Raw genomic sequence first — 922746 nt, 5'->3', positions numbered from 1 at the left:
TTAGCTAGTAGGTGGGGTAATGGCTCACCTAGGCGACGATCCCTAGCTGGTCTGAGAGGATGACCAGCCACACTGGAACTGAGACACGGTCCAGACTCCTACGGGAGGCAGCAGTGGGGAATATTGCACAATGGGCGCAAGCCTGATGCAGCCATGCCGCGTGTATGAAGAAGGCCTTCGGGTTGTAAAGTACTTTCAGCGAGGAGGAAGGCGTTAAGGTTAATAACCTTGGCGATTGACGTTACTCGCAGAAGAAGCACCGGCTAACTCCGTGCCAGCAGCCGCGGTAATACGGAGGGTGCAAGCGTTAATCGGAATTACTGGGCGTAAAGCGCACGCAGGCGGTCTGTCAAGTCGGATGTGAAATCCCCGGGCTCAACCTGGGAACTGCATTCGAAACTGGCAGGCTAGAGTCTTGTAGAGGGGGGTAGAATTCCAGGTGTAGCGGTGAAATGCGTAGAGATCTGGAGGAATACCGGTGGCGAAGGCGGCCCCCTGGACAAAGACTGACGCTCAGGTGCGAAAGCGTGGGGAGCAAACAGGATTAGATACCCTGGTAGTCCACGCCGTAAACGATGTCGACTTGGAGGTTGTGCCCTTGAGGCGTGGCTTCCGGAGCTAACGCGTTAAGTCGACCGCCTGGGGAGTACGGCCGCAAGGTTAAAACTCAAATGAATTGACGGGGGCCCGCACAAGCGGTGGAGCATGTGGTTTAATTCGATGCAACGCGAAGAACCTTACCTACTCTTGACATCCAGAGAACTTAGCAGAGATGCTTTGGTGCCTTCGGGAACTCTGAGACAGGTGCTGCATGGCTGTCGTCAGCTCGTGTTGTGAAATGTTGGGTTAAGTCCCGCAACGAGCGCAACCCTTATCCTTTGTTGCCAGCGGTTCGGCCGGGAACTCAAAGGAGACTGCCAGTGATAAACTGGAGGAAGGTGGGGATGACGTCAAGTCATCATGGCCCTTACGAGTAGGGCTACACACGTGCTACAATGGCATATACAAAGAGAAGCGACCTCGCGAGAGCAAGCGGACCTCATAAAGTATGTCGTAGTCCGGATTGGAGTCTGCAACTCGACTCCATGAAGTCGGAATCGCTAGTAATCGTAGATCAGAATGCTACGGTGAATACGTTCCCGGGCCTTGTACACACCGCCCGTCACACCATGGGAGTGGGTTGCAAAAGAAGTAGGTAGCTTAACCTTCGGGAGGGCGCTTACCACTTTGTGATTCATGACTGGGGTGAAGTCGTAACAAGGTAACCGTAGGGGAACCTGCGGTTGGATCACCTCCTTACCTTAAAGAACCTGCCTTTGTAGTGTCCACACAGATTGTCTGATGAAAATACAGCAGTAAGTAATCTCTGCAGGCTTGTAGCTCAGGTGGTTAGAGCGCACCCCTGATAAGGGTGAGGTCGGTGGTTCAAGTCCACTCAGGCCTACCAAATTCGCTCTCGTGCTTTGTTGTGGCAAAGCTCGCATACTTCAGTATGCTTCGCTTCACCACGCCGCGCCCGAAAACGAATTAAGGTTAAAAGAGATTCATTCGATGGGGCTATAGCTCAGCTGGGAGAGCGCCTGCTTTGCACGCAGGAGGTCTGCGGTTCGATCCCGCATAGCTCCACCATCATTACTGCAAAAAACAAGAAAACTTCAGAGTGTACCTGAAAAGGTTCACTGCGAAGTTTTGCTCTTTAAAAATCTGGATCAAGCTGAAAATTGAAACGACACACAGTCAATGTGTGTTCGAGTCTCTCAAATTTTCGCGACACGAAAATGTTTTACGAAACATCTTCGGGTTGTGAGGTTAAGCGACTAAGCGTACACGGTGGATGCCCTGGCAGTCAGAGGCGATGAAGGACGTGCTAATCTGCGAAAAGCGTCGGTAAGGTGATATGAACCGTTATAGCCGGCGATGTCCGAATGGGGAAACCCAGTGTGATTCGTCACACTATCGTTAACTGAATACATAGGTTAACGAGGCGAACCGGGGGAACTGAAACATCTAAGTACCCCGAGGAAAAGAAATCAACCGAGATTCCCCCAGTAGCGGCGAGCGAACGGGGAGCAGCCCAGAGTCTGAATCAGCTTGTGTGTTAGTGGAACGGTCTGGAAAGTCCGACGGTACAGGGTGATAGTCCCGTACACCAAAATGCACAGGTTGTGAACTCGAAGAGTAGGGCGGGACACGTGGTATCCTGTCTGAATATGGGGGGACCATCCTCCAAGGCTAAATACTCCTGACTGACCGATAGTGAACCAGTACCGTGAGGGAAAGGCGAAAAGAACCCCGGCGAGGGGAGTGAAAAAGAACCTGAAACCGTGTACGTACAAGCAGTGGGAGCACCTTCGGGTGTGACTGCGTACCTTTTGTATAATGGGTCAGCGACTTATATTCTGTAGCAAGGTTAACCGTATAGGGGAGCCGCAGGGAAACCGAGTCTTAACTGGGCGTTAAGTTGCAGGGTATAGACCCGAAACCCGGTGATCTAGCCATGGGCAGGTTGAAGGTTGGGTAACACTAACTGGAGGACCGAACCGACTAATGTTGAAAAATTAGCGGATGACTTGTGGCTGGGGGTGAAAGGCCAATCAAACCGGGAGATAGCTGGTTCTCCCCGAAAGCTATTTAGGTAGCGCCTCGTGAACTCATCTTCGGGGGTAGAGCACTGTTTCGGCTAGGGGGTCATCCCGACTTACCAACCCGATGCAAACTACGAATACCGAAGAATGTTATCACGGGAGACACACGGCGGGTGCTAACGTCCGTCGTGAAGAGGGAAACAACCCAGACCGCCAGCTAAGGTCCCAAAGTCACAGTTAAGTGGGAAACGATGTGGGAAGGCACAGACAGCCAGGATGTTGGCTTAGAAGCAGCCATCATTTAAAGAAAGCGTAATAGCTCACTGGTCGAGTCGGCCTGCGCGGAAGATGTAACGGGGCTAAACTGTGCACCGAAGCTGCGGCAGCGACACTATGTGTTGTTGGGTAGGGGAGCGTTCTGTAAGCCTGCGAAGGTGGCCTGTGAGGGTTGCTGGAGGTATCAGAAGTGCGAATGCTGACATAAGTAACGATAATGCGGGTGAAAAGCCCGCACGCCGGAAGACCAAGGGTTCCTGTCCAACGTTAATCGGGGCAGGGTGAGTCGACCCCTAAGGCGAGGCCGAAAGGCGTAGTCGATGGGAAACAGGTTAATATTCCTGTACTTGGTGTTACTGCGAAGGGGGGACGGAGAAGGCTATGTTAGCCGGGCGACGGTTGTCCCGGTTTAAGCATGTAGGCGGAGGTTCCAGGTAAATCCGGTACCTTTTTAACGCTGAGGTGTGATGACGAGGCACTACGGTGCTGAAGTAACAAATGCCCTGCTTCCAGGAAAAGCCTCTAAGCATCAGGTAACATCAAATCGTACCCCAAACCGACACAGGTGGTCAGGTAGAGAATACCAAGGCGCTTGAGAGAACTCGGGTGAAGGAACTAGGCAAAATGGTGCCGTAACTTCGGGAGAAGGCACGCTGATATGTAGGTGAAGCCCCTGCGGGTGGAGCTGAAATCAGTCGAAGATACCAGCTGGCTGCAACTGTTTATTAAAAACACAGCACTGTGCAAACACGAAAGTGGACGTATACGGTGTGACGCCTGCCCGGTGCCGGAAGGTTAATTGATGGGGTTATCCGTAAGGAGAAGCTCTTGATCGAAGCCCCGGTAAACGGCGGCCGTAACTATAACGGTCCTAAGGTAGCGAAATTCCTTGTCGGGTAAGTTCCGACCTGCACGAATGGCGTAATGATGGCCAGGCTGTCTCCACCCGAGACTCAGTGAAATTGAACTCGCTGTGAAGATGCAGTGTACCCGCGGCAAGACGGAAAGACCCCGTGAACCTTTACTATAGCTTGACACTGAACATTGAGCCTTGATGTGTAGGATAGGTGGGAGGCTTTGAAGCGTGGACGCCAGTCTGCGTGGAGCCAACCTTGAAATACCACCCTTTAATGTTTGATGTTCTAACGTTGGCCCCTAATCGGGGTTGCGGACAGTGTCTGGTGGGTAGTTTGACTGGGGCGGTCTCCTCCCAAAGAGTAACGGAGGAGCACGAAGGTTAGCTAATCCTGGTCGGACATCAGGAGGTTAGTGCAATGGCATAAGCTAGCTTGACTGCGAGCGTGACGGCGCGAGCAGGTGCGAAAGCAGGTCATAGTGATCCGGTGGTTCTGAATGGAAGGGCCATCGCTCAACGGATAAAAGGTACTCCGGGGATAACAGGCTGATACCGCCCAAGAGTTCATATCGACGGCGGTGTTTGGCACCTCGATGTCGGCTCATCACATCCTGGGGCTGAAGTAGGTCCCAAGGGTATGGCTGTTCGCCATTTAAAGTGGTACGCGAGCTGGGTTTAGAACGTCGTGAGACAGTTCGGTCCCTATCTGCCGTGGGCGCTGGAGAATTGAGGGGGGCTGCTCCTAGTACGAGAGGACCGGAGTGGACGCATCACTGGTGTTCGGGTTGTCATGCCAATGGCATTGCCCGGTAGCTAAATGCGGAAGAGATAAGTGCTGAAAGCATCTAAGCACGAAACTTGCCCCGAGATGAGTTCTCCCTGAGACTTTAAGTCTCCTGAAGGAACGTTAAAGACGATGACGTTGATAGGTCGGGTGTGTAAGCGTAGCGATACGTTGAGCTAACCGATACTAATGAACCGTGAGGCTTAACCTTACAACGCCGAAGCTGTTTTGGCGGATTTGAGATGATTTTCAGCTCTGATTCAGAGTCCGAAGGATTTTACGCTGAGACAAGGCGGCAAGCGAAGCGATGGAAGGAGCATACTAAAGTATGTGACTGACATTCGCGAGAGCAGCCAACGCAGTATGAGCGTAAAAGACACAGGACGAGCACAAAGAATTTGCCTGGCGGCGACAGCGCGGTGGTCCCACCTGACCCCATGCCGAACTCAGAAGTGAAACGCCGTAGCGCCGATGGTAGTGTGGGGTCTCCCCATGTGAGAGTAGGGAACTGCCAGGCATCAAATTTGCAGTAAAACCGGGGCATTAAACCGGTAGATGTAGAAAAAATTCGGTGGAGCGGTAGTTCAGTCGGTTAGAATACCTGCCTGTCACGCAGGGGGTCGCGGGTTCGAGTCCCGTCCGTTCCGCCACTTATTTATATTAAGCCTGCTATATTAGCGGGCTTAATAGCGAGAAAGATTTAGGGGCGTAGCTCAGTTGGTAGAGCACCGGTCTCCAAAACCGGGTGTCGCGAGTTCGAGTCTCTCCGCCCCTGCCATATATAATCCTTTGCTTCGGCAAAGGATTTTTTTTGTCTTTAATTTCTTCCCTCACACTGCCTTTCTTGCCTTTTGGTCACTCCATCCATGGAGTCAGATCGCTATTCCAGGATGCTGCTTTTCAGGATCTCGCGAATATGTGCCTGCTTATCGCTATTTTGTAGCCAGATGGCATACAGAGGACGTGAAAGCGTCGCGCTATCGGTCACCGTGTGCAGGCCGGTTTTCTGCTGTGCCCAACTAACGGGTAACCAGGTACAACCGTTCAGCGTACTGAGTTGCTGATAAGCCAGTTCGGCGGAGCTCGTTGTCAACAGCGGCACATCATCGCTACCGATCAAACCCGCTTCGTTTTGCTGGAAGTCTGGTCCCCATTCCAGGCGCAGGTAGTTCAAATCATTCTTATTTTTTCCCGGCGCGGCACAATAGAGCGCCAGGGTGAAATGACCCAATAACTGGCTGCTTAATTCATCCATCTTCGGTGATTCAGTGGTGATCAGGAGATCAAGCTGGCGTTCATGCAACTGCTTTACTAATGACTGGCGCTGGGCTATCCGCGCCTCAAATTGCAGGTTATAGGGATCGTTGTAGAGTGTCCCCAGCCAACCGTTCAACAGGCATTCCCACAGCGATGCGCTGGCGCCGATCGAAAATTCATTATGGCGAGAAGAGTGGGCGACCTCCTTACGCGCGGCCTGCCAGGTATTCATCAACGTTTCGGCATAGGGCAATAGTTTCTCGCCGGCTGACGTCAGGCGAATATTGTTACGATGACGGGTAAATAGATTCACGCCCAACTGGTTCTCCAGCTGACGAATGCGGAAGCTAACCGCTGATTGTGTTAAATAAAGCGCTTCCGCTGCCCGTCCAAAGTGGCGAGTTCTGCTCACTTCAAGGAAAGTTTTGAGCAATTCCGTGTCCACACTCTTCTCCGCAAAATTATTTGTCGTGATGATTTAAATGTTTTGTTTGACGCTCTGTCAAGCGTAACTAATACTCCGCGCCATAAATAGCTCGGCCAAAGAATCAGGAGCGTGTAGGATGGCGGAAAGCTTTACGACGACTAATCGTTTTTTCGACAATAAAAATTATCCACGCGGGTTCTCCCGTCACGGTGATTTCACCATCAAAGAGGCGCAACTGCTTGAACGTCATGGTTACGCCTTTAATGAGCTGGAATTGGGCAAACGCGAGCCTGTTACCGAAGATGAAAAACAGTTCGTTGCGGTATGTCACGGCGAACGTGAGCCAGTAACCGACGCGGAACGCGTTTGGATTAAGTATATGGCGCGAATCAAACGTCCGAAGCGTTTTCATACCTTATCTGGCGGCAAGCCGCAGGTTGAAGGCGCTGAAGACTACACTGAAAGCGACGATTAAAAAAAAGGGCGAAAGCCCTTTTTTTATGCCATCAGCGTCTGCAGGTGATTTAACATGCGGTCGATAGCCCGGTAGCTTAGCGCCTCCTGCAAATGATGACGTTCAATATCCCTATCCTCATTAAGATCGGCGATAGTACGCGCAACTTTCAGTAAACGTTGCCATGCGCGGATTGAAAGCCCTAATAGTGACAGCGTCTGTTCCAGCCATATCGCGTCGTCTTCTTTCAGCTTGCACCAGACTTTTATCTCCCCGCTATCCAGTTGCGCGTTCAGTTTATTCTGCCGTGCGAGCTGTCTGTCGCGCGCCGCTAATACCCGTAGTCGGATGGTGGCGCTTCGCTCTTCGCCGCCGCCACCCCGGCTTAATACGCCCGGCGGAGGGAGCGGAATTTCAAGCGAAAGATCGAAGCGGTCGAGAAATGGCCCTGATAATCGGCCCAGGTAGCGTAGGGTCTGTTCCGGCGTGGCCCGATTATGCTGACCCTGATAATGTCCTGTTGGGCTGGGGTTCATGGCGGCAATCAGCTGAAATCTTGCGGGATAATCAATCTTAGCCCGAGTGCGGGAAAGATGAATTTTTCCTGATTCGATGGGCTCTCGTAGTGCATCCAGAACCCGACGTTCGAATTCGGGTAGTTCATCAAGAAACAGAATACCGTTATGTGCAAGGGAGATCTCTCCAGGGGCCGGGATTGAGCCGCCGCCGACCATCGCCGCTAGCGAAGCGCTATGGTGAGGGGCGCGAAAAGGCCGCCGACGCCACTGGCGCGTGACGTAATGAGCATTGACGAGGCTGAGAATAGCCGCGCTTTCCAGCGCTTCCTGGTTGGTTAGCGGCGGTAAAAGCCCCGGTAAACGGCTGGCGAGCATCGTCTTTCCTGTCCCCGGCGGACCCATCAAGAGCAAATTGTGACCGCCAGCTGCGACTATCTCCAGCGCGCGTTTTCCCTGCTGTTGGCCAATGACATCGCCGAGATCGTCATAATCATTGTCGTCTGTCGCGATTTCGCCAGCTGGCGGCTGCAGAGTATGTTTCCCCTCCAGAAACGCGCAAACTTCCTGCAGGTGTCCGGCTATAAGGCACTCATTGCCGCCAATCAAACCGACCTCTTCGGCATTATCTCCGGCAACGATGATCTTCCTCCCGGCTTTTATTGCCTCCATAGCGCTGGATATAGCCCCTGGAACGCCGCGTAACGCGCCTGTAAGGGCTAATTCGCCAATAAACTCATACTGATTAAGTTTCGGTGCGGCAAGCTGCTGCGAAGCGACCAGGAGCGCGAGAGCAATAGGTAAATCATATCTCCCTCCTTCTTTGGGCAGATCGGCGGGTGCGAGATTGATGGTTATCTTCTTCGCTGGAAAGCTGTAGCCGCTGTTAATAATGGCGCTACGCACCCGATCGCGGGCTTCCTTTACCGTGGTTTCCGGTAGACCGACCATCGTCAAGCCGGGGAGTCCGTTGCTGATATGGACTTCGACAGTAATTAGCGGCGCGCTGACCCCGAGCGCCGCGCGGGTATAGACAATTGCGAGTGACATAACGCCTCCTGAGCGGAATGATTATGTCTATTCAAACGGTTTCATAAACCTGTGAATATTTAACTTTACGTTGCCTGTTCCAGACAATTACCTGCAAAGTTTTGCATTTTCATTGTCTTGGGAGTACGCGCGCAAATCCGTCATGAAGCCGTTTTAATGCCGTGAAACACTGCAGCAAACGCGAGAATAAGCTGAATTTTTTTCATTTTATTTTTTTCTTTTTAAAAACAACTGGTTTAATAAAAATCGTTAGCAAGATCAGAAAATGGAACATAAAAAAATCTTGTGCTTAATGTGATGTCTGTGGTAACTCTTTAGGTATTCCTTCGAACAAGAAGCCAGAAAGAACAGAAAATGACAGCCCTTCTACGAGTGATTAGCCTGGTCGTGATTAGCGTGGTGGTGATTATTATCCCACCGTGCGGGGCTGCACTTGGACGAGGAAAGGCTTAGAAATCAAGCCTTAACGAACTAAGACCCCCGCACCGAAAGGTCCGGGGGTTTTTTTATAACTTAAAAAACATAAGCGAGGAGCAGAAGATGGGTTTTAGCATAAAATTCTGTTTCTCCCGATCTATGACGGGGAAGTAACTATGAACGGGGCGCAGTGGGTGGTACATGCTTTGCGAACACAGGGTGTCGATACGGTATTTGGCTATCCGGGTGGCGCGATTATGCCGGTTTACGATGCATTGTATGACGGCGGCGTGGAACACCTGCTGTGTCGACACGAGCAGGGCGCCGCAATGGCCGCTATCGGTTATGCCCGCGCGACCGGCAATACCGGAGTTTGCATCGCCACTTCCGGCCCTGGCGCCACCAACCTGATCACCGGTTTGGCGGATGCGTTACTTGATTCCGTGCCTGTTGTTGCGATCACCGGCCAGGTGGCGGCGCCGTTTATCGGCACCGATGCTTTTCAGGAAGTGGACGTTCTCGGTTTGTCGCTGGCCTGCACCAAACACAGTTTCCTGGTGCAGTCGTTGGAAGAGCTGCCGCGCGTGATCGCGGAGGCTTTCCAGGTGGCAAACTCAGGCCGTCCTGGCCCGGTACTGGTTGATATCCCTAAGGATATCCAGCTGGCTAAAGGCGAATTAGATCCGCATTTCTCTACCGTTCCTGACGATGTTGAGTTTCCTCACGCAGAAGTCGAGCAGGCGTTAGCGATGCTTGCGAAGTCCCATAAGCCGATGCTGTACGTGGGCGGCGGCGTCGGAATGGCGCAAGCGGTACCGGCCGTGCGCGAATTTCTGGCGGTGACGCAGATGCCTGTCACCTGCACCCTGAAAGGGTTGGGCGCCGTTGCCGCGGATTATCCGTATTACCTTGGCATGCTCGGTATGCATGGCACCAAGGCGGCAAATCTGGCGGTGCAGGAGTGCGATTTACTGATTGCCGTCGGCGCCCGTTTTGATGACCGGGTGACCGGCAAGCTGAATACCTTTGCCCCGCACGCCAAAGTAATCCATATGGATATTGACCCGGCCGAGCTGAACAAACTGCGCCAGGCGCACGTCGCCTTAACTGGAGATTTAAACGCCATGCTGCCAGCGTTGCAGCAGCCGTTGGCCATCGATGCGTGGCGCGAGCACAACGCGCAGCTGCGCGCGGAGCACGCCTGGCGCTACGATCATCCCGGCGAAGCAATCTACGCGCCGCTGTTGCTCAAGCAGCTTTCCGATCGCAAACCGGCGGATTGCGTCGTGACGACCGATGTCGGCCAGCACCAAATGTGGTCGGCCCAGCACATGACCTATACCCGTCCGGAAAATTTCATCACTTCCAGCGGCCTGGGCACCATGGGCTTCGGCCTGCCGGCAGCCGTCGGCGCGCAGGTGGCCCGCCCGGACGATACGGTTATCTGTATCTCCGGCGATGGCTCTTTCATGATGAACGTGCAGGAGCTGGGCACCGTTAAGCGCAAGCAGTTACCGTTGAAAATCGTGCTGCTGGATAACCAACGTTTAGGTATGGTTCGCCAGTGGCAGCAGCTGTTCTTCCAGGAGCGTTACAGCGAAACCACGCTTACCGATAATCCTGATTTTCTTACGCTGGCCAGCGCTTTCGGCATTCCAGGCCAGCACATCACCCGTAAAGACCAGGTTGAAGCGGCACTCGACACCATGCTTTCGAGCCAGGGGCCATACCTGCTTCATGTCTCAATCGATGAACTTGAGAATGTCTGGCCGTTGGTGCCGCCCGGCGCCAGTAATGCAGAAATGCTGGAGAAATTATCATGATGCAACATCAGGTCGCTTTACAGGCTCGCTTCAACCCCGAAACCTTAGAACGCGTGCTGCGCGTGGTGCGCCATCGCGGTTTTCAAATCTGCTCAATGAATATGGAAACCGCGTCGGATGCGCAAAACATAAATATCGAACTGACCGTTGCCAGCCAGCGGCCCGTCGAATTACTGTTTAGTCAGTTACGCAAACTGGTCGACGTCGCCTGCGTCGAGATCCAGCAACCCACATCACAACAAATCCGCGCCTGAGCGCAGAGGAATAAAAAAAATGACGACGAAGAAAGCTGATTACATTTGGTTCAATGGCGAGATGACTCCATGGGGCGAGGCGAAAGTACACGTCATGTCCCACGCGCTGCACTACGGGACTTCGGTATTCGAAGGTATCCGCTGCTACGATTCTCACAAAGGGCCAGTGGTGTTCCGCCATCGTGAACACATGCAGCGTCTGCATGATTCAGCCAAAATCTACCGTTTCCCGGTTTCTCAGAGCGTTGACGAGCTGATGGAAGCCTGCCGCGAAGTTATCCGTACCAATAAACTGACCAGCGCTTATATCCGTCCGCTGGTGTTTGTTGGCGATGTTGGCATGGGCGTTAACCCGCCGGACGGTTACAAAACCGACGTTATCATCGCGGCGTTCCCGTGGGGTGCATACCTTGGCGCAGAAGCGCTGGAGCAGGGGATCGATGCGATGGTTTCTTCCTGGAACCGCGCGGCGCCTAACACCATCCCAACCGCAGCGAAAGCGGGCGGCAACTATCTCTCCTCTCTGCTGGTCGGCAGCGAAGCGCGTCGTCACGGTTATCAGGAAGGTATCGCGCTGGACGTTAACGGCTATATCTCCGAAGGCGCAGGCGAAAACCTGTTTGAGGTGAAAGATGGCGTGCTGTTTACTCCGCCGTTTACCTCTTCCGCGCTGCCGGGTATCACCCGCGACGCCATCATCAAGCTGGCGAAAGATCTCGGTATCGAAGTCCGCGAGCAGGTGCTGTCCCGCGAATCTCTGTACCTGGCGGATGAAGTGTTCATGTCCGGTACCGCTGCGGAAATCACGCCGGTACGCAGCGTTGACGGTATCCAGGTCGGCGCAGGCCGCCGCGGTCCGGTGACCAAACGCATTCAGGAAGCCTTCTTTGGCCTCTTCACCGGTGAAACGGAAGATAAATGGGGCTGGCTGGATCCGGTAAGTAAGTGATTAAAAATGGGACGGCACGCACCGTCCCATTGCATAAACAGAGATGGGAGTAAAAAGAGCATGCCTAAGTACCGTTCCGCCACCACCACACATGGCCGCAATATGGCGGGCGCCCGCGCGCTGTGGCGCGCAACCGGGATGACCGATGCCGATTTCGGCAAACCAATCATCGCCGTTGTTAACTCCTTTACCCAGTTTGTTCCAGGGCACGTGCATCTGCGCGATCTCGGCAAACTGGTTGCCGAGCAGATTGAAGCTGCGGGCGGCGTCGCTAAAGAATTCAACACCATCGCGGTGGATGATGGGATCGCCATGGGTCACGGGGGTATGCTCTATTCACTGCCATCCCGCGAGCTCATCGCCGATTCAGTCGAGTACATGGTTAACGCCCACTGCGCCGATGCCATGGTCTGTATCTCCAACTGTGACAAAATCACCCCGGGGATGCTGATGGCCTCCCTGCGGTTGAATATTCCGGTGATCTTTGTTTCCGGCGGCCCGATGGAGGCCGGGAAAACTAAGCTGTCTGACAAAATCATCAAGTTGGATCTGGTTGATGCCATGATTCAAGGGGCAGACCCGAAAGTCTCTGACGATCAGAGCGAACAGGTAGAGCGTTCCGCCTGTCCGACCTGCGGTTCGTGCTCGGGTATGTTCACCGCGAACTCAATGAACTGCCTGACCGAAGCATTAGGCCTGTCGCAGCCGGGTAATGGTTCTCTGCTGGCGACCCATGCCGACCGTAAAGCGCTGTTTCTCAACGCCGGTAAACGTATCGTTGAACTGACCAAACGCTACTACGAGCAGGACGACGCTTCCGCGCTACCGCGCAATATCGCCAGCAAGGCGGCATTTGAAAACGCCATGACTCTCGATATCGCAATGGGCGGCTCAACCAATACCGTACTGCACCTGCTGGCGGCGGCGCAGGAAGCCGAAATCGACTTCACCATGAGTGATATCGACAAGCTGTCCCGCAAAGTGCCGCAGCTGTGTAAGGTGGCGCCGAGTACGCAAAAATACCATATGGAAGACGTGCACCGCGCCGGTGGCGTGCTGGGTATCCTCGGCGAGCTGGATCGCGCGGGGTTACTCAACCGCGAGGTTAAAAACGTCCTTGGCCTGACGCTGCCGCAGACCCTGGAACAGTACGATGTGATGGTGACCCAGGACGACGCGGTGAAAAAAATGTTCCGCGCCGGTCCGGCGGGGATCCGTACTACCCAGGCGTTCTCGCAGGATTGCCGCTGGGATACGCTGGATGACGATCGCGCTGAGGGATGTATCCGTTCTCTGGAACATGCCTACAGTAAAGACGGTGGCCTGGCAGTACTGTACGGTAACTTTGCCGAAAACGGCTGTATCGTCAAAACCGCTGGCGTCGACGATAGCATCCTGAAATTTACCGGCCCGGCGAAAGTTTATGAAAGCCAGGACGAAGCGGTTGAGGCGATCCTCGGCGGCAAAGTCGTGGAAGGCGACGTCGTGGTTATTCGCTATGAAGGGCCTAAAGGCGGGCCGGGAATGCAGGAGATGCTCTATCCGACCACCTTCCTCAAGTCCATGGGTCTTGGCAAAGCGTGCGCGTTGATCACCGATGGCCGTTTCTCCGGTGGCACCTCCGGGCTTTCCATCGGCCACGTATCGCCGGAAGCCGCGAGCGGCGGCAACATCGCTATCATCGAAGATGGCGACATGATTGCTATCGATATTCCGAACCGCGGTATCCAACTGCAGCTCAGCGATGCCGAAATCGCCGCCCGTCGCGAAGCGCAAGAAGCGCGTGGCGATAAGGCGTGGACGCCGAAAGACCGCGAGCGCCAGGTCTCCTTCGCGCTGCGCGCTTACGCCAGCCTCGCGACCAGTGCCGACAAGGGCGCCGTGCGCGATAAATCAAAACTTGGGGGTTAATCATGGCCGAGTCGCAACCCCTATCCGCCGCCCCTGAGGGGGCGGAGTATCTCCGGGCGGTACTGCGCGCGCCGGTTTATGAAGCGGTGCAGAAAACCCCGCTGCAAAAAATGGACAAGCTCTCTTCGCGTCTCGATAACGTTATCCTGGTGAAACGCGAAGACCGCCAGCCGGTGCATAGCTTTAAGCTGCGCGGCGCCTACGCGATGATGTCCGGCCTGACGGCGGAACAAAAATCAAATGGTGTGATCACCGCTTCGGCGGGTAATCATGCGCAGGGTGTGGCGTTTTCCGCTTCCCGGCTGGGTGTTAAGGCGCTGATCGTGATGCCGGTAGCGACCGCCGATATCAAAGTCGATGCCGTTCGCGGCTTTGGCGGCGAAGTGCTACTGCACGGCGCCAACTTTGACGAAGCGAAAGCCCGCGCGATCGAGCTGGCGCAGCAGCAGGGTTTTACCTGGGTGCCGCCGTTCGATCACCCGATGGTTATCGCCGGTCAGGGAACGCTGGCGCTGGAGCTGCTGCAGCAGGATGCCCACATTGACCGCGTATTCGTCCCGGTTGGCGGCGGCGGTCTGGCGGCAGGCGTGGCGGTGCTGATCAAGCAGCTGATGCCGCAGATTAAAGTGATAGCGGTGGAAGCGGAAGACTCGGCGTGTCTGAAGGCGGCGCTGGATGCCGGCCACCCGGTGGATCTGCCGCGCGTCGGTTTGTTCGCTGAAGGCGTGGCGGTGAAGCGCATCGGCGATGAAACGTTCCGTGTATGCCAGGAGTATCTGGACGACATCATCACCGTCGATAGCGATGCTATCTGCGCGGCGATGAAAGATCTGTTCGAAGATGTGCGGGCGGTAGCGGAGCCCTCCGGCGCGCTGGCGCTGGCAGGGATGAAAAAGTATATCGCCCAGCATAATATCCGCGGTGAGCGTCTGGCTCACATCCTGTCCGGCGCCAACGTCAACTTCCACGGACTGCGCTACGTTTCGGAGCGTTGCGAGCTCGGGGAGCAGCGCGAAGCGCTGCTGGCGGTGACGATACCGGAAGAGAAAGGCAGCTTCCTTAAGTTCTGTCAGCTACTAGGCGGCCGTTCGGTTACCGAGTTCAACTACCGTTTTGCCGATGCCAAAGATGCCTGTATTTTCGTTGGCGTGCGGCTGAGCCGCGGGTTGGATGAGCGCAAAGAGATCCTCGATCTGCTAAGCGAAGGCGGCTACAGCGTGGTCGATCTTTCCGATGACGAAATGGCGAAACTGCACGTGCGCTATATGGTCGGCGGACGACCGTCTAAACCGCTGCAGGAGCGCCTGTTTAGCTTCGAGTTCCCGGAATCGCCTGGCGCGCTGCTCAAGTTTCTGCACACCCTGGGCACCCACTGGAATATTTCGTTGTTCCACTATCGCAGCCACGGCACCGATTTTGGCCGCGTTCTGGCGGCGTTTGAGCTTGGCGAGCATGAGCCGGACTTCGAAACCCGTCTTAATGAACTGGGCTACGAGTGTCATGACGAAACCCATAACCCGGCGTTCCGCTTTTTCCTCGCGGGCTAGTGGTTAGGCAGTATTTTCCAGAACGCATCAATAAGCGGCTCGTACAGCCGCTTTTTTTGTGCGCAGACGCCCAGCTCAAATGGCGTTTTCTCATCGCTGCGATCGAGGATCATCACGCGATTACGTACCGGCTCGGGGCTGTTTTCCAGCACCACTTCCGGCAGTAGCGCCACGCCGCAGCCGAGGGCGACCATAGATACCATGGCTTCATGGCCGCCGACGGTGGCGTAAATGGATGGATTGCTGATTTTATGGCGGCGGAACCACAGCTCGATGCGGCGGCGCACCGGCCCCTGATCGGCCATGATAAACGGCACCGTTGCCCAGTCGGGATGCTCGACTGTGACTTGATTGCGCACCGGGCAGGGTAACGCCGGGGCAATCAGCACCACCGCAAGATTTTCCAGCATCGAAAACGCCACCGAGCCCGGCAGCGTCTCCGGCTTACCAGCAATGGCCAGATCGGCTTCTCCAGTGACCACTTTTTCCATCGCATCAGCGGCGTCGCCGGTCGATAACTTTATCTCTACCGAAGGATGCGCGGCGCGAAAGCGGTCGAGAATCGGTGGCAGATGGCTGTAAGCGGCGGTCACGGAGCAGAAAATATGTAGCTCGCCGGAGAGTGACGGCCCCTGCTGGTCGATGGCGTGGCGCAGTTGCTGATACTGCAATAAAGTCTGCTGGGCAAAGGTGCGGAGTTCTTCGCCGGCCTCGGTTAGGGTCACGGTGCGATTATCGCGAACGAACAGCGGCTGGCCGAGGTCCTCTTCCAGGCGTTGAATCTGCCGCGAAAGCGTGGAGGGACTGACATGCATAGCCCGCGCGCTGCGGCCAAAATGGCGGCTTTCCGCCAGATGCAGAAAGGTTTTCAGATCGCGTAAATCCATGGCTCAATCCCCTGAGAATAACGTTGCAGTTATTGCAATGTGATGTTGTGAATATATCAATTTTCGCAACGAAATTCCTGTCATATAGTGGGTTCATTCTCGCAAAACGCGAACCGAACAATAAGCACGACAACACAACATCACGAGGTATCACCATGGCTAACTACTTCAACACACTGAATCTGCGCCAGCAGCTGGCTCAGCTGGGCAAATGCCGCTTTATGGGGCGCGATGAATTTGCCGATGGCGCAAGCTATCTTCAGGGTAAAAAAGTAGTCATCGTCGGCTGTGGCGCGCAGGGCTTGAACCAGGGTCTGAACATGCGTGACTCCGGCCTGGATATCTCCTATGCGCTGCGTAAAGAAGCGATCGCCGAGAAGCGCGCATCCTGGCGTAAAGCGACGGAAAACGGCTTCAAAGTGGGTACCTATGAAGAGCTGATCCCGCAGGCTGACCTGGTCGTCAACCTGACTCCGGACAAACAGCACTCTGACGTTGTGCGTTCCGTACAGCCGCTGATGAAAGACGGCGCGGCGCTGGGTTACTCCCACGGCTTCAACATCGTTGAAGTGGGCGAGCAGATCCGCAAAGACATCACCGTGGTGATGGTGGCGCCTAAGTGCCCGGGTACCGAAGTTCGTGAAGAGTACAAACGCGGTTTCGGCGTACCGACGCTTATCGCCGTCCACCCGGAAAACGATCCGAAAGGCGAAGGCATGGCGATTGCCAAAGCCTGGGCAGCGGCGACCGGCGGCCATCGTGCGGGCGTTCTGGAATCCTCCTTCGTGGCGGAAGTGAAATCTGACCTGATGGGCGAGCAGACCATCCTCTGCGGCATGCTGCAGGCGGGTTCTCTGCTGTGCTTCGATAAGCTGGTGGCTGAAGGTACCGATCCGGCCTACGCGGAAAAACTGATTCAGTTCGGTTGGGAAACCATCACCGAAGCGCTGAAGCAAGGCGGTATCACCCTGATGATGGATCGCCTGTCTAATCCGGCGAAACTGCGCGCTTACGCACTGTCCGAACAGCTGAAAGAGATCATGGCGCCGCTGTTCCAGAAACATATGGATGACATCATCTCCGGCGAATTCTCTTCCGGCATGATGGCTGACTGGGCGAACGACGACAAAAAACTGCTGACCTGGCGTGAAGAGACCGGTAAAACCGCGTTCGAAACCGCGCCGCAGTATGAAGGTAAAATCGGCGAGCAGGAGTACTTCGATAAAGGCGTACTGATGATTGCAATGGTGAAAGCGGGCGTTGAACTGGCCTTCGAAACCATGGTTGATTCCGGCATCATCGAAGAGTCCGCTTACTATGAATCGCTGCACGAGCTGCCGCTTATCGCCAACACAATCGCCCGTAAGCGTCTGTATGAAATGAACGTGGTTATCTCCGATACCGCAGAATACGGTAACTATCTGTTCTCTTATGCATGCGTACCGCTGCTGAAAGAGTTCATGACCACTCTGCAGACCGGCGACCTGGGCAAAGCGATTGCCGAAGGCGCGGTAGATAACGCTCAGCTGCGCGACGTGAATGAAGCGATTCGCAGCCACGCTATCGAAGCGGTGGGTAAAAAACTGCGCGGGTATATGACCGATATGAAGCGTATCGCGGTTGCCGGCTAATAAAACAAAAGGTGCGGGCGGATGCCCTCACCCCAACCCTCTCCCACAGGGAGAGGGGGCAAACATTAAAGGCCTTCTCTTTGAGAAGGCCTTGTTGTTTATTTCCGGTACAGCACTTTGATGATGTGGTAACCGAACTGGGTATGCAGCGGGCCGGTTGGCTCCAGTTCCGGGCAGGAGAAGACCACTTTATCGAATGCCGGAACCATCTGGCCCTGGCGGAATTCGCCCAGATCGCCGCCGCGTTTTCCTGACGGGCAGATAGAGTGTTTTTTTGCCAGCTTGCCGAAGTCGGCGCCGTTTTTGAGCTGCTCAAGCAGATCGAGAGCCAGTTTCTCTTCTTTTACCAGGATATGCAGTGCTGCCGCTGTTTTAGCCATGATTGCGCCTTGATTGAGTTGGGATAAATCAGGGCGCCATAGTAACACGCGCTAGCGGCGATACAGCACCTTGATGATATGGTAGCCAAATTTGGTTTGTACCGGGCCATAGGGTTTGAGCAGCGGACAGCTGAACACGGCTTTATCAAACGGAGCGACCATCGCGCCGTGCTGGAACTCCCCCAAATCGCCGCCATGGCGTCCGGACGGACATTTTGAGTAGCGCTTCGCCAGATGATCGAAGCTGACGCCCCGTTCCAGCTTGGCGAGGATCTCGTGTGCCAGTTTTTCTTCTTTGACCAGAATATGCAGGGCCGCTGCGCTTTTTGCCATTACCGGAGCCTCGGGATGAATTGCGTGGCTGACACTTTACCATCAGCCGGTAAATCTCGGCCTCGCTTTCTGCTACAATCCACACCCCGTTCGAAGATTGAGCAATATTCCCATGCGTTTAAACCCTGGCCAACAACAAGCCGTCGAATTCGTTACCGGACCGTGCCTGGTGCTGGCGGGCGCCGGTTCCGGTAAGACCCGCGTTATTACAAATAAAATCGCCCACCTGATCCGCGGCTGCGGCTATCAGGCGCGCCATATCGCGGCCGTCACCTTTACTAACAAGGCCGCGCGCGAAATGAAAGAGCGCGTCGGGCAAACGCTGGGGCGCAAAGAGGCGCGCGGGCTGATGATTTCCACCTTCCACACCCTGGGGCTGGATATCATCAAACGCGAATACGCCGCGCTGGGAATGAAATCCAACTTTTCTTTGTTCGATGATACCGACCAGGTCGCGCTGCTGAAAGAACTCACCGAAGGGTTGATCGAAGATGACAAAGTGGTGTTGCAGCAGCTGATCTCGACGATCTCCAACTGGAAAAACGATCTGAAAACGCCGGCGCAGGCGGCGGCTGGCGCGAAAGGCGAACGGGACCGCATCTTCGCCCACTGCTATGGGCTCTATGATGCGCATATGAAGGCCTGCAACGTCCTCGATTTTGACGACCTGATCCTGCTACCGACGCTGCTGCTGCAGCGTAATGAAGAGGTGCGCGAGCGCTGGCAGAACAAGATCCGTTACCTGCTGGTGGATGAGTATCAGGATACCAACACCAGCCAGTATGAGCTGGTGAAGCTGCTGGTGGGGCAGCGCGCGCGCTTTACCGTGGTGGGTGATGATGACCAGTCGATCTACTCATGGCGCGGCGCGCGGCCGCAGAACCTGGTGCTGCTAAGCCAGGATTTTCCGGCGCTGCAGGTGATCAAGCTTGAACAGAACTACCGTTCATCAGGGCGTATTCTGAAGGCCGCCAATATTTTGATCGCCAATAACCCACACGTCTTTGAAAAGCGGCTGTTCTCTGAACTTGGCTACGGCACCGAGCTGAAAGTGCTCTCCGCCAATAACGAAGATCATGAAGCGGAGCGCGTCGCTGGCGAACTGATAGCCCATCACTTTATTAATAAAACCAACTACAAAGATTACGCCATCCTTTATCGCGGTAATCACCAGTCGCGGGTTTTTGAAAAGATGCTGATGCAAAACCGCATCCCGTACAAAATCTCGGGCGGCACGTCGTTCTTTTCGCGCCCGGAAATTAAAGATTTGCTGGCCTATCTGCGCGTACTTACCAACCCGGATGACGACAGCGCCTTCCTGCGCATCGTCAATACGCCGAAACGCGAGATTGGCCCGGCGACCTTGCAAAAGCTGGGCGAATGGGCGATGAGCCGTAACAAAGGCTTATTCACCGCCAGCTTTGATATGGGGTTAAGCCAGACGCTGACCGGGCGCGGGTATGAATCTCTCACTCGTTTCACCCATTGGCTGCGGGAAATTCAGCAACTGGCCGAGCGTGAACCGGTCAATGCCGTGCGGGATTTAATTCGCGGGATTGATTATGAGTCCTGGCTATATGAAACCTCGCCGAGCCCGAAAGCCGCGGAAATGCGGATGAAAAACGTCAACCAGCTGTTCACCTGGATGACCGAGATGCTGGAAGGCAGTGAGATAGACGAGCCGATGACGCTGACGCAGGTGGTTACCCGCTTTACCCTGCGCGATATGATGGAACGCGGCGAATCGGATGAAGAGCTGGATCAGGTGCAGTTGATGACCCTGCATGCCTCAAAAGGGCTGGAGTTCCCGTATGTTTACCTGGTAGGAATGGAAGAGGGATTGCTGCCGCATCAGAGCAGTATTGATGAAGATAACGTCGATGAAGAACGGCGGCTGGCCTACGTCGGTATCACTCGCGCCCAGAAAGAGCTGACTTTCACGTTGTGCAAAGAGCGCCGACAGTATGGCGAGCTGGTGCGCCCGGAACCGAGCCGTTTCCTGCTCGAGCTCCCGCAAGACGATCTGATTTGGGAGCAGGAGCGAAAAGTCATCTCTGCGGAAGAACGCATGCATAAAGGCCAGGCCAACGTCGCGAATATCAAGGCGATGCTGGCGAAGGCGAAAAAGGGCTAACGCTTCAGGCGACAAACTGCTGCCAGGCGGTGGAAAATGGCATCACCAGCAGCAGTGACGGTAGCATGTTGGCGGTAGGGAAATGGCGCATACCGCAAAGCCGAAAACCGGTCGCCAGCATAATAATTCCGCCGCAAGCAGTAAAATCAGCGATCATCGATGGGCTTATCAACGTCATAATAAACGTGGCGGCGAAGAACAGAATCACGAAGATGATCAACTGGGGAATAAAAATCGCGGTGATAATGTAGCCCAGCGTGGACGCGAAAATAGCGGCGGTGAAAAAGTCGAGTATCGACTTGGTCAGCAGAATGGTCGGGTCGCCGGTCATCCCTTCGGTTAGGGCGCCAAAAATACCGGTACCGCTGGCGCAGAAGAGGATCAGCACCGCGATAAACTGGTTCATAAAATCCCCGGCTTCTACGCCTGCGTTGTTTTGAGCTGGAAAAATACGCTCGATGGGCGTGCGTAGTTTGGTGCCCGCCCGCTCAATCCACTTCTCAATATTCAACAGGCCGCCAATAATAGTGCCGATAATCATCGCCAGCGCAATGGGTGGCAGATTGATGAGTTTGTTAAGGAAGAACACGCCCATACTGATAGAGATTAAACCGGAAATAAGCGGTAGCGTTTTCTTAAAGTGATCCGGGATAAATCGGTTGAGTGAGGCGCCTGCAATCGCGCCGACGAGTAATGAACCGCTGCAAACAAAAATACCTACCGGCATAGTATATTCTCCCTGTAATAAAATCAGGGCCTGAGAACAGGCCCTGTCGATTTATTTTTTATTATTTGATATTAAATACGCGGCTGGCATTGCCCCAGGCTATTTTATCTTTCAGCCCCGCATCCATTTCTAACGGATCAAACCAGTCGCAGGCCTGATGAATATCTTCATAAGGGTAATCTACGGAGAACATCACGCGATCGGCACCCATTACTTCAATCGCATTATTTAGCGAGTGAGTATTAAAATGACCGCTGGTGGTGACAATAAAGTTATTTTGCAGATAGTGCATTAACGGTTTTTCCGCCTTACCCAAACCGCAGCCGAAACGCTGACGATAGAGGCGATGCTGAGTGCGCGGCAGCATGTGTACCAGCCCTTCACCGAGGTGTCCCAGCACCAGGTTAAGATTCGGATAACGGTCGAACAGGCCGCTCATCATCAGGCGAATAGCGTGAACGGCGGTTTCCTGCGCAAAGCCCCAGGCGGAACCGATCAGGCTTTCGTAACCGGTATAAATCCCGCGCGCCGGGCCTTCCAGCGGTTCACGCGGATGCAGGTACACCGGCACGTTTAGCTCGTTAACTTTATCCCAGAATACCAACATGGATTCATCATCAAGATACAGGCCATGTTCGCTGTCTTTGACGTTGGTATAGCCGTTAATCAGCGCGCCTTTCATGCCCAGTTTTTTCACCGCGCGCTCCAGCTCTTCCGCCGCTGCTTCCGGGTTTTGTAACGCCAGCGTGGCGAACGCGCTAAATTTATCTGGATTCGGTTTTACATAATTATCAACAATAAAATCATTAGTGTCGCGAGCGAAAGAGACCGCTTTAGCTTTATCTAAAATAGATTGCGCACCGGGCGAAGTCAGAGAAAGAATGACGTGGTCAATATTACGTTGCGCCATCTCTTCGAGCTGAATGCTGCGGTCAAGCAGACGGCGTTCAACGTCTTGCATATATTCGCTACCGTTACGATTAGCTTCGCCGGTCGAATCCCACAAACGATTATTTTCAGGAGTAGATACATGTTCTTCTAAAGCGATTTTTCCGCGCATGATAGGTTCCTCTATTTATTCTGTCGATATGAACTGATGCGAGGAGATTAAAATGTTTGACGTATTGACAGCAATAAACCAAATAGAATACGGCGTATCAGGAATACTAATACAGCCGATTCTTTGATGATTTAAATGTTAATAGAACCACCTGAGGCGGCAAGGGCTACAATCTGCGTGCGCAGCCAGATATGCCCGGGATCGCGGTGCAGGCGCTGGTGCCAGACCTGGCGAATCGCGATGTTAGCCAGTGAGAAAGGCAGTGGCCAGCTGCGGCAGGGGTAACGTCTGGTGATATGGCGCGCCAGCTGTTCTGGCACCACCGCCAGCATCTCGCTGCCGGCGACCAGCTCGCCCGCGCCTAAAAAGCTGGGCAGCGTCAATGCGATGCGCCGCGGCATACTGTGTTCCGCGAGCAGTTTATCAATATCACCGTGGGCGGTGCCGTTGACGCGAACCGCAAGATGCTTTTCCTGACGCCAGTCTTCGGCGCTGAACCGATGACGAATGCGCGGGTGATTTTCCGCTGCCAGACACACATACGATTGATCGAACAGATGCTGCTGATAGACGCTATCCGGCAACTGGGTAAGATACCCGATCGCCAAATCACATTTCCCGGATTCCAGCGCGCTAAGCGTTTGATCGTCAATATTCAGCACCGTAAAAGTGATGCCGCTGGCTTCCAGCCGCTGGAGCTGGCTTTGCAGCAAAGGAAGAAGCGTCATCTGGCTGATATCGGTCATGCCGATGGTGAAGTTACGGTTGCTCTCCTGCGGAATAAATTCCGGCTTAGCCGCCAAATCGGTATCGACCATTTGCAGCAGAGTAAAAATGGTGGGGGCGATAGCGTCCGCGCGCGGCGTTGGCGCCATTCGTTGACCAACGCGCACAAACAGCGGGTCGTCAAAGTGCTCGCGTAGCTTTTTTAGCAGCAGGCTACCGGTTGGCTGGCTGATATCGAGCGCTTCCGCCGCCGGAGAGACATTCCCCAATCGGTAGAGCGCGGAGAAAAAGCGTAGTGATTTGAAATCCAGTTCTTCCCGCATGCGCCCTCCTGGCCGGAAATTACCTCGCCGCGTCGTCGTCGATCAGCAGCGCCCAGTGGACATAACTTTGCCACTGGCACTCTTGCTCGACCATTTCCCGGCCCAGCGGGTGTTCTTCCAGCCAGTCATCCGGCAGCGTCAGCGTCAGTTTTTCGTCGTCGGCGGTAAGCTGGATGGTTGGCAGGAGATCGTCGCGCCGGCGGCTGGCAAACAGAATCGCCAGTCGCAGCAGGCGACACAGATGTTCGGCAACGCGCGGCGGTACCGCGTTTTGCTGATGGAGCGAAGAAAGATCGATGGCGTTAGTCTGGTTGAGCAGCAGCGTGGCGATGAGCTTCTTTTGCGCCGGGGTAAAACCGGGCAGGTCGAGGTTATTGACCAGATAGGCGGCGTGCTGCGGCGCGCGTTTGAAATCGACGCTCAGGCCAATTTCATGCAGCGCGCAGGCGCTGACGAGTAAATCGCGGCTTAGCGGATCCAGCTCCCAGCCGCTGTCCAGTTGATCCACCAGATGGGTGGCCAGATTCGCGACCCGTTGCGCCTGCTCGGTATCGATCATAAAACGTCGCTGAATATTACGCAGCGTGCGGCTACGAATATCCTGATCGACGGAAAGGTGCAGCATGCCGTAGACCAGCCCTTCGCGTAATGCGCCGCCTGCCAGCGTCATGCACTGAATATTCAGTTCGCTAAAGATAGCAATCAGAATGGCCAGGCCGCTCGGAAAAACCAGTGCGCGTTCGAGCGTCAGCCCTTCGATTTCCAGCTCTTCAAGCCGACCGCACTGGATAGCGCGCTGCCTAAGCTGCTGCAGTTTGCTGAGGGTGATGCGTTCATCCATTCCCTGCGCCATCATGATTTCCTGCAGCGCCTGCACGGTGCCTGAGGCGCCAACGCACACTTTCCAGCCGTGGTAGCGCAGGACATCAGCGATCGGACGCAGCACATCGCGCGCCGCCGCTTCAGCGAGATCGAAGTTTTCTTTAGTCAGGCTACGGTCGGCGAAGTAGCGTTCAAGCCAGGTGACGCAGCCCATCGACAGGCTGAACAGAGAAGTGGTTTGCGCGCCGGTGCCGGTCACCAGTTCGGTGCTGGCGCCGCCGATATCCACCACCAGGCGCTGATCGGCGCCGCCGGTGGTATGGGCTACACCCTGGTAGATCAGGCGGGCTTCTTCTTCACCGCTAATCACCTGGACGGGGCAACCGAGGATTTCCTGCGCTTTCGCCAGAAACTCGCCGGCGTTGACCGCCAGCCGCAGGGTGGCGGTAGCGACGACGCGAATTTGCGCTGAAGGAATATCCTGCAAACGCTCGGCAAACAGGCGTAAGCACTGCCAGCCGCGCTCCATCGCTTCCGCGGAGAGCGCATTATCGCTATTCAGGCCAGCGGCCAGACGCACCTTGCGCTTAATGCGGCTCAGCGTTTGAATACTGCCGGCCACCTCGCGCACCACCAACATATGAAAACTATTGGAGCCAAGGTCGATGGCGGCATACAGCGAGGTGGAACTCATACTCTTCATCTTTCAGGCCGCTCCTGTGTCGACTGGGCGTCGTTGCCCATTCCACTTACCTGAACGCATTGCCTGGGATTATCTCCATGGCGCATCCTGAAAGATTTCGCGTATGGCATAGATGTTAACCTGAACGACGACGATTACGTGGCGGGCCGTTACGGCGCGGGCCATTACCTGGGCGGGTGCGCGTCAAACGCAACGGCTTAGGTAAGTCGGTCATGAGCGCGTCCGGATTGTACTTGCTGACTGGGATCGAATGGCCGATATAGGTTTCGATTGCCGGCAGGTTCAGCGCGTACTCTTCGCAGGCCAGGCTAATAGAATGCCCGCTTGCGCCCGCGCGGCCGGTACGGCCGATACGGTGAACATAGTCTTCGCAGTCATCCGGCAGGTCATAGTTAAAGACATGGGTGACGGCTGGGATATGCAGGCCGCGAGCGGCTACGTCGGTCGCAACCAGAATATCGAGATCGCCGCGGGTGAACTCTTCGAGAATACGCAGGCGTTTTTTCTGCGCTACGTCGCCGGTCAGCAGGCCGACGCGATGTCCGTCTGCGGCCAGATGGCCCCAGATATCTTCGCAGCGATGCTTGGTGTTGGCGAAAACGATAGCGCGGTCGGGCCACTCTTCTTCCAGCAGCGTCTGCAGCAGGCGCATTTTTTCGTCGTTGGAAGGGTAGAACAGCTCTTCTTTAATACGGTGGCCGGTTTTCTGTTCCGGTTCGACTTCAACGTACTCGGCGTTGTTCATCTGTTCGAACGCCAGTTCGCGTACGCGATAAGACAGCGTAGCGGAGAACAGCATGTTCAGGCGCTGAGTGGCTGGCGGCATGCGGCGGAATAGCCAGCGGATATCTTTAATAAAGCCGAGATCGTACATGCGATCGGCTTCGTCCAGCACGACAACCTGAATGGCGCCGAGGTTAATATGGTTTTGTTTGGCGTAATCGATCAGGCGACCGGTGGTGCCGATCAGAATATCGACGCCGCTTTCCAGCACTTTCAGCTGTTTATCGTAGCCGTCGCCGCCATAAGCCAGGCCCAGTTTCAGGCCCGTTGCCTGCGCCAGCGGTTCGGCGTCTGCGTGAATCTGCACCGCCAGCTCGCGCGTCGGCGCCATGATCAGCGCGCGCGGTTGGTTAACCTGGCGGTCTGCGATGGCCGGGTGAGAGAGAAGATAATGAAACGTTGACGTCAGAAACGCCATCGTTTTACCGGTACCGGTTTGCGCCTGCCCGGCGACATCGCGACCTTCCAGCGTTAGCGGAAGGGCGAGAGCCTGAATGGGTGTGCAATTATGAAACCCTTTTTTTTCAAGGGCTTCGACAACTGCCGGGTGCAGGGCGAAGTCGGAAAACTTCTGTTCTGTCAAATGTGTTTTGCTCATAGTGTGGTAGAATATCAGCTAACTATTGCATTAAGAAAGCGTATCCGGTGAAATAACGTCAACCTTTCGTTGGCGATATACGAAATTATTCAAGGTGCGTCTCCGGCTACTGAACGGATCCCGGAAAGCTTAGACTACTAAGCGCAACGGGGGCGGTAAATCTGCCGCAGGTAGATTTGCAGACAGTGCGCTTAAGCATCGGCGGTGGTGGTCCATGGTGGATCCATTTCCGCAGGTAGCTTATAAAAGAGGCATCCTGAAGAATAGCGTGCATAACGTAGCATCAACACGTCGTTGATGACTGCGACACCAACACACCAGGCTTATTCCTGTGGAGTTATATATGAGCGATAAAATTATTCACCTGACTGACGACAGTTTTGACACGGACGTACTCAAGGCTGACGGGCTGACCCTCGTCGATTTCTGGGCAGAGTGGTGTGGTCCGTGCAAAATGATCGCCCCGATTCTGGATGAGATCGCTGAAGAGTATCAAGGCAAACTGACCGTGGCTAAACTGAACATCGATCAGAACCCGGGCACGGCGCCGAAGTACGGCATCCGCGGCATCCCGACGCTGCTGCTGTTCAAGAACGGCGAAGTCGCGGCGACCAAAGTCGGCGCGCTGTCCAAAGGCCAACTGAAAGAGTTCCTCGACGCCAACCTGGCGTAATCGGTTTGCCATTCCGGCGTCCGGATTCCTATTTTTTGTGGAACTCTGGACGCCCGGCCTGAGTCGTGCTAAGTTAATTCCAGACTTCGTTTTAAACATACCTATTGTTTGAATCTTGTTTTACCCAAAGCGTCCCGCAGACTATGCGCGTGAGGCTAATAATTCTGGGCTTATCACTCATTCCGTCTTGTCGTTTCAGTTCTGCGTTCTTTCCTGTGACCAGGCAACGTACAGACACGAGATGAAGCCGCTAACAGGCATGGATGTTCCTGCCATACCATTCACAACATTAAGTTCGAGATTTACCCCGAGTTTAAGAACCCACACCACTATGAATCTTACCGAATTAAAGAATACGCCGGTTTCTGAGCTGATTACTCTCGGCGAAAATATGGGGCTGGAAAACCTGGCTCGTATGCGTAAGCAGGATATTATTTTTGCCATCCTTAAGCAGCATTCAAAGAGTGGCGAAGATATCTTTGGCGATGGCGTACTGGAGATACTGCAGGATGGATTTGGATTCCTCCGCTCAGCAGACAGCTCCTACCTCGCCGGTCCAGACGACATCTACGTATCCCCCAGCCAAATCCGCCGCTTCAACCTCCGCACTGGTGACACCATCTCCGGTAAGATTCGTCCTCCTAAAGAGGGTGAACGTTACTTCGCGCTGCTGAAAGTTAACGAAGTTAACTACGACAAGCCGGAAAACGCGCGTAATAAGATTCTGTTCGAGAACTTAACGCCGCTGCACGCGAATTCGCGCCTGCGTATGGAGCGTGGTAATGGTTCTACCGAAGACTTAACCGCTCGCGTACTGGATCTGGCATCGCCGATTGGTCGCGGCCAGCGTGGCCTGATCGTCGCGCCGCCGAAAGCCGGTAAAACCATGCTGCTGCAGAACATCGCGCAGAGCATCGCGTACAACCATCCTGACTGCGTGCTGATGGTGTTGCTTATCGACGAACGTCCGGAAGAAGTAACCGAGATGCAGCGTCTGGTTAAAGGCGAAGTTGTTGCTTCTACCTTTGACGAACCCGCATCTCGCCACGTGCAGGTTGCCGAAATGGTTATCGAGAAAGCGAAACGTCTGGTTGAGCACAAAAAAGACGTTATCATCCTGCTCGACTCCATCACCCGTCTGGCCCGTGCCTACAACACCGTGGTTCCGGCTTCCGGTAAAGTACTGACCGGTGGTGTGGACGCCAACGCCCTGCATCGTCCGAAGCGCTTCTTCGGTGCGGCGCGTAACGTGGAAGAGGGCGGCAGCCTGACCATTATCGCTACCGCGCTTATCGATACCGGCTCTAAAATGGATGAAGTTATCTACGAAGAGTTCAAAGGCACCGGTAACATGGAACTGCACCTCTCCCGTAAGATTGCGGAAAAACGCGTCTTCCCGGCTATCGACTACAACCGTTCCGGTACCCGTAAAGAAGAGCTGCTGACCACCCAGGAAGAGCTGCAGAAAATGTGGATCCTGCGCAAAATCATCCATCCAATGGGTGAAATCGACGCAATGGAGTTCCTCATTAATAAGCTGGCGATGACCAAAACTAACGACGACTTCTTCGATATGATGAAGCGTTCGTAAGACGGAATACGCCGAAAAAACGCCACGCGATTGCGTGGCGTTTTGTTTTGTAGCTTTGTATGATCCAGGCGGGAAAAGCGCCGCTAGCGTTGCCGTATGATATGCGCGGCGGGTAAGGCAGAAAGGACTTTAACAGTCTAAAATATATACAATAAATTTGTAATGTTCTGCTTTTCCCCTTCAGGAGTGGAGACATCATCGTTATACTCCCCGGATTAACTATGCTGAGAGCACATGTGTTGTGAATTTACTCACTGCTATTACTGAATTAATCAGTGTTTTCTTATTCACGACCCTCTTTATATTTGTTGCCCGTAAAGCAGCGAAAAAAATTGGGTTAGTGGATAAGCCAAACTATCGGAAACGGCATCAAGGTTTGATTCCGTTAGTTGGTGGTATCTCAGTTTATGCCGGTATTTGTTTTACCTTTGCGATTGCCGATTATTATATCCCTCATGCCACGCTGTATCTGGCCTGCGCGGGCGTGCTGGTGTTGGTCGGCGCATTAGATGACCGATTTGATATCAGCGTAAAAATTCGTGCGGTTATTCAGGCCGCGATAGCCGTTATCATGATGACGGCGGGTAATCTGCATCTCAGCAGTCTCGGCTATATTTTCGGTTCGTGGGAGTTAGTCCTCGGCCCATTTGGTTTTTTCCTCACCCTTTTCGCCGTTTGGGCGGCAATCAACGCCTTCAATATGGTAGATGGCATTGACGGACTGCTCGGCGGGTTATCGTCCGTCTCCTTTGCCGCAACCGGCATCATCCTGTGGTTTGACGGCCAGTACAGCCTGGCAATGTGGTGTTTTGCGATGATTGCCGCCATTCTGCCCTATATTTTACTTAATCTCGGCGCGCTTGGACGTCGCTATAAAGTGTTTATGGGTGATGCCGGCAGCACCATGATTGGCTTCACCATTATCTGGATCCTGCTGGAAACGACGCAGGGCAAAACGCATCCCATCAGCCCGGTGACGGCGCTGTGGATTATTGCGATTCCATTGATGGATATGGTGGCGATTATGTATCGCCGCCTGAGAAAGGGGATGAGCCCATTCTCGCCAGACCGTCAGCATATTCATCATTTGATCATGCGTGCCGGGTTTACTTCCCGGCAGGCCTTTGTCCTGATTACGCTGGCTGCCGCTTTATTGGCGCTGGTCGGCGTAGTGGCGGAATACACCCGTATTGTTCCTGAATGGGTGATGTTAATACTCTTTTTGTTTGCTTTTTTACTTTATGGCTACTGCATTAAGCGCGCATGGAAAGTGGCGCGTCTGGTTAAGCGCATTAGACGCAGAATTCGGCGACACAGCGGCAATAATCCAAATTTAACCAAGTAAAACTGGGGACGTGATGACTCAACCATTACCGGGAGCACAAGCAGTGAACGTTGAGAACGAACTGGATATTCGCGGGCTGTTTCGCGCCTTATGGGCAGGAAAAGGCTGGATAGTCGGCATCGCCGTGCTATTCGCGCTGATCGTTCTTATTTATTCCTTTTTTGCTCGCCAGGAGTGGAGCGCGACGGCAATTACCGACCGGCCGACCGTCAATATGCTGGGTGGATACTATTCGCAACAGCAGTTCTTACGTAACCTGGATATCAAAGCCGATCTGGCTTCGGTAGACCAACCTTCCGCCATGGATGAGGCATACAAAGAGTTTATTATGCAACAGGCGTCATGGGATACCCGCCGTGACTTCTGGCTGCAGACCGACTACTACAAGCAGCGTCAGTCAGGCAACGCGCGCGCGGATGCCGCGATGCTTGACGATCTGATCAACGATATTCAGTTTATCCCGGGCGACCCGCTGAAAAGCGTCAATGACAGCATCAAGCTGACGGCGGAGACCGCGCCAGATGCCAATAATCTGCTGCGTCAGTACGTCGCTTTCGCCAGTCAGCGTGCCGCCGGTCATCTTAATGATGAGCTGAAGGGCGCCTGGGCGGCGCGTACCGTACAGATGAAAGCGCAGGTGAAGCGTCAGGAAGAGGTGGCGAGCGAGATCTACAACCGCCGCGTGCAGAGCGTCGAGCAGGCGTTGAAAATCGCCCAGCAGCATAACATTTCACGCAGCGAGACCGATGTTCCGGCGGAGCAGCTGCCGGCCTCCGAACTCTTCTTACTGGGCCGGCCGATGCTGCAGGCGCGCCTCGAAAATCTGCAGGCCGTAGGGCCGGAATACGATCTCGACTATGACCAGAACCGCGCCATGCTGAACACGCTAAACGTTGGCCCGACGCTGGATCCACGTTTTCAGACTTACAGATATTTGCGTACGCCGGAAGAACCTGTAAAACGCGATAGCCCGCGGCGCGTATTTCTGATGATCATGTGGGGGATTGTGGGCGCGCTCATCGGCGCAGGCGTGGCGTTAGCACGTCGTCGTGTCCAGTGAATGGGGCCTGTGATGAAGGCTCCGCGCCATCATCACCTAATCGAAGAGAATCGATGTGAAAGTACTAACTGTATTTGGCACGAGACCAGAAGCCATCAAGATGGCGCCGCTGGTCCATGCGCTGGCAAAGGATCCTCATTTTGAGGCAAAGGTTTGCGTAACCGCGCAGCATCGGGAGATGCTCGATCAGGTGTTGAAACTGTTTTCGATTACGCCGGACTACGATCTGAACATTATGCAGCCGGGGCAGGGATTAACCGAGATTACCTGCCGTATTCTGCAAGGTTTAAAGCCGGTACTGGAGTCGTTTAAGCCGGACGTGGTGCTGGTACATGGCGATACCACGACGACGATGGCGGCCAGTCTGGCGGCGTTTTATCAGCGTATCCCGGTGGGCCACGTAGAAGCGGGCCTGCGTACCGGCGATCTGAACTCGCCGTGGCCGGAAGAGGGCAACCGCACGCTGACCGGGCGCCTGGCGATGTACCATTTTGCCCCGACCGCCACCTCGCGCGATAACCTGCTGCGGGAAAATATTGACGCAGAACGTATTACCGTCACCGGTAATACGGTGATCGATGCGCTGTTTTGGGTTCGCGATCGTGTCCTTGGCGATGAGGCGCTGCGCAATGAACTGATGCAGCGCTACCCGTTCCTCGAAGCGGATAAGAAATTAATTCTGGTGACCGGCCACCGTCGCGAGAGCTTTGGTCTCGGCTTCGAGCACATTTGCCATGCGCTGGCGGATATCGCCAGCCATCATCCTGATGTGCAGATTGTTTACCCGGTTCACCTGAACCCGAATGTCAGTGAACCGGTTAATCGTATTCTCGGCCATGTCGCCAACGTGAAATTAATTGAACCGCAGGATTACCTGCCGTTCGTCTGGCTGATGAATCGCGCGTGGCTGATTCTGACCGATTCCGGCGGGATTCAGGAAGAGGCGCCGTCGCTGGGTAAACCGGTACTGGTGATGCGCGAAATGACGGAACGTCCGGAGGCGGTCGCCGCCGGCACCGTGCGGCTGGTCGGCACTGACAGACAGCGTATCGTTGATGAAGTCACCCGGCTGCTGCAGGATGATGCCGCCTGGCAGGCGATGAGCCGGGCCCATAATCCTTACGGCGATGGACAGGCATGCGATCGTATTTTATCCGCCCTTAAAAATAATCAGGTAACGCTATGAGTTTTTCTACCATTTCAGTGATTGGCCTTGGATACATTGGTCTGCCAACCGCTGCCGCATTTGCGTCCCGGCAACGGCGGGTGGTTGGCGTGGACATCAATCAACACGCCGTAGAGACCATTAACCGTGGTGAGATTCATATCGTCGAGCCGGATTTAGCGAGCGTCGTAAAAACGGCGGTTGAACAGGGATATTTAAGCGCCACCACCGTGCCGGTGGAGTCTGACGCCTACCTGATTGCCGTCCCGACGCCGTTTAAAGGCGGACATGAGCCAGATATGGCCTTTGTCGAATCCGCCGCTAAATCTATTGCGCCGACCCTGAAGAAAGGGGCATTGGTGATCCTGGAATCCACTTCGCCGGTCGGTTCGACCGAACAGATGGCCGAGTGGCTGGCGGCGATGCGCCCCGATCTCAGCTTCCCACAGCAGGTGGGCGAGGCGGCTGACGTTAATATCGCCTACTGTCCAGAGCGCGTGCTGCCGGGGCAGGTGATGGTTGAACTCATCAAAAACGACCGCGTAATTGGCGGTATGTCGCCGGTCTGTTCGGCGCGCGCCAGTGAGCTATATAAAATTTTCCTTGAAGGCGAATGCGTAGTGACTAACTCGCGCACTGCGGAAATGTGCAAGCTGACGGAAAACAGCTTCCGCGACGTCAACATCGCCTTTGCTAACGAACTATCGCTGATTTGCGCCGATCAGGGGATCAACGTCTGGGAACTGATCCGCCTGGCGAACCGCCATCCGCGCGTCAATATTCTGCAGCCGGGTCCGGGCGTCGGCGGCCACTGTATCGCCGTCGATCCGTGGTTTATCGTGGCGCAAAACCCGCAGCAGGCGCGTCTGATTCGCACCGCGCGCGAGGTAAACGACCACAAGCCGGAATGGGTTATCGAACGGGTGAAAGCACAGGTTGCCGAGTGCCTGAATGCCAGCAATAAACGCGCCAGCGAACTGACTATTGCCTGCTTCGGCCTGGCCTTTAAGCCTAACATTGATGATCTACGTGAAAGCCCGGCGATGGAAATTGCCGCGCAGATCGCCCGCTGGCACAGCGGCGCGACGCAGGTGGTTGAGCCCAACATTCACGCGCTGCCGAAGAAACTTGATGGCCTGTGTACGCTGGCGACACTTGATGACGCGCTGGCGAGCGCCGATGTGCTGGTGATGCTGGTCGATCACAACGAGTTTAAAGCCGTTAGCGGCGATAGCGTTGCTCAGGCCTATATCATCGACACCAAAGGAGTGTGGCGGTGAGAACGATTCTGGTCACCGGCGGCGCGGGCTTTATTGGCTCCGCGGTAGTGCGTGAAATCATCCAGCACACCGCCGATCGCGTCGTGGTCGTGGATAAGCTGACCTACGCCGGCAATTTGATGTCGCTGGCGCCGGTGGCGCAGGATGCGCGTTTTGCCTTTGAACAGGTGGATATCTGTAACCGGGCTGAGCTGGATCGCGTCTTTCGCCAGCATCAACCCGATACGGTGATGCATCTGGCGGCGGAAAGCCATGTCGATCGTTCCATCGATGGCCCGGCGGCGTTCATCGAAACCAATATCGTCGGTACCTATACGCTGCTGGAAGCCGCGCGCAGCTGGTGGAATACGCTGACGGCGGAGCAAAAATCGGCGTTTCGCTTCCATCATATCTCGACGGACGAAGTGTATGGCGATCTGCACGGCAGCGATGATTTCTTTACCGAGACCACGCCTTATGCGCCAAGCAGCCCCTATTCGGCCTCGAAAGCCAGTAGCGACCATCTGGTACGCGCCTGGCAGCGTACCTATGGCCTGCCGACGCTTATCACTAATTGCTCGAATAACTACGGCCCGTATCACTTCCCGGAGAAGCTGATCCCGTTGATTATTCTCAACGCGTTGGCGGGAAAACCGCTACCGGTTTACGGTAACGGCCAACAAATTCGCGACTGGCTGTATGTCGAAGACCACGCCAGAGCGCTGTATCTGGTGGCGACCCGCGGCGAACCGGGCGAAACTTACAATATCGGCGGCCATAACGAACGCAAAAACATCGAGGTGGTGGAAACCATTTGCGAATTGCTCGAAGAGCTGGCGCCGCAAAAGCCGCAGGGCGTGGCGCACTATCGCGATTTGATAACCTTCGTTGCTGACCGGCCGGGCCACGATCTGCGTTATGCGATTGATGCGGCGAAGATTGCACGCGAGCTGGGCTGGACGCCGGATGAGACCTTTACTTCCGGCATGCGCAAGACCGTCCAGTGGTATCTGGCAAATGAGGCATGGTGGCGGCAGGTTCAGGACGGTAGCTATCAGGGCGAGCGTCTTGGGCTGCACGGCTAACTGGCCCAGGAGGGCATGATGAAAGGTATTATTCTGGCAGGCGGTTCCGGTACGCGCCTGCATCCCATCACGCGCGGCGTGTCGAAACAGCTGCTGCCGATTTACGACAAGCCGATGATTTACTACCCGCTGTCGGTGTTAATGCTGGCCGGGATCCGTGAAATCCTTATCATCACCACGCCGGAAGATCAGCGCGATTTCCAACGCCTGCTCGGCGATGGCTCCGAGTTCGGTATCCAATTGCATTATGCCGTTCAGCCGACTCCTGATGGTTTAGCCCAGGCATTTATTATCGGGGAAGCGTTTCTCAACGGCGAACCGGCGTGCCTGGTGTTGGGCGATAATATCTTCTTTGGCCAGAGCTTTAGCCCTAAGCTGCGTAGCGTCGCAACCCGCACCGAAGGGGCGACGGTATTTGGCTATCAGGTGATGGATCCTGAGCGCTTCGGCGTAGTGGAGTTTGATGACAACTTCCGCGCCTTGTCGCTGGAGGAAAAGCCGAAACAACCCAAGTCGAACTGGGCGGTCACCGGGCTTTATTTCTACGATGGAAAAGTGGCCGAATACGCCAAACGGGTCAAACCATCCGAGCGCGGCGAGCTGGAAATTACCTCCATCAACCAGATGTATCTTGAGGATGGCGCGTTAACCGTCGAGCTGCTTGGGCGCGGCTTTGCGTGGCTGGATACCGGCACGCACGATAGCCTGATTGAAGCCAGCATGTTTGTGCAGACGGTAGAGAAGCGGCAGGGCTTTAAAATCGCCTGTCTGGAAGAAATAGCCTGGCGTAACGGCTGGCTTGATGATGACGGCGTCAAACGCGCCGCGAAGCGGCTGGAAAAAACCGGCTATGGCCAATACTTGCTGGATCTCCTCCGTGCCCGCCCGCGCCAATATTGAAGCGCTGGAGTGGGAAAACCGCTTCTTCGCCGTTAATAGCGGTATCGTTCGCTTTGACGAACGCGCGCCGCTGCTCACCGCTGAAGCCCTGGCAGGATGGTCGCGAGTGCAGGCGAAAGTCGCCGCCAGCGACACCGCCCGGCTGGATGCGCTACAGGAGATCGGTTTTCAACTGGTGGAAGGCGAGGTCGATCTGGCGTTGCCGGTAGGCGAGCCGGCTGATGCTGGCGCCGAATGGGCCGTTGAAGGCGATATTGCGCGACTGCGCGAACTGGCGGCGCAGGCCTTTGCCATGAGCCGTTTTCGCGCTCCCTGGTACGCCGCTGACGCCAGCGGCCGTTTCTACGCGCAATGGATTGAAAACGCGGTACTGGGAACCTTTGATCACCAGTGTCTGTTATTTCGCGCGTCCGATGGCGACATCCGCGCATTTGTTTCTTTGCGTCAGCTCAATGACACCGACGCGCGTATCGGCCTGTTGGCCGGGCGCGGCGCTGGCGCCGAGCTTATGCAGGCGGCGCGCCACTGGGCGGCGCAACGCGGGCTTTCTACACTGCGGGTGGCGACCCAAATGGGCAACACCGCCGCGCTTAAACGTTATATTCTCAGCGGTGCGAATGTGGAAAGCACCGCGTACTGGTTATACAGGTGACACGATGATTCCATTTAACGCACCGCCGGTGGTGGGAACCGAGCTCGATTACATGCAATCGGCGATGAACAGCGGCAAGCTTTGCGGCGACGGCGGTTTTACCCGTCGCTGCCAGCAGTGGTTTGAACAGCGCTTCGGCACCGCGAAGGCGCTGCTGACGCCATCCTGCACCGCGTCTCTGGAAATGGCGGCGCTGCTGCTGGATATTCAGCCGGGCGATGAAGTCATCATGCCCAGCTATACCTTCGTTTCCACCGCCAACGCCTTTGTGCTGCGCGGGGCGAAAATCGTCTTCGTCGATATCCGTCGCGATACGATGAATATTGATGAGTCGTTGATAGAAGCGGCGATCACCGATAAAACCCGGGCGATCGTGCCGGTGCATTATGCGGGCGTGGCCTGTGAGATGGACACCATCATGGCGCTCGCCGCCAAATATAACCTGTACGTGGTGGAAGACGCCGCGCAGGGCGTGATGTCCACCTATAAGGGCCGCGCGCTGGGCACTATCGGCCATATTGGTTGCTTTAGTTTCCATGAGACGAAAAACTACACCGCTGGTGGTGAAGGTGGCGCAACGCTTATCAACGATCCTAAATTGGTGGAACGCGCGGAGATCATTCGCGAAAAAGGCACTAACCGTAGCCAGTTCTTCCGCGGTCTGGTGGATAAGTACACCTGGCGCGATATCGGTTCCAGCTATTTGATGTCCGATCTGCAGGCCGCCTATCTCTGGGCGCAGCTGGAAGCCGCTGAGCGGATTAACCAGCAGCGCCTGATGCTGTGGCAAAATTATTATGACGCGCTGCTGCCGCTGGCGCGCGCGGGCCGTATCGATCTGCCGGCGGTGCCGGCGGATTGCGGGCAAAACGCGCATATGTTCTACATTAAGCTGCGGGATAACGATGACCGGGCGGCGCTGATTAACTGGCTGAAAGAAGCAGAAATTCTGGCGGTGTTCCATTACATTCCACTACATAGCTGCCCGGCTGGCGAACAGTTCGGCGAGTTCTGTGGCGAAGATCGTTATACCACCCAGGAGAGCGAACGCCTGCTGCGTTTACCGCTGTTCTACAACCTGTCTGCGGTAAACCAACGGACGGTGATTAACTCGCTGCTGAGCTACTTCTCCTGATATGTCGTTGGCAAAAGCGTCACTGTGGACCGCGGCGTCCACGTTAGTCAAAATAGGCGCCGGTCTGCTGGTGGTAAAGCTGCTGGCGGTCTCATTCGGCCCGGCGGGCGTAGGCCAGGCCGGTAACTTCCGGCAACTGGTCACCGTCCTTGGCGTACTGGCTGGCGCCGGGATTTTTAATGGCGTCACTAAGCTGGTTGCCCAACATCACGACGATCCGCTACGCCTGAAGCAGGTGGTCGGGACGTCGTCATCAATGGTGCTCGGTTTTTCCACCCTGCTGGCGCTGGTCTTTTTGCTGGCGGCGGCGCCGATAAGCCAGGCGCTGTTCGGCCATTCGCACTATCAGAATCTGGTACGTCTGGTGGCGCTGGTGCAGATGGGGATCGCGTGGGCCAACTATCTGCTGGCGCTGATGAAAGGGTTTCGCGATGCGGCGGGTAACGCTTTTTCGCTGATTGCCGGTAGCCTGATTGGCGTGGCGGCCTATTACGCCTGTTACTACTTCGGTGGTTATCAGGGGGCGCTGTTAGGGCTGGCGTTAGTCCCCGCGCTGGTGGTGGTTCCGGCCGCCATTATGCTATGGCGACGTGGCGCGATCCCGCTGAGCGCGCTACGTCCGCGTTGGGATAACGGCCTTGCAGGGCAGCTATCGAAATTTACCCTGATGGCGCTGATTACCTCGGTGACGCTGCCGGTGGCCTATGTGATGATGCGTAATCTGCTGGCGGCGCATTACGGCTGGGAGGCGGTCGGCATCTGGCAGGGGGTGAGCAGTATCTCGGATGCCTACCTGCAGTTTATTACCGCTTCCTTTAGCGTATATCTGCTGCCGACGTTGTCGCGGCTGAGCGCCAAAACGGACATCACGCGTGAAATAGTGAAGTCGTTGAAATTCGTCCTGCCGGCGGTGGCGGCGGCGAGCCTGACGGTCTGGCTGCTGCGCGATTTTGCCATCTGGTTACTGTTTTCCGCGCGCTTCACCGCGATGCGCGACCTGTTCGCCTGGCAGTTAGTGGGCGATGTTTTAAAAGTTGGCGCTTACGTTTACGGCTATCTGGTGATCGCCAAAGCGTCATTGCGTTTTTATATTCTGACGGAAATCAGCCAGTTCACGCTGCTGACCGCATTTTCACACTGGCTTATTCCGGCGCACGGCGCACTTGGCGCGGCGCAGGCGTATATGGCCACTTATATTGTTTATTTCGCCCTTTGTAGTGGCGTGTTTTTACTCTGGCGTAAACGGGCATGACAGCACTGATACACGTACTGGGATCGGATATCCCGCACCACAACCAGACCGTATTGCGGTTCTTTAACGACGAACTGGCCGCCGACGCGCGGGCCAGGACGTTTATGGTCGTGGGTGATGCGACAGGTATGCGCGAGGCGTATCCGGCGCTGGAAATTACCTGCTACCCGGGAAAAAAATCGCTGGCGCAGGCGGCGATCGCCAAAGCGAAAGCCGATCGCCAGCAGCGCTTTTTTTTCCACGGTCAGTTTAATACCGGTCTGTGGCTGGCGCTGTTGAGCGGCGGGATCCGCCCGTCGCAGTTTAACTGGCATATCTGGGGCGCGGATCTGTATGAAAACTCAGCCAGCCTGAAATTCCGTCTGTTTTATCCTCTGCGCCGCATGGCGCAAGGGCGGGTAGGACGCGTTTTCGCCACCCGCGGCGATCTCAGCTGGTTTGCGAACCGCCATCCGCGAGTGCCGGGCGAACTGCTGTATTTCCCGACCCGCATGGATCCATCGCTAAATTCTCTTGCCGATACCGCCCCGCGCGGTGACACCCTGACCATTCTGGTCGGAAATTCCGGCGATCGTAGTAATGAGCATATTGCAGCGTTAAAGGCGATTTATCAGCAATTTGGCGATACGGTGAATGTCATCGTACCGATGGGCTATCCGGCCAACAATGAAGCCTACATTGATGAAGTTCGTCAGGCGGGAGCGGCGCTGTTTAGTCGCGAGCATCTGCAGATCCTCAGCGAGAAGCTTGAGTTTGATGATTATCTGGCGCTGCTGCGCCGCTGCGATCTGGGTTATTTCCTGTTTGCGCGCCAGCAGGGTATCGGCACGCTGTGCCTGCTGGTTCAGGCGGGTATTCCCTGCGTGCTCAATCGCGAAAATCCGTTCTGGCAGGATATGACCGAACAACAGATCCCGGTGCTGTTTACCAGCGATACTCTGAATGTCGACGTGGTGCGTGAAGCACAGCGCCAGTTAGCGAGCGTTGATAAAACGCAAATCGCTTTCTTCCGCCCGAACTATCTGGCGGGCTGGCAGCGGGCGTTACAGCTGGCAGCGGAGGATCGGGTATGACGTTAATGCAATTTAGCGGGCTATTGGTGGTCTGGCTGCTGTCGACGCTGTTTATCGCCACCGCCACCTGGTTTGAGTTCCGCCGCGTGCGCTTTAACTTCAACGTCTTTTTCTCGTTGTTGTTCCTGCTCACCTTTTTCTTCGGCTTCCCGTTAACCAGTATCCTGGTGTTCCGCTTTGACGTCAGCGTGGCGCCGCCGGAGATTTTGCTGCAGACGCTGCTGGTTGCGGTGTGCTTCTACGCCATCTACTACGTGACCTACAAAACGCGACTGCGTCCGGCATCGCGTGATGTTCCACGTCGCCCGCTGTTCACCATGAACCGGGTTGAAACCCATCTGGCCTGGGGGATTTTGATGGGGCTGGCGCTGCTGTGCGTCGGTATCTTCTTCGCCCACAACGGTTTTCTGCTATTTAAGCTCAATTCATACAGCCAGATATTCTCTGCGGAAGTGTCCGGCGTGGCGTTGAAGCGCTTCTTCTACTTCTTTATTCCGGCGATGCTGGTGATCTATTTCCTGCGTCAGGATTACAAGGCGTGGATTTTCTTCCTGGTGAGCACCGTCGCCTTTGGCCTGCTGACCTACGCGATCGTCGGCGGCACCCGCGCCAATATCATTATCGCTTTCGCTATCTTCCTGTTTATCGGCATTATTCGCGGCTGGATCAGCCTGTGGATGCTGGCGGCGGCGGGCGTGCTGGGTATTGTCGGCATGTTCTGGTTGGCGTTGAAGCGCTACGGGATGAACGTTAGCGGCGATGAAGCGTTTTATACTTTCCTCTATCTCACGCGTGATACCTTCTCGCCGTGGGAGAACCTGGCGCTGCTGCTGCAGAACTACGACAAGATTGAGTTCCAGGGGCTGGCGCCGATGATCCGCGACTTCTACGTCTTTATCCCCAGCTGGATGTGGCACGGTCGCCCGACAATGGTGCTGAATACCGCCAATTACTTCACGTGGGAAGTATTAAACAACCATTCGGGGCTGGCGATATCGCCGACGCTGATTGGTTCGCTGGTGGTGATGGGCGGCGTATGGTTCGTACCGCTGGGCGCCGTCGCGGTAGGGCTTATCATTAAATGGTTTGACTGGTTGTACGAACTTGGCAATCGGGAGAGCAATCGCTACAAAGCGGCTATCCTGCACAGTTTCTGTTTCGGCGCTATCTTCAACATGATAGTGCTGGCACGCGAAGGGTTGGATTCGTTCGGCTCCCGCGTGGTGTTTTTCCTCGTGATCTTTGGTATCTGCTTGTTAGCGGCGAAATTGCTGTACTGGCTCCTGGACAGCGCAGGATTGATTCATAAGCGGGTGAAGCCGCTTTCGCAACCGCAGGTATGATAAGGATGAACATGACTGATAACACTTCCGCGCCGCAGTATGCGCTGCGAGGGCTGCAGCTTATTGGCTGGCGCGACATGCAGCATGCGCTCAACTATCTCTTCGCCGACGGCGAACTGCGTCAGGGAACGCTGGTCGCGATCAACGCCGAAAAAATGCTGGCGGTAGAAGATATCCCGGAAGTGCGTGCGCTGATTGAGGCCGCCGAGTTTAAATATGCCGACGGCATCAGCGTCGTGCGATCATTACGCAAAAAATATCCGCAGGCTGAGGTGTCGCGCGTTGCCGGCGCCGATCTGTGGGAAGCCTTAATGGAGCGCGCCGGGGCGCAGGGAACGCCGGTGTTTCTGATTGGCGGCAAGCCCGAGGTGCTGGCGGAGACGCAAGCGAAGCTACGTGAGCGCTGGAAGGTGAATATCGTCGGCAGCCAGGACGGCTATTTTTCCGCCGATCAGCGCCAGCAGTTGTTTGAACGGGTACGCGACAGCGGGGCGAAAATTGTCACCGTCGCGATGGGATCGCCGCGCCAGGAAATTCTGATGCGCGACTGTCGACTGGTGTATCCCGCCGCGTTGTATATGGGCGTTGGCGGCACTTATGACGTCTTTACCGGCCACGTTCACCGGGCGCCAAAATTCTGGCAGAACCTGGGGCTGGAGTGGTTCTATCGCCTGCTCCTGCAGCCGAGCCGCATCAAAAGACAGTTCCGTCTACTGCGCTATTTACGTTGGCATTATTCCGGCAAGCTCTGATATTCCACTGCAACCAGACGAGATTGCATACATATTCTGTGTAATCTCTTCACTCGCCTGATACTTTATTTGCCATTTCCGTAAAATTAATTAACCATTCGCATGCTTCAAACGCGTGGGGGAGACCTGCGCGTCGGCAAGGCTATGGTTTCAATGAATAACAATAACCGGGAGTACCCGGAGTACAGCAAACACAAGAGGCTTTATGACTGAGAAAAAAGCGGAACTCCAGCGTGGACTGGAGGCCCGGCATATTGAGCTAATCGCGCTAGGCGGGACGATTGGCGTAGGGTTATTCATGGGTGCGGCAAGTACGCTGAAGTGGGCCGGTCCATCCGTCCTGCTGGCGTATATTATCGCCGGTTTATTTGTCTTCTTTATCATGCGTTCGATGGGCGAGATGTTGTTCCTCGAACCAGTAACCGGCTCATTCGCCGTTTACGCACATCGCTACATGAGCCCGTTCTTCGGCTATCTCACGGCCTGGTCATACTGGTTTATGTGGATGGCGGTGGGGATATCTGAGATCACCGCCATCGGGGTATACGTGCAGTTCTGGTTCCCGGAGATGGCGCAGTGGATCCCGGCGCTAATTGCCGTCGGACTGGTGGCGTTGGCTAACCTGGCGGCAGTGCGTCTGTACGGCGAGATCGAGTTCTGGTTTGCGATGATTAAAGTCACCACCATTATCGTGATGATTGTCATCGGCCTGGGGGTCATCTTCTTTGGTTTCGGCAACGGCGGACAGTCGATCGGTTTTGGCAACCTTACCGAGCACGGCGGCTTCTTCGCCGGCGGCTGGAAAGGCTTCCTGACGGCGCTGTGTATTGTCGTCGCCTCTTATCAGGGCGTTGAACTTATCGGTATCACTGCCGGGGAAGCGAAAAACCCGCAGGTCACGTTGCGTAGCGCGGTAGGCAAGGTGCTGTGGCGTATCCTGATTTTCTACGTGGGGGCGATTTTCGTTATCGTGACTATCTTCCCGTGGAACCAGATTGGCTCGACCGGTAGCCCATTCGTTCTCACCTTCGCCAAAATCGGCATTACCGCGGCGGCGGGGATTATCAACTTCGTGGTGCTGACCGCCGCGCTGTCGGGCTGTAACAGCGGGATGTATAGCTGTGGACGCATGTTATATGCGCTGGCGCGTAATCGTCAGCTACCGGCGGCAATGGCCAAAGTGTCGCGTCAGGGCGTACCGGTAGCGGGCGTTGCGCTGTCGATCGTGATTCTGCTAATCGGTTCGTGCCTGAACTACATTATTCCTAACCCGCAGCGCGTGTTTGTCTATGTCTATAGCGCCAGCGTGTTGCCGGGGATGGTGCCGTGGTTTGTGATCCTGATAAGCCAGCTGCGTTTCCGCCGCGAGCATCAGCAGGCGATGGCCAGCCATCCGTTCCGTTCGCTGTTGTTCCCGTGGGCGAACTATTTGACGATGGCATTCCTCGTTTGTGTGCTGATCGGCATGGGAATCAACGATGAAACCCGGATGTCGCTCTTTGTCGGGATTATTTTCCTTGCCGCGGTGACCCTTATTTATAAGGTTTTCGGCCTCGGCAAGCGGGGAAATCTCGATAAAACGGCGGAATAAGCGCCAAAGCGCACAAACTGTGAGCAAATAGAAATTTTATTTAAAAAGGCACTAGACAGGGGTGGGGGAAGTCCGTATTATCCACCCCCGCAACGGCGCTAAGCGCCCGTAGCTCAGCTGGATAGAGCGCTGCCCTCCGGAGGCAGAGGTCTCAGGTTCGAATCCTGTCGGGCGCACCATTTACCCGGTGCTGGAGCTGCGGTGGTTTTAATACCGCGTAAAAGAATTGTTGTGGTGGCTATAGCTCAGTTGGTAGAGCCCTGGATTGTGATTCCAGTTGTCGTGGGTTCGAATCCCATTAGCCACCCCATTATTTGATAGAGTTGTGAATTGCGAAGGTGGCGGAATTGGTAGACGCGCTAGCTTCAGGTGTTAGTGTTCTTACGGACGTGGGGGTTCAAGTCCCCCCCCTCGCACCACGACTTTAAAGAATTGAACTAAAAATTCAAAAAGCAGTATTTCGGCGAGTAGCGCAGCTTGGTAGCGCAACTGGTTTGGGACCAGTGGGTCGGAGGTTCGAATCCTCTCTCGCCGACCAATTTTGAACCCCGCTTCGGCGGGGTTTTTTGTTTTCCGGTTTTCTCCAGTCGTCTTTTATCCCGCTGATCTTCCTCGTAAAAAATAGGTTCCACGTCTGCGAATTATTGTCCGGAATTGTCCCAAATGATTGCTGCGATAGATGCAATCTCGCTGGATCCTGTGCGATAATAACCGGGTAGATGCTCATTCCATCTCTTATGTTCGCCTTTGTGCCTCATAAACTCAGGAATGATGCAGAGCCGTACTTACGGTGCTTATCGTCCACTGATAGATGTCGCATTTCATATGTCTCATCAAACACCATGGACATAACGTTGAGTGAAGCACCCAATTTGTTGTCAAACAGACCTGTTTTAACGCCTGCCCTGATTTCAGCGCAGGCGTTTTTTTCTTTCAGGGGTAGGCTATCTTTTCGCGAGAGAAGGGCGCTATCGCCCCGAACGAGGCGATAGCGTTATCGTGAATTACTGCTGAGGGTTATTGTGTAGCGTCAACAGCAGGCCGTCACGGCGCATGGTCGCCGCTTCTTCCGGCTGGTGCAGGCGGTCCAGCGCATCGGCAAGCCACGCGTAATCAAAGGCATCCGGGCGCTGCTTAAGTGCGGCGCGGAAAGCGATACTGGCCTCCTGCCATTCACCGTGACGCATCAGCGACTGGCCCAGGGTGCTCCACAGCAGCGGACGGTCGCCGACGGCTTTGATCTGCTGGCGCAGCACTTTCTCCAGTTGTTCAGGATTATTGGTCTTCAGCCGCGGAATTGGCATAACCAGGCGGTCGTCGTACTGTTTCTTCAGACCATCGATAATAATCTGCTGTGCGGTGTCGTGATCGTCGCTCTCGATCAGGCGTTCGGCCATCGCCACCTGCAGCGGTATCAGGGCGCGCGTTTTACGGCTCTGGTTGCGCCACCACTCGCGTAGCCCTTCGCTACCGCCGTCGGCCAGCGCTTTGTCCATCAGGCCAATCCACGCCAGCTGTTCCAGCGCGGCGCGGTGCTCTTCATCCCCCACGTTGGCTTTCGCCATGGATGGAATGATGTCCAGCAGCGAATTCCACGCGCCGGTACGGGTATAAGCCTGCTCGGCAAGACGCAGCACCTCCGGATGACGCGGGGTCACTTCCAGTAGCTTATCGATGCCGTGACGGGCGGCGTGGTTTTCATTACGCGCCAGCTGTAGGCGCACGCGGGTGATTTCAACCGGGATCAGGTCATCGCCAGCCAGTTCGGCGGCGCGCTCAAGATGCTGATTGGCGCGAGCTTCATCACCGCGCTGTTGGGCCGCTTCCGCCGCTAACAGATAGTTCACTACCGGTTGTTCGGCGTGATCGGCATTTTTCGCCATCAGCTTTTCAACCTGTTGGTAATCGCCTTCCGCCAGTTTCAGCAGCGCTTGCTCGGTTTGCTTACGCGCGCGGCGGCGCTTACGGCCGACGAACCAGCCGCGCGTGTGCGCGCCGGTACGGAAAATGCGGCGCAACAGCCATTCAATGGCGAACAGCACCACCATTGCGAGGATCAGGATGATCACAAGGCCCGTCACGCTGGTTTCGATATTGTAGTTATCGGTCTGGATTAGAACGTAGCCCTGGTGGCCCGCGATCATCGGGCCGACGACGATCCCGGCGATCAGCAGTGCGAAAAGCAGGAGAATTTTCAGCATCGGTTATTCTCCTTGCGGCGCAGGGGCTGGCGCGGTCGGTGCTGGCGTCGGCGTCGGAGCGGCTGCCGCAGGCTGGGCCATTAAATTACGCACCCGAGTTTGCATCAGCTTTTCCAGCAGGCTCTGGCTCTGCAACGTTTCCGGTACGCTCATGGTGATACTTTGCTGACTGAGCTTATCCACCTCTTCAAGGAAAGCCTTGGTAGTGGCGTCTTCAGTATCGTAATAAGCGCGTACCCAGGTGGAGACGTTTTCCAGCGCCTGCTTATAGGTTTCTTCCTGATGACGCGGCACCGCCTGCGCGGCAACCAGCAGACGAGAGCGGATATTTTCGCGCAGATAGACATCCTGATTCGGCGCTAACAGCGGCACCGCCGTTTCGTCACGGCGACGTATGGTAATGAAGCTATCCATAAAGTTCTGCCAGCTTTTCTGCAGGTTAACGCGCCATTCGCCGATGGAGCTGGAGAGCTCGTCGCTGTCGGCATCCATCGGAGAATCATCGTCGTTATTATCAGCCAGACGCAGATTGTCGATTTGGTTCGCCAGCTGGTTAACCTTAAGGATAATGCCGTCGTAATCGACCTGACTTACCGCCGACAGCGAAGCGATGTCATCGGTGATGGCGCGGCGCGCGCCGATAAGGCTTGGGTCGTTCATGTCGGCGAGACTGGCATCGGCGCTTTTCAGCAGCGCGGCGGCGGTCGTCACATCCTGATCGCTCCACAGCTTACGTCCCGCCAGCTTAACCAGGAAATCAGCCTGCGCCAGCAGCCAGGTTTTGGCGTCGCTGCCGGAAATCACTGCAACTTTTTGCTGTAGCTCATCAAGCTGTTTCGTCAGGGTTTCCTGTTCGCGTTTGGCCTCGCTCAACCGATCGGCCTGCTGTTTGATAATGCCTTCCAGCTCGCTCTTCTGGCTATCCTGCGCTTTTTGCAGCGCTGCGATCTGGCTTGATAATTCCGAGCTGGTTTCATTTTGGCGCGTGGATTGCTGTTTATTCAAACCATACAGACCAATACCGGCGGCGAGGGCGATGGCGATAGCTATCGCGCTGAGCGCCAGGCTGGTTTTGTTGCCGGCCTTTTTCTTCTCGTTGTTTTCTGGCTGTGGCGTGGTTTCCACGGCCTCCCTGGTCTCTTCAACCACGGCGGATTGATTTTGTTGTTCCGTCATTATGGCTTCCAATGTTGAGAGTTATTGTAATGCGCGTAGCAGCGCATCGTTGTCGGCGTTATCGGCAACCTGAATATCCTGCCAGCCCAATTCCCGGGCCTGAAGGGCCAGACGTTCGCTGACAACGACAAGGCTACAGTGCAGCAGCCACCGTTCGCGATACCACTGGGGTATTAACGACCACAGCTGCTGCAGCATCTCGCCGCTGGTGACCACCAGCGTAGTGACTCCACGAGATTGCCAGCGCATAGCCTCTTCCGCACCATCATAGTACTTCGCACAACGTTGATAACATTCACAAAATGTTACTTCGGCGCCGCGTTCACGCAGCGTGTCGCCTAATAATTCCCGCCCGCCGTTGCCGCGCAGAATCAGGGCTTTCTTGCCCGCAATGTTTTGTAATTCAGGTAATTGTAGCAAGACTTCGCTGATTTCCCGATCTAACGGGTAACGGATATTTTTACCACTGACCGTATGCAGAGCCAGCGCGGTGGTGCGGCCTATCGAGAAATAGGCCGGATCGGAGGGCCAGCGTTGGCTCTCCTGCAGCAGACGGGCATGGGCGAATTCCACCGCATGCTGCGATAGCGCAAACAACAAATCGTCCGCGCCTAATGCCGCCAGCTGGCGCGGGAGCGCTGCCAGCTCCCGCCCCGGCGTGAATTCTATCAGCGGAAAGCTCCAGGCCACGCGTCCCAGCGCGCGCAGGCGGCTGACTAACTCTTCACCTTGCGGTAGCGGACGGGTGACCAAGATGCTCATCGTGGGGCTTCTCCATCATAGACCGCCGCGAGGATGTCGCGGGCGCCGTTATCCAGTAGCTCTTCCGCCAGCGAGACGCCGAGCGCCTCTGCCTCTTCCGGCCGGCCGCGGCGTTCACCGCGCACGACCAGCGACCCATCCGGCGCGCCCACCAGCGCCCGTAGCCACAGCTCGCCATCGCGCAGTTCGGCATAGCTGCCAATCGGCACCTGACAACCGCCTTCGAGACGGGTGTTCATCGCCCGCTCGGCGCGCACGCGCACGGCGGTTTCCGTATGGTTAAGCGGCGCTAACAGCGCTTTGGTCCATTCATCGTCAAGGCGGCATTCGATACCTACCGCGCCCTGGCCGACGGCCGGCAGAGATTGCTCAGGTGAGAGCGGCTGGCGAATACGCGCTTCCAGTTTCAGCCGCTTCAACCCGGCGGCGGCGAGGATAATAGCGTCATACTCGCCGTTATCGAGTTTGCCTAATCGCGTGCCAACGTTGCCGCGTAGCGAACGGATCACCAGATCGGGGCGCTCTGCCGCCAACTGGCATTGGCGACGTAAACTTGACGTGCCAACGATGCTGCCGGCCGGCAGATCGTCAATTGAGGCATAGTGATTGGAAACAAATGCGTCGCGCGGATCTTCACGCTCGCAGATGGTGACCAACCCCAGGCCTTCCGGGAATTCGACCGGGACATCTTTCATCGAATGGACGGCGATATCGGCGCGCCCTTCAATCATGGCGAGCTCTAACTCTTTCACAAATAAGCCCTTGCCGCCCACCTTTGCCAGCGGGGTATCAAGGAGCACGTCGCCGCGGGTGACCATGGGCACCAGCTCAACGGAAAGCCCCGGATGACACGACTCCAGGCGCTCTTTCACATAATGTGCCTGCCATAGCGCAAGCGGGCTTTGCCTTGTGGCAATTCTCAAAACTTTGTCTAACATGCTTGTTACCGTCATTGTCGACCACGAGCCATCCTAACATTGTTGCTTTAGGGATGTTAGTTTCACGGTTAATGTGGGATGCTGGCACGATGTCCTTTAGCGTTTCATGCGGCTGCGGTTGCCGCAAGCGTAGTGGGGAATTTACACCCGGCAAACGGTGCTACACTTGTATGTAGCGCATCTTTCTTTACGGTCAAACAGCAAGGTGTTAAATTGATCACGTTTTAAACCATTTGTCAGCCAGCAGTTCATCACAACCACACCGATGACGAATGGTGACGGTTCTTGTTGAAATACTGAAATCCTCCGTACTATTGTACGTCGGATTTTTGAACATCAGGCGATATGTCTTGTACCTCTATATTGAGACACTGAAACAGAGACTGGATGCCATCAACCAACTGCGCGTGGATCGCGCGCTTGCTGCCATGGGACCCGCTTTCCAGCAGGTTTACAGTCTTCTGCCGACATTACTACATTATCATCACCCGCTGATGCCGGGTTACCTTGACGGTAACGTTCCCCGCGGCATTTGCCTCTACACGCCTGATGAAACCCAACGCCACTACCTTGACGAACTCGAACTGCACCGTGGCCTGCTGACGCAGGAGCCGCCGAAAGGCGAACTGCCGATTACCGGCGTTTATTCGATGGGCAGTACCTCCTCCGTTGGGCAAAGCTGCTCTTCCGATCTGGATATCTGGGTATGCCATCAGGCCTGGCTGGATAACGAAGAACGCCAGCTGCTGCAGCGTAAATGCAGCCTGCTTGAAAGCTGGGCGGCGTCGCTCGGCGTCGAGGTTAGTTTCTTCCTGATCGACGAAAACCGCTTCCGCCATAACGAAAGCGGCAGCCTCGGCGGCGAAGACTGCGGTTCGACCCAGCATATTTTGTTGCTCGATGAATTTTACCGCACCGCCGTGCGTCTCGCCGGGAAGCGTATTCTGTGGAATATGGTGCCGGGTGATGAAGAAGACCATTACGATGACTACGTGATGGGGCTGTATGCCCAGGGCGTGCTGACGCCAAACGAATGGCTCGATCTCGGCGGCCTCAGTTCGCTGTCGGCGGAAGAGTACTTCGGCGCCAGCCTGTGGCAGCTGTATAAGAGTATCGACTCCCCGTATAAAGCGGTGCTGAAAACGCTGCTGCTGGAAGCCTACTCCTGGGAATACCCCAACAACCGCCTGTTGGCGAAAGATATTAAACAGCGCCTGCACGATGGCGAGATTGTCTCGTTCGGTCTCGACCCCTACTGCATGATGCTGGAGCGCGTTACCGCCTATCTGCAGGCTATCGAAGACGACACCCGTCTCGATCTGGTACGCCGCTGCTTCTACCTGAAAGTCTGTGAAAAACTCAGCCGCGAGCGCGCCTGCGTGGGCTGGCGTCGTGAAGTCGTCAGCCAGTTGGTGAAAGAGTGGGGCTGGGATGAAAAGCGTCTGATGATGCTTGATAACCGCGCTAACTGGAAAATCGATGAAGTGCGCAAAGCGCACAACGAACTGCTCGACGCGATGATGCAGAGCTATCGTAATCTGATCCGTTTTGCCCGGCGCAATAACCTCAGCGTCTCCGCCAGCCCGCAGGATATCGGCGTGCTGACGCGTAAGCTGTATGCCGCCTTTGAAGCCCTGCCGGGCAAAGTTACCCTGGTAAACCCGCAAATTTCACCGGACCTGTCGGAACCGAATCTGACCTTTATCCACGTGCCGCCGGGCCGCGCTAACCGTACCGGTTGGTATCTGTATAACCGCGCGCCGGATATGGAATCGATCATCAGCCATCAGCCGCTGGAATATAACCGTTATCTTAATAAGCTGGTGGCCTGGGCCTGGTTTAACGGCCTGCTGACCTCACGCACCCGTCTGTTTATTAAGGGCAACGGTATCGTCGATTTGCCGAAGCTGCAGGAGATGGTGGCCGACGTGTCGCACCACTTCCCGCTGCGCCTGCCGGCGCCGACGCCAAAAGCGCTGTACAGCCCGTGCGAAATTCGCCACCTGGCGATTATCGTCAACCTCGAATATGACCCGACGGCGGCATTCCGTAATCAGGTGGTGCATTTCGACTTCCGTAAGCTCGATGTTTTCAGCTTTGGCGAAGAGCAAAAATGCCTGATTGGCAGCGTCGACCTGCTGTATCGCAACTCGTGGAACGAAGTGCGCACGCTGCACTTTAACGGTGAGCAGGCGATGATCGAAGCGCTGAAAACTATTCTCGGCAAAATGCATCAGGACGCCGCGCCGCCGGATAGCGTGGAGGTGTTCTGCTATAGCCAGCACCTGCGCGGCCTTATCCGCACCCGCGTGCAGCAGATGGTCTCCGAGTGCATCGAACTGCGTCTCTCCAGTACCCGTCAGGATACCGGGCGCTTCAAAGCGCTGCGCGTCTCCGGCCAGACCTGGGGCCTGTTCTTCGAGCGCCTGAACGTGTCGGTGCAGAAGCTGGAAAACGCCATTGAGTTCTACGGCGCTATCTCGCACAACAAGCTCCACGGCCTGTCGGTACAGGTAGAAACCAATCACGTTAAGCTGCCGGCGGTGGTGGATGGCTTCGCCAGTGAAGGGATAATTCAATTCTTCTTTGAAGATGCGGATAACAATGACAGCGGCTTTAACATCTACATTCTCGACGAAAGCAACCGCGCAGAGGTTTATCACCACTGCGAGGGCAGCAAAGAAGAGCTGGTGCGCGACGTCAGCCGCTTCTACTCGTCATCGCACGATCGCTTCACCTACGGCTCAAGCTTCATTAACTTCAACCTGCCGCAGTTCTATCAGATAGTCGAAGTTGACGGACGCACGCAGGTGATTCCGTTCCGCAGTCAGGCGATTGCCGCCGCGGTGCCGCCGGGCCAGGAAGCGGTCGCCTCACCGGTGCTGCAGCAGCGCTACTCGTAGATTTGGCCTGGATAAGGTGCTAGCCGCTATCCGGAGATATTCCCTGCTGGCGCTGCGCTTAGCAGGGCTACGGTTCTATGTCGTCGGGTAGCCCGGATAAGGCGCGATGCGCCGCCATCCGGGAAAGACGCCATTAACGGAAGCTCACCGTCTCGCCGGCCTGATTGCTCGCCGCCTGCTCCAGCAGATCCCAGAAGCGTTCGCCGCTACGATCGCAGATCCACTCGTCGCCTTGCAGATCGAAGTGATAGCCGCCTTGCTTGGTCGCCAGCCAGACCTGATGCAGCGGTTCCTGACGGTTGATGATGATTTTACTGCCATTTTCGAAGCTGATGGTCAGCACGCCGCCGTTGATTTCGCAGTCGATATCGCTGTCGCCGTCCCAGTCGTCCAGACGTTCTTCGATGGTCATCCACAGGCTATCGGCCAGGCGATGGAATTCACTGTCGTTCATAGTTATATTCTGCTTTTTTGATTTTTGAAGATGGCCGCAGTATAGCGCGAAACAAAAGCGCGCGCAGTCAGATGCTAAACGCTTGCTTTTACGTCTTCTCCTGCGATGATAGAAAGCAGTAACGAATGAATCATGGGCAACTATCAATGAAAAACGTTTTACCCACGCTTGCCGTTCTGTTTGCAATCTTCAGCCTGACCGGCTGCGGTTTGAAAGGGCCGCTGTATTTCCCGCCGGCAGACAAAACCGCGCCGCCGCCGACCAAGCCGGTTAACCCAGGCATTCAGAGCGCGACGCCGGATCGTAACGATCGCGGCGATAATGGCGGTCCGACCCAGGTTAACTATTAACGATAACGTTCTGTTCCGCGCAATTGGAGTAGATAATGCAGTTCTCTAAAATGCATGGCCTCGGCAACGACTTCATGGTTGTTGATGCGGTAACGCAGAATGTTTTCTTCTCACCGGAGCTGATTCGTCGCCTTGCGGATCGGCATCTTGGCGTTGGCTTCGACCAGCTGTTGGTTGTCGAGCCGCCGTACGATCCCGATCTGGACTTCCACTACCGTATCTTCAATGCTGACGGTAGCGAAGTCTCGCAGTGCGGCAACGGCGCGCGCTGCTTCGCCCGCTTTGTCCGTTTAAAAGGCCTGACCAATAAACGTGATATCCGCGTGAGCACCGCCAACGGGCGTATGGTATTAAGCGTAACGGAAGATGATCTGGTGCGCGTTAACATGGGCGAGCCGAATTTCGAGCCGTCTCAGGTCCCGTTCCGCGCTAACAAAGCGGAAAAGACCTATATTATGCGCGCGGCTGAACAGACAATATTGTGCGGCGTCGTCTCAATGGGCAACCCGCACTGCGTGATTCAGGTCGATAACGTGGACACAGCCGCGGTTGAAACCCTCGGTCCGGTAATGGAAAGCCACGAACGTTTTCCGGAACGCGCCAATATCGGCTTTATGCAGGTAGTGGAACGCTCCCATATTCGTCTGCGCGTCTATGAACGCGGCGCAGGCGAAACGCAGGCCTGCGGCAGCGGCGCCTGTGCGGCGGTGGCGGTCGGTATCCAACAGGGGTTACTCGCCGAAGAGGTACGCGTGGAATTGCCAGGCGGGCGTCTCGACATCGCCTGGAAAGGTCCGGGTCAACCGTTGTATATGACTGGCCCGGCGGCACACGTCTACGACGGATTTATTCATCTATGAAACAGATCGGGGAAGAACAGCAGGAACTCGCCACAGCGCTCGACGACAGCGCGGTAGTAGAATATCTGCTGCAAAATCCTGAGTTCTTTATTCGTAATGCGGCGCAGGTAGAGCATATCCGCGTCCCGCATCCGGTGCGCGGCACCATCTCGCTGGTAGAGTGGCATATGCTGCGGGCGCGTAACCATATCAACGTGCTGGAAGAGAATATGACGCTGCTGATGGAACAGGCGACGGCCAATCAAAGCCTGTTTCAGCGCCTGTTCCATCTGCAGACGCGGCTGGCGTCCGCCGATAGCCTGGATGAAATGCTCAACCGCTTTCATCGTTGGGCGCGCGAGCTTGGCCTGGCAGGCGCAACGGTGCGCCTGTTTCCGGACAGCTGGCATCTCGGCGCGCCGTCTAAATTCACCCATCTGGCGTTGAGCCGGCAGGCGTTCGAACCCATTCGTATTCAGCGGCTGGGCCAGGCACGTCACTATCTTGGTCCGCTGAACGGGCCAGAGCTGCTGGTGGTGCTGCCGGATGCGAAAGCTATCGGCTCGGTGGCGATGTCGCTACTGGGCGATGATGACGCGCCGGGGGTGATGTTCTTCAGCAGCCGCGATCCACAACATTATCAGCAAGGCCAGGGAACACAGCTACTGCAGGAGATTGCGCGCATGCTGCCCGGCCTGCTGGAGCGCTGGATTGAACGCGCATGACCGACTCCCCGCTATTCGCCTGCGTCGACCGCTTCCTGCGCTATCTCGGCGTTGAGCGCCAGCTTAGCCCGATTACGCTCACTAACTACCAGCGTCAGCTGGAAGCGCTGATCGCGCTGGCGGATGATGCCGGGTTAAAAAGCTGGCAGCAGTGTGACGCCGCTCAGGTACGTAGCTTTGCGGTGCGTAGCCGCCGCGCGGGCTTAGGCCCGGCGAGCCTGGCGCTGCGGCTTTCCGCCCTGCGCAGCTTTTTCGACTGGATGGTCAGCCAGGGCGAGCTGGCCGCTAACCCGGCGAAAGGGATTGCGGCGCCGAAGATCCCCCGCCATTTGCCGAAAAATATCGACGTTGATGATGTGAATCGGCTACTGGATATCGACCTCAACGACCCGCTCGCGGTGCGCGACCGGGCGATGCTGGAAGTGATGTACGGCGCGGGGCTGCGTCTTTCTGAGTTAGTTAACCTTGATATTAAGCACCTTGACCTGGAGTCAGGGGAAGTGTGGGTGATGGGGAAAGGCAGCAAAGAGCGCCGCCTGCCAATTGGGCGCAATGCGGTGGCATGGATCGAACACTGGCTGGATTTGCGCGGCCTGTTCGGCGGCGATGACGATGCGCTGTTTTTGTCGAAGCTGGGTAAGCGCATTTCAGCGCGCAACGTGCAGAAGCGGTTTGCCGAGTGGGGCATAAAGCAGGGGCTCAATAGCCACGTGCATCCGCATAAGCTGCGGCACTCCTTCGCGACGCATATGCTGGAGTCGAGCGGCGATCTGCGCGGCGTGCAGGAGCTGCTGGGGCATGCCAATCTCTCCACCACCCAAATCTATACCCATCTCGATTTTCAACACCTTGCCTCGGTGTACGATGCCGCGCATCCGCGCGCTAAACGGGGGAAATAATGCGTTTTTACCGACCTCTGGGCCCGATCTCCGCGCTGACGTTCGACCTGGATGACACCCTTTACGATAACCGCCCGGTGATTGACCGGACGATGCAGGAATCGCTGACATTTGTGCGTAATTACCATCCGGCGCTGAGCCAGTTTAATGCAAGCGATCTCAACCGCCTGCGCCAAACGTTATTGACCTCAGAACCCGAGATTTATCACGATGTCACCGTCTGGCGCCACCGCGCGCTGGAGTTAGGGATGCGTAATGCCGGGCTCTCCGCCGCCGAGGCGAAAGCCGGCGCCGATGCGGCGATGGAAAATTTCGCCCACTGGCGCAGCCGCGTTGATGTGCCGCAGGAGACGCACGATACGCTGGCGAAGCTGGCGCAGAAATGGCCGCTGGTGGCTATCACCAACGGTAACGCTCAGCCGGAACTGTTCGGGCTGAATGACTATTTCCGTTTCGTGCTGCGCGCGGGTCCGGATGGCCGCTCCAAACCGTTTGCCGATATGTACCATCTGGCGGCGGAGCGTCTGGATTTGCCGCTCGGGCAGATTCTGCATGTCGGCGATGATCTGACCACCGACGTGGCGGGCGCTATTCGCTGTGGAATGCAGGCCTGCTGGATCAAGCCGCAGGACGCCTCGTTGATGAAAACCGCCGATAGCCGCCTGCTGCCGCATATTGAAATTTCACGGTTGGCATCTCTGACCTCGCTGATATAATCACCAGTAACTCTGTATATATTAACAGGGGTTCGTGGAACCCCTTCTCTTCCGGCGGTGCCAATGGACGTTTCTTACCTGCTCGACAGCCTTAATGACAAACAGCGTGAAGCCGTAGCGGCCTCGCGCACCAATATGCTGGTTCTGGCAGGGGCGGGCAGTGGTAAGACGCGCGTACTGGTGCACCGTATCGCCTGGCTGCTGAGCGTGGAAAACTGCTCGCCGTATTCCATTATGGCGGTGACCTTTACCAACAAAGCGGCGGCGGAGATGCGCCACCGCATCGGCCAACTGATGGGCACCACCCAGGGCGGTATGTGGGTCGGCACCTTCCACGGCCTGGCCCATCGCCTGCTACGCGCCCATCATCTGGATGCCAACCTGCCGCAGGATTTCCAAATCCTCGATAGCGAAGATCAGCTGCGCCTGCTGAAGCGCCTGATTAAGGCGATGAACCTGGATGAGAAGCAATGGCCGCCGCGTCAGGCGATGTGGTACATCAACAGCCAAAAAGATGAAGGGCTGCGCCCGCACCATATTCAGAGCTACGGCAACCCGGTCGAACAGACCTGGCAGAAGGTGTATCAGGCCTATCAGGAAGCCTGCGATCGCGCCGGGCTGGTGGACTTCGCCGAGCTGTTGCTGCGCGCGCACGAACTGTGGCTGAACAAACCGCATATCCTGCAGCACTACCGCGAGCGCTTCACCAATATTCTCGTCGACGAATTCCAGGATACCAACAACATTCAGTATGCCTGGATCCGCCTGCTGGCGGGCGATACCGGCAAAGTTATGATTGTCGGCGATGATGACCAGTCGATTTACGGCTGGCGCGGCGCGCAGGTCGAAAACATTCAGCGCTTCCTGAATGACTTCCCGGGCGCGGAAACTATTCGTCTGGAGCAGAACTATCGTTCAACCAGCAATATTCTCAGCGCCGCCAACGCCCTGATTGAAAACAACAACGGGCGGCTGGGCAAAAAACTGTGGACCGACGGCGCCGACGGCGAGCCCATTTCGCTGTACTGCGCCTTCAACGATCTTGATGAAGCGCGTTTCGTGGTTAACCGAATTAAAACCTGGCAGGAGAACGGCGGGGCGCTGGAGCAGTGCGCCATTCTCTACCGTAGCAACGCCCAGTCGCGCGTGCTGGAAGAGGCGCTGCTGCAGGCCAGCATGCCTTACCGTATCTACGGCGGCATGCGCTTCTTCGAACGTCAGGAAATCAAAGATGCGCTCTCTTATCTGCGCCTGATTGCCAACCGCAACGACGACGCGGCGTTTGAGCGTGTGGTCAATACGCCTACCCGCGGCATCGGCGATCGGACCCTGGATGTGGTGCGCCAGACCTCGCGCGATCGTCAGCTGACGCTGTGGCAGGCCTGCCGCGAGCTGCTGAAAGAGAAAGTGCTGGCAGGCCGCGCTGCCAGCGCTCTGCAGCGCTTTATGGAGCTTATCGACGCGCTGGCGCAGGAAACCGCCGATATGCCGCTACATGTCCAGACTGACAGGGTCATTAAAGATTCCGGCCTGCGTATGATGTACGAGCAGGAAAAAGGCGAGAAGGGCCAGACCCGTATCGAAAACTTAGAGGAACTGGTGACGGCGACGCGCCAGTTCAGCTACAACGAAGAAGATGAAGATCTGATGCCGCTGCAGGCGTTCCTCTCCCACGCCGCGCTGGAAGCGGGCGAAGGGCAGGCGGATACCTGGCAGGATGCGGTACAGCTGATGACTCTGCACTCGGCGAAAGGGCTGGAGTTCCCGCAGGTGTTTATTGTCGGCGTTGAAGAAGGGATGTTCCCGAGCCAGATGGCGCTTGATGAGGGCGGTCGTCTGGAGGAAGAGCGTCGTCTGGCCTACGTCGGCGTGACGCGCGCGATGCAAAAACTGACGCTGACCTACGCCGAAACCCGCCGTTTGTACGGTAAAGAGGTTTACCATCGCCCATCGCGCTTTATCGGCGAGCTGCCGGAAGAGTGCGTGGAAGAGGTGCGGCTGCGAGCGACGGTGAGCCGCCCGGTTAACCATCAGCGTCTCGGTACCCCGGTGGCGGAGAACGATACCGGCTATAAGCTGGGCCAACGAGTGCGGCATCCGAAGTTCGGTGAAGGCACCATCGTCAACCTTGAGGGCAGCGGTGAGCATAGCCGGCTGCAGGTGGCTTTTCAGGGGCAGGGAATTAAATGGCTGGTCGCCGCCTACGCCCGCCTGGAAACGGTGTAACTTTAAGAAAAATATAATTTTTTTGTAATAATCTGCTAGCCTTATATGCTAAAGGGCAGGATTTGCTCTTTAGCGTTCCCTTGCGTGTTGACGCCGTTTTGGCGCTGGCGTAACATGCGCGCACGATTACGCTAAGAGGACATTCGCCTTGGACACACCCAGTAGATGCTGGCTCAACTTCCTGTCATTCAGGAACAACTCCTAAGGCTATCCCCTTATGCCGATAGCCTTAGCGGTTGTCGGCGACCCGTCCTATTCCCGTCGCTCTGAGTCAGGCTTAATGGTCTGAAACCCAAATAGTTTCTGTGTGCCCATCGAACTGTCCGATAAATTTTTTGTATTGGGAGTCCCGGTCATGCTGAGCGCATTTCAACTGGAAAATAATCGTTTAACGCGCCTTGAGGCCGATGAGATCAAGCATCTTGCCAGCTCGGTGTGGGTCGACCTGGTCGAGCCTGACGATGATGAACGTAGCCGTGTGCAAACGGAGTTAGGCCAGAACCTGGCGACGCGCCCGGAACTGGAAGACATCGAAGCGTCAGCGCGTTTCTTTGAAGACGAAGATGGTTTACACATCCACTCCTTTTTCTTTTTCGAAGATGCTGACGATCACGCCGGTAACTCAACCGTGGCGTTTACTATCCGCGAAGGCCGCCTGTTTACCCTGCGCGAGCGTGAACTGCCCGCTTTCCGCCTGTACCGCATGCGCGTGCGTAATCAGACGCTGATTGATGGCAACGCCTACGAGCTGCTGTTAGATCTGTTCGAGACCAAAATCGAACAGTTAGCGGATGAGATAGAAAACATCTACAGCGACCTGGAAAAGCTGAGCCGCGTCATTATGGAAGGCCATCAGGGCGATGAGTATGACGAAGCGCTGTCGACGCTGGCGGAACTGGAAGATATCGGCTGGAAAGTACGTCTCTGTCTGATGGATACCCAGCGCGCGCTCAACTTCCTCGTGCGCAAGGCGCGTCTGCCGGCAGGCCAGCTGGAACAGGCGCGAGAGATCCTGCGAGATATCGAATCCCTGCTACCGCACAACGAATCGCTGTTCCAGAAGGTGAACTTCCTGATGCAGGCGGCGATGGGTTTCATCAATATCGAGCAGAACCGCATTATCAAGATCTTCTCGGTGGTTTCGGTCGTGTTCCTGCCGCCGACGCTGGTGGCGTCCAGCTACGGGATGAACTTTGAGTTTATGCCGGAACTCCACTGGAGCTTTGGTTATCCGGGAGCCATCGTGTTTATGATGTTGGCCGGCCTGGCGCCGTATCTCTACTTCAAGCGTAAAAACTGGCTGTAGTTGTTGTACCGGATGCGCTTCGCTTATCCGGGCCTACGTGTTGTGCTTTTGTAGGCCGGATAAGGCGTAGCCGACATCGGGTAATATCCTATCCCCGACGCCCCCTTCTTTGTGTATATACCGCATCCATCACGAATATCGCCAGCGCCACCCAGATAAAGGCGAAGGTGACCATTTTATCCGTGCCCGGCACTTCACCGTAGAACGTTACCGCCAGCAGGAACATCAGCGTCGGGCCGATGTACTGGAAAAAGCCCAACGTCGACAAGCGCAGGCGGGTCGCCGCGCCGGTGAAGCAAAGCAGGGGGATGGTGGTTACCACACCCGCTGCCATTAGCAGTAAATTGAGCGACCAGGGGTTATCTCCCATATGGCTGGTTGGGCTATCGGTGATGCCGAAAAGCCAGATCGCCGCCACTGGCAGCAGCCATAGCGTTTCCACCAGCATACCGGTCTGCGCATCGACGGCGATTTTCTTACGTACCAGTCCGTAGAAGGCAAAGCTGAAGGCTAGCCCAAGGCCGATTACCGGCAGTGAACCGAAGGTCCAAAGTTGCACCAGCACGCCGCAAAAAGCGAGGATCACCGCCAACCACTGTAGACGGCGAAAGCGTTCGCCGAGGAAAATCATTCCCAACAGAATATTCACCAGCGGGTTAATGAAGTAGCCGAGGCTAGCTTCCAGCATATGGTGGTTATTGACTGCCCAGATAAAGAGCAACCAGTTGCCGCCGACCAGCACCGCAGAGAGCGCCAGCAGGAAGATCTTGCGCGGGGTTTTTAGCAGTTTTTTTACCTGCGGCCACTGGCGGCTGACGCTGATGAGCGCCACCATGAAAAAGAAAGACCAGATCACGCGATGCGTCAGGATTTCATCGGCGGGAACGTAGTAAATAAGTTTGAAGTACGCCGGCGCGATACCCCAGATAAAATAGGCGGCCAGCGCCAGCATAACGCCCAGCCGCGTTTGTTTTGCGTCCATTGGTAGAATCCATTGCCAAAAAGAGTGATGTTACTCGATCTGCGGCAATCAACCCACCATATAGGTAGCCGTGGCGCTGGCGATATAAACCTGCTCTTCGTTATGCAACTCGACGCGGGCCACGGCGACTTTGTTTCCGGCGCGCAGCAGGCTGCTGGTGGCGGTAAAACGCTCGCCGCGGCCAGGGCGTAAGTAATCGACGCGCAAATCGATAGTTCCCATCCGCGAGAGGCGCTGGCGCAGCTCTTCTTCATTGATAGTGTCATGGCGAGTCAGGGTGCTGCCGACGCAGACCAGCCCAGCGGCGACATCCAGCGCAGAGGCGATAACGCCGCCGTGCAGAATACTCTGCGCCCAGTTGCCAACCATCATCGGCTGATTATTAAAGCTGAGCTGGGCAAACTCTTTTTCATAACGTTCCAGCTCAAGCCCCAGCGCACGGTTAAAAGGCATGTGATAAACAAAAATCTCTCCCACCAGCTTTAGCGCGGCGGCGGCGGTCAGTTCAGACATAGCAGAGGTCCATTTCGTTAATGAAATGTTGATTTTATGCTTCAAAAATATTGATTTCCACTTTCGGAGGCGATAACGCAGCGGGAGGCAGATAAACAGGTAGAATGGCAGCAGGACAAAACATTAATAAGAACCCTTTTCAGGAGAACAGTAATGCGTATCTCTTTGACCTGGCTGCTGGCGCTTAGCGCGCTGCCGGCCAGCGTTCTGGCGCAGGACGCGCCGCTTAATCAAGCCGTTCATGACAAACCCGCGGTGCGGGGCAGCATTATCGCCAACCTGCTGCAGGACCATGATAATCCGTTCCTGCTTTATCCTTATGAGAGCAACTATCTGCTCTATACGTGGACCAGCGATCTCAATAAAGAGGCCATCCGCAGTTACGACTGGGCCGATGACGCGCGTAAGGATGAGGTGAAGTTCCAGCTCAGCCTGGCATTCCCGTTATGGCGCGGCATCCTTGGCGATAATTCGCTGCTTGGCGCCTCCTATACGCAAAAATCCTGGTGGCAGCTCTCTAACAGTAAAGGCTCGGCGCCGTTTCGCGAAACCAACTACGAGCCTCAGCTCTTCCTTGGCTTCGCGACGGATTATGAGTTTGCCGGCTGGACTTTGCGCGATATCGAAGTCGGCTATAACCACGATTCCAATGGCCGTTCCGATCCAACGTCACGTAGCTGGAACCGCCTGTATACTCGCCTGATGGCGCAAAACGGTAACTGGCTGGTTGAAGTGAAGCCGTGGTATGTGGTCGGCAGTACCGATGATAACCCCGATATCACCAAATACATGGGTTACTACCGCCTGAAGATTGGCTACCAGCTGGGGGAGGCTATTTTTAGCGCTCAGGGGCAATATAACTGGAATACCGGCTACGGCGGCGCGGAAATCGGGGTCAGTTACCCTATTACCAAGCACGTGCGCGCCTATACTCAGGTGTACAGCGGTTATGGCGAGTCGCTTATCGACTATAACTTCAATCAGACGCGCGTCGGCGTCGGCGTGATGCTCAACGATCTGTTTTAATCGTTGCACTCTGGCTCGCAGGCGCTGAAAATAGCGCCTGTTTTCTTTTCAGGCGAATGGGGTCAACGTGGCACAGGCGGAAGTATTAAATCAGGAATCGCTGGCTAAGCAGGTTTTACAAGAGACCTTCGGCTACCAGCAGTTCCGCCCGGGCCAGGAATCGATTATCGCCACGGCGCTGGAAGGCCGCGATTGCCTGGTGGTGATGCCGACCGGCGGCGGTAAATCGCTGTGCTACCAGGTACCTGCATTGGTCCTCGGCGGCCTGACGGTTGTCGTGTCGCCGCTGATTTCGCTGATGAAAGACCAGGTCGATCAACTGCTGGCAAACGGCGTCGCCGCGGCCTGTCTTAACTCGACGCAAAGCCGCGAGCAGCAGCAAGAGGTGATGGCGGGCTGCCGCAGCGGGCAGATTCGTCTGCTGTATATCGCGCCGGAACGCCTGATGCTGGATAACTTCCTGGAGCATCTGAGCCACTGGAACTTAGCGATGCTGGCGGTGGATGAGGCGCACTGTATCTCGCAATGGGGCCATGATTTCCGCCCGGAATATGCCGCGTTGGGCCAGCTGCGCCAGCGGATGCCGCATATTCCGTTTATGGCGCTCACCGCCACCGCTGATGACACCACCCGTCGCGATATTGTTCGCCTGCTGGGGCTTAACGATCCGCTGATTCAGGTTAGTAGCTTCGATCGCCCCAATATCCGCTATATGCTGATGGAGAAATTTAAGCCACTCGATCAGTTGATGCGATACGTCCAGGATCAGCGCGGTAAATCAGGGATTATCTACTGCAACAGCCGTTCTAAGGTTGAAGACACCGCCGCCAGGCTGCAAAGCCGCGGCATCAGCGCGGCGGCCTACCATGCTGGTCTGGAAAATGATATTCGAGCCGATGTGCAGGAGAAATTCCAGCGCGACGATCTGCAGATCGTGGTGGCGACGGTGGCTTTCGGTATGGGCATTAACAAGCCGAACGTCCGCTTTGTGGTGCACTTTGATATCCCGCGCAATATTGAATCCTATTATCAGGAAACCGGGCGCGCCGGGCGTGACGGGCTGCCGGCGGAAGCGATGCTGTTTTACGATCCGGCGGATATGGCGTGGCTGCGCCGTTGCCTGGAGGAGAAGCCCGCCGGGCCGCTGCAGGATATTGAACGTCATAAGCTGAATGCGATGGGTGCCTTTGCCGAAGCGCAGACCTGTCGCCGTCTGGTGCTGCTGAACTATTTTGGCGAAGGGCGTCAGGAGCCGTGCGGCAACTGTGATATCTGTCTTGATCCGCCAAAGCAGTACGATGGTTTAATGGACGCGCGTAAGGCGCTTTCAACTATTTACCGGGTGAATCAACGCTTCGGGATGGGCTACGTGGTTGAAGTACTCCGCGGCGCCAACAATCAGCGTATCCGCGACCTGAACCACGATAAACTGCCGGTGTACGGCATTGGTCGCGAGCAGAGCCACGAGCACTGGGTGAGCGTAATTCGCCAGTTAATCCACCTCGGACTGGTGACGCAGAATATTGCCCAGCACTCCGCGCTGCAGCTCACCGAGGCCGCGCGTCCTGTACTGCGTGGTGAAGTCCCGCTGCAGCTCGCCGTGCCGCGTATCGTGGCGCTAAAACCGAAAGCGATGCAGAAATCCTTCGGCGGCAATTACGACCGCAAGCTGTTCGCCAAGCTGCGTAAATTACGTAAAGCGATCGCCGACGAGGAGAATATCCCGCCATATGTCGTGTTTAACGACGCGACGCTTATTGAGATGGCCGAACAGTCGCCGCTTACCGCCGGGGAGATGCTTAGCGTCAACGGCGTGGGGACCCGTAAGCTTGAGCGCTTCGGTAAAGAATTCATGGCGCTGATACGTGCTCATGTCGATGGCGATGATGAGTAGTCAGCCGCGGGAAAAGGTGCCAGAATAGTTTCCTTCTTCACTATTTCCCTGCGAGTTAAACATGTTGATGCTTTTCCTCACCGTGGCGCTGGTGCACATCATTGCGCTAATGAGCCCGGGGCCGGATTTTTTCTTCGTTTCGCAAACCGCAGTGAGCCGTTCGCGCAAAGAGGCGATGATGGGCGTGCTGGGGATCACCGGCGGCGTGATGGTTTGGGCGGGCGTCGCGCTGCTCGGCTTGCACCTGATTATCGAGAAAATGGCCTGGCTGCATACGTTGATTATGGTCGGCGGCGGTCTCTATCTGTGCTGGATGGGCTATCAAATGCTGCGCGGCGCGTTAAAGAAAACCGACGTTGTCGCGGCGGAACCGCAGGTTGAGCTGGCGCGTAGCGGGCGCAGTTTCCTGAAGGGCCTGCTGACTAACCTCGCCAACCCGAAAGCGATTATCTACTTTGGTTCGGTCTTCTCGCTGTTCGTTGGCGATAACATTGGCGCCGGCGCGCGCTGGGGGATTTTCCTGCTGATCGTTCTTGAAACGCTGGCGTGGTTCACCATCGTGGCCAGCCTGTTCGCACTGCCGCAAATGCGCCGCGGCTATCAGCGGATGGCTAAGTGGATAGACGGCATCGCGGGAACCCTGTTTGCCGGTTTCGGCATCCATCTGATTATTTCGCGTTAACGTGTTATGCGATTCCCCGCCCGGTTTGTTGCCGGGTGGGGTTGATATTAGTGACGAAGACGCTGTAGCTCATCGCTGGTCAAACCGGTCATTTCCAGGATCGCATCGTCATCAATGCCGCGATTGAGCATCGCTGCGGCGACCTGTAAAAGGGCCTGTAGTTTTCCTTCTTTGATGCCTTCTTTAATGCCTTTCTCTCTGCCTTCTGCGAGCCACGTTTCTGCCAGAGTCATTAGCATTCCTCCATGCTGCGGCACACGCTGTGCCAGCCCATAAAATAGCGCCCTAATATCCTGTGCTTCCCCCGCCTGAGCCAGATATTTTATCAGCACGGCGATTTGTTGTCCGCTCATCTGCTCCAACATTAAGAGGTGGGTCAACTTGTCCAGTAGTTGTGCCATATCGCGTTGGCGAATGTGTTTTTGCACCAGCGTCAGGGCCGCCATGCTGCGGTGTCGCATGATTTCATCATCAGGAATCACAGTAATATCGACCAGCGGAAAAGCGCCAGAGTAGAGTTGATGAGCAAGGAGCGAGTCGTCAAAATTATCCAGCCAGTTTAACGACCAGGGATAGGGGCTGCGGCGTCCTTGATAAAAGAGAATGGGAATCACCAGTGGTAACGTTTTATGACCATTCTCCAGATGCCTCTGCATGGCGGCGATGGCGTAGCGCATTAGACGGAATGCCATCAGTTTATCGGGTGAACTTTGGTGTTCTATCAGAACATGGACATAACCCTGGCCGCGCGTTGTCTCCAGTGAATACAGAATGTCGCTGTAATAGGGCCGCAGGTCATCCTCCAGGAAACTCCCGGATTCCAGTCGTAGCGTATCCAGTTTGCAAACCTGAATTAACGCCGGCGGAAGGTGGATCTCGATAAAATCGCGCGCCGTTTCGACCCGCGACAAAAAGGTCTTAAAGACTGCATCATGAGGGGTTGCCGTTTCCGCCATTTTCGTTCATCCGTGAATAAACCCAATGGCGGCATTCTGGCACTGAAAAGGCGGGGCCGACAGCGCGCGGATAAAGTCTCTTTCATCTTTTCGCGCCAGCACGCGTGATAATACGACTACGGCCGCAAGTGGCCTCGCGCTGTGCGAGCGCCATTCCAGTTTCAGGCGTGACGGGCGGAAGCGAGCAGCGCTCCCACCAGCATAAACAGCGAACCAAACACTTTATTCAGCGCCTTCATTTGCTTCGGACCTTTAATCCAGGCCGCAATGCGCTGCGCCAGCGTCGCGTAACCGATCATCACAATGATATCGACCACAATGGTGGTGACGCCAAGTACCAGGTACTGCATCACCTGCGGCTGATGCGGGACGATGAACTGGGGAAACAGCGCGGCGAGGAAGACGATACTTTTGGGGTTGGTCAGATTGACGAACACCGCGCGTTTATAGAGCTTACCGCGGCTTTGAGTGCGCGCCAGCGTATTCAGATCGATTGAACCCGCCGCCCGCCATTGCTGGATCCCCAGCCAGATAAGATAAGCCGCGCCCGCCCATTTCAACACTTCAAATGCCAGTACCGAGCGTGAGAAGAGCGTGCCCAGACCGACGCCAACCAGCACGATATGAATGGCCAATCCGGTTTGCAGGCCGGCAATAGAGGCTGCCGCGCCGCGATAGCCGTGGTTGATGGATGTGGTCATGGTATTAATCGCGCCGGAACCCGGCGACAGGCTGAGAATGATTGATGTCAGCAGATAAGCGAACCACCACTCGAAGGTCATGAGAATCTCCCTGATTGTCTATTTTTATGCCACAATACGCTATTGCATCAGCATTGTGTGATGTGCGACAAAAAAACGATTTTCAGCGGTTAACAGGGGTGTAAACCCGATGTTTGGGCAGCAAAAGGACTGGGACACACGAGAAAACGCGTTTGCGGCCTTTACCATGGGGCCGCTGACGGATTTTTGGCATCAGCGGGAAGAAGCTGAATTTACGGGCGTCGATAAGGTTCCGGTACGCTTTGTGCGCTTTTGCGCCGCAAATAATGACCGGCTGGTGGTTATTTGCCCCGGCCGCATCGAAAGCTACGTGAAGTACGCCGAACTAGCCTACGATCTCTTCCACAGCGGCTTTGACGTAATGATTATCGATCACCGCGGTCAGGGGCGCTCCGGTAGGTTGCTGTCTGATACCCACCGCGGTCATGTTGTGCGCTTTAGCGACTATGTTGACGATCTGGCTGCGCTTTGGCAGCAGGAAGTGGTTCCCGGCCACTGGCGTAAACGTTTTATTCTCGCCCACTCGATGGGCGGCGCCATTGCCACGCTGTTCTTGCAGCGTCACCGGCAGCATTGCGACGCCATTGCCTTATGCGCGCCAATGTTTGGCATCATCATGCGCCTGCCGGACTGGATGGTGCGCCATATTCTCGACTGGGCTGAGGGCCATCAGCGTATTCGTGAAGAGTATGCCATCGGTACGGGCCGCTGGCGGGCGCTGCCGTTTTCGCTCAATGTATTGACTCATAGCCGTCAGCGCTATCGTCGTAATCTGCGTTTTTATGCCGACGATCCGCGGCTGCGCGTCGGCGGGCCGACCTATCACTGGGTGCGCGAAGGTATTCTGGCCGGTGAAGAGATATTGGCTGGCGTCGAGAAAGATACGACTCCGACGCTATTGATTCAGGCCGAGGATGAAAGGGTGGTCGATAACCTGATGCACGACCGCTATTGCGAACTCCGTTCCGCTGCCGGACACCCTTGTGAAGGCGATAAGCCGCTCGTTATTGAAGGGGCATATCACGAGATCCTTTTTGAAAAGGACGCTATGCGCTCAGTCGCGCTAAATGCCATCGTCGATTTTTTCAATCGACATACTTAATCCGACGATAGATCTCGTCGCCCTGCTTAGAGGTTAAATTTTTTATGTACCAGGTTGTTGCGTCTGATTTAGATGGCACGCTGCTTTCCCCCGACCATTTCCTCACTCCCTATGCCAAAGAAACGCTGAAGCTACTCACCGCGCGCGGGATAAATTTCGTTTTCGCCACTGGTCGCCACTATATCGATGTGGGACAGATCCGCGATAATCTCGGCATTAAGTCGTACATGATCACCTCTAACGGCGCCCGCGTACACGATAGCGAAGGAAAACAAATCTTCGCCCATAACCTCGACCGCGATATCGCCAGCGATCTGTTTGAGATGGTGCGTAACGATGTGAAGATTGTGACCAACGTCTATCGTGAAGATGAATGGTTTATGAATCGCCATCGCCCGGAAGAGATGCGCTTCTTCAAAGAGGCGGTGTTCAACTACAAGCTTTATGAACCGGGCGAGCTGGATGCGGATGGCATCAGCAAAGTTTTCTTCACCTGTGAAGATCATGAACATTTGCTGCCGCTTGAGCAGGCTATCAACGCGCGCTGGGGCGACCGCGTGAATGTGAGTTTCTCCACGTTGACCTGCCTTGAAGTGATGGCCGGCGGTGTATCGAAAGGGCATGCGCTGGAGGCCGTCGCGAAAATGCTTGGCTACAGCCTCAAAGAGTGTATCGCCTTTGGCGACGGCATGAACGACGCCGAGATGCTGTCGATGGCCGGTAAAGGCTGCATCATGGCGAACGCCCATCAGCGGTTGAAGGACTTGCATCCGGAGCTGGAAGTGATCGGCAGCAACGCCGATGATGCTGTACCGCATTACCTGCGCAAGCTGTACCTCGATTGATAAAGATTGACGATTGGCTAATAACTGGTCAGTCGTCAACCTCTCTCTCCGCTACAATGCCTGTTCTTTATTCAATGAGACGACCATTGTGGCGCTATTAATTATCACCACTATCCTGTGGGCCTTTTCGTTTAGCCTGATTGGCGAATACCTTGCCGGTAGCGTCGATAGCTATTTTTCCGTGCTGATGCGCGTGGGCCTGGCAGCGCTGGTGTTCCTGCCTTTCCTGCGTACGCGCGGCCAGTCTCCGCGTACCATCGTGCTCTACATGTTGGTAGGGGCGATGCAGCTTGGGATTATGTATTTGCTGGCTTTCCGCGCCTATCTCTATCTGACAGTCTCCGAATTTCTGTTGTTTACGGTCTTTACCCCGCTGTATATCACCCTGATTTACGATCTGATCAGCGGCCGTAAACTACGCTGGGGCTATCTGCTTAGCGCGGCGCTGGCGGTGTTAGGGGCGGCGATCATCCGCTATGACAAAGTCAGCGATCACTTCTGGACCGGGCTATTGCTGGTGCAGCTGTCGAATATCTGTTTCGCCATCGGTATGGTGGGCTACAAGCGTCTGATGGAAGTCCGTCCAATGCCGCAACACAATGCCTTTGCCTGGTTCTATGCCGGCGCCTTTATCGTGGCGGTAGCGGCGTGGTTTATGCTGGGCAATCCGCAGAGGTTGCCGTCCACCGGTCTGCAGTGGGGGGTTCTGGTATGGCTGGGCGTGGTCGCTTCCGGGTTGGGTTACTTCATGTGGAACTACGGCGCGACGCAGGTGGATGCCGGTACGTTGGGGATCATGAATAACGTTCACGTCCCCGCCGGGCTGCTGGTTAACCTTGCTATCTGGCAGGAGCAGCCTCACTGGCCGAGCTTTATCATTGGCGCGCTGGTAATCCTGGCTTCGCTATGGGTCCATCGCCGCTGGGTCGCTCCGCACTCCGTACAAACGGCAGATGATCGCAAGCGTGATTCCGCGCTGAGCGAATAAACGCTTCTGTTACCGGCTGGCGTTGCTCGCCATCGCGCACCGCGGCGTACAGCCGGCTCCACAGTCCTTCTCCCAGGGTTTTGGTGACAATCAAACCCTGGCGTTCAAAACTTTCCACCACCCAGTGCGGCAGGGCGGCAATACCCATTCGCGCGGCGACCATCTGAATCAGCAGCAGCGTGTTATCGACGCTTTTCAACTGCGGGCTGATCCCCGCCGGTTGCAGGAAGTGGCGCCAGATATCCAGTCGCCCGCGCTGTACCGGATAAATCAGTAACGTTTCCGCAGCCAGATCTTCCGGCGAGATGCGCGTTTTCGCCGCCAGCGGATGCTCCGGAGCTAATACCAGACGAACTTCATAATCAAACATCGGTGAATAGTGCAGGCCGCTACGCGGCAAAATATCTGAGGTCATCACCAGATCGAGTTCGCCCTGCTGCAGGGCTGGCTGCGGGTCAAAAGTGACGCCGGACTGAAAATCAACTTCCACCAGCGGCCAGCGGGCGCGGAAGCTTTCCAGCGCCGGGGTGAGCCACTGAATGCAGCTATGGCACTCGATCGCCAGCCGCAGACGGGTCTGCTGAGGTTCGTTGCAGTCCTGCAACGCGCGGGCGATCTGCGGCAGCACCTGATTGGCTAACTGTAGCAGAATTTCCCCTTGCGGCGTAAAGCGCAGCGGCTGGCTTTTACGCACAAATAAACGGAAGCCAAGGCGCTGTTCCAGATCGCTAAACTGGTGGGACAGGGCCGACTGGGTTTGGTGCAGGGCTGCCGCCGCGCCCGCCAGCGAACCGCTGTTCCGCAACGCCTGTAGCGTTTTCAGGTGTTTAATCTCGATCATGAATGTCCTTCACTTCGGCATGAATAATTTGCGCTTGAGGAATATACAGTACCTTTACATTATGGATGTGTAAACATCTGGATGGCTAAAATCCTTCGTCTTTTGAATTTATGGTGCGTTGGCTGCGTTCGCTCACCCCAGTCACTTGGGGATGAGCAAACTTGCCGCCTTCCCTGAATACAAAATCCTTTGGATTAATAATTAATTAGAGGAAGAACACATGACCATTATTAATCACACCCTCGGTTTTCCTCGCGTTGGCCTTCGCCGCGAGCTGAAAAAAGCGCAAGAGAGCTACTGGGCGGGCAACGCCACGCGTGAAGAGCTGCTGGCGGTAGGTCGCGAGCTGCGCGCTCGTCACTGGGAGCAGCAGAAACAGGCGGGCATTGATCTGCTGCCGGTGGGCGATTTTGCCTGGTACGACCATGTTCTGACCACCAGCCTGCTGCTGGGCAACGTGCCGGCTCGTCATCAGAACAAAGACGGCACCGTCGATATCGATACCCTGTTCCGCATTGGTCGCGGCCGCGCGCCGACCGGTGAACCCGCTGCCGCCGCGGAAATGACCAAGTGGTTCAACACCAACTATCACTACATGGTGCCGGAATTTGTCCAGGGCCAACAGTTCAAGCTGAGCTGGACCCAACTGCTGGATGAAGTGGACGAAGCGCTGGCGCTGGGCCACAAGATTAAGCCTGTACTGCTGGGGCCGGTAACCTATCTGTGGCTGGGCAAAGTAAAAGGCGAACAGTTTGATCGTCTAAGCCTGTTGAACGATATCCTTCCGGTTTACCAGCAGGTACTGGGCGAGCTGGCGAAACGCGGCATTGAGTGGGTGCAGATTGATGAACCGGCGCTGGTTCTGGAGCTGCCGCAAGCATGGCTGGATGCCTTTAAACCAGCTTATGAAGCCCTGCAGGGGCAGGTAAAACTACTGCTGACTACCTATTTTGAAGGGATCACCGACAACCTTGATGTTATCACCGCGCTGCCGGTACAGGGGCTACACGTCGATCTGGTGCACGGCAAAGATGAGGTGGCTGAACTACATAAACGCCTGCCGGCCGACTGGCTGTTATCCGCCGGGCTGATCAATGGTCGTAACGTCTGGCGCGCCGATCTCACGGAAAAATATGCGCAAATTAAGTCGCTTGTCGGTCAACGTGAGCTATGGGTCGCCTCTTCCTGCTCCTTGCTGCATAGCCCGCTCGATCTGAGCGTAGAGACCCGTCTTGATGCCGAAGTAAAAAGTTGGTTTGCTTTCGCCCTGCAGAAGTGCGGCGAACTGGCGCTGCTACGCGACGCGCTGAACAGCGGTGATACGACGGCGATCGAGGCGTGGAGCGCGCCAATTCAGGCTCGTCGCCATTCGACTCGCGTACACAACGCGGCAGTGGAAAAACGGCTGGCGGCAATCACTGCTCAGGACAGCCAGCGCACCAGCCCTTATGCCGAGCGCGCACAGGCGCAGCGCAAACGCTTTAACCTGCCAGCATGGCCGACGACGACGATCGGTTCATTCCCGCAGACAACCGAAATTCGTACCCTACGTCTGGACTTCAAAAAGGGCAATCTTGACGCCAGCCATTATCGGACGGGTATTGCCGAACATATTAAGCAGGCGATCGTCGAACAAGAACGTCTGGGTTTAGACGTGCTGGTGCACGGAGAAGCCGAGCGAAACGACATGGTGGAGTATTTCGGTGAGCATCTGGACGGTTTCATCTTCACGCAAAACGGTTGGGTGCAAAGCTATGGCTCTCGCTGCGTGAAGCCGCCGGTGGTTATCGGCGATGTCAGCCGTCCGCAAGCGATCACCGTCGAATGGGCGAAGTACGCGCAGTCTCTTACCGACAAGCCGGTCAAAGGCATGTTGACCGGTCCGGTAACCATTCTGTGCTGGTCCTTCCCGCGCGAGGATGTCAGCCGCGAAACCATCGCGAAGCAGATTGCGCTGGCGCTGCGCGATGAAGTGGCGGATCTGGAGGCGGCCGGTATCGGTATTATCCAGATTGATGAACCGGCACTGCGCGAAGGTCTGCCGCTGAAGCGCAGCGATTGGGATGCTTATCTACAGTGGGGCGTCGAAGCTTTCCGCATCAACGCCGCGGTTGCTAAGGATGACACCCAGATTCATACCCACATGTGTTATTGCGAGTTCAATGACATCATGGACTCTATCGCCGCGCTGGATGCCGATGTGATCACCATTGAAACCTCGCGTTCCGACATGGAACTGCTGGAATCGTTTGAAGAGTTTGAATATCCAAACGAAATCGGCCCGGGAGTTTATGATATCCACTCGCCAAACGTACCGAGCGTGGAGTGGATTGAAGGGTTGCTGGAGAAAGCCGCGCAGCGTATCCCGGCGGATCGCTTGTGGGTTAATCCGGACTGCGGCCTGAAAACCCGCGGCTGGCCGGAAACCCGCGCCGCGCTGGCGAACATGGTGCAAGCGGCGCAAAATCTGCGCGAATCAGCCTGATAGATACGCGGAAAACAACAGAGGAGGCCACGGCCTCCTCTTTTCATGTATCAGGCGAGTTACCCTTTTTTGCCGCCATATTGAGCAAACCAGGCCAGCATCCGCTGCCAGCCGTCTTTGGCTGACTCTTCGTGATAGCTGGCGCGATAGTCGGCGTTAAAGGCGTGATCGGCCTCGGGATAGACCACGATCTCGGCGTTCGCATTGGCCGCCCTCAGCGCCTGGCGCATGGTCTCGACGGTATCCTGCGGAATACTGGCGTCTTTAGCGCCGTACAGGCCAAGCACCGGCGCGTTGAGATCGACCGCGATATCCACCGGGTGTTTTGGCGAATTCAGCGATTTTTCTCCCACCAGTTTGCCATACCAGGCGACGCCTGCCTTCAACTGCGGGTTATGCGCGGCATACAGCCAGGTAATGCGCCCGCCCCAGCAAAAACCGGTGATCAGCAGACGATGGGCATCGCCGCCGTGGCGCGCCGCCCAACTGGCGACGTGGTCGAGATCCGCCAGCACCTGTGCGTCAGGCACCTTAGTGACCAGTTCTTTGAACAGGGTAGGGATATCGTTGTACTCATTCGGATCGCCCTGGCGGAAGTAGAGTTCTGGCGCAATCGCCAGATAGCCTTCCTGCGCCAGGCGGCGGCACAGATCGCGAATATGTTCATGTACGCCGAAAATCTCCTGCACCACGATAACGATCGGCAGCGGGCCGTCGGCGTTTTTCGGGCGGGCGTGATAGGCTGGCATATTCTCGCCCTGCGATGGGATCGAGGTTTCTCCGGCGACAATATGCTCATCCGACGTATGGACGGCGGTCGAGGCGTGCGGCGAGGCTGCAGGTGCGAATCCAGGTTGCTTGGTGGTGGTCATGGTATTCTCCGTACCCTTATTTATTAGCGCAACACTAACTATAGACCCTTTAGTTCGGGCGGTAATAAAGCACAGTGCCTGAAAGCGGCTATCTTTTGTTCTATGACCGTGAATATAACTTGTTAATGTGATGTAAATCACTATTTGTTGAAAAACAAATGCAATCATTGTTATGCATGGTGACCATCATCACAAAAATAAGCGAGTGGCTTCTGTAAAGTACCCTTTTGCTTCTGCTGATACTTCGACCCACAGAGGAGTTTTTTATGTCCAAGTCTGATGTTTTTCATCTCGGCCTCACTAAGAACGATTTACAAGGGGCTACGCTGGCTATCGTCCCTGGCGATCCGGAGCGTGTGGAAAAGATCGCCGCGCTGATGGATAAGCCGGTTAAGCTGGCATCACATCGTGAATTTACCTCCTGGCGCGCTGAGCTGGATGGCAAACCGGTGATTGTTTGCTCCACCGGTATCGGCGGCCCGTCGACCTCTATCGCCGTGGAAGAGCTGGCGCAACTGGGGGTTCGTACCTTCCTGCGTATCGGCACCACCGGGGCGATTCAGCCGCACATCAACGTTGGTGATGTGCTGGTGACGACCGGTTCTGTCCGTCTGGACGGCGCCAGCCTGCACTTTGCGCCGATGGAGTTTCCGGCCGTTGCTGACTTCGCCTGCACCACCGCGCTGGTGGAAGCGGCGAAATCAATTGGTGCGACCACCCATATCGGTGTAACTGCCTCCTCTGATACCTTCTATCCAGGCCAGGAGCGTTACGACACCTTCTCCGGCCGTGTCGTGAGCCGCTTTAGAGGCTCGATGGAAGAGTGGCAGGCAATGGGCGTCATGAACTATGAAATGGAATCCGCTACGCTGCTGACCATGTGCGCCAGCCAGGGCCTGCGCGCCGGGATGGTGGCAGGGGTTATCGTCAACCGTACCCAGCAAGAGATCCCTAACGCCGAAACCATGAAGCAAACCGAAAGCCACGCGGTGAAAATCGTTGTGGAAGCTGCGCGCCGCCTGCTGTAGTTCTTCACTTTTTCTCGCAAGGCCGGACCCTCCGGCCTTTCTTTTTTGCGTAGCGCCTCGCAGGAAAATCCTTTTCAACTGGACGTTTGTACAGCACAATTCTATTTTGTGTCGTAAGTGGTTGCCGGGGAGGCGTTGTGGATATCTCTATTGTGATAAGCGCCGTGGTGGCGCTGGCGGCAGGGTTAATCGTTGGCTGGCTGGCGACAAAAGCCCGCGCCGATCAAATCCGTGCCGATCTCATTGAAGAGCGCCGCGAGCTGGATATCGAACTTAGCGCCGCACGTCAGCAGCTGGTGCAGGAATCGCACTGGCGCGATGAGTGCGAACTTCTCAACAACGAGCTGCGCAGCCTGCGTGATATCAACACCTCGCTGGAGGCCGACCTGCGGGAAGTGACCACTCGTCTGGAATCCACGCAGCTACACGCCGAAGATAAAATCCGCCAGATGGTCAACAGCGAGCAGCGCCTGAGCGAGCAGTTTGAAAACCTGGCGAACCGCATATTCGAACACAGCAACCGCCGGGTTGATGAACAAAATCGCCAGAGCCTGCATGGCCTGTTGACGCCGCTGCGGGAACAGCTCGACGGCTTTCGTCGCCAGGTGCAGGACAGCTTCGGCCAGGAGGCGCGTGAGCGCCACACGCTGGCGCACGAAATCCGCAACCTGCAACAGCTGAACGCACAGATGGCGCAAGAGGCGTTAAACCTGACGAAAGCGCTGAAGGGCGATAACAAAACCCAGGGCAACTGGGGAGAAGTGGTGCTAACCCGCGTGCTGGAGGCCTCCGGCCTGCGCGAAGGCTATGAGTATCAAACACAGGTCAGCATCGAAACCGATAACCGCTCGCGGATGCAGCCGGATGTTATCGTGCGCCTGCCGCAGGGCAAAGACGTGGTTATCGACGCCAAAATGACGCTGGTCGCCTATGAGCGTTATTTCAACGCTGACGACGACTACACCCGCGAAGCGGCGCTACAGGAGCATATTGCCTCGGTACGTAACCATATTCGCCTGCTGGGCCGCAAAGATTATCAACAACTGCCGGGGTTACGTTCGCTCGACTATGTATTGATGTTTATCCCCGTCGAGCCGGCGTTCCTGCTGGCTATCGACCGTCAGCCTGAGCTTATCAGCGAGGCGCTGAAGAACAATATTATGTTAGTTAGCCCAACAACCCTGTTAGTGGCGCTGCGCACCATCGCGAATTTGTGGCGCTATGAGCATCAAAGCCGTAACGCGCAGAAAATCGCCGAGCGCGCCGGGCGCCTGTACGACAAGATGCGGCTGTTTGTCGACGATATGTCGGCCATCGGCCAAAGCCTTGATAAAGCGCAGGATAACTATCGCCAGGCGATGAAAAAGCTCGCCTCGGGGCGCGGCAACCTGCTGGTACAGGCCGAGTCATTCCGTGGCCTGGGGGTCGAGGTTAAGCGCGGGATTAATCCTGATTTAGTCGAACAAGCCACGGCGCAGGATGACGAATACCGCCTTGAGGAAGATGAAAATTCACCGCAGGAAGATGTGTTTAGCGCCGATTCCGCGCCTGCAGCGAGAGCAAACGAGCACGTCAGGCCAAGCTGAAACGTATGGGAAATGGCCTGAATCTGTTACACTCGCTGAACATTTTCTTGATAAGTAAGCGGGCATAGAGATGGTTGAGGATTCACAAGAAACGACGCATTTTGGCTTTCAAACGGTAGCCAAAGAGCAGAAGGCGGACATGGTGGCGCATGTATTCCATTCTGTCGCTGCAAAATATGATGTGATGAACGACTTAATGTCGTTCGGGATTCATCGCTTGTGGAAGCGCTTCACCATCGACTGCAGCGGCGTGCGTCGTGGGCAAACCGTGCTGGACTTAGCGGGCGGTACCGGCGACCTGACGGCGAAGTTTTCCCGTCTGGTGGGCGAAACCGGTCGCGTGATGCTCGCCGATATCAACGATTCGATGCTCAAAATGGGCCGCGAAAAACTGCGTAACATCGGTATTGTCGGTAACGTCGAATACGTTCAGGCCAACGCCGAAGCGCTGCCGTTTGCGGATAACACCTTTGACTGCATCACCATCTCCTTTGGCCTGCGTAACGTTACCGATAAAGACAAAGCGCTGCGTTCAATGTACCGCGTGCTGAAACCGGGCGGACGTTTGCTGGTTCTGGAGTTCTCCAAACCGATTCTCGAACCACTGAGCAAAGCCTACGACGCTTATTCCTTCCACGTGCTGCCGAAAGTCGGCGAACTGGTGGCAAACGATGCGGAAAGCTATCGCTATCTGGCGGAATCCATCCGCATGCATCCCGATCAGGAGACCCTGAAAGGCATGATGCAGGAGGCGGGTTTTGAAAGCGTCGACTACTACAACCTGACGGCAGGTATTGTCGCGCTACACCGCGGCTATAAGTTCTGACAGGAGGGACGCTATGCCTTTCGCACCACTGGTTACCGCTGGCATCGAAACGGTTCTTAATACTTTTCTCTGGCGCGACCGCGCGCTTAAACCGGCGCGTCAACGCCTGCTGGGGAAAGTGCTGCGCGTAGAGCTCAAAGAGCTGTCGGCGCCTGTCGTGCTGGCCTATAGCGAGCAGCAAATCGACGTGCTCGGCGCATGGGAAGGCGAAGCTGACTGTACCGTAATTACCCGCCTGAGCGTGCTGCCGCAGCTGCGTAACCGCCAGCAGTTGACCGCGCTGATTCGCAGCGGCGATCTGGAAGTGCAGGGCGACCTGCAGGTTGTGCAGAACATGGTCGCGCTTTGCGATCTGGCGGAGTTCGATCCGGCAGAGCTACTGGCGCCGTATACCGGCGATATCGTCGCTGAAGGGGTTGGCAAGGTACTTCGCGGCGGCGCGCGCTTCCTGCTGCAGGGCGCGCAAAGCCAGCAGCGCTACGTCGCTGAAGCGATTACCGAAGAGTGGCGACTGGCGCCGGGCCCGTTAGAGATGGCCTGGTTTGCTGAAGAATCCGCCGCCGTGGAACGCGCGCTGGCCGCACTGGAAAAACGGCTGGAAACGCTGGAGGGCAAATGACGCCAGGAGAATTACGGCGCCTGTATTTTATCATCCGCACCTTTTTGAGTTACGGGCTTGATGAGCTCATTCCCAAAATGCGTATCACGTTGCCGCTGCGCGTCTGGCGGCGAATGTTGTTCTGGATGCCGAATCGCCACAAAGATAAACCGCTGGGTCAACGCTTACGCCTGGCGCTGCAGGAGCTGGGCCCGGTGTGGATTAAGTTCGGCCAGATGCTCTCCACCCGCCGCGACCTGTTCCCGCCGCAAATCGCCGATCAGCTGGCGCTGCTGCAAGATCGCGTCGCGCCTTTCGATGGCAAATTGGCAAAACAACAGATCGAACAAGCGATGGGCGGGCTGCCCATTGAAGCCTGGTTCGATGATTTCGCCATTGAGCCGCTTGCCTCCGCCTCTATCGCTCAGGTCCATACCGCGCGTCTGAAAGACAACGGCAAAGAGGTTGTCATCAAGGTCATCCGCCCGGATATCCTGCCGGTGATCAAAGCGGACATGAAATTAATCTACCGCCTGGCGCGCTGGGTGCCTCGTCTGCTGCCGGATGGCCGCCGTCTGCGTCCGCAGGAAGTCGTCCGCGAATATGAAAAAACGCTGATGGACGAGCTGAACCTTCTACGCGAGTCGGCTAATGCTATTCAGCTACGGCGCAATTTCGAAGACAGCCCAATGCTATACGTGCCGGAAGTCTATTCCGATTACTGTAGCGAAGGCATGATGGTGATGGAGCGGATCTACGGTATTCCGGTTTCCGATGTCGCCGCGCTGGAAGCCCAGGGCACCAACATGCAGTTGCTGGCGGAGCGTGGGGTGCAGGTCTTCTTTACCCAGGTGTTCCGCGACAGCTTTTTCCATGCGGATATGCATCCGGGTAATATTTTCGTTAGCTACGATCATCCGCATGACCCGCAATATATCGGTATCGACTGCGGTATCGTCGGCTCGCTGAACAAAGACGATAAGCGTTATCTGGCGGAAAACTTTATTGCTTTCTTCAACCGTGATTATCGTAAGGTTGCCGAGCTGCACGTCGATTCCGGCTGGGTGCCGCCTGACACCAACGTTGAAGAGTTTGAGTTTGCGATTCGCACCGTGTGCGAGCCCATCTTTGAAAAGCCGCTGGCGGAAATCTCCTTCGGCCACGTATTGCTGAATCTGTTTAATACCGCGCGGCGTTTCAACATGGAAGTCCAGCCGCAGCTGGTTTTGCTTCAGAAGACATTACTTTACGTAGAAGGGGTAGGTCGTCAGCTCTATCCTCAGTTAGACTTGTGGAAAACGGCGAAGCCTTTTCTCGAGTCGTGGATTAAGGATCAGGTCGGTATTCCCGCGCTGGTGCGTGCGTTTAAAGAAAAAGCGCCGTTCTGGATTGAACGAATGCCGGAAATTCCTGAGCTGGTGTACCAAAGCCTGCAGCAGAGCAAACAGCTACAGACCAGCGTCGATACCATCGTGCGCGACTTCCAGGTGCGCCACGTGCGCCAGGGGCAGTCCCGTTATCTGTTTGGTATAGGTGCCGTTTTGCTTTTAAGCGGTACGCTGTTATTTATCCACCGCCCGGAGTGGGGCATGATGCCTGGCTGGCTGATGGCCGGCGGCGTCGTAACCTGGCTTATTGGTTGGCGAAAAACGCGCTAACAGGTTTCGCGTTTATTCTGGCGCATTGATTCTTGCGCGAAGTCATGTGAGCGGCCTGACAAAGAGGCGTCTCACCGGATGACGTGTATAATGCGCTCTCATCATTCATCATCTGTCATAGGGGAACGTGTATGGGTGGTATCAGTATTTGGCAGTTGTTAATTGTTGTCGTCATCGTAGTTCTGCTTTTCGGGACGAAGAAGCTGAGCTCGCTGGGTTCGGATTTAGGCGCATCGATCAAGGGCTTTAAAAAAGCGATGAGCGATGACGAAAAATCTGATAAGTCCTCAGCCGATGCAGATTTTGCAGCGAAAACTATCGCTGATAAACAAGATGATGCGAAAAAAGACGAGACAAAACGCCACGACAAAGAGCAGGTGTAATTCGTGTTCGATATCGGTTTTAGTGAACTATTGCTGGTGTTCGTGATTGGCCTCATCGTATTGGGGCCACAGCGACTACCTGTCGCCGTCAAAACGGTGGCCAGCTGGATCCGTACGTTGCGCTCGCTGGCGACCACCGTACAAAATGAGCTTGCCCAGGAGCTAAAACTGCAGGAGTTTCAGGAGAGCCTGAAGAAGGTGGAAAAGGCCAGCCTGGATAATCTGACTCCGGAGCTCAAAGCCTCGATGGATGAACTGCGCGAAGCGGCTGAATCCATGAAGCGTTCCTATACCGCCCACGATCCTGAAAAGGCCAGCGACGAAGCGAACACCATTCATAATCCGGTCGTCAAAGGTAGCGAAGCGCAGCGCCAGGATGTCACGCCGGCGACGGCGGAACACCAGGTCAGCGCTCCGGCACATGCGCCGGAACCCGTTGTCGATGAGCTATCCGCTTCGTCGGCTGAAGCCCCGGCAGCTAAGGAAAAAGCCGCCGCGGCAGTGCCAGATTCTTCCCCCGCATCGAGTGATAAAGCGTAAAAAATGGGCGTAGACGAGACTCAACCGTTAATTTCTCATCTGATTGAGCTGCGTAAGCGCCTGCTCAACAGCATTATTGCCATCCTGGTGATCTTCCTGGCGTTGGTTTACTTCGCCAATGATATCTATCAACTGGTATCCGCTCCGCTTATCAGCAAAATGCCGGTAGGCGCGACGATGATCGCCACCGATGTCGCTTCTCCTTTCTTCACGCCGATCAAACTGACCTTTATGGTCTCGGTGATCCTGTCGGTACCGGTCATTCTTTATCAGGTATGGGCGTTCGTCGCGCCGGCGTTGTATAAGCATGAACGTCGGCTGGTCATGCCGCTGCTGGTTTCCAGTACGCTGCTGTTCTATATCGGCATGGCTTTCGCTTATTTCGTCGTGTTCCCGCTGGCATTCGGCTTCCTGACCCACGCCGCGCCGGAAGGGGTATTAGTTTCGACCGATATCCGTAGCTACCTCGATTTTGTCATGGCGCTGTTTATGGCTTTCGGCGTGTCGTTTGAAGTGCCGGTCGCCATCGTCCTGCTCTGCTGGATGGGCGTCACGACGCCGGAAGATTTACGTAAAAAACGCCCCTACGTGCTGGTGGGCGCCTTCGTGGTCGGTATGCTGCTGACGCCGCCGGATGTGTTCTCGCAAACGCTGTTGGCCATCCCCATGTATTGCCTGTTTGAAGTCGGGGTGTTCTTTGCCCGTTTCTACACCGGTAAACGCCTGACGCGTGACGAAGATGCCGCCGCCGAAGAGGCGGAGAGCAAAGAAGAGTAACAACGCCAACCGCCCGTCAGGGCGGTTGTCATATGGGAGTTATGATGTTTGATATTGGCGTAAATCTGACCAGCTCGCAGTTTTCCCGCGATCACGACGAGGTGGTTGCGCGCGCGCAGGCGGCGGGTGTCCAGGGGATGTTGCTGACCGGCACCAATCTGCATGAAAGCCAGCAGGCGCAGCAGATGGCTGGCCGTTACGCCAACTGCTGGTCTACCGCGGGTGTACATCCGCACGATAGCAGCACCTGGACGGAGTCGGTGGCCGAAGAAATCCACGCGCTGGCCCGCCAGCCGCAGGTGGCGGCGATTGGCGAATGCGGTCTTGATTTCAACCGTAATTTCTCAACGCCGCAGGAGCAAGAGAAGGCGTTCAGCGCCCAACTGGCGCTGGCGGCCGAGCTCTCAATGCCGGTATTTTTACACTGCCGCGACGCCCATGAACGGTTCCTTGCGCTGCTGGAGCCGTGGCTCAATAAACTACCCGGCGCCGTGTTGCACTGCTTTACCGGTAGCCGCGCGGAAGTGCTTCAGTGTCTTGATAGAGGTTTATTTATCGGTATCACCGGTTGGGTGTGCGATGAGCGGCGGGGACTGGAGCTTCGCGAACTGTTGCCGGCGATCCCGGCGGAACGTTTGCTGCTGGAGACCGACGCGCCATATCTGTTGCCGCGCGACATGAAGCCGAAGCCCTCCTCGCGGCGCAACGAGCCCGCTTATCTGCCGCATATTCTGGCAAGCGTAGCGGGCTGGCGAGGCGAGGAAGCGCAATGGCTGGAGGAGGTTACGGATGCGAACGTCAGGAAGCTGTTTGGCGTGCGCTTTTAACCGCGCCGTCAGATTTTATAGAAGTCGGTATTTTTAACGCTTTGCAGGACCTGTTTATTCAACAGATTGAGGAGCAGCATGGAGCGTGCTTCGCCGTCGGGCTCGGTGAAGATAGCCTGCAGTCCTTCAAAAGCGCCGTCGGTGATTAACACGCTGTCGCCTTCATGAGGCGTTTCCGGGTCGGTAATGCCTTCCGGTTTATAGATGGAAAGCTGGTGAATCACGTCTGAAGGCACCACTGCCGGTTGGGCGCCAAAACGGACGAAACTGTTCACTCCGCGGGTGGCGCTGATGGTGGTGGTATGGATAACCTCGGGGTCGAATTCGACGAACAGATAGTTTGGGAACAGGGGCTCGCTGACCGTAGTACGTTTACCACGGATGATTTTTTCCAGCGCGATCGTCGGCATCAGGCAATTGACTGCCTGACGTTCAAGGTGTTCCTGGGCGCGCTGAAGCTGCCCACGTTTGCAATAAAGTAAGTACCAGGCTTGCATAATGACTCTTTCCGCTTTACTACCTGCAAGCATAACAAAAGCCCGGAACAATCGCGAAAACCATTATAAGCGAAAGCGTAAATAGCCTGTTCATTTACGCTTATTTAACAAAAGTACAGCATCGTTGCGGCGAAAATCGTATAATCAGCCGCTAGTATAGAGGTCAATAATAACTCCATGAAATACCACGATCTACGCGACTTTCTGACATTACTTGAGCAGCAGGGCGAGCTAAAACGGATAGCCCTGCCGGTCGACCCGCACCTGGAAATTACCGAAATTGCCGACCGCACTTTGCGTGCTGGCGGCCCGGCGCTGCTGTTTGAAAACCCGAAAGGCTACTCAATGCCGGTGCTGTGCAACCTGTTTGGCACGCCGCGCCGCGTGGCGCTGGGGATGGGCCAGGAAGACGTCAGTTCGCTACGGGAAGTCGGGAAGCTATTGGCCTTTCTGAAAGAGCCGGAGCCGCCAAAAGGCTTCCGCGATCTGTTTGATAAGCTGCCGCAGTTCAAGCAAGTGCTGAATATGCCGACCAAACGTCTGCGCGGCGCGCCTTGTCAGCAAAAAATCATCCAGGGCGATGACGTCGATCTCAACAAAATACCGATTATGACCTGCTGGCCGGAAGATGCCGCGCCGTTGATTACCTGGGGGCTGACGGTGACCCGAGGCCCGCATAAAGAGCGGCAAAATCTGGGTATTTATCGCCAGCAGCTGATCGGCAAAAATAAACTCATCATGCGGTGGTTGTCCCACCGCGGCGGCGCCCTGGATTTCCAGGAGTGGTGCGCGGCGCATCCCGGCGAGCGTTTCCCGGTATCCGTGGCGCTTGGCGCCGATCCGGCGACCATTCTGGGCGCGGTGACGCCGGTGCCCGATACCCTGTCGGAATATGCTTTCGCAGGCCTGCTGCGCGGCACCAAGACCGAAGTGGTGAAGTGCGTTTCCAATGACCTTGAAGTGCCGGCCAGCGCGGAAATTGTGCTTGAAGGCTATATTGAGGCCGGCGAGATGGCGCCGGAAGGGCCGTACGGCGATCATACCGGCTACTACAATGAAGTGGACAGCTTCCCGGTATTTACGGTGACCCATATTACCCAGCGCGAAGACGCGATTTATCATTCGACCTATACCGGTCGCCCGCCGGATGAACCTGCGGTGCTGGGCGTGGCGCTGAACGAAGTCTTTGTGCCGATTCTGCAAAAGCAGTTCCCGGAAATCGTCGACTTCTATCTGCCGCCGGAAGGATGTTCCTATCGCCTGGCGGTGGTCACCATGAAAAAACAGTACGCCGGTCATGCCAAGCGCGTGATGATGGGCGTCTGGTCGTTCCTGCGCCAGTTCATGTATACCAAGTTCGTGATTGTTTGCGACGATGACGTGAACGCGCGCGACTGGAACGACGTGATTTGGGCGATTACTACCCGTATGGACCCGGCTCGTGATACGGTACTGGTAGAAAATACGCCAATAGATTATCTGGATTTTGCCTCGCCGGTTTCCGGCCTGGGTTCAAAAATGGGGCTGGATGCCACAAATAAATGGCCTGGCGAAACCCAGCGTGAATGGGGTCGTCCAATCAAAAAAGATCCTGAGGTGACGGCGCGCATCGACGCCATCTGGGATGAACTGGCCATCTTTAAATAACAGTAAGCGGGGCTAACGCCGCTGTTTTGCTCTATAGACCCGACAGAGGGGACGCATGACAACCTTAAGCTGTAAAGTGACCTCGGTGGAGGCGATTACCGATACCGTGTATCGCGTTCGATTAGTACCGGAAGCGGCATTCTCTTTCCGCGCCGGCCAGTATCTGATGGTGGTGATGGACGAGCGCGACAAGCGTCCGTTTTCTATGGCTTCCACGCCGTCAGAGCATGAGTTTATCGAGCTGCATATCGGTGCTTCTGAACTCAATCTGTATGCGATGGCGGTGATGGATCGCATTCTGAAAGAGCGTGAAATTGAGGTTGATATTCCGCATGGCGAAGCGTGGCTGCGCGATGACGAAGATCGTCCGCTGATTCTGATCGCCGGTGGTACCGGATTCTCTTATGTGCGTTCTATTCTGTTAACCGCGCTGGCGCGTAACCCGGATCGCGATATCGCCATTTATTGGGGCGGCCGCGAGGCTAAACATCTGTACGATCTGGCCGAGCTGGAAGCGTTAAGCATCAAGCATCCGAATCTGCGCATCGAGCCGGTGGTCGAGCAGCCGGAAGAAGGATGGCGCGGCCGTTCCGGTACGGTACTGACTGCGGTGCTGCAGGATTACGGTACGCTGGCCGAGCATGATATTTACATTGCCGGTCGCTTTGAGATGGCCAAGATTGCCCGCGACCTGTTCTGTAATGAACGCGGCGCGCGCGAAGACCGCCTGTTTGGCGATGCGTTTGCCTTTATCTGAAAATAAAAAACCCGCCCCTGACAGGCGGGAAGAACGGCAACTAAACCCCCTCTAATCCATTATTGCCTGTTGGCTGGCAGGCAATAATGGCATCGAGTTTTTTACCTACATCCGCTCAAATACGGTGGCGATCCCCTGGCCTAAACCGATGCACATGGTTGCCAGACCGAACTGCGCGTCTTTACGTTCCATCTGATTGATCAAGGTGGTGCTAATACGCGCCCCGGAACAGCCCAACGGGTGGCCGAGCGCGATCGCGCCGCCGTTAAGGTTGATCTTCTCGTCAATCTGCTCCATTAACCCCAGATCTTTAATACACGGCAGGATCTGCGCGGCAAACGCTTCATTCATTTCAAAGACGTCGATATCGCTGGTGGATAATCCCGCTTTTTTCAGCGCCAGCTTTGAGGCCGGAACCGGGCCATAACCCATAATGGACGGATCGCAGCCGACCACCGCCATTGAACGGACGCGAGCGCGCGGCTTCAGCCCCAGCTCGCGGGCGCGGCTTTCGCTCATCAGCAGCATCGCCGCCGCGCCGTCGGAAAGCGCGGAAGAGGTGCCCGCCGTTACCGTGCCGGTCACCGGATCGAAAGCCGGTCTCAGCGCCGCCAGCGCTTCGACGGTGGTTTCCGGGCGGATGACTTCGTCATAATTAAAGGATTTCAGCACGCCGTCGGCATCGTGGCCGCCGGTCGGGATAATCTCCGCCTTGAATGCTCCGGATTGCGTCGCCGCCCAGGCGCGAGCGTGGGAGCGTGCGGCGAATTGATCCTGCATTTCACGGCTAATGCCGTGCAGACGCGCCAGCATTTCCGCGGTCAGCCCCATCATACCGGCGGCTTTCGCCACATTACGGCTAAGGCCCGGATGGAAATCGACACCGTGGCTCATTGGTACATGGCCCATGTGCTCAACGCCGCCAATCAGGCAGACGCTGGCGTCGCCGGTCATGATCATACGGGCGGCATCATGCAGCGCCTGCATGGAGGAACCGCACAGGCGGTTAACCGTTGTCGCCGGTACCGAGTGCGGGATTTCCGCCAGCAGCGCGGCGTTACGGGCAATGTTGAAACCCTGCTCCAGCGTTTGTTGCACGCAGCCCCAGTAAATATCGTCAATCGCGCTCGCCTCAAGGGACGGGTTACGCGAAAGCAGGCTTCGCATCAGGTGTGCGGAGAGGTCTTCCGCGCGCACGTTGCGAAAGGCGCCGCCCTTTGAACGGCCCATCGGGGTGCGAATTGCATCGACAATGACAACCTGTTCCATTGTGACTCCTTAAGCCGTTTTCAGTTCGCCAACCGGACGGGCTGGTTCTACTGGAGGATAATACGCTTCGTTATGACGGGCCTTGTTACGCAGACCCTCCGGCACGGTATAAAGCGGGCCGAGGTGCTGGTATTGCTGCGCCATATCGAGATATTTTGCGCTGCCGATGGTGTCCAGCCAGCGGAATGCGCCGCCGTGGAACGGAGGGAAGCCCAGGCCGTATACCAGTGCCATATCCGCTTCCGCCGGGCTGGCGATGATGCCTTCTTCCAGGCAACGAACAACTTCGTTAACCATTGGGATCATCATACGGGCGATAATCTCTTCATCGCTGAAATCGCGCTTCGGCTGGCTGACTTCGGCCAGCAGACTATCGACCGCGGCGTCTTCTTCTTTTTTCGGTTTGCCTTTACTGTCTTCTTTATAACGCCAGAAACCGAGGCCGTTCTTTTGGCCGAAACGGTTGGCGTCAAACAGCGCGTCGATCGCATCGCGATAATCTTTCTGCATTCGCTGTGGGAACCCCGCCGCCATTACCGCCTGGGCATGGTGCGCGGTATCGATGCCGACAACATCCAGCAGATAGGCCGGGCCCATCGGCCAGCCAAACTGTTTTTCCATTACTTTATCGACTTTGCGGAAGTCCGCGCCGTCGCGCAGCAGCTGGCTGAAGCCTGCGAAGTAGGGGAACAGGACGCGGTTGACGAAGAAGCCGGGACAATCATTCACCACGATCGGCGTTTTGCCCATTTTGCTGGCCCAGGCCACGACTTTGGCAATGGTCTTATCCGAAGTTTTCTCACCGCGGATCACTTCAACCAGCGGCATGCGATGTACCGGGTTAAAGAAATGCATACCACAGAAATTCTCCGGGCGCTGCAGAACGCTGGCCAGCTCGCTGATAGGAATCGTTGAGGTGTTGGAAGCCAGCACGGTGTCCGGACGCACTTTCTCTTCGGTTTCCGCCAGTACCGCTTTCTTCACTTTCGGGTTTTCCACCACCGCTTCAACGACGACGTCCACGCGGTCAAAACCGCTATATTCCAGCGTTGGCTGAATGGTGCTAATCACTCCGGCCAGCTTCAGGCCGTCGATTTTTCCGCGTTCCAGCTGTTTATTCAGCAGCTTCGCCGCTTCGGTCATGCCAAGGGTCAGCGATTTGTCGCTGATGTCTTTCATCACCACCGGCACGCCTTTCCAGGCTGACTGATAAGCAATGCCACCACCCATAATGCCGGCGCCTAATACGGCGGCGTGCTTCGGTGTTTCGACATCTTTAGTGAGTTTTTTCGCTTTCGCTTTGACGTACTGGTCGTTAAGGAAGATGCCGACCAGCGCGCGCGCTTCATTAGTGTGCGCTAGCGGAACAAAACTTTGGTTTTCCAGCTTCAGCGCGTCGTCACGACCAAGACGCGCGGCGGCTTCGATGGTTTTTACCGCGGTGATCGGCGCCGGATAATGTTTTCCAGCGGTTTGCGCGACCATGCCTTTGGCAATAGTAAAGCTCATGGCGGCTTCAATTTTGCTGAGCTTCAGCGGTTCCAGTTTCGGCTGACGTTTGGCTTTCCAGTCCAAATCGCCATTAATCGCCTGACGCAGAATCGCCAGCGCGCCGTGATGCAGTTTTTCCGCGGCAACAATGCCGTCAACGAGGCCAATTTTCAGCGCTTGATCGGCGCCGACGTCTTTACCGGCGGCAATAATTTCCAGCGCGCTATCGGCGCCGAGCAGGCGCGGCAGACGTACGGAACCGCCGAAGCCAGGCATAATGCCCAACTTGGTTTCCGGCAGGCCGATGCGCAGATCCGGCGTCGCGAGGCGATAGTCGGTCGCCAGCACGCATTCGCAGCCGCCGCCCAGCGCATAGCCGTTAACCGCCGACAACGTAGGAACCGGTAAATCTTCCAGGCGATTGAAGACGCTATTGGCAAAGTGCAGCCACTGGCTCAACTGTTCTTCCGGCACCAGGAATAGCGAAAGGAATTCGGTGATATCGGCGCCGACGATAAAGGCCGCTTTTTCAGAGCGCAGCAGCAGCCCTTTGAGATCTTGTTGTTTTTCGAGTACGTCCAGCGCGTGACCGAGGCTGGCAACGGTTGCAGTATCAAGCTTGTTAACCGAGCCGGGGGCGTCGAAAACCAGTTCGGCAATGCCATCTTCCAGCCAGTCGAGGTACAGGGTGTCGCCTTTGTAGAGCATGTCAGTCTCCTGAATCCAGCAATATGATCTGGTCATACCAGATGACTCGGAGTGTGGAATTTATGTTAAGAAAATGCAAATTACTCTTTAAATAATTGCTGGTCGGATCACATCCGGTAGAAATCACCCGGCCTGGAACCAATGTGCTAAGATGCGGAGAATCACGATCCAATAAAAGCAAAGGATAAAAGATGGAATCACTGGCCGCGCTTTATAAAAATCATATCGTTACCCTACAAGAACGTACCCGCAAAGTATTAGACCGCTTCAAGCTGGATGCTCTGCTGATCCACTCCGGCGAGCTGATTAATGTCTTCCTCGACGATCATCCGTATCCGTTTAAAGTAAACCCGCAATTTAAGGCGTGGGTGCCGGTGACCCAGGTGCCAAACTGCTGGCTGCTGGTGGATGGCGTGAATAAACCGAAGCTGTGGTTCTATCTGCCGGTCGATTACTGGCACAACGTTGAGCCGCTGCCGACCTCTTTCTGGACCGAAGAAGTGGACGTGATTGCGTTGCCGAAAGCCGACGGCATTGGTGGTCAACTGCCCGCGGCGCGTGGCAATATTGCGTATATCGGCCCGGTGCCGGAGCGTGCTATCGGTCTGGAGATCGCGGCAGACAAAATCAACCCGAAAGGCGTTATCGACTATCTGCATTATTATCGCGCTTACAAAACCGACTATGAGCTGGCTTGTATGCGTGAAGCGCAGAAATCGGCGGTCAACGGCCATCGCGCGGCCCACGAAGCTTTCCAGTCGGGGATGAGCGAGTTCGATATTAATCAGGCTTACCTGACGGCGACCGGTCATCGCGATACCGATGTTCCTTACAGCAACATCGTGGCGCTGAATGAGCATGCGGCCGTATTGCATTACACCAAGCTGGATCACCGTGCGCCAACCGAGATGCGCAGCTTCCTGTTGGATGCAGGCGCAGAGTACAACGGCTATGCCGCGGACCTGACGCGTACCTGGGCAGGTCACAGCGACAACGACTTCGCGCAGCTGATTAAAGACGTTAACGACGAACAGCTGGCGTTGATCAGCACCATGAAGGCCGGCACCAGCTACGTGGATTACCATATTCAGTTCCATCAGCGCATCGCAAAGCTGCTGCGTAAACACCAGCTAGTGACCGGCATGAGCGAAGAGGCGATGGTGGAAAACGATCTGACCGGGCCGTTTATGCCGCACGGGATTGGTCATCCGCTGGGCCTGCAGGTTCATGATGTCGCCGGTTTCATGCAGGACGATACCGGTACGCATCTGGCGGCGCCGTCGAAGTATCCTTACCTGCGCTGCACCCGTATTCTTGAACCGCGTATGGTGTTGACCATCGAACCAGGCATCTACTTTATTGAGTCGCTGTTGGCGCCATGGCGTGAAGGGCAGTTCAGCAAGCACTTCAACTGGCAGAAAATTGAAGCCATGAAGCCGTTTGGCGGGATCCGTATCGAAGATAACGTGGTGGTTCACGAAAACAGTATCGAAAATATGACGCGCGACCTGAAACTGGCGTAATGGAAAGTTGGTTGGTGCCGGCCGCGCCGGTGAGCGTTGTTGAAGAGATCAAAAAGAGCCGTTTCATCACGCTGTTGGCGCATACCGACGGCGTGGCGGCGGCGAAAGCGTTTGTCGAATCGGTCAGGGCTGAGCACCCGGACGCTCGTCACCACTGTGTGGCATGGGTTGCCGGGCCTCCTGATGATTCACAGCAGCTGGGTTTCTCTGACGATGGCGAACCGGCGGGAACGGCAGGTAAACCCATGCTGGCGCAGCTGATGGGCAGCGGCGTCGGCGAGATAACCGCTGTGGTGGTGCGCTACTACGGTGGTATTCTGCTGGGTACCGGCGGCCTGGTGAAGGCCTATGGCGGCGGCGTCCATCAGGCGCTTGCGCAGTTGAAAACGCAGCGCAAGACGCCGTTAACCGCATATACTTTGCAATGTGAATACGGACAGCTAGCCGGGGTAGAAGCGCTGCTGGCGCAGTTCTCGGGCATTATTGTGGAAAGCGATTATCAGGCGTCTGTGCAACTGCGCGTCGCGCTTCCGCAAGCTGAAGTGGCCTCTTTTTCAACAAAACTGGCTGATTTTAGTCGTGGTTCATTGCAATTACTGAAGATTGACGAATAATCCCCACCTGATTTTTTTGTAACCCAAAGGAAGCGCCAGAGATGCATTTTCGCGCGATAACCCGAATCGTTGGACTGTTGGTCATCTTATTTTCGGGGACGATGATTGTCCCAGGATTAGTGGCCCTGATATATCGCGATGGCGCGGGGCGAGCTTTCACCCAAACCTTCTTTGTTGCCCTGGCGATCGGCTCCATGCTGTGGTGGCCGAACCGTAAGCAAAAAGGCGAACTGAAATCCCGCGAAGGGTTTCTCATTGTTGTGCTGTTCTGGACCGTGTTGGGCAGCGTCGGTGCGTTACCGTTTATCTTTGCTGAACAGCCTAATCTGACGGTGACGGATGCCTTTTTTGAATCCTTCTCCGGCTTAACCACTACCGGTGCGACGACGCTGGTGGGGCTGGACTCACTGCCTCATGCCATCCTGTTCTATCGCCAGATGCTGCAGTGGTTCGGCGGTATGGGGATCATCGTGCTGGCGGTGGCGATTTTACCTATCCTCGGCGTCGGGGGGATGCAGCTCTACCGGGCGGAAATGCCGGGCCCGTTGAAAGACAATAAGATGCGCCCGCGTATCGCCGAGACGGCAAAAACGCTGTGGCTTATTTATGTCTTATTAACCGTCGCCTGCGCATTGGCGCTGTGGTTTGCCGGAATGCCGGCATTCGACGCGATTGGCCATAGCTTTGCGACCATCGCTATCGGCGGCTTCTCAACTCACGATGCCAGCGTCGGCTACTTTAATAGCCCGATGATTAACTCCATCATCGCCATCTTCCTGCTGATCTCCGGCTGTAACTATGGCCTGCACTTTTCGCTATTAAGTGGACGCAGTTTGCGGGTTTACTGGCGTGACCCGGAATTCAGAATGTTTATCGGTGTTCAGCTAACCCTGGTTATCGTCTGTACACTGGTATTGTGGCTACATAATGTCTACGGCTCGGTGTTAACGACGCTGAACCAGGCGTTCTTCCAGGTGGTGTCGATGGCGACGACCGCTGGGTTTACCACCGACAGTATTGCGCGCTGGCCGTTGTTCCTGCCTGTGCTGTTACTTTGCTCTGCGTTTATCGGCGGCTGCGCCGGGTCAACGGGCGGTGGTTTAAAGGTCATTCGTATTCTGTTGCTGTTTAAACAGGGGAATCGTGAGCTTAAGCGCCTGGTGCACCCGAATGCGGTCTATAGCATTAAGTTAGGCAACCGCGCGCTACCGGAACGTATTCTGGAAGCCGTGTGGGGATTCTTCTCCGCCTATGCGCTGGTCTTTATCATTAGTATGCTGGCTATTATTGCGACTGGGGTTGATGACTTCTCTGCCTTTGCTTCAGTTGTGGCGACATTGAACAACCTGGGGCCTGGTCTTGGGGTCGTTGCTGATAACTTTGCGACAATGAACCCGGTCGCGAAATGGATCCTGATTGCTAACATGCTGTTTGGTCGTCTGGAAGTGTTCACCTTATTGGTGCTCTTTACTCCCACTTTCTGGCGCGAATAACAGGAGTGCTCGTGAAAACTTTAATTCTTTTCTCCACCCGTGACGGGCAGACCCGTGAAATTGCCTCCTACCTGGCTTCTGAACTCAAAGAGCTGGGGATTGATGCGGATACTGTGAACCTGAACCGTACCGAGACGGTTGAGTGGCATCATTACGATCGGGTGGTGATTGGCGCTTCTATTCGCTACGGGCACTTTCATCCAGCGCTGGACCGCTTTGTGAAAAAGCACCTGGCATCACTGCAGGCGTTGCCGGGGGCGTTCTTCTCGGTAAACCTGGTGGCGCGCAAAGCGGAAAAGCGGACGCCGCAAACTAACAGCTATACGCGCAAGTTTCTCCTTAATTCGCCGTGGCAGCCGCAGAGCTGCGCGGTATTTGCCGGCGCGCTGCGTTATCCGCGCTATCGCTGGTACGATCGCTTTATGATTCGTTTAATTATGAAGATGACCGGCGGCGAAACGGACACCAGTAAAGAAGTGGTTTATACGGATTGGCCGCAGGTGGCCAGATTCGCTCAAGAAATCGCGCAAATGACGAGCAAATAGCGCGTAAAACTCGCGTTATGGTGGAAAATCGAGCGAACGAAAAGTTTTTTTGAATTTCCTCTTGTCACTTCAGAATTACCCCCTATAATGCGCCACCACTGACACGGAACAACGGCAAACAAGCCGCCGGGTCAGCGGGGTTCCGGTGAGAACCTCGCGGAGAAAAGCAAAAATAAATGCTTGACTCTGAGGCGGGAAAGCGTAATATGCACACCCCGCGCCGCAGCGAAAAACGAAGCGGCACTGCTCTTTAACAATTTATCAGACAATCTGTGTGGGCACTCAAAGTGACATGGATTCTTAACGTCCTCGGACGAAAAATGAATACCAAGTCTCTGAGTGAACATACGTAATTCATTACGAAGTTTAATTCACGAGCATCAAACTTAAATTGAAGAGTTTGATCATGGCTCAGATTGAACGCTGGCGGCAGGCCTAACACATGCAAGTCGAGCGGTAGCACAGAGAGCTTGCTCTCGGGTGACGAGCGGCGGACGGGTGAGTAATGTCTGGGAAACTGCCTGATGGAGGGGGATAACTACTGGAAACGGTAGCTAATACCGCATAACGTCGCAAGACCAAAGTGGGGGACCTTCGGGCCTCATGCCATCAGATGTGCCCAGATGGGATTAGCTAGTAGGTGGGGTAATGGCTCACCTAGGCGACGATCCCTAGCTGGTCTGAGAGGATGACCAGCCACACTGGAACTGAGACACGGTCCAGACTCCTACGGGAGGCAGCAGTGGGGAATATTGCACAATGGGCGCAAGCCTGATGCAGCCATGCCGCGTGTATGAAGAAGGCCTTCGGGTTGTAAAGTACTTTCAGCGAGGAGGAAGGCATTAAGGTTAATAACCTTGGTGATTGACGTTACTCGCAGAAGAAGCACCGGCTAACTCCGTGCCAGCAGCCGCGGTAATACGGAGGGTGCAAGCGTTAATCGGAATTACTGGGCGTAAAGCGCACGCAGGCGGTCTGTCAAGTCGGATGTGAAATCCCCGGGCTCAACCTGGGAACTGCATTCGAAACTGGCAGGCTAGAGTCTTGTAGAGGGGGGTAGAATTCCAGGTGTAGCGGTGAAATGCGTAGAGATCTGGAGGAATACCGGTGGCGAAGGCGGCCCCCTGGACAAAGACTGACGCTCAGGTGCGAAAGCGTGGGGAGCAAACAGGATTAGATACCCTGGTAGTCCACGCCGTAAACGATGTCGACTTGGAGGTTGTGCCCTTGAGGCGTGGCTTCCGGAGCTAACGCGTTAAGTCGACCGCCTGGGGAGTACGGCCGCAAGGTTAAAACTCAAATGAATTGACGGGGGCCCGCACAAGCGGTGGAGCATGTGGTTTAATTCGATGCAACGCGAAGAACCTTACCTACTCTTGACATCCAGAGAACTTAGCAGAGATGCTTTGGTGCCTTCGGGAACTCTGAGACAGGTGCTGCATGGCTGTCGTCAGCTCGTGTTGTGAAATGTTGGGTTAAGTCCCGCAACGAGCGCAACCCTTATCCTTTGTTGCCAGCGGTTCGGCCGGGAACTCAAAGGAGACTGCCAGTGATAAACTGGAGGAAGGTGGGGATGACGTCAAGTCATCATGGCCCTTACGAGTAGGGCTACACACGTGCTACAATGGCATATACAAAGAGAAGCGACCTCGCGAGAGCAAGCGGACCTCATAAAGTATGTCGTAGTCCGGATTGGAGTCTGCAACTCGACTCCATGAAGTCGGAATCGCTAGTAATCGTAGATCAGAATGCTACGGTGAATACGTTCCCGGGCCTTGTACACACCGCCCGTCACACCATGGGAGTGGGTTGCAAAAGAAGTAGGTAGCTTAACCTTCGGGAGGGCGCTTACCACTTTGTGATTCATGACTGGGGTGAAGTCGTAACAAGGTAACCGTAGGGGAACCTGCGGTTGGATCACCTCCTTACCTTAAAGAACCTGCCTTTGTAGTGCTCACACAGATTGTCTGATGAAAGTAAAGAAGCAAGGCGTCTTGCGATTGAGACTTCAGTGTCCCCTTCGTCTAGAGGCCCAGGACACCGCCCTTTCACGGCGGTAACAGGGGTTCGAATCCCCTAGGGGACGCCACTTGCTGGTTCGTGAGTGAAAGACGCGCGCCGACATATCTCAAAACTCATCTTCGGGTGACGTTTGAGATATTTGCTCTTTAAAAATCTGGATCAAGCTGAAAATTGAAACGACACACAGTCAATGTGTGTTCGAGTCTCTCAAATTTTCGCAATCAGAAGTGAAACATCTTCGGGTTGTGAGGTTAAGCGACTAAGCGTACACGGTGGATGCCCTGGCAGTCAGAGGCGATGAAGGACGTGCTAATCTGCGAAAAGCGTCGGTAAGGTGATATGAACCGTTATAGCCGGCGATGTCCGAATGGGGAAACCCAGTGTGATTCGTCACACTATCGTTAACTGAATACATAGGTTAACGAGGCGAACCGGGGGAACTGAAACATCTAAGTACCCCGAGGAAAAGAAATCAACCGAGATTCCCCCAGTAGCGGCGAGCGAACGGGGAGCAGCCCAGAGTCTGAATCAGCTTGTGTGTTAGTGGAACGGTCTGGAAAGTCCGACGGTACAGGGTGATAGTCCCGTACACCAAAATGCACAGGCTGTGAACTCGAAGAGTAGGGCGGGACACGTGGTATCCTGTCTGAATATGGGGGGACCATCCTCCAAGGCTAAATACTCCTGACTGACCGATAGTGAACCAGTACCGTGAGGGAAAGGCGAAAAGAACCCCGGCGAGGGGAGTGAAAAAGAACCTGAAACCGTGTACGTACAAGCAGTGGGAGCACCTTCGGGTGTGACTGCGTACCTTTTGTATAATGGGTCAGCGACTTATATTCTGTAGCAAGGTTAACCGTATAGGGGAGCCGCAGGGAAACCGAGTCTTAACTGGGCGTTAAGTTGCAGGGTATAGACCCGAAACCCGGTGATCTAGCCATGGGCAGGTTGAAGGTTGGGTAACACTAACTGGAGGACCGAACCGACTAATGTTGAAAAATTAGCGGATGACTTGTGGCTGGGGGTGAAAGGCCAATCAAACCGGGAGATAGCTGGTTCTCCCCGAAAGCTATTTAGGTAGCGCCTCGTGAACTCATCTTCGGGGGTAGAGCACTGTTTCGGCTAGGGGGTCATCCCGACTTACCAACCCGATGCAAACTACGAATACCGAAGAATGTTATCACGGGAGACACACGGCGGGTGCTAACGTCCGTCGTGAAGAGGGAAACAACCCAGACCGCCAGCTAAGGTCCCAAAGTCACAGTTAAGTGGGAAACGATGTGGGAAGGCACAGACAGCCAGGATGTTGGCTTAGAAGCAGCCATCATTTAAAGAAAGCGTAATAGCTCACTGGTCGAGTCGGCCTGCGCGGAAGATGTAACGGGGCTAAACTGTGCACCGAAGCTGCGGCAGCGACACTATGTGTTGTTGGGTAGGGGAGCGTTCTGTAAGCCTGCGAAGGTGGCCTGTGAGGGTTGCTGGAGGTATCAGAAGTGCGAATGCTGACATAAGTAACGATAATGCGGGTGAAAAGCCCGCACGCCGGAAGACCAAGGGTTCCTGTCCAACGTTAATCGGGGCAGGGTGAGTCGACCCCTAAGGCGAGGCCGAAAGGCGTAGTCGATGGGAAACAGGTTAATATTCCTGTACTTGGTGTTACTGCGAAGGGGGGACGGAGAAGGCTATGTTAGCCGGGCGACGGTTGTCCCGGTTTAAGCATGTAGGCGGAGGTTCCAGGTAAATCCGGTACCTTATTAACGCTGAGGTGTGATGACGAGGCACTACGGTGCTGAAGTAACAAATGCCCTGCTTCCAGGAAAAGCCTCTAAGCATCAGGTAACATCAAATCGTACCCCAAACCGACACAGGTGGTCAGGTAGAGAATACCAAGGCGCTTGAGAGAACTCGGGTGAAGGAACTAGGCAAAATGGTGCCGTAACTTCGGGAGAAGGCACGCTGATATGTAGGTGAAGCCCCTGCGGGTGGAGCTGAAATCAGTCGAAGATACCAGCTGGCTGCAACTGTTTATTAAAAACACAGCACTGTGCAAACACGAAAGTGGACGTATACGGTGTGACGCCTGCCCGGTGCCGGAAGGTTAATTGATGGGGTTATCCGTAAGGAGAAGCTCTTGATCGAAGCCCCGGTAAACGGCGGCCGTAACTATAACGGTCCTAAGGTAGCGAAATTCCTTGTCGGGTAAGTTCCGACCTGCACGAATGGCGTAATGATGGCCAGGCTGTCTCCACCCGAGACTCAGTGAAATTGAACTCGCTGTGAAGATGCAGTGTACCCGCGGCAAGACGGAAAGACCCCGTGAACCTTTACTATAGCTTGACACTGAACATTGAGCCTTGATGTGTAGGATAGGTGGGAGGCTTTGAAGCGTGGACGCCAGTCTGCGTGGAGCCAACCTTGAAATACCACCCTTTAATGTTTGATGTTCTAACGTTGGCCCCTAATCGGGGTTGCGGACAGTGTCTGGTGGGTAGTTTGACTGGGGCGGTCTCCTCCCAAAGAGTAACGGAGGAGCACGAAGGTTAGCTAATCCTGGTCGGACATCAGGAGGTTAGTGCAATGGCATAAGCTAGCTTGACTGCGAGCGTGACGGCGCGAGCAGGTGCGAAAGCAGGTCATAGTGATCCGGTGGTTCTGAATGGAAGGGCCATCGCTCAACGGATAAAAGGTACTCCGGGGATAACAGGCTGATACCGCCCAAGAGTTCATATCGACGGCGGTGTTTGGCACCTCGATGTCGGCTCATCACATCCTGGGGCTGAAGTAGGTCCCAAGGGTATGGCTGTTCGCCATTTAAAGTGGTACGCGAGCTGGGTTTAGAACGTCGTGAGACAGTTCGGTCCCTATCTGCCGTGGGCGCTGGAGAATTGAGGGGGGCTGCTCCTAGTACGAGAGGACCGGAGTGGACGCATCACTGGTGTTCGGGTTGTCATGCCAATGGCATTGCCCGGTAGCTAAATGCGGAAGAGATAAGTGCTGAAAGCATCTAAGCACGAAACTTGCCCCGAGATGAGTTCTCCCTGAGACTTTAAGTCTCCTGAAGGAACGTTAAAGACGATGACGTTGATAGGTCGGGTGTGTAAGCGTAGCGATACGTTGAGCTAACCGATACTAATGAACCGTGAGGCTTAACCTTACAACGCCGAAGGTGTTTTGGCGGATTTGAGATGATTTTCAGCGTGATACAGATTAATCAGTGCGTCGTAATGACGGGCTGGTAAAACAGAATTTGCCTGGCGGCGATAGCGCGGTGGTCCCACCTGACCCCATGCCGAACTCAGAAGTGAAACGCCGTAGCGCCGATGGTAGTGTGGGGTCTCCCCATGTGAGAGTAGGGAACTGCCAGGCATCAAATAAAACGAAAGGCTCAGTCGCAAGACTGGGCCTTTTGTTTTATCTGTTGTTTGTCGGTGAGCGCTCTCCGGAGCAGGACAAATCCGCCGGGAGCGGATTTGAACGTTGCGCAGCAACGGCCCGGAGGGTGGCGGGCAGGACGCCCGCCATAAACTGCCAGGCATCAAATAAGAAGAACCCCGTACCGGAAGGTGCGGGGTTTTTTGCTGTGTGGCGTATAGCTCCCCCGGTGGCGCTGCGCTTACCGGGGCTACGCAACCCGTAGCCCGGAAAAGGTGCGCAGCACCGCCTCCGGGGAAAGCCGCTGCCATAGCAACGTAAACAGAAAGGCTCCGTCGGAAGACCGGGCTTTCTGCTTTTGTCTTTTGCGGCCAGACGCGCCGCCATCTCCCCCGGTGGCGCTGCGCTTACCGGGGCTACCAACCCGTAGCCCGGAAAAGGTGCGCAGCACCGCCTCCGGGGAAAGCCGCTGTCATATCAACGTAAACGAAAGGCTCAGTCGAAAGACCGGGCCTTTTGTTTTGGTGTTTTGTGGCCAGACCGTCGCCACTCCCCCGGTGGCGCCGCGCTTACCGCTCCTTCCCCGGGCTACACCGCCTCCGGGAAAACATCCTATCTCTAAACTACGATTGCTTTTCTAACCAACTCGCAATAAACGTCGCGATCTGTGGGATATTATTTAAATCCAACAGCGGAAGTGACGTCGCGATGGGCACATCGCTGGCCACGGCGATCGTATGTTCATCAATCACCAACTCTTCTACACGATGTCCGCTGTTTTGCCGGAAAAGAAGGATCTTCGGCACAGGTTCATGCTTAAAACCCTCCACCAAAACAAAATCCAACTTGTTCGAATCCATTCTACTTACCAGCCATTGAAGGTCTAATTCAGCCTCATCTGGGGTTTCTGTCATCAGCGCCCAGCGCTGCTTACTGGCGACAATGGTTTGTGAAGCGCCAGCTTTACGCAACTCATAACTATCCTTGCCCGGCTTATCGACATCCATATCGTGATGAGTGTGTTTAATCAGCCCCGGGCGTAACCCTTTGGCGCAGAGTTCAGGAATAAGACGCTTTAATAATGTTGTTTTCCCGGTACCGCTCCATGCGGCGATCGCCAGTAAGGGGATCATGATGGCTCCTGCATTTGCTGCAACTCATCCAACGTATTCACATTGATGAATGCTGATTTCACATCGCTGAAATTCACCGGGCGCCCACCCACCTGGCGCATAAAGACCATCACCCGGCGTTCTCCATGAGCAAGATAAGTCTCCAGTTCCGGTATGATTTGACGATGAACTAATGCAACGGCGGGATGATCGCGCTCGCCATCGTGTGCCCAAACCACCGGTGACGAGGCTTTCTGTTGTAAAAAACGCTCGACCAGAAAAGAGGGGATGAACGGCGTGTCGCAGGGGCAAAAAACAAACCAGGGGCTATCTACCTGCTGCATAACGGCAAGCATTCCGGCCAGTGGACCTGGGTAATCATTCTGCGTATCGCGATATACCGGATATCCGCTGGCATGCCAGCGCTCAAGATGACGGTTAGCGCTAATCACTAACCTTGCTACCTGCGGCTCTAATGTATCCGCAACGTGACGCCAGAGAGGACGACCATTCAGCAGCTGCAATCCCTTATCAACACCGCCCATGCGCGTAGCTCTTCCACCCGCCAGCACGACGCCGGTTATTGCCTCGCTTTGCATATTAATATCGCCTCTTTCATTGTGGGATTGACCCTGTTAACTTGTCCCTATCAAGAGTAAGGAGCATGACTATGAAATGTAAACGCCTGAATGAAGTAATTGAGCTTCTCCAGCCTGCCTGGCAAAAAGAACCTGAACTGAACCTGATGCAATTCTTGCAGAAACTGGCGGCTGAAGCAGGTTACAAAGGTGAACTGGCCGATCTTTCTGATGATATTCTGATTTATCACCTGAAGATGCGTGATTCATCGAAAGAGGCCGTCATCCCGGGTATACAGAAAGATTATGAAGAGGATTTCAAAACCGCACTACTACGCGCGCGCGGTGTTATTAAAGAGTAAAAGGTTGTAAGTGCTGCCGCGAAACCGGCTACGAGATGATATCCTGAAGCATTCGTACGATTATCGGATGTCAGGATGCACGATAAGGCTTTTACTTTTCAGACGCTTCACCCGGATACCATCATTGATGGATTATTCGATCTGGGAATGCGGGTCGACTCCGGTCTGACTCCGCTTAATAGCTATGAGAACCGTGTTTACCAGTTTCAGGACGAAGATCGCCGCCGCTACGTGGTGAAGTTCTATCGTCCTGAACGCTGGTCTGCAGAACAGATCCTCGAAGAACACCAGTTTGCGCTTCAGCTCGTAGAGGATGAAGTGCCCGTTGCCGCGCCGCTCTTATTTAACGACAGCACGCTACATCAACATCAGGGATTCTTCTTTGCCGTCTTCCCAAGCCTCGGCGGCCGCCAGTTCGAAGCAGATAATCTTGACCAAATAGAATGGGTCGGGCGCTATCTTGGCCGCCTGCACCAGACCGGTCGTAAGCAGCGTTTTAATGCGCGTCCGGAAATTGGCGTACAAGAATATCTGTTGGAACCACGCCAGGTATTTGAACAGGCGACGCTTATTCCATCTGGCCTGAAGGCTGATTTCCTGGGTGCGGCTGATAAACTCATCGATGCCGTCAGGTCGCAGTGGCACGGGCGTGCGGATACGCTTCGTCTGCATGGCGACTGCCACGCCGGCAATATCCTGTGGCGCGATGGGCCGCTGTTTGTTGATTTAGATGATGCCCGCACCGGCCCGGCAGTACAGGATCTCTGGATGCTGCTGAATGGCGATAAAGCCGAACAGCGCATGCAGCTGGAGACCATCATTGAGGCCTATGAAGAATTCAGTCCCTTCAACACGGACGAAATCGCTCTCATCGAACCTTTACGCGCCATGCGTTTAGTTTATTATCTGGCGTGGCTGCTCAGGCGTTGGGACGATCCTGCTTTCCCTATAAATTTCCCATGGTTAACCGGGGAAGATTATTGGCGCGGGCAGACTGCAACATTTCTTGAGCAGGTGAAGGTTCTGCAGGAACCCCCTCTTCAGTTAACGCCAATGTATTAATGTGATATATCAGGAGAGAAATAATCATGAAAAAAATTTGGCTGGCGCTGGCTGGTATGATTCTGGCTTTCAGTGCATCCGCTGCCCAGATCACCGACGGCAAGCAGTACACCACCCTTGATAAGCCGGTTGCAGGCGAACCTCAGGTCCTTGAGTTCTTCTCATTCTACTGCCCGCACTGCTATCAGTTTGAAGAAGTGCTGCACGTTTCCGACAACGTACGTCAGAAACTGCCGGAAGGCACCAAAATGACCAAGTATCACGTTGAATTCCTGGGCCCGTTGGGTAAAGACCTGACCCAGGCATGGGCTGTGGCGATCGCGCTGGGCGTTGAAGATAAAATTACCGCGCCGATGTTTGAAGCGGTACAGAAAACTCAAACCGTTCAGTCCACTGCTGACATCCGTAAAGTCTTCGTTGATGCGGGCGTTAAAGGTGAAGATTACGACGCGGCATGGAACAGCTTTGTGGTGAAGTCTCTGGTCGCACAGCAAGAGAAAGCCGCAGCCGATTTACAGCTGCAGGGCGTTCCGGCGATGTTTGTTAATGGTAAATACCAGCTGAACCCGCAGGGTATGGATACCAGCAACATGGACGCGTTTGTTTCTCAGTACGCAGATACTGTGAAACAACTGGTTGAAAAGAAATAAAAAAAATGCCGGTCACTGACCGGCTTTTTTTATCGACTAAATAGTTACGACTTTTCGTTACCCTGCATAATGTCAGTGAGCTGACGATCTTTTTCTTCCCAAAGCCCATTCAGCCAGCGCTGGAAACCACGCTTAAAGTTTTTATCATTGACGTAATCACCGTGTAATTCCTCGCCAATCGGCACCAGATTAATACGTACCACGATACGCGTCAGGCGACCGCTTAACATATCGTAAAACGGCCTGGTATTATTGTCCGGATAGCACAGCGTAACGTTCAGTAGCTTATCGAACTGTGCGCCGAGGACGTTTAACGCCATTGCTATGCCCGCAGCTTTAGGCGGCAGTAGGTTGTGGTAAGGCGAGCGCGTCTCGCGCTTCTTTTCTGCGGTAAACCTTGAGCCTTCGACGAAATTGACGATGGTAGTCGGATGAGAACGGAATTTTTCACATGAGCGGCGAGTCGTTTCGACGTCTTTACCGCGGCGTTCCGGGTGGCGCAGTAAGTAGCCGCGCGAATAACGGCGCATAAAAGGCATATCAAGCGCCCAGCAGGCCAGGCCGATAAACGGTACCCAGGCCAACTGCTGCTTGAGAAAATACTTATTCATTGGGATATGTTTGCGAAACAGGACGCAAAGTACCACGATATCCGCCCAGCTGTGATGATTGCTGATAAGCAGATACCAGTTCTTTTTATTCAGCCCTTCCAGCCCCTGAACATCCCATTTCAACCATGGGTTGAGATGCAGCAGCAGCGCCAGTCCTTCGCACCAGCAATACATCATGAAATTGCAAAAAACAGAAATAGAACGCCAAACCGCCGGGATAGGTACCAGCAGTTTAATCAGCCCGGCGATGATAATCGGCACGGAACAGATAATGGTGACTAAGATGGTAAGGGCGATACTCAGCGGGAGTGTTATCGCAGCGAGTAATCTCGACATAGTTAGTTTATTCAGAAAGTTAGGCCGGCAAAGAACGTTCTTAAACCGCGCAAGGGGCTGATTTTACCAGAAAACGCGGCAAATAACGGGTCTTACCAGAACAGAAAAAAACGCGAATCTTATATCCACATGGAACATTGAGTCATCATGAAGCATATATAGCCTTGGGTGCATGATTAATGCATTGATATATAATGATTTATAAGATTCTTTGTTACATGGTTTAGGCTTTTTTGGCTGAGGCGATAAAACTATGCACAAAGTTATCCACAGATAATATTGTGCAGCGATTCACCTCTGCGATGAATCTTTTCGGCTAAATGCGGGAAAAATTCAGGATTTCATGCCCGTCTGTGGCATCCTTTACCCATAATCTGATAAACAGGCACGGAAATTATGGTTCAGATCCCAGAAAACCCTCTCATCCTCGTCGACGGCTCCTCTTATCTATACCGGGCTTACCACGCCTTCCCGCCGCTAACCAATAGCGCAGGGGAGCCTACCGGCGCAATGTACGGCGTGCTGAATATGCTGCGTAGCCTGATCCTGCAGTATCAGCCGACGCATGCCGTCGTGGTATTTGATGCCAAAGGGAAAACCTTCCGTGACGAATTGTTTGAGCACTACAAATCACATCGTCCGCCGATGCCGGACGATCTACGCGCGCAGATCGAACCTCTGCACAAGATGGTGAAGGCGATGGGGCTGCCGCTGATGGCGGTGCCTGGCGTTGAAGCGGATGACGTTATCGGCACGCTGGCTCGCGAAGCGGAAAAAGTGGGCCGTCCGGTACTGATCAGCACCGGCGATAAAGATATGGCTCAGCTGGTGACGCCGGGCATTACCTTAATCAACACCATGACCAACACTATTCTCGGCCCGGAAGAGGTCGTGAATAAGTACGGCGTACCGCCGGAACTGATTATTGATTTCCTGGCGCTGATGGGCGACTCCTCAGATAACATACCTGGCGTCCCGGGCGTTGGGGAAAAAACGGCGCAGGCGCTACTGCAGGGATTGGGCGGTCTGGATGCGCTCTATGCGGAACCAGAAAAAATCGCCGGGCTGACCTTCCGCGGCGCGAAAACGATGGCGGCGAAGCTGGAGCAGAACAAAGAGGTGGCCTACCTCTCTTATCAACTCGCCACAATAAAAACCGATGTGGAGCTGGATCTCGGCTGCGAAGAGCTGTTAGTTGCGCAGCCGGCGGCAGATGAGCTGCTGGCGTTGTTTAAGCAATATGAATTCAAACGTTGGATCACCGATGTCGAATCCGGCAAATGGCTACAGGGGAAAGGCGCTAAACCAGCGGCGAAACCAGCTGAAGCTGCGGTGATTGTGGAAGAAGAGGTCGCCGCGACGCTCTCTGCCGAGCACTATGTGACGATCCTGGATGAAGCGACGCTGGTTGAATGGATTGCCAAACTGAAGAAAGCGCCGCTATTCGCTTTTGATACCGAAACGGATAGCCTCGATAACATTTCCGCCAATATGGTTGGTCTGTCATTCGCGATTGAGCCTGGCGTCGCGGCTTATGTGCCGGTGGCCCATGATTATCTCGACGCGCCGGATCAGATCCCACGTGAACGCGTGCTGGAGCTGCTCAAGCCGCTGCTGGAAGATGACAAGGTGCTAAAAGTAGGGCAAAACCTGAAGTACGATCGCGGCATCCTGGCCAACTACGACATTGAACTGCGTGGTATTGCTTTCGACACCATGCTGGAATCCTACACCCTCGACAGCGTCGCGGGTCGACATGATATGGATAGCCTGTCCGATCGCTGGTTGAAACACAAAACCATCACCTTTGAAGAGATTGCCGGTAAGGGAAAAAATCAGCTTACCTTCAATCAGATCGCCCTGGAAGAGGCCGGTCGTTACGCCGCGGAGGATGCTGACGTGACGCTGCAACTGCATCTGAAGATGTGGCCGCAGCTGCAGCAGCATGAAGGCCCGCTGAATATCTTTAAAAATATCGAGATGCCGCTGGTGCCGGTGCTGTCGCGGGTTGAGCGCAACGGCGTGAAGATCGATCCGGCGGTGCTACATGCGCATTCGCAGGAGATCGCGAAGCGTCTGGTTGAGCTGGAACAACGCGCCCATGAGATTGCCGGTGAGGAGTTCAACCTCTCTTCTACCAAACAGTTACAAACCATCCTGTTTGAAAAGCAGGGCATCAAGCCGCTGAAGAAAACGCCAGGCGGCGCGCCGTCGACTTCTGAAGAGGTGCTGGAGGAACTGGCGCTGGATTATCCGCTGCCGAAGGTGATCCTCGAGTATCGCGGGCTGGCGAAGCTGAAATCGACTTATACCGATAAGCTGCCGCTGATGATTAACCCAAAAACCGGCCGTGTTCATACCTCGTATCATCAGGCGGTAACGGCGACCGGGCGGCTCTCTTCGACCGATCCTAACCTGCAGAACATTCCGGTGCGTAATGACGAAGGTCGCCGCATTCGTCAGGCGTTTATTGCGCCTGAGGATTACCTGATTGTGTCTGCCGACTATTCGCAGATTGAGCTGCGCATCATGGCGCACCTGTCGCGCGATGAAGGGCTGCTGAAGGCTTTTGCGGAAGGTAAGGATATTCACCGCGCCACCGCGGCAGAGGTGTTTGGCCTACCGCTGGAAAGCGTCAGTAATGAACAGCGCCGTAGCGCGAAGGCGATTAACTTCGGCCTGATTTACGGCATGAGCGCATTTGGGCTGGCGCGTCAGCTGAATATTCCGCGTAAAGAAGCGCAGAAGTATATGGACCTCTATTTCGAGCGCTATCCGGGCGTACTGGACTATATGGAACGTACCCGCGCGCAGGCGAAAGAGCAGGGCTATGTCGAAACGCTGGAAGGGCGCCGTCTGTACCTGCCGGATATCAAATCCAGCAATGGCGCCCGCCGCGCGGGCGCGGAACGAGCGGCTATCAACGCTCCGATGCAGGGAACGGCGGCGGATATTATTAAGCGGGCGATGATTGCCGTTGATGACTGGCTGCTGAGCGAAAAACCGCGCGTGCGGATGATCATGCAGGTGCACGATGAACTGGTGTTTGAAGTGCACAAAGACGATCTGGACAGCGTATCGAAGAAGGTGCATGAGTTAATGGAAAACAGTACCACCCTGGCCGTGCCGTTATTAGTGGAAGTCGGTAGCGGCGAAAACTGGGATCAAGCGCACTAAGTGGGCAATCTGTAAGGCTCTTTTTTGTAAGTAAGCAACATAACTTATAGATTTTTGTGATGGTCATTTGAATTTGTTATGTAAATAGTGAAAAAAAACTACAAAAAGTGCTTTATCCATAACCGAAAGAAGAGTAAAGTTATTCGCGTAGGGTACAGAGGTAAGATGTTCTATCTTTCAGACCTTTTACTTCACGTAATCGGATTTGGCTGAATATTTTAGCCGCCCCGGTCATTTATGACCGGGGCGTTTTTTATTGCGCGAAAGAAAAGTTTTACGTGCTGACAACAGCGCAAAATGAACGTCCGGATAGGGCGCTGGGCGCCATTATCCGGAAAAAGCGGGGGTTACTCTGCGTCTTCGGCGGCTTCTTGCGGCGGGATTTCGTTAAACCAGCTATCCAGCTTCTGACGCAACTTATCCACGCCAGATTTTTTCAGCGAAGAGAAAGGTTCAACCTGGATATCGCCATTGAAGGCCAGTACCGCTTCACGCACCATATTGACCTGCGCTTTACGCGCGCCGCTGGCGAGCTTATCGGCTTTGGTTAGCAGCACCAGCACCTGAATATCGCTTTCTACCGCCCACTCGATCATCTGCTGATCGAGATCTTTCAGCGGATGACGAATATCCATCAATACCACCAGGCCTTTCAGGCACAGACGTTTTTCAAGATACTCACCCAGCGCTTTCTGCCATTTGATTTTCATCTCTTCCGGCACCTGCGCGTAGCCATAACCCGGCAAGTCGACCAGGCGTTTACCTTCCGCAACCTCAAACAGGTTGATAAGCTGGGTACGACCCGGCGTTTTTGACGTACGCGCCAGGCTTTTCTGGTTAGTCAGCGTATTAAGGGCGCTGGATTTGCCCGCATTTGAGCGGCCAGCGAATGCCACTTCGATTCCGGTATCGGATGGAAGATGGCGGATATCAGGCGCGCTCGTAACAAAATGCGTCTGTTGATAATTCCAGTTGGTCAAGACTGTCGTCTCCGTAAAATCAGGCTATGGCGGGGATTATACCTGAAAGGCAGAAAAAGGCTGTTTTTACCGCACGCCGTTACTGTAAGTAAAAACCATACGCTTTGTGAGACATTGCCCATAAGGACTATACGAAATTTGTGAGAAAAACCTGACGTCAAATTCATAGATCACCGTTAAATCATGCTGTTACAGGAAACTCCATATCCTTAAGCTATCTTTTCATCCTACAGGTGGTTGTCGATTTCCGGCAAAACGGTAAAGTAGTGGGCAAAGGCGAGGAAGCCAGAGGATTACGACTCAGGACGAGGGGTCAGGAGCGCCAGGAGGCGAAGACCAGGATTGTCAGGATGACAAACGTCTGGAGACGTTTTAAAAGGGAAAGGGATAGAACAAGGACCGTTGGAAGCTAAGGGAAAGACAGGGTAAGTCGATAGCTGACATGGAAAGTGGAAACCCGTTAAGGGTTGTGAGTGCGGAAAAAGGCGACAGATTAATCTGTCGCCTTTTTTCTTTGCTTGCTTTCTGCTAGATTCCGCCTCAATTCTATACTGAAGAAAACTGTCTGAAGATCACACATCATGAAAAAACCGGCATCCGCATCGCGCGGTAAAGCACGTGGTAAGTCGCGTGAAGAGTTGAACCAGGAAGCACGCGACCGTAAACGTCAGAAAAAACACCGCGGCCATGCCGCAGGCAGCCGCGCCAGCGGCGGCGATGCTGCTTCAGCAAGCAAAGGTCGCAGCCAGCAGCAGGACCCACGTATTGGCAGCAAGAAACCGATCCCGCTGGGCGTGACTGAAAGCACCCCGGCCGTTAAGCAGCACAAACCGAAGAGCGAGAAACCTATGCTTTCACCGCAGGCTGAGCTGGATTTGCTGGAGAATGATGAGCGCCTGGACGCGCTGCTGGAACGTCTGGAAGAGGGCGGTACCCTGAATGCTGAAGAGCAGGCCTGGGTCGATGCCAAACTGGATCGTATTGACGCGCTGATGCAGCAGCTTGGCCTCTCCTATGATGACGACGAGGACGAGGAAGAAGAAGAGCGTCAGGAAGATATGATGCGTCTGCTGAAGGGTGGAAACTAACGTTTGCATCCCATCGGATTCCCGGTCCTGCTTATAACCCTTCTGGTTATATGTTATCTGCTGTGGTTATTCGTTAAACTAAGACGGTTGTCGCGGCGTCAAAAATGGCTGCGCAACCGGCTCATGACCCGAGGTGCGGTTGGGCCGGCACGACGTACCCGTCGGCGGCATCATCGGAAGGAGTGAGCATGTCTGAGCAGTTAATCGACTGGGATCTGGCCCTTATCCAGAAATATAACTATTCCGGGCCGCGATATACCTCGTATCCCACCGCGCTGGAGTTTTCTCCGGCGTTCGGCGCTGCTGATTTTGCCGCCGCCGTCGCCCGCTACCCGCAGCGCCCGCTGTCGCTGTACGTCCATATCCCGTTCTGCCATAAGCTCTGCTATTTCTGCGGCTGTAATAAGATTGTCACCCGTCAGCAGCATAAGGCCGATCAGTATCTTGATGTCCTTGAGCAGGAAATTATTCACCGCGCGCCGCTTTTTGCCGGCCGTCAGGTTAGCCAGCTGCACTGGGGCGGCGGTACGCCAACCTATCTCAACAAAGCGCAAATCAGCCGCTTGATGAATCTGCTGCGCGACCACTTTAACTTCAACGCCGATGCGGAAATCTCAATTGAGGTTGATCCGCGTGAAATCGAACTGGATGTACTGGATCATTTACGATCCGCAGGGTTCAACCGTCTGAGCATGGGGGTGCAGGATTTCAATAAAGAAGTACAGCGCCTGGTGAACCGTGAACAAGATGAAGAATTCATCTTTGCGCTGCTGCGTCATGCGCGTGAGATTGGCTTCACATCGACCAACATCGATTTGATTTACGGTCTGCCGAAGCAAACGCCGGAAAGCTTTGCCTTCACGCTGCAGAAAGTGGCTGAACTCAACCCGGACCGTCTGAGCGTCTTTAACTACGCGCATCTGCCAACGTTATTCGCTGCGCAGCGCAAAATTAAAGACGCGGATTTACCGAGCGCAGAGCAGAAACTGGATATCCTGCAGGAAACCATCGCTTCGCTTACCGACGCTGGCTATCAGTTTATCGGCATGGACCACTTTGCCCGGCCGGACGATGAACTGGCGATTGCCCAGCGCGAAGGCGTGCTGCACCGCAACTTCCAGGGATACACCACCCAGGGCGATACCGACCTGCTTGGAATGGGCGTGTCGGCGATCAGTATGATTGGCGACTGCTACGCGCAGAACCAGAAAGAGCTGAAACAGTATTACCAACAGGTCGATGAAAGCGGTACCGCGCTGTGGCGGGGCATTGCGTTAACCCGCGATGATTGTATCCGCCGGGATGTCATTAAGGCCCTGATTTGCAACTTCCGTCTTGAGTTCGCGGCGGTTGAAACGCAGTGGGATCTTATCTTCAACGATTACTTTGCCGAAGATATGAAATTGCTGGCGCCGTTGGCGAAAGACGGGCTGGTGGATGTGGATGAAAAAGGAATACAGGTCACGGCAAAAGGCCGTCTGTTGATTCGTAACATCTGTATGTGCTTCGATGCCTATCTGCGGCAGAAAGCGCGCCTGCAGCAGTTCTCTCGCGTTATTTAAGCGAATCCCGGTGAGCCAGCTCACCGGGCGTTCATTTCGCCACTAAGACCGGTGTTATTCCATTCCCAGCTCTTTTAGCTTCCGCGTTAACGTATTTCGCCCCCAGCCCAGCAGGCGAGCGGCTTCCTGCTTATGCCCTTGCGTATGACGCAGCGCGGTGGTGAGCAATGCACGCTCCATCTCCGGCTGCGCTTCTGATAGCAGGTTTTGATGACCGGAACGCAGGGCGCGGTCAGCCCATTGCCCCAGCAGCGTCGCCCAGCTATCCGGTTGGATCTGCGTTGGGCTATCGGGAATCGACGTTTCGAACAGCTCGGACGGCAGATCCTGGGTCAATACCTCCTGGCCTGCTGCCATCACCGTTAGCCAGCGACAGGTGTTCTCCAGCTGGCGTACGTTACCGGGCCAGGCCAACCGCGTCAGCGCCGCTTCCGTTTCCGGATGCAGCTGCTTGGCTTCGACGCCCAGTTCGCGGGCGGCAATCTGCAGGAAGTGGCGCGCCAGGCGCGGAATATCTTCCCGGCGTTCGCGCAGCGGCGGCAAATGTACGCGAATCACGTTCAGGCGATGGAACAAATCTTCACGGAATTTTCCTTCCTGCACGCGTAGCTCAAGGTTCTGGTGGGTCGCGGCAATAATCCGCACATCGACTTTCACCGGTGCATAACCGCCAACGCGATAAAATTGACCGTCAGCCAGCACGCGCAGCAGTCGCGTCTGAACATCCAGCGGCATATCGCCAATTTCATCAAGGAACAGCGTACCGCCATCGGCCTGCTCAAAACGCCCCTGACGGACGGTATTGGCGCCGGTAAAAGCTCCTTTTTCATGGCCGAACAGTTCCGATTCAATCAAATCTTTCGGAATGGCCGCCATGTTAAGGGCGATAAACGGCGATTTGGCGCGTGGACTGTGACGATGCAGCGCGTGGGCGACCAGCTCTTTACCGGTACCTGATTCGCCGTTGATCAGTACGCTGATTGAGGAGCGTGACAGTCGGCCAATGATGCGAAACACATCCTGCATCGCCGGCGCTTCGCCAATAATATCGGCCGTCGGGCTGCTGACCGGCGTATTACGCGGCTGCTGCTGCTCCTGATAATGGCTAATCGCACGGTCAACCAGCGCGACAGCCTCATCGATATCAAAAGGTTTCGGCAGGTAATCAAAGGCCCCCTGCTGATAGGCGCTGACGGCGGCATCGAGATCCGAGTGCGCGGTCATAATGATGACCGGAAGCATCGGATGGCGTTGTTTAATCTGCTTTAACAGCGCCAGGCCGTCCATCCCAGGCATGCGAATGTCGGAAAGTAAAACGTCCGGCGTTTTGGTAGTGAGGGCATCAAGCACCTCATTGCCGCTCTCAAACGTGGTGCAGCTTAAACCCGCTCCGGTGAGTGCGCGTTCAAGCACCCAACGGATGGAGCTATCGTCATCGACTACCCAGGCTATCCCTCGTTGCATAAACACCTCTATTTCCGAATAGGCAGGTATACCGAGAACTCGGTATGGCCTGGCCAACTGGTAAATTCAATTTTGCCGGAGTGCTGATCGATAAGACTGCGGGCGATGGAAAGCCCAAGACCGGTACCGCCTTCGCGGCCGCTAACCATGGGGTAAAACAGCGTATCCTGCAGATGGGGCGGGATACCGGGCCCGTTATCTTCCACGTCGATACGCGCCGCCAGACGGTAACGTACGCCGTGGAGCGTGAGCTGAAAGGCGGTTCGGGTGCGCAGGATGATTTCACCGCCCTCGGGCCCCAGGGCCTGCAGCGCGTTGCGCACGATATTCAGCAGCACTTGCTCGATTTGTTCCGGGTCGTGGGCCAGCTCAGGCAGGCTCGGGTCGTAATCGCGGATCAATTTGACGTTATCCGGCAGCTCCATGGAGACCAGCGCCACCACGCGCTCCGCGACTTTATGAATGCTTTCCGTGATGTGCATACCGGGATGCTGCGGCCCCAGCAGGCGATCGACCAGATTACGTAACCTGTCGGCCTGTTCAATAATCACCTGGGTATATTCCATCAGCGCGGGGTCCGGTAGCGCTTTACTCAATAGCTGCGCCGCGCCGCGCAGGCCGCCGAGCGGGTTTTTAATCTCATGCGCCAGACCGCGCACTAAATCGCGCGCCGCCACCTGCTGAGCATGCTGCAGCTGTTCCTGGCTCAAACGACGCTGATTATCCATCGGCGACATCTCAAGCAGGATATAGCCTTCAGGCAGGCGCTGAGCGGTGAGGGAGAGAATGTGCGAGCGGCCGTCAATCACCAGCGTCACTTCGTTATCCGTGAAGCCCTGACCCGCCTGCAGGCTCTCCTGCATCAGGCCAATGTTTAACGAAAAGTAGCTCAGCAATTCTGGCAGTGGCGTACCGAATAATTTACGCGAGCTTTGCGCCAGTAACTGCTGGGCTGCCGGGTTGGCATAATGCACCGCGAGGTCGTCATCGACTAATAAGATACTGTGGATCAGCGAGTTGAGGATCTGCCCAGCATCGGGCTGTGTGCCTGTTGCCATCTGACAGTCTCCTGAAATGGTTGCACTATTTTAGTGCAGTATAGCTTTTTATTGGTAAAAAGCGCGAGAGATCAGCGTGTTGCTGGTGAAAAAAGCCCATCCTGAGATGGGCTGAAAGTTTCCACGGCAACAAAACATCCCTGGTATCCCGTGCCACAACACGGGAACACCATGGATTTACAGCAAAATCAGACGCTGTAGTACAGTTCGAACTCAACCGGGTGCGGAGTCATACGTACGCGGTCGTTTTCTTCAATGCGCAGGGCGATGTAAGCATCGATAGCTTCGTCAGTGAAGACGCCGCCTGCGGTCAGGAACTCGCGGTCTGCATCCAGAGCCTGCAGGGCTTCTTCCAGAGAACCTGCAACCTGCGGGATTTCTTTCGCTTCTTCCGGCGGCAGATCGTACAGGTTTTTGTCCATCGCATCGCCAGGATGGATTTTGTTTTTAATACCGTCGAGGCCGGCCATCAGCAGCGCGGCAAAGCACAGGTACGGGTTGGCTGCCGGGTCCGGGAAGCGCACTTCGATACGACGCGCTTTCGGAGAGGCGACCACTGGAATACGGATGGAAGCAGAGCGGTTACGGGCGGAGTAAGCCAGCATGACCGGCGCTTCGTAACCCGGGACCAGACGCTTGTAGGAGTTGGTGGTCGGGTTCGCCAGGGCGTTGATCGCTTTAGCGTGCTTAATAACACCGCCGATGTAGTGCAGCGCTTGCTCAGACAGGCCCGCGTATTTGTCGCCGGAGAACAGGTTTACGCCGTTCTTGGACAGGGACATGTGGCAGTGCATGCCGGAACCGTTATCGCCAAACATTGGTTTTGGCATGAAGGTCGCGGTTTTACCGAAACGGTGAGCGACGTTGTGTACAACGTATTTGTAGATCTGAATTTCGTCCGCTTTTTTGGTCATGGTGTTGAAGCGGGTGGCGATTTCGTTCTGACCTGCAGTTGCCACTTCGTGGTGGTGAGCTTCAACAACCAGGCCCATCTCTTCCATGATCATACACATGGTAGAACGGATGTCCTGAGAGGAGTCTACCGGCGGAACCGGGAAGTAACCACCTTTCACGCCCGGACGGTGGCCTTTGTTGCCGCCTTCGTATTTGGTAGAAGAGTTCCATGCGCCTTCGATATCGTCAATGGCCACGTGGGAACCAGAGATGGATGCGCCAAAGCGGATGTCGTCGAACAGGAAGAATTCTGGTTCTGGCCCGAACAGAACGGTGTCGGCGATGCCGGTGGCGCGCAGGTACTCTTCAGCGCGCTTGGCGATAGAGCGCGGGTCGCGGTCGTAGCCTTGCAGGGTGCCGGGTTCCAGGATATCGCAGCGGATGATCAGCGTAGGTTCTTCGTAGAACGGGTCGATCAGCGCCGTGGTGGCATCCGGCATCAGGACCATGTCGGATTCGTTAATACCTTTCCAACCGCCAATCGAGGAGCCATCAAACATTTTGCCTTCTTCAAAGAATTCGGCATTTACCTGATGGGAAGGAATCGTGACGTGCTGTTCTTTACCTTTGGTATCGGTGAAGCGCAGATCGACAAACTTCACTTCGTGCTCGTTCAGCATCGTCAAAACGTGTTCAGCGGACATACTTAAACTCTCCCGGATTGGTCATTGTCGTCGTGGTAACGAACTTCTTACTACTTAAAAGTGGCGTTGTTGCCTTAAAAAATATAAAGCGAAATCTGTGCCAACTTTTAAAAGTACGGTAAAACGCTGTATCATGCGCACCATAGTGCAAAAGGACTGCACCATGATGGAGATAATGCACCAAAATAGTGCCTCGATGTGAACATTGAGCACCATTTTGGTGCAATTTTTATTACGGTGCCCTTTTATCGCTCCGTGAAAGCGATCACAAACAAACTCTGCAATACTTGTTTGCGGAGGATCTTTGTGATCCTGTTCAGTCCTTCGCTTAATACGTGTACAATAACGCGCTATTTCTAATGCCTGAGGCAAAGTTGTGATCGAAAATCTGCGTAATATCGCCATCATCGCGCACGTCGACCATGGTAAAACTACCCTGGTTGATAAGCTGCTACAGCAATCCGGTACGTTCGACGCACGTACTGAAGCACAAGAACGTGTGATGGACTCCAACGATTTGGAGAAAGAGCGTGGGATTACCATCCTCGCTAAAAACACTGCAATCAAATGGAATGATTACCGTATCAACATCGTTGATACCCCAGGGCACGCCGACTTCGGAGGTGAAGTTGAGCGTGTTATGTCCATGGTTGACTCTGTGCTGCTGGTGGTTGATGCCTTTGATGGCCCGATGCCGCAGACGCGCTTTGTTACCAAAAAAGCGTTTGCTCACGGTCTGAAGCCGATCGTGGTCATCAACAAAGTTGACCGTCCGGGTGCGCGTCCGGATTGGGTTGTCGACCAGGTATTCGACCTGTTCGTTAACCTCGACGCGACCGACGAACAGCTGGACTTCCCGATCGTTTACGCTTCCGCGCTGAACGGTATCGCGGGTCTGGACCACGAAGACATGGCTGACGACATGACCCCGCTGTACCAGGCGATTGTTGACCGTGTACCGGCGCCGGACGTTGACCTTGACGGTCCGCTGCAGATGCAAATCTCCCAGCTCGACTACAACAACTACGTTGGCGTAATCGGCATTGGTCGCATCAAGCGCGGTAAAGTGAAGCCGAACCAGCAGATCACTATCATCGATAGCGAAGGGAAAACCCGTAACGGTAAAGTCGGTAAAGTACTGACTCACCTGGGTCTCGAGCGTATCGAGAGCGACGTAGCCGAAGCCGGCGACATCATCGCGATCACCGGTCTGGGCGAGCTGAACATCTCCGACACCATCTGCGACCCGCAGAACGTCGAAGCGCTGCCGGCACTGTCTGTTGATGAGCCGACCGTATCTATGTTCTTCAACGTCAACACCTCTCCGTTCTGCGGTAAAGAAGGTAAGTTCGTTACCTCTCGCCAGATCCTGGACCGTCTGAACAAAGAGCTGGTGCACAACGTTGCGCTGCGCGTTGAAGAAACCGAAGACGCCGATGCGTTCCGCGTTTCTGGTCGTGGTGAACTGCACCTGTCCGTTCTGATTGAAAACATGCGTCGTGAAGGTTTCGAGATGGCGGTTTCCCGTCCGAAAGTTATCTTCCGCGAAATCGATGGCCGTAAACAAGAGCCGTTCGAGAACGTGACGCTGGACGTCGAAGAGCAGCACCAGGGTTCTGTCATGCAGGCGCTGGGTGAGCGTAAAGGCGACCTGAAAAACATGAATCCAGACGGTAAGGGCCGCGTACGTCTCGACTACGTGATCCCAAGCCGTGGTCTGATCGGCTTCCGTTCAGAGTTCATGACCATGACTTCCGGTACCGGTCTGCTGTACTCCACCTTCAGCCACTACGACGATGTTCGTCCGGGCGAAGTTGGCCAGCGTAACAACGGCGTACTGATCTCTAACGGTCAGGGTAAAGCGGTTGCGTTCGCACTGTTCGGCCTGCAGGATCGCGGTAAGCTGTTCCTCGGCCACGGCGCTGAAGTTTACGAAGGTCAAATTATCGGTATTCACAGCCGTTCTAATGACCTGACGGTAAACTGCCTGACCGGTAAGAAACTGACTAACATGCGTGCGTCCGGTACTGACGAAGCAACGGTTCTGGTTCCGCCGGTTAAGATGACCCTGGAGCAAGCTCTGGAGTTCATCGATGACGACGAACTGGTAGAAGTTACTCCGACGTCTATCCGTATCCGTAAACGTCACCTGACCGAGAACGATCGTAAACGCGCTATGCGCGGTGCAAAAGAAGAGTAATTACCCTTCTTGCTACCCTTCAAACCTCGCCTCTCCGGCGGGGTTTTTTTATGCCTGTTCCTCATGCTTATCTTCTGGCGGCGCCAGTGTCGCTCCGGGAGAGAGCTCGGTCACAATTATTCTTAAAGCTTGCGACAGCAATTGCTTTCTTTTTTTGCTCAAGAGTAAGATGAGTTATCTGGTTTAAACCAAATGGATTAAACAATGACGAATAACCCATCCACTGTGGAAAATGCGAAAGAGAAACTGGACCTGTGGTTAAAGCAGGGGCTGACGGTATCGGGTGGAAAATTGCCGTCCGAGCGCGAGCTGGGCGAGTTGCTCGGTATCAAGCGTATGACCCTGCGCCAGGCGCTGCTCAGCCTGGAGGCGGAATCAAGAATATTTCGTAAAGACCGTAAAGGCTGGTTTGTCGCCCAGCCGCGTTTTAACTATAGCCCGGAGCTTTCCGCCAGCTTTCAGCGGGCAGCGATTGAACAGGGCAGAGAACCGTCGTGGGGTTTTATCGAAAAGGTACGGACGACGGAGTATCCCGACGTCGCAGAAGCTCTTGTTGCCATCTGTCCTGCGCATGATTTATATCTGATAACCGGCTGGGGGGCATTAGAAGGACATAAAGTTTTTTATCATGAAACGTTTATCAACCCGAATGTTGCGCCAGAGTTTATTACCAGGCTAAAGAACCAATCTTTTTCTTCCGTTTGGGAGAAGAATTATCATAAAAATGTTGTTATTAAAAAATTAGCCTTCAGGCCAGTAAGAATGCCCGGCGATGTAAGTAAATTCATTGGCGGCTCTGCTGGTATGCCCGCTATTCTGATAGAAAAACATCGTGCCGATAGTGCAGGTAATATCGTGCAAATAGATCTCGAGTATTGGCGATTTGAGGCTGTGGATCTCTTTATTAACTTGTAGGTATTTTATGCTCACTAAAGATAACGCTGAGAAGATCCTTTCTCGCATTGATAATATTCCTCTTTATCTTCATGCTTATGCATATCACCTGAATATGCGGCTGGAGAGAATTTTACCGGCTGATTTACTGAAAATTGCGAATAGCCATCATTTAAAAGGTGTGAAAATTCATGTCCTCGATGGCGAGCGTTACTCTCTTAGCTGTATGGATAATATGCAATTGGCCGCTTTTGGCGAGCAGGCAAAAGCGTTACGGTTGGATATCCATATAGAAACCAGCGCCTCCGATAAAGAGACCATCGATCAAGCCGTCGCTATCGCATTAAAGACCGGGGCAACCTCCGTTCGTTTTTATCCCCGTTACGAAGGGCCTTTACAAGAAGTTTTAGCAAGAATTACGGCTGATATTCAATATATTAAAGAGGCGTATAGCCAATCTGGACTCACTTTTACCATTGAACAACATGAAGATTTAAAAAGCGCCGAGTTGGTCAGTCTGATTAAACAAAGCGAGATGCCGTCGCTATCGCTGCTGTTTGATTTTGCCAATATGATCAATGCTAATGAGCGACCGCTTGAGGCGTTGGCAGTGATGTCACCCTATGTCACTCAGGTTCACATTAAAGATGCCTGTATTATTGCGGAAAATGGCGGGCTGGGGCACCGGGCCTGTAACTCAGGTCTGGGTGATATGCCGTTTAAGGCGCTGCTGACTGAGTTAATTTGTCTGGGCCAGGAGCAACCACAGGTGATGGCGTACGGACTGGAAGAAGAAGTTGATTATTACGCGCCACCTTTCCGCTTTGCGACTGAAGGCGATAACCCGTGGATCCCGTGGCGACAAATGAGCGAAACGCCTCTGCCTGATACAACGCAACTTGAAACCCGGCTGGATAAAGAAAAACAGGATGCGATCGCCCAGTTAAATTTTGTCATGGACACTTTACGCGATATAAAAAATGATGCACTGAAAATTCTTGCACGCTAACTTTTAATTACATTTGGTATTTATGATCGCTATTTTTTAGAATGGCGAAATGTTCCATGTCCTTAAATAAAATGATGTTAAGTCATCAGGGGATCTTATGCTCACAAGAAAGAAATGGGCTATATTTAGCCTGTTAACGCTTTGTGGTGGTACCATTTATAAACTGCCTTCATTAAAAGACGCATTTTATATACCGATGCAGGATTATTTTCATTTGACCAACGGTCAGATTGGTAATGCCATGTCGGTAAACTCAGTAGTGACAACCATCGGTTTTTTCTTGTCAATTTACTTTGCTGATAAACTTCCGCGTCGCTACACCATGTCATTTTCACTGATAGCGACGGGATTATTAGGTATCTATCTGACAACGATGCCTGGCTATTGGGGCATTCTATTTGTCTGGGCATTATTTGGCGTCACCTGCGACATGATGAACTGGCCGGTATTGTTAAAATCGGTGAGTCGGTTAGGAAATAGCGAACAGCAGGGGCGCTTATTTGGCTTCTTCGAAACGGGGCGCGGAATTGTCGATACCGTTATCGCATTTTCCGCATTAGCTATTTTCACCTGGTTTGGCAGTGGCTTACTGGGTTTTAAAGCCGGGATTTGGTTCTATGCCATTATTGTCATTGTTGTAGGCGTCTTGCTGTTTTTCATGCTTAAGCAGAAGGATGAGCCGACGCCCGCCGCGGATGAAGGCACCACCAGGCAACAAACCAGTATCTCTTCGGTGCTGAAAGACAAAACTATCTGGCTGATTGCCTTCAATGTGTTCTTTGTTTACGCCGTTTACTGTGGACTCACCTTCTTTATCCCGTTCCTGAAGAACATCTACATGCTGCCGGTAGCCCTGGTTGGCGCCTACGGCATTATTAACCAGTACTGTTTAAAAATGATCGGTGGTCCAATTGGCGGTTTAATTGCCGATAAGATCCTCAAATCGCCAAGTAAATATCTCTTTTATACCTTCTGTATCAGTACGATGGCTTTAGTCGCGTTAATTCTGTTACCGCACGAAAGTATGCCGGTCTATCTGGGTATGGTGTGTACTCTCGGGTTCGGTGCGATTGTTTTTACGCAACGAGCCGTGTTTTTTGCCCCGATTGGGGAAGCGAAAATCGCTGAAAACCAGACGGGCGCGGCGATGGCGCTGGGGAGCTTCATTGGCTATGCACCGGCGATGTTTTGCTACAGCCTGTACGGCTACATTCTCGATCTCAATCCGGGTCTGGTGGGGTACAAGATAGTCTTTGGCATCATGGCCTGCTTCGCTTGCGCCGGCGCGTTCGTTTCGGTGATGCTGGTTAAACGCATCAACCGCAGAAAGAATATGTTGGAAACCGCATTGGTCTGATTTTAAGGGATCTGCCATTTCACCAAAGCCGCAGATATGCGGCTTTGGTCGTTTTTGCGCCTGAGATGTCTTGAATCGTTTCCGGTTTGTTCATAGTCAAACCTCTTCTTTCCCGCTACAGTTAATCTTCAACGGCGCGGAAGGAGACAAAAATGCTCTATATCTTTGATTTAGGTAATGTGATTGTCGACATTGACTTCAACCGGGTGCTCGGAACGTGGAGCGATTTGACCCGCATCCCGCTGGCGACGCTAAAGCAAGACTTTGTCATGGGCGATGCCTTCCACCAGCATGAACGCGGGGAGATCAGCGACGAAGAGTTTGCCGCCGCGATGTGCCACGAAATGAACATGCCGCTGAGCTATGAACAGTTCGCCCACGGCTGGCAGGCCGTTTTTGTCGCCTTACGTCCAGAAGTTACCGACATCATGCAAAAACTTCGCGACCAGGGGCATCGCGTGGTAGTGCTCTCGAACACCAACCGATTACATACCACTTTCTGGCCAAGTGAATATCCGCAAGTGCGTGCTGCCGCCGATCATGTGTACCTCTCACAAGAGATGGGGATGCGCAAACCCGAAACGCGTATCTATCAAAGCGTGCTGCAGGCAGAAGGATTTTCGCCGCAAGAAGCGGTCTTTTTTGACGATAACGCCGATAATATAGCTGGGGCTAATCAGTTGGGGATCACCAGTATTCTGGTCACGGGTAAGGAGACCATCCCCAATTACTTTGCGAAGCAGCTATGCTAAAAAGCGTTCATCAAAAAACCAAATACCATACCAGGCCGCTGGTGGCCTGGCTTAAGCTGCTGTGGCGGCGAATTGAAGAAGACAACATGACGACGTTGGCGGGGAATCTGGCCTACGTGTCTTTACTTGCGCTGGTGCCGCTGATCGCCGTGGTTTTTGCCCTGTTTGCCGCCTTCCCGATGTTCTCCGACGTCAGCGTGCAGATCCGCCATTTTATCTTTGCCAACTTCATTCCGGCGACCGGCGATGTCATTCAGGGGTATATAGAACAGTTTGTGGCGAACTCCAGCAGGATGACGGCCGTCGGCGCCTTCGGGTTAATCGTCACCTCATTACTGCTGATGTACTCGATTGATAGCGCGTTGAACACCATCTGGCGCAGCAGTCGGACGCGGCCAAAAATCTATTCATTTGCGGTCTACTGGATGATCCTGACTCTTGGTCCGCTGTTGGCCGGCGCCAGTCTGGCAATCAGTTCCTATCTTCTCTCGCTACGCTGGGCCAGCGATCTCAATAGCGTCATTGACGATGTACTACGTATATTCCCGCTAATCTTATCGTGGGCGGCGTTCTGGATGCTTTATAGCATCGTGCCCACCACCCAGGTGCGCAATCGCGATGCGGTAATCGGTTCGCTGGTGGCGGCACTGCTTTTTGAAGCCGGTAAAAAGGCTTTTGCTTTATATATCACCATGTTTCCGTCATACCAGTTGATTTATGGCGTGATAGCGGTAGTACCCATTTTGTTTGTCTGGGTTTACTGGACCTGGTGTATCGTCTTGCTTGGCGCTGAAATAACTGTCACTCTCGGTGAATACCGCAAACTCAAAAAAGAAGAAACAGAACAACCATGATTGCATTAATTCAACGCGTATCCCGTGCAAGCGTTACCGTGGAGGGTGAAGTGACGGGTGAAATCGGTCCGGGATTGCTGGTGCTGCTGGGCGTCGAGAAAGACGATGACGAACAGAAGGCCAATCGTCTGTGTGAACGGGTGCTCGGCTATCGCATTTTCAGCGACGCCGAAGGCAAAATGAATCTTAATGTCCAGCAGGCGGGCGGCAGCGTGCTGGTGGTTTCGCAATTTACGCTGGCGGCCGATACCGAGCGCGGCATGCGCCCGAGTTTTTCCAAAGGCGCGGCGCCGGACAGAGCGGAAGCGCTGTATGAATACTTTGTTGAGCGCTGCCGTCAGCAAGAGATGAATACTCAGACCGGGAGATTCGCTGCGGATATGCAGGTCTCGCTGGTAAACGATGGTCCCGTGACCTTTTGGTTGCAGGTATGAGTCAGCTTCCGGGCAGGCTGCGGGTAACAAAAGAGAGTACAGCTATGTATCACCTTCGTGTACCGCAAACAGAAGAAGAGTTAGAAAGCTATTATCAGTTCCGCTGGGAGATGCTGCGTAAGCCGCTGCATCAGCCTAAAGGGTCGGAACGCGACGCCTGGGATGCCATGGCGCATCACCAGATGGTCGTCGATGAAGAGGGCAATCTGGTTGCCGTCGGTCGGCTGTATATCAATGCGGAGAATGAAGCCTCGATCCGTTTTATGGCCGTTCATCCTTCCGTTCAGGATAAAGGTTTAGGCACCCTTATGGCGATGACCCTTGAGTCAGTCGCCCGTCAGGAAGGGGTGAAGCGGGTGACCTGTAGCGCCCGTGAAGACGCGATGGAGTTTTTCTCTAAGCTGGGCTTTGTGAACCAGGGAGAAATCACCACGCCGACAACCACGCCGATTCGCCACTTTTTGATGATTAAACCCATTGCTTCACTGGATGATATCCTGCACCGCGGTGACTGGTGCGGCCAGCTGCAGCAGGCCTGGTATCAGCACATTCCGCTGAGCGAAAAGATGGGCGTGCGCATTCAGCAGTACACCGGGCAAAAATTTATCACCACCATGCCCGAAGCGGGGAATCAGAATCCGCACCATACGTTGTTTGCCGGCAGCCTGTTTTCGCTCGCCACCTTAACCGGCTGGGGGCTTATTTGGTTAATGCTGCGCGAGCGGCACCTTGGCGGCACGATTATCCTTGCCGATGCGCATATCCGTTACAGCAAGCCTATTAGCGGACGCCCGAATGCGGTGGCCGATTTGGGCTCGCTAAGCGGCGATCTCGATCGCCTGGCGCGAGGGCGCAAGGCTCGCGTACAGCTTCAGGTCGAACTGTTCGGTAACGATAAGCTGGGCGCTGTTTTTGAGGGTACCTATATCGTATTGCCCGCGAAGCCGTTCGGTTCGTATGAAGAGGGCGGGAACGAGGAAGAGTAACCCGCCTCCGGCATTATTATTGGCCTGGCGTTTGCGTACGCCAGGCGATATCGCGCATCGCCTGTCTTGCCGCGAGGCTTATCCCGCCTAACTGAAAGAAACCGTGAATGACGCCCAGATAGCGCTGGCAGGTGCTTTCTACCCCCTGTGCTATTAGCCGCCGGTACAGCGCTTCTCCCTCATCGCGCAAAGGGTCAAATTCGGCCGTCAGGATATGAACCGGCGGCAGCCCGTTAAAATCTTCCCGCCACAGCGGACTGGCTTCCGGATGGGTAGCGGGTGTGGCCGCTAAATACATTTCGTAGCCGCTAAGCAGCGTACCCCGGGTAATGATGTAATCCTCGCCGTTGCTGGCGTAGCTTGCCATGCTGGCGGTAGCGTCGAGCATAGGGTAAATCAGGATAACCTGCGCAGGTTGCCATGCTCCCGCCGCTTTCAGGCGCAGAGCCGTGACCAGGGCGAGGTGGCCGCCGGCGCTGTCGCCGGCCAGCGTGATGCGCGCGGCGTCAACGCCAAGCCGCCGCGCATACCGATGGATAATGTTGGCGCCTCGTTCCGCATCATCGTGCGCCGTCGGAAAAGGGTACTCCGGGGCCAGGCGATACTGCACGGCGATCACCCGGCACCCACTGAACCAGGCAAGCTGGCGCAATTGGTTGTCATGGGTGGCAAAGCCGCCGCTCACAAAACAGCCGCCGTGGTAATACACCATGGTGGGTAGCAAGCCGTTGCTTTTTGGCGGCGAGACGACGCGAAAGGTTATGCCATCGAGCGTGATGTCTTCAACCTGCACACGCGTTTCCGTTTCCCCTGCGAGAACGGCGCTGGCGAGATAGCCGTTTCTCCGGTCATCAATACTCTGTTCTCGTGCTGATGGCCGCCCCGCAGCAATAAACTCTTCAACCAGCGAAGCAATACCTTTTTCCAACGTCATGGCAAGTCCCTTTTACTGGATTAATATCCAGTGTTATAGCCTGGTTTTTGCGAAAAAGATATACCGAATAAAGCCGCGATCGCATTGTGGAAAGCGGCTCGCAAAAGCGTATTTCTCAGCAAAGATCTGCTTCTTCTGTTGAACAATATCTGGAGAAGCAGGATCGGGATAAGGAGAGCATTTCCGGCGTGGTCACGCCGTATGAATGATAACGAGCGACCTGAGTCGCCCGTTACAGGAGCGCAGAACTTACTCCCCTTCGCCGGGGAACATGAACGGGTTAATTGAGCTTCTGGCGAAGCCTTCCTGTTCCATGCGAGCATCGAGTACCAGCGAGGCTAAATCGTCGGCAACGGCTTCGACTTTCGGGTCTTTCTCCTGATACATAATCTTCAGGTAGCTCCCGCAGTCGCCGCAGCTTTCGGCTTTCACCGCCGCCTGCTCGTTATCCAGCGACCAGTAGTGCAGGTCGCGGCTCTGTTCGCAGTTGCTGCATTTTACGCGCACCACATGCCATTCGGTTTCACACAAGTTGCAGTGCAGATAGCGCAGCCCCTGAGTGGTGCCGATTTGCACGATGCTGGAGACCGGCATCGAGCCGCAAACCGGGCAGAACTGGCGATGCTCGCCGTATTCGGCGCGCGCTTTCCCCGGGATCAGGCTGGCCATTTGCGCCCAGTACAGCGACAGCGCGGCCCAGATAAACGGCGCTTTGTCGCTGCTGACCGAGGCGAAATCGGAAGCAAACAGCGCGCTGGCCATCTCTTCCAGTTCCGGCCCGGAAGCTTTTTCCAGGTTCTCGATAACCGACAGCGCCGGGCCGCTCATCTCCGGTTTCAGCTCGGCGATCAGCGAATGCAGCAGTTTGTGCCAGTGTTTATCACGCGGCAATACGTGAATATCCAGCGGCGGCTTGCCCTGATCGTTGGCCTCTTTAATGCGGGCAGTCAGATCCATCTGCAACGGATGGTCGTACAGCACCACTTCCTGCGCATGAGCGATCAGCGCGGCAAAGCGCAGGTAATCGCCCAGTGGGTTATTGGCGGCCAGCTCGCGCAGGCGCTCCGCGCGGCGGTTATACAGATTCTTCAGTCTGGGGAACAGTAGCGGCGGAATTGCTTCCGCCGTGCGTTTCTCGCTCGAACCCAGCTCGTCTTGCGGGATTATGCGAATACTCATGCAGTCTATTTTTCCTGTTTCTGGCGGACTTCACGGTACCAGCGCGGGTGATGTTTCTTCGCCCACGTTTTGGTAACCCAGCCTTCCACCATCGCGGTAATGGTGCCTTTCACCCAGAGGGCGGCGTAGATATGCACCATGATAACCACAATTAACGCGACTGCGGCAAAAGAATGCAGCATCAGCGCGAATCGGATCACCGGGATTGAGAATGCAGGCGCAAAGTACGGACGCCAGATGATCACGCCGCTTACCAGCAGCAGCACCAGGAAAATAATTGCCGCCCAGAATACGCATTTCTGGCCGAAGTTATAACGCCCGGTATCGCCTACCTCCTCGTTGACGACGATCTTACGAATATTCTTCGCCCAAAAGATATCATCCCGATTGATTAGGTTATGGTGCCAGTAACGGAAAAACATGATGATAAACGACGCGAACATCACCACCCCGACGAACGGGTGGAGAATACGCGCCAGCTGCGGCGTACCGAGAATATGCATCAGCCAGTTAAACGACGGGAAGAAAAAGCCTAACCCGCTTACCGCCGCCAGAATAAAGCAGAAGGCGGTTATCCAGTGGTTGATGCGTTCCGGCGCCGTGTAGCGCACGATGGTGTCACGTTTTCTCATTTGCGCACCTCGTCTTTCTCTTCATGCAGGTTGTCTTCTTCCTCATCTGCACGGTTTGGACCGACGCCGACGTAGTGGAAGATGCTGGCTGCGAAGGTCGCAGCAAAGCCGACCGCCGCCAGCGGTTTCCAGATACCTTTCCAGAATTTCACCGTTTGGCTGATTTCCGGATTCTCCGGCAGACCGTGGTACAGATTCGGTTTATCGGCATGGTGCAACACGTACATCACGTGGGTGCCGCCGACGCCAGCCGGATCGTACAGGCCCGCCTTGTCGTAACCGCGGGTTTTCAGCTCTGCGACGCGCTCGCCGGCCAGCGTTTTCATATCCTCTTTCGAACCAAAGTGGATAGCGCCGGTCGGACAGGTTTTCACGCAGGCCGGTTCCTGGCCGACGGTCACACGGTCTACGCACAGCGTACATTTGTAGACGCGGTTGTCTTCCGGGTTCAGGCGCGGTACATCGAACGGGCAACCTGCGATGCAGTAGCCGCAGCCGATACACTGCTCAGACTGGAAGTCGACGATGCCGTTAGCGTACTGAATGATCGCGCCTTCTGACGGACAGGCCTTCAGGCAGCCCGGGTCAGCGCAGTGCATGCAGCCATCTTTACGAATAAGCCATTCCAGCTTGTCGTTTTGTTCCACTTCCGAGAAGCGCATGACCGTCCATGACTTGGCGGTCAGGTCCGCCGGGTTGTCATACACCCCGACGTTGTTACCCACTTCGTCACGAAGGTCGTTCCATTCGGAACAGGCCACCTGACAGGCTTTACAGCCGATACAGGTGGTCACGTCGATAAGCTTCGCCACTTCCTGCTGGTGGTCCCGCGCCTGAGGCGCGGGAGTGAAACCGTTAGTCGCGGAACGACGAATAATATCTTGCGATTGATAAGCCATAAGTCGTCTCCGTTACACCTTTTCCACGTTCACGAGGAAGGCCTTAAACTCCGGCGTCTGCGTGTTGGCGTCGCCGACGAACGGCGTCAGCGTATTGGCGATAAAGCCTTTTTTCGCCACGCCTTCGTAGCCCCAGTGAATAGGAATACCGATGGTATCCACCTCTTTACCATGAACCTGCAGCGTACGAATACGCTTGGTCACCACCGCCTTGGCTTTGATATAGCCGCGGTTAGAGGAGACCTTCACGGTATCGCCGTGGCCGATGCCGAGCTTATTCGCCAGTTTTTCGCCGATCTCCACAAACTGTTCCGGCTGCGCGATGGCGTTAAGCAGCGCGTGTTTGGTCCAGTAGTGGAAGTGTTCGGTCAGGCGGTAAGTGGTGCCGACGTACGGGAACTTTTCGGCCTTGCCCATCTGCTCGAGATCGCCTTTAAAGACGCGAGCGGCCGGGTTAGAGACCACGTTTGGATGCAGTGGGTTCGTCCCCAGCGGCGTTTCAAACGGTTCGTAGTGTTCCGGGAACGGCCCTTCAGCCATCTTATCGATAGCGAACAGACGCCCCATCCCTTCAGGCTGCATGATAAACGGACCAACGTCGCTACCAGGGGCGGCGGCGCTGTAATCCGGAATATCCACACCGCCCCATTTCGCGCCGTCCCATTTCAGCAACTGACGCTTCGGATCCCACGGTTTACCCTGCGGGTCTGCGGAGGCGCGGTTATACAGAATGCGGCGGTTCAGCGGCCATGCCCAGGCCCAGCCCAGCGTATTGCCGAGGCCTGACGGGTCGGCGTTATCGCGGCGCGCCATCTGGTTGCCTTCCGGCGTCCAGCTTCCGGCGAAGATCCAGCAGCCGCTGGAAGTCGTGCCGTCATCGCGTAGCTGTGCGAAGGAGCTCAGTTGCTGCCCTTTCTTAACGATTACCGCGCCGGTTGCCGGATCGGTAATATCCGCCAGCGCTTTACCGTTACTTTCCATCGCCACTTCTTCAGATGCCGGCTCGTGCGGCGTGGAGTAGTTCCACGTCATGTTGAGCACCGGCTCCGGCGTCGGGCCGCCTTCTTCGGCATACATCTTACGCAGACGCGAGAAGATACCGGCGAGGATTTCGCCATCGGTCACGGCGATCCCCGGGGCATCCGCGCCTTTCCAGTGCCACTGCAGCCAGCGGCCGGAGTTCACGATAGAACCGTTTTCTTCGGCGAAGCAGGTGGACGGCAGACGGAATACTTCGGTCTGGATTTTTGACGGGTCAACATCGTTGGACTCACCGTGGTTTTGCCAGAAGGTGGACGTTTCGGTGTTGAGCGGGTCGATGGTTACAAGGAACTTCAGCTTCGACAGGGAAGCCACTACCTTATTTTTGTTCGGGAACGAGGCGACCGGGTTAAAGCCCTGGCAAATATAGCCATTCACTTTGCCCTGATTCATCATCTCGAAATACTGCAGAACGTCGTAGCTCTTATCCCACTTCGGCAACCAGTCAAAGCCCCAGCTATTCTCGGCCGTAGCTTTATCGCCGAAGAAGGCTTTCATCATGGAGACGAAGAACTTCGGATAGTTGCCCCAGTAGTTCACCTGGTCTTTCAACAGCGGTTTCGGCGTGTTGGCGCTCAGGTAGGTCTGCAGGTCGGCCTGTTTTTCATTAGGCAGCGACATGTATCCCGGCAGGCTGGTTGAGAGCAGGCCGAGGTCGGTCAGACCCTGGATGTTGGAGTGACCGCGCAGGGCATTGACGCCGCCGCCTGCCATCCCCATGTTGCCAAGCAGCAGCTGGATCATCGCCATGGTGCGAATGTTCTGCGCGCCGATGGAGTGCTGGGTCCAGCCGAGGGCATACAGGAACGACGCGGTTTTATCGTGCGCGCTGGTTTCTGCAATATATTCGCAAACTTTAAGGAAATCGGCCTTCGGCGTACCACAGATGTTTTCAACCACATCCGGCGTATAGCGGGAAACGTGCTGTTTTAGCAGATTCCAGACGCAGCGTGGATGCATTAGCGTGGTATCGCGTTTGGCGAAGCCGTTTTCATCCAGCTCGTAGTTCCAGCTGGTTTTGTCATACTGGCGTTTTTCCGCATCGTAGCCGCTGAACAGACCATCATCAAAGCTGTAGTCCTCACGCACGATCAGGCTGGCGTTGGTATAGGCTTCGGTGTATTCACGGTTGAATTTTTCGTTATTCAGCAGGTACAGGATGACGCCCGACAGGAAGGTTATGTCGGTACCGGAACGAATCGGGGTATAGAAATCAGCCACCGACGCCGTACGCGTAAAGCGCGGATCGATAACGATGAGCTTGGCGCCGTTATGAATTTTGGCTTCCATCGCCCAGCGGAACCCCACCGGATGCGCTTCTGCGGCGTTACCGCCCATCACCACGATCAGGTTGGCGTTTTTAATATCAACCCAGTGGTTGGTCATCGCACCGCGACCAAATGTTGGAGCAAGACTTGCTACCGTTGGTCCGTGTCAGACACGCGCCTGGTTATCCACCGCCAGCATCCCGAGGGCGCGGGTGAATTTCTGTGTTAAATAGCCGGTTTCGTTACTGGAAGCGGAGGCGCACAGCATACCGGTGGTCAGCCAACGGTTAACGGTGGTGCCGGCGCTGTTTTGGGCGATAAAGTTGGCGTCACGGTCCTCTTTCATCAGCTTCGCGATGCGATCGAACGCTTCATCCCAGCTGATTTGTTGCCATTTATCAGAACCTGGCGCACGATATTCCGGGAATTTCAGGCGGCTTTCAGAATGGATAAAGTCCACCAGACCGGCCCCTTTCGGGCAGAGCGCACCACGGTTTACCGGATGGTCCGGATCGCCTTCGATATGAAAAATGGATGCTTTGGCGTTTTTCGCACCGTCGCCGAGGCTATACATCAATAGCCCGCAGCCAACGGAACAGTACGTACAGGTGTTGCGGGTTTCGCGAGTACGCAGCAGTTTGTACTGCCGTGTTTCCGCGAGCGCAGTAGCCGGGGCAAAGCCCAGCGCTGCTGCCGTCGTGCCTGCCATACCGCCAGCGCAGATCTTAAAGAACTGCCTTCTGCTGACCTGCATGGTTCGCTCCTTGTTTCGACATTGTCACATGTAGTTATTTACTTTGCGGTGAAGGCCGCAAAGGTTCAGAATTGAGTTAATTTCCCTCGGTCCTGGAGGGATATAAAAACAGAATACCACATTGTGTGTATGCCTGTTCCAATACGGTTAAATGAAAGTGAATAAGAACCTTCCTGAACAAATCAAAAATGTGACAGATGTCACAGGTTATCGCCAGGTTACCCTCTGGAAACGCGAGGATTTACAACATCCTCAGCCAGACGAGGTAGCTGAAGAGGTACCCGTCGCTCTGGTCTATAACGGCATCTCGCACGTTGTCATGATGGCGACGCCACGTGACCTGGAACATTTCGCCGTCGGTTTTTCCCTGTCGGAAGGGATTATTCAAAGTCGACAAGAGATCTACGGGATGGACGTGGTGCAGGCCTGTAACGGGGTAGAAGTGCAAATCGAACTCTCCAGCCGCCGGTTTATGGGGCTGAAAGAGCGCCGCCGGGCGCTCGCCGGGCGTACCGGCTGTGGAGTATGTGGCGTCGAGCAGCTAAATGATATCGGTAAGCCCGTCGAGCCGCTGCCCTTTAGACAGACCTTTGCGCTCTCTCATCTCGATCGCGCGCTCAAACAGTTAAATGAGGTTCAGCCTATCGGCCGTCTGACCGGCTGTACGCACGCCGCCGCGTGGGTGCGCCCTGATGGCGAACTGGCGGGCGGGCATGAAGATGTAGGCCGTCACGTTGCGCTGGATAAACTGCTGGGGCGCCGTAGTGAAGAAGGCGAGGGCTGGCAGCAGGGCGCGGCCTTAGTCTCCAGCCGCGCCAGTTATGAGATGGTACAGAAGGCCGCAATGTGTGGGGTGGAAATTCTGTTTGCCGTTTCCGCGGCGACGACCCTGGCGGTTGAAGTCGCCGAGCGTTGTAATCTGACGCTGGTGGGCTTCTGCAGGCCAGGCAGAGCGACGATTTATACTCATCCGCAGCGCCTGATTGCAGGTTAATTGTTGGTCAGTTTTTTTGAAAGATGACAGCAAATCCTTCCGCTTTTAGTTACGGGATGTGAAGACTATTATTTATCACATCAAGGCACGGCGCCTTATCCAAACAACTAAATGAAAGGGTTTATATCATGAAAAGCATCAAAACTTTTGTCGCTGTTATCGCTCTGGCCGCTTCTTTCGGTTCTTTCGCCGCGCAATCTGTGACCGCCACCGCTTCCACCATGGACGCCGCGGAAGCGCAAATCGCCGCTCAGGCGCAGGCTGCTGGCGCATCTTCTTACACCATTACCGAAGCATTTAACGGTAACCGCGTGCATATGACCGCTGAGCTGAACAAATAAGCTAGCAACCCACTACCGTCGAAAGAGCGCCTCAGGGCGCTTTTTTAGTTTATACCCGCCAGGCGCAGCAGCGCCGTCACCACCGCCGCGGCGATAATCACCACGATAAGCGGCATCTTGCGCCAGGCAAGGAACACGGCAAAACCGACGCCCAGTACCCGCGCCATGCCGGAAAAATGCTCGCTTTCATAAAAGGTGGTCGCCAGTGCCACGGAAAAAAGCAATACCGTCGCGGCATCAGAAAGCAGCGCCTGCGAGCGCTCGGAAAACGCTAAACGGCTGCCAAGCTTTGCCCCGCCCAAACGCATCAGATATGTGCCGATCGACAGAATCGCGATCCCGGCGATAAACAGCGTCATATTAGCCATTATTTTTTCCTCGCCAGTAAACCAAACAATGAGAGCAGAACCGGTAATCCAACCGGCGCGAAGGGCACGGCGGCAAGCGAAATAACCGCGCCGCTACAGGCACGAATCAGTGTGGTACGTTTTTTAAAAGCCGGTACCACCAGCGCCAGCAGGATAGCCGGGAATACCGCATCCAGGCCGATGGTTTCCGGTGCGGGTAATAATTTACCGACGCCGGCGCCCAGCAGGGTACCGAGCGGCCAGATGAGCGCCACGCCCAGCCCGCAGAGCCAGTAGGCGGCTTTACGCTGCTCCGGGGTTTTCTGCGACAGGCCGAACACCACGCTCTCATCATTCATAATATGGCAGCCGAGCAGGCTGGCGGCGCGGGCGCCGACCAGATCGCGCACGGTGACGCCAAAAGGAACGTGGCGGGCGTTCACCAGTAAACCTGCCGCCGCCGCGGCGAGCGGGTTACCGCCGCTGGCGACAATACCGATAAACATAAACTCAGAGGCGCCGGCCAGCACCGTAATGGAAAGGACAAACGGCACCCACAGTGGAAAACCGTAAGCCATCGCTAATGAACCGTAAGACATGCCAACCACGCCGACCGCCAGGCATACCAGAATGATTGCTTTAATGGTGTCTCCACTGAGACAGGAAAATTTGTAACGCATACGCTTTAGCCATATCGAACGAATTTCCATTATAATGAACGCAACAGAATGGTTTTTCAAGACGAACGATTCGTTCGATATAAAATACGAGGAGCGGTGTATGACACAGCCCATCAGCGTAATTGCTAAAAGCCTGACGCGCGAGCGCTCGCGCCCCGGGCTCTCACTGGCGGAGGTGGCGCGCCGCGCCGGGATAGCCAAATCGACCCTGTCACAGCTGGAATCCGGCAATGGCAACCCTAGCCTGGAAACATTGTGGGCGCTGTGCGTGGCGCTGGACATTCCCTTCGCCCGCTTACTGGAGCCGCAGGCCAACCAGACCCAGGTGATTCGCCGCGGCGAAGGAACCAAAGTGGTTGCTGAGCAGGCCAACTATCAGGCCATTTTGCTGGCGGCTTGTCCCCCCGGCGCGCGTCGCGACATCTATCTGCTGTTGACGCAGCCCGGCGCCGATCGGATCTCGCACCCGCACCCGCCCGGGTCGGTCGAACATATTATTATCACTCAGGGGCGCGCGCGCGTTGGTCTTACCGAAGCGCCGGAAGAGCTGGGAGAAGGGGATTACATCTGCTACCCGGCCGATCGGGAACACCTCTTTCAGGCGCTGGAGCCGGATACCCAGGCGCTGCTGGTGGCAGAGCAAAATTAGTCAGAATCTGCGCATTTTATTCTGATGCGCAGAAGATTATTTCATTTCCCATTAATGATTGAGTGAATTATTTATTCACTCAATTTCTTCATTGTTTTTCCATTTTTGTTTCCTTCCGTTTTGCCTGAAAACATGGGATTGATGTCACTCTTCCTTCCGGAAGGGGTTCGTATACTTAATTCGTGACATTGGGGCCTATTATGTTTTTAGAAGAACGTAGAAAGCATATCCTGAAATATTTAAACGATCATGAGCGTGGTTTTGTTAATTATTTTGCTGCTTATTTTAGTGTTTCAAAAGAAACCATTCGCAGTGATTTAAATATTCTTGCAGAAATGGGGTTGGTGCAACGTTGTTATGGCGGAGCGATTATTTCCCGGCACAATTTAAAGGCTGAACTTATTTCTGAAACCGGTGATAGTTTCGGCGTGCTGCTGCAGCCGATTAACCATCGGAAACCTACGGCGAGCGGTCAGCAGAAAGGAAAATCGATGAACGGCAAAGTGTGTGTATTCGGCTCATTTAATGTGGATATCGTGGCTCGAGTGGAGCGTTTTCCGCGCGGCGGAGAATCGCTACTGGCGCTCGCCAGCAGCCTTGGGCCCGGTGGCAAGGGGGCGAATCAGGCGACGGCGGCCAGTAAAGCCGGCGCGCAGGTCCATTTTGTCGCTAAGGTGGGCAAGGATCAGTTTAGCCACCTGGCGGCCGATCATCTCACTCGTTCAGAAATACACTCCTATACGCTTTATCAATCTGAGAGCGAACCTACCGGCAATGCCATTATTTATGTTTCGCAGGAAAATGGCGAAAATATGATTGCTATTTACTCTGGCGCCAATACTACAATAACGCATAATGAGATTGAGGCGATTATTCCAGAGTTGTCCGCCTCCGACGTTTTACTTGTTCAGCTTGAGAATAATTTTGACGCCACCCATTCGCTAATAAAAATCGCCAGGGAACTCGGTAAGACAGTCATTCTCAATCCGGCGCCATACTCGGCGGAAATAATCAAAAGCATCCCTTATATCGATGTGATTACACCGAATGAAACCGAGGCTTCATTATTATCCGGTATCGACATTCACGATGTTGATACTGCCAAAGAAGCCGCGCTGCGCATCGCTGAATTAGGTGTAAAGAAAGTTCTGATTACCATGGGGTCGCGCGGAGCGCTGCTGCTGGATAATCGCCAGTTTAGCCAAATTCGCGCCTTTCCGGCGGTCACCGTCGATACCACCGGCGCTGGCGATGCGTTTAATGGCGCGCTCGCCGCCTCGCTGGCTGCCGGCAACACCCTGGTTCAGGCCGCGACCTGGGCCTCTGCTTTCGCCTCTCTGGCCGTCGAGCTGGAGGGGGCTTCCAACATGCCTGACTTTGCGCAGGCAAGTGCCCGACTCCGTACCCTCTAATCCAGGAAAAATAAGATGAAAACGATTAACGGTGTTGTACCCGTCATGCTGACCCCTTTTACCGCTGACGACCAGATTGATTATCCGGCGCTGGCGAAGCTGATTGATTGGTATCTGGCAAAGGGCGTGGATGCGCTTTTTGCCGTCTGCCAGTCCAGCGAAATGCAATATCTCAGCCTACAGGAGCGTGTCGAGCTGGCGCGTTTCGTGGTGCAACGCGTGGCGGGACGCATTCCAGTCATTGCCTCGGGCCATATCAGCGATGATCTGGCGGCGCAAAAAGAGGAGTTGCTGGCAATGGCGCAGACCGGCATTGATGCGCTGGTGCTGGTCACTAATCATCTCGATCCGCGTAATGAGGGCAGTGAAGTCTTTTTCGCTACCCTGCAATCGCTGTTAGCGGCTTTGCCTTCTTCCATGCCGCTGGGGCTGTACGAGTGCCCGGCGCCGTATCGCCGCCTGCTTAGCGACGACGAGTTCGCCTGGTGCGCCAACAGCGGTCGTTTCGTGGTGCTGAAAGATGTGAGCTGCGATCTGCCAACCGTTGAGCGCCGCGTGCGTCTGGCGCAGGGAACCCCGCTGAAGGTCATTAACGCCAATGCCGCGATTGCCTGGCCGGCGATGCTGGCGGGCGCCGAAGGTTTCAGCGGCGTGTTCACCAACTTCCATCCCGAACTGTACGGCTGGCTGTGGCGGGAAGGCAAAAATCAGCGGGCGCTGGCCGATGAACTGGCGATATTTCTGTCGCTGGGTGCGGTAACCGAAACGCTGGGCTACCCGAAAAACGCCAAAATTTACCATCAACGGCTGGGGACCTTCGACAGCGATGCCTGCCGGGTTAATAAAGACGATGTGCTGAGCAAATTCTGGGGGCTGACGGTGATCCTCGACCAGATCCGCGCCGGGACTGAACTGTGGCAGCAGCGGATCGCCGGCTAAGGGAGGGATCGTTATGATCGTATCGAGTCTGCAGGCGTGGTCTGCGCAACAGGCCGCGTTTCATCCGGCGATCCGCCAGGCGCTGGCGTTTATCGCCAGCCAGGATTTCCAGCGCTTCGCGCCGGGGAAAATCGACCTGATCCCGGGGAAACTTTTCTGCCTGCTACAGGAGATGGAGAGCGTGCCTTTCGCGCAGGCGCGGCCGGAGTCGCACAAGCAGTTCATTGATATTCAGTATCTGATTTCCGGCGAGGAGCGGATGGGTGTCAGCCGCGCTGAAAGCGGCAGTCATTGCGTTACCGAGGATCGGACGCCGCAGCAGGACATCCTGTTCTGGCAGGTTGAAGAAGAGGAGACGCAGATAACCCTGAAGCCTGGCATGTTCGCCATTTTCTTTCCCCAGGACATCCATCGTCCGTGCTGCCATCCGCGCGATGGCGAGCGGCAACATATCCGTAAAGCAGTGATGAAAATCGATCGCGCCTTGCTGGAGGAGGGTTTATGAGTTCGCTTAATCAAACGGCGGCTGAAGCGATTGCGGCGCCGAAACTCTCGCGTCGACGTTGGGGCATTATTTTAATCCTGCTGCTGGCCGCGGTGGTCAATTACCTCGATCGCGCCAACCTGAGTATCGCGAACACCACCATCGCCAGGGAGTTTGGCTTCTCTGGTACTGAAATGGGGCTGTTATTGTCAGCGTTTCTCTGGCCCTATGCGCTGGCGAATTTACCCGCCGGCTGGCTGGTAGACCGCTTTGGCGCGAAGAAAATGTTCAGCGGCGCGCTGGGGTTATGGTCAGCGGTGACGTTCTTAATGGGCTTCGTGAACACCTATAGCTTCTTCTACGGCTTACGCATGCTGCTGGGCGTGGCGGAGTCACCGTTCTTCACTTCCGGTATCAAGATCACCCAGAGCTGGTTTGCGGAGAAAGAACGCGGTTTGCCAACGTCAATTATCAATACCGGTTCGCAAATCGCCAATGCGATAGCGCCTCCGGTGCTGACTATTTTGCTGTTATGGATCGGCTGGCGCGGCATGTTCATGGTTGTCGGCCTGCTCGGACTGCCATTGTTGCTGGCGTGGCTTAAGTTTTATCGCGACCCGGACGCGCGCGAGGCGATGCTGATACATACCGGGAAAGTCATACGTCCCGAAGGTGAGCAGCCGAAGGTCAGCTGGGGAGAACTGTTTCGCCGGAAAACCACCTGGTTCATGATTGCCGGTAACTTCTGCATCATGTTTACCATTTGGGTTTATCTGACATGGCTGCCGGGATATCTGGAAACCTCGCTGGGCTTTAGCCTCAAGCAGACCGGTTTTATCGCCTCGATACCTTTCTTTGCCGGTATTATCGGCGTGCTGTGCGGCGGGATGCTTTCTGACAGACTGGTGCGTAGAGGAATGAACGCTGTTACCGCGCGTAAAGTGCCGATTGTGGCGGGCGCCGCGCTGGCGGCCTGCTTCGTGATGCCGATTCCGTTTGTTGATAATAGCGGCGTTGCGATCGCGCTACTGACGCTGGGCTACTTCTGTTCACAAATGCCTTCCGGCGTGATCTGGACGTTAGCGACCGATATGGCGCCGAAAGAACAGGTCGCCTCATTGGGTGCTATCCAGAACTTTGGCGGCTTTCTCGGCGCGGCGCTGGCGCCGATTATCACCGGCATTATTCTTGATGCTACCGGGCACTTTACCAACGTATTTATTCTCGGCGGGATACTGCTGTTTATGGGGGCCTGCTGCTACGGTTTCTTTGTGCGCAAAAATGCCTAATCCCTCTGATACCAAAAACGCCTGATTGCTCAGGCGTTTTCTTTATTACGCAAGGTAAAACACTTCACTCAGTTCAGCGCTTAGCGGGCTGTTATCCGGATTCGTCGGCATCACCTCGCGCATATAGCGCCACCAGCGTTGGCAGACCTCGGTTTCCGCCACCGCATTCCAGCGGGCTTCCGATTCAATTTCCACTGTGGCGAATAGCAGATGGCGCTGTTTATCGAGATAGATCGCATAGTGGTGGGCGCCATGCGCTTTCAGCGTCGCTTCCAGTTCCGGCCAGATGGGATTATGACGGCGCTCATACTCCTCGTGGGCGTCGGGATTAACCTGCATCACGAAGGCTTTGCGGATCATAACGCCTCCAGGTATAACTCGCGCACCTCGTCGCGGCTGGCGCTACGCGGGTTACAGGGCGCGCAGGGGTCGGCCAGCGCTTTATCCAGCCAGCCTTCAATATCGGCCTTACTGACGCCAAGCTGGCTAAAGCCTTCAGGAATACCGACTCGTTTGCTCAACGCGCGAATCGCATTAATCGCCGCCATGCTGGCGGTTTCGTCGCTCATACCACCCGTATCGACGCCCATCGCCTGGGCGATGCGGGCAAAACGCGCTACCGCGTTCGGGCGGTTAAAGTTTTCGATGATCGGCAGCAGGATGGCATTACAAACGCCGTGCGGCAGATTGTGGGTCGCGCCCGGCTGGTGCGCCAGCGCGTGCACCAGACCAAGACCTGCGCTGTTGAACGCCATGCCTGCCAGATACTGACCGTATGCCATCTGCTCGCGTGCCTGCAGATTGTGCCCGTTATCAACGGCCAGCGGCAGCCACTGGTGAATTAAGCGAATCGCTTCCAGCGCGTTGGCGTCGGTCAGCGGATGGGCGCCGACGGAGACAAACGCCTCAATGGCATGAGTTAACGCATCCATACCGGTCGCGGCGGTAACCGACGGCGGAATATCCAGCATGACGCTAGCGTCGTCGACGGCAATATCCGGGATGATGTTAGGGTCGATGATGACCTCTTTCACCTGACGTTCGCTATCGATAATCACCGCGTTGCTGGTCATTTCGGCGGCGGTTCCGGCGGTGGTGTTAATTGCCACCAGCGGCACGCCGGCATTTTTCACTTTGCCCACGCCGGAATAGGCCGTCGATGGCGCCGGGTTGGCGCTGAGGATTTTCACCGCCTTAGCGGTATCGATCGGGCTGCCGCCGCCAAAGGCGATGATATAGTCACACTGCGCCGCACGGAATGCGGCGATACCTTGCTGAACCAGCGCCTCGGTTGGGTTCGGAAAGACCTTATCGAACAGATGATAAGACAGTTGATGCGCTTCCAGCGCCTGAAACAGGCTATCGAGCAGGCCCATTTCTACCAGATGCCCGTCGGTGACAATCAGCGCTTTTCCCCACTGCTTGTCTGCGACCAGGTTTACCATATCGCCGATCGCGCCCGCGCCATGCAGGCTGATTTTCGGTAGTGCCAACATAAAGCTCATGATGATTCTCCTTACAAGGCGGCTCGCTTTCTTAGAGCGCCAGCGCGCTGGCCAGCGGCGTGACGCCAAAGCGTTGGCCTAACGCAATCAATTCTTCGCGGCTTATCGTCTGTTTCATGCCGCCCATCGAATAGACTTTCACCAATACCTCGGCGGATTTTTCGGCGGTATCGATCAGGCCGAAAGTTTCATCCAGCGTCGGTCCGCTGCCGAAAACGCCGTGGAATGGCCACAGCACCAGAGAGTGTTTCTGCATTTCGCCGGCGGTCGCCTGGCCAATCTCGTCGGTGCCCGGCACCATCCACGGCAGAATGCCGACGCCGTCCGGGAACACCACCAGGCATTCGGTGCTGCCTTCCCATAGCTTGCGGGTGAACAGATCGCTGTTGTTCTCCAGCACGTAGGTCAGGGCGATCAGGTTGGTGGCATGGCAGTGCATGATCACGCGGTCTTTGCCACCGGTGGCTTTGATGCGCTCGCAGTGCGACAGGAAATGCGCCGGCAGTTCCGAGGTCGGCACGGCTTCTTCCGTCAACCCCCACAGAATGAAGTAGCCCGCGCCGTCGCTGTCCACTTTCACCACCCCAAGGTTGGCGGCGGGAGCGAGCTGCACGTTACGGAAGAATTTACCGGAACCGGTGACGATAAACGGCTGATTAGCCAGTTCCGGCATCGGCTGGCTTAAGGCGATATAACGCGGCTGGGGGTGAAAATCGGCTTTGAAGGGCGCGATATCCGCTTCATCCAGGCGCAGCGTCAGATTGCCGCCGTTACGTTCGTCCCAGCCTTTAAGCCAGGCGTCGGAGGTGGCTTTGATCATGCCCTGAACGAACCATGAATTGATGATGTTGTGCATAGTCTTGTCTTTCCTGTTGATTCGTAATAGGTGTGACTCCCCGAATAAACCCCATACGGCGCAATCCGGGGAAAGTCAGGCATTAGCCGCGCTGGCTCAGCACGTCTTTTTCATAGGCCCGCACGTTTTCCAGCCACTGGCTGCCTGCCGGCGTATCGTGACGCTGGCAGTACATTTCCCAGATAGCCTGCCACGGCAGCGATTTCTGCTCTTCGAGCAGCGCCAGGCGGGCGGTGTAATCCCCGTCGTTTTCCAGCTGGCGCAGCAGTGCCGTCGGCTCCAGCAGCGCGCGCAGCAGGGCTTTTTTCATGTTGCGGGTGCCGATAACCCACGCCGCGATGCGGTTGATGGAGGCATCAAAGAAGTCGAGGCCGATATGCACGCGGTCGAACAGGTTGTGGCGGATAATTTCGCTGGCGATGGCCTGGGTTTCGTCATCCAGCAGCACCACGTGATCGCTGTCCCAGCGTACCGGGCGGCTGACGTGCAGCAGCAGGCGCGGGATATAGAGCATGGCGGCGGAGATTTTGTCGGAGATGACTTCCGTCGGATGGAAGTGGCCGGCATCCAGGCACAACGCGGTCTGACGGCTGGCGGCGTAGCCCATATAGAATTCATTGGAGCCAACGGTATAGCTTTCGGCGCCGATACCGAACAGCTTGCTCTCAACGGCGTCGATATGGTGCGCCGGATCGAGCTTTTCGCTGATGATCTCATCCAGCGCGTTCAGCAGACGCTGGCGCGGGGCGAAGCGGTCGACGGTAATATCTTTCATGCCGTCCGGCACCCAGATATTCATTACCGATGGCGTCCCAAGCTGCTCGCCGAAATAAGCGGAGATGCGGCGGCTGGCTTTACAGTGATCGATCCAGAACTGACGAATCTCCGGGTTGGCGTGCGACAGCGTAAAGCCGTCGGCGCTGAGCGGATGCGAGAAGCAGGAAGGGTTAAAATCGAGCCCCAACTGGTGGCGTTTGGCCCATTCCACCCAGTGCTTAAAGTGTTCCGGCCTGATTTCATTACGCGCTACCGGCGTGGCGGATTCGAGATAAATCGCGTGCAGATTAAGGCGCTTCGGCCCCGGTATCAGGCTGAGCGCCTGTTCGAGATCGGCGCGTAGTTCCTGGGCATTGCGCGCTTTGCCGGGATAGTTGCCGGTGGCCTGAATGCCGCCGGTTAAGTTGCCTTCCGGGTTTTCAAAGCCCGCCACGTCATCGCCCTGCCAGCAGTGCATTGATACCGGCAGGCGGTCCAGCTGACGCAGAGCTTCCTCGGCATCTACGCCGACGGCGGCATAGCGCTGCTTAGCAATTTCCCAGGCTTGTTCAAGTTGAGTGGTCATGCGCAAAGCTCCTTTGTAGGTTGTGGCTGAAATTGCGCGACGAAGCGGGCAATTTCGCTATCTGAATGTGGGGTGAACGTGGTGAGCGACGCGTTGTCGCCTACCACCTGACGGAATTCATCGACGTTGTGAAGTTCATCCAGCGTCATCAGCTGGATGCCGATATTGCCAAGCGTGGAGGCTTCAATGGGGCCGGCCACCACCGGCAGGCCGCAGGCATCGGCGCATAGCTGGTTAAGCAGCGCGTTCTGGCAGCCGCCGCCGACGATATGCAGCTGGCTGAAAGGGTGGCCGCGGAGTGCCGCCAGTTCGCCCAATACCCGGGCATACAGCAGCGCCAGGCTGTCGAAAATGCAGCGCGCCAGTTCGGCGGGAGTGACCGGGATCGGCAGAGCGGACTCCGCGCAGGCGGCCTGGATTTCGGCGCTCATATTGGCCGGGTTGATAAAGCGATCGTTATTGCAATCAATCAGATAACGACAGGCCGGTAGCTGCGATGTGTCGACAATCAGCGCCTGCAGATCGCTAATGTTCTGCTCCTGCAGTACCTGCTGCAGCAGCCACAGGCCCATGATGTTTTTCAGTACCCGATAGCGCCCCTCGGCGCCGCCTTCATTGGTGATATTTGCTTTCAGCGCCTGCTGGCTGGTGTAAGGCGTTTTACTTTCAAAGCCCATCAGCGACCAGGTGCCCGATGAGAGATAGGCGGCATTTTTATCCGCCAGCGGCGAGGCGATGACGGCGCTGGCCGTATCGTGGCTGGCGACGGCAACCACCGGGATGCGGTTACCCTGCGGGCAGATCCAGTGGCCGATAACATTGCCCGGATGCGTCGGCGTACCGAACCAGCCCGGCTGCGCGCCGCTCCAGCGGAGCAGCTCGTCATCCCAGTTATCGCTATTGATATTAACCAGTTGCGTGGTGGTGGCGTTGGTGTATTCCCAGTTCATTGCGCCGGTCAGGCGGTAGCTGAAGTAGTCCGGGATCAGCAGCGCGTGGGCGACCTGTTCCGCCAGCGCCGGCTGCTGGTTGACCAGCGCCCGCAGCTGATAAAGGGTGTTAAACGGCAGAAACTGGATGCCGCTGCGGCAATAGATACTGGCGCGGCCGAGGTGTTCGATTGCCTGCGCCATCAGGCCGTGAGTGCGGCTATCGCGATAGGAAACCGGCAGGCCGACGCGCTGGCCGTGCTTATCCAGCAAGACGAAATCGACGCCCCAGGTGTCGATACCGATGCTGTCGATCAGGATCCCCTGTTCGCACACCTTCACCAGCCCGCGGCGGATTTCCGCTTCCAGGCTATCGATATCCCAGCAATCGTAGCCATCCACTTTCTGCAGGCGGTTAGTGAAACGATGAACCTCGCGCAGCGTCAGCGATCGCGTCGCGGTTGCATAATTCGCGAGCATGACCCGACCGCTGGAAGCGCCTAAATCAACGGCGACACAATGACGAATACTCATGGCACGACCCTTCTTAAAATCATTACAGGCAGTCTAAAAAAGGCGTCTCTGCGTCACCTTCTCGCTACTGACAGCGAAAGCGGGCGGCTGGCAACAAAGCAAAGGTGACCGTGAGAAGCGTCACAGTTTCGTTTTATAGGCGGCGTGAGGCGGGGTGTGATGCTGGCCGCAGTTCCGGATATTTCCGGCTGGTTCTTGAAAAAACGGCAGGCTTTACGCGGTTTGCGGTCAAAAATTGAAGGCCGGATTGCCAGCCCTTAATTACTATTTGCGACGACGGTTGATAATTTTTCTCATTCGTGGAGGCTGCTATGACCGTGTTGCACTGTACGGATTTTTTTAAGGCCGGCGTCTCGGCGGTGGCGATTGAACCGCGCCTTCCACAAGCGGCCTTTCCAGAGCATCATCATGATTTTCATGAAATTGTTATCGTTGAGCAGGGGACGGGCATCCACGTTTTCAACGGCCAGCCCTATACCATCAGCGGCGGTTCGGTCTGCTTTATTCGCGATCACGATCGCCATCTTTACGAACACACCAATAACCTGTGTCTGACCAACGTGCTTTACCGCGCGCCGGATGCTTTTCGTTTTCTGACCGGCGTGAACCAGCTGCTGCCGCAAGAGCAGGACGGTAACTATCTTTCACACTGGCGGGTCAACCAAACGGTGCTACAGCAGGTGCGGCAAATCGTCGGTCAGATGGAAAAGGTCGGTCCGGGCGTCGAGCCGCATACCATCGCCAGCCGTGAGATCCTTTTTATGCAGCTACTGGTGCTGCTGCACAGCAACAGCCTGGCGGAAGGCGCCGGCAACCACGAGGCGCGGCTGAATCAACTAATGGCCTGGCTGGAAGACCATTTTGCCGAAGAGATATGCTGGGAGGAGGTGGCGGCGCAGTTTTCGCTCTCTTTACGCACCCTGCATCGTCAGTTAAAGCTGCAAACCGGGCTGACGCCCCAGCGCTATCTCAACCGGGTGCGCCTGATGAAAGCGCGGCACCTGCTGCGCCACAGCGATGATAGCGTGACAGAAATCGCTTATCGCTGCGGTTTCGGCGACAGTAACCATTTTTCGACGCTATTTCGCCGTGAATTCGACTGGTCGCCGCGCGATATTCGCCAGGGGCGCGACGCTATTCTTCAGTAACGCGAGAAGAGTCAACGTATTGCCTCAGCAAAATGCGAATAATGGTTGGTTTCCGCGTCGGGAGTGAGAGTTGTGGCAGGTCAGCTGGTGCTTCGCAAAGATGAGTTTTTTGCCTCCCCCACGCAGGCGGTGGCGGTGGCTGACCGTTACCCGCAAAACGTCTTCGCCGAGCATACCCATGAATTTTGCGAGCTGGTGCTGGTGTGGCGCGGCAACGGTCTGCATATCCTCAACGATCGCCCGTGGCGGATTACCCGCGGCGATCTCTTTTATATCCGCGCGGAAGATAAACACTCTTATGCGTCGGTCAACGACCTGGTGCTGCAGAATATTATTTATTGTCCGGATCGGCTGCGGCTCAATTTTGACTGGGCGGCGCATATTCCGGGATTATTCGGCACGCCGTGGCAGCCGCACTGGCGGATCGGCAGCAGCGGCATGGCGCAGGTCAGGCAGGTGATTAACCAGCTGGAGCACGAAAGCGCGCGGCAGGATGCGCAGGCGGATAGCATGGCGGAACTGCTGTTTGCCCAACTGGCGCTAACGCTCCAGCGCTATCGCTACGCCACTGATAATCTGGCGGCGACGCAAAGCGAAACTCAGCTCGATAAACTGCTAACTGAGCTGGCCGGAAGTCTGAATCGCCCCTTTAATCTGGAGCATTTTTGTCTGCGTGAAGCCTGCAGCGAACGCGCGTTACGCCAGCAGTTTCGCCAGCAAACGGGGATGACGATAACCCACTATTTGCGCCAGCTGCGGATCTGCCATGCGCAGTATTTGCTGCAGCATACCGAGCGGCTAATTGGTGAGATCGCTATGCAGTGCGGGTTTGAGGACAGTAACTACTTTTCGGTGGTGTTTAACCGGGAAACCGGTATGACGCCGGGACAGTGGCGGCAGCGCAGTCGCGCCGCCGCGTGAAGGGGAAATCAGTTAGCCATTCCCAGGCCGACGATATTCGCGGCAATGATGATTACCACACAGCCGAGGCTGAGCACGCTGACCGGGCGGCGTCCGGCGTTGTTCCACTCTTTCAGCACCAGCCCGACCAGCCCGCCGCACAGTACGTAGAAGCTCATATGCAGCATCCAGCTCATGTAGTCATACTGTGCCGGGATACTGGCGTGACCCCAGGCATAGAAGAAGAACTGCAGGTACCACATGAGTCCGCCCAATGCGGAAAGCAGAATGTTGCTGATGATAAGCGGTTTTTCCAGCGAGAAGTCGGCTTTTAGCGACAGATCCTTCACTTTGGCGAGGCGAATAAAGCAGAAGCCGAGGTTGACCAGCGCGCCGCCGCCCATGATCACCACGTAGCTTGGCAGCGCGGTATACAGCGGGTCGACGCCCAGCGCCGCGGCGGCTTCATGCATTGGTTTAGCGGCATTCATCGCGAATGACATGCCGGCGGAGAAAATACCGCACATTACCGCCAGCATCAGCCCTTTTTTCAGGTTGAACTCTTCCGCTTTGATGCCCATTTTGCGCTCTTTAAGCTGGCCGGCGCGGGTAACGATACCCACGCCAATCACCGCCACCAGCACGCCGAGCAGGGTCATTTGTCCGCCTTTGGTGTGAATCAACACATCGAAGTGGCCGTTGAGGATCGGCGTCATTAAGGTACCGACGATAAGCGTAATGCCGATAGCGATACCGATACCCATCGACATCCCCAGATAGCGCATGGTCAGGCCATAGTTGATGTTACCGATGCCCCACATCGCGCCGAACAAAAACACCGGCAGCAGCGTGGAAGCGCTAAACGAGCGGTAGTAGGCCCAGAAATCGGGCAGCAGCATGGCGCTTATCGCCCACGGCAGAATCAGCCAGGAGACAATCCCGCCGATCGACCACATGGTCTCCCACGACCAGTGTTTCACCTTCTTGAAAGGGGCATAAAAACAGGCGGCACTGGCAGCGCCGATTAAATGCCAAAAAATTCCCATCGTAATCGCATGATTCATTGCCTTTACCCTCATCTGTTTTTGGGTTGGATAGACTCTCTCCGATGCGATGAGTGTAAAAATTGCGCAGTTTTTTCGCCTTTGAGCTGTTGCCACACCAGGCGAAACTCTGGCAATCAGGGGCTTAATGAGTTGTTTTGGCTCACAAACTGGGGTGTATCTATTTTGGGTATAACCTTAGTAAAACTACGGCATTGATAATCATTTTCAATATCATTTAATTAACTATAATGAACCGACTGCTTACGCGGCGTTAACACCCTCTGCCGCCCGATAATAATGGAGATGATTATGAGTTATACACTGCCATCCCTGCCGTACGCTTACGATGCTCTGGAACCGCATTTCGACAAGCAGACGATGGAGATCCATCATACTAAGCATCACCAGACCTACGTTAACAACGCTAACGCAGCGCTGGAAAGCCTGCCGGAATTCGCTAACCTGTCCGCGGAAGAGCTGATCACCAAACTGGATCAACTGCCGGCTGACAAAAAAACCGTACTGCGTAACAACGCGGGCGGCCACGCTAACCACAGCCTGTTCTGGAAAGGCCTGAAAACCGGCACCACCCTGCAGGGCGACCTGAAAGCCGCTATCGAGCGTGATTTCGGTTCCGTGGACAATTTCAAAGCTGAATTCGAAAAAGCGGCAGCAACCCGCTTTGGTTCCGGCTGGGCGTGGCTGGTGCTGAAAGGCGACAAACTGGCCGTCGTTTCTACCGCTAACCAGGACTCCCCGCTGATGGGCGAAGCCATTTCCGGCGCTTCCGGTTTCCCGATTATCGGCCTGGATGTGTGGGAACACGCTTACTACCTGAAATTCCAGAACCGCCGCCCGGACTACATCAAAGCCTTCTGGGACGTGGTTAACTGGGACGAAGCAGCAGCGCGTTTTGCCGCCAAAAAATAAGGTTGCATTGTGCTAAGAGAGAAGCGAGTCTGATGACTCGCTTTTTTTATATCCGTAGCAAGGAGAGCAGCAATGCATTATCCGGTGAATGTCTTTGTCGGCAAAATCAGGGACTACGACGGTAGCCGCCCCAGCGCAATTGGTAAAATCCAGGTCGATGGCGAATTACAGCTCGGCGAGCTCGGACTGGAAGGGGACGAGCAGGCGGAAAAGAAAATTCACGGCGGGCCGGATCGCGCGTTGTGCCACTATCCCCGCGAGCATTATCTCGACTGGATCCGCGAATTCCCGCAGCAGGCCAATCTGTTCTGCGCACCCGCATTCGGCGAAAACCTTTCTACCGAAGGGCTAACGGAAAAAAACGTCTATATCGGCGATATCTTTCGTTGGGGCGAGGCGCTGATTCAGGTCACTCAACCGCGCTCTCCCTGCTTCAAACTGAATTACCATTTCGGTATTAGCGACATGGCGCAACTGATGCAAAACAGCGGCAAGGTTGGCTGGCTCTACCGCATTATCGCCGGCGGCCAGGTCTCCAGCGATGCGCCGCTGGAGCTGGTATCGCGACTAAGCGATGTGAGCGTACATGAGGCCGGAGCGATTGCCTGGCATATGCCGTTTGACGACGATCAGTATCACCGTCTGTTATCGGCGGCGGGTCTGTCGGTGAGCTGGAGCAGAACGATGCAGAAGCGGCGTTTAAGCGGGCAGATCGAGGATAATTCGCGGAGATTATGGGGGAAATAATTCCCCCATATTGAACGTTGCAACCCGTAGCCCGGCTCAGCGTAGCGCAAGCCGGGACAGACTCAGGTGCGTTTATACAGCGGCAGCCAGATTGTTAATCGCAGGCCACCCAGCGGGCTATCGTCGGCTTTAACCCAGCCGCGATGTTGCTGAATCGCCGTTTCGACAATCGCCAGCCCCAGACCGGTGCCGCCGGACTCGCGATCGCGAGCTTCGTCGGTACGATAGAACGGACGGAAAATCTGTTCGCGATCTTCCGGGCTGACGCCCGGGCCGTCATCATCGACGTTGACCGTGATTCCGTCTTTATCCACCGAGAAGCTGACCGAAATTTTCGTGTGCGAGTAGCGCAGCGCGTTGCGCACGATATTTTCCAGCGCGCTTTCCAGCGCATTGGGGTTACCGTACAGCGGCCAGGGGCCCGGCGGATACTCAACGGTAAAGGATTTCCCCATCTGCTCGGCTTCAAATGCCGCGTTGTCCAGCACTTCGCCCCACAGCTGATTCGCTTTCACCGTCTCGCTGACCAGCGCGTTTTTCGCCTGATTACGCGACATCACCAGCAGGTCGTTGATCATGCTGTCCAGCCGATGCGCTTCGGTTTCGATCCGCTCCAGCTCTTTGCTTTCACCGCTGCGGCGGCGCAGCAGCGCGGTGCCTAACTGCAGACGGGTTAACGGCGTGCGTAGCTCGTGCGAGATATCCGACAGCAGCCGCTGCTGGCTGGTCATCATTCGCTCAAGCGCGGTCACCATCTGGTTAAAGCTGGCCCCGGCGGCCAGAAACTCCTGCGGACCGGCTTCCAGCTCCGGATGCTGCCGCAGGTTACCCTGGGCCACTTCATCGGCGGCGTTTTTCAGCTTGCGCGCCGGTTTCGCCAGGCTCCACGCCAGCCATAGCAGCAGCGGGGCGCTGACCAGCATCGTCACGATAAGCAGTAATAGCGGACGGTCAAACAGCAGGTTGATGAAGTCGGATTGTGAAGTGCTGGCAGGGCGGATGAGATAAAGTTGATAATTATCTTCACCATCCCTGACGGAAAACGGCCCGACCATCTCCAGGCGTCCGTAACGCTTCTTCTGCGGATGATCGGCGTTATCGGCCTGGCCGATAAAGTTACGAATGATCTGCATTTCGTTGCGTTCTGCGCCGATCACGCGACCTTCGCTGGTGACCAACAACAGCCGCTGCCCCGGCGGCGCCCACTTATCGATGGCGCGAAAAAGGCGTCGCCACCACATCAGGTCGTTAGGTGGGTCGTTCGCCAGTTCGGCCTCGACGTGTTGCTCAATCATGATGCCCTGACGTTGCTCGCTTTCCAGCAGCTCGGTCATCTGGCGCGAGTCCAGCTTGGGCAACATCAGTACCAGCATCAACACCAGCGCCAGCGTGAGCCAGAAGATGGCGAAGATGCGTGCGGTTAAACTTCCAATCATGAAGCAGAAACCATCAGATAGCCGCGTCCGCGCAATGTTTTAAACCACGGATGGCCGTCTTTACGCTCCGGCAGCTTACGCCGCAGATTGGAAATATGCATATCGATAGCGCGGTCGAACGGCGTCAGCCGCTTGCCCAACACTTCCTGGCTTAAGTGTTCACGTGACACCACCTGACCAAGATGCTGCGCCAGCAGATACAGCAGAGTGAACTCGGTGCCGGTCAGCTCCAGCGTTTGCCCATCAAAATTGGCCTCCTGACGGCCCGGATTGAGGCTTAACGCATCCACTTCCAGGGTCGGAGAACCGGATTCGGTGGTCTGCTGCTGCTCGCTCCAGTGAGAACGACGCAGAATCGCGCGTATACGCGCCACCAGCTCGCGATCGTTAAACGGCTTAGGCAAATAGTCATCCGCCCCGAGTTCGAGGCCGAGAACGCGATCCAGCTCGCTTCCGCGCGCCGTTAGCATGATAACCGGGGTCTGGTGTGTCTGACGTAATTCTTTAAGCGTGTCGATACCGTTTTTCTTCGGCATCATCACATCAAGCAAAAGGAGATCAATGCTGTCGTCAAGAAGCGCCAGCGCCTGTTCACCGTCATGGGCAACGAGCACATTAAAACCTTCCATATCGAGCAGCTCTTTTAACAGGGAGGTGAGCTCCCGGTCATCATCAACTAACAGGATTTTATTCATTGTTTAAATACCTCCGAGGCAGAAATTACGTCATCAAGGCTCGCTAATCCATGACTTTACGTTGTTTTACACCCCCTGACGCATGTTTGCAGCCTGAATCGTAAACTGTCTCTCGTTGAATCGCGACACAAACGTTTTGGGAGTATGTGATGCGCAATGTTATCGCTGCCGTCATGGCCTCAACGCTGGCGCTAAGTGCTACTAGCCAAGCCGCTGAAGTCGTTACCGGCGTTAACTGGCTCCACGGTGAAGAAGGAGCCCAGCGCAGCGGCCAGAGCCATATGTTTGACGGCATAAGTCTAACCGAACAGCAACGACAGCAGTTACGGGATCTTATGCAACGGGCGCGCCATGACCGGCTCCCTGTTAATGTTAGCGAACTGGAGACAATGCATAGCCTTGTCACCGCAGATAAATTTGATGAAAGCGCTGTGCGCGCTCAGGCAGAAAAGATGGCGCAGGAACAGGTTGCCCGCCAGGTAGAAATGGCGAAAGTTCGCAACCAGATGTATCACCTGCTAACCCCTGAGCAGCAAGCGGTTTTAAATGCTAAGCACCAGCAGCGTATGGATCAGTTGCGTGAGGTTGCAAGGATGCAGAAAGGCTCAGCCATGATGCTTTCCAGTAGTAGCAGTACCGTGCAACCCAAGTAACAAACCCTGTTTTCCTTGCCATAGACACCATCCCTGTCTTCCCCCACATGATGTGGGGGTTTTTTTTATCAATCACTTACCTCTCAATCTAAGCAAATACAGCCACTTAGAAAAAGCTGTAACGGTGTGGAACGGTTTTAAAATTCTCTGAGTGTGGACACTATGTGGACACTCAGAGAGGTAATTTATATCGTCACTCCACCGTTAAGAGGATTCAGTGCGACGGCGTTCTGCAGGTAGTCAGGCGCAAGGTGCGCGTAGGCCATTGTCTGCTGAATGCTCGCATGCCCGAGAATCTGCTGCAGCGCAATTATGTTGCCTCCGTTCATCATGAAATGGCTTGCGAATGTATGCCGCAGGATATGGGTTGCCTGATTGGGTGGTATATCAGGTTTAACTCTGCGTAAAATCCCGCAAAACTTCTCATAATCGACTTTGAACAATTTACCGCTGGCCTCCTTTTTAACTTTTTTCTCCAGCTCCTCAGAAATCGGCACGGTTCGCTTTTTGCCGTTTTTGGTTTTCAAAAAAGTAACCCTGCAACTTGCTATCTGCGCTGGTTTCAGCGTGGCAACTTCCGTCCATCTTCCGCCAGTGCTCAGGCATAAAAGCGCGACAAGTAAGTCATCCCCAACCAAAACATTTAACAGTGCTTCGATTTCTGATTTTTCCAGAAATGTCATTTCCGGGTTGGCCTCCGCCAACGGCGGCAGTCCGTGAATTGGGTGCTGCCCGGAAAACTCATCCAACTGAATTAACTTGGTGAACATACCTGATAATCGGTACACGTCACGGTTTATCGTCGCGGCGCTGATGCCATCGCGCAAGCGCGTAGAACGATAATCCATCAGAGCCCTTTTGCTCATCCGGCTCACTGGCATATCGCCTATACCGCTGATTGTCTTGAGCAGGTGGTTAAATTCTTTTGTTCCATGCTCGTGATTTTGCCCGTGATACTTCCACCAAACGTCCAGCAATTCCGTTAAAGTTCGACGGTCTGCTCGCTGGACTGTCCATTCTTTCTGACTAGCATTCGCGATTGTGTATCGCTCAAAAGCAATGGCCTCAGCCTTTCTTTCAAACTTCCGGCGGATGCGTTTTCCATCGCGACCGCGCGGTCTTATGTCCACTTCATAGCGACCATCATCGAGCTTCTTAATTGCCATAAGAAAGCCCTCCGGCGCTGTAATCACCATTTTGGTAACAAATAGTGAAAATGTAATGTTTATATACTGTTAACCAATCTGTTTCTCGGAGTGGTCTGATTCTGTTGGTTCTTGCCCAATGTGCGCGAAAGCCGGTGCTATCTGACCAGCTTGCGGGGCAGTTTTATCTGTCATTAGCCAAAGCGTGTATTTCTGAAATCTGGCGGTGTTTGTTACCTGCATAAGCACTTGTATGCCCGGAGATTTATACCCGCCTTCATAGTTTTTAACGGTTCCTAATGCAAGACCGCAAGCCTCACAGAAACTCTTCTGTGTTAGCCCTTCTGCTTTACGCAGAGCTTTAAGTTTTTGACCTAACTCCATTGACAAGGACTCCTATTGGTGACTATATTCACCGCAAAAGGTAACCCATTGGAAACCTTTTGAGGCATGGCTCCAGACTGTCAGGAACGTTCCTGAGCGGTTTTAAAGGGTCTGGATCCAGCAAGGTTAGCATGAGAGGTGTGTTTTATGGATGCAAATAACTATGTGATTCAGTACCCGATTGACGCGGTACACCCTGATAAATTCGCAGAATTGCTTGGAAAGCCGCGCACAGCAGTGGTTGAAATGCTCAAAGCTAACAAGCTGCCGGTCGTCGAATTTCGTGATCCAACTAAACCAAATGCCCGCGCTGGCGACAAATTGGTTTTTATTCCTGAGTTCAATCGCGGTGTACGTGAGGCGTTCTACAACCGCCCGGTAGAACAACGTGACGCGTGGCTGCTTTGGATGGGACTTTGATTATGAATGAGCCTCGCTGCATTGCTCAGTTATTGCGTAACGAGAGTCCGAGGGCGATGGATTTCACTATTACCCACGGCAGAGGGCGCAAGGGCATCATCATCCGCACCAAAAAACCAAGCGCTATTAGCGCCGTTTTTGCTTTTCTGAAATCCCGGAGGTTCTGGAAATGCCTGTAATGACACTTGGTATCGTGGAGAAACAGCCTGCAGCTCTGCGCGGTCTGATTGGTAAATATCTGGCCGCGCCTCGCTGGCAGGATAGTTGCGATTTTTACAATCAGATGATGGAACGTGAGCGCCTGACCGTTTGTTTTCATGCTCAGTTAAAGCAGCGTCACGCGACGATGCGTTTTGAAGAAATGAACGATGTAGACCGTGAGCGATTAGTTTGCGCTATTGATGAGCTGCGTGCTGCATTTAGCAGACGTCGACAGGTTGGCGCGAGCGAGTATGCGTATATTAGTTTTTTGACGGTCAGCCAGCGCCGCACTTTGTTTATGCATGCCGGATTAACTGAAAAAGAATTTAATCAGCCTTACTGGCGTATTAATGAAGACTCCTGTTATTGGCGTGATGCTTTATTTCGTGCGTTGCGGGAGCTTTTTAATCTATTTGAGTATGCACCAACAATATTAACCTCGGTAAAGCCTGAGCAATACCTACATTAAATAAATAACAGTGGTTTTTACGCACTTAACTGTGTGTGGGTTCTTTTTGTCTGGAGTTAATCATGATTGAGTTGATTAAATTGGTTAAAGGTACAAATGTAAATGACTCGTTTTTGTGCTGGGAGGAATTGAAGAAACAAAACAAAGAGCACGTATTTAATGTGGATGTTAATTCCATCATTCGCGCATTACACAATCAGTACTTCGTTCCATCAGAAATGGGATATTTGTTTTATCTCGCTTCTAATCCAACAAGCCGTGTGCCTGTGCAAGGTGCTGTTTCTCTCACGGCTCGTGGCATCGACAAAATCATAAGACGCATTTGGCGTGACCAGATGCGAGAGCATCGCGAGCGCATGCGCTCAGGTTATTTCGATGATGGAATTATATTCTGAGGGGGTATCAATGAATACGCTTATGAGTAGACGTTTTGGAAAGTCAACAATGGCGGAGTTATTGCGACAGGCAAGAAACGAGGAGAGAGCTCATGCTGCAACGCGCTTTTCATCTCACATCGACGCCTTAATTCGTCATATCGCTGATACTGAATTGTCGCGAGTTGAAATTGTTGAATTGCTCAGTCAGGAATCAATCAAGTTTCATAATATCGGCCTTTCTCGTGAGGAGACTCTTTAATGTCTCTGATGCAATCCGTATTACTTAATAACTGGCTAAAGATTGCGGTTATGAAAAACGGTGAATTATCGCTTGCCGATATTAAACGCGATAAAGAAACCGGAATGATGACGGAATCAACTATCGCTATTTATTCGAGTGAATTAAATCTCCTGACGGATGTGGTTAATTTGCTTGTGAAACGCGCCGTTTTTCATAAGCGAATCACCACTGTTGATGAATTATCGAAATTAACCATTGAGCTGACCGGTTACTGCACTGGTGAGCTTAAAAAACTGAACAAAGAGAGGAGCTAAATCAATGCCGGATTATATGGATCACATTCAGGAGCGACAGACGGAATCACTAACTCGCCAGATTAACGCCGCTCGGGTGAAACCGTGCGGCGCTGCTGCATTGGTTTGCGAAGAATGTGACGCACCAATCCCTGCTGACCGCCGTGCGGCATATCCGTCGGCGACACGCTGTGTCTACTGTCAGTCAGAGTTTGAATCAAAAGCTAAACACTTTCGGGGGCAGGCATGAGCATTCGTATTGAGATTGGCGAGCGCTATGTCGTCACAAGTGACCGTTTTCAGTTCATTTTGCAGGAGAAAAAAACCGCCGAAACAGGGAAGAATGCCGGTAAAGAGTGGCTGGATGTTGTCGGCTATTACCCCAAATTAAACCAGCTCGTTTCCGGTTTGATTCAGCACGATATTTTGAGCGGTAGTGTTGGCTCTTTTGAAGCGTTGAGCGCTCAGGTTGAGCGACTTGGTCAGCAGTGTTTAAAGGCATTTGACACAAATGGCTATTGAGACGCGGGGGCGCGTTGCCCCCTCACCACCTCCGCCGTTTTCAAAAAGCACCGGTGATAATTTCGTCGGTGCATATCCGTGGAATAAATCCAGAGAGGCCATTGGCCGCGACAGACCCCTTACACGTGCCGAACTCCGTCAGGTGCAAGGTGTTTTAAATCGGATTGACCGCCTGCCGTTTTTCCTGCAAACAATGTTTACTTCGCGTTATAACTTCATCCGCCGCACAAAGAGCCCTTTGGGTGGGCTTTATTTCCTCAAAAATACATTTGAGCGCAAGCTGCTCCCGCGTCTTGAGCGTGTTAATGAGTTGTGCGGGATGAACGAAGCCGCTTCGATTGGGTTTATATCTGAGCGTGACCAGTTTGCGCGCCTGCCTGACATGAATGACAAGGAACTCAGAAAATTTGCGGCCAGAATAGCATCACAGCTCTGGAGCAAATACGAGGAGTTAAGCGACGCATGGGCAGAGGCACACGGCGGAAAAGATACGCTATTCACAGATGAGGCGCAGGCGCATTTATACGGTCAGGTGGCCGGTATTGCTCGCGCTTTTAATCTTACCCCGATGTACTGGAAAAAATACCGCAAGGGTCAGATGACGATCCGAATGGCATTTTCCGCAATTTCCCGACTTATTAAAGACGAGTGGTGGGTCAATCAGCTCAAAGCACAGCGTATGCGCTGGCGCGAGGCGCTGCTCATCGCTGCCGGTGAGGTCAATAAAGACCGTTCACCTTATGCGAGCAAAATGGCGGTTCGTGATGTTCACGCGCGCCGCCTGGCTAATCTCGAATACCTGAAATCTTGCGAACTGGAAAACAAAGTCACCGGCGAACGTATCGACCTTATCAGTAAGGTCATGGGGAGTATTTCAAACCCTGAAATTCGTCGCATGGAGCTGATGAATACTATCGCAGGGATTGAGCGTTATGCCGCTGCTGAGGGTGATGTCGGTATGTTTATCACGCTGACAGCACCCTCAAAGTACCACCCAACGCGTCAGGTCGGAAAAGGTAAAGATAAAACCGTACAGCTTAATCATGGCTGGAATGGTGCGGCTTATACCCCTAAAGATGCGCAGCGTTACCTTTGCCGTATCTGGAGCCTGATGCGTACAGCTTTCAAAGATAACGATTTGCAGGTTTACGGAATGCGTGTCGTCGAGCCACACCATGACGGGACGCCGCACTGGCACATGATGCTGTTTTGCAAGCGTCGGCAGCGTAAAGAAATTACCGAAATTATGCGTCGTTATGCTCTCAAAGAGGATGGCGAGGAGCGCGGTGCTGCTCGTAACAGATTTCAGGCTAAACACCTGAACAAAGGCGGTGCGGCAGGGTACATCGCGAAATACATTGCAAAAAATATCGACGGTTATGCGCTCGATGGTGAGCTCGATAACGATACCGGCAAGCCGCTCAAAGATACCGCCGCCGCTGTTACTGCATGGGCGTCAACGTGGCGAATACCTCAGTTTAAGCCGATTGGACTGCCGACAATGGGCGCTTACCGTGAGCTGCGTAAGCTGCCTCGCGGGGTCAGTATTGCTGACGAGTTTGATGAGCGTGTGGAAGCTGCGCGCGCTGCTGCCGATGGCGGTGATTTCGACCTGTATATCACTGCACAAGGTGGCGCAAATGTCCCGCGCGACGGGCAGACGGTCAGGGTAGCCCGTAGCGTTAGTGACGAGGTTAACGACTACGAGGAAGAAATCGAGAGAGTTGTCGGTATATACGCACCTCACCTCGGCGCGCGTCACGTTCACATTACCCGGTCATCGGAATGGCGCATTGTTCCAAAGATTTTGGCCGTTGAGCCTTTGACCTTAAAAAGCGGCATCGCCGCGCCTCGGAGTCCTGTCAATAACTGTGGAAAGCTCACCGCCGGTGGCGATCCAGTTATGACCCATACGCCGTCTGAGCATGTCGCAGCGGTGCTAAATCTCGTTGAGGGTGGGGTTATCGCATGGGATGACCCAGAAGTTATGGCAGTGCTCAGGGGCGCTTTAAAACGCGATACGCCGCAGAAAAATCGCCAGCAAAGAAGCGGCGAAACATTAAAACCGCATGATATTGCGCCATCGGGCAGGATGACAAAATCCGAACGCGCTCAAATACCGCGCATCCGCTTTGACCTTGCGCAACATGGCATCACCCCGAAACGCTGGGAGCTTGAGGCGTTGGCACGTGGTGCGACCGTGATTTACGAGGGGCAGAAATTCACATATCCGGTTGCTGATGAGTGGCCGGGATATTCAACAGAAAAAGAGTGGGGCTAATGTAATGACGACTAAGTTAATTCAGTCAGGCGATTATATGATTGGTTGCGACCCGGCTTATTCAGCAGAGGAAAAAGCCGTCGGTATTATTTGCAGAGTTGATAAAAAATCAGGAGTGGTTACGGTTTTATCAAAACTGGATGAACACGGTGTCAGGGTGGTTGAGTCTTTAGCTGAAGAAATTCGGGCTTGTAAAAAGGCTCTTGTCAAACGCGAGCCAACGGTCGTGATTCCTAGCATATGGAAGCACTATTCCGGTTCGAAAGTGGCGGGGATTTACGAAGCGGCAATGGATAAAGCGGGTGTGAAATGGCTCAGTGTTGATGATATCCGTCGGGAGGGTTGTTAAATGGGCAATCTGCAACTGGCTGTGAAAGGTGAATATTTCGACGCCATGAAGTGCGGAGAGAAAACCGAAGAATACCGGCTGTATAACGAGTATTGGCGCTCTCGCCTTATCTGCGGCGCGTGGGCAGACTTTCCGCGTAAATACGACCGCCTGATTATCACCAAAGGCTATCCGCGCAAAGACGATACCAGTCGACGCATCGACGTGAAGTACAACGGCTTTGAAATCAAAACCATAACTCATCCTCATTTCGGCGATAAACCGGTGAAAGTGTTCGCGATTAAGGTGATTTTAAATAATAAATAATAACGCCGTCAGCGCTGAAACTCGCTTTCAGTGCTGGCGGGGTTGAACAACGAGCCCGGCGAGGCGTTAGCATTAACCCCGGATATCTGCTAAAACACTGTATGTGTATACAGTATTTTTTTGTGGTGGTTATATGGGCGTCAAAGACTCAAATTTTCAAGTTGTCTATCGTGGTGAGGCTTTAGAGAACTTTAAGCCGGGTGGATGGGTGTTTTTTCAGCGTCCCAAAGAGTGCGGCGGTGGGTACTGGTTAGGCCGTACTTATCACGATGTTTTCATGATTGAATATGAGCGGCCGGTTTCGCTAAACGAGGGAATGCAATACTTGCTCTTGGTGGATGAGGTCGAGTCAAAAAGCGATGAATTTATCACTAATTTACCGCTTTTTTAGTGGCGCATGCATAAGGTGCATGAGTTTGCATTCGTTTTTAATTTCAGTGTTTGCCAGCCAGCGCCAGTGCTCGCGCGCCTCGGGGCTCCTGATGCAACTGCATTAAAAATGCCCCATAAAGCGGGCAGGCGTGGCGGGGAAAGCATTGCGCGCCAGCGGTGGTGCGCATTATTAAAAATTATCGTCTGAGCGCGTCGTGACGGCGCTGTCGTGGTTGCTGTCGGCTCGTTGGTGGTCGATGGTGGTCGTGCGCGTGTGGCGCGTCTGAGGCGTGATGATGGCGGGATATGAAAAAGCCGCCATCGCGGCGGCTTGGGGGGTGTTATTCCGGGTTATCGAGGGTGTAATTTTTAAACCTGATGACTTCCGTGCCGAGCCAGTCGTTTACCTCCCTGAATCTGTCCTGTAGTGGCGACAACTCGTTACGCACAAAGACTTTTGCCACCTTCTCAACGTCACCTAGTGAACCGATATTCTCGGGCTTGCCGCCCATGAGCTGGAACGGTACGCGGTGCGCGTCCATCAGGTCAGCGGCGCTGGCTTTCTTGATGTTAAAAAAATCATCCTTTGTGGCGACTTCGCTCAGTGGCACGATTTTGATGCCGTCCGGTTTCCCGCCGGGAGCGTAGAAAAACAGGTTTTTAAAGTTGCCGAGCCCCTTTGAGTTACGCATCGCCTCGCGCAGCGATTCGACGTCGGTCGCGCTCTGCGCCGGGTCGGTCACATACATGATGTAACCCGCGTGCGCACCGTTCTGGTAATATTTGCGGCGAAATAGGGTCGCGGACTCATTCAGCCAGGCGGAATTAAGCGCGCTAAGATATTCCGGCAGGCCGTAAATCTCCTGATTAATGTCGGGCTCCAGCAGGTGAAAAACCGTATCAGGGGCGAATTCGTGAGGCTGGGTGAAATTTTCCACAAACCAGAAAATCGAGTCGTCGACCCCGCGTCGGGTGTATTTGGCCGGTGAGGCCAGCAGTTTGATTAACTGGCCGGTGACGCTGTGACGCTGCTCAAGAAAGGCATTGCCGAAAACGAGATAGTCGAGCGCAAAGCGGCTGAAATCCTGACGAGACAGCAACGGGTGCGGGATATAGGTACTGGCGAGCACATTGCGCTTAACATAAATCGGTGAGCTGTGATGTACGGCAGAGCGCAGGCTCTTTGCCAGCCCGGAGAAACTGACCGGCGGCTCGTACCATTTGCCATTACTGATGCACTCGACATAATCCAGAATGTCGCGTTTATCGAGTACCGGCACCGGCTCGCCGAAGGTGAACGCCTCCATTTTTTGCGAGGCGCTGGCGGTCATGGCGACTGCTTTACGTGGCTTGCGCTTGCTCATGCTGCCACCTCACCCGCTGCAACAGCAAAAGACCAGTCGCAGCCAAACAGTCTGCGATAATCGTCATCGCGGTATTCGCGTTTTATTTCCTCTGGCGTAAAGAGATTGCACCCGCGCAGGCATGCTGCATCGAGCGTGACCGACTGACGCCAGACACCATCTTTGCAGAATACGCTGTCGCCGGTAGTGATTAACGGTGACGGTCGGTGCCTGCGTAACGTGCCGTTCCACACCTGAAAAGCGTCAAAATTATCAGAGGGTGAGGTGAACATCGTCAGGCTGTAGCGTTTATGGCAGGCGATAGCCGCCGAGACTTTGGCCGCTCTTATCGGATTATTGAACCATCCGAACTCATCAAGATAGACATTACCCGCCAGCGCGGCGCAATGGGATTCCTCACCGACAAAGCTGATAACCGCACCGTCGTTGAGCTGCAGGCTGTGGCCGTTGCTTGCCAGACGGACACCAACACGCGCCGAAAGGTCATTCATGTACATCAGCGCCACGCGCGCATGCTCAATGGTGTGAGCAAACCAGATTTGATTATCGCCCGTTGTCAGAGCATCAAGCAGAGCCTCGCGGCTAAAAAGCTGCGTTGCGCCAATCTGGCGCGATTTGGTGATACTGCGATCGATATTGAGTTTACCGACCCGCAACCATGTTGCCTGATAGTCAAAACTGTCAGAGTGCAGAATGTCGGCCATTGCCTGAATCTGGCTTTGTGAGAAAACGTTATTTTTCATTAATTAAACTCCAGAATAGATTTTGGCTGCATGCCGCTACCGGCGGAAAGCGGTTCGTTTAACAGGGCGTGCATGGTCGCCCATGCGATATCGGCGTGACTGGCTTCCTCGGTGCGGCTGGCCTCATAGGTGGCGCTGCGCCCGCTGCTGGTCATGGTTTTGCGGATGGACATAAACGACTGCGTGACGTCGGTTGCCCCGGCGTCATATTCCAGACAGCCGCGGCGAATGGTGTCTTTTGCCTTGAGCACCATTGCGGTTTTCATTTCAGGTGTGTAACGGATACCGCGCGCTGCCGGGAAGAATGAGCGCACCAACTGATAAACGCCGAGGCCGAGGCCGGTCGCGTCAATGCCGATGTATTCAACGTTATATTTCTCGGTCAGCTTGCGGATCCCCTCTGCCTGTGCGGCAAAGTCCATGCCTTTCCACTGATGACGCTCCAGCATGCGGAACTTGCCACCCGAGACCACCGGCGGCGCGAGTACGACGCACCCGGCGCTGTCGCCAGTGTGTGACGGGTCGTAGCCAATCCAGACCGGGCGGGATCCGAATGGATAATCGGCGAACGGGGCAAAGTCTTCCCATGATTCCATCACGTCGACCATGCAGCGCTGCAGCTCCTCGAACGGGAACACCGACGCTTTGTCGTCGACAAATTCGCACATAAACAGGTTTTTAAAGTCTTCTGCGCTGTTTTCGCGTTTGAGCTGGTCAAGGTCAAACAACGTGCAGCCACCGGCAAGCGCGTCCTCAATGGTGACAATCTGCCGCCACTGTCCATCGTCGCAGAGCTGACCACCGGCGAGCGCGGTATGGCTGATATCGATATCGATACGCTCGGCGATACTGCTGCGCCCCTTGTTGAACAGTTCGCCAGACCAGAAGGGGTAAGCGCCATGCGCCAGCGTGGAGGGCGTCGAAAAATAGGTTGAGCGCAGGTGTTTTTGCGAGGCCATGCCCGAGGCGACTTTGCGCAGCCGCTGAAAGTTCGGGATCCAGAAAATTTCGTCGACATACAGGTCGCCGTTATGGCTCTGCGCCGTGTTGGAATTGGTACCGAGAAAAATCAGTTTTGCGCCGTTGTTGCCGATGACAATCGGGTCGCCGGTCAGGTCGACGTCGACCAGTCGCGCAAACTGGATGATGTACTCGCGGAACACGTAAGCCTGCGTTTTACTGGCTGACAGGAAAATCTGGTTATGGCCGGTTTTGAGTGCGCGCAGCAGTGCCTCGCGGGAGAAATAGAACGTCGCGCCAATCTGGCGGGATTTGAGAATATCGCGAATACGGTGCGCCAGCCCTGCGCGGTACCACTGCAGCTGATACTCGAAAGACTGGTCGAAGAATATTTCTTCCAGCTTTGCGATAGCCTCGTCGCTGAAAAAGTTCTTTTTCGGTTTCTTACGCTCGCCTTTGTTGCGGTTGGCAACGTTGGGGTTAAGGTCGACCTCGTTGCCGGTCTGGCTGTAGCGGTTAACGCGCGCCAGTCGCTCAATCTGCCGCCCGAGCAGGTCAATCTCTTTGAAGTCGCCGCCTGACTTTTGTGGCTTAACGATGAGCTGAATCAGACGCGCCTCAAGGCTGCTTTCGACGCGGGAAATCGGTGCAATACCGTCCCAGCCGTCGCGCTGCTTCCAGCTCTGCACGGTCGGGCGTTTGACCTGCAGCATTTCGGCAATCTGTGGCACGGAAAAGCCCTGCCAGTAAAGCAGCGATGCCTGTCGTCGCGGGTCATGCAACAAGGTTGTATCGGTGGAAATGGTCATTGATGCCTCGCCGTAATGGATTCAGGGCAAGGCTACTTAATGGCCGTCAGTGATTCGCTAAGGTGCTGTTGTGTGGGAGGTTGTCCAGTCGTGACTGGTGGCTGAGGGTGGTCTGAGTCTGGAAACTGGCGGTGACCCGTAACCACAACCTCAGGACTCCTGACAATGGCAAAAAAAGTCTCAAAATTCTTTCGCATCGGCGTCGAGGGTGATACCTGCGACGGGCGCATTATCAGCGCCAGTGATATTCAGGAAATGGCCGACACCTTTGACCCGCGTGTCTACGGTTGCCGCATTAACCTTGAGCACATTAAAGGTCTGCTGCCTGATAGCCCGTTCAAACGCTATGGCGATGTGGTCGAACTGAAAGCGGAAAAAATCGATGACGATTCCGCGCTTAAAGGAAAGCTGGCACTGTTCGCCAAAATCAGCCCATCCGACGAATTAGTCGCGATGAATAAGGCGCTTCAGAAGGTTTATACCTCAATGGAAATTGCGCCGAATTTCAGTAACAGCGGGAAATGCTACCTCGTTGGTCTGGCTGTGACCGATGACCCGGCGAGCCTCGGCACCGAATATCTCGAATTCTGCCGCACCGCGAAATACAACCCGCTGCAGCGCTTTAAGGCCAATCCTGAAAACGTCTTTTCTGTTGCCACACTGGCGGAACTGGAATTTGAAGACGTTCCCGGCACGGTACTCAACAGCCTGGTCGATAAGGTGAGCGCCATTTTCAGCCGCAAACAGGTCAGCGACGATGCGCGCCTGAATGATGTGCATGAAGCGGTGACCACCGTCAGCGAGCATGTGCAGACCAATCTGACCGCACAGGATAAGCGTATTTCCGATATGGAAACCGCATTTGCGACCTTCAAACAGGAACTGACCGGCAAGGTTGAAGAAACCAGCCAGGCATTTTCCGTCCTGAAAACCACCCTCGATAAAACCGAAAGTTTCAGCCAGCCGCGACGCGCAAAAGCCAGCGGTGGCGGTGGCGATGAGCTGCTGACCGACTGCTGATAACCCGCAGGTCTGAAACCGGGCGGCGACCCCGCCCGATGCTGTGACTAACCAATTAATTCAAACAGGAAATACTATGCGTCAGGAAACCCGTTTTAAATTCAATGCCTATCTGAGCCAGCTCGCCAAACTGAACGGCATCAGCGTTGATGACATCAGTAAAAAATTCACCGTCGAGCCGTCCGTTACGCAAACCCTGATGAACACCGTGCAGGCGTCATCCGCGTTTCTGCAGATGATTAACATTCTGCCGGTCGCAGAAATGAAGGGCGAGAAAATCGGCGTCGGTGTGACCGGCACTATCGCCAGCACGACCGACACCTCGGGCGACAAAGAACGCCAGACCGCAGATTTCACCGCGCTTGAGTCCAACAAGTACGAGTGCAATCAGATTAACTTTGACTTCCACCTGACCTATAAGCGCCTCGACCTGTGGGCGCGTTTTCAGGATTTCCAGCGCCGCATTCGCGACGCCATTGTCCAGCGTCAGGCACTGGATTTCATCATGGCCGGTTTTAATGGCATCACCCGTGCTGATACTTCAGACCGCATTAAATACCCGATGCTGCAGGATGTGGCTGTCGGCTGGCTGCAGAAGTACCGCAATGAAGCCCCGGCGCGCGTGATGAGCAAAATCACCGATGCTGAGGGTAAGGTCGTATCTGATGTGATTCGTGTCGGTAAAAACGGCGACTATGAAAACCTCGATGCGCTGGTGATGGATGGTACCAACACCCTGATTGACGAGATTTATCAGGATGACCCGAAACTCGTCGCTATCGTTGGCCGTAAGCTGCTGGCCGACAAATATTTCCCGCTGGTTAACAAACAGCAGGAAAACAGCGAATCGCTCGCGGCCGATATCATCATCAGCCAGAAGCGCATCGGCAACCTGCCAGCCGTGCGCGTGCCTTACTTCCCGGCAAATGCGGTATTCGTGACCACGCTGGAAAACCTCTCTATCTATTTCATGGATGAGAGCCACCGTCGCAGCATTGATGAGAACCCGAAAAAAGACCGCGTGGAAAACTACGAATCGATGAACATCGATTATGTGATTGAAGCGTATGCCGCCGGGTGCCTGCTGGAAAATATCACCCTGGGCGATTTCACCGCGCCTGCAGCACCGGAAAGCGGAGAGTAAACCCATGACGAGCCCCGCACAGCGTCACATGATGCGGGTCTCGGCCTCAGAAGCCGCGCAGCGGGAAAAAGCCCCGCTGCGCCATGCAACCGCCTACGAGCAGATGCTGGTAAAGCTGGCCGAAGACCGCCGCACGTTAAAAAACATCCGTTCAAATGAGCGCAAAGCCGAGAAAAAGCGCGAGCTGTTGCCGTTCTATGCGCCGTGGGTCGCCGGTGTGCTGGCTGATGGCCGTGGTGCACAGGATGACATTGTAATGACCGTCATGCTGTGGCGTCTCGATGCCGGTGATATCGCTGGCGCGCTGGAAATAGCCCCTTATGCGCTGAAATACGGCCTCACCTCTGACCATCGCCGCACGACGCCTTACATGCTGGTTGAAGAGGTGGCACTTGCCGCACAGCGCCTGCGCGATGCCGGTGAGCCTGTCGACCTCGCATTACTGCTGACCACCATCGACCTGACCGACGGTGCCGACGTTCCCGATATGGTGCGCGCCCGTCTGCATAAAGTGACCGGCCTGACCCTGCGCGATGCCGGTCAGAGCGCGGAGGCGCTGGCACAGTTTCAGCGCGCTATGCAGCTCGACCGCAACGGCGGTGTACGTAAAGCGATTGAGCAACTGGAACGCGCATTAAAGCCAAAACCAGAAACGGCACACCGTAAAACGACTAAACCGCGCACGCGCAAACCTGCCACCAAACCGGCGGCAAAGCGCGGGCGCCCACCAAAGGCGGTTAAAACCGCCGGTTAACTGAACGCTCCCCGAGCCGGGCGGCACGCCGGTCAAAGCGGGTATTAACCCAGACGGAGACCGGCGTCCACCGCCCAACCTAACGAGGTTGTCATGACGACAGTGATACTGAATCAGCCCGATGAACTGCAGGACATTCCGGGCGTGGTGATTCCCGCCCCCGAGACGGGCGACGCAGTGATTAAAAACACGTTCTTTTTTCCTGATGTGGATCCGAAGCGGGTGCGCGAGCTGATGCGCCTTGAGCAGACGGTGTCCGATGCGCGCCTGCGTAATGCCATCAAGACCGGCATGGCGGAAACCAATGCGGAGCTTTACGACTACCGGCTGCGCCAGCTTGCAGCAGGGTTTAAGCGGCTGGCCGACGTGCCTGACGCCGAGGAAATCGACGGCGAGAATGTGCGCGTTTTCCACTACCTGAGCGCCGTAACGGCGATGACAACCGCCACCCTCTATGAGCGTTATCGCGGCGTTGAGGCTACCGGCAAGGGTGACAAAAAAGCCGACAGCGTCGAAACCACCATTGATGACCTGTGGCGGGATATGCGCTGGTCGGTTGCGCGCCTGCAGGATAAGCCACGCTGCATCGTGGGTCAGCTCTGATGAAAGCCTATGCGATGCAGGGCGATACCCTCGACGCGCTTTGCGCCAGGTATTACGGGCGCACTGAGGGCGTTGTCGAGACGGTGCTGCAGGCTAATCCGGGTCTGTCTGAGCTGGGCGTCATTCTGCCGCATGGCACGGCGATTGACCTGCCCGACGTGGCATCGTCACCCGTAACTGAAACTATCAATCTTTGGGAGTAACCATGACAGAAGGGGAAAAAGGCGTCCTGTCGTTGTTTTTGATTGGCGCGATGATTGTTGTCGGAAAAGTGCTGGCCGGTGGTGAGCCTATCACCCCGCGCCTGTTTATCGGTCGCATGTTGCTCGGTGGTTTTGTCTCGATGGTCGCCGGTGTCGTTCTGGTGCAATTTCCTGATATGTCACTGCCTGCTATTTGCGGACTTGGATCCATGCTTGGCATCGCCGGTTATCAGGTCGTGGAAATCGCCATTCAGCGCCGCTTTAAATCGCAAAAGGGGGGAGAGTGATGCCGGTCATTAATACTCATCAGAATATCGCCGCGTTTCTGGACATGCTGGCGTATTCAGAGGGAACGGCGACGCATCCGCTGACAAAAAATCGTGGTTACGACGTCATTGTCACTGGCCTTGATGGCAAGCCGGAGATTTTCAGCGACTACAGCGACCACCCTTTCGCGCATGGCCGACCCGCGAAAGTGTTTAACCGTCTGGGCGAAAAGTCCACGGCATCCGGGCGTTATCAACAGCTTTATCGATACTGGCCGCACTATCAGAAACAGCTCGCATTACCGGATTTCAGCCCACTGTCGCAGGACAAACTTGCGATTCAGTTAATCCGGGAGCGTGGCGCGATTGATGATATTAAGGCGGGGCGTATTGAACGTGCAATTTCCCGCTGCCGCAATATCTGGGCGTCATTACCGGGTGCCGGTTATGGCCAGCGTGAGCACAGTCTCGAAAAACTGGTGACTGTCTGGCGCACGGCTGGCGGGGTGATGGCATGAAAATCCTGATAACGCTCCTTGTACTGGCCGTGCTTGGTCTGCTGTGGTTACGCCATGAGAACGGCAATTTATCCCGCTCCTTTGAGACGGCAAACCGCGTCGCGAGCGAGCAAAAGACGACGATTGGCATGCTGAAAAATCAGCTCAGTGTCGCCGGTCAGCTCGCCAGACGTAATGAATCCGCGCAGGTAGCACTGCGCGAACAGCTCGCAGAGGCCAGTGCAGAAGCCAGTCGTCGTGAGCAGACAATTACGAGGTTACTCAATGAAAATGAAGCCTTTCGCCGCTGGTATAACGCTGCTCTGCCTGATGCTGTGCGTCGGCTGCACACCCGCGCCGCCTGCGCCAGCGCCGGTGATTGTGGTCAACGGATGCCCGAGGGTGAGCCTTTGCCCGATGCCGGGAAGTGACCCGAAAACAAATGGCGACCTGAGCGCGGATATACGCCGCCTTGAGGGGGCGCTGACCGCCTGCGCGCTGCAGGTCAAAACCGTCAAACACTGTCAGGATGAACTCGATGCAGAAGCACAAAAGCCTGCGCAAAGCGCTGATTAACGCCGTGCCGCAGCTCCGAAATAACCCCGATATGCTGCGCCTTTTCGCCGATAACGGGCATACCGATTCCCGACTGGCGAGCTCGCTGTCGTTTGAAAAGGTGTACGTGCTTAACGTAGTGGTGACCGACTTCACCGGCGACCTCGATTTGATTTTCGTCCCGGTGCAGGCATGGCTGCGCGAACATCAGCCAGACATCATGACCACCGACGAGGGGCGGGAAAAGGGATTCACCTGGATTATTGATATCAATAACGACGATTCGCTCGATATCAGTATCAGCCTGAGGCTCACCGAGCGCACGCTCGTCAAAGAGGTCGATGGTGCGCTGCATGTCAGTTATGCCCCTGAGCCGCCGCTGCCTGAGCCGGTGACGCGCCCGGTCGAGCTGTACGTTAATGGCGAACTGGTGAGTAAGTGGGATGAGTGAGTTAACCGCGCTGCAGGAACGTCTTGCCGGTCTGATTGCCAGCCTCTCACCGGCGGCGCGTCGGCAAATGGCGGCTGACATTGCGAAAAAGCTGCGCGCCAGTCAGCAACAACGTATTAAGCGACAGCAGGCACCCGACGGCACCCCGTATGCCGCGCGAAAGCGCCAGCCGGTGCGGAGCAAGAAAGGTCGCATTAAGCGCGAAATGTTCGCCAAACTGCGCACTAACCGCTTTATGAAAGCCAAAGGCAGTGACAGTGCGGCGGTGGTGGAGTTTACCGGCAAAGTGCAGCGCATGGCGCGGGTGCATCACTACGGCCTCAAAGACCGGCCAAACCCTCACAGCCGCGACGTGCAGTACGAGGCGCGCACGTTGCTCGGCTTTACCCGTGATGATGAGCAGATGATAGAGGACGTCATTATCAGCCACCTCGGCAAATAAATATTGTGCCATCCCCCATCAAATCCGCCCCGATTGGCGCGGATTCAGACCCGAGGCATCCTTGCGATATGAATACGTTATCCACGATACAGGAACTCGCGCGCGCAATTCGCAACCTCATTCGCTCAGGTGTGGTGACTGAGGTCGACACCGCACAGGGGCTTTGCCGGGTGCAGAGTGGCGGGATCCAGACTACATGGCTGAACTGGCTGACCACCCGCGCCGGTCGTTCGCGCACGTGGTGGGCGCCCTCGGTGGGTGAGCAGGTGCTGCTGCTGGCCATTGGCGGCGAGCTCGATACCGCTTTCGTGCTGCCGGGTATTTTCTCCGATGATAACCCCGCCCCGTCTGCCTCGGCGGATGCGTGGCACGTAACTTTCCCTGATGGCGCGGTGATTGAATATGAGCCAGAGACCGGCGCGCTGACGGTCAGCGGCATCAAAACGGCTGACGTGACGGCATCGGATTCCATCACTGCGACCGTGCCGGTCGTGCTGGTGAAAGCGGAGACCCGCATCACCCTCGATACCCCCGAGGTTGTGTGTACCAACAAGCTGACCACCGGCACGATTGAGGTGCAGAAAGGCGGCACCATGCGCGGCAACATTGAGCACACCGACGGGACATTTAAATCAAATGGCGTGCAGGTGGATGACCACGGTCACGGCGGCGTGCAAAAAGGCGGTAGCTGGACGGAGGGCACCAAATGACGGCGCGCTATCAGGGTATGAACCGCAATACCGGCCTTGCTATCAGTGACACTGAGCACATCAGCCAGAGCATGCGCGACATTCTGCTGACGCCGGTCGGCTCGCGGGTGATGCGCCGTGAATATGGCTCGCTCCTGTCGGCGCTGATTGATATGCCGCAAACCCCCGCGCTCAGGCTGCAAATCATGGTGGCATGCTATTCGGCGATCCAGAAGTGGGAGCCACGCATACGCCTGACCGCCATCAGCTTTGAGAGCGGCGAGGCTGGCGAAATGTATGTCGATATTACCGGGGCGCGAACCGATACCGGCGCGTCAGTTTCTACCACCCTTTCACTGAGTTAAATCACTATGGCAACTGTTGACCTGAGTCAGTTACCTGTCCCCGATGTGGTTGAGGTGCTGGATTATGAAACCATCCTTGCGGAACGCATTGCGACGCTGATTTCACTTTATCCCGAAGACCAGCAGGAGGCCATCGCCCGGACGCTGACGCTTGAGTCAGAGCCGATTGTTAAGCTGCTGCAGGAAAACGCCTACCGTGAGGTTATCTGGCGTCAGCGGGTGAACGAAGCCGCGCAGGCGGTGACGCTGGCGTATTCAACCGGTAACGACCTCGACGTCGTGGCCGGAAACAATAATACCGAGCGCCTCACCATCACACCGGCAGATGACACCACCATCCCGCCGACGCCTGCCGTTATGGAATCCGACACCGACCTGCGCCTGCGCACGCAACAGGCATTTGAGGGATTGAGCGTGGCGGGTCCGGTCGGCGCATATGAATATCATGGCCGCAGCGCCGACGGGCGGGTCGCTGACGTCTCGGTCGAAAGCCCGTCGCCAGCCTGCGTGACGATTACCGTGTTATCCCGCGAGGGCGACGGTACCGCCAGGGCTGACCTGCTGGCGATTGTTGATAAGGCGCTGAACGCTGAGGATGTTCGCCCGGTGGCCGACCGGGTGACCGTCCAGTCAGCCGAGATTGTGCCGTACCAGATTGACGCGACGCTCTACGTTTACCCCGGTCCAGAATCTGAGCCCATCAGGCAGGCATCAGAGCAGAAGCTGCAGAGCTACATCAGCGCGCAGCACCGTCTCGGGCGCGATATCCGGCTGTCAGCCATTTATGCCGCGCTGCATGTCGAAGGGGTGCAGCGTGTCGAACTGGCATCACCGCAGGCCGATATCGTGCTGAGTAAGTCGCAGGCGTCGAACTGTACCGAGCACCGGATAACTATCGGGGGCTCAGATGAGTGACCGGTTGTTACCCGTCGGCTCGTCGCCGCTGGAAGTTGCCGCCGCTGCCGCGCTCGCTGAGATTCAGCGCGTGCCGGTACCGTTGCGCACGTTATGGAACTGGCGCACCTGCCCGGTCAGTCTGCTGCCTTATTTGGCGTGGGCGCTGTCGGTCGACCGGTGGGATGAGACGTGGCCGGAGGCGACAAAGCGCAGTGTTTGTGCCTCCTCGTTTTTTGTCCATCAGCACAAAGGCACCATCAGCGCATTGCGCCGGGTGGTTGAGCCGCTCGGCTATCTGATTGAGGTGCGCGAGTGGTGGAAGCTCAACGAGGAGCCAGGCACATTCCGCCTCGTTGTTGGTGTGCTCGATAGCGGTATCACTGAGGAAATGTATCAGGAGCTTGAGCGCCTGATTGAAGACGCCAAACCGGCAAGCCGCCACCTGACCGGGCTGGCTATCAGTCTGAGCTCAACCGGCGAGCTGTATGTCGGCGCGGCCTGCTATCACGGTGATGCGCTGACGGTTTACCCCTATTTGCCCGAAGAAATTATTGTCGGTGGCGGTATTTATCCGGCCTCGGCTATTCATTTGATTGATAACCTGAGAGTGAACGCATGACAGCAAAATATTATGCCATTCTGACCAATCAGGGCGCGGCACGGCTGGCGAACGCGACCGCACTCGGCACTAAGCTGAACCTGACGCAAATGGCCGTGGGCGATGCCAACGGCAAATTACCCACGCCAGACCCGGCACAAACAGCGCTTATTAACCAGCAGCGCATCGCGCCGCTGAATATGCTGACCGTTGACCCGGCCAATGCCAGCCAGATTATCGCGGAACAAATTATTCCCGAAAATGAGGGCGGTTTCTGGATCCGCGAGATTGGTCTCTATGATGATGATGGCGTGTTGATTGCCGTGGCGAACTGCCCCGAAACCTACAAGCCGAAACTGGCGGAGGGGAGCGGCCGCACGCAGACCATTCGCATGATTCTGATTGTCTCCAGTACGACGGCCATCACGCTAAAAATCGACCCGTCGGTCGTGCTGGCAACCCGTCAGTATGTCGACGATAAAGCCATTGAGGTTAAGGGTTATGCCGATGAGCTGATGAAAAATCACCTTGCGGCTGCTAACCCGCATGCTCAGTATTTGCAGGCAAAAAATAACCTGTCAGAACTGACCGACAAATCAAAAGCGCGTGGCTCGCTGGGGTTAGGAAGCGCAGCGACAAAGGACGTCGGAACAGGTACGGGTCAGGTGATTGGCGTCGGCGGATTTGGTCTGGGTGCTGAGAAAATCAGCACCACTACGATTGATTTTAAAACCCGTATTTTTCGCGCAGGTGAGTCTCTGCTTATCAAAATGGAGGGCAGTACCAACGTACCGACCGGACTGCCAACCGGGCCGGGTCAGTACATGTATGCGCATTGTCTGGGCGTCAGGGATAACAGCTATGGTTGCACGGTTGTTTTTGTTATGCACAACAATGCAGCACTCTCTTTTTTAGGTACCCGCTTTGATAACGTCAGCAGCGGCTGGATATTGATGCGGGTAGGTAATCAGGCCGAGTTGTCGAAATACCTCTCTTTAGCCGGTGGCGATATTACCGGTCGCCTCGGTGTCAGTGGTGTACTTGAGGTCGGTAAAACGGGAACGGAATCCCTTATCACTCTCGGTGCATCAACGGTGCTCAGAGATAACGCGAATAACGCACTGGTTATCAGCAGCGAGTCGGGGGCGGGAAGTAAGGCAGGAGTATTTTTACGCCCCATTGCCAGCACTGACAGCACCATGCAAATGCAGGGTAATGCTGATGGCTGGTTTACTGATAAGTTCACCCCAAAAATTCTCAAAGTAACCGGACAAGACGCCCTTATCAAAAGTGGCGCGTATTCCTACACCGACGGAAGCCAGACATTCAATCAGGTTGATGGTCTGTTTATGCAGAGCGTCGGCGGCCAGTACGGAAATATCAGATTCACTGAAATGGTGGGCAAAAGGTCATATATCGGCTTTGAAATCAAAGGAGGCGATAAAACGGCATGGCTGGAGTTCCGACATAACGGGAGCTTTGTGATAAATGGCACTGACATTGCGCCTGTCGGCATTCCTCAACCGTGGCCTTTGGCAACTGCACCTTTGGGGTGGCTTATCTGTAATGGTGCCACTTTTGACAAGGCAATGTATCCATTTTTGGCAGCGGCATATCCCTCCGGCAAATTACCTGACCTGCGCGGTGAATTTATTCGCGGGTGGGACAACGGACGCGGCGTGGATCCTGGCAGGTCTTTACTGGCATGGCAGGACGACATGATAAAAAAACATAGCCACACGCTCGGTACATATAAATCCGTTGACGCCGGAATCAAGATGCCAGTGACTGCCGGTGCTGAGCTTTCTAATTCCGGCGTGGGCGGCGCTATGTATACCGGTGAAGCTGGTAGCTCAGAAACCCGCCCACGCAACATTGCATTTAACTACATTGTGAGAGCAGCATAATGAACAAATACAACACTGATTTACCTACGGCAAAACTGAATAAAAGCGGCATTGCCACCGTTGCTGGCTGGCTCACGGTGTACAACGTGGAGCCTCAGCAGCGCGAATTTCAGGCGGTGACGATGGAATATTTAGCCGCGGGTGTGGGCTTGCCTGCTTTCAGTTATGCCGATAAGCCAGCATTACCGGGTGATGGCTTTGCACTGGTGCGCAGCGCGGATGAAAAACAATGGGAAACTATTGCGGATTATCGCGGTTTAACGGCTTACAGCACTGAGACCGGGCAACCGGAAATCATCGCTTTTCTCGGCGAATTGCCGGATACGCTGACGTTACTGGCACCTGTCACGGCGTATGATAAATGGGACGGTAACCAGTGGGTGACCGACACGGCGGCGCAACATGCTGATGAAATTGCCGTCGCAGAACAGCAAAAGCAGGCTCTGCTTTCTGAGGCGCAGCAGCAAATCACCGGGTGGCAAACAGAGCTGCAGCTCGGCATCATCAGTGATGATGATAAGGCCAGCCTGATTCTCTGGATGAATTACATTAAGGACATTCAGGCGGTAAGCACCGAGGGTGCGCCGGATATCGAGTGGCCGGTCAAGCCGGAATAATGCAAGGCGGGCTGATGCCCGTCTTTTTTATGCCCTTCTTTTGTACCATCAGCCAGCCATCGCCATTACATAGCCCGCCCCCACCACACAACAGAAAATATTACTCACCCACTAACCACGGAGTTACCCGGATGAGTGATTTTCACCACGGCGTGCAGGTGCTTGAAATTAACGACGGCACCCGCGTCATTTCCACCGTTGCGACCGCTGTCGTCGGTATGGTCTGCACGGCCAGCGATGCGGATAGCGCAACATTCCCCCTCAACGAGCCGGTGCTGATTACCAATGTGCAGAGCGCTATTGCGAAAGCCGGTAAACAAGGCACGCTGGCAACCTCACTGCAGGCCATCGCCGACCAGTCAAAACCCGTCACCGTCGTCGTGCGTGTTGCCGAAGGTACCGGAGAGGACGCCGAAGCGCAGACCATTTCAAACATCATCGGCGGCACGGATGAGAACGGTAAATACACCGGCATCAAGGCACTGTTAACCGCCGAGGCGGTCACCGGCGTCAAGCCACGTATTCTCGGCGTGCCGGGTCTCGATACGCAGGAGGTCGCAACCGCACTCGCCTCGGTGTGTATCAGCCTGCGTGCGTTTGGTTACGTCAGTGCATGGGGCTGTAAAACCCTATCTGATGCCATCAAATACCGCGAAAATTTCAGTCAGCGCGAGCTGATGGTTATCTGGCCTGACTTCCTTGCGTGGGACACCACCACGAACGCCACCGCAACCGCCTACGCCACCGCGCGCGCACTCGGCCTGCGCGCCTATATCGACCAGACAATCGGCTGGCACAAAACCCTGTCTAACGTGGGCGTGCAGGGCGTCACCGGCATCAGCGCCTCTGTCTTCTGGGATTTGCAGGCATCCGGCACCGATGCTGACCTGCTCAACGAGGCCGGGGTCACGACACTGGTGCGCAAAGATGGTTTCCGCTTCTGGGGTAACCGCACCTGCTCTGATGACCCGCTTTTCCTGTTTGAGAACTACACCCGCACCGCGCAGGTACTGGCCGACACGATGGCCGAGGCGCACCTGTGGGCGGTCGATAAACCCATCACCGCATCGCTTATCCGCGACATTGTTGACGGCATTAACGCCAAATTCCGCGAGCTGAAATCGAATGGCTACATCGTGGATGGTGAATGCTGGTTCGATGAGGAATCGAACGATAAAGAGAGCCTGAAAGGCGGGAAACTGTATATCGATTACGACTATACGCCGGTTCCCCCGCTGGAAAGCCTGACCCTGCGCCAGCGTATTACCGATAAATATCTGGTCAATCTGGCCGAATCGGTCAACAGCTAAGGAGCCTGAAACGACATGGCACTACCCCGCAAACTTAAATATCTGAACATGTTCAATGACGGCCTGAGCTACATGGGCGTTGTTGAATCCGTGACGCTGCCGAAGCTGACCCGCAAGCTCGAAAACTATCGCGGCGGCGGTATGAACGGCGCGGCGGCGATTGACCTCGGTCTCGATGACGATGCGCTCACCGTCGAGTGGTCTGTCGGTGGCCTGCCTGATGTGGCGCTCTTTGCGCAGTATGCCGCGCCGGGTGCCGATGCTGTGCCGCTGCGTTTTGCTGGCTCTTACCAGCGCGACGACACCGGCGAAATCGTGGCCGTTGAGGTGGTCATGCGCGGCCGTCACAAAGAAATCGACGGCGGCGAGAATAAACAGGGTGAAAACACCTCGACCAAACTGTCGACCGTCTGCACCTACTACCGCCTCACGATTGATGGTAGCGACGTTATCGAAATCGACACCGTCAACATGGTCGAGAAGGTGAACGGCGTAGACCGTCTGGAACAGCACCGCCGCGCAATCGGGCTGTAATCTCCTGACCGGTCAGCACTGCTGGCCGGTTATTAATCCCTTTCTGAGCAGAGAAAAACATCATGGCAAAAGCACCACGTAAAACCCCTGAATTTGTTGATACGGCTGGCAATGAAATTGACACCGTAAACCCGAATGTCGTGACCCTCGACAAGCCAATCAAGCGCGCCGGTCAGACAATTGAGAAAGTCACCCTGATTGAGCCGAACGCCGGTACCCTGCGCGGTGTCAGTCTGGCGGCGGTGGCGCAGTCTGAAGTCGATGCGCTGATTAAAGTCCTGCCCCGCATGACCTATCCCGCACTTACGGCGCAGGAGCTTACCGCAATGAATCTGCCCGATATGCTGCAGCTTGCCGGTAAGGTGATTGGTTTTTTGTCACCGGCTTCGGTGGGATAGATTTTCCACCCGACCTGTCGACCGATGACCTGATGGCGGATATCGCTGTGATATTCCACTGGTCGAAAACAGACCTCTACTCACTGAGCCTGAATGAGCTCATCACATTTCGCGAAAAGGCATTACAGCGGAGCGGAAACCACAATGAGTAATAACCTGAGGCTTGAGGTGTTGCTGAAAGCGGTCGACCAGGCGACCCGACCGCTTAAATCTATCCAGACCGCGAGTAAAACCCTCTCGGGCGATATTCGCGATACACAAAAAGACCTGCGCACCCTGAACGCGCAGGCGTCGAAAATCGACGGATTTCGCAAGGCCAGTGCGCAACTGGCCGTGACCAGTCAGTCACTTGAAAAAGCCAAACGCGAAGCCGGTGAGCTGGCCGTGCAGTTTAAAAACACGACCAGTCCGACCCGCGCGCAGGCGCAGGCGCTCGAAGCGGCGAAACGCGCCGCCTCTGAGCTGCAGACGAAATACAACAGCCTGAGAACATCGGTACAGCGACAGCGCTCAGAGCTGATGCAGGCCGGTATCAATACCCGCACCCTGTCTGCTGATGAGCGTCGGCTCAAAACCTCCATTAGCGAAACGACGGCGCAGCTTAACCGCCAGCGTGAGGCACTGGCGCGCGTCAGTGCGCAGCAGGCAAAACTAAGTCGTATCAAAGCCCGATACCAGTTAGGTAAGGAGCTTGCTGGTAATGCTGCATCGGTTGGCGCGGCAGGTGTCGGCATTGCAGCGGCGGGAACGATGGCCGGTGTTAAATTGCTGATGCCCGGTTATGACTTTGCGCAGAAAAATTCCGAGCTGCAGGCCGTACTCGGGGTTGATAAGCAGTCGCCAGAAATGCAGGCGCTACGCAAACAGGCGCGCCAGCTCGGCGACAACACTGCCGCCTCTGCAGATGATGCCGCCAGCGCGCAGATTATTATCGCAAAAGGTGGCGGTGATGCCGAAGCTATAGCAGCTATGACGCCTGTGACTCTCAACCTGTCACTTGCAAACAGAAAAACAATGGAGGAAAACGCGCAACTATTGATGGGGACAAAAGCTGCCTTTCAGCTCTCTAATGACGCGGCTGCACATATCGGTGACGTTCTTTCAACCACGATGAACAAAACCACTGCTGATTTTCAGGGGTTAAGTGATTCATTAAGTTACCTTGCCCCTGTAGCGAAAAATGCTGGGGTGAGCCTTGAGCAGGCAGCGGCGATTACAGGCACACTTCATGATAATAACATCAGAGGGTCAATGGCCGGGACGGGCTCCGCGGCTGTTATTACGAGATTACAAGCACCTACAGGCAAAGCATATGATGCACTCAAAGAGTTAGGCGTCAAAACCTCGGATAGCAAAGGTAATACGCGCCCGTTATTTACCATCCTAAAAGAAATACAGGGCAGCTTTGAACGCAATAAGCTCGGCACTGGTCAGAAAGCTGAATACGTAAAAACCATATTCGGCGAGGAGGCTATGAAATCAGCAAGTGTGCTGATGACGGCAGCGGCCAGCGGAAAACTAGATAAACTAACCGCTACGATAAAAGCCTCGGACGGTAAAACCGAGGAACTGGTCAAGGTAATGCAGGATAACCTAGGCGGCGACTTCAAGGAGTTCCAGTCTGCTTATGAGGCAGTCGGTATCGACCTTTTTGACCAGCAAGAGGGCTCTCTGCGCAAACTCACTCAGACCGCCACAAAATACGTGTTAAAGCTCGACGGCTGGATCCAGAAAAACAAAGGGCTGGCGAAAACCATCGGCATTGTTGCCGGTGGCGCGCTGGCTCTTATTGGTGTCATCGGCGGCATTGGTCTCGTTGCGTGGCCGGTTGTCATGGGGATTAACGCCATTATCGCTGCTGCTGGCTTTCTTGGTACAACTCTCGCGGCAATGGGTACTGCTGTTGTCTCTGTTCTTGGGGCTATTACCTGGCCGATTGTGGCAATCGGAGCGGCGATTGTGGCCGGGGCGCTACTTATCCGTAAATATTGGGAGCCCATCAGCGCATTTTTCTCAGGTGTGATAGAGGGCATCATGAGTGCCTTTGCGCCGGTCGGGGAAATGTTCGCCCCACTGGCACCCATTTTTGACGGTCTCGGTGAGAAACTGCGCGGCGTCTGGCAATGGTTTAAAGACCTGATTGCACCGGTCAAAGCTACGCAGGAGACGCTCGATAGCTGTAAAAATGCTGGCGTTATTTTCGGTCAGGCGCTGGCCTCAGCGCTGATGGCACCGCTGAACGTTTTCAATAAGCTACGCAGCGGTGTCGACTGGCTTCTCGAAAAGCTCGGCATCATCAACAAAGAATCGGACAGCCTCGACCAGACCGCCGCCAAAACCAACGCCGCCACGCAGGGGAATTCCTACATACCGGCGACCAGCACCTATGGCGGGTATCAGGCTTATCAGCCCGTTACCGCACCGGCGGGACGCTCTTACATCGACCAGAGCAAAAGCGAATACAACATTACGCTACCGGGCGGTGTCGCGCCGGGGCATCAACTCGACCGCCAGCTACGCGACACGCTCGAACAAATTGAGCGCGAAAAACGTGCGCGTCAGCGCGCCAGCATGAGCCACGACTAAGGGAGAATTAAACGATGATGCTTGCTCTCGGCATGTTTGTATTTGAACGCCGCACCCTGCCTTATCAGTCGATGCAGCACTCGAAGGATTATCGCTGGGCGTCTAACGACCGGGTAGGCAAACCGCCTGCGTATCAGTTTCTCGGCGAGGGTGAAACCTCGATCCAACTTGCCGGCACGCTTTACCCCGCTATTACCGGCGGTCGTATTTCACTGCAGGCCGTCGAGTTGATGGCCGACGAGGGCAGAGCGTGGCCGCTGATTGAGGGAACCGGCAATATCCTCGGAATGTATATTGTCGACAAGGTATCAACCACACACGCCGAGTTTTTCAGCGATGGTGCGGCCAGAAAGATTGATTTCACGCTTTCACTGAAGCGGGTCGATGAGTCACTGACGGCAATGTTTGGCGACCTGAATAAACAGGCCGGTGAGCTTCTCGGCTCTGCCGGTAATCTGGCCGATAAGCTGCAGGGTACACTCGGAGGGCTGGCCGTATGATGACGGGCATGACCATTGATGCCGGTACCAGTCTCGCACCGGCATTTATGCTGACGCTGAACAGTCAGGACATTACCAGCAATTTTAGCGACCGACTGATATCTCTCACCATGACAGATAATCGGGGATTTGAGGCCGACCAGCTCGACATCGAGCTCGACGATACTGACGGCAAAGTCGAGTTACCCCTGCGCGGGGCGGTGCTGACGCTGTGGCTTGGCTGGGAGGGCTCGGCATTGCTGAATAAAGGCGATTTTACGGTCGATGAGATTGAGCACCGAGGGGCGCCAGATACCCTGACCATCCGGGCGCGTAGCGCAGACTTTCGCGGAACGCTCAATTCACGGCGTGAGGAATCCTGGCACGATACCACCCTCGGCGAGCTGGTCAGCACCATCGCAAAGCGTAACAAACTGACGGCCAGTGTCGCGGAGCCGCTGAAAAAAATCCCGGTACCGCATATCGACCAGTCGCAGGAATCCGACGCGGTATTTCTGACAAGGCTGGCCGACCGCAACGGGGCGGCAGTGTCAGTGAAAGCGGGGAAATTGCTGTTTCTGAAAGCCGGTAGCGCGGTGACGGCCAGTGGTAAGCCCGTCCCACAAATGACGCTGACCCGCAGCGATGGTGACCGTCATCAGTTTGCCATTGCCGACCGAGGGGCATACACCGGCGTAACCGCGAAATGGTTGCACACCAAAGATCCGAAGCCGCAAAAGCAAAAAGTGACATTGAAGCGCAAGCCAAAAGAGAAGCACCTGCGTGCGCTGGAGCACCCGAAAGCAAAGCCGGTCAGCAAAAAGACAAAGGCCAAAAAAGAGCAGGAAGCCCGCGAGGGTGAGTATATGGCCGGTGAGGCCGATAACGTGCTGGCGCTGACGACGGTCTACGCATCAAAAGCGCAGGCGATGCGCGCCGCTCAGGCTAAGTGGGATAAGCTGCAGCGAGGTGTTGCTGAGTTTTCAATTACGCTGGCGCTCGGTCGGGCTGATTTATTCCCTGAGACGCCGGTGCGCGTGTCAGGCTTTAAGCGCGTCATAGATGAGCAGTCATGGCTAATCAGTAAGGTAACTCACAATCTGAATAATAATGGCTACACGACGGGCTTAGAGCTTGAGGTTAAGCTTTCTGATGTGGAGTACAGTGAAGAAAGTGACGAATAAATAAAAAACATATCTATTTGTTATATAAGGATTTATTGGATAAAATTAACGCATCAGCCAAACCGTCGAGGTGCTTAATATGTTTCATTGTCCGTTATGCCAACATGCCGCTCATGCACGCACTAGTCGTTACATGACCGATACGACAAAAGAGCGTTATCATCAGTGTCAGAACGTGAATTGTAGTGCGACGTTTATCACTTATGAGTCGGTACAACGTTACATTGTTAAGCCGGGTGAGGTTAATGCCGTCAGGCCTCATCCGTTGCCATCAGGACAACAAACCATGTGGATGTAACCAAAATAAAAAACCCCGCGATTGCGGGGTTTTGTTTATTTTAACTTTGGCATTCCAAACATATGCGTTTTTGAGAGCATCACCACTTTAGCTTTGTCGTCCGGCTCTTTACCCATCTCGTTACAGGTTGCGAGAGGATTTTCGAGCACATAACCAAACGCCTTATGTTTATTCAGTATTTGCAATTCTTTAGTCGTTTTCATGTAGGAATTGGGTACGTCTTTTGTCCAAACATCCATACAAACACCTGAACTAATGACCGCATCATAAATTTCAGATGTAACTTGGTTTGTGTCCAAAACGACAGTGACGATATTATTACTTTCATTAATTTCAGTTGGTTGCCATAGCCTTAACTGCTTTTGCAAGGTTTTTACGTTATTCGTTTGAGCTTGGGCTGTGGTACACAAAAGAATGGTGACGACTGCAATTGTCGATTTGAGGTTAAGCATGGAACATCCCTATTAAACATCGGGTTAAAAGACAGTTTATAACTCCTGCAGGATGAAAAAACAAAGCCCCTCAATTGAGGGGCTTTTTAGTCAATGTGGACGCTATGTGGACAGCGTATAATATAAGTCCTTTTATATCATTAGGTTGGGTGATGTTTTTGGACACCATCCCTGTCTTCCCCCACATGATGTGGGGGTTTTTTTTGTCTTTTTTTCGCCTCAGCCGCCGCATGCCCGTTCATCTTCCGGGTAAAAGTTCAGGTTATACTAAGCGCATCGCCGGAAAAGGAGCGTTTATGAATCAATCTTATGGGCGGCTGGTAAGTCGCGCGGCTATTGCCGCGACGGCGATGGCCTCCGTGTTACTTTTGATCAAAATTTTTGCGTGGTGGTATACCGGTTCGGTGAGTATTCTGGCGGCGCTGGTGGATTCGCTGGTGGATATTGCCGCCTCGCTGACCAACCTGCTGGTGGTGCGTTACTCGCTACAACCCGCTGATGAAGAACATACTTTTGGCCATGGGAAAGCGGAATCGCTGGCGGCGTTGGCGCAGAGCATGTTTATCTCCGGTTCGGCATTGTTTCTGTTCCTGACCGGGATCCAGCATCTGATTCGCCCTGAACCGATGCAGGCGGCAGGCGTCGGGATGGTGGTAACGCTAATTGCCTTGATAAGCACCCTGATGCTGGTGACCTTTCAGCGCTGGGTGGTCAGAAAAACCCAGAGCCAGGCCGTGCGTGCGGATATGCTTCATTATCAGTCTGATGTTATGATGAACGGCGCTATTCTTATCGCCCTCGGCCTCTCCTGGTATGGCTGGCACCGTGCCGATGCGCTGTTTGCATTAGGGATTGGCATCTATATTTTATATAGCGCGCTGCGTATGGGTTACGACGCGGTGCAATCGTTATTAGACCGCGCGCTTCCGGATGAGGAACGTCAGGAAATCATCAGTATCGTGAACAGCTGGCCCGGCGTCAGCGGCGCGCACGATCTACGAACGCGGCAGTCAGGGCCGACTCGCTTTATTCAAATACATTTGGAAATGGAAGATAACCTCCCGCTGGTGCAGGCGCACGTGATCGCCGACCAGGTGGAGCAGGCTATTTTGCGCCGTTTCCCGGGATCGGATGTGATTATCCATCAGGATCCCTGTTCTGTGGTGCCGCCGGCGCAGCAGGGCGTTTTTTGAGCTTTCGGTTATAGTCTGTAAACTCGATGTAAAAATGTGGGGCGGGTAGGCATTTTTTGTATAAATTACCGCCATTTGGTCTGACCTGAATCAATTCAGCCAGAAGCGTTTGATATACTATTGCAATTATCGTCGTGCACTCCTGGTATGGGAGCGCTTCAGGCAACAGGATTATTTTTTGCTTCCTAAGTTCAGAGGTAGTCATGATTAAGAAAATCGGTGTGTTGACAAGTGGCGGTGATGCGCCGGGCATGAACGCAGCAATTCGCGGCGTTGTGCGCGCGGCATTAACGGAAGGTCTGGAAGTTTTTGGAATCTATGACGGTTACCTCGGCCTGTATGAAGATCGTATGGTTCAGCTTGACCGTTACAGCGTGTCAGACATGATCAACCGTGGCGGTACCTTCCTCGGCTCCGCTCGCTTCCCGGAATTCCGCGAAGAGCATATTCGCGCAGTCGCCATTGAAAATATGAAAAAGCGCGGCCTGGACGCGCTGGTTGTTATCGGCGGCGACGGTTCCTATATGGGTGCGATGCGTCTGACCGAGATGGGTTTCCCTTGCATCGGCCTGCCGGGCACCATCGACAACGACATCAAAGGTACTGACTACACCATCGGTTTCTTTACCGCGCTGAGTACCGTTGTTGAAGCTATTGACCGCCTGCGTGACACCTCCTCTTCGCACCAGCGTATCTCTGTGGTGGAAGTGATGGGCCGCTACTGTGGCGATCTGACGCTGGCGGCGGCGATTGCCGGCGGCTGTGAGTTCATCATGGTGCCGGAAGTAGAATATACCCGCGACGATCTGGTGGCTGAAATCAAAGCCGGCATCGCAAAAGGTAAGAAACACGCGATCGTGGCCATCACCGAGCACATGTGCGACGTTGACGAACTGGCTAGCTTCATTGAGAAAGAAACGGGCCGTGAAACCCGTGCGACCGTGCTGGGTCACATTCAGCGCGGCGGCTCTCCGGTTCCTTACGACCGTATTCTGGCTTCCCGCATGGGCGCATATGCTATTGAACTGCTGCTGCAGGGCTTTGGCGGCCGCTGTGTCGGTATCCAGAACGAGAAGCTGGTTCACCACGACATCATCGATGCTATCGAAAATATGAAGCGTCCGTTCAAGTCTGACTGGATGGATTGCGCGAAGAAACTGTACTAAGTTTCGCGGCATAACAAAAAGGCCTTCTCAGTGAGAAGGCCTTTTTTCGTAGCGTATAAAACCGAGCGATCCATGCTCGGTATGCTGGCTATCGACAAGCGTGGGATTCGATTTCAAGGGCGAAATTGAACCTTGCGTTGCAGATGATAATTTTCTAGCGATTGGCTTAACAGCTCAGAAAAAACAGAATGATTTTCTTGTGCGATTGTTAATCTTAACACCGCTTCTAAAGTATCTATTTCTTCATCTTCAAGTGGTCTGCCGGTGGCTATCTCCAGCCGATTTTCTTGCCAGCGGTAGCGCGTAGGGATCGTATCGTGCCAGGTTCTGTAGTTTTTCTCGGGAGTTCTATACCATAAATTTGGGCCTTTTCCTGTCGCCTTCTTTTGCGTCACTTTCAGCATTTTTTCTGAATCAGAAAAGTAATCAGCCATTTCTTGCAAAATTTGTTGTTTTTGCGAGTTGTCCAGCGTTGCAAATTGCAGTGTTACTTGGGTCGATGGATAGCCAACGATTTCTTTGTATTCCTTTTCAAAGGTCGCTGCGTTACGTGGAAGAGATACCGCACCGATAAATATAACGAAAGCTGCTCCTAAGCGTAATGACGCAGCAAGGACATAGGGCGGTTGGGCTAAAATCAGGATGCGAAATCCTCGATATAGTAGCCATGGTATCGAAATAAAGCTGAGGAAATAGAGTATTTCACGCAAGTCATGCACTCCTTTGCACTTGTGTGAGCGATTAACCATCCTGGTTATAAAGAAAAGGCAGGCTGCGCCTGCCTTTCAATGCTAGTGCTATTCGATATCCAGCGCATCCTCGGAAAGGATGATACCGGTATTGTCGGCATACAGATGATCGCCGGAGAAGAAGGTGACGCCGCCGAAATTGACGCGCACGTCGCTTTCGCCGATACCTTCCCCTGCAGCGGCCACTGGAATGGCGGCTAATGCCTGGATACCGATATCTAAATCTTCCAGGTCGTCAACCTGGCGCACCGCGCCATAGACCACCAGCCCTTCCCATTCGTTTTGTACCGCCAGACGCGCCAGGTCTGCGTCAATTAACGCGCGTCGCACGGAACCGCCGCCGTCGATGAGGAGAATATGACCACGGCCATTCTGCTCGAGCAGATCGTAGAGCAACCCGTTATCCTCGAAACATTTTACCGTAATGATCTGTCCACCAAACGACGACCGCCCTCCAAAGTTGGAAAACAGCGGTTCCACGACATTGACATCTTCCTGGTAGATGTCGCAAAGCTCGGAAGTATCGTATTTCATAGGCTTAACGTTCAGTTGCTGCGAGAATTTTTAGTATATCCCGTGAACTGCATTGTTTGCAAAATCATCAATTGTTAATTGATATTTGTCAGTTATGCCGCCAGCTTACTGCCGATAATCCCGATGACAAACAGCAGGTTGGTTAATAATGCCGCTTTGACCGTGCGTTCGAGCATCGGACGCATCGCCACCGGTTCGCGCTCACGCATGACGAAACGCGCCTGTTTCACCAGTAGCGGAATGGCGAGAATAAACAGCCAGCCCCACAGGCTGCGCAGCGCCAGCAGGTTAAACAGCGCCAGGCACAGCGGAGCGCCGAGCAGCAGGACGCTGTGATAACGGCGAGCGTTAATTGGCCCCAGACGGACCGCCAACGTATTTTTACCGTTCGAACGGTCGCTATCGATATCGCGCAGGTTATTGATATTCAGCACCGCGGCGGCCAGCAGGCCACAGGCGGTAGCGGGCAGGAAAATAACCGCGTCGATGCTGTGCGCCTGCAGATACCAACTGCCGACGACGCTCAGCCAGCCGAAGAAAACCAGCACCGAGATATCGCCAAGGCCAATATAGCCGTAAGGACGCGTGCCAACGGTATAAGTGATAGCCGCAATAATCGACAACCCGCCGAGCACCATAAAGCCGATGAAGTCCGCCATTGTCTGCCAGGCGGAGAACAGCAACGCCAGGCCGGAAAGGCAAATCAGCGCTACCGTTACGATCAGCGCGCGTTTCATCTGCGATTGGGTGATGGCGCCTTTTTGCATTCCGCGCAGCGGCCCAATACGGTCAGGTTTATCGCTGCCTTTAACGGCGTCGCCATAATCATTGGCGAGATTAGATAAAATTTGCAGCAAACCGGCGGTGATGAGCGCCAGCAGCGCGACCAGCGGATCGAAGTGGCCTTGCTGCCACGCCAACGCGGTGCCGACGACGATAGCGGCGAACGCCAGAGGTAATGTTTTGGGACGCAGGCTTTCAAGCCAGGCCCTGGTGCGTGTTATCGGTTGTTCAGTCATTTCTTTCAGCCAAAAAAATGGGGCTATCATAGCCCCATCGTGTGTGATGAAAATGCATTGAACCGGATTATAGGATAAAACGGCTCAGATCTTCATCTGCCACCAGAACATCCAGGTGTTTACCGACATAATCACCGTCGATGGTCACCGTCTGGCCGTTCATTTCGCTGGCATCATAAGAGATATCTTCGATCAGACGTTCCAGCACCGTGTGCAGGCGACGCGCGCCGATGTTTTCGGTGGTTTCGTTAACCTGCCATGCGGCCTGAGCGATACGCTTGATACCATCTTCGGTGAATTCGATATTCACGCCTTCGGTGGCCATCAGCGCTTTGTACTGCACGGTGATGGAGGCATTCGGCTCGGTCAGAATACGTTCGAAATCATGGGTGGTCAGCGCTTTCAGCTCAACGCGGATCGGCAGACGGCCCTGCAGTTCCGGGATCAGATCGGATGGGCTGGCGACCTGGAACGCGCCGGAGGCGATAAACAGAATGTGATCGGTTTTCACCATCCCGTGTTTAGTGGAGACGGTGCAGCCTTCAACCAGCGGCAGCAGGTCGCGCTGAACGCCTTCACGAGACACATCCGGGCCGGAGGAGTTGCCGCCGCGCTTACAGATTTTGTCGATTTCGTCGATAAACACGATACCGTGCTGTTCAACGGCGTCGATAGCTTCTTGCTTCAGCTCTTCCGGGTTCACCAGCTTCGCCGCTTCTTCTTCGATAAGCAGCTTCATCGCGTCTTTGATTTTCAGCTTACGCGGTTTCTGTTTCTGGCCGCCCAGGTTCTGGAACATGGACTGCAGCTGGCTGGTCATCTCTTCCATGCCCGGAGGGGACATGATTTCAACGCCCATTGGCGCCGCGGCGAGGTCGATTTCGATCTCTTTGTCGTCAAGCTGGCCTTCGCGCAATTTCTTGCGGAATGCCTGACGCGCAGCTGAAGGTTCCTGCGGCTGTTCAGCCTGGCCCCAGTTGTTTTTCGCCGGCGGGATCAACACGTCGAGGATACGCTCTTCGGCCATTTCTTCGGCGCGATAGCGGTTTTTATCGATGGACTGCATGCGAACCATTTTGATCGCGGCGTCGGTCAGATCGCGGATGATAGAGTCCACTTCTTTACCAACATAGCCCACTTCGGTGAACTTGGTCGCTTCAACTTTGATGAACGGCGCGTTGGCCAGTTTCGCCAGACGACGGGCGATTTCGGTTTTACCGACGCCGGTCGGGCCAATCATCAGAATGTTTTTCGGTGTGACTTCATGACGCAGCTCTTCATTAAGCTGCATACGGCGCCAGCGGTTACGCAGGGCGATAGCAACAGAACGCTTGGCTGCGTCCTGGCCGATAATATGTTTGTCCAGTTCGCTGACAATTTCGCGTGGGGTCATTTCAGACATGGGAGATCCTTACGCTTTAGAAGGTAATTCTTCGATGGTGTGGAAGTGGTTGGTATAGATGCAGATATCCCCTGCAATATCCAACGCTTTCTCGGCGATGTCGCGAGCGCCCATTTCGGTGTTTTCCAGCAGCGCGCGAGCGGCGGCCTGGGCATATGGCCCGCCGGAGCCAATCGCAATCAAATCGTTTTCTGGCTGAACCACGTCACCGTTACCGGTAATGATAAGCGACGCGTTTTCGTCAGCGACGGCGAGCAGCGCTTCCAGCTTGCGCAGCATGCGGTCGGTACGCCAGTCTTTCGCCAGCTCAACGGCGGCTTTCACCAGATGGCCCTGATGCATCTCCAGCTTACGTTCGAAAAGTTCGAACAGGGTGAAGGCGTCAGCGGTGCCGCCAGCGAAACCAGCGATCACTTTGTCGTTGTACAGACGACGCACTTTCTTCACGTTGCCTTTCATCACGGTGTTGCCCAGCGTGGCCTGGCCATCACCGGCGATAACGACATGGCCGTTACGGCGAACACTAACTATTGTTGTCACGAGCAGACCCCTTGGTTGCAAAAGCGGAATAGGGGCCCCGCGCGTTACGCGGGGCAGAATGCAATTATAGATGGGGGGGATTTTTGGGGTTTCAACCCCTGGCGGCGAGACGGATGCAGTTTGCGTGTCCGGCCATCTTGAGACGGTTGATCATATCGTTGGCGTTCTCTTTGCCTTTCAGCGGCCCAATCACCACCCGATTCCAGCCGTTATTGGTGGTGATGTGCGAAGCAAAGCCCTCAAAGGCCAACTGAGCGCGCACGGTTTCGGCCTGCTCGGCGCCTTTAAAGGAACCACACTGAACCATCCAGCTGCGATCGTCTTTCTTCTCGGCGGCTGCGGCTTTCGGCGCTTCTTCCACGCGGGCGACCGGCGCGGCGGCCTGGGTTTTCGGCTGCGTGGTGGTGTTATGCGCCGGCGTCTGCAGCAGATCCTGATACGGCTGCTGGTTAGACGCGGTTTGCTTCGGTTGCTGTTGCTGCACCGGCTTCGGCTGCTGGACGCGCGGCAGTTGCTGCGTGGTCTGCTGCTGAGTCTGCGCCCACTGTTGCTGCTGCGCCTGCTGCTGTTGTTGTGCCAGACGTTGACGCTGCAGCGTTTGCTGACGTTGCGCCGGCGTTTGTTCGTTCCACGGCACTTCGGTCAGCTGCGTGGGCTGCTGACGCATATCCGCCTGCATCTGCGCCAACAGTTGGCGCTGCTCGTCGGTTAGCTGCTCGGGTTTCATCACTTCGCCGCCGGCGGTAGGCTCAGTCGGCGCGCGAACGCCCGGCTGGCGGCTTTCCAGCTCTTTAATATAGCGCCAGCGCTCTTCCGGCTTCGGCGGAAGACCGTTGCCTGCCGCCTGGCGGTTTTGCAGCGCTTCCGCTTCTTCTTTCTTGTGATGGGTAATGAAATACAGACCACCGATAAAGGCCACCAGCACGGCCGCCGCGATTGCAACCATAGTCGGTGAAATCGCCGGAAGGCTACTTTGCTTGTTCCTTGAGCTTCGGGGGCTGCTCTTTTTGCGCCGCGAAGGAGCCGGTTGGCTGCGGCGTACATAATCTCGTTGTGCCACTATCGTTTCGCTGTCTTATATTCGTTCGTCAGCCCGCCATGTTACTTAAGCGGCGGGCCTTTGACCAGAAGAGCAGGCCCGAAAGCCTGATGGTTATCGTCTGATTTTTTGCGTACTGCCGCGAACGATCAGTTCGCAATCGAGCAGACGCGAGCCGCTGTTGACGTTACGGCCCTGCATTTGCTCGAGTAAAAGCAGCATTCCTTCACGGCCGATATCAAAACGCGGCTGTGAAACGGTGGTTAACGGCGGATCGCAAAATTCAGACAACGCGATGTTATCAAACCCAACAATCGATAAATCCTCCGGCACCCTCAGGCCGCGGCGTTTGGCCAGCGACAACGCGCCCAGCGCCATGACGTCGCTATGGCAAAAGACCGCGGTCGGCGGCACCGGCTGCGCCAGCAGTTGCTCCAGCGCGTTGGCACCGGCTTCAAAGGTAAAGTTGCCGCGGGCGATGTAGTGCGGATCGACGGTGATACCGCTGCGGCGCAGCGCCTGAACGTATCCCTGCAGCCGGTAATGGCACAGCGGCATATCCTCCGGCCCGGCGATACAGCCGATACGTTGATGCCCCAGTTCGTGGAGATAATTGACGGCATTAAACGCGGCAGTCAGGTTATCGATATGCACGGTAGGGAGCTCCAGCTCCGGCGCGAACTCGTTCGACATGACCATCGGCGGCAAATTACGCTGCTCTTCGACGCTGGCGTCGAACGGCAGGCGCGAGCTCAGCAGCACCATACCGTCAATTTGTTTGGTGATAATGAGATCAATAAAGGTTTTTTCTTTCTGATTCTGATGGGCGCAATCGCCGATCAGCACCAGATAGCCTTCGTCGGCGGCAGTCACTTCAATACCGCGAATCACCTCACTGAAGAAGGGATCGCAAATATCCGGCACGATCACAAGGATCGTCCGCGACTCATTGCGTTTCATGTTACGCCCGAGCGACTGCGGTAAATAGCCGACTTCCTGCGCCGCCTGCTCCACCCGACTACGGGTTGCCTGCGACACTTTGTCGGGATTCATTAGCGCACGGGATACGGTTGCCGTTGAAACGTTTGCCTTCAGGGCGACGTCTTTCATGGTGGCGGCAACCATTTGTTTTTTGGGCTTCACCTGGTTTCTCCTCGCTGACTGCGCAGACACATCCCTTGCGTGCTGACATCAGCAACATTTTTAACAGATAGTACAGCCTGAGAGTTACAGAATTTTCATGAAAAACGTGACGGTTGTTGAATTTTTCGATCCGCCTCGCAAGAGAAGACTTAGCCTTCAATAGGATCGACATCCAGTACCCACTTCACTTTACGCGCTTCCGGCAGGGTGTTTATCAACGCCAGCGTACCGCTGACGATATGCTGTAGACGTATGCGGGAAGGGTGCTGGAGTAGAATTTGCCAGCGCCAGCGTCCGCCGCGCTTCGGCGCCAGCGCGGGAACCGGGCCGAGTACCCACAGTTTATCATCAGCCAGCGGGCTGGCCTGCAGCAGGTTACGTAGCTGCTGTAAAAACAGCGGCGCCTGCTGGTTATTATGGTCTTCGGCGCGGATCAGAACGTGGCTGGTCCACGGCGGTAGCTGCATGGTTTGCCGCTCCGCCAGCGCCTGCTCGGCAAACGCATCGTAGCCTTTATAGAGCAGGGTCTGCAGCAGCGGGTGTTCCGGATGGTGGGTTTGCAGGATCACTTCACCTTGTTTGCCCGCGCGTCCGGCGCGGCCGGAGACCTGGGTATAGAGCTGGGCAAAACGCTCCGCCGAGCGGAAGTCGGCGGAAAACAGCGCGCCATCGACATCCAGCAGCGACACCAGGGTGACGTCCGGGAAATGATGTCCCTTAGCCAGCATTTGGGTACCAATCAGAATGCGCGCGCCGCCGCGATGGACGTCGGCAAGATATTGCTCCAGCGCCCCTTTACGGCTGGTGGTATCGCGGTCGATGCGTGAGATTGGTACATCAGGAAACATCGGCGCCAGCGCTTGCTCCAGCTGTTCGGTCCCCAGACCGACTGGCACCAGGTGCGTCGACCCGCAGGAAGGACATTGGCGCGGAATGGGGCGCTGGCTGTCGCAGTGGTGGCAGCGCAGATGGTGTTGCGCCTGATGCAGGGTGTAGTAACTATCGCAGCGCGGGCACTCCGCTATCCAGCCGCAGTCGTGGCACAGCAGCGCCGGGGCGAAACCGCGGCGGTTCAAAAACAGGATCACCTGATTATCGGCCTGCAGATGCTGGCGCATGCGATTAATCAGCGCAGGCGAAAGCCCCGCCTGTAGCTGTTGGCCTTTTAAATCGAGCACGTGCTGCTGCGCCGGGCGGGCGTTGCCCGCGCGTTTGGTCAGCTTTAACTCACGGTACTTGCGCTGGCGCACGTTGTAGAGCGTCTCCAGCGCCGGGGTCGCCGAGCCGAGGATAATCGGGATCTGTTCGCTATGGGCGCGCCATACCGCCAGGTCGCGAGCGTGATAACGCCAGCCTTCCTGCTGTTTATAGGAGCTATCGTGTTCTTCGTCGATGACAATAACGCCGAGGTCTTTAAACGGCGTAAACAGCGACGAGCGGGTACCGATAACGATCGCCGCTTCGCCATTTTTCGCCTTTAGCCATGATGCGAGGCGCTCGCTGTCGTTCAGACCCGAATGCAGCACCTCCACCGGGGCGTTAAAACGCTGGCGGAAGCGGGCGATGGTCTGCGGCGTCAGGCCGATTTCCGGTACCATCACCAGCGCCTGTCGACCCTGCGCCAGCACGTTCTCCAGTACGCTAAGATAGACTTCCGTTTTCCCTGAGCCGGTAATACCCGCCAGCAGCCAGGCGGAAAAACGGTCCGAGGCGCTATGAATTGCCCCGACGGCGGTCGCCTGCTCGGTATTCAGACGCAGCCGTTCGCCGGGCACCGAGAAGCTGGTCCGCCAATCGCTAATGGCTGGGGATTCGCTGGCCAATTCCGCCAGCCCTTTGCCGCGCAGCGCCTGTAGCGCCGCGTCATTGAATTCAAGCTCTGCGACCTGATAGCGCCAGATCTTGCCCTGGCGCAGCGCCGCCAGCGCCTGCTGCTGTTTCGGCGAGCGTTTAAGGCTGTTGATATCCAGCGCTTGTCCCTGTTCCGTCGCAAACCAGTACCACATTGGCGCGGCGCTGGCCGGTTTGCCCTGGCGCAGCATAATCGGCAGCGCGTGGAACAGCACATCGCCGATGGGATGATGATAGTAATCCGCGGCCCATAGCAGCATGCGCCAGACGGTAGAGGAGAATACCGGTTCGCTATCCAGCGCTTCGGCGACCGGTTTGAGTTCCGCGAGCGGGAGTTCGCTACGCTCGCTGACCGACACCACGATACCGATCCGCTCCTGTTTGCCGAACGGCACGCGTACGCGACAGCCCGCCTTGACCGGGATGCCTTCAGGCAACAAATAGTCAAAGGTGCGGGGCAGCGGAACGGGCAGGGCGACATGAGCGACGGACATGGAATCTTCCTGACTTGAAATCTGGCGGGTTAGTATACACATTACCGAAGGCGGCGCGGATAAGTTTGCATCTGCTGGTCAAATTCTGTATGATTCGCCGTCTTTGGTGCGCTTTATGCCGCATCAAACTCCCAAAACCCGGGAAATTCGTTAAGCCGGTATGCGCCAGCTGTGCGAAGGTCGTCGGGAAATTATTAATATCGCGTGGTGTCTGGCGTTAGGGCTGGAAGAGCGACGCGGCCTTAACTGAGGTTCTCCCATGAAAAAAGGTATTCACCCAAATTACGACGAAATTACTGCTACCTGTTCTTGCGGTAATGTCATGAAAATCCGTTCCACCGTTGGTCACGACCTGAACCTCGACGTGTGCGGTAAATGCCACCCGTTCTACACCGGCAAACAGCGTGATGTTGCTACCGGTGGCCGTGTTGACCGCTTCAACAAGCGCTTCAGCATCCCGGGCAGCAAGTAAGTTGCCAGAAAGAGCCGCCTCAGGGCGGCTTTTTTGTATCCTTCGTCTGGCAACGCGAGGAATAAAAAAGCGGAAGATATCTTCCGCTTTTTTTATGTCTTAGTATTCCCACGTATCCGGGTCGATGCCCAGTTCACGCATAATCTCTTTCGCCGCTTCCGGGATTTCATCGCTGCGCTCTTTACGCAGGTCTTCATCGTTAGGTAACGGTTGACCGGTAAAGGCATGCAGGAACGCCTCGCACAGCAGTTCGCTATTCGTGGCGTGACGCAGGTTGTTCACCTGACGACGCGTGCGTTCATCGGTGAGGATCTTTAACACCTTCAGAGGAATGGAAACCGTAATTTTTTTTACTTGCTCACTCTTCTTACCGTGCTCAGCGTATGGGCTGATATATTCGCCGCTCCATTCAGCCATGAGATACCTTAATCCTCTGTTTATTAGTTAAGGGCCAGAACATTACGCCCGGCCATAATTGCGCGTAGTTTACCGTATGAGCGTGCTTTCTGACATGAGATAAGCCGCCGCCGACGTGCGCTAATGCATATAATTTTAACGGCTATTTGTCTTTTGCTCAATCTATACGCAAAGAAGTTTAGATGTCCAGATGTATTGACGTCTATTGTGACAATGATTACTCTGAGGCCTGACTTCTCACCGAACAGCCCAGGAACTGTCCAACATGACGCGTAAACAGGCCACCATTGCAGTGCGTAGCGGTTTAAATGACGACGAACAGTACGGTTGCGTTGTCCCGCCGATCCATCTCTCCAGCACCTATAATTTCACCGGTTTCAATGAACCCCGCGCCCACGATTATTCCCGACGCGGCAACCCGACTCGCGATGTCGTACAGCGCGCGCTGGCGGAACTGGAAGGCGGCGCCGGCGCGGTACTGACCAATACCGGAATGTCGGCTATTCTGCTGGTGACCACGGTGTTCCTGAAGCCGGGCGATCTGCTGGTGGCGCCGCACGACTGTTATGGCGGCAGCTATCGTCTGTTTGACAGCCTGGCGAAACGCGGCTGCTATCGCGTGCGCTTTGTCGATCAAAGCGATGAACAGGCATTACGTGAAGCGTTAGCGGAACAACCGAAGCTGGTGCTGGTCGAAAGCCCGAGCAACCCATTGCTGCGGGTGGTCGATATTGCGAAAATCTGCGGGCTGGCGCGTGAAGCCGGCGCGGTGAGCGTGGTGGATAACACCTTCCTCAGCCCGGCGTTGCAAAATCCGCTGGCGCTGGGCGCCGATCTGGTGTTGCATTCGTGCACCAAATATCTCAACGGCCACTCTGACGTGGTCGCCGGGGTGGTGATTGCCAAAGATCCTGAGACTGTCACCGAACTGGCATGGTGGGCGAATAATATCGGCGTCACCGGCGGGGCGTTTGATAGCTATCTGTTATTGCGTGGTTTGCGTACCCTTTCTCCACGAATGGAAGTGGCGCAGCGCAACGCGCAGGCGATAGTCGACTATCTGAAAACCCAGCCGCTGGTGAAAAAGCTGTATCATCCGTCCCTGCCGGAAAACCAGGGGCATGAGATTGCGGCGCGTCAGCAAAAAGGTTTTGGGGCGATGCTAAGCTTCGAGCTCGATGGCGATGAGCAGACGCTGCGTCGCTTCTTGAGCGGTTTATCGCTATTTACGCTGGCGGAATCGTTGGGGGGCGTTGAGAGCCTGATTTCCCATGCGGCGACGATGACGCATGCGGGCATGGCGCCGGAAGCGCGTGCGGCGGCAGGGATCTCGGAAACGCTCCTGCGTATTTCGACCGGTATTGAAGATGGTGAAGATTTAATTGCCGACCTGGAAAATGGCTTCCGGGCAGCAAACGAGGAATAAAGATGAGTGTGATTGCGCAGGCAGGGGCGAAGGGTCGTCAGCTGCACAAATTTGGTGGGAGTAGTTTAGCGGATGCGAAATGTTACCTGCGCGTCGCCGGGATCATGACCGACTACGCGCAGGCAGGCGATATGATGGTCGTCTCTGCCGCCGGTAGCACCACCAACCAGCTGATTAGCTGGCTGCAGCTAAGCCAGACCGATCGTCTTTCTGCGCATCAGGTGCAACAAGCGCTGCGTCGCTATCAAATGGACCTGATCGCCGGCCTGCTGCCGGCGGACGCCGCCGACGCGCTGATCGCGACGTTTATTCACGATCTTGAGCGTCTGGCGGGCCTGCTGGATAGCGGCGTCACCGATGCGGTATATGCCGAAGTCGTCGGCCACGGCGAAGTGTGGTCCGCGCGCCTGATGGCGGCGGTACTAAACCACCTTGGCGTTGAAGCCGCCTGGCTGGACGCGCGCGCTTTCCTGCGCGCGGAACGCGCCGCGCAGCCGCAGGTTGATGAAGGCTTATCCTACCCGCTGTTACAACAGTTGATGGCGCAGCACCCCAACAAACGGCTGGTGGTGACCGGCTTTATCGCCCGTAACAATGCCGGGGAAACCGTACTGCTGGGCCGTAACGGTTCCGACTACTCCGCCACCCAAATCGGCGCGTTGGCCGGTGTTTCCCGCGTCACCATCTGGAGCGACGTGGCCGGGGTTTATAGCGCCGACCCGCGTAAAGTGAAAGATGCGTGCCTGCTGCCGCTGCTGCGTCTTGATGAAGCCAGCGAGCTGGCTCGCCTGGCGGCGCCGGTGCTGCACGCGCGTACGCTACAGCCGGTTTCTGGTAGCGATATCGATTTACAGCTGCGCTGTAGCTACACTCCGGACCAGGGTTCGACGCGCATTGAGCGCGTGCTGGCATCCGGCACCGGCGCGCGTATCGTCACCAGTCACGACGACGTCTGCCTGATTGAATTCCAGGTGCCGGCCGGTCAGGATTTCAAACTGGCGCATAAAGAGCTGGATCAGATTTTCAAACGCGCGCAGCTGCGCCCGCTGGCGGTGGGCGTGCATGCCGACCGTAAGCTGCTGCAGTTCTGCTACACCTCTGAAGTGGCCGACAGCGCGCTGAAGCTGCTGGACGAGGCGGGTCTGCCGGGCGAGCTGCGTCTGCGTCAGAAGCTGGCGCTGGTGGCGATGGTCGGCGCGGGCGTGACCCGCAATCCGCTGCATTGCCACCGTTTCTGGCAGCAGTTGAAAGGGCAGCCGGTAGAGTTTACCTGGCAATCGGAAGAGGGCATCAGCCTGGTGGCGGTGCTGCGCGCCGGCCCAACCGAGAGCCTGATTCAGGGACTACATCACTCCGTGTTCCGCGCTGAAAAACGCATCGGCCTGGTGCTGTTCGGCAAAGGCAATATCGGCTCCCGCTGGCTGGAGTTGTTCGCGCGCGAGCAGAGCACGCTTTCCGCCCGCACCGGCTTTGAGTTCCTGCTGGCCGGGGTGGTGGATAGCCGCCGTAGCCTGCTGAATTACGAAGGTCTGGATGCCAGCCGCGCATTGGCATTCTTTGAAGATGAAGCGGTCGAGCAGGATGAAGAGTCGCTATTCCTGTGGATGCGCGCGCACCCTTATGATGATTTAGTGGTGCTGGACGTGACCGCCAGCGAACAGCTGGCCGATCAGTATCTGGATTTCGCCAGCCACGGTTTCCATGTGATCAGCGCCAATAAGCTGGCGGGCGCCAGCAGCAGCGATAAATATCGCCAGATCCACGACGCCTTCGAAAAGACCGGCCGTCACTGGCTGTATAACGCCACCGTCGGCGCAGGCTTGCCGGTTAACCATACGGTGCGCGATCTTATCGACAGCGGCGATACCATCCTGGGGCTGAGCGGTATCTTCTCCGGTACGCTCTCCTGGCTGTTCCTGCAGTTTGACGGCACGGTGCCATTTACCGAACTGGTGGATCAGGCCTGGCAGCAAGGGCTGACCGAACCGGACCCGCGCGTTGACCTGTCGGGTAAAGACGTGATGCGCAAGCTGGTGATCCTGGCGCGCGAAGCTGGTTACAATATCGAGCCGGATCAGGTGCGCGTGGAATCGCTGGTTCCGGCGCATTGCGAAGAGGGCTCGGTTGACCACTTCTTTGAGAACGGCGAAGAGCTGAATGAACAGATGCTGCAGCGCCTTGAAGCCGCCCGTGAAATGGGGCTGGTGTTGCGTTACGTGGCGCGTTTTGATGCCAACGGTAAAGCGCGCGTCGGAGTAGAAGCAGTGCGTCAGGAACATCCGCTGGCGGCGCTTTTGCCGTGTGATAACGTCTTTGCCATCGAGAGTCGCTGGTACCGCGATAACCCAATGGTGATTCGTGGGCCAGGCGCAGGCCGCGATGTTACCGCCGGGGCCATTCAGTCAGATATCAATCGTCTGGCGCAGCTGCTGTAATCTGTCAGGCCGGCCCGCTGGGCCGGCCTTCATTATGCTGACTCCCGCGTCACCAGTTGTCCGGAAAGGGTAATACGCTGGGTAGGGAGAGCCGGTTCTTTGATCTTGCGGATAATTAACGCGGCGGCCTGACGGCCGGTCTCTTCGCTGGCGGAAGAGACATAGGTAAAAGATGGCGAAGTCAAATTCACATGCATCATATCTTCGAAGCCCACCAGCGCCACTTGTTGGGTAAGAAAGACGTCTTTTCCCACCGTTCGTCCTACCTGATGAATACCATTGAGGCAGCCAATCATCGCATCCGGTGAATGGCAGAGCAGCGCGGTAATGGCATTATTCTTTTCCAGTAACTGACGAGTGGCGATACTGGCGGCTTGGGTATTGTCGTGACAGGCGGGCGCAAACTCTTCGCGTACCGTCATGCCGTTTTTCTCCAGCGTGCTGTAAAAGCCGAGCAACCGCTGCTGACGAATAAGATCGTCTTCCTGACCGCCGATGTAGGCAATATAGCGATGACCACGCTCTATCAGATAACGCGCGGCGATGCTGGCGGCCTGACGATTATCGCGGACCACCTGATCGCGGTTGCCGGTTAACGGCCTTTGCGAGACCGTCACCAGAGGCAGGGGACATTGCAGCAGCGCTGCAGGCAGCGTATCGCGGGTGGTATCGGCATCAAGATAAATCACGCCGGCGACGCCCTGTTGTTTAAACGACAGCAGGCAGCGATCCAGATAGTCGCTATCGTTAAGCGGCTGGCCGAGAAATACCATATAGCCCTGTTTCTCCAGTTCCTGCACGATGTTGGCCATCACTTTGATGGAAAAACTGTCGTTGAAGTCGCGAAGAATCAGGCCGATTAGATTGGTGGTGTTGGCGCGAAGGTTGGCGGCGGCGACGTTATGCACATAGCCGAGCTTCTGGATGGCAGCATTGACTTTTTCGATGGTGGCGTCGGAAATTTTTCCCTTCTGACGTAATACCAGCGAGACCGTAGAAACGGAAACGCCGGCCAGTTTCGCCACATCTATAATGCTGACTTTCTTCAAAATCGCTCCATGAAAACTGTTGTATGACAGTCAGATAGCAGAAGATCGCTTCTCTGAGACAAGCGATCTTCCACACCATAACATCTTCTGGTTATTTGCCAATCATCCCCGACATGGTTTGAGCGATAAATTGCGCCCTGGCGCCAAAAATTATCTGGATACCGTTATCACCGACGAAGACTACGCCGCGCGCGCCGATACTGTTGAGGCCGTCTTTATCTACCGCCTCGCGTTCGGCAACCTCCAGACGCAGACGGGTGATGCAGGCGCCCACGGAGTCAATATTCTGTGAACCGCCGAGTAAGCTGACAATTTCAGTTGCCAGTTCGGCGTCGGTTTTATCATTGGCCGTTACGGTGATATCGGTACGTCCCGGCGTTTTCACATCGAAGCGGCGGATCACGAAACGGAAGGTGAAATAATAAATCAGCGCCATCGGCACGCCAACAATCACCGCGCTGAGGAAGTTTGTCTGATAGCCGTTCATGGAAGGCAGAATACCGAAGGAGATATAGTCGATAAGTCCGGCGGAGAACGACTTGGCAATATGCGCGTGCAGCAGGTACATAGTCATGTACGAGAGCCCCGCCATAATGGCGTTAAAGACGTACAGAATCGGCGCCACGAAGATAAAGGTGAATTCGACGGGTTCGGTGATGCCGGTCAGGAAGCAGGTCAGCGCGGCGGAGAACAGAATACCGGCCGCGATTTTTTTATTTTTAGTGTGCGCTTCGTGATACATCGCCAGACAGGCGGCCGGCAGAGCGAACAACATCAGCGGGAATTCACCCTGCATAAATTTGCCCGCGTTTTGATAGCTATCGGTGCTAAAAGATTTCACCCCTTCTTCCAGCATTTTAAACCAGATGGTCTGGTCGCCGTGGATCATCTGGCCCGCCTGAGTGGTGTAATCGCCGAAGGAGTACCAGAAGGAAGGGTACCAGATGTGGTGCAGGCCAAGCGGGATTAGCGCGCGTTCAACGAGGCCGAAAATGAAGGTGGAGGCGGCCTGGTTATCGCCGTTAATCACCATCGACAAGGAATCAATACCGGCCTGGATATGCTGCCAGACGTAAGGTAGCAACAGGCCGAGGATGAACGACAGGAAGGCGGTGGCGATCGCCACAAAACGCTTACCGGAAAAGAAACCGAGGAATTCCGGCAATTGCAGCGTGTGAAAGCGGTTGTAGCACCAGGCGGCGAGTATCCCGCAGATAAGCCCGCCAAAAACCCCCATCTGTAACGTCGGGATGCCGACCACCATCGCATATTTCCCGCCCTGTGCGGCCATTTCCGGCGTGATACCGAGTACGGTACCGATGGTAATGTTGGTGACGAAGACCGAGACCGCTGCCGATAGCGCGGCGATGCCGGATTCCGACGCGAGGCCGACCGCGGAGCCGATAGCGAAGAGCATCGGTAGGTTATCGAAAATAATACCGCCGGCATTCATCATCAGCGGTAAATGGAATTTATCCCCGAAGGCCAACAACAGGCCGGCGGCCGGGAGGAGCGAAATCGGCAGCATCAAGGCGCGGCCGATCATCGACAGTTTTGATAATGATTTTATGAACCCTGACCACAGACTCATGCTGATTACCCCGAATAGATATTATTGGCGATGATATGTTGAGTAGAACGTTCTAGTAGAACGTTCTACTCAATGTGGATCAAGGTTGACGTTGCTGCAATAGTAATCGTTATGCCAGGGGGGGGAGATGTGCGATTTTTTGAACTACTTCAAATTACGCTGCGGACAAAATCTGAAAACAACGCCAGGGCGCGCCTGGCCTGACGCGAGATGAACTTTTTTCACTTTGACTGAAAATTCCTCACTGTTTACGCAGATTTTTCTATTGACGCCCGCACGCTTTTCCGTCATTTTTACATCTGGACGTCTAAACGTATAGAAGTTCGCAACACGACTGATAAATATAATGCGATTGATGAGGTAAGGTATGAGCTTTTTTCACGCCAATCAGCGGGAAGCCCTGAATCAGAGCCTGGCGGAAGTCCAGGGCCAGATTAATGTGTCCTTTGAATTCTTTCCGCCGCGGACCAGTGAAATGGAGCAAACCCTGTGGAAATCCATCGATCGCTTAAGCAGCCTGAAACCGAAGTTTGTTTCCGTCACCTACGGGGCGAACTCCGGCGAGCGCGACCGCACTCATAGCATTATCAAGGGCATTAAAGACCGCACCGGTCTGGAAGCGGCACCGCACCTGACCTGTATCGACGCCAGCCGCGATGAACTGCGCGCGATTGCCCAGGATTACTGGAACAACGGTATCCGCCATATCGTCGCGCTGCGCGGCGACCTGCCGCCGGGTAGCGGCAAGCCGGAGATGTACGCCGCCGACCTGGTGACGCTGCTAAAAGACGTCGGTGATTTTGACATCTCCGTCGCCGCCTATCCGGAAGTGCATCCGGAAGCCAAAAGCGCGCAGGCCGACTTATTGAACCTGAAACGTAAAGTAGAAGCGGGCGCTAATCGCGCGATCACTCAGTTCTTTTTTGATGTCGAAAGCTACCTGCGTTTTCGCGACCGCTGCGTCTCCGCCGGTATCGACGTGGAAATCATTCCGGGCATTCTGCCTGTCTCCAACTTTAAACAGGCGAAGAAATTTGCCGATATGACGAACGTGCGTATCCCAACCTGGATGTCGAAAATGTTCGAAGGGCTGGATAACGATGCCGAAACGCGCCAGCTAGTAGGGGCGAATATCGCCATGGACATGGTGAAAATTTTAAGCCGGGAAGGGGTAAAAGATTTCCACTTCTATACCCTGAATCGCGCCGAAATGAGCTACGCCATCTGTCATACCCTGGGCGTGCGTCCGGCGTAATCACCTGCTTTACCTCTTGTTTCATCCTTATCGGGGCGGTGAACTGCAATTCACCGCCCCCTTTTTTAGCACGAAAAGTGCGCTCTGCCTTTAAGCAACCTTCCGCCAAAGCGAGTATAGTGCCCGCAAAAATCATGACGGTGGAGAAGTTATGACGGTTGCAAGGAACAGCAATCTCCTGGCCGGTTGCGGCCTCGTCCTGCTGACGCTTATCTGGAGCTACAGCTGGATTGCGATGAAACAGGTAACGCTCTATATCGGCGCCTTCGATTTTACCGCGCTGCGCTGTATCTTCGGCGCGATTGTACTGATGGCGGTGCTGGCGCTGCGCGGGCGCGGCATGCGGCCGACGCCGTTTGGCTATACCCTGGCGATTGCGCTGCTGCAAACCTGCGGCATGGTCGGCCTGGCGCAGTGGGCGCTGATGAGCGGCGGCGCCGGTAAAGTCGCTATTCTCAGCTACACCATGCCGTTCTGGGTAGTGATCATGGCGGCGCTGTTTTTAGGCGAGCGCATGCGGCGGCTGCAGTATGCCGCTATCGTCCTGGCGGCGTGTGGTCTACTGCTGGTGCTGCAGCCGTGGCAGTTGGATTTCTCCTCGATGAAAAGCGCGCTGCTGGCGATCCTCTCCGGCATCAGTTGGGGGGCGAGCGCGATTGTCGCCAAACGCATGTATCGCCGCTATCCGCGCCTCGATTTACTGTCGTTAACCGCCTGGCAGATGCTGTATGCCGCGCTGGTGATGAGCGTGGTGGCGTGGCTGGTGCCGCAGCGCAGTATTGACTGGCAGCCTGGGGTTTTCTGGGCATTGGGCTATAGCGCGATTCTGGCCACGGCGGTGGCCTGGAGTCTGTGGCTGTATGTCCTGCGTAATCTGCCTGCCAGCGTCGCCGGCCTGAGTACGCTGGCGGTGCCGGTCTGCGGCGTGCTGTTTTCCTGGTGGCTGCTGGGTGAAAATCCGGGGCTGGTGGAAGGCGGCGGCATTGTGCTGATTGTCGCGGCGCTGGCGATTATCAGCCTTAAAAAGCGCCACGCTCATGGGCAACACGTTGATCGGCCGGCGACGGCGGCAAAATAATCGTCACATGTGGCCGCATGGCGCGGCCACACCGTTTATCAATCTTATCCCTTAATGTGGTACAGCGGTTCACCCGCTTTCACCTGACCGTGCGCTTTGATTTCCAGCTGCGCGAACTCCTCTATATTGCTACAGAGCACCGGGCTAACCATCGAACGCACGTTAGCTTCGAGGTACACGAGATCCATTTCGAGAATCGGCTGACCTGCGACAACAGTAGCGCCTTCTTCCGCCAGACGGGTAAAGCCCTGACCCGCCAGCGCAACGGTATCAATCCCCATATGTACCACGATCTCAGCGCCGTCTTCGGTCTCAAGACAGAAGGCATGATCGGTGTTGAAAATCTTGATGAGAGTACCCGCCGCGGGTGAAACCACAATGTTGCTGGCCGGCAGGATGGCGACACCACCGCCAACGGCGCCGCTGGCGAAAGCTTCGTCAGGGACTTGCTCCAGCGCGACCAGCTCGCCGCTCACCGGGGCGACGAGCTCGATAATCCGCAATGCATTCGCTGCCTTGCGTGGATTATTGTGGGCCTGCGCGGTGACGCTGGGGAGCGTCTGCGCGGCATCGACGTGACCCGCGGTTTTCATGGCGGTGGCGATTTTTTCCGCCACGAAGCCAACGATTATCTGCACGTTGCTGGCGTTGAGGCGAATGACCCCGCTGGCTCCCAGGCGGCGGGCCAGCGCTTCATCGACCAGCGTTGCATCCTTAACGCCAAGGCGCAGGCGGGTGATGCAGGCGTCGATATTGGTGAGATTATCGGAACCACCGATAGCGGCAATGTACTGGCGCGCCAGCGCGCTGATATCCTGCTGTTTCGCGGCGCTCAGGTTCACATCTTCGCCATCGGCGGCGCTGCCGGCAACGGACAGCTCGCGGCCCGGCGTCAGCAGGTTGAAGCGGGTGATGGTGAAGCGGAAGACCAGATAATAAATCGCGAAGTACACCAGCCCCATGGGAATGAGCAGATACCAGTGGGTGGCCAGCGGGTTGCGCGATGCCAGTACCATATCGACCAGACCGGCGCTGAAGCCGAATCCGGCGATCCAGTGCATGCTGGCGGCGATGAAGACGGACACGCCGGTTAAAAAGGCGTGGATGACGTATAGCGCCGGCGCGACGAACATGAAGGAAAATTCCAGCGGTTCGGTAATGCCGGTGAAGAAGGCAGCAAATGCGCCAGCCATCATAATCCCCATCACCTTCGCTTTATTTTCCGCGCGGGCGCATTGGTACATCGCTAATGCCGCGCCCGGCAAGCCGAACATCATGACCGGGAAAAAGCCCGCCTGGTAACGACCGGTGATGCCAACCACCGCTTTACCGGAGGCGATGGACTGCGCGCCGCCAAGGAAATTCGGGATGTCGTTAATCCCGGCGACGTCGAACCAGAATACCGAGTTCAGGGCGTGATGCAGGCCGACCGGAATGAGCATACGGTTGAAAAAAGCATAGATACCCGCACCCAGTGAGCCCAGTTTTTGGATATGTTCACCGAAGCTGACCAGCCCGCTAAAGACCACCGGCCAGATAAACATCAGGACAAACGCCACCACAATCATGGTGAATGAAGTGAGGATCGGCACCAGTCGGCGTCCGCTGAAGAACGAGAGCGCTTTCGGTAACTCCGTGCTGCTAAAGCGGTTATAGAGTTCCGCTGAAATAATGCCGACCATGATGCCGATAAACTGATTTTTAATCTTCGCAAAGGCCGCAGGCACCTGCTCGATTGGGATCTGCTGGATCATGGCGACAGCTGCCGGCGAACAGAGCGTGGTTAATACCAGAAAGCCGACAAACCCGGCCAGCGCGGCGGCGCCATCTTTATCTTTCGACATGCCGTAAGCTACCCCGACGGCAAACAGGACGCCCATATTATCGATAATGGCCGCACCGGACTGAATACATAGTGCGGCCAGCGCGTTAGAACTACCCCAGCCGTTGGGATCGATCCAGTAACCGATGCCCATTAAAATGGCGGCGGCAGGTAAAGTAGCGACGGGCACCATCAATGCCCGGCCGACTTTTTGTAGATAACCCAAAATATTCATATGAATTCCCTTAAAATAATAAATCCTGAAGCCGCATGTAATAAAGCGACTGACTTGTATAACGATGGGCAGTTAAAATTAAGCAGTCTTATTTTTATTGTGGGTTATTTTTAAGGGATTTCAGGAGGTGTTTAATGTTAGCCAGGTCGCATTTTAATAAATATTAAAAAGGACTTGGGGTATTAATAAATAGAAGAAATAACAAAGCAGCGGTTATTTTTCAATAACCGCCATTGTTAAATGATACGGAGGTGAATTAATTAACTTATTGACCAGGCTACCGTACCGCGACAATAGGTTGTATTCACCTGATAATTATCTTCAAGGACAACAATATCGGCATCGTATCCGCGCTGTAATTTCCCTTTTCGACTATCAAAACCTAATAACCGTGCCGGGTTAATGGTGCAGGATTTTAATGCCGCGCTAAACGGCACCATTGCTCTTTCGACCATATTATATAAGCCGCGATTGAGCTGTAGCGTGCTGCCGACCAGGACGCCGTTATCCCGTCTGGTTGCGCCATCGTCGCCAAGTACCATTGGCTCTCCGCCGAACATATATCGCCCCGGAGGACAACCTTTCGCCTTCATCGAGTCGCTTATCATGATGATGTCATTATCATTTTTGCTGCGATAAAGGTGGGCGGCGGAAACCAGGCTGACAAAGATACCGTCGGCAATCACCTCGCCGTACAGGCCATCAAGATTCAGGGCGGCGCCAAGCAGGCCGGGCTCGCGATTGACGTATTTCGCCATGCCGTTATAGACATGGGTGACATTTTTAGCGCCGTTGGCGACCGCCGCCAGCGCCTGCTCGAAAGAAGCATCCGAATGGCCCATATTGACCACAATCCCTTTCTGCGCGCAGTAGCGGGTCAGCGCAAATTGATGGTCTTCTTCCGGGGCAAGGGTAATGGCGATAATGTGGTCGCGCGCCGCCTTTTCGAAAGCCTGAAACTGGGTGACGTCGGCAGGGCGAATCTGTTTTTCCGGCTGCGCGCCGCGGTAAAGTTGGCTCAGGAACGGGCCTTCGAGATGGATGCCCAGAATTTCCGCGCCGCTATATCCTTCGTCCATGACGCGGGAAATATTGTCCAGCGCCGCCAGTAGCGTCGCGTTTTCATCGGTAACGGTAGTCGGGCAAAAGGCGGTGACGCCTTCTTCCGGCAGTCGGGAGGCCCAGCGGCGTAGCCCCTGTGGGTCGTTTTCGTTGGTATCGTAATCCCAGGCGCCGTGCGCATGGCTATCGATAAGGCCTGGTATAATGCGCCGCGCCCCGAAATCCTTATCCACGCGGGAGCTAAGACCGGGCGTGATCGCGCCGATAAGCCCATTTTCAATGGTTATTTGCGCCGGGTAAAAACCCCCGGCAAGCCACACTCGTTCGCTCTGGATTATCATATCTCACCTTTAAGCGCTGATAAGCGATGCCGCGTCACGGTCGCATATGATGGTGACGTCCGCATGCATCAGTAAGAAGGAGGCGGGGAATTGCGGATCGATGCGTGTGCATTGGTGCAACTGCTTGATAATTTCCGCTTTTGATTTACCGTTGGCAATCAGCACGATCTTTTTGCTGCGCAAGATGGTGCCCATGCCCAAAGTGATAGCCTGCCGGGGGACTTCGTCCTGGCTGGCGAAGAAGCGGGCGTTCGCCGCAATGGTCTCTTCGTTAAGGTCGATGATATGGCATACCGGGCTATGGGTAGCATGGGGTTCATTGAAACCAATATGACCATCGTGACCAATGCCGAGAACGGTAATATCGAAATCGCCATGGCTTTGAATCAGGCGTTCGTAGCGAGCGCATTCGGCCTGCAGGTCGAGCGCCAGAATATCCGGTACGAAGGTATTTTCTTCAGCCATGTTGGCATGCTGATAAAAGTGCTGTTGCAGGAAGTAATAATAACTTTGCGGATCGTTTTTGGCCAGCGGGATATATTCGTCGATATTAAACGAGAGGGCGCAGGAGAAATCGGCTTCGCCATCTTTCGCCATTCGGCTCATTTCGGCCAGGAGGCCGACGGGGGTTCCGCCAGTCGGTAAGGCCATTACTAAATCCGGTTTTTTATTCAGCTCCTGGGCAATATGTTGTGCTGCCAGGGCGCTCATTTTTTCGTAGGTGTCGGTAATAATAAAGTTCAACATGTTAATCCTTAACCGCCAATGGTGGCTTTTAATCCAATATCTTCAGCGTATTGTTTAATTTGTTCTGTTACTTCGCGTTGGCATGTCGGAATGTTGTGTAGAAAATAGGGCATACCAAGCTTTTGATATTTCCCGATGCCATAAATATGGTATTCGAGAATATCAACCTGTAAAACCGCCGGACCGAGTTTACGAATAAAGTCGAGACGCTGGCGAATATCCTCCGGATCGTCGTTACGCGTCGGCACGATCACCATTCGCGCGAGGATCGGCTTGCCCATAGCGGCGATCGCTTTGGCATTATCGAGGATCCGCCGATTGTCTACGCCGGTACAGGCAAGATGAGTCTCGGGGTTGAAAGCTTTAAAGTCGTAAGAGACCAGATCGACCGTTTCAATCAGCGGGCGCAGCTTTTCCCAGCGGATATTGCCTGCAGTATCGAGACATACGTGTACGCCCTGCGCTTTCAATATTTGCGCTGTTTCTTTGACGAACTCCGCCTGCAGCGCCGGCTCGCCGCCGGAAAAGGTCACGCCGCCAGTGCTTGAGTCGTAAAATGTCTTGTCGCGCAGTAGTAATTCCGCCAACTGGTGCGAGGTCATCTCTTTAGCGACTTTTTCATAACCGTCGTAGGGGCAGAGATCGACCATATCCAGGAGATTGCTGCAATTTCTACGGTCTATATTGACGCCATTGCCAGGTTCAGCAAGGGTAATGGCGTGGTTGTTCGCCGCCTGTACGCAGGTACCGCACTGGCGGCAGCGTTCTTTAAACCAGAAAACGTTATGGCCTGGCCCGATGGTTTCCGGATTCGCGCACCACTGGCAGCGCAGGTTGCACTGCTGCATAAAGACGGTGCTGCGTATTCCTGGACCATCTTTGGTGGAATAACGTTGAATTCGGGAAATCAGGCCAGTTCTCATCGCGTTTCTCTCTTACCAGCTCAGTTCGGTGCGCGCGATAATCGCATCCTGCGCTTCCGGCATCAGCGTTGAGAACAGCGCGCAATACCCGGCAACGCGCACCATCAGATTCGGGTAATCCTGCGGATTGGCCTTTGCGGCGCGCAGAATATTGGAATCAATGATGTTGAACTGATTATGGAAGATGTTTTTCTCACGGCTGGCTTCCATAAAGGCGGTAAATTTCTCCAGATTGTCGTCGCCTTCCAGCGCGCTTGGCGTGAACTTCATATTCAGCAGCTGGCCGCCGGCGATTTTCTGGTTCGGCAGTTTCGCAACCGAGTTAATGACCGCCGTCGGGCCTTCTTTATCCGCGCCGAGGCACGGAGAGGCGCCTTCGTTCAGCGGCAGCGTCGCCAGGCGACCATCCGGCGTGGCGCCGACGTCAAAACCATTCGGCACGTATGAAGTAATATTAGAGGTCGACATGGTATAACCGCAGCCTTTTGGCCCCTTACCATAGCGATCGGTTTTGTATTTCGGCAACAGTTTGAGATAGGACTCGAAGACATCGGCGACGATATGGTCGACATAGTCGATATCGTTACCAAACTTCGGCGCATTGCGGCACAGTTTGCGTACGCGCGCGCCTTCCAGACCTTCAAAGTTGCTATCCATGGCGTCGCGTAGCTGTTGAAGCGTCAGGACTTTATCGTCGAAGACCAGTTTTTTCACTGCCGCCAGGCTATCGCCGACCACGGAAGGGCCAATGTTGGAGGAACTCACGAAGTCATATTCCGCGCCGCCGTTTTTCAACGTTTTACCGCGTTCCAGCGAGCAGTTAATCGTGGCGGAGGCAAAGGCATCGGCATCGTGGTATTTCAGCGCCCGGTCGCAGACCAGATCGCAATCTACCGCCAGATCGGAGTAGAACTCCAGCAGCTGGTTCCACGCCGCCCATACTTCATCGTAAGACTGGTAGTTTATTTCGCGGCCTTCTTTACCGTTGATTTTCACTAACTGCACGCCGGTCGCCGGATCGCAGCCGTTGTTCATCACCAGCTCAAGGATCTTGCCGAAATTCACATAGGTCATGCCGGTGGCGCGGTGCCCCCAGCGGCCTGGGATCGCGGTTTCTACGCAACCCATTGAAGCATATTCGCGGGCGACTTCTTCCGTCAGGCCCAGCGTCATCATGGCAGGGATAACCACTTCGTCGCAGAAGATCGACGGCATACCGAAGCCTTTACGAATGAGCTTTGCGGCATCCTGCATCAGCGAATGCGGGGTATCTTTTGAGAAACGAACGCTGAGGTTTGGTTCCGGCAGGCCGGTTAGCGCCATGGCTTCCAGCGACAGATAGGAAAGATCGTTGGTACCGTCGCTGCCGTCAGGCTTCATGCCGCCAACCATCAGGTTGGAATAGAGCGGATAGCCCCCGCTGTACTGAGTATGGCCCCACGGGCGTACTTTGTTCAGGCTGTTGGTCATGATGAAGAAGTGGGTCAGGATCTCCAGCGCCTTTTCTTTGCTGATTTTCCCGGCTTTGATATCGGCTTCGTAATACGGCCAGACGTACTGGTCGAAGCGGCCGAAGGAGAAAGAGTGGCCGTTGCTTTCAATCATCATCAGCAAATGGGTAAGGTAGACGGTTTCCACGGCTTCATAGAAGCTACGGGCTTTGCCTTCCATCAGATGGGCGAACATGTCGCTCATGGCCAGCAGTTCGTCGCGGCGTTTAGCATCGGACACTCTTGCCGCTTCGGTTTTAGCAAGCGCGGAGAAGCGTTTGCAGTATTTAAGCGCGGCCTCCATGGTAATAATGACCGCCTGATAGAAATCTTTTTGCTCGTCGGTCAGGTTGTCGTCATTTTCCAGGTGCTGTTTGGCGATATCGCGCATACCGCCATAGCCAACTTCCAGTACGAAATCATGGTTCGGAATGATATGGCCGTCGCCGGACATGCTAATGCCGCCGCGGTGCAGCACGCCCTGTTTTTCCGCCAGACGGTTAATTTGCGGTAGGTTGGCAAGCACTTCATCCTGATGGGTTTTTCCTTGCCAGTAATCCTGCAGGGTACGCAAGCGGGCTTTGGTGGATTCGGACACGCGGAAGCTATCACCGGAACGCTTATCAAATTCGTCCAGTTCATCGATAACCCAGTTAAAGGAGTATTCCGGGAACACCGGCGCGGCAAAATTGGCGCTCGCCTGGTTGCCGACAATCAGCATATCCGGTTCGATATAGATGGTCATTTTCTCCAGAATATCGGCTAACGCCAAAGCCCGGCGAATCACAATGGACTGGCCTTCGGAGCGTTTAAACGACTCGGTGATGATCTCTGCTCGTTCCGGGCATAGCGTCGCCACGCGATGGAACATCTGATCCTGTTTTTTAGCGATACGCGCGAAGTCGCAATCGTCGTTGGTAGGTTTGAAGCTCAGTAATCCGTTCATAAAGACCTCAATTCTGGAGGGGGTATCCCTATTCCACGCTTGAGGTGTTCTTTTGTCAATTTATTTATGATCTTTTGTGTTCTATTTATCATTAATAAATCTAAAAAGAACATTTAGAAAAAACGGAAAAGCACAGACGCCCGTTGCCGGGCGTGAAGTTATGCTGCGCTGTCGGCCAGCAACAGTTCGGTTTTTTGCGCAGTAAGCAGGGAGAGGATATCGGCTGGGAGGCCATCCTGACTGATAACGATGTCAAAATCGTCCAGTCGGGCATGGCCGGCAAGGAAAGTTTGCTCGAATTTACTTTTATCGGCGAGGAGGATTTTTTGCCGTCCGGCGCGCAGCAGCGCTCGCTTGACGTGGGCATCGGTCATTTTAGGGACCGTTAGCTCGCCGTGGTGGTTAATACCCTGGGTGCTGATAAAGACCTTATCGGCATGAATGGTGCTAAAAAACTCTGCGGTACTGAAAGAGATCATCCCCTGGGTATCATCTTCATATTCTCCCGGAGCGACGATTAACTTGATGTTTTTTCTTCCTTTTAGCAGGTTCACTACCGGTACTGAGTTAGTGATCACCATGATTTTTTTATCGAAAATTGATTGCGCTAGCGCCAGCAGCGTGGTCCCGCAGTCAATGATGATAGTGTCGCCGTCCTCAACCAGCTCTGCCGCTTTACGGCCAATCAGGTGTTTATCGTCAACCATCTGCACGGATTTAAGCTGAAAACTTGGCTCGACGCTGGCGCCGCTGGTCAGGTAGGCGCCGCCATAGGTCGTTTTGACGATTCCCTGTTTTTCGAAGAATGACAGATCCCGGCGGATAGTCATTTTGGTGACGCCGAACTTCTCGGCCAGTTCGTTTACAACGACTTTTTTGTCCTGTTGCAGAATGGCGTAAATGCTCATTCTTCTGTCTGATGATTGCATAACAACGATTTGCCCAAAGGAAAAACGCACTATAAAACACATCCCGTGTGCTGGCAATCGGCGATCAAAGGAACATAAAAGAACACGCCCGGCTGACGCCGGGCGTAACGGGAAAGGTTATTCCCACTCTTGCAGGAAACGCTGTCCATATTGGTCGGCCACCAACAGCGCGGCATACACCTGGTCGGCGCTAGCGCCGCCCGGCATATTGTGGATAGTTTCGCCTTCGGCGCAGGCGGCCTCCGCGACCGTGCGCATTTTGGCCGGGATATCGCCTTTAATATCGAGCTGCGCCAGCGTGATGGGCAGACCGACGCTGTGACAAAGCGCCGCAGCGGTCTCAATTTCTTCCACCGGCGCGTTTTCCAGCACCAGCTGCGTCAGGGTACCAAATGCGACCTTTTCTCCGTGGTAGAAGTGATGGGCGTCCGGGATGGCGGTCAGGCCATTGTGAATCGCGTGCGCCGCCGCCAGCCCGCCGCTCTCAAAGCCGACGCCGCTCAGGTAGGTGTTGGCTTCGATCACCCGCTCAAGCGCTGGGGTAACCACATGCTGCTCGGCGGCAAGCATCGCCTTTTCGCCTTCTTCAACCAGCGTGTTGTAGCATAGCTCCGCCAGCGCCAGCGCCGCCTGGGTGCATTTACCACCCGCCATTGTAGTCGCGCCGCTGCGCGAGCAGGCGCGGGCTTCAAACCAGGTCGCCAGCGCATCGCCAATCCCGGCGGCCAGCAGGCGAGCTGGCGCGCCTGCGACGATCTGCGTATCGACAACCACCATGTTCGGGTTGTGCGGCAGCATCAGATAGCTTTCGAATTCGCCATCGTCGGTATAGATAACAGACAACGCGCTGCACGGCGCATCGGTGGAGGCGATGGTCGGTGCCACGACCACCGGCAGGTGCATATAGTGAGCCAGCGCTTTCGCGGTATCCAGCGTCTTGCCGCCGCCGATGCCGAGCACTGCATGGCATTGGGCGCTGCTGGCGATATCGCGCAGGCGGTTGATTTCATTTTGCGAACATTCACCGCCGAACGGGGCGATTTCGGCCACCAGACCAGCGCCGCTCAGGCTGGTACGCAGCTGCTCTTCGGCAAAGCCGAGAACGAACTTGTCGCCGATGATTAGCCAGCGTTCAGCCAGCGGTTTGAGATATTCGCCGAGGCGCTTGATGGCGCCAGCGCCCTGGATGTATTTACCGGGTGATTGAATAATGCGATCCATTTCGATTCCTCCGCGATGACCGTGCAAGCCGCCTGTTGGCGGCCGACGATCGGATTACAGGTTCAACGTGCCAAATGCGTTATTCCAGTCCTGCTCAAACTTCTCTATGGCTGACTCTACCGCAGGGGTGCCGAGCATTTGTTGCGCTACGTCTAAGGGGAGGGTGATAGCTTCACAGCCGGCTAACAGGCAATCCAGCGCCTGGCGCGGGGTTTTGAAGCTCGCGGCCAGGACTTTGCTTTCCGGGGCGTGCATTTCCAGCAGGGATTGCAGTTCTTGCACCATGCGAATGCCGTCACCGCCCTGGGCGTCGACGCGGTTGACGTACGGCGCGACGTATTTCGCGCCGGCCAGCGCCGCGAGCAGCCCCTGGGAAGCGCTATAGACGGCGGTGCCAAGCGTAGGGATGCCTTCTTTTTTCAGCAGTTTGATGGCGGCAAGTCCTTCGGCGGTAACCGGGATCTTAACCACGATTCCTGGTACGGCGTTACTCAGGCGTTTGGCTTCTGCCACCATACCTTGCGCATCGCGACTCATGGTCTGCGCGAACAGAATACCTTCCGGGCCGACGGCTTTTTGCAGGCGAGGCAGCACATCCCAGACCGGGGTTTTGCCGGCGGCGATGATGCTCGGGTTGGTGGTGACGCCAGCCAGCGGATAAATGCGGGCCAGACGTTCAACTTCAGCGACGTTCGCGGTGTCCAGATAGAGTTCCATAACCATTCCTCGATGTGTAATTCAATGATGTTGAGGTAAGGATACGGCTTCCGTTTGCCTGCCCGCCAGATGACAATTTTGCCAAAAACTGGATAAATGTACGCATTACGATTAAGAGTGATTTAGATCACATTTGTCCACGTAATAGTGCATCCAGGCTGAAATAGCCTGCAGGTGGAAATCAGTAACTTACAAAAATCTAGTTTTACAGCGCAGAGGGGTTTTCCGTCAGTTGGCTATGGTACTGGCGGCGATACTCGGAAGGAGAACGTTCAGTATTCTTGCGGAACAGGCGGCAGAAGTAATTGCTGTCGGCGAAGCCGCAGGCGTGGGCGATATCTTTTACTTTCATATCATGACCCTTCAGCAGCATGCGCGCCTGTTCGAGGCGGATATGATTGAGGTATTCGTTAAAGCCCATGGGTCCGCACTTCTGAAACAGATGTGAGAGATAGTTGGGAGAGAGATAAAACTCCTGGGCTACGGATTCCCGGCTCAGCGGCTCAGCGAAATGGACATCGATATACTGGCGGATCGCCTCGAACAGCGCCTGGCTGCGCGATGAGGTTTGCGCCTGGCTACCCAGCAGATCGGTACAGTGGCTGAGCAGACTAATCACGATACAGCGGGCGGTTTGCTGCTCCTGCGGTTGCATGCGTATCTCATTTAGCGCCTGTAGCAGGAATGAACCCACGCGCGGCCCGCGGCGTGGTACCTGGATCTTCTGGACAAGAGTTAGCGCTTCTCCGTTCCAGCGCTGCAGCGTAAATTCCAACTGCTGTTTGCCAAACAGGATGCTTAAGAGCAGACAGGGCGTCTGCCACTGCGGCCAGTTCCAGCCATCGCCGGCAATATACAGTACGTCGCGCGCCTGCAGCGGCGCGGCGTTTTCCCCTAAGGCGAGATCGCGCAACTGCCCCTCAATGACGATATTCAGACGGGGGAAATCGAGCTGTATCACGGCTTCAGCAGGCGGTCGCATTGCGCCGGCAAAATGCACCTCCGCAATGTTATTCGTTTTTTTTATCAATGAATCAATGAGTTGATTGATGCTGTTGTCCATCATTGCCCCGTCAAATACGTCACGCGGTTCATCATACCGGACATTTTTCCAGCGGTAAAAGCACGAACTCGTCGTTATTGCTTCTCGGTTGTGAAATGTTATATCGTAACATTTTGTCGCAATCAATATTCAACTCAGGAGAGAGTAATGACCCGAAAGATCCCCATGCTCGCGTTTGGCTTCGGCATGGCGCTTGCCAGCGTTCAGGCATTCGCCCACGGTAGCCATCATCATGGCCCGGCGTTAACTGAAACGGAACGCCGGGCCAGCGAAGGCATTTTTGCCGATAAAGATGTGAAGGATCGCGCGTTGAGCGATTGGGATGGCGTCTGGCAGTCAGTCAATCCGTACCTGCTGAATGGCGACCTTGACCCGGTTCTGGAGCAAAAAGCGAAAAAGCCCGGCGGCAAGAGCGTGGAAGAGTATCGCGCCTATTATAAGAAGGGCTATGCCACCGACGTAGAGCAGATTGGCATTGAAGATAACGTGATAGAGTTCCACGTCGGCAAGACCGTTAATAGCTGCAAATACCGCTACTCAGGCTACAAAATCCTGCAATATGCCTCCGGCAAGAAGGGCGTTCGCTACCTGTTTGAGTGCCAACAGGGCGATGGCAAAGCGCCGAAATTCGTCCAGTTCAGCGACCATATTATTGGCCCGCGCAAATCGCAGCATTTCCATATTTTCATGGGGAATGAATCTCAGGAAGCCTTGCTGAAAGAGATGGATAACTGGCCGACCTATTATCCGTATGCGCTGCATAAAGAGCAGATCGTCGATGAGATGTTGCATCACTAAAATGAATGGAAAATTCCCCCGACCGGGCGGCCGGGGGAAACGATGATTAGCCGGTATTACGCATCCCAGCCGCGACGCCGGCAATGGTGACCATTAGCGCTTGCTCAACGCGCGCATCCGGTTCCTCGCCAGCCTCTTCGGCCTGACGCGAACGGTGCAGCAGTTCGGCCTGCAGGACGTTCAGCGGGTCGGTATAGATGTTACGCAACTGGATGGATTCGGCAATCCACGGCAGGTCGGCCATCAGGTGGGAGTCGTTAGCGATGGCCAGCACCACTTTGATATCGGCGGTTAACAGCTGACGCAGCTCTTCGCCGAGTTTCCACAGTTCCGGTTTCACCAGCCGCTGATCGTAGTACTCCGCCAGCCACAGGTCGGCTTTTGAATAGACCATCTCCAGCATGCCCAGGCGGGTTGAGAAGAACGGCCAGTCGCGGCACATGCTTTCCAGCTCGCTCTGCTTGCCTCCCTCGACTACTTTCTGCAGCGCGGCGCCGGCGCCCAGCCAGGCCGGCAGCATCAGGCGGTTCTGGGTCCAGGCGAAGATCCACGGGATAGCGCGCAGTGACTCGACGCCGCCGGTCGGGCGACGTTTTGCCGGGCGCGAGCCAAGCGGCAGTTTGCCCAGTTCCTGTTCCGGGGTCGCGGAGCGGAAATAAGGGACGAAGTCTTTGTTCTCACGCACATAGCCGCGATACATCTTACAGGAGACGTCGGAAAGCTCGGCCATGATCTCGCGCCACTGCGGTTTTGGTTCCGGCGGCGGCAGCAGGTTGGCTTCCAGAATCGCGCTGGTGTACAACGACAGGCTGCTGATGGTCACTTCCGGCAGGCCGTACTTAAAGCGGATCATCTCGCCCTGTTCGGTGACGCGCAGGCCGCCTTTCAGACTACCCGGCGGCTGCGAGAGCAGCGCGGCATGGGCCGGAGCGCCGCCGCGACCGATGGAGCCGCCGCGACCGTGGAACAGCGTCAGTTCAATACCGGCTTTTTCGCAGGTTTTGATCAGCGCGTCCTGGGCCTGATACTGAGCCCAGGAGGCGGCCATCACGCCGGCATCTTTGGCCGAGTCGGAGTAGCCGATCATGACCATCTGTTTGCCCTGAATAAAGCCGCGATACCAGTCAATATTCAGCAACTGAGTCATGACGTCGTTGGCGTTGTTCAGGTCGTCGAGCGTTTCAAACAGCGGCGCGACTGGCAGGGCAAAGCCGATACCGGCTTCCTTCAGCAGCAGATGAACCGCCAGCACGTCGGACGGCGTTTTGGCCATCGAGATAACATAGGCGGCGATCGAGCCGCGCGGCGCTTCGGCGATCACCTTGCAGGTGTCGAGGACTTCGCGAGTCTCTTCGCTTGGTTCCCACTGGCGTGGCAGCAGCGGGCGTTTGGAGTTCAGTTCACGGATCAGGAAGGCCTGCTTGTCGGCTTCCGACCAGCTTTCATAATCGCCGATCCCGAGGTAGCGGGTCATTTCGCCCAGCGCTTCGGTGTGGCGAGTGCTTTCCTGACGGATATCGATACGCACCAGCGGTACACCGAAAGATTTCACCCGGCGCAGGGTATCGAGCAGTTCGCCGTTGGCGATGATGCCCATGCCGCAGGCCTGCAGCGATTTATAGCAGGCGTACAGCGGTTCCCACAGCTGTTCGTTTTGCGTGATAAGACCCGCTGGTTTCGGCAGTTTTTGCCCTTTCAGACGCGCTTCCAGCCAGGCCTGGGTCTCCATCAACTGGCTACGCAGTTTTTTCATCAGATAACGATACGGCTCTTGCGCGCCTTCCGCGCCGGCCAAATCGCGGAGCTCGTCGGTGCATTCGACCATCGACAGCTCGGAGATAAGCACCTGGATATCTTTCAGGAACAGATCGGTCGCTTTCCAGCGGCTGAGCAACAGCACGTGGCGGGTGATATCGGCGGTGACGTTCGGGTTGCCGTCGCGGTCGCCGCCCATCCAGGAGGTGAAGCGCACCGGGACGAAATCAACCGGTAGCTGGTAGCCGAGGTTGGCTTCCAGCTGTTCGTTCAGCTCGCGCAGATAGTTCGGCACGCCTTCCCACAGGCTGTTTTCAACTACCGCGAAACCCCATTTGGCTTCATCGACCGGAGAAGGGCGGTATTTACGAATTTCATCGGTATGCCAGGATTGGGCGATCAGCTGGCGCAGGCGGCGCATCAGCTGATTGTGCTCATAGTCGGCGATATCTTTGTTATCCAACTGCTTAAGGCAGTTGTTGACTTCCACCATTTTGTGGATCAGCGTCCGGCGGGTGATCTCGGTCGGGTGAGCGGTTAACACCAGCTCCAGCGACAGGGATTCCACCGCTTTTTTAATGGTGTCTTCGTTGAGATTGGGTTGGTCTTTGAGTTTTCTCAGGGTACGCGCAATAACTTCCGGATTACTGGCGGCTTCGCCGTTGGGCGAAATGCTGTGATATTGCTCAGCGGTATTGGCCAGATTCAAAAACTGGCTAAAGGCGCGCGCCACCGGCAGCAGCTCGTCGTTGGACAAGTTTTGCAGCGTGGTGAGCAGCTCCTGGCGATTGGCTTCATTGCCCGCGCGAGAAGATTTGGACAACTTACGGATAGTTTCGACTCGATCAAGAATGTTTTCTCCTAACGCATCCTTGATGGTGTCGCCCAGCACCTTACCGAGCATACTGACATTACTACGCAAAGCGGAATATTGTTCGTTCATGTTACCCCAGACACCCCATCTCATTTTATTTTGTTATATCCGGCGCTCCGTGAATTGAGCAGTGGATAAGCAACCCGTCTTTTATAAAGCCACGTAAATACCCCCGCGTCAATTGCTGCGAAATCGCTTCAGCAAACGAATAAATAGCGATAATTTGCGAAAGTTAACTCAGCGGTCGGCGGATAAGCATTACTTATGGAAGTGTGACGATCGTCACTCTCCCGCCTCCGGGCGTGAAGGCGGGAAAACGGCGGCAATTAATGCCAGCAGAAGTGATGGACAACCTGGGTGATGAGCTCGCGCGTTGGCTTAATAAACCGCGTCTCCAGATATTCATCCGGCTGGTGGGCCTGGTTGATAGAGCCCGGTCCTAACACCAGCGTAGGACACAGCGTCTGGATAAACGGCGCTTCGGTGCAGTAGTTCACCACTTCGGTCTGCGCGCCGAGCAGTTTTTCAACCACTTCGACCAGCTTGTGGTCCGGCGGGCATTCATAGCCTGGGATCGGCGGATGCAGCTCAGAGACCGTCAGACGCCCTGGCCAGCGCTCGCTAACCGGCGCCAGCGCTTCATCCAGCAGACCGTTCAGGTCGTTAAGCGTCATACCCGGCAATGGACGAATATCCATGTGCAGCTCGCAGCAGGCGCAGATGCGGTTGGATGCATCGCCGCCGTGAATGGCGCCCAGGTTGAGCGTCGGATAAGGCACGGTGAAGGCAGCGTAGTGGTAACGCTCTTTTAAGTCATCGCGCAGTTGCATGATGCGGCCAATCGCATCGTGCATCAGTTCGATAGCGTTCACGCCGCGCGCCGGGTCGCTGGAGTGGCCTGACTGGCCCAGTACGCGTACCGCTGTTGAAATGTGGCCTTTATGCGCCCGCACCGGCTGCAGCGAGGTCGGCTCGCCGATGATGGCGCAGTCCGGGCGCAGCTGTGTGGTTTCAGCGAAATAGCGCGCGCCCGCCATGCTGGTTTCTTCGTCAGCGGTGGCCAGAATATACAGCGGTTTTTTCAATTTACTGACGTCAACGTCGCGCAGGGCATCGAGGATAAACGCGAAGAAGCCTTTCATATCGGCGGTGCCGAGGCCGTAGAGTTTGTTGTCGTGCTCGGTAAGCGTAAACGGGTCGCGAGTCCAGCGACCATCGTCGAAAGGCACGGTATCGGTATGCCCGGCGAGCAGCAGGCCGCCAGCGCCGTGGCCGGTACTGGCCAACATATTGAATTTATTACGCGTCTCCGGTACCGGCTGGATCTCGACGTTAAAGCCCAGATCGCGGAACCAGCCGCCGAGTAAATTGATTAAAGACTCATTGCTTTGATCCAGCGCTTCTTCGGTCGCGCTGATGGAGGGTGTGGCGATCAATGCGCGGTAAATCTCGATAAAGGGCGGTAAATTGTTTTTCATTGTTGACACACCTCTGGTCATGATAGTATCAATATTCATGCAGTATTTGTGAATAAAAATACAATATCGTTGAGCGCAATAAAACCCATCGAATGTAAGGAGATGCTCTTCCAATGCTAAATACGCTGATCGTGGGAGCTAGCGGCTATGCCGGCGCAGAGCTGGTGGCCTATGTAAATCGCCACCCTCATATGAACATAACCGCTTTGACCGTCTCCGCGCAAAGTAATGATGCTGGAAAGTTAATTTCCGATATACATCCGCAGTTGAAAGGCATTGTCGATTTGCCGCTGCAGGCAATGTCCGATATCAGCGAATTTAGCGCCGGCGCGGATGTGGTGTTCCTCGCCACCGCGCATGAAGTCAGCCACGATCTGGCGCCGCAGTTTTTGGCCGCGGGCTGCGTGGTGTTCGATTTATCCGGCGCGTTTCGCGTCAACGATGGGGCGTTCTACGAAAAATACTACGGTTTCACTCATCAGCATCCGGACCTGCTCAAACAGGCGGTATACGGCCTGGCGGAGTGGAACGTCGAAGCATTGAAAGAGGCGAATTTGATCGCGGTGCCAGGCTGCTACCCGACGGCGGCGCAGCTGGCGTTAAAACCGCTGATCGATGCCGGTCTGTTGGATCTGAAGCAATGGCCGGTGATCAACGCCACCAGCGGCGTTAGCGGCGCCGGGCGTAAGGCGGCGATGAGCAATAGCTTCTGCGAAGTCAGCCTGCAGCCGTACGGCGTTTTCAATCATCGCCATCATCCGGAAATTTCTACCCATCTGGGCGCAGAGGTGATCTTCACTCCCCACTTGGGCAATTTTAAACGCGGTATTCTGGAAACCATTACCTGCCGTCTGAAGCCGGGCGTCGGTAAAGAGCAGGTTGCTGAGGTCTTCCAGCAGGCCTATGCCAATAAGCCGTTGGTCCGTTTATACGATAAAGGCGTACCGGCGCTGAAAAATGTGGTTGGGCTGCCATTCTGTGATATCGGTTTTGCCGTCCAGGATGAACATATTATCGTCGTGGCCGCAGAAGATAACCTGCTGAAAGGCGCGGCAGCGCAGGCCGTGCAGTGCGCTAACATTCGTTTCGGCTTCGCTGAGACGCAGTCTTTAATTTAAGGTGTGATGATGAACAATCCATTGATTATCAAACTTGGCGGCGTGTTATTGGATAGCGAAGAAGCGCTGGAACGTCTGTTTACCGCCTTGGTGCACTACCGCGAAACACACCAGCGTCCGCTGGTTATCGTCCACGGCGGCGGCTGCGTGGTGGATGAGCTGATGAAACAGCTTAATCTGCCGGTGAAAAAGAAAAATGGCCTGCGCGTAACGCCTGCCGATCAGATTGACATTATTACCGGCGCGCTGGCGGGAACCGCCAACAAAACGCTGCTGGCATGGGCGAAAAAGCATGGTCTTTCCTCGGTAGGGCTGTTCCTTGGCGATGGCGATAGCGTGAAGGTGACTCAGTTGGATGAAGAACTGGGCCACGTTGGTAAAGCGCAGGCAGGCTCGCCGACGCTTATCAATACGCTGCTGGCGGGCGGCTACCTGCCTGTGGTGAGCTCGATTGGCGTCACCGACGAAGGACAGCTGATGAACGTCAACGCCGATCAGGCGGCGACGGCGCTGGCGGCGACGCTGGGCGCGGATCTTATCCTGCTGTCCGATGTGAGCGGCATTCTCGACGGCAAAGGTCAGCGGATTGCGGAAATGACCGCCTCCAGGGCCGAGCAACTGATTGAACAGGGCATCATTACCGACGGTATGATTGTGAAAGTAAACGCGGCGCTGGACGCGGCGCGCGAGCTGGGTCGCCCGGTGGATATCGCCTCCTGGCGTCATGCCGAGCAGCTGCCGGCATTATTTAACGGTACGCCGATCGGTACGCGTATTTTGGCTTAAGATTGAATGCCCGGCGGCGCGTTGCTTGCCGGGGCAACAAGACCGTAGGCCGGGTAAGCGCAGCGCGGCCCGGCAGAACTCACGAATAAAGGAAGCATGTTATGGCACTTTGGGGCGGGCGTTTTACACAGGCAGCAGACCAGCGGTTCAAACAATTCAACGACTCTTTACGCTTTGACTATCGTCTGGCGGAACAGGATATCGTGGGATCCGTCGCCTGGTCCAAAGCGCTGGTAACCGTAGGCGTACTGACCGCCGATGAGCAGCTGCAGCTGGAAGAGGCGCTGAACGTTCTGCTGGAAGAGGTACGCGCCAACCCGCAGCAAATCCTTGAAAGCGATGCCGAAGATATCCATAGCTGGGTCGAAGGAAAACTGATCGATAAAGTCGGCCAGTTGGGCAAAAAACTACATACCGGACGCAGCCGTAACGACCAGGTCGCCACCGATCTCAAGCTGTGGTGCAAAGAGACCGTCACCGAGCTGCTGTCCGCGACCCGCCAACTGCAAAGCGCGCTGGTGGAAACCGCTGGCAACAATCAGGATGCGGTGATGCCGGGCTATACCCATCTGCAGCGCGCCCAGCCGGTGACCTTCGCGCACTGGTGTCTGGCTTACGTTGAAATGCTGGCCCGTGATGAAAGCCGCCTGCAGGACGCGCTCAAGCGCCTTGATGTCAGCCCGCTGGGCTGCGGCGCGCTGGCGGGAACCGCTTATGAAATCGACCGTGAGCAGCTGGCCGGTTGGTTGGGTTTCGCATCGGCGACCCGTAACAGCCTCGATAGCGTCTCCGATCGCGATCATGTGCTGGAGCTGCTTTCCGATGCCTCAATCGGCATGGTGCACCTGTCGCGTTTTGCCGAAGATCTGATTTTCTTCAATACCGGCGAAGCGGGTTTTGTTGAACTGTCTGACCGCGTTACTTCCGGTTCGTCGCTGATGCCGCAGAAGAAAAACCCGGATGCGCTGGAACTGATCCGCGGTAAATGCGGCCGCGTGCAGGGTGCGCTGACCGGCATGATGATGACCCTGAAAGGGCTACCGCTGGCCTACAACAAAGATATGCAGGAAGACAAAGAAGGGCTGTTCGATGCGCTGGACACCTGGCTCGACTGCCTGCACATGGCGGCGCTGGTACTGGACGGTATTCAGGTGAAACGTCCGCGCTGTGCGGAAGCGGCGCAGCAGGGCTACGCCAACGCTACCGAGCTGGCGGATTACCTGGTGGCAAAAGGCGTTCCGTTCCGCGAAGCGCACCATATCGTCGGTGAAGCGGTGGTTGAAGCGATTGCTCAGGGCAAAGCGTTGGAAGATTTGCCATTAAGCGACCTGCAAAAGTTCAGCAGCGTTATCGGCGATGACGTCTACCCGATCCTGTCGTTGCAGTCCTGCCTTGATAAACGTGCGGCCAAAGGCGGCGTTTCGCCGCAGCAGGTGGCGCAGGCGATTGCCGACGCCAGACAGCGCCTGGTGTAAGAGATTGCGCGCGAGTGAATGAGCCTGGGTAACTCCCGGGCTTTTTTACGCAAAAAAAAGCGGACACAAGGTCCGCAAAAGTTCACGTTGGCTTTAGTTGTTCGGGTAGGGAAACTGTGAGGCGACTCAATGATTTTCAGATGTTCTCCTCGTTTCTGTGGTTATTATTGAACAGAAAACTTGATAGGGATAATCGTTCGTTGCTATTCTATCTATCGCCATGGACTATCGTGGCGATGGAGGATGAATAATGAATATTCGCGATCTTGAATACCTGGTAGCGCTGGCTGAACATCGCCACTTCCGACGTGCGGCAGATTCCTGCCACGTCAGTCAGCCCACGCTCAGCGGACAAATTCGCAAGCTGGAAGATGAACTTGGGGTGATGTTACTGGAGCGCACCAGCCGTAAGGTTCTGTTCACTCAGGCGGGTTTGCTGCTGGTGGATCAGGCGCGTACCGTGCTACGCGAAGTAAAAGTGCTCAAGGAGATGGCAAGCCAGCAAGGGGAAACCATGTCCGGGCCGCTGCATATCGGCCTGATCCCGACGGTGGGGCCATATTTGCTGCCGCACATAATCCCGATGCTGCATCAGACTTTCCCGAAGCTGGAAATGTATCTGCATGAGGCGCAAACCCATCAGCTGCTGGCGCAGCTCGATAGCGGTAAGCTCGACTGCGCGATCCTCGCGCTGGTCAAAGAGAGTGAAGCCTTTATCGAAGTGCCGCTGTTCGATGAGCCGATGATGCTGGCTATCTACGAAGACCATCCGTGGGCGGAGCGCGATCGCGTGCCGATGTCGGATTTAGCCGGTGAAAAGCTGCTGATGTTGGAAGACGGACACTGTCTGCGCGACCAGGCGATGGGCTTCTGCTTTGAAGCGGGGGCGGATGAAGATACCCACTTCCGGGCGACCAGCCTTGAAACGCTGCGCAACATGGTTGCCGCCGGAAGTGGTATTACGCTGCTGCCGGCGCTGGCGGTACCGCAGGAGAGAAAACGCGATGGCGTGGTCTATATTCCGTGCATTAAGCCGGAACCAAGACGCACCATCGGGCTGGTTTATCGTCCTGGTTCGCCGCTGCGTAGCCGCTATGAGCATCTGGCGGAGGCCATCCGTAGTACTATGGATGGCCACTTCGATAAGGCGTTAAAAGAGGCGGTTTAAGCCGTTTAACGCCGCTACCCGATAGGCTTCGGCCATGGTCGGGTAGTTAAAGGTGGTGTTAACGAAGTACTCAATGGTGTTACCGCCACCTTTCTGCTCCATAATCGCCTGGCCGATATGAATAATTTCGGCCGCGCGCTCGCCAAAACAGTGGATACCGAGGATCTCTTTCGTCTCGCGATGGAACAGAATCTTCAGCGTACCTACGCTCATACCGACGATTTGCGCCCGCGCCAGATGTTTAAACTGCGCGCGACCGACCTCATAAGGCACCTTCATGGCGGTTAGCTGCTGCTCGGTTTTACCCACTGAGCTGATTTCCGGAATGGTGTAGATCCCGGTCGGGATATCTTCAATCAGATGCGCGGAGGCTTCGCCTTTGATCAGCGCCTGCGCGGCGATGCGCCCCTGATCGTAAGCCGCTGATGCCAGGCTCGGATAACCGATAACGTCGCCGACGGCATAGATGTGCGGCAGAGCAGTCTGATACATGCTGTTCACTTTCAGCTGGCCGCGGCTGTCGGTTTGCAGACCGATATTTTCCAGCGCCAGGGTGTCGGTGTTACCGGTACGGCCGTTGGCGTACAGCAGGCAGTCAGCTTTCAGCTTCTTACCGGATTTCAGATGCATGATCACGCCATCATCGACGCCTTCGATTTTCTCGTACTCTTCGTTGTGGCGGATAACCACGCCGCTGTTCCAGAAGTGATAGGAGAGCGAATCGGACATCTCCTGATCGAGGAACGCCAGTAGACGATCGCGGGTGTTGATCAGATCGACCTTAACTTCCATACCGCGGAAGATCGATGCGTACTCGCAGCCGATCACCCCGGCGCCGTAAATGATCACGTGGCGCGGTTCGTGGTGCAGGCTAAGAATGGAATCGCTGTCGTAAATGCGCGGGTGGTGGAAATCGACGTCGGCCGGATGATACGGGCGCGAGCCGCAGGCGATAACGAATTTCTCGGCGGTGACCGTTTCTACGGTGCCATCGTGACACTCCAGCGCCAGCGTGTGCTCATCAACAAAGTGGGCGTTGCCCTGCAGAATTTCGCAGTGGTTGCGCTCATAGAAACCCTGACGCATATGGGTTTGCTGGTTAATGACGCTGTCGGCATGGTTGAGGATGTCGGCGAAGGAAGAACGGAGAAGACGGGAATGGTCGCTGTAGAGGGGGTTTTGGTTAAACTCGATAATACGGCTGACGGCATGGCGAAGCGCTTTTGACGGGATGGTTCCCCAGTGGGTACAACCACCGCCGACGTTATGGTAGCGCTCGATAACGGCAACACGAGCTCCCTGTTTCACCAGTCCCATAGCGGCGCCTTCGCCGCCAGGACCGGAACCAATCACTATTGCATCATAATCCCAAGAGTGTGACATGGCATTACTCACCTGTTTTATACACAAAATAAACACGATGATAACATTTGGCGAGCTTTAACCCAATTATCGTTGTGCTTTTTTGCGGCATAAAAGCAGAAACGGCTCATAAACAATCATTCACAATCCAGTACAAACCGATTAGTTTTAATCTCTGGTATAGTGCCGACAGGGCTATTGGAAGGATTCATACATCGTGATGGGCGTAAGAGCACAACAAAAAGAAAAAACCCGCCGCTCGCTGGTGGAAGCGGCATTTAGCCAACTTAGCGCTGAGCGAAGCTTTGCCAGCCTGAGCTTGCGCGAGGTTGCGCGGGAAGCAGGGATCGCGCCGACGTCCTTTTATCGTCATTTTCGCGATGTCGATGAGTTAGGCCTGACGATGGTAGACGAAAGCGGGCTAATGCTGCGCCAGCTGATGCGCCAGGCGCGCCAGCGCATTGCCAAAGGCGGCAGCGTGATCCGCACCTCCGTCTCTACCTTTATGGAGTTTATTGGTAACAACCCGAACGCCTTTCGCCTGCTGTTGCGTGAGCGTTCTGGCACATCCGCGGCGTTTCGAGCCGCTGTAGCGCGCGAGATCCAGCATTTCATCGCGGAACTTGCCGACTATTTAGAACTCGAAAATCATATGCCGCGCGCCTTTACCGAAGCGCAGGCTGAAGCTATGGTCACCATCGTATTCAACGCCGGTGCGGAAGCGCTGGACGTCAGTCCGGAACAGCGCCGACAGCTGGAAGAGCGGCTGGTACTGCAGCTCAGAATGATTTCAAAAGGCGCGTATTACTGGTATCGCCGTGAACAAGAAAAAATGTCACATCATTCCGAATAACGTGAAGGACGAGCAATGAAACACTCAGTTCAAGATAAAGGTACGCTACTGCTGGCGCTGATCGCGGGTCTGTCCATTAATGGCACCTTCGCCGCGCTGTTCAGCTCAATCGTTCCCTTTTCCATCTTCCCGGTTCTGTCGCTGCTGCTGACGGTGTACTGCCTGCACCAGCGCTATCAGAACCGCAGTATGCCGGTCGGGCTGCCGGGGCTTTCCGCCGCCTGTTTTATTCTCGGCGTATTGCTGTATAGCACCGTGGTGCGCGCAGAATATCCGGATATCGGCTCTAACTTCTTCCCGGCCGTACTGTCCGTCGTGATGGTGTTCTGGATCGGTTACAAGATGCGCAACCGCAAAGATACCGCGGCGGAGTAATCCGCCAGGCAATAACCCGGCAACGTTGCGTTCGCCGGGTTTTTTTATGCGTTTATTTCTTCGTTAACAGCACGCCGCATTCCATATGGTGGGTATACGGGAACTGATCGAATAGCGCCAGGCGGGTGACATTGTGCGTCTGGCTGAGGGTTTCCAGGTTCTGGCACAGTGTTTCCGGGTTGCAGGAGATATACAGAATTCGCGGATAGGCCTGAACCATTTTTTCGGTCTCGCTATCCAGCCCGCTGCGCGGCGGATCGACAAAAATGGTTTCGCACTGATAGCTTTGCAGATCGATACCCTGTAGACGGTTAAACTCTCGCACGCCGTTCATCGCCTGAGTAAACTCTTCTGCCGCCATGCGGATAATCTGCACGTTATCGATATGGTTGGCGGCAATATTGTATTGCGCGGAGGCGACTGACGGTTTAGCGATTTCCGTCGCCAGCACGCGATCGAAGTTACGCGCCAGCGCCAGCGAGAAGTTGCCGTTGCCGCAGTAGAGCTCCAGCAGATCGCCGGTGGAGCCTTTGGTGACGTCCAGCGCCCACTCCAGCATCTGAATATTCATCGCCGCGTTTGGCTGGGTAAAGCTGTTTTCTACCTGACGATAAATCATTTCGCGCCCGCCAACCGGTAGACGTTCATCGACATAATCCCTATCGAGCTCGATTTTGGTTTTAGTGGCGCGGCCAATCAGCTGCACGTTGAGATTTTGCGCGCGCAGGGCATCGCGCAGCGCTTCCGCGTGCTGGCGCCATTCGTCGTCGAGCTTCTTGTGATAGAGCAGCGAGACGATGGCCTGGTTGCTCATGGTTGTCAGATAATCAATCTGGAAAAGCTTATGGCGCAGGACCGGGTTATGGCGCACGCCGTCGAGCATCGCCGGCATCAGCTGGTTGATGAGCTCGCTGGCGGCCGGGAAGGTATCGACGCGAATACGCGACTTGGTCTGCTGATCGAAGATGATGTGATAGAGGTCGTCGCCGTCGTGCCACAGGCGAAATTCAGCGCGCATCCGGTAGTGGCTGACCGGCGAACGAAATACCTCCGGAACCGGCGCGGCAAAAGGGGCCATCATTTTCTGCAAACGGACGACTTTTTCTGCCAGTTGCGCTTCGTATTGCTCGGTAGGGAGGTGTTCGGGGGTCATGATGCATCCTGAATAAAATAAGTACGCGGGGATTGTAGGGAAAGCATTGGGGATGTCCAGCCCTGGTTGCGGATGAAATATCGTTATAGCAGTCTGGACATCTATATGTTTCTAATTGTAGCATCTTGCAACCGGTCCTCTGAGTTAATAGGGAATCCAGTGCGAATCTGGAGCTGACGCGCAGCGGTAAGGAAAGGCGAGAAATAAGCGCACTCGGTGCAGACACTGCGGTTAGCCGTGGGAAGTCATTATTTCTTGAAACCGCCTCCAAGCCCGAAGACCTGCCGGATACGTCGCATTTGGTTTCTATCATCGCGAGCTACTGATAGAGCCGGCGGCATCCTCTCTATATTATGGATGCTTTTACAATGATTAAAAAAGCTTCGCTGATGACGGCTTTATCCGTCACGGCATTTTCCGGCTGGGCGCAGGACAGCAATTCAAATACGTTAGTGGTGACGGCAAACCGTGTGGCGCAACCTATCGAGACCGTGCTGGCGCCGGTGAGCGTGGTGACGCGGCAGGATATCGATCGCTGGCAGTCAACCTCTCTCACCGATGTGATGCGCCGCCTGCCGGGCGTGGACATCGCGCAAAACGGCGGCATGGGGCAGCAGAGCTCTCTTTTCGTACGCGGTACCAACTCCAGCCATGTCTTAATCCTGGTGGATGGCGTACGTCTGAATCAGGCGGGCGTCAGCGGCTCTTCCGACTTAAGCCAGTTCCCTATCGCTCTGGTACAGCGCATTGAATACGTTCGCGGCCCGCGCTCGGCGGTCTACGGTTCAGACGCGATTGGCGGGGTGGTGAACATTATTACCACTCGCGACCAGGACGGCACCACGCTCAATGCCGGCGTGGGTTCAAATGGCTACCAGAACTACGGCGGCAGCACGCAGCAGACTTTCGGCGGTCATACCCGCGTCACCCTGGCGGGCGACTATACCTATACCAAAGGCTTTGATGTTGTCGCGGAAGGCAATACCGGCGGCGTTCGCCAGCCGGATCGCGATGGCTTTATGAGCAAAACGATCTACGGCGCGCTGGAGCATAGCTTCTCCAATGAGTGGAGCGGCTTTGTGCGCGGATATGGCTATGACAACCGGACGGCCTATGATGGCTCTCCTTATGGCGGCGTATTAGTCGACACTCGCCAGCTGTATAGCCAGACCTGGGATGCCGGCCTGCGTTTTAATCAGGATATCTTCCACTCGCAGCTAACTTCCAGCTATAGCCACAGCAAGGACTACAATTACGATCCGCGACTGGGGCGCTATGACACCTCGGCGACGCTGGATGAAGTGAAACAGTACAACGTGCAGTGGGCGAACACGGTCGATGTTGGCCACGGCAACGTGGGCGCCGGAATAGACTGGCAGAAACAAACCACCGAGCCTGGCACGAACTATGTGACCGATGGCTATGAAATCCGTAATACCGGCCTGTTTATCACCGGCTTGCAAAAGTTGGGCGATTTCACCCTGGAAGGGGCGGCGCGTAGCGATGATAACTCGCAGTTTGGCCAGCACGGTACCTGGCAGAGCAGCGCCGCGTGGGAGTTTATCGACGGCTACCGCTTTATCGCCTCTTATGGCACCGCCTACAAAGCGCCGAATCTCGGCCAGCTTTACGGCTTCTATGGTAATCAGAATCTCGACCCGGAAGAGAGCAAGCAGTGGGAAGGGGCCTTTGAAGGCCTGACGTCTGGGGTGACATGGCGCCTGTCCGGATATCGTAACGACATCGACAATCTGATCGACTACGACTCGCAGCTGATGAAATATTACAACGTCGGCAAGGCGCGTATTAAAGGTATTGAAGCGACGGCGTCGTTTGATACCGGGCCGCTGGCGCACAGCATCAGCTATGACTATGTCGATGCGCGTGATGCGAAAACCAACGAGCTGCTGGTGCGCCGGGCAAAACAACAGGTGAAATACCAGCTGGACTGGCAGGTTTATGATTTCGACTGGGGTGTGACCTATCACTATCTTGGCACCCGTTATGACAACACTTACGACCCGGTAACCTATGCGCCTGAGAGCGTTAAGTTGGGCGGCGTAAGCTTGTGGGATCTCGCAGTTTCGTATCCAGTCACCTCACATCTCACAGTTCGTGGTAAAATAGCCAACCTGTTCGATAAAGATTACGAGACAGTATATGGCTACCAAACTGCAGGACGGGAATACACCTTGTCTGGCAGCTACACCTTCTGATCCACGTCCCACCGTGCTGGTGTTTGATTCCGGCGTCGGTGGGTTGTCGGTATATAACGAGATTCGGCAGCTGCTGCCGGATCTACATTACATTTATGCTTTCGATAACGTTGCTTTCCCGTATGGCGAGAAGAGCGAAGAGTTTATCGTTGAGCGTGTTGTTGAGATCGTGACTGCCGTTCAGCAACGCTATCCTCTGGCGCTGGCGGTCATCGCCTGTAATACCGCCAGTACCGTTTCCCTGCCAGCCCTACGTGAAAAGTTCGCTTTCCCGGTGGTCGGCGTGGTGCCGGCAATTAAGCCTGCCGCGCGCTTAACGGCAAACGGCATTGTTGGCCTGCTGGCGACGCGCGGTACCGTCAAGCGTCCTTATACCCGTGAACTCATTGACCGCTTTGCCAATGAATGCCGCATCGAAATGCTGGGTTCCGCTGAACTGGTGGAACTGGCAGAGGCGAAGCTGCACGGCGAAGCGGTACCGTTGGAAGAGCTGCGTCGAATTCTGCGCCCGTGGTTACGGATGCAGGAACCGCCCGATACGGTCGTATTAGGTTGTACGCACTTCCCACTACTGGCGGAAGAACTGCAACAGGTTATGCCGGAAGGAACGCGGTTTATCGATTCCGGCGCGGCGATTGCTCGACGCACCGCCTGGCTGCTGGAGCATGAAGCGCCGGATGCCAAATCGAATGATGCCAATAAGGCTTTTTGCATGGCGATTACCCCGGATACTGAACAGCTTTTACCCGTTTTACAGCGTTACGGCTTTGAAACGCTGGAAAAACTACCGCTTTAATGGCGTTTTGCGCAAAAAAAAGACGGTTGAAAAGTTTTTTGAAAACAGGGCTTGTCAACGTCTCAGAACTCCCTATAATGCGCCTCCACTGACACGGAACAACGGCAAGCAAGCCGCCGGGTCAGCGGGGTTCCGGTGAGAACCTCGCGGAGAAAAGCAAAATAAATGCTTGACTCTGAGGCGGGAAAGCGTAATATGCACACCCCGCGCCGCAGCGAAAAACGAAGCGGCACTGCTCTTTAACAATTTATCAGACAATCTGTGTGGGCACTCAAAGTGACATGGATTCTTAACGTCCTCGGACGAAAAATGAATACCAAGTCTCTGAGTGAACATGCGTAATTCATTACGAAGTTTAATTCACGAGCATCAAACTTAAATTGAAGAGTTTGATCATGGCTCAGATTGAACGCTGGCGGCAGGCCTAACACATGCAAGTCGAGCGGTAGCACAGAGAGCTTGCTCTCGGGTGACGAGCGGCGGACGGGTGAGTAATGTCTGGGAAACTGCCTGATGGAGGGGGATAACTACTGGAAACGGTAGCTAATACCGCATAACGTCGCAAGACCAAAGTGGGGGACCTTCGGGCCTCATGCCATCAGATGTGCCCAGATGGGATTAGCTAGTAGGTGGGGTAATGGCTCACCTAGGCGACGATCCCTAGCTGGTCTGAGAGGATGACCAGCCACACTGGAACTGAGACACGGTCCAGACTCCTACGGGAGGCAGCAGTGGGGAATATTGCACAATGGGCGCAAGCCTGATGCAGCCATGCCGCGTGTATGAAGAAGGCCTTCGGGTTGTAAAGTACTTTCAGCGAGGAGGAAGGCGTTAAGGTTAATAACCTTAGCGATTGACGTTACTCGCAGAAGAAGCACCGGCTAACTCCGTGCCAGCAGCCGCGGTAATACGGAGGGTGCAAGCGTTAATCGGAATTACTGGGCGTAAAGCGCACGCAGGCGGTCTGTCAAGTCGGATGTGAAATCCCCGGGCTCAACCTGGGAACTGCATTCGAAACTGGCAGGCTAGAGTCTTGTAGAGGGGGGTAGAATTCCAGGTGTAGCGGTGAAATGCGTAGAGATCTGGAGGAATACCGGTGGCGAAGGCGGCCCCCTGGACAAAGACTGACGCTCAGGTGCGAAAGCGTGGGGAGCAAACAGGATTAGATACCCTGGTAGTCCACGCCGTAAACGATGTCGACTTGGAGGTTGTGCCCTTGAGGCGTGGCTTCCGGAGCTAACGCGTTAAGTCGACCGCCTGGGGAGTACGGCCGCAAGGTTAAAACTCAAATGAATTGACGGGGGCCCGCACAAGCGGTGGAGCATGTGGTTTAATTCGATGCAACGCGAAGAACCTTACCTACTCTTGACATCCAGAGAACTTAGCAGAGATGCTTTGGTGCCTTCGGGAACTCTGAGACAGGTGCTGCATGGCTGTCGTCAGCTCGTGTTGTGAAATGTTGGGTTAAGTCCCGCAACGAGCGCAACCCTTATCCTTTGTTGCCAGCGGTTCGGCCGGGAACTCAAAGGAGACTGCCAGTGATAAACTGGAGGAAGGTGGGGATGACGTCAAGTCATCATGGCCCTTACGAGTAGGGCTACACACGTGCTACAATGGCATATACAAAGAGAAGCGACCTCGCGAGAGCAAGCGGACCTCATAAAGTATGTCGTAGTCCGGATTGGAGTCTGCAACTCGACTCCATGAAGTCGGAATCGCTAGTAATCGTAGATCAGAATGCTACGGTGAATACGTTCCCGGGCCTTGTACACACCGCCCGTCACACCATGGGAGTGGGTTGCAAAAGAAGTAGGTAGCTTAACCTTCGGGAGGGCGCTTACCACTTTGTGATTCATGACTGGGGTGAAGTCGTAACAAGGTAACCGTAGGGGAACCTGCGGTTGGATCACCTCCTTACCTTAAAGAACCTGCCTTTGTAGTGCTCACACAGATTGTCTGATGAAAATACAGCAGTAAGTAATCTCTGCAGGCTTGTAGCTCAGGTGGTTAGAGCGCACCCCTGATAAGGGTGAGGTCGGTGGTTCAAGTCCACTCAGGCCTACCAAATTCGCTCTCGTGCTTTGTTGTGGCAAAGCTCGCATACTTCAGTATGCTTCGCTTCACCACGCCGCGCCCGAAAACGAATTAAGGTTAAAAGAGATTCATTCGATGGGGCTATAGCTCAGCTGGGAGAGCGCCTGCTTTGCACGCAGGAGGTCTGCGGTTCGATCCCGCATAGCTCCACCATCATTACTGCAAAAAACAAGAAAACTTCAGAGTGTACCTGAAAAGGTTCACTGCGAAGTTTTGCTCTTTAAAAATCTGGATCAAGCTGAAAATTGAAACGACACACAGTTAATGTGTGTTCGAGTCTCTCAAATTTTCGCAATCTGAAGACATCTTCGGGTTGTGAGGTTAAGCGACTAAGCGTACACGGTGGATGCCCTGGCAGTCAGAGGCGATGAAGGACGTGCTAATCTGCGAAAAGCGTCGGTAAGGTGATATGAACCGTTACAGCCGGCGATGTCCGAATGGGGAAACCCAGTGTGATTCGTCACACTATCGTTAACTGAATACATAGGTTAACGAGGCGAACCGGGGGAACTGAAACATCTAAGTACCCCGAGGAAAAGAAATCAACCGAGATTCCCCCAGTAGCGGCGAGCGAACGGGGAGCAGCCCAGAGTCTGAATCAGCTTGTGTGTTAGTGGAACGGTCTGGAAAGTCCGACGGTACAGGGTGATAGTCCCGTACACCAAAATGCACAGGTTGTGAACTCGAAGAGTAGGGCGGGACACGTGGTATCCTGTCTGAATATGGGGGGACCATCCTCCAAGGCTAAATACTCCTGACTGACCGATAGTGAACCAGTACCGTGAGGGAAAGGCGAAAAGAACCCCGGCGAGGGGAGTGAAAAAGAACCTGAAACCGTGTACGTACAAGCAGTGGGAGCACCTTCGGGTGTGACTGCGTACCTTTTGTATAATGGGTCAGCGACTTATATTCTGTAGCAAGGTTAACCGTATAGGGGAGCCGCAGGGAAACCGAGTCTTAACTGGGCGTTAAGTTGCAGGGTATAGACCCGAAACCCGGTGATCTAGCCATGGGCAGGTTGAAGGTTGGGTAACACTAACTGGAGGACCGAACCGACTAATGTTGAAAAATTAGCGGATGACTTGTGGCTGGGGGTGAAAGGCCAATCAAACCGGGAGATAGCTGGTTCTCCCCGAAAGCTATTTAGGTAGCGCCTCGTGAACTCATCTTCGGGGGTAGAGCACTGTTTCGGCTAGGGGGTCATCCCGACTTACCAACCCGATGCAAACTACGAATACCGAAGAATGTTATCACGGGAGACACACGGCGGGTGCTAACGTCCGTCGTGAAGAGGGAAACAACCCAGACCGCCAGCTAAGGTCCCAAAGTCACAGTTAAGTGGGAAACGATGTGGGAAGGCACAGACAGCCAGGATGTTGGCTTAGAAGCAGCCATCATTTAAAGAAAGCGTAATAGCTCACTGGTCGAGTCGGCCTGCGCGGAAGATGTAACGGGGCTAAACTGTGCACCGAAGCTGCGGCAGCGACACTATGTGTTGTTGGGTAGGGGAGCGTTCTGTAAGCCTGCGAAGGTGGCCTGTGAGGGTTGCTGGAGGTATCAGAAGTGCGAATGCTGACATAAGTAACGATAATGCGGGTGAAAAGCCCGCACGCCGGAAGACCAAGGGTTCCTGTCCAACGTTAATCGGGGCAGGGTGAGTCGACCCCTAAGGCGAGGCCGAAAGGCGTAGTCGATGGGAAACAGGTTAATATTCCTGTACTTGGTGTTACTGCGAAGGGGGGACGGAGAAGGCTATGTTAGCCGGGCGACGGTTGTCCCGGTTTAAGCATGTAGGCGGAGGTTCCAGGTAAATCCGGTACCTTTTTAACGCTGAGGTGTGATGACGAGGCACTACGGTGCTGAAGTAACAAATGCCCTGCTTCCAGGAAAAGCCTCTAAGCATCAGGTAACATCAAATCGTACCCCAAACCGACACAGGTGGTCAGGTAGAGAATACCAAGGCGCTTGAGAGAACTCGGGTGAAGGAACTAGGCAAAATGGTGCCGTAACTTCGGGAGAAGGCACGCTGATATGTAGGTGAAGCCCCTGCGGGTGGAGCTGAAATCAGTCGAAGATACCAGCTGGCTGCAACTGTTTATTAAAAACACAGCACTGTGCAAACACGAAAGTGGACGTATACGGTGTGACGCCTGCCCGGTGCCGGAAGGTTAATTGATGGGGTTATCCGTAAGGAGAAGCTCTTGATCGAAGCCCCGGTAAACGGCGGCCGTAACTATAACGGTCCTAAGGTAGCGAAATTCCTTGTCGGGTAAGTTCCGACCTGCACGAATGGCGTAATGATGGCCAGGCTGTCTCCACCCGAGACTCAGTGAAATTGAACTCGCTGTGAAGATGCAGTGTACCCGCGGCAAGACGGAAAGACCCCGTGAACCTTTACTATAGCTTGACACTGAACATTGAGCCTTGATGTGTAGGATAGGTGGGAGGCTTTGAAGCGTGGACGCCAGTCTGCGTGGAGCCAACCTTGAAATACCACCCTTTAATGTTTGATGTTCTAACGTTGGCCCCTAATCGGGGTTGCGGACAGTGTCTGGTGGGTAGTTTGACTGGGGCGGTCTCCTCCCAAAGAGTAACGGAGGAGCACGAAGGTTAGCTAATCCTGGTCGGACATCAGGAGGTTAGTGCAATGGCATAAGCTAGCTTGACTGCGAGCGTGACGGCGCGAGCAGGTGCGAAAGCAGGTCATAGTGATCCGGTGGTTCTGAATGGAAGGGCCATCGCTCAACGGATAAAAGGTACTCCGGGGATAACAGGCTGATACCGCCCAAGAGTTCATATCGACGGCGGTGTTTGGCACCTCGATGTCGGCTCATCACATCCTGGGGCTGAAGTAGGTCCCAAGGGTATGGCTGTTCGCCATTTAAAGTGGTACGCGAGCTGGGTTTAGAACGTCGTGAGACAGTTCGGTCCCTATCTGCCGTGGGCGCTGGAGAATTGAGGGGGGCTGCTCCTAGTACGAGAGGACCGGAGTGGACGCATCACTGGTGTTCGGGTTGTCATGCCAATGGCATTGCCCGGTAGCTAAATGCGGAAGAGATAAGTGCTGAAAGCATCTAAGCACGAAACTTGCCCCGAGATGAGTTCTCCCTGAGACTTTAAGTCTCCTGAAGGAACGTTAAAGACGATGACGTTGATAGGTCGGGTGTGTAAGCGTAGCGATACGTTGAGCTAACCGATACTAATGAACCGTGAGGCTTAACCTTACAACGCCGAAGCTGTTTTGGCGGATTTGAGATGATTTTCAGCGTGATACAGATTAATCAGTGCGTCGTAATGACGGGCTGGTAAAACAGAATTTGCCTGGCGGCGATAGCGCGGTGGTCCCACCTGACCCCATGCCGAACTCAGAAGTGAAACGCCGTAGCGCCGATGGTAGTGTGGGGTCTCCCCATGTGAGAGTAGGGAACTGCCAGGCATCAAATAAAACGAAAGGCTCAGTCGGAAGACTGGGCCTTTTGTTTTTGTGTTTTGCGGCCAGACGCGCCGCCGTCTCCCCCGGTGGCGCTGCGCTTACCGGGGCTACAGACCCTGTAGCCCGGAAAAGGTGCGCAGCACCGCCTCCGGGGAAAGCCGCTGCCATATCAACGTAAACGAAAGGCTCAGTCGGAAGACCTGGCTTTCTGCTTTTGTCTTTTGCGGCCAGACGCGCCGCTATCTTCCCCGGTGGCGCTGCGCTTACCGGGGCTACAGACCGGCGTAGCAACCCGTAGCCCGGAAAAGGTGCGCAGCACCGCCTCCGGGGAAAGCCGCTGTCATAGCAACGTAAACGAAAGGCTCAGTCGGAAGACCTGGCTTTCTGCTTTTGTCTTTTGCGGCCAGACGCGCCGCTATCTTCCCCGGTGGCGCTGCGCTTACCGGGGCTACAGACCGGCGTAGCAACCCGTAGCCCGGATAAGGTGCGCAGCACCGCCTCCGGGGAAACATCCTCCCTGCCAGCGCCATTCATTAACGCCCATCATGAGTAGAACCCGGCCCTGAACCGGTATTATTCAGGCAAGCCTTCCCTCGCTATATACGGTAAACTAATGCTGATTTTGCATCAGGAAGCCACTATGAACCTCTCCCTCAAACCCTGGAATACCTTTGGCATTAACCATTCTGCCAAAGCAATTGTACTTGCTGAAAATGAACAACAGTTGCTGACTGCCTGGCAAGCCGCCGCTGCAGAACACCAACCTTGTCTGATCCTTGGAGAAGGAAGCAACGTTCTGTTCCTGAAAGACTATTCCGGCACGGTGATTATCAACCGCATCATGGGGATCGAGGTAAGCGAAACGTCTGAAGCCTGGCGTTTGCACGTTGGCGCCGGCGAAAACTGGCATCAACTGGTGCAATTTGCGCTGGAAAATGGAATGCCTGGGCTGGAAAACCTGGCCTTAATTCCTGGCTGCGCGGGGTCTTCACCAATTCAAAATATTGGTGCCTATGGCGTCGAACTGCAGCGAGTATGTGAATACGTAGACTGTATCGAACTCGAAACAGGTCGCAAGCAGCGCCTTTCTGCCGCAGAGTGCCGTTTCGGCTATCGTGACAGTATTTTCAAACATGAATATCAGGATCGTTACGCGATAGTGGCTGTTGGGCTATGGCTGAAAAAAGCGTGGCAGCCTGTCCTGACCTACGGGGATTTAACTCGTCTCGATGCGCAAACTGTTACCCCCCGCCAGGTGTTTGATGCGGTTTGCCATATGCGTATGACCAAGTTACCGGATCCGAAAGTAAATGGTAATGCCGGCAGCTTCTTTAAGAACCCGGTCGTCAGCGCTCAGGTTGCTCAGGAATTGCTGGCTGCATTCCCTGGCGCGCCACATTATCCACAGGCTGACGGCAGCGTTAAGCTGGCGGCCGGTTGGCTTATCGATCAGTGCCAGCTAAAAGGTAAAACTATCGGCGGGGCGGCAGTTCACCGTCAGCAGGCGTTGGTACTGATCAACGATAACCAGGCGACCAGCGATGATGTCGTAGGGTTAGCCCACTATGTCCGCCAGCAGGTTGGCGAGAAATTTAACGTTTGGCTACAGCCTGAAGTGCGCTTCATCGGAGAGCAGGGTGAAGTGAACGCGGAAGAGGTGATTGCATGAAAGACAATACCGTACCCCTGATGCTTATCTCTATTCTGGCGGATGGCGAGTTTCACTCTGGCGAACAGCTCGGCGAACGCCTGGGGATGAGCCGCGCGGCAATTAACAAGCATATGCAGACGCTCCGCGACTGGGGTGTTGATGTGTTTACCGTACCAGGGAAGGGCTATAGCCTCCCTGAGCCGATTGAATTGCTGGATGAGCAAAAGATTGCCGGCCAGATTGAACAAGGTCGTATTACCGTGCTGCCGGTAATTGACTCCACCAACCAGTATTTGCTGGATCGTCTGGACGAACTGGAGTCAGGTGATGCCTGTGTCGCTGAATATCAGCAGGCTGGTCGTGGCCGCCGCGGGCGTAAGTGGTTCTCACCGTTTGGGGCCAATCTTTATCTCTCCATGTACTGGCGTCTGGAGCAAGGCCCTGCTGCCGCTATCGGTCTGAGCCTGGTGATCGGTATTGTGATTGCGGAAGTACTGCAGAGCCTGGGAGCGGATAACGTTCGGGTCAAATGGCCGAATGATATCTATCTGCAGGACCGCAAGTTGTCCGGTATCCTGGTAGAACTGACAGGCAAAACCGGTGATGCCGCGCAGATCGTCAGCGGTGCTGGTATCAATCTCGTGATGCGCCGGGTTGAGTCTGATGTTGTCAATCAGGGGTGGATCAGCCTTCAGGAGGCGGGAGTCTTCATTGACCGTAACACCCTGACGGCGCGTCTGGTGAAAGCATTACGTAGCGGTTTGCAACTATTCGAGCAGGAAGGTTTAACACCTTACCTGCCACGTTGGGAAAAACTGGATAACTTTATCAATCGGCCGGTGAAGTTGATTATTGGAGATAAGGAAATATTTGGTATTTCTCGCGGAATTGATGTGCAAGGGGCATTATTACTCGAGCAGGACGGGGTAATTAAACCATGGGTTGGAGGCGAGATATCGCTGCGTAGCGCTGAATAAACAGAAGGGAGCTTGCGCTCCCTTTTTTATTTCCGTAGGCGAACTTGATCGACCGAGTGATTTGCGCTCTTCGTCATAATCAAGCTGGCGCGCTCTCTGGTTGGTAATATATTTTCTTTTAAGTTCAGTAGGTTGATCTCATTCCATAATGAAGTGGCAATATTAACCGCTTCGTCTTTTGAAAGTTTGGCGTAATTATGGAAATAAGAATCCGGATCGGTAAAAGCTCCTTCACGGAATTTCAGGAAGCGATTGATATACCAGTTCTTTAATAAGTCTTCCGGCGCATCGACGTAAATAGAGAAATCGACAAAGTCAGAAACAAATACATGATGGGGATCGTGTGGATAATCCATTCCGCTCTGCAGAACGTTCAAACCTTCCAGAATAAGAATATCCGGTTGAGCAACGGTTTTATCGCCATCAGGAATAACATCATAAATCAGATGGGAATAGACCGGCGCGGTTGCGCTGGGTACGCCAGATTTCAGGTCAGAAACAAACTTCACCAGCCGATGCATATCATACGACTGCGGGAAGCCCTTTTTCTTCATCAGGCCGCGTTCCTTTAACACCGAGTTAGGATGTAAGAAGCCATCGGTAGTAATCAGTTCTACATGGCGATGTTCCGGCCAGCGGCTAAGCAGCGCCTGTAAAACACGCGCTGTAGTACTTTTACCAACCGCAACGCTACCTGCAATACTGATGATGTAAGGAATACGCTGGCCATTGGTGCCAAGAAATTGCTCAAGCACCGCCTGGCGACGGAGGTTGGAACTGATATAGAAATTGAGCAAACGTGACAGCGGCAAATAGATCTCGGCGACTTCTTCCAGCGAAAGATCTTCGTTGATGCCTTTTAACCGCGCGATTTCTTCCTCTGTCAGCGTCATCGGAACGGAATCACGAAGTGCAGCCCATTGGTTGCGGTTAAATTGTAGATAGGGTGTCATTAACGTCTGCTCTTTTTTGCTCATAAGCATGTTCTTACTATCACCGAAAAAGAGGTAGCGGTGATGCTTCACACTAGTTAATCAGGACAATGGGCAGGAGGGTAACACCAGAATGCCGGGAATAATAAGAAAAAAACTCATCGAAGGGCGCTTTCTCATAGCAGCATCACAAGTGATGAATAAGTAGAAAGAGGGGAGAAAGCGAGTCTGCTATCTTTGCAGGTTAGCGATCGCGCCTGCCACCAGGATTTCCAGGTGAAAAAACCGTCATTCTTGTATCTGACAGGCGCAGCGAAACAAATTCTGCGTTGAGGAATGCGCTTTTTTTGCACTCCATTGTTTGAAATTACACCGTTTTTTCGCGTAAGAGCACAAAATGTGAGCAAGAGAACGTTTTATGCAAATTTTTAGTTGCATGAACTCGCAGGTCTCCCTAGAATGCGCGCTACTTGATGCCGACTTAGCTCAGTAGGTAGAGCAACTGACTTGTAATCAGTAGGTCACCAGTTCGATTCCGGTAGTCGGCACCATAACAATTTGGGTGGGGTTCCCGAGCGGCCAAAGGGAGCAGACTGTAAATCTGCCGTCATCGACTTCGAAGGTTCGAATCCTTCCCCCACCACCACTTTCGGGCGACGCTTTGCGTAGCCGGAGTTGGTTGGGTAAACTAATCAGCTCAACATTAAAGAGAGCAATCTCTTTTTTGTTACAGAAAGAACTGGGTAGCCGAGTTTCAGGATGCGGGCATCGTATAATGGCTATTACCTCAGCCTTCCAAGCTGATGATGCGGGTTCGATTCCCGCTGCCCGCTCCAGACGTGCTGATATGGCTCAGTTGGTAGAGCGCACCCTTGGTAAGGGTGAGGTCCCCAGTTCGACTCTGGGTATCAGCACCACTTCTTTATCTCTCCTTCCCTGTTTCTCTCTGTTTATTGCATTCAACAAGTCGGGCATGTTGCCTGGTTGATGTGGTGATATCACCGATTTATCCGTGTCTTAGAGGGACAATCGATGTCTAAAGAAAAGTTTGAACGTACAAAACCGCACGTTAACGTCGGTACTATCGGCCACGTTGACCATGGTAAAACAACGCTGACCGCTGCAATCACTACCGTACTGGCTAAAACCTACGGCGGTGCTGCTCGCGCATTCGACCAGATCGATAACGCGCCGGAAGAAAAAGCTCGTGGTATCACCATCAACACTTCCCACGTTGAATATGACACCCCGACTCGCCACTACGCGCACGTAGACTGCCCGGGCCACGCAGACTATGTTAAAAACATGATCACCGGTGCTGCTCAGATGGACGGCGCGATCCTGGTTGTTGCTGCAACTGACGGCCCGATGCCGCAGACTCGTGAGCACATCCTGCTGGGTCGCCAGGTAGGCGTTCCGTACATCATCGTGTTCCTGAACAAATGCGACATGGTTGATGACGAAGAGCTGCTGGAACTGGTTGAGATGGAAGTTCGTGAACTGTTGTCTCAGTACGATTTCCCGGGCGACGACACTCCGATCGTTCGTGGTTCTGCTCTGAAAGCGCTGGAAGGCGACGCAGAGTGGGAAGCGAAAATCATCGAACTGGCTGGCTTCCTGGATTCTTACATCCCGGAACCAGAGCGTGCGATTGACAAGCCGTTCCTGCTGCCGATCGAAGACGTATTCTCCATCTCCGGTCGTGGTACCGTTGTTACCGGTCGTGTAGAGCGCGGTATCATCAAAGTTGGTGAAGAAGTTGAAATCGTTGGTATCAAAGACACCGCGAAAACCACCTGTACTGGCGTTGAAATGTTCCGCAAACTGCTGGACGAAGGCCGTGCTGGTGAGAACGTAGGCGTTCTGCTGCGTGGTATCAAACGTGAAGAAATCGAACGTGGTCAGGTACTGGCTAAGCCGGGCAGCATCAAGCCGCACACCAAGTTCGAATCTGAAGTGTACATCCTGTCCAAAGACGAAGGCGGCCGTCATACTCCGTTCTTCAAAGGCTACCGTCCGCAGTTCTACTTCCGTACTACTGACGTGACTGGTACCATCGAACTGCCGGAAGGCGTAGAGATGGTAATGCCGGGCGACAACATCAAAATGGTTGTTACCCTGATCCACCCGATCGCGATGGACGACGGTCTGCGTTTCGCAATCCGTGAAGGCGGCCGTACCGTTGGCGCGGGCGTGGTTGCTAAAGTTCTCGGCTAATCGCTGATAACATTTGACGCAATGCGCAATAAAAGGGCATCATTTGATGCCCTTTTTGCACGCTTTCACACCAGAACCTGGCTCATCAGTGATTTTTTTTGTCATAATCATTGCTGAGACAGGCTCTGAAGAGGGCGTAAAGTCCGAAACGCAGCAGAGCATTTCGGTTTGGTCGCCTCGCATTTAACGCGGGGCGAAGATGTTTGTCTGAATTCTTGTGACAGGTTGGTTTATGAGTGCGAATACCGAAGCTCAAGGGAGCGGGCGCGGCCTGGAAGCGTTGAAGTGGGTTATCGTTGCCGTGCTGCTGATCGTAGCCATCGTAGGCAACTTCCTTTATCGCGACATTATGCTGGCGATCCGTGCGCTGGCCGTGGTGATTCTTATCGCTGCTGCCGGTGGCGTCGCTCTGTTAACGACAAAAGGTAAGGCGACTGTCGCCTTCGCCCGCGAAGCGAGAACCGAAGTCCGCAAAGTGATCTGGCCGACCCGCCAGGAAACGCTGCACACCACGCTGATTGTTGCTGCCGTAACTGCAGTAATGTCACTGATCCTGTGGGGACTGGATGGTATTCTGGTTCGCCTGGTATCCTTTATCACTGGCCTGAGGTTCTGAGATGTCTGAAGCTCCTAAAAAGCGCTGGTACGTCGTTCAGGCGTTTTCCGGTTTTGAAGGTCGCGTAGCTACTTCGCTGCGTGAACATATCAAATTACACAACATGGAAGAGTTGTTTGGCGAAGTCATGGTTCCGACCGAAGAAGTGGTTGAAATCCGTGGCGGCCAGCGTCGCAAAAGCGAACGCAAATTCTTCCCAGGCTACGTTCTGGTTCAGATGGTCATGAACGACGCGAGCTGGCACCTGGTGCGCAGCGTCCCGCGCGTGATGGGCTTCATCGGCGGTACTTCCGACCGTCCGGCGCCGATCAGCGACAAAGAAGTCGATGCCATCATGAACCGTCTGCAGCAGGTTGGCGATAAGCCACGTCCGAAAACGCTGTTTGAACCGGGCGAAATGGTTCGCGTTAACGACGGTCCGTTTGCTGACTTTAACGGCGTTGTTGAAGAAGTGGACTACGAGAAGTCCCGTCTGAAAGTTTCCGTTTCTATCTTCGGTCGTGCGACTCCGGTAGAGCTGGACTTCGGTCAGGTTGAGAAGGCGTAAGCTGGCGATCAAAAAAGCAGCGATTTAATCGTTGCATAGGGCGCGAAATTGGAATACAATTTCGCGCCTTTTGTTTTTATGGGCCTGGCCCGTAAAACGATGTTTAATCACGGGGAGCTTCTCTGAAGCGTTAATACCCAATTCGAGGATTTAAGAATGGCTAAGAAAGTACAAGCCTACGTCAAGCTGCAGGTTGCAGCTGGTATGGCAAACCCGAGTCCGCCGGTTGGTCCAGCACTGGGTCAGCAGGGCGTTAACATCATGGAATTCTGCAAAGCGTTCAACGCAAAAACTGAATCCATGGAAAAAGGTCTGCCAATCCCGGTTGTTATCACCGTTTACGCTGACCGTTCTTTCACTTTCGTTACCAAAACTCCGCCGGCAGCAGTTCTGCTGAAAAAAGCGGCTGGTATCAAGTCCGGCTCCGGTAAGCCGAACAAAGAGAAAGTTGGTAAAATTTCCCGCGCTCAGCTGCAGGAAATCGCGCAGACCAAAGCTGCCGACATGACTGGTGCCGACATTGAAGCGATGACTCGCTCCATCGAAGGTACTGCACGTTCCATGGGCCTGGTAGTGGAGGACTAAGAAATGGCTAAACTGACCAAGCGCATGTCCGTGATTCGTGAGAAAGTTGATGCAACTAAACAGTACGACATCAACGAAGCCATCTCTCTGCTGAAAGAACTGGCGACCGCTAAGTTCGTTGAAAGCGTTGACGTTGCTGTAAACCTGGGCATCGATGCTCGTAAATCTGACCAGAACGTACGTGGTGCAACTGTACTGCCGCACGGTACTGGCCGTTCTGTTCGCGTTGCCGTATTTGCACAGGGCCCGAACGCTGAAGCTGCTAAAGCTGCAGGCGCCGAGCTGGTAGGTATGGAAGATCTGGCTGACCAGATCAAGAAAGGCGAAATGAACTTTGACGTTGTTATTGCTTCCCCGGATGCAATGCGCGTTGTTGGCCAGCTGGGCCAGGTTCTGGGCCCGCGCGGCCTGATGCCAAACCCGAAAGTTGGTACCGTAACTCCTAACGTTGCTGAAGCGGTTAAGAACGCTAAAGCAGGTCAGGTTCGTTATCGTAACGACAAAAACGGCATCATCCACACCACCATCGGTAAAGTGGACTTTGACGCTGACAAACTGAAAGAAAACCTGGAAGCTCTGCTGGTTGCGCTGAAAAAAGCAAAACCGACTCAGGCTAAAGGCGTGTACATCAAGAAAGTTAGCATCTCCACCACCATGGGTGCAGGTGTTGCAGTAGATCAGGCTGGCCTGAACGCTTCTGCAAACTAATGCCTTTACGTGGGCGGTGATTTTGTCTACAATCTTACCCCCACGATTCTGTCAATAAGACAGACGCTATGCGAGTCATTTGAATTGCAGCTAACGCCGCTGCGGTTCGAAGGACCAAGTCATAGGAAGAATTTGTTCGTTGGAGCCTGGCCTATCCAGGCCTCCGTCGAAGACCGCAGGTGTTTCGTAAGAAACTTAATCCCCTGCGTAGACGGTGACAGAACGCTAAGATTATTTTTTTGGATACTCTGGCTTGTTTCTGCTCACCGTATTAAGACGCTCTATTCGTTGAATAGAGTGAAGTGAGTTCCAGAGCATAAGCTCTGGCAAACATCCAGGAGCAAAGCTAATGGCTTTAAATCTTCAAGACAAACAAGCGATTGTTGCTGAAGTCAGCGAAGTAGCCAAAGGCGCGCTGTCTGCAGTAGTTGCGGATTCCCGTGGCGTAACTGTAGATAAAATGACTGAACTGCGTAAAGCAGGTCGTGAAGCTGGCGTTTACATGCGTGTTGTTCGTAACACCCTGCTGCGCCGCGTCGTTGAAGGTACTCCGTTCGAGTGCCTGAAAGACACGTTTGTTGGTCCGACCCTGATTGCATACTCTATGGAACACCCGGGCGCTGCTGCTCGTCTGTTCAAAGAGTTCGCGAAAGCGAATGCAAAATTTGAGGTCAAAGCCGCTGCCTTTGAAGGTGAGCTGATCCCGGCGTCGCAAATCGACCGCCTGGCAACTCTGCCGACCTACGAAGAAGCAATTGCACGCCTGATGGCAACCATGAAAGAAGCTTCGGCTGGCAAACTGGTTCGTACTCTGGCTGCTGTACGCGATGCGAAAGAAGCTGCTTAATCGCAGTTATCTTTGTAAAGCACTCGCTTACGTATAAACTTATTCTGATATTCAGGAACAATTTAAATGTCTATCACTAAAGATCAAATCATTGAAGCAGTATCCGCTATGTCCGTAATGGACGTTGTTGAGCTGATCTCTGCAATGGAAGAAAAATTCGGTGTTTCCGCTGCTGCTGCTGTAGCTGTAGCTGCTGGCCCGGCTGAAGCTGCTGAAGAAAAAACTGAATTCGACGTAATTCTGAAAGCTGCTGGCGCTAACAAAGTTGCTGTTATCAAAGCAGTACGTGGCGCGACTGGCCTGGGTCTGAAAGAAGCTAAAGACCTGGTAGAATCTGCACCGGCTGCACTGAAAGAAGGCATCAGCAAAGACGACGCTGAAGCTCTGAAAAAATCTCTGGAAGAAGCTGGCGCTGAAGTTGAAGTTAAATAAGCCAACCCTTCCGGTTGCAGCCTGAGAAATTAGGCTGAGGCTGGTGACTTTTTAGTCACCAGCCTTTTTGCGCTGTAAGGCGCCAGTAGCATTTCACACTGTTTGACTGCTGGTTTGCCTCACAATGCTTGTTTCTATCGACGACTTAATATACTGCGACAGGTTAGGGTTCCTGGGCTGTGTAAATCGCAATGAAATGGTTTAAGCGTGATAGCAACAGGCATTGCGGAAAGTGTTCCATTTTCCGGTCAACAAAATAGTGTTGCATAAAAAACTGCCCTTTCCGGGCAGATGGGTCGACTTGTCAGCGAGCTGAGGAACCCTATGGTTTACTCCTATACCGAGAAAAAACGTATTCGTAAGGATTTTGGTAAACGTCCACAAGTTCTGGATGTGCCTTATCTCCTTTCTATCCAGCTTGACTCGTTCCAGAAGTTTATCGAGCAAGATCCTGAAGGGCAGTATGGTCTGGAAGCAGCCTTCCGTTCCGTATTCCCGATTCAGAGCTACAGCGGTAATTCAGAGCTGCAATACGTCAGCTACCGTCTGGGCGAACCTGTTTTTGATGTTAAAGAATGTCAGATCCGTGGCGTGACGTATTCCGCACCGCTGCGCGTGAAACTGCGTCTGGTGATCTACGAGCGCGAAGCGCCGGAAGGCACCGTTAAAGACATTAAAGAACAAGAAGTCTACATGGGCGAAATCCCGCTCATGACCGACAACGGTACCTTCGTTATCAACGGTACCGAGCGTGTTATCGTTTCTCAGCTGCACCGTAGCCCGGGCGTCTTCTTTGACAGTGACAAAGGTAAGACTCACTCTTCCGGTAAGGTCCTGTATAACGCACGTATCATTCCTTACCGTGGTTCCTGGCTGGACTTCGAATTCGACCCGAAAGACAACCTGTTCGTTCGTATCGACCGTCGTCGTAAACTGCCTGCAACCATCATTCTGCGCGCGCTGAATTACACCACTGAGCAGATCCTTGACCTGTTCTTCGAGAAAGTGGTCTTTGAAATTCGCGACAACAAGCTGCAGATGGAGCTGGTACCGGAGCGTCTGCGCGGTGAAACCGCCTCCTTCGATATCGAAGCCAACGGTAAAGTGTACGTTGAGAAAGGCCGTCGTATTACCGCGCGCCATATTCGCCAGCTGGAAAAAGACGATATCAAACATATCGAAGTTCCGGTTGAGTACATCGCGGGTAAAGTTGCTTCTAAAGACTACATCGACGAAGCGACCGGCGAACTGATCTGCCCGGCGAACATGGAGCTGAGCCTGGATCTGCTGGCTAAACTGAGCCAGTCCGGCCACAAGCGTATCGAAACGCTGTTCACCAACGATCTGGACCACGGTCCGTACATTTCTGAAACTGTACGCGTCGACCCAACCAACGATCGTCTGAGCGCGCTGGTAGAAATCTACCGCATGATGCGCCCGGGTGAGCCGCCGACTCGTGAAGCGGCTGAAAGCCTGTTTGAGAACCTGTTCTTCTCCGAAGACCGCTACGATCTGTCCGCGGTTGGTCGTATGAAGTTCAACCGTTCTCTGCTGCGCGACGAAATCGAAGGTTCCGGTATCCTGAGCAAAGACGACATCATCGAAGTGATGAAGAAGCTCATCGATATCCGTAACGGTAAAGGCGAAGTCGATGATATCGACCACCTCGGCAACCGTCGTATCCGTTCCGTTGGCGAAATGGCGGAAAACCAGTTCCGCGTTGGCCTGGTGCGTGTAGAGCGTGCGGTTAAAGAGCGTCTGTCTCTGGGCGATCTGGATACCCTGATGCCTCAGGATATGATCAACGCCAAGCCGATTTCCGCAGCAGTGAAAGAGTTCTTTGGTTCCAGCCAGCTGTCCCAGTTTATGGACCAGAACAACCCGCTGTCTGAGATTACGCACAAACGTCGTATCTCCGCACTCGGCCCAGGCGGTCTGACCCGTGAACGCGCAGGCTTCGAAGTTCGAGACGTACACCCGACTCACTATGGTCGCGTATGTCCAATCGAAACGCCTGAAGGTCCGAACATCGGTCTGATCAACTCCCTGTCCGTGTACGCACAGACTAACGAATACGGTTTCCTTGAGACCCCGTATCGTAAAGTGACCGACGGTGTTGTTACCGACGAAATTCATTACCTGTCTGCTATCGAAGAAGGTAACTACGTCATCGCTCAGGCGAACTCCAACCTGGATGACGAAGGCCACTTTGTTGAAGATCTGGTTACCTGCCGTAGTAAAGGCGAATCCAGCTTGTTCAGCCGCGACCAGGTTGACTACATGGACGTATCCACCCAGCAGGTGGTATCCGTCGGTGCGTCCCTGATCCCGTTCCTGGAACACGATGACGCCAACCGTGCATTGATGGGTGCGAACATGCAACGTCAGGCGGTTCCGACTCTGCGCGCTGATAAGCCGCTGGTTGGTACCGGTATGGAACGTGCTGTTGCCGTTGACTCCGGTGTTACTGCGGTGGCTAAACGTGGCGGTACCGTTCAGTACGTGGATGCTTCCCGTATCGTTATCAAAGTTAACGAAGACGAGATGTACCCGGGCGAAGCAGGTATCGACATCTATAACCTGACCAAGTACACCCGTTCTAACCAGAACACCTGCATCAACCAGATGCCTTGCGTGTCCCTGGGTGAACCAATTGAACGCGGCGACGTCCTGGCCGACGGCCCGTCCACCGACCTCGGTGAACTGGCGCTGGGTCAGAACATGCGCGTAGCGTTCATGCCGTGGAACGGCTACAACTTCGAAGACTCCATCCTCGTATCCGAGCGTGTTGTCCAGGAAGACCGTTTCACCACCATCCACATTCAGGAACTGGCATGCGTGTCCCGTGACACCAAGCTGGGGCCGGAAGAGATCACCGCTGACATCCCGAACGTGGGTGAAGCCGCGCTCTCTAAACTGGATGAATCCGGTATCGTTTATATCGGTGCGGAAGTGACCGGCGGCGACATTCTGGTTGGTAAGGTAACCCCGAAAGGTGAAACCCAGCTGACTCCGGAAGAGAAACTGCTGCGCGCGATCTTCGGTGAGAAAGCGTCTGACGTTAAAGACTCTTCTCTGCGCGTACCGAACGGTGTCTCTGGTACCGTTATCGACGTTCAGGTGTTTACCCGTGACGGCGTAGAAAAAGACAAGCGTGCTCTTGAGATCGAAGAGATGCAGCTGAAGCAGGCTAAAAAAGACCTGTCTGAAGAACTGCAGATCCTCGAAGCTGGTCTGTTCAGCCGTATCTACGCTGTGCTGGTTGCCGGTGGCGTTGAAGCTGACAAGCTCGACAAACTGCCGCGCGATCGCTGGCTGGAACTGGGCCTGACCGACGAAGAGAAACAAAATCAGCTGGAGCAACTGGCTGAGCAGTATGACGAACTGAAACACGAGTTCGAGAAAAAACTCGAAGCGAAACGCCGTAAAATCACCCAAGGCGACGATCTGGCACCGGGCGTGCTGAAGATTGTTAAGGTATACCTGGCCGTTAAACGCCGTATCCAGCCTGGTGATAAGATGGCGGGTCGTCACGGTAACAAGGGTGTTATCTCTAAGATCAACCCGATCGAAGATATGCCGCACGATGCTAACGGTACGCCGGTAGATATCGTACTGAACCCGCTGGGCGTACCGTCTCGTATGAACATCGGTCAGATCCTGGAAACTCACCTGGGTATGGCTGCGAAAGGTATCGGCGATAAGATCAACGCCATGCTGAAACAGCAGCAAGAAGTCGCGAAACTGCGCGAATTCATCCAGCGTGCTTACGATCTGGGCGCTGACGTTCGCCAGAAAGTTGACCTGAATACCTTCAGCGATGAAGAAGTTCTGCGTCTGGCTGAAAACCTGCGTAAAGGCATGCCGATCGCAACGCCGGTATTCGACGGTGCGAAAGAAGCTGAAATCAAAGAGCTGCTGCAGCTGGGCGACCTGCCGACTTCCGGTCAGATCACTCTGTTTGACGGCCGCACCGGTGAACAGTTCGAACGTCCGGTAACCGTAGGTTACATGTACATGCTGAAACTGAACCACCTGGTCGACGACAAAATGCACGCTCGTTCCACCGGTTCTTACAGCCTGGTTACTCAGCAGCCGCTGGGTGGTAAGGCGCAGTTCGGTGGTCAGCGCTTCGGTGAGATGGAAGTGTGGGCGCTGGAAGCATACGGCGCGGCCTACACCCTGCAGGAAATGCTCACCGTTAAGTCTGATGACGTGAACGGTCGTACCAAGATGTATAAAAACATCGTGGACGGCAACCACCAGATGGAACCGGGCATGCCGGAATCCTTCAACGTACTGTTGAAAGAAATCCGCTCGCTGGGCATCAACATCGAACTGGAAGACGAGTAACTCTCGCTCAAACAGGTCACTGGTGCCGGGGTAAAACCCGGCGCCAGATTGTGCTAACTCCGACGGGAGCAAATCCGTGAAAGACTTATTAAAGTTTCTGAAAGCGCAAACTAAAACCGAAGAGTTTGATGCGATCAAAATTGCTCTGGCATCGCCAGACATGATCCGTTCATGGTCTTTCGGTGAAGTTAAAAAGCCGGAAACCATTAACTACCGTACGTTCAAGCCAGAACGTGACGGTCTGTTCTGCGCTCGTATTTTCGGGCCAGTAAAAGACTATGAGTGCCTGTGCGGTAAGTACAAGCGCCTGAAACACCGTGGTGTTATCTGTGAGAAGTGCGGCGTTGAAGTGACCCAGACCAAAGTGCGTCGTGAGCGCATGGGCCACATCGAGCTGGCGTCTCCGACTGCCCACATCTGGTTCCTGAAGTCTCTGCCGTCCCGTATCGGTCTGCTGCTGGATATGCCGCTGCGTGATATCGAACGCGTACTGTACTTTGAATCTTATGTTGTTATCGAAGGTGGCATGACCAACCTCGAACGCAACCAGATTCTGACTGAAGAGCAGTACCTGGACGCGCTGGAAGAGTTCGGTGATGAATTCGACGCGAAGATGGGCGCCGAAGCTATTCAGGCCCTGCTGAAAAGCATGGACCTGGAGCAAGAGTGCGAGCAGCTGCGTGAAGAGCTGAACGAAACCAACTCCGAAACCAAGCGTAAAAAGCTGACCAAGCGCATTAAGCTGCTGGAAGCGTTCGTTCAATCTGGCAACAAGCCGGAGTGGATGATCCTGACCGTTCTGCCGGTTCTGCCGCCAGATCTGCGTCCGCTGGTTCCGCTGGATGGCGGTCGTTTTGCGACTTCTGACCTGAACGATCTGTATCGTCGCGTCATTAACCGTAACAACCGTCTGAAACGTCTGCTGGATCTGGCTGCGCCGGATATCATCGTACGCAACGAAAAACGTATGCTGCAGGAAGCGGTCGACGCCCTGCTGGATAACGGTCGTCGCGGTCGTGCGATCACCGGTTCTAATAAACGTCCTCTGAAATCTTTGGCCGATATGATCAAAGGTAAACAGGGTCGTTTCCGTCAGAACCTGCTCGGTAAGCGTGTTGACTACTCCGGTCGTTCTGTAATCACCGTAGGTCCATACCTGCGTCTGCATCAGTGCGGTCTGCCGAAGAAAATGGCGCTGGAGCTGTTCAAACCGTTCATCTACGGCAAGCTGGAACTGCGTGGCCTGGCCACCACCATCAAAGCCGCTAAGAAAATGGTTGAGCGCGAAGAAGCCGTCGTTTGGGATATCCTGGACGAAGTTATCCGCGAACACCCGGTACTGCTGAACCGTGCGCCAACACTGCACCGTTTGGGTATCCAGGCGTTCGAACCGGTTCTGATCGAAGGTAAAGCTATTCAGCTGCACCCGCTGGTTTGTGCGGCATATAACGCCGACTTCGATGGTGACCAGATGGCTGTTCACGTACCGCTGACGCTGGAAGCCCAGCTGGAAGCGCGTGCGCTGATGATGTCTACCAACAACATCCTGTCCCCGGCGAACGGCGAACCAATCATCGTTCCGTCTCAGGACGTTGTACTGGGTCTGTACTACATGACCCGTGACTGTGTTAACGCCAAAGGCGAAGGCATGGTGCTGACTGGCCCGAAAGAAGCGGAGCGTATTTATCGCGCCGGTCTGGCCTCTCTGCATGCGCGCGTTAAAGTGCGTATCACCGAATACGAAAAAGACGACAATGGTGAATTCGTCGCGAAGACCAGCCTGAAAGACACGACCATTGGCCGTGCCATTCTGTGGATGATCGTACCGAAAGGTCTGCCGTTCTCTATCGTGAACCAGGCGCTCGGTAAGAAAGCGATCTCCAAGATGCTGAACACCTGTTACCGTATTCTGGGTCTGAAACCGACCGTTATTTTTGCGGACCAGACGATGTACACCGGCTTTGCTTATGCAGCGCGTTCAGGTGCGTCCGTTGGTATCGATGACATGGTCATCCCGGAGAAAAAATACGAAATCATCAGCGAAGCGGAAGCTGAAGTTGCTGAGATTCAGGAACAGTTCCAGTCTGGTTTGGTTACTGCGGGCGAACGCTACAACAAAGTTATCGATATCTGGGCTGCGGCGAACGATCGTGTATCCAAAGCGATGATGGATAATCTGCAAACCGAAACCGTTATTAACCGTGACGGCCAAGAAGAACAGCAGGTTTCCTTCAACAGCATCTACATGATGGCCGACTCCGGTGCGCGTGGTTCTGCGGCACAGATTCGTCAGCTGGCTGGTATGCGTGGTCTGATGGCGAAGCCGGATGGCTCCATCATCGAAACGCCGATCACCGCGAACTTCCGTGAAGGTCTGAACGTACTCCAGTACTTCATCTCCACCCACGGTGCTCGTAAAGGTCTGGCGGATACCGCACTGAAGACAGCGAACTCCGGTTACCTGACTCGTCGTCTGGTTGACGTTGCGCAGGACCTGGTTGTTACTGAAGACGACTGTGGCACCCTGGAAGGCATCACCATGACGCCGGTTATCGAAGGTGGCGACGTTAAAGAGCCGCTGCGCGATCGCGTACTGGGTCGTGTGACTGCTGAAGACGTTCTGAAGCCGGGTACCGCGGACATTCTGGTTCCACGCAACACGCTGCTGCACGAGCACTGGTGTGACCTGCTGGAAGAGAACTCCGTTGACTCCGTCAAAGTTCGTTCCGTTGTATCCTGTGACACCGACTTTGGTGTATGTGCGCACTGCTACGGTCGTGACCTGGCGCGTGGCCACATCATCAACAAAGGTGAGGCTATCGGCGTTATCGCGGCACAGTCCATCGGTGAGCCGGGTACACAGCTGACGATGCGTACGTTCCACATCGGTGGTGCGGCATCTCGTGCGGCTGCTGAATCCAGCATCCAGGTGAAAAACAAAGGTAGCATCCGTCTGAGCAACGCGAAGTCGGTTGTGAACTCCAGCGGTAAACTGGTTATCACCTCTCGTAACACCGAACTGAAGCTGATCGACGAATTCGGTCGTACGAAAGAAAGCTATAAAGTGCCTTACGGTTCCGTTATGGCGAAAGGCGACGGCGAACAGGTTGCTGGCGGTGAAACCGTTGCAAACTGGGATCCGCATACCATGCCGGTTATCACCGAAGTGAGTGGTTTCGTCCGCTTCACTGACATGATCGACGGCCAGACCATTACTCGTCAGACCGACGAGCTGACCGGTCTGTCTTCGCTGGTGGTTCTGGATTCCGCAGAACGTACCTCCGGTGGTAAAGATCTGCGTCCGGCGCTGAAAATTGTTGATGCTCAGGGCAACGACGTTCTGATCCCAGGCACCGATATGCCTGCTCAGTACTTCCTGCCGGGTAAAGCGATTGTTCAGCTGGAAGATGGCGTACAGATCAGCTCTGGTGACACCCTGGCCCGTGTTCCGCAGGAATCTGGCGGTACCAAGGACATCACCGGTGGTCTGCCGCGCGTTGCGGATCTGTTCGAAGCACGTCGTCCGAAAGAGCCGGCAATCCTGGCTGAAATCAGCGGCATCATTTCCTTCGGTAAAGAAACCAAAGGGAAACGTCGTCTGGTTATCACCCCGGTAGACGGTAGCGAACCGTACGAAGAGATGATTCCGAAATGGCGTCAGCTGAACGTGTTCGAAGGTGAACGTGTAGAACGTGGTGACGTGGTTTCCGACGGTCCGGAAGCGCCGCACGACATTCTGCGTCTTCGTGGCGTACACGCGGTAACGCGTTACATCACCAACGAAGTGCAGGACGTTTATCGTCTGCAAGGCGTTAAGATTAACGATAAGCACATTGAAGTTATCGTTCGTCAGATGCTGCGTAAAGCGACCATCGAAAGTGCTGGTAGCTCCGACTTCCTCGAAGGCGAGCAGGTTGAATACTCCCGCGTTAAGATCGCTAACCGCGAGCTTGAAGCGAATGGCAAAGTTGCGGCAACCTATTCCCGCGACCTGCTGGGTATCACCAAAGCGTCTCTGGCAACCGAGTCCTTCATCTCCGCGGCCTCGTTCCAGGAGACCACTCGCGTGCTGACCGAAGCAGCCGTTGCGGGCAAACGCGACGAACTGCGCGGTCTGAAAGAGAACGTCATCGTGGGTCGTCTGATCCCGGCGGGTACCGGTTATGCGTACCACCAGGATCGTATGCGCCGTCGCGCAGCGGGCGAACAGCCAGCTGCGCCGCAGGTGAGCGTAGAAGAAGCGTCTGCCAACCTGGCAGAACTGCTGAACGCAGGCCTGGGCGGTTCTGACAACGATTAATCGTTGATGCGCTAAGCGCTTAAAAGCCAGTCAGGAAACCTGACTGGCTTTTTTATTACCTGTCGATTTATCTCACCTAAAATAAATTACATTTATTTAATGTAATTGCCGCAATTAATTAGCAAATTAAACATGCCTGGTAATTATCAATTTGCTATTTCTTTATGCCATCACTAATCGATGGATAAAAATTCTACATGTATCAAAAAATAAGCGACGTAAACGCTATATAGTCAAAACACTCAAAGAATCATGTGATTACTTTTCCCCATCCTTTTCGGTTTACCGCAACTGAGGGGTTCGCTGCGCCTGTTAAAAGGCAATGGAGGAGGTGAGCAAAAATAAAAATAAGGCGGAGAGTATTGTCGTTATTTAATGGATAGCTTCTGGGGGATACATGGAATTTGCTATACAGCTCATCATTATCTTAATTTGTCTGTTCTACGGCGCGAAAAAGGGTGGTATTGCGCTCGGCCTTTTAGGCGGCATTGGGTTAGTTATCTTAGTTTTTGTCTTTCATCTTAAACCGGGAAAGCCGCCGGTTGATGTCATGCTGGTGATTATCGCGGTGGTGGCCGCCTCGGCGACGCTACAGGCATCTGGCGGTTTAGACGTGATGCTGCAGATTGCCGAGAAGCTCCTGCGGCGCAATCCCAAATACGTTTCTATCGTCGCGCCATTCGTCACCTGTACGCTGACGATCCTGTGCGGTACCGGCCATGTGGTGTATACGATCCTGCCAATTATTTACGACGTGGCTATCAAAAATAATATTCGCCCGGAGCGGCCGATGGCGGCGAGCTCAATTGGCGCCCAGATGGGGATCATTGCCAGCCCGGTTTCGGTGGCGGTGGTCTCGCTGGTGGCGATGCTCGGGAATTTTACCTTTAACGGTAAGCACCTTGAGTTTCTCGATTTGCTGGCGATAACCATTCCGTCAACGCTGCTAGGGATCCTGGCGATTGGTATCTTCAGCTGGTTCCGCGGTAAAGATCTTGATAAAGACGAGACCTTCCAGGCGTTTATTGCGATACCGGAAAACCGTCATTATGTTTATGGCGACACGGCCACGCTATTGGATAAAAAGCTGCCGACCAGCAACTGGATTGCGATGTGGATCTTCCTTGCCTCAATTGCCGTGGTGGCGCTGCTTGGCGCGTTTTCTGAATTGCGTCCGGCGTTCGACGGAAAGCCTCTCTCTATGGTTCTGGTGATCCAGATGTTCATGCTGCTCTCCGGGGCGCTCATCATTATTATTACCAAAACCAATCCGGCTTCGATTTCTAAAAATGAGGTTTTCCGCTCGGGGATGATCGCTATCGTCGCGGTGTATGGTATCGCGTGGATGGCGGAAACCATGTTCGGCGCGCATATGACCGAGATTAAAGGTGTACTCGGAGAAATGGTGAAGGAGTACCCGTGGGCCTACGCTATCGTGCTGTTATTGGTATCGAAGTTTGTCAACTCTCAGGCGGCGGCGCTGGCGGCGATTGTCCCGGTGGCGCTGGCGATCGGCGTTGACCCGGCCTATATCGTCGCTTCCGCGCCCGCCTGCTATGGCTATTACATCCTGCCGACTTACCCAAGCGATCTGGCGGCGATTCAGTTTGACCGTTCAGGCACAACCCATATTGGCCGCTTTGTCATTAACCATAGCTTTATCCTGCCAGGATTAATTGGCGTGAGCGTTTCTTGCGTCTTCGGCTGGGTGTTCGCGGCGATGTACGGTTTTCTGTAAGTGAGACAGGCGCCGCTGGCGGCGCCTGCTAGCTCATTGGGATTATTGTGCGGGCGGCAGGCGGCGATACAGTTCGATCATATCGGTCGCTAAATCCTGAATCACCATCGCGTTCATCAGATGATCCTGGGAGTGCACGGTAATCAGGTTCACCGGCAGCTTGCCGCTGCCTTCATCCATGCCGATAAGCTGGGTCTGGATTTTATGCGCATGCTTTACAAATTCGTGGGAGTCGGCCATAGCCTGCTCGGCGGCGGCGAAATCCCCTTTACGCGCCTGCTGCAGGGCAGTGAGGGCAGAACTGCGCGCGGAGCCGGCGTTGACCAGCAGCTCCATGATAATCGTCTCTAAATCTTCCATGCCTTACTCCATCAGCTTCAGGGCTTTATCAAGAACGGCATCGCCTTTCATCATGCCGTAATCCATCATATCGATAACGGCGACCTTTTTACCAACCGGGTCGGCTAGCGCCTGTAGTTTTGCCTGTTCATACTTCACCTGTGGGCCGAGCAGGATAATATCCGCCGTGGCCAGGTTATCTTTGAACTCCGCTACCGGCACGGCTTTAATAGACACTTCGACGCCTTTCTTCTGCGCGGCGTCTTTCATACGTTGCACCAGCATGCTGGTGGACATTCCTGCGGCACAGCATAAAACGATATTCTTCATTGTTTCATCGCCCTTATGTATGTTCCTTGATATACCATCTTTATCGCGGGCGGCGGCGTGGCACAACCGCTTCACCATGATTGTGTGTAAAACATCACAAAAAATGAAACCGGTTTCAATTTTGCAGCGGCAGAGATAAAAAAGCCCGCAAAAGCGGGCTATCAGAGGGTTACGCTCAGGCGCGAACGATTCGGTTCTTGCCCTGCTGTTTGGCCTTATACAACGCTTCATCCACGCTAACGACCAGTTTTTCCAGCGGCTCCATATTCCACTCTCCGAGGCCGGCGCTAAAGGTGACGGTTAATCCTTCTTCGCGCCAGGTTCGGCTGGCAACGTTAAGGCGCCAGCTCTCCAGAATGGTGAGCGCGTTGTCGATATGTTCGGCAGGGAAGATTACGGCAAACTCTTCGCCGCCGTAGCGGTAAAGCGAGATCTCCTGAGGCTGCAGGATCTGTAACCCTTCACGCGCGACGTTGCGCAGCACGATGTCGCCATTGAGATGGCCCCAGGTATCATTAATCGATTTGAAGTTGTCGATATCGACCAACGCGAGGGCGAAAGGCTGGTGATCGTTCATCAGCGCGGCGATATCGCTGTCGAAGGCGCGGCGGTTTTTGCAGCCGGTCAGGGCATCGATGGTGGCCTGGCGGACATAGGTGAGCTCACGCTGTTTATTGCTCTCGATCGCTTTGCTGAGCATGGCTTCCAGCCGCGGCGCGCGTTTGACGTCGCCGGTCTTGATGGCGTTAATGATGTTCATCAGTACGGTACGCGAAGCGTGACGCAGATAAAGCCCGAACAGAACAATGACGATAGCGGCAAGAGCGAAGCCCCAGGCGACAATATCGGTTTCATAGCGCGTCAGGTCGTCAAGGGTGGCATCGGTAACGCGGAAAATAACGAACCAGTCAGGATTGGTAAAGGAATAGTAGTAGTACCAGGCCTTATGCTCCTCATCATAAAGCTGGCCTTCCGCACTGGTCATTTTGTCCATGAGTTCCGCGCTAATGTAGGTTTTAAATAGCGCGCCGGTATCGGGATGGATCACCACTTTGCCGTCGCGTTGCACGACAAAAAACTCGCCCTGCACCGGTGAGACAATCTGCCGTAACGCGTAGCCCATCGACGTTAGATCCATATGAAACGCCAGGCTACCTTTGAGCCGCCCCTGCGGCGAAATGACAGGCCGGTAGACGGTGACGGTAGGATGGTGAGTGAAGTAGTCAAGGTAAGGAGTGGTATAGAGACTGAAGGTACTGGCTTCCGCCTGGCGAATAAACCAGGGACGCGTTTTAGGATCAAACGAGCGGCTCTCATCGCCTTCCATCACCTCGGGAGCGCGCAGATAATGGCCGAGAGTATCGGCAAGCGAAATGGAGGAGACCGTCGGCATCAGCTCCTGCAAACGCATCAGATCGTCCAGACCCTTTTGCGGATTGACATTTACGGCGATATTGAGCGCATCGTCGCGGGCGAAGTATTTCGTCGCGCGCGCCAGAATGTAGTCATTCTCGCGCAGCAGAGATTCGGTGTAGTTCACCGCAAGATTATGGGTAAAGTTGCGGTTAATATGATGATAATCTTCGAGAAAATTTTTCTTCTGCGTCGCGGTAACAAAGATTGCGATCAGTAAAAAGCTGAGCAAAATCCCCGCAAAGCCCACTACGATCGGCGTAGTAAAAGAAAGCTTTCTGTTGTGGCGTGCCATAAGTTGTTAATCGTCCAGAATCAATATACCCGTCATACTTCAAGTTGCATGTGCGTTGGCAATAACTCGGCCCATCCTTGGGCCTCGCCTTTACGGGGCCAGCGCAAGCGCTGTTCAAAACGGCTAGCCGTTTTGTTCTGCAACTCGAATTATTTAGGGTATAAACCGTGGGTTTAGACGCAGGTTAAGCCAGCATGCCTGCTTAGCGAATCAGGTAACTATCGCTAAATTATAACGCTGAGTGCGCTCAGCATCGTGATTAATATTCGATAGTAATATGTTTGCGGCAGTGCGGACGGTAGAGGCAGGGCGAAGAGAGGAAAGAAAAACTCGCCCTGGTCAGCGTCCGCTGCTGACCCTGGCAGAATAGAAAAATGGCGGCAGTTGGGCGAGCCTCCGTTTTCCATCTCTCGTGCAGGCACGCAAAATAATCAGCGGCTTGCATCATACTTCATGATGATTGCGAGGCGCGTCCCAGCCAGCTATCCCAGTCTTTCCATACCGGCTGTAGGCCACGGGCGGCCAGCGCGCTGGCAACCTCTTCAGGGCGGCGATCGTCGTGGGGAGCAAATTGCTCAAGTTCCGGATGATCGTCGGCGTAGCCGCCGGGTTGGGTTTTGGAGAACGCGCTGACGTTGTTAATCGCCAGCGGGATCACCCGGTCGCGGAACCACGGTGATTCACGGGTCGAGAGCGACAGCTCAACCTCCGGCGCCAGCAGGCGGAAGGCGCAAATGGTCTGCACCAGCTGACGCTCGTCCATCAGCGAAGCTGGCGTAATACCGCCGGCGCAAGGGCGTAAACGCGGAAAGGAGATAGAGTAGCGGCTGCGCCAGTAGCGCTGCTGTAGCCATAACAGATGCTCGGCGACCATAAAGCAGTCCACTCGCCAGCTGTCGGAAAGGCCAATGAGCGCGCCGAGGCCGATCTTATCGATCCCCGCTTCGCCTAAACGATCCGGTGTATCAAGGCGCCAGAAGAAATCCTGCTTTTTACCCTTCAGATGGTGCTGGGCATACATACTTTCATGGTAGGTCTCCTGATAGACCATCACCCCATCGAGCCCCAGGGTTTTCAGTTCGGCATATTCTTCGGTCGCCAGCGGCTGTACCTCCATGTGCAGCGAGGCAAACTGGCGGCGAATGGCTGGCAGGTGCTGGCGGAAATAATCCATTCCGACCTTACTCTGATGTTCGCCGGTGACCAGCAGGAGATGTTCAAAGCCTAAATTGCGGATTGCGGCGCATTCGCGGGCAATCTCCGCTTCATCCAGCGTCTTGCGCTTGATGCGGTTACTCATTGAGAAGCCGCAGTAGGTACAGTCGTTGGCGCACAGGTTGGACAAATACAAAGGTACGTAAAAGCTGACGGTGTTGCCGAAGCGCTGCCGGGTGAGGCGCTGCGCGCGCTGGGCCAGCGGTTCAAGATAATCGGCCGCGGCAGGTGAGAGCAGGGCCATCATGTCATCGCGGGTGAGTTGTTTTGCCGCCAGCGCCCGTTCGACGTCGGCGGCGGTTTTGCTGTTGATACGCAGGCGGATGTCATCCCACTCCAGCTGCCGCCAGCGATCGCTGAAAGTTTTCATGCCAATGCCTCCAGAAAGCCGGTCAGCGGGCTGGTGGCCTGCGCCTGAGTACTGCGCGCCCCCGGTCCGGCCTGACGCGCCAGTAATCCGGCATCGACCGCCATGCGGAAGGCGCGAGCCATGGCGACAGGATCGTCGGCGACGGCAATGGCGGTGTTGACCAGTACCGCATCAGCGCCCATTTCCAGCGCCTGCGCCGCGTGGCTCGGCACGCCAATTCCGGCATCAACCACCACCGGTACCGTCGCCTGTTCGATAATAATCTCCAGCATGGCCCTGGTTTCCAGCCCCTGATTGGAGCCTATCGGCGCGCCCAGCGGCATCACCGCCGCGCAGCCAGCCTCTTCCAGCCGTTTGCACAGGACCGGGTCGGCGCCGCAATAGGGCAAGACGACAAACCCTTCGCGCACCAGTAGCTCCGCCGCCTTCAGGGTTTCAATGGGGTCAGGCAGCAGCCAGCGGGCGTCCGGGTGGATCTCCAGTTTCAGCCAGTGGGTACCTAAGGCTTCCCGCGCCAGGCGGGCGGCAAAAACCGCTTCTTCCGCCGTCTTGGCGCCTGAGGTATTCGGCAGCAGGTTAACGCCCGCCGCCAGCAGCGGCGCGAGAATCGCGTCATTATGCTGGCGTAAATCGACGCGCTTCATCGCTAGCGTCACCAGCTGACTTCCCGAGGCGCGAATCGCCTCGACCATTACCTCCGGGGCGGCGAATTTGCCGGTTCCGGTAAAAAGGTGGGATTCAAATGTCTTATCAGCAATACGTAACATGTCAGCCTCCGGCGATAACCTGAAAAAGCAGGACCCGATCGCCTTCCTGCAAGAGATGATCTTCCCACCGTTCGCGCGGCAGGATGTGTTGATTGAGCGCCAGCGCAACGCCCGGCTGGAGCTGTTCCAGTTGGCTGAGCAGGGCGCTTACGCTGAGGTTGTCTGCGCACTCCAGCGGTTCGTCGTTAAACCAGACTTGCATCATGTCCTCCGCAAACCGGACAGCCCCGGGCCTTTTGCAGCGCAAGGTTGCGCCAGTTGCTGGTGCGGGCGTCAAACAGCCGTAGCGTGTTGCGCGGCGTCACCATGCCGCTAAGGAGCTTAATGGCTTCCAGCGCCTGCAGCGTCCCCATCATGCCGACGACCGGGCCGACGATCCCCGCGGTACGACAGTTACGCTGTGGTTCGGCGGTGTCCGGCCACAGGCAGCGGTAGCAGCCCTGCGCCCAGGGCGGCGTCAGCACCATCAACTGGCCGCCGAAGCCGACGGCGCTGGCGGTTACCAGCGGCGTCTCAAGGGCGACGCAGGCGGCGTTAATCGCCTGGCGGGCAATCATGTTATCGGTACAGTCCAGCACCACGTCGGCTTTTGCCACTTCGGCGCGCAGCGCCTCGCCGCTTAATCGCTGCTGTAGCGCCACGAGGCGGATTTGCGGATTGAGTTGGTTGAGCCGCGTCTTTGCCGCCGCGGCTTTTGGCTGGTCGATATCGTCGCTGGTGAACAGAATTTGCCGCTGCAGGTTGCTGAGATGTACCGCGTCGTCATCGGCCAGGGTCAGCGTCCCGACGCCGGCCCCCGCCAGATATAGCGCCGCCGGCGAACCTAAGCCGCCCAGGCCGATAATCAGCGCCCGGCTGGCTAACAGTTTCTGCTGTCCCTCGATGGCGATATCTTCCAGCAATAGCTGGCGGCTATAGCGCATGAAGTCGTGATCATTCATCGCCTGCTCCCGCCAGTGCTAACAGTTGTGCTGTGGCAGCCCGCCAGTCTGTTGCCTGGGTAATGGCGCTGACGACCGCGATGCTGCCGACGCCGGTCGCCAGTACGCCCGGCGCTTTTTCCAGACTGATGCCGCCTATCGCTACCGTCGGATAATCGGCCAGACGATGAATATGCCCGGCAAGCTGTTCGAGGCCCTGCGGCGCCGAAGGCATCTGTTTGGTTTGTGTCGGGAAGACGTGGCCCAGCGCGATGTAGGAAGGGCGCGCCGCCAGCGCGAGGTCAATTTCCATGTCGTCGTGAGTGGAGACGCCAAGGCGCAGTCTGGCTTTACGGATGGCGCTCAGATCGGTGGTTTCCAGGTCCTCTTGACCCAGATGTACGCCGTACGCCCGGTGCTTAATCGCCAGTTGCCAGTAATCATTGATAAACAGCCGTGCGTGATAGCGGCGGCCAAGTGCGATGGCGGCGATGACATCATCCTCTACGTCGCTGTCGCGCTGGTCCTTGATCCGTAACTGAATGGTGCGCACGCCGGCTTCCAGCAGGCGCTCAATCCACGCCACGCTATCGACAACCGGATAAAGCCCGAGACGAAACGGTACGGGCGGAAAGTCAGGCTGGTACATCAGGCATTTTCCTTTTTCAGGTAGATTTCACCGCCGCGGGCGCGGAAGTTATTTGACATATCGGCCATGCCGGCCTCGATACTTTGCTTCGCGGCGTAGTCGCGGACCTCCTGGGTGATTTTCATCGAACAGAATTTTGGCCCGCACATGGAGCAGAAGTGGGCGACTTTGCCGGACTCCTGCGGCAGGGTTTCATCGTGATAGGCCCGCGCGGTAAAGGGATCGAGCGCGAGGTTGAACTGGTCTTCCCAGCGGAATTCGAAACGCGCTTTGGACATCGCGTTGTCGCGGATCTGCGCCCCGGGGTGGCCTTTAGCGAGGTCGGCGGCGTGGGCGGCGATTTTGTAGGTAATGAGTCCCTGTTTCACATCCTCTTTGTTGGGCAAGCCGAGATGTTCTTTTGGCGTGACGTAGCACAGCATGGCGCAGCCAAACCAGCCAATCATTGCCGCGCCGATACCGGAAGTGAAATGGTCATAGCCCGGTGCGATGTCGGTGGTGAGCGGCCCCAGCGTGTAGAACGGCGCTTCGTGGCAGTGCTCCAGTTCTTCGGTCATATTGCGGCGAATCATCTGCATCGGCACGTGGCCGGGGCCTTCAATCATCACCTGAACGTCATACTCCCAGGCGATTTTAGTCAGCTCGCCCAGCGTATGCAGCTCGGCGAACTGCGCCTCGTCGTTGGCATCCTGAATCGAGCCGGGGCGCAGACCATCGCCGAGGGACAGCGACACGTCATAGGCGGCGCAGATTTCACAGATTTCGCGGAAGTGCTGGTAGAGGAAGTTTTCCTGATGATGCGACAGGCACCACTTGGCCATGATAGAACCGCCGCGCGAGACGATACCGGTCAACCGCTTCGCGGTCATCGGCACATAGCGCAGCAGCACCCCGGCATGAATCGTGAAGTAGTCGACGCCCTGTTCGGCCTGTTCCAGCAGGGTATCGCGGAAGGCTTCCCAGGTCAGGTTCTCGGCAATGCCGTTAACTTTCTCCAGCGCCTGGTAAATCGGGACGGTACCAATCGGCACCGGGCTGTTGCGCAGGATCCATTCGCGGGTCTCGTGGATATAGCGGCCGGTGGAGAGGTCCATTACCGTGTCGGCGCCCCAGCGGGTTGACCAGACCAGCTTCTCGACCTCTTCCTCGATGGAAGAGGTCACCGCCGAGTTGCCGATATTGGCATTCACTTTCACCAGGAAGTTGCGGCCGATAATCATCGGTTCGGATTCCGGGTGATTGATATTGGCCGGGATGATGGCTCGCCCGGCAGCGACTTCATCGCGGACGAACTCGGCGGTAATGTTGTCCGGCAGGCGGGCGCCAAAGCCTTCTCCGGCATGCTGCTGGCGCAGCACCTCGCTGCGGATACGCTCGCGGCCCATGTTTTCGCGAATGGCGATGAATTCCATCTCCGGGGTGACGATCCCCTGGCGGGCGTAGTGTAGTTGCGTTACGCATTTGCCGGCGACGGCGCGTTTAGGCGTCAGCAGGCCGCCGAAGCGCAGTTCATCGAGGCCATCGTCGGCCAGCCGCGCTTTAGTGTATGCCGAGCTGCGTTCGCTGAGCGGCGCGCAGTCGTTACGTGCGTCGATCCACCGCTGGCGTAGTTTTGTCAGACCCTGGCGGACATCGATGTTGATCTCCGGGTCGCCGTAAGGCCCGGAGGTGTCGTACACCGGTATTGGTTCGTTGGCTTCGTATTGGGGGTTATCGTTATCACCGCCGATGAGCGTCGGGCTGAGCTGGATTTCACGCATCGGGACGCGGATATCAGCCTGTGAGCCTTGAATGTAGATACGGCGTGAATTGGGAAAAGCGGTACCTTCCAGCGTATCAATGAATCGCTGCGCGTGTTCGCGTTGTTCCCGGCGGGTCAGTTTGGTAGTAGACATAGCGCATTCCAGTTACAAAAAAAGGAGATGGCTTGTCAGACGACGGATGGAGTAACAGATGCGACCAACCCGTAACGGGCAGGTGCGACCAGCAGTTTACTCTTGTTCCCTTCGCAGGTATTAGCCTGATCAGGTTCCGCGGATCCCGAATAAACGGTCTCAGCCTTTTCCACTTCAGCTTTCGTGTGGAAAATAGGCACTCCGACAAGATGAAATCCCTCCGCAGAGGGATAATGTATGTAAATTACTCGTTAACGGTTCACAACTCAAGCGGTCGGCGCGATATTGTCGCCAACGCTGTCTTTCCGATCGTGAGCGACGACCAGCGCCAGCAGCTTGTCCTCAAGCGCGAAGCGCGCCTCCAGCGACTCGCCGATATCCGACAGCGCCTGCTGAAATTCGAGATAGTTATCATGATCGATGGCGTTTTCGAGGCAGGTATCGTAGTAGTCCATCATCTGCTGGGTATTGGCTTCCAGCTGCGGGTAGATTTTGGTGGCGGCTAAAAGAGGGGTACTCCCTTCCATTTCTCCGATAATACGTTCATAAATATTAAAATGACCGGATGAGAGGTAATCCACCAGGCTTTGGCAAAAGTCATCCAGCGCCTTTTCATTAAGCCGCATAAAGGACTCTTTGCCGGGTTTCAGGCCAACCAGGTTGTAGTAAGCCACGAGCAAATGCTTACGCACAAGCAGCCAGCGATCGACCAGTTTGTTATTGCCTCCAACACGTTCCGTCAGGTTTTCCAGCTGGTTTAACATGATTGACTCCGCAAGATTAAAAATAACGTTGCTCAGCAAATGTAAATATAATGTTAAAAGTGCCAGTAAAACGAAGGTAGCGCAATAGATATGGATCGTATTATTGAAAAATTAGATCGCGGCTGGTGGATCGTCAGTCACGAACAAAAATTATGGCTTCCCGCAGGGGAATTACCACATGGCGAAGCGGTAAATTTTGATCTTGTCGGTGAACGCGCGCTACATCTCGGCGAGTGGCAAGGCGAAGCGGTGTGGCTGGTGCGTCAGGATCGTCGCCATGATATGGGATCGCTGCGCCAGGTGTTGGATCAGGATCCTGGGCTTTTCCAGTTAGCAGGGCGCGGGATCCAGTTGGCCGAGTTTTATCGATCGCATAAATTCTGCGGCTACTGCGGCCACCCGATGCATGTCAGTAAAACCGAGTGGGCGATGCTCTGCGGCCACTGCCGCGAGCGCTATTATCCGCAAATTGCCCCCTGCATTATCGTCGCCATTCGTCGCGACGATTCGATCCTACTGGCTCAGCATACCCGTCATCGTAATGGTGTCCATACCGTGTTGGCCGGGTTTGTCGAAGTGGGCGAAACCCTTGAGCAGGCGGTCGCACGCGAAGTCATGGAAGAGAGCGGCATTAAGGTGAAAAACCTACGCTATGTGACCTCCCAGCCGTGGCCTTTCCCGCAATCACTGATGACCGCCTTTATGGCTGAATATGATAGCGGCGATATTGTCGTGGATAAAAAAGAGCTGCTGAGCGCAGAGTGGTATCGCTATGACGACTTGCCGCTACTGCCGCCGCCGGGCACCGTGGCGCGACGCCTGATCGAAGATACGGTGGCGATGTGTCGGGCAGAGTACGAGTGACATGTTACACTGGGCGCATCAACGCTAAAGGAATGTAAAAATGACCGAACTGAAAAACGATCGTTACCTGCGTGCGCTGCTGCGCCAGCCGGTTGATGTCACCCCGGTGTGGATGATGCGCCAGGCAGGCCGCTATCTCCCGGAATACAAAGCCACCCGCGCGCAAGCGGGCGATTTCATGTCGCTGTGTAAAAATGCCGAGCTGGCCTGCGAAGTGACGCTACAGCCGCTGCGCCGTTACCCGCTGGATGCGGCGATCCTCTTTTCGGACATCCTGACGATTCCGGACGCGATGGGGCTGGGACTGTACTTTGAAGCTGGCGAAGGCCCGCGCTTCACCTCGCCGGTGAAATGCAAAGCCGACGTCGACAAGTTGCCGGTGCCGGACCCGGAACAAGAATTAGGCTACGTGATGAACGCCGTGCGCACCATTCGCCGTGAACTGAAAGGCGAAGTGCCGCTGATTGGTTTTTCCGGCAGCCCATGGACGCTGGCGACCTACATGGTTGAAGGCGGCAGCAGCAAAGCCTTTACCGTCATCAAAAAGATGATGTACGCCGAACCGCAGGCGCTGCACGCGCTGCTGGACAAGCTGGCGAAAAGCGTCACCCTGTATCTGAACGCGCAGATCAAAGCGGGCGCGCAGTCGGTGATGATTTTCGACACCTGGGGCGGCGTGTTGACCGGCCGCGACTATCAGCAGTTCTCGCTCTACTACATGCATAAAATCGTCGATGGCCTGCTGCGGGAAAACGAAGGTCGTCGCGTACCGGTGACGCTGTTCACCAAAGGCGGCGGACAATGGCTGGAAGCGATGGCGGAGACCGGCTGCGATGCGCTGGGTCTCGACTGGACTACCGATATTGCCGACGCTCGCCGTCGCGTAGGCCACAAAGTGGCGCTGCAGGGCAATATGGACCCGTCGATGCTTTATGCACCTGCCGCCCGTATTGAAGACGAAGTGGCGAACATTCTCGCCGGCTTCGGCCAGGGCGAAGGCCATGTCTTTAACCTTGGTCACGGCATCCATCAGGACGTCGACCCACAGCATGCAGGAGTCTTTGTTGAGGCGGTGCATCGTCTCTCCGCGCAATATCACCAATAGGAGATAAGCATGATGGATTTAGCTGCGCTGCGAACCCAACAGCAATCTTTAGCCGCGTCGGTAGAACGTGCGGACCGATTGGATCGCGATCCGCCGGTACTGATCGGCGGCGCCGATGTGGGGTTTGAGCAGGAAGGGGAAATTACCCGCGCTGCGATGGTGCTGCTAACTTATCCGGGGCTTGAGCTGGTGGAGTATCAGGTGGCGCGCGTCGCCACCACGATGCCGTACATCCCCGGCTTTCTCTCCTTTCGCGAGACGCCCGCGCTGCTGGCGGCGTGGCAACAGCTATCGCAAAAGCCCGATCTGTTGTTCGTCGACGGCCACGGTATTTCACATCCCCGGCGGCTTGGCGTCGCCAGCCATTTTGGCCTGATGGTTGATGTGCCAACGATTGGCGTAGCGAAAAAACGCTTATGCGGGAAGTTTGAACCGCTCGGCGCCGAGCCCGGCGCGCTGGCGCCATTAATCGACAAGGGCGATCAGCTGGCCTGGGTCTGGCGCAGCAAAGCACGCTGCAACCCACTGTTTATCAGTACCGGCCACCGCGTGGGTATGGATAGCGCGTTAATGTGGGTGGAACGCTGCATGCAGGGCTACCGGCTACCCGAACCCACGCGTTGGGCCGATGCCGTGGCATCCCGTCGGCCTTCCTTTGTGCGTTGGCAAGCAAATCACGGCTGATTCAGGTACACTGCGCCTAATTTCTGACTTCGAGAATTCATCATGTTACAAAACCCGATTCATCTGCGCCTGGAGAAACTGGAGAGCTGGCAGCACGTCACCTTTATGGCCTGCCTGTGCGAGCGTATGTACCCCAACTACGCCATGTTCTGCAAGCAAACCGAGTTTGGCGACGGCCAGTTATATCGTCGTATCCTTGACCTGATCTGGGAAACGCTGACGGTAAAAGATGCGAAGGTGAATTTCGATAGTCAGCTGGAAAAGCTGGAAGAGGCGATTCCGTCCGCGGATGACTACGACATGTACGGCGTCTATCCGGCTATCGATGCCTGCGTCGCGCTGAGCGAATTAATCCACTCACGCCTGAGCGGTGAAACGCTGGAGCATGCTATCGAGGTCAGTAAGACTTCCATTACTACCGTCGCGATGCTGGAAATGACCCAGGAAGGTCGCGAAATGACCGATGAAGAGCTCAAAGCTAACCCGGCGGTAGAACAAGAATGGGACATTCAGTGGGAGATTTTCCGCCTGTTGGCCGACTGCGAAGAACGCGACATTGAACTGATTAAAGGGCTGCGCGCAGACCTGCGAGAGGCCGGCGAAAGCAATATTGGTATAAATTTTCAGCAATGAGACCACAAAACGTGATTTACCGCCTGAATTGTAGCGTCTGAAGACTTCCATTCCGCCCCCTGTCTGGTCTACATTTGGGGGGCGAAAAAAAGTGGCTATCGGTGCGTGTATGCAGGAGAGTGCTTTTCTGGCATTTCCGTCGCACTCGATGCTTAGCAAGCGATAAACACATTGTAAGGATAACTTATGAACAAGACTCAACTGATTGATGTAATTGCGGACAAAGCTGACCTGTCTAAAGCACAGGCAAAAGCTGCCCTGGAATCCACCCTGGCTGCAATTACCGAGTCTCTGAAAGAAGGTGATGCTGTTCAACTGGTTGGTTTCGGTACCTTCAAAGTGAACCACCGTGCTGAGCGTACTGGCCGCAACCCGCAGACCGGTAAAGAAATCAAAATCGCTGCAGCTAACGTGCCAGCATTTGTTTCTGGCAAAGCGCTGAAAGACGCAGTCAAGTAAGACCGCGTGGCAGTGTCCAGTTTTAACGAAGGGGCTTTTAAGCCCCTTTTGTCTAACTGGCGTCGCACGCTGACGCTGGCAGGCGCGCTATTGCTCACTGCCTGCAGTCACGATTCTTCTCTTCCTCCTTTCACCGCCAGCGGCTACGCCGATAACCAGGGCGCGATGCGCATCTGGCGCAAAGATGCCGGCGATGAAGTTCACCTGCTTGCCGCTTTTAGTCCATGGCACCGCGGCGACACCTCAACCAGCGAGTACCGCTGGCAGGATGGCCAGCTAACGCTTATTGAGCTCAACGTGTACGGCAAACCGCCGGAACATATTCGCGCCCGCTTTGACGCCCAGGGCGAGCTGAGTTTTATGCAGCGTGAAGTAGATGGTGAAAAACAGCAGCTTTCAAACGACCAGGTCGCGCTGTACCGCTATCGGGCGCAGCAAATCCGCGAAACCAGCGACGCCTTGCGTCAAGGACGAGTGGTATTACGCCAGGGGCGCTGGCATGCCGATCGTACCGTGACCACCTGTGAAGGCCAGACCGTGAAGCCTGACCTTGATGAGCGGGCATTAGCGCATATTGAACGCCGCCAGAATCACTCCTCCGTAGAGGTGAGCGTGGCGTGGCTGGAAGCACCGGAAGGCTCGCAACTGCTGCTGGTGGCTAATGAAAACTTCTGTACCTGGCAGCCGAACGAAAAATCGTTCTGAGTTTTACCAGTGGTTCATGCCCATATGACCACCGCCATTACCGCGGCAGCCGCCGTAACCCATACCCGCGCCGCGAGGAACGCCTGCTTCCGCAAGGGCGATATCAAATTTTACCCGCTGCTGATCCAGCTGCTGGCTTAATGTTTCCATTTCCTTCGCCACGGCCTCAATTTTTCCGCTTTCTGGTTTTGGCGCAGTAAGCAGCGCATTGTACTCGTAGCGTTTGGACTGTAACTGCTGGCGCAGGGCGCTGGTTTGCGCATAGTAATTGTCATGTAGCTTCTGCACGGTCGCTTGCTGTTCCTGGGTGAGCTGGCTGTAACCCTGCGCGCCCATCCCGTTGTTATAACCCCAGTGATGTCCGGCCCAGGCCGCGTGACTGCCAAAGGTCAGTGCGGCAAGCGCCACGAGGACGAGAGATAAAGTCGGTTTCCGTTTCATAGCGTGATCTCCTGTGTGGTTTCCCTCGGTATTGCATCTTCCATGCCAGCCTGAAAAAGCGCGTGAATACAGGCCTGCCCGCGGCGAACATTATCCTGGCGAGTAAAAATGACCCGTTCTGGCTGGGGCCTGCGAGTCATTTTTACTCGCTAAATCACCGGCGATATGTCTGAGGACAGGTTTCACGGTGTGGAAAAATGGCATGATTCCTGCTAATGGATCCTGGTGATAGCGAATAAGGACACGATAAGGACCCGCCCATGCCGCGCATTACCTCATTTTCCCGGGACACCCTGAGCTGGTTACTGACCGGCACGGTTGTCCTGTTGGTTATTCTGTTTTCCGCGATGATTGTCCGCGATTATGGCCGGGAAACCGCCACCGCCCGGCAAACCATCGAAGAAAAAGGGGAGGTGCTGATCCGCGCGCTGGAGTCCGGCACGCGTGTCGGCATGGGGATGCGAATGCATCACGCGCAGCTGCAGGCGCTGCTGGAGGAGATGGCCTGGCAGCCCGGTGTGCTGTGGTTCGCGGTGACCGATGAAAACGGTAAAATTATCGCCCACAGCGATCCGCAGCAGGTGGATAAGGCGCTGTACAGTCCCGCGCAAATGCGTGAACTCAAGGTTGGCGAGCAGGAGCGCTGGCGCCGGCTTGCCGAGCCGCAACCGGCGCTGGAAATTTATCGCCAGTTTCGCCCGCTCAACCCTGCTCGTGGTCACCATATGGGCATGATGAAGCGCTGCAACAGCGCGCTGGCTCAGCCCAATGTTCCACAGGTGATATTTATCGCCTTTGATAGCCGCGAGCTGGATGCGGCGCAGGCTCGCGGCTTGCGTAATATGATGATCATGCTGGCGGCCGCGGCGCTGGTCATCGTCGCGACGATCCTCGCTCAGTTCTGGTTCCGCCGCTACCGTCTCTCACGCCAGCAGCTTCAGGAGGCGATGGCCCGCAAAGAAAAACTGCTGGCTCTTGGGCATCTGGCGGCGGGAGTCGCGCATGAGATCCGCAATCCGCTTTCTTCGATTAAAGGACTGGCGAAGTATTTTGCCGAGCGTACGCCGCCGGGCGGCGAGGCGCAGGAGTTAGCGCTGGTGATGGCCAAAGAGGCCGATCGCCTGAACCGGGTCGTCAGCGAGCTGCTGGAGCTGGTTCGTCCAGCCCATTTAAACTACCAGCCCGTCGATATCAACGCGCTTATCCACCACTCATTGCAGCTGGTAAGCCAGGATGCGCAGAGTCGCGGGATCGCGCTGCAATTTACTCCGCGCCCTGAATTAACCTCGATTAAAGCCGACCCCGACCGTCTGAACCAGGTGCTGTTGAATCTGTATCTGAACGCGATGCAGGCTATTGGCCGCGGCGGCGTCATTCACGTATCGGCAAGCGAAGCCGATCGGCAACGTGTGAAAATTGTCGTCAAGGATAGCGGTAAGGGGATGAGCGATGAAGAACTGCAGGCCATCTTTACCCCTTATTTCACCACCAAGGCGGACGGCACGGGGCTGGGGCTGGCGGTAGTACAGAATATTATCGAACAACATGGCGGGACAATCCGCGCCGAAAGTCAGCCGGGGGCCGGAGCGGTATTTACGCTTTGGTTACCGGTGGATGCTCAACGGAGGGAAGATGAGCAGCGATAAAATACAGATTCTGGTCGTCGATGATGACGTTAGCCACTGCACGATTTTGCAGGCGCTGCTGCGTGGCTGGGGCTATCAAGTGGCGTTAGCCCACAACGGCCTGCAGGCGCTGGAACAGATCCATCGGCAGGTCTTCGACCTGGTGCTATGCGATATCCGCATGGCGGAGATGGACGGTATCGCGACATTAAAAGAGATCAAAGCCTATAACCCGGCGATTCCGGTATTAATCATGACGGCGTTCTCCAGCGTCGGCACGGCGGTTGAGGCTATTAAGTCCGGCGCGTTGGATTATCTGGTCAAGCCGCTGGATTTTGACACTCTACAGCAGACGCTGGTCCAGGCGCTGGCGCATACCCGGCAGAGTGAAGGCGATTCCAGCGCCGCGACGGATTCGCAATGGGGCATGATTGGCGATAGCCCGGCAATGCAGGCGCTTATCAACAATATTACGCTGGTGGCGCCCTCGGATGCGACGGTGCTGATCTGCGGCGAATCGGGAACCGGTAAAGAACTGGTGGCGCGCGCCATCCACGCTTGCAGCGAGCGCCGCGAGAAGCCGCTGGTGACGCTAAACTGCGCGGCGCTCAATGAGTCGCTGCTGGAGTCCGAGCTGTTCGGTCATGAAAAAGGGGCTTTTACCGGCGCGGAGCGGCGACGGGAAGGGCGTTTTGTCGAGGCGGATGGCGGCACGCTGTTTCTTGATGAAATTGGCGATATCTCGCCGCTGATGCAGGTGCGTCTGCTGCGGGCGATTCAGGAACGCGAAGTGCAGCGCGTTGGCAGTAATCAGACGCTTTCTGTCGATGTGCGGCTAATTGCCGCCACCCATCGTAATCTGGCGGAGGAGGTGAGCGCCGGGCGCTTTCGCCAGGATCTCTATTATCGCCTGAACGTCGTAACCATTGATATGCCGCCGCTGCGTCAGCGGCGTGAAGATATTCCACCGCTGGCGCAGCACTTTCTTAAGCGCTATGCCGAACGCAATCGTAAAACGGTGCAGGGATTTACGCCGCAGGCGATGGACCTGTTGATTCACTACGGCTGGCCGGGGAATATCCGCGAACTGGAAAATGCGGTGGAGCGGGCGGTGGTGCTACTGACCGGAGAATACATTTCCGAGCGTGAACTGCCGTTGGCGATAGCGGGTACGACGCTGCCGGTTACTGGCAACGATGAGGCGTTGATTCAGCCGTTAGTGGAAGTCGAAAAAGAAGTCATACTGTCGGCGCTGGAAAAAACGGGCGGCAACAAAACTGAAGCCGCCCGTCAGTTAGGCATTACGCGTAAAACGCTGCTGGCAAAACTCAGCCGTTAGTTTTTTCACGCGCGATGGCGCGCCAGCCGATATCGTTACGGCTGAAGCTGCCGTTCCAGCGAATATCGGTCAGCAGTTCATAGGCGCGCTGTTGCGCCTGCGCCACGGTGTCACCCAGCGCGGTTACGCACAGCACGCGTCCGCCGTTGGTGACTACGCGCTGGTCGTCAGACAGCCTGGTGCCGGCGTGGAAGACTTTACCGTCTACAGCTTCCTGCTGCGGCAGACCGTGGATCTCATCGCCCGTGTTGTAGTTGCCCGGATAGCCGCCGGCGGCCACCACAACGCCCAGCGAGGCGCGGTCATCCCACTCGGAAGTTTTCTCGTCCAGCTTGCCCGCGCAGGCGGCGAGGCACAGCTCTACCAGATCGGATTTCATGCGCAGCATGATCGGCTGAGTTTCCGGATCGCCAAAGCGGCAGTTGAACTCAATAACCTTCGGGTTGCCCTGCTTATCGATCATCAAACCGGCATACAGGAAACCGGTATAGGTGTTGCCTTCAGCGGCCATACCTTTAACTGTTGGCCAGATAATCCGCTCCATGGTGCGCTGATGGACTTCATCGGTCACTACCGGCGCCGGGGAGTAAGCGCCCATACCGCCGGTGTTCGGGCCGGTATCGCCGTTGCCGACGCGCTTGTGATCCTGGCTGGTGGCCATCGGCAGGACATGCTCGCCGTCGACCATGACAATAAAGCTGGCTTCTTCGCCATCGAGGAACTCCTCAATCACGATGCGGTGGCCTGCATCGCCGAAAGCGTTACCGGCCAGCATATCTTTCACCGCCGCTTCGGCTTCCTCAAGGGTCATCGCCACGATAACGCCTTTACCCGCCGCCAGACCGTCGGCTTTGATGACGATCGGCGCGCCTTTCTCGCGCAGGTAAGCCAGCGCAGGCTCAACTTCGGTGAAATTCTGGTATTCCGCCGTCGGGATATGATGACGAGCGAGGAAATCTTTGGTGAAGGCTTTTGAACCTTCCAGCTGCGCGGCGCCTTCGGTTGGCCCGAAGATGGCGAGCCCTGCGGCACGAAACGCGTCCACTACGCCAATGACCAGCGGCGCTTCCGGGCCAACGATCGTCAGGTCGATTTTTTCATCCTGCGCGAAACGTAGCAGCGCCGGAATATCGGTAACGCCGATAGCGACGTTTTGCAGCGCCGGCTCCAGCGCGGTGCCCGCGTTGCCCGGCGCGACGTAGACGGTATCAACCAGCGGCGATTGGGCCGCTTTCCAGGCCAGCGCGTGTTCGCGCCCGCCGTTGCCGATTACTAATACTTTCATCTGCTGCTCCGTGAATTAATGGCGGAAGTGGCGCATGTCGGTGAAGATCATGGCGATACCATGTTCGTCCGCGGCGGCAATTACTTCTTCATCGCGGATAGAGCCGCCCGGCTGGATAACGCAGGTGATGCCGACGGCCGCGGCGGCATCAATACCATCGCGGAACGGGAAGAAGGCGTCAGAAGCCATGGCGGAGCCTTTCACTTCCAGACCTTCGTCACCGGCTTTAATCCCGGCAATTTTCGCCGAGTAGACGCGGCTCATCTGACCGGCGCCGATACCGATGGTCATATTATTTTTGGCATAAACGATGGCGTTGGATTTGACGAATTTCGCCACTTTCCAGCAGAACAGCGCATCGCGTAGCTCTTGCTCGCTCGGCTGACGTTTGCTGACCACGCGCAGTTCGCCCGCGGTGACCATACCAAGATCGCGGTCCTGAACCAGCAGGCCGCCATTGACACGTTTGAAATCGAGACCCGCGACGCGAGCATCCCACTGGCCGCAGACCAGCACGCGGACGTTCTGCTTAGCGGCGGTGATTTTCAGCGCTTCTTCGCTGGCGGATGGCGCGATGATCACTTCGACGAACTGGCGAGAGATGATCGCCTGGGCGGTTTCAGCATCCAGCTCGCGGTTAAAGGCGATGATACCGCCGAAGGCGGAGGTTGGATCGGTTTTGTAAGCGCGATCGTAGGCGTCGAGGATCGAGTCGCTGACGGCAACGCCGCACGGGTTGGCATGCTTAACGATAACGCAGGCCGGTTCGTTGAACTCTTTCACGCATTCCAGCGCCGCATCGGTATCGGCAATGTTGTTATAGGAGAGCGCTTTGCCCTGCAGCTGGGTGGCGGTCGCCACGGAGGCTTCTTTTACATTCTCTTCTATATAGAAGGCAGCCTGCTGGTGGCTGTTTTCGCCGTAGCGCATATCCTGCTTCTTAATGAAGTTTAGATTCAGGGTACGCGGGAAGCGGCCAGCGGCTTCTTTGCTTTCGCCGTGATAGGCCGGAACCATACTGCCGAAGTAGTTAGCGATCATGCTGTCGTAAGCGGCGGTGTGTTCGAAGGCTTTAATCGCGAGGTCGAAACGGGTGTCCAGCGTGAGAGAACCTTCGTTGGCGTCCATCTCATTAATGATGGCGTCGTAGTCGCTGCTCTTAACCACGATGGCGACATCTTTATGGTTCTTCGCCGCGGAGCGCACCATAGTCGGGCCGCCGATATCGATGTTTTCCACCGCGTCTTCCAGCGAGCATCCTTCACGAGCGACGGTCTGGGCGAACGGGTAGAGGTTAACGACAACCATATCGATAGGCGCGATACCGTGTTGCTGCATGATACCGTCATCCTGACCGCGACGACCGAGGATGCCGCCGTGTACTTTCGGATGCAGGGTCTTCACGCGTCCATCCATCATTTCCGGGAAACCGGTGTAGTCAGAGACTTCGGTAACCGGCAGGCCTTTATCTGCCAGCAGGCGAGCGGTGCCGCCGGTGGACAGCAGCTCGACACCACGAGCGGAAAGCGCCTGCGCGAATTCGACGATACCTGCCTTGTCAGAAACACTGAGCAGGGCGCGGCGGACTGGACGACGTTGTTGCATGGTATTAAATCCCCAGGATTTGAACATTACAGAGAGCGTTAGGTGAGTTTTTGCCTAAAAACTCACCTAACGCACCCAACCGGGCATCCGTGTCATAGCGCGGCATTGTAACGAAAACGTTTGCGCAACGCTCGCGAATTTTTATCTTTCTCTTTAAGCCGATGGTTCTCTCCTTATATGGCAATGGATGTACCGGGGTTTAAGCCGTGTTTTGCCGTGTGCCTGTGGATAATTCTGTGTGTAAAAGGGTATAAAGCGGGGTTTTGCTGGGGAATGCAGCAGTCAGTCATTTTTCTGCAATTTTTCTATTGCAGGTGCTCGAGAACTCCCTATAATGCGCCTCCATCGACACGGCGGATGTGAATCACTTCACACAAACAGCCGGTTCGGTTGAAGAGAAAAATTCTGAAATTCAGGGTTGACTCTGAAAGAGGAAAGCGTAATATACGCCACCTCGCGACAGAGCGCTAAAGCGCGTCGCAACTGCTCTTTAACAATTTATCAGACAATCTGTGTGGGCACTCAAAGTGACATGGATTCTTAACGTCCTCGGACGAAAAATGAATACCAAGTCTCTGAGTGAACATACGTAATTCATTACGAAGTTTAATTCACGAGCATCAAACTTAAATTGAAGAGTTTGATCATGGCTCAGATTGAACGCTGGCGGCAGGCCTAACACATGCAAGTCGAGCGGTAGCACAGAGAGCTTGCTCTCGGGTGACGAGCGGCGGACGGGTGAGTAATGTCTGGGAAACTGCCTGATGGAGGGGGATAACTACTGGAAACGGTAGCTAATACCGCATAACGTCGCAAGACCAAAGTGGGGGACCTTCGGGCCTCATGCCATCAGATGTGCCCAGATGGGATTAGCTAGTAGGTGGGGTAATGGCTCACCTAGGCGACGATCCCTAGCTGGTCTGAGAGGATGACCAGCCACACTGGAACTGAGACACGGTCCAGACTCCTACGGGAGGCAGCAGTGGGGAATATTGCACAATGGGCGCAAGCCTGATGCAGCCATGCCGCGTGTATGAAGAAGGCCTTCGGGTTGTAAAGTACTTTCAGCGAGGAGGAAGGCGTTAAGGTTAATAACCTTGGCGATTGACGTTACTCGCAGAAGAAGCACCGGCTAACTCCGTGCCAGCAGCCGCGGTAATACGGAGGGTGCAAGCGTTAATCGGAATTACTGGGCGTAAAGCGCACGCAGGCGGTCTGTCAAGTCGGATGTGAAATCCCCGGGCTCAACCTGGGAACTGCATTCGAAACTGGCAGGCTAGAGTCTTGTAGAGGGGGGTAGAATTCCAGGTGTAGCGGTGAAATGCGTAGAGATCTGGAGGAATACCGGTGGCGAAGGCGGCCCCCTGGACAAAGACTGACGCTCAGGTGCGAAAGCGTGGGGAGCAAACAGGATTAGATACCCTGGTAGTCCACGCCGTAAACGATGTCGACTTGGAGGTTGTGCCCTTGAGGCGTGGCTTCCGGAGCTAACGCGTTAAGTCGACCGCCTGGGGAGTACGGCCGCAAGGTTAAAACTCAAATGAATTGACGGGGGCCCGCACAAGCGGTGGAGCATGTGGTTTAATTCGATGCAACGCGAAGAACCTTACCTACTCTTGACATCCAGAGAACTTAGCAGAGATGCTTTGGTGCCTTCGGGAACTCTGAGACAGGTGCTGCATGGCTGTCGTCAGCTCGTGTTGTGAAATGTTGGGTTAAGTCCCGCAACGAGCGCAACCCTTATCCTTTGTTGCCAGCGGTTCGGCCGGGAACTCAAAGGAGACTGCCAGTGATAAACTGGAGGAAGGTGGGGATGACGTCAAGTCATCATGGCCCTTACGAGTAGGGCTACACACGTGCTACAATGGCATATACAAAGAGAAGCGACCTCGCGAGAGCAAGCGGACCTCATAAAGTATGTCGTAGTCCGGATTGGAGTCTGCAACTCGACTCCATGAAGTCGGAATCGCTAGTAATCGTAGATCAGAATGCTACGGTGAATACGTTCCCGGGCCTTGTACACACCGCCCGTCACACCATGGGAGTGGGTTGCAAAAGAAGTAGGTAGCTTAACCTTCGGGAGGGCGCTTACCACTTTGTGATTCATGACTGGGGTGAAGTCGTAACAAGGTAACCGTAGGGGAACCTGCGGTTGGATCACCTCCTTACCTTAAAGAACCTGCCTTTGTAGTGTCCACACAGATTGTTTGATAAATGATAAATTTCAAAATGTACTGTTAAGTGCATTGTGAAATTTTGCTCTTTAAAAATCTGGATCAAGCTGAAAATTGAAACGACACACAGTCAATGTGTGTTCGAGTCTCTCAAATTTTCGCAATCAGAAGTGAAACATCTTCGGGTTGTGAGGTTAAGCGACTAAGCGTACACGGTGGATGCCCTGGCAGTCAGAGGCGATGAAGGACGTGCTAATCTGCGAAAAGCGTCGGTAAGGTGATATGAACCGTTATAGCCGGCGATGTCCGAATGGGGAAACCCAGTGTGATTCGTCACACTATCGTTAACTGAATACATAGGTTAACGAGGCGAACCGGGGGAACTGAAACATCTAAGTACCCCGAGGAAAAGAAATCAACCGAGATTCCCCCAGTAGCGGCGAGCGAACGGGGAGCAGCCCAGAGTCTGAATCAGCTTGTGTGTTAGTGGAACGGTCTGGAAAGTCCGACGGTACAGGGTGATAGTCCCGTACACCAAAATGCACAGGCTGTGAACTCGAAGAGTAGGGCGGGACACGTGGTATCCTGTCTGAATATGGGGGGACCATCCTCCAAGGCTAAATACTCCTGACTGACCGATAGTGAACCAGTACCGTGAGGGAAAGGCGAAAAGAACCCCGGCGAGGGGAGTGAAAAAGAACCTGAAACCGTGTACGTACAAGCAGTGGGAGCACCTTCGGGTGTGACTGCGTACCTTTTGTATAATGGGTCAGCGACTTATATTCTGTAGCAAGGTTAACCGTATAGGGGAGCCGCAGGGAAACCGAGTCTTAACTGGGCGTTAAGTTGCAGGGTATAGACCCGAAACCCGGTGATCTAGCCATGGGCAGGTTGAAGGTTGGGTAACACTAACTGGAGGACCGAACCGACTAATGTTGAAAAATTAGCGGATGACTTGTGGCTGGGGGTGAAAGGCCAATCAAACCGGGAGATAGCTGGTTCTCCCCGAAAGCTATTTAGGTAGCGCCTCGTGAACTCATCTTCGGGGGTAGAGCACTGTTTCGGCTAGGGGGTCATCCCGACTTACCAACCCGATGCAAACTACGAATACCGAAGAATGTTATCACGGGAGACACACGGCGGGTGCTAACGTCCGTCGTGAAGAGGGAAACAACCCAGACCGCCAGCTAAGGTCCCAAAGTCACAGTTAAGTGGGAAACGATGTGGGAAGGCACAGACAGCCAGGATGTTGGCTTAGAAGCAGCCATCATTTAAAGAAAGCGTAATAGCTCACTGGTCGAGTCGGCCTGCGCGGAAGATGTAACGGGGCTAAACTGTGCACCGAAGCTGCGGCAGCGACACTATGTGTTGTTGGGTAGGGGAGCGTTCTGTAAGCCTGCGAAGGTGGCCTGTGAGGGTTGCTGGAGGTATCAGAAGTGCGAATGCTGACATAAGTAACGATAATGCGGGTGAAAAGCCCGCACGCCGGAAGACCAAGGGTTCCTGTCCAACGTTAATCGGGGCAGGGTGAGTCGACCCCTAAGGCGAGGCCGAAAGGCGTAGTCGATGGGAAACAGGTTAATATTCCTGTACTTGGTGTTACTGCGAAGGGGGGACGGAGAAGGCTATGTTAGCCGGGCGACGGTTGTCCCGGTTTAAGCATGTAGGCGGAGGTTCCAGGTAAATCCGGTACCTTTTAACGCTGAGGTGTGATGACGAGGCACTACGGTGCTGAAGTAACAAATGCCCTGCTTCCAGGAAAAGCCTCTAAGCATCAGGTAACATCAAATCGTACCCCAAACCGACACAGGTGGTCAGGTAGAGAATACCAAGGCGCTTGAGAGAACTCGGGTGAAGGAACTAGGCAAAATGGTGCCGTAACTTCGGGAGAAGGCACGCTGATATGTAGGTGAAGCCCCTGCGGGTGGAGCTGAAATCAGTCGAAGATACCAGCTGGCTGCAACTGTTTATTAAAAACACAGCACTGTGCAAACACGAAAGTGGACGTATACGGTGTGACGCCTGCCCGGTGCCGGAAGGTTAATTGATGGGGTTATCCGTAAGGAGAAGCTCTTGATCGAAGCCCCGGTAAACGGCGGCCGTAACTATAACGGTCCTAAGGTAGCGAAATTCCTTGTCGGGTAAGTTCCGACCTGCACGAATGGCGTAATGATGGCCAGGCTGTCTCCACCCGAGACTCAGTGAAATTGAACTCGCTGTGAAGATGCAGTGTACCCGCGGCAAGACGGAAAGACCCCGTGAACCTTTACTATAGCTTGACACTGAACATTGAGCCTTGATGTGTAGGATAGGTGGGAGGCTTTGAAGCGTGGACGCCAGTCTGCGTGGAGCCAACCTTGAAATACCACCCTTTAATGTTTGATGTTCTAACGTTGGCCCCTAATCGGGGTTGCGGACAGTGTCTGGTGGGTAGTTTGACTGGGGCGGTCTCCTCCCAAAGAGTAACGGAGGAGCACGAAGGTTAGCTAATCCTGGTCGGACATCAGGAGGTTAGTGCAATGGCATAAGCTAGCTTGACTGCGAGCGTGACGGCGCGAGCAGGTGCGAAAGCAGGTCATAGTGATCCGGTGGTTCTGAATGGAAGGGCCATCGCTCAACGGATAAAAGGTACTCCGGGGATAACAGGCTGATACCGCCCAAGAGTTCATATCGACGGCGGTGTTTGGCACCTCGATGTCGGCTCATCACATCCTGGGGCTGAAGTAGGTCCCAAGGGTATGGCTGTTCGCCATTTAAAGTGGTACGCGAGCTGGGTTTAGAACGTCGTGAGACAGTTCGGTCCCTATCTGCCGTGGGCGCTGGAGAATTGAGGGGGGCTGCTCCTAGTACGAGAGGACCGGAGTGGACGCATCACTGGTGTTCGGGTTGTCATGCCAATGGCATTGCCCGGTAGCTAAATGCGGAAGAGATAAGTGCTGAAAGCATCTAAGCACGAAACTTGCCCCGAGATGAGTTCTCCCTGAGACTTTAAGTCTCCTGAAGGAACGTTAAAGACGATGACGTTGATAGGTCGGGTGTGTAAGCGTAGCGATACGTTGAGCTAACCGATACTAATGAACCGTGAGGCTTAACCTTACAACGCCGAAGGTGTTTTGGCGGATTTGAGATGATTTTCAGCGTGATACAGATTAATCAGTGCGTCGTAATGACGGGCTGGTAAAACAGAATTTGCCTGGCGGCGATAGCGCGGTGGTCCCACCTGACCCCATGCCGAACTCAGAAGTGAAACGCCGTAGCGCCGATGGTAGTGTGGGGTCTCCCCATGTGAGAGTAGGGAACTGCCAGGCATCAAATAAAACGAAAGGCTCAGTCGCAAGACTGGGCCTTTTGTTTTTGTGTTTTGCGGCCAGACGCGCCGCCGTCTCCCCCGGTGGCGCTGCGCTTACCGGGGCTACAGTCCTGTAGCCCGGAAAAGGTGCGCAGCACCGCCTCCGGGGAAAGCTGCTGCCATAGCAACGTAAACGAAAGGCTCAGTCGGAAGACCGGGCCTTTTGTTTTTGTGTTTTGCGGCCAGACGCGCCGCCATCTCCCCCGGTGGCGCTGCGCTTACCGGGGCTACCGCTCCTTCCCCGGGCTATACCGCCTGCGGGAAAATCCCACCTCTTAAATCCTCCTTGAAACTTTCTCACCTTACGCTTGCAGACTCGACATTTTGCTTATTCCTGGTTATTGTCAGCTATCTGGATGTCTAAACGTTTATACGTATGTAATGAGGTGATACAGCTATGCCAATTCGGGTGCAGGACGAGCTACCGGCCGTCAATTTCTTGCGCGATGAAAACGTCTTCGTGATGACCACATCGCGTGCTACAACTCAGGAAATCCGCCCGCTGAAGGTGTTAATTCTCAATCTGATGCCAAAGAAGATCGAGACGGAGAATCAGTTTCTGCGGTTGCTGTCGAACTCGCCGCTGCAGGTTGATATCCAGCTGCTACGCATCGATGCGCGTGAATCACGTAATACGCCGACGGAGCACCTGAATAACTTTTACTGCAACTTCGACGATATTCGCGAACAGAATTTCGATGGTTTGATTGTTACCGGCGCGCCGTTAGGGCTGGTCGAGTTTAACGATGTTGCCTACTGGCCGCAGATTAAACAGGTACTGGAGTGGGCAAAGGATCACGTCACGTCAACGTTATTTGTCTGTTGGGCGGTACAGGCCGCGTTAAATATTCTGTATGGCATCCCCAAGCAAACTCGTACCGAAAAGATCTCTGGCGTTTATGAACACCATATTTTGCACCCGCATGCGCTGCTGACTCGCGGGTTTGATGACACCTTCCTTGCGCCTCATTCGCGCTATGCCGACTTCCCGGCCGGGCTGATTCGGGACTACACCGACCTCGATATTCTCGCCGAAACCGAAGATGGCGATGCCTATCTGTTCGCCAGCAAAGATAAGCGCATCGCTTTTGTTACCGGTCATCCTGAATACGATCCGCATACCCTGGCAAGTGAATACTTCCGCGATCTGGAGGCAGGTTTAGCGCCACAGCTTCCGGACAACTACTTCCCGAATAATGATCCAAACAATAAACCGCGGGCGACCTGGCGCAGCCATGGCAATCTCCTGTTTGCTAACTGGCTTAACTATTACGTCTACCAAATCACACCATACGATCTGCGTCATATGAATCCAACGCTGGATTAATCTACCAGCGCGTACGATCCTAAAGCGTTTCAGCATCTCGCCTCAGGCACCTTCGGGTGCCTTTTTTATTTCCGAAAACAACTTCCCCTTCTATTTTAACTTTAATTCCTTTGTTATCAGTATGTTGATGCAATATTAAATTAAAAATGGAAATTGTTTTTGATTTTGAAAAATTCTTGAGTAGTCTTAATTGTGCTGAGCGAAAAGCAAACAACGATCTTTCGCTCGCGCTATCAGGATCAACCAAGAGGAGCTGCACAATGACGCAACAGGCGACAATGACCGATGAACTGGCATTCAGCCAGCCTTATGGCGAGCAGGAGAAGCAAATTCTGACTGCGGAAGCGGTGGAGTTCCTGACGGAACTAGTGAGCCGTTTTACGCCTGAGCGTAATCAACTGTTGGCAGCACGCGTCCAGCAACAGCAGGCCATTGATGGCGGCAAGCTTCCTGATTTTATTTCGGAAACAGCTTCCATTCGTAATGGCGACTGGAAAATACGCGGTATTCCGACCGATTTACAGGATCGCCGCGTTGAAATCACCGGTCCTGTTGAACGCAAGATGGTGATTAATGCCCTGAATGCTAACGTCAAAGTCTTTATGGCCGATTTCGAAGACTCGCTGGCGCCGGATTGGCACAAAGTGATTGATGGCCAAATCAACCTGCGCGATGCGGTCAACGGCACCATCAGCTACACCAACGAAGCAGGGAAAATTTATCAGCTACAGCCCGACCCGGCGGTACTGGTCTGCCGCGTTCGCGGCCTGCATCTGCCGGAAAAGCACGTCACCTGGCAGGGTGAGGCGATACCCGGCAGTCTGTTCGATTTTGCGCTCTATTTCTTCCACAACTACCAGGCGCTGCTAGCGAAAGGGAGCGGCCCCTATTTCTATCTGCCGAAGACCCAGGCCTGGCAGGAAGCGGCATGGTGGAGCAAAGTCTTCAGCTTTACCGAGGATCGCTTTGAACTGCCGCGCGGCACCATTAAGGCCACGCTGCTGATTGAAACGCTGCCAGCGGTGTTCCAGATGGATGAAATCCTGCATGCGCTGCGCGACCACATTGTTGGCCTGAACTGCGGGCGCTGGGACTATATCTTCAGCTATATCAAGACGCTGAAAAACCACCCAGACCGCGTCCTGCCGGATCGCCAGGTGGTGACGATGGATAAGCCCTTCCTCAGCGCCTATTCACGCCTGCTGATTAAGACCTGCCATAAACGCGGCGCCTTCGCGATGGGCGGTATGGCGGCCTTTATCCCGAGCAAAGACGCCGAGCGCAATCGTCAGGTGCTGAATAAAGTCACCGCCGATAAAGAGCTGGAGGCCAACAATGGCCACGATGGCACCTGGATTGCGCATCCGGGACTGGCGGATACGGCGATGGGCGTCTTTAACCGCGTACTGGGCGAACATCCTAACCAGCTGTTTGTTACCCGCAATGACGACGCGCCGATTACCGCCGAGCAGCTGCTGGCTCCCTGCGAGGGCGAGCGCACCGAAGCCGGCATGCGCGCTAATATCCGCGTGGCGGTGCAGTACATCGAGGCCTGGATCTCCGGCAACGGCTGCGTACCGATTTACGGCCTGATGGAAGATGCGGCGACGGCTGAGATTTCGCGTACCTCTATCTGGCAGTGGATCCATCACCAGAAAACCCTGAACGACGGCACACCGGTTACCAAGGCGCTGTTCCGCCAGTGGCTGGCTGAAGAGCTGATGGTGATTCAGGAAGAGTTGGGAGAACACCGCTTCAGCCACGGTCGCTTTGACGATGCGGCGCGACTGATGGAGCAAATCACCACTTCCGACGAACTGATCGACTTCCTGACTCTGCCAGGTTACCGCCTGCTGGCGTAATTCACCCCATCACTATATGGAGCATCTGCACATGAAAACCCGTACCCAACAAATCGAAGAATTAAACAAAGAGTGGACGAACCCGCGCTGGGAAGGCATTACCCGCCCATACAGCGCGGAAGAGGTGGTGAAGTTACGCGGCTCGGTGAACCCGGAATGCACGCTGGCGCAGCTTGGCGCGGCGAAAATGTGGCGTCTGCTGCATGGTGAAGCGAAAAAGGGTTATATCAACAGCCTTGGCGCGTTAACCGGCGGCCAGGCGCTGCAGCAGGCGAAGGCGGGCATTGAAGCCATCTACTTGTCTGGCTGGCAGGTCGCCGCCGACGCCAACCTGGCCTCCAGTATGTACCCGGATCAATCGTTATACCCGGCTAACTCGGTGCCATCGGTAGTTGATCGGATCAACAACACCTTCCGTCGCGCCGATCAGATCCAGTGGGCGGCGGGGATTGAGCCGAACGATCCGCGTTTTATCGACTATTTCCTGCCGATCGTCGCCGATGCGGAAGCCGGTTTTGGCGGCGTGCTGAACGCCTTTGAGCTGATGAAATCGATGATTGCGGCCGGTGCAGCGGCCGTGCATTTCGAAGACCAGCTGGCGTCGGTGAAGAAGTGCGGACATATGGGCGGCAAGGTGCTGGTGCCGACGCAAGAGGCGATTCAGAAGCTGGTCGCCGCGCGCCTGGCGGCGGATGTGATGGGGGTACCGACGCTGCTTATCGCTCGTACCGACGCCGATGCCGCTGACCTGATTACCTCGGATTGCGATCCATACGATCGCGAGTTTATCTCCGGCGATCGCACCAGCGAAGGTTTCTATCGCACCCATGCCGGAATCGAACAGGCAATCAGCCGCGGCCTTGCCTACGCGCCTTATGCCGATCTGGTATGGTGTGAAACCTCTAAACCGGACATTGAACAGGCACGCCGTTTCGCCGAGGCGATCCACGCCCGCTTCCCGGGCAAGCTGCTGGCCTATAACTGCTCGCCATCCTTTAACTGGAAGAAAAATCTCGACGATAAAACCATCGCCAGCTTCCAGCAGCAGCTGTCGGATATGGGCTATAAATTCCAGTTCATTACCCTGGCGGGTATCCACAGCATGTGGTTCAACATGTTCGACCTGGCTCACGCCTACGCGCAGGGCGAAGGCATGCGTCACTACGTCGAAAAGGTACAGCAGCCGGAGTTTGCCGCCGGGCCGGAAGGCTACACCTTCGTCTCGCATCAGCAGGAGGTGGGCACCGGGTACTTCGACAAAGTGACCACCATTATCCAGGGGGGGACCTCGTCGGTAACGGCGCTGACCGGCTCGACCGAAGAATCGCAGTTTTAAGCAATGCCCGGTGGCGCTGCGCTTACCGGGCCTACAAAGGTGTAGGCCGGATAAGCTAACGCGCCATCCGGCATGATGTTGTGCCGGATGGGGGAAAGCGATGACGCGTGGCCTGGAACTACTGATTGCCCAAACCATTTTACAGGGATTCGACGCCCAGTACGGGCGTTTTCTGGAAGTCACTTCCGGCGCACAGCAGCGCTTCGAACAAGCGGACTGGCACGCCGTGCAGCAGGCGATGAAGCAGCGTATCCACCTCTACGATCACCACGTGGGTCTGGTGGTAGAACAGCTGCGCTGTATTACCGAAGGGAAAAGTACCGACGTCGATTTTCTTCTGCGGGTGAAACAGCAGTACACCCAACTTTTGCCGGATTACCCTCGCTTTGAAATTGCGGAGAGCTTTTTCAACTCGGTCTACTGCAGACTGTTTGACCACCGCTCGCTGACCCCCGAGCGGCTCTTTATTTTTAGCTCCCAGCCGGAACGTCGTTTTCGCACGATTTCGCGACCGCTGGCGAAGGATTTTTATCCCGAACGCGGCTGGGAATACCTGATGCATAACCTGCTTGCCGATTTGCCGCTGCGCCTGCCGTGGCAAAACAAAGGGCGTGATATCGGTTATATCGTCAGCCATTTACGTGAAGCTCTCGGTGGAGAACTGTTGTCGCAGTCGCATCTGCAGGTGGCGAATGAGCTGTTTTATCGTAATAAAGCCGCCTGGCTGGTAGGTAAACTGGTTACACCGATGGCGACGCTGCCGTTCCTGCTGCCGATACATCGTAGCGATGACGGAGAGCTATTTGTTGATACCTGCCTGACGACCCACGCCGAGGCGAGTATCGTCTTTGGTTTCGCCCGCTCCTATTTCATGGTCTACGCGCCGCTGCCCGCGGCGCTGGTTGAATGGCTGCGCGAGATTCTGCCGGGAAAAACTACCGCCGAGCTGTATATGGCGATTGGCTGTCAGAAGCATGCTAAAACGGAAAGTTATCGCGAGTACCTGCACTATGTTACCCGCAGCGATGAGCAGTTTATCGAAGCGCCGGGCATCCGTGGGATGGTGATGTTGGTATTTACCCTGCCGGGATTCGACCGGGTATTTAAGGTGATTAAAGACCGCTTTGCGCCGCAAAAAGAGATGACCGCCGCCCACGTCCGCGCCTGCTATCAGCTGGTCAAAGAACACGACCGCGTCGGGCGGATGGCGGATACCCAGGAGTTTGAAAACTTCGTGCTCGATAAGCGGCAAATCGCGCCCGAGCTGATGGCGCTGTTGCAGGCGGAAGCGGGGAATAAGTTGACCGACCTCGGCGATCGCATTGCCATCAGCCATCTTTATATTGAACGAAGGATGGTGCCGCTTAATATCTGGCTGGAGCAGGTGGAAGGCCAGGCGCTACGCGACGCGGTAGAAGAGTACGGGAATGCTATTCGCCAACTGGCGGCCGCCAATATCTTCCCCGGCGACATGCTGTTTAAAAACTTCGGCGTCACGCGCCACGGGCGGGTGGTATTCTACGATTATGATGAAATTTGCTACATGACCGAGGTGAATTTCCGCGATATTCCGCCGCCGCGCTATCCGGAAGATGAGTTGGCCAGTGAACCCTGGTATAGCGTGTCCCCGGGCGATGTCTTCCCGGAAGAGTTCCGCCACTGGCTGTGCGCCGATCCGCGGATCGGACCGCTACTGGAGGAGATGCACGCCGATTTACTGCGTGCCGATTACTGGCGTGAACTGCAGACGCGCATTAAAAACGGGCACGTGGAAGATGTGTACGCTTACCGGCGTAAGCAGCGTTTTAGCGTGCGCTATGGCGCCGACAGTAGGGCGGATAAGGCGTTTACGCCGCCATCCGGCAAGGTGCGCCGATCTGCCTGATGGCGCTACGCTTATCAGGCTTACTCAAAATGCCCCTTTGGGGCATTTTTATTATTTAACCCCGCCGTACGCCAGCGTGACTTCTTTTGCAGCCTTAATAACCAATGCGCCAAGCTCGGTCACCCGATCGTCGGTCATGCGTGAAATTGGCCCGGAGATGGAGATAGCGGCGAACGGCTCGCGGTGTTCGTCGTAAATACAGGAGGCGATACAGCGCAGCCCCAGCGCATGTTCTTCATCATCAAATGAATAGCCGCGTTTACGCGTCTGGGCCAAATCCTCTTTCAAATGTACCGGAGAAACCAGGGTGGCGTGAGTGTAAGCATGCAGCCCTTTCCGATGTAGCAGCGTGGTGACTTCTTCTTCACTCAACTGCGCCAGAAACGCTTTTCCGGCGCCTGACGCGTGCATCGGCAATTTGCCGCCAATCGGCGCCGACATGCGCATCAGCTGCGTACATTGCACCTGGTCGATAATAATCGCCTGATGATCGCTTTTATCCAGCACCGCCAGGTTGACCGTTTCGCCGGAATCTTCCATCAGCTGGCGCAGGATAGGATGGACAATGGCCAGCAGATTGCGGCTTTGCAGGAAGCTGCTGCCGACGACAAACGCATGCGCGCCGATCGCCCAGTGCCCCAGCTCGCCGACCTGGCGCACAAAACCGAGCTGCTGCATGGTGGTGAGCAGACGATGGGTCGTGGAGTTAGGTAGCCCCGCCTGCTGCGCCAGTTCGGTGAGCGCGACGCTGCTATGCGATTCAGAAATCCATTCAAGCAGTTTCAGACCGCGGGTAAGCGACTGAACTTGCCCGCCAGCCTGCGCGGCAGGGGCGGCAGCAGCGGGTTTTCTGCCGCGTTTGGCGGGAACCGGGGTAGCCATGATGAACTCCTTTTTTCTGTATCGTGGAAATGATTTTCGTTTTATTTGGCGATAATGCAATCACAACCAGACTGATCGGAGGAGTGAAGTTGAACTTGTCTCATGTTGCTGCAGGTTTCCTTTTCCAGCAGGGTGGTTTATGCCAGTATGGTTTGTTGGCTTTTTGGTCTGAGTTGAGCGCTGTCGGGAGTCTGTGTGAGTAACAAAGTAGAACAATTACATCAGCAGTTAAAAGAACGCATTCTGGTTCTGGACGGGGGCATGGGCACCATGATCCAGGGCTATCGTCTGAGTGAGCAGGATTTCCGCGGCGAGCGCTTTGCCGATTGGCCGTGCGACCTGAAAGGCAATAACGACCTGCTGGTCCTCAGCAAGCCTGAGGTTATTCGCGAGATCCACGACGCTTATTTCGCCGCCGGCGCGGACATTATCGAGACCAACACCTTCAACTCGACAACCATCGCGATGGCGGATTACCAGATGGAATCCCTGTCGGCGGAAATCAACTTTGCCGCCGCAAAGCTGGCCCGCGCCAGCGCCGACGCGTGGACCGCGCGTACGCCTGAAAAACCGCGCTATGTGGCGGGGGTGCTTGGGCCGACCAACCGCACCGCTTCTATTTCTCCGGACGTCAACGATCCGGCCTTTCGGAATATCACGTTCGATCAGCTGGTGGCCGCCTATCGTGAATCCACCAAAGCGCTGGTGGAAGGCGGCTCGGACCTGATTCTGATTGAAACGGTCTTTGACACCCTGAACGCCAAAGCGGCGATTTTCGCGGTAAAAGAAGAATTTGAGGCGCTCGGCGTCGAGCTGCCGATTATGATTTCCGGCACTATCACCGATGCCTCCGGACGTACACTGTCCGGGCAGACGACCGAAGCGTTCTATAATTCGCTGCGCCACGCCGATGCCCTGACCTTCGGCTTAAACTGCGCGCTGGGGCCGGATGAGCTGCGCCAGTACGTGCAGGAGCTTTCGCGGATCGCCGAGTGTTACGTTACCGCGCACCCGAACGCCGGCCTGCCGAACGCCTTCGGCGAATACGATCTGGATGCCGATACCATGGCGGCGCAAATTCGCGAATGGGCGCAGGCCGGTTTCCTTAATATCGTCGGCGGCTGCTGCGGCACCACCCCCGAGCATATCGCCGCCATGAGCCGGGCGGTAGAGGGCTTGCCGCCTCGCCAGCTGCCGGAACTGCCGGTCGCCTGCCGTCTGTCTGGCCTGGAGCCGCTGAACATCGGCGACGATAGCCTGTTCGTCAACGTGGGCGAGCGTACCAACGTTACCGGCTCCGCTAAATTTAAGCGCTTAATCAAAGAAGAGAAATACAGTGAAGCGCTGGACGTGGCGCGCCAGCAGGTAGAAAGCGGCGCGCAGATTATCGATATCAACATGGATGAGGGGATGCTCGATGCCGAAGCGGCGATGGTGCGTTTCCTCAACCTGATAGCGGGTGAACCGGATATTGCCCGCGTGCCGATTATGATCGACTCCTCCAAGTGGGAAGTCATCGAAAAAGGGCTCAAGTGCATTCAGGGCAAGGGCATCGTTAACTCGATCTCGATGAAAGAGGGCGTCGAACCCTTTATTCATCACGCTAAGCTGGTTCGCCGCTACGGCGCGGCAATGGTAGTCATGGCCTTTGATGAAGTGGGCCAGGCCGATACCCGTGAGCGCAAAATCGAAATTTGCCGTCGCGCCTACAAAATCCTCACCGAAGAGGTCGGCTTCCCGCCGGAAGATATCATCTTCGACCCCAACATTTTTGCCGTCGCCACCGGTATTGAAGAGCACAATAACTACGCTCAGGACTTTATCGGCGCCTGTGAAGACATCAAACGCGAGCTGCCGCATGCGCTGATTTCCGGCGGCGTCTCTAACGTGTCGTTCTCGTTCCGCGGTAACGATCCGGTACGTGAAGCGATCCACGCCGTCTTCCTCTACTACGCTATCCGCAACGGTATGGATATGGGCATCGTCAATGCCGGCCAGCTGGCAATATACGACGATCTGCCTGGCGAGCTGCGCGATGCGGTCGAAGATGTAATTCTTAACCGCCGCGATGACAGTACCGAAAGATTACTTGAGCTGGCGGAAAAATATCGCGGCAGCAAAGCGGACGATAGCGCGAACGCTCAGCAGGCGGAATGGCGCAGCTGGGACGTGAAAAAGCGTCTTGAATACTCGCTGGTCAAAGGCATTACCGAATTTATCGAGCAGGATACTGAAGAGGCGCGCCAGCAGGCCGAACGCCCAATCGAGGTGATTGAAGGGCCGCTGATGGATGGCATGAACGTCGTCGGCGACCTGTTCGGTGAAGGCAAAATGTTCCTGCCGCAGGTGGTAAAATCCGCACGGGTGATGAAACAGGCGGTGGCCTACCTCGAACCTTACATCGAAGCCAGCAAAGAACAGGGCTCCAGCAACGGTAAGATGGTGATCGCCACCGTGAAAGGCGATGTGCACGATATTGGTAAAAACATCGTCGGTGTAGTGCTGCAGTGCAACAACTACGAAATTATCGATCTCGGCGTGATGGTGCCGGCAGAGAAAATCCTGCGTACCGCGCGCGAAGAAAACGCCGATCTGATTGGCCTCTCAGGGCTTATCACGCCGTCGCTGGACGAAATGGTCAACGTGGCTAAAGAGATGGAGCGTCAGGGCTTCACTATCCCGCTGCTAATTGGCGGAGCGACGACCTCGAAAGCCCATACCGCGGTGAAAATCGAGCAGAACTACAGTGGCCCGACGGTTTACGTGCAGAACGCCTCGCGTACCGTAGGAGTGGTTTCAGCCCTGCTGTCGGCAACCCAGCGCGATGATTTTGTCGCCCGTACCCGTAAAGAGTATGAAACCGTGCGAATCCAGCACGGGCGTAAAAAGCCGCGCACGCCGCCGGTGACTCTGCAGGCGGCGCGGGAAAACGATCTGGCGTTTGACTGGGAGAGCTACACTCCTCCGGTGGCCCATCGTCTGGGCGTGCAGGAGGTGGAAGCCAGCATCGAAACGCTGCGTAACTACATCGACTGGACGCCGTTCTTTATGACCTGGTCGCTGGCGGGCAAATATCCGCGTATCCTGGAAGATGAAGTGGTGGGTGAAGAGGCACAGCGCCTGTTTAAAGACGCCAACGATTTGTTGGATAAACTCAGCGCCGAAAAAACGCTGAACCCGCGCGGCGTGGTCGGGCTGTTCCCGGCTAACCGCGTTGGCGACGATGTGGAAATCTATCGTGATGAAACCCGTACCCACGTGCTAACGGTCAGCCATCACCTGCGCCAGCAAACCGAAAAGGTTGGCTTCGCGAACTACTGCCTCGCCGATTTTGTCGCGCCGAAGCTGAGCGGTAAAGCGGACTACATCGGGGCTTTCGCGGTAACCGGCGGGCTGGAAGAAGACGCGCTGGCGGAAGCCTATGAAGCGCAGCACGACGACTATAACAAGATCATGGTTAAGGCCATCGCCGACCGTCTGGCGGAAGCCTTCGCCGAGTATCTGCATGAGAAAGTGCGTAAGGTTTACTGGGGCTATGCGGCCAATGAGAACCTCAGCAATGAAGAGCTGATCCGCGAAAATTACCAGGGGATCCGCCCGGCGCCCGGTTATCCGGCCTGCCCGGAACACACCGAGAAAGCGACCATCTGGGAACTGTTGGATGTGGAAGCGCATACCGGTATGAAGCTCACCGAGTCCTTCGCCATGTGGCCTGGCGCATCGGTTTCCGGCTGGTACTTCAGTCATCCGGACAGTAAGTACTTCGCCGTGGCGCAGATCCAGCGCGACCAGGTGGAAGATTACGCCCTGCGTAAGGGGATGACGGCGGCCGAAGTTGAGCGTTGGCTCGCCCCTAACCTCGGCTATGATGCCGACTAACGAAATATGTTTCGTTACAACAAACAGGGCGCTCTTTGAGCGCCTTGTCTCTTTATTGAAGTTAACCCCTTATACTGAAGGGAGGTTTAAACCTCAGGAACACTTATAACGATAAGGAGAAGCTGATTCTGTGTTAACGCTGTTACACCTACTTTCCGCCGTAGCCCTACTGGTGTGGGGTACCCATATTGTGCGCACCGGCGTGATGCGAGTCTTTGGCGCGCGCCTGCGTACCGTGCTCAGCAGCAGCGTGGAGAAAAAACCGCTCGCCTTCTGCGCGGGGATTGGCGTCACCGCGCTGGTGCAGAGCAGCAATGCCACCACCATGCTGGTGACGTCGTTTGTAGCCCAGGATCTGGTCGCGCTGGCGCCAGCGCTGGTTATGGTGCTGGGTGCGGATGTGGGGACGGCGCTGATGGCGAGGGTACTGACCTTCGACCTCTCCTGGCTATCGCCGCTGCTGATATTTATCGGCGTTATTTTCTTCCTCGGCCGTAAACAGACCCGCGCGGGTCAGCTTGGGCGGGTCGGTATCGGCCTTGGACTTATCCTGCTGGCGCTGGAGCTCATCGTCCAGGCGGTGCATCCGATTACCCAGGCCAACGGTGTACAGGTGATTTTCGCCTCGCTGACCGGCGATATCATGCTGGATGCGCTGATTGGCGCCGTGTTCGCCATTATCAGTTACTCCAGCCTGGCGGCCGTGCTGCTGACCGCAACGTTAACCGGCACCGGGGTGATCTCTTTCCCGGTGGCGCTATGCCTGGTCATCGGCGCTAACCTCGGCTCCGGGCTGCTGGCGATGCTCAACAACAGCGGCGCCAATGCGGCGGCGCGGCGCGTGGCGCTCGGCAGCCTGCTGTTCAAGCTGGTGGGGAGCTTGATAATTTTGCCATTTGTGCACGTACTGGCGGATGTCATGCACAAATTGCCGCTGGAAGAGTCGGAGCTGGTTATCTACTTCCACGTCTTCTACAACCTGATCCGCTGCGTGGCGATGGTGCCGTTCGCCGGGCCGATGGCGAACCTGTGTAAGCGCCTGATCCGCGATGAGCCGGAGCTGGATAACCATCTCAAGCCGAAGCATCTGGATCCCTCGGCGCTGGATACGCCGGCGCTGGCGTTGGCCAATGCCGCCCGTGAGACCTTGCGTATCGGCGACGCCATGGAGCAGATGCTGGAAAGCCTGCGCAAGGTGATGCACGGCGAGCCGCGCGAAGAGAAAGAGCTGCGGCGGATGGCGGACGATATCAACGTGCTGTATACGGCGATTAAGCTTTATCTGGCGCGGATGCCGAAGGACGAGTTGGCGGAAGAGGAGTCTCGCCGCTGGGCGGAAATTATCGAGATGTCGCTCAACCTGGAACAGGCGTCTGACATCGTCGAGCGAATGGGCAGCGAGATCGCCGATAAATCACTGGCGGCGCGGCGCGCATTTTCCGTCGAGGGGCTAAAAGAGCTGGATGCGTTATACGAGCTGCTGCTCAGTAACCTGCAGCTGGCAATGTCGGTCTTCTTTTCCGGCGACGTGCCGAGCGCCCGTCGGTTGCGCCGCAGTAAGCACCGTTTTCGTATTCTTAACCGCCGTTACTCGCATGCGCATGTTGACCGCCTGCATCAGCAAAACGTGCAGAGTATCGAAACCAGTACGTTGCATCTGGCGCTGTTGGGCGATATGAAGCGTCTGAACTCGTTGTTCTGTGCTGTTGCCTATAGCGTGATGGAGCAGCCGGATGAAGACGACGAGCGGGATGATTATTAGCAGGATTTACGCTGGGTAGCCCGGATAAGGCGCAACGCGCCGCTATCCGGGTAATGTTCGTCAAACTAGTCTAGAAACGGTGGCCCGCGGCCAGGGTTACCGCTTCTTCTCCCGCTTTGAACAACAGCGTCGGGTTCGGGCCGCCGAGCGTGGCGTGTCCGTCGCTGACCTGAATCCAGTTCCCCTCCGGCAGGCCAATCACCGTTAATTCCGGCGCCACGACCAGCAATTCGCGAATACGGTGCTCACGGGTCTCACCCTGATGCCCGGTCGGCAGCGCGTTAGTGAAGTGCGGGTTAATCTGCAGCGGGAACAGCCCTAACGCGTCAAACCCCTGAGGATCGACAATCGGCATATCGTTGGTGGTACGAATGGTCGGGCAGGCGAGGTTAGAACCCGCGCTCCAGCCGATATACAACGCCCCGCGTTTGACGACATCGACAATCGGCGCCAGCAGCCCGCGGCTGCGACACTCTTTCAGAAGCTGGAAGGTGTTCCCGCCGCCGACGATGACCATCTCGGTACTTTCAATGGCGGCGATAGGGTCGGCGACGCTGTGAATACCGGTCACGCTGACGCCCATCGGCGCCATGACTGCGGCGGCTTTGGCGGTGTAATCATCCCAGCTTTGCGTCACCCCGGCGAAGGGAATAAATACCGCCGAGCGGCGGCCTTTGACCTGGCCGGCAATCAGCGGCAGCGCATGTTCCATCCAGGCTTTGCCCGGTAGCGTTGAGTTACTCAGTAACAGCAGTTCCATCTTTTCATCCTGTGTAAGCATGTCATTTGACGCAGATTCTATCATTGGCCCGGCCTTGAGGCGCTGATATGGCTCACGGTGCAGGCAAGCTGAATGTTATTATCGGGGCCGAAAGCGCAGATGCTAACCACCCCGGAGACGACCTATGAACAATGAAATACCGCTGAAATATTATGACATCGTGGATGAGTACTCGACGGAGTGCGCGGAAGCGGTAAAAGAGTCCGAGCGCGATTGTCTGGCGCATTACTTCCAACTGCTGATTACGCGCTTAATGAATAATGAGGAGATCAGCGAGGAAGCGCAGCAGGAGATGGCCCGTGAAGCAGGCATTGCCGAACAGCGTATCGACGATATCGCCAATTTCCTCAATCAATGGGGTAATGAATAACGTCATCCCTGTTTTTTATCGCCAGTAAGGTGAGGTATATTTCGCTGTCAAAGGAGAAACTATGCTGACCGACTCATCTACTCGATTAAATAAATACATCAGCGAAAGCGGGATTTGCTCGCGTCGCGAAGCGGACCGCTTTATTGAACAAGGCAACGTCTTTATCAACGGTAAGCGCGCCGCCATTGGCGATCAGGTGAAGCCGGGCGATGTGGTGAAAGTCAACGGTCAGCTGATTGAGCCGCGAGAAGCCGATGATTTGGTGTTGATTGCGCTGAATAAGCCGGTGGGTATCGTCAGCACTACCGAAGATGGCGAGCGCGATAATATCGTCGACTTCGTGAACCACAGTAAACGCGTGTTCCCGATTGGCCGTCTCGATAAAGACTCTCAGGGGTTAATTTTCCTGACCAACCATGGCGATCTGGTGAACAAAATCCTGCGCGCCGGCAACGATCATGAAAAAGAGTATCTGGTCACCGTCGATAAGCCGGTTACCGATGAGTTTATTCGTGGAATGGGCGCGGGAGTGCCGATTCTCGGTACCGTGACCAAGAAATGTAAGGTCAAGAAAGAAGCGCCTTTCGTGTTCCGCATCACGCTGGTTCAGGGATTAAACCGCCAGATCCGTCGCATGTGCGAGCATTTCGGCTATGAAGTCATGAAGCTGGAGCGGACGCGCATTATGAACGTTAGCCTGACGGGCATTCCGCTGGGCGAGTGGCGCGATTTAACCGATGATGAGCTGATCGATCTTTTCAAGCTGATTGAAAACTCCTCTTCCGAAGCGAAGCCAAAAGCTAAACCGAAGGCCAAAGCGGCGACCGCCGGCATCAAGCGCCCGGTGGTGAAGATGGAAAAAACCAACGAGAAAGGCCGCCCGGCCTCGAACGGTAAACGTTTCGCTCAGCCGGGACGTAAAAAGAAAGGCCGCTAACGCCTGCCGCGGGTCGGCGTATTCGCCGACCACGAAAATGTCGCTTCTTTGTCTACTTTGTAAGCCTGCTGCTTTTTCACCTGGCGGGCTTTCTTCGCTTCCGCTTCGCGCAGCGCCATCAGCTTATCGATATATTCCTTTTTCACGCTGTTCGTTTCCGCATTGCTCAGCGGGCGGCCGTGCGCGATACGCGCGCGGTCCAGCAGCGTCTTCAATTCGCGCTGTTCGCGCTCGGTCATCTCTTTTTGTGTAATGCGGGGGAGTGCCATGGTGGTGCCCTCAATCAGACCAGAGAGTCCAGTGTACGGCAATCGGCGCAAAATAGAACTAATCCGGAAAATGCCTCGCAGAATATTTGCTGAGTGGGTGACCGATGACGTTGTCTGGATTAGCGTAGCAGCATGGTTTATGTGGTCATCCGCAAACTTATTTTTGCGCGATTTGTGTATAAAATTTTATACAAGGATGTGGTATGTTGAATCAGGGGCAAAGTTTACGAAGTATTGTCTGGATGGGGTCTTCCTTTGATGATTTGCGCCAATTTCCTGAGGAGGTCCGCCGGGATGCCGGTTTCCAGCTTTACCGTTTACAGGCGGGGTTAGAAGCTGCTGATTGGAAAGCGATGCCTCAGTTGGGGAGAGGCGTGGAGGAAATACGGTTACGCCATTATTCCGGCGCTTATCGGGTGATTTACCTGGCTCGTTTTGAGGCAGAGGTTTATGTCCTGCACTGTTTTAACAAAAAAACTCGACGTACCGCCGAACATGAAAAACAAATTGTCAGAAGCCGTTTGCAGCTTATACCGCAGGAACACAGGAGTCGTAAATGAATCGTAAGACAGTGGATGGCATCCGTCACGTGACGACAGCAGAGACGAATATTTTCAGTGAACTCGGCTTTGATGACTGTGAAGCGGAGCGGTTAAGGACGCAAGCGGAACAAGAAGTCGAACAACTGATGCTCCTGAAGCGGCAACTCATGCAGGAAATTGCTGAGTGGATAGATGAAAATCAATTGAAGCAAGCGGATGCCGCAGCGAAGTTGAATATTTCACGCCCGCGTATTTCAGATGTGGTAAACCAGAAAACTAGTAAGTTTACCCTTGATGCATTGGTCATGATGTTAATGAAGTTAGGCAAGCCGGTGAGTTTACTGGTGGGATAAACCAAACGTCCGGGCATATGGCCCGGACGTATACCGATTAGCGCTGGTTGCCTTTTTTGGTCGTCGGCTTACCGGACCAGTAACCTGCCAGCAGCGAGCCGGAAAGGTTATGCCATACCGAGAACAGCGCGCCGGGCAGGGCGGCCAGCGGGCCGAAGTAGATTTTCCCGAGGGCCGCGGCGAGGCCGGAGTTCTGCATGCCCACTTCGATCGCCAGGGTGCGGCAGGTGGATTCATCAAAACCGAACAGGCGCCCGCCCCAGTAGCCGCCGAGCAGGCCAATAGCGTTATGCAGGATCACCGCCACGATAACCACCAGCCCCACCGAAGCGATATGCGATGCGGAACCGGCGACCACGGCGCTGATAATCGCCAGGATGCACAGCATGGAGAAGGCGGGAAGGAAGGGTTCCACCGCCTTTACCACTTTTGGCAACAGGTGATGAACAATCAGACCGAGGCCGATTGGGATCACCACGATTTGCAGGATGCTCAGCAGCATGCCCATCACATCGACCTGAATGTGCGCATCAACGTACAGGCGCGTCAGCAGCGGCGTGGCGACCACGCCAACCAGTGTCGAAACGGAAGAGATGGTTACCGACAGTGCGACATCGCCTTTCGCCAGATAGATCATGACGTTGGAAGCGGTTCCGCTGGCAACGCTGCCGACCAGCACCATTCCGGCGGAGAGCTCTGGCGGCATGTGGAATAGCAGCGCCAGTACCCAGGCGGCGAGCGGCATCACCAGGTAATGCAGAAAAATTCCCGCTGCGACCGGCGCAGGTCGTGACAGCACGCGCTTGAAATCGTCCAGCTTCAAATGGACGCCCATGCCAAACATAATCAGCATCAGCAGCGTGGTGACCCACGGGCCGATAGGGGTAAAAGTGGTTGGCGTGTAATAAGCCAATACGGAGAGCAGCAGCGCCCATAACGGGAACAGCCGCGTAAGCGTGGCGAGCATAGTGTATTCCTTGCGACAGTGTTTGTTGTGTTGATGTTGTTATAAAAAAGCCGGGTTCGAGCCCGGCTATAGGTATTTTTTATCGCGCAAAAGAATATTATTCAAACAAATTATGATGCAGCTTCTGCACCACTTTCTCCGCGTCGTCGCCAGGCACCAGGAAGCACAGGTTGTGGCTGGAGGCGCCGTAACAGATCATGCGGATATTGAACGGTTCCAGTACGCCGAATACCTCTTTACCGACGCCGCAGGCTTTCGATAATTCATTGCCGATCAGGGCGACCAGCGCCAGGTTTTCTTCCACTTCGACGCGGCACAGCGAAGAGAGCTCGGTCAGCAGCGCCTGGGTCAGCAGGGTATCGCCAGCGGAGGTTGAACCGGTGGTGTCCATGGTCAGCGCAATACTCACTTCCGAAGTGGTGATCAGATCGACGGAAATATTATGCCGCGCCAGAATACCGAACACTTCGGCCAGGAAGCCGCGGGAGTGCAGCATATGCAGGCTGTGCAGTGTCAGCAGCGTTTGACGACGACGCAGCGCCAGCGCGCGGAACAGCGGTGGATTTTCGGTTTTATGACAGACCATCGTGCCGCCGGCTTTAGGTTCTTTGCTGGAGCCGACGAATACCGGGATATCGCTGCGTACGGCGGGCAGCAGGGTGGCCGGATGCAATACCTTGGCCCCGAACGTGGCCATCTCCGCGGCTTCAGCGAAAGCGATCACATCGATGCGCTTCGCCGCTGGCGCAACACGCGGATCGGTTGTGTAGATGCCAGGGACATCGGTCCAGATATCCACACGACTGGCGTTTAAGGCCTCGCCGAGTAGCGCTGCGGTGTAATCGCTGCCGCCGCGGCCAAGGGTGGTGGTACGGCCTTTGGCTTCGCTGCCGATAAAGCCCTGGGTAATAACCAGGCCTTCTTCCAGGCGCGGCGCCAGTTGTTGTTGCGTCAGTTCCGCCAGCGCGGCGATATCCGGTTCGGCGCGGCCGAAACGATCGTTGGTACGCATCACTTTGCGTACGTCGAACCACTGCGCCGCGATACCGCGTTCGCGCAGGATCTCAACGAACAGTAAGGTGGACATCAGCTCGCCGTGGCTCACCAGTTCATCGGTCAAGGCTTCCGAGCTGGCCAGCGAGGCGGCTTCCGCCAGGGTAGTAATGTTTTCCAGCAGACGCTCGATCTCTTCGCGAATAACGTTGGGATAACGTAAACGCTCCAGAATATTGAACTGGATTTGGCGCATTTCATCGAGCTTAGCGAAGCGTTCGGTGGGTTCCAGCCCTGCCGCTAAAGCAACTAAGATATTGGTAACGCCAGCCGATGCGGATAACACCACTACGCGGGTATTCGCATCCAGCAGCGCGACGTCGACGCTACGGTTCATCGCGTCGAAATCGGCCACGCTGGTGCCGCCGAACTTAGCAACAACTAAATCTGTCATAACAACCTCGTGTCAGGGGGCCTGACTTATTAAAACGATTCCTGAGCAACCGCTCCTGGTTCGGGCTGGAAATAACCGGAGCGCTACAAAATGTCTTAATAAGCCAGGCCAAATTAACTCAGCCATGGCACAAGGGAAGAGCGAAAAGTAGGGTGGGCGCAGAGCGATAAACAAACTACGATGTCACCCAGAAGTGCTCCACCTTGTAGACCCGTTCGCCGATGACGCGCATCGGTTCGCGAGTATGAAACGCCCGACTGCGAACGCTTCTGGTGACAACCCAGGGGATTCAGCCCCTGTGGCCGGCGACAGACTTAACCAGATGCCTGTGCGCCTCGGCGTTGCTCCCCCTCACGTATTTTCCCCGGACTGGTTCCTCCAATACGGTTACCTGGGCAACGCACCTCTTCTGGCAATTACTGACGTCTTTCACTATGCCTGGGGAGAGACTGGTCATTATACCCCCCAACGATACTCTTCGCTGTAGCGTGAAATGCGCGAGCAATACATACCTACGGTTCCGTAGGCAGTTCAGCTATATAAAGGCTTCCGGACGGGTATGTCAACGACAGGGTTATGCGGATTTTTCATGCATCGGCGGATAACAGAAAAATGCCTAATGATCGCTATAATATGGGGGCTCTTTACCCTATTTCTGACCCCCGTCAACGGCATAACACAAAAATCATCACAATTTTCCGCCGCTGAGGCTACAATCGACCGAAGTCACATTTTTCAAATCAGAAGAGTATTGCTAATGAAAAATATCAACCCAACGCAGACCGCTGCATGGCAGGCATTACAGAAACACTTCGATGAAATGAAAGACGTCACTATCAGCGAGCTTTTCGCCAAAGATAGCGATCGTTTCTCTAAATTCTCCGCCACTTTTGACGATCTGATGCTGGTGGATTTCTCCAAGAACCGCATCACTGAAGAGACGCTGTCTAAGCTGCAGGATCTGGCGAAAGAGACCGATCTGGCCGGTGCTATCAAGTCGATGTTCTCCGGCGAAAAAATTAACCGTACCGAGGACCGCGCGGTACTGCACGTTGCGCTGCGTAACCGCAGCAATACGCCGATTGTGGTTGATGGCAAAGATGTGATGCCGGAAGTCAACGCGGTGCTGGAGAAGATGAAAGCCTTCTCTGAAGCAATTATCTCCGGTAGCTGGAAAGGCTACACCGGCAAACCGATCACCGACGTGGTGAACATCGGTATCGGCGGTTCAGACCTCGGCCCGTTCATGGTGACCGAAGCGCTGCGCCCGTATAAAAACCATCTCAACATGCACTTCGTTTCCAACGTAGACGGCACCCATATCGCCGAAGTGTTGAAAGCGGTGAATCCGGAAACCACGCTGTTCCTGGTGGCTTCCAAAACCTTCACTACTCAGGAAACCATGACCAACGCCCACAGCGCGCGTGACTGGTTCCTGGCGACCGCGGGCGATGAGAAACACGTAGCGAAACACTTCGCGGCGCTCTCCACCAACGGTAAAGCGGTTGGCGAGTTCGGTATCGATACGGCTAACATGTTTGAATTCTGGGACTGGGTTGGCGGTCGTTACTCCCTGTGGTCCGCCATCGGCCTGTCTATCATTCTGTCCGTTGGCTTCGATAACTTCGTCCAGCTGCTGTCCGGCGCCCACGCCATGGACAAACACTTCTCCACCACCCCGGCTGAGAAAAACCTGCCGGTACTGCTGGCGCTGATCGGTATCTGGTACAACAATTTCTTCGGCGCCGAAACCGAAGCGATTCTGCCGTACGATCAGTACATGCACCGCTTTGCCGCTTACTTCCAGCAGGGCAACATGGAATCCAACGGTAAGTACGTTGACCGTAACGGCAACGTCGTGGATTACCAGACTGGCCCAATCATCTGGGGCGAGCCGGGGACTAACGGTCAGCACGCGTTCTATCAGCTGATCCACCAGGGCACCAAAATGGTACCGTGCGATTTCATCGCCCCGGCTATCACCCATAACCCGCTGTCTGACCACCATCAGAAACTGCTGTCTAACTTCTTCGCCCAGACCGAAGCGCTGGCCTTTGGTAAATCCCGCGAAGTGGTTGAGCAGGAATATCGCGACCAGGGTAAAGACCCGGCTCAGCTTGAGCACGTGGTGCCGTTCAAAGTGTTCGAAGGCAACCGTCCGACCAACTCCATCCTGCTGCGTGAGATCACCCCGTTCAGCCTGGGCGCATTGATTGCGCTGTATGAGCACAAAATCTTCACCCAGGGCGCGATCCTCAATATCTTCACCTTCGATCAGTGGGGCGTTGAGCTGGGTAAACAGCTGGCTAACCGTATCCTGCCGGAACTGAAAGATGGCGCAGACGTTAGCAGCCACGACAGCTCTACCAACGGCCTGATTAACCGTTATAAAGCCTGGCGCGCGTAAGTGTTGCGCAATTAAGCCTGAATGCCGACCCTCGGGTCGGCATTTTTATTTATAGCCGCCGCAGCAGCCTCGCGGGATTGCCCGCCCAAACGCCTTTCTCGGTGATGGATTTTGTCACCACGCTCCCGGCGCCGATGACCACGCCATCGCAGATACTCACCGCCAGAATGGTGGCGCCGCTGCCGATAGACACGTCATTGCCGATTTCAATGCGCCCCCAACTGTCGCGGTCGGCATTCGGTTTACCATCGCGGAACATGTCGTTGGCGAACATCACGCCGTGGCCGATAAAACAACGTTGGCCGATGGTTACGTACTCGCAGATAAAACTGTGGGACTGGATTTTGCTGTCCGCGCCGATGCGCGTGTGTCCCTGAATCTCGACGAACGGCCCGACGAAGACGTTATCGCCGAGCTGGCAACCATAGAGGTTGGCGGGCTGGTATATGACCACGTTTTCGCCGCAGATGACGTTGCGAACGCCGGTATCGCGAAGCTCAGGCATAATTTCTCTCATATCGGTTTGGCCAGAATATGTAAGGTGCTTTGTTGGCTGGCGGAATGGAAAATGGTGTCTTTTACATGCTGCATTCCCTGGCGTTCGTAAAAACGACGCGCGCCAGGATTATCGGCAAGGACCTCAAGCCACAGCCACACTTCACCATTTTCTTGTGCCAGAGCCTCTATGGCGCTAAACAACCGCTCGCCGTAGCGGTGTCCGGTTTCGTCAGGCATGAGATAGAGCTTATGCAGCAATGTGCCGATACGTCCGTCGCCATCAATTCTCTGCTGGCAGCTGTATTTAGCAAAGCCAACGGGGTGCGCGGATTCGGCGATGAGCCAATGCTGTTCCGCCGCGGCAAGACTTTGACGCAGCGATTCCACGGAATACTCCTGCTGGAGAAATAATGCCAGCTCATCGGCGTTGCGCCAAAGGTGGGCGAAGTGGTGGCGATAGCTGGCATAGCCCATATTACTGAGCTGCGGCGCATCTTCTGGTACAGCCTTACGGATAGTTAACATGCTGCGTTCCTCATTCAGATCTCATCGTATAGTGCCTGTAAAATGAGCAAGGAGGAACGGCGAAAAACGGTGGGGAAGGAGGCTGGAGGTTTCCCCCCAGCCGGGTGATTAACGAGCGAAGGCGATGGCTTCGATTTCGATGCCGGCGTCTTTCGGCAGTCTGGCGACCTCTACGCAGGAACGCGCCGGAAAAGCGGCCTGATGTTCGGTAAAGAAGGCCTCATAGGCGGCGTTGATGGCGGCAAAATCCTGCAGGTCTTTGACAAACACCGTGGTTTTAACGATCTGCCCGACCGTGAGTCCGGCAGCTTCAACGATGGCTTTCACATTTTCCAGCGATTGCCGCGCCTGTTCGGCGATATCGCCTGGCATGGTGCCGTCCAGCGGATTAATCGGCAGCTGACCGGAGGTGATGGTCATCGCGCCGAGATTGACGCCCTGCACGTACGGGCCGATAGCGGCAGGCGCGTCAGCGGTGGTAATAATCATATGGTTTATCCTTCAAACGGTTACATAAAATAATTTAACAACACCAGCGAGCCGACGCCGCTCACTACCACCCATACCAGGCCTAAACGGAAGCTGGCGAGCGTGCAGATAATGGCGGCGATCACCTTCGGATTCTTTAAGTCAAACTCCATACTGGAATTCACGCTCAGGATCTGAATGGTGATAATGGCCGGCAGGACGGTGACCGGGACAAAGCGCAGCGTTTTGGTCACCCGCTCGGACATCTGGATTTTTCCGGCCAGGCCGATAAACGAAAATCGGATCAGAAAGGTCACGGCGGCCATCCCCAAAGTCAGGGCGATAAAGTAGCTATTATTCATGTTCCAGCGCCTCCACGAGCGGCATTCCGGATTTGGCAATTGCTGCCTGTTTACGTTCTTCAGCCAGGTCGACGCACAGTCCGGCGAGCACGCCAAGCACTGACGCGACGACAATGCCCAGCGAGTAGGGCAGGATGACCAACAGCACGCCGGAGACGGCGGCCACCACGGCGGCGACGGTGCAGGCCTGGCTTTTTATTTGCGGCACCACGATAGCGATAAAAGCGGCGACCATGGCGAAATCCAGACCGTACTTTTCAATGTTCGGGAAGGAAGCGCCGACCAGCGCGCCGAGGAAATCCGCCAGTACCCAAATTGCCCAGAAGGTGATCATCGCCGAACCATAAAACAGATACTTATCCTGCTTATTGCCTTCCATCTCTTTGACGGTGGTGGCGTACACTTCGTCGGTCAGCGCGTAGGACATAAAGCATTTTTTAAAGAATGATGCTTCACGGACGGTACCGGAAATAGAGGCGCTGTACAGTACATGACGTAGATTAATTATTAATGTGGTGAATATAATAACCCCGAGCGTGGCGCCGGTTTTAAGCATATTTAATGCCAGCATTTGCGCCGAACCGGCAATAACAATCGCCGACCACGCCGTGCTCTGCCAGACGCTCATGCCCGCGCTAACGCTTAATGCGCCGACAATAAATGAAAATGGAAAGTCGCCGATGCACAGCGGCATAATAGCGCTGGCGCCGCGTAAGATGACTTTTTTATTCATCTGCTATACCTGCTAATTTATAAATAATAGTGTGGGTAGGGTAGGTTAATCGGGGCCTGAATGTTCAGGCCCGTTAAATATTGTTATTTAGCGACCATGATACTGATAATTTCTTTATCTGTGAGGGTCATTGGTTTAATCACCAGGCGGCACAGATTATTAATAGTCTGCTCGACATCAGCGCAGACAATACCGTCATTGGCGCCAGCGCAGCTATTTTGCATTGCCATCAGTACCGCCTTAAAGGCGCTGGATACCACAGATGAGACTTTCATCGCACAGCTATTAGAGGCGCCATCACAAATCATGCCGGTAATATCGCTGACCATATTAATAATCGCGGTATTAATGGTGTTGATGTCGCGAGTAAATAGCCAGGCCATCCCGGCGGCGGCGCCCATGGCGGCGGTTGAGGCCGCGCATAGCGCAGATAAGCGCGTATAACGAGAATGAATTGAGATGGCGGTGAGATGAGATAGAGACAAAGCGCGCGCCAGGGTCTCTTCATCGGCGCCGAGATGCTCAGCAACCACCACTACCGGCATGGTTGCCGTAATGCCCTGATTGCCTGAGCCGAAGTTAGACATTGCGACCACCGGCGCGCCGCCCATGCGGGCATCTGAAGCGGCGACGGTGTTGATGATCACCTTGCTTAACAGATCGTTGCTCATCAGGCCGTTTTTCACTGCGTCAGAAAAGGTACCGTTAATGTTCAGGCCATATTTTTTGGTTTTGCCTTCTGCCGCCAGCGCGGAGTTTAAGCGCGCGGCTTCGAGAATAAAGCGAATATCATTAAAGTCGACGCTATTAATAAAGCCGTAAGCCTGTTGTAGCGAAAAATTGGACAGCGTTTCGTGCCGGGCGCTTGCATTCTGTTTTTCGCTTAGTGGCTGCGGCTGGTCATTAATATAAAGTTCGACCACGTTAGTGTGGGTTCCTTTTACTACGACACGACAGGTGTTTTCGCCATCAGAGAGAGTTAGATCCAGATGAATAAAGTCCGGGGTCTCTTTGACGGTAATATCAACGGCATGATTGGCGATCAGCTTCTGTGCCATTTCGACGTGTAGCGGGGTGATATCTTCCAGCGTTTTTAATCCCTTTTGCGGATCGCCGCCAAATGCGCCAATTGCGGCGGCCAGCGCTACACCGCAAACGGTGGTGCCGGGAATAGTAACACCCATCGCGTTTTTATAGAGATTGGCGGAAATAAAACCGCTAATTCTGGTGCAAGGCTGATCCAGATATTGTGCGGCGTAGGCGGCAGCGAAGGAAATAGCGACGGGTTCAGTACAACCTAACGCTGGGGCAACTTCTTGTTTGAGCCATTTGATATACAGGGATGCGTTATCGGTTTTCATAATGATTTAATGTCCAAAATTAAATTTTATTCAACTGCGATAATGCTAAGACAATGGATAAGAAAAATCTTACCCTAATAACCATGTAAATAATGCGGATTTTAGAAAATTTTTATCTTGTGAGAATTTTTAAGATATAACTGTTTCAAATGGTAAATGTTTTAATTTTCAATAAGTTGGTTGGTTTTGTTTTAAGCGTAACGGATGATTTGGTTAACTTGCTCACAGCATTGCAGGAAGTAAAATTTTCTCTTAGTTGCATTTACCGCGTTGAAGGACCGATGCTGCTCGCAAAGCGAAGTAGATCTGGATCACACTTTTGCGCTATACAGATCAATAACGTTCATGCATTTGAGGTGTCACTATGCCGTCGGTATATCGTCCGCTGGTTAATTTTGTTGCGAAGGCCATGCAGGCCGTATTGAACCTGGCGCTATTGTGCCTGGGAATTATTCTGGTGGTGTTCCTGGGAAAGGAGACCCTGCATCTGGCGCACGTGCTGTTTACGCCGGAGCCGGTGAGTAAGTACAAGCTGGTCGAAGGGCTGGTGGTCTATTTTCTCTACTTCGAATTTATCGCGTTGATTGTGAAATACTTTGAGTCCGGTTTTCACTTCCCGCTGCGTTATTTCGTCTATATCGGTATTACGGCGATTGTGCGGCTTATTATCGTCGACCATGAGTCGCCGATGGCGGTGCTGATTTACTCTGCGGCGATCCTTATCCTGGTGATTACCCTGTGGTTGTGTAATTCCAACCGCCTGAAACGGGAATAAAAAAAGCGGCCTCCAGGGCCGCTTGACCGACAATCACAAATGAAATTTATGTAGGGTCCAGTAGAGGATTGCAGTGGCATTTGCCCTACTTTTTCAGGGAGAGGTGGGCTGCCGTACCCGGTTGGGGTCGGGTACCACATCCCACCCTCGCTGAAATTTGGGGCGGTAAAACAAGGGTCTAACATGATGAAACTTAACCTTTCACCCCGCCCGCCGTCAGGCCGTTAACCAACCAACGCTGAGCCAGCAGGAAGACGACGGTAATCGGAATCGCCGACAGTACCGCCGCCGCGGCGAAGTCGCCCCACAGGTAGTTCTGCGGATTGAGATACTGCTGCATCCCCACCGCCAGGGTATAGCTGTTCACATCGCGCAGCAGCAACGAGGCCACCGGCACTTCGGTAATCGCGGCGATGAACGACAGAATAAACACGACCGCCAGAATCGGCACCGACAGCGGCAGCAGCACCAGGCGGAAGGCCTGCCACGGAGTGGCGCCATCCAGTGCGGCCGCTTCTTCCAGTGAACCATCGATAGTTTCGAAGTAGCCCTTAATCGTCCAGACGTGCAGCGCGATACCGCCCATATAGGCGAAGATCACCCCGCCGTGAGTGTTGAGGCCGACGAAAGGCAGATACTGACCGAGGCGGTCGAACAACGCATACAGCGCCACCAACGACAGTACCGCCGGGAACATCTGGAAAATCAGCATCCCTTTGAGCAGCGTCGCTTTGCCCGGGAAGCGCATACGGGCGAAAGCATAAGCGCAGGTGGTGGAGAGGGCGACGATGCCGATCGCGGTAATCCCGGCGACCTTAATTGAGTTCCACAGCCACAGCAGCACCGGGAACGGCGGCGGCGTTACCCGGCCATCGGCGTGTTCGACGCTGAAGCCTAATGCCAGACGCCAGTGCTCCCAGGAGATGGTATCCGGGATCAGGCTGCCGGTCGCGAAATTGCCTTCGCGCAGTGAGATAGCGATAACCATCAGCAGCGGGAACATAATCGCGGCGATAAAAATCAGTAACAGAAGATGCGTAGTGAAGAGACGCAGTTTTTGAGATTTAGGTTGGACCATAGCCATTATCGTTATCTCCCTTAATCAAACTTCATGCGCGTGGCTTTTAGATTCACAATCGCTAACGCCCCAACCAGCAGGAAGATAAGCGTGGCGATAGCCGCCGCCAGGCCGAAGTCCTGACCGCCGCCGCCTTCAAAGGCGATGCGATAGGTGTAGCTCACCAGCAGGTCGGTATAACCGGCCGGGGTGGTGGTGCCGAGACGGTCCGGGCCACCGTTGGTCAACAGTTGAATCAGTACGAAGTTGTTAAAGTTAAAGGCGAAGCTGGCAATCATCAGCGGCGTGAGCGGCTTGATCAGCAGCGGTAGCGTAATTTTAAAGAAGTTCTGGAACGGACCCGCGCCATCCATCGCCGACGCCTCGTACAGATCGTCCGGAATCGCCTTCAGCAGCCCCATGCACAGGATCATCATGTACGGGTAGCCCAGCCAGGTGTTGACGATGATAATCATCGTGCGCGCGGTGGTTGGATCGCTAAACCAGGCCGGTTTAATGCCGAACAGCGCGCTCAGCATCATGTTGATTTCACCAAAGCTCTGGTTAAACAGCCCTTTGAAAATCAGGATTGAGATAAATGACGGCACCGCATACGGCAGAATCAACAGCACGCGGTAAATCGCTTTGCCCTTCAACGCTTCCCACTGCACCAGACAGGCCAGCACCATTCCCACGGCGACGGTCAAAATCACCGTCAGCACCGAGAACACCACGGTCCAGACGAAAATGGCGAAGAACGGTTTCTGGATCCCTTCGTCCTGGAAAACGCGGGTGAAGTTATCCCAGCCGATGGTGACGGTATAACCCGGGCTCAGCTTTTCATTGCCCCAGCTGCCGTCAGCATTGATGGATTGATAAAAGCCGATGTTGTCGTTGGGGCGATATTTCACGCCGCTTTGGTTGTTAGTGAGCGTCCCGTCGTTGGCCAGCGCGTACAGCGGCTGGGTACCGGAGAACTGGCGCAGCGAACTCATAATCACTTTGCTTTCATCCGGCAGCACGGCGGTCAGTTGGTTCAGCGCGGCGCGGTTCTGGGTGATTACGCGTAAATTCGCGCGTTCGCCTTGCGGCAGGACATCGGCTTCTTTTAACGTCAGCTTCTGCTCGCCGCCGAATTTAAAGGCTTCGGAGAGATAATTTTTACCGCTTTCACCGTCCGTCAGCGCCAGCTGCCACTCGTCACCCGCCGGGTAGAGTGAGAAGTTATAGGCTTTGCCGGCCTCGAAAGAACGGTCCATCAGCACCTGCTGGGCACGTTCGAAGGTGAGCTGGTTGGTGCTGCTGTAGTTGGTGAAGGCGATGGCAATAGTACAGATCAGCGGGAACAGAACAAACAGCCCCATCCCGGCGAGACCCGGATAAACATAGCGCCAGGCATAGGCCTTGCGATTGGAAAAGATATACAGGCCAACCGAGCTTAAAATCAGCGTCATGATGGCGAACAGGTACTCCCCCTGGGCGTACATTAAAACAACAAGGTAACCCACCAGCAGGCACAGCAAACCAATCACAGACCATGTGAGTTGCGGGCTTTGCCACCAGTGTTTCTTTTTAACGGCATCCATGGGGATCATCCTCTACAACGTTAAATATCTGTCGACAAAAGTGCCTGATGGCGCTGCACTTATCCGGCCTACAAGGCGTGTAGGCCGGATAAGGCATTTATGCCGCCATCCGGCACGTGTGCGACGGTATTACTTGGTGATACGGCCCTGTGCATCCTTCAGCGCGGCATCGACGGTTTGACGGCCGCTTGCGGCGTTAATAACCGCGGTACGGACGGCATACCAGAATGCGGACATCTGCGGAATGTTCGGCATGATTTCGCCTTTCTGGGCGTTAGCCATGGTGGCGGCGATACGCGGGTCTTTCTCCAGCTTCTCCTGGAAGGATTTCAGCGCCACGGCGCCCAGCGGTTTATCGTTGTTCACCGCTTCCAGGCCCTGATCGGTCATCAGGTAGTTTTCGAGGAACTCTTTCGCCAGTTCTTTATTCGGGCTGGCGGCGTTAATCCCGGCGCTCAGGACGCCAACGAACGGTTTAGACGGTTTGCCTTTGAAGGTTGGCAGCAGAGTGACGCCGTAGTTAACCTTACCTTTGTCGATGTTCGACCACGCCCACGGACCGTTGATGGTCATCGCGGTTTCGCCTTTGTTGAACGCCGCTTCCGCGATGGAGTAGTCGGTATCGGCGTTCATGTGTTTATTTTTGATAAGGTCGACCAGGAAGGTCAGGCCCGCTTTTGCTCCGGCGCTATCGACGCCGACGTTTTTCACGTCGTATTTGCCGTTTTCAAACTTAAACGCGTATCCGCCATCGGCGGCAATCAGCGGCCAGGTGAAGTACGGTTCTTGCAGGTTGAACATCAGCGCGCTCTTACCCTTCGCCTTCAGCTCTTTATCCAGCGCCGGAATCTCTTCCCAGGTTTTCGGCGGGTTCGGGACCAGGTCTTTGTTATAAATCAGCGACAGGGCTTCAACCGCTACCGGGTATGCGATCAGCTTGCCGTTGTAGCGTACGGCGTCCCAGGTGAAGGGATAGAGTTTGTCCTGGAAGGCCTTATCCGGGGTGATTTCCGCCAGCAGGCCGGACTGCGCGTAGCCGCCAAAACGGTCATGCGCCCAGAAAATGATATCCGGGCCGTCGCCGGTGGCAGCAACCTGCGGGAACTTCTCTTCCAGCTTATCCGGATGTTCTACGGAAACTTTAATGCCGGTATCTTTTTCGAACTTTTTACCCACTTCAGCGAGGCCGTTATAGCCTTTATCGCCGTTAATCCAGATAACCAGCTTACCTTCTTCAATTTTTGCGAGGGCAGAGGCGGAAAACATCATCGTCGTCAATGCAGACAGCGCGAGGATGCGAGCGCCAGTTTTGATTTTCATATACCCGTCCTATTTGGTGATGTGCTCGTGGATACACTTGAGTGGTTTAACGCTGATGAGTTTCCTTTTTTAACAACCTCTTTCCATCCTCCCTATGTCTACGCCCCGCCCGCCGTTTATGTGATCCGCATTGCAGAAATGCCGGTAATGGGCCCTGGAGCACATAAAAAAGCCACCGTTTTTGTCGCTTCGATCACGAAATGACGTTGTGCCGGGAACTTCCGGCGGCGAGAGGCGGTTTCTCATCCTCCCGTCTCCTCCCCCATCAAAAACCCGGGGGGTGGAGGATTTGCCAACGTAATGAATGCCGCATAGTCAGCCCATCTTGAATGTGTCTTTAAGTGACAGGTTGTAACGAAGGGAGAAGGGCATGGCGAGCGTACAGCTACGAAATGTAACGAAAGCCTGGGGCGACGTGGTGGTATCTAAAGATATCAATCTCGAGATCCAGGATGGGGAGTTCGTCGTGTTTGTAGGACCGTCGGGCTGCGGCAAATCCACCCTGCTGCGTATGATCGCCGGACTGGAAACGGTCACCAGCGGCGATCTGTTTATTGGCGATACCCGAATGAACGACGTGCCGCCCGCCGAGCGCGGCATCGGCATGGTATTCCAGTCATATGCGCTCTATCCCCACCTTTCCGTTGCCGAAAATATGTCTTTTGGCCTGAAGCTGGCCGGGGCGAAAAAAGAGGTGATTAACCAGCGCGTAACTCAAGTCGCTGAGGTCTTACAGCTGGCGCACCTGCTGGAGCGTAAGCCGAAAGCGCTCTCCGGCGGCCAGCGTCAGCGCGTGGCCATCGGCCGTACCCTGGTCGCCGAGCCGCGGGTTTTCCTGCTTGATGAACCCCTGTCCAACCTCGATGCCGCGCTGCGCGTGCAGATGCGTATCGAAATCTCCCGTCTGCATAAGCGCCTCGGTCGCACGATGATTTACGTCACCCACGATCAGGTGGAAGCCATGACCCTGGCCGACAAAATCGTGGTGCTGGACGCCGGCCGCGTCGCGCAGGTCGGAAAACCGCTGGAACTTTATCACTATCCGGCAGACCGCTTTGTCGCGGGCTTTATCGGTTCGCCGAAGATGAACTTCCTACCGGTCAAAGTCACCGCGACCGCCATCGAACAGGTACAAGTCGAACTACCGAACCGCCAGCAGGTCTGGCTGCCGGTAGACAGCGCTCACGTTCAGGTCGGCGCCAATATGTCTTTGGGCATCCGCCCGGAACACCTGCTGCCGAGCGACATCGCCGATGTCACCCTTGAGGGCGAAGTGCAGGTGGTCGAACAGCTTGGTCACGAAACGCAAATTCATATCCAGATCCCCGCCATCCGTCAGAACCTGGTGTACCGCCAGAATGACGTGGTGTTGGTAGAAGAGGGAGCCACATTCGCCATCGGTTTGCCGCCGGAGCGCTGCCATTTATTCCGTGAGGATGGCACCGCTTGTCGTCGGTTGCATAAAGAGCCGGGCGTATAAGGTTCCCCATTAAAAGAAGACGCGAACCCAGCGCGCAGCCAACCATGCGGCGGCCGACGGGGAAGTGTTCAAAGAAAAGCAATGATCTCAGGAGATAGAATGATGATTACTCTGCGCAAACTTCCACTGGCGGTAGCCGTTGCGGCGGGCGTGATGTCTGCCCAGGCGCTGGCTGTCGATTTCCATGGTTACGCTCGTTCCGGTATTGGCTGGACCGGCAGCGGCGGCGAACAGCAGTGCTTCCAGGCCACCGGCGCTCAAAGTAAATACCGTCTCGGTAACGAATGTGAAACTTACGCTGAACTGAAACTGGGCCAGGAAGTGTGGAAAGAGGGCGATAAGAGCTTCTACTTCGATACCAACGTTGCCTACTCGGTATCGCAGCAGAACGACTGGGAATCTACCAGCCCGGCCTTCCGTGAAGTTAACGTGCAGGGTAAAAACCTGATCGACTGGCTGCCGGGTTCAACCCTGTGGGCTGGTAAGCGCTTCTATCAGCGTCATGACGTTCACATGATCGACTTCTACTACTGGGATATTTCCGGTCCTGGCGCCGGTATCGAAAACATCGATCTGGGCTTCGGTAAACTCTCTCTGGCCGCCACTCGTTCTTCTGAATCCGGCGGCTCGGCAACCTATGCTGACCGCGATCCGCTGACTGGCGAACGCGTTTATGATCATCTGGTACCGAACGACGTCTTCGACGTGCGTTTAGCGCAGATGGAAACCAACCCGGGCGGTACGCTGGAGCTGGGCGTGGACTATGGTCACACCAACGTGCCGGATGACTACTACCTGCAGCCGGATGCATCGAAAGATGGCTGGATGTTCACCGCTGAACATACCCAGAGCATCCTGAAAGGCTACAACAAATTTGTTCTGCAGTACGCGACCGATGCCATGACCTCCAACGGTAAAGGCGTACCGCAGGGCGGCAGCATTAATAACGATGGTTCCATGTGGCGTGTGCTTGACCACGGCGCGGTCTCTCTGGCGGACGATTGGGACATGATGTACGTCGCCATGTACCAGGACGTCAACCTGGACAACAACAACGGTACCAAATGGTGGACCGTCGGCGTACGTCCTATGTACAAATGGACGCCGATCATGAGCACCCTGCTGGAAGTCGGCTACGACAACGTCAAATCGCAGAAAACCGGCGACAGCAACAACCAGTACAAAATCACCCTGGCGCAACAGTGGCAGGCGGGCGACAGCATCTGGTCCCGTCCGGCAATTCGTCTGTTCGCCACCTACGCGAAGTGGGATGAGAAGTGGGGTTACACCGATAGCGGCGTCGCCATGCGCGATACCTCTGGTACCGGTATCAACACTTCCAGCCGCGGCGACGACGATGAGTGGACCTTCGGCGCCCAGATGGAAATCTGGTGGTAATGCTATCCGCATCATGATGAGTAAAAGAGGGGCATCAGCCCCTCTATTTTCGGCCCAGCGCGCTATTGCCTGGCTAACGCTCGGCCATAGGAATTGAGGTGATAACAATGAATATGAAGAAAAGTCTCGTTGCCCTCTGCCTGTCCGCCGGCCTGCTGGCCAGCGTACCCGCAGTCAGTTTTGCTGATGTCAATTTCGTGCCGCAGAATACCTCTGCCGCGCCGTCCATCCCGGCCTCCTCGCTGCAGCAGTTGACCTGGACGCCGGTCGATCAATCGAAAACCCAAACCTCTAAAGTGGCGATCGCCGGTCAAACGTTGAATGTTCCCGGTATCGCCGGGCCGGTGGTGGCCTATAGCGTACCGGCCAATATCGGCGAGTTAACCCTGACGCTGACCAGCGAAGTCGACAAACAGACCAGCGTCTATGCGCCAAACGTGCTGATCCTCGATCAGAGCATGACGCCGTCCGCCTTCTTCCCGAGCAGCTATTTCACTTATCTGGAGCCGGGCGTGATGAGCGCCGACCGCCTGGAAGGGGTAATGCGCCTGACGCCGGCGCTGGGACAGCAGAAAATTTATGTGCTGGTGTTTACCACTCCGCAGGATCTGCAGCAGACCACCAAATTAATCGACCCGGCGAAAGCCTACGCGAAAGGCACCGGTAACGCGGTGCCGGACATTCCGGATCCGATCGCTAAACATACCACTGACGGCACCTTGAGCCTGAAGGTGAAAACGTCTTCGAGTTCCAGCGTGCTGGTGGGGCCGCTGTTTGGGTCTTCCGGCCCGGGCCCGGTGACCGTCGGCAATACCGCGGCGCCGGTCTATAACGCCCCGGCCGCTGCGCCTGTTGTCGCGCCGGTCGCTGCCGCCCCAGCGGCGAAAAGCGAACCGATGCTTGACGATACCGAAACCTACTTCAACAACGGTATCAAGAAAGCGGTTAAACAAGGCGATATCGATAAAGCCCTTAAATTGATGAACGAAGCTGAACGTCTCGGCTCGAAATCTGCTCGTTCCACCTTTATCAGCAGTGTAAAAGGCAAGGGGTGACCGTCTCCCCACAATGCTGATGTTTAGGCACAGCCTTTAGGTGCGTCCGCCTGGACGCACTTTTTTTTCTCGCGCAGCGGCAACTGTTGCATGCCTGTTGCGCGGATGATCGTATATTGACGTTTGCCCGCCCTCAAAACGCTATTCTGCGATACAATGCCTGCACGTTTTGTACCGGAGAATCAGGCATGCCACATCCTGCGCTTACGCAACTGCGTGCGCTGCGCTATTTTGCCGCCATACCCGAGCTGGACGCGCCGCTGCGCGACTGGCTGTTGCTGGAAGACTCAATGACTAAGCGCTTTGAGCAACAAGGGAAAAAGGTCACCGTGACCATGATTAACGAAGGTTTCGTCGGACGCGACGCGCTGGCGGGCGAAGAAGCCCTATTGCCGGAAGAAGCGCGTTATTGGCTACGGGAAATCATTCTTTGCGCCGATGGCGAACCCTGGCTTGCCGGTCGTACCCTCGTGCCGGAATCGACGCTATGCGGCCCGGAATTAGCCCTGCAGCAGTTGGGGCAGACGCCGCTGGGCCGGTATCTGTTTACGTCGTCGACGTTAACCCGTGATTTTATTGAGATTGGCCGTAGTGCACAGCTGTGGGGGCGACGTTCCCGTCTCCGGCTGAGCGGCAAACCGCTGCTGCTGACAGAGCTTTTTCTGCCTGCATCGCCATTGTATTAAGAGGAAGAGAAAATGGAGTGGAGTCTGACGCAGAATAAGCTGTTGGCGTTTCACCGCCTGATGCGTACTGACAAACCAATCGGCGCGCTATTGCTGCTGTGGCCGACGCTGTGGGCGCTATGGGTGGCATCACCCGGGGTGCCACCGCTGTGGATACTGGCGGTATTTGTCGCTGGCGTCTGGTTGATGCGCGCCGCCGGCTGCGTGGTGAATGACTATGCCGACCGTAAATTTGATGGTCACGTTAAGCGTACGGCTCGTCGCCCGCTACCAAGCGGCGAGGTCACCGAAAAAGAAGCGCGCATATTGTTCGCGGTACTGGTGGGGCTCTCCTTCTTGCTGGTGTTGACGCTCAATACCATGACCATCCTGCTGTCGGTTGCGGCGCTGGCGCTAGCCTGGGTCTACCCCTTTATGAAGCGCTATACCCATCTGCCGCAGGTAGTGCTGGGCGCGGCCTTTGGCTGGTCGATCCCGATGGCTTTCTCGGCGGTAAGTGAAGCGCTGCCGCTCAGCTGCTGGCTGATGTTCCTCGCCAATATTTTGTGGGCGGTAGCCTACGATACCCAGTATGCGATGGTCGATCGCGACGATGATGTCAAAATTGGCATTAAGTCGACGGCGATTTTGTTCGGTGAAAACGATCGTTTGATTATCGGTATTCTGCAGGTTGCCGTGCTGGTATTGATGGGCGCGGTGGGCTGGCTGAATGGGCTGAACTGGGAATTCTACTGGTCGCTGTTTATCGCGGCGGGATTGTTTGTCTGGCAGCAGAAGCTTATCTTCAAGCGCGAACGCGATAACTGCTTCAAAGCGTTTATGAATAATAACTACGTTGGGCTGGTGCTGTTTCTCGGTCTGGCGATGAGTTATCTGCAGTAAATCCTTCTTTCCCCGACTCGCGTCGCGAGCCGGGGAACAGAAGCCGCAACGTTATGCGTCGTCCTGAGCGGCGCTTTCAATCGTCAAACGTACATCCGACGTAATCAAATCCGCCAGCATCTGGTAGACCTTCAGGGTCTCTGCCGGCTCGGCATCGCCGGTATCGCTGATGTAGCCTTCGTCACGCAGGGTCAGCACCAGAGTACTGAACACCGCCTTATCGAAGAACTCCGGCGCGTTGATACCGTGCAGTACCGATAGACGCTGCGCCATGGTGCGGCTTTCTTTCTCAAGCGTACTGCGGTTGATGGACGGGTTGGCGCTCAACAGCCAGAAGGTGATCGCGTAGCGCTGTAACGTCTCGCGCGCGCCGGCGGCCAACAGCTGCAGGGAACGAGAGTGCGCCGGGTTGACGCTCATCTCATCGCCATTCAGCACCACCAGGCCCTGACGCTGCATCTCTGCCATCAGCGCATCGATAACGCCCGCCAGCTCCTCTTTTTCCCAGCGCAGGAACAGCTCGGCTTTCAGGAACGGATAGAACATCTCGACATGACGCAGCACTTCGCTACGGGTGATGCGGCGATGTTGGGTCACGATAGCGGCCAGCAGCGACGGCATCACCAGCATATGGGCGATGTTGTTGCGATAGTAGGTCATCAGCACCGCCTGCTCGCGCGGCAGGATGATGATATCGCCGATGGTGTCTTTCTCGACTTCGAACTTGTTCATCTGCAGCGCGTGGTCGATAAGCTCGCCGGCGGAAGCCGTCGGCGCGGTCGAATCGGTGGAGTACGGCACGTTACGCAGCAGGTCGAGGTAGCAATCTAACTGCTGGGTCAGTTGCTCACGGGTCAAAGAACGCTGACGCGACGCCAGAAGCGCCGTACAGCACAGGTTCATGGCGTTGGCCGCCCCGGCATTGTTGATGCGCACCATCAGATCGGCGGCGATATTATTCACCGTCGGCGTCAGCCAGGAAGGGCGGACAGCTTCGATAGGATCGATGGCTTCGCGCCATTCCGGCACGTGCTGATTGAGGTAGGTCATCAGCGGCAGCGGTTCGCCGAAGTTAACGTAGCCCTGGCCGAGATTACGCAGTTTGCTGAGGCCGCGCACCATCTGCGGCAGGCTCTCTTTTTCTTTTGTCGCGCCGCGCAGCTCTTTGGCGTAGGTACCGACTTCCATCACGTGCTCGTAGCCGATATAAATCGGCACCAGGGTGATGGGGCGGCTACCGCCGCGCAGCATTGCCTGAATAGTCATCGACAGGGTGCCGGTTTTTGGATCCAGCAGACGGCCGGTACGGGAACGTCCGCCTTCGACGAAGTATTCCACCGAATAGCCACGGCTGAACAGCTCGCCAAGATATTCGCGGAATACCGTGGAGTAGAGCTTGTTGCCCTTAAAGGTACGGCGAATAAAGAAAGCGCCCAGACGGCGGAAAATCGGCCCGGCCGGCCAGAAGTTGAGGTTTATGCCGGCGGCGATATGCGGCGGCACCAGCCCCTGATGATAAAGCACATAAGAGAGCAGCAGGTAGTCCATGTGGCTACGGTGACAGGGCACATAGACAATCTCATGGCCGTCATGCGCCAGCTGGCGTACGCGCTCGGCGTTATGCACGTTAATCCCCTGATACAGACGGTTCCAGGTGAAGCCGAGAATACGGTCAGTCAGGCGGATCATTTCATAAGAGAAGTTAGCGGCAATCTCTTCCATCAGCGCGATGGCGTTCTGCTGGGCCTTCTCGTGAGAAATCTTCTTGCTGCGTGCTTCATCTTCTACCGCGCGGGCGATAGCTTTCGATGCCAGCAGCTTATTGAACAGATCCTGGCGGGCAGGGAGACGCGGGCCGACGGCGGCCAGACGTTGACGGGCGAAGTGCATACGCGCCACGCGGGCCAGCTTCTGGGCGATGATTTTATCGGTACCGTGCTCATCCGCCATGCGGCGCAGAGAGACAGAAGGCGAGAAACGCACGAAGCTATCGCGGCCAAGCCAGGAGACGGCGAAGAATTTCTGAATACCGTTAAGCATGCGTAGCGGCGGATTCTCTTCGCCTTTTTCGCGACCCGGGGCGCGGCCGAACATCACCGAGACCGGCACCATTTGCACGTCAAGATCGGGATGATTACGGTGCAGATCCAGGTAGTCGTGGAACAGCTTAATGGACTCTTCTTTCGGCGTGTAGTAGGTAAACACGCGCGGGCCGCCGTGGATGAAAACGTAGCGCGGCAGCAGGGTGCCGTCGATTTCCAGCGGTTCAAAAGGGTCGGGTAAGTCATGCGCCAGGCACTGGGCGCGCAGGGTCAGCAGGTCCGCCTTGGAGTTATAAGGCAAGACGTACATTATCGGACGCGAGGTATCGAGCCCTAATTCCTGAGCAGGTTCTGCCGGAATAGACTTGCTTTTTACCAGCACCCGTAATGGTAAATTCAGTAATTTATAGTAAATTCGTTGCCAGCCGGACATAAACGATGTGAAGCCTCTGGTTAATCATGCAAATGCGCGGCAAGAATAACAGAAAGCGTACAAAATTTCCGTTGTCACACGGCAAACACGTACACTCAGCGACGTCATTTACATTAAAAGGTTCTTTTTGATGGCCAATAATACCACTGGGTTAACCAGAATCATTAAAGCAGCAGGTTATTCCTGGAAAGGTTTCCGCGCGGCGTGGGTGAACGAAGCCGCTTTCCGGCAGGAAGGCGTCGCCGCCATTGTGGCCGTGGCGATAGCCTGCTGGCTGGATGTCGATATCATTACGCGAGTCCTGCTCATTGGCTCGGTCCTGTTAGTGATGATAGTCGAAATTCTTAACAGCGCGATTGAAGCGGTGGTTGACCGTATCGGGCCTGAGCATCATGAGCTTTCCGGGCGCGCCAAGGATATGGGCTCGGCGGCGGTACTGCTGGCGATAATCATCGCGTTGATCACCTGGACTATGCTGTTGTGGTCGCATTACCGCTAAGTCTTGTCGGCAACGCTCGCAAAACGCAAAGAATCTCCTGATTTTTATATGATATGTGGTTCCAAAATCACCATTAGCTGTATATACTCACAGCATAACTGTATATACACCCAGGGGGCGGAATGAAAGCGTTAACGACCAGGCAGCAAGAGGTGTTTGATCTCATCCGGGATCACATCAGCCAAACGGGCATGCCGCCGACGCGTGCGGAAATTGCTCAGCGCTTGGGGTTCCGTTCCCCAAACGCGGCGGAAGAACACCTCAAAGCGCTGGCGCGTAAAGGCGCGATTGAAATCGTCTCCGGCGCTTCACGCGGCATTCGTCTGCTGACGGAAGAAGAACACGGACTGCCGCTGATCGGCCGCGTCGCCGCAGGCGAACCGCTGCTGGCGCAGCAGCATATTGAAGGTCACTACCAGGTTGACCCGGCGATGTTTAAACCAAATGCCGACTTCCTGCTGCGCGTTAGCGGGATGTCGATGAAAGACATCGGTATCCTCGACGGCGATCTGCTGGCGGTGCACAAAACTCAGGACGTGCGTAACGGCCAGGTCGTCGTCGCGCGTATCGATGAAGAAGTCACCGTAAAACGTCTGAAAAAGCAGGGCAACGTCGTTGAACTGCTGCCGGAAAACAGCGAGTTTTCCCCGATCGTCGTCGATCTGCGCCAGCAGAGCTTCACCATTGAAGGTCTGGCCGTCGGCGTGATCCGTAACGGTGAGTGGCTGTAACTCCCGTCCTAACGCAGCGTCATCATGATGCATGACGCTGCGATGTTCCTCCTCTGTCTGGTCCCTCTTCATGCTGCTCAACGCCGCCGATAAAGCACTGTGGCGCCTTGCGCTACCGATGATTTTCTCGAACATTACCGTTCCGCTGTTGGGGCTGGTCGATACCGCCGTTGTCGGCCATCTTGATAGCCCCGTATACCTTGGCGGCGTCGCCGTCGGCGCGACGGCCACTAGTTTCCTGTTTATGCTGCTGTTGTTCCTGCGAATGAGCACCACTGGCTTAACCGCTCAGGCCTACGGCGCCAAAGATCCGCAGCGGCTGGCGCGCGCTCTGGTGCAACCGCTGATCCTGGCGCTGGCCGCCGGGCTGCTCATTGTTCTGTTCCGCATGCCGCTCATTGACCTCGCGCTACATATTGTCGGCGGCAGCGAGGCGGTACTGGAGCAGGCCAGACGGTTCCTCGAAATCCGCTGGCTTAGCGCCCCGGCGTCGTTGGCCAACCTGGTGCTGTTGGGGTGGCTGCTTGGCGTGCAGTACGCCCGCGCCCCGGTGATCCTGCTGGTGGTCGGCAACTTGCTGAATATCGTGCTCGATCTGTGGCTGGTGATGGGGCTGCATATGAACGTGCAGGGGGCGGCACTGGCGACGGCGCTGTCGGAATACGCTACCTTTATCATCGGCCTGCTGATGGCGAAACGGGTGCTGGCGCTGCGCGGCGTGACGCTTGCCATGTTGAAGGAAGCCTGGCGCGGCAATATGCGGCGCCTGCTGGCGCTTAATCGCGACATCATGCTGCGTTCGCTGCTACTGCAGCTCTGTTTTGGCGCCATCACCGTCTTCGGCGCCCGTCTTGGCAGCGACGTGGTGGCGGTCAATGCGGTACTGATGACCATGCTGACCTTTACCGCTTACGCGCTGGACGGTTTTGCCTATGCCGTCGAAGCCCATTCCGGACAGGCTTACGGCGCGCGTGACGGTAGCCAACTGCTGGAAGTCTGGCGCGCGGCCTGTCGGCAGTCGGGAATGGTCGCGCTGGCGTTCGCGTTAATCTACAGCGTGGCCGGTGAGCATATCATCGCGCTATTGACCTCTATCCCATCATTGCAGCAGCTGGCCGACCGCTATCTGTTCTGGCAGATGATCCTGCCGGTGATTGGCGTCTGGTGTTATCTGCTGGATGGCATGTTTATCGGCGCGACGCGCGGCGCGGAGATGCGTAATAGCATGGCGGTGGCCGCTGCGGGATTTGCGGTGACGCTGCTCTCTGTGCCCGTACTCGGCAACCACGGCCTGTGGCTGGCGCTGGCCGTGTTCCTGGCTTTGCGTGGGCTTTCGCTGGCGCTCATCTGGCGCCGCCACTGGCAGCGTGGCACCTGGTTTAATTCACCCTCCTGAATGCAAATAGCCCGGCCGAGCGCAGCGCGAGCCGGGAAAATTCTCCCTGCGTGTTCAATTGGCCTGATGGTTAAAAATTCCGAATAACGAATCGGTGTCAGCATTGTCATCTATAGTTATTACCATGTCCGGAACAAAACGGGCTGTTAACCCACCGAATCATGAGGACGTAATGATGAATAAAGACGAAATCAGCGGTAACTGGAAACAGTTGAAAGGTAAAGCCAAGGAACAGTGGGGTAAACTGACCGATGACGATATGACGGTCATTGAAGGGAAGCGCGATCAGCTAGTCGGTAAAATTCAGGAGCGTTACGGCTACGCGAAAGATCAGGCCGAAAAAGAGGTGTCTGACTGGGAGCGTAAGAACGATACGCGCTGGTAGCGAATGCGGTTTTGACCCCCTGTTTATGCCTGTCTAACGGCATAGTGATATGCCGTAGCTTCCCGCTGATGTCGCCCGACTCAGCGGGCTTTCTTTTTAATCTGGATGGTATGATCGTGATGACAGTGTTCGCGGGCGCTGCACGCTTCGACTTCCACGCAGGCCGCGCACAGGCCGTGCGCTTCAATCACATTATGCCGTAGAGCGAAGCCCATTCTGGCCGCCAGCGTATGCATAATATCTTCTACGCCTTCCGCACACTCTTCTTTGACCACGCCGCAGCGATCGCAGATAAACATCGCCGAACTGTGGGTCGGCTGATCGAAAAGGTGGCACAGTACATAGCTGTTGGTCGATTCCACTTTGTGCACAAAACCTTGCTCCAGCAGAAACTCCAGCGCGCGATAGACCGTGGGCGGCTTCGCCTGCGGCTCTTTTTCTCGCAGCAGATCCAGCAGATCGTAGGCGCTAATCGCCCCTTGCTGCAGGCTCATCAGACGCAACACTTCCAGACGCTGCGGGGTCAGGCGTACGCCACGTTGCACGCAAAGCTTTTCAGCCTGCGCTAACATTTCTTGCGAAGTGGTGTTATCCATGAGCATCCTCTGGTTGCGTGATGTTGAAACTGTTACTTTATCACGAACCAGGTAAAACGCCGAGATCCTGCAAGCTTTGCTATACCTGATGTATCTCATTTTCGGGAGAAAACGATGAAACGACCTGATTGCATTCGACATTGGCGCGAACTGGAAGGTGCGGATGATTCCACCTACCCCGATAGTCACGAGCTGTTTTCTATTGGCGCGCCTCTTGCCCGCGGCCTGCGGCTAAATCGGCTGGGCATCCATCATGAACGCTTACCGCCGGGACGCAGAACCTCTTATCCACATGCGGAAAGCGATGAAGAAGAGTTCATCTACGTGCTGGAAGGCTTTCCGGAAGTCTGGATCAATGGCTACCTATGGAAGCTAGAGCCGGGCGATAGCGTCGGCTTTCCGGCGGGGACTGGCGTGTGTCATACCTTCCTGAATAATACCGAGCAGGAGGTGCGGCTGCTGGTCGTTGGCGAGGCGAATAAAAAACACAACCGCATCTACTATCCGTTGAACCCAGGCTATGCCGCGACTCGCCAGGATCGCTGGGTGGATCACCCTCCGCAGTTCTTTGGCCCGCACGACGGCAAACCGCGGAAAATATAGGCCGCATTTTGACCATGGCGCGTGGCGTTCGACGTTATGCGCCGTGGTTGGTGTTTGTGCTATAGTAGCGCCCCTTTTTACCCGGATGCTTATTTATTCGCCATGATGCCAGAATCCACGTCTACCGCTTTTGCCGCCCACCGTTTTTCTATCGCGCCCATGCTCGATTGGACCGACAGACATTGCCGCTACTTCCTGCGTCTGCTGTCGCGCCATACTCTGCTGTACACCGAAATGGTCACCACCGGCGCGATAATTCACGGTAAAGGCGACTACCTGGCCTATAGCGAAGAAGAACATCCGGTAGCGCTGCAGTTGGGCGGTAGCGATCCTGCGGCGTTGGCGTACTGCGCGAAGCTCGCCGAGGCGCGCGGCTACGACGAGATTAACCTCAACGTCGGCTGCCCCTCTGACCGCGTGCAGAACGGGATGTTTGGCGCTTGTCTGATGGGTAACGCCGCGCTGGTGGCGGACTGCATCAAAGCGATGCGCGACGTGGTGTCGATCCCGGTAACGGTAAAAACCCGTATTGGCATTGACGATCGGGATAGCTATGAATTCCTGTGTGATTTCATTGAGACCGTCTCCGGCAAAGGGGAGTGTGAAATGTTCATCATTCACGCTCGTAAAGCCTGGCTTTCCGGCCTGAGTCCGAAAGAGAACCGCGAAATTCCGCCGCTGGATTATCCGCGCGTCTGGCAACTGAAACGTGATTTTCCGCATCTGACGATGGCGATTAACGGCGGAATTAAATCTCTGGGAGAGGCTAAACAGCAGCTTGAGCATATGGACGGCGTGATGGTGGGGCGTGAAGCCTATCAAAACCCGGGTATTCTGGCTTCTGTGGATCGCGAGATTTTCGGCGTCGACGGCGCGGATGCCGATCCGGTGGCGGTGGTGCGCGCAATGTACCCCTATATCGAGCGCGAGCTCAGCAACGGTACCTATCTGGGCCATATCACCCGCCATATGCTGGGATTGTTCCAGGGGATCCCCGGCGCGCGTCAGTGGCGTCGCTATCTGAGTGAAAATGCCCACAAAGCGGGCGCCGATATCAACGTGCTGGAACACGCGCTGAAGCTGGTTGCCGATAAGCGTTAAACTTTTCGCTAAAAACTGGTCTATTTCGCCACGCCCTACAGCACTGCTGCGGGGTGTTGTGTTTTAATTCAATGAGTTATACCTGGCATGATTCTTGAAATAACCAATCAGCTATCTGGTTATTTATTTCGGGAGAAGACCATGCTGGAACTCTTATTTGTTATTGGCTTTTTTGTCATGTTGCTGGTCACCGGCATCTCGCTGCTTGGCATTATTGCCGCGCTGGTCGTCGCCACCGCGCTGATGTTCTTCGGCGGCCTGTTCGCATTAATGTTTAAGCTGCTACCCTGGTTGCTGCTGGCGGTGGCCGTCGTATGGGTTATTCGGGCGATAAAATCGCCGACCACAACCCGCTATCGCCGCGAAGATCGTTGGCGCTACTAAGCCATCATTTTGGGGATTGAGCGGTGTGTCACAACCTGAGTAATTTTGCATAAAACAGCGTAGGCATTGCGTATTAAATCTGTCACTATTAGCGCGATAACGAATTCATCGTGCTGTACCCTACATACAGCCGAACAAAAAAAGTCAGGGCCTCCGTCAGGAGGCCCTAAACTTTTCTGGCGATCTCATCCGGTTACGGTAACAGCAGGCTCGAGCCTTCGGTCACCCGGCTTTCCAGGATCTCATGCGCGCGTCTGGCGTCACGCAGGGCGTATTTCTGATTATCCGCCACATCGACTTTGATCACGCCGCTGGCGATCAGCGAAAATAGCTCGTTGCTGGCTTCCGTCAGCTCTTCCCGGTTGGTGATGTAGCCTTGCAGAGAAGGGCGGGTCACATACAGCGATCCTTTCTGATTGAGGATACCCAAATTCACGCCGGTTACCGGGCCAGATGAATTGCCGAAGCTGACCATCAGCCCACGCCGCTGAAGACAATCGAGCGAGGCCTCCCAGGTATCTTTACCCACGGAATCGTAAACCACGGCGACTTTTTTGCCGCCGGTTAGCGCCTTGACGCGCTCGGCAATATTCTCTTCGCGATAGTTAATGGTTTCCCAGGCGCCGGCCTGCCGGGCGCGCTGCGCTTTTTGCTCGCTGCCGACGGTACCGATAAGTTTCGCCCCCAGCGCTTTCGCCCACTGGCAGGCAATCAGCCCCACGCCGCCCGCCGCCGCGTGGAACAAGAAGGTTTCATTGGCTTGTATTTCATAGGTTTTGCGCAGCAGATACCAGACGGTCAGCCCTTTAAGAAACGAGGCGGCGGCCTGCTCAAAGGAAATCGCATCCGGCAAAATTGCCGCTTTGTCGGCATGCACGTTATGCACCGAACTATAAGCGCCAAGCGCGGACTGGGCGTATACCACGCGGTCGCCAACGTTGATATGTTTAACCCCGTTGCCGATTTTACTCACGATACCGGCGGCTTCGGTTCCCAGTCCGCTCGGCAGCGAGGGCGGTGGATACAGGCCGCTGCGGATGTAGGTGTCGATATAGTTGATACCGATAGCTTTGTTTTCTACCTGGATTTCGTGTTCGGCAGGATCGTTGGGGGTAAACTCAACTGCATGCAGAACCTCGGGGCCTCCATGCGCGGGAAATTCAATTCGTGTTGCCATGTGAACTCCTTTATAATTTTGTGTCTCTCATTTACAGGTAACTCCATTCACTATGGCAGGAAATAAACCCTTCAACAAACCACAGACAGAACCTCGCGAACGCGATCCGCAGCTCGCAGGGTTGAAAGTCCCGCCGCACTCGATTGAAGCGGAACAGTCGGTGTTGGGCGGTTTAATGCTGGATAACGAGCGCTGGGACGACGTCGCCGAAAGGGTGGTGTCGGAAGATTTCTATACCCGTCCGCATCGTCATATCTTTACCGAGATGGCGCGCCTGCAAGAGTCAGGCAGCCCGATTGACCTGATCACCCTCGCGGAGTCGCTGGAGCGTCAGGGGCAACTGGATAGCGTCGGCGGCTTCGCCTACCTGGCCGAACTCTCCAAAAATACGCCAAGCGCGGCGAACATCAGCGCGTATGCCGACATCGTGCGCGAACGCGCGGTAGTGCGTGAAATGATTTCGGTGGCCAACGAGATCGCCGAAGCCGGTTTCGACCCCCAGGGGCGCACCAGCGAGGACCTGCTGGATCTGGCGGAATCCCGGGTATTTAAAATTGCCGAAAGCCGGGCCAATAAAGACGAAGGGCCGAAGAACATCGCCGATGTGCTCGATGCCACCGTCGCCCGTATTGAACAGCTGTTCCAACAGCCGCATGATGGCGTCACCGGGGTGAATACCGGCTATGACGACCTCAACAAAAAGACCGCCGGGCTACAGCCTTCGGATCTGATTATCGTCGCCGCGCGTCCATCGATGGGTAAGACGACATTTGCGATGAACCTCGTGGAAAACGCAGCGATGCTGCAGGATAAACCGGTATTGATCTTCAGTCTGGAGATGCCATCCGAGCAGATCATGATGCGTTCTCTGGCCTCGCTATCGCGCGTCGATCAGACCCGTATCCGTACCGGCCAACTGGACGATGAAGACTGGGCGCGGATCTCCGGCACGATGGGTATTTTGCTGGAAAAACGTAACATCTATATTGATGACTCCTCCGGCCTAACGCCGACGGAAGTGCGTTCGCGCGCCCGGCGTATCGCCCGCGAGCACGGCGGTATTGGCCTTATCATGATCGACTACCTGCAGCTGATGCGCGTACCGTCGCTCTCCGACAACCGTACTCTGGAGATCGCCGAAATCTCCCGCTCGCTGAAGGCGCTGGCAAAAGAGTTGCAGGTGCCGGTGGTGGCGCTGTCGCAGTTGAACCGCTCTCTGGAACAGCGCGCCGATAAACGTCCGGTCAACTCCGACCTGCGTGAATCCGGCTCTATTGAACAGGATGCCGACTTAATCATGTTCATCTACCGTGATGAGGTTTATCACGAGAACAGTGATTTAAAAGGTATTGCTGAAATTATCATTGGTAAACAACGTAACGGCCCGATCGGTACGGTACGACTGACCTTTAACGGCCAGTGGTCGCGTTTCGATAATTATGCCGGTCCTCAGTATGACGATGAGTAAACCTCCGTCTGTCTTTTTTTAAGGAATTCAAATGCAAGCGGCAACTGTAGTTATTAACCGCCGCGCTCTGCGACACAACCTGCAACGCCTGCGTGAACTGGCTCCTGCCAGCAAACTGGTTGCGGTGGTGAAAGCGAACGCCTACGGACACGGCCTCCTTGAGACCGCGCGAACGCTGACCGACGCCGATGCCTTCGGCGTCGCCCGCCTGGAAGAGGCGCTGCGCCTGCGTGAAGGGGGCATTACCCAACCGATATTGCTGCTGGAAGGCTTCTTTGAAGCGGCGGATCTGGCGCTGATTTCCGCGCAGCAACTGCATACCGTGGTACATAGCCCGGAACAGCTGGCGGCGCTCGAACAAGCGGAACTGACCGAACCGGTTACCGTCTGGATGAAGCTGGATACCGGTATGCATCGCCTTGGTGTACTGCCGGAACAGGCAGAAGCGTTTTATCAGCGGCTAAGCCGGTGCAAAAATGTTCGCCAGCCGGTGAATATCGTCAGCCATTTCGCCCGTGCCGATGAGCCGGAATGCGGCGCGACCGAGCGTCAGCTGGATATTTTCACCACCTTTACCGAAGGGAAACCGGGGCTGCGTTCTATTGCCGCCTCTGGCGGGATCCTGCTGTGGCCGCAGTCGCATTTCGACTGGGCGCGGCCGGGCATCATTCTCTACGGCGTTTCGCCGCTGGAAAATCACTCTATCGGAGAGGATTTTGGTTGCCTGCCGGTGATGTCGCTGACCTCCAGCCTGATTGCGGTGCGCGAACATAAAGCCGGGGAGCCGGTGGGCTATGGCGGCACCTGGATTAGTGAGCGCGATACTCGCCTCGGCGTAGTGGCGATGGGCTACGGCGACGGTTATCCGCGCGCCGCGCCCTCCGGCACGCCGGTGCTGGTCAACGGCCGCGAAGCGCCGATTGTCGGTCGCGTGGCGATGGATATGATTTGCGTCGACCTCGGTCCTGAAGCGCAGGATAAAGCCGGCGATCCGGTTGTGTTATGGGGAGAAGGGCTCCCCGTTGAGCGCATCGCGGAAATAACGAAAGTGAGTGCTTACGAACTTATTACCCGACTGACTTCCAGGCTGGCTATCCGCTACCTCGACTAACGGCTCTCAGTGGCATATTTCCCCGATTACGCTACGCTTATCGGGGTAATGAGCAGGGGCGGCGCGCGGCGTCGCCCATGTTTGCAGCGATCTTTGTCGATAACTTACCAACATCCCCTCGACCTTCCCCAACTTCCGGTTTATTGTGTAAATACCTGCTTTCGTAAACCTGGAGATACATCTCGTGTTTCAAAAAGTTGACGCCTACGCCGGCGACCCCATTCTTTCCTTGATGGAGCGTTTCAAAGACGATCCGCGTAGTGACAAAGTGAACCTCAGCATTGGTCTTTACTACAACGAAGACGGCATTATTCCGCAACTACAGGCGGTGGCGGAAGCCGAAGCGCGCCTCAATGCCCAGCCGCATGGCGCTTCGCTGTATTTACCGATGGAAGGGCTCAATAGCTACCGCCACGCCATTGCGCCGCTGTTATTTGGCGCCGACCATCCGGTGCTGAAACAAAACCGCGTAGCGTCAATTCAAACCCTGGGTGGCTCCGGCGCGCTGAAGGTTGGCGCCGATTTCCTCAAGCGCTACTTCCCGCAGTCGCGCGTATGGGTTAGCGACCCGACCTGGGAAAACCACATCGCCATATTTGAAGGGGCTGGATTCGAAGTAAGTACTTACCCCTGGTTCGATGATGAGACCAACGGCGTGCGTTTTGAAGCCTTCCTCGCCAAACTACAGACGCTCCCTGAGCGCGATATCGTGCTGCTGCATCCGTGTTGCCACAACCCGACGGGCGCCGATCTGAGCAACTCGCAGTGGGATGAAGTCGTTAAGGTCTTGAAAGCACGCAATTTAATTCCTTTCCTCGATATCGCCTATCAGGGCTTTGGCGCCGGTATGGAAGACGATGCCTACGCTATTCGTGCGATTGCCAGCGCCGGCCTGCCGATGCTGGTCAGCAACTCATTTTCCAAAATCTTCTCACTGTACGGCGAACGCGTCGGTGGGTTGTCGATTGTCTGCGATGATGCGGAAACCGCAGGCCGCGTGCTGGGTCAGTTGAAAGCGACGGTGCGCCGCAACTACTCAAGCCCGCCGAATTTTGGCGCGCAGGTGGTCGCGGCGGTGCTGAACGACGCGGCGCTGAAAGCCTCATGGCTGGCGGAAGTGGAAGCGATGCGTACCCGCATTCTGGCGATGCGTCAGACGCTGGTTGATGCGCTGAAAGAGGCCGTTCCCGGCAAGAACTTTGACTACCTGCTGAAGCAGCGCGGCATGTTTAGCTACACCGGATTGAGCGCGGCACAGGTGGATCGTCTACGCGAAGAGTTTGGCGTTTACCTGATTGCCAGCGGCCGGATGTGCGTAGCAGGACTTAACTCGCGTAACGTCCAGCGCGTCGCTCAGGCGTTTGCCGCTGTAATGTAAGTGCTTACTTACTAATTTACCCTCGTCAGCGTTAAGGCGAGGGTAATATTACCCCCGAAGTGTGATCATGCTCTTTTTATATGATATCTGAGCAGAAAATCCTTTCTATCTGTATGGTCAGGCGTTAAGGTCTTGCTACATTAATGAGCTCACTCATTATTAAAAATAATAACGAATCGATTATTTAGACCCAAAATAACTCAGGTTGCCGCTAAGCGGCCTGGCGCATGAGGGGCATAGGGATAAATATGCGTAAGTTAACTTTGGCCATTAGCGCCACCTGTCTGTTGTTCGCTCTGAATAGCTCCGTTGTCGCTCGCGCTTCTACTCCGCAGCCCATTTGGGAGGGGACGAATGTTGCGATACTTGCCGAACAGGCGCCGATCCATTGGGTATCGGTAGCGCAAATCGAAAATAGCCTGCTGGGCCGCGCGCCGATGGCGGTGGGTTTCGATATCGATGACACCGTGTTGTTTTCCAGCCCCGGTTTCTGGCGCGGGCAAAAAACCTATTCTCCCGGCAGCGAAGCCTATCTAAAGAACCCGGAGTTTTGGGAAAAGATGAATAACGGCTGGGACGAGTTCAGCATGCCGAAAGAAGTGGGCCGCCAGCTGATTGCGATGCATATAAAGCGCGGCGACAGCATCTACTTCGTGACCGGCCGCAGCCAGACCAAAACTGAGACCGTCTCCAAAACCCTGCAGGATGATTTCCTGATCCCCGGCGCTAATATGAACCCGGTGATTTTTGCCGGCGATAAGCCAGGCCAGAACACGAAAACTCAGTGGTTACGGGAGAAGAATATCAAAGTCTTCTACGGTGACTCGGACAACGACATCTCGGCGGCTCGCGATGCCGATGCGCGCGGAATTCGCGTGCTGCGCGCGGCAAACTCCTCCTACAAACCGCTGCCGATGGCCGGATCGCAAGGGGAAGAGGTGATTGTGAATTCAGAATATTAAGGCGCGCGAAACTCGACGCATCTGAACATGAGAAGGCAGCCGCAGGCTGTCTTTTTTTTATACGAATTTCAGCGTTTGAGGTTTTACCTTTTCGCTTCTTGCTGCAAACTTAGAAGGATTCACACATTACAGGAGTCGTTTATGTGGCATCAGCAAACCCTGACATTAGGGCCGAAATCTCGTGGTTTCCATCTGGTGACTAACGAAATTATTGGCCAAATCCGCGAGCTCTCGCATATCAAGGTTGGCCTGCTGCATCTGTTACTCCAGCATACTTCCGCTTCCCTGACGTTAAATGAGAACTGCGATCCCACGGTTCGTTTTGATATGGAACAGCATTTTCTCAACGCCGTACCAGACAACGCGCCGTATGAACACGATTATGAAGGTCCTGATGATATGCCCTCGCACATTAAATCCTCGCTGCTGGGCGTTTCACTGATGCTGCCGGTGCAGAACGGCAACGTCATGTTGGGGACCTGGCAGGGGATCTGGCTGGGGGAGCATCGCATTCACGGCGGCTCGCGGCATATCGTCGCCACGCTCACGGGAGAATAAAAAATGACTATATCGGATCTACTGCAGTACTGCATGGCGAAGCCGGGCGCGGAACAAAGCGTTCATAGCGACTGGAAAGCAACGCAAATCAAGGTCGCGGACGTGCTATTCGCCATGGTAAAAGAAGTGGAGGATAAGCGGCCGGCCGTTGCGTTAAAGACCAGCCCGGAGCTTGCCGAGCTGCTGCGGGAACAACATCGCGATGTACGCCCCAGCAGGCACCTGAATAAAGCTCACTGGAGCACGGTCTTCCTTGATGGCTCCTTGCCAGACTCGCAGATTTACTACCTCGTGGATGCCTCCTACCAGCAGGCGGTCGACCTGCTGTCGGAGGATAAGCGGCGGCAGTTAGCCTAGCTTATAACCCCCCTGCCAGCGCCAGCAACGTGATATCGAACAGACGTAATAATGTCGACTGCAGCTGCGCCTGGCGTGCGATACTCTGGTTGTTAGCGCGAATGCGGGCAATATCGCGCTGACCTTCCAGCAGTAGCCGTAGATCGTCTTCGGTCAGCCAGCCCTGGGCTTTTTGCTGCAATGCCTGCAGTAAAAAGAGTCCGCTATCGCGTACTTCACGGTACTCATCGCCAAGTACTTTATTCAGTAATGGCATCCATTCGGCGCTATCAATCGCGCAAGCGGACAACAGCGCGCGAATCTCCATGGTTGTCGGCATTATTCCCTCCCTGTTCGCTGACATTCGCCAGCGATAGCCTGTTGATAAAGATAAAGGGTCTGCCGCGATAAATATTGCGCTTCGGCAGGAGTAAAGGGCGCGCCCAGCATCTGGCGATGGGCGTAAACGCGCAGATAGTTACCTTCAAGTATCCTGAAATTTTCCTGGCGCAACGCATCGCTGTGATCCATCGCCTGCGCGAACTGCTGGCGAATCTGTTCATCTTCTGCGTTCAGTTGTTGATCGTCCTCCGTCGCTGCGGTGGTGATGAACTGCAAATGCAATTGCTTGAGTGTGAGCAATTGCTGATAGGCCGTATCGCTGTAGCGGCCAACCCATGAGCAGGCGCTTACCGCACATAGCGCGGCGGCGATAACAAATAACGGAATGAGGCGTGGTACTCGCATAGTTTTCCCGACATCGGTGGGCGATAGCGACTATCAGACGCCAGAGTGTGCGCACCGGGCAAATCACGAAGTATCAGCGTAAAAAAATGAGATGAAATGAGATGAAATGAGGCCTCTTCCGCGAAGGAAGAGGCCTGAGAGGTTACTTCAGCAGGGGCTTCAGGAAGCGCGCCGTGTGCGAGGCTTCACATTCGGCAACGGTTTCCGGCGTGCCGGAAACGAGAATCTCCCCGCCGCCGCTACCGCCTTCCGGGCCGAGGTCGACAATCCAGTCAGCGGTTTTAATCACGTCGAGGTTGTGCTCAATGACCACGATGGTATTACCCTGATCGCGTAGCTGATGCAGCACGTCCAGCAGCTGCTGAATATCGGCGAAATGCAGACCGGTGGTCGGTTCATCAAGGATATACAGCGTCTGGCCGGTACCGCGCTTGGAAAGTTCGCGCGCCAGCTTCACGCGCTGGGCTTCACCGCCGGAGAGCGTGGTTGCCGACTGGCCGAGACGAATATAGGTCAGGCCGACATCCATCAGGGTTTGCAGCTTACGCGCCAGCGCCGGCACGGCATCAAAGAATTCGCGCGCTTCTTCGATGGTCATATCCAGCACTTCGTGGATGGTTTTGCCCTTGTACTTAATCTCCAGCGTTTCGCGGTTATAGCGTTTGCCTTTGCACTGGTCGCACGGTACGTAGATGTCCGGCAGGAAGTGCATCTCAACCTTGATCACCCCGTCGCCCTGACAGGCTTCGCAGCGACCGCCGCGCACGTTAAAGCTGAAGCGGCCCGGCGTATAGCCGCGTGAACGTGATTCCGGTACTCCGGCGAACAGTTCGCGCACCGGCGTGAACACGCCGGTATAGGTTGCCGGGTTTGAGCGCGGCGTGCGGCCAATCGGGCTCTGGTCGATATCAATGACTTTATCGAAGTGTTCCAGCCCCTGGACATCGCGGTACGGCGCCGGTTCGGCAATCGTCGCGCCGTTCAACTGACGCTGGGCGATGGGAAACAGGGTATCGTTAATCAGCGTTGATTTGCCGGAACCGGAAACGCCGGTAATGCAGGTAAACAGGCCGACGGGCAGCGTCAGCGTCACATCCTTGAGGTTGTTGCCGCGCGCGCCGGTCAGTTTCAGCACTTTTTCCGGATCGGCGGCGACGCGCTGTTTCGGCACTTCGATTTTGCGTTTGCCGCTCATGTACTGCCCGGTCAGGGATTCTGGTACCGCCATAATGGCGTCCAGCGGCCCTTCGGCCACCACCTGGCCGCCGTGAACGCCAGCGCCGGGGCCGATATCGATCACGTGGTCGGCGGCGCGAATGGCGTCTTCGTCATGTTCAACGACAATGACCGTGTTACCCAGGTTACGCAGGTGGATGAGCGTACCGAGCAGGCGTTCGTTATCACGCTGGTGCAGGCCGATAGAGGGCTCATCCAGCACGTACATCACGCCAACCAGCCCCGCGCCAATCTGGCTCGCCAGACGAATACGCTGCGCTTCACCGCCGGAGAGGGTCTCCGCCGAACGAGAGAGCGTTAGATAGTTCAGGCCGACGTTGACGAGGAACTTCAGACGATCGCCAATCTCTTTCAGCACTTTCTCGGCGATTTGCGCCCGCTGTCCGGACAGCTTCAGGTTGTTGAAGAAGTCCATCGCATGACCGATGCTCATGTCGGAAATGGTCGGTAGCGGCGTGTTTTCCACAAACACGTGGCGCGCTTCGCGACGCAGACGCGTGCCTTCACAGCTGGCGCACGGACGGTTGCTGATGAATTTCGCCAGCTCTTCGCGCACCGCGCTGGATTCCGTCTCTTTGTAACGGCGCTCCATGTTGTGCAGCACGCCTTCGAACGGATGGCGGCGTACTGATGTGTCGCCGCGGTCGTTCATGTATTTGAATTCAATATTCTCTTTACCTGAACCGTACAGCACGACTTTATGCACATTAGCGCTGAGGGTGCCCCATGGCGCTTCGACATCAAACTTATAGTGATCCGCCAGCGACTTGAGCATCTGGAAGTAGTAGAAGTTGCGGCGATCCCAACCGCGGATGGCGCCGCCAGCCAGCGATAGCTCAGGATTCTGAATTACCCGATCGGGATCGAAATACTGTTGAACGCCAAGGCCGTCGCAGGTTGGGCAAGCGCCTGCCGGGTTGTTGAAGGAGAACAGGCGCGGCTCCAGCTCGCGCATGCTATAGCCACAAATCGGGCAAGCGAAGTTTGCCGAGAACAGCAGCTCTTCCGCCTTACTGTCATCCATATTGGAAACAATGGCGGTGCCGCCTGAGAGCTCCAGCGCGGTTTCGAAAGACTCCGCTAGACGCTGCGCCAGATCGTCGCGCACTTTAAAGCGGTCGATAACCACTTCGATCGTGTGTTTCTTTTGCAGCTCTAATTTCGGCGGATCCGAAAGATCGCAGACTTCGCCATCGATCCGCGCGCGGATATAGCCCTGACTGGCAAGGTTCTCCAGCGTTTTGGTGTGCTCGCCCTTACGCTCTTTAATGATGGGCGCCAGCAGCATCAGGCGCTGACCTTCCGGCTGAGAGAGCACGTTATCGACCATCTGGCTGACGGTCTGTGCGGCCAGCGGCACGTCGTGATCCGGACAGCGCGGTTCGCCGACGCGGGCGTACAGTAGGCGCAGATAGTCGTGGATTTCAGTAATCGTACCTACCGTCGAACGCGGGTTGTGGGAGGTCGATTTCTGCTCGATAGAAATCGCCGGCGACAGCCCTTCGATATGATCGACGTCTGGTTTCTCCATCAGCGACAGGAACTGTCGCGCATAGGCGGAGAGCGATTCGACGTAGCGACGCTGGCCTTCGGCGTACAGGGTGTCGAAAGCGAGTGAGGATTTGCCAGACCCAGAAAGCCCGGTGACGACAATGAGTTTGTCGCGCGGGATGACGAGGTTGATGTTTTTGAGATTATGGGTGCGGGCGCCCCGAACTTCGATCTTATCCATTCACCTTTCCCGGTAGGTAGATACACGGATTGCCTGGTTTGTTTGAAGGACAAACGGCAGAAACGGCTAATTATGACACAACTTGACCTGTCTGGATATACAGTATTGGAATGGCGCTGCAGTAAGAGAGTGAAAAATTGCATAGCGGCGGGATGTTTTCTGGAATTGGCTTCGCAGCTATCAAATTGCCCCTTTGTGATGTTAGAATTCCCGGTTTACACTTATACAAAACGTATTATTCAGGAGATTCGATCATGGCCAGCAGAGGCGTAAACAAGGTGATTCTCGTCGGTAATCTGGGGCAGGACCCGGAAGTACGCTACATGCCAAGTGGCGGCGCTGTCGCCAACTTCACGCTGGCAACTTCCGAATCCTGGCGCGATAAGCAAACCGGCGAAATGAAAGAGCAGACTGAATGGCACCGCGTTGTGCTGTTCGGCAAACTGGCGGAAGTCGCTGGCGAATACCTGCGTAAAGGTTCTCAGGTTTATATCGAAGGTCAGCTGCGTACCCGCAAATGGACCGATCAGTCCGGTCAGGACAAGTACACCACTGAAATCGTGGTAAACGTCGGCGGCACCATGCAGATGCTGGGCGGCCGTCAGGGCGGCGGCGCACCGGCAGGCGGCGGCCAGCAGCAGGGCGGTTGGGGTCAGCCTCAGCAGCCGCAGGGCGGCAACCAGTTCAGCGGCGGCGCGCAGTCTCGTCCGCAGCAGCAGGCTCCGGCAGCGCCATCTAACGAACCGCCGATGGACTTCGACGACGATATCCCGTTCTAAGGTTTTCCTTATTACGTGCTGCCTGTGCGGTAAGCCAACAAAAAGCCCCGATTGTTCGGGGCTTTTTCATTTCAGGTTCTCAGGCCGCCGGCGTCGGAATTTGAGGCGCTGTGGGCGTAGCCGCGTCGGGCTGCGGCTTGCCCGTTCCTGGCTCGGGTAGCGGCGCGGCAGTCGCTTTTTGTTTACGGGCGATATCATCCATTATCAGCCGATAGGCAATATAGTATTTATAGATATTGCTGACGTAGGTTACCGTCTCAGCGCCGATTTTTTCCGCGGCGAGATTCTCAACGTTGCCAAACCAGATGTTCGGATCAAAACCGCGTTTTTGGGTTTCCGTACGTAGACGCGCGATGCGCGCCGGGCCCGCATTGTAGGACGCGAACGAAAATAGCGCTTTATTCAGCGGCGTCATTGGCTGATCGCCATAGTAATGATCAATCATCCAGCGCATATACTTCACGCCGGCATGAATGTTGGGATCGATTTTCTTAATATCGCCAACTTTCAGCTCCTTGCCGGTGGCGGGCATGACCTGCATTACGCCGATTGCGCCGACGTGGCTACGTACCGATTGATTGAGCCGCGACTCCTGATATCCCTGGGCTGCCATCAGCAGCCAGTCGACATCATAGCGTTCGCCATATTTTCTAAAGATGTCGACCATCTGCAAAAATTTAGCTCGTTCTCTGTTGGCTGCGGCATTTTTAACGTAGGTCGCGCTTTTCAGGTAGCGCAGCAGAATCGTGTTTCCCAGGGTGCTGCCTTGACGATTATTCTTCACGAAGGTATTCAGCACCGCGAGAAGCTGTGGGTTATCTTTGCGGACCGCCCAGGCGATGCTACCGCCATCTCGTAACACAATGTCTTCATGCACCTGAATTTTGGGAAACACCTGTTTCCAGAAAATCGCTTTATGGCGATCCACCACGATCAGAGGAATCAGGCCGGCATTAAGCATTTCGAGAAGATCCTCATCTTCGAGCGCCTCCGGCGCCTCCTGCAGAATGACCGGCGGCAGCGACGCTTTGGCAAAGCGGGCGTTAAGCGCCTGCAAACTTTCGTAATAGCTGGAGGAGCGTCGAACAAACACGGTTTTACCGGAAAGCTGCTCCAGGCTTTTCACGTTGGGCGATGATGGCCCAGAAACTAATAGCTCTTTGACATCGCTATAGAGCGGGGTGGTAAAGGCGACCTGCTCCTGACGCGATGAAGTGATGGTGAGATTGGCGGCGGCGATATCCCCCTTACCTTCATTCAACGCCTTGAACAGGTTATCCCGCGTCACCGGGATGAAAACGATCCGCATTTTGAGGTGTTTCTGCTTCAGCTTCTTCTCTTTTGCCAGTCTGCTATTGAGATCTTTTTCTAAAGCGATGAAAAGATCGTGGGTGGCGCCGCGCTGGGTACCCTTATCGATAAAAAAGAAGGTCTTGCTGTAGGTCGTTAATACCCGGATCGCCCGCCGGTTGATCATATCGGGAAGATCGCCTTTTTGCGGCTGCATGATGTGATCCATATTGATGGCCAGCTCCGCTTTGTCCTTTTGGGCCGGCGGCGATTTATTCGTCGAAGCCGCTGAAGCGGAGAAGGCAAACATGATGGCCAGAAGGCAGCCGGAAACCATCGCCAGGTGACGTTGAAAACCGAAGATGTTCATGATGCGGCACTCTGCAGGGAGATGGTTATATTTTAGTCAATGCAAACGCGCCCCTGTGCCTTTTTCTACTTACCTCTCCCGGGTTCAGCGCGACGTAGGTGGTATTGTCCTGATTGCGAGAATACAAAAGAAAGAGATGCTTCTCCTACCATAGAATATTTTCGCTTTGCGATCGCTAATTGCTTATCCCATCCAGGTGAATATCAAAATGATATTTTTGTCTGCTATTTAAAATATATTGTAAGGTTATTTATAACCTTTGCATGGTTATGTTTTTTTAGTATTAATACATAATTCGTAGAATGCCCGGATTAGCTTACTTCAAGAGTGGTATGGCCGATGTGTGTCAGGGTTGGTCTATATCACACTATTAATAACCTGCCTTGCAGATAACGGCCTGGAGTGCTATCACTAAATTCTCTCTCAGATTTTACTTACAAGGATGGAAGATGAAATGGACGATTCTTAACACCCTTATCTGCCCGCATACTGGCGTTGCCTTTTCGTCAATATCTGGGCTGCGGTTTCTCAAGTTTATTATCTGGTATGAGGCTGAGCTTTTATTAATTCCCGGCGAAACCATGAAACTTTATTCATCTAAAGTTTTAATTAATGATCGATATCATTCATTAAAAATTTATAACATCACGCGTTACGACGATAAACAGTGGGAAACCTTAAGAGAGCGGCCAACCTGCCCGTACAATTTCGAGGTCGCGGAGCAGGAATCTTGTCTTTATCAATCGTATTGTGCGGTTAAGCGCTGCCCAAACGAGCGTCTACGACCGATGTTATGCGAACAATATTAGCAGGAGCCGGGAAGAACATCGCTGTTGCTGAAAATAAAAAAGCTTCCCGCAGGAAGCTTTTTTATCAGGTCATCATCATTGGCCATTCTGGCGGCGTCTGGCTCATGACTTCAACCATGACATCTTTAATGTTGCCCCAGATTTTAGCAACATCCACCATGGTGATGCCTAACAAGCCGGTAGCAAACCAACAGGCGGCAGCCAGGCCCAGGCAGCTACAAATAATCGCTAAGCCGGCATAGTCGCTTTTACGTAATTGAATATTCAGCGAACTGGCCAGGAACATCAATACCGCGCTCACCAGGGGCCAGCGCAAAAGTACGACACTGGTAGTAATGGAAGCCATTAACTTATCCTATCTCTCAAAGAAAGTCGGGAGCCTTAGACAACCTGGCGCGATTATCAATAATGAGACGCTCTGGCTATCGGCGGGCACTTCAGGGAGTGATGAAACGACGATTTTGTTTCATCAACTTGTGTGAACTATATCACATTTGCTGATTTATTCGCCAGACAAAAAATGACCTTTTTTGACATTTTAAACCACGTTATTAATAGGGTTAATGGCGGCGGAATGCGCGCCAGCATGTCTGGTGTCTGTTTTTCGACACCGTTAAGGACTGGGCCTGGACTGCCGATAATTGTTCAACGGGTTTTGTTACTTATTACGAGTAATTGTACGGAGAAACCGAATTAGTAAGTGGCTAGTGTCTTAATTATTACGAGAATGTTTCTCGATCCATCTATAAGTAAGTATGATTCATCATTATTAGGTGTGAGGTTTTTACATAAACGTGTTCGTTGCTGAAATTCGCTGTTTTTTATAACAGTCGGTAATGCCTGGTTTTTGTCCTTATACCGTGATTGAGGCGTATCGCATGGATAAAAAGCGGAAATGAGTCGTAACGCGCCGCATAAGGCGTTAAGAATATTCTTCATCATACTGGTGGTTGTGCTGCCGGTGGTGTTGGCGTTGTGGTTTGCGCAAATCAGAGCCCGGGAAGAAATCTCAGATAGACTGCAATCGTTTTCGCAGCTGGCGCTGCAAAAAACGGAAATGGTCATTCATGAATCCGAGCAGGCGCGCGAAAAAGCCATGCACTTTACCGGGGCAATGTGTTCCCCGCAGCATCAGCAGTACATGTTAAATATCGTGCGCGGGCTACTGTATGTTGATGACCTGATTTATGCGAGCGGTAACACTTTCCTCTGTTCCACCGCGGTCCATCCCGAAGAGGGCTGGAGAATAGCTGCCGCGAATTATACTCGAAAGCCCGACGTCTCCATTTACTACTATCGTGATACGCCGTTTTATCCCGGCTATGATATGAATTATATGCAGCGCGGGCATTATGCCGTGGTGGTTAACCCTCTCTCTTATAGTTCGGTTATTTCCAGCGATAAAGATTTAGCTTACGGCGTCTTCGACACCAAAACGAACATGTTTTTCTCCGTGAGTAAAAACGTTGATGCCAGGGAATTACATCGTCTTATTCGCCACGAAGACGCTTTTTTCAACCAGGATGGCCGGGTTTATACCGTCGCCCATTCGTCGATTCGGCCGATTGCGGTCATCATGTCCACCTCGCGCGCCAGCTATTATGCCAGCCTCTACGACCAGATTACCTTGACCCTGCCGTTAGGCATTATTTGCAGCATTTTGATTCTGATGGTCTGGTCGCGAAGCCGTCAGCAGTATCATTCACCGCGCAATAAACTGCAGCGAGCGTTAAGCCACCGACAACTGTGCCTGCATTACCAACCTATTATCGACATCAAGAATAACCGCTGCGTCGGCGCCGAGGCGCTGTTACGCTGGCCGGGGTTTGACGGTCCGGTGATGAGCCCGGCGGAGTTTATTCCGTTGGCGGAAAACTCAGGCATGATTGCTCAGGTGACGGATTATGTGGTCGACGAGTTGTTCAACGATCTTGGCGAATATCTGGCCAGACATCCACAGCTCTATATCGCGATTAATCTTTCGGCATCGGACTTCCACTCCGCGCGATTAATTGCGCAGATCACTGAGAAGGCCCGCAGCTATGCGGTTTGCGTGAAGCAAATTAAAATTGAAGTCACCGAAAGAGGATTTATCGATGTGCCGAAAACCACACCGGTGATTCAGGCCTTCCGCGAAGCGGGCTACGAAATAGCCATTGATGATTTCGGTACCGGTTATTCCAACCTGCATAACCTCTATTCGCTCAATGTCGATATTCTGAAGATTGATAAATCCTTTATCGATACGCTGACCACCAACAGTACCAGCCATCTGATTGCCGAGCATATCATCGATATGGCGCGTAGCCTGCGTTTAAAAACCATCGCCGAAGGGGTAGAAACGCTGGATCAGGTGGATTGGTTGCTTAAGCGCGGCGTGCAGTTTTGTCAGGGATGGCATTTTGCCAGGGCTATGCCGCCACAGGAGTTTATGCAGTGGCTCGCCAAGTCCCCAATCTTACTGCGTACGCCGCACGACGGTCGTCAGGCGGAAATCTGATGACGGTAATCGCTGGGAGTGCGATCGAACTCCCGGCGGAATACCCGCGAGAACGTCTGCTGCGAGACGTATCCCAAATCCATCGCAATATCAAAAATAGGACGTTGCGTGGTTCTCAGCGCTTCAGCGGCGAGCAGTAGCCGGCGCTGGCGAATGTAATCACCCAGCGTCTGGTGGGTAACGGTACGGAACATTCGCTGCAGATACCATTTCGAGTATCCCGATTTTTTAGCGACTACATCAATGTTAAGTGGTTGATCGATATGTTCATCAATCCATTCAATAAGCGTTTGGATAATATCCTGATGGGACATAAAGCGGCCTCTCTCAATTCTCGATTCGTCGTTTTGTCTGTCGGCGAGTATAATTCCTCAAGTTAACTTGAGGTAAAGAGCTTTATGGAAAATAAACCAGCACGCATCAAAATGCTGCTCTCCCCTGGGGAGGTGGCGAAACGAACCGGCGTCGCCGTCTCGGCGCTACACTTTTATGAAAGCAAAGGGCTTATCCGCAGCCAGCGCAACGCGGGCAATCAGCGGCGATATCGCCGCGATGTGCTGCGTGCGGTCGCTATCATCAAGATTGCGCAACGTATTGGTATTCCGCTGGCGACCATCGGCGAGGCATTCGGCGTCCTGCCGGAAGGGCATAATCTGAGCGCCAAAGAGTGGAAACAGCTGTCGTCGCAATGGCGGGAGGAGCTGGATCGGCGTATTCACACCCTGACCGCGTTGCGCGACCAGCTCGACGGCTGCATCGGTTGCGGCTGTTTATCGCGCCGCGATTGTCCGTTACGCAACCCTGGAGATAAGTTGGGTGAAGAGGGGACCGGCGCACGCCTGCTGGAAGAGGATTAATGGTGATACCTGCAAAAAACTAAAGCGCCACAACAGGGCGCTTTAGTTGTTTTCCGGTCTTTGTCTTTCGCATTATCCCGCTGGCTCACGGGAGGGTTTCCCCCGACGTCGACTCCCCTCAGGTATTGCGCAATGTGTTGAAGGAGGTTCCGGATTGCGTCGACAATGTAATTGTGGCACAGCCTGCTGATTTTGCCTGTTGACGTTGCCGAAATTTTTCCGTCATTGGCCGCCTGTTTCTATAGTTAATTTGAACGAACAACAGGAGAGCGCCATGTTGACGGTCCATCACCTCAACCAATCCCGCTCGCAGCGCGTGCTGTGGGCGTTGGAAGAACTGCAATTGTCCTATCAGGTAGTCTGCTACCAGCGTGAAAAAAACATGCAGGCGCCAGCGGAACTGAAAAAAATTCACCCGTTGGGTAAATCGCCGGTGCTTGAGGATCAGGGCGTGGTGCTGGCAGAGTCCGGCGCGATTCTGGAATATCTGCAGGAAACCTACGATAGCGCCCAGCAGCTGAGGCCGCAGGGGAGGGAAGATAAACTGCAATATCGCTTCTGGCTCCATTATGCCGAGGGATCGTTAATGCCCTTGCTGTTGATGAAGCTTATCTTCGCCAGCCTCGGCAAGCCGCCGGTGCCGCTTGGTATGCGCACCCTGGGCGGGGCGTTGGGCAAAGGGGTACAAAAAGCGTGGCTGGATAGACAGTTGGCGACCCATGCGGCATATATTGAACAGCATCTGGCTCGTCAGCCGTGGTTTGCCGGCGGCACGCTGAGCATGGCGGATATTCAGATGAGCTTCCCGGTGATGGCCTTACTGGCGCGCGGCGGCATTCAAGACCTGCCGCACACCCGGCGTTGGCAGCAGCAGGTGGAGTCACGTCCGGGGTGGATTAACGCTATTGAGCGCGGCGGGCCATTTACCCTGCCAGGTGGTTAATACGCCAGAAAGAGGATTAAAACATATAAAAATGTTAATGCATTGCGCACTGACGATAACGTTTGCGCATCGTTTGTCTATTTCCTGAGCTTTGGCGGCGAAATTTGGCAAAATACGACAAACTTCAGTTGAAAAGGGCCAGCTAAAGACAGGATAATCGTTTGCCTTTTTACTTTGCTCGTTTTTTCCCCTGCCGACAGGGGGAGCAAAGACATTCCATATACCGCATTGTATGCGCGGAGTTAAACGTTTGCTTTTTCTCAGCCTCCCTCCTGGCGCCGGGAAACAGCACAAGGAGATGGCGTTTAACTGGCAGTGGACGGTCCATCACGCATGCAAGCGAACGATCAAAATTTTCAGGGGAAGTTTTCTATGTCTACGCCTTCAGCGCGTACCGGTGGTTCATTAGACGCCTGGTTTAAAATTTCAGCTCGCGGCAGCTCCGTACGTCAGGAAATTGTTGCCGGATTAACGACCTTCCTGGCGATGGTGTACTCCGTCATCGTGGTGCCGGGAATGTTAGGTAAAGCTGGCTTTCCGCCTGCGGCGGTGTTCGTCTCGACCTGCCTGGTAGCGGGCGTCGGTTCATTAGTGATGGGCCTGTGGGCTAACCTGCCGCTGGCTATCGGCTGCGCGATTTCGCTGACCGCCTTTACCGCTTTTAGCCTGGTGCTGGGGCAGCACATTAGTATTCCGGTGGCATTAGGCGCCGTGTTCCTGATGGGGGTGTTGTTCACCATTATCTCCGCTACCGGTATTCGTAGCTGGATCCTGCGCAACCTGCCGCAGGGCGTGGCGCACGGCACCGGCATCGGTATCGGCCTGTTCCTGCTGCTGATCGCCGCCAACGGCGTCGGTCTGGTAATAAAAAACCCGCTGGACGGCCTGCCGGTTGCGCTGGGCAATTTCGATAGCTTCCCGGTGATGATGTCGCTGATTGGCCTGGCGGTCATTATCGGTCTGGAAAAACTGAAAGTGCCTGGCGGCATTCTGCTGACCATCATCGGTATTTCCATTATCGGACTGATTTTCGATCCGAACGTCCATTTCTCCGGGATTTTCGCCATGCCGTCGCTGAGCGACGACAAAGGCAATTCGCTGATTGGCAGCCTTGATATCATCGGCGCGCTGAACCCGGTGGTGCTGCCAAGCGTGCTGGCGCTGGTCATGACTGCGGTATTCGACGCCACCGGTACCATTCGCGCGGTGGCCGGCCAGGCTAACCTGCTGGATAAAGACGGGCAGATCATCAACGGCGGCAAAGCGCTGACTACCGACTCCCTGAGCAGCGTGTTCTCCGGCGTGGTGGGCGCAGCCCCTGCGGCGGTGTATATCGAATCGGCAGCCGGTACGGCGGCGGGCGGCAAAACTGGCCTGACGGCAGTCACCGTTGGCGTGCTGTTCCTGCTGATCCTGTTCCTTTCTCCGCTCTCCTATCTGGTACCGGCCTACGCGACCGCGCCAGCGCTAATGTACGTTGGCCTGCTGATGCTGAGCAACGTGGCGAAAATCGACTTCAATGACTTCGTTGATGCGATGGCGGGGCTGATTACCGCGGTGTTCATCGTGCTGACCTGCAACATCGTGACCGGCATCATGATCGGTTTTGCATCGCTGGTGATTGGCCGCGTGGTATCCGGCGAATGGCGCAAGCTCAATGCGGGCACCGTGATCATCGCGGCGGCGCTGGTCATCTTCTACGCCGGCGGATGGGCGATTTAACTTTTCCTGCTAACGACGGGCGGCTTTGGCCGCCCGTTTAATTTTTAAGCCACATCCTGTTTCCTTTTGCGTTAATCTGAGTAGCGTATCATTTCGAGACATGACGCCTCAGATGTAAAAAAAGAAAACGCAGCAAACAGGGAACACATGGAAATATTCTTCACCATACTCATCATGACCCTCGTGGTCTCTCTCTCCGGGGTGGTTACACGCGTACTGCCCTTTCAGGTCCCACTACCGTTAATGCAAATCGCCATCGGCGCGCTGTTGGCCTGGCCGACCTTTGGTTTGCACGTTGAGTTCGACCCTGAACTCTTCCTCGTTCTGTTTATCCCGCCGCTGCTGTTTGCCGATGGCTGGAAAACGCCGACCCGCGAGTTTATCGAGCACGGCCGGGAAATCTTCGGCCTGGCGCTGGCGCTGGTGGTGGTCACCGTGGTCGGTATCGGCTTCCTGATTTACTGGATTGTGCCGGGGATCCCGCTGGTTCCGGCATTCGCCCTTGCGGCGGTGCTGTCGCCGACCGATGCCGTGGCGCTGTCCGGTATTGTCGGCGAAGGGCGGATACCGAAGAAAATCATGGGTATCCTGCAGGGTGAAGCGCTGATGAATGACGCTTCTGGCCTGGTGTCGTTAAAATTTGCCGTTGCCGTGGCGATGGGCACGATGGTGTTCACCATTGGCGGCGCCACCGTTGAGTTTCTGAAGGTGGCGATTGGCGGCATCCTGGCCGGTTTCGTGGTCAGCTGGCTGTATGGCCGCTCAATGCGTTTCCTCAGCCGCTGGGGCGGCGATGAACCGGCAACGCAAATTGTGCTGCTGTTCCTGCTGCCGTTCGCTTCTTACCTGATTGCCGAACATATCGGTTTCTCGGGGATCCTGGCGGCGGTGGCCGCGGGGATGACCATCACCCGTTCCGGGGTGATGCGTACCGCGCCGCTGGCTATGCGCCTGCGCGCCAACAGTACCTGGGCCATGCTGGAGTTCGTGTTTAACGGCATGGTGTTCCTGCTGTTGGGGCTGCAGCTGCCGGATATCCTGTCGAGCTCGCTGGTGGCGGCGGAAGCCGATCCGAACGTTGAAACCTGGATGCTGTTCACCGATATCGTGCTGATTTACGCCGCGCTGATGCTGGTGCGTTTCGGCTGGCTGTGGACGATGCGTAAGCTCAGCCAGCGCTTCCTGAAGAAGAAACCGATGGAGTTTGGCTCCTGGACCACCCGCGAGCTGCTGATCTCCTCCGTCGCCGGGGTGCGCGGGGCGATTACTCTCGCCGGTGTGCTGTCGATTCCGCTACTCTTACCGGACGGCAACGTCTTCCCGGCGCGTTACGAGCTTATCTTCCTGGCCGCCGGGGTGATTCTTTTCTCCCTGTTCGTCGGGGTGATCGCGTTGCCGATTCTGTTGCGGCGTATTGAGTCCACCGACCACGTACAGCAGCGCAAAGAAGAGCGTCTGGCGCGCGCCGCGACGGCGGATGTGGCGATTGTCGCGATTCAGAAAATGGAAGAACGCCTGGCGGCGGATACCAAAGAAAATATCGACAACCAGCTGCTGACCGAGGTGAGTTCGCGCGTCATCGGTAACCTGCGTCGCCGTGTGGATGGGCGTAACGATGTCGAAACCTCGATGCTGGAAGAGAGCCTTGAGCGCCGTTTCCGTCTGGCGGCGCTACGTTCGGAACGCGGTGAGCTGTACCACCTGCGCGCGACGCGGCAAATCAGCAACGAGACGTTGCAGAAGCTGCTACACGATCTCGACCTGTTAGAAGCGTTGTTAATCGAAGATCAGTAACCTTAAGTCCCGGTAAGCGCGACGCTTATCGGGGCTACTCGCGGCGCCGTTTTTTGTCGGGTGGCGGCTAACGCCTTACCCGACCTACGGTCCGTGCGACCTGCCTTTAATTTATTCACTATGCTGGCTGACACTACTGGTGCTGGCGATCTCAAAATCCCCCGGTGGCGCTAACGCTTACCGGGGCTACAGCACTGCGCGATTTGGTAGCCCGGAGAAGGCGCAACGCGCCGCGTCCGGGAAAAATCCTTAAAAAGTTGCCAGCCGATAACAGTATCTACGGTCCGTGCGGCCTGCCTTTAATTTATTCACTATGCTGGCTGACACTACTGGTGTTGGCGATCTCAAAATCCCCCGGTGGCGCTGCCGCTTACCGGGGCTACAGCACGATGCGATTTGGTAGCCCGGAGAAGGCGCAACGCGCCGCGTCCGGGAAAAACCCTTAAAAAGTTGCCAACCGATAACAGTATCGACAGTCTATATGTAGCCCCGGTAAGCGTTAGCGCGACCGGGGAGTTACTCCAGCCAGAACGCTTTACTGCATTCCAGCCACGCCTCGGCGCTGCGCGACATATACACCCCTTCCCGCCAGATCATCCCTAATTCCCAACGTAATTCGCTCTCCAGCGGGATCCAATAAAAATCCTCGGCATCCAGCCGCTGGCAAATCGGCTCCGGCAAAATCGCCACGCCAATGCCCGCCTGCACCATTGCTGCCAGAAAATCCCACTGACCGCTGCGCACGGCGATACGCGGCTTGACATCACGCTCGGCAAACAGGCGCATCAGCTGTTGGCTGAGGGCGAAATCTTCGTTGTAGATAACCAATGGATGCTGCGCCAGCTTTTGCGGCGAGATCGAGGTGATATCCTGCCACTGCGCTGTCTTCGGCACGAGGACGCAGAGCGGGTGGCTAAAGAGTGACAGCGTGGTCAGGCCGCTGGACTCATCGACCGGTAGCGCGGTCATCGCCAGGTCGAGTTCGCCGTTGCTAACCGCCTGCTGCACCGTCAACCCGCCGAACTCGGAAATTTTCAGCTCCACGCCGGGATAACGCAGGCGAAAGCGGCTGATGGGCTCAGCCATCAACATGCCGACCATCGGCGGGATCCCCAGGCGCAGTACGCCTTTATTCAGATGGTTAATATCGCTGAGTTCGGCTTTTAACTGGCTGAATTCGCCGAGTATCGCCTGCCCGCGTTCGAAGACTACCCGGCCGGTATCGGTTAATAACAGCTTGCGGCCATCACGGATAAGCAGGGTGCAGTTGAGCTCATCTTCCAGATTTTTGAGCATCTTGCTGATGGTGGGTTGCGTGACGAAGAGTTTCTCCGCCGCGCGGGTAAAGCTTTGCTGGCGGACGACTTCGACAAAATACCGCAACGTACGTATATCCATGATTATTCCCTGAGACTATACCTGTGATGATTTTAATTCATTTCTGTCCGCAAGGGCGGCTCTCTATACTGCACCCCTGACTTATTTTTAGGGAATTCCGCTCATGGCCTTCGCGCCAGCACGTGTTGCGCCTTTCGTGATGCAACGTCTTCAGGTACCGGTTCAGGTACTGCTCTATGCCGGGTTGTTTGTCTGCGCTGAATATCTGGTGAATTGGCTACATCTCCCGCTTCCTGCCAATCTTGTCGGCATGTTGATGCTGCTGATGCTTATCGTCTGCCGGGTGATACCGCTCAACTGGGTGCGCGCAGGCGCGCGCTGGCTACTGGCGGAAATGCTGCTGTTTTTCGTCCCGGCGGTGGTTGCCGTCGTTAACTATGCGCAACTGCTGATGGTGGACGGCTGGCGCATCTTCCTCGTCATCGCGTTAAGCACCACTATGGTACTGGGCGCCACGGCGTGGGTAGTGGATAAGGTGTATCGCTACGAAGTGAGCAGGCTGAAAAATGAGTGATTTTACCCTGAGCATGCTGTGCCTGGCGGTCACCCTCGGGCTCTATTTCGCCAATAAGCGTCTCTATCGCCGCTTCCATAAACTGCCGTTGATGCCGCTGGTGCTGACGCCGGTACTGTTGGTGCTGATCCTCGTCTTTGGTCATATCTCCTATCAGAGCTATATGGGCGAGTCGCACTGGCTATTGTGGTTATTGGGGCCGGCCACCATCGCCTTCGCCGTACCGGTCTATGACAACCTGGCGATTATTAAGCGTCACTGGATGTCGTTGACCGCGGGAGTGGTGACGGCGTCGGTGGTCGCCGTTACCACTTCCGTTTGGCTGGCGCGTCTCTTCACTCTGCCTGACGAAATTCAGCGTAGCCTGGCGGTACGCTCGGTGACCACGCCGTTTGCGCTGGCGGCGGCGAAACCGCTCGGTGGCCAGCCTGACCTGGTAGCGCTTTTTGTGGTGGTCACCGGGGTATTTGGTATGGCGATTGGCGATGTGCTGTTCTTACGCCTGTCAATCCGCGCCGGTATGGCTAAAGGGGCGGGGTTCGGCGCGGCGTCGCACGGCGCCGGAACAGCCCGCTCCTATGAACTGGGCCAGCAGGAGGGCGTGGTCGCCAGCCTGGTGATGATGCTTTCCGGCGTAGTCATGGTGCTGGCGGCGCCGCTAGTTCGTTGGGCGATATTTTAAGATTCCGCAGTCTTACCTCAAAGGACAACGGGTAAGACTGCTGAGTTCACCCCGGTAAAATATTACGTATCCATAGGCTATTTATCTTAATTAGTATGAAATGTGTTTAGGTTATATTCTTAATTTCATTGTGGGATGTTTTTGTTGAATGCTGTTTGGAAAGATCTTATGTCATTTAATTTGTAAAAAGATATTTCTAAATGATGGGTTATTTAATGAATTTAATAATGATTAAACAATTACTAATTTGCGCTGTGAATTATATGAATGCATAACATGCTGATAATATGTGTATTTGGTTTGTTTTTATAATAGGTGATTAATTCATTCTAATGGATGATGTTAGCAATACTTATTGAAAAATATTTTTCTCAAGATATTATTTTTATGCGGGATGCTATTATTGAATGGATTCAATAAGCGATTACCTGGTCAATTTTAAATTATTTATAAAATATTGCATGTTGTTTTTATAAAAATCTGACGGCGCTAATTTTGAATTCCATTCTTTAATATACCTGCATCAAGCAATTGACGGATTGATTGTCGTTTACAATGGATATGGGAATTCATATGAAAATCAGTAAGAAATATGTGTTCAGCGCGCTGGCAATTTCTGCCTCCTGCATGCTGTCGACCTATGCGCAAGCTGCATCGAATACGATTACTTTCAACGGTACCGTTTCTGATACCACCTGTACCGCAACAATTGATGGTGGGGTGACGTCTATCGAAATGGGTACCACTTCAGTGGCGGATTTGAAAGCGAATACCTATGGTGCTGCGAAGAATTTTTCATTTTCCCTGGCTAACTGTCCTGGCACTGAAGAGGGGGGCAACGCTATCGCCCGCGTTACCTTCGGTGGCGAGGCAGATGCTGCGAACAGTGATTACTTCAAAAACCAGGCTTCAACTTCTGCAGCTTCTGGCGTAGCGGTCGCCATCTTTGATAACGCAGGTAAGTTGCTGAAAAATAATGAAGAAGGCGCCGATGTGGATATTTCATCAGGGGCTGCGACTATTCCATTTACCGTGAAAATGGTCAAGTCAGGCGCTTCTGATCCAACGAAAGGGGCAGTAAAAACGACCGTGACTTATAACGTGACTTACTATTAATTAATTTTGTATGGAGAAAGGGGAGCGGTATGTAGATTCCCCTTTATTATGGGTATATGAGATATCGTTTATTTTTTATTAGCTTATTGCTAACCCTTTCGAATGCGCAAGCGAGCGTAGTGGTCGGTGCGACTCGGGTGATATTTGATGGCGCCAAAGAGAGTACGGTAGTGGCTGTTGATAATAGAGATAATACCACTAATATTGTCCAGTCCTGGCTTTCTGTCGTTGATACTTCATCACCTGAAAAAGACTCATTTATTATAACACCACCGCTATTTCGTTTAAATTCTGGTGAGAAAGGTTTTGTCCGGATAGTGCGTTCAGGGAAGCCATTACCAACCAGTCGGGAGTCCATGCTTTGGCTAAATGTTAAAGGCATACCCGCAATGGATAATGTGCCAGATAAGAACACGGTGCAGTTCGCTATTAATTCTAAAATTAAACTTATTTATCGTCCCAAAGAGCTGCAGGGACAAATCCCAGAAAATTATGCTGCTAAATTACAATGGAGTCACGATAGCAACTTTTATAGCGTAACAAATAATTCACCGTTATATATGAATTTTTCACAAATAAAGATTAACGGTAAGAATGTATCTGGAATATGGTTCGCGGCACCATTTTCTACGTTAAAGATACCGGCAAAAGATGTTTTATCCTCTGCGAGGAACAAAGAAATCACATGGAGCGTGATTAATGATTATGGTATGGCAGGGAAAAAATATTCCGCAATCATACAGTAGCGTTACTCTATTTCATACTCCAGGGTATATCGGAGCAGCATTCTTGCTATACGCCACTACCCTAAGTTCTGGCGCGCAGGCCGGAGAATACTTCAACCCGCATTTACTGGAAGTGACTGAAAGTAGCGCTACCGCCGTGGACTTATCCTGGTTATCTCAGGATACGATTCCACCCGGTAGCTATAATCTGGATATTTATATTAATGATAAATATATATCTACCGAGGTGATTGAATTTAAAGAAAACACGGATAAACAAGAGACCAGGGTTCAACCCTGCATTGGCGTTGGACTGCTAAAATCATGGTCAATTAATACCGCGCGCTATCCGCAGCTTGCGGATATGGCAACGCAGTGCGCCTCTCTGTCAGCGATCCCTGGTCTTGAATACTCAGTGTCGTTGTCGCAGCAGCGCCTGGTACTTTCCGTGCCCCAGGCGGCGCTGCTCAATCGCCCTGGAGACTATGTTCCGGAGGAGCAGTGGCAACAAGGAATCAACGCGGGTTTGCTTAACTATAGTTTGTCGGGGCAATGGAATACGCCGCGGCATGGCGGTAGCGCTACCGAAAGCCAGTTTGCGAGTTTGCAGCCTGGTATAAATCTGGGACCGTGGCGTCTTCGCAACTATAGTACGTTTGATCACGGCGATGACGGTAGTCACTGGCAATCGGTGTATAGCTATCTGGCGCGCGATATCCATATCCTGAAAAGCCAATTCATTCTGGGTAATACCTATACCTCGTCGGGTATTTATGACAGCATAAATTTTACTGGCCTGCAGTTGAGCTCGGATGAGGAAATGCTGCCGGACAGTCTTCACGGCTTCGCGCCAACGATTAAAGGTATCGCGCGCACCACCGCCGAGGTCACCGTTTATCAGAATGGCTACAGTATCTATAAAACAACGGTTGCTCCCGGGGCTTTCGAGATTAAGGATCTTTATTCAACCGGGAGCGCCGGCGATCTCAACGTTAATATTAAAGAGTCCGACGGTAGCGAGCAAAATTTTGTCGTGCCTTATGCCTCGTTGGCTATTTTGCAACGCGAGGGGCAGTTGGACTATGCTTTTAGTAGCGGAAAAACGCGTGCCTCCAGTTCCGGTGATAAAGAATATAATTTTGTCCAGTCGACGGTGGCATACGGCGTTTCAAGTAATATTACGTTATATGCGGGACTACAGCAGGCTGAAGATAAATATACTAATATATTAATGGGTTCTGGTTTTAACTTAGGAAGCATTGGTGCGTTGTCGTTTGATGCTTCTCAATCATTGGCCAATATTAAGCAAAACGAAGCCCGCTCTACGTTATCGCAAAAAAAGGGACAATCCTTACGCCTGCGTTTTAGTAAAAGCTTTTTGCAGACGGGAACTAATTTTTCGGTGGCTGGTTATCGCTATTCTACTGCGGGATATTATTCCTTTCAGGATTTTATCGATAAGACCTCAGATGACCAGGATTGTTGTACATTAACTGGTCGGAAAAAAGGGCGCTTTGATGCCTCAATATCGCAATCGCTGTTTGGGTATGGTTCTCTGTCGCTTTCCTTAGTGAATGAAACTTACTGGGATAGTTCGCGAATGGATTCATTGGGCATTGGCTATAGCGGTTCGCTGGGAAAAGTTTCTTATTTCATTAACTATTCATATAACCGTAACGTACAAAGTAGTGAAAGTCATGGAGAGACGAAACCTGGCAGCGATACTATTGTGTCGTTAACGCTGTCTATACCGATAGGCGAAAGGCTCTCGTCTAATTACAGCATGAGTTCTGGCCGTGCAAGCGACACCACCCACAGCGTAGGATTGAACGGCATGATGCTGGCGGATCGATCGCTTAACTGGAATGTTCAGCAAGGTTATAACGCCAGTAATAAAAGCACTTCCGGAAATATTGGTGTGGATTATCAGAGTTCCAAAGGGGATATTTCCGCCGGCTACGGCTATGACCATTATAGCAATCACTATAACTATTCATTACGCGGAGGCATGATCGCCCATGCGGGCGGACTCACCTTTTCCCGATTCCTCGGTGAGAGTTCCGCCCTGATTGAAACACCCGGTGTGAGCGATGTGGCGGTCCGCGGACAAACCAATGTCACAACCGATTCCTCAGGTTACGCTATCGTGCCATATATTCGGCCATATCATGTCAATAGCCTGTCATTGGATGAACAACGGATTGCGGGTGCGGAGGTTGATAATGTGGTGAGAAACGTGGTACCGACGCGTAACGCGATAGTCAGAGTGCAATACGATACCTATATTGGAGCAAAGGCCATGGTCACGTTAAAGACGGCGACCGGCGTCGCGCCATTTGGCGCTATTGTGACTTTAGAAAAACAACCACAACGGCGCCAGGATATTCGCAGCAATATCGTTGGCGATGACGGGCAGGTTTATATGACGGGTCTTCAGCAAAAAGGAACCATGCTGGTGAAATGGGGCGAGGGGCGAAATGAACAATGCCGTGCAGATTATGATTTGACCGTGAAGGAAAAAAATCAGGAGATTATTTTCTATCAAGCACTGTGTCATTAACTTAGATGGTTGCTCAAAGGAATGAGGTTTGAATATGGGTGATGTTAAATGTATCGGCGGTATCTTAATCTGTTTATTTGGCTATTTAATCTGTGCGCTTTTTGTTATTTCGACGCCAGCATTGGCCTATGAGGATTCAAGCACGATCAATTTTAACGTTTCTGGCAATATTGAGGAACCATCCTGTGACGTTGCAATAAAACCCTCTGCCACCATTGATTTAGGCACAGTGTCGTATCAAACGCTAACAGGTAAAGCAGGATCCAGTGGGGAAAGCACGCCGGTCAAGCTTGAGTTTAGCAACTGCTCCGCGGGAACCTCTACGGTCACCTTATCCTTCAGTGGCTCCTATTTTGATGATACCCATACTTCAATTTATAAAAATTATCAAACCGGCAGCGCCGGGGCCAGCGGCGTCGGAATGCAGTTATTTAGCCTGGCGGATAATCAGCCATTAGGCCCTAATGACCGATATGTTTATACATTTGATGCCAGCACTGATATTCATACATTTAATATGATTGCCAGAATGTATTCACCTTACGGAAAAATTAGCGCTGGCATTGTGGGATTTACCGCAACCTTTGATGTCATCTATAAATAATTCGATGTACAAGGAATGGTATGAGTAAATATATATTAATGTTACTGCTGATTTTCCCTGTGTTGAGTTGGGCTTGTGAGGGGGTGAATTCTGGCGATGTATCGATGACTAATTTGCCTGAGAAGATTTTACTTAGTGCCGGGAATTACTCGGCCGGAACAGTATTATATGACTCAGGTAAGATAACTCGTTCGCAGGCCGCGCTACTCAACTGTCAAGGTGATATATATGCTAACTTTCAGTGGGCATCAAATAACACAGGAGATTTAATCGGCGATAATATCTATACCACCTCGTTACAAGGCGTAGGGTTGAGAGTCAAAGTTTGGTTAAACGTTACCGGCGAATATAATGGCGATAGCGACGATTTCAATAGCGACTATCAGCAGCATTTTATTGGTGATGTTAATTACTACCTCGGCAAACCTTCCGGCGTACTGGATTATTATGCTTCAACCAATTACTCACCGGCTTACCAGCTACAGCTGGTGGCGACCGGTGGCCCAATAGCGACAAATAGTAAATTGTCGTTGAACGATCCGGTCGCGACGGTCTCTGCGAAAGACAGTTCAGGTACTATCGTAATTTCCCAGCTGCATATTAGCGGCACCACGACTATTCAGCTCACCCCGATGGGTTGCATGGTCAGTAGCTCAGGATTGAATTTCGCGATGGGGACGGTAAGCGCTTCGGCATTCAATTCCTCGGGGAAAGCTGGCTCTGCAACTCAATCGGTGACGCTCTCCTGTGAGCCGGGGACTAACGTTGTAATGCGGGTGACGGCCGCGGAAGCGAGCGGCGATAACCCGAACCATACGGTGATGGCCTTAACAGCGGATGGTAATGCTGCCACCGGCGTTGGCGTACAGCTCAATCTGAAGGACAATGCGCTGCCGCTGAATACGGATATCAGCTTATATTATTCAAGCCGCACGACGGTGACCAATAACGGCGCGGATGCCGGCTATACCATTTTTACCAATCCTGATTTCCCCGGCGGCGCATATGCTATGCAGTCGCTCATGTTTACCACCAATTATTACAAAACAGCGGAGACGGTGACGGCGGGATCGGCAAATGCGAGCGGGGTGATAACCTTTACCTATAACTAAAATATAGCCTCTTCCTCAGCGCGAGGAAGAGGCCGATACCATTAGTGCGCCTGGCCGCGTTCGATACCGATACCGGTTTGTGAACGGATAAACTGGGCGCGGAACTGCTCGCGCTCGCGCATCCCTTCTGCGGAGTTATCGGTAATCGAGAATAGCCAGATGCCGATGAACGCGATGGCGATGGAGAACAGCGCCGGGTATTCATACGGGAAGACGGCTTTCTCGTGACCGAGGATCTGTACCCAAATGGTCGGGCCAAGGATCATTAAAATCACCGCGGTCAGCAGGCCGAGCCAGCCGCCGATCATCGCGCCGCGGGTGGTCAGCTTCGACCAGTACATCGACAGCAGGATAATCGGGAAGTTACAGCTGGCGGCGATAGAGAACGCCAGGCCGACCATGAAGGCAATATTCTGGTTTTCGAACAAAATCCCCAGCAGAATCGCTACCACGCCGAGGATCAGCACGGTAATTTTCGATACCTTCAGCTCCTGACGTTCGGTCGCGCCTTTGCGGAACACGTTAGCGTAAAGATCGTGAGAGACCGCCGATGCCCCTGCCAGCGTCAGCCCGGCGACCACCGCCAGAATCGTGGCGAAAGCTACGGCTGAGATAAAGCCGAGGAACAGGTTACCGCCGACGGCATCCGCCAGATGCACCGCCGCCATGTTGTTGCCGCCGATGAGCTGTCCGGCCGCATCTTTAAACGCCGGATTCGCCCCCACCAGCATGATCGCCCCAAAGCCGATGATAAAGGTCAAGATATAGAAGTAACCCATAAAACCGGTAGCGTAGAACACGCTCTTACGGGCTTCTTTGGCGTCGCTGACGGTGAAGAAACGCATCAGAATATGCGGCAGACCCGCGGTACCGAACATCAAGCCGAGGCCGAGCGATAGCGCCGATATCGGGTCTTTCACCAGCCCGCCGGGGCTCATGATCGCCGCCCCTTTCGGGTGCACCGCCATCGCTTCAGTGAACAGATTATTGAAGCTGAAACCGACGTGCTTCATCACCATAAAGGCCATAAAGCTGGCGCCGAACAGTAGCAGGACCGCTTTAATAATCTGCACCCAGGTGGTGGCGAGCATGCCGCCAAACAGCACGTACAACACCATCAGCACGCCGACCAGCACCACCGCAACGTGGTAGTTGAGGCCGAACAGCAACTGGATGAGTTTGCCGGCGCCAACCATCTGCGCAATCAGATACAGCGCCACCACCACCAGCGAACCGCAGGCGGAGAGAGTGCGAATCGGCCCCTGCTTCAGGCGATAAGACGCTACGTCGGCAAAGGTGTAGCGACCGAGGTTACGCAGGCGTTCGGCGATCAGGAACAGGATAATCGGCCAGCCGACGAGGAAGCCGAGCGAGTAGATCAAACCGTCGTAGCCGGAAGTGTACACCAGCGCGGAAATGCCGAGAAACGAGGCTGCGGACATAAAGTCGCCGGCGATCGCCAGACCGTTCTGGAAACCGGTGATATTGCCGCCCGCGGTGTAGTAATCGCTGCGCGAACGCACGCGTTTTGACGCCCAGTAAGTGATATACAGCGTCAGGGCGACGAAAATCACGAACATGATAATCGCCTGCCAGTTGGTCGGCTGCCGCTGCACCGCGCCGGTAATGGCATCGGCGGCGTTGGCCGCGAAAGGGAGCGTGGCGGCAAGCGCCGTCAGGACTTTTTTCATGATGCTTGCACCTCGCTAATCACGCTTTTGGTCAACTTGTCGTATTCGCCGTTTGCCCGCCAGACGTAAATGCCGGTCAGAACGAAGGAGATGATAATGACGCCGATACCAATAGGGATGCCGCGGGTAACGCTGGTGCCTTCATGCAGCGGCGTCCCAAGCCAGCCGGGCGCGAAGGCGATAAGCAAAATAAAGCCTACGTAAATGACCAACATAATGACTGACAGAATGGCGGCAAACCGTTGCCGTGATGCAACTAACTCCCTGAAATGCGCACTATTTTCTATCCGCTGACAAATTTGTTCATTCATCTTAGCGTCTCCAGAGGTAACCCTTATGTCATCCATCGGCTATCCGTCGGCAACAGTGACCCGCCCGACGTTATTACGTCGAGTAGCCGCTGGTTTACCGCTTTCCTGCTGAACAGAATCCTTGGGGGGAGTTTATGTTTTTAACCTCTCCCTCCAGAGAGGGAGAGGGGGGTAGGTATCGTGTTAAGAAGGCATCGCAATGGCCTGCTTCTCTTCGAGCAGTTTGTCCACTACGCCCGGATCGGCCAGCGTCGAGGTATCCCCGAGATTACTGGTATCGCCAGCGGCAATCTTACGCAGAATTCGGCGCATGATTTTGCCGGAGCGGGTTTTCGGCAACGAGTCGGTCCAGTGCAGTACATCCGGCGTCGCCAGCGGGCCAATCTCTTTGCGCACCCAGTTACGCACTTCGGCATACAGCTCCGGCGTCGGCTCTTCGCCGTGATTCAGCGTCACGTAAGCGTAGATGGCCTGGCCTTTGATGTTATGCGGAATACCAACCACCGCCGCTTCGGCGATTTTCGGATGCGAGACCAGCGCGGATTCAATTTCCGCGGTGCCCAGACGGTGGCCGGAGACGTTCAGCACGTCATCGACGCGACCGGTGATCCAGTAGTAACCATCTTCGTCGCGACGGGCGCCGTCGCCGCTAAAGTACATATTTTTAAAGGTTGAGAAATAGGTCTGCTCGAAGCGCTCATGATCGCCAAACAGGGTACGCGCCTGGCCAGGCCAGGAGTCGGCGATCGCCAGATTGCCCTCGGTCGCGCCTTCCAGCGGCGTCCCTTCGTTGTCCACCAGTACCGGCTGGACGCCAAAGAATGGACGCGTGGCGGAACCGGCTTTCAGTTCGGTGGCGCCCGGCAGCGGGGTAATCATGAAGCCGCCGGTTTCTGTCTGCCACCAGGTGTCCATCACCGGGCACTTCTCGTTGCCGATCTTCTTCCAGTACCACTCCCAGGCTTCCGGGTTAATCGGCTCGCCGACCGAGCCGAGAATGCGCAGTGAGGAACGATCGGTACCTTCGATAGCTTTGTCGCCTTCCGCCATCAGCGCGCGGATCGCCGTCGGCGCGGTGTAGAGAATATTGACCTGATGTTTGTCCACCACCTGGCACATGCGCGCCGGGGTCGGCCAGTTTGGCACGCCTTCAAACATCAGCGTGGTGGCGCCGCAGGCCAGCGGGCCGTACAGCAGGTAGCTGTGACCGGTGACCCAGCCCACATCGGCGGTGCACCAGTAGATATCGCCCGGATGATAATCAAAGACGTATTTGAAGGTGGTCGCCGCATACACCAGGTAGCCGCCGGTGGTGTGCAGCACGCCTTTCGGTTTGCCGGTCGAGCCGGAGGTATAGAGGATAAAGAGCGGGTCTTCGGCGTTCATTTCCACCGCTTCATGCTGTTCATCCGCTTTTTCAATCAGATCGCTCCACCACAGATCGCGACCTTCCTGCCAGTCGATTTTGCCGCCGGTGCGCTTGAGGACCACCACGTGCTCGATGCTGGTGACGTGCGGATTTTTCAGCGCATCGTCGACGTTTTTCTTCAGCGGGATGGCGCGACCGGCGCGTAACCCTTCGTCAGAGGTGATCACCAGGCGAGCGCTGGAGTCGATAATGCGTCCGGCAACCGCTTCCGGCGAAAAGCCGCCGAAGATTACCGAGTGGATGGCGCCGATGCGCGCGCAGGCCAGCATGGCCACGGCGGCTTCCGGCACCATCGGCATATAGATAGCAACGACATCGCCTTTTTTAATGCCCAGATCGAGCAATACGTTGGCAAAACGGCAAACATCGCGATGGAGCTGGCGATAAGTGATGTTTTTACTCTGGCTGGCATCGTCGCCCTCCCAGATGATCGCGGTCTGGTCGCCGCGCTCGTGCAGGTGGCGGTCGAGACAGTTGGCCGCGAGGTTCAGAGTGCCATCTTCATACCATTTGATGGAGATGTTTCCCGGCGCGAAAGAGGTATTTTTTACCTGCGTATAGGGCTTAATCCAGTCGAGGATTTTGCCCTGCTCGCCCCAGAAGGCATCTGGGTTGGTGATGGATTGTTGGTAGTTCACCTGGTACTGTTGCGGATTCATCAGGCAATGTTCCGCAATCTCTGCGGGAATAGGGTGTTTATGTATTTGGCTCATGGCTTTTTTTCTCCTTTAACTTGTTAAATATATGTCAAATAACCGTTAAGAATAGGGGCTTTATGAGCTTTGTTTACTATTTGGGGGGCAGATCACGCATTGATTAAACTGAATGAAATTCAATCAAATGAAACTTTGAAATGAAATAATTCATTTGCTGTATTTATAGAAACTGAATGTGTTAAATATTTTTTATAACAAATACTTATGCAATGTAATGCGCTGAAATGGGCGGATTTATGCAGAAAACCAGAGGAAAGCGCTGTTCTTAAAGGCTTGCGCAGCATGCCGTGCAAATGATACTGATATTGCGCGTTAAATAACCCCATAAAGCAACGCAACACAATTCATACCCCTTTCAGTGGGTGCCATTACCTCCCGGAATGGTGCCTTTCATTGAGGAAGTCAGTAGTGATGAAAAAAACAAAAGTCAGCCTGGCCTGGCAGATTTTGCTAGCCCTGGTGCTTGGCATACTTCTGGGCAGCTACCTGCATTACCACGCCGAAAGCCGTGATTGGTTAATCTCAAACCTCCTGACCCCGGCGGGCGATATCTTTATCCACCTGATTAAAATGATTGTCGTCCCGATTGTCATCTCGACGCTGGTGGTGGGCATTGCGGGCGTAGGCGACGCTAAGCAACTGGGCCGCATCGGCGCCAAGACCATCATCTATTTTGAAGTGATCACTACGGTGGCGATTGTACTGGGGATCACCCTGGCGAACGTCTTCCAGCCGGGCAGCGGCATTGATATGTCGCAGCTGGCGGCGGTCGATATCTCGAAATATCAGAACACCACCGCGGAAGTGCAGAGTCACGCGCATGGCCTGATGGGAACCATCCTGTCGCTGGTGCCGACCAACATCGTCGCCTCGATGGCGAAAGGCGATATGTTGCCGATTATCTTCTTCTCGGTGCTGTTCGGCCTGGGGCTTTCTTCCCTGCCGTCTACTCACCGCGAGCCGCTGGTGACCGTGTTCCGCTCTATCTCCGAAACCATGTTTAAAGTGACGCACATGGTAATGCGCTATGCGCCGGTCGGGGTCTTTGCCCTGATCTCGGTGACCGTCGCCACCTTCGGCTTCGCTTCGCTGTGGCCGCTGGCTAAGCTGGTTATCCTGGTCTACTTTGCGATTCTGTTCTTCGCGCTGGTGGTGCTGGGTATCGTGGCGCGGGTATGTGGGCTGAGCATCTGGATCCTGATTCGTATCCTCAAAGACGAGCTGATTCTGGCTTACTCCACCGCGAGCTCCGAGAGCGTACTGCCGCGTATCATTGAGAAAATGGAAGCCTACGGCGCGCCGGCCTCAATCACCAGCTTTGTGGTGCCGACCGGCTACTCCTTTAACCTCGATGGTTCGACGCTATATCAAAGCATCGCGGCGATCTTCATCGCCCAGCTGTACGGTATCGAACTCTCCCTGTGGCAGGAAATCACTCTCGTGTTGACGCTGATGGTGACCTCAAAAGGCATCGCGGGCGTACCGGGCGTCTCCTTCGTGGTGCTGCTGGCGACCCTGGGTAGCGTGGGGATCCCGCTGGAAGGGCTGGCGTTTATTGCCGGCGTCGACCGTATCCTCGATATGGCGCGTACCGCGCTGAACGTGGTCGGCAACGCGCTGGCGGTGCTGGTTATCGCCAAGTGGGAACACAAGTTTGACCGTAAGAAAGCGCTGGCGTATGAACGCGAAGTGCTGGGCAAGTTTGATAAAACCGCCCAATAAGATGTCAGAGCCCGGCCATTCGCGCCGGGCTTTTTTTAGCCTTTGGTTATCCTGTCGAACTCTTCACATCCGGTATCAAACCCCTCCTGACAGCTGACGTTAAGCCAGTGCAGCGCTTTTTGCGGGTTTGGTTCGATAAAACCTTTCTCTCCCTGCTGAAACATCATCCCTGCCCAGTATTCGGCATAGCCGGTGCGTGAAAGCGCCGAGCTGCCTTTGAAGTACTGCGCGGCCTTGAGGTCATCTTCCGGCGGCAGCACGCCGCTGGCGTAGATAAGCCCCAGTAGCATCTGCGCATCGACGGCGGAGTCGCTCTCTTCATCTTTGGCCGCATCCTGCAGCAGCCTGATGGCGTGCGCATAATCGGTGGGTCCGGCCTGCTGATTGACCAGCACCCGGGCGAGGATAATCTCGCCGGCCTTGCTGCCGGCCTGCACGGATTTTTCCGCTAGCTGTCGCGCCTGTTGATAGTCGGCCTGCTGCGGGTTACGGATTTTAAGCTGAGCCAGCAGCGCCATTGCGTCGCCATCGCCCTGCGCCGCCGCTTTCTGCGCCCAGTATTCGGCCTGTTGGTAGTTGCCGGAGCTAACCCAGGTATCCGCCAGATAAAACTGCGCGCGCGGGTCGCCGGCTTCGGCCTGCTGTTGGTATTGGCTGCCCGGATCCGCAGCGTCTGCGGCGAAGCTTGTCAGCGCCAGCAGTAAATAGAGGTATTTCATTTTTTTATTATCAGTAAGGAAGACCCCCGCAGTATAAAGGGCGGCGGAAAAGAAGAAAATGGCGGGAATTAGCGGGGTGAATACCCGGATAGCGGCGCATAGCGCCTTATCCGGGCTACGGTTCGGTAGTCGGTTGGTAGCCCCGGTAAGCGTAAGCGCTACCGGCGGAGGATTCCCGGATAGTGGCACATGGCGCCTTATCCGGGCTACGGTTCGGTAGTCGGTTGGTAGCCCCGGTAAGCGTAAGCGCTACCGGGGAGGGTTCCCGGATAGCGGCGCACAGCGCCTTATCCGGGCTACGGTTCGGTAGTCGGTTGGTAGCCCCGGTAAGCGCAAGCGCCACCGGGGAGGGTTCCCGGATAGCGGCGCACAGCGCCTTATCCGGGCTACGGTTCGGTAGTCGGTCGGTAGCCCCGGTAAGCGCAAGCGCTACCGGGGAGGGTTTCCGGATATCGGGTATGGCCGCCGAACCTTAACCCATCGCGCTTTCGCGCAGGCGGGCTTTCAGCTTGTTGTACTCGTCGATCACGTACTGCTCCGCCGCGCGCTGATCGGCAATCCGCTCAACGTTAACCGCGCAGTACTTGTACTCCGGCGTTTTGGTTATCGGGCTCAGGTTCTCCGACACCAGCTCGTTACAGGCGCCAATCCACCACTGGTAGGTCATGTATACCGCGCCTTTATTCGGCCGATCGCTGACCTGCGCGCGGGTGATGATGCGGCCTTTACGCGAATTGACCCACACCAGCGCTTCATCCTCGATGCCTAACCGTTCGGCGTCGGCGGTGTTGATTTGCGCATAGCCCGGTTCATCCGCCAGCGCCGCCAGCGCCGCGCAGTTGCCGGTCATCGAACGGCAGGAGTAGTGACCGACTTCGCGCACCGTTGAGAGCACCATCGGGTACTCGTCGGTGAGCTTATCGATCGGCGCGACCCAGTCGCAGGTGAAGAACTGCGCCAGCCCGTTGGGGGTATCGAACTTCTCTTTAAACAGATACGACGTCCCCTGGTCGGCGTCGGACTCATCGCGGCATGGCCACATGACGTAGCCGAGCTCGCCCATTTTTTCATAGGTGGCGCCGTAGAAGTCCGGGCACAGATGCCGCAACTCATCCCAGATCTCCTGGGTGTTGTTGTAGTGCATCGGATAGCCCATCCGGGTGGCGATTTCGCTGATGATCTGCCAGTCGGTTTTCAGGTCCCACTTTGGCTCCACCGCTTTAAAGAAGCGCTGGAAGCCGCGGTCCGCTGCGGTATACACGCCTTCGTGCTCGCCCCACGAGGTGGACGGCAGGATGACGTCGGCCGCGGCGGCGGTTTTGGTCATGAAAATATCCTGGACGATAACCAGTTCCAGCTGTTCAAACGCCTTGCGCACCGCGGAAAGCTCGGCATCGGTCTGCAGCGGATCCTCGCCCATAATGTAGGCGGCGCGAACTTCGCCGTGTTCGGCGCGGTGCGGCAGCTCGCTGATGCGGTAGCCGGTATGCTCCGGCAGGCTGTCGACGCCCCACGCTCTGGCAAACTTCTCGCGGTTTTCCGGGAACTTAACGTACTGGTAGCCCGGATAGGTATCCGGCAGCGCGCCCATATCGCAGGCGCCCTGAACGTTGTTCTGTCCGCGTACCGGGTTGACGCCGACGCTCGGCTTGCCGAGGTTGCCGGTGAGGATCGCGAGGCTGGTCAGCGACCGCACGGTCTCCACGCCCTGGTAGAACTGGGTGACGCCCATGCCCCACAGGATGGCGGCGGATTTGGCGCTGGCGTACATCCGGGCGCAGGCGCGGATCTCCTGAGCGCTGACGCCGGTTATCTCTTCCACCGACTCCGGCGTGTAGCCTTCGACGATTTTGCGATACTCCTCGAAGCCCTCGGAACGGCTGGCGACGAAGGATTTATCGTACAGATCCTCTTCAATAATAACGTGGCCAATGGCGTTGAGCAGCGCGATATTCGAGCCGTTCTTCAGCGCGATGTGCATGTCGGCGATGCGCGCGGTTTCAATCTTGCGCGGGTCGCAGACGATGATTTTTGCCCCGTTGCGTTTGGCGTTAATGACGTGATTCGCCACGATAGGGTGGGAATCCGCCGGGTTGTAACCGAAGATAAACACCAGATCGGTGTTATCAATCTCCGTGATGGCATTACTCATGGCGCCGTTACCGACCGACTGGTGCAGACCTGCAACCGAAGGGCCGTGTCAGACGCGAGCGCAGCAGTCGACGTTATTGGTACCAATAACGGCGCGCGCGAATTTTTGCATCACGTAGTTGGTTTCATTACCGGTCCCGCGGGAGGAGCCGGTGGTCTGGATCGCGTCCGGGCCATATTTTTCTTTAATGGCGCCAAGGCGGGTGGCGACGTAATCGAGCGCCTCGTCCCAGGAGACGGCTTCCAGTTTGCCGCCACGCTGGCGACGGATCATGGGGGTTTTGAGACGCGGGGTCAGGATCTGGGTATCGTTAATGAAGTCCCAGCCATAATAGCCTTTCAGACACAGGGTTCCCTGATTGGTTTTCCCCTGCGCCGCCTCAGCCCGGACGATTTTGCCGTTATCGACCACCAGGTTGATTTTGCAACCTGATGCGCAATACGGGCAAACCGTGACGACTTTTTTCATCGGTTTTGCTCCAGTTAATCAATTAGCGCTGACGCGCAATCGACCGTCACTATGCATCTTCTATGCCATGTTTTCATTGTGGGTATTAACGGATAGTACGCGGCTTTTTTGGGCGAAATGCTGACGAAAAACAGGTCATCGTCAGTTTTGACGTGACGAAAAGCCCGGAGATGTGACGCCGATTATAAAAACGGCAGCGAAAAATGGATTTGTCGTCGCCCGCTTGCACAATCGACCAGACTGACACTATTCCCGCCAGGCAGAGGTAAACCATGAAACCGGTCATTTTAGTGATTGATGATGACACCGCGATCTGCGAGCTGCTGGGCGACGTGCTCGGCGCCCACGCGTTCGAGGTGGTGGCCTGCCAGAACGGCGGCGAAGCGCTGGCGACGGTCGCCCGGCGCGCAGATATCGCGCTGGTGCTGCTGGATATGATCCTGCCGGATACCAATGGTTTGCTGGTGTTACAACAGCTGCAGCGCACGCGGCCTGAGCTACCGGTGATCATGCTTTCCGGCCTGGGAAGCGAATCGGATGTGGTGGTCGGGCTGGAAATGGGCGCCGACGATTACATCGCCAAACCGTTTAATGCCCGGGTAGTGGTGGCGCGCGTAAAGGCGGTGCTGCGGCGCAGCGGGGCGATCGGCGCGGAAAGCCTCGTGCCGGGCGGGGAGCATGGGCTGTTGTTTAACGGCTGGCGACTGGATACCCGCCGCTGTGAGCTGTTTAATCCCCAGCAGCAGAGCGTGGCGTTAACCCAGGGGGAATATGGATTGTTGCTGGCGCTGGCGCAAAACGCCCGCCGGGTTCTGAACCGTGAACAGCTGCTGGCGCTGACCCATAATGAGAGCATGGAAGTATTCGACCGCACGATCGATGTGCTGATCATGCGCCTGCGGCGTAAAGTTGAGGTCAATCCGCATCAGCCCACGTTGATTAAAACCCTGCGCGGGCTGGGCTACGTTTTCGCCGCTGACGTTATCCATAACGACAAAGCGGCGTAGGGCGAAAAGAGGCCCGTCAGCCGCTTTGCTGCGTTATTTCACCGTCCAGCCCTTGTAGCTGCTGACGTTATTTTTATCGATCATCTTCACCGGGATCAGCACCGGCGCGGCTGGCGCGGGCTTGCCCTGCAGAATGTCATAACCGATTTCCACCGCCTTCGCCGCCATGACCTGCGGGTCCTGCGCCGGCGTGGCGACGAACAGCGAATTCTTACGCTTCAGCGCCTCTTCGCCGTCCGGGCTGCCGTCGACGCCCACGATAAAGAACTCATTACGTTGCGCCTGTTTCGCCGCCAGATCGGCGCCAATCGCCGTTGGATCGTTAATCGCGAACACGCCGTCAATCTTCGGATTCGCCGCCAGCAGCGACGTCATCACTTCCAGCCCGCCTTCGCGGCTGCCTTTAGCGTTCTGGTTGGCGGAGAGGATTTTGATATCCGGATGTTTTTTGAATTCGGTTTCGCAGCCTTCGACGCGGTTCTGCACCGCGGAAACCGGCGGTCCGTTGATAATCACCACGTTGCCTTTGTTGTTCAGGCGATCGCTAATATATTTACAGGCCATCGCGCCGGCCTGGGTGTTATCGGAGGTGATGGTGGCATCTGCGCCTTCGGCGGCGACGTCAACCGCCACCACCACGATCCCGGCCTCTTTCGCCCGCTTCACCGCCGGGCCGATACCTTTTGAATCAGCGGCGTTGAGGATGATCATATCGACTTTGGCGGCGATAAAATTATCGATCTGCGCTACCTGCTGTCCCAGGTCGTAGCCGCTGGACACCAGCGTGACCTTCACTTTGTCCCCCGCCAGCTTGCGCGCTTCCAGCTCGGCCCCCTTGGTGATTTGCACGAAAAACGGGTTGGCGAGGTCGCCCACCGTCACGCCTATCGCTTGTAGATCTTTGGCCGACGCAAAAGGGGAGGCGGCCAGCAGCGCGCCGGCACATAGCGCGGTCACTATCGGTTTTAAACGCATTCGCTTTTCCTCGCAGGTAAGATGTTGTTATGCACTTTGATGGTGTCGGGTACGGTATTTGTCGATCAGCACCGCTATGATGATCACCGCCCCTTTGATCACCAATTGCCAGAAGTAGGAGACGCCCATCAGCGTCATACCATTGTTAAGAGTGGCGATAATCAGCGCTCCTACCAGCGTACCGGTGATGGTGCCGATACCGCCGACGAAACTGGTGCCGCCGAGGATCACCGCGGCAATGGCGTCCAGCTCATAGCCGACGCCGAGGTTGCCGTTGGCGCTGTATAGCCGCGAGGCGCTCATCACCCCGCCGAGCCCGGAAAGCAGCCCGCTCATGCCGTAGACGAACAGCAGCACCAGCCAGACTTTAATCCCCGTCAGCCGCGCCGCCTGCATATTGCCGCCGACGGCGTAGATATGAATACCGAGGGTGGTGCGGCGCAGGATAAACCAGCACACCGCCACGACCGCCAGCGCTATCACCACCAGCCACGGCACCGGGCCGAGATAGTTATTGCCGATCCATTCAAAACTAATATCGGAGTTAATCACCGTGGTGCCGTCGGCCAGCAGATAGGCGGCGCCGCGCAGCGCGGTGTAAGTGCCAAGGGTGACAATAAACGGCGGTAGCCCGGCGAAGGCCACCAGCGCGCCGTTGAACAGCCCGAGCAGCAGACCAAGCATCAGGGCCGCCGGAATCGACAGCATCGCGAATTGCGGGATGAGCGATACCACCATCGCCGCAACCGCGGTGGTGCCGAGAATTGACCCCACCGACAGATCGATACCGCCGGTAAGAATAATAAAGGTCATCCCCGCCGCCAGCACGATGTTGATAGAGGACTGGCGGGTAATATTCAGCAGGTTGCTTTCGGTAAAGAAATTCGGCGCGACGAAGCCGAACACCGCGACGATCAGGATTAAAATCGGCAGGATGCCGACGGTTTGCATCAGGTCGCCCATCAGCATTTTTTTTGCCGAGGCGGATTTCGCCGCCGGCGCGGAGGTCTCTTTCGGTATGCTCATGCTTGTCCTGCCTTAAGGTGAGAATCGTTCACGCCGGTCGCCAGCGTCATAATGCTTTCCTGACTAATCTCGCCAACCTGCAACTCGCCGGCGATAGCGCCTTCGCGCATCACGTATACCCGGTCGCTCATGCCTACGATTTCCGGCAATTCGCTGGAGATCATTAAAATGGCGACGCCCTGGCGGGCCATCTGATTCATGATGCGGTAAATCTCGCTTTTGGCGCCGACGTCAACGCCGCGGGTCGGTTCATCCAGGATGAGAATGCGCGGGCCGATCGCCACCCAGCGTGAAATCAGCAGCTTTTGCTGATTGCCGCCGGAAAGCCCGCCGGCGCGCACCTGAGCATGCGGGACGCGGATGTTCAGCAACTGGATGGCGTCATCGGAGATAGTTTGCGCTTTCTTACGGTCTAGCATTCCCCAATTGGCGTCGCGCTCAAGCGTCGCCATGGTGATGTTCTCCTGCGCCGCCAGTTCGAGAAACAGCCCCTGTTCCTTACGGTTTTCGGTCAGAAAGCCGATCCCGAGGTCGATAGCTTCGCGCGGCGAGTGAATAACCACCGGTTCGCCGTCGATTTCAATCACCCCGGCGGTGGCTTTGCGGACGCCGAAAATCAGTTGCGCCAGTTCGGAACGTCCGGCGCCGACCAGCCCGGCGAGGCCAACGATTTCCCCGGCGTGCACCACCAGGCTGCTGGGATGCACTTTGCCGCCGTCGCTGAGATCCTGCACCCGCAGGCGCGGCTGGCCGCGAGGGATATCGCGCTCTTTATTGAACAGATCGCTAAGCGGACGGCCAACCATCATGCGCACTAATTCGGGGGCGCTAAGGTGGTCGCGGGTGAGGCTGCCGACATACTGGCCATCGCGCAGCACGCTGACCCGGTCGGAGAGTTCATACACTTCGGCCATGCGGTGGCTGATATAGATGATTGCCATCCCTTCATCGCGCAGGCGCAAAATCAGCTCAAACAGGCGCTGCGTTTCTCGCGAGGAGAGGGCGGCGGTAGGTTCATCCATCACCAGAATGCGGCTGTTGCGATGCAGCGCGCGGGCGATTTCCACCTGCTGCTGTTCAGCGATAGTCAGCTTCATCACCCGGTCGCTGGCTTTGAACTGCGCGCCGAGCCGGTCGATAACCGCCTGCGCCTGGGACTCCATCTCTTTGCGTTGTACCAGACCGCCGCGGGAAAGCTCGCTGCCGAGGAAAATGTTTTCCGCGACGGTGAGGTTCGGCGCCAGCTGCATCTCCTGATAGATCAAGGTGATCCCCGCCGCCAGCGCATCTTTCGGGCCTCTGATCGTCTGCGGTTGTCCGTCGATCAGGATCTCGCCGCTGGAGGCGGTATAGGCGCCGGCGAGGATCTTCATCAACGTACTTTTTCCCGCACCGTTTTCGCCCATCAGCGCGTGGATCTCGCCGGGCCAGACCGTCAGATCCACCCCTTTCAGCGCATAAAACTTGCCGAAAACTTTGGCGATGTTGCGCATGGATAGCACCGGTGTTCCCTGCATGCCTGCTCTCCTGGCTGCGTTGTCGATATCGGCACTTCATCACCGCAACGTAAATGGGTGATGTCATCGGCCATTCATAATTGTCATATTTTTGAATAGTTAATGCAGATCACAATTACGCAGTGAAATTTTCTTCACCTTCGGCGACAGTCCGGGAATGATGGGAGAAAACGCCAGACCGGAGCCGCTATGTCTTCCCATCACCCGCATTTTTTCGTTAGCGCCCGCGGTCGCCTGCTGTCATTTAACTTGTTGATGGTGGCGGTGACGTTAATGGTCGCCGGGGTGGCGATATTTGGTTTTCGCCATGCCAGCCAGTTGCAGGAGCAGGTACAGCAGCAAACGCTTAGCGACATGAGCGGCAGTATGAATCTGGCGCGCGATACTGCGAACGTCGCTACCGCGGCGGTGCGACTGTCGCAGGTAGTAGGCGCGCTGGAGTATAAAAGCGAAGCGGAACGTCTGCTGGAAACCCAACAGGCGCTGAAGCATTCGCTGAGCCAACTGGCTTCGGCGCCGCTGGCGCGGCAGGAACAGACGCTGGTGGCGAGCATTATCCGCCGCAGCAACGAGCTGCAGCAGAGCGTCGCCGGCATGCTGGAGCGCGGGCAACGCCGCCATCTGCAGCGTAATGAACTGCTGAGCGCGCTGTATCAAAACCAGAGCTATTTGCGCCATTTGCAGGATCTCAACGATCGCGAGGGTAAACCGGCGATCGATCCTCAGCGTTTAAACGAAATGGACCGGCTGATCGTCGCCGCGATACACACCGCCACGCCGCGCTCGATCGTTCTGCAGCTCGATGACATCAGACGCTTTTTACCGCGTAATGATAGCGATTCTGAGCGGGCGTTTATCCTGCCGGATTTCAACGCCGAGCTGGCGCGGCTGGCGCCGCTATCGGCGCAGCTTGAAGAGAGCGATCTGGCGATCGGCTGGTATATGTTTCATATCAAAGCGCTGGTTGCGCTGCTTAATGATGATATTAATCAGTATGTTGCCAGAGTTGCCCAGGCATCTGAGGCGCGAGCGGCGCAAAGCCACCAGCAGTTGCGCTCCATCAGCGCGTTTATCCTGCTGGCGGCGCTGCTGGCGCTGGCGATTACCGGCTGCGCGGGCTGGTATATCTATCGTAATCTCGGCCTTAATCTGAACGCGATATCCGGCGCGATGTCGCGGCTGGCGCACGGCGAGCAGAATGTGACGGTGCCGGCTCTGCAGCGGCGCGATGAGCTTGGCGAACTGGCGCGCGCCTTTAACGTTTTCGCCCGCAATACTGCTTCCCTTGAACACACCACCCGCCTGCTGCGGGAGAAAACCACCCAGATGGAGATTGACCGCCTTGAGCGACAGGGGCTGGAGGAGGCGCTGCTGCATAGCCAAAAAATGAAAGCCGTCGGCCAGCTTACCGGTGGCCTGGCGCACGATTTTAACAACCTGCTGGCGGTTATTATCGGTAGTCTCGAACTGGTTCAGCCTGATGAGCGCGATGCGCCGCGGATATCGCGAGCGCTGAAGGCTGCCGAACGCGGCGCCTTACTTACCCAGCGGCTGCTGGCCTTTTCGCGTAAACAGGCGCTGAACCCGCAGGCGGTGGCGCTACAGCCATTGCTGGAGAACGTCTGCGAGCTGATGCGCCATTCGCTGCCTGCCTCTTTGCGTCTCGAAATTGAAGCGCAGTCGCCTGCCTGGCCGGCATGGATCGATGTCGGACAACTGGAAAACGCCATCATCAACCTGGTGATGAACGCCCGCGACGCCATGGATGGGCGGTCAGGCATTATCGCGCTACGCACCTGGAACCAGCGGGTCACCCGTAGCGATGGACGACGTCAGGATATGGTGGCGCTGGAGGTGATTGACCACGGCAGCGGCATGTCGCAGGAAATTAAAGCGCAGGTCTTCGAGCCCTTTTTTACTACCAAACAGACCGGCAGCGGCAGCGGGCTTGGGCTGTCGATGGTGTACGGTTTTGTGCGCCAGTCGGGCGGGCGCGTAGCGATTGAAAGCGCGCCGGGGCAGGGCACCACCGTACGTTTACAGCTACCGCGAGCCACGTCAGCGGTGGAGGAGGAGCGACCGCCGTTGGATAGCGAACCGATGGCGACCGGTGAGCGGCTAGCGCTGGTGCTGGAGGATGAAGCCGATGTGCGCCAGACGTTATGCGAGCAGCTGCATCAGCTGGGCTGGCTGACGCTGGAGGCGCAAAGCGGCGAGCAGGCGCTGCAGATGCTGGCGGCCTCCGGGGATATCGCGTTGTTGATTAGCGATTTAATGCTCCCCGGCGGGCTGAGCGGCGCCGAGGTTATTCACGAAGCGCAACGCCGTTTCCCGGCGGTGGCGCTGCTATTGATTAGCGGCCAGGATTTGCGCCCGGCGCATAACCCGGCGTTGCCGGAGGTGGAACGGCTGCGCAAGCCTTTTACCCGTACGCAGCTGGCGCAGGCGTTGCGTGCGGCGATGGCGCGGATTTGAGATTCCTCCGCTACACGCGGCAAATAGGGTTGATTAAGGTATCGCCAGTACCCTGATGAGACCGGCCCCGATGAAACGTTACGCAACCGCTCTGTTTTTTTGCACGCTGGCGCTGAGCAGCCAATTGGCCCACGCCGATATTATTGATGACGCTATTGGCAATATTCAGCAAGCCATCAACGATGCCTACAATCCGGGCAGCAGCCGTTCCGACGACGATGACGGGCGCTATGACGACGGACGCTACGATGACGGCAGCTATCAGGGCAGCCGCCAGCAGCGTAGGGATAATCAGCAGCAATATAACGATCGCCAGCGCCAGCTTGACGACCGCCGTCGCCAGCTGGATGAGCGCCAGCGCCAGCTCGATAGCGATCGCCGCCAGTTGGAAAGCGATCAGCGCCGCCTCGACAACGATTATTGATTTTCCCGGTCACGCTGCCGGCTAATCGAGCACGATCTCCATGCCGTCGTATCCCGCCTCGAAACCTTTCGGCAGCGGGTTATCCATCATCCACTGGTCGAACTGATGGCTGATATGAGTGAGGATCACCCGCGGGCAGCCAAGTACTTGGTTCAGCGCGCGCACGGTATTCAGGTCGCTGTGGTTGCGCGGCGCCTGTGCTCTGGGCTCGTAGCTGCAATCGATGACAATCACCTGCGGCTGATTATTAAGTAAAAACTTCAGCGTCTTCTCCGGCAGCCCGGCGGTATCCGCAAGCCAGGCCACCCGGCTGTGCGCCGACTCCAGCAGATAGCCGTAGGTCAGCTTTGAGTGGATTAACGGCAGCGGCGTGACCTGTAGCCCCTGTAGTTCAAATACCGTGAAGGGGGTAACGGTGTGGCTAAAATCGAGGATGCCGGGATGCTTAAACAGATCGTCGCAGCCCACATCATCAGGCGGTCCGTACACCACAATCGGATCGCCCACGCCCCAGCGCAGGGGGAACAGCCCCTGTACGTGGTCCATATGGTAATGCGTCAATAAAATCTGCTGGAAGCTACCCGCGGGCTGGCGTTCCGCCAAATCTGCCAGCCCGGCGTCGAGCAGCGTGACCGCATGGTTAAAGCGCACCACCGCGCTGCAGGGGCGGCGGCGATAGCGCGCATCGGCGCGGGCGCGCTGGCAGGCGGCGCAGTCGCAGCCGAAGACCGGCACCTGCTGGGCGCCGCCGGTGCCGGTCAGGCGGATCGTCAGGCTCATCGTATTACCTTATCCTCAGGCATGCTGATTCTCTTCACGCCCGGCGTGCTGGCGCAACAGCTGGAAGAAACGCTCTACCGATTGCCCAAGGCTGCCGTCGTTATTCAACGTCAGGCAATCGGCCGGTTTATAACGCGCGGCGCGTTGCAGTCGCTGGTCGATTTCCACGGCATTTTCCCGGCCGCGCTGTTCAAGCCGCTGGCGCAACACCTGTGGTGAGACTTCGAGACAAATCGGTACCAGTACGTCATCGTAACGTTCTCGCGCCTGCGCCAGATGCGCGCGCGAGCCGTTGGCGACGACATCAAAACCGGCATGCAGCCAGAGGTCGATCTCCACGCCGACGCCATAATAATTATTGTTGGCATGCCAGCTTAGCGCGAAAAGATTACGCTCGGCGCGGGTGAAAAACTCATGCTCGCTCAGCGCAATATGGTTCTCGCAGCCCGCCTGGTGCGGGCGGGTGATGTAGCGATGCGCGACCAGCAGTTGCGGATGCTCACGCTGGCGCAGCGCGGCCAGCAGACTATCTTTTCCCGACCCGGAAGGGCCGACCAGCCAAATCAGTTTTCCAGGCATTAAAAGACCCTCTTTCCCTGACGCCAGACGTGATCGATATGGACGTGCTCGCCGCGGCGGTGCGCCAGTACCAGATCGGCGCGTTTGCCTTCGGCGATGACGCCGCGGTCATGCAGACCCAGCGCCTGCGCCGGATGTTTGCTGACCAGACGGATAGCCTGCGCCAGCGTGAAAGCGTTGTCGTCGCTATCGGCGATACGGAAAGCGGCATCAAGCAGGCTGGCGGGGTAGTAGTCGGAAGAGAGAATATCTAACAGGCCGCTGGCGGCTAGTTGATGCGCGGCGACATTGCCGGAATGCGAGCCGCCGCGCACGATATTCGGCGCCCCCATCAACACATTCATTCCATGCTGGCGCGAAGCCTGCGCGGCGGCCAACGTGGTAGGAAATTCGGCGATCACGCTGCCAAGCTGGTGGGATTCGGCGACATGTTCATGAGTGGCGTCGTCGTGGCTGGCGAGAGCGATTTGGCGTTCCCGGCACATCGCGGCGATAGCCTGGCGATTAGGCTGCGACCAGGCCGCCGCCAGCGCCATTTGCTCCTCTTCGAAGCGTTCCATCTGCTCGCCGCTGAGCTGATATTTGCCCTGATAATATTCGCGATATTTTTCGCGGTTGGCGAACTGGCGTTGACCCGGCGAATGGTCCATCAGCGACACCAGAGTGACCGGCTCGCGGTCGACCAGCTTTTCAAACAGCGGCAGAGTGGTGTGGTGCGGCAGTTCACAGCGCAGATGCAGGCGGTGCTCGGCGCGGTTAAGCCCGCGTTTTTGCGTCTCTTCCACCGCGTTGATCATCTTTTCCAGATTCTCAAGGCGGTCGCCGCCGTCGCGCACGTCGCCAATCGCCACGGCGTCGAGTACGGTGGTGATGCCGCTGGCGACCATTAAAGCATCGTGGCTGCTCATCGCCGAGTGTGCAGGCCAGTCAACCTTTGGCCGCGGGGTGAAGAATTTATCCAGGTTATCGGTATGGAGTTCGATAAGCCCCGGCAGCAGCCAGCCGCCTTCGCCATCGAGGGCGCCGGGCAGCCGGCTCTGGCTTTCGGCAAAGGCGTAAATCCGCCCCTCCTGCACTTCCAGCGAACCGTCGATGGTTTCGTCTTCCAGTACCAGCTTTACGTTATTGATTATCATACTGTGATACCCATTGGGTGCAGGCGGTCGGCGACCTGACCGCGTACCGTTTCATCATGGAAAATACCGACGATGGCCGCGCCGCGGGCTTTAGCCTGCTGGATCAGCGCCACCACCGCGGCGCTGTTGTTGGCATCCAGCGAGGCGGTGGGTTCATCAAGGAGTAAAATCGGATAGTCGACCGCAAAACCGCGGGCGATGTTGACCCGCTGCTGTTCGCCGCCGGAAAAGGTGGATGGCGCCAGATGCCACAAACGCTCCGGCACGTTGAGATGGCTCAGCAGACGGGCGGCTTTAGCGGCGCTCTCTTCGCGCGGCGTCCCGAGCTCAAGCAGCGGCTGCATGACGACTTCCAGCGCGGATATCCGCGGGATCACCCGCAGAAACTGGCTGACCCAACCGATGGTGGTTTTACGCACTTCCAGCACCTTGCGCGGCGTGGCGGTCACCAGATCCACCCATTCGTCGCCGTGGCGGATATGAATATGACCGCTGTCCGGCAGATAGTTAGCGTACAGCGAGCGCAGCAGCGTCGATTTGCCGCTGCCGGAATGGCCGTGCAGCACCACGCACTCCCCGGCGTTAACGGAGAGCGAAGCGTCGGCGAGCACCGGCAGACGTACGCCGTGCTGTTGGTGCAGAACAAAGGTTTTATGGATGTTTTCAACGCGGATCATTTTAGCCCTCTCGGGGTTGGAGTGCCGGGTGGCGCTTCGCTTACCCGGCCTACGAATAACGCACCTGTAGGCCGGATAAGGCGCAGCCGCCATCCGGCAAAACAGCATCAATTCTGCAACACCGACGACACCAGCAGTTGGGTGTAAGGATGGTGCGGATCGTCGAGCACCCGGTCGGTTAAGCCACTTTCCACCACCTGTCCTTGTTTCATCACCAGCAGACGGTTCGCCAGCAGGCGAGCGACGCCGAGATCGTGGGTGACGATCACCACCGCCAGACCCAGCTCCACCACCAGCCCGCGCAGGAGATCGAGCAGGCGCGCCTGTACCGAGACGTCCAGCCCGCCGGTGGGTTCATCCATAAACACCAGTTTCGGCTGCGTCACGAGATTGCGGGCGATTTGCAAGCGCTGCTGCATACCGCCGGAAAAGGTGGTCGGCAGGTCGTCGATGCGGGAAGGCGGGATCTCCACCTCCTGCATCCAGCGTTCGGCGGTGGCGCGAATGTCGCCGTAGTGGCGGGCGCCGGTCGCCATCAGCCGTTCGCCGATGTTGCCGCCCGCCGAGACCTGGCGACGCAGGCCGTCCATCGGGTGCTGATGCACAACGCCCCATTCGGTGCGTAGCAGGCGGCGGCGTTCGGCTTTGCTCATGGCGTACAGCGAGCGCTGTTGATACCGCACTTCACCCTGTTGCGGCGCCAGACGAGCGGAAATCGCTTTCAGCAGCGTGGTTTTACCGGAGCCGGATTCGCCGACGATACCGAGCACTTCGCCCGGCCACAGCTCGAAAGAGACATCGCTAAAACCTTTGCCCGGCGCATAGAGATGGGTCAGGTGATTGACTGCAAGTAACGGCTGGCTCATTTTTTCTGCGCCTCGCTCTGTTGGCGGCAATAATCGGTATCGGAGCAGACAAACATCCGCTGGCCGCTGTCATCCAGCACCACTTCGTCAAGATAGCTGTGACGCGAACCGCAAATGGCGCAGGGTTCATCCCACTCCTGCACGCTAAATGGGTGATCGTCGAAATCGAGGCTTTCGACTGCGGTATAGGGCGGCACCGCGTAGATACGCTTTTCGCGCCCGGCGCCGAACAGCTGCAGCGCCGGCATCATGTGCATTTTGGGGTTATCGAATTTCGGGATCGGCGAAGGGTCCATCACGTAGCGGCCGTTCACCTTCACCGGATAGGCGTAGGTGGTGGCGATGTGGCCGAAGCGGGCGATATCCTCATACAGCTTCACCTGCATTACGCCGTACTCTTCCAGCGCGTGCATGGTGCGGGTTTCGGTTTCACGCGGTTCGATAAAGCGCAGCGGTTCCGGGATCGGCACCTGATAGATCAGGATCTGATCTTCCACCAGCGGCGTTTCCGGGATCCGGTGGCGGGTCTGGATCAGGGTGGCGTCTTCGGTGCGTTCGGTGGTGGCGACACCGGTTACGCGTTTAAAGAACTGGCGGATCGACACCGCGTTGGTGGTGTCATCGGCGCCCTGATCGATGACCTTCAGTACGTCGTTCTCGCCGATAACGCTGGCGGTCAGTTGGATCCCGCCGGTACCCCAACCATAGGGCATCGGCATTTCGCGGCCGCCGAAGGGCACCTGATAGCCGGGAATGGCCACCGCTTTCAGTATCGCCCGGCGGATCATGCGCTTGGTTTGCTCATCAAGATAAGCAAAGTTATAGCCAGTCAGTGGGTTAGCCACGTTCGTTCTCCCGTTGCAGGCGTTTCAACAGCGCCAGTTCGGCCTGGAAATCGACATAGTGCGGCAGTTTCAGATGCGAGACGAAACCGGCGGCTTCAACGTTATCGGCGTGCGCCAGCACGAACTCTTCGTCCTGGGCCGGTCCGCTTATCTCTTCGCCGTATTCCGGCGCCTGAAGGGCACGGTCGACCAGCGCCATGGCCATCGCTTTACGCTCGCTCATGCCAAACGTCAGGCCGTAGCCGCGGGTGAAGTGTGGCGGCTCATCCTCTGGATCGACAAAGCCGTTGACCATTTCGCATTCGGTCAGCAGCAGCTCGCCAATATTGACGCTAAAACCCAACTCTTCCGGCACGATTTCCACCTGCACGTAGCCGCTGCGGATCTCGCCGGCAAACGGGTGATTGCGGCCATAGCCGCGCTGGGTCGAGTAGGCCAGCGCCAGCAGATAGCCTTCATCGCCGCGTACCAGCTGCTGCAGCCGCGAGGAGCGCGAGCAGGGATAGACCGGCGGGGTGCGGGTGATATCGTCAGGCGCCGCGCCGCAGTCCGCTTCCGCTTTGGCCAGCCCCTGTTGCGCCAGCAGGTTGAAGACGTGCGGCGTCGGCGGCGTTTCGCTACCGGCTTTCTGCACCGACGGCGGTTCGCCGTTGGCCAGCAGGGTAAAATCGAGCAGGCGGTGGGTATAGTCGTAAGTGGGGCCCAGCAGCTGGCCGCCTGGGATATCTTTGTACACCGCGGAGATGCGGCGCTCGAGGCGCATTCCAGCGGTATCAACCGGTTCGCTGACCGCCAGCCGCGGCAGGGTGGTGCGGTAGGCGCGCAGCAGGAAAATGGCTTCGACGTTATCGCCGCTGGCCTGCTTCAGCGCCAGCGCCGCCAGTTCGCGGTCGGCAATACCGCCTTCGGTCATCACCCGGTCCACCGCCAGGCTGAGCTGTTCGCTTATCTGGTCAACGCTCAGTTCGGGAAGCCGTCCATCGCCCCGTCGTTTCTGCTCTTGCAAGGCGTGAGCGGCGCTAATCGCCTTCTCGCCGCCTTTGACGGCAACATACATTTAGCACACCTCCACGTGGGTGGTACGCGGGATAGCCAGCAGGCGCTCGCCGCAGGTCAGGATCAGGTCAATGCCCAGCGGGAACGGGTGCGGGCGTTCGGTTAATTCGTCGATGATGCAGTCCGGCAGCTGTGGGGCGATCATTCGCTCCTCGGCAATGCCCGCGCCGGTCAGGCGCAGCATGCGTCCGCCGCTCAGGCTGGCTAGTTGAACAATCAGCGTGACGCCGGTTTCCGGCGCCGCCACGGTACCGGCGGAAAGTACATTAAGCTGTTCGGCGCTGATGGTGTCGCAGGCGACGGCAAATACCGCCTGCTGCGGCTGTTCCACCAGCGTCGCGCCGGTATGGAAGCGCAGATTTTGGCTGACCAGATCGTTATGCAGCGCGGCGGCCATCCATACCGGGGTGTCGTGATCGGCCAGGGTCAGCAGCAAGCTGGTGGAGGCGATATTCAATGGCTGCCAGCCGTGCTGAAGCTGCTGCAGAGAGACAATCACTCCCGGCTCGCTCATTGCTTTCAGCAGGCGGCGGAAACTGTGTTGGGCATCCTGCACCGGTAGGGTAAAGGCGGTTTGTAATGTCATGCGTTATCTCCGCGAACCAGAGTAAAGAAGTCGACCCGGCTGGCGTTGACTTCGGCGCGACGAGCATCGAGGCGCGCGCTGCGTTGTGCTTCCAGCGGGGTAATGAGGGTTTCCATTAAGGTGTGAAAATAGTGAGGCGATTGCAGCAGGCCGTCGATCGCCGCGCAGCGCTCGGCGTGTGGGCGATTGCGGCCTAAAATCCAGCTGTAGCCGAGGGTGCCATCGGCCAGGCGCACGGCGGCGCGGGTCAGGGTGGCGTCACCGGCAAAGAAACGATCGCCGATGCCGCCCATACGCGCCTGGAGCTGTACCAGCCCGGTTTCCGGGGCGCGAATTAATTCATACTCCGGCGCCAGCCGCAGCGATTGCATGCGCGCCAGAAGGTCCTGCGGTTCACTGTGGGCCAGCACGGACATCCAACGCTGGCGGGTGGCGGTATCGAAGTGCATTCAGTGCTCCATGGTGAATTCAATCATGTCGGCGCGGGTCAGGCTAACGGAGTACTCCGTCGTGACTGTCTCGCCCTCGCGGCTATTGAGCGTGCGTACGCACAGCAGTGGCGCCATATTGGGGATTTCCAGCAGCTTGCTCTCTTTCGCCTGCGCGCGGCGAGCGCTGATTTTGGTGCGTACGCGGGTCAGTTCGATAGCGAGCTGGTCGCGCAGCAGGTCGTGTAGCGAACCGTGGGTGAAGGTTTGCAGCACCGGCCAGAAGCGCAGGTCGGCGAAGTAGTGGTCAATCAAACACAACGCCACGCCGTTGACCCGGCGCAGGGTGCGCAGATGAATGACGGTTTCGCCTTCGGCAATGCCAAAGGCTTCGGCGACATGGCTGCTGGCTGGGCGCAGCACCGACAGCAGCTTCTCGCTGGTCGGGTGGCTGCCTTGTTCCAGCAGGTTTTGGCTGAAGCGTGCCTGGGCGTTGAGCGGGTAGTCGATGGGGCGCATCAGTACCAGCACGCCGACGCCCTGGCGGCGCTGGACCCAGCCGCGTTCCACCAGTTGATCGATGGCGCGACGTAGGGTGTGGCGGTTGACTTCAAAGCGCGCCGCCAACTGCTGTTCCGCAGGCAAATAATCGCCGCAGCGATAGTGATGGCGCAGCTCCTGTTCAAGCCTGGCGGCAATTTCCTGATACCGGGTGGGGTAACTGGTCGGATGTCTGGATAAGTACATGGTTATCGAGCCTCACTAAGCACCTTGGGGATCCCCGTTGAGCGTGGGCCGATACTGACGCGTTTTTGTTACATTCCTGTTAAGTCACGATGACCGCAGGATGAAGAGTTAATGCCGGTGAGATGACAGGGCGGAGAAGCCGCCCTGGAGAGAAGATTAGGGTTGTTTGACGACGTTAACCATCCACGGCACGCCGAAGCGATCGACGACTTTGCCGAAACCGTGGGCCCAGAAGGTCTCCTGCCACGCCATTTCGATGCGCCCGCCATCGGCCAGCGCCTCAAACCAGTGTTTGCCTTCAGCAATATCTTTCGGCTCCAGCACGAGGACGAATCCCGCGTAATGTTCCATGTCGCTACTGGGGCTATCGCTCAGCATCAGAATACTGTCGGCGACCTGCAGGCTGGCATGGGCGATGCAGTCGGCGGCAAGATGCTGCCCGGAGGCGCAGCCATCGTCGGCATCCTGGGCGCTCTGCGGCATTTCGCCGTAGGTGATTTGGTGGATAAGCTGCGCCCCCAGCGCCTGCTGATAGAAGGCGATGGCGGCAGCGCAGTTGCCGCTAAAAGCAATGTAAGGACTCAGGGACATAACCATGACCTCAGATAACCAATGACCCATAAAGCGTAGTTGGTGACGAGCAAAAGAAGCCAGGCGGCAAAGCGGGGTGAATTTTTCTGAAAATGCGTCGCCGCGTGGCGGGAAGGCAGAGACGAAATGAGAATTGATCGCGCGGTTTGGCTGGAAGGTTCCGGGAATAATTTTGGCGAAATGAGCGATATAATTTGGCGACGTTCCGCCGCTGATATTCGGACGCGCCGACAAGGTTGCCGCCAGCGCCGGAAAAATAATAGCGCTGGCGTGAAAAAATTTAATTAGTTCTTTTTGACGAATTCAGATTTCAGCTTCATCGGGCCAAAACCGTCAATTTTGCAGTCGATGTTGTGATCGCCTTCGACCAGACGGATATTCTTCACTTTGGTGCCGATTTTCAGCATGGAAGAGCTGCCTTTTACCTTCAGATCTTTCACCACGGTCACGCTGTCGCCATCGGCAAGTAAGTTGCCGTTAGCGTCTTTTACGATCAGCGCGTCGGCGTCGTCGGCCGGCTCGGCATTGTTCCACTCGTGGGCGCATTCCGGGCAGATGTACATGCCGTTATCTTCATATGTGTATTCAGAATGGCATTTTGGGCAGTGTGGAAGTTGCATGGCGTTCCTCGTGATTACTGGGAAAAACAGGACGTTGGTCCGTTAAACAGCGGCTGTGAGCCGAAAGTGCGGCTGATTATAGCGCAATCCCGCACTTTTGTCGGGTATTTTTTCCAGGAAATAACGCAGGGTAATTATTTTGGCTTTACGGAGAATATGCTGAAAAACAGACGTTAATAAAGTCCATAAATAAACATCGGCGGCGAAACAGAGATTGAACTTATTCATTTTATTTGGCTCTGTAATTAAGCTGGGCGAATTTTTCGTGAAGTTGATCCCAAATTTAAACGCTGGTAGGGTAAAAAGGGATGTAAGTAAATTCGTCACTGCTTATTTGGTAAGTGAATTATTAATTTAAGGCCAGAGCAGGCGTCAACAGGTTCGGTTGTACACTCTGTCAGAAAGACAGTGCAGGCAAACCTGCTACGCTTGAAATGTGGAGCACAGCACTTCGCCGCTCCCAACGTACGTCGCGAATGACCTCGTCATTTGGCGAGGAGTCGTGCGCTCAAGGCGATAGCACAGAGGAAAAGTATGCTTAAAAGGAAAAAAATAAAGCCGATTACGCTTAGGGATGTCACCATCATCGATGATGGTAAGTTGCGAAAAGCCATCACCGCGGCCTCGCTCGGTAATGCGATGGAGTGGTTCGATTTCGGTGTGTATGGTTTTGTGGCTTATGCCCTTGGTAAAGTCTTCTTCCCCGATGCCGATCCCAGCGTGCAGATGATTGCCGCGCTCGGTACTTTCTCGGTTCCCTTCTTGATTCGTCCGCTCGGCGGCCTGTTCTTCGGGATGCTCGGCGATAAATACGGTCGACAAAAAATCTTAGCGATCACCATCGTTATTATGTCGATAAGTACATTCTGTATCGGTCTTATTCCGTCGTATGCCACCATTGGTATCTGGGCGCCGATTCTGCTGCTGCTGTGTAAAATGGCGCAGGGCTTCTCGGTGGGCGGCGAATATACCGGGGCGTCGATCTTCGTAGCCGAATACTCGCCTGACCGTAAACGCGGGTTTATGGGCAGCTGGCTGGACTTCGGTTCGATTGCCGGCTTCGTAATGGGCGCAGGCGTGGTGGTACTGATTTCCAGCGTGGTGGGTGAAGAGAACTTCCTCGACTGGGGCTGGCGTATCCCGTTCTTCCTGGCGCTGCCGCTAGGGATTATCGGCTTGTACCTGCGTCACGCGCTGGAAGAGACGCCGGCGTTCCAGCAGCACGTGGATACCCTTGAACAGGGCGACCGCGAAGGTCTGCAGGAAGGTCCGAAGGTCTCCTTTAAAGAGATTGCCACCAAGCACTGGCGCAGCCTGCTGACCTGTATTGGTCTGGTGATTTCCACCAACGTGACCTATTACATGCTGTTGACCTACATGCCGAGCTACCTGTCGCATAACCTGCACTACTCGGAAGATCACGGCGTACTGATTATTATCGCCATCATGGTCGGCATGCTGTTTGTCCAGCCGGTTATCGGCATGCTGAGCGACCGTTTTGGCCGCCGTCCGTTTATCCTGGTGGGTAGCGTCGCGCTGTTCACGCTGTCTATCCCGGCCTTTATCATGATTAACAGCAACGTGATTGGCCTGATCTTCGCCGGTCTGCTGCTGCTGGCGGTGGTGCTGAACTGCTTTATCGGCGTGATGGCCTCATCGCTGCCGGCGATGTTCCCGACCCACATCCGCTTCAGCGCTCTGGCCAGCGCCTTTAACATCTCGGTGCTGATCGCCGGTCTGACGCCGACGCTGGCGGCATGGCTGGTGGAAACCACCCAGAACCTGATGATGCCGGCTTACTATCTGATGGTGATTGCGGTGATTGGCCTGATTACCGGCCTGTCGATGAAAGAGACCGCTAACCGTCCGCTGAAAGGGGCGACGCCGGCGGCGTCCGATATCCAGGAAGCGAAAGAAATTCTGGGCGAGCACTACGATAACATCGAGCATAAAATCGAAGATATCGATCAGGAAATCGCCGACCTGCAGGAAAAACGCGCCCGTCTGGTACAGCAGCATCCGCGTATCAACGACTAACCGTTTTTCACTGTTCACGATGCCGCCAGGGGAGACCCCGGCGGCATTTTTTATGGCTGCGGCGACGCAAGGCTGTGGCGGCGCTGTTGGCTCAATTTACGGTACTGCTGCGGCGGCATGCCGACGTAGCGGGTAAAGGTGCTGTAGAAGCGGCTGCTGGACCGGAACCCGGCGGTGAGGGCGATATCAAGGATGGTCTTATCGGTGTCGCTCAGCAGCGCGCGCACGTGATTGATGCGCATGGCGGTGATGTACTGCTTCATGGTCTGCTGCATTACCCGCTGAAAAACGCCCATCGCGTAGTTTGGGTTGAGTTTAACGTGCTCGGCGACGGCATCGACGGTCAGCGCCTGGTCATAATGGGCGGCGATAAATTCCAGCATCTGGCTGACATAAAATTGCGCGTGGCGCGAGACGCTGTTCTTGTGGGTGCGCGAGGTCTTATTGACCAGAATCGGCTGCCAGCCGGCGAGGCTCAGCCGCTTGAGCATCAGGGCGATTTCATCGATCGCCAACTGGCGAATCTGTTCATTCTCGTGATTCAACTCCTGCTGCCAACGCCGTACTTCAAAAGCGCTTAACTGCTGGGCGGCGAGAGATTTAATCACCATCCCGTGGGTGACGTGATTTATCAGTTCGCGATCCAGCGGCCACGACAGAAACAGATGCATCGGCAGGTTGAATATCGCCATCTGCTGGCAGTCGCCCGGGCGGGTCAGTTGATGCGGCGTACAGGCCCAAAACAGGGTGATATAGCCTTTCTCAATGCGCACCACTTCATTGTTAATCAAATACTCCACGTCGCCGTCGAACGGCACGTTGACCTCTACCTGGCCGTGCCAGTGGCTGGTGGCCATGGCGTGCGGCGGGCGCAGTTCGATATCCATGCGCTGATACTCGGAATAGAGCGCCAGCGGGCTGCGGCTCTGCTTTTCATCGCTGCTGCACATGTGCGGGTCGGGGGGCAGGGAAGTGAAGCGGTGTTCCATCATGGGCGGATTCCTGGATCGTCAGAGTGGCTGCGTTTTTAGCCTGAACTGATTACAGCTTAGCGGAATCATCGGCCCGTTTTCTCTCCTTTTAAGCCGATCTATTCCCAAAAACTCAGATTTTGTGGCGTTCAATGGCCGATCTGAGTTTCCGGGAATGCTCCGGCGGGAACGGGGCAGCGCAGCGGAGAGCGGCATGCCACTCTGAAAGTGTTCAATGACCTGATGGAGAGAGCGCGATGTCTGCCCCCAAAATTACCTTTATCGGCGCCGGTTCGACGGTGTTCGTCAAAAATATTCTCGGTGATGTGTTCCAGCGCCCGGCGCTGAAGTCGGCGCATATCGCACTGATGGATATCGATGAAACCCGGCTGGAAGAGTCGCATACCGTGGTGCGAAAGCTGATGGATTCCGTCGGCGCGAATGGCGAAATTAGCTGCCATCGCGATCGTAAAACCGCCTTGCGGGACGCCGATTTTGTCGTCGTCGCCTTCCAGATTGGCGGCTATGAGCCCTGCACCGTGACTGACTTTGAAGTCTGTAAACGCCATGGCCTTGAGCAGACCATTGCCGATACGCTGGGGCCGGGAGGCATTATGCGCGCGCTGCGCACCATCCCGCATCTGTGGGCTATCTGCGACGATATGAGCGAGGTCTGCCCGGACGCCACCATGCTTAACTACGTTAATCCGATGGCGATGAACACCTGGGCGATGTACGCCCGCTACCCGCATATCAAGCAGGTGGGTCTGTGCCATTCGGTGCAAGGCACAGCGGAAGAGCTGGCGCGCGACCTTAACCTCGACCCGGCGGATTTACGTTACCGCTGCGCGGGCATTAACCATATGGCGTTCTATCTGTCGCTGGAGAAAAAGCTCGCGGACGGCAGCTACGTCAGTATCTACCCCGACCTGCTGCAGGCCTACGCCGAAGGACTGGCGCCGAAGCCGAACCTGCATGGCAATCCGCGCTGCGAAAACATCGTCCGCTATGAGATGTTCAAAAAGCTGGGCTACTTTGTCACCGAATCGTCGGAACATTTCGCCGAATACACGCCATGGTTTATCAAGCCGGGGCGCGACGATCTTATCGCCCGTTATAAAGTGCCGCTGGATGAGTACCCTAAACGCTGCGTCGAGCAGCTGGCCAACTGGCATAAAGAGCTGGAGAGCTATAAGAGCGGCGAGCGTATCGAGGTTAAACCTTCACGCGAGTATGCCAGCACTATCATGAACGCTATCTGGACCGGCGAGCCGAGCGTCGTGTATGGCAACGTACGCAACGATGATCTCATCGACAATCTGCCGCAGGGCTGTTGCGTCGAAGTCCCTTGTCTGGTGGACGCTAACGGTATCCAGCCGACGAAAATCGGCGTGCTACCGGCGCATCTGGCGGCGCTGATGCAGACCAACATCAACGTGCAGACGCTGCTAACGGAGGCCATCCTGACGGAAAATCGCGATTACGTTTATTACGCCACGATGATGGATCCGCACACCGCCGCGGTGCTGGGGATCGAAGAGATCTACGCGCTGGTGGACGATCTGATCGCCAGCCACGGCGACTGGCTGCCGGCCTGGCTGCACCGTTAATTTTCTCATGCCGCCGGGGGATCTGGCCCGGCGGCGCCTGCCATGCTCTATCAAACGCTAAAGGAGGCGCTGGCGACAGCGACCTGTACCCTATGAGTATTTCAATGACAACAAAGCTCAGCTACGGATTTGGTGCCTTTGGTAAAGATTTCGCTATCGGTATCGTTTACATGTATCTGATGTATTACTACACCGATATTGTTGGCTTATCGGTTGGGGTGGTTGGCACCTTGTTCCTGGTGGCGAGGATCCTCGATGCGATAGCCGATCCGATCATGGGATGGATCGTCAACTGCACGCGATCGCGATGGGGGAAGTTCAAGCCGTGGATCCTGATCGGGACTATCACCAACTCGGTGGTGCTGTATATGCTGTTCAGCGCCCATCACTTCAGCGGCGGAGCGCTACTGGCGTGGGTGTGGCTGACCTACCTGCTGTGGGGCTTCACCTATACCATCATGGATGTGCCGTTCTGGTCGCTGGTGCCGACCATTACCCTTGATAAACGCGAACGTGAACAACTGGTGCCTTACCCGCGCTTTTTCGCCAGCCTTGCCGGGTTTGTGACCGCCGGCGTCACGCTGCCGTTTGTCAGCGCCGTCGGCGGCGCCGATCGCGGCTTCGGTTTCCAGATGTTTACCCTGGTGCTGATTGCCTTCTTCGTGGTCTCCACCCTCGTTACCTTACGCAACGTCCATGAGGTTTACTCGTCGGATAGCGGCGTGAGCGAGGATTCCAGCCATCTTTCACTGCGCCAGATGGTGGCGCTCATCTATAAAAACGATCAGCTGGCCTGCCTGTTGGGCATGGCGCTGGCCTATAACACGGCGGCGAATATTATCGCCGGCTTCGCGATTTATTACTTTACCTACGTTATCGGCAGCGCGGAGATGTTCCCGTATTACATGTCCTACGCGGGGGCGGCGAATTTGCTGACGCTGATCCTGTTCCCACGGCTGGTGAAAGGGCTGTCGCGGCGCATTCTGTGGGCGGGAGCATCTATCATGCCGGTGCTGGGCTGCGGCGTGCTGTTGCTGATGGCGCTGAGCGGCGTTTACAACATCGCGCTGATTTCGCTGGCCGGGGTGCTGTTGAATATCGGCACCGCGCTGTTCTGGGTGCTACAGGTCATTATGGTGGCCGATACCGTTGATTACGGCGAATATACGATGAATATCCGCTGCGAAAGCATCGCCTACTCGGTGCAGACGCTGGTGGTCAAAGCCGGTTCGGCGTTTGCGGCCTGGTTTATCGCCATCGTGCTCGGTATCATTGGCTACGTGCCGAATACGGCGCAATCGCCTCACACGCTGCTGGGGATGCAGGCGATTATGATTGCGCTGCCGACGCTCTTTTTTGCCCTGACGCTGTTTCTTTATTTCCGTTATTACAAGCTGAATGGCGATATGTTGCGACGTATTCAGATTCACCTGCTGGATAAATATCGTCGGGTACCGGAAAATGTCGTCGAGCCGGAACGGCCGATTGTGGTACCCAATCAGGTGTAAAAAGCGTGCGAAAACCGCTGGCGAAAGAGGGGAGGGATGCTCTCTTTTTGCGCAAAAATAGCGTTTAAAACAGACAGAAATGAAAATCTTAAGTTCTCTGATTTGTCTCTTATAGTTCTCTCTTTGAGCTCAATGGGTTAATTGAAATATCCATTGTTTCTCAAATAAAACTCAGAATTGTCTCTTTTTCGTGCTCTTGCGCTGCTTTTTAACTCTTGCTACTCTTTTTGGGTCTTACATTTTCTCTTATTTGTCTCAGTGATGGAGCAATGCGATGCGCATTTTTATCGATGATGGTTCAACCAATATCAAAATGCTGTGGGAGCAAGATGGCGAAACTTTCACCCATATCAGTCCCAATAGTTTCAAGCGCGGCTGGTCTGCCACTTTCGGCGCCGGGAAGCCATTTAACTACACCGTGGATGATGAAAAGTACTCTTTCGACCTGATCACCCCCGATGCGTTACCCACCAACAATATTGATTGGCAATACAGCCCATTGAACTCCATCGCTGTCCATCATGCGCTGCTGACCAGTGGTCTGGAACCGCAGGATGTCGAGATTGTGGTCACCCTGCCGCTGACCGAATTTTATGATGAAGATGCGCAATATCGTCTTGATAACATTGAGCGTAAGAAAAAGAGCCTGCTGCGCGAAGTTAAACTGAATAAAGGCGTGGTGTTCAATATCACCAAAGTCACCGTGCGTCCGGAATCCATTCCGGCGGGTATTAGCCTGTGCGATGAGCTTAAACCATCTCATTCGGTGCTGATTGTCGACCTCGGCGGCACCACGCTGGATATTTCGATGGTGGCCGGGCAGATGACCTCGGTTTCGCGCATTTACGGCGACCCGAAGCTGGGCGTGTCGCTGGTGACCGACGCCGTTAAGCTGGCGCTGGCCCGGGCGAATACCGATACCTCGAGCTATAACGTTGACCAGATAATCATCAACCGCCACGACGAAGAGTATTTGACCGATAACATCAACGATCCGGATGCGGTATCGGAGGTGAAAAAGGTTATCTCTAATAGCATCGAACGCCTGACGACTCGCGTTCTGACGGCGATTGATAGTTTTAAAGGCTATTCGCACGCCATCGTGATTGGCGGCGGCGCGCCGCTGGTTGCCGATGCGATTCGCGAACGCATGGGTCTGCGCGAAGATCGCTTTGTGGTGGCCGACGAGCCGCAGTTCGCCCTCGTGCGTGGTCTGAAAATTATTGGTTAAGGAGCGTCTATGACTCTGGACCGCAGAAAGGTTCTGATTTACCTGCGCCCGGATATCAGCGCCAGCGAGCGCTTTGCGGACGCGAAAATTGAGGCCCATCATCGCGGCGATCGCGGGGATATGTCGCGTACGGCGCTGTTGGCGGGGTTAGCGTTGGGTGAAGTTGATAGCCGGCTACCGTCAATGCTGGCGGCGCTGCTGGCGGAAGATACGCCGCCGGAGACGTTGCGTAGAATGCTGGCCTCGTTTCTTGAGATTCAGCCAGCGTCTTCCGCTCCGGCATCCGCGCCAGCGGCTGCGCCGGTTAAGGCGCCCGAGCCGCCAGCCCCGGTGAGCGAGAGCGTCTCCGCGCGTAATCTCGCCGGCTCGCTGCCGGATTAGGCGCTTATCCCGGCTTTCGCTACGCTCAGCCGGGCTACGGTTTGCGCCGTGAGCGACCTGTAGCCCGGGTAAGGCGGAACGCCGCGACCCGGGAACTTCGCTTAGCTGTGGGTCAAAAAGCGGGCCAGTCGCTGCTGCAGCAGGCGATTCTCGCGGGTTAGGCGCGCATTTTCATCCAGCAGCGTCAGCGCCACCGCAATCCCCGGCCAGTCCAGCTCCAGCTCGTTACGCAGGCGCACCGCGCGATGCACAATCGTCACCGCGCTGTCGTCAAACAGCCAGGCTTCAGCCTGCGGCTGGTGTGGCTCAATCATCCCTAAGCCGACGATCTCCGTCAGCTCCTCTTCCGACACCCCGGTGCGCAGGCACAACTCGGTGATGGTAAACGTCACTGTTACTTTAGCCATCAGGCTTTCCCCCATGTCTTACGCGGATCGAAGCTGGCTTCGCTTTCGGCGAGCTGCTGCCAGAGCTCACGCGCTTTTTCATCTGGTTTTGGCGGCATGACAATTTTGATGACGGCGAACAAATCGCCGGTGTGGGTTTTGCTCACCAACCCTTTGCCCTTGATGCGTAGCCGTTGCCCCGCCTGGCTGCCCGCCGGTATTGTCAGCAGAATGCTCTCTTTTAGCGTCGGTACGGTGACTTTCGTCCCCAGCGCGGCTTCCCACGGCGCCAGCGGCAGTACGATCTCCAGGTTATGACCGTTGATGTCGAACAGCGGATGCGGCGCGATGTGAATCACCAGCCACAGATCGCCATTTGGGCCGCCGTTTTCGCCCGGTGTCCCCTGGCCTTTCAGGCGAATACGCTGGCCATCGCTGACCCCGGCCGGAATTTTCACATTCAGCGTTTTCGGCGTTTCACTCTCAACCATGCCGAAGACGTTATAGACCGGCAGCTTGTAGCTGATGGTACGAGTCTGTTCGGTGAGGGTTTCTTCGAGGAACACCGCCACTTCGATTTCGACATCGTGGCCGCGCTCGGCGCGCTGGCGGCGGGCGTGATGCGCCTGCTGGCCGAACATCGAGGAGAAGATATCGTCGAAGTCCTGCTGGCTGTAGCTTTGTTCGTGGGCGTGCTGCTGGCGGTTGAACTGCGGATCGTTGCGGTGCTGCCAAAGTTGGTCATATTCGGCGCGACGCTGATCGTCTTTGAGGACTTCCCATGCTTCGGCGAGATCTTTGAATTTTGCTTCGGCATCGGGTTCTTTGCTGACGTCGGGGTGATATTTACGCGCCAAACGGCGATAGGCGGTCTTGATGGTTTTCAGATCGTCCGTTGGCTTAACCCCTAGAATGGTATAATAATCCTTTAATTCCATGGTGTTATCTCATTTATGCTCAAAAATCTGGTCACAGAATCCCTGGATCAGGCGGCTCTATTAAGAGTAGGGCAAATGAGAAAGGGTGGCGGAGAAAAGTGGCGAAAACTTGACGCCGTCGGGGGTGACGGCGTCCAGTGATTATTCAGGGGTGCCGGAGCGGTAGTTGCGGCGCCATCCTTCCAGCAGCACCAACGCCGCGCCAATGGCCCCGGCAACAAAATGTAGATAATTCGGGGAATTGGGGAACAGCTGAACCAGGGTCGGGTCGGTTATCATCATTGAACCGGCAATCCAGCCAATCAGCGCGCCGCCCAGTAATACGACCGAGGGAAAGCGAGTCAGGATTGCCAACACCAGCTTACTACCGGCGACAATAATCGGAATGCTGATTAATACCCCCAGCGCCACCAGTAACAGATGGCCTTTACCGGCGGCGGCCACGGCCAGTACGTTATCCAGCGACATGATGACATCGGCGACGGTGATGGTGACGGCGGTGCGCCACAGGCTGCTTGAGCTGCTGATATCGCTCTCTTCTTCTTCGTTGGCGACCAGCTTAACGCCAATCCACAGTAGCAGTAACGCGCCGACGATTTTTAGCCACGGCAACGACAACAAATAAATCGCCACCGCCAGCAGCGCGACCCGGGCGATAATCGCGCCGAGAGTACCGATAACAATGGCTTTGGTGCGCAGATGCGCCGGCAGCTTGCGGCAGGCCATGGCGATGACCACCGCGTTATCGCCGCCTAATAACAAATCGATGGCGATGATTTGTAGCAAAATAACGGCGAAGTCCCACTGACTCAATATTTCGTTCATGCCTGGCTCGTATTGCAAATAATGTCGATCAAAAAAAGATGGGCGCAGGGTACTCCCGTTCTTCGCCCCTGACCACCCTTCAAGCCGTAGGGAGAATAGTGGCGTCTGACAAATAAAGTTACGAATCAATGCATAGACTGACAATGATTCGCCGCCAAAGGATGATATTTTGTCCGATTAGGCTCACCTGCCGTCTACTTTTTCGTAAGGACTTTTCAATATGTCTGGCATCAAGAATTTACTTATTCTCGCCCTGGCGGGCGCTTCCCTGCTGCCGGCGCTGGCCAGCGCCGCTGACGCGCCGGCCGCGACTTTCACCGCGGAGCAGGAAGCGCGCATCGGCAAAATCGCCGCTGACTACCTGGTCGCCCATCCGGAAGTGCTATTGCAGGCCAGCCAAAAGCTGCAGCAAATTCAGGCGGAGCAGCAGGCCAGCGCCGCTACTCAGGCGGTAATCAAGAATGCCGACAAGCTGACGCAGGATAAGGCCACGCCAACCTACGGCCCGGCTAACGGTAAAGTCACCGTTATCGAGTTCTTCGATTATCAATGCATCTACTGTAGCCGCCTTGCACCGGTTATGGAGCAGGTGATTAAAGATCATCCGCAAACCCGTTTTGCCTTTAAAGAGTGGCCGATTTTCGGCAGCCGCTGGGCAACCTCGCTGGACGCGGCGAAAACCGGCCTGCAGATTTATCAGCAGAAAGGGGCTGAGGCCTATCTGACTTACCACAACGGCGTTTACGCTACCGGGCATAACGAAGGCAAACTGACGGCGGCGGACATCCAGCAGCAGGCGAAAAAGGTGAACTTTGACGCCAAAAAAGCGGCGGATGTCGAACCGGCGCTGGAAAACATTAACCAGCTGGCGCAGGAGATTGGCTTAAGCGGTACGCCTGGCGTGATTGTCATGCCGACTACCGGCGCGACCGAAGCGACCATTACCGTCTTCCCGGGACTGGCCGACAAAGCCTCGCTGGATGCGGCGATTAAGAAAGCCGGCGGTCAGTAATCTCACCGGGCTGAAAGAGGAAAGGCCGCGCGTGATGCGGCCTTTTTTGGGGGGCCGTTACCGTTCGATCTCCTCGTTCTGATTGATTTTCAAATCAATAATTCTGCCAATCTGATCATGGTATACCGTCAGCAGGTTATATTGGCTCATCTCGGAAATGATCTGCGGCGCGATATTAAAGCTCTCCGCCAGCTCTTCATGGCGCAGCGAGGCCATGCTGCCGTGCCGCCGGGCGTTATAACGGCGCAGATTGTACTGATACCACAAAATAAGCAGCCAGCCGTTAATTGCCGCCACCAATAAATAGACCAGCACGGTATTAAACGACGCCATAATTGCGTCCCAGCTGTCGTTACCGCGCTCGGTAAACTGCATCAGCAGGTTGGCATACAGAAAAAAGGCGAAGCCGGCCCACGCGATGGCAGTTAACACGCCGTCAAAGATCCGCGGCAACATGCGATGCTCGGTTAATATCAGAGTTTGTTCGTTCATGACATTCTTCCTTTACCTCTATCAGGGCTGACCCAGCGAGCCCTGGCGCGTTTACGTTTCAACATGACTTTGGGGAAGGCGACGATGGTGGTTAACAGGCCGATCATCCAGTACACCATCGGAAACCAGATCACCCAGAACAGCGAGCCGGCGACGCCGCGTTCATAGCGCCTTTCGATGTACAGGCTGGCGATAAACTGCAGCAGACACATCACCCCCAGCAGTAGCCCGGTAAATTCCGGCGGAAAAAGGCTGCGGACGGTCAGGTTCTCCGGCAGCGGGGCAAAATGGCTGGCGATGAACAGAAAAATGGTGACCGCATAGGCGAAGGCCCACAGCGTGGAGAGCGCATATTCGAGGAACAGCGGCCACATTCGGTGGTGTTCCCAGCGAAACACGCGGCGCAGATTGACCAGGAAAACCTCGGCGCCGCCCTGCGCCCAGCGTAAACGCTGTTTCCACAGTCCCTTCAGCGTTTCCGGCATCAGGATCCAGCACAGCGCCCGCGGCTCGAAGAAAATCGCCCAATGACGTAGCTGCAGCTTCCAGCTGATATCGATATCTTCGGTGATCATATCCGGGCTCCAGTAGCCGACGTCCGCCAGCGCCTGGCGACGAAAAGCGGCAATCACCCCGGAGACGGTAAACACCCGGCCATAAATACGCTGGGTGCGCTTGATCAGCCCGATTATCGAAGAGAACTCGCCGACCTGAATGCGGCCAATCAGCGTCGAGCGGGTACGAATACGCGGATTACCGGTCACCGCGCCGACGTGGGGGTATTGGATCAGCGGCGCCACGAGGTAGGCGGCGGTATCGCGGTCGAGCAGGGCATCGCCGTCGATACACACCAGTAAGTCCCCGCGCGCGGCGGCAGCGCCGGCTTTCAGCGCTACCGCTTTCCCCTGATTTTCAGCCAGGTGAATCACCCGCAGCAGAGCGTACTCTTCCGCCAGTTGATTAAGCACCCTGGCGGTATCGTCGGAGGAACCGTCGTTGATGGCGATCACCTCAATGTTGCGATAGCGCTGCGCCAGCGCGGCTTCGATGGTCTCGCGGGCATTTTTCTCCTCGTTAAAACAGGGAATCAAAATGGAGATCAACGGATCGCCCGCAAGCTCCGGCGGCGGCGTCTCTTTACCCCATGGCCAGTGGCGCTCCAGTTGAAACCAGAAGTAGAGCCCGCCGGTTATCCATAGCACCGACATAAACAGCGGCCAGAAGAAGACGAAATCCAGTATCAACTCGCCGGTGAAAACGGCGGCCACGCCCAGCGGTAGCCCGAAAACCAGGCATAAAATCGAAAATGCGATAATGCGATCAGTCATTGTTGGGATACCAGTACGATGAAAACAGGGGCCTGATTTTTGAGATATCAGGCTGATTATTAAGAAAATCGTCGGGGTAGTAACCGTAATTATTGACGCCGTTGAGCTGTAACGTCCGCATCCAGTCAACCAGCTGTTGGTCAGGGATGGCGTTCTGCTGCGGGAGAGTCCAGTCTTTAGCCTGCAGCTCAAAAATGGTTTTCTTCAATGCGCCCGGTCTGGCGCTGACGGCGCGCACCAGACGCGCCAGCCACGCATCGCTTTCCGCAACCGGAACCGATTCCATCAGCGGCATCGCCATCGGCACCGTCCAGTCGTAGGCCGTCAGAAAATCATCGAGATTCTGCGCGAACCAGGCCTCGCTTTCCGGCTGCAGGATCGGCAGGGCAAAGATATTGCGCGCGGTTCTCACCTGCGGGCCGCGGATCTCTTTTACGCTCTGGCTGAGCGTGCGGGTGAAGTCGATAAGCGCCTGGCTTTTAAACCGCGTCCAGGCATGCAGCGTGGCGGGATTTTGGCGGATCTGCGCGATATCCTCCCAATGGCCCGCCGCCCGCCAGGCGGCCATCGCCCCGGCGCCGGCATCTTCATAATCCGTCAGCACCGCGTCGTCGTGGAACAGCACGCCGTCAAAGGTCGCGTAGCGGGCAAGGTCTTGATAAATATCGCGGATCTGATCGCGCACCTGGCTATTCCATGGCGATAGCCGTACATAGGGGCGAGTGGCCTGGCGCAGCGTGTTGCTCTGCGCATCCCAGCGCTGTACGCGCGGTAGCGAACCGTTCAGATCGAACGCCAGCACCGGCATCCACGCATACACTTTGGCGCCGCCGCGCGTTTGTAATTGCCAGGCGACGAAGTTGAAGAGATCGGCGCGCATCGGCAGGCGGCGGTTGGGGAAGTAGAGCGCTTTCACCGTGCCGTCGCCGAGCGGATCGGAAAAGGCCTGCAGGAAAACGTGAGTGATTTTCATGTCGTAGACACGCTGGATCAGCTTATCGATATTTTTGCGCTGCTGAACCGGGTCTTTATCGTAGACATAATCGAGATCGACGTGCATCACCCGAACCGGCTCACGCTCCTGGATTTGCGTCACCTGGCTGGCGAAGGCCTTGATCGACGGATTGCCGGAGATAAGCAGACGGGGAATGTTATCCAAATCCCGCACATCGCCCAGACCATCGCCGAGGGTAAACGCCAGTTGATAGCCGCGGCTTTTCGCGATAGCCAGCGATGTGCCGTTGGCGGCGCCGTAGGGCCATACCCAGGCGCGCGGCGCTTTGCCGGTGACGTCGGCGATTTTGTCGCTCACTTTGCGCACGTCGGTATCGATGCGCTGGTGAAACTGCTGGTCGCTTTCGTAGCGTCCGCTCGCCTTATCATAAAAACGGTTGGCAACCGCCGGTTCGCGGCTACCTTGCGGATTGGCCTGAATACCGTAGTGCGAAGCCCAGGTATGCGCGCCGATTTCAACCAGCGGCGATTGCGCGAGCTCGCGCACCATCTCCCAGGTGGCGAAACGTTCGCGCGGAGTCATCAGACCGCCGAAATCGACTTTTTTCTGCTCCGGCGTATCGACCCAACTGCCTACCGGCGCCCATAGTGCCGGGACGTTCCAGGCTTTTAACAGCGGCCAGACCCGGGTGTAAAAACTGCTGTAGCCATCATCGAAACTCAGCAGAAATGCCTTTGGCGGCAGGGTGATTAACCCCGCGTTGGCGTCGAGAATATTTTGCACGCTGACGGCCTTATAACCATTGTGCAGCAGCCAGCCGATTTGATCGTTGAGCGCGCTGGTACGCACCGCCAGATAACGCTGATCGGCGGCATCGTCTTCTACATCGTGATAGGCCAATACCAGAAACTTATTCTGCGGCCAGGGCTTATTCGCCTCTGGCTGCGGCCGCGCGTCCGGCGGCAGAAAAGGAATCGTTTCTGCGCGAAGCGCGCAGGTCATCAGGAGCCAGCCGATAACCATCAGGCTGATGCGGATACTTTTGTTGACCATGTTTATCCTTAAAACCGTAAATTCGCATCAAGGGCAATGGAGAGATTGCTTTCGCGTTTGCCGTCGTAGGGACGCTTGTCCCAGTTCAGCATCACGCCGGTGTCGATCACGTTGTTCCAGCGAATACGCTGGCCGTAGCCGAGCATGGCGATAGCGCCGGTCGAATACGCTTTTTGCCAGTAGGCGCCGCCGCCTGCCGCAAGCTGCTGGCTCCAGACGGTATCGTAGTGCTGATACATGACGTGATCGGCGACCAGCGCCGAGGTGGCGGCGAAGTCGCGTTTCGGGTTGTAGTACAGGGTATCCGCCCGGCTGTTGACGCTGGCGGAGAGCCCAGGTTCCAGATCGAGCGTGATGGTTGGCGATTGCCAGAGCCGCTCTTTGCCGGAGAATGTATATTCCTGACGACGGTTGTGGTCGGAGAAGCGGGTGGCGGCGGCGCTGAAGCGATATTCGCGTCGTTCGTTTTGATACCAGCGAACCCAGCCCTCGCCGCGGTTGGCGCTGATACCGTTACGCAGCGCGCGCAGCGGCGTCTGCCGCGACAGACGTTCGACCTCGCCGCCAATTTGCCAGTTGTCGTTGAAGCTTTGCCAGGCGGAAAGTCGGGCGCCGGGTTTGTTGTCGCCGGCGAAATTGTTGTTGGAGATTTCCAGTTCAGCCCAGGCATCGCGCGGGCGCCATTCGATGCCGCCAAATAGCTGGCGGCTGGAGCCTTTTCCTTCATCAAAATTCCCTTTGGCGAAGCGATTACCGGCGAAAAGTCGCCACTTATCGGCGATTGGCGGGCCGTAAATCGCCGCATCCCAGCTAAAGTCGTGGCTACCGCTGACCGGGTTATCCGAGTGGATCCCTTGCGTGCTGTTAAGGCGCAGTTCCGACATATGGTGCACCTCGCGAGCGCGAGCTAATTTTTGCGTGCTCAGGTCTTCGGGGCTGCGCGCCAGCAGGTCATCGGTTAATAGCTCCATCTGCCGCCACTCCTGAAGATCCATCGCCACGTAGGCCTGCTGACGTTCGAGGGGGATGTTCGAAGGCTCCAACGCTTCCGCCGCTTTCAGTTCCCGTTCGGCGGCGCGGGGTAAACCACGCGCCTGTAGTATCGCCGCGTAGTCAATGCGCAGCCCCTGATTACCGGGCGCGGTGGTGGCCAGTCGGTCGGAGAGCCGTTCGGCTTCCGGCAGCGCGTTAGTACTCAGTAGATACTGTACCTTCAGCGATTGAGCGTTCAGCCACGGGTCGTTTGGCTGCGGCGTCGGCGAGCCGTAAAGGCGGCGGGTGTAGGGAACGCCATTCGTCACTTTAGCGAGATACTCGCGGGCGGCCTGATACTGGCCGCTATCCAGCAGCGCATAAAATAATTCATGCTGATCATCTTGCGGGTCCGGCCGGTAAAGTGGATGTTGGCGGGCGATCGCCAGCGCGGCCTCGACGTTTTGTTGTGCAAGATAAGAGGAGATAACCCAGCCGATGGCCCAGTCAGGGACGGGCTGTTGAGCGGCGGTCAGCGACTGATATTCCTTAATGACCTGGGCGTAATAGCCGCGGGTGTATAGCGCGCCGAGGCGGTCAATACGCGCGCGGGCAAGATCCTCTACGGCCTGCGGATCCTGACGCCAACGGGCGAACAGCGCGTCGTAGCGGTTGAGCGCCGTTTGCGCGAGGCGAAAGCGCTCCTGTTCACCGCGGGCCGGGGTGTGCGCCAGCCGTACCCACTCCGCCGCCGCGTCCATTTCTAGCTTTCGCTGCTGCGCGGGCGTTAAGGTGGTTTTCGCTGACCATTGCAGCGCAGGCGAATTGATGCGATTGCTGCTCAGGCTATCAATCAGGCTATTGAGCGTTTCTCTGTTTTGCGGCGCGAGTTCCTGCGCGCGCATATCGGTGAGCAGCTGGTCCCAGCTTTTTCCCTGACGTAAATAGACGTAGGAGAGCGTCTGCAGGTGAGCGGCGCTGGGCGTGGTGGCGACCAAGCGGCGGGCTTCACTTAGCGCCTGCCCGTCATGGCGCGCATCGGCCAGCGTTTTAATCCGACCAATAAGATAATCGTCGTTCATCGGCTGCTGGCCAATTGCCTGATCCCAGAGCGCCAGCGCTGAAGACCACCGTTTTTGATTACGGAAAGCCTGTGCCGCTGCCGCCGTACCGCGTGCCGGTAGCGCCATATAAACCTGATAACGCTGCCAGACCTGGATTACTTCCTCATCACGTCCAGCCCAGGAGGCAATTTGAAGCCAGTCGGCGACTTGCTCAGGCGTCAAAGCATGTTGTTGTTGATATTGCTGAAGATAATCGAGAAAAGGGGAGTAATTACCTTCACGCGCCTGTAGCACATGCCGATCATATATCGACTCAGCCCCCTGAGCCAGAATAGGCGTTAACAACAATAAACTAATTGAAAGCGAGAATGTCGTGCGGCGATAAAAGAATAACTTATTGAAACGAGTTGATCTTCCCATAACTATTTACCATATGTCCATCAAGAATCCATTGCACAACACGTCGGCCTTTTAGCTGAATGCAAAAGGATGGGGTAATGAGTTTTTACCTGACGGTACGCGACTGCGATTACTTATTTAAGGTAATAAAATATCTCCTCGCGATAACGGGGTGGCGATTAATGTACACCTGATATGTTTGCCTGAAAATATGCCAAATAATAGGCCTGTAGTTTTAAGATAAATCTGGAAATTGACCTTTAATGAATTAATTAATTGTCTTATGTTACGCATAACTTACTGAATTGAAAAAAGTTAAATGGTGTCCGAAATTCTGTTTTAATGTTTTTGGTTGGCTTTTTCATGCATAATGTCAGGCGGTTGCTGTAGATATTTAAGACGATTTTTGACAAAAATTCTCAATAGTAGAAAAGCTTCTTTTTTGTGCGAGTTTTTTATTTATAATTAGCCTGAGCACAGATAATTAAGAAATGACGTAAGGATAGTGGAGTGGAGCGTTCACTATAGATGGAGAGATTGGGGGATTACTAAAAGACAATCACATGCTTTATTTGGCTCGCCATAGTCAGCACGCTACCAGGCGCTGTGCATATTCTCCCTGGAGGGGTTTTGTTGCTTTATTGTTAAAGGGATGATTTGTGGCAACGACAATGTTTTTAGTAACTCAGGATCACTATCTCTTTGAAGGGGTGAGGATTTTCTTTCCAGATATCATCCAGTTACATTCGATAGAGCGTAAGCTTTTTGAGAGTGATGCCGAGGAGTTTTCGGTGCTGGTGGATAGTCGGGCGCCGCTTTGTTTTTACGATTATCTTATTCCTGGCGCAGCGGAAGCGGGTAAACGTATCTGCTGTATTATGCTTGATATGCGCCATCGGGAAGAGCATTTGCTGAGCTTAAAGTGGTTTCTCAACATGTCTTTGACGCCGACGGATATGGCTAATTTATTTAGCCTGTTTCTTGACGTGAAGAGTAAGCGATTGACCCGAGAATGGCTCAAGAATTTCAGCCTGAAACCGCAGGAACATATGACGTTGACTTTACTCAGAGCGGGGATGACCATGGAGCAAATAGCTGGGGTACTTAATACTTCGGTGAAAAGCCTGTATCGCAAGCGCATTGAGCTTTATGAACGTCTGGGGCTGGCTAACTTTAATGAAGCCTGTCTGTTTATTTTTAAAAATAGACTGCTCGAGTGTCCCGCGCCGAAGCGATAAAAAGGGAAATGAATGCAGAGTAAGCTATCTACATACAAGCCACTAAACAACGGTATTATTTTAATTTAATCAATCATTGATAGGTATAACCGTAGTTCAGGAATGACTCAGATGATAACCCGCGGTATATGATAAAAATGCTCTTTGGAAGTACTTACTGCTTCGGCAGTTTTAATGCACACAGCAATTAATATTATAAATGCTCTCAATATTGAGTTGGCATAGATTTATCGTGGATCAAATTACCGGGGTTTTCTTTCATTATTTCTTCGAATGGCGTGGTTATATTTATATACGCAAATTAGCTAGCATATGTGAGAGAAATTATCGAATGATCAAGGACAGTATCGCCGAATCTCTGGAAGCTCGCGGATTGTATCGCCGGGCTGCTTCGCGCTGGGTGGATGTGATGCAGACGTGCGTCGATGACAACGATCGCGAATGGATAAGGATGCACCGCAATAAATGCCTGAAAAAAGCGAAGCTGCCGCCGGCGCGTAAAGAGGAGTTTGCTGATATCCATAAGGCTGCCAGAGAGACGCAGTACCGTATGGGGATTGCCAAGCCGAATGGCGAAGTGTTCCGCCTTCCTGCTAAAAAGAAAGCGACGCGGCGCTAGCGTTTTCAGCGACATCTCGCTGAATCAGGCCAAACCGATAGTGTGGTGAGGAAGCCGCGGGTTACTGATGGCCTGTCGGCTCCGCCTCATTCAGGGAATGAATAATTCTATCTCTTACCCGTTTCAGGAAGCTAAGGGCATCTGTTTCCCACAGGTGAGGATCAAAGTCTGAACCATAGCGCATCCTGAATTCCTCTTCCGGGTTATCTGTTTCCTTCAGCAGAAGGTCAATGTCTGCGATAAGACCATGCTTCATGGCGAGATGACTATCGGCGATAAATGCGTCAATTTTGGGGTCGATCTCATCACTATCATCGATAAGGTCATAATCCTGCCCGAAGTAAACCGTGATAAAGCCGTTAAGTTCATTCAGGTTCATTTTTGTCATGTACAAACCGTGTTCAGGGTAGAGGAAAGGCTGTCAATACAAAATAGGGTTTTCCATGCCAGTGCGCAAACTCGATGACCACCCGGACTTTGTAGCAAGTAGTTACTTCTTTCGCACCTTTGAATAATAATATTCCCGTCTGGTTCGCAAATATGCGATCCAACTGCATTTTTGCATTCATCCCAGGTGGTAGATGTCTTACCCACATCTCTATCTGAGTTTTATTGTCCTGAATAACGGCTGATACTAAGCGCTCAGCTTCACTGGTACTTTTGAAACTACTGACAGACTTTAATCGGGGAGTAGTATCTAGTCTCATTCTCAGCCCTTCTGGCGTTTTGCCAACATGATTTTGGAGAGTATGGCCACCTGATGAGCGACTCCTCAAAAATTCATGTTCAGCCAGTTTTATCCGTCCTCCACGTATAGAAGCAACGCGGATAGCACCCATCGTCAGCGCAAATCCCATAGGAATCGCAAGATCCAGAGTCATTCCAACGTTCACGGCAGTTTGGTGATCGGAACCCAGACTTTCGGCCAGAGATACTACAGAATTGTATGTATCGGTACTGACCTGCCTACCGCTCCATACCTGACGAAAGGAAGCCTGTATCGTATCCAGGCTGTGGGTTCCTACGATGACACACCCGATTTTAGTGAGCATTGTTGGTTCGGGGGCTATGCACATGACTCCGGCACCAAACATTTCAACCAGACCGTTGGCCAATCCTAGACCACCCCAGAGGCGATTACTAAGTGTTTCCCCCTCACTGACGGATTTATCGGCCAGAACGGCGGCAAGTTGTACGGGAGAAAGAGCCAATCTTATTCCGTTATTCTCTTGCATATCACAGACTTCCTGTTGTGATTAAATATTCGACACTATCATAACAGTCATTAGCATGAATTTTTATTACCGGATAAGCTGCTATTGCTCTTATTTTTCTCAGATACGTTCTGATTAGAGTGGGTTGAAGATAAATTGGCACTATTATTTTGCGTAAGTGGCTTATAAAGAGGGGCGGCTGAAACGAAGATTCATCTTAACGTTTTTATGTGACTCAATGCAGTATGTCACATCCGAACTGAAGGCCTGCGTTAGTGATGAATAACCGATGGCTGAAGTTAAAGGTAAAAACGATGGGCATTGAATGCCTAATGGCGCTGTGCTTATCAGGCATACGGTTCGCGGTAGGCCGTAGAAAAGCAAAAACCCAGCCATAGGCTGGGTTCTCTGAATAAGTGGTGCCCGGACTCGGAATCGAACCAAGGACACGGGGATTTTCAATCCCCTGCTCTACCGACTGAGCTATCCGGGCAACGGGGCGCATTAAACCGTAATCCGCCCACTGCGTCAATGAAATTTCTCTATTTATTGTTTGATTGCTTATCTTTGCGGCAATTCTGCGCCAAAAGGCGCGTTTTGCTTAAAATCACATCACCCCGTTATCGCCTTCGCGAACTTTCCAGCCGCTGGTGATGGCGATGGCATGGCGTTTTCCGGAGATATCGTAATCGCCAACGATCTCTTCATCATCTCGTGGCGAACTGATGGTTAGGATGGCATCCACTCCGTGGCGATAGGCGCCATGATGGCTGAAGATCGTGCCGATAAAGCATTTATCGTTGAGCCACACCGGGATCCACGCCACCGTTTCAACGGTGTAGTGCCCCGCAACGCCGCCATAGTAGCTGTCCGCATCATCTTTAGCGGTACCGGGGGGAACAGGACAAATCGGCTCATCGTTATCGTCAGCAGGTTTATCCTTTAGCAGGCTACCTTGCATGACGTCCAATGACTTCAATAAGCCCGCTTTATCTTTATCGTTTAAGGCTGGGGTGGGTGACTGCCCGTTTTCCGCAGCGCTAATGATATTGAGGTTATAACGGTAGCGGATGGTGATGGCCGGCGTCAGGTCGCTCTGGTTAAACGGACGCAGCAGATAGAGGTTATCTTCCCCAAACACGCCGTTAAACCACAGGGCGTAAACCTGGCCGTTGATTCTGACCCAGCGGCCCCACTGGTTCGCTCCGCGATCGTTAATAGAGTAAAGGGCGCCGGGCACGCCGGCATCGAAGTTATCGTCGTCATTGCTGTCGGCATCGTTCACCGATTCAAAGGCGCTATCGCCGCGTTTCAGCACGCCGGTATAGCTGAACAGGCCGGTACCGCCAACATAGCTATCGATGATGAGGTCGCGTTTGCCGTCGCCGTCGAGGTCGATAAGCGTGAAGCTGACTTTGCCGTTTTCCGAATCGGCGCTGATATCGGAATGTAAAAACGCCTGCCACTCATCGTCGCTGATATCCGCCGCTGGCTTGGTGGTTGAGACCGGCGCGTCGTCGGCATAGGTGAGGGTAAAGTGGCTGATGTGTCCGCTGAGCGGAAACTGTTCCGCAATGTTCTCTAATGCGAGTTCCGGATTGCGTTTTTGCTCTTTTAGGAGCGCGTCGTGCAACGTCTTCAGCGCGAGTATATCGGCCTCTCGTTGCTTGCGGGGAATAACCTTGCTGACGAAGGTGGGAAGCTGCCAGGTTCCGCCAGGGGTGATTTCCCGACACATGCCGGTGCTGTACTTGAGACTTTGCACAAAGGTTTTGCCATCCCACACACGTTCTTCCCCATTAACGCAGTCGGCGACGCTGCGCCCTTTGTTGAAGAAGGTCATTACGCCATCGTTATAGCTGGAGGCATCAGTGGTTATCAGCTGTGGCCTGGCGGCCTGTGTGTTATCGACAACCCACATCGCGTAGCCGTCGTTATAGGCGGCGCGCCAGCACAGAGTCTGCAGCAGCGAGTGATTTTTATCCAGCGGGGTGACGGTGATCTGCCGTTCGCTGGCCGGAATATCGGCGTTTTGCCAGTCATCACAACGGCTGTTGAGCGCGCTTTCCAATTGCGGCAGCCATTTCTGCTGTTGTTTAGCTGTTAACGCAACGGGCTGGGCGTTGTGAATAAACGGCGCGCTAAGGATCTCCGGCGCGGGAATGGCGTGCAGGACGGCACTCTCATCGCTGTCGCCTTTACGTAACAGGGCATCGGCGGTGCCAATCCGCTGCTGGAATTCATCGACCTTAAGGAATACCGCGCTGCTGCCCGCGTTAGATAGGCGTTTGCGCTGGCCATTGAGCGCCAGTTCGATTTTCGCGTTTTGCTCCAGGGCGGTAATAAGCGCGCTGGTTTGCGTACTGTCAAAGTGAAAATGGTTATCGTCGATAGCCTCAAGCGTCCCGCGATCGCTATCGTTGATAAACAGATTTACGCTGGCATCTGGCGGAATATCGTGCTCGGTCTGCGCAAACGTGACCTGCGCAGTTGCCTGCCGCCCTGCGCCTGCACTGCGGGTCAGCAGAACGCTGACCTCGCCCATTGTCGCGCCATAGCCCGCAGCCCGGCAGGTGCCGGTATTATCGCAGGCGACTTCCCAGTCTTTGTAGGCGAAAGAGAAACCGCGAGGAGGGGCGGCCATCAGCGAGGTCGAACAAAGCCCCAGTACGGCGGCCCAGAGAAGTGGACGCATAGAAATCCCTGCCACAGAAAGTGTCAGGGAATTATATGCGCCTTGCAGGGGTTCGGAAATCCGAATTACGTGAGCGCGCCGCCCATCCGGCAGCGGGCAAAGCGCAGAATATCTTCCGCCAGACGCTGGGCGGTATCGACGTCGGCCTGGCTGCGCTTGATCAGCATGCGGCTCAGGCAGCCTTCGACGATTAATTCCATCTGCCTGGCGACCATTTCCGGATCATCCACCTCAAGCAGGGTCAGCAGCTCATGTGTGTAGGCCAGTGACGCCTGCTTCTGCTGTTCCGCTAACTGGTGAATCGGATGCTGAGCATCCGGATAGAAAGTACAGGCGGCGATAAACAGGCAGCCCGGATAGCGGTGGTTGCTGACGCATTTGGTCAGCGCGCTATAGCGCGCCAGCAGCTTTTGTTCTGCGCTCAGCGTCTCATCCAGCAACAGTTGGCGACGCCAGGCGTCTACCTGCTGGCTTAAATAACGCAGGGCGTCATAGAGCAACGCTTCGCGATCGGGCCAAAAGCGCTTGAGGTCATCAAGCGGATATGCGACGCGGTCGGCGACCATTTCCAGCGTGGTGTTGGCGATACCCTCGATTTCGAGAATTTGTATGGCTTCACCCAGGACATCTTCACGTTGCACGGTAGTCTCCTCCATTTATCCTCCTCAAGTGTCGTTCACGGTTGCCAATCGCGCAAATGGGCGCTGAATGCCGCAGCATCCATAAACCCGGTGACGCGCTGCGCGGGCTGCTCTTCTCCCTGCGCGTTGAAGAACAGAATCGTCGGCAAGCCGAGCACCTGTAAATGCTTCAGCAGGGCCGCGTCTTGCGCGCTGTTCTTAGTGACATCCACTTGCAACAGAACGGTCTCTTTTAGGGCCTGTCGCACTTCAGGAGCGCTAAAGGTATATTTTTCGAACTCTTTACAGGCCACGCACCAGTCAGCATACAGATCGAGCATGACCGGTTTCCCTTTGGCCTGCGCTAACGCCTGGTTGAGTTCATCCACGGTACTGACACGGGTAAACTCCAGATGCGCCTGCTGCTGGGCGGTTGGTGCGCCAAAGGCCCAATCCTGCAGCGGACGCGCGCTAACCAGCGCGGCGCCCAGCATGACGATTTGCACCAGCCGTAGCCACGGTTTGCTCGCGCCAAGCGAGGTGATAAATGCCCAGCTAAAGAAGGCGACGCCAAGCAGAGACCACAGGCGTAAACCCCAGGCTTCGCCGATCACGCGCTCCAGTAAAAAGACCGGCAGCGCGAGGATCACGAAGCCAAACGCGGTCTTGACGTGAGCCATCCACGGCCCGCTCTTCGGTAGCAGACGGTTACCGAACACGGTCACCAGGATCAGCGGCAGCCCCATTCCCAGCGCGTACAGATATAGGGTGCCGCCGCCAAGCCACAGATTACCGCTTTGAGCGATATACAACAGAATGGCGCTAAGCGGGGCCGTAGTGCAAGGGGAACAGATAAGCCCGGCGATGGCGCCCATTGCAAACACGCCGCCAGGCGAGCCCCCCTGGCGCTTGTTGCTCATTAGCGTCAGTCGGGTTTGCAGCGATGAAGGCAGCTGCAGCGTAAACAGGCCGAACATCGACAGCGCCAGCGCGATAAATACCACTGACAGCCCAATTAATACGTAAGGATGCTGCAGCGCGGCCTGAAACTGCAGACCGGCGGCGGCCACGACCAACCCCAGCGCGGTATAGGTAACCGCCATCCCCTGGACATAAATAAAGGCCAACAGCAGGGCGCGTGCCGTTGATAAGCGCTGCTTACCGCCGAGGACAATCCCGGAAATCAGTGGATACATTGGCAAGACACAAGGCGTAAAGGCGATACCGATACCAATCAGCAGCGCCCATAACGCCGAAAATGGCAGCGACGCGGGCTCCGCGCCGGTTTGGCTGCCGCTGGCCGGGAGCGCGGCGGGCGCTGATGGTTTGGCCGCTTGCGCCTTGTCGGAATCGGCGAGCACCGCGCTGAGCGGCACGACTTTGGTCTCCGGCGGATAGCAGAACCCGGCGTCGGCACAGCCCTGATAGGTGACGGTCAGCGTGGCTGCTTTGCTGGCTTCCGCAAGGGTAATCGGCAAGGTCAGGCGCTGACGATAAATTTCGCTTTTGCCGTAAAACTCGTCTTCATGCCATTCGCCAGGCGGTAGCGAAGGTTCGACGATCGCCGCATCTTTTGCCGTCAGCGTGATCTGCTTACGGTAGAGGTAGTAACCATCCTTGATGCGCCAGCTCAGGTTGAGGTCGTGTTGATTCTGCTGAAAGTCAAAGGCGAAAGCCCGATCGGCAGGCACGAAGTTTGAGCGCCCGGGGGCGTCAAACAACCCGGCGCTGGCCGATGCGCTGCACAGTAGCAGGATCAGCGTAATGATGCGTTGAGCCATGAGAGGTAATCGTTGTCTCCGTGAGTAACCGGCAGGACCAGTAGTTCGGGGGTTTGATACGGGTGATGGGACTTCAGGCAGTCCAGTAACGCCTGCTGATGGGTCTGATTGGTTTTGAGCAGCATCTGGACTTCATACTCCTGCTCAAGCTTCCCTTCCCAGTAGTAGAGCGACGTCGCTCCCGGCAGGATGGTGGCGCAGGCGGCGAGTTTTTCTCCGAGCACTTTGGCCGCCAGATCCTGGGCGGTCGCTTCATCCGGCGCGGTACAGAGTACAACAACAGCATCAGGCGTAGTCATCGTGAACCTCGTATCAGCGAAAAGAGGCACTATAGCATGCATGATGCGGAGAGATTAACCAAAGGGGCCAGTTACTTCACTGGCCCCTTTTTAACGATCTTACAGCATGAGGCCGCCGAAGATGAATCCGAGGATCACGCAAAGCGTAATGGCGATGACGCCCGGGATCAGGAAGGCGTGGTTAAAGACATATTTGCCGATACGCGTGGAACCGGTGTCGTCCATTTCGACCGCGGCCAGCAGGGTCGGATAGGTTGGCAGCACGAACAGCGCTGAGACCGCGGCGAATGAGGCAATTGCCGTCAGCGGGGTGACGCCGAGCAGCAGTGCGGCGGGCATTAACGCCTTGGTCGTGGCGGCCTGTGAATAGAGCAGCGTAGCCGCGAAGAACAGCACCACCGCCAGCAGCCACGGATAGTTGTGCAGCAGATCGCCCGCCACCGTCTGGATATCGGCAATATGTGCTTTGACGAAGGTATCCCCAAGCCAGGCGACGCCGAGCACGCAGACGCAGGCGCTCATCCCGGACTTGAAGGTGCTGGCGTTCAGCACTTCGCCGGTATCGATCTTACAGGTGATGCTAATCAGCGTGGCGATGGTCAGCATGAAGACCACGATCGCTTCGTTACGCGGCAGCACCGGGTTCTGGATCAGGCCGACGGTGTCGCTGATGGCGGTAGCGTAGAACATGACCGCGACAATGCCCACCAGGAACAGCAGAACGGAGCGTTTAGCATGCGGCTTCAGCTCGAAGACCTGACTGCCGCGCAGGCTCACTTCCCCTTTTGCCAGTCGCTCCTGGTATACCGGGTCGTCTTTCAGCTCGCAGCCGAGGAAGTTACAGACGACGGCGGTCAGCATGACGGCAATCAGGGTAACCGGCAGGCAGATCGCCAGCAGCGTCAGGTAGCTGACGCCAAGCGGTTCGAGAATACCGGCAAAGAAGACCACTGCCGCGGAGATCGGCGAGGCGGTAATCGCAATCTGCGAAGCGACAACGGCGATGGAGAGCGGGCGGGAAGGGCGAATACCCTGCTCTTTCGCCACTTCGGTAATCACTGGCAGGGTAGAGAACGCGGTATGACCGGTGCCTGCCAGCACGGTCATAAACCAGGTGACCAGCGGCGCAAGGAAGGTAATGTACTTGGGATGGCGGCGTAGCATACGTTCGGCGAGGCTGACCAGATAGTCCATCCCTCCGGCGACCTGCATCGCGGCGATAGCGGCGATAACCGCCATGATAATTTCAATGACGTCAAAGGGGATTGCCCCGGGTGGAATTTGAAAAATTAAGGTTAAGACGAGGACGCCGAGGCCACCGGCAAAGCCGATACCAATGCCTCCCAGACGGGCCCCCAAATAGATTGCCAGCAAGACAACCACGAGCTCTGCACCAAACATATATGCCTTCCTTGTTTTTTAACAAGTTGATATTGAATTGTTGTCGTTTCGTAAACCCAAAAAAGCAAAAAGGCATGTCATTACTGACATGCCTTTGGTTAGTTTACCCTGAAAGCTTACTGTTCGCTTTCATCGGTATACCGTTTTGCTTTATAAGCCGGATGCATCAGGTTTTGCGGAGAGAAAATGTCGTCCAGCTCGGCTTCGGTCAGCAGCCCGCGCTCCAGTACCACTTCACGTACGCTCTTACCGGTTTCGGCGCAGATCTTGCCGACGATATCGCCATTGTGGTGGCCGATAAACGGGTTGAGGTAGGTCACGATACCGATGGAGTTGTAGACGTAGCTTTCGCATACCGCTTTGTTGGCGGTAATGCCGTTCACGCATTTTTCCAGCAGGTTGTAGCAGGCGTTGGTCAGGATGTGGATAGATTCAAACATCGCCTGGCCAATCACCGGCTCCATAACGTTCAACTGCAGCTGACCGGCTTCGGAGGCCATGGTTACGGTGGTATCGTTGCCGATAACTTTGAAGCACACCTGGTTAACCACTTCCGGCACCACCGGGTTAACTTTTGCCGGCATGATAGAGGAACCGGCCTGCAGTTCTGGCAGGTTGATTTCGTTGAGGCCAGCGCGCGGGCCGGAAGAGAGCAGGCGCAGGTCGTTACAAATCTTGGACAGTTTGACCGCCAGGCGTTTCAGCGAACTGTGAACCATCACGTACGCGCCACAGTCAGAAGTCGCTTCAATCAGGTCTTCCGCCGGAACGACCGGCAGGTTGCTGACTTCCGCCAGTTTCTGTACCGCCAGCTGCTGATAGCCGTCAGGGGTGTTCAGGCGAGTCCCGATAGCGGTCGCGCCGAGGTTCACTTCCAGCAGCAGTTCTGCGGTACGCAGAATACTTTTGGTTTCTTCGTTCAGCAGAACGTTAAAAGCGTGGAATTCCTGGCCGAGGGTCATCGGCACCGCATCCTGCAACTGCGTGCGGCCCATTTTCAGGACATCCTGGAACTCGACGGCTTTTGCCTGGAAACCTTCGCCCAGCTGTTTGATGGCGTCGATCAGTTTGAGAATCGAAGCATAGACCGCGATGCGGAAACCGGTTGGGTAGGCGTCGTTAGTGGACTGGCATTTGTTGACGTGATCATTAGGGTTGAGGAACTGGTATTCACCTTTCTGGTGGCCCATCAGTTCCAGACCGATATTCGCCAGCACTTCGTTGGTGTTCATGTTGACGGAGGTGCCCGCGCCGCCCTGGAACACATCAACCGGGAACTGGTCCATGCATTTACCGTTGTTCAGCACCTCATCGCATGCGGCGACAATAGTGTTCGCTACGCTTTTAGGAATGGTTTGCAGTTCCTTGTTAGCCAGCGCGGCGGCCTTCTTCACCATCACCATGCCCCGAACAAACTCAGGGATGTCGCTAATCTTGTTGTTGCTGATGTAGAAGTTTTCAATCGCTCTCAGAGTATGAACGCCATAGTATGCGTCAGCTGGAACTTCCCTGGTGCCCAACAGATCTTCTTCGATACGAATGTTGTTTAACATGTGAACCTTCTTTTTCAAGCTGCCAATGAATTCACCAAATACACAGAATTTATAGGATTTAGCGTATTTTCAGACCGAAGATTATTTCCTTAACCGGCCCGGTGCCCACGATCATATGCTGATGATAGCGAAGTTCAGTAACCTTGATCACTTATTATATAGCGCGGCGGATAAGAATTATTAATCTGTGAAATGAGTCACCGCTTTACTATTTTTGAAAAAAATGCCGTTGCCGTTGATTGAAAAATGGCGCGCCAACCCCACATTCCTATGACGCGAATAGCAAATTTATCACTACGGGCGTCTGCGACGACGGCCGATTGAAGGAGACGCCGGTGCGTTGGATCCCATTTATTGCCTTTTTCTTATACGTTTACGTCGAGATCTCGATCTTTATCCAGGTCGCGCACGTGCTCGGCGTGCTGCTGACGCTGATCCTGGTTATCTTTAGCTCGGTGGTGGGAATGTCGCTGGTGCGCAACCAGGGCTTCAAAAACCTGATGCTGATGCAGCAGAAAATGGCGGCTGGCGAAAGCCCTGCCGCAGAAATGATTAAAAGCGTGTCGCTGATTATCGCCGGGCTTCTGCTGCTGATCCCGGGCTTCTTTACCGACTTCCTCGGCCTGCTGCTGCTGTTGCCGCCGGTGCAAAAGCTGATGACCTTAAAACTGATGCCGTATCTGCGCTTTAGCCGGATGCCGGGCGGCGGTTTTAGCGCCGGCGCCGGCAACGGAGACACCTTCGAAGGGGAGTTCCAGCGCAAAGACGACGAACGCGACCGTCTGGATCACAAAGACGACCGCTAAAACGACAAAACCGGCCTGCGCCGGTTTTTTGTTATCTGTTTGCTGAAGGTGAGCGTGCTGGCAAGGCGAACCACAGCACCGCCAACATGATGATGGCGTACAAACTCTTCCAGCCGACCATGGCCAACAGCAGCAGGCATAGCACGCTTCCCACCGTGGCCAGCACACGGTATTTACCGTGCAGGAGTCGGCATCCCGCCAGCATGCACAGCAGATAAATCATGATGAAAATGCCGTTGGCATAGACGATAAGCGCATCGAGATTAATGTTCAGCCAGTAAATGCACAGCGTACTGAGTACGCAGCAGCCTAAGACCGCATTCAGCGCGTTGCGCGGTACCTGGCGCGGCGACAGGCGGGCCAGATAGCTCTCCGGTTTGAACTGCGCCTGCGACCAGACCAGGCGGGCAAAACTTTGGATATAGATATTAAGGCTGGCGAAGCAGGCGAGGTAGCCGATTACGCAGGCAACCCACAGCGCCTGCACGCCGAACAGTCGCACTACGATGTTTGGCAGCGAAGCCGCCGCCGCCATTTCCTCACCGAAGGCGCGAAAATGTAGAACGACCACCGTACAGCCCCAATAAACGGTGCCAGCCAGCAACAGGCCAATCATCAGCGCTCGGGGGAAGTCCCGCTCCGGACGTTTAAACTCTGATGCCAGATGAGCAAAGGCTTCCAGGCCGACGAAGCACCAGAACATCACCGATAGGGCCGCAAACAGCTGCGACGTGTCGACATCTTTAGGCTGCGGGAAAGGGATCTGCGCCGGGTTTATGCCGCCGCGCCACCAGATGGCGACGATCAGCGCGACAATCATTACCGCAACCAGCGTCTGTAGATTGGCGCTGGAACTGGCGCCGCGTGAACCCACCCACCAGACGATCGCCAGCGTGCCGAGCTCGGCAAGCAGCAGTTGAGTATCGTGCCAGCCGAACAGCGCCTGGCCAAAACCGGTGGCGATATGCAGGGCGGCGGGTAAGCCCACCGGGATCACCGATAAAAACAGCCAACCGGTTACCCGCGCCAGACGCGGGCCGAACGCCATATCCACAAAATGAGCCACGCCGCCAGCGCTGGGAAAGTGGCGCCCAAGCACGGCAAACACGATAGCGATGGGAAAAACCAGCAGAATCAGCGCCGGCCACGCCCACAGGCTATTATCGCCTGCGACCAGCGCCGCCAGCGCCGGTACGGCGAATACGCCGGTTCCCAGTAGTGATGTTGAAAGTAACCCGACTCCCTGACCTAACCCCAGCTCCTGTTTTAAACCACTCATGACTCAATCCTGCGCGCGGCAAAAAAACGATGTTATCACAACCCCTTGCGCCAGAAAGCGCGGCCGACACGCGAATATTTTTGCGCGTCAGCGCACAGGCGGAAATTTTTTTTTAATTTTCCCCTTGAAGCGGTAAATGGCCATCCCCATCTCTCTCTGCACTAGTCGGAAACCGTTTACGGCCCGGCGCCATCCATAACTGATAATGACTTTCTCGAAGGAGAGCTATCAATGAGTATTCGTCCGTTACATGATCGTGTGATCGTCAAACGTAAAGAAGTTGAAACCAAATCTGCAGGCGGCATCGTTCTGACCGGTTCTGCGGCAGCTAAATCAACTCGTGGCGAAATCATCGCTGTCGGTAAAGGCCGCATCCTGGAAAACGGAACTGTGCAGCCGCTGGACGTTAAAGTTGGTGACATCGTGATTTTCAACGATGGTTACGGCGTGAAGTCTGAGAAGATCGACAACGAAGAAGTGCTGATCATGTCCGAAAGCGACATCCTGGCAATTGTTGAAGCGTAATTCGCACGACCCTGAACGAATTTGAGGAATAAAAGAAATGGCAGCAAAAGACGTAAAATTCGGTAACGACGCTCGTGTAAAAATGCTGCGCGGCGTAAACGTACTGGCAGATGCAGTTAAAGTGACCCTGGGCCCGAAAGGCCGTAACGTTGTTCTGGACAAATCCTTCGGCGCGCCGACCATCACTAAAGATGGCGTATCCGTTGCTCGTGAAATCGAACTGGAAGACAAATTCGAAAACATGGGCGCGCAGATGGTGAAAGAAGTTGCCTCTAAAGCGAACGACGCTGCAGGCGACGGTACCACCACCGCAACCGTACTGGCTCAGGCTATCGTTAACGAAGGCCTGAAAGCCGTTGCTGCGGGCATGAACCCGATGGATCTGAAACGTGGTATCGACAAAGCTGTCGTTGCCGCCGTTGAAGAACTGAAAGCGCTGTCCGTACCGTGCTCCGATTCTAAAGCGATTGCTCAGGTTGGTACTATCTCCGCTAACTCCGACGAAACCGTAGGTAAACTGATCGCTGAAGCGATGGATAAAGTCGGTAAAGAAGGCGTTATCACCGTTGAAGACGGTACCGGTCTGGAAGACGAACTGGACGTGGTTGAAGGTATGCAGTTCGACCGCGGCTACCTGTCCCCATACTTCATCAACAAGCCGGACACCGGCGCCGTTGAACTGGAAAGCCCGTTCATCCTGCTGGCTGACAAAAAAATCTCCAACATCCGCGAAATGCTGCCGGTTCTGGAAGCCGTAGCGAAAGCCGGCAAACCGCTGGTTATCATCGCTGAAGACGTTGAAGGCGAAGCGCTGGCGACCCTGGTGGTTAACACCATGCGCGGCATCGTGAAAGTTGCTGCGGTTAAAGCTCCGGGCTTCGGTGACCGTCGTAAAGCTATGCTGCAGGACATCGCAACTCTGACTGGCGGTACCGTTATCTCTGAAGAGATCGGTATGGAGCTGGAAAAAGCGACTCTGGAAGACCTGGGTCAGGCGAAACGCGTTGTTATCAACAAAGACACCACCACCATCATCGATGGCGTTGGCGAAGAAGCGGCGATTCAGGGCCGCGTTGCTCAGATCCGTAAGCAGATCGAAGAAGCGACCTCTGATTACGACCGTGAAAAACTGCAGGAGCGCGTGGCTAAACTGGCCGGCGGCGTTGCGGTAATCAAAGTCGGTGCTGCTACCGAAGTTGAAATGAAAGAGAAAAAAGCGCGCGTTGACGATGCCCTGCACGCGACCCGTGCTGCGGTTGAAGAAGGCGTGGTAGCTGGCGGCGGTGTAGCGCTGGTTCGCGTTGCGGCGAAAATCGCTGGCCTGACCGGTCAGAACGAAGATCAGAACGTCGGTATCAAAGTTGCGCTGCGCGCAATGGAAGCGCCGCTGCGTCAGATCGTTTCCAACGCTGGCGAAGAGCCGTCTGTTGTTGCTAACAACGTGAAAGCTGGTGACGGTAACTACGGTTACAACGCGGCAACCGAAGAGTACGGCAATATGATCGACTTCGGTATCCTTGACCCAACAAAAGTCACCCGTTCTGCGCTGCAGTACGCGGCATCCGTTGCTGGTCTGATGATCACCACCGAGTGCATGGTGACCGACCTGCCGAAAGGCGATGCGCCTGACTTAGGTGCTGCTGGTGGTATGGGCGGCATGGGCGGTATGGGCGGCATGATGTAATCGTGCGCTATACGGCATAAAAACGCAGAAACCCCCGGTCAGAAATGGCTGGGGGTTTTTCTTTTTGCTGGCTTTTTAGTATAAGGTTTACATCCGGGCCAGTGCGTCCAGCTCATTGGGGAATAACATGCAGGTAAAATATTTAGCAGGGATTGTCGGCGCAGCATTATTGTTAGCGGGTTGCAGTTCCAGCAACGAATTAACCGCAGGCGGCCAGAGCGTGCGTTTTGTTGAAGATAAACCAGGAACGGAATGTCAGCTGTTAGGGACGGCTACCGGCACGCAAAGCAACTGGCTGTCAGGCCAGAATGGCGATGAAGGCGGCTCTATGCGCGGCGCGGCGAATGCTCTACGTAACCAGGCGGCGGCTATGGGCGGTAACGTCATTTATGGCGTGAGCAGCCCGACGCAGAACCTGCTGTCGAGCTTTGTCCCGACCGATAGCCAGATGAACGGCCAGGTTTATAAGTGCCCGAACTGATGCGTTAAGCACTCTCTGCCTGCGCAGAGAGTGCTTAACAATTTATGCCTCAAGCGATGCTCTGGTCGCCACGTAGAATTCACGCAGCGAAAGCATACATTCATCTCTGGTTAGCATTTGTCCCGGGGCGGATGGAATCACCTTACTGAAGATTTGATACGGCGTATGCTGGCTGTGGACCTGTTTTAGCTTCTGACTCTTTTCAAGCAGACGCAGCACGATACTTTTTTCAAAATCTGACTGATGCGCGGCGCTGGTTTTAATCACCGCGCCAGAGAGTACTTTTTTACCTTCTTCCTGCTCGTAGCTGTATAACACGGCCAGATGGTGGCTAAACAAATTCAGCTTCCACTCTTCCTGAGCATATTGCTGGTACTCAATGTTTGGTTGGGTCGTTAAATCGACGGTATACAGCAGCACATAATCCAGAGCCAGCGCCAGATACTCATTTAATTTCGTATCAGCAACCATTTTTATAGATTGATTGATACCCAGAATCAATGCCTCTACCTGTCGGTCTTCAATGCGTAATGTCGCGATTTGCTCGTTCTGCAGCATCAGGATCAGCGTTGACTCATTTACCCCCGGTTTCAATGTGATCGACATGATCCGCAGCTCCGGATTCGGGTTTTGTACCTCTGCCATATCGACTGCTGGGGTATTGGCGATGAGCTCATTATTGTAGGCAATAAGTTCCTCTTTCAGCGTGTCGTCGCTTTGCTGCAAGCGTTGTAAGAAAACAGACATTCGAGTTGTCAGGACCATAAGCAGGTCAGCCAGCGCCGGCGCCTGTAAATAGAATGTCCGACACAGGCCATTCTGGTTTTGTACTTTCAGCAGCAGCGCCATGAAATGGTCTTCATAGGTAATTCCGGCGGTGTTAAAACCAATAAACGTTCCTTGCATGTTCTTCTCCTTACGCTGGCATTGGTATTTTTGATTGCGACAAATCAATAACCCGATCGGCAGAGGCGATGGTTGACGGGCGGTGGGCAACGATGACGCGGGTAATACTGAGCCCTGAAATCGATTGGTTGATAACAGACTCATTTCTTAAATCGAGATGGCTGGTGGCCTCATCCATAAATAGAATGCTCGGCTTACGATAAAGCGCGCGGGCAATCAAAATACGTTGCTTTTGGCCCCCGGAAATCCCTAAACCTAGCTCACCGACGATGGTTTCATAGCCCATCGGCATTTTCATGATTTCGTCATGGATGTTGCAGCGTTTGGCGCATTCGACGACAAAATCCAGATCGGCGTTGTCTTCAAAGCCGCTGATATTATCAATAAGCGAACCGGAAAAGAGCCTGTCCTCCTGCAATACGCAGGCGGTTCCCTGGCGATAGTTATTTAAACCTATTTTCTGGATATCGAGATTATCGGCAAACACATCGCCGCTGGTGGGGGAGAGCAGCCCGCACATCACTTTCAATAGCGTGGTCTTACCGACGCCGGACGGGCCGACCAGCGCGACGGATTCACCGGGCTCAACGGTGATGTTCAGGTTTGAGAAAATCGGCTGTGAAAATGGATCGTACTGATAGCTAAGATTTTTGACTTCAAGCCTGGCGCCGGCATCTTTCGAAAAGACGTCCCGTGATGGCAACTCTTGCTCGGGTTCGCTGAAGACGATTTCAGAAAGACGTTCGTTATGCAGCGAGAGCATGCGCAGCTGCATGGTCAGGTCAACCAGGCTGGATGCGCGCTGGGAGAACTGGCCTCGGTAGGCGTTAAAGGCCATAAACATACCGAGGGTCATTTCATTATCAATGACCATAATGGCGCCCAGCCACAGTACCGCTACCTGATCGATAGCGGTAATGAAGGTATTGATACCGCTAAACATCATGTCGAAACGGGTCTGTTTGATCCCCGCATTACAGGCGTCGATGTTGATATTCAGCCAGTGCTGAGAGCGGCGTTCTTTCAGGTTCAGCGCTTTGATGGTCGAAATACCGTACAGCGACTCCATAAAATGTGAACTGGAGCGCGCGCCTTTGATTACCTGTTCTTCAGCAACGCGGCGATAGAAGCGATAAGTTCCCAGACGCATAAGGGCGTAACATAAGGTAAAGCCAACGACGACCCATGTTAGCCAACCGCCGTACAGGGTGAGCATAATCAGAAGGCCGATCGTCATGATCGAGTCGATAATGCCGCTGACGATGCTATTAGTGAACGTGGAGCGAATGGTATCCAGCGATGAGAAACGGGACTGAATATCCCCCAGATGACGCTTTTCGAAAAATGCCAGCGGCAGGCTGGCCAAATGATCGAAGAGAGTGGTTTTCCACTGAATGTTGGTCAACGTGTTGAGCGTCAGTGAGGTCCATGCGCGCAGCATGCTGATAAAGGTGCGAAAGAGGGTAAAGAAAACCAGGCCAATACAGATCACCGAGAGCAGGCTCTGATCGTGGGCCATGATCACGTGGTCAGTGACTAACTGTGTGCCTATCGGCAGCAGTAAGCCGATGGCTTCAACGACGACGGAAAAAGCGAAAATCTTCAGCAGCGCAGATTTTAAGCCAACGATATTGCGCATCAGGTCTAACAAACGCAGGCGAGATTTGGCTTTTTCCTGCTGGAAGTTCTGATCGGGCCATAGCTCTAACGCGATGCCGGTAAAATTATTCGACATTTCCTGGATGCCGATAATACGTTTACCCAGGGCTGGATCGTGGACGATAAAGCTGGATTTACGCACTTTGGTCAAAACGACATAGTGGTTCATTCCCCAGTGGATAACACAGGGCAGCTTTAATTGTCTGATCTCATCCAGATCGAGCGATAGCGCCCGGCTCTTTAAACCTGCATGCTCTGCCGTTTTGCTTAATGACATCAGCGTGACCCCCTGAGAGGGGCTGCCAAAGCGCTGGCGGAAATTGAAGAGATCGATATCGAGACCATAATGGCCGCAAATCATCGCCAGGCAGGCAATGCCGCACTCGGCGGCTTCAGATTGCAATATTACCGGCGTCTTTTTCAAGATTGAAAAATTAACTTTCGCCGTAATTTTTTCAAACAGTTCATTAGTCATGAATCGGGCCGCTCACGCTTTGAGTAATCTTATAAACCGGAGTAAACATCCACATGTAGAGAGGGCGTTCTTCAAGGAAGACGACTGCCTGTGCTTTAAGCCCGTTGGACAGACTTAGCGTTTTTCCGTCATATTCGAACTGTTTATCTTTAATTTTGACAATCGCTTTATACAATGCCAGTTCTTGCTGCTGAGGTGTTCCATTATTGACGTTGGTATACTCAGACATTTCCTGTCGTGATGCCGGCATAGAAGATATTGATATTATTTTCCCTGGGAACTGACCAAACTTATCCGATGGGAACGCATCATAGCGAATATTAATAGTATCCCCGGGTTTTAAATACGGGATGGTATTATTTGGCAGCCATAGCACAAGATAATACTCAACATTACCAGTCGGCTTGATCTGAGCCAGGCTGCTACCGTTATCAACCGTCTGACCCAGTGTCGCTGAGAGCGATTCAATTCTGCCATCACTGGTCGATTTGATAATAATATTGCCGTTGGCATTGGATTCAACGAGTTGATTTTTAAAATCATTGGACTGGTTGTATTGACTGGATATTTGGTTGTCAAAGTCGGCTGCTTTAGTGATTTTATCACTGTTCAGCTGCGTGATTTGCGATTCCAGTTGCATCTTTTGACTCACCAGCGACTGATAGGCGCTCTGTTGCTGGAAATATAGAGAGTGCTGATAGTTATATTGGTCTTTAGTTATCAGACCATTGTTAAGGTATTTATCATAGCTGGAAAGATTGTCGTGCATTTTTTTTAGACCTACCTGGGTATTGACCAGCATACGGTTGGTCTCCTTCAGAGAGGCTGTGGTGGTTTTTAACTGCGCATTTAACGCATTTAATGTCTGATTTTTGTTATCTTCTAGTTTTTTAATGATGTCATCAGAGTTAGCAATCTTTTCATTGATGACTTCAATTTGCGCTGCACTGACATTGCCGCTGGTGGTGCTGCGTGAAATATCAATTTCGTAAAGAGGTTGGTTTTTTTTAACAATATCGCCTATTTTAACATGTTGTTTAACGATAAAGCCTTGCTGAGGTGCAAAAACATTTATAGAGTGAGGAAGGGTAATGACTTCGCCCTGAACATCGACACGTTGAGTAAATTTGCAAAATATCAATGCGCAAATAAGTGCGATAAGAAATAATGCCGATAACAAAGTGATTAACCAGGCAGGTAAACCGGCGAGCAACAAGGCTTTCCCTTTCCAGTGATTTCTTTTGTATTCGATCGCTTCCTTGCGATATAGACTATTAGCCATGATTTTTCATATTAGTGATAAGTGAAATAAAAAGGCTCAGTAATTTTGAGCCTTTAGGTCTTACCTCGTCTAAGGTTAAATAGACTATTAGGACTGGCCCCACGGAATAAAAGTACCCTTAACTACCGCCTCGAATGCTGCATTTGAGTATTCTACAGATTTTTCCCATCCCAGAGCGGCGTAAGTTACTGCGCCACCTACGGCGCCGACAATTAATCCCCAGACCATCCCTACAGCGTTGCCGATCAGACCGAGGCCAAGGATGCCCCCATTATTCCCGGATTGGGTGCCGCCTAATAAAGTCCCAAACGCTCCCCAGGTAACAGCGCCAAGAACTGCTGAGGCGACAGCCTCAGCGCCATTGCTTACCAGGCTAGTGATGCTTGACTGTATAGAAGAAAAGTCCCAGCTATAGCCCCCGGATACCGCTTCCATTTCGAAAACTGTAAGTTCTTTCACAAATCATTTCCTTTGATTAAAAATATTATTGCAGGCTGTTAAATGCATCTTGCATATCAATAATTAGCTTTTCCAGGGCATGAAGGTGCCAGCCAGCAGGCCTTGAATACCCTCTTCAACCAGAGCGACAGAGGCATCCCATCCCATAACAGCACCATTAACTGCCCCGGTGACTCCACCCACGATTAATCCCCATACCATCCCGACGGCATTGCCTAGCAAACCAAAACCGAGAATGCCGCCATTTGCTCCAGATTGGGTACCGCCAATAAGCGTTCCCATTGCCGCCATGCCAGTCCCCAGTAAAACGGCTGAAGCGACAGCCTCAACGCCATTACAAACTATACTGGTAATACTGGATTGAAATGAGGAAAAATCCCATGAGTAACCACCGGAAATACTCTCCATTTCAAAGATAGTTAGTTGTTTCATTTATATATCCTTTTTGTTGTATTATGAGTCCATTGATACTCGAACGGTTCTGATTAGCAGCAAGAATATAAAAATAACTGTTCGACTATTTCAATGTGATGCATTGTGATTATTTTATGAATTATTATTTCATATTCGTTGTTTTTATATGTAAGCGGCACGCATAGTAAAGTTTTATTTTCCTGTGCGTGTCGCGCTGTGTTTATTGTTCCTGGATTACTACTTCTAACATCGCTTTAACTTTACCGTTTGTGATACTATCGACGCTATTGCTCTGACGATAATAATCAGCGGTCAGGTTGATTATTTGTGATGCGGCAGCGCTATTGAAACTATAGCTATCCATATCATAAAATACCAGCGGAGTTCCTGTCTGTTTGAATATGATGCCGACATTTTTAGCGCCAGAGCTATCGGTTATCATATTATCAATGATACCATCGCCAGATGTGCTGGCCGTTCCTACCGGGTTAAACCAGTACATTAATGTATTACCGATGGAACCCGCTGGGCAGCTAATCGTTAATAAAATGTTTTTCTGCTCGGGGGTGACTCCACCGCGGGAGACAGACATTAAGGTGCTTTTCTTTATCCTGTTCAATGTTATTTGTGAACTGGATGGCGATATGTCACAAGAGGTCACCTGGTATTTGGTGCTTTTGAGTTTTATATTCGTCGTATATAAGAGTTTTTCGGTAGTTCCGGGGTTAGTTGTGGGGTTGCCGACAGAAAAACTGATTGACGGATTTGAATCCGAACCTGAAGTGTCGATGATCTGTTTGGTTTTGATAAACCACACGGTGATGAATTTATAGTAATTATCTGAAGTATTCTCAAACGGTACCAGAACTGAGCCTGCCACGGCAGGAACTAATGCGCCATTTCTACTTTCCAGCAGATCGGAAACCTGAAAGCCTATACCATCGATACCTGTCTCATAAACCGGTTTTCCCTGTATTCCCGTGACTCCAGAAACGACAGGTGTACTAATTTCGGTGATGTATTGATCGTTAGTATTCTGATTGCATGAAAAATTTTTATAAGTTTGAGTACCATACTTTGTTGAATATAACACGCTCCCTACGGGAATTGAGTCATCGGTAGGGATCTTCGCGTTGATGGTAAAAGCTTGTCGACGAATACTCCCTGTATAGGTACATTTTGCAGCCGCCTCGCTGCAAATTAATAGAAGCGCGAAGAGAAAAAATATTCTTTTCATCAATATCTGTCCTTAAATGATGATTAGCGGCAAACCGCTTCAACCTGACTTAAACCAGCGGTTTTGCCTTCCCGCGGTGGCAGCGTGAATGGAGCGTTACATTGTTGGTTAGAACTTTTTCCCCACTGCACGTTGAGCGTTCCGGTTGGTTGCAGCCCGGACATATAGACCATCCCGGCATCGCTGACGATACTGGCCTGGCTTTTCGTATCACCAGCCAGTAAGACCATAGCGCCATAAGGAACATCATTGCCGCTGACAGTTTTCAGGTGAATAAAGGCGCGCTGCCCAATCTTGCCGTCGTAGTTGGCCCGCACGATAGCGCCGCGAGTCGGCACCACGGTTTGCGTTGTTTCCGGTAGTTCCATATCATCGCCAAGCGTGGCGGTGTCGAGTGTGATATCGGTGCGACGATAAGGGGTAACATAAGGCACAATGGCATAGCCGCGATAGTCGGTTGAAATGGTGTTATCGGTGCTCAGTTTGACGTCATCCAGCCCTGGAGCCTTAACCAGTACGGCTGCATCGGTAATGTCCTGACCTAAAGTGATGCCGTCGGTGTGCGCGACAATACTGCCGTTGGCACCATAATCAATACGTTGGCTATCGCGATCGTAGCTATAACCGGCGTTAACACTTCCTTGAGAACTGTTATAAGTGGCGCGCATGTCGCCGCTGTAATATTCGCGGTTGCTGTATCCTTGCTGAATACTCCAGTCCAGACTATCGTTTTCCAGTCCGACGCCGCCGATTGCAACCGATTGATCCGTTGAGCCTGGATTGCTATTTGTGAGCTGGTAGCTGGTATAGGTGCCAGGAAGCCAGTTGCTGATCGGTAGGGTAACGGTCAGGGTTATACGCTGATCGTCCTGGGCATCTTTATTAGAGCTATTGCCGCCCCAGGTGTAGCGGCTATAGCTATAACCCAGGTAGAAGTTCACGTTTTTAAACCCACCGTTATAGCCAACGCTGATAGATTTATTGGTGCGTTTATCATCCCAATAATCCTCTACCAGACCACTAATAGAGAGGCTTCCGAGCCCTTTACCCAGGCTTTGGTTGAGTGTCAGGTTGGTTCGATTGCGTAATGAACGGGTGGTATAGCTACCGTCATTAGCATAGCTATCCAGCACCTCGGATAAAGTGTTAAATCCCTCAGTAGAGTACCGGTAGCCAGCGATGGTAATGTTGGTTCCGGTATCAAGGATGTTTTTACCGTAGCGGATTCGCCAGGACTGTCCCGAAGTCTTTTCCCGATCCTGCATTTTTGACCAGGCCTGGGTGACATCCGCTGACGCGGCGCCGAAATCGCCGAGGTTATAGCCGAGACCGGATGACAATGCCTGATAATGTGAGGCCATTTGCATCCCGCCGTAGGCCGTCAGGCTACTGGATACACCGTAGCTTATCGTTGCTTGGGTGAATGGCGTTTCATGGACACCGTCATCATATGGACGATATTTACCTGAAGTGATTTCATATTGCAGCTGGCCTTCGCGTACCATCACCGGCAGCGTGGCGAACGGCACGATGAATTCTTGCTTTGAGCCATCCGATTCTTCTACCGTAACGTATAGATCGCCGCTACCGCCGCTTGGGTACATATCGGTGATTTCAAAGGCGCCGGGCGCGACGTAGGTCTGATATACCTGGTAGCCATTCTGTTTAACGATCACCCTGGCGTTGGTTTTTGCAATCCCACGGATAATTGGCGCATAGCCGCGAAGGCTCTCCGGCAGCATGGAAGTATCCGTTGCCATTTGAATCCCGGTAAACGGCACGCTATCAAAGATACTGGAAAGCGAGGAGCTTTCACCCATTACCAGATTACTATTAAGAGGGCGAATGCTGCGCTGCATGTACAGGTAAGCTGATTCCCAGTTGCTGGATTCACCTTTCGTTTTATTCCATGTGCTCAAATTTCGGATACGCCATGGACCAAGATTTAAACCGGACTGGAGGTTAAGGCTATAGTATTCATCTTCTGATTCGAAATCATTCGAGCCGCTGAACTGGTAATTCATTAACAGCGCGTTAATACCTTCATCAAATTGATCTTCCGGAATAAAGCCTTGCACGACGGTGGATAATGCCGCCTGTGGTATAGAGATATTTAACCGTTGTGCAGTAAAATCGAAATCCGCTTTTGTATCCGGTATTGCTGTTAGATTAACGCAGTTATTGGCATCTTCTTTCAGCGCTGGGAAGGATTTCACTCTGACACCATATTCCGCCAGGTCTTTAAGAGTGAAACAGGGGGCTAATTTGATATCATCACTCTTGTCGGTAGTATGACTATCAATAACAAACTTGATGGTACGGGTATCCAGATATTGGCCATTGAAGACAATATCCACCCGATAATCCCCGGGTGCCTGAGCGTTCCTGGCTTCAAAAATAGATAAATCTGGGGCGTTTGAAGGATCGCTACCATTCAATGAATTGATGAATGAGGGATCGAAGAAATCACGTGCTTGCGCTTTGTTATCCAAACCACAAAAAAACGCTGGCAACAAAGTGATGCAGAGCGTTGATAGTTTGAATAGCTCTTTATTTTTATTTTGCATAAACACATCCCTATAACGTTAATAAAAGTTCCCAATTACAACGGTGATGAATAGAGCGATCCAGCCCCACCATAATCATTAACTATTTTCCATGTCACGCTTGATGCGTTTATATTTCCCTTTAACGTTACTTCTTTTGTTTCCATCGGTGGGACCGTGTTTACTTCATTTTTTATTTCGGCACTGCCAATTTTTATTGTGTTGAAGTAATAGAAGAAAGGTGTCGGGTTTTTAATGAACAATTTATTGCCTGATTTACTCCATTGGAGTTTTGCCGCTTCCTCATTCGGTTTCATATCAAACAGCGATTTTGGCCGATACACCAGACGCATACGGTGGCGAACAGCCAGCTGAATCGTATTGTTTTTGGCGTTGGTCTCATCAGCAGGCGGGATAGCCATAACGTTGAAATAAAATACAGATTCACGATCGGTTGGCGCTGTGACATTATTGGTTGAAAACAAACGCACGGTATTTTGCTGTTTTGCTTCAAGTCGGAATAGCGGCGGAGTAGCCGTGAAAGATGGTGTTTGCCCTTTTGGGGTCTCAATCCAGGACTTAATTAAGTAAGGAATACCGTCTTTGTTCTCTATCTGGGCGGTGATTTCGCGGGCACCCTCTTTGTAGAGATAGCGAGTTGACTCGATGACGATGCCAGCATGTGCAAAACCGCTAATCAATAAAAAAAAGGGAATGAAAAGTTTAAATACGGTGCTTAACATAGCATTTCTCTAAACGGAAAAAAGGGCTCGCCAGACGGCGAGCCCTTTAAAATAGAATTAGATGGTGTAATCGATAGTAAAGGTTGCAACGCCTTTAACTGGACCTTCGGTTACAGCAGTTGTGGCATTTACTTTCACATAACCAGCATAGTAGTTCAGGGAAGTGACGGAACCATCAGTGTAGGTTTCAGACATGGTGCTGGAACCATCGAACTTAACACGAGAACCGTCGCTTACTTTCGCGATACCGATACCGATACCAGCTGCGCCGTCGTCAGCGGTGTTGTCCAGAATGGCCGCATCGCTGCTGGTTGTACCAGTAACAGCAACAGTCAGGCCAGTTGCCGGATCGCTGCTGCCTTTGGCGCAATCAGAAACATCAAAACCAAACTTCTGGCTTTTGAAAAGGGTGTTTGCAGCCTGCGCGTTCGCTTCGCTGGTGGTAACAGAAGTCAGACGAACGATGCCGTTGTTCAGAGTACCTGTCGGGGTGACTACGCAAGAAGAGGAGGAGTCATTGACTTCACCCAGAACGGTCACTTCAGCAGTGTTAGCTGCCATTGCCTGAGCGCTCAGAACTGCAGATGCAGCAACCATAACAGCTACGATTGTTTTTTTCATTTATTTGTCCATGTATAAATACGTAATCCTTGAAATAGATATCGCTCTAATTGCTAATTATTGGTTTGTCTAATTATCCGATAATTGCCCAAGAACTACACTATCCCATCTCTGTACTCCTTGTTGTCCCTTAGGCTAATAAGCAGATGGTGGCCTGCATTTAGCTTAAGACGGGAGCACTGAGGAATCTAATTCGCCGTTAGGGAAAATGCATGTGAATTTTAATTGAATAAATTTTTTAATGTTCAAAGGAACGATTCACATTTTTATTTGAACTATAAGTGATAGCGTTGATTCGATGAATGTTGTGCGGTGTCTCTGGCTTCCATTCAGTTTAAATATCATGTTAGTCTTATCTTGGATGCAAAATCGAGACTCAATGATTGATATGTGAAGCCATCTAATAGCAGGCCTGTTCAAGGCTATTCGCTCAACATTAAAGATGGAATTTCATTAATTTCATGTTTATTTCACATAGCTAATGAAAAAGGGAAGACATTATGGCATTTAGTGAATTTATCATTAACGATGAAGTTATTTTTGATGTGAATATGAGTGAGTTGCGAACTGTTAATGAAAATGGCACTACCGTTAACTTAAATGGGCCGACCGCTCGTTGTTTATTGTTGCTAATAGAAAGTAATGGAAGGATCATTTCACGTGAGGAATTTCTGGAAACAGTCTGGAAAACAAGGGGGGTAATAGTTGCGCAAAACACCTTTTACCAAAATATATCATTGCTCAGAAAATCACTGGTAAAGGCTGGATTATCTCAGGATATCATTATTACCGTCAGACAACGCGGATTTATCCTTGCTACGGATGCTGTGATCACACCAGTGACCAAAGCGGAAGAGGTGAAAGCGAATCTATCAGCGAATGTAGAGGATCCTGTAAGTGATAGAGAGTGCGAGGAGAGTGAAAGGTACGAAGTTATAGATACTGTAAGTGATAATCGAATCGAAAGTCGCAGAGGGACAGCATTTAAATTACCCAGATGGATTGTGGTGATGTTTATTGTTATGGTTGCAACCAATATACTTTCACTGCTTTTTTAGATGTCTTATTAGCGCATCATTTAATAGATACGCGTATATATAATTATAAATGTTAAGCAAACACTGCCTTCTGGATAACGCTGGTGAAAAATTTTATATCTATTATTTGCCAGGCAAACGCATTTGTCATTTAGGTATCTGCCGGACAGGGCCGGCAGAAAAACTTAGTTTTGTTGCTTTAAACCTAAATCCAGCGGCGTTTTACTCGGTTCGCCGCCTATTTCACGTGCCAATCTTGGCACCATATATCCGGATACCAGCGTTAATAGCTCACGCATGATGGCACGAGCTTCCTCGTCTTCTACCATGAAATGAGCCGCGCCCTGGACTTTATCGAGCACGTGCAGGTAGTAGGGCATTACCCCGGCATCGAACAGCGCATTACTGAGATTCGCCAGGGTTTGTGCATTGTCGTTAACACCGCGCAGCAGGACGCTTTGGTTGAGCAGCGTCACGCGCGCTTGCCGTAGCAGCGCCATTGCCGCCCGGAATTCCGGGCCGATCTCGTTGGCATGATTGATATGGTTAACTAACAATATCTGCAGCGAGGAGGCGCTAAAGCGAGCCGTCAGCCCTTCGGTGATCCGCGCCGGAATGACAATCGGCAAGCGGCTATGGATGCGTAACCGTTTAATATGCGGGATAGCTTCCAGTTGCGTCAGCAGCCAATCCAGTTCGTGGTCTTTCGCCATCAACGGATCGCCGCCGGAGAAAATAATCTCATCTAATTGCGGATTGGCGGCAATGTACTCCAGCGCCGCCTGCCAGTTGCGTTTATTACCCTGGTTCTCGGCATAGGGGAAGTGACGGCGGAAGCAGTAGCGGCAGTTGACCGCGCAGCCGCCTTTCACCAGCAATAGCGCCCGGTTGCTATATTTATGCAGTAGGCCGGGCACCACGCTGTGTTGCTCTTCCAGCGGATCGGTGGAAAAACCAGGAGCGGCAATAAACTCTTCTTGCGCGGTAAGTACCTGACGAAGAAGAGGATCGTGGGGATTTCCTTTCTCCATTCGTGCAATAAACGCGCGCGGCACGCGCAGCGCGAAGAGACGCTTCGCATTACGTCCCGCCAATAGGTTTGCATCTGTTTCCAGATCTAAAAGATGCAATAGTTCATCGGGACTGGTCACAACATCGGCAAGTTGCGTGATCCAATCTTCTCTGGATGGGGTATTTAGGGTTACAATATGCGCCATTTTGTGGCTTAGCTACCAAGTTAAACAATTTCAGAGGGCCTTATGGCGACTTACTATAGCAACGATTTTCGTGCTGGTCTTAAAATCATGATGGATGGCGAACCGTATGCGGTTGAAGCCAGCGAATTCGTTAAACCAGGTAAAGGTCAGGCATTCGCACGCGTTAAGCTGCGTCGCCTGCTGACCGGCACCCGTGTAGAAAAAACTTTCAAGTCCACCGACTCTGCAGAAGGCGCGGACGTTGTCGATATGAACCTGACTTACCTGTACAACGACGGTGAGTTCTGGCACTTCATGAACAACGAAACCTTCGAACAGCTGTCTGCTGATGCTAAAGCTATCGGCGACAATGCTAAATGGCTGCTGGATCAGGCTGAGTGCATCGTAACCCTGTGGAACGGTCAGCCTATCGCTGTGACCCCGCCTAACTTCGTTGAACTGGAAATCGTTGAAACCGATCCGGGTCTGAAAGGCGACACCGCAGGTACTGGCGGCAAGCCGGCGACTCTGTCCACTGGCGCTGTGGTTAAAGTTCCGCTGTTCGTTCAGATTGGCGAAGTCATCAAAGTAGATACCCGCTCCGGCGAATACGTATCTCGCGTGAAGTAATTCATGCTTTGAGACGGTGGGCGCAGCCTTGCTGCTGCGCCTTCAGTTTCGCGCCAGAACTAACATGAACCAGATGCTCAAACTTCTTGCCTTGCTGCTGCTCAGCGGCGCGCTGCTTACTGGATGCAATACCGCCCGCGGTATTGGCGAGGATATCCAGGGGCTGGGGCACGCGATTTCTCACGCCGTTAGCTAGTCTCATTTCATCTGCCTTCCCTGCAATTCATTTTGCTCAGTTCACCCTGAACCTCTTTTTCTCTTAAAAAACGCGACTATCCCTTCATTCTGAATCAGTTTGGCTATGCTTATAGGGCAAGAAAACAAAAACTGTTTATAAGGATGATATTATGGTGAAAAAAACGATTGCGGCGTTCTTTACTGTTTTGGTCCTTTCCTCTGTGCTCACCGCATGTAACACCACGCGTGGTATCGGTGAAGACATCTCTGACGGCGGCAGCGCTATCTCTGGCGCGGCGACCAAAGCTCAGAATTAAACATTACCGGTACGGCCTTGCGCCGTACCGGTCTTCACATTCACGGCGCCGTTGTTTATAATCCCGGCGTTTTCAACCACCTTGCGGGACGACCCGTGAGCGTATCTCATTCGGGGACGGCCCCATTACTGGAGCCTTATGTCCTGGATCATTCTCTTTATCGCCGGTTTGCTGGAAGTCGTGTGGGCCGTCGGCCTCAAATATACCCATGGATTTAGCCGTCTGCTGCCAAGCGTGATTACTATTGCTGCTATGGTCGTCAGTATGGCGCTGCTATCGTGGGCGATGAAATCACTGCCGGTGGGTACCGCTTATGCGGTGTGGACCGGGATCGGCGCCGTTGGCGCAGCGATAACCGGCATTGTGCTGCTGGGCGAATCCGCAAGCCCGATGCGTATCGCGAGCCTGGCCTGTATTGTGATCGGCATTATCGGGCTGAAAATGAGCGCGCATTAATAGCGCTGATTAACCCAAATCAGTTTGCTTACGTCGAAGCCCTGTCGGGTGGCGATATCCAGCATCTGCTGTTTCACCTGCGGCGAAATCTTCGGCGTGCGCGCCAGTAGCCACAGGTAATCACGATCCGGCCCGCAAACCAGCGCATGGCGGTACTCTTTATCCAGCGCAATGACGTTGTAGCCGCCATAGAAGGGGCCGAAGAAAGAGACCTTCAGCGCCGCGCGGTTGGGATCGCCGGTGAACCAGGCAACGCCGTCTGTTTTCTGCCAGATGCCGCGGTCAGGGTTATAACCTTTATTGACCACATCAATGCCGCCATCGCCGCGCAGGCTGTAAGTCGCCGTAACCTTTTCCAGCCCGCTTTCGAAATGATGATCGAAGCGGGCGATTTCATACCAGGTGCCGAGGAAGCGTTGGCTTTCAAATGGGCTGACGACGGTCACGCCAGCGGGAGGAACGGGATTGCTGCACGCAACGCTCAGCAATGACGCGATAACCACGGTTAACACTGGCAGCAGACGCATAGGTATTTTCCTTACCGCTTTTTCTCTAAGTGTAGATAGCGGCAGGAAAAAAGTAGGGTGATTTTGTCGATAAGCGAGCCCGGTAACAGATTGCTACCGGGCGAGATGTTGCATCAGATAAATAACACGCCGACCAGGGTGACGACGGTTAAAATCGCCGCCAGGCCATAGAAGACCCATTTGCCGTTCGGCACGTGGATTTTCAGGTCATGCATCGCATGGTGGATACGGTGCAGGCCGCACCACAGCGGCAGAACAATCATCAGGAAGATAAAGAGGCGACCGATGAAGCTATGGGCGAAGGCGTAAACGCGTTCGTAGCTGAAAGCATCGCCAGGCGCGAGCCCCAGCGGCAGTAGAATGCCGACCAGCAGCACCATCACCGGCGCGATAATCGCCCCCCACATACCGCCTGCGCCAAATAGCCCCCAGAACACCGGTTCATCGGAACGTTTTGGATTGGGATTAATCATATCAGCCTCCTTACCAGAACAACGCGACAAACAGGATCACGATGCTGACCAGCGCCGTAACCGCCCACAGCCCTTTAATCAGCGGCTCAGGCCCCATTTTCTCGCCTTTAACAATGATGTTGGCGGCTTTCGGCGCCAGCTCAAACCAGGTTTTGGTGTGCAGCAGCGCGGCTGCGAGGGTGATCAGGTTGAGGATCACCACAATCGGGTTTTGCAGGAAGGCCACATAGCCATCCCAGCTTTCGGCGCCGTGCTTGAGGGCGAACAAGCCGTAAATTAGCACGATGCTGAACCAGACCGTCGGCACCGCCGTCCCTTCACGCAGCATATAGAAGCGATAAAACGGCAGCTTCTTCCACCAGGTGGAGGTCATGGGCCGCACGTAGGGTTTGCGTTTAGTCGTCATAGTGCACTCCTTAGCGTGGTTTCAGGGTGGCGATCAGGAAGTCTTTCGAACTTTCTACCTTACCCTGCTGAATGGCGGCCGCCGGGTCGACATGCTTCGGACAAACTTCGGAGCAGAAGCCGACAAACGTACAGCTCCACACGCCGTTCTGGCCGTTGAGCTGCGCCATACGTTCCTTTTTGCCGTGGTCGCGGCTGTCTTCGTTGTAACGATGGGCGAGGGTGATCGCCGCCGGGCCAATGAACTCCGGATTCAGACCAAACTGCGGACAGGCGGCATAGCACAGACCGCAGTTGATGCAGCCGGAGAACTGATGGTATTTCGCCATCTGCGCCGGAGTTTGTTTATTTGGCCCCTGATCCGGCGTGCGGTTATTTCCGATGATATAAGGCTTAATCGCTTCCAGGCTTTCGATAAAGTGGGTCATATCGACCACCAGATCGCGCTCAATCGGGAAGTTGGCCAGCGCTTCGACCTTCAACCCTTTGGTATAATCGCGCAGGAAGGTTTTACAGGCCAGTTTGGGCACCTTGTTGACCATCATGCCGCAGGAGCCGCAGATCGCCATGCGGCACGACCAACGGTAGCTTAAATCCGGCGCGAGGTTATCTTTGATATAGCCCAGCGCGTCGAGCAGCGAGGTTTGTTCGTCGTAGGGGACTTCATAGAAAGCGCTGTGCGGCGCGGTGTCGACTTCCGGGTTGTAGCGCACCACTTCAACTTTCAGTTTGTTCATCTCAGCCATGGGTCGTCTCCTTCTTCTCAGCGGCTTCCGCTTCGGCGCCATAGACGCGTTTAGCAGGCGGCAGAGTGGTAATCTTCACATCGCCATACTCCAGGCGCGTGCTGCCGTCGGCCTCACGGAAGGCGAGCGTATGCTTGAGGAAATTGACGTCGTCGCGTTCAGTGCAGCCTTCATCGAGGCGCTGGTGGGCGCCGCGTGACTCTTTACGCGCGATAGCGGAGTGCGCCATACATTCGGCGACGTTGAGACCATGGCCCAGCTCAATGGTGTAGAGCAGGTCGGTATTAAACACGCTGGAGGTGTCGGTGATACGCACGCGCTTAAAGCGCTCCTGCAGCTCGGCCAGCTTATCGATGGTTTTCTGCATCAGCTCCGGCGTGCGATAAATACCGCAGCCTTCTTCCATCGACATACCCATTTCATCGCGGATTTTGGCCCAGTTTTCATTGCCTTGCTGGTTAACGAGGTCTTTAAGACGGTTTTCAACGTCGTTGACCTGCGCATCCAGCGCCGCGTTGTTAGCTTCGCCCGCTGCCATTGCGCGCTGCATGGCTTGCTCACCGGCAAGGCGGCCAAAGACCACCAGCTCGGCGAGCGAGTTGGATCCCAGACGGTTGGCGCCATGGAGACCGACGGAGGAACATTCTCCGACGGCGAACAGGCCCTTGATGCGGGTTTCGCACTGTTGGTCAGTTTCGATGCCTCCCATCGTGTAGTGGGCGGTCGGGCGCACCGGAATGGGCTCTTTCACCGGATCGACGCCAACATAGGCTTTCGCCAGTTCGCAGATGAACGGTAGGCGTTCAAGCAGTTTCTTCTCGCCGAGATGACGCAGGTCGAGATAAACCACGTCGCCGCGCGGCGTCGGAATGGTGTTGCCTTTGCGCCACTCGTGCCAGAAGGCTTGAGAAACTTTATCGCGCGGGCCGAGTTCCATGTATTTGTTTTTCGGCTCGCCGAGCGGCGTTTCCGGCCCCATGCCGTAATCCTGCAGGTAGCGATAGCCGTTCTTATTCACCAGAATACCGCCTTCGCCGCGGCAGCCTTCGGTCATCAGGATCCCCGAGCCCGGCAGGCCGGTTGGGTGATACTGGACGAACTCCATGTCGCGCAGCGGGACGCCGTGGCCCAGCGCCATGCCCATGCCATCGCCGGTGACGATGCCGCCGTTGGTGTTATAGCGATAGACGCGGCCAGCGCCGCCGGTAGCCATGACGACCGCATTGGCGCGAATTTGCACCAGCGTGCCTTCCATCATATTCATTGCCACCAGGCCGCGGGCCTGGCCGTCATCGACCAGAATATCCAGCACGAAGTGCTCGTCGAAACGTTGAATTTGCGGGAACTGGAGGGAGGTCTGGAAGAGGGTATGCAGCATATGGAAGCCGGTTTTATCGGCGGCGAACCATGTACGTTCGATTTTCATCCCGCCGAAGCGGCGAACGTTGACGCTGCCGTCCGGGCGGCGGCTCCACGGGCAGCCCCACAGCTCAAGCTGGGTCATTTCCGTGGGGCAGTGGTGTACGAAATAGTCTACGACATCCTGTTCACAGAGCCAGTCGCCGCCGGCGACGGTGTCGTGAAAATGGTATTCAAAGCTATCGTGATCCTGCGCGACCGCCGCAGAACCGCCTTCAGCGGCGACGGTATGGCTACGCATTGGATAGACTTTTGAAATCAGTGCGATTTTGGCTTTTGGATTAGCCTGCGCAGCGGCGATGGCTGCGCGAAGACCTGCTCCGCCTGCGCCAATGACGACAAGATCGGCTTGAAAAGTTTGCACGACATTCCTCCAGTTTTTGTGTATTTCGCCGCCGGGCTGGCGAAAAAGTATCACTGCTCCTTTATAGGTAAATGAGTATAGCCATAGGGATGTTGGGGAAAATTGACGCGTTCGATTTTTTTATCAATCCGTGCGCTGATTTATCAATTTTATTTATGCAATTAAGTTAGCAATAAATTATCAGGATGTAATATCGCCGCCGGATTGCACAAAATTTGTTTCACTCGACGGTTGCGAGTAGACTTCGTGCCCTTGTATGAAATCGGAGAAAAGTACCATGAGCGAGACGGCAACCTGGCAGCCGAGCGCATCCATTCCAAATCTGTTAAAACGTGCGGCTGTAATGGCGGAAATTCGCCGTTTCTTTACCGACCGCGGCGTGCTGGAGGTGGAAACGCCTTGTATGAGTCAGGCAACGGTGACCGATATCCACATGTTCCCGTTTGAAACCCGTTTCGTCGGCCCCGGCCACTCTCAGGGTCTGAATCTGTATCTGATGACCAGCCCGGAATACCACATGAAGCGGCTGCTGGCCGCCGGGTGCGGGCCGGTATTTCAGCTGTGCCGAAGCTTTCGCAATGAAGAGATGGGCCGCCACCACAATCCAGAGTTCACCATGCTGGAGTGGTACCGTCCGTGCTACGACATGTACCGTCTGATTAACGAAGTTGACGATTTACTGCAGCAGGTGCTCGAGTGCCAACCCGCGGAAAGCCTCTCTTATCAACAGGCCTTCCAGCGCTATCTGGAGATCGATCCGCTGTCGGCGGACAAAACCCAGCTGCGTGAAGTGGCGGCAAAACTCGATCTCAGTAATATCGCTGATACGGAAGAAGATCGCGATACGCTGCTGCAGCTGCTGTTCACCATGGGCGTAGAGCCGCACATCGGTAAAGAACGTCCGACTTTCGTCTATCACTTCCCGGCAAGCCAGGCTTCGTTGGCGCAGATCAGCACCGAAGATCACCGCGTCGCCGAACGCTTTGAGGTCTACTACAAGGGGATGGAGCTGGCGAACGGTTTCCATGAACTAACCGACGCGCGCGAACAACAGCAGCGTTTTGAGCAGGACAACCGCAAACGTGCGGCCCGCGGCCTGCCGGAGCAGCCCATCGACTATAACCTGTTGGCCGCGCTGGAAGCCGGCCTGCCGGATTGTTCCGGCGTCGCGCTGGGCGTAGACCGCCTGGTGATGCTGGCACTGGGGGTAGAGACCATCGGCGAAGTGATCTCGTTCACCGTCGATCGCGCCTGATTAACTGCGCTTCCCTTTCATGAGGAGAGGGAAGCCGTTTCCCGTCGTTAGCGTTATCCCCTTCATTCAAAGATTTTTACAGTTCTCCCGACTGCATTAGCCCTAATAACCACAATTTCAAACTGGAATATTGCTAGGATCCGCGTTCTATTTCTGCTTACCTGGCGACGTCGTTCGGCGACGCTCACGTTTGGATCGGTTTATGCCTCAACAAATCAAGAAGATGAGCCTGATTGGGCTGATATTAATGATCTTCACTTCGGTGTTTGGCTTTGCCAATAGCCCTTCGGCGTTTTATCTGATGGGTTATAGCGCGATGCCGTTTTATCTTTTCTCGGCGCTGTTTTTCTTTATTCCTTTCGCCTTAATGATGGCGGAGATGGGCTCGGCCTATCGTAAGGAAGAGGGCGGGATCTATTCGTGGATGAATCGTAGCGTCGGGCCGCGCTTTGCATTTATTGGCACCTTTATGTGGTTTTCATCCTATGTGGTGTGGATGGTCAGCACCGCGGCGAAAATTTGGGTCCCGTTTTCGACCTTTCTGTTCGGCGCGGATAAAACTCAGAGCTGGGCTTTTGCCGGCTTAACCTCGACGCAAACCGTCGGCGTACTGGCCGCCTGTTGGATGGTGCTGGTGACGCTGGTGGCGGCGAAAGGGATAAATAAGATTGCCAAAATTACCGCCGTCGGCGGTATCGCGGTGATGTGCCTGAATCTGGTACTGCTGCTGGTGAGCGGGGCGATTCTGCTACTGAACGGCGGTCATTTCGCCCAGCCGCTGGATTTCACCGCATCGCCGAATCCAGGATATCAATCGGGTCTGGCGATGCTGTCTTTCGTGGTGTTCGCCATTTTCGCCTATGGCGGGATTGAAGCGGTCGGCGGGCTGGTGGATAAAACCGAGAAGCCGGAAAGGAACTTTGCCAAAGGCATTATTATCGCCGCGCTGGTGATTTCGATCGGCTACTCGCTGGCCATCGTGCTGTGGGGCGTCAGCGCCAACTGGCAGCAGGTATTGAGCAACCACAGTACCAACCTCGGCAATATCACCTACGTGTTGATGACCAGCCTTGGCGCAACGCTTGGACAAGCGCTGCATCTGTCGCCGCAGGCGGCGGCGCTGACCGGCGTATGGTTTGCGCGCATTACCGGGTTGTCGATGTTCCTCGCCTATACCGGCGCATTCTTCACCCTGAGCTATTCACCGCTGAAGGCGATCATTCAGGGGACGCCGAAAGCGCTGTGGCCGACGATGATGACCAAAGTCAACGCCAACGGTATGCCGGCTAACGCCATGTGGCTGCAATGCCTGCTGGTGAGTCTGTTTATTCTGCTGGTCTCTTTCGGCGGCGATACCGCCTCGGCGTTTTATAACAAGCTAACGCTGATGGCTAACGTCTCGATGACCTTGCCGTATCTGTTCCTGGCGATCGCGTTCCCGTTCTTTAAGGCCAAAGCCGAGCTCGATCGTCCATTTGTGATGTTCAAAAGCCGCATAAGTACGCTGCTGGCAACGACGATAGTGGTACTGGTGGTAGCGTTCGCCAATATCTTCACCGTTATTCAGCCGGTGATGGATTCCGGTGACTGGAACAGTACGCTATGGATGGTCGGCGGGCCGATTTTCTTCTCGCTGTTGGCATTAGGGATCTACGAGAACTATCGTCAGAGAACGGCGGTACAGGTAGCCCTGGCGGAGGGTTAAGAAAGAGAATGCCCGGTGAATCGCTCACCGGGCTAGTTAGTGCTTACAAACTTCCTGGGGTACGGCTGCTTTTACCCGCTGAGTTCAGCGGCTGACTGCTGCGCAGACCATCCAGGCTTTCCAGACGCATCTGGAACGGTGGGAACGGCATGTCGATGCCGTGCGCGCGGTAACCGGCAAGAATCAGTTGATGCAGCTCATGACGCAGCGGCATACGGTGGCCCATCTCGGCGGCGTAAATACGCAGCTCGAAAATCTGAATCCCCTGCTGCAGGTCAACGAGAAACGCTTCCGGCGCCGGGGTATCAATCACCAGCGAGCAGCGATGAGCGGCGGTCAACAGAATCTGTGTAACCTCTTCCGTATTGGCCTCCGCGGGCGCCGGGATAGTCAACACCACACGGGTGACCGAATCCGACAGCGACCAGTTGATGAACTGTTCGGTGATGAACGCTTTGTTCGGCACGATGATTTCTTTACGGTCCCAGTCGCTGATGGTGGTGGCGCGGGTATTTATTTTCGTCACGCTACCGGTCAGGCTACGGATAGTGACCGTATCGCCGATACGGATCGGTTTCTCAAACAGGATAATCAGGCCGGAGATAAAGTTGGCGAAGATCTCCTGTAGACCAAAACCTAGACCGACGCTGAGCGCCGCCACCAGCCACTGCAGTTTCGACCACTCAATACCAATCATCGAGAAGCCAACCAGTCCGCCGATCAGCATCAACAGATATTTGGTGATGGTGGTGATGGCGTAGCCGGTACCCGGCGTCAAATCCAGATGTTGCAGAATCGCCAGTTCCAGCAGCGCCGGGAGATTGCGCACCAGCTGGGTGGTGATAATCAGCACCAGAATGGCGATCAATACCGCGCCGAGGGTAATGGGCTCAAGACTTTCGACGCCCTGTACCGTGGAGGTCACGTCCCACAGCGAGATATTTTCGAGGAAGCCGAATGCCGAGTGAATTTCCGACCACAGGATAATCACCGACAGCAGGGCTATCAGCATCAGCAGCGAACGGACCAGGCGCAGGGACTGGGTACTGATGGCGTCGAGGTCGACTTCGCTGACTTCCGCTTCGACCGAGCCTTCGGTGCTGGTGGAGTGGGCGGTATCTTCTTCGCCGCGGGCGCGCTGGGCGAGGATTTCTGCCCGGCGGTGTTTGGCGCGATCGAAGGCCAGACGCCGACGCTGAATCAGCATCCAACGGCGGATGATATGGTAGACCACCAACAGCAGGAACCAGATGGCGACCGAGGTTTCCAGTCGCGCCAGTAGCGCCTGCGAGGTGGCAAGATAGCCCACTGCCGCCGCCAGCATCGCGATCAGCGGCGCGCCTAGCAGCAGGTTCCACAGCAGACGGTTCACCATGTTCTCGCCGTCGCCCGCTTTATCAAGATACAGCGGGATCCCGGCGTGCTTCAGGCTCAAGGTAACCAGCGCCAGCGCGCCGCATATCAGCATGAAGCACAGGCGGCCCAGAGAGGCCGAGAATTCACGGTCGTTGAGATTATCGAACATGATCAGCGCCATAATCAGCGGTACGATCAACCCGATGCTCATCAGGTAGTAACGCATGGCTTTGGCGACGCGGTTGCGCGGCCAGCCGAAGTGGGCGATGAACAATCCATTCGGCCGGGCAAAGGTGGCGCAAATCATCACCACCCATAGTAGCGGCACGGTGGCGGTCACGCCGTCGCCAATGGCGACCGCCAGCGGGAAGGGCCAGGCCGCCTGCAATCCATAGCCGAGCGTCATCCACAATACCGGCAGCGGAGATGCCACCAGAATTGACCAAAACACGGTACGCAGCGTCAGCCAGAAGTGATCCTGAGTCACCTTGCCGATCCGCGCGCTGGAGCGCTCAAGGAAGCGGGTAAAGTGGCGGCGCGAATAGATACTGAAGCCCACCAGCACCAGCGCGCCAAACAGCGGGAACAGCGTCTCTTTGCTGGTCAGCATCATGACGCTGGCCTTGCCGAGCTGGTTGATGGTATCAAGCGAGATCAGACGACGCAGATCCTGCACTACTTCCAGCGGCCAGGAGAAGCCAATCGGGCTGACGTCCGAGGTCCAGAACAGATAGCGGTGGGTTGCTTCGTTAATCTCTTTCAGCGCGTCTTCTAACTGGCCGTTGGCGACTTTCAGTTTCGTCAGTTCGAGCAGCAGGGTATCGCCGCCGCGCAGCAACGAGTTAAGCAGTTCGCTCTGGGTGCGTAGTTGCGCCTGCAGGATGCGGTTTTGTTCCGCGGTAAGCGGTTCGCCGTCGGCCTGGCGAATCAGCCGTAGCTGCGCCTGTTTGCTGAGCAGGTCTTCGTAATGCAAGCGCTGCACGCGCAACTGGGCCGTTTCAGTATCCAGTTGCTGCGGGCGCGGGCGCTCCGGCAGACGGGCGACCTGGGCGCGAAGCGCTTCGCCGAGTAGATTCGATGATCCCAGCCACTGCGACTGTTCGCGTAGGGTGTTCAGCGCCTGGCGCACCTGAAGCGTTTGATTGGTTGCCTGCCGCTGCTGCGAGGCAACCAGATCAAGGCGCTGGACCTGCTGGTTGAGCGCCTGCGACAGCTCGCGGTTAATTTTGAACTGGTCAATGATCCCCGGCGGCAGGTTTTCGCTGTTTTCCGCCAACAGCTCGGTACTCTCCAGCGCCTTTTCCGCTTCGCGTTGGCGCTGGCTGTTCTGCTGATTGCGCAGCGCCTGCAGGTAGGCATCGAGTTGTTCGCTCTGTTTCTGCGCCAGCTCAGAGCGGATGCGCGACAGCTCCTGGCGGTTGTTAGCGGAGAGTTGGGCCAGATCCAGCTCGTCGACCAGCGCTTTCAGACGCGCGGATTCCGCCTGCAGGCCGAGATTTTGCGCCTGCGCCAGCGGCGTATTGCCGGGCTGCGCGCCGACGCGGCGTTCAATTTCGTTAAGCTTGCGGCGGGCGTCGGTTTGCTGTTGAGGCAATTGGTTGAGAGAGTCGGCAATTTCCCGCGCCCGATCCTGCTCCTGCTGCGCCTGGCGGCTGGCTTCCAGAAGCTGGCTGCTGACCTGCAGGATCTCCTGATTCAGCGCGTCGGCGGTGAGGGCGGTAGGTACCTGGTGCGGCGTTTCGCTGACATTCGCTAACTGGGTGCGGAGAGTTTGAAACAGTTTGGGGAAATTATCGATGACATCCTGGTACTGGCGAGCACGCTCAACGGAGGCATTGCGCTCTTCCAGCGCATTCAACGCGGCTTGCAGGACCTCAACGGTTTCAGGCTGGGCGGGTTTCGCCGCCTTCGCCTGTTCCAGTTCCTGGGTGATTTGTTTGACGTCCGGGGCCGTCGCTGCGTACGTCCCGAAGCTGAGGCTCAAGGCCAACAGAAAAGTGTATATCAGGCGCACGGCGTAACCCTTTGTCGTCAGGAATTAACCTTCGTCTTGTTTGTCGTCAACCAGCGGGCTGGCGCGATGTTCGGCGCGGATTTCTTCTTCCGGCAACGGCGCAGGTTCCGCGGATATGTCCGCTTCTACGGCCGTCGCCAGCGGTTCGCCGATTTTGGTGACTGACAGGCTTTGCAGCTGTTCAACCAGCTTCACCTGGCCTGGCGCAAACAGGTTAATCACCGTTGAGCCCAGCTTAAAGCGCCCCATCTCCTGCCCCTTCAACAGCGCAACGGAGCCTTCGCTTTCGCCCGCAGGCCAGGTCCAGCGCTTGATAATGCCTTCGCGTGGCGGCGTCACGGTGCCGGACCAGACGGTCTCGATGCTGCCAACAATCGTTGCGCCCACCAGAATCTGCGCCATTGGACCGAATTCAGTATCGAACAGGCAGATGACGCGCTCGTTGCGGGCAAACAGGTTCGGTACGTTTTGCGCCGTCAGGTGGTTGACCGAGAACAGATCGCCCGGAACGTAGATCATTTCGCGCAGGATGCCGTTGCACGGCATATGCACGCGGTGATAATCGCGCGGTGACAGGTAGGTGGTGGCGAAGCTACCGTTACGGAACAGGTCGGCCATCTGGTAGTTACCTGCCAGCAGGGCCTCCAGGGTGTAATTGTGGCCTTTGGCCTGCAGAATTTTGTCATCTTCGATAGCGCCAAGCTGGCTGATAACGCCGTCAGCCGGCATCACCAGTACGTTGGGATCGGTGTTGAGCGGGCGAACGTCATCACGCAGCGGGCGGACGAAGAAGTCGTTGAAGGTGCGGTAAGCGGCGGTATCCGGCTTCTGCGCCTCTTTCATATCGACCTTGTAGTATTTGACGAACAGATCGATAACCAGTTTAGTCAGCCAGCCTGCTCGTTTACTTGCCCCCCAGCCTGCGAGGCGGGTGAGCCACAGTTTAGGCAGAATGTATTGCAGTGAGAGTTTAAACGAGTTTAACAAGGTAGCCTCCAGGCCGTTAATTGTCGTTCCTGACCCCGCTTTGGCGCGGGGTACTGAAAAGGGGGACGATTCTATACGTAAACTTCAGCGAATTGTATCCGCGCCGTCTTGCTGGCAAAGCGAGTACGTATAGCGACGACAGCTTAAATGTCAGTCGTCGGTTGATGAAAAGCTTTTACGCGTTTTTACCTGCACCTGTTCCATACTTTCCAGGATGCGGTGATAGTTGGCGAAACGGCTTTCAGCGATAGCGCCTTTTTCTACCGCTTCGCGAATGGCGCAACCTGGGTCGGTGTCGTGCTTGCAGTCGCGATACTTGCAATGGCCTAAATAATCATGGAATTCGACAAAGCCGTTGGTGATTTGTTCCGCATCAAGATGCCACAGCCCGAACTCGCGCACGCCCGGAGAGTCAATCACATCGCCGCCGTGCGGGAAGTGATAAAGACGCGCGGCGGTGGTGGTGTGCTGGCCGAGCCCTGACACATCGGAGACGTCGTTCGTCAGGATTTGCTCATCCCGCAGTCCCAGCAGCGTGTTCAGCAGGCTGGATTTACCCACCCCGGACTGGCCGGCAAAGATGCTGATGCGCCCGGTCAGCGCCTCTTCAAGCGGCTTCAGGCCGTCCTGAGTATGGCTGGACACCATCAATACCGGATAACCGATCTGGCGATAGATATCCATCTGCTCGTTGACGAAGGCCATGCCGTCATCGTCCAGCAGGTCTATCTTATTCAGTACCAGTAGCGGTTCGATATTCTGCGCTTCGCAGGCCACCAGATAGCGATCGATAATATTGAGCGACAGTTCGGGTAAAATGGCCGAAACCACGACGATTTGGTCGATATTTGCCGCGATAGGCTTCACGCCGTCGTAAAAGTCCGGGCGCGTTAACACCGAGGCGCGTTCATGTACCGCTTCGACGATACCTTTGACGTTGACCCCGTCGGCGGCGTCTTTACCTGGCCGCCAGACCACGCGGTCGCCGGTCACCAGGGAACGAATGGTCCGGCGAATGTTGCAGCGGTGGGTCGTGCCATCCGCGGATTCGACATCGGCATGCATACCAAAACGGCTGATGACGATACCTTCAGAAGGCTCGCCAAACAGGTTGTCATCGTAGTCGGCCTTCTCCGAAGTCGTTTTCAGGCGGCGCTGGTGGTTGGCCTTGACGCGGCGCTGCTGGCCTTTGGAGAGCTTATTTTTACTCAATCGAACTGGCTCCTGGTCGCCCTGATGGGGCAAAACCTCTATGATACACGCTATTTTAGATGAATATAGTCACGCAAGAAGGGTGGAAAATAGCATGAGTGCAGATGAAAACAACCTGATTTGGATCGATCTTGAGATGACGGGGCTGGATCCCGAGCGCGATCGCATTATCGAAATCGCCACCCTGGTCACCGACGCGAATCTTAATATTCTGGCAGAAGGCCCGACCATTGCCGTGCACCAGTCTGATGCTCAGCTGGCGCTAATGGACGAATGGAACGTGCGCACTCATACCGGCAGCGGGCTGGTCGATCGCGTGAAGGCCAGTACCGTGGGCGACCGCGAAGCGGAACTGGCCACTATTGAGTTTCTCAAGCAGTGGGTGCCGGCGGGAAAATCGCCAATTTGCGGCAACAGCATCGGTCAGGACCGCCGCTTCCTGTTCAAATATATGCCGGAACTGGAAGCTTACTTCCATTATCGCTATCTCGACGTCAGCACCCTGAAAGAGCTGGCGCGCCGCTGGAAGCCGGAAATCCTCGATGGCTTTAAAAAGCAGGGCACTCACCAGGCGATGGACGATATCCGCGAATCCGTCGCCGAACTGGCTTACTATCGCGAGCATTTTATTAAGCTCTGAAGCGTAAACGGGGCCGACATGGCCCCGTTCTTTTTGCTGCCTTACTTAAACCATTTCTGTTCCATCTGCTGGAACTCCGGCGACGCCTTCACTGCCTCCAGCGCGTCGTTAATCTGCTTAAGCAATTCCGGGTCGTCTTTGCGTACCGCGATCGCATATTGTTTGCCGTAGTAGGCCGGGTCGGTGGCGCGCTCTTTCATCTCGGCGTAATCAGGATTATCCGCCAGCCACTGGTCCATCGTCGCTAAATCGCCGATCGCGCCGTCGACTTCGCCGCTTTTCAACGCCGCCAGCGCGTCGCTATCGTTGCCAAAGGCGACGGTTTGAATGCCTTTTTGTTTATCGCGTAGATAACGCTGGTGGACGCTACCTTTGACGACGGCGAGCTTTTTACCCTGCAGGTCGGCAAACCCGTGGGCGGCGTCTTTTGCCGTGACTACCACTCCGGAGAGCTCCTGGCGATAAGGTTGGCTGAAGGCAACCTGCTTTTCACGCATCGGCAATACTTCAACGCCGGCAATAATAGCGTCGAACTTTTTAAAGCGTAGCGCCGGGATGAGGGTATCAAAGCGCTGCGGCGTGAATTTGCATTCCGCCTGCATCTGTTTACACAGCGCATTGGCCAAATCAATGTCAAAACCCGTAGGTTGACCTTTGCCTTTGACGGTCTCAAACGGCGGATTGGCGGTTGTGGTGCCAAAATGGAGCGTCTCGGCGGAAGCCGTTCCGATAATCGATGTGGTCAGCAGCAGGACGGAAAGCGCTTTTTTCATTCTGAATCCCTGATAGTCGTCATGGTGGACCTTTTCGCGGATAGCCACCGCGGTGTCATGCGGGCGATTTTGCGCCATTCGCGCGGGGGGAAAAAGATATTTTGCTAATTATGGCGGTTATTTATACAATTCAGTGGGCTGTGTGGCGAGAAAATGTCCATTCAAACAAAAAACGAAAAAAAGTGCTCGCCAGGGGGTTGCAGGTGAATCGAATTCTCGTATAATGCGCCTCCCGTAACGACGCAGAAATGCAAATTACGACGCCATCGAAATATGGCAAAAAAGCAGTAACGCGGGAATAGCTCAGTTGGTAGAGCACGACCTTGCCAAGGTCGGGGTCGCGAGTTCGAGTCTCGTTTCCCGCTCCAAAATTTGAAAGCAGCACCATACCAAAACATAGTTTTCAGGCTACCGGCAGGTAGATTGAAAGCCGATGTAAGCGGGAATAGCTCAGTTGGTAGAGCACGACCTTGCCAAGGTCGGGGTCGCGAGTTCGAGTCTCGTTTCCCGCTCCAAAATTTGAAAGACACACCATACCAAAGCATAGTTTTCAGGTTACCAGCAGGTAAATTGGAAACCGATGTAAGCGGGAATAGCTCAGTTGGTAGAGCACGACCTTGCCAAGGTCGGGGTCGCGAGTTCGAGTCTCGTTTCCCGCTCCAAATTTCTTCCTTTATCCAATTTATCCACAGTGCGAAATCGCGCCGGGGATGATTTTCATTGCCTATCCCAAAATACTGTAAACAGAGTTATCCACAGGCTGTCGTTTGGCTGACTGCGCGACAAATGCTTCACTTTGTAAATAGTATTGTTGTATCTGATTGAAATTTAACATTTAAATTTCATTTCAAACTGTTAATTCGATCACTTGACGTACGTCTGCCCGTTGAAACGCAATGTGTTTTTGTTTTTATTCACAGCCTGTGAATGAATCAGGCGTCGCGCGGCAATCCTTTCTCGACCACCCGGACCAGGCGTAGTTTCTGCGGCAACTGCACTTCGACAACGTTGGCATTTCGCTTTTCGATCTGCTGCGCAACCGCCCATTCAATGTGTTCATCGAGAAGTGGGTGCTCACCTCGGCGACTTTCCAGCGCCGCCAGATTGGCTTCATTCCACGGGGCATTACCGATCGCGACGGCGATATTGCGTAGCCAGCGTAAGTGGCCGATACGACGTATCGCCGACCCCTCGGTGACTTTCAGGAACCAGGCTTCGCTCCAGGCGAACAGCTCAATCAGCTGCGGCGCATGTAGCGCTTTACGCGGGCTGAAGTCCTCTTCATCGGTAAGCTGCGAAAAACGGTTCCACGGACAAATCAACTGGCAATCATCGCAGCCGTAAATACGGTTGCCGATCAGCGGACGAAATTCTTCCGGGATGGCGCCTTCCAGCTCGATGGTCAGATAAGAGATGCAGCGCCGCGCGTCGACGGTATAGGGCTCGACGATGGCGCCGGTCGGGCAGATAGTCATACAGGCGACACAGCGCCCGCACTCTTCGGCAACCGGCTGGTCTACCGGCAGCGGAAGATCGATGAGCAATTCGCCGAGGAAGAAAAACGATCCGGCGTCGCGGCTTAAGATAAGTGAGTGCTTACCTGTCCAGCCAAGCCCCGCTTTTTCAGCGATGGGCCGCTCCAGGATAGGCGCGGAATCGACAAACGGTCTAAAATTGAGCGAAGCACACTGTTCCTGAATCATCTCGCCAAGTTTTTTCAGGCGGTTACGTAGCAGCTTATGATAATCACGCCCCAGGGCATAACGGCTAACGTAACCCAGCGCGGGATCTTTCAGGGTGCTGGCGAAAGCAGCATTGGCGGGCAGATAGTTCATACGCACGCTAATCACGCGTAGCGTACCGGGCAGCAGTTCATGCGGCCGGGCGCGCATCATGCCGTGGCGAGCCATCCATTCCATTTCGCCATGGTATTGTTTATCCAGCCATGCCTGTAACTTAGGTTCGCTGGCGCTGAGATCGGTATCGGTAATACCAACCTGCTGGAAGCCAAGCTCGGTGCCCCATTGTTTGATTTGTTGCGCTAACTGATTGAGATCGAGGGGCTGTGACATGATGGACCATACAATGACGAAAAACCCTGACAGTATACCACACATCGTATGGTCAGCGGAGACGCTGCGCCAGGCGGAAAGAGAGGCGGCGGATAGTCTCGGGCTGACGCTTTTTGAACTGATGCGCCGCGCCGGCGAGGCGGCGTTCCAGCTGGCCCGCAGCCTTTATCCCGCCAGCCAGCGCTGGTTAATCCTCTGCGGCCACGGCAATAACGGCGGCGACGGCTACGTGGTCGCGCGGCTGGCGCAGGCGCAGGGCATCGTGGTAACGCTACTGGCGTTGGAAAGCGATAAGCCGCTGCCGGAAGAGGCGCAGGCCGCACGGGAAGAGTGGCTCAATGCCGGCGGCGTCATCCACGCCGCCGATAGCGCCTGGCCGGATGATATCTCATTGATTATTGACGGGCTGCTCGGCACCGGCCTGCATAGCGCGCCGCGCGCTAATGTCGCCGGGCTGATTGAACTGGCGAACGCCTACCCCGCGCCGGTTATTGCGCTTGATATTCCCTCCGGGCTGAACGCGCAAACCGGCGCGACGCCTGGCGCGGCGATCCACGCCGCCCATACCCTGACGTTTATCGCGCTAAAACCCGGTCTGCTGACCGGTAATGCCCGCGACGTTGTCGGGCGCTTACATCATCATGCGCTCGGCCTGGAGCGCTGGCTTGCCGGGCAAAACACCGCTATTCGCCGTTTTTCCGCGGCGCAGCTGGCAGGCTGGCTGCCGCCGCGTCGTCCGACGTCGCATAAAGGTTCGCATGGTCGGCTGGTGATTATTGGCGGCGATCGCGGCACCGCTGGCGCCATTCGTATGGCGGGTGAGGCCGCTCTACGTGCCGGCGCGGGTTTAGTACGTGTGCTGACCAGGGCGGAAAATATCGCGGGCATTGTGACTGCCAGGCCGGAATTGATGGTCCATGAGCTGAACGGTGACTCTCTTACCGAAAGCCTGGAGTGGGCGGATGTCGTAGCGATTGGTCCCGGTCTTGGGCTAAGCGAGTGGGGTAAAGCGGCGCTGCGACAGGTAGAGAATTTTCGCAAACCGATGGTCTGGGATGCCGACGCGTTGAACCTGCTGGCAATCAATCCCGATAAACGTCACAATCGCGTGTTAACCCCGCATCCTGGCGAAGCCGCCCGTTTATTGAATATCAGCGTGGCAGAAGTTGAAAGCGATCGCTTACATTCTGTACAGCGTCTGGTAAAACGGTATGGCGGCGTGGTGGTGCTAAAAGGCGCAGGAACCGTAGTGGCGAATGACGCGGGCGAAATCGGTATCATTGATGCCGGTAATCCCGGAATGGCCAGCGGCGGGATGGGCGATGTGCTCACCGGCATTATCGCCGCGCTGTTGGGACAGGGGCTGACCCAGTATGATGCCGCTTGCGCAGGCTGCGTGGCGCACGGCGAAGCCGCAGACCGGCTGGCCGCCAGAGATGGTGCCCGCGGGATGCTGGCGACCGATCTTTTTTGCACGCTAAGGCGTGTTGTTAACCCGGATGTGATTGACCTAGACCATGATTAACCGTGTGATTCCTTTACCCGACGAGCAGGCGACATTAGACCTTGGCAACCGCGTAGCGCAGGCCTGTAGCGGCGCGACGGTTATCTATCTGTATGGCGATTTAGGCGCGGGTAAAACCACCTTCAGCCGCGGTTTTCTACAGGCCCTTGGCCACCGCGGCAATGTCAAAAGCCCAACGTATACGCTGGTAGAGCCTTACACCCTCGAAAATCTGATGGTGTATCACTTCGACCTGTACCGCCTGGCGGATCCTGAGGAGCTCGAATTTATGGGGATCCGCGATTACTTCGCTAACGATGCCATCTGCCTGGTGGAATGGCCACAACAAGGCGCGGGTGTACTGCCTGACCCGGATGTCGAAATTCACCTGGATTACCAGGCGCAAGGGCGTGAGGCGCGCGTAACGGCGGTCTCTTCATTGGGTGAGTCTTTATTGGCGCGTTTAGCCATTTAGCCTATAGGATGACGGGATGAAGTATCGTATAACCAGTTGGCTGGCCGCCGCTCTGATGCTGTTCGGCACTCAGGCATCCGCGGCAAGTTTATCCGATATCCAGGTCTCAAACGGCGATCGGCAGGCCCGCATAACGCTAAGTTTTGTCGGCGATCCCGAATATTCCTTCACCCCGCAAGGTAAGCGCGTGGTGGCGTTGGATATCAAACAAACCGGGGTGCTTCAGGGGCTGCCGTTGCAGTTTAGCGGTAATAACCTGGTCAAAAGCATTCGCTCCGGCTCGCCTCAGGATACGCAATCTCTGCGTCTGTTGGTCGATCTGACGGAAGATGGTAAAACGCGGGCGGTGAAGCAGCAAAACGGCGCTAACTATACCGTCGTCTTTACCATTAATGCCGATGTGCCGCCGCCACCTCCGCCGCCGCCAGTGGTAGCGAAGCGGGTCGAAGCGCCGGTAGTGTCGCCGCGTCCGAGCGAGCCGCCGCGCAATCCGTTTAAAAGCTCAGGCAGCGACAGAACCACGGTGGTGACCAGCAGTCAGCCGGCGATGACCAACAACCAGACTATTACCCGTCCGGCGGCGCGTACCGTCTCTTCTGACGATAAGATTATTATCGCTATTGATGCCGGGCACGGCGGCCAGGATCCTGGCGCTATCGGGCCTGGCGGCACCAAAGAGAAAAACGTCACGATTGCTATCGCCCATAAACTGCGAGCGTTGCTTAACGACGATCCGCAGTTTAAACCGGTGTTGACCCGTAATGGCGACTACTTCATCTCGGTCATGGGGCGTTCGGACGTGGCGCGGAAACAAAACGCTAATTTCCTGGTCTCTATCCATGCTGATGCGGCTCCGAATCGCGACGCGACCGGCGCATCGGTGTGGGTGCTCTCTAACCGCCGCGCTAACAGCGAAATGGCCGGCTGGCTTGAACAGCATGAGAAACAATCGGAACTCCTGGGCGGCGCGGGCGACGTGCTGGCGAATAGCCAGTCGGATCCTTATCTGAGCCAGGCGGTACTGGATTTACAGTTCGGCCATTCCCAGCGCGTCGGTTATGATGTGGCAACCGATGTACTGAGCCAGCTGCAGCGGATCGGCAATCTGCATAAACGCCGTCCGGAGCACGCCAGCCTTGGCGTTCTGCGCTCGCCGGATATTCCGTCGATCCTTGTCGAAACCGGCTTTATCAGTAATAACGGCGAAGAGCGCCTGCTGGGTAGCGATGATTACCAACAGCAGATTGCAGAGGCGATTTATAAAGGGCTGCGTAACTATTATATGCAGCACCCGCTGCAATCAGCGCCGCGCGGCACGGCTGCGCAAACCGCCAGCGCCAGTTCGCCTGGCGGGTCGTTGATTAACTAAGGAGAAGGTCATGCCGATTCAGGTCCTGCCGCCGCAACTCGCCAACCAGATTGCCGCTGGCGAGGTGGTGGAACGTCCGGCGTCGGTAGTGAAAGAGCTGGTCGAAAACAGCCTTGATGCCGGCGCGACCCGTATCGACATTGATATTGAACGCGGCGGCGCGAAGCTTATCCGTATTCGCGATAACGGCTGCGGGATTAAAAAAGACGAACTGGCGCTGGCGCTGGCTCGTCACGCCACCAGTAAAATCGCTTCGCTGGATGACCTTGAGGCGATCATCAGTCTTGGCTTTCGCGGCGAAGCGCTGGCCAGTATCAGTTCCGTCGCTCGCCTGACGCTGACATCGCGTACCGCGGAGCAGCAGGAAGCCTGGCAGGCCTATGCTGAAGGTCGAGACCAGGCGGTAACGGTGAAACCAGCGGCGCATCCGATTGGCACCACGCTGGAAGTGCTGGATCTGTTTTACAACACCCCCGCGCGGCGTAAGTTCATGCGCACCGAAAAAACCGAGTTTAATCATATTGATGAAATCGTCCGCCGCATCGCGCTGGCGCGTTTTGATGTGACGATTAATCTCAGCCATAACGGCAAAATGATGCGCCAGTATCGTGCCGTGGCGGAAGGCGGCCCGCGCGAGCGCCGCCTCGGCTCGATTTGCGGCGCGGCGTTTCTGGAGCACGCGTTGGCCATTGAGTGGCAGCATGGCGATCTGACGCTGCGTGGCTGGGTTGCCGACCCGTTGCATACTAATCCGGCGTTAGCGGAAATCCAGTACTGTTACGTTAACGGGCGTATGATGCGCGACCGGCTGATCAACCATGCTATTCGCCAGGCCTGTGAAGATAAACTGGGCGCTGACCAGCAGCCGGCGTTTGTGCTGTATCTGGAGATTGACCCGCATCAGGTTGATGTCAACGTGCATCCGGCGAAGCACGAAGTGCGTTTCCATCAATCACGGCTGGTTCATGACTTTATCTATCAGGGCGTACTGAGCGTGCTTCAGCAGCAGCTTGATGCGCCGCTGGCGGAAGAAGACGAAGCGCCCGCGCCGCGGCAGGTGCCGGAGAACCGCGTAGCGGCGGGCGCGAACCATTTCGCTCGCCCATCGCCTGCCCGGGAACCGGCGGCGCCTGGTTATGATACTCGCGCGCCGCGGGAACCTGCCGCCGCCGGCGGCGGCTATAGCTCAGGCGGCGCCAGCTGGCCGCACGCCCAGCCTGGCTATCAGAAACAGCAGGGAGCGCTTTATCGTCAACTGCTGCAAACCCCGGCGGCGGAAAAAAAACAACCTGCGCCGACGCCTGCGGAAAGTCTGGCAGCCCACAGCCAAAGCTTTGGCCGGGTGCTAACTATTATCGGCGGCGATTGCGCGCTGCTTGAGCGCGGCGGCACATTGGCGTTGCTGGCGCTGCCGGTGGCGGAACGCTGGCTACGTCAGGCGCAACTTACGCCGGGCGCGGAAGCGGTTTGCGCGCAGCCGCTGCTTATCCCGCTGCGTCTTAAAGTGAGTGAAGCAGAACGCAAAGCGTTGGAAAAGGCGCAGCCGGCGCTGGCGGAATTGGGTATCGATTTACAAGCAGATTCCCAGCACGTGACGGTCCGCGCGGTGCCTTTACCCTTAAGACAACAAAATTTACAAATCTTGATTCCTGAACTGATAGGCTACCTGGCGCAGCTAACGGCATTCGACGTCGGCGACATCGCCCAATGGACAGCGCGTAATCTGGCGAGCGAGCACGCGCAGTGGAGCATGGCGCAGGCGATTTCGGTTCTGGCGGACGTTGAGCGTTTATGTCCGCAGCTGATTAAAGCGCCGCCGGGTGGTCTGTTACAACCTGTTGATTTACATTCGGCAATGACAGCCCTGAAAGATGAGTGATGTAACTGAGGCGAGCCTGCCTAAGGCAATTTTTTTAATGGGGCCGACGGCCTCCGGTAAAACCGCATTAGCTATCGCCTTGCGTAAAGTTTTGCCCGTAGAGTTGATTAGCGTCGATTCCGCCCTCATCTATCGAGGAATGGATATCGGCACGGCCAAACCCGATGCCGCGGAGCTTAGCGCTGCGCCGCATCGGTTGCTGGATATTCTTGATCCGGCAGAGTCGTATTCGGCGGCGGATTTTCGTCGCGATGCGTTGGCGGAAATGGCGGATATCGTCGCCGCCGGACGCATCCCGCTGTTGGTCGGCGGGACGATGTTGTACTTCAAAGCGTTGTTGGAAGGGTTATCGCCGCTGCCTTCGGCGGATCCCGCAGTCAGGGCCAGAATTGAGCAACAAGCGGCAGAGCAGGGGTGGCACGCATTGCACCGGCAGTTACAGGAGATCGATCCCGTGGCCGCCGCGCGTATTCATCCAAATGATCCGCAAAGACTTTCCCGAGCACTGGAAGTTTTTTTCATTTCGGGTAAAACTTTAACTGAACTGACGCAAACGTCAGGAGAGGCTCTGCCGTATCAGGTGCATCAGTTCGCCATCGCCCCGGCGAGCCGTGAACTGCTACATCAACGCATTGAGCAGCGTTTTCATCAGATGTTGGCTTCAGGTTTTGAAGCAGAAGTGCGGGCGCTATTTGCCCGTGGAGATTTGCATACGGATATGCCTTCCATTCGTTGTGTCGGATACCGCCAGATGTGGTCATACCTTGAAGGCGAGGTCCCGTATGATGAAATGGTTTATCGAGGTGTTTGCGCGACGAGACAGTTAGCTAAACGTCAGGTCACCTGGCTGCGCGGTTGGGAAGATGTTCACTGGTTAGACAGTGAGCAACCTGAACAAGCGCTCAACAAAGTATTACAGGTTGTTGGTGCTAGCCAGAACTGAACGTGTACAATTGAACGGTATCGTGCGTAATTTTTTTAAGAATCGTAAGGTTCTGAGTACAAAACAAGCATACATATAAGGAAAAGAGAGAATGGCTAAGGGGCAATCTTTACAAGATCCGTTCCTGAACGCTTTGCGTCGGGAACGTGTTCCGGTTTCTATTTATTTGGTGAATGGTATTAAGCTGCAAGGGCAAATTGAGTCTTTCGATCAGTTCGTGATCCTGTTGAAGAACACGGTCAGTCAGATGGTCTATAAGCACGCAATTTCTACTGTTGTCCCGTCCCGCCCGGTGTCTCACCACAGCAATAATGCTGGCGGCGGTGCAAGCAACTATCACCACGGTGGTAGCGCGCAAGGTTCTTCTGCGCCGCAGCAAGACAGCGACGACGCCGAATAAGGCTAATGCTGTTTTTCCACGTCGGGGAGCCAGGTTTTCTGCGTTCCCCGCTGGTATTTTATAAGGGGTTTACGCTTGTTTGACCGTTATGATGCCGGTGAGCAGGCGGTACTGGTACACATCTATTTTTCGCAAGACAAAGATATGGAGGATCTCCAGGAGTTTGAATCCCTGGTCTCTTCCGCCGGTGTCGAAGCAATGCAGGTGATTACCGGTAGCCGTAAAGCACCGCACCCGAAGTATTTTGTAGGTGAAGGTAAGGCTGTTGAAATTGCGGAAGCCGTAAAAGCGACCGGCGCCTCGGTCGTGCTGTTCGATCATGCCTTGAGTCCGGCCCAGGAACGTAACCTGGAGCAGCTATGCGAATGCCGGGTTATCGATCGCACCGGTCTGATTTTAGATATTTTTGCCCAGCGAGCGCGTACCCACGAAGGGAAACTGCAGGTTGAGCTGGCGCAGCTGCGCCATCTGGCCACGCGTCTGGTACGCGGCTGGACCCACCTTGAAAGGCAGAAGGGCGGGATTGGTTTGCGCGGACCGGGTGAAACCCAGCTCGAAACCGACCGTCGATTGCTGCGTAACCGTATTATGCAGATCCTGTCGCGACTGGAAAAAGTAGAAAAACAGCGCGAGCAAGGTCGGCGGTCACGCGCCAAGGCCGATATCCCTACCGTCTCGCTGGTGGGATATACCAACGCCGGAAAATCAACGCTGTTCAACCAGATAACCGAAGCGGAAGTCTATGCCGCGGACCAACTGTTCGCCACCCTGGACCCGACGCTGCGCCGTATTAACGTCACCGACGTCGGCGAAACGGTACTGGCAGACACCGTAGGCTTTATTCGTCATCTGCCGCACGATCTGGTGGCGGCGTTTAAAGCGACGCTGCAGGAGACGCGTCAGGCGACGCTGCTGCTGCACGTCATTGATGCCGCGGATGTCCGCGTGCAGGAAAATATTGATGCAGTAAATACGGTCCTTGCTGAAATCGAGGCCGATGAAATTCCGTCATTGCTGGTGATGAACAAAATCGATGTGCTTGACGATTTTGAACCGCGCATCGATCGGGATGAAGAGAATAAACCGATTCGGGTCTGGCTCTCCGCCCAGACCGGGATTGGCGTACCACTGCTTTTTCAGGCGTTAACAGAGCGTCTTTCCGGCGAAGTGGCGCAGCATACGCTGCGCTTACCGCCGCAGGAAGGTCGCCTGAGAAGCCGTTTCTATCAGCTTCAGGCGATAGAAAAAGAGTGGATGGAGGATGACGGCAGCGTAAGCCTGCAAGTGCGCATGCCCATCGTGGACTGGCGTCGCCTCTGCAAACAAGAGCCTGCGTTGGTCGACTACGTGGTTTGACCTGGCCTGAAGATATTAACCCCTGTGGGGATATCAAAAACAAATATGGAGCATATACATGGCGTGGAATCAGCCCGGTAATAACGGACAGGACCGCGACCCGTGGGGAAGCAGCAAAAATGGCGGCAACTCTGAGGGAAATGGCAACAAAGGCGGTCGCGATCAGGGGCCGCCCGATCTGGATGATATCTTCCGCAAGTTAAGCAAAAAACTTGGCGGTCTCGGCGGCGGTAAAGGCGGCCAGGGTGGCGGTAATGTGACTCAGGGCCCGCGCGGTCCAATGGGTGGGCGCATTGTCGGCATCGTTGCTGCAGCGGCGGTGATTATCTGGGCAGCCAGCGGTTTCTATACCATCAAGGAAGCGGAACGTGGTGTGGTGACACGCTTTGGCAAGTTCAGTCATCTGGTTGAGCCAGGTCTGAACTGGAAGCCAACCTTTGTCGATAATGTGCAAGCGGTGAACGTCGAGTCGGTTCGTGAACTGGCAGCATCCGGCGTCATGCTGACTTCCGATGAGAACGTCGTGCGCGTTGAGATGAACGTACAGTACCGGGTGACCGATCCGGAGCGCTACCTGTTTAGCGTGACCAGCGCCGACGATAGTCTGCGTCAGGCCACCGACAGCGCCCTGCGCGGCGTCATTGGTAAGTACACCATGGACCGTATCCTGACCGAAGGTCGTACCGTTATCCGTAGCGATACCCAGCGCGAGTTGGAAGAGACCATTCGTCCGTACAACATGGGTATCACCCTGCTGGACGTCAACTTCCAGACGGCGCGTCCGCCGGAAGAGGTGAAGGCCGCGTTTGATGATGCCATTGCCGCGCGTGAGAACGAGCAGCAGTACATCCGCGAAGCGGAAGCCTATACCAACGAAGTTCAGCCGCGTGCTAACGGTCAGGCGCAGCGTATCCTCGAAGAGGCGCGTGCGTATAAAACCCAGACCGTACTGGAAGCGCAGGGTGAAGTCGCTCGCTTTGCGAAGATCCTGCCGGAATATAAAGCCGCGCCGGAAATTACCCGCGAGCGTCTGTATATCGAAACCATGGAAAAAGTGCTGAGCCATACCCGCAAAGTGCTGGTTAATGACAGCAAGGGCGGCAACCTGATGGTTCTGCCATTGGATCAGATGCTGAAAGGCGCCACCGGCGCGCCGGCAAAGAGCGATAGCAGTGGCGCAAGCGATCTGCTGCGCCTGCCGCCTGCGTCCAGCTCAAGCAGCGCCAGCACCTCATCAACCTCGAGTTCAACCGGGGGTACCATTATGGACCAACGCCGCGCCAACGCGCAGCGTAACGACTACCAGCGTCAGGGGGAATAACGATGCGTAAATCTGTTATCGCGATCATTGTCGTCGTGCTGGTAGTGCTCTACATGTCTGTCTTCGTGGTGAAAGAAGGCGAGCGCGGCATTACGCTGCGCTTCGGCAAAGTTCTGCGCGACGATGAGAACAAGCCGCTGGTGTATGCGCCGGGTCTGCACTTCAAGATCCCGTTTATTGAATCCGTGAAAATGCTGGATGCGCGTATCCAGACCATGGACAACCAGGCTGACCGCTTTGTTACCAAAGAGAAGAAAGATCTGATCGTCGACTCCTATATCAAGTGGCGCATCAGTGACTTCAGTCGTTACTATCTGGCGACCGGCGGCGGCGACGTCTCCCAGGCCGAAGTTCTGCTGAAGCGTAAGTTCTCTGACCGTCTGCGCTCTGAGATTGGTCGTCTGGACGTGAAAGACATCGTGACTGATTCCCGCGGTCGTTTGACCCTGGAGGTGCGTGATGCGCTGAACTCCGGTTCTGCTGGTACAGAAGATGAAGTCTCGACGCCGGCAGCCGATGACGCTATCGCTAAAGCGGCAGAGCGTGTAGAAGCTGAAACTAACGGTAAGGTTCAGGTGATCAACCCGAACAGTATGGCGGCGCTGGGTATTGAAGTCGTTGACGTACGTATCAAGCAGATCAACCTGCCGGCTGAAGTGTCTGAAGCGATCTACAACCGTATGCGCGCCGAGCGTGAAGCGGTTGCTCGTCGCCATCGTTCACAAGGTCAGGAAGAAGCGGAAAAACTGCGCGCTACCGCGGACTATGAAGTGACCAAGACCCTTGCGGAAGCCGAGCGTCAAGGGCGTATTCTGCGCGGTGAAGGCGATGCCGAGTCGGCAAAACTGTTTGCCGATGCATTCAGTCAGGATCCGGGCTTCTATGCCTTTATCCGTAGCTTGCGCGCTTATGAGAAGAGCTTCCAGAGCAACCAGGACGTGATGGTCCTCAGCCCGGATAGCGATTTCTTCCGTTACATGAAGTCACCGGATTCCGTGCGTAAATAAGCCGGGTCAGTGTGAAATCAGAAGGCGCCTTGCAAGAGGCGCCTTTTTTCATGCCATAGATTGTGATTTTTCTCTCAGCTAGTGGTTTCATATTGCCTTTGAAATGCCGGAGAATGTGAAGAAAGAAAAAGGGTTTGCGGTAATACTCACCGGCGCCAACTGGCGGCGGTTTTGTTTTTCTATAAGGGTCATCAATAATGAATGCAACAATTTGGCTGGCACTGGCGCTGGTTTTAGTTCTCGAAGGTCTTGGCCCACTGCTTTATCCCCGCGCCTGGCGCAAGATGGTAGCGACAATGAGCCAACTGCCGGATAATTTATTGCGTCGCTTTGGCGGCGGTCTTGTGGTGGCTGGCATTGTCATCTACTACATGTTGAGGAAATCGATTGGCTGATCAAAAAATAATCGGATTAACCTCATTTTGAGTGCAAAAAGTGCTGTAACTCTGAAAAAGCGATGGTAGAATCCATTTTTAAGCAAACGGTGATTTTGAAAAAATGGGTAACAACGTCGTCGTACTGGGCACCCAATGGGGTGACGAAGGTAAAGGGAAGATCGTCGATCTCCTGACAGAACGGGCTAAATATGTTGTGCGCTACCAGGGTGGCCATAACGCAGGCCATACTCTCGTAATCAACGGTGAAAAAACCGTCCTCCATCTTATTCCATCAGGTATTCTCCGTGAGAATGTAACCAGCATCATCGGAAACGGTGTTGTGCTGTCTCCGGCTGCGCTGATGAAAGAGATGAAAGGTCTGGAAGACCGTGGTATCCCTGTTCGTGAGCGTCTGCTGCTCTCTGAAGCCTGCCCGCTTATTCTCGATTATCACGTCGCGCTGGACGTAGCGCGTGAAAAAGCGCGTGGCGCGAAAGCTATCGGTACGACCGGTCGCGGTATCGGCCCGGCTTACGAAGATAAAGTCGCCCGTCGCGGCCTGCGCGTTGGCGACCTGTTTGATAAAGCCACCTTCGCTGACAAACTGAAAGAAGTGATGGAATATCACAACTTCCAGTTGGTGAACTTCTATAAAGCAGAAGCGGTTGACTACCAGAAAGTGCTGGACGATGTGATGGCGATTGCCGACATCCTCACCAGCATGGTCGTTGACGTTTCCGATCTACTCGATCAGGCGCGTCAGCGCGGCGACTTCGTGATGTTCGAAGGCGCGCAGGGCACGCTGCTGGATATCGACCACGGTACCTATCCGTACGTAACTTCCTCCAACACCACCGCGGGTGGCGTGGCGACCGGTTCCGGCCTGGGCCCGCGTTATGTGGATTACGTTCTGGGTATCATCAAAGCTTACTCGACTCGCGTAGGCGCGGGCCCGTTCCCGACCGAGCTGTTTGATGAAACCGGCGAGTTCCTGTGCAAGCAGGGTAACGAATTCGGCGCCACTACCGGCCGTCGTCGTCGTACCGGCTGGCTGGACGCTGTCGCGGTACGCCGTGCGGTGCAGATTAACTCCCTGTCCGGCTTCTGCCTGACCAAACTGGACGTCCTTGACGGCCTGAAAGAAGTGAAAATCTGCGTCGGTTACCGTATGCCGGACGGCCGTGAAGTGACCACCACTCCGCTGGCTGCCGACAACTGGGAAGGTATCGAGCCTATCTACGAAACCATGCCGGGCTGGTCCGAAACCACCTTCGGCGTGAAAGAGCGTAGCGGCCTGCCGCAGGCAGCGCTGAACTACATCGCGCGTATTGAAGAGCTGACCGGCGTGCCGGTTGATATCATCTCTACCGGTCCTGACCGTACTGAGACTATGATTCTGCGCGATCCGTTCGACGCGTAATCATCATCCAGGGGCGCCGTTCGGGCGCCCTTGTTTTTGCAGTTCGCCCGCCCCATTTCAAATAAATTAGCGGCCTGAGCGCTGGCTGGTTTATCATCAATAGAGTTAATACCCGCGGATTCACCGCTTTCCCCTTACCCTGAGGTTGATGTGCAGTTAACGAGTTTCACCGATTACGGATTACGCGCGCTGATTTACATGGCGTCGTTGCCGGATGACCGAATGACCAGTATTTCCGAGGTGACGGATGTCTATGGCGTTTCCCGTAATCATATGGTCAAAATAATCAATCAGTTAAGCCGTGTTGGCTATGTGACGGCCGTGCGGGGAAAGAATGGGGGGATTCGCCTTGGCAAGCCGGCTAAAATGATTCGCGTGGGTGATGTTGTGCGCGATCTGGAGCCGCTATCGCTGGTGAATTGCAGCAGCGAATTTTGCCACATTACTCCCGCTTGTCGCCTGAAACAGGCACTTGCCGAAGCCGCGCAAAGTTTCCTGAAGGAACTGGATAACTACACGCTGGCCGATTTGGTTGAAAAGAATCAACCGCTATATAAATTATTACTGGTGGAAGAAAAGCGCTGAATGATTTGCGCCGCAGCGTAAAGAGAACCCACAAAGCGGCGGCGTAAAACGCAGTCAGACTTTCATCGGAGATGACAACGGAGGAACCGATATGTCACAAGACCCATTCCAGGAACGCGAAGCTGAGAAGTACGCGAATCCCATCCCGAGCCGGGAATTTATCCTCGAACATTTAACCAAACGTGAAAAACCGGCCAGCCGTGACGAGCTGGCGATTGAGTTAAATATTGAGGGCGAAGAACAAACTGAAGCGCTGCGTCGCCGCCTGCGGGCAATGGAACGCGATGGCCAGCTGGTCTTCACTCGCCGTCAGTGCTATGCCCTGCCGGAACGTCTCGATTTAGTCAAAGGCGTCGTTATTGGCCACCGCGACGGCTACGGCTTTTTACGCGTCGAAGGGCGCAAAGACGACCTGTATCTTTCATCTGAGCAGATGAAAATGTGTATTCATGGCGACCAGGTGTTGGCCCAGCCGCTGGGCGCGGACCGTAAGGGCCGTCGCGAAGCGCGCATCGTTCGCGTGCTGGTGCCGAAAACCAGCCAGATCGTCGGCCGTTACTTCACCGATGCCGGCGTGGGCTTCGTGGTGCCGGACGACAGCCGTCTAAGCTTCGATATCCTGATCCCGCCTGAAGAGATCATGGGCGCCCGCATGGGTTACGTGGTGGTGGTCGAACTGACCCAGCGTCCAACCCGTCGTACCAAGGCGGTCGGCAAAATAGTTGAAGTGCTGGGCGACAACATGGGCACCGGCATGGCCGTTGATATGGCGCTGCGTACCCATGAGATCCCTTACGTCTGGCCGCCGGCGGTGGAAAAACAGGTCTCCGGCCTCAAAGAGCAGGTGCCGGAAGAGGCGAAAGCCGGGCGCGTTGATTTGCGCTCTCTACCGCTGGTTACTATTGACGGCGAAGATGCCCGCGACTTTGATGACGCGGTGTACTGCGAGAAAAAACGCGGCGGCGGCTGGCGTCTGTGGGTGGCTATCGCCGACGTGAGTTACTACGTGCGCCCCGGTACGCCGCTGGACGGCGAAGCGCGCAGCCGCGGGACGTCAGTCTACTTCCCTTCGCAGGTCGTACCGATGCTGCCGGAAGTGCTGTCCAACGGCCTGTGCTCGCTGAATCCACAGGTCGATCGCCTGTGTATGGTCTGCGAAATGACGATCTCGTCAAAAGGTCGCCTGACCGGCTTTAAATTCTATGAAGCGGTGATGAGCTCTCACGCCCGTCTCACCTACACCAAGGTTTGGCATATGCTGCAGGGCGATCAAGAGCTGCGCGAACACTACGCGCCGCTGGTGAAGCATATTGAAGAGCTGCATAACCTCTATAAGGTGCTGGATGGCGCCCGTGAAGAGCGCGGCGGTATCTCATTTGAAAGTGAAGAAGCTAAATTCATCTTCAACGCCGAGCGTCGTATCGAGCGTATCGAACAGACTCAGCGTAACGATGCGCACAAGCTGATCGAAGAGTGCATGATTCTGGCGAACATCTCCGCGGCGCGTTTCGTTGAGAAAGCGCAGGAGCCAGCGCTGTTCCGTATTCACGATAAGCCAAGCACCGAAGCGATTACCGCCTTCCGCACCGTGCTGGCGGAGCTGGGGCTGGAGCTGCCGGGCGGCAACAAACCGGAGCCGCGCGATTACGCCGAGCTGCTGACTTCCATCGCCGATCGCCCGGATGCGGAAATGCTGCAGACGATGCTGCTGCGTTCCATGAAGCAGGCGGTCTACGATCCGGAAAACCGCGGCCACTTCGGCCTGGCGCTGCAGTCATACGCGCACTTCACCTCGCCGATCCGTCGTTATCCTGACCTGTCGCTGCATCGCGCTATTAAGTATTTACTGGCGAAAGAGCAGGGACATAAAGGCAATAGCACCGAGACCGGCGGTTGGCACTACAGCATGGAAGAGATGCTGCAGCTGGGCGAGCACTGCTCGATGACCGAGCGCCGCGCCGATGAAGCGACGCGCGAAGTGTCAGACTGGCTGAAGTGCGACTTCATGCAGGATCAGGTGGGCAACACCTTCTCCGGCGTGATCGCAAGCGTCACCGGCTTTGGCTTCTTCGTCCGCCTGAACGATCTGTTTATCGATGGTCTGGTACATGTCTCCTCGTTGGATAATGACTACTATCGCTTCGACCAGGTCGGGCAGCGGCTGATTGGCGAGTCCGGCGGCCAGACTTACCGCCTGGGCGACCGCGTGGAAGTGCGCGTCGAAGCGGTCAATATGGATGAGCGTAAGATTGATTTCAGCCTGATTTCCAGCGAACGCGGTCCGCGTAATGTTGGCAAAACCGCACGCGAAAAAGCGAAGAAGGGCGCGCCGGGTAAAAACGGCGGCGGCCGTCGTCGTCAGGTAGGCAAGCAGGTAAACTTCGAGCCAGATAGCGCCTTCCGTAAGGAAAAAGAGAAAGCTAAAGCCAAACCGAAAGGCGAAAAGAAAGCGAAAAAACCGTCGGCGAAAACGCAGAAAATCGCCGCGGCAACCAAAGCCAAGCGCGCGGCGAAAAAGAAGATCGCCGAGTGATTGACGTCCCTTCGCCCTGAAGTCTGCTGGCGCAGAACGGGGTGAAGGGAACGGATAACAGAACCTAAAACGAGTACATCAATGAGTGAAATGATTTACGGCATCCATGCGGTGCAGGCACTGCTGGAACGCGCCCCTGAGCGTTTTCAGGAAGTTTTTATTCTGAAAGGCCGTGAGGATAAGCGTCTGCTGCCGCTGATCCATGCCCTTGAAGCGCAGGGCGTGGTGATTCAGGTTGCCAGCCGCCAGTTCCTCGATGAGAAAAGCGAAGGCGCGGTGCATCAGGGCATCATTGCCCGCGTGAAGCCGGGACGTCAGTATCAGGAAAACGATCTGCCGGATCTGCTGGCGCAGTTCGATCAACCGTTCCTGCTGATCCTCGACGGCGTCACCGATCCGCACAACCTCGGCGCCTGCCTGCGTAGCGCCGACGCCGCAGGCGTGCATGCGGTGATCGTGCCGCGCGATCGTTCCGCTCAGCTCAACGCTACGGCGAAAAAAGTCGCCTGCGGCGCGGCGGAAAGCGTGCCGCTGATCCGCGTCACCAATCTGGCGCGTACTATGCGTCTGCTGCAGGAAGAAAACGTGTGGATTGTCGGTACTGCCGGCGAAGCCGACCATACGCTGTTCCAGAGCAAAATGACCGGCCCGATGGCGCTGGTGATGGGCGCGGAAGGTGAAGGTATGCGTCGTTTGACCCGCGAGCATTGTGATGAACTGATCAGCATCCCGATGGCGGGTAGCGTCTCTTCGCTGAACGTCTCTGTCGCCACCGGTATCTGCCTGTTTGAAGCGGTGCGCCAGCGCAGCTAAGCCGCCGCTGGCGCGGCGGGTTAGTCGTCCAGCGCGCGCAGATGGTCGTTCTTATTGAGCGTCATTAGCGCGGCTATACTGACGACGGCCGTCGCCATCACGTAGTACGCCGGAATATCCAGATTACCGGTCTGTTTAATCAGGCCGGTAATGATCAATCCGGCGCAGCCGGAAAACACGGCATTTGATAGCGAATAGGCTAACCCCAGCCCGGTATAACGCACCCTGGTAGGGAACATCTCCGCCAGCATCGCCGGCCCAGGCCCGGCCAGAATCCCCACCAGTCCACCCGCAATCAGCACCACGATACCTTTCACCAGCAGCGTGCTGCTTTCCGCCTGCAATATTTTCAGCAGCGGCAGCGCCAGTACCAGCAGCAATACCGCAGCCGCGACCATCACCCGCCGACGTCCCCACTGATCGCTGAGCATCCCGGCAGGCAAGATGGTGATGGCGAAGCCAATGTTGGAGATCACCGCAATCAGCAGCGCCTGATTAAAACCGGTGTGCAGCGCGGACTGGAGGTACGAGGGCATGATCACCAGGTAGGTATAACCCGCCGCCGACCATACCATCAGCCGGCCAATGCCGGTGAAAATCGCTTTGAGCGTCTGGCGCCAACTGGCGCGGGTTTCCGCAGGCGGCGTAGTCTGCTGCTGGCGTAAAAAGCCCGGCGTCTCTTCCATTTTAACGCGTAGCCATAGCGCAACGATGCCCATCGGTATGGCGAGGAAAAAGGGAATTCGCCAGCCCCAGTCATGCAGCGCTTCGGGGCTCAGTACGGCGGAAATCAGCGCGACCACGCCTGCGCCTGCCAGCAACCCTAATGCCACGGTAAAAGATTGCCATGCGCCATACAGACCGCGTTTACCTTTAGGGGCGAACTCGGTCATCAGCGATACCGCTCCTCCATACTCGCCGCCGGCAAACAACCCCTGCAGAATACGTAATCCGGTCAGCAGGAGTGGCGCCGCAATACCGATGCTGGCGTAAACCGGTACCAGCCCGATTGCCGTGGTGGCGAGCGTCATCAGTACCAACACGATAATCAGCGTCGGCTTGCGACCAATACGATCGCCAAGACGGCCAAAAACGATGGCGCCCAGCGGGCGAAAGAAGAACGCAATCGCGAAAGAGGCGTAAGTCAGAATCAGCCCGGTCAGCGGCGCTTCCCCGTTCAACTGGAAGAAGTTTTTTGCAATTACGGTCGCCAGAAAGCCATAGACCGCAAACTCGTACCATTCAATAAAGTTACCGATAGAACCGGCGATCAGCGCGCGTTTTTGCGCCGCTGATGTTGTGCTGGCGGTGTGCATAGGAAGCCCCGACTGATACAAAACAGTAACGAATGAATAAATTATTCCATACATTTTTTCTGAGGAAATTTTAAATTCTTATGCCTGTGATGGGCTTCACGAAGGCGTAGCGGTTTTTTTGTGACCGTCTATGCGGGCGACCATACTTACTGTCAGAGCCATTGACGGAGGGAGACATCATGCACTGGCAAACGCATACCGTATTCAATCAACCGACGCCGCTGTGTAACAGCAATCTGTTTTTGTCCGATACCGCGCTTTGTGAGGCGGTAGTGCGTGAAGGCGCCGGTTGGGATGGCGATCTGCTCGCCAGCATCGGCCAACAGTTGGGCACGGCGGAATCGCTGGAGCTGGGGCGACTGGCGAATAGCAACCCGCCAGAACTATTACGCTATGACGCCACCGGCGCCCGGCTGGATGACGTGCGGTTTCATCCCGCCTGGCATTTGCTGATGCAGGGACTGTGCGCCAACCGGGTGCATAATCTCGCCTGGCAGGAAGACGCCCGCGCGGGTTCATTTGTTGCCCGTACCGCCCGCTTTATGCTGCATGCCCAGGTGGAGGCGGGAACGTTATGCCCGATAACCATGACCTTCGCCGCAACGCCGCTGCTGCAGCGCGCGTTACCTGCTGTGTTCAGCGATTGGTTACCGCCATTACTCAGCGATCGCTATGACCCGCATCTCGCACCGGGCGATCAGAAACGTGGATTGCTGATTGGCATGGGAATGACCGAAAAACAGGGCGGTTCGGATGTGCTCAGCAATACCACCCGAGCGGAAAAAACGGCGGAAGGATTCTATCGGCTGGTGGGCCATAAATGGTTCTTCTCGGTGCCGCAGAGCGATGCGCATCTGGTATTAGGCCAGACGCCGGGCGGGCTCTCCTGCTTCTTTGTGCCGCGCTTTTTACCCGATGGCCAACGCAATGGCGTGCGCCTGGAGAGGTTGAAAGATAAATTAGGTAACCGCTCTAACGCCAGTAGCGAAGCCGAATTCTTTGACGCCTGCGGGTGGCTGATAGGCGAAGAGGGCGACGGCGTGCGGCAAATTCTCAAGATGGGCGCGCTGACCCGCTTCGACTGCGCGGCCGGCAGCCATGCCCTGATGCGCCGCGCATACTCGGTGGCGCTGTACCATGCGCTGCAGCGTCAGGCGTTCGGCAAGAATCTGGCCGATCAGCCGATGATGCGTCAGGTGCTGGGCCAGATGGCGCTGCGTCTTGAAGGACAAACCGCTTTTCTGTTCCGTCTGGCTCGCGCCTGGGATCGGCGCGACGATGCGCATGAAGTGCTATGGGCTCGTTTATTTACCCCGGCCGCCAAGTTTGCTATCTGTCGCGCCGGTATACCGTTTGTCGCCGAGGCGATGGAAGTGCTGGGCGGTATCGGTTATTGCGAAGAGAGCGAACTCCCGCGCTTATACCGTGAGATGCCGGTGAATAGTATCTGGGAAGGTTCCGGCAATATTATGTGCCTCGACGTAATGCGGGTGCTTGGCAAGCAGCCGGCGGCGTTAGAAATGCTGGCGGCGGAGTGTGCTGAGGTCAAGGGGCAGAACCGGCATTATGACCGCGCGTGGCGACAGCTTCAGCAACTCTTGCGGCGGCCGGTTGAGGCGCAGGGACGAGAAATAGCGCGTCTGGTGTATTGCCTGGGGGCGGGGGCGCAGATGCTGCGCTTTGCATCGCCGCCGCTGGCCCAGGCGTGGTGCCGGATGATGCTGGATCCGCGAGGAGGTATCCGCCTGGACGCTCAACTGCTGGACGATGCGCTGCTACGGGCGATGGGGCGCGGACGACAGCCGTCTCAGGCGTAGAGAATGGCCTGCACTCGCCAGCTATCCGGCTGCGGCTCTTCATACATCTGAACGATACGATACCAGGAAGCGCCCTGCTCATCGGCTTTTACGGCAATGGCATGCTCGACATCCTGCTGACTGCCGGAGATATTATTGACGGAAATCAGACCAATTTCGTTCAGGCCAGTGACGCAATCCGCACTGGCGAATTCGGCTGACTGAGCGGAAGTATTGGCCGTCGCGGTAGTCAGCAACAGGCTGGGTAAGGTCAGTGATCGTTTCATCGTCAGCTCCATTTCACGTAATCCCGAGGGCAGTCCGTTTGCTAACGTTCTGCCAAAAAGGCTGGCCGAACGTTATTATGCGCAGGAGAACGTGAATGGACGCAAAGCAGTGTAAAGCTGGTTAAAAACGCATCACACCGCTATTTTTGATACAGAATCGCTTGCGAATACCACTGGCCGGGAACCATGGTGTCATCGATCATAACGATGACGTAGTAATCCGCTTTTGCGGCTTCTGCTTTGGCTTTCAACGCGGTCTCGACATCCATCGGCGAACCGTACATCAGCACGCTGACGGTACCTATCTTTTGCAGGCCCTCAGTCTGATTGCGACGAATTTCCTGCGGATGATCGCTTGCCGGCGGCGGCGCCTCCGGCGTACCCTGCAGGACGCTACATCCGCTTAAGGCGAGAGCCAGTAACCACGGTGTAAACCTACGCATGACCATATCTCGTTTCCTGATAGTGATAGTGTAGTGGTAGCCTGAACATCATTTCTGGGGAATGTTCCCGAATTGTTATCTATCGCGCGATTTTCGAATGAAAATGTTATGAAAGCGTAACCGAGCTCTCAACATTATAAATCGTGCTCAACGCAAAGCTTTGACGAATGTTTTGGTGCGAGACGCCGTGCCACTATAAAGAAGGAGACGATAGTTGATTACACTCGAAATGCGCAATCTGGCAGGCGGTGAAGCGATCCATGCCTGTCCGGCTGGGATGGCGGATAAGCCTCTGCCGGTTATCGTCTTCTATCACGGTTTTACCTCTTCCAGGCTGGTCTACAGCTACTTCGCCGTCGCGCTGGCCGAAGCCGGGTTCCGGGTGATTATGCCGGATGCCGCCGAACATGGCGCGCGTTTTCGCGGCGACGAGGAGGGGCGAATGCAGCGTTTTTGGCCGATCCTGCGACAGAATTTTCTTGAATTTCCCGCCCTGCGAGACGCGATTATCGCAGAGGGATGGCTTGAAGATGAACGGCTGGCGGTGGCCGGCGCATCAATGGGCGGCATGACTGCGCTCGGTATCATGACCCATCATCCGGAGCTAAAATGCGTGGCCTGCCTGATGGGCTCAGGCTATTTCAGCAGCCTCGCGCAGACGCTGTTTCCGTCGCCCGGATTCGATACGGCAAGCCTGGCGGAGTGGGACGTGACTCATCAGTTAGCGGCGCTAGCCGACAAGCCGCTGCTGCTGTGGCACGGCGACGCAGACGACGTGGTTCCGCCCGGCGACACATTTCGCCTGCAGCAGGCGTTAACGCAGAGCGGCCTGGCAACTAACCTGACCTGCCAGTGGCAAAAGGGCGTACGCCACCGCATTACCCCGGAAGCGCTGGACGCGACCACCGCCTTTTTCCGGCAGCATCTTTAAACGCGGATAACCTGCACGCCCTGATCCTCAAGCTGCTTGAGGATCGTTTCATCGGCCTGCTTGCCGGTGATAACCAGGTCGATTTGGCTGGCCTGGCTGAACAGCATCCCGGCGCGTTCGCCGACTTTGCTGCTATCGACCAGTACCGCCAGTTTGCCAACGACGTTAAGCATTTTCTGCTCGGCCATCGCGGTCAACATATCGGTTTTATACAATCCCTCGGCGGTTAACCCTTTGCCGCTGGTGAACATCCAGTGCCCGGCATACAGGCTGTTTTCGCTACCCTGCGGGCTGAGGGTGATGAAGTGGCTGTGGTTATATTGCCCCCCCATAATGATCACGCTGTCATGCTCCTGGTCAATCAGATAGTTGGCCAGCGGCAGGTAGTTGGTAATGATCTGCACCGGTTTGCCGCATAATTCACGGCCAAGCAGGAAGGCGGTGGAGCCGCAGTTGATAACGATGCTTTCGCCCGGAGAAACCAGCTGCGAGGCGGCGCGGGCAATCCGCACTTTCTCATCGTGGTTTTGCGCCTGATGAATGTTCATTGGCGACCAACGTGGGCGCTGTTCGCTGATGGCTTCCGCGCCATTACGGACCTTTTTCAGTTTGCCGTTTTCATCCAGCTTATTGATATCGCGTCTTGCCGTCGCCGGAGAGATGCCGAGGCGGGAGATTACCTGTTCAACGGTGACAAATCCCGTTTGCGCCAGCAAATCCAGTAAAATTTGATGTCTTTGCGCTTCAGTCATGAGCGAATCCGATTAAAAGTGACAAGCAAAGATGATATTTGAAATTAACGCTAAATACTAATGTGGAAAGGGAATTCCGGCGGGCGCGCCCGCCGGAATAGGATTACAAAAAGGATTTGAACGGCAGGTCTGGCTCAATGGTAAAGCAGTCATCGAATCCGCGTGGGTAGTGGTATTCGAAATTGTCTTTATCCAGCGGCCAGGTAAATTTACCGCCGACCTGCCAGATAAACGGCTTGAAGCCGTATTTCAGACGATCCTTTTTCATCTCCCACAGTACGCGGATCTCCTGTGGGTCGGCCTGGAAGTTGGACCAGATATCATGGTGGAACGGAATGACCACTTTGGCATTTAGCGATTCCGCCATGCGCAGGATATCGGCGCTGGTCATTTTGTCGGTGATACCGCGCGGGTTTTCCCCATAGGAACCGAGGGCGACGTCAATCTGATGCTCGTTACCGTGCTTTGCATAGTAGTTGGAATAGTGTGAGTCGCCGCTGTGGTACAGGTTGCCGCCCGGCGTTTTGAACAGATAGTTGACCGCGCGCTGGTCCATGCCGTCCGGCAGCACGCCGGCGGCTTTTTGATCGGCTGGCAGGGTAATGAGCGCAGTACGATCGAATGCGTCGAGCGCGTGGATCTCAATGTCTTTGATCTTCACCACATCGCCCGGCTTCATGACGATGCAGCGTTCTGCCGGCACGCCCCAGCCAATCCACAGATCAACGCAGGTTTTTGGTCCGATAAACGGCACATCGGCGGCGCAGTTTTGCATCACCGCGGCGGCGACGTTAACGTCGATATGATCGTTGTGATCGTGCGTCGCCAGCACGGCGTCAATTTGGCGGATGGCGAAAGGATCGAGCACGAATGGCGTAGTGCGCAGGTTCGGCTGTAGTTTTTTCACCCCGGCCATGCGCTGCATCTGGTGGCCGGTTTTCATCAGCGGATTACCGTGGCTCTGCTTACCGGTACCGCACCAAAAATCGACGCAAATATTAGCGCCGCCTTCCGATTTTAGCCAAATGCCGGTGCATCCCAGCCACCACATGGCAAAGGTGCCCGGCGCAACCTGCTCTTGTTCGATCTCTTCATTCAGCCAGCTACCCCATTCCGGGAAAGTGCTCAAAATCCAGGATTCACGGGTGATGGTTTGCACTTTACTCATCGATCTCTTCCTCTTTTATTTCAAAAGTAATCAATTGGTGATTTGTTTTGATTGATACTGGCACTGTTTTTTCAGGAATGCAATCGGCTATTTTCAAGAAAAAGCGGTGAGAGCGTTGCGCTAACGCGCTGATAAACCCTGAATTTAATATCAAGCATGTATGTATATTGTTGATATTAGTGGTTTGTTTGGTTATGTCGTGACGTAATGGAAAATACACGCACAAAAAATATGATTATTTGCGTGATGCGTCACATTTAATCAAATTCAATCTTGTTGTGATTGTTTTTGATTATTAGAGTGAGGGCGACGACAACTGCTGAGCGTCATGCGCGTTCAAAGCCTTCCTCTTCTGGAGTGTGTTATGGAGATCCTCTACAACATCTTTACCGTCTTCTTTAATCAGGTAATGACTAATGCCCCGCTGCTGCTGGGTATCGTGACCTGCCTTGGCTATATCTTGTTGCGTAAAAGCGTCAGCGTGATTATCAAAGGCACGATCAAAACCATCATTGGTTTCATGCTGTTACAAGCCGGCTCCGGCATTCTTACCAGCACCTTTAAGCCGGTGGTGGCGAAAATGTCAGAGGTTTATGGCATCAATGGCGCGATTTCCGATACCTACGCCTCAATGATGGCGACCATCGACCGGATGGGCGAGGCCTATAGCTGGGTGGGGTATGCGGTGCTGTTGGCCCTGGCGCTAAATATCTGTTACGTCCTGCTGCGCCGCATTACCGGCATCCGCACTATCATGCTGACTGGCCATATTATGTTTCAGCAGGCGGGGCTGATTGCGGTCTCTTTCTTCATCTTCGGCTACTCCATGTGGACGACCATTATCTGCACCGCGGTGCTGGTCTCCCTGTACTGGGGTATCACCTCCAACATGATGTTTAAGCCGACTCAACTGGTTACCGACGGCTGCGGCTTCTCTATCGGTCACCAACAGCAGTTTGCCTCGTGGATTGCCTATAAAGTGGCGCCGTATCTGGGGAAAAAAGAGGAGAGCGTCGAAGACCTCAAGCTGCCGGGCTGGCTCAATATTTTCCACGACAACATCGTCTCTACCGCGATTGTGATGACCATTTTCTTTGGCGCCATTCTGCTCTCCTTTGGCATCGATGTTGTACAGGCGATGGCGGGCAAAACCCACTGGACGGTCTATATCCTGCAGACCGGTTTCTCCTTCGCCGTGGCCATTTTCATCATTACCCAGGGCGTGCGTATGTTCGTCGCCGAGCTGTCCGAAGCCTTCAACGGTATCTCACAGCGCCTGATCCCCGGCGCCGTGCTGGCGATCGACTGCGCCGCTATCTATAGCTTCGCGCCGAATGCCGTGGTCTGGGGCTTTATGTGGGGCACCATCGGCCAACTGATTGCCGTTGGTATTCTCGTCGGCGTTGGCTCCTCCATTCTGATCATCCCGGGCTTTATCCCAATGTTCTTCTCTAACGCGACGATTGGCGTCTTTGCTAATCACTTCGGCGGCTGGCGCGCGGCGCTCAAGATCTGTCTGGTGATGGGCATGATTGAAATCTTCGGCTGCGTGTGGGCGGTGAAGTTGACCGGAATGAGCGCCTGGATGGGCATGGCGGATTGGTCAATCCTGGCGCCGCCGATGATGCAGGGTTTCGCCTCGATAGGGCTGGCGTTTATGGCCGTCATTATTCTGATTTCACTGGCTTATATGTTCTTCGCCGGCCGCGCGCTGCGCGCCGAGGAAGACGCGGAAAAACAACTGGCAGAAGCCTCTGCTCAATAAGGAGTTCTGATTATGACCGTACGTATTCTGGCTGTGTGTGGCAACGGGCAAGGTAGTTCCATGATCATGAAAATGAAGGTGGACCAGTTCCTGACGCAATCAAACATCGACCACACGGTGAACAGCTGCGCGGTAGGTGAATATAAAAGCGAGCTAAACGGCGCGGATATCATTATTGCCTCGACCCACATCGCCGGCGAAATCACCGTCACTGGCAATAAATACGTGGTTGGCGTGCGCAATATGCTGTCCCCTGCGGATTTCGGCCCAAAACTGCTTGAAGTGATCAAAGCCCACTTCCCGCAGGATGTGAAATAAGGAGCCGCCATGAAACTTCATGATTCTCTGGCGCAGAACCACTCCATACGCCTGCAGGCGGAGGCGGAAAGCTGGCAGGAGGCGGTGAAAATCGGCGTCGATCTGCTGGTGGCCGCCGACGTAGTGGAACCGCGTTACTACCAGGCGATCCTCGATGGCGTCGCGCAGCATGGTCCCTATTTTGTTATCGCGCCGGGCCTGGCGATGCCTCATGGGCGTCCGGAAGAGGGCGTTAAGAAAACCGGCTTTGCGCTGGTGACGCTAAAAAAACCGCTGATTTTCAATCACGAAGATAACGACCCGGTCGACATTCTGATCACCATGGCGGCAGTTGACGCCACCACCCACCAGGAGGTGGGCATCATGCAGATCGTTAACCTGTTTGATGATGAAGCCAATTTCGACCGTTTACGCGCCTGCCGCACCGAGCAGGAAGTGCTGGATTTAATTGAAAACGCCACTGCGGCGGCTGTTTAAGAGGGAGTTGATACGATGTCTCAGTTACCAATGTTGCAGGTTGCGCTGGATAACCAAACCCTGTCTCACGCCTATGAGACCACCCGCCTGATCGCCGAAGAGGTGGATATCATTGAAGTGGGCACGATTCTCTGCGTCGGCGAAGGGGTGCGCGCGGTGCGCGATCTGAAAGCGCTGTACCCGCATAAAATCGTACTGGCGGATGCCAAAATCGCCGATGCCGGAAAAATCCTGTCGCGGATGTGCTTTGAAGCTAACGCCGACTGGGTGACCGTGATCTGCTGCGCCGATATCAACACCGCCAAGGGTGCGCTGGATGTCGCCAAAGAGTTCAACGGCGACGTGCAAATTGAGCTGACCGGCTTCTGGACCTGGGAGCAGGCGCAGGCGTGGCGCGATGCGGGCATTCAGCAGGTGGTCTATCACCGCAGCCGCGACGCGCAGGCCGCGGGCGTGGCGTGGAGCGAGGCGGATATCAGTGCGATTAAGCGTCTTTCCGATATGGGCTTCAAAGTCACCGTGACCGGCGGATTGGCGCTGGAAGACCTGCCGCTGTTCGCCGGTATTCCTATTCACGTCTTTATTGCCGGTCGCAGCATCCGCGATGCCGCCTCGCCGGTGGAAGCGGCTCGCCAGTTTAAACGCTCTATCGCCCAGCTGTGGGGATAAGGAGCGGCTATGTTGTCGAAACACATTCCGCTCGGTATCTATGAAAAAGCGCTCCCCGCCGGGGAGTGCTGGCTGGAGCGGTTACAGCTGGCGAAAACGCTGGGTTTTGATTTTGTTGAAATGTCGCTTGATGAAACCGATGCCCGCCTTGCGCGGCTGGACTGGAGCCAGGAGCAGCGCCTGGCGCTGGTCAAGGCGGTAGCCGAAACCGGCGTCCGGGTGCCATCGATGTGCCTCAGCGCCCATCGTCGTTTTCCGCTCGGCAGCGAAGATGACGCGGTGCGTAATCAGGGGCTGGAAATTATGCGTAAAGCCATCCAGCTGGCGCAGGATGTGGGGATTCGGGTGATCCAGCTGGCGGGCTACGACGTTTATTATCAGCAGGCGAACGATGAAACGCGCCGCCGTTTTCGCGAGGGCCTGAAAGAGAGCGTCGAGATGGCCAGCCGGGCCCAGGTGACGCTGGCGATGGAGATCATGGACTATCCGCTGATGAACTCGATCAGCAAGGCGCTGGGTTATGCCCACTACCTGAATAATCCATGGTTTCAGCTTTATCCGGACATTGGCAATTTGTCGGCGTGGGATAACGACGTACAGATGGAGCTGCAGGCCGGTATGGGGCATATCGTGGCGGTGCACGTCAAAGATACGAAGCCCGGCGTCTTTAAAAACGTACCGTTCGGTGAAGGCGTCGTCGATTTTGAACGTTGCTTCGAAACGCTCAAGCAGACGGGCTACTGCGGCCCGTATCTGATTGAGATGTGGAGTGAAACCACCGATGACCCGGCGGCGGAAGTCGCAAAGGCTCGCGACTGGGTGAAAGCGCGGATGGCGCGCGCGGGCCTGACGGAGGCGGCATAATGCAGCAACTTAAACAGCAGGTATTTGCAGCTAATATGGATCTGCCGCGCTACGGGCTGGTGACCTTTACCTGGGGCAACGTCAGCGCAATCGACCGGCAGCGTGGGCTGGTGGTGATCAAGCCCAGCGGCGTAGCCTACGAGTCAATGACCGTCGATGATATGGTGGTGGTCGATTTGCAGGGCAACGTGGTGGAAGGGCGCTGGCGTCCCTCTTCCGATACCGCGACCCATCTTGCGCTCTATCGTCGCTATTCCGGCCTCGGCGGGGTGGTGCATACCCACTCGACGCACGCTACCGCCTGGGCGCAGGCGGGGCTGGCAATCCCGGCGCTCGGCACCACCCACGCGGACTACTTCTTCGGCGATATCCCCTGTACCCGGGCGCTCAGCGCACAGGAGGTGGAAGAGGCCTATGAGCTGAACACCGGAAAGGTGATTATCGAAACGCTGGGCGAGGCCAACCCGTTACATACGCCAGGGATTGTGGTCTATCAGCATGGGCCGTTCTCCTGGGGGAAAGATGCCCATGAGGCGGTGCACAATGCGGTGGTGATGGAAGAAGTGGCGCGAATGGCGTGGATCGCCCGCGGCATTAATCCGCAGCTACAGCCCATCGACAGTTGGCTAATGGAGAAACATTTTCTGCGTAAACACGGGCCTGACGCCTACTACGGGCAGAAGTAAGCTACGCGCTCCGGGGCTTTCACCTCAGGGTGAAGTAACTGGTCTGGCCCCGGAGCCGTTTTTAACCCTGACGATAGGCCGATGGCATACAGCGCATGCCGATGAGCGTGACCACGCAAATCATCGCGCCGGCGTAAAACGTCGATGCGGCGCCGAAGGTTTCCCACAGTACTCCTGCGCCGGTACTGGCCAGCAGCAGCGCCAGGCCGCTCATCAGGTTAAACATGCCGAATGCCGTACCGCGTAGTTCCGGCGGCGCGGTATGCGCAACCATCGCCGCCAGTAGCCCCTGCGTCATCCCCATATGAATCCCCCACAGCGCGACGCCGATCAGCAGCGTGCTCCAGTGGCCGCTGAGCGCCAGCACGATATCGGCGAGGATCAGCACCAGCAGCCCCCATTGCAGCAGTTTGCTGTGGCTCATCCTGTCAGAGAGCTTACCGAACGGGTAAGCCGTGAGGCTGTAGACCAGGTTCATCGCGACCATCACCAGCGGAATAGTAAACAGCGGGATCTCCATCTGCTGGGCGCGCAGTACCAAAAAGGCTTCGCTGAAGCGGGCGAGGGTGAAAATGCTGCCAATCGCCACCACCCACCAGTAGGCGGCGGAGAGCTTTTTCAGGTTTTCGCGCTTCAGCGGATTGCTACGTTTGTGTGCGATGGCGGATTTCGGCTCCTGCAGACCAAAGCCCAGTAGAGCAATGGATAGTACGGCGGGAATGACCGCCACCCAGAAGATAGCGTGAAAATCGTTATGCCATATAAACATCAGCAGCACCGCCAGCAGCGGGCCGAGGAAGGCGCCGACGGTATCCAGCGCCTGGCGTAGCCCGTAGGCCGCGCCACGGATCTCCGGCGGCGTTACGTCGGCGACCAGCGCATCGCGCGGCGCACCGCGGATACCTTTTCCGACGCGGTCGATCATGCGGGCGCTAAATACCACCCCGGCGCTCGGCGCGAGGGCAAACAGCGGTTTACTCAGCGCCCCCAGCCCGTAGCCAAGCAGCGCCAGCCCTTTGCGTTTGCCCACGTAGTCGCTAATGACGCCGGAGAAGACTTTGAGGATTAAGGCGGTGGCTTCGGCCAGCCCTTCGATAAGACCGATAATAATGACGCTGGCGCCGAGCGTAGTGGCCATAAACAACGGGAGCAGGCTGTGGATCATCTCTGACGAGACATCCATTAGCAGGCTGACGCCGCCGAGCACCCAAACTCCTTTCGGGATACGACCTAAGGTCGCGAAACGCGGGACCATCAATCACTCCTGATTATCAAACGGTGAATTGATGATTAAATCAGGTTGCGATGACGCTGGTGAGTCAGTTGGGAAAATAATTCTCAATTGCGTTTACATCGGTTATTCGCTTCGCCCCTCGTGAGGAGAGGCGAAGCATCGACCTGGGCTAGCGGTAAATAGCGGCGCTGGCATGAATAAGGCCATTGCTCTGCGGTTCGTGAATCAGGATTGGCTGGAAGTACTTCGCTCCCAGGGCATCGCTTTCCTGGTTCAGGGCCTGTTCGGCCTCTTGTTCGCTAGCCATATTATGATTGATATAAATTACGCCCAGACTCTGCACATCGTCCATGTTGCGAGCCTGACGCCCATCGATTTTGATGGCTGCCAGCGCGTTGGCGCTAAGGAGTAGCGCAGCCATTACGGCGATGATAATGCTTTTCATAGAACGCTCCTTACTGACAGTACGGGTAAAACGCTGGACTCCTCTTGCTGGTGTCTGGCTATTGATTAAATTGTAATCGCTGGCGTGCCGCCTGATAGCGACCTTTTCTGATGCAGTTGTTCAAAAAAATGCCGCGTTCCTTATTGGTTAATTTTAAATCACCCACTTAGCCCAGCTTGGCGCTTAGTGCGAATTATTTGTGCAAATGCGCTTGTGTTCCTGGGGGGGCGCAATTAGAATGACGCGTCAATTTTTCAGCCGCCCTTTAACACGTTCCTTGCCTCCATGGGCCGCGGCTGACCCAGACAGGAGGCTGAATAATCCGTAAGGAGCAATTCGATGCGTCATTACGAAATCGTTTTTATGGTCCATCCTGACCAGAGCGAACAGGTTCCGGGCATGATCGAACGTTACACTGGTGCAATCACTGCAGCAGAAGGTACGATCCACCGTCTGGAAGACTGGGGCCGCCGTCAGCTGGCTTATCCGATCAACAAACTGCACAAAGCTCACTACGTTCTGCTGAACGTTGAAGCGCCGCAGGAAGCGATCGATGAGCTGGAAACTAACTTCCGCTTCAACGACGCCGTTATCCGCAGCATGGTAATGCGTACTAAGCACGCTGTTACCGAAGCATCTCCGATGGTTAAAGCGAAAGACGAGCGCCGTGAGCGTCGTGAAGATTTCGCTAACGAAACCGCAGATGATTCTGAAGCTGGGGATTCTGAAGAGTAATCCTGATGACCAACCGTCTGGTGTTGTCCGGCACCGTGTGCAGGATGCCCCTTCGAAAGGTCAGCCCGTCAGGAATTCCTCATTGCCAGTTCGTGCTTGAGCATCGTTCTGTGCAGGAGGAAGCCGGTTTTCACCGGCAGGCGTGGTGCCAAATGCCCGTTATTATTAGCGGACACGAGAACCAGGCCATTACTCACAGTATAACGGTCGGTAGCGCAGTCACCGTTCAAGGGTTCATTAGTTGCCATAAGGCAAAGAACGGCTTGAGTAAAATGGTTCTGCATGCCGAGCAGATTGAATTGATAGATTCTGGAGACTAGCCATATGGCACGTTATTTCCGTCGTCGCAAGTTCTGCCGTTTCACCGCGGAAGGCGTTCAAGAGATCGACTATAAAGATATCGCTACGCTGAAAAACTACATCACCGAAAGCGGTAAGATTGTCCCAAGCCGTATCACCGGTACCCGTGCAAAATATCAGCGTCAGCTGGCTCGCGCTATCAAACGCGCACGCTACCTGTCCCTGCTGCCGTACACTGATCGTCATCAGTAATCGGTCACGGTCCATTAATACGACTTTGAGAGGATAAGGTAATGCAAGTTATTCTGCTTGATAAAGTAGCAAACCTGGGTAGCCTGGGTGATCAGGTAAACGTTAAAGCGGGCTATGCTCGTAACTTCCTGGTACCACAGGGTAAAGCTGTTCCAGCTACCAAGAAAAACGTTGAGTTCTTCGAAGCGCGCCGCGCTGAACTGGAAGCCAAACTGGCTGACGTTCTGGCCGCTGCTAACGCACGTGCTGAAGCAATCAACGCACTGGGCACCGTTACCATCGCGTCCAAATCTGGCGACGAAGGTAAACTGTTCGGTTCCATCGGTACTCGCGACATCGCTGACGCTGTTTCTGCAGCTGGCGTTGCCGTTGCGAAGAGCGAAGTTCGCCTGCCGAACGGCGTTCTGCGCACCACCGGTGAGCACGAAGTAGACTTCCAGGTTCACAGCGAAGTCTTCGCTAAACTGGTTGTTAACGTTGTAGCTGAGTAATTTTTTACTCAACTCACGTCGATGCGCCGGCCTTGTGCCGGCGTTTTGCTTTTTAGCGCCTGCCTGATTTTTATCTGGTATGGTAGCTATTCTCGCCGCTTTCTGGATAATAAAATAAAACACGATTTTATTTCCGGTAAAGTTAATGGACGCTTCCTCTCCAACCCCTTCGATTTTTGCCAATAAAAAAGTAGCTTATGTCTGCGCGACGCTATGCTGTCTGCTGTGGGGCAGTTCTTATCCCGCGATAAAAAACGGCTATGAGCTTCTGCACATCGCCACCGATGATGTTCCCTCAAAAATTGTTTTTGCCGGATATCGCTTTCTGTTTGCGGGCTTATTGTTGCTGCTGTTTGCGCTGGCGCAGCGCAAACCCATCGCCCGGCTCAATGGCCGCCAGTGCGGGCAGCTGGCGATGCTGGGGCTAACGCAGACCGCTATCCAGTACGCCTTCTTCTACGTCGGCCTGGCGTTCACCACCGGAGTGAAGGGATCGATTATGAATGCCACCGGGACGTTCTTCAGCGTTCTGCTGGCGCATTTTATCTACCAGAATGACCGGCTTAGCTACAACAAAACTATCGGCTGCGTGCTTGGCTTCGTCGGCGTGATGTTGGTGAACTTCAACGCCTCATTGGGCGATTTTAATTTTGTCTGGCAGGGCGATGGCTTTGTCGTGCTGGCGGCGTTCATTCTCTCGGCGGCGACGCTCTACGGCAAACGCATCTCGCAAACCGTCGACCCAACGGTGATGACCGGCTGGCAACTGGCCTTCGGCGGTCTGGTGCTGGTGGCGGGCGGGTATCTGACCGGCGGGGAACTACGGATGCACAGCCTGACCGCAGCGATGATCCTTGGCTATTTAACTTTGCTGTCGTCGATAGCTTTTGCGCTATGGAGCGTGCTGCTCAAGCACAATCGCGTCAGTATGATTGCGCCGTTTAACTTTGTTATCCCGGTGGCCGGGACGGTGCTGTCGGCGATCTTTCTTGGCGAGAATATCTTTGAGTGGAAGTACGCGATCGCGCTGGTCCTGGTGTGTGTAGGGATCCGCTGGGTGAACAAAAGCCAGGCGCGTTAGGCCGGGCGTACAACCCGGCCTAAGCGAAGCGTTTATCGCGCACGCACGAAGCTGCCGTTCGACTGGCGGGTGAACAGCACCTGCTGGCCGTTGCCGGTATCAATAGTGAGGCCGGTGACGACGCCGTTGGCGTTCTGGCGAATTTGCACCGTCTGTCCACTCTGCAAGGTGCTTAATGGTTTGCCGGCGCCTTCGACCTGCGCCATGGCGTAGACGTCAGTGGCTGGCAGACCGTGGTCGCGGAACAGTTGCGCCAGCGTTTTGCCCGATTCAATCCGGTAGGTGCGCCACTGCTGTTCAATACCCGGCGCAGACTGCTGCTGCGCCGGTTGTTGATACGGCTGAGAAGAGGAAGACGTTTGCGGCTGGTCAGGCTGTTCATCCTGAATGGCTTCAGGCGCCACAGGCGCAACCTGATCGGCATCGCTGACCGTCGGCGTATTGGTGATTGGCGGAAGCGGCACGGCCTGATTCCCCGAACCTTGCGGCTGAGACTGGGACTGCAAATCGAGACTGGCTTCACGGCTTGCCTGGGTCGGCGTGCTGTTATCGCCGGAGGGGAGCAGGAAACCAATAATCACCAGCAGGAAGCCGGCGATGATGCCGCGGCGATGCATGGGCGGTAGCGGATCCATGAGACGAAGTTGATCCGGGGCGTGCCAGATCTTCGCCAGGGTAGATGTCAGTTCAAAGCGCCCGGGCATGGCTTTCCTCCTGCTCCGCATATTTTTATCCTGCTTATGAGTATAGACGGCTAACGTCCTGAAGGTAGAGGTTAACCTGATATCGCCTATTGTTTCTGTTTCGCTGAGATTTGTCATCATCCGCCAACAAAGTTTTACCCATTCCTCTATGGCTGTTATGCTTTCGAACGCTTTTCTCAAGATGTTTATCACCCAAAAAAGGAACAAAGATGGCAACCCCGACTTTTGACACTATCGAAGCGCAGGCAAGTTACGGTATCGGCTTGCAGGTTGGACAACAACTGAGCGAATCCGGCCTGCAGGGGCTGCTGCCGGAAGCGCTGGTTGCCGGCATTGCCGATGCGCTGGAAGGCAATCAGCCGCAGGTGCCGGTTGAAGCCGTACACCGCGCGCTGCGTGAAATCCATGAACGCGCTGACGCCGTGCGTCGCGAGCGCTTCCAGGCGATGGCCGCCGATGGCCAGAAATACCTCGATGAAAACCGTGAAAAAGAAGGCGTGAACAGCACTGAATCCGGTCTGCAGTTCCGCGTACTGACGCAGGGCGAAGGCCCGATCCCGGCGCGCACCGACCGCGTACGCGTTCACTACACCGGTAAGCTTATCGACGGTACCGTGTTCGATAGCTCCGTAGCCCGCGGCGAACCGGCTGAATTCCCGGTGACCGGCGTGATCGGTGGCTGGATCGAAGCGCTGACCCTGATGCCGGTAGGTTCCAAATGGGAACTGACCATTCCGCACAACCTGGCTTACGGCGAGCGCGGCGCGGGCGCTTCTATCCCGCCATTCAGCACTCTTATCTTTGAAGTTGAGCTGCTGGACATTATTTAAGCACCAGGGGCTTCCTCTCCCGCAGAGGGGAGGAAGCCAATAAAAATAGTGCAAAATCCTTAAGTTATAAATTTATTGGAATTTTATATTGCATATAAGTTTGTTGAGTGTATTTTTGTGAGCTGTTTCGCGTTACATTGGTGATATAACACTCACTTTAAACATAAAATTAACATTATATCTAAATCATAGTATTCATCCCTCCGATTCTTACCTAATATCGATAAACCCTCTTGCCAGGGTTGCGACAAATGACAGGCCAACAGAGCCTGAACAACACAGACAGGTACAACAGGAAGAAAATCACATGGTAGATCAGGTCAAAGTCGTTGCCGACGAGCAGGAGACGACTGAACAATCGCTACGGCGAAATCTCACTAACCGGCATATTCAGCTTATTGCTATCGGCGGGGCGATCGGCACCGGGCTGTTTATGGGGTCAGGCAAGACCATCAGTCTCGCCGGGCCATCCATTATTTTTGTTTATATGATCATCGGTTTTATGCTGTTCTTCGTCATGCGCGCCATGGGCGAATTACTGCTGTCGAACCTCGAATATAAATCATTCAGTGACTTCGCCTCCGACCTGTTAGGGCCGTGGGCGGGGTATTTTACCGGCTGGACCTACTGGTTCTGCTGGGTGGTCACCGGGATGGCGGACGTTGTCGCCATCACCGCCTACGCGCAGTTCTGGTTCCCCGGACTTTCTGACTGGGTCGCTTCGTTAGCGGTTATCCTGCTGCTGCTGGGCCTGAACCTCGCAACCGTGAAGATGTTTGGCGAAATGGAGTTCTGGTTCGCGATGATCAAAATCGTCGCCATTGTGGCGCTGATTGTGGTCGGCCTGGTGATGGTGATGATGCACTTTAAATCGCCGACCGGCGTCGAAGCCTCATTCGCGCATCTGTGGAATGACGGCGGCTGGTTCCCGAAAGGCCTCAGCGGTTTCTTTGCCGGCTTCCAGATAGCGGTATTCGCCTTCGTGGGTATTGAGCTGGTTGGTACCACCGCGGCGGAAACCAAGGATCCGGAAAAATCGCTGCCGCGGGCGATTAACTCCATCCCGCTGCGTATCATTATGTTCTACGTCTTCGCGCTGATTGTGATTATGTCGGTGACGCCGTGGAGCTCCGTCGTGCCGAGCAAGAGTCCGTTCGTTGAACTGTTTGTTCTGGTTGGTCTGCCGGCTGCCGCCAGCCTGATCAACTTCGTGGTACTGACTTCCGCCGCCTCTTCCGCTAACAGCGGAGTGTTCTCCACTAGCCGTATGCTATTCGGTCTGGCGCAGGAAGGTCAGGCGCCGAAAATGTTCGCCAAGCTGTCGAAGCGCGCGGTGCCGGCGAAGGGCTTAACCTTCTCCTGCATGTGTCTGCTGGGCGGCGTGGTAATGCTGATGGTCAACCCGAGCGTGATTGCCGCGTTCACCATGATCACCACGGTGTCGGCGATTCTGTTCATGTTCGTCTGGACTATTATCCTCTGCTCTTATCTGGTCTATCGTAAAAAGCGTCCGCAGCTGCACGAGAAGTCCATCTATAAGATGCCGCTGGGTAAAGTGATGTGCTGGGTGTGCATGGCCTTCTTCGTCTTCGTACTGGTGCTGTTGACGCTGGAAGATGATACCCGCGAAGCGCTGATGGTTACCCCGTTGTGGTTTGTTCTGCTGGGCGCGGGCTGGCTGTTTGCCGGTAAAAAACGTCTGGCGAAATAAAAAAGGCCACCCGGAGTGGCCAATAAACTGACAATGTCGAGAGGGCGCCTGCGGGCGCCTTTTTTTATGATTTTCCGGCGAGGGCACGCGGGAACAGCACGTTATTTTCCAGACTGATGTGCTCCATCAGGTCGTCAATCATCTCGTTAATGCCGTTGTACATCGCTTTCCAGGTAGTGCAGGCTTCCGGCGGCGGCGTCACGTTATGGGTGATGTGCTTGATCACTTCCAGCAGTTCGCCCGCTTCGTCATGCTCGCTTTCCATTACGCTGATAGGACCACCGGCCTGAGCGCCCATGCCCTGCTTGATCATCGGGAACAGGATCTGCTCCTCTTTCATCATGTGGCTGGAGAGTTCCTGGTGCAGCATGGTCAGATATTTGGTTAGCCCTTTTGGCACGTTCTGTTTATCGGCGTGGACGCGTTCAACCTTGGTTGCCTGCAAGATCAGTTCCGGCAGCTGTTCGCGGTGGCGATCATGATAGCGAACGATGATGTGGTCGATGATGTCGGCGAACGGCGCGGCGCGCCAGTCGCGCTCGACCGGCTGCTCGGCCAGTTTCGCCAGCTCGGCTTCAATCACCGCAACATCCAGCGCTTTGCGCGTCGCCGCGCGCTCCAGGGTTTGTTTGCCGCCGCAGCAGTAATCCATATCGTATTGACGGAACAGCGCGGAGGCGCGCGGGATGCTCAGCGCCAGCTCGCCCAAAGGTTGGTCACGGAAAGCCATAGCAATTACCTCGTCATCAAAAATATAAGATGCATATTAAATGCATCTTATATCGATGGGAATACCCCTTTGGGATACCAGGCTATTTTTTTGGCTCAACGCGCAGTTCCTGCAGGACCGGTTTCTCCGGGCGGGCGCGAACCGCCGACACCACGCCGAGCACCAGCAGCAGGATCCCGCTGAGCGTCAGCAGCGGCGGCAGGCTCTGGCGGAGCAGGAAGGTGTACAGCAGACCGGCCAGCGTCTCGAAGACGATCAGCGGCCCGAGGATCACCGTCGGCAGGCGCTGGCTGGCAATATTCCAGCACAGTGCGCCGACCCACGAACAGAGTACGGCGATCGCCAGCATCAGGACGATGAACACCGCCGGGCGCGGGCCGAAGGGGAGCGGGAAGTCGATATGCTGGTTCTGCAGCCACCCACAGGCGGCGATATAACCGACCAGCGAGACCGGAAGGGTGACCAACGCCTGCGCGGTAGCCCACATCATTGGCGGCTTATCCGGGTTTTCACGCAGCCAACGAGCGTTGCGCAGGGCATACCACGCCCAGCAGACGACGGAGATCAGCGCGAGAAGAATGCCCGAACCATAGCGCCACGGGCTGAAATCAGGAAGCCCGTGCTGCAGCTCCGCTACGTTGACGCATACCAGCCCCAGCGCAATACAGATTAGCGCCGGAAATAGCCGCCGCCACGGCAGCTTGCCATCGCGCTGGCTATAAAGCAGGTTGGCGCACACCGGCAGTACCACCGGCAGGGTGCCGATAATCATCGTCGATACCGGCGCGCCGGTGCGCTGAATGGCGCTGGCTAGACAGAAGTAATAGATCAGGTTCCCCATCATGGTCAGCGCCAGCGCGGTCCACCAGTCCTTACCCTTCAGCTGGCGTAGACGCGCGCGGCCGAGCCACGCCAGCGGCAGGGCGATAAGTCCCAACGCCAGATAGCGCCCCATCGACTGCAGCACCGCCGGATATTCCGGCACCAGCAACGGGCCGACGAAAATCAGCCCCCACATTAACCCCGCCAGCAGGGCATACAACACGCCGCTAATCATGATGACATCCATCTTCAGTTTGCTTGCGCCAAGTGTAGAAGGGCGTGGGGGAAAGAATATTGTATGAGATTGCGCTTTAGCGCCCGGCGACCTGCTTTTGATAACGCACCGGCGTAATGCCGTAGCGGCGGGTGAAGGCGCGGGTTAAGTGCGATTGGTCGGTTAACCCGGCGGCGATGGCCACTTCGGCGGCGGGCATGCCGTGGGTCAAAAACGCCTTGGCGCGCCACAGGCGAATCGCCATCAGCATCTGGTGCGGGGTAACGTGAAAGTGGGCTTTAAACTGGCGCTGGAAGTGATAGGGGCTGAGCGCCGCGACCTGCGCCAGTTCATCAAGGCTGACGGCGCGCATATAGTTATCGTGCAGGTAGTCGCGTACCCGATCGAAGCGATGCGCCGCTTCCGGCGCCATTGGCGAATGGTGAGCCAGCGGGCGGAAGGTATCAACCAGGTCGAGCAGTATCCCCTGCTGCGCCAGCGGATCGTCTGCGTGCCACAGGCCGTAAATCAGTTGGCCGATTTGCCGGGCGCGCTGCGGCTCCTGGCGCACGACCTCGCTGAACCACCAGTGGCGAACGCCGGTGAAGGCCTCCAGCCGATCCGGCTCCAGATAAATCATCCGGTAGCGCCAGCCTTCGGCGGTTTCCGCCTCGCCGGTATGGAGCTCATCCGGATTCATGGTGACGATGGAATTGGCTGAGGCGACGTGCTGACTACCGCGATAGCGAAAGCGTTCGGCGCCTTGCTCAATCACGCCGATGCCGAAGGCTTCGTGGGTATGCGGTTCAAAGGCATAACGAGAAATATGGGCGTGATAGAGCTCAACGCCGGGGAGTTGGTCGAGATGGCGAAAGCGCGCGTGGTCTTTTTCATCGCTAAATTGTGGTGGTACGCCCTGCATGCCGTGTCTCCCGACGATTCATCCCTTCAATATTAGAGATGAAGCGCCGGGAAGCAACCGCAAAAACTGACAGGGAGCGATTAGATGATGCCTTTCACGCTATCGGCAAGCGACGTGGTCGGGCGGCCAATCAGTTTGCTCAGGGTGCGGCTGTCGTCAAACAGTCCGCCTTTCGACGCGCCGGTATCGGAATCCGCCAGCATATCGGCAAGCCCGGCCGGTAGGCCGACGTTTTTCAGCGCGGCGGCGAAATCGGCTTCGCTGAGGTTTTGATAAACCACATTTTTCCCGCTTTGCTTGCTCAGCTCGGCAGCCAGTTCGCTCAGGGTCCAGGCGTTATCTCCCGCCAGTTCGTAAACTTTCCCGGCATGGCCCTCACCGGCGATAACGTGGGCGGCGGCGGCGGCATAATCGGCACGGGTGGCGGAAGCGATTTTACCCTCGCCGGCGGCGCCAATAAACACGCCGTGTTCCAGCGCTGGCGGCGCGCTGGCCAAATAGTTTTCGGTATACCAGCCGTTGCGCAGCAGCGCGTAAGGAATACCGGAATCGGCCAGCATTTGTTCGGTTTCGATATGTTCACCGGCCAGGCCCAGCGGTGAGGTATCGGCATGCAGCAGGCTGGTATAGGCGATAAATTTCACCCCAGCGGCTTTAGCGGCGTTAATGACGTTACGGTGCTGAACGGCGCGCTGGCCGACTTCGCTTGAAGAGATTAATAACAGTTTATCAACCCCTTGCAGCGCGGCGGTAAGCGCGGCTTCATCGCCGTACTCGGCCTGGCGCACGACGACGCCCTGCTGGCTGAGCGCTTGCGCCTTTGCCGGGTTGCGGACAATCGCCACAATCTGGCTGGCGGGGACGGTTTTTAACAGATCATGCAGTACGTGCTGGCCAAGCTGGCCGGTAGCGCCGGTAATCGCGATCATAGGTCTTCTCCTTCGTGTTCATTGGCAGTTGTGGTAAGCTAACACCTTAACTAACTTTTAGTAAGTACGCACAAAAAGGTAAGTATAAAATGGCCGAACCGACGCTGAGCGACAAACTGCGCAACGGGAATCTGTTTGCTGAACAGTGCCCGTCGCGTGATGTGCTAAAACACGTGACCAGCCGCTGGGGCGTGTTGATTCTGGTGGCGCTACGCGAGGGGACCCACCGCTTTAGCGATCTGCGGCGCAAAATGGGCGGCGTCAGTGAAAAGATGCTGGCTCAGTCCTTACAGGCGCTGGAACAGGATGGCTTTATCGACCGCGTTTCGTATCCGGTGGTGCCGCCGCATGTTGAATATAGTCTGACGCCGCTCGGCCTGCAGGTGAGCGAGAAGGTGGCCGCGCTGGCGGACTGGATCGAGCTGAATCTCCCCGCGGTGCTGGCTAACCACGGGGAGTGAAAATGTATCCCGGGCTACCAGCCAGCTTCGCTTTGTAGCCCCGGTAAGCGCAGCGTCACCGGGGAGCTGTACCCGGATAGCGGCTGGCGCCTTATCCGGGCTACCAGTCAGCTCCGCTTTGTAGCCCTGGTAAGCACAGCGCCACCGGGGTACCAGGTGTTATCGGTTTGCAACTGTTTTGGTCCGGGAAAAACCGTTGTTTTGTATTCATTCAGAGCACATTGCGCTCCCGAACTGTCTCCTGCGTTATGTTTCTCATGGCGCGGGGAGCGCACAGAGGGCGGCCAGTCGCCGCCGCCCTCTGTACTCCCGGGCTCTGGCCGCCAAAATCGCCACTTCGTGGTGCCTTCGACTTATCCCGGCAGGCTCCGGGTCGGGCCGAGGCAGCGTCCCTGCAAATCACGGCCCTCAGCCCGCATCCATGCGGGCTGCCCCGGCCTTCCGGGAACGTCTCAGCGATTTTGAGGCCACCAACACCGGCAGTTTCAGCCAGCATGGTGAATAAATTAACGGCAGGCCGTACGGGCTGTACCGGATAGCGGCTGGCGCCTTATCCGGGCTACCAGCCAGCTCCGCTTTGTAGCCCCGGTAAGCGCAGCGCCACCGGGGAGCTGTACCCGGATAGCGGCTGGCGCCTTATCCGGGCTACCGGCCAGCTTCGCTTTGTAGCCCCGGTAAGCGCAGCGCCACCGGGTAGCTATACCCGGATAGCGGCTTACGCCTTATCCGGGCTACCAGCCAGCTCCGCTTTGTAGCCCCGGTAAGCGCAGCGCCACCGGGGAGCAGGTATTACTGACTCAAATCCAGCTGATAAATAGCGAAGCCGATATCATCGGTCGCCACCTGCCGCATCGGATACTGCGCTTTCTCTTTGATAAACGCCGCGGCTTTGTCGCCTGGCGAGGTCTCAAAGCGAATATCCAACGGCGTTTTGCTGTGGATCGGCGCCAGACGCCAGTTGTTATCCGCCGCCGGATGGATCGCGCCATCTTTCTTCGACTGCGCGCCAATCCACGCCGCCAGCACCGAACGGTTTTCGTCCGGGGAGGCAAAAGCGATATGGCTGTCGCCGGTACCGGCGAATTTGCCGCCGTAGGCGCGATAGTTATTGGTGGCGACCAGGAAGGTGGCCTGCGGATCGATAGGCTTACCGTTAAAGGTCAGGTCTTTGATGCGCTCTGACTGCGGGTGAATCATCTGGCACTCGCCGTCGTAGCGCGCCGGTTGACTCACGTCGATCTGATAGTTTACGCCGTCAATCACGTCGAAGTTATAGGTGCGGAACCCGTCCCAGTTAATCAGCGACTGTGGTTTGCTGCTGGCGGTGTCAATCTGATTAAACTGCCCGGCGGAGCATTCGAGCCACTCCTTGACCTCTTTACCGCTTACCTTCATCACCACCAGCGTGTTCGGGTAGAGATAGAGGTCGGCGGCGTTACGGAAGGTGAGCTGGCCTTTTTCCACTTCGACAAAGCTTGCCGGATCGTTTTTACGTCCGCCGACTTTAAACGGCGCGGCGGCGGAAAGCACCGGCAACTTCGCCAGATCCGGATCGCCCTGGATGTAGTGTTCGACATAGGCCTTTTGCGCCATGTTGACCACCTGCACCGTTGGGTCGTCCTGCACCAGCGCCAGGTAGCTGTACATGTTGTCGGCGGACTTGCCGATAGGCTTGCTGACGAATTCGCGAGTGGCGTCGTGATCGGCTTTCAGCACCGCCACCATTTTACTATCTTCCGCCGCCAGCGACTTTTTCGCCACCGGGTCATAAATAGGCCGCGCTTCGGCTTTGGCCTGCGTTACTTGCCATTTGCCGCTGTCGTTATTCAGCACCAAATCGACCACCCCGAGATGATCGCCCCACATTCCCGGCATCACCGCCGGAATACCGTTTAGCGTACCTTTGGCGATATCCGCGCCTTTAATGGTAGCGAAGTCTTTACCGGGGAACACCGCGTGGGCGTGGCCGAACATAATGGCGTCAACGCCCGGCACCTGGCTTAAGTAGTAGACCGAGTTTTCCGCCATTGCCTGATAGGGGTCGGCGGAGAGGCCGGAATGCGCGACCACGACCACCACATCAGCGCCTTTCGCGCGCATCTCCGGCACGTACTTACGCGCGGTTTCAGTGATGTCGTTGACCTTCACCTTGCCGTTGAGGTTGGCTTTATCCCAGGTCATGATCTGCGGCGGCACAAAACCGATATAGCCGATGCGCAGGGTATGGGATTGACCATCGCTATCCTGAACCTGGGTATCCTGAATCAGGTAGGGCGTAAACATCGGTTTGCCGGTTTTGAGATCGATAATGTTGGCGTTAACGTAGGGGAATTTCGCTCCGGCCAGCGCCTTGTGCAGGAAGTCGAGACCGTAGTTGAATTCATGGTTGCCCAGGTTGCCGACGGCGTAATTCAGGGTGTTCATCGCCTTATAAACCGGGTGCACATCCCCCTCTTTGAGTCCTTTTGCCGCCATATAGTCGCCCAGTGGGCTACCCTGAATAACATCGCCGTTATCCACCAGCACGCTGTTTTTCGCTTCCGCGCGGGCTTTTTCAATCAGGCTGGCGGTTCTGACCAGGCCGAATTTTTCCGTCGCGGCATCTTTGTAGTAATCGAAATCCATCATATTGCTGTGCAGATCGGTGGTTTCCATGATCCGCAGGTCGACCGTCGCCGCGTTGACGCTGGCCGCCACCAGCGTGGCCAGCAGCGTTGCGCTAAACTTAATCATCAGAGGCGTCCTTTTTTATGAGCAATGGCACAAAAGAAAATGTATTTACATTCTGTTGCTTACAGAATTGTGAATTCTGCCAGAAAAGCGTGAATGGAAACCGCTAGTGTTATCACAGATAGCGGAACTGGTGATGATGCGATATAAATAAAACAACGAGTTAACGCCACTGTAACCAGAAGAGGTGGAGAATGTTAGAACAAGTATGTCAGCTTGCACGGACCGCGGGCGATGCCATCATGGATGTCTACGATGGGAACCAGCCGATGGATGTGAGCAGCAAAAAGGATGATTCTCCCGTTACCGCGGCGGATATCGCCGCGCATAAAGTCATTGTCAGCGGCCTGCAGGCGCTGGATGCAGCAATCCCCATCCTGTCGGAAGAGGATCCGCCGGCGTGGGAAGTGCGGCAGCACTGGCAGCGCTACTGGCTGGTGGATCCGCTGGACGGCACCAAAGAATTTATCAAGCGCAACGGCGAATTCACCGTCAATATCGCGCTGATTGAAAACGGCAAACCAACGCTGGGCGTGGTGTACGCGCCGGTGATGAAAGTGATGTACAGCGCGCAAAATGGCAAGGCGTGGAAAGAAGAGTGCGGCGTGCGCAAGCAGATTCAGGTTCGCGATGCTCGCCCGCCGCTGGTGGTGATTAGCCGCTCCCACGGTAATGACCCGGAACTGCAGGAGTATCTGGAGCAACTGGGCGAGCACCAGACCACCTCAATCGGTTCGTCGCTGAAGTTCTGCCTGGTGGCGGAAGGTCAGGCGCAGCTCTATCCGCGCTTCGGGCCGACCAGCACCTGGGATACCGCCGCCGGTCATGCGGTCGCGGTAGCCGCCGGGGCGCACGTTCACGACTGGCAGGGTAAAACCCTCGACTATACGCCGCGTGAATCCTTCCTCAACCCCGGCTTCCGCGTCTCTATTTATTAAGCAGCTTATGCAGCAGGTCGACGACCTGCTGTACCTCTTGCTGGGTCAGCGCGCCGTCTTTTGCCCACTGAACACGTCCGTCTTTGTCTAACACCACAATCGCCGAACTGCCTTCATCGAGCTGCCAGGCTTTGCGTGCGAGACCGTTGCTGTCGACGATAAACTGCGACCACGGATAGAGCTGTTTATTGCTCTCAATGCTGCTGCGCACGAACATTCCGGAACCGGGGATCGCGTCATCGGTATTGACGATGGTGGTGGTCTGGTAGCGGTCGTGCGGCAGGCCAGCCGCCTTAATCGCCTCAATCAGATTGGCATTTTTCTCTTTTGCCGAGGTGCGCCCGGCAATATGCTGGATGACGCGCACTTTTCCCGCCAACTGCGAGCTATTCCAGTTTTTGTAGCTAAACTTATCGTTACTCAGTACCAGTTCTCCGCGGTCGGCGATGCCTACCGGCGCGACGCGTTGACCGTCGACAAAATTATGTGCCGAAGCCATTAACGGCAACAGGAGGGCGGAAACCGCCAGCAACTTACGTAGAGTCATGAGATATCCTTTTTTATATGCAGGTGATCCGACCACTTGGTCTTGTTTAATGATAAGTGCGAATTGTCGCCATTACCCGCAAGCGTGATGCCAGTTTGCGTGCCAACGCACACATTCAATAAAAAACGGAAACTTATACTAACAACTACGTATGCCTGAAACGAAAATTCTGAATTATTGTCATCAAAGGGTAAAAAAACTTCTACAGACTGGGTGACTTCGGAAATCTGGACTATAGTTTTAGGGCATTAAAATTTGCGCTCCCGATACGCGGGCTAACTGTGGCACCGCAGGAGCGTAACCCTGGCAGGAGACAACAATGAAAATTTTCCAACGCTACAATCCGCTGCAAGTGGCGAAGTACGTGAAGATCCTGTTTCGTGGACGGTTGTACATCAAGGACGTTGGCGCTTTTGAATTTGATAAGGGCAAAATCCTTATCCCGAAGGTTAAGGACAAGCTGCACTTCTCAGTGATGTCCGAGGTCAATCGTCAGGTTATGCGTCTGCAAACAGAGACCGCATAACGTGGTATGACGGCACGAAAAAAAACGGCTCCCGATGGGAGCCGTTGATGTTTTCAGGGCCGCTTACGCCGCACCTTTCTCTTTTTTCGCCGCGTCTTCGACATCAGGCAGTTTCGGTACCAGCACCGTTGGTTTGTTATCGATACGGGTGACCAGCAGCTGGTCGATACGGTAGTTATCGATATCCACCACTTCAAACTTGTAGCCGGAGAACTTCACCGCATCGGTGCGTTTCGGGATCTTGCGCAGCATAAACATCATAAAGCCGCCGATAGTCTCGTAATTATCGGACTGCGGGAACTCATCGATATCGAGCACGCGCATTACGTCATCGATTGGCGTACCGCCGTCAATCAGCCATGAGTTCTCATCGCGGGCGACAATTTGTTCTTCCAGCCCCTGGCCGACCAGGTCGCCCATCAGGGTGGTCATGACGTCGTTGAGGGTGATGATCCCTACCACCAGCGCGTATTCGTTCATGATCACCGCGAAGTCTTCGCCGGCGGTTTTAAAGCTTTCCAGCGCTTCAGAGAGCGTCAGGGTATCCGGCACGATCAGCGTATTGCGGATCTGCACGCCGCCGGTTAACACCAGGCTCTGGTTTGCCAGCACGCGGTTCAGCAGGTCTTTGGAATCGACGTAGCCGATGATGTGATCGATATCTTCGTTACACACCAGGAACTTGGAGTGCGGATGCTCCGCCACTTTATTCTTCAGGCTCTGCTCGTCTTCGTGCAGATCGAACCAGATCACGTTTTCGCGCGGCGTCATTGAAGAGGGAACGGTACGGGATTCCAGCTCAAAGACGTTTTCAATTAATTCGTGTTCTTGTTTACGCAGCACCCCGGCCAGCGCTCCGGCCTCCACCACCGCGTAGATATCATCGGAGGTGATGTCGTCTTTACGCACCATCGGGATTTTAAACAGACGGAAGATGTTGTTCGCCATGCCGTTAAACAGCCACACCAGCGGGCGGAAGACCAGTAAACAGAAGCGCATCGGGTTGATGATGCGCAAAGCCACGGCTTCTGGCGCAATCATACCGATGCGTTTCGGCGTCAGGTCAGCAAACAGGATGAACAAGCTGGTGACCAGGGTGAAGGAGAAAATAAAGCTCAGCTGCTCGGAAAGCTCCGGCGACATGTAGCGGCTCAGCACGCTGTGGAAAGCAGGGGAAAAGGCGGCGTCGCCGACGATACCACCCAGAATGGCCACGGCGTTGAGGCCGATCTGCACGACGGTGAAGAAGGTGCCGGGGTTTTCCTGCATTTTGAGAACGCGCTGCGCGTTCACATTGCCTTCATCAGCCAGCAATTTGAGTTTGATTTTACGCGATGCGGCCAGTGAGATTTCAGAGATCGAAAAAAACGCACTGACGGCAATAAGGAAAAGTATTACTAAAATACTGTTTAACATATCTTTTCTGACCGTTGAGGCCAGATCCTCGGAAGGGAAGTGGATAACTCTTTTAATGTGGAATACATAAAAAACCGGTCCGAAGGCGCTGGACCGGCTATGACACAGCGTAGTATAGCGTAAATGTCTGTAAAGCCACCAGAGCGATAATTATTCTCGCCAGCGGCCTTATTCTTCAGGATTACGCCTGCGGGGGGAGGCAAACGCCAATCCCGCCGATACCGCAGTAGCCGTACGGGTTTTTGTGCAGGTACTGCTGATGATCGTCCTCGGCGTAGTAGAACGGTTTTGCCGTGGCGATCTCGGTGGTGATCTCGCGGGTATCGTTGGCCTCGTGCATCGCCTTCTGGAAGCGCTCCAGGCTGGCCTGCGCCGCTTCAAGCTGCTCCGGCGTCAGCGGGTAGATAGCCGAACGGTACTGCGTGCCGTGGTCGTTACCCTGCTGCATCCCTTGCGCCGGATCGTGATTCTCCCAGAAAACCTGCAGCAGCTGCTCATAGCTGATGACCTGCGGGTCATATACCACGCGCACCGCTTCCGCGTGCCCGGTCTCGCCGCTGCACACTTCACGATAGGTCGGGTTTGGCGTGTAACCGCCGGTATAGCCCGCCGCGGTGCTGTAGACCCCCGGCAATTGCCAGAACAGACGCTCGACGCCCCAGAAGCAGCCCATCGCGAACAGCGCTACCTCCATTCCTTCAGGAACGTTGGTCATTGAGTGGCCGTTAACGGCGTGGAGCGTTGCTACCGGCATCGGCGTGTTGCGCCCCGGCAGCGCATCCGCCTGGGCGACAAGATGCGTTTTATCAAATAGACTCACGGTTGGCCTCGCAATTTGTGGTTAAGGTTGTAACGTCGCGTATCTTTTTAGACAATAAACACGCTCAATACGTCTAAATTTAAACATAAGAATTATTTGGGTTACCGTCACTTTTTCAACCCTTAGTTGTTAGGGTTTTGTTAAGCCGTGGAGCGGCACTTGCGTTTCCTTCGGGGGGAAACAAGGATATTCAGGAGAACACGTGCAACAAATCCGCCAGATATGCGTTACCAGCCTTTTGCTGGTCAGCGGGGTCGCCAGCGCAGCGAATGTGCGTTTGCAGGTTGAGGGGTTATCCGGGGAACTGGAAAAAAACGTCCGCGCCCAACTATCCACGATCCAGAGCGATGAAGTCACGCCGGACCGTCGTTTTCGCGCGCGCGTCGATGACGCCATCCGCGAGGGGCTGAAAGCGCTGGGTTACTATGAACCCACCATCGATTTCGATCTACGTCCGCCGCCCAAGAAAGGGCGCCAGGTACTGATTGCCAAAGTAACTCCCGGCGAGCCGGTGCGCATTGGCGGTACCGAGGTGATCCTGCGCGGCGGCGCGCGCACCGACCACGATTACCTGGATCTGCTGAAAACGCGTCCGGCAATTGGCACGGTGCTCAATCACAGCGACTATGACGGCTTCAAGAGCTCGCTCACCAAGGTGGCGCTGCGCAAAGGCTATTTCGATAGCGAGTTCAATAAAAGCCAGCTTGGCGTATCGCTCGATCGCCATCAGGCTTTCTGGGACATCGATTACAACAGCGGCGAGCGTTACCGCTTTGGCCCGGTAAGTTTTACCGGTTCGCAGATCCGCGAAGAGTACCTGCAAAACCTGGTGCCCTTTAAACAGGGTGATTATTACACCTCACAGGATTTGGCGGAGCTGAACCGCCGCCTGGCGGCGACCGGCTGGTTTAACTCGGTGGTCGTCGCGCCGCAGTTTGATAAATCACGTAAAACCAAGGTGCTGCCTCTGCAGGGCGTCGTTTCGCCACGCAAAGAGAACACCGTGGAAACCGGGATCGGTTATTCGACAGACGTCGGACCGCGCGTGAAAGCGACGTGGAAAAAGCCGTGGATGAACTCCTACGGCCACAGCCTGACCTCCAGCGTCAGCCTCTCCGCGCCGGAACAGCAGCTTGATTTCAGCTATAAAGTCCCGCTGTTAAAAAGCCCGCTTGAGCAGTATTACCTGATGCAGGGCGGTTTTAAGCGTACCGACCTTAACGATACCAAGGCCGACTCCACCACCCTGGCGCTGTCGCGCTATTGGGAGATGTCGAGCGGCTGGCAGCGCGCGATTAACCTGCGCTGGAGTCTGGACCACTTTACCCAGGCCAACGTCACCAATACCACCATGCTGCTTTATCCCGGCGTCTCGGTGAACCGCACCCGCTCCCGCGGCGGCCTGATGCCGACCTGGGGCGATTCCCAGCGCTATTCGGTGGACTACTCCAACACCATGTGGGGCTCGGACATTAACTTTATCGTCATGCAGGCGCAGGACGTGTGGATCCGCACCCTCTATGACCGCCACCGCTTCGTGGTGCGCGGCAACCTCGGCTGGATTGAAGCCGATGACTTCAGCAAAGTCCCGCCGGATCTGCGTTTCTTCGCCGGTGGCGACCGCAGCATTCGTGGTTATAAATACAAGTCGATCTCGCCGAAAGATGACGACGGCAAGCTGATCGGTGCGTCAAAGCTGGCGACAGGTTCGCTGGAGTATCAATACAACGTCACCGGGAAATGGTGGGGCGCGGCGTTTATCGACAGCGGCGAAGCGGTGAGCGATATCCGTAAAAGCGATTTTAAAACCGGCGCGGGCGTCGGCGTGCGCTGGCAGTCGCCGGTTGGGCCGATCAAGCTGGATATCGCCCGACCCATCGGCGACAAAGAAGAACACGGTTTACAGTTTTACATCGGTCTGGGGCCTGAATTATGAGTTTATGGAAGAAGATAAGCCTCGGCGTATTACTCTTTTTAGTGCTGCTGATTGGCGCGGTCGGCTTTTTAGTCGGCACCACTACCGGTTTGCATCTGGTACTGAAAGCGGCGGACCGCTGGGTGCCGGGACTGGAGATTGGCAAGGTCACCGGCGGCTGGCGCGACCTGACCTTACAGAACGTACGCTTCGAACAGCCGGGCGTGGCGGTGACGGCCGGCCAGTTCCATCTCGGCGTCAAGTTGCGCTGTCTGTGGGATAGCAGCCTGTGCGTTAATGATATCTCGCTGCGCGATATCTACGTCGCTATCGATACCAAAAAGATGCCGCCTTCGACGCCGGTAGAGGAAGAAGATTCCGGCCCGCTGAACCTGTCGACGCCATATCCTATTACCCTCAGCCGCGTGGCGCTGCATAACGTCAATGTCAAAATCGACGACACCGCCGTTTCGCTGCGCGATTTCTCCACCGGCCTGAACTGGCAGGAGAAAAACCTGACCCTGACGCCGACTTCGCTCCAGGGCTTGCTCATCGCCCTGCCGAAGGTGGCGAAAGTGGCGCAGGAGCAGGTGGTGGAGCCGAAAATTGACCATCCGAAACCGGAAGAGAAACCGCTCGGCGAGACGATGAAAGATCTGTTCTCGCAGCCGGTGCTGCCGGAAATGGTCGATGTGCATCTGCCGCTGAATCTTAATATTCAGGAGTTCCGCGGCGAACAGCTGCGCCTGACTGGCGACACCGATATGACCGTCTACAGCCTGCTGCTGAAGGTCAGCAGCATCGACGGGCAGATGAAGCTCGATGCGCTGGACGTCGATTCCGACCAGGGCAAGGTTACCGCTTCCGGCACCGCGCAACTGCAGGATAACTGGCCGGTTGATATCACCCTCGACAGCACGCTGAACATCGACCCGCTGAAAGGCGAGAAGGTGAAGCTGAAAGTAGGCGGCGAGCTGCGTAAAAAACTGCAGGTCGGCGTGGATTTAGCCGGCTCGGTGGCCATGACCCTGCGCGCCGAAGCGCAGCTGGCGGAAGCCGGTCTGCCGCTGAATATGGAAGTGAAAAGTAAACAGCTGTACTGGCCGTTTACCGGCGAGAAACAGTTCCAGGCGGATGATCTGCAGCTGAAATTCAGCGGCAAAATGACCGACTACACCATGGCGTTCAGTACCGCGGTCAAAGGGCAGTCGCTGCCGCCGGCTAAAATTACCCTTAATGCTAAAGGCAACGAACAGCAGGTAAATATCGATAAGCTGACCGTGGCGGCGCTGGAGGGGAAAACCGAACTGAAAGCGTTGCTCGACTGGCAGCAGGCGATCAGCTGGCGCGGTGAATTGACGCTCGATGGCATTAATACCGCCAAAGAGGTGCCGGACTGGCCGTCGAAGCTGAACGGGATTATCAAAACCCAGGGTAGCCTGTATGGCAGCAGCTGGCAGATGGCGGTTCCCGAGCTGAAAATTACCGGCAACGTGAAACAGAATAAAGTGGATGTCCACGGTTCGCTGCAGGGTAACAGCTATATGCAGTGGAAAGTGCCGGGACTGCATCTGGCGCTTGGCCCAAACAGCGCCGACGTAAAAGGCGAGCTGGGAGTGAAAGACCTCAACCTTGACGCCACCATCGACGCGCCGCATCTCGACAACGCGCTGCCGGGGCTTGGCGGCACGGCGAAAGGTCTGCTGAAGGTGCGCGGCACCATCGACGCGCCGCAGCTGCTGGCGGATATCACCGCTCGCGCCTTACGCTGGCAGGAACTGACGGTAGCCCAGGTCAACGTCAAAGGCGACGTGAAGTCCAGCGATCAGATTGGCGGTAATCTTGATGTACGCGTCGATCGCATCAGCCAGCCGGGCGTCAACATCAGCCTGGTGCAGCTGAATGCCAAAGGTACCGAGAAGCAGCATGATTTACAGCTGCGCGTACAGGGTGAGCCGGTGTCGGGCCAGTTGACGCTGGCGGGCAGCTTCGATCGTAAAGAGGAGCGCTGGAAGGGCACCCTGAGCAATACCCGTTTCCAGACGCCGGTCGGGCCGGTAACGCTGACGCGCAACATTGCGCTGGATTACCGTAATCAAGAACAGAAAATCAGCATCGGGCCGCACTGCTGGAGCAACCCGAATGCCGAGTTGTGCGTACCGCAGACCATCGATGCCGGCGCCAGCGGGCGCGCGGTGGTCAATCTCAACCGTTTCGATCTGGCGATGCTGAAGCCGTTTATGCCGGAGGCGACCCAGGCAAGCGGCGTGTTTAGCGGTAACGCCGATGTGAGCTGGGACACCACCAAAGAGGGGCTGCCGCAGGGCAAAGTCACCCTCAGCGGGCGCAACGTCAAAGTCACCCAGACGGTCAACGACGCACCGCTGCCGGTGGCTTTCGATACGCTTAACCTCAGCGCCGACCTGCATAACAACCGGGCGCAGTTGGGCTGGCTGATACGCCTGACCAACAACGGCCAGCTTGATGGCCAGGTGGAAGTGACCGACCCGCAGGGGCGGCGTAACCTGGGCGGCAACGTCAACATTAGCAACTTCTCGCTGGCGATGATTAACCCGATCTTCGCTCGCGGCGAGAAAGCAGAAGGCAAGCTTAATGCCCGTCTGCGTCTGGGCGGCAACTTACAGAGCCCGCAACTGTTTGGTCAGATGCAGTTGAGCGGCGTTGATATCGACGGCAACTTTATGCCGTTTGATATGCAGCCGAGCCAGCTGGCGATGAACTTCAACGGAACGCGTTCGACCCTGCAGGGGACGGTGAATACCAAACAGGGGCAGATTGCGCTGAGCGGCAACGCCGACTGGACGCAAATCGACAACTGGCGCGCGCAGATTGCGGCGAAGGGTAGCCGGGTGCGCATTACCGTGCCGCCGATGGTCCGCCTGGATGTTTCTCCGGATGTGGTGTTTACCGCGACGCCAAGCCTGTTTAACCTCGATGGCCGCGTCGACGTACCGTGGGCGCGCATCGTCGTGAACGAGGTGCCGGAGAGCGCGGTGGGCGTCTCTTCCGATGAGGTGATGCTGGATAAAGATCTGAAACCGATTAAGCCGCAGAGCGCCGGTATTCCGATCAACAGCAACCTGACGATTCACGTCGGCAACAACGTGCGTCTGGACGCTTTCGGCCTGAAAGCGCGTCTGACCGGCGATCTGAAAGTGGCGCAGGATAAGCAGGGGCTGGGGCTCAACGGCCAGATTAATATTCCGGAAGGCCGTTTCCACGCTTACGGTCAGGACCTGATCGTGCGTAAAGGCGAGCTGCTGTTCTCCGGGCCGCCGGATCAGCCGCTGCTTAATATCGAAGCGATTCGTAACCCGGAAGCCACCGAAGACGACGTGATCGCCGGCGTTCGCGTCACCGGTTCTGCCGATCAGCCGAAGGCTGAGATCTTCTCCGACCCGGCAATGTCCCAGCAGGAAGCGCTTTCATATCTGCTGCGCGGCCAGGGTTTAGGCAGCGAACAGAGCGATAGTGCGGCGATGACCTCAATGCTTATTGGAATGGGGGTTGCACAAAGTGGTCAGGTTGTGGGTAAAATCGGCGAGACGTTTGGCGTAAGCAATTTGGCGCTGGATACCCAGGGGGTAGGCGACTCCTCCCAGGTGGTGGTCAGCGGCTATGTGCTGCCGGGTCTTCAGGTAAAATACGGCGTCGGCATCTTCGACTCTTTGGCGACGCTTACCCTGCGTTATCGCCTGATGCCTAAGCTATATATGGAAGCGGTGTCTGGCGTAGACCAGGCTCTCGATTTGCTCTATCAGTTTGAGTTTTAGCAATGCGAATATTTGTTTACGGCAGTTTACGACGCAAACAAGGCAACAGCCACTGGATGACCAACGCCCAGTTGCTGGGCGCTCATAGTGTCGACGATTATCAGCTGTACAGCCTGGGCCACTATCCAGGCGCGGTGCCGGGCGAGGGCACAGTACATGGTGAAGTGTATCGTATCGACGCATCAACGCTGGCCGAGCTGGATGCGCTGCGCACCAAGGGCGGTGAATACGCGCGCCATCTGATCCAAACGCCTTACGGCAGCGCGTGGATGTATGTCTACCAGCGCTCCGTCGAGGGGTTTGCGCAGATTGAGAGCGGAAACTGGTTGGACAGAGACCAGTAATTGAAAACGGCAACGCCACCTTCGGGTGGCGTTGTTTTTTTACCTTGTGGCCATCAGCTGTCAGCGTATATTCCTCGTTTAATCGCTATACCATTACCACAAATGAAAATGACTCTTGCCAAGCAACAGGAGGGCCGCCAGCGTGGTGAGCGCGAGAAACAACAACCGCCGTGTTAGGGTGCTGAACATTATGTTATCTCCTGTAATGTGGTGTTGGCGGCGACTCGCCTGAGGTAACCTCTTACCGCCGTTCGCAGCGCCAGCCAGTCACGTACGCTTTGTGACAAACAGCGGGCAACTGGGCCGATAAGCTCCAGGATTACCAGCGTTCCGCTGAAGCAAAGTAGTAAGAGAGACAACATGTCCAGTGAATCGCGAAGCAACCACCAAAAATCCCTGCCTGACTTGTAGGGGTTATTTAACTCCATGCCAAGTACGAGTAAGTACAGCACCAGCGCGATGCCATAGGACAGGTTATAGAGTAGCGACATTTGCCGGTCGCCGGGATAACAGGAATGATTTTTCAGAAAAGCGCCCCCGTCGCTGACGTTGTATAACGCCTGGATGTCGTTATTTTCCCGTTGGTAGACGGCGACTATCCGATCGCCGATAGCGAGAAAGGGCGGTTGACGGCGGTAAAAAAGGGGATGCAGGCCGAAATTGGCGAAACCGATCTGCCAGAAGAAAGCCAGCGGCGCAGCATCGCATTGCATCCCAACACCGTGGTATTCCCGCGTTGGGGTTCCCGTGAACCACTTCTTAAAAATGATATTGCTAATTTTTCCCGTCCTGACGGCATAGCGTTGCGGAAGCGTTTCGGTAAAAGCCAGCGCCGCCTGACGATCGACCGGCGGCGTTGCCTGTATCGCCTGACAAAATGAGAAGTCGCCGCGGCGCGCCAAATTCATCTTCGCCAGCAGATCGCGCATATCGGGGAGGCGTTTTAACGCCGGGCGAAACAGTAGCTCGCAGAGGCCAGACAGCAGCGCGATTAACGCCAGTACCGCGATAATGCCGAAGCCCATCTTTCCCCATTCTGAATCGATGTAAAAGACGGGGATGAGCGTTGCGATGAGGACCAGTAGGCTAACCAACAGCAGCGGCCGGGCCCATGGCTTTGCTAATTGGTCAGGTTCAAGTAGCGTTGCGCCGTCGCTCAACCAGTGGATCCAGTAGCAACCGTTACGCAAGCGGCGGGCGCCGATGTGCAGGGGGTGGTTAAGCTGCAGGCGGTCAAAAAGCGTGGGATCGCTAAAATGGCGTTTATTGGTATAAAAGACATGCTCGCCAGCAATGAGGCGCAAATAGGTTTGCCCTTCAGAGGCTGCTGTGGTGAAACCGGAATAGTTCAGGGTGAAATAGCGAGTGCTTTTCACGGGGTACCCTCCATGGTGATATTGCGGCAATCCGTGCCGCAGTCAGGCAGGGGATGACCCTGCCTGAGACAGAATTACTTCTGTTTAGCGCGCTCGAAGGAAGCAACGATTTCAGCTTTCGCCGCTTCAGCGTTGTCCCAACCGTCGACTTTAACCCACTTGCCTTTTTCCAGATCTTTGTAGTGCTCGAAGAAGTGAGTGATCTGGGCTTTCAGCAGTTCCGGCAGGTCGTTCACATCTTTGATGTGATCGTATTCTTTGCTCAGCTTGGTGTGCGGTACCGCAACCAGCTTGGCATCTTCACCGGATTCGTCGGTCATTTTCAGTACGCCAACCGGACGGCAGCGGATAACTGAGCCTGGCTGCAGCGGGTACGGGGTCGGGACCAGCACGTCAACCGGGTCGCCGTCCAGAGACAGAGTGTGGTTGATGTAGCCGTAGTTGCACGGATAGAACATCGCAGTGGACATGAAACGGTCAACAAACAGCGCGCCGCTCTCTTTGTCAACTTCGTATTTGATTGGGTCTGCGTTAGCTGGGATTTCGATAACGACGTAGATGTCTTCCGGCAGCTCTTTGCCCGCAGGTACGTTGAGTAAGCTCATGTCTGTTTCCTTTAAAAATGTTTGGCAAACAAGTGCCCGGTATTATAGCCAACTCACATCGAATGTCTTCGCTTCTTTTTGCCCTGATGCAGGGGGAAGCGTCTGAATTTCTCCTCATCAGATAACCCTAAAATCCATAAAGATAGCTACATTCTGAATAAAATTGTGTAAACGCTTTCATTATCGCGAACGGCGGTTATCCAGAAGACAAATTTTCGCCATTGGCGCAGGCCATGCCGTTGGGCGGGAAGCCTTATCGCCGCTCAGCTCAAATAAATCGCAGTAATTAACATTTTATTTACTTTTTCGAAGTGTGATGTAACGCATTCAGTTACATAACGGATTGTCTATAGTTTGTTCGCAGGTGAGCATTTAACCAACAATAACCCTACGAGGATCATCTTATGTGGAAGCGCTTACTTCTTGTCACTGCGGTTTCGGCAGCTATGTCGTCTATGGCGATAGCCGCCAACCTGACCGTAGGATTTTCGCAGGTCGGCTCTGAGTCGGGCTGGCGCGCGGCCGAAACGAATGTTGCTAAGGAAGAAGCGGCGAAGCGTGGCATCACTCTGAAGATTGCCGACGGTCAGCAAAAACAGGAAAACCAGATTAAAGCCGTGCGCTCGTTCATTGCCCAGGGCGTGGACGCGATCTTTATCGCGCCGGTGGTGGCGACCGGTTGGGAGCCGGTACTGAAAGAAGCGAAAGAGGCCAATATCCCGGTGTTCCTCCTCGACCGTTCGATCGACGTTAAAGATAAGTCGCTGTATATGACCACGGTCACCGCCAACAACGTGCTGGAAGGCCAACTGATTGGCGACTGGTTGGTGAAAACCGTCGATGGTAAGCCGTGTAACGTCGTGGAGCTCCAGGGCACCGTGGGCGCCAGCGTCGCTATCGATCGTAAGAAAGGCTTCGCTGAGGCGATTGCCAAAGCCCCCAACATCAAGATTATCCGCTCGCAGTCCGGCGACTTCACCCGCAGTAAGGGGAAAGAGGTGATGGAGAGCTTTATCAAAGCGGAGAATAACGGCAAGAACATCTGCATGGTCTACGCCCATAACGATGACATGGTCATTGGCGCGATCCAGGCCATTAAAGAGGCCGGGCTGAAGCCGGGCAAAGATATCCTCACCGGCTCTATCGACGGCGTGCCGGATATCTATAAAGCCATGATCGCCGGCGAGGCGAATGCCAGCGTCGAGCTGACGCCGAATATGGCCGGTCCGGCGTTTGATGCGCTGGAAAAATACAAAAAAGACGGCACCCTGCCTGAGAAGCTGACCATTACCAAATCGACCCTCTACCTGCCGGATACGGCAAAAGAAGAGTTAGAGAAGAAGAAAAATATGGGTTACTAAGCCTTCATGAAAATGCCGGGGGCGCTACGCTTGCCCGGCCTACATTTCGCTCTTTTGTAGGCCGGATAAGCGCAGCGCCATCCGGCGTGATGCAGGGGGAACCATGACCAGCGACCAACACCAGGAGATCCTTCGTACCGAAGGACTCAGCAAATTCTTCCCCGGCGTGAAGGCGCTGGATAATGTCAATTTCAGCCTGCGGCGTGGCGAAATCATGGCCCTGCTGGGCGAAAACGGCGCCGGAAAATCGACGCTGATTAAAGCGCTCACCGGCGTGTACCATGCCGAACGCGGAGCGATTTGGCTGGAAGGCCAGCAAATTTCGCCGAAAAACACCGCCCACGCTCAGCAGTTGGGTATCGGTACCGTTTACCAGGAAGTTAACCTGCTGCCGAATATGTCGGTGGCGGATAATTTGTTTATTGGTCGCGAGCCGAAGCGTTTTGGCCTGCTGCGGCGCAAAGAGATGGAAAAGCGCGCCACCGCGCTGATGGCCTCTTACGGCTTCTCGCTCGACGTGCGCGAACCGCTAAACCGTTTTTCGGTGGCGATGCAGCAAATCGTCGCTATCTGCCGGGCCATCGACCTGTCGGCGAAAGTACTAATCCTCGATGAACCGACCGCCAGCCTCGACACTCAGGAAGTGGAAATGCTGTTCACCCTGATGCGCCAGCTGCGCGATAACGGCGTTAGCCTGATTTTCGTGACCCATTTTCTCGACCAGGTCTATGCCGTCAGCGACCGTATTACCGTGCTGCGCAACGGCAGCTTCGTCGGCTGTCGGGAGACCCGCGAGCTGCCGCAAATCGAACTGGTCAAAATGATGCTGGGGCGCGAGCTGGACCATCAGGCGCTGCAGCGCGCCGGGCGCACGCTGCTCAGCGATAAGCCGGTGGCGGCGTTTGAAGATTTTGGCAAGAAGGGCACGATTGCGCCGTTTACTCTGCAGGTGCGGCCGGGCGAGATCGTCGGCCTGGCCGGGCTGTTGGGATCCGGTCGCACTGAAACGGCGGAGGTCATCTTCGGCATCAAGCCCGCCGACAGCGGTAAAGCGTGGATCAAGGGCAAGCCGCAAACGCTGCGCTCGCCGCATCAGGCCTCCTGCCTCGGCATTGGCTTCTGCCCGGAAGACCGCAAAACCGACGGCATCATCGCCGCTGCTTCGGTGCGGGAAAATATCGTGCTGGCGCTACAGGCGCAGCGCGGCTGGCTGCGGCCGATCCCGCGCCGTGAACAGCATGAGATTGCCGAACGCTTTATTCGCCAGTTAGGTATCAGGACGCCCAGCGCTGAACAGCCAATCGAATTTCTCTCCGGCGGCAACCAGCAGAAGGTATTGCTGTCGCGCTGGCTGCTGACCAAACCCCAGTTCTTGATCCTCGATGAGCCGACGCGCGGTATCGACGTCGGCGCCCACGCCGAGATTATTCGCCTGATAGAAACCCTCTGCGCCGATGGCCTGGCGCTACTGGTTATCTCCTCGGAGCTTGAAGAACTGGTGGGCTACGCCGACCGGGTGATTATCATGCGCGATCGCCAGCAGGTAGCGGAAATCCCGCTCGCCGAGCTATCGGTCCCGGCGATCATGAACGCGATTGCGGCATAAGGAGCCCAGCATGATGCCCAGAACTGTTTCACAAAGCGGACAGCCAAAACGGCGCTTTAGCTGGCCGAAAGGAATGCCGCAAATTATCGCGCTATTGCTGGTACTGGCGGTGGATAGCCTGGTGGCGCCGCATTTCTTCCAGATTCTGCTGCAGGATGGGCGGCTGTTCGGCAGCCCGATTGACATTCTCAACCGCGCGGCGCCGGTGGCACTGCTGGCGATTGGTATGACGCTGGTCATCGCCACCGGCGGCATCGATCTGTCGGTCGGCGCGGTGATGGCCATCGCCGGGGCGACCGCCGCCTCGATGACCGTCGCCGGCCACAGCCTGCCGGTGGTGCTGCTCGCCGCGTTAGGCGCAGGCGCGCTGGCCGGCCTGTGGAACGGCATTCTGGTAGCGGTGCTGAAGATCCAGCCCTTCGTGGCCACGCTTATCCTGATGGTCGCCGGGCGCGGCGTCGCGCAGCTGATTACCTCCGGGCAGATAGTCACCTTTGATTCGCCGGCGCTTTCCTGGCTCGGCAGCGGCTCCCTGTTGCTACTGCCGACGCCGGTGATTATCGCCGTCGCAACGCTGCTGCTGTTCTGGCTGTTTACCCGCCGGACCGCGCTCGGCATGTTTATTGAAGCGGTGGGGATCAATATCCGCGCGGCGAAAAATGCCGGGGTGAACACCCGCATCGTGGTGATGCTGGCCTATGTGCTGAGCGGCATTTGCGCGGCGATTGCCGGCATTATCGTGGCGGCGGATATCCGCGGCGCCGACGCCAACAACGCCGGATTGTGGCTGGAGCTGGACGCCATCCTGGCGGTGGTGATCGGCGGCGGTTCGCTAATGGGCGGGCGCTTCAATCTGCTGCTGTCGGTGGTGGGGGCGTTGATTATCCAGGGGATGAACACCGGGATTTTACTCTCCGGTTTCCCGCCGGAGCTCAACCAGGTGGTGAAAGCGGTGGTGGTGCTGTGCGTACTGATCGTTCAGTCGCCGCGCTTTATCGGTCTACTGAAAGGGGGACGCGGCCGTGATAAAACGTAATTTACCTTTGATGATTACCCTCGCGGTATTCGTGCTGGGCTATCTCTACTGCCTGACCCAGTTTCCGGGGTTTGCTTCGACGCGGGTGATTTGCAATATCCTTACCGATAACGCTTTCCTTGGCATTATCGCCGTCGGCATGACCTTCGTGATCCTCAGCGGCGGTATCGATCTGTCGGTCGGGTCGGTGATTGCCTTCACCGGCGTGTTTCTCGCCAAAGCGATCGGCTTTTGGGGGATCTCGCCGCTGCTGGCCTTTCCGCTGGTACTGGCCATGGGCTGCGCCTTTGGCGCGTTTATGGGATTGCTGATCGATGCGCTGAAGATCCCGGCATTTATCATCACCCTCGCCGGTATGTTTTTCCTGCGCGGCGTGAGCTATCTGGTCTCGGAAGAGTCGATTCCCATTAACCACCCGCTGTATGACACTCTGTCCGGGCTGGCGTGGACCATCCCCGGCGGCGGCCGCCTGAGCGCGATGGGGCTGCTGATGCTGCTGGTGGTGGTCCTGGGCATTTTCCTCGCCCACCGTACCCGCTTTGGCAATCAGGTTTATGCTATCGGCGGCAACGCCACGTCGGCCAATTTGATGGGCATTTCCACGCGTAGCACCACTATTCGCATCTATATGCTGTCGACCGGCCTGGCGACGCTTGCCGGAATCGTCTTCTCTATCTACACCCAGGCGGGCTACGCGCTGGCGGGCGTCGGCGTGGAGCTGGACGCTATCGCCTCGGTGGTGATAGGCGGCACGCTGCTGAGCGGCGGCGTCGGAACGGTGCTGGGGACGCTGTTCGGCGTGGCGATTCAGGGGCTTATTCAGACCTACATCAACTTTGACGGTACGCTCAGTTCATGGTGGACGAAGATTGCCATCGGCATCCTGCTGTTTATCTTCATCGCGCTGCAGCGCGGGCTGACGGTGCTGTGGGAAAATCGCCAGAATGCGGCGGTGACTCGCGTGGGTGGGGCGGTGAATCGCTGACAGGGAACTCCCTTCCCGCAAGGCGGGAAGGGAAGGCAGAACTTAAGCGTCCGGGAACTCTTTAATGAAGTTCTCGACGTCTTCTACCATGTGGTCGTTGCCGACAAAGAACGAACGGCGCTGGTGCAGGCTTTCCGGGATGATATCGAGAATACGCTCTTTACCATCGCTGGCTTTGCCGCCCGCCTGTTCCGCCAGCATCGCCATCGGGTTGCATTCGTACAGTAAACGCAGTTTCCCTTGCGGGTGGCTGGCGGTGCTCGGATACAGGTAGATGCCGCCTTTCAGCAGGTTACGGTGGAAGTCGGCCACCAGAGAACCGATATAGCGCGAGGTGTACGGGCGCTGGGTCTCTTTATCTTCTTCCTGACAGTACTTGATGTACTTCTTCACGCCCATCGGGAACTTGATGTAGTTACCTTCGTTGATGGAGTAGGTTTTGCCTTTCTCCGGGAAGCGCATCCGCTCCTGGCTCAGGCAGAAGACGCCGAGTGACGGGTCGTAGGTAAAGGCGTGCACGCCGCAGCCGGTGGTGTAGACCAGCATGGTGGAGGAGCCGTAAACCACATAACCCGCGGCAACCTGTTTGTTACCCGGCTGCAGGAAGTCTTCTTCGGTGACCGGCGTACCGACCGGCGTGACGCGGCGGTAGATAGAGAAGATAGTCCCCACGGAGACGTTAACGTCAATGTTGGAGGAGCCATCCAGCGGATCCATCAGCACAACGTATTTGGCGTGTTCGCACCCTTCGAAGACCACGATTTCATCTTCTTCTTCCGAGGCGATACCGGCGACGATATCACGTGCGCGCAGTGCAGCTTTTAATTTTTCATTCGCGAACAGGTCCAGCTTCTGCTGAACTTCACCCTGAACGTTTTCCGCACCGCTGGCACCCAGGATATCGACCAGACCGGCCTTATTGATATCGCGGTGGATGATCTTGGCGCCCAGTTTTATTGCCGACAACAAAGCAGTCAGCTCACCGGTAGCGTGGGAGAACTCGTGCTGCTTTTCGACAATAAATTCACCTAACGTTTTCATAACTCGTTCCCTGCATTTTTATGTTGAGTAAAACGAACGCAACAATCTTAACAAATAATAAAAAAACTGCGCACAGGTGAATCGCGCCAGCAAATGCAGATTTGCCTGAAATGCATTTCTCAGGGGGCATACATATGGGTAAAATGCGGGTCAGATTAATGAGGGAAGTAACGAATGCGCATTCATATTTTAGGAATCTGTGGCACGTTTATGGGGGGGCTGGCAATGCTGGCACGTTCCCTCGGGCATCAAGTAACCGGCTCGGATGCTAACGTTTATCCGCCAATGAGCACCCTGCTGGAAAATCAGGGTATCGATCTGATTCAGGGCTACGACGCCAGCCAACTGGACCCGCAGCCGGATCTGGTGATTATCGGTAACGCCATGACCCGCGGTAATCCGTGCGTCGAAGCGGTGCTGGAAAACAACATTCCGTACATGTCCGGCCCGCAGTGGCTGCACGACTTCGTCCTGCGCGACCGCTGGGTGCTGGCCGTTGCCGGTACTCACGGTAAAACCACCACCGCCGGGATGGCGACGTGGATCCTCGAAGCCTGTGGCTATAAGCCGGGCTTCGTTATCGGCGGCGTACCGGGGAACTTCGATGTTTCCGCACGCCTGGGCGACAGCCCGTTCTTCGTGATTGAAGCCGACGAATATGACTGCGCCTTCTTCGACAAGCGTTCTAAGTTCGTTCACTACTGCCCGCGCACGCTGATCCTCAATAACCTTGAGTTTGACCACGCGGATATCTTTGACGACCTGAAAGCGATTCAGAAACAGTTCCACCACCTGGTGCGCATCGTGCCGGGCAAAGGCAAGATTATTCTGCCGGAGAGCGACATCAACCTGAAGCAGGTGATGGCGATGGGCTGCTGGAGCGAACAGGAGCTGGTGGGCGAGCAGGGGCACTGGCAGGCGAAGAAACTCAACGCCGATGCCTCGCAGTGGGAAGTCCTGCTCGACGGCGAAAAGGTCGGCGAGGTGAACTGGGCGCTGGTCGGCGAGCATAATATGCACAACGGCCTGATGGCGATTGCCGCGGCGCGTCATGTCGGCGTGGTGCCGGCGGATGCCGCTAACGCGCTGGGCAGCTTTATCAACGCCCGCCGCCGCCTTGAGCTGCGCGGCGAAGCCAACGGCGTGACCGTCTACGACGATTTTGCCCACCATCCGACGGCCATTCTCGCGACGCTGCAGGCGCTGCGCGGCAAAGTCGGCGGCACCGCGCGTATTCTGGCGGTGCTGGAGCCACGTTCCAACACCATGAAAATGGGCGTCTGTAAAGACGATCTGGCGCCGTCTCTCGGCCGCGCCGATGAAGTCTTCCTGCTGCAGCCGCAGCATATCCCGTGGCAGGTGGCGGAAGTGGCGGAAGCCTGCGTACAGCCGGCGCACTGGAGCGCCGACGTTGATACGCTGGTGGATATGATCGTGAAAACCGCGCATCCGGGCGACCATATTCTGGTGATGAGCAACGGCGGTTTCGGCGGTATTCATCAGAAGCTGCTGGATAAACTGGCGCAAAAAGCGGCCGCGGCAGAGTAAGCGCGAACGCCTCCGGTTACTGCCCTCCGCGTGAGGGCAGTTTTGTTTTCGCCACCAGGGATTGTGTGATGCTGACCTGTGAAAAAGTCATTTCTACCGACTCGCCCCATTTCGCCGCGCTTGACGCGCTGTACGCCCGTGCCTTTCCGTGGCACGAACAGCGTGAAAGCGACGCCAAACTTCAGGCGTTGAGCAACCCGCACTATGCGCTGGAAGCGTGGTTTGATAACGGGGTATTTATTGGCCTGAGCGGCTGCTGGCAGTTTGCCGGTTATAGCTATATCGAACATCTGGCGATTGACGACACCCTGCGTTCGCGCGGCTATGGCAAACAGCTGCTGGCGCAGATCCTGACGCGCGCGCCGCTGACTATTCTGGAAATCGATCCGCTCACCAGCGAAATCGCCCATAAACGGCTGCGCTTTTACCAGTCGATGGGATTCCATGCCAATGCCTGGGCGCACCGCCATCCAACCTATCATCAAGGGATCGACGATCATGAACTGCTGGTGTTGAGCTATCCGCAGCCGATCGATGTGGCGCGGTATCAGCAGTTTGCCGAGGATTTAGGGCACGAGGTCATGAGGTAAGGTTTGCGATGCGCTGACCGGAGCTTGCCACCGGATACCGATTCGTAGCCCGGATAAGGCGCAACGCGCCGCCATCCGGGAGATGGCGGTTAGCGTGGGAATTAGCCTTCGTTCTCGGCCAGTTCGCGCAGATACTGGAAGATCAGGCGCGCGGATTTCGGCGGCTTGTTGCCTTCTTTCTCTTTTTTGGCATTGCGGATCAGTGAGCGCAGCTGCTGACGATCAGCGTCTGGCCACAGGTTCAATACCTCTACGACCGCATCATCGCCATTATCAATCAGGCGATCGCGGATTTGTTCCAGCTTATGGAACAGCGCCACCTGCTGGTTGTGACGGTTCTTCAGCTTATCCAGCGCCTGGCGAATCGGATCGACGTCGCGATTACGCAGCATTTTACCAATCAGCTGCAGCTGGCGGCGGCGGCCTTCTTTCTTGATACGCTGGGCGAGTTCAATGGCGTCGCGCAGGTCGGTATCGAGCGGCAGCTTATCCAGCGCGTTCTTACCGAGGTCTACCATTTCCGCGCCAAGACGCTTCAGTTCTTCCGCGTCGCGCTTAATTTCACTCTTGCTGACCCAGATAATTTCATCATCTTCATCTTCAACGTCATCACCGGGCACGTCGTCGAGCCAGTCTTCGGGCTGCTTTGTCATCTCAGGCTCCTTAAAAAAGAGGCTAATGTTACCAGTTAAGGCGCGCACTGAAAAACGGTTCTCTGTTAGACTTCAGTTAACTCCTTCTTACATTATGGCATTAGCAATGAAAGTCATCTCTCAAGTTGCACAGCAGCGTAAGACGCTGGAAGAAGCCGTTAGTACGGCACTGGAACTGGCGGCAGGTAAATCCGACGGTGCGGAAGTCTCCGTTAGCAAGACCACCGGCATCGGCGTCAGCACCCGCTACGGTGAGGTGGAGAATGTTGAATTCAATAGCGACGGCGCGCTTGGCATCACCGTATATCATCAAAACCGTAAAGGCAGCGCCTCTTCGACCGACCTGAGCCCGGACGCTATCGCGCGTACCGTGCAGGCGGCGCTGGATATCGCGCGTTACACTTCGCCGGACCCGTTTGCCGGCGTGGCGGATAAAGAACTGCTGGCCTTTGACGCCCCGGATCTGGACCTGTTCCATCCGGCGGAGGTCTCCCCGGACGAAGCCATCGAGCTGGCCGCCCGCGCCGAGCAGGCCGCCCTGCAGGCCGACAAACGCATTACCAATACCGAAGGCGGCAGCTTCAACAGCCACTATGGAATTAAAGTGTTCGGTAACAGCTATGGCATGCTCCAGAGCTATTGCTCTACCCGCCACTCGCTCTCCAGCTGCGTGATTGCCGAAGAAAACGGCGATATGGAACGCGACTACGCCTACACCATTGGCCGCGCCCTTGGCGATTTACAGACCCCGGAGTGGGTCGGCAACGAATGCGCCCGCCGCACCTTGTCGCGCCTGGCGCCGCGTAAGCTGTCGACGATGAAAGCGCCGGTTATCTTCGCCAACGAAGTCGCGACCGGGCTGTTTGGCCATCTGGTCGGGGCGATTGCCGGCGGCGCGGTCTACCGTAAATCGACCTTCCTGCTCGACTCCCTCGGCAAACAGATCCTGCCGGAGTGGCTGACCATCGAAGAACATCCGCATCTGCTGAAGGGGCTGGCTTCCACGCCGTTCGACAGCGAAGGCGTGCGCACCGAACGTCGCGACATCATCAAAGACGGCGTGCTGACCCAGTGGCTACTGACCAACTATTCCGCGCGCAAGCTGGGTATGAAAAGCACCGGCCACGCCGGCGGCATCCATAACTGGCGCATCAACGGCCGCGGCCTGAGTTTTGCAAAGATGCTTAAAGAGATGGGCACCGGGCTTGTGGTCACCGAATTGATGGGGCAGGGTGTCAGTGGCGTGACCGGCGACTACTCGCGCGGCGCATCCGGTTTCTGGGTAGAAAACGGCGAGATTCAGTATCCGGTTAGTGAGATCACCATCGCCGGCAATCTGAAAGAAATGTGGCGTAATATTGTCACCGTCGGCGACGATATCGAAACGCGCAGCAATATTCAGTGTGGTTCCGTGCTGCTGCCGGAGATGAAAATCGCCGGTCAATGACCTGTGTGCCGGGCGCGTCCTGCCGCGCCCGCTTGATATCTTCATAATAAAAAGGAAGTGAGCAATGCGTAAAAAACTGTTAGCGATGCTGGCCGTCTCTGCTTTTGCGCTCGGTTCGGCATCGGCGTTTGCCGACCTTGGCGAAGACATGGACACCCTTGCGGAAAATCTGCAGGTGGTACAGAAAACCTCAGACATTGGCGAGCTGAAAGCGGCGCTGAATAAGATGCGTACTGCTGCGGTTGACGCGCAGAAAGAGACGCCGCCAAAACTGGAAGGCAAAGCGGCCGATAGCCCGGAGATGAAAGATTTCCGCCACGGTCTGGAAACGCTGGTCGGCCAGATCGACGGCGCGCTGAAGTTAGCTGACGCCGGTAAGCTGAAAGAGGCGCAGGCCGCCGCGGAGGACTTCAAAACTACCCGCAATACCTACCATAAGAAGTATCGCTAATCGCCGTTTTCGGGAGGCGTCAGCCGATGTCTCCCGCCTAAAAGCCTACCCGCATCACATTTTTCCCTTTTCTTTTTCCGGTTTTTCCATCGTCGTTTTCCGCTAAACCTCGCGCATTGTTGTGATGCGCATCACGCCATATCGCCTGTTTTTACATTTATCCGGTGAATATGTGGAGTCGATCACCTAAGCCTTCTCCCTTTCCACTTCGAAGTGGAAAACAACTCGCTACAAACTCCTGACCCCCGGCGCTACTTTGGATTCCAGAGACATCAGCGGGGTAACACAAGTGAATAACGGAGCGGTAATAAACGACGTAGGGGAGCAGGCGGCGCAGACCGAACGCCTGGCTGACAAGATGTTACAGCAGGTATTCGCCCTGTTAAGCCGTCACGACATCGTCCCTAACGACGTTCAGGAGCAAATGCTGACTTCCCACGTGCGGGCCATGGCCCACCGGTCAATCAGCGGCGAACCGCTACCGGAAGTGGATGCCAGTCTGTTCGAAGAAATTTCTGAAGATTCAATGATGCTGGCCCGCGAAGTGGTCGCGCAGTTCGGCAACCTGCCTGATGAAGAGGCCTGGTTGCTGTCCGTCCACTTCGAAGTCGCAAAAGAAAACCTGTAAGGAGCAAAACATGGAACAAATCACCGTAGTTATTGGCGACCGTCTGGGTAAAGGACAAAAAGTCGCGGCAGGCGCAGAAAAAGCCGGCGCACGTGCAGTGGTCGTCCCTGGCGTTGCTGCCGATATGAAACTTGGCGACATGATGAAAGCGGAAAACGCCTCTTTCGGCATCTCCTTCTGCGGCAGCGGCGGCGCAGGCGCTATCACCGCGCAGACCAAGTACGGCTACAAAGCAAAATACGGCATGCGTTCTATTGAAGAGGGCGTCACCGCCATCAACGAAGGTTGCAACGTGCTGGGCTTCGGCTTCATGGATAAAGAAGAGCTGGGCGAGCGCCTGGTTGAAGCCTGGAAAAAGAAATACGGCGCATAAGTATGAAAGAGCAATTCACCACCACGGTGAGGGTTGCAGGCAAAGGCGAAAGCAAATCACGGGCCTTCGCCGATGCCCTTAACCATGTGCAGGCTGCGGTGATGAAATCATCATCGCGCATCCTACTGCGTATTGAGCCACAGGACGTGACGGTTGTTCATGCGCGCGAAGCGGTACGAAAAGAGGCGTTTCTGTTCATCTTTTTGCGCCGTGAACGACGGACCTACAGCGTGGAGCTGGACGTCACCGTCAACGTGACCGCCATCGATCTCGATAAAGTGGATTTCGTCACGCAAACCTGATTGTTACCAAAGGGTCAGACTATGTTCCTGATAATTTTAATAAAATCGCTCATCATCGGCGGCCTGGTCGGCGTCGGCGTGGGCGCCGGAGCGGCACGCATGTTTCACGCGCCCACCACGCAAGGGATGGGGGCGTTTCGTACCTTGGGCGAGCTGAATTCCTGCGAAGGCGATCCGGCTTCTCACTTCTCTTTTGGCCTCGGCTTCTTCTTTAACGCCTGGGCCTCTTCCGTTGCAGCAGGCTCCTTCACCCAGGACGTTGACCACCGCATTATCCCGAACTGGGGCGCGGCGGCGTTGATGGTGAAAAATCGTAACGTTGGCGAAACGCTACACGATCCGAAAAAAATGGCCATTGCCTGCGGCATCATCGGCATGATCGTCGTCGCCTTCCTTAACCTGACCGCCTCTTCCGTGCCGGAAGCGCTGCAGGTCACCGCCGTTAAGGTACTGGTTCCGGCGGCAAACCTGCTGGTGAATACCGTGATGCCGGTGATTTTCTGGCTGGCGGCTATCGATGCCGGTAAGAAATCAGGCTTCTGGGCGACGATTTTCGGCGGCGCGGCGCAGCTGATTATGGGTAACGCCGTACCGGGTCTGGTACTGGGGATCCTGATCGGTAAAGGCGTAGAAGAGAGCGGCTGGAACCGGGTAACCAAAGTGATGATGATCGCCATTGTCGCGCTGTTCGTCCTCAGCGGCTTCTTCCGCGGCTTCGACATGAAGATGCTCGAATCCTTCCATCTGACCGTGCCGAACTGGCTGGACATGATCCACAACTCACTCAGCGGCAAGTAACGGGAGCCTGATAATGGAACAGAATAAAGGTTTTTGGTATGCCGACTGGTCGTTCCCGATCTTTGTTGGCCTGCTCTCCTCCGGCGTCTTCGCCGGGACGCACATGTACTACCTGTACGGCATCGGCGCATTTAACGAAGTGGCCTTCGTGGCGATGTTGAAGGCAGGGATTGATACCGGCGCGTACGGCGCGGTGGCGGCATTCGGCGCGAGCTTCCTGTTCGCCCGCATCATCGAAGGTTCGCTGGTGGGGATTCTGGATATCGGCGGCGCCATCCAGACCGGTATCGGCCTCGGCGTGCCGGCGCTACTGCTCGGCGCGGGCTTTGTCTTCCCGGTGGCGAACTTCGCCGCGTCGCTGGCAACCGGCCTGATCCTCGGCCTGGCGGTCGGCTACATCATCATTCTGGCGCGTAAGTTCACCATCAACCAGAGCGACTCCACCTACGGCGCCGACGTGATGATGGGGGCCGGTAATGCCTCCGGCCGCTTCCTCGGTCCATTGATCATCCTCAGCGCGATGACGGCGTCTATTCCTATCGGGATTGGTTCTTTGGTTGGCGCACTGCTGTTCTACATCTGGCAGAAACCGATCACCGGCGGCGCCATCCTCGGCGCGATGATCCTCGGTTCCATCTTCCCGATTGCGATTAGCTAATCGCCCGATGGCGCTGCGCTTATCCGGCCTACAAGTCAGCGCGATTTGTAGGCCGGATAAGGCGGTACGCCGCCATCCGGCAACAGATTCACTCTTTCATCAGGAGATAGCTATGTTTGATTTACTCCTGCGCCGTGCGCGCCTCGTCGACGATACCCTGACTGATATCGCCATCCAGGACGGGAAAATCGCGGCGCTGGGCGAGATTAGCGCGCCCTCCCGTAAGACCATCGAACTGAACGGCAAGGTTTACGTCAGCGCTGGCTGGATTGACTCTCACGTTCACTGCTACCCGAATTCACCGATTTATCATGATGAGCCGGATAGCGTCGGCATCGCCACCGGCGTCACTACCGTGATCGATGCCGGCAGCACCGGCGCCGACGACGTCGATGACTTCTATCAACTGACCCGTAAAGCGGCGACGGAAGTTTATGCGTTGCTCAACATCTCCCGCGTCGGGCTGATTGCGCAGAATGAGCTGGCGAATATGGCCAATATCGACGCCGCCGCGGTGAAGCAGGCGGTGCAGCGTCATCCTGACTTTATCGTCGGCCTGAAGGCGCGGATGAGCAGCAGCGTCGTCGGCGAAAACGGCATCACGCCGCTGGCGCGCGCCAAGGCCATTCAGCAGGAAAACGGCGATCTGCCGCTGATGGTGCACATCGGCAATAACCCGCCGAACCTCGATGAAATCGCCGATCTGCTGAGCAGCGGCGACATCATTACCCACTGCTATAACGGCAAGCCGAACCGCATTCTTAATCCTGCCGGCGAGCTGCGCAGCTCCATTACTCGCGCTCTGCAGCGCGGCGTGCGCCTCGATGTCGGCCACGGTACCGCCAGTTTCAGCTTTGAAGTGGCGCGGCGGGCGATTGCGATGGGTATTCTGCCGCACACCATTAGCTCCGATATTTACTGCCGTAACCGTATTGACGGCCCGGTGCGCTCGCTGGCGCTGGTGATGTCGAAATTCCTCGCCATCGGCATGACCCTGCCGCAGGTGATTGACTGCGTGACCGTCAGCGCCGCCGAGGGGCTGCGCCTGGCGCGTAAAGGGCGCCTGGAAGCGGGCTTCGATGCCGATTTAACGCTATTTAGCCTGCAGCATCAGCCCACGTTATTGGTGGATGCCGAAAAAGAGAGCCTGCAGGCTGACAACATTCTGGTGCCGCTGGCCGCGATTCGCGCGGGCAAGGGCTATCTGACCGAACAAGGGAGCGCGGAACATGCCTTCGATTTTTGAGAAATACCATTTAAAACAAGTTATTAATACTTCTGGCCGGATGACGGCGCTGGGCGTCTCCACGCCGCGCCCGGAAGTGGTTGAAGCCGCGATGGCCGGTATGAACCAGTACTTTGAAATGAAAGACCTGGTGAATAAAACCGGCGAGTACATCGCCAAACTGCTGGATGTGGAAGGGGCGACCGTTGTCTCCTGCGCGTCGGCGGGGATTGCCCAGTCGGTAGCGGCAGTGCTGGTGAAAGACAGCGACTGGCTGCTGGAGAACCTGCACGTTACCCCGATTGAAAATAACGAAATCGTGTTGCCGAAGGGCCACAACGTCAACTTTGGCGCGCCGGTAGGCACCATGGTGGCGTTGGGCGGCGGTAAGCTGGTGGAAGCGGGCTACGCCAACGAATGTTCTGCCCAACAGCTGGCGGCGGCGATCACTCCGCGCACCGCGGCGATTCTGTACATCAAATCCCACCACTGCGTGCAGAAAAGCATGCTCAACGTCGCGCAGGCCGCGGAAGTGGCGCGCCAGCATAACTTGCCGCTGATCGTCGATGCGGCGGCGGAAGAAGATCTGCAGTGCTACTACCGCATGGGCGCCGACCTGGTTATCTACAGCGGCGCGAAAGCGATTGAAGGGCCGACCAGCGGGCTGGTCATCGGCAAAACGCAGTACGTCGAGTGGGTTAAGCGCCAGTCGATGGGGATTGGCCGGGCGATGAAAGTGGGTAAAGAGGGCATTCTCGGCCTGACCTGCGCCATTGAACACTACCTGACGGCGACCAAAGAGAGCGGTCAGCAGATGGTGGACAAGATGACGCCGTTTATCGAACAGCTCAACACTCTCAACGGCGTGACCGCGCGGGTGGTGTGGGATAGCGCGGGCCGCGATATCGCCCGTGCCGAAATTAAATTTGATGAAGCGACCACTGGCGTGAATACCGGCGATCTGGTTAACGCGCTGAAGCAGGGCGAATACGCCATTTACTTCCGCGGCTATAAAGCTAACGAAGGCATTATCGAAGCCGATGTCCGCAGCGTGAACGCGCAGCAGCTGGAGGTGGTCGCTCGCCGCATCGCAGAAGTTCTGAATAAGGAGAAACAAGCATGAAACTGACCCCAAATTTTTACCGTGACCGCGTGTGCCTGAACGTACTGGCGGGCAGCAAAGACAACGCCCGTGAAATTTACGACGCGGCGGAAGGTCATGTACTGGTCGGCGTGCTCTCCAAAAACTATCCGGACGTCGCCAGCGCGGTGGCCGATATGCGTGAATACGCGAAGCTGATTGATAACGCGCTCTCCGTCGGGCTGGGCGCAGGCGATCCAAACCAGTCGGCGATGGTGAGCGAGATTTCTCGCCAGGTGCAGCCGCAGCACGTCAACCAGGTCTTCACCGGCGTGGCTACCAGCCGCGCGCTGCTCGGGCAGAACGAGACTGTGGTGAATGGTCTGGTCTCGCCGACCGGTACGCCGGGAATGGTGAAGATCTCAACCGGCCCGCTGAGCAGCGGCGCGGCGGATGGGATTGTTCCGCTGGAAACCGCCATCGCGCTGTTGAAAGATATGGGCGGCAGCTCTATCAAATACTTCCCGATGGGCGGCCTGAAGCACCGCGCCGAATTTGAAGCCGTCGCCAAAGCCTGCGCTGAACACGATTTCTGGCTGGAGCCGACCGGCGGTATCGATCTGGAAAACTACAGCGAGATCCTGAAAATCGCGCTGGATGCCGGCGTGAGTAAAATCATCCCGCATATTTACAGCTCGATTATCGATAAAGCCAGCGGCAACACCCGCCCGGCCGATGTTCGCCAGTTGCTGGAGATGACCAAACAGTTAGTGAAGTAGTGCCATTGTCCCTCACCCTAACCCTCTCCCAAAGGGAGAGGGGACCATCGGGTTTTCTCTCTCCTCTGGGAGAGGGGACCATCTGGTTTTCTCTCTCTCCCTTTGGGAGGGGGGACCATCTGGTTTTCTCTCTCTCCTTTGGGAGAGGGGACCATCTGGTTTTCTCTCTCTCCTTTGGGAGAGGGGACCATCTGGTTTTCTCTCTCTCCTTTGGGAGAGGGGACCATCTGGTTTTCTCCCTCTCCCTTTGGGAGAGGGCCGGGGTGAGGGGAAACTTATCCCACCGAACCATCAAGGAGTTACCATGCCAACCGCTCGTCACCTGCTTGTTGCTTCACTGTCTTTGCTTGCCGCCGGCGCCGCCGCGCAAACCCACTACGCCTGGATTGGCACCTATAATCCTAATGGCGAAGGTCTGTATCGCTTTACCGTCGATGCCAAAACCGGCGCCCTGCGCGATAAGGCGCTGGTGAGCTCGTTGCCGAACGTCGCGCAGCTGACCGTGTCGCGCGATGGCAAAACGCTGTATGCCGCCAGTGAAGTCGAAAAAGGCGTGGTGCAGGCGTGGCGAATTGACAAGAACGGCGAGCTGGCGGAACTCAACCAGGTTGCCTCCGGCGGCGCCGGGCCGGTGTATCTCTCCCTGACGCCGGATGGTAAATACCTGCTGGTCGCCAACTACGTTAGCGGCAGCACCGCTGTGCTACCGGTGAAAGAAGATGGTAGCCTGGGCGAGGCGGTGGATGTGCATCAGGATGAAGGTCCGGCCGGCGCCGAACGTCCGGCGGCGGCCGTCGAGGGCAGCTTTGCCATTAGCGATCACAATGGCCCGCACGCCCATATGATCGCCGCCGATCCCAGCGGGAAGTTTGTTTACTCCACCGATCTGGGGCTGGATCGGATCTATCAGTACCGTCTGGATAGCGCCAGCGGCAAACTGACGCCAAACGATCCGCCGTTTATCGCCGCCTCGTCGCCGGGCGCCGGCCCGCGGCACTTCGTCTTTACGCCAAAGGGCGACGGCCTGTGGCTGATTAACGAAGAAGCGTCGACGCTAACCTTCTATCATCTTGATAAGCAAAGCGGCCTGCTGCGCGAAGGCAAAACCGTCTCCGCGCTGCCAAAAGAGTATAAGGGCACCAGCTTTGCCGCCGGCCTTGTGCTGAGCAACGATGGCAAACAGCTATACGTCGCCAACCGCCTGCATAACAGCATTGCCCACTTTAGCGTGCTGGCTGACGGCAGCCTGAGCCACCAGGAGGATATCTGGACGCGCGGGGATTACCCCCGTACGCTGACCCTGGATAATCAGGGGCAGTGGCTGTACGTCATGAACCAGCGTAGCGATAATATTACCCGTTTTAGCGTGGCGCCGAAGGATGGCAAATTAACCTTTGCCTCAGACTACACGCCGGTCGGTAGCCCATCGCAGATGGTGATATCCGCCCAACCCTGAGCCGTAACAACAAGGAACTGACATGCGATTTCCCAACCAACGCTTAGCGCAACTCTTCACCCTGCTGCGAAATGAAACGCTGCCGCAGGATGAACTGGCGCAGCGGCTGTCGGTTTCTACCCGTACCGTGCGCGCCGATATTACCGCGCTGAATGCGCTGCTGGCGCAGTATGGCGCGCAGTTTACGCTCAACCGCGGTAGCGGTTATCAGCTGAAGATTGACGATCGATCGCGTTTTCAGGCGCTGGAGGAGACGGCGCCGAAGACGCAACACGTGCCGCGTACCGCCCAGGAGCGCATCCACTTTTTGCTGGTGCGTTTCCTGACCTCGGCATTCTCTATCAAGCTGGAAGATCTGGCCGATGAATGGTTCATCAGCCGCGCCACGCTGCAGAATGATATGGTCGAGGTGCGCGAGCGCTTCCAGCGCTATCAGCTTACCCTCGAAACCCGCCCGCGCCACGGCATGAAGCTGTTCGGCAGCGAGGTATCGATTCGCGCCTGCCTGACCGATCTACTGTGGGAGCTGACGCTGCAGGGCGGCATTAATCCGTTGATTAGCGCCGAGGCGCTGGAAGCGGATGTCCCGGCGCAACTGGAGCCGGTGCTGCAGGAGACGCTCACGCGGCATCATATTCGCCTCACCGATGTCGGCGAGCGTTTTATCTGCCTGTACGGCGCGGTCGTGGTGCGCCGCGTTAGTGAAGGCTATCCGCTGGCCGATTTTAGCGCTGAAGATGTGGCGCAAAACGTCCGCGACGCCGCGCGCGATTTGGCGGGAGAGCTACAGCGGTTGACCGGAAAACCCTTCTCGCCCGCCGAGGAAGAGTGGCTGTGCGTGCATATCGCCGCCCGCCAGGTACAGGATGTCGATCCGGAAACCATCAGCGCCGACGATGACGAAGCGCTGGTCAATTACATTCTGCGTTACATTAACAGCCAGTATAACTACAACCTGCTGGACGATGCCCAGCTGCACGCCGATCTGCTGACCCACATTAAGACCATGATCACCCGCGTGCGCTATCAGATAATGATCCCCAATCCGCTGCTCGATAACATCAAACAGCACTATCCGATGGCATGGGATATGACCCTCGCCGCGGTATCGAGCTGGGGCAAATACACGCCTTATACCATCAGCGAAAACGAAATCGGCTTTCTGGTGCTGCATATCGGCGTCGGGCTGGAACGCCACTACAACATCGGCTACCAGCGCCAGCCGCACGTGCTGCTGGTGTGCGATACCAGCAATGCGATGGTGCGGATGATCGAAGCGATCCTGCAGCGTAAATATCCGCAACTGGAGATCGCCGCCACCATTTCCCAGCGCGAGTACGAACAGCGAGAAGCGATCGATGAGGATTTTGTTATCTCAACGGTGCGGATCGGCGAAAAAGACAAACCGGTGGTGACCATCGCGCCGTTCCCCACCGATTACCAGTTAGATCAGATTGGCAAGCTGGTGCTGGTGGATCGCACCCGTCCGTGGATGTTGAATAAGTACTTCGATGCCGCCCACTTCCGGGTGATCGATAAGCCGATAGATCAGCAAACGCTGTTCGCCGAGCTGTGTCAGCAGCTGCAGCAGGAGGGTTTTGTCGATGCGGAGTTTCATGATTCGGTGGTCGAGCGTGAAGCGATCGTCAGTACCATGCTGGGCGATGGCATTGCGCTGCCGCACGCCCTCGGTCTGTTAGCGAAAAAGACGGTGGTCTATACCGTTATTGCTCCGCAGGGCATCGCCTGGGGCGACGAAATCGCCCATATCATCTTCCTGCTCGCTATCAGCAAGAGCGAGTATGAAGAGGCGATGGCGATCTACGATATTTTCGTGACGTTCCTGCGCGAGCGGGCCATGAGCCGCCTCGCCGCGACCCGCAGCTTCGATGAGTTTAAAACGGTGGCGATGGAGTGCGTCAGCCGGTTTTGAGAGGCGTTTTCCAGATTCGAATGTAATTCAAATGTAATGCTATACTGCATTACAAAATTCCCCTTTCTGGAGGCATAATGGCCACGCTCAATGTTCGACTGGACGATAAACTCAAAAAAGAGGCTTATGCCGTGCTGGAGAAACTCGATGTGACGCCAACGGAGGCGGTACGCTTGCTGTTTCAATACATTGCGGAAAATGGCCGCATGCCGGTGAAAAGTATGACCATCAGCGATGGCGAAGCGGCGTTGTTACGCACCGTTCGCGAGCGGCTGGAAAACCCACGGCCGGGGGTTAAGGTGAGTCTGGATGACCTATGAACTGGAGTTTGATCCACGAGCCTTGCGCGAATGGCAGAAGCTTGGCGAGACGGTCAAAAAACAGTTCAAAAATAAGCTCCAGCAGGTTGTGCAGAATCCGCGAATTGAGTCGGCCAGGCTGAGCGATTTACCGGATTGCTACAAAATCAAGCTTAAGGCGTCAGGTTATCGGCTGGTGTATCAAGTACGAGATAGTGTGGTGGTGGTTTACGTTATTGCCATTGGCAAAAGAGAGAAAGCGGCCGTTTATCATCAGGCGAATAAACGGCTCTAAACGCTATCGCAAATGATGCACGACCTGGTTGCTGCTGCCGCGCCAGATAAGCGCCGGGTCTTTTAAATCCTGCACAAACTTACCGTCGACCAGCACGTTAATCAGGTTCACGACTTCCATCTGCTCAGCGTTCAGTTCATCAATCTTATAGCCGGTCCAGACCCAGATATCTTTACCGGGGCATTCGGCGCGTACGCGCTGCACCAGTTTGAGGATCTCCGCGACGTTTTGCGGATGCAGCGGATCGCCACCGGAGAGTGAAAGCCCCTGGCGTTTGATGCGGGTATCGTTGAGGTCGGCAATGATGCGGTCGGCCATCCCGGTCGTGAACGGCATGCCGGAATTCACCCGCCAGGTGCTTTTGTTGTAGCAGCCGGGACACTCGTGGACGCAGCCGGAGACAAACAGGGTGCAGCGGGTGCCGGGGCCGTTGACGATGTCGACGGGGTAGTATTGGTGATAATTCATTTTCGCTTCTCAATTAACGTCATAGCGGCGTTGGCTGCGCTCACTCATCCCAGTCACGTACTGAATGTACGCTCCTGGAGATTCCTTCGTTTGCCGCCTTGCTCTGACGTTAATTGCTTTGCGAAAACGCAGGCGTGCGGCCATTTCCCGGCGTCGCTGCGCTCGGCCGGGCTACCAGGGGCTGATACCCTCACCCCGGCCCTCTCCCAAGGGGAGAGGGGGAAAACCAGCGCCGGGCTCAACGCCGTGCTCGAACGGTTCCCTCTCCCACGGGGAGAGGGGGAAAACCAGCGCCGTGCTTGAACGGTTCCCACTCCCACGGGGAGAGGGGGAAAACCAGCGCCGGGCTCAACGCCGTGCTTGAACGGTTCCCACTCCCAAGGGGAGAGGGGGGAAACCAGCGCCGTGCTTGAACGGTTCCCACTCCCACGGGGAGAGGGGGAAAACCAGCGCCGGGCTTAATGCCGGGTTTGAACGGTTCCCTCTCCCTTGAGGGAGAGGGTTAGGGTGAGGGTGAGAACCCTGTGCAGAACTTAACCGATCTGCCCATTGCCCAGGTGCTTCACGCGGCGCTTCACTTCTTCCTGCTTGCCGGCGTTGAACGGACGCGCGTCCGGGCTGCCGAGATAACCGCATACCCGGCGGGTCACCGATACGCGGGCGGCGTCGTGGTTGCCGCATTTCGGGCAGGTAAAGCCCTTGCTGGTGCACTCGAACTCGCCGGTATACCCGCACTCGTAGCATTCATCGATCGGCGTATTGGTGCCGTAATACGGTACGTGCTGATAGCTGTAATCCCACACGTCTTCCAGCGCCTTGAGGTTATGCTGGATATTCGGATATTCGCCGTAGCAAATGAAGCCGCCGTTGGCCAGCGGCGGATACGGCGCTTCAAAATCGATCTTGTCGTAAGGGTTCACCTTCTTCTCGACGTCGAGATGGAAGCTGTTGGTGTAGTAGCCTTTCTCGGTCACGCCCGGTACCACGCCGAATTCGGCGGTATCGAGGCGGCAGAAGCGATCGCACAGGTTTTCGCTCGGCGTGCTGTACAGGCTGAAGCCGTAGCCGGTCTCTTCCTTCCACTGTTCAACGGCGTCGCGCAGACGCTGCACGATGGCGATGCCTTTTTCACGCAGCGCTTCGCTATCGTACATATGCTGATTGTTGTACAGCGCGTTGATGGTCTCGTGAATCCCGATGTAGCCCAGGGAGATAGACGCGCGGCCGTTTTTGAAAATTTCCGCGACGTCGTCGTCGGCTTTCAGACGTACGCCGCAGGCGCCTTCCATATACAGAATTGGCGCGACGCGGGCTTTCACCCCTTCCAGACGAGCTATACGGGTCATCAGCGCTTTGCGCGCCAGCAGCAGGCGCTCGTCCAGCAGCGTCCAGAAGGCGGCTTCGTCGCCTTTCGCTTCCAGCGCGATACGCGGCAGGTTCAGGCTGATAACGCCGAGGTTGTTGCGCCCATCATGTACCTGTTCGCCGTTCTCGTTTTCCCACACGCCGAGGAAACTGCGGCAGCCCATCGGCGTTTTAAACGACCCGGTAACTTTCACTACCTGATCGTAGTTGAGAATATCCGGGTACATGCGCTTGCTGGCGCACTCTAACGCCAGCTGTTTGATGTCATAGTTCGCATCGCCGAATTTATGGTTCAGGCCGTCGCGAATGGCGAAGACCAGTTTCGGGAATACCGCCGTTTTGCGGTTTTTGCCGAGACCGGCGATGCGGTTGCGCAGAATCGACTGCTGGATCAGGCGCGACTCCCAGCTGGTGCCGAGGCCAAAACCAAAGGTGACGAATGGCGTCTGGCCGTTGGCGGTATGCAGCGTGTTGACCTCATACTCCAGCGACTGGAACGCGTCGTAGCACTCTTTTTCGGTCCGCGTACGGGCATAGCCTTCGGCATCCGGGATCTGCCACTCTTCGGCAATTTTACGATGCTTTTTGAAGCTCTCGGTGACGAACGGCGCCAGCACTTCATCGATACGGTTAATGGTGGTGCCGCCGTAAATATGGCTGGCGACCTGGGCGATAATCTGCGCCGTGACCGCGGTGGCGGTAGAGATAGACTTCGGCGGCTCAATTTCGGCATTGCCCATTTTAAAGCCGTGGGTCAGCATGCCTTTCAGGTCGATCAGCATGCAGTTGAACATCGGGAAGAACGGCGAATAGTCGAGATCGTGGTAGTGGATCTCGCCGCGCTCGTGCGCCTGTACGACATCGCGCGGCAGCAGATGCTGACGGGCATAGTGTTTGGCCACGATACCGGCCAGCAGATCGCGCTGGGTCGGGATCACTTTACTGTCTTTGTTGGCGTTCTCGTTGAGCAGCGATGAGTTGGTTTGCTCGACCAGACCACGAATTTCCTGGTTCAGGCGGCCGCGCTTTTCACGCTCGATATCGCGATCGTGGCGATATTCGATATAGGCGCGTGCCAGCTGTTTCCACGGGCCGGACATCAACTGGTTTTCCACGGCGGTCTGGATATCGTTGATATCGACCTGCGCGCGGCCCTGCATTTGCTGGCTAACGACTTCTGCGACGGTGGCGCAATAGTCTGCGTCATCGACTCCCGCTGCTTTAGCTGCACGCAGAATTGCTTCTTTAATGCGCTCTGACTTGAACGGCACTTTACAGCCATCACGTTTCATCACATGCGGTGTCATGATCACTCCATATATAGAACAGGTTATCCACAGAGGCGGAAGGTCTCCCAAAAGCGCGCCACGCTACGACTAGCGGCGTTTGCCTTCGGATCCGGCCCTTTTTATCCACATCTCATCACCGCCCAACAACGACAAGATATGGTGACATAATAGACGATTAATACAATATGTAGGGCCGGGGCGCATTTTAAGTTCTATATGTAGTGATTTGCATCAAAGATGTTTGCGATTTTATTGACCCAGAACAAGGTAAAAAGGTGAGAGTACGGATGATGGGCGCTGGCGTAAATGTAAATTTAGGCGCTTAAAATATAAGCAAAAATTGGGCCCGAACGCTAAAGGAACGGGCAAAACATTCAGGCTATCAATGTATCGTTAAGCAGATCGACCAGCAGTAGCAGGGCGTAGCGGGCATGTTGCGGGTTGGCGGGCAGCGGAAGCACGGCGCTGGCCATATCGGCCAGCGCATGCTGTTCCGGGGTCAGTGCGATAATCGTCACTCCCTGCGTACGCGCCTGCAGCGTCGCGCTCTGTAATACCGTACTGGCTTCGGCGGTGGCCAGCACCAGCAGTAGATGATCGTCGTTGAGGGTACTGGCGGTCATTCGCATCAGCGCCGCCTCCTGACAGAGATTAATCGCGATGCCGGATGGCAGCAGCTGGTGCTGCAGCAGCGCCGCCAGCGCCACGTCCTGGGCGCCGAGGGCGAAGCAATGCACCGCGCGAGCGCTCAGCAGGCGCGATTTGCACTTTTCCACCGCCGCTTCGGCGGTGTGCCCGAGCTGGCGGGTTAGCGTATCGCCGAGGCTGCTAAGTTTGTCGCGCCAGGCGACGGGCAGGGCGGCGCTATCCGGCGTGAGCCAGCTGGCGCGCCGTTCACTGGCCTGCGCCAGCTGTTTACGTAAATCACGAATATCATCACAGCCCACTGAACGGGCGAAGCGGGTGATGGTGGCCGGGCTGACCCCCGCGCTGGCGGCCAGTTCGTCAATGGAGGCGCTGGCGGTAAAGCTAAGATTTTCCAGAATAAAGGCGGCGACGCGCGACTCCTGAGCGCTAAAGCGGATCAATCCTTCCTGTAGCTGACCTACGATATCCATCCTGATGTTCCCTTTGGCAGTACCCGGAATTGAAAATATTTTTCACTTAGTGAATAGCCGTTTTTATAGCATCTGCGCAGGCGATTTCCTATATCTGGCGTCGATGTTTGGCAATGACATGAGGAAATAATGCGCAAAAATTGAGCCTCGATCACATCGGTGAAAATTATTTTCATATAGCCTTCACTATCACACAATATTAACAATATAGTCGCACAGGTCGTGAAGGCTGAAGCGATAAACACGCAAAGGGGAAGCGCAATGCCACGAATCGTACTCTGTTGTGCCGCAGGCATGTCGACCAGCATGCTGGTAAATAAAATGAAAGCGGAAGCCCAGCAGCGCGCGCTGGCGCTGGAAATCTACGCGGTGGCGGTGGCGGAATTTGAACGTGAACTGCCGAACGCCGATGTCATCCTCCTCGGACCGCAGGTCAAATACGAAGCCGGACGGCTAACCGCGCTGGCGGCGCCGCAGGGCAAAGCGGTAGCGGTGATCGATATGGCCGACTACGGCATGATGCGCGGCGCCGCGGTGCTGGATAAAGCGCTGGCCCTGCTCGAACGCTAATTTACTAATCCCGTTTTTTATCACCCTCACGTGCGGTCCTGGCGATCGCGCGCGGCGATCTGCATGCCGAAAAATGCGAATAGAGGTCACTATGCAAGCACTGAAAATCGCCGTTATCGGCGGCGGCAGCAGCTACACGCCGGAGCTTATTGAAGGGATTATCGTTCGTTATGAGCAGCTTCCGGTCACCGAACTGGCGCTGGTGGATGTCGAATCCGGCAGGGAAAAGGTTGAGATCATTGCCGCGCTGGCCCGGCGGATGTTGAAACATAAAGGGCTGGAGCAGGTGGCGGTCAGCGTCCACTTTACGCTCGATGAGGCGATCCGCGGCGCCAGCTTTGTGCTGACGCAGCTACGCGTCGGGCAACTGGCGGCGCGCGCCGCCGATGAACGGCTGGGTCTCAAATATCATCTATTGGGCCAGGAGACCACCGGCGTCGGCGGTTTCGCCAAGGCGCTGCGGACGATCCCGGTGATCCTCGATGTTGCGCGCAAAGTGGAACAACTGGCGCCGGAAGCGTTCATTCTTAACTTTACCAACCCGGCGGGGATCGTCACCGAGGCGGTCAGCCGCTACAGCAAGGCGAAGATCATCGGCCTGTGCAACGTACCGATCAACATGCAGCACATGATCGTCGGCATGTTGGGCGCGCAGGAGTCCGAAGTGAAACTGCGCTTTGCCGGGCTCAACCATATGGTCTGGGTGCATAAGGTGCTACAGGGGCGCGAGGATGTCACCGGTAAAGTGATCGATATGCTGTGCGACGGTAAGGCGCTGTCGATGAACAACATTAAAGAACTGCCGTGGCCGGCGGAATTCCTCCGCGCGCTGAAGGCGATTCCGTGCCCTTATCATCGTTATTTCTGGCTGACGCCGGCGATGCTGGCGGAAGAGATCGCCGCAGCGAAAACCAAAGGCACCCGCGCCGAGCAGGTGATGAAGGTCGAGCAGGAGCTGTTTGCGCTGTACGCCGACCCGCAGCTGGAAGAAAAACCAGAGCAGCTGAGCTTTCGCGGCGGCGCTTACTACTCGGAAGTGGCCGTTGAGCTTATCAATGCGATTCACAACAACCTGGGCGCGGAGATGGTGGTAAACACCCGCAACAACGGCGCGATTCACGGCCTGGATGATGATGCGGTGGTGGAAACCAACAGCATTATCGATGCGCAAGGGGCGCGGCCGCTGGCGTTCGGCCCGCTGCCGCCGGCGATGAACGGCCTGACGCAGCAGGTGAAAGCCTTTGAAAGGCTGACGATTGAAGCCGCGGTACACGGCTGCCGCGAGAGCGCGCTGCTGGCGCTGGTGGCTAACCCGTTGGTCGGTAACGTCACCGATGCCCAGGCGCTGCTGGATGAAGTGTTAACGATAAACCGTCAATGGCTGACGCAATTTAACTGACCGCTATTTCCCTCGGGAGCACACCATGTCGAATACAAGCTGGATTGAACGTTACGTCATGCCGGCGGCGCTAAAAATCGCCGGGCAAAAGCACGTCCTGTCGGTACGCGATGGCATCATTCTGAATATGCCGTTTATGCTGATTGGCTCGTTTTTCCTGATTTTCGCCTACCTGCCGATCCCCGGCTATGCCGACATGATGAGCGGCCTGTTTGGCGAGGTCTGGCGCGATAAAATGCTGTACCCGGTGAAAGCGACCTACGACATTATGGCGCTGATTTCCAGCTTCGGCATCGCTTATCGGCTGGCGGAGAAGTACCGCACCATCGACCCGCTGAGCGCCGGGGCGATGTCGCTGGTGGCCTTTGTGATGACTATCCCGCAAAACACCCTGTTTACCCCGGTACACGGCGCGGCGGAGGTGATTAAAGGAGTGATCCCGGTGAGCATGGTCGGCAGCCAGGGGCTGTTTGTCGCTATTGTCATTTCGCTGCTGTCGACGGAGATTTATCGTTTGGTCGCCAGTCGCAATCTCGTTATCAGCATGCCGGACGGCGTGCCGCCGGCAGTGGCGAAATCATTCCTCGCGCTGATCCCTGGTTTTTGCGTACTGGCGGTGGTGCTGGCGCTGCGCCTGGCGGTTGAGGCCTCGCCGTTCGGCGACATCAACAGCATGATCGCCACCCTGATCGGTATTCCGATGCATCACGTCGGCGGTACGCTGCCGGGGATGATTATTTCGGTGATTGTGATCGGTATTTTGTGGACGCTGGGCCTGCACGGCGACGCGATTGTGCTGGTATTTATCCAGCCGGTGTGGCTGTCGAATATGTCAGAGAACCTGACGGCCTTTCAGAACGGCCAGCCGATCCCGCATATTATTACCCAGCAATTTTACGACCTGTGGATTGCGCCCGGCGGCACCGGCGCGCTGCTGGGGCTGGTGATTTTTATGTTGCTGCGCAGCCGTAGTCAGCAGATGAAACAACTGGGGAAAATTGCCGCGCCGGGAGCATTGTTTAACATCAGCGAGCCGATGGTGTTCGGCATCCCGCTGGTGATGAACCCGTACTTCTTCCTGCCGTTTATTTTAACGCCGGTGCTGCTGGTGATCGTGTCCTATACCGCAATGGCGACCGGGCTGGTGGCGCCGCCGGCCGGAATCGCGCTGCCGTTCACCACGCCGATCTTCATCAGCGGCTATCTGGCGACCGGCGGCCATATTTCCGGCACCATACTGCAGGTCGTGAATTTAACTATTTCGCTGGTGGTTTACTATCCGTTCTTCCGCGCCTGGGATCGGCTGAAGGCCAAAGAGGAGCATGCCTCAGCGCAGCCGCAGGAGAGCGTTATCCTTCCTGACGCTGACCGCGCGTAATCTCCAGCCCCACGAACCGGTAGCCCCGGTGAGCGTAGCGCCACCGGGGAAAAGCTTTACGCCTGCACCCACCATACCGCTTCGAACGGCCGCAGCGTCATTGCCGCCGGACGGTTGGCCGTTTCCGCATAGTTGCCAATCAGCGCCCGCCAGTCGCCGGACATCTCCGGCGGCTGCCACGGCTGGAACTCACGGCTCAGATTGGCGGCCACCACCAGCGTCTGCCCCTGCCACTGGCGGCGATAACACCACAGCGACAGATGGTCCGGCAGCAGATCCTGATAATCCCCCCAGGTCAGCACCGGCGTGGTTTTTCGCAGCGCGATCAGCTGCTGATAGGTGTAAAACACCGATTCCGGATCCGCCAGCGCCGCCTCGACGTTAATCTCGCGATAGTTATCACCCAACGCGATCCAGGGTTCTCCATCGCTGAAGCCACCGTTCTCGCCGTCGTGCCACGGCATCGGTGTGCGGCTATTGTCGCGCGATTTGCTGGCCAGAATCGCCAGCAGTTCATCCGGGCTTTGCCCCTGCGCCGCGCGCTCGATAAACATATTATGGCTTTCCACGTCGCGATAATCGCTAATGTTGCTGAAATGCGGGTTGGTCATGCCAATCTCTTCGCCCTGATAGATATAGGGCGTGCCCTGCATGCCGTGCAGTACCATCGCCAGCATCTTCGCCGCCGGCACCCGGTACTCACCCTCGTCGCCGAAGCGCGACACGATGCGCGGCTGATCGTGGTTACACCAGAACAGCGCATTCCACGCCCGGTTATGCATCCCTTGCTGCCAGTGGCGGAATAGCGCTTTCAGCGCCACGTAGTCCGGACGGGCGAGGGTCCATTTTTCGCCGCCGGGATAATCGACTTTTAAGTGATGAAAATTAAACGTCATCGACAGTTCGCGTCCGTCCAGCGCGGCGTATTGCTGGCAGTGTTCAAGCGAAGTGGAAGACATTTCACCGACGGTCATCAGGCCACGAGGAGTAAAGACATCGCGGCTCATTTCCCGCAGGAACTCGTGAACCCGCGGGCCATCGGTGTAGAAGCGACGTCCATCGCCAACGGTATCGGACGGGAAGTTCTGATCCTTGGAGATAAGATTGATGACATCAAGGCGCAGGCCATCAACGCCGCGATCGGCCCAGAATTCGCAGACTTTTTTCAGCTCGGCGCGTACCGCCGGGTTTTCCCAGTTAAGATCCGCCTGCTCGGTGGCGAAAAGATGCAAATAATACTGTTCGCTTTCCGCATGCCACTGCCAGGCGTTACCGCCGAATTTCGAACGCCAGTTATTCGGTAATGTTCCCGGCTCGCCGTCGCGCCAGATATAGAACTGGCGATACGGGCTCGCCTTATTTAACGACTGGCGGAACCATTCGTGTTCCGTCGAGGTATGGTTAAACACCATATCCAGCACGATGCGGATACCGCGCGCTTTCGCTCCGGCGACCAGTTGGTCGAAATCTTCCAGCGTGCCGTATGAGGGATCGATAGCGGTATAGTTCGCCACGTCATAGCCGTTATCCACCTGCGGCGAGACGTAGAACGGCGTCAGCCAGATAGCGTCGACGCCGAGCTTTTGCAGGTAGTCGAGACGGGCGGTGACGCCGCGTAAATCGCCGGTACCGCTGCCGGTGGTGTCCTGAAAACTCTTCGGGTAGATTTGATAAATAACGCCGTTTTGCCACCAGCGGGGAAGGGTATTCATATTACGTTCCTGCGAATATAGGGGGCGCAAGCGGCGCCCCGAAAGAAGACGTTAGATAATCTGCAAGGTGCCCTGACGGTACTTGCGTTGATAAACCACGGTGGTGAGGATAATCGGCACTACCACGGCGATGGCCATCGCCGTGGCGTAGACCTGCCAGTAGCTTGGCTGAATCGACAGGATGCCCGGCAGGCCGCCGACGCCGATGCCGTTTGCCAGCACGCCGTTCAGGCCGCAGAGCAGGCCCGCAAGGCCGGATCCGACCATCGCGCACAGCATCGGGAAGCGGTACTTCAGGTTGATGCCGTACATCGCCGGTTCGGTGACCCCGAGATAGGCGGAGATCGCCGCGGGTACCGAGATTTCGCGTTCATTCTGTTTACGGCTGGCAATAATAATGCCGACCACCGCCGACGCCTGAGCAATATTCGACAGCGCAATCAGCGGCCATACCGGCGTGCCGCCCATGCTTTGAATCATCTGCATATCGATAGCGAGGGTGGTCTGATGTACGCCGGTTATCACCAGCGGCGCATACAGGAAGCCGAACAGCGCGGCGCCGATCGGCGCGAAGCTGCCGGTTAACAAGTGGCGTACCGCGAAGGCCACGCCGTCGCCAATCAGACGACCAAACGGGCCGATAAAAGCGTGAGCGAGGAACACCGCCAGAATCAACGAGCACACCGGCACCACCACCAGATAGAGGTAGTCAGGCACGATACGCTTGAGGCGCGTTTCGATAAAGCCCAGCGCCAGCCCCGCCAGCAGAGCCGGGATCACCTGCGCCTGATAGCCGACTTTCGCAATGGTAAACAGGCCGAAGTTCCACACTTCCGGCACCTGCTGGCCGAGCAGGTAAGCGTTCATCAACTGCGGAGAGACCAGCGTGACGCCAAGCACGATCCCGAGGATCGGCGTGCCGCCCATTTTCTTCACCGCTGACCAGCAGATCCCCACCGGCAGATAGAAGAAGATAGCCTCGCCAATCAGCCACAAGAAGTCATAAATCGTTTTCAACGACGGGTGCATTTGCGCCAGCGTCTGGCCGTTGCTCATCGGCAGATCGCCGATGACGTTACGGAAACCGAGGATAAGACCGCCGCTGATCAGCGCCGGCAGGAGCGGGAAAAAGATCTCGGCAAAGTGCGAGATCAACCGTTCGTGCCACTTCATGTTTTGCCGCGCGGCCTGTTTGGCCTGCTCTTTGTCGGCGGACGCCTGGCCGGTGGTGGCCAGCAGCGCCTTATAGTAATCGCCGACTTCGGTGCCGATGACCACCTGGAACTGCCCGGCGTTAGTGAAGCATCCCTTCACCATGCGCAACTGCTCAATGTCTTTCGGTTTGGCGATGGCCGGATCGTTCAGCACAAAGCGCAAACGGGTAATACAGTGGCTGACGGTGGCAATGTTGCCGCGCCCGCCCACCAGTTCGATCAGTTTATCGATGTCCTGCTGGTTTACTTTGCTCATGATGAAGCCTCAAAAACAGAGGGGAGAGATGCCGTTTTTACCTTGCATGCATCCTAACCGTTCCGTTGGGAATGCAAAATGGGAACGTTCCCGAAACTCGGCGAAGATCACATAAATCGCCCGAACGAGATTAATTCAGGGCAGCGGGAATGACGATTTGGCGGGGTTCTGCGTGGCCGGCGATCTGGTCGATCAGCTGCTGCGCCGCCTGGCGTCCGGCTTCGGCGTAGCCGGGATCGACGGTGAGGATCTCCGGATGCAGAAACTTCATCAGCGGCGTGCTGCCGACGCTGGCGAGTTGTAGCGTGTCGATACGCTGTTCCTGTAGATATTTACTGGCGCCGAGAGCGAGAGTATCGGTGGCGCAGACCAGCGCGCGGGTCTCGGGCGTCAGTACGCTGGCGACGCTTTCATAACCCTGCTTCATCGCCAGTCCCGGCAGGGCAGCGGTCGGCGTGAGCTTCTTTTGCGCGCAGAAATCGAGATAAGCCTGATGACGGCGTTCCCCGGTGGTAACGTCGCTGTGCGGCACGCCGAGGAAACTTATATGTCGGTGTCCGCGTTCATAGAGACGCTGCATCAGTAACTTGATCGCGCCATGATCGTCATAACACACCGAAGCGAAGCCGGGAGCGTCGCGCGCCAGCAGCACCAGCGTTTCGCGCCACGGCGCGAGCATCTCCTCGCGAATACCGGTAAAGCCGAACAGTACCACGCCGTCGATATTGCGACGGGCGAGCATGCCCAGATGTTCTTCCACCAGCGCCGGAGAAAACTGGCTCTCCATCATGATCGGATCGTAGCCCTGCTGATAAAAGGCGGGCAGCATGGTCTGCACCGCTAAATTTTCCGACAGCGAATCCAGACGGGTGACGATAATCGCCACCACCTTATCGCTCTGACCACGCATGGCGCGGGCGGAGCGGGAAGGGGAGAAACCGTGCTGCTGCATCACCGCTTCCACCCGTTCGCGGGTGCGCTCGCTGACGCCGCTTTCGTTATTCAGCACGCGCGACACCGTCGATTTTCCAACGCCGCTTAAACGCGCGATATCTTTGATTGTTAGCCGGTTTTGCATACGAGGTTCTCGCCGTCGTCCGATTTGAGTGAGTCTAATGCTACTCAACGAATCCTCAATGAGCAAAGACTGGTTGAGGTCCGGTTTAGTTGCCGGACGGTATGATAGCCATAATAGCCACAAATAGTTTCCTGGTCGCGGTATACTCCGCGCCGTCTTGAGTTACTTACCGGAGAATTTTATGGACCCCGATCCCACTCCTCATCCTCGATGGAGCAACCTTTCTTTCCGGTAAGCCTGTTTAGCACTGCTTTACCGGAAAGCGTAAAGCAGTGACGTCCACGATGTCCCTGCCCTATAAAAATAATGCCTGACAGGTAAGGCTTTGCCACGCCTGTTGGCAACGCTGCGTTCGCTCGCGCGAGCGCGGAGGGACTGTTTATGCTGAAAAATTTTACCCGGCAGCTGTTCGCGCAGCTTAGCCGTCATTTACCCCATCGTTTGATCCAGCGCGATCCGCTGCCCGACGCCCGTAACCTGGCCAGCGCGCCGATCCCGGATTCACTCGGCAAGCGCTGTCTGGACGTGGCGGCCATGGATGAGCATGAAATCTGGCGCGCGTTCGACAGCCACCCTGAAGGGCTGAACGACGTCGAAGTGGCGGCGAAAATCGCCCTGCACGGCGATAACCAAATCCCGGCGCAGAAGCCGTCGCCGTGGTGGGTTCATCTGTGGACCTGCTATCGCAACCCGTTCAACCTGCTGTTGACGGTGCTCGGCATCGTCTCCTATTCCACTGAAGATTTGTTCGCCGCGGGCGTTATCGCGCTGATGGTCGGCATCTCGACGCTGCTTAACTTCATCCAGGAAGCGCGCTCGACCAAAGCGGCGGATGCGCTGAAGGCGATGGTCAGCAATACCGCCACGGTGCTGCGGGTTATCAACGAGCAGGGCGAGAGCCGCTGGCTCGAACTGCCTATCGACCAACTGGTGCCGGGCGATATCGTCAGGCTGTCGGCGGGAGATATGATCCCGGCGGACCTGCGCATCATTGTGGCGCGCGACCTGTTTGTCGCTCAGGCCTCGCTGACCGGCGAATCGCTGCCGGTTGAAAAAGTCGCGCGCACCCGCGATCCGCTACAAACCAATCCGCTGGAATGCGACACCCTGTGCTTTATGGGGACCAACGTGGTGAGCGGCTCGGCGCAGGCCATCGTCTACGCCACCGGCGGCAACACCTGGTTCGGCCAGCTTGCCGGGCGCGTCAGCGAGCAGGAAAGCGAGCCGAACGCCTTTCAGAAAGGCATTAGCCGGGTCAGCATGCTGCTGATCCGCTTTATGCTGGTGATGGCGCCGGTGGTGCTGTTGATCAACGGCTACACCAAAGGCGACTGGTGGGAAGCGGCGCTGTTCGCGCTGTCGGTGGCGGTCGGCCTGACGCCGGAGATGCTGCCGATGATCGTCACCTCGACGCTGGCGCGCGGGGCGGTGAAGCTGTCAAAACAAAAGGTGATTGTCAAACACCTCGACGCCATTCAAAACTTTGGCGCGATGGATATCCTCTGCACCGATAAAACCGGCACCCTGACCCAGGACAAAATCGTGCTGGAGAACCACACCGATGTTTCCGGTAAATCCAGCGAGAGAGTCCTGCACACCGCCTGGCTCAATAGCCATTACCAGACGGGGCTTAAAAACCTGCTCGACACCGCGGTGCTGGAAGGCGTGGAGCTGGATGCCGCTCGCGGTCTCGCGGAGCGCTGGCAGAAGGTGGATGAGATCCCGTTTGATTTTGAACGTCGCCGCATGTCGGTGGTGGTGAAAGAGCAGGACGACGCGCATCAGCTGATCTGTAAAGGGGCGCTGCAGGAGATCCTCAACGTCTCGACCCAGGTGCGCTACAACGGCGAAATCGTACCACTGGACGAGACCATGCTGCGCCGTATTCGCCGGGTGACCGATACCCTGAACCGTCAGGGGCTGCGGGTGGTGGCGGTGGCGACCAAATACCTGCCGGCGCGGGAAGGTGACTATCAGCGTGCGGATGAGTCCGACCTGATCCTCGAAGGCTACATCGCCTTCCTCGATCCGCCGAAAGAGACTACCGCCCCGGCGCTGAAAGCGCTGAAGGCCAGCGGCATTACGGTAAAAATCCTCACCGGCGACAGCGAACTGGTGGCGGCGAAAGTGTGTCATGAAGTGGGGCTGGATGCGGGCGAAGTGGTGATTGGCAGCCAGATTGAAGCCATGAGCGACGACGAACTGGCGGCGCTGGCGAAACGCACCACGCTGTTCGCGCGCCTGGCGCCGCTGCATAAAGAGCGCATCGTGACGCTGCTGAAACGCGAAGGTCACGTGGTGGGCTTTATGGGCGACGGTATTAACGACGCCCCGGCGCTACGCGCGGCGGATATTGGCATTTCCGTTGACGGGGCGGTGGATATCGCCCGCGAGGCGGCGGATATCATTCTGCTGGAAAAAAGCCTGATGGTACTGGAAGAGGGGGTTATCGAAGGCCGCCGCACCTTCGCCAACATGCTCAAGTACATCAAAATGACCGCCAGCTCCAACTTCGGCAACGTCTTCAGCGTGCTGGTGGCCAGCGCCTTCCTGCCGTTCCTGCCGATGCTGCCGCTGCACCTGTTGATTCAGAACCTGCTGTACGATGTCTCCCAGGTGGCGATTCCGTTCGATAACGTCGACGATGAGCAGATCCGTAAACCGCAGCGCTGGAACCCGGCCGATCTCGGGCGTTTTATGGTCTTCTTCGGGCCGATCAGCTCGATTTTCGATATCCTCACCTTCAGCCTGATGTGGTGGGTGTTCCACGCCAACAGCGTCGAGATGCAGACCCTATTTCAGTCCGGCTGGTTTATTGAAGGGCTGCTGTCGCAGACGCTGATTGTGCATATGATCCGTACCCGCCGCATTCCGTTCGTCCAGAGCCGCGCCGCGTGGCCGCTGTTCGCGATGACGCTGCTGGTGATGGCGGTGGGTATCGCGCTGCCGTTCTCGCCGCTGGCGGGCTACCTGCAGCTGCAGGCGCTGCCGCTCAGCTATTTCCCATGGCTGGTGGCGATTCTGGCGGGTTACATGGTGTTGACCCAGACCGTTAAAGGCTTCTACAGCCGTCGTTACGGCTGGCAGTAGAGGTTTCGCCCCTTTGCCGCCGGGCAGAGGGGCTTACCGGTATTTCTCTTAAATCTCATCAAGTTGTGAAGCCCGTCATCGCCATGTATTGACGCAATTTTGTGCGCATGTTAACCCAATGTTTTGCTTTTTTTGGCCCGTCATAAAAAGGAACATTGATGATTAACACCGTGCGTTACAGTCTGCTGACCAGCGGAATATTACTGAGCAGCATGGCGCTTGCCGCCCCGGCGGGCGATCTGCCGCTGATGCCGTGGCCCGCCCATGTGAAGCGCCCGCAGGCGCAGGGGGCGTTGGCGCTAAATAATCAGCTGACGATCAACGTCAGCGGCGACGATCTTGGCGAAGCGGCGAACCGCTGGCGCGAACGTCTTGCGCGGCAAACCGGCTGGACGCTCCAGCCGCAGACGGCGCCGGCGAAAAGCCCAACCATTAACGTGATCGTCAGTAAAAAAGTGCCTTTCCTGCCACAGCCGGATAGCGACGAAAGCTATCAGCTAACCGTTAACGCAGACGGCGCGACCCTGAAAGCCAATACGCGTTTTGGCGCGCTGCGCGGCATGGAAACGCTGCTACAGCTGGTACAAAACGGTCCTGACGGCACCACCATTCCTTATGTCGCCATTGACGATGCGCCGCGCTTCCCGTGGCGTGGACTGCTGCTGGATTCCGCCCGTCACTTTATGCCGCTGTCGGCGATCAAGCGGCAGATTGATGGTATGGCGGCGGCGAAGCTTAATGTACTGCACTGGCATCTGACCGACGATCAGGGCTGGCGCTTCGCCTCCAGCCGCTATCCGAAGCTGCAGCAGCAGGCCAGCGACGGCCTGTTTTATACCCAGGCGCAGATGAAAGACATTGTGCGTTACGCGGCTGAACGCGGTATTCGCGTGGTGCCGGAAATCGATATGCCGGGCCACGCCTCGGCGATCGCCGTGGCTTATCCGGAACTGATGAGCGCGCCGGGGCCTTACGCGATGGAGCGCCACTGGGGCGTGCTGAAACCGGTACTCGACCCAACAAAAGAGGCCACCTACGCGTTTGCCGAGGCGATGGTCAGCGAACTGGCGGCTATCTTCCCCGATCCGTATCTGCATATCGGCGGTGATGAAGTCGATGACAGCCAGTGGCGCGCCAATCCGGCCATTCAGAAATTCCTCAAAGAGAAGGGGCTGGCGGACAGCCACGCGCTACAGGCGTACTTCAACCGGCGCCTGGAGAAGCTGCTCGAGAAACATCACCGGCAGATGGTCGGCTGGGATGAGATCTACCACCCTGATTTACCGAAGAGCATTCTGATCCAGTCCTGGCAGGGGCAGGACGCATTAGGCGACGTCGCCAAACACGGCTATCGCGGTATTCTCTCCACCGGTTTTTACCTCGACCAGCCGCAGTACACCGCCTATCACTATCGTAATGAAATTATCCCGCAGGGGCTTAACGGCGTGGATACGATTACCGATAGCGACAGCGCCCAGAGCTGGCAGTTTTCGATGCCGCGGCTGAAGGGCAGCGCGGTTGAGGGCAGCTTTACGCTGGTAAAAGGCGATAGCGGCTGGCGGGGATTTATTGATTTTAAAGGTAAATCACGGCGTGCCGTGCAGGAGATTGAATGGCTCGGCGACAATCAGGTCACGTTCCGCGTCGATACCTGGATGGGCGAAACCCGCCCGGTGCTGACCATTAACGATGACAAGCTCGCAGGTTACTTCCTGCTTGGCAACACCCGTTATCCCATTGACGGCAAGCGGCTGGATGCCGTGCCGCAGGGCATTCAGCCGACGCTGCCCGACGCGCAGCAACAGAAGAATCTGCTGGGCGGTGAGGCGGCGCTGTGGGCGGAGAACGTCGCCGCGCCGGTCATCGATATCAAGCTGTGGCCGCGCGCTTTTGCAGTAGCGGAGCGTCTGTGGTCGGCCGAGGACGTCAAAGACAGCGACAATATGTATCAGCGCCTGCAGGCGATGGACAGCTGGTCAACGGTCTCCGTCGGCCTGCAGCAGCACACTCAGCAGTTGGAGCAGTTCACCCGGCTGGCGAACAGCAGCCATACGCTGGCGTTGCAGATCCTCGCCGAGGCGCTGGAGCCGGCGCATTACTACACCCGTCAGCATCTCAAGTTCCAGGCGAACAATTACCATCAATTTGAACCGCTTAACCGGCTGGCCGATGCGTTACCGGCGGAGAGCGACACCGTACGCAGCCTGAACCAGTGGGCGGAGCGGCTGATCAGCGATGCCGAAGACACCGAGAGCGCCGATGCGCTGCGCCACGTCTTTACCCGCTGGCAGAACAACAGCGGCGATGCGCTGGCGCTGACCGACAATAACTATCAGCTGGCGGCGATTAAACCGGTGGTGCAGCAGGTTGATAAGCTGGCGAGCCTCGGGCTGCGCTTGACCGATCTGGTTGCGCGGCAGGGAACGCTGGACGATAAAGAGTACGCCTCAATCCAGGCGCAGCTGGATACGGCGGCGAAAACCCAGGATGAGCTGGTGATTGCGGCGGTCTATCCGCTGGAGAAACTGCTGCGGGCAACGAAGATAAAATAGGGCATTTCCCTCACCCCGCGGATGGCGCAAGCGCCTGGGGTGAGGGCAGAGAAGCGATTAGCGACGGATCGCGATAGCTTCAATCTCAATCTTCACGTCTTTCGGCAGACGCGCGACTTCTACGCAGGAACGCGCCGGGAAAGTGGCGTTATGCTCGGTGAAGAACGCTTCATACGCGGCATTCACGGTGGCGAAATCGTTCAGATCTTTCACGAAAACGGTGGTTTTCACGATATCGCCCACTTTCAGGCCAGCGGCTTCAACGATAGCTTTTACGTTGTCCAGGGACTGACGCGCCTGCGCGGCGACATCTTCCGGCACGCTGCCGGTTTTCGGGTCTACTGGGATCTGGCCGGAAGTGATGATCATGCTACCCAGATCAACACCTTGTACATATGGGCCGATAGCTGCTGGTGCCTTTTCCGTCGCAATAGTTTTGCTCATAATATCTCCAGATGAACTGCAGTAATTAGGTCGTAGCCATTATAGGGAGGGCCGGTATTAATACCAACCGCAATTAGTTGGCCAGCACCACATAATGGGAAAACTCTTTTTCACAGTATTTGCATTTGAGTGCAATGTCATCGGCGCGTTTTTTCACTGCGAAACTCGACGAAACCGGCTCAGCGTGACTGATGCAGTTGCTATTCGGACAGACCAGCACGCTATTGATGCGCTCCGGCAGGCTCGGGCGGGATTTGCCCACCACTTCGTAATCATCGATACGGTTAACCGTTGCGTCCGGCGCATACAGCGCCAGCTGATTGACCTGCTCATCGGTCAGAAAGGTGTTCTCGATTTTAATCAAATCTTTACGGCCCATCTCACCGGATGGCAGGTTCAGGCCGATGGTGATGCGCTGGTCGGTTTCGGTCAGCTTGAACAAGGTCAACAGTTTGAAGCCGACCTGGGCCGGGATATGGTCGATCACGGTGCCGCGCTTAATGGCTTCTACCTGCAGTTTATTGTCGTGTGTCATCTCTCATTCCCCCTTACTGTGCCAGCTCGCTATTCAATACCAGTGCCAGTAACGCCTGGCGGGCGAAGATGCCGTTGCCGGCCTGCTGGAAGTACCAGGCGTGCGGCGTTTTATCGACATCGGTGGTGATTTCATCAACGCGCGGCAGCGGGTGCAGCACTTTCATGTTGGCGCGCGCGCCTTCGAGATCCGCGGCGCGCAGTATGAACTGCGCCTTCACGTTGGCGTATTCCGATGGGTCAAGGCGCTCTTTCTGCACGCGCGTCATATACAGAATATCGACCTCTGCCATCACTTCGTCGATGGCGCTATGCAGGCTCCAGGCGATGCCTTTTTCATCCAGCATATCGAGAATATATTGCGGCATCGCCAGCGCGTCCGGGGCGATGAAGTAAAAGCGGTTGCCGTTGAATTTGGCCAGCGCCTGGGTCAGCGAGTGTACGGTACGGCCATATTTCAGGTCGCCGACCATCGCGACATTAAGATTCTCAAGGCGGCCCTGAGTTTCCTGAATGGTGAACAGGTCGAGCAGGGTTTGTGTCGGATGCTGATTGGCGCCGTCGCCGGCGTTGAGAATCGGCACGCAGCCGGAGAATTCGGTTGCCAGACGCGCGGCGCCTTCTTGCGGATGGCGCATCACGATAGCATCGACGTAGGTGCTGATAACCGAAATGGTGTCGGCCAGGGTTTCGCCTTTCTTACCGAGCGAGGTGTTGCTGCTGTCGGAGAAGCCGACCACGCTGGCGCCGAGGCGGTGCATGGAGGTTTCAAAAGAGAGACGAGTACGAGTGGAGGCTTCAAAGAAACAGCTGGCGATAACCTTATGCTTCAGCAGCTCGGGTTGCGGATTGGCTTTCAGCTTTGCGGCCGTCGCCAGCACCAGTTCGAGGTCTTCGCGGCTGAGATCGTTTATGGAAATGATATGTTTTTGATATAGCGGGTTAGCCATGCTTATCTCCTGACGCCTGAGCAAAAAAAAAGCCCCTTAAATAAGGGGCTTCGAGAATTCATTGAGCAACGGAAAGAAAAACGCCAGGCCAGCGCCTGCTTTCAGACGCGGTAAGACACAGCAATGTCGTACGCAATTGACCATATTTCCTCCCGGCAAAACGGCTGGCATTATACGCAGCTTTGATGAGCAATCAAGCGATTAATCCACAATCAGGGAAACGTTTGCCTGCGAAGGCTGCGCCAGCGCAAAAAACCGCGATAAAAATGTGGTCTGGCAGTGGTAAGCGGCGTATAAAACAAAAATGAAAAGCTGTTTTATATTTGAGGGCTCTTATGATTATCGGCAATATTCATCATCTGCAATCCTGGCTGCCGGACGCGCTGCGTCAGGCGATTGAGCATGTTAAGGCTCACGTCAACGAGGCGACGCCGCTCGGCAAGCACGATATCGACGGCAACAATCTGTTCTATCTGATTTCTGAAGACAGCACCGAACCGCAGGCCGAGCGTCGCGCCGAGTATCACGCCCGCTATCTGGATATCCAGATTGTGCTGCGCGGTCAGGAAGGGATGACTTTCAGCACCTTACCGGCAGGCGAGCCGCAGACTGACTGGCTGGCGGACAAAGACATCGCCTTCCTCGCCGAGGGAGCGCAGGAGAAAACCGTTATCCTTAACGAGGGGGATTTTGTGGTGTTTTATCCAGGCGAAGTGCATAAACCGCTCTGTGCCGTCGGGGCGCCGGCGAAGGTGCGCAAAGCGGTGGTAAAGGTATTGATGGCTTAAAACGGGTAGCCCGGATACGCCTGGCGCTATCCGGGAATCTACCGTGGTTAATGGCTATTTCCCAAGCGTCGCCACCATCACCGCTTTGATGGTGTGCATACGGTTTTCCGCCTGATCGAAGACGATGCTCGCCGGCGATTCAAAGACTTCATCGGTCACTTCCATGCCGCCGTGCAGTCCATACTCCGCCGCCATCTGTTTGCCGAGAATGGTCTGGTCATCGTGGAACGCGGGCAGACAATGCAGGAATTTCACCTGCGGGTTGCCGGTCAATTGCAGCATGGCTTTATTCACCTGGTAACCGCGCAGCAGGGCGATACGCTCCGCCCATTTCTCTTTCGCCTCGCCCATCGACACCCACACGTCGGTATAAATGAAATCGGCGCCTTTTACGCCCGCGGCGATATCTTCCGTCAGGGTAATATTGCCGCCGTGCTTTTTCGCCAGCGCAGTGCATTCCGCCACTAAACCTTCATCCGGCCAGCAGGCTTTCGGCGCCACCAGACGCAGATCCAGCCCGGTCAGCGCGGCGGCTTCCAGCATGGAGTTACCCATGTTGTTACGCGCGTCGCCGGCGTAGACCAGCGTCATTTCATTAAATGCCTTACCCGGCAGGTGCTCTTGCATGGTCAGCAGGTCAGCCAGGAGCTGCGTCGGGTGGAATTCATCGGTCAGGCCGTTCCACACCGGCACGCCGGCATACTCCGCCAGGGTTTCCACCAGCTCCTGGCCGTAGCCGCGATACTGAATACCGTCATACATGCGGCCCAGCACGCGGGCGGTATCTTTCATGGATTCTTTGTGGCCGATTTGGCTTCCGCTGGAACCGAGATAGGTCACGCGGGCGCCCTGGTCGTAAGCGGCAACTTCGAAAGAGCATCGTGTGCGGGTTGAGTCTTTTTCGAAGATGAGCGCGATGTTTTTGCCCTTCAGTTTCTGGGCCTCGATGCCGTTTTTCTTATCGGCTTTTAATTGCGCGGCCAGGTCGACAAGGCCGGTAATTTCTGCAGCAGTAAAATCCAGTAATCTCAAGAAATGCTTCTGATATAACGCGGACATAATTCCCTCACCTGGCAAACGCCACTATTGAATTAAAATTCACTTTATATGTATGAATATTCATTTTCAACCCCGAGTTAGAAATCTTTTACACAGAAGGTGGAGGCAATCACGGCGGTATGTGACAATAGGAGTATCTGCCGCACATTATGAGGAACGAGCCATGGCAAACCCGGAACTACTGGAAGAACAGCGTGAGGAAACGCGTCTGATTATCGAAGAGCTGCTGGAAGATGGCAGCGATCCGGACGCGCTGTATACCATTGAGCATCATCTCTCTGCCGATGATTTCGAAACGTTGGAAAAAGTGGCGGTAGAGGCCTTCAAGATGGGTTATGAAGTCACCGAGCCGGAAGAGCTGGAAGTCGAAGAAGGTGAAGTGGTGATCTGCTGCGATATCCTGAGCGAAAGCGCGCTTAACGCCGATCTGATCGACGCCCAGGTTGAACAGCTGATGAACCTGGCGGAAAAATTCAACGTTGAGTACGACGGTTGGGGTACCTACTACGAAGACCCGAACGGCGAAGACGATGACGGCGAAGATGACGAAGATTTAATTGACGAAGACGACAACGGCGTACGCCACTAAGTCGTCAACGGATACGGCGGCGTCTGCCGCCGTATATACCCGTCCTGATTAGGGTATAGCCTGGAGCTTCAATGGATTACCCGCAAATACTCTCCCCGATTTTAGCATTTCTTCACTGTCCTACGCCGCAGGCGTGGATTGACGAAGCCCGTAAACCGGAAAACCTGCCGCTGCTGCTGACCGACCATATGGTATGCGAGCTGAAAGCGGCGCAAAACGCCATGCTGCTGGTACGCCGCTACGTCGCCGATAAAGACGGCGCCGACGAGCTGCTGGAATGCCTGAAACCGTACGAAGACTTTACCTATCGCCGTGGGCCGGAGCCGGATTTTGTCGCTCTGCATAAACGGATCAACAAAAGCGCTATGCCGCGAACCAACGACCCGTGGGGCAGCCAGTTGCTCGACAGCATGATTCTGTTGATCAAAGAGGAGCTGCATCACTTCTGGCAGGTGCGTGAGATCATGCTGGCGCGGGATATCCCTTACGTCAAAATCACCGCCAGCAACTATGCCCGTGGTATGCGCCGGGAGGTGCGATCGCACGAGCCGGTGATGCTGATCGATAAGCTGATTTGCGGCGCTTATATCGAAGCGCGTTCCTGCGAGCGTTTTGCCGCGCTGGCGCCGTGGCTGGATGATGATTTACAGAAGTTTTATCTGTCGTTGCTGCGCTCCGAGGCCCGTCATTATCAGGACTACCTGGACCTGGCGCAGAAGATAGCGGGGGAAGATATCAGCGAGCGGGTGCGCCAGCTTGGCGAGGCGGAAGCGGCATTGATTCTCCGCCCGGAGCCTGAGTTCCGCTTTCACAGCGGCGTACCGACGGCGCCGTAGTCAGCGATTTTCGGACCCGGTAGCCACTAATACTGGCAGTTTCAGTAGTCATGGGGAGAGATAGCGTTGAGAGCTTCAGCTCGTAATGGTACGGGCCGTAGGTCGGGTAAGGCGTTAGCCGCCACCCGACAAAAAAAACGGCACCGCGAGCCCGGGACATCCCCCGGTAAGCGTAGCGCTACCGCGGACGCCTGCGCTATCGAGGCGTTACAGCGTTTTCAACATCCGCACTTCACAATCGACGTGGCCGGTGCAGCCCAGCGGCCCGTCGATGTGTTCAAATCCGAGATGTTCATAAAGGGCAATCGCCTCTTTCAAAAAAGCGGTGGTCTCCAGATAGCAGCGTTTAAAACCCTGCTCGCGGGCGTGATCCATCGCCATCAGCGCCAGCTTTTTCGCCAGCCCTTTGCCGCGCGCCGCGGTCATAAAGTACATTTTCTGCAGCTCACAGATATCGGACTCACTACACGAGAGCGGCGCCACGCCGCCGCCGCCAACCACTTCGCCATTTTGCTCCACAACCCAATAGGCGGAGCCCGATTGGCTATAAAGTTCATAGAGTTCATCCAGGTTGGGATCAGCGACCGTATAGCCTTTATCGGCGGTCAGGCCGTATTCCGCGGAGACCTGGCGGATAACCTGGGCGATGGCGGCATTATCTGCCGCCGTAATGCGGCGTAAAGTAAAGGTCTGTGGCGCAGCAAGATTCATAGAATCACTCAATTTTAGCTTAAATAACCATACATTGTTTTAATACCATTATTCTTTAACCGACGCAAGGCGTGCATAAATATATTGCCGAGTAATTTCAAAATAATATATTCTGCATATTTAATGATGGTTATTCTGACTTATTATTTATATATATAATTTAAAGTGCAAGGATGGCGGGGTTATGGATATTACTTTAGGGAAGAAACAGCGTGCCAGTCATTATTTTGTCTTTCACGGACGGGCTCGCGCCTATTTCTTTATTTGTTTGGTCAATATTATACTGTCAGTAATTACTTTAGGGATATTCATTCCCTGGGCATGGGTACGTAGTCGCCGTTACCTTTGTGAAAATATGGAGGTTAACGGTAACCGTTTTGCTTACCACGGGAAGGGTTTCACGATTTTACTTAGCTGGCTGCTAATGTTTATCGTGCTGGTTTTACTCAGTCTGGCGTTTGCCATTTTCTCTCACGGCAGCGAAGAATGGGTGACGTTAGCATATCTTATCCTACTGCCAGTCATGGTAATGAAGGGGTTAAGCTACCACGCGAATATGACCTCATTCGCTAATATTCGTTTCGGGTTTAAATGTAATCTACTGCGCGCATGGTGGATTATGCTTGGGTTACCTTTACTGATAATCGTACTAACGGTGGTTATCCTCGCTATTCCAGGAAGTCGTATTTGGTTAGGTTCAAGTATAAATGACATGCTAGTGGGTTTCGTTGCGCTGGTTTTACTGGCACTGTGTGTGATGGCCGTCGCCAGCGGGGTGGTTTACAGCCACTGGCTTGAACTGATCGGCAAAGGCGCAAGCTTAGGCAAAAATAAATTTAATATTTATATTAGCACTAAGCGTTGCGTCGTGGCTTTTTTATGGGCAATGGTAATTATATTGCCATTTATTATACTGTTTTTCGGGTTTTTCATTTCCGCATTCATGCAAATGATTACAGGATGTATGTTCGGCTTGTGTAATGAAAATACGGTTCTGTTTATGGCATTACGGCATCTTGGAACGGTGGCAGGAGGAAATTTATTTCTCGCCATCGGCATCGTGTTAGCCATGACGTATATCCAGGTAGCTTTACGTAATCACGCATGGAATAATTTGGTGCTTGGCGACAGCATTCGTTTTCGTTCTACCCTGACGTTTTTTGGCCTTGCTCCGCGTTTATTGGCTCTGACGTTTCTTTCTGTGCTGACATTGGGTCTGGCGTACCCCTGGTTAAAGATTAATTTGATGCGCTATATTGCCGCCAACACCGAGGTAATGGGTGACTTTGAAACGCTCGACCTGCAGCAAGATGAGGCCCATAAACCGCCAGTACCTGGCAAATTGTTCAGCGGTTTTTTACCTAACCTGCCGTTCTTATAATGTAAAAAAGCCGGAGCAAGCTCCGGCTTTTTATGCTTTGGCGAGTTATTACAGCGCGGCGATCACCGCCTGCTGTTCAATCAGTTTCGCTTTCGCTTCCGCGTAACCTTCCAGCTTCTCACGCTCTTTGGCGATAACCGCTTCCGGCGCGCGGGCCACAAAACCTTCATTGGACAGCTTGCTTTCGATACGGCCGATTTCCGCTTCGACTTTCGCCACTTCTTTCGCCAGACGCGCCAGCTCGGCTTCTTTGTCGATAAGGCCCGCCATCGGGATCAGCAACTCGGCGCCGTCGATAATCTTAGTCACGGAAACCGGACCTTTATCATCGGCAGGCAGAACGGTGATGCTTTCCAGACGCGCCAGGTTCAGCAGGAAGCTACGGTTGTCGTTAACACGGCGCTCGGCATCTTTGCTGCAGCCGCGCAGCAGCAGTTCCAGCGGCTTACCCGGAGCAATATTCATTTCCGCCCGGATGTTACGTACGGCAACGATCGCCTGCTTCAGCCATTCGGTATCCGCCAGCGCCGCTTCATCAACCTGAGAAGCCTCATACTGCGGGAACGGCTGCAGCATGATGGTGTCAGCGTTAATACCGCAAATGACCTTCACGCGCTGCCAGATGGTTTCCGTGATGAACGGGATGATCGGATGCGCCAGGCGCAGCAGACCTTCCAGCACGGTCACCAGCGTATGGCGAGTGCCGCGCAGTTCCGCTTCGCTGCCACCGTTCATGACCGGTTTGGTCAGTTCGAGGTACCAGTCGCAGAACTGGTTCCAGGTGAACTCATACAGGATGCCCGCGGCGATATCGAAGCGGAAGTTATCCAGCGCTTCGCGGTACGCTTTCACGGTCTGGTTGAATTCAGCCAGGATCCAGCGGTCGGCCAGGGACAGCACCATCTCGCCGCCGTTGAAACCGCAATCCTGATCTTCGGTATTCATCAGCACGAAGCGGCTGGCGTTCCACAGCTTGTTGCAGAAGTTACGGTAACCTTCCAGACGCTTCATATCCCAGTTGATGTCGCGGCCGGTAGAGGCCAGCGCCGCCAGGGTAAAGCGCAGGGCGTCAGTGCCGTGCGGCTCGATGCCGTTCGGGAACTGTTTCTCGGTACGCTTGCGGATTTTTTCCGCCAGTTGCGGCTGCATCATGTTGCCGGTACGTTTCTCCAGCAGCTCCGGCAAGGTGATGCCGTCAACCATATCCAGCGGGTCAATGACGTTACCCTTGGATTTGGACATCTTCTGGCCTTCGTCGTCGCGGATAAGGCCGGTCATGTAGACGGTCTTAAACGGAACCTGCGGCTTGCCGTTTTCATCTTTGATGAAGTGCATGGTCATCATGATCATGCGGGCAATCCAGAAGAAGATAATGTCGAAGCCGGACACCATCACGCTGGTCGGGTGGAACTGACGCAGCGCGTCGGTGTTTTCCGGCCAACCGAGGGTGGAGAAGGTCCATAGCGCGGAAGAGAACCAGGTATCCAGAACATCTTCGTCCTGACGCAGGGCAACGTCGGCGCTCAGGTTGTTTTCCTGACGCACTTCATCTTCGCTACGGCCAACGTAGACGTTGCCGTCGTTGTCATACCATGCCGGGATGCGGTGACCCCACCACAGCTGACGGGAAATACACCAATCCTGAATATCGCGCATCCAGGAGAAGTACATGTTTTCGTACTGCTTCGGCACGAACTGAATGTCGCCATTCTCAACGGCTTCAACTGCAGGCTTGGCCAGCACGTCGGCACGCACGTACCACTGGTCGGTCAGCATCGGTTCGATAACCACGCCGCCGCGGTCGCCGTAAGGCACGGTCAGGTCGTGCGGTTTGATTTCTTCCAGCAGGCCCAGCGCGTCGACGGCGGCAACCATCGCTTTACGCGCGGCAAAACGTTCCATCTTCTGGAATTCAGCCGGGATCTCGTTGGAATAAACGTCGGATTCATTGCCTTTGGTGTCATAGACTTCCGCGCTTTCGCGGATGTCGCCATCAAAGGTCAAAATATTAATCATCGGCAGCTGATGACGGCGGCCAACTTCGTAGTCGTTAAAGTCGTGCGCCGGGGTGATTTTCACGCAGCCGGTGCCTTTTTCCATATCGGCGTGTTCGTCGCCAACAATCGGAATGCGGCGGTTAACCAGCGGCAGCACCACGAATTTACCAATCAGGTCTTTGTAGCGCGGGTCTTCCGGGTTTACGGCCACGCCGGTATCGCCCAGCAGGGTTTCCGGACGAGTGGTGGCGACCACCAGGTAATCTTTACCGTCAGCGGTTTTCGCGCCATCGGCCAGCGGATAGCGGATGTGCCACATGGAACCTTTCGATTCGCGGTTCTCTACTTCGAGGTCGGAAATGGCGGTGCGCAGTTTCGGGTCCCAGTTCACCAGGCGCTTGCCGCGATAAATCAGGTCTTCTTTGTACAGGCGAACGAAGACCTCTTTCACCGCGTTGGACAGGCCTTCGTCCATTGTGAAGCGCTCGCGCTCCCAGTCTACGGAGTTGCCGAGGCGGCGCATCTGGCGGGTAATAGTGCCGCCGGATTCCGCTTTCCACTGCCAGATTTTATCGATGAAGGCATCGCGACCGTAGTCGTGGCGGGTTTTACCTTCTTCAGCGGCAATCTTACGCTCAACCACCATCTGGGTGGCGATACCCGCGTGGTCGGTACCGGCTTGCCACAGGGTGTTTTTACCCTGCATGCGCTGGTAGCGAATCATGGTATCCATGATGGTTTGCTGGAAGGCATGACCCATATGCAAACTGCCGGTGACGTTCGGCGGCGGGATCATGATGCAGAAGCTCTCCTGGCTTTCATCACCATTCGGTTTGAAATAGCCCTGCTTTTCCCAGTGCTCGTAAAGCGGCTGTTCGATATCTTGTGGGTTGTATGTCTTTTCCATTATTTCCAGGTTGCCGTGTTCAGGTTGAAACCAGCCATGCGGTACGCTTTATAGCGTTCGCGCGCCAGTTGTTTCAGAGAATCTTCGTAAGGGACAAAGTCTATCACTTCTGTGAAAGCGGTGGCAAAATCTGCAAAGTTTAGCCGCAGGCTGATAAGAATATCCCGCGGACTGCTGTTGCGCTTTTGCGGCCAGGCAATTTCTACCGGCGCGCCGCCTCTCGGACCTTCGCCCGCCAGGTTATGCGGCACAAAGCTCTCCGGCGGCCGCGTCCACAGCGCTTCGTCGAGGCGAATAGCCTGCTGTTCATCTTCACAGGCGATCAGTACGCGCTTGCCGTTGCGCCAACGTTCTGCGGCAATTTCACACACCAGCTGTTCGACGGCGCTGAGCTCGTCGATGGTGTCTTCGTTGTCCAGAAGATAGAACGTTGCGTTTTTCATATATGGGGCTTCTTGTTGTGGATTTAAATGCAAAGCCGGGTGGCGCTACGCTTACCCGGCCTACAAACGGCATCTTTCCGTAGGCCCGGTAAGCGTAGCGCCACCGGGCATCAGACGGCAATCACTCTTCGCCGTTAAAACCCGCACGATTGAGCAGGAACTGAGACAGCAGCGCCACCGGACGACCGGTTGCGCCTTTGGCCTTCCCGGAACGCCAGGCGGTACCGGCGATGTCGAGGTGTGCCCAGTTGTACTTGCGGGTGAAGCGTGACAGGAAGCAGCCAGCGGTAATCGCGCCACCAGGACGGCCGCCGATGTTGGCCATATCCGCAAAGTTGGACTCCAGCTGATCCTGGAACTCGTCGGCCAGCGGCAGACGCCATGCGCGGTCGCCGGCCAGTTCGGAGGCGCCGATCAGCTCATGAGCCAGCGGGTTATGGTTCGACATCAGGCCGGTGATGTGATGGCCGAGGGCAATCACGCAGGCGCCGGTCAGCGTTGCGACATCGATAACCGCTTCCGGTTCGAAGCGCTCAACGTAGGTCAATACGTCGCACAGCACCAGACGGCCTTCGGCATCGGTATTCAGCACTTCAACGGTCTGTCCGGACATGGTGGTCAGAACATCGCCCGGGCGATACGCGCGGCCGCCAGGCATGTTTTCACAGCCCGCCAGCACGCCGATGACGTTTAGCGGCAGCTGTAACTCGGCAACCATTCGCATTACGCCGTAAACCGCCGCCGCGCCGCACATGTCGTACTTCATCTCGTCCATGCCTTCGGCAGGCTTGATGGAGATACCGCCGGAGTCGAAGGTCAGGCCTTTACCGACCAGCACGATAGGGCGCGCGTCTTCAGACGGGTTGCCTTTATACTCGATGACCGACATCAGCGACTCGTTCTGCGAACCGTTACCGACGGCGAGATAGGAGTTCATCCCCAGCTCGCGCATCTGCTGCTCGCCGATTACGCGGGTGATGACGTTCTTGCTGTAGGTGTCGGCCAGCTGGCGCGCTTGGGAAGCAAGGTAAGCCGCGTTACAGATATTTGGCGGCATGTTGCCGAGGTCTTTTGCCGCTTTGATACCGGCTGCGATCGCCAGGCCATGTTGAATGGCGCGTTCGCCGCTGGTGAGCTCGCGGCGAGTCGGCACGTTGAAGACCATTTTACGCAGCGGACGACGCGGCTCGCTTTTGTTGGTCTTCAACTGATCGAAGCTGTACAGCGTCTCTTTGGCGGTTTCAACGGCCTGGCGAACTTTCCAGTAGTTGTTGCGACCTTTAACGTGCAGTTCGGTCAGGAAGCAGACGGCTTCCATCGAACCAGTGTCATTCAGAGTATTAATGGTTTTCTGAATAACTTGTTTATACTGACGTTCATCCAGTTCGCGCTCTTTACCACAGCCGATGAGCAGAATGCGCTCAGACAGGATGTTCGGCACATGGTGCAGTAACAAGGTCTGGCCAGGCTTGCCTTCGAGCTCGCCGCGACGCAGCAGGGCGCTGATGTAACCGTCGCTGATTTTATCGAGTTGTTCGGCGATGGGGGAGAGGCGACGTGGTTCGAAGACGCCGACCACGATACAGGCACTCCGCTGCTTCTCCGGGCTACCGCTTTTTACACTGAACTCCATGCACTATGCTCCTGAATCTTAAAGACAACAGTGGTGGCTACGGCTATACTCGTCGCCTTTCCAGTTGCAGATGCGTTGGCTACGCCTGCTTACCCCTGACGCTGGCTGATGCCGCACCGGGGCTTCACAGTCCTGCCGCCTTTCTACAACTCGAAATCCATTGAGTATATAATTGCAAGCTTTCGTAACTCATGTCCGCTGTTGCGGTGACTTCGTGTTAATCTTAACGTTATTACGGCTTTGGTTCGTCAGAAAAGATCCTGATACGCAGAACCGATGAGTCATTTAATCTTAGCGATGTTTTCGACGACAAAAGAGAATAAATGACGTTTAAGCCATGAAACAAGCAATTTTCCTGCAATAAGACGGGTTTTTACGGGCGTATTTATAGTGATAATCATAAGATATCTGGTTCGTGAGACGCTGAAAAGCCAGTTGGCGATCCTATTCATCCTGTTGCTGATTTTCTTCTGTCAGAAACTCGTCAGGATCCTCGGCGCCGCGGTAGATGGCGATATCCCGACCAACCTGGTGCTCTCACTGTTAGGGCTGGGCGTACCGGAAATGGCGCAGCTCATTCTGCCCCTGAGTCTTTTCCTCGGGCTGTTGATGACGCTCGGCAAACTGTATACCGAAAGTGAAATTACGGTGATGCACGCCTGCGGCTTAAGTAAAGCCGTATTGATTAAGGCGGCGATGATCCTCGCCCTGTTTACCGGCGCCGTCGCGGCGGTCAACGTGATGTGGGCGGGGCCGTGGTCGTCGCGCCATCAGGACGAAGTACTGGCGGAAGCCAAAGCTAACCCTGGAATGGCGGCGCTGGCTCAGGGCCAGTTCCAGCAGGCCAGCGACGGCAGCGCGGTGCTGTTTATCGAAAACGTCAACGGCAACCGCTTCAACGACGTGTTCCTGGCGCAACTGCGGCCTAAAGGCAACGCGCGTCCTTCCGTGGTGGTGGCGGACTCCGGCGAGCTGTCGCAGAAAAAAGACGGCTCCCAGGTGGTCACCATGACCCAGGGGACGCGTTTTGAAGGCACGGCGATGCTGCGCGATTTCCGTATTACCGACTTTAAAAATTACCAGGCGGTTATTGGCCATCAGGCGGTAGCGGCCGATCCCAGCGACACCGAACAGATGAATATGCGCACCCTGTGGCGTACCGACACCGATCGCGCCCGCGCCGAACTGCACTGGCGCTTCACGCTGGTGGCGGCGGTGTTCATGATGGCGCTGATGGTTGTCCCGCTCAGCGTGGTGAACCCGCGTCAGGGCCGCGTGCTGTCTATGCTGCCGGCGATGCTGCTGTATCTGGTGTTCTTCCTGCTGCAAACGTCGATCAAATCGAACGCGGGTAAAGGCAAAATGGACCCCGCCATCTGGATGTGGGGCGTGAACCTGCTCTACTTCGCGCTGGCGGTGCTGCTTAACCTGTGGGATACGGTGCCGATGCGTCGTTTCCGTGCCCGGTTTAATAAAGGAGCGGTGTGATGCAGGCGTTTGGCGTACTTGACCGCTATATCGGTAAAACCATTTTTAACACCATCATGATGACGCTGTTCATGCTGGTGTCGCTCTCCGGCATTATTAAGTTTGTCGACCAGCTGAAAAAAGCCGGGCAGGGCAGCTATGATGCGCTGGGAGCAGGACTCTATACTATTCTCAGCGTGCCAAAAGATGTGCAAATCTTCTTCCCAATGGCGGCCCTGCTTGGGGCTTTGCTGGGGCTGGGGATGCTGGCGCAGCGTAGCGAGCTGGTGGTGATGCAGGCTTCCGGCTTTACCCGTATGCAGGTGGCGCTGGCGGTGATGAAAACGGCGATCCCGCTGGTGTTGTTGACCATGGCGATGGGTGAATGGGTGGCGCCGCAGGGCGAACAGATGGCGCGCAACTACCGTGCGCAGCAGATGTACGGCGGTTCGCTGCTGTCGACCCAGCAGGGTTTGTGGGCGAAAGACGGGCATAATTTTGTCTACATTGAGCGGGTGAAGGGCAACGATGAGCTGGGCGGGGTGAGCATCTACCAGTTTAACGATAACCGTCGTCTGCAATCGGTTCGCTATGCCGCTTCCGCTAAGTTTGATAATGAAGCTAAGGTTTGGCGTCTGTCGCAGGTTGATGAGTCCGACCTGACCGATCCGAAGCAGGTAACCGGTACCCAGATGGTCAGCGGTACCTGGAAGACCAAACTAACGCCGGACAAACTCGGCGTGGTTGCGCTGGATCCGGATGCGCTGTCAATCAGCGGCCTGCATAACTACGTGACCTATCTGAAGTCCAGCGGTCAGGATCCGGGCCGTTACCAGCTCAACATGTGGAGCAAAATCTTCCAGCCGCTGTCGGTGGCCGTGATGATGCTGATGGCGCTGTCGTTTATTTTTGGTCCATTGCGGAGCGTGGCGATGGGGGTGAGGGTCGTAACCGGGATTAGCTTCGGCTTTATCTTCTACGTCCTCGACCAGATATTTGGCCCACTGACGTTGGTTTACGGCATACCGCCAATCATCGGCGCGCTGCTGCCAAGCGCAAGCTTCTTCCTGATAAGCCTTTGGCTGATGATGAGAAAAGCGTAGTTCGATAAATGACCCGGCCAAGCGCAAGCAACGCCGGGTTTTTTGTGCCTGCCGTTTGAGTGGCTATCCGCAGTGTAATGCCCTGTATTGTTGTCGCCCGGATCGGACGCAGCGCGCCGCAATCCGGGGCTCGACACTGACGTCAACGGCGCCTTCCGCCAAGCAGGCTGCCCAGCATGCCGCGGACAATCTGGTTGGTGACCTGACGTACGGCGCTTTTGGCCGCGGTCTGTACGATACCGTCTCGTTTACCGCCGCGCGGGCCGGTTGTGCCGAACAGAATATCTTTCAGTCCGCCGAGCAGCCCGTCGTCATCGCCGCTTTGTTGGCCTTTTGCCGGCGGCGCCGACTGCTGCTCTGTGGCGACCTGCACCCCTTTTTGCAACATTTCGAAGGCCGACTCGCGGTCAATCTCTTCTTCATACTTGCCGTATAGCGCCGAGTGGTTAATCAGGCCATTACGCTCATCATCGCTGACCGGCCCCATCCGTGAACATGGGGCGATGACCATCGCACGCTCAACTACCGACGGACTGCCTTTTTCGTCGAGGAAGGAGATCAGCGCTTCGCCGGTACCGAGCTCCTGAATGGCCTGCTCGGTACTGAACGCCGGATTGGCGCGCATGGTCTGGGCGGCGGTCTTCACAGCTTTTTGATCCTTCGGGGTAAAGGCTCGCAGGGCATGCTGCACGCGGTTGCCCAACTGGCCGAGCACGGCATCCGGGATATCCGACGGATTCTGCGAGACAAAATAGACGCCGACCCCTTTAGAACGGATAAGGCGAATCACCTGCTCGATTTTATCCAGCAGTACCTGCGGCGCATCGTTAAACAGCAGGTGGGCTTCGTCGAAGAAGAACACCAGCTTCGGTTTTTCGAGGTCGCCGGCTTCCGGCAGGCGCTCGTAGAGTTCGGAGAGCATCCACAGCAGGCTGGCGGCGTACAGCTTTGGCATCTGATAGAGCTTTTCGGCGCTGAGGATATTAATCACCCCTTTACCGCTGGCATCGACACGCATCCAGTCCTGAATATCCAGCATCGGTTCGCCGAAGAAGTGCTCTGCGCCTTGCTGCTCCAGGGTCAACAGACCACGTTGGATAGCGCCTACCGACGCGCTGCTGATGTTGCCGTACTGATTCTGGAAAGCTTTGGCGTTATCGCCAATAAACTGGGTAATGGCGCGAAGATCTTTAAAGTCGAGCAGCAGCAGACCGCGATCGTCAGCGATACGGAAAATAATGTTCAGCACGCCGCTTTGTACTTCATTCAGGTTGAGCAAGCGGGCGAGCAGCAGGGGGCCGAGGTCAGACACCGTGGCGCGCACCGGGTGGCCCTTTTCACCAAAGATATCCCAAACAACCACCGGGTTGGCGTGCGGCTCCCAGTCGGTAACGCCGATTTTTTCCAGACGCGCCTGAAGTTTCTCAGAGCTCTGGCCTGCCTCCGCGATACCGGTCAGGTCGCCTTTCACATCGGCCATAAAGACCGGCACGCCGATCTCAGAAAACGACTCCGCCAGCTTTTGCAGAGTAACGGTTTTACCGGTGCCGGTGGCGCCGGTAATTAAGCCGTGACGGTTGGCCATTGCCGGCAGCAGGTGGAGCTGTTTGTCCAGCGTGCGTGCAATTAGCAGGGGTGAGCTCATGATCGATTCCTCCATTTATCCTGCGTCGATTATAGGCAACCTGACAGCAAAAAGAGGGAGGAAATCGATAACTCTCAACGTTTAATCTCACGCGCAGTGGCGTTGAATCAGCGCAATGCTCTGTTCAATCTCGCGGCGAATATCCTCTTCACGCCATGACGCCAGCTGCGGGGCGAAAGGCTCGAAGGCGTAATCGCCACGATATCCGCGGGCTTCGAGATGTTTTACCTGCTGGCAGGTCAGCAGCCTATCTTGTGGTGTCAGCATGATGCGCTCGTCGTCGGTCAACTGTTCTCGCGGGCGGGGATCGTCAACGCCGGAGAGGTGAACCAGACCTATCTCAGCAACGTCCAGCTGGCTGAATTCCTCTTCAGCTTGTGGATAGAGGTGGTGGTGGAAAGTATCAATTAACAGTTTAAACGGTACCTGGGCGTCGCGAATAAGCGCCTGCGCCTGCGCCGCCGAGCGCAGCGAACTTTGTGGGAAGCCCAGCGGCTCGACCAGGCCCTGAATGCCATATTGTTCGAACAGCGGCGCCAGCTCGCGCATAGCGGCAAGCGTTTCTTGCGGCGCTACGGTGGCGCCATCGTTTAACGGGCACATCACCAGCGATTTGGCGCCAATAGCCTGCGCCTCTTTTAGCAGCGACTCCGTCAGTTGACGTACTTCAGCGCTGTGGCGGTTGAAGGGATAGACGGCGTTGATCGTCAGAATTTCAAGCTGGTAACGGTCGGCCAGCCTGCGCACCTGCTGGTAGGTGAGCGCGTCGGTGACTTTACCGCTGGGTAAATCATTTCGCAGCTCGACCTTACGCAGCCCGAGTTCGCTCACCAGACGGAAAAACGCCTCAATGCTGAGCGACGGCGCAATTTTACGATTGATACAGAAACGCTGCAGGGCAATGGCCATTTGACACTCCTGACAAGATGTTGACTGGTTTAGTTCGATTGTCAGGTAGTTAAAATGTTTATTTCATCATTGGCAATGGATGAAATGATGGTTATTTGAGCACGATCGCAAAATAGTTGCTGCGCCATTTCATGGTTTACATCAAAGCTAACCGCATAAAATCTCACCTTCTATACTGCTGTGATATGAAATCACATAGAGAGAGGCTTGCTGAAAAATGCGACAGCTATCACCAAAGTGGAATTTCATTTTATCTGTTTATTGAAATATAAATTTCATTTTACTACGGTTATAGCACAGCACAATCAGCGACGGGCCGTAACTTGAACGGCCTTCTACACTATGAGGCGAGAAGATGACTATCACAGGTAACTTTATTGGTGGGAAAACGGTAACCAGCAGCAGCCGCGAAACGATGCCGGTGTACGACCCGGCCACTGGCGATGTAGTTCGCGAAGTCACGCTTTCCACCGCGCAGGAGGTTTCCGACGCAATCCAGGTCGCTCGCGACGCTTTTGACAGCTGGTCCCGCACCACGCCGCTGCGCCGCGCCCGCGTGCTGTTCAATTTTAAAATGCTGCTCGAACAGCACGTCGATGAACTGGCGGGAATTATCGTTAGCGAGCACGGCAAAGTGTGGTCCGATGCGTTGGGCGAGCTGACCCGCGGCATGGAAGTGGTTGAGTTCGCCTGCGGTATTCCGCATCTCATTAAAGGTGAGTTTTCTTCCGACGTGGGTACCGGCGTCGACAGCTATTCGCTCATGCAGCCGCTGGGCGTGGTGGCGGGGATAACGCCGTTTAATTTCCCGGCGATGGTGCCGATGTGGATGTTCCCCATCGCGCTGGCCTGCGGCAACAGCTTCGTGCTGAAACCACCGGCGCTGGCGCCAACCGCGGCGGTACGCATGGCTGAGTTACTGAAAGAAGCCGGTCTGCCGGATGGCGTCTTTAACGTCATCCATTGCAGCAATGAAGATGCCGAGCAGCTTTATACCGACCCGCGTATTGCCGCCGTCAGCTTTGTCGGCTCCTCCGGCGTGGCGGAATATATCTATAAAACCGCCAGCGCTCACGGAAAACGCGTCCAGGCGTTTGGCGCGGCGAAAAACCATGCCATCGTGATGCCGGACGCCGATCTTGATGCGACCGTGAATGCCATTATGGGCGGCGCGTATGGTTCCGCTGGCGAGCGCTGTATGGCCCTGCCGGTAGTGGTGGCCGTCGGTGACGAGACCGCAGATAAGTTAATCGCCCGCCTGAAACCATTAGTTGAGTCGCTGAAAGTCGGTCCCGGCTGCCTGCGCGGCAAAGACGAAAACGAAATGGGGCCGGTGGTATCCGAAGCGCATCAGAAAAAAGTACTCGGCTATATTGATAAGGGCGTCAGCGAGGGGGCGTCGTTGGTGGTGGATGGCCGCAGGCTGCGCGTGGCTGGCCATGAGGACGGATATTACGTTGGCGGTACGCTGTTTGACCACGTCACTCCGGAAATGACCATCTGGCGCGAAGAGATATTTGGTCCGGTGCTGGGGATCGTTCGCGTCGCTGATTACCAAAGTGCGCTGGCGCTGGTTAACAGCCATGAATTTGGCAACGGCAGCGCCGTCTTTACCAGCAACGGCCATACCGCCCGCGAGTTCGTCCATGACGTACAGGCCGGCATGGTTGGCGTCAACGTACCGGTGCCGGTGCCGATGGCCTTCCATAGCTTCGGCGGCTGGAAGCGCTCGGTATTTGGCGCGCTGAACGTCCACGGGCCGGACGGCGTCCGCTTCTATACCCGTATGAAAACTGCCACCGTGCGCTGGCCGCAGGGGCAGCAAACCGTATCTGAATTCAGTATGCCGACGTTAGGTTAATCGGCGAAGGAGAACGCTATGTCGTTATTGGCTAAAGCGCAAAAAGAGGGACATATCCAGCACATCACCCCGCAGAGCGCGGGGTGGCAGTATATTGGCTTTGATGTCTGGATGTTAAAACAGGGGCAAACCGTGACCCTGGAGAGCGGCGAGCGTGAGCTATGTCTGGTACTGGTTTCCGGGCTGGCCTCGATCAAAACTCAGCACGCCGATTTTCCCGACCTTGGTAAACGCATGTCGCCATTCGAGCGTACGCCGCCGTGGTCGGTCTATGTGCCGCCGCACGATAAGGTCGAGGTCACTGCAGATTCCGATCTTGAGCTGGCGGTTTGCAGCGCGCCGGGCAAAGGCAGCTTCCCGGCGCGAGTGATACGGCCTGAGGATGTCGGCGTAGAGCATCGCGGTAAAGGGCGCAACCAGCGCCTGGTGCACAATATTCTGCCGGATAATGCGCAGGCGGATTGCCTGCTGGTGGTGGAAGTCTACACCGAAGAAGGGGCGACCAGCTCCTGGCCATCGCACAAGCACGATACCGCGCTGCCGGGGCAGGAAACCCAGCTGGAAGAGACCTACTACCACCGCTTCGATCCGCCGCAAGGCTTTGCCTTTCAGCGAGTGTACACCGATGACCGCAGCCTGGATGCCTGTATGGCGCCCTATAACCATGATGTGGTGATGGTGCCGCGCGGCTACCATCCGGTAGCGGCGATCGCCGGTTACAACAGCTACTATCTGAACGTAATGGCGGGGCCGGATCGTAAGTGGCTATTTACCTGGGAAGACGATCACGCCTGGATCAACAGCGATCGCTATTCATAGTGCGCGATAAACGAGAAAAGCCGGGGATGTCCCCGGCTTTTTTGTCTGTTGATTGCCGTTGTTTACAGCGTAGCGCAACGGGTAATCAGGCGCGGTGCTGCTGCGGCTCTTTGCTGCTATTCAATGCCAGCGATACCGCCAACGTCTGCGCCAGGCACAGCGAGGCCACCTGCGAACGGAAACCATCTACCTGCGCTTCACGCACCACAAAGCACACATCACTGAAGGCGGCAAGCGGGCTTACCTGGCTATCGGTAATGGCGATTTGTCGCGCCTTGCGCTGGGCGCCAAGCTCAACCAGCTCCACCACTTCACGGGCGTAGGGCGAGAAACTCACCGCCACAACCACATCCTTCGGCCCCACCAGACTGAGCTGCTCGGTGAACATCCCGCCGAGGCCGTCGATCAGGAAGGCTTTGCGATCCAGATGGCGCAGCGCGTAGGTCAGGTAAGAGGCGACGCTGAACGAGCGACGCAGGCCGATGACATAGATATTTTCCGCATCCGCCAGTAAATCTACCGCGCGGTTGAGGTCTTCGCCGGAGGTCTGCATTGCCAGTTGCTGCAGCGCCTGGGTATTGACCATGCTGAACATGTTGAGGATTTCCGTCGGCGTTTCCGGCGGCGTCGTTTCGTCGTTAGTGGTCTGGCGGAACAGACGCGCGCGCTCGGTGTAGTTGGCGGTCTCTTCCATCAGATGCTGCCTGAACATCTGCTTCATTTCGTTAAAGCCGCTAAAGCCAAAGGCGTTAGCGAAGCGAATCAGCGTTGAGGGCGGAACGTCAGCCTGTTGCGCAATGGAGGCTACGGTATCGAAAGCAACGCTATTACTGTTATCCAGTATATAGCGCGCCACCTGCTTCAGACGTTTGCTGAGCGTGTCGTAGCGCCGTCTGATTTCATCCTGCAGGATGGTCAGTTGGGTCGGATTATTAGCCATAAGTTGCGCTCTGAGAAAATGGAAGGAATATGGCTTCCAGTGTACCAAATGAAGCGAATTTTTCATTTTTTGCGATGAAATACGCGATTCATTTCACGAAGAAACCGCAGGCCCGCCATTTTCAAGGAAGAGGCGGGCCTGAAGGAGGTTAGCCGCGCGCTTCGCGCCAGTAGCCGATGAGCCGCAAATAGTTACGCTTCACTTCATCGATTAGCGTGGCGTCATCCAGTTCGCCCTGCATCCAGCGGCGCGAAGGCTGGCCAAAGATGGTGCGGCCGACGGCAAAACCCTTGATCATCGGGTATCCGGCCGCTTCGGCGAAACCTGAACGCAGGCGATCCGATGGGGCATCCAGCCCCAGGAGCAGGATGCCCCGGCACCATGGATCTTCGCGCTCGATAAGCGCTGAGATCCGCTCCCACTGGGCGCTGGCCAGCGGCGGCAGTTTCCACCAGTCCGGCTGGATCCCCAACTGATAGAAGTGCTCCAGCATAGTGTGGTAGTGGCGTTCGTCTTTGTCCGGTCCGTTCTCCGGCAGGATCACTTCCAATAGCAGCTCGTGTCCGGACTTATTACAGGCCTGCCAGACTTCAAGCAGCAGCGCGTCCTGCTCGGCGCGCAGCGCCGCCGGATCGTCCGGATGGTAAAAGACCAGACATTTGACGACGTGCTCAAGCGGCCAGTCGATCAGTTGTGAGCCAATATTACCGTGCTCAAGGCGCAGCGGACGCGAGCTGGGGAGCTCAATTGGCCGACCGATCCACCAGCCTTTACCGGTAATGGCGTTAAGCGCACGCTGGCCGTAGGTGCCGTCGGCCAGGATACCGCTACGCTGTTCAAGCCCGGCCTCAGCGGCTGCGGCTTCGGCGGCTGCCAACAGTAGCAGCTTGAGCCGGGGAATGCAGGCCGGATCGCGGCCGGTTTCTAACGCCAGGTCCGCCAGTTGTTTGCGGTGGTCAAAGGCGAAGATACATAGCTCTGGCCACGGCTGGCGGCGGCTGGTCACCCGGTGCAAGTGATTGAGCCGCGCATCGATATCCGGGCGCGGAACGGCATCTGCCCGCGATAGATAATCATCAAGTTCGACTTTCGTCGGCATCGCCGGCGCGCAGCCGTGGCGCGAAACCACCAGCGCGCCGCAGGCGTTGGCGTAGCGGCAGGCCTGTTCCCAGCCTTCATCATTCAGCCAGCCGCGCAGCAGGCCGGACATAAAGGCGTCGCCGGCGCCGAGCACGTTAAGCACCTCGACGCGAACGCCCTGCTGCAGCGGGACGCTATCCCAGCTATCCGGGATCGCGCCTTCCAGCACCACGCAACCCATCGGCCCGCGCTTGCAGACCAGCGTCGCGTTAGTGGCGTGGCGCACGTTTTTCAGCGCGGTGAGGGTGTCGGTACTGCCGCCGGCAATATGAAACTCCTCTTCGGTGCCCACGACTAAATCGAACAGATGCAGAACTTCCTGCAGCTGGCGGGTCACCGGTCCGGATTCAATGAAACGCGTTTCACCGTCGCCAAGTGAAGTCAGCCCCCACAGCACCGGGCGATAGTCGATATCCAGTGCGGTACGCAGACCGTGGCGGCGGGCGTATTCCAGCGCTTTCAGCACCGCTTCGCGGGTATTGGCATGTGAAAGATGCGTGCCGGTCACCGCCAGAGCGCGGGAAGAAGCGATGTACTGTTCATTAATATCGTCAGGCGTCAGCGCCATATCGGCGCAGTTGTCACGGTAGAAAATCAGCGGAAAGGTATCCTGATCCTTGATTCCCAGCATCACCAATGCGGTCAGCCGGTCTTTATCAGTGATCAGGTATTCGGTATCGACCCCTGCGCGGCTGAGGGTTTCACGCAGGAAGCGACCGTTGTGTTCATCGCCAACGCGGGCCAGCATTGCTGATTTCAACCCCTGAATCGCGGTGCCAAAGGCGACGTTGCCTGAGGAGCCGCCGAGATATTTGGCGAAACTCGCCACATCTTCCAACCTTGCCCCTATCTGCTGGGCGTAGAGATCGACGGCCACCCGGCCAATACAGATGACGTCGAGCCGCTTAACTGCTGCATTCATCGCTTGGGTTTCCTTTTGCATATTTGCTGCCAGGAGAAGGTCGCTCGAGTGACGGTCTGCCGTGAACAGCCTGATGGTTATTGGTTATCTCTAGTTTGAGAAATAAATATTTCATTTTCAAATCTAATCGAAATTAAAAAACCAAAAGTGTGAAGGATCTACCACTCTGCGCGGCTGAGCAGCTGCCTGCTCATACATGCTGTCTGCGTCCCGTTTACCCATGTTCCCCTTTTTTTAATATCAATATTATCCATAATTTTCATGTAGATAATTTTGTTTTTCCTCTTTTGTTTGGAAGCCTTCTCGCGAAGGAGATGTAAGTGAAACGTGTGAAATGGGTAGAGAGTTTGATCCTTCTCGCAAAATGAAACATTTCTTCTGTATTTGTGTTTAATGAAAAAAATGTTTGCCTATAATCCAAAAATATTCCAGTGGACGTTAACGGCTTTCCCGCACCTACGCCATCTTCTTTGGCGAGCAAAGCGCTAACTCACACGACAAATACTGAACGATAAGGATTAGGCAACATGGGCAAACTGAGACTGACAATGGCGCAGGCGCTGGTGAAGTTCCTTGATAACCAGTATCTGGAGGTGGACGGCGAAGCGCAGAAATTCGTGAAAGGGATTTTCGCTATTTTTGGTCACGGCAACGTGTTGGGCTTAGGCCAGGCGCTGGAAGAAAACCGCGGCGAGCTGCGGGTTTATCAGGGGCGTAATGAACAAGGAATGGCGCATGCGGCGACCGGCTTTGCTCGCCAGTCGCTGCGTCGGCAGATTATAGCCTGTACTTCATCCATCGGCCCCGGGGCGGCCAACATGATCACCGCCGCGGCGACGGCTACGGCCAACCGTATCCCGCTGTTATTACTGCCGGGCGATGTATTCGCCACCCGCCAGCCGGACCCGGTACTGCAGCAAATCGAACAGAGCTACGATCTGAGTATCACGACTAACGACGCATTTCGCGCGGTGAGTAAGTACTGGGATCGTATTACCCGCCCGGAACAGCTCATGAGCGCCTGCATTAATGCCATGCGCGTGCTGACGGATCCGGCGGAAACCGGCGCCGTCACCTTGTGTCTGCCGCAGGACGTGCAGGGTGAAGCCTGGGATTATCCCGAGTCCTTTTTTGCCCGCCGCGTCCACCGTCTGGATCGCCGTCCGCCAAGCGCGGCGCAGCTGGCGGATGCGGTAGCGGCAATAAAAGCCAGCCGTAAACCGCTCATCGTCTGCGGCGGCGGCGTGAAATATTCCGCGGCAGGCGATGCGCTGGTGAGCTTCGCCGAACGTTACGGCATTCCGTTTGCGGAAACGCAGGCCGGTAAGGGCACGGTGGTTTCATCGCATCCGCTGAACGTCGGTGGCGTTGGCGAAACTGGCTGTCTGGCTGCCAATCTGTTGGCGAAAGAGGCCGATCTGGTCATCGGTATCGGCACACGCTTTAGCGATTTCACCACCTCCTCGAAATGGATATTCCAATCCCCTGGCGTGCGCTTTCTTAACGTTAACGTCAGTAATTTTGATGCCTGGAAGCTGGACGGCATCCCAATGCTGGCGGACGCCCGCGAGGCGCTAAGCGCGCTCAGCGCTGCGCTGTCGAACGAGCCCTGGCAGGCAGAATGGGGCGCGCAGATTGCAAGCGTCCAGAGCCGGCAGATGAAAGAGACCCAGCGCGTCTATCAGGCGGTCTGGCAGGAAACGGATTTCGTACCAGAAATTGATGACCATATTGACCGTGAATCGGTATATCGCGAATTCCGTCAAATCACGGATTCTACCCTGACGCAAAGCAGCGTTCTTGGCCTGCTGAACGAGTCGCTGGCGGCGGATGCGGTCATTGTGGCGGCGGCGGGCAGCCTGCCGGGGGATTTACAACGCGTCTGGCGCAACCGGGCGCCGAACACCTATCACGTCGAGTACGGCTACTCATGCATGGGTTATGAAGTCAACGCCGCTCTCGGCGTGAAGCTGGCGCAGCCGCAGAGCGAGGTCTATTCGCTGGTCGGCGATGGCTCCTTCATGATGCTGCACTCTGAACTGGTTACCTCCTTGCAGGAGCGGGCGAAGATCAACGTCATTCTGCTCGACAACATGGCGAACGGCTGCATCAACAACCTGCAGCTGGAACACGGTATGGATAGCTTCGGCACCGAGTTCCGCTACCGCTCGGCGGAAAACGGCCAGCTGCAGGGCGGGCTGGTGCCGGTGGATTTCGCCACGATCGCTTCCGGCTACGGCTGCAAGACCTGGCGGGTCACCACCCTCGATGAGCTTCGCCATGCGCTGGATGCCGCTCGCCGTGAAACCGTCAGCACGCTTATCGACATTAAAGTGCTGCCGAAAACCATGGTCCACAAATACGGGAGCTGGTGGAACGTCGGCGTGGCGCAGACGGCGCTGTCGGAACGCATCCGTAAAGTCGCTGAAATGATTAATGAAAAACGCGCCCAGGCGCGGGATTACTAACAAAGAACACGAACCCTGAACCCTACAGAACTACGGAGAGAACCATCATGTCACTCAAATTAGGTGTCATCGGCGCAGGCGCCATCGGTAAAGAACATATCCGTCGCTGCACCCAGGTCTTACAGGGGGCGACCGTGGTCGCCGTATCCGATATCAATGCCGATAACGCGCGTGTGGCGGTGGCGCTGCCGGGTGTGCTGGCGGAAGTCTATGCCGACGGCCATGATGTGATTAAGGCCAGCGACGTCGATGCCGTGCTGGTCACCTCATGGGATCCAACCCATGAAGAGTATACCCTGGCAGCGATCGCTGCCGGTAAGCCGGTGTTCTGCGAGAAGCCGCTGGCGATGAGCGCGGAAGGCTGCCGCCGTATCGTTGATGCCGAAATGAAAGCCGGGCGTCGCCTGGTGCAGGTCGGCTTTATGCGTCCTTACGATGAAGGCTATCTGGCGCTGAAGAAAGTCATTGATGACGGCGATATCGGCGCGCCGCTGATGCTGCGCTGCGCCCACCGCAACCAGTCGGTCGGCGAGAACTACACCACCGATATGGCGATCACCAACACCCTGATCCACGAACTGGACGTACTGCGCTGGCTGCTGAACGATGATTATCGTTCGGTGCAAGTACGCTTCCCGCGTTCGACCTCGCATACCCATGCGCGGCTGAAAGACCCGCAGATCGTCTCGTTTGAAACCAAAAAAGGCATTCTGATTGACGTCGAAGTCTTCGTGAACTGCCAGTACGGCTACGACATCCAGTGTGAAGTGGTTGGCGAAATGGGCATTGCGCGCCTGCCGGAACCATCAGCGGTGGAGATGCGTAAAGCCGCCAGCCTGTCTACCGCCATCCTCACCGACTGGAAAGACCGTTTCATCAAAGCCTACGACGTCGAACTGCAGGCATTCATCAATGATGTTAAAGCCGGCAAGCTGCAGGGCCCTTCCGCCTGGGACGGCTATGCGGCATCGGTTGCCGCCGACGCCTGTCTGAAGGCGCAAGAGTGTAACGAACCGGTAGCAGTGTCGCTGCCTGAGTGCCCGGCATTCTACCAACGCTAAATCATCCTTCACCGACGTAACGTTTCAAACAGGTAACGACGATGAAAATTGCTTTTGATGTCGATGTGATTCGCGATCTCGGGATCACCAGAATGGTCCAGCAGGTGGCGGAGTGGGGCTACAAATACATTGAGCAGTCGCCGCACCCGCAGATTAACCCGTTCTACAAGCATCCGCGCGCCAGCCGGGAGATCATGGCCGAGTACAAGCGGGCACTGCGTGACAACGGCGTTGAACTCTCCTCGTTCATCTGCGTTTATCGTTGGTCTGGCCCGGATGAGCTGCGCCGACAGGCGGCGGTGAAGAACTGGAAGCGGCTAATCGAAGTGGCGGTGGAGATGGGCGTGCAGGTTATCAACACCGAATTTTCCGGCGATCCTAACCAGCCGGAAATTTGCGAAGAGATGTTCTACCGCTCGATGGAAGAGCTGCTGCCGATATTCGAACGTGAAGGTATCCGCCTCGAAATCCAGGCCCATCCGTGGGACTTCTGCGAAGAAAACAACGAGACGGTGGATATCGTTAAGTCCTTCCGCAGCGACAACGTGAAGTATGTCTACAGCGTACCGCACACCTTTTTCTACGACAAAGGCAAAGGTGAAGTTGAGAAGATGCTGCGCTATGCCGGGCAGGACCTGTCGCACGTGTTGATTGCCGATACCCGCAACCACACCAAACACTGCCGCTATATCGTTAATCCGCCGGGCGTTGACGCCGCCGTACACCAGCACGTCGGCGTCGGCGAGGGGGATGTCGATTTCAATGCTCTGTTTAGCACCCTGCGCGATATGCGCTTCGCTGAACAGACCTTCAAAGTTGGCGGTGAACCGATCGTCTGCACCTCGCTGTTTGGTTACCCGGAAAAGATGAAATACCAGGCCGTGGAAACGCGTGAACTTATCGAACGTGAACTGCTGCGCCGGTAAGGCGCGGCGGCAGGAGCATCAAAATGAACAAAGACAACGTCAAACTAGCTATCGCCCCTATCGGTTGGACTAACGACGATATGCCTGAGCTGGGAAGCGAAAACACCTTTCAGCAAACGGTCAGCGAAATGGCGCTGGCCGGGTTTACTGGCAGCGAAGTCGGCAGCAAATATCCGCGCGACCCGGCGGTGCTGAAGCCGATGCTGGATATTCGCGGCATGCAGATTTGCAACGCCTGGTTCAGCACCTTCTTCGCGAATGGCCAAAGAGAAAAAACCATCGATGAATTCGTTAACCACATGAATTTCCTCCATGCGATGGGCGCGAAGGTGATTGGCTGCTCTGAACAAAGCGGCAGTATCCAGGGGCTCGATAAACCGATCCTCGGCGATGTAAAACCGTGCTTTAGCGACGAAGAGTGGCAGCGGGTAGCCGAAGGTTATAACGCGCTTGGCAAACTGGCGGCAGAGAAGGGGATGCAGGTTTGTCTGCATCACCATATGGGCACCGGCATTCAGACTACCGCGGAGATCGACAAGTTTATGTCGCTGGTGGACGAACGCGTCTTCCTGCTCTATGACACCGGTCACGCCTGGTATTCAGAGGGCGGCGAGGCGCCGATGCTGGCGATCCTGAAAAAATATCTGCCGCGCATCAACCACGTGCATCTGAAAGACGTCCGCCCCGCGGTGATTGAGCAGGTGCGCCGCGAAGGGCTCTCATTCCTCGACGGCGTCAAGAAAGGCACCTTTACCGTACCGGGAGATGGCGCCATCGATTTCCGTCCGGTTTTCCAGTTGCTGGATGACTACGGCTACAAGGGCTGGATGGTGGTGGAAGCCGAACAAGACCCCGCGCTGGCGAACCCCTTCGAATACGCCGTAAAGGCGCGTAAGTACATCCGCGAAACGGCAGGAATCTGATCGTTGATGCATTTCGGGCCACACAGCTGCGTGGCCTGCTTTTTCTAAACCTCAAGAGAACCACACGAGAACGACACGTCCGTGAGGCAGGAGGCCTCTGTATTCAGACAAGAGCATATCTTCCCCCTACAAGGTAGGTTACTGGAGTCTTCTATGTCACAGGAACAATATCTCACACTCAATAAAGCGTCGGGGCCGAATAGCGACGCCCCGGCAACGCCGTTTGTTAAGATCGTTGCGTTGATTGCGACCTTAGGCGGTTTACTCTTTGGCTACGACACCGGGGTGATTTCCGGCGCCCTGCTGTTTATGGGTAAGGAACTGCACCTTACGCCGTTTACCACTGGGCTGGTGACCAGCTCGCTGCTGTTCGGCGCCGCATTCGGCGCACTGCTTTCTGGCCATCTGGCCAGCGCCGCAGGCAGAAAGAAAATCATCCTCTGGCTGGCGGTGATCTTCGCGATCGGCGCGGTGGGTACTGCCCTCGCGCCGGACGTCAACTGGATGATTTTCTTCCGCCTGGTTCTCGGCGTAGCGGTTGGCGGCGCGGCGGCAACGGTGCCGGTATATATCGCTGAGATGGCGCCCGCCAACAAACGCGGGCAACTGGTCACGCTGCAGGAACTGATGATCGTCTCCGGTCAACTGCTGGCCTATATCTCTAACGCCACCTTCCATGAGCTGTGGGGCGGAGAAAGCACCTGGCGCTGGATGCTGGCGGTGGCGACGCTGCCTGCCGTGCTGCTGTGGTTTGGCATGATGTTTATGCCGGATACCCCGCGCTGGTACGCGATGAAAGGCCGACTGGCGGAAGCGCGCCGGGTGCTGGAGCGTACGCGGCGTAAAGATGATGTCGAATGGGAGCTAATGGAGATTACGGAAACTCTCGACGAGCAGCGCAATCTCGGTAAGCCAAAAATTCGTGAAATCATGACTCCGTGGCTGTTTAAGCTGTTCATGATCGGTATCGGCGTGGCGGTTATTCAGCAGCTTACCGGCGTCAATACCATTATGTACTATGCGCCGACGGTGCTGACCTCGGTCGGTATGACCGATAACGCCGCGCTGTTCGCCACCATTGCCAACGGCGTGGTTTCGGTACTGATGACCTTTGTCGGCATCTGGATGCTGGGGAAGATAGGCCGTCGCCCGATGACCATGATCGGCCAGTTCGGCTGTACCGCCTGCCTGGTGTTTATCGGCGCGGTGAGCTACCTGCTGCCGGAAACGGTCAATGGTCAGCCGGATGCGCTGCGCGCCTATATGGTACTGGCGGGAATGCTGCTGTTCCTGAGCTTCCAGCAGGGGGCGCTGTCGCCGGTGACCTGGCTGCTGTTGTCGGAAATTTTCCCAACCCGGATGCGCGGGATGTTTATGGGCGGGGCGGTGTTCTCAATGTGGATTGCCAACTTCCTGATCTCGCTGTTCTTCCCGATGCTACTGTCGTGGGTCGGCCTGTCCGGAACCTTCTTTATCTTTGCGGCAATCGGCATCTTCGGCGCGATCTTCGTGATCAAATGCGTGCCGGAAACGCGCAACCGCAGCCTTGAGCAGATCGAGCACTACCTGCGCGAGAAGCTGGATACCAGCCCGGCGGGAAAAGCCTACGCGCGTAAATCCTGGGCTTCGTCGCAGGCGGATAAAATCTAAGGCTTCGCAAAATCTCCCCGGCGCATCCTGCGCTGGGGGCGGTTGGTCACCCGGCCTGGGCGTTTACGCCGTAAGCCGGGCGCCCCGCAACAGACCTGTGCTACTTCACTTCTCCCAGCGCGGTCTTATCAACATAAGGTTTCATTAGCGCGTCAGCTTCCTTCTGTGCCGCCTGTACCGCGGCTTCCGGCGTTACTTTGGCATCGTTGACCACCGCCGCCAGCTGGTTCTCCATCGCCTTACGCACGGCGACGGTCTCCCAGGTGGAGTACCACGGATGCGCGTACTTCAGCTGTTCAAGGGCGATCGCCGCCCGCGGATCCTGCTGCAGATATGCTTTCATCTCCGGCGTATCGTAAGAAGCCTTGCGCGGCGAGAAGTAGCCGGTAAAGCGGCTCCACGCCCCGTTCACCTGCGGGCTCACCAGATAAGTCAGGAACTGGTAGGCTGCTTTCTTCTGCGCGTCGTTGATGCCTTTAAAGCTTACCAGGCTGGCGCCGCCGATCGGCACCGCGCGCTGCTCCTTGGCTGGTAGCATGGCGACGCCGAGTTCAAAATCTTTACTGTTCTCGCGCATAAAGCCCAGCGCGCCGGTGCTGAGCATCGCCATGCCAAGTTTGCCGGAGAAGAATGAAGCGCTGATCTGCTTCGAATTCAGTACCCCGGAAGGCATCACTTTGTCTTTGTAGATCAGACCCTGCCAGAAGCGCAGAGCGCCGATAGCGGTCGGCGAGTTGTAATAAACCTCACCCGGATAGTCTTCATTGAAATATTTACCGCCGTTGGCCCGCACAAGCGCCGAGAAGATCCAGCCGCCGTAGTCGTCGTTGGTCGACGGCAGCATGATCCCCCACTGGCCTTTGCTCTCATCGGTCAGCTTTTTGGCATCAGACAGCAGCTCGGCCCAGGTCTGCGGTGGTTGCGTGATCCCGGCCCGATCGAACAGCGTCTTGTTGTAGTAGAGTATCGGCGTCGAGTTATGGAACGGGATCGCATAGGTGGTGCCCATCACCTGGGCGTTCTTATGCATCGCGGGCCAGAATTCCTTTTGCAGAAAATCGCCAGCCTTTTGATCGCCATATTTAAACAGTTCGTCCATCGGCAGGATCTCATCCTTCAGCGCCAGATCGGTAGTGAAGTTGGCGGACATGATCACCAGCGCCGGCGGTTGTCCGGCCTTCTGTGCGGATTCGGCTTTGATCTTGGTGGTGTCATAGTTGCCGGTGAAGATGCCGCGTACTTCGACATCCTGCTGCGAGTCGTTGAACGCTTTAATAACGCGGGTCATCTCCATCGTCAGCTTGCCGTCTACCGGAGCCGGGAACATGAAGTCTATTTTCTCTTTCGCCAGCGCCGCGCCGCTCAGGGCGAGGCTGAGCCCAACCGTCAGGGCGGTGAGGGGGTTAAACATGGTCTGTCTCCATCAGTAAATTATGCTGGGTCTCAGCATGAAAAAGATGCACATCGGCAGGCGAGAAGCCGAGGATCAGCGATTCGCCTTTTTCAGGTACCGTGCCGCGGTGGCGGCGGCTAAAGCGCAGGGTGCCGATCGGCGTGCTGACGTGGAGCAGATAATCGGCTCCCATCAGTTCTCGTTGCAGGACGGTGCCCGGCAGGCGCAGATGGCCTTGCTCCACGCGGTCGGTAATATGTTCCGGGCGAATGCCCAGCCAGACGCGGGTCTGGCTGCGGTGGCGCGGCGGTAGCGGATGGCGTAGTTCGCCAAGCTGAACGTTGCCGTCAACGCAGGGAAGTGATAGCAGGTTCATCGCTGGCGAACCGATAAATCCGGCCACGAACAGATTGGCCGGGTTGGCATACAGATATTCTGGCCGTCCTACCTGCTGCACGTGGCCGCCGTTCATCACCACGATGCGGTCGGCCATCGACATGGCCTCGGTCTGATCGTGGGTGACGTAGACGGTACTGGTTTTCAACTGCTGGTGGAGGTCCATAATGCTGTCACGGACTTCGCTGCGCAGGCGGGCGTCGAGGTTGGACAGCGGTTCATCCATTAAGAACAGCCGCGGATTACGCACGATCGCCCGCGCCATCGCTACCCGCTGCCGTTGGCCGCCGGAGAGCTTAGCCGGTTTGCGATCGAGCAGCGCCTCCAGCTGCAGCATCTGCGCGACTTTATCTACCCGCGGCTGCCAGCCGCTTTTCTCTTCCTTGCGTACCTTCATGCCGAAGGTGATGTTGTCGCGCACAGAGAGATGTGGAAACAGCGCATAGTTCTGGAAGATCATCGCAAAATTGCGTTCGCGCGGCGTGGTGTCGGTGATGTTCTCATCATGCAGCCAGATTTCGCCTTCGCTGACCTGATCCAACCCGGCAAGCAGGCGCAGTAGGGTGCTTTTACCACAGCCCGACGGGCCGACCAGCACCACAAATTCGCCTTCGTGGATATCAAGCGACAGCGCGCTGAGCGCTGGTTTACCGTCGAAATGTTTACTGATGTTTTGCAGACTGAGCATGGCGGTTAGCGCTCTTCCGTTGGACAACTAATGTTTTCGTCGTACAGCCACGGCCCGGCGTAGTGGGCCAGCGAGTGCTGGTAGCTCACCCATTGCTCGCCGACCTGGCGGTGCATCAGGCACGAAGCCGGCGAGAGATCGTAATACGGGCGAGTGTCTTCGTGGCAGTACGGTACCTGATGGACGGTGCCGGGGAGGGTGGAGATCAGCGCCTGGCGATACTGGGTCATGGTCAGGCTATGGTTATGGCCGCAGAAGATGCGCGTCAGCGACGGGAAACGCTCTACCAGCGCCAGCAGACGGTGGCCGTTTTCGCAGGCAATCGGGTCCATCTGCGCATTGCCCAGCGGCAGCGGCGGGTGGTGCATAAACACCGTTGCCGGTTTGTCGCCGCCCTCGAACAGCTGTGCCTCCAGCCAGCTGATGGTCTCGTCGGTCAGCCAGCCTTTTGAAGTGCCGGCGCGGCTGGAATCGATAAACAGCAGGCGGGTAGCGAAGTCGTCAACCGCATAGCGCATATTATTGGCATCGCTGCCGAGCTGCGGGCACAGCGGCTGCAGGTACTCCAGAAACAGCGCTTTATCATCGTGGTTGCCGGGGATCGGATACAGCGGATAATTCAGGCTGCCGAGGATCTGGCGGGCGACCTGATACTCCTCCGGGCGGCCGCAGTTGACGATATCGCCGCTCACCACCACCGCATCCGGGCGTTCGCGCAGCGCGTTAAGTTGAGAAACCACATCAGCATTGGCGGCATTGACGTCGATAAAACCGTACAGCTTTTCGCCGCGGCTGCGGAAATGGGTATCGGAAATGTGCGCTAACAGCATGAATAACTCCTTATTTGATCCCGGAGAAGCCGAAGCTTCGCAGGAACTGTTTCTGGAAAAGGATGAACGCCAGCATCAGCGGCAGGCAGACCATCAGCGTTCCGGCGCCGATGGTGCCCCACTGGCCGCCGGATTCAGCGCCCATGGCGAAAGAGACCAGCCCGACCGTCAGCACCTGCTTATCGGGATCGTTGAGCATCATCAGCGGCCACAGGTACTCGTTCCAGTGGTAGGTAATGCTGACGGTGGCGAAGGCCAGCACCGACGGCCAGGACATCGGCAGCAGTACGCGGAATAGCACCTGCCACCAGCGGCAGCCCTCCATCAGCGCCGCCTCTTCCAGCTCTTTCGGGATGGCGAGGAACGCCTGGCGCATCAGAAACACGCCAAACGCCGAGGTGAAGTAGGGCATCATTACGCCGGTCAGGGTGTTAAGCAGGCCGAAGGTTTTCAGGGTCAGCATGTTCGGCACCATCATCACCACCGGCATGATCATCAACTGGACGAGGAACAGCAGAAACAGCGTTTTCTTGCCGCGAAATTCGTGGCAGGCAAAGACGTAGCCGGCGGTGGTGATGGTGAGTAGCTGCACGAAGAAAGTGCCGAAGGTAAAGATAAGGGTGTTGGCGTACAGGCTCAGCCAGTCGGCGCTATTCCAGGCGTCGCGGAAGTTATCGAGAGTCAGCGGCAGACGGGGCAGCAATGAGGCCATATCTTCGCCGAAGGTGGTGGCGCTGAACGAGGTCGCCAGCATCCAGATAAACGGGCTCACCCATAGCAGCGCCAGGCAGCACATGATTACCGTCAGGGTAAAGGGCTGTGAGCGACGCAGGCGCAACCACAGCGGACGCGCAGCGGTGGGCGAGCGGACCATCAGCGGTGAGATTTCAGCGCTCATAGTGGGCTCCTTTTTCCAGCAATTTCAGGTTAATCAGCGAGAAGGCAAACAGCCCGGCCAGCGTCAGGAATGTGGCGGCGGAGGCTTTGCCGAGGTCGTGGGTATCCCAGGCGAGATTCTGGATGTAATAGAGCAGCACGGTCGTGGCGTTATCCGGCCCGCCGCGCGTCATCACCGCGACGTGATCAATCTGGGTAATGGAGTAAATCAGCGCGGTGGTGATAACAAAGCTCAGCGTCGGGCGCAGCAGCGGCAGCGTGACCTTAAAAAACACCTGGGTGCGGCTGGCCCCTTCCATCAGCGCTGCTTCCCGCGTTGAGGCCGGAATGCTCTGCAGCCCGGCGAGGAAAAACAGCATGTAGTAGCCAGCGAATTTCCACACGCCAATCAGCGCCAGCGCCAGCAGCGCGCTGTTGCTGCGCCCCAGCCAGTTGTTGTTCTGAGGGCCAAATAGCTTCGCCAGATAGTGATCGAGCAGGCCGAGGCCGGGCATAAAAATAAACAGCCACAGCGCGGCGGCGCTGACCATCGGGATAATCATCGGGAAGAAAAAGGCGGTGCGCAGCCAGCGGTTGACGCGGTGATTCTCGCTCAGCGCCACCGCCAGCAGCAGAGCGAGCGTCACGCCGGGTACCACCGTCAGCAGGATATAGAGCAGATTATTGACCAGCGATTGCCAGAAAACGCCGTCGGCAAACAGGCGGGCGAAGTTATCCAGTCCGACGTACTGCGCGCCGTCGCTGGCCATGCGGGTATCAAACAGGCTGTCATAGACCGAACGGCCAAGCGGAAACCAGGTAAACAGCAGTAAAAACAACAGGGAAGGCGACAGTATCAGCCAGGGGAGCCAGCGCTTATTCATGGTGACGGGCGTCTCGTTCAGGCGTTTATGGAAGCCCGGATTGTGGGAAGCGATGACTACAGGGGAATGGCGGGGAGATGACGGTTTGATGAAGCAAGGAGAAAAGCGCCGGGCGCATGGGACGCCCGGCGGTAAATACCAATCAGAAGTCGGCTTTTAGTACCGCGCGATAGCGGGCTTTGCCTTCGCGCACGTGCTTCAGGGCTTCGTTAATTTGCGACATCGGGAACAGTTCGGTGGTTGGCGCCACTTTGCTACGCCCGGCGAATTTCATCAGCTTACGCAGTTCGGACGGGTTACCTGTCGCCGAGCCGGAGATGCTGCGGTCGCCGCCGATCAGGGTAAAGGCCGGAACCGGGAATGGCTTCATTACCGCGCCGACGGTGTGGAAGTTGCCGCCGTAGGCCAGCGCCTGGAAGTACGGCTGCCAGTCAAGGTCCACCGCCACGGTGTTGATGATCAGATCGAACTGACCGGCCAGCGCGGTTAACGCCTGCGGATCGCGGCTGTTCACCACGCGGTCGGCCCCCATTGCCAGCACTTCCTGCTCTTTCGCCGGGTTGGAACTGAAAGCGGTCACTTCCGCCCCCATCGCCCGCAGCAGTTTAATCGCGATATGGCCGAGGCCGCCGATACCAATCACGCCGACGCGGCTGGTGGCGGTCACGTGGTGGGTCAGCAGCGGTTTGAAGACGGTGATGCCGCCGCACAGCATCGGGCCGGCGGAAGCCAGATCGATGCTCTCCGGCAGCGGGATCACCCATTGCCAGTCGGCGCGCAGCTTATCGGCGAAGCCGCCGCGGTTCATAATGGTCGGCACAGAGCCTTCCAGGCAGTTGATCTGATTGCCGCTGATACAGGCGTCGCAGTGGCCGCAACTGCGCGCCGTCCAGCCGATCCCGACCTTCTGACCAATCTTCAGCCCTTTATCCCGTGCCGCGCTGCCCAGCGCCGCCACCCGACCAATAACCTCGTGACCGGCGACCAGTGGGTAGCTCGACATGCCCCATTCGTTATCGATCATCGACAGGTCCGAATGACAAATCCCGCAGTACTCCACCTCGACTTCAACATCTTCCGGCAACAGTTCGCCGGCATCGTACTCCCACAGCGACAGATCGGCGCCCGCTTCTTTGGCGGCGTAACTTTTAATGATGCTCATGTTTGTTTCCTTGGGGTTGGCGTAGTAACGAAGAAAGTGTAGAGCATGGCAACAGGCGTCGCTTGACATTAGGAGGGGTGGATAACCGGGCGGACCAGCCGCCCGGGAGACGGTCAGCGGCTGGCAAGCGGCCACTGATTGAGGCGGATACCGCGCTGCGGCGCGCTCTCGGCAAAATCATCCAGCACCGCCTGCACATCCGGGTCAAGGTAGCCGACGTTATCGTGCTCGACGATCACCACGCTCTTTTCCGGAATTTTCGCCAGCAGCGCCAGCAGATGCGGATTGTGTAAAAAGGTCAGGTTCTGCTGGATGCGCAGCACGTAGTGATCGTCGTAGCGCGCCAGCTGCAGCGAATGGCGATGGCTACGCCAGATGCTGAACGCCACCTGGGTGGCGAGGCCAATGCCGATCCCCGCCAGCATGCCGAAGCCGATAATTCCGCCAATGGTGGCAAGGAAGGGGACGTACTGTGCGGCGCCCTGGCGGAACTGTTCAATGAACAGCCGCGGCGTCGCCAGCTTATAGCCGGTATACAGCAGCACGGCAGCGAGGCTGGCGAGAGGGATTAACGTCAGCAGGCCACTAAACCACAGTCCGCAGATCAGTAGCAGTACGCCGTGGATAAAGATCGACAGTTTGCTCTGTGCGCCGTTGCTGACGTTGACCGAGCTGCGGACGATGACCGCGGTGATCGGCATCGCCCCGAGTACGCCGGAGAGCAGGTTGCCGACGCCCTGGGCGACCATTTCGCGGTTCGGCGAAGGCGGCGGATTTTGCGGACGCAGTTTTTTCAGCGCCTCCTGGCTGAGCAAGGTTTCGAGGCTGGCGACCAGCGCGAGGGTCAGTGCCACCACCCACACCGACGGATTACGCCACGCGCTCCACGCAGGAGACTCCAGCTCGCCCAGCAGATCGCCGAGGCTGCCGAACTCCGGCAGGGTAATGCGCGGCAGGGAGGCAAGCTGCTGCGGTGCGGCCTGGGTCATTAATACGGTGGTGGCACAACCGAGCAGGACAGCGATCAGCGGGCCGGGGATCCAGCGCAGGCTCGTCACCCGGCGGATAAGCGGCGAACCCCACAGCCATAGCACCAGCAGGCCGCCCAGGGCGACGGCGATAGCGCTGAGGGAGAAGGTGGCGTTACCCTGTACGATATCGGCGAGCCCGGTCTCTTCTGCGCTGCCAAGCGCGACGGGGATCTGCTGCATAATCAGCAGGATGCCGATCGCCGCAAGCATACCTTTGATGACGCTGGCGGGAACCAGCGAAATAAAGCGCCCGGCCCGCAGGATGCCGAACAGCAGCTGCAGCACGCCGGCCAGCACCAGCGCCATCAGGAAGATGGAGAAGGAACCCAGGGATTCGATGGCGGCGACGACGATGGTGACCAGTCCGGCGGCGGGGCCGCTGACGGCGAAGCGGGAAGGGCTGAGGGCGGTGACGACCAGGCCGCCGATGATACCGGTCAGCAGACCGACAAAGGGCGGTAAGCCGCTGGCCTGGGCGATGCCGAGGCACAGCGGCAGGGCGACAAGGAAGACGACAATGCCTGCGAGAGAGTCCTGACGAAGAGTATTCATGGGGCATGCTCCTGAGGTGAGAGGTGTTCGACGAGAGTGGTCAGATGGCCGGATGCCAGATCGTAGACGCAGCCGTGCAGGCTGAGCGGCCGTCCGCTGGCGAGCAGCGTCTGTACGGGGTCACAGTCAAGCAGGCGGCTGAACTGGGCGCGAACGTTGGCCTCCACCAGGGCATTGAGCGCCGCGGCCGCATCGGCGTCAGGGTCAGTGAGCGTCAGAGTAGCGATATCACCCTGCAGGGTATCGCGCAGCGAGCCGATGCGGCGGGCCAGCGCCGAGGACTCGTGGGCCAGCGGCATCTCCGGCAACGACAGCGCCGCCTGCACGCCGCCGCAGCCGTAGTGGCCGCAGAGCACCACCCGTTCGACCTCGAGATAGTGGAGGGCATATTGCAATACGCTCATAAAGTTGTCGTCGGCGGGGTCAATCATGTTAGCGATATTACGGTGGACGAAGAGTTCGCCGGGATGGCTGCCGGTGAGCACTTCGGCGGGAACGCGGCTATCGGAGCAGCCAATCCACAGCGAATGTGGCCGCTGCCCGGCTACCAGTTTTTCAAAATATTCCGGGTCATGCTGGCACTTCTGCAGCGCCCAGCTGCGGTTACGCGCCAGTAAAGGTTTTAAGGTAGTCACAGTCTTTCTCCTGAGTAAATTCACCGAGTGAAGATGTCCATCGAGACTCGTACAGCGACTAGTAAAAATAGTATTTACTGGAACTTTCACGCCTGAGGAAAATCCTGGAATAAAGAGCGAAAACAAAACTTTTCATTAATGTAAAGTTATAAAAATATTGACGTAATTAATAAATGCTTAAGGATTGCGGTAATAAGAAAAAGCGATAGGGTAGTTTTTTATGGAATATATAAATTAATTACTTTAATTATTCTGGAATCTTATATTGAGTGTTTGAGGAAGCGTAAATGCTTATGGTTGGCGGCGATAAAACGTTGGCGCGATGAGGGTGTAATGTGAGATGGATTTGAGAAAAGTTGGGGCGAGATTGGTGATGTGTTGTTCGTAGGGGCAGGGAAGTGAAGGCCAGGAAGCCGGTTTGCTGCGCATTGATGACTGAAAAATGTGACGCCGCACCGCTCGTTTGTGGGATTGCGCTGTTTTTTTCAACACTTAGCACGACTGATGCACGCTGTCGCTTGCATGGCGGCTATCGACAGGTATAATCCAAAACGTTTTCCGTATCCCTTCAGTGCCGAAGTGGCGAAATCGGTAGACGCAGTTGATTCAAAATCAACCGTAGAAATACGTGCCGGTTCGAGTCCGGCCTTCGGCACCAAGTGATGCAATAATTAGCTGCCTAAGGGTGGCTTTTTTTGTGTCCATTTCCGTCCGAATTCGTCCATATCCGTCTGTAATTCAAAGATAATTTATTTTTCAGTAATAACCATTTTTATTTTGTGGTCTTTCCATGTTGGTCATTTTTCATCCATTGACATCCACACGATTTGGGGGCCAAATTGGGGGCTTAGACGTAGTTCGATAATAGTGAGGCCCCCAAATGGCATTAACAGATCGCGCTATAGTCCACGCCAAGCCTTGTGGCAAGCCGTATAAGCTCAGTGACTCGCATGGACTTTACCTGCTGGTTAACCCTAACGGTTCAAAACGCTGGTACATCAAGTACCGCTTTGTAAACAAAGAGAAAAAGCTCGCTTTAGGCCCTTATCCGCTTTTGACGCTTGCACAGGCAAGACGCATGCGTGAAGAGGCCCAATTACTGCTGATTTCCGGCATCGATCCGAGCGCACACCGAAAGGCTGAACGCCTTGCTATAACGCCGGAACACACGTTTGAGTCTGTGGCTCGCGAATGGGTCACCAGTAACGTGAACTGGTCGGCGGAACATAAGAAGCGGGTGCTGCGTTATTTCGAGCTTTACGTCTTTCCCACGAACGGCAGTTTCGACATCACCAAAATGAAGGTCAAAGATCTGCTGGTGCCCATCAAGGAGGTGGAGAAAGCGGGCAAACTGGATGTTGCTTCCCGGCTTCAGCAGCGCACTGCCTGCGTGATGCGCTATGCCGTCCAGAACGGCATTATCGATCATAATCCTGCATCAGATTTAACCGGTGCGGTCTCCACGCCCAAAGTACGTCACCACCCGGCGTTGGATCTGAATCTTATTCCTGATTTCCTGGAAAGAATCGACGATTACAAAGGCCGTCAACTGACTCAACTGGCGGTAAAGCTGGCGCTGCTGCTGTTTATCCGCTCCAGCGAACTGCGCTTTGCCCGCTGGGATGAAATTGACCTGCGTAACGCCATGTGGACAATCCCCTCCGAGCGTGAGCCGATCCCCGGCGTTAAATATTCAGTGCGTGGGGCGAAGATGCACTCCCCACACCTGGTCCCATTGTCACGTCAGGCCATCGAACTGGTGGAGTCAGGCCTGTGGGCAGCGACGCGGTAGAGCGCCAGATGAGCCATCAGGAGCGTAAGCGCGCGCGGGCGGCGTATATCCACAAGGCGCAGCATCTCGAAGAACGTCGGGAGATGATGCAGTCGTGGGCGGATTATCTGGATGCAAACCGGTTCAGGCATGTTGTGCCGTATGGCTTCAAAAAGTCGCCAGGAGGCGCACTCGATCATATGAGTTTCCAGGAGCGCAATGACCGGCAACTGGAGGAGCTGAAAGCCAGAATACTCGCTGACTCGGATTGGCTGACAGCGTCTGAATTATCGGCAAAAGCGGGTTTCCGTTCTGCCGATCCTGAGGCAGGCCCGAAAAACTGGAAAGCCGCCGGGATACTTACAGTTTAACCCCGGGTAGTAGTTGAAACAGTAAAAAAACGTCCCTGTTTCAGGGCTAATTAACCGCTAAATTCTGGCCATAGAGGAGATTTGGGGGATTTAACTGAATTAGAAATTAATAAATCATTATTTATAGGTGGAAGGCGTTTTATATTCCTGCATCATATCTCTGATACAGGAACAGTTACCGTAAATGGCTATAAATTATTAGTAAACAGAATGTCTATCTTTCACCTGCATGGCGGTACTTATGAATAGGCTCACCTGTTTGGGCGTGCACAGCTAGAACAGGGTAGACAAAGGGGCCGTGGCTGCTGGCGTCAGTAGCTTGTGCATATTCATCATCTGTTTTCGGCAGATTGTTTTCAGGGCATAAATAAAAAATCATTGGTGCACGAATGCTGAATTCAGATGGTTCAAGTATGTAATCCCGCTTAATTACCTCTTGTTGCGCTTTGTTTAGTGTTGGATTGGCGATAAAACGCACGGGGATTACGACCTCCCACGCGGAATCTTTGCGCGGAGGGGGGGGGGCAGGAATAATCAGTTCCGGTAAGTCCAGAAATCGCGCCAAAACAAAGTCCTTAAACGCCGAACTACCCCAGTCATAGGCTCGCACATGCTGGCGCCCGTTAACAGTGATAATTACCGTTGGGCTTAGTGTACGGGATATGCCTTCCGGGTTTTCCATTGACGCATAAGTCACTTTTACTTGTCCCTTCTGTTCGATTGCTGACAAAAAAATTGCCAGCGTGCGGCTATGTACTGCGCGATGGATGAGCGGAATTTCCTGCGCGTGGGCCGCTTGTGGCGGTTGAAATTCTACCGTCGCACGCCAGACCAGATCGTTGTCTCCAAGCAAAACAGGCGAAAACGTCATACTGGGGAAATACCCTTTTCGGCCGGCTCCCTTCTCAATAGCGTTGCCTGGAGCGACCTCCATATAGGTTCTTACATCAGTACGAGCTTGTTGCGCCGAGACGCCAAACTCTTCAGCAATCATGCGCGAAGTGACTTTTCGTTCCCACAGTAGCTGGCGCTCAATATAGCGCAAGCGCAACCATTGTGCGTGGCTGAGGGGGGATTTGTGTTTATCAAGAAACATTGAGTAGTACATATCAGTTTTATTCTTATTTGCAGGTTAATCAATTGCGGTTTGATATACGGACTAAGTATAGAAGGCGAATGTCATCAAAACAAATAACATTGTTACTAAAGAAAATTAAGCAAAGTTTCTTTGCTTAATTGGGCGGGGAGTACTATAGTGACTTCCGTCTCGGAGGGAGAATGTTATGTCACTAGGGTTTTTGGAGCAGGCTCGTAATGAATCTATGGCACGCCGCGAGCTGACGATTCAATCTCACGCGTTGCTTGTAGTGCGGACGCTGGATTCAATATACAGCGCCCTACAGCGCAATCCGTTTGATGGCTTCAAGCTTGATGCACTGGCGGCAATTATGTATCTCTTTGACGCCATGCTTTATTATGCTGACCGCGAGCGCCAGCCAGGTATGACGCGTAAAGAAGCGGAGCTATGTCTGGTTGGGCACCTCAATGAAGCCTATCCAGGGCAAGACGCGTCCGACTACGCGCAAGTTGCCAGCAAGATTTTTGCGGCGATCAAAGACCCTTTCCGTCTCAGTTATTACGACTTCTCGCAACGAACGCATTCCGAAGAGCAGATAGTCCGTCTGGTACGCTATGATCAGCTATCCGGCTCAGATGATATTCTCTGGTCGCTGACTGATGAAGGAATGCTTTTCTATACCCTCCGTTTGGATGAAACGCCGATAGAACGAGCTGCGATTCTGGCCTGGCGCACGCTTAAAACCATCCGTCGCGGTGAGATCGACAAGGCAGTACACCAGATCCAATCAACGCAGCGGCAACTGGAGCAATATCTCATTGGGATGCGGATGAAAGTACGCGCTGCCCAGTCTGGTGATTTGAGCGCATCTTATGCACACGATATCCGTCCCGTACTCAATGATTCCTTTGATAAAACCCGAGAGGTTTTGGAACATATCCAGAACTCAATGTCGGCCATTACCGAAATGCTGGTTGAAGGAAGTTCGAAATTAAATCCCGACAAATTAAATAAGCTACGTAAGGCACAAGAGATTTTTGCTGAGGTCTGCGCTTTTACGCAGCGCTATCAAGACTGCTTACTTGATGTTAACAAAGATTTTGAGCGTGCTCGTCTGAAACTCATTATTCCCAGAGATAATACCCTTTTCCGGGAAACGCTGGAAAAAGGTGTACTCAAGCCCTTACTGTCTCATTCCCCTGACACTGTCGAAAAGGAAATCGATGGCCTCACCGCACGCCTGTTGGCTCCCCGAAGACAGGATGATGATCGGCACATTCTGTTTGACCCTGAAGCGCTGCTGAACCTCTATCTCGATAGATTTGAACAGGCGCTTCCACATGAGATACGGGACCCCACCGAGCAGCCTGTAGCTATTGAAACCAACCTGCGAAATATCCCTGAATCCGTCATTAAAAAATGCAGCGATTGGGTTAGTGACCGATTGAAGAATTGGGGGCATGTGAGCTTTAGAGATGTTTTCGACGCCTATGAGTGCGAAGAATTATCCGAACAAGAACAACAGGTTTGTTTACTTCATATTGGCAGCCTGGCAGCTAACAGCGATCCCGCAATAGAAGTAGAGATAGACGACGCTATCGAAACAACGCTCTGGCGGGCTGACAATATCAAACTGTTAACGGTCGCTCCCTTACACCCCTTTGAGGAGTAGTTATGTACGACAACACGCATCACCAAGCTAAACGCTACGCCGAGATTGCCACGCAGGTAATTATGAATTCACTGGGATATAAAATGGGGGACGAGCTGATTCAACGTGCGCTTGATCTGCAAGGTGATGCCCTGTTCGCAGAGATTATCCGTGGCGTCGCGACAGGTATGAAATTGCGGTATCTCGGGATTCATGAGACCTACGGGGTATTACTGGCTGCAGATGGACGAGGTCCGTTTTCCCCATCTTTGGGTTGGCTGAACAAACGCTTGCTACCTGAAACAATGGCTGAGCAACAGGGTAAGGAACGGAAAGAACAGCGCCTGTTTGCAGGCTTAACACTGATTGCGTTGTTGGCTGATTTGTTTCCAACTCCAGACACCGTTCGTGTCGAGTTCGGTCAGAGTAACGCCATTAATGCCGCCTCGGTGGTAGCCAGGCTCAATAATGTTGCCGACCAGGTGATTGCCCAGCGCAAGGCCGAGGGTGACGATACCGTAGATGGCCTACTTATTACGGCCAGGTTTGTGCAGGAAGAACGTATTCCCCGTATTCACGACGAAAAGGTAGGGCGTGTCTCGAGTATTCGCTCGCAAACTGAAATGGCAACGCGCTGGATACAACTGCTGCAGGAGGAAGGCTTTCTGGCCGAAGACAGCAGTCTGTCGGGAGAGTCCGACTGGTATCCGACCCAAAAACTCAAACATTATCTGCGCCATACTGGCATTGAAGAGACGGTGCGTTTTGTCATGAGTATCAGCCCACCCGTAGAAGAACGGTCGTCCGTTTTAGCTGAAAGCGATATTGCAGCATTAGCTGATACCCTGGGGTTTCCTTCGCTCAATGAACGTCCAGTTACAACTGGAACCACAGAAACGCAACGCTTGACGGAGATTTAAGCATGTGGCTGATTAAACGGGTTTATATGGATGGCGCTGGCCATGAAGAAGCTTTCTACAAGGACCTCACACTTGACTATATTGGCCTGTCTCAAGCGGTCGGTAGCCCTGTTGTTGAAGGCCTGCGCTCGCCCGTCAGAAATGCGAAGGTGGTGACTAGTACTTATCAGCAGCTTGTAAATGGGGGCGGTAAGTCAACCTACATCGCGCTGCTGTTATCGATTTTTGAGCCGTCCGTTAGTGACTTCACCCAATATCTGGCAAATCATCGCCAGAGTGAATACCACTACCGCAATTACTTCTATAAAGAACTCTCTGTTGTTTTGGTTGAGATGGTCAATGAATCAGGACAAACGTTATTACTGGGACATGCTCATCAGCGTAATGGAGATGATGTTGACCGCACACTGTTTATTTGTGATGCGCCCGACTCCCTGATGGGCGCGCCGTTTGATGAAGTCCCTTCTTATTCCCGCGCGGAACGCAATTCTGAGCTGCGCCCCTATGCCAATAGCCTGCGCAGTTTTGATAGCTGGCTTAATCTCAAGGCCGATAGTGAAGGCGGCATGCATTGGCGTAAAACCACCAGACAGAACGAGTGGCGCGCATTTTTACTGGAACAACAAATTAACGTTGATCTTATTAAAACAATGGTGACCTTCAACTCCGAAGAAGGTGGCCTGACCCGTTTTATCGAATACAAAACTGAACATGATTTCCTTGGCGCGTTTTTCGCCTGCACCATGTCTAAAGATGCGGCTGAGCGGCTGCGGGAACTGGTAGCGCATGAAGTTGAACGTCAGGGAGAGTTAGAGGGGATCCGTCGTAACGAGTCCTTCCTGAAGGATGTACTGGCTAACTGGCTGGCGTTTCTTGATCCGGCTAAACAGCTGGAAAGCATCCAGGCGCAGCAGCAACTGCTGGATGATGGCTTCCGGGAAGCAATGCGCGATCTCGCAGCCTTTGTCGGGGATGTTCAGGTTGAACAGACGCAGCTTGAAGATAACATGGAGAGTTTGCAAACGCATATTTTCCAGACGATGTCTCTGCGTGAGCAGTTAGGTAAGCGCAGAGCACTGCTTGAATATGATCTTGCGCAGCATCAGTTCGACAAACAAAAAGCGATAGTCGATGCGCTTCAAGACGAAGCCGATATCAATCAGCGCCAGATTGAGATTACTCACGCTGCTATAGACTACAAAGCCTATGCTAAGGCCCTGAATGAGTATCGTCAGGCAGATGAAGATCTGAAGGTATTCCGAAGTGAAACGGAAAGGCCGCTACAGGTTATTTTCGAGCGTACTGCAGGCGAAGCCTTAGGCACATTAGAGTGGGCAATCGACAGACATCGCCAGCAGGAGGCTACGCTTGAGGAAGAATTAGGGCAGATGGATAGGGAAAGTAATACCCTTAAACAATCATACGACGAACTACAAAAGATGCTGGGTGGCCTGGAGGCGGATCGTGAGAGATATAAAAGAGACAAACAGCAGGGCGAATCGCAACGGGGCCAACTATGTGAAGCTGGGTTGATCCAGAAGGATGAAACACCAGTAGCAGCCCAATACCGACTGGAATTAACCTTACGCGATGCACAGCAGAGTGAAGAGCTGGCTAATACAATTCTTCATCAGAAAGAGCAGGCGTTGGAAGCACAGCTGAATGTTGTGCGGGAGGCATCAATTGAGAAAAGTGAGGCCCAGCAAAAACTCATTCTGGCTGAACAAAAACACCAGTCAGCTGTGGATAGTGCTTTAGTTTTAGCAAAAACCTATCAAAAACTGCCAACGTCAATGCAACATGATCTAGATATTGAAGACACGAGTTGGCACAGCGAGCTGTGTGGATTGCAGCTCGACAAGGTATTGAATGCGAACTCTCACACGCTGAATGGAATGAAAGAGCGTTTACTGCAAGCCCGGCACGAACTGGACGAGTTAAGGATGACGGGACATGAACTGGTCGCAAAGCAGGTCAATGAGGCACTTGAAGCGTTTTATGCGGCGGGTATTGCACGGGATAAGCTCTGGACATTTCCACACTATTTGGCCTCTGTTTACAACGATGATGCACAAAAGATTGCAGCGGTGATCGATCAAAACCCTGGCCGCTACCTGAGCCTGGTCGCACTCGACAATGTAACGTTTGAACAGGTCCATAAAATTAGTGAGATCTTGCCCTGGAAGAAGGCACCTATTGCTATTTACCTACTGGATGAAGCACAAGATCTCCGCCGAGAAACGTCTGAATTAGTACAGGTCGTCCTCTCAAACCACGATAAGCACGGATATAGCCAGGCCGCTTACGAAGCCCGGCTGCAAGACCTGGAGAATATCGTAGCGTCGCAGGAAGTCAGTGTGAAGGCGGCGAAGAGCGCATTCAAAGTACTGGAATCTTTCAGGAATGAATGGCGTCTACATTATGAACAGTATGGTAAGCATTGGGCGGGACTGCTTGACCAACGGGAGCAGGCTCTCTTAATACTGGAAAATGCTGATGCAGTACTTAAGCAAGCTGAGCATGATGAGCAAACACTGCGTGACGAGAAGACAGATGCCCAGCTGAGGTTAAACAACGCCCAACAGCAGAAAATTCGGGCAGAAAAAGCACATGATAAACTGAGTCTTTTTGTAGAAACAGAATGGGCGAAGCGTGAAACGGCGATAATGAAACTGGAGCAGTTAGCTGCACAGATTCAACGAAGCAAGGACACTATTTGCACCCAGAAAGAGAGACTGGAAAGGCTGAACGAAATCGAGAAGAACAAGCTCTCCGAGAAAACCCTTTTAAATATCCAAATGGGCAACTGGAGTAATCTGTGTAACGAGCCGTTCTATTCAGAGATTACGGCGACTGAAGGTATGGCCGGACGAAGCCCCGAAGATGCCCATGAGATGGCAGCTCAGGCGCACAAAAAATTGCTCGAAGCAGCCAACGGTGATCAAGTGACCGCTCTCAAGCAACAACTGAAAGATGCTGAACAGGCACAACGTTCTGCCTCTGAGCGTTTGACTGCTCAACCCACCTACAATACATATCCGGACGAGGTAAAAGCGGCGGCCATCAATGAGCTAACGGTCATTAATAACCGCATCGTACGCCTGAAGGAACAGCAAAAGCAATTCACGCAAAATCTAATTAATTCTCAGGTAACTCTGAAAAAATTTTCTCAAAGCTGTGAGGAGGCTAGTAAAGCAATTGACGAGGATTTTGTCTGGGAAGAGAAGCCCATTGAGATAGAGACAATCCAAACGTCTCTGGCTGAAATCGTCAACAGCCTCCATGAAATTGAATACAAGCTAAAACTTCAACTGGAGCAAAAGAAGCTGCAGTTGCAAAAGATGGAAAATGTGAAAGAACGGCTACAGAACGCCAAAACAGCTCAAGCGATGATCCAGCACATTACGTCGAGCTCTGCCGCGGGTTTACCTGGCAGGATCCTGAACATTACAGAATATGCTCAGGATCTGGCGACACAATGCCAAATGTATGCCGGTCTAAATGAAACACTAAAACAGCAAAATATACGCGTCTCTACGGTCTGGGGAAAATTCCGCAAACGGATCGAAGAAGAGTTGGCCAAGGATCCAAACGCCCGAGCCAGTCAGGAATACTTACGGCAGTTGGACTCAATCGCAACTTATCATGAAGTGCTGGGCGATTTGGACAGGGTCGGTACAGGGATCACGCAGGTATTCGAAGCTGTGCAGGATAGCCTGGAACAATTCCAGCGTTCGATTGATCTGACTGTCACCCATCTGACTGCTCATCTGGAGGGGGCTATTAAACTTCTCAAGCGCGCGATGTCGGTCAAAATTCCTGAGGATTGCCCCGTACTGCCTGGCCGGCCCATTATCAAAATGACCGACCGGCTGAATGATGTTGCCGCTGATCTCAGGGGTTTTGCCAGCAGCCGCTTGCAGCAGTGGATAGCCAAGGGACAGATACCCCGAGCGCCCAATCGGGACGCCTTGACAGCTGATTTGGTTCAGTCGGTATTTGGCGAAGGGGAGCTGGAGGTGCGTTTGCTGAAGACGAATGCCAGCCGTCCACAATGGACTCCTGTCACCCGACTTGAAGGTTCGGGTGGACAGCGCCTTACGTCTGCCTTTTTACTGTTTGTGACGGTTGGTAAAGTACGAGAGTACGATACGGGTATTTCAAGTGCAGGATTCTTGTTAGCCGATAACCCTCTGGGTAAATCGAATGCCGATGATCTAATGCGAATTCAAACCCAAATGGCCAAAGCCTATAAAATCCAGCTCATCTACCTGACTGGTATTTCGGATGAAAACGCCCAATCAATGTTTGATAACCATCTCTTCCTGAATAAAGTTCAAAAACTGAGGCGGCGCGATTTGGTCACCGTTGATAAAGAACGCCATGCCCTGTGGGCAGCTTCTCTGGCTGCTAAGCCACAGTTCGATCCCGTCATTTAAGGCTGATATGAGATGAGTAGCGTAATGATCTGGCTATCCCGACTGGAGTCGACAGCCAATAAACATCGTCTTGCCGCTGGTAAGGCCGCCCGTACAGTGAAAGCTAATGCGGTGCTGGATGAGGTATTACGCGCACACAATCAAGAGGCCTTGAGCCAGGAGGCGCCTGATTTGCTGAGCCAGGCTGTTACTCTATTGCTTGAGAGGGACTGGCGGGCTCAGCCTAAGCACAAAGCGAGTTGGCAGCGCTACTGGCGGGGTATGAGCCTGCCAAGTGCTTTTGTTTACGAAGGTGCCATCGTTCCTACGAAGACAACATCAGAAATAGCCTGGCATCCTTGGTTGGCCCGACGTATTACAGGACAACTGACCCAGCCAATCAAGGCACGCTTACAACAGCTGAATACATATCTTTTTCGCCAAACCGAGGGCGACAAGTCACTATTCCCGGGCTTGCTTGGGCATCGTGAGCGGTCTCTGCTTATATTTGGTGACGAAAAAGCGCTGGACTCCTTGCCACCTGATGGCTGGAAGCATGTCGCTCTGACTTTGGCTGATATGGGCGCGGTTCGATGTGCACCGCCTTTACCTTATGAGTCATCATGTTGCCATGATCTTCCGGCTATCATTGTTGAAAACTCCGATGTGTATTATCGACTATGTCAACTTAATCGAGTTCAGACTCGCTGGTCACTGGTCATTTACGGCGCAGGTAACAAAGTGTCCGGCCAGGCGGAGTGCGTGTCACAACTCCTTGAGGTCGAACAGGTAAAACAGCTACTTTATTTTGGCGATCTGGATGTAGCGGGCTTAAAAATCGCCCATCAGTTGCAGTGTAAGCTGCTTAGTGATTACGGTATCAGCTTGCATTTGGATGAATGGCTTTATAATGAACTGATCTTAAATGGTCTAATGACGCCAGAAGGGAACGCCAACAACGAACGGTTTGATTTTGAATTGCAGTGTAGGTGGATGCCACAGTTTGTTTTACGAGAAATGAAGACTCTTCTGGCGATCCATCGGCGTCTACCCCAAGAAGGCGTGGCTTCTTTAGGTTTAGTCATATAGTTCGAATCCTAACGTGTTTGATTGGTGAAAATGGTATGCCCGTATTTGCCTACTACTTCGCTAATGATTTTTTCGAGATCCGCGGTAAAGCATCCATGGATTATGTTATTGAGTCATATACTCACTTCAACGCGCTGATTGATATGGTGAACTGAACTTCGTCATATCGATTTCATACCATATTACAAACTCGTATAGTTAAATCGCATAAATATCAACGAGTTAATTCTTTTTGTTGCGCCGTATTGATGGGGGAAACTCCGCAAGTCAATCAATAACATATTATTATGGTTATTACGCTGTTGCGCGTAGAAATATGATGCGGTGGTATGCGATTTAAATCGGTGAGTTGGGGAAGGTAGAAAGTATGGGTCAGTGATGGAGGGAACGTTTGGGTGGGTTTTACAAATGACCACCCAGCGGTAAAGATGACTATTTATTATCATTATTCAGTGAGTTTTTTATAGTGATATATTTCATTGCAGCCAATAAGTAGGAGGCTTTGAATGTCACATCCTGATAGTCTTTAGCAGCCAAGCTTTCATTTTCTTCAAACCGCTCAACAAATGCTGCGACTTCTTTGGGGCCAATACGGCTGGTATTATCTTTTCCATTTCGAACAAATAGTTTTTGTTCTTCAACATAGAGAGTAAAAGGTACATTCCTTGACTCGGTGAAAAGCTCAACTGGTTGGGAAAAAGACTCCAACATCAAATGGTAAAAATCTTTATAAATCATGATTGCTGCTCCCTTGCTGTTTTAACGCTCAATAAACACATGGTTATTTGTTTAGCTGCTATGAGACTGTTACAGCCTTTTCACAGGGAAAACAGGGGAAAGAACCTTGCCAATCACCTTTCACTAATCTACCCGATTCAAGATCAAAGGGCACACACCATAAAGATAAATGTTCATCGAAACGAAACACCGGTAGCGGTACATCAAAGTACAGGTGATGTGGATAAATAAGCATCATATTTCCTTTCCCATGAATATACTTTTGTCCATAGGCGAACATCTGATACAGATCCGACTGGCTGATTTCATACTTCCTCAGACTGTCATCGGCTCTGCTATCTAATAGTTTCCATTTAGCATCAAGAACCAACGTCTGCCCGCCGGTTATAATAAAATCTGGCTTAAGCATGAACCATCGTTGAGATGACTTTTCACCAACAGGAACATGCTCTAACAAGTGCTGGCTCCTGGTCTGTCTTATGAGCTGATAATCGTGATGTAACGCACCAGCCAGGCCGTAGCCAACCCATCCCTCATATAACTTCTCCATAGGGAACAGCAGGGAAATACCCTGATGTGACCCATGTTGAAAATCTGGATTCATCTGTTCAAGAATGAGCTGGCACCACGGCTTTATAGCGCGATAGCCGAGGAGATATTTGCCGTCACTCCATTGCCTCATTGGTTGCGTTGTGCTGCCACAAATTGGGGCTATGTCATCCAGTTGATGGCTTAAAGAATTTGCCTGCCTCCAGTTTTGCCCTTGCCTGGTCATTTTAAGCGCCCAATCCAAAGCTGTCCGTAGCAGACGGTTCTCGATGCGCTGAGGGGAGAACTCGGCATAACGCACATGAAAATGAGTGCCTCTGCCCGGAGGCATTCTCATTTGCGCAGTGACATTCAGTTGACCACGGATAAACGCGCTATGTTCGTCCTCGATGAGGTGATAATCGAAACGCAGTCCTTTACGCACTAAATCAGCAAGATGCCGCAAGAACTCACTTATTATCCATTCATGTAGAGGCTGGTCACTATATTGCAATGCCGCCTGGTTCGCCTCACGGGGCGTAATACTTAAAGAAACGCTTAGCATTCGGCGCAAAAGCTGACGTAGAGGGACTACCTCAGTTGGCGCTTCAAATGTGGTTTTTGGCAGAATTTCAATTGACTCGCCATTCGGGGATTGTAGATAACCGACATAGCTTCCCAAACGCAAAAACCGCTTCCCTTCTCGGCTGAGAATGTGAGAAGTTCCACTCCACGTTTGTTGTAATTGCTCAAGCCAGGAAAACGTTGCCTCAGAGACAATCCCCAAATCCATACTGGCTGGTTGAGATTTATCACAGGTAAGCAGGGCATATTCCCGGACCTGGATCATCATGCGACAATACCCTGATAAGCTTCTGCCGACGCGAAAGCTTGTTCATTGATACGAAAACGCCTATCAGACAAACTATCAGCAATATCTTTCGGGAATAGTGCAGAAAAAGATGGCAGTTGTGCTGACTGTTGCAACAGGATAAAACGATATTCTTTCGCTTTCACCGAATCATTAAGCACCCATCCAATGCGTTCATAATCATCAAAGAAATACTCTCTCAGTAATGGAATGATTTTGTTCTGAAAGATGCTGGCAAGACAGGTTTCGCGGTCGGCGGAATTTTCTAATCTCATTAGCGGCATAAAGTAAGCATGGCCAATCATATGCTCACTATCTAGCAGCGCTTCGATACGCTGATTAATACGCGTTAGCAACAGTGCGGCATCAACGCCAAACGCAGTGACCCCGGCGAGCAACTCCGGTTGTGCAGGCATTTCGGTAAAGCTAAAGCGGCGTCTTAACGCCAGATCCATTTGAACTAACGACTTATCAGCCGTATTCATAGTGCCAATCACATAGACATTCCTGGGCACGGAAAACAGCTGTTTAGAATACGGTAACACTAAGGTACGGGCATCTTCGGCACCCGATCGTTTATCGGGTTCCAACAGAGTAATTAATTCACCGAAGATGCGGGCAATATTACCACGATTTATTTCATCGATGATGAGTACGTGCGGCAATGCTTGATTGTCAGTTGTTTCAACCGGAGCAAGTAGTTGTGACAGTTTTTCCCGATCAATTGAGGTGTCCCTCAACTCATACAGTGTCATCTGTGAAAGTGCTTTTAAAAACAGCTGTTCTTTCGGTAAGCTCGGCGAGTAGGTTCGTAGCCAGTTGACCTTACGCATTTGATGATAGCCTACGCGTTCATCATTGGGCAGATATTGATAATCGCCAGCGATCTCGGCAATGGCCCTAAATTTATGATTACCGTCGGAAATAATAACTAAATCACCATTTTTCATGATGTTTTTAAACATATTAACCGCAGTCAGCATGTATTCGCTTCGCTCAACCAGGCTATCACTCGCTCCATCTATGCGCAATCGGACATCAGCCGCTGTCGTGCAGTCACTAAAATCAAGATTATCTCCCCAACCTAATAGAATATAATTATTCGCAAGGCATTCATCGAAAATATAATCTTCACCGTCAAGCGTATTTCCAAGAGACATTTTCCAAATCCGTCTCCCATTCAAGGACAATGACTGGGTTGAACTACCACGCGTTTTAACTTCAGCATTCAGGCACAGCTGTTTAAAAATACCATCGACCACTTCGTAGCGAAGCGTGCCCGATTTTTCATCAGTAGTCGCGCGGATCCCTTCGATAAAGTCTTCATAGGAGAAGCTCTGGTGGAAGGTGGTAAACATAATGCGCTGCTTTTCTACCAACGCCCTATAGCGTTCTTTTACCAATTCCCGTAAGTCATTACCATGATGTTCCCGTGTAGCCTGTTGGTACCAGGTATCATCGGCAATTTTGACCGCCATTTCAGTGGTACTGTAGGTTTTACCCGTGCCGGGTGGCCCGAAGAGAATCTGGTTTAAGGGATACATGAACGATTGCTCCTTGTTTTCGTTGTCTCTTTTTAGTCCCGGTTGGGGAGTTATAGATGGTTGGCCTCCCAGCAAAGCTACCAGCGCCTGTAACGCTTCAATTGATTCAACATCTGCCGCAAAACCATATTGGGACGTACCATTATCTTTCGGGTAACGGCGGTAGCTGGTGCTTTTTACTTTTTCCCAAAGGCAGTGGATACCCGCAATGCGATCAATTTCCGCTTTTAAGGTAAGGGTTTCTGGTGCAAGAACCAATGGGCTCTCGTTAACTACGCCGTCCCGACCGCGTTTGACATACAGATACTTTCCATTCCCGAGCGGATGTTCAGAAGCATAGCTTGGCTCGAAGTTTCCAGCCTCAAGCCGGTAACCCAATTCATTCAATGCCTGGTATATCTCGAAAGAATTCAGCATTCCTACACCACTCCTTGATGAAAAAGCGCTAAGCCCCTTTCAACATATCAAACACCACGCGGGCAAAGCCTTTCGCTAGCTCAGGGTTAGAGAGATATTGCACCATCATCTCCTGCTGGGCGTCGTTGCTGTCCATCACGGCATCGTCAATGGCTTTCGGGAAATCACCCAGCATCGCCTGTTCACGCGTGTTGTTAGCAATCTGGGTCATCACAGCCTGGTTTTCTGACAGCTTGTCGCGCACCGCAAAGGCATAGTTGATCATGTCTTTATCGGTGAGATTATCGGTGACAAACAGCTCATTAAGGCGCGCCAGGATATTAGATAGAAACTCTTCTTTCTTATCCTTCGGCTTGGCCGTTCCAACATCATTCCCTGGGGTGATTTTGTATTCCGCTGCATCTTCCTGTAGCTTCAGGTGTTGTTCGTGAAGTTTCGACAGGCGATAATGGCTCATCTCCACGTTGCTTAAATCAATCTCATCTTCTTCAATGCGCTGTTCGTGCAGCAACGGACGCAGATGACGGGCAAACAGGCTCAGCTTTTCCAGGTTCTTGTCGTCGTAATCAACAATTTGCGACATAAACTCGTAAAAGCGGACAAAGCTGCCGAGATCTTTCTTGAAGATATCCAGCTTACTTTTTTCTTTCTCGCACGCTTTGAAGGTATTTTCCGCATTGGTGATCAGCACAATATCACCGGTCTTTTTGGTGCGTTCAAACATCTCTTTGGCCAGCACATACGCCTCAATTGCCGAGGCGTAACGCAGCTTCCAGCGATCTACCGCCGGTTTGCAGATATTGCTAATCGCCGCGTTGGACTTGTTTTTGCTGAAAAACGCCTCGCAGAACTGCTCCACTTCGTTCCACAGGAAAATGCCGCTGGTACGCAGCTTTTCAAACAGTTCAAAGACCTGTTGCGGGTCGCTGACATCCGTCAATTCTGCGGTCTGGTAGTATGGCTGGAAAGCACCCAAAATCTCATCGGGCTCGTTGTAGAAATCAAGCACAAATGTGCCGGACTGCGCCTTCCCAGGATAGGTACGGTTCAGGCGCGACAACGTCTGTACGCACTCCACACCACCCAGCTTTTTATCCACATACATGGCACACAGCTTGGGCTGGTCAAAACCGGTCTGGAATTTGTTGGCCACCAGCATCACCTGGTAGTCGTCGGTATCAAACGCTTTGCGCATATCCCGGCCTTTCAGCCCTGGGTTCATATTGATTTCGGTGAACTTCTGGTTAAGTAGCGCAAGGCTATTGTGGTCATCTTCATGGAATTCCACTTCCCCAGAGAATGCCACCATTGCGCTGATCTTGTCGTACTTGTGCTCGGCGATGTATTTATCGAACGCCAGTTTGTAACGCACCGCCGCTTTACGCGAACTGGTCACCACCATCGCTTTGGCCTGGCCGGCCAGTAAATGCATCACATGCTTACGGAAGTGCTCAACAATCACCTTCACCTTCTGCGACACGTTATGATCGTGCAGCGAGACCCACTGGTTCAGTTTGATTTTGGCTTTTTTGCTGTCCACTTCACGATCAGGATCGTCCAGCTTTTGCAGCAGCTTGTACGCCACCTTGTAGTTGGTGTAATTCTTCAGCACATCAAGAATAAAGCCCTCTTCGATGGCCTGACGCATGGAGTAAACGTGGAATGCTTCCGGCTTATTGGTTTTTGAAGCCGGTTCCTGCGGGTTAGGACGACGGCCAAACAGCTCCAGCGTTTTGGCTTTCGGCGTAGCGGTAAAGGCGTAATAGTTGAGGTTGTTGCTGCCTTTACGCGCGGCGACGGTGGCATCCAGAATATCTTCTGAAGACATCTCCACATCGTCATCCACTTCTTCGGTCATCAACACTTCTTTCAACTGGCGCGCCGTAGAACCGCTCTGCGAGGAGTGCGCTTCATCGGCAATCACCGCGTATTTACGCTGCTTGAGGCTGACGCTGTTTTCAATCGCCTTCAGGACGAACGGGAAGGTCTGAATGGTGACGATGATAATCGGCTGCGAGTTTTCCAGCGCGCTGGCAAGCTTCTCCGATTTTGAACCGTCGCCTTCTTTGTTATTGATCCGCCCGACCACGCCATCCTGGTGTTCAAACTGGTAGATGGTGTCCTGCAGCTGATCGTCAAGCACGGTGCGGTCCGTCACCACAATCACCGAGTGGAACTGCTTCTCGCCATTTTCATCGTACAGGCGGGAAAGCTGATGGGCCGTCCAGGCGATAGAGTTCGATTTGCCCGACCCGGCACTGTGCTGAATCAGGTATTTATTGCCGGTGCCTTCTACCGTGGCGGCGGTGATCAGTTTGTTCACCACATCCCACTGGTGATAGCGCGGGAAAATCAGGCTCTCGCTTTTGTACTTCAGGCCAATGGCATTTTCTTTTTCGACGATTTGCAGATGCACGAAGCTCGCGAGAATTTTCAGCAGATTATCCGGCAGCAGCACCTCGTTCCACAGATAGCTGGTGGCGTAGTCGTTGGCATCTTCCGGGATATCATTCCCCGCACCGCCATCATGGGTGCCTTTGTTAAACGGCAGGAAGAAAGTTTTATCGCCCTCGAGTTTGGTCGCCATAAACACTTCGTACTGGCTGACGGCAAAGTGCACCAGCGCGCCGCGTTTAAAAGTCAGCAGCGGTTCGGGTTTATTGGTGCCAGGGTCCTTTGGCAAACGCGTTTTCTTATACTGCGTGATGGCGTTTTGCACCGTCTGCTTAAATTCAGACTTCAGTTCGAGGGTCGCTATCGGCAGGCCATTGACGAATAACACCAGATCGATACGCCACTTCTTCGCTTTTATACCCGTTTCTTCAAATGCGGCGTTCGACGCATGCGGGCTGTAAACCAGCTCCGGCACAATGCGGCAGATATTCTGTTTGTAGTGGGCCAGGGTTTCCGGATTGAGGTTATGTTCCGGCTTGAACTGGCACAGGGAAAAACGCGCGTTATGGCTTTTGATACCATGACGCAGCACGCCCAGCGTGCCATAAGTGCGTGAAAGCATATCAGTAGCGTTGATATCCGCTTTTTTTAGCTGAGCCACCAGCGCATCGAGGAAATGCCGCTCGGTATCGGTCGGGTAAATTTTGGCAAACTTCTCCCACTCCTGCGGCTGCGTGGTTTGCACAAAGGTCAGTGCATCCTGGGAATACAGCGCACGTTCGCGATCGTAGCCGTCCGTTTTGCCACGAATCCAGCCTCGATCGATCATCTGAGCAATCATTTCATCCTGGAAAATCAGCTCTTTGGTGCTGTCCATGCTCATGCGGTAGCCTCCTGTGGCTCCTCAATGTCTTGCGTGTCCGGGGCAACCCAGTCGCGGACGTCGATTTTTCCGGTGACGGCAGCGGAGATAAGGGCGGTGCGGCGTTCCTCCAGTAATTGGATTTGGGCTACCGCTTTACTTTCTAAGACATCTAGTCTGTTCAACTGAGCGTAAATATAGTCTGATATCATCAGTTGTTCACTCAGTGTTGGAAATACTCCGAATACCTTTTCAAGGTTCTGAATAGATAGACGCCTTAAAGCTGCTCCTTTTACAAAACTTTCCACCTGCTCTTTTACTAGCGAACTTTGCAGAAGTAAGTCCATGAAGGCTGGTAAAGCTTTTTCTTTATCAGCCCGAATGATGATTAACGATGATGCAACAACAAAGTCAACGTCGTCTGGCACAATCGCTGTTTGGCCTATAGTCCCATCTTTACTAAAGAGTATGTCGCCACTAAATGGTTTGCAGCCAGTTTTTACTAAATACTTATAACTCGCCGAACTGGTAAGTAAGGAGTTATTAAAATCAATAATCCCTTTTTTAATATCCTTAATTGAAACAAAGTAATGCTCACCTTCATTAGTATCAGGAGATATATGAGCACCATCAGTTATTGCGGAGCATTTGAATTTCAATAAACAAATATCCCAATGAGCTGGCACTTCCCCCAGCCACTCAACACCGGAATCTTTCATCGGCGCATCTGGGTTTAGCCCTTTGGTGACGGTATGGCTAATCATTGCCTGACGTTTTTCTTTTAGCAGTTCAATCAGTATCTGTTGCTTCTCGATCAGGTTATCGATTTTTGCGGTTTCGTGCTCGATGAACAAAATTAAATTTTTTTGTTCATCGAGTTTAGGGATGGAAAATTCGAAATTCAAAAATTGTGGTAAGCGTAGAGAATCAACAGTGGATTTCGCATTACCCTCTAATGCCACTTTATAGAAGTTAGATGACAGATAGTAATAAACAAACTTACCTGTTATAGAATGAAATTCATTCAACATATAGACACGTTGATGAAAATCAAATTTGCCATTATAGTAATGGTAAACTTTACCGACGCCAACACCATCACCTGCAGTTAAAACTGCCTCGCATTCAGCACCAACAGAGTTTATACGTTCAATTGTCTGTGAACGCACAAAAAAAGGATACCTTCCATTTTCAACAGCGTTTACTGTATCTCTACTACCGGTTTGAACTTTGCATAAATATTTTAGTTTTTTAATTAACCAATGGGCTGGAATCTCCCCCAACCACTCAACCCCAGAATCCTTATACTCCGGATACGCCTTATACTTAGCCATCAGGAATGTACCTCCTGCAGCAGCTTCATAATCTCGGCGCTGATCGCATCCAGATCGGCATCAATCTCGGATAGCGGGCGCGGCGGCTGATAAACATAGAAATGACGGTTAAACGGAATTTCATAACCAACAATCCCCACCTCATTATCTTTCGCATCGCGCTTATCGGCGTTGATCCACGCGTCACTCACATGCGGCAATACTTCCGCTCTAAAGTAGTTTTCAATCAAATCGCTGGTGGATACCGCAGGGTTCAGCGGCACGTTTTCGTTATCTCGCAGCTCGCCGTCCTGCTCAAACTCAACAATCTTACCCTTGTATTCAAACGCCCCGTACAGCGGCTGAGCGGCTTCTTTCAGCGCTTTCTTCACCACCGGCTCGGCATCCGGGTTTTTGGTGGTGATGGCATCGATAAACTGCTTGTTCTCTTTCGCATCCAGCTTCACGCCAGCGGTTTTGATGGCCCCTTTCAGGGTCAGCTGGAACTGGTTGAAGTCATTGCTTACCCGCGTTTTGCCACCCGCCTGTGTACCCAGAGCCGTCTGAATCTGCTGCGCTTTTTCCATCAAGGCGCGCTGTGCCTCCCACAGTTTGCTGTCGAGCAGGTCTTTAATCTGCTTCTCTTTCAGCTCGGCAAACTCAGCTTTGATGATGGCGCGCGCCTCGGCTTCCAGTTCGGAGAAATCACCGTAGGTGTCCTCCTGCCATTGGGATGCGAACTCTTCATACAGACGTTCCATCGGAGCGTTAAACGGCTTCGGCGCAAAACGCAATGTCGCAATCGCCTCATCCGTCACCTGAGCGGATAACCGCAACGGGCGCTCAATGGTCAGGCGGCGATAGCCAAAGTCAGTGCTGTTGAAGATTTTGCTGGCAAAGGTTTTCGGCGCTTCGGTTTTGGCCGTTGCTGGCTGACGGCCACGGCTGGATTTTTGCTCTGCGGCTTTTTCCAGACCCAGTTCTTCCAGAGTTGTAGCATCCACCACTTCAAAGTTACCGAAGGTCTGGGTGATAAGCTTAATATCGTCTTCGCCCATCAGGTTGCGCTTGGAACCCAGCGATTTACGCATTTTGCCGTACAGGTTGGTGCCATCAATCAGCTGTACTTTGCCTTTACGCTCAGGCGCTTTCTTATTGGAAAGTATCCAGACGTAGGTGGCAATGCCGGTGTTGTAGAACATGTCCGTTGGCAGCGCGACGATGCCTTCCAGCAAATCGGCTTCCAGAATGTAGCGGCGGATTTCACTCTCACCGCTGCCCGCACCACCGGTAAACAGTGGCGAACCGTTAAGGATAATCCCGATACGCCCGCCGTTGCTCACGGTGCCATCCACATTGTGGCTGTCGCGCATTTTGCTGATCAGGTGCATCAGGAACAGCAGCGAACCGTCGGAAACTCGCGGCAGGCCCGGGCCAAAGCGACCGTTAAAGCCTTTTTGCGTATGTTCGTCGTTAATCTCGCCCTCAATCTTCTTCCAGTCCACGCCAAACGGCGGGTTAGAGAGCATGTAGTCGAACTGGTCCAGCGGCAGTTGGTCGTTAGAGAGGGTGTTACCCAGCTTAATGCAGCTGACGTCCTGACCTTTGATCAGCATGTCGGCTTTACAGATTGCGTAGGATTCCGGGTTCAGTTCCTGACCAAAGGCTCGCATCACCGCGTTAGGGTTCAATTCGTGCACATATTCCATGCCCGAAGAGAGGAATCCGCCGGTCCCGGCCGTCGGGTCGTAAATGGTGCGGATGATACCGTCCTGCGTCAGGGCTTCATCATCTTCCATAAATACTAGCGAGGTGGTCAGACGCACGATATCGCGCGGGGTGAAGTGCTCACCGGCGGTCTCGTTAGAGCTTTCCGCGAAACGGCGGATAAGCTCTTCGAACACCAGGCCCATTTCATAGTTGGAAATCGCTTTCGGGCTCAAATCAGTGGTGGCGAATTTCTTCACCACTTTAAACAGCAGGTTGGCATCTTCCAGCAGGCCGACAAACTCACTGAATTTGAAGTGTTCGAAGATCTCACGCGCGTCCGGAGAGAACGCCTGTACGTAGCTTTCCAGGTTGGCTTTGATGTCGTTCTGACCCATTTTGCCCAGATCCATCTTCGAGGTGTTGAAGAAGGAAAGCGTGCTTGCGCGCAGCAGAAACTTCTCTTTGGCATCTTCCGGCAGTGGGCTGGTTTTTAATTCATCATATTTCGCCACCACCGCATCTTTGGTCTCCGCCAACACACACTCAAGACGACGCAGCAGCGTAAAAGGCAGGATCACGCGCCCGTACTGAGACTGTTTGAAATCACCGCGCAATAGATCGGCCACCGACCAGATAAACGCAGCCGTTTGAGAAAAGTTAGTGTTAGTCATGAAGCCCTCGGAAGAGATTGCGGCCATGGAGCAAAATGCTCAGGCAAAAGTTCAGATTTGGAATGCTGTACGCAAAATAATACCTGCTACAGGGACTATCGCAACTGAATCGGCAGGAGCGGTCACTACAAGCCAATCAGTAAGGCAAGTATTAATCGGGTTATTTAGCCGTCATACGCTAAGAACTGTAGGAAGACAGTAAAAATAGACAAATAGCCATCTTTGCTGCTGGGTGGCTATTTGTTGTCAATTTTTACAATGCTTCCTTTTTAAAAAGCTCGGAATTACTAGCATAAGGAACCTTACCAGAAGGAATAACTTTTGCAGCAGCAACCAAATGTACATCCTGGTCATCAAAGAAAATATGCGGTTTAAAGGCCTTCAGGACTTTCGTTTTCTCTACACCACCAAGAAAAAAAGCCTCGTCGACATATACCCCCCAGCTTCTCAATGTCTTAATGACGCGCATTTCTGATGGGCTGTTTCTGGTCGTCACCAGCGCGATACGGACGGGAGAATACTCAACGCGGATCGGTAGTCGTTCCTGAAGCTTGGCTATTTTTTTAAGCAGGGTGCATAGGGTCCCTCCTCCATAGGGATATCCTGCTGCGCGTCTTCCCGAGCATGAAAAGTGGCCATCCCTTGAGTTTTATAAACTAGCTCGCTTTGATCGGAAAAAAGGACAGCATCGCCGTCAAAAGCAATACGCACTTGCTCTTCTGGGATATCAGAGGCATCTGCTGGAGGCTCTTTCAATATAGCGGCGGCGCAATATCGGGAGTCAATAACCTTTTGCGCGTCTTCGACATTAGTGGTTAAAAACAGATCAACATCAAAAGCATCAAGGTAATCGGCAACGGTTTCACCAGCGGTAAAAGCTGAACGTGTAATGTCGAGTTTGTCATGGCGAATGGTATTCAAAACGCGGATACCCGTATCAGGGCTGTTACGCGACATGACAACAACCTCAACCAACGGTGATTTATCATCGGGTTGGCGATACTGATTCAGCCCCAGAAGCGCTTTAACCAAGGGATAACCTGTCCCGGGCTGTAAAGGCTGGTTTTCGTGTTCCAGCATGTAGGCACGATACTTTTCAATGGCGCTATCGGGATCGGTCGCATAGGTTTCGCGAAACATACGATCAGATTCGCTCATGTCAAAAAGTGCCGTTGCGCTAATGCCAATAACCAACGTGTTACTTAAATCTAAAGGCATAGTTATTTCCCTTAAATAATCATAAGTATTCTAACGACTAAGTTCATAATTGCGTCTGTCAGAGTGTCAGTCCCGGATATTATCCGGGACTATTCTATATAACTAAATTCATTTACACTTCTCTATTGATTTGACAACAATATCCTTAATTTGATCCTTGAATACTTTAAATTGCTCAGCTTGAGAGACATCAATGACTGCATTGCTAAAAATGGTCGTTATATCCCGTTTCCTGCTAATAGTTGAACCGGTACCAGCTAGAAAATAGGATTCTTTCCATTTTTCATACGGTTCAGTAATTAACTTGTTGCGAATGAAACTAAGAATGAGCTTGTTGAATTCTCTCTTGATTTTATTAATGCTTTTTTGCTTCAAATTATCAATTGCTTCATATTTCCAACCTACTGGCGAAGTTAAAAATCCTCCAATATATTTGCTTACGGTTTCCTCAAAATCAGTAATAGGCATAAACATTCTAAATCCATCTATATTTGAATACATACGACGATTGAATGCTTCTATTGTTTTCCAATGTTCTCTGTCTAATAGTCTTTTATAATGTGTTTTAAAATCATTAGCAGTAGTATTGATATGCAGTGCTAATAACTCAAAGTCATACCTTGGCTCAATGAACACTTCGTCATTATTTATCGTGGAGACTGTGTTTTCAAATATGGAGTTGAAAGCCAATTCAAGCCGCTCGTTACGATCGGCTTTATCGAGATCCCCGATGAAATAAATATCACCAATATCAATGTTACACTTTACATCTTCTTTTTTTAATGCGTCCAGCACGTTATTGAGACCATCTTTTACATAATCGATCCGATCATCATCTGTTGGCTCGTCTGAATCATAAGGTATAACTTCATCCAGTTTAGTGAATATCAACTTTAATTTCTCGCCATACCCACGCTGGAAAATACTTTTCAATGCATTTTTACCTCCAGCAATAAAAGGTTTTTTTGATTCTTCGATAAGTAATATTGAATTGACATCATAAAAGAAATCATAATGTCTGGAGTCTAATTGCGCCGTTTCTTTTGTATTATGCCCAATGCCTTCACCATCAATGATAACTATTTCTGCACTATTGTTCACCCATTCAGATTTGAGTTCTCCACTCAACCTTGCATACTCGACAACAGGAGATATAGATTCTTTATCACTGGATAATGTTTTTTTGCATTTTTTGATGAAGTCTTCTTTTTCAGTTGAAGTAAATTTATATACTTGTGACTCATTGCTTAACCTACTTCCATCACAAATAGACATTACATTCTTCTGAATGAGATCCATAATGTTATTTTGAATGCATTCAATTTTATCATTTAGTTCATCAATAGCAAAACTGATATACTCATCTTGATCTGTTATATCGTCGTTGAAAATTTCTTTTAGCTCATTTATTTTCTCAGAAAGAAGTGGTGTAAGTGAAATCACTTCTGCCGAAAAGTTTGTAATATCACGGGTATCAAGAAGATAGTATAAACGAAATCGCTGATCATTTGTTTGACGTAAACTTCTGAGTACATCCTCACCTTTTAATGACTTTTCAAATGCCTCTTTTAAAATTTCTCTGACATATCCATTAATTTCATTAAAAGATTTTAACAAAATTGTTAATTCATAGCTGGATGAGTTACATATTACATACTCAGTAGGTGCAACGGTTGTTCTGCTTTGTCTGGTAGTCGGGAATTTGGTATTTTCAGTTCCTAATATTCTTCGAATAAACGTTGTTTTTCCTGCTCCAGTATCCCCTAAAAGGTATACTTTAGGAATTCCTTTTGGGATTGGACTTACTTCATCTAACTGACGCTGTATTTCATTGTATTTACTCATGATTGCACCTCTTGCATGATGATAATGTATATATGGCTGGCAACGTTTTAGCCAGCATAAAACTGACATCGTCCCATGATTTAAAATAATTTCCGTTTTTTAATTAACTCATTCGTCCCAGCGCTTTATGGGGGGCTTGTACCGACGTGGAGTCTGGCTAACCAGAATGTTCAATCCTGCGCGAATATTTTTACGTACCTGCCAATCCGGACGCAGGTTTCATGGCTAATAGCGGCAATCATTGCTCTACCGTCCATTACGGTGTCGCGCTTCTCAACGTGAGCGGCCTGTACGGCGGCAAGCTGTTGAAGCCGTGGTTTTCTTGATACCTCTTCAACAGATACCCGGCTTTGTTCCAGCCTATTCGGTGCCATGGTGTTGATATCTGTCGATGCTCGCGAAATCCATAATTCTACACGGGTTTCCTTCGTGCTGAATATTAGGCTATACGGCATATGACTTATGTCGTAATTTCCACATAATCAGTTAACCATAGAAGGATGGGTGTTGTTATGTAACGTATATGGAATGTCTTGGTTGAATAATACAATCATCCAAATATTTTTTTGAAAGCCTTAATTATTATGTCCGTCATAGATGTTTGCTGATTCGAAGTAACGGTCTTACTTGGAATATTTTGGTGTTGTGATATCTGTTGTGAAGTCGTTGGTCTGGTTCGTGCTGCATAATATGTCGAGGATTTAGCAGACGCTACAGGCTGCGTTTGCGCTCTCACCGTTGCTGAAGGTTGTACCGATGCTCTTATTTTATCAAGGACCGCCTGGTTCGTTGATGTAGCACTGATGCTTTTTGACTTAGGCGTTACGGTGATCCTCTTTCCCTTGATACGCTCCAGGGCTGCCTGATTGCTTTTTGTAGAATTTGGCATTTGTTGGATATAGCTCGGCCCTGCGAGACGCCAGTGGGCATCTTTTTCAGAAAGAACTGTGATTTGACCAACAGTCGTTACCGTAATTGAGAGATGTGAATAGTTGAATTTCTCATTGATGTAAGGCGGTTCCATAAGGCCGGTTACACTAATCCATTTCCCGATCCATGAAGGATTGGGTTTGGTAGGTAAAGCATCAATGCCTTCACTCCATATGGATATCTTAAAGATATTTCCCCGCCAGTCACCGAAATTAACGAAGATATATGGTTTTCCATTTTTAGCCCTATTAAGTTTAACCTCAATAATTCTACCGATAACTTCAACTTTATCTCCAACTCGTTGAAGACAAGCGCTGTAATCCAGGGCTGACAGGACGGTATAGGCGCTAATATAACCAGGTTTCAGTCTGCTTCTTGGAATATCCCCATTCATGCTAATAATCGCCAGGGATACGGGGATGTTTCTGCCTACAATAAAGTCAGCTAGTGAAGGCGTTTTATCCATCTCTGAAGCGCAGATCGCCGCGAAATTCTTTATAAAGGCGGAGAGTTGTGGAACACCCGCTAACATTCTTAAGATGGGTGATGAACCAGGATCAACGAAGTCATTAGCCCGAAAAACTATTGCGTCTAGCTCTGAATTTGATTTATCCCAAATGGATGGGGCGACTTGTAAGGTTTTAAGGGCCAGCCACAGTAATATCAGTGAAAAGCGATCCAGAGTATGATTAAACGGATTTGTCGCTTTACGCAAGGGGTGTTGAAAATTGACATGCCCTAGTTCTGCGCTGCCTAATGTCTTAATCTCATCAACATACATTCCATCATAGTCAATTAACTGAACGGTTGCCCCACCGTCAGATACCATCAGGTTTCCGGTCTGGAAATCACCATGCGCAATTTTTTCTTTTTCGAGATAGGCGGCGAGTGATTCTATCGACGCAGATAGTTTTGCCATTGTTTGTACTGAGTGCTTGTTGACCTCAAGAAACTCTCCTAGTGTTTCTCCCTTCGCCCATGCCATTTTAACAATAGGATACGATACACCTTCGACTTTGATACCTTGGGGTTGAAACTGGAAGTCGAGAAAATAAGGGGAATGAAGACTCTCAATTTTCCTTGAGATAGCCTCATAGCGACGTTCTAATGCTTTGGATTCCCTATGAAAACAACGAACGGCGTATTTCTTAGCACCCGAACTGATCGTATAGGTCAGCGCGAAACCACCACTGATTGCAAGAGGCATACCCAATCCTGTCGTAGCGACTGAGCCAGATTTTAATTCAGGATCGCTTAACAGCTTACTGTGTAGCTGAAATGCTTGGTTGTATTGTTCAAGAGATGGGTAAGGCATCTTTCTTTCCGCGTTAAAACGATAGTACTAGCAGTGTTGAGTCGTCGATACGCATACGTTTTGCTGCACGTTCCCTCAAGACTAATTCCACAAGCTGCTCTTCTGTTTGCAACGAAAGTAATTCAATAAAACCAGAACCCTTCGCCTGAGCTTGCGTCAGTGTCCATTCGCCGAGTGCATCGGTCATGCAGAGAAGTTTGGGCTGAATGAGTTTTTCGAGGTAAAAATTTTTCCCATGAATTGTCCAGAAGCAATTTCCGCCAACGAAATTATTATGAGTAGGGAGCGTGGCAAACAATGTTGGCCGTTCTTTAAATTTGATTGGGTTATCGAATGGCCATGCTCGAATCAATTTTTCGCCATCAACCAGCAACGTAATGCTATCTCCTACAGCAAGAATTTCTACCGACTGATGCTCTTCAAATTCCTTTATGCCTATTAGTGTCGCAAAACTGCCTCTTTCGAATGCGGCTTGCTTGGACCAGGACATAGATGGGAAGTCATGTGCGGCAGAATATTCCGCCATAGCAGATGTTATCCAATCAGGGTTGACCTCCGTGTCCGTAATGAATTTACGACTAAGAAGATCTGCCCATAACTTTGAATTGAAAGACTCGCTTGCTCCATCGCAGAGAGCGAGCCTTCTCCCGTCTCCGGAGAAGGCATATTTATCCTCGTTTGCCTCAGGGCATAGAGGATCTTTGGGAACGGTTCCTGAGAATTCCAGTTTCATTATGACTCAGCGTAACTGAGAAGCCCGGGTTCCGATGTCGAAGAAATCGACAAGCTCGGCAGCCTCAGCATTGAACATAAATCCACGAGATTCTATATCCACAGGATGGCCTTTTTCTTGCGCGAAATGTACCAGATGCTCTGGAAGAGGGCTGGACATGCGAAATAGCAACTTAGCATAGGCGTCTGGCAAACCGGCATCGGAGGAGGGGAATCTTATTGGATCATTACCGAGGGAACTGACGTGGATATTAAGAATCAGAACTTCACCGTCATTGGTGCGAATTTGCCGTAGATGATTGGCTATTTCTTCTGGATCTCCGTCGTTAGATTCACCGTCAGTGACATGTAAAATTGTAGGAGGATAGCAGTCCGGATGAGAGTCACACCAGGTCACCAATTCCTCGGCGGCTTTGGTAAGCGCTTCACGCATAGGTGTGCCGCCATTGGCGGTAGGATCAAACCATACTGGAAACTTAATTGTTGTTTCGATGATCCCGCCTGCTCCATCATCCATTTTCCGTTTACGATCTTCCACTCTGGCTGGATGTTGTTCCAGGGCCGAAATTGGATTGAGGACTTGCCCTCCCAATGGGCCGCTGAAACCATTAGAAACCCCTTGAGCACCGTAGCCTAAAACCCCAATCTCAAAATAGTCGCGCACCCCTTCAGATTTAGTACAGCGAGTGATGAGATTCATCAAAGTTCGATTGAGCGCATCGGAGACGAATTCCGCTTTACTACGACCTGAAGACATTTTATCGGACATTGAACCAGACTGATCGACAATGAAAAGAAATGCTGCAGGGTTATTACGGCTGATTTGAGCTTCGTAAGCCATGTGTCTTTTTCCTTTATGAGGATACTTTTATCGTATCAATTTATTAGACAATTGCGAGGAATGTCCAAAGAACAATTTAAATTATTCGTTGAGTTTTGACTAAAATCATAATACGACATTTCCTTAACGGTTAGTGATTAATGAAATATTCAGACTTCACTCGCTAAATAATTTAGCGTTGTTTATTAGATAGTTTAATTGAATGTATTGCTGGGGATTATTCACCTAATTTATTGAATTGATTTAAGGAGAACCTTTGAACAGAGGGGATAATATTTATTATGCGTCCATTTAAAATATTTTCCTTAAGCTCATTCCTTAAATACCGCCCTCCTGTGTCACTCCACAAACTATTCTTTCGGACAACCTTTCCCTGAATACTCTTAGGAAAATGGGCTTACAGGCTCTGATGCGTCAGGGAGGTAATCAGCCTCTTATTTTTACTCAGCAGCGTGGAGTGTGCTTCGTCAAAGCCTCTTGCTATGTGATAGGCCTTCAATTATTGGGGAGGGAAGCAGTTCCTGACACGCTTTTCTATGTCAGTAGCTATTGTAACGAATACACGCATCACCTTCCTACCAACGGTATAGCCTTGCAGCAGAATTTATTTCGGATAAAAATCTTTCCCTTGTCGATTGCATTGGCGTACGATAAATAAACAATACCGCTGCAATTCAGAGGGATTTTGAATGCCTGTAAACGAGAGGATTAACGCGACATCCGGGACACGTATTAAGCCCGGTGGAACGAGGCTTATAACCACTGGTGAGATTGGGTTAGCAAGAACGCTATTTAGCTACGGTCTCCGGTACAATACAGTGTGGATTCATCGGGAAAGTTATTTGCCGTTCAATCTGCAGCCTACTGATATTGCTATGAGTCCTAACGGAGAAATGTGGTTTAGGGAAGACACCTACTCCCATGATTTTTCAATGGAAGTTGATGTGCAGAAAAAACATAGATTCATGCATGAGTTAATGCATGTATGGCAAGCGCAGCACGGAATGTTTGTCAGAACCAGAGGGTTTTTCTCCCGATTTGCTGATTACAGTTATAGTTTAGACAAGGAAAACATACGACATTATAGCTTAGAACAGCAGGCTTCATTAGTTAGTGATTACTGGTTGTTGCAAGCTTACGGTTTTAAAAATTATCTGTATCTGCCTGCATTACGAGATTATGATCATAAAGAATCTGACTATACATTGCTTCAAAAATATAAATTAGTTATGAAGGGGTTTCCACAATGAAGAGATTCGCTATCTTATCTTTAACTTTTCTTATTTCCGGTTGTCCTGGTGGTAATCCTGCGCCACACCCAAGAGATACCATTATTAATGGAGAGCATCTTTGCTTTAGTTTGGATAAAAGGGATGTATTGAATTACTACACTATTGATTCAGGCGAAAACGGTAAGACGCAAACGGTAATGAGTTCTGGTTATGACAAGTTAATGTCATCATATCCTGACAATTGCATCGATATTGAATGGAAGAAGAATCATACTTATGTCATTAACTACGGTTTAAATAATAAAAAATATGTTCATGAATTCTTTATTGATAGTGCTGGGACGTTGACTAAATAGCGGAGGGGTGACTCCGTGACATATAGTCGCGTGCCTTACCTCACCCCCTAAATACCTCTCTCCTGTGCCACTCCACAAATCCCTCTTTCGGGTAACAATCCTTCCCCTGAGGCAATCCAATTTGCTTACCTTCAAAGTCCCAGAACAGCTTTCCGACAATCCCGCCGCCGTTAACCGCGGGAGAAATCTGTACCCGCATATGCTCATCCAGGCCAATCGAACCTTTATCAAACGCTTTGTGGTGAATGGCGCATAGCGCCAGACCGTTGGGAATTTCACATGGGCCGCCGTGCTGCTTCCATTTGATATGCGCAGCCTCCAGCGCGACGGAGGTGTTGTCATGGCGCATATTAAAGCCGCAGATAGCGCATTCATAGTTATAAGCGCGTAGCACCTGCTGGCGGAACAGCGGGTCGCGTTCTTTGCGAATTTGCTGGATATCAAACCCCATCTCATCGGCGATCTCTTCCTGAATACTCTCCGGGAAATGGGCCTGCAGGATCTGATGCGCCAAGGTGTTAATCAGCCTCTTATTCTTGCTCAGCAGCGCGAAGTGCTCTTCGTCAAAGCCGCCCGCGACGTGATAGGTTTCCAGTTCTTTAGAGGGTGGCTGTCTGCTGCCTTCAGTTGAACATTGCTCAGCGTTGCGTAATTCCCAGAAGCCGTCGCCTTTTAGACGCCAGAAGGGCATATCGGGGCGGTATTGCGCGCGCTGTGGACCAAAACGCTCCAGCAGGCTATGTAACTCATCACGAACCTCTGAGGCGTAATCGAACATCCGCGGATGTCCGTGCTGGTAATGCGACAGCACGTGCAACAACAGCAGAGGTTTATGCGGCGCGCGCTGTTCGCCTTTGCGCCAGATAGTGATATTGGCGATCGCTTGTTGCAGAGTTTTACTAGAAGGCATCGCGTTACGTATTTTGCTAAATAATTGCGATGATGCTCGCAAAACTGCTGTCGATCAAGCCACCGGGATTCGATATCCAACCCAGGTCTCTTTTCAACTATCACCATGATTTATCTATTCGAAATTTATTCCGCTTTCTATCTATAATGAGGTCACTCATCATCAAATAGCTCAGCCATATGAAACGGTTGCCAGATCATCTATCGCGAGAATGCATCATCGAAGCCATCCGCGCATACGACGAGGGTATAGCGCATCAGTTTAAAGACGCGCGTCTGTATGAAGTCGAATTCGAAGGACGTCGTTATCCCTCTAAAGCTATCGTTGGGATAGCGGCCACCATGGCGACGAAAACGGAGTTCACCCCGGCGGATTTCAGCGGTGGGATCAAATCCAAATGCGTCCGTCTGTTGCTGGAACAAGGATTCAAGATCGTTCAGGAGCGAGTAGATGATGCCGGCATTACCCTTTTTCCCGACGAGCTACAGCCGAAAAGTGAGTTTGTGGAAGGGGCTGCGGTTCAGGTTATGGTTAACCGCTATGAGCGCGATCGCCAGGCCCGCGAGGCTGCGTTGCGCTATCACGGTACCCGGTGTCAGGTGTGCGGCCTTGATATGGCTAAGCGCTACGGTGATATCGGCCAGGGCTTTATCCATATTCATCATCTGGTGCCGCTATCGGAGATTAAACAGGACTATCGTTTGGATCCGAAAACTGACCTGATCCCAGTTTGCCCCAACTGTCACGCGATGCTGCATCGGCGAAACCCGCCATATACGCCAGATGAATTAAAAACTCTGATACAATCATAGTAATACTTTCATAAACGGATTTGAAAAATGGCATTATATAATATTGCTGATAAAAATTTAGTTGCGCTGGAAAAAACTACCTACTCAATAGAGGGGCTTCAGGAACGTTACGATTTGCAAGAAGCTATAAAAAATAATATTGATATCCTTGCACCTGATTGTCTTGTCATTGCTGAGGAGTTTTCAGATTGGGAGGACAGCAGAAGACGGATTGACTTATTAGCGATTGATAAGCAGGCTAATCTTGTCGTAATAGAGTTAAAGCGAGATGAAATCGGCGCTCATATGGAATTACAAGCATTGCGTTATGCAGCTATGATTTCTACAATGAGTTTTACAAAAGCATGCGAATATTATCAGTCATATTTAGGTACTGATTCAGATGTTAATGCTAAAGCAAAAATATTAGAATTTATTGGTCTTGAGGAGAATGAGCTCTCTGACTTTGGTAAGGATGTTAGAATTGTTCTTGCTTCAGCTGATTTTGGGAAAGAACTGACCACTACAGCGATTTGGCTGAGAGATAAAGGTGTTGATATTCGTTGTGTTCGTCTTACACCTTACAAGTTTAACGATGATATACTAATAAATGCGGAGCAAATAATTCCGGTTCCAGAATTAGAAGAATATCAAGTTAAGTTCAGGGAAAAGCTGGTTGAGCAAAATATAAGTAGCCAGAAGTCTGAAAAAGATTACTCTGAATATAGGTATAATGGTGGTGTTTATAATAAGCGTAAGTTAGCCCTTGAACTATTTACTGATTGGATAAATAAGCATAATCCCCACAGCCTTGAGGACATTTATACTAAGCTGGGTGAAATTCTCAAAAATCGAACAATTGTTTTGGCTGATCAAGTTCCTGATGGGCGAAAGAATCGATATCATTTGAGTGAAGATGCGGTAATTGAGCTTCAATCTGGCGAAGTTATCGCAATATCGAACCAATGGGGGCTTGGTAATATCCAGCGTGTAATTGATTTTTTACGACGCGATGGTTTTATTATTGAAAAAGTAGAGCAATAGGTAGTAAAAAATATTGCTCAACGCTGCGTTTGCAGACCTGGTGTTGAGCATATTGAGCGTAAATGTAGTGATAATAAATTACACCAACCCTACACCCCATAATCCCGGTACAGCCAATATCCGCCAACCAGCACCACAACATTCAGCACGATGCTAATAATGAAATATGTCCTGAATGGCTGCTTCTGGGTCTTGTGGCGAAAACACTGCTGCCCGGCAATCGCGCCGGGCCATCCGCCAAGCAGGCCGAACGTCAGCAGGGTGGATTCCGGGATCCGGCTCCAGGCTTTACGGGCGGCTAATTTATCGATGCCGTAGATAAGCCAGGTTAGCACGTTCGCCAGCAGGAACCACATGGCGATGGAATAGGGCAGCAACAGGCTGCCGACGGCGGCGATGGCCAGCAGAAAGTAACAAAAATAACCGAGCTTCATACAATATCAACAGCGCTTAGCGGTGGCAGAGACGGCAACTATACCTGGTTTGCTAGCTGGCGGTAAGACGCCGATTGTTAATCGCGACAGGTCGACAATTTTAACCCTTGCTCCTTATTGGCAACCCATTTCCCGCGCCAACCTGCCCGGCTGCGTTTTTAGCGTTGTGGCAACGGCCGCCGGCAATGCTGACCACAGCGTCAAGTGCGGACTGGTTCGGCGCTCGATCTCCGCCACCGTCACCTGATGGTCGCAGAAATTAGCATCGCGCGGCGTCGCCTGGTCCAACACAAATGCCGCGTACTGGCCGCTCTGCGGGCCGCTCTCGAGGAAAATAATCTTCCAGTAACCGCTGGGGATCTCCACGTCCGGCGCGGCGGGCAGGGTGGCGATATGCCGCTCGAACAGCGGCCCGGTAACCGCATAAACCGCCGTCACCTCCGGGCGCTCGGCTAACGCGCGCTCCGCGTCTTCCAGCCGCGCCCACGCCCCCTGATTCAGCGCCGCTTCCTGCGGAGTGATATTCGACAAATAGTTCAGCGCAGGCCAGTCCTCCGCGCCTCCGAGGCTCGCCAGCGGCGCCTGATGGCCGCGATCGACCGCCAGTAAGGTGTTGGCCCGGCGATAGTCGGCGGGCGCCAGGGTATCGGCGGCAGGTAAATCGGGATCCTGTTTCCACACTCTCGCCCGGTTGCTGGCCTCGCTGGCGCGGGTGATTTTATACGCTACCCAGTTGGCCAGTTTACGACTGGGGTTATTGTTCAGCGTGTAGGCCGCGCGGAAAAGCGTCTGTTGGCTGCCGCCGGTTGGGCAGCCAACTTCACAATTATCCACCTTTACTGTCGCGGCATGGCTGGGTGCTATCGTGCTCAGGGCGGAAAGTAATAACAGCAAAAATAAACAGGGTGGAAAAGGATTCAGGTTCATCGATAGCGCTCATTAATTTAAGGCCCACCTTTTCTCCGCGTGATAAATACGCAGCCAGGGTGAGCAGGAAAATCAATGAAGCTAAAGAGAATAATGTGGCGTGAAGGCCGATTGGCGCAGAGGATGAGATAATATGAGAGCGGGTGGGGGTTAAATGAGGTAATTATTTGTTGGGCTAACAAAAAAAAGCCCGCCGGTGAAATACCAACGGGCCTGCCTTTATTTATTCTCCGCGCTTGCCCCGATGCCGATACAGCCACATCAGCTTATATGCCGCCGGAATGATAAATAGCGACAGCAGCGGCGCGGTGATCATCCCGCCAATCATCGGCGCGGCGATACGGCTCATCACTTCTGACCCGGCGCCGGTGCCCCATAAAATCGGCAGCAGGCCGGCGATAATCACCGCCACGGTCATCGCCTTTGGCCGCACGCGCAGCACCGCGCCCTGATACAGCGCCTCGTCGAGCTTATCGGCGCTGAAGGTTTGCGGGTTCTCCAGCGATGGCTCCGCCTCGATGGCGTGGCGCAGGTACATCAGCATCACCACGCCAAACTCCGCCGCCACCCCGGCGAGGGCGATAAAGCCGGTACCGGTGGCCACCGACAGATGGAATCCCATCCAGTAGAGGAACCAGATCCCGCCGACGAGGGCGAACGGCACGCTGGTGATAATCAGCAACGCCTCGCCGAAGCGGCGGAACGCCAGGTACAGCAGCACGAAGATAATCATTAGCGTCATCGGCACCATCAGCTTCAGCTTCTGATTGGCGCGCTCCAGCAGCTCAAACTGCCCGGAGTAGGAGACGCTGATGCCCGGCTTCAGCTTCACCTCTTTGCCGATGGCCTGCTGCAGATCGCGCACCACCGACACCATGTCGCGGTCGCGAGCGTCGATGTAGATCCAACTGGTCGGGCGGGCGTTCTCGGTCTTCAGCATCGATGGCCCGGTAACGACCTTAACCTCGGCGACGTCGCCGAGCACGATCTGCTGCTTCAGCGGCGTGAGGATCGGCAGCTGGCGCAGGGTCTCCGGGCTGTCGCGATAGCTCTGCGGGTAGCGGATGTTGATCGGATAGCGCTCGACGCCCTCTACCGTTTCGCCGACCATCGCGCCGCCGATGGCGGACGAAACAAACAACTGCACGTCGCCGACGGTCATGCCGTAACGGGCCGCCTTCTCACGATGAATATCAATGTTGAGGTAGCGCCCGCCGACCAGCCGCTCGGCTAGCGCCGAAGTGACTCCCGGCACGGTGCGCGCCACCACTTCAATTTGTTCGGCGATGGCGTCGATATCGGCCAGGTTGGTGCCGGAAACTTTAATGCCGATCGGGCTCTTGATGCCGGTGGAGAGCATGTCGATGCGGTTGCGGATCGGCGGCACCCACAGGTTCGCCAGCCCCGGCAGACGCACGGTTTTATCCAGCTCTTCGACGATCTTCTCCATGGTCATCCCCGATCGCCACTGATCCTGCGGCTTGAGCTGAATCGTAGTCTCTACCATCTCCAGCGGCGCCGAGTCGGTGGCGGTTTCGGCCTTGCCGGTTTTGCCGAACACCCGCGCCACTTCCGGCACCGTCATGATCAGCTTATCGGTTTTCTGCAGCATATCCGCCGCCTGCGCAGCGGAGATCCCCGGCAGCGTTGACGGCATATACAGCAGATCGCCTTCATTAATCTGCGGCAGAAACTCGCCGCCGACCCGGTTAAGCGGCCAGGCAATCGTCAGGATCGACAGAAGCGCGATCAGCAGGGTAGTCTTCGGCCAGTGCAGTACCTTCAGCAGCAGTGGGTGATAAATGCGGATCAAAAAGCGGTTCAGCGGGTTGCTGTTCTCCGCTGGGATCTTGCCGCGGATCCAGAAGCCCATCAGGATCGGGATCACCACGATCGCCAGCAGCGCCGCCCCGGCCATCGACCAGGTTTTGGTGAAGGCCAGCGGGCCGAACAGTTTGCCCTCCTGGCCTTCGAGGGTGAAAATCGGGATAAACGACAGAGTAATGATCAGCAGGCTGATAAACAGCGCGGGGCCGACCTCCACCGACGCATCGGTAATGATTTTCCAGCGGATGTCGTTGCTAAGTTTCTCTCCCGGGTGCTGATGTTCCCACTCCTCCAGCCGCTTATGGGCGTTCTCAATCATCACGATGGCGGCATCGACCATCGCCCCCACCGCAATGGCGATCCCGCCCAGCGACATGATGTTGGCGTTAAGCCCTTGGAAATGCATCATGATAAAGGCGAAGCACAGGCCGAGCGGCAGCGAAATAATCGCCACCAGCGCCGAGCGCACGTGCCACAGGAACAGGGCACAGACCAGCGCGACAACGATAAACTCTTCCAGCAGCTTGTGGCTGAGGTTGTCGATGGCGCGGTCGATAAGCTGGCTGCGGTCGTAGGTGGTGACCACTTCAACCCCTTCCGGCAGGCTGCTTTGCAGCGATGCCAGCTTCTCTTTGACCGCCGAGATCACCTCGCGGGCGTTCTTGCCGGAGCGCAGGATCACCACGCCGCCGGCGACTTCGCCCTCGCCGTTAAGCTCGGCGATACCGCGGCGCATCTCCGGGCCAATCTGCACCCGCGCGACGTCGCCGAGATAGACCGGCACGCCGTTGTCACCGGTTTTCAGCACGATATTTTTGAAGTCGTCGAGCGTCTGCAGGTAACCGCTGGCGCGCACCATATATTCGGCTTCCGCCAGTTCGACGGAAGAGCCGCCCGCCTCCTGGTTAGAGACGTCCAGCGCCGATTTCACCTCGCCGAGGCTGATGCCGTACTGGGTCAGCTTCATCGGGTCGACGACAATCTGATACTCCTTGACCACGCCGCCTACCGAAGCCACTTCCGAGACGTTAGGAATGGTTTTCAGCTCATATTTTAAGAACCAGTCTTGCAACGAGCGCAGTTCGGCGAGGTCATGTTTGCCGCTGCGGTCGACCAGCGCGTACTCGAAGACCCAGCCAACCCCGGTGGCGTCAGGGCCCATTTCGGCGCTGACCCCGGCGGGCAGTTTGCCCTGCACCTGGTTGAGATACTCCAGCACCCGCGAGCGCGCCCAGTAAGGATCGGTGCCGTCTTCAAATATTACATACACGTAGGAGTCGCCAAACTGCGAGAAGCCGCGCACCGTTTTGGCGCCAGGCACCGACAGCATAGTGGTGGTCAGCGGCCAGGTGACCTGGTTTTCGACGATCTGCGGCGCCTGTCCCGGGTAGCTGGTTTTGACGATTACCTGTACGTCGGAGAGGTCCGGCAGGGCGTCTACTGGGGTGTGGATGATGGTCCAGGTCCCCCAGATGCTGAGGAACAGCGCCGCCATCATCACCAGGAAGCGGTTGGCCACCGAGCGGCGGATAATCCATTCAATCATTGTTCCGTTCCTCAGTGCGCGTGGGCGGCAGGAGCCGTGACATCAGAAGCCTGCGCGCGCATGCGCTCCAGCGCGCCGGAGATATTGGCTTCCGAGTCGATCAGGAACAGGCCGCTGGCGACGACTTTTTCGCCCTCTTGTAGCCCGCTACGAATGGCCGTGACGCCGGCGGATTCATGGAATACCTGCACGCGTTTCGGCACGAAGCGGCCCTCGTTATCCACGGTAATCACCCGCTGCTCGCTGCCGCTGTCGATCAACGCTTTTGATGGGATCAGCAGCATCGGCGCGCTTTCGCTGGTCAGCTTCAGATAGGCGTTCATCCCCGGCTTCAGCGCTTCATCCGGGTTGTTGACCTGCAGGCGCAGCTGCAGGGTACGGGTGGTGCTATCGACGCTGGGGAGAATGGTCCATTTGTTGATGCTGAAGGTTTTTCCCGGCCAGGCGGGAACCTGAATGGCGAACTGCGAGGCGTCTTTAATTAGCCAGGCGATGGATTCCGGCACCGCCACGCTGACCCACACCGGGTCCATGCCCTGAATTTTCGCCACCACATTATCTTTGGCGATATTCATTCCGGCGCGCAGATCGAAGGCGGTAATAACGCCATCGATCGGCGCTTTGAGGGTAAAGCGGGTCTGGATTTTACGTGTGGTTTTCAGGCGGCGGATATCGTCATCCGGCATGCCGGCGAGGCGTAGGCGTTCGAGGATCCCCTCAACCTGCGTGGCGGTGCCCCCGGTCTCCTGCAACAACAGATATTCGCTCTGCGCTTCCACCCAGTCCGGGATGGTCAGCTCGAGTAACGGCGTGCCTTGCTTGACTTTGTCGCCGACGGTCAACGGATAGACTTTATTAATAAAGCCCGCCGCCCGCGCCTGCATAATCACGTACTGATACTCGTTATAGCTGATGTTGGCCGGGAAGGTCTGGGTGTAGCGCAGCGGCCCGCGTGTGACCGCGGCGGTTTTTACGCCGAGGTTTTGGGTCTGCGTCGGGTCGATACGCACCCCCGGCGCACCGGCGGCGGCACTCTCCTCATCAGCGTATTTCGGCACCAGATCCATATCCATAAACGGCGATTTACCCGGTTTATCAAAGCGAGTATTCGGGTACATCGGGTCGTACCAGAACAGAACTTTGTGCTGCTGCTCGGTCGCGGATGCGCTAGTCAGGGGCGGCGTCAGTCGGGTATACAGCGCCGCGGTAAGCGCGCCGCCAATTACCATGCTGCCGAGGATCAGCGCCGTATTTTTCAGTGTCAGGGATGCCATGTGTCGTCCATTCAGTTGTTGAGGTGCCTACCGTCGCCGGGCCGTTATTGGGCGCGGATATCCTGTAACAGCGACAGATTGCCCTGCTGAACGAAGGTGAAATCCACGCTGTCGCCGTTCTTCACATTGTTGAGCTGCGTCTGCGGGGTGATGGTGAAGCGCATGGTCATCGGCGGCCAGTTCACCGCCGGGATGGCGTCGTGGGCGATGGTGATTTTTTTACTATTCATGTCAATGGCTTTAATGACGCCTTTGCCAGTGATGCTTTGCGTTTGCGCGGTAGCGGGCTGTTCGTGCATTGCCATACCGGCGTGCGGGTCGGCGGCCTGGGCCGCGAACACTGCGCCAGAGAACAGGGTGAACAGGGCGATTTTAGACAGTGAATTCATAATCAAGACTCCTCGGGTTATTCCATCCAGCCGCCGCCGAGAGCGGTGAACAAGGTGATTTCATTAGCCTGACGGGAATAGTTGAGTTCCAGCAGGGTTTGTCGGGTGGTGAAAATGTCGCGCTGGGCGCTCAGGACTTCGATGTAGCTGACCGCGCCGTGACGATAGAGCGCAGTCGCGCGCTGCAGGGTGATATTTAGTGAAGCGAGATAACGTTCCTGGGCGGCAATCTGAGCGGCCAGGCTTTGGCGCAGGGCCAGCGCGTCGGCCACCTCTTTAAAGGCGGACTGTATTTTTTGCTCATAGTTGACCACCTGCTGCTGCTGGCGGATCTCCGCCAGATCGAGGTTGGCCTGATTACGCCCGGCGTTGAAAATCGGCAGTTCGATTTTTGGGATAAAGTTCCACATCGCGCTGCCGGCGTTAAACAGGCTGGAGAGCTCGCTGCTGCTGCCGGAGAGCGAGCTGGTCAGGGTAATCGACGGGAAGAAGGCCGCCCGCGCGGCGCCGATATTGGCGTTGGCTGCCAACAGGCTGTGTTCGGCCTCTAAAATATCCGGCCGCTGCAACAGGATCTCTGAAGAGAGGGACGGCGGCAGGGTTACGCCTTTCAGGTCCACCGCGCTGCTGGCGCTATCGTCCGGCAGGCGTTGATAGCTGCCGAGCAGTAGCTGCAGGGCGTTATTAGCCTGCGCCAGTTGGCCTTGCCGTTTGGCGATATCGGCGCGGGTGCTTTCGATCATGCCGCGCGCCTGTTCCAGCGCCAGAACGGTGGTGCTGCCGGTCAGCAGCTGTTTTTCGACGAAGGCGTAAGACTGCTGATAGTTCTGTAAGGTGTCGTTCGCCACCTGTAACTGCGCCGCCGCCAGCCGCTGGTTGAAGTAGCTTTGTGAAACGTTAGCAATCAACAGGATATGCACCGCGCGCCGCGCCTCTTCGCTGGCGAAGAAGTTCTGTCGGTCGGCCTCGCTAAGGTTTTTCAACCGGCCAAAGAAGTCGAGGTCGTAGCTGAGATTCAAGCCAGCGGCATAATCGCTGCTGGTGGTGGTGTCGCCTTTGAGCTTGCCGCCATAGGTGGTGCTGCCGTCGCCGTTAAGCTGCGGGTAGCGGTCGGCGTCGGTCACCCGGTACTGGGCGCGGGCCTCCTGCACTTTCAGCGTCGCCATCCGTAGATCGCGATTGTTGGTCAGCGCGGTACTAATCAGGCTTTTTACCTGTGGGTCGACGAAAAAGGTGCGCCAACCAGTCTCCTGGTAGCCCGCTGTCGCAGTAACCAGTTTGTTCTGGCTGAGAGAGAACTGCTGCGGCACCGGCGCTGCGGGGCGCTGATAGTCCGGAGCAAGTGACAGGCAGCCTGTTAAGGCGAATATCACGCTGAGAGAAAGAAGCTGAATTGGGCGCATGGCGACAGACGGTTTTCGGCGATTTATCAATGGCGGATACTTTACGCAGCGGGCTCTGTTCAACGCGTGACAGGAAAATGACAAAGCTGTCATTTTCCTGATATTTCATTGCTATCCGGAGGGGCTCCTCTAAAATTGAATACCCGCACAGAGCGCGCGTGAAGGAGCCAGCCGTGAAGATTTTGATTGTCGAAGATGAGAAGAAAACCGGGGAGTACCTAACCAAAGGTCTTACCGAAGCCGGATTCGTCGTCGACCTGGCCGACAACGGCCTTAACGGTTATCACCTGGCGATGACCAGCGATTACGATCTGCTGATCCTCGATATCATGCTGCCGGACGTCAACGGCTGGGATATCGTGCGCATGCTGCGCGCCGCCAATAAAGGGATGCCAATCCTGCTGCTCACCGCGCTTGGCACTATCGAGCATCGGGTGAAGGGGCTGGAGCTGGGCGCCGACGACTATCTGGTGAAGCCCTTTGCTTTTGCGGAACTGCTGGCGCGGGTACGTACTCTGCTGCGTCGCGGGGCGGCGGTAATAGTAGAAAGCCAGTTTCAGGCGGCCGATCTCAGCGTTGATTTGGTCAGCCGCAAGGTGATGCGCGGCGCGACTCGTATCACCCTGACCAGTAAAGAATTCACTCTGCTGGAGTTCTTCCTGCGCCATCAGGGCGAGGTGCTACCCCGCTCGCTGATCGCGTCGCAGGTGTGGGATATGAATTTCGACAGCGACACTAACGCCATCGACGTGGCGGTGAAGCGGCTGCGCGCCAAAATCGATAACGACTTCGAACCGAAGCTTATCCAGACCGTGCGCGGCGTCGGCTATATGCTTGAGGTGCCGGATGGCCGCTAAGCGCCCCTTTTCGTTGGCCACCCGGCTGACCTTCTTTATCAGCCTCGCCACCATCATTGCATTCTTTGCCTTCACCTGGATCATGATCCATTCGGTGAAGGCCCACTTTGAAGAGCGCGACGTTCACGACCTCAAGCAGCTCAGTACCACGCTTGAGACGGTGCTCAACCATGCCGACTATCCGCAGGAGCGGCGGCTGGAGATCTTAAAAAACGTGATTGGCGGCTACGCTAACGTCTTTATCTGTCTGGATGATGCCGAGGGCAATATTCTGTTTCAGTCGCCAGACGGCCCGGAACTCAGCCATATTATGAGCACGCCGGGGCTGGCGATGAAGTTGCGCGACGGTAATGTGATTTCATGGACCGACCCGCAGCCGCGGGAAATGGTTCATGATAATCATCAAATGGAGACCCGCTCCTGGCGGCTAATCATGTTGCCGCTGGGCAAGCAGGCAGATGGCAAACCGGCCTGGCATCTGCTGATGGCTTTATCGATCGACTTTCACCTGCACTATATTAATGAGCTCAAAGCAAAGCTGATTTCCGCGGCGTCGATAATCAGCCTGCTGATCATCGCCATCGTGCTGTTTGTGGTCTATCAGGGGCATAAGCCGATTCGCCAGATCAGCCGCCAGATCCAGAATATTACCTCCCGGGATCTCGATGTACGCCTTGACCCACAGGCGGTACCCATCGAGCTGGAGCGGCTGGCGCTGTCGTTTAACCATATGCTGGAGCGGATAGAGGATGTCTTTACCCGGCAGTCTAATTTCTCCGCCGATATCGCCCATGAAATCCGTACGCCGATTACCAACCTGGTGACGCAAACCGAAATCGCCTTAAGCCAGAGCCGCAGCCAGCAGGAGCTGGAAGAGGTGCTCTATTCCAACCTCGAAGAGTTTTCACGCATGTCGCGGATGGTCAGCGATATGTTGTTCCTCGCCCAGGCGGATAATAACCAGCTGATCCCTGAACAGCGGGCGCTGGATCTGGCCGAGGAAGTGAATAAGGTGTTTGAGTTCTTTGAAGCGTGGGCGGAAGAGAAAGAGGTGGCGCTGCGTTTTGTCGGTAGCCACTGCCGGGTGATTGGCGACCCGCTGATGCTGCGGCGGGCAATCAGCAACCTGCTGTCGAACGCGATTCGCTATACCCCTGCCGGCCAGGCGGTGACCATTCAGTTAAGCGAAAGCGCCGAGAAGATCCGCCTGGTGGTCGAGAACCCCGGCGCGCCGATTGCCGCTGAACATTTGCCGCGCCTGTTTGACCGTTTCTATCGCGTCGACCCCTCGCGCCAGCGCAAAGGCGAGGGCAGCGGCATCGGTCTGGCGATTGTAAAATCGATTGTCAGCGCCCATCACGGCAGCGTGACGGTGCAGTCCGATCAACGATCTACGCGTTTTATTGTGGTATTACCAAAATATGCGCAATAACGACCTCATCTGACGGCTTCGTCATAATGCGGTCACGCTGGCGACAGAGCCATTATTTTATCCTTCCTGTTGATGACTCACTATTTGTTAATCTGCAGGGAGTAATAGAATGAACACAGTACGCACTATCGTGGCTATCAGCGTTATTTTTGCAGCAAGTGTGGCGAATGCTGCGGAAATGACCCATCACAACGCGGCGTTGGCGCATGAGATGATAAATAACGGGCAGTCGCCGGCCCATCAGCAGATGGCGCAGGGGCATCTTGCGCAGGTGGGCGACAATCCTGCCTCCCCGAAACAGCCGCGTTCTTTTTCACAAATGAATGAACATGAACAGGCTGCGGTATTTCATGAATCGCTGAATAATGGCCAGGCGTTTGCCCATCAGGCGGAAGCAAAAGCGCATCGCCAACAAATTCCAGCTCTCTAATCAGTGGTGGAGGTGATGGGGGCGAGTTGTCTGGATAATGTCTGAGAGATAGCGGGCAGCGCCAGGCGGCTGCCCGCAGTATTGCCGTTCTCTTACTCTTCGAAGTACCAGTAGCCCTGATTAATCAGGCGCGTCAGTTCGCTAACGAATGCCGGATTTTTCAGGCCGCTGCCGAGCTCTTCTTGACCTAATGAGGTATAGCGGCACAATGCATCCAGCGCTCCGGCATCGGTGGTATCCAGCTGTTCGCTATGTACGAAGAAGCTGTCGCCGATATGCAGAACGCGCAGGCCGCTCAGGCGAGAAAGCTTTTCGCCGCCCAGCAGCGCATCGACCACTTCCGCTTCTTCATATGCCGGTTCCGCCGGAGCAATGTCCAGCTCGTGACGCGGCGTGGTGACGAAACTGCCGAACCACTGCTTGAAGTCTTCGGGTTGGCGAATCATGTCGATCATCATGTTGCGCAGACGTTCGAGTTCATACTCTTCAACCCGGCCCGGATGCTCGCGGCAGGTGAGATCAGGATCGCTGTAGTGTTCGCCGCCGAGGTCGTTTTCCAGCACATAGTCGGCGAAGCTGCTGATCAGGTCGCGGCCGTTTGGCCCGCGGAAGCCGACGGAGTAGTTCAGTGCCGTTTCGTGGGTCACGCCGTCGTGCGGGAATCCCGGTGGAATATAGAGGATGTCGCCCGGCTCCAGATCTTCATCAATGATCGGTGGGAACGGATCGACGTGCAGCAGTGCCGGATGCGGACAGAACTGACGCATCGGCAGCTTATCGCCCACGCGCCAGCGGCGGCTGCCCATGCCCTGAATAATAAAGACGTCATACTGATCGATATGCGGGCCCACACCGCCGCCGGGGACGGAGAAGGAGATCATCAGATCGTCTAAACGCCAGTCAGGCAGCACGCGGAACGGGCGCACCAGCTCAGCGGCAGGCATATGCCAGTGGTTAACCGCCTGGGCCAGCAATGACCAGCCGGTTTCGCCCAGGCCGTCGAAATGTTCAAAGGGACCGTTACTGGCCTGCCATTTTCCGTTAACCAGGCTGACCAGCCGGCTATCGACTTCCGGCTCCATGGCTAACCCGGCCAGCTCGTCTGGCGTGATGGGGTCGATGAAGTTCGGGAACGCCTTCTTTAATACGACCGGCTGCTTTTGCCAGTACTTCTCTAAAAACTCGGGCCAGTTAATGTTGAGTTGATAAGCCATAGATTATTACCAATAGGAAGAAACGGCTCTGATTATAGAAAGGAGAGGAAGTTGAGCGCTTTGTCATGGGTCAAGAGTGGTGCTTAATTCACCATTGGCGCGATAGCGGCGGTGGGTGAACGAGAAAAATCGCGTTTTCGCAAAAAAGTAGTTTCGGTAGAGAATGCGCTGCAGGCCGCATGAATACTGGGTTTTATCGGTTCTGTCTTAACGAGGATAAACGTGAAAAGTTTAATTAATGAGCGCTTGATAAGTTTTTTGTATTTTAAGGCTTGCTATATCTCAGCAGCTCCCTATAATGCGCACCCACTGACACGGCGGATGTGAATCACTTCACACAAACAGCCGGTTCGGTTGAAGAGAAAAATTCTGAAATTCAGGGTTGACTCTGAAAGAGGAAAGCGTAATATACGCCACCTCGCGACAGAGCGCTAAAGCGCGTCGCAACTGCTCTTTAACAATTTATCAGACAATCTGTGTGGGCACTCAAAGTGACATGGATTCTTAACGTCCTCGGACGAAAAATGAATACCAAGTCTCTGAGTGAACATACGTAATTCATTACGAAGTTTAATTCACGAGCATCAAACTTAAATTGAAGAGTTTGATCATGGCTCAGATTGAACGCTGGCGGCAGGCCTAACACATGCAAGTCGAGCGGTAGCACAGAGAGCTTGCTCTCGGGTGACGAGCGGCGGACGGGTGAGTAATGTCTGGGAAACTGCCTGATGGAGGGGGATAACTACTGGAAACGGTAGCTAATACCGCATAACGTCGCAAGACCAAAGTGGGGGACCTTCGGGCCTCATGCCATCAGATGTGCCCAGATGGGATTAGCTAGTAGGTGGGGTAATGGCTCACCTAGGCGACGATCCCTAGCTGGTCTGAGAGGATGACCAGCCACACTGGAACTGAGACACGGTCCAGACTCCTACGGGAGGCAGCAGTGGGGAATATTGCACAATGGGCGCAAGCCTGATGCAGCCATGCCGCGTGTATGAAGAAGGCCTTCGGGTTGTAAAGTACTTTCAGCGAGGAGGAAGGCGTTAAGGTTAATAACCTTGGCGATTGACGTTACTCGCAGAAGAAGCACCGGCTAACTCCGTGCCAGCAGCCGCGGTAATACGGAGGGTGCAAGCGTTAATCGGAATTACTGGGCGTAAAGCGCACGCAGGCGGTCTGTCAAGTCGGATGTGAAATCCCCGGGCTCAACCTGGGAACTGCATTCGAAACTGGCAGGCTAGAGTCTTGTAGAGGGGGGTAGAATTCCAGGTGTAGCGGTGAAATGCGTAGAGATCTGGAGGAATACCGGTGGCGAAGGCGGCCCCCTGGACAAAGACTGACGCTCAGGTGCGAAAGCGTGGGGAGCAAACAGGATTAGATACCCTGGTAGTCCACGCCGTAAACGATGTCGACTTGGAGGTTGTGCCCTTGAGGCGTGGCTTCCGGAGCTAACGCGTTAAGTCGACCGCCTGGGGAGTACGGCCGCAAGGTTAAAACTCAAATGAATTGACGGGGGCCCGCACAAGCGGTGGAGCATGTGGTTTAATTCGATGCAACGCGAAGAACCTTACCTACTCTTGACATCCAGAGAACTTAGCAGAGATGCTTTGGTGCCTTCGGGAACTCTGAGACAGGTGCTGCATGGCTGTCGTCAGCTCGTGTTGTGAAATGTTGGGTTAAGTCCCGCAACGAGCGCAACCCTTATCCTTTGTTGCCAGCGGTTCGGCCGGGAACTCAAAGGAGACTGCCAGTGATAAACTGGAGGAAGGTGGGGATGACGTCAAGTCATCATGGCCCTTACGAGTAGGGCTACACACGTGCTACAATGGCATATACAAAGAGAAGCGACCTCGCGAGAGCAAGCGGACCTCATAAAGTATGTCGTAGTCCGGATTGGAGTCTGCAACTCGACTCCATGAAGTCGGAATCGCTAGTAATCGTAGATCAGAATGCTACGGTGAATACGTTCCCGGGCCTTGTACACACCGCCCGTCACACCATGGGAGTGGGTTGCAAAAGAAGTAGGTAGCTTAACCTTCGGGAGGGCGCTTACCACTTTGTGATTCATGACTGGGGTGAAGTCGTAACAAGGTAACCGTAGGGGAACCTGCGGTTGGATCACCTCCTTACCTTAAAGAACCTGCCTTTGTAGTGCTCACACAGATTGTCTGATGAAAGTAAAGAAGCAAGGCGTCTTGCGATTGAGACTTCAGTGTCCCCTTCGTCTAGAGGCCCAGGACACCGCCCTTTCACGGCGGTAACAGGGGTTCGAATCCCCTAGGGGACGCCACTTGCTGGTTCGTGAGTGAAAGACGCGCGCCGACATATCTCAAAACTCATCTTCGGGTGACGTTTGAGATATTTGCTCTTTAAAAATCTGGATCAAGCTGAAAATTGAAACGACACACAGTCAATGTGTGTTCGAGTCTCTCAAATTTTCGCAATCAGAAGTGAAACATCTTCGGGTTGTGAGGTTAAGCGACTAAGCGTACACGGTGGATGCCCTGGCAGTCAGAGGCGATGAAGGACGTGCTAATCTGCGAAAAGCGTCGGTAAGGTGATATGAACCGTTATAGCCGGCGATGTCCGAATGGGGAAACCCAGTGTGATTCGTCACACTATCGTTAACTGAATACATAGGTTAACGAGGCGAACCGGGGGAACTGAAACATCTAAGTACCCCGAGGAAAAGAAATCAACCGAGATTCCCCCAGTAGCGGCGAGCGAACGGGGAGCAGCCCAGAGTCTGAATCAGCTTGTGTGTTAGTGGAACGGTCTGGAAAGTCCGACGGTACAGGGTGATAGTCCCGTACACCAAAATGCACAGGTTGTGAACTCGAAGAGTAGGGCGGGACACGTGGTATCCTGTCTGAATATGGGGGGACCATCCTCCAAGGCTAAATACTCCTGACTGACCGATAGTGAACCAGTACCGTGAGGGAAAGGCGAAAAGAACCCCGGCGAGGGGAGTGAAAAAGAACCTGAAACCGTGTACGTACAAGCAGTGGGAGCACCTTCGGGTGTGACTGCGTACCTTTTGTATAATGGGTCAGCGACTTATATTCTGTAGCAAGGTTAACCGTATAGGGGAGCCGCAGGGAAACCGAGTCTTAACTGGGCGTTAAGTTGCAGGGTATAGACCCGAAACCCGGTGATCTAGCCATGGGCAGGTTGAAGGTTGGGTAACACTAACTGGAGGACCGAACCGACTAATGTTGAAAAATTAGCGGATGACTTGTGGCTGGGGGTGAAAGGCCAATCAAACCGGGAGATAGCTGGTTCTCCCCGAAAGCTATTTAGGTAGCGCCTCGTGAACTCATCTTCGGGGGTAGAGCACTGTTTCGGCTAGGGGGTCATCCCGACTTACCAACCCGATGCAAACTACGAATACCGAAGAATGTTATCACGGGAGACACACGGCGGGTGCTAACGTCCGTCGTGAAGAGGGAAACAACCCAGACCGCCAGCTAAGGTCCCAAAGTCACAGTTAAGTGGGAAACGATGTGGGAAGGCACAGACAGCCAGGATGTTGGCTTAGAAGCAGCCATCATTTAAAGAAAGCGTAATAGCTCACTGGTCGAGTCGGCCTGCGCGGAAGATGTAACGGGGCTAAACTGTGCACCGAAGCTGCGGCAGCGACACTATGTGTTGTTGGGTAGGGGAGCGTTCTGTAAGCCTGCGAAGGTGGCCTGTGAGGGTTGCTGGAGGTATCAGAAGTGCGAATGCTGACATAAGTAACGATAATGCGGGTGAAAAGCCCGCACGCCGGAAGACCAAGGGTTCCTGTCCAACGTTAATCGGGGCAGGGTGAGTCGACCCCTAAGGCGAGGCCGAAAGGCGTAGTCGATGGGAAACAGGTTAATATTCCTGTACTTGGTGTTACTGCGAAGGGGGGACGGAGAAGGCTATGTTAGCCGGGCGACGGTTGTCCCGGTTTAAGCATGTAGGCGGAGGTTCCAGGTAAATCCGGTACCTTTTAACGCTGAGGTGTGATGACGAGGCACTACGGTGCTGAAGTAACAAATGCCCTGCTTCCAGGAAAAGCCTCTAAGCATCAGGTAACATCAAATCGTACCCCAAACCGACACAGGTGGTCAGGTAGAGAATACCAAGGCGCTTGAGAGAACTCGGGTGAAGGAACTAGGCAAAATGGTGCCGTAACTTCGGGAGAAGGCACGCTGATATGTAGGTGAAGCCCCTGCGGGTGGAGCTGAAATCAGTCGAAGATACCAGCTGGCTGCAACTGTTTATTAAAAACACAGCACTGTGCAAACACGAAAGTGGACGTATACGGTGTGACGCCTGCCCGGTGCCGGAAGGTTAATTGATGGGGTTATCCGTAAGGAGAAGCTCTTGATCGAAGCCCCGGTAAACGGCGGCCGTAACTATAACGGTCCTAAGGTAGCGAAATTCCTTGTCGGGTAAGTTCCGACCTGCACGAATGGCGTAATGATGGCCAGGCTGTCTCCACCCGAGACTCAGTGAAATTGAACTCGCTGTGAAGATGCAGTGTACCCGCGGCAAGACGGAAAGACCCCGTGAACCTTTACTATAGCTTGACACTGAACATTGAGCCTTGATGTGTAGGATAGGTGGGAGGCTTTGAAGCGTGGACGCCAGTCTGCGTGGAGCCAACCTTGAAATACCACCCTTTAATGTTTGATGTTCTAACGTTGGCCCCTAATCGGGGTTGCGGACAGTGTCTGGTGGGTAGTTTGACTGGGGCGGTCTCCTCCCAAAGAGTAACGGAGGAGCACGAAGGTTAGCTAATCCTGGTCGGACATCAGGAGGTTAGTGCAATGGCATAAGCTAGCTTGACTGCGAGCGTGACGGCGCGAGCAGGTGCGAAAGCAGGTCATAGTGATCCGGTGGTTCTGAATGGAAGGGCCATCGCTCAACGGATAAAAGGTACTCCGGGGATAACAGGCTGATACCGCCCAAGAGTTCATATCGACGGCGGTGTTTGGCACCTCGATGTCGGCTCATCACATCCTGGGGCTGAAGTAGGTCCCAAGGGTATGGCTGTTCGCCATTTAAAGTGGTACGCGAGCTGGGTTTAGAACGTCGTGAGACAGTTCGGTCCCTATCTGCCGTGGGCGCTGGAGAATTGAGGGGGGCTGCTCCTAGTACGAGAGGACCGGAGTGGACGCATCACTGGTGTTCGGGTTGTCATGCCAATGGCATTGCCCGGTAGCTAAATGCGGAAGAGATAAGTGCTGAAAGCATCTAAGCACGAAACTTGCCCCGAGATGAGTTCTCCCTGAGACTTTAAGTCTCCTGAAGGAACGTTAAAGACGATGACGTTGATAGGTCGGGTGTGTAAGCGTAGCGATACGTTGAGCTAACCGATACTAATGAACCGTGAGGCTTAACCTTACAACGCCGAAGCTGTTTTGGCGGATTTGAGATGATTTTCAGCCTGATACAGATTAATCAGTGCGTCGTAATGACGGGCTGATAAAACAGAATTTGCCTGGCGGCGATAGCGCGGTGGTCCCACCTGACCCCATGCCGAACTCAGAAGTGAAACGCCGTAGCGCCGATGGTAGTGTGGGGTCTCCCCATGTGAGAGTAGGGAACTGCCAGGCATCAAATAGAACGAAAGGCTCAGTCGGAAGACTGGGCCTTTTGTTTTATCTGTTGTTTGTCGGTGAGCGCTCTCCGGAGTAGGACAAATCCGCCGGGAGCGGATTTGAACGTTGCGCAGCAACGGCCCGGAGGGTGGCGGGCAGGACGCCCGCCATAAACTGCCAGGCATCAAACAAGAAGAACCCCGTACCGTAAGGTGCGGGGTTTTTTGCTGTGTGGCGTATAGCTCCCCCGGTGGCGCTGCGCTTACCGGGGCGACAGACCCCGTAGCCCGGAAAAGGTGCGCAGCACCGCCTCCGGGAAAAGCCGCTGCCATATCGACGTAAACGAAAGGCTCAGTCGGAAGACCGGGCCTTTTGTTTTGGTGTTTTATGGCCAGACACTCCGCCATCTCCCCCGGTGGCGCTGCGCTTACCGGGGCTACCGCTCCTTCCCCGGGCTACACCGCCTCCGGGGAAACATCCTGCCCAGCCGCCTGGTTCGTTAACATCAGTAATACCTATCGCACTAATAGCTCTCAGTATAATTGTCCTTATTAATTATATGGATTATCTTTCCTGCGTGATGACATCAACGCATCACTTCTCCTGAGGGAGAAAAATAGAAAGCAAATCGCTTATTTCTCATCCTGTTAACTGGTTATAAATTCAATGAAAAAACCGCTAATTGGGATTCTGACATTAGCTTATGGATTGAGCTTGCCTGCATTCGCTGCTGATACCGCTACATTAACCATCTCCGGGCGTGTGGCGACACCTACCTGCAGCACCAATATCATTAACGAAAAAGCTCAACAGCGTTGTGGGCAAAATACTTACCTCATTAACACGCAAAATATGGCAGTCCCTTCTCATGGGGTGGTTACCCAAACGGTGAATTTACCGAATAATGCGAACAGGAAAATAATTATCAGCAGCTACGATTAATCATTCACTTATATTTCCGCGCCATTATATTGCCCAGCGGCGAAATAATGGCGCACTGCTATCAGATATAAAAATCAGCCAGTTGTGGACTTGAAAATTTATTCTCGCCGCTTAATACTTCTCCCCCCGCTTATTTCCATGAACGACAGGGTTATCTACTCTTTTTGGGGTTGATACGATACATCATTAACACTTTGTTAACTTGATCTGGTTTAAGTGACGGTAAATTTGATATACAAATAGGGTAGATTGCCTGTACGGACGCTGCCCGGAATGCCTTGCGATGAATGTTGCAGGTCATCGGCTGGCAATATGAGAATATAAATGAAAATCCTGCTTAACTGGCCGCCGCTGCGCCAGATCGTTACTTACATTCAGGAGCGCTTTACCTTTCTGGTTCTGCTCTGCTGGCCGGCGATTATCTGGCTGTTCTGCCGGGTTGGCGTGTGGCTTACCGATAGCGCCTATCAACTGCTGGGAAAATCGCCTGCCCACTCTTTCACCGTTTATCTTCAGCCATTTATGACGCCTGGCACGTTGCTGCGCATTTCTATCAGCTGGATTGTGCTGTTATTCATCCTTTTCAGTATGGCTATGGCCTTCACCTGGGGTCTACGTCGCTTTATGAATCGTCAAAAATAAGCCATCGGCGCAGCGCCCGGTTCAGGTTTATGCCATCTCACCAATTGTCTTGCGAAAACGCAGCAGCGCAATGGTAAAGAAAGCGCTGCCGATAGCGAACAAAATTAAAAACTGCGGCCAGACGATGGCAAAGCTGGCGCCGCGGTACAGTATCGCCTGCGCGAGGCTGACGAAGTGGGTGGTTGGCATGGTCAACATAATGTCCTGAACCAGCTGCGGCATACTCTCCCGTGGCGTGGAGCCGCCGGAGAGCATCTGCAGCGGCAGCAGCACCAGGATCATCAGTAGCCCCAGTTGCGGCATAGAACGGGCGAGCGTGCCCATAAAAATGCCAATGGAGGTGGTGGCGAACAGGCTGAGCGCTACCCCCAGCATAAACAGCGGGATCGACCCCTCAATCGGTACCTGCAAAATTCCCTGCACCATCAGCAGTAGCGACAGCCCGGAGACAACCAGTACCACTAGCCCCATCGACCATATCTTGGCCATCATTATCTCAAACGGCGTTACCGGCATCACCAGTAGGTGCTCAATGGTGCCGTGCTCTCGCTCGCGGATAAGCGCCGAACCGGTGAGGACAATGGCCAGCATGGTGATGTTGTTGATAATCGCCATCACCGCGCCGAAGCGCTCTTGTTCAAGGTTAGGGTTAAAGCGCATCCTCACCGCCAGCTCCACCGGCAGCGTACTGTTGTCGCGATAGCGGGCAACAAAGCTGTTCACTTCACCGCTGATAATATTCTGGATATAGCCGTTGCCGGTAAAGGCCTGGCTCATTCGCGTGGCGTCGACGTTGACCTGCACCTCCGGCTGACGACCGGCTAGCACATCGCGCTGGAAGTTTGGCGGAATATTAATGGCGAATGTGTATCGTCCGGCATCCAGCCCGGCATCCATTTCATCGGCGCTGATCAACTCTGGCGTTAAAAACCATGGCCGATAAAAGCCGTTAATGATCCGCGATGAGAGCTGTGATTTATCCATATCGGCAATAGCGATAGGCGCCAGGTGTAGAGAGCCGGGCATTACCGTGGCCGAGGAGTAAACCGACACGGTAAAAGCAAACACGATCAGCGCCAGCATCGCTTTATCGCCGAGCAGGCTGCGCAGCTCTTTGATGCCGAGGTTATAAATATTGCGTAATCCGCGCATCATCCCTCCTGTTTCTTCAGCAGCAACACGCTCAGCCCGAGCACCAGCGGCACCGCAATCAATAGTGGAATGAACGAAACCCACAAATCGCTAATATTCAGTGCCTTGGAGAAGGTGCCGCGGGCGATGGTCAGGAAATGGCTGGTCGGGTAGATTTGTCCGATCCAGCGACCTGGCCCCTCCAGAGATGCCACCGGGTCGATCATCCCGGAGAATTGGGTGGCCGGAATCAGCGTAATAATCGCGGTACCGAAAATGGCGGCGATTTGGCTCTTCATAAATGTCGAGATCAGCAATCCCAGCCCGGTGGCGATGGTGACATACAGCAGCGCCGCCAGGGTGAGGGTCAGGAAACTCCCCTTATGCGCGACGCCAAACACGAAGACCGACAGCGCGCACAGCAGAAAAAAGTTAAACATCCCCAACACGATGTAAGGCAGCTGTTTGCCGAGCAGGAATTCGCTGCGGGTGGTCGGCGTCACGTACAGGTTGATGATCGAACCGAGCTCTTTTTCCCGCACCACGCTCAGCGCGCTGAGCATCGCCGGGATCATCATCAGCAGCAGCGGGATCACCGCCGGGACGATGGCCGGCAGGCTCTTCACGTCCGGGTTATAGCGATAGCGGGTCTCGATGGAAATGAGCGAAGTATCACGATTCGGGCTACTTTGCCGCCCGGCCATCTCCTGCAGCCAGGCCAGATGCATCGCCTGCACGTACCCGCGCACCGTTTCCGCGCGATTTGGCATTGCGCCGTCCACCCACACGCCAATCTGCACCGGCGTACCGCGAGCGATATCGCGGCCAAAGTTCGGCGGAATTTCTATCGCCACCGCTAGCTCGCCGTTACGCATTCGACGATCCAATTCGTCATAACTCTGCAGTGGCGCCTGCTCGATAAAGTAGCGTGAGCCAGCAATGTTCTGCGACCAGTTCTGGCTGCTGATCGTTTGATCGCGGTCGAGGACGGCAAAGCGCAGATCCTCGACATCCATGCTGATCCCATAGCCCATGATAAACATCAGGATCACCGTTCCCAGCAGCGCCAGCGTCGATCGCACCGGATCGCGGCGCAGTTCCAGCGCTTCGCGGCGGCTATAGCTAAACAGGCGGCGCAGGCTGAATGACTGGCGTGGGGACGCGTTCTTGTGGTGTGATGCGACAGCAGGCGGCGCGGGCGTTGTAGAGACAGAAACGGTCGGCTGTGTGGCATCCGCCGCCTCCTGCAGCCAGGCGATAAACGCCTCTTCGAGGCTGGCGGAGCCACGTTGCTCAACCAGCGCCTGCGGCGTATCGCTGGCCAGCACTTTGCCGGCGTGCATCAGCGAGATGCGATCGCAGCGTTCCGCCTCATTCATAAAGTGGGTAGAGATGAAGATGGTGACGCGATCCTGCCGCGCCAGGTCAACCATCAGTTGCCAGAACATATCGCGCGCCACCGGGTCAACGCCGGAGGTGGGTTCATCGAGGATCAGCATCTCCGGGCGATGAATTACCGCGACCGCTAATGAAAGTCGCTGGCGGATCCCCAGCGGCAAGTCGGCGGGAAGCGCGTCTTCAACCTCGGTCAACATAAAACGCTCGCTCATTTCAGCTACCCGGCCGGCTATTTCATGATCCGGAATGTGAAACAAGCGGGCGTGCAGCTCCAGGTTTTGCCGTACGCTCAGTTCGCTATAGAGCGAGAAAGCCTGCGACATATAACCCACTCGCTGGCGGGTGGCGATATCTTTCGGGTCGACCGGTTGGCCAAACAGCCAGGCCTCGCCTTCGCTGGCGGGCAACAGGCCGGTGAGCATCTTCATGGTGGTGGATTTGCCGCAGCCGTTAGAGCCGAGGAAGCCAAAAATTTCGCCACGGGCGATACGAAAGTTAACGTGGTCGACGGCGACAAAGTTGCCGAAGCGCATGGTCAGGCCGCGCGCTTCAATGGCGATCTCTTCCTCGCTGCCGTCGCGCGGCGAAATGACCACGTCTTTATGCGCCAGGCGCTGCGCTTCCGGCAGCAAGGCGATAAACGCCTGCTCCAGGGTCTGGCTGCCGGTTTGTTTTTTGAGCGCCGCCGCGCTACCGGTCGCCAGTATCTCGCCGGCGTTCATCGCCACCAGCCAGTCGAAGCGCTCGGCCTCTTCCATGTAGGCGGTAGCGACCAGCACGCTCATTTCCGGCTGGCGCTGACGAATGCTGTCTATCAGATCCCAGAACTGCGCGCGGGAGAGCGGGTCGACGCCGGTAGTCGGTTCATCAAGGATGAGTAGCTGCGGGTCGTGGATCAGCGCACAGCACAGCCCAAGCTTTTGTTTCATTCCACCGGAGAGTTTACCGGCAGGGCGATCGCGAAACGGCGCCAGCCCGGTGCTCTGCAGCAGTTCGTTGATGCGTAGTTCACGCTCGGCTTTATCATGACCAAACAGGCGGGCGAAGAAGTCGACGTTTTCATAGACCGATAACGTATGGTAGAGGTTTTTCCCCAGGCCCTGCGGCATCCAGGCGATTTTCGGGCATACCTGCTGGCGGTGATGAACGTCGCGCATATCGCCGCCGAGCACCATCACGTTACCCTGCTCGATGGCCCGCGCCCCGGCGATAAGCGAGAGCAGGCTTGATTTGCCGACCCCGTCCGGGCCAATCAGGCCAACCATACGCCGCGCCGGGATCGCCAGGTTGATATCGCGCAACGCGATGGTGGCGCCAAACTGCTGGCCAACGTTTTCCAGCAGGGCGACGGGAGGCGAAGTATCCTGCGGCGTGAGTTTCATTGCGGCAACCTCACCGTCAGCGCTTCAGGCCAGCTTTTCTGCTTATCCAGTCGTACCCAGGCCATCCCAGGCAGGCCGGTTTTGACATATTCCAGATGCTGTTCCAACAGCTCTGGCGGAATGCGCGCCTTGACGCGGAACATCAGCTTGAGCCGCTCGTCGCTGGTTTCTACCGTTTTTGGGGTGAATTGCGCGACGCTGGCGACAAAGCTGATATTTGCCGGGATCACTAGATCTGGCGCGGCATCCAGGATCAAGCGCGCTTCACTGCCGAGCGCCAGGAGACCCGCCTGTTCCGTTGGCAGGAAGAAGGTCATATAGACGTCTGCCAGGTCGACCATGTTTAATACCCGCCCCCCGGCGGCCAGCACTTCGCCTGGTTCGGCGACGCGGTACTGGATGCGGCCGTCGCGCGGCGCTTTCAGCTGGCTATCGTCAATATCGGCGAGGATCCGCCGCTCGGTGGCTTCGGCGGCTTCAACGCGGGTTTTAGCCTGGATGATGCTGGTGCGGGCAGCCTCGATGGCGGCGCGGGCGGCGGAGACCTGCGCTTTCGCCGATTCCAGCGCCGCGCGGGCGCTTTCAGCGGCCGCGCGATCGTCATCCAGCTGCTGAGCGGAGACGGCGCCGCGCTGTGAAAGAGTGCTGGAACGGACGTGACGTTTAGCGGTGGAGTCTAGCTCCGCCTGGCGCTGTTTCACCACCGCTTCGGTGGCGCGCATTTCGCTCTGCCGCTGGTCGAGTAACGCGTTGGCGGCGGCAACCGCGCTTTGCGCTTCTTTGATTTGCGCGGCGGCTTCGAGGCGCTGCTCATTGAGCACCCGCGTATCCATCCGCGCCAGCACATCGCCTTTATGGACGAACTGCCCCTCTTTGACCAGAATCGTCTCGATACGCCCGGCAATTTTGGTGGCGATATCGACTTCCGTCGCCTCGATGCGGCCATTACTGGCGGCGAAGCCCGGCGGTAGCCCAGCCGGGCGCAACATCCACCATGCGGCGGCGATGACCACCGCTGCAACTACGATATACCCGGTCCAACGTCGTTTGTTCTTGTCCATACGCGACTCGCTCTGTTCCATATTGCTGAGTGGTGCGCGTTTCGCTATTTCGCCCGGCGGGACGATAAAACAAAAGGGAGATAAGGCCGTCCGGCGCAAAATCCTGTTACGTTGCCAACCGGTGGGGAAGATGTGCTTTTAGAGTGGTCATCATCAGCAATCCTGGCCTTAAATGAAACACGCATATTTATAATCTGGATACTAACATCGGTAGCGTCAAAGTCCATATATAAACTATGGAATTGCGACCCCCTCGCTATAATGACTGAGAACTACGCTATCCCTATGATTTTCTTCGTCTGGTTGACCTGCGGCAACTCATGTATGATCGGCACCCCCGAAATAGACTAACGCCCGGCGAGCGCTTTATTCATGAACGATGAAAGCAAAAAATATATCTCTGTTATTTTTAAGGAGTGGCTACCGCTGTATGACAGCCTGACGCCAGCCGTTAAGGAGGTACTTAAAAATATCGCAGAGGAGCAATCGGAAGCGTTAGCGGCCCGGTTTTATGATTTTATTTTTCAGGATCCGGATATTGCCCGCCACCTGACTTATGATTTAGTTCAGGAACGACTGAGCCGCTCGCTGGCGCTATGGGTGAAGGAGATCCTGACCAGCGACAAAGCGCAGTTGCCGGCGCTGGCGGAACGGCAATATCAGATTGGCAGCATCCACGCGCGGATCGGCATCCCGGCGGAGGCGGTGCTGCGCGGCGCCCGGCAAATTAAGGCCGGGCTTATCGAGTATATCCGCAGCCACGTTAACGACCGCCAGATTGCCGTCGATGCCATCTATTACGCTATTATGGCGATTAATATGGCCGTTGAGATGATGTGCCATGCCTATACCTTATCGCACTATCGGGCGACCAAAAACGAAGAGGCTTATCGCCTGTATAGTTTGATGGACAATGTCCCGATGGAATATGGCAAACAGCAAGCGGCGCTTTCCGGTTGGGAAAATACGGCAATTTTTAATATTGTTAGCGAAAATAAAGCGCATACTAACGCTACGTTATTATCTGAATCGGAATTTGGTCTCTGGTTCCGACATAAATGCGTGCGCTATTTTAACAAAAATAGCCAGATGGACGAAATCGCCGCATTAATTTCGCAGGTCGACGACTTATTAATAGGATGGCGGGCATCCGCCTCTGCCATGGATTATAAAAATACACAAAACCTGATTCAGGGGATCCATATTCATTGCCAGCAAATCGGCAGCCAACTTGGCGTAATTTTTAGCAGCCTGTCGCAGATGCAAAACGGCAAAGATGCATTAACCAGCCTGCTTAACCGCCGCTATTTGCCGGTGGTGCTGAAGCATGAAGTGACGCTGGCGATGGAGCATGAGTTGCCGATGACGGTGGCGATCGTCGACATCGATCATTTCAAAGGCATTAACGATAACTGGGGCCATATGGTCGGCGACCGGGCGATTAAACATGTTGCCGAACTGCTCAGCGACAATATCCGTTCCAGCGACTATATCTTCCGCTACGGCGGGGAAGAGTTTCTGCTGGTGCTGGTGGAGACCGGCGTGTCAGAAGCGTTTACCATCCTCGACCGCCTGCGGAAGAAAATTAGCCAACTGGCGTTTAACGTTGGCGGCGATACGCAGATCCCGATCACCGCCAGCATTGGCTACGCCGTGCACTCCGGCCATCCCGATTACAACCTGCTGTTGCGCGATGCCGATAATGCGCTGTACGCCGCCAAACGCGAAGGGCGCAACTGCGTGAAGATGCATAAAGGCAGGGTGTAAAACGAGCCCCGGCAAGCGTAGCGCGACCGGGGCAGGGCTCTGAAGCTCAGAACAGCACCGGCAGCCCCAGCCCGCGCTTCACTTCATGCAGCGTCCGCTGCGTGAGCTGGTGGGCGCGTTCGCTGCCCTGGCGCAACAATTCCAGCAGCATTCCTTTATCCTGACTGTAAGTGGCCCGGCGTTCACGGATCGGCGCCAGTAGCTCCTGTAAGCAGGTTTCCAGTTCATTCTTACACTGGCGATCGCCCAGCCCGCCGCGCTGATAGTGGGCTTTCATCTCAGCAACCAGCGCCTTATCGCTATGGAAAGCGTCGAGATAGGTGAACACTACGTTGCCGTCGACATGCCCCGGATCGCTGACTCTCAGGTGTGTCGGGTCGGTATACATCGCGCTGACCGCGCGGTGAATCTCCTCTTCGCTGGCCGATAACGTCAGCGTATTGCCCAGCGATTTCGACATTTTGGCATTACCGTCGACGCCCGGCAGGCGGCTCACTTCGCTGAGTAGCGCTTTGCAGTGGCGCAGTACCGGTTCGCCGGTGAGGCTATTCATTTTGTGGACGATTTCGTTGGTCTGCTCAATCATCGGTAGCTGATCGTCGCCCACCGGCACCAGCTCGGCCTTGAAGGCGGTGATATCGGCGGCCTGGCTAATCGGATAGGCGAGAAAGCCAACCGGCAGCGAGCGGGCGAATCCCTTCTGGGCAATCTCATTTTTTACCGTCGGATTACGTTCCACGCGGGCGACGGTGACGATATTCATATACAGCGCGCTGAGCTCCGCCAGCGCGGGCAGAGCGGACTGCAGGCAAATAGTGGTGAGTCTGGGGTCGATGCCGACGGCCAGATAATCGGCCATGACTTCGAGGATATGGTGGCTGATTTTTTGCGGGTTGCTGCCGTTATCGGTGAGCCCTTGCAGGTCGGCGATCAGGATAAACTGCTGGTGGTCGTGCTGCAGCGCGACGCGCTGGCGCAGCGAGCCGACGTAGTGGCCAAGATGTAGTTGGCCGGTCGGGCGGTCGCCGGTGAGGATGGTTTGTGGATGGTTCATCAGGGACTCCTTATCAGACTGTTCAGCCGAAAGACGTCCTGAAAATAACAAAGCCGCCTTCCGGCGGCTTTGAAAATGGAAACGTGTATCGTGCCGCCTGTTATGCAGGCAGCCACCAACGACGGGGGTAGGTAACGATAACGTTTCTGTTCATCTTTTTATCCTGCCACGAAATCACGGCGGGGTAAACCTGTTGCGTACAAAGTATTACTCAGCAATCTGAAATCCTGCTCGTAAGCAGGTTTTGCTGAATTTGGTACCTCTGACTGGGAGGATCACATATGCTGTTCTTCAATTTTCAATTGCTTACGCCATACGCGGTTATGTAACGTCAAGACGATCGACTGGTAAAATGATGATGAATTCATCCACATGATATTCAGGCAGAAAAACATCAAACCTAAAGCAGATGTTATCTGTGGCGTATAATTGTCTACCGTGCCGAATAAAAATGAAAACCAGGAACCGATAAAGTAGATAATGCTAGTTATTCCTGTCATCGTGATAATAATCAGATGTAATTTATATCCGTTTAAAGAGCCTCGAGCAGTCAGTAACGTTGTAGTCATGATAACTACGCAATATACGATCGCTGCAAAAAAAACGCCCATCAGTACTTTGTATTCAGGTATTCCTAACCAGCGAAAGAGTAGCATCCATACATAAACCTGGGGCATCGCGTAGCAAAAGATAGCAAGTATCATGCTGATCGCGATAGGAATACCGGCCATGTGTATACCAGGCGCCGCGCCGAATCGGCTTTTTAACCGATCCTTTAGTTGTTCCAGGTGTTGCAGATCGCTGGTTGCCAGTTTTTTCTTGATGATAGCGCTCAACACGAGGCTCTTCTTAATATATTTCATCATTGTCGGATCAATGTGGTCCAGTGAATGAAAACGACTGAATTAAGCCAAAAATATACTTCCCAGATTGTGTCATATTCTGAGGGTTCCTGATGGTGCCCGAGATCGCGCTACCAAAAAATGCCGAGGAGTTGGCAATGGCATTCATTAATTCTCGTTGCAAGAGCATCTGTAAGGCTTCCGAAGGATAACGCTTGGGATAGATGCCAGCTTTCATTGCCACTTTGATACCAGAATTAGAGATTCCGGGGTTTCTAATTCGAATAATTTCCTCCGTCAATCGTGTTCGGTCGGCTCGGTTCATTTTTTTTAATAAAGAAAGTAAACTTTCCGACGTAGACCGATTAAGTAATCGATATGTTAGCATGGCGCTTTTTAAACCAGCACCAGCCCCGGCAAGTGAGATCATATCAAGTGCTGTATTGGTTGCCGTATACCACTCATGAGAGTCAAGCCATGCTACATAGTCATCATGGTTCATGGCAATTAATGAAAGGCGCCCGAGGCCATTTGCACATTGGATTCCTGTTGCTACGCCACCAGCGATAATTACAGCAGCAACTGCACTTGAGGTGCCTGCGGTGAGAGGAATCGCCATGCTTGCACCAACAGAAAGTATGATAGTGAGAATTGCTGCTCCGCAGGAAATGGCTGTTGAACCGATTTCAGTAACTAAGGAAGATGACTGAATTGCATTCGTCGTTAGCTGGGCTGGATTATTTGCTGAAGTGGTTACTTTCGTTACAACGACGTGGCTTACCGAGCTTTCATTTGGCGTTGCGATCCGTCTTGATGGCCTTACTAACCACTGACGAGAACCATCTGAATAAATTATCCCAACTTGGCTAAAGTTTCTATAACAATCCAACTGGTTAGCAAGAGCTATGAAATCAATTTCAGCGCCGCTGACAAGGCCTAAACTTCGGGCAAAGCCATAATCAGGTAGAGCTTTTGAAAATTGTCCTGGAAATGTCATCCTTTTTCTCCATGCACCTAATGCTCTTAAGATGAGGGATCAAGAGTAATGCTCTTAAGATAGTAATAAATTAGGAATATTCCGGATGACACCTACAAAATAACCTACCAGCGTAAGTAAGAAAAGAGTGGGTATAGTGCGGATTTCTTGCGAGAGCGTCTCAGCGATTTTGAGGTTACCAACACTGGCGGTTTCAGCCAGCATGGTGAATTTACGGTAGGCCGGGCAAGGCGTAGCCGCCGCCCGGCAAGATAAACAAACCGTTGTTACATGGTCGAGAAGACGTTCATGATCACGCCGCCGGAGATAATCAGCGCCATGGCGATAATGGCCGCCAGGTCCGGCTTCTGCTTATAGAGGATCATGGAGCAGATAGTCACGCCGACGATACCGAAGCCGCACCACAGCGAGTAGGCTACGCCCACCGGAATGGTGCTCATCGCGCGGGTGAGGGCGAAGTAGCACAGGCCGTAGGCGCAGACCACCAGCACTGAAGGCGCCAGCTTGCTGAAGCCGTTGGTCTTTTTGATCATCGAGGTGCCGGTGATTTCGGAGCCGATAGACAGCGCCAGCCATAAAAATCCGAGATTAAACATAGGGTATTCCTTTCCTGTTAGTTGGCGATTTTCTTATCCATGGAGGCGACTGGCGTGACGGGTGCTGCCTCTTCGCTCTCTTCGGAACCCATTTTCGAGAACAGGTTCATGATAACGATGCCGCTGGCGATCACCGCCATGCCGATGATGGCGGCGGTATCCGGGTGCTGGCCGTAGAATGCCATTCCCAGCGTCGAGACCACCAGGATACCGGTGCCGGACCAGGTGGCGTATGCCAGGCCGACCGGGATATCTTTCACCGCCCTTGAGAGCGAGTAATAGCAGGTGCAGTAGAGCGCAATCAGCAGGCCGAGCAGCAGCATTTTTGTGCTGCCTTCGCTGCTACCGAACATTTTTAACGTCGAGGTTGCCGAGGTTTCTGAGAGGATAACCAGCAGCATCCATAACCAGCATTTTGTTTTCGAAGACATCGTTAAGCTCCAGGTTCATAGTTGGGTAAGGTCATATCTTTCTGTTTTTTAAATAATCAATGGCCGCATCGGTCAGCTGCGCGTGCGGGGCCGCCGCCAGCGCCGGATTATTCACCACGTCTGTGACGGTGAGATAACGGCGCGGTTCGCTGCTGGTGGCGGCAGGCGCGGTGGGCGCGTCCAGCGTCGCCAGCAGCTCATTCATCGTGCCGAGGAAGACGCCGCAGGCTTCCAGACGAGCCAGCGTGGCCAGCAGATGCCCGGTATAGGCGCTGTCGGCCTGCGCGCCGCGTAGCTGGTTGAGTTCGCTAAGCGGATCGCAGTGATAGCGCAGCGCCAGCACGGGAATACCCTTCAGCAGCGCCTCGTGCGCGCAGCGGGCGAGCGGGCTGCTGCGCGTGCCGTTCAGCAGGTCTGAAGCCAGCGGGTAATCGAGAAACGGCAGCAGTACCGCCCGCCACGGCGCTGACGGCAGGGCATCCTGCCAGGTCGATGACGGGATAATCTCGCCCACCTCTCGCCACGCGGCGGCGTCGGCGAGACCATCCTCCAGCGCGAGGCGCAGCGGGTAGCCGCAGCTTGCCAGGCGCTGGCGGATTGCCGCGCGGTAGCCGTCAGCGGCGGTCACCATCACCAGTACCGGCGGTTGCAGGCGCTGTAAAATCCGCGCGACTAAACCTTCAATCTGTTCGTCGGTCATGGCGAGCCTCCGTTAGCCGATGAGCGTCACCTGCGCGCCGTTTTTCAACCCGGCGGCATTGGCTTCTTCGGTGTCAATGTGAAACTCCAGCGCGAAGTCATCGCGCACCCGCACCACCACTTCATCGAAAGTTAGCTGGCGCTCGCCGTTGCTGCGCACGCTGACCTTCTGGCCATTGCTAACGTTGAGTCGGCGCGCGTCCTGCGGCGACATATGAATATGGCGCCAGGCGCAGATCACCTGCGAATGGAGTTCAACGTGGCCTGCGGGGCCAATCAGCAGCGCGCTGCCGGCATTCTCCAGCTGGCCGGACTCACGAACAGGCGCCTTAATGCCCAGCGTGAAGCAGTCGGCGCGCGACACTTCCAGCTGCGATAGCGGGCGGGTTGGCCCCAGCACGCGGACGTTGGTCAGCGAGCCCTTCGGCCCGACAACGGTCACGCACTCCTGGGCGGCGAACTGCCCCGGCTGGCGCAGCGGTTTGAACGGCGTCAGGCTGTAGCCTTTGCCGAATAGCGCCTCGACGTCCTGTTGCGCGAGATGGACGTGGCGGTTGGAGATCCCCACCGGGATCGCCGGCGCCGTTGCGCTCAGGCGAACGGTGATTTTTTCGCGAAGCAAGGTGTCGATCATGACTTCTTCCCTTTCTTCAGCGCCGGGTGCTTATCTTCCGCTTCGTTCGGGGCGGCAGGCGGAACGATGGGTTCCGGGGCGGCGATAACCACAGGCTCGGCCGCTTTTTTCGCAGGCGGCGGGTTGCCTTTGAGGTTGCTTAACGCTTCAACCACGCAGCGCTCCGGGCGGGCAATGACCAGCGACTTCACGGTGTGCTCGGCGCCAGCCACCGCCACGCCGCGCTCGATAGCGGTGTGGATGGCGCTGATTTCCCCTTCAAAGCAGACGCTCACCAGCCCGGAGCCTGGTTTGCGATAGCCAATGCAGGTCACTCCCGCGGCTTTACAGGCGGCGTCGACGGCCTGAATGGCGGCGACCCATCCTCGCGTTTCAATTACGCCTAAACTTTTCATGGTCGGCTCCTGTTAATGGCGGACTAAGCGAATATCAAAATCAAATTGCTGGAAGAAGGTTTCCAGCCGGTCCAGTTCGTCCGGTGAATAAGACGGGTCCTGGGTAATCGGGTAGGGCATATCCAGGCGTTCGTATTTTTTGCGCCCCAACTGGTGGTACGGCAGCATGTCGATGCGGCGGATATTCCCGCGCTTCGCCAGCTTCTGTACGTAATCAATGGCGCCGGTAATGGCGTCGAATGAGTCGTTGTAGCCGCGAATGAGCGGCATGCGCACAATCACATTGGCGCCGGAATCCACCAGCCATTCGAGATTGCGGCGAATCCCTTCGTTGCCGATGCCGAGCAACGCCTTGTGGTGTTCGCTGTTAATCTGCTTTATGTCGAACAAGAAGGTGTCGGTGACCGGCGCCAGCTTCTGGTAGTTGGCAAGCGGAGTGGTGCCCTGGGTTTCGACGGCGGTGTTAATCATCATCTTTTTGCATTCGCTAAATAAGGCGACGGCAAAATCGGTCTGCAGACTCATCTCGCCGCCGCCGATGGTCACGCCGCCGCCGGAGGAGATGTAGAAGTCGTAGTCCTGCATGATGATCTCCATCAGCTCGCTGACGGTGACGTCCTTGCCCATAATATCCAGCGCGTTCTGGGTGCAAATCTCTTCGCATTTGCGACAGCCAATGCAGTCTTTGTTGCGGTCGACGAAGTGCTTCATTTCGCCGTTTTCTTCCGCCCGATAATGAATACCCGCCGGACAGACGCTGACGCAGTCGCCGCAGTTAATGCATTTGTCGTGCGAGAACATCACCTGGAACTGGCTGCTCAGCCCTTCCGGGTTAGCGCACCACGGGCAGCGAATGTTGCAGCCCTTAAAAAACACCAGCGTGCGAATGCCATCGCCGTCATAGATCGAATATTTCTGGATATTGAAAATTCGGCCCGTTAATTCTTGTTTTGCGATCACGCTTGCCTCCCGCTCCGTCCCGTTACGGGACGGAGAACTTCCGGTTATTTCTCAAATACAGCTCATTTAATTCTCTTTAAGAGAACTAGAACTTCTCAATCACCGTACGGCTGATGATCTCGTCCTGGACCTCTTTACACAGCTCAACGAAGTAGGCGCTGTAGCCGGCGACGCGAACGATCAGGTCGCGGTATTTCTCCGGCTCCTGCTGCGCCTTCTTCAGTACTTCGTTATCGACGTAGCTGAACTGCATCTGGCCGTTGCCGAGAATCGAGGCGGTACGCAGCAAGGTAATCAAGCCGTGGCGACCTTCCGGGGTATCCAGCAGCCCTTTGAGGAACTTGAAGTTGTGCACCATGCCGATGTTCATGGTTTCCACGTTCATCTTGCTGACCGACTTGATAATCGCCGTCGGGCCTTGTTTATCCGCGCCCTGAGTCGGGCTGATGCCGTCGGAGAGCGGCATCCACGCCAGGCGGCCGTTAGGCGTGGCGTTGGTCAGCTCGCCGATTGGCGTGTTGTTGGAGATAGACAGGGTGCCGTGGCTCAGGGTCGAGTAGAGCATTTTGTATTTACGGCACTCTTTCTCGGTCCATTCGGTAATATCCAGCGCGTACTGGTCGACGTAGTTATCGTCGTTACCGTATTTCGGCGCGTTCAGGCAGTCGCGGCGCAGCGCTTCGTAACCTTCAAAGTTGGCCAGCAGCGCATCGCGGATCTGCTCAAGGGTGTATTTCTTCTCTTCGAACACCAGCTTGCGGATCGCCGCCATCGAGTCGACGTAGGTCGCCAGGCCGGAGAAAATCAGCCCCGGACCGTGGTTGACCATCGCGCCGCCTGCGGCGACATCTTTGCCGCTCTCCATGCAGCCTTCGACCAGCAGCGACATCAGCGGCTTCGGCGCCACATCGCGGTGGACGCGCTGGCTGATGACGGTGCCGATGGCCGACAGGCGCACGATGTGGGCGATCTGCTGTTTCACCGCCGCGTCGAAATCTTCGAAGGTGCGCAGGTCGCGCAGGTCGCCGGTATCCAGCCCTTGATAGCTATCGAACAGCACCATCCGCCCGCGGTTGAGCACGAATTCGATAGCGATAGGCCACTGGGTGTAGCCGGTGGAGGTCCACTGGTAGATGCGCCCGGATTTTTGCGGCTCAACGCAGCCCATCAGGCAGTAGTCGCGGGCGTCTTCAAAATCGAAGCCTTTGCGCAGCATCATCTTGATGTGGGAGTCATCAAAGTGGCAGGCCGGGAAGCCCATTCCTGCTTTCACCACGTCGACGATTTTTTCCATGTATTTCTGCGGCGACTGGTTGTGGATACGGCAGGCCAGCGACGGCTGATAAACCTTCACAAAGCGCACCGCGTCCATAATCAGGTAGGTCAGATCGTTACAGGCATCGCCGCCGCTACGTTTCTGGCCGCCAACGGTGAGGTTGATAAACGGCTGATAACCTGCGAAATATTTCGCTCCCAGCTCGCTCGACATCCACATCAGTTCGGCACATTTGATGATGAACGCCTGCAGCAGCTCCAGCGCGCTGTCGTGGGTCAGGCGGCCTTCGCGTATATCGGCTTCGAACATCGGGTAGCAGTACTGGTCGACGCGCCCCAGCGACAGCCCGGTCTGGTTCTCTTCGATTTCAAACAGTGACTCGACGGTCCAGATACTCTGCAGCGCTTCCTGCAGGGTCTTCGGCGGATTGGCCGGCACGTTTTCGTTGACGTCGGCGATGGTCAGCAGTTCGGCGCGGCGCTGGGCGTTTTGCTCTTTAGCCGCCAGTTCGCGGGCGTGGGCGGCAATGCGGCGGGCGTAGTTGACCACCCCTTCACAGGTTTCAATCGCCGCTTTGTAGTAGTAGATACGGTCGATATCTTCCGGGTTCTCCATGCTCAGGTTGGCCAGATGCGCCTCGGCATCGGCTTTAATGCCGTTCATCCCTTTGGTGAACAGCAGCACGTCGTAGCCCGGACAGGTATCGCCGCCGCCGTTAATCTGGTGATAGGAGAGGTCGCTGACGAAGGTCTCGCCGCTGAAGGCCCAGACGCCGGCCTCACGGTATTGCGCTTCGCAAATCTCATCCAGCGAACGGCCTTCCCAGAACGGGACAATCTCTTCGCGAATGGTTTTTTTATCCGCTTCGCTGATTTCAAACGGATCCTGCGGGCGGGTGCTCATGGTGTCGAGCTCATCGCGCACCCAGCGCCAGGCGATATCCGGCGAGAAGGCGCCCGCGCGCGGCTTGCCGCACGGATGGCCGACGATCAGCTCATCGTCCTGAATCAGAATCGGCGCGGTTTCGCAGGCGTGGCGGAAAGCTTTGGCGCGCAGCAGAATGGTCGGCATGCCCGGGTTGGCTTTGACCACTTCGGTAAAGGCCAGCGCGCGGTAGATAGAGACGCTCGGGCGTACCGTCAGGTAGTGGTTACGCAGGCGCTGCATACGCGGAGTTAAGCCTTCCATCGCCGGCGTGTCGGCACAGGCGGCGAACGGCGCGTGGCTGACCTGTTGCGCGCCGCTAAACAGACGCACCGGCAGATTCAGCGCGCTGAGGTTGCGCTGGGCGCTGATAAACATCGCCGAGAGTTCGTTCACTTCGGCGTTATCAAAAGAGGCGCCGTGCAGCATGGCGTCGAGCATCGGATAGCCGTCAATGGCGCAGGCGGCGCGGACTTCGCTCAGTTCAGCCAGCTTGAACCACAGGCACTCCACGATTTCATAGGCCTGCTGGGTATTCAACGCGCCGCTGTTGATATCGCGTTGGAAGTAAGGCAGTAGCGCTTTATCCGCCCCGTGCGGGTTAACCGCATAGCTGCCGTTATCCAGCTGTAGCGCCAGCTGGAACAGATAGAACGCCTGGCAGGCTTCTTTGAAATTACGCGCCGGATGGGCCGGAACGTGGTGCAGAATGGCCGCGCTATCGAGCAGCTCGGCTTTGCGATAAGCATTGGTTTCTGCGGCCGCCAGCTGCTCGGCGCTGTTGGCCAGATTTTGCGCCAGCGCTAACAGGGCGTCGCAGGCGTAGATGGCGGCGCGGCAGCCGTTGACTTCATCCATACCGCTGCGGCTAACGGCGCTACCGAGGGCGCGGGTTTTCTCTTCCAACTGGTGCTTAATCGCCAGCACGCCTTTTTCGACGACCAGGTTGTAGTCCGGTGAATCGAGATCGCTGTTGAGGTTGAGGAACTGGAATACGGATGGCCGATGCGCGGCGCTTTCATCATGGAAAATCGCCCCGTGCGGTTTACGGGTCTGGTTACCGACGATCAGTTCGTCGGCGCTGATGGTCAGCGGCAGCTGGCGCATCAGTTCATAGAAACGGCGAGCCGGTTTGACGGCGGCGGGAATGCCTGCGATATCGCTATCCAGCGCGCTGAGGATCGCGGCGTGCTCGGTGCACAGGGTGCTTGCCTGTGAGCGTAAACGGTCTGCCAGCACTTTGACGCGCGGCGTTAAGCTGTAGTGTGCCATGTAGTATTCTCCAGATGTTCTTTTTCCGCGGCTGATGACAACCCGGTTGTGGATACAGTGTCCGTATTCCTGCCGGGTGGCGGCTGACGCCTTACCCGGCCTACAAATAACTCAGCGATCACCCGGTTATTTGTTACCCGTAGGCCCGTGCAAGCGGAGCGCCGTCGGGCGATTCCAGGCAACCGGACCAGGCCCGGCGATAAAGCTCGGTTAACGCGTTAGCGTCCGGCGCGCGTGGGTTGGTTGGGGTACAGCTGTCGCGCAGCGCCTGGCCGACCATCTCCGGCAAACGGCGTTCGAATTCAGCCGCCTCAATGCCGGTGTCGCTAATGCCGGAGGGCATGTTCATCTCTTCTTTTAAAGCCTGAATGGCGACCAGCAGGCTGGCGACGCCCTGGCGCGGCGAGGCGGCTGGCAGATCCAGCAGATGCGCCAGACGGGCATATTTCGTTGCTGCAAGGGTGTCGCACTGACCGTCGAAATCGGCGTTCCAGGCGACGACTTGCGCCATCAGCAGGGCGTTGGCGCGGCCATGGGGTACGCGGAAGACGCCGCCGAGGGCGTGGGCCAGGCTGTGGGTTATCCCAAGCGACGCGTTGGTGAAGGCCATCCCCGCCATGCAGGAGGCGTTATGCATCTTTTCGCGCGCCTGCAGGTTGTCGCCGCTGCGCCAGCAGGTCGGCAGATAGCGGAATACCTGCTGCACCACTTTCTCCGCCAGCGCGTCGGAAAAGTCGCTGGCGGCGCGAGAGACGTAGGCTTCCAGAGCGTGACACAGTACGTCCATGCCGGTGTCGGCGGTAATTGCCGGCGGCACCGAAGCCACCAGCGCCGGGTCAAGAATGGCGATATCCGGTAGCAGCGACGCATCCACCAGCACCAGCTTCTCCGCATTGGCTTTCACCACCGAAAAGGCGGTGACTTCCGAGCCGGTGCCGCTGGTGGTGGGGATGGCGACGAAGCACGGGCGGGGACGGTTGCCCTGCGGACGGGTCTGCGCCAGGGAGAAAATAACCGCTTTGGCGGCATCGATTACCGAACCGCCGCCGAGCGCGATAACCAGATCCGGATAGTGGTTATCCATCAGCTTCATGCCGCGCACCACGGTGGCGATATCCGGATCCGCCACTACGTCGTCCCACATCTGCCAGGCGATCCCGCGCTGGCGCAACAGGGCGGTGACGCGCTCGGCGAGGCCAAACTTCACCATCGCTTTATCGGTCACCAGCAGCACGCTGCGGGCGGAAAGTTCGTTCAGCACCGAGAGGGCGTCCTGACCGAAGCAAATCCGCGGTTTCAGTAAAAATTCACTCATTGGGCTATTCACTCCTGTTAGGCGTCCCGAAACACGTTCTCGACAATGGCGACCACCGACATCGCTTTGTAGCGGTCTTTATTGAGCGCGAAGTACTCTTCCGCCAGCACGATGTCGTGCATGCCGGCGCCGACGTTATCGACGGCGACCCAGGTCTGGTCTTTCATCGGCTGCTGTTTGTCATCTAAGCGGGTGATCAACAGCAGGTTGCTGCCGCGTAGCTCATCGCATTTTTGCGTGGCGACGACATGGCCGGTTACCTTTGCGAGAATCATCGTTTATCGCCTTATATCAGTGCGTTACTTAGCGAGGCGCTCCAGCACCTGGCGAATAACGCGTTCCACGTTTTGTTCGTTGATTTCACCTTCCATACTGGCGGCGCCTGCGCTGGCGAAACGGTCATCGTTGCCTGCGGAGCACGCTGGCGCGGCATTGGCCGGAGCGTTGAAACGCACGTCATCAAGAATGCTGCGCTGCGGATCGCTCGCCGGAGTAACGATGGTCGGCTGGGGCTCAGGGCGGCTGCCCGGCGCGCGAAGCTCGTCAATCGAACGCACGCCATAGCCGACTTTGCGGATATTGAGCAGGTTCATCGGGCCGACGTTGTCGGAGCTGGAGCCGCCGCCGACCGCGCCGCAGCCGAGGGTCAGCGCCGGAGAGATGTTGGTGGTCGCGCCGATACCGCCGAGCGCCGCTGGGGTGTTAATCAGAATGCGGTTGACCGGTTTTTCGAGGCAGAACTGGCGGATGACGTCCTGATTACGGGTGTGGATCACCAGCGTATGGCCGAGTCCTTCGTTGGTCAGCAGCTCCACCACGCGGTGGCAGGCGGCTTTCCAGTCCTCTTCCACATACAGGCCGAGCACCGGGCACAGTTTTTCGCGCGAGTAGGGGTTTTTCGGCGATACGGTGGTTTGCTCGGCGATCAGCACTTTAGTGCTGGCCGGTACGCAGAATCCCGCCATCTGGCTGAGGTATAGCGCGGTTTTGCCGACCACTTTCGGGTTGATGGTGCCGTTCGGGCGCAGCAGCAGCGCCGCCATTTTCGCCGCCTCATCTTCATTCATGAAGTAGACGCCCTGCGCTTCCAGCTCGCGGTGAACCTCGTCGTAAATGCAGCGTTCGACGATAATCGACTGCTCGGAGGCGCAGATCACGCCATTATCGAAGGTTTTACTGGTGACGATATCTTTCACCGCGTGGTGGATATCGGCGCTGCGTTCGATAAACGCCGGGCCGTTACCCGGGCCTCCGCTGATGGTCGGGGTGCCGGAAGCGTATGCCGCTCGCACCATGCCTTCGCCGCCGGTGGCGAGGATCAGTGACACGTCTTTGCTGTGCATCAGTTCGGAGGTGGCTTCGAGCGTTAACTGGGTGATGCCGTCAACGCTGCCTGCCGGGGCGCCGGCCGCTTCTGCCGCGCGTTTGACGATTTCAATCGCCTTCCAACTGCACTGACGCGCGCCCGGATGCGGGGAGAAGATAATGGCGTTGCCGGCCTTGAGGGCGATCAGCGCTTTGTAGATAACCGTAGAAGTTGGGTTAGTTGAGGGGACCAGCGCGCAAATCACGCCGAGCGGCACGCCCACGTCCATCACTTTTTTTACCGGGTCGTCATGAATGATGCCAACGGTCTTCATATCTTTGATGGCGTCGTAGACGCGCAGCGAGGCGAAACGGTTTTTCAGCACTTTGTCCTGCCAGTTGCCAAAACCGGTCTCTTCCGCGGCCATTTTCGCCAGCGCTTCGGCGTGGTGCGCTGCTTCCTGGGCCACGTTTTTCACGATGGCGTCGATTTGCTGTTGCGAAAAGGTGGCCAGAATCGCCTGCGCCTTTTTGGCGTTGCGCACCAGTTCCCGCGCGTTCTGCCGGGACTGCAAATCGTTATCCAGTTCAATCATGAGTCTATCCTTCATCAGACGAAAAGAGTGGAGACGGGGCGCGCCCTGTCAGGTCATGCTTTGTGCTGCGCCGCGATTTTTTCGATGTCGTTATGTGGACGCGCAATGACGCGAGAACTGACGACTTCGCCGATGCGTTTCGCCGCTTCCACGCCGGAGTCGACCGCCGCGTTGACCGCGCCGACGTCGCCTTTCACCATTGCGGTGACGAGGCCGGAACCGACGTTTTCATAGCCGATAAGCTCGACGTTGGCGGCTTTACACATCGCGTCCGCGGCTTCAATGCAGGCCACCAGACCTTTGGTTTCGATAAGACCAAGCGCTTCTTTCATCAGGATTCTCCGTTAGTCCGCAATCTTGTAATGCGAGACGATTTTGTTGATGTCGTTATGCGGACGGGCGATAACCAGCGAGGTCACCACTTCGCCGATGCGCTGCGCCGATTCCACACCGGAATCCACCGCCGCTTTCACCGCGCCGACGTCGCCTTTCACCATCGCGGTGACAAGGCCAGAGCCGACGTTTTCATAGCCGATAAGTTCGACGTTGGCGGCTTTACACATCGCATCCGCCGCTTCAATGCAGGCCACCAGACCTTTGGTTTCAATCAGACCTAATGCATCACCCATTTGCGTTCTCCTGGCCTTCAGGCCTTGTGTTTAATGACGATTTTGTTGATGTCGTTATGCGGACGCGCGATGACCAGCGAGGTCACCACTTCGCCGATGCGCTGCGCGGATTCCACACCGGAATCCACCGCCGCTTTCACCGCGCCGACGTCGCCTTTCACCATCACGGTGACAAGGCCAGAGCCGACGTTTTCATAGCCGATCAGTTCGACGTTGGCGGCTTTACACATCGCGTCCGCTGCTTCAATACAGGCCACCAGACCTTTGGTTTCGATAAGCCCCAATGCATCACCCATCGTGATTTCCTCCAGAACAGGTTTTGTTATTCGGGAAAACCGTCCGCGTAACGGCATCAACACGCGGAAGCGGCGTTCGGGGTTCACTATAGGGAATGGGGAAAGAAGTGAAATTTAAATCCGTGGAGATGAATATTTTAGGTTTTTACTCTGTGATTTAGCCTTATTTAGCCTTCCATTTATCTTTTCGTTCTGTTTTATGCGTGTTGATTTTTATGATGATATGGCGCTTTTTTAGGCTATTTATCGGCGAGAGGTGAATGTTAATAAGATGCTAATTACTTGCCAGCAGGCGGTAATATAGCCGCGAGATAATTGTGGGTATGCGCAAGTTTTGACGTCGAAGCTAAATGCAAAACGTGCGCTTTTAGCATCGTGGAAAGAGGGGGCAATAACGGAGCGTGAGCGAGGGCGCATTTTCCTCGCGGCGATACAGAGGGGACGGGTTAGTTAAGCGTGCTGCCGGACTTCAGCGTGCAGATGTAGAGCGGTGAGTTGATAGAGCTCAGCAGGATAGCTTTGTCGTTAAGCTTCTGCGCGTTGAGGAACAGGCCATCGTGGCTGTCGGACATCTCGCGCATGAAGTAGTCAAAGATGACATTCGGCGATTCGTCGATGGACGAGGCGCTGGATTCCCATTTTTTAATGCGGTAGTGGCGTTCGGTTGCCGAGATACGTTGGCTGGTGTAGCTGAATTTGACGTAGCGCTGCAGGTAGAGCCAGCCGGCGGCGGAGTCGGTATAGCCTTCCACAACCATCGAACCGTTACCGTTGGCGGCAAAATTAAAATGGATATTGCCGTTCACATTCTCTTTTTCCATGTTTTCAAAACGCATGATCGCTTTGGTGGAGCAGCTCATCACGCCGTCGTTGGCATCCGGCAGCAGACGCCAGGCGCTAAACCCGGCGGCGGCGATAAATGCGAGGGCGGAGAGGGCGAAAAAGGTGCGGGGCGCGAGTCTCATTGCGGCTTCCAGGAGTAGTAAAAGTAGTTATCGCAATAGCTAAATGGGTTGTCTTCGTGCATCGCGCAGTGGGCGAGAAATACCCGGCCCAGGCCGTTAGTCTCCAGCCGGTCGCCGTAGAAGAAAACGAAACGCTCCCCCGGCTTGCAGCTGAGCTTCAGCCGCTGACGCACCTCATCAAAATTCTTACCGTAGGCCGTGGCGGAAACCGAACGCAGCATTTCATCGCTGGCCAGCAGTTCGCACTGGCTGTGGCTCATCAGCGTCAGATTGATTGGCCGGGCGACGTGGGTGCCGGCGAGACTAAATGCCACCAGCAGCAGGGCGATGAGCAGCAGACAGCCGCCGGCCAGATACCAGCACATACCGCGCGCATGTAGAGAAGCGGTGGGCGGCGTTGGCGCCGCAGCGGGGGCGGCTTCATCAGGCGTATCGCACGTGAGAGCGGCATCGGCGGGCGGCGGCTCGGCGTCGAGCAGTTCGATGCTGAGATCCTGATTCAGCTGCAGCATGCCGCGCGACACGGTGACAATAATGTTATCGATATCGTAGTGGCGGAAGGTTTTGCGCAGCATGCTCAGGTATTGATTGAGATTGCTGTTGGATGAGGTTAAGCCGTTATCGTCCCAGACCTTTTTCAACACTTCATCGCGACTGACAACGCCGGTATGGCGAAGAAAGAAATAGAGCAGCGCGTTGGCGGTAATGGATAGCTGACTATCCGGCTCATTGCCGCCCGGTAATGTTAGGGTGCCGTCCGTTGCGTCATAAATGAGACGGGCATTGATGTTGTAGCGCATCGCGGCCTCACTCTACTCGCTTCACGCGGGAAGCGTCATTTTTGTCAGATCGTTTACCAGCGCCTGGCGGTGTTCGCTGCTCATGGTGCGCCCTTCGGTCAGTTCCGATAACCAGATGCCGTCGGCGGCGTAGCGCACCAGCGTGCCGGTCGGGCCGTTGTCGAGCGCATCGCCCTGCGCCAGATGATCCAGCATCCAGTCGCGCCAGCATTTTCGCAGCACCGGTTCGTCCGGCATCGCCAACGACAGCACCATCAGCTGGCGGCTCTCGTGGGTATCCGTCAGCTCCGGGTTGGACAGATAGCGCAAATAGGCGCGGGTAAAGCGTCCATAAGCGATGTTATCGGCGGCCATCAGCTCGCTAATCGCCTTTTCCATGATCGCCAACAGCCGGGCGAACAGGGCGAAAATCAGCGCCTGTTTATTGGGAAAATGGTGCATGAGCCCGCCTTTGCTGACACCAGCTTCGCGGGCGACGGCGTTTAGCGATAGGGCGGCAATACCATCCCGACCGGCGATCATCGCTGCGGATTCAAGCAGTTGACGATGCAGACGGACGGGGTCTTTTTTACGATGCTGGGCTTCCATGTTCATGGCCCGAATCATACCGACCAGACGGTATGATTATTCTTGATCGCTATCAATATGAGAGGGCGCTTCGGACGGCGGGATGTCGTTATTGCGTGGAGGCTCACAGATTGACAGTGACCTTCAGCAGATCAGGAAGTTAGCGCGTGCGGTAATAGTGGCCTACACCGCACGCGCGGGGGGATTAATCGACCAGTTCCTTGACGATGTTCATCAGAGCATGGACATCTTGCGGGCGGGTATTGCCGCTTTGCGGATCGATAATGGAACTATAAATATGCGGCATGACCTGCGCGACGCCGGCCTGCAGGCAGGTTTGTAGAATCAGCGCAAAGTTATCGAGATCGATGCCCCCGGTGGGCTCAATCAGCGTCATACCGTTTTCTACCGCGCTTTGGGCGAGCGCTTTCAGCTCCGCCAGCGACTTTTCGCCGCCCATCGGGAAAAATTTAGCCGCATGCGCGCCCATATCCTGCATCATTCTGACCGCCGCATCGCAGGATACCTGGGCCGGAATGCCCTGGGCGCTGCGCACGCCGGTGGAGATGCGTACTTCACCGGGCGTGCCGCTGGGGCTGACCAGCGCATTAATAAAGGTTTGCTGGCCGCCGGTCGCCGCCAGCGCCCCGGCGGCAAAGCCGCTGCCGGTGAAGGTCTGGTTGACGTGAGCGGGGTGGACCTGCGCGGCGATCATTGCCGCTTTGTAAAACTGCGCCGGATCGCCGGCGCCGAGACCGACGGAAATAGAAGGCACTTCCGCCATCCAGCGGCGCACTTCTGCAACGCCTTGTTCGACGCTGGTAAATTGCGCCGAGAGTACGCCAATCACCGCGTGCCCTTCAGCGGCGTCATAGATTTCCCGGGCGTTGGCGATGTCCTTCGCCAGCACGTTAATCGCCACCCGCTGGCGATAAAAGTTAATCCGCTGCATGCTGCGTAATCTCCTGTAAGCGCGTGACGATGAGCGACATTTCTCCTTCGCCGACGGTGCGAGGGTCAAGGCTAAAATGACCCTCATGCAGATAGTAGCGGCGGGCGTAAATAGCGATATCGCCGCCGCGTAGCTGGGCTTCAACCTCATGGGCGCTGAGTCCCAGTTCATTGGCGTCGACGCTGACCCGAATGCGCCAGATGGCGCGCCCGGCCTCATCCTGCTCGATATCGGCGCGCAGGCCGGGTAGCGCGGAGATCGCCTCGGCGAATGGACGCAGCGCGGCGGCGTCGGGCGCCGGTGCCGCCGTCCGGTAACGGTCCAGCGCGTAAACGAGACCGACCATATTCTCTTTGCCGATTTTCATCGCCCGCGCGATGCCGTGGTGCTGGGCTTTACAAGCGGCGATCCAGTTGCGCTTGCCGCTAATAAAGCCTGAGGTTGGGGCGTTAAAGGCTTTCGCCCCGCTGTAGATAACCATGTCCGCGCCGCTGGCGACCCACTGGCGCAAGTCTTCTTCGGCGGCGGCATCGACGATCAGCGGCAGATTATGCTGGCGGGCGACCTGCACGAAATCGTCAATACCGAGCATCCCTTTTTGCACGCAATGGTGGGATTTCACATACAGTAGCGCCGCCGTGCGTGCGTTCACCGCGCTCTCCAGCTGCCAGCGTGCCGCCAGATTGCTGGAGCCGACTTCGACAATGCGCCCGCCGCCGAGGCGGATAGCGCTGGTGATTGGCGCGCCGTAATCGACATTATGCCCGCGCAGTATCACTATCTCGTTCGGCCACTGGCTGCTGTCCGGCATCTGCGCCACCTTTTCCGGCTCGCCGCGGGTGATCGCCGCCGCGACGGCGATGGCGATACCGGCGGAGGCGCAGGAGGTGATATAGCTGTCTTCCGCGCCGGTGTGGGCGGAAACCAGTTCGCCCGCGCGGTCGGTTAATTTATCGATTTCGACGAAGGCTCCCGCCGCCTGCGCGGTGGCCTGCATCACTTGCGGGTCGACGGCGGACACGCCGAGGATGGTCATTTTGCCGCAGGCGTTAATCACCCGTTTTAAGCCCAGTTGCTGGTAGATATTGCCGTTCATGATTTACAGCACTCCCAACAGCGAGCAGACGATGCTGATAGCGACTATCGACAGTAAAATGGTGGTGTAGCGCGGCCCTTTTTTCAGTAAGTAGAAATAGATAGCGAACACCGCCGCCAGCGGCAGCAGGCCGGGGGCAATTGAGTCGAGGATCTGCTGGACCACCACTTCCGAGCCTTTAAGCGCGCTGATTTTCAGCGGGGTGGTGATTTTGACGTAGCTTGCCGACAGCGCGCCCATCATGATGAGACCCAGTACGTTGGCGCCGTAAATCAATTCTTTAATTCGCCCCCCTTGCAGCAGGCCGATAATGGAGTCACGGCCCAGGGTGTAGCCTTTATGCACCAGTCCGTAGCTTATCGCCATGGTGATCGCCGGGTAGAGGATCAGCGGGGCGATCCCGCCGAACGCGCTGCCGCTGGCGGCGAAGGGGATGAAAATCGCAATCAGCAACGGCATCACCGCGGCCCAGATAATCGAGTCGCCCATCCCGGCCAGCGGGCCCATCAGGCCGGTTTTTATCCCGGTGATTGAAGCGTCGCTGATCGGCTCGCCGCGGGTTTTCTGCTCTTCCATGGCGATGGAGATACCCTGGATAACCGAGCCGAAAGTCTGTTCCGAGTTAAAGAAGTTCAGGTGGCGTTTGAGCGCCTCGGTCTGCTCCTCTTTTTCCGGGTACAGCTTTTTGATGATGGGCGTCATTGAGGCGCAGAAAATCAGGCTCTGGAGACGTTCGTAGGAGCTGGATACTTCCGCCCCCAGCCAGTAAATCAGCCAGGCTTTGGTGATATCGGCTTTGCTCAGCGCCTGGGTTTCGCGGGCGCGTTCAACCAGTTCATGTTCCATTACATCGCTACTCATCATGCAGCTCCTTCATTTTTGGCCAGGCCTTTAATCAGGAAGGCGACGCAGGTACCGAAAATCGCCATCGCCATGATGTCCACCTTCAGGTAGAGCACCGCGAAAAATCCGCCGATAAACCACGGCAGCAGGCTCTTTTTGCCGATCACCATGATGGTGATGGCAAAGCCCAGCGCCGGCAGGATACCGCCCATAATTTCAAAGGAGTGGGTCAGCCAGTGCGGCATCAGTTTGAGGAATTTTTCCACTACGCTTTGGCCAAAGTAGTTGGCGGCGAAGACCACCGGGAAGCGCAGCACCAGCCCCAGCAGCGCCGGATAGATAAAGGCGCAGCGCATGATGCCCGCCATGTTGGCGCTTTCGGCGTGTTTGTCGGCCATGTGCACCCACGCGGCGTTGAGCGTGCGGCGCAGCTGATCGAGGAATACCCCGATGACGCCAAACGGGATCGCCAGCGCGATCGCCAGGTTGGGCTCCATCCCGGCCTTCACGGCGATCGGAATGGCGATACAGGCGGCCAGCGCCGGGTCCGACGGCACGTTGCCGCCCGGCGTGGAGGTCACTCCAAGATAGACCAGCTGCATACCCGCGCCGATGATCATCGCGGTTTTCATATCGCCCAGCAGCAGGCCGACGAATACGGCGATCACCACGGGTTGCAGCAACATGGCGGAGAAGGTATAGCCTAAACGTAATCGGGCGAACCAGTAATACAACCCCATCAGGCTCGCAAAAAGTAAGGTATCCATAGTTTTTTACCTTTTTATCAACTGGTTAGAATTTTTTCAGGATGTCGTCCAGTGACTGTGGTTTATCTTCCGGGATGGTCTGAAAGAACACCTGAATGCCGCTATCCTTCAGAGCGCCGAGGATGCCGACATCTTTTTCATCAAGGGTGATGTTCTGGAATACGGCCTTGCGGTTCGGCCCGCCGCCCAGCCCGCCAACCTGAATCGTCTGCACGTCAAAGCCCAACTGGACGGCTTCCTGAACGGCTGATAGCGACGGGAATAGCACCAGCACATTGCCATCGCCGAGCTGATTCTCTTTCCAGGCGGCGGCGAAGCTGGCGTTGCCGTAACAGTCGACTTTGATGTTCGGCGGCGCGGCCATTAAATAGATATTTTTCATAAACGGATCGGCATCCAGCTCGTCGCTGACCACGGCGATACGATTGGCCTGCGACTGGCCGACCCATTTGGTGACGACCTGACCGTGGATCAGACGGCTATCGATACGACATAAAACGATTTTTGCCATGATGGGCTCCTTAAGAGGTTAACTGGTTCACGTGGGCGACAACGTCGCGGCAGCTGCTGCGTCCTGCTTCGACCAGCGCATTAACGCAGCCGGTGAGCGGGCCCTGCTCGCGCAGATCCAACGCCTCCAGCAGCAGCGAGGCGTTGAGCCCGCAGACGACGGCGATGGGGTAATCCGCGCTCAAGCGCGCGGCGACGTTGGAGGTAGTGCCGCCGAGAAAATCGGTCAAAATCAGCGAGCCTGCCGGCATCGCCTGCACGGCCGCTTCGACGCGCTGATAAAACTCGCCGAGGGTATCGACAGGCATAAGCGCGATTTCGCTGACGCCGGCGATTTCGCCGGTCACCATGCGCAGACTGTCGCAAAGTTGCGTGCCCCAGCCGCCGTGCGTCAGCAGCAGAATTTGGGGTAACTGGGTGGTAGGTTCAGTGGATGACAAAGTGGCCTCCTGGCGCCGAATCGTTGACGCACTAATAAGAGCAAAGCGCGTGCCACAATTTGTGTCATCTACCGAAGAGGACAAGGCTGGCGGGCCGCAAAGCCGCGCCAGAACAGGCGTTAACTAAATAATAATTCGTAGATATAAATGTACTCGGCATCGGATAAACGGATGGCGTAGGCCTCTTCAACCGGATGGAAAGCCGATTTGATGACACTAAACGCCTGAGCGTCCATATCCGGCCGCGTTTCCAGCGCCATCTGTAACGGTTTACGGTTAATCACGATACGCTCGACCATACAGCAGCAGTGGATCAGGAATCGTAGTGTCACCTGGCGGTTAGGCGTAATGTCCAGCGAGCTCCTGAGCTGGTTCAGGATCCCTTCCATTTCTTTTAATATGCGCTGCGGATTGAGCACCGAAATATGGTTGATAATGCTTTCCATGGTCAGGGCGCAGATAAACCGTGAAGCGCTGCGCTCCATCTCCAGACGGCGCTCGCTGCTGGATAAATCCGGGGTCAGCAGGCTGAGCACCAGCTCCGGCCCCTGCTCGGAAAACAGCTCCTCCAGCGAGATAAACGGGATATCGGGCAGCCCCGGCTGGAATGTCCCGACAATACCCGCCAGCCGTTCATGCGCCCTGATTGCCTGCTGTAGGCGCTCCGGGCTGCGAACTTCGTTGTAATCGAGGATCACCATCCGGGTATCCTGCGACATCAGCTCGCCAAAGCTCTCCTCCAGCACCTTTTTGATTTTTTCCGCCGTGCCCATGCCGGTAATGCAGGAGATAACCAGCACCTTGCCGGCGTTCTCCTGCTGCGGCGTGCACAGCTGGCTGGCGATGCCTTTTTCCTGCATTAAGGCTGCCAACTGCGGCAGGTCGCCGGTTTCGTAGCTGAGATCGAGACCGATCTCCAGCAGGCTGGTCAGGGTGATATTCGGCATCAGCAGGACATCGATCTGGAACAGTTTGCTGATGGTGCTGCCGAAATGGACCAGCGATCCGATGTCGACCATCAGGATCAGCCGCTGCCAGCGTTTGCTGTGGATCAACTGGATCAGCTTTTCCAGCGTATCGTGCACCGATTGTTCGAACGGCATGTCGATAGCGTTGAACAATTCGCGTTCCAGCACCCGATTGACGTACTGCGCCATGCTGGTGGCCGTGGTGGCGCCATGGGCAATGAGGATCGCCCCGCAGTCCGGGCTGGCGGTGATGCGCTGGCGGTAATGGCGGCACTCTTTGAGGAACAGGCATAGCCAGACCACCTCGGTGGCTGGACACTGGATATGCAGCAGATCGTTGATCTTCTTGCATAACAGAGTGGCGTTATCGTATTCATCTTTGCAGCGATCGAGGATCAGGCTCGAAGAGTATAACTGCGGGATCAGGCCGCGTTGTACGTAGCTGATGAGAGCGAGAAAGTGTTTACGCAGCGGGTTGACCAGGTTTTCCGGCAGGGCGAAGCCGAGTACCTGCTCAACGTAGCCGATAAGCAGGGTCACGCGCTCCTCAATCCGATCGCCATAGCGTGGCGCGTGGCTGGCGTTATCGCGGCTGTAGAGGCCATATTCAAAAATCGAGCTGAGCTTATTTTTAAGAATCGCCAGCGTCTCGGCGGGCGGCACGTTGCTATTGCGCAGGTTAACGTATTCGCGGGTCAGGAAGCTGTAGAACAGATCGCTCTCCTCGACGCTGTCATCGGCCGCCGAACTTTTCAACTGCGGAAGAGTACGGGCATCGATGTTCAGCAGGGGACGGCCGTTAAACAGCGCATCGACCAGCTGTCGTTGCTCCGGCGTGGCATTGATCGGGCCGTCCGCCAGTTTGCTGTCCAGCAGCAGTATCTCGTTATTAGCCGCCATTCCCGACGCCCATGCCTGGGCGCACAAGAACTGGATGTCGCTTTTAAGCTGGCCGATGTTGCCTTCCAGCGGCTTGTTCAGCAGCCACAGCAGCAAGGTTTTATCGATACTCACCGTGCGCTCGATTTTGCGACTTTCGCGTTGTAAAAAACCGATGATCAGTTCGATCTGCTCTTCAACTGAACGCTGGCGGATGCCGGGTAAATCGATAGCGACCTGAATACGCCGCTGGAAGGTGCGTAATAGCGATGAACTGATGGGCTCGGTGGTGGCGCAGATCAGACGGACGGCGATATTGCGCGCCGGACCACTGGCGCCGAGCGGGCGATATTCGCCTTTATCCAGCAGCGAAAAGAGCTTTTCCTGCCCTTCATAGGGCAGGCGATGCACTTCATCCAGCAGCAGATAGCCGCCGTCGGCCTGTTCGATTAGCCCGCTTTTGTTTTCCATCGCCCCGGTAAAGGCGCCCTGACGGTGGCCAAAGAGATGCGATGACAGCAGCTCCGGGTTGTTGGCGTATTCAGCGCAGTTGAAGTAGACCAGCGGCGGCCGTTTTTCACCGCCATGCTCGCAGGCGTAGCGGTGCATCAGTTCGGCAAAAAAGGTTTTACCCACGCCGGAAGGGCCGGTCAGCAGGACGTGCAGCCCGTGGGGATACAATACCGCGGCTTTCCCTTTTTCCACGGCATCGTGCAGGCTGCGATCGTGGCCGATCAGCATGGCGAACGGATCGACAGCCTCATTGTGATCTTGCGGCTGCGGCAGGAGATCGGCGAGCGTTGCCGGCTCGCGTTCGCTTTCCGTCAGCGTACGGTCGAGCAGCGTTTCCGTCGTCCGGCGATGTAAAAAGAACACCGGGCGGCCGCGCGTTTTAATCACCAGCCCGTCGCTCCACAGCTGATTGAGATCTTTACTCACCGAGTTGCGCGCCAGCCCGAGGTTAAAGCCGATTTGCTCTGCGGTGAAGGCGTTCGAGCCCCTGGCTAAATCCTCCAGCGTCACGGCCTGGCTCAGCCTCTCCAGCTCCCGCAGTACTATCTCAATACGTCTCATCTCGTTACCGGGTTGTTCAATGTCGATAGTTGAGAACATACACTATTACGCGGCGTCAGAAAGAGACCGGGGGCGAAGTTGGCGGTCTTAACGATATCTACAGAGTGTCCTTTCACTGCCACAATGGTGGTTTAGGGTGGGATTGGATATGGTTAGCGCATCTCACCGGAGGAACAGATATGTTGAGCGGATTAAATCATCTGACCCTGGCGGTCAGCCAGCTGGCGCCGAGCGTGGCGTTTTATCATCAGCTACTTGGCATGACGCTGCACGCGCGCTGGGATAGCGGCGCGTATCTTTCCTGCGGCGATCTGTGGCTGTGCCTGTCGCTGGATCCGCAGCGGCGCGTCACTCCGCCGGAGGAGAGCGACTACACCCATTATGCGTTTAGCATCAGCGAGGCGGATTTCGCCAGTTTTGCCGCCCGCCTTGAGGTCGCTGGCGTAGCGGTATGGAAACTAAACCGTAGCGAAGGCGAGTCGTACTATTTCCTCGACCCTGACGGCCACAAGCTGGAGCTACATGTTGGCAGCCTCGCCCAGCGCCTGGCCGCCTGTCGCGAGCAGCCGTATAAGGGGATGGTGTTTTTTGACGAGTGATGGAGAGTCTCCCGGAGGCGGCGCATGCCGCGCCTTTTCCGGGCTACCGGCCCTGTAGCCCCGGTCAGCGTCAGCGCTACGGGGATAACAGACAAAGCCTCACTCCATCGCCACCTTCACCGCTTCCCCCAGCTTCACCATCACCTCTTTATGCTTCTCGATCGGCGGCAGGGCGCAGTTGATCCTTAAGCAGTTACGATATTTCCCCGATGCCGAAAACAGCGATCCCGGCGCGACCTGGATCTTCAGTCGACACAGCTGCTTGGCGACGCAGACCATATCCACCTGTTCCGGCAGCTCGACCCACAGCATAAAGCCGCCTTTTGGCCGGGTGACGCAGATGCCGCAGGGGAAAAACTCCCGCAGCCAGCAGGTGTAGATCTCCATATTACGCTGATAGATCTGCCGCATCCGCCGCACGTGGCGGTGGTAATGGCCTTCGCGAATAAAGTTACAGGCCGCCAGTTGGGTTGAAGGGACGTTAGTGCCGCTGGCGGCGTACTTCATCTGCAGCAGACGATCGTAGTAGCGCCCGGGGGCAATCCAGCCGATGCGCAGGCCGGGGGCGATGGTCTTGGTAAACGAGCTGCAAAGTATCACCCGACCGTCGATATCCCATGAATGAATCGTACGCGGGCGCGGGTATTCCGTCGCCAGCTCGCCGTAAATATCATCTTCGAAAATCACGATATCGTGGCGCTGGGCAAGGGACAGCACCGCGCGTTTGCGCGCGTCAGGCATGATGTATCCCAGCGGATTGTTGCAATTAGGCACCAGGATCACCCCTTTAATTGGCCACTGATCCAGCGCCAGCTCTAAGGCCTCGATGCTGATCCCGGATTCCGGATCGGTTGGGATCTCAATGGCTTTCAGCCCCAGGCCGCGAAGTATCTGCATGGTGCCGTAGTAGCAGGGGGATTCGACAGCGACGATATCGCCGGGGTGGCACACCGACAGCAGCGCCAGCGATAATGCGCTGTGGCAGCCGCTGGTGATCAGCAGATCGTCGGCGGTGACGACCGATCCGCCGTCGAGCATCAGGCGGGCGATCTGTTCGCGCAGTTCGCGACGCCCGGCCAGCTCGTCGTAGTTGAGCACTTCGCTGAGGTTATGCTGAATTGCCCGGCTCAGTTCGCGCCAGATAGGCTTAAGGCTCGGCTGGGTGACGTCCGGCGAACCGCCGCCGAAGGTAATGATCGATTTATCATTGCGCGCATCGAGCATGGTCAACACCTGGTCCCACTGGGTGATCTCCACCGGGCGCTGCACCGGGCGCGACATCGTCGGTACCGGCGCTTGAGCTTTACGCGGGGCGACGAAATAGCCGGAGCGCGGCTGCGGCACGATCAGCTGTTGCTGTTCCAGCGTCTGGTAGGCCTGCTGAACGGTACTGATGCTGACGCCATGCTCCTGGCTCAGGCTGCGCACCGACGGCAACTTTTCGCCCTGGCGATACAGCCCTTGTTCGATACGTTCTGCCAGCAGACTGGCCAGATGTTGATAACGGGTCATGCTGTATCCTTAGTAATTGCCATACAGATAGATAAACCAGTACAGATGGCGGTCAAAAATGGGGCATGGTGTACGTTTTAGCCAATCTGTATGTTAAAGAAAAGTGTTTTGTGAATCTGTATTGTTCAGGCCCGGATCCGTGAAGATAAAGCCTCTGGCAAGGCGAGGAGGTAGAGGATGGAATTTCACGAGAATCGGGCAAAACAGCCGTTTATCGGCTGGGTATTTCTGGCGCGAGCAATTAGAAAATGGTGGCTTCGTGGGCAAACGCGCAAAGTATTGCAGCGAATGAGCGACGAACAGCTGAAAGATGTCGGGTTGCGCCGGGATCAGATCAATTAAAAAGTGCTTTTTTGTAGCCCCGGTAAGCGTCAGCGCTACCGGGGAATTACATTCACAAAATTTATCAATTGATGCTTCTACTCCCATCGTTTCTTGATACTTACCATGATAAGTATTATTTTCCCCACAGCTAAGTGAGGAAAGTAACATGACCGAAGACGAACTGTTTGCCCGCCGCCCGATGGGGATGCGCATGGCGATGGTGGTGCGCCAGTGGCGCGCGATTATCGACAGCGCCATTACCGATACCGGCCTGACCCAGTCAAGCTGGACGGTGCTGATGCAGCTGCATCAGCTGGGGTGCAACGTCTCGGTAAGCGAACTGGCGGAAGTGCAGGGTATTGAACTGCCGCCGCTGATGCGCACTCTCACGCAGCTGGAAAAGCAGGGGTATCTACTGCGCTCAACATCGCCATACGACAAGCGCATTCGTCTGCTTACGCTGACGGTAGAAGGCCGTACAGTCCTGGAAAAGCTGAACCGCGTGATTGAAACCTATCAACGGCGCGTGACGGAAACCATCCCCGATGCGGACCTCGACACCTTCAGCGCCACGTTAAATCAAATCGCCTGCAACTTGCGGATTATCCGCGAAGAAGATAACAAGATCTAAAACACTATGATGACGCCAGAACAAAAATTTGCCCGCTGGGTAAGGGTAAGTATTGCCGCTTTCCTGGTGATATTCGCCTGGTTTATCGTTGCCGATATCTGGATCCCGTTGACCCCGGACTCCACCGTGATGCGCGTGGTGACTCCGGTCTCGTCGCGGGTCTCCGGCTACGTCTCGCACGTCTACGTGCATAACAATAGCCAGGTGAAAAAGGGCGAGCTGCTGTATGAGCTCGATCCCACGCCATTCATTAATAAAGTTGAAGCGGCGCAAATCGCCCTTGAACAGGCCAAACTGAGCAACCAGCAGCTGGATGCGCAAATCGCCGCCGCTCGCGCCAACCTGCGCACCGCGCAATATACCGCGCGTAATGACAAAGTCACCCTCGACCGCTACCAGCGCCTGAGCACCATGCAAAACGTGTCGCAATCGGATCTCGATAAGGTGCGCACGACATGGCAGACCAGCGAACAATCGGTCAGCGCCCTGAATGCGCAAATTCAGAACCTGTTGATCCAGCGCGGTGAGCGCGACGATAAGCGCAACGTAACGCTGCAGAAATACCGCAACGCGCTGGAAGAGGCGCAGCTCAATCTCGGCTGGACCCAGGTTCGCGCCGAGACCGACGGTATGGTCAGCAACCTGCAGCTTAATCCGGGAATTTACGCCACCGCCGCCACCGCCGTGCTGGCGCTGGTTAACAACAACACCGATATCGTCGCCGACTTCCGTGAAAAAAGCCTGCGCCACACGGCGGTGAATACCGATGCGGCGGTAGTGTTCGATGCCCTGCCGGGTAAAGTCTTCCCGGCGCACGTGACCAGCAGCGACGCCGGTATTCTTGCCGGTCAGGAAGCGGTGAATGGCCAACTGTCGCAGCCTGAGCAGTCCACCCGCTGGGTGCGCGATGCCCAGCGCATGCGGATCCACGTCGCGCTGGATCAACCGCTGGATAAGCCGCTGCCGACCGGCGCTCGCGCTACGGTGCAGTTGTACAATAGCGACGGCCCCTTCGCCCGCACCTTTGCCGGCCTGCAGATCCACCTGGTGAGCTGGTTGCACTATGTCTATTAACACCCTGGCGCACGTCTTTACCCCGCACGGCAATATCGTCTACACGGCCAATGATTTTCGTCAGACGGTACGCATTGCCGTCGCCGGGACCATCGCGCTGAGTATTTCGACCTTCTACGACGTGCAGTACGGCGTGTTTTTCGTCGTTTATCCACTGATGCTGATGTCGCTGGTGCCGGTGTTTAACCGTCACGTCGCCCGACAGTTTGTGTTCAGCGCGGCGGTGAATTGCGTCGAAATGGTGCTCATCGTTGGCTATCTGTCGCAGTGGCCGGTGATTATGACGTTAGTTGTGTTCGGCCTGTATGTGATGCGCTTTCGCTTTATGAGCCAGGGGCCGCTGTTCTTGCTGGGGTCGATGGGCGTGGTGTGCCAGAGCACGATGCTCAATTTTATGAGCTATCCCTCCAGCAACTGGCACACGCTGATGTTCTCCAATATGGAGGCCTGCGTGATGGCGGTGGCGCTGAGCGCATTGCTCCATTACCTGATCCCGGATGTCGAACCGCGTAAGCCGCCGCCGCGCATAGAGAAAGACGCCGCACGGATCCGCCATGAATCGCTGCTTTCCGGCACGGTCGCGACCATTATCTTTGTGATCTTTCAGATCTGCGATCTGAGCGATTCGCTATCGGCGCTGATGGCCGGGGTGCTGATCCTGTTTCCGATGCACTATCGCGGCGCGGTGATCAGCTCGATCTGGCGTGTGGCGGGGGTCGTGCTGGCTTGTCTGTACATTCTGGTGGTGCAGCTGATTATCTATGATTTCAGCAACCACATGATCCTGATGATGCCGCTGATTGGTCTTGGTCTGGCCTTTAGCGCCCGCCTGCACGTGATGGAAAAAGTGGGCGCGGGCGTGGGTTTCGCCAGCATTACTACTATCGGTATTATGTTTGGCCAGAACCTGCATCCGAATCAGGATCTGGTGTTCAGCGACCTGTACCGTATTACTTCGGTCACGGTCTCGCTGGTGGCGACGCTGACCATGGTATTTCTGGTCCATCGGGTGCTGAACTGCTTCGCGCCGACGCGTTTTGTAGTGAGTGAATGACGTCACATCGTCAGGCCCTGCTGCGCGTCGCGAAAGGCGTTATGGAGCAACCGCCACATATGGTGCGCGGCGGGGGAAAAGCGACGATTTGAGTTGCGTAGCAAGTGACATTGGGCGCTGCTGGCAATGGGATGAGCGATGGGAATAGCCCGCAAAATACCGTGGGCTATCGCTTCCCGAGCGGCAAACTCAGTCATAAAAGAGATCCCCAGACCCGCCTGGCTCAGGCTCATGGCGGTGGAGAAGAGGTTGCAGCGGTAGGCCGGGTGGAACTGCCGTCCGGCCGTTTTAAACATGGCGTTCATATGGCGCTGCAGGCCAAAGTTATCTGTTAGCGCGATCAGGCGATATTGCGTCAGTTCATCGATGGTCACCGTCGGCTGCCGCGCGATGGGATGCTGTGCAGCGACCACTGCGCAAATGGGCCCCCACTGGAAGCTATGCCGTTTAAGTTCCGGGTTGCCGATGGGGCCGAAGGCGACCGCCATATCCGCTTCGCCGTTGGCGATATCGTTAAGCATCTCCTGCATATTGCCAACGCTAATATCAACGAACACGTTTGGCCACGACTGCGCAAAGGTGCTCATGACCGACTCGATAAAAGTGGCGACCAGCCCCCCGCCGATCCTGACAGAGATGGTGCCGCCACGCATGTGACGTAAATCTTTTAGTTGGCTTTCCAGTTTTTCCCGTCGCTGACGGCTTTCGTAGTAATCCTCCGCCAGCAGGCGCCCGGCTTCGGTGAGCGCTACATTTCGCCCCTGTCGCTCAAGTAAGGGCAGTTCCAGCGTTCGCTCCAGCTGCGCTATCTGCCGGCTGATAACCGACGGATTGATCCCCAGAATATCGGCTGCCCGTCTAATACCTCCTTGAATACCGACTTCATACAGATAGCTCATGGGCCGTTCATGCAACATCTTTCACTCTCCTTTGTTGACCTCAGGTCAACAATAACACCCTTTACCAGGCATTTATCATCCCGGCTAGTTATAGATAATCATTATTCAGGAAGAAAATAGAAAAGGAGAAAATGCGGGGGTAAACCATCATGTTAATAAGGCCGTGGTCGCGGTGGTTACCAAAAATAAGATATCGATATACCACAAAAAAGATAAATAAGTAAGGAGCATGCTTCCTGGTGAATTTTCGGAAAAAAGGAACGTCGCTTATTTATTTCAGGCTGTCTTGCGTCAACATCATAAATGCCAAAAGCAATACATTAAAAAGCTGCCAAATTGCAAACAACTGAACAGATATTTCATGATGTGAGGATAGGGTATGAGTGAAAATAAAACGTTGGAACGTTCCTCCAACGACGCGACAAATGAGTGGCGGGTTGGGCCGGGAGCATGGGTCTCGCTGGTCGTGGTGTTATTAGTGTTCTCCGGGTTGCTTTTTAAAGTGGAAGGAATGGCCTGGCTGGGGGCCTTTGACTTCACCACCCTGGGGGGCGCGTTTGGCACGATGAAGACCCCGGAAACCAACACTTTCATCGGTAGCGGCGGCATCAGCGCTAAGGCCGGTTTCCTGTTTGCGCTATCGCTGGTTCCAACGGTGATGTTGGCGCTGGGTTTGTTGGAAATTTTTACCCACTATGGCGCAATACGCGCGGCGCATAAACTGTTGACGCCGCTATTACGTCCGTTACTGGGGATTCCGGGTTATACCGGTTTGGCGCTGATTACCGATCTACAAAGCACCGATGCCGGCGCCGCGTTGACCAAAGAACTGTATGACAGTAAAAAAATCAGTCGTAAAGATGTGGTGATCATGGGGGCATGGCAATATTCCGGCGCCGGTCTGATTAATAACTATTTCTCAATTGGTTCAGCGCTTTTTGCATCATTAACCATTCCTATTATTATTCCGCTGCTTTTAATGTTTGTCCTGAAATTCGTTGGTGCGGCAATCACCCGTTTGGTTTTAAATACCGCTTACAAAGGGGACTTTGATAATGAATAATTCGCCAAAAGTCGCCAGTAACCCGTTTGATATTTTTGTTATCGGCGCACGTAAAGGATTTAATATCGCCATCAATAACCTGATGCCGAATGTATTAATGGCGTATGTGATTGCCGAAATGCTTAATTTGCTCGGGGTGATGCAGTTAATCGGCCAGCTGTGCGCGCCGCTGATGGGGCTGTTTGGCCTGCCGGGCGAAGCGATTACCGTGTTGCTGACCTCCTGGCTTTCCGCCTCGGCGGGGACCGGAGTTGCTGTCAGCCTGTTGAGTAAAGGCACCCTCAACGTGGCGGACATCACCATCCTGATCCCGGCGATCTTTCTGATGGGATCGCAGCTACAGTATATGGGGCGGCTGCTTGGGGTGGCGGATGTACCGAAAAAGTATTGGCCGCTGCTGATGGCGGTGAGCATTATCAACGCCGTCATCGCCATGTTGGTCATGCGCGTGATTGCATAATAAAAGGCAAGGAGTCAGTCGTGTCGCGAACGTTAGAACATTTCAATTATCTGCATCAAATTCCTGAGCTGGGCTTTGAGGAGTACAAAACTTCGGCTTACATCGGCGATATCTTAGAAGCGGCGGGATTCAGAGTTCACCGCCATGTTGGCGGGACCACCGGGATTGTCGCCGAAATCGATAGCGGCGAACCAGGGCCTGTGGTGGCGCTGCGGGCAGATATGGATGCGCTGGGCCATATTATCGATGGGCGCTTAGAGGCCCGCCATACCTGCGGCCATGATGGTCACTCCTCGGTGGTATTAACCGCCGCTGAAGAGATCCTCGCCGAGAGGCTGGTAAAACGTGGCAAGTTAAAAGTGTTATTTCAGCCTGCCGAAGAGCTGGGTACGGGGGCGATTGCGTTAACGGAGGCCGGGGTACTGGATGACGTGGAAATGTTATTTGGCTTCCACCTCCGGCCACTGGAAGAGTGTCCGATGGGTAAGGCCGTTCCGGCGATGTACTACTCCGCCTCCGCGACGGTGATGGTTGATTTCCACGGCAAAGCCGCCCACGCCGCTCGCCCCCATCTGGGCATAAACGCGTTGGATGCCGCTTCGCATGCGGTACAGGCGGTGAATGGCATCCATCTGGCGCCTTCACTCACCTGGAGTGCGAAAGCGACGCGTTTTCTTTGCGATGCGGGCGTCACCAATTCTGTGCCGGAGAACGCGCACGTCTGTTGGGATCTACGCTGTGAGGAAAATGACGGCATGGCGACGCTCAAAGAGCGGGTGGTGAGAGCGATTGAGAGCAGCGCCGCAGCATATGGCGCCAGTGCGGATATCCGGATCGTCAAAGAGATGCCGGCGGCGATTATCGATGAAGACGCCACGGCTATCGTGAGCCAGGCAATTCGCGAAACCTTTGGCGAGGCGGGCTTAACGGCCGCGAAGAGTACGCCGGGTAGCGAGGACTTTTTTCACTACCTGCGTTTGCGCCCGGCGGTGAAAGGCGGCTTCTGGGGGCTGGGCTGCAACCTGCAGCCGGGCCTGCATCATCCGGAGATGCATTTCGATCGCGCCGCGCTGGCAGATGGCGTGCGGGTATTCAAATCCTGCGTTCGCCAGCTGTTGGGCTGAGGCTAAGCTGCCAGCCCCCCGGTAGCGCTTACGCCTTACCCGAGCTACGGTTGGGCATTTTGTCGGTAGCCCCGGTACGCGTAAGCGCTAGCGGGGAAGAGTCCCGGATGTCGGCTAACGCCTCATCCGGGCTACCGCGGTGCGCATAGGTCGCCAACAGGTGATAGTCATTTCCAGCGACGCGAAACAGGGCTGCCGTTTCGCCGGGTATAACCCATCGTTGCTCATCGCCCGGCATGCAGCTCAGGTAAATGCACAGGCCGCAGCCGCTGCGCAGCTGGCGGGGAATATCCTTTACCTCGAAGGTTATCCCTGCCGCCTGCAGGGCTTTGCGCATCCGCACGACGCCCACTGTTGAATGGAATAAGAATAGATATTTGCTCATCCGCGCCTCCGCTGGCGCTGGCCGATCAGCGCCGCGCCGATCGCCCCGGCAAATTGGGCGTCGGGATGGGTCGCGACCGGCATGCTGAGATGCGTCTCCAGCATGCGGGCGAAGGCGGCGCAGTGGCTGACGCCGCCGGTGAACAGCAGCGGTCCTTGCGCCGATAAACGACCAATAAAGTTCGCGCTGCGCCGCGCCATGGCGTTGATCACCCCGGCCAGAATCGCCTCCGGGGCAACCCCCGCGGAACGCAGGCTGATGACTTCCGATTCGGCAAAAACCGTACACATGCTGGTGATGGCGTGCGGTTCTACACCTTCGGTAATGGCGTCAAGCTGTTCGACGCTGGCGCCGAGGGTCCGTGAAATCACTTCCAGAAAGCGCCCGGTACCAGCGGCGCATTTGTCATTCATCAGAAAGTCGCTGAGATTGCCCTGCGCATCCAGTTGAATGACTTTGCTGTCCTGGCCGCCGATATCAATTACCGTGCGGGTTTTCGGCGCCAGCAGACGCGCGCCGAGCCCGTGACAGGAAATCTCGGTGACTTGTTTATCGGCGAAATCGACCAACTGGCGACCATAGCCGGTGAGGGTTAAAAAAGGCGTTGCCGCGAGGCCCGCGCGCAGCGTCTCCCAGGCCTCGTGAATGGCATCGGCTGGGCGAAAGGGCGTCGGGCCGAGGAAACGGCGCACGATGGCGCCGTCTGCCAGCAGGATACCTTTGGTAGCGGTGGAGCCGGAATCAATACCTACCGAGTAGATCACGCTTGCTCCTTATAGCATTTCAATAAAGGCGGCGACGCGGGTGCTGAGCTGGCCGAGATCCGCCGTCGAATAGTCGGTTTCAATCGCGATATAAGGAATGTCGTGCCGCTGGCGCACGTGACGCTTGATCGCCAGCGATTCCACGGCGTAGGTATGGCAAGCCTGCAGAATCACATCGACCACGCCGTCGGCCTGATACTCCTCAACCATCTGACTTAGCAATTGCAGGCGCTGGTCGTTAGGTGAAATACAGGAGCAGCCGATGGCGAGATATTTATCGGTTAAGGCATCGTAGACGTCGCCATCTTCCGCTACGCAGCGTTCGGTGGCCTTCGCGCCGGTACAGTTCTCGTAGCCCACCACCCAGCCGCCGTTTTCTTCGATAGCGCGGACGACTTTTTCCGCCGCGCCGCCGATCGGGCAGCCGGTGATCAGAATACGCGGACGAGACGCCAGCCGTTGGCCTCCTTGCCATTGCTGATGGATACGTTCCGCCATCGCGTTCAGTTCGTCAATCAGCGCGCTTTTGTCGAAGCGGAAGGTGGCGCCATAAACCACCTTTAGAATATCGCTGCCGCTAAGCGCCGGCGGATTGAGTTGCCCGAGGCGATAGAAGTTGGCCAGCGCCCGGCGTTCGCGATTTTTCAGTACGATGGCTTCACGCAACGCCGCTTCGCTAATGGGCGTGGCGAACCGGGTTTCAACGACCTGCTGCAGGCGTTTGATTTCCGCTTTCCACAACGCGCGGGAGGCGGCGTCGCTGGCGCTGTTCGGTAGTTGCATTACGTGTACCGCCTTGAATTCGGCCATGTACTCGTACATCTTCTTTTTGCCGTCGCAGGTGGTTTCGCCGACCACCAGATCGGAGAAATAAAAGTAGGGGCATTTATCGGTTTTGCCAAAGCCGTAGCTGCTTTTAATCAGCGGGCAGAGATTGCGCGGCAGGTCTTTCTCCGCCTCTTCGATGGTTTCATCAGAAGTGGAACACAGTGAGACGACCACGGCGCCCGCCGCCATGGCTATCTCCTGGGGCATAAAAGTGCAGTAGGTACCGACCAGCGGCACGTTCTGCTCTTTGAGTTCCATTACGCTGAGAAAGCCTTTCTGGCGAGCTTCTGAGAATTGATCGAAGAGGGCGGGTAGATCGGTGATGAGCGACATGATTTTCCTTCCCCGTACACGGGAGATGATGAAAGAGTCGCCATTATAACCTTGTTATTTGTGCGTGTTTATTGATCTCCCGCCCATCCTGACGGCGTTAATAGACCTTCTTCAAATCCATCTCTTCCTGAATGCGCTCGCTCCATGCCAGATGGGTGCGGATGGCTTCCTCAATACCGGCGTTGTAGAACAAAGGCCCCAGCTCTGTGGCGATAAAGTCGACAAAAAACTCGGCGTCGAACTGTTCCAGCTCCAGGTTAAAGGTCTCTTCGCAGTACTTGCTTAGCCGCTCGCGTAGCAGATCGCGCTGCGCCGGGCTGAGTTCAATATCGCTCATGCGTGGTTATTCTCTGTGGGTTATTCAGGATTGCCGGGCTTCGATGACCGCCTCTGAACGCTGGCGCAAATTACGGAGTAACCCCGCCAGACAGCAGGCGGCGACGATCCCGGCGGCTACCGCCAGCAGGTGGAACGGCAATCTGCCGCCATGGAACCATAACCAGCGCGCGCCTTCAATCGACAATGCGCTGACGCTAAGGATCACGATATTCAGCGAGGCGGAAACGGTCCCTTTCGGCAAGTCGTTGGAAAAAAGGGTAAAACGGAACAGCGTCGGGAAAATCAGCCCGATGCCGAAGGCGTAGAAGCAGGTGCCGAGCACCGACCACAGCCAGACGTGCGGCCACGTCAGATTACCGATAATCAGGATCGCCAGGCCAACCATCTGGATGGGCACGGCGCTTAACACAAAGCGCGGGCGAGTCGGGTCTTTCACCCAGCGCGCCACCGACAGGTTAGCGATAATCACCGCGCTGAAGACCGGCACCTGGCTCCAGGCAAACTCGCTGGAGGTGAGCCCGCCGGCGTCCATTAAAATCACCGGCGATACTGCCACCCAACTCATCAGCGGAATATAGCTCAGCGCCAGCGTGGCGGCGCCGAGTAAAAAGATGCGGTTGCGGAAGACGTCGCGAAAATCGCACATCACGCCGAGCGGGCTAAACGGCACGTCGCCGCGACGCACCGTCTCCGGCATGTTAAACAGTAAACCCAGCCAGGCCACCAGCCCCATCGCGGCGATAATGCCAAACAGCGCTTTCCAGTGGATAAAATGCATCAACGCCGCGCCGGAAAGCGGGCCGACGATCGGCGCCACCAGCACGATGGAGGTAATCACCGCCATCAGCTTGATTGACCGCTTTTCGTCAAAGGCCTCCTGCACGGTGACGTAGCCGACGGTGGCGATAAAACAGATACTGGTGCCCTGCACAAAGCGGGCAATCAGGAACTGGGTCATTGAGGTCGTCCACAGGGTGGCGAAGCAGGCGAGGGTAAAAATCAGCGCGCCGCTCAGCAGTACCGGTCGGCGGCCAATACGATCGGAAAGCGGTCCCAGCAGCCACTGTAGCGCCATCCCACCGGCCATATACAGGCTCACCGAGGCCGGAGCCAGCGCCACATCGGCGTTAAAATCCCGTACTACGTGCAGGATCCCCGGCTGGATGAGATCGGTGGTCAGGTAGGCGGAAAAGTCATACAGGATCAGCGCCATCGGAAAGAACAGCGATGCGCTGTAGCGGGCGCTCAATCGCGAAATCCATGACATAACCTTCTCCTTGCCGTCGGGTATTCATCGTTCGAATGGTTATGATGCTACCATTGTCAGCCGATATGCAGATGCAGCAGCGCCGGAATTTGCGATAACAGCCACAGGCCGAGGCCGATAGTGCCGCCGACCAGCGTGCCGTTGATGCGAATAAACTGCAGATCCTTGCCGATGTTGAGCTCGATCTGTCGCGACATATCGCGCGCGTCCCAGCTTTTGACCGTATCGCTGATATGGCGAGTGAGGAAAGCGGAGAATTCCGGTGCCACCCGATGCGCCGCCTGCTCCAGATGCTCATTCAGCGATTCACGCAGCGCGTCGTCGCGCACCAGCGTTTCGCCGAACCACTGACCGGCCTCGGCGATCCGCTGCTTGATGCGCGAATCGTCACTGCTGATATCGTTTTTCACCCAGCCGCGCAGATCCGCCCACACCTCGCCGAGATAGCGATTAAAGGTCTCATCGTTTTTCAGATACGCTTTGATGTTATCGGCTTTTTGCGCCATTTGCGGGTCGGATTTCAGATTGTCGATTAGCTTCTGCGCCGCGCGGTCGAAGGCCTGACGAATCTGGTGCGTGCGGTCCTGAGTGACCTCATCGAGCAGCGTATTCACCGCGTCAGTCACCATTTCGGCGCTGTGCTCGCCAAGCCACTCGGTGGGTAACAGTTTGGCCTTCAGCGGATGTTCGGTCTCCAGCCAGTGCACGATACCGCGGGCGATAAAGGCGCGTGAGCTGTCACGCTGTAGCAGGGCGATCAGCTGGCTTATTAGTGAATCCAACAGCTTTTGATGACGGTTATCGCGGGTTAGCCCCTCCAGCATCATGGCGCTGGTCTGCGTCAGGTCGACCTTATCGATAGCCTTGTGCACCGCGCGCCGCAGCAGACGCTGAATACGGGTGTCATCGGTGAGCTCGAGAAAACCGCTCATCACCTGTAGCAGATGTTGACCCACACGGCGGGCGTTTTCGGGCTGGCTGAACCAGTTGCCGAGCATCAGGGCCGGTTCATAGCGGCGGATCAGCGCCACCAGAGATGGGGTATCAAGAAACTTCTCCTGCACGAAATGGCCAAGATTATCGGCGATCCGGTCTTTATTACGCGGGATGATCGCCGTATGGCGGGCGACAAACGGCAGCGGAATGCGGCGAAACAGGGCCACCACCGCAAACCAGTCGGCCAGCGCCCCGACCATCGCCGCTTCGGAAATAGCCTTTAGCGCGCTGACCCACGGCGTCGGCGGTAGCAGCAGCGTAGTGATAAACAGCGCCGCCGCAATGAGCAGCAGCGACAGCGCCAGCAGTTTGGCGCGTTTTAATTCAGCGAGTTTTTCCATAGGTTTAAGCATATAACCTGACGGCGAGGTCATGCAAAAATTGGCAGCACTTCCTGTGCCTGCGGGTCAATTTGCGAGTGGGCTGCCAGGATTAGATAACGATTGCAGCACGCAGAAATTAGCTTTCGGCACGGCTCGTGAAAACGCTTTTTGCCAGGTGTCTGAGGAAAACCAGCAGCGTAAAGTCGCAGCAGAATTGGCTGGCAGGGGCGAACACATGGAAAAGTCCACAACGTCTACGCCGCATGATGCGGTTTTCAAAAAATTTCTCACGCACACTGATACCGCGCGTGATTTTTTGTCGATCCACCTACCGCCCTTGCTGCGTCAGATTTGCGATCTCAATTCGCTACAGCTGGAATCAGGTAGTTTTATCGAAGAGAATCTGCGAGCCTGGTATTCGGATGTGCTGTGGTCGGTAAAAACGACTTCTGGCGAGGGCTACATCTACGTGGTTATCGAGCATCAGAGTTCACCCGATGCGCAGATGGCGTTTCGCCTGATGCGCTATGCTATTGCCGCTATGCAACGTCATCTCGACGGCGGCCATAATACCTTGCCGCTGGTGGTGCCGATGCTGTTCTACCATGGCTGCGTGTCTCCGTATCCCGGGTCGCTTAATTGGCTCGATAGGTTTGCTGACCCGCAGCTGGCGAGGGCGCTTTATTCGTCACCCTTTCCGCTGGTAGATATCACCGTTATCCCGGACGATGAAATTGTGGGACATCGACGCGTGGCGCTATTAGAACTTATGCAAAAACATATTCGTCAGCGTGATTTAATGGGCATCGTCGAGCAGCTAACGTCAATTTTACTTAGCGGTTACGCTAATGACAGGCAGCTAAAAACGCTATTTAATTATTTGCTGCAAACTGGCAACGTGCGCCGCTTCGGCCGGTTTATTCGCGAAGTCGCGCATCGGGTTCCTCAGCATAGGGAGAGATTGATGACCATCGCCGAAAAATTACAGGAAGTTGGCCGCAGAAAAGGCAAACGTGAAGGGCGGCTTGAAGGATGGCAAGAAGGTAGACAAGAAGGTAGACAAGAAGGGCAGCACGCCGAAGCGCAGCGAATTGCGATGATGATGCTTGCCGACGGTATTGCACCTGAAACCGTACTGAAGATCACCGGTCTGGCCGCCGAAGAAATAGCCACGTTATCACATTAATGATGCCGTTATGCCGGGGCGCCCCCAGGGACGTCCCTGCTATCCACCCTCATGGAATATTCCGGATATACCTAACTTTACCCGCATCGTCAGCTATCTCGACTACCCTTAATATCCTTAGTGGCATTTTTGACTGCGTTAATAGCGATAACAAGGAGACATGCGATATGGCTTATCAGACAGTGAATCCTGCGAATAACCAGCTAATTAAGAGCTATCCCGCACACAGCGATGCGGACGTGGAGGCGGCGCTAAAACAGGCCAATGCGCTTTATCATTCTGCGTGGGCGAAAGGCGATATTGCGCAGCGTCTGCCGGTGTTGCATAAGCTTGCCGATCTTATCGACAGCCGGGCGGAGGAGCTGGCGAAAATCGCCAGCCAGGAGATGGGCAAGCTCATTAAACAGAGCCGCGGCGAGGTCAAACTCTGCGCGCAGATCGCCCGCTATTACGCCGACAACGCCGAACGGTTCCTGGCGCCGGTGAAGTATCCCTCCGAGTCTGGCGAAGCCTGGGTTGAGCATCATCCCATCGGCGTCTTAATGGCGGTGGAGCCGTGGAACTTCCCCTATTACCAGTTAATGCGCGTGCTGGCGCCAAATCTGGCGGCCGGTAACCCGGTGATTGCCAAACATGCCAGCATCGTTCCGCATTGCGCTGAGACCTTCGCGCATCTGGTGCGCGAGGCTGGCGCGCCGGAAGGGGCGTGGACCAATTTGTTTATCTCCCAGGATCAGGTGGCGAAAATCATCGCCGACGATCGGGTGCAGGGCGTGGCGCTGACCGGTTCGGAAAAAGCGGGCGGCATCGTAGCGGCGCAGGCGGCGAAACATATCAAGAAAGCGACGCTGGAGCTGGGTGGCAACGATGTGTTTGTAGTGCTCGACGATGCCGACCTGGAACGCGCGGTGAAAATTGGCATACAGGCGCGGCTGAACAACGCCGGGCAGGTTTGCACCGCCGCCAAGCGCTTTATTTTGCATGAAAAGATCGCCGAGTCGTTCCTGACCAAATTTAGCGATGCCTTCCGCCAGGTGAAGATCGGCGATCCGCTGGATGAAAGCACTACGCTTGGCCCACTTTCCTCGAAAGATGCGCTGGAAACCTTAAGCAAGCAGGTCGACGAGGCGGTGAAGCATGGGGCCAAATTACACCTTGGCGGCAAGCCGGTTTCGGGCGAAGGCAACTTCTATGAACCCACCATTCTGACGGGAATTACCCGTGATAACCCGGCGTACTTCGAGGAGTTCTTTGGCCCGGTGGCGCAGATTTACGTGGTGAAAGACGATGATGAGGCGATTGCGCTCGCCAACGACTCTCACTACGGCCTGGGCGGCGCGGTGTTCAGTCAGGACATTGAGCGGGCGAAGCGCATGGCTTCGGGGATTGAAACCGGCATGGTCTATATCAACTGGTTAACGGATACCGCGCCGGAGCTGCCTTTTGGCGGCGTGAAGCGATCCGGCTTTGGCCGCGAGCTCTCCGACCTCGGTATCAAAGAGTTTGTGAATCAGAAGCTGGTGGTCGTTCGCCGCTAAACCACCCTGCGCGCAATATCCCTCTCCCATCGGGAGAGGGTAACCTTTTTGCCGCGGCTATTTGAGTAGCCCGGCAAACGCGGCGCGGATTTCCTCTTCCGGCAGCTGAATGCCGATAAACACCAGCGTGCTGTGCGGCGTTTCATCGCCCCACGGGCGATCCCAGTCGGCGCTGTAGAGGCGCTGCACGCCCTGGAACAGCAGGCGATTTGGCTCGCCATCGATCCACAGCATGCCCTTATAGCGCATCAGTTGCTCGGCGAAGGAGAGCAGCAGGTTTTCCATCACCCGTGACACTTCACTGATATCCACCGGATAGTCGAGCTCGACCACAATCGACGAGACGTCGTTCTGTTTTTCCGCCACGAAGTGAAAGCGCGGTGTGGCGCTGACAACCTTCTCTTCCAGCATAAAACCGCTGGTATTAAAGAGCAGGCTTAAATCGATATCGCCGTGGATGACGGTATAAATTGGCGCCCGCGCGTTGATGCGCGCCAGCCGTTCGCGCAGCTTTTCGGTGTCGCCGGCGACATCGGTTTTGGTTAACAGAATCCGGTCCGCGTAGCCGACCTGCGACTGGGCAATGGTGAACTGATCCATCTGCTGGTCGGCATGGACGGCGTCGACCAGGGCGATCACGCCGTCCAGCAGATAGCGTTCGCAAAGCACCTCGTGGGAGAAAAAGGTCTGGATAATCGGCCCCGGGTCGGCCATGCCGGTGCACTCAATCACCAGTCGGTCGAAGGCAATCTCGCCGCGATCGCGGCTGTCGAGCAGATCGAGCAGGGCATTCTCCAGTTCGTTGGAGCGCGTACAGCAAATACAGCCGTTGGTCAGGGTTTTAATCTGCGTGGCGCGATCGCCGATCAGCTGGTCGTCAACGGACACTTCGCCAAATTCATTTTCAATCACGGCGATTTTGAAACCGTGCTGCTCATTAAGGATGTGGCGCAGCAGGGTGGTTTTTCCCGCGCCGAGAAAACCGGTGAGTAGGGTGACTGCAATCGGTGCCATTATTGCCTCCATTAACAGCAGCGTACGCCGCCTTTGCCGTCGCCGCCGTAGCGGGCCTGCTGGCGTTCGCGGAAGAATTCTTCATAAGTCATGTACGGCTGATCCGGATGGTTGGTTTGCATATGGGTGACGTAGTTGTCGTAATCCGGAATGCCGATCAGCATTTTTGCCGCCTGACCGAGATATTTTTTTGCCTGACCTAAGTTACCAAACATTGTGAGTTCCAGATAACGAATAAAGCCGGATGGCGGCTAGCGCCATATCCGGCCTACGTTAATGCGCTTTTGGTAGGCCGGATAAGCGTAGCGCTATCCGGCATCAGGGTTAATGATGTGACGAAGTTTTCACGCCGCCTTCCGGTACCGGCACGTACGGAGTCTCTTTGTCGGTGCGCACCTTATTGTTGCGGACATTGAGCCAGGTTTTGATGCCGTAGAAGATGATGCTGTACACCACCACCAGGAACAGGATGCTCAGGCCGGCGTTGGTGTAGTTGTTAACCACGATATGGTTCATGTTAGCGACCTGCTGCGCGGTCAGCTCGCCGCCGGCGGCAATCTTCTCTTTATACTGCTGAGCCATAAAGAAGAAGCCTTCCATCTGCGGGTTGGTGCTGAACAGTTTCAGACCCAGCGCCCAGGTGGTGCACAGCAGCAGCCACGCAGCCGGAATAACGGTAACCCAGATATATTTGGTGCGCTGCATTTTGATCAGCACCACCGTGCCTAGCACCAGCGCCACCGCGGCCAGCATCTGGTTAGAAATACCGAACAGCGGCCACAGGCTCTTCACGCCTCCCAGTGGGTCGACCACGCCCTGATACAGCAGGTAACCCCACAGGCCGACGCAGCCCGCGGTACCGATAATACCGGCGACCAGCGAGTCGGTTTTTTTCAGGAACGGCACGAAGTTACCCAACAGATCCTGCAGCATAAAGCGGCCTGCGCGGGTACCGGCATCCAGCGCGGTGAGGATAAACAGCGCTTCAAACAGGATACCGAAGTGGTACCAGAAGCCCATATCCGCCATCGGGATGATTTTGTGGAACACGTGAGCGATACCGACGGCCAGCGTCGGCGCGCCGCCGGCGCGGTTCAGTACTGAAGGTTCGCCGATATCTTTCGCCGTCTGCAGGATCTGCTCAGGTGAAATTACGAAGCCCCAGGAGCTGACGGTCGCCGCCGCGTGGACGGTCACTTCTTTCAGCTGCGCAGCGATCATCGCCGCGTTTTCACCGCCCATTTCGTGCAGGTTCGGCATGACGATGCCAAGGCCCGCCGGCGGGGTATTCATCGCGAAGTAGAGACCCGGTTCGATAATTGATGCCGCGACCAGCGCCATGATGGCGACGAACGACTCCATCAGCATCGCGCCGTAGCCGATAAAGCGGGCGTCGGTTTCGTTGGCCAGCAGCTTCGGCGTGGTACCGGAGGCGATCAGCGCGTGGAAGCCGGAGACCGCGCCGCAGGCGATGGTGATAAACAGGAACGGGAACAGCGCGCCTTTCCACAGCGGGCCGGTACCATCAATGTACTGGGTCACTGCCGGCATTTTCAGGTCCGGGTTGAGGATAACGATCCCCAGCGCCAGGCCGACGATCACGCCGATTTTCAGGAAGGTGGCCAGATAGTCACGCGGCGCCAGAATCAGCCATACCGGCAGCAGCGCGGAGATAAACGCGTAGCCAATCAGGGTAAAGGTGATGGTGGTGTCTTTAAAGGTCAGCGCCGGGCCCCAGTACGGGTCGTGAGCAATGATGCCGCCAAACCAGATAGACGCCACCAGCAGCACGATACCGATAACCGAGACTTCACCGACGCGGCCAGGGCGCAGGAAGCGCATATAAATACCCATAAACAGCGCGATAGGCACCGTCGAGCAGACGGTAAAGACGCCCCACGGGCTCTCCGCCAGCGCTTTCACCACGATGAGCGCCAGCACCGCGAGGATGATGATCATAATCAGGAAGCAGCCGAACAGGGCGATAGACCCCGGTACCGGCCCCATCTCCTGTTTAATCATCTCGCCCAGCGAGGCGCCGTTGCGCCGCGAGGAGATAAACAGCACCATGAAGTCCTGTACCGCGCCCGCCAGCACCACGCCGGCCAGCAGCCAGAGGGTGCCCGGCAGATAGCCCATCTGCGCGGCCAGTACCGGGCCGACCAGCGGGCCGGCGCCGGCAATAGCGGCGAAGTGGTGGCCGAACAGCACGTAGCGGTTGGTCGGCACGTAGTTCAGGCCATCGTTATTAATGACCGCCGGCGTCGCGCGCGTTGGGTCAAGCTTCATCACCTTCTGCGCGATATACAGGCTGTAATAACGGTAGGCGACGAGGTACACGGAAACCGACGCGACGACGATCCACAGCGCACTGACGTGCTCACCGCGGCGCAACGCGACGACTGAGAGGCAAAATGCCCCGATGATTCCAAGAATCACCCAGGGTATGTGCTTGAGTAGTTTTTTGGTATCCATAGTAAAACCTGGCGTTAATTAGATTAATAATTGGCCGAAGCCGTCTGGTTTTGTGTTTGGGTTGGTGGAGGTATTGATTAGCTAGGCTAGCGTCGATCTTGCCAGAACTGCGCGCGCGTAAAGTTGGGTAAATGAGTGAGTGGTTGTATGGGGGGTTAAGCGGTCGCTAGCTGGGGTAAGCGGTTGGCTATGAAGTGAACAGGAGATAAATATGTGATTGAGATCACAGGGTATTATGACCGGGAAGATGGTCATGAAAGATAAGGCTCCTCCCCGGGCGGAGAGGAGCAGACGAGGCCATTACACCGCGACTTCCATTTCCATCATCACCGGATGGAAACGGCGTTTAAAGTAAATCAGGCCGTGCCCTTGCGGGCTCAGGGTAATATTGCGGATTTCCACCAGATACACCAGGTGGGTACCAATGGTTTGCACCTGGCTTATCTCGCCTTCGAGGCTGGCCAGCGAGCCTTTCAGCACCGGCTGCCCGAGCGCGCCCTGCTGCCAGCCGCTGAGGGCAAACCGCTCTTCCATCGTCACCCCGGTCATCCCGGCGAAGTGACGGGCCATGATTTCCTGTTCGTGGTTCAGCACGTTGATGCACAACTTGCCGTTGCCCTGAAAGACCGGGTTCATCGCGCTGTTGGCGTTGATACAAACCATTACCGATGGCGGCGTATCCGTCACCGAGCAAACCGCCGTGGCGGTAATGCCGCAGCGGCCGGCTTCGCCTGCGGTGGTGACAACGTTAACCGCCGCCGACAGGCTGGCCATGGCATCGCGAAAACGCAGGCGTTGTTCATCTAATTGCATTATGACCTCCCGCTGTGAATTACTTCAGCAGCTTATCCAACATGTTGATATCAGCGTTATTGTGCAGATGCGGCACCGTCCAGCCGTTCTGGTCGTACTCGGACAGGCAGCGGTCAACCATCGCCATCATTTTGTCCATATTGCCGGAGCTCTGCGCCTGACGCAGACACTGCAGGCGAATTTCATCCTGGCTACCGGAGTAGTTGATTTCATACAGTTCATGACGGCCGCCGAATTCGCTGCCGATCGCGTCCCACATTAGTTTGAGGATCTTGATACGTTCAACGTGATCCATACCGTTGGAGCCGCGCACGTACTTCGCCAGATACTGGTCGATCTGCGGGTTGTTCAGATCGCGGGCGCTGGACGGCAGATAAATCAGGCCGCTGGTGACGTTACGCTCGATGATGTTCTTGATCTTGGCGTAGGCCATCGGCGCCATCACGCGATAGGTCTGCAGCGCGGCGTGATCCGGCAGCCATGCGCCGTTGACCCACGGCGTCGCTTCCGAGCACATAGAATCGCTTAACGCCCAGAACATGTTGCGCCACGCCACCACTTCGCCAAGGTCGGCCTGCACGCCGCGGAATTCGAGGGTGCCGGTACATTCCAGAGAACGCTTCAGCAGGGCGGTGATAAAGTCCAGTTTTACCGCCAGGCGCACGCAGGCCTGCAGCGGGTACATGCGGGCGAAACCGCCTTCCATGGTCCAGCGGCGGCAGCGGTCGAAGTCGCGATAAATCAGTACGTTCTCCCATGGGATCAGCACCTTATCCATCACCAGAATCGCGTCGTTCTCGTCGAAACGGCTGGAAAGCGGATAGTCGTACGGCGAGCCGGTCGCACCGGCGACCATCTCATAGGAGGCGCGGGAGATAAGCTTGACGCCTTCGGCATCCATCGGCGCGACGAACATCAGCGCGAAGTCCGGGTTCTCGCCCATCACCTGCGCGGAGCCGAAGCCGATCATGTTGTAGTGGGTCAGCGCCGAGTTGGTGGCGACCACTTTCGCGCCGCTGACGATGATCCCGGCATCGGTCTCTTTTTCCAGCTTGATGTAGACGTCCTTCACTTCATCGGCCGGCTTGTGGCGGTCGATCGGCGGGTTGACGATAGCGTGGTTAAAGTACAGGCCGGTTTCCTGAATGCGGGTGTACCAGTTGCGGGCGTTCTGCTCGAACTGGCCGTAAAACGCCGGGTTGGCGCCCAGCGCGCAGCCGAAGGCGGCTTTATAGTCCGGGGTGCGGCCCATCCAGCCGTAGCTTAAGCGCGACCACTCGGCGATGGCGTCGCGCTGCTGGCGCAGATCGTCGGCGCTTTTCGCCACGCGGAAGAATTTATGGGTGTAGCCGCCGCTACCGGTATCGGTGCCCCAGCACAGGGAATCCTGCATCTCCGGTTTGTGCAGCGCATCGTACAGCTGAGCGACAGAAGCCGCGGCATTACGGAAGGCCGGATGCGTGGTGACATCCTTCACGCGCTCGCCGTAGATATAAATTTCGCGGCCATCCTGCAGGCTTTTTAAATACTCTTCGCCAGTTAACGGGCGTTTCGCGTCGGCGCGGAAATCTTCAGGTTTCATAGGGGCCTCTTCAGTATTTATCGGAATAATGATGTTAAATATATGTTTTGTTTTTGTTGTTTAATTGAAGCGGTTATTGCGCTTGTCGTGAAGGGACGTTTGCGACAACGGCGGGTACTTTTCAGGCGGGAGTGAATTTTGTGATCTCTGCAGCTTTTGGCGGGCGGCGCGGCGCTGACCCGCCCTATGGACCGTAGCCCCGGCAAGCGCGGCGCCGCCGGGGTATTACGACACAGGTACTTTTTGCGCCCGGTAACTGCTTGGCGAGCAGCCGACCTGGCGGCTAAAAAAGCGCGCAAAATAAGCGGGATCTTTAAACCCAAGCTGCCAGGCTATCTCATTGACCGCGCTATCGGAAAACAGCAGCAGCCGCTTCGCCTCGCGTAGCTGGCGGTCGAATATCAGCCGCTTCGGCGGGCGGTTGGCGAAGCGGCGGCAGATGTCGGTCAACCGCGATTCGGTTAGATGCAGCTCGTTGGCGTAATCCGGTACCGTCCAGTGCTGATGAAAGTGGCTGTCGATCATCTGGTTAAAGCGCTGGAATAATTTCAGCTCGCCGCGCATGCCGCTGGCGGCATGATCGTCGAGCCTGGCGTTGCGCAGCAGCAGGGTAAATACCGCCTGCGCCAGCAGCGCCAGGGTATGCTCGCGCCCCGGCAGCTGAGCGGTGGATTCGCGGCGAATCAGCTGCCAGTAGTGCGCCAGCGCCGCCAGCTCGTCGGGTTTATCCGCCAGCGACAGGCAGATCCCCGGCAGGCCGAAGGTCTCCCGCGTGCCGGGATAAAGTACCTCCAGCAGCGGCCAGATGAGTTCTTCGTGTACCGTCAACACGTGACCATCGCTATCGGACTCGGTAATAAAGGCGTGCGGCACCGAAGGCGGCGTTATCACAAACAGCGGCGCCTGCACCGAGTAGCGATGGTCATCAAGCTGCAGCTCAATCTGCCCGGTATCAAGAAAGTGCATCTGAAAATAGCGGTCGTGGCGATGCGCCTGCATGTCCCGGCCAAAAAAGGCCGCCATACGGGCAAACGACTGATAGTGCACCTCTTCGGTACCCAGGCTCTCGTCGTAATCTTTATTGATATCAATGTTGGCGATTGAATGCTGACACATACCCGCTCCTTAGTGGCCTTTTTGCGCCGCTAAGCCCGGCGCGGCGGCGGCATCATCGCGCTGGCTCATCGGAATGCGGGTGAGCACCAGCGCGCCGACGATCAGCAGCCCGGCGACAAACCACAGCCCGGAGCTAAAGCTGCCGGTGGTATCGCGCAATATGCCGATCAACAGCGGGCTGACGGCAGAGCCGACGTTGCCGATGGCGTTGATCACCGCCAGTGCCACCGCGCGCGATTGCAGGCTGATCACCCGATCCGGGGTGGTCCAGAAAATGGCCATCGCGGTAAAGGATCCCACCGAGGCCATAACAATACCGATCAGTTGGATCAGGCTGTGGTGGGTTGCCGAAGCCAGCAGCCAACCCGCCGCGGCGAACAGGTAGGGCAGGATGGTATGCATCTTGCGCTCTTTGCGGCGGTCGGAGCGGCGACTCCACCAGATCATGCCGAAAATGGTGCAGAACTGCGGGATCGCCGCCAGCAGGCCAATCATGATGTTGCTGCTGCCGGTGTTAAAGCTCTGCAGGATCTGCGGCGTCCAGATATTAATGGCGCTGAGGGTATTGGTCAGGCAGAAGTAGGCGAGGGTATACATCAGCACCGCCGGCGTCAGTACTTCGCGCAGCGTGGAGCGCGGCGAGGCCGGGACGATCGCCGCATGTTCCCGTTCGCGATCGATCATCGCCTTCAGCGCCTGTTTCTCTTCGTTGTCCAGCCAGTTGGCTTTATCCGGCGTGTCGTTGAGGAAGAACCAGGTGACGACGCCGAGTACCACCGACGGCAGGCCTTCCAGCAGAAACAGCCACTGCCAGCCTTTCAGGTTCCACAGGCCGTCGAGCGCCAGAATATAGCCGGAAAGTATCGAGCCGAGCATCATGGTCACCGGCATGGCGATCATAAACAGGGCGTTGGCGCGGGCGCGATGGTAGGCCGGAAACCACCAGGTCAGATAGACGAGGATCCCCGGCAGAAAGCCGGCCTCGGCGATGCCGACCAGCATCCGCAGGATGTATAGCGTATGTGGATTGGTGGCGAACATGGTACAGGTCGAGGCGATCCCCCAGACCACCATGATCCCGGCGATCCAGCGGCGCGCGCCGACCTTCGCCAGCATAATATTGCTGGGGATCCCGCACAGCACGTAGGTGACGTAGAACAGCGTCGCCGCCAGGCCGAACATGGTGGAGGTCAGGCCGAGATCTTTGCCCATCGTCAGGCCGGCGAAGCCGATATTAATTCGGTCCAAAAATGAGAAAACAAAGAGAACAAACAGGAAGGTAATCAGGCGGCGGAACAGCTTTTTGATCACCCGGTTTTCTACTTCAACGGCTTTATTATCATTGTGTTGCAGGGTAGAGGTAGTCATGTTGCGCTCCACATTATCCGTTCAATAGACGGATTTATTGTTATCGGTTGTGGTGGTTGCGGTGTGGGTAAAACGGGCCGCCAGCGCTTCTGCGCCGCGGGCCAGCAGGGTGGTATCGACGCCGACGGCGACGAACAGCGCGCCCAGTTCAAGATAGCGTTTCGCCAGCTGTTCATTGGCCATCAGGATCCCCGGCGCCTTACCGGCCTGACGGATTTGCTGGATGGCATCTTCAATGGCGGCCTGCACTTCCGGGTGTTGTGGGTTGCCGCCGTGGCCCATATCAGCGCTCAGATCCGCCGGACCGATAAACACGCCGTCCACCCCGTCGACATCAAGGATCTGCGGCAGATTCTTCAGCGCTTCGCGGGTCTCAATCTGCACCAGTACGCACATAGCGTCATTGGCCCGATGGATATAATCCGGGACGCGATTCCAGCGCGAGGCGCGGGCCAGCGCGCTGCCTACGCCGCGGATGCCGGCAGGCGGGTAGCGAGTGGATCTGACCGCCAGCCGCGCTTCTTCGGCATTCTGCACCATCGGCACCAGCAGGGTTTGCGCGCCGACGTCCAGTAGCTGTTTAATTTGTACCGGATCGTTCCACGACGGACGCACCACCGGCTGGCTGGGGTAGGGCGCAATGGCCTGAAGCTGGGTCAGCACCGTTTGTACATTGTTGGGCGCGTGTTCGCCGTCGATCAGCAGCCAGTCGAAGCCCGCGCCGGCCAGCAGTTCGGCGCTGTAGCTGCTGCACAGCCCAAGCCACAGGCCGATTTGCGGACGCCCGGCCTTGAGCGCCTCTTTAAATGCGTTGTTCATGTTGCTCTCCTCAAACAAAGCGGCAGCTGATGGCGCCCATGTTGCCGTAGTCGACGTGGAAGGTATCGCCCTTGCGCGCCGGGACCGGGCGGGTGAACGAGCCGCCGAGGATAATCTGCCCGGCTTCGAGCTGGACATCGTACGGCGCCAGCTTGTTGGCCAGCCAGGCCACGCCGTTGGCCGGATGATTAAGCACGCCCGCGGCGACGCCGGTCTCTTCAATCACGCCGTTGCGATACAGCAGGGCGGAGATCCAGCGCAGGTCGAGCTCATCCGGTTTAATCGGCCGGCCGCCGAGGATCACCCCGGCGTTGGCGGCGTTATCGGAGATGGTGTCGAACACTTTGCGCGGACGCTGGGTTTCCGGGTCGATGTTGTGGCAACGCGCGTCGATAAGCTCAAGCGCCGGGATAACGTAGTCGGTGGCGTTGTAGACATCAAACAGCGTGCAGTTCGGGCCGCGCAGCGGTTTGGCCAGCACGAAAGCCAGCTCGACTTCGATACGCGGCACGATAAAGCGGTCGGTAGGAATATCGCTGCCGTCGTGGAAGAACATATCATCGAGCAGCGCGCCGTAGTCCGGCTCGCTGATCTGCGAACTGGCCTGCATCGCTTTAGAGGTCAGGCCGATCTTATGGCCTTTGAGCACGCGGCCTTCGGCGATCTTCATTTCGACCCATTCGCGCTGGACGGCGTAGGCGTCCTCAATGGTGATCGACGGATAATCCAGCGAGATCGCGCGGATCTGTTCACGCTGTTTTTCGGCCTGGTTCAGCCGCTGGGCAATCAGGGTTCGGGTCTGTTTATCGAGCATAGTGATTCCTGTGGCATTGTATTGCCGGATGGCGCTTCGCTTATCCGGCCTACAAATTTATGGCCGTTGTAGGCCCGGTAAGCGCAGCGCCACCGGGCAATTTGCACATTATTTAAATAACGCGTGCACGTTGTTCTGTTTGTAGTTCAGCGTCGGGTCGAGCTCTTCCATGGCGAACGACAGCGCCAGATAACGGCTCTCCATCAGCGCGGCAAAGTGGGCCTTGATCAGCGCGAACAACATTTCGCCCACCTCCTGACGGCTCTCCAGGCTACGGCCGGCGCCGATCTTCAGAGTCATATGCACGAAGGCGTAATCATGCTTGCCGTCGGCCATCTGCCAGGTATCCAGCCAGTGGGCGCGGCTGCGAATACCGCCAATCGGAAAGATGCCGGTGGCGGCCAGCGCCTCGTTGACTTTGGCGAACAGCCCCGGTAAATCGGCCTGTTCGCGGATATTGTCGCTACACTCGGCGATAAAATGCGGCATGGGGCCTCCTTACGCCTGCGCCGGCAGCGGGAACACGGCGTTAACCTGGCCGGTACCGGAGCTGGCGAATAGCTCGGTGATAAACTCCACCTTGCCGTCGTATTTATCCCAACCCAGCAGGCCGAGCAGCATCACCGTGTCGTGCATGTTGCCTTCGCCGTAGCAGTAGTCGGCGTACTCCGGCAGCATGGTGCAGAACTCTTTGAATTTGCCTTCGCGCCACAGCTTCACCACGCGCTCATCCATCTGATGGTCAAACTCGCGGGTATAGCTGTTCATGCCCTCTTCGGCGCGCTGGTCGTCGATAAAGCGATGCGACAGCGAACCGCTGGCCAGCACCGCCACGGTGCCGTCATATTTGTCGATGGCCTTGAGGATGGCCTCGCCCAGCTTGCGGCTGTCGGCAAAATCGTGAACGGTACAGAAGGCGGAAATGGACACCACTTTGAAATGCTTATCGCTATTCATGTAGCGCATTGGCACCAGGGTGCCGTATTCCAGTTTCAGGCTCGGAATATTGTGCGCTTTGGCGCGTACGCCAAGCTTGACGGCCTCGTCGGCAATCAGGTGGCCAAGCTCCGGGTTGCCGTCGTAGTCGTAGGTCATGTCACGAATGAAATGCGGCAGTTCGTTACTGGTGTAGACGCCCTGGAAATGGTCGGCACAGTTGATGTGGTAGGCGCTGTTGACCAGCCAGTGGGTGTCGAACACGATAATGGTATCGACGCCCATTTCACGGCAGCGCTTGCCAATTTCTTTATGCCCGTCGATCGCGCCCTGACGGCAGCCGTGGTTTTTCCCCGGCAGCTCAGACAGATACATCGACGGCACGTGAGTGATTTTTGCTGCTAACGCTAACTTACCCATATCAGACTCCCCATTTCGGGATCGGATGGTCGCCCATCGAGATGCAGACGTTCTTCATTTCGGCGAACACTTCAAAGCTGTACTCGCCGCCTTCGCGGCCGGTGCCGGAGGCCTTCACGCCGCCGAACGGCTGACGCAGGTCGCGCACGTTCTGGGTGTTGACGAACACCATTCCGGCTTCAATACCGCGCGCCAGGCGCAGCACTTTGCTGACGTCCTGGGTCCAGATGTATGACGCCAGACCGTATTCCACATCGTTGGCCAGACGCAGCCCTTCCGCTTCGTCTTTGAACGGCAGCAGGCAGGCGACCGGGCCAAAAATCTCTTCCTGGGCGACGCGCATGCGGTTGTCGACATCCGCCAGTACCGTCGGGCGTAGGAAGTTGCCGGATTTCAGATGCGCCGGCAGGTCGGACGGTTTATCCGCGCCGCCGGCCAGCAGGGTGGCGCCCTCTTCGATGCCGAGGCGAATGTAGCCGGACACTTTTTCCCAGTGCTGCTTGCTAATCAGCGCGCCGACCTGGGTATTCGGATCGGTCGGATCGCCTACGCGCAGGCGGTTGGCGCGCTCGGCGAAACGCTTAACGAACTCCGGATAAATACTCTGCTGAATGAAAATGCGCGAACCGGCGGTGCAGCGTTCGCCGTTGATCGAGAAGATAGTGAACAGCGCGGCGTCGAGCGCGCGCTCAATATCGGCGTCTTCAAAAATCAGCACCGGCGATTTTCCGCCGAGCTCCATGGAGTACTTTTTCAGACCGGCGTTCTTCATGATGTTGCGCCCGGTAGCGGTGCCGCCGGTGAAGGAGACGGCGCGCACATCATGATGGCGTACCAGCGCGTCGCCAGCGGTGGCGCCATAGCCCTGCACCACGTTGAGCACGCCTGCCGGGATCCCGGCCTCCAGCGCCAGCTCACCCAGACGATCGGCGGTCAGCGGCGACAGTTCGGACATTTTCAGCACCGCGGTATTCCCCAGCGCCAGGCATGGCGCCACCTTCCAGGTGGCGGTCATAAACGGCACGTTCCACGGCGACACCAGTGCGCAGACGCCAACCGGCTGCACGAGGGTGTAGTTAAGCATCTTGTCGTCGACCGGATAGGTCTTGCCGTTCATCTGCTGGCACACTTCGGCGAAAAATTCGAAGTTATGCGACGCCCGCGGGATCAGCACGTTTTTGGTCTGGTGGATAGGCAGGCCGGTATCGGCGGTTTCCATCGCCGCGATCTCCGGGACGTTCTGATCGATCAGATCGCCCAGGCGGCGCATCAGGCGCGCGCGCTCTTTCATCGGCAGGTTAGCCCACTTCGGGAAGGCCTCTTTCGCCGCCGCTACCGCCTGGTTGATTTCGGCTTCGCCGCCGGAGGCGACTTCAGCCAGTACCTCGCCGGTGGCCGGGTTGGTGGTATGAAAATAGTCTGCGCCGGCAACGTTTTTACCGTTGATCCAATGGTTAATCTTTTTCATGACAGTGTCTCCTCATACGCTTGCTGGCTGATGATATGGTTGACCAGGCGGCCCACGCCCTCGACTTCAACGATCACCTCATCGCCCGGCACCACATCGGATAGCCCTTTCGGCGTGCCGGTGGCGATCATGTCGCCCGGTTGCAGGGTCATAAATTCGCTTAAATAAGCGATGAGGAACGGGATGCTGAAGATCAGATCGGCGGTGGTGCCCTGCTGGCGCAGTTCGCCGTTGACCCAGGTACGCAGGGCCAGATTATGCGGATCCGGGATCGCCTCTTTGGCGACGATCCACGGGCCGATCGGCGTCAGGGTGTCGCGGCTTTTCACCCGCAGGTTCGGGCGGTAGTAGTTTTCCAGATAGTCGCGGATCGCGTAGTCGTTGCACACGGTATAGCCAGCGACATAGTCCATGGCCTCGGCTTCGCTGACGCGGCGCGCGGTTTTCCCAATCACCACCACCAGTTCGGCTTCGTAGTGCATGTATTCGACGTTATCCGGGCGTACCGACTGCTGCTGGTGGCCAATAAAAGTGTTCGGCGCTTTGATGAACACCAAAGGTTCGGTTGGCGGTTTAAACTCCAGCTCGCTGGCGTGGTCGGCGTAGTTGAGCCCCAGCGCGAACAGCGTGCCGTCGGCGGGCGGCAGCCAGCGGAATTCGCCTTCTTTCAATACCGTGCCATCGGGCAGGCGCACCTGGTCGCGTTCATCGACCAGCACGTCGCGTACCTGTCCCTGCCATTCAATACGTGCCTGTTTCATGCCAGCTCTCCTTCTGCGACAACCGGGTTTTCGAGCGCCGGGAAACCGTCGGCGAGAATACGTACGCGGTCGCCGGGGCGCAGCGTGACGCGGGAGTGGGGCGTGCCGATAAGGATCGCGTCGCCGGGATTGAGGGTGGCGAACTCGCTCAAGGCGCTCAGCAGCTGCGCGGCGTTACGCTGCAGATCGCCGGTATGCCAGCTATCCGCCTCGCGGCCGTTGATTTCGGTGATGATGGTCAGGTTATCGACGTTGCGCACCGCCGACAGCGCGCCGATGGGGCAGAAGCCATCACGGCATTTGGCCTTGATCGCCGGGCGATAAAAACTCTCTTCCGGCAGGCTAACGTCGTTAGCCAGCGCGTAGCCGGCGATATAGTTCGCTGCCTCTTCCGCCGCCACTTTACGCGCGGTTTTGCCGACAATCAGCGCCACCGTCGCGCCGCTTTGTACGGTCTCGCCCTGCGGATAGGGAATGGCTTCGCCATCGCCAATCACGGTATTACGGGGTTTGATGAACCAGACCGCGGTTTTCGGCGGCGTCTTGTAGGGGGCCTGTTGAAACGCTTCGCGCCAGGCGTCGAGCTGGCTGCGATGATTGAGCGCAACGGCGAAGATAGTACCTTTCATTCACCACTCCTCTGGTACAGATTTCGGATTCGAAGGGATTTCATTAATATGTTAATGATCATCTTTTATTCTTTGCGCGAAGGTTTGGCAAATAGAAGTGAATGTTTTGTGATCGGATTAACACAATATTTACATGTTTTTTATTTATATCTTATATATCAATTATATATATTTATTTTTGATAGCGACTGGTACTTTTCAGGTGCAGAAACCGGTTGTCCATGGCAGGATTAGGGCTAATTATTAAATTGTTAATAAGTTTTGGTGAGCGTTGTTGAGGGGATACCATGCATGATTCATTAACCATTGCGCTGCTGCAGGCGCGAGAAGCGGCGATGGGCCATTTCCGGCCGATCGTTAAACGCCACAACCTGACCGAACAGCAGTGGCGTATTGTGCGTATCCTTGCGGAAAACCCATCGATGGATTTTCACGACCTGGCCTGGCGCGCCTGCATTTTGCGCCCCAGCCTGACCGGGATTTTGACGCGCATGGAACGCGACGGTTTAGTGCTGCGCTTAAAACCGGTCAACGATCAGCGCAAGCTCTACCTGTCGTTAACGCCCGCCGGGCTGGCGCTGTATGAGAGCGCCCAGGCGCAGGTGGAAGAGGCCTACCGGCAGATAGAAGCGCAGTTTACGGCGGAAAAGATGCGCCAGCTGACCACGCTGTTGGAGGAGTTTATTGCGCTTGGCGTCCCTGCCGCGCGCGGTGATGAAGAAGAGTAGCGGTTACGGCTCGGCGCTCGGCCGGGCGAGGGCAATAAGCGTTTCCGCGCGGGCGGGGGCCAGCGGTTCTCTCGGCTGCGGCAGCGGCCAGCCGTACAACCAGCGGGCGCTGGCGGCGCAGGTGCGCCCCTGACAGGCACCCATTCCGCAGCGCTGGGTGAGTTTGGCCTGCGGCCAGCCCCCGGCGGTGTCAACATCGCCGCAGCGCACATCTTCGCAGCGGCACAGCAGGCTCTCCGGCGTTGCGGCGTTTTTCAAGGACTCCCTCAGCCGGAAGGTACGGTTGATTGCTGCGGCGAAACGCTGCCAGCGGGCGCGACGGGCAAATAACGCCTGCGCTTGACGGCTGGCCCCGGCGGCGGCAAAACCGGCGATTTCACCCTCCGCCAGCGCCAGTTCGCTACCGCCGAAACCGGTGCACTCGCCGGCGGCGTAGATATCCTCGATGCTGGTCTGCTGCCAGCGGTTAACCTGTATCGCCTCCTGCGCCGTGGCGCAGCCGAACAGCAGCGCCGTCTCGATATTGGGTATCAGCCCGTAGCCGATAGCCAGCCGATCGCAGGCGATAGTCCGCTCGATGCCGCGCTGGCGAAGCGTAACGGCTTCCAGCCGCGTTGTGCCGTGAGCGCGGATCGCCTGCGCGCCGCTAAGATAGCCTTTCGGGGCCAGCGTCGCTAACTGGCGCAGCTTGTGCGGCCAGCGCCACAGCCCGCTGGCGAAGCGCAGCAGCGCCGGGAGCGGCGCTTGCTCAATGATATTCGTCACTTCGCCTCCGGCCTTGTTCACCGTATCCGCCACCGCCAGCAGTAGCGGACCGCTGCCGGCAATCACCACCTTTTCACCTTTCAGCGACAGCCCATGTTTGATTTGCGCCTGTAGGCCGCCCGCGCCGGTCACGCCGGGTAAGGTCCAGCCGGGAAAGGGCAGCGACAGCTCGCGCGCGCCGCAGCAGAGGATCAGTTTCTGCCAGTAAACCACGCCGCCGCCGTCGGCGGTTTCAAACAGCACGCTGTGCGAGGAGGGGCGGGCAATCAGCCGCGCGCCGTTCACTACCCGGATGGCGGCAGACGCGGCGATGGCGTCGCGGTAGCGCCGGGCCAGGGCGGGCAGCGTCGCCTGCGGACCCGCGCGCCAGATTTGTCCGCCAGGGGCGGGGTTATCGTCGAGGATGATGACCTGTTTATCGCAGGCGGCGGCGGAGAGCGCGGCCGCCATGCCGGCGGGGCCGGCGCCGAGGATTAAAATGTCACAGCGCAGCGTGTTCATCGCGGCTCCTTTCTATTTGCATACCGGCCCGGCACAGGGTCTGGCAGGCCAGCACCCGACGGCCATCGACGGCGATCCGGCACTCCTGGCAGACGCCCATGCCGCAAAACGGCGCGCGGAGCTCGCCGTTAACCGCCTGGCGGGTGGTGGGGTCGCCGGTCAACGCCAGCGCCGCCGCCACGCTGATCCCTTCCGGCACCGTCAGAGGCAGGCCATCGACGGTGATGTTGAGAGTGGCCTTCATGCAATCGCCTCCTGTTGACACAAACGAGCCGGGAGCCAGGCGTCGGGCGCCAATGGGCAGCGTTCATCGAGGATCTGCGTCGCCAGCAGTTCGGCCGTGGCCGGAGCGGTGGTGACGCCCAGCCCTTCATGGCCCAGCGCTAACCATACGCCACGGCGAGCGGGGTGCGGGCCGATCAGCGGGTTGCCATCCTGCGAGGCGGCGCGCAGACCGCTCCAGCAGCGGATAATATTCAACGTCGCCAGCGCCGGCACGAAGTGGCGGGCGCGATCGAGCATCTGCGCCAGCAGGGGCAGATCCAACTCGCGCTCGCGGTTATCAAACTGACGCGAAGAGCCAATCAGCAGCTGGCCGGTCGGTCGCGGCTGAAGATTAAACGCCACCGAGGTGCCGCCGCCGTGGGCGCTGGCGCCGTAACCCAGCTCAACCAGCTGGTGATGCACCCGCGGCCCGTAGCGATCGGTAATCGCCAGTTGGCCTTTTTTCGGTCTCAGCCAGTTTTCCGCTAACAGCACATTGGCTTCAAGGCCGCAGGCCACCACGATCGCCCGTGCCTGTAGCCGTTGGCCGCTGGCGAGCAGCACCTGTGGCTCTTCAATCGTCTGTACGCTGTCGCGCAGGCAGGTAAGATGGTCTCCGGCATCGGTAATCAACCAGCGGGCGACGTTCGGCGCGTAGACGATGCCATCGCCCGGCACCCACAGCCCGCCGGCCAGCCCGCCGCGCAGCAGCGGCTCGCGCCCGGCGATCTGCTGTGGAGTCTGGAGTTCGCTGTGCACCTGATGGCCGGCCATCCGCCGCTGTTTTTCGTCGGCGACGGCCATCTCTTCTTCGCTTTCCGCCAGCCACAGCGTACCGCAGCCGCGCCAGGCGCAATTGTCGGGCATCCGCGGCGTGATAGCGCGCCAGCGTTCCAGCGACCACGCCGACAAGGCAAGCTCGGCGGGGTCATCATCCATGCACACCAGATGGCCCATACCGGCCGCCGTGGCGCCGGGCTGACCGTTATCGATAAGCGTCACGCTCTGCCCCCGCTTCGCCAGCTGCCACGCGCAGGCGGCGCCGATGATCCCGGCGCCGATCACGATGACATCGCTCTGCTTCACGGCGCGATCCCCCAGCAGAAGGGATCGTCAGGGGTGAGGATCAATTGGTTATCGCCGCAGACCCAGGCTTCGCCGCGGATCGTTGGGATGATGCCTTCAGCGGTGCGCTGGTAGCTGGCGGTAAACTGGCTGCCGATGATGCTGGCCTGACGCCATATTTCCCCTGGCTGCAGCTTGCCATCCTGCGCCAGACAGGCCAGCTTGGCGCTGGTGCCGGTACCGCACGGCGAGCGATCCCAGGCCTTTCCCGGGCAGAGTACGAAGCTGCGGCTGTCGGCGGTATCGTCATCGGCGAAGAGTTCGATATGGTCGATAACGCCGCCGTCGTCGCCGCGGATCCCCGCGGCTTCCAGCCCCTCGCGCACTGCCCAGGCGTAGTCGGTGAGCTGTGGAATTTGTTCGGGGGTAATGGCGAACGGGTGGTCGTTAATCAGGAAAAACCAGTTGCCGCCCCAGGCAATATCGCCGATGACGGGACCCAGCGCGGTTTCAACGCGGATCTGTTTTTTCCAGCGACGGGCCGGGACGTTTTGCACCGATACGCTGCCATCGTCGTGCAACGTGGCGCTTACGTCGCCGACCGGCGTTTCAATCAGATGTACGCCGGGCTTGATACGCCCAAGCCAGGCCAGCGAGGCGATAAGCCCGATAGTGCCGTGGCCGCACATATTCAGAAAACCGGCGTTGTTGAAGAAAATCACCCCAGCGGTAGCCGCCGCCGAGACCGGTTTGCACAGCAGCGCGCCGACCAGTACGTCATTGCCGCGCGGTTCGAGAATGGCCGCCTGACGCCAATGGTCGAAGTCGCGGGCGAAGCGGTCGCGGCGCTCCGCCATGCTGCCGTCGCCGAGGTCGGGGAAGCCGTCAACGATCAGGCGGGTCGGTTCGCCGCCGGTATGTGAATCGATAGCTCTCAGCGTAATAGGGGGGCGTGGCGCGGTCATCAGACTCTCCGGAAGTTAACAACATGTTTCATCATGCTGGCGCAACCTTTCCCGGCCTGCTTGAGCGCTTTCGTCAGAGAAAATGACGAAATCTGCATAGTACTGAGCGCGGTATATTTCTATTTCACATAGTTATTTCTTATTAATCATTTGTTTAATGCTGTGGTAAACCGAAAGTGACCATTGCGCCAGTGGCTAAATCAGGGGAAGGCGTAAAGCGGATCCAGGATCGCAAATCCAGCGCTTGCTGCTTGTGGTGTTAACGGAAAGTGAATAAATATCCCTCGGTCACTTACCATGAGGAGGCCTTATGATCGGTGTTTCTGATGCGGCGGCGCCGCGCGCGGTTAACCAACCTGAGCTGGCCGTCGATGAGCTGAGCCAGATCTGCGAAGGGCTGGCGCGCCAGCGGCCGGAAAATATGCCGGCGCTGCTGAATGCGCTGGCGCTGATTGCACCCCTGCTCAATGCCATTCCTAATGTGGTCTTTTTTATCAAAGATCGCCAGGCGCGTTATTTGTTGGCGAACCTGACGCTGGCCCGCCGCTGTGGTTTCAAAAGCGTCTCCTCGCTGCTGGGTAAAACCTCCGCCGATGTCTTTCCTTCCGCGCTGGGCCAGGGTTACACCGAGCAGGATCTTCGGGTACTACGGGAAGGCGTGACCCTGCGCGATCAGCTGGAAATGCATCTCTACAATGGCCGCGAGCGCGGCTGGTGCCTGACGCAGAAATTGGCGCTACGCGATATCAGCGGCCAGGTGATCGGCATGGCCGGGATCTCGCACGATCTGCAGGAGGCCCACGCCCGCCATCCGGCATGGCAGCGGCTGGCGATCGTCGACGATCATATCCGCCGCCACTATCACCGGCCGATCGCCATGGAAGAGTTAACCGCCTTAAGCGGGATGTCGATTGCGCAGATCGAACGCTACTGCAAGCGGATCTTTCATCTCACCCCGCGGCAGATGATCCACAAAGTGCGGCTGGAAAAAGCCACCGAACTGCTGGCTGGCGATACGCCGATTACCGATATCGCCCTGCAGTGCGGCTATACCGATCACAGCGCTTTTAGCCGCCAGTTCAAGGCGATGACCGGCTCGACGCCGCGCGATTTTCGCCTCACGCTGCTCGGATAAACGCTGGCTCACACTTTTGCCGACTGTGCTAATTTCGTCATCGTATTGAGGGAAAACCGACAAGCCGCCGGTTCCGCGACACGTCAATCTGTCAGTGAATATTCACCATTCATTCACTTTGACTTAACAAAATGACGACAAGGAACCGAGCATGAGCAAAAAAGCGATTCACTGGAGCGGCGTATTCCCGGCGGTCAGCACGCAGTTTCGTAGCGACTACTCCCTCGATTTAGACGCCACTCACGCGGTGATGAAAAACCTGGTGAAAGATGGCGTTTCCGGGCTGGTGGTGTGCGGCAGCGTAGGTGAAAACACCTCGCTGAGCACCGATGAAAAACTGCAGATTATCGAGGTGGCGAAGGATGCCGCCGGCGGCAAAATTCCGGTCATCGCCGGGGTGGCCGAGTTCACCACCGCCTTTGCCCAGAAAATGGCGAAAGAGGCGGAGCGCGTCGGCGTCGACGGGATCATGGTGATGCCGGCGCTGGTCTACTCCTCAAAACCGCATGAAACCGCGGCCCACTTCCGCAGCGTGGCGAGCGCTACCGACCTGCCGATTATGGTCTACAACAACCCGCCGATTTACAAAAACGACGTGACGCCGGACATTCTCGCCACCCTGACCGACTGCGACAACATCGTCTGCTTTAAAGACTCCTCCGGCGATACCCGCCGCTTTATCGACCTGCGTAACACCGTTGGCGACCGCTTCGTGCTGTTTGCCGGGCTGGATGACGTGGTGGTGGAAAGCATCGCCGTCGGCGCGGAAGGCTGGATCTCCGGGATGTCCAACGCCTTCCCGCGCGAAGGGGAAACGTTATTCCGTCTCGCCCGTCAGCAGCGTTACGAAGAGGCGATGGCGCTGTACCGCTGGTTCATGCCGCTTCTGCATCTCGATGCGCGTCCGGATCTGGTGCAGTGCATCAAGCTGTGTGAAGAGTTGCTGGGTCGCGGCAGCGCGATCACTCGTCCGCCGCGTCTGGCGCTGGAAGGCGAAACGCGCCAGCAGGTAGTGGCGATCGTTGAACAGGCGCTGGCGACTCGTCCGACGCTGCCGGATGTCGGCCTCTGAGCACAGGAGTCAATATGAATGCATCTCAGACCACGGCGGGACGGCAGTTTATTGCCGGACGCCGCATTGCCAGCGGTGAGGCGACGCTATTGAGCCTGCGGGCGGTGGACGGCGAAGCCACCGGCCACCGCTTTTATCCGGCTTCACGCGAGGAAGCCGCTCAGGCCGCAGAAGCCGCGCAGCAGGCCTTTGCCGTCTATTCACAAACCACGCCGCAGCAGCGGGCGCGCTTTCTCAACGCCATTGCTGATGAACTGGATGCGCTGGGCGAGGCGTTTTTTGCTATCGCCGGGCAGGAGACCGCGCTGCCGCTGGCGCGGCTGCAGGGTGAACGGGCGCGCACCAGCGGCCAGCTGAGAATGTTTGCTGGCGTGATCCAGCGCGGCGATACCTTCGCCGCCCGTATTGATACCGCCTTAGCCAACCGTCAGCCGCTGCCGCGACCGGACCTGCGCCAGTATCAGCAGGCGTTAGGGCCGGTGGCGGTGTTTGGCGCCAGCAACTTTCCGTTGGCCTTTTCCACCGCCGGCGGCGATACCGCCTCGGCGCTGGCGGCTGGCTGCCCGGTAGTGGTGAAGGCCCATCCGGGCCATATGGCCACCGCCGAGCTGACCGCTGAAGCGATCGTCCGGGCGGTGGTGCGGTGCGGTTTACCCGGCGGCGTATTCAATATGATTTTCGGGACCGATATCGGCGCCGAATTGGTCCGTCATCCGGCGATTCAGGCCGTTGGCTTTACCGGTTCGTTGGCCGGCGGTAAGGCGCTGTATCAGCTGGCGCAGCAGCGACCGCAGCCAATTCCGCTGTTTGCTGAAATGTCGGCGATTAACCCATTGATTATTCTGCCGCAGGCGCTGCAGACGCGGGCCGAGGCGCTGGCAAACGAGCTGGTGGCGTCATTCACCCTCGGCGGTGGCCAGTTCTGTACCCGTCCGGGGCTGATTCTGGCGCTGCGCGGCGCCGGGCTGGAACGCTTTAAGTCGGCGCTGTGCGCGGCGGTAGCGGGCTCCACGCCGCAGGTGTTGCTCAATGCGCCGACCCTTCAGCACTACCGTCAGGGCGTGGCGGCGCTTGCGGCGCACCCGCGTATCGAGAAGTTGGCGAGCGGCATCTCCGCCGGCGCCGGGCAGGCGCAGACCCTGCTGTGGCAGGCTCAGGTCGAGGATCTGCTGGCGCAGGATACGCTGCTGCAGACCGAAGTTTTCGGCCCGTTATCGCTACTGGTGGAAGTGGACGACGTGGCCCAGCTGCAGGCGGTGGTGAAAGCGCTGCAGGGTCAGCTCACCGCGACGCTGCATGCCGAGGCGGATGATGGCCCGCTGGCGGCGAGCCTTCTACCGCTGCTTTGTGAGAAGGCCGGACGGGTGCTGTTTAACGGTTATCCCACCGGCGTGGAAGTGTGCGATGCGATGGTCCACGGCGGCCCGTGGCCGGCGACCACCGACGCACGCGGGACTTCGGTCGGCAGCCGGGCGATTGAACGCTTTCTGCGCCCGGTCTGTCTGCAGAACGCGCCCGCCGCCCTGTTACCGCCGGCGCTGCAGGATGCGAACCCTTTGAACCTGCTGCGCCTGGTCAACGGCCAGTGGACCCGGGAAGCGATTTCCTCCTCTCATTGACGCAAGGGCATCACCATGACCATTCACTCTACGCATAACAGTCAAACCCGCGTTGCAGAGTCGGGTAAGTTTAAAAAACAGCTGACCCTAACGGATCTCACGTTTATCGGCCTGGGCGCGATTTTCGGCTCCGGATGGTTATTCGCCGCCAGCCACGTGGCCTCCATCGCCGGTCCGGCCGGGATCGCGTCGTGGGTGATCGGCGGCTTTGCGGTATTGCTGTTGGGGATTGTCTACTGCGAACTGGGGGCGGCGCTGCCCCGCGCCGGCGGCATTATTCGCTACCCGGTCTTTTCCCACGGTGAGCTGATGGGCTATCTGCTGGGGTTCATCACCTTGATCGCTTTCTCCAGCCTGATCTCAATTGAAATCGTCGCCGCCCGGCAATATGCCGCGGCCTGGTTTCCGGCGTTGACCCAGCCGGGTTCCAGTTCGCCGACGCTGCTGGGGTGGGTGGTGCAGTTCCTGCTGCTCTGTTTCTTCTTTGCGCTGAACTACTACAGTGTCAAGACCTTCGCCCGATCGAACAACTTCATCAGCGTGCTCAAGTTTCTGGTGCCGCTGCTGGTGGTGGTGACGCTATTCGCCTTCTTTAAACCGGAGAACCTGCACGCTCAGGGTATTGCGCCATTCGGCATGTCCGGGGTAGAAGCGGCGATCAGCGCGGGGGGAATTATCTTCGCTTATCTGGGATTGACGCCGATTATCTCGGTAGCCAGCGAAGTACAAAAGCCGCAGCGGACTATCCCTATTGCGTTGATTTTATCAGTGGTGCTGTCGACGATTATCTACGTGCTGCTGCAGCTGGCGTTCCTTGGCAGTATCCCCACCGAGATGCTGAACGGCGGCTGGGCCGAGGTGAGCAAACAGTTCTCGCTGCCGTATCGCGATATCGCCATTACCCTCGGCATGGGCTGGCTGGCCTTTATGGTGATAAGCGATGCGATCATCTCCCCGAGCGGCACCGGCAATATCTATATGAACGCGACGCCGAGGGTGATCTACGGCTGGGCGAAGGCGGGTACCTTCTTTAAAGCCTTTACCCATATTGATAAAGAGTCAGGTATTCCGCGCCCGGCGCTATGGCTGACTTTTGGACTGTCGATTTTCTGGACGCTGCCGTTCCCATCCTGGGAACAGCTGATTAGCGTGGTGTCGGCTGCCCTGGTGCTGAGCTACGCCATCGCCCCGGTAACCGCCGCCGGGCTGCGCCGCAACGCGCCGGATCTGCCGCGGCCGTTCCGCGTGCGCGCCTTCGGCATCATCGGCCCGGTATCGTTTATGATCTCGGCGCTGATTGTCTACTGGTCCGGCTGGAATACGCTCTCGTGGCTGTTGGGGCTGCAAATCGTGATGTTTGTCGTCTATGTGATGTGCAAAGGTAAGGTGCCGGAACATACCGTGAGCCTGGCGCAGCAGGTGAAATCGTCGCTGTGGCTGATCGTTTTTTATGCGTTGATTATCCTCTTTTCCTGGCTGGGCAGCTTCGGCGGGCTTAATGTCATAGGTCACCCCTGGGATACGGTGCTGGTGGCGGCGATGTCGTTGGGGATTTACTACTGGGGCGCGCGCAGCTGCCTGCCGCAGGCTAACTTTAGCGGAGACGAAGAAGAGTAAAGGAGAACAGTATGGAGTCGGTAACTCTATCGTTACCTGAAGCTTATGACCTGGCGCTGGAGGTACTCAGCGCCAATGGATTTAGCGCCGACCACGCGGCGGCCATTGCACGTAATGTGGCCGCCGGGGAGCGCGACGGCTGCGCTTCCCACGGCCTGTGGCGGCTGTTGGGCATTGTCGATACCTTGCGTAAAGGCAAGGTATCGCCTGATGCCGAGCCGCAAATCCACGATCAGGCGCCGGCGATTGCGCGGGCGGACGCCGGCGGCGCCTTTTCGCTGCTGGCCTACGAGCGCGCGCTGCCGTTACTGCTGGAGAAGGCGCGGCACAGCGGCATTGCGGCGTTGGCGATTAACCGCTGCGTCCATTTTTCCGCGCTGTTTGCCGATATTGAGCCGTTGACCGAGGCAGGGCTGGTGGGGCTGGCCTGCACGCCAAGCCACGCCTGGGTCGCCCCAGCGGGCGGCACGCGTCCGCTGTTCGGCACCAACCCTATCGCCTTTGGCTGGCCGCGGCGGGATAAGCTGCCGTTTATTGTTGATATGGCGACCAGCGCCGCGGCGCGCGGCGAGATCCAGCTGCATCAGCGCGCCGGCAAAGCGCTGCCGCAAGGGTGGGGAATCGACAGTCAGGGACAGCCGACGACCGATGCCGCGGAGGTGCTGAACGGCGCGATGTTAACCTTCGGCGGCCATAAGGGCTCGGCGCTGGCGGCAATGGTCGAGCTGCTGGCCGGACCGCTTATCGGCGATATGACCAGCGCCGAATCGCTGGCGTGGGATAACGGCGCGGGCGGTCTCCCCTACGGCGGCGAGCTTATCCTGGCGCTGGATCCGCAGCGCTTTCTCGGCGCGCAGGCACAAGAGCAGCTGGAGCGCGCCGAAACGCTGTTCAATGCGATGCAGGTTCAGGGCGCGCGGCTGCCGGGCGAGCGGCGTTTCGCCTGCCGCCAGCAGAGTGAGCGGCAGGGGGTAGTCATCAGCCGTTCATTGCATGATGAGATTTGCGCCTTGCGCCAGGGCGGGTAAGGCGCAGCCGCCACCCGGCGCGAAATTGGCTCTTTACCCGCGGTTATTGCCCGGCGGCGCTGCGCTTGCGCGGGCCTACAAATCACATGCCGGCGTAGCCCGGGTAAGGCGCGAAGCGCCGCCACCCGGGATGCCGGTCAAAACAGCGTGTCGAGCTCGTCCAGCACGTTGTAGTCGTCATCGACCAGCAGCAACGTCTTCCACTTATCAAAGGTCAGACACGGGTGCGAGGTGCCGAACAGCAGAATATCGCCGACCTGCACATCGCTGCCCGGCGCCAGGCGCAGCATGCAGTGCTGGTCCATGATGCCGGTGCTGACGATCGACTCCGCGCGCAGCGCTAACTGGAGGCCGTTACGATAATGGGCGATCGGCTGCGGCAGCCCGGCGTCGAAAGCGCAGTCGCGCTTGCCGAAATTCACCACCGCGCGATCCGCCTCCGGCACCGATTGCACCATCGCCATCAGCTCCAGCGCTGAAGTGAGATCGCCGGCGAGATCGCAGGCAATCGGATCGCGGGCGATCAGCTCTTGTTGTGCGAGATCGTAGATCCCGCGATCGTGGGTGATATAACAGCCAGGGCGAATAACGATACGGCAGCGGCGCGGTTTTGCCGCCGCCAGCCAGATGTTGCACACCACGTCATACCAGACTGTGCCCGCGCCGGTGAGAATAAATTCGCCGTCAACCAGCGGCTCCATGCGGCAGGCAAGCGCCGCGGCCTGCTGTAACAGCGCCTCTACCTGCGGCTGCGGATCGTCGCCGTGCAGCACTCCTTCATACAATTCCAGTCCGCGTAGCCGTAACCCCGGCAGGTCGCTTACCCGCTGCGCCAGCGCCAGCGCGTCATCGACGCTACGACAGCCGCAGCGCCCGCCCGGCACGCCAAGTTCAATCAGCACATCCAGCGTTTGCCCCTGGGCGGCGAAGAACTCGGAGAGGGCGCGCACATTGGCCTCGCTATCGACGCAACAGATAAAATCCACTGCCCGATAGTGGGCTTTTAGCTGCGCGACCACCTGCATATTGGCCTTGCCGACCAGTTGATTGACCATCAGGATGCGTTGGATGCCGCTGGCCATCGCCGCGCTGGCCTGCCAGGCGCTACCCACGCCGATCCCCCACGCTCCCGCTCGCTGCTGCGCCTGAAATATCCATGGCGTCATTGTCGTTTTACCATGCGGCGCCAGCGACACGCCGCGGGCGTCGGCATAGCGCTGCATCCATGAAATATTGTTTTCCAGCGCCGACTTTTTTAACAGCGCGGCGGGCAGACAGACCTCTTCCGCCAGCAGATTAGCCGGCGCGGACATGAGGGCGGATTTGTGCGGGATGAGCGGTGCTGAATGGTATTTCATAACACTATCCTTTCAGGGTTTATAATCGGTTAGTCGCTGGGTATCATTTATAACTATTTGATAAATATATTTTTAATATAAAAATGTTATTTGTTTTGAATAAAAGTATCACAAAATGATCTGGGTTTTGCGTAGTTTTCCACTGTTTTTTGCGCTTGTAAATGGTTAACTTATCGGCATGTCGAAAGGGAGTAATTGCTATGAAAGTTGACTGGCTTTTCAAAAACGTCACGGTGATCGACGGGAGCGGCGGGCCGCAATACCGTGCCGATGTGGCGGTGAAGGGCGACCGAATAATCGCTATCGCCCCGGCGCTGGACGTCGCGGCGGAGCAGGAAATTGATGGCCAGGGGCGGGTACTGGCGCCGGGCTTTATTGATGTGCATACCCATGATGATATCAACGTTATCCGCATGCCTGAGTACTTGCCGAAGCTCAGCCAGGGGGTGACGACGGTGATCGTCGGCAACTGCGGGATTAGCGCGGCGACCGCCACTATGCGCGGCGAAGTGCCGGACCCGATGAATCTCCTCGGCGAGCAGCAGCACTTTATCTATCCCACCGTGGAGGCTTATGCCCATGCGGTTGAAGCGGCGCGGCCGTCGCTGAATGTCGGCACGTTAATCGGTCACACCGCGCTGCGCAATAACCATATGGACGATCTGTTTCGGCCGGCGAACGAGACGGAAATCGCCGGCATGCGCGTACAGCTACGCGATGCGCTACGCCAGGGGGCATTAGGGCTCAGTACCGGGCTGGCCTATGCCAGCGCCTTCCAGTCGACCACCGAAGAGGTGATGGCGTTGGCGGAAGAGCTAGCCGCCGGGAAGGGTGTCTATACCACCCATTTACGTTCAGAGTTCGAGCCGATTCTTGAGGCGCTGGACGAAGCCTTCCGTATCGGCCGTCACGGCAACGTGCCGGTGGTGGTTTCTCACCACAAGTGCGCCGGGGCGAAAAACTGGGGGCGTACCAAAGAGACGCTGGCGTTTTTCGATGAGATGCGCCAGCAGCAGGATATCGCCTGCGACTGTTATCCCTACTCCGCCAGCTCGTCGACGCTGGATATGAAACAGGTGACCGATGAGTTTGATATCGTGATCACCTGGTCCGAAGCGCAGCCGGAGCAGGCGGGGAAAACGCTGCAGCAGATCGCCGATGAGTGGCAGGTGAGCCTGCACGAGGCCGCGGCGCGGCTGATGCCGGCGGGCGCTATCTACTACAACATGGATGAGCAGGATGTACGGCGGGTGATGCGCTATCCGGTCACCATGATTGGCTCTGACGGGCTACCGAACGATCCGATGCCGCATCCGCGCCTGTGGGGCGCCTTCCCGCGGGTACTTGGTCACTATAGCCGCGACGAGCAGCTATTCCCGCTGACTACCGCGGTACACAAGATGACCGGGCTGTCGGCGGCGCGTTTCCAGCTGGCGGATCGCGGGCTGGTGAAAATTGGCTACTTCGCCGACCTGGTGCTGTTTGACCCGCAGACGGTGCGCGATGTCGCCAGTTTCTCCGACCCGAAACGCCCGGCGGACGGCATTGAGGCGGTGATGGTCAACGGCGTGATGAGCTACGGCAGTGATAAGAAAATTACCGGGCGGGCAGGGCGTTTCCTGCGCCGTCGGATGGGCTAAGGAGTTGAGTATGAGTATCAAACGTTATGGCGTGGAAGGCGGTACCGGAACCGGCGGTCAGCATCTGCCGTTCGCCCGCGCGGTGGAAGCGGGCGGCTGGCTATATGTCTCCGGGCAGACGCCGATGAAAAATGGCGAAGTCGTGGAAGGCGGCATCGTCGAACAATCGCGGCTGGCGATCCAGAACTGCGTCGACATCATGAGCGAAGCAGGTTACGGCATGGCGGACGTGGTGCACGTGAAAGTGATCCTCACCGACGCGCGCTATTTTCAGTCGTTCAATAAGGTATTTCGCGAGTTCTTTGGCGATAATCCGCCAGCGCGCATTTGCTGCGTGGCGGACCTGGTGGTGGATTGCAAAGTTGAAGTAGACGTGACCTGTTTTAACGCTGCGCGACAATAACGCTCGAAACCTAAAAATAAATCCCTCCCTTTGCGGGAGGGAGCATCAAAAAAGTGTGATATCGGCACCAGAGTGAATAAATAAATCGGTGCCACTGGGTTCGCTATGCCTTTTTTCAGGCATGGTTCCTGTTAACTCATAATATTCAGCGGCACGAATATTATTTATTACGTCTGGATGTGAGCCATGAATAATATGTCATTTATGATTTGGTTTTCCGTTTATGCCTGCGCGATGATTACCTTAGGCTGGTACGTTTCGCGCAAACAGAAAACCGGCGAAGACTTTTTACTTGGCGGCCGTTCGCTGCCGATGATCCTCACTCTCGGTTCGACGGTCGGCACCATGGTGGGCACCGGCTCCAGCGTCGGCGCCGTCGGCTTTGGCTACAGCAACGGCTGGGCCGGGATGCTTTACGGCCTCGGCGGCGCGGTGGGGATTCTGCTGGTGGCATGGTTATTCGCTCCGGTACGTAAACTTCGCTTCATGACCATGAGTGAAGAAATGTCGTATTACACCGGCGGCAGTAAAATAATTAAAAACCTCGTCGCGATACTTATTTTTATTGCCTCTATCGGCTGGCTGGGAGCGCATATATTAGGTGGCGGATTATATCTGGCGTGGGCCAGCGGCATTGATATTAATGTCGCGAAAATTATTATCGCGCTGGCTTTTGTGGTTTATGTCGGTATTGGCGGCTATTCCGCGGTGGTGTGGATCGATACTATTCAATCGATCGTGCTGTTCGTCGGCTTTATTTTAATGGCGGTACTCGCAGTCCATCACGTTGGCGGCTGGAGCCATATTCAGCAGGCCGTCGATCCGGCGGCGCAAAGCCTGTTCGCGGTCGATAAATTAGGCGTGCTGCCGGCGCTATCGCTGGCGATGGTGATCGGCGTCGGCGTGCTGGCGACCCCTTCTTATCGCCAGCGTATTTACTCGGCGAAGACCGTCTCTTCGGTACGTCAGTCCTTCACGATTACCGGCCTGCTGTATTTGGGATTTTCCTTCCTGCCGGCGATCATCGGTATGGCGGTATGGACCATGAACCCGCAGTTGGAGAACAGCGGCTTCGCCTTCTTGTTTGCCACCCAGGTGCTGCCGCCGGTGCTGGCGATGGCGATCCTGATTGCCGGCATGTCGGCCAATATGTCTTCCGGCAGCTCTGATGCCATCGCCGCGGTGTCCATTATGCTGCGCGACCTCTACACCCTGGTGACCGGCCATATGCCCGCGCCGGAGAAAGCGATTCGCCTGTCGCGGATCTTCCTGGTTCTGGTGATTGCGCTGGCGCTGCTGTTTGCCCTGACCTCCAACGACATCATCAGCTATATCACCAAAATGATCTCGATGATTATGTCCGGGATGTTTATCTGCACCATGCTTGGCCGTTTCTGGACACGCTTTAACTGGCAGGGCGCGGTCGCTGCGCTGGCCGGCGGCGCCGGGGCATCGGTTGCGGTGCTGGTGGATAGCGACTGGCTGGCGTTCTGGGGCAACCCGTGTATTCCGGCGGTACTGACGAGCCTGGTGGCTTCGGTTGTGGTGACGTTAGTGACCCCGGCCAGCAGCCTGAGCCGCGAGCAGGCGCTGGAAATGATTACCCACGAACGTGAAAGCCGCCCAACGCCGCCGCCGCTGCCAATTGGCAAACGTCATACCTCACGCGGGTAAGGGGCCATCATGAACGAGTATATTGCCGTCGATTGGGGCTCTACGCAGCTGCGGGCATGGCGGATGCGCGATGGCGAATGCATCGACAAGCTGAAGCTGCCTTACGGCATCACGCGCCTGAACGGGCAGCGCGCCGAAGCGGTTTTTCAGCAGCAGCTGGCGCCATGGCGCGGCGACCCCGCGCTGCCGGTGGTGATGGCGGGCATGATCGGTAGCGATGCCGGTTGGCAACCGGTGCCTTATCTGGCCTGCCCGCTGGCGCTGGAGGCGCTCAACGGTCAGTTACATGAGGTGGCGGAAAAAGTGTGGATCGTGCCGGGGCTGAAAGTAGCGCAGGCCGCAGAGTACGACGTGATGCGCGGCGAGGAGACCCAGCTGCTGGGGGCCTGGCAACGGATGCCCGCGGAGTGTTACGTGATGCCCGGCACCCACTGCAAATGGGTGCAGGTGCAGAACGGCGTGGTGCGCCAGTTCGCCACCGCGATGACCGGCGAACTGCATCACCTGTTGCTTAACCATTCGCTGCTCGGCCAGCAACTGCCGGCACAACAACCTGATGACGCCGCTTTCGCCCTCGGTATGGAAAAAGGGCTAAATCAGCCGGCGCTGCTGGACGGGTTATTCAGCGCTCGCGCCGCGCGGGTGTTAGGGGCGCTGGCGGCAACTTCGGTGAGCGATTATCTCTCCGGGCTGTTGATTGGCGCGGAAGTGGCGACCTTTAGCGAACGCTACCGCGCCAGCCGCGTGGTGCTGGTTGGTGAGCACTCGCTCAGCGCACGTTATCAGCAGGCGATGGCGGCACGCGGATTGGCCGTTTCTTGTTGTTCCGGCGAGGCGGCGTTTCTTTCGGGTATGGCGAGGATGATAGATGGACAAGGTTAAACTGGTGGCGATTTTACGCGGTATTCAACCCGATGAGGCGGCGGAGCATATCGCCGCGCTAATCGATGCGGGTTTTCGCTATATTGAAATTCCGCTTAACTCGCCGGACTGGCAGCAGAGTATTCCAGCGATGGTGCGCCAGTTTGGCGAGCGGGCGGTGATTGGCGCAGGGACGGTGCTGAAGGTTGAACAGGTTGATTTTCTGGCTGAAGCCGGGGCGAAGCTTATCGTGACGCCCAATACGGCCCCGGCGGTGATCCGCCGCGCGGTAGATAAGGGGATGCTGGTGTGCGCCGGCTGCGCGACGGCCTCCGAGGCGTTTAGCGCGCTGGATGCCGGGGCGCAATGGCTGAAAATCTTTCCGTCATCGGCATTCGGCCCGGACTATATCCGCGCGCTGAAAGCGGTGTTGCCGCCGGAGGTGCCGGTGCTGGCGGTAGGCGGCGTGACGCCGGAAAATCTGCACAGCTGGCGTCAGGCGGGCTGCGCGGGGGCGGGATTAGGCAGCGACCTCTACCGCGCCGGGCAGCCGTTGGCGCGTACCCGCCAGCAGGCGCAACGCTTTATCGCCGCCTGCGGCGATTAATCGCCGAGCGGCAGTCGGTCGACGCCGTCACGGTGGTCGTCGAGCGCCAGCTTAATGCGGCGCAGACGGTCTTTCGCCTGCGGTTTATTGGCCATCGCCAGCTCGGTGGCCAACACATCTACCATCGCCAGCATCGCATAGCGTGAAGCGCTGGGCTTAAAGATATAGTCGTTTTCGCTCACCAGTAGCGGCAGCACGATATCGGCCTGCGCCGCCAGCGGCGTTTCCGGCGGGGTAATGGCAACAATTTTCGCCCCGTATTGCCGGGCGATGGCGGCGCTTTCGATCATCTCTTTGGTATAGCCGCCGAGCGACAGCACAATCACCACATCTTTCGCCGTCACCGCTGAACTCATCATGCGTACCAGCAGGCCATCGCTCTGGCTGACTACCGGTAACCCGAGGCGGAACAAGCGATACTGGATCTCCTGCGCGCAGATGGTCGAACCGCCGCCCATACCCAGCGCAAGCACCTGACGGGCGTCGCTAATCCATTCCACCGCGCGTTTCAGCGCCGCAAGATCCAGCGCCCGGCGGTTGGTTTCCAGCACGCTGATGATTGACTCATAAATTCCCTGTACGCCTTCCAGATCCGGCACATCGAGAATAAAGCGCTGACCAATGGCCAGCGACTGGGCGAGCTTCATTTTCAGTTCGCGCACGTCTTTACAGCCCAGCGCACGCGCAAAGCGCGTCACCGATGCCTGGCTGGTGTCGGTCAGGCGCGCCAGTTCGGCAATCGGCATTTCCGCCGCGGCGGCGACGTCGTCGAGAATAAACTGCGCAATGCGCTTTTCGGTCGCGGTCAGCGCCATAAAGCGGTCGGTGATGCAGGAGATGATATCGATCGAGTAGGCCATTCCGGGTATCAGGTTATGTATTGGGAATGGTACTTTGTACCATATACCGGTGACAAAATCAGCGCGGCGCCTCTCGCGGCGTTAAAAATCAAGGCGCATCGCGCAGCGGGTTTCCGCCGTCAGGCCGTGCTCTGCTTCCAGCGCGCGTTTCGCCGCCAGCCCTTCGGGTAGGTGCAGTTCATTGAGGATGGTGAAGCCCAGCCGGGTATAAAAGGGCGCGTTCCACGGCACCTCGCGAAAGGTGGTGAGCGTCACCGCCGGGAAGCCGTCGCGGCGGGCGGTGTCGATAGTTTGGCTAAGCAAGGCGCGGCCAATGCCCTGGCCCTGCCACTGCTGATGGACGGAGATTTCTACAATAAATAGCGCATCGTCCAGCGGCTCGCTCAGCAGGAAACCGACGGGCCTGTCGTCAGCGAGCGCCAGTAGACTGTGGCCGGTTTCCAGGTATTGCCGGTGCTGTTCAACGCTCATCACCGGGCTTTCCGCCAGCCAGGCGAAAGCGGGAATGCGCGCAAAGGACTGTGCCGCCGAACGTTCCAGCGCGGGCAGCAGCGGCAGATCGCGTTCTTCGGTCAGGCGAAAAGTGATGGTGGGGTTTATAGTGTTAGTTTTCATTGCCTCAGCATAGCAGCCTCAGGGAGAAATGCATGGAGTTCACCGCCGTTCCTGCCGTCCAGTTTAGCGGCGCGCAGTTGACTACGATTTTGAATGACTGCTTTGCCGATTATCTGGTGCCGGTGTCGATGTCGGTAGATCTGTTTGTACAGCGCTTTAGCGCCGAAGGGTTAAACCTGTTGCAGTCTAAAGTGTGGCTGGCAGGAGATGAACCGGCCGCTATCGGGCTCATCGCCCGCCGCGGGCGCGATGCGCGGCTGGCGGCTTTTGCTATTCATCCCGGCTTTCGCGGCAAAGGACGAGGGCGACAATTGATGGCTTCGCTTATCGCCGATTTACGCGCTCAGGGCGTACAGCGAATGTGGCTGGAAGTGATCCGCGATAATCACCGGGCGGTGGCGCTGTATCAGTCATTGGGTTTTACCGTGCGTCACGGGCTGTGCGGCTATCTCAGCTCGGTGCAAGCGGACCCGCGTGAGTCCACCCTGGAGGATTACGATTTGCTGAGCCTGCTGCGTCATGCAAGCCTGGAGCAGGAAGGGCAACTGCCGTGGCTGCTGGATCCGCTGACCTTTATTACCTTGCCCTGTCGGGCGTTGACGCTGCAGCAGCAGGCCTTCGCCGTGCTGGCAACCACCGCCAGCAAGCCCCAGCTACAGTTTTTATGGCTGACGCCGGCGGCGCGCGGACGCGGGCTGGGGCGAGAAATGCTGCTCGCGCTGGCTCAACAGTTTCCTGGACTAAGCACTTCGGTGACCATCCCGGAAACCTTCACGCCGCTGTTTAAATCGGCGGGCTATGCGCCGCTGGCGCTGCAGCAGTACGAGATGTGCCTGCCGTTGAACTAGCCCGGCGGCGGAGCCGGGCTACGGGTATTAGCCTTCGCGGCTGACGATTTTAATATCCACCATGCCAATGCCTAACTGGCGCGGCGCGTGACCGACAATGTTGCCTTCGTTGGTGGACTGCGGTTCCGGCGGAGTGATAGTTAAGGTGTTGCTGCGCGCCGGATTGTCGAAATGCAGCGTTGTGGTGGTCACTTCATTGGCTAAAGTAAGTACTTGCTCACTTTTCCCGACGCGTACCGGTATCGGCTGGTTGGCGTTCGGGCCGAAGGCTTTGGCGGTGATCACCAGGTCGAATTTTTCCGGCAGTGGCTCTTTGTACTCAATCTTCACTTCGTCTCCGAGCTGGGCGTTGGACCAGCGTCCCCATAGCTCAGGTCGCGAGATGCCGCTGAACTGTTTAACTTCTTCCGGCGCGCCGGCGACGTTAAACACGAAACTGTCGGCTTTGTAGCGAATATCGTTATCGACAATTTTCAACGTATCGACGTTGCCTTTATAGCGCTCCATATCGATGACGGTATCTTTGAAGGCGGTTTTGCCCTGCCACTGCGGCTTATCGACATGCTGTACTTTTTGTTCGCCGCCCAGTTGACCCTGAGAGACGCACCAGTCGGTGGACAGCGCCAGTTCCGGCCGCCACAGTTGGCCCATCTTGTAGCAGCGGTCGACCCATACGAAGTTGTCGCGCGGGGCGAAGTCCGCCAGCTGAAAGCGCAGCGGCGCCGAGTATTCGCTTTCCGGAATCGGCTCGACGCGCTGATCCGAGACCCGCAGCAGCAGCGGCAGACGGAAGTGGCTACCGGAGAATGCGATCATGTTCTTCTGCGAGTCGATACTGAAGCTCTTAATCTCCTTCGGGAAATTCCACAGACGAATGACATCTGGCTTCCAGGCCAGCACTTTCTCTTTCATATTCATGAAAATGGTTGAAAGCGATTCGGCGGAAAGGCTGCTGCGGCCGAGGCCGATATAGTTATCGCCGCCGAGAATATCCAGCACCGTTGCGCCGTTATCCATGGTATTACGCTTCACGGCCAGCACATCCTGTTGAGGCTGGTCGCCGCGCAGGATAAAGAACAGATTGCTGCGATCCTGTTTGTTCAGATAATCCCAGGCGCTGTTTTTCATCGCCAGATGATCGGACGAGACCACGATGACCGTATTTTTGAAGTACGGCGAGGCCTTAATCTTTTCAATCAGCGCGGCGATGTGCTCCTGGCTACAGGCCACGGCGCTGAAGGAGAGGTTCTTTTTGCCATCCATGTCATAGCGTTTGCGCTCGCAGGTGCGCGAGATAAAGCCGTCAGGGTGGTGGGTATCGACGGTGAGGGCGAACAGCGAGAAGCGTTTGCCGGATTGGGAGAGCTCTTCGAACTTTTTCCACGTTTCGTCGAGCACGGTGTCGTCGTAGAAGCCCCAGTCGTTGCGGTAGGAGGGGTCGGCCACCGTTGTTTTCAGCTCTTCCGCGCCGAACAAGTGATCGAAACCGTGAGATTTGAGGAAAACGTCTTTACCGGCAAAACGCAGGTTGGCGCCCTGCACAAAGTAGTTTTCGTAACCGGAGTTTTTCAGGATATCGCCAAGGCAGATATTTTGCGGGAAGAAGCTGGATACCGCCGCGGAAGCGTTGCCTTCGAACGGCGCGAACAGCGGAATACCGCACTGGGAAGCGACCATACCGGCGATGGTGTAATCGGTGCCGGGAAGCTGCGCGGTGTTGCTGAAATCCAGCCCTTCGCTTTTGATTTTACCCAGTTCCGGCGTCAGCTCCGGGAAAGCCTCGTTATTGAAGTAGGTGCGTTCCAGGCTCTCGCCGTAGATATAGACCAGATTCAGATGCGGATTGTTGATGCTTTTCGACGGCTCTTTGTAGTAAGCCGTGAAGTCCGGATCGCCGTCGCGGGACTGCGATTTCACGAGTTCGGTGATTTGGCGGAACGCCGGGCTGGCGTCGACGGAGGCCAGCGCCAGTACCAGCGCAATCAGGCTGTAGCCAAAGTGATGCGGATGATGGCGGCGACGGCGTAATATCCAGCCGAGAGCGCCAAATACGGCGACCAGCGCCAGCACCAGACCGATACCTGGCAGAATATATTTACTGACGCCCGCGCCGGTCAGGCTATTGGTCAGGGTATAAAGTACCGCGTCGTTAATACCGTCGCCGGTGAAGTAGTCGCTGGCGTAGAGGGTGATATTGAGCACAACAAACAGCCCCAGCACCGCAAGAGTGGCAGAAAACCACCAAGTATTGCGACCGGCTTTCCAGGCATAGATCACCACCGAGGCAAGAAACAAGGCGATGGATAACAACTCTGACACAGCTAACCCTCATGTGCGCCAGCGGCGGGCTGGCCGGATAGATCGATTTTCACGCTACACTGTAATGGCAGCGTCTTTCTGCTGCAATTGTAGTGTCATGAAAGTGTGCTGTGATTCAGAATTGGTTTAGAAAGCGTCTTTTTTGTACGATGTCTCATCCTGTCATAGCGCGGAAAACAGGAGCAGAAAAGTAAAAATAGCGATTGCGGCCGCGCTGGCAACGCTAAAGCGCCAAACGCGGCATCGGCGGGGAAATTTAAGACAGGAAATTAACGCCCTGTTTCAGCACCAGGTCACAGGCCTTGGTCTTCACTTTTTCAGCCAGCGGGCTGCTGCCGAGGGTGTTGAGATTCAACTGCTGGCCGTTATTGCTGCTCAGCAATCCCTGTAGCCCTTCCAGATAACCGGTATCTTGTTTCTGTTTCTCCGGCGTGCTCAGGCCAAGCTTATCCAGTACCTGGTTTTTCACGTTGTCGGCGTTGGTGACCGAGGTCAGTTTTTTTTGCGCGCAGTAAGAGAGAACGCCGGCGGCATTGTTCATGCTGCTGGAGGTGAGCGCCTGGTTGCCGCCGTTGAGCAGGCTGGTTAAGGACGACATCGACATACCGCCGCCGCTCTGTTGGGAACTGCTGCTGCTGAGCTGGCTGGCGGCGCTATTGAGTGAGTCCTGCCAGGAGGCGGCGTAGGTGGGGGCCGCCATCAACGCGCCGGCTGCGATAGCGGCGCAAAAAGCTGTCTGCAAAGATTTCATAAACGTACTCTTCGTCGTTACTTAAGAATCTCTTCAGTATAACGCCGCTTGAGCTCGGAAATCTCTCAATACTCTTTACCGGTAACGCGATCGCGGTAGCTATCCCAGGTGAAGTTCACCCACAGGCTATTGCCGAGGCGCATGCGATCCATGACGCGTTCGCCGAGCAGTTTGTTCATTTCGTCCATCGTACTGTTGGTCAGCATGCCGGTTGGGCGTTTCGAGGAGGAGCGACGATCGACAATCTGGTTGATTATCACTTTCTCGTAGCGCGATTCCGTTTGCATACCGATTTCGTCGATAACCAGCAGATCGACCCGGCTCAGGTCGCTTAGCAGTTGCTCTTCGCTGGTTTCCCGATTACCGAAGGTATCTTTCATTGCCGACATAATATCGGCGACGGTGATGATTAATACCGATTTACCGCGCAGCAGCAGCTCGTTGCAGATAGCGGCGGCAAGATGATTTTTACCGGTGCCCGGCTTGCCGGAGAAAATAAAGCTCGCGATGTTGCCGTCAAACTCTTCAACGTACTGACGAGCGCGGGACAAGGCGATCATCTGCCCGTCGTTTTCGACGCGGTAATTATCGAATGAACAATTTTGATGTAAGGGGCGGATCCCGGAGCGGTTAAAGGTGCGTTGCATTTTCATCGCCCGGTTTTCCCGCTCCAGCGCCTCCGAACGCAGCTTGCCTTGTTCTTTTTGCCAGGCCAACAGCTCTTCGCCGGTTTTAAACGCCGGTTGCACGTGGGCTGGCATCATTTTTTGCAGGCGCTTCATAAGATCGCCAACGTTTTTCATGCTCATCCTCGGAAACCTCGCGGGATCTGGTTATCGGGTTCGCTAATGGTGTTTACGTCGCGCTTCGGCTGCCCGCCGTTGCTGGCGCGGCCAATTTGCACGCTACGCGCCAGCTTTTGCTGCCACTGCACGTGGTGGAAAACTTTGCCTTCCGCTTGCCAGTAGGCGACGAAGGCGGCCAGTTCTTCCGGGGTGACCGGCTGCGTCAGGGCGATGCCCCATAACGCCGCCAGACGTTGAAAATCGGCATCCGGCTGCCAGCCGGCATACATGGCGAATTTACCCATCGGCACGGCGACGGGCGCGGCGCTCGGCTCGTCAAAGAACTGCGCATCCAGCGCGATATCGCTGGTGGGGCGCGCCAGTTTCGCTTCCAGCTCCAGCAACTGCGCCAGGCGCTCCGGCGTCAGCGCGTAAAACGCCGGGGCGTTATTGGCAAACACGGCGACGGCGCCGCTGGCTGATTTTTGCAGCCTGGCCGCGTGGTTCTCGACGAAATCGTCAAGACCGCAAAAGTCGGTGGTTAAAATTCGTGAAGACATAACGCTATCTCAACTCTGAACAGCAAAGAGTGGGGGAATTGCTGACATAGTAGCATAGTGCGAGGCCAGGAAGCAGCGCTGCCGGTTACACGCGCGGGCGTTTGCGGTACAGCCACAGCCCAGGGATAGAAAGCCCGATAGAGAGCGCCCCGACGATGGAGGAGGCTTTTAAAAAATTGCTCAGCAGCATAATCATCATCTCCTCGGAATAACCAAAATGGCTAATTTTGACGGCCGAGATCATCGCCGTATAGGCCGAAATACCCGGAAACATTGGGATCACCGCGGCGACGGTAAATATCTTCGGATGCGCCAGATACCAGCGCGACCACTGAATGCCGATACTGCCGACCAGTAACGCGGCGAGAAAGGTGGCCCATTCAATGTTGAAGCCTGCGCTCATCATTACCATCCGCGAGCCGTGGCCGATAGCGCCCAGTAATGCGCACCAGCGCAGCGCGCGCTGTGGGACGTTGAACACCATCGCAAAGCCGACAGCAGGGATGGCCGCCAGCGCCATATCCTGCGCCAGGTCGAAAAGAAAAGAGATTATGCCCATCCGCGTAGCCCCCACACGGTCATTGCCATCACCACCCCGATACAGGTCGCCAGCGTCAGCAGGCTGGCGATCGCCCAGCGGGCCAGCCCGGTATTGATATGGCCCTTGAACATATCGGCGACGGCGTTAATTAACGGAAAGCCGGGAACCAGCAACAGCACGCTGGCGGCCATGGCGATAGTCGGCGTGTCGCTAAATGCCGGCAGGCGCAGCATCAGCCCGGAAATCGTGGTGGCGACGAAGGCGGTAATGCAGAAATTAATCTGCGGATGCATGGAGCGATGGGTCAGCAACTGGCGAATATACATGGCGACGGTGCTGGCAAAGAAGGTGACCACCGCGCCATCCCAACCGCCGTTGTTCAATTTACAAAAGCAGGCGCAGGAAAGGCCAACCATCAACACCAGCAGCCAACGCGGGTAGCGTAGGGGTTTAATTTGCGCGAAGCGCTTCTCGACGTCTTTATAATCCAGCAGCTTATGTTCGGCCATGATCACGATATGCTGTACCTCCGTCACCACGTGCATGTTAATTCCGCGATCGCTGTTTTTGCGCGTGGACGTCAGGCATTCACCATCTTTAATCGTCGTTAGCACAATCGCGTTAGAAGAGATGGCGCTCTCAACGCTATCCATGCCTAATGCCCGCCCAAGGCGGGTAGAAAGCTCTTCCACCAGCGCGCTTTCCGCGCCGTGCTGGAGTAAATAAAGGGCACACTGAATACACAGCCGGGTGATGGCGCGCTGTTCTGATTTATCTACCTGCATAAGTACCTGCTGTCCGCGTCTCTATTGATACTTTTACCTGAACTCCACCCCGTTGTGCGGCGTGCGGGATCAAACAATGTGCAAAAATTGCTCCATCAATGGCGTTGGCTGAAATTTGAACCGCGCCACACTTTCGTCACTTCGTTGGAAAGTGCAATTTTTACCGCCATTCATCCCTTCTTTTTCCCGTTTGAGTTATCAAAAATGCATCTGTGAACTTTTAATAAACAAAAAACAAACAAATAATTAACTTTCGAGAGCGAGTACCCTATGAGAACACAGGTTGCCATTATTGGCGCGGGCCCGTCGGGGCTGCTGTTGGGCCAACTGCTGCATAACGCTGGTATTCATACCGTTATCCTTGAGCGTCAGAGTGCGGAATATGTGCTGGGGCGCATCCGCGCCGGGATACTGGAAAATGGTACCGTCGAGCTACTGCGCGAAGCAGGGGTGGCAAAGCGAATGGACGCGGAAGGGCTGGTTCATCATGGCGTAGAGTTTTTATTTGAAGGCCAACGAGTGCCGGTACCGCTCAGCGAGTTGACCGGCGGTAAAAGCGTGATGGTCTATGGTCAGACCGAAGTTACCCGTGACCTGATGGCGGCAAGACGCGACAGCGGCGCGCCGATTATTTATGGCGTTAGCGAGGTTGCACTCGAAGATGTTAAAAGCGATCGGCCGGCAGTCTCATACGTAAGCGGCGGCGAAAAATGTCGCCTGGAGTGCGATTTTATTGCAGGTTGCGATGGCTTCCACGGCGTTTCGCGGCAAAGCATTCCACGTGACATTCTCAAAGAGTATGAAAGCGTGTGGCCGTTTGGTTGGTTAGGTTTGCTGGCGGATACGCCGCCGGTGAATCCGGAACTGATTTACGCCCATCATGAACGCGGATTTGTATTGTGTAGTCAGCGCTCACTCACCCGCAGCCGCTATTACCTGCAGGTACCGCTAAGCGATAGCGTCTCGGCGTGGTCTGATGAACGCTTCTGGGATGAGCTAAAACGCCGTCTGCCGGAGGATCTGGCAAATAAGTTAGTGACTGGTCACTCACTTGAGAAAAGTATTGCGCCGCTGCGCAGTTACGTCGTTGAGCCGATGCAGTACGGCAGACTGTTTCTGGTCGGCGATGCCGCGCATATCGTGCCGCCAACCGGCGCAAAGGGGCTGAATCTGGCGGCGTCGGATGTCAATTATTTATGGCGGATCCTGCGCGAATATTATCACCATGGCCGCGAGGACCTGATCGCCAGCTATTCACGCTTTGCTCTCGATCGCGTGTGGAAAGGAGAAAGATTCAGCTGGTTTATGACTCGCCTGTTGCACGACTTTCCTGAACAGAATGAATTCGATAAAAAAATGCAGGCCGCCGACCGCCGCTACTATCTGGGTTCTCGCGCTGGGCTAACGACCATTGCCGAAAACTATGTGGGGTTGCCGATGGAGCGCGTCACGTAACGACAAACGAAAACTGGAGAGACCATGTTAACCGCGAACACGATTCCCGTTTTTACCTTGTATGGCGAAGAGCGCGGTTGGCCGACGCCGGATCTGCTGCATTGCGAATCCATTTTGCAGCGCAGCAGCCTTTATGAGTGGCATATCCGCGTACATCAACATGCCGAAATGGTACAGCTGTTATATCTGCATAAGGGGCGTGCTGAAATTGAAATTGAAGGCGTCACCAGGGTGATGACCGAAGCCTGTATTCAGGTCGTGCCGGCATTATGCATCCACGGCTTTCGTTTCTCGCCCGGTACCCAAGGGTTTGTCCTGTCGCTGTCGCAGCCGTTGCTGAGCCGCTTTGAAAACCAGTTTGGGCGTACGCTTGATGTGCTATCGCAGCCGCAGTGCGTGGCGGTGAAACGCTCCCGCGGCCATATTCGTTCACTGTTTACCGCCTTGCGTGAAGAGTATTGCGAGGAGCATGATGCGCGCGAAATGATGCTGCATTCGCTGCTGGGAGCACTATTGGTATGGTTAAATCGCCAGTGCCAGCCGACACCAATGACAGAGGACAAAGCAGAGCGTAAGCGCAGCGTCATGCGGCATTTTTCACGTCTGATTGAAAGCCACTATCGGGAACATCTGCCGCTGGCTGAATATGCAAGGCTAGTGGGGCTCTCCACAACGCATTTAAATTATTTGTGTCGTGAATTTCATGGCTGCAGCGCATTAGGCGTATTACATCAACGTTTAATGTTAGAAGCACGGCGTAACCTACAATATACCAGCATGACTATCACCCAACTTTCTGATTATTTAGGATTTACTGATGCTGCTTATTTTTCGAGATTCTTTAGGCGCTATAACGGGATCTCACCGAAAGCATTTAGGAAAGAAATTAAATAAGTTATTTATTTAATTTTAAAGGTAATTTTACTAATGAGGGTTTTAATTTTTTCTAATTTATTGATGACATCATTTTGTGTTAGGGTAAATCGCTGGTGAGAGTAATGCTAATATATCTCTCATGGTTATGGAATGAAGTTCAGGGCATACGTCATGCCCGCCAGGGACGATAAAGATTCAATTGGCAAATAATATTATTGTAGCCATTAATCCATTACTTATTTGGGTTTGAATCTTTGACAGGAGGTGGAGGTTTTATGTTGCCAGGACAAGGTAAGTTTGGCGTCATCATTAGTAGAATACCGGTTATGCAATCGGGTTTGAACGCTATTTTAAGGGAGCATCTCCCTGATTACGATTTGAGTTTCTGTGCTTCACAGGATGAACTCACGCTACTTCAGCTTCGGCGCGCCGTGCTGGTCCTCGTCGACCTCTCCGGTCACATTGAACACCCGCGAGATATTTGTGAGCATTATTATTCATTAATGAATCAATACCGGGACATTCACTGGATCTTTATGGTTGGTCACTCCTGCTTTCCACTGGCAGTTGAGTTTTTGATGCGGCCGGAAAGCTCTCTGATTTCTGATAGCGAGCCGGTTAAACGTTTCATCGAGGTCATCCGTGCTGGTAAAGCTTCTGCCGAAAGAATTAGTCAGACACTTTTTTCACCCGAGATGGACAACTTAGGTGATGATGCTAGTGATACGGTCATCTTAACCTTTTCAGAGCGTAAAGTTTTGCGGCTACTGGCAAAAGGGTGGGGAATTAACCAAATTGCTGCCTTGCTGAAAAAAAGCAATAAAACGATAAGCGCGCAGAAAAATAGCGCCATGCGCCGACTGTCGTTACGCAGTAATGCAGAAATGTATGCCTGGATCAATAGCGCTCAAGGAATGAAGGAACTGAATCTGTATTCAGCCTATGGAGATAACACGGAATGGAAAAAAATCTCACAACACGATGTGTCGCTATCGTAGAAAAATGCGCAATGACTGAAATGGCGCTTCGTTATATTTTAGATAACGAAGCAGGTAAAAAATATAGCATTCATTTTTATAAAAATACTCAGGCCTTAAAGCGTGAATTCGCTTCCAAAAACTTTATCGCCGTTATCTTTTCCCTTTCCGGTAGTCGACGTATTCGTCTGGAAAGCCTGCTTTTTTTACATGAAATAGCGCAAACACGCCCCGAAATACAGCGAATTGTACTGGCGGATAATACTGCGGAAATGCGTCTGATCAGTCATCTGACACCTTCAAGCCCGCAAACTATTTTGAATAAATCATCTTGTCTTACTCGTTTGCAGGAGCGTTTACTGCAGCTGATCGAGCAGGCGCCGCTGGATAAAGAAAGCATTCTGGAGCGTAGCAATAGCTCCTGCGGGCAAATTCTTAGCCCGACGGAGCATACGATACTTCGTTATATGACCTATGGTTATTCGTTGCCCGAAATCGCTACCCAGCTTGATAGAAATATCAAAACTATTCGCGCACATAAATTTAACGCGATGACCAAACTGGGCGTTAACTCTGATATTGGCCTGCTCAGCGCGGCGGACATTCTGCTGTGTCTGCCGGCGAATAACGACGATGGGCAGGGAATGTGCCTGGCGCAATAATTGGCAATTTACAGACAGACGTCAACCCAGTCGGCTTCTGTCAGTTGTGCCATGCGCTCAGGCGAAATTCGTACCGCGCTATGAATGGCACCTGCTGCCGGTAGAACTTCGGCATACTGCTTGAGTGAAACATCACAATAGACCGGCAGAGGGTTTTCCAGGCCAAACGGACAGACGCCGCCGACGGGGTGGCCGGTTAGCGTAACAACTTCATCACTGCTGAGCATCCGCGCTTTTGCGCCGAAGGCGTCTTTCAGCTTCTTGTTATCAAGGCGAGCATCGCCTTTAGCGACGATCAATATAACCCGATCTTTTACCTTTAAAGATAAAGTCTTAGCGATTTGCCCCGGCTCGACACGATGCGCGGCGGCGGCAAGCGCAACGGTCGCCGTACTTTGATTCAACTCGATGATTTCAATATCGGGGGCATGTTCAGCAAAAAACTGCCTCACGGACTGCAGACTCATGGGGTTCTCCTGGTAGTTATCCGCTTAAATCTGTCACAAGGCCGGAAATCTGTAAATATTGTCGATGGATAATCAGGAATTATTCCGATTTCTGGATCTTCTTCACAATCGCCGCAACCGGTTACTGTAACCGGTTGCAGGATCGCGCTCGTCGATGAATACTGACAGGGTAACTCCCTGTTCCAAAGATAACTAACAGCCGCGCATGAGATGTTCCTGCTGACAATATGGCGACCTGACATCCCGGTCAGCCACAGTCCGTAGGCAGTTAATTTCAGCATAGCGGCAAGATTACCGTTGTTGGGCCTGTTTCGATAGCCTGTCAGGAGGGCTGCTATGTCTGCAAACCATGCTGCGTTTAATCTGATATTTCGCTTTGTAGAGAACTATATAAGTCCCGTTGCCGGGCGCATTTCTTCGCAGCGCCACGTCATGGCTATTCGTGACGGATTTATCTCGGCCATGCCGTTTATGATCGTAGGTTCCTTTCTCTTAGTCTTCGCTTATCCGCCTTTTTCACCGGATACCACCTGGGGCTTCGCCCGTGCCTGGTTGGATTTAGCCAAAGAGTTCGAAGGACGCATTCTGACGCCTTTTGATATGACCATGGGCATCATGTCCATTTATATCTGCGCGGCGATTTCCTACAACCTGGGCAAACATTATGAAAAGGCGCACCAGCTCGATCCTTTCATGTGCGCCATGCTGTCGATCATGGCGTTCCTGCTGATCGCTGCGCCAAAAACCAATGGTAATCTGCCGGTTGATAGTTTGGGAGGCACCGGGATCTTTACCGCGATCCTGGTGGCGATTTACTGTGTAGAGATGATGCGTTTCTTAAAGGCGCACAACATCGGGATCCGTCTGCCGGATCAGGTGCCGCCGATGATCAAAAACTCATTTGATCTGTTGATCCCAGTTCTGGTGGTGGTACTGACGCTTTATCCGCTGAGCTTGTTTATCCAACATCATTTCGACATGCTGATCCCGCAGGCAATCATGGCTATCTTTAAGCCATTGGTCTCTGCCGCAGATTCATTACCGGCTATTTTACTGGCGGTTTTGATTGGCCACCTGCTATGGTTTGCCGGGATTCACGGGGCGGCGATAGTCTCCGGTATGCTGCAGATGTTCTGGCTCACTAATCTGGGGATGAACCAGCAAGCACTGGCGCAGGGCGCACCGCTGCCGCATATTTTTATGGAAGCGTTCTGGACGTTCTTTATTGTCGTTGGCGGTTCCGGCGCCACGATGGGGCTGGTGTTCTGTTATTTGCGCAGTCGTTCTGCGCATTTGCGCTCGATCGGCCGTTTAAGCGTGGTGCCAAGCCTGTTTAACATTAACGAACCGGTTATCTTCGGCACGCCCATCGTCATGAACCCGGTATTCTTTATTCCGTTCCTGTTGGCGCCGATGGTTAACGCAGTCATTGCCTGGGCGGCCATGAAGTTGGATCTGATCGGCCGTGTTATCTCCGTTGTGCCGTGGACGGCGCCAGCGCCGATTGGCGGCGCATGGGCTTTGGGATGGGATTTCCGTGCGGCGATCCTGGTCGTTATTCTCGCTTGCGTGTCGGCTATCATCTACTTCCCGTTTTTTAAGGTGTACGAAAAGCAGCTGCTGGCGCAGGAAGCTGAAGAGGCGCAGCGCGCGGCGCAGGAGAACGAGCAGACCGCGTAAAATAACAACGGGCGGCATATTGCCGCCCGTCAGATGATTACTTTAACGTGCAGTCGCCGCATTGCTGAACGTCCGGCAGGCGATAACGCTGACAGCAAGTTCGGCGTACCAGTAGACCTTCACGCAAGACCACCGTTCGCCACAGCGGGTTATCCTCGCCACTGGTCTGCTGCTTTGCAAAAAAACAGTGTTGACGTAACGCGTTCACCCGCTCGTCGCCAAGCAGATTTTTCATTTCACCGAGATACCAGTTAATCAGATAGCCGGTATTGCTCCAGATAAGCTTACCGTTAATGTCGCCGGTCGCTTCCAGCGCTTCCACCACCGGTTTCAGCGCTTTATTGACCAACATATCCATACGCGCTTGTGCGGAAAGCGTCAACGCATCATGGTTGGCATGCACGTCAATCCAGAAGCAGGCCGCGCGTCCGCTTTCATGGAATTCAACGCGGAAATGCTCCGGTTCAAGGCTAATAGCCTGTTCTTCAGTGAGTAACGCCAGCATCAGCGGCGGCACCAGCAGGCCGATATACCACTGCGCCCACAGTGAAAGCAGGGGTTTTTGTTCGCGCGGCTGGCTGGGTTGGTGACGGTAAATATGGTCGGAATAGGTAGCCAGCAGCGAAGTAAGGGTAGTAGGTTGCGACCATTGCGCGAGGGTTAGGGCACGCGGCGGCGCTTCTTCATCCAGACGCAGGAAATCCAGCAGATGCGGGCGTACCGCCGCGATCTTTTCCCGTACCGCATTCGCCAATGCATGCTCGACGGGCGCAAGCGGCGCACGCCAGATGATTTCATCGCTGAAGGAGAAGGTACGGTAAGCCATCAGATTTCCAGATACAAATCTAAATGATAATGATTGCTGATACTAGTTGTTCGTTGCAGGGAGCGCAAGCGATTTGTCAGCGCCGCATATCCCTCGCGGCGGGCTGGAGGGGTTAGTTGACGAGAATGATATTACGCCCCTGGTTTTTGGCTTCATATAGCGCGCTATCGGCGCGTTTTATCGCACTATCGATATCGCCATTCACCAACGGAGTCATACCGATACTGATGGTGACATTGGTGGCGACGCTTTCATTAAAACGGTGTGCGATTTTTAAATCGTAAACCCGCTGGCGAATACGCTCTGCTGTCTGGAATGCGGTTTCCGCCGTGCTACTGGTCAGTACCACCATAAACTCTTCACCGCCAAAGCGAGCGACGATATCGCGTGAGCGCACGGAATTACGAATCGCCGCCGAGACCTGAATTAGCGCCTGGTCGCCCATCATATGGCCATAGTTATCGTTGTAGGCTTTGAAGTGATCAATATCCAACAGCAGGATGAAATGTTCGCGCGAATCCACTGTCAGGATGTTATCCAGCCGGTTTTGCAGGCCACGACGGTTATACAGGCCGGTCAATGGATCAAGCATACTGAGATCGTTCAGGGTGTTACGCTCTTGCAGCAGTTTATCCATTAGCCCTTGGGTAAAATTATCGCTGCGCTTTTGCATAATGTTCTGCAACGTAATTCCGGCAACCGGCAGGACAAAGCAGTAAAACATCCGCATCCATTGTTCTCCGCCAGCCAGCGCCAGACACACAATAAAAGTGGGTAGGGAATGTAGAGTAAAGGCAATGATATTGTTAGAAAAAGCGATAGTTCCAATAAACAGAATGCTTAATAAGGCGATAACCAGGAAGTTAAAATGCGGTGGCGGTAACAATGAGGCTTTTATTACGATGTGCCAGGCCCATAGCATGCCAAATAACAGAGAAATAACAGGAATATTTATTTTCTGTTGTGGGAATTTCCAATTCCATAACAAGAGGCCCAGGCTGGCCGCGCATATCAGCGCACACGGTAGCGTGACGGTGACAATGGTAAACAGCGGGCTGAGCAGCGACAGAGCGGCAGAAACACAATTAAGTAATAAAAAAAGTCGTAAGGAATACTGATATTTTTGCTCGTAATGAGCCCGCCAGGTTTGTGCAGTCATATTGGTACTATCATTATTAGTAGTTAAGTTTCAAGATGATGGCTGCCAAAGGGGAAAAATATAAAACAACACGTAATATAAGGCTATCTGCGCAAATGATCAGACAATTTAATATATAGATTTAATTTGCTTAATTTATCATCCCAATGAATGTATGTCATTACTCCTGAGTGCAAGAGTAATAAAAGTTAAACGGCTCGGCATGACAAATGATAAAAATTATCATATGATATTGGTTATCATTATCATTGTGAGAGGCGAAACCATGTTGCAGCGAGCTTTAGGGAGTGGTTGGGGAATTCTGCTGCCGGGCGTACTGGTGATGGCGTTAGGCATAATTGGCCTGCCGGTAGAAGCCTGGCGCGTGATGATTGCTCTGGGATTACTACTATCGGCGGCAATGATCTGGCACCGTCAGTTGCGTCATTTCGTACTGTTGCCGTCAAGCGTAGCGCTGATCGGTGGAATGATGCTGATAATGTTGAATTTGAAGCTGATGGGATAAAACAGAGAAGGGTAAGAATATTGGTGCGAGGGGGGGGACTTGAACCCCCACGTCCGTAAGGACACTAACACCTGAAGCTAGCGCGTCTACCAATTCCGCCACCTTCGCACAGTATTCTTAATCTGATATCGCCTCGTTGGTGCGAGGGGGGGGACTTGAACCCCCACGTCCGTAAGAACACTAACACCTGAAGCTAGCGCGTCTACCAATTCCGCCACCTTCGCACAGTGCGAGCGATATCAACGTGGATTATGGTGCGAGGGGGGGGACTTGAACCCCCACGTCCGTAAGGACACTAACACCTGAAGCTAGCGCGTCTACCAATTCCGCCACCTTCGCATACCATCGACACTATAAAAGTATCGTTACCACGGAGGCGCATTCTAGTGGTTTTCGGCGACACGTCAATAGTTAATTATGCAGGTTTTCTCGATTGCTGCAAAAATGGGCTATTCAGAGCCCAGGGAAGTACCGGCGGCACGTCGAGCATGCCGCCGATGAGAAACGAAGATTATTTCTTCGCCTGGCGAGTCATCACCGTGCGGTAAACTTTGAAACGGCCGGTTTGGGCGATCACTTCATGAAAACCAAACGTCTCATCCAGCACCTGCGGATAGGGCAGGAAGGCGTTGGCCACGATACGCAGTTCGCCGCCGCTGTTCAGATGGCGGACCGCGCCGCGGATCAGCGCCTGCGCCGCTTCAAGGCTGGTTTGCAGGCCGTCGTGGAATGGCGGATTTGAGATGATCATGTCAAAACGGCCGTTGACCTCAGAGAAGACGTTGCTGGCAAAAACCTCGCCTTCAAAACCATTCGCGGCAAGCGTCGCGCGGCTGGCTTCGACCGCCGGAGCGCTGACGTCGCATAGCGTCAGGCGTACCTTCGGCGAATGGCTGGCCAGTACCGCGGCCAGCACCCCAGCGCCGCAGCCGACATCGAGCACTTTGCCTTTGGTATGCGGTTGTAGAGTCGACAGCAGCAGTTGGCTGCCAACATCAAGGCCGTCACGGCTGAACACGCCCGGCAGCGTTTTAATGGTCAGGTTATCGAGCGCGTACTCGTTCCAGTACTGTTCGGCGTTGAAGGAGGGCTGTTTTTCCAGACGGCCGTGGTAGAGACCGCAGCGGCGGGCGCTATCCACTTTATTCAGCGGCGCGTATTCGGCGAGCATTTGCTCGGCGCTACGCACGCCGCTGCGGTTTTCGCCGATCACGAAAATATCGATCCCCACCGGCAGCAGAGAGAGCAGGTTCATCAGTTGGAACTGTGCTTCCGGCTTGTTCTTCGGCCAGTAGTAGATCAGGGTGTCGCAATCGGCGACGTCGGCGGCCTCGGCTACTAAGCTAAAACGAACGTTATCGCCCATCTGGCGATTCAGGACCTGCCAGTGGTGGAATTGTTGGGTATGAGCGCGGCTGGCCGCGGTATCCAGACGTGCAGGCAGGTCATCCTGCAGGTCACCGGCAAACAGAACGCGGGCGGACTCGAAATCATCACTGTGGCGCAGCAAGACTTCACTTGCCGGGGTAAAAGCTGACATGAAACACTCCTTCAATAAGACTGGCGCCGATTATAGTAGTTTGTTGGCGCAGATACGACGGATTTGCTATATTGCGCGCTTGTTTAACAGGAGTGTTTCGCTATGACTTCCCGACGAGACTGGCAATTACAGCAACTGGGGATTACCCAGTGGTCGCTGCGTCGCCCGGGGGCGTTGCAGGGCGAAATCGCTATCTCGCTTCCTGAACATATTCGTCTGGTGATGGTGGCGGAAACCCCGCCGTCGCTGACTGAACCGCTAATTAGCGATATTCTGCGCGCGCTCTCGATTAATGCCGATCAGGTGCTGCAACTTACGCCGGACCGGGTAGCCATGCTGCCGCAAAATAGCCGCTGCAACAGCTGGCGACTGGGCTGCGAGACGCCGCTGTCGCTGGCGGGCGCCCAGGTCTCGACGCCCGTTTTTGATGAACTTCAGAGCAGCGTGCCGGCTCGCATCGCGCTCTGGCAACAAATCTGCGCACATGAACACGATTTCTACCCTCAGCACGGCTGATTTATCCAAAGCCTGGCAAATCGAAAAACGCGCCCACGCTTTTCCGTGGAGCGAACAAACCTTTGCCAGCAATCAGGGTGAACGTTATCTGAATTACCAACTAGCAGTTGATGGGGAAATGGCGGCCTTTGCCATCACCCAAATTGTCCTTGATGAAGCGACGCTTTTTAACATCGCCGTCGACCCCGCATACCAGCGCCGCGGCCTGGGACGGGAACTGCTGGAACATGTTATTGATGAAGTCGAAAAACTCGGCGTCGTTACGCTGTGGCTGGAGGTGCGGGCATCGAATGTCGCCGCCATCGCGCTCTACGAAAGCTTAGGCTTTAACGAGGCGACTATCCGCCGCAATTACTACCCTACGGCCGATGGGCGTGAGGACGCAATTATCATGGCTCTGCCAATCAGTATGTAAGACAAGGTGAAACGATGAAATGGGACTGGATTTTCTTTGATGCCGATGAAACGTTGTTTACGTTTGACTCTTTCAGCGGCTTACAGCGGATGTTTCTCGACTATAGCGTGACATTTACCGCCGAAGATTTTCAGGACTATCAGGCCGTTAATAAGCCGCTGTGGGTGGATTATCAAAACGGCGCCATCACCTCGCTACAATTACAGCATCAGCGTTTTGATAGCTGGGCGGAACGTTTGAACGTCCCCCCGGGCGAACTGAACGACGCTTTCATGAATGCGATGGCCGAAATCTGCGCGCCGCTGCCGGGCGCCGTATCGCTGCTGGATGCGCTGCAGGGCAAGGTAAAAATGGGCATCATCACCAACGGTTTTACCTCGTTGCAGCAGACTCGTCTGGAGCGTACCGGCCTGCGCGATCACTTTGATTTGCTGATTATTTCTGAGGAAGTCGGCGTCGCGAAGCCGGATGCGCGTATCTTCGATTATGCGCTGGCGCAGGCGGGTAATCCGTCGCGCGACAGGGTATTGATGGTCGGCGATACCGCCGAGTCGGATATCCGCGGCGGCGTCAACGCCGGGCTTGCCACCTGTTGGCTGAATGCGCACCAGCAAACGCTGCCGGCAGACCTGCAGCCTGACTGGACGGTGACCTCTTTAAGCGAACTGGAGCAACTCCTGTGTAAACACTAATTGCCTCCCCCCCATTGATGGGTAAAATAGCCGCAATTTTTCGTATTCCACATGCGCGGCCCATTGCCGCGTTTACTTAGAAGATTGAATTATGACGTTGTCTCCTTATCTGCAAGAGGTGGCCAAACGCCGCACTTTTGCCATTATTTCTCACCCGGATGCCGGTAAGACCACCATCACTGAAAAAGTGCTGCTGTTCGGACAGGCGATTCAGACCGCCGGTACCGTGAAGGGCCGTGGTTCCAGCCAGCATGCAAAATCCGACTGGATGGAAATGGAAAAGCAGCGTGGGATCTCGATTACCACCTCGGTGATGCAGTTCCCGTATCATGACTGCCTGGTTAACCTGCTGGATACCCCGGGGCACGAAGACTTCTCCGAGGATACCTACCGTACCCTGACGGCGGTTGACTGCTGTCTGATGGTTATCGATGCGGCGAAAGGCGTCGAAGATCGTACCCGCAAGCTGATGGAAGTTACCCGTCTGCGCGATACGCCGATCCTCACCTTTATGAACAAACTCGACCGTGATATCCGCGATCCGATGGAATTGCTGGATGAAGTCGAAAATGAGCTGAAAATCGGCTGCGCGCCGATTACCTGGCCTATCGGCTGCGGCAAGCTGTTTAAAGGGGTTTATCATCTTTATAAAGATGAAACTTACCTCTATCAGACCGGTAAAGGGCACACCATTCAGGAAGTGCGCGTGGTTAAGGGGCTGAATAACCCTGAACTCGATGCCGCGGTGGGCGACGATCTGGCGCAGCAGCTGCGCGATGAACTGGAACTGGTACAGGGCGCATCGAACGAGTTCGATAAGGATCTGTTCCTGGCGGGCGAAATTACTCCAGTGTTCTTCGGGACCGCATTAGGCAACTTCGGCGTGGATCATATGCTGGATGGCCTGGTGGAGTGGGCGCCGGCGCCGATGCCGCGTAATACTGATACCCGTGAAGTGACGTCCGCAGAAGAGAAATTCACCGGCTTCGTGTTTAAGATTCAGGCCAACATGGACCCGAAACACCGCGATCGCGTGGCGTTCATGCGCGTGGTTTCCGGCAAATACGAGAAAGGCATGAAGCTGCGTCAGGTGCGTATCGGCAAAGACGTGGTGATTTCCGACGCGCTGACCTTTATGGCGGGCGACCGTTCGCACGTTGAAGAAGCCTACCCGGGCGATATTATCGGCCTGCATAACCACGGCACCATTCAGATTGGCGACACCTTTACCCAGGGCGAAATGATGAAGTTCACCGGTATTCCGAACTTCGCGCCGGAACTGTTCCGTCGTATTCGCCTGAAAGATCCGCTGAAGCAGAAACAGCTGCTGAAAGGGCTGGTTCAGCTCTCTGAAGAGGGCGCGGTACAGGTCTTCCGTCCTATTGCTAATAACGATCTGATCGTCGGCGCCGTCGGCGTGCTGCAGTTCGATGTGGTAGTTGCGCGTCTGAAAAGCGAATATAACGTTGAAGCGATTTACGAATCCGTCAACGTGGCCACCGCGCGCTGGGTTGAATCAACTGACGTGAAGAAATTCGAAGAGTTCAAGCGTAAGAACGAAGTTCAGCTGGCGCTGGATGGCGGCGATAATCTGACCTATATCGCCCCGACGATGGTTAACCTGAACCTGACGCAAGAGCGTTATCCTGATGTGGTGTTCCGCAAAACGCGCGAGCACTAATATCTCTCTGGAGCGCGGCGATGCTGCGCTCCAGCCCGTTTTGTCCGCCTTCATCCTTACCATAGAAAGTTCTTAAATCTGCGCAAATCGTAGCTTTTTTATTCAAACCCTCCGCCGCATCTCCGCTCATCTACTATATTTATTAAGCACTTTTCAGAAACCTGGCTGAATAAATAGCCATTTGTTTTACCAAAGCAGACATCGTGAGGGCATACCAATGACCAGACTAAAGAGCGCCAGGCTATTGCTGCCTCTCTTCTTAGGCTCAGCGTTGATAAGCGCCTCGACCTATGCGGAAACCACCGCAACCGATAGCGCGAAGGCTGCCGCGACCAGCGCCGGAGAAAGCGTCGATAAATCGATCAACAAGGTTGGCGATTTTATGGATGACAGCACGATCACCGCCCGTGTTAAAGCGGCGCTGATTGATGACAAAAGTATCCGTAGCACCGATATCTCGGTGAAAACGGAAAACAAAGTCGTGACCTTAAGCGGGACCGTGGAGAGCGCTGAGCAAAAATCACAGGCCGTCAGCGCGGCGAAAGGCGTCGAAGGAGTGAGTTCGGTAAGCGATAAGCTGACCGTGGCGGGGGAAAAATCAGCCAGCCTGAAGGGCTATGCTGGCGACACCGCAATCACCAGCGAAGTCAAAGCCAAACTGCTGGCGGACGATATCGTTCCGTCGCGTAAGGTTACGGTGGAGACCAGCAACGGGGTAGTTCATCTCTCCGGGACGCTGGAATCCAGCAAGCAGGTCGATCGCGCGGCAGACATTGCCAAAGCGGTAACCGGTGTTAAGAGCGTGAAGAACGATCTTAAAGTGCAGTAAGGGTATTCATTAAAAGATATTCGCCAGCGGCGAGACCGCTGAGCGAGTTGTACGCAGGGTTGATGTATGCGCGGCCTGAGCGCGCAGAAAAGCGACCGTTAATCATATGGTAAGGAGAACAGTATGTTTAGATGGGGCATTATTTTTCTGATCATCGCGTTGATTGCCGCCGCATTGGGCTTTGGTGGTCTGGCGGGTACCGCGGCGTGGGCGGCTAAAATCGTCTTTGTTGTCGGTATTATCATTTTCCTGGTCAGCCTGTTTACCGGTCGAAAACGACCCTAGAGGCGATATGCCGAAAGGCGTGAATCAATAACCGCGCAGTGATGACATAACGTCTTACATAAAGCCAGTCAATGTGACTGGCTTTTGCGGTTTCAGGGGACGACAATTTGCGTTACTTTAATGACAGAAAATAAACAAACAGGAAAGCAGGGTGGGGCAGCGCATTCCCGTGACGTTGGGCAATATTGCCCCGTTAGCGGTAAAACCCTTCCGTCCAGGCAAACTTGCTCTGGTGTGCGAAGGCGGTGGTCAGCGAGGTATTTTCACAGCCGGGGTTCTGGACGAATTCATGCGCGCCGGATTTAACCCTTTCGACCTGATGCTTGGCACTTCCGCTGGCGCGCAAAACATCTCCGCTTATATCTGTAATCAGCAGGGCTACGCCCGCAAAGTCATTACGCGTTATACCACCTCAAGGCAGTTTTTCGACCCGATGCGCTTTGTTCGCGGCGGCAATCTTATCGATCTCGATTGGCTGGTCGATTCCACTTCGCAACAAATGCCGCTGGCGATGAACTATGCCGAGGAGCAGTTTGCGCTGGGTAAAGAGCTGTGGATGTGCGCCTGCCGCGGTGACGACTACACGGCAAACTATTTTTCCCCCACCCGCCAGACCTGGCTCGACCTGATCCGCGCCTCCAGCGCCATTCCCGGCTTCTACCGTAGCGGTGTCCTGCTGGATGGCGTGAATTATCTCGATGGCGGCGTCAGCGATGCGATCCCTGTGCAGGAGGCGGCGCGCCGCGGCGCACAGACTATCGTGGTGATCCGTACCGTCCCTTCGCAGATGTTCTACACCCCGCAGTGGTTTAAACGAATGGAACGCTGGCTGGGAGAAAGCAGCCTGCAGCCTTTTGTGAACCTGGTACAGCACCATGAAACCACCTATCGCGCGACGCAGCAGTTTATTGAAAAACCGCCGGGTAAACTGCGGATATTCGAAATTTATCCGCAGCGGCCGCTGCGCAGTATGGCGCTTGGCAGCCGTCTGCCGGCGCTGCTGGAAGATTATAAAACCGGGCGCCAGTGCGGCCGCTACTTCCTTGCCACGGTAGGGAAGCTGCTGACCGAACAACCGCCGCTGTTACGCCATGCGCCGCGTGTGGCAAGGCCGACGCCGCTGGTGGTGCCGCCGCTGCCGGTGGCGAATGAAGCGCCGCAACAGGCGATTATCACCGCGCCGCAGGCTAATGACCCCAGCTTTAATAACGAGGATCTGGCGTGACGTTACGCTTTATTGATACCCACTGTCACTTCGATTTTCCCCCGTTTACAGAGGATGAACCCGCGAGTATCACGAGGGCGGCGCAGGCCGGCGTTGGGCGTATTATCGTGCCGTCGATAGCCGCCGCGCGCTTTGCTCGCGTGCTGGCGCTGGCGGAGCAACACGAGCCGCTGTATGCCGCGCTAGGGATGCATCCTATTGTTATCGAACAGCATGATGACCACGGATTAGCGCAACTGGAAAGCTATCTTGCACAGCGTCATCCGAAACTCGTGGCCGTCGGAGAGATTGGCCTCGATCTCTACCGCGACGATCCGCAATTCGATCGCCAGCAGGCGCTGCTGGAAGCGCAGCTGCAGCTGGCGAAGCGTTACGATTTGCCGGTGATCCTGCATTCGCGGCGCACCCACGATAAGCTGGCGATGTTGCTAAAAAAACATAACCTGCCGCGCGCTGGGGTGGTGCATGGTTTTGCCGGCAGCCTGCAGCAGGCGGAACGTTTTGTACAGCTGGGCTATAAGATTGGCGTCGGCGGCACCATTACCTATCCCCGCGCCAGCAAAACTCGTGATGTCATGGCGTGCCTGCCGCTTTCTTCGCTGTTGCTGGAAACCGATGCTCCGGATATGCCGCTCAATGGTTTTCAGGGGCAGCCGAACCGCCCGGAACAGGCGGCCCGCGTCTTTGACGCGCTCTGTGAACTGCGCGCGGAACCGGCGCAGGAAATTGAAGCGGCGCTACTGGCGAATACCAAAAGCCTCTTTACCGCGCTAACCCTCTAACGCCCCCACATTCTGGACAAAATCGTCCCGGTTTTGACATATTGTGACAATCCCATCATTTTTGGTAAATATAAAATCTATTAAATTTCAATGCGAAAGTGTTTTTCTGTCCCGGTATTGCACAATTTGTGCGCCACAACGTCGAGATAATACGTTTCGTTATGTTAGAATAATAACATCAGCATGAGCTTCGATTTGCCAATTATGCTTAAACAGGACCTCACGATGAGGATCGAAGTAAATGGTAGGTAATTGTGAGTTGTATCACGTTACAGTAATGCAAATTAGTAACTAGTTTTCATTAACTGTGATGAATGTCGAAGTGTAATGGCGAGCGGATGTTACAATAGTAACAGGCTCGCATGGTGAACAAACTATTGAACCGGCAACACGCCGTCGGAGTATGAAATGACTGATTTAAAAGCAAGCAGCCTGCGCGCGTTGAAACTGATGGATCTGACCACCCTGAATGATGACGACACCAATGAGAAGGTGATCGCGCTGTGCCATCAGGCAAAAACCCCGGTGGGCAATACCGCTGCAGTCTGCATTTACCCGCGTTTTATCCCGATTGCCCGTAAGACGCTGAATGAGCAAGGAACCCCGGACATCCGTATCGCGACGGTGACCAACTTCCCGCATGGTAACGACGATATCGATATCGCGCTGGCGGAAACCCGCGCGGCAATCGCCTATGGCGCGGATGAAGTGGATGTGGTTTTCCCGTACCGCGCGCTGATCGCTGGTAACGAGCAGGTGGGTTTTGAGCTGGTGAAAGCCTGTAAAGACGCCTGTGCGGCGGCGAATGTGCTGCTGAAAGTGATCATCGAAACCGGCGAGCTGAAAGAAGAGGCGCTGATTCGTAAGGCATCTGAAATCTCTATTAAAGCGGGCGCGGATTTCATCAAAACTTCTACCGGTAAAGTGCCGGTGAATGCGACGCCGGAAAGCGCGCGCATCATGATGGAAGTCATCCGCGATATGGGCGTTGAGAAAACCGTTGGCTTCAAACCTGCCGGCGGCGTGCGCAGCGCGGAAGACGCGCAGCAGTTCCTGGCGATTGCCGATGAACTGTTCGGCGCCGACTGGGCTGATTCCCGTCACTACCGTTTTGGCGCATCAAGCCTGTTGGCTAGCCTGCTGAAAGCCCTGGGTCACGGCGACGGTAAGAGCGCCAGCAGCTACTAATCCCTTGATATGCCGGATGGTTATGCGCTTATCCGGCCTACGAATTGATGCCTGTAGGCCGGATGAGGCGTTCGCGTCGCCATCCGGCAATTGATACCATTTGGGAGGTTACCGTGTTTCTCGCACAAGAAATTATTCGTAAAAAACGTGATGGTCATGCATTAAGCGATGAAGAAATTCGCTTTTTCATCAACGGCATCCGCGATAATACTATCTCTGAAGGACAGATCGCCGCGCTGGCGATGACCATCTTCTTCCATGATATGTCTATGCCGGAACGTGTCTCGCTGACCATGGCGATGCGGGATTCAGGAACCGTTCTCGACTGGAAAAGCCTTAACCTCAACGGCCCGATCGTTGATAAACACTCGACCGGCGGCGTGGGTGACGTTACCTCGCTGATGCTGGGGCCAATGGTTGCCGCCTGCGGCGGTTACGTACCGATGATCTCCGGGCGCGGCCTCGGCCATACCGGCGGTACGCTTGATAAACTGGAAGCGATCCCGGGCTTCGATATCTTCCCGGACGACGCGCGATTCCGCGAAATTATTAAAGATGTCGGCGTGGCGATCATCGGGCAGACCAGCTCGCTCGCGCCGGCTGACAAACGTTTCTATGCCACCCGCGATATTACCGCGACGGTGGATTCCATCCCGCTGATTACCGCATCGATCCTGGCCAAGAAACTGGCGGAAGGTCTGGATGCGCTGGTGATGGACGTTAAAGTCGGCAGCGGCGCCTTTATGCCGACTTATGAGCTTTCAGAAGCGCTTGCCGAAGCGATCGTTGGCGTCTCCAACGGCGCCGGCGTGCGCACGACCGCACTGTTAACCGATATGAACCAGGTGCTGGCCTCCAGCGCAGGTAATGCCGTTGAAGTTCGCGAAGCGGTACAGTTCCTGACTGGTGAATACCGTAACCCGCGTCTGTACGATGTAACCATGGCGCTGTGCGTGGAAATGCTGATTTCCGGCAAGCTGGCGGCGGATGACGCCGAGGCGCGCGCGAAATTGCAGGCGGTGCTGGATAACGGTAAAGCGGCGGAAGTCTTTGGCCGCATGGTGGCGGCGCAGAAAGGGCCGAACGACTTTGTCGAAAACTATGCGAAATACCTGCCGACGGCAATGCTGAGCAAAGCGGTCTATGCTGAAGGCGCCGGATTTGTCTCTGATATGGATACCCGCGCGCTGGGGATGGCGGTGGTGTCGATGGGCGGCGGTCGTCGTCAGGCATCCGATACCATTGACTACAGCGTTGGTTTTACTGATATGGCGCGCCTTGGCGATAAAGTCGATGGCGAACGTCCGCTGGCGGTGATTCATGCGAAAGATGAATCCAGCTGGCAGGAGGCGGCCAAAGCCGTGAAAGCGGCAATTAAACTGGACGCTCAAGCCCCAGAAATTACACCGACGGTCTATCGCCGAATCACCAAGTAGCGATATACTGATCTGATCGCTTTTTTGCAGCGCATGATGTATGGAGAACAAGATGAAACGTGCATTTATTATGGTGCTGGACTCCTTTGGGATTGGCGCAACGGAAGACGCTGACCGCTTTGGCGATGTGGGCGCCGATACCATGGGCCACATTGCGGAAGCCTGCGCCAAAGGTGAAGCTGACAATGGTCGTAAAGGCCCGTTGAATTTACCTAACCTGACCCGCCTGGGCCTGGTGAAAGCGCATGAAGGTTCTACCGGTAAAATTGCCGCCGGTATGGACGGTAATGCTGAAGTCGTTGGCGCTTACGCCTGGGCGCATGAACTCTCTTCCGGTAAAGATACGCCGTCTGGCCACTGGGAAATCGCCGGCGTGCCGGTGTTGTTTGACTGGGGCTACTTCAGCGATCATGAAAACAGCTTCCCGCAGGAACTGCTGGATAAACTGGTTAAGCGCGCGAACCTGCCGGGCTACCTCGGCAACTGCCACTCTTCCGGTACCGTGATTCTGGACCAGCTGGGTGAAGAACATATGAAAACCGGGAAACCGATTTTCTATACCTCTGCTGACTCGGTATTCCAGATCGCCTGTCACGAAGAGACTTTCGGCCTCGACAAGCTGTATGAGCTGTGCGAAATCGCCCGTGAAGAACTGACCGAAGGCGGCTATAACATTGGCCGCGTGATTGCGCGTCCGTTTGTCGGCGACAAAGCCGGTAACTTCCAGCGTACCGGTAACCGTCACGACCTGGCGGTCGAGCCGCCGGCGCCGACCGTGCTGCAGAAGCTGGTCGACGAGAAAAACGGCCACGTGGTTTCCGTGGGTAAAATCGCCGACATTTACGCCAACTGCGGTATCACTAAGAAAGTGAAAGCCACCGGGCTGGACGCGCTGTTCGACGCGACCATCAAAGAGATGAAGGAAGCGGGCGACGAGACTATCGTCTTCACTAACTTCGTCGACTTTGACTCCTCCTGGGGTCACCGTCGTGACGTCGCGGGCTACGCGGCGGGTCTGGAACTGTTTGACCGCCGTCTGCCGGAGCTGATGGAGCTGGTTGGAGAAGACGACATTCTCATCCTCACCGCCGACCACGGCTGCGACCCGACCTGGACCGGTACCGACCACACCCGCGAGCACATTCCGGTGCTGGTATATGGCCCGAAAGTGAAACCAGGTTCGTTAGGCCACCGCGAAACCTTCGCCGATATCGGCCAGACCCTGGCGACATACTTTGGTACGTCGCCAATGGCGTACGGTAAAAACATGCTGTAATACCCGTTGTCTTTCGCGCTGTAGATGCGTTGACTTCATTCGCTCACCCCGGTCACATAGTTAATCTATGCTCCCGGGGATTCACGAATTCGTCGCCTTCCTACACCGCGAAATCTTTAGGGTATTTGAATACGTTTTGTAGGCCTGATAAGGCGTAGCCGCCATCAGGCACGAACAATTTATATAAGGATAAAACGATGGCTACCCCACACATTAACGCAGAAATGGGCGATTTCGCTGACGTAGTTTTGATGCCGGGCGACCCGCTGCGCGCGAAGCACATTGCCGAAACTTTCCTTGAAGACGTGCGTGAAGTAAACAACGTGCGCGGCATGTTGGGCTTCACCGGTACCTACAAAGGCCGCAAAATCTCCGTGATGGGCCACGGTATGGGTATCCCATCCTGCTCTATCTACACCAAAGAGCTGATCACCGATTTCGGCGTGAAAAAAATCATCCGCGTTGGATCCTGCGGCGCGGTACGTGAAGATGTCAAACTGCGTGATGTGGTTATCGGCATGGGCGCGTGCACCGACTCTAAAGTCAACCGTCTGCGCTTCAAAGACCATGATTTCGCGGCGATTGCCGATTTCGGCATGGTGCGTAACGCGGTAGACGCGGCGAAAGCGCTGGGCGTTGACGCGCGCGTCGGCAACATCTTCTCTGCTGACCTGTTCTATACGCCGGACCCGTCTATGTTCGACGTGATGGAAAAATACGGCATTCTGGGCGTGGAAATGGAAGCGGCCGGCATCTATGGCGTCGCGGCGGAGTTCGGCGCGAAAGCGCTGACCATCTGCACCGTTTCCGATCATATTCGTACCCACGAGCAGACCACTGCCGCTGAGCGTCAGACGACCTTCAACGATATGATCAAAATCGCGCTGGAATCCGTACTGCTGGGCGATAAAGAGTAAGACCTGTTGTGCCGGGTGGCGGCTTCGCCTGACCCGGCCTACGGTTTCCCAGGCCCGCTAAGCGCAGCGGGCTTTTTTATTAGCGCACCGCGCCAGCCATCCACGCCGACAGTTCTTTCAGTTCCGCTTCCTGCTCAGGGTAATCTCTAATCAACGCCTCACACTGCTGCTGCAGGACCTCCGCCCGATACTGACAGCCGACTAAGCGTGCCGCCAGCGCCTCCAGCGGCGCCGGATTCAGGCTATCGGTAAAAGCCTGGGCGCGGGTGATATGGCCTTTTTCCACGTCAAAATGCAGCTCGACGCCGCCCCAGCGAAAGCGCTCATCCAACAGGTGGGAGAAAGCGGGCGCCTGACCGAAGTTCCACTCCCAGCTGCTCTGGCGAGCGAAGGTCTCGGCAAAATTCGGCAGATCCGGCGTATTGTCCGGCGATATGACTTCCGCCTCTACCCGCTCGCCGTAATGGCTGAAGAATGCCGCCTGAATGGCTTCGCAAATTTGCTGATGGGTGATACCCGGCAGCAGCTCAACCAGGTTCGCTACGCGCCCGCGCACCGAGCTAATGCCTTTGGCCTGCAGCTTTTTCTTGTCCGGATTGAGGTAGTTAGCGAGACGGCTTAGGTCGGCGTTCAGTAGCAGGGTGCCGTGATGAAAACCGCGGTCCATCGTTTCGCGATAGGCGGATCCAGACACCTTGCGGTCGCCGTTGTCGGTTTTGACCACCAGATCGTTGCGCCCGGAGGCTTCAGCCGTTACGCCGAGCGAATTCAACGCCGCCAGCACGATAGCGGTGGAGACGGTTTTGTCGTATTCCGGTTTACCCGCCATAAAGGTAAAGCAGGTGTTGCCGAGGTCGTGGAATACCGCGCCGCCGCCGCTGCTGCGTCGGGCCAGCCGCACGTTATCTTCTTCCATGCGCCGGGTATTGCACTCCTTCCACGGATTCTGCGCGCGACCAATAACCACGGTGTCGGCGTTGCGCCACAGAAACAGCACCCGTTGGGTGGCCGGCATCTGGCGGAAAATACACTCTTCGACCGCGAGGTTAAACCAGGGGTCGTAGGAGTCGGAGAGCAGCAGGCGGAGCGTCGGCATAGGATATCCTTGTCTGGTTAATCTTTATCTTCGTCCTGGACGGGCTTATTCGCGGTGAGCAGGAAGGGCGATTGCTGCCAGCGGGTACGTTTGCCCTGCAGCAACGTGCGGGTCAGCACCACGCCGATGGCCAGCGACAACAGCAGCATCAGGCGTAAGATATTGGTGGTATTATCCACCTGTTTCGCCTCGGTCGCCAACGTGTGGGTATCCAGCGTCAGGCGCAGATAGCCGACCGGGCCGTTTTTGCCGAGGATCGGCTCGACGATTTGCTGGTTAAAGTAGCCGCCGGCTTTTTTGCCATCCAGCGCCAGGCGGTCGCGCACATCAACGCTTTCGCCGGAGCGAGCCACCAAATCGCCTTGTTCATCATATACCCCGGCATCGAGCACCCGACTTTTATCCGTCAGCTGTTCCAGCAAGCGGGTAATGCGCTTTTCGTCGGGCGTTTCGCTGCGCATCAGCGGCGCCAGGTTCAGCGTAACCTGCTGCGCCAGCGTCCGCGCCAGCTCTTCCAGCTGCGGATTACGCTGCTTTTGGCTATTCTGACTGAACCACGAGGCGCCCTGCATCAGCGCGACGAGAAGCGCGAGACAGATCAGAACAATGACGGCGCGATGCAGTCGGAATTTCAGTTTTGCTCGTACCATATTCCACCTTTGAAAATTTGCAGCTTAATGTTGCCAGAAGCGCTGGTTACAAGGTAGCCTCATGCGTTATTTTCCTCGCCTGAATGAAGAGATGTGGAGCCGTAATGCCTAACAGTTTGACCTGGTGCGACCTGCCCGAAGATGTTTCCTTGTGGCCTGGGTTGCCGCTTTCCCTGAGCGGCGACGAGGTCATGCCGCTGGATTATCACGCCGGGCGCAGCGGCTGGCTGCTGTATGGTCGCGGTCTCGATAAACGTCGGCTGACGGCGTGGCAGCGCGAACTCGGCGCAGCGCTGGTTATCGTCTCTTCCTGGGTCGTGGAAGACTATCAGGTGATTCGCCTGGCGGGCTCGCTGACGCAGCGCGCCACACGCCTGGCCCATGAAGCCGGGCTGGACGTCGCGCCGCTGGGCAAAATCCCGCATCTGCGCACGCCGGGCCTGTTGGTGATGGATATGGACTCCACGGCGATTCAGATCGAATGTATCGATGAAATTGCTAAGCTTGCCGGCACCGGCGAGCTGGTTTCGGAAGTGACCGAACGCGCGATGCGCGGCGAGCTCGACTTCACCGCCAGCCTGCGCCAGCGCGTCGCCACCCTGAAAGACGCCGACGCGAACATCCTGCTGCAGGTGCGGGAAGCGCTGCCGCTGATGCCGGGGCTGACGCAACTGGTGCTGAAGCTGGAAACGCTGGGCTGGAAGGTAGCCATCGCCTCCGGCGGCTTTACCTTCTTTGCCGAATACCTGCGCGATAAGCTGCATCTCGACGCGGTATTCGCCAACGAGCTGGAAATCATGGACGGCAAGCTCACCGGCAACGTTATCGGCGACATTGTCGATGCCAAATATAAAGCCAATACTCTGCGTAAACTGGCGGAAAAATATGAGATTCCGCCGGCGCAAACCGTGGCGATTGGCGATGGCGCCAACGATCTGCCGATGATTAAGGCGGCAGGTCTCGGCATTGCCTATCATGCGAAACCAAAAGTCAATGAACAGGCGGAAGTCACCATCCGCCACGCTGACCTGATGGGGGTATTCTGTATTCTCTCCGGCAGCATGAATCAAAAGTAAGAGGTTAACGTGGCGAAAGCTCCAAAACGCGCATTTGTCTGTAATGAATGTGGTGCGGATTATCCGCGCTGGCAGGGGCAGTGCAGCGCCTGCCATGCCTGGAATACCATCACCGAGATGCGCATCGCCGCCTCGCCGCAGGTGGCGAGAAACGAGCGTCTGTCAGGCTACGCCGGTAATGCCGGCGTGTCGAAGGTACAGAAGCTGTCGGAGATAAGCCTGGAGGCGCTGCCGCGTTTCTCCACCGGATTTAAAGAGTTCGACCGCGTGCTCGGCGGCGGCGTGGTACCGGGTAGCGCCATTCTAATCGGCGGCAACCCCGGCGCCGGGAAATCGACGCTGCTGCTGCAAACGCTCTGCAAGCTGGCGGAAGGAATGAAAACGCTGTACGTCACCGGGGAAGAATCCCTGCAGCAGGTCGCGATGCGCGCGCATCGTCTCGGGCTGCCGACGGCGAATCTGAATATGCTCTCGGAGACCAGCATCGAGCAAATCTGTCAGATCGCCGATGAAGAAAAGCCTCAGCTGATGGTCATCGACTCCATCCAGGTGATGCATATGGCTGATGTCCAGTCGTCGCCGGGGAGCGTGGCCCAGGTACGCGAAACCGCGGCCTATCTGACGCGCTTTGCCAAAACTCGCGGCGTGGCGATTGTGATGGTTGGCCACGTCACCAAAGACGGCTCGCTGGCCGGTCCGAAAGTACTGGAACACTGTATTGACTGCTCGGTGCTGCTGGACGGCGATGCGGATTCCCGTTTCCGCACGTTGCGCAGCCATAAAAACCGCTTTGGCGCGGTCAATGAACTCGGCGTCTTCGCGATGACCGAGCAGGGCCTGCGCGAAGTCAGCAACCCCTCCGCCATCTTCCTCAGCCGCGGCGATGAAGTCACCTCTGGCAGCTCGGTCATGGTGGTATGGGAAGGCACCCGTCCGCTGCTGGTTGAGATCCAGGCGCTGGTCGATCACTCGATGATGTCTAATCCGCGTCGCGTCGCGGTAGGCCTGGAGCAGAACCGTCTGGCGATCCTGCTGGCGGTGCTGCACCGTCATGGCGGCCTGCAGATGGCCGATCAGGACGTCTTCGTTAACGTGGTTGGCGGGGTCAAAGTCACTGAAACCAGCGCCGACCTGGCGCTGCTGCTGGCGATGGTTTCGAGCCTGCGCGATCGCCCGTTGCCGCAGGATCTGGTGGTCTTTGGCGAAGTCGGATTAGCCGGTGAAATTCGCCCGGTGCCAAGCGGCCAGGAACGTATTTCCGAGGCGGCGAAGCACGGGTTCCGTCGCGCCATCGTACCTGCGGCAAACGTGCCTAAAAAAGCGCCGGAAGGGATGCAAATCTTTGGCGTGAAAAAACTGGCCGATGCGCTGAGCGTTTTTGACGACTTATAATGATACCCGTCATACTTCAGGGTATGACGGGTATCAAACCCGAGTTTGCAGGAGGCACGCATAAACTATGTCGTCATTCGACTATCTGAAAAACGCCATTAAGCAAAAGGGTTGTACGCTGCAGCAGGTGGCGGAAGCCAGCGGGATGACCAAAGGTTATCTCAGTCAGCTATTAAACGCGAAAATCAAAAGCCCGAGCGCCCAGAAGCTCGAAGCCTTACACCGCTTCCTCGGCCTTGAATTCCCGCGCAAACAGAAAAGCGTCGGGGTGGTTTTTGGTAAATTTTATCCGCTGCATACCGGGCATATTTACCTGATTCAGCGCGCCTGTAGCCAGGTCGATGAGCTTCATATCATCATGGGCTATGACGACACTCGTGACCGCGAGCTGTTCGAGGAGAGCGCCATGTCGCAACAGCCGACGGTTCCCGATCGTCTGCGCTGGCTGCTGCAAACCTTTAAATATCAAAAAAACATTCGCATCCACGCCTTCAACGAAGAGGGGATGGAGCCGTACCCGCACGGCTGGGACGTCTGGAGCCGCGGGATCCGCGCCTTCATGAGCGAGAAAGGGATCGAACCTAACTGGATCTACACCTCGGAAGAGGCCGATGCGCCGCAGTATCTGGAGCATCTGGGGATCGAAACCGTGCTTATCGATCCGAAGCGAACCTTCATGAGTATCAGCGGCGGCCAGATCCGCGAAAACCCGTTCCGCTATTGGGAATATATTCCGACCGAAGTAAAACCGTTCTTTGTGCGTACGGTGGCGATCCTAGGCGGCGAGTCGAGCGGTAAATCGACGCTGGTGAATAAGCTCGCCAATATCTTCAATACTACCAGCGCCTGGGAATATGGCCGCGATTACGTCTTTTCACACCTCGGCGGCGATGAAATGGCGTTGCAGTATTCCGATTACGATAAAATCGCGCTGGGGCATGCACAGTACATTGATTTCGCGGTGAAGTATGCCAATAAGGTGGCGTTTATCGATACCGACTTCGTCAGCACTCAGGCCTTCTGCCTGAAGTACGAAGGCCGCGAGCATCCGTTCGTGCAGGCGTTAATCGATGAATACCGCTTTGATCTGGTGATCCTGCTGGAGAACAACACGCCTTGGGTGGCCGATGGGCTGCGTAGCCTCGGTAGTTCGGTAGATCGCAAAGAGTTTCAGACGTTGCTGGTGTCACTGCTGAAAGAAAACGGCATCGAGTTCGTCCACGTGGAAGAGTCGGACTACGACGCCCGGTTCCTGCGCTGCGTTGAGCTGGTGAAGCAGCTGATGGGCGAGCAGGGGTAGGGGCTCTGCGGGGTGAGGCCCTCACCCCGGCCCTCTCCCAATGGGAGAGGGAGCAAACATTAAAAAAGGCAACTTGCGTTGCCTTTTTGTATTTTATTTTGAGATACGTTTGTACTTGATACGCTTCGGCTCCAGCGCATCGGCGCCGAGGGTGCGTTTCTTGTACTCTTCGTACTCGGTAAAGTTACCTTCGAAGAACTCAACTTTACCTTCATCCTGGTAATCCAGAATGTGGGTCGCAATACGGTCAAGGAACCAGCGGTCGTGCGAGATAACCATGGCGCAGCCCGGGAACTCCAGCAGGGCGTTTTCCAGCGCGCGCAGGGTTTCGATATCCAGGTCGTTGGTCGGTTCATCGAGCAGCAGTACGTTACCGCCGACCTGCAGCAGCTTCGCCAGGTGCAGACGACCGCGTTCACCGCCGGACAGCTCGCCAACGCGTTTGCCCTGGTCGACGCCTTTGAAGTTAAAGCGGCCAACGTAGGCGCGGCTTGGCATCTCTGTGTTGCCGATCTTCATGATATCCAGGCCGCCGGACACTTCTTCCCAAACGGTCTTGCTGTTGTCCATCGCGTCACGGAACTGATCGACGGAGGCCAGCTTAACGGTTTCACCCAGCGTGATGGTGCCGGAATCAGGCTGTTCCTGGCCGGACATCATGCGGAACAGGGTAGATTTACCCGCGCCGTTCGGACCGATGATACCAACGATAGCGCCTTTCGGTACGGAGAAGCTCAGATCGTCAATCAGTACGCGGTCGCCGTAAGATTTGCGCAGATTGCTGACTTCCAGAACTTTATCGCCCAGACGCGCTCCTGGCGGAATGAACAGTTCGTTGGTCTCGTTACGTTTCTGGTATTCGACGTTGTTAAGCTCTTCAAAGCGCGCCAGACGGGCTTTGCCCTTAGACTGACGGCCTTTCGCGCCCTGGCGAACCCACTCTAGTTCTTTCTCGATAGATTTGCGGCGTGCGGCTTCCTGAGAAGCTTCCTGCGCCAGACGCTGATCTTTCTGCTCCAGCCAGGAGGAGTAGTTGCCTTCCCACGGAATACCTTCGCCGCGGTCAAGCTCGAGGATCCAGCCGGCGACGTTATCGAGGAAGTAACGGTCGTGGGTAATCGCCACTACGGTGCCTTCGAAATCGTGCAGGAAGCGCTCCAGCCAGGCGACGGACTCGGCGTCGAGGTGGTTGGTCGGTTCGTCGAGCAGCAGCATGTCTGGTTTTTCCAGCAGCAGGCGGCACAGTGCGACGCGGCGGCGTTCACCACCGGAAAGATTGGCGATTTTCGCATCCCAGTCCGGCAGGCGCAGGGCATCGGCCGCACGCTCCAGCTGCACGTTCAGGTTATGGCCGTCGTGCGCCTGGATGATCTCTTCGAACTTGCCCTGTTGCGCGGCAAGCTTATCGAAGTCGGCATCCGGCTCGGCGTATTTGGCATAAACTTCGTCCAGGCCTTTCAGCGCGTTAACCACTTCGGCGACCGCTTCTTCAACGGATTCGCGTACGGTGTGCTCCGGATTCAGCTGCGGCTCCTGCGGCAGGTAGCCGATTTTGATCCCGGGCTGCGGGCGCGCTTCACCTTCGATCTCGGTGTCGATACCGGCCATGATGCGCAGCAGGGTAGATTTACCGGCGCCGTTCAGACCGAGAACACCGATTTTCGCGCCAGGGAAGAAACTGAGGGAGATATTTTTCAAAATATGACGTTTCGGCGGAACCACTTTGCCGACACGATGCATGGTATAAACGAATTGAGCCACGTTGGACTTCGCCTCTTTCTATTCTGATAGATAGTTCAAAGGCGAAGTGTAGCCTTTTTCGCGCGGTAATCCCAGCGAGGCGACAGGATTCACAGAAGCGTAAAAAAATGTTCAGGACATGGCATGTTTTCAGTTGTCTGATTAGCATAACTAAGCAATACCTGATTTTTTTGAAGCGGCACGATGCCGCGGTGATGCACCAAACTAGAGGAAGAGCTTGTGGAAAAAGCCAAAACTACGGCATGGCGTCTTCTGGCTGCCGGCGTGAGTCTGCTGACGCTAAGCCAGCTGGCGCATGCGGATTCACTGGATGAACAGCGCAGCCGCTATGCTCAAATTAAACAGGCGTGGGACAACCGCCAGATGGATGTCGTCAACCAGTTGATGCCCACGCTCAGCAGCTATCCGCTGTATCCCTACCTGCAATATCGACAAATTACCGATGACCTGATGAACCAGCCGCCGCTGGTGGTCACTAATTTCATTGCGGCGAACCCGACGCTACCGGCGGCGCGTTCGCTGAAATCACGCTTTGTTAATGAGTTGGCGCGGCGTACCGACTGGCGAGGCTTACTGGCGTTCAGCCCGGATAAACCGGCGACAACCGAAGCGCAGTGTAACTACTACTACGCTAAACTCAGCGTCGGCCAATCGCAGGAAGCGTGGAGCGGGGCGAAAGAGCTGTGGCTGACCGGTAAGAGCCAGCCAAATGCCTGCGATCCGCTGTTTAGCGCATGGCGCGATTCCGGGCAGCAGGATCCGCTGGCTTATCTCGAACGAATCCGCCTGGCGATGAAGGCCGGCAATACCAGCCTGGTCCGCGTGCTTGCTCAGCAGATGCCGTCAAACTATCAGAGCATCTCTTCGGCAGTGGTGGCGTTGGCCAACGATCCTAATAGCGTGATGACCTTTGCCCGCACCACCGGGGCCACCGACTTTACCCGCCAGATGGCGGCGGTCGCTTTTGCCAGCGTCGCGCGTCAGGATGTGGAAAACGCCCGTCTGATGATCCCATCGCTGGTGCAGGCGCAGCAGTTGAATGAGGATCAAACCCAGGAGCTGCGCGATATCGTCGCCTGGCGCCTGATGGGCAGCGATGTGACCGAAGCGCAGGCGGAGTGGCGCGATGACGCGATCATGCGTTCGCAATCGACCCCGCTTGTGGAACGCCGGGTTCGTATGGCGCTCGGCAACGGCGATCGTCATGGGCTGAACACCTGGCTGGCGCGTCTGCCGATGGAGGCGAAAGAGAAAGACGAGTGGCGCTACTGGCAGGCGGATCTGCTGCTGGAGCGCGGGCGCGATGACGAAGCGAAAGCCATCTTGCATTCGCTGATGCAGCAGCGCGGCTTCTATCCGATGGTTGCCGCTCAGCGTCTGGGCGAAGAGTACACCTTCCGCATTGATAAAGCCTCCGGCACTATCGACCCGGCGCTGGCCTCTGGCCCTGAGATGGCGCGCGTTCGCGAGCTGATGTACTGGAACATGGACAACACCGCGCGCAGCGAATGGGCGAACCTGGTGAGCAGCCGGACCAAATCGCAGCAGGCGCAGCTGGCGCGTTACGCTTTTGATCAACACTGGTGGGATCTTAGCGTACAGGCGACGATCGCCGGTAAATTGTGGGATCAGCTGGAAGAGCGCTTCCCGCTGGCGTACAACGATCTGTTCGCGCGTTATATTAGCGGCAAAGATATTCCGCAGAGCTACGCGATGGCGATTGCGCGTCAGGAGAGCGCCTGGAACCCGAAAGTGCGTTCACCGGTCGGCGCCAGCGGCTTGATGCAGATTATGCCGGGCACCGCGACGCATACCGTTAGCATGTTCAGCATTCCTGGCTATAGCGGCCCGTCGCAGCTGCTGGATCCGGAAACCAATATCAACATTGGTACCAGCTATCTGCAGTACGTCTACCAGCAGTTCGGCAATAACCGTATTTACGCTTCCGCCGCCTATAACGCCGGGCCTGGACGCGTGCGAACCTGGCAGGGCAATAGCGCCGGGCGCATCGATGCGGTGGCATTTGTCGAGAGTATTCCGTTCTCGGAAACCCGCGGCTATGTAAAAAACGTCCTCTCTTACGATGCCTATTACCGCTACTTTATGGGCAAGCAGGATAACTTGCTGAGCGACGCCGAATGGCAACAGCGTTACTGATTGTTCGGAAGTATGTTATTCTTTGTACTCGTTGATGAGTACATTCGACGGGCAGCCTGGCTGCCCGTCTCAACATGGCGACGTAACATGACCCAACAATCTCCCTATTCAGCGGCCGTGGCCGAACAACGTCATCAGGAGTGGCTACGTTTCGTGGCGCTGCTGCAGCAAGCTTACGCCGAAGACCTTCACCTGCCGTTACTGCAGCTGATGCTGACGCCCGACGAGCGCGAAGCGCTGGGCACCCGGGTGCGTATTATTGAAGAGTTGCTGCGCGGCGAGATGAGCCAGCGCGAGTTGAAAAACGAACTCGGCGCCGGTATTGCCACCATTACCCGCGGTTCGAATAGCCTGAAATCGGCGCCGGTAGAGCTACGCCAGTGGCTGGAACAGACCCTGCTTAACGATAAATAGCGTTATGGAATGGGCTGAGTGCCAGCACGACCGCCTGATGGTAGACGCTGCTGCGCGTCAGCTTGCCGCCGGTAAAGACGCCAATAGCGCCCTCTTTGCGGCCTATCTCATCGATACCGGTATGCTGCGACATGACCGGCCCCAGCGCTTCCCCGGCGCGAACCTGCGCAAGAATGACTTCCGGCAGCGGCAGGGTTGCCGAGCGCGCTTCGCCGCGCTGCTGCTGGTTCTCAATTACCACCCAACTGAAGGTGCTGCCTTCATCGATCCCGGCTTCTATCGCCACCCAAAAATCGGCTTGCGGCTGCGCGATACGGGCATTAGCGACGCGATTTCGTGCGCCAGCCCGCGTTTCCTCGCTGCCGAAGGGCTGTTCCGGCACGCCGCTCTCGACGGCGACGGACTCAATGTGGCAGGATCCTTCGCCGAAGATCTCGTTAAAAGCCTGCAGAATTGCCTGAATTTTGGCGGGATTAGTGGTAGCTGAGACAACATGGTGCATAATCAAAACAACTCAGAATTAATTAACGTCATCGCAGTATACTCTAAATCACTCTGGCGGTAGCCGATAGCGCCGATCGTCGATTGATGAAGGGTTCAGAACGGAAAATAAGCATGTTACAGGTATACCTTGTTCGCCACGGTGAAACGCAGTGGAACGCCGAGCGACGTATTCAAGGCCAGTCCGATAGCCCACTGACCGCTCACGGCGAGCGCCAGGCATGGCAGGTGGGCGAGCGCGCCAGAACGCTGGGGATCACCCATATTATCGCCAGCGACCTCGGACGTACCCGCCGCACGGCAGAAATTATCGCTGAAGCCTGCGGCTGCGGCGTCGTTACCGATCCGCGCCTGCGCGAGCTGGATATGGGGGTGTTGGAGAAGCGCCATATCGACTCGCTTAGTGAGGAAGAAGAGGGCTGGCGCCGTCAGTTGGTCAACGGTACGCCGGATGGCCGCATACCGCAGGGCGAATCCATGCAGGAGCTGAGCGAGCGTATGCGCGCGGCGCTATCGTCCTGTCTGGAATTACCGCCAGGTAGCCGGCCGCTGCTGGTGAGTCATGGGATGGCTCTGGGCTGTCTGGTGAGCACAATCCTCGGGCTGCCTGCTTATGCGGAGCGCCGTCTGCGCCTGCGCAACTGTTCGATTTCACGCGTTGATTATCAGCAGAGCCCGTGGCTGGCGTCAGGATGGGTGGTGGAGACCGCGGGGGACGTTTCGCATCTCGATGCCCCCGCGATGGACGAACTACAGCGTTAACGACGAATCGGAATCAGGTATTCGCAGCGCAGCTGAATTGGCGTGGCCTGGTTCCGGTTATCATCTTCCGGATAGAAGCGCTCAATATCCAGGCCTTTGCGGCGGGTGAGGTTCAGCATCGGCATACAGGTGCCGTATACCGTCAGGATAAACTCCTGCAGCCCGGTGCCTAATCCTTCGTAAGTGAACATTACATACTCGCCGCCTTCCAGAATCACCGGATGAGAGTTATGCAGGTGCCCGTTCGCCATCTCCGGCGTTAGCGCGGTGGTGTAGAACACCTCCTGTTCGTCATCTTTTTCCAGACTTGGACGCGGTTCATGCAGGCCGTACAGCGTTGGCGGAATGCTGGGCGCATTGCCGAGGAATTCGCGCCAGAACTGAACGCGCATCTGGTTACGGAATTCAGAAATCTCTTCAAGCTTACAGGTATAGCTTTGGGTCACGCCGACCAGTTGCGTGGTGCTCAGGGTCACAAACTCATGCTTCGGCATGGTAAATTCGCCGAGCCGCAGCGGCGGACGCATACCGAACGAGCTCCAGTCCGGAGAACGGCGGTAGAGCGCTGGGGTCAAATTAAACTGTTTTTTAAAGGCGCGGGTGAACGTCTGTTGAGAATCGAAGCGATACTGCAGCGCGATGTCGAGAATCGGGCGTGCGGTCAGGCGTAGCGCCACGGCGGATTTGGAGAGACGGCGTGCGCGAATATAGGCACCGATAGCTTGACCCGTGACGTCTTTAAACATACGTTGCAAATGCCACTTGGAATAACCTGCCTTCGCCGCCACATTATCCAACGAGAGGGGCTGATCCAGGTGACCTTCCAGCCAGCTCAGGAGATCGCGAATAATCCCAGCTTGATCCATAAAATGTCCCCATCCTTTAAACTCAGGTACCTATATTAAGGTAGCGGATAATAGCATTTTTTGATGTTTTAGCATTCAGTGTTTTTTTTGCTTATAAATGCGATTATCTGGTGGATATCGTTGGTAATTTTGTAAAGCTGTGATCTTTAAACCTTTTCCACAGCGTTTGTGATTATCACGCAGCGGAATTTTAAGAAATGGTAACAATATGAAATACAAGAAGTTAGTGGCAGGTTTGTTCTTGCTGGCCGCAGGCCAACTGGCGCACGCCGAGCAAATCGGCTCCGTCGATACGGTATTTAAATGGCTGGGGCCGGATCATAAAATCGTGGTCGAAGCCTTCGACGATCCCGATGTACAAAACGTCACCTGCTATATTAGCCGGGCAAAAACAGGCGGCATTAAAGGCGGTCTGGGGCTGGCGGAAGATACCTCAGACGCCGCCATCTCCTGCCAGCAGGTCGGGCCGATTGAGTTGACGGATAAAATCAAAAACGGCAAAAGCCAGGGCGATGTGGTATTCCAGAAACGTACCTCGCTGGTGTTCAAAAAACTGCAGGTCGTACGCTTCTATGACGCTAAACGCAATGCGCTGGTGTACCTGACCTATTCGGATAAAGTGGTCGACGGCTCGCCGAAGAATGCCATCAGCGCCGTGCCGATCATGCCGTGGAATAAATAAACGGGAGTCACAATGCAACAGCCACGGATTTGGTTAGTTGAGGATGAACAGAGTATCGCCGATACCCTTGTTTACATGCTGCAGCAGGAAGGATTCGACGTGACCGTCTTCGAGCGCGGGTTGCCCGCGCTTGATGCGGCACTGCATCAGAGCCCGGATTTAGCGATCCTCGACGTCGGCTTGCCGGATATTAGCGGCTTTGAACTATGCCGACGACTGCTGGCGCGCCATCAGGCATTGCCAGTACTGTTTTTGACCGCACGCAGCGAAGAGGTTGATAAGCTGCTGGGGCTGGAAATTGGCGCTGACGACTACATCGCCAAACCGTTTTCGCCGCGCGAAGTCTGCGCGCGGGTGCGTACCGTTCTGCGTCGCCTGCAGAAATTTTCTACCCCTTCGCCGGTGGTGCGCGTTGGCGAGTTCGTGTTGGATGAGCTGGCGATGACAATTAGCTGGTATGGTCAACCGCTGAGCCTGACGCGTTACGAATTCCTGCTGTTGAAAACCCTCATTAACGCCCCCGGTCGCGTGTTCTCTCGCCAGCAGTTGATGGAGCGAGTGTGGAGCGATGCTTACGAGAGTATCGATCGTACCGTCGATACCCATATCAAAACCCTACGCGCCAAGCTGCGGGCGGTGAATCCTGATATTAACCCGATTAATACGCATCGCGGTCTGGGCTATAGCCTGGGGGGCTATTGATGCGTATCGGGATGCGCCTGTTACTGGGGTATTTCTTGATTGTCGGCATTGCCGCGTGGTTTGTGCTCTCTATCTTTGTGCAGGAAGTCAAACCGGGCGTGCGCCGGGCAACGGAAGGCACGCTTAACGATACCGCAACGCTATTGGCGGCGCTGGCCCGGGAGGATCTTCTTTCGGTAAATCCGCAGCAGGGGCGGCTGGCGCAGGCCTTTCAGTCGCTTAATCAGCAGCCCATCAACGCCAATATCAGCGGTATCAGGAAAATGCGCAATGAGTATCGCGTCTATCTGACGGATGCTCAGGGGAAAGTGGTGTTTGACTCCAGCGGGGAGGCGGTTGGCCAGGATTATTCGCGCTGGAATGACGTCTGGCTGACCCTGCGCGGCCAGTACGGCGCCCGCAGTTCGCGCAGTGACCCCAATGATGATAATAGCTCCGTCATGTACATTGCCGCGCCGGTGATGGATAACGGGCGTATCATCGGCGTGGTCAGCGTCGGTAAACCTAATCTGGCAATGACGCCGGTGATTAAACGCAGCGAGCGGCGGATATTGTGGGCCGGTGGCGCGCTGCTGGGGATTGCTTTACTGATCGGCGCCGGGATGGTCTGGTGGATTAACTTCTCTATTGGCAAACTGGTGCGTTACGCCGATTCGGTGACTGCCGAGCGTCCGTTGCCTCTGCCGAACGTCGGCAGTAGCGAGTTAAGCAAGCTGGCGCAGGCGCTGGAGAGCATGCGCGTGAAGCTAGAAGGCAAGAACGCGATCGAAAACTATGTCTACGATCTCACTCATGAACTCAAAAGCCCGCTGGCGGCGATCCGCGGTGCGGCAGAGATCTTGCGCGAGGGGCCGCCGCCTGAGGTCGCCGCGCGTTTCACGGCAAATATTCTTGCGCAGAATACCCGCATGCAGCTGTTGGTGGAAAAACTGCTGCAACAGGCGCGGCTGGAAAATCGGCTGGAGATAACGCCGCAGTTGGTTTCGGTTGATGCGCTTTTCCAACGTCTGGCGGATGAACGCGACATTGCTCTGGAGGCGAAAGCCATCACCCTGCGCTGGCAGAAGAGCGGGGTAACGGTGAATGGCGATAGCGAACTACTGGCGCAGGCGCTGGGCAATCTTATCGATAATGCGATTGACTTTACCCCCCGCGGCGGTGAAATCGCTCTGGCGGTGGAGACGTGCCACGAAGAGGCGCAGCTAAGCGTGACGGATAACGGTCGCGGTATTCCTGACTTTGCGCTGGCGCGCGTCTTTGAACGCTTTTACTCGCTGCCGCGGGAAGATGGCCATAAGAGCAGCGGTTTAGGACTGGCGTTTGTGCGTGAGGTGGCGCGTCTGCATCAGGGTGATATTAGCCTGCGTAATCGCCCTGAAGGCGGCGTTGTCGCGACGCTACAACTTCACCGTCCCTTCACATAGCTTCAAACACACTGCACATAGCCGCCCTACAGTGAGCCCATCACGATAGGGAGAAGGCTATGATGAAATCACCATTATTCTGGAAAATTAGTACGCTGTTGGGCTGTATTTTGCTGTTGTCCGTGCCGCTGATGATGGTCAGAGCGCTTATTAGCGAGCGTGCGGACTATCGCAGCGATGTAGTGGATGCGATAGAGCACAGTACCAGCGGTTCACAAAAGCTGACGGGGCCGCTGGTTGCTATCCCGGTGACCGAGACGCTATTTCGTATGGAGAATCAAAAAGAGGTCGAATATCAGCGTCGCTGGATCTACTACTGGCTACCGGAAACGCTGACGGTTAACGGTGTGCAAAATGTGGAGTCGAGAAAAGTCGGCATATACAGTGGGCAGGTCTGGCATAATGCCCTGCAAATTCAGGCGCAGTTCGATCCTTCGCGGCTGAAAGAGCTGCAAAAGGCAAATATCAATTTAGGAAAACCGTTTTTAGTGCTTAGCGTGAGCGATGCCCGCGGCATCGGCGTTATCAACGCGCCGGTAATTGACGGTACGGCACTGACCGTTGAACCGGGATTGGGATTGAACGGCGGCGGGGTAGGTATTCATATGCCGATGCCGGCGTTAAGCGCAGACAATAAACCGCTGGATATTGCTTTTACCCTCAATCTTAACGGTACCGGCGGCTTCTCCGTTGTACCGTTGGGCCGCAACAGCGAGCTTCAGCTAACCAGTAACTGGCCGCATCCAGGATTCCTTGGCAGATTCCTGCCTACGAAGCGCGAAGTGAGCGCCTCGGGTTATAGCGCGCATTGGCAGAGCAGTTGGTTTGCCAACAATATGGGCAACTATTTCGCCGATGACACCGATATTGAGTGGTCGCGTTTACCCGCCTTTAGCGTGGACGTGATGTCGCAGGCCGATCAATATCAGCTCACCGACCGGGCGACTAAATACGCCATCTTGTTAATCGCACTGACTTTTATGGCCTTCTTCGTTTTCGAGAGCCTGACGCATCGTCGTCTGCATCCGATGCAGTATCTGCTGGTCGGCTTATCGCTGGTGATGTTCTACCTCGTGTTGCTGGCGCTCTCTGAGCATATTGGCTTTACCCGAGCCTGGGCGATAGCCAGCCTGATTGGCGCGGTAATCAACGGTATTTATTTACAGGCGGTACTGAAAGGGTGGCGTAATAGTCTGTTATTCGTCGTGGCGCTGCTGCTGCTGGATGGCGTGATGTGGCTACTGCTGCGTTCTGAGGATAGCGCGCTGCTGCTCGGCACCGGAGTGCTACTGCTGGCGCTGTGCGCGTTGATGTTCCTGACCCGCCGCGTGGACTGGTATGCCTTATCTCTACCGCAGAGCAAACCGGAAAAACCGCAAAGCAAGGATGACGACACGCTACGTATCTGGAAGTAAAAGTAGCATAAAAAAACAGCGCCAGAAGGCGCTGTTTTTGCATTATAGCTGCGGGATAACCAGAATTATTCCTGCAGATCGCCGCAGAAACGGTAACCTTCACCGTGAATCGTGGCGATGATTTCCGGAGTATCCGGCGTGGATTCGAAATGCTTACGAATGCGACGAATGGTCACGTCCACGGTACGGTCATGCGGCTTCAGCTCGCGACCGGTCATTTTCTTCAGCAGCTCTGCGCGTGACTGGATTTTGCCCGGGTTTTCGCAGAAGTGCAGCATCGCGCGGAATTCGCTACGCGGCAGCTTGTACTGCTCGCCGTTTGGGCTCACCAATGAACGGCTGTTGATATCCAGTTCCCAACCGTTGAACTTGTAGCTCTCAACGCTGCGACGCTCTTCGCTCACGGTACCCAGGTTCATGGTACGGGAGAGCAGGTTACGCGCGCGGATAGTCAGTTCACGCGGGTTAAACGGTTTAGTGATATAGTCATCGGCGCCGATTTCGAGGCCAAGAATTTTATCAACTTCGTTGTCGCGGCCGGTAAGGAACATCAGCGCGACGTCAGCCTGCTCACGCAGTTCACGCGCGAGCAGAAGACCATTTTTACCTGGCAGGTTGATATCCATGATCACCAGGTTGATATCATTTTCAGACAGGATCTGATGCATTTCCGCGCCATCGGTCGCTTCGAATACATCATAACCTTCTGCTTCGAAAATACTTTTTAACGTGTTGCGTGTTACCAACTCGTCTTCAACGATAAGAATGTGCGGGGTCTGCATGTTTGCTACCTAAATTGCCAACTAAATCGAAACAGGAAGTACCAAAGTCCCTGACCTGCCTGGTACATGCCACAAATTAACATGTCCGGCGTAACATGACTAAAGTACGTAATTGCGTTCTTGATGCACTTTCCATCAACGTCAACAACATCATTAGCTTGGTCGTGGGTACTTTCCCTCTGGACCCGACGGTGTCAAAAACGGCTGTCATCCTAACCATTTTAACAGCAACATAACAGGCTAAGAGAGGCCGAACACCCAATAAAACTACGCTTCGTTGACATATATCAAGTTCAATTGTAGCACGTTAACAGTCTTGTGAAATCATTGCATCGATTTGCGATTTATCGTCACATTTCTTACACAGCTCAATTAGTTGCAGCTATGAATTAATAAATGCAATGAATCCAAAGCCCGTAGACAAATGAAAACTGAAATATCATTGCCAAACATATGGATAAATGCGTTCTGTTAACATACTCCGTATTGGTGTCCAATGTGAACAGTTTAGTTTTTTTTAAGAGTAATAAAGCTCATTTTTAGTGATTTTTGTTGCAAATTTGTAAATTTTCGCCGCGTAAAATGGGGGAGACCGCAGAGTCACGCCGCGTAAGTGGATAAGGGAAGCATAATGCGTTTATCGATCATTTTAGTGGCCCCCGCGAGGGCTGAAAACGTCGGCGCGGCGGCGCGAGCGATGAAAACCATGGGATTCAGCGAACTGCGGATTGTCGATAGCGAAGCGCATCTGCAGCCTGCCGCGCGCTGGGTTGCGCATGGTTCGGGAGATATTTTAGATAATATAAAAACCTATCCGACGCTTGAGCAGGCCCTGCACGATGTCGACTTTACCGTCGCCACTACCGCCCGCAGTCGCGCGCGTTTTCACTACTACACCACGCCGCAGCAGTTGCTACCGCTGCTGGAAGAAAAAGCGCAATGGATGAAACATACGGCGCTGGTCTTTGGCCGTGAAGATTCCGGATTAACTAACGATGAACTGGCGCTGGCCGATGTGCTTACCGGCGTGCCGATGGTCGCCGATTATCCCTCCTTGAATCTTGGGCAGTCGGTAATGGTGTATTGCTATCAGCTGAGCTCGCTGCAGCAGCAGACTGCGGTTCAGGCGCCTGAAACCGACGAAAAACAATTGCAGGCGCTACGTCAGCGGACGCTTTCGCTACTTGGACGCTTGGGTGTCGATGACGACATAAAACTGGCCGACTGGCTACAGCAGCGGATCGGCCTGTTACAACAGCGCGACACCGCCATGTTGCATCGATTGCTGCATGATATTGAAAAAAAACTATCTGAATAAAATCCTGTTATAAGTAATTTTTATGGTTGAATGTACTAATTTCAACAGCAACCGTCTGGCAATGCGGCGGAAATATCGGGGCGCTGTGGCGTAATGACGGTGTTGGTTGAAAAGTCGCCAATTTAGAAATTCGTTGACTTAAGCAGGCAGATACTTTAACCAATATAGGCAGGACACAAGACAGATAAAAATACAGAGTACACAACATCCATGAATCGCATCGGCATGATTACCACCATTATCACCACCACCATTACCACAGGTAACGGTGCGGGCTGACGCGTACAGGAAACAACAGAAAAAAGCCCGCACCTGAACAGTGCGGGCTTTTTTTTTGACAAGAGATCAAGGGGTAAGAACCATGCGAGTGTTGAAGTTCGGCGGTACATCAGTGGCAAATGCAGAACGTTTTCTGCGGGTTGCCGATATCCTGGAGAGCAATGCCAGGCAGGGGCAGGTTGCGACCGTGCTGTCTGCCCCGGCGAAAATCACCAACCATCTGGTCGCAATGATTGAAAAAACCATTAGCGGTCAGGACGCTCTTACCAATATCGCCGACGCTGAACGCATTTTTGCCGACCTGCTGCAGGGACTGGCCGACATTCAACCAGGCTTCCCGCTCGCACAGCTGAAAACTTTCGTAGACCAGGAATTCGCGCAGATTAAACACGTGTTGCACGGTATCAGCCTGCTGGGCCAGTGCCCGGACGGCGTTAATGCCTCGCTGATCTGCCGCGGTGAAAAGCTCTCTATCGCTATCATGGCGGCGCTGCTGGAAGCGCGCGGCCACAAGGTCAGCGTGATTAATCCGGTCGAAAAACTGTTGGCCGTCGGCCACTACCTTGAATCCACTGTTGATATTGCTGAATCTACCCGCCGTATCGCCGCCAGCCAAATCCCGGCAGACCACATGGTGCTGATGGCCGGCTTTACCGCCGGTAACGAAAAGGGTGAGCTGGTGGTTCTCGGGCGTAATGGTTCTGATTACTCCGCTGCCGTGCTGGCAGCCTGTATGCGCGCCGACTGCTGCGAAATCTGGACCGACGTTGATGGCGTTTATACCTGCGACCCGCGTCAGGTACCGGATGCGCGTCTGCTGAAATCCATGTCTTATCAGGAAGCGATGGAGCTCTCCTATTTCGGCGCTAAGGTACTGCATCCGCGCACTATTGCTCCCATTGCCCAGTTCCAGATCCCCTGCCTGATTAAAAATACCGGTAATCCGCAGGCGCCGGGTACGCTTATCGGCGCCAGCCTTGATGAAGACGGCCTGCCGGTAAAAGGGATCTCTAATCTTAACAATATGGCCATGTTCAACGTTTCCGGGCCGGGAATGAAAGGCATGGTCGGTATGGCGGCGCGCGTTTTCGCCACCATGTCCCGCGCCGGTATCTCCGTGGTGCTGATTACCCAGTCTTCTTCGGAATACAGCATCAGCTTCTGCGTGCCGCAAAGCGACAGCGCGCGGGCGAAGCGTGTGATGGAAGAGGAATTTTATCTCGAACTGAAAGAAGGGCTGCTGGAGCCGCTGTCAATCATGGAGCGGCTGGCGATCATCTCCGTCGTGGGCGATGGAATGCGCACGCTGCGCGGTATCTCGGCGAAATTCTTCGCCGCGCTGGCGCGCGCCAATATTAATATCGTGGCGATTGCCCAGGGCTCTTCCGAGCGTTCAATTTCGGTGGTCGTCAGCAACGACGACGCGACTACCGGCGTGCGCGTCACGCATCAGATGCTGTTTAACACCGACCAGGTCATCGAAGTCTTCGTGATTGGCGTCGGCGGCGTCGGCGGCGCGTTAATCGAACAGATTAAGCGCCAGCAGAGCTGGTTGAAGGGCAAGCATATCGATCTGCGCGTATGCGGCGTCGCCAATTCACAGGCGCTGCTGACGAACGTCCATGGCTTGAATCTGGAAAACTGGCGTAGCGAACTCGCGGAAGCGAAAGAGCCCTTTAATCTGGGCCGTTTAATCCGTCTGGTGAAAGAGTATCACCTGCTGAACCCGGTTATCGTCGATTGTACCTCCAGCCAGGCGGTGGCCGATCAGTACGCAGACTTCCTGCGTGAAGGTTTCCATGTGGTGACGCCGAATAAAAAGGCCAATACCTCTTCGCTGGATTACTATCACCAGTTGCGTCACGCCGCCAGCAGCTCGCGGCGCAAGTTCCTCTACGACACCAACGTCGGCGCGGGTCTGCCGGTCATCGAAAACCTGCAGAACCTGCTGAACGCTGGTGATGAGCTGGTGCATTTTTCCGGGATCCTCTCCGGCTCGCTTTCCTTTATTTTTGGTAAGCTGGATGAGGGCATGAGCCTTTCTGAAGCCACTAAACTGGCGCGCGAGATGGGCTATACCGAACCGGACCCGCGCGACGATCTTTCCGGCGTGGATGTGGCGCGCAAGCTGCTGATCCTTGCCCGCGAAACCGGGCGCGAGCTGGAGCTCTCGGATATTATCGTTGAGCCTGCGCTGCCTGCCGACTTCGACGCCAGCGGTGATGTCGAAAGCTTTATGGCGCGACTGCCGACGCTTGACGATCAATTCGCCTCGCGGGTTGCTAAAGCGCGCGACGAGGGTAAAGTCTTACGCTACGTCGGCAATATTGAAGAAGATGGCGTCTGCCGGGTGAAAATCGCCGAAGTCGACGGCAACGATCCGCTGTTCAAGGTGAAAAACGGCGAGAACGCGTTGGCATTTTACAGCCACTATTATCAGCCTCTGCCGCTGGTGCTGCGCGGCTATGGCGCGGGGAATGACGTGACGGCGGCTGGCGTGTTCGCCGACCTGCTACGCACCCTGTCATGGAAGTTAGGAGTTTAAGATGGTCAAAGTATACGCCCCGGCTTCCAGTGCCAATATGAGCGTCGGTTTTGATGTGCTGGGAGCCGCGGTGACGCCGGTTGACGGCACCTTGCTGGGGGATAACGTCTCGGTAGAGACGGCGGCGGAGTTTAGCCTACGTAATGTAGGCCGCTTCGCCGGCAAATTACCGTCGGCGCCGCAGGAAAATATCGTTTATCAATGCTGGGAAGCCTTTTGCCGCGAGATCGGTAAAACGGTTCCGGTGGCGATGACCCTGGAAAAAAATATGCCGATTGGCTCGGGCCTTGGCTCCAGCGCTTGTTCGGTGGTCGCCGCGCTGGTGGCAATGAATGAGTTTTGTGGTAAGCCGCTGAATGAAACCCGAATGCTGGCGCTGATGGGCGAGATGGAAGGGCGCATCTCCGGCAGCGTTCACTATGATAACGTGGCGCCGTGCTACCTTGGCGGTATGCAACTGATGATCGAAGAAAATGGCATCATCAGCCAGCAGATCCCGGGTTTTGATGAATGGTTGTGGGTGCTGGCCTATCCGGGGATTAAGGTCTCTACCGCCGAAGCGCGTGCGATTCTTCCGGCGCAGTATCGCCGCCAGGACTGTATCGCCCACGGTCGTCACCTGGCAGGGTTTATTCACGCCTGCTATAGCCGTCAGCCGCAGCTGGCGGCAAAGTTAATGAAAGATGTTATCGCCGAACCGTACCGTACCAAACTGCTGCCGGGCTTCAGTGAAGCGCGTCAGGCGGCGATGGAGATCGGCGCGCAGGCTTGCGGTATCTCCGGCTCCGGCCCGACGCTGTTCGCGTTGTGCGATAAACCGGACACCGCGCAGCGCGTCGCCGACTGGCTGGCCGCGCATTATCTGCAAAATCAGGAAGGCTTCGTTCATATTTGCCGGCTGGACACGGCGGGCGCTCGAGTAGTGGGATAAGTGATGAAACTGTATAACTTAAAAGATCATAACGAACAGGTCAGCTTCGCGCAGGCCGTGACGCAAGGGCTTGGCAAACAACAGGGGCTGTTCTTTCCGCACGATTTGCCGGAATTCAATCTGACCGAAATCGACGAAATGCTGGAGCAGGATTTCGTGACCCGCAGCGCGAAAATCCTGTCGGCCTTTATTGGCGATGAGATCCCGCAGAATGAACTGCAGGCCCGCGTAGCTTCGGCGTTCGCCTTCCCGGCGCCGGTCACTCAAGTACAGGATGATGTCGGCTGCCTGGAGCTGTTCCACGGCCCGACCCTGGCGTTTAAAGATTTTGGCGGCCGTTTTATGGCCCAGATGCTGACGCATATCGCAGGCGATAAGCCGGTGACGATCCTGACCGCGACCTCCGGCGACACCGGCGCGGCCGTGGCGCATGCCTTCTACGGCCTGCCGAACGTCAAAGTAGTTATCCTCTATCCGCGCGGTAAGATTAGCCCGCTGCAGGAGAAGCTGTTCTGCACCCTGGGCGGCAACATCGAAACCGTGGCGATTGACGGTGATTTCGACGCCTGTCAGGCGCTGGTTAAGCAGGCGTTTGACGATGAAGAGCTGAAGGTCGCGCTTGGCCTCAACTCCGCCAACTCTATTAACATCAGCCGCCTGCTGGCGCAGATCTGCTACTACTTCGAGGCGGTCGCGCAATTGCCGCAGGAAGCCCGCAATCAGCTGGTGGTGTCGGTGCCAAGCGGCAACTTCGGCGATCTTACTGCCGGCCTGCTGGCGAAATCGCTGGGGCTGCCGATTAAGCGTTTTATTGCCGCGACCAACGCCAATGACACCGTGCCGCGCTTCCTGCAGGATGGCAACTGGGCGCCGAAGGCGACGCAGGCGACCCTGTCTAACGCGATGGACGTCAGCCAACCGAACAACTGGCCGCGCGTGGAGGAGTTATTCCGCCGTAAAATATGGCGTCTGAATGAACTGGGCTATGCTGCGGTGGATGATGAAACCACTAAAGCGACCATGCGTGAATTGAAAGCCATCGGCTATACCTCGGAACCGCATGCGGCCATTGCCTATCGCGCGTTGCGCGACCAGCTGCAGCCGGGAGAGTATGGGTTATTCCTCGGAACGGCGCATCCGGCTAAATTCAAAGAGAGCGTAGAAGAGATCCTACAGGAGACGTTGCCGCTGCCGAAAGAACTGGCCGACCGCGCCGACCTGCCGCTGCTCTCGCACAATCTCCCAGCCGACTTCGCCGCGCTGCGTAAGCTGATGATGGGCTAGCATTGCCATTCCGCTGTTCGTTAAACCGGGCTCCGCGCCCGGTTTTTTTACGCCCGAAAATGGAGAGATTGTGTAAAACTGACCAATAAATGCGGAAGAGCATAAATTCAGATTGCGGAGAATAAACAGGGTAGTTTTGCAGGGTTAATATTTTGTTATCGACCCATAATGGGGGCGAATAGAAGGGGTTGCTTATGACAATGCTGAAACCTGTTTTGCTGGCGCTTTCTCTGCTGCTGGTCGCTCCTGCGTTGGTTCATGCAGATGAAATTACCCTGATCCCGGCGGTGAAGCTGCAAATCGGCGACCGTGATGATTATGGACGCTACTGGGACGGCGATCGCTGGCGCGATCATGACTGGTGGGCGAGCCATTATGACTGGCGTGACGACCGCTGGCGTCCGCATGATGATTATCGCCGCCACGATCGCGATGACGATGACGATCAAGGCCATCATGGTCATGGCCACGAGCGGCATCACCACGACGACTAATCGTTCCGCCCCCGGCGCCATACCGGGGGCATTCAGGCTTACTGCTCGTGGCGTTTAAACACCAGTTCGCCGTTCTCCGATGCCTGCGCATCAAAGAAATAACCTTCGCTATCAAACTCCTGCAGTTGATCCGGACGGGTTAAACGGTTCTCTATGATAAAGCGGCTCATCAGGCCGCGCGCTTTTTTGGCATAGAAGCTGATCACCTTGAATTTGCCGTTTTTCTCATCGAGGAATACCGGCTTAATCAACTGTCCCTGCAATTTTTTCGGTTTTACCGATTTAAAATACTCATCGGACGCCAGGTTGATAACGGTATCGTCGCCCTGCGCCTGCAGCGCCTGATTGAGCTTATCGGTAATGACATCGCCCCAGAAATGATACAAATCTTTGCCCTGCGGATTTTCCAACTTGATGCCCATCTCCAGACGATAAGGCTGCATCAAATCCAGCGGACGCAACACGCCGTAAAGCCCGGATAGCATACGCAGATGCTGCTGGGCGAAATCGAAATCCGCTTCGCTAAAGGTTTCAGCCTGCAGGCCGGTATAAACGTCGCCTTTGAAGGCCAGAATCGCTTGACGGGCATTCTGCGGGGTAAAGTCCGGATGCCAGTCGTGAAAACGGGTGGCGTTGAGGTCGGCAAGCTTATCGCTGATGCTCATCAGCTTACCGATTTGCGGCGCCGTCAGCTTACGGGCGATACCGATAAGCTGTTGAGAATACTCCAGGAGTTCGGGCTGGGTATAGCGCGTCGTTGCCAGCGGGCTTTGATAATCGAGCGTTTTAGCAGGTGAAATCAGAATCAGCATATCCAGTCCTTGCAGGGAATTTCGACGAATTTTAACAAAAAAAGAGTACGGTGGGAGCGATTGCTGCGATTACCGCGCTATTCACGCGGTATCTCATCCCAGGCGCCTGGCGCCAGATGTTGCTGAATTTCCGGATAGCGAGCGGGATCGAAGACCGGCTGTACGCCGAGTTTACGCTGGCGCAGATAATCGCTGGCGAGGATCCGTACCGTTGGCGACAGCAGCAAAATCGCCGTTAAGTTAGTGATAGCCATCAGCGCCATAATAATATCCGCCAGCTGCCAGACCACCGGCAGGCTTACCAGAGTGCCTGCCAGTACCATGAATACGGTAATGACCCGGAGCGTCCAGATATGCAGCGGCTTATTGAGTCGCAGAAAGATCAGATTATTTTCGGCATAAATATAATTGGCGACAATCGAACTAAAAGCGAAAAGCAGTAGCACGGCAGCCACCAGACCAGGCCCCCAGCTACCAATGAGATCGCCCATCGCGTGCTGCATGGTTTGAATTCCGCTGACCACACTATCGCGGTTTTCGCGCGGCGCCAGCAGGATAATCACCGCGCTGGCGGTACAGATAACAATGGTATCAATAAAGACGCCAATCATCTGGACGATGCCCTGCGCCGCGGGATGCGGTGGCCATGAGGCCGCGGCGGCGGCCGCGTTTGGCGTGGAGCCCATCCCCGCTTCATTGGAAAACATCCCGCGCTGGAAACCGCCGGTAAGCGCCTGGCTGATGGTATAGCCCACCGCGCCCGCCGCTGCTTCTTGCCAGCCGAAAGCGCAGCGGAAGATGGTTTCAAAGACCGCGGGTAGGGCGGAGAAGTGCCAGAGGCCAATCAACAGGCTGGCGCCGACCCACAGCAGGGCCATCAGCGGGACAAACCACTGCATCAATCGCGCCACGCCGCGTAAACCGCGGACGATAATCAACAGCGTCGCGGCAGCCAGCGCGGCGCCGACGGCGGCCATCGGAAAATCGAAGGCATAGGCCATGGCGTGCGCCACCGAGTTGGCCTGCACGGTATTGAAAATCACCCCGTAGGCAAGCAGAAGTAGAATCGAGAAGACCACGCCCATCCAGCGCATCTCAAGGCCGCGAGCCATATACCACGCCGGGCCGCCGCGGAACTGGCCTGCGCTATCGCGCTCTTTGTACAATTGGGCAAGCGAGCATTCAGCGAAGCTACTGGCCATACCGAGTAGCGCGGAGACCCACATCCAGAACACCGCGCCGGGGCCGCCGGCGGCAATCGCTAACGCCACGCCCGCCAGATTACCGCTGCCGACGCGCGCCGCCAGACTGGTGCACAGCGCCTGAAAAGACGTTAAGCCGCCGGGCTGCGGGCGGAGGCTTTTTTTAAGGCTTTTGCCAAACTGACGAATATAACGGAACTGCACAAATTGCGTTCGCCAGGTGAACCAAATACCGGCGCCCAGTAACAGATAAATCATTACCGAGCCCCAGAGTATTTCATTGATAAACGAGAGAAAATCAGGCATTAAACGTCCTCTTGTCCATGCCGGCGCGCGGTGTAAGCGCTACCACTCCGGTGACAATCCTTTAGCATTCAGATAATTAATATGTCGAGTTTATCACACTCTGCGCTCTTGCATTGTCGGCGGTTGCGCTGACCCTATGGCGTGTTATCATCTTGGCAGACCGGTTACATCCCCTTAACTGCTGTTTAAGAGAAACACTATCATGACGGATAAATTGACTTCTCTGCGTCAGTACACCACTGTCGTAGCTGACACCGGAGATATCGCGGCAATGAAGCTGTATCAGCCTCAGGATGCCACCACCAACCCTTCTTTGATCCTCGGCGCGGCTCAGATCCCTGAGTACCGTAAGCTGATTGACGACGCTGTTGCCTGGGCTCGCAGCCAGAGCAGCGATCGCGCACAGCAGATTATCGATGCTTCCGACAAACTGGCGGTGAACATCGGTCTCGAAATCCTTAAACTGATCCCGGGCCGTATTTCTACCGAAGTTGATGCCCGTCTGTCCTACGACACCGATGCTTCCATCGCTAAAGCGAAACGCCTGATCAAACTGTATAACGATGCCGGTATCGGCAACGATCGCATTCTGATCAAACTGGCTTCGACCTGGCAGGGTATTCGCGCCGCCGAGCAGCTGGAAAAAGAAGGCATCAACTGTAACCTGACCCTGCTGTTCTCCTTCGCTCAGGCTCGCGCTTGCGCCGAAGCGGGCGTCTTCCTGATTTCTCCGTTTGTTGGCCGTATCCTCGACTGGTACAAAGCGAACACGGATAAGAAAGAGTACGCGCCGGCAGAAGATCCGGGCGTGGTTTCCGTTAGCGAAATCTACGAGTACTACAAGCAGCACGGCTATGAAACCGTGGTAATGGGCGCAAGCTTCCGTAACGTTGGCGAAATCCTTGAGCTGGCCGGCTGCGACCGTCTGACCATCGCCCCTGCGCTGCTGAAAGAGCTGGCGGAAAGCGAAGGCGCTATCGAACGTAAACTGGCGTTCAGCGGCGAAGTGAAAGCGCGTCCGGAACGCATTACTGAATCCCAGTTCCTGTGGCAGCACAACCAGGATCCGATGGCGGTAGACAAACTGGCGGAAGGTATCCGTAAGTTTGCCATCGACCAGGAAAAACTGGAAAAAATGATCGGCGACCTGCTGTAATCATCCCAGCGTGACCGGGCTGCCGGTCACGCTACTTCTTTTGAATCCTGTCTGTAATTCTCTCCAGCGTGTATCATTCCGCTTAATTGCACTATTTGAACGGAATGAATATGAATAAATTACGCATCGGCTTAGTTTCTATTTCTGACCGCGCCTCCAGCGGCGTTTACCAGGACAAAGGTATTCCTGCGTTGGAAGAGTGGCTGTCGCGTGCGCTGACAACGCCCTTTGAACTGCAGACTCGCCTGATTCCTGATGAACAGCCCATCATTGAACAGACGCTGTGTGAGTTGGTTGACGAGATGGGCTGTCATCTGGTGTTAACCACCGGCGGCACCGGCCCGGCGCGTCGTGATGTGACCCCGGACGCAACTCTAGCCATTGCCGATCGTGTGATGCCCGGTTTCGGTGAGCAAATGCGCCAGGTTAGCCTACACTTTGTGCCGACGGCTATCCTATCCCGGCAGGTTGGCGTCATCCGCAAGCAGGCGCTGATCCTCAACCTGCCAGGCCAGCCGAAAGCCATTCAGGAAACCCTCGAAGGGGTGAAAGACGCTGAAGGTAACGTGCTGGTGCATGGTGTCTTTGCAAGTGTACCTTATTGTGTACAGTTGCTTGAGGGGCCGTATGTGGAGACGGAAGCGAGCGTTGTAGCAGCTTTTCGCCCGAAAAGCGCACGGCGTGAAACTTTATCCTGAATTTAATGCATTGCTGATATAACCTGCATCGCCGGTGGTGTGCTGTTTTATTTACGGTATAGTGTTTTTTACTTTACACATTGCGTAATATTACTGCGGACGAAGCGCCAGTTATGTCACAACACACCCGAGCACTGAATCGACAAGATTATAAAACTCTGACGCTGGCCGCCCTCGGCGGGGCGCTGGAGTTTTATGACTTCATCATTTTTGTCTTCTTCGCCGCGGTCGTCGGCGAACTATTCTTCCCGGCGGATATCCCGGAATGGCTACGTCAGGTACAGACCTTCGGTATTTTTGCCGCGGGTTATCTGGCGCGCCCTCTTGGCGGCATTATCATGGCCCACTTTGGCGACCTGGTCGGTCGCAAAAAAATGTTCACCCTCAGTATTCTGCTGATGGCGCTGCCGACGCTGGCGATCGGCCTGCTGCCGACCTATGCCTCAATGGGCATCGTTGCGCCGCTGCTATTACTGCTCATGCGTATTTTACAAGGGGCGGCGATTGGCGGTGAAGTGCCGGGTGCCTGGGTCTTTGTAGCCGAACATGTCCCGGAAAAACGCATCGGTATCGCCTGCGGCACCCTGACCGCGGGGTTGACCGTTGGGATCCTGTTGGGATCGGTAGTGGCGACGCTTATCAACACCAGCATGACGCCGCAGGGTATCCACGACGGCGGCTGGCGTATTCCTTTCCTGCTGGGTGGCGTGTTCGGTCTGGTAGCCATGTACCTGCGTCGTTGGCTGCAGGAGACGCCGATATTTCTTGAGATGCAACAGCGCAAAGCGCTGGCGCAGGAGCTGCCGGTGAAGGCGGTGGCGCTCAAGCACCAGAAGGCCGTTATCGTTTCGATGCTACTCACCTGGCTGCTTTCCGCCGGGGTGGTAGTGGTGATCCTGATGTCGCCGGTGTGGCTGCAAAAACATTATGGCTTTGCGCCGGCGATTACCCTGCAGGCCAATAGCATCGCCACGATTATGCTGTGTATTGGCTGTTTACTCGCCGGTCTGGCGGCAGACCGATTCGGCGCCAGCCGCACTTTTATCGTCGGTAGCCTGCTGTTAGCGGCGGCCAGTTGGGCCTTTTACCACCTTTCCGGCGCCAGCCCGCAGCGGCTGTTCCTGCTGTATGGCACGGTTGGGCTGTGCGTCGGCGTGGTGGGGGCGGTACCTTACGTAATGGTGCGCGCCTTCCCGGCGGAAGTGCGTTTTACCGGCATCTCGTTTTCCTACAATTTGTCATACGCCATTTTCGGCGGCCTGACGCCGATTGCCGTCACGATGCTGATGGGGGTTTCGCCGATGGCGCCGGCCTGGTACGTACTGGCGCTGTCGCTGATGGGGCTGGGTCTGGGTATTTGGCTGCGTCAGGGGTTGACGGCGCAGGCGGTTTTACCGCAAGGAGAACTGCAGCGTTAAATTTAACGCCGCCGCCCGCGTTGTGGGCGGCGGCAGGCCATTAGCGTGGCTCGCCAATCGGCAGGACGGTACGGCCGAACTGCTCGTTCAACACTTCACCCATCGCCAGGTAAATAGCGCTCGCGCCGCATACCAGGCCGATCCAGCCGGCAATTTTAACAATGCCTTCGTTATCAACCAGGTGGCCAATCGCCAGCAGCGCGAACAGCACCGTCAGGCTCAGGAACACGAACTGCAGCATGCGCGCGGCTTTCAGCGTGCCGAAGAACATGAACAACGTAAAGATACCCCACAGGCCAAGATACATGCCCAGGAAATGCGGATTCGGCGCATCAGCCAGGCCCATTTTCGGCATCAGGAGGATCGCGACCAACGTCAACCAGAAGGAGCCGTAGGACGTAAAAGCGGTTAAACCAAAGGTGTTGCCTTTTTTATACTCGAGCAGGCCGGCAAAAATTTGCGCAATGCCGCCGTAAAAAATGCCCATCGCCAGGATAGCTACATCGAATGCGAAAAGGCCGCTATTCGCCAGGTTAAGCAGAATAGTGGTCATGCCGAAACCCATAAGGCCCAGCGGTGCCGGATTAGCCAACTTAGTGTTGCCCATAATTCCTCAAAATAATGATTAGAAAGGGAAGCATTACCCCGCCACTTGCGGTGGGGCGCGGCATAATAATGAGGCGCGCAGAGGCTGTCTATGATCTGGCGGGGTATTTTTCAGCAATTTACCTTTCGCGGCGATAATGGCGAACTCTTTGGCGAACTCGTGCGATATCCAGTGAATATGTTCTTATTTACTATTTATTTTTTTGTATGGATTATGACGGCTATTTTGTCCGTCTGGCATGTTGTTCGCTCTCGCGCCTGCGCTCTGCCATAAAAATTTTTTTTGGCCTGCCCCTTGATGAAAACCAGCGCGACCCCATCTTGTAGTCAACCGCAGTGAAGAACCTGAAAAAAAATGATGTCAGGGTAGTTGAAACCGCACGTTTCGCCCTTATTACAGGTTCACAACCACATGTTGATCGAATTTTTAGTGGAGACGTTTAGATGGGTAAAATTATTGGTATCGACCTGGGTACTACCAACTCTTGTGTAGCGATTATGGATGGCACTACCGCTCGCGTGCTGGAGAACGCCGAAGGCGATCGCACCACGCCTTCTATCATTGCCTATACCCAGGATGGTGAAACTCTGGTTGGTCAGCCGGCTAAACGTCAGGCAGTGACAAACCCGCAAAACACCCTGTTTGCGATTAAACGCCTGATTGGTCGCCGCTTCCAGGATGAAGAAGTTCAGCGTGACGTTTCCATCATGCCGTACAAAATCGTTGCCGCAGATAATGGCGACGCATGGCTTGATGTGAAAGGCACCAAAACCGCGCCGCCGCAGATTTCTGCTGAAGTGCTGAAGAAAATGAAGAAAACCGCTGAAGATTACCTGGGTGAGCCGGTAACTGAAGCTGTTATCACCGTACCTGCGTACTTCAACGATGCTCAGCGTCAGGCAACCAAAGATGCCGGCCGTATCGCGGGTCTGGAAGTCAAACGTATCATCAACGAACCGACTGCCGCTGCGCTGGCATACGGTCTGGATAAAGAAGTCGGCAACCGTACTATCGCGGTATACGACCTCGGTGGTGGTACCTTCGATATTTCTATTATCGAAATCGACGAAGTTGACGGCGAAAAAACCTTCGAAGTTCTGGCAACCAATGGTGATACCCACCTGGGTGGTGAAGACTTCGATACTCGTCTGATCAACTACCTCGTTGACGAGTTTAAGAAAGAGCAGGGCATTGACCTGCGCAACGACCCGCTGGCGATGCAGCGTCTGAAAGAAGCTGCAGAAAAAGCGAAAATTGAGCTGTCTTCCGCTCAGCAGACCGACGTTAACCTGCCGTATATCACCGCAGACGCGACCGGTCCGAAACACATGAACATTAAAGTGACTCGCGCGAAACTGGAAAGCCTGGTTGAAGATCTGGTTAACCGTTCCATCGAGCCGCTGAAAGTTGCCCTGCAGGATGCCGGTCTGTCCGTTTCCGATATCAACGACGTGATCCTCGTTGGTGGTCAGACTCGTATGCCGATGGTGCAGAAGAAAGTTGCCGAGTTCTTTGGTAAAGAACCGCGTAAAGACGTTAACCCGGATGAAGCTGTGGCTATCGGCGCAGCGGTTCAGGGTGGTGTTCTGACTGGTGAAGTTAAAGACGTTCTGCTGCTGGACGTTACCCCGCTGTCGCTGGGTATCGAAACCATGGGCGGCGTGATGACCGCGCTTATCAGCAAAAACACCACTATCCCGACCAAGCACAGCCAGGTGTTCTCTACTGCGGAAGACAACCAGTCCGCGGTAACCATCCATGTGCTGCAGGGTGAGCGTAAACGCGCTTCTGATAACAAATCTCTGGGTCAGTTCAACCTGGATGGTATTAACCCAGCGCCGCGCGGTATGCCGCAGATCGAAGTAACCTTCGATATCGATGCTGACGGTATCCTGCACGTTTCCGCGAAAGATAAAAACAGCGGTAAAGAGCAGAAGATCACCATCAAGGCTTCTTCCGGTCTGAATGAAGAAGAAATTCAGAAAATGGTTCGCGAAGCGGAAGCTAACGCTGAATCTGACCGTAAGTTCGAAGAGCTGGTTCAGACCCGTAACCAGGGCGACCATCTGCTGCACAGCACCCGTAAGCAGGTTGAAGAAGCAGGCGACAAACTGCCGGCTGATGACAAAACTGCAATCGAGTCTGCGCTGACCGCGCTGGAAGCTTCCCTGAAAGGTGAAGATAAAGCGGACATCGAAGCGAAGATGCAGGCGCTGGCCCAGGCTTCCCAGAAGCTGATGGAAATCGCTCAGCAGCAGCATGCACAGCAGCAGGCTGGCGGTGCTGACGCTCAAGAGAACAGCGCGAAGGACGACGATGTTGTCGACGCTGAGTTCGAAGAAGTGAAAGACAAAAAATAATCGCCCTTTGAACGGGTAAAACACTGGCACGGGCGAAGAGGTTTCCTCTCCGCCCGTGCACGCATGTTAAGGGGCTGAAAAACACCAATGGCAAAGCAAGATTATTACGAGATTTTAGGCGTTTCCAAAACAGCGGAAGAGCGTGAAATCAAAAAGGCGTATAAGCGCCTGGCCATGAAGTATCACCCGGACCGTAACCAGGGTGACAAAGAGGCCGAAGCCAAATTTAAAGAAATCAAAGAAGCGTATGAAGTCCTGACTGATGCCCAGAAGCGTGCAGCCTACGATCAGTACGGCCACGCCGCGTTTGAACAAGGCGGCATGGGCGGCGGCGGTTTCGGCGGCGGCTTCGGCGGCGGCGCGGATTTCAGCGATATCTTTGGCGACGTGTTCGGCGATATCTTCGGCGGCGGTCGTGGCCGTCAACGCGCGGCGCGCGGCGCAGATCTACGTTACAACATGGAATTGACGCTGGAAGAAGCGGTCCGCGGCGTTACCAAAGAAATCCGCATTCCAACGTTGGAAGAGTGCGATGTCTGCCACGGCAGCGGCGCCAAATCCGGCACTCAGCCGCAGACCTGTCCAACCTGTCACGGTTCCGGTCAGGTCCAGATGCGTCAGGGCTTTTTTGCCGTTCAGCAAACCTGTCCACACTGTCAGGGACGCGGTACGCTGATTAAAGATCCGTGCAATAAATGTCACGGTCACGGTCGCGTTGAAAAAACCAAAACCTTGTCGGTGAAAATCCCGGCTGGCGTCGATACCGGCGATCGCATTCGTCTGGCTGGCGAAGGCGAAGCCGGCGAGCATGGCGCTCCGGCGGGCGATCTGTACGTTCAGGTTCAGGTCAAACAGCACGCGATCTTCGAGCGTGAGGGGAATAATCTGTACTGCGAAGTACCGATCAACTTCACCATGGCTGCGCTTGGCGGCGAGATTGAAGTACCGACGCTGGATGGCCGCGTTAACCTGAAAGTGCCTGGCGAAACGCAAACCGGCAAACTGTTCCGCATGCGCGGCAAGGGCGTTAAGTCCGTTCGCGGCGGTGCTCAGGGCGATCTGCTGTGTCGCGTGGTGGTTGAAACACCGGTCGGTCTTAACGATAAGCAGAAGCAATTGCTTAAAGAGCTGCAGGAAACTTTCGGTGGCCCGACGGGGGAGAAAAACAGCCCGCGTTCCAAAAGCTTCTTCGATGGCGTGAAAAAATTCTTCGATGATTTAACGCGTTAATTGCGTTTAATCACCTTATTAGCACAAGCCTGAACATCCTGTTCAGGCTTTTTTCTACCCTAACCTTAGCCTTGAATAGAAACGCTATACTTTGTTTAGCATGTCCGGATTTGATTTATTTTGAGTATTATCTATATTGCTTTTTTCGATAAAAGAGGCTGACAGTGGATGGGATCGAAAGGTGCCAATAAGGGCTTTGATTATAATTTAATCAAGGTTCTTGACGCTGTCATTTCGGCAGGTAATGCCGCGAAGGCGGCGAAAAAATTGGCCATTACACCCGCTGCGGTCTCTCTGGCATTAAGACGACTACAAAACTTCTATCACCAGGAGCTGTTTGTCAGAAGTAAAGATGGTTTACTGCCAACGGCGAAAGCGCTTGAGATCCACCATAGTTTTCGCCAGGCCATGTTGCTTGTCGATAATACCTTTCTGACAGAAAACAAGGATGATGATACCCGGATTACGATCCTTGGTAGCGACTTCATTGAAAGTTATTACCTTTCCCAACTGTACGGTAGCGCGCTTTTTGAACAGGGCGTTATCAATCATTTTTCATCCCGCAATATTAGCCGCGATAAAGCTAAAGAGCTTTTACTGACGGCGCAATGCGATTTATCGATCGGATCTGAGCCGCTGGTTGAGCCCGGGCTCGATAATCAAATGATTGATAGCTTCAGAAATTTCGTCTGTATTTGTGCCAAAAGTCACTTATTCAGCGAACTATCGCAGCTTTCTTTGCATCAGTTCTACTCTTCCCGCCATGCCATGTATCAACCCGGCATTTCCTCTCCTTCCATCATCACTGATAACGGATTATTTAAAGATGATGTTTATTATGACGGTTCACGTACCATGGGCTATTGCAGCGACTCTATCACCGGGCTGGTTGGCATGGTAGAAAGAACCGCGTTGATTGCGTTATTGCCTTTAAAGCTGGCGCTATTTTATAAAAATCAGCGTAAATACGATATAAATTTTATCCAACCGCCACCAGAGTTAATGTTCAAGTCCGTGCAGGTTTATGCTTCATGGAACAAAAATAGCAAAAATATATCAGCGATCAATGAAACGGTTTCCATGTTACATACGCTGTCATCATTCAGACGGTAAGTTCCATCATCTTACCGTCATTAAGATGATGTGGTTAGTCTTGATATTCTTTGATTACCTTTCCCCTATTGCGCCACTTACACTCCTGATGAATCTTTTTTAACTTTAGTGATGCAGGAGCGATTATGTCTATACCTAATCATTTAGAAACAACGGAAGTTGTATTACTGGAAGTAGAAATACTTCTAACCATTATTTCTATCGGCGCCTGGGGTGGATTCGTCAGTTTCCTTCTCCGTAAAAATAAGGAAGAGAGTAGCGAAACGCATCAGGGAATTATGAACTGCCTGACCCAGGTGGTGATATCTTGTTTTACCAGTTTTCTCCTTAGCGCTCTCGCAATCGAAAAAGGATTTAGCTTTAATATGGTACTGTTAGCCGCAGGATTAGGCGGCGTTTTTGCCGGTCCAATTTTAAAAATACTGGGCGAGAAAGTAAAAAATACGCTTGGTGGTACTAAGCTTAAGTAGTATTACTACGTAATAAAAGGCTCATCCTTGAGTCTTTTATTACCGATGCGCGCGCGTCAACTATGTCACCCGGTTTTTAATCCAGCCGTAAATGAACTCTTCATTTTGTCGATGCTTTTCGCCGATCTCCAGGTAATAAGCCCCCTGGCTGCAGTTCAGCGCTTTGACTAACACCTGTTCTCCTTCTTTACCTCGTCGCGTCAAATAGTCATTCAGCGCATTCAGGGTTAGCGGGCCGATGTTGCCATCTGTTTTTATATCCGGGTAGTATTGCTGCTCGCGATTCATCACGTTAAGCCAGCGCTGTAGCCACATGCAGGGATGGTGAGGACCAATATTCACCGCAGCGTCGCACAGCTCAAATGCCACCGACCATGAGAGTTGCGATACCTGCTCAAAGCCGGGTTTGATCCAGTAATCGGTCTCCAGAATCGTATAGGCCTCATTGTGAGAAAGCTCGCTCATCTTTCCCTGATAACCATGCGCTCGCGCCGTTGCTTCGGTGATACCCCAATTAGTTTCGCCGCCTTTGTCCTTTGGATTGGCGCTATAGCCGCCTTCCAGCCCCAGGATCCCATCAATAATTGGATTCATTTTATTCTCCCTGAATTAATGAATGTGCATGTACATCATTGTACCTAGCGTGACGGAAAAGACGGTGGTGAGAGCCGCCAGGGTTTTACGGAAAAACTGCTTTCTGACTTTCGGTTTCCTGGATTCGACTTTCTCAATGGCGATGTCTTTGTTTACCTGCAGCCCCTGGCGCGGGATAGTGATGAAAAGATCGTTTATACCGAGTGCTTTGAGATCTCGTCTGATTAAATACAGTATCTGCGTTAGATTGGCATCATTCACAAAATGACTTCTGCTACCCCATAACTCATTGGCGATTTTCTGCCGTTCGATAATCTCCAGATGAGCGTTTTCAATAATGAAGCTAAGACATTTAGAACGCATTGCTGTCATTCGAATAACTTGCGAATTTGAGCTCGTTCTTAGTTCATATTTCTGTTCGTTGTAGATGCAGTTGTTATTGATGAGATAAGTTTTCATAACGTCTTCCTTTAGATTTGCACATCCTGATTGTCGTCGATGAATATATTGCACAAGAAATGGCTTAATCCATTTTTTGTCATCGGTTTTATTGTAGTGTTGTTTGTTGGGGAGACCTTTGTCACATAATCTCATGTAAGTTAAATGACAGTTAATTACTACCTAAATCATACTTAATATGCTGTCTGTTTTTTACTCTTCAGGTGGGTTTGGTAGCCTGTTAGACCCGATGATGTCTGGCTGATGTTCCTCATCGATGTCTCAGTACGATAATTATCTGGCGTTGATGAATTACTGATGGTTTGTGATTAGCTAATTTTTAATGCGCAATGGATTATTGCTCTCGCAGAACGAACTGCGATAATTTTTAAACTTAAAAGGAAATTTAAAATGGCTACCAGCAAACTGATTAAAGGCGATACTCTTACCGAAACCAGCAACGCCGCTGATGGTTTTAATCCAGCAACTGAAGTCAGCAACTATAGCTATACTTCAGCGCGTGTCGCAAAGCCGGTCTATAACAAATATAAAGCAGCAACCACTAAGCCGAAGGTATTTGGCTATTATACCGACTGGTCTCAGTATGATGGTCGCCTGCAAGGAGACGACTCTAAAGATAACCGCGGTCGCGGCTACGACCTGACCAATATATCCCCGACTGCTTACGATAAAATCATCGTTGGCTTCGTCGGCGTAACCGGCTTCCATAAAGTGGATGGTCTGTATCGCGATGTGGTGGCCGAAGGGGCAGAGCAGTGCGGCAAAGTGAAGTACGAACCGACCTTCCTCGACCCGTGGGGCGACTTCCAGTCTTACGTCAACGTTGGACATAGCGTCAGCGGCTGGGACGTTGATCCGAAAACCGTAACCCAGGAGAACACCAAAGGCCTGCTCGGAGGTCTGCGTGACCTGCAGGCGAAAGCGAAACAGCAGGGCCACAACCTGGTACTGTCGATGAGCATCGGCGGCTGGACCATGAGCAACGGTTTCCATGAAACCGCAGCGTCTGATTCCGCCCGTAAAACCTTCGCCAAAGGCGTGGTGAAGCTGTTCAAACAGTTCCCGATGTTCAGCGAAGTGGATATCGACTGGGAATACCCGAATGCCGAAGGCGCCGGTAACCCTTGCGGTCCGGAAGATGGCGAAAACTACGCCCTGCTGATTGGCGAACTGCGTAAACAACTCGATTCCGCCAACCTGAGCAATGTGAAAATCTCCATCGCCAGCTCCGCGGTCGTGAAGACGTTTGATTACTCCAACGTGAAAGCGCTGATGAAAGCGGGCTTGTACGGCATCAACCTGATGACCTATGACTTCTTCGGCACCCCGTGGGCGGAAACCGTTGCCCATCATACTAACCTGAATGCGCTGGAAGCGGGCGGTTGGGGTGTAAACACTATTGTGGAGCATCTGCTGTCCGAAGGTTTCCCGGCTGAAAATATCAACATTGGTTATGCCGGCTATACCCGTAATGGCCGTAACGTTGAGCTGGAGTCGCTGTCTCCGCTGAAAGGCACCTATAACCCAGGTAACGGCGATACCACCGGTACTTTCGAGTCCGGTACCAATGAATGGTATGACGTGATCTACAACTACCTGGATCTGGAAAACCAGAAGGGTCGTAATGGCTTCAACGTTTATACCGATCGGGTGGCTGACGCTGACTATCTGTACAACCCGGAATCCAAACTGTTTATGTCGCTGGATACTCCGCGCAGCGTCAAAGCGAAAGGCGAATACGCGGCGAAACTGGGTCTGGGCGGCATGTTCACCTGGACTATCGACCAGGACAACGGCGTGTTGCTGAACGCGGCTCGTGAAGGTCTGGGTTATGAAATTGAGTCTGAAACTATCGATATGGACCCGTTCTACTTCGAAGGCATCAATGTTGAAAAAGATGAATCTGAAGAAGACGATCAGAAAACGGACGTCAATCATGCGCCGAAAGCGGCTATTGAGCTGCTGGTTGTGGGCGGCTCTACCGTTCAGTTGTCCGGCGCCGGTTCTTCCGATGAAGATAAAGACGAGTTGACCTTTAGCTGGGGTGTGCCGTCTGAAATTAGCGTCGCGGATAAAACGGCGGAAGTGATTGAGTTCGTCGTGCCTGAGGTCAGCGCGAAAACGGCGTTCCAGTTCACCTTATTCGTTCGTGACTGCTACAACGAACCGTCCACTCAGCAGCGTTTTGTGCTGACTGCGGTTCCGGCTGCTGCCCAGGTTGAACCAAAACCGGCTGATGAAGAAGATGAAACCGACGTTATTCCGGTTCCTGACGAAGACACCAAACCGGCTGAAGATGACTCCTCTTCTGATGATGCGGCAGGCCAGGATACGCCTCACGCGCTGTGGGATGCCAACACCGTGTACGGCGCAAGCTGGGGTACCTTCGAAACCGTGAGCTGGAAAGGTCACAACTACCAGGTGAAATGGTGGTCCCAGGGCGACCAGCCTGACCTGAACTGCGGTCAGAGCGGCGCATGGACTGACTTAGGCGCTTACTAATATTTCTGCGCTTAACGAGGTATGGGCTCCATGACAAAGCCCCGGTTTACCGGGGCTTTTTTCCACCAGGGAATGAGGAATCGAGTTGATGACCGTTGTAATTAAAAATAGCCGGATTGATGTGAATAGCTGGTATCAGAAAGTCACATTAACCTTCACAAACGAAAGTAACCGCCCGGTAGATCTGAACCAGGCTGCAATTAGCTTTACCGCCTCCGGGCATCCGGATCCGTGGGGAAATACAGGAGGTACGCTGAAAGGGGATCGTTCGCTAACGTTGCGTGATACCGCTCAGGGAACCCTGGAATTCAATGAAATCATTATAAACAACAGCAGTGAGCTGCTGCTGCAGGCTGGGGAAAGCGGTACCCTATACTTTAGCCTGGCGGCCACCCAGGTACCGGTAAAATTATCTACCTTCACCCTGACTCTGGCGGCTTCCGATAGCGCAGATGAGGTTCAACCAGAACCTGAAGAACCGGCGGATGACACCGCTGATGAAGTTGAACCAGAACCTGAAATACCCGCAGATGATTCTGCTGATGAAGTTGAACCTGAAGCGCCCGCCGATGAGGCGATTACCGGCGCAGGACTGACCCTGGTTTCCGGGGAGGTGAAAGCCGCCAGCTGGTATCAACGCATAGCCCTGACGCTGACGAATCAGTATTCGCAGTCCGTCGATATTAATCAGTTGAAATTAGGCTTCACGGCGACAGCGCATCCCGATCCGTACAGCCCATTTAGCGGCACCATGATGGGTAACCAGGCGGTAACGCTAGCCAGCGACGGTGGCTGGCCGACAGAAAAAAATACCATCACAATCAATAATGACGGCGAGTATCTGTTGGCTGCTGGTAAATCGGCGGTACTGGAGTTTTATCTTTCGGCCACGCAAACGCCCGTCGTGCTGAGTGACCTGACGGCGACGCTGGCTCACGACCCTGGACGCCAGGGACAAATTATTCTGCAATTCCCGACGCAGGCGCAGAGCACCTCGCTGAAGCCGGAAATTGAGCTGCAATACTCTGATGGCCGCCAGCAGCGCTTTACCGGAGAGTGGGGCGCGACGCTGACCATCGGCGATCTGAGCGCCGGTAGCTACGTTATTACGGTACTGGAACTGTGTAACGATGAGATGAGAATTTCGCCCGTTACAGAATGCTATACGCTGGCGCTTGCTGCAGGTAATGCCGTTGAGCGCTGTCAGATTGCTTATCAACCGCCGGTAATTTTTGCCGCGATCGATCTGCTGCTGGCGGACGATGATCTGGCGGGCGCGGAAGTCGTTGTTGAGCTATGGTCGGAAGCAGGCGTGTGTGAAAGAACGCTGACGCTGATGGCGAATCAACCACAGCGCGTTACCCGGCTGTTGGCCAATCATCAATATGCTATCTGTCTGCAGCCGACGACGATGAACAACCAGTTGCTCACCACCGCGGCGCAGGCCGCAACCATTGTGCCGAAGGTCGACACGACGGCGCAGGTTAACGTGGCATTACAAAAAACGCCCGTTGCGAGCGACAGCTTTGTTGAGGTCGCGGTGACGGTATTAGGCTTACCGCAGGGGACGGCCGCGCAGCGTTATCGTTTCTGCTGTGGCAGCTATCAGTATAGTTTCGTGCTGCAAAGCGACGCTCGCCAGCAGAAGCTGCCGCTGCGTTTGGCCGCCGGGGAATATAGCGTACAGGTAGCGGATGTGTATATTGCCGGTACGCCGTGGCGTTGCGACATCAGCTCGCCATTGCGTTTACTGCAAAGCGTTAATAGTGTCGCGCTTGAATTTGTCCAGGGCGTTCCGCTGCAGGTAAAAGGGTGGCCGAATTATCTGGCGCACGGCGGTGTGACGGTGAATGCGGCAGAGACGGTTGATTTGTATCGCAATGTGCCTTGCAGCGCGCTGTTTAAATATGATGGTTTTGATGGCGGCGGCGATCCGATCCCGGCGGCGGAAGTGGACAGCAATGGCGATGGTTTCCTGGATTATGCTTCGCTACCGATCCACAAAACGGTGCCGCTGGTTCGCCAGATCGAAGCCGAAGCGGGCCGCGCGGTAATGCCGGTAATGGTGGTCTATACCGCCAATGCCAGCGGCGGCAGCGCGGTATCGGATCTGCAGGATGAACAACGTTTACGCAATCACTTTGGTAACTTCATTACCCAGTGTCTGGCGGCGCAATCCTGGAAAGATGAGCAGCATCCGGTTCCGGCAACCTTCGTCCTCAATCCGGACTTCCTGGGCGCTATGCAGCAGGAGCCTTATGGCTATACCGCGCTGCGGAAAGCCAATAGCGTGCAGGTGAATGTACAACTGGCGGCGGCGATTAACGCGCTCCCTGCGACTCCTGGTTTCAGCGCGCCGGCACTGCCGACCTTCAGCAACGATTTGTATGGCTACGTGCAGGCGATTAACTATATCGTTCGCCAGTTCGCGCCTGATATCGCTTTTGGTTGGCAGACTAACGTCTGGGCGACGGGCACGGCAGATTGGCTGCTGCGCGCCAATGCCGCACCGATTGAACAAGGGGCGGCGATTGCTGAATTCATTAATGAATTGGGCGTGTACAGCGGCGACTATGCGCCAGACTTTATCGTATTTGATAAATTCGAACGCGACTGCTTCAGCCCGGATGCCTTAGCCCACTACGGTTGGAACGCCACCTGCTGGTTTAACTATCTGGGTATGGTGAAGGAGACGGCCAGAGCGTTGCAGAAACCAGCGATGTTGTGGCAGATCCCGGGCGGCCATATGCCGACAGTGGCTGAGGGGACCAGTAAAATCGCTGCGGCGCATTTTGCTTCCGGCGGGACTTTCTTCATGGGGGATTCGCGGATTGGCAGCGATATCAACGCCATTACTCCGGCGTTGTTAAATACCGCGGTGAACAGCACGACGTATGGTGTTGCGACGGTAGGTGATTTTCTGCGCCGGGATGGCGGATACGATTGGAGCCAGATGCAGGCGTTAAATCTGCAGGACTATAACGTCTTTGCCGTGCTGTGGGGCGGCGGTTCTACAGTCAGTATCACTACCATTCATTCCAACGGTGAAGATGGCGGTTGGTTAGCGGAGAAAATGGCGGAGTACTACGCGGCCCCGCGCTATTTTAATTAATTGAGCTTTATTCCATGTAGCGTAAAGGCGGTGATTCAGCATAGGTACTATTCTGGATCGCTGCCTTTTCACTTTCTTGTTATATCATAAAAAATAATTTCATTTGTCATGAACGGCTGATGTTAAAAATGATTAATGATATTTTGAGAACTTTGTTGGTTATTTGTTTGAGGATTATCTTATTTGATAAATGATTGATTATTTGTGCTTTCATCATACATTTATACTATATTTAATATTTATTTATTATTAATTGCAGGCTAACGAATGTGCGTATATCTTTATTTCTCATATGATTATGGATATTTAATGAAGATATAATGAAATTAAATGGTTTCGAAAATGATAATGAGAATGCCTTGCACTCATATATTTTCTCTCAGCAGGCTAAACCTCATGCTGCGATTGATGCCTTATTTTCTGCACTTCTGCCATTTGGTAAGCCTTTCATCGTGCAGCCGGGTGAAGAATTTTCGCTGTATACCGAGCAGAGCAGCCGCATTGTGTTGCTGGAGTCCGGCATCTTCTCTATTTGTCGCAGCGACAGAGGGTTGAATGTGTTATCGGTTTTTGCTCCGTCAATTGCAGGGCTGATTGATAGCTACGGCGTCACCTACGATGTTCCTACCCGCCCGGAACATTTTTTGATTGCTGAAACAGAATGCTGTGGTCGCGCGGTCCCGCTAGCGGATTTCATTAAGGTCACGGATGAGTGCAATCTTTGGCACGATGTCGCCCGTTTTCTCGCCTATCGTTTGATGGTGATGAACGTTCGCGATCGGGAACTGGTTGGCGTTGACTCTTATCTCAAGGTTCGTGCGTTATTAATCGAAATTGCCGCCTATAGCGACGAATATCGCCAGAGTATTAATGTTCTGAATTTTATTCAACGACGAACCGGAATATCGCGAAGTCGTACTATGAAGCTACTTTCTGAATTGCGCAAGGGCGGTTATATCAATATAGATGGCGGACGTTTGTTAGGGGTTAAGAAACTGCCTCTGGCCTACTAAAGACTGCATTAAATAACAGATTCAAGAAATTATTTCCTGGAAAAACATGTAGTTAAGAAAGGTCCTATAAAAACAGTCATTGTAGATTGCAACTCCCTGGCCAATTTATAATAATTAAATAACGGCAGAAATTTATTCTCTATTAGCGCTTATAAATCAGTGCAGGGCTTGCTATTCATTGAATATAGTATTTCTGTACGCTACAAGTTTTAACGTTTTTGCGCCCGGTACCAGCATGAGATCTCTGTGAAGAGGGCTCGGTACTAAAATTCGTTATTAATTTATTTTCGACTTGTGTATTTAAAAGGTTATTTATGAAAAAACATCTTTTAGCGATGGTAATAACTGCCATGGCGGCGAGCGGTATGACCTGCGCTGCGAATGCGGACACCACGACGGTCTCCGGCGGTACGGTGAATTTTACGGGGCAGGTTGTGAATGCCGCATGCTCCGTTTCCGCTGACTCTATCGATCAGACCGTAATCCTGAGCCAGGTTCGCACCAGCAAACTGACGGCATCTGGAATGGTTGCCAATCAGAAAGAAGATTTCTCAATCAAACTGGAGGACTGCGACACCACGGTCAGCCAGAATGCGGCGGTGATTTTTAATGGTCAGCAGGACAGCACGCTCGCGGGTTCGCTGGCGAATACCGCTGGCGCGGGTGCGGCGACTAACGTTGCGCTGCAGTTATATGGCCCGGATGGGCAGGTTCTGAATATCGGCGATACCTCCGGCACCATCACCCTGATTGATGGTGAAAACACCGTGCCGCTGAGCGTGGATTATGTCGCTACCGGCGCGGCCACGGCGGGTAACGTTGCGGCAACCGCGACCTTCAGTATGGTCTATTCCTGATTGGTATCCGCATCTCCTCCGTTGTTGTCAGCGGAGGGATGCATTTCATCTTCTCCCTGGTTATCAAATAATGAGTACGCGAATTACCCCGATTTTATTTTCGTTCTTGCTGCTGGCGGCGTTGGGAATGACTCAACTGGCCCATGCGGGTGGCATAGCGCTGGGTTCGACCCGAGTTATTTATCCGCAGGGCGATAAGCAGGTTTCTCTGCCGGTGATTAACTCTTCCAGCAATAATGTATTTTTAATCCAGTCGTGGGTGGCGAACGCCGATGGCGGCAGAAGCGCAGATTTTGTCGTTACCCCGCCGCTGTTCGTCATTCAGCCGGGAAAAGAAAATCTGCTGCGTATCATGTACGTTGGCCCCTCGTTGCCGACAGATCGCGAAAGCGTCTTTTATCTCAACAGTAAGGCCATCCCTTCGGTTAATAAAAGTAAGCTGGCGGCTAATTCACTGCAAATCGCCACGCAAAGCGTTATTAAACTGTTTATTCGCCCTAAACACTTGTCTGTTGCCTCGGTAGACGCGCCGGGAATGTTACGCTGTCAGCGTGCCGGTGACCGCCTGAGTATCGCCAATCCTTCCCCGTATTATGTCTCGCTGGTTGATATTCATGTGGGCGGGCAGAAATTAGCCAATGCGATGGTGCCGCCGAAAAGCGAGATAAACTTGCACGGCGGAACAGGGCAGGTGACTTTCCAGTCGATTAACGATTTCGGCGCCACCACGCCGCAGCAAACCTGTCTGAGCCAGTAAGATTGTGTTGAAACTCGATGTCGCCGCTCGCCAGTTGACGGTGGGTAGACTACCTGCGCTTATCAGCCTGGCTCTAATCTCGGCAAGCGTATGTACGCTGCCGCGCGGCTGGGCGGAAAACTATTTTAACCCTGCCTTTTTATCTGACGACCCGTCGAAAATCGCTGACCTGTCGCATTTTGAGGGTAACGGTCAGGCGCCGGGAGTTTATCGGGTCGATGTCTACCTTAATGGCGCATTGCTGACGACGCGCGATATCGCTTTTCGCGCGAACCCGCAAGCTACCGATGGCTCAGGTCTACGCGCCTGCCTGACGCCCGAAATGCTCAACGGCATGAACGTGAATATCAGCGCGTTTCCACCGTTGGCGAAGGCAAGCGTGGGGGACTGCGTCGATCTCGCGGCGGCGATCCCTGCCGCCTCCAGCGCTTTTGACTTTAATCAGCAGCGGCTGAATATCAGCGTTCCGCAGGCGGCGCTGAACACCCGGGCGCGGGGCTATATTCCGCCGCAAAACTGGGATGAAGGTATCAATGCATTGCTGCTCAACTATACGTTTACCGGCGCGAATAGCCGGGACCGTAGCGCTGGCGGCACCAATAGCGACAGCTACTTCCTGGGGCTTAACAGCGGCTTAAATCTTGGCGCCTGGCGTTTACGTGATTACTCGACATGGAACTACAACAGCGGTAATCAGCAGAATAAAAGCGACTTGCAGCACATCAGCACCTACGTTGAACGTGATGTAGCGAAGTTAAAAGGCGAACTGACGGCAGGCGACAGCTATACCCCTGCAGGCGTTTTCGATAGCCTGCCGTTTCGCGGGCTACAGCTGGCGTCTGATGACAATATGCTGCCGGACAGCATGAAAGGCTTCGCGCCGACTATCCACGGCATCGCGAAAAGCAATGCCCAGGTGACGATTCGCCAGAATGGCTACACCATCGACCAGCGCTATGTACCGCCTGGCGCCTTCACTATTGACGATCTCTATCCGACCTCCTCCAGCGGCGATCTCAACGTCGAGATCAAGGAGTCCGATGGCAGCATTTCCAGTTATAGCGTCCCTTATGCCGCCGTACCGGTTTTGCAACGCGAGGGGCGGGTGAAATACGCCGCCACCGCGGCGACCTATCGCGGCGATAGCAGCCAGAAGCGGGATGTGAGTTTCGGCCAGGCGACCCTGATGTGGGGGTTGCCCCACGGCTTTACGCTGTACGGCGGAACGCAGTTTGCCTCCGATTACCGCGCGCTGGCGCTGGGTACAGGGGCTAACTTCGGCGACTGGGGAGCGATTTCCGTCGATCTTACCCAGGCTTACAGCACTCTGGCGGATGAGAGCGAACATCAGGGACAATCGCTGCGCTTTTTATATGCCAAATCATTGAACGACCTGGGCACCCATTTTCAACTGTTGGGCTATCGCTACTCGACCTCTGGTTTTTATACGCTCGATGATACTGCGTGGAAGCGAATGTCAGGCTATAACGGCCAGCAGGACGACGACGGCGAGCGCGATGCCGGCGATGAATACAACCTCTACTACACCAAACGCGGCAAGGTGCAGGTCAATATCTCTCAGCAGTTCGGGCATTTTGGCTCGCTGTACATCACCGGCAGTCAACAGAGCTATTGGCACACCGATGAAAGCAATAAATTACTGCAAATTGGCTACAGCGACACGCTGGCCGGGGTCTCGTGGAGCCTGTCATATAGCAGCAGCCGCGCGCCCGGCGAGGAGGAACGCGACCAGGCTCTGGCGCTTAATATCTCGCTACCGCTCAGCCAGTGGCTTACCCACGGCGACGATATCACCCAGCGTCGTCATAACGTTTATGCGACGTTTTCCACCAGTAGCGATGGACACGGCGGCGTAACGCAAAATAGCGGTATCAGCGGCACGTTGTTGGATCAAAACAATCTGAGCTACAGCGTGCAGCAGGGCTACCAGAATCAGGGCGTTGGCGACAGCGGTTCCGCCAGCCTGGAATACGATGGCGCGAAGGGTAACCTGAATGTCGGCTACAACAACAGCAATCATGGCGATTATCGACAACTGAACTATGGCCTCAGCGGCGGCATGGTCGCGCATGCTCATGGTCTTACCCTCAGCCAGCCGTTGGGCGATACCAATGTTCTTATCGCCGTGCCGGGGGCTGGCAACGTTAATATCGAAGATCAGCCGGGGATCCACACCGATGGTCGCGGCTATGCGGTGGTGCCGTATGCCACGACCTATCGCCAGAACCGCATGGCGCTGGACGTTAATTCGCTAAAAGACGATGTCGATATTGATGATGCGGTGATCAATGTCGTTCCCACCCAAGGGGCGCTGGTGCTGGCGAACTTTACCGCTCGAATCGGCGAGCGCGCGCTGTTGACGCTAAACCATGAAGGAAAACCGCTACCGTTCGGCGCCACGGTCACTATTGCTGGCGCGCCTGAAGAAGGCATCGTTGGCGACGACGGTGAAGTGTATCTTTCCGGCCTTAGCCCGCAGGGCACGCTGAAAGCGCAGTGGGGGCCGCAGCCTGACCAACAATGCCTCACTCATTATCATCTCCCCGACGTGAGCCAACCGCTGGCGCGTCAGCATCTGGAATGTCGCTAAATGAAGCCTGTCTCTTTTCTTGTTCTGTTCATGGGGTTGCTGCTGGCCCGCGGTAGTCTGGCAGCCATTTGCCAGAATACCAATGGCTCGCCTGCGACGGTCGATTATGACCTGACGACGACGCTGACGGCAGCGCAAAATCAGGCCGGTTCGACCACTCAGCTGAGTAAAAACCAGGATGTAAACGTGCAGGCGATTTGCCCTGCGGGTTCTTCAGATTCCGGGCGGACGTTTCGTTCGTATGTCGCTTCTTCATCGATAGTGGAAACCAACGGCGACTGGAAATATATGCAGCTGGACGGCACCTATCTTGAAGGGGCGATGCGCATCGAAGACTCGGCGGCAGGGGAATTTTATCCGCCGATTGATTATGTCTATATGGGTTATGACGCCAACGTTAACAATGGCTCACCATTCCCGGTACATGATTCAAACCTGGTATTTCAGCTTAAGGTGGTTAAACCATTTATTGGCACGGTAAATATCGAACCGAAGACCATGTTTAACGTTTATGTCACCACCACCGGGGATGATCCGCTGAGTACCGTGGTATACAGCATTGTCTACAGCGGCAGCGTGACCGTGCCGCAAAGCTGCGAGATTAACGCTGGGCAAACCATCCTCGTTGATTTTGGCTCACTGTACAGCGGCGGTTTCAATCGCGTCGGAGAAAAACCAACCGGTGTCCGTAATAAAAGATTCACCGTGCCGGTGAAGTGCAGTGGGGTGGATTCACAGGTTAGCCTGAGTCTGCGGTTGATAGCCACCGCCGATAGCCACTTAAGCCAGGCTATCGCCACCGATAATCCTGATGTTGGCGTGGTGGTCGAAAGCAGCGATGGCACGGTATTAACACCCAATGACGCCAGCAGCGTCGAGCCTTTTACTACCGATGAAAACGGACAGGCGACCCTTTCCCTGCAAGCGTATCCGGTCAGCACCACCGGCCAGACGCCGGCGGAAGGCGCTTTTACCGCGTTGGCTAACTTACGGGTGGATTTCGATTAATGCGCCTGTTTCAGTACTTTATCTTACTTATCCTGCTGTGCGGTAACGGCTGCTACGCCGACGATAGCGGTTACAACCTGGAATTTACCGGCACGATTGTCGCGCAAACCTGCGATGTCGAAATTTCCAGCCTCAGCCAGAGTATCGATTTAGGTCAGTTCTCGGTGGAGGATTTCCCCTCTACCGGTACGACGACGAAGTTCAAGCCGTTCAACATCAATCTAAAAAACTGCTCGCGGGGCATTACCGGCAGCAAAATCTGGTTTACCGGCACTGCCGACAGCGACAACCCGGCGCTACTGGCGCTGAGTGACACCGGGATGGGTAGCGAAAAAATGCTGGCTGGCGGCGTTGGCGTGGAGATCCTTGATGAGGACCAGGATGCCGTCAGCATCAATAACACCAGCTCGGTAGTCTATCCGCTGAAAACGGGCCGCAACACCTTATCGTTTTATATCCGCTACAAATCTACCCGACCAACCGTGACCTCCGGCAATGCGACGGCGGTGATGTATTTCGATCTGCAATATGAATAGGCGCGCGGCAATGATCAAACAACTGTGCTTCTGCTGTGGGCTTCTTCTGGCGGTAAGCGGCGCGCTGGCGCATGACGGGAGGGTTTATGTGACGGGAACGATTACCGACAACACCTGCACGCTGTCGCCGGATTCCGAAAACATTCAGGTCGATATGGGAACCGTCAGCAACCGCCAGTTTTATCAAACGGGGGCCGGCGCGGAATGGCAGCCATTTTCAATCACGCTGCAAAATTGCGGTAGCACCGCCAGCGGCGTAACGCTGAGCTTTAACGGCGTCAGCGACTCGCAAAGCGGCGACCTTTTCGCATTGGATAGTGGAGCGAACGCGGCCTCTGGTATCGGGATTGCGTTATACGACAAGAACAAACAACAGATCGCGCCGGGGGCGCAAAGCGATGTGCAGGCGCTAAGCGCGGGCGCTGCGTCCCAACGTTTACAGTTTTATGCCCGCTATGTGGCTGATGGCGCCCCGGTGGCGCCGGGTGTAGCCGATGCTTCCGCGACTTTTGTGCTGAGTTATGAATAGACGACTTTTCTGCTGGTTTTGGCTCTGGCTGTTGCCCTTTGGAATAGGTCATGCGGGCGTGGTGATTGGCGGCACGCGTTTTATTTATCACGCTGAGCGGACGACGCTGAGCGTTCCGCTACGCAATACCTCTGAGAGCGACTGGCTGGTGGACAGCCACGTGCTGAGCGGTGGACGCTGGCCAGGCGCTGATAATTTGTCACCCCGTAAACAGCCATTCGTGGTCACGCCGCCGCTCTTCTTATTGCGCGCAGGGCAGGAGAACACGCTGCGTGTCGCGTGGAGCGGCGAGGCGCTGGCGCAGGATCATGAAACTTTGTTCACCCTGAGTATTGCCGCTATTCCATCGGGAAAAACCGGCGTCAATAGCGTGCAGATGGCCTTTCGCTCGGCGTTAAAGCTGATTTATCGGCCCGTAGGGCTAACCGGCGATCCGCAGCAGGCTTATCGCCAATTAGCCTGGAACTTAACGGCGGATGGTCTGACGGTACGCAATGCCGGGCCCTACTACGTCACCCTCTTTTCAACCCGCGTCAACGGTGCGCCTATAGACGACGCGGGGGTGGTCGCGCCCTTTTCTACCCGCCGCACGTCGTGGTGTCGACAGGTGACACGCTGCGTCGTGCGCTGGCAAAGTCTCAACGATGCGGGAGGGGTAATGCCGCCGGTTACGGTAACGGCGCAACGATGATGACGATTTTACTCAGCCCCTGTGGGCATCCCCTGAACTTAATAATGAGAGCTCAATAATGCGCAAACTTTCCTGTAAATTGGCGGTGTGCATGGCGCTTGGCGGCGTCATCTCTTTTTCCGTACTGGCGGCGAATACCACTCCAGCTGCCAGCGATATTGGACCGGCCGCGGAAGCCTATATCGCCAGCCATCCTGATAAAGTCGGCGAAGCGGTGGCGACGTATCTGGCGGATCATCCGGAATTCCTGATTGCCGCCAGCGAAACGCTACATCAGCGCCAGCAGGTCGCCCAGAAGCAGGCTTATGCGCAGCTGGCGCTGCAGTACCGCTCTGAACTGCTGAGCGATAGCTCTCCCTCCGTTGGCCCGGCGGATGCCAAAGCAGCGGTGGTGATGTTTTTTGATTACCAGTGTTCCTGGTGCAGCAAGATGTCGCCCGTGGTGGAGGAGCTCGTGAAATCCAATCCTGACACGCGTTTTATCTTTAAAGAGTTCCCGATTTTTTCATCCCGCTGGCCGGTGTCAGGTCTGGCGGCGAGGGTCGGTGAACAAGTGTGGTTGAAGGATGGCGGCACGAAATATTTGGCCTGGCATAATGCGCTGTACGCTACCGGCAAAGTGGAGGGGCAGTTAACCGAGCAGGATGTTTACGCGCTGGCGTCGCATTATCTCACCCAGCCGCAAATGACGGCGGTAAAAACCGCCGAGCAGAGCGGGGCGGTGCATGACGCGCTGATGAGCAATCAGGCGCTGGCTCAACATATGAACTTTTCCGGTACTCCGGCTTTTGTGGTCATGCCGCAGGCTGCCGCTCCGGACGCCGGTCGTATCTCGGTAGTGCCGGGCAGTACGTCGCAGGATGCGTTGCAGATGGCGATTCAGAAAGCTAAAGGCTAAGTCTCAGCGACCGGGGCGCGGTTCCCGGTTATCTGCTTCCTCCGACCGAGGATTTCGCGTATGCAATTCAAGAAACGCTGGTTAGGGCTGGCGGCCATTTCACTGTTCACGATCGGCGGCGTGCGGGCGCACACTGTCGGTAATATCCAATTTTTTGGCAACGTAGTTACTGAAAGCTGCTGGAACGAAACGGAAAGTAGCGAGATTTTTTGCCAGCGCGCCGATCGCATCGAACGCCACGTGATTGTGGAAAATATCACGACTTCGCTGGCCTCAGCTTACGCGACGGTGGAAAAAAGCTATCTCGATACCGACAAGCAGCTCACCCTGCTACGGGTGGTCTATGATTAACGAGAGGCGCTTATAGCTCGGAAAAAATGAGTGTAATGGCAACTTAAATCTGATTTTTTCGATGTGTTAGCGGTTGTATCATACTTTTATCGAGTTATTGACCAACAAGGTGAGAGTAAAAGTGAAACATCTGCAACGATTTTTCAGTAGCGATGCTTCCGGGGGCATTATCTTAATCTGCGCCGCTGCGCTGGCGATGATGATGGCCAATAGCGGCGTCACCAGCGGTCTGTATCATGCTTTTTTGGAAACGCCGGTACAGCTGCGCGTCGGTGCGCTGGAAATTAACAAAAACATGCTGTTGTGGATCAACGATGCGCTAATGGCGGTGTTTTTCCTGTTAATTGGTCTGGAGGTTAAGCGTGAGATGATCCAGGGGGCGCTTGCCAGTCGCCGTCAGGCGGTGTTCCCGGTGGTTGCCGCGATTGGCGGCATGGTGGTGCCTGCGCTTATCTACTTAGCCTTCAATGCCCAGGATCCCGTTGCGCGGGAAGGGTGGGCGATCCCGGCGGCGACAGATATCGCCTTCGCGCTTGGCGTTTTGGCGCTATTAGGCAACCGTGTACCAACGGCGCTGAAAATTTTCCTGATGGCGCTGGCTATCATCGATGACCTTGGGGCGATCGTTATTATTGCGCTGTTTTATACCAACGATCTATCGGTGCTATCGCTGGCCGTCGCCGCAGGCGCGATTGTGGTGCTGACGGCGCTTAATCTGAGCGGCGTGCGGCGCACCGGTATCTATATACTGGTAGGCGCGGTGCTGTGGACGGCGGTACTGAAATCCGGCGTACATGCGACCCTGGCGGGGGTTATCGTCGGTTTTATGATTCCGTTGAAGGAGCAGAATGGCAAATCGCCAGCGAAGCAGCTTGAACATGTGCTGCATCCGTGGGTCGCGTTTCTTATCCTGCCGCTGTTTGCTTTTGCCAATGCCGGGGTTTCGCTGCAGGGCGTCACATTCGCGGGGCTGACCTCACTGCTGCCGCTGGGGATTATCGCCGGGCTGTTTGTCGGTAAGCCGCTTGGCATCAGCCTGTTCTGCTGGCTGGCGCTGAAGTTTAAGTGGGCCTCGCTGCCGCCAGGAACCCGCTTCCCGCAGATTATGGCGGTCGGCGTACTGTGCGGAATCGGCTTCACCATGTCGATTTTCATCGCCACGCTCGCTTTTAGCAGCGTGGATCCCGGATTGATCAACTGGGCTAAGCTGGGCATTCTGATAGGGTCTATCCTGTCTGCCGTCATCGGCTACATGATTCTGCGTAAGCGCGAAACGGATCTTACTCACAGCGTGTAACTTCATCGGGAGGGCCTGTGGGCTCTCCCGGACATATCAGGGAGGGATGCATGTCGCATATCAATTACAACCATTTGTACTACTTTTGGCACGTCTACCGTGAAGGCTCGGTCGTCGGCGCCGCCGAGGCGCTCTATTTGACGCCGCAGACGATCACCGGGCAAATAAAAGCGCTGGAAGAGCGACTGCAGGGAAAGCTCTTTAAACGCAAAGGGCGAGGTCTGGAACCGAGCGAATTGGGTGAGCTGGTATTTCGCTACGCGGATCGCATGTTTACGCTGAGCCAGGAGATGCTCGATATCGTCAATTACCGCAAAGAGTCGAACCTGCTATTTGATGTCGGCGTCGCTGATGCGCTTTCCAAGCGGTTAGTGAGCGGCGTGCTGGATGCGGCAGTAGTGGAAGATGAGCAAATTCATCTGCGCTGTTTTGAATCCACCCACGAGATGCTGCTGGAGCAACTGAGCCAGCATAAGCTGGATATGATTATCTCCGATTGCCCAATTGACTCTACTCAGCAGGAAGGGCTGTTCTCGGTGAAAATCGGCGAGTGCGGGGTCAGCTTCTGGTGTATGAATCCGCCGCCGGAAAAAGCGTTTCCCGCCTGTCTTGAGGAGCGTCGCCTGCTTATTCCCGGCCGTCGTTCAATGCTCGGGCGCAAGCTGCTGAACTGGTTTAATTCGCAGGGGCTACAGGTGGAAATTCTCGGCGAGTTCGACGATGCGGCGCTCATGAAAGCCTTCGGCGCGGCGCACAACGCGATTTTTGTGGCGCCAACCCTCTATGCTCACGATTTTTATGCCGATGAGTCGATTGTGGAAATCGGGCGCATGGAGAACGTGATGGAGGAGTATCACGCTATTTTTGCCGAACGAATGATTCAGCATCCTGCGGTACAGCGTATCTGCAATCGCGATTATTCATCGCTGTTTGCGCAGCCGCAAAGTTAAGCGCGACTATGGCCGGCAGAGGTCGGCCCAGACGAACAACAGACATAAAAAAACCCGCTTTCGCGGGTTTCTTTAACAAAGTTCAGCAAGCGGGCGATTAAGCCAGTTTGTTGATCTGTGCAGTCAGGTTTGCTTTATGACGCGCAGCTTTGTTTTTGTGGATCAGACCTTTAGCAGCCTGACGGTCCACGATTGGTTGCATTTCGTTAAATGCTTTCAGTGCAGCAGCTTTGTCGCCAGCTTCGATAGCTGCGTATACTTTCTTGATGAAAGTACGCATCATAGAGCGACGGCTTGCGTTGTGCTTGCGAGCCTTTTCAGACTGAACGGCGCGCTTCTTAGCTGATTTGATATTAGCCAAGGTCCAACTCCCAAATGTGTTCTATATGGACAATTCAAAGGCCGAGGAATATGCCCGTTTAGCCTTCTTTTGTCAATGGATTTGTGCAAATAAGCGCCGTTTAAGATAACGAGGCTTCATTACGTAGTGATGGCGCAAGATTCTACCAGCTTGTTGTAGTCGAATACAGTCTTTCCACCATAAAAATCGACGGCCGCGTATAGTTTTTCCTGCATTCTTACGCTGAGTGAATGAATTAGCAGGATCTTTCGTAATCGAGGTGCAATCGCTGGTTAACGTCGCCTGTTGTACAAGGTATACTCGGACGATTTTCACTGTTTTGAGCCAGACATGAAGCTGATACGCGGCATACATAATCTCAGTCAGGCCCCGCACGGGTGCGTGCTGACCATTGGAAATTTCGACGGCGTGCATCGCGGGCATCAGGCGCTGCTGCAGCGCCTGCGCGCAGAGGGCCGCCAGCTCGGTCTGCCGGTTGTGGTGATGATTTTTGAGCCGCAGCCGCTGGAGCTGTTTGCCGCCGATAAAGCGCCGGCGCGGATCACGCGGCTGCGTGAAAAGCTGGGTTACCTGGCGGAAAGCGGCGTCGACTACGTGCTGTGTGTCCGTTTCGACCGGCGTTTCGCCGCGCTGACGGCGCAAGATTTTATCAGCGAACTGCTGGTGCGCCAGCTTGGCGTGCAGTTCCTTGCCGTGGGGGATGATTTCCGCTTTGGCGCTGGTCGTCAGGGGGATTTCTTGTTATTACAGAAGGCAGGGGCGGAGTACGGTTTTGACGTCACCAGCACTCAGACCTTCTGTGAAGGTGGCGTACGTATTAGCAGCACCGCGGTGCGTCAGGCGCTGGCCGACGATGACCTCGCGCAGGCGGAAAACCTGCTGGGGCATCCGTTTACCATCTCTGGTCGCGTCGTCCACGGCGATGAGCTGGGGCGCACCATAGGTTTCCCGACGGCGAACTTACCGCTGCGTCGTCAGGTTTCCCCGGTTAAAGGGGTCTTTGCGGTAGAAGTGGCAGGGCTCGGCGATAAGCCATTACCCGGCGTCGCCAACATTGGCACTCGTCCAACGGTCTCCGGCGTGCGGCAGCAGCTGGAAGTTCACCTTCTGGACGTTGTAATGGACCTCTACGGTCGCCATATAGATGTAATACTGCGTAAAAAAATACGTAACGAGCAGCGTTTTGCGTCGCTGGATGAGCTAAAAGCGCAAATCGCACGAGATGAGTTAACGGCCCGCGAGTACTTTGGGCTCACCAGGCAGGGATAATCCTACTGGTATTTATCAAACCGAAATAACGGAACCGAGAATCTGATGAGTGACTATAAATCCACCCTGAATTTGCCGGAAACAGGGTTCCCGATGCGTGGCGATCTCGCCAAACGCGAACCGGGAATGCTGGCGCGTTGGACCGATGATGACCTGTACGGCATCATCCGTGCGGCGAAAAAAGGCAAAAAAACCTTCATTCTGCATGATGGCCCTCCTTATGCGAATGGCAGCATTCATATTGGTCACTCGGTTAACAAGATTCTGAAAGACATTATCGTTAAGTCCAAAGGACTGACGGGTTTTGACTCGCCGTACGTTCCGGGTTGGGACTGCCACGGTCTGCCGATCGAACTGAAAGTCGAGCAGCAATACGGTAAGCCGGGCGAGAAATTCACCGCTGCAGAATTCCGCGCCAAGTGCCGTGAATATGCCGCCGAGCAGATCGACGGCCAGCGTAAAGACTTTATCCGCCTGGGCGTACTGGGCGACTGGTCGCGTCCGTACCTGACCATGGACTTCAAAACTGAAGCCAATATCATCCGCGCGCTGGGTAAAATCATCGGCAACGGTCACCTGCATAAAGGCGCTAAGCCGGTTCACTGGTGCGTTGACTGCCGTTCCGCGCTGGCGGAAGCGGAAGTGGAGTATTATGACAAAACGTCTCCGTCTATCGATGTGGCGTTCCACGCGGTAGATAAAGCCGCGGTACTGGCCAAATTCGGCGTAGCCGACGTCACTGGCCCGGTTTCGCTAGTTATCTGGACCACGACGCCGTGGACCCTGCCGGCTAACCGCGCCATCTCTCTGTCGCCTGAGTTCGACTATGCGCTGGTACAGGTTGACGGTCAGGCGCTGATCCTGGCGAAAGACCTGGTTGAAAGCGTGATGCAGCGCATTGGCGTGGCGGATTACACCATCCTGGCGGCGGTACAAGGTTCCGAACTTGAACTGATGCGCTTCAAGCATCCGTTCCTCGATTTTGACGTGCCGGCTATCCTTGGCGACCACGTGACGTTGGACGCGGGTACCGGTGCGGTGCATACCGCCGGCGGCCACGGTCCGGACGACTACACTATCAGCCAGAAATACGGTCTGGAAATCGCCAACCCGGTTGGCCCGGACGGTTCTTACCTGCCAGGTACTTACCCGTCTCTGGACGGTATCAACGTCTTCAAAGCCAACGACATCATCGTTGAGATGCTGCGTGACAGCGGCGCGCTGCTGCACGTGGAAAAAATGCAGCACAGCTATCCGTGCTGCTGGCGCCACAAATCGCCGATCATCTTCCGCGCCACCCCGCAGTGGTTCGTCAGCATGGATCAGAAAGGCCTGCGCGCGCAGTCTCTGAAAGAGATCAAAGGCGTGCAGTGGATCCCGGACTGGGGCCAGGCGCGTATCGAATCGATGGTAGCCAACCGTCCTGACTGGTGTATCTCCCGTCAGCGTACCTGGGGCGTGCCGATGTCGCTGTTCGTGCATAAAGAAACTCACGAGCTGCATCCGCGTACCCTCGAACTGATGGAAGAAGTGGCGAAACGCGTTGAAGTTGACGGCATCCAGGCATGGTGGGATCTCGATTCCCGCGACATCCTGGGCGATGACGCCGACAGCTACGAAAAAGTGCCGGATACCCTCGACGTGTGGTTTGACTCCGGGTCTACCCACTCTTCGGTGGTTGATGTGCGTCCGGAATTCGCCGGTCACGCCGCGGACATGTATCTGGAAGGCTCCGATCAGCATCGCGGCTGGTTCATGTCTTCGCTGATGATCTCCACGGCAATGAAAGGCAAAGCGCCATATCGTCAGGTACTGACCCACGGCTTCACCGTCGACGGTCAGGGCCGCAAAATGTCCAAGTCTATCGGTAACACCGTTAGCCCGCAGGACGTGATGAACAAACTGGGCGCCGATATTCTGCGTCTGTGGGTGGCTTCCACCGACTACACCGGCGAAATGGCGGTCTCCGATGAGATCCTCAAACGCGCCGCGGACAGCTATCGTCGTATCCGTAACACCGCGCGCTTCCTGCTGGCGAACCTTAACGGTTTCGATCCGGCAAAAGACATGGTCAAACCGGAAGAGATGGTCGTTCTGGATCGCTGGGCGGTCGGCTGCGCGCAGGCGGCTCAGGAAGATATCCTCAAAGCCTACGAATCCTACGATTTCCACGAAGTGGTGCAGCGCCTGATGCGCTTCTGCTCCATCGAGATGGGTTCGTTCTACCTCGATATTATCAAGGACCGCCAGTACACCGCGAAAGCGGACAGCGTGGCGCGCCGCAGCTGCCAGACCGCGCTGTTCCACATTGTGGAAGCGTTGGTGCGCTGGATGGCGCCGATCATGTCCTTCACCGCGGACGAAATCTGGGGCTACCTGCCGGGCGAGCGTGAAAAATACGTCTTTACCGGCGAGTGGTATGAAGGCCTGTTCGGCCTGGCCGACGACGAAGCGATGAACGACGGTTTCTGGGATGAACTGCTGAAAGTGCGCGGCGAAGTCAACAAGGTGATTGAGCAGGCGCGTGCGGACAAGAAAGTTGGCGGTTCTCTGGAAGCGGCGGTTACGCTGTATGCCGATGCCGAACTGGCGGCCAAGCTCAACGCGCTGGGCGAAGAATTGCGATTTGTCCTGTTGACCTCCGGCGCTAACGTTGCCGATTATGCACAGGCGCCGGCTGATGCCTGGCAGAGCGATCTGCTGAAAGGGCTGAAAGTGGTCCTGAGCAAAGCCGAAGGCGAGAAATGCCCACGCTGCTGGCATTACACCAGCGACGTCGGCAAGGTGGCGGAACACGCGGAAATCTGCGGTCGCTGTGTCAGTAACGTCGCCGGTGACGGCGAGCAACGTAAATTCGCCTGATGAGTAAATCGATCTGTTCAACGGGGCTACGCTGGCTGTGGGTCGTCGTAGCCGTGCTGATTATCGATCTGGGCAGCAAATTCCTGATCCTCCAGAACTTCGCTCTGGGGGAGACGGTATCGCTGTTTCCATCGCTTAATCTGCATTATGCGCGCAACTACGGCGCGGCTTTTAGCTTCCTCGCCGATAGCGGCGGCTGGCAGCGCTGGTTCTTCGCCGGGATTGCGGTCGGCATCTGTGTGGTGTTGACGGTGCTGATGTACCGTTCGAAGGCGACGCAAAAGCTGAACAACATTGCCTACGCGCTGATCATTGGCGGCGCGTTAGGGAATTTGTTCGACCGCCTGTGGCACGGCTTTGTGGTCGATATGATCGACTTTTACGTCGGCGACTGGCATTTCGCCACCTTCAACCTTGCCGATAGCGCCATCTGCATCGGCGCGGCGCTGATTGTGCTGGAAGGTTTCTTGCCTTCCAGTGATAAAAAAACAGCATAAAAAATTGCCGGATGGCGACGCTAAAGCGTCTTATCCGGCCTACAGTATACATCGGCCCTTATTGCCCGGTAAGCGCAGCGCCACCGGGCAACAAGTGGCGGTAATGTAAAAGAGCAAACCTGCATGTCTAACTCTGTACAGAGCAACAGCGCGGTGCTGGTGCACTTCACGCTAAAACTGGATGATGGCTCCACCGCCGAGTCCACGCGCGGCAACGGTAAACCGGCGCTGTTTCGTCTCGGCGACGCCTCGCTTTCCGAAGGGCTGGAACAGCATCTGCTGGGGTTGAAAGCCGGCGATAAAACCACTTTCTCGCTGGAACCTGACGCCGCATTCGGCGTACCGACTCCGGACCTGATCCAATATTTCTCTCGCCGCGAGTTTATCGACGCCGGCGAGCCGGAAATTGGCGCAATTATGCTCTTTACCGCAATGGATGGCAGCGAAATGCCCGGCGTGATCCGCGAAGTGAACGGCGACTCTATTACCGTTGATTTCAACCATCCGCTGGCCGGGCGCACCGTTCATTTTGATATTGAAGTGCTGGAAGTCGATCCGGCGCTGGAGGGGTAAGATGCAGATCCTGTTGGCTAACCCGCGCGGTTTTTGCGCCGGCGTTGACCGCGCTATCAGCATTGTCGAAAACGCGCTGACGCTGTACGGCGCGCCAATCTACGTACGTCACGAAGTCGTCCATAACCGCTACGTCGTCGATAGCCTGCGTCAGCGTGGAGCGATTTTTATCGAACAGATTAGCGAAGTGCCGGACGGCGCGATCCTGATTTTCTCTGCTCACGGCGTTTCACAGGCGGTACGCAATGAAGCGAAGAGTCGTGACCTGACGGTTTTCGACGCCACCTGTCCGCTGGTGACCAAAGTCCATATGGAAGTCGCCCGCGCCAGCCGCCGCGGCGAAGAGTCGATCCTGATCGGCCACGCCGGGCATCCGGAAGTTGAAGGCACCATGGGTCAGTACAATAACCCGGAAGGGGGCATGTACCTGGTTGAGTCGCCGGAAGATGTGCTGAAGCTGGAAGTGAAAAACGATGCCCGACTGTCGTTTATGACTCAGACCACGCTCTCCGTCGACGATACTTCTGACGTTATCGACGCGCTGCGCGAGCGCTTCCCGAAAATCGTCGGCCCGCGTAAAGACGATATTTGCTACGCCACGACTAACCGTCAGGAAGCCGTACGCGCGCTGGCGGAACAGGCTGACGTGGTGCTGGTAGTCGGTTCGAAAAACTCCTCTAACTCTAACCGTCTGGCCGAACTGGCGCAGCGGATGGGGAAAGCGGCTTATCTTATCGACGATGCCACCGATATTCAGGAACAGTGGGTGAAATCCGCTGCCTGCGTTGGAGTAACGGCGGGCGCGTCGGCCCCGGATATCCTGGTGCAGAACGTGATTGCCCGCCTGCAGGAGCTGGGCGGCGGTGAAGCGGTGCCGCTGGAAGGCCGTGAAGAGAATATCGTTTTTGAAGTGCCGAAAGAGCTGCGTGTGGATGTCCGTGAAGTAGAGTAAGTTCTTTCATCCATCAGTATGAGAAGATGCCAGACTTAACGTCTGGCATTTTTTTTGGGAGAAAACCATGCGCTTACCGATTATTCTCGACACCGATCCGGGTATTGACGACGCGGCGGCGATCGCCGCCGCGCTCTTCTCACCGCAGCTGGATTTGCAACTCATGACGACGGTCGCGGGTAATGTCTCGGTGGAGAAGACGACCCGCAATGCGCTGCAGTTGCTGCATTTCTGGAATGCTGATGTACCACTGGCGCAAGGGGCATCGATGCCGCTGGTGCGTCCGCTGCGCGATGCCGCCTCGGTGCACGGCGAATCCGGCATGGAGGGCTATGATTTCGTCGAGCATAACCGCCAGCCGCTGGCTAAACCGGCTTTTCAGGCAATTCGCGATGCGCTGATGCACGCGCCGGAACCCGTGACACTGGTGGCCATCGGCCCGCTAACCAATATTGCTCTGCTGATTACGCAGTATCCTGAGTGCCTGTTTAATATTCGTCGACTGGTGCTGATGGGCGGCTCGGCCGGTCGCGGCAACTTTACCCCTAACGCCGAGTTTAATATCGCCATCGATCCGGAAGCCGCCGCGAAAGTCTTCCAGAGTGGGTTGGACATTGTGATGTGCGGACTGGATGTCACCAATAAGGCGCTGCTGAGTGCGGACTATCTGGCAACCCTGCCGACGCTCAATCAAACCGGTAAAATGCTTCATGCGCTGTTTAGCCACTATCGCAGCGGCAGTATGAGCAGCGGCCTGAGAATGCACGATCTCTGCGCTATCGCGTGGTTGGTTCGCCCGGATCTATTTATGCTCAAACCCTGCTTTGTAGCGGTGGAGACGCAGGGGACCTGGACGGCCGGCACCACCGTGGTGGATATCGAAGGGCGTTTGGGACAACCGGCCAACGCCCAAGTGGCGCTGGATTTGGATATCACTGGTTTTCAACGTTGGGCGGCGGAGGTTTTCGCTCTCGCGCCGTGACAGGTAAAGCTAGTGTGAATCGACCACATTACACCATAACTCGCTCGCTTCATCCGTCCACATGAGTAGCAATAATGAAGCGAAGCGTTCAGCCGCCGCGGAAAGAGGACGGTTTTTAACGCGAATCATGCCAAGCGTGCGCCTGATGACCGGTTCAACCAGCGGCACGCTGACGACAGCGCTGTTAGCGTGATGCGGCATGGCCAGGCAGGGCAGAGCCGATATGCCAAGCCCCGCCTCGACCAGACCAAGAGAGGTGGATAAATGTCTGACTTCGTAAAACCAATCTAACCTCCACGGTTTATCCTGCAGGCAACTTTCAATAAGTTGCCGATTACCGCTTGAGCGTCTGACGCCAATTAATCTCTGCGAGACGAGCTCGCGCCATTCCACTAATTTTTTACTGGCGAGCGGATGATCCTGCCGGCAAGCCAGCACGAAGGGTTCGTTGACCAGCGGGCTAAATTCGATGTCGGGATGTGTGATGAAGTTCATATTTATTCCAAAATCGACTTCGCCTTTTCTCACCGAAGTCATGCAATTTTCTATACCTTGTTCATAAATTCGAACTTTGATGTGGGGATAGCGCTGATTAAATTGAACGATAGCACGTGGTAAAAAATAAAATACCGCCGTCGGGATACAAGAAAGCGTTACCGTATCATGCACATTCGAAGTCAGGTTGCTGATGTTGAAAATGGCGGCATCTAGGCTGGCAATCAGTGATTTCGCTTTAGGAAGAAGCATTTGTCCTGCCTGGGTGAGCATGATTTTTCGGGTGGTTCGTTCGAAAAGCGGGGTATTAAGATTACTTTCTATTTTCTGTATTTTTCGGGTTAGGGCGGGTTGCGTCAGGTTAAGAACTTCAGCGGCTTTGCTAAATGAACCCAGTTCGGCAACAGTGACAAAGGCTTTCATACCGGATAGTTCATTATTCATTGTTGCTCCGTAATCTGAGATGAATTATTGATATATAGAATGGCCTTGTTAATTATTACCGTGCCGATAGTTATTATTAATGTTTTGTAGGTATAAGTCTTATTTTCATATTTTATCAATCACTATCCGCCTTGCAAGTAGAATCAGATGGTGAACGGTTGTGCGATTAATGAATAATAAAGTAAATAAAAAACTTTAAATACATTAAGTTCATTAAATTCACGCCCCGTTTATTTATTCTTTTTCTTCTATATTTGTAAGGAGCGTGTTATGAAACAAATTCCGTGTGTTCTCATGCGTGGAGGAACGTCAAAAGGGGCTTTTCTTTTAGCGGATGATCTACCTGAAGATATTCAAAAACGTGATGAGGCGTTATTAACCATCATGGGTTCAGGCCATGAACTGGAAATTGATGGTATTGGCGGTGGTAGCCCGCAAACCAGTAAAGTGGCTATTGTCAGTCAATCGTCCAGCCCACAAGCAGACATTGACTATTTATTTGTGCAGGTCATTGTCAATGAACGGCGGGTCGATACCACGCCTAATTGCGGCAATATGCTGTGCGCGGTAGGTGGATTTGCTATCGAAAAAGGTCTCATCGCGGCGAATTCACCGGTAACGCGGGTGCGTATCAGAAACGTAAATACCAATACCTTTGTCGATGCTGACATTCAAACACCGAACGGCCTGGTCGTTTATGAAGGGAATACCCATATTGATGGCGTTCCCGGGCAGGCGGCTCCCGTTGCTCTGACATTTCTAAACGCCGCCGGGGCGAAGTCGGGCCAACTTTTCCCCACCGGTAACCGGGTCGATATTTTTGATGATATTCGCGTCACGTGTATTGATATGGCGATGCCGATGGTGATTATCCCTGCACACAGTCTCGGTAAAACCGGATATGAATCTGCTGCTGAATTAGACAAGGACAGTGCATTTTTCCAGCGTCTTGAATCTATACGTCAACAAGCTGGCGCGGCAATGGGGTTTGGCGATGTATCCAACATGGTTATACCTAAACCGGTACTGGTTGCTCCACCGCAACACGGCGGAACAATGAGCGTGCGTTATTTCATGCCCCACAGCTGCCATAAGTCTCTGGCGATTACGGGCGCTATCGGTCTGGCGAGTTCTTGTGTTATCGCCGACACCGTGGTTAATGAGCTTACGCGAATGTCTGGTGAAGGATTAATTAGCGTTGAACACCCTAGCGGCAGCATTGAGGTGAACTTAAGTAACGCGAATGGAAATCCTGAAAATATTCGCGCATCGGTTATTCGTACCGCACGTAAGATTCTTTCTGGCATGGTTTATCTCCCTGAATAACTTAATCAGTGTTCTTCTATAATTTTATTCAGGTAAGGGATCGAAATGGATAAAAAAACAGTATGCAAGCTATTAGTGCTTGTCGCCATCCCATTGCTTATTAGTCTATTTCCGGCTCCAGCGGGATTGACCAAACTGGCTTGGGTGCTATCAGGGATTTATCTGGCGGCGATTGTTGGTTTGGTTATTAAGCCGTTTTCTGAACCGGTAATATTGTTAGTCGCTGTCGCCACATCAATGGTCGTTATTGGTAATTTAGGTGATGGCGTAATAAAATCATCGAGTGTATTAAGTGGCTATGCATCGGGAACTACCTGGCTGGTTTTCTCAGCGTTTACCTTAAGTGCTGCCTTTGTTATTACTGGTTTAGGTAAGCGGATTGCTTATATTCTTATTGGCAAGATAGGGAGTACCACGCTTGGCTTAGGCTATGTTACCGCCTTTCTTGATCTCATCCTTTCCCCCGCAACACCGTCGAATACGGCTCGCGCCGGTGGTATCGTCTTACCTATCATCAATAGCGTGGCTGTTGCGTTAGGCTCGGAACCGGAGCATACGGCAAAACGCGTTGGCCATTATTTGATGATTAACGTCTATATGGTTACCAAAACGACCAGTTATATGTTCTTTACCGCAATGGCTGGGAATATACTGGCGCTCAAAATGATTGAAGATATTTGTCATATCAAATTGAGTTGGGGCGGATGGGCATTAGCCGGAATATTACCTGGCATTATTATGCTGTTATTAACACCGCTCATTACCTATAAGTTATATCCACCAGAGTTAAAGAAAGTGGATAATAAGGCAATTGCCAAAGAGGGTCTTGAGTCTTTAGGGCCGATGACCTTACGTGAAAAAATGCTCTCCTGCCTGTTTGTCATGGCATTAGCCGGTTGGGTATTTAGTAAGTCGCTTGGCGTTAACGAATCAACGGTAGCTATTTGTGTCATGGCATTGATGCTGGTGTTAAAAATCGTCACCTGGGATGATGTGATAAAAAATAAAGGGGGATGGAATACCCTGATTTGGTACGGCGGGATCATTGGCTTGAGTTCACTATTATCTAAAGTGGGCTTTTTCTTGTGGTTAGCTGAATTGCTGAAGGACAATATATCGTTTGGCACTCATAGCACGCTGGCTTTTGTCGTTATTGTAGCATTAAGTATATTAGTGCGTTATTTCTTCGCCTCCGGCAGCGCTTATATTGTGGCGATGGTCCCGGTCTTCGCTATGTTGGCGAATGTTTCCGGTGCGCCAGTTATGTTAACCGCATTAGCCCTGCTGTTTAGTAATTCGTATGGCGGTATGGTCACCCATTATGGCGGCGCCGCTGGCCCGGTGATATTTGGCGTTGGTTATAATGATATTAAATCGTGGTGGATTGTCGGCGGTATATTGGCGCTGCTGACGTTCATCCTGCATATCACCATCGGGGTATGGTGGTGGGAGTTATTAATGTACTGGAAGGTAATCTAATAAATTAAATCTTGATTTTGACCTTTTTTATAATCTGCGTTCATGGAACAAGGATATATTTTAAAAACGCTAAATGGAGTGTCGCATTTTTATGTCTCCAGTAACAATTACATTGTCACTATTGTTATTTTCAATTGTGATGTTTATTTGGGAGAAGATCCCGCTGGCGGCGACCGCGATGATCGTATGCATTGTCCTGGTCGTAACCGGCGTGTTTGATGTGAAAACGGCCTTCTCGGGGTTTATTAACCAGAATGTCATTTTATTTGTCGCCATGTTTGTGGTTGGCGGCGCCTTATTCGAAACTGGCGTCACAGATAAAATTGGAGGAATAGTTACCCGTTACGCACGCTCGGAGAAGCAACTCATCGTTATTATCATGTTGGTTTGCGGAATACTCTCCGGCTTTCTGTCTAACACGGGAACGGCCGCGGTACTGATCCCCGTAGTTATCGGCGCCGCGGTGAAGTCTGGCTATGCGCAATCTCGTTTGTTGATGCCATTAGCGTTTGCGTCGGCGCTGGGTGGAAACTTATCGCTTATTGGCTCGCCGGGTAATTTGATCGCCCAGTCGGCGCTGGAACAAGTCGGGCAACGCTTCGGTTTTTTCGAGTATGCCAAACTGGGTATCCCTATGCTGCTTTGCGGGATCATCTACTTTTTGACAATAGGTTATAAATTGTTACCGGCACAATCTGTGCGTACCGAGGAAAAAGCAGAAAAGAGCAGGAAAGTTGACTGTTCTAAATATAAGCAAGTTATTGCGGTTTTAGTGTTGGTATTTACCGTACTGGGCATGATTTTTGAGAGCGTCATTGGTTTGCCAATTGCAATTATTGGTTCAATTGGCGCCTTATTTTTGGTTATTACGCGAGTGATTACTGAAAAACAGGCCTACCAGTCAATTGACTCACAGACGATTTTTCTGTTTGGCGGTACTTTAGCTTTAGCGAAAGCACTCGAAACCACTGGCGCGGGTGAAATCATGGCCCGTTCTATTATCGATCTGCTGGGTCAACAGGCTTCGCCGTTCTTACTGTTAAGTGCTGTGTTAATCATATCCTGTGTATTAACGAACTTCATGTCGAATACCGCAACAGCGGCCTTGCTGATTCCTATTGGTCTGTCTATTGCGAATTCCATGGGGGCCGATCCGCGAGCGGTGCTAATGGCTATTGTCATTGGTTGTTCATGTGCTTATGCGACCCCGGTGGGGACGCCGGCGAATATGATGATTTTTTCCGCCGGAGGATATCGGTTTATGGATTATGTCAGGGTCGGATTACCGCTGATTATTATATCTGTGGTGGTGAGCTTTATTTTACTGCCGATATTTTTTCCTTTCTATTCGTAATAATACGGATAAAAGCATCGCCTAATTATTTAATCTATCTGAAGGACACAAGTCATGATTAAATTACATGATAGTGGGGTATATTTATCCCATCAGCATGGGATTATCCCAGAACAGGAATGCGCCAATCCTGTCGCCAAAGAGATTGCACGAAAGGGAACCATAACATGGTCAATTTTGTCATCTCATAGCCACTCGGGAGATGAACTGAAATTAAAAATTAAATTTGATTCTATGACCTCCCATGACCTTACCTTTGTTGGCATCATCCAGACGGCAAAAGCCTCCGGCATGACCCGCTTTCCATTGCCGTATGTTTTAACCAACTGCCACAATTCACTTTGTGCGGTGGGAGGAACCATTAACAGCGACGATCATATTTTTGGTCTCACTTCCGCGCAGAAATATGGCGGGATTTACGTTCCGCCACATATTTCGGTTATTCACCAGTATATGCGTGAAATGATGGCTGGTAGCGGCCAAATGATACTGGGATCGGATAGTCATACGCGTTATGGCGCGCTGGGGACGATGGCCGTCGGTGAAGGCGGCGGTGAGCTAGTTAAACAACTGCTGGGAAACACCTGGGATATTGATTATCCCGATGTCGTCGCGGTGTATTTAACTGGCAAACCTGCCGCTGGCGTTGGCCCTCAGGATATTGCGCTGGCATTAATCGGCGCGGTATTCAAAAACGGTTATGTGAAGAACAAAGTGATGGAATTCGTTGGTCCCGGCGTGGCCAGTATGTCGACCGACTATCGAAACAGTATTGATGTCATGACTACTGAGACGACCTGCTTATCCTCTATCTGGCAGACCGATGAAGAGACGCGGCATTTTTTACGCCTTCATGGTAGAGAGAAAGATTATCGTGCGCTGTCAGCAAAAGAGATGGCCTACTACGATGGTTGTATCGAAATCGATTTAAGTACCATCAAACCGATGATTGCGCTACCGTTTCACCCAGCCAATGTCTATGAAATTGATACACTTAATCAGAATTTACCGGACATTTTACGCCAGGTTGAAATTGAAGCTGAGAAAATCTCGCTGGGACGCGCGAAGCTTTCACTGCTGGACAAAATAGAGAACGGTAAATTACGCGTTCAGCAGGGCATTATTGCTGGTTGCGCCGGGGGAAACTATGTCAACGTCGTACAGGCGGCGAATGCCCTGAGGCATCACTCCTGTGGCGATAATATTTTCTCGCTTTCCGTTTACCCCTCCTCACAACCGGTGCTGATGGCGTTAACGAAGAAGGGAATGATCAATGACTTAATGAGTGCGGGCGCCATTATTCGTACCGCGTTCTGCGGTCCTTGCTTCGGCGCCGGTGATACCCCGATGCATAATGGCTTAAGTATCCGTCATACGACGCGTAACTTTCCGAACCGTGAAGGTTCCAAGCCGGGAAATGGGCAGATGTCGGCGGTGGCATTGATGGACGCGCGTTCAATTGCCGCGACGGCCGCTAACGGGGGATTGTTAACCTCGGCGGCGGAGCTCGATTGCTGGCATGATGCTCCGGAATATGAATTTGATGTTTCCCCCTATAAAAACCGGATTTATCAGGGATTCGTTAAAGGCGCTACACAGCAGCCGCTAATCTATGGCCCGAATATAAAAGATTGGCCGGAAATGAATGCATTAACGGATAATGTTCTGTTAGTGGTCGCCGCAAAGATAATGGATCCGGTAACGACTACCGACGAGCTGATACCGTCAGGGGAAACATCATCGTTTCGTTCGAACCCCCTGGGGCTGGCGGAATTTACGCTCTCCCGTCGCGATCCGCAGTATGTGGGGCGGGCTAAAAAAATTGCCGTTATGGAGCAACAACGCGTTAAGGGTGAAGATCTTTGCCGTTTAAATCCACAGCTGGAAAATATATTTTCCCAGATACGTCTGCTACCGGGTCAGGAAAATATTAGCGCGGCACAGACTGAGATAGGTAGCATGATCTATGCGGTCAAACCCGGTGATGGCTCAGCGCGAGAGCAGGCCGCTAGCTGCCAGCGCGTGCTTGGCGGGCTGGCCAATATTAGCCAGGAGTATGCGACCAAGCGCTATCGTTCCAATGTGATTAACTGGGGGATGCTGCCGCTGCAGATGAAAGAGGCGCCTGATTTCGAGGTCGGCGATTTTATCTATATCCCGGCAATAAAAAGCGCACTAACCGGTGAGTTTAGTGATATCACCGCTTTTGTAGTCAGCGATAATCGACCTGTGAAGCAGATAACGCTTTATATGGAGAAATTAACCTCGTCGGAGCAGGAGATTATTAAGGCCGGTGGTCTTATTAATTATAATAGAAATCAATTAATCCTCGCTAATTAATATCTGGTCATGCTGGCAGTGTTTCTCTGCCAGCAATCCTTTCAACATTAATATATCTTTTCTTGTGCCAGCACATTAATTTATGCTGAAGCGTTGTTTAGGCTAAGGAGTGTTTGGTTTGAAGGGGGCTCCGATGTGCCCCGCTGTCATTAATTCGTTCTCATGGAGAGAATATCATGACCTATGGACAGGCCTATCTTAAAGGCTGGAAACAGGCTTTTAATTTCGTTGGACGCTCTGACCGCCGTGAGTTCTGGTCATTTTTTCTTATCAACGCCCTGATTGTGGCAACCCCTTTACTCATCTGGTATCTGGCTACGCTTTATGACTACCGGTATGGCGTTTTGAGTCTGTTTCTCTTCCCGTTGGCTTTTGTGCTTCATTTACCGATGATTATCCCAATATTGGCGGTAGGTTTTCGCCGGATGCATGATATTGGCCGCTCTGGTTTCTGGTTTTTACCGGGGATCGTTTTCCCGGTATTTTTTATTTTATCTTTGGCAATGTGCTGCCTGCGTTCAGCGCCGGAACCGTCTCGCTAAGAAAATCAATCATTGCCCGCATTCTGGCGGGCATATGCTTATGCCCCGCCCATAACAGCCACAGATTGCCAGAGTAGCTGCTGATAAACTCCCACTCCGCCAGCACCTGCACGATTTCACCCTTTGCCAGCGCTTCACGGGCGGTAAACAGTGGCAGACTGCCAATCCCCAGATGCTGTTTAACCGCATCAAGACGCACCGCAGTGTGGTTAGCGGCGTAGCGTCCGTACGTCTGCACCGTTTCGTTTTTGCCTTCGCGGCGAAATTTCCAACGCGCGTCGGCGGGCGTTTCGCCAAGACTGATACAGCTATGCGCGCGCAGATCCTGCGGGGTACGCGGCATTCCGTGGCGCTGTAAGTACTCTTTAGTGGCGCAGATGACATGAACAATCGGCATCAGCGGTTTGCCATGCAGTCCAGGGGAAGGGGTATGGGTAATACGCAGCGCGAGATCGATGCCGTCATCAATAAAGTCGAGATCGCGATCTTCTAAACGTAAACAGACGTCAACCTGCGGATAACGGTTGAAAAAGTCGATCATTAGCGGATGAATGACAAAGCGCCCGACGGCTTTTGGTACGCTCAGCGTGAGTTTACCCTGCGCCACCGTCTGGGTACTTCCGGCGCAGTCCATAGCCTGGCGCGCCGCTTCCAGCATTTCCAGCGCATGTTCATACACCGCTTTCCCGGCATCGCTCAGCCGCAGCTTGCGGGTGGTTCGGTGCAACAGTTTGCAGCGCATCTCCTGTTCCAGCCGCGAGACGCTGCGACTGACGGCGGATGGCGTAATCCCGCTCTGACGGGCGACGGCGGAAAAGCTGCCTTGTTCGACAATCTGTACGAAGAGGGCGAGGTCGGGGAGAAGGTTCAGATTCATTTGTGCTCTCAAAGCAAAAGTGCATTGGTTGTGGAGGCCATTATCGCGGTCAATATTATCAATATACTGTGCTGACAGAGAGGAGAACAATCATGACTGAACGTATTTATTACGCCAGCGACGCCACCGAAGGGTGCGCACACATTATCAGCTGCAGCGCTGAAGCCGATGGTGGTTATGCCATTGAACTTGATCGCACGTTGTTCCATCCGCAGGGCGGCGGGCAGCCGTCCGATCGCGGCTGGATCGATGAGCAGCCCGTAATGGCGGTCACGACGCGCGGCGATAGTGTCCTGCATATCGTTGCCCAGCCGCTGCCGTTAGGCGAGGTGGAGCTACGAATTGATGCGCCTGTGCGGCAACGGCATGCCCGTTTGCACTCTGCTGGTCACTTGCTGGGACTGGCCGGCGAGCAGTTCGGCTGGCGACCGGTGAAGGCGCATCACTGGCCGGGAGAGGGACGGATTACGTTTGCTGCCGGCGCTGGCGCCGCGTTACCGGAAGCCAGCGCGCTGCTGGCGCAGGTGAGCGCGTGGCAGAAGCAGGATTTACCGCGCCGCATCACCTTCGCTAATGGTCTGCGCGCCGTAGGATTCGGCGAACTGGCAGCTTATCCCTGTGGCGGTACCCATGTCGTTAGTCTGGCGGCGTTGGGAAATATCGTCATCAGCCAGCTGAAAATGAAAAAAGGGCAGATGATCGTCAGCTATACCCTCGAATAAGCGTTTCAGACGTGCTCAGGGTAGGGATGTTTGCCGCGATAAATGCGTTCCGGCCGGCCGACTTTGCCATAACTGATTTCCGCTTCCAGAAAATCGTTTTTAACGCCTTGTTCGAGATAACGGCGGGCAGTGGTTTTACTGCTGCCGAGGATGCGGGCCAGAGAGTCGGCGGTATGCACGACTTCCGGGTCGGAGAACAGCTGCAGCACGCGGTGAAAGGTGCTTTCATCAATCCCGCGCAGCGGCGCGTCAGCAGGTTCAGTGTGCTCGCGAGCCTGGATATTAAACAGGGCGTCGACGTGGGTCTGGCTGGCCTGTTCGCTCGAACGCAATGAGCTGCGGTAGCGGGCGAAACGCTCGAGCGTATGTTGTAAACGTTGATAGTGTACGGGCTTAATCAGGTAATCGAATACTCCCAGTCGCAGGGCTTCGCTGATGGTCTCCATATGATTATCGGCGGTAATGAAAATGATTCGCCCTTTGTAGTTAGTGCTGACAGCGTGGCGAATCAGATCCAACCCCTTGCCGTCAGGGAGAAAGTTATCCAGCAGGATCAGCTGCGGCTGGTAGAGACGCATCAGCTTTTTCGCGCTTTCCAGTTTATCCGCGATGCCGATTACGTTGAACTGGGGGAACTGTTTGATGGTATCCACCAGGATTTCCGCCAGCATAGGTTCGTCTTCAACGATAAGAGTAGTAATGCTATCCATGATGTTCATCTCGGGTCAGGGGGATATAAAGGGTAAAGATGGTGCCAAAGGGAATGTTATTTTCGACGACGATAGTGCCGCCTGCTTGTTCTACGTAACTGCGCACCAGCCAGAGCCCAATACCGTGCTCGGCGCTGGCGCTACTGGTGACGCCACGCTCAAAGATGCGATCGCGTAGCGTCTCGTCAATACCGCATCCCTGGTCGGCGATCTCGACGATCAGTTCATGACCGTCGCTATTTATTAAACACTCGATCTGCTTCGATCCCAGCGGCTGGCGTAACGAGGCATTGTAGGCGTTATCGAGCAGATTCCCTACGATCGAGATCCATTCGCTGGGAGAAAGCGCGCTGGGAAGGATATCGACGAAGCAGGCGGGGTCGAATACCAGTTCAAGACCAAGCTCTTTGGCCCGATAATATTTACCGATCAGCAGCCCGGCAAGGTGGTTATCCTGGAAATTACGCGCAATAAAATCGAGTACCTTCTGGTGGCTTTCTGACTGTTGCTGAATCAGATCCAGCGCGTGATCGTAGCGTTTAAGAAACAACAGTCCGGCGATGGTCGAGATCAGGTTGCGGTGTTCATGCTGCACGGCGCGCAGATTATCGGCGTACTGCTGTACCTGGCTGAGCTGCAGACTGAGGGTGTTGATATCGTCTTTACTGCGAAAACTGATGACCCAACCCTGTGGGGCATTATTTAAGATCACCGCCATCCGGCTGGCGATCACTTTGATCTGATTAAAAGTGACGATCGCGTCTTTCTTATTCTCATGCGGCGCATCGTAGAAGAATGCCTCTTGCGCAATGACGCTACTGATCTTTTTACCGATCAGTACGGGCTCCGGCTGGCTTAGATTAAGCAGACGACGGGCGGTCTGATTAATGGCGGTTATCTTATAATTTGAGTCGATGGCGATGAGCCCTTCAAACACCGATTCAAAGAGCACGCTTTGCTGGATGAGCAGCTGCGAGAGCTGCTGGGGCTCCATATTGAGCATTTGCTTTTTGATATGCAGCGAGAAGCGGCGAGCGCAGTACAGCAGCAATAGCAGGATAATCGCCATCGGGATCAGTAGCGAGCTTATCTGCAGGCTGAGCCAGTTTTCTAACTGTTCAATGGTATAACCGACCGACACGATGCCGATGACTTTCCCGGTGGCGTCCTGCACCGGCGATTTACCCCGTAATGATGAACCTAGCGAACCTTTGCGTACCGAGACATAGCTTTTGGCGTTATACAGCGCCTCATCGCTATCGCCACCTTCCATTGATTTACCGATTTCGTCCGGGTTGACGTGATAAAGACGCTGTCCGTTGGCATCGCCGACGGTGATGTAGGTGGCGTCTGAGAAGGAACGCATGGGGTCGATAAGCTCTTTAATTCTGGCGAGATCGCGCTTCTGTACCGCTTCTACCAGCTCCGGCATTGCTGAAATCTGCATCGCCTGAATCAATGCCCGTTGCCCGACCTGGTAATGAAGACGTTCTTCGGTAATATCTGTTAGATACCAGGACATACCCAGCATGACGACAGTTGAGGTAAATAATATCAGCAGGAAGATGCGGTTCTGAAAGGACCGCCGCGCAAACCAGTGGGTTATTTTTCGGGTGTACATAGGGCCGATAGACATTAAATGGCTAGTTTCCTCGTTTGGCGGTCCGGGTACCTGCAGATGGCGCACAGATCCAAAAAATTCAGAAAAACGCCCGTTCAAAACCATTGAATCGGGCGCTGGTGTGGTAGCCCGGATAAGGCGCCAGCCGCCATCCGGGAACCTCTCCCCGGTGGCGCTGCGCTTACCCGGGTTACAAACCGGAGCGGACCGGTCGCCCGGATTAGGCGCAAGCCGCTATCCGGGAACCTCTCCCCGGTGGCGCTGCGCTTACCGGGGTTACAAACCGGAGCGGACGGGTAGCCCGGCTAAGGCGCCAGCCGCCATCCGGGAAGGATGCCGGCCTACATCGCCAGCACGTACTTGAGCATCACCCCGGCGGCGATCGCCGAGCCGATCACCCCGGCCACGTTCGGGCCCATCGCGTGCATCAGCAGGAAGTTCTGCCCGTCCGCTTCCAGACCCACCTTGTTGGACACCCTCGCCGCCATCGGCACCGCCGATACCCCGGCGGAACCAATCAGCGGGTTGATCTTGTGCTTACTGAACACGTTCATCAGCTTCGCCATGATCACCCCGGCGGCGGTGCCCACGCAGAAGGCGATCACGCCCAGCAGCAGGATCCCCAGCGTCTGCGGCTGCAGGAACTTGTCCGCCACCAGCTTGGCTCCCACCGACAGCCCGAGGAAGATGGTGACGATATTGATCAGCGCGTTCTGCACCGTATCGCTCAGCCTGTCCACCACCCCGCTTTCGCGCATCAGGTTGCCGAAGCAGAACATCCCCAGCAGCGGCGCGGCGTCCGGCAGCAGCAGCGCCACCAGCAGCAACAGCACCGCCGGGAAGAGGATCTTCTCGCGTTTGCTCACCGTACGCAGCTGCACCATGCGGATCTTCCGCTCTTTGTCGCTGGTCAGCGCCTTCATGATCGGCGGCTGGATCAGCGGCACCAGCGCCATGTAGGAGTAGGCGGCCACCGCGATGGCCCCCAGCAGCTCCGGCGCCAGCTTGCTCGACAGGTAGATGGCCGTCGGGCCGTCGGCGCCGCCGATGATGCCGATGGCCGCCGCCTGCGGCAGGGTGAAGGAGATGAAGCCGAAGTAGTTCAGCGTCAGCGCCCCGAGCACGGTGGCGAAGATCCCGAACTGCGCCGCCGCCCCCAGCAGCAGGGTGCGCGGGTTGGCCAGCAGCGGGCCGAAATCGGTCATCGCCCCGACGCCCATAAAGATCACCAGCGGCGCGATACCCGAGCCAATCGCCACCTTATAGAAGATGGCCAGCACCCCGGAGGAGTAGCCCATGTCCACCGCCAGCGTCTCCATCTGCCCCTGTACCGACGGCAGGGCCAGCGCCAGCGCCTCCTTGATGGCGTGGACGTCCGGCGCGCAGTTGAGCTTCGCGGCAATCACCGCCAGCTGGAGCGGGTCGTGGTGGGCCAGCAGGTTTTCCAGCGCGCTCAGCGCCAGCCCGGCCTCCGGGATATTGGAGAGCAGGCCGCCGAAGCCAATCGGCAGCAGCAGTAACGGCTCGAACTTTTTCGCAATCGCCAGCCACAGCAGCAGCAGGCTGACCAGCAGCATCACCGCCTGGCCGGCTCCCAGGTGCATCAGCCCCATGCCCTGAATCAGGGCGTTCAGACTTTCCATTTGCGCTCCTCGTCCTTACGCCAGCTGCAGCAGGGTGTCGCCGACCGCCACCGCATCGCCGGATTTCACCGCGATACCGCGTACGGTACCGGCCTGCGCGGCGCGGATTTCGGTTTCCATCTTCATGGCTTCCAGAATCAGCAGCACCTCGCCTTCCGCCACCGCCTGGCCTTCGCTGGCCAGCACCTTCCAGATGGTGCCCGCCAGCGGCGCGGTCACCGGGGTGCTGGCGCCTGCCGGGGCGGCTGCCTGAACCGGTGCGAAAGACGGAGTGGCCGCCGTCAGCTGGCTGACGTCGCCGCCGTCGCTGACTTTGACCACGAAGGCTTTGCCTTCCACTTCCACGGTGTAGACGCCGGAGGCGGCGGCTTTTGCCGGCGCGACAGATTTTGCTTCTTCCACCTGCGGCACGGGCTCAAAGGCCGCCGGGTTGTGGCGGTTTTCGAGGAACTTCAGGCCGATTTGCGGGAACAGCGCCACGGTGAGCACGTCGTCGATGGCGTTTTCGGCAAGCGTGATGCCCTTCTCCTGCGCCTGGCGTTTCACGTCGGCTTCAAGCTCCGCCAGTTCCGGCTTCAGCAGGTCCGCCGGGCGGCAGGTGACGGCGTCGGCGCCGTCGAGCACCCGCGCCTGCAGGGCGGCGTTAACCGGCGCCGGGGTGTGGCCGTATTCGCCTTTCAGGATACCGGCGGTCTCTTTCGCGATGGTTTTGTAGCGCTCGCCGCCCAGCACGTTAAGCACCGCCTGGGTGCCGACAATCTGCGAGGTCGGGGTCACCAGCGGGATGAAGCCGAGGTCCTCGCGCACGCGGGGGATTTCCGCCAGCACTTCATCCAGACGGTGGGCGGCGCTCTGCTGTTTAAGCTGGCCCTCAAGGTTGGTGAGCATCCCGCCCGGCACCTGGGCGACCAGGATACGGCTGTCGGTGCCTTTCAGCTGGCCTTCGAAGGCGTGGTATTTTTTGCGCACCTCGCGGAAGTACGCGGCGATGCTCTCCAGTTTGTGGATATCGAGGCCGGTGTCGTAGCGGGTCCCGGCGAGGGTGGCCACCAGCGCTTCGGTGGCCGGGTGGCCGTAGGTGGCGCTCATCGAGGAGATGGCGGTATCGACGCCGTCGACGCCGGCTTCAATGGCCTTCAGCAGCGCCATCTCCGCCATGCCGGTGGTGGCGTGGCAGTGCAGGTGCAGGGTGACGGCAAAGCGTTTTTTGATTTCGCTGACCAGCTCAAAGGCGGCATGCGGGGTGAGGATACCGGACATGTCCTTGATGGCGATGGAGTCGACGCCGGTCTCCAGCAGCTGTTCGGTGAGGTCGAGCCAGGTCTGCAGGGTGTGTGCCGGGCTGGTGGTGTAGCTGAGGGTGCCCTGGGCGTGGGCGCCGTGGCTGCGCACCGCCTGCAGGGCGGCTTTCATGTTGCGCGGGTCGTTCATGGCATCGAAAACGCGGAACACGTCCATGCCGTTTTTGACGGCGCGCTCGACAAAGCGCTCCACCACGTCGTCGGCGTAGTGGCGGTAGCCGAGCAGGTTCTGGCCGCGCAGCAGCATCTGCAGCGGGGTTTTCGGCATCGCTTTTTTCAGCTCGCGCAGGCGGACCCACGGGTCCTCTCCGAGGAAGCGGATGCAGGCGTCAAAGGTGGCGCCGCCCCAGCATTCCAGCGAGCGGTAGCCGACGTCATCCAGCTGAGCGGCGACGGGGAGCATATCGTCAAGGCGCAGACGGGTGGCGAACAGGGACTGGTGGGCGTCGCGCAGGACGACATCGGTAATGGCAACGGTCATGAATTCCTCCGTGAATTAAGAATTAAGGCGGCGATGGTGGTGAATAGCGGCGACAATCGCCGGTTTTAAGCGGGCGAAGTCGTCGGCGGGCGCGACGGCGGCCGGCGCCGCTTTGGACGCGGCAGGCGGCTCAGGGAACAGACGGGTAACGGCGAGAGACATCCCCCGGATGGCGAAAATGAGCAGCAGCAGAAACGCCAGCACGAAGCCCATGCCAAGAAACATCAGGGTGAAGCCCTCGCCTAACAGCGCAGCATCAGTCATACAAAATCTCGTATAAGGGCACGATGACGCGTTGGTTGGCGAGGTTGTCGACGCTTCCGGCTAAGGAGCAGGGTGGATTTCCCGCAGCCGCCCCCGGCGCTGGTCCCTGACTGGGTCAACTTCTTCGGCCGCTCAACGGCGCCATCGTGCGTGTGGGTTAAATCATCATGCCGAACACGATGCTGGCGATGACCAGCACAATACCGCCGCCCAAACGGGAGGAGATTTGTGCATAAGAGATAAGGCTCATACGGTTACAGGCGGAAAGGACTTCCAGGTCGCCGGAACCGCCGCGGTTAGCCATACACAGGCCTGCGGTGATCGCTGATTCAATCGGGAAGAAGCCCATCATCCAGCCGCCGATCGCCGCGCCGAGCACTGCGCCGATAACGATTACGGCGGCGATAACGACGTTATAGACAGTAATGGCATTGATGATTTCCTGCAGGTCGGTGTAGCAAACGCCGACGCCGACCATCAGTACCCACAGCAGCTGTTTAGAGAAGAAATCAGACAGACGCTTGGCGCCGGCTTTGATTTCCGGTGAGCACAGGCCGGAGGCGTTCAGCGCCGCAACGATCAGTACCATCCATGCGAAGTAGTGAATCGAAACGCCGCCAATGCTTGGCAGGATTTTCTTCGCGACGACGTATGCCAGCAGGAAACAGGTCGTGGAAAGCACCAGACCGACGGCGGTTTCACGATGCGTGATTTGTCCCGCTTTCTCGTCTTCTTCGACTTTGAACGAGGCTTTACGCACCAGTTCGCCTTCGCCGCTCAGCCAGGTGTATTTTTTGCCGATGATATCGAGGACTGCGGCGAAGACGATGGCGAAAATGTTAGCGATGGTCAGAATAGCGATGGCGGTTGAGTAGTACTCATCACGTGAACGACCGGTGACGGAGTGATAAATCTCCGACAGCGGAACCGCGCCCGCGCCGTTGCCGCCGCCCATGATCGGCAGGACGTACAGCATCATGATGCGATCTACCGGAATACCGAACACCAGGCCGATAGCGATGCCGAAAATCGACGCGCCGACAATGCCCATCAGGATGGTTGGAATATAGCCGAGCAGCGATTTCAGCAGCAGACGGCGGTTTACCGACAGAATCGCCCCGGTAATTAATACCGCGATGAATAAGTTAAGGAAGTTACTTTCATCCATAACGTTGCTGATAGCATCGATTTCTTTTTGCGTGAAAATACCGGCATAAACAAAATAAGCGGCGACCAGGAAAATCATTACCGGGGCGCCACCTATATATTTGTTGAATATTGGTAGACGTTTGCCAATTTCGCCGAATATGGCGCCGATAATAAACATGATGGCAAAGCCGCCAACGATGTCGGTGGGTAAAGCGTTATAAAAATGTGAAAGTAATAGCGTAATTAACGCAAACGCGTAAAGGGGGAGCGGCATGCCGAAGATTTTAAATCCCAGCAGGTCGCTAACGCCCTTTTTCTCCGTTGCCGGAGCCTGACTCATGTTGGTCATAAACGTTTTCCTGTTTATTGATGGAGTAGTAATACCGGCGCATAGTAATAAATAGACTTAGTGGTAAGGTGTGATTGCCTTCACTGAATACTCGTGTTTTTTATTAATTTAATTATTTTTATTATTCTGAATTAATTAACAACATAAAAACCATAAAGCTAATTAAGCCACGGGGAAAACTGTGACTTAAATACAAGTATCAATAGTCGAACGCTGGCGAAATACAGTTCGTTTTAGAATAACGAAGCGCTAAAAAATGACTCTGATATTAAAACGCGTTCAGCTATTAAAGGATCAACCGCGGCGAGAGGCGATCGATCGGTTTCTTCATCAGCATCAGTTGTCGTTAGAAACCGATTGCGAGATGGCAATCGTTGCGGAGTATCGGCAACGGCTGGTCGGCTGCGGCGCCATTGCCGGTAATGTACTGAAATGCATCGCCGTCGATCCCTCGCTACAGGGGGAGGGGCTGAGCCTTAAATTACTGACCGAACTCCTGACGCTGGCCTATGAACTTGGGCGTAGCGAACTGTTTTTATTTACTAAGCCGAGCAATGCCGCGCTGTTTTCCGGCGCCGGCTTCTGGCCGATAGCCCAGGCGGGCGATCGCGCCGTATTGATGGAAAACAGCCGCGAACGTCTGACTCGTTACTGCCGTCAGCTGGCAATGTACCGTCAACCGGGAAAAAAAATCGGCGCTATTGTGATGAACGCCAATCCCTTCACTCTTGGTCACCGCTGGCTGGTGGAACAGGCGGCACGGCAGTGCGACTGGCTGCATCTGTTTGTGGTCAAGGAAGATGCATCCTGCTTTTCCTATCACGATCGCTTCAAGCTGATCGAACAGGGGATTACCGGCATCGACAAAGTGACGCTGCACCCCGGTTCGGCGTATCTGATTTCGCGGGCGACGTTCCCCGGCTATTTCCTGAAAGAGCAGGGCGTGGTCGATGACTGTCACAGCCAGATTGACCTGCAGCTCTTTCGCGAACGTCTGGCCCCGGCGCTGCAGATTACCCATCGTTTTGTCGGCACCGAGCCGCTATGTCCCCTGACTCGTAATTACAACCAACGCATGAAGTCACTGCTGGAAGCGCCAGGCGAGGCGACGCCCATTGAAGTGGTTGAGCTGACGCGAATCGAAAAAAATGGCGGGCCCGTGTCGGCCTCCCGAGTGCGCGAACTTTATCGGCAGCGCAACTGGCAGGCGGTCGCGGCGCTGGTGCCGCCGGGAACCCTCTTTTTTCTGATGAAACTGGCGGAAAGCGAACATCAAACCGCCTGATTTTTATGCCCTAACTAAGGATTTTCCCCTATGGAAATGAAGATTGACGCCCTGGCCGGCACGCTGGAATCCAGCGATGTAATGGTCAGGATTGGACCGGCGGCGCAGCCGGGCATTCAGCTGGAAATCGACAGCATTGTGAAACAACAGTTTGGCGCCGCGATTGAGCAGGTGGTCAGAGAAACGCTGGCGCAGCTTGGCGTGAACCAGGCCAACGTGGTGGTCGATGATAAAGGCGCGCTGGAATGCGTACTGCGGGCCCGCGTACAGGCCGCAGCGCTGCGGGCGGCGCAACAGTCCCAATTACAATGGAGCCAGCTATGAAACCACGTCGCAGTATGCTGTTCATCCCTGGCGCCAATGCCGCCATGTTAAGCACTTCATTTGTTTACGGCGCTGATGCGGTGATGTTCGACCTTGAAGATGCCGTTTCGCTACGCGAAAAAGATACCGCTCGCCTATTGGTGCATCAGGCGCTGCAGCATCCGCTGTATCAGGATATCGAAACCGTGGTGCGTATTAACCCGTTAAATACGCCATTTGGTCTTGCCGACCTTGAAGCGGTGGTCCGCGCGGGCGTGGATATGGTGCGTCTGCCGAAAACCGACAGTAAAGAAGATATCCATGAGCTGGAAGCGCATGTTGAACGGATTGAGCGCGAATGCGGCCGGGAAGTAGGCAGCACCAAACTAATGGCGGCTATTGAGTCGGCGCTGGGCGTGGTGAATGCGGTAGAGATTGCCCGCGCCAGCCCGCGTCTGGCGGCGATCGCGCTGGCAGCTTTCGACTACGTCATGGATATGGGCACCTCCCGTGGTGACGGTACTGAACTGTTCTATGCCCGCTGCGCCGTGCTGCATGCCGCGCGCGTTGCCGGCATCGCAGCCTATGACGTGGTGTGGTCGGATATCAACAACGAAGAGGGCTTCCTGGCGGAAGCGAATCTGGCCAAAAATCTCGGCTTTAACGGCAAATCGTTGGTTAACCCGCGACAAATTGAACTCCTGCATCAGGTCTATGCCCCGACGCGCAAAGAGGTCGATCACGCGCTGGAGGTGATTGCCGCGGCGGAAGAAGCCGAAACGCGCGGTCTTGGCGTGGTATCGCTGAACGGCAAGATGATCGATGGACCGATTATCGACCATGCTCGCAAAGTGGTGGCGCTCTCGGCTTCCGGTATTCGTGATTAAGGGGAATAAGATGAAAGAGACAGTAACAATGCTTAATCAGCAGTACGTGATGCCGGAAGGGTTAGCGCCTTATGCGGGCGTGACGGCGAAAAGCCCGTGGCTGGCGAGCGAAAGCGAAAAACGTCAGCGTAAAATCTGCGATTCGCTGGAAACGGCGATCCGTCGCTCCGGTTTGCAAAACGGCATGACCATTTCGTTCCACCACGCGTTTCGCGGCGGTGACAAAGTCGTCAATATGGTGGTGGCGAAACTAGCTGAAATGGGCTTTCGCGATCTGACGCTGGCGTCCAGTTCGCTGATCGACGCCCACTGGCCGCTGATCGAGCATATTAAAAACGGCGTGATCCGCCAGATCTACACCTCCGGCCTGCGCGGCAAGCTGGGCGAGGAGATCTCCGCCGGGTTGATGGAAAACCCGGTGCAGATCCACTCCCACGGCGGTCGCGTACAGCTGATTCAAAGCGGCGAGCTGTCGATTGATGTTGCGTTTCTTGGCGTCCCCTGCTGCGATGAGTTTGGTAATGCCAACGGCTTTAGCGGTAAATCACGTTGTGGTTCGCTGGGCTATGCGCGCGTTGATGCGGAACATGCCAAATGCGTGGTGCTGCTGACCGAAGAGTGGGTGGGCTACCCTAACTACCCGGCCAGCATCGCTCAGGATCAGGTCGATCTGATTGTTCAGGTGGACGAAGTCGGCGATCCGGAAAAAATCACCGCTGGCGCGATCCGTCTGACCAGCAACCCGCGCGAGCTGCTGATCGCCCGTCAGGCGGCGAAAGTGGTTGAGCATTCTGGTTACTTTAAAGATGGTTTCTCGCTGCAGACCGGTACCGGCGGCGCCTCGCTGGCGGTGAGCCGCTTCCTCGAAGACAAAATGCGCCGTAACGGCATTACCGCCAGCTTCGGCCTCGGCGGCATCACCGGGACGATGGTTGACCTGCACGAAAAAGGGTTGATTAAAACGCTGCTGGATACCCAGTCGTTCGATGGCGACGCGGCGCGTTCATTAGCGCAGAACCCGAACCACGTAGAGATTTCCACCAATCAGTATGCCAGCCCGGGTTCTAAAGGCGCCTCCTGCGAGCGTTTAAATGTGGTGATGCTCAGCGCGCTGGAAATTGATACCGATTTTAACGTCAACGTGATGACCGGCTCCAATGGCGTGCTGCGCGGCGCATCCGGCGGCCATAGCGATACCGCCGCCGGCGCGGATTTGACCATCATTACCGCGCCGTTAGTTCGCGGCCGTATTCCCTGTGTCGTGGAAAAAGTGCTGACCCGCGTCACGCCGGGAGCCAGCGTAGATGTGCTGGTCACCGACCACGGCATTGCGGTAAACCCGGCCCGCCAGGATCTGATCGACAATTTGCGCAACGCGGGCATTCCGCTGATGACTATTGAGGAACTGCAGCAGCGTGCGGAACTGCTAACCGGCAAACCGCAGCCGATCGAGTTTACCGATCGCGTGGTGGCGGTGGTGCGCTATCGTGATGGCTCCGTTCTTGATGTCATTCGTCAGGTGAAAAACAGCGACTAAACGCAGAGGGGGAAGGGCAATGAGCGAAGTGTTAATCAATCCGCCGCGTTCACTGCGCGTGACATCGCTGAACGCTGAAGAGGTGGTCAGCGCGGTAGAACGCGCGCTTTTAACCGAAGTTCGCCTGACCCCAAAGCCCGGGTTGGTGGACATTCGTAACACAGGCGCCCATCACGATATGGACCTGGCCTCTTTTGAGGCCAGCACCGCGGTCGTGGCGCCGTGGATGGAGAAATTTTTCATCATGGGCCACGATACCGCGGCTATCGTACCGGAACAGGTGTTAATGATGCTGCGTCCGGTGGGGATGGCCTGCGAGAACGATATGCTGGAGGCCACCGGCGGAGTGAATACCCATCGCGGGGCAATCTTCGCTTTCGGTTTGCTGAGCGCGGCGGCGGGAAGGCTGGTATCGAAAGGCGAACCGATTGAACAGCATCGGCTTTGCGATCAGGTGGCGCGATTCTGTCGCGGCATGGTTATGCAAGAACTCTCTTCCGCCAGCGGCGAACAGTTAAGCAAAGGCGAGGCCCATTTTTTACGTTATGGACTCTCCGGCGCCCGCGGCGAGGCCGAGAGCGGCTTTCGTACCGTGCGTACCCAGGCGCTGCCGGTGTTCAATCGCATGATGGAAGAGACCGGCGACAGCAACCTGGCGCTGCTGCAAACCTTGCTGCATCTGATGGCGTGGAATGATGACACCAATCTGGTCTCGCGCGGCGGGCTTGCGGGCCTGAACTATGTGCAGCAGGAGGCGCAGCGGCTGTTGTGGCAGGGCGGCGTCATGGCTGACGGCGGGCTGGAGGCGCTACGCCAACTCGACGACGAGCTGATTGCTCGCCATCTCAGCCCTGGCGGCAGCGCCGATTTACTGGCGGTAACCTGGTTTTTATCCGCTTTCCCCGCAGGCGCGCTTTTCCCCCTTTGATTGAGTACACAACGCCTTAGCCCGCGTCGCGCGGGCGGGGCGCTACCGTGTCCCCTCCCAATTTTCACTACTTAAACGCCGAATCGCGGCACAATCATATAGTTTTTACTGATATCGACCGCCGTTTGTCATAAATTTCTAATTATCGGCGTTTTTGAGTAGCGGCTATGCAATGGGCTGGTTACTCTGAAAACAATTCACGTGAAGTTAACAAAAGAGAATAGCTATGCAAGATGCACAAATCCGCGTGGCCATCGCCGGCGCGGGCGGCCGGATGGGACGCCAGTTAATTCAGGCTGCGCTGCAGATGGAAGGCGTGGCGCTTGGCGCGGCGCTGGAGCGCGAAGGTTCAAGCCTGGTGGGCAGCGATGCGGGCGAGCTGGCGGGCGCAGGCAAATCAGGCGTTACCGTCCAAAGCAGCCTGGCGGCGGTAAGCAATGATTTCGATGTTTTAATCGATTTTACCCGCCCGGAAGGCACGCTTAACCATCTGGCTTTCTGCCGTCAGCACGGCAAAGGGATGGTGATCGGCACCACCGGTTTTGATGATGCCGGAAAGCAGGCGATTAGCGATGCCGCACAGGAAATCGCCATCGTCTTTGCCGCTAACTTTAGCGTTGGCGTCAACGTGTTGTTAAAGCTGCTGGAAAAGGCGGCAAAGGTAATGGGCGATTATACCGATATCGAAATCATCGAAGCGCACCATAGGCATAAAGTGGACGCGCCATCAGGTACCGCGTTGGCGATGGGCGAGGCGATCGCCGGGGCATTGAACAAAGATTTGAAGGACTGCGCCGTCTATAGCCGCGAAGGCCATACCGGCGAACGCGTTCCGGGTACTATTGGTTTTGCTACCGTTCGCGCGGGCGACATCGTCGGCGAACATACGGCGATGTTCGCTGATATCGGCGAACGTATCGAAATTACCCATAAGGCCTCCAGCCGGATGACGTTTGCCAATGGTGCTGTTCGTTCAGCTTTGTGGCTGAAAGATAAGAAAAGTGGTCTTTTCGATATGCGTGATGTGCTTGAACTGAATTCTTTATAATGATTATTACCCATCGTGATGTGGTTATTGCATTCAATATGTAATTGATTGCAAAGGGCAATATTTTATTGCCCTTTTTTATTTTGACTGCTTTTGTGTTTTTTTCTTCTGAAGACATTAAAAAACTATATCTTCCTGATGTTTTTGGTTATTGAATTGTAAATTTTGACCATCTGGTCCACTTTTTTACCCTCCGCTGGCTGATTTTACAGTTTTCCTCGCCCGCAAGCGTTTTCTCAACCAGGTTAGTTGATCTTTTTACCGTGAAAATAGCCCATTGCGTGCCAGTGGCGTAAAATAAGGTTAAAAATATCCGCTTTAAGTTGACTTTTACCTGACATCTCTCCAGAATGCCGCCGTTTGCCAAAATTCTGCGGGCAAAAATTTGCATTGATTCAGATCTATGTCTGAATTAATATGCAAATAAAGTGAGTGAATATTCTCTGGAGGGTGTTTTGATTAAGTCAGCGCTTTTGGTTCTGGAAGACGGAACCCAGTTTCACGGTCGGGCCATCGGGGCAACCGGCACGGCGGTTGGGGAAGTCGTTTTCAATACTTCAATGACCGGTTATCAAGAAATCCTCACTGATCCTTCCTATTCCCGCCAAATCGTCACTCTTACTTATCCCCATATTGGAAATGTCGGCACCAACGCCGCCGATGAAGAATCTTCTCAGGTACATGCACAAGGCCTGGTCATTCGCGACCTTCCGCTGATTGCCAGCAACTTTCGCAATACCGAGGACCTTTCTTCTTACCTGAAGCGCCATAACATTGTGGCCATTGCCGATATCGATACCCGTAAGCTGACGCGTTTACTGCGTGAGAAAGGCGCGCAGAATGGCTGCATCATCGCCGGCGATAATCTTGATGCCCAGCTGGCGCTGGAAAAAGCCCAGGCGTTCCCTGGCCTGAACGGTATGGATCTGGCGAAAGAGGTCACTACTGCAGAAACTTACGCCTGGACGCAGGGGAGCTGGACACTGGCGGGCGACCTGCCGGAAGCGAAGGCGGAAAGCGAGCTGCCATTCCACGTCGTGGCTTATGACTTCGGCGCCAAGCGCAACATCCTGCGGATGCTGGTCGATCGCGGTTGTCGCCTGACTATCGTACCGGCGCAAACGTCGGCAGAAGATGTGCTTAAGCTGAATCCGGACGGTATTTTCCTCTCCAACGGCCCTGGCGACCCGGCGCCGTGCGATTACGCCATCGCGGCAATAGAAAAATTCCTCACCACCGATATTCCGGTCTTTGGCATCTGTCTTGGTCATCAGCTGCTGGCGCTGGCGAGCGGCGCGAAGACCATTAAGATGAAATTCGGCCACCACGGCGGCAACCACCCGGTTAAAGATATCGATAACAATGTAGTGATGATTACCGCCCAGAACCACGGCTTTGCCGTTGACGAAGCGACGCTGCCTGCCAACCTGCGCGTGACCCACAAGTCACTGTTCGACGGCACCCTGCAGGGGATCCATCGTACCGACAAGCCGGCGTTTAGCTTCCAGGGTCACCCTGAAGCGAGCCCGGGCCCGCACGATGCCGCGCCGCTGTTCGACCACTTTATCGAGTTAATTGAGCAATACCGTCAGTCCGCGAAATAATCAGGAGTAAAAGAGCCATGCCAAAACGTACAGACATAAAAAGTATCCTGATTCTGGGCGCGGGCCCGATTGTTATCGGTCAGGCGTGTGAGTTTGACTACTCGGGCGCCCAGGCCTGTAAAGCCCTACGCGAAGAGGGTTACCGCGTTATTCTGGTGAACTCCAACCCGGCGACCATCATGACCGACCCGGAAATGGCCGATGCGACCTATATCGAGCCGATTCACTGGGAAGTGGTACGTAAAATTATCGAAAAAGAGCGCCCGGACGCGGTACTGCCGACTATGGGCGGCCAGACCGCGCTGAACTGCGCGCTGGAACTGGAGCGTCAGGGCGTGCTGGCAGAGTTCGGCGTCACCATGATTGGCGCGACCGCCGATGCGATCGATAAAGCGGAAGACCGTCGTCGCTTCGATGTGGCGATGAAGAAAATCGGCCTCGACACCGCGCGTTCCGGCATTGCGCACACCATGGAAGAAGCGCTGGCGGTGGCCGCTGACGTTGGCTTCCCATGCATCATCCGTCCGTCCTTCACCATGGGCGGCACCGGCGGCGGTATCGCCTATAACCGCGAAGAGTTCGAAGAAATCTGCGAACGCGGCCTGGATCTCTCTCCGACCAACGAACTGCTGATTGATGAATCGCTGATCGGCTGGAAAGAGTACGAGATGGAAGTGGTGCGCGATAAGAACGATAACTGCATCATCGTCTGCTCGATTGAAAACTTCGATGCCATGGGGATTCACACCGGCGACTCCATCACCGTCGCTCCGGCGCAGACCCTGACCGACAAAGAATACCAAATCATGCGTAACGCCTCGATGGCGGTGCTGCGTGAAATCGGCGTGGAAACCGGCGGTTCTAACGTACAGTTCTCGGTGAACCCGAAAGATGGTCGCCTGATCGTTATCGAAATGAACCCGCGCGTATCCCGCTCTTCGGCGCTGGCTTCGAAAGCGACCGGCTTCCCGATTGCCAAAGTGGCGGCGAAGCTGGCGGTGGGCTACACCCTTGACGAGCTGATGAACGACATCACCGGCGGCCGTACTCCGGCCTCCTTCGAACCGTCCATCGACTATGTTGTGACAAAAATTCCACGCTTTAACTTTGAAAAATTCGCTGGCGCTAACGACCGTCTGACAACGCAGATGAAATCCGTCGGCGAAGTGATGGCGATTGGCCGCACGCAGCAGGAATCGCTGCAGAAAGCGCTGCGCGGCCTGGAAGTGGGCGCCACCGGCTTCGACCCGAAAGTCAGCCTCGACGATCCGGAAGCGCTGACCAAAATCCGTCGCGAGCTGAAAGACGCGGGCGCCGAGCGTATCTGGTACATCGCTGATGCCTTCCGCGCCGGTCTCTCCGTCGACGGCGTCTTCAACCTGACCAACATCGACCGCTGGTTCCTGGTACAAATCGAAGAACTGGTGCGCCTGGAAGAGAAAGTGGCGGCAGTGGGCATCAACGGCCTCGACGCTGACTTCCTGCGCCACCTGAAGCGTAAAGGCTTTGCCGATGCGCGTCTGGCTAAGCTGGCGGGCGTGCGCGAAGCGGAAATCCGCAAGCTGCGCGACCAGTACAACCTGCACCCGGTCTACAAGCGCGTGGATACCTGCGCGGCGGAATTCGCCACCGATACCGCCTACATGTACTCCACCTATGAAGACGAGTGCGAATCCAACCCGTCCGTAGACCGCGATAAAATCATGGTTCTCGGCGGCGGCCCGAACCGTATCGGCCAGGGTATCGAGTTTGACTACTGCTGCGTACACGCCTCGCTGGCGCTGCGCGAAGACGGGTACGAGACCATCATGGTCAACTGTAACCCGGAAACCGTTTCGACCGACTACGACACCTCCGACCGTCTGTACTTCGAGCCGGTAACGCTTGAGGACGTACTGGAAATCGTGCGTATCGAGAAGCCAAAAGGCGTTATCGTGCAGTACGGCGGCCAGACCCCGCTGAAGCTGGCGCGTGAACTGGAAGCCGCGGGCGTACCGGTTATCGGCACCAGCCCGGACGCCATCGACCGCGCCGAAGACCGCGAGCGCTTCCAGCATGCGGTTGACCGCCTGAAGCTGAAGCAGCCGGCGAACGCCACCGTGACCGCGCTTGAGCAAGCGGTTGAGAAGGCAAAAGAGATCGGCTATCCGCTGGTGGTACGCCCGTCTTATGTGCTCGGCGGCCGCGCGATGGAAATCGTCTACGACGAAGCTGACCTGCGCCGTTACTTCCAGACCGCGGTGAGCGTCTCCAACGATGCGCCGGTACTGCTGGACCGCTTCCTCGACGACGCGGTTGAAGTTGACGTCGACGCTATCTGCGACGGCGAAATGGTGCTGATTGGCGGCATCATGGAGCACATCGAACAAGCGGGCGTGCACTCCGGCGACTCCGCCTGTTCTCTGCCTGCCTACACCCTGAGCCAGGAAATTCAGGATGTGATGCGCGAGCAGGTACAGAAGCTGGCCTTCGAACTGCAGGTTCGCGGCCTGATGAACGTACAGTTCGCGGTGAAGAACAACGAAGTGTACCTGATTGAAGTGAACCCGCGCGCGGCGCGTACCGTACCGTTCGTCTCGAAAGCCACCGGCGTACCGCTGGCGAAAGTGGCGGCGCGCGTGATGGCCGGTAAAACCCTGGCGCAGCAGGGCGTCACCAAAGAAATCATCCCGCCGTACTACTCGGTGAAAGAGGTGGTGCTGCCGTTCAACAAATTCCCGGGCGTTGACCCGCTGTTAGGGCCGGAAATGCGCTCTACCGGGGAAGTGATGGGCGTGGGCCGCACCTTCGCGGAAGCGTTCGCCAAAGCGCAGCTGGGCAGCAACTCCACGATGAAGAAACAGGGGCGCGCGCTGCTCTCCGTTCGCGAAGGCGACAAAGAGCGCGTTGTCGACCTGGCGGCAAAACTGCTGAAACAGGGCTTCGAGCTGGATGCAACCCACGGTACCGCGATTGTACTGGGTGAAGCCGGTATCAACCCGCGTCTGGTGAACAAGGTACATGAAGGTCGTCCGCACATTCAGGACCGTATCAAGAATGGCGAATATACCTACATCATCAATACCACCGCAGGTCGCCAGGCGATTGAGGATTCCAAGCTGATTCGCCGCAGCGCGCTGCAGTACAAGGTGCATTACGACACCACCCTGAACGGCGGTTTCGCCACCGCGATGGCGCTGAATGCCGATGCGACCGAGAAGGTCATTTCGGTGCAGGAAATGCACGCGCAAATCACCAAATAAGCGCACCGGCCGGGCCGGAAAGCGAAACAGAGGGGCTGACGATATCGTCAGCCCTTTTTTTTACGGCAACCATCTTCGGAGAGTTCTGCTTTTATCTGCCTGCCAGGTCAGGCTAACTATAGTTAGCACGATAACGATACCAATTGATGAAAAGACAGGAGGATACAATGCGGAACAAAATTCTGGTGGCATCCGCGCTGGCGGCAACGGCGATGGTATTTGTGGCAGGTTGCTCATCAAATCAGTCGCTCAAAACGACAGATGGCAAAACAATTGTGACCAGCGGTAAGCCGCAGGTTGATGATGATACTGGCCTGGTATCCTACAAAAATGCGGAAACCGGTCGCGTGGAGCAGATTAATCGCGACCAGGTGAAGTCAATGGACGAGCTGGATAACTAAAAAAAAGCAGTGGCTCCGGCCACTGCTTTTTACCTTTCATTGTACGGCGATTACCAGCGGTGATTCAGCAGAATGTGGCCGCCATAAGCGGCGTAGCTGTTTTCACCCCATTCGCCGCTGGCGCGCAGCGAGATTGTGGTCGTCTCGTTCACATTGCCGGTTACGCCCAGCTCTAGCTGACCGCGGTCGTCCGGCGTATCGTTGCTGACTTTTTCGCCATTGAACGCCAAATCGTTTTGACCCGCCCCTTTCAGCCAGTTCACCGCGACATACGGCTGCCAGGCTTTAACATCTTGCTGCTCAAAGTAGCTGGTCTTCACGCCGAGACGGCCAAACAGGCTGTTGTTGTCCAGGGTTGATACCCGCACGCCATCCGGGTCGGTGTGATTTTCCTGATCGAGATAGCTGTAGATCACCTGCGCCTGAGGTTCGATCTTCCACGTACGCGCGTTTTCTGAAGGGATTACCCACGCATGGCCAACTTCAACAGAGGCGGCAAAACCTTTACTGTCATACTTTTCATTATTGCGATTGCTGGTGACGGTGTTGTTATACCAGCTGTAAGAGGCCCAGGTATCGATGTAGCTGCCGAGACGCAATTTCGGATCTTCCTGCCAGGTGGCGTACAGGCCAACGTTGAAACCGTCGACTTTACCCTGCGCGGTACGCACATTGTGTTTTGCATCTGAATCCGTTTTCGCCTGACCTGCGCCAAACATGCCGCCCGCACGCAATATCCCGTTGTCCATTGGCTTGCTGATGACATCACTGCCCACCTGGAGTACGGTGGTGGTGGTGTCGTAGCTGATTTTATCGCCGCCGGCGTCATTCTCATGATAACGGCCCTTTACGTACATCCAGGTGTTCAGGTCGTCTGTATTGCGGAAGGTGAGCTGGTCACGATCGTCACGTTTATGCAGGAACATACTCTGCGCCGCGAGATAGTTACCCAGATAAGCGCCAACTTCCGGGGCCATGACTTCTGGCAGGGGTTGACCGCCATTATCGGTGCCGCTACCGCCATCGGTACCGCTACCGCCATCGGTGCTGCTACCGCCATCGGTGCTGCTACCGCCATCGGTGCCGCTGCCGCTATCGGTACCGCTGTCACCATCGTCAGTATCATCCGACGGATCGTCTGACGGGGTCGCTTTGGATTCCAGATACCAGTTACCGTTGTCGTGTTGATACAGACCATACTCATAAGCCCCGGCGACAACCGGTTTGGATAAAGTTAACTGTGCTTCTGAACTGCCGCCGACGCTGACAACCTCCATACCATTAACGGTTTGCGCGCCCAGCCCGCCGATATTGGCGATGCTGACGCCAGACTGACCGTAGCTGCTGCCGGTGATGGACAGATGGTCGGTCGGCGAGCTGTCTTCGCCAAGTTGGCTGTTCATCACGATTTGGCTGCCGGCGGAGCCGGTATAGTCGCCGTTAATCGTAAAATTGTTGCCAACGCTATTATCGGCGGCGCTGAGTAACAGCGTGCCGCTGTTGCTTACATTGCCATTAATGGTGTCGACGCCGGATGTTCTTAGCGTTGAGTTACCGTCAACCGCATTCCACGCCGCGAGGATACCGCCGCTGAGGACATCAATGTTGTTATTGACTTCGCCTGCGCTGGCAAATTGCGCGCCATTTTCGATGGTGAGGGTGGCGTCGCTGCCGGCGACGCCGAGAGTAGCGCCTTCCGCGACCAGAGTGGTGCCGCTTTTCAGAAGCGTATTGCCGGTATAACTATTGGCGCCGGTTAAGGTCAGGGTATTGGCATCGACTTTTTCCACGTTGCCGCTACCGATGATACCGGTGGCAAAAGTAGAGTCGCTTCCCTGATTGAAGATCAGCGTGCCGTTATTGGTCAGGCTGCCGGTGAGGGTCGCGGTTTTCTGCCCGTTGCCTAACTGTAGCGTGGCCGCTTCCGCTACCAGCGTGTTGCCGCTATTAGCGACAGCGCCCGCCAGCGTCAACTGGCCGCTATTAACCTGGAGGGAATCGCCGCTGCCGATGATGTCGAGGTTGCCGGTGAGCGTCCAGTCTTCACCGTTCATTTTCACGGAGGCAAAACCGTCGCCATCGTTAAGGCCGACAAAGTTGCTGTCTTCCGTACCAGAACCGACCAGCGAGAGTGCGTTACCCGTTGAGCCCGTGGAGATGACATCGCCGATGAGGGAAGAGCCGGTATTGAGTACCAGGCTGTTATTTTTGCTGCTGGCAAACATCACGGCCGCATCGCCGCCGCCGAGTAAACCGCTGTTGATGATATCGGCCTTCGCGTCATTAGCGACGTTGATACCGTTTTGGCTACCCTGCACGGTGCCGCTGTTGTTAATTTTGCTGTTGCCGTCGCTTAATGCAACACCATCGCCTGCGGTACCGGTGATGGCGCCGCTGTTATCTAACCCGAGGCCGATTTGCGAACTCAGGCCATTTTTCCCGCTAATCACGCCGGTATCAGTATTGGTGATACTAATTGCCGATGACTCTTCGCTAACGAAAATACCGTTGTTGGCGCCAGTAATGATTCCGCTATTATTAAAATCACCCGCCATTGATTGCACGTTAACGGCATTGTCAGTTGCAGATGAAATAATTGCATTTTCATTATTGTTAATTTCTACTGGTTGCGCATCGATATTAATATTCAGACCGATTCCCGAACCGGAAATATTGCCTTCATTGGTAACTTTTTCGACTTTCATCCCGCTAACGGATACTGCTGGGGTGTTATCTGCGGAGGAGACGGTGACGTCTCTATTAATGACGTACTCGGTATCAGCCGAGAAGTCTTGTGGCACGGAGGTTGACTCGGCAATCGTGCCTGCGCTGACAACAATTGGCGTAAACATTAATAAGGCGGGAAATATTCTCGCCAGCGTTTTGGTTGTTCTGTTTAGTTCAAAATGTTTGTTGCTCATATACACGTCCATTTGCGTAAATAGCGCTTCCGGTTAACGCTATATATTAGAGTTTTGTTTTTGATTTAAAATTTTGGGGCTCAAAATGAAGAGCGTAAAATTATTGGTTGTACATTGTGGGGTGTATAGATTTATTTATTAAAGAATGATTTAATCTCGCCTTAAAATATCCAGTGACTGTATCATTTCTAATGATAAATTCGTATGGGGAATTAAATGGGGCGCCAATTGTGCTCTGGGACGCCTGCATTTTTGTTGTGATGGGAGGATTATCATTAGCTGCGATCGACTTTTCCTCAGGCATTCCCCCCTTTCAGTGAGCGAGTTAACTGTCTACACTCACTGCTACAAGAATACAAAAGACAGGCCCATTCATGATTCTGATAATTTACTCGCATCCTTATCCGCATCACTCCCATGCGAATAAGCGGATGCTTGAGCAGGCAGGGACGCTTGATGGCGTAGAGATACGCTCCCTCTATGAGCTATATCCCGACTTCAATATTGATATCGCTGCCGAGCAGGCGGCGCTGGCGCGCGCCGATCTGGTTATCTGGCAGCATCCAATGCAGTGGTACAGCGTGCCACCGCTGTTAAAACTGTGGATGGATAAAGTCCTGTCCCACGGCTGGGCGTACGGCCACAACGGTATTGCGTTACACGGTAAATCGTTAATGTGGGCGGTTACTACCGGCGGCGGCGAAAGCCACTTCGATATTGGTTCATTCCCCGGCTTTGACGTGCTGGCGCAGCCTCTGCAGGCAACGGCGCTGTACTGTGGTATGAAATGGCTGCCGCCGTTTGCCATGCACTGTACCTTTATCTGCGATGACGAAACGCTGCAGGCGCAGGCCCGTCATTATCGTCAACGCTTAATCGAATGGCAGGAGGCGCATAACAATGGATAGCCATACGCTAATACAGGCGCTGATTTACCTCGGTTCCGCTGCGCTTATCGTGCCGATCGCCGTGCGTCTTGGGCTGGGATCGGTGCTCGGATATCTGATTGCCGGCTGCGTTATCGGCCCGTGGGGACTGCGGCTGGTTACTGACGCTGAGGCGATTCTGCATTTTGCCGAAATCGGCGTGGTGCTGATGCTGTTTGTTATAGGTCTTGAGCTGGATCCGCAGCGCCTATGGAAACTGCGCGCCTCGGTATTTGGCGGCGGTGCGCTGCAAATGGTGGTGTGCGGCGCGTTTATCGGCCTGTTCTGCATGCTGCTTGGCTTGCGCTGGCAGGTTGCGGAGCTGATCGGGATGACGCTGGCGCTGTCGTCGACGGCGATTGCGATGCAGGCGATGAACGAACGTAACCTGACGGTGACGCAGCTGGGACGCAGCGCCTTCGCCGTGCTGTTGTTCCAGGATATCGCCGCTATCCCTCTGGTCGCGATGATTCCGCTGCTGGCGGCCAGCGGCGGTTCAACCACGCTGGCCGCGTTTGCGCTGTCGGCGTTAAAAGTGGCCGGCGCGCTGGCGCTGGTGGTGCTGTTAGGGCGCTATTTGACCCGGCCGGTGCTGCGCTTTGTTGCCCGTTCCGGCCTGCGCGAAGTGTTCAGCGCCGTGGCCCTGTTCCTGGTCTTCGGCTTCGGATTGCTGCTGGAGGAAGTCGGGCTGTCGATGGCGATGGGCGCGTTTCTTGCCGGGGTGCTTCTGGCTAGTTCTGAATACCGCCATGCGCTGGAGAGCGATATCGAACCGTTTAAAGGGTTGCTGTTGGGGCTGTTCTTTATCGGCGTCGGTATGTCTATCGACTTTGGGACCCTGGTCACCCATCCGCTACGTATCCTGATCCTGCTGGTGGGTTTCCTGGCGATTAAGGCCTTGATGCTATGGTTGATTGCTAAACCACTGGGTGTACCGCGCGCGCAGCGCCGCTGGTTTGCCGTATTATTGGGGCAGGGGAGTGAGTTCGCTTTCGTGGTCTTCGGCGCCGCGCAGATGGCCGATGTGCTGGATAGCGAGTGGGCGAAGGCGCTGACGCTGGCGGTGGCGCTATCGATGGCGGCAACGCCTATCCTGCTGGTGCTGCTGACGCGAATGGAGAAATCCGCCAGTAACCAGGAGCGCGAAGCGGACGAGATTGATGAAGAGCAGCCGCGGGTAATTATCGCCGGTTTTGGCCGCTATGGGCAGATAGCCGGCCGTGTGCTGCTTTCCAGCGGGGTGAAAATGGTTATCCTCGATCACGATCCGGACCACGTTGATACCCTTCGCAAGTTCGATATGAAGGTGTTTTACGGCGATGCCACGCGGGTGGATCTGCTGGAATCGGCGGGGGCGGCTAAGGCGGAAGTGCTGATTAACGCCATCGACGATCCGCAGGCCAGCCTGCAACTGGTGGAGCTGGCGAAAGAACATTTCCCGCATCTGCAGATCATTTCACGCGCCCGCGATGTCGATCACTACATTCAGCTGCGCCAGGCCGGGGTAGAAGCGCCGGAGCGCGAGACCTTCGAATCGGCGCTGAAAAGCGGCCGCATGACGCTGGAAGCCTTAGGTCTGGGCGCTTATGAGGCCCGCGAGCGCGCCGATCTGTTCCGCCGCTTTAACCAGCAGATGGTGGAAGAGATGGTGGCGATGGCGGAAAATGACGCTGCCTCGCGGGTGGCGGTGTTCAAGCGTACCAGCGATATGCTTACCGGCATCATTAATGAGGACCGTAATCATCTGTCGCTAGTGCAGCGTCACGGCTGGCAAGGTACTGAAGAAGGACGGCACACCGGAGACGTCCGCGATGAGCCGGAGAATAAGCCTTCAACCTAAGGTGGTAAGCAAATGTTGCGTTAACTTTACAGCTAACATTTTGTTTTCAATTTAGTTCCTGATCTGGCGGCTCATGAGGCTTACGTGGGCTCGCCAGCAAATCTAAAAATTTTCTTATTCTTTACTCTTCGTTCAGTCGACGAAGTATTACGCTTTCCGTATAGTGGCGGCAATTTTTTGCATTCGGGATATTTTCAATGATTAGTCTGATTGCGGCGTTAGCTGTAGATCGCGTAATTGGCATGGAGAACGCTATGCCATGGGACTTGCCTGCCGATCTCGCCTGGTTTAAACGTAACACCTTAAACAAGCCGGTGGTAATGGGGCGTTTGACCTGGGAATCCATCGGTCGCCCGTTGCCAGGACGTAAAAATATCGTTATCAGCAGCAAGCCAGGCAGCGACGATCGCGTGCAGTGGGTGAAGTCTGTTGATGAAGCGATTGCCGCCTGCGGCGATGCGGAAGAGATTATGGTGATCGGCGGTGGCCGCGTTTACGAGCAGTTCCTGCCAAAAGCGCACAAACTCTACCTGACCCATATTGATGCGGAAGTGGAAGGAGATACCCATTTCCCGGATTACGATCCGGACGAGTGGGAATCGGTGTTCAGTGAGTTCCACGATGCCGACGCGCAAAACTCCCACAGCTACTGCTTCGAGATCCTCGAGCGTCGTTAAGCTAACATAGCGTGGATTGAAAAACCCCGGTCGCGTCAGGCGTGACCGGGGTTTTATTTTATCAGGAATCTCCCGTACCGGAGGTAGCCCGGATAAGGCGCAGCGCGCCGCCATCCGGGATCGACTCAGGAGGCGACCGCTTCGCCTTCGTCGAGGCTTTTCTGGCGGTTGGAACGCTGGGTGAAATACGTTTTATCTTCCCAGCGCAGGCAGGTCAGGTCGCCGCCCCAGCAGCAGCCGGTATCCAGCGCATAGATACCTTCCGGCGTACCGCGGCCTTCCAGCGACGCCCAGTGGCCAAAGGCGATACTGTACTCGCGAGCGACCGGGCCCGGAATGGCAAACCATGGTTTAAGCGGGGCTGGCGCGTCTTCCGGCGCCTCTTTGCTGTACATATCCAACTGGCCGTTCGGGAAGCAATAGCGCATGCGGGTGAAGGCGTTGGTGATAAAGCGCAGACGCGCCAGGCCGCTGAGCTCATTGCTCCAGTGGTTCGGCATATCGCCATACATCGCGTCGAGGAAGAACGGATAGGAGTCGCTCGCCAGCACGGCTTCGACATCGCGCGCGCACTGTTTGGCGGTTTCCAGATCCCACTGCGGCGTGATACCGGCATGAGCCATCACCAGCTTTTTCTCTTCATCGACCTGCATCAGCGGCTGGCGACGCAGCCAGTTGAGGAGCTCATCGGCATCCGGCGCTTCCAGCAGCGGCGTCAGACGGTCTTTGGGCTTGTTGCGGCTAATGCCGGCAAACACCGCCAGCAGGTGCAGGTCATGGTTGCCCAGCACGATGCGCACGCTATCGCCGAGCGTTTTCACGAACCGCAGCACTTCCAGAGAGCCGGGGCCGCGCGCGACCAGGTCGCCGGTGAGCCACAGGGTATCCGTATCAGGATTAAACTCCACCTGCTCCAGCAATGCGATCAGTTCATCGTAGCAACCATGAACGTCGCCAATAAGGTATGTAGCCATTGTTTTTAATGTATAAGCGTTGGAACTGCGAGACGGAAGACAGGGATCTCGATAGTGAACGGTGCGCCGTTGCTATCAATCATCTCATAATGACCCTGCATGGTGCCCAGCGGCGTTTCGATAACCGCGCCGCTGGTGTATTGATACTCTTCGCCGGCAGGGATGTGCGGCTGTTCGCCGACCACCCCTTCACCCTGGACTTCCGTCTCGCGACCGTGTCCATTGGTGATGAGCCAGTAGCGGCCGAGAAGCTGAACCTGACTCCGCCCCAGGTTGCGAATAGTGACGGTGTAAGCGAAGACGTAGCGCTCTTCTTCCGGAGAAGATTGCGATTCGATATAGACGCTTTGCACCTGGACGCAAACACGAGGCGAATTAATCATGGTTAGCTCTCCTTCGAAGGCAGATTGTTGGATAACCAGTTGGCCATCTTACAGTACTGCTCTACAGAAATATTTTCCGCACGTACCGCCGGGTCGACGCCCAGCTCCGTCAGCACCTCAACGCTAAACAGATTGCCGAGACTATTACGGATGGTCTTACGGCGCTGGTTGAAGGCTTCAGTGGTGATACGGCTCAGCACGCGGACATCCTTCACCGGGTACGGCATGGTGCGGTGCGGCACCAGGCGCACGACGGCGGAATCCACTTTTGGCGGCGGCGTAAAGGCGGTCGGCGGGACTTCAAGTACCGGGATCACCTGGCAGTAGTACTGCGCCATTACGCTTAATCGACCATACGCTTTACTATTCGGCCCGGCAACCAGACGATTAACCACTTCCTTCTGCAGCATAAAGTGCATATCGGCAATGGCATCAGTATAGCTGAAGAGGTGGAACATCAACGGCGTTGAGATGTTGTACGGCAGGTTGCCGAAGACGCGCAGCGGCTGACCCATTTTCTCCGACAGTTCGCCGAAGTTCATGGTCATCGCATCCTGCTGGTAAATGGTCAGCTTAGGGCCGAGGAACGGATGCGTCTGCAGGCGGGCCGCCAGATCGCGGTCCAGCTCGATAACGGTTAACTGGTCGAGGCGTTCGCCGACCGGTTCGGTCAGCGCGGCGAGACCCGGGCCGATTTCGACCATCGCCTGGCCTTTCTGAGGATTGATGGCCGAAACAATGCTGTCGATCACGAACTGATCGTTGAGAAAGTTTTGCCCGAAGCGTTTACGGGCTAAATGGCCCTGATGGACTCGATTATTCATTGGGTATTAACAATCATTTTGATGGCGAGATTAAGCGCCGTGATAAAACTGCCGACGTCCGCTTTCCCCTGACCGGCTAATTCCAGCGCGGTCCCGTGGTCAACGGAGGTACGAATAAAAGGTAAACCGAGCGTAATATTCACGCCGCGGCCAAAGCCCTGGTATTTTAGCACGGGCAGGCCCTGATCGTGGTACATCGCGAGTACCGCATCGGCATTATCGAGATATTTTGGCTGAAAAAGGGTATCCGCAGGCAGCGGACCGCTTAAATTCATGCCCTTTGCCCGCATCTCTTCCAGCACGGGAATAATGGTATCGATCTCTTCCGTCCCCATGTGGCCGCCTTCGCCGGCGTGGGGATTCAGGCCGCAAACCAGCACGTGCGGCTGAGCGATACCGAATTTATGCCGCAGATCGGCATCCAGAATGGTAATTACTTCGCGCAGCAGCTCTGGCGTAATTGCCTCGCTTATTGCTTTTAGCGGCAGATGGGTGGTGGCCAGCGCGACCCGCAGCTCTTCGGTCGCCAGCATCATCACCACTTTGCTGGCGTGAGCGCGTTCTTCAAAGAACTCGGTATGGCCGGTGAAGGCGATACCGGCGTCATTGATGTTGCCTTTGTGCACCGGCCCGGTAATCAACGCCGCGAATTCTCCCTTAAGGCAGCCATCGCAGGCGCGCGCCAGGGTTTCCACCACATAGTTGCCGTTAGCGACATTAAGCACGCCCGGCTGTACCGGCGCGTTGAGGGCAACGGGAAGTAGCGTGAGCGTGCCCGCCCGCTGCGGCTGTGGAGGAAGGGTTGGATCGTAAGGGAGGAGCGATAAAGGAAGACCGAGCTGGCGGGCTCGGTCAGTTAACAGTGCGCCATCGGCGCAGATAACCAGTTCAACCGGCCAGTCGCGCTGTGCAAGCTCGGCGACAAGATCGGGACCAATCCCCGCGGGCTCGCCGGGAGTGATAACAACACGTTGCATAGAAACGTTCCTTCGGGCCAGGGGGGCCCGGCTGCGCAGTCGACCCCAGCCGTTGCTGGGGCGACCGGTCTACCCTCCCGCTACGCTTTTAAGGCGTGGAGAGGGGAGAACTTTAGTTGCTCAGAATTTTGACGTAAGCGCTGGCGCGCTGTTCCTGCATCCAGGTTGCCGCTTCTTCAGAGAATTTGCGGTTCATCAGCATGCGGTAAGCACGATCTTTCTGCGCGGCGTCGGTTCTGTCGACGTTGCGGGTATCCATCAGTTGGATCAGGTGCCAGCCGAAGGAGGAGTGAACCGGGCCGCTGGTCTGGCCTTTGTTCAGACGCATCAGCGCATCGCGGAACGCGGGATCGAAGATATCCGGCGTCGCCCAGCCTAAGTCGCCGCCCTGATTGGCGGAACCCGGATCCTGGGAAAACTCTTTCGCCGCTTTATCGAAAGTGGTCTTACCGCTCTTAATGTCAGCGGCGATCTGTTCCAGTTTCGCCTGCGCCTGCGCGTCGTTCATGATCGGCGACGGCTTCAGCAGGATGTGGCGGGCATGGACTTCGGTGACGGAGATGTTCTGGCTGCCACCGCGCATATCGTTAACTTTCAGGATATGGAAGCCGACGCCGGAACGAATCGGACCGACAACATCGCCTTTCTTCGCGGTGCTCAGCGCCTGAGCGAAGATACCCGGCAGCTCCTGAATACGCCCCCAGCCCATCTGGCCGCCTTTCAGCGCCTGCTGGTCAGCAGAGTAGGTGATAGCCAGTTTGCCGAAGTTAGCGCCGTTACGGGCCTGTTCAACGACGGACTTCGCCTGCTCTTCCGCAGCCGCAACCTGATCGGAGGTCGGGTTCTCCGGCAGCGCGATCAGGATGTGGCTCAGGTTCAGCTCGGTGCTGGCATCGTTCTGATCGCCAATCTGCTTAGCCAGCGCTTCAACTTCCTGCGGCAGCACGGTGATACGGCGGCGCACTTCGTTGTTACGTACTTCCGAAATCAGCATCTCTTTACGGATCTGGTTACGGTAGGTGTTGTAGTTGATGCCTTCATAGGCCAGACGGCTACGCATCTGATCCATCGACATGTTGTTCTGTTTGGCGATGTTGGCGATGGCCTGGTCAAGCTGATCGTCGCTGACTTTCACGCCCATTTTCTGACCCATTTGCAGAACGATCTGGTCCATGATCAATCTTTCGAGGATCTGATGACGCAGGGTCGCGTCATCCGGCAGCTGCTGTCCCGCCTGACCAGCGTTGAGCTTCACCGACTGCATCAGACCATCGACGTCGCTTTCCAGAACAACGCCATTATTGACGACAGCCGCTACTTTATCGACCACCTGCGGGGCGGCGAAACTGGTATTCGCGATCATGGCGATACCGAGAAGCAGCGTTTTCCAGTTCTTCATACTTTTTCCATTTCAATTAACCGCAAATGCGGATTACGTTTTAAACCAGACGCCTTACAGCGAGCTCTGGTACGGCAAAATGTTCGAGCGCAGCATCTGCTGGGTGCCAAGACCGTAGTTGGAGCTCAGACCACGCAGTTCGATGTTGATACCGAAGGTGTTGTCGTATTTGCTCTCACCGCCGTTGTTGTTATCCCAGCCGTTGATCTTACGTTCGTAGCCAAGGCGGATAGCGTAGCAGCAAGAGTTATACTGTACCCCTAACATCTGGTTAGCCGCTTTTTTGGTATTGGTATCGAAGTAGTACGCGCCGACCACTGACCAACGATCGACAATCGGCCAGCTGGCGGTCATACCCACCTGAGAAATACCTTCTTTGTACTGCTGAGCGGTGGAATACGAAGGCAGCGTCGCCTGAATATATTCCGGACTCGCGTAACGGTAGTTCAGTTGCACTAAGCGGTTTTCGTCGCGGCGGTATTCAATGGTTCCGTTGCCGGTTGCGACGTTATCCAGACGCGTATCGTACTGGATCCCCCCGCGTAAACCCCAGTTATCGGTGATACGCCAGTAAGTATCGCCGGCCCAGACCAGTGAACCCGTGGTGTCGTTATTCTCCCAGTTGATGTTGTCCGCACCGGTGCGAGACTCGGTGAAATAGTAGATTTGACCAACGGAAATATTAAAACGTTCAACGGCCGCGTCATCATATACGCGAGATGTGACGCCGGTGGTGACCTGGTTGGCTGACGCGATACGGTCAAGGCCGCTGTAGGAGCGGTCGCGGAACAGGCCGCTATAGTCGGACTGCAGCAGTGTCGAGTCGTAGACGCCAATGTGGCTCTGGTCGCGATACGGGATGTACAGGTACTGCATGCGCGGTTCCAGGGTCTGGGTATACCCTTCCTGCATATCGCGTTCGAAGACCATTTTGCCGTCGATTTTGAATTGCGGCATCACGCGGTTAACCGAATCTTTGTAATCGGTACCGTTAGCGGTGTTGTACTGATCGAGATTACTCTGCTGATAGTGGGTCGCCAGCAGCTTCGCCTCGGTATTGATGCTTCCCCAGCCGTTAGACAGCGGCAGGTTGATCGTCGGCTCCATGTGCAGGCGCGTTGCTTCTGGCATATCGCCGTTGGTGTTGACGAAGTGCACCGCCTGCGCATACAGATGAGTATCGAACGGACCGACGTCATTCTGGTAGGCGTTAATATCGAGCTGAGGCTCAGCAGCGTAGGAGTTGCTTGAGCTACGGTCGAAGACCTGGAACTGCTTGGTCGACACGGTGGCGTCAAAGTTCTGGTTAACGTAACCGGCGCTGAATTTCTGCGTCGCGTAGCCGTCGGTACTGGAACCGTACTTAGAGCTAAAGTCGTTAAAGTAATCCGGGTCGCTGACTTTGGTGTAGTCGGCGTTCAGACGCCACACCTGATCGATAACCGCGTTGTGGTTCCAGTAGAACATCCAGCGGCGGCTATTGCTGTCGTTGGAGTGATCGTCTTCGTACACTTTATCGGAAGGCAGGTAATCGAATTCGAATAAACCTGCGCCCGCCTGGGTCAGATAACGGAATTCGTTTTCCCACATTACGCCGCCGCGTTTATTCATATAGTGCGGCGTAATGGTGGCGTCGAAGTTCGGCGCGATATTCCAGTAATAGGGCAGCGAGAACTCAACGCCATTTTTAGTGCTGTATTTGGCGTTGGGGATCAGGAAGCCGGAGCGGCGCTTATCGCCGACCGGCAGCTGCAGATATGGGCTATAAAAAATAGGGACGGAACCCAGCTTAAAGCGCGCGTTCCAGATTTCGGCAACCTGCTCTTCGCGGTCATGGATAACTTCGCTGCCGACGACGCTCCAGGTATCAGAACCCGGCAGACAGGAGGTGAAGCTGCCGTTTTCCAGAATGGTATAGCGGTTTTCGCCGCGCTGCTTCATCAGGTCGGCGGTACCGCGCCCTTGACGGCCAACCATCTGATAGTCGCCTTTCCAGACGTTAGTATCTTTGGTGTTCAGGTTCGACCACGCCTTCGGCCCCTTCAGAATAACCTGGTTATCGTCATAATGAACGTTGCCAAGCGCATCAACGGTACGCACCGGCTGCGGTTGCCCCGCCGGCTGCTGCTGATGCAACTGCACCTCGTCGGCCTGCAGGCGACTATTCCCCTGATTAATATCAACGTTGCCGGTAAACACGGCATTATCGGGGTAGTTGCCTTTCGCATGATCGGCGTCAATCGTTACCGGTTGATCGTTAGGCTTCCCTTCAACGAGAGGACGATTATAGCTTGGCACGCCAAGCATACATTGCGTGGCGAGATCGGCGGCCATGCCCTGTTGGCTATACAAGGCGCTGGCGATCATGGTGGCCAGGAGGCTGGGGATACGTTTTTTCATACGTTTTATTTGTTGTTCCGTCATCTTGTGGCAGCGGCTTGCAAACGGTCAGAGCCTAACGTACTCATCTTAATCGCGCTAGTCTTAATCCGCTCGTTTCGTTTCTGAGCGTTAGGCACCGTGTAGAATGGCGAGTATGATAAAGCAAATTATAGGCGATGTCCCACATGACCGTGGCGTCAACGCTTGGTAACGTGCGGTCAGATATAGCTTAACTGGTAGCAGAAAGATTGGGGAGTCTATGCAGTATTTGGGTAAAGTGATTGGTGTCGCGGTTGCATTATTGATGGGCGGCGGCTTCTGGGGCGTGGTGCTTGGCTTTTTAGTCGGACATATGTTTGACCGGGCCCGTAGCCGTCGGCTGAATTTATTTGCCAACCAGCAGGAGCGGCAGTCGCTGTTCTTTTCCACCACTTTTGAAGTGATGGGGCATCTGACTAAATCTAAAGGGCGCGTGACGGAAGCCGATATTCATGTGGCGAATGTGCTGATGGATCGTATGAATCTGCACGGCGAGTCGCGTACCGCGGCGCAGCAGGCTTTTCGCGCCGGCAAGGCCGATAATTACCCGCTGCGCGAAAAAATGCGTCAACTGCGCAGCGTCTGTTTTGGTCGCTTCGATTTAATTAGGATGTTTCTGGAAATTCAGCTGCAGGCGGCCTTCGCCGACGGCGAATTACACCCCAATGAACGCGAAGTGTTGTTTGTTATCGCCGACGAGCTTGGTATCTCGCGCGCGCAGTTTGAGCAGTTCCTGCGCATGATGCAGGGCGGCGCGCAGTTTGGCGGCGGCTCGCAGCAGCAATCCTATGGTCAGCGCGGCGGCAATGGCGGCTGGCAGCAGGCACAGCGCGGCCCGACGCTTGAAGACGCTTGTAACGTTCTCGGCGTCAAGCCGACCGATGATGCCGCCACCGTCAAACGCGCTTACCGTAAACTAATGAGCGAACATCACCCGGACAAGCTGGTGGCCAAAGGGCTGCCGCCGGAGATGATGGAAATGGCGAAACAGAAAGCGCAGGAAATCCAGAAAGCCTGGGAGCTCATCAAAGAGCAGCGCGGCTTCTGAATCCTGAAAGGCTTCTCCTGCGGGGAGAAGCCTTAGTTCGCTCCCTGCGCGCGGCGATACATCCGCCGCGGGTGGCCAATCTTTCCGTACAGCATTTCCACTTCCAGAAAACTCACTTCTACGCAATGCTCGAGATAACGACGGGCGGTGGTCTTGCTCAACCCGGTTTCGCTGACCACTTCGTCAACCGAAAAACAGTGCGTTTCGCGGCCATGAAATAAATTTTGTACCAGCGCCAGGGTCTTTTCTTCGATGCCCTTGCTGCCGTTATCGGCGCGAAAATTTTTAGCCTGCAGCTGATACAGAGAATCAACGTTTTGCTGATCGACGATTTTCCATTCCCGCTGCTGATCGTAAAACTGAATAAAGCGCTCCAGCGACTGGCTCAGCCGTTTCCACGAAACCGGCTTGAGAATGTAGTCGAAGGCGCCGTTGCGTATCGCCTGGCTGCAGGTTTCCATATCGCTGGCGGCGGTGATGAAAATGACCGAGCAATTGGCATTGGCCAGAATCGGGTCGGTCATCAGCGTAACGCCTTTGCCGTCCGGCAGATAATTATCCAGCAGGACCAGCTGCGGCGGCCTGGCGTTGAGCATCTGCCGCGCCTGGGAAAGCGAGGCGGCCATTCCCGCCAGCCGCATGCGCGGGTGTTTCTGTATCAGCTCGGCGTGCAGGCGGGCCAGCTCGTTTTCATCTTCGATGATCAGCACATCGACCAGATCATGATGCATCGTTGGCCTCCGGTTGCGGATGGGCTGGCGGGTCGGCGGGAATAAACAGGGTAAATATCGTTCCGCGCGGCGCGTTATCGGCGACTTCAATCGTGCCGCCAGCCTGAGTCACATAATGTTCAATAAGATACAGACCAATACCGTGATCGCCACGGGTTTTTGTCGTCACCCCGCGCTCAAAAATACGTTCGCGGATATCCGGGCGAATTCCGACGCCGCGATCGGCCACCTCAATCATCAGCTCGCGGGCGTTGAGTTGAATCAGTACCTCGACCGGCTCGTGAGGGAGTTCAGCGCGCTGCGTCGCTTCAATGGCGTTATCCAGCAGGTTGCCGATGATCGAGATAAGTTCCGACTCCATCAGCGACGACAGCGGGCGATCGATACGACAGGCCGGATCAAAGCTCAGTTCAACGCCTTTTTCATAAGCGCGGGTGGCTTTACCCAGCAGCAGGCCGCACAGCGTCGGCGAGCGGAAACGCGAGGAGATGAAGTCCAGTAGCTCCTGAGCATGTTCCGATTGCGCCTGTATATAGCGAATAGCTTCGTCGTAGTGGCCCATATGCAGCAGGCCGGAGAGCGTGGTCATGCGGTTGAGCTGCTCGTGGCGCATTATGCGCAGGTTATCGACATAGCGTTTCACCTGGCTGAGCTGGGCGGTGAGGGCGTTAATTTCATCGCGGTCGCGGAAGGTGATCACCCAGCCCTGCAGCGAGTTTTCCAGCATGATGCGCACCCGGCTGGCGAGTACCGTCAGCTGGTTGAAGCGACACAGTTCATCGTGCGTATCGTTCGCCAGCATCGCGCCGCTGGCGAAGAACGGCTGCGGGGCGATCACGCTATCAATCGATTTGCCGCGCAGCAGATGCGCGGGCTGCTTAAGCCCCAGCAGGCTGCGGGCGGCGTGGTTAATCACTTCAATCCGTCGCTGGCTGTCGATAACGATAACCCCTTCGAAAATCGATTCCATCATCGCTTTTTGCTGGCGAACCAGCAGGCCAATTTCGCGCGGCTCCAGCGAAAAAATCTGCTTTTTAATACTGCGGGTAAAATACCAGGAGAAGATAAACAGGGCGATCAGCAACAGGATGGCGGCGACAAAAATATTCACTACCTTTTGTACGGTGATGCTGTCGAGATAGCTGGTCAGATAGCCGACGGAGACGATGCCGATCACCCGCCCGTTGTCATCGACAATGGGCGTTTTACTGCGTAGCGAGATGCCCAAACCGCCTTTACGGATGGTAGTGATAGTTTTGCCTTCCAGCACCGCCTGGTTATCGCCGCCCACTAAGCGGGTGCCGACCCATTCCGGGTGCACGGAATGAAACAGATGTACGCCTTTATCATCGCCGATGACGATAAAGCTGGCATCGCTGTGGGCGGCGATTTGCCTCATGAAGGCGCCGATAGCCTGCGGGTCGTGCAGACTGACCTGCTGGCGTAGATTGGGCATCAGCGCAATCTCTTCGGCCTGAATTTTCGCCCTGGCGCTCATTTCCTGATACAGCTGGCGGCTGGCGTCGAGATAATAATAAACGCCAAGCAGAGCGAATAAGATGGAGAAAAAGGCCACCAGGGAGATGAACAGCTTAAATTGAAATGAAACTTTCATAGTTATGCGCACAGTATTTGAGATGCGGCAACGATATCGTCAGCGGCCAGAAGAACAATTTATCTACTGGCGCCTATTTATAAAGGGTAATTATCCGGTTAATAAAAAAACCATAAAAACCACGTTTAGAAATCAGATATGTATCACGCTGATTAATATACCCGTCATACTTCAAGTTGCATGGGCGTTGGCAATAACTCGGCCCATCCCTGGGCCTCGCCCTTACGGGCGCAGTGAACTGCGTTCAAATTCGTTCCTGACGAATTTGTCCTCACTCACCCCAGTCACTTACTGGAGTAAGCTCCTGGGGATTCCCTGCGTCGCCGCCTTCCTGCAACTCGAATTATTTAGGGTATAGAAACCATAAAAACCATAATGACCATTAAAACTTCTTTTTTAATCTGCCTTTTCTCACATTAACGCCGCGCCAGCCCCTCTACCCTGAACAGGAATAATAACTACAGGGCTGAATTTATGAGCACCACAGACAACGCATTCTCTGCAACCCTTGAACCTATTAACAAACCGAAAGCCTCGTTGAAGCAGCGCTGGTGGCACGTGATGGATAGCTGGAAAGTGGGGATTATCCCGCTGCCGCTATTTTTGCTGGGCGGTGGTCTTATCGCGCTGGACTGCCTCGGCGGCAAGCTGCCGAGCGATATCGTGGTGATGGTGGCGACGTTGGCCTTCTTCGGTTTTGCCTGCGGCGAGTTCGGCAAGCGTCTGCCGGTACTCGGTAAGCTTGGCGCGGCGGCGATTTGCGCCACCTTTATTCCTTCGGCGCTGGTCCATTACGGCCTGCTGCCGGATGTGGTGGTTGAATCCACCACCAAATTCTATAAATCGACCAATATTCTTTATCTCTACATCTGCTGCATTATCGTTGGCAGCATTATGAGCATGAACCGCACCACGCTGATTCAGGGGTTCCTGAAGATCTTCCTGCCGATGCTGTGCGGCGAAGTTGTCGGCATGCTGGTAGGCGTCGGCGTGGGTAGCCTGTTGGGAATGGATCCGTTCCAGGTCTTCTTCTTTATCGTGTTGCCGATTATGGCCGGCGGCGTGGGCGAAGGGGCGATCCCGCTGTCGATTGGCTATGCGGCGCTGATGCATATGGATCAGGGTGTTGCGCTGGGACGCGTGCTGCCGATGGTGATGCTGGGCAGCCTGACGGCGATCGTCATTGCCGGCTGTCTGAACCAGCTTGGCAAACGCTTCCCGCATCTGACCGGCGAAGGCCAGCTAATGCCGAACCGCAGTAATGAAACCCGCAGCCTGAGCGAAAGCGAAGGATTTGGCGGTAAAACTGATGTGGCGACGCTGGCCTCCGGCGCGCTGCTGGCGGTGCTGCTGTATATGATGGGCATGCTCGGACATAAATTGATTGGCCTGCCGGCGCCGGTTGGCATGCTGTTCCTCGCGGTGCTGCTGAAGCTGGCGAATGTGGTTTCGCCGCGCCTGCAGGAGGGCTCGCAGGTGGTGTATAAATTCTTCCGCACCGCGGTGACTTATCCGATTCTGTTTGCCGTCGGCGTGGCGATTACCCCGTGGCAGGAGCTGGTAAATGCCTTCACGCTCACCAACCTGCTGGTTATTGTCTGCACCGTCTCGGCGCTGGTGGCCACCGGGTTCTTCGTCGGTAAAAAAATGGGGATGCACCCGGTCGACGTGGCGATTGTCTCCTGTTGCCAGAGTGGGCAGGGCGGTACCGGCGACGTCGCCATCCTGACTTCCGGCAACCGTATGAACCTGATGCCCTTCGCCCAGATAGCTACCCGTATCGGCGGCGCGATTAATGTGTCGTTAGGGCTGCTGTTCTTAAGTCATTTCTTATCGTGATTTAGTTCTGCGCTAACAGCAAAAACTGCCATTTCCCTCCGCAGGACGAAGAAAATTTCTTTGTCCTGCGTCCTAAATTCTGTGCAATTAGCGATACAATAGGCGGCGTTATCCGCGATAGCGACGGCAGCCCCGAGCTGCCTTTTTGATCATTAAAGGAGAGGAAAGAATGTCAGTGCATACTCCCGCCCGGGCGGGCGTCAGCATGGAAAATCTGCTGGCGGCGAAAGAGCAGCGCGCAGCCCGTCAACAAGACTGGCTCAACCATTATCAACAACCGGTTATTTCTCTCACTCTGGTAACGCCAGGGGCGGTAAAAGACAGTATTCGCTATCGCAATATGATGGGTGTTGCGCTGCAGGCCTGTGACCAACTTTTGTGGCAGCAGCGTTGGAAAACGCTCGACCGCCAGGTGTTGTGGCTGCCTACCGGCCCGGAAGCGATGTGGTGCGTTGAGCACTCCGCGGAAGAGATCAAAGCGCTATGCAGCGAGCTGGAACAGAATCATCCGCTGGGACGTCTGTGGGATATCGACGTCATTTGTCCGCAAGCGGGGCTGATTAGCCGCCAGGCGCAGGGCGAAGCGATGCGCCGCTGCCTGCTGTGCGATGAGCCGGCCCACGCCTGCGCGCGCAGCCGTCGTCACGACACCGGGCTGGTGGTCGCTCGCGTTGAGCAGATGATCGATGCGTGGTTCGCCCGCGATTAATCGCGTCTGCGTTAGAGATTTCCCCGGCGGCGTAGCGCGACCGGGGGCGTCCGGATAAAAACTTAAAAGTCGATCGGCGCGCGGAAGGTCATCGCGTTGCCGTAGGCGGGATGGGTAATGGTTAACGTTTCTGCATGCAGTAGCAGGCGCGGGGCCATCGCCAGCGCCTCCGGCGTGGCGTAAAAGCGGTCGCCGAGGATCGGATGCCCTAACGCCAGCATATGCACGCGAAGCTGATGCGAGCGCCCGGTAATCGGCTTCAGGCGCACGCGGGCGGTGTTGTCCTCCGCGTACTCCAGCACTTCATATTCGGTTTGCGCCGCTTTGCCGGTTTCATAACACACCTTCTGCTTTGGCCGGTTCGGCCAGTCGCAAATTAGCGGTAAATCCACCAGACCTTCCGCAGGTTGCGGATGACCCCAGACGCGGGCGACGTACTGCTTTTTCGGCTCGCGCTCGCGGAACTGACGCTTCAGTTCACGCTCGGCGGCCTTATTCAGCGCCACCACAATCACGCCGCTGGTAGCCATATCCAGGCGATGCACCGATTCGGCCTGCGGGAAATCGCGCTGGATACGCGTCATCACGCTATCCTTATGCTCCTCCAGCCTGCCGGGCACGGACAACAAGCCGCTCGGCTTGTTGACCACCATAATGTGCTCATCCTGATACAGAATCACCAGCCAGGGATCCTGCGGCGGATTGTAGTTTTCCATCGCCATTTTCGCGTTCCGTTACTGGTGAGTGACGACGATCAGACGCAGCGCGTCCAGACGCCATCCGGCCTGCGCCAGTGCATCCATCACCTGCTGGCGGTTGCTTTCGATAGCCGCCAGTTCGTCGTCACGGATGTTCGGGTTCACCGCCTTCAGCGCTTCGAGACGCGACAGTTCCGCCGTCAGTTTATCATCGGCTTCGTTACGTGCCGCGTCGATCAGCGCCTGCGCCGCTTTGGCTATCTGCGCTTCGCCCTGCTGCAGAATCGCGTGAACGTCCTGCTGCACCGCGTTGACCAGTTTGCTACCAGTGTGGCGGTTGACCGCGCTCAGCTGACGGTTGAAGCTTTCGAACTCCACCTGCGCGGCGAGGTTGTTGCCGTTTTTATCCAGCAGCATGCGAACCGGGGTCGCCGGCAGGAAGCGGTTAAGCTGTAATTGCTTCGGCGCCTGCGCTTCGACGACGTAGATAAGCTCCAGCAGCAGCGTGCCGACCGGCAGCGCCTTGTTCTTCAGCAGCGAAATCGTGCTGCTGCCGGTATCGCCGGAGAGGATCAGATCCAGACCGTTGCGAATCAGCGGGTGTTCCCAGGTGATGAACTGCGCGTCTTCACGCGACAGCGCCACGTCACGCTCGAAGGTGATGGTGCAGCCATCTTCCGGCAGGCCCGGGAAATCCGGCACCAGCATATGATCGGACGGGGTCAGGACGATCAGGTTTTCGCCGCGGTCGTCCTGGTTGATGCCGACGATATCGAACAGGTTCATCGAGAAGGCGATCAGGCTGGTGTCGTCATCCTGCTCTTCGATGCTCTCCGCCAGAGCCTGCGCTTTTTCGCCGCCGTTGGAGTGGATCTCCAGCAGACGGTCGCGGCCCTGTTCCAGCTGCGCTTTCAGCGCTTCATGCTGCTGGCGGCAGGATTTGATCAGATCGTCGAAGCCATCGGTGGATTCCGGCGCGGCAAGGTAGTTAATCAGGTCGTCGTGGACGCTATCGTAGACGGTACGGCCGGTCGGGCAGGTATGTTCGAAGGCGTCGAGCCCTTCGTGATACCAGCGCACCAGCACCGACTGCGCGGTTTTCTCCAGATACGGCACGTGGATCTGGATATCGTGCGCCTGGCCGATACGGTCGAGACGGCCGATACGCTGCTCCAGCAGATCCGGGTTAAACGGCAGGTCGAACATCACCAGGTTGCTGGCGAACTGGAAGTTACGCCCTTCGGAGCCGATTTCGGAACACAGCAGCACCTGCGCGCCGGTGTCTTCTTCGGCAAACCACGCCGCGGCGCGGTCGCGTTCGATAATCGACATGCCTTCATGGAATACCGCGGCGCGAATACCTTCGCGCTCGCGCAGCACCTGCTCCAGCTGCAGCGCGGTGGCGGCCTTGGCGCAAATCACCAGCACCTTCTGCGAGCGATGGCTGGTCAGGTAGCCCATCAGCCATTCGACGCGCGGGTCGAAGTTCCACCAGGTGCCGGTATCGCCTTCAAATTCCTGATAGATCTGCTCCGGATAGAGCATGTCGCGCGCGCGCTCTTCAGCGGTTTTGCGCGCGCCCATAATACCGGAGACCTTGATAGCCGTCTGGTACTGGGTCGGCAGCGGCAGGCGAATAGTGTGCAGCTCGCGTTTCGGGAAACCTTTCACGCCGTTACGGGTGTTACGGAACAGCACCCGGCTGGTGCCGTGGCGGTCCATCAGCATCGAAACCAGCTCCTGACGCGCGGCCTGAGCATCTTCACGATCGCTGTTAGCGGCCTGCAGCAGCGGCTCGATATCCTGTTCGCCGATCAGATCGCCAAGGGTATTGAGTTCATTATCGTTGAGCTTGTTGCCTGCCAGCAGCAGGGCGACGGCGTCGGCGACCGGACGGTAATTTTGCTGTTCTTCAACAAACTGTTCAAAATCGTGGAAGCGGTTTGGATCCAGCAGACGCAGGCGCGCAAAGTGGCTCTCCATGCCCAGCTGTTCCGGCGTCGCGGTCAGCAACAGTATCCCCGGCACGCGTTCGGCGAGCTGTTCAATGGCCTGATATTCACGGCTCGGCGCCTCTTCGCTCCACACCAGGTGGTGCGCTTCATCGACCACCATCAGGTCCCATTCGGCGTCGCACAGGTGCTCCAGGCGCTGCTTGCTGCGGCGCACGAAGTCTAAGGAGCAGATAACCAGCTGTTCGGTTTCGAACGGGTTGTAGGCGTCGTGCTGCGCTTCGGCGTAGCGTTCGTCGTCGAACAGCGAGAAACGCAGGTTGAAGCGGCGCAGCATTTCCACCAGCCACTGGTGCTGGAGGGTTTCCGGGACCACGATCAGCACGCGCTCGGCGGCGCCGGAGAGCAGCTGCTGATGAAGGATCATCCCGGCTTCGATGGTTTTACCTAAGCCCACTTCATCGGCCAGCAGAACGCGCGGCGCGTGACGACGGCCCACGTCGTGGGCGATGTTCAACTGATGCGGGATCAGGCTGGTGCGCTGGCCGCGCAGGCCGCTCCACGGCATGCGGTACTGTTCGCTCTGGAACTTACGCGCGCGGTAGCGCAGGGCAAAGCGGTCCATCCGGTCGATTTGCCCGGCGAACAGGCGGTCCTGCGGCTTGCTGAAGGCCAGCTTGCTGTCGAGCAGGACTTCGCGCAGGGTAACATGTTCTTCTTGCGTATCCAGGCGGGTGCCGGTGTAGGACAGCAGCCCATTCTCTTCATTTACTTCGTCAACGTGGAGCTGCCAGCCTTCGTGGCTGGTAATGGTATCGCCCGGGTTAAACATCACGCGGGTGATCGGGGAATCGTTGCGAGAGTACAGACGGTTTTCGCCGATGGCGGGGAAAAGGAGAGTGACCATGCGCGCATCCAGCGCTACCACTGTCCCTAGTCCTAGTTCGCTCTCTGTATCGCTAATCCAGCGTTGACCAAGTGTAAAAGGCATATGTGTTCGGCTCTTTGTTCTTTAATTGCAGGCAATAGTGCATCCTCAGCATAGTTACGCTGAGGAATCAAAATTGGGTCCAGGAATGGAAAGGGCGCTATGGTACTGGATGCCGCGGTGTTAGTCACCTGTCAAAATAGCCCCAGTTGCCCTGTCACTATTGTAGCAAAGTCGTCGTTGACGAAGGGAAGGATTCCTTCCGCCACCGGCTGCAATTGCTTTGACAGATAGTGATCGTAATCGAGCGGCGACTGCTGGTAATCCACCGGCTCCGGGCCGCCGGTAGTCCAGACGTATTTAATGGTGCCGCGCTGCTGATACTGCTGCGCCCGCCCAAGCTTCGCGTTGTGTTCATCGGCAAGCCTCGCGGCGCGCACGTGCGGCGGCACGTTACGCTGGTACTCCGCCAGCGGTCGGCGCAGGCGCTTGCGATAAACCAGCTGCTCGTCGAGCTCACCGTTCATTAGTCTTGCGATAGTCTCCCGTACATAATCCTGATACGGCTGATGGCGGAAGATGCGCAGATACAGCTCCTGTTGAAACTGCTGGGCCAGCGGCGTCCAGTCGGTGCGTACCGTCTCCAGCCCCTTGAACACCATGCGCTGGGCATCGCCCTCCTGAATCATTCCGGCATAACGCTTTTTACTGCCGGTATCGGCGCCGCGGATCGTCGGCATTAAAAAGCGGCAAAAGTGGGTTTCATATTCCAGCTCCAGCGCGCTGGTCAGCTGGCTTTTGCCCAGTTCCTGCGCCCACCAGTCGTTAACATAGGCAACAAGTTTGCGGCCGATTTCCGCCGCCTGCGCTTCGCTATGCGGGCGTTTGAGCCAGACGAAGGTGGAGTCGGTATCGCCGTAGATAACGTCATAGCCCTGGGCTTCAATCAGCGCTTTGGTCTGGCGCATGATCGCGTGGCCGCGCATGGTGATCGACGACGCCAGCCGTGGATCGAAAAAGCGGCAGGCGCTGGTCCCCAGCACGCCGTAAAAGGCGTTCATGATGATCTTCAGCGCCTGCGACAGCGGCTTATTATGCTGACGCTTAGCTTCATCGCGGCCGTGCCAGATCTGCCCGACGATGCCTGGCAGGCAGTGCTTTTCGCGCGAGAAGCGGGCGCCGAGAAACCCTTCGGTGCTGTGGCGGTCATCGGGCTGTGCCAGCCCTTCAACCAGACCGACCGGATCGATTAAAAAGGTGCGGATGATCGACGGATACAGGCTTTTGTAGTCCAGCACCAGCACTGAGTCATACAGGCCGGGGCGGGAGTCCATGACGTAGCCGCCGGGACTGGCCTGCGGGGGAACTTCGCCGAGATTCGGCGCCACGTAGCCCAGCCGGTGCATGCGCGGGAAATAGAGATGGCTGAAGGCGGCGACCGATCCGCCGTGGCGATCGGCGGGCAGGCCGTTGACCGTCGCCCGTTCGAGCAGAAACGGCATGATCTCTGTCTTATGAAAGATCCGCGTCACCAGCTCGCAATCCTGTAGGTTATAGGTGGCCAGCGCCGGTTTATCTTCATGGAAACGGCGATCGATTTCGTCCATCCGATCCCACGGGTTGTCGATAGCTTTACCTTCGCCGAGCAGTTCGCGGGCGACGGCCTCGAGTGAAAATGAGGAGAAGTTCCAGAACGCCGATTTTAGCGCTTCAATGCCGTCGATAATCAGCCGGCCGTTGGCCTGGGCGAAAAAGACGCCGTTCTTAAAACCGTGCTCGCGCCACTCCAGCTCGCTATTGCCGCGGCCGAGCTGCAGCGGGATGCGGTAGCGCTCGGCGTGTTTTTGCAGGACCCGCAGATCGAACTGCACCACGTTCCAGCCGATCAGCACGTCGGGATCGTGTTCGGCAAACCAGGCGTTGAGCTTTTCCAGCAACAGCGGGCGGCTGGCGACATAGACCAGGCTGAAGCCCACATCCGGCGGCGTAGCGGGCTCGGGGCCTAACATGTAGACCACCCGCTGGCCGCAGCCTTCCAGGCCGATGCAGTAGAGCTCGCCGTGGCGGCTGGTTTCGATATCCAACGAGACCCATTTCAGCGGCGGGCGGTAATCCGGATTAGGTTTCATGCGCGCGTTAACCAACAGCGAACCGCGCGTTTCGCCTTCCACCCACACCGGGGCGGTGATAAAGCGCTCCATCAGGTAGCGCTCCGGCGGGCGGATATCGCCTTCGTAAACGGTGACGCCGTTTTCACGTAGCTTTTTTTCCAGCCGCATCAGCTGGCGATGGGCGCGGCAGTACAGGCCGAAAACCGGCTGGCGGTGGAAATCTTTTAACGCAAGCGGGGCCAGGCGATAGCCGTTTTCACCTTGCAATAGGCTTTCAGCCTGCTGCCGCTGCACTTCGGGGATAAACGCGACGGATTCCTGCGGCGGCAGCGTGACCTGCAGCGGGCCGTTATCGGTCGCCAGCCAGAAGGCCAGTTCCGTTCCCTGCGGGGTATCCCGCCAGTGACGGGTGAGTAAAAATCCTGCTTGCGGCTGCGTCACGCGTGCTCTCAACGATAAAAAACCAGGCCTGATTATAGCCTGGTTTCACGATAGGTGCTGGGGTTTTATACAGGGGTGATTACTGGCCGTAGTAGGCTTTGGCCCCGTGTTTACGCAGATAGTGTTTATCGAGCAGCGTCTGCTGCATAGCAGGCAGTTGCGGCGCCAGCTGGCGGCAGAAAATTCCCATATAGGCGATCTCCTCCAGCACGATGGCATTATGCACCGCGTCTTCGGCATTTTTTCCCCAGGCGAACGGGCCGTGGGAATGCACCAGCACGCCGGGCATTTGCGCCGGGTCGATGCCCTGCTGACGGAAGGTTTCGACAATCACGTTGCCGGTTTCCCACTCATATTCGCCGTTGATCTCCGCATCGGTCATCAACCGGGTGCAGGGGACCGGGCCATAAAAATAGTCAGCGTGGGTGGTGCCGGTCGCCGGGATAGATTGCCCGGCCTGCGCCCAGATGGTGGCGTGGCGCGAATGGGTATGCACAATCCCGCCAAGCGTCGGGAATGCCTGATACAGCAGGCGATGGGTCGGCGTATCGGAAGAGGGCTTCTTGTTGCCTTCCACCACTTCACCGGTCTCCAGACTGACGACGACCATGTCGTTAGCGGTCATCACTGCGTAATCCACGCCGGAGGGTTTAATAACCAATACCCCTTTGTCACGATCGACGGCGCTGACGTTGCCCCAGGTTAAGGTCACCAGATTATGCTGCGGTAGCGCTAAGTTGGCCTCCAGCACCTGGCGTTTGAGATCTTCTAACATAGTGTGCTCCGAATAGCAGGTGAGTTGGGTTCCCCTCACCCCGACCCTCTCCCAAAGGGAGAGGGAGAAAGATGACACCGCGCCGGTCGGTTCCCTCACCCCGACCCTCTCCCAAAGAGAGAGGGAGAAAGATGACACCGCGCTCGGTCGGTTCCCTCACCCCGACCCTCTCCCAAAGGGAGAGGGAGAAAGATGACACCGCGCCGGTCGGTTCCTTCTCCCCACTCCTCTCCCAAAGGGAGGGGGAAGGTGACACCGCGCCGGGTCGGTTCCCTCACCCCGACCCTCTCCCAAAGGGAGAGGGAGAAAGTTGACACCGCGCCGGTTGGTTCCTTCTCCCCACTCCTCTCCCAAAGGGAGGGGGAAGGTGACACCGCGCCGGGTCGGTTCCTTCTCCCAAAGGGAGTGGGATAAAGGCGACACCGCGCTCGGTCGGTTCCCTCTCCCCGCTGGGGAGAGGGTTAGGGTGAGGGGCGGCCTCTTAGCGTTTTGAACCGTAATAGACTTCATTCCAGCGCAGCGCGTCTTTGAACGACGGCAGGCGGGTATCGTTGTCGATGACGGTCAGCTCAATATCCTGCAGCTCGGCAAACTGGCGCATATCGTCGAGGGTTAGCGCATGGCTGAAGACGGTATGGTGCGCGCCGCCGGCGATGATCCAGGCTTCCGACGCGGTACGCAGATCCGGCTGTGCCTGCCACAGCGCGTTGGCCACCGGCAGCTTCGGCAGATCGTGCGGCGTCGCGACGGTTTCGATGGTGTTGACCAGCAGGCGGAAGCGATCGCCTAAATCAATCAGGCTGGCGACGATCGCCGGGCCGGTTTGGGTGTTGAAGATCAGACGCGCCGGATCGGCCTTACCGCCAATTCCCAGCGGCTGGACGTCGAGGATCGGCTTCTCGGCGGTAGCGATAGTCGGGCACACTTCCAGCATGTGCGAGCCCAGCACCAGATCGTTGCCGTTGTCGAAGTGATAGGTGTAATCCTCCATAAAAGAGGTGCCGCCCTGCAGACCGGTCGACATCACTTTCATGATGCGTAGCAGAGCGGCGGTTTTCCAATCGCCTTCGCCGGCAAAGCCGTAGCCCTGCTGCATCAGGCGCTGTACGGCGAGACCCGGCAGCTGCTTCAGGCCGTGAAGATCTTCAAAGGTGGTGGTAAAGGCGTGGAAACCGCCTTGCTCAAGGAAGCGCTTCATCCCCAGTTCGATGCGCGCGGCGTCCAGTACGTTCTGGCGTTTATCGCCGTGCACCTGCGCCGCTGGCGTCAGGCGGTAGCTGCTTTCATACTCATCGACCAGCGCGTTGATATCGCCGTCGCTGATGCTATTCACCACCTGCACCAGATCGCCGACCGCCCAGGTGTTGACCGAGAAGCCGAACTTAATCTGCGCCGCCACTTTATCGCCATCGGTTACCGCGACTTCGCGCATGTTATCGCCGAAGCGGCACACTTTCAGATGACGGGTATCCTGCTTCGAAACCGCCTGACGCATCCACGCGCCGATGCGCTGGTGCGCTTCTTTATCCTGCCAGTGGCCGGTGACGACGCTGTGCTGCTGGCGCATGCGCGCGCCGATAAAGCCGAATTCGCGGCCGCCGTGCGCGGTCTGGTTGAGGTTCATAAAGTCCATATCAATGCTGTCCCACGGCAGGGAGGCGTTGAACTGGGTATGGAATTGCAGCAGCGGCTTGTTGAGGAGCGTCAGGCCGTTAATCCACATTTTCGCCGGTGAGAAGGTATGCAGCCAGACCACTAATCCGGCGCATTTATCATCGTAGTTGGCGTCGCGGCAAATATGCGTGATTTCATCCGGCGTGGTGCCGAGCGGTTTCAGCACCAGCTTGCACGGCAGTTTTGCTTCCGCATTCAGGCTATTCACCACATGTTCGGCATGTTTCGTCACCTGGCGTAGGGTCTCCTGGCCATACAGGTGCTGGCTGCCAATTACGAACCACACTTCATAGTTATCAAAAATCGTCATTTTCGTATCCTTAATGGGTGAGCGCTGCCTGAGATTGCGGGGCGTTTTCCGCCTTTGCAGCCGAAGGGAGATAGTGTTGTTCCGCGCTGGCCGACCACTGCTGGTAGCGCTGATACAGTTGTTCGAAACGTTGCGCCTGCTGCGCGCGCGGCTGCAGGGTGTTTTCCACCTCGCTTGCCATGTTGCGTTGCGCGGCAGGGATATCCGGATAGACGCCAGCGGCGACGGCGGCGAAGATGGCGGCGCCCAACGCGCAGCACTGATCGGAGGCGACAATCTGCAGCGGGCGGTTCAGGACGTCGCAGCAGGCCTGCATGATGACCTGGTTCTTACGCGCAATGCCGCCGAGCGCCATCACGTTATTGACCGGAATGCCCTGATCGGTGAAGCACTCCATAATGGCGCGGGCGCCGAAGGCGGTGGCGGCAATGAGCCCGCCAAACAGCGCCGGGGCGTCGGTGGCCAGATTTAAATCGGTAATAACGCCTTTCAGCCGCTGGTTGGCGTTCGGCGTGCGGCGGCCGTTGAACCAGTCCAGCACCACCGGCAGGTGATCGAGGGACGGATTATTGGCCCAGGCTTCGGTGAGCGCAGGCAGCAGCTGTTTTTGACTGGCTTTGATTGGCTCGCGCAATTCAGGGTGCTGTTGGGCCAGCTGTTCCAGCGGCCAGCCGAGGATACGGCCAAACCAGGCATAGATATCGCCGAAGGCGGACTGACCGGCCTCCATACCGATGAAATCCGGCACCACGCTGCCGTCCACCTGGCCGCAGATACCTTTCACCGTGCGGTTGCCCACGCTCTGTTTATCGGCGATCAGGATGTCGCAGGTGGAGGTGCCGATAACTTTAACCAATGCGTTAGGCTGTGCGCCGGCGCCGACCGCGCCCATATGGCAGTCGAAAGCGCCGCCGGAAATCACCACCGTCTCCGGCAGGCCGAGGCGCTGCGCCCATTCGGCGGTCAGGTTGCCGACGGGGAGATCCGCAGTCCAGGTGTCGCGGAATAGCGGCCAGGCCAGGTGGCGGTTAATAATCGGGTCGAGTTCGTCGAAGAAGCTGGCGGGCGGCAGTCCGCCCCAGCTCTCGTGCCACAACGATTTGTGCCCGGCGCTGCAGCGACCGCGGCGGATATCCTGCGGGCGGGTGGTGCCGGAAAGCAGGGCGGGCACCCAGTCACAAAGCTCAATCCACGATGCCGCGGCCTGCGCGACGGCGCTATCTTCGCGAGTGACGTGGAGGATCTTGGCCCAGAACCATTCGCTGGAGTAGATGCCGCCGATATAGCGCGAGTAATCTTCTTTACCCGGCGTGTGGCACAGGCGGGTGATGGCTTCCGCCTCTTCCACCGCGGTATGGTCTTTCCACAGCACGAACATGGCGTTCGGGTTGTCGGCGAACTCTTCGCGCAGCGCCAGCACGTTACCGTCAGCATCAATCGGCGCCGGGGTTGAACCGGTGCTGTCGACGCCGATACCGACCACCATCGCTCGTTGTTCTGCGCTTAATGCCGCCAGGACGCTTTTCAGCGCCGATTCCATCGATTCAATATAATCGCGCGGGTGATGGCGGAAGCGGTTATTCGGCCCATCGCAGAACAGCCCTTCCTGCCAGCGTGGATACCACTCTACGCTCGCGGCCAGCTCCGCGCCGGTAGCGCATTCCACCGCCAGCGCGCGTACTGAGTCACTACCAAAATCGAGGCCAATCGCAATTGCCATCTTGTTACTCCATGCTGAAATCATTCATGCAGCAACAGTAGATATCCCCGGCCAAATCCGTCAGGCCGTATTCGCTAATCTTATGGACTATATTGCTGTCACCTCGCAAAGTGTGACGCCGTGCAAATATTCGATGTGGACTTTCCTGCCGTATTTATAGACACTTTTGTTATGCGCTGGATCAACGCGAAATGCGTGCTGGTAGCGCTTTTTTCGCTCACTGTGCGGGTTTTTGTCTAAATTCCCACCGGTATCGCAGTCGCAACGGCGCGGATGGCGATAAAATGATGAATATGGACAATTGGTGTCAAAAATACCTCGTGGAGAACGACGCTTATGGCCGAAACGCAAAACGATCCGCTGCTTCCGGGCTATTCCTTTAACGCTCATCTGGTCACCGGCCTGACGCCGATTGAGGCGCAGGGTTATCTCGATTTCTTTATCGACCGCCCGCTGGGCATGAAAGGCTATATTCTCAACCTGACGATCCGCGGCGAGGGGGTGATTAACAACCACGGCGAACAGTTCGTTTGTCGCCCCGGCGATATGCTGCTGTTTCCGCCGGGGGAGATTCATCACTATGGCCGCCATCCCGACGCCAGCGAGTGGTATCACCAGTGGGTCTATTTCCGCCCACGCGCCTACTGGCACGAATGGCTTAACTGGCCGACGATCTTCGCTCAGACCGGTTTCTTCCGTCCGGATGAACAGTGGCAGGCGCGGTTTGGCGAGCTGTTCGGGCAGATTGTCGATGCCGGTCAGGGGGCGGGACGTTATTCCGAACTGTTGGCGATTAACCTGCTGGAACAGTTGCTGCTGCGGCGCATGGAGGCGATTAACGAATCGCTGCATCCGCCGCTGGATAACCGGGTTCGCGATGCCTGCCAGTACATCAGCGACCATCTGGCGGACAGCCATTTCGATATCGCCAGCGTCGCCCAGCACGTCTGTCTGTCGCCTTCGCGTCTGTCGCACCTGTTTCGCCAGCAGTTGGGGATAAGCGTACTTGGCTGGCGCGAAGATCAGCGAATTAGCCAGGCCAAATTGTTGTTGAGTACCACCCGGATGCCGATTGCCAGCGTTGGCCGCAACGTTGGCTTCGAAGATCAGCTCTATTTTTCGCGTGTCTTTAAAAAATGCACCGGCGCCAGCCCCAGTGAATTTCGCGCAGGATGTGAATAAAAAGTAAAGAAAGTGAAATGATGACCCGCTTAAATGTCACAGCCAGTAAACTATTAAGACAATTGGTGGCTTGACGGCGACGTGACGGCTCCGGAGAATCCGGGCTTCGTTTTTTAACCGGGTACATTATGCAGGCATTGCTGGAACACTTTATCACCCAATCCACGGTCTACTCGTTGATAGCCGTGATGCTGGTGGCATTTCTTGAGTCGCTGGCGCTGGTGGGGCTTATTTTACCCGGCACGGTCATGATGGCTGGCCTGGGGGCGCTCATCGGCAGCGGCGAAGTTAACTTCTGGCAGGCGTGGCTGGCGGGGATTGTCGGCTGCCTGTTGGGAGACTGGATCTCATTCTGGCTCGGCTGGCGCTTTAAAAAGCCGTTACACCGCTGGTCGTTTATGAAAAAAAATCGCGCGCTGCTGGAGAAAACCGAACACGCGCTGCACCAGCACAGCATGGTGACGATTCTGATTGGCCGCTTTGTCGGGCCGACGCGGCCATTGGTGCCAATGGTCGCCGGGATGCTCGACCTGCCGGTGGCGAAGTTCGTGCTGCCGAATATTATTGGCTGCCTGCTCTGGCCACCGCTCTATTTCCTCCCCGGCATTCTGGCGGGGGCGGCGATTGATATTCCTGCCGATGAAAACAGCGCCAGCTTTAAGTGGCTGCTGCTGGGCGCGGCGCTGCTGGCGTGGCTGGCGGGCTGGCTGTGCTGGCGGCTGTGGCGGAGCGCGAAAACCTCCGGCGATCGTCTGACCCGTTGGTTACCGCGCGGACGCCTGCTGTGGCTGGCGCCGTTGATGGCGGCGCTGGCGGTAGCGGCGCTAACATTTGTTTTCCGCCATCCCCTGATGCCGGTCTACCTTGAGATCCTGCATAAGGTCATTTCGCGCTAATTCCCAACATCGCCGAGGCGCTGCTGTTGCCGCTTAACAGATCGTCAGTGGCGCCGTCCCATGCAATGCGCCCTTCGGCCACTACGATGGAGCGAGGCGCAATGCGCGCCGCATCCTCCACGCTGTGCGATACCATCAACAGCGTCAACTGTTGCCGCTGACAGACATCGGCGACCAGCGTCAGCATCTCCTGACGCAGCGCCGGATCGAGCGCCGAGAAGGGTTCATCAAGCAGCAGCACCGGCTGTTGGCGTATCAGACAGCGGGCCAGCGCCGCTCGCTGCCGCTGACCGCCGGAAAGCTCGCCCGGTAGACGATCCAGCAGCGTATCCATTCCCATCTGCCCGGCTATCGCCGTGACCTGCGCGTGCTGCTCGCGGTTCAGCTTCAGGCCGGGGTGGATGCCTAGGCCAATATTCTGCCGGACGGTGAGATGGTTAAACAGGTTGTTCTCCTGAAACAGCATGGAAACCGGACGCTGCGCCGGCGGCGTGGCGTTATGCTTCTCGCCGTCGATCAGCAGGCTGCCGCTGGCCGGCGGCAGAAAACCGGCGATCAGATTCAGCAGCGTGCTTTTGCCGGCGCCGCTGGGACCGAGCACGGCGATGCGTTCTCCGCGCTCGACGCTGAGCGTAAAGCGCATCGGCAAATGCTGATACAGCCAGGTGACATCATTGAGTTTTAGCATCGCGTCCCGGTAGTTTCTCGATCAAGGTAAAAAGGATAAAGCACAGCAACAGTAGCAGGAGCGCGGTGACCGCGCCGTCCTGGCTGCGATAGGAGCCTATTTGTTGATACAAATAGAAAGGCAGCGTGCGGAAGGATTCATTGCCGAACAGCGCCACCACGCCGAAGTCGCCGATAGACAGCACGCAGGCGAAAGCCAAAGCCTGCGCCAGCGGCCGTTTCAGCGCCCGCAGCTCCACTACCCGCAGCCGGTTAAAACCTTGTAACCCCAACGACTGACACAAAGCGCCGTAGCGGGCGGCAATATCGCGCATCGGGTTTTCCAGCACCTTCAGGGCATAGGGGATTGCCATCAGCGCGTTGGTAAAGATGACGATGCCGTCGGCGGATTCCGGCAGGCCGACACTGTTATTGAGCAGCAGGAAAAATCCGGTTGCCAGCACAATCCCCGGCATAGCGAGGATGAGCATGCCGCTGAGCTCCAGCGTCTGCCCGGCCAGCGGCAGATTGCGGGCCCGCAGTTCGCGGCTGCTCCATAGCAGCATCATGGTCAGGATAACGCTAAGCAGACCGGCGGCGAGGGCGATACGCAGCGAGGTCCACAGCGCCTGCCATAGCGCGGCTTGGCCGAGCACCTTCGGCAGATTGACGTTGAGGCCATCGACGATTACCGCTAACAGCGGCGGCAGCAACAACAATAGAGCAAGCGCGATCAGCGCGCAATCGCACAGGCGGCTATGCAGACGGTCATCGGGGTCGCGCCAGCCCTGCAGTTGGTTGGCGCCGATCGCCACGGCTTTGCTCAGGCGCTGGCTCAGCAGCACCAGCCCAAGACAGCAGACCATTTGAATAATCGCTAACAGCGCCGCCCGCGCCGGGTCGTAATCAAAGCTTAGCGCCTGATAGATAGCCAGCTCAATGGTGGTGGCCCGCGGCCCGCCGCCAAGTGACAGCACGGTGGCGAAGCTTGCGAAGCACAACATAAAAATCAGCGTAGCCACCGGCAGGATCTGCCGACGCAGCCACGGCCATTCCACCAGCCGGAAGAAGACGAAACCGCGCATCCCGAGCTGTGCGGCGATCTGCCGCTGTTCGCCGGGAATGTTTTCCAGCGCCTGCAGCAGCAGGCGGGTCGCCATCGGCATATTAAAGAACACATGGGCCAACAGGATGCCCTGTAAGCCGTATGGCGAGAAATCCCACTGCCAGCCGAGCGCGTGGAACAGCGCGGCGAGCCACCCCTGGCGGCCATAGACGCTGAGGATGCCGAACACCGCCACCAGAACCGGCAGGATCAACGTCATCGCGCACAGGCGCAGCAGCAACGTGCGCCCCGGAAAGCGGCGGCGATACAGGGCGCGGGCAAGGAATATCGCCGGCACCACCGAAAATAGCGCCGACAAAAAAGCCTGCCAGAAAGAGAAACGAACGACGTGCCAGAGATAGCTATCGCTGAGGATCGTCTGCCAGGGGGCCTGCGGCGCTTCCAGCCACAGCGCCAGAAACGCCGCCAGCGCCACGATGACCAGTAAGCAGGCCGCCGCGGCGCCGGGGATCAGCCAGCCGAAACTTAGCGGCTGACGGCGCGTTGCCATGAACCGATCCAGTTTTGACGTTCAGCGGCGACCTGCTGCGGGGAGAACTGCAGCGTGGTTTGCGGTTTGGTTAGCGTGTTGAAGCCGGCCGGCAGCGCCACCTGAGTTACCGGGTACATCCAGTTGCCGGTGGGGATCGCGTTCTGGAAGCCAGGCGAGACCATAAATTTCAGGAACTTCTCCGCCAGTTCCGGCTGCTTGCTGGCGGCGGTACGCGCGGCGACTTCAACCTGCAGATAGTGGCCTTCGGTAAAGTCCGCCGCCGCATAATTATCTTTTTTCTCTTCGATGAGGTGATAAGCCGGCGAGGTGGTATAGCTCAACACCAGGTCGCTTTCGCCTTTCAGGAACAGGCCGTAGGCTTCGCTCCAGCCCTTGGTGACGGTGACGGTTTTGGCCGCCAACTTCTGCCAGGCTTCCGGCGCCTTATCGCCATACACCTTTTGCATCCACAGCAGCAGGCCGAGCCCCGGCGTACTGGTGCGCGGGTCTTCATAAATCACGCGCCATTTCTGCGGGCTCTCGACCAGCTCTTTCAGGCTTTTCGGCGGGTTTTTCAGCTTGTTTTTGTCATACACGAAGGCGAAGTAGCCGTAGTCGTAAGGCACGAAGGTGTCGTTATCCCAGCCGCCAGGTACGGTGACCGCGCTGCCTGGAACGCTGCTTTTGGCAAACAGTTTGCTCTGCGCCGCGGCTGCCAGCAGATTGTTATCAAGGCCGAGCACGACATCAGCTTTGCTGTTTTTGCCTTCCATTCGCAACCGGTTAAGCAGCGATACGCCATCTTCGAGGGCGACGTATTTCAGCTCGCAGCCGCAGTCGGCCTCGAAGGCTTTTTTCACCGCCGGGCCAGGACCCCAATCGGCGGAGAACGAATCGTAGGTGTAAACGGTGAGGACCGGTTTAGCAAAGACCGGGGCGGCGACCAGCGCCAGCAGGGGAAGCAGTTTTTTCAACACTTTGCACCTCAGTATATGGGGAGGCAAAGGATTTTGAGTAGGCCTCAAATCCCTTCGCCGGCGTTATCCGGATCAGGTTCGACGGGTATTTTCTCAGCCCATACGCTTCATCCTTCAAGCCGCATCTGCGTTAGCTTCGCGCGTTCACCCCAGTCACATAGTTATCTATGCTCCAGGGGATTCACCCGCTTGCTGCCTTGATGCAACTTGAATGATATTGCGTATGTTTATTAGCACCCCGTTGAGAACGGCGATAGTGTAATGATTTTGTTAGTTGACGCAAAGCATTCAGGGCTCCGGCGGGGCGAACCAGGCCGATTTAAAGTCAAACCAGCCGAGGGTGTTCATGCGCACGCCGCGCATACTGCGCTGGCCCTGAATCATCAGCCAGTGGTGGATCAGCGGGACAATATGCTGCTTCTCCAGCAGTTGCTGGCTCCAGGTCGCCGGGTTGAACTCCCCTGCGCGCCAGCGGTTGGCGTCTGCCTCCCAGTCGATGGGAATGCAGTGATGCATCAGCGGCACTTCATATAAATAGGCGAACAGGGAAAAATCGATCGGCAACGTGAAATTGACGCTGTTGAGCCAGATATCGCTCACCGTTTCGCCGCGATGCCAGTCATCGTACTCCAGCTCCTGAATGTTCAGCTTTACCTGGTGTTCCGCCAGCAGCGCCCGCATGATCCCGCCAATGACCCGATGTTCCACATGATCGCGGTAGTAGGTGAGGGTGACTGACTCGAGGCCGGCTGGTTTTTCACAGGCATGGCTGCGGGCGTGGTGCCAGCGCGGCAGCAGACCGTAGGCCGGAAACCAGTTGCCTTGATAGTGTTCGCCGGCGTGATACAGCAGGTTGGCGGGCTGGAACAGATAACTTAACCAGCGGCGCACGTCATCATTGCCGCCCAGCGGGCTGCGGCTATCAAAGAGCAGGTAATAGCACCCCTCTTCCAGGCGGCTCTCTACGGCTTTTTCGCTTTCGGTATTCCCCTGCAGGGTTAAACCGCCGTTGGGTTCTTCGCTAATTTCCGGCAGCACCCAGACGTTAACCTCATCGATCAGCGCCCGGTAGCCGAAATATTCTTCGAAGGCATGGATTTTCAACTGATTTTGATTATTGCGCGCGACCGCGTAAGGGCCGGTACCGATGGGCATACTGGAAAAATTATCCATCGTGCGCCATTCCTGCGGCAGCACCATTGCCGGGACCTGCCCTAACAGCCAGGGCAGCCAGCGGTCCGGCTGGCTGAGGTGAATATCCAGCGTCCAGGCGGTCGGCGAGACGATGCGCTCAATATGGGAAAATAGCGGCAGTTCGCTGCTGCGCTGTAGCGAAGAGATAACGTCGGCCATCTCCAGTTCTCTGCCATGATGAAAATGAATGCCGGGACGCAGGAAAAAGCGCCAGTGGTTAGGCGAAATTTGCTGCCAGTGGTGGGCGATATCGGCCTCCAGTTCCCCATTTTCCTCATTTACCCGCGTCAAAGCGCTAAAAATTTGCCGCGCGATATGGGTCTCCGAACGGCGCAACGCGCTGCCGGGCAGCAGATTTTTCATCGGCCGATAGTAGAGCACGCGCAGGATGTGGCGCCCCTGGCGGAAGCTGCGTCCCAGATGGGAGATCAACATTTGCCTGACCGCCGTTTTATCACCTACCAGTTGTACCAGCTGATCGATGCGATCCTGCTCCAGCAGATCTTCGGCGCGCTGCTGCTGTAGCGCCAGACCGGTATAAAGGAAGGTCAACCTGGAGCGCTTGCCACGCCCGGCTTCAGATTCCCACGCCAGCCAGCCGCGCGCTTCCATCAGATTGAGCAAGGTGCGCATATGGCGGCGCGAACAGCTGAGCATTTCCGCCAGTTCGTTGAGGGTGGTCTGCTGCGACCTGCCATCGCAGCATTGCCACAGGCGGATGAACTGTTGTTGCAGACGGCTGGAAGGCATAAAAGAGGAACTCCTGACGAAAACTCAGCAATTTATGAGTTCCTATATTAAGCCAATAATGAACCTCGATGAAGTAAGGAGATGAATATGACGAGGTCAACCACTAAGCAGTTCTATCAACGGTACTTTTCTGCGACGCAGGGCGCGTCCTGGCTGGCCCGCCAGTTAGCAGGAAGGCAGCAGAAAATGCTGGAGGAATTGATGCAGTGGGGAGTTACGTCGCCGACCTCCGATCGTTGACTTGCCGACATCATGTGTGACTGAGTATTGGTGTTATACTCGCCGTCTTTCAGGCTGCAAGCGCATTGGCTGCAACTCGAAATCCACAGAGTATAGAATCACCCGCCAGCAGATTGCTTCTGCTGGCTTTTTTCGTTTACTTCGCGTGTGTTAAGGATATTTCATGCTGTGGTTGATGACGATGGGGCGACGGTTAAACGGCGTCTACGCCGCCTTTATGCTGGTGGCTTTTATGATGGGCGTGGCCGGGGCGCTGCAGGCGCCGACGCTCAGTCTATTTCTTAGTCGTGAAGTCGGCGCGCAGCCGTTCTGGGTCGGCCTGTTTTATACGGTGAATGCGATTGCCGGTATCCTGGTGAGCCTGGCGCTGGCCAAACGATCCGATAGCCGCGGCGATCGTCGGCGGTTAATTATGTTCTGCTGCCTGATGGCGGTGGGTAACGCGCTGCTGTTCGCTTTCAACCGCCATTATCTGACGCTTATCACCTGTGGCGTGATGCTGGCGTCGGTCGCCAATGCGGCAATGCCGCAACTGTTTGCTCTTGCCCGCGAATACGCTGATAGCTCTGCTCGCGAAGTGGTGATGTTCAGCTCGGTGATGCGCGCCCAGCTGTCGCTGGCGTGGGTCATTGGCCCGCCGCTGGCTTTTATGCTGGCGTTAAATTATGGCTTTACGACCATGTTTTCCATCGCCGCCGGGATTTTTGTCATCAGCCTGGCGCTGATTGCCTTTAAGCTGCCTTCGGTGGCGCGAGTGACGCAACTGCGGGAAGGCAGCAGCCTGCCGGAACTGGAAGGCGGCTGGCGCGATAAAAACGTCCGCATGCTATTTATCGCCTCAACGCTGATGTGGACCTGCAACACCATGTATATCATCGATATGCCGTTGTGGATCAGTAGCGATCTTGGCCTGCCGGATAGCCTGGCGGGGATACTGATGGGCACGGCCGCCGGTCTTGAAATTCCGGCGATGATCCTGGCCGGCTACTACGTTAAGCGTTGGGGTAAACGCAAAATGATGGTGGCGGCAGTCGCCGCCGGCGTGTTGTTCTATGTGGGGCTGATTATGTTCCATGGCCGCACGGCGCTGCTGGCGCTGCAGCTATTCAACGCCATCTTTATTGGTATCATCGCGGGGATCGGCATGTTGTGGTTCCAGGACCTGATGCCGGGGCGCGCCGGGGCGGCGACCACGCTGTTTACCAACAGTATCTCCACCGGGGTTATTCTGGCCGGGGTGATTCAGGGGGCGCTGTCGCAAAGCTATGGTCACGCCAGCGTCTACTGGACAATCGCGGCGATTTCGCTGCTGACGCTGTTTTTGACCAGCCGGGTGAAAGATATTTAAGTCAATCTCCCGCGCCGGCCATGCTGGCCCGGCGCGGAGAGAGCGTTACTTCAGTACGATTCGCTTGATGTCGCCGATGATAAAGATGTAGGCAATCACCCCGATCAGGGCGGTCACTCCAACGTAAATGAGGGCGTAAAAGAAGTTACCGGTGGCTGATATAATCACGCCAATGATGAGTGGCGCGATAATTGATGCCAGGTTGGCGCAGAAATTAAATATACCGCCGGTCAACCCAGCCATATTATCCGGGGCAATATCAGATATTAACGTCCAGCCCAGACCAACCATTCCCTGACCAAAGAAAGCGATCGACATAATAATAATTACCGTCGAATTCGCGCTCACCCAATTGGCGGCGATAATGCAACTGGAAAGCAATAATCCAGAAATTATTGGAAGTTTTCGGCTTATATTGGCCGAACCCGTACGCTTAAGTAGCCTATCGGAAAGCCAGCCGCCGAAGATGATGCCAACCGCGGCGGCCAGGAATGGCCAGGTGGCGAAAAAGCCCACGTGAAGCCACGGCAAGTGGCGTTCGTTGGCCAGATAAGTCGGGAACCAGGTAAGGAAAAAGACCAGCGTAGTGTTACCAGCAAACTGCCCCAGACTGGCGCCGATAATTTGCCGACAGCAGAGTAATCGTTTGGCATCACGCCAGTTAAATGGAATGTTTTCACTCTTATTGGCAACCTGGTCGGCGCCAATATAATCCAGTTCTGCTTTATTTGCCGTTTTCGATTCATGCGGCTCATGATAAAAACGCCACCATACGAAGGTGAATAAAATTCCTAGCCCGCCGGTTAGAAAAAATAAGGTGCGCCAGCCATGATGTTCCAGGATTAAAAATAACAATGGCGAGAAGGCGGCTAACCCAATGTATTCGCCTACTGTATAGGTAGCGGTGGCTCTGGCCCGTTCATGCTGGGGGAACCATTTGCTGACGATGCGGCTATTGGCCGGAAAGCAGGGTGCCTCGCTGACGCCTAGCCCCAGACGCAGAAGGAGCAATGATTTCAGCCCCAGCGAGAAGCTTTGCAGCAGGGTAAACAGCGACCAAAAGAAGATGGACAGGGCGTAGGTCAATTTATTACCGAAACGGTCTAAAAACATGCCGCCAGGAATTTGCGCCAGCGCATAAGTCCAGGCAAAAGCGGAAAAAACAATGCCCATCATCGCCGGGTCGATATGGATTTCAGTGGTTAATTTTGGAGCAACGATTCCAAGAATGGTACGATCGAGATAATTAATCATCGTACCCAGCGATAAGAGCGATAAAATAAAAATACGCGTTCTGCTTCTTTTTAGCGCGCCGGGCGATGACGCCAGGCTACCCTGAGAGTCAGGTATACACATATAGATTTCCTTTAAAGTTTAAAATATTTTTGCATGTATTAATGCATGCAGAAATATTCTAATGATTCATAGACTGTGTCTATGAATGGCAATGCCTTGTTACGCACAAAAGAAAATATCAAATAATATTTGATGGGAATCTGATATTGGCTCGTTGTAGCGTATTATCCACCTGCCGCATGGTATATTAAGCGCAGTGATTTTATTCTTATATTATACGGACAAAAATAATGAACCTGAAGCAACTTTATTATTTTAAGCGATTGAGCGAGACGGAACATTACACCGAGGCAGCATCCAGCCTGTTCATCACTCAACCCTCGTTAAGCCACGCCATATCTGAGCTGGAGAAGGAGTTGGGTGTGGCGCTGTTCGCCAGAAAAGGCCGCAACGTCAAAATTACGCAAAGCGGTAAACGTTTTTTACCCTATGTGGAAGATGCGCTCGCTTCTTTAGAGAATGGGCGCCTGACGCTGCAAAACAATGATAGTGAAAAGAAAGAGAATATTCGTATCGCCTTTATTTATACGATGGGTGAATTTGTTGTTCCGCAGTTAATTAATAAATACACTAATTCACCATCCAGTCACAAGGTGACTTTTTCCTTCACGCAAGGCACTTCACTTTCGTTATTACAAGCATTAAAGGCAGGAAAAACCGATCTGGCGATTTGCTCATATATTGCCGATGAACCAGACATCGATTTTATTCCCATCATTCAGCAGGAGCTGGTGGTGGTGACGGCGAAAGATCACCCGCTTGCCCGATTGTATGAAAATGAGGTCGATTTGGTTGAGACGATTCACTATCCCTATATCTACTTCTCAGAAAACAGCGGTCTGCGGCCTTTTATTGATAATGTCTTCATGCAGCAAAAACTGGTGCCGGATATCGCCTGCTACGTCGATGAAGATACCGCGATGGCGGGGTTAGTTAGCATCGATTATGGCATTGCGATTATGCCGAGGATCTCCGCGCTGGCAAATTATAACGTGCACATTCTGAAAATAAAAAATGAGATTCCCCCTCGTTATATCTACCTGGCAACGATGAAGGAAAGGGTACTTTCCTCAGCGATTCAATCATTTAAAAACGTCATTATTAATGATAGCCAGAGAATCAACTGAGTAAGCGCCCGGAGACTGGCTCCGGGCGGCATGGTTATCAGGACAGTATGTCCATCAGCTCTCGCAGCTTTGCAATGGCAATCTGGCCCGGCGCGGAGGCCTGGCCGACGGTGCCAAAGGTCATCGCTGAACCGAACAAGCGACCGGTTACCCGGCTCACGCCGCCGGATTTGCCCATCGACATGGTGATCAGCGGGCGCGTCGCATATTTCTCTTTCATGGTCAGCGTGGCGGAAAGCAGAGTGAGTACGTCCTGAGGCGACTGCGGCATCACCGCGATCTTCGGCAGATCGGCACCCAGATCCTGCATTCGACGCAGGCGATAGATAATATCTTCCTGTGCCGGCGTTTTATGGAAATCATGGTTGCTCATGATCACTTTTACGCCGGCCTGATGGGCGTCGTTCACCAGCGCGCGAATTTGCGCTTCATCGTTAAACAGCTCGATGTCGATAACATCGGCGAATCCGCTTAGCGCCGCCTGGCGGTTAAGTTCAAAGTACGCTTCGTCACTGATTTCCGTTTCGCCGCCTTCTTTCTTACTGCGGAAGGTGAACAGCAGCGGCAGAGCTTTCAGCGTATGGCGGATTTCCGCCAGCGCGGCCAGCACCTGGGGGATTTCCCGGACGTGGGTAAAATGGTCAACGCGCCATTCGATAATATCAGCGCCGGCGTCAACCAGGCCCTGAGCATTAGTCAGCAGCTCATCCAGCGTTTTTCCGATCAGCGGTACGCAAACTAAGGTTTCGCCTTCCTTGAAGGTGATGTTCTTTACGGTTACTGCAGTTGTCATGTAGGTATCCATTATTGTTGTCGTTGAACCTCAGGCGGTGACGGTGGTGCGGGACATTCTTTGCGCCGCGCGCGCCTGAAGTTGACGATAGCCGATGTACAGGGCGATCACAAAGCCAATGACGGCGATCAGGAAATCAAACCACATAATGCTGGCAATGCTAATCTGCGAAAGCCTGGCGGTGATAAGCGGGATCGTGAAGCTCGCGATGCTGCCAGCGGTGTAGAAGATCCCCGTCGCCTTGCCCTTGCCATTCGGAAAGCTCATCGCCATGATGGTCGCTCCCAACTGCAGTACCCCGCCGGCAGCGGCAAAGCCGATGACGAAGGCGAAGCCGGTCACCATCACCGGTGTCGGGAACAGGCACACTAACAGCAGCGAGACCATCGACAGACAGGTATAGATGATCATGGCCACCGCTGAGCTGAACACCTCTTTGACAAAGGCGGCGGTCACGAAGACGCAGACCAGCGAACCGACGGTGTAGATGCTCAGCAGCTTGATCGCCGAGGCATAAGGCATGCCGACCACGAACTGACCATATTGCGCCAGCCATTGACTGACCAGGTAAAAGGTTGCCATGCCGATATAGCCGTACAGGGTAAAGACAACCATATCCAGTTTGTTGGCTTGCGGCTTAGCGGAAGCTTCTGTCTGCGCCGTTGGAGTCTCTTCCTTTTTGGCCGCCTGGCTGTCGGGGAACGGCATCTTGAGCAGATAAATTGCGCTCAGTACAAACAGAGCCGCCGCGATCACAAACGACCAACCGAACCACAGATTCGCCCATATCAGCAGGCTGATAATGAACGGCAGCAGGAACTGCCCTGCGGAAACGAAGGCTTTGATGAGTACGTTAGCGCGGCTGGCGGAGTGCGGGAACGACTCCATCAGCGCCGGATAGGTTCCGGAGTCGAGGAAGCTGTTCGCCAGACCGGCCATGATGCCAAACACGTAGGCCAGATAGATATTTTTGGTCAGCAGAATGCCGACGAAAAAGATCAGGTAGCTGAGGATCCCAAGATAGATAAAGGGCTTACGACCAAAGCGATCCGACAAAAAGCCGGTCACGATCGTCGCCAGCTTACCGATACCTAATGAGGAGATAACGATCGATACGCCAGCGGCGTCTGTTCCCCACTGTTCCTGAAGATGGGCCATGTTGAGGGTGATTAAAAGCACCCCCATGCCGTGGATCAGGTAGTTGAGATACAGCCCTGCCGCAGTAGGGATGTATTTGTTTTTCATCTCTTGCCTCTTAGAACAGAATGCTCTTGACGTAGTCAACCGGCATCTCTTTGCCCGTCCAAATTTCGAACGCGCGCGCGCCTTGCCACAGCATCATTCCCAGGCCGTTGAGGGTCCGGCAGCCTTTTTTCTCCGCCACTTCCAGCAGATGGGTTTTACGCGGGTTATAGACGACGTCGGAGACAATCAGGTCCGGGCGCAGGAAGCTGTCGTTTGGCAGCAGCATCTGGCCTTCGAATGGTTTCATACCGACGCCGGTGGCGTTGGTGAGGATCACGCTGCTGTCGATTTCGGCGTGCAGCTTGTCATGATCGTCGAGATCGAAGAGATGGATCTCGCAGTCGGTGTTGTCGCGGATCTTGGCGACGGTCTGCTCGGCATTGGCGAAGAACTTGTCTTTACGGTTGAAGATCGAGATGGCCTTCACGCCGTCGAGCGCGGCCTGTACGCTGATGGCGGTAGCCGCGCCGCCTGCGCCGAGGATGGTCATCTTCTTGCCAATGATATCGATACCGGCTTCTGACAGCGCGCGCATATAGCCGGTGCCGTCGGTAATGTGGCCGGTTAACACGCCATTATCGTTGACGACGGTATTGACCGCGCCGACCAGCTGCGCCGCCGGCGAAAGCTTGTCGAGATACTGGCAAATTTCGGTTTTATTCGGCATCGAGACGTTGTAACCACGCAGTTTTAGCGCGCGGAAACCCTGCACGACATCTTTTAGCTCCTGGTTATCGACCTCGAATGCCAGGTAGGCGTAATCGAGGCCAAGATGGGCAAAGGCTTCGTTGTGCATGGTCGGCGACATGCTGTGACGAATCGGGGTAGCGATTAGGCCAATCAGTTCGGTATGACCGGTAAGACGTTCTGCCATGATAAATATCCTCAATATGTTAAAAATGGAATCTGTTGCGCTTCGCGATTGCCGAGTACGCCCATGTCTTCGAGTATCTCCAGCACGTTGCGGCCTTCGCGCACGCCGTCGATAATTCTCCGGGCCGACAGGCTGTCGCCGATATTCATGGTTTTTACGTTGTTGGCGGCGGCCCACTGGGCGATATCGTCGAGACCTGCGCGGTTGGCGCGCATTCCCAGGCATACAAAGCCATAGTCGAAGGGAATGTCGAACGTGCCGTTGACGGTATTAACGGTGAAATGGTCTGGAGCGACGGCGGTTAATCGGGTCTGCATGTGTTGCTCCACCTGGTGTTCTTCCAGCATGGTCAACATCGCGTTTTTGGTAATAATGTCGAGGTCCTGTCCCGGCGCGTCCTGCATTTCAATCAGCACCGTCTCGGCGCCGCGCGCTGAGAAGTATTCAATGACGTCCAGGCCGACGGCGCCGCCGCCAACCACGACGATGCGTTTACCTGCGGCATCGGCAAAGGCGTCAAGGTGTTCAATCATGCCGGTTATTGAAAACAGGCGGCCACCTTCGGCGTCAATGTTCTCGCGCAGGCCTTCGATAGGCGGCAGCAGAGGAACCGAGCCGGTGGCGTTGACGATGAGCTGTGGATGCAGCGCGGCGACTGAAGCGACATCGGCGCGTTTACCGACCTGCAGCATCAGATTACTGAGCCCGGAAAGGCGGTTTTTCATAAACTGCGGGAAATCGGCGATGCGCTTTTTCTCCGGCAGCAGCGCAATGGTGCTGGCCAGTCCGCCGACGTGGCTTTTCTCTTCCAGCAGCCAGGTGTTACAGCCGACTTCCGCGGCGGTGCAGGCGGCTTCCATTCCTGCAGTGCCGGCGCCGATTACCACGACGTTGGTTTCGCGCGAAACACGCTGCTGCTTGTAAGCGTCGCCGTGGATGATGTCCGGGTTGATCGAGCAGCGCAGCGGACGAGAACGGGCGATGCGGTGATCCGCGCAGCCGATATTGCAGGAGATGCATTTACGCATCAGACGCTCATTGCCGCTTTGTACTTTGTGTACCCATTCAGGCTCGGCAATCAAACCACGACCAATGGCGATCAGATCGGCATCGCCGCTGGCGAGGATATCTTCGGCGATTTTTGGCGAACGAATGTTGCCGGCGATGACCGTCGGCTTATGGAATTTATCGCGTACCGCGCGAGAGAGGTAGCGCTTCCAGCCATCTTCCAGCGACATCTGGTCGATTTGTAAATTCAGGTTATCGTTCTGCGCGGCAGAGACGTTAATAATGTCGACCTTATCCTGGCACAGCTCGAGGATGCGCAGCGAATCTTCCAGCGTGTTGCCGCCCTTTAAGAAATCGTCGGCGCTGATGCGCAGGCTTATCGGGAAACGTGGTCCGACGCAGGCGCGAACCTTATCGATAATCAGGCTTAATATGCGGGTGCGGTTTTCGATACTGCCGCCGAATTCGTCGGTACGTTTATTAAATAGCGGCGACAAAAACTGGCTAATTAAATAGGAATGGCCGCCATGAATTTCTACGCAGTCAAAACCGGCGCGGCGTACGCGCTCAGCGGCGTCGCCAAATTTGTCTACCGCGTGATAAATTTCCTCGTGAGTCATTGGCCGCGGAATATTACCGTGCTTTTTCGACGGCGTGCTGGATGCCGAAAGCGGCGTCTGCCCATTCAGGCGATAAGCATAAGCCGAAGCGCCCGCGTGATTCAGCTGAATCGCTACGCAGGCGCCGTGTTTATGGAGGGTTTCGGTTAATTTAAACAGGCGCGGAATATATTGATCGTTATCGATACGTAACTGCGTCGTGCCATTGGAGGCGAAGGGAAAATCAATGCAGATATTTTCCACGGTAATGAGCCCGGTGCCGCCTTTCGCCCGCAGTTCGTAGTATTCAAGCTGCTCCTGCGAGACTTCGCCATTCAGAGTGGCCATATTGGTACCCATCGGCGGCATGATAATGCGATTTTTTATGGTCATCCCGTTGATGGTTAGCGGGCTGAATAGATGAGGATAGTGGCTCATTTAGGCTCTCCACAAGAACGGCAGGCGGCCCACGATGTGAGGCAGGCGACGTGACGTATCTAAAGTTAATATTTCTCTGTCAGGAAAGATAACGAGCCGGGGAGGGGAAAAATAATGCTTTTTTTTGTGCTGAGCTATAGGGGTTTTCTATGGAGTTAACTGTTAATTCACATATTAGGCGGTTTGTTTTAAATACTTCTGCTGATTATTTACTTGTCATTGTGGATATAAACAAAAATAGCCCGCTTACGCCGGTATAAATGCATGATAAAGGACGGGAAGAATAAATTTATCTATAAATTATACGTAGTCATGTGCGCCAGAGAGGAGCACAAAGAGAAAGCCCGGCTTGCTCGCCGGGCTTAAAGGTTAGTTCATAAAGGCGGGCTGTTGACGCTCGTAGGCGGAAATCGCCTCTTCATGCTGCAGCGTCAGGCCGATGCTATCCAGACCGTTGAGCATGCAGTGGCGGCGGAAGTCGTCGATTTTAAAGCTGTAGGTTTTATCCCCGGCTTTAACCACCTGCGCTTCAAGATCTACTTCAAAGCTAATGCCCGGGCTCGCCTGTACCAGCTTGAACAGCTCGTCCACCTGCTCATCGCTGAGCGTCACCGGCAGCAGTTGGTTATTAAAGCTGTTGCCGTAAAAGATATCGGCAAAGCTTGGCGCAATCACCACTTTGAAACCGTAATCGGTCAACGCCCACGGCGCGTGCTCGCGCGAGGAGCCGCAGCCGAAGTTTTCACGCGCCAGCAGGATAGACGCCCCTTTATATTGCGGGAAGTTCAGCACGAACTCCGGGTTCGGTTGCTGCCCCTGGTCGTCGAGGAAACGCCAGTCGTTAAACAGATGCGCGCCAAAGCCGGTACGCGTCACTTTCTGCAGGAACTGCTTAGGAATGATCGCATCGGTATCGACGTTTGCGGCATCCAGCGGAACCACCAGGCCAGTATGTTGGGTAAATTTCTCTGCCATGATGGTCTCCTTATTTCAAGTTACGGATATCGGCGAAATGGCCGGTCACCGCTGCCGCCGCGGCCATCGCCGGGCTGACTAAATGGGTGCGTCCACCGCGGCCTTGACGGCCTTCAAAGTTACGGTTGCTGGTAGAGGCGCAACGTTCGCCGGGATTCAGGCGGTCGTTGTTCATCGCCAGGCACATGGAGCAGCCCGGTAAGCGCCATTCAAAACCGGCGTCGATGAAAATCTTATCCAGACCTTCGGCTTCTGCCTGCGCTTTCACCGGGCCGGAACCGGGAACCACCAGCGCCTGTACGCCCGGCGCCACTTTACGCCCTTTGGCGATTTCCGCCGCCGCGCGTAAATCTTCGATTCGCGAGTTAGTGCAGGAACCGATAAAGACTTTATCGATCGCGACCTCGGTCAACGGTACGCCGGATTTCAGCCCCATATAGGCCAGCGCTTTCTCGGCGCTGGCGCGTTCGACCGGATCGCTGAACGATGCCGGATCCGGGATAATATCGGTGACCGAGATGACCTGGCCTGGATTGGTGCCCCAGGTAACCTGCGGCGCAATCTCTTCCGCCTGCAGCGTGACTACGGTATCGAAGGTGGCCTCATCGTCGGTTTTCAGCGTTTTCCAGTATTCCACCGCGTCGGCGAAATCCTGGCCCTTCGGCGCGTGCAGGCGACCCTGCACGTAATTGAAGGTCGTCTCGTCCGGCGCGACCAGACCCGCTTTGGCGCCCATTTCGATTGCCATATTGCACAGAGTCATACGGCCTTCCATGCTCAGGTCGCGAATGGCTTCGCCGCAGAATTCGACCACGTGACCGGTACCGCCGGCGCTACCGGTTTTGCCGATGATCGCCAGCACAATGTCTTTGGCGGTAATGCCCGGCGCCGCTTTGCCACGAACTTCGATTTTCATGGTCTTCGCGCGACCCTGTTTCAGGGTCTGGGTCGCCAATACGTGTTCCACTTCGGAGGTGCCGATACCGAACGCCAGCGCGCCGAATGCGCCGTGGGTCGCGGTATGGGAATCGCCGCACACGATGGTCATCCCCGGCAGGGTGACGCCCTGTTCCGGGCCCATGACGTGTACGATGCCCTGGAACGGGTGATTTAAGTCATACAGCTCAACGCCAAACTCTTTGCAGTTCTTAATCAGCTCCTGCATCTGAATACGGGCCATTTCGCCGGAGGCGTTGATATCTTTGGTCTGCGTTGAGACGTTGTGATCCATGGTGGCGAACGTTTTGCCCGGCTGGCGCACCGGACGACCGTGCGCGCGCAGGCCGTCAAACGCCTGCGGAGAGGTGACTTCGTGCACCAGATGGCGGTCAATATACAGCAGCGGGGTTTCGTTCTGCGCTTCGTATACCACATGCGCATCAAACAATTTTTCGTATAACGTCTTCGCCATGATTACACCCCTTCCGCGACATAGCGGGCAATGATATCGCCCATTTCATCTGTACTGACCGCCGCCGTACCGCGCGCTAAGTCGCCGGTACGAATGCCTTCTTCTAACGCGCGGTTGATAGCGCGTTCAATGGCGCTCGCCGCGTCGCCGGCATCCAGGCTATAGCGCAGCAGCAGCGCCAGCGACAGGATTTGCGCAATCGGGTTGGCGATATTTTTGCCCGCGATGTCCGGCGCCGAGCCGCCCGCTGGTTCATACAGGCCAAAACCTTGCTCGTTGAGGCTGGCGGACGGCAACATGCCCATAGAGCCGGTGATCATCGCGCACTCGTCGGACAGGATGTCGCCAAACAGGTTCGAGCACAGCAGGACGTCGAACTGCGACGGATCTTTGATAAGCTGCATGGTGGCATTATCGATATACATATGCGCCAGCTCGACATCCGGATACTCTTTGCCAATCTCGTTGACGATTTCGCGCCACAAGATAGAAGACTGCAGGACGTTGGCTTTATCGATTGACGTCACTTTATGACGACGCTTGCGCGCTGATTCAAAGGCAATACGCGCGATACGCTCGATTTCAAAGCGGTGGTATACCTCAGTATCGAAAGCTTTTTCATGCTGGCCGCTGCCTTCGCGGCCCTTCGGCTGACCAAAGTAGATGCCGCCGGTCAGTTCGCGCACGCACAGAATGTCGAAGCCGTTGGCGGCGATATCGGCGCGCAGCGGGCAGAACGCTTCCAGCCCCTGATACAGTTTAGCCGGGCGCAGGTTGCTGAATAATTTGAAGTGCTTACGCAGCGGCAGCAGCGCGCCGCGTTCTGGCTGTTCGGCCGGCGGCAGATGTTCCCACTTCGGACCGCCGACGGAACCGAACAGAATCGCGTCTGCCTGCTCGCAGCCATCAACGGTGGCTTGCGGCAGCGGCATGCCCTGACGGTCGATGGCGATGCCGCCAACGTCGTACTGGCTGGTGGTGATACGCATTGAAAAACGGTTACGAACGGCTTCCAGTACTTTCATCGCCTGGTTCATCACTTCCGGGCCAATTCCATCACCCGGCAAAACGGCAATATGATAATTCTTCGACATTACACGGTTTCCTTGTTGTTTTCTTTATTCTGAGCTTGGCGTTGCAATTCTTTTTCGACTTCGGCGGCGCGCCAGATGTTGTTCAGCACGTGTACCATCGCTTTTGCTGACGATTCGACGATATCGGTCGCCAGGCCGACGCCGTGGAAGCGGCGACCGTTGTATTCCACGACGATATCAACCTGACCCAGCGCATCTTTGCCGTGACCTTTGGCGCTTAAGCCATACTTCACTAAGTCGATGTTGTAGTCCGTCACGCGGTTAATAGCCTGGTAGATAGCGTCAACCGGGCCGTTGCCGTTGGCGGCTTCGGTTTTGATGTCATCACCGCAGGCCAGCTTGATAGAGGCGGTAGCGATATCGCTCGAGCCAGACTGGACGCTGAAGTAGTCGAGACGGAAATGCTCTGGCTCTTCCTGCTGCTTATTGATGAACGCCAGCGCTTCCAGGTCGTAGTCGAAGACCTGGCCTTTTTTATCCGCCAGCTTCAGGAACGCGTCATACAGATGATCCAGGTTGTAGTCGCTCTCTTTATAGCCCATCTCTTCCATACGGTGTTTCACCGCCGCGCGACCGGAGCGTGAAGTCAGGTTCAGCTGTACCTGGTTCAGGCCGATGGATTCCGGGGTCATGATTTCGTAGTTTTCGCGGTTCTTCAGCACGCCATCCTGATGAATACCGGAAGAGTGGGCGAAGGCGCCGGTGCCGACGATGGCTTTGTTAGCCGGGATAGGCATATTGCAGATTTGGCTGACGGTCTGGCTGGTACGCCAGATTTCGTGGTGATTGATGTTGGTGTGCACGTTCATAATGTCTTTGCGCACTTTGATCGCCATGATCACCTCTTCCAGCGCGCAGTTACCGGCGCGTTCGCCGATACCGTTCATCGCGCCTTCTACCTGACGCGCGCCAGCGTGGACGGCGGCGAGGGCGTTACCGACGGCGATGCCTAAATCATCATGGGTGTGGACTGAAATAATCGCTTTATCAATGTTTGGTACGCGTTCATACAGACCGCTGATGATGTTGGCGTATTCGAAAGGCATGGTGTAGCCGACGGTATCCGGGATATTAATGGTCGTGGCGCCGGCGCGGATAGCCGCTTCGACGACGCGAGCCAGATCGTCGATCGGCGTACGACCTGCGTCTTCACAGGAAAATTCGACGTCATCGGTATAGTTACGTGCGCGTTTCACCATGTAAATAGCGCGCTCAATGACTTCATCCAGCGTACTGCGCAACTTGGTGGCGATATGCATCGGAGACGTTGCGATGAAGGTGTGGATGCGGAACGCTTCGGCCACTTTTAAGGATTCCGCCGCCACGTCGATATCTTTCTCAACGCAGCGAGCCAGCGCGCACACGCGGCTATTTTTGATAGTGCGCGCGATGGTCTGCACCGATTCAAAATCGCCTGGGGAAGAAACCGGGAAACCGACTTCCATCACATCGACGCCCATACGTTCGAGGGCCATGGCTATCTGCAGCTTCTCTTTCACGCTCAGGCTGGCCTGTAACGCTTGTTCCCCATCACGTAAGGTCGTATCGAAAATAATGACTTGCTGGCTCATGGTTTAGATCCTTAATCTGTTGCCTGGCGCCTTGCTTCGAGCATAAAAAAACCCGCGCAATGGCGCGGGTTTAGTGTCTTGCTGGAAGATGACTTAACGCTGAACGTCGCCCAACAGCCTACCGCGCACAATGGATGCGTTTAGTAGTAGTAGGCTGGTGAAACGAGTGGTGCGAATCATGCGTCATACTCCAGTTGAAATCGATATGCTTTTAGAGTTACTGGATAGCGGTTTTGATGTCAACCCCAGGCAAGATAAAAACTGTTTTTCACCAGCCTGGTGAATTAGCTAATTGTGCTGGATTATCCCTTGTTTTACCGACGATCCTATTTGAGACATTCATCTGCCCCTGGAAAAATAAAACAATTAGAAAAATTTTTTATCATAAAGGGGATGAAAAATATGAGAGAGGGTTCCATTGTTATCTTAATGAAAGATAAGAGATTAATGGTATTCTCATCGCTGATTTTGAGGGGTTTAGACAAAAGGAAGGATAACAAAGTGTTAATTAATCGCAGGGATAAACTAGATAGTTAATTGATACTTAAATTGTAATTAACTAATAGTGGTGTTGTTTATTCCTGTGATCTATGGGTACACTTTATATCATCAAGTAAATGATATGTTTTAGGCGGGTTCCGGTGATGTCCTGTGAGGTTTTTCGTCGCTACTCATAACCTTGATATATTCCTAAAATTCCATTTTGCCCTTTTGCAGATTTAATATGCATGATAAATGATATTGTCTTAATTAATTACTGCACTTTGGTAAAAGGAATTTAGCGTGACGGTGGAGTTAGATATGTTAATTGAAAATACTGAATATAAATCAGCCCCGGGACAGGAAGTCGTTAAACCACAACTGCGGATGGTGGATCTCAACCTGCTGACCGTGTTTGATGCGGTGATGCAGGAACAAAATATTACCCGTGCGGCCCATACTCTCGGGATGTCCCAACCGGCGGTGAGTAACGCGGTCTCTCGCCTTAAGGTGATGTTTAATGATGAACTGTTTGTTCGCTATGGGCGCGGCATTCAGCCAACGGCGCGGGCCTATCAGCTGTTCGGCTCGGTACGCCAGGCATTGCAACTGGTGCAAAATGAGCTGCCGGGTTCCGGCTTTGAACCACTGAGCAGCGAGCGCGTATTTAACCTCTGCGTTTGTAGCCCATTGGATAATTACTTAACCTCGCTAATATTTAATAAAGTTGGTGAAATCGCGCCAAATATTCATCTGGTCTTTAAATCAGCGCTACATCAAAACACCGAACATCAGCTGCGTTATCAGGAAATTGAATTTGTTATCGGCTATGAAGAGTTCCGTCGTCCGGAATTCGCCTGCATACCTTTATTCAAAGATGAAATGGTTCTGGTTGCCAGCCGTAAACATCCGCGTATTTCCGGGCCGTTAACGGAAGCGGATATTTATCAGGAAGAGCACGCGGTCGTCGCATTGGATCGTTATGCTTCATTTAGCCAGCCGTGGTATGACTCCGTGGATAAACAATCCTGCATTGCCTATCAGGGTAATGCCATGGTTAGCGTATTAAACGTGGTTTCGCAAACCCACATGGTGGCGATAGCGCCACGCTGGTTAGCCAATGAATTCGCGGATAAATTAGACCTGCAGATATTACCGCTGCCGCTGAAGGTAAATAGCCGCACCTGCTTCCTTTCATGGCACGAAGCGGCCGGTCGTGATAAAGGCCATCAATGGATGGAAGAGTTACTGGCGAATATCTGCCAGCGCTAATTGTCCTCATCCACAAAGGGGAGCGTAAGTTCCAGCTTATCTGAGTAAACATTAAAAAAGCAGAATATTATTCTGTTTATCACCGCGGGTTCTCGCAACCCGACGGTGAAAAATGGATGATTTTCTGCCGTAAGCCATTTTCCCCGAGTATTGGCTTTCTCATTTTTCTATTCCTGAAGCAATCCTCCATATATTTCTCCATATGCTTTCTTTTCTGCTTTTGAGACCCGCTCCAGGCGCCGCCAGGCGAATTGCCTGCCTGTTGGCGAGCAGTTATGGTAATGCACAGCAAGTTGTTCACTTCAATGCGCTGCCGATGGCGGCGCATCATACGACGCGCGCGGAAAATGACTTCCGCCGTCGTGAAAACAAAAAGCCTGGAGGCAAACCATGGAGATGTTGTCAGGAGCCGAGATGGTCGTCCAATCGCTTGTCGATCAGGGCGTCAAGCAAGTATTCGGCTATCCCGGAGGCGCGGTCCTCGATATCTACGATGCATTACATACCCTCGGCGGCATAGACCATGTGCTGGTGCGCCATGAGCAGGCGGCGGTGCATATGGCTGACGGGCTGGCGCGCGCGACCGGCGAAGTCGGGGTGGTGTTGGTGACCTCCGGCCCGGGAGCGACTAACGCTATTACCGGTATCGCAACGGCTTACATGGATTCTATTCCGCTGGTTATTCTTTCCGGGCAGGTCGCCACCTCGCTGATTGGCTACGATGCCTTCCAGGAGTGCGATATGGTCGGTATCTCGCGCCCGGTGGTCAAACACAGCTTCCTGGTGAAACAGACTGAAGATATTCCCGGCATTTTAAAGAAAGCGTTCTGGCTGGCGGCTAGCGGCCGACCGGGGCCGGTAGTGGTCGATTTGCCGAAGGATATTCTTAATCCGGCGAAAAAGCTGCCTTACGTTTGGCCGGATGCGGTCAGCATGCGTTCTTACAACCCGACAACCAGCGGGCATAAAGGTCAGATCAAACGTGCGTTGCAAACGCTGGTGGCGGCGAAAAAACCGGTCGTATACGTCGGTGGCGGGGCGATCAATTCGCAGTGCGAAGCACAGCTGCGTACCTTGGTCGAAAAGTTGAAGTTACCGGTTGTCTCTTCATTAATGGGCTTAGGCGCTTTTCCGGCGACTCATCAGCAGGCGCTTGGCATGCTGGGGATGCACGGCACCTATGAAGCCAACATGACCATGCATCATTCCGACGTTATTTTTGCAGTCGGCGTACGCTTTGACGATCGCACCACCAACAATTTGGCTAAGTATTGCCCGAACGCCACGGTGCTGCATATTGATATCGATCCTACGTCGATCTCCAAGACCGTCCCTGCGGATGTGCCGATCGTTGGCGACGCGCGGCAGGTGCTCGACCAGATGTTTGATCTGCTTGAGCAGGAAGAGAGCCAGCAGCCGCTGGATGAGATCCGCGACTGGTGGCAGCAGATCGAACAGTGGCGTTCCCGTCATTGTCTGCAATACGACACGCAAAGCGGCAAGATTAAACCACAGGCGGTAATCGAGGCTATCTGGCGCCTGACCAACGGTGATGCTTACGTGACCTCCGACGTTGGCCAGCATCAAATGTTCGCCGCGCTCTATTATCCATTCGATAAACCAAGACGTTGGATTAATTCCGGCGGCCTCGGCACGATGGGCTTTGGCCTGCCTGCGGCGCTGGGCGTGAAGATGGCGCTACCGCAAGAAACCGTCATCTGCGTGACCGGAGACGGCAGCATCCAGATGAACATTCAGGAGCTTTCCACCGCCCTGCAGTATGAACTACCTGTGCTGGTGTTGAACCTGAATAACCGTTACCTCGGGATGGTGAAGCAGTGGCAGGATATGCTCTATTCCGGCCGCCATTCGCAGTCCTACATGGAATCGCTGCCGGACTTCGTGCGCGTCGCCGAGGCGTATGGCCACGTCGGTATTCGCATCAGCGAGCCGCAAGAGCTGGAAGCTAAACTGGCGGAAGCGCTGGAGCAGGTGCGTAATAACCGTCTGGTGTTCGTTGATGTTACGGTTGATGGTAGCGAGCATGTTTACCCCATGCAGATCCGCGGCGGCGGCATGGACGAAATGTGGTTGAGCAAAACGGAGAGAACCTGATTATGCGCCGGATATTATCTGTATTACTGGAGAACGAATCGGGGGCATTATCCCGGGTGATCGGCCTCTTTTCGCAGCGCGGCTACAATATTGAAAGCCTGACGGTAGCGCCAACCGACGATCCGACGCTGTCCCGCATGACCATCCAGACGGTGGGCGACGAGAAAGCGATTGAGCAGATCGAAAAGCAGTTACATAAGCTGGTGGATGTGCTGCGGGTCAGCGAACTGGGCCAGGGCTCCCACGTCGAGCGTGAAATCATGCTGGTTAAAGTGCAGGCCAGCGGTTATGGCCGTGAAGAGGTGAAACGCAACACCGAGATATTTCGCGGGCAGATTATTGATGTGACGCCTTCTATCTATACCGTGCAGCTGGCAGGAACCAGCGATAAGCTGGATGCCTTCCTGGCCTCCTTGCGCGACGTCGCGCGCATTGTTGAAGTGGCGCGCTCCGGTGTCGTCGGCCTGTCGCGTGGCGATAAAATTATGCGCTAAACGCTGAAAAAATGACGTAAAAATAGCCCGACACAAACTGTCGGGTTATTTTTTTGCGAATTCCGTAGGAACTGTGGACGAAAGCGGTTGCCGCGCTAACTATTCTGCGTTTAGATGTTATAAAAATGGATCTCTATACTCTAATGAGTATATCTATTTAATGGTTGTTTTTTGTACTTCTTACCCAAGGGGCAATTGTGAAACTGGATGAAATCGCCCGGCTGGCCGGTGTTTCAAGAACCACCGCGAGCTATGTGATTAATGGCAAAGCGAAGCAGTATCGCGTCAGCGATAAAACGGTCGAGAAGGTGATGGCGGTGGTGCGCGAGCATAACTACCACCCGAATGCGGTCGCTGCTGGCCTGCGCGCAGGACGCACGCGTTCAATTGGTCTGGTAATCCCGGATCTCGAAAATACCAGTTATACCCGTATTGCGAACTACCTGGAGCGTCAGGCGCGTCAGCGCGGCTACCAGTTGCTGATCGCCTGCTCGGAAGATCAGCCGGACAACGAAATGCGCTGCATTGAGCATCTGTTGCAGCGTCAGGTGGACGCGATTATTGTATCGACTTCGCTGCCGCCGGAGCACCCGTTTTATCAGCGCTGGGCGAACGATCCCTTCCCAATTGTCGCGCTTGACCGCGCGCTCGATCGTGAACACTTTACCAGCGTCGTCGGTGCGGACCAGGACGACGCCGAAATGCTCGCTGCCGAGCTGCGCAAATTCCCCGGCGACAATGTGCTGTATCTGGGAGCGCTGCCGGAACTGTCGGTGAGTTTCCTGCGTGAGCAGGGGTTCCGTTCGGCGTGGAAGGATGATCCGCGGGAAGTGAACTTCCTGTATGCCAACAGCTACGAACGCGAAGCTGCGGCCCATCTTTTCGAGAAATGGCTGGAAACGCATCCGATGCCGCAACTGCTGTTCACCACCTCTTTCCCGCTGCTGCAGGGAGTGATGGACGTCACGCTGCGCCGTGAAGGCAAACTGCCATCCGAACTCGCCATCGCCACCTTCGGCGATAACGAACTGCTCGATTTCCTGCAGTGTCCGGTGCTGGCGGTCGCGCAGCGTCACCGCGACGTTGCCGAGCGTGTTTTAGAGATTGTACTGGCAAGCCTGGATGAACCGCGTAAGCCAAAACCAGGCTTAAGCCGTATTCGTCGTAACCTTTATCATCGCGGAAGTTTGAATCGCCGCTGATCCATTAGCGAAAAAAGGTTAAGATTCTTCGTAGGTTATTCGCCAGATGGATTAGCATCTGGCGATATTCCATACAATTTACGTAGAGATTCGTAAATCTATTCGCTTTCAGACAAATCCCTAAACTTCTTTACGCCTTATTTTGTTTTATTCCTGAGAAAGATTTTTTTGTATCCAAATGGTGCAAGAAAATGCGCAATACCCTTTGTTAGTATTATTTTGTTACATTCATCGGAATAATTGCTGAATTAACAATCGCTTTATCCTACCTTCATCGCATCTGAGAGCGTCAGGCCGCGGCACAAGTGCTTCTCCGTCCACAACAGGCACTGTTAACGGACATCAGAATGGCCTAAAATGCCGCTCGCGTCGCAAACTGACACTTTATATTTTCCCGCTGAAGATATTTTGTCGCTTTTAACTGTTACGAGTTTGTTGGTTATTTTCTTACACGTATTCATAACGTTAATTTGCCTCGTTTGTTGGTGATTTATTCATCAGGGCTAATATCGGCTGTAAATAATGGGTTTTTGCGCTCCGTTGGCATTAGTGCTGGCTTGACAAGCTTTTCCTCCGCTCCGTAAACTCCTTTAGGTGGGAATTTGTGGGGTAAAGTGGCGAAAAGGGGTGAGGCTGGCATGTTCCGTGGAGCAACGTTAGTCAATCTCGACAGTAAAGGCCGTTTGGCCGTACCGACGCGCTACCGCGACGGGCTGATCGAGGATGCTTCTGGTCAAATGGTGTGCACCATTGACATTCATCACCCGTGCCTGCTGCTTTATCCTTTGCCTGAATGGGAAATCATCGAGCAAAAATTGTCGCGTTTGTCGAGCATGAATCCCGTTGAGCGGCGCGTACAGCGCCTGCTTTTGGGGCATGCCAGCGAATGTCAGATGGATAGCGCCGGACGATTGCTAATCGCGCCGGTGCTGCGGCAACATGCCGGGCTGACAAAAGAAGTGATGCTGGTCGGACAGTTTAATAAATTTGAACTGTGGGATGAAACGACCTGGTATCAACGGGTCAAGGAAGATATCGACGCTGAGCAGTCCGCTACCGGTGAACTGTCGGAGCGCCTGCAGGATTTGTCTTTATAAAATGATGGAAAATTTTAAACACACTACGGTACTTCTGGATGAAGCCGTTAACGGCCTGAATATTCGTCCAAATGGTATCTACATTGATGGAACCTTTGGCCGCGGTGGTCACTCGCGTCTGATCCTCTCCCAACTGGGGGCGGAAGGGCGCCTGCTGGCAATCGATCGCGACCCGACGGCTATTGCCGTTGCGCAAACCATCGATGACCCACGCTTTTCCATCGTACATGGTCCTTTCTCGCAGCTGGCTGACTACGTCGCCGAGCGCAATCTTACCGGCAAGATCGACGGTATCCTTCTCGATCTTGGCGTTTCTTCACCGCAGCTGGACGACGCGGAACGCGGGTTCTCCTTTATGCGCGATGGTCCGCTGGACATGCGCATGGATCCGACTCGCGGTCAGTCCGCCGCCGAATGGTTACAGACCGCCGAAGAAGCCGACATCGCCTGGGTCATCAAAACCTTTGGCGAGGAGCGTTTCGGTAAACGTATCGCGCGCGCGATCGTTGAGCGTAACCGCATTGAGCCGATGACCCGTACCAAAGAGCTGGCGGAAGTTATCGCGGCGGCGACGCCGGTGAAAGATAAGCACAAACATCCCGCGACCCGTACCTTCCAGGCGGTGCGCATCTGGGTGAACAGTGAACTGGAGGAGATAGAGCAGGCGCTAAAAAGCTCGCTCGGCGTGCTGGCCCCCGGTGGTCGGCTGTCGATTATCAGTTTCCATTCGCTGGAAGACCGCATTGTGAAGCGCTTTATGCGTGAGCAAAGCCGCGGTCCGCAGGTTCCAGCAGGGATCCCGATGACTGAAGAGCAGCTCAGGAAACTGGGCGGCCGTCAGTTGCGAGCACTAGGCAAGTTGATGCCGGGCGAAGAAGAGGTGGCAGAGAATCCACGCGCCCGTAGTTCAGTGCTGCGTATCGCAGAGAGGACGAACGCATGATCGGCAGAGTGACAGTAGCCTTAAGCAAAGTTAAAGGATCGTTAGGAAGCAACGAGCGCCATGCCTTGCCTGGCGTCATCGGGGACGATCTTCTGCGGTTTGGGAAGCTGCCACTCTGCCTGTTCATTTGCATCATCATAACGGCAGTGACCGTGGTGACGACGGCGCACCATACCCGTCTGTTAACCGCGCAGCGTGAACAATTAGTTCTGGAGCGTGACGCTCTGGATATTGAATGGCGCAACCTGATCCTCGAAGAGAACGCCCTTGGCGATCACAGTCGGGTTGAACGGATCGCGACAGAGAAGTTGCAGATGCAACACGTTGATCCATCACAAGAAAATATAGTGGTACAGAAATAAGGATTATTGCGACGCATGAAAGCAGCGCCGAAAACGCCAAAAGCAAAACGTCAGGAAGAACAGGCCAACTTTATCAGTTGGCGTTTTGCGTTGCTGTGCGGATGTATTTTAATCGCTCTCGCCTTCCTGCTTGGCCGCGTCGCGTGGCTGCAGGTTGTCAGCCCGGACATGCTGGTGCGTCAGGGGGATATGCGTTCCCTGCGCGTACAGGAAGTCTCCACCGCGCGCGGCATGATTACCGACCGCTCCGGCCGCCCGCTGGCGGTCAGCGTTCCGGTAAAAGCGATTTGGGCCGACCCGAAAGAGCTGCATGATGCGGGCGGTGTGACGCTCGATAACCGCTGGAAAGCGCTAGCCGATGCGCTGAACATGCCGCTGGATCAGCTGGCATCGCGCATCAACAGCAACCCGCGGATGCGTTTTATCTATCTGGCGCGTCAGGTGAACCCTGACATGGCCGACTACATCAGAAAACTGAAGCTGCCGGGGATCCATCTGCGCGAGGAGTCTCGCCGTTATTATCCGTCAGGCGAAGTAACCGCTCACCTCATTGGCTTCACCAACGTCGATAGCCAGGGGATTGAAGGGGTTGAGAAAAGCTTTGATAAATGGCTGACCGGTCAGCCGGGCGAACGTATCGTGCGTAAAGACCGCTATGGCCGCGTGATTGAAGACATTTCTTCCACCGACAGCCAGGCGGCGCATAACCTCGCGTTGAGCATCGACGAGCGCCTGCAGGCGCTGGTATATCGCGAACTGAATAATGCGGTGGCGTTCAACAAAGCGGAATCAGGCACCGCCGTTTTGGTTGACGTCAACACCGGTGAAGTGCTGGCGATGGCGAATAGCCCGTCGTACAACCCAAATAATTTCGCGGGTACCTCCAAAGATACCATGCGTAACCGCGCCATCACCGACGTATTTGAACCGGGTTCAACGGTGAAGCCGATGGTGGTGATGACGGCGCTGCAGCGCGGCATCGTCAATGAAAATACCGTGCTGAATACCATTCCATATCGAATTAACGGCCACGAAATCAAAGACGTGGCGCGCTACAGCGAATTGACCCTGACCGGGGTGCTACAGAAGTCGAGTAACGTCGGCGTTTCTAAGCTGGCGTTAGCGATGCCGTCCTCAGCGTTAGTAGATACTTACTCACGTTTTGGGCTTGGAAAGGCGACCAATTTGGGGTTGGTCGGAGAACGCAGTGGCTTATATCCTCAAAAACAACGGTGGTCTGACATAGAGAGGGCCACCTTTTCTTTCGGCTACGGGCTAATGGTAACTCCGTTACAGTTAGCGCGAGTCTACGCAACGATTGGCAGCTATGGCATCTATCGCCCGCTGTCGATTACCAAAGTTGATCCACCGGTTCCGGGCGAGCGCGTGTTCCCGGACTCGCTCGTTCGTACCGTCGTTCACATGATGGAAAGCGTGGCGCTTCCCGGCGGCGGCGGCGTGAAAGCGGCGATTAAAGGCTATCGCATCGCCATTAAAACCGGTACGGCGAAAAAAGTGGGGCCGGATGGCCGCTACATCAACAAATATATTGCTTACACCGCAGGCGTTGCGCCCGCCAGCCACCCGCGTTTCGCGCTGGTGGTGGTGATCAACGACCCGCAGGCAGGTAAATACTACGGTGGCGCCGTTTCCGCGCCGGTATTCGGTGCCATCATGGGCGGCGTACTGCGCACCATGAACATCGAACCGGATGCGCTGGCAACGGGCGAAAAAAGTGAATTTGTGATTAATCAAGGCGAGGGAACAGGTGGCAGATCGTAATTTGCGCGACCTTCTCGCTCCGTGGGTGCCAAATGCGCCGGAGCGAATTCTGCGAGAGATGACGCTGGACAGCCGCGTGGCGGCGTCCGGCGACCTCTTTGTCGCGGTACAGGGTCATCAGGCGGACGGGCGTCGTTATATCCCGCAGGCGATAGCGCAAGGTGTTGCTGCCATTATTGCTGAGGCGCAGGGCGAGGCCGCAGACGGCGAAGTTCGCGAGATGCACGGCGTGCCGGTCATCTACCTTAGCCAACTGAACGAGCGGTTATCCGCGCTGGCCGGGCGTTTTTATCATCAACCTTCGCAGCAGATGCGCCTGGTGGGCGTCACCGGTACTAACGGTAAAACCACCACGACTCAACTGCTTGCGCAGTGGGCGAAACTGCTCGGCGAAACCAGCGCGGTGATGGGTACCGTCGGTAACGGCCTGCTGGATAAAGTGGTGCCAACCGAAAACACCACCGGCTCTGCGGTTGATGTTCAGCACGTGCTTTCCGGTCTGGTAGGGCAGGGGGCGACTTTCGGCGCGATGGAAGTCTCTTCTCACGGGCTGGTTCAGCACCGCGTGGCGGCGCTGCAGTTTGCCGCCTCGGTGTTTACCAACCTGAGCCGTGACCACCTCGACTACCATGGCGACATGGAACATTACGAAGCGGCGAAATGGCTGCTCTATTCCACCCACCATTGCGGCCAGGCCATCGTCAACGCCGACGATGAAGTGGGGCGTCGCTGGCTGGCGAAACTGCCGGATGCGGTGGCGGTGTCGATGGAAGATCATATCAATCCGAACTGCCACGGCCGCTGGCTGAAGGCGACCGCGGTCAACTATCACGACAGCGGCGCGACCATTCAGTTTGACTCGAGCTGGGGCAAGGGCGAAATCGAAAGCCGCCTGATGGGCGCCTTTAACGTCAGCAACCTGCTGCTGGCGCTGGCGACGCTGCTGGCGCTGGGCTATCCGCTGGCGGACCTATTGAAAACCTCTTCGCGTTTACAGCCGGTGTGCGGCCGCATGGAAGTGTTCAGCGCGCCGGGCAAACCGACCGTGGTGGTCGATTACGCCCATACGCCTGACGCGCTGGAAAAAGCGCTGCAGGCCGCGCGTCTGCACTGTAGCGGCAAGCTGTGGTGCGTCTTCGGCTGCGGCGGCGACCGCGACAAGGGCAAACGCCCGCTGATGGGCGCTATCGCGGAAGAGTTTGCCGATATCGTGGTCGTTACCGACGATAACCCGCGTACCGAAGAGCCGCGGGCGATTATTAACGACATTCTGGCCGGCATGCTTGATGCCGGGCAGGTGAAGGTGATGGAAGGCCGCGCGGAAGCGGTGACCAGCGCGGTGATGCAGGCGAAAGCGAACGACGTTGTGCTGGTCGCGGGCAAAGGCCACGAAGACTATCAGATAGTCGGCAACCGCCGTCTGGATTACTCCGACCGCGTTACCGTCGCGCGTCTGCTGGGAGCGGTAGCATGATTCGCTTTACATTAAGCCAGCTCGCCGATATCACCCGCGGCGAACTGCAGGGTAGCGATATCGCTATCGATGACGTGACGTCCGATACCCGCAAAGTCACGGCGGGTTGCCTGTTTGTGGCGCTGAAAGGCGAGCGTTTCGACGCGCATGATTTTGCCGAACAAGCGAAAGCGGCGGGCGCAGGCGCGCTGCTGGTTAGCCGCCAACTGGCCTGCGATTTACCGCAGGTGGTGGTGAAAGATACCCGTCTGGCTTTTGGCGAGTTAGCGGCCTGGGTGCGTCAGCAGGTGCCGACCCGCGTCGTTGCGCTCACCGGTTCGTCCGGTAAGACCTCGGTCAAAGAGATGACCGCGGTGATCCTCAGCCAGTGCGGTAATACGCTGTATACCGCCGGTAACCTGAATAACGATATCGGGGTACCGATGACGCTGCTGCGTCTGAACAAAGATCACCAGTATGCGGTGATTGAACTTGGCGCCAACCACCAGGGCGAAATCGCCTGGACCGTCAGCCTGACGCGTCCGGAAGCGGCGCTGGTCAACAACCTCGCCGCCGCGCACCTCGAAGGCTTCGGCTCGCTGGCGGGCGTGGCAAAAGCCAAGGGCGAAATCTTCACCGGCCTGCCGCAAAACGGCATCGCGATTTTGAATGCCGACAATAACGACTGGCTGAACTGGCAGAGCGTGATTGGCGATCGCAAAGTGTGGCGCTTCTCGCCGAACGCGGCGAACAGCGACTTCACGGCGACCAATGTTCATATCACCAGTCATGGCACCGAATTTACGCTGCGGACCCCGTTCGGCAACGTCGACGTACTGCTGCCGCTGCCGGGGCGCCATAACATCGCTAACGCGCTGGCGGCAACTTCGCTGGCGATGGCGGTAGGCGCCGATCTGGCCGCGGTGAAAGCTGGACTGGCGCAGCTGCAAGCGGTGCCGGGACGTCTGTTCCCGATCCAACTGGCGGAAAACCAGCTGCTGCTGGATGACTCCTACAACGCCAACGTCGGTTCGATGACCGCCGCGGTACAGGTGCTGGCGGAAATGCCGGGCTTCCGGGCGATGGTGGTCGGCGATATGGCTGAACTCGGCGCGGAAAGCGCGGCCTGTCATCGCGAAGTGGGCGAAGCGGCGAAAGCGGCGGGCCTGGATTGCGTACTCAGCGTCGGTTCACTGAGCGCGGATATCAGCAGCGCCAGCGGCGTGGGCGAACATTTTAACGATAAAGCCGCCGTGGTAGCTCGCCTGCGCGAGCTGCTGGCAGAGCATAAAATCATGACCATTTTAGTGAAGGGTTCACGTAGTGCCGCTATGGAAGAGGTAGTACGCGCATTACAGGAGATTGCGACATGTTAGTATGGCTGGCCGAACATCTGGTCAAATATTATTCCGGCTTTAACGTCTTTTCCTATCTGACGTTTCGCGCCATCGTCAGCCTGCTGACCGCGCTGTTCATCTCGTTGTGGATGGGCCCGCGTATGATCGCCCGTCTGCAAAAACTGTCTTTCGGTCAGGTCGTTCGTAACGACGGCCCGGAGTCCCACTTCAGCAAACGCGGGACCCCGACCATGGGCGGGATTATGATCCTCACCGCGATTACTGTTTCCGTCCTGCTGTGGGCTTATCCGTCCAATCCATACGTCTGGTGCGTGCTGACGGTATTAATCGGCTACGGCATCATCGGGTTTGTCGATGATTACCGTAAAGTCGTGCGTAAAGACACCAAGGGCCTGATTGCCCGCTGGAAGTATTTCTGGATGTCGGTAATCGCGCTGGGCGTGGCGTTCGCGCTGTATCTGGCGGGGAAAGACACCCCGGCGACCGAGCTGGTAGTGCCGTTCTTTAAAGACGTGATGCCGCAGCTGGGACTGTTCTACATCCTGCTGGCTTACTTCGTTATCGTCGGTACCGGCAATGCGGTCAACCTCACCGACGGCCTCGACGGCCTGGCGATTATGCCGACCGTCTTCGTCGCCGCCGGCTTTGCGCTGGTAGCGTGGGCCACCGGTAACATGAACTTCGCCAACTACCTGCATATTCCTTATCTGCGTCACGCCGGCGAGCTGGTTATCGTCTGCACGGCGATTGTCGGCGCGGGCCTGGGTTTCCTGTGGTTTAACACCTACCCGGCGCAGGTCTTTATGGGTGACGTCGGTTCGCTGGCGCTCGGCGGCGCGCTGGGCATTATCGCCGTACTGCTGCGTCAGGAGTTCCTGCTGGTGATTATGGGCGGCGTTTTCGTCGTGGAAACCTTGTCGGTTATCCTGCAGGTCGGCTCGTTCAAGCTGCGCGGCCAGCGCATCTTCCGTATGGCGCCGATTCACCACCACTATGAACTGAAAGGCTGGCCGGAACCGCGCGTTATCGTGCGCTTCTGGATTATTTCGCTGATGCTGGTGCTGATTGGCCTGGCGACGCTGAAGGTACGTTAATCATGGCAGATTATCAGGGTAAAAAAGTCGTCATTATTGGGCTGGGCATGACCGGCCTGTCATGCGTGGACTTTTTCATGGCGCGCGGCGTAACCCCGCGCGTGATGGATACCCGCGTCGCCCCTGCCGGGCTTGATAAGCTGCCGGAAGCCGTTGAGCGCCACGTGGGCGGCCTTAACGACGACTGGCTGCTGGCGGCGGATCTGATTGTCGCAAGCCCGGGGATTGCTCTGGCGCACCCTTCACTGAGCGCGGCGGCGGATGCCGGAGTGGAAATCGTCGGCGATATCGAGCTGTTTTGCCGCGAGGCGCAGGCGCCGATTATCGCCATTACCGGCTCTAACGGAAAAAGCACCGTCACTACCCTGGTGGGCGAGATGGCGAAGGCGGCGGGCGTGAACGTCGGCGTTGGCGGCAATATCGGCCTGCCGGCGCTGATGCTGCTGGATCCGGCGCGCGAACTGTACGTGCTTGAACTTTCCAGCTTCCAGCTGGAGACGACCTCCAGCCTGAAAGCCGTCGCGGCAACCATCCTCAACGTGACTGAGGACCATATGGACCGCTATCCGCTGGGGCTGCAGCAGTATCGCGCGGCGAAACTGCGGGTCTATGAAAATGCTAAAACCTGCGTGGTGAATGCCGATGACGCGCTGACCATGCCGGTACGCGGCGCTGACGAACGCTGCGTCAGCTTCGGCGTCGATGTCGGAGACTATCACCTTAACCGCCAGCAGGGCGAAACCTGGCTGCGGGTGAAGGGTGAGAAAGTGCTGAACGTGAAAGAAATGACCATCAGCGGCCAGCACAACTACAGCAATGCCCTGGCGGCGCTGGCGCTGGCGGATGCCGCGGGCTTGCCGCGCGCCAGTAGCCTGAAGGCGCTGACCACCTTCACCGGCCTGGCGCACCGCTTCCAGCTGGCGCTGGAGCATAACGGCGTGCGTTGGATCAATGACTCCAAGGCGACCAACGTCGGCAGTACCGAGGCGGCGCTGAACGGCCTGCATCTCGACGGTACGCTGTATCTGCTGTTGGGCGGCGACGGTAAATCCGCCGACTTCACGCCGCTGAAACGCTATCTTGGCGGCGAGAACGTTCGTCTGTACTGCTTCGGCCGCGACGGCGCTCAACTGGCGGCGCTGCGTCCGGAAATCGCGGTACAAACCGAAACCATGGAACAGGCGATGCGGCAAATCGCTTCGCAGGTTAAAACAGGCGATATGGTCTTACTGTCGCCGGCCTGCGCGAGCCTGGACCAGTTTAAAAACTTTGAACAACGGGGTGATGTCTTTACCCGTCTGGCGAAGGAGTTAGGTTGATGCGTTTCTCTCTCCCACGCCTGAGAATGCCACAGCTGGGCCTGCCCCGGTTGAAGCTGCCGCGACTGCCGGGGATGTTTATTTTCGCCTGGCTGTTCGCCGCTCTGAAAGGTTGGGTGATGGGCTCACGCCCGAAAGATAACGATAGCCTGGTCATGTATGACCGGATGCTGCTGTGGCTGACCTTCGGCCTGGCGGCTATCGGTTTTATCATGGTGACCTCGGCCTCGATGCCGGTCGGACAGCGCCTGGCGAACGATCCGTTCCTGTTTGCTAAGCGTGATGGTTTGTATATTGTGCTGGCTTTCGCGCTGGCGATGATTACGCTCCGTCTGCCGATGGAGTTCTGGCAGCGCCACAGTACCGCGATGCTGATCGCCTCGATTGTGATGCTGCTGATCGTACTGGTGGTGGGGAGCTCGGTTAACGGCGCCTCGCGTTGGATCGCGCTCGGGCCGCTGCGTATTCAGCCGGCGGAGTTTACCAAGCTATCGCTGTTCTGCTACATCGCCAACTATCTGGTGCGTAAAGCGGATGAGGTGCGTAACAACCTGCGCGGCTTCTTAAAGCCGATGGGCGTGATTTTCGTGCTGGCGATTCTGCTGCTGGCGCAGCCTGACCTCGGTACGGTAGTCGTACTGTTCGTCACCACGCTGGCGATGTTGTTCCTGGCCGGCGCGAAACTCTGGCAGTTCATCGCCATTATCGGCATGGGGATCTCGGCGGTGGTGCTGCTGATCCTCGCCGAACCGTATCGTATTCGCCGCGTCACCTCCTTCTGGAACCCGTGGGAAGACCCGTTTGGCAGCGGCTATCAGCTGACCCAATCGCTGATGGCCTTTGGCCGCGGCGAGATGTGGGGGCAGGGCCTCGGCAACTCGGTGCAGAAACTGGAGTATTTGCCGGAAGCGCACACCGACTTTATCTTCGCCATTATCGGCGAAGAACTCGGTTATATCGGTGTGGTACTCGCGCTTTTAATGGTATTCTTCGTCGCCTTTCGCGCCATGTCGATTGGCCGCAAAGCGCTGGAGATTGACCACCGCTTCTCCGGCTTTTTGGCCTGTGCTATCGGCGTGTGGTTTAGCTTCCAGGCGTTGGTTAACGTCGGAGCGGCGGCGGGGATGCTGCCGACCAAAGGTCTGACCCTGCCGTTGATTAGTTATGGTGGCTCCAGTCTGCTGATTATGTCGACGGCCATTATGTTTTTATTGCGAATAGATTATGAAACGCGCCTCGAGAAAGCGCAGGCGTTTACACGGGGTGTTCGATGAGCGGTCAGGAAAAGCGGTTAATGGTGATGGCGGGCGGCACTGGCGGACATGTGTTCCCGGGGCTGGCGGTCGCGCACCATTTAATGGACCAGGGCTGGCAGGTTCGCTGGCTCGGCACCGCCGATCGTATGGAAGCGGATTTAGTGCCGAAACACGGCATTGATATCGATTTTATTCGCATCTCCGGCCTGCGCGGCAAAGGGTTAAAAGCGCAACTGTTAGCGCCGGTGCGGATCTTCAACGCCTGGCGACAGGCGCGGGCGATCATGAAGCGTTTCCAGCCGGATGTGGTGCTGGGCATGGGCGGTTATGTTTCCGGGCCTGGCGGTCTGGCGGCATGGTCGCTCGGGATCCCTGTGGTGCTGCATGAACAAAACGGGATTGCCGGCCTGACCAATAAATGGCTGGCGAAGATTGCGAAGAAAGTGATGCAGGCGTTTCCCGGCGCCTTCCCGCACGCAGATGTCGTGGGGAATCCGGTGCGTACTGACGTTCTCGCGCTACCGCTGCCGGGACAGCGTCTGGTGGGGCGGCAGGGGCCGATTCGCGTGCTGGTGGTCGGCGGCTCTCAGGGCGCGCGCGTGCTGAACCAGACTATGCCGCAGGTGGCCGCGAAGCTCGGCGATGCGGTGACCATCTGGCATCAGAGCGGGAAAGGCGGCATGGATACCGTGCGCCAGGCGTACGCCGCCGCCGGTCAGTCGCAGCATAAAGTGACTGAGTTTATTGATGATATGGCGGCAGCCTATGCGTGGGCCGATGTGGTTGTTTGTCGTTCCGGCGCGCTGACGGTCAGCGAAATCGCTGCCGCAGGTTTACCGGCATTGTTCGTCCCGTTCCAGCACAAAGATCGTCAGCAGTACTGGAATGCGCTGCCGCTGGAAAAAGCCGGCGCGGCGAAAATTCTCGAACAACCCGAGTTCACGGCGGATGCCGTGGCGGCTACCCTGGCCGGTTGGGATCGGGAAACCCTGATGGATATGGCGGAACGAGCGCGTGGCGCTTCGATTCCGGATGCTACCGAGCGGGTAGCGGAAGAGGTCAGCGCCGTAGCTTTGGCGCGCTAATCGCGGTGATTTTCACCGCCCGAATAAAGAAGTTGATGGCGTAAAGAATGAATACACAAGATTTGGCAAAACTGCGTTCCATAGTGCCCGAGATGCGTCGCGTCCGGCACATTCACTTTGTCGGCATCGGCGGTGCCGGTATGGGCGGTATTGCCGAAGTGTTGGCGAATGAAGGCTACCAGATTAGCGGCTCCGATCTTGCGCCGAATCCGGTGACTCAGCAGCTGTCGCAGCTTGGCGCCACCATTTATTTCAACCATCGCCCGGAAAACGTGCGCGATGCCAGCGTTGTCGTGGTGTCCAGCGCGATCTCCGCGGATAACCCGGAAATCGTCGCCGCGCACGAAGCGCGCATTCCGGTGATCCGCCGCGCGGAAATGCTGGCGGAACTCATGCGTTTCCGTCACGGGATTGCGATTGCCGGTACGCACGGCAAAACCACCACCACCGCGATGGTATCCAGCATTTACGCCGAGGCCGGCCTCGATCCGACCTTCGTCAACGGCGGGCTGGTGAAGGCGGCGGGTGTGCATGCCCGTCTTGGCCATAGCCGCTATCTGATTGCGGAAGCGGATGAGAGCGATGCGTCGTTCCTGCATCTGCAGCCGATGGTCGCCATTGTGACCAACATTGAAGCTGACCATATGGATACCTATCATGGCGACTTCGAGAACCTGAAGCAGACCTTTATTAACTTCCTGCACAACCTGCCGTTCTACGGGCGCGCCGTGATGTGCGTGGATGACCCGGTGATTCGTGAACTGCTGCCGCGCGTCGGCCGCCAAATCACCACCTATGGTTTTAGCGATGACGCCGACGTACGCATTGAAGAGTATCGTCAGGTCGGCGCGCAGGGCCATTTCCGCCTGGTACGCCAGGACAAAGAGGTCATGCAGGTGACGCTGAACGCACCGGGTCGCCACAATGCGCTTAACGCTGCCGCGGCCGTTGCCGTCGCGACGGAAGAGGGCATTGAAGACGAGGCGATTCTGCGCGCGTTGGAAAGTTTCCAGGGCACCGGCCGCCGCTTCGACTTCCTTGGCGAATATCCGCTGGCGGAAGTCAACGGCAAGAGCGGTAGCGCGATGCTGATCGACGATTACGGTCATCACCCGACGGAAGTCGACGCCACTATCAAAGCGGCGCGTGCCGGCTGGCCGGATAAAAATCTGGTGATGGTATTCCAGCCGCACCGTTATACCCGTACTCGCGATCTGTATGATGATTTCGCCAACGTGCTGACCCAGGTCGATGCGCTGCTGATGCTGGATGTGTATCCGGCGGGTGAAGCGCCGATTCCAGGCGCCGATAGCCGCTCGCTGTGCCGTACGATCCGCGGTCGCGGCAAAGTTGACCCGATTCTGGTTTCCGATCCGGCGCAGGCCGCGGAGATGCTGGCGTCGGTATTGACCGGCGACGATCTGGTGCTGGTGCAGGGCGCCGGCAACATAGGAAAAATCGCACGTCACCTGGCTGAAATCAAACTGGTACCGCAAAAAACGGAGGAGGACCGCCATGGCTGATAAAATCGCGGTTCTCTTCGGCGGAACCTCCGCTGAACGTGAAGTCTCGCTGAATTCAGGCGCGGCGGTGTTGGCCGGGCTGCGTGAAGGCGGGGTGGATGCCCACCCGGTCGATCCGCGCGACGTTGATATCACCCAGCTAAAAAACATGGGCTTTCAGAAAGCGTTTATTGCCCTGCACGGGCGCGGCGGCGAAGATGGCACGCTGCAAGGCCTTCTTGAGCTCATTCAACTGCCGTACACCGGTAGTGGCGTAATGGCTTCCGCCATTTCGATGGATAAACTGCGCAGTAAATTACTGTGGCAGGGGGCGGGATTACCGGTCGCGCCATGGGTTGCATTGACCCGCGCCCAGTTCAACGCAGGACTTTCTGCTGGCGTTAGTGAGCAGATTGCGGCGCTGGGGCTGCCGGTTATCATCAAGCCGAGCCGCGAAGGGTCAAGCGTCGGGATGTCGAAAGTTAGCGAAAGTTGTGCAATGCAGGATGCATTGGCGCTGGCTTTTCAGCATGATGATGAAGTTCTGATTGAGAAATGGCTTAGTGGCCCGGAATTTACCGTCGCTATCGTCGGTGAAGAAATTTTACCGTCAATTCGTATCCAGGCGGCTGGAACCTTCTATGATTATGAGGCGAAGTATCTCTCTGATGAGACGCAATATTTCTGCCCTGGTTTTGAGGAACCTGCCCGCGAGACAGAAATCCAGAGCCTGGTGCTTAAAGCCTGGAATGTTCTGGGTTGCAAAGGATGGGGACGTATTGACGTGATGCTGGACAGCGATGGCCAGTTTTATCTGCTGGAAGCGAACACCTCACCGGGGATGACCAGCCATAGTCTGGTGCCGATGGCGGCCCGCCAGGCGGGGATGAGCTTCTCGCAGCTTGTTGTACGAATTCTGGACCTGGCGGGGTGATATGTCGCAGGCGGCGCTGAATACGCGGAACCAGGAAGAAGAGTCGATTGCTTCTTCGCGTCGGAATAATGGAACCCGGCTGGCAGGTATCGTTTTCCTGCTGGCGGTGTTGTGTACCGTGTTGGTCAGCGGATGGATGGTTCTTGGATGGATGGAAGATGCGCAGCGTCTGCCGTTGTCGAAAATGGTCGTCACCGGCGAACGTCACTACACGCGTAACGATGATATCCGTCAGGCTATTCTGGCGTTGGGCTCGCCGGGCACTTTTATGACTCAGGACGTCAATATCATCCAGAGTCAAATTGAGCGCCTGCCGTGGATTAAACAGGCGAGCGTAAGAAAACAATGGCCCGATGAATTGAAGATTCATCTGGTTGAATATGTGCCGATTGCGCGCTGGAATGATCAACATATGGTAGACGTCGAAGGAAATTCTTTCAGCGTGCCGGCGGATCGTACCAGCAAACAGAACTTACCGATGTTATACGGCCCTGAAGGCAGCGAAAATGAAGTGCTGCAGGGATACCGCGACATGGGGCAGGTGCTGGCAAAGAATAAGTTCACGTTGAAAGTGGCGGCAATGACCGCGCGTCGCTCCTGGCAGTTGACGCTTAATAACGATATTAAGCTCAACCTTGGCCGCGGCGACACCATGAAACGGCTTCAGCGCTTTATGGAACTCTACCCGGTTCTTCAGCAGCAGGCACAGACCGACGGCAAACGGATAAGCTACGTTGATTTGCGCTATGACTCGGGTGCGGCGGTAGGTTGGGTACCTGCTCCCGTAGAGGAAAATAATCAACAACAGAATCAGGCACAGGCAGAACAACGATGATCAAGGCGACGGACAGAAAACTGGTAGTTGGACTGGAGATTGGCACCGCGAAGGTTGCCGCTTTAGTAGGGGAAGTTCTGCCCGACGGTATGATTAATATCATTGGCGTGGGCAGTTGCCCATCGCGCGGCATGGATAAAGGCGGGGTGAATGACCTCGAGTCGGTAGTGAAATGCGTACAGCGCGCTATCGACCAGGCTGAACTGATGGCCGATTGCCAGATCTCATCAGTGTATCTGGCGCTTTCAGGCAAGCATATTAGCTGTCAAAATGAGATTGGCATGGTGCCTATCTCCGAAGAAGAGGTGACGCAGGATGACGTGGAGAACGTCGTTCATACCGCGAAATCGGTACGCGTACGCGACGAGCATCGCGTACTGCACGTCATCCCGCAGGAATACGCCATCGACTACCAGGAAGGTATTAAAAACCCGGTAGGGTTATCCGGCGTGCGTATGCAGGCGAAGGTACATCTGATTACCTGCCATAACGATATGGCGAAAAACATTGTTAAAGCGGTTGAACGTTGTGGTCTGAAAGTTGACCAACTTATTTTCGCCGGTTTAGCGGCCAGTTATTCCGTATTAACGGAAGACGAACGTGAGCTGGGTGTCTGCGTAGTGGACATCGGCGGTGGTACAATGGATATCGCCGTGTATACCGGCGGCGCGCTGCGTCACACCAAAGTGATCCCTTACGCGGGCAACGTGGTGACCAGCGACATCGCCTATGCCTTCGGTACGCCGCCGAGCGACGCCGAAGCCATCAAGGTTCGTCACGGTTGCGCATTAGGTTCAATCGTCGGTAAAGACGAAAACGTGGAAGTACCGAGCGTGGGCGGACGTCCGCCGCGTAGCCTGCAGCGTCAGACGCTGGCAGAGGTGATTGAACCGCGTTATACCGAACTGCTCAATCTGGTTAATGAAGAAATCCTGCAGCTGCAGGAACAGCTCCGTCAGCAAGGGGTCAAACACCATCTGGCGGCGGGGATTGTTTTAACCGGCGGCGCCGCGCAAATCGAAGGCCTGGCGGCCTGCGCGCAGCGCGTGTTCCATACGCAGGTACGCATTGGCGCGCCGCTGAACATTACCGGTTTAACGGATTACGCTCAGGAGCCGTATTATTCGACGGCGGTTGGGCTGCTGCACTACGGAAAAGAGTCACATCTCAGTGGTGAAGCAGAAGTCGAAAAACGCGTGACGGCGTCAGTGGGCTCGTGGATTAAGCGACTCAACAGCTGGCTGCGAAAAGAGTTTTAATTTTTTAAGAGAACGCAGACAATTAGCGTTCTCAGGCGACAGGCACAAGACGGAGAGAAACTATGTTTGAACCTATGGAACTGACCAACGACGCGGTGATTAAAGTCATCGGCGTCGGTGGCGGCGGCGGTAATGCCGTTGAACACATGGTGCGCGAGCGCATTGAGGGTGTTGAATTCTTCGCGGTGAACACCGATGCGCAGGCGCTGCGTAAAACGGCTGTTGGCCAGACTATCCAGATCGGTAGCGGTATTACCAAAGGTCTGGGTGCAGGCGCGAACCCGGAAGTTGGCCGTAATGCGGCTGACGAAGACCGTGAAGCGCTGCGCGCTGCGCTTGATGGCGCGGACATGGTCTTTATCGCGGCGGGTATGGGCGGCGGTACCGGTACCGGTGCGGCGCCAGTGGTCGCGGAAGTGGCGAAGGATCTGGGTATCCTGACCGTTGCGGTCGTCACTAAGCCATTTAATTTCGAAGGCAAGAAGCGCATGGCGTTTGCTGAGCAGGGGATCACCGAGCTGTCCAAGCACGTTGACTCACTGATCACCATCCCGAACGACAAGCTGCTGAAAGTACTGGGTCGCGGTATCTCTCTGCTTGACGCTTTCGGCGCGGCGAACGACGTACTGAAAGGCGCGGTGCAGGGTATTGCCGAACTGATTACCCGTCCGGGTCTGATGAACGTCGACTTCGCGGACGTTCGTACCGTGATGTCGGAAATGGGCTACGCAATGATGGGCTCCGGCGTGGCGAGCGGTGAAGACCGTGCGGAAGAAGCGGCTGAAATGGCTATCTCTTCTCCGCTGCTGGAAGATATCGATCTGTCCGGCGCGCGTGGCGTACTGGTCAACATCACCGCTGGCTTCGACCTGCGTCTGGATGAGTTCGAGACCGTCGGTAACACTATCCGCGCCTTTGCTTCGGATAACGCGACCGTGGTTATCGGTACCTCTCTGGACCCGGATATGAACGATGAACTGCGTGTGACCGTTGTTGCCACCGGTATCGGTATGGACAAGCGTCCGGAAATTACCCTGGTGACCAACAAACAGGTACAGCAGCCGGTAATGGATCGCTACCAGCAGCACGGTATGGCTCCATTAACTCAAGAGCAGAAACCGGTCGCGAAAGTGGTGAACGACAATACTCCGCAAACCGCGAAAGAGCCGGATTATCTGGATATTCCAGCTTTCCTGCGTAAGCAAGCCGATTAAGAATTGGCTGGAAGTTGGGCATCTGCGCTCTTTGTGCTAAACTGCCCTGCCGAATGTATAGTACACTTCGGTTGGATAGGTAACTTGGCGAGATTATACGATGATCAAACAAAGGACTCTTAAACGTATTGTTCAGGCGACTGGTGTCGGTTTGCATACCGGCAAGAAAGTCACGCTGACTTTACGCCCTGCGCCGGCAAATACCGGGGTCATCTATCGTCGCACCGACTTGAATCCACCGGTTGATTTTCCGGCTGATGCCAAATCTGTGCGTGATACCATGCTCTGTACTTGCCTGGTGAACGAGCATGACGTGCGGATTTCTACAGTCGAGCACTTAAATGCCGCACTGGCTGGCCTGGGCATCGACAACATTATTGTTGAAGTCGATGCGCCGGAAATCCCGATTATGGACGGTAGCGCCGCTCCGTTCGTTTATCTGTTGCTGGATGCCGGCATCGATGAACTGAACAGCGCCAAGAAATTTGTGCGTATCAAAGAGACGGTTCGCGTTGAAGATGGCGACAAATGGGCTGAGTTTAAGCCGTACAATGGTTTTTCGTTGGACTTTACCATCGACTTTAACCATCCGGCGATTGACTCAAGCACCCAACGCTATGCGCTGAACTTCTCGGCTGATGCGTTCATGCGTCAGATTAGCCGTGCTCGTACTTTCGGTTTCATGCGTGATATCGAATATCTGCAGTCCCGTGGCCTGTGCCTGGGCGGCAGCTTCGATTGTGCCATCGTTGTTGACGATTATCGCGTACTGAACGAAGACGGTCTGCGCTTTGAAGATGAGTTTGTACGCCACAAAATGCTGGATGCGATCGGTGACCTGTTTATGTGTGGTCACAACATTATCGGCGCATTCACGGCGTTCAAATCCGGTCACGCGTTAAATAACAAACTGCTGCAGGCTGTTCTGGCAAAACAGGAAGCCTGGGAGTATGTGACCTTCGAAGACGACGCAAAACTGCCGCTGGCATTCCGCGCACCGTCAATGGTTCTGGCGTAAGCCTGACCATTCAGTAAATTCGACTGGTAACCTGGTACTCTCTCCGTCCAGGGAACCAGTCGTTTTTCTTTTTAGCCTCCCCAAACCGCTTTTCACTGCGTTTCGCTGGCAATAACCTGTGCGCGTTCGCTGCTTTATTAAGCGTTTTACCGCAGCATTAGCGTTCATTCCTGCTGTCTCGGCGCGGTATTAATGTTAGTATTTGGGCGCAAAATTTTTCTCTGGGTTGCTTTATCCTGTCGATTTCAGGCTGTACTGCGAAGACCGCCAATAAAATGGACCGCCTGAAAGGACGCAGGAATACCAACTAAAGGTAAAGAAAGTGAGTGGATTGCTGACGCGTTGGCGACAGTTTGGCAGACGGTATTTTTGGCCGCATCTCCTGTTGGGGATGGTCGCGGCTAGCCTCGGCCTGCCTGCGCTTAACAACAGCCACGAAACCACTACGCCGGCGAAAGCCACGGCCAGCAACCATAACCCGAATAAAGTTAATTTCTCCCAGCTGGCGCTGCTGGAGGCCAACCGTCGGCCGAATTTTACCGTCGATTACTGGCATCAGCATGCGATTCGCACCGTCATTCGCCATCTGTCGTTCGCGATGGCGCCGCAGGCTTTGCCGGTGGCGGAAGAATCGTCGCCGCTTCAGGCTCAGCATCTGGCCCTGCTCGATACGCTCAGCGCGCTGCTGACCCAGGACAGCAGACCGCCGGTGGTTATCCGCCAGGCAGCTTATATCCCTTCCTCTTATTCTGTCTTCCGCGTCAGCGCCTGGATAAGCCAGGTAGCGGGGATCCGCGCAGGGCCTCAACGTCTCAGCTGAAAATAAACACGGACCATCCTATTTTTTTACTCCGCACTGCGGGGCGTTTGAGATTTTATTATGCTAATTAAAATGTTAACTAAGGTGTTCGGTAGCCGTAACGACCGTACGCTGCGTCGTATGCGCAAAGTCGTCAATATCATCAACGGTATGGAACCGGCGATGGAAAAGCTCTCTGATGATGAGCTGAAAGCCAAAACCGGAGAATTCCGCGCGCGTCTGGAGAAAGGTGAAAGTCTGGAAAGCCTGATCCCGGAAGCTTTTGCCGTGGTGCGCGAAGCGAGTAAACGCGTCTTCGGTATGCGCCACTTCGACGTGCAGCTGCTGGGCGGTATGGTATTGAACGACCGCTGCATCGCGGAAATGCGTACTGGTGAAGGTAAAACCCTGACCGCGACCCTGCCGGCCTACCTTAACGCGCTGACCGGTAAAGGCGTTCACGTCGTTACCGTCAACGACTATCTGGCGCAGCGTGACGCCGAAAACAACCGTCCGCTGTTCGAATTCCTCGGTATGAGCGTGGGCATCAATATGTCCGGCCTGCCTGCGCCGGCGAAGCGTGAAGCCTACGCGGCCGACATCACCTACGGTACCAACAACGAATACGGCTTCGATTATCTGCGCGATAACATGGCGTTCAGTCCGGAAGAGCGCGTACAGCGTAAGCTGCACTATGCGCTGGTGGATGAGGTGGACTCCATCCTGATCGACGAAGCGCGTACCCCGCTTATCATTTCCGGCCCGGCTGAAGACAGCTCCGAAATGTATCGCAAGGTGAACAAAATTATTCCGCACCTGATCCGCCAGGAAAAGGAAGACTCCGACACCTTTACCGGTGAAGGCCACTTCTCCGTGGACGAGAAAGCTCGCCAGGTTAACCTGACCGAACGCGGTCTGGTACTGATCGAAGAGCTGCTGGTGCAGGAAGGCATCATGGAGGAAGGCGAATCGCTGTATTCTCCGACCAACATTATGCTGATGCACCATGTTACCGCCGCGCTGCGCGCCCACGCGCTGTTTACCCGTGACGTTGACTACATCGTGAAAGATGGCGAAGTCATCATCGTCGATGAACACACCGGCCGTACGATGCAGGGGCGTCGCTGGTCCGATGGCCTGCACCAGGCGGTAGAAGCCAAAGAAGGCGTGGAGATCCAGAACGAGAACCAGACTCTGGCATCCATCACCTTCCAGAACTACTTCCGTCTGTACGAGAAGCTGGCGGGGATGACCGGTACCGCGGATACCGAAGCCTTTGAATTCAGCTCAATCTATAAACTGGATACCGTTGTCGTCCCGACTAACCGTCCGATGATCCGTAAGGATATGGCCGATCTGGTCTATATGACCGAAGCGGAAAAAATTCAGGCGATTATCGAAGATATTAAAGATCGTACCGCCGCCGGTCAGCCGGTGCTGGTCGGTACTATCTCAATCGAAAAATCTGAAGTGGTTTCCCGCGAACTGACGAAAGCCGGCATCAAGCACAACGTCCTGAACGCCAAGTTCCACGCCAGCGAAGCGGATATCGTCGCCCAGGCGGGTTATCCGGCTGCGGTCACCATCGCTACCAACATGGCGGGGCGTGGTACCGATATTATGCTCGGCGGTAGCTGGCAGGCAGAAGTCGCCGCGCTGGAAAATCCAACGCCGGAGCAGATTGAAAAGATCAAAGCTGACTGGCAGGTGCGCCACGATGCGGTACTGGCCGCAGGCGGTCTGCACATCATTGGTACCGAGCGTCATGAATCCCGCCGTATCGATAACCAGCTGCGTGGCCGTGCTGGCCGTCAGGGTGATGCCGGTTCTTCCCGCTTCTACCTGTCGATGGAAGATGCCCTGATGCGTATCTTCGCCTCCGATCGCGTATCCGGCATGATGCGTAAACTGGGGATGAAGCCGGGCGAAGCTATCGAGCACCCGTGGGTGACCAAAGCGATTGCTAACGCTCAGCGTAAAGTGGAAAGCCGCAACTTCGATATCCGTAAACAGCTGCTGGAATATGATGACGTCGCCAACGATCAGCGTCGCGCTATTTACACCCAGCGTAACGAGCTGCTGGATATCTCCGACGTGAGCGAAACCATCAACAGCATCCGCGAAGATGTCTTCAAAGCCACTATCGATGCGCACATTCCGCCGCAGTCGCTGGAAGAGATGTGGGATATCGAAGGCCTGCAGGAACGTCTGAAAAACGACTTCGACCTTGATCTGCCAATCAAAGAGTGGCTGGATAAAGAGCCGGAGCTGCACGAAGAGACCCTGCGCGAACGTATTCTGCAGAGCGCGGTAGAAACCTACCAGCGTAAAGAAGAAGTGGTTGGCGCCGAAATGATGCGTCACTTCGAGAAAGGCGTCATGCTGCAAACGCTGGATTCCCTGTGGAAAGAGCACCTGGCGGCGATGGACTACCTGCGCCAGGGTATTCATCTGCGCGGCTATGCGCAGAAAGATCCGAAGCAGGAGTACAAGCGCGAATCCTTCTCAATGTTCGCAGCCATGCTCGAATCGCTGAAGTATGAAGTCATCAGCACCCTGAGCAAGGTACAGGTGCGGATGCCGGAAGAAGTCGAAGAGATGGAACAGCAACGTCGCGAAGAGGCAGAGCGTCTCGCGCAGATGCAGCAGCTGAGCCACCAGGATGACGATACTCTGGCTGCCGCTTCGCTGGCGGAACAGACCGGCGACCGTAAAGTTGGGCGCAACGATCCGTGCCCGTGCGGTTCCGGTAAAAAATATAAACAGTGCCACGGCCGTCTGAGCTAAGGGCTGATAAAAAGCAAACCAGGGCGCAGATTTCTGCGCCTTTTTTATGGAGCTGATTTAATGAAAAAACTGCAAATCGCCGTCGGGATAATTCGCAATCCGCAAGGCGAAATTTTTATTACCCAGCGTGCCGCAGACGCGCATATGGCTAATAAACTGGAATTCCCCGGCGGCAAAATAGAATCAGGTGAGACGCCGGAACAGGCGCTGGTACGTGAACTGCAGGAAGAAGTCGGGATTACGGTGACGACGTCCACGTTGTTCGACAAACTGGATTATCAGTTCCCTGACCGCCATATCACGCTATGGTTCTTCCTGGTGGAAAACTGGCAAGGCGAGCCGTGGGGCAAAGAAGGGCAACCGGGGCAGTGGATGGCGCAGCAGGCGCTGGATCCGCAGGCATTTCCGCCGGCGAACGAGCCGATTATCAATAAACTTATTACGCTTGCCTGAGCGCCGTGCAACCCGGCGCCAGCCTGAAATGCTAATCCGGATCGTCCCGGATTAGCGATAGGGAAGGTTACTGCTGCGGCTCGCTCCAGTCATCGCTATCAGACAAGTCGCCGGAACTGGGTATACGTTTCTCTTCCGCCGCCCACTCGCCAAGATCGATAAGCTGGCAACGCTTCGAGCAAAACGGGCGAAAGGGGCTTTGTTCGCTCCAGACGACGTTTTTACCGCAGGTTGGGCAGTTAACGATAGTCTCTTCTGACATAGTATCTCCTTAGCAACAAGCCAGTTCAAAATCAAAGCGTTCCGGCACGATGCCATGCTCGCTGTCCAGCGGCAGGAAACGGATAGCGAAGCGGCTTTTATGGCCGGAAATTTGCGGATACAGCTGGCTTGCGAGATCCAGGCGCAGGCGCAGCAGATCGGCATCGTCGCCGTTATCCTGATAAAAGCCATTGAGGCTGGTTTGCTTACGGAAAGGCGCAGAGTTACGAATCAAATCAAGGATCAACTCCAGCGACTGCATCAGCGGCGTCAGGCTCGCTAACCATCTCGCCACCTGCTCATCACGATATTCCTGCGGCATATGCAGCCAGATATGTAGCGTTGGTAAATCAAAGCCGCAACAGCCGCCGGGGATGCTCAGACGCTGGCGCACCAGGCCAATCAGTCGATCTTCACGAAGAAACTGGCCAATGCGCGGAGCGGAAATCAAGGTGCTGCCGGACTGTTTAAGCTGCTGACGCAGAGCATCAATACGCTGCTGGTCGACACCGGGCACTTCGGCCCAGGTTTGTAATTTCCGCTGTTGTCGCTCCAGCTCTTTCAGCAGATCGGTACGCACTTCACCGCGTTCCAGCACATCCAGGAGATCGCCGGTATTGCGGAAAAAATGGAGGGCGTCCGCGTAGCTGGCGATGGTGGGGCGAGAAGAGAGCTGCTGAAATAAAAATTCAATGCGCAGCCAGGTGCGCATTTTCTCATTGAGCGGATGTTCGAAGAGAACAGGGGTATGCATTACGATTTTTCCTGTGAGGCGGCCTGCGATGCCAGCATTAAATACTTTTCGTGCAGGCGGGCGACGTGGGATGCGACGGCATCCGCGGAGCCCATGTTTTCAATAACATCATCCGCTGCGGCAAGACGCTGTTCGCGCGTCGCCTGGGCGGCAAGAATATGTTCAGCGTGTTCGCGACTGACCCCATCGCGGCGCATGGTGCGCTCGATTTGCGTCTCTTTCGGCACATCGACAACCAGCACGCGATCGGCTTTATCGGTCAGGCGGTTTTCGACCAGCAAGGGTACGACCCAGAGGAGATAAGGCGAGGTTGAGGCCTGCATCTGACGGCGCGTTTCTTGCTGAATCAGCGGATGCAGCAGCGCGTTAAGCCAGGCCTTGTCCTCGCTATGAGCAAAAATACGCTCGCGCAAGCGGCGGCGATTCAGGCAGCCATCGTCGTTGATCATCTGTGGACCAAATCTTTCGGCGATGGCGAGCAGGGCAGGTGTACCGGGTTCTACAACCTGGCGCGCAATAATATCGGCGTCGATAACGGTTACGCCCAGGTGAGCAAATTCGTCGGCAACGGTACTTTTACCGCTACCGATGCCGCCTGTTAACGCTACCGTATACCCCATACACTTCAATCCCGATGTCACATTATTGTTCAAAACCCTGGCGATTCACCACGCCCGTCAGGCGCCGGGGAAAGCTTAATCGAGATTTTGCTAAATCGAAAAAGTATCCATAATGTGAATCGTTACTTTCTTTATATATGAAAATCAATTGGTTAAAAATGATGCACTGGTAAGGAAAGCACACGAGCGTGTTTTTCGCTATTCACCAGGTAAATTTAAACGATTGTAGCGTAAAAAAAGTGAAAATCGCAGTCTTGCGCGGCTATGATTCGTGCGTATGATAGCGTCACTGGAGTTGTGCTCTCACATTAATGCAATTAACCCCAGGAATTCGCACATGCGTATTGAAGAAGATCTGAAGCTAGGTTTTAAAGACGTTCTTATCCGCCCGAAGCGCTCTACCCTCAAAAGCCGTTCTGATGTTCAGCTGGAACGTGAATTCACCTTTAAGCATTCAGGCCAGACCTGGTCCGGCGTACCGATTATCGCTGCTAACATGGATACCGTCGGCACCTTCAGCATGGCGAAAGCCCTGTCCGCTTTTGGAATTCTGACCGCCGTGCACAAGCACTACAGCGTTGAAGAATGGCAGGCGTTTGTGCAGAGCGAATCCGCAGAAGTGCTGCAGCATGTGATGGTGTCCACCGGCACCTCTGACGCGGACTTTGAAAAAACTCAGCAGATCCTGGCGCAGAATCCGCAACTGAACTTTGTGTGCATCGACGTGGCTAACGGCTACTCTGAGCACTTTGTTCAGTTCGTGGCGAAAGCCCGCGCCGCCTGGCCGCAAAAAACCATTATTGCCGGCAACGTAGTGACCGGTGAGATGTGTGAAGAACTGATTCTTTCCGGCGCTGATATCGTTAAAGTCGGCATCGGCCCTGGCTCCGTCTGTACTACCCGCGTGAAAACCGGCGTTGGCTACCCGCAGCTGTCTGCGGTGATTGAATGCGCCGATGCCGCGCACGGTCTCGGCGGCCAGATCATCAGCGATGGCGGCTGTACTATGCCGGGCGATGTCGCGAAAGCTTTTGGCGGCGGCGCCGATTTCGTGATGCTCGGCGGGATGCTGGCGGGCCACGAAGAGAGCGGCGGTACCGTGGTTGAAGAGAACGGCGAAAAATTCATGCTGTTTTACGGTATGAGCTCTGAATCGGCGATGACTCGCCACGTCGGCGGCGTCGCGAAGTACCGCGCGGCGGAAGGCAAAACCGTTAAGCTGCCGCTGCGCGGCCCGGTTGATAATACCGCGCGCGACATCCTCGGCGGCCTGCGTTCAGCATGCACCTATGTCGGCGCTTCCCGCCTGAAAGAGCTGACCAAACGCACAACCTTTATCCGCGTCCAGGAACAAGAGAACCGCGTGTTCAACAGCCTGTAAGGACGATGGCTGGCGCTTTAGCGCCAGCCATTAACTTCCCATCCCGCCGAGCGCGTCTCCCAAATGAAAAATGGGGAGATACATCGCTACCACCAGTACGCCAACGATCGTTCCGGTCACCGCCAGCAGTAATGGCTCCAGCAGCGTCGCCAGATTATCCGCCTGTTGATGAGTTTGCTCGCTATGATGGCGCGCCAGGTTATCGAGCATCGTATCCAGCGCTCCCGATGCCTCGCCGGTACGAATGAGCTGCAGACACAGTAAGGTGAATCCGCCGCAATTCGTTAGCGCCTGCCAGATTGGTTGGCCGTGGATGATATCTGCGCGCGCCTGTGCAATCCGCTGCCGCCACAGCGGGCACCCCATGGTTTCCTCCACGCTCTCCAGCCCTTGTACAAAGCTGATGCCCGCGCTTTGGGTCAGTGAAAGAATGGTAAATATCTGGCTCAGCTGTTGGCCGTTGATTAGCCGACCGGCAATCGGAATCGCGTGTAGTAACTTTTGCCTTAACAGCAGCCAGCGTGGCCGATGCCGGGCCAGTTGGTTGAGAAATAGCGGAATAGCAAAAAGCGGCGGCAGCAACGGCCAGTAGCGGGCCAACGCATCGCCGATGTGAATGACCATTTGCGTCAGCAAGGGGAGCGGTGTATTGAAGGTCCGATAGATAGCGGTGAATTCCGGCAGCACGAAAAACAACATTGCCATGACCACCGCCAGCGCCAAAGTCAGAATCACCATTGGGTAGCGCAGCGCCTTCTTTACCTTTTTTGTCAGACGCTGCTGTTCCTGCTGCTGTAGCGCGAGCTGAAAGCAGCAGCGTTCCAGCTTACCGGTGAGCTCGCCGGTGCGGATCATCGCCAGATAGAGCGGCGGAAAGACCCGCGGCCATTGCGTCAGGGCGCTGGAGAGAGAAACACCCTGCGCCAGTTCCTGCGCCAGCATTCGCAGCAGCGCCTGCCACTGTTTGTACGGCTGTTGTTGGGCCAGCAGCTCCAGCCCTTCGGCCAACGGTAAGCCAGCCTGCAGCAGCGTGGCAAGCTGGCGGATAATCTCGCAGCTATAGCGCGGACGCCACAGTGAACCCTGTACCGTTTGGCGCCGCAGCGCCAGCAGCAGTATCCGCTGCTGTTCCAGTGATGCCAGCGCCTGTGCGCGCGTCTCTTGCCAGAGTGCCCCTTCGCACGGCATTCCTTGCTTATCCATCCCGCGCCACTGCCAAAGCTGCTTAGTCGCCATGTGGGATCCCCAGAACGCGCACGACTTCTTCCAGGCTGGTCAACCCGCGCTCCACCGCGTCACAGCCGCTTTCAAACAGCGTCATCATGCCAGCTTCGCGGGCCAGCGTTTCGATTTCCGCCGCGCTGAGATCGCGATTAATGGCCTCGCGTAGCGCGCTATCCACCGGCAGCAGTTCGAATAAGGCCAGGCGGCCGTAGTAACCGTGGTAGCACTGCGGACAGCCAACCGCCAGCCAGCCGGGCAATGGGCGTGGCCAAAGACTGTGCGGCACTTCGGTAGGGCGGCCGCCATCGCGCCGGCAGTGGGGACACAGTTTTCGCACCAGCCGCTGGGCGACCACCAGCGAAAGCGCTGAGGAGATCATCCAGCGCGCCACGCCCATTTGTTGCAGGCGAATCAACGTTTCGCTGGTGGAGTTAGTATGTAATGTAGAGAGCACCAGATGCCCGGTTTGTGCGGCCTTAATGGCGATTTCCGCGGTCTCGGCATCGCGAATTTCTCCGACCATGACGATGTCCGGATCCTGACGCAGTAGCGCCCGCAGGACGCTCTGAAAGGTGAGGCCGGATCGCGGATTGATCTGCGTTTGGTTGAGACCGATTAGCGGGATCTCCAGCGGATCTTCCACGCTGCAGATATTAACCTCTTCGCGATTCCGCGCCTGCAGCGCGCTATACAGGGTGACGGTTTTGCCGCTACCTGTCGGCCCGGTAACCAGTAGCAACCCCTGCGGCTGGTTCAATGCGGCGCGGAAAAAAGCAAGCTGACGAGAGGAGAGCCCCAGAGCTTCCAGATCCAGCGCCTGCTCCACCTGGTGTAATAAACGCAGGACGATTTTCTCCCCGCCGCGGCAGGGGAGGGTTGCAATGCGAAAGGAGACCGTGCGCCCGGCCAGCGTCAGAGTGAACTGTCCATCCTGCGGTAGACGATGCTCGGCAATATCGAGGTTGCCCAGCACCTTAAGCCGTGCGGCCATTGGCGCAGCCAGCGCGGCCTCAAGTAACGGCAGGGCATGCAACACGCCATCGACACGCAGGCGTATCCGCAGCTGTTTTTCCGCCGGCTCAATATGAATATCAGAGGCACGCTGGCGCAGCGCCTGCTCCAGAATTTGATTCAGCAGATCGGTTACGCCCCGGGTGTTACCCGTGGCGGACTCTGATGCTGACTGTTGCGCCTCGTGCTGATGCTTATCCATTCGATCCTGGCTCCAGCATTCAATATCGATACGCTTTTGGGTAGCGAAGCGCAGCGCTTCCATCAGTTCTGGCGCCGGCGTATCCACGACGGCGATAACGATGGTCTGCTCATCGCTCTTCAATAAAATGGCGTGATGGCGCTGACAGAGTAAGAGTAGCTGTTCGCTTTTCATGGCTGTCACCTCAGTTAAAGCGGAAGACATCTTCGCAGGCCTGCTTTAGCGCGCTGTCATCGCCGATGGCGCAGACGCGCTGCCAGCCGGTGATGCCGTTGGCATTATCCCAGGAAGGGGTCAGGGTGACGGCCAGTCCGTTCAGACTCTCCTGCCCGGTCAGGGTGACCACGCCCTGGGCGACGCTCATCGCCGATACATAGCGGGTAGTCGACGGCGAGGGAATACCGTTGCTGCCGCCATCGCAGCTGGTTAGTCCGCCGTGGTCCAACGCGCACAGTTCTATTGCCGTACGGTAGGGCACAAAGGTTTGCAGCATATCGGTGAGGGCGGCTTTGCGTAGGTAGTTCTGGTAGGCGGGAATGCCGATGGCGCTGAGGATGGCGATAATGCCGATAACCACCATTAATTCGATCAGGGTAAAACCACGTTGCTTATCCATAAGTCACTCCTTGTTGGTTGTGGGGTGACTTTGGCGCGATTACGTTGCTGCGGCGAGGAGGAAAAATACGCTTAGGATGCAGGCATCCAGCTTTTCGGTAGTGCTTTCAAAGATGCACGCGAAGCGTGCGAGGCGTCTCGCAAAAATAGCCCCGATACCCGGTGGATATCGGGGAGATAATTAACGAAAACGCATGGACAGGTCGAGCGCCCGCACGTGCTTAGTGAGTGCGCCGACGGAAATATAGTCAACGCCGGTTTCCGCGAATTCGCGAATGGTATCGAAGGTGACGTTGCCGGAGACTTCCAGCGCCGCCTGGCCGTTGGTACGTTTCACCGCCTCGCGCATCAGGTCGGTGGTGAAATTGTCGAGCATGATGATATCAGCGCCGGCTTTTAACGCTTCGTCCAGCTCATCCAGCGTTTCGACTTCGACTTCCACCGGTACGTCCGGGTGCAGCCAGAAGGCTTTTTCCACCGCCTGGCGTACCGAACCGGAGGCGATGATGTGGTTTTCTTTGATCAGGAAGGCGTCAAAGAGGCCCAGACGGTGGTTCGCGCCGCCGCCGCACAGCACCGCATACTTCAGCGCGGTACGCAGGCCTGGTAACGTTTTACGCGTATCAAGTAGCTGCGTTTTGGTGCCTTTGAGCAGGTCGACGTAGCGGCGCACTTCGCTTGCTACCCCAGAGAGGGTCTGCACGAAATTTAGCGCGGTGCGCTCGCCGGTCAGCAGCACCCGCGACGGGCCGTCCAGTTCGAACAGCGGCTGATCGGCTTTTACCGTATCGCCGTCAGCCACGTGCCAGGTGATGCTGACATCGTCGCCGGCAAGCTGAATGAAAACTTCTTCTACCCAACGCTTACCGCAGAATACCCCATCTTCGCGGGTGATGACGACGGCGTGAGAGCGCGCGTCCGACGGCAATAATTGCGCGCTAATATCGTTGTTAGCGTCAACTTCGCCGCCCAGATCTTCGCGTAGTGATTGCGCGACGGCATCGGTAATATCGAGATTAATACGTTCCAGCAGCGCGTCACGGCGGCGGTCGGGGCTGTAGCGACGAGGCGTCATGATAAAGCTCCAGATAGATAAGATTCAGAAGTGGGAAACATGCTAACCTGAACCACGTTTCTGTACCACACATACCCAATGGATTTCGCGTCGCCTGTGGGGCCGCCGGGATCCACGTTTGCGAAAGGAGATTCCCCATGCAGTTGAATGGCGGATGGCTGGTGGGCGCGCGTCGGGTGCCTTCGCCGCATCACGATTGCCGTCCGGACGATGAAAACCCTTCTTTACTGGTGGTACACAATATCAGCCTGCCGCCGGGGGAGTTTGGCGGCCCGTGGATTGACGCGCTATTTACCGGTACGTTGGATGCCGACGCGCATCCTTACTTCGCCGGGATTGCCCATCTGCGCGTTTCGGCGCATTGTCTGATTCGCCGCGATGGCGAAATAGTCCAATATGTGCCCTTTGATAAGCGCGCATGGCATGCGGGCGTCTCAAGCTATCACGGCCGCGAGCGCTGCAATGATTTTTCGATCGGCATAGAGCTGGAAGGGACGGATACTCAGGCCTACACCGAGGCGCAGTACCAGCAGCTAGCGGCGATTACCCGGGCGCTTATCCAGCGTTATCCTGGTATTGCTGATAATATTACCGGCCATTGCGATATCGCGCCGGTACGCAAAACGGATCCCGGCCCGGCCTTTGATTGGGCAAAATACCGCGGTATGTTGGCCGCATCGTCACATAAGGAGATACCATGACGTTGTTTACTACGCTGCTGGTTCTCATCGCCGAGCGTCTGTTCAAGCTTGGCGAGCACTGGCAGCTCGATCATCGCCTGGAGGTACTGTTCCGCCGCGTGAAGCATTTCTCGCTGTTCGGCACCGTGCTGATGACCGTCGTCGCGGTGGCGGTGGTATATGTTATTCAACGCCTGCTACAAGGGCAGCTATTTAACGTACCGCTGCTGGTGTTCTGGATTTTGCTTGGCCTGCTGTGTATTGGCGCGGGTAAGGTGCGCCTGCATTATCATGCCTATCTGAAGGCGGCGGCGAACAACGATAGCCACGCCTGCGATTCGATGGCCAGCGAGCTAACGCTTATTCACGGCGTGCCGCCGGGCTGCGATCGCCAGGAGTATCTGCGTGAACTGCAGAACGCGCTGCTATGGATCAACTATCGCTACTATCTCGCGCCGCTGTTCTGGCTGGTGGTCGGCGGCCCGTGGGGGTTATTGACGCTGACGGCCTATAGCGTCCTGCGCGCCTGGCAGACCTGGCTTGCGCGCTATCAGACGCCGCGCCATCGTTTACAGTCCGGCATTGACGGTATTCTGCATATTGTCGATTGGGTGCCGGTGCGCCTGGTTGGCGTGGTATACGCGCTGCTGGGTCACGGCGAAAAAGCGCTGCCGGCGTGGTTTGCCTCGTTAGGCGACCGTCACTCTTCACAGTATCAGGTATTAACTCGTCTGGCCCAGTTCTCGCTGGCCCGCGAGCCGCACGTCGATGCGGTTGAGACGCCAAAAGCGGCGGTTTCCATGGCGAAGAAAACTTCGCTGGTGGTGGTGGTGATTATGGCGCTGCTGACCATCTACGGGACTTTGATTTAACAGCCTGAAGCCAGGCGCTGCCGGGCTTGGCGCACTTATATCGCCGGATGACGCTGCGCTTATCCGGCCTACGGTCCGCGGCCCGGTAAGCCAGAAGCGGTAGCCCTGCTAAGCGCAGCGTAAGCAGGGAAAATCCCAGCGCTGGCGTTGGATCCCGGACGGCTTGCTGTTCATTCTCTACAGCGTGTCAGCAGGCGGGATGCCGAAATCGGGCATCCCGTTTTCTTGCCAGCGTACCAGCTTTAGCCGGGTGTGACGGTTAGGATCGTACAGCGGGTCGCCTTCGATTTCGGTGTAGTTGCGCGCGTGGTATACCAGCACATCTTCCCCCTCCGGCGTTTGCGTAAAGCTATTATGGCCGGGACCATACTGGCGGTTTTCATAGCTGGTACGAAATACCGGCTGTGGGGATTTATGCCAGTTTTCAGCCACCAGCGGGTCGGCTTCACGGTCGATCCATAATAATCCCATGCAGTAGTTTTCATCGGTCGCGCTGGCGGAATAGCTGATAAACAGCTTATCGCCGTGTACCAGCACCGCAGGTCCCTCATTGACCATAAATCCCCGGCATTCCCAGGCGAACTCCGGCTTGCTCAGCATGAGCGGCGCGCCTTTTAGCGTCCACGGGTTTTCCAGCTCCGCCAGATAGAGATTGGTATTGCCGGCGATCTGCGGGTCTTTCTGCGCCCATAAATACCAGCGTTTCCCTTGATGGCAGAAAGTGGTGGCGTCGAGGGCGAAGGTATCGAACGGGGTGACGATTTGTCCTTTTTCCTGCCAGCGGCCGCTGAGCGGATCGCTGTCGGTACACTCAAGGGCGAACATCCGGTGCTGGAACATCCCCTCGGCGTCGAGGTCATGGGTCGGGGCGGCGGCGAAATAGATATACCACTTGCCGTCGATGTGGTGGAGCTCCGGTGCCCAGATCAGCTGGCTCATGGGCCCGCTTTGCGGCTTGCGCCAGACGGTCACCGGCTCGGCTTCACGCAGGCCTTCCAGCGTGGCGGCGCGGCGGATCTCCAGCCGATCGTATTCCGGTACGGAGGCAATAAAATAGTAGTGGTCTTTATGGCGCAGGATAAAAGGGTCCGCGCGTTGTTCAATAAAGGGGTTAGGCCAGTTGTTCATCAGGCTTTCCTTACGTGTTCACTGGTTTTCAATTCCTGGAGTTCATTCAGTTCGCTGTAGTTACTGCGGCGTTTTTCCAGATCGCTCTGGATTTGGCGCATCAGATTGCGGTCAACTTTCAGCAGGCGTACGACGCCTGCGGTAATCAGGTAGCCAACGCCGGGGATCACAGAGAACAGCAGCACGATACCATTCAGCGCCGAGGCGCTTTGCTGCTTCGCGCCGGCATCGTAGCCGTACCACGACAGCAGGAAACCCACCATGGCCCCGGCGACCGCCAGCCCCACTTTCAGGAAGAACAGATTGCCGGAGAAGCTGATGCCGGTGATCCGTTTACCGGTTTTCCACTCGCCGTAGTCATCAACGTCGGACATCAGCGACCAGTGCAGCGGCGACGGGATTTGATGCAGGATATTGAGCAGGAAGTAGAGTGCCAGAATCAGCGTCGTGGCATGCGGATTAAAGAAGTAGAATGCGCAGGAGAAGACCGCCAGTACAATGTTGGTCCAGAAAAAGACCTGCAGTTTACACCAGCGGTCAGTCAGCACTTTCGCCAGCATGCTGCCGATCATCATGCCGACGACGCCAAGGCTGATAAACAGGGTGGCGAAGTGGGTAGTTTGCCCCATCACCCAGGTGACGTAGTACATGGTGGCGGCCATGCGGATAAAGCCGGGGCAAACGTTGCACAGGGTTAAGAGCAAAATGCGAACCCACTGGTCGTTTTTCCACACGTCCTTGAGATCTTTTTTCAGCTCGTCGTTGGTTTGGACCGCCGGGCGGATGCGCTCGCGTACGGTGGCGAAGCAGAACAAAAACATACACATGCCGATGAACGCCAATACGGTCATCGCCATTTGATAACCTTTGGCTTTATCAGCGCCGCCGAACCACTCCGCCATAGGCAGCAGAGTCAGCGAGAGCAGAAGCGTCGCGATACCGACCAGCACAAAGCGGTATGACTGGCAGGCGACACGTTCTTGCGGGTCGGATGTCATCACCGTCCCCAAAGAGCAGTAGGGGATGTTAATCGCGGTATAGGTTATCGACAGCAGGAAGTAGGTGACGAAGGCATAGATAACCTTGCTGTTGTAGGTCCATTCCGGGGTGGTGAACATCAGCACGCTGAACAGGGCGTAGGGGAAGGCCATCCACAGCAGCCATGGGCGAAAGCGGCCATATTTACTGCGTGTGCGGTCGGCCATCGCCCCCATGATCGGGTCGGTGACGGCGTCGATGACGCGCACCGAAAGCAGCAACACCCCAACCAGCGCCGGGGCAAGACCAAAAATATCCGTATAAAAATAGTTAACGAACAACATGATGGCGCCAAAGATAATGTTACATCCGGCATCGCCCATCCCGTAGCCAATCTTTTCTTTCAGCGAAAGTTTATTGCCTGTCATCCTGGAACTCTCCATTGCAGTCTGGAGAGAATTATTGGTCTTAGCGTCGGGAATTACGTTGCAGTAATCCGTCATCGATATGGATAAAACTGTTACAGGAAGGAAAGTGTGAAGCAGATAACAATGCGCCGTGCCCGTCGCTAAAGGACGGACACGGCGTGACGAGATGTATTATTGTGCTTTTACGACGCCGGCGCTTTTCTGTTTAAACAGATAGCCAACGCCGAGAACGGCAATCCATACCGGTATCAGCCACACCGAAATCGCCATCCCCGGGGTCATCAGCATGATGGCCAGTACCGCGACCATAAAAAGCAGGCATACCCAGTTACCCAACGGGTAGAACAGCGCCGGGAAACGTGTTTTCACGCCTTCCTGCTGCTTGGCGCGACGGAATTTGATGTGCGCGAGGCTAATCATTGCCCAGTTAATCACTAGCGCGGAGACAACCAGCGCCATCAGCAGTCCGAACGCCGATTCCGGCGCCAGGTAGTTGATCAGCACGCACAGCGCGGTGACTACGGCGGATACCATAATGGTGTTGACCGGTACGCCGCGTTTATCGAGGGTCAGCAGCGCTTTCGGCGCATTACCCTGCTGCGCCAGGCCGAACAGCATACGGCTGTTACAGTATACGCAGCTGTTGTAAACCGAGAGCGCGGCGGTCAGCACTACGATGTTGAGGGCGTTTGCCACCAGCGTGTCGCCGAGTTCGTGGAAGATCAGGACGAACGGGCTGGTATCGGCGGTGACGCGCGTCCACGGCAGCAGTGAGAGCAGCACGGCCAGGGAGCCTACATAGAAAATAAGGATACGGTAGATAACCTGGTTGGTGGCTTTCGGGATGCTCTTTTCCGGGTTGTCCGCTTCCGCCGCGGTGATACCCACCAGTTCCAGGCCGCCGAAGGAGAACATAATGATCGCCATCATCATTACCAGCCCGGTGAAGCCGTGCGGCAGGAAACCGCCCTGATCCCACAGGTTACTGACCGTCGCCTGCGGGCCGCCGTTGCCGCTGAACAGCAGCCAGGCGCCGAACAGAATCATGGCCACTACCGCGACGACTTTAATAATCGCGAACCAGAATTCCATTTCGCCGAACACTTTTACGTTGGTCAGGTTAATGGCGTTAATGGCGATGAAGAAGACTGCTGCCGAAGCCCAGGTAGGGATTTCCGGCCACCAGAACTGGATATATTTGCCGACGGCGGTCAGCTCCGCCATGGCGACAAGCACATACAGCACCCAATAGTTCCAGCCGGAGGCAAAGCCTGCAAAGCCGCCCCAGTACTTATACGCAAAATGGCTGAATGAACCGGCTACCGGTTCTTCGACGACCATTTCGCCGAGTTGACGCATGATCAGGAAGGCGATAAACCCGGCGATAGCATAGCCGAGAATAATACCAGGACCTGCAGATTGAATCACTGACGCACTACCCAGGAATAAGCCCGTACCGATAGCGCCTCCTAGCGCAATGAGCTGTATATGGCGGTTCTTCAAGCCGCGCTTGAGTCGATCGCCATGCTGTTGACCTTCCATCATGAAACCTCGTGTGTGGTTATTATGTTTATACGCTTCATCCTTCAGGTTGCTGCTTTGCTGTCCGTCTCTGCCAAATAGCATAGTTAGCTAATTTCAAGGCGTTTGAGGCCAGTTTTTACCCGAGTGACGCAACGCACACATTGTTGTGTTTGTGTAATTATGAAATTCCATTTTTGTATTGATTTCTTTACGGAAAGAAAAGCGGAAATTCCCTCAAAGACCTTTCGCCTGATGAAGAATAATGGTAAGGGCGTGCGAATGCACCTGCTTTATGAAGGGATGATGACGGAACGAACAAAAAGACACCGTTTGTCATTTTTTCTTACCACCGCCGCCGCTACCCTTAATTGGTTATCTATTCACTTTATTGGTTTATAAATGCACTTTTTTGCTTCTTGAATCGGTTCAGAAAGCGTAATTTTTCGTTTATATAAAGTTAATGCTACCCCTTGCTGGGTAAATGTAAGTTTTGTGCAAGGTTACATTTCTGAAACGTTATTTCTGTAAGGTTGTTAAAAAAGGCCAGGTTTACTGATTTCAATCAAAACCTGTATGGACAGGAGGTGAATACTTTGTTACTTTAGCGCTACGAACTTTAAATTGGTAAGACCAATTGACTCCGGGCGAATGGCAGAGACAGGGAATATGGCCTACAGCAAGATCCGCCAACCAAAACTTTCTGATGTGATAGAGCAGCAGCTGGAGTTTCTGATTCTTGAGGGGACGTTGCGCCCCGGTGAAAAACTCCCGCCTGAACGCGAACTGGCAAAACAGTTCGACGTTTCCCGTCCCTCGCTCCGTGAGGCGATTCAACGCCTCGAAGCCAAGGGCCTGTTGCTTCGTCGCCAGGGCGGTGGAACCTTTGTACAAAGCAGCCTGTGGCAGAGCTTTAGCGACCCGTTGGTCGAGCTCCTGTCCGACCACCCTGAATCCCAATTCGATTTGCTGGAAACCCGTCACGCGCTGGAAGGCATCGCGGCTTATTACGCGGCGCTGCGCAGCAATGATGAAGATCGCGACCGTATTCGCGAACTGCATCAAGCCATTGAGCGGGCCCAACAGTCCGGCGACCTCGACGCCGAATCCGGCGCTGTCGTCCAGTACCAAATCGCCGTCACCGAAGCGGCGCACAATGTGGTGTTGCTCCATCTGCTAAGGTGTATGGAGCCGATGCTGGCACAGAACGTTCGTCAGAACTTTGAATTGCTGTATGCCCGCCGGGAAATGCTCCCGTTGGTCAGCAACCATCGTACTCGCATTTTCGAGGCGATAATGGCCGGGGAGCCGGAGCAGGCGCGTGAGGCGTCGCACCGTCACCTGGCGTTCATTGAGGAAATTTTGCTGGATCGTAGCCGTGAACAGAGTCGTAGAGAACGTTCATTGCGTCGTTTACAGCAACGAAAGGACGAGAACTCCGGTTCTTAAGCGCCATTTTTTAGAGCGCGGCAACTAAACGCAGAACCTGTCTTATTGAATTTTTGGTTGTTCATCAGAGTGAAACACTAAAGAGTTCAATGGGACAGGTTCCAGTTAAATCAACGATTAGATAGATAAGGAATACCCCCATGTCAGAACGTTTCCAGAATGACGTGGATCCGATCGAAACTCGCGACTGGCAACAGGCGATCGAATCGGTCATCCGTGAAGAAGGTGTTGAGCGTGCTCAGTATCTGATCGACCAGCTTCTTTCTGAGGCCCGCAAAGGCGGCGTGAAAGTAGCGGCCGGTGCGGCAGCGCATAATTACGTCAACACTATTGCCGTTGAAGATGAACCGGAATACCCGGGCAATCTGGAGCTGGAACGCCGTATTCGTTCAGCGATCCGTTGGAACGCCATCATGACCGTTCTGCGCGCATCGAAGAAAGATCTGGAACTGGGTGGCCACATGGCATCCTACCAGTCTTCCGCTACCTTCTACGAAGTCTGCTTCAACCACTTCTTCCGTGCGCGCACTGAGAAAGACGGCGGCGACCTGGTTTACTTCCAGGGCCACATCTCTCCGGGCGTATATGCACGTGCCTTCCTGGAAGGTCGTCTGACTGAAGAGCAGATGAACAACTTCCGTCAGGAAGTTCACGGTAATGGTCTGTCCTCTTATCCGCACCCGAAACTGATGCCGGAATTCTGGCAGTTCCCGACCGTATCGATGGGTCTGGGGCCGTTGGGCGCTATCTATCAGGCTAAATTCCTGAAATATCTGGAACACCGTGGTCTGAAAGACACCTCTGCGCAAACTGTTTACGCCTTCCTGGGCGATGGCGAGATGGATGAGCCGGAATCTAAAGGCGCTATCACCATCGCGACCCGTGAAAAACTGGATAACCTGGTCTTCGTCATCAACTGCAACCTGCAGCGTCTGGACGGCCCGGTCACCGGTAACGGTAAAATCATTAACGAACTGGAAGGCATCTTCGGTGGTGCTGGCTGGAACGTTATCAAGGTTATCTGGGGCGGTCGTTGGGATGAGCTGCTGCGTAAAGACACCAGCGGTAAGCTGATTCAGCTGATGAACGAAACCGTTGACGGCGACTACCAGACCTTCAAATCCAAAGACGGCGCCTACGTTCGTGAGCACTTCTTCGGTAAATATCCGGAAACCGCCGCACTGGTTGCCGACTGGACTGACGAGCAGATCTGGGCCCTGAACCGTGGCGGCCACGATCCGAAGAAAGTCTACGCTGCACTGAAAAAAGCGCAGGAAACCAAAGGCCAGCCGACCGTGATTCTGGCGCATACCATCAAAGGTTATGGTATGGGCGACACCGCGGAAGGTAAAAACATCGCGCACCAGGTTAAGAAAATGAACATGGACGGCGTTCGCTACGTCCGCGATCGTTTCAACGTGCCGGTGGCTGATGCCGATATCGAAAAACTGCCGTACGTAACCTTCCCGGAAGGTTCCGAAGAGCACACTTACCTGCACGCTCAACGTGAAAAGCTGAACGGCTACCTGCCGACTCGTCAGCCGAAATTCACTGAAAAACTGGAGCTGCCGACCCTGGCCGACTTCAGCGCGCTGCTGGAAGAGCAAAACAAAGAAATCTCTACCACTATCGCTTTCGTTCGCGCCCTGAACGTGATGCTGAAGAACAAGTCGATCAAAGATCGTCTGGTGCCGATCATCGCCGATGAAGCGCGTACTTTCGGTATGGAAGGTCTGTTCCGTCAAATCGGTATCTACAGCCCGAACGGCCAGCAGTACACCCCGCAGGACCGTGAGCAGGTTGCATACTACAAAGAAGACGAGAAAGGCCAGATTCTGCAGGAAGGTATTAACGAGCTGGGCGCAGGCGCATCCTGGCTGGCTGCTGCGACCTCCTACAGCACCAACGACCTGCCGATGATTCCGTTCTACATCTACTACTCGATGTTCGGCTTCCAGCGTATCGGCGATCTGTGCTGGGCGGCTGGCGATCAGCAGGCTCGCGGCTTCCTGATCGGCGGGACTTCCGGTCGTACTACGCTTAACGGCGAAGGTCTGCAGCACGAAGATGGTCACAGCCACATTCAGTCGCTGACTATCCCGAACTGCATTTCCTACGACCCGTCTTACGCGTACGAAGTCGCTGTCATCATGCATGACGGTCTGGTTCGTATGTACGGCGAAGCGCAAGAGAACGTTTACTACTACATCACTACGCTGAACGAAAACTACCACATGCCGGCCATGCCGGAAGGCGCCGAGGAAGGTATCCGTAAAGGTATCTACAAACTCGAAACCCTCGAAGGTAGCAAAGGTAAAGTTCAGCTGCTGGGCTCCGGTTCTATCCTGCGTCACGTTCGTGAAGCAGCGCAGATCCTGGCGAAAGACTACGGCGTGGGTTCTGACGTGTATAGCGTCACTTCCTTCACCGAACTGGCGCGTGATGGCCAGGATTGCGAACGCTGGAACATGCTGCACCCGCTGGAAACTCCGCGCGTACCGTACATCGCTCAGGTGATGAACGACGCTCCGGCTGTGGCATCCACTGACTATATGAAACTGTTCGCCGAGCAGGTTCGTACTTACGTACCGGCTGATGACTACCGCGTACTGGGTACCGATGGCTTCGGTCGTTCCGACAGCCGTGAAAACCTGCGTCACCACTTCGAAGTCGATGCTTCCTACGTGGTCGTTGCGGCGCTGGGCGAACTGGCTAAACGTGGTGAAATCGATAAGAAAGTTGTGGCTGACGCCATTGCTAAATTCGACATCGATGCAGAAAAAGTTAACCCGCGTCTGGCGTAAGAGGTAAGAGAATAATGGCTATCGAAATCAAAGTACCGGACATCGGGGCTGATGAAGTTGAAATCACCGAGATCCTGGTCAAAGTTGGCGACAAAGTGGAAGCTGAACAGTCGCTGATCACCGTAGAAGGCGACAAGGCCTCTATGGAAGTTCCGTCTCCGCAGGCTGGCGTCGTGAAAGAGATTAAAGTCTCCGTCGGCGACAAAACCGAGACTGGCAAACTGATCATGATTTTCGATTCCGCCGAGGGTGCAGCAGCCGCTGCACCTGCGCAGGAAGAGAAAGCAGCTGCTCCGGCACCGGCAGCAGCGCCGGCGGCAAGCGCAGCGAAAGAAGTTCACGTACCGGATATCGGCGGCGATGAAGTTGAAGTCACCGAGATCATGGTTAAAGTGGGCGACACCATCGCTGCTGAGCAATCCCTGATCACCGTCGAAGGCGACAAAGCTTCTATGGAAGTTCCGGCGCCGTTCGCGGGTACCGTTAAAGAGATCAAAATCAACACCGGCGACAAAGTGTCCACCGGCTCCTTGATCATGATCTTCGAAGTGGCGGGCGCTGCGCCTGCAGCCGCTCCGGCACAGGCTGCCGCTCCGGCTGCAGCGGCACCGGCTGCTGCGGCTGGCGTGAAAGATGTTAACGTACCGGATATCGGCGGCGACGAAGTTGAAGTCACCGAAGTGATGGTAAAAGTCGGCGATAAAGTTGCCGCTGAGCAGTCACTGATCACCGTCGAAGGCGACAAAGCTTCTATGGAAGTTCCGGCGCCGTTCGCGGGTACCGTTAAAGAGATCAAAATCAGCACCGGCGATAAAGTGTCTACCGGCTCTCTGATCATGGTCTTCGAAGTGGAAGGCGCTGCGCCTGCTGCTGCTCAGGCTGCGGCACCGGCACCGGCTGCTGCACCTGCACCGGCTCAGAAAGCTGCCGCGCCGGCTGCGAAAGCAGAAGGTAAAACCGAATTCGCTGAAAACGAAGCTTACGTTCACGCGACTCCGCTGATTCGCCGCCTGGCGCGCGAGTTCGGCGTAAACCTGGCGAAAGTGAAAGGGACCGGCCGTAAAGGTCGTATCCTGCGCGAAGACGTTCAGGCTTACGTGAAAGAAGCGGTTAAACGCGCTGAATCCGCACCGGCTGCTGCCGCAGGCGGCGGTCTGCCGGGCATGCTGCCATGGCCGAAAGTTGACTTCAGCAAGTTTGGCGAAATCGAAGAAGTGGAACTGGGTCGTATCCAGAAAATCTCTGGTGCTAACCTGAGCCGTAACTGGGTGATGATCCCGCACGTTACGCACTTCGACAAAACCGATATCACCGATCTGGAAGCGTTCCGTAAGCAGCAGAATGCCGAAGCTGAGAAGCGCAAACTGGATGTGAAATTCACCCCAGTGGTCTTCATCATGAAAGCCGTTGCCGCTGCGCTTGAGCAGATGCCGCGCTTCAACAGCTCGCTGTCCGAAGACGGTCAGCGCCTGACGCTGAAGAAATACATCAACATCGGTGTGGCGGTAGATACTCCGAACGGTCTGGTGGTTCCGGTCTTTAAAGACGTGAACAAGAAGAGCATCACCGAGCTGTCTCGCGAGCTGACCACCATCTCGAAGAAAGCGCGCGATGGCAAGCTGACTGCTGGCGAAATGCAGGGCGGTTGCTTCACCATCTCCAGCATCGGCGGCCTGGGTACTACCCACTTCGCGCCGATTGTTAACGCGCCGGAAGTGGCCATCCTGGGCGTGTCTAAGTCCGCGATGGAGCCGGTATGGAATGGTAAAGAGTTCGTTCCGCGTCTGATGATGCCGATCTCTCTGTCCTTCGACCACCGCGTCATCGACGGTGCTGATGGTGCCCGCTTCATTACCATCATTAACAACACCTTGAGCGACATTCGCCGCCTGGTGATGTAAGCGAAAAAGCCGGCCTGACGGCCGGCTTTTTTCTGATAACCTCAGGCTGTTGGGGATTATCAGCAACAAAGGACAAAATCGTTTGCCGTTTGTTGTTTAAAAATTGTTAACAATTTTGTAAAATACACGCGGATAGAACGTCCCGGTGGACTTGGGCGTAATAATAAAAGCGTCAGACCCGCCGGATATAAATTACAGAGGTCATGATGAGTACTGAAATCAAAACTCAGGTCGTGGTACTTGGGGCAGGTCCTGCAGGCTACTCTGCAGCCTTCCGTTGCGCTGATTTAGGTCTGGAAACCGTCATCGTAGAACGTTACAGCTCGCTGGGCGGCGTTTGCCTGAACGTGGGTTGTATCCCTTCTAAAGCACTGCTGCACGTTGCAAAAGTTATCGAAGAAGCGAAAGCGCTGGCCGAACACGGCATCGTTTTCGGCGAACCGAAAACCGACATTGACAAGATCCGCACCTGGAAAGAAAAAGTCATCACTCAGCTGACCGGTGGTCTGGCTGGCATGGCCAAAGGTCGTAAAGTGAAGGTGGTTAACGGTCTGGGTAAATTCACCGGCGCTAACACCCTGGAAGTTGAAGGCGAAAACGGCAAAACCGTGATTAACTTCGACAACGCGATCATCGCGGCGGGCTCCCGTCCGATTCAGCTGCCGTTTATCCCGCATGAAGATCCGCGCGTTTGGGATTCCACCGACGCTCTGGAACTGAAATCTGTACCGAAACGCATGCTGGTTATGGGCGGCGGTATCATCGGTCTGGAAATGGGTACCGTATACCATGCGCTGGGTTCAGAGATTGACGTGGTTGAAATGTTCGACCAGGTTATCCCGGCTGCCGACAAAGACGTGGTTAAAGTCTTCACCAAGCGTATCAGCAAGAAATTCAACCTGATGCTGGAAACCAAAGTGACTGCCGTTGAAGCAAAAGAAGACGGTATTTACGTTTCCATGGAAGGCAAAAAAGCCCCGGCGGAAGCGCAGCGTTACGACGCGGTGCTGGTAGCTATCGGCCGCGTGCCGAACGGTAAAAACCTCGACGCAGGCAAAGCCGGCGTGGAAGTTGACGATCGCGGCTTCATTCGCGTTGACAAACAAATGCGCACCAACGTGCCGCACATCTTTGCTATCGGCGATATCGTCGGTCAGCCGATGCTGGCGCACAAAGGTGTACACGAAGGTCACGTTGCCGCAGAAGTTATCTCCGGCCTGAAACACTACTTCGATCCGAAAGTGATCCCGTCCATCGCCTACACCGAGCCAGAAGTAGCATGGGTTGGCCTGACTGAGAAAGAAGCGAAAGAGAAAGGCATCAGCTACGAAACCGCCACCTTCCCGTGGGCTGCTTCCGGCCGTGCTATCGCTTCCGACTGCGCAGACGGTATGACCAAACTGATCTTCGACAAAGAGACCCACCGTGTTATCGGCGGCGCGATTGTCGGCACCAACGGCGGCGAGCTGCTGGGTGAAATCGGTCTGGCTATCGAAATGGGCTGCGACGCTGAAGACATCGCGCTGACTATCCACGCTCACCCGACTCTGCACGAGTCTGTTGGCCTGGCGGCAGAAGTCTTCGAAGGTAGCATTACCGACCTGCCAAACGCGAAAGCGAAGAAAAAGTAACTTTTTCTTTCAGCTAAAAATGCGTAAGCGGCTCTAAGAGCCGCTTTTTTTATCGCTAATGTTTAGAACTATGTCCCTGTTCACAAACCGCTACACCTCATACATACTTTGAAAATAGTCACTCAGTAAACTAATAGGCAGTTAATTATGTATCTGAGGTGTGAGATGAAACGCTTATTGACCACGGCGCTGTTAGCCACGACGTTAGTATCCGGTATGGCCTGCGCGGCTGATGCGACAATTCCATGGGCGGCGAACAGCGGCGGTACCGAAAGTACCCATATTGCGGCGATGGGCCAGGATCTGAATGCGCAGCATCAGTTGGTGACGAAGACCAATGAAGGGGTGTGGGCGGCGAATTCCGGGAGCATCAGCTCGGATGAAGCGGCGCTGACCAGTCAGAAACCTGCTTTTGCCGGTTATCCGGAGCTGATGCCGCACCAGGGCTAAGCACCAGAGAGTGCCCGGTTGCTATTGCGCAACCGGGCATTTTTTTATTGATTGACCGGCTGCCATCCCGCCGCTGAATCGGGGGCAAAATGCGTAATTGCCTGCGCTTTCGTCGCGCTCTCTTCGCCCAGGTTCGCCTGCCAGACCTTATCGTTCTGATCGATCATAAAGCTCATCACCCCGGTTTCTCCCCACTCTACCGGCCATGCCAGTAAGGCGACGCCTTGGCTATCGTTATCGGCGATAATGCGGAAACGGTAGCCATGATAACCGGCGCCGGGCTCCGTCGGGCTAAAGGCCGGCCCCAGCGGGCTTGGCGTTTCGCCCGGTGAGGTTGGCCAGTACAGACCATCTTTTTTGCCTTCGCTGCTGATGATTTTTTGCGCCCAGCGATGATTCATTTGATAGTAATCCTGCTGGGCATCAACGTAGGCGTGCATGGCGGCAATTGCCGACAGTTCATTGCGGCCGATGGCGCGTGTGAGAATTTCATCTTCCCCGGCCGCCATATCAAATCGCCAGCCCTGTTCATCTTTGACAATCGGAATTGGCAATCGCCACGCTTCACTGCCGACATCAAGCCAGGCGTTATTACCCTGCTGCACAATGACGTGTTTCACCTGCCAGTCGCGCTGAAAGCGGTCGACGGCATTGGGATCAATACCATCGGTGGGTAAAAACTGCTGCCAGTTATCGCCGAGCAGATTATTGAGCGCGGCTTTATCACGATGATTGAGCGCATCGGCCAGCGCGCTTGCGGCTTTCTCCGGCGTGGGAAACTGTTGCTGGGCGAAGGCGGCGAGCGGCGACAGCATTAATGTTAATAGGGCGATCTGTAATGGTTTTCTCATCTGCTCATCCTCAGCGACGACGCAATTCATGGTGTTCGGAAAGGCGCTCTCTGGCGGCGCCGCGCTGTTCGCTACTCAAGCCGGAAATATTACGGCTTTGCAGCCCGCGCGCCTGCTGCGATTGCCAGGAGGGGGAGCGACTTTCGTTGCCGCTTAAGGCATTGGCGCGGGCCGTGCTTACCGCTTGCTGACGCTGGGCCGGCGTCGCGGAGTGAATCTGCTGACGGCGCTGTTGTTGCTGAGGCGTAGGATTTTGCACGTGGCTCTTCACGGCCTCGCGATGCTGTTGCTGCTGCGGCGTTGGGTGTTGCAACTGCGTTTTCGCCGCTTCGCGACGCTGCTGTTTGGCAGGTGTCGGCGTGCTGTCGTAGCCACGGTAGCTGCTGCGCTGGGTGGCCTGCTTCAATTGTTGAGAGGCCGCCTGACGCTGCGCATCGCGCGAGGCGCTAGTGGCCGCCAGCGTGCCTGCGCTGGCGGCTGGCGCGTTGGGATGCTGAAGCTGCGTCATCGCCGCTTGCCGTTGAGCGTTGCGATCGACCGGCGCATGCTGGGTCGTGCTGAGTCCGCCGGGCATATTGGTCTGATGATAGCGCTGGGCGACATTATTATTCGGATAAGGCACGTTGCCGCGATAGGCGGGGTTATGCTGCCAGTTAACGCGGTTACCCGGTAGGTTCTGCCCGGTAATGTGGTTGAAATTATTCACATTAATATTGATGTTATCGCCATTGTGCTGGTAACCGCCGTGATGGTAATCGTCATCATGATGATGGTCATCATCATCCCAGTCGATGCTGCTGAAGAGCGCCCAGGTGGTGGCGACGCCAAGACTGTAGCCAAAACCTTTGACAAAGCTATCGGTGAACTGCTCTCCGGGAGGCGGCGGCAGATAGACCGGGGGATAGGCGCTATTCGGCCAACTGCCGTAGACGGTCGAAGGGTTATAGCTTGGAACGTATACCACTTGCGGGTTGGTCGGTTCAATTTTGATGATCTGCGAAGGCGCTGGAGAAGCCGTTGAGGTTGTCGAGGTTGATACCGCGCTGCTATTCGATGACCTCGAAGAGGCTGGCGCCGCGGCCGTGACGGTCACTTTCTGTTGCGGCGTGGATTTTAATGTCCCGGTTTGCTGGGCAATGGCGCGCAGGCGCTGTACGGAGTCCATGACGTCGTGGGGTTGGGCTAAAAATGCGTCGCCAAGGTTTTCCACCCACGGCGGATTTTCGCCCATCATTGCCAGCAGGGCGGGAAAGGCGACGAGGGATTTGACGCTCGGATCCCACGGCTGGCTGGCAACGGCCTGAACGGCCGCGTCGCCTTTCATCGACGGGTTATCCTGCGACCACTGTACCGCCTGCATAACGTTGTCCGGATAGGTGGAGGCCATCAGTACCTGCGAGAGTAAACTGTCCGGATAGAGCGCGATTGGCGCGACCCATTGGTCGATTTGCGCCTGTGTGTAGGTGGCTGTGACCGCTTGTCCCGCCGCCGGCGCAGTCGGGGACGCCGGCGCGGGTACCGTTGTGGGCTGTGCCGTCACCGGCGCTTCCGCGATAGTCTCTGGGGTACG

Annotated in this window: 820 protein-coding genes, 24 tRNA genes, 15 rRNA genes, 6 pseudogenes, 3 riboswitches and 1 other annotated feature (2 of these 869 only partly in view); of the genes and pseudogenes, 490 read left to right on the top strand and 375 right to left on the bottom strand. The window is 55.3% G+C overall.

The annotated features are described in order from the left end of the window. The 7 genes from ABLV78_RS25205 to ABLV78_RS25175 form a co-directional block, all read left to right on the top strand. A 16S ribosomal RNA gene (locus ABLV78_RS25205) occupies positions 1 to 1299 on the top strand (it extends 241 nt beyond the left edge of the window). 71 nt (positions 1300 to 1370) lie between these two features. Next, positions 1371 to 1447, top strand: a tRNA-Ile gene (locus tag ABLV78_RS25200). Positions 1448 to 1553: 106 nt separating this feature from the next. Further along, a tRNA-Ala gene (locus tag ABLV78_RS25195) sits at positions 1554 to 1629 on the top strand. Between the two features lie 178 nt (positions 1630 to 1807). Next, positions 1808 to 4712 (top strand): 23S ribosomal RNA (locus ABLV78_RS25190). Between the two features lie 190 nt (positions 4713 to 4902). Further along, a 5S ribosomal RNA gene (gene rrf, locus ABLV78_RS25185) occupies positions 4903 to 5018 on the top strand. Together the 16S, 23S and 5S rRNA genes with 4 tRNA genes alongside form the textbook arrangement of a ribosomal RNA operon. A 56-nt stretch (positions 5019 to 5074) precedes the next feature. Further along, a tRNA-Asp gene (locus ABLV78_RS25180) sits at positions 5075 to 5151 on the top strand. 52 nt (positions 5152 to 5203) lie between these two features. After that, positions 5204 to 5279: transfer RNA gene (locus tag ABLV78_RS25175), tRNA-Trp, on the top strand. A gap of 102 nt (positions 5280 to 5381) precedes the next feature. Here ABLV78_RS25175 and hdfR read toward each other — a convergent pair. Next, entirely contained in the window at positions 5382 to 6203 is an 822-nt protein-coding gene (hdfR, locus tag ABLV78_RS25170) for an HTH-type transcriptional regulator HdfR (RefSeq protein ID WP_045395539.1), read from the bottom strand. Between the two features lie 118 nt (positions 6204 to 6321). On the opposite strand from hdfR, the gene ABLV78_RS25165 reads away from it, so the two are divergent. After that, a complete protein-coding gene (locus ABLV78_RS25165; protein WP_045362345.1) occupies positions 6322 to 6660 on the top strand; it encodes a MaoP family protein in 339 nt (112 codons plus the stop codon). Positions 6661 to 6683: 23 nt separating this feature from the next. Here the strand turns inward: ABLV78_RS25165 and ABLV78_RS25160 are convergent, their stop codons facing one another. After that, a complete protein-coding gene (locus ABLV78_RS25160) occupies positions 6684 to 8204 on the bottom strand; it encodes a YifB family Mg chelatase-like AAA ATPase (RefSeq protein ID WP_047045661.1) in 1521 nt (506 codons plus the stop codon). Positions 8205 to 8558: 354 nt separating this feature from the next. On the opposite strand from ABLV78_RS25160, the gene ilvL reads away from it, so the two are divergent. The 6 genes from ilvL (at position 8559) to ilvA (ending at position 15105) form a co-directional block, all read left to right on the top strand. Next, entirely contained in the window at positions 8559 to 8657 is a 99-nt protein-coding gene (ilvL, locus tag ABLV78_RS25155; RefSeq protein ID WP_001311244.1) for an ilv operon leader peptide, read from the top strand. 140 nt (positions 8658 to 8797) lie between these two features. Then, on the top strand, positions 8798 to 10444 hold the full coding sequence (gene ilvG, locus ABLV78_RS25150; protein ID WP_047045664.1) for an acetolactate synthase 2 catalytic subunit: 1647 nt from the start codon (positions 8798 to 8800) through the stop codon (positions 10442 to 10444). Then, positions 10441 to 10698, top strand: coding sequence for an acetolactate synthase 2 small subunit (gene ilvM / locus ABLV78_RS25145; protein WP_015368897.1), 258 nt, complete (start codon positions 10441 to 10443; stop codon positions 10696 to 10698). Before ilvG ends, ilvM begins: the two co-directional genes overlap by 4 nt. A 19-nt stretch (positions 10699 to 10717) precedes the next feature. Then, positions 10718 to 11647 carry a branched-chain amino acid transaminase gene (locus tag ABLV78_RS25140; protein ID WP_008807980.1) on the top strand — a complete coding sequence of 310 codons (930 nt, stop codon included), beginning with the start codon at positions 10718 to 10720 and terminating at the stop codon, positions 11645 to 11647. Between the two features lie 60 nt (positions 11648 to 11707). Then, entirely contained in the window at positions 11708 to 13558 is a 1851-nt protein-coding gene (gene ilvD / locus ABLV78_RS25135) for a dihydroxy-acid dehydratase (protein WP_047045666.1), read from the top strand. Between the two features lie 2 nt (positions 13559 to 13560). After that, positions 13561 to 15105, top strand: a complete 1545-nt coding sequence (ilvA, locus tag ABLV78_RS25130) for a threonine ammonia-lyase, biosynthetic (RefSeq protein ID WP_015368895.1) — start codon at positions 13561 to 13563, stop codon at positions 15103 to 15105. Here the strand turns inward: ilvA and ilvY are convergent. Further along, positions 15102 to 15992 (bottom strand): HTH-type transcriptional activator IlvY, encoded by an 891-nt coding sequence (gene ilvY, locus ABLV78_RS25125; protein ID WP_015703964.1) that lies wholly within the window; start codon positions 15990 to 15992, stop codon positions 15102 to 15104. The two genes, ilvA and ilvY, sit on opposite strands and share 4 nt — an antisense overlap. A gap of 155 nt (positions 15993 to 16147) precedes the next feature. Between ilvY and ilvC the strand changes: the two genes are divergently transcribed. Then, positions 16148 to 17623 (top strand): ketol-acid reductoisomerase, encoded by a 1476-nt coding sequence (gene ilvC / locus ABLV78_RS25120; RefSeq protein ID WP_015703965.1) that lies wholly within the window; start codon positions 16148 to 16150, stop codon positions 17621 to 17623. A 98-nt stretch (positions 17624 to 17721) separates the two neighbouring features. On the opposite strand, the gene ppiC (ABLV78_RS25115) is transcribed toward ilvC, so the two are convergent. After that, the gene (gene ppiC, locus ABLV78_RS25115; protein WP_002883180.1) at positions 17722 to 18003 is read right to left on the bottom strand and encodes a peptidylprolyl isomerase PpiC; all 282 of its coding nucleotides are present in this window, start codon (positions 18001 to 18003) and stop codon (positions 17722 to 17724) included. Positions 18004 to 18054: 51 nt separating this feature from the next. Further along, positions 18055 to 18336, bottom strand: coding sequence for a peptidylprolyl isomerase PpiC (gene ppiC, locus ABLV78_RS25110; RefSeq protein ID WP_047045670.1), 282 nt, complete (start codon positions 18334 to 18336; stop codon positions 18055 to 18057). 112 nt (positions 18337 to 18448) lie between these two features. Between ppiC (ABLV78_RS25110) and rep the strand changes: the two genes are divergently transcribed. Continuing rightward, positions 18449 to 20470, top strand: coding sequence for a DNA helicase Rep (gene rep / locus ABLV78_RS25105; RefSeq protein ID WP_015368891.1), 2022 nt, complete (start codon positions 18449 to 18451; stop codon positions 20468 to 20470). A gap of 4 nt (positions 20471 to 20474) precedes the next feature. Here the strand turns inward: rep and ABLV78_RS25100 are convergent, their stop codons facing one another. From ABLV78_RS25100 to rhlB, 5 genes are all read right to left on the bottom strand, one after another. Further along, a complete protein-coding gene (locus tag ABLV78_RS25100) occupies positions 20475 to 21197 on the bottom strand; it encodes a DUF554 domain-containing protein (protein ID WP_047045672.1) in 723 nt (240 codons plus the stop codon). Positions 21198 to 21258: 61 nt separating this feature from the next. Then, positions 21259 to 22257, bottom strand: a complete 999-nt coding sequence (locus tag ABLV78_RS25095; RefSeq protein ID WP_047045675.1) for an amidohydrolase family protein — start codon at positions 22255 to 22257, stop codon at positions 21259 to 21261. 131 nt (positions 22258 to 22388) lie between these two features. Then, positions 22389 to 23306: a LysR family transcriptional regulator gene (locus tag ABLV78_RS25090; protein WP_047045678.1), complete on the bottom strand. Its 918-nt coding sequence runs from the start codon at positions 23304 to 23306 to the stop codon at positions 22389 to 22391. Between the two features lie 19 nt (positions 23307 to 23325). Further along, positions 23326 to 24831 (bottom strand): guanosine-5'-triphosphate,3'-diphosphate diphosphatase, encoded by a 1506-nt coding sequence (gene gppA, locus ABLV78_RS25085; protein WP_165430614.1) that lies wholly within the window; start codon positions 24829 to 24831, stop codon positions 23326 to 23328. 115 nt (positions 24832 to 24946) lie between these two features. Beyond that, on the bottom strand, positions 24947 to 26212 hold the full coding sequence (gene rhlB, locus ABLV78_RS25080) for an ATP-dependent RNA helicase RhlB (protein WP_015368886.1): 1266 nt from the start codon (positions 26210 to 26212) through the stop codon (positions 24947 to 24949). A 343-nt stretch (positions 26213 to 26555) separates the two neighbouring features. Here rhlB and trxA point away from each other — a divergent pair, with 343 nt between their 5' ends. The 20 genes from trxA to ABLV78_RS24980 all read left to right on the top strand — a co-directional run bounded on the left by trxA (position 26556) and on the right by ABLV78_RS24980 (position 43626). Continuing rightward, positions 26556 to 26885: a thioredoxin TrxA gene (trxA, locus tag ABLV78_RS25075; RefSeq protein WP_002883224.1), complete on the top strand. Its 330-nt coding sequence runs from the start codon at positions 26556 to 26558 to the stop codon at positions 26883 to 26885. A gap of 143 nt (positions 26886 to 27028) precedes the next feature. Then, complete coding sequence (locus ABLV78_RS25070; protein WP_131631697.1) at positions 27029 to 27130, top strand: rho operon leader peptide; 102 nt, start codon at positions 27029 to 27031, stop codon at positions 27128 to 27130. An 86-nt stretch (positions 27131 to 27216) separates the two neighbouring features. Continuing rightward, positions 27217 to 28476: a transcription termination factor Rho gene (gene rho, locus ABLV78_RS25065; RefSeq protein WP_002883293.1), complete on the top strand. Its 1260-nt coding sequence runs from the start codon at positions 27217 to 27219 to the stop codon at positions 28474 to 28476. A 241-nt stretch (positions 28477 to 28717) separates the two neighbouring features. After that, positions 28718 to 29821 carry a UDP-N-acetylglucosamine--undecaprenyl-phosphate N-acetylglucosaminephosphotransferase gene (gene wecA, locus ABLV78_RS25060; protein WP_015368885.1) on the top strand — a complete coding sequence of 368 codons (1104 nt, stop codon included), beginning with the start codon at positions 28718 to 28720 and terminating at the stop codon, positions 29819 to 29821. A gap of 13 nt (positions 29822 to 29834) precedes the next feature. Next, entirely contained in the window at positions 29835 to 30881 is a 1047-nt protein-coding gene (gene wzzE / locus ABLV78_RS25055; protein WP_047045682.1) for an ECA polysaccharide chain length modulation protein, read from the top strand. Between the two features lie 55 nt (positions 30882 to 30936). Next, on the top strand, positions 30937 to 32067 hold the full coding sequence (wecB, locus tag ABLV78_RS25050) for a non-hydrolyzing UDP-N-acetylglucosamine 2-epimerase (protein ID WP_072048022.1): 1131 nt from the start codon (positions 30937 to 30939) through the stop codon (positions 32065 to 32067). Further along, positions 32064 to 33326, top strand: a complete 1263-nt coding sequence (gene wecC / locus ABLV78_RS25045; RefSeq protein WP_045395557.1) for a UDP-N-acetyl-D-mannosamine dehydrogenase — start codon at positions 32064 to 32066, stop codon at positions 33324 to 33326. Before wecB ends, wecC begins: the two co-directional genes overlap by 4 nt. Continuing rightward, on the top strand, positions 33323 to 34390 hold the full coding sequence (gene rffG, locus ABLV78_RS25040) for a dTDP-glucose 4,6-dehydratase (RefSeq protein ID WP_047045685.1): 1068 nt from the start codon (positions 33323 to 33325) through the stop codon (positions 34388 to 34390). Before wecC ends, rffG begins: the two co-directional genes overlap by 4 nt. 18 nt (positions 34391 to 34408) lie before the next feature. After that, the gene (rfbA, locus tag ABLV78_RS25035) at positions 34409 to 35290 is read left to right on the top strand and encodes a glucose-1-phosphate thymidylyltransferase RfbA (protein ID WP_015368880.1); all 882 of its coding nucleotides are present in this window, start codon (positions 34409 to 34411) and stop codon (positions 35288 to 35290) included. Beyond that, positions 35268 to 35942: a dTDP-4-amino-4,6-dideoxy-D-galactose acyltransferase gene (gene rffC, locus ABLV78_RS25030; RefSeq protein WP_047045688.1), complete on the top strand. Its 675-nt coding sequence runs from the start codon at positions 35268 to 35270 to the stop codon at positions 35940 to 35942. Before rfbA ends, rffC begins: the two co-directional genes overlap by 23 nt. A gap of 4 nt (positions 35943 to 35946) precedes the next feature. Next, positions 35947 to 37077 carry a dTDP-4-amino-4,6-dideoxygalactose transaminase gene (gene rffA / locus ABLV78_RS25025; RefSeq protein WP_045395563.1) on the top strand — a complete coding sequence of 377 codons (1131 nt, stop codon included), beginning with the start codon at positions 35947 to 35949 and terminating at the stop codon, positions 37075 to 37077. A gap of 1 nt (position 37078) precedes the next feature. Continuing rightward, positions 37079 to 38329 (top strand): lipid III flippase WzxE, encoded by a 1251-nt coding sequence (wzxE, locus tag ABLV78_RS25020; RefSeq protein WP_045378694.1) that lies wholly within the window; start codon positions 37079 to 37081, stop codon positions 38327 to 38329. After that, positions 38326 to 39402 carry a TDP-N-acetylfucosamine:lipid II N-acetylfucosaminyltransferase gene (locus ABLV78_RS25015; RefSeq protein WP_047045691.1) on the top strand — a complete coding sequence of 359 codons (1077 nt, stop codon included), beginning with the start codon at positions 38326 to 38328 and terminating at the stop codon, positions 39400 to 39402. The genes wzxE and ABLV78_RS25015 overlap by 4 nt, the downstream gene beginning before the upstream one ends. Next, on the top strand, positions 39399 to 40745 hold the full coding sequence (gene wzyE / locus ABLV78_RS25010; protein ID WP_015368875.1) for an ECA oligosaccharide polymerase: 1347 nt from the start codon (positions 39399 to 39401) through the stop codon (positions 40743 to 40745). The genes ABLV78_RS25015 and wzyE overlap by 4 nt, the downstream gene beginning before the upstream one ends. A gap of 11 nt (positions 40746 to 40756) precedes the next feature. Then, positions 40757 to 41497 (top strand): lipopolysaccharide N-acetylmannosaminouronosyltransferase, encoded by a 741-nt coding sequence (gene wecG, locus ABLV78_RS25005; protein ID WP_045395568.1) that lies wholly within the window; start codon positions 40757 to 40759, stop codon positions 41495 to 41497. Positions 41498 to 41702: 205 nt separating this feature from the next. Further along, a complete protein-coding gene (gene thrP, locus ABLV78_RS25000; RefSeq protein WP_045395570.1) occupies positions 41703 to 43088 on the top strand; it encodes a bifunctional threonine/serine APC transporter ThrP in 1386 nt (461 codons plus the stop codon). Between the two features lie 102 nt (positions 43089 to 43190). Then, a tRNA-Arg gene (locus ABLV78_RS24995) sits at positions 43191 to 43267 on the top strand. Positions 43268 to 43322: 55 nt separating this feature from the next. After that, positions 43323 to 43398, top strand: a tRNA-His gene (locus ABLV78_RS24990). Positions 43399 to 43420: 22 nt separating this feature from the next. Continuing rightward, a tRNA-Leu gene (locus tag ABLV78_RS24985) sits at positions 43421 to 43507 on the top strand. A gap of 42 nt (positions 43508 to 43549) precedes the next feature. Then, positions 43550 to 43626: transfer RNA gene (locus tag ABLV78_RS24980), tRNA-Pro, on the top strand. 466 nt (positions 43627 to 44092) lie between these two features. Here ABLV78_RS24980 and hemY read toward each other — a convergent pair. Genes hemY through hemC form a run of 4 tightly spaced genes read right to left on the bottom strand, consistent with a single transcriptional unit; the run spans position 44093 to position 48165 of the window. Further along, positions 44093 to 45289: a protoheme IX biogenesis protein HemY gene (gene hemY / locus ABLV78_RS24975; protein ID WP_042894676.1), complete on the bottom strand. Its 1197-nt coding sequence runs from the start codon at positions 45287 to 45289 to the stop codon at positions 44093 to 44095. Between the two features lie 3 nt (positions 45290 to 45292). After that, positions 45293 to 46465 (bottom strand): uroporphyrinogen-III C-methyltransferase, encoded by a 1173-nt coding sequence (hemX, locus tag ABLV78_RS24970; RefSeq protein ID WP_045395572.1) that lies wholly within the window; start codon positions 46463 to 46465, stop codon positions 45293 to 45295. A gap of 21 nt (positions 46466 to 46486) precedes the next feature. Further along, entirely contained in the window at positions 46487 to 47227 is a 741-nt protein-coding gene (hemD, locus tag ABLV78_RS24965) for a uroporphyrinogen-III synthase (RefSeq protein ID WP_045395574.1), read from the bottom strand. Continuing rightward, positions 47224 to 48165, bottom strand: coding sequence for a hydroxymethylbilane synthase (hemC, locus tag ABLV78_RS24960; protein ID WP_045395576.1), 942 nt, complete (start codon positions 48163 to 48165; stop codon positions 47224 to 47226). Before hemC ends, hemD begins: the two co-directional genes overlap by 4 nt. A 350-nt stretch (positions 48166 to 48515) precedes the next feature. Between hemC and cyaA the strand changes: the two genes are divergently transcribed. Beyond that, a complete protein-coding gene (gene cyaA / locus ABLV78_RS24955; protein ID WP_015368868.1) occupies positions 48516 to 51068 on the top strand; it encodes a class I adenylate cyclase in 2553 nt (850 codons plus the stop codon). 133 nt (positions 51069 to 51201) lie between these two features. Here cyaA and cyaY read toward each other — a convergent pair whose 3' ends face one another. After that, positions 51202 to 51522 carry an iron donor protein CyaY gene (gene cyaY / locus ABLV78_RS24950; RefSeq protein ID WP_015368867.1) on the bottom strand — a complete coding sequence of 107 codons (321 nt, stop codon included), beginning with the start codon at positions 51520 to 51522 and terminating at the stop codon, positions 51202 to 51204. Positions 51523 to 51668: 146 nt separating this feature from the next. Here cyaY and lptM point away from each other — a divergent pair, with 146 nt between their 5' ends. The 8 genes from lptM (at position 51669) to corA (ending at position 58583) form a co-directional block, all read left to right on the top strand. Next, positions 51669 to 51872, top strand: coding sequence for an LPS translocon maturation chaperone LptM (gene lptM, locus ABLV78_RS24945; RefSeq protein ID WP_020077593.1), 204 nt, complete (start codon positions 51669 to 51671; stop codon positions 51870 to 51872). A gap of 35 nt (positions 51873 to 51907) precedes the next feature. Further along, positions 51908 to 52732 carry a diaminopimelate epimerase gene (gene dapF / locus ABLV78_RS24940; protein ID WP_032713809.1) on the top strand — a complete coding sequence of 275 codons (825 nt, stop codon included), beginning with the start codon at positions 51908 to 51910 and terminating at the stop codon, positions 52730 to 52732. Next, positions 52729 to 53436: a DUF484 domain-containing protein gene (locus ABLV78_RS24935; protein WP_045395581.1), complete on the top strand. Its 708-nt coding sequence runs from the start codon at positions 52729 to 52731 to the stop codon at positions 53434 to 53436. Before dapF ends, ABLV78_RS24935 begins: the two co-directional genes overlap by 4 nt. Beyond that, the gene (gene xerC / locus ABLV78_RS24930) at positions 53433 to 54335 is read left to right on the top strand and encodes a tyrosine recombinase XerC (protein ID WP_045395583.1); all 903 of its coding nucleotides are present in this window, start codon (positions 53433 to 53435) and stop codon (positions 54333 to 54335) included. Before ABLV78_RS24935 ends, xerC begins: the two co-directional genes overlap by 4 nt. Then, positions 54335 to 55051 carry a 5-amino-6-(5-phospho-D-ribitylamino)uracil phosphatase YigB gene (gene yigB, locus ABLV78_RS24925; RefSeq protein ID WP_047045695.1) on the top strand — a complete coding sequence of 239 codons (717 nt, stop codon included), beginning with the start codon at positions 54335 to 54337 and terminating at the stop codon, positions 55049 to 55051. Before xerC ends, yigB begins: the two co-directional genes overlap by 1 nt. Positions 55052 to 55114: 63 nt before the next feature. Next, positions 55115 to 57277: a DNA helicase II gene (gene uvrD / locus ABLV78_RS24920; RefSeq protein WP_032709535.1), complete on the top strand. Its 2163-nt coding sequence runs from the start codon at positions 55115 to 55117 to the stop codon at positions 57275 to 57277. A 148-nt stretch (positions 57278 to 57425) separates the two neighbouring features. Further along, complete coding sequence (ysgD, locus tag ABLV78_RS24915; RefSeq protein ID WP_349815745.1) at positions 57426 to 57482, top strand: YsgD/CorL family protein; 57 nt, start codon at positions 57426 to 57428, stop codon at positions 57480 to 57482. Between the two features lie 150 nt (positions 57483 to 57632). After that, positions 57633 to 58583, top strand: coding sequence for a magnesium/cobalt transporter CorA (corA, locus tag ABLV78_RS24910; protein ID WP_045389308.1), 951 nt, complete (start codon positions 57633 to 57635; stop codon positions 58581 to 58583). An 88-nt stretch (positions 58584 to 58671) separates the two neighbouring features. Here the strand turns inward: corA and rarD are convergent, their stop codons facing one another. Next, on the bottom strand, positions 58672 to 59565 hold the full coding sequence (rarD, locus tag ABLV78_RS24905) for an EamA family transporter RarD (protein WP_045389280.1): 894 nt from the start codon (positions 59563 to 59565) through the stop codon (positions 58672 to 58674). 48 nt (positions 59566 to 59613) lie between these two features. Next, entirely contained in the window at positions 59614 to 60078 is a 465-nt protein-coding gene (gene yigI / locus ABLV78_RS24900) for an acyl-CoA thioesterase YigI (RefSeq protein ID WP_004097567.1), read from the bottom strand. A 153-nt stretch (positions 60079 to 60231) separates the two neighbouring features. On the opposite strand from yigI, the gene pldA reads away from it, so the two are divergent. From pldA to rhtC, 3 genes are all read left to right on the top strand, one after another. Beyond that, positions 60232 to 61104 carry a phospholipase A gene (gene pldA, locus ABLV78_RS24895; protein ID WP_045389277.1) on the top strand — a complete coding sequence of 291 codons (873 nt, stop codon included), beginning with the start codon at positions 60232 to 60234 and terminating at the stop codon, positions 61102 to 61104. 67 nt (positions 61105 to 61171) lie between these two features. After that, a complete protein-coding gene (recQ, locus tag ABLV78_RS24890) occupies positions 61172 to 62998 on the top strand; it encodes an ATP-dependent DNA helicase RecQ (RefSeq protein WP_015368858.1) in 1827 nt (608 codons plus the stop codon). Between the two features lie 61 nt (positions 62999 to 63059). Further along, positions 63060 to 63680, top strand: coding sequence for a threonine export protein RhtC (rhtC, locus tag ABLV78_RS24885; protein WP_045395590.1), 621 nt, complete (start codon positions 63060 to 63062; stop codon positions 63678 to 63680). Between the two features lie 47 nt (positions 63681 to 63727). On the opposite strand, the gene ABLV78_RS24880 is transcribed toward rhtC, so the two are convergent. Next, positions 63728 to 64636 carry an Rpn family recombination-promoting nuclease/putative transposase gene (locus tag ABLV78_RS24880; RefSeq protein ID WP_047045699.1) on the bottom strand — a complete coding sequence of 303 codons (909 nt, stop codon included), beginning with the start codon at positions 64634 to 64636 and terminating at the stop codon, positions 63728 to 63730. Between the two features lie 161 nt (positions 64637 to 64797). Continuing rightward, the gene (gene rhtB, locus ABLV78_RS24875) at positions 64798 to 65418 is read right to left on the bottom strand and encodes a homoserine/homoserine lactone efflux protein (protein WP_015368855.1); all 621 of its coding nucleotides are present in this window, start codon (positions 65416 to 65418) and stop codon (positions 64798 to 64800) included. A 109-nt stretch (positions 65419 to 65527) separates the two neighbouring features. On the opposite strand from rhtB, the gene pldB reads away from it, so the two are divergent. From pldB to ABLV78_RS24860, 3 genes are all read left to right on the top strand, one after another. Beyond that, the gene (gene pldB, locus ABLV78_RS24870) at positions 65528 to 66520 is read left to right on the top strand and encodes a lysophospholipase L2 (RefSeq protein WP_045395594.1); all 993 of its coding nucleotides are present in this window, start codon (positions 65528 to 65530) and stop codon (positions 66518 to 66520) included. 44 nt (positions 66521 to 66564) lie between these two features. Next, a complete protein-coding gene (gene yigL, locus ABLV78_RS24865; protein ID WP_015368853.1) occupies positions 66565 to 67365 on the top strand; it encodes a sugar/pyridoxal phosphate phosphatase YigL in 801 nt (266 codons plus the stop codon). 88 nt (positions 67366 to 67453) lie between these two features. Beyond that, on the top strand, positions 67454 to 68353 hold the full coding sequence (locus ABLV78_RS24860; protein ID WP_047045702.1) for a carboxylate/amino acid/amine transporter: 900 nt from the start codon (positions 67454 to 67456) through the stop codon (positions 68351 to 68353). Here ABLV78_RS24860 and metR read toward each other — a convergent pair. Then, positions 68241 to 69194: an HTH-type transcriptional regulator MetR gene (metR, locus tag ABLV78_RS24855; protein WP_015703991.1), complete on the bottom strand. Its 954-nt coding sequence runs from the start codon at positions 69192 to 69194 to the stop codon at positions 68241 to 68243. The two genes, ABLV78_RS24860 and metR, sit on opposite strands and share 113 nt — an antisense overlap. Positions 69195 to 69414: 220 nt before the next feature. Here metR and metE point away from each other — a divergent pair, with 220 nt between their 5' ends. Continuing rightward, on the top strand, positions 69415 to 71679 hold the full coding sequence (metE, locus tag ABLV78_RS24850) for a 5-methyltetrahydropteroyltriglutamate--homocysteine S-methyltransferase (RefSeq protein WP_047045705.1): 2265 nt from the start codon (positions 69415 to 69417) through the stop codon (positions 71677 to 71679). 59 nt (positions 71680 to 71738) lie between these two features. Here the strand turns inward: metE and ABLV78_RS24845 are convergent, their stop codons facing one another. Then, positions 71739 to 72551 carry a dienelactone hydrolase family protein gene (locus ABLV78_RS24845; RefSeq protein WP_063414943.1) on the bottom strand — a complete coding sequence of 271 codons (813 nt, stop codon included), beginning with the start codon at positions 72549 to 72551 and terminating at the stop codon, positions 71739 to 71741. A 266-nt stretch (positions 72552 to 72817) separates the two neighbouring features. Here ABLV78_RS24845 and udp point away from each other — a divergent pair, with 266 nt between their 5' ends. The 9 genes from udp to tatD all read left to right on the top strand — a co-directional run bounded on the left by udp (position 72818) and on the right by tatD (position 80774). Then, positions 72818 to 73579, top strand: a complete 762-nt coding sequence (udp, locus tag ABLV78_RS24840) for a uridine phosphorylase (RefSeq protein ID WP_047045710.1) — start codon at positions 72818 to 72820, stop codon at positions 73577 to 73579. A 137-nt stretch (positions 73580 to 73716) separates the two neighbouring features. Beyond that, positions 73717 to 75165, top strand: a complete 1449-nt coding sequence (gene rmuC, locus ABLV78_RS24835) for a DNA recombination protein RmuC (RefSeq protein ID WP_047045713.1) — start codon at positions 73717 to 73719, stop codon at positions 75163 to 75165. A 70-nt stretch (positions 75166 to 75235) separates the two neighbouring features. Next, complete coding sequence (gene ubiE / locus ABLV78_RS24830; RefSeq protein ID WP_045395605.1) at positions 75236 to 75991, top strand: bifunctional demethylmenaquinone methyltransferase/2-methoxy-6-polyprenyl-1,4-benzoquinol methylase UbiE; 756 nt, start codon at positions 75236 to 75238, stop codon at positions 75989 to 75991. Between the two features lie 13 nt (positions 75992 to 76004). Continuing rightward, positions 76005 to 76610, top strand: a complete 606-nt coding sequence (gene ubiJ / locus ABLV78_RS24825) for a ubiquinone biosynthesis protein UbiJ (protein ID WP_045395607.1) — start codon at positions 76005 to 76007, stop codon at positions 76608 to 76610. Further along, the gene (gene ubiB / locus ABLV78_RS24820; protein WP_047045717.1) at positions 76607 to 78247 is read left to right on the top strand and encodes a ubiquinone biosynthesis regulatory protein kinase UbiB; all 1641 of its coding nucleotides are present in this window, start codon (positions 76607 to 76609) and stop codon (positions 78245 to 78247) included. The genes ubiJ and ubiB overlap by 4 nt, the downstream gene beginning before the upstream one ends. A 131-nt stretch (positions 78248 to 78378) precedes the next feature. Continuing rightward, complete coding sequence (gene tatA, locus ABLV78_RS24815; RefSeq protein ID WP_015368844.1) at positions 78379 to 78630, top strand: Sec-independent protein translocase subunit TatA; 252 nt, start codon at positions 78379 to 78381, stop codon at positions 78628 to 78630. A 3-nt stretch (positions 78631 to 78633) separates the two neighbouring features. After that, on the top strand, positions 78634 to 79170 hold the full coding sequence (gene tatB, locus ABLV78_RS24810; RefSeq protein WP_045395609.1) for a Sec-independent protein translocase protein TatB: 537 nt from the start codon (positions 78634 to 78636) through the stop codon (positions 79168 to 79170). A gap of 3 nt (positions 79171 to 79173) precedes the next feature. Further along, positions 79174 to 79947, top strand: coding sequence for a Sec-independent protein translocase subunit TatC (gene tatC, locus ABLV78_RS24805; protein WP_015368842.1), 774 nt, complete (start codon positions 79174 to 79176; stop codon positions 79945 to 79947). A 32-nt stretch (positions 79948 to 79979) separates the two neighbouring features. Then, entirely contained in the window at positions 79980 to 80774 is a 795-nt protein-coding gene (gene tatD, locus ABLV78_RS24800; RefSeq protein WP_163351264.1) for a 3'-5' ssDNA/RNA exonuclease TatD, read from the top strand. Positions 80775 to 80782: 8 nt separating this feature from the next. On the opposite strand, the gene rfaH is transcribed toward tatD, so the two are convergent. After that, positions 80783 to 81271 (bottom strand): transcription/translation regulatory transformer protein RfaH, encoded by a 489-nt coding sequence (rfaH, locus tag ABLV78_RS24795; RefSeq protein ID WP_047045723.1) that lies wholly within the window; start codon positions 81269 to 81271, stop codon positions 80783 to 80785. 177 nt (positions 81272 to 81448) lie between these two features. Between rfaH and ubiD the strand changes: the two genes are divergently transcribed. Next, positions 81449 to 82918: a 4-hydroxy-3-polyprenylbenzoate decarboxylase gene (gene ubiD / locus ABLV78_RS24790; protein ID WP_047066639.1), complete on the top strand. Its 1470-nt coding sequence runs from the start codon at positions 81449 to 81451 to the stop codon at positions 82916 to 82918. Positions 82919 to 82973: 55 nt separating this feature from the next. Then, positions 82974 to 83675 carry an NAD(P)H-flavin reductase gene (gene fre / locus ABLV78_RS24785; protein ID WP_008807928.1) on the top strand — a complete coding sequence of 234 codons (702 nt, stop codon included), beginning with the start codon at positions 82974 to 82976 and terminating at the stop codon, positions 83673 to 83675. Between the two features lie 105 nt (positions 83676 to 83780). On the opposite strand, the gene fadA is transcribed toward fre, so the two are convergent. Beyond that, a complete protein-coding gene (gene fadA / locus ABLV78_RS24780; RefSeq protein ID WP_015703998.1) occupies positions 83781 to 84944 on the bottom strand; it encodes an acetyl-CoA C-acyltransferase FadA in 1164 nt (387 codons plus the stop codon). A gap of 9 nt (positions 84945 to 84953) precedes the next feature. Continuing rightward, positions 84954 to 87143: a fatty acid oxidation complex subunit alpha FadB gene (gene fadB / locus ABLV78_RS24775; protein WP_047045729.1), complete on the bottom strand. Its 2190-nt coding sequence runs from the start codon at positions 87141 to 87143 to the stop codon at positions 84954 to 84956. A 191-nt stretch (positions 87144 to 87334) separates the two neighbouring features. Between fadB and pepQ the strand changes: the two genes are divergently transcribed. From pepQ to rrf (ABLV78_RS24735), 8 genes are all read left to right on the top strand, one after another. Further along, positions 87335 to 88666, top strand: a complete 1332-nt coding sequence (pepQ, locus tag ABLV78_RS24770; protein ID WP_047045732.1) for a Xaa-Pro dipeptidase — start codon at positions 87335 to 87337, stop codon at positions 88664 to 88666. After that, the gene (locus tag ABLV78_RS24765) at positions 88666 to 89280 is read left to right on the top strand and encodes an IMPACT family protein (protein ID WP_047045735.1); all 615 of its coding nucleotides are present in this window, start codon (positions 88666 to 88668) and stop codon (positions 89278 to 89280) included. The genes pepQ and ABLV78_RS24765 overlap by 1 nt, the downstream gene beginning before the upstream one ends. Positions 89281 to 89321: 41 nt before the next feature. Beyond that, positions 89322 to 90773, top strand: coding sequence for a Trk system potassium transporter TrkH (trkH, locus tag ABLV78_RS24760; RefSeq protein WP_015368834.1), 1452 nt, complete (start codon positions 89322 to 89324; stop codon positions 90771 to 90773). An 11-nt stretch (positions 90774 to 90784) separates the two neighbouring features. Continuing rightward, positions 90785 to 91318: a menaquinone-dependent protoporphyrinogen IX dehydrogenase gene (gene hemG, locus ABLV78_RS24755; protein WP_047045738.1), complete on the top strand. Its 534-nt coding sequence runs from the start codon at positions 90785 to 90787 to the stop codon at positions 91316 to 91318. 388 nt (positions 91319 to 91706) lie between these two features. Continuing rightward, a 16S ribosomal RNA gene (locus tag ABLV78_RS24750) occupies positions 91707 to 93246 on the top strand. A gap of 85 nt (positions 93247 to 93331) precedes the next feature. Continuing rightward, positions 93332 to 93407, top strand: a tRNA-Glu gene (locus ABLV78_RS24745). 182 nt (positions 93408 to 93589) lie between these two features. After that, positions 93590 to 96494: ribosomal RNA gene (locus ABLV78_RS24740) — 23S ribosomal RNA — on the top strand. A gap of 96 nt (positions 96495 to 96590) precedes the next feature. Continuing rightward, a 5S ribosomal RNA gene (gene rrf, locus ABLV78_RS24735) occupies positions 96591 to 96706 on the top strand. A 256-nt stretch (positions 96707 to 96962) separates the two neighbouring features. Here rrf (ABLV78_RS24735) and ABLV78_RS24730 read toward each other — a convergent pair. The 3 genes from ABLV78_RS24730 to mobA all read right to left on the bottom strand — a co-directional run bounded on the left by ABLV78_RS24730 (position 96963) and on the right by mobA (position 98423). After that, on the bottom strand, positions 96963 to 97163 hold the full coding sequence (locus ABLV78_RS24730; protein ID WP_172408074.1) for a hypothetical protein: 201 nt from the start codon (positions 97161 to 97163) through the stop codon (positions 96963 to 96965). A gap of 172 nt (positions 97164 to 97335) precedes the next feature. Next, positions 97336 to 97845 carry a molybdopterin-guanine dinucleotide biosynthesis protein MobB gene (mobB, locus tag ABLV78_RS24725; protein ID WP_047045497.1) on the bottom strand — a complete coding sequence of 170 codons (510 nt, stop codon included), beginning with the start codon at positions 97843 to 97845 and terminating at the stop codon, positions 97336 to 97338. Next, positions 97842 to 98423, bottom strand: coding sequence for a molybdenum cofactor guanylyltransferase MobA (mobA, locus tag ABLV78_RS24720; RefSeq protein WP_047045494.1), 582 nt, complete (start codon positions 98421 to 98423; stop codon positions 97842 to 97844). The genes mobB and mobA overlap by 4 nt, the downstream gene beginning before the upstream one ends. A 71-nt stretch (positions 98424 to 98494) precedes the next feature. Here mobA and ABLV78_RS24715 point away from each other — a divergent pair, with 71 nt between their 5' ends. The 3 genes from ABLV78_RS24715 to dsbA all read left to right on the top strand — a co-directional run bounded on the left by ABLV78_RS24715 (position 98495) and on the right by dsbA (position 100476). Next, positions 98495 to 98764: a YihD family protein gene (locus tag ABLV78_RS24715; RefSeq protein ID WP_015368982.1), complete on the top strand. Its 270-nt coding sequence runs from the start codon at positions 98495 to 98497 to the stop codon at positions 98762 to 98764. Between the two features lie 75 nt (positions 98765 to 98839). Further along, positions 98840 to 99826, top strand: coding sequence for a serine/threonine protein kinase (locus tag ABLV78_RS24710; protein ID WP_045395243.1), 987 nt, complete (start codon positions 98840 to 98842; stop codon positions 99824 to 99826). Between the two features lie 26 nt (positions 99827 to 99852). Further along, positions 99853 to 100476, top strand: coding sequence for a thiol:disulfide interchange protein DsbA (gene dsbA / locus ABLV78_RS24705; RefSeq protein ID WP_045395245.1), 624 nt, complete (start codon positions 99853 to 99855; stop codon positions 100474 to 100476). A 44-nt stretch (positions 100477 to 100520) separates the two neighbouring features. Here the strand turns inward: dsbA and yihG are convergent, their stop codons facing one another. Then, positions 100521 to 101423 carry a 1-acylglycerol-3-phosphate O-acyltransferase, YihG family gene (gene yihG / locus ABLV78_RS24700; protein ID WP_047045491.1) on the bottom strand — a complete coding sequence of 301 codons (903 nt, stop codon included), beginning with the start codon at positions 101421 to 101423 and terminating at the stop codon, positions 100521 to 100523. Between the two features lie 396 nt (positions 101424 to 101819). On the opposite strand from yihG, the gene polA reads away from it, so the two are divergent. Together polA and spfP are read left to right on the top strand one after the other, a co-directional pair. Next, entirely contained in the window at positions 101820 to 104600 is a 2781-nt protein-coding gene (gene polA / locus ABLV78_RS24695) for a DNA polymerase I (protein WP_045395250.1), read from the top strand. 165 nt (positions 104601 to 104765) lie between these two features. Continuing rightward, entirely contained in the window at positions 104766 to 104813 is a 48-nt protein-coding gene (spfP, locus tag ABLV78_RS24690; RefSeq protein WP_071892919.1) for a small protein SpfP, read from the top strand. A gap of 134 nt (positions 104814 to 104947) precedes the next feature. Here spfP and yihA read toward each other — a convergent pair whose 3' ends face one another. Beyond that, positions 104948 to 105580: a ribosome biogenesis GTP-binding protein YihA/YsxC gene (gene yihA / locus ABLV78_RS24685; RefSeq protein ID WP_045395252.1), complete on the bottom strand. Its 633-nt coding sequence runs from the start codon at positions 105578 to 105580 to the stop codon at positions 104948 to 104950. 581 nt (positions 105581 to 106161) lie between these two features. Here yihA and yihI point away from each other — a divergent pair. Both yihI and hemN read left to right on the top strand, forming a co-directional pair. Then, positions 106162 to 106668 (top strand): Der GTPase-activating protein YihI, encoded by a 507-nt coding sequence (yihI, locus tag ABLV78_RS24680; protein WP_045395254.1) that lies wholly within the window; start codon positions 106162 to 106164, stop codon positions 106666 to 106668. 188 nt (positions 106669 to 106856) lie between these two features. Next, positions 106857 to 108230 carry an oxygen-independent coproporphyrinogen III oxidase gene (gene hemN / locus ABLV78_RS24675; protein WP_047045488.1) on the top strand — a complete coding sequence of 458 codons (1374 nt, stop codon included), beginning with the start codon at positions 106857 to 106859 and terminating at the stop codon, positions 108228 to 108230. 54 nt (positions 108231 to 108284) lie between these two features. Here the strand turns inward: hemN and glnG are convergent, their stop codons facing one another. The 3 genes from glnG to glnA all read right to left on the bottom strand — a co-directional run bounded on the left by glnG (position 108285) and on the right by glnA (position 112350). Beyond that, positions 108285 to 109694, bottom strand: coding sequence for a nitrogen regulation protein NR(I) (gene glnG, locus ABLV78_RS24670; RefSeq protein ID WP_015368973.1), 1410 nt, complete (start codon positions 109692 to 109694; stop codon positions 108285 to 108287). 8 nt (positions 109695 to 109702) lie between these two features. Next, on the bottom strand, positions 109703 to 110752 hold the full coding sequence (gene glnL / locus ABLV78_RS24665) for a nitrogen regulation protein NR(II) (RefSeq protein ID WP_015368972.1): 1050 nt from the start codon (positions 110750 to 110752) through the stop codon (positions 109703 to 109705). Positions 110753 to 110940: 188 nt separating this feature from the next. Beyond that, positions 110941 to 112350, bottom strand: coding sequence for a glutamate--ammonia ligase (glnA, locus tag ABLV78_RS24660; RefSeq protein ID WP_015368971.1), 1410 nt, complete (start codon positions 112348 to 112350; stop codon positions 110941 to 110943). 376 nt (positions 112351 to 112726) lie between these two features. On the opposite strand from glnA, the gene typA reads away from it, so the two are divergent. The 8 genes from typA (at position 112727) to fabY (ending at position 120836) form a co-directional block, all read left to right on the top strand. Continuing rightward, positions 112727 to 114550: a ribosome-dependent GTPase TypA gene (typA, locus tag ABLV78_RS24655; RefSeq protein ID WP_045378776.1), complete on the top strand. Its 1824-nt coding sequence runs from the start codon at positions 112727 to 112729 to the stop codon at positions 114548 to 114550. A gap of 204 nt (positions 114551 to 114754) precedes the next feature. Next, the gene (locus ABLV78_RS24650) at positions 114755 to 115465 is read left to right on the top strand and encodes a GntR family transcriptional regulator (RefSeq protein WP_047045486.1); all 711 of its coding nucleotides are present in this window, start codon (positions 114755 to 114757) and stop codon (positions 115463 to 115465) included. Between the two features lie 7 nt (positions 115466 to 115472). Next, entirely contained in the window at positions 115473 to 116453 is a 981-nt protein-coding gene (locus ABLV78_RS24645; RefSeq protein WP_047045483.1) for a sugar phosphate isomerase/epimerase family protein, read from the top strand. A 97-nt stretch (positions 116454 to 116550) separates the two neighbouring features. Next, a complete protein-coding gene (locus ABLV78_RS24640; RefSeq protein WP_047045480.1) occupies positions 116551 to 117810 on the top strand; it encodes an MFS transporter in 1260 nt (419 codons plus the stop codon). A 152-nt stretch (positions 117811 to 117962) separates the two neighbouring features. Next, entirely contained in the window at positions 117963 to 118562 is a 600-nt protein-coding gene (yihX, locus tag ABLV78_RS24635) for a glucose-1-phosphatase (protein WP_032715399.1), read from the top strand. Further along, on the top strand, positions 118556 to 119416 hold the full coding sequence (locus ABLV78_RS24630) for a virulence factor BrkB family protein (RefSeq protein ID WP_015368968.1): 861 nt from the start codon (positions 118556 to 118558) through the stop codon (positions 119414 to 119416). The genes yihX and ABLV78_RS24630 overlap by 7 nt, the downstream gene beginning before the upstream one ends. Next, positions 119413 to 119850 (top strand): D-aminoacyl-tRNA deacylase, encoded by a 438-nt coding sequence (gene dtd, locus ABLV78_RS24625; protein WP_015368967.1) that lies wholly within the window; start codon positions 119413 to 119415, stop codon positions 119848 to 119850. Before ABLV78_RS24630 ends, dtd begins: the two co-directional genes overlap by 4 nt. 44 nt (positions 119851 to 119894) lie before the next feature. Next, positions 119895 to 120836, top strand: a complete 942-nt coding sequence (fabY, locus tag ABLV78_RS24620; protein ID WP_015368966.1) for a fatty acid biosynthesis protein FabY — start codon at positions 119895 to 119897, stop codon at positions 120834 to 120836. A gap of 16 nt (positions 120837 to 120852) precedes the next feature. Here the strand turns inward: fabY and ABLV78_RS24615 are convergent, their stop codons facing one another. The 5 genes from ABLV78_RS24615 to fdnG form a co-directional block, all read right to left on the bottom strand. Beyond that, positions 120853 to 121770: an alpha/beta hydrolase gene (locus ABLV78_RS24615; protein WP_047045478.1), complete on the bottom strand. Its 918-nt coding sequence runs from the start codon at positions 121768 to 121770 to the stop codon at positions 120853 to 120855. A 249-nt stretch (positions 121771 to 122019) separates the two neighbouring features. Beyond that, positions 122020 to 122949 carry a formate dehydrogenase accessory protein FdhE gene (fdhE, locus tag ABLV78_RS24610; protein WP_015368963.1) on the bottom strand — a complete coding sequence of 310 codons (930 nt, stop codon included), beginning with the start codon at positions 122947 to 122949 and terminating at the stop codon, positions 122020 to 122022. A 5-nt stretch (positions 122950 to 122954) separates the two neighbouring features. Further along, entirely contained in the window at positions 122955 to 123581 is a 627-nt protein-coding gene (gene fdoI, locus ABLV78_RS24605) for a formate dehydrogenase cytochrome b556 subunit (protein WP_015368962.1), read from the bottom strand. After that, entirely contained in the window at positions 123578 to 124480 is a 903-nt protein-coding gene (gene fdxH, locus ABLV78_RS24600; RefSeq protein WP_015368961.1) for a formate dehydrogenase subunit beta, read from the bottom strand. Before fdxH ends, fdoI begins: the two co-directional genes overlap by 4 nt. Before the next feature lie 12 nt (positions 124481 to 124492). Next, the gene (gene fdnG / locus ABLV78_RS24595; protein ID WP_141097078.1) at positions 124493 to 127543 is read right to left on the bottom strand and encodes a formate dehydrogenase-N subunit alpha; all 3051 of its coding nucleotides are present in this window, start codon (positions 127541 to 127543) and stop codon (positions 124493 to 124495) included. A 157-nt stretch (positions 127544 to 127700) separates the two neighbouring features. Here fdnG and fdhD point away from each other — a divergent pair, with 157 nt between their 5' ends. Further along, the gene (gene fdhD, locus ABLV78_RS24590; RefSeq protein ID WP_047045503.1) at positions 127701 to 128537 is read left to right on the top strand and encodes a formate dehydrogenase accessory sulfurtransferase FdhD; all 837 of its coding nucleotides are present in this window, start codon (positions 127701 to 127703) and stop codon (positions 128535 to 128537) included. 128 nt (positions 128538 to 128665) lie between these two features. Continuing rightward, positions 128666 to 128878, top strand: a complete 213-nt coding sequence (locus ABLV78_RS24585) for a YdgH/BhsA/McbA-like domain containing protein (RefSeq protein WP_047045472.1) — start codon at positions 128666 to 128668, stop codon at positions 128876 to 128878. A 44-nt stretch (positions 128879 to 128922) separates the two neighbouring features. On the opposite strand, the gene ABLV78_RS24580 is transcribed toward ABLV78_RS24585, so the two are convergent. Further along, complete coding sequence (locus tag ABLV78_RS24580; RefSeq protein WP_045395272.1) at positions 128923 to 129246, bottom strand: branched-chain amino acid transport AzlD family protein; 324 nt, start codon at positions 129244 to 129246, stop codon at positions 128923 to 128925. Continuing rightward, on the bottom strand, positions 129246 to 129905 hold the full coding sequence (locus ABLV78_RS24575; RefSeq protein ID WP_045395274.1) for an AzlC family ABC transporter permease: 660 nt from the start codon (positions 129903 to 129905) through the stop codon (positions 129246 to 129248). The genes ABLV78_RS24580 and ABLV78_RS24575 overlap by 1 nt, the downstream gene beginning before the upstream one ends. Positions 129906 to 130005: 100 nt before the next feature. Here ABLV78_RS24575 and ABLV78_RS24570 point away from each other — a divergent pair, with 100 nt between their 5' ends. The 5 genes from ABLV78_RS24570 to ABLV78_RS24550 all read left to right on the top strand — a co-directional run bounded on the left by ABLV78_RS24570 (position 130006) and on the right by ABLV78_RS24550 (position 134678). Continuing rightward, complete coding sequence (locus tag ABLV78_RS24570) at positions 130006 to 130554, top strand: helix-turn-helix domain-containing protein (protein WP_512171372.1); 549 nt, start codon at positions 130006 to 130008, stop codon at positions 130552 to 130554. A 200-nt stretch (positions 130555 to 130754) separates the two neighbouring features. Further along, complete coding sequence (gene rikA, locus ABLV78_RS24565) at positions 130755 to 131966, top strand: putative transcription factor/ribokinase fusion protein RikA (RefSeq protein WP_032712973.1); 1212 nt, start codon at positions 130755 to 130757, stop codon at positions 131964 to 131966. Between the two features lie 15 nt (positions 131967 to 131981). Further along, positions 131982 to 132905, top strand: coding sequence for a Dap2 family DHDPS-related protein (locus ABLV78_RS24560; protein WP_032712972.1), 924 nt, complete (start codon positions 131982 to 131984; stop codon positions 132903 to 132905). A 13-nt stretch (positions 132906 to 132918) separates the two neighbouring features. Next, entirely contained in the window at positions 132919 to 133410 is a 492-nt protein-coding gene (locus ABLV78_RS24555) for a NanQ anomerase/TabA/YiaL family protein (protein WP_047041910.1), read from the top strand. After that, on the top strand, positions 133407 to 134678 hold the full coding sequence (locus ABLV78_RS24550; protein WP_045395280.1) for an MFS transporter: 1272 nt from the start codon (positions 133407 to 133409) through the stop codon (positions 134676 to 134678). The genes ABLV78_RS24555 and ABLV78_RS24550 overlap by 4 nt, the downstream gene beginning before the upstream one ends. Before the next feature lie 45 nt (positions 134679 to 134723). On the opposite strand, the gene rhaM is transcribed toward ABLV78_RS24550, so the two are convergent. From rhaM to rhaB, 5 genes are all read right to left on the bottom strand, one after another. Further along, positions 134724 to 135038, bottom strand: a complete 315-nt coding sequence (gene rhaM / locus ABLV78_RS24545) for an L-rhamnose mutarotase (protein ID WP_047045465.1) — start codon at positions 135036 to 135038, stop codon at positions 134724 to 134726. After that, entirely contained in the window at positions 135035 to 136183 is a 1149-nt protein-coding gene (fucO, locus tag ABLV78_RS24540; protein WP_047045462.1) for a lactaldehyde reductase, read from the bottom strand. The genes rhaM and fucO overlap by 4 nt, the downstream gene beginning before the upstream one ends. 31 nt (positions 136184 to 136214) lie before the next feature. Continuing rightward, positions 136215 to 137039: a rhamnulose-1-phosphate aldolase gene (rhaD, locus tag ABLV78_RS24535; protein ID WP_047045459.1), complete on the bottom strand. Its 825-nt coding sequence runs from the start codon at positions 137037 to 137039 to the stop codon at positions 136215 to 136217. A gap of 82 nt (positions 137040 to 137121) precedes the next feature. After that, complete coding sequence (gene rhaA / locus ABLV78_RS24530; protein WP_047045456.1) at positions 137122 to 138381, bottom strand: L-rhamnose isomerase; 1260 nt, start codon at positions 138379 to 138381, stop codon at positions 137122 to 137124. Further along, a complete protein-coding gene (gene rhaB / locus ABLV78_RS24525; protein ID WP_047045453.1) occupies positions 138378 to 139844 on the bottom strand; it encodes a rhamnulokinase in 1467 nt (488 codons plus the stop codon). Before rhaB ends, rhaA begins: the two co-directional genes overlap by 4 nt. 311 nt (positions 139845 to 140155) lie before the next feature. On the opposite strand from rhaB, the gene rhaS reads away from it, so the two are divergent. Both rhaS and rhaR read left to right on the top strand, forming a co-directional pair. After that, entirely contained in the window at positions 140156 to 140992 is an 837-nt protein-coding gene (gene rhaS / locus ABLV78_RS24520; RefSeq protein WP_047045450.1) for an HTH-type transcriptional activator RhaS, read from the top strand. Positions 140993 to 141064: 72 nt separating this feature from the next. Further along, a complete protein-coding gene (gene rhaR / locus ABLV78_RS24515) occupies positions 141065 to 141913 on the top strand; it encodes an HTH-type transcriptional activator RhaR (protein ID WP_047045449.1) in 849 nt (282 codons plus the stop codon). A gap of 8 nt (positions 141914 to 141921) precedes the next feature. On the opposite strand, the gene rhaT is transcribed toward rhaR, so the two are convergent. After that, entirely contained in the window at positions 141922 to 142956 is a 1035-nt protein-coding gene (gene rhaT, locus ABLV78_RS24510; RefSeq protein ID WP_047045446.1) for an L-rhamnose/proton symporter RhaT, read from the bottom strand. A 291-nt stretch (positions 142957 to 143247) separates the two neighbouring features. Between rhaT and sodA the strand changes: the two genes are divergently transcribed. Beyond that, positions 143248 to 143868, top strand: a complete 621-nt coding sequence (gene sodA / locus ABLV78_RS24505) for a superoxide dismutase [Mn] (protein ID WP_015368940.1) — start codon at positions 143248 to 143250, stop codon at positions 143866 to 143868. A 72-nt stretch (positions 143869 to 143940) separates the two neighbouring features. Then, positions 143941 to 144615 carry a 6-hydroxyaminopurine reductase gene (gene yiiM / locus ABLV78_RS24500; protein ID WP_047045444.1) on the top strand — a complete coding sequence of 225 codons (675 nt, stop codon included), beginning with the start codon at positions 143941 to 143943 and terminating at the stop codon, positions 144613 to 144615. Positions 144616 to 144677: 62 nt separating this feature from the next. Here yiiM and cpxA read toward each other — a convergent pair whose 3' ends face one another. Both cpxA and cpxR read right to left on the bottom strand, forming a co-directional pair. Next, positions 144678 to 146051, bottom strand: coding sequence for an envelope stress sensor histidine kinase CpxA (gene cpxA / locus ABLV78_RS24495; RefSeq protein WP_015368938.1), 1374 nt, complete (start codon positions 146049 to 146051; stop codon positions 144678 to 144680). Continuing rightward, positions 146048 to 146746 (bottom strand): envelope stress response regulator transcription factor CpxR, encoded by a 699-nt coding sequence (gene cpxR / locus ABLV78_RS24490; protein WP_015368937.1) that lies wholly within the window; start codon positions 146744 to 146746, stop codon positions 146048 to 146050. The genes cpxA and cpxR overlap by 4 nt, the downstream gene beginning before the upstream one ends. 149 nt (positions 146747 to 146895) lie before the next feature. Here cpxR and cpxP point away from each other — a divergent pair, with 149 nt between their 5' ends. Beyond that, positions 146896 to 147399, top strand: a complete 504-nt coding sequence (cpxP, locus tag ABLV78_RS24485; protein WP_015368936.1) for a cell-envelope stress modulator CpxP — start codon at positions 146896 to 146898, stop codon at positions 147397 to 147399. A 185-nt stretch (positions 147400 to 147584) separates the two neighbouring features. On the opposite strand, the gene ABLV78_RS24480 is transcribed toward cpxP, so the two are convergent. Further along, positions 147585 to 148565, bottom strand: a complete 981-nt coding sequence (locus ABLV78_RS24480) for a phage integrase (protein WP_348865217.1) — start codon at positions 148563 to 148565, stop codon at positions 147585 to 147587. Between the two features lie 69 nt (positions 148566 to 148634). Then, the gene (locus tag ABLV78_RS24475; protein WP_032413147.1) at positions 148635 to 148928 is read right to left on the bottom strand and encodes a helix-turn-helix domain-containing protein; all 294 of its coding nucleotides are present in this window, start codon (positions 148926 to 148928) and stop codon (positions 148635 to 148637) included. Between the two features lie 147 nt (positions 148929 to 149075). Here ABLV78_RS24475 and ABLV78_RS24470 point away from each other — a divergent pair, with 147 nt between their 5' ends. The 11 genes from ABLV78_RS24470 (at position 149076) to ABLV78_RS24420 (ending at position 154778) form a co-directional block, all read left to right on the top strand. After that, positions 149076 to 149348: a Cox family DNA-binding protein gene (locus ABLV78_RS24470; RefSeq protein ID WP_032413148.1), complete on the top strand. Its 273-nt coding sequence runs from the start codon at positions 149076 to 149078 to the stop codon at positions 149346 to 149348. 169 nt (positions 149349 to 149517) lie between these two features. Beyond that, the gene (gene repB / locus ABLV78_RS24465) at positions 149518 to 150018 is read left to right on the top strand and encodes a phage replication protein B (protein ID WP_001670778.1); all 501 of its coding nucleotides are present in this window, start codon (positions 149518 to 149520) and stop codon (positions 150016 to 150018) included. A gap of 62 nt (positions 150019 to 150080) precedes the next feature. After that, the gene (locus ABLV78_RS24460) at positions 150081 to 150413 is read left to right on the top strand and encodes a hypothetical protein (protein ID WP_047045435.1); all 333 of its coding nucleotides are present in this window, start codon (positions 150081 to 150083) and stop codon (positions 150411 to 150413) included. Between the two features lie 10 nt (positions 150414 to 150423). Continuing rightward, positions 150424 to 150654 carry a DUF2732 family protein gene (locus tag ABLV78_RS24455; RefSeq protein ID WP_348865218.1) on the top strand — a complete coding sequence of 77 codons (231 nt, stop codon included), beginning with the start codon at positions 150424 to 150426 and terminating at the stop codon, positions 150652 to 150654. After that, positions 150654 to 150950 (top strand): DUF5405 family protein, encoded by a 297-nt coding sequence (locus tag ABLV78_RS24450; RefSeq protein WP_348865219.1) that lies wholly within the window; start codon positions 150654 to 150656, stop codon positions 150948 to 150950. Before ABLV78_RS24455 ends, ABLV78_RS24450 begins: the two co-directional genes overlap by 1 nt. A 4-nt stretch (positions 150951 to 150954) precedes the next feature. Beyond that, positions 150955 to 151179: a TraR/DksA C4-type zinc finger protein gene (locus ABLV78_RS24445; protein ID WP_047045426.1), complete on the top strand. Its 225-nt coding sequence runs from the start codon at positions 150955 to 150957 to the stop codon at positions 151177 to 151179. Continuing rightward, complete coding sequence (locus ABLV78_RS24440) at positions 151176 to 151451, top strand: DUF5405 family protein (protein ID WP_047045421.1); 276 nt, start codon at positions 151176 to 151178, stop codon at positions 151449 to 151451. The genes ABLV78_RS24445 and ABLV78_RS24440 overlap by 4 nt, the downstream gene beginning before the upstream one ends. After that, complete coding sequence (locus ABLV78_RS24435) at positions 151441 to 153732, top strand: replication endonuclease (protein WP_348865220.1); 2292 nt, start codon at positions 151441 to 151443, stop codon at positions 153730 to 153732. Before ABLV78_RS24440 ends, ABLV78_RS24435 begins: the two co-directional genes overlap by 11 nt. A gap of 4 nt (positions 153733 to 153736) precedes the next feature. Beyond that, positions 153737 to 154081, top strand: a complete 345-nt coding sequence (locus tag ABLV78_RS24430) for a hypothetical protein (protein ID WP_348865221.1) — start codon at positions 153737 to 153739, stop codon at positions 154079 to 154081. Next, on the top strand, positions 154082 to 154387 hold the full coding sequence (locus ABLV78_RS24425) for an ASCH domain-containing protein (protein WP_348865222.1): 306 nt from the start codon (positions 154082 to 154084) through the stop codon (positions 154385 to 154387). 133 nt (positions 154388 to 154520) lie between these two features. Next, the gene (locus ABLV78_RS24420; RefSeq protein WP_348865223.1) at positions 154521 to 154778 is read left to right on the top strand and encodes a hypothetical protein; all 258 of its coding nucleotides are present in this window, start codon (positions 154521 to 154523) and stop codon (positions 154776 to 154778) included. A gap of 322 nt (positions 154779 to 155100) precedes the next feature. Here the strand turns inward: ABLV78_RS24420 and ABLV78_RS24415 are convergent, their stop codons facing one another. Genes ABLV78_RS24415 through ABLV78_RS24405 form a run of 3 tightly spaced genes read right to left on the bottom strand, consistent with a single transcriptional unit; the run spans position 155101 to position 158635 of the window. After that, on the bottom strand, positions 155101 to 156123 hold the full coding sequence (locus ABLV78_RS24415) for a phage portal protein (RefSeq protein WP_348865224.1): 1023 nt from the start codon (positions 156121 to 156123) through the stop codon (positions 155101 to 155103). Further along, on the bottom strand, positions 156120 to 156866 hold the full coding sequence (locus tag ABLV78_RS24410) for a terminase large subunit domain-containing protein (protein ID WP_348865225.1): 747 nt from the start codon (positions 156864 to 156866) through the stop codon (positions 156120 to 156122). The genes ABLV78_RS24415 and ABLV78_RS24410 overlap by 4 nt, the downstream gene beginning before the upstream one ends. Beyond that, complete coding sequence (locus ABLV78_RS24405; RefSeq protein ID WP_032723321.1) at positions 156866 to 158635, bottom strand: terminase ATPase subunit family protein; 1770 nt, start codon at positions 158633 to 158635, stop codon at positions 156866 to 156868. Before ABLV78_RS24405 ends, ABLV78_RS24410 begins: the two co-directional genes overlap by 1 nt. A 165-nt stretch (positions 158636 to 158800) precedes the next feature. On the opposite strand from ABLV78_RS24405, the gene ABLV78_RS24400 reads away from it, so the two are divergent. From ABLV78_RS24400 to ogrK, 26 genes and pseudogenes are all read left to right on the top strand, one after another. Continuing rightward, positions 158801 to 159655 carry a GPO family capsid scaffolding protein gene (locus ABLV78_RS24400; RefSeq protein ID WP_348865226.1) on the top strand — a complete coding sequence of 285 codons (855 nt, stop codon included), beginning with the start codon at positions 158801 to 158803 and terminating at the stop codon, positions 159653 to 159655. A 76-nt stretch (positions 159656 to 159731) separates the two neighbouring features. After that, positions 159732 to 160799, top strand: a complete 1068-nt coding sequence (locus tag ABLV78_RS24395; protein WP_348865227.1) for a phage major capsid protein, P2 family — start codon at positions 159732 to 159734, stop codon at positions 160797 to 160799. 4 nt (positions 160800 to 160803) lie between these two features. Then, a complete protein-coding gene (locus tag ABLV78_RS24390) occupies positions 160804 to 161553 on the top strand; it encodes a phage terminase small subunit (protein ID WP_348865228.1) in 750 nt (249 codons plus the stop codon). Between the two features lie 93 nt (positions 161554 to 161646). Further along, positions 161647 to 162156 carry a head completion/stabilization protein gene (locus ABLV78_RS24385; RefSeq protein WP_032413162.1) on the top strand — a complete coding sequence of 170 codons (510 nt, stop codon included), beginning with the start codon at positions 161647 to 161649 and terminating at the stop codon, positions 162154 to 162156. After that, the gene (locus ABLV78_RS24380; protein WP_015370176.1) at positions 162156 to 162359 is read left to right on the top strand and encodes a tail protein X; all 204 of its coding nucleotides are present in this window, start codon (positions 162156 to 162158) and stop codon (positions 162357 to 162359) included. Before ABLV78_RS24385 ends, ABLV78_RS24380 begins: the two co-directional genes overlap by 1 nt. Positions 162360 to 162361: 2 nt before the next feature. Next, a pseudogene (locus ABLV78_RS24375) lies at positions 162362 to 162659 on the top strand (phage holin family protein). Continuing rightward, positions 162646 to 163143 (top strand): glycoside hydrolase family 24 protein, encoded by a 498-nt coding sequence (locus ABLV78_RS24370; RefSeq protein ID WP_032413164.1) that lies wholly within the window; start codon positions 162646 to 162648, stop codon positions 163141 to 163143. The pseudogene ABLV78_RS24375 and the gene ABLV78_RS24370 overlap by 14 nt, the downstream one beginning before the upstream one ends. Beyond that, complete coding sequence (gene lysB / locus ABLV78_RS24365) at positions 163140 to 163553, top strand: Rz-like lysis system protein LysB (RefSeq protein WP_348865229.1); 414 nt, start codon at positions 163140 to 163142, stop codon at positions 163551 to 163553. The genes ABLV78_RS24370 and lysB overlap by 4 nt, the downstream gene beginning before the upstream one ends. After that, the gene (gene lysC, locus ABLV78_RS24360) at positions 163453 to 163698 is read left to right on the top strand and encodes an Rz1-like lysis system protein LysC (protein WP_233430116.1); all 246 of its coding nucleotides are present in this window, start codon (positions 163453 to 163455) and stop codon (positions 163696 to 163698) included. The genes lysB and lysC (ABLV78_RS24360) overlap by 101 nt, the downstream gene beginning before the upstream one ends. Beyond that, on the top strand, positions 163661 to 164128 hold the full coding sequence (locus tag ABLV78_RS24355; protein ID WP_047045389.1) for a phage tail protein: 468 nt from the start codon (positions 163661 to 163663) through the stop codon (positions 164126 to 164128). The genes lysC (ABLV78_RS24360) and ABLV78_RS24355 overlap by 38 nt, the downstream gene beginning before the upstream one ends. After that, a complete protein-coding gene (locus ABLV78_RS24350; RefSeq protein ID WP_032723326.1) occupies positions 164121 to 164570 on the top strand; it encodes a phage virion morphogenesis protein in 450 nt (149 codons plus the stop codon). The genes ABLV78_RS24355 and ABLV78_RS24350 overlap by 8 nt, the downstream gene beginning before the upstream one ends. Before the next feature lie 68 nt (positions 164571 to 164638). Continuing rightward, the gene (locus ABLV78_RS24345; RefSeq protein WP_032413169.1) at positions 164639 to 165280 is read left to right on the top strand and encodes a phage baseplate assembly protein V; all 642 of its coding nucleotides are present in this window, start codon (positions 164639 to 164641) and stop codon (positions 165278 to 165280) included. Beyond that, positions 165277 to 165624 (top strand): GPW/gp25 family protein, encoded by a 348-nt coding sequence (locus tag ABLV78_RS24340; RefSeq protein ID WP_032413170.1) that lies wholly within the window; start codon positions 165277 to 165279, stop codon positions 165622 to 165624. Before ABLV78_RS24345 ends, ABLV78_RS24340 begins: the two co-directional genes overlap by 4 nt. Positions 165625 to 165630: 6 nt before the next feature. Beyond that, complete coding sequence (locus ABLV78_RS24335; protein WP_348865230.1) at positions 165631 to 166539, top strand: baseplate assembly protein; 909 nt, start codon at positions 165631 to 165633, stop codon at positions 166537 to 166539. Next, positions 166532 to 167140: a phage tail protein I gene (locus tag ABLV78_RS24330; protein WP_045367701.1), complete on the top strand. Its 609-nt coding sequence runs from the start codon at positions 166532 to 166534 to the stop codon at positions 167138 to 167140. Before ABLV78_RS24335 ends, ABLV78_RS24330 begins: the two co-directional genes overlap by 8 nt. Continuing rightward, positions 167137 to 167682: pseudogene (locus ABLV78_RS24325) on the top strand (phage tail protein); the annotation flags it as partial. The gene ABLV78_RS24330 and the pseudogene ABLV78_RS24325, both read left to right, overlap by 4 nt. 942 nt (positions 167683 to 168624) lie before the next feature. Next, a pseudogene (locus ABLV78_RS24320) lies at positions 168625 to 168844 on the top strand (phage tail protein); the annotation flags it as partial. A 181-nt stretch (positions 168845 to 169025) separates the two neighbouring features. Further along, positions 169026 to 169643: a tail fiber assembly protein gene (locus ABLV78_RS24315; protein ID WP_015370164.1), complete on the top strand. Its 618-nt coding sequence runs from the start codon at positions 169026 to 169028 to the stop codon at positions 169641 to 169643. 131 nt (positions 169644 to 169774) lie between these two features. Next, a complete protein-coding gene (locus ABLV78_RS24310) occupies positions 169775 to 170953 on the top strand; it encodes a phage tail sheath protein (RefSeq protein WP_045367703.1) in 1179 nt (392 codons plus the stop codon). Positions 170954 to 170968: 15 nt separating this feature from the next. Beyond that, positions 170969 to 171487, top strand: coding sequence for a phage major tail tube protein (locus ABLV78_RS24305; protein WP_015370162.1), 519 nt, complete (start codon positions 170969 to 170971; stop codon positions 171485 to 171487). A gap of 62 nt (positions 171488 to 171549) precedes the next feature. After that, the gene (locus ABLV78_RS24300; RefSeq protein ID WP_348865231.1) at positions 171550 to 171885 is read left to right on the top strand and encodes a phage tail assembly protein; all 336 of its coding nucleotides are present in this window, start codon (positions 171550 to 171552) and stop codon (positions 171883 to 171885) included. Positions 171886 to 171917: 32 nt separating this feature from the next. Continuing rightward, the gene (locus tag ABLV78_RS24295) at positions 171918 to 172037 is read left to right on the top strand and encodes a GpE family phage tail protein (protein WP_348865232.1); all 120 of its coding nucleotides are present in this window, start codon (positions 171918 to 171920) and stop codon (positions 172035 to 172037) included. Next, the gene (locus ABLV78_RS24290; protein WP_348865233.1) at positions 172030 to 174471 is read left to right on the top strand and encodes a phage tail tape measure protein; all 2442 of its coding nucleotides are present in this window, start codon (positions 172030 to 172032) and stop codon (positions 174469 to 174471) included. Before ABLV78_RS24295 ends, ABLV78_RS24290 begins: the two co-directional genes overlap by 8 nt. Before the next feature lie 14 nt (positions 174472 to 174485). Beyond that, positions 174486 to 174971 (top strand): phage tail protein, encoded by a 486-nt coding sequence (locus tag ABLV78_RS24285; RefSeq protein ID WP_045367707.1) that lies wholly within the window; start codon positions 174486 to 174488, stop codon positions 174969 to 174971. Continuing rightward, positions 174968 to 176134 carry a phage late control D family tail protein gene (locus tag ABLV78_RS24280; RefSeq protein ID WP_047047205.1) on the top strand — a complete coding sequence of 389 codons (1167 nt, stop codon included), beginning with the start codon at positions 174968 to 174970 and terminating at the stop codon, positions 176132 to 176134. Before ABLV78_RS24285 ends, ABLV78_RS24280 begins: the two co-directional genes overlap by 4 nt. Before the next feature lie 79 nt (positions 176135 to 176213). Next, positions 176214 to 176432 (top strand): prophage transcriptional regulator OgrK, encoded by a 219-nt coding sequence (gene ogrK / locus ABLV78_RS24275; RefSeq protein ID WP_032413178.1) that lies wholly within the window; start codon positions 176214 to 176216, stop codon positions 176430 to 176432. Between the two features lie 35 nt (positions 176433 to 176467). Here ogrK and ABLV78_RS24270 read toward each other — a convergent pair whose 3' ends face one another. Beyond that, positions 176468 to 176884, bottom strand: coding sequence for a hypothetical protein (locus ABLV78_RS24270; protein WP_348865234.1), 417 nt, complete (start codon positions 176882 to 176884; stop codon positions 176468 to 176470). Positions 176885 to 177180: 296 nt separating this feature from the next. Between ABLV78_RS24270 and fieF the strand changes: the two genes are divergently transcribed. Beyond that, positions 177181 to 178077 carry a CDF family cation-efflux transporter FieF gene (gene fieF / locus ABLV78_RS24265; protein ID WP_045395293.1) on the top strand — a complete coding sequence of 299 codons (897 nt, stop codon included), beginning with the start codon at positions 177181 to 177183 and terminating at the stop codon, positions 178075 to 178077. Positions 178078 to 178280: 203 nt separating this feature from the next. Beyond that, the gene (gene pfkA / locus ABLV78_RS24260) at positions 178281 to 179243 is read left to right on the top strand and encodes a 6-phosphofructokinase (RefSeq protein ID WP_015368934.1); all 963 of its coding nucleotides are present in this window, start codon (positions 178281 to 178283) and stop codon (positions 179241 to 179243) included. A gap of 113 nt (positions 179244 to 179356) precedes the next feature. On the opposite strand, the gene ABLV78_RS24255 is transcribed toward pfkA, so the two are convergent. The 8 genes from ABLV78_RS24255 to priA form a co-directional block, all read right to left on the bottom strand. Beyond that, positions 179357 to 179953: a hypothetical protein gene (locus tag ABLV78_RS24255; protein ID WP_047047209.1), complete on the bottom strand. Its 597-nt coding sequence runs from the start codon at positions 179951 to 179953 to the stop codon at positions 179357 to 179359. A gap of 87 nt (positions 179954 to 180040) precedes the next feature. Further along, positions 180041 to 180526 carry a ribonuclease E activity regulator RraA gene (gene rraA, locus ABLV78_RS24250; protein WP_015703948.1) on the bottom strand — a complete coding sequence of 162 codons (486 nt, stop codon included), beginning with the start codon at positions 180524 to 180526 and terminating at the stop codon, positions 180041 to 180043. A 92-nt stretch (positions 180527 to 180618) separates the two neighbouring features. Then, entirely contained in the window at positions 180619 to 181545 is a 927-nt protein-coding gene (gene menA, locus ABLV78_RS24245; RefSeq protein ID WP_045395332.1) for a 1,4-dihydroxy-2-naphthoate polyprenyltransferase, read from the bottom strand. Positions 181546 to 181612: 67 nt separating this feature from the next. After that, positions 181613 to 182947 (bottom strand): ATP-dependent protease ATPase subunit HslU, encoded by a 1335-nt coding sequence (gene hslU / locus ABLV78_RS24240; RefSeq protein WP_045395296.1) that lies wholly within the window; start codon positions 182945 to 182947, stop codon positions 181613 to 181615. A 9-nt stretch (positions 182948 to 182956) separates the two neighbouring features. After that, complete coding sequence (gene hslV / locus ABLV78_RS24235) at positions 182957 to 183487, bottom strand: ATP-dependent protease subunit HslV (RefSeq protein WP_015368930.1); 531 nt, start codon at positions 183485 to 183487, stop codon at positions 182957 to 182959. Positions 183488 to 183578: 91 nt separating this feature from the next. After that, complete coding sequence (ftsN, locus tag ABLV78_RS24230) at positions 183579 to 184547, bottom strand: cell division protein FtsN (RefSeq protein WP_072058228.1); 969 nt, start codon at positions 184545 to 184547, stop codon at positions 183579 to 183581. Positions 184548 to 184640: 93 nt separating this feature from the next. Continuing rightward, positions 184641 to 185669 carry a DNA-binding transcriptional regulator CytR gene (cytR, locus tag ABLV78_RS24225; RefSeq protein WP_015368928.1) on the bottom strand — a complete coding sequence of 343 codons (1029 nt, stop codon included), beginning with the start codon at positions 185667 to 185669 and terminating at the stop codon, positions 184641 to 184643. 149 nt (positions 185670 to 185818) lie between these two features. Next, entirely contained in the window at positions 185819 to 188014 is a 2196-nt protein-coding gene (priA, locus tag ABLV78_RS24220; RefSeq protein WP_047047215.1) for a primosomal protein N', read from the bottom strand. 259 nt (positions 188015 to 188273) lie between these two features. Here priA and rpmE point away from each other — a divergent pair, with 259 nt between their 5' ends. Further along, a complete protein-coding gene (gene rpmE / locus ABLV78_RS24215; RefSeq protein WP_015368925.1) occupies positions 188274 to 188486 on the top strand; it encodes a 50S ribosomal protein L31 in 213 nt (70 codons plus the stop codon). A gap of 99 nt (positions 188487 to 188585) precedes the next feature. Here rpmE and metJ read toward each other — a convergent pair whose 3' ends face one another. Further along, complete coding sequence (gene metJ / locus ABLV78_RS24210) at positions 188586 to 188903, bottom strand: met regulon transcriptional regulator MetJ (RefSeq protein ID WP_004107547.1); 318 nt, start codon at positions 188901 to 188903, stop codon at positions 188586 to 188588. A 265-nt stretch (positions 188904 to 189168) separates the two neighbouring features. On the opposite strand from metJ, the gene metB reads away from it, so the two are divergent. Together metB and ABLV78_RS24200 are read left to right on the top strand one after the other, a co-directional pair. Next, on the top strand, positions 189169 to 190329 hold the full coding sequence (gene metB / locus ABLV78_RS24205; RefSeq protein WP_015368924.1) for a cystathionine gamma-synthase: 1161 nt from the start codon (positions 189169 to 189171) through the stop codon (positions 190327 to 190329). Between the two features lie 2 nt (positions 190330 to 190331). Beyond that, positions 190332 to 192764 (top strand): bifunctional aspartate kinase/homoserine dehydrogenase II, encoded by a 2433-nt coding sequence (locus tag ABLV78_RS24200; protein ID WP_045395300.1) that lies wholly within the window; start codon positions 190332 to 190334, stop codon positions 192762 to 192764. 32 nt (positions 192765 to 192796) lie between these two features. On the opposite strand, the gene ABLV78_RS24195 is transcribed toward ABLV78_RS24200, so the two are convergent. Both ABLV78_RS24195 and ABLV78_RS24190 read right to left on the bottom strand, forming a co-directional pair. Further along, on the bottom strand, positions 192797 to 193813 hold the full coding sequence (locus tag ABLV78_RS24195; protein WP_047047219.1) for a substrate-binding domain-containing protein: 1017 nt from the start codon (positions 193811 to 193813) through the stop codon (positions 192797 to 192799). A 91-nt stretch (positions 193814 to 193904) separates the two neighbouring features. Beyond that, the gene (locus ABLV78_RS24190) at positions 193905 to 195404 is read right to left on the bottom strand and encodes a PTS transporter subunit EIIC (protein WP_047047222.1); all 1500 of its coding nucleotides are present in this window, start codon (positions 195402 to 195404) and stop codon (positions 193905 to 193907) included. Positions 195405 to 195771: 367 nt separating this feature from the next. Here ABLV78_RS24190 and metF point away from each other — a divergent pair, with 367 nt between their 5' ends. Next, positions 195772 to 196659 carry a methylenetetrahydrofolate reductase gene (metF, locus tag ABLV78_RS24185; RefSeq protein ID WP_015368922.1) on the top strand — a complete coding sequence of 296 codons (888 nt, stop codon included), beginning with the start codon at positions 195772 to 195774 and terminating at the stop codon, positions 196657 to 196659. Between the two features lie 151 nt (positions 196660 to 196810). Next, the gene (locus ABLV78_RS24180) at positions 196811 to 197737 is read left to right on the top strand and encodes a DMT family transporter (RefSeq protein ID WP_047047225.1); all 927 of its coding nucleotides are present in this window, start codon (positions 196811 to 196813) and stop codon (positions 197735 to 197737) included. Between the two features lie 44 nt (positions 197738 to 197781). Here the strand turns inward: ABLV78_RS24180 and nagE are convergent, their stop codons facing one another. From nagE to ABLV78_RS24135, 9 genes are all read right to left on the bottom strand, one after another. Next, entirely contained in the window at positions 197782 to 199794 is a 2013-nt protein-coding gene (gene nagE / locus ABLV78_RS24175; protein ID WP_047047228.1) for an N-acetylglucosamine-specific PTS transporter subunit IIBC, read from the bottom strand. Between the two features lie 260 nt (positions 199795 to 200054). Then, entirely contained in the window at positions 200055 to 201197 is a 1143-nt protein-coding gene (gene nagA, locus ABLV78_RS24170; RefSeq protein ID WP_047047231.1) for an N-acetylglucosamine-6-phosphate deacetylase, read from the bottom strand. A 9-nt stretch (positions 201198 to 201206) separates the two neighbouring features. Next, positions 201207 to 201944: a glucosamine-6-phosphate deaminase gene (gene nagB / locus ABLV78_RS24165; protein ID WP_047047234.1), complete on the bottom strand. Its 738-nt coding sequence runs from the start codon at positions 201942 to 201944 to the stop codon at positions 201207 to 201209. An 8-nt stretch (positions 201945 to 201952) separates the two neighbouring features. After that, a complete protein-coding gene (locus ABLV78_RS24160; protein ID WP_047047236.1) occupies positions 201953 to 202867 on the bottom strand; it encodes a glycyl-radical enzyme activating protein in 915 nt (304 codons plus the stop codon). 12 nt (positions 202868 to 202879) lie between these two features. Further along, positions 202880 to 205303 (bottom strand): glycyl radical protein, encoded by a 2424-nt coding sequence (locus ABLV78_RS24155; RefSeq protein WP_047047239.1) that lies wholly within the window; start codon positions 205301 to 205303, stop codon positions 202880 to 202882. A 158-nt stretch (positions 205304 to 205461) separates the two neighbouring features. Continuing rightward, the gene (locus ABLV78_RS24150) at positions 205462 to 206211 is read right to left on the bottom strand and encodes a DeoR/GlpR family DNA-binding transcription regulator (protein ID WP_045395317.1); all 750 of its coding nucleotides are present in this window, start codon (positions 206209 to 206211) and stop codon (positions 205462 to 205464) included. A 138-nt stretch (positions 206212 to 206349) separates the two neighbouring features. Continuing rightward, positions 206350 to 207453 (bottom strand): bifunctional L-1,2-propanediol dehydrogenase/glycerol dehydrogenase, encoded by a 1104-nt coding sequence (gene gldA, locus ABLV78_RS24145; protein ID WP_047047243.1) that lies wholly within the window; start codon positions 207451 to 207453, stop codon positions 206350 to 206352. 54 nt (positions 207454 to 207507) lie between these two features. Then, positions 207508 to 208170, bottom strand: a complete 663-nt coding sequence (fsa, locus tag ABLV78_RS24140) for a fructose-6-phosphate aldolase (protein WP_004203684.1) — start codon at positions 208168 to 208170, stop codon at positions 207508 to 207510. Positions 208171 to 208375: 205 nt separating this feature from the next. Next, positions 208376 to 209356: a helix-turn-helix transcriptional regulator gene (locus ABLV78_RS24135; protein WP_165430690.1), complete on the bottom strand. Its 981-nt coding sequence runs from the start codon at positions 209354 to 209356 to the stop codon at positions 208376 to 208378. Positions 209357 to 209380: 24 nt separating this feature from the next. On the opposite strand from ABLV78_RS24135, the gene zinT reads away from it, so the two are divergent. After that, on the top strand, positions 209381 to 210031 hold the full coding sequence (gene zinT / locus ABLV78_RS24130) for a metal-binding protein ZinT (RefSeq protein WP_047047249.1): 651 nt from the start codon (positions 209381 to 209383) through the stop codon (positions 210029 to 210031). A 46-nt stretch (positions 210032 to 210077) separates the two neighbouring features. Here the strand turns inward: zinT and ppc are convergent, their stop codons facing one another. Together ppc and argE are read right to left on the bottom strand one after the other, a co-directional pair. Further along, positions 210078 to 212729, bottom strand: coding sequence for a phosphoenolpyruvate carboxylase (gene ppc, locus ABLV78_RS24125; protein WP_047047252.1), 2652 nt, complete (start codon positions 212727 to 212729; stop codon positions 210078 to 210080). A 257-nt stretch (positions 212730 to 212986) separates the two neighbouring features. Continuing rightward, positions 212987 to 214138 carry an acetylornithine deacetylase gene (gene argE / locus ABLV78_RS24120; RefSeq protein WP_015368914.1) on the bottom strand — a complete coding sequence of 384 codons (1152 nt, stop codon included), beginning with the start codon at positions 214136 to 214138 and terminating at the stop codon, positions 212987 to 212989. Between the two features lie 113 nt (positions 214139 to 214251). Here argE and argC point away from each other — a divergent pair, with 113 nt between their 5' ends. From argC to oxyR, 4 genes are all read left to right on the top strand, one after another. Next, a complete protein-coding gene (argC, locus tag ABLV78_RS24115) occupies positions 214252 to 215256 on the top strand; it encodes an N-acetyl-gamma-glutamyl-phosphate reductase (RefSeq protein ID WP_047047255.1) in 1005 nt (334 codons plus the stop codon). A gap of 9 nt (positions 215257 to 215265) precedes the next feature. After that, a complete protein-coding gene (argB, locus tag ABLV78_RS24110) occupies positions 215266 to 216042 on the top strand; it encodes an acetylglutamate kinase (RefSeq protein ID WP_015368912.1) in 777 nt (258 codons plus the stop codon). 101 nt (positions 216043 to 216143) lie between these two features. Next, the gene (gene argH / locus ABLV78_RS24105) at positions 216144 to 217517 is read left to right on the top strand and encodes an argininosuccinate lyase (protein WP_015368911.1); all 1374 of its coding nucleotides are present in this window, start codon (positions 216144 to 216146) and stop codon (positions 217515 to 217517) included. 250 nt (positions 217518 to 217767) lie between these two features. Continuing rightward, positions 217768 to 218685, top strand: a complete 918-nt coding sequence (oxyR, locus tag ABLV78_RS24100; protein WP_047047259.1) for a DNA-binding transcriptional regulator OxyR — start codon at positions 217768 to 217770, stop codon at positions 218683 to 218685. Here the strand turns inward: oxyR and sthA are convergent. After that, on the bottom strand, positions 218668 to 220068 hold the full coding sequence (sthA, locus tag ABLV78_RS24095) for a Si-specific NAD(P)(+) transhydrogenase (protein WP_015368908.1): 1401 nt from the start codon (positions 220066 to 220068) through the stop codon (positions 218668 to 218670). The two genes, oxyR and sthA, sit on opposite strands and share 18 nt — an antisense overlap. Before the next feature lie 196 nt (positions 220069 to 220264). Between sthA and fabR the strand changes: the two genes are divergently transcribed. Continuing rightward, complete coding sequence (gene fabR, locus ABLV78_RS24090; protein ID WP_015368907.1) at positions 220265 to 220900, top strand: HTH-type transcriptional repressor FabR; 636 nt, start codon at positions 220265 to 220267, stop codon at positions 220898 to 220900. Between the two features lie 15 nt (positions 220901 to 220915). Next, entirely contained in the window at positions 220916 to 221275 is a 360-nt protein-coding gene (locus tag ABLV78_RS24085) for a YijD family membrane protein (protein ID WP_045395329.1), read from the top strand. A 52-nt stretch (positions 221276 to 221327) separates the two neighbouring features. On the opposite strand, the gene trmA is transcribed toward ABLV78_RS24085, so the two are convergent. Further along, positions 221328 to 222428, bottom strand: a complete 1101-nt coding sequence (gene trmA / locus ABLV78_RS24080) for a tRNA (uridine(54)-C5)-methyltransferase TrmA (protein WP_020077583.1) — start codon at positions 222426 to 222428, stop codon at positions 221328 to 221330. Between the two features lie 115 nt (positions 222429 to 222543). Further along, positions 222544 to 222731, top strand: a riboswitch (cobalamin riboswitch). Between the two features lie 65 nt (positions 222732 to 222796). On the opposite strand from trmA, the gene btuB reads away from it, so the two are divergent. The 7 genes from btuB (at position 222797) to rrf (ABLV78_RS24045) (ending at position 230970) form a co-directional block, all read left to right on the top strand. After that, positions 222797 to 224644 (top strand): TonB-dependent vitamin B12 receptor BtuB, encoded by a 1848-nt coding sequence (gene btuB / locus ABLV78_RS24075; RefSeq protein ID WP_015368904.1) that lies wholly within the window; start codon positions 222797 to 222799, stop codon positions 224642 to 224644. Beyond that, positions 224589 to 225440 carry a glutamate racemase gene (gene murI / locus ABLV78_RS24070; protein WP_015703959.1) on the top strand — a complete coding sequence of 284 codons (852 nt, stop codon included), beginning with the start codon at positions 224589 to 224591 and terminating at the stop codon, positions 225438 to 225440. Before btuB ends, murI begins: the two co-directional genes overlap by 56 nt. A gap of 377 nt (positions 225441 to 225817) precedes the next feature. Next, a 16S ribosomal RNA gene (locus ABLV78_RS24065) occupies positions 225818 to 227357 on the top strand. 71 nt (positions 227358 to 227428) lie between these two features. Further along, positions 227429 to 227505: transfer RNA gene (locus ABLV78_RS24060), tRNA-Ile, on the top strand. 106 nt (positions 227506 to 227611) lie between these two features. Further along, positions 227612 to 227687: transfer RNA gene (locus tag ABLV78_RS24055), tRNA-Ala, on the top strand. A gap of 166 nt (positions 227688 to 227853) precedes the next feature. After that, positions 227854 to 230758 (top strand): 23S ribosomal RNA (locus tag ABLV78_RS24050). Positions 230759 to 230854: 96 nt separating this feature from the next. Next, positions 230855 to 230970 (top strand): 5S ribosomal RNA (rrf, locus tag ABLV78_RS24045). 360 nt (positions 230971 to 231330) lie between these two features. Here rrf (ABLV78_RS24045) and ABLV78_RS24040 read toward each other — a convergent pair. Further along, complete coding sequence (locus tag ABLV78_RS24040) at positions 231331 to 231501, bottom strand: hypothetical protein (protein ID WP_155959335.1); 171 nt, start codon at positions 231499 to 231501, stop codon at positions 231331 to 231333. Positions 231502 to 231607: 106 nt separating this feature from the next. Between ABLV78_RS24040 and murB the strand changes: the two genes are divergently transcribed. Continuing rightward, positions 231608 to 232636: a UDP-N-acetylmuramate dehydrogenase gene (murB, locus tag ABLV78_RS24035; RefSeq protein WP_047047441.1), complete on the top strand. Its 1029-nt coding sequence runs from the start codon at positions 231608 to 231610 to the stop codon at positions 232634 to 232636. Continuing rightward, positions 232633 to 233595 carry a bifunctional biotin--[acetyl-CoA-carboxylase] ligase/biotin operon repressor BirA gene (birA, locus tag ABLV78_RS24030; protein ID WP_165430613.1) on the top strand — a complete coding sequence of 321 codons (963 nt, stop codon included), beginning with the start codon at positions 232633 to 232635 and terminating at the stop codon, positions 233593 to 233595. The genes murB and birA overlap by 4 nt, the downstream gene beginning before the upstream one ends. 26 nt (positions 233596 to 233621) lie before the next feature. Here the strand turns inward: birA and coaA are convergent, their stop codons facing one another. After that, on the bottom strand, positions 233622 to 234572 hold the full coding sequence (gene coaA / locus ABLV78_RS24025) for a type I pantothenate kinase (RefSeq protein ID WP_045398338.1): 951 nt from the start codon (positions 234570 to 234572) through the stop codon (positions 233622 to 233624). 430 nt (positions 234573 to 235002) lie between these two features. Between coaA and ABLV78_RS24020 the strand changes: the two genes are divergently transcribed. The 14 genes from ABLV78_RS24020 to dcuB all read left to right on the top strand — a co-directional run bounded on the left by ABLV78_RS24020 (position 235003) and on the right by dcuB (position 250870). Continuing rightward, positions 235003 to 235078: transfer RNA gene (locus ABLV78_RS24020), tRNA-Thr, on the top strand. 10 nt (positions 235079 to 235088) lie between these two features. Beyond that, positions 235089 to 235173, top strand: a tRNA-Tyr gene (locus ABLV78_RS24015). A 115-nt stretch (positions 235174 to 235288) separates the two neighbouring features. Then, a tRNA-Gly gene (locus tag ABLV78_RS24010) sits at positions 235289 to 235363 on the top strand. Between the two features lie 5 nt (positions 235364 to 235368). Further along, positions 235369 to 235444, top strand: a tRNA-Thr gene (locus ABLV78_RS24005). A gap of 115 nt (positions 235445 to 235559) precedes the next feature. Beyond that, complete coding sequence (gene tuf, locus ABLV78_RS24000; RefSeq protein WP_015368828.1) at positions 235560 to 236744, top strand: elongation factor Tu; 1185 nt, start codon at positions 235560 to 235562, stop codon at positions 236742 to 236744. 232 nt (positions 236745 to 236976) lie between these two features. After that, entirely contained in the window at positions 236977 to 237360 is a 384-nt protein-coding gene (gene secE / locus ABLV78_RS23995) for a preprotein translocase subunit SecE (protein WP_015368827.1), read from the top strand. Between the two features lies 1 nt (position 237361). Then, the gene (nusG, locus tag ABLV78_RS23990) at positions 237362 to 237907 is read left to right on the top strand and encodes a transcription termination/antitermination protein NusG (RefSeq protein WP_007665882.1); all 546 of its coding nucleotides are present in this window, start codon (positions 237362 to 237364) and stop codon (positions 237905 to 237907) included. 156 nt (positions 237908 to 238063) lie between these two features. After that, complete coding sequence (gene rplK, locus ABLV78_RS23985) at positions 238064 to 238492, top strand: 50S ribosomal protein L11 (protein ID WP_020079906.1); 429 nt, start codon at positions 238064 to 238066, stop codon at positions 238490 to 238492. 3 nt (positions 238493 to 238495) lie between these two features. Next, entirely contained in the window at positions 238496 to 239200 is a 705-nt protein-coding gene (gene rplA / locus ABLV78_RS23980) for a 50S ribosomal protein L1 (RefSeq protein ID WP_015368826.1), read from the top strand. 349 nt (positions 239201 to 239549) lie between these two features. Continuing rightward, on the top strand, positions 239550 to 240047 hold the full coding sequence (rplJ, locus tag ABLV78_RS23975; RefSeq protein ID WP_004097644.1) for a 50S ribosomal protein L10: 498 nt from the start codon (positions 239550 to 239552) through the stop codon (positions 240045 to 240047). 66 nt (positions 240048 to 240113) lie between these two features. After that, positions 240114 to 240479, top strand: coding sequence for a 50S ribosomal protein L7/L12 (gene rplL / locus ABLV78_RS23970; protein WP_003033114.1), 366 nt, complete (start codon positions 240114 to 240116; stop codon positions 240477 to 240479). 324 nt (positions 240480 to 240803) lie between these two features. Next, positions 240804 to 244832, top strand: a complete 4029-nt coding sequence (gene rpoB / locus ABLV78_RS23965; protein ID WP_015704004.1) for a DNA-directed RNA polymerase subunit beta — start codon at positions 240804 to 240806, stop codon at positions 244830 to 244832. 76 nt (positions 244833 to 244908) lie between these two features. Beyond that, a complete protein-coding gene (gene rpoC / locus ABLV78_RS23960; protein WP_045397360.1) occupies positions 244909 to 249132 on the top strand; it encodes a DNA-directed RNA polymerase subunit beta' in 4224 nt (1407 codons plus the stop codon). A gap of 397 nt (positions 249133 to 249529) precedes the next feature. After that, positions 249530 to 250870, top strand: coding sequence for an anaerobic C4-dicarboxylate transporter DcuB (gene dcuB, locus ABLV78_RS23955; RefSeq protein WP_045397357.1), 1341 nt, complete (start codon positions 249530 to 249532; stop codon positions 250868 to 250870). Positions 250871 to 250912: 42 nt separating this feature from the next. On the opposite strand, the gene ABLV78_RS23950 is transcribed toward dcuB, so the two are convergent. From ABLV78_RS23950 to ABLV78_RS23905, 10 genes are all read right to left on the bottom strand, one after another. Beyond that, positions 250913 to 251230: a PTS lactose/cellobiose transporter subunit IIA gene (locus tag ABLV78_RS23950; RefSeq protein ID WP_045397355.1), complete on the bottom strand. Its 318-nt coding sequence runs from the start codon at positions 251228 to 251230 to the stop codon at positions 250913 to 250915. 3 nt (positions 251231 to 251233) lie between these two features. Beyond that, positions 251234 to 251494, bottom strand: a complete 261-nt coding sequence (locus ABLV78_RS23945; protein WP_242436989.1) for a PTS sugar transporter subunit IIB — start codon at positions 251492 to 251494, stop codon at positions 251234 to 251236. A 220-nt stretch (positions 251495 to 251714) separates the two neighbouring features. After that, positions 251715 to 253247 carry a sensor domain-containing diguanylate cyclase gene (locus ABLV78_RS23940; protein WP_047047091.1) on the bottom strand — a complete coding sequence of 511 codons (1533 nt, stop codon included), beginning with the start codon at positions 253245 to 253247 and terminating at the stop codon, positions 251715 to 251717. Positions 253248 to 253698: 451 nt separating this feature from the next. Further along, positions 253699 to 254832, bottom strand: a complete 1134-nt coding sequence (gene thiH, locus ABLV78_RS23935) for a 2-iminoacetate synthase ThiH (RefSeq protein WP_047067099.1) — start codon at positions 254830 to 254832, stop codon at positions 253699 to 253701. Next, entirely contained in the window at positions 254829 to 255599 is a 771-nt protein-coding gene (thiG, locus tag ABLV78_RS23930; protein ID WP_020079903.1) for a thiazole synthase, read from the bottom strand. The genes thiH and thiG overlap by 4 nt, the downstream gene beginning before the upstream one ends. A gap of 1 nt (position 255600) precedes the next feature. After that, positions 255601 to 255804: a sulfur carrier protein ThiS gene (gene thiS / locus ABLV78_RS23925; RefSeq protein ID WP_502221284.1), complete on the bottom strand. Its 204-nt coding sequence runs from the start codon at positions 255802 to 255804 to the stop codon at positions 255601 to 255603. Further along, entirely contained in the window at positions 255785 to 256540 is a 756-nt protein-coding gene (locus tag ABLV78_RS23920) for a HesA/MoeB/ThiF family protein (protein WP_047047096.1), read from the bottom strand. Before ABLV78_RS23920 ends, thiS begins: the two co-directional genes overlap by 20 nt. After that, positions 256533 to 257168 (bottom strand): thiamine phosphate synthase, encoded by a 636-nt coding sequence (thiE, locus tag ABLV78_RS23915; RefSeq protein WP_047047100.1) that lies wholly within the window; start codon positions 257166 to 257168, stop codon positions 256533 to 256535. Before thiE ends, ABLV78_RS23920 begins: the two co-directional genes overlap by 8 nt. Next, positions 257168 to 259063 (bottom strand): phosphomethylpyrimidine synthase ThiC, encoded by a 1896-nt coding sequence (gene thiC / locus ABLV78_RS23910; protein ID WP_045397333.1) that lies wholly within the window; start codon positions 259061 to 259063, stop codon positions 257168 to 257170. The genes thiE and thiC overlap by 1 nt, the downstream gene beginning before the upstream one ends. Before the next feature lie 89 nt (positions 259064 to 259152). Next, positions 259153 to 259277: riboswitch (TPP riboswitch) on the bottom strand. Positions 259278 to 259329: 52 nt separating this feature from the next. Further along, positions 259330 to 259827, bottom strand: coding sequence for an Rsd/AlgQ family anti-sigma factor (locus ABLV78_RS23905; protein WP_045397331.1), 498 nt, complete (start codon positions 259825 to 259827; stop codon positions 259330 to 259332). Positions 259828 to 259917: 90 nt separating this feature from the next. Between ABLV78_RS23905 and nudC the strand changes: the two genes are divergently transcribed. The 6 genes from nudC to ABLV78_RS23875 all read left to right on the top strand — a co-directional run bounded on the left by nudC (position 259918) and on the right by ABLV78_RS23875 (position 264277). Then, a complete protein-coding gene (gene nudC, locus ABLV78_RS23900) occupies positions 259918 to 260691 on the top strand; it encodes an NAD(+) diphosphatase (RefSeq protein WP_045397329.1) in 774 nt (257 codons plus the stop codon). A gap of 40 nt (positions 260692 to 260731) precedes the next feature. Next, the gene (gene hemE / locus ABLV78_RS23895) at positions 260732 to 261796 is read left to right on the top strand and encodes a uroporphyrinogen decarboxylase (protein WP_015704014.1); all 1065 of its coding nucleotides are present in this window, start codon (positions 260732 to 260734) and stop codon (positions 261794 to 261796) included. A 12-nt stretch (positions 261797 to 261808) separates the two neighbouring features. Then, positions 261809 to 262480 carry a deoxyribonuclease V gene (gene nfi / locus ABLV78_RS23890; RefSeq protein ID WP_045413593.1) on the top strand — a complete coding sequence of 224 codons (672 nt, stop codon included), beginning with the start codon at positions 261809 to 261811 and terminating at the stop codon, positions 262478 to 262480. 42 nt (positions 262481 to 262522) lie between these two features. Next, positions 262523 to 263113, top strand: coding sequence for a YjaG family protein (locus ABLV78_RS23885; protein WP_045397326.1), 591 nt, complete (start codon positions 262523 to 262525; stop codon positions 263111 to 263113). Positions 263114 to 263299: 186 nt separating this feature from the next. Beyond that, positions 263300 to 263572, top strand: coding sequence for a nucleoid-associated protein HU-alpha (gene hupA, locus ABLV78_RS23880; RefSeq protein WP_002884342.1), 273 nt, complete (start codon positions 263300 to 263302; stop codon positions 263570 to 263572). A gap of 12 nt (positions 263573 to 263584) precedes the next feature. Further along, on the top strand, positions 263585 to 264277 hold the full coding sequence (locus tag ABLV78_RS23875; RefSeq protein WP_045397364.1) for a DUF1481 domain-containing protein: 693 nt from the start codon (positions 263585 to 263587) through the stop codon (positions 264275 to 264277). Between the two features lie 3 nt (positions 264278 to 264280). On the opposite strand, the gene zraP is transcribed toward ABLV78_RS23875, so the two are convergent. Further along, a complete protein-coding gene (gene zraP / locus ABLV78_RS23870; protein ID WP_032715417.1) occupies positions 264281 to 264718 on the bottom strand; it encodes a zinc resistance sensor/chaperone ZraP in 438 nt (145 codons plus the stop codon). A 260-nt stretch (positions 264719 to 264978) separates the two neighbouring features. Between zraP and zraS the strand changes: the two genes are divergently transcribed. Together zraS and zraR are read left to right on the top strand one after the other, a co-directional pair. Beyond that, positions 264979 to 266364: a two-component system sensor histidine kinase ZraS gene (gene zraS / locus ABLV78_RS23865; protein WP_047047104.1), complete on the top strand. Its 1386-nt coding sequence runs from the start codon at positions 264979 to 264981 to the stop codon at positions 266362 to 266364. Beyond that, positions 266351 to 267682, top strand: coding sequence for a sigma-54-dependent response regulator transcription factor ZraR (gene zraR, locus ABLV78_RS23860; protein WP_047047107.1), 1332 nt, complete (start codon positions 266351 to 266353; stop codon positions 267680 to 267682). Before zraS ends, zraR begins: the two co-directional genes overlap by 14 nt. Here zraR and purD read toward each other — a convergent pair. Beyond that, positions 267672 to 268967: a phosphoribosylamine--glycine ligase gene (gene purD, locus ABLV78_RS23855; RefSeq protein ID WP_047047111.1), complete on the bottom strand. Its 1296-nt coding sequence runs from the start codon at positions 268965 to 268967 to the stop codon at positions 267672 to 267674. The two genes, zraR and purD, sit on opposite strands and share 11 nt — an antisense overlap. A 15-nt stretch (positions 268968 to 268982) precedes the next feature. Further along, positions 268983 to 270572: a bifunctional phosphoribosylaminoimidazolecarboxamide formyltransferase/IMP cyclohydrolase gene (purH, locus tag ABLV78_RS23850; protein WP_045397317.1), complete on the bottom strand. Its 1590-nt coding sequence runs from the start codon at positions 270570 to 270572 to the stop codon at positions 268983 to 268985. A gap of 628 nt (positions 270573 to 271200) precedes the next feature. Here purH and ABLV78_RS23845 point away from each other — a divergent pair. From ABLV78_RS23845 to aceK, 7 genes are all read left to right on the top strand, one after another. Next, positions 271201 to 272740: ribosomal RNA gene (locus ABLV78_RS23845) — 16S ribosomal RNA — on the top strand. Positions 272741 to 272938: 198 nt separating this feature from the next. Further along, a 23S ribosomal RNA gene (locus ABLV78_RS23840) occupies positions 272939 to 275842 on the top strand. Positions 275843 to 275938: 96 nt separating this feature from the next. After that, positions 275939 to 276054: ribosomal RNA gene (rrf, locus tag ABLV78_RS23835) — 5S ribosomal RNA — on the top strand. Between the two features lie 438 nt (positions 276055 to 276492). Then, on the top strand, positions 276493 to 277422 hold the full coding sequence (metA, locus tag ABLV78_RS23830) for a homoserine O-acetyltransferase MetA (RefSeq protein ID WP_045396850.1): 930 nt from the start codon (positions 276493 to 276495) through the stop codon (positions 277420 to 277422). Between the two features lie 260 nt (positions 277423 to 277682). Then, entirely contained in the window at positions 277683 to 279284 is a 1602-nt protein-coding gene (aceB, locus tag ABLV78_RS23825) for a malate synthase A (protein WP_045396846.1), read from the top strand. Between the two features lie 31 nt (positions 279285 to 279315). Then, positions 279316 to 280620, top strand: coding sequence for an isocitrate lyase (gene aceA, locus ABLV78_RS23820; RefSeq protein WP_015368800.1), 1305 nt, complete (start codon positions 279316 to 279318; stop codon positions 280618 to 280620). Between the two features lie 100 nt (positions 280621 to 280720). After that, positions 280721 to 282505, top strand: coding sequence for a bifunctional isocitrate dehydrogenase kinase/phosphatase (gene aceK, locus ABLV78_RS23815; protein ID WP_047045825.1), 1785 nt, complete (start codon positions 280721 to 280723; stop codon positions 282503 to 282505). Between the two features lie 51 nt (positions 282506 to 282556). Here the strand turns inward: aceK and iclR are convergent, their stop codons facing one another. Beyond that, positions 282557 to 283387, bottom strand: a complete 831-nt coding sequence (gene iclR / locus ABLV78_RS23810) for a glyoxylate bypass operon transcriptional repressor IclR (protein ID WP_045396840.1) — start codon at positions 283385 to 283387, stop codon at positions 282557 to 282559. 195 nt (positions 283388 to 283582) lie between these two features. On the opposite strand from iclR, the gene metH reads away from it, so the two are divergent. Together metH and ABLV78_RS23800 are read left to right on the top strand one after the other, a co-directional pair. Further along, positions 283583 to 287266 carry a methionine synthase gene (gene metH, locus ABLV78_RS23805; protein ID WP_047045827.1) on the top strand — a complete coding sequence of 1228 codons (3684 nt, stop codon included), beginning with the start codon at positions 283583 to 283585 and terminating at the stop codon, positions 287264 to 287266. A 130-nt stretch (positions 287267 to 287396) separates the two neighbouring features. Next, positions 287397 to 289028, top strand: a complete 1632-nt coding sequence (locus ABLV78_RS23800; protein ID WP_015368796.1) for a Na/Pi cotransporter family protein — start codon at positions 287397 to 287399, stop codon at positions 289026 to 289028. Positions 289029 to 289098: 70 nt separating this feature from the next. Here ABLV78_RS23800 and pepE read toward each other — a convergent pair whose 3' ends face one another. Next, on the bottom strand, positions 289099 to 289788 hold the full coding sequence (pepE, locus tag ABLV78_RS23795; RefSeq protein ID WP_047045829.1) for a dipeptidase PepE: 690 nt from the start codon (positions 289786 to 289788) through the stop codon (positions 289099 to 289101). 145 nt (positions 289789 to 289933) lie between these two features. Here pepE and ABLV78_RS23790 point away from each other — a divergent pair, with 145 nt between their 5' ends. Then, entirely contained in the window at positions 289934 to 290179 is a 246-nt protein-coding gene (locus ABLV78_RS23790; protein WP_020079884.1) for a YmjA family protein, read from the top strand. Positions 290180 to 290240: 61 nt separating this feature from the next. Beyond that, positions 290241 to 291116: a 23S rRNA pseudouridine(2604) synthase RluF gene (rluF, locus tag ABLV78_RS23785; protein ID WP_045396831.1), complete on the top strand. Its 876-nt coding sequence runs from the start codon at positions 290241 to 290243 to the stop codon at positions 291114 to 291116. On the opposite strand, the gene ABLV78_RS23780 is transcribed toward rluF, so the two are convergent. Then, positions 291113 to 291385 (bottom strand): YjbD family protein, encoded by a 273-nt coding sequence (locus ABLV78_RS23780; RefSeq protein ID WP_045396828.1) that lies wholly within the window; start codon positions 291383 to 291385, stop codon positions 291113 to 291115. The genes rluF and ABLV78_RS23780 overlap by 4 nt on opposite strands. 203 nt (positions 291386 to 291588) lie before the next feature. Here ABLV78_RS23780 and ABLV78_RS23775 point away from each other — a divergent pair, with 203 nt between their 5' ends. Both ABLV78_RS23775 and ABLV78_RS23770 read left to right on the top strand, forming a co-directional pair. After that, positions 291589 to 291945 carry a type II toxin-antitoxin system RelE/ParE family toxin gene (locus tag ABLV78_RS23775; RefSeq protein WP_047045832.1) on the top strand — a complete coding sequence of 119 codons (357 nt, stop codon included), beginning with the start codon at positions 291589 to 291591 and terminating at the stop codon, positions 291943 to 291945. Next, the gene (locus tag ABLV78_RS23770) at positions 291942 to 292280 is read left to right on the top strand and encodes a helix-turn-helix domain-containing protein (RefSeq protein ID WP_045396820.1); all 339 of its coding nucleotides are present in this window, start codon (positions 291942 to 291944) and stop codon (positions 292278 to 292280) included. The genes ABLV78_RS23775 and ABLV78_RS23770 overlap by 4 nt, the downstream gene beginning before the upstream one ends. A gap of 37 nt (positions 292281 to 292317) precedes the next feature. Here ABLV78_RS23770 and panS read toward each other — a convergent pair whose 3' ends face one another. Further along, positions 292318 to 293247, bottom strand: coding sequence for a ketopantoate/pantoate/pantothenate transporter PanS (gene panS / locus ABLV78_RS23765; RefSeq protein WP_015368789.1), 930 nt, complete (start codon positions 293245 to 293247; stop codon positions 292318 to 292320). Positions 293248 to 293344: 97 nt separating this feature from the next. After that, positions 293345 to 294694: a lysine-sensitive aspartokinase 3 gene (gene lysC, locus ABLV78_RS23760; RefSeq protein WP_032709596.1), complete on the bottom strand. Its 1350-nt coding sequence runs from the start codon at positions 294692 to 294694 to the stop codon at positions 293345 to 293347. Positions 294695 to 294877: 183 nt separating this feature from the next. Further along, positions 294878 to 295111: riboswitch (Lysine riboswitch) on the bottom strand. Between the two features lie 340 nt (positions 295112 to 295451). Here lysC (ABLV78_RS23760) and pgi point away from each other — a divergent pair. Further along, positions 295452 to 297101, top strand: a complete 1650-nt coding sequence (pgi, locus tag ABLV78_RS23755) for a glucose-6-phosphate isomerase (RefSeq protein ID WP_020079879.1) — start codon at positions 295452 to 295454, stop codon at positions 297099 to 297101. Positions 297102 to 297150: 49 nt separating this feature from the next. Here the strand turns inward: pgi and ABLV78_RS23750 are convergent, their stop codons facing one another. The 6 genes from ABLV78_RS23750 to ABLV78_RS23725 form a co-directional block, all read right to left on the bottom strand. Further along, the gene (locus ABLV78_RS23750) at positions 297151 to 297606 is read right to left on the bottom strand and encodes an acyltransferase (protein ID WP_047045881.1); all 456 of its coding nucleotides are present in this window, start codon (positions 297604 to 297606) and stop codon (positions 297151 to 297153) included. Positions 297607 to 297614: 8 nt separating this feature from the next. Then, the gene (locus tag ABLV78_RS23745) at positions 297615 to 298124 is read right to left on the bottom strand and encodes a GNAT family N-acetyltransferase (protein ID WP_047045835.1); all 510 of its coding nucleotides are present in this window, start codon (positions 298122 to 298124) and stop codon (positions 297615 to 297617) included. A gap of 108 nt (positions 298125 to 298232) precedes the next feature. Further along, positions 298233 to 298613: a RidA family protein gene (locus ABLV78_RS23740; RefSeq protein WP_047045837.1), complete on the bottom strand. Its 381-nt coding sequence runs from the start codon at positions 298611 to 298613 to the stop codon at positions 298233 to 298235. 20 nt (positions 298614 to 298633) lie between these two features. Then, positions 298634 to 298954: a branched-chain amino acid transport AzlD family protein gene (locus ABLV78_RS23735; RefSeq protein ID WP_015368778.1), complete on the bottom strand. Its 321-nt coding sequence runs from the start codon at positions 298952 to 298954 to the stop codon at positions 298634 to 298636. Continuing rightward, complete coding sequence (locus ABLV78_RS23730; RefSeq protein ID WP_047045840.1) at positions 298947 to 299687, bottom strand: AzlC family ABC transporter permease; 741 nt, start codon at positions 299685 to 299687, stop codon at positions 298947 to 298949. Before ABLV78_RS23730 ends, ABLV78_RS23735 begins: the two co-directional genes overlap by 8 nt. Positions 299688 to 299770: 83 nt before the next feature. Continuing rightward, the gene (locus ABLV78_RS23725) at positions 299771 to 301048 is read right to left on the bottom strand and encodes an L-cysteine desulfidase family protein (protein WP_047045843.1); all 1278 of its coding nucleotides are present in this window, start codon (positions 301046 to 301048) and stop codon (positions 299771 to 299773) included. A 364-nt stretch (positions 301049 to 301412) separates the two neighbouring features. On the opposite strand from ABLV78_RS23725, the gene psiE reads away from it, so the two are divergent. Beyond that, complete coding sequence (gene psiE / locus ABLV78_RS23720; protein WP_015368775.1) at positions 301413 to 301823, top strand: phosphate-starvation-inducible protein PsiE; 411 nt, start codon at positions 301413 to 301415, stop codon at positions 301821 to 301823. A gap of 193 nt (positions 301824 to 302016) precedes the next feature. On the opposite strand, the gene malG is transcribed toward psiE, so the two are convergent. The 3 genes from malG to malE form a co-directional block, all read right to left on the bottom strand. Continuing rightward, the gene (gene malG / locus ABLV78_RS23715; protein ID WP_015368774.1) at positions 302017 to 302907 is read right to left on the bottom strand and encodes a maltose ABC transporter permease MalG; all 891 of its coding nucleotides are present in this window, start codon (positions 302905 to 302907) and stop codon (positions 302017 to 302019) included. A 14-nt stretch (positions 302908 to 302921) separates the two neighbouring features. After that, the gene (gene malF / locus ABLV78_RS23710; RefSeq protein ID WP_047045845.1) at positions 302922 to 304466 is read right to left on the bottom strand and encodes a maltose ABC transporter permease MalF; all 1545 of its coding nucleotides are present in this window, start codon (positions 304464 to 304466) and stop codon (positions 302922 to 302924) included. A gap of 129 nt (positions 304467 to 304595) precedes the next feature. Next, entirely contained in the window at positions 304596 to 305786 is a 1191-nt protein-coding gene (gene malE, locus ABLV78_RS23705; RefSeq protein WP_047045849.1) for a maltose/maltodextrin ABC transporter substrate-binding protein MalE, read from the bottom strand. 27 nt (positions 305787 to 305813) lie between these two features. Here malE and ABLV78_RS23700 point away from each other — a divergent pair, with 27 nt between their 5' ends. From ABLV78_RS23700 to ubiA, 6 genes are all read left to right on the top strand, one after another. Further along, positions 305814 to 305990 (top strand): hypothetical protein, encoded by a 177-nt coding sequence (locus ABLV78_RS23700; protein ID WP_015368771.1) that lies wholly within the window; start codon positions 305814 to 305816, stop codon positions 305988 to 305990. 166 nt (positions 305991 to 306156) lie between these two features. Continuing rightward, complete coding sequence (gene malK, locus ABLV78_RS23695) at positions 306157 to 307266, top strand: maltose/maltodextrin ABC transporter ATP-binding protein MalK (protein WP_015368770.1); 1110 nt, start codon at positions 306157 to 306159, stop codon at positions 307264 to 307266. 99 nt (positions 307267 to 307365) lie between these two features. Continuing rightward, positions 307366 to 308664, top strand: a complete 1299-nt coding sequence (locus ABLV78_RS23690; protein ID WP_015704036.1) for a maltoporin — start codon at positions 307366 to 307368, stop codon at positions 308662 to 308664. A 107-nt stretch (positions 308665 to 308771) separates the two neighbouring features. Further along, positions 308772 to 309719 (top strand): maltose operon protein MalM, encoded by a 948-nt coding sequence (malM, locus tag ABLV78_RS23685; RefSeq protein ID WP_045396796.1) that lies wholly within the window; start codon positions 308772 to 308774, stop codon positions 309717 to 309719. 188 nt (positions 309720 to 309907) lie between these two features. Further along, positions 309908 to 310405, top strand: a complete 498-nt coding sequence (gene ubiC, locus ABLV78_RS23680; protein WP_015704038.1) for a chorismate lyase — start codon at positions 309908 to 309910, stop codon at positions 310403 to 310405. Positions 310406 to 310417: 12 nt separating this feature from the next. After that, on the top strand, positions 310418 to 311287 hold the full coding sequence (gene ubiA, locus ABLV78_RS23675; RefSeq protein WP_045396790.1) for a 4-hydroxybenzoate octaprenyltransferase: 870 nt from the start codon (positions 310418 to 310420) through the stop codon (positions 311285 to 311287). Between the two features lie 51 nt (positions 311288 to 311338). Here the strand turns inward: ubiA and plsB are convergent, their stop codons facing one another. Next, entirely contained in the window at positions 311339 to 313762 is a 2424-nt protein-coding gene (plsB, locus tag ABLV78_RS23670; protein WP_045396787.1) for a glycerol-3-phosphate 1-O-acyltransferase PlsB, read from the bottom strand. A 130-nt stretch (positions 313763 to 313892) separates the two neighbouring features. Between plsB and ABLV78_RS23665 the strand changes: the two genes are divergently transcribed. The 4 genes from ABLV78_RS23665 to ABLV78_RS23650 all read left to right on the top strand — a co-directional run bounded on the left by ABLV78_RS23665 (position 313893) and on the right by ABLV78_RS23650 (position 316773). Beyond that, positions 313893 to 314261, top strand: a complete 369-nt coding sequence (locus tag ABLV78_RS23665; protein ID WP_045396782.1) for a diacylglycerol kinase — start codon at positions 313893 to 313895, stop codon at positions 314259 to 314261. Between the two features lie 122 nt (positions 314262 to 314383). After that, positions 314384 to 314992, top strand: a complete 609-nt coding sequence (lexA, locus tag ABLV78_RS23660) for a transcriptional repressor LexA (protein ID WP_015704040.1) — start codon at positions 314384 to 314386, stop codon at positions 314990 to 314992. 70 nt (positions 314993 to 315062) lie between these two features. After that, positions 315063 to 316388 carry an MATE family efflux transporter DinF gene (gene dinF, locus ABLV78_RS23655; RefSeq protein ID WP_047045853.1) on the top strand — a complete coding sequence of 442 codons (1326 nt, stop codon included), beginning with the start codon at positions 315063 to 315065 and terminating at the stop codon, positions 316386 to 316388. A gap of 175 nt (positions 316389 to 316563) precedes the next feature. Further along, positions 316564 to 316773, top strand: coding sequence for a CsbD family protein (locus tag ABLV78_RS23650; protein WP_015704042.1), 210 nt, complete (start codon positions 316564 to 316566; stop codon positions 316771 to 316773). An 80-nt stretch (positions 316774 to 316853) separates the two neighbouring features. On the opposite strand, the gene zur is transcribed toward ABLV78_RS23650, so the two are convergent. Then, a complete protein-coding gene (gene zur, locus ABLV78_RS23645; RefSeq protein WP_045379090.1) occupies positions 316854 to 317369 on the bottom strand; it encodes a zinc uptake transcriptional repressor Zur in 516 nt (171 codons plus the stop codon). 114 nt (positions 317370 to 317483) lie between these two features. On the opposite strand from zur, the gene ABLV78_RS23640 reads away from it, so the two are divergent. From ABLV78_RS23640 to pspG, 3 genes are all read left to right on the top strand, one after another. Further along, on the top strand, positions 317484 to 317972 hold the full coding sequence (locus tag ABLV78_RS23640; protein ID WP_015368759.1) for a cupin domain-containing protein: 489 nt from the start codon (positions 317484 to 317486) through the stop codon (positions 317970 to 317972). Positions 317973 to 318074: 102 nt separating this feature from the next. Then, positions 318075 to 319073, top strand: a complete 999-nt coding sequence (gene dusA, locus ABLV78_RS23635; protein ID WP_088389933.1) for a tRNA dihydrouridine(20/20a) synthase DusA — start codon at positions 318075 to 318077, stop codon at positions 319071 to 319073. A gap of 141 nt (positions 319074 to 319214) precedes the next feature. Continuing rightward, the gene (gene pspG / locus ABLV78_RS23630) at positions 319215 to 319457 is read left to right on the top strand and encodes an envelope stress response protein PspG (protein ID WP_045396775.1); all 243 of its coding nucleotides are present in this window, start codon (positions 319215 to 319217) and stop codon (positions 319455 to 319457) included. A gap of 193 nt (positions 319458 to 319650) precedes the next feature. Here the strand turns inward: pspG and ABLV78_RS23625 are convergent, their stop codons facing one another. Next, positions 319651 to 320634 carry a quinone oxidoreductase gene (locus tag ABLV78_RS23625; protein ID WP_045396772.1) on the bottom strand — a complete coding sequence of 328 codons (984 nt, stop codon included), beginning with the start codon at positions 320632 to 320634 and terminating at the stop codon, positions 319651 to 319653. A gap of 52 nt (positions 320635 to 320686) precedes the next feature. Between ABLV78_RS23625 and dnaB the strand changes: the two genes are divergently transcribed. From dnaB to ABLV78_RS23595, 6 genes are all read left to right on the top strand, one after another. Continuing rightward, positions 320687 to 322102, top strand: coding sequence for a replicative DNA helicase (gene dnaB / locus ABLV78_RS23620; RefSeq protein ID WP_015368755.1), 1416 nt, complete (start codon positions 320687 to 320689; stop codon positions 322100 to 322102). Between the two features lie 31 nt (positions 322103 to 322133). Then, entirely contained in the window at positions 322134 to 323213 is a 1080-nt protein-coding gene (gene alr / locus ABLV78_RS23615) for an alanine racemase (RefSeq protein ID WP_047045858.1), read from the top strand. Positions 323214 to 323397: 184 nt separating this feature from the next. Then, positions 323398 to 324591: an aromatic amino acid transaminase gene (tyrB, locus tag ABLV78_RS23610; protein ID WP_047045861.1), complete on the top strand. Its 1194-nt coding sequence runs from the start codon at positions 323398 to 323400 to the stop codon at positions 324589 to 324591. Between the two features lie 248 nt (positions 324592 to 324839). Continuing rightward, positions 324840 to 325553, top strand: a complete 714-nt coding sequence (gene aphA, locus ABLV78_RS23605) for an acid phosphatase AphA (protein WP_047045864.1) — start codon at positions 324840 to 324842, stop codon at positions 325551 to 325553. Between the two features lie 141 nt (positions 325554 to 325694). Then, positions 325695 to 326111 carry a secondary thiamine-phosphate synthase enzyme YjbQ gene (locus ABLV78_RS23600; protein ID WP_045396752.1) on the top strand — a complete coding sequence of 139 codons (417 nt, stop codon included), beginning with the start codon at positions 325695 to 325697 and terminating at the stop codon, positions 326109 to 326111. A gap of 3 nt (positions 326112 to 326114) precedes the next feature. After that, positions 326115 to 326468 (top strand): MmcQ/YjbR family DNA-binding protein, encoded by a 354-nt coding sequence (locus ABLV78_RS23595; RefSeq protein WP_020079872.1) that lies wholly within the window; start codon positions 326115 to 326117, stop codon positions 326466 to 326468. A gap of 1 nt (position 326469) precedes the next feature. Here ABLV78_RS23595 and ABLV78_RS23590 read toward each other — a convergent pair whose 3' ends face one another. The 3 genes from ABLV78_RS23590 to uvrA all read right to left on the bottom strand — a co-directional run bounded on the left by ABLV78_RS23590 (position 326470) and on the right by uvrA (position 330162). Further along, positions 326470 to 326787 (bottom strand): hypothetical protein, encoded by a 318-nt coding sequence (locus ABLV78_RS23590; protein WP_045396749.1) that lies wholly within the window; start codon positions 326785 to 326787, stop codon positions 326470 to 326472. After that, on the bottom strand, positions 326787 to 327194 hold the full coding sequence (locus ABLV78_RS23585) for a hypothetical protein (RefSeq protein ID WP_047045868.1): 408 nt from the start codon (positions 327192 to 327194) through the stop codon (positions 326787 to 326789). Before ABLV78_RS23585 ends, ABLV78_RS23590 begins: the two co-directional genes overlap by 1 nt. Before the next feature lie 142 nt (positions 327195 to 327336). Then, complete coding sequence (uvrA, locus tag ABLV78_RS23580) at positions 327337 to 330162, bottom strand: excinuclease ABC subunit UvrA (RefSeq protein WP_045396741.1); 2826 nt, start codon at positions 330160 to 330162, stop codon at positions 327337 to 327339. 254 nt (positions 330163 to 330416) lie between these two features. Between uvrA and ssb1 the strand changes: the two genes are divergently transcribed. Continuing rightward, complete coding sequence (ssb1, locus tag ABLV78_RS23575; protein WP_015368746.1) at positions 330417 to 330941, top strand: single-stranded DNA-binding protein SSB1; 525 nt, start codon at positions 330417 to 330419, stop codon at positions 330939 to 330941. A 79-nt stretch (positions 330942 to 331020) separates the two neighbouring features. Here ssb1 and ABLV78_RS23570 read toward each other — a convergent pair whose 3' ends face one another. Further along, on the bottom strand, positions 331021 to 332601 hold the full coding sequence (locus ABLV78_RS23570; RefSeq protein ID WP_047045871.1) for an MltF family protein: 1581 nt from the start codon (positions 332599 to 332601) through the stop codon (positions 331021 to 331023). Between the two features lie 449 nt (positions 332602 to 333050). Between ABLV78_RS23570 and iraM the strand changes: the two genes are divergently transcribed. Then, entirely contained in the window at positions 333051 to 333410 is a 360-nt protein-coding gene (gene iraM / locus ABLV78_RS23565) for an anti-adapter protein IraM (RefSeq protein ID WP_045396734.1), read from the top strand. Between the two features lie 64 nt (positions 333411 to 333474). On the opposite strand, the gene ABLV78_RS23560 is transcribed toward iraM, so the two are convergent. Beyond that, entirely contained in the window at positions 333475 to 333756 is a 282-nt protein-coding gene (locus ABLV78_RS23560; RefSeq protein WP_015704055.1) for a YjcB family protein, read from the bottom strand. A 549-nt stretch (positions 333757 to 334305) separates the two neighbouring features. On the opposite strand from ABLV78_RS23560, the gene pdeC reads away from it, so the two are divergent. Next, entirely contained in the window at positions 334306 to 335910 is a 1605-nt protein-coding gene (pdeC, locus tag ABLV78_RS23555) for a cyclic di-3',5'-guanosine monophosphate phosphodiesterase PdeC (RefSeq protein WP_047045874.1), read from the top strand. Here the strand turns inward: pdeC and soxS are convergent. Continuing rightward, positions 335895 to 336224, bottom strand: coding sequence for a superoxide response transcriptional regulator SoxS (soxS, locus tag ABLV78_RS23550; RefSeq protein WP_015368734.1), 330 nt, complete (start codon positions 336222 to 336224; stop codon positions 335895 to 335897). The genes pdeC and soxS overlap by 16 nt on opposite strands. 84 nt (positions 336225 to 336308) lie before the next feature. Here soxS and soxR point away from each other — a divergent pair, with 84 nt between their 5' ends. From soxR to ABLV78_RS23530, 4 genes are all read left to right on the top strand, one after another. Further along, positions 336309 to 336767: a redox-sensitive transcriptional activator SoxR gene (gene soxR / locus ABLV78_RS23545; protein WP_045396728.1), complete on the top strand. Its 459-nt coding sequence runs from the start codon at positions 336309 to 336311 to the stop codon at positions 336765 to 336767. A gap of 274 nt (positions 336768 to 337041) precedes the next feature. After that, positions 337042 to 337710 carry a glutathione S-transferase family protein gene (locus ABLV78_RS23540; protein ID WP_047045876.1) on the top strand — a complete coding sequence of 223 codons (669 nt, stop codon included), beginning with the start codon at positions 337042 to 337044 and terminating at the stop codon, positions 337708 to 337710. A 372-nt stretch (positions 337711 to 338082) separates the two neighbouring features. Then, on the top strand, positions 338083 to 339432 hold the full coding sequence (locus ABLV78_RS23535) for an NCS2 family permease (protein ID WP_015704058.1): 1350 nt from the start codon (positions 338083 to 338085) through the stop codon (positions 339430 to 339432). Between the two features lie 147 nt (positions 339433 to 339579). After that, positions 339580 to 341226 carry a Na+/H+ antiporter gene (locus ABLV78_RS23530; protein ID WP_015368729.1) on the top strand — a complete coding sequence of 549 codons (1647 nt, stop codon included), beginning with the start codon at positions 339580 to 339582 and terminating at the stop codon, positions 341224 to 341226. Positions 341227 to 341742: 516 nt separating this feature from the next. Here the strand turns inward: ABLV78_RS23530 and ABLV78_RS23525 are convergent. Beyond that, the gene (locus tag ABLV78_RS23525; RefSeq protein WP_045398172.1) at positions 341743 to 342624 is read right to left on the bottom strand and encodes a LysR family transcriptional regulator; all 882 of its coding nucleotides are present in this window, start codon (positions 342622 to 342624) and stop codon (positions 341743 to 341745) included. Between the two features lie 103 nt (positions 342625 to 342727). On the opposite strand from ABLV78_RS23525, the gene ABLV78_RS23520 reads away from it, so the two are divergent. From ABLV78_RS23520 to ABLV78_RS23490, 7 genes are all read left to right on the top strand, one after another. Next, the gene (locus ABLV78_RS23520; RefSeq protein WP_045398169.1) at positions 342728 to 343138 is read left to right on the top strand and encodes a CidA/LrgA family protein; all 411 of its coding nucleotides are present in this window, start codon (positions 342728 to 342730) and stop codon (positions 343136 to 343138) included. Further along, positions 343131 to 343820, top strand: coding sequence for an LrgB family protein (locus ABLV78_RS23515; protein WP_047047331.1), 690 nt, complete (start codon positions 343131 to 343133; stop codon positions 343818 to 343820). The genes ABLV78_RS23520 and ABLV78_RS23515 overlap by 8 nt, the downstream gene beginning before the upstream one ends. Before the next feature lie 555 nt (positions 343821 to 344375). After that, positions 344376 to 344936 carry a fimbrial protein gene (locus tag ABLV78_RS23510; RefSeq protein WP_165430618.1) on the top strand — a complete coding sequence of 187 codons (561 nt, stop codon included), beginning with the start codon at positions 344376 to 344378 and terminating at the stop codon, positions 344934 to 344936. 56 nt (positions 344937 to 344992) lie between these two features. After that, positions 344993 to 345682: a fimbrial assembly chaperone gene (locus ABLV78_RS23505; RefSeq protein ID WP_047047326.1), complete on the top strand. Its 690-nt coding sequence runs from the start codon at positions 344993 to 344995 to the stop codon at positions 345680 to 345682. Next, positions 345636 to 348221, top strand: coding sequence for a fimbria/pilus outer membrane usher protein (locus ABLV78_RS23500; RefSeq protein ID WP_047047323.1), 2586 nt, complete (start codon positions 345636 to 345638; stop codon positions 348219 to 348221). The genes ABLV78_RS23505 and ABLV78_RS23500 overlap by 47 nt, the downstream gene beginning before the upstream one ends. 34 nt (positions 348222 to 348255) lie before the next feature. Continuing rightward, positions 348256 to 348825, top strand: coding sequence for a fimbrial protein (locus ABLV78_RS23495; protein WP_047047320.1), 570 nt, complete (start codon positions 348256 to 348258; stop codon positions 348823 to 348825). Between the two features lie 20 nt (positions 348826 to 348845). After that, entirely contained in the window at positions 348846 to 349937 is a 1092-nt protein-coding gene (locus ABLV78_RS23490) for a type 1 fimbrial protein (protein WP_047047317.1), read from the top strand. A 41-nt stretch (positions 349938 to 349978) separates the two neighbouring features. On the opposite strand, the gene actP is transcribed toward ABLV78_RS23490, so the two are convergent. The 3 genes from actP to acs form a co-directional block, all read right to left on the bottom strand. Further along, the gene (actP, locus tag ABLV78_RS23485) at positions 349979 to 351628 is read right to left on the bottom strand and encodes a cation/acetate symporter ActP (RefSeq protein ID WP_045398148.1); all 1650 of its coding nucleotides are present in this window, start codon (positions 351626 to 351628) and stop codon (positions 349979 to 349981) included. Then, positions 351625 to 351939 (bottom strand): DUF485 domain-containing protein, encoded by a 315-nt coding sequence (locus ABLV78_RS23480; protein ID WP_045398145.1) that lies wholly within the window; start codon positions 351937 to 351939, stop codon positions 351625 to 351627. Before ABLV78_RS23480 ends, actP begins: the two co-directional genes overlap by 4 nt. Positions 351940 to 352122: 183 nt before the next feature. Beyond that, the gene (gene acs / locus ABLV78_RS23475; protein ID WP_045398142.1) at positions 352123 to 354081 is read right to left on the bottom strand and encodes an acetate--CoA ligase; all 1959 of its coding nucleotides are present in this window, start codon (positions 354079 to 354081) and stop codon (positions 352123 to 352125) included. Between the two features lie 414 nt (positions 354082 to 354495). Here acs and gltP point away from each other — a divergent pair, with 414 nt between their 5' ends. Then, the gene (gltP, locus tag ABLV78_RS23470) at positions 354496 to 355806 is read left to right on the top strand and encodes a glutamate/aspartate:proton symporter GltP (protein WP_047047489.1); all 1311 of its coding nucleotides are present in this window, start codon (positions 354496 to 354498) and stop codon (positions 355804 to 355806) included. A 35-nt stretch (positions 355807 to 355841) separates the two neighbouring features. Here the strand turns inward: gltP and ABLV78_RS23465 are convergent, their stop codons facing one another. The 3 genes from ABLV78_RS23465 to fdhF form a co-directional block, all read right to left on the bottom strand. Then, complete coding sequence (locus ABLV78_RS23465; RefSeq protein ID WP_026612428.1) at positions 355842 to 356525, bottom strand: tetratricopeptide repeat protein; 684 nt, start codon at positions 356523 to 356525, stop codon at positions 355842 to 355844. A 115-nt stretch (positions 356526 to 356640) separates the two neighbouring features. After that, complete coding sequence (locus ABLV78_RS23460; protein WP_226473744.1) at positions 356641 to 356868, bottom strand: hypothetical protein; 228 nt, start codon at positions 356866 to 356868, stop codon at positions 356641 to 356643. A 129-nt stretch (positions 356869 to 356997) separates the two neighbouring features. After that, positions 356998 to 359145 (bottom strand): formate dehydrogenase subunit alpha, encoded by a 2148-nt coding sequence (gene fdhF / locus ABLV78_RS23455; protein ID WP_077598920.1) that lies wholly within the window; start codon positions 359143 to 359145, stop codon positions 356998 to 357000. Between the two features lie 272 nt (positions 359146 to 359417). Here fdhF and ABLV78_RS23450 point away from each other — a divergent pair, with 272 nt between their 5' ends. Further along, positions 359418 to 360152: a response regulator gene (locus ABLV78_RS23450; protein WP_042894288.1), complete on the top strand. Its 735-nt coding sequence runs from the start codon at positions 359418 to 359420 to the stop codon at positions 360150 to 360152. Positions 360153 to 360185: 33 nt separating this feature from the next. Here the strand turns inward: ABLV78_RS23450 and ABLV78_RS23445 are convergent, their stop codons facing one another. The 3 genes from ABLV78_RS23445 to ABLV78_RS23435 are packed head-to-tail and all read right to left on the bottom strand — an operon-like array spanning position 360186 to position 363670. Further along, complete coding sequence (locus ABLV78_RS23445; protein WP_015368709.1) at positions 360186 to 361127, bottom strand: ABC transporter substrate-binding protein; 942 nt, start codon at positions 361125 to 361127, stop codon at positions 360186 to 360188. Positions 361128 to 361154: 27 nt separating this feature from the next. Further along, positions 361155 to 362153 (bottom strand): ABC transporter permease subunit, encoded by a 999-nt coding sequence (locus tag ABLV78_RS23440; RefSeq protein WP_045380370.1) that lies wholly within the window; start codon positions 362151 to 362153, stop codon positions 361155 to 361157. Beyond that, positions 362150 to 363670 (bottom strand): sugar ABC transporter ATP-binding protein, encoded by a 1521-nt coding sequence (locus ABLV78_RS23435; RefSeq protein WP_045367893.1) that lies wholly within the window; start codon positions 363668 to 363670, stop codon positions 362150 to 362152. The genes ABLV78_RS23440 and ABLV78_RS23435 overlap by 4 nt, the downstream gene beginning before the upstream one ends. 189 nt (positions 363671 to 363859) lie before the next feature. Between ABLV78_RS23435 and ABLV78_RS23430 the strand changes: the two genes are divergently transcribed. Both ABLV78_RS23430 and yjdP read left to right on the top strand, forming a co-directional pair. Beyond that, positions 363860 to 366145 carry a hybrid sensor histidine kinase/response regulator gene (locus ABLV78_RS23430; RefSeq protein WP_047046380.1) on the top strand — a complete coding sequence of 762 codons (2286 nt, stop codon included), beginning with the start codon at positions 363860 to 363862 and terminating at the stop codon, positions 366143 to 366145. Between the two features lie 70 nt (positions 366146 to 366215). Then, complete coding sequence (yjdP, locus tag ABLV78_RS23425) at positions 366216 to 366569, top strand: DDRRRQL repeat protein YjdP (protein WP_045396524.1); 354 nt, start codon at positions 366216 to 366218, stop codon at positions 366567 to 366569. Positions 366570 to 366590: 21 nt separating this feature from the next. Here yjdP and phnP read toward each other — a convergent pair whose 3' ends face one another. The 12 genes from phnP to ABLV78_RS23365 all read right to left on the bottom strand — a co-directional run bounded on the left by phnP (position 366591) and on the right by ABLV78_RS23365 (position 375480). Further along, the gene (gene phnP, locus ABLV78_RS23420; RefSeq protein ID WP_047046377.1) at positions 366591 to 367349 is read right to left on the bottom strand and encodes a phosphonate metabolism protein PhnP; all 759 of its coding nucleotides are present in this window, start codon (positions 367347 to 367349) and stop codon (positions 366591 to 366593) included. Positions 367350 to 367364: 15 nt separating this feature from the next. Continuing rightward, the gene (gene phnN / locus ABLV78_RS23415) at positions 367365 to 367928 is read right to left on the bottom strand and encodes a ribose 1,5-bisphosphokinase (protein WP_045396519.1); all 564 of its coding nucleotides are present in this window, start codon (positions 367926 to 367928) and stop codon (positions 367365 to 367367) included. Continuing rightward, positions 367928 to 369064 (bottom strand): alpha-D-ribose 1-methylphosphonate 5-triphosphate diphosphatase, encoded by a 1137-nt coding sequence (phnM, locus tag ABLV78_RS23410; protein ID WP_045396516.1) that lies wholly within the window; start codon positions 369062 to 369064, stop codon positions 367928 to 367930. The genes phnN and phnM overlap by 1 nt, the downstream gene beginning before the upstream one ends. Beyond that, entirely contained in the window at positions 369061 to 369741 is a 681-nt protein-coding gene (gene phnL / locus ABLV78_RS23405; RefSeq protein WP_045396513.1) for a phosphonate C-P lyase system protein PhnL, read from the bottom strand. Before phnL ends, phnM begins: the two co-directional genes overlap by 4 nt. Before the next feature lie 107 nt (positions 369742 to 369848). After that, the gene (gene phnK / locus ABLV78_RS23400; RefSeq protein ID WP_348865331.1) at positions 369849 to 370607 is read right to left on the bottom strand and encodes a phosphonate C-P lyase system protein PhnK; all 759 of its coding nucleotides are present in this window, start codon (positions 370605 to 370607) and stop codon (positions 369849 to 369851) included. Next, positions 370604 to 371452, bottom strand: a complete 849-nt coding sequence (locus tag ABLV78_RS23395) for an alpha-D-ribose 1-methylphosphonate 5-phosphate C-P-lyase PhnJ (protein ID WP_015368699.1) — start codon at positions 371450 to 371452, stop codon at positions 370604 to 370606. Before ABLV78_RS23395 ends, phnK begins: the two co-directional genes overlap by 4 nt. Next, positions 371445 to 372509 carry a carbon-phosphorus lyase complex subunit gene (locus ABLV78_RS23390; RefSeq protein WP_047046368.1) on the bottom strand — a complete coding sequence of 355 codons (1065 nt, stop codon included), beginning with the start codon at positions 372507 to 372509 and terminating at the stop codon, positions 371445 to 371447. Before ABLV78_RS23390 ends, ABLV78_RS23395 begins: the two co-directional genes overlap by 8 nt. After that, positions 372510 to 373094, bottom strand: coding sequence for a phosphonate C-P lyase system protein PhnH (phnH, locus tag ABLV78_RS23385; RefSeq protein WP_015368697.1), 585 nt, complete (start codon positions 373092 to 373094; stop codon positions 372510 to 372512). It abuts the gene before it with no gap. Next, positions 373091 to 373543: a phosphonate C-P lyase system protein PhnG gene (phnG, locus tag ABLV78_RS23380; protein ID WP_045396504.1), complete on the bottom strand. Its 453-nt coding sequence runs from the start codon at positions 373541 to 373543 to the stop codon at positions 373091 to 373093. Before phnG ends, phnH begins: the two co-directional genes overlap by 4 nt. Then, on the bottom strand, positions 373544 to 374269 hold the full coding sequence (gene phnF, locus ABLV78_RS23375; protein WP_015368695.1) for a phosphonate metabolism transcriptional regulator PhnF: 726 nt from the start codon (positions 374267 to 374269) through the stop codon (positions 373544 to 373546). It abuts the gene before it with no gap. A 156-nt stretch (positions 374270 to 374425) separates the two neighbouring features. Next, positions 374426 to 374860, bottom strand: coding sequence for a VOC family metalloprotein YjdN (gene yjdN / locus ABLV78_RS23370; protein WP_045396544.1), 435 nt, complete (start codon positions 374858 to 374860; stop codon positions 374426 to 374428). A gap of 284 nt (positions 374861 to 375144) precedes the next feature. Next, a complete protein-coding gene (locus ABLV78_RS23365; RefSeq protein ID WP_015368693.1) occupies positions 375145 to 375480 on the bottom strand; it encodes a zinc ribbon domain-containing protein YjdM in 336 nt (111 codons plus the stop codon). 534 nt (positions 375481 to 376014) lie between these two features. On the opposite strand from ABLV78_RS23365, the gene proP reads away from it, so the two are divergent. Next, positions 376015 to 377517, top strand: a complete 1503-nt coding sequence (proP, locus tag ABLV78_RS23360; protein WP_020079848.1) for a glycine betaine/L-proline transporter ProP — start codon at positions 376015 to 376017, stop codon at positions 377515 to 377517. Positions 377518 to 377567: 50 nt separating this feature from the next. Here the strand turns inward: proP and melR are convergent, their stop codons facing one another. Continuing rightward, entirely contained in the window at positions 377568 to 378506 is a 939-nt protein-coding gene (gene melR / locus ABLV78_RS23355) for a transcriptional regulator MelR (protein ID WP_032715623.1), read from the bottom strand. A 239-nt stretch (positions 378507 to 378745) separates the two neighbouring features. Here melR and ABLV78_RS23350 point away from each other — a divergent pair, with 239 nt between their 5' ends. From ABLV78_RS23350 to ABLV78_RS23335, 4 genes are all read left to right on the top strand, one after another. Further along, positions 378746 to 380098, top strand: coding sequence for an alpha-glucosidase/alpha-galactosidase (locus ABLV78_RS23350; RefSeq protein ID WP_047046363.1), 1353 nt, complete (start codon positions 378746 to 378748; stop codon positions 380096 to 380098). A gap of 92 nt (positions 380099 to 380190) precedes the next feature. Beyond that, positions 380191 to 381606: a melibiose:sodium transporter MelB gene (melB, locus tag ABLV78_RS23345; protein ID WP_047046360.1), complete on the top strand. Its 1416-nt coding sequence runs from the start codon at positions 380191 to 380193 to the stop codon at positions 381604 to 381606. Between the two features lie 274 nt (positions 381607 to 381880). Then, on the top strand, positions 381881 to 382837 hold the full coding sequence (locus tag ABLV78_RS23340; RefSeq protein WP_015368687.1) for a plasmid stability protein StbA: 957 nt from the start codon (positions 381881 to 381883) through the stop codon (positions 382835 to 382837). A 9-nt stretch (positions 382838 to 382846) separates the two neighbouring features. Continuing rightward, positions 382847 to 383218 (top strand): plasmid partitioning/stability family protein, encoded by a 372-nt coding sequence (locus ABLV78_RS23335; RefSeq protein ID WP_015704087.1) that lies wholly within the window; start codon positions 382847 to 382849, stop codon positions 383216 to 383218. Between the two features lie 101 nt (positions 383219 to 383319). Here the strand turns inward: ABLV78_RS23335 and cbpM are convergent, their stop codons facing one another. From cbpM to ABLV78_RS23320, 3 genes are all read right to left on the bottom strand, one after another. After that, positions 383320 to 383625 carry a chaperone modulator CbpM gene (cbpM, locus tag ABLV78_RS23330; RefSeq protein WP_047046357.1) on the bottom strand — a complete coding sequence of 102 codons (306 nt, stop codon included), beginning with the start codon at positions 383623 to 383625 and terminating at the stop codon, positions 383320 to 383322. Next, the gene (gene cbpA, locus ABLV78_RS23325) at positions 383625 to 384542 is read right to left on the bottom strand and encodes a curved DNA-binding protein (RefSeq protein WP_047046356.1); all 918 of its coding nucleotides are present in this window, start codon (positions 384540 to 384542) and stop codon (positions 383625 to 383627) included. The genes cbpM and cbpA overlap by 1 nt, the downstream gene beginning before the upstream one ends. 141 nt (positions 384543 to 384683) lie before the next feature. Beyond that, positions 384684 to 385367: a TerC family protein gene (locus tag ABLV78_RS23320; protein WP_047046353.1), complete on the bottom strand. Its 684-nt coding sequence runs from the start codon at positions 385365 to 385367 to the stop codon at positions 384684 to 384686. Positions 385368 to 385587: 220 nt separating this feature from the next. On the opposite strand from ABLV78_RS23320, the gene ABLV78_RS23315 reads away from it, so the two are divergent. Beyond that, complete coding sequence (locus ABLV78_RS23315) at positions 385588 to 386379, top strand: DsbA family protein (RefSeq protein ID WP_015704089.1); 792 nt, start codon at positions 385588 to 385590, stop codon at positions 386377 to 386379. A 57-nt stretch (positions 386380 to 386436) separates the two neighbouring features. Here the strand turns inward: ABLV78_RS23315 and pgaD are convergent, their stop codons facing one another. The 4 genes from pgaD to pgaA are packed head-to-tail and all read right to left on the bottom strand — an operon-like array spanning position 386437 to position 392663. Beyond that, positions 386437 to 386871: a poly-beta-1,6-N-acetyl-D-glucosamine biosynthesis protein PgaD gene (gene pgaD / locus ABLV78_RS23310; RefSeq protein ID WP_047046349.1), complete on the bottom strand. Its 435-nt coding sequence runs from the start codon at positions 386869 to 386871 to the stop codon at positions 386437 to 386439. Further along, positions 386868 to 388199 (bottom strand): poly-beta-1,6-N-acetyl-D-glucosamine synthase, encoded by a 1332-nt coding sequence (gene pgaC, locus ABLV78_RS23305; protein WP_047046346.1) that lies wholly within the window; start codon positions 388197 to 388199, stop codon positions 386868 to 386870. The genes pgaD and pgaC overlap by 4 nt, the downstream gene beginning before the upstream one ends. Beyond that, positions 388192 to 390177: a poly-beta-1,6-N-acetyl-D-glucosamine N-deacetylase PgaB gene (gene pgaB / locus ABLV78_RS23300; RefSeq protein ID WP_380377833.1), complete on the bottom strand. Its 1986-nt coding sequence runs from the start codon at positions 390175 to 390177 to the stop codon at positions 388192 to 388194. The genes pgaC and pgaB overlap by 8 nt, the downstream gene beginning before the upstream one ends. A 38-nt stretch (positions 390178 to 390215) precedes the next feature. Further along, complete coding sequence (gene pgaA, locus ABLV78_RS23295; protein WP_047046340.1) at positions 390216 to 392663, bottom strand: poly-beta-1,6 N-acetyl-D-glucosamine export porin PgaA; 2448 nt, start codon at positions 392661 to 392663, stop codon at positions 390216 to 390218. Between the two features lie 650 nt (positions 392664 to 393313). On the opposite strand from pgaA, the gene ABLV78_RS23290 reads away from it, so the two are divergent. Further along, entirely contained in the window at positions 393314 to 393880 is a 567-nt protein-coding gene (locus tag ABLV78_RS23290) for a helix-turn-helix transcriptional regulator (RefSeq protein ID WP_045396469.1), read from the top strand. A gap of 199 nt (positions 393881 to 394079) precedes the next feature. Further along, entirely contained in the window at positions 394080 to 394499 is a 420-nt protein-coding gene (locus ABLV78_RS23285; RefSeq protein ID WP_319802814.1) for a PerC family transcriptional regulator, read from the top strand. A gap of 61 nt (positions 394500 to 394560) precedes the next feature. On the opposite strand, the gene ABLV78_RS23280 is transcribed toward ABLV78_RS23285, so the two are convergent. From ABLV78_RS23280 to aspA, 9 genes are all read right to left on the bottom strand, one after another. After that, complete coding sequence (locus ABLV78_RS23280) at positions 394561 to 394887, bottom strand: contact-dependent growth inhibition system immunity protein (RefSeq protein ID WP_047046338.1); 327 nt, start codon at positions 394885 to 394887, stop codon at positions 394561 to 394563. Between the two features lie 13 nt (positions 394888 to 394900). Next, complete coding sequence (locus ABLV78_RS23275; RefSeq protein ID WP_047046335.1) at positions 394901 to 395734, bottom strand: RNase A-like domain-containing protein; 834 nt, start codon at positions 395732 to 395734, stop codon at positions 394901 to 394903. Between the two features lie 396 nt (positions 395735 to 396130). Then, positions 396131 to 396206, bottom strand: a tRNA-Phe gene (locus ABLV78_RS23270). A gap of 114 nt (positions 396207 to 396320) precedes the next feature. Continuing rightward, positions 396321 to 398408 carry a DUF1176 domain-containing protein gene (locus tag ABLV78_RS23265; RefSeq protein ID WP_047046332.1) on the bottom strand — a complete coding sequence of 696 codons (2088 nt, stop codon included), beginning with the start codon at positions 398406 to 398408 and terminating at the stop codon, positions 396321 to 396323. 65 nt (positions 398409 to 398473) lie between these two features. After that, positions 398474 to 399049, bottom strand: a complete 576-nt coding sequence (locus tag ABLV78_RS23260) for a transcriptional regulator (protein ID WP_047046398.1) — start codon at positions 399047 to 399049, stop codon at positions 398474 to 398476. Between the two features lie 35 nt (positions 399050 to 399084). After that, positions 399085 to 400809, bottom strand: a complete 1725-nt coding sequence (locus tag ABLV78_RS23255; protein ID WP_047046330.1) for a protein-disulfide reductase DsbD — start codon at positions 400807 to 400809, stop codon at positions 399085 to 399087. Continuing rightward, positions 400785 to 401108, bottom strand: a complete 324-nt coding sequence (gene cutA, locus ABLV78_RS23250) for a divalent cation tolerance protein CutA (RefSeq protein ID WP_045396450.1) — start codon at positions 401106 to 401108, stop codon at positions 400785 to 400787. The genes ABLV78_RS23255 and cutA overlap by 25 nt, the downstream gene beginning before the upstream one ends. Before the next feature lie 99 nt (positions 401109 to 401207). Further along, the gene (locus tag ABLV78_RS23245) at positions 401208 to 402509 is read right to left on the bottom strand and encodes an anaerobic C4-dicarboxylate transporter (RefSeq protein ID WP_015368669.1); all 1302 of its coding nucleotides are present in this window, start codon (positions 402507 to 402509) and stop codon (positions 401208 to 401210) included. A 116-nt stretch (positions 402510 to 402625) separates the two neighbouring features. After that, positions 402626 to 404062, bottom strand: coding sequence for an aspartate ammonia-lyase (gene aspA / locus ABLV78_RS23240; protein WP_045380159.1), 1437 nt, complete (start codon positions 404060 to 404062; stop codon positions 402626 to 402628). Between the two features lie 335 nt (positions 404063 to 404397). Between aspA and ABLV78_RS23235 the strand changes: the two genes are divergently transcribed. Further along, on the top strand, positions 404398 to 404868 hold the full coding sequence (locus ABLV78_RS23235) for an FxsA family protein (RefSeq protein WP_015368667.1): 471 nt from the start codon (positions 404398 to 404400) through the stop codon (positions 404866 to 404868). A 31-nt stretch (positions 404869 to 404899) separates the two neighbouring features. Here ABLV78_RS23235 and yjeH read toward each other — a convergent pair whose 3' ends face one another. Beyond that, entirely contained in the window at positions 404900 to 406147 is a 1248-nt protein-coding gene (gene yjeH, locus ABLV78_RS23230) for an L-methionine/branched-chain amino acid transporter (protein ID WP_047046327.1), read from the bottom strand. A gap of 231 nt (positions 406148 to 406378) precedes the next feature. Here yjeH and ABLV78_RS23225 point away from each other — a divergent pair, with 231 nt between their 5' ends. The 3 genes from ABLV78_RS23225 to ABLV78_RS23215 all read left to right on the top strand — a co-directional run bounded on the left by ABLV78_RS23225 (position 406379) and on the right by ABLV78_RS23215 (position 408837). Next, positions 406379 to 406672, top strand: coding sequence for a co-chaperone GroES (locus ABLV78_RS23225; RefSeq protein ID WP_003855929.1), 294 nt, complete (start codon positions 406379 to 406381; stop codon positions 406670 to 406672). Positions 406673 to 406709: 37 nt separating this feature from the next. Then, a complete protein-coding gene (gene groL / locus ABLV78_RS23220; protein ID WP_015368665.1) occupies positions 406710 to 408356 on the top strand; it encodes a chaperonin GroEL in 1647 nt (548 codons plus the stop codon). A gap of 127 nt (positions 408357 to 408483) precedes the next feature. After that, complete coding sequence (locus tag ABLV78_RS23215; RefSeq protein WP_015368664.1) at positions 408484 to 408837, top strand: DUF4156 domain-containing protein; 354 nt, start codon at positions 408484 to 408486, stop codon at positions 408835 to 408837. Between the two features lie 42 nt (positions 408838 to 408879). On the opposite strand, the gene yjeJ is transcribed toward ABLV78_RS23215, so the two are convergent. From yjeJ to ABLV78_RS23170, 9 genes are all read right to left on the bottom strand, one after another. Further along, positions 408880 to 409743, bottom strand: coding sequence for a YjeJ family protein (gene yjeJ, locus ABLV78_RS23210; protein WP_047046324.1), 864 nt, complete (start codon positions 409741 to 409743; stop codon positions 408880 to 408882). Positions 409744 to 409753: 10 nt separating this feature from the next. Beyond that, positions 409754 to 411877 (bottom strand): peptidase domain-containing ABC transporter, encoded by a 2124-nt coding sequence (locus ABLV78_RS23205; protein ID WP_047046322.1) that lies wholly within the window; start codon positions 411875 to 411877, stop codon positions 409754 to 409756. Continuing rightward, positions 411870 to 413159, bottom strand: a complete 1290-nt coding sequence (locus ABLV78_RS23200) for an HlyD family secretion protein (protein WP_047046320.1) — start codon at positions 413157 to 413159, stop codon at positions 411870 to 411872. Before ABLV78_RS23200 ends, ABLV78_RS23205 begins: the two co-directional genes overlap by 8 nt. Before the next feature lie 87 nt (positions 413160 to 413246). Beyond that, positions 413247 to 413618, bottom strand: coding sequence for a hypothetical protein (locus ABLV78_RS23195; protein ID WP_047046318.1), 372 nt, complete (start codon positions 413616 to 413618; stop codon positions 413247 to 413249). Positions 413619 to 413681: 63 nt separating this feature from the next. Next, entirely contained in the window at positions 413682 to 414050 is a 369-nt protein-coding gene (locus ABLV78_RS23190) for a hypothetical protein (protein WP_047046316.1), read from the bottom strand. 202 nt (positions 414051 to 414252) lie between these two features. Then, positions 414253 to 415269, bottom strand: coding sequence for a fimbrial protein (locus ABLV78_RS23185; protein ID WP_047046313.1), 1017 nt, complete (start codon positions 415267 to 415269; stop codon positions 414253 to 414255). Positions 415270 to 415292: 23 nt separating this feature from the next. Further along, entirely contained in the window at positions 415293 to 417836 is a 2544-nt protein-coding gene (locus ABLV78_RS23180) for a fimbria/pilus outer membrane usher protein (RefSeq protein ID WP_047046310.1), read from the bottom strand. Positions 417837 to 417871: 35 nt separating this feature from the next. Next, positions 417872 to 418558 carry a fimbrial biogenesis chaperone gene (locus tag ABLV78_RS23175; protein WP_045396422.1) on the bottom strand — a complete coding sequence of 229 codons (687 nt, stop codon included), beginning with the start codon at positions 418556 to 418558 and terminating at the stop codon, positions 417872 to 417874. A 57-nt stretch (positions 418559 to 418615) separates the two neighbouring features. Further along, positions 418616 to 419179 carry a fimbrial protein gene (locus ABLV78_RS23170; protein ID WP_045396419.1) on the bottom strand — a complete coding sequence of 188 codons (564 nt, stop codon included), beginning with the start codon at positions 419177 to 419179 and terminating at the stop codon, positions 418616 to 418618. Positions 419180 to 419679: 500 nt separating this feature from the next. Between ABLV78_RS23170 and ABLV78_RS23165 the strand changes: the two genes are divergently transcribed. Further along, a complete protein-coding gene (locus ABLV78_RS23165) occupies positions 419680 to 420237 on the top strand; it encodes a winged helix-turn-helix domain-containing protein (protein WP_047046306.1) in 558 nt (185 codons plus the stop codon). Positions 420238 to 420401: 164 nt separating this feature from the next. On the opposite strand, the gene epmB is transcribed toward ABLV78_RS23165, so the two are convergent. Next, positions 420402 to 421433 carry an EF-P beta-lysylation protein EpmB gene (gene epmB, locus ABLV78_RS23160; RefSeq protein ID WP_047046303.1) on the bottom strand — a complete coding sequence of 344 codons (1032 nt, stop codon included), beginning with the start codon at positions 421431 to 421433 and terminating at the stop codon, positions 420402 to 420404. A 42-nt stretch (positions 421434 to 421475) separates the two neighbouring features. Here epmB and efp point away from each other — a divergent pair, with 42 nt between their 5' ends. From efp to sugE, 4 genes are all read left to right on the top strand, one after another. Further along, on the top strand, positions 421476 to 422042 hold the full coding sequence (gene efp, locus ABLV78_RS23155; RefSeq protein WP_003855940.1) for an elongation factor P: 567 nt from the start codon (positions 421476 to 421478) through the stop codon (positions 422040 to 422042). Positions 422043 to 422106: 64 nt separating this feature from the next. Beyond that, the gene (locus ABLV78_RS23150) at positions 422107 to 422238 is read left to right on the top strand and encodes an entericidin A/B family lipoprotein (RefSeq protein WP_047066041.1); all 132 of its coding nucleotides are present in this window, start codon (positions 422107 to 422109) and stop codon (positions 422236 to 422238) included. Between the two features lie 151 nt (positions 422239 to 422389). Then, positions 422390 to 422536, top strand: a complete 147-nt coding sequence (gene ecnB / locus ABLV78_RS23145) for a lipoprotein toxin entericidin B (protein WP_015368653.1) — start codon at positions 422390 to 422392, stop codon at positions 422534 to 422536. 138 nt (positions 422537 to 422674) lie between these two features. Next, positions 422675 to 422992, top strand: coding sequence for a quaternary ammonium compound efflux SMR transporter SugE (gene sugE / locus ABLV78_RS23140; RefSeq protein WP_045380130.1), 318 nt, complete (start codon positions 422675 to 422677; stop codon positions 422990 to 422992). On the opposite strand, the gene ABLV78_RS23135 is transcribed toward sugE, so the two are convergent. The 5 genes from ABLV78_RS23135 to frdA form a co-directional block, all read right to left on the bottom strand. Continuing rightward, entirely contained in the window at positions 422989 to 423519 is a 531-nt protein-coding gene (locus ABLV78_RS23135; protein WP_047046300.1) for a lipocalin family protein, read from the bottom strand. The two genes, sugE and ABLV78_RS23135, sit on opposite strands and share 4 nt — an antisense overlap. Positions 423520 to 423632: 113 nt before the next feature. After that, positions 423633 to 423992, bottom strand: a complete 360-nt coding sequence (gene frdD, locus ABLV78_RS23130) for a fumarate reductase subunit FrdD (RefSeq protein ID WP_015368650.1) — start codon at positions 423990 to 423992, stop codon at positions 423633 to 423635. Between the two features lie 10 nt (positions 423993 to 424002). After that, positions 424003 to 424398: a fumarate reductase subunit FrdC gene (gene frdC / locus ABLV78_RS23125; RefSeq protein WP_045396402.1), complete on the bottom strand. Its 396-nt coding sequence runs from the start codon at positions 424396 to 424398 to the stop codon at positions 424003 to 424005. A 10-nt stretch (positions 424399 to 424408) separates the two neighbouring features. After that, on the bottom strand, positions 424409 to 425143 hold the full coding sequence (gene frdB / locus ABLV78_RS23120; protein ID WP_045362546.1) for a fumarate reductase iron-sulfur protein: 735 nt from the start codon (positions 425141 to 425143) through the stop codon (positions 424409 to 424411). Then, positions 425136 to 426926, bottom strand: coding sequence for a fumarate reductase (quinol) flavoprotein subunit (frdA, locus tag ABLV78_RS23115; RefSeq protein ID WP_032713498.1), 1791 nt, complete (start codon positions 426924 to 426926; stop codon positions 425136 to 425138). Before frdA ends, frdB begins: the two co-directional genes overlap by 8 nt. 277 nt (positions 426927 to 427203) lie before the next feature. On the opposite strand from frdA, the gene epmA reads away from it, so the two are divergent. After that, the gene (gene epmA, locus ABLV78_RS23110) at positions 427204 to 428181 is read left to right on the top strand and encodes an elongation factor P--(R)-beta-lysine ligase (RefSeq protein ID WP_045380118.1); all 978 of its coding nucleotides are present in this window, start codon (positions 427204 to 427206) and stop codon (positions 428179 to 428181) included. 202 nt (positions 428182 to 428383) lie between these two features. Continuing rightward, complete coding sequence (gene yjeM / locus ABLV78_RS23105) at positions 428384 to 429886, top strand: glutamate/gamma-aminobutyrate family transporter YjeM (protein ID WP_047046296.1); 1503 nt, start codon at positions 428384 to 428386, stop codon at positions 429884 to 429886. A 43-nt stretch (positions 429887 to 429929) separates the two neighbouring features. Here yjeM and mscM read toward each other — a convergent pair whose 3' ends face one another. The 3 genes from mscM to rsgA all read right to left on the bottom strand — a co-directional run bounded on the left by mscM (position 429930) and on the right by rsgA (position 435455). Next, positions 429930 to 433256, bottom strand: coding sequence for a miniconductance mechanosensitive channel MscM (gene mscM / locus ABLV78_RS23100; protein ID WP_047046293.1), 3327 nt, complete (start codon positions 433254 to 433256; stop codon positions 429930 to 429932). Positions 433257 to 433280: 24 nt separating this feature from the next. Next, positions 433281 to 434243: an archaetidylserine decarboxylase gene (gene asd, locus ABLV78_RS23095; RefSeq protein ID WP_045396393.1), complete on the bottom strand. Its 963-nt coding sequence runs from the start codon at positions 434241 to 434243 to the stop codon at positions 433281 to 433283. Between the two features lie 150 nt (positions 434244 to 434393). Then, positions 434394 to 435455 (bottom strand): small ribosomal subunit biogenesis GTPase RsgA, encoded by a 1062-nt coding sequence (rsgA, locus tag ABLV78_RS23090; RefSeq protein WP_015368642.1) that lies wholly within the window; start codon positions 435453 to 435455, stop codon positions 434394 to 434396. Positions 435456 to 435549: 94 nt separating this feature from the next. Here rsgA and orn point away from each other — a divergent pair, with 94 nt between their 5' ends. Then, positions 435550 to 436095, top strand: coding sequence for an oligoribonuclease (orn, locus tag ABLV78_RS23085; protein ID WP_015704162.1), 546 nt, complete (start codon positions 435550 to 435552; stop codon positions 436093 to 436095). A 41-nt stretch (positions 436096 to 436136) separates the two neighbouring features. On the opposite strand, the gene ABLV78_RS23080 is transcribed toward orn, so the two are convergent. Next, complete coding sequence (locus ABLV78_RS23080) at positions 436137 to 436868, bottom strand: arginine ABC transporter substrate-binding protein (RefSeq protein WP_047046396.1); 732 nt, start codon at positions 436866 to 436868, stop codon at positions 436137 to 436139. A 292-nt stretch (positions 436869 to 437160) separates the two neighbouring features. Here ABLV78_RS23080 and ABLV78_RS23075 point away from each other — a divergent pair. The 3 genes from ABLV78_RS23075 (at position 437161) to ABLV78_RS23065 (ending at position 437530) form a co-directional block, all read left to right on the top strand. Further along, a tRNA-Gly gene (locus ABLV78_RS23075) sits at positions 437161 to 437236 on the top strand. A 71-nt stretch (positions 437237 to 437307) separates the two neighbouring features. Further along, positions 437308 to 437383 (top strand) — tRNA-Gly (locus ABLV78_RS23070). A gap of 71 nt (positions 437384 to 437454) precedes the next feature. Beyond that, positions 437455 to 437530 (top strand) — tRNA-Gly (locus ABLV78_RS23065). A gap of 270 nt (positions 437531 to 437800) precedes the next feature. Here ABLV78_RS23065 and queG read toward each other — a convergent pair. Beyond that, on the bottom strand, positions 437801 to 438940 hold the full coding sequence (gene queG, locus ABLV78_RS23060) for a tRNA epoxyqueuosine(34) reductase QueG (RefSeq protein WP_045396859.1): 1140 nt from the start codon (positions 438938 to 438940) through the stop codon (positions 437801 to 437803). Between the two features lie 13 nt (positions 438941 to 438953). Between queG and nnr the strand changes: the two genes are divergently transcribed. The 14 genes from nnr (at position 438954) to rlmB (ending at position 454922) form a co-directional block, all read left to right on the top strand. Further along, complete coding sequence (gene nnr / locus ABLV78_RS23055; protein ID WP_165430619.1) at positions 438954 to 440465, top strand: bifunctional ADP-dependent NAD(P)H-hydrate dehydratase/NAD(P)H-hydrate epimerase; 1512 nt, start codon at positions 438954 to 438956, stop codon at positions 440463 to 440465. Then, a complete protein-coding gene (gene tsaE, locus ABLV78_RS23050; RefSeq protein ID WP_032715469.1) occupies positions 440458 to 440919 on the top strand; it encodes a tRNA (adenosine(37)-N6)-threonylcarbamoyltransferase complex ATPase subunit type 1 TsaE in 462 nt (153 codons plus the stop codon). The genes nnr and tsaE overlap by 8 nt, the downstream gene beginning before the upstream one ends. A 16-nt stretch (positions 440920 to 440935) precedes the next feature. After that, positions 440936 to 442288: an N-acetylmuramoyl-L-alanine amidase AmiB gene (gene amiB, locus ABLV78_RS23045; protein WP_032715470.1), complete on the top strand. Its 1353-nt coding sequence runs from the start codon at positions 440936 to 440938 to the stop codon at positions 442286 to 442288. A 10-nt stretch (positions 442289 to 442298) separates the two neighbouring features. After that, on the top strand, positions 442299 to 444167 hold the full coding sequence (mutL, locus tag ABLV78_RS23040) for a DNA mismatch repair endonuclease MutL (RefSeq protein WP_047046285.1): 1869 nt from the start codon (positions 442299 to 442301) through the stop codon (positions 444165 to 444167). After that, positions 444160 to 445110: a tRNA (adenosine(37)-N6)-dimethylallyltransferase MiaA gene (miaA, locus tag ABLV78_RS23035; RefSeq protein WP_032706712.1), complete on the top strand. Its 951-nt coding sequence runs from the start codon at positions 444160 to 444162 to the stop codon at positions 445108 to 445110. The genes mutL and miaA overlap by 8 nt, the downstream gene beginning before the upstream one ends. Before the next feature lie 91 nt (positions 445111 to 445201). Then, entirely contained in the window at positions 445202 to 445510 is a 309-nt protein-coding gene (hfq, locus tag ABLV78_RS23030; protein ID WP_045396870.1) for an RNA chaperone Hfq, read from the top strand. Between the two features lie 75 nt (positions 445511 to 445585). Then, positions 445586 to 446866 carry a ribosome rescue GTPase HflX gene (gene hflX, locus ABLV78_RS23025; RefSeq protein ID WP_032713510.1) on the top strand — a complete coding sequence of 427 codons (1281 nt, stop codon included), beginning with the start codon at positions 445586 to 445588 and terminating at the stop codon, positions 446864 to 446866. A 58-nt stretch (positions 446867 to 446924) separates the two neighbouring features. Further along, the gene (gene hflK / locus ABLV78_RS23020) at positions 446925 to 448187 is read left to right on the top strand and encodes an FtsH protease activity modulator HflK (protein WP_015368631.1); all 1263 of its coding nucleotides are present in this window, start codon (positions 446925 to 446927) and stop codon (positions 448185 to 448187) included. A gap of 2 nt (positions 448188 to 448189) precedes the next feature. Then, complete coding sequence (gene hflC / locus ABLV78_RS23015; RefSeq protein WP_015368630.1) at positions 448190 to 449194, top strand: protease modulator HflC; 1005 nt, start codon at positions 448190 to 448192, stop codon at positions 449192 to 449194. Positions 449195 to 449391: 197 nt separating this feature from the next. Continuing rightward, positions 449392 to 449589: a DUF2065 domain-containing protein gene (locus ABLV78_RS23010; protein ID WP_015368629.1), complete on the top strand. Its 198-nt coding sequence runs from the start codon at positions 449392 to 449394 to the stop codon at positions 449587 to 449589. Between the two features lie 103 nt (positions 449590 to 449692). Then, a complete protein-coding gene (locus ABLV78_RS23005) occupies positions 449693 to 450991 on the top strand; it encodes an adenylosuccinate synthase (protein WP_045396875.1) in 1299 nt (432 codons plus the stop codon). A 150-nt stretch (positions 450992 to 451141) separates the two neighbouring features. Further along, on the top strand, positions 451142 to 451576 hold the full coding sequence (nsrR, locus tag ABLV78_RS23000; protein ID WP_045379682.1) for a nitric oxide-sensing transcriptional repressor NsrR: 435 nt from the start codon (positions 451142 to 451144) through the stop codon (positions 451574 to 451576). Between the two features lie 91 nt (positions 451577 to 451667). After that, complete coding sequence (gene rnr / locus ABLV78_RS22995) at positions 451668 to 454109, top strand: ribonuclease R (RefSeq protein WP_045396877.1); 2442 nt, start codon at positions 451668 to 451670, stop codon at positions 454107 to 454109. 81 nt (positions 454110 to 454190) lie between these two features. Next, complete coding sequence (gene rlmB / locus ABLV78_RS22990; protein ID WP_015704174.1) at positions 454191 to 454922, top strand: 23S rRNA (guanosine(2251)-2'-O)-methyltransferase RlmB; 732 nt, start codon at positions 454191 to 454193, stop codon at positions 454920 to 454922. Between the two features lie 20 nt (positions 454923 to 454942). On the opposite strand, the gene ABLV78_RS22985 is transcribed toward rlmB, so the two are convergent. Beyond that, entirely contained in the window at positions 454943 to 456238 is a 1296-nt protein-coding gene (locus ABLV78_RS22985) for an MFS transporter (protein ID WP_047046281.1), read from the bottom strand. A gap of 179 nt (positions 456239 to 456417) precedes the next feature. Here ABLV78_RS22985 and ABLV78_RS22980 point away from each other — a divergent pair, with 179 nt between their 5' ends. Continuing rightward, the gene (locus ABLV78_RS22980) at positions 456418 to 458055 is read left to right on the top strand and encodes an isovaleryl-CoA dehydrogenase (RefSeq protein WP_045396883.1); all 1638 of its coding nucleotides are present in this window, start codon (positions 456418 to 456420) and stop codon (positions 458053 to 458055) included. On the opposite strand, the gene yjfN is transcribed toward ABLV78_RS22980, so the two are convergent. Together yjfN and bsmA are read right to left on the bottom strand one after the other, a co-directional pair. Beyond that, the gene (gene yjfN / locus ABLV78_RS22975; RefSeq protein ID WP_020079815.1) at positions 458046 to 458321 is read right to left on the bottom strand and encodes a DUF1471 family protease activator YjfN; all 276 of its coding nucleotides are present in this window, start codon (positions 458319 to 458321) and stop codon (positions 458046 to 458048) included. The genes ABLV78_RS22980 and yjfN overlap by 10 nt on opposite strands. Before the next feature lie 140 nt (positions 458322 to 458461). Next, a complete protein-coding gene (gene bsmA / locus ABLV78_RS22970) occupies positions 458462 to 458770 on the bottom strand; it encodes a biofilm peroxide resistance protein BsmA (RefSeq protein WP_047046278.1) in 309 nt (102 codons plus the stop codon). Between the two features lie 208 nt (positions 458771 to 458978). Here bsmA and yjfP point away from each other — a divergent pair, with 208 nt between their 5' ends. Further along, complete coding sequence (gene yjfP, locus ABLV78_RS22965) at positions 458979 to 459695, top strand: esterase (protein ID WP_047046276.1); 717 nt, start codon at positions 458979 to 458981, stop codon at positions 459693 to 459695. Here the strand turns inward: yjfP and ulaR are convergent. Both ulaR and ulaG read right to left on the bottom strand, forming a co-directional pair. Next, positions 459692 to 460447, bottom strand: a complete 756-nt coding sequence (ulaR, locus tag ABLV78_RS22960; protein ID WP_015368619.1) for an HTH-type transcriptional regulator UlaR — start codon at positions 460445 to 460447, stop codon at positions 459692 to 459694. The two genes, yjfP and ulaR, sit on opposite strands and share 4 nt — an antisense overlap. A gap of 103 nt (positions 460448 to 460550) precedes the next feature. Beyond that, complete coding sequence (ulaG, locus tag ABLV78_RS22955) at positions 460551 to 461615, bottom strand: L-ascorbate 6-phosphate lactonase (protein WP_045396887.1); 1065 nt, start codon at positions 461613 to 461615, stop codon at positions 460551 to 460553. A gap of 364 nt (positions 461616 to 461979) precedes the next feature. On the opposite strand from ulaG, the gene ulaA reads away from it, so the two are divergent. The 6 genes from ulaA to ABLV78_RS22925 are packed head-to-tail and all read left to right on the top strand — an operon-like array spanning position 461980 to position 466394. Beyond that, positions 461980 to 463380: a PTS ascorbate transporter subunit IIC gene (ulaA, locus tag ABLV78_RS22950; protein WP_015368616.1), complete on the top strand. Its 1401-nt coding sequence runs from the start codon at positions 461980 to 461982 to the stop codon at positions 463378 to 463380. A gap of 12 nt (positions 463381 to 463392) precedes the next feature. Next, positions 463393 to 463698 (top strand): PTS ascorbate transporter subunit IIB, encoded by a 306-nt coding sequence (ulaB, locus tag ABLV78_RS22945; protein ID WP_001577590.1) that lies wholly within the window; start codon positions 463393 to 463395, stop codon positions 463696 to 463698. Between the two features lie 9 nt (positions 463699 to 463707). Next, a complete protein-coding gene (gene ulaC, locus ABLV78_RS22940; RefSeq protein WP_015368614.1) occupies positions 463708 to 464175 on the top strand; it encodes a PTS ascorbate transporter subunit IIA in 468 nt (155 codons plus the stop codon). A gap of 15 nt (positions 464176 to 464190) precedes the next feature. After that, positions 464191 to 464844 carry a 3-keto-L-gulonate-6-phosphate decarboxylase UlaD gene (gene ulaD / locus ABLV78_RS22935; protein ID WP_015368613.1) on the top strand — a complete coding sequence of 218 codons (654 nt, stop codon included), beginning with the start codon at positions 464191 to 464193 and terminating at the stop codon, positions 464842 to 464844. A 9-nt stretch (positions 464845 to 464853) separates the two neighbouring features. Continuing rightward, positions 464854 to 465708, top strand: coding sequence for an L-ribulose-5-phosphate 3-epimerase (locus tag ABLV78_RS22930; RefSeq protein WP_045396890.1), 855 nt, complete (start codon positions 464854 to 464856; stop codon positions 465706 to 465708). Beyond that, the gene (locus ABLV78_RS22925) at positions 465708 to 466394 is read left to right on the top strand and encodes an L-ribulose-5-phosphate 4-epimerase (protein ID WP_015704178.1); all 687 of its coding nucleotides are present in this window, start codon (positions 465708 to 465710) and stop codon (positions 466392 to 466394) included. The genes ABLV78_RS22930 and ABLV78_RS22925 overlap by 1 nt, the downstream gene beginning before the upstream one ends. A gap of 61 nt (positions 466395 to 466455) precedes the next feature. Here the strand turns inward: ABLV78_RS22925 and ABLV78_RS22920 are convergent, their stop codons facing one another. After that, entirely contained in the window at positions 466456 to 467649 is a 1194-nt protein-coding gene (locus ABLV78_RS22920; protein WP_047046274.1) for an MFS transporter, read from the bottom strand. A 148-nt stretch (positions 467650 to 467797) separates the two neighbouring features. Further along, positions 467798 to 468073, bottom strand: coding sequence for a YdgH/BhsA/McbA family protein (locus ABLV78_RS22915; RefSeq protein ID WP_045396896.1), 276 nt, complete (start codon positions 468071 to 468073; stop codon positions 467798 to 467800). Between the two features lie 339 nt (positions 468074 to 468412). Here ABLV78_RS22915 and rpsF point away from each other — a divergent pair, with 339 nt between their 5' ends. The 5 genes from rpsF to ABLV78_RS22890 all read left to right on the top strand — a co-directional run bounded on the left by rpsF (position 468413) and on the right by ABLV78_RS22890 (position 470932). Continuing rightward, complete coding sequence (gene rpsF, locus ABLV78_RS22910) at positions 468413 to 468808, top strand: 30S ribosomal protein S6 (protein ID WP_004098001.1); 396 nt, start codon at positions 468413 to 468415, stop codon at positions 468806 to 468808. A gap of 5 nt (positions 468809 to 468813) precedes the next feature. Beyond that, complete coding sequence (gene priB / locus ABLV78_RS22905; protein WP_015704181.1) at positions 468814 to 469128, top strand: primosomal replication protein N; 315 nt, start codon at positions 468814 to 468816, stop codon at positions 469126 to 469128. A gap of 4 nt (positions 469129 to 469132) precedes the next feature. After that, positions 469133 to 469360 carry a 30S ribosomal protein S18 gene (rpsR, locus tag ABLV78_RS22900; RefSeq protein ID WP_000135199.1) on the top strand — a complete coding sequence of 76 codons (228 nt, stop codon included), beginning with the start codon at positions 469133 to 469135 and terminating at the stop codon, positions 469358 to 469360. A gap of 41 nt (positions 469361 to 469401) precedes the next feature. Next, a complete protein-coding gene (gene rplI / locus ABLV78_RS22895) occupies positions 469402 to 469851 on the top strand; it encodes a 50S ribosomal protein L9 (protein WP_015368607.1) in 450 nt (149 codons plus the stop codon). A gap of 145 nt (positions 469852 to 469996) precedes the next feature. Beyond that, complete coding sequence (locus ABLV78_RS22890) at positions 469997 to 470932, top strand: DMT family transporter (RefSeq protein WP_047046271.1); 936 nt, start codon at positions 469997 to 469999, stop codon at positions 470930 to 470932. A 32-nt stretch (positions 470933 to 470964) separates the two neighbouring features. Here ABLV78_RS22890 and ABLV78_RS22885 read toward each other — a convergent pair whose 3' ends face one another. Beyond that, positions 470965 to 471636, bottom strand: coding sequence for a LysM-like peptidoglycan-binding domain-containing protein (locus ABLV78_RS22885; RefSeq protein ID WP_047046269.1), 672 nt, complete (start codon positions 471634 to 471636; stop codon positions 470965 to 470967). Positions 471637 to 471845: 209 nt separating this feature from the next. Between ABLV78_RS22885 and fklB the strand changes: the two genes are divergently transcribed. Next, entirely contained in the window at positions 471846 to 472466 is a 621-nt protein-coding gene (fklB, locus tag ABLV78_RS22880) for an FKBP-type peptidyl-prolyl cis-trans isomerase (RefSeq protein ID WP_002886687.1), read from the top strand. A gap of 307 nt (positions 472467 to 472773) precedes the next feature. Next, positions 472774 to 474177: a D-serine/D-alanine/glycine transporter gene (gene cycA, locus ABLV78_RS22875; protein ID WP_015368603.1), complete on the top strand. Its 1404-nt coding sequence runs from the start codon at positions 472774 to 472776 to the stop codon at positions 474175 to 474177. 64 nt (positions 474178 to 474241) lie between these two features. Here the strand turns inward: cycA and ytfE are convergent, their stop codons facing one another. The 4 genes from ytfE to ABLV78_RS22855 all read right to left on the bottom strand — a co-directional run bounded on the left by ytfE (position 474242) and on the right by ABLV78_RS22855 (position 477794). Next, positions 474242 to 474907 (bottom strand): iron-sulfur cluster repair protein YtfE, encoded by a 666-nt coding sequence (gene ytfE, locus ABLV78_RS22870; RefSeq protein WP_047046266.1) that lies wholly within the window; start codon positions 474905 to 474907, stop codon positions 474242 to 474244. Positions 474908 to 474989: 82 nt separating this feature from the next. After that, positions 474990 to 475964, bottom strand: a complete 975-nt coding sequence (locus ABLV78_RS22865) for a DMT family transporter (protein ID WP_047046393.1) — start codon at positions 475962 to 475964, stop codon at positions 474990 to 474992. Between the two features lie 76 nt (positions 475965 to 476040). Beyond that, a complete protein-coding gene (locus tag ABLV78_RS22860) occupies positions 476041 to 476865 on the bottom strand; it encodes an AraC family transcriptional regulator (protein ID WP_047046264.1) in 825 nt (274 codons plus the stop codon). Between the two features lie 80 nt (positions 476866 to 476945). Then, positions 476946 to 477794, bottom strand: a complete 849-nt coding sequence (locus ABLV78_RS22855; RefSeq protein ID WP_032709690.1) for an SDR family oxidoreductase — start codon at positions 477792 to 477794, stop codon at positions 476946 to 476948. A gap of 89 nt (positions 477795 to 477883) precedes the next feature. Here ABLV78_RS22855 and ABLV78_RS22850 point away from each other — a divergent pair, with 89 nt between their 5' ends. Further along, a complete protein-coding gene (locus ABLV78_RS22850) occupies positions 477884 to 478255 on the top strand; it encodes a winged helix-turn-helix transcriptional regulator (RefSeq protein ID WP_015704186.1) in 372 nt (123 codons plus the stop codon). Positions 478256 to 479044: 789 nt separating this feature from the next. Here the strand turns inward: ABLV78_RS22850 and ABLV78_RS22845 are convergent. Next, positions 479045 to 480988 (bottom strand): bifunctional 2',3'-cyclic-nucleotide 2'-phosphodiesterase/3'-nucleotidase, encoded by a 1944-nt coding sequence (locus ABLV78_RS22845; protein WP_032709692.1) that lies wholly within the window; start codon positions 480986 to 480988, stop codon positions 479045 to 479047. Positions 480989 to 481179: 191 nt separating this feature from the next. Between ABLV78_RS22845 and cysQ the strand changes: the two genes are divergently transcribed. Next, complete coding sequence (cysQ, locus tag ABLV78_RS22840) at positions 481180 to 481923, top strand: 3'(2'),5'-bisphosphate nucleotidase CysQ (protein ID WP_015704189.1); 744 nt, start codon at positions 481180 to 481182, stop codon at positions 481921 to 481923. On the opposite strand, the gene ABLV78_RS22835 is transcribed toward cysQ, so the two are convergent. Continuing rightward, the gene (locus ABLV78_RS22835; protein ID WP_045396912.1) at positions 481913 to 482470 is read right to left on the bottom strand and encodes a YtfJ family protein; all 558 of its coding nucleotides are present in this window, start codon (positions 482468 to 482470) and stop codon (positions 481913 to 481915) included. The two genes, cysQ and ABLV78_RS22835, sit on opposite strands and share 11 nt — an antisense overlap. A gap of 319 nt (positions 482471 to 482789) precedes the next feature. Here ABLV78_RS22835 and ABLV78_RS22830 point away from each other — a divergent pair, with 319 nt between their 5' ends. Further along, positions 482790 to 482996 (top strand): stringent response modulator YtfK, encoded by a 207-nt coding sequence (locus tag ABLV78_RS22830; protein WP_015368594.1) that lies wholly within the window; start codon positions 482790 to 482792, stop codon positions 482994 to 482996. 63 nt (positions 482997 to 483059) lie between these two features. Here ABLV78_RS22830 and paeA read toward each other — a convergent pair whose 3' ends face one another. Then, on the bottom strand, positions 483060 to 484412 hold the full coding sequence (gene paeA, locus ABLV78_RS22825) for a polyamine export protein PaeA (protein WP_045411099.1): 1353 nt from the start codon (positions 484410 to 484412) through the stop codon (positions 483060 to 483062). Between the two features lie 181 nt (positions 484413 to 484593). Next, complete coding sequence (gene msrA, locus ABLV78_RS22820; RefSeq protein ID WP_047046256.1) at positions 484594 to 485232, bottom strand: peptide-methionine (S)-S-oxide reductase MsrA; 639 nt, start codon at positions 485230 to 485232, stop codon at positions 484594 to 484596. Positions 485233 to 485434: 202 nt separating this feature from the next. Between msrA and tamA the strand changes: the two genes are divergently transcribed. Genes tamA through ABLV78_RS22805 form a run of 3 tightly spaced genes read left to right on the top strand, consistent with a single transcriptional unit; the run spans position 485435 to position 491285 of the window. Next, entirely contained in the window at positions 485435 to 487168 is a 1734-nt protein-coding gene (gene tamA, locus ABLV78_RS22815) for an autotransporter assembly complex protein TamA (protein ID WP_045396922.1), read from the top strand. Continuing rightward, a complete protein-coding gene (gene tamB, locus ABLV78_RS22810) occupies positions 487165 to 490941 on the top strand; it encodes an autotransporter assembly complex protein TamB (protein ID WP_047046254.1) in 3777 nt (1258 codons plus the stop codon). The genes tamA and tamB overlap by 4 nt, the downstream gene beginning before the upstream one ends. Positions 490942 to 490943: 2 nt before the next feature. Next, positions 490944 to 491285: a gamma-glutamylcyclotransferase family protein gene (locus ABLV78_RS22805; RefSeq protein ID WP_015704194.1), complete on the top strand. Its 342-nt coding sequence runs from the start codon at positions 490944 to 490946 to the stop codon at positions 491283 to 491285. A gap of 188 nt (positions 491286 to 491473) precedes the next feature. Here the strand turns inward: ABLV78_RS22805 and ABLV78_RS22800 are convergent, their stop codons facing one another. Next, complete coding sequence (locus tag ABLV78_RS22800; RefSeq protein WP_047046251.1) at positions 491474 to 492661, bottom strand: hypothetical protein; 1188 nt, start codon at positions 492659 to 492661, stop codon at positions 491474 to 491476. A gap of 74 nt (positions 492662 to 492735) precedes the next feature. After that, complete coding sequence (gene ppa, locus ABLV78_RS22795) at positions 492736 to 493266, bottom strand: inorganic diphosphatase (RefSeq protein ID WP_015368588.1); 531 nt, start codon at positions 493264 to 493266, stop codon at positions 492736 to 492738. Between the two features lie 404 nt (positions 493267 to 493670). Here ppa and ytfQ point away from each other — a divergent pair, with 404 nt between their 5' ends. The 4 genes from ytfQ to yjfF all read left to right on the top strand — a co-directional run bounded on the left by ytfQ (position 493671) and on the right by yjfF (position 498254). Next, the gene (gene ytfQ / locus ABLV78_RS22790; RefSeq protein ID WP_047046248.1) at positions 493671 to 494627 is read left to right on the top strand and encodes a galactofuranose ABC transporter, galactofuranose-binding protein YtfQ; all 957 of its coding nucleotides are present in this window, start codon (positions 493671 to 493673) and stop codon (positions 494625 to 494627) included. A gap of 103 nt (positions 494628 to 494730) precedes the next feature. Continuing rightward, entirely contained in the window at positions 494731 to 496233 is a 1503-nt protein-coding gene (gene ytfR, locus ABLV78_RS22785) for a galactofuranose ABC transporter, ATP-binding protein YtfR (protein WP_045394681.1), read from the top strand. 10 nt (positions 496234 to 496243) lie between these two features. Continuing rightward, on the top strand, positions 496244 to 497269 hold the full coding sequence (gene ytfT, locus ABLV78_RS22780) for a galactofuranose ABC transporter, ATP-binding protein YtfT (RefSeq protein WP_047046244.1): 1026 nt from the start codon (positions 496244 to 496246) through the stop codon (positions 497267 to 497269). Beyond that, the gene (yjfF, locus tag ABLV78_RS22775; RefSeq protein WP_015368584.1) at positions 497256 to 498254 is read left to right on the top strand and encodes a galactofuranose ABC transporter, permease protein YjfF; all 999 of its coding nucleotides are present in this window, start codon (positions 497256 to 497258) and stop codon (positions 498252 to 498254) included. The genes ytfT and yjfF overlap by 14 nt, the downstream gene beginning before the upstream one ends. A 42-nt stretch (positions 498255 to 498296) precedes the next feature. On the opposite strand, the gene fbp is transcribed toward yjfF, so the two are convergent. Beyond that, a complete protein-coding gene (gene fbp / locus ABLV78_RS22770; protein WP_015368583.1) occupies positions 498297 to 499295 on the bottom strand; it encodes a class 1 fructose-bisphosphatase in 999 nt (332 codons plus the stop codon). Between the two features lie 174 nt (positions 499296 to 499469). Here fbp and mpl point away from each other — a divergent pair, with 174 nt between their 5' ends. After that, positions 499470 to 500843 carry a UDP-N-acetylmuramate:L-alanyl-gamma-D-glutamyl-meso-diaminopimelate ligase gene (mpl, locus tag ABLV78_RS22765; RefSeq protein ID WP_032709697.1) on the top strand — a complete coding sequence of 458 codons (1374 nt, stop codon included), beginning with the start codon at positions 499470 to 499472 and terminating at the stop codon, positions 500841 to 500843. A 68-nt stretch (positions 500844 to 500911) separates the two neighbouring features. Next, complete coding sequence (locus ABLV78_RS22760) at positions 500912 to 501433, top strand: GNAT family N-acetyltransferase (protein ID WP_047046241.1); 522 nt, start codon at positions 500912 to 500914, stop codon at positions 501431 to 501433. 101 nt (positions 501434 to 501534) lie between these two features. Here the strand turns inward: ABLV78_RS22760 and yjgA are convergent, their stop codons facing one another. Continuing rightward, positions 501535 to 502086, bottom strand: coding sequence for a ribosome biogenesis factor YjgA (gene yjgA / locus ABLV78_RS22755; RefSeq protein ID WP_015368580.1), 552 nt, complete (start codon positions 502084 to 502086; stop codon positions 501535 to 501537). A 94-nt stretch (positions 502087 to 502180) separates the two neighbouring features. Between yjgA and pmbA the strand changes: the two genes are divergently transcribed. From pmbA to ABLV78_RS22685, 14 genes are all read left to right on the top strand, one after another. Next, positions 502181 to 503533 carry a metalloprotease PmbA gene (gene pmbA, locus ABLV78_RS22750; RefSeq protein WP_045360325.1) on the top strand — a complete coding sequence of 451 codons (1353 nt, stop codon included), beginning with the start codon at positions 502181 to 502183 and terminating at the stop codon, positions 503531 to 503533. Between the two features lie 64 nt (positions 503534 to 503597). Next, a complete protein-coding gene (gene cybC, locus ABLV78_RS22745; protein WP_015368578.1) occupies positions 503598 to 503984 on the top strand; it encodes a cytochrome b562 in 387 nt (128 codons plus the stop codon). Between the two features lie 289 nt (positions 503985 to 504273). Next, positions 504274 to 504612: a PRD domain-containing protein gene (locus tag ABLV78_RS22740; protein ID WP_015368577.1), complete on the top strand. Its 339-nt coding sequence runs from the start codon at positions 504274 to 504276 to the stop codon at positions 504610 to 504612. Positions 504613 to 504622: 10 nt separating this feature from the next. Further along, a complete protein-coding gene (locus ABLV78_RS22735) occupies positions 504623 to 504985 on the top strand; it encodes an SFCGS family glycine-rich protein (protein WP_015368576.1) in 363 nt (120 codons plus the stop codon). Positions 504986 to 504987: 2 nt separating this feature from the next. Beyond that, on the top strand, positions 504988 to 505287 hold the full coding sequence (locus ABLV78_RS22730) for a DUF4312 family protein (protein WP_015368575.1): 300 nt from the start codon (positions 504988 to 504990) through the stop codon (positions 505285 to 505287). 21 nt (positions 505288 to 505308) lie between these two features. After that, positions 505309 to 506085, top strand: a complete 777-nt coding sequence (locus ABLV78_RS22725) for a DUF4311 domain-containing protein (RefSeq protein WP_015368574.1) — start codon at positions 505309 to 505311, stop codon at positions 506083 to 506085. A 13-nt stretch (positions 506086 to 506098) separates the two neighbouring features. Then, positions 506099 to 506743 (top strand): EF_0833/AHA_3914 family membrane protein, encoded by a 645-nt coding sequence (locus ABLV78_RS22720; RefSeq protein ID WP_015368573.1) that lies wholly within the window; start codon positions 506099 to 506101, stop codon positions 506741 to 506743. Positions 506744 to 506855: 112 nt separating this feature from the next. Then, complete coding sequence (locus ABLV78_RS22715) at positions 506856 to 507989, top strand: EF_0837/AHA_3915 family putative deacetylase (protein ID WP_047046238.1); 1134 nt, start codon at positions 506856 to 506858, stop codon at positions 507987 to 507989. Further along, entirely contained in the window at positions 507973 to 509091 is a 1119-nt protein-coding gene (locus tag ABLV78_RS22710) for a DgaE family pyridoxal phosphate-dependent ammonia lyase (RefSeq protein WP_023342476.1), read from the top strand. Before ABLV78_RS22715 ends, ABLV78_RS22710 begins: the two co-directional genes overlap by 17 nt. Further along, entirely contained in the window at positions 509088 to 509828 is a 741-nt protein-coding gene (dagF, locus tag ABLV78_RS22705) for a 2-dehydro-3-deoxy-phosphogluconate aldolase (RefSeq protein WP_045394691.1), read from the top strand. The genes ABLV78_RS22710 and dagF (ABLV78_RS22705) overlap by 4 nt, the downstream gene beginning before the upstream one ends. A 304-nt stretch (positions 509829 to 510132) precedes the next feature. Continuing rightward, on the top strand, positions 510133 to 511284 hold the full coding sequence (locus tag ABLV78_RS22700) for a lactonase family protein (RefSeq protein WP_045394693.1): 1152 nt from the start codon (positions 510133 to 510135) through the stop codon (positions 511282 to 511284). A gap of 22 nt (positions 511285 to 511306) precedes the next feature. Beyond that, a complete protein-coding gene (locus ABLV78_RS22695) occupies positions 511307 to 513217 on the top strand; it encodes a BglG family transcription antiterminator (protein ID WP_047046234.1) in 1911 nt (636 codons plus the stop codon). A gap of 77 nt (positions 513218 to 513294) precedes the next feature. Further along, positions 513295 to 513537 carry a type II toxin-antitoxin system RelB/DinJ family antitoxin gene (locus tag ABLV78_RS22690; RefSeq protein WP_047046232.1) on the top strand — a complete coding sequence of 81 codons (243 nt, stop codon included), beginning with the start codon at positions 513295 to 513297 and terminating at the stop codon, positions 513535 to 513537. Continuing rightward, positions 513527 to 513811 carry a type II toxin-antitoxin system RelE family toxin gene (locus ABLV78_RS22685; protein ID WP_047046230.1) on the top strand — a complete coding sequence of 95 codons (285 nt, stop codon included), beginning with the start codon at positions 513527 to 513529 and terminating at the stop codon, positions 513809 to 513811. The genes ABLV78_RS22690 and ABLV78_RS22685 overlap by 11 nt, the downstream gene beginning before the upstream one ends. 3 nt (positions 513812 to 513814) lie before the next feature. Here the strand turns inward: ABLV78_RS22685 and nrdG are convergent, their stop codons facing one another. From nrdG to ABLV78_RS22670, 3 genes are all read right to left on the bottom strand, one after another. Next, positions 513815 to 514279 (bottom strand): anaerobic ribonucleoside-triphosphate reductase-activating protein, encoded by a 465-nt coding sequence (gene nrdG, locus ABLV78_RS22680; RefSeq protein ID WP_045386772.1) that lies wholly within the window; start codon positions 514277 to 514279, stop codon positions 513815 to 513817. A 533-nt stretch (positions 514280 to 514812) separates the two neighbouring features. After that, positions 514813 to 516951 carry an anaerobic ribonucleoside-triphosphate reductase gene (gene nrdD / locus ABLV78_RS22675; RefSeq protein ID WP_032713553.1) on the bottom strand — a complete coding sequence of 713 codons (2139 nt, stop codon included), beginning with the start codon at positions 516949 to 516951 and terminating at the stop codon, positions 514813 to 514815. A gap of 356 nt (positions 516952 to 517307) precedes the next feature. Continuing rightward, a complete protein-coding gene (locus tag ABLV78_RS22670) occupies positions 517308 to 518051 on the bottom strand; it encodes a MurR/RpiR family transcriptional regulator (RefSeq protein WP_045394700.1) in 744 nt (247 codons plus the stop codon). Between the two features lie 306 nt (positions 518052 to 518357). Between ABLV78_RS22670 and ABLV78_RS22665 the strand changes: the two genes are divergently transcribed. The 3 genes from ABLV78_RS22665 (at position 518358) to celB (ending at position 521398) form a co-directional block, all read left to right on the top strand. Then, complete coding sequence (locus tag ABLV78_RS22665; protein ID WP_015368564.1) at positions 518358 to 518621, top strand: PTS sugar transporter subunit IIB; 264 nt, start codon at positions 518358 to 518360, stop codon at positions 518619 to 518621. Between the two features lie 91 nt (positions 518622 to 518712). Continuing rightward, positions 518713 to 520020, top strand: coding sequence for a 6-phospho-beta-glucosidase (locus ABLV78_RS22660; RefSeq protein WP_047046225.1), 1308 nt, complete (start codon positions 518713 to 518715; stop codon positions 520018 to 520020). Positions 520021 to 520045: 25 nt separating this feature from the next. Then, complete coding sequence (gene celB, locus ABLV78_RS22655; RefSeq protein ID WP_047046222.1) at positions 520046 to 521398, top strand: PTS cellobiose transporter subunit IIC; 1353 nt, start codon at positions 520046 to 520048, stop codon at positions 521396 to 521398. A gap of 56 nt (positions 521399 to 521454) precedes the next feature. Here celB and treC read toward each other — a convergent pair whose 3' ends face one another. The 3 genes from treC to treR form a co-directional block, all read right to left on the bottom strand. Beyond that, positions 521455 to 523110 (bottom strand): alpha,alpha-phosphotrehalase, encoded by a 1656-nt coding sequence (gene treC / locus ABLV78_RS22650; protein ID WP_047046220.1) that lies wholly within the window; start codon positions 523108 to 523110, stop codon positions 521455 to 521457. A 51-nt stretch (positions 523111 to 523161) separates the two neighbouring features. Beyond that, a complete protein-coding gene (treB, locus tag ABLV78_RS22645; protein ID WP_045378471.1) occupies positions 523162 to 524580 on the bottom strand; it encodes a PTS trehalose transporter subunit IIBC in 1419 nt (472 codons plus the stop codon). 130 nt (positions 524581 to 524710) lie between these two features. After that, positions 524711 to 525658, bottom strand: coding sequence for a trehalose operon repressor TreR (treR, locus tag ABLV78_RS22640; RefSeq protein ID WP_045394704.1), 948 nt, complete (start codon positions 525656 to 525658; stop codon positions 524711 to 524713). Between the two features lie 181 nt (positions 525659 to 525839). On the opposite strand from treR, the gene mgtL reads away from it, so the two are divergent. The 3 genes from mgtL (at position 525840) to ABLV78_RS22625 (ending at position 531300) form a co-directional block, all read left to right on the top strand. After that, on the top strand, positions 525840 to 525893 hold the full coding sequence (mgtL, locus tag ABLV78_RS22635) for a mgtA regulatory leader peptide MgtL (protein WP_219340445.1): 54 nt from the start codon (positions 525840 to 525842) through the stop codon (positions 525891 to 525893). A gap of 146 nt (positions 525894 to 526039) precedes the next feature. Beyond that, the gene (gene mgtA / locus ABLV78_RS22630) at positions 526040 to 528748 is read left to right on the top strand and encodes a magnesium-translocating P-type ATPase (RefSeq protein ID WP_045394705.1); all 2709 of its coding nucleotides are present in this window, start codon (positions 526040 to 526042) and stop codon (positions 528746 to 528748) included. A gap of 158 nt (positions 528749 to 528906) precedes the next feature. Beyond that, positions 528907 to 531300, top strand: a complete 2394-nt coding sequence (locus ABLV78_RS22625; RefSeq protein ID WP_047046216.1) for a beta-N-acetylhexosaminidase — start codon at positions 528907 to 528909, stop codon at positions 531298 to 531300. Between the two features lie 57 nt (positions 531301 to 531357). Here the strand turns inward: ABLV78_RS22625 and ridA are convergent, their stop codons facing one another. The 4 genes from ridA to ABLV78_RS22605 all read right to left on the bottom strand — a co-directional run bounded on the left by ridA (position 531358) and on the right by ABLV78_RS22605 (position 533372). Then, a complete protein-coding gene (ridA, locus tag ABLV78_RS22620; RefSeq protein WP_020079786.1) occupies positions 531358 to 531744 on the bottom strand; it encodes a 2-iminobutanoate/2-iminopropanoate deaminase in 387 nt (128 codons plus the stop codon). Positions 531745 to 531817: 73 nt separating this feature from the next. Further along, a complete protein-coding gene (gene pyrI, locus ABLV78_RS22615) occupies positions 531818 to 532279 on the bottom strand; it encodes an aspartate carbamoyltransferase regulatory subunit (protein WP_015368555.1) in 462 nt (153 codons plus the stop codon). A 13-nt stretch (positions 532280 to 532292) separates the two neighbouring features. Further along, positions 532293 to 533228, bottom strand: coding sequence for an aspartate carbamoyltransferase (pyrB, locus tag ABLV78_RS22610; protein ID WP_047046213.1), 936 nt, complete (start codon positions 533226 to 533228; stop codon positions 532293 to 532295). Between the two features lie 36 nt (positions 533229 to 533264). Then, positions 533265 to 533372 carry a pyrBI operon leader peptide gene (locus ABLV78_RS22605; RefSeq protein WP_020079785.1) on the bottom strand — a complete coding sequence of 36 codons (108 nt, stop codon included), beginning with the start codon at positions 533370 to 533372 and terminating at the stop codon, positions 533265 to 533267. Between the two features lie 191 nt (positions 533373 to 533563). Here ABLV78_RS22605 and ABLV78_RS22600 point away from each other — a divergent pair, with 191 nt between their 5' ends. Then, positions 533564 to 534016 carry a YhcH/YjgK/YiaL family protein gene (locus tag ABLV78_RS22600; RefSeq protein ID WP_046883302.1) on the top strand — a complete coding sequence of 151 codons (453 nt, stop codon included), beginning with the start codon at positions 533564 to 533566 and terminating at the stop codon, positions 534014 to 534016. A 54-nt stretch (positions 534017 to 534070) separates the two neighbouring features. Here ABLV78_RS22600 and argF read toward each other — a convergent pair whose 3' ends face one another. Beyond that, the gene (argF, locus tag ABLV78_RS22595) at positions 534071 to 535075 is read right to left on the bottom strand and encodes an ornithine carbamoyltransferase (RefSeq protein WP_045378488.1); all 1005 of its coding nucleotides are present in this window, start codon (positions 535073 to 535075) and stop codon (positions 534071 to 534073) included. Positions 535076 to 535238: 163 nt separating this feature from the next. Between argF and rraB the strand changes: the two genes are divergently transcribed. Both rraB and miaE read left to right on the top strand, forming a co-directional pair. Beyond that, positions 535239 to 535664, top strand: a complete 426-nt coding sequence (rraB, locus tag ABLV78_RS22590) for a ribonuclease E inhibitor RraB (RefSeq protein ID WP_015368550.1) — start codon at positions 535239 to 535241, stop codon at positions 535662 to 535664. Positions 535665 to 535735: 71 nt separating this feature from the next. Beyond that, on the top strand, positions 535736 to 536500 hold the full coding sequence (gene miaE, locus ABLV78_RS22585; RefSeq protein ID WP_045378492.1) for a tRNA isopentenyl-2-thiomethyl-A-37 hydroxylase MiaE: 765 nt from the start codon (positions 535736 to 535738) through the stop codon (positions 536498 to 536500). A 207-nt stretch (positions 536501 to 536707) separates the two neighbouring features. On the opposite strand, the gene ABLV78_RS22580 is transcribed toward miaE, so the two are convergent. Continuing rightward, a complete protein-coding gene (locus tag ABLV78_RS22580) occupies positions 536708 to 537211 on the bottom strand; it encodes a GNAT family N-acetyltransferase (RefSeq protein WP_047046209.1) in 504 nt (167 codons plus the stop codon). Between the two features lie 184 nt (positions 537212 to 537395). On the opposite strand from ABLV78_RS22580, the gene ABLV78_RS22575 reads away from it, so the two are divergent. Next, the gene (locus ABLV78_RS22575; RefSeq protein ID WP_072058223.1) at positions 537396 to 538592 is read left to right on the top strand and encodes a YjgN family protein; all 1197 of its coding nucleotides are present in this window, start codon (positions 537396 to 537398) and stop codon (positions 538590 to 538592) included. A gap of 48 nt (positions 538593 to 538640) precedes the next feature. On the opposite strand, the gene ABLV78_RS22570 is transcribed toward ABLV78_RS22575, so the two are convergent. The 3 genes from ABLV78_RS22570 to pepA form a co-directional block, all read right to left on the bottom strand. Continuing rightward, positions 538641 to 541496, bottom strand: coding sequence for a valine--tRNA ligase (locus ABLV78_RS22570; protein WP_045394712.1), 2856 nt, complete (start codon positions 541494 to 541496; stop codon positions 538641 to 538643). Next, on the bottom strand, positions 541496 to 541939 hold the full coding sequence (gene holC, locus ABLV78_RS22565; protein WP_047046203.1) for a DNA polymerase III subunit chi: 444 nt from the start codon (positions 541937 to 541939) through the stop codon (positions 541496 to 541498). The genes ABLV78_RS22570 and holC overlap by 1 nt, the downstream gene beginning before the upstream one ends. Before the next feature lie 121 nt (positions 541940 to 542060). Beyond that, the gene (gene pepA / locus ABLV78_RS22560) at positions 542061 to 543572 is read right to left on the bottom strand and encodes a leucyl aminopeptidase (protein ID WP_008807121.1); all 1512 of its coding nucleotides are present in this window, start codon (positions 543570 to 543572) and stop codon (positions 542061 to 542063) included. Positions 543573 to 543962: 390 nt separating this feature from the next. Between pepA and lptF the strand changes: the two genes are divergently transcribed. Beyond that, on the top strand, positions 543963 to 545060 hold the full coding sequence (lptF, locus tag ABLV78_RS22555) for an LPS export ABC transporter permease LptF (protein ID WP_045394713.1): 1098 nt from the start codon (positions 543963 to 543965) through the stop codon (positions 545058 to 545060). Further along, the gene (lptG, locus tag ABLV78_RS22550; RefSeq protein ID WP_045394714.1) at positions 545060 to 546142 is read left to right on the top strand and encodes an LPS export ABC transporter permease LptG; all 1083 of its coding nucleotides are present in this window, start codon (positions 545060 to 545062) and stop codon (positions 546140 to 546142) included. Before lptF ends, lptG begins: the two co-directional genes overlap by 1 nt. Before the next feature lie 142 nt (positions 546143 to 546284). Here the strand turns inward: lptG and ABLV78_RS22545 are convergent, their stop codons facing one another. Beyond that, positions 546285 to 547787 carry a helicase HerA-like C-terminal domain-containing protein gene (locus ABLV78_RS22545; RefSeq protein ID WP_047046200.1) on the bottom strand — a complete coding sequence of 501 codons (1503 nt, stop codon included), beginning with the start codon at positions 547785 to 547787 and terminating at the stop codon, positions 546285 to 546287. An 87-nt stretch (positions 547788 to 547874) separates the two neighbouring features. Further along, a complete protein-coding gene (locus ABLV78_RS22540) occupies positions 547875 to 548696 on the bottom strand; it encodes a TIM barrel protein (RefSeq protein WP_047046198.1) in 822 nt (273 codons plus the stop codon). Between the two features lie 355 nt (positions 548697 to 549051). On the opposite strand from ABLV78_RS22540, the gene ABLV78_RS22535 reads away from it, so the two are divergent. Then, positions 549052 to 550557 carry a CoA-acylating methylmalonate-semialdehyde dehydrogenase gene (locus ABLV78_RS22535; protein WP_015368538.1) on the top strand — a complete coding sequence of 502 codons (1506 nt, stop codon included), beginning with the start codon at positions 549052 to 549054 and terminating at the stop codon, positions 550555 to 550557. A gap of 18 nt (positions 550558 to 550575) precedes the next feature. Then, positions 550576 to 551376 carry a 5-deoxy-glucuronate isomerase gene (iolB, locus tag ABLV78_RS22530; RefSeq protein ID WP_047046197.1) on the top strand — a complete coding sequence of 267 codons (801 nt, stop codon included), beginning with the start codon at positions 550576 to 550578 and terminating at the stop codon, positions 551374 to 551376. Positions 551377 to 551461: 85 nt separating this feature from the next. Here the strand turns inward: iolB and ABLV78_RS22525 are convergent, their stop codons facing one another. Continuing rightward, positions 551462 to 552316 carry a MurR/RpiR family transcriptional regulator gene (locus ABLV78_RS22525; protein ID WP_015368536.1) on the bottom strand — a complete coding sequence of 285 codons (855 nt, stop codon included), beginning with the start codon at positions 552314 to 552316 and terminating at the stop codon, positions 551462 to 551464. Positions 552317 to 552464: 148 nt separating this feature from the next. After that, positions 552465 to 554378 carry a bifunctional 5-dehydro-2-deoxygluconokinase/5-dehydro-2-deoxyphosphogluconate aldolase gene (locus ABLV78_RS22520; protein WP_047046194.1) on the bottom strand — a complete coding sequence of 638 codons (1914 nt, stop codon included), beginning with the start codon at positions 554376 to 554378 and terminating at the stop codon, positions 552465 to 552467. A 527-nt stretch (positions 554379 to 554905) separates the two neighbouring features. Between ABLV78_RS22520 and iolD the strand changes: the two genes are divergently transcribed. The 5 genes from iolD (at position 554906) to ABLV78_RS22495 (ending at position 561406) form a co-directional block, all read left to right on the top strand. Further along, entirely contained in the window at positions 554906 to 556846 is a 1941-nt protein-coding gene (gene iolD, locus ABLV78_RS22515; protein ID WP_047046192.1) for a 3D-(3,5/4)-trihydroxycyclohexane-1,2-dione acylhydrolase (decyclizing), read from the top strand. A 47-nt stretch (positions 556847 to 556893) separates the two neighbouring features. Then, positions 556894 to 557907, top strand: a complete 1014-nt coding sequence (gene iolG, locus ABLV78_RS22510; protein ID WP_047046189.1) for a bifunctional inositol 2-dehydrogenase/D-chiro-inositol 1-dehydrogenase — start codon at positions 556894 to 556896, stop codon at positions 557905 to 557907. A gap of 41 nt (positions 557908 to 557948) precedes the next feature. After that, positions 557949 to 558833: a sugar phosphate isomerase/epimerase family protein gene (locus ABLV78_RS22505; RefSeq protein ID WP_047046186.1), complete on the top strand. Its 885-nt coding sequence runs from the start codon at positions 557949 to 557951 to the stop codon at positions 558831 to 558833. A gap of 23 nt (positions 558834 to 558856) precedes the next feature. Next, positions 558857 to 559756 (top strand): myo-inosose-2 dehydratase, encoded by a 900-nt coding sequence (gene iolE, locus ABLV78_RS22500; RefSeq protein WP_047046183.1) that lies wholly within the window; start codon positions 558857 to 558859, stop codon positions 559754 to 559756. A 153-nt stretch (positions 559757 to 559909) separates the two neighbouring features. Next, positions 559910 to 561406: a sugar porter family MFS transporter gene (locus ABLV78_RS22495; protein WP_015368530.1), complete on the top strand. Its 1497-nt coding sequence runs from the start codon at positions 559910 to 559912 to the stop codon at positions 561404 to 561406. A gap of 100 nt (positions 561407 to 561506) precedes the next feature. On the opposite strand, the gene ABLV78_RS22490 is transcribed toward ABLV78_RS22495, so the two are convergent. The 8 genes from ABLV78_RS22490 to ABLV78_RS22455 all read right to left on the bottom strand — a co-directional run bounded on the left by ABLV78_RS22490 (position 561507) and on the right by ABLV78_RS22455 (position 569853). Further along, positions 561507 to 562817 carry an ABC transporter substrate-binding protein gene (locus ABLV78_RS22490; protein WP_047046181.1) on the bottom strand — a complete coding sequence of 437 codons (1311 nt, stop codon included), beginning with the start codon at positions 562815 to 562817 and terminating at the stop codon, positions 561507 to 561509. Next, positions 562810 to 563883: an ABC transporter ATP-binding protein gene (locus ABLV78_RS22485; RefSeq protein WP_042894203.1), complete on the bottom strand. Its 1074-nt coding sequence runs from the start codon at positions 563881 to 563883 to the stop codon at positions 562810 to 562812. The genes ABLV78_RS22490 and ABLV78_RS22485 overlap by 8 nt, the downstream gene beginning before the upstream one ends. Before the next feature lie 5 nt (positions 563884 to 563888). After that, the gene (gpdQ, locus tag ABLV78_RS22480; protein WP_042894202.1) at positions 563889 to 564713 is read right to left on the bottom strand and encodes a glycerophosphodiester phosphodiesterase GpdQ; all 825 of its coding nucleotides are present in this window, start codon (positions 564711 to 564713) and stop codon (positions 563889 to 563891) included. Positions 564714 to 564723: 10 nt separating this feature from the next. Further along, positions 564724 to 565611, bottom strand: coding sequence for a carbohydrate ABC transporter permease (locus ABLV78_RS22475; protein ID WP_047046177.1), 888 nt, complete (start codon positions 565609 to 565611; stop codon positions 564724 to 564726). After that, positions 565601 to 566473 carry a carbohydrate ABC transporter permease gene (locus ABLV78_RS22470; protein ID WP_015368525.1) on the bottom strand — a complete coding sequence of 291 codons (873 nt, stop codon included), beginning with the start codon at positions 566471 to 566473 and terminating at the stop codon, positions 565601 to 565603. The genes ABLV78_RS22475 and ABLV78_RS22470 overlap by 11 nt, the downstream gene beginning before the upstream one ends. A gap of 142 nt (positions 566474 to 566615) precedes the next feature. Continuing rightward, on the bottom strand, positions 566616 to 567635 hold the full coding sequence (ahr, locus tag ABLV78_RS22465) for an NADPH-dependent aldehyde reductase Ahr (protein WP_015368523.1): 1020 nt from the start codon (positions 567633 to 567635) through the stop codon (positions 566616 to 566618). Between the two features lie 113 nt (positions 567636 to 567748). After that, positions 567749 to 569218: a SulP family inorganic anion transporter gene (locus ABLV78_RS22460; RefSeq protein ID WP_047046174.1), complete on the bottom strand. Its 1470-nt coding sequence runs from the start codon at positions 569216 to 569218 to the stop codon at positions 567749 to 567751. Beyond that, positions 569215 to 569853: a carbonic anhydrase gene (locus tag ABLV78_RS22455; RefSeq protein ID WP_047046171.1), complete on the bottom strand. Its 639-nt coding sequence runs from the start codon at positions 569851 to 569853 to the stop codon at positions 569215 to 569217. The genes ABLV78_RS22460 and ABLV78_RS22455 overlap by 4 nt, the downstream gene beginning before the upstream one ends. Before the next feature lie 573 nt (positions 569854 to 570426). Here ABLV78_RS22455 and ABLV78_RS22450 point away from each other — a divergent pair. Together ABLV78_RS22450 and ABLV78_RS22445 are read left to right on the top strand one after the other, a co-directional pair. Further along, positions 570427 to 570511: transfer RNA gene (locus ABLV78_RS22450), tRNA-Leu, on the top strand. Between the two features lie 222 nt (positions 570512 to 570733). After that, positions 570734 to 571800, top strand: a pseudogene (locus ABLV78_RS22445) (tyrosine-type recombinase/integrase); the annotation flags it as partial. Between the two features lie 409 nt (positions 571801 to 572209). On the opposite strand, the gene ABLV78_RS22440 reads toward ABLV78_RS22445, so the two are convergent. Beyond that, entirely contained in the window at positions 572210 to 573103 is an 894-nt protein-coding gene (locus ABLV78_RS22440; protein WP_047046169.1) for a BrxR family helix-turn-helix transcriptional regulator, read from the bottom strand. A 175-nt stretch (positions 573104 to 573278) separates the two neighbouring features. Here ABLV78_RS22440 and ABLV78_RS22435 point away from each other — a divergent pair, with 175 nt between their 5' ends. Genes ABLV78_RS22435 through ABLV78_RS22420 form a run of 4 tightly spaced genes read left to right on the top strand, consistent with a single transcriptional unit; the run spans position 573279 to position 581151 of the window. Beyond that, complete coding sequence (locus ABLV78_RS22435; RefSeq protein ID WP_047046167.1) at positions 573279 to 574745, top strand: hypothetical protein; 1467 nt, start codon at positions 573279 to 573281, stop codon at positions 574743 to 574745. A 2-nt stretch (positions 574746 to 574747) separates the two neighbouring features. Further along, entirely contained in the window at positions 574748 to 575644 is an 897-nt protein-coding gene (locus tag ABLV78_RS22430; RefSeq protein ID WP_047046164.1) for a hypothetical protein, read from the top strand. A gap of 2 nt (positions 575645 to 575646) precedes the next feature. Beyond that, the gene (locus tag ABLV78_RS22425) at positions 575647 to 580083 is read left to right on the top strand and encodes a coiled-coil domain-containing protein (RefSeq protein ID WP_047046162.1); all 4437 of its coding nucleotides are present in this window, start codon (positions 575647 to 575649) and stop codon (positions 580081 to 580083) included. 24 nt (positions 580084 to 580107) lie between these two features. After that, positions 580108 to 581151 (top strand): Wadjet anti-phage system protein JetD domain-containing protein, encoded by a 1044-nt coding sequence (locus tag ABLV78_RS22420; RefSeq protein WP_047046159.1) that lies wholly within the window; start codon positions 580108 to 580110, stop codon positions 581149 to 581151. Positions 581152 to 581583: 432 nt separating this feature from the next. On the opposite strand, the gene ABLV78_RS22415 is transcribed toward ABLV78_RS22420, so the two are convergent. The 11 genes and pseudogenes from ABLV78_RS22415 to ABLV78_RS22365 all read right to left on the bottom strand — a co-directional run bounded on the left by ABLV78_RS22415 (position 581584) and on the right by ABLV78_RS22365 (position 599080). Continuing rightward, positions 581584 to 581889: a hypothetical protein gene (locus ABLV78_RS22415; protein WP_047046156.1), complete on the bottom strand. Its 306-nt coding sequence runs from the start codon at positions 581887 to 581889 to the stop codon at positions 581584 to 581586. Between the two features lie 58 nt (positions 581890 to 581947). Beyond that, positions 581948 to 583270 (bottom strand): McrC family protein, encoded by a 1323-nt coding sequence (locus tag ABLV78_RS22410; protein WP_047046152.1) that lies wholly within the window; start codon positions 583268 to 583270, stop codon positions 581948 to 581950. Then, a complete protein-coding gene (locus tag ABLV78_RS22405) occupies positions 583267 to 585249 on the bottom strand; it encodes a DUF8426 domain-containing protein (RefSeq protein WP_047046149.1) in 1983 nt (660 codons plus the stop codon). The genes ABLV78_RS22410 and ABLV78_RS22405 overlap by 4 nt, the downstream gene beginning before the upstream one ends. A 28-nt stretch (positions 585250 to 585277) precedes the next feature. Beyond that, complete coding sequence (locus tag ABLV78_RS22400) at positions 585278 to 588526, bottom strand: type I restriction endonuclease subunit R (protein WP_047046146.1); 3249 nt, start codon at positions 588524 to 588526, stop codon at positions 585278 to 585280. Continuing rightward, on the bottom strand, positions 588523 to 589839 hold the full coding sequence (locus ABLV78_RS22395) for a restriction endonuclease subunit S (protein ID WP_047046143.1): 1317 nt from the start codon (positions 589837 to 589839) through the stop codon (positions 588523 to 588525). The genes ABLV78_RS22400 and ABLV78_RS22395 overlap by 4 nt, the downstream gene beginning before the upstream one ends. Further along, the gene (locus tag ABLV78_RS22390; protein ID WP_047046390.1) at positions 589839 to 592199 is read right to left on the bottom strand and encodes a type I restriction-modification system subunit M; all 2361 of its coding nucleotides are present in this window, start codon (positions 592197 to 592199) and stop codon (positions 589839 to 589841) included. Before ABLV78_RS22390 ends, ABLV78_RS22395 begins: the two co-directional genes overlap by 1 nt. A gap of 253 nt (positions 592200 to 592452) precedes the next feature. Continuing rightward, a pseudogene (locus tag ABLV78_RS22385) lies at positions 592453 to 593357 on the bottom strand (5'-nucleotidase). A 168-nt stretch (positions 593358 to 593525) separates the two neighbouring features. Then, positions 593526 to 595262 (bottom strand): P-loop NTPase family protein, encoded by a 1737-nt coding sequence (locus tag ABLV78_RS22380; protein ID WP_047046140.1) that lies wholly within the window; start codon positions 595260 to 595262, stop codon positions 593526 to 593528. A gap of 550 nt (positions 595263 to 595812) precedes the next feature. Further along, positions 595813 to 597507, bottom strand: a complete 1695-nt coding sequence (locus ABLV78_RS22375; RefSeq protein ID WP_047046135.1) for a serine/threonine protein kinase — start codon at positions 597505 to 597507, stop codon at positions 595813 to 595815. 13 nt (positions 597508 to 597520) lie between these two features. After that, positions 597521 to 598240 carry a hypothetical protein gene (locus ABLV78_RS22370; RefSeq protein ID WP_047046132.1) on the bottom strand — a complete coding sequence of 240 codons (720 nt, stop codon included), beginning with the start codon at positions 598238 to 598240 and terminating at the stop codon, positions 597521 to 597523. Between the two features lie 6 nt (positions 598241 to 598246). Beyond that, the gene (locus ABLV78_RS22365; RefSeq protein WP_047046130.1) at positions 598247 to 599080 is read right to left on the bottom strand and encodes a TerY-P anti-phage system-associated VWA domain-containing protein; all 834 of its coding nucleotides are present in this window, start codon (positions 599078 to 599080) and stop codon (positions 598247 to 598249) included. Positions 599081 to 599769: 689 nt separating this feature from the next. Here ABLV78_RS22365 and ABLV78_RS22360 point away from each other — a divergent pair. Together ABLV78_RS22360 and ABLV78_RS22355 are read left to right on the top strand one after the other, a co-directional pair. Continuing rightward, on the top strand, positions 599770 to 600330 hold the full coding sequence (locus ABLV78_RS22360) for a hypothetical protein (RefSeq protein WP_047046127.1): 561 nt from the start codon (positions 599770 to 599772) through the stop codon (positions 600328 to 600330). Further along, positions 600327 to 600668, top strand: coding sequence for a putative T6SS immunity periplasmic lipoprotein (locus ABLV78_RS22355; RefSeq protein ID WP_047046125.1), 342 nt, complete (start codon positions 600327 to 600329; stop codon positions 600666 to 600668). Before ABLV78_RS22360 ends, ABLV78_RS22355 begins: the two co-directional genes overlap by 4 nt. Before the next feature lie 40 nt (positions 600669 to 600708). On the opposite strand, the gene ABLV78_RS22350 is transcribed toward ABLV78_RS22355, so the two are convergent. After that, positions 600709 to 601578, bottom strand: a complete 870-nt coding sequence (locus ABLV78_RS22350) for a phosphorothioated DNA-binding restriction endonuclease (RefSeq protein WP_047046122.1) — start codon at positions 601576 to 601578, stop codon at positions 600709 to 600711. 179 nt (positions 601579 to 601757) lie between these two features. On the opposite strand from ABLV78_RS22350, the gene ABLV78_RS22345 reads away from it, so the two are divergent. Both ABLV78_RS22345 and ABLV78_RS22340 read left to right on the top strand, forming a co-directional pair. Beyond that, entirely contained in the window at positions 601758 to 602390 is a 633-nt protein-coding gene (locus ABLV78_RS22345; RefSeq protein WP_047046119.1) for an HNH endonuclease, read from the top strand. A 27-nt stretch (positions 602391 to 602417) separates the two neighbouring features. Continuing rightward, a complete protein-coding gene (locus ABLV78_RS22340; protein WP_045386873.1) occupies positions 602418 to 603413 on the top strand; it encodes a membrane protein in 996 nt (331 codons plus the stop codon). 89 nt (positions 603414 to 603502) lie between these two features. On the opposite strand, the gene ABLV78_RS22335 is transcribed toward ABLV78_RS22340, so the two are convergent. The 6 genes from ABLV78_RS22335 to ABLV78_RS22310 all read right to left on the bottom strand — a co-directional run bounded on the left by ABLV78_RS22335 (position 603503) and on the right by ABLV78_RS22310 (position 611213). Then, complete coding sequence (locus tag ABLV78_RS22335) at positions 603503 to 603847, bottom strand: DUF1294 domain-containing protein (protein WP_032715523.1); 345 nt, start codon at positions 603845 to 603847, stop codon at positions 603503 to 603505. 114 nt (positions 603848 to 603961) lie between these two features. Then, on the bottom strand, positions 603962 to 604681 hold the full coding sequence (locus ABLV78_RS22330) for a DNA/RNA non-specific endonuclease (protein WP_047046387.1): 720 nt from the start codon (positions 604679 to 604681) through the stop codon (positions 603962 to 603964). 316 nt (positions 604682 to 604997) lie between these two features. Then, complete coding sequence (locus tag ABLV78_RS22325; RefSeq protein WP_047046113.1) at positions 604998 to 608147, bottom strand: CusA/CzcA family heavy metal efflux RND transporter; 3150 nt, start codon at positions 608145 to 608147, stop codon at positions 604998 to 605000. Positions 608148 to 608158: 11 nt separating this feature from the next. Then, positions 608159 to 609421 carry an efflux RND transporter periplasmic adaptor subunit gene (locus ABLV78_RS22320; protein WP_047046110.1) on the bottom strand — a complete coding sequence of 421 codons (1263 nt, stop codon included), beginning with the start codon at positions 609419 to 609421 and terminating at the stop codon, positions 608159 to 608161. 44 nt (positions 609422 to 609465) lie between these two features. Further along, on the bottom strand, positions 609466 to 609810 hold the full coding sequence (gene cusF, locus ABLV78_RS22315) for a cation efflux system protein CusF (protein ID WP_047046108.1): 345 nt from the start codon (positions 609808 to 609810) through the stop codon (positions 609466 to 609468). 17 nt (positions 609811 to 609827) lie between these two features. Next, positions 609828 to 611213, bottom strand: a complete 1386-nt coding sequence (locus tag ABLV78_RS22310) for an efflux transporter outer membrane subunit (protein ID WP_047046106.1) — start codon at positions 611211 to 611213, stop codon at positions 609828 to 609830. 173 nt (positions 611214 to 611386) lie between these two features. On the opposite strand from ABLV78_RS22310, the gene cusR reads away from it, so the two are divergent. The 3 genes from cusR to ABLV78_RS22295 all read left to right on the top strand — a co-directional run bounded on the left by cusR (position 611387) and on the right by ABLV78_RS22295 (position 613932). Continuing rightward, positions 611387 to 612070 carry a copper response regulator transcription factor CusR gene (gene cusR / locus ABLV78_RS22305; protein ID WP_047046104.1) on the top strand — a complete coding sequence of 228 codons (684 nt, stop codon included), beginning with the start codon at positions 611387 to 611389 and terminating at the stop codon, positions 612068 to 612070. Then, positions 612060 to 613502: a Cu(+)/Ag(+) sensor histidine kinase gene (locus tag ABLV78_RS22300; RefSeq protein WP_045394791.1), complete on the top strand. Its 1443-nt coding sequence runs from the start codon at positions 612060 to 612062 to the stop codon at positions 613500 to 613502. The genes cusR and ABLV78_RS22300 overlap by 11 nt, the downstream gene beginning before the upstream one ends. A gap of 109 nt (positions 613503 to 613611) precedes the next feature. Continuing rightward, the gene (locus tag ABLV78_RS22295; protein WP_047046101.1) at positions 613612 to 613932 is read left to right on the top strand and encodes a PcoE/SilE family metal-binding protein; all 321 of its coding nucleotides are present in this window, start codon (positions 613612 to 613614) and stop codon (positions 613930 to 613932) included. 92 nt (positions 613933 to 614024) lie between these two features. Here ABLV78_RS22295 and ABLV78_RS22290 read toward each other — a convergent pair whose 3' ends face one another. Next, positions 614025 to 615146 carry a ribosomal protein uL16 3-hydroxylase gene (locus tag ABLV78_RS22290; RefSeq protein WP_047046098.1) on the bottom strand — a complete coding sequence of 374 codons (1122 nt, stop codon included), beginning with the start codon at positions 615144 to 615146 and terminating at the stop codon, positions 614025 to 614027. A 592-nt stretch (positions 615147 to 615738) separates the two neighbouring features. Between ABLV78_RS22290 and ABLV78_RS22285 the strand changes: the two genes are divergently transcribed. The 6 genes from ABLV78_RS22285 to ABLV78_RS22260 all read left to right on the top strand — a co-directional run bounded on the left by ABLV78_RS22285 (position 615739) and on the right by ABLV78_RS22260 (position 622306). Next, positions 615739 to 617278: ribosomal RNA gene (locus tag ABLV78_RS22285) — 16S ribosomal RNA — on the top strand. Between the two features lie 85 nt (positions 617279 to 617363). Continuing rightward, positions 617364 to 617439 (top strand) — tRNA-Glu (locus ABLV78_RS22280). A 182-nt stretch (positions 617440 to 617621) separates the two neighbouring features. Further along, a 23S ribosomal RNA gene (locus ABLV78_RS22275) occupies positions 617622 to 620525 on the top strand. Positions 620526 to 620621: 96 nt separating this feature from the next. Further along, a 5S ribosomal RNA gene (gene rrf / locus ABLV78_RS22270) occupies positions 620622 to 620737 on the top strand. Positions 620738 to 621388: 651 nt separating this feature from the next. Beyond that, a complete protein-coding gene (locus tag ABLV78_RS22265) occupies positions 621389 to 621664 on the top strand; it encodes a DUF2574 family protein (protein ID WP_072058202.1) in 276 nt (91 codons plus the stop codon). A gap of 324 nt (positions 621665 to 621988) precedes the next feature. Beyond that, the gene (locus tag ABLV78_RS22260) at positions 621989 to 622306 is read left to right on the top strand and encodes a hypothetical protein (protein WP_020079735.1); all 318 of its coding nucleotides are present in this window, start codon (positions 621989 to 621991) and stop codon (positions 622304 to 622306) included. A gap of 27 nt (positions 622307 to 622333) precedes the next feature. Here ABLV78_RS22260 and ABLV78_RS22255 read toward each other — a convergent pair whose 3' ends face one another. Genes ABLV78_RS22255 through ABLV78_RS22245 form a run of 3 tightly spaced genes read right to left on the bottom strand, consistent with a single transcriptional unit; the run spans position 622334 to position 627278 of the window. Beyond that, a complete protein-coding gene (locus ABLV78_RS22255; protein ID WP_047043805.1) occupies positions 622334 to 623458 on the bottom strand; it encodes an ABC transporter permease in 1125 nt (374 codons plus the stop codon). Further along, positions 623458 to 626217, bottom strand: a complete 2760-nt coding sequence (rbbA, locus tag ABLV78_RS22250; protein WP_047043806.1) for a ribosome-associated ATPase/putative transporter RbbA — start codon at positions 626215 to 626217, stop codon at positions 623458 to 623460. The genes ABLV78_RS22255 and rbbA overlap by 1 nt, the downstream gene beginning before the upstream one ends. After that, positions 626214 to 627278, bottom strand: a complete 1065-nt coding sequence (locus ABLV78_RS22245) for an HlyD family secretion protein (RefSeq protein WP_045395428.1) — start codon at positions 627276 to 627278, stop codon at positions 626214 to 626216. Before ABLV78_RS22245 ends, rbbA begins: the two co-directional genes overlap by 4 nt. Positions 627279 to 627650: 372 nt before the next feature. On the opposite strand from ABLV78_RS22245, the gene ABLV78_RS22240 reads away from it, so the two are divergent. Continuing rightward, positions 627651 to 629045 (top strand): diguanylate cyclase, encoded by a 1395-nt coding sequence (locus tag ABLV78_RS22240; protein ID WP_045395430.1) that lies wholly within the window; start codon positions 627651 to 627653, stop codon positions 629043 to 629045. A gap of 46 nt (positions 629046 to 629091) precedes the next feature. On the opposite strand, the gene trpS is transcribed toward ABLV78_RS22240, so the two are convergent. From trpS to dagR, 26 genes are all read right to left on the bottom strand, one after another. Beyond that, entirely contained in the window at positions 629092 to 630099 is a 1008-nt protein-coding gene (trpS, locus tag ABLV78_RS22235; RefSeq protein WP_045395432.1) for a tryptophan--tRNA ligase, read from the bottom strand. A 275-nt stretch (positions 630100 to 630374) separates the two neighbouring features. After that, positions 630375 to 630965 (bottom strand): hypothetical protein, encoded by a 591-nt coding sequence (locus tag ABLV78_RS22230; protein WP_047043809.1) that lies wholly within the window; start codon positions 630963 to 630965, stop codon positions 630375 to 630377. 7 nt (positions 630966 to 630972) lie between these two features. After that, a complete protein-coding gene (gene ssp4 / locus ABLV78_RS22225) occupies positions 630973 to 631938 on the bottom strand; it encodes an Ssp4 family T6SS effector (RefSeq protein WP_047043810.1) in 966 nt (321 codons plus the stop codon). 266 nt (positions 631939 to 632204) lie between these two features. Further along, entirely contained in the window at positions 632205 to 632534 is a 330-nt protein-coding gene (locus tag ABLV78_RS22220; RefSeq protein ID WP_004204123.1) for a DMT family transporter, read from the bottom strand. A 17-nt stretch (positions 632535 to 632551) separates the two neighbouring features. Continuing rightward, a complete protein-coding gene (locus ABLV78_RS22215; RefSeq protein WP_047043812.1) occupies positions 632552 to 632965 on the bottom strand; it encodes a DMT family transporter in 414 nt (137 codons plus the stop codon). A 31-nt stretch (positions 632966 to 632996) separates the two neighbouring features. Then, positions 632997 to 633665 carry a hypothetical protein gene (locus tag ABLV78_RS22210; protein ID WP_047043814.1) on the bottom strand — a complete coding sequence of 223 codons (669 nt, stop codon included), beginning with the start codon at positions 633663 to 633665 and terminating at the stop codon, positions 632997 to 632999. 12 nt (positions 633666 to 633677) lie between these two features. Continuing rightward, entirely contained in the window at positions 633678 to 634298 is a 621-nt protein-coding gene (locus tag ABLV78_RS22205) for a phosphate propanoyltransferase (protein ID WP_047043816.1), read from the bottom strand. Continuing rightward, entirely contained in the window at positions 634295 to 634693 is a 399-nt protein-coding gene (locus ABLV78_RS22200; RefSeq protein ID WP_045395442.1) for a BMC domain-containing protein, read from the bottom strand. The genes ABLV78_RS22205 and ABLV78_RS22200 overlap by 4 nt, the downstream gene beginning before the upstream one ends. A 12-nt stretch (positions 634694 to 634705) precedes the next feature. Next, positions 634706 to 635653, bottom strand: a complete 948-nt coding sequence (gene cutD, locus ABLV78_RS22195) for a choline TMA-lyase-activating enzyme (RefSeq protein WP_047043817.1) — start codon at positions 635651 to 635653, stop codon at positions 634706 to 634708. Between the two features lie 85 nt (positions 635654 to 635738). Further along, the gene (cutC, locus tag ABLV78_RS22190; RefSeq protein WP_045395446.1) at positions 635739 to 639125 is read right to left on the bottom strand and encodes a choline trimethylamine-lyase; all 3387 of its coding nucleotides are present in this window, start codon (positions 639123 to 639125) and stop codon (positions 635739 to 635741) included. Positions 639126 to 639258: 133 nt separating this feature from the next. Further along, positions 639259 to 640440: a 1-propanol dehydrogenase PduQ gene (locus ABLV78_RS22185; protein ID WP_047043818.1), complete on the bottom strand. Its 1182-nt coding sequence runs from the start codon at positions 640438 to 640440 to the stop codon at positions 639259 to 639261. 17 nt (positions 640441 to 640457) lie between these two features. Next, the gene (locus ABLV78_RS22180; RefSeq protein WP_015368471.1) at positions 640458 to 640715 is read right to left on the bottom strand and encodes a EutN/CcmL family microcompartment protein; all 258 of its coding nucleotides are present in this window, start codon (positions 640713 to 640715) and stop codon (positions 640458 to 640460) included. 24 nt (positions 640716 to 640739) lie between these two features. Next, entirely contained in the window at positions 640740 to 642341 is a 1602-nt protein-coding gene (locus ABLV78_RS22175; protein WP_047043819.1) for an acetaldehyde dehydrogenase (acetylating), read from the bottom strand. Between the two features lie 53 nt (positions 642342 to 642394). Continuing rightward, a complete protein-coding gene (locus ABLV78_RS22170; RefSeq protein WP_004146125.1) occupies positions 642395 to 642673 on the bottom strand; it encodes a BMC domain-containing protein in 279 nt (92 codons plus the stop codon). A 12-nt stretch (positions 642674 to 642685) separates the two neighbouring features. Next, the gene (locus tag ABLV78_RS22165; RefSeq protein WP_002442227.1) at positions 642686 to 642970 is read right to left on the bottom strand and encodes a BMC domain-containing protein; all 285 of its coding nucleotides are present in this window, start codon (positions 642968 to 642970) and stop codon (positions 642686 to 642688) included. A 17-nt stretch (positions 642971 to 642987) separates the two neighbouring features. Next, complete coding sequence (locus ABLV78_RS22160; RefSeq protein WP_012542984.1) at positions 642988 to 643266, bottom strand: BMC domain-containing protein; 279 nt, start codon at positions 643264 to 643266, stop codon at positions 642988 to 642990. A 446-nt stretch (positions 643267 to 643712) separates the two neighbouring features. Then, the gene (locus tag ABLV78_RS22155) at positions 643713 to 644231 is read right to left on the bottom strand and encodes a FidL-like protein (RefSeq protein ID WP_023322003.1); all 519 of its coding nucleotides are present in this window, start codon (positions 644229 to 644231) and stop codon (positions 643713 to 643715) included. Then, positions 644228 to 645031: a winged helix-turn-helix domain-containing protein gene (locus ABLV78_RS22150; protein ID WP_047043820.1), complete on the bottom strand. Its 804-nt coding sequence runs from the start codon at positions 645029 to 645031 to the stop codon at positions 644228 to 644230. The genes ABLV78_RS22155 and ABLV78_RS22150 overlap by 4 nt, the downstream gene beginning before the upstream one ends. 21 nt (positions 645032 to 645052) lie before the next feature. Next, positions 645053 to 645637 carry a TetR/AcrR family transcriptional regulator gene (locus ABLV78_RS22145; RefSeq protein WP_015704263.1) on the bottom strand — a complete coding sequence of 195 codons (585 nt, stop codon included), beginning with the start codon at positions 645635 to 645637 and terminating at the stop codon, positions 645053 to 645055. 166 nt (positions 645638 to 645803) lie between these two features. Beyond that, positions 645804 to 646550, bottom strand: a complete 747-nt coding sequence (gene dagF, locus ABLV78_RS22140) for a 2-dehydro-3-deoxy-phosphogluconate aldolase (protein ID WP_047043821.1) — start codon at positions 646548 to 646550, stop codon at positions 645804 to 645806. Next, a complete protein-coding gene (dgaE, locus tag ABLV78_RS22135; protein ID WP_047043822.1) occupies positions 646537 to 647646 on the bottom strand; it encodes a D-glucosaminate-6-phosphate ammonia lyase in 1110 nt (369 codons plus the stop codon). Before dgaE ends, dagF (ABLV78_RS22140) begins: the two co-directional genes overlap by 14 nt. 3 nt (positions 647647 to 647649) lie before the next feature. Beyond that, on the bottom strand, positions 647650 to 648510 hold the full coding sequence (locus tag ABLV78_RS22130) for a PTS system mannose/fructose/sorbose family transporter subunit IID (RefSeq protein WP_162182316.1): 861 nt from the start codon (positions 648508 to 648510) through the stop codon (positions 647650 to 647652). After that, the gene (locus ABLV78_RS22125; RefSeq protein WP_015368463.1) at positions 648507 to 649256 is read right to left on the bottom strand and encodes a PTS mannose/fructose/sorbose/N-acetylgalactosamine transporter subunit IIC; all 750 of its coding nucleotides are present in this window, start codon (positions 649254 to 649256) and stop codon (positions 648507 to 648509) included. The genes ABLV78_RS22130 and ABLV78_RS22125 overlap by 4 nt, the downstream gene beginning before the upstream one ends. Before the next feature lie 25 nt (positions 649257 to 649281). Beyond that, positions 649282 to 649767: a PTS sugar transporter subunit IIB gene (locus tag ABLV78_RS22120; protein WP_015368462.1), complete on the bottom strand. Its 486-nt coding sequence runs from the start codon at positions 649765 to 649767 to the stop codon at positions 649282 to 649284. A gap of 10 nt (positions 649768 to 649777) precedes the next feature. After that, positions 649778 to 650206 carry a PTS sugar transporter subunit IIA gene (locus ABLV78_RS22115; RefSeq protein WP_015368461.1) on the bottom strand — a complete coding sequence of 143 codons (429 nt, stop codon included), beginning with the start codon at positions 650204 to 650206 and terminating at the stop codon, positions 649778 to 649780. Between the two features lie 119 nt (positions 650207 to 650325). Then, positions 650326 to 653127 carry a transcriptional regulator DagR gene (gene dagR, locus ABLV78_RS22110; protein ID WP_348865195.1) on the bottom strand — a complete coding sequence of 934 codons (2802 nt, stop codon included), beginning with the start codon at positions 653125 to 653127 and terminating at the stop codon, positions 650326 to 650328. Between the two features lie 179 nt (positions 653128 to 653306). On the opposite strand from dagR, the gene fosA reads away from it, so the two are divergent. Then, positions 653307 to 653726 carry a FosA5 family fosfomycin resistance glutathione transferase gene (gene fosA, locus ABLV78_RS22105; RefSeq protein WP_047043824.1) on the top strand — a complete coding sequence of 140 codons (420 nt, stop codon included), beginning with the start codon at positions 653307 to 653309 and terminating at the stop codon, positions 653724 to 653726. Positions 653727 to 653825: 99 nt separating this feature from the next. Here the strand turns inward: fosA and ABLV78_RS22100 are convergent, their stop codons facing one another. Continuing rightward, complete coding sequence (locus tag ABLV78_RS22100) at positions 653826 to 655238, bottom strand: aminotransferase-like domain-containing protein (protein WP_045395466.1); 1413 nt, start codon at positions 655236 to 655238, stop codon at positions 653826 to 653828. A gap of 177 nt (positions 655239 to 655415) precedes the next feature. Between ABLV78_RS22100 and ABLV78_RS22095 the strand changes: the two genes are divergently transcribed. The 4 genes from ABLV78_RS22095 (at position 655416) to ABLV78_RS22080 (ending at position 658321) form a co-directional block, all read left to right on the top strand. Beyond that, positions 655416 to 655580, top strand: coding sequence for a DUF1127 domain-containing protein (locus ABLV78_RS22095; RefSeq protein WP_064571553.1), 165 nt, complete (start codon positions 655416 to 655418; stop codon positions 655578 to 655580). A gap of 148 nt (positions 655581 to 655728) precedes the next feature. Beyond that, positions 655729 to 656193 (top strand): MarR family winged helix-turn-helix transcriptional regulator, encoded by a 465-nt coding sequence (locus tag ABLV78_RS22090; protein ID WP_045395468.1) that lies wholly within the window; start codon positions 655729 to 655731, stop codon positions 656191 to 656193. Positions 656194 to 656199: 6 nt separating this feature from the next. Beyond that, complete coding sequence (locus ABLV78_RS22085) at positions 656200 to 657267, top strand: HlyD family secretion protein (RefSeq protein WP_047043825.1); 1068 nt, start codon at positions 656200 to 656202, stop codon at positions 657265 to 657267. After that, positions 657257 to 658321, top strand: a complete 1065-nt coding sequence (locus tag ABLV78_RS22080; RefSeq protein ID WP_047043826.1) for a DUF2955 domain-containing protein — start codon at positions 657257 to 657259, stop codon at positions 658319 to 658321. Before ABLV78_RS22085 ends, ABLV78_RS22080 begins: the two co-directional genes overlap by 11 nt. Positions 658322 to 658323: 2 nt before the next feature. On the opposite strand, the gene ABLV78_RS22075 is transcribed toward ABLV78_RS22080, so the two are convergent. Next, positions 658324 to 659238, bottom strand: coding sequence for a LysR family transcriptional regulator (locus ABLV78_RS22075; RefSeq protein WP_047043827.1), 915 nt, complete (start codon positions 659236 to 659238; stop codon positions 658324 to 658326). A gap of 361 nt (positions 659239 to 659599) precedes the next feature. Between ABLV78_RS22075 and ABLV78_RS22070 the strand changes: the two genes are divergently transcribed. From ABLV78_RS22070 to ABLV78_RS22060, 3 genes are read left to right on the top strand one after another with little or no spacing between them, the layout of a single operon-like run. After that, a complete protein-coding gene (locus tag ABLV78_RS22070) occupies positions 659600 to 660283 on the top strand; it encodes a nucleoside recognition domain-containing protein (protein WP_032713230.1) in 684 nt (227 codons plus the stop codon). Continuing rightward, the gene (locus ABLV78_RS22065) at positions 660276 to 660743 is read left to right on the top strand and encodes a YjiG family protein (RefSeq protein WP_015704275.1); all 468 of its coding nucleotides are present in this window, start codon (positions 660276 to 660278) and stop codon (positions 660741 to 660743) included. Before ABLV78_RS22070 ends, ABLV78_RS22065 begins: the two co-directional genes overlap by 8 nt. A 20-nt stretch (positions 660744 to 660763) precedes the next feature. Further along, complete coding sequence (locus ABLV78_RS22060; RefSeq protein WP_047043829.1) at positions 660764 to 661867, top strand: M20 peptidase aminoacylase family protein; 1104 nt, start codon at positions 660764 to 660766, stop codon at positions 661865 to 661867. Between the two features lie 145 nt (positions 661868 to 662012). On the opposite strand, the pseudogene ABLV78_RS22055 reads toward ABLV78_RS22060, so the two are convergent. The 6 genes and pseudogenes from ABLV78_RS22055 to ABLV78_RS22030 form a co-directional block, all read right to left on the bottom strand. Next, positions 662013 to 662252: pseudogene (locus ABLV78_RS22055) on the bottom strand (putative Se/S carrier protein); the annotation flags it as partial. Beyond that, a complete protein-coding gene (gene yjiL, locus ABLV78_RS22050) occupies positions 662249 to 663016 on the bottom strand; it encodes a putative 2-hydroxyacyl-CoA dehydratase activator YjiL (RefSeq protein ID WP_047043830.1) in 768 nt (255 codons plus the stop codon). The gene yjiL and the pseudogene ABLV78_RS22055, both read right to left, overlap by 4 nt. A gap of 9 nt (positions 663017 to 663025) precedes the next feature. Further along, a complete protein-coding gene (locus ABLV78_RS22045; RefSeq protein WP_047043832.1) occupies positions 663026 to 664177 on the bottom strand; it encodes a double-cubane-cluster-containing anaerobic reductase in 1152 nt (383 codons plus the stop codon). Between the two features lie 97 nt (positions 664178 to 664274). Then, entirely contained in the window at positions 664275 to 664514 is a 240-nt protein-coding gene (locus ABLV78_RS22040) for a DUF2164 domain-containing protein (protein WP_045395479.1), read from the bottom strand. A 24-nt stretch (positions 664515 to 664538) separates the two neighbouring features. Then, on the bottom strand, positions 664539 to 665783 hold the full coding sequence (gene mdtM / locus ABLV78_RS22035) for a multidrug efflux MFS transporter MdtM (protein WP_047043834.1): 1245 nt from the start codon (positions 665781 to 665783) through the stop codon (positions 664539 to 664541). A gap of 56 nt (positions 665784 to 665839) precedes the next feature. Further along, entirely contained in the window at positions 665840 to 667132 is a 1293-nt protein-coding gene (locus ABLV78_RS22030; protein ID WP_165430622.1) for a DUF445 domain-containing protein, read from the bottom strand. Between the two features lie 205 nt (positions 667133 to 667337). Here ABLV78_RS22030 and ABLV78_RS22025 point away from each other — a divergent pair, with 205 nt between their 5' ends. Beyond that, positions 667338 to 668288: an Rpn family recombination-promoting nuclease/putative transposase gene (locus ABLV78_RS22025; RefSeq protein WP_047043836.1), complete on the top strand. Its 951-nt coding sequence runs from the start codon at positions 667338 to 667340 to the stop codon at positions 668286 to 668288. 167 nt (positions 668289 to 668455) lie between these two features. Then, a complete protein-coding gene (locus ABLV78_RS22020; RefSeq protein WP_047043838.1) occupies positions 668456 to 669826 on the top strand; it encodes an NAD-dependent succinate-semialdehyde dehydrogenase in 1371 nt (456 codons plus the stop codon). Positions 669827 to 669883: 57 nt separating this feature from the next. Here ABLV78_RS22020 and yjiA read toward each other — a convergent pair whose 3' ends face one another. The 14 genes from yjiA to ABLV78_RS21950 all read right to left on the bottom strand — a co-directional run bounded on the left by yjiA (position 669884) and on the right by ABLV78_RS21950 (position 684041). Continuing rightward, entirely contained in the window at positions 669884 to 670840 is a 957-nt protein-coding gene (gene yjiA / locus ABLV78_RS22015) for a GTPase (protein WP_047043840.1), read from the bottom strand. Between the two features lie 11 nt (positions 670841 to 670851). Continuing rightward, positions 670852 to 671055 (bottom strand): YbdD/YjiX family protein, encoded by a 204-nt coding sequence (locus ABLV78_RS22010; RefSeq protein ID WP_002887451.1) that lies wholly within the window; start codon positions 671053 to 671055, stop codon positions 670852 to 670854. Positions 671056 to 671164: 109 nt separating this feature from the next. Continuing rightward, the gene (locus ABLV78_RS22005; protein ID WP_045395482.1) at positions 671165 to 673315 is read right to left on the bottom strand and encodes a carbon starvation CstA family protein; all 2151 of its coding nucleotides are present in this window, start codon (positions 673313 to 673315) and stop codon (positions 671165 to 671167) included. A 300-nt stretch (positions 673316 to 673615) separates the two neighbouring features. Next, positions 673616 to 674128, bottom strand: coding sequence for a 4-hydroxyphenylacetate 3-monooxygenase reductase subunit (locus tag ABLV78_RS22000; protein ID WP_002887467.1), 513 nt, complete (start codon positions 674126 to 674128; stop codon positions 673616 to 673618). Positions 674129 to 674147: 19 nt separating this feature from the next. Then, on the bottom strand, positions 674148 to 675710 hold the full coding sequence (gene hpaB / locus ABLV78_RS21995) for a 4-hydroxyphenylacetate 3-monooxygenase, oxygenase component (RefSeq protein ID WP_002887473.1): 1563 nt from the start codon (positions 675708 to 675710) through the stop codon (positions 674148 to 674150). Between the two features lie 225 nt (positions 675711 to 675935). After that, a complete protein-coding gene (gene hpaA / locus ABLV78_RS21990; RefSeq protein ID WP_004182836.1) occupies positions 675936 to 676826 on the bottom strand; it encodes a 4-hydroxyphenylacetate catabolism regulatory protein HpaA in 891 nt (296 codons plus the stop codon). Between the two features lie 9 nt (positions 676827 to 676835). Next, entirely contained in the window at positions 676836 to 678194 is a 1359-nt protein-coding gene (hpaX, locus tag ABLV78_RS21985) for a 4-hydroxyphenylacetate permease (RefSeq protein WP_045395483.1), read from the bottom strand. Between the two features lie 21 nt (positions 678195 to 678215). Continuing rightward, positions 678216 to 679013, bottom strand: coding sequence for a 4-hydroxy-2-oxoheptanedioate aldolase (hpaI, locus tag ABLV78_RS21980; protein ID WP_047037808.1), 798 nt, complete (start codon positions 679011 to 679013; stop codon positions 678216 to 678218). A 10-nt stretch (positions 679014 to 679023) separates the two neighbouring features. Then, entirely contained in the window at positions 679024 to 679827 is an 804-nt protein-coding gene (gene hpaH, locus ABLV78_RS21975; RefSeq protein ID WP_002887487.1) for a 2-oxo-hept-4-ene-1,7-dioate hydratase, read from the bottom strand. Positions 679828 to 679935: 108 nt separating this feature from the next. Next, positions 679936 to 680316 carry a 5-carboxymethyl-2-hydroxymuconate Delta-isomerase gene (locus ABLV78_RS21970; protein WP_015368431.1) on the bottom strand — a complete coding sequence of 127 codons (381 nt, stop codon included), beginning with the start codon at positions 680314 to 680316 and terminating at the stop codon, positions 679936 to 679938. Between the two features lie 9 nt (positions 680317 to 680325). Beyond that, entirely contained in the window at positions 680326 to 681183 is an 858-nt protein-coding gene (gene hpaD / locus ABLV78_RS21965; protein ID WP_009485358.1) for a 3,4-dihydroxyphenylacetate 2,3-dioxygenase, read from the bottom strand. 1 nt (position 681184) lies between these two features. Next, positions 681185 to 682651, bottom strand: a complete 1467-nt coding sequence (gene hpaE, locus ABLV78_RS21960) for a 5-carboxymethyl-2-hydroxymuconate semialdehyde dehydrogenase (protein WP_009485357.1) — start codon at positions 682649 to 682651, stop codon at positions 681185 to 681187. Next, positions 682648 to 683412, bottom strand: a complete 765-nt coding sequence (locus tag ABLV78_RS21955; protein WP_009485356.1) for a fumarylacetoacetate hydrolase family protein — start codon at positions 683410 to 683412, stop codon at positions 682648 to 682650. The genes hpaE and ABLV78_RS21955 overlap by 4 nt, the downstream gene beginning before the upstream one ends. After that, entirely contained in the window at positions 683409 to 684041 is a 633-nt protein-coding gene (locus tag ABLV78_RS21950; protein ID WP_047043849.1) for a fumarylacetoacetate hydrolase family protein, read from the bottom strand. Before ABLV78_RS21950 ends, ABLV78_RS21955 begins: the two co-directional genes overlap by 4 nt. Before the next feature lie 287 nt (positions 684042 to 684328). Here ABLV78_RS21950 and hpaR point away from each other — a divergent pair, with 287 nt between their 5' ends. Continuing rightward, the gene (gene hpaR / locus ABLV78_RS21945; RefSeq protein ID WP_045395485.1) at positions 684329 to 684769 is read left to right on the top strand and encodes a homoprotocatechuate degradation operon regulator HpaR; all 441 of its coding nucleotides are present in this window, start codon (positions 684329 to 684331) and stop codon (positions 684767 to 684769) included. Positions 684770 to 684772: 3 nt separating this feature from the next. Here the strand turns inward: hpaR and ABLV78_RS21940 are convergent, their stop codons facing one another. The 4 genes from ABLV78_RS21940 to ABLV78_RS21925 are packed head-to-tail and all read right to left on the bottom strand — an operon-like array spanning position 684773 to position 688329. Beyond that, positions 684773 to 686035 carry an NAD(P)/FAD-dependent oxidoreductase gene (locus tag ABLV78_RS21940; protein ID WP_047043851.1) on the bottom strand — a complete coding sequence of 421 codons (1263 nt, stop codon included), beginning with the start codon at positions 686033 to 686035 and terminating at the stop codon, positions 684773 to 684775. After that, positions 686016 to 686279: a (2Fe-2S)-binding protein gene (locus ABLV78_RS21935; RefSeq protein ID WP_047043853.1), complete on the bottom strand. Its 264-nt coding sequence runs from the start codon at positions 686277 to 686279 to the stop codon at positions 686016 to 686018. The genes ABLV78_RS21940 and ABLV78_RS21935 overlap by 20 nt, the downstream gene beginning before the upstream one ends. After that, positions 686276 to 687385, bottom strand: coding sequence for an NAD(P)/FAD-dependent oxidoreductase (locus ABLV78_RS21930; RefSeq protein WP_047043855.1), 1110 nt, complete (start codon positions 687383 to 687385; stop codon positions 686276 to 686278). The genes ABLV78_RS21935 and ABLV78_RS21930 overlap by 4 nt, the downstream gene beginning before the upstream one ends. Then, on the bottom strand, positions 687382 to 688329 hold the full coding sequence (locus ABLV78_RS21925) for a 4-hydroxyproline epimerase (RefSeq protein ID WP_047043857.1): 948 nt from the start codon (positions 688327 to 688329) through the stop codon (positions 687382 to 687384). The genes ABLV78_RS21930 and ABLV78_RS21925 overlap by 4 nt, the downstream gene beginning before the upstream one ends. Positions 688330 to 688639: 310 nt before the next feature. Between ABLV78_RS21925 and ABLV78_RS21920 the strand changes: the two genes are divergently transcribed. The 5 genes from ABLV78_RS21920 (at position 688640) to ABLV78_RS21900 (ending at position 694800) form a co-directional block, all read left to right on the top strand. Continuing rightward, complete coding sequence (locus tag ABLV78_RS21920) at positions 688640 to 689464, top strand: AraC family transcriptional regulator (RefSeq protein ID WP_047043859.1); 825 nt, start codon at positions 688640 to 688642, stop codon at positions 689462 to 689464. A gap of 151 nt (positions 689465 to 689615) precedes the next feature. After that, the gene (locus ABLV78_RS21915; RefSeq protein WP_008807565.1) at positions 689616 to 690536 is read left to right on the top strand and encodes a dihydrodipicolinate synthase family protein; all 921 of its coding nucleotides are present in this window, start codon (positions 689616 to 689618) and stop codon (positions 690534 to 690536) included. 14 nt (positions 690537 to 690550) lie between these two features. Beyond that, positions 690551 to 692155 (top strand): aldehyde dehydrogenase (NADP(+)), encoded by a 1605-nt coding sequence (locus tag ABLV78_RS21910; protein ID WP_047043863.1) that lies wholly within the window; start codon positions 690551 to 690553, stop codon positions 692153 to 692155. A 15-nt stretch (positions 692156 to 692170) separates the two neighbouring features. Then, positions 692171 to 693772, top strand: a complete 1602-nt coding sequence (locus tag ABLV78_RS21905; protein WP_047043864.1) for an APC family permease — start codon at positions 692171 to 692173, stop codon at positions 693770 to 693772. An 11-nt stretch (positions 693773 to 693783) separates the two neighbouring features. Further along, positions 693784 to 694800, top strand: coding sequence for an Ldh family oxidoreductase (locus ABLV78_RS21900; protein WP_088389919.1), 1017 nt, complete (start codon positions 693784 to 693786; stop codon positions 694798 to 694800). A gap of 137 nt (positions 694801 to 694937) precedes the next feature. On the opposite strand, the gene ABLV78_RS21895 is transcribed toward ABLV78_RS21900, so the two are convergent. Continuing rightward, entirely contained in the window at positions 694938 to 696158 is a 1221-nt protein-coding gene (locus tag ABLV78_RS21895; protein WP_047043868.1) for an amino acid deaminase, read from the bottom strand. Positions 696159 to 696201: 43 nt separating this feature from the next. Beyond that, the gene (locus ABLV78_RS21890; RefSeq protein WP_042929906.1) at positions 696202 to 696381 is read right to left on the bottom strand and encodes a hypothetical protein; all 180 of its coding nucleotides are present in this window, start codon (positions 696379 to 696381) and stop codon (positions 696202 to 696204) included. Between ABLV78_RS21890 and ABLV78_RS21885 the strand changes: the two genes are divergently transcribed. The 5 genes from ABLV78_RS21885 (at position 696359) to ABLV78_RS21865 (ending at position 701343) form a co-directional block, all read left to right on the top strand. Beyond that, positions 696359 to 697798, top strand: coding sequence for an N-acyl-D-amino-acid deacylase family protein (locus ABLV78_RS21885; RefSeq protein WP_047043870.1), 1440 nt, complete (start codon positions 696359 to 696361; stop codon positions 697796 to 697798). The two genes, ABLV78_RS21890 and ABLV78_RS21885, sit on opposite strands and share 23 nt — an antisense overlap. A 10-nt stretch (positions 697799 to 697808) precedes the next feature. Continuing rightward, on the top strand, positions 697809 to 698201 hold the full coding sequence (locus ABLV78_RS21880) for a RidA family protein (RefSeq protein WP_047043872.1): 393 nt from the start codon (positions 697809 to 697811) through the stop codon (positions 698199 to 698201). Between the two features lie 186 nt (positions 698202 to 698387). Further along, the gene (locus ABLV78_RS21875) at positions 698388 to 699875 is read left to right on the top strand and encodes a sodium:solute symporter family protein (protein ID WP_047043874.1); all 1488 of its coding nucleotides are present in this window, start codon (positions 698388 to 698390) and stop codon (positions 699873 to 699875) included. Positions 699876 to 699884: 9 nt separating this feature from the next. Then, positions 699885 to 700757 (top strand): 2-dehydro-3-deoxygalactonokinase, encoded by an 873-nt coding sequence (locus ABLV78_RS21870; protein ID WP_047043876.1) that lies wholly within the window; start codon positions 699885 to 699887, stop codon positions 700755 to 700757. Further along, positions 700744 to 701343 (top strand): 2-dehydro-3-deoxy-6-phosphogalactonate aldolase, encoded by a 600-nt coding sequence (locus tag ABLV78_RS21865; RefSeq protein WP_047043878.1) that lies wholly within the window; start codon positions 700744 to 700746, stop codon positions 701341 to 701343. Before ABLV78_RS21870 ends, ABLV78_RS21865 begins: the two co-directional genes overlap by 14 nt. Here ABLV78_RS21865 and ABLV78_RS21860 read toward each other — a convergent pair. Both ABLV78_RS21860 and ABLV78_RS21855 read right to left on the bottom strand, forming a co-directional pair. Next, a complete protein-coding gene (locus ABLV78_RS21860; RefSeq protein ID WP_015368411.1) occupies positions 701340 to 702203 on the bottom strand; it encodes a MurR/RpiR family transcriptional regulator in 864 nt (287 codons plus the stop codon). The two genes, ABLV78_RS21865 and ABLV78_RS21860, sit on opposite strands and share 4 nt — an antisense overlap. 81 nt (positions 702204 to 702284) lie before the next feature. Then, the gene (locus ABLV78_RS21855; RefSeq protein ID WP_047043880.1) at positions 702285 to 702818 is read right to left on the bottom strand and encodes a GNAT family N-acetyltransferase; all 534 of its coding nucleotides are present in this window, start codon (positions 702816 to 702818) and stop codon (positions 702285 to 702287) included. Positions 702819 to 702850: 32 nt separating this feature from the next. Here ABLV78_RS21855 and ABLV78_RS21850 point away from each other — a divergent pair, with 32 nt between their 5' ends. After that, the gene (locus ABLV78_RS21850; RefSeq protein WP_047043882.1) at positions 702851 to 703666 is read left to right on the top strand and encodes a GNAT family N-acetyltransferase; all 816 of its coding nucleotides are present in this window, start codon (positions 702851 to 702853) and stop codon (positions 703664 to 703666) included. A 27-nt stretch (positions 703667 to 703693) separates the two neighbouring features. On the opposite strand, the gene opgB is transcribed toward ABLV78_RS21850, so the two are convergent. From opgB to ABLV78_RS21820, 6 genes are all read right to left on the bottom strand, one after another. Next, positions 703694 to 705985, bottom strand: coding sequence for a phosphatidylglycerol--membrane-oligosaccharide glycerophosphotransferase (opgB, locus tag ABLV78_RS21845; RefSeq protein WP_045395509.1), 2292 nt, complete (start codon positions 705983 to 705985; stop codon positions 703694 to 703696). 256 nt (positions 705986 to 706241) lie between these two features. Next, positions 706242 to 706736: a YjjA family protein gene (locus tag ABLV78_RS21840; RefSeq protein WP_047043886.1), complete on the bottom strand. Its 495-nt coding sequence runs from the start codon at positions 706734 to 706736 to the stop codon at positions 706242 to 706244. Positions 706737 to 706801: 65 nt separating this feature from the next. After that, positions 706802 to 707539, bottom strand: coding sequence for a replicative helicase loader DnaC (gene dnaC, locus ABLV78_RS21835; protein ID WP_026612409.1), 738 nt, complete (start codon positions 707537 to 707539; stop codon positions 706802 to 706804). 2 nt (positions 707540 to 707541) lie between these two features. Continuing rightward, positions 707542 to 708081: a primosomal protein DnaT gene (gene dnaT, locus ABLV78_RS21830; protein ID WP_047043888.1), complete on the bottom strand. Its 540-nt coding sequence runs from the start codon at positions 708079 to 708081 to the stop codon at positions 707542 to 707544. 85 nt (positions 708082 to 708166) lie between these two features. Then, complete coding sequence (locus ABLV78_RS21825; RefSeq protein ID WP_045395512.1) at positions 708167 to 708640, bottom strand: threonine/serine exporter; 474 nt, start codon at positions 708638 to 708640, stop codon at positions 708167 to 708169. Beyond that, positions 708631 to 709407 (bottom strand): threonine/serine exporter family protein, encoded by a 777-nt coding sequence (locus ABLV78_RS21820; RefSeq protein ID WP_047043890.1) that lies wholly within the window; start codon positions 709405 to 709407, stop codon positions 708631 to 708633. Before ABLV78_RS21820 ends, ABLV78_RS21825 begins: the two co-directional genes overlap by 10 nt. 270 nt (positions 709408 to 709677) lie before the next feature. On the opposite strand from ABLV78_RS21820, the gene pobA reads away from it, so the two are divergent. The 4 genes from pobA (at position 709678) to bglJ (ending at position 713377) form a co-directional block, all read left to right on the top strand. Beyond that, positions 709678 to 710862: a 4-hydroxybenzoate 3-monooxygenase gene (pobA, locus tag ABLV78_RS21815; protein ID WP_045395516.1), complete on the top strand. Its 1185-nt coding sequence runs from the start codon at positions 709678 to 709680 to the stop codon at positions 710860 to 710862. A 24-nt stretch (positions 710863 to 710886) separates the two neighbouring features. Next, positions 710887 to 711756 (top strand): helix-turn-helix domain-containing protein, encoded by an 870-nt coding sequence (locus ABLV78_RS21810; RefSeq protein ID WP_047043892.1) that lies wholly within the window; start codon positions 710887 to 710889, stop codon positions 711754 to 711756. 257 nt (positions 711757 to 712013) lie between these two features. After that, positions 712014 to 712736, top strand: coding sequence for a helix-turn-helix domain-containing protein (locus tag ABLV78_RS21805; RefSeq protein WP_047043894.1), 723 nt, complete (start codon positions 712014 to 712016; stop codon positions 712734 to 712736). Then, positions 712697 to 713377, top strand: coding sequence for a DNA-binding transcriptional activator BglJ (gene bglJ / locus ABLV78_RS21800; RefSeq protein WP_045395522.1), 681 nt, complete (start codon positions 712697 to 712699; stop codon positions 713375 to 713377). Before ABLV78_RS21805 ends, bglJ begins: the two co-directional genes overlap by 40 nt. A gap of 8 nt (positions 713378 to 713385) precedes the next feature. Here bglJ and ABLV78_RS21795 read toward each other — a convergent pair whose 3' ends face one another. Continuing rightward, complete coding sequence (locus tag ABLV78_RS21795; protein ID WP_045395524.1) at positions 713386 to 713844, bottom strand: YbaK/EbsC family protein; 459 nt, start codon at positions 713842 to 713844, stop codon at positions 713386 to 713388. Positions 713845 to 714180: 336 nt separating this feature from the next. Between ABLV78_RS21795 and ABLV78_RS21790 the strand changes: the two genes are divergently transcribed. Continuing rightward, positions 714181 to 715524, top strand: coding sequence for a PTS sugar transporter subunit IIC (locus tag ABLV78_RS21790; RefSeq protein ID WP_045395526.1), 1344 nt, complete (start codon positions 714181 to 714183; stop codon positions 715522 to 715524). A 37-nt stretch (positions 715525 to 715561) separates the two neighbouring features. Here the strand turns inward: ABLV78_RS21790 and fhuF are convergent, their stop codons facing one another. Both fhuF and ABLV78_RS21780 read right to left on the bottom strand, forming a co-directional pair. Next, positions 715562 to 716350 (bottom strand): siderophore-iron reductase FhuF, encoded by a 789-nt coding sequence (gene fhuF, locus ABLV78_RS21785; protein WP_045395528.1) that lies wholly within the window; start codon positions 716348 to 716350, stop codon positions 715562 to 715564. Between the two features lie 112 nt (positions 716351 to 716462). Further along, positions 716463 to 717509, bottom strand: coding sequence for a GGDEF domain-containing protein (locus tag ABLV78_RS21780; RefSeq protein ID WP_045395530.1), 1047 nt, complete (start codon positions 717507 to 717509; stop codon positions 716463 to 716465). Positions 717510 to 717774: 265 nt separating this feature from the next. Between ABLV78_RS21780 and ABLV78_RS21775 the strand changes: the two genes are divergently transcribed. Continuing rightward, positions 717775 to 718014, top strand: a complete 240-nt coding sequence (locus ABLV78_RS21775; protein ID WP_045395533.1) for a DUF1435 domain-containing protein — start codon at positions 717775 to 717777, stop codon at positions 718012 to 718014. Positions 718015 to 718035: 21 nt separating this feature from the next. Here the strand turns inward: ABLV78_RS21775 and ABLV78_RS21770 are convergent. From ABLV78_RS21770 to rsmC, 4 genes are all read right to left on the bottom strand, one after another. Further along, positions 718036 to 718122: transfer RNA gene (locus ABLV78_RS21770), tRNA-Leu, on the bottom strand. Positions 718123 to 718151: 29 nt separating this feature from the next. After that, a tRNA-Leu gene (locus tag ABLV78_RS21765) sits at positions 718152 to 718238 on the bottom strand. Positions 718239 to 718266: 28 nt separating this feature from the next. Continuing rightward, positions 718267 to 718353: transfer RNA gene (locus tag ABLV78_RS21760), tRNA-Leu, on the bottom strand. A gap of 172 nt (positions 718354 to 718525) precedes the next feature. Next, entirely contained in the window at positions 718526 to 719554 is a 1029-nt protein-coding gene (gene rsmC, locus ABLV78_RS21755; RefSeq protein ID WP_045395931.1) for a 16S rRNA (guanine(1207)-N(2))-methyltransferase RsmC, read from the bottom strand. Positions 719555 to 719656: 102 nt separating this feature from the next. On the opposite strand from rsmC, the gene ABLV78_RS21750 reads away from it, so the two are divergent. The 12 genes from ABLV78_RS21750 to deoD all read left to right on the top strand — a co-directional run bounded on the left by ABLV78_RS21750 (position 719657) and on the right by deoD (position 730796). Beyond that, entirely contained in the window at positions 719657 to 720070 is a 414-nt protein-coding gene (locus tag ABLV78_RS21750; protein ID WP_045395927.1) for a DNA polymerase III subunit psi, read from the top strand. Beyond that, the gene (rimI, locus tag ABLV78_RS21745) at positions 720039 to 720485 is read left to right on the top strand and encodes a ribosomal protein S18-alanine N-acetyltransferase (RefSeq protein ID WP_015368389.1); all 447 of its coding nucleotides are present in this window, start codon (positions 720039 to 720041) and stop codon (positions 720483 to 720485) included. The genes ABLV78_RS21750 and rimI overlap by 32 nt, the downstream gene beginning before the upstream one ends. A gap of 14 nt (positions 720486 to 720499) precedes the next feature. Next, entirely contained in the window at positions 720500 to 721177 is a 678-nt protein-coding gene (gene yjjG / locus ABLV78_RS21740) for a pyrimidine 5'-nucleotidase (RefSeq protein WP_045395924.1), read from the top strand. A 91-nt stretch (positions 721178 to 721268) separates the two neighbouring features. Beyond that, on the top strand, positions 721269 to 722858 hold the full coding sequence (gene prfC, locus ABLV78_RS21735; RefSeq protein WP_047043896.1) for a peptide chain release factor 3: 1590 nt from the start codon (positions 721269 to 721271) through the stop codon (positions 722856 to 722858). A gap of 217 nt (positions 722859 to 723075) precedes the next feature. Next, positions 723076 to 723687 (top strand): molecular chaperone OsmY, encoded by a 612-nt coding sequence (gene osmY, locus ABLV78_RS21730; protein WP_020079668.1) that lies wholly within the window; start codon positions 723076 to 723078, stop codon positions 723685 to 723687. Between the two features lie 123 nt (positions 723688 to 723810). Beyond that, on the top strand, positions 723811 to 723972 hold the full coding sequence (locus ABLV78_RS21725) for a DUF1328 domain-containing protein (protein ID WP_015368384.1): 162 nt from the start codon (positions 723811 to 723813) through the stop codon (positions 723970 to 723972). A gap of 151 nt (positions 723973 to 724123) precedes the next feature. Then, positions 724124 to 725197: a patatin-like phospholipase family protein gene (locus ABLV78_RS21720; RefSeq protein ID WP_047043898.1), complete on the top strand. Its 1074-nt coding sequence runs from the start codon at positions 724124 to 724126 to the stop codon at positions 725195 to 725197. Beyond that, positions 725194 to 725979 (top strand): metal-dependent hydrolase, encoded by a 786-nt coding sequence (locus ABLV78_RS21715; protein ID WP_047043900.1) that lies wholly within the window; start codon positions 725194 to 725196, stop codon positions 725977 to 725979. The genes ABLV78_RS21720 and ABLV78_RS21715 overlap by 4 nt, the downstream gene beginning before the upstream one ends. Positions 725980 to 726387: 408 nt before the next feature. Further along, a complete protein-coding gene (gene deoC, locus ABLV78_RS21710) occupies positions 726388 to 727167 on the top strand; it encodes a deoxyribose-phosphate aldolase (RefSeq protein WP_023325440.1) in 780 nt (259 codons plus the stop codon). 113 nt (positions 727168 to 727280) lie between these two features. Beyond that, positions 727281 to 728603 carry a thymidine phosphorylase gene (gene deoA / locus ABLV78_RS21705; RefSeq protein WP_045395933.1) on the top strand — a complete coding sequence of 441 codons (1323 nt, stop codon included), beginning with the start codon at positions 727281 to 727283 and terminating at the stop codon, positions 728601 to 728603. A 52-nt stretch (positions 728604 to 728655) separates the two neighbouring features. Next, entirely contained in the window at positions 728656 to 729879 is a 1224-nt protein-coding gene (deoB, locus tag ABLV78_RS21700; protein ID WP_045395913.1) for a phosphopentomutase, read from the top strand. A 197-nt stretch (positions 729880 to 730076) separates the two neighbouring features. After that, complete coding sequence (gene deoD / locus ABLV78_RS21695; protein ID WP_002887789.1) at positions 730077 to 730796, top strand: purine-nucleoside phosphorylase; 720 nt, start codon at positions 730077 to 730079, stop codon at positions 730794 to 730796. 79 nt (positions 730797 to 730875) lie between these two features. Here deoD and lplA read toward each other — a convergent pair whose 3' ends face one another. Both lplA and ABLV78_RS21685 read right to left on the bottom strand, forming a co-directional pair. Next, positions 730876 to 731892: a lipoate--protein ligase gene (gene lplA, locus ABLV78_RS21690; RefSeq protein ID WP_047043905.1), complete on the bottom strand. Its 1017-nt coding sequence runs from the start codon at positions 731890 to 731892 to the stop codon at positions 730876 to 730878. Between the two features lie 17 nt (positions 731893 to 731909). Continuing rightward, positions 731910 to 732542 carry a YtjB family periplasmic protein gene (locus ABLV78_RS21685; protein ID WP_015368377.1) on the bottom strand — a complete coding sequence of 211 codons (633 nt, stop codon included), beginning with the start codon at positions 732540 to 732542 and terminating at the stop codon, positions 731910 to 731912. A 104-nt stretch (positions 732543 to 732646) separates the two neighbouring features. On the opposite strand from ABLV78_RS21685, the gene serB reads away from it, so the two are divergent. The 3 genes from serB (at position 732647) to nadR (ending at position 736310) form a co-directional block, all read left to right on the top strand. Then, positions 732647 to 733618 carry a phosphoserine phosphatase gene (serB, locus tag ABLV78_RS21680; protein ID WP_015704324.1) on the top strand — a complete coding sequence of 324 codons (972 nt, stop codon included), beginning with the start codon at positions 732647 to 732649 and terminating at the stop codon, positions 733616 to 733618. 9 nt (positions 733619 to 733627) lie between these two features. After that, positions 733628 to 735010, top strand: a complete 1383-nt coding sequence (radA, locus tag ABLV78_RS21675; protein ID WP_015368375.1) for a DNA repair protein RadA — start codon at positions 733628 to 733630, stop codon at positions 735008 to 735010. A 67-nt stretch (positions 735011 to 735077) separates the two neighbouring features. Continuing rightward, positions 735078 to 736310, top strand: a complete 1233-nt coding sequence (gene nadR / locus ABLV78_RS21670; RefSeq protein ID WP_045395907.1) for a multifunctional transcriptional regulator/nicotinamide-nucleotide adenylyltransferase/ribosylnicotinamide kinase NadR — start codon at positions 735078 to 735080, stop codon at positions 736308 to 736310. Between the two features lie 93 nt (positions 736311 to 736403). Here nadR and ettA read toward each other — a convergent pair whose 3' ends face one another. Continuing rightward, on the bottom strand, positions 736404 to 738071 hold the full coding sequence (gene ettA / locus ABLV78_RS21665) for an energy-dependent translational throttle protein EttA (RefSeq protein ID WP_023291900.1): 1668 nt from the start codon (positions 738069 to 738071) through the stop codon (positions 736404 to 736406). A 219-nt stretch (positions 738072 to 738290) separates the two neighbouring features. On the opposite strand from ettA, the gene sltY reads away from it, so the two are divergent. Together sltY and trpR are read left to right on the top strand one after the other, a co-directional pair. Then, the gene (sltY, locus tag ABLV78_RS21660) at positions 738291 to 740228 is read left to right on the top strand and encodes a murein transglycosylase (protein WP_047043908.1); all 1938 of its coding nucleotides are present in this window, start codon (positions 738291 to 738293) and stop codon (positions 740226 to 740228) included. 87 nt (positions 740229 to 740315) lie between these two features. Further along, positions 740316 to 740642, top strand: a complete 327-nt coding sequence (gene trpR, locus ABLV78_RS21655; RefSeq protein ID WP_015368371.1) for a trp operon repressor — start codon at positions 740316 to 740318, stop codon at positions 740640 to 740642. Here trpR and yjjX read toward each other — a convergent pair. Continuing rightward, positions 740629 to 741144, bottom strand: a complete 516-nt coding sequence (yjjX, locus tag ABLV78_RS21650; RefSeq protein ID WP_047043910.1) for an inosine/xanthosine triphosphatase — start codon at positions 741142 to 741144, stop codon at positions 740629 to 740631. The genes trpR and yjjX overlap by 14 nt on opposite strands. Before the next feature lie 113 nt (positions 741145 to 741257). Here yjjX and gpmB point away from each other — a divergent pair, with 113 nt between their 5' ends. Then, on the top strand, positions 741258 to 741905 hold the full coding sequence (gpmB, locus tag ABLV78_RS21645; RefSeq protein WP_015368369.1) for a 2,3-diphosphoglycerate-dependent phosphoglycerate mutase GpmB: 648 nt from the start codon (positions 741258 to 741260) through the stop codon (positions 741903 to 741905). On the opposite strand, the gene robA is transcribed toward gpmB, so the two are convergent. Beyond that, a complete protein-coding gene (gene robA / locus ABLV78_RS21640) occupies positions 741902 to 742771 on the bottom strand; it encodes an MDR efflux pump AcrAB transcriptional activator RobA (protein ID WP_045395899.1) in 870 nt (289 codons plus the stop codon). The two genes, gpmB and robA, sit on opposite strands and share 4 nt — an antisense overlap. 208 nt (positions 742772 to 742979) lie before the next feature. Here robA and creA point away from each other — a divergent pair, with 208 nt between their 5' ends. From creA to creD, 4 genes are read left to right on the top strand one after another with little or no spacing between them, the layout of a single operon-like run. Continuing rightward, positions 742980 to 743453: a protein CreA gene (creA, locus tag ABLV78_RS21635; RefSeq protein WP_020079661.1), complete on the top strand. Its 474-nt coding sequence runs from the start codon at positions 742980 to 742982 to the stop codon at positions 743451 to 743453. Between the two features lie 12 nt (positions 743454 to 743465). Then, positions 743466 to 744155, top strand: a complete 690-nt coding sequence (gene creB / locus ABLV78_RS21630) for a two-component system response regulator CreB (protein WP_045395896.1) — start codon at positions 743466 to 743468, stop codon at positions 744153 to 744155. Next, positions 744155 to 745579, top strand: coding sequence for a two-component system sensor histidine kinase CreC (gene creC / locus ABLV78_RS21625; protein WP_047043913.1), 1425 nt, complete (start codon positions 744155 to 744157; stop codon positions 745577 to 745579). Before creB ends, creC begins: the two co-directional genes overlap by 1 nt. Positions 745580 to 745638: 59 nt before the next feature. Then, positions 745639 to 746994: a cell envelope integrity protein CreD gene (gene creD / locus ABLV78_RS21620; protein WP_047043915.1), complete on the top strand. Its 1356-nt coding sequence runs from the start codon at positions 745639 to 745641 to the stop codon at positions 746992 to 746994. 65 nt (positions 746995 to 747059) lie between these two features. Here creD and arcA read toward each other — a convergent pair whose 3' ends face one another. Then, positions 747060 to 747776 (bottom strand): two-component system response regulator ArcA, encoded by a 717-nt coding sequence (gene arcA / locus ABLV78_RS21615; protein WP_002887843.1) that lies wholly within the window; start codon positions 747774 to 747776, stop codon positions 747060 to 747062. A gap of 95 nt (positions 747777 to 747871) precedes the next feature. Between arcA and yjjY the strand changes: the two genes are divergently transcribed. From yjjY to ABLV78_RS21580, 7 genes are all read left to right on the top strand, one after another. Beyond that, positions 747872 to 748012, top strand: coding sequence for a YjjY family protein (gene yjjY / locus ABLV78_RS21610; RefSeq protein ID WP_001541509.1), 141 nt, complete (start codon positions 747872 to 747874; stop codon positions 748010 to 748012). 395 nt (positions 748013 to 748407) lie between these two features. Then, complete coding sequence (locus ABLV78_RS21605; protein WP_047043917.1) at positions 748408 to 749094, top strand: tRNA/rRNA methyltransferase; 687 nt, start codon at positions 748408 to 748410, stop codon at positions 749092 to 749094. A gap of 210 nt (positions 749095 to 749304) precedes the next feature. Next, entirely contained in the window at positions 749305 to 749373 is a 69-nt protein-coding gene (thrL, locus tag ABLV78_RS21600) for a thr operon leader peptide (protein WP_004222578.1), read from the top strand. Further along, positions 749312 to 749430: a sequence feature (Thr leader region), on the top strand. (Overlaps the previous gene by 62 nt.) A gap of 25 nt (positions 749431 to 749455) precedes the next feature. After that, entirely contained in the window at positions 749456 to 751918 is a 2463-nt protein-coding gene (gene thrA, locus ABLV78_RS21595; RefSeq protein WP_045395882.1) for a bifunctional aspartate kinase/homoserine dehydrogenase I, read from the top strand. A 1-nt stretch (position 751919) separates the two neighbouring features. Then, on the top strand, positions 751920 to 752849 hold the full coding sequence (gene thrB, locus ABLV78_RS21590; protein WP_045395879.1) for a homoserine kinase: 930 nt from the start codon (positions 751920 to 751922) through the stop codon (positions 752847 to 752849). 3 nt (positions 752850 to 752852) lie between these two features. Continuing rightward, entirely contained in the window at positions 752853 to 754133 is a 1281-nt protein-coding gene (thrC, locus tag ABLV78_RS21585; RefSeq protein ID WP_047043920.1) for a threonine synthase, read from the top strand. A 194-nt stretch (positions 754134 to 754327) separates the two neighbouring features. Further along, the gene (locus tag ABLV78_RS21580) at positions 754328 to 754627 is read left to right on the top strand and encodes a DUF2502 domain-containing protein (protein WP_045395872.1); all 300 of its coding nucleotides are present in this window, start codon (positions 754328 to 754330) and stop codon (positions 754625 to 754627) included. A 38-nt stretch (positions 754628 to 754665) separates the two neighbouring features. On the opposite strand, the gene yaaA is transcribed toward ABLV78_RS21580, so the two are convergent. Continuing rightward, on the bottom strand, positions 754666 to 755439 hold the full coding sequence (gene yaaA, locus ABLV78_RS21575) for a peroxide stress protein YaaA (RefSeq protein WP_047043922.1): 774 nt from the start codon (positions 755437 to 755439) through the stop codon (positions 754666 to 754668). Positions 755440 to 755516: 77 nt separating this feature from the next. Then, positions 755517 to 756947, bottom strand: a complete 1431-nt coding sequence (locus tag ABLV78_RS21570; protein ID WP_047043924.1) for an alanine/glycine:cation symporter family protein — start codon at positions 756945 to 756947, stop codon at positions 755517 to 755519. A 202-nt stretch (positions 756948 to 757149) separates the two neighbouring features. On the opposite strand from ABLV78_RS21570, the gene tal reads away from it, so the two are divergent. The 3 genes from tal (at position 757150) to ABLV78_RS21555 (ending at position 760219) form a co-directional block, all read left to right on the top strand. Continuing rightward, a complete protein-coding gene (tal, locus tag ABLV78_RS21565) occupies positions 757150 to 758103 on the top strand; it encodes a transaldolase (RefSeq protein WP_045395864.1) in 954 nt (317 codons plus the stop codon). A 110-nt stretch (positions 758104 to 758213) separates the two neighbouring features. After that, complete coding sequence (mog, locus tag ABLV78_RS21560) at positions 758214 to 758801, top strand: molybdopterin adenylyltransferase (RefSeq protein ID WP_045395860.1); 588 nt, start codon at positions 758214 to 758216, stop codon at positions 758799 to 758801. 113 nt (positions 758802 to 758914) lie between these two features. Beyond that, a complete protein-coding gene (locus tag ABLV78_RS21555; RefSeq protein ID WP_045395857.1) occupies positions 758915 to 760219 on the top strand; it encodes an MFS transporter in 1305 nt (434 codons plus the stop codon). 40 nt (positions 760220 to 760259) lie between these two features. Here ABLV78_RS21555 and satP read toward each other — a convergent pair whose 3' ends face one another. Further along, complete coding sequence (gene satP, locus ABLV78_RS21550; protein WP_045395854.1) at positions 760260 to 760826, bottom strand: acetate uptake transporter; 567 nt, start codon at positions 760824 to 760826, stop codon at positions 760260 to 760262. Positions 760827 to 761269: 443 nt separating this feature from the next. Here satP and dnaK point away from each other — a divergent pair, with 443 nt between their 5' ends. From dnaK to ABLV78_RS21530, 4 genes are all read left to right on the top strand, one after another. Beyond that, positions 761270 to 763186, top strand: coding sequence for a molecular chaperone DnaK (gene dnaK / locus ABLV78_RS21545; protein ID WP_045395850.1), 1917 nt, complete (start codon positions 761270 to 761272; stop codon positions 763184 to 763186). Positions 763187 to 763273: 87 nt separating this feature from the next. After that, on the top strand, positions 763274 to 764416 hold the full coding sequence (gene dnaJ, locus ABLV78_RS21540; RefSeq protein ID WP_020079653.1) for a molecular chaperone DnaJ: 1143 nt from the start codon (positions 763274 to 763276) through the stop codon (positions 764414 to 764416). Positions 764417 to 764584: 168 nt separating this feature from the next. Then, complete coding sequence (locus tag ABLV78_RS21535; RefSeq protein ID WP_047043928.1) at positions 764585 to 765529, top strand: LysR family transcriptional regulator; 945 nt, start codon at positions 764585 to 764587, stop codon at positions 765527 to 765529. 125 nt (positions 765530 to 765654) lie between these two features. After that, positions 765655 to 765999 carry a phage holin family protein gene (locus tag ABLV78_RS21530; RefSeq protein ID WP_047043930.1) on the top strand — a complete coding sequence of 115 codons (345 nt, stop codon included), beginning with the start codon at positions 765655 to 765657 and terminating at the stop codon, positions 765997 to 765999. 60 nt (positions 766000 to 766059) lie between these two features. Here ABLV78_RS21530 and ABLV78_RS21525 read toward each other — a convergent pair whose 3' ends face one another. Both ABLV78_RS21525 and ABLV78_RS21520 read right to left on the bottom strand, forming a co-directional pair. Beyond that, entirely contained in the window at positions 766060 to 766593 is a 534-nt protein-coding gene (locus tag ABLV78_RS21525) for a glycoside hydrolase family 108 protein (RefSeq protein ID WP_047043932.1), read from the bottom strand. Positions 766594 to 766608: 15 nt separating this feature from the next. Then, entirely contained in the window at positions 766609 to 767052 is a 444-nt protein-coding gene (locus ABLV78_RS21520; RefSeq protein WP_047043934.1) for a winged helix-turn-helix domain-containing protein, read from the bottom strand. Between the two features lie 390 nt (positions 767053 to 767442). Here ABLV78_RS21520 and ABLV78_RS21515 point away from each other — a divergent pair, with 390 nt between their 5' ends. From ABLV78_RS21515 to nhaR, 14 genes are all read left to right on the top strand, one after another. Beyond that, positions 767443 to 769554 (top strand): glycoside hydrolase family 18 protein, encoded by a 2112-nt coding sequence (locus ABLV78_RS21515; protein ID WP_047043936.1) that lies wholly within the window; start codon positions 767443 to 767445, stop codon positions 769552 to 769554. A gap of 88 nt (positions 769555 to 769642) precedes the next feature. Continuing rightward, the gene (locus ABLV78_RS21510) at positions 769643 to 772666 is read left to right on the top strand and encodes a hypothetical protein (RefSeq protein ID WP_047043938.1); all 3024 of its coding nucleotides are present in this window, start codon (positions 769643 to 769645) and stop codon (positions 772664 to 772666) included. A gap of 320 nt (positions 772667 to 772986) precedes the next feature. Continuing rightward, positions 772987 to 773679 (top strand): winged helix-turn-helix transcriptional regulator, encoded by a 693-nt coding sequence (locus tag ABLV78_RS21505; protein WP_047043940.1) that lies wholly within the window; start codon positions 772987 to 772989, stop codon positions 773677 to 773679. 314 nt (positions 773680 to 773993) lie between these two features. After that, a complete protein-coding gene (locus ABLV78_RS21500; RefSeq protein WP_047043942.1) occupies positions 773994 to 774536 on the top strand; it encodes a fimbrial protein BcfA in 543 nt (180 codons plus the stop codon). A gap of 70 nt (positions 774537 to 774606) precedes the next feature. Next, complete coding sequence (locus ABLV78_RS21495) at positions 774607 to 775293, top strand: fimbria/pilus periplasmic chaperone (protein ID WP_045395831.1); 687 nt, start codon at positions 774607 to 774609, stop codon at positions 775291 to 775293. 7 nt (positions 775294 to 775300) lie between these two features. Beyond that, complete coding sequence (locus ABLV78_RS21490; protein WP_165430691.1) at positions 775301 to 777904, top strand: fimbrial biogenesis usher protein; 2604 nt, start codon at positions 775301 to 775303, stop codon at positions 777902 to 777904. Between the two features lie 30 nt (positions 777905 to 777934). After that, positions 777935 to 778912, top strand: coding sequence for a fimbrial protein BcfD (locus tag ABLV78_RS21485; RefSeq protein ID WP_396280117.1), 978 nt, complete (start codon positions 777935 to 777937; stop codon positions 778910 to 778912). After that, a complete protein-coding gene (locus tag ABLV78_RS21480) occupies positions 778912 to 779448 on the top strand; it encodes a fimbrial protein BcfE (RefSeq protein WP_047043949.1) in 537 nt (178 codons plus the stop codon). Before ABLV78_RS21485 ends, ABLV78_RS21480 begins: the two co-directional genes overlap by 1 nt. A 10-nt stretch (positions 779449 to 779458) precedes the next feature. Beyond that, positions 779459 to 779977 (top strand): fimbrial protein BcfF, encoded by a 519-nt coding sequence (locus tag ABLV78_RS21475; RefSeq protein ID WP_047043951.1) that lies wholly within the window; start codon positions 779459 to 779461, stop codon positions 779975 to 779977. Then, entirely contained in the window at positions 779970 to 780668 is a 699-nt protein-coding gene (locus ABLV78_RS21470) for a pili/flagellar-assembly chaperone (RefSeq protein WP_047043953.1), read from the top strand. Before ABLV78_RS21475 ends, ABLV78_RS21470 begins: the two co-directional genes overlap by 8 nt. Before the next feature lie 58 nt (positions 780669 to 780726). Further along, positions 780727 to 781566, top strand: coding sequence for a DsbA family protein (locus ABLV78_RS21465; protein WP_047043955.1), 840 nt, complete (start codon positions 780727 to 780729; stop codon positions 781564 to 781566). A gap of 60 nt (positions 781567 to 781626) precedes the next feature. Beyond that, positions 781627 to 781917: a hypothetical protein gene (locus ABLV78_RS21460; RefSeq protein ID WP_045395811.1), complete on the top strand. Its 291-nt coding sequence runs from the start codon at positions 781627 to 781629 to the stop codon at positions 781915 to 781917. Positions 781918 to 782038: 121 nt separating this feature from the next. After that, complete coding sequence (nhaA, locus tag ABLV78_RS21455) at positions 782039 to 783214, top strand: Na+/H+ antiporter NhaA (protein ID WP_047043958.1); 1176 nt, start codon at positions 782039 to 782041, stop codon at positions 783212 to 783214. Positions 783215 to 783264: 50 nt separating this feature from the next. Next, positions 783265 to 784164 carry a transcriptional activator NhaR gene (nhaR, locus tag ABLV78_RS21450; protein ID WP_045395806.1) on the top strand — a complete coding sequence of 300 codons (900 nt, stop codon included), beginning with the start codon at positions 783265 to 783267 and terminating at the stop codon, positions 784162 to 784164. A gap of 97 nt (positions 784165 to 784261) precedes the next feature. Here nhaR and rpsT read toward each other — a convergent pair whose 3' ends face one another. Beyond that, positions 784262 to 784525 carry a 30S ribosomal protein S20 gene (rpsT, locus tag ABLV78_RS21445; RefSeq protein WP_001518655.1) on the bottom strand — a complete coding sequence of 88 codons (264 nt, stop codon included), beginning with the start codon at positions 784523 to 784525 and terminating at the stop codon, positions 784262 to 784264. Between the two features lie 330 nt (positions 784526 to 784855). Between rpsT and ribF the strand changes: the two genes are divergently transcribed. The 6 genes from ribF to rihC all read left to right on the top strand — a co-directional run bounded on the left by ribF (position 784856) and on the right by rihC (position 791660). Then, complete coding sequence (ribF, locus tag ABLV78_RS21440) at positions 784856 to 785794, top strand: bifunctional riboflavin kinase/FAD synthetase (RefSeq protein WP_045378895.1); 939 nt, start codon at positions 784856 to 784858, stop codon at positions 785792 to 785794. Positions 785795 to 785839: 45 nt separating this feature from the next. After that, positions 785840 to 788656 carry an isoleucine--tRNA ligase gene (gene ileS / locus ABLV78_RS21435; protein ID WP_047043960.1) on the top strand — a complete coding sequence of 939 codons (2817 nt, stop codon included), beginning with the start codon at positions 785840 to 785842 and terminating at the stop codon, positions 788654 to 788656. Then, positions 788656 to 789153 carry a signal peptidase II gene (lspA, locus tag ABLV78_RS21430; RefSeq protein WP_045395800.1) on the top strand — a complete coding sequence of 166 codons (498 nt, stop codon included), beginning with the start codon at positions 788656 to 788658 and terminating at the stop codon, positions 789151 to 789153. Before ileS ends, lspA begins: the two co-directional genes overlap by 1 nt. A 123-nt stretch (positions 789154 to 789276) precedes the next feature. Continuing rightward, the gene (gene fkpB / locus ABLV78_RS21425) at positions 789277 to 789726 is read left to right on the top strand and encodes an FKBP-type peptidyl-prolyl cis-trans isomerase (protein ID WP_047043962.1); all 450 of its coding nucleotides are present in this window, start codon (positions 789277 to 789279) and stop codon (positions 789724 to 789726) included. Between the two features lies 1 nt (position 789727). Next, the gene (gene ispH / locus ABLV78_RS21420; protein ID WP_047043964.1) at positions 789728 to 790678 is read left to right on the top strand and encodes a 4-hydroxy-3-methylbut-2-enyl diphosphate reductase; all 951 of its coding nucleotides are present in this window, start codon (positions 789728 to 789730) and stop codon (positions 790676 to 790678) included. 67 nt (positions 790679 to 790745) lie between these two features. After that, positions 790746 to 791660 carry a ribonucleoside hydrolase RihC gene (gene rihC / locus ABLV78_RS21415; RefSeq protein WP_047043966.1) on the top strand — a complete coding sequence of 305 codons (915 nt, stop codon included), beginning with the start codon at positions 790746 to 790748 and terminating at the stop codon, positions 791658 to 791660. Between the two features lie 9 nt (positions 791661 to 791669). Here the strand turns inward: rihC and ABLV78_RS21410 are convergent, their stop codons facing one another. Continuing rightward, entirely contained in the window at positions 791670 to 792599 is a 930-nt protein-coding gene (locus ABLV78_RS21410) for a LysR family transcriptional regulator (RefSeq protein WP_045395794.1), read from the bottom strand. A gap of 270 nt (positions 792600 to 792869) precedes the next feature. Between ABLV78_RS21410 and ABLV78_RS21405 the strand changes: the two genes are divergently transcribed. The 5 genes from ABLV78_RS21405 to ABLV78_RS21385 all read left to right on the top strand — a co-directional run bounded on the left by ABLV78_RS21405 (position 792870) and on the right by ABLV78_RS21385 (position 799640). After that, positions 792870 to 793925 (top strand): 4-oxalomesaconate tautomerase, encoded by a 1056-nt coding sequence (locus tag ABLV78_RS21405; protein WP_047043968.1) that lies wholly within the window; start codon positions 792870 to 792872, stop codon positions 793923 to 793925. Positions 793926 to 793970: 45 nt separating this feature from the next. Further along, positions 793971 to 795404, top strand: coding sequence for an anion permease (locus ABLV78_RS21400; protein ID WP_045395790.1), 1434 nt, complete (start codon positions 793971 to 793973; stop codon positions 795402 to 795404). 91 nt (positions 795405 to 795495) lie between these two features. After that, positions 795496 to 796758 carry an SLC13 family permease gene (locus ABLV78_RS21395; RefSeq protein ID WP_047043984.1) on the top strand — a complete coding sequence of 421 codons (1263 nt, stop codon included), beginning with the start codon at positions 795496 to 795498 and terminating at the stop codon, positions 796756 to 796758. A 54-nt stretch (positions 796759 to 796812) separates the two neighbouring features. Beyond that, positions 796813 to 799098: a hydratase gene (locus ABLV78_RS21390; RefSeq protein ID WP_059355901.1), complete on the top strand. Its 2286-nt coding sequence runs from the start codon at positions 796813 to 796815 to the stop codon at positions 799096 to 799098. A gap of 176 nt (positions 799099 to 799274) precedes the next feature. Continuing rightward, on the top strand, positions 799275 to 799640 hold the full coding sequence (locus ABLV78_RS21385; protein ID WP_047043972.1) for a DUF805 domain-containing protein: 366 nt from the start codon (positions 799275 to 799277) through the stop codon (positions 799638 to 799640). On the opposite strand, the gene ABLV78_RS21380 is transcribed toward ABLV78_RS21385, so the two are convergent. Continuing rightward, positions 799585 to 800517 carry a LysR family transcriptional regulator gene (locus tag ABLV78_RS21380; RefSeq protein ID WP_045395780.1) on the bottom strand — a complete coding sequence of 311 codons (933 nt, stop codon included), beginning with the start codon at positions 800515 to 800517 and terminating at the stop codon, positions 799585 to 799587. The genes ABLV78_RS21385 and ABLV78_RS21380 overlap by 56 nt on opposite strands. A gap of 92 nt (positions 800518 to 800609) precedes the next feature. On the opposite strand from ABLV78_RS21380, the gene ABLV78_RS21375 reads away from it, so the two are divergent. Next, a complete protein-coding gene (locus tag ABLV78_RS21375) occupies positions 800610 to 801239 on the top strand; it encodes an alanyl-tRNA editing protein (protein ID WP_047043975.1) in 630 nt (209 codons plus the stop codon). A 5-nt stretch (positions 801240 to 801244) separates the two neighbouring features. Here the strand turns inward: ABLV78_RS21375 and citB are convergent, their stop codons facing one another. The 6 genes from citB to citS form a co-directional block, all read right to left on the bottom strand. Continuing rightward, positions 801245 to 801949, bottom strand: coding sequence for a citrate response regulator transcription factor CitB (gene citB / locus ABLV78_RS21370; RefSeq protein WP_045395773.1), 705 nt, complete (start codon positions 801947 to 801949; stop codon positions 801245 to 801247). Next, positions 801942 to 803570 (bottom strand): citrate sensor histidine kinase CitA, encoded by a 1629-nt coding sequence (citA, locus tag ABLV78_RS21365; RefSeq protein WP_047043977.1) that lies wholly within the window; start codon positions 803568 to 803570, stop codon positions 801942 to 801944. The genes citB and citA overlap by 8 nt, the downstream gene beginning before the upstream one ends. A 341-nt stretch (positions 803571 to 803911) precedes the next feature. Further along, positions 803912 to 805213, bottom strand: coding sequence for an oxaloacetate decarboxylase subunit beta (locus ABLV78_RS21360; RefSeq protein WP_047047567.1), 1302 nt, complete (start codon positions 805211 to 805213; stop codon positions 803912 to 803914). A gap of 15 nt (positions 805214 to 805228) precedes the next feature. Then, a complete protein-coding gene (oadA, locus tag ABLV78_RS21355; RefSeq protein ID WP_059342062.1) occupies positions 805229 to 806995 on the bottom strand; it encodes a sodium-extruding oxaloacetate decarboxylase subunit alpha in 1767 nt (588 codons plus the stop codon). Between the two features lie 15 nt (positions 806996 to 807010). Further along, positions 807011 to 807259 carry an oxaloacetate decarboxylase subunit gamma gene (locus ABLV78_RS21350; protein WP_059355816.1) on the bottom strand — a complete coding sequence of 83 codons (249 nt, stop codon included), beginning with the start codon at positions 807257 to 807259 and terminating at the stop codon, positions 807011 to 807013. Between the two features lie 157 nt (positions 807260 to 807416). Next, positions 807417 to 808757, bottom strand: a complete 1341-nt coding sequence (citS, locus tag ABLV78_RS21345; protein WP_045397262.1) for a citrate/sodium symporter CitS — start codon at positions 808755 to 808757, stop codon at positions 807417 to 807419. 256 nt (positions 808758 to 809013) lie between these two features. Here citS and citC point away from each other — a divergent pair, with 256 nt between their 5' ends. From citC to ABLV78_RS21300, 9 genes are all read left to right on the top strand, one after another. Then, entirely contained in the window at positions 809014 to 810042 is a 1029-nt protein-coding gene (citC, locus tag ABLV78_RS21340) for a [citrate (pro-3S)-lyase] ligase (RefSeq protein ID WP_047047462.1), read from the top strand. A gap of 30 nt (positions 810043 to 810072) precedes the next feature. Further along, on the top strand, positions 810073 to 810366 hold the full coding sequence (gene citD, locus ABLV78_RS21335; RefSeq protein ID WP_045397268.1) for a citrate lyase acyl carrier protein: 294 nt from the start codon (positions 810073 to 810075) through the stop codon (positions 810364 to 810366). Then, positions 810363 to 811232, top strand: a complete 870-nt coding sequence (citE, locus tag ABLV78_RS21330) for a citrate (pro-3S)-lyase subunit beta (protein ID WP_015368307.1) — start codon at positions 810363 to 810365, stop codon at positions 811230 to 811232. The genes citD and citE overlap by 4 nt, the downstream gene beginning before the upstream one ends. Before the next feature lie 10 nt (positions 811233 to 811242). Next, complete coding sequence (gene citF / locus ABLV78_RS21325; protein ID WP_045397271.1) at positions 811243 to 812769, top strand: citrate lyase subunit alpha; 1527 nt, start codon at positions 811243 to 811245, stop codon at positions 812767 to 812769. Positions 812770 to 812788: 19 nt separating this feature from the next. Further along, positions 812789 to 813697 carry a triphosphoribosyl-dephospho-CoA synthase CitG gene (citG, locus tag ABLV78_RS21320; protein WP_045397274.1) on the top strand — a complete coding sequence of 303 codons (909 nt, stop codon included), beginning with the start codon at positions 812789 to 812791 and terminating at the stop codon, positions 813695 to 813697. A gap of 226 nt (positions 813698 to 813923) precedes the next feature. Then, positions 813924 to 814745 carry a 4-hydroxy-tetrahydrodipicolinate reductase gene (gene dapB / locus ABLV78_RS21315; protein ID WP_047047458.1) on the top strand — a complete coding sequence of 274 codons (822 nt, stop codon included), beginning with the start codon at positions 813924 to 813926 and terminating at the stop codon, positions 814743 to 814745. Positions 814746 to 815200: 455 nt separating this feature from the next. Continuing rightward, positions 815201 to 816349, top strand: a complete 1149-nt coding sequence (carA, locus tag ABLV78_RS21310) for a glutamine-hydrolyzing carbamoyl-phosphate synthase small subunit (protein ID WP_015368301.1) — start codon at positions 815201 to 815203, stop codon at positions 816347 to 816349. A 17-nt stretch (positions 816350 to 816366) separates the two neighbouring features. Continuing rightward, positions 816367 to 819591: a carbamoyl-phosphate synthase large subunit gene (gene carB / locus ABLV78_RS21305; protein WP_045397278.1), complete on the top strand. Its 3225-nt coding sequence runs from the start codon at positions 816367 to 816369 to the stop codon at positions 819589 to 819591. 167 nt (positions 819592 to 819758) lie between these two features. Continuing rightward, a complete protein-coding gene (locus tag ABLV78_RS21300; RefSeq protein WP_015704368.1) occupies positions 819759 to 819992 on the top strand; it encodes a YgdI/YgdR family lipoprotein in 234 nt (77 codons plus the stop codon). Between the two features lie 50 nt (positions 819993 to 820042). Here the strand turns inward: ABLV78_RS21300 and ABLV78_RS21295 are convergent, their stop codons facing one another. Then, positions 820043 to 822913, bottom strand: a complete 2871-nt coding sequence (locus tag ABLV78_RS21295) for an autotransporter family protein (RefSeq protein WP_165430623.1) — start codon at positions 822911 to 822913, stop codon at positions 820043 to 820045. Between the two features lie 374 nt (positions 822914 to 823287). Here ABLV78_RS21295 and kefF point away from each other — a divergent pair, with 374 nt between their 5' ends. The 3 genes from kefF (at position 823288) to folA (ending at position 826356) form a co-directional block, all read left to right on the top strand. Then, entirely contained in the window at positions 823288 to 823821 is a 534-nt protein-coding gene (gene kefF, locus ABLV78_RS21290) for a glutathione-regulated potassium-efflux system oxidoreductase KefF (protein WP_015704370.1), read from the top strand. Continuing rightward, a complete protein-coding gene (kefC, locus tag ABLV78_RS21285; protein ID WP_032715999.1) occupies positions 823814 to 825679 on the top strand; it encodes a glutathione-regulated potassium-efflux system protein KefC in 1866 nt (621 codons plus the stop codon). Before kefF ends, kefC begins: the two co-directional genes overlap by 8 nt. Positions 825680 to 825876: 197 nt before the next feature. Beyond that, the gene (folA, locus tag ABLV78_RS21280) at positions 825877 to 826356 is read left to right on the top strand and encodes a type 3 dihydrofolate reductase (RefSeq protein ID WP_015368294.1); all 480 of its coding nucleotides are present in this window, start codon (positions 825877 to 825879) and stop codon (positions 826354 to 826356) included. 125 nt (positions 826357 to 826481) lie between these two features. Here the strand turns inward: folA and apaH are convergent, their stop codons facing one another. The 6 genes from apaH to lptD all read right to left on the bottom strand — a co-directional run bounded on the left by apaH (position 826482) and on the right by lptD (position 833313). After that, a complete protein-coding gene (apaH, locus tag ABLV78_RS21275) occupies positions 826482 to 827330 on the bottom strand; it encodes a bis(5'-nucleosyl)-tetraphosphatase (symmetrical) ApaH (protein WP_015368293.1) in 849 nt (282 codons plus the stop codon). A gap of 5 nt (positions 827331 to 827335) precedes the next feature. Next, positions 827336 to 827713 (bottom strand): Co2+/Mg2+ efflux facilitator ApaG/CorD, encoded by a 378-nt coding sequence (apaG, locus tag ABLV78_RS21270; protein WP_045397284.1) that lies wholly within the window; start codon positions 827711 to 827713, stop codon positions 827336 to 827338. A 2-nt stretch (positions 827714 to 827715) separates the two neighbouring features. After that, positions 827716 to 828537, bottom strand: a complete 822-nt coding sequence (gene rsmA, locus ABLV78_RS21265; protein WP_015368291.1) for a 16S rRNA (adenine(1518)-N(6)/adenine(1519)-N(6))-dimethyltransferase RsmA — start codon at positions 828535 to 828537, stop codon at positions 827716 to 827718. Continuing rightward, a complete protein-coding gene (pdxA, locus tag ABLV78_RS21260; protein ID WP_047047455.1) occupies positions 828534 to 829514 on the bottom strand; it encodes a 4-hydroxythreonine-4-phosphate dehydrogenase PdxA in 981 nt (326 codons plus the stop codon). Before pdxA ends, rsmA begins: the two co-directional genes overlap by 4 nt. A gap of 112 nt (positions 829515 to 829626) precedes the next feature. After that, a complete protein-coding gene (gene surA, locus ABLV78_RS21255; protein ID WP_045397288.1) occupies positions 829627 to 830913 on the bottom strand; it encodes a peptidylprolyl isomerase SurA in 1287 nt (428 codons plus the stop codon). 54 nt (positions 830914 to 830967) lie between these two features. Further along, positions 830968 to 833313, bottom strand: a complete 2346-nt coding sequence (gene lptD, locus ABLV78_RS21250; RefSeq protein WP_032713339.1) for an LPS assembly protein LptD — start codon at positions 833311 to 833313, stop codon at positions 830968 to 830970. A gap of 241 nt (positions 833314 to 833554) precedes the next feature. On the opposite strand from lptD, the gene djlA reads away from it, so the two are divergent. After that, entirely contained in the window at positions 833555 to 834382 is an 828-nt protein-coding gene (gene djlA / locus ABLV78_RS21245; RefSeq protein ID WP_047047451.1) for a co-chaperone DjlA, read from the top strand. Positions 834383 to 834414: 32 nt separating this feature from the next. Here djlA and ABLV78_RS21240 read toward each other — a convergent pair whose 3' ends face one another. Both ABLV78_RS21240 and ABLV78_RS21235 read right to left on the bottom strand, forming a co-directional pair. After that, complete coding sequence (locus ABLV78_RS21240; protein ID WP_045397296.1) at positions 834415 to 835113, bottom strand: response regulator; 699 nt, start codon at positions 835111 to 835113, stop codon at positions 834415 to 834417. Continuing rightward, the gene (locus tag ABLV78_RS21235) at positions 835103 to 836728 is read right to left on the bottom strand and encodes an ATP-binding protein (RefSeq protein ID WP_045397299.1); all 1626 of its coding nucleotides are present in this window, start codon (positions 836726 to 836728) and stop codon (positions 835103 to 835105) included. Before ABLV78_RS21235 ends, ABLV78_RS21240 begins: the two co-directional genes overlap by 11 nt. Before the next feature lie 474 nt (positions 836729 to 837202). Between ABLV78_RS21235 and ABLV78_RS21230 the strand changes: the two genes are divergently transcribed. Together ABLV78_RS21230 and citX are read left to right on the top strand one after the other, a co-directional pair. Further along, positions 837203 to 838567 (top strand): 2-hydroxycarboxylate transporter family protein, encoded by a 1365-nt coding sequence (locus ABLV78_RS21230; RefSeq protein ID WP_348865301.1) that lies wholly within the window; start codon positions 837203 to 837205, stop codon positions 838565 to 838567. Between the two features lie 169 nt (positions 838568 to 838736). Further along, positions 838737 to 839276 carry a citrate lyase holo-[acyl-carrier protein] synthase gene (gene citX, locus ABLV78_RS21225; RefSeq protein WP_015368283.1) on the top strand — a complete coding sequence of 180 codons (540 nt, stop codon included), beginning with the start codon at positions 838737 to 838739 and terminating at the stop codon, positions 839274 to 839276. A 62-nt stretch (positions 839277 to 839338) separates the two neighbouring features. Here the strand turns inward: citX and rluA are convergent, their stop codons facing one another. From rluA to araB, 6 genes are all read right to left on the bottom strand, one after another. Continuing rightward, positions 839339 to 839998 (bottom strand): bifunctional tRNA pseudouridine(32) synthase/23S rRNA pseudouridine(746) synthase RluA, encoded by a 660-nt coding sequence (rluA, locus tag ABLV78_RS21220; RefSeq protein ID WP_002888348.1) that lies wholly within the window; start codon positions 839996 to 839998, stop codon positions 839339 to 839341. A gap of 12 nt (positions 839999 to 840010) precedes the next feature. Continuing rightward, positions 840011 to 842917, bottom strand: coding sequence for an RNA polymerase-associated protein RapA (gene rapA, locus ABLV78_RS21215; RefSeq protein WP_045376408.1), 2907 nt, complete (start codon positions 842915 to 842917; stop codon positions 840011 to 840013). Between the two features lie 131 nt (positions 842918 to 843048). Further along, positions 843049 to 845406, bottom strand: a complete 2358-nt coding sequence (polB, locus tag ABLV78_RS21210) for a DNA polymerase II (RefSeq protein WP_047047446.1) — start codon at positions 845404 to 845406, stop codon at positions 843049 to 843051. A gap of 79 nt (positions 845407 to 845485) precedes the next feature. Beyond that, positions 845486 to 846181 carry an L-ribulose-5-phosphate 4-epimerase gene (araD, locus tag ABLV78_RS21205; protein WP_047047443.1) on the bottom strand — a complete coding sequence of 232 codons (696 nt, stop codon included), beginning with the start codon at positions 846179 to 846181 and terminating at the stop codon, positions 845486 to 845488. A 481-nt stretch (positions 846182 to 846662) separates the two neighbouring features. Further along, positions 846663 to 848165, bottom strand: coding sequence for an L-arabinose isomerase (gene araA / locus ABLV78_RS21200; RefSeq protein WP_015368279.1), 1503 nt, complete (start codon positions 848163 to 848165; stop codon positions 846663 to 846665). 10 nt (positions 848166 to 848175) lie between these two features. After that, the gene (gene araB / locus ABLV78_RS21195) at positions 848176 to 849885 is read right to left on the bottom strand and encodes a ribulokinase (protein WP_047042729.1); all 1710 of its coding nucleotides are present in this window, start codon (positions 849883 to 849885) and stop codon (positions 848176 to 848178) included. A 336-nt stretch (positions 849886 to 850221) separates the two neighbouring features. Between araB and araC the strand changes: the two genes are divergently transcribed. Further along, the gene (gene araC / locus ABLV78_RS21190) at positions 850222 to 851067 is read left to right on the top strand and encodes an arabinose operon transcriptional regulator AraC (protein ID WP_045389966.1); all 846 of its coding nucleotides are present in this window, start codon (positions 850222 to 850224) and stop codon (positions 851065 to 851067) included. Positions 851068 to 851195: 128 nt separating this feature from the next. Beyond that, entirely contained in the window at positions 851196 to 851963 is a 768-nt protein-coding gene (locus tag ABLV78_RS21185; RefSeq protein ID WP_047042724.1) for a DedA family protein, read from the top strand. Here ABLV78_RS21185 and thiQ read toward each other — a convergent pair. From thiQ to sgrR, 4 genes are all read right to left on the bottom strand, one after another. Beyond that, on the bottom strand, positions 851950 to 852651 hold the full coding sequence (thiQ, locus tag ABLV78_RS21180) for a thiamine ABC transporter ATP-binding protein ThiQ (protein WP_047042721.1): 702 nt from the start codon (positions 852649 to 852651) through the stop codon (positions 851950 to 851952). The two genes, ABLV78_RS21185 and thiQ, sit on opposite strands and share 14 nt — an antisense overlap. Next, complete coding sequence (thiP, locus tag ABLV78_RS21175; protein ID WP_047042718.1) at positions 852635 to 854245, bottom strand: thiamine/thiamine pyrophosphate ABC transporter permease ThiP; 1611 nt, start codon at positions 854243 to 854245, stop codon at positions 852635 to 852637. Before thiP ends, thiQ begins: the two co-directional genes overlap by 17 nt. Then, positions 854221 to 855204 (bottom strand): thiamine ABC transporter substrate binding subunit, encoded by a 984-nt coding sequence (gene thiB / locus ABLV78_RS21170; RefSeq protein WP_047042716.1) that lies wholly within the window; start codon positions 855202 to 855204, stop codon positions 854221 to 854223. Before thiB ends, thiP begins: the two co-directional genes overlap by 25 nt. Before the next feature lie 288 nt (positions 855205 to 855492). Then, the gene (sgrR, locus tag ABLV78_RS21165; RefSeq protein WP_047042714.1) at positions 855493 to 857148 is read right to left on the bottom strand and encodes an HTH-type transcriptional regulator SgrR; all 1656 of its coding nucleotides are present in this window, start codon (positions 857146 to 857148) and stop codon (positions 855493 to 855495) included. 87 nt (positions 857149 to 857235) lie between these two features. Between sgrR and sgrT the strand changes: the two genes are divergently transcribed. Together sgrT and ABLV78_RS21155 are read left to right on the top strand one after the other, a co-directional pair. After that, positions 857236 to 857388: a glucose uptake inhibitor SgrT gene (gene sgrT, locus ABLV78_RS21160; RefSeq protein WP_015704385.1), complete on the top strand. Its 153-nt coding sequence runs from the start codon at positions 857236 to 857238 to the stop codon at positions 857386 to 857388. Positions 857389 to 857551: 163 nt separating this feature from the next. After that, positions 857552 to 858736 (top strand): sugar efflux transporter, encoded by a 1185-nt coding sequence (locus ABLV78_RS21155; RefSeq protein WP_047042711.1) that lies wholly within the window; start codon positions 857552 to 857554, stop codon positions 858734 to 858736. Positions 858737 to 858781: 45 nt separating this feature from the next. Here ABLV78_RS21155 and ABLV78_RS21150 read toward each other — a convergent pair whose 3' ends face one another. Beyond that, on the bottom strand, positions 858782 to 860092 hold the full coding sequence (locus ABLV78_RS21150) for an MFS transporter (protein ID WP_047042710.1): 1311 nt from the start codon (positions 860090 to 860092) through the stop codon (positions 858782 to 858784). Between the two features lie 230 nt (positions 860093 to 860322). Here ABLV78_RS21150 and ABLV78_RS21145 point away from each other — a divergent pair, with 230 nt between their 5' ends. Continuing rightward, complete coding sequence (locus ABLV78_RS21145; RefSeq protein ID WP_045389984.1) at positions 860323 to 861219, top strand: LysR family transcriptional regulator; 897 nt, start codon at positions 860323 to 860325, stop codon at positions 861217 to 861219. A 37-nt stretch (positions 861220 to 861256) separates the two neighbouring features. Here ABLV78_RS21145 and aroD read toward each other — a convergent pair whose 3' ends face one another. The 9 genes from aroD to leuL form a co-directional block, all read right to left on the bottom strand. After that, on the bottom strand, positions 861257 to 862012 hold the full coding sequence (gene aroD / locus ABLV78_RS21140) for a type I 3-dehydroquinate dehydratase (protein ID WP_047042706.1): 756 nt from the start codon (positions 862010 to 862012) through the stop codon (positions 861257 to 861259). A 30-nt stretch (positions 862013 to 862042) separates the two neighbouring features. Further along, positions 862043 to 863257 carry an MFS transporter gene (locus ABLV78_RS21135; RefSeq protein WP_047042703.1) on the bottom strand — a complete coding sequence of 405 codons (1215 nt, stop codon included), beginning with the start codon at positions 863255 to 863257 and terminating at the stop codon, positions 862043 to 862045. Between the two features lie 10 nt (positions 863258 to 863267). Continuing rightward, positions 863268 to 864131 carry a shikimate dehydrogenase gene (locus ABLV78_RS21130; RefSeq protein ID WP_047042700.1) on the bottom strand — a complete coding sequence of 288 codons (864 nt, stop codon included), beginning with the start codon at positions 864129 to 864131 and terminating at the stop codon, positions 863268 to 863270. Between the two features lie 11 nt (positions 864132 to 864142). Then, positions 864143 to 866176, bottom strand: coding sequence for an oxidoreductase (locus ABLV78_RS21125; RefSeq protein ID WP_047042697.1), 2034 nt, complete (start codon positions 866174 to 866176; stop codon positions 864143 to 864145). Positions 866177 to 866545: 369 nt separating this feature from the next. Further along, positions 866546 to 867151 (bottom strand): 3-isopropylmalate dehydratase small subunit, encoded by a 606-nt coding sequence (gene leuD, locus ABLV78_RS21120; protein WP_045389996.1) that lies wholly within the window; start codon positions 867149 to 867151, stop codon positions 866546 to 866548. Positions 867152 to 867161: 10 nt separating this feature from the next. Then, the gene (gene leuC / locus ABLV78_RS21115; RefSeq protein WP_045389997.1) at positions 867162 to 868562 is read right to left on the bottom strand and encodes a 3-isopropylmalate dehydratase large subunit; all 1401 of its coding nucleotides are present in this window, start codon (positions 868560 to 868562) and stop codon (positions 867162 to 867164) included. A gap of 2 nt (positions 868563 to 868564) precedes the next feature. Continuing rightward, positions 868565 to 869656, bottom strand: a complete 1092-nt coding sequence (gene leuB / locus ABLV78_RS21110; RefSeq protein ID WP_015368262.1) for a 3-isopropylmalate dehydrogenase — start codon at positions 869654 to 869656, stop codon at positions 868565 to 868567. After that, positions 869656 to 871227, bottom strand: coding sequence for a 2-isopropylmalate synthase (gene leuA / locus ABLV78_RS21105; protein WP_015368261.1), 1572 nt, complete (start codon positions 871225 to 871227; stop codon positions 869656 to 869658). The genes leuB and leuA overlap by 1 nt, the downstream gene beginning before the upstream one ends. Before the next feature lie 93 nt (positions 871228 to 871320). Continuing rightward, positions 871321 to 871407, bottom strand: a complete 87-nt coding sequence (gene leuL, locus ABLV78_RS21100) for a leu operon leader peptide (RefSeq protein WP_020079614.1) — start codon at positions 871405 to 871407, stop codon at positions 871321 to 871323. A gap of 603 nt (positions 871408 to 872010) precedes the next feature. Here leuL and leuO point away from each other — a divergent pair. The 23 genes from leuO to mutT all read left to right on the top strand — a co-directional run bounded on the left by leuO (position 872011) and on the right by mutT (position 899340). Next, positions 872011 to 872979 (top strand): transcriptional regulator LeuO, encoded by a 969-nt coding sequence (leuO, locus tag ABLV78_RS21095; protein ID WP_015368259.1) that lies wholly within the window; start codon positions 872011 to 872013, stop codon positions 872977 to 872979. Between the two features lie 390 nt (positions 872980 to 873369). After that, positions 873370 to 875094, top strand: coding sequence for an acetolactate synthase 3 large subunit (gene ilvI / locus ABLV78_RS21090; RefSeq protein ID WP_032706640.1), 1725 nt, complete (start codon positions 873370 to 873372; stop codon positions 875092 to 875094). Positions 875095 to 875096: 2 nt separating this feature from the next. After that, positions 875097 to 875588 carry an acetolactate synthase small subunit gene (gene ilvN / locus ABLV78_RS21085; RefSeq protein WP_015368257.1) on the top strand — a complete coding sequence of 164 codons (492 nt, stop codon included), beginning with the start codon at positions 875097 to 875099 and terminating at the stop codon, positions 875586 to 875588. 197 nt (positions 875589 to 875785) lie between these two features. After that, a complete protein-coding gene (cra, locus tag ABLV78_RS21080) occupies positions 875786 to 876790 on the top strand; it encodes a catabolite repressor/activator (RefSeq protein ID WP_045390003.1) in 1005 nt (334 codons plus the stop codon). Positions 876791 to 877428: 638 nt separating this feature from the next. Beyond that, positions 877429 to 877887: a division/cell wall cluster transcriptional repressor MraZ gene (mraZ, locus tag ABLV78_RS21075; protein ID WP_015368255.1), complete on the top strand. Its 459-nt coding sequence runs from the start codon at positions 877429 to 877431 to the stop codon at positions 877885 to 877887. A gap of 1 nt (position 877888) precedes the next feature. Then, entirely contained in the window at positions 877889 to 878830 is a 942-nt protein-coding gene (gene rsmH, locus ABLV78_RS21070) for a 16S rRNA (cytosine(1402)-N(4))-methyltransferase RsmH (protein WP_015368254.1), read from the top strand. Then, positions 878827 to 879192, top strand: coding sequence for a cell division protein FtsL (ftsL, locus tag ABLV78_RS21065; protein ID WP_015704398.1), 366 nt, complete (start codon positions 878827 to 878829; stop codon positions 879190 to 879192). Before rsmH ends, ftsL begins: the two co-directional genes overlap by 4 nt. 15 nt (positions 879193 to 879207) lie before the next feature. Next, positions 879208 to 880974: a peptidoglycan DD-transpeptidase PBP3 gene (ftsI, locus tag ABLV78_RS21060; RefSeq protein ID WP_045390005.1), complete on the top strand. Its 1767-nt coding sequence runs from the start codon at positions 879208 to 879210 to the stop codon at positions 880972 to 880974. Then, positions 880961 to 882448: a UDP-N-acetylmuramoyl-L-alanyl-D-glutamate--2,6-diaminopimelate ligase gene (murE, locus tag ABLV78_RS21055; protein ID WP_045376465.1), complete on the top strand. Its 1488-nt coding sequence runs from the start codon at positions 880961 to 880963 to the stop codon at positions 882446 to 882448. The genes ftsI and murE overlap by 14 nt, the downstream gene beginning before the upstream one ends. Beyond that, the gene (gene murF / locus ABLV78_RS21050) at positions 882445 to 883803 is read left to right on the top strand and encodes a UDP-N-acetylmuramoyl-tripeptide--D-alanyl-D-alanine ligase (protein ID WP_047042690.1); all 1359 of its coding nucleotides are present in this window, start codon (positions 882445 to 882447) and stop codon (positions 883801 to 883803) included. Before murE ends, murF begins: the two co-directional genes overlap by 4 nt. Beyond that, positions 883797 to 884879: a phospho-N-acetylmuramoyl-pentapeptide-transferase gene (gene mraY, locus ABLV78_RS21045; RefSeq protein ID WP_004204335.1), complete on the top strand. Its 1083-nt coding sequence runs from the start codon at positions 883797 to 883799 to the stop codon at positions 884877 to 884879. Before murF ends, mraY begins: the two co-directional genes overlap by 7 nt. Before the next feature lie 2 nt (positions 884880 to 884881). Beyond that, complete coding sequence (gene murD, locus ABLV78_RS21040) at positions 884882 to 886198, top strand: UDP-N-acetylmuramoyl-L-alanine--D-glutamate ligase (protein ID WP_047042687.1); 1317 nt, start codon at positions 884882 to 884884, stop codon at positions 886196 to 886198. Next, a complete protein-coding gene (gene ftsW / locus ABLV78_RS21035; RefSeq protein ID WP_045390013.1) occupies positions 886198 to 887472 on the top strand; it encodes a cell division protein FtsW in 1275 nt (424 codons plus the stop codon). Before murD ends, ftsW begins: the two co-directional genes overlap by 1 nt. Further along, a complete protein-coding gene (gene murG / locus ABLV78_RS21030) occupies positions 887469 to 888539 on the top strand; it encodes an undecaprenyldiphospho-muramoylpentapeptide beta-N-acetylglucosaminyltransferase (RefSeq protein WP_047042683.1) in 1071 nt (356 codons plus the stop codon). The genes ftsW and murG overlap by 4 nt, the downstream gene beginning before the upstream one ends. Before the next feature lie 47 nt (positions 888540 to 888586). Further along, positions 888587 to 890062: a UDP-N-acetylmuramate--L-alanine ligase gene (gene murC / locus ABLV78_RS21025; protein WP_020079611.1), complete on the top strand. Its 1476-nt coding sequence runs from the start codon at positions 888587 to 888589 to the stop codon at positions 890060 to 890062. Continuing rightward, a complete protein-coding gene (locus ABLV78_RS21020) occupies positions 890055 to 890975 on the top strand; it encodes a D-alanine--D-alanine ligase (RefSeq protein ID WP_045390016.1) in 921 nt (306 codons plus the stop codon). Before murC ends, ABLV78_RS21020 begins: the two co-directional genes overlap by 8 nt. 1 nt (position 890976) lies before the next feature. Next, positions 890977 to 891810, top strand: a complete 834-nt coding sequence (gene ftsQ, locus ABLV78_RS21015) for a cell division protein FtsQ (RefSeq protein ID WP_015368242.1) — start codon at positions 890977 to 890979, stop codon at positions 891808 to 891810. Beyond that, on the top strand, positions 891807 to 893069 hold the full coding sequence (gene ftsA / locus ABLV78_RS21010) for a cell division protein FtsA (RefSeq protein WP_002888625.1): 1263 nt from the start codon (positions 891807 to 891809) through the stop codon (positions 893067 to 893069). Before ftsQ ends, ftsA begins: the two co-directional genes overlap by 4 nt. Positions 893070 to 893131: 62 nt before the next feature. Beyond that, a complete protein-coding gene (gene ftsZ, locus ABLV78_RS21005) occupies positions 893132 to 894283 on the top strand; it encodes a cell division protein FtsZ (protein ID WP_004857884.1) in 1152 nt (383 codons plus the stop codon). Between the two features lie 100 nt (positions 894284 to 894383). Next, on the top strand, positions 894384 to 895301 hold the full coding sequence (lpxC, locus tag ABLV78_RS21000) for a UDP-3-O-acyl-N-acetylglucosamine deacetylase (protein WP_015368241.1): 918 nt from the start codon (positions 894384 to 894386) through the stop codon (positions 895299 to 895301). A 322-nt stretch (positions 895302 to 895623) separates the two neighbouring features. Beyond that, positions 895624 to 896121 (top strand): secA translation cis-regulator SecM, encoded by a 498-nt coding sequence (gene secM / locus ABLV78_RS20995; RefSeq protein ID WP_020079609.1) that lies wholly within the window; start codon positions 895624 to 895626, stop codon positions 896119 to 896121. Positions 896122 to 896181: 60 nt separating this feature from the next. Further along, positions 896182 to 898887: a preprotein translocase subunit SecA gene (gene secA, locus ABLV78_RS20990; protein ID WP_032709883.1), complete on the top strand. Its 2706-nt coding sequence runs from the start codon at positions 896182 to 896184 to the stop codon at positions 898885 to 898887. A gap of 60 nt (positions 898888 to 898947) precedes the next feature. Beyond that, positions 898948 to 899340 carry an 8-oxo-dGTP diphosphatase MutT gene (gene mutT, locus ABLV78_RS20985; RefSeq protein WP_045390019.1) on the top strand — a complete coding sequence of 131 codons (393 nt, stop codon included), beginning with the start codon at positions 898948 to 898950 and terminating at the stop codon, positions 899338 to 899340. Between the two features lie 67 nt (positions 899341 to 899407). On the opposite strand, the gene yacG is transcribed toward mutT, so the two are convergent. The 3 genes from yacG to coaE are packed head-to-tail and all read right to left on the bottom strand — an operon-like array spanning position 899408 to position 900975. After that, positions 899408 to 899602, bottom strand: a complete 195-nt coding sequence (yacG, locus tag ABLV78_RS20980) for a DNA gyrase inhibitor YacG (protein WP_015368237.1) — start codon at positions 899600 to 899602, stop codon at positions 899408 to 899410. A gap of 9 nt (positions 899603 to 899611) precedes the next feature. Continuing rightward, complete coding sequence (gene zapD, locus ABLV78_RS20975; RefSeq protein ID WP_032709885.1) at positions 899612 to 900355, bottom strand: cell division protein ZapD; 744 nt, start codon at positions 900353 to 900355, stop codon at positions 899612 to 899614. After that, positions 900355 to 900975, bottom strand: coding sequence for a dephospho-CoA kinase (coaE, locus tag ABLV78_RS20970; protein ID WP_045390022.1), 621 nt, complete (start codon positions 900973 to 900975; stop codon positions 900355 to 900357). The genes zapD and coaE overlap by 1 nt, the downstream gene beginning before the upstream one ends. Positions 900976 to 901312: 337 nt before the next feature. Here coaE and ABLV78_RS20965 point away from each other — a divergent pair, with 337 nt between their 5' ends. After that, positions 901313 to 902356, top strand: coding sequence for a GMP reductase (locus ABLV78_RS20965; RefSeq protein ID WP_047042678.1), 1044 nt, complete (start codon positions 901313 to 901315; stop codon positions 902354 to 902356). Positions 902357 to 902386: 30 nt separating this feature from the next. On the opposite strand, the gene hofC is transcribed toward ABLV78_RS20965, so the two are convergent. From hofC to nadC, 4 genes are all read right to left on the bottom strand, one after another. Next, a complete protein-coding gene (hofC, locus tag ABLV78_RS20960; RefSeq protein ID WP_047042675.1) occupies positions 902387 to 903592 on the bottom strand; it encodes a protein transport protein HofC in 1206 nt (401 codons plus the stop codon). Further along, a complete protein-coding gene (gspE, locus tag ABLV78_RS20955; protein WP_047042672.1) occupies positions 903582 to 904967 on the bottom strand; it encodes a type II secretion system protein GspE in 1386 nt (461 codons plus the stop codon). Before gspE ends, hofC begins: the two co-directional genes overlap by 11 nt. 10 nt (positions 904968 to 904977) lie before the next feature. Continuing rightward, on the bottom strand, positions 904978 to 905409 hold the full coding sequence (gene ppdD / locus ABLV78_RS20950) for a prepilin peptidase-dependent pilin (RefSeq protein WP_020079603.1): 432 nt from the start codon (positions 905407 to 905409) through the stop codon (positions 904978 to 904980). Between the two features lie 180 nt (positions 905410 to 905589). Then, a complete protein-coding gene (nadC, locus tag ABLV78_RS20945; RefSeq protein ID WP_015368230.1) occupies positions 905590 to 906483 on the bottom strand; it encodes a carboxylating nicotinate-nucleotide diphosphorylase in 894 nt (297 codons plus the stop codon). 137 nt (positions 906484 to 906620) lie between these two features. On the opposite strand from nadC, the gene ampD reads away from it, so the two are divergent. Then, positions 906621 to 907184: a 1,6-anhydro-N-acetylmuramyl-L-alanine amidase AmpD gene (gene ampD, locus ABLV78_RS20940; protein ID WP_047042669.1), complete on the top strand. Its 564-nt coding sequence runs from the start codon at positions 906621 to 906623 to the stop codon at positions 907182 to 907184. Beyond that, the gene (gene ampE / locus ABLV78_RS20935; RefSeq protein ID WP_015368228.1) at positions 907181 to 908035 is read left to right on the top strand and encodes a beta-lactamase regulator AmpE; all 855 of its coding nucleotides are present in this window, start codon (positions 907181 to 907183) and stop codon (positions 908033 to 908035) included. The genes ampD and ampE overlap by 4 nt, the downstream gene beginning before the upstream one ends. A gap of 177 nt (positions 908036 to 908212) precedes the next feature. Here the strand turns inward: ampE and ABLV78_RS20930 are convergent, their stop codons facing one another. The 3 genes from ABLV78_RS20930 to aroP all read right to left on the bottom strand — a co-directional run bounded on the left by ABLV78_RS20930 (position 908213) and on the right by aroP (position 912114). Continuing rightward, entirely contained in the window at positions 908213 to 909163 is a 951-nt protein-coding gene (locus ABLV78_RS20930; RefSeq protein ID WP_047042665.1) for a glycoside hydrolase family 43 protein, read from the bottom strand. Then, a complete protein-coding gene (locus ABLV78_RS20925) occupies positions 909163 to 910569 on the bottom strand; it encodes a glycoside-pentoside-hexuronide (GPH):cation symporter (protein WP_015704413.1) in 1407 nt (468 codons plus the stop codon). The genes ABLV78_RS20930 and ABLV78_RS20925 overlap by 1 nt, the downstream gene beginning before the upstream one ends. 171 nt (positions 910570 to 910740) lie before the next feature. Continuing rightward, positions 910741 to 912114: an aromatic amino acid transporter AroP gene (gene aroP, locus ABLV78_RS20920; RefSeq protein ID WP_161801884.1), complete on the bottom strand. Its 1374-nt coding sequence runs from the start codon at positions 912112 to 912114 to the stop codon at positions 910741 to 910743. Between the two features lie 645 nt (positions 912115 to 912759). Between aroP and pdhR the strand changes: the two genes are divergently transcribed. From pdhR to ABLV78_RS20895, 5 genes are all read left to right on the top strand, one after another. Continuing rightward, positions 912760 to 913539 carry a pyruvate dehydrogenase complex transcriptional repressor PdhR gene (pdhR, locus tag ABLV78_RS20915; protein WP_015368223.1) on the top strand — a complete coding sequence of 260 codons (780 nt, stop codon included), beginning with the start codon at positions 912760 to 912762 and terminating at the stop codon, positions 913537 to 913539. 140 nt (positions 913540 to 913679) lie between these two features. After that, entirely contained in the window at positions 913680 to 916343 is a 2664-nt protein-coding gene (gene aceE, locus ABLV78_RS20910; protein WP_015368222.1) for a pyruvate dehydrogenase (acetyl-transferring), homodimeric type, read from the top strand. A gap of 14 nt (positions 916344 to 916357) precedes the next feature. Continuing rightward, positions 916358 to 918244 carry a pyruvate dehydrogenase complex dihydrolipoyllysine-residue acetyltransferase gene (aceF, locus tag ABLV78_RS20905; protein WP_047042662.1) on the top strand — a complete coding sequence of 629 codons (1887 nt, stop codon included), beginning with the start codon at positions 916358 to 916360 and terminating at the stop codon, positions 918242 to 918244. Positions 918245 to 918450: 206 nt separating this feature from the next. After that, a complete protein-coding gene (gene lpdA / locus ABLV78_RS20900) occupies positions 918451 to 919875 on the top strand; it encodes a dihydrolipoyl dehydrogenase (RefSeq protein WP_015368220.1) in 1425 nt (474 codons plus the stop codon). A gap of 165 nt (positions 919876 to 920040) precedes the next feature. Then, positions 920041 to 920325 (top strand): hypothetical protein, encoded by a 285-nt coding sequence (locus ABLV78_RS20895; protein ID WP_045390053.1) that lies wholly within the window; start codon positions 920041 to 920043, stop codon positions 920323 to 920325. A 44-nt stretch (positions 920326 to 920369) separates the two neighbouring features. Here the strand turns inward: ABLV78_RS20895 and ABLV78_RS20890 are convergent, their stop codons facing one another. After that, entirely contained in the window at positions 920370 to 921176 is an 807-nt protein-coding gene (locus ABLV78_RS20890) for a DUF2950 family protein (RefSeq protein ID WP_047042659.1), read from the bottom strand. 10 nt (positions 921177 to 921186) lie between these two features. Beyond that, positions 921187 to 922746, bottom strand: the 3' portion of a protein-coding gene (locus tag ABLV78_RS20885) for a DUF3300 domain-containing protein (protein WP_047042656.1). Its footprint extends 87 nt past the window's final position; the window shows 1560 of its 1647 coding nt (coding positions 88-1647); its start codon lies beyond the right edge, outside the window; it ends in the stop codon at positions 921187 to 921189.

It is taken from the genome of Klebsiella sp. CN_Kp075 (assembly GCF_040065055.2).
GTDB lineage: Bacteria > Pseudomonadota > Gammaproteobacteria > Enterobacterales > Enterobacteriaceae > Klebsiella > Klebsiella aerogenes.
Note: the sequence above shows the minus strand (reverse complement) of the source record. Positions and strands in the feature narration are given on the sequence as shown.

Bases quoted from the DNA above. Each gene is read 5' to 3' on its own strand.
- ABLV78_RS25165 (WP_045362345.1), top strand. From the start codon at position 6,322: ATGGCGGAAAGCTTTACGACGACTAATCGTTTTTTCGACAATAAAAAT.
- ABLV78_RS25160 (WP_047045661.1), bottom strand. From the start codon at position 8,204: ATGTCACTCGCAATTGTCTATACCCGCGCGGCGCTCGGGGTCAGCGCG.
- ilvL (WP_001311244.1), top strand. From the start codon at position 8,559: ATGACAGCCCTTCTACGAGTGATTAGCCTGGTCGTGATTAGCGTGGTG.
- ilvG (WP_047045664.1), top strand. From the start codon at position 8,798: ATGAACGGGGCGCAGTGGGTGGTACATGCTTTGCGAACACAGGGTGTC.
- ilvM (WP_015368897.1), top strand. From the start codon at position 10,441: ATGATGCAACATCAGGTCGCTTTACAGGCTCGCTTCAACCCCGAAACC.
- ABLV78_RS25140 (WP_008807980.1), top strand. From the start codon at position 10,718: ATGACGACGAAGAAAGCTGATTACATTTGGTTCAATGGCGAGATGACT.
- ilvD (WP_047045666.1), top strand. From the start codon at position 11,708: ATGCCTAAGTACCGTTCCGCCACCACCACACATGGCCGCAATATGGCG.
- ilvA (WP_015368895.1), top strand. From the start codon at position 13,561: ATGGCCGAGTCGCAACCCCTATCCGCCGCCCCTGAGGGGGCGGAGTAT.
- ilvY (WP_015703964.1), bottom strand. From the start codon at position 15,992: ATGGATTTACGCGATCTGAAAACCTTTCTGCATCTGGCGGAAAGCCGC.
- ilvC (WP_015703965.1), top strand. From the start codon at position 16,148: ATGGCTAACTACTTCAACACACTGAATCTGCGCCAGCAGCTGGCTCAG.
- ppiC (WP_002883180.1), bottom strand. From the start codon at position 18,003: ATGGCTAAAACAGCGGCAGCACTGCATATCCTGGTAAAAGAAGAGAAA.
- ppiC (WP_047045670.1), bottom strand. From the start codon at position 18,336: ATGGCAAAAAGCGCAGCGGCCCTGCATATTCTGGTCAAAGAAGAAAAA.
- rep (WP_015368891.1), top strand. From the start codon at position 18,449: ATGCGTTTAAACCCTGGCCAACAACAAGCCGTCGAATTCGTTACCGGA.
- ABLV78_RS25100 (WP_047045672.1), bottom strand. From the start codon at position 21,197: ATGCCGGTAGGTATTTTTGTTTGCAGCGGTTCATTACTCGTCGGCGCG.
- ABLV78_RS25095 (WP_047045675.1), bottom strand. From the start codon at position 22,257: ATGCGCGGAAAAATCGCTTTAGAAGAACATGTATCTACTCCTGAAAAT.
- ABLV78_RS25090 (WP_047045678.1), bottom strand. From the start codon at position 23,306: ATGCGGGAAGAACTGGATTTCAAATCACTACGCTTTTTCTCCGCGCTC.
- gppA (WP_165430614.1), bottom strand. From the start codon at position 24,831: ATGAAGAGTATGAGTTCCACCTCGCTGTATGCCGCCATCGACCTTGGC.
- rhlB (WP_015368886.1), bottom strand. From the start codon at position 26,212: ATGAGCAAAACACATTTGACAGAACAGAAGTTTTCCGACTTCGCCCTG.
- trxA (WP_002883224.1), top strand. From the start codon at position 26,556: ATGAGCGATAAAATTATTCACCTGACTGACGACAGTTTTGACACGGAC.
- ABLV78_RS25070 (WP_131631697.1), top strand. From the start codon at position 27,029: ATGCGCGTGAGGCTAATAATTCTGGGCTTATCACTCATTCCGTCTTGT.
- rho (WP_002883293.1), top strand. From the start codon at position 27,217: ATGAATCTTACCGAATTAAAGAATACGCCGGTTTCTGAGCTGATTACT.
- wzzE (WP_047045682.1), top strand. From the start codon at position 29,835: ATGACTCAACCATTACCGGGAGCACAAGCAGTGAACGTTGAGAACGAA.
- wecC (WP_045395557.1), top strand. From the start codon at position 32,064: ATGAGTTTTTCTACCATTTCAGTGATTGGCCTTGGATACATTGGTCTG.
- rfbA (WP_015368880.1), top strand. From the start codon at position 34,409: ATGAAAGGTATTATTCTGGCAGGCGGTTCCGGTACGCGCCTGCATCCC.
- rffA (WP_045395563.1), top strand. From the start codon at position 35,947: ATGATTCCATTTAACGCACCGCCGGTGGTGGGAACCGAGCTCGATTAC.
- wzxE (WP_045378694.1), top strand. From the start codon at position 37,079: ATGTCGTTGGCAAAAGCGTCACTGTGGACCGCGGCGTCCACGTTAGTC.
- ABLV78_RS25015 (WP_047045691.1), top strand. From the start codon at position 38,326: ATGACAGCACTGATACACGTACTGGGATCGGATATCCCGCACCACAAC.
- wzyE (WP_015368875.1), top strand. From the start codon at position 39,399: ATGACGTTAATGCAATTTAGCGGGCTATTGGTGGTCTGGCTGCTGTCG.
- wecG (WP_045395568.1), top strand. From the start codon at position 40,757: ATGACTGATAACACTTCCGCGCCGCAGTATGCGCTGCGAGGGCTGCAG.
- thrP (WP_045395570.1), top strand. From the start codon at position 41,703: ATGACTGAGAAAAAAGCGGAACTCCAGCGTGGACTGGAGGCCCGGCAT.
- hemY (WP_042894676.1), bottom strand. From the start codon at position 45,289: ATGCTGAAAATTCTCCTGCTTTTCGCACTGCTGATCGCCGGGATCGTC.
- hemX (WP_045395572.1), bottom strand. From the start codon at position 46,465: ATGACGGAACAACAAAATCAATCCGCCGTGGTTGAAGAGACCAGGGAG.
- hemD (WP_045395574.1), bottom strand. From the start codon at position 47,227: ATGAGCATCTTGGTCACCCGTCCGCTACCGCAAGGTGAAGAGTTAGTC.
- hemC (WP_045395576.1), bottom strand. From the start codon at position 48,165: ATGTTAGACAAAGTTTTGAGAATTGCCACAAGGCAAAGCCCGCTTGCG.
- cyaY (WP_015368867.1), bottom strand. From the start codon at position 51,522: ATGAACGACAGTGAATTCCATCGCCTGGCCGATAGCCTGTGGATGACC.
- lptM (WP_020077593.1), top strand. From the start codon at position 51,669: ATGAAAAACGTTTTACCCACGCTTGCCGTTCTGTTTGCAATCTTCAGC.
- dapF (WP_032713809.1), top strand. From the start codon at position 51,908: ATGCAGTTCTCTAAAATGCATGGCCTCGGCAACGACTTCATGGTTGTT.
- ABLV78_RS24935 (WP_045395581.1), top strand. From the start codon at position 52,729: ATGAAACAGATCGGGGAAGAACAGCAGGAACTCGCCACAGCGCTCGAC.
- xerC (WP_045395583.1), top strand. From the start codon at position 53,433: ATGACCGACTCCCCGCTATTCGCCTGCGTCGACCGCTTCCTGCGCTAT.
- yigB (WP_047045695.1), top strand. From the start codon at position 54,335: ATGCGTTTTTACCGACCTCTGGGCCCGATCTCCGCGCTGACGTTCGAC.
- uvrD (WP_032709535.1), top strand. From the start codon at position 55,115: ATGGACGTTTCTTACCTGCTCGACAGCCTTAATGACAAACAGCGTGAA.
- corA (WP_045389308.1), top strand. From the start codon at position 57,633: ATGCTGAGCGCATTTCAACTGGAAAATAATCGTTTAACGCGCCTTGAG.
- rarD (WP_045389280.1), bottom strand. From the start codon at position 59,565: ATGGACGCAAAACAAACGCGGCTGGGCGTTATGCTGGCGCTGGCCGCC.
- yigI (WP_004097567.1), bottom strand. From the start codon at position 60,078: ATGTCTGAACTGACCGCCGCCGCCGCGCTAAAGCTGGTGGGAGAGATT.
- pldA (WP_045389277.1), top strand. From the start codon at position 60,232: ATGCGTATCTCTTTGACCTGGCTGCTGGCGCTTAGCGCGCTGCCGGCC.
- rhtC (WP_045395590.1), top strand. From the start codon at position 63,060: ATGTTGATGCTTTTCCTCACCGTGGCGCTGGTGCACATCATTGCGCTA.
- ABLV78_RS24880 (WP_047045699.1), bottom strand. From the start codon at position 64,636: ATGGCGGAAACGGCAACCCCTCATGATGCAGTCTTTAAGACCTTTTTG.
- rhtB (WP_015368855.1), bottom strand. From the start codon at position 65,418: ATGACCTTCGAGTGGTGGTTCGCTTATCTGCTGACATCAATCATTCTC.
- pldB (WP_045395594.1), top strand. From the start codon at position 65,528: ATGTTTGGGCAGCAAAAGGACTGGGACACACGAGAAAACGCGTTTGCG.
- yigL (WP_015368853.1), top strand. From the start codon at position 66,565: ATGTACCAGGTTGTTGCGTCTGATTTAGATGGCACGCTGCTTTCCCCC.
- metR (WP_015703991.1), bottom strand. From the start codon at position 69,194: ATGATCGAGATTAAACACCTGAAAACGCTACAGGCGTTGCGGAACAGC.
- metE (WP_047045705.1), top strand. From the start codon at position 69,415: ATGACCATTATTAATCACACCCTCGGTTTTCCTCGCGTTGGCCTTCGC.
- ABLV78_RS24845 (WP_063414943.1), bottom strand. From the start codon at position 72,551: ATGACCACCACCAAGCAACCTGGATTCGCACCTGCAGCCTCGCCGCAC.
- udp (WP_047045710.1), top strand. From the start codon at position 72,818: ATGTCCAAGTCTGATGTTTTTCATCTCGGCCTCACTAAGAACGATTTA.
- ubiE (WP_045395605.1), top strand. From the start codon at position 75,236: ATGGTTGAGGATTCACAAGAAACGACGCATTTTGGCTTTCAAACGGTA.
- ubiJ (WP_045395607.1), top strand. From the start codon at position 76,005: ATGCCTTTCGCACCACTGGTTACCGCTGGCATCGAAACGGTTCTTAAT.
- ubiB (WP_047045717.1), top strand. From the start codon at position 76,607: ATGACGCCAGGAGAATTACGGCGCCTGTATTTTATCATCCGCACCTTT.
- tatA (WP_015368844.1), top strand. From the start codon at position 78,379: ATGGGTGGTATCAGTATTTGGCAGTTGTTAATTGTTGTCGTCATCGTA.
- tatC (WP_015368842.1), top strand. From the start codon at position 79,174: ATGGGCGTAGACGAGACTCAACCGTTAATTTCTCATCTGATTGAGCTG.
- tatD (WP_163351264.1), top strand. From the start codon at position 79,980: ATGGGAGTTATGATGTTTGATATTGGCGTAAATCTGACCAGCTCGCAG.
- rfaH (WP_047045723.1), bottom strand. From the start codon at position 81,271: ATGCAAGCCTGGTACTTACTTTATTGCAAACGTGGGCAGCTTCAGCGC.
- ubiD (WP_047066639.1), top strand. From the start codon at position 81,449: ATGAAATACCACGATCTACGCGACTTTCTGACATTACTTGAGCAGCAG.
- fre (WP_008807928.1), top strand. From the start codon at position 82,974: ATGACAACCTTAAGCTGTAAAGTGACCTCGGTGGAGGCGATTACCGAT.
- fadA (WP_015703998.1), bottom strand. From the start codon at position 84,944: ATGGAACAGGTTGTCATTGTCGATGCAATTCGCACCCCGATGGGCCGT.
- fadB (WP_047045729.1), bottom strand. From the start codon at position 87,143: ATGCTCTACAAAGGCGACACCCTGTACCTCGACTGGCTGGAAGATGGC.
- pepQ (WP_047045732.1), top strand. From the start codon at position 87,335: ATGGAATCACTGGCCGCGCTTTATAAAAATCATATCGTTACCCTACAA.
- ABLV78_RS24765 (WP_047045735.1), top strand. From the start codon at position 88,666: ATGGAAAGTTGGTTGGTGCCGGCCGCGCCGGTGAGCGTTGTTGAAGAG.
- trkH (WP_015368834.1), top strand. From the start codon at position 89,322: ATGCATTTTCGCGCGATAACCCGAATCGTTGGACTGTTGGTCATCTTA.
- mobB (WP_047045497.1), bottom strand. From the start codon at position 97,845: ATGATCCCCTTACTGGCGATCGCCGCATGGAGCGGTACCGGGAAAACA.
- mobA (WP_047045494.1), bottom strand. From the start codon at position 98,423: ATGCAAAGCGAGGCAATAACCGGCGTCGTGCTGGCGGGTGGAAGAGCT.
- ABLV78_RS24715 (WP_015368982.1), top strand. From the start codon at position 98,495: ATGAAATGTAAACGCCTGAATGAAGTAATTGAGCTTCTCCAGCCTGCC.
- ABLV78_RS24710 (WP_045395243.1), top strand. From the start codon at position 98,840: ATGCACGATAAGGCTTTTACTTTTCAGACGCTTCACCCGGATACCATC.
- dsbA (WP_045395245.1), top strand. From the start codon at position 99,853: ATGAAAAAAATTTGGCTGGCGCTGGCTGGTATGATTCTGGCTTTCAGT.
- yihG (WP_047045491.1), bottom strand. From the start codon at position 101,423: ATGTCGAGATTACTCGCTGCGATAACACTCCCGCTGAGTATCGCCCTT.
- polA (WP_045395250.1), top strand. From the start codon at position 101,820: ATGGTTCAGATCCCAGAAAACCCTCTCATCCTCGTCGACGGCTCCTCT.
- yihI (WP_045395254.1), top strand. From the start codon at position 106,162: ATGAAAAAACCGGCATCCGCATCGCGCGGTAAAGCACGTGGTAAGTCG.
- hemN (WP_047045488.1), top strand. From the start codon at position 106,857: ATGTCTGAGCAGTTAATCGACTGGGATCTGGCCCTTATCCAGAAATAT.
- glnG (WP_015368973.1), bottom strand. From the start codon at position 109,694: ATGCAACGAGGGATAGCCTGGGTAGTCGATGACGATAGCTCCATCCGT.
- glnL (WP_015368972.1), bottom strand. From the start codon at position 110,752: ATGGCAACAGGCACACAGCCCGATGCTGGGCAGATCCTCAACTCGCTG.
- glnA (WP_015368971.1), bottom strand. From the start codon at position 112,350: ATGTCCGCTGAACACGTTTTGACGATGCTGAACGAGCACGAAGTGAAG.
- ABLV78_RS24650 (WP_047045486.1), top strand. From the start codon at position 114,755: ATGACGAATAACCCATCCACTGTGGAAAATGCGAAAGAGAAACTGGAC.
- ABLV78_RS24645 (WP_047045483.1), top strand. From the start codon at position 115,473: ATGCTCACTAAAGATAACGCTGAGAAGATCCTTTCTCGCATTGATAAT.
- ABLV78_RS24640 (WP_047045480.1), top strand. From the start codon at position 116,551: ATGCTCACAAGAAAGAAATGGGCTATATTTAGCCTGTTAACGCTTTGT.
- yihX (WP_032715399.1), top strand. From the start codon at position 117,963: ATGCTCTATATCTTTGATTTAGGTAATGTGATTGTCGACATTGACTTC.
- ABLV78_RS24630 (WP_015368968.1), top strand. From the start codon at position 118,556: ATGCTAAAAAGCGTTCATCAAAAAACCAAATACCATACCAGGCCGCTG.
- dtd (WP_015368967.1), top strand. From the start codon at position 119,413: ATGATTGCATTAATTCAACGCGTATCCCGTGCAAGCGTTACCGTGGAG.
- fabY (WP_015368966.1), top strand. From the start codon at position 119,895: ATGTATCACCTTCGTGTACCGCAAACAGAAGAAGAGTTAGAAAGCTAT.
- ABLV78_RS24615 (WP_047045478.1), bottom strand. From the start codon at position 121,770: ATGACGTTGGAAAAAGGTATTGCTTCGCTGGTTGAAGAGTTTATTGCT.
- fdhE (WP_015368963.1), bottom strand. From the start codon at position 122,949: ATGAGTATTCGCATAATCCCGCAAGACGAGCTGGGTTCGAGCGAGAAA.
- fdoI (WP_015368962.1), bottom strand. From the start codon at position 123,581: ATGAGAAAACGTGACACCATCGTGCGCTACACGGCGCCGGAACGCATC.
- fdxH (WP_015368961.1), bottom strand. From the start codon at position 124,480: ATGGCTTATCAATCGCAAGATATTATTCGTCGTTCCGCGACTAACGGT.
- ABLV78_RS24585 (WP_047045472.1), top strand. From the start codon at position 128,666: ATGAAAAGCATCAAAACTTTTGTCGCTGTTATCGCTCTGGCCGCTTCT.
- ABLV78_RS24580 (WP_045395272.1), bottom strand. From the start codon at position 129,246: ATGGCTAATATGACGCTGTTTATCGCCGGGATCGCGATTCTGTCGATC.
- ABLV78_RS24575 (WP_045395274.1), bottom strand. From the start codon at position 129,905: ATGCGTTACAAATTTTCCTGTCTCAGTGGAGACACCATTAAAGCAATC.
- ABLV78_RS24570 (WP_512171372.1), top strand. From the start codon at position 130,006: ATGACACAGCCCATCAGCGTAATTGCTAAAAGCCTGACGCGCGAGCGC.
- rikA (WP_032712973.1), top strand. From the start codon at position 130,755: ATGTTTTTAGAAGAACGTAGAAAGCATATCCTGAAATATTTAAACGAT.
- ABLV78_RS24560 (WP_032712972.1), top strand. From the start codon at position 131,982: ATGAAAACGATTAACGGTGTTGTACCCGTCATGCTGACCCCTTTTACC.
- ABLV78_RS24555 (WP_047041910.1), top strand. From the start codon at position 132,919: ATGATCGTATCGAGTCTGCAGGCGTGGTCTGCGCAACAGGCCGCGTTT.
- ABLV78_RS24550 (WP_045395280.1), top strand. From the start codon at position 133,407: ATGAGTTCGCTTAATCAAACGGCGGCTGAAGCGATTGCGGCGCCGAAA.
- rhaM (WP_047045465.1), bottom strand. From the start codon at position 135,038: ATGATCCGCAAAGCCTTCGTGATGCAGGTTAATCCCGACGCCCACGAG.
- fucO (WP_047045462.1), bottom strand. From the start codon at position 136,183: ATGAGCTTTATGTTGGCACTACCGAAAATCAGCCTGCATGGCGCGGGC.
- rhaD (WP_047045459.1), bottom strand. From the start codon at position 137,039: ATGCACAACATCATCAATTCATGGTTCGTTCAGGGCATGATCAAAGCC.
- rhaA (WP_047045456.1), bottom strand. From the start codon at position 138,381: ATGACCACTCAACTTGAACAAGCCTGGGAAATTGCTAAGCAGCGCTAT.
- rhaB (WP_047045453.1), bottom strand. From the start codon at position 139,844: ATGAGTATTCGTCATTGTGTCGCCGTTGATTTAGGCGCTTCCAGCGGT.
- rhaS (WP_047045450.1), top strand. From the start codon at position 140,156: ATGACCGTGTTGCACTGTACGGATTTTTTTAAGGCCGGCGTCTCGGCG.
- rhaT (WP_047045446.1), bottom strand. From the start codon at position 142,956: ATGAATCATGCGATTACGATGGGAATTTTTTGGCATTTAATCGGCGCT.
- sodA (WP_015368940.1), top strand. From the start codon at position 143,248: ATGAGTTATACACTGCCATCCCTGCCGTACGCTTACGATGCTCTGGAA.
- yiiM (WP_047045444.1), top strand. From the start codon at position 143,941: ATGCATTATCCGGTGAATGTCTTTGTCGGCAAAATCAGGGACTACGAC.
- cpxA (WP_015368938.1), bottom strand. From the start codon at position 146,051: ATGATTGGAAGTTTAACCGCACGCATCTTCGCCATCTTCTGGCTCACG.
- cpxR (WP_015368937.1), bottom strand. From the start codon at position 146,746: ATGAATAAAATCCTGTTAGTTGATGATGACCGGGAGCTCACCTCCCTG.
- cpxP (WP_015368936.1), top strand. From the start codon at position 146,896: ATGCGCAATGTTATCGCTGCCGTCATGGCCTCAACGCTGGCGCTAAGT.
- ABLV78_RS24480 (WP_348865217.1), bottom strand. From the start codon at position 148,565: ATGGCAATTAAGAAGCTCGATGATGGTCGCTATGAAGTGGACATAAGA.
- ABLV78_RS24475 (WP_032413147.1), bottom strand. From the start codon at position 148,928: ATGGAGTTAGGTCAAAAACTTAAAGCTCTGCGTAAAGCAGAAGGGCTA.
- ABLV78_RS24470 (WP_032413148.1), top strand. From the start codon at position 149,076: ATGGATGCAAATAACTATGTGATTCAGTACCCGATTGACGCGGTACAC.
- repB (WP_001670778.1), top strand. From the start codon at position 149,518: ATGCCTGTAATGACACTTGGTATCGTGGAGAAACAGCCTGCAGCTCTG.
- ABLV78_RS24460 (WP_047045435.1), top strand. From the start codon at position 150,081: ATGATTGAGTTGATTAAATTGGTTAAAGGTACAAATGTAAATGACTCG.
- ABLV78_RS24455 (WP_348865218.1), top strand. From the start codon at position 150,424: ATGAATACGCTTATGAGTAGACGTTTTGGAAAGTCAACAATGGCGGAG.
- ABLV78_RS24450 (WP_348865219.1), top strand. From the start codon at position 150,654: ATGTCTCTGATGCAATCCGTATTACTTAATAACTGGCTAAAGATTGCG.
- ABLV78_RS24445 (WP_047045426.1), top strand. From the start codon at position 150,955: ATGCCGGATTATATGGATCACATTCAGGAGCGACAGACGGAATCACTA.
- ABLV78_RS24440 (WP_047045421.1), top strand. From the start codon at position 151,176: ATGAGCATTCGTATTGAGATTGGCGAGCGCTATGTCGTCACAAGTGAC.
- ABLV78_RS24435 (WP_348865220.1), top strand. From the start codon at position 151,441: ATGGCTATTGAGACGCGGGGGCGCGTTGCCCCCTCACCACCTCCGCCG.
- ABLV78_RS24430 (WP_348865221.1), top strand. From the start codon at position 153,737: ATGACGACTAAGTTAATTCAGTCAGGCGATTATATGATTGGTTGCGAC.
- ABLV78_RS24425 (WP_348865222.1), top strand. From the start codon at position 154,082: ATGGGCAATCTGCAACTGGCTGTGAAAGGTGAATATTTCGACGCCATG.
- ABLV78_RS24420 (WP_348865223.1), top strand. From the start codon at position 154,521: ATGGGCGTCAAAGACTCAAATTTTCAAGTTGTCTATCGTGGTGAGGCT.
- ABLV78_RS24415 (WP_348865224.1), bottom strand. From the start codon at position 156,123: ATGAGCAAGCGCAAGCCACGTAAAGCAGTCGCCATGACCGCCAGCGCC.
- ABLV78_RS24410 (WP_348865225.1), bottom strand. From the start codon at position 156,866: ATGAAAAATAACGTTTTCTCACAAAGCCAGATTCAGGCAATGGCCGAC.
- ABLV78_RS24405 (WP_032723321.1), bottom strand. From the start codon at position 158,635: ATGACCATTTCCACCGATACAACCTTGTTGCATGACCCGCGACGACAG.
- ABLV78_RS24400 (WP_348865226.1), top strand. From the start codon at position 158,801: ATGGCAAAAAAAGTCTCAAAATTCTTTCGCATCGGCGTCGAGGGTGAT.
- ABLV78_RS24395 (WP_348865227.1), top strand. From the start codon at position 159,732: ATGCGTCAGGAAACCCGTTTTAAATTCAATGCCTATCTGAGCCAGCTC.
- ABLV78_RS24390 (WP_348865228.1), top strand. From the start codon at position 160,804: ATGACGAGCCCCGCACAGCGTCACATGATGCGGGTCTCGGCCTCAGAA.
- ABLV78_RS24385 (WP_032413162.1), top strand. From the start codon at position 161,647: ATGACGACAGTGATACTGAATCAGCCCGATGAACTGCAGGACATTCCG.
- ABLV78_RS24380 (WP_015370176.1), top strand. From the start codon at position 162,156: ATGAAAGCCTATGCGATGCAGGGCGATACCCTCGACGCGCTTTGCGCC.
- ABLV78_RS24370 (WP_032413164.1), top strand. From the start codon at position 162,646: ATGCCGGTCATTAATACTCATCAGAATATCGCCGCGTTTCTGGACATG.
- lysB (WP_348865229.1), top strand. From the start codon at position 163,140: ATGAAAATCCTGATAACGCTCCTTGTACTGGCCGTGCTTGGTCTGCTG.
- lysC (WP_233430116.1), top strand. From the start codon at position 163,453: ATGCTGTGCGTCGGCTGCACACCCGCGCCGCCTGCGCCAGCGCCGGTG.
- ABLV78_RS24355 (WP_047045389.1), top strand. From the start codon at position 163,661: ATGCAGAAGCACAAAAGCCTGCGCAAAGCGCTGATTAACGCCGTGCCG.
- ABLV78_RS24350 (WP_032723326.1), top strand. From the start codon at position 164,121: ATGAGTGAGTTAACCGCGCTGCAGGAACGTCTTGCCGGTCTGATTGCC.
- ABLV78_RS24345 (WP_032413169.1), top strand. From the start codon at position 164,639: ATGAATACGTTATCCACGATACAGGAACTCGCGCGCGCAATTCGCAAC.
- ABLV78_RS24340 (WP_032413170.1), top strand. From the start codon at position 165,277: ATGACGGCGCGCTATCAGGGTATGAACCGCAATACCGGCCTTGCTATC.
- ABLV78_RS24335 (WP_348865230.1), top strand. From the start codon at position 165,631: ATGGCAACTGTTGACCTGAGTCAGTTACCTGTCCCCGATGTGGTTGAG.
- ABLV78_RS24330 (WP_045367701.1), top strand. From the start codon at position 166,532: ATGAGTGACCGGTTGTTACCCGTCGGCTCGTCGCCGCTGGAAGTTGCC.
- ABLV78_RS24315 (WP_015370164.1), top strand. From the start codon at position 169,026: ATGAACAAATACAACACTGATTTACCTACGGCAAAACTGAATAAAAGC.
- ABLV78_RS24310 (WP_045367703.1), top strand. From the start codon at position 169,775: ATGAGTGATTTTCACCACGGCGTGCAGGTGCTTGAAATTAACGACGGC.
- ABLV78_RS24305 (WP_015370162.1), top strand. From the start codon at position 170,969: ATGGCACTACCCCGCAAACTTAAATATCTGAACATGTTCAATGACGGC.
- ABLV78_RS24300 (WP_348865231.1), top strand. From the start codon at position 171,550: ATGGCAAAAGCACCACGTAAAACCCCTGAATTTGTTGATACGGCTGGC.
- ABLV78_RS24295 (WP_348865232.1), top strand. From the start codon at position 171,918: ATGGCGGATATCGCTGTGATATTCCACTGGTCGAAAACAGACCTCTAC.
- ABLV78_RS24290 (WP_348865233.1), top strand. From the start codon at position 172,030: ATGAGTAATAACCTGAGGCTTGAGGTGTTGCTGAAAGCGGTCGACCAG.
- ABLV78_RS24285 (WP_045367707.1), top strand. From the start codon at position 174,486: ATGATGCTTGCTCTCGGCATGTTTGTATTTGAACGCCGCACCCTGCCT.
- ABLV78_RS24280 (WP_047047205.1), top strand. From the start codon at position 174,968: ATGATGACGGGCATGACCATTGATGCCGGTACCAGTCTCGCACCGGCA.
- ogrK (WP_032413178.1), top strand. From the start codon at position 176,214: ATGTTTCATTGTCCGTTATGCCAACATGCCGCTCATGCACGCACTAGT.
- ABLV78_RS24270 (WP_348865234.1), bottom strand. From the start codon at position 176,884: ATGCTTAACCTCAAATCGACAATTGCAGTCGTCACCATTCTTTTGTGT.
- fieF (WP_045395293.1), top strand. From the start codon at position 177,181: ATGAATCAATCTTATGGGCGGCTGGTAAGTCGCGCGGCTATTGCCGCG.
- pfkA (WP_015368934.1), top strand. From the start codon at position 178,281: ATGATTAAGAAAATCGGTGTGTTGACAAGTGGCGGTGATGCGCCGGGC.
- rraA (WP_015703948.1), bottom strand. From the start codon at position 180,526: ATGAAATACGATACTTCCGAGCTTTGCGACATCTACCAGGAAGATGTC.
- menA (WP_045395332.1), bottom strand. From the start codon at position 181,545: ATGACTGAACAACCGATAACACGCACCAGGGCCTGGCTTGAAAGCCTG.
- hslU (WP_045395296.1), bottom strand. From the start codon at position 182,947: ATGTCTGAAATGACCCCACGCGAAATTGTCAGCGAACTGGACAAACAT.
- priA (WP_047047215.1), bottom strand. From the start codon at position 188,014: ATGTCCGTCGCTCATGTCGCCCTGCCCGTTCCGCTGCCCCGCACCTTT.
- rpmE (WP_015368925.1), top strand. From the start codon at position 188,274: ATGAAAAAAGGTATTCACCCAAATTACGACGAAATTACTGCTACCTGT.
- metJ (WP_004107547.1), bottom strand. From the start codon at position 188,903: ATGGCTGAATGGAGCGGCGAATATATCAGCCCATACGCTGAGCACGGT.
- metB (WP_015368924.1), top strand. From the start codon at position 189,169: ATGACGCGTAAACAGGCCACCATTGCAGTGCGTAGCGGTTTAAATGAC.
- ABLV78_RS24200 (WP_045395300.1), top strand. From the start codon at position 190,332: ATGAGTGTGATTGCGCAGGCAGGGGCGAAGGGTCGTCAGCTGCACAAA.
- ABLV78_RS24190 (WP_047047222.1), bottom strand. From the start codon at position 195,404: ATGAGTCTGTGGTCAGGGTTCATAAAATCATTATCAAAACTGTCGATG.
- metF (WP_015368922.1), top strand. From the start codon at position 195,772: ATGAGCTTTTTTCACGCCAATCAGCGGGAAGCCCTGAATCAGAGCCTG.
- ABLV78_RS24180 (WP_047047225.1), top strand. From the start codon at position 196,811: ATGACGGTTGCAAGGAACAGCAATCTCCTGGCCGGTTGCGGCCTCGTC.
- nagE (WP_047047228.1), bottom strand. From the start codon at position 199,794: ATGAATATTTTGGGTTATCTACAAAAAGTCGGCCGGGCATTGATGGTG.
- nagA (WP_047047231.1), bottom strand. From the start codon at position 201,197: ATGATAATCCAGAGCGAACGAGTGTGGCTTGCCGGGGGTTTTTACCCG.
- nagB (WP_047047234.1), bottom strand. From the start codon at position 201,944: ATGTTGAACTTTATTATTACCGACACCTACGAAAAAATGAGCGCCCTG.
- ABLV78_RS24160 (WP_047047236.1), bottom strand. From the start codon at position 202,867: ATGAGAACTGGCCTGATTTCCCGAATTCAACGTTATTCCACCAAAGAT.
- ABLV78_RS24155 (WP_047047239.1), bottom strand. From the start codon at position 205,303: ATGAACGGATTACTGAGCTTCAAACCTACCAACGACGATTGCGACTTC.
- ABLV78_RS24150 (WP_045395317.1), bottom strand. From the start codon at position 206,211: ATGAGCATTTACGCCATTCTGCAACAGGACAAAAAAGTCGTTGTAAAC.
- gldA (WP_047047243.1), bottom strand. From the start codon at position 207,453: ATGGATCGCATTATTCAATCACCCGGTAAATACATCCAGGGCGCTGGC.
- fsa (WP_004203684.1), bottom strand. From the start codon at position 208,170: ATGGAACTCTATCTGGACACCGCGAACGTCGCTGAAGTTGAACGTCTG.
- zinT (WP_047047249.1), top strand. From the start codon at position 209,381: ATGACCCGAAAGATCCCCATGCTCGCGTTTGGCTTCGGCATGGCGCTT.
- ppc (WP_047047252.1), bottom strand. From the start codon at position 212,729: ATGAACGAACAATATTCCGCTTTGCGTAGTAATGTCAGTATGCTCGGT.
- argE (WP_015368914.1), bottom strand. From the start codon at position 214,138: ATGAAAAACAATTTACCGCCCTTTATCGAGATTTACCGCGCATTGATC.
- argC (WP_047047255.1), top strand. From the start codon at position 214,252: ATGCTAAATACGCTGATCGTGGGAGCTAGCGGCTATGCCGGCGCAGAG.
- argB (WP_015368912.1), top strand. From the start codon at position 215,266: ATGAACAATCCATTGATTATCAAACTTGGCGGCGTGTTATTGGATAGC.
- argH (WP_015368911.1), top strand. From the start codon at position 216,144: ATGGCACTTTGGGGCGGGCGTTTTACACAGGCAGCAGACCAGCGGTTC.
- oxyR (WP_047047259.1), top strand. From the start codon at position 217,768: ATGAATATTCGCGATCTTGAATACCTGGTAGCGCTGGCTGAACATCGC.
- sthA (WP_015368908.1), bottom strand. From the start codon at position 220,068: ATGTCACACTCTTGGGATTATGATGCAATAGTGATTGGTTCCGGTCCT.
- ABLV78_RS24085 (WP_045395329.1), top strand. From the start codon at position 220,916: ATGAAACACTCAGTTCAAGATAAAGGTACGCTACTGCTGGCGCTGATC.
- trmA (WP_020077583.1), bottom strand. From the start codon at position 222,428: ATGACCCCCGAACACCTCCCTACCGAGCAATACGAAGCGCAACTGGCA.
- btuB (WP_015368904.1), top strand. From the start codon at position 222,797: ATGATTAAAAAAGCTTCGCTGATGACGGCTTTATCCGTCACGGCATTT.
- murI (WP_015703959.1), top strand. From the start codon at position 224,589: ATGGCTACCAAACTGCAGGACGGGAATACACCTTGTCTGGCAGCTACA.
- ABLV78_RS24040 (WP_155959335.1), bottom strand. From the start codon at position 231,501: ATGAATGGCGCTGGCAGGGAGGATGTTTCCCCGGAGGCGGTGCTGCGC.
- murB (WP_047047441.1), top strand. From the start codon at position 231,608: ATGAACCTCTCCCTCAAACCCTGGAATACCTTTGGCATTAACCATTCT.
- birA (WP_165430613.1), top strand. From the start codon at position 232,633: ATGAAAGACAATACCGTACCCCTGATGCTTATCTCTATTCTGGCGGAT.
- coaA (WP_045398338.1), bottom strand. From the start codon at position 234,572: ATGAGCAAAAAAGAGCAGACGTTAATGACACCCTATCTACAATTTAAC.
- tuf (WP_015368828.1), top strand. From the start codon at position 235,560: ATGTCTAAAGAAAAGTTTGAACGTACAAAACCGCACGTTAACGTCGGT.
- secE (WP_015368827.1), top strand. From the start codon at position 236,977: ATGAGTGCGAATACCGAAGCTCAAGGGAGCGGGCGCGGCCTGGAAGCG.
- nusG (WP_007665882.1), top strand. From the start codon at position 237,362: ATGTCTGAAGCTCCTAAAAAGCGCTGGTACGTCGTTCAGGCGTTTTCC.
- rplK (WP_020079906.1), top strand. From the start codon at position 238,064: ATGGCTAAGAAAGTACAAGCCTACGTCAAGCTGCAGGTTGCAGCTGGT.
- rplA (WP_015368826.1), top strand. From the start codon at position 238,496: ATGGCTAAACTGACCAAGCGCATGTCCGTGATTCGTGAGAAAGTTGAT.
- rplJ (WP_004097644.1), top strand. From the start codon at position 239,550: ATGGCTTTAAATCTTCAAGACAAACAAGCGATTGTTGCTGAAGTCAGC.
- rplL (WP_003033114.1), top strand. From the start codon at position 240,114: ATGTCTATCACTAAAGATCAAATCATTGAAGCAGTATCCGCTATGTCC.
- rpoB (WP_015704004.1), top strand. From the start codon at position 240,804: ATGGTTTACTCCTATACCGAGAAAAAACGTATTCGTAAGGATTTTGGT.
- dcuB (WP_045397357.1), top strand. From the start codon at position 249,530: ATGGAATTTGCTATACAGCTCATCATTATCTTAATTTGTCTGTTCTAC.
- ABLV78_RS23950 (WP_045397355.1), bottom strand. From the start codon at position 251,230: ATGGAAGATTTAGAGACGATTATCATGGAGCTGCTGGTCAACGCCGGC.
- ABLV78_RS23945 (WP_242436989.1), bottom strand. From the start codon at position 251,494: ATGCTGGTGCAACGTATGAAAGACGCCGCGCAGAAGAAAGGCGTCGAA.
- ABLV78_RS23940 (WP_047047091.1), bottom strand. From the start codon at position 253,247: ATGGCACGCCACAACAGAAAGCTTTCTTTTACTACGCCGATCGTAGTG.
- thiH (WP_047067099.1), bottom strand. From the start codon at position 254,832: ATGAAAACTTTCAGCGATCGCTGGCGGCAGCTGGAGTGGGATGACATC.
- thiG (WP_020079903.1), bottom strand. From the start codon at position 255,599: ATGTTACGTATTGCTGATAAGACATTTGAATCCCACCTTTTTACCGGA.
- thiS (WP_502221284.1), bottom strand. From the start codon at position 255,804: ATGATGCAAGTCTGGTTTAACGACGAACCGCTGGAGTGCGCAGACAAC.
- ABLV78_RS23920 (WP_047047096.1), bottom strand. From the start codon at position 256,540: ATGAATGATCACGACTTCATGCGCTATAGCCGCCAGCTATTGCTGGAA.
- thiE (WP_047047100.1), bottom strand. From the start codon at position 257,168: ATGTACCAGCCTGACTTTCCGCCCGTACCGTTTCGTCTCGGGCTTTAT.
- thiC (WP_045397333.1), bottom strand. From the start codon at position 259,063: ATGTCTACTACCAAACTGACCCGCCGGGAACAACGCGAACACGCGCAG.
- ABLV78_RS23905 (WP_045397331.1), bottom strand. From the start codon at position 259,827: ATGTTAAACCAGCTGGAAAACCTGACGGAACGTGTTGGAGGCAATAAC.
- nudC (WP_045397329.1), top strand. From the start codon at position 259,918: ATGGATCGTATTATTGAAAAATTAGATCGCGGCTGGTGGATCGTCAGT.
- hemE (WP_015704014.1), top strand. From the start codon at position 260,732: ATGACCGAACTGAAAAACGATCGTTACCTGCGTGCGCTGCTGCGCCAG.
- nfi (WP_045413593.1), top strand. From the start codon at position 261,809: ATGGATTTAGCTGCGCTGCGAACCCAACAGCAATCTTTAGCCGCGTCG.
- ABLV78_RS23885 (WP_045397326.1), top strand. From the start codon at position 262,523: ATGTTACAAAACCCGATTCATCTGCGCCTGGAGAAACTGGAGAGCTGG.
- hupA (WP_002884342.1), top strand. From the start codon at position 263,300: ATGAACAAGACTCAACTGATTGATGTAATTGCGGACAAAGCTGACCTG.
- zraP (WP_032715417.1), bottom strand. From the start codon at position 264,718: ATGAAACGGAAACCGACTTTATCTCTCGTCCTCGTGGCGCTTGCCGCA.
- zraS (WP_047047104.1), top strand. From the start codon at position 264,979: ATGCCGCGCATTACCTCATTTTCCCGGGACACCCTGAGCTGGTTACTG.
- zraR (WP_047047107.1), top strand. From the start codon at position 266,351: ATGAGCAGCGATAAAATACAGATTCTGGTCGTCGATGATGACGTTAGC.
- purD (WP_047047111.1), bottom strand. From the start codon at position 268,967: ATGAAAGTATTAGTAATCGGCAACGGCGGGCGCGAACACGCGCTGGCC.
- purH (WP_045397317.1), bottom strand. From the start codon at position 270,572: ATGCAACAACGTCGTCCAGTCCGCCGCGCCCTGCTCAGTGTTTCTGAC.
- metA (WP_045396850.1), top strand. From the start codon at position 276,493: ATGCCAATTCGGGTGCAGGACGAGCTACCGGCCGTCAATTTCTTGCGC.
- aceB (WP_045396846.1), top strand. From the start codon at position 277,683: ATGACGCAACAGGCGACAATGACCGATGAACTGGCATTCAGCCAGCCT.
- aceA (WP_015368800.1), top strand. From the start codon at position 279,316: ATGAAAACCCGTACCCAACAAATCGAAGAATTAAACAAAGAGTGGACG.
- aceK (WP_047045825.1), top strand. From the start codon at position 280,721: ATGACGCGTGGCCTGGAACTACTGATTGCCCAAACCATTTTACAGGGA.
- iclR (WP_045396840.1), bottom strand. From the start codon at position 283,387: ATGGCTACCCCGGTTCCCGCCAAACGCGGCAGAAAACCCGCTGCTGCC.
- pepE (WP_047045829.1), bottom strand. From the start codon at position 289,788: ATGGAACTGCTGTTACTGAGTAACTCAACGCTACCGGGCAAAGCCTGG.
- ABLV78_RS23790 (WP_020079884.1), top strand. From the start codon at position 289,934: ATGAACAATGAAATACCGCTGAAATATTATGACATCGTGGATGAGTAC.
- rluF (WP_045396831.1), top strand. From the start codon at position 290,241: ATGCTGACCGACTCATCTACTCGATTAAATAAATACATCAGCGAAAGC.
- ABLV78_RS23780 (WP_045396828.1), bottom strand. From the start codon at position 291,385: ATGGCACTCCCCCGCATTACACAAAAAGAGATGACCGAGCGCGAACAG.
- ABLV78_RS23775 (WP_047045832.1), top strand. From the start codon at position 291,589: ATGTTGAATCAGGGGCAAAGTTTACGAAGTATTGTCTGGATGGGGTCT.
- ABLV78_RS23770 (WP_045396820.1), top strand. From the start codon at position 291,942: ATGAATCGTAAGACAGTGGATGGCATCCGTCACGTGACGACAGCAGAG.
- panS (WP_015368789.1), bottom strand. From the start codon at position 293,247: ATGCTCGCCACGCTTACGCGGCTGTTCCCGTTATGGGCGCTGCTGCTC.
- lysC (WP_032709596.1), bottom strand. From the start codon at position 294,694: ATGACAGATTTAGTTGTTGCTAAGTTCGGCGGCACCAGCGTGGCCGAT.
- pgi (WP_020079879.1), top strand. From the start codon at position 295,452: ATGAAAAATATCAACCCAACGCAGACCGCTGCATGGCAGGCATTACAG.
- ABLV78_RS23750 (WP_047045881.1), bottom strand. From the start codon at position 297,606: ATGCCTGAGCTTCGCGATACCGGCGTTCGCAACGTCATCTGCGGCGAA.
- ABLV78_RS23745 (WP_047045835.1), bottom strand. From the start codon at position 298,124: ATGTTAACTATCCGTAAGGCTGTACCAGAAGATGCGCCGCAGCTCAGT.
- ABLV78_RS23740 (WP_047045837.1), bottom strand. From the start codon at position 298,613: ATGATTATTACCACCGCTGACGCGCCTGCCGCTATCGGCCCGTACGTG.
- ABLV78_RS23735 (WP_015368778.1), bottom strand. From the start codon at position 298,954: ATGAATAATAGCTACTTTATCGCCCTGACTTTGGGGATGGCCGCCGTG.
- ABLV78_RS23730 (WP_047045840.1), bottom strand. From the start codon at position 299,687: ATGAATAAAAAAGTCATCTTACGCGGCGCCAGCGCTATTATGCCGCTG.
- ABLV78_RS23725 (WP_047045843.1), bottom strand. From the start codon at position 301,048: ATGAAAACCGATAACGCATCCCTGTATATCAAATGGCTCAAACAAGAA.
- psiE (WP_015368775.1), top strand. From the start codon at position 301,413: ATGCCGTCGGTATATCGTCCGCTGGTTAATTTTGTTGCGAAGGCCATG.
- malG (WP_015368774.1), bottom strand. From the start codon at position 302,907: ATGGCTATGGTCCAACCTAAATCTCAAAAACTGCGTCTCTTCACTACG.
- malF (WP_047045845.1), bottom strand. From the start codon at position 304,466: ATGGATGCCGTTAAAAAGAAACACTGGTGGCAAAGCCCGCAACTCACA.
- malE (WP_047045849.1), bottom strand. From the start codon at position 305,786: ATGAAAATCAAAACTGGCGCTCGCATCCTCGCGCTGTCTGCATTGACG.
- malK (WP_015368770.1), top strand. From the start codon at position 306,157: ATGGCGAGCGTACAGCTACGAAATGTAACGAAAGCCTGGGGCGACGTG.
- ABLV78_RS23690 (WP_015704036.1), top strand. From the start codon at position 307,366: ATGATGATTACTCTGCGCAAACTTCCACTGGCGGTAGCCGTTGCGGCG.
- malM (WP_045396796.1), top strand. From the start codon at position 308,772: ATGAATATGAAGAAAAGTCTCGTTGCCCTCTGCCTGTCCGCCGGCCTG.
- ubiC (WP_015704038.1), top strand. From the start codon at position 309,908: ATGCCACATCCTGCGCTTACGCAACTGCGTGCGCTGCGCTATTTTGCC.
- ubiA (WP_045396790.1), top strand. From the start codon at position 310,418: ATGGAGTGGAGTCTGACGCAGAATAAGCTGTTGGCGTTTCACCGCCTG.
- plsB (WP_045396787.1), bottom strand. From the start codon at position 313,762: ATGTCCGGCTGGCAACGAATTTACTATAAATTACTGAATTTACCATTA.
- ABLV78_RS23665 (WP_045396782.1), top strand. From the start codon at position 313,893: ATGGCCAATAATACCACTGGGTTAACCAGAATCATTAAAGCAGCAGGT.
- lexA (WP_015704040.1), top strand. From the start codon at position 314,384: ATGAAAGCGTTAACGACCAGGCAGCAAGAGGTGTTTGATCTCATCCGG.
- dinF (WP_047045853.1), top strand. From the start codon at position 315,063: ATGCTGCTCAACGCCGCCGATAAAGCACTGTGGCGCCTTGCGCTACCG.
- ABLV78_RS23650 (WP_015704042.1), top strand. From the start codon at position 316,564: ATGAATAAAGACGAAATCAGCGGTAACTGGAAACAGTTGAAAGGTAAA.
- zur (WP_045379090.1), bottom strand. From the start codon at position 317,369: ATGGATAACACCACTTCGCAAGAAATGTTAGCGCAGGCTGAAAAGCTT.
- ABLV78_RS23640 (WP_015368759.1), top strand. From the start codon at position 317,484: ATGAAACGACCTGATTGCATTCGACATTGGCGCGAACTGGAAGGTGCG.
- dusA (WP_088389933.1), top strand. From the start codon at position 318,075: ATGATGCCAGAATCCACGTCTACCGCTTTTGCCGCCCACCGTTTTTCT.
- pspG (WP_045396775.1), top strand. From the start codon at position 319,215: ATGCTGGAACTCTTATTTGTTATTGGCTTTTTTGTCATGTTGCTGGTC.
- ABLV78_RS23625 (WP_045396772.1), bottom strand. From the start codon at position 320,634: ATGGCAACACGAATTGAATTTCCCGCGCATGGAGGCCCCGAGGTTCTG.
- dnaB (WP_015368755.1), top strand. From the start codon at position 320,687: ATGGCAGGAAATAAACCCTTCAACAAACCACAGACAGAACCTCGCGAA.
- alr (WP_047045858.1), top strand. From the start codon at position 322,134: ATGCAAGCGGCAACTGTAGTTATTAACCGCCGCGCTCTGCGACACAAC.
- aphA (WP_047045864.1), top strand. From the start codon at position 324,840: ATGCGTAAGTTAACTTTGGCCATTAGCGCCACCTGTCTGTTGTTCGCT.
- ABLV78_RS23600 (WP_045396752.1), top strand. From the start codon at position 325,695: ATGTGGCATCAGCAAACCCTGACATTAGGGCCGAAATCTCGTGGTTTC.
- ABLV78_RS23595 (WP_020079872.1), top strand. From the start codon at position 326,115: ATGACTATATCGGATCTACTGCAGTACTGCATGGCGAAGCCGGGCGCG.
- ABLV78_RS23590 (WP_045396749.1), bottom strand. From the start codon at position 326,787: ATGCCGACAACCATGGAGATTCGCGCGCTGTTGTCCGCTTGCGCGATT.
- ABLV78_RS23585 (WP_047045868.1), bottom strand. From the start codon at position 327,194: ATGCGAGTACCACGCCTCATTCCGTTATTTGTTATCGCCGCCGCGCTA.
- uvrA (WP_045396741.1), bottom strand. From the start codon at position 330,162: ATGGATAAGATCGAAGTTCGGGGCGCCCGCACCCATAATCTCAAAAAC.
- ssb1 (WP_015368746.1), top strand. From the start codon at position 330,417: ATGGCCAGCAGAGGCGTAAACAAGGTGATTCTCGTCGGTAATCTGGGG.
- ABLV78_RS23570 (WP_047045871.1), bottom strand. From the start codon at position 332,601: ATGAACATCTTCGGTTTTCAACGTCACCTGGCGATGGTTTCCGGCTGC.
- iraM (WP_045396734.1), top strand. From the start codon at position 333,051: ATGAAATGGACGATTCTTAACACCCTTATCTGCCCGCATACTGGCGTT.
- ABLV78_RS23560 (WP_015704055.1), bottom strand. From the start codon at position 333,756: ATGGCTTCCATTACTACCAGTGTCGTACTTTTGCGCTGGCCCCTGGTG.
- pdeC (WP_047045874.1), top strand. From the start codon at position 334,306: ATGAGTCGTAACGCGCCGCATAAGGCGTTAAGAATATTCTTCATCATA.
- soxS (WP_015368734.1), bottom strand. From the start codon at position 336,224: ATGTCCCATCAGGATATTATCCAAACGCTTATTGAATGGATTGATGAA.
- soxR (WP_045396728.1), top strand. From the start codon at position 336,309: ATGGAAAATAAACCAGCACGCATCAAAATGCTGCTCTCCCCTGGGGAG.
- ABLV78_RS23540 (WP_047045876.1), top strand. From the start codon at position 337,042: ATGTTGACGGTCCATCACCTCAACCAATCCCGCTCGCAGCGCGTGCTG.
- ABLV78_RS23535 (WP_015704058.1), top strand. From the start codon at position 338,083: ATGTCTACGCCTTCAGCGCGTACCGGTGGTTCATTAGACGCCTGGTTT.
- ABLV78_RS23530 (WP_015368729.1), top strand. From the start codon at position 339,580: ATGGAAATATTCTTCACCATACTCATCATGACCCTCGTGGTCTCTCTC.
- ABLV78_RS23525 (WP_045398172.1), bottom strand. From the start codon at position 342,624: ATGGATATACGTACGTTGCGGTATTTTGTCGAAGTCGTCCGCCAGCAA.
- ABLV78_RS23520 (WP_045398169.1), top strand. From the start codon at position 342,728: ATGGCCTTCGCGCCAGCACGTGTTGCGCCTTTCGTGATGCAACGTCTT.
- ABLV78_RS23515 (WP_047047331.1), top strand. From the start codon at position 343,131: ATGAGTGATTTTACCCTGAGCATGCTGTGCCTGGCGGTCACCCTCGGG.
- ABLV78_RS23510 (WP_165430618.1), top strand. From the start codon at position 344,376: ATGGATATGGGAATTCATATGAAAATCAGTAAGAAATATGTGTTCAGC.
- ABLV78_RS23505 (WP_047047326.1), top strand. From the start codon at position 344,993: ATGAGATATCGTTTATTTTTTATTAGCTTATTGCTAACCCTTTCGAAT.
- ABLV78_RS23500 (WP_047047323.1), top strand. From the start codon at position 345,636: ATGATTATGGTATGGCAGGGAAAAAATATTCCGCAATCATACAGTAGC.
- ABLV78_RS23495 (WP_047047320.1), top strand. From the start codon at position 348,256: ATGGGTGATGTTAAATGTATCGGCGGTATCTTAATCTGTTTATTTGGC.
- ABLV78_RS23490 (WP_047047317.1), top strand. From the start codon at position 348,846: ATGAGTAAATATATATTAATGTTACTGCTGATTTTCCCTGTGTTGAGT.
- actP (WP_045398148.1), bottom strand. From the start codon at position 351,628: ATGAAAAAAGTCCTGACGGCGCTTGCCGCCACGCTCCCTTTCGCGGCC.
- ABLV78_RS23480 (WP_045398145.1), bottom strand. From the start codon at position 351,939: ATGAATGAACAAATTTGTCAGCGGATAGAAAATAGTGCGCATTTCAGG.
- acs (WP_045398142.1), bottom strand. From the start codon at position 354,081: ATGAGCCAAATACATAAACACCCTATTCCCGCAGAGATTGCGGAACAT.
- gltP (WP_047047489.1), top strand. From the start codon at position 354,496: ATGAAAAAAACAAAAGTCAGCCTGGCCTGGCAGATTTTGCTAGCCCTG.
- ABLV78_RS23465 (WP_026612428.1), bottom strand. From the start codon at position 356,525: ATGAAATACCTCTATTTACTGCTGGCGCTGACAAGCTTCGCCGCAGAC.
- ABLV78_RS23450 (WP_042894288.1), top strand. From the start codon at position 359,418: ATGAAACCGGTCATTTTAGTGATTGATGATGACACCGCGATCTGCGAG.
- ABLV78_RS23445 (WP_015368709.1), bottom strand. From the start codon at position 361,127: ATGCGTTTAAAACCGATAGTGACCGCGCTATGTGCCGGCGCGCTGCTG.
- ABLV78_RS23440 (WP_045380370.1), bottom strand. From the start codon at position 362,153: ATGAGCATACCGAAAGAGACCTCCGCGCCGGCGGCGAAATCCGCCTCG.
- ABLV78_RS23435 (WP_045367893.1), bottom strand. From the start codon at position 363,670: ATGCAGGGAACACCGGTGCTATCCATGCGCAACATCGCCAAAGTTTTC.
- ABLV78_RS23430 (WP_047046380.1), top strand. From the start codon at position 363,860: ATGTCTTCCCATCACCCGCATTTTTTCGTTAGCGCCCGCGGTCGCCTG.
- yjdP (WP_045396524.1), top strand. From the start codon at position 366,216: ATGAAACGTTACGCAACCGCTCTGTTTTTTTGCACGCTGGCGCTGAGC.
- phnP (WP_047046377.1), bottom strand. From the start codon at position 367,349: ATGAGCCTGACGATCCGCCTGACCGGCACCGGCGGCGCCCAGCAGGTG.
- phnN (WP_045396519.1), bottom strand. From the start codon at position 367,928: ATGCCTGGAAAACTGATTTGGCTGGTCGGCCCTTCCGGGTCGGGAAAA.
- phnM (WP_045396516.1), bottom strand. From the start codon at position 369,064: ATGATAATCAATAACGTAAAGCTGGTACTGGAAGACGAAACCATCGAC.
- phnL (WP_045396513.1), bottom strand. From the start codon at position 369,741: ATGATCCGCGTTGAAAACATCCATAAAACCTTTGTTCTGCACCAACAG.
- phnK (WP_348865331.1), bottom strand. From the start codon at position 370,607: ATGAGCCAGCCGTTACTTGCAGTCAATCACCTGACCCATCTCTATGCG.
- ABLV78_RS23390 (WP_047046368.1), bottom strand. From the start codon at position 372,509: ATGTATGTTGCCGTCAAAGGCGGCGAGAAGGCGATTAGCGCCGCTCAC.
- phnH (WP_015368697.1), bottom strand. From the start codon at position 373,094: ATGACATTACAAACCGCCTTTACCCTACCGGTGCAGGATGCCCAACAC.
- phnG (WP_045396504.1), bottom strand. From the start codon at position 373,543: ATGCACTTCGATACCGCCACCCGCCAGCGTTGGATGTCCGTGCTGGCC.
- phnF (WP_015368695.1), bottom strand. From the start codon at position 374,269: ATGTACTTATCCAGACATCCGACCAGTTACCCCACCCGGTATCAGGAA.
- yjdN (WP_045396544.1), bottom strand. From the start codon at position 374,860: ATGTCCCTGAGTCCTTACATTGCTTTTAGCGGCAACTGCGCTGCCGCC.
- ABLV78_RS23365 (WP_015368693.1), bottom strand. From the start codon at position 375,480: ATGCAACTTCCACACTGCCCAAAATGCCATTCTGAATACACATATGAA.
- proP (WP_020079848.1), top strand. From the start codon at position 376,015: ATGCTTAAAAGGAAAAAAATAAAGCCGATTACGCTTAGGGATGTCACC.
- melR (WP_032715623.1), bottom strand. From the start codon at position 378,506: ATGGAACACCGCTTCACTTCCCTGCCCCCCGACCCGCACATGTGCAGC.
- ABLV78_RS23350 (WP_047046363.1), top strand. From the start codon at position 378,746: ATGTCTGCCCCCAAAATTACCTTTATCGGCGCCGGTTCGACGGTGTTC.
- melB (WP_047046360.1), top strand. From the start codon at position 380,191: ATGAGTATTTCAATGACAACAAAGCTCAGCTACGGATTTGGTGCCTTT.
- ABLV78_RS23340 (WP_015368687.1), top strand. From the start codon at position 381,881: ATGCGCATTTTTATCGATGATGGTTCAACCAATATCAAAATGCTGTGG.
- ABLV78_RS23335 (WP_015704087.1), top strand. From the start codon at position 382,847: ATGACTCTGGACCGCAGAAAGGTTCTGATTTACCTGCGCCCGGATATC.
- cbpM (WP_047046357.1), bottom strand. From the start codon at position 383,625: ATGGCTAAAGTAACAGTGACGTTTACCATCACCGAGTTGTGCCTGCGC.
- cbpA (WP_047046356.1), bottom strand. From the start codon at position 384,542: ATGGAATTAAAGGATTATTATACCATTCTAGGGGTTAAGCCAACGGAC.
- ABLV78_RS23320 (WP_047046353.1), bottom strand. From the start codon at position 385,367: ATGAACGAAATATTGAGTCAGTGGGACTTCGCCGTTATTTTGCTACAA.
- ABLV78_RS23315 (WP_015704089.1), top strand. From the start codon at position 385,588: ATGTCTGGCATCAAGAATTTACTTATTCTCGCCCTGGCGGGCGCTTCC.
- pgaD (WP_047046349.1), bottom strand. From the start codon at position 386,871: ATGAACGAACAAACTCTGATATTAACCGAGCATCGCATGTTGCCGCGG.
- pgaC (WP_047046346.1), bottom strand. From the start codon at position 388,199: ATGACTGATCGCATTATCGCATTTTCGATTTTATGCCTGGTTTTCGGG.
- pgaB (WP_380377833.1), bottom strand. From the start codon at position 390,177: ATGGTTATCGGCTGGCTCCTGATGACCTGCGCGCTTCGCGCAGAAACG.
- pgaA (WP_047046340.1), bottom strand. From the start codon at position 392,663: ATGGGAAGATCAACTCGTTTCAATAAGTTATTCTTTTATCGCCGCACG.
- ABLV78_RS23290 (WP_045396469.1), top strand. From the start codon at position 393,314: ATGTTTTTAGTAACTCAGGATCACTATCTCTTTGAAGGGGTGAGGATT.
- ABLV78_RS23285 (WP_319802814.1), top strand. From the start codon at position 394,080: ATGCTCTCAATATTGAGTTGGCATAGATTTATCGTGGATCAAATTACC.
- ABLV78_RS23280 (WP_047046338.1), bottom strand. From the start codon at position 394,887: ATGACAAAAATGAACCTGAATGAACTTAACGGCTTTATCACGGTTTAC.
- ABLV78_RS23275 (WP_047046335.1), bottom strand. From the start codon at position 395,734: ATGCAAGAGAATAACGGAATAAGATTGGCTCTTTCTCCCGTACAACTT.
- ABLV78_RS23265 (WP_047046332.1), bottom strand. From the start codon at position 398,408: ATGCGTCCACTTCTCTGGGCCGCCGTACTGGGGCTTTGTTCGACCTCG.
- ABLV78_RS23255 (WP_047046330.1), bottom strand. From the start codon at position 400,809: ATGGCTCAACGCATCATTACGCTGATCCTGCTACTGTGCAGCGCATCG.
- cutA (WP_045396450.1), bottom strand. From the start codon at position 401,108: ATGACTACGCCTGATGCTGTTGTTGTACTCTGTACCGCGCCGGATGAA.
- ABLV78_RS23245 (WP_015368669.1), bottom strand. From the start codon at position 402,509: ATGTTTGGTGCAGAGCTCGTGGTTGTCTTGCTGGCAATCTATTTGGGG.
- aspA (WP_045380159.1), bottom strand. From the start codon at position 404,062: ATGTTAAACAACATTCGTATCGAAGAAGATCTGTTGGGCACCAGGGAA.
- yjeH (WP_047046327.1), bottom strand. From the start codon at position 406,147: ATGAGTGGTTTAAAACAGGAGCTGGGGTTAGGTCAGGGAGTCGGGTTA.
- ABLV78_RS23225 (WP_003855929.1), top strand. From the start codon at position 406,379: ATGAGTATTCGTCCGTTACATGATCGTGTGATCGTCAAACGTAAAGAA.
- groL (WP_015368665.1), top strand. From the start codon at position 406,710: ATGGCAGCAAAAGACGTAAAATTCGGTAACGACGCTCGTGTAAAAATG.
- ABLV78_RS23215 (WP_015368664.1), top strand. From the start codon at position 408,484: ATGCAGGTAAAATATTTAGCAGGGATTGTCGGCGCAGCATTATTGTTA.
- yjeJ (WP_047046324.1), bottom strand. From the start codon at position 409,743: ATGCAAGGAACGTTTATTGGTTTTAACACCGCCGGAATTACCTATGAA.
- ABLV78_RS23205 (WP_047046322.1), bottom strand. From the start codon at position 411,877: ATGACTAATGAACTGTTTGAAAAAATTACGGCGAAAGTTAATTTTTCA.
- ABLV78_RS23200 (WP_047046320.1), bottom strand. From the start codon at position 413,159: ATGGCTAATAGTCTATATCGCAAGGAAGCGATCGAATACAAAAGAAAT.
- ABLV78_RS23190 (WP_047046316.1), bottom strand. From the start codon at position 414,050: ATGAAACAACTAACTATCTTTGAAATGGAGAGTATTTCCGGTGGTTAC.
- ABLV78_RS23185 (WP_047046313.1), bottom strand. From the start codon at position 415,269: ATGAAAAGAATATTTTTTCTCTTCGCGCTTCTATTAATTTGCAGCGAG.
- ABLV78_RS23180 (WP_047046310.1), bottom strand. From the start codon at position 417,836: ATGCAAAATAAAAATAAAGAGCTATTCAAACTATCAACGCTCTGCATC.
- ABLV78_RS23175 (WP_045396422.1), bottom strand. From the start codon at position 418,558: ATGTTAAGCACCGTATTTAAACTTTTCATTCCCTTTTTTTTATTGATT.
- ABLV78_RS23170 (WP_045396419.1), bottom strand. From the start codon at position 419,179: ATGAAAAAAACAATCGTAGCTGTTATGGTTGCTGCATCTGCAGTTCTG.
- ABLV78_RS23165 (WP_047046306.1), top strand. From the start codon at position 419,680: ATGGCATTTAGTGAATTTATCATTAACGATGAAGTTATTTTTGATGTG.
- epmB (WP_047046303.1), bottom strand. From the start codon at position 421,433: ATGGCGCATATTGTAACCCTAAATACCCCATCCAGAGAAGATTGGATC.
- efp (WP_003855940.1), top strand. From the start codon at position 421,476: ATGGCGACTTACTATAGCAACGATTTTCGTGCTGGTCTTAAAATCATG.
- ABLV78_RS23150 (WP_047066041.1), top strand. From the start codon at position 422,107: ATGAACCAGATGCTCAAACTTCTTGCCTTGCTGCTGCTCAGCGGCGCG.
- ecnB (WP_015368653.1), top strand. From the start codon at position 422,390: ATGGTGAAAAAAACGATTGCGGCGTTCTTTACTGTTTTGGTCCTTTCC.
- sugE (WP_045380130.1), top strand. From the start codon at position 422,675: ATGTCCTGGATCATTCTCTTTATCGCCGGTTTGCTGGAAGTCGTGTGG.
- ABLV78_RS23135 (WP_047046300.1), bottom strand. From the start codon at position 423,519: ATGCGTCTGCTGCCAGTGTTAACCGTGGTTATCGCGTCATTGCTGAGC.
- frdD (WP_015368650.1), bottom strand. From the start codon at position 423,992: ATGATTAATCCCAATCCAAAACGTTCCGATGAACCGGTGTTCTGGGGG.
- frdC (WP_045396402.1), bottom strand. From the start codon at position 424,398: ATGACGACTAAACGCAAACCCTACGTGCGGCCCATGACCTCCACCTGG.
- frdB (WP_045362546.1), bottom strand. From the start codon at position 425,143: ATGGCTGAGATGAACAAACTGAAAGTTGAAGTGGTGCGCTACAACCCG.
- epmA (WP_045380118.1), top strand. From the start codon at position 427,204: ATGAGCGAGACGGCAACCTGGCAGCCGAGCGCATCCATTCCAAATCTG.
- yjeM (WP_047046296.1), top strand. From the start codon at position 428,384: ATGCCTCAACAAATCAAGAAGATGAGCCTGATTGGGCTGATATTAATG.
- orn (WP_015704162.1), top strand. From the start codon at position 435,550: ATGAGTGCAGATGAAAACAACCTGATTTGGATCGATCTTGAGATGACG.
- ABLV78_RS23080 (WP_047046396.1), bottom strand. From the start codon at position 436,868: ATGAAAAAAGCGCTTTCCGTCCTGCTGCTGACCACATCGATTATCGGA.
- queG (WP_045396859.1), bottom strand. From the start codon at position 438,940: ATGTCACAGCCCCTCGATCTCAATCAGTTAGCGCAACAAATCAAACAA.
- nnr (WP_165430619.1), top strand. From the start codon at position 438,954: ATGACGAAAAACCCTGACAGTATACCACACATCGTATGGTCAGCGGAG.
- tsaE (WP_032715469.1), top strand. From the start codon at position 440,458: ATGATTAACCGTGTGATTCCTTTACCCGACGAGCAGGCGACATTAGAC.
- amiB (WP_032715470.1), top strand. From the start codon at position 440,936: ATGAAGTATCGTATAACCAGTTGGCTGGCCGCCGCTCTGATGCTGTTC.
- mutL (WP_047046285.1), top strand. From the start codon at position 442,299: ATGCCGATTCAGGTCCTGCCGCCGCAACTCGCCAACCAGATTGCCGCT.
- miaA (WP_032706712.1), top strand. From the start codon at position 444,160: ATGAGTGATGTAACTGAGGCGAGCCTGCCTAAGGCAATTTTTTTAATG.
- hfq (WP_045396870.1), top strand. From the start codon at position 445,202: ATGGCTAAGGGGCAATCTTTACAAGATCCGTTCCTGAACGCTTTGCGT.
- hflK (WP_015368631.1), top strand. From the start codon at position 446,925: ATGGCGTGGAATCAGCCCGGTAATAACGGACAGGACCGCGACCCGTGG.
- hflC (WP_015368630.1), top strand. From the start codon at position 448,190: ATGCGTAAATCTGTTATCGCGATCATTGTCGTCGTGCTGGTAGTGCTC.
- ABLV78_RS23010 (WP_015368629.1), top strand. From the start codon at position 449,392: ATGAATGCAACAATTTGGCTGGCACTGGCGCTGGTTTTAGTTCTCGAA.
- ABLV78_RS23005 (WP_045396875.1), top strand. From the start codon at position 449,693: ATGGGTAACAACGTCGTCGTACTGGGCACCCAATGGGGTGACGAAGGT.
- rnr (WP_045396877.1), top strand. From the start codon at position 451,668: ATGTCACAAGACCCATTCCAGGAACGCGAAGCTGAGAAGTACGCGAAT.
- rlmB (WP_015704174.1), top strand. From the start codon at position 454,191: ATGAGTGAAATGATTTACGGCATCCATGCGGTGCAGGCACTGCTGGAA.
- ABLV78_RS22985 (WP_047046281.1), bottom strand. From the start codon at position 456,238: ATGCACACCGCCAGCACAACATCAGCGGCGCAAAAACGCGCGCTGATC.
- ABLV78_RS22980 (WP_045396883.1), top strand. From the start codon at position 456,418: ATGCACTGGCAAACGCATACCGTATTCAATCAACCGACGCCGCTGTGT.
- yjfN (WP_020079815.1), bottom strand. From the start codon at position 458,321: ATGAAACGATCACTGACCTTACCCAGCCTGTTGCTGACTACCGCGACG.
- bsmA (WP_047046278.1), bottom strand. From the start codon at position 458,770: ATGGTCATGCGTAGGTTTACACCGTGGTTACTGGCTCTCGCCTTAAGC.
- ulaR (WP_015368619.1), bottom strand. From the start codon at position 460,447: ATGACTGAAGCGCAAAGACATCAAATTTTACTGGATTTGCTGGCGCAA.
- ulaG (WP_045396887.1), bottom strand. From the start codon at position 461,615: ATGAGTAAAGTGCAAACCATCACCCGTGAATCCTGGATTTTGAGCACT.
- ulaA (WP_015368616.1), top strand. From the start codon at position 461,980: ATGGAGATCCTCTACAACATCTTTACCGTCTTCTTTAATCAGGTAATG.
- ulaB (WP_001577590.1), top strand. From the start codon at position 463,393: ATGACCGTACGTATTCTGGCTGTGTGTGGCAACGGGCAAGGTAGTTCC.
- ulaC (WP_015368614.1), top strand. From the start codon at position 463,708: ATGAAACTTCATGATTCTCTGGCGCAGAACCACTCCATACGCCTGCAG.
- ulaD (WP_015368613.1), top strand. From the start codon at position 464,191: ATGTCTCAGTTACCAATGTTGCAGGTTGCGCTGGATAACCAAACCCTG.
- ABLV78_RS22930 (WP_045396890.1), top strand. From the start codon at position 464,854: ATGTTGTCGAAACACATTCCGCTCGGTATCTATGAAAAAGCGCTCCCC.
- ABLV78_RS22925 (WP_015704178.1), top strand. From the start codon at position 465,708: ATGCAGCAACTTAAACAGCAGGTATTTGCAGCTAATATGGATCTGCCG.
- ABLV78_RS22920 (WP_047046274.1), bottom strand. From the start codon at position 467,649: ATGGTCCCGCGTTTCGCGACCTTAGGTCGTATCCCGAAAGGAGTTTGG.
- ABLV78_RS22915 (WP_045396896.1), bottom strand. From the start codon at position 468,073: ATGAAAAGCATTATCATCGCCGTAATGGCTGCGCTACTCCTTAGCGCC.
- rpsF (WP_004098001.1), top strand. From the start codon at position 468,413: ATGCGTCATTACGAAATCGTTTTTATGGTCCATCCTGACCAGAGCGAA.
- priB (WP_015704181.1), top strand. From the start codon at position 468,814: ATGACCAACCGTCTGGTGTTGTCCGGCACCGTGTGCAGGATGCCCCTT.
- rpsR (WP_000135199.1), top strand. From the start codon at position 469,133: ATGGCACGTTATTTCCGTCGTCGCAAGTTCTGCCGTTTCACCGCGGAA.
- rplI (WP_015368607.1), top strand. From the start codon at position 469,402: ATGCAAGTTATTCTGCTTGATAAAGTAGCAAACCTGGGTAGCCTGGGT.
- ABLV78_RS22890 (WP_047046271.1), top strand. From the start codon at position 469,997: ATGGACGCTTCCTCTCCAACCCCTTCGATTTTTGCCAATAAAAAAGTA.
- ABLV78_RS22885 (WP_047046269.1), bottom strand. From the start codon at position 471,636: ATGCCCGGGCGCTTTGAACTGACATCTACCCTGGCGAAGATCTGGCAC.
- fklB (WP_002886687.1), top strand. From the start codon at position 471,846: ATGGCAACCCCGACTTTTGACACTATCGAAGCGCAGGCAAGTTACGGT.
- cycA (WP_015368603.1), top strand. From the start codon at position 472,774: ATGGTAGATCAGGTCAAAGTCGTTGCCGACGAGCAGGAGACGACTGAA.
- ytfE (WP_047046266.1), bottom strand. From the start codon at position 474,907: ATGGCTTTCCGTGACCAACCTTTGGGCGAGCTGGCGCTGAGCATCCCG.
- ABLV78_RS22865 (WP_047046393.1), bottom strand. From the start codon at position 475,964: ATGATTAGCGGCGTGTTGTATGCCCTGCTGGCGGGGTTAATGTGGGGG.
- ABLV78_RS22860 (WP_047046264.1), bottom strand. From the start codon at position 476,865: ATGCAGGGCGTACCACCACAATTTAGCGATGAAAAAGACCACGCGCGC.
- ABLV78_RS22855 (WP_032709690.1), bottom strand. From the start codon at position 477,794: ATGATCGCGATTACCGGCGCTACCGGCCAGCTTGGCCAGCACGTACTG.
- ABLV78_RS22850 (WP_015704186.1), top strand. From the start codon at position 477,884: ATGGCCGAACCGACGCTGAGCGACAAACTGCGCAACGGGAATCTGTTT.
- ABLV78_RS22845 (WP_032709692.1), bottom strand. From the start codon at position 480,988: ATGATTAAGTTTAGCGCAACGCTGCTGGCCACGCTGGTGGCGGCCAGC.
- cysQ (WP_015704189.1), top strand. From the start codon at position 481,180: ATGTTAGAACAAGTATGTCAGCTTGCACGGACCGCGGGCGATGCCATC.
- ABLV78_RS22835 (WP_045396912.1), bottom strand. From the start codon at position 482,470: ATGACTCTACGTAAGTTGCTGGCGGTTTCCGCCCTCCTGTTGCCGTTA.
- ABLV78_RS22830 (WP_015368594.1), top strand. From the start codon at position 482,790: ATGAAAATTTTCCAACGCTACAATCCGCTGCAAGTGGCGAAGTACGTG.
- paeA (WP_045411099.1), bottom strand. From the start codon at position 484,412: ATGTTAAACAGTATTTTAGTAATACTTTTCCTTATTGCCGTCAGTGCG.
- tamB (WP_047046254.1), top strand. From the start codon at position 487,165: ATGAGTTTATGGAAGAAGATAAGCCTCGGCGTATTACTCTTTTTAGTG.
- ABLV78_RS22805 (WP_015704194.1), top strand. From the start codon at position 490,944: ATGCGAATATTTGTTTACGGCAGTTTACGACGCAAACAAGGCAACAGC.
- ppa (WP_015368588.1), bottom strand. From the start codon at position 493,266: ATGAGCTTACTCAACGTACCTGCGGGCAAAGAGCTGCCGGAAGACATC.
- ytfQ (WP_047046248.1), top strand. From the start codon at position 493,671: ATGTGGAAGCGCTTACTTCTTGTCACTGCGGTTTCGGCAGCTATGTCG.
- ytfR (WP_045394681.1), top strand. From the start codon at position 494,731: ATGACCAGCGACCAACACCAGGAGATCCTTCGTACCGAAGGACTCAGC.
- ytfT (WP_047046244.1), top strand. From the start codon at position 496,244: ATGATGCCCAGAACTGTTTCACAAAGCGGACAGCCAAAACGGCGCTTT.
- fbp (WP_015368583.1), bottom strand. From the start codon at position 499,295: ATGAAAACGTTAGGTGAATTTATTGTCGAAAAGCAGCACGAGTTCTCC.
- mpl (WP_032709697.1), top strand. From the start codon at position 499,470: ATGCGCATTCATATTTTAGGAATCTGTGGCACGTTTATGGGGGGGCTG.
- ABLV78_RS22760 (WP_047046241.1), top strand. From the start codon at position 500,912: ATGCTGACCTGTGAAAAAGTCATTTCTACCGACTCGCCCCATTTCGCC.
- yjgA (WP_015368580.1), bottom strand. From the start codon at position 502,086: ATGACAAAGCAGCCCGAAGACTGGCTCGACGACGTGCCCGGTGATGAC.
- pmbA (WP_045360325.1), top strand. From the start codon at position 502,181: ATGGCATTAGCAATGAAAGTCATCTCTCAAGTTGCACAGCAGCGTAAG.
- cybC (WP_015368578.1), top strand. From the start codon at position 503,598: ATGCGTAAAAAACTGTTAGCGATGCTGGCCGTCTCTGCTTTTGCGCTC.
- ABLV78_RS22735 (WP_015368576.1), top strand. From the start codon at position 504,623: ATGGAACAAATCACCGTAGTTATTGGCGACCGTCTGGGTAAAGGACAA.
- ABLV78_RS22730 (WP_015368575.1), top strand. From the start codon at position 504,988: ATGAAAGAGCAATTCACCACCACGGTGAGGGTTGCAGGCAAAGGCGAA.
- ABLV78_RS22725 (WP_015368574.1), top strand. From the start codon at position 505,309: ATGTTCCTGATAATTTTAATAAAATCGCTCATCATCGGCGGCCTGGTC.
- ABLV78_RS22720 (WP_015368573.1), top strand. From the start codon at position 506,099: ATGGAACAGAATAAAGGTTTTTGGTATGCCGACTGGTCGTTCCCGATC.
- ABLV78_RS22715 (WP_047046238.1), top strand. From the start codon at position 506,856: ATGTTTGATTTACTCCTGCGCCGTGCGCGCCTCGTCGACGATACCCTG.
- ABLV78_RS22710 (WP_023342476.1), top strand. From the start codon at position 507,973: ATGCCTTCGATTTTTGAGAAATACCATTTAAAACAAGTTATTAATACT.
- dagF (WP_045394691.1), top strand. From the start codon at position 509,088: ATGAAACTGACCCCAAATTTTTACCGTGACCGCGTGTGCCTGAACGTA.
- ABLV78_RS22700 (WP_045394693.1), top strand. From the start codon at position 510,133: ATGCCAACCGCTCGTCACCTGCTTGTTGCTTCACTGTCTTTGCTTGCC.
- ABLV78_RS22695 (WP_047046234.1), top strand. From the start codon at position 511,307: ATGCGATTTCCCAACCAACGCTTAGCGCAACTCTTCACCCTGCTGCGA.
- ABLV78_RS22690 (WP_047046232.1), top strand. From the start codon at position 513,295: ATGGCCACGCTCAATGTTCGACTGGACGATAAACTCAAAAAAGAGGCT.
- ABLV78_RS22685 (WP_047046230.1), top strand. From the start codon at position 513,527: ATGACCTATGAACTGGAGTTTGATCCACGAGCCTTGCGCGAATGGCAG.
- nrdG (WP_045386772.1), bottom strand. From the start codon at position 514,279: ATGAATTATCACCAATACTACCCCGTCGACATCGTCAACGGCCCCGGC.
- nrdD (WP_032713553.1), bottom strand. From the start codon at position 516,951: ATGACACCGCATGTGATGAAACGTGATGGCTGTAAAGTGCCGTTCAAG.
- ABLV78_RS22670 (WP_045394700.1), bottom strand. From the start codon at position 518,051: ATGGATATCGTAGGTCAGCTACAGGAAGGATTGATCCGCTTTAGCGCT.
- ABLV78_RS22665 (WP_015368564.1), top strand. From the start codon at position 518,358: ATGCTGGTAAATAAAATGAAAGCGGAAGCCCAGCAGCGCGCGCTGGCG.
- ABLV78_RS22660 (WP_047046225.1), top strand. From the start codon at position 518,713: ATGCAAGCACTGAAAATCGCCGTTATCGGCGGCGGCAGCAGCTACACG.
- celB (WP_047046222.1), top strand. From the start codon at position 520,046: ATGTCGAATACAAGCTGGATTGAACGTTACGTCATGCCGGCGGCGCTA.
- treC (WP_047046220.1), bottom strand. From the start codon at position 523,110: ATGAATACCCTTCCCCGCTGGTGGCAAAACGGCGTTATTTATCAAATC.
- treB (WP_045378471.1), bottom strand. From the start codon at position 524,580: ATGAGCAAAGTAAACCAGCAGGACATCGATAAACTGATCGAACTGGTG.
- treR (WP_045394704.1), bottom strand. From the start codon at position 525,658: ATGCAAAACCGGCTAACAATCAAAGATATCGCGCGTTTAAGCGGCGTT.
- mgtA (WP_045394705.1), top strand. From the start codon at position 526,040: ATGCTGAAAAATTTTACCCGGCAGCTGTTCGCGCAGCTTAGCCGTCAT.
- ABLV78_RS22625 (WP_047046216.1), top strand. From the start codon at position 528,907: ATGATTAACACCGTGCGTTACAGTCTGCTGACCAGCGGAATATTACTG.
- ridA (WP_020079786.1), bottom strand. From the start codon at position 531,744: ATGAGCAAAACTATTGCGACGGAAAAGGCACCAGCAGCTATCGGCCCA.
- pyrI (WP_015368555.1), bottom strand. From the start codon at position 532,279: ATGACACACGACAATAAACTGCAGGTAGAAGCCATTAAGCGCGGCACC.
- pyrB (WP_047046213.1), bottom strand. From the start codon at position 533,228: ATGGCTAACCCGCTATATCAAAAACATATCATTTCCATAAACGATCTC.
- ABLV78_RS22605 (WP_020079785.1), bottom strand. From the start codon at position 533,372: ATGGTCAATTGCGTACGACATTGCTGTGTCTTACCGCGTCTGAAAGCA.
- ABLV78_RS22600 (WP_046883302.1), top strand. From the start codon at position 533,564: ATGATTATCGGCAATATTCATCATCTGCAATCCTGGCTGCCGGACGCG.
- argF (WP_045378488.1), bottom strand. From the start codon at position 535,075: ATGTCCGCGTTATATCAGAAGCATTTCTTGAGATTACTGGATTTTACT.
- rraB (WP_015368550.1), top strand. From the start codon at position 535,239: ATGGCAAACCCGGAACTACTGGAAGAACAGCGTGAGGAAACGCGTCTG.
- miaE (WP_045378492.1), top strand. From the start codon at position 535,736: ATGGATTACCCGCAAATACTCTCCCCGATTTTAGCATTTCTTCACTGT.
- ABLV78_RS22580 (WP_047046209.1), bottom strand. From the start codon at position 537,211: ATGAATCTTGCTGCGCCACAGACCTTTACTTTACGCCGCATTACGGCG.
- ABLV78_RS22575 (WP_072058223.1), top strand. From the start codon at position 537,396: ATGGATATTACTTTAGGGAAGAAACAGCGTGCCAGTCATTATTTTGTC.
- ABLV78_RS22570 (WP_045394712.1), bottom strand. From the start codon at position 541,496: ATGGAAAAGACATACAACCCACAAGATATCGAACAGCCGCTTTACGAG.
- holC (WP_047046203.1), bottom strand. From the start codon at position 541,939: ATGAAAAACGCAACGTTCTATCTTCTGGACAACGAAGACACCATCGAC.
- pepA (WP_008807121.1), bottom strand. From the start codon at position 543,572: ATGGAGTTCAGTGTAAAAAGCGGTAGCCCGGAGAAGCAGCGGAGTGCC.
- lptG (WP_045394714.1), top strand. From the start codon at position 545,060: ATGCAGGCGTTTGGCGTACTTGACCGCTATATCGGTAAAACCATTTTT.
- ABLV78_RS22545 (WP_047046200.1), bottom strand. From the start codon at position 547,787: ATGAGCTCACCCCTGCTAATTGCACGCACGCTGGACAAACAGCTCCAC.
- ABLV78_RS22540 (WP_047046198.1), bottom strand. From the start codon at position 548,696: ATGGCCATTGCCCTGCAGCGTTTCTGTATCAATCGTAAAATTGCGCCG.
- ABLV78_RS22535 (WP_015368538.1), top strand. From the start codon at position 549,052: ATGACTATCACAGGTAACTTTATTGGTGGGAAAACGGTAACCAGCAGC.
- iolB (WP_047046197.1), top strand. From the start codon at position 550,576: ATGTCGTTATTGGCTAAAGCGCAAAAAGAGGGACATATCCAGCACATC.
- ABLV78_RS22525 (WP_015368536.1), bottom strand. From the start codon at position 552,316: ATGGCTAATAATCCGACCCAACTGACCATCCTGCAGGATGAAATCAGA.
- ABLV78_RS22520 (WP_047046194.1), bottom strand. From the start codon at position 554,378: ATGAATGCAGCAGTTAAGCGGCTCGACGTCATCTGTATTGGCCGGGTG.
- iolD (WP_047046192.1), top strand. From the start codon at position 554,906: ATGGGCAAACTGAGACTGACAATGGCGCAGGCGCTGGTGAAGTTCCTT.
- iolG (WP_047046189.1), top strand. From the start codon at position 556,894: ATGTCACTCAAATTAGGTGTCATCGGCGCAGGCGCCATCGGTAAAGAA.
- ABLV78_RS22505 (WP_047046186.1), top strand. From the start codon at position 557,949: ATGAAAATTGCTTTTGATGTCGATGTGATTCGCGATCTCGGGATCACC.
- iolE (WP_047046183.1), top strand. From the start codon at position 558,857: ATGAACAAAGACAACGTCAAACTAGCTATCGCCCCTATCGGTTGGACT.
- ABLV78_RS22495 (WP_015368530.1), top strand. From the start codon at position 559,910: ATGTCACAGGAACAATATCTCACACTCAATAAAGCGTCGGGGCCGAAT.
- ABLV78_RS22490 (WP_047046181.1), bottom strand. From the start codon at position 562,817: ATGTTTAACCCCCTCACCGCCCTGACGGTTGGGCTCAGCCTCGCCCTG.
- ABLV78_RS22485 (WP_042894203.1), bottom strand. From the start codon at position 563,883: ATGCTCAGTCTGCAAAACATCAGTAAACATTTCGACGGTAAACCAGCG.
- gpdQ (WP_042894202.1), bottom strand. From the start codon at position 564,713: ATGCTGTTAGCGCACATTTCCGATACCCATTTCCGCAGCCGCGGCGAA.
- ABLV78_RS22475 (WP_047046177.1), bottom strand. From the start codon at position 565,611: ATGAGCGCTGAAATCTCACCGCTGATGGTCCGCTCGCCCACCGCTGCG.
- ABLV78_RS22470 (WP_015368525.1), bottom strand. From the start codon at position 566,473: ATGAATAAGCGCTGGCTCCCCTGGCTGATACTGTCGCCTTCCCTGTTG.
- ahr (WP_015368523.1), bottom strand. From the start codon at position 567,635: ATGAGCATCATTAAAAGTTACGCCGCCAAAGAAGCGGGCGCCGATCTG.
- ABLV78_RS22460 (WP_047046174.1), bottom strand. From the start codon at position 569,218: ATGAATACTCTTCGTCAGGACTCTCTCGCAGGCATTGTCGTCTTCCTT.
- ABLV78_RS22440 (WP_047046169.1), bottom strand. From the start codon at position 573,103: ATGTACTACTCAATGTTTCTTGATAAACACAAATCCCCCCTCAGCCAC.
- ABLV78_RS22435 (WP_047046167.1), top strand. From the start codon at position 573,279: ATGTCACTAGGGTTTTTGGAGCAGGCTCGTAATGAATCTATGGCACGC.
- ABLV78_RS22430 (WP_047046164.1), top strand. From the start codon at position 574,748: ATGTACGACAACACGCATCACCAAGCTAAACGCTACGCCGAGATTGCC.
- ABLV78_RS22425 (WP_047046162.1), top strand. From the start codon at position 575,647: ATGTGGCTGATTAAACGGGTTTATATGGATGGCGCTGGCCATGAAGAA.
- ABLV78_RS22420 (WP_047046159.1), top strand. From the start codon at position 580,108: ATGATCTGGCTATCCCGACTGGAGTCGACAGCCAATAAACATCGTCTT.
- ABLV78_RS22415 (WP_047046156.1), bottom strand. From the start codon at position 581,889: ATGATTTATAAAGATTTTTACCATTTGATGTTGGAGTCTTTTTCCCAA.
- ABLV78_RS22410 (WP_047046152.1), bottom strand. From the start codon at position 583,270: ATGATGATCCAGGTCCGGGAATATGCCCTGCTTACCTGTGATAAATCT.
- ABLV78_RS22405 (WP_047046149.1), bottom strand. From the start codon at position 585,249: ATGCTGAATTCTTTCGAGATATACCAGGCATTGAATGAATTGGGTTAC.
- ABLV78_RS22400 (WP_047046146.1), bottom strand. From the start codon at position 588,526: ATGAGCATGGACAGCACCAAAGAGCTGATTTTCCAGGATGAAATGATT.
- ABLV78_RS22395 (WP_047046143.1), bottom strand. From the start codon at position 589,839: ATGGCTAAGTATAAGGCGTATCCGGAGTATAAGGATTCTGGGGTTGAG.
- ABLV78_RS22390 (WP_047046390.1), bottom strand. From the start codon at position 592,199: ATGACTAACACTAACTTTTCTCAAACGGCTGCGTTTATCTGGTCGGTG.
- ABLV78_RS22380 (WP_047046140.1), bottom strand. From the start codon at position 595,262: ATGAGTAAATACAATGAAATACAGCGTCAGTTAGATGAAGTAAGTCCA.
- ABLV78_RS22375 (WP_047046135.1), bottom strand. From the start codon at position 597,507: ATGCCTTACCCATCTCTTGAACAATACAACCAAGCATTTCAGCTACAC.
- ABLV78_RS22370 (WP_047046132.1), bottom strand. From the start codon at position 598,240: ATGAAACTGGAATTCTCAGGAACCGTTCCCAAAGATCCTCTATGCCCT.
- ABLV78_RS22365 (WP_047046130.1), bottom strand. From the start codon at position 599,080: ATGGCTTACGAAGCTCAAATCAGCCGTAATAACCCTGCAGCATTTCTT.
- ABLV78_RS22360 (WP_047046127.1), top strand. From the start codon at position 599,770: ATGCCTGTAAACGAGAGGATTAACGCGACATCCGGGACACGTATTAAG.
- ABLV78_RS22355 (WP_047046125.1), top strand. From the start codon at position 600,327: ATGAAGAGATTCGCTATCTTATCTTTAACTTTTCTTATTTCCGGTTGT.
- ABLV78_RS22350 (WP_047046122.1), bottom strand. From the start codon at position 601,578: ATGCCTTCTAGTAAAACTCTGCAACAAGCGATCGCCAATATCACTATC.
- ABLV78_RS22345 (WP_047046119.1), top strand. From the start codon at position 601,758: ATGAAACGGTTGCCAGATCATCTATCGCGAGAATGCATCATCGAAGCC.
- ABLV78_RS22340 (WP_045386873.1), top strand. From the start codon at position 602,418: ATGGCATTATATAATATTGCTGATAAAAATTTAGTTGCGCTGGAAAAA.
- ABLV78_RS22335 (WP_032715523.1), bottom strand. From the start codon at position 603,847: ATGAAGCTCGGTTATTTTTGTTACTTTCTGCTGGCCATCGCCGCCGTC.
- ABLV78_RS22325 (WP_047046113.1), bottom strand. From the start codon at position 608,147: ATGATTGAATGGATTATCCGCCGCTCGGTGGCCAACCGCTTCCTGGTG.
- ABLV78_RS22320 (WP_047046110.1), bottom strand. From the start codon at position 609,421: ATGGCATCCCTGACACTGAAAAATACGGCGCTGATCCTCGGCAGCATG.
- cusF (WP_047046108.1), bottom strand. From the start codon at position 609,810: ATGAATTCACTGTCTAAAATCGCCCTGTTCACCCTGTTCTCTGGCGCA.
- ABLV78_RS22310 (WP_047046106.1), bottom strand. From the start codon at position 611,213: ATGCGCCCAATTCAGCTTCTTTCTCTCAGCGTGATATTCGCCTTAACA.
- ABLV78_RS22300 (WP_045394791.1), top strand. From the start codon at position 612,060: ATGGCCGCTAAGCGCCCCTTTTCGTTGGCCACCCGGCTGACCTTCTTT.
- ABLV78_RS22295 (WP_047046101.1), top strand. From the start codon at position 613,612: ATGAACACAGTACGCACTATCGTGGCTATCAGCGTTATTTTTGCAGCA.
- ABLV78_RS22290 (WP_047046098.1), bottom strand. From the start codon at position 615,146: ATGGCTTATCAACTCAACATTAACTGGCCCGAGTTTTTAGAGAAGTAC.
- ABLV78_RS22265 (WP_072058202.1), top strand. From the start codon at position 621,389: ATGAAAAAACCGCTAATTGGGATTCTGACATTAGCTTATGGATTGAGC.
- ABLV78_RS22260 (WP_020079735.1), top strand. From the start codon at position 621,989: ATGAAAATCCTGCTTAACTGGCCGCCGCTGCGCCAGATCGTTACTTAC.
- ABLV78_RS22255 (WP_047043805.1), bottom strand. From the start codon at position 623,458: ATGCGCGGATTACGCAATATTTATAACCTCGGCATCAAAGAGCTGCGC.
- rbbA (WP_047043806.1), bottom strand. From the start codon at position 626,217: ATGAAACTCACGCCGCAGGATACTTCGCCTCCCGTCGCCCTGCTGGAA.
- ABLV78_RS22245 (WP_045395428.1), bottom strand. From the start codon at position 627,278: ATGGACAAGAACAAACGACGTTGGACCGGGTATATCGTAGTTGCAGCG.
- ABLV78_RS22240 (WP_045395430.1), top strand. From the start codon at position 627,651: ATGAACGATGAAAGCAAAAAATATATCTCTGTTATTTTTAAGGAGTGG.
- trpS (WP_045395432.1), bottom strand. From the start codon at position 630,099: ATGAACCATCCACAAACCATCCTCACCGGCGACCGCCCGACCGGCCAA.
- ABLV78_RS22230 (WP_047043809.1), bottom strand. From the start codon at position 630,965: ATGATGAAATATATTAAGAAGAGCCTCGTGTTGAGCGCTATCATCAAG.
- ssp4 (WP_047043810.1), bottom strand. From the start codon at position 631,938: ATGACATTTCCAGGACAATTTTCAAAAGCTCTACCTGATTATGGCTTT.
- ABLV78_RS22220 (WP_004204123.1), bottom strand. From the start codon at position 632,534: ATGTTTAATCTCGGATTTTTATGGCTGGCGCTGTCTATCGGCTCCGAA.
- ABLV78_RS22215 (WP_047043812.1), bottom strand. From the start codon at position 632,965: ATGTCTTCGAAAACAAAATGCTGGTTATGGATGCTGCTGGTTATCCTC.
- ABLV78_RS22210 (WP_047043814.1), bottom strand. From the start codon at position 633,665: ATGACCGACGAACAGATTGAAGGTTTAGTCGCGCGGATTTTACAGCGC.
- ABLV78_RS22205 (WP_047043816.1), bottom strand. From the start codon at position 634,298: ATGATCGACACCTTGCTTCGCGAAAAAATCACCGTTCGCCTGAGCGCA.
- ABLV78_RS22200 (WP_045395442.1), bottom strand. From the start codon at position 634,693: ATGAAAAGTTTAGGCGTAATTGAAACGCGAGGATGGGTCGCCGCCATT.
- cutC (WP_045395446.1), bottom strand. From the start codon at position 639,125: ATGGCACACTACAGCTTAACGCCGCGCGTCAAAGTGCTGGCAGACCGT.
- ABLV78_RS22185 (WP_047043818.1), bottom strand. From the start codon at position 640,440: ATGAGTGAATTTTTACTGAAACCGCGGATTTGCTTCGGTCAGGACGCC.
- ABLV78_RS22180 (WP_015368471.1), bottom strand. From the start codon at position 640,715: ATGATTCTCGCAAAGGTAACCGGCCATGTCGTCGCCACGCAAAAATGC.
- ABLV78_RS22175 (WP_047043819.1), bottom strand. From the start codon at position 642,341: ATGATTGAACTGGATAACGATTTGCAGTCCCGGCAGAACGCGCGGGAA.
- ABLV78_RS22170 (WP_004146125.1), bottom strand. From the start codon at position 642,673: ATGAAAGAAGCGCTTGGTCTTATCGAAACCAAAGGTCTGGTGGCCTGC.
- ABLV78_RS22165 (WP_002442227.1), bottom strand. From the start codon at position 642,970: ATGGGTGATGCATTAGGTCTGATTGAAACCAAAGGTCTGGTGGCCTGC.
- ABLV78_RS22160 (WP_012542984.1), bottom strand. From the start codon at position 643,266: ATGGGTGATGCATTGGGGCTTATCGAAACCAAAGGTCTGGTGGCCTGT.
- ABLV78_RS22155 (WP_023322003.1), bottom strand. From the start codon at position 644,231: ATGAGACTCGCGCCCCGCACCTTTTTCGCCCTCTCCGCCCTCGCATTT.
- ABLV78_RS22150 (WP_047043820.1), bottom strand. From the start codon at position 645,031: ATGCGCTACAACATCAATGCCCGTCTCATTTATGACGCAACGGACGGC.
- ABLV78_RS22145 (WP_015704263.1), bottom strand. From the start codon at position 645,637: ATGATTCGGGCCATGAACATGGAAGCCCAGCATCGTAAAAAAGACCCC.
- dagF (WP_047043821.1), bottom strand. From the start codon at position 646,550: ATGCAGCGGATTAACTTTTATCGCCAGCGGGTGGCGATTAACGTGCTG.
- dgaE (WP_047043822.1), bottom strand. From the start codon at position 647,646: ATGAACGGCAATATCTACCAGCAACTGGGCTTAAAACGGGTGATTAAC.
- ABLV78_RS22130 (WP_162182316.1), bottom strand. From the start codon at position 648,510: ATGATGAGTAGCGATGTAATGGAACATGAACTGGTTGAACGCGCCCGC.
- ABLV78_RS22125 (WP_015368463.1), bottom strand. From the start codon at position 649,256: ATGGATACCTTACTTTTTGCGAGCCTGATGGGGTTGTATTACTGGTTC.
- ABLV78_RS22120 (WP_015368462.1), bottom strand. From the start codon at position 649,767: ATGGCAAAAATCGTTTTATGTCGTATCGATAGCCGTCTGATCCACGGT.
- dagR (WP_348865195.1), bottom strand. From the start codon at position 653,127: ATGAGACGTATTGAGATAGTACTGCGGGAGCTGGAGAGGCTGAGCCAG.
- fosA (WP_047043824.1), top strand. From the start codon at position 653,307: ATGTTGAGCGGATTAAATCATCTGACCCTGGCGGTCAGCCAGCTGGCG.
- ABLV78_RS22100 (WP_045395466.1), bottom strand. From the start codon at position 655,238: ATGACCCGTTATCAACATCTGGCCAGTCTGCTGGCAGAACGTATCGAA.
- ABLV78_RS22095 (WP_064571553.1), top strand. From the start codon at position 655,416: ATGGAATTTCACGAGAATCGGGCAAAACAGCCGTTTATCGGCTGGGTA.
- ABLV78_RS22090 (WP_045395468.1), top strand. From the start codon at position 655,729: ATGACCGAAGACGAACTGTTTGCCCGCCGCCCGATGGGGATGCGCATG.
- ABLV78_RS22085 (WP_047043825.1), top strand. From the start codon at position 656,200: ATGATGACGCCAGAACAAAAATTTGCCCGCTGGGTAAGGGTAAGTATT.
- ABLV78_RS22080 (WP_047043826.1), top strand. From the start codon at position 657,257: ATGTCTATTAACACCCTGGCGCACGTCTTTACCCCGCACGGCAATATC.
- ABLV78_RS22075 (WP_047043827.1), bottom strand. From the start codon at position 659,238: ATGTTGCATGAACGGCCCATGAGCTATCTGTATGAAGTCGGTATTCAA.
- ABLV78_RS22070 (WP_032713230.1), top strand. From the start codon at position 659,600: ATGAGTGAAAATAAAACGTTGGAACGTTCCTCCAACGACGCGACAAAT.
- ABLV78_RS22065 (WP_015704275.1), top strand. From the start codon at position 660,276: ATGAATAATTCGCCAAAAGTCGCCAGTAACCCGTTTGATATTTTTGTT.
- ABLV78_RS22045 (WP_047043832.1), bottom strand. From the start codon at position 664,177: ATGTCGCTCATCACCGATCTACCCGCCCTCTTCGATCAATTCTCAGAA.
- ABLV78_RS22040 (WP_045395479.1), bottom strand. From the start codon at position 664,514: ATGAGCGATATTGAACTCAGCCCGGCGCAGCGCGATCTGCTACGCGAG.
- mdtM (WP_047043834.1), bottom strand. From the start codon at position 665,783: ATGTCATGGATTTCGCGATTGAGCGCCCGCTACAGCGCATCGCTGTTC.
- ABLV78_RS22030 (WP_165430622.1), bottom strand. From the start codon at position 667,132: ATGCTTAAACCTATGGAAAAACTCGCTGAATTAAAACGCGCCAAACTG.
- ABLV78_RS22025 (WP_047043836.1), top strand. From the start codon at position 667,338: ATGGAAAAGTCCACAACGTCTACGCCGCATGATGCGGTTTTCAAAAAA.
- ABLV78_RS22020 (WP_047043838.1), top strand. From the start codon at position 668,456: ATGGCTTATCAGACAGTGAATCCTGCGAATAACCAGCTAATTAAGAGC.
- yjiA (WP_047043840.1), bottom strand. From the start codon at position 670,840: ATGGCACCGATTGCAGTCACCCTACTCACCGGTTTTCTCGGCGCGGGA.
- ABLV78_RS22010 (WP_002887451.1), bottom strand. From the start codon at position 671,055: ATGTTTGGTAACTTAGGTCAGGCAAAAAAATATCTCGGTCAGGCGGCA.
- ABLV78_RS22005 (WP_045395482.1), bottom strand. From the start codon at position 673,315: ATGGATACCAAAAAACTACTCAAGCACATACCCTGGGTGATTCTTGGA.
- ABLV78_RS22000 (WP_002887467.1), bottom strand. From the start codon at position 674,128: ATGCAATTAGATGAACAACGCCTGCGTTTTCGCGATGCCATGGCCAGC.
- hpaB (WP_002887473.1), bottom strand. From the start codon at position 675,710: ATGAAACCTGAAGATTTCCGCGCCGACGCGAAACGCCCGTTAACTGGC.
- hpaA (WP_004182836.1), bottom strand. From the start codon at position 676,826: ATGTGTCAGCATTCAATCGCCAACATTGATATCAATAAAGATTACGAC.
- hpaX (WP_045395483.1), bottom strand. From the start codon at position 678,194: ATGACTACCTCTACCCTGCAACACAATGATAATAAAGCCGTTGAAGTA.
- hpaI (WP_047037808.1), bottom strand. From the start codon at position 679,013: ATGAACAACGCATTTAAAGAGGCGCTCAAGGCCGGGCGTCCGCAAATC.
- hpaH (WP_002887487.1), bottom strand. From the start codon at position 679,827: ATGCTCGATAAACAGACCCGAACCCTGATTGCCCAGCGGCTGAACCAG.
- ABLV78_RS21970 (WP_015368431.1), bottom strand. From the start codon at position 680,316: ATGCCGCATTTTATCGCCGAGTGTAGCGACAATATCCGCGAACAGGCC.
- hpaD (WP_009485358.1), bottom strand. From the start codon at position 681,183: ATGGGTAAGTTAGCGTTAGCAGCAAAAATCACTCACGTGCCGTCGATG.
- hpaE (WP_009485357.1), bottom strand. From the start codon at position 682,651: ATGAAAAAGATTAACCATTGGATCAACGGTAAAAACGTTGCCGGCGCA.
- ABLV78_RS21955 (WP_009485356.1), bottom strand. From the start codon at position 683,412: ATGAAACAGGCACGTATTGAATGGCAGGGACAGGTACGCGACGTGCTG.
- ABLV78_RS21950 (WP_047043849.1), bottom strand. From the start codon at position 684,041: ATGAAAGGTACTATCTTCGCCGTTGCGCTCAATCATCGCAGCCAGCTC.
- hpaR (WP_045395485.1), top strand. From the start codon at position 684,329: ATGCATGATTCATTAACCATTGCGCTGCTGCAGGCGCGAGAAGCGGCG.
- ABLV78_RS21940 (WP_047043851.1), bottom strand. From the start codon at position 686,035: ATGAACACGCTGCGCTGTGACATTTTAATCCTCGGCGCCGGCCCCGCC.
- ABLV78_RS21935 (WP_047043853.1), bottom strand. From the start codon at position 686,279: ATGAAGGCCACTCTCAACATCACCGTCGATGGCCTGCCTCTGACGGTG.
- ABLV78_RS21925 (WP_047043857.1), bottom strand. From the start codon at position 688,329: ATGACCGCGCCACGCCCCCCTATTACGCTGAGAGCTATCGATTCACAT.
- ABLV78_RS21920 (WP_047043859.1), top strand. From the start codon at position 688,640: ATGATCGGTGTTTCTGATGCGGCGGCGCCGCGCGCGGTTAACCAACCT.
- ABLV78_RS21915 (WP_008807565.1), top strand. From the start codon at position 689,616: ATGAGCAAAAAAGCGATTCACTGGAGCGGCGTATTCCCGGCGGTCAGC.
- ABLV78_RS21910 (WP_047043863.1), top strand. From the start codon at position 690,551: ATGAATGCATCTCAGACCACGGCGGGACGGCAGTTTATTGCCGGACGC.
- ABLV78_RS21905 (WP_047043864.1), top strand. From the start codon at position 692,171: ATGACCATTCACTCTACGCATAACAGTCAAACCCGCGTTGCAGAGTCG.
- ABLV78_RS21900 (WP_088389919.1), top strand. From the start codon at position 693,784: ATGGAGTCGGTAACTCTATCGTTACCTGAAGCTTATGACCTGGCGCTG.
- ABLV78_RS21895 (WP_047043868.1), bottom strand. From the start codon at position 696,158: ATGAAATACCATTCAGCACCGCTCATCCCGCACAAATCCGCCCTCATG.
- ABLV78_RS21885 (WP_047043870.1), top strand. From the start codon at position 696,359: ATGAAAGTTGACTGGCTTTTCAAAAACGTCACGGTGATCGACGGGAGC.
- ABLV78_RS21880 (WP_047043872.1), top strand. From the start codon at position 697,809: ATGAGTATCAAACGTTATGGCGTGGAAGGCGGTACCGGAACCGGCGGT.
- ABLV78_RS21875 (WP_047043874.1), top strand. From the start codon at position 698,388: ATGAATAATATGTCATTTATGATTTGGTTTTCCGTTTATGCCTGCGCG.
- ABLV78_RS21870 (WP_047043876.1), top strand. From the start codon at position 699,885: ATGAACGAGTATATTGCCGTCGATTGGGGCTCTACGCAGCTGCGGGCA.
- ABLV78_RS21865 (WP_047043878.1), top strand. From the start codon at position 700,744: ATGGACAAGGTTAAACTGGTGGCGATTTTACGCGGTATTCAACCCGAT.
- ABLV78_RS21860 (WP_015368411.1), bottom strand. From the start codon at position 702,203: ATGGCCTACTCGATCGATATCATCTCCTGCATCACCGACCGCTTTATG.
- ABLV78_RS21855 (WP_047043880.1), bottom strand. From the start codon at position 702,818: ATGAAAACTAACACTATAAACCCCACCATCACTTTTCGCCTGACCGAA.
- ABLV78_RS21850 (WP_047043882.1), top strand. From the start codon at position 702,851: ATGGAGTTCACCGCCGTTCCTGCCGTCCAGTTTAGCGGCGCGCAGTTG.
- ABLV78_RS21840 (WP_047043886.1), bottom strand. From the start codon at position 706,736: ATGAAATCTTTGCAGACAGCTTTTTGCGCCGCTATCGCAGCCGGCGCG.
- dnaC (WP_026612409.1), bottom strand. From the start codon at position 707,539: ATGAAAAACGTTGGCGATCTTATGAAGCGCCTGCAAAAAATGATGCCA.
- dnaT (WP_047043888.1), bottom strand. From the start codon at position 708,081: ATGTCTTCACGAATTTTAACCACCGACTTTTGCGGTCTTGACGATTTC.
- ABLV78_RS21825 (WP_045395512.1), bottom strand. From the start codon at position 708,640: ATGGGCATAATCTCTTTTCTTTTCGACCTGGCGCAGGATATGGCGCTG.
- ABLV78_RS21820 (WP_047043890.1), bottom strand. From the start codon at position 709,407: ATGCAGGTAGATAAATCAGAACAGCGCGCCATCACCCGGCTGTGTATT.
- pobA (WP_045395516.1), top strand. From the start codon at position 709,678: ATGAGAACACAGGTTGCCATTATTGGCGCGGGCCCGTCGGGGCTGCTG.
- ABLV78_RS21810 (WP_047043892.1), top strand. From the start codon at position 710,887: ATGTTAACCGCGAACACGATTCCCGTTTTTACCTTGTATGGCGAAGAG.
- ABLV78_RS21805 (WP_047043894.1), top strand. From the start codon at position 712,014: ATGTTGCCAGGACAAGGTAAGTTTGGCGTCATCATTAGTAGAATACCG.
- bglJ (WP_045395522.1), top strand. From the start codon at position 712,697: ATGGAAAAAAATCTCACAACACGATGTGTCGCTATCGTAGAAAAATGC.
- ABLV78_RS21795 (WP_045395524.1), bottom strand. From the start codon at position 713,844: ATGAGTCTGCAGTCCGTGAGGCAGTTTTTTGCTGAACATGCCCCCGAT.
- ABLV78_RS21790 (WP_045395526.1), top strand. From the start codon at position 714,181: ATGTCTGCAAACCATGCTGCGTTTAATCTGATATTTCGCTTTGTAGAG.
- fhuF (WP_045395528.1), bottom strand. From the start codon at position 716,350: ATGGCTTACCGTACCTTCTCCTTCAGCGATGAAATCATCTGGCGTGCG.
- ABLV78_RS21780 (WP_045395530.1), bottom strand. From the start codon at position 717,509: ATGACTGCACAAACCTGGCGGGCTCATTACGAGCAAAAATATCAGTAT.
- ABLV78_RS21775 (WP_045395533.1), top strand. From the start codon at position 717,775: ATGTTGCAGCGAGCTTTAGGGAGTGGTTGGGGAATTCTGCTGCCGGGC.
- rsmC (WP_045395931.1), bottom strand. From the start codon at position 719,554: ATGTCAGCTTTTACCCCGGCAAGTGAAGTCTTGCTGCGCCACAGTGAT.
- ABLV78_RS21750 (WP_045395927.1), top strand. From the start codon at position 719,657: ATGACTTCCCGACGAGACTGGCAATTACAGCAACTGGGGATTACCCAG.
- rimI (WP_015368389.1), top strand. From the start codon at position 720,039: ATGAACACGATTTCTACCCTCAGCACGGCTGATTTATCCAAAGCCTGG.
- yjjG (WP_045395924.1), top strand. From the start codon at position 720,500: ATGAAATGGGACTGGATTTTCTTTGATGCCGATGAAACGTTGTTTACG.
- prfC (WP_047043896.1), top strand. From the start codon at position 721,269: ATGACGTTGTCTCCTTATCTGCAAGAGGTGGCCAAACGCCGCACTTTT.
- osmY (WP_020079668.1), top strand. From the start codon at position 723,076: ATGACCAGACTAAAGAGCGCCAGGCTATTGCTGCCTCTCTTCTTAGGC.
- ABLV78_RS21725 (WP_015368384.1), top strand. From the start codon at position 723,811: ATGTTTAGATGGGGCATTATTTTTCTGATCATCGCGTTGATTGCCGCC.
- deoC (WP_023325440.1), top strand. From the start codon at position 726,388: ATGACTGATTTAAAAGCAAGCAGCCTGCGCGCGTTGAAACTGATGGAT.
- deoB (WP_045395913.1), top strand. From the start codon at position 728,656: ATGAAACGTGCATTTATTATGGTGCTGGACTCCTTTGGGATTGGCGCA.
- deoD (WP_002887789.1), top strand. From the start codon at position 730,077: ATGGCTACCCCACACATTAACGCAGAAATGGGCGATTTCGCTGACGTA.
- lplA (WP_047043905.1), bottom strand. From the start codon at position 731,892: ATGCCGACGCTCCGCCTGCTGCTCTCCGACTCCTACGACCCCTGGTTT.
- ABLV78_RS21685 (WP_015368377.1), bottom strand. From the start codon at position 732,542: ATGGTACGAGCAAAACTGAAATTCCGACTGCATCGCGCCGTCATTGTT.
- serB (WP_015704324.1), top strand. From the start codon at position 732,647: ATGCCTAACAGTTTGACCTGGTGCGACCTGCCCGAAGATGTTTCCTTG.
- nadR (WP_045395907.1), top strand. From the start codon at position 735,078: ATGTCGTCATTCGACTATCTGAAAAACGCCATTAAGCAAAAGGGTTGT.
- trpR (WP_015368371.1), top strand. From the start codon at position 740,316: ATGACCCAACAATCTCCCTATTCAGCGGCCGTGGCCGAACAACGTCAT.
- yjjX (WP_047043910.1), bottom strand. From the start codon at position 741,144: ATGCACCATGTTGTCTCAGCTACCACTAATCCCGCCAAAATTCAGGCA.
- gpmB (WP_015368369.1), top strand. From the start codon at position 741,258: ATGTTACAGGTATACCTTGTTCGCCACGGTGAAACGCAGTGGAACGCC.
- robA (WP_045395899.1), bottom strand. From the start codon at position 742,771: ATGGATCAAGCTGGGATTATTCGCGATCTCCTGAGCTGGCTGGAAGGT.
- creA (WP_020079661.1), top strand. From the start codon at position 742,980: ATGAAATACAAGAAGTTAGTGGCAGGTTTGTTCTTGCTGGCCGCAGGC.
- creB (WP_045395896.1), top strand. From the start codon at position 743,466: ATGCAACAGCCACGGATTTGGTTAGTTGAGGATGAACAGAGTATCGCC.
- creC (WP_047043913.1), top strand. From the start codon at position 744,155: ATGCGTATCGGGATGCGCCTGTTACTGGGGTATTTCTTGATTGTCGGC.
- creD (WP_047043915.1), top strand. From the start codon at position 745,639: ATGATGAAATCACCATTATTCTGGAAAATTAGTACGCTGTTGGGCTGT.
- arcA (WP_002887843.1), bottom strand. From the start codon at position 747,776: ATGCAGACCCCGCACATTCTTATCGTTGAAGACGAGTTGGTAACACGC.
- yjjY (WP_001541509.1), top strand. From the start codon at position 747,872: ATGACTAAAGTACGTAATTGCGTTCTTGATGCACTTTCCATCAACGTC.
- ABLV78_RS21605 (WP_047043917.1), top strand. From the start codon at position 748,408: ATGCGTTTATCGATCATTTTAGTGGCCCCCGCGAGGGCTGAAAACGTC.
- thrA (WP_045395882.1), top strand. From the start codon at position 749,456: ATGCGAGTGTTGAAGTTCGGCGGTACATCAGTGGCAAATGCAGAACGT.
- thrB (WP_045395879.1), top strand. From the start codon at position 751,920: ATGGTCAAAGTATACGCCCCGGCTTCCAGTGCCAATATGAGCGTCGGT.
- thrC (WP_047043920.1), top strand. From the start codon at position 752,853: ATGAAACTGTATAACTTAAAAGATCATAACGAACAGGTCAGCTTCGCG.
- ABLV78_RS21580 (WP_045395872.1), top strand. From the start codon at position 754,328: ATGACAATGCTGAAACCTGTTTTGCTGGCGCTTTCTCTGCTGCTGGTC.
- yaaA (WP_047043922.1), bottom strand. From the start codon at position 755,439: ATGCTGATTCTGATTTCACCTGCTAAAACGCTCGATTATCAAAGCCCG.
- ABLV78_RS21570 (WP_047043924.1), bottom strand. From the start codon at position 756,947: ATGCCTGATTTTCTCTCGTTTATCAATGAAATACTCTGGGGCTCGGTA.
- tal (WP_045395864.1), top strand. From the start codon at position 757,150: ATGACGGATAAATTGACTTCTCTGCGTCAGTACACCACTGTCGTAGCT.
- mog (WP_045395860.1), top strand. From the start codon at position 758,214: ATGAATAAATTACGCATCGGCTTAGTTTCTATTTCTGACCGCGCCTCC.
- ABLV78_RS21555 (WP_045395857.1), top strand. From the start codon at position 758,915: ATGTCACAACACACCCGAGCACTGAATCGACAAGATTATAAAACTCTG.
- satP (WP_045395854.1), bottom strand. From the start codon at position 760,826: ATGGGCAACACTAAGTTGGCTAATCCGGCACCGCTGGGCCTTATGGGT.
- dnaK (WP_045395850.1), top strand. From the start codon at position 761,270: ATGGGTAAAATTATTGGTATCGACCTGGGTACTACCAACTCTTGTGTA.
- dnaJ (WP_020079653.1), top strand. From the start codon at position 763,274: ATGGCAAAGCAAGATTATTACGAGATTTTAGGCGTTTCCAAAACAGCG.
- ABLV78_RS21535 (WP_047043928.1), top strand. From the start codon at position 764,585: ATGGGATCGAAAGGTGCCAATAAGGGCTTTGATTATAATTTAATCAAG.
- ABLV78_RS21530 (WP_047043930.1), top strand. From the start codon at position 765,655: ATGTCTATACCTAATCATTTAGAAACAACGGAAGTTGTATTACTGGAA.
- ABLV78_RS21525 (WP_047043932.1), bottom strand. From the start codon at position 766,593: ATGAATCCAATTATTGATGGGATCCTGGGGCTGGAAGGCGGCTATAGC.
- ABLV78_RS21520 (WP_047043934.1), bottom strand. From the start codon at position 767,052: ATGAAAACTTATCTCATCAATAACAACTGCATCTACAACGAACAGAAA.
- ABLV78_RS21515 (WP_047043936.1), top strand. From the start codon at position 767,443: ATGGCTACCAGCAAACTGATTAAAGGCGATACTCTTACCGAAACCAGC.
- ABLV78_RS21510 (WP_047043938.1), top strand. From the start codon at position 769,643: ATGACCGTTGTAATTAAAAATAGCCGGATTGATGTGAATAGCTGGTAT.
- ABLV78_RS21505 (WP_047043940.1), top strand. From the start codon at position 772,987: ATGAAATTAAATGGTTTCGAAAATGATAATGAGAATGCCTTGCACTCA.
- ABLV78_RS21500 (WP_047043942.1), top strand. From the start codon at position 773,994: ATGAAAAAACATCTTTTAGCGATGGTAATAACTGCCATGGCGGCGAGC.
- ABLV78_RS21495 (WP_045395831.1), top strand. From the start codon at position 774,607: ATGAGTACGCGAATTACCCCGATTTTATTTTCGTTCTTGCTGCTGGCG.
- ABLV78_RS21485 (WP_396280117.1), top strand. From the start codon at position 777,935: ATGGGGTTGCTGCTGGCCCGCGGTAGTCTGGCAGCCATTTGCCAGAAT.
- ABLV78_RS21480 (WP_047043949.1), top strand. From the start codon at position 778,912: ATGCGCCTGTTTCAGTACTTTATCTTACTTATCCTGCTGTGCGGTAAC.
- ABLV78_RS21475 (WP_047043951.1), top strand. From the start codon at position 779,459: ATGATCAAACAACTGTGCTTCTGCTGTGGGCTTCTTCTGGCGGTAAGC.
- ABLV78_RS21470 (WP_047043953.1), top strand. From the start codon at position 779,970: ATGAATAGACGACTTTTCTGCTGGTTTTGGCTCTGGCTGTTGCCCTTT.
- ABLV78_RS21465 (WP_047043955.1), top strand. From the start codon at position 780,727: ATGCGCAAACTTTCCTGTAAATTGGCGGTGTGCATGGCGCTTGGCGGC.
- ABLV78_RS21460 (WP_045395811.1), top strand. From the start codon at position 781,627: ATGCAATTCAAGAAACGCTGGTTAGGGCTGGCGGCCATTTCACTGTTC.
- nhaR (WP_045395806.1), top strand. From the start codon at position 783,265: ATGTCGCATATCAATTACAACCATTTGTACTACTTTTGGCACGTCTAC.
- ribF (WP_045378895.1), top strand. From the start codon at position 784,856: ATGAAGCTGATACGCGGCATACATAATCTCAGTCAGGCCCCGCACGGG.
- ileS (WP_047043960.1), top strand. From the start codon at position 785,840: ATGAGTGACTATAAATCCACCCTGAATTTGCCGGAAACAGGGTTCCCG.
- lspA (WP_045395800.1), top strand. From the start codon at position 788,656: ATGAGTAAATCGATCTGTTCAACGGGGCTACGCTGGCTGTGGGTCGTC.
- fkpB (WP_047043962.1), top strand. From the start codon at position 789,277: ATGTCTAACTCTGTACAGAGCAACAGCGCGGTGCTGGTGCACTTCACG.
- ispH (WP_047043964.1), top strand. From the start codon at position 789,728: ATGCAGATCCTGTTGGCTAACCCGCGCGGTTTTTGCGCCGGCGTTGAC.
- rihC (WP_047043966.1), top strand. From the start codon at position 790,746: ATGCGCTTACCGATTATTCTCGACACCGATCCGGGTATTGACGACGCG.
- ABLV78_RS21410 (WP_045395794.1), bottom strand. From the start codon at position 792,599: ATGAATAATGAACTATCCGGTATGAAAGCCTTTGTCACTGTTGCCGAA.
- ABLV78_RS21405 (WP_047043968.1), top strand. From the start codon at position 792,870: ATGAAACAAATTCCGTGTGTTCTCATGCGTGGAGGAACGTCAAAAGGG.
- ABLV78_RS21400 (WP_045395790.1), top strand. From the start codon at position 793,971: ATGGATAAAAAAACAGTATGCAAGCTATTAGTGCTTGTCGCCATCCCA.
- ABLV78_RS21395 (WP_047043984.1), top strand. From the start codon at position 795,496: ATGTCTCCAGTAACAATTACATTGTCACTATTGTTATTTTCAATTGTG.
- ABLV78_RS21390 (WP_059355901.1), top strand. From the start codon at position 796,813: ATGATTAAATTACATGATAGTGGGGTATATTTATCCCATCAGCATGGG.
- ABLV78_RS21385 (WP_047043972.1), top strand. From the start codon at position 799,275: ATGACCTATGGACAGGCCTATCTTAAAGGCTGGAAACAGGCTTTTAAT.
- ABLV78_RS21380 (WP_045395780.1), bottom strand. From the start codon at position 800,517: ATGAATCTGAACCTTCTCCCCGACCTCGCCCTCTTCGTACAGATTGTC.
- ABLV78_RS21375 (WP_047043975.1), top strand. From the start codon at position 800,610: ATGACTGAACGTATTTATTACGCCAGCGACGCCACCGAAGGGTGCGCA.
- citB (WP_045395773.1), bottom strand. From the start codon at position 801,949: ATGGATAGCATTACTACTCTTATCGTTGAAGACGAACCTATGCTGGCG.
- citA (WP_047043977.1), bottom strand. From the start codon at position 803,570: ATGTACACCCGAAAAATAACCCACTGGTTTGCGCGGCGGTCCTTTCAG.
- ABLV78_RS21360 (WP_047047567.1), bottom strand. From the start codon at position 805,213: ATGGAAAGTCTGAACGCCCTGATTCAGGGCATGGGGCTGATGCACCTG.
- oadA (WP_059342062.1), bottom strand. From the start codon at position 806,995: ATGACCGTTGCCATTACCGATGTCGTCCTGCGCGACGCCCACCAGTCC.
- ABLV78_RS21350 (WP_059355816.1), bottom strand. From the start codon at position 807,259: ATGACTGATGCTGCGCTGTTAGGCGAGGGCTTCACCCTGATGTTTCTT.
- citS (WP_045397262.1), bottom strand. From the start codon at position 808,757: ATGACCAACATGAGTCAGGCTCCGGCAACGGAGAAAAAGGGCGTTAGC.
- citC (WP_047047462.1), top strand. From the start codon at position 809,014: ATGACTCTGATATTAAAACGCGTTCAGCTATTAAAGGATCAACCGCGG.
- citD (WP_045397268.1), top strand. From the start codon at position 810,073: ATGGAAATGAAGATTGACGCCCTGGCCGGCACGCTGGAATCCAGCGAT.
- citE (WP_015368307.1), top strand. From the start codon at position 810,363: ATGAAACCACGTCGCAGTATGCTGTTCATCCCTGGCGCCAATGCCGCC.
- citF (WP_045397271.1), top strand. From the start codon at position 811,243: ATGAAAGAGACAGTAACAATGCTTAATCAGCAGTACGTGATGCCGGAA.
- citG (WP_045397274.1), top strand. From the start codon at position 812,789: ATGAGCGAAGTGTTAATCAATCCGCCGCGTTCACTGCGCGTGACATCG.
- dapB (WP_047047458.1), top strand. From the start codon at position 813,924: ATGCAAGATGCACAAATCCGCGTGGCCATCGCCGGCGCGGGCGGCCGG.
- carB (WP_045397278.1), top strand. From the start codon at position 816,367: ATGCCAAAACGTACAGACATAAAAAGTATCCTGATTCTGGGCGCGGGC.
- ABLV78_RS21300 (WP_015704368.1), top strand. From the start codon at position 819,759: ATGCGGAACAAAATTCTGGTGGCATCCGCGCTGGCGGCAACGGCGATG.
- ABLV78_RS21295 (WP_165430623.1), bottom strand. From the start codon at position 822,913: ATGAGCAACAAACATTTTGAACTAAACAGAACAACCAAAACGCTGGCG.
- kefF (WP_015704370.1), top strand. From the start codon at position 823,288: ATGATTCTGATAATTTACTCGCATCCTTATCCGCATCACTCCCATGCG.
- kefC (WP_032715999.1), top strand. From the start codon at position 823,814: ATGGATAGCCATACGCTAATACAGGCGCTGATTTACCTCGGTTCCGCT.
- folA (WP_015368294.1), top strand. From the start codon at position 825,877: ATGATTAGTCTGATTGCGGCGTTAGCTGTAGATCGCGTAATTGGCATG.
- apaH (WP_015368293.1), bottom strand. From the start codon at position 827,330: ATGGCTACATACCTTATTGGCGACGTTCATGGTTGCTACGATGAACTG.
- apaG (WP_045397284.1), bottom strand. From the start codon at position 827,713: ATGATTAATTCGCCTCGTGTTTGCGTCCAGGTGCAAAGCGTCTATATC.
- rsmA (WP_015368291.1), bottom strand. From the start codon at position 828,537: ATGAATAATCGAGTCCATCAGGGCCATTTAGCCCGTAAACGCTTCGGG.
- pdxA (WP_047047455.1), bottom strand. From the start codon at position 829,514: ATGCAACGTGTTGTTATCACTCCCGGCGAGCCCGCGGGGATTGGTCCC.
- surA (WP_045397288.1), bottom strand. From the start codon at position 830,913: ATGAAGAACTGGAAAACGCTGCTTCTCGGTATCGCCATGATCGCGAAT.
- lptD (WP_032713339.1), bottom strand. From the start codon at position 833,313: ATGAAAAAACGTATCCCCAGCCTCCTGGCCACCATGATCGCCAGCGCC.
- djlA (WP_047047451.1), top strand. From the start codon at position 833,555: ATGCAGTATTTGGGTAAAGTGATTGGTGTCGCGGTTGCATTATTGATG.
- ABLV78_RS21240 (WP_045397296.1), bottom strand. From the start codon at position 835,113: ATGCATCATGATCTGGTCGATGTGCTGATCATCGAAGATGAAAACGAG.
- ABLV78_RS21235 (WP_045397299.1), bottom strand. From the start codon at position 836,728: ATGAAAGTTTCATTTCAATTTAAGCTGTTCATCTCCCTGGTGGCCTTT.
- ABLV78_RS21230 (WP_348865301.1), top strand. From the start codon at position 837,203: ATGAGCACCACAGACAACGCATTCTCTGCAACCCTTGAACCTATTAAC.
- citX (WP_015368283.1), top strand. From the start codon at position 838,737: ATGTCAGTGCATACTCCCGCCCGGGCGGGCGTCAGCATGGAAAATCTG.
- rluA (WP_002888348.1), bottom strand. From the start codon at position 839,998: ATGGCGATGGAAAACTACAATCCGCCGCAGGATCCCTGGCTGGTGATT.
- rapA (WP_045376408.1), bottom strand. From the start codon at position 842,917: ATGCCTTTTACACTTGGTCAACGCTGGATTAGCGATACAGAGAGCGAA.
- araD (WP_047047443.1), bottom strand. From the start codon at position 846,181: ATGTTAGAAGATCTCAAACGCCAGGTGCTGGAGGCCAACTTAGCGCTA.
- araA (WP_015368279.1), bottom strand. From the start codon at position 848,165: ATGACGATTTTTGATAACTATGAAGTGTGGTTCGTAATTGGCAGCCAG.
- araB (WP_047042729.1), bottom strand. From the start codon at position 849,885: ATGGCAATTGCGATTGGCCTCGATTTTGGTAGTGACTCAGTACGCGCG.
- araC (WP_045389966.1), top strand. From the start codon at position 850,222: ATGGCCGAAACGCAAAACGATCCGCTGCTTCCGGGCTATTCCTTTAAC.
- ABLV78_RS21185 (WP_047042724.1), top strand. From the start codon at position 851,196: ATGCAGGCATTGCTGGAACACTTTATCACCCAATCCACGGTCTACTCG.
- thiQ (WP_047042721.1), bottom strand. From the start codon at position 852,651: ATGCTAAAACTCAATGATGTCACCTGGCTGTATCAGCATTTGCCGATG.
- thiP (WP_047042718.1), bottom strand. From the start codon at position 854,245: ATGGCAACGCGCCGTCAGCCGCTAAGTTTCGGCTGGCTGATCCCCGGC.
- sgrR (WP_047042714.1), bottom strand. From the start codon at position 857,148: ATGCCTTCCAGCCGTCTGCAACAACAGTTCATCCGCCTGTGGCAATGC.
- sgrT (WP_015704385.1), top strand. From the start codon at position 857,236: ATGACGAGGTCAACCACTAAGCAGTTCTATCAACGGTACTTTTCTGCG.
- ABLV78_RS21155 (WP_047042711.1), top strand. From the start codon at position 857,552: ATGCTGTGGTTGATGACGATGGGGCGACGGTTAAACGGCGTCTACGCC.
- ABLV78_RS21150 (WP_047042710.1), bottom strand. From the start codon at position 860,092: ATGTGTATACCTGACTCTCAGGGTAGCCTGGCGTCATCGCCCGGCGCG.
- ABLV78_RS21145 (WP_045389984.1), top strand. From the start codon at position 860,323: ATGAACCTGAAGCAACTTTATTATTTTAAGCGATTGAGCGAGACGGAA.
- aroD (WP_047042706.1), bottom strand. From the start codon at position 862,012: ATGACAACTGCAGTAACCGTAAAGAACATCACCTTCAAGGAAGGCGAA.
- ABLV78_RS21135 (WP_047042703.1), bottom strand. From the start codon at position 863,257: ATGAAAAACAAATACATCCCTACTGCGGCAGGGCTGTATCTCAACTAC.
- ABLV78_RS21130 (WP_047042700.1), bottom strand. From the start codon at position 864,131: ATGGCAGAACGTCTTACCGGTCATACCGAACTGATTGGCCTAATCGCT.
- ABLV78_RS21125 (WP_047042697.1), bottom strand. From the start codon at position 866,176: ATGAGCCACTATCCTCATCTATTCAGCCCGCTAACCATCAACGGGATG.
- leuD (WP_045389996.1), bottom strand. From the start codon at position 867,151: ATGGCAGAGAAATTTACCCAACATACTGGCCTGGTGGTTCCGCTGGAT.
- leuC (WP_045389997.1), bottom strand. From the start codon at position 868,562: ATGGCGAAGACGTTATACGAAAAATTGTTTGATGCGCATGTGGTATAC.
- leuB (WP_015368262.1), bottom strand. From the start codon at position 869,656: ATGTCGAAGAATTATCATATTGCCGTTTTGCCGGGTGATGGAATTGGC.
- leuA (WP_015368261.1), bottom strand. From the start codon at position 871,227: ATGAGCCAGCAAGTCATTATTTTCGATACGACCTTACGTGATGGGGAA.
- leuL (WP_020079614.1), bottom strand. From the start codon at position 871,407: ATGATTCGCACCACTCGTTTCACCAGCCTACTACTACTAAACGCATCC.
- ilvI (WP_032706640.1), top strand. From the start codon at position 873,370: ATGGAGATGTTGTCAGGAGCCGAGATGGTCGTCCAATCGCTTGTCGAT.
- ilvN (WP_015368257.1), top strand. From the start codon at position 875,097: ATGCGCCGGATATTATCTGTATTACTGGAGAACGAATCGGGGGCATTA.
- mraZ (WP_015368255.1), top strand. From the start codon at position 877,429: ATGTTCCGTGGAGCAACGTTAGTCAATCTCGACAGTAAAGGCCGTTTG.
- rsmH (WP_015368254.1), top strand. From the start codon at position 877,889: ATGATGGAAAATTTTAAACACACTACGGTACTTCTGGATGAAGCCGTT.
- ftsL (WP_015704398.1), top strand. From the start codon at position 878,827: ATGATCGGCAGAGTGACAGTAGCCTTAAGCAAAGTTAAAGGATCGTTA.
- ftsI (WP_045390005.1), top strand. From the start codon at position 879,208: ATGAAAGCAGCGCCGAAAACGCCAAAAGCAAAACGTCAGGAAGAACAG.
- murF (WP_047042690.1), top strand. From the start codon at position 882,445: ATGATTCGCTTTACATTAAGCCAGCTCGCCGATATCACCCGCGGCGAA.
- mraY (WP_004204335.1), top strand. From the start codon at position 883,797: ATGTTAGTATGGCTGGCCGAACATCTGGTCAAATATTATTCCGGCTTT.
- murD (WP_047042687.1), top strand. From the start codon at position 884,882: ATGGCAGATTATCAGGGTAAAAAAGTCGTCATTATTGGGCTGGGCATG.
- ftsW (WP_045390013.1), top strand. From the start codon at position 886,198: ATGCGTTTCTCTCTCCCACGCCTGAGAATGCCACAGCTGGGCCTGCCC.
- murG (WP_047042683.1), top strand. From the start codon at position 887,469: ATGAGCGGTCAGGAAAAGCGGTTAATGGTGATGGCGGGCGGCACTGGC.
- murC (WP_020079611.1), top strand. From the start codon at position 888,587: ATGAATACACAAGATTTGGCAAAACTGCGTTCCATAGTGCCCGAGATG.
- ABLV78_RS21020 (WP_045390016.1), top strand. From the start codon at position 890,055: ATGGCTGATAAAATCGCGGTTCTCTTCGGCGGAACCTCCGCTGAACGT.
- ftsQ (WP_015368242.1), top strand. From the start codon at position 890,977: ATGTCGCAGGCGGCGCTGAATACGCGGAACCAGGAAGAAGAGTCGATT.
- ftsA (WP_002888625.1), top strand. From the start codon at position 891,807: ATGATCAAGGCGACGGACAGAAAACTGGTAGTTGGACTGGAGATTGGC.
- ftsZ (WP_004857884.1), top strand. From the start codon at position 893,132: ATGTTTGAACCTATGGAACTGACCAACGACGCGGTGATTAAAGTCATC.
- lpxC (WP_015368241.1), top strand. From the start codon at position 894,384: ATGATCAAACAAAGGACTCTTAAACGTATTGTTCAGGCGACTGGTGTC.
- secA (WP_032709883.1), top strand. From the start codon at position 896,182: ATGCTAATTAAAATGTTAACTAAGGTGTTCGGTAGCCGTAACGACCGT.
- mutT (WP_045390019.1), top strand. From the start codon at position 898,948: ATGAAAAAACTGCAAATCGCCGTCGGGATAATTCGCAATCCGCAAGGC.
- yacG (WP_015368237.1), bottom strand. From the start codon at position 899,602: ATGTCAGAAGAGACTATCGTTAACTGCCCAACCTGCGGTAAAAACGTC.
- zapD (WP_032709885.1), bottom strand. From the start codon at position 900,355: ATGCATACCCCTGTTCTCTTCGAACATCCGCTCAATGAGAAAATGCGC.
- coaE (WP_045390022.1), bottom strand. From the start codon at position 900,975: ATGGGGTATACGGTAGCGTTAACAGGCGGCATCGGTAGCGGTAAAAGT.
- ABLV78_RS20965 (WP_047042678.1), top strand. From the start codon at position 901,313: ATGCGTATTGAAGAAGATCTGAAGCTAGGTTTTAAAGACGTTCTTATC.
- hofC (WP_047042675.1), bottom strand. From the start codon at position 903,592: ATGGCGACTAAGCAGCTTTGGCAGTGGCGCGGGATGGATAAGCAAGGA.
- gspE (WP_047042672.1), bottom strand. From the start codon at position 904,967: ATGAAAAGCGAACAGCTACTCTTACTCTGTCAGCGCCATCACGCCATT.
- ppdD (WP_020079603.1), bottom strand. From the start codon at position 905,409: ATGGATAAGCAACGTGGTTTTACCCTGATCGAATTAATGGTGGTTATC.
- nadC (WP_015368230.1), bottom strand. From the start codon at position 906,483: ATGACGCCTCGTCGCTACAGCCCCGACCGCCGCCGTGACGCGCTGCTG.
- ampD (WP_047042669.1), top strand. From the start codon at position 906,621: ATGCAGTTGAATGGCGGATGGCTGGTGGGCGCGCGTCGGGTGCCTTCG.
- ampE (WP_015368228.1), top strand. From the start codon at position 907,181: ATGACGTTGTTTACTACGCTGCTGGTTCTCATCGCCGAGCGTCTGTTC.
- ABLV78_RS20930 (WP_047042665.1), bottom strand. From the start codon at position 909,163: ATGAACAACTGGCCTAACCCCTTTATTGAACAACGCGCGGACCCTTTT.
- ABLV78_RS20925 (WP_015704413.1), bottom strand. From the start codon at position 910,569: ATGACAGGCAATAAACTTTCGCTGAAAGAAAAGATTGGCTACGGGATG.
- aroP (WP_161801884.1), bottom strand. From the start codon at position 912,114: ATGATGGAAGGTCAACAGCATGGCGATCGACTCAAGCGCGGCTTGAAG.
- pdhR (WP_015368223.1), top strand. From the start codon at position 912,760: ATGGCCTACAGCAAGATCCGCCAACCAAAACTTTCTGATGTGATAGAG.
- aceE (WP_015368222.1), top strand. From the start codon at position 913,680: ATGTCAGAACGTTTCCAGAATGACGTGGATCCGATCGAAACTCGCGAC.
- aceF (WP_047042662.1), top strand. From the start codon at position 916,358: ATGGCTATCGAAATCAAAGTACCGGACATCGGGGCTGATGAAGTTGAA.
- lpdA (WP_015368220.1), top strand. From the start codon at position 918,451: ATGAGTACTGAAATCAAAACTCAGGTCGTGGTACTTGGGGCAGGTCCT.
- ABLV78_RS20895 (WP_045390053.1), top strand. From the start codon at position 920,041: ATGAAACGCTTATTGACCACGGCGCTGTTAGCCACGACGTTAGTATCC.
- ABLV78_RS20890 (WP_047042659.1), bottom strand. From the start codon at position 921,176: ATGAGAAAACCATTACAGATCGCCCTATTAACATTAATGCTGTCGCCG.